Source organism: Sorangiineae bacterium MSr11954, assembly GCA_037157815.1.
GTDB classification, from domain to species: Bacteria; Myxococcota_A; Polyangia; order Polyangiales; family Polyangiaceae; genus Pendulispora; species Pendulispora albinea.
On sequence record CP089984.1, the window covers coordinates 288,357 to 1,211,102 of the forward strand.

At 65.7% G+C, this 922,746-nt stretch carries 747 protein-coding genes, 6 tRNA genes and 5 pseudogenes (2 of these 758 running past the window's edge); 384 read left to right on the forward strand and 374 right to left on the reverse strand.

Annotation, left to right across the window (positions count from 1 at the left end):
- Positions 1 to 1,740, forward strand: the 3' portion of a protein-coding gene (locus LZC94_01165; GenBank protein ID WXB15889.1) for a M1 family metallopeptidase. It extends 450 nt beyond the left edge of the window; 1,740 of the gene's 2,190 nt are visible here — the last part of the coding sequence; its start codon lies off the left edge, out of view; it ends in the stop codon at positions 1,738 to 1,740.
- Between the two features lie 334 nt (positions 1,741 to 2,074).
- Here LZC94_01165 and LZC94_01170 read toward each other — a convergent pair whose 3' ends face one another.
- The 15 genes from LZC94_01170 to LZC94_01240 form a co-directional block, all read right to left on the reverse strand.
- Complete coding sequence (locus LZC94_01170; GenBank protein WXB15890.1) at positions 2,075 to 4,168, reverse strand: amidohydrolase family protein; 2,094 nt, start codon at positions 4,166 to 4,168, stop codon at positions 2,075 to 2,077.
- A 10-nt stretch (positions 4,169 to 4,178) separates the two neighbouring features.
- Positions 4,179 to 6,017 (reverse strand): S9 family peptidase, encoded by a 1,839-nt coding sequence (locus LZC94_01175; GenBank protein WXB15891.1) that lies wholly within the window; start codon positions 6,015 to 6,017, stop codon positions 4,179 to 4,181.
- Between the two features lie 13 nt (positions 6,018 to 6,030).
- Complete coding sequence (locus LZC94_01180; GenBank protein WXB15892.1) at positions 6,031 to 6,849, reverse strand: class I SAM-dependent methyltransferase; 819 nt, start codon at positions 6,847 to 6,849, stop codon at positions 6,031 to 6,033.
- The gene (locus tag LZC94_01185; GenBank protein ID WXB15893.1) at positions 6,850 to 8,778 is read right to left on the reverse strand and encodes a RiPP maturation radical SAM C-methyltransferase; all 1,929 of its coding nucleotides are present in this window, start codon (positions 8,776 to 8,778) and stop codon (positions 6,850 to 6,852) included.
- 25 nt (positions 8,779 to 8,803) lie between these two features.
- Positions 8,804 to 9,370 carry a SagB/ThcOx family dehydrogenase gene (locus tag LZC94_01190; GenBank protein ID WXB15894.1) on the reverse strand — a complete coding sequence of 189 codons (567 nt, stop codon included), beginning with the start codon at positions 9,368 to 9,370 and terminating at the stop codon, positions 8,804 to 8,806.
- Between the two features lie 196 nt (positions 9,371 to 9,566).
- A complete protein-coding gene (locus LZC94_01195) occupies positions 9,567 to 10,937 on the reverse strand; it encodes a YcaO-like family protein (protein WXB15895.1) in 1,371 nt (456 codons plus the stop codon).
- A complete protein-coding gene (locus tag LZC94_01200) occupies positions 10,934 to 11,845 on the reverse strand; it encodes a TOMM precursor leader peptide-binding protein (GenBank protein ID WXB15896.1) in 912 nt (303 codons plus the stop codon). Before LZC94_01200 ends, LZC94_01195 begins: the two co-directional genes overlap by 4 nt.
- Positions 11,842 to 13,191 (reverse strand): MmgE/PrpD family protein, encoded by a 1,350-nt coding sequence (locus tag LZC94_01205; GenBank protein ID WXB15897.1) that lies wholly within the window; start codon positions 13,189 to 13,191, stop codon positions 11,842 to 11,844. The genes LZC94_01200 and LZC94_01205 overlap by 4 nt, the downstream gene beginning before the upstream one ends.
- Entirely contained in the window at positions 13,188 to 13,829 is a 642-nt protein-coding gene (locus LZC94_01210) for a 2OG-Fe(II) oxygenase (GenBank protein ID WXB15898.1), read from the reverse strand. The genes LZC94_01205 and LZC94_01210 overlap by 4 nt, the downstream gene beginning before the upstream one ends.
- A 7-nt stretch (positions 13,830 to 13,836) precedes the next feature.
- Positions 13,837 to 14,316, reverse strand: a complete 480-nt coding sequence (locus LZC94_01215; GenBank protein WXB15899.1) for a 2OG-Fe(II) oxygenase — start codon at positions 14,314 to 14,316, stop codon at positions 13,837 to 13,839.
- A gap of 131 nt (positions 14,317 to 14,447) precedes the next feature.
- The gene (locus LZC94_01220; protein ID WXB15900.1) at positions 14,448 to 15,530 is read right to left on the reverse strand and encodes a phytanoyl-CoA dioxygenase family protein; all 1,083 of its coding nucleotides are present in this window, start codon (positions 15,528 to 15,530) and stop codon (positions 14,448 to 14,450) included.
- Positions 15,531 to 15,707: 177 nt separating this feature from the next.
- Complete coding sequence (locus LZC94_01225; GenBank protein WXB15901.1) at positions 15,708 to 15,866, reverse strand: hypothetical protein; 159 nt, start codon at positions 15,864 to 15,866, stop codon at positions 15,708 to 15,710.
- A 1,771-nt stretch (positions 15,867 to 17,637) separates the two neighbouring features.
- Complete coding sequence (locus LZC94_01230) at positions 17,638 to 18,897, reverse strand: ATP-grasp domain-containing protein (protein WXB15902.1); 1,260 nt, start codon at positions 18,895 to 18,897, stop codon at positions 17,638 to 17,640.
- A gap of 54 nt (positions 18,898 to 18,951) precedes the next feature.
- On the reverse strand, positions 18,952 to 20,250 hold the full coding sequence (locus LZC94_01235; protein WXB15903.1) for an MFS transporter: 1,299 nt from the start codon (positions 20,248 to 20,250) through the stop codon (positions 18,952 to 18,954).
- 1 nt (position 20,251) lies between these two features.
- Positions 20,252 to 22,237 carry a hypothetical protein gene (locus LZC94_01240; GenBank protein WXB15904.1) on the reverse strand — a complete coding sequence of 662 codons (1,986 nt, stop codon included), beginning with the start codon at positions 22,235 to 22,237 and terminating at the stop codon, positions 20,252 to 20,254.
- 512 nt (positions 22,238 to 22,749) lie between these two features.
- On the opposite strand from LZC94_01240, the gene LZC94_01245 reads away from it, so the two are divergent.
- Positions 22,750 to 23,574 (forward strand): methyltransferase domain-containing protein, encoded by an 825-nt coding sequence (locus LZC94_01245; protein WXB15905.1) that lies wholly within the window; start codon positions 22,750 to 22,752, stop codon positions 23,572 to 23,574.
- Positions 23,575 to 23,662: 88 nt separating this feature from the next.
- The gene (locus LZC94_01250) at positions 23,663 to 24,427 is read left to right on the forward strand and encodes an SDR family oxidoreductase (GenBank protein ID WXB15906.1); all 765 of its coding nucleotides are present in this window, start codon (positions 23,663 to 23,665) and stop codon (positions 24,425 to 24,427) included.
- An 18-nt stretch (positions 24,428 to 24,445) separates the two neighbouring features.
- Here the strand turns inward: LZC94_01250 and LZC94_01255 are convergent, their stop codons facing one another.
- The gene (locus LZC94_01255; GenBank protein ID WXB15907.1) at positions 24,446 to 25,075 is read right to left on the reverse strand and encodes an HAD family phosphatase; all 630 of its coding nucleotides are present in this window, start codon (positions 25,073 to 25,075) and stop codon (positions 24,446 to 24,448) included.
- Positions 25,076 to 25,158: 83 nt separating this feature from the next.
- The gene (locus LZC94_01260) at positions 25,159 to 26,628 is read right to left on the reverse strand and encodes a DUF1565 domain-containing protein (protein ID WXB15908.1); all 1,470 of its coding nucleotides are present in this window, start codon (positions 26,626 to 26,628) and stop codon (positions 25,159 to 25,161) included.
- A gap of 490 nt (positions 26,629 to 27,118) precedes the next feature.
- Between LZC94_01260 and LZC94_01265 the strand changes: the two genes are divergently transcribed.
- The 4 genes from LZC94_01265 to LZC94_01280 all read left to right on the forward strand — a co-directional run bounded on the left by LZC94_01265 (position 27,119) and on the right by LZC94_01280 (position 31,851).
- Positions 27,119 to 28,168: a glycosyltransferase family 4 protein gene (locus tag LZC94_01265; GenBank protein ID WXB15909.1), complete on the forward strand. Its 1,050-nt coding sequence runs from the start codon at positions 27,119 to 27,121 to the stop codon at positions 28,166 to 28,168.
- Between the two features lie 29 nt (positions 28,169 to 28,197).
- Positions 28,198 to 30,369, forward strand: coding sequence for an amylo-alpha-1,6-glucosidase (locus LZC94_01270; protein ID WXB15910.1), 2,172 nt, complete (start codon positions 28,198 to 28,200; stop codon positions 30,367 to 30,369).
- Positions 30,370 to 30,437: 68 nt separating this feature from the next.
- Positions 30,438 to 31,415 carry a hypothetical protein gene (locus tag LZC94_01275; GenBank protein ID WXB15911.1) on the forward strand — a complete coding sequence of 326 codons (978 nt, stop codon included), beginning with the start codon at positions 30,438 to 30,440 and terminating at the stop codon, positions 31,413 to 31,415.
- Positions 31,416 to 31,476: 61 nt separating this feature from the next.
- The gene (locus tag LZC94_01280; GenBank protein WXB15912.1) at positions 31,477 to 31,851 is read left to right on the forward strand and encodes a YciI family protein; all 375 of its coding nucleotides are present in this window, start codon (positions 31,477 to 31,479) and stop codon (positions 31,849 to 31,851) included.
- On the opposite strand, the gene LZC94_01285 is transcribed toward LZC94_01280, so the two are convergent.
- The 3 genes from LZC94_01285 to LZC94_01295 form a co-directional block, all read right to left on the reverse strand.
- Positions 31,848 to 33,296, reverse strand: a complete 1,449-nt coding sequence (locus tag LZC94_01285) for an MFS transporter (protein ID WXB15913.1) — start codon at positions 33,294 to 33,296, stop codon at positions 31,848 to 31,850. The genes LZC94_01280 and LZC94_01285 overlap by 4 nt on opposite strands.
- 207 nt (positions 33,297 to 33,503) lie before the next feature.
- Positions 33,504 to 34,190 carry a transcriptional regulator gene (locus LZC94_01290; GenBank protein WXB15914.1) on the reverse strand — a complete coding sequence of 229 codons (687 nt, stop codon included), beginning with the start codon at positions 34,188 to 34,190 and terminating at the stop codon, positions 33,504 to 33,506.
- 97 nt (positions 34,191 to 34,287) lie between these two features.
- Positions 34,288 to 34,914, reverse strand: coding sequence for a hypothetical protein (locus LZC94_01295; GenBank protein WXB15915.1), 627 nt, complete (start codon positions 34,912 to 34,914; stop codon positions 34,288 to 34,290).
- A 145-nt stretch (positions 34,915 to 35,059) separates the two neighbouring features.
- On the opposite strand from LZC94_01295, the gene LZC94_01300 reads away from it, so the two are divergent.
- The gene (locus LZC94_01300; GenBank protein WXB15916.1) at positions 35,060 to 36,232 is read left to right on the forward strand and encodes a formylglycine-generating enzyme family protein; all 1,173 of its coding nucleotides are present in this window, start codon (positions 35,060 to 35,062) and stop codon (positions 36,230 to 36,232) included.
- A 23-nt stretch (positions 36,233 to 36,255) separates the two neighbouring features.
- On the opposite strand, the gene LZC94_01305 is transcribed toward LZC94_01300, so the two are convergent.
- Positions 36,256 to 36,900, reverse strand: coding sequence for a hypothetical protein (locus LZC94_01305; GenBank protein ID WXB15917.1), 645 nt, complete (start codon positions 36,898 to 36,900; stop codon positions 36,256 to 36,258).
- Positions 36,901 to 36,999: 99 nt separating this feature from the next.
- Between LZC94_01305 and LZC94_01310 the strand changes: the two genes are divergently transcribed.
- A complete protein-coding gene (locus LZC94_01310) occupies positions 37,000 to 37,317 on the forward strand; it encodes a hypothetical protein (protein WXB15918.1) in 318 nt (105 codons plus the stop codon).
- Between the two features lie 1,236 nt (positions 37,318 to 38,553).
- On the opposite strand, the gene LZC94_01315 is transcribed toward LZC94_01310, so the two are convergent.
- Positions 38,554 to 39,420, reverse strand: a complete 867-nt coding sequence (locus tag LZC94_01315; GenBank protein WXB15919.1) for an NAD(P)-binding domain-containing protein — start codon at positions 39,418 to 39,420, stop codon at positions 38,554 to 38,556.
- Between the two features lie 207 nt (positions 39,421 to 39,627).
- Between LZC94_01315 and LZC94_01320 the strand changes: the two genes are divergently transcribed.
- A complete protein-coding gene (locus LZC94_01320) occupies positions 39,628 to 40,488 on the forward strand; it encodes an AraC family transcriptional regulator (GenBank protein WXB15920.1) in 861 nt (286 codons plus the stop codon).
- Between the two features lie 249 nt (positions 40,489 to 40,737).
- Here the strand turns inward: LZC94_01320 and LZC94_01325 are convergent.
- Positions 40,738 to 40,866: pseudogene (locus tag LZC94_01325) on the reverse strand (MarR family transcriptional regulator).
- 355 nt (positions 40,867 to 41,221) lie between these two features.
- On the opposite strand from LZC94_01325, the gene istA (LZC94_01330) reads away from it, so the two are divergent.
- From istA (LZC94_01330) to LZC94_01345, 4 genes are all read left to right on the forward strand, one after another.
- On the forward strand, positions 41,222 to 42,688 hold the full coding sequence (gene istA / locus LZC94_01330) for an IS21 family transposase (protein WXB15921.1): 1,467 nt from the start codon (positions 41,222 to 41,224) through the stop codon (positions 42,686 to 42,688).
- Complete coding sequence (istB, locus tag LZC94_01335; protein ID WXB15922.1) at positions 42,685 to 43,503, forward strand: IS21-like element helper ATPase IstB; 819 nt, start codon at positions 42,685 to 42,687, stop codon at positions 43,501 to 43,503. The genes istA (LZC94_01330) and istB (LZC94_01335) overlap by 4 nt, the downstream gene beginning before the upstream one ends.
- Before the next feature lie 162 nt (positions 43,504 to 43,665).
- Positions 43,666 to 44,418: a hypothetical protein gene (locus LZC94_01340; GenBank protein ID WXB15923.1), complete on the forward strand. Its 753-nt coding sequence runs from the start codon at positions 43,666 to 43,668 to the stop codon at positions 44,416 to 44,418.
- Positions 44,419 to 44,710: 292 nt separating this feature from the next.
- Entirely contained in the window at positions 44,711 to 45,658 is a 948-nt protein-coding gene (locus tag LZC94_01345; protein WXB15924.1) for a hypothetical protein, read from the forward strand.
- Positions 45,659 to 45,694: 36 nt separating this feature from the next.
- Here the strand turns inward: LZC94_01345 and LZC94_01350 are convergent, their stop codons facing one another.
- The 7 genes from LZC94_01350 to LZC94_01380 form a co-directional block, all read right to left on the reverse strand.
- Positions 45,695 to 45,976 (reverse strand): TerB family tellurite resistance protein, encoded by a 282-nt coding sequence (locus LZC94_01350; protein WXB15925.1) that lies wholly within the window; start codon positions 45,974 to 45,976, stop codon positions 45,695 to 45,697.
- Between the two features lie 92 nt (positions 45,977 to 46,068).
- Positions 46,069 to 46,938: an acyl-CoA thioesterase II gene (gene tesB / locus LZC94_01355; protein WXB15926.1), complete on the reverse strand. Its 870-nt coding sequence runs from the start codon at positions 46,936 to 46,938 to the stop codon at positions 46,069 to 46,071.
- A 129-nt stretch (positions 46,939 to 47,067) separates the two neighbouring features.
- Complete coding sequence (locus LZC94_01360) at positions 47,068 to 47,259, reverse strand: hypothetical protein (protein ID WXB15927.1); 192 nt, start codon at positions 47,257 to 47,259, stop codon at positions 47,068 to 47,070.
- Positions 47,260 to 47,599: 340 nt separating this feature from the next.
- On the reverse strand, positions 47,600 to 50,725 hold the full coding sequence (locus LZC94_01365) for a TonB-dependent receptor (GenBank protein WXB15928.1): 3,126 nt from the start codon (positions 50,723 to 50,725) through the stop codon (positions 47,600 to 47,602).
- A gap of 870 nt (positions 50,726 to 51,595) precedes the next feature.
- Positions 51,596 to 52,033, reverse strand: coding sequence for a GFA family protein (locus LZC94_01370; protein WXB15929.1), 438 nt, complete (start codon positions 52,031 to 52,033; stop codon positions 51,596 to 51,598).
- A gap of 128 nt (positions 52,034 to 52,161) precedes the next feature.
- A complete protein-coding gene (metH, locus tag LZC94_01375; protein WXB15930.1) occupies positions 52,162 to 55,974 on the reverse strand; it encodes a methionine synthase in 3,813 nt (1,270 codons plus the stop codon).
- An 11-nt stretch (positions 55,975 to 55,985) separates the two neighbouring features.
- Positions 55,986 to 56,903 carry a metalloregulator ArsR/SmtB family transcription factor gene (locus LZC94_01380; GenBank protein ID WXB15931.1) on the reverse strand — a complete coding sequence of 306 codons (918 nt, stop codon included), beginning with the start codon at positions 56,901 to 56,903 and terminating at the stop codon, positions 55,986 to 55,988.
- 138 nt (positions 56,904 to 57,041) lie between these two features.
- Between LZC94_01380 and LZC94_01385 the strand changes: the two genes are divergently transcribed.
- Entirely contained in the window at positions 57,042 to 57,713 is a 672-nt protein-coding gene (locus tag LZC94_01385; protein WXB15932.1) for a DUF2293 domain-containing protein, read from the forward strand.
- Here the strand turns inward: LZC94_01385 and LZC94_01390 are convergent.
- Positions 57,708 to 57,956 carry a hypothetical protein gene (locus LZC94_01390; GenBank protein WXB15933.1) on the reverse strand — a complete coding sequence of 83 codons (249 nt, stop codon included), beginning with the start codon at positions 57,954 to 57,956 and terminating at the stop codon, positions 57,708 to 57,710. The genes LZC94_01385 and LZC94_01390 overlap by 6 nt on opposite strands.
- Here LZC94_01390 and LZC94_01395 point away from each other — a divergent pair.
- The 3 genes from LZC94_01395 (at position 57,955) to LZC94_01405 (ending at position 61,491) form a co-directional block, all read left to right on the forward strand.
- Positions 57,955 to 59,214, forward strand: coding sequence for an alginate lyase family protein (locus LZC94_01395; GenBank protein WXB15934.1), 1,260 nt, complete (start codon positions 57,955 to 57,957; stop codon positions 59,212 to 59,214). The two genes, LZC94_01390 and LZC94_01395, sit on opposite strands and share 2 nt — an antisense overlap.
- Positions 59,215 to 59,284: 70 nt before the next feature.
- Positions 59,285 to 61,054 carry an arginine--tRNA ligase gene (gene argS / locus LZC94_01400; GenBank protein ID WXB15935.1) on the forward strand — a complete coding sequence of 590 codons (1,770 nt, stop codon included), beginning with the start codon at positions 59,285 to 59,287 and terminating at the stop codon, positions 61,052 to 61,054.
- A gap of 236 nt (positions 61,055 to 61,290) precedes the next feature.
- Entirely contained in the window at positions 61,291 to 61,491 is a 201-nt protein-coding gene (locus LZC94_01405; GenBank protein WXB15936.1) for a hypothetical protein, read from the forward strand.
- 3 nt (positions 61,492 to 61,494) lie between these two features.
- On the opposite strand, the gene LZC94_01410 is transcribed toward LZC94_01405, so the two are convergent.
- Entirely contained in the window at positions 61,495 to 62,316 is an 822-nt protein-coding gene (locus LZC94_01410; GenBank protein ID WXB15937.1) for a MerR family transcriptional regulator, read from the reverse strand.
- A 114-nt stretch (positions 62,317 to 62,430) separates the two neighbouring features.
- On the opposite strand from LZC94_01410, the gene LZC94_01415 reads away from it, so the two are divergent.
- Both LZC94_01415 and LZC94_01420 read left to right on the forward strand, forming a co-directional pair.
- The gene (locus LZC94_01415) at positions 62,431 to 63,702 is read left to right on the forward strand and encodes an RNA polymerase sigma factor (GenBank protein ID WXB15938.1); all 1,272 of its coding nucleotides are present in this window, start codon (positions 62,431 to 62,433) and stop codon (positions 63,700 to 63,702) included.
- 83 nt (positions 63,703 to 63,785) lie between these two features.
- Positions 63,786 to 64,247: a J domain-containing protein gene (locus LZC94_01420; GenBank protein WXB15939.1), complete on the forward strand. Its 462-nt coding sequence runs from the start codon at positions 63,786 to 63,788 to the stop codon at positions 64,245 to 64,247.
- Positions 64,248 to 64,263: 16 nt separating this feature from the next.
- Here the strand turns inward: LZC94_01420 and ribA are convergent, their stop codons facing one another.
- Positions 64,264 to 65,034 carry a GTP cyclohydrolase II gene (gene ribA / locus LZC94_01425; protein WXB15940.1) on the reverse strand — a complete coding sequence of 257 codons (771 nt, stop codon included), beginning with the start codon at positions 65,032 to 65,034 and terminating at the stop codon, positions 64,264 to 64,266.
- Between the two features lie 185 nt (positions 65,035 to 65,219).
- Here ribA and LZC94_01430 point away from each other — a divergent pair, with 185 nt between their 5' ends.
- Together LZC94_01430 and LZC94_01435 are read left to right on the forward strand one after the other, a co-directional pair.
- Positions 65,220 to 66,401, forward strand: a complete 1,182-nt coding sequence (locus tag LZC94_01430; protein WXB15941.1) for an ABC transporter substrate-binding protein — start codon at positions 65,220 to 65,222, stop codon at positions 66,399 to 66,401.
- A gap of 70 nt (positions 66,402 to 66,471) precedes the next feature.
- A complete protein-coding gene (locus LZC94_01435; protein ID WXB15942.1) occupies positions 66,472 to 69,399 on the forward strand; it encodes a hypothetical protein in 2,928 nt (975 codons plus the stop codon).
- A 138-nt stretch (positions 69,400 to 69,537) separates the two neighbouring features.
- Here LZC94_01435 and LZC94_01440 read toward each other — a convergent pair whose 3' ends face one another.
- Genes LZC94_01440 through LZC94_01455 form a run of 4 tightly spaced genes read right to left on the reverse strand, consistent with a single transcriptional unit; the run spans position 69,538 to position 72,598 of the window.
- A complete protein-coding gene (locus LZC94_01440; GenBank protein ID WXB15943.1) occupies positions 69,538 to 70,542 on the reverse strand; it encodes a hypothetical protein in 1,005 nt (334 codons plus the stop codon).
- Positions 70,543 to 70,549: 7 nt separating this feature from the next.
- On the reverse strand, positions 70,550 to 71,350 hold the full coding sequence (locus LZC94_01445; protein WXB15944.1) for an alpha/beta hydrolase: 801 nt from the start codon (positions 71,348 to 71,350) through the stop codon (positions 70,550 to 70,552).
- 14 nt (positions 71,351 to 71,364) lie between these two features.
- Positions 71,365 to 71,904 (reverse strand): sulfite exporter TauE/SafE family protein, encoded by a 540-nt coding sequence (locus tag LZC94_01450; protein ID WXB15945.1) that lies wholly within the window; start codon positions 71,902 to 71,904, stop codon positions 71,365 to 71,367.
- On the reverse strand, positions 71,891 to 72,598 hold the full coding sequence (locus LZC94_01455) for a DUF899 domain-containing protein (protein WXB15946.1): 708 nt from the start codon (positions 72,596 to 72,598) through the stop codon (positions 71,891 to 71,893). The genes LZC94_01450 and LZC94_01455 overlap by 14 nt, the downstream gene beginning before the upstream one ends.
- A gap of 125 nt (positions 72,599 to 72,723) precedes the next feature.
- Here LZC94_01455 and LZC94_01460 point away from each other — a divergent pair, with 125 nt between their 5' ends.
- Positions 72,724 to 73,944 (forward strand): helix-turn-helix domain-containing protein, encoded by a 1,221-nt coding sequence (locus tag LZC94_01460; GenBank protein WXB15947.1) that lies wholly within the window; start codon positions 72,724 to 72,726, stop codon positions 73,942 to 73,944.
- 9 nt (positions 73,945 to 73,953) lie between these two features.
- Positions 73,954 to 74,598, forward strand: coding sequence for a PQQ-binding-like beta-propeller repeat protein (locus LZC94_01465; GenBank protein ID WXB15948.1), 645 nt, complete (start codon positions 73,954 to 73,956; stop codon positions 74,596 to 74,598).
- Here LZC94_01465 and LZC94_01470 read toward each other — a convergent pair.
- Positions 74,590 to 77,355, reverse strand: a complete 2,766-nt coding sequence (locus tag LZC94_01470; GenBank protein ID WXB15949.1) for an ERAP1-like C-terminal domain-containing protein — start codon at positions 77,353 to 77,355, stop codon at positions 74,590 to 74,592. The genes LZC94_01465 and LZC94_01470 overlap by 9 nt on opposite strands.
- A gap of 261 nt (positions 77,356 to 77,616) precedes the next feature.
- On the opposite strand from LZC94_01470, the gene LZC94_01475 reads away from it, so the two are divergent.
- Both LZC94_01475 and LZC94_01480 read left to right on the forward strand, forming a co-directional pair.
- A complete protein-coding gene (locus LZC94_01475) occupies positions 77,617 to 79,746 on the forward strand; it encodes a beta galactosidase jelly roll domain-containing protein (protein ID WXB15950.1) in 2,130 nt (709 codons plus the stop codon).
- Between the two features lie 677 nt (positions 79,747 to 80,423).
- Positions 80,424 to 81,254 carry a hypothetical protein gene (locus tag LZC94_01480; GenBank protein ID WXB15951.1) on the forward strand — a complete coding sequence of 277 codons (831 nt, stop codon included), beginning with the start codon at positions 80,424 to 80,426 and terminating at the stop codon, positions 81,252 to 81,254.
- A 3-nt stretch (positions 81,255 to 81,257) separates the two neighbouring features.
- Here LZC94_01480 and LZC94_01485 read toward each other — a convergent pair whose 3' ends face one another.
- The gene (locus LZC94_01485; protein ID WXB15952.1) at positions 81,258 to 83,093 is read right to left on the reverse strand and encodes a hypothetical protein; all 1,836 of its coding nucleotides are present in this window, start codon (positions 83,091 to 83,093) and stop codon (positions 81,258 to 81,260) included.
- Between the two features lie 121 nt (positions 83,094 to 83,214).
- Here LZC94_01485 and LZC94_01490 point away from each other — a divergent pair, with 121 nt between their 5' ends.
- Complete coding sequence (locus tag LZC94_01490) at positions 83,215 to 83,361, forward strand: hypothetical protein (protein WXB15953.1); 147 nt, start codon at positions 83,215 to 83,217, stop codon at positions 83,359 to 83,361.
- Between the two features lie 110 nt (positions 83,362 to 83,471).
- Here the strand turns inward: LZC94_01490 and LZC94_01495 are convergent, their stop codons facing one another.
- Together LZC94_01495 and LZC94_01500 are read right to left on the reverse strand one after the other, a co-directional pair.
- Positions 83,472 to 84,200 (reverse strand): hypothetical protein, encoded by a 729-nt coding sequence (locus LZC94_01495; protein ID WXB15954.1) that lies wholly within the window; start codon positions 84,198 to 84,200, stop codon positions 83,472 to 83,474.
- Positions 84,201 to 84,465: 265 nt separating this feature from the next.
- Positions 84,466 to 85,908: a right-handed parallel beta-helix repeat-containing protein gene (locus tag LZC94_01500; GenBank protein ID WXB15955.1), complete on the reverse strand. Its 1,443-nt coding sequence runs from the start codon at positions 85,906 to 85,908 to the stop codon at positions 84,466 to 84,468.
- A 486-nt stretch (positions 85,909 to 86,394) separates the two neighbouring features.
- Between LZC94_01500 and LZC94_01505 the strand changes: the two genes are divergently transcribed.
- Entirely contained in the window at positions 86,395 to 86,943 is a 549-nt protein-coding gene (locus tag LZC94_01505) for a cysteine dioxygenase family protein (protein WXB15956.1), read from the forward strand.
- A gap of 326 nt (positions 86,944 to 87,269) precedes the next feature.
- Here the strand turns inward: LZC94_01505 and LZC94_01510 are convergent, their stop codons facing one another.
- The 6 genes from LZC94_01510 to LZC94_01535 all read right to left on the reverse strand — a co-directional run bounded on the left by LZC94_01510 (position 87,270) and on the right by LZC94_01535 (position 101,584).
- Positions 87,270 to 88,790 (reverse strand): hypothetical protein, encoded by a 1,521-nt coding sequence (locus LZC94_01510; protein ID WXB15957.1) that lies wholly within the window; start codon positions 88,788 to 88,790, stop codon positions 87,270 to 87,272.
- 222 nt (positions 88,791 to 89,012) lie between these two features.
- The gene (locus tag LZC94_01515; GenBank protein WXB15958.1) at positions 89,013 to 93,164 is read right to left on the reverse strand and encodes a protein kinase; all 4,152 of its coding nucleotides are present in this window, start codon (positions 93,162 to 93,164) and stop codon (positions 89,013 to 89,015) included.
- Between the two features lie 66 nt (positions 93,165 to 93,230).
- Complete coding sequence (locus tag LZC94_01520) at positions 93,231 to 97,364, reverse strand: protein kinase (GenBank protein ID WXB15959.1); 4,134 nt, start codon at positions 97,362 to 97,364, stop codon at positions 93,231 to 93,233.
- Between the two features lie 175 nt (positions 97,365 to 97,539).
- Positions 97,540 to 98,823 carry a 4Fe-4S dicluster domain-containing protein gene (locus LZC94_01525; GenBank protein WXB15960.1) on the reverse strand — a complete coding sequence of 428 codons (1,284 nt, stop codon included), beginning with the start codon at positions 98,821 to 98,823 and terminating at the stop codon, positions 97,540 to 97,542.
- Positions 98,824 to 100,104, reverse strand: coding sequence for an FAD-binding oxidoreductase (locus tag LZC94_01530; GenBank protein ID WXB15961.1), 1,281 nt, complete (start codon positions 100,102 to 100,104; stop codon positions 98,824 to 98,826).
- A 4-nt stretch (positions 100,105 to 100,108) separates the two neighbouring features.
- Complete coding sequence (locus tag LZC94_01535; GenBank protein ID WXB15962.1) at positions 100,109 to 101,584, reverse strand: FAD-binding protein; 1,476 nt, start codon at positions 101,582 to 101,584, stop codon at positions 100,109 to 100,111.
- A 207-nt stretch (positions 101,585 to 101,791) separates the two neighbouring features.
- Here LZC94_01535 and LZC94_01540 point away from each other — a divergent pair, with 207 nt between their 5' ends.
- The 3 genes from LZC94_01540 to LZC94_01550 all read left to right on the forward strand — a co-directional run bounded on the left by LZC94_01540 (position 101,792) and on the right by LZC94_01550 (position 103,364).
- On the forward strand, positions 101,792 to 102,421 hold the full coding sequence (locus LZC94_01540) for a hypothetical protein (GenBank protein ID WXB15963.1): 630 nt from the start codon (positions 101,792 to 101,794) through the stop codon (positions 102,419 to 102,421).
- 178 nt (positions 102,422 to 102,599) lie between these two features.
- Positions 102,600 to 103,025: a YciI family protein gene (locus tag LZC94_01545; protein ID WXB15964.1), complete on the forward strand. Its 426-nt coding sequence runs from the start codon at positions 102,600 to 102,602 to the stop codon at positions 103,023 to 103,025.
- Between the two features lie 162 nt (positions 103,026 to 103,187).
- Positions 103,188 to 103,364 (forward strand): hypothetical protein, encoded by a 177-nt coding sequence (locus LZC94_01550; protein WXB15965.1) that lies wholly within the window; start codon positions 103,188 to 103,190, stop codon positions 103,362 to 103,364.
- A gap of 23 nt (positions 103,365 to 103,387) precedes the next feature.
- Here LZC94_01550 and LZC94_01555 read toward each other — a convergent pair whose 3' ends face one another.
- From LZC94_01555 to LZC94_01565, 3 genes are all read right to left on the reverse strand, one after another.
- On the reverse strand, positions 103,388 to 105,142 hold the full coding sequence (locus LZC94_01555) for an Ig-like domain repeat protein (GenBank protein WXB15966.1): 1,755 nt from the start codon (positions 105,140 to 105,142) through the stop codon (positions 103,388 to 103,390).
- A 132-nt stretch (positions 105,143 to 105,274) separates the two neighbouring features.
- On the reverse strand, positions 105,275 to 106,936 hold the full coding sequence (locus LZC94_01560) for a DEAD/DEAH box helicase (GenBank protein ID WXB15967.1): 1,662 nt from the start codon (positions 106,934 to 106,936) through the stop codon (positions 105,275 to 105,277).
- Positions 106,937 to 107,146: 210 nt separating this feature from the next.
- Positions 107,147 to 109,207 carry a sodium-translocating pyrophosphatase gene (locus tag LZC94_01565; protein ID WXB15968.1) on the reverse strand — a complete coding sequence of 687 codons (2,061 nt, stop codon included), beginning with the start codon at positions 109,205 to 109,207 and terminating at the stop codon, positions 107,147 to 107,149.
- 366 nt (positions 109,208 to 109,573) lie between these two features.
- On the opposite strand from LZC94_01565, the gene LZC94_01570 reads away from it, so the two are divergent.
- Complete coding sequence (locus tag LZC94_01570) at positions 109,574 to 110,008, forward strand: glyoxalase/bleomycin resistance/extradiol dioxygenase family protein (GenBank protein ID WXB15969.1); 435 nt, start codon at positions 109,574 to 109,576, stop codon at positions 110,006 to 110,008.
- Positions 110,009 to 110,055: 47 nt separating this feature from the next.
- On the opposite strand, the gene LZC94_01575 is transcribed toward LZC94_01570, so the two are convergent.
- On the reverse strand, positions 110,056 to 111,060 hold the full coding sequence (locus LZC94_01575) for an NADP-dependent oxidoreductase (GenBank protein WXB15970.1): 1,005 nt from the start codon (positions 111,058 to 111,060) through the stop codon (positions 110,056 to 110,058).
- Between the two features lie 251 nt (positions 111,061 to 111,311).
- On the opposite strand from LZC94_01575, the gene LZC94_01580 reads away from it, so the two are divergent.
- Entirely contained in the window at positions 111,312 to 112,244 is a 933-nt protein-coding gene (locus tag LZC94_01580; protein ID WXB15971.1) for a hypothetical protein, read from the forward strand.
- 302 nt (positions 112,245 to 112,546) lie between these two features.
- Here LZC94_01580 and LZC94_01585 read toward each other — a convergent pair.
- Positions 112,547 to 112,617, reverse strand: a tRNA-OTHER gene (locus tag LZC94_01585).
- A 1,191-nt stretch (positions 112,618 to 113,808) separates the two neighbouring features.
- Here LZC94_01585 and LZC94_01590 point away from each other — a divergent pair.
- Positions 113,809 to 114,705 carry a hypothetical protein gene (locus LZC94_01590; GenBank protein WXB15972.1) on the forward strand — a complete coding sequence of 299 codons (897 nt, stop codon included), beginning with the start codon at positions 113,809 to 113,811 and terminating at the stop codon, positions 114,703 to 114,705.
- Positions 114,706 to 114,740: 35 nt separating this feature from the next.
- Positions 114,741 to 115,685, forward strand: a complete 945-nt coding sequence (locus LZC94_01595; protein ID WXB15973.1) for a glutamate ABC transporter substrate-binding protein — start codon at positions 114,741 to 114,743, stop codon at positions 115,683 to 115,685.
- A 42-nt stretch (positions 115,686 to 115,727) separates the two neighbouring features.
- On the opposite strand, the gene LZC94_01600 is transcribed toward LZC94_01595, so the two are convergent.
- The 4 genes from LZC94_01600 to LZC94_01615 form a co-directional block, all read right to left on the reverse strand.
- Positions 115,728 to 116,633 carry a zinc-ribbon domain-containing protein gene (locus LZC94_01600; GenBank protein ID WXB15974.1) on the reverse strand — a complete coding sequence of 302 codons (906 nt, stop codon included), beginning with the start codon at positions 116,631 to 116,633 and terminating at the stop codon, positions 115,728 to 115,730.
- A gap of 612 nt (positions 116,634 to 117,245) precedes the next feature.
- On the reverse strand, positions 117,246 to 119,840 hold the full coding sequence (locus tag LZC94_01605) for a DEAD/DEAH box helicase (GenBank protein ID WXB15975.1): 2,595 nt from the start codon (positions 119,838 to 119,840) through the stop codon (positions 117,246 to 117,248).
- Between the two features lie 76 nt (positions 119,841 to 119,916).
- Positions 119,917 to 120,927, reverse strand: coding sequence for a M28 family peptidase (locus LZC94_01610; protein ID WXB15976.1), 1,011 nt, complete (start codon positions 120,925 to 120,927; stop codon positions 119,917 to 119,919).
- Positions 120,928 to 120,973: 46 nt separating this feature from the next.
- Complete coding sequence (locus LZC94_01615) at positions 120,974 to 121,297, reverse strand: alpha-glucosidase C-terminal domain-containing protein (protein WXB15977.1); 324 nt, start codon at positions 121,295 to 121,297, stop codon at positions 120,974 to 120,976.
- Between LZC94_01615 and LZC94_01620 the strand changes: the two genes are divergently transcribed.
- From LZC94_01620 to LZC94_01660, 9 genes are all read left to right on the forward strand, one after another.
- A complete protein-coding gene (locus LZC94_01620) occupies positions 121,284 to 122,141 on the forward strand; it encodes a hypothetical protein (GenBank protein ID WXB15978.1) in 858 nt (285 codons plus the stop codon). The two genes, LZC94_01615 and LZC94_01620, sit on opposite strands and share 14 nt — an antisense overlap.
- A gap of 506 nt (positions 122,142 to 122,647) precedes the next feature.
- A complete protein-coding gene (locus LZC94_01625; GenBank protein ID WXB15979.1) occupies positions 122,648 to 124,627 on the forward strand; it encodes an oligopeptide transporter, OPT family in 1,980 nt (659 codons plus the stop codon).
- 198 nt (positions 124,628 to 124,825) lie between these two features.
- On the forward strand, positions 124,826 to 125,830 hold the full coding sequence (locus tag LZC94_01630; GenBank protein ID WXB15980.1) for a hypothetical protein: 1,005 nt from the start codon (positions 124,826 to 124,828) through the stop codon (positions 125,828 to 125,830).
- Between the two features lie 91 nt (positions 125,831 to 125,921).
- Entirely contained in the window at positions 125,922 to 126,110 is a 189-nt protein-coding gene (locus LZC94_01635; GenBank protein WXB15981.1) for a hypothetical protein, read from the forward strand.
- 519 nt (positions 126,111 to 126,629) lie between these two features.
- Positions 126,630 to 128,024: an alkaline phosphatase family protein gene (locus LZC94_01640; GenBank protein WXB15982.1), complete on the forward strand. Its 1,395-nt coding sequence runs from the start codon at positions 126,630 to 126,632 to the stop codon at positions 128,022 to 128,024.
- Positions 128,025 to 128,399: 375 nt separating this feature from the next.
- Positions 128,400 to 130,007: a hypothetical protein gene (locus LZC94_01645; protein ID WXB15983.1), complete on the forward strand. Its 1,608-nt coding sequence runs from the start codon at positions 128,400 to 128,402 to the stop codon at positions 130,005 to 130,007.
- Between the two features lie 212 nt (positions 130,008 to 130,219).
- Entirely contained in the window at positions 130,220 to 131,005 is a 786-nt protein-coding gene (locus LZC94_01650) for an ABC transporter ATP-binding protein (protein ID WXB15984.1), read from the forward strand.
- A complete protein-coding gene (locus tag LZC94_01655; GenBank protein WXB15985.1) occupies positions 131,002 to 132,420 on the forward strand; it encodes an ABC transporter permease in 1,419 nt (472 codons plus the stop codon). Before LZC94_01650 ends, LZC94_01655 begins: the two co-directional genes overlap by 4 nt.
- A complete protein-coding gene (locus LZC94_01660) occupies positions 132,417 to 133,841 on the forward strand; it encodes a DUF3526 domain-containing protein (GenBank protein WXB15986.1) in 1,425 nt (474 codons plus the stop codon). Before LZC94_01655 ends, LZC94_01660 begins: the two co-directional genes overlap by 4 nt.
- 10 nt (positions 133,842 to 133,851) lie before the next feature.
- Here LZC94_01660 and LZC94_01665 read toward each other — a convergent pair whose 3' ends face one another.
- Complete coding sequence (locus LZC94_01665; protein WXB15987.1) at positions 133,852 to 134,727, reverse strand: PhzF family phenazine biosynthesis protein; 876 nt, start codon at positions 134,725 to 134,727, stop codon at positions 133,852 to 133,854.
- Positions 134,728 to 135,184: 457 nt separating this feature from the next.
- Between LZC94_01665 and LZC94_01670 the strand changes: the two genes are divergently transcribed.
- Positions 135,185 to 135,793, forward strand: a complete 609-nt coding sequence (locus tag LZC94_01670; GenBank protein WXB15988.1) for a flavodoxin family protein — start codon at positions 135,185 to 135,187, stop codon at positions 135,791 to 135,793.
- Here LZC94_01670 and LZC94_01675 read toward each other — a convergent pair.
- Positions 135,748 to 136,083 (reverse strand): hypothetical protein, encoded by a 336-nt coding sequence (locus LZC94_01675; GenBank protein ID WXB15989.1) that lies wholly within the window; start codon positions 136,081 to 136,083, stop codon positions 135,748 to 135,750. The genes LZC94_01670 and LZC94_01675 overlap by 46 nt on opposite strands.
- A gap of 99 nt (positions 136,084 to 136,182) precedes the next feature.
- Here LZC94_01675 and LZC94_01680 point away from each other — a divergent pair, with 99 nt between their 5' ends.
- A complete protein-coding gene (locus LZC94_01680) occupies positions 136,183 to 137,079 on the forward strand; it encodes a sigma-70 family RNA polymerase sigma factor (GenBank protein ID WXB15990.1) in 897 nt (298 codons plus the stop codon).
- 23 nt (positions 137,080 to 137,102) lie between these two features.
- On the opposite strand, the gene LZC94_01685 is transcribed toward LZC94_01680, so the two are convergent.
- Positions 137,103 to 138,149 carry a DUF6268 family outer membrane beta-barrel protein gene (locus LZC94_01685; protein ID WXB15991.1) on the reverse strand — a complete coding sequence of 349 codons (1,047 nt, stop codon included), beginning with the start codon at positions 138,147 to 138,149 and terminating at the stop codon, positions 137,103 to 137,105.
- Between the two features lie 130 nt (positions 138,150 to 138,279).
- Here LZC94_01685 and LZC94_01690 point away from each other — a divergent pair, with 130 nt between their 5' ends.
- Positions 138,280 to 139,029: a DUF4336 domain-containing protein gene (locus LZC94_01690; protein WXB15992.1), complete on the forward strand. Its 750-nt coding sequence runs from the start codon at positions 138,280 to 138,282 to the stop codon at positions 139,027 to 139,029.
- Between the two features lie 28 nt (positions 139,030 to 139,057).
- Here the strand turns inward: LZC94_01690 and LZC94_01695 are convergent, their stop codons facing one another.
- From LZC94_01695 to LZC94_01710, 4 genes are all read right to left on the reverse strand, one after another.
- Positions 139,058 to 139,405, reverse strand: a complete 348-nt coding sequence (locus LZC94_01695; GenBank protein WXB15993.1) for a DUF2325 domain-containing protein — start codon at positions 139,403 to 139,405, stop codon at positions 139,058 to 139,060.
- A 260-nt stretch (positions 139,406 to 139,665) separates the two neighbouring features.
- Positions 139,666 to 140,055 (reverse strand): Hsp20/alpha crystallin family protein, encoded by a 390-nt coding sequence (locus LZC94_01700; GenBank protein WXB15994.1) that lies wholly within the window; start codon positions 140,053 to 140,055, stop codon positions 139,666 to 139,668.
- Between the two features lie 191 nt (positions 140,056 to 140,246).
- The gene (locus LZC94_01705; GenBank protein WXB15995.1) at positions 140,247 to 140,714 is read right to left on the reverse strand and encodes an Hsp20/alpha crystallin family protein; all 468 of its coding nucleotides are present in this window, start codon (positions 140,712 to 140,714) and stop codon (positions 140,247 to 140,249) included.
- A gap of 57 nt (positions 140,715 to 140,771) precedes the next feature.
- The gene (locus tag LZC94_01710) at positions 140,772 to 140,978 is read right to left on the reverse strand and encodes a hypothetical protein (protein WXB15996.1); all 207 of its coding nucleotides are present in this window, start codon (positions 140,976 to 140,978) and stop codon (positions 140,772 to 140,774) included.
- Between the two features lie 349 nt (positions 140,979 to 141,327).
- On the opposite strand from LZC94_01710, the gene LZC94_01715 reads away from it, so the two are divergent.
- Entirely contained in the window at positions 141,328 to 142,164 is an 837-nt protein-coding gene (locus LZC94_01715; protein ID WXB15997.1) for a DnaJ domain-containing protein, read from the forward strand.
- Between the two features lie 22 nt (positions 142,165 to 142,186).
- Here LZC94_01715 and LZC94_01720 read toward each other — a convergent pair whose 3' ends face one another.
- Positions 142,187 to 143,173, reverse strand: coding sequence for a quinone oxidoreductase (locus tag LZC94_01720; protein ID WXB15998.1), 987 nt, complete (start codon positions 143,171 to 143,173; stop codon positions 142,187 to 142,189).
- 68 nt (positions 143,174 to 143,241) lie between these two features.
- Between LZC94_01720 and LZC94_01725 the strand changes: the two genes are divergently transcribed.
- Complete coding sequence (locus LZC94_01725; GenBank protein WXB15999.1) at positions 143,242 to 144,111, forward strand: LysR substrate-binding domain-containing protein; 870 nt, start codon at positions 143,242 to 143,244, stop codon at positions 144,109 to 144,111.
- A 525-nt stretch (positions 144,112 to 144,636) separates the two neighbouring features.
- Here LZC94_01725 and LZC94_01730 read toward each other — a convergent pair.
- The 7 genes from LZC94_01730 to LZC94_01760 form a co-directional block, all read right to left on the reverse strand.
- Positions 144,637 to 145,395: a hypothetical protein gene (locus LZC94_01730; protein WXB16000.1), complete on the reverse strand. Its 759-nt coding sequence runs from the start codon at positions 145,393 to 145,395 to the stop codon at positions 144,637 to 144,639.
- 175 nt (positions 145,396 to 145,570) lie between these two features.
- Positions 145,571 to 146,371: a squalene/phytoene synthase family protein gene (locus LZC94_01735; GenBank protein WXB16001.1), complete on the reverse strand. Its 801-nt coding sequence runs from the start codon at positions 146,369 to 146,371 to the stop codon at positions 145,571 to 145,573.
- A gap of 228 nt (positions 146,372 to 146,599) precedes the next feature.
- Entirely contained in the window at positions 146,600 to 148,174 is a 1,575-nt protein-coding gene (locus LZC94_01740) for a SulP family inorganic anion transporter (GenBank protein WXB16002.1), read from the reverse strand.
- Between the two features lie 7 nt (positions 148,175 to 148,181).
- Positions 148,182 to 148,847, reverse strand: coding sequence for a carbonic anhydrase (locus LZC94_01745; protein WXB16003.1), 666 nt, complete (start codon positions 148,845 to 148,847; stop codon positions 148,182 to 148,184).
- A gap of 479 nt (positions 148,848 to 149,326) precedes the next feature.
- The gene (locus LZC94_01750) at positions 149,327 to 149,629 is read right to left on the reverse strand and encodes a hypothetical protein (protein ID WXB16004.1); all 303 of its coding nucleotides are present in this window, start codon (positions 149,627 to 149,629) and stop codon (positions 149,327 to 149,329) included.
- Positions 149,630 to 150,290: 661 nt separating this feature from the next.
- Complete coding sequence (locus LZC94_01755) at positions 150,291 to 151,457, reverse strand: iron-containing redox enzyme family protein (protein WXB16005.1); 1,167 nt, start codon at positions 151,455 to 151,457, stop codon at positions 150,291 to 150,293.
- A 736-nt stretch (positions 151,458 to 152,193) separates the two neighbouring features.
- A complete protein-coding gene (locus LZC94_01760) occupies positions 152,194 to 152,631 on the reverse strand; it encodes a YciI family protein (GenBank protein WXB16006.1) in 438 nt (145 codons plus the stop codon).
- 248 nt (positions 152,632 to 152,879) lie between these two features.
- On the opposite strand from LZC94_01760, the gene smpB reads away from it, so the two are divergent.
- Complete coding sequence (gene smpB / locus LZC94_01765) at positions 152,880 to 153,389, forward strand: SsrA-binding protein SmpB (GenBank protein ID WXB16007.1); 510 nt, start codon at positions 152,880 to 152,882, stop codon at positions 153,387 to 153,389.
- Here the strand turns inward: smpB and LZC94_01770 are convergent.
- Positions 153,367 to 154,458, reverse strand: a complete 1,092-nt coding sequence (locus LZC94_01770; protein ID WXB16008.1) for a hypothetical protein — start codon at positions 154,456 to 154,458, stop codon at positions 153,367 to 153,369. The two genes, smpB and LZC94_01770, sit on opposite strands and share 23 nt — an antisense overlap.
- A gap of 107 nt (positions 154,459 to 154,565) precedes the next feature.
- A complete protein-coding gene (locus LZC94_01775) occupies positions 154,566 to 155,966 on the reverse strand; it encodes an amidase (GenBank protein ID WXB16009.1) in 1,401 nt (466 codons plus the stop codon).
- Between the two features lie 187 nt (positions 155,967 to 156,153).
- Between LZC94_01775 and LZC94_01780 the strand changes: the two genes are divergently transcribed.
- Entirely contained in the window at positions 156,154 to 157,170 is a 1,017-nt protein-coding gene (locus LZC94_01780; GenBank protein ID WXB16010.1) for an SMI1/KNR4 family protein, read from the forward strand.
- Between the two features lie 65 nt (positions 157,171 to 157,235).
- On the opposite strand, the gene LZC94_01785 is transcribed toward LZC94_01780, so the two are convergent.
- The 3 genes from LZC94_01785 to LZC94_01795 form a co-directional block, all read right to left on the reverse strand.
- The gene (locus LZC94_01785) at positions 157,236 to 158,276 is read right to left on the reverse strand and encodes a C39 family peptidase (protein WXB16011.1); all 1,041 of its coding nucleotides are present in this window, start codon (positions 158,274 to 158,276) and stop codon (positions 157,236 to 157,238) included.
- Between the two features lie 174 nt (positions 158,277 to 158,450).
- Positions 158,451 to 159,206, reverse strand: a complete 756-nt coding sequence (locus tag LZC94_01790; protein ID WXB16012.1) for a MerR family transcriptional regulator — start codon at positions 159,204 to 159,206, stop codon at positions 158,451 to 158,453.
- Between the two features lie 101 nt (positions 159,207 to 159,307).
- Entirely contained in the window at positions 159,308 to 160,036 is a 729-nt protein-coding gene (locus LZC94_01795; protein ID WXB16013.1) for an MBL fold metallo-hydrolase, read from the reverse strand.
- A 187-nt stretch (positions 160,037 to 160,223) separates the two neighbouring features.
- Here LZC94_01795 and LZC94_01800 point away from each other — a divergent pair, with 187 nt between their 5' ends.
- The 3 genes from LZC94_01800 (at position 160,224) to LZC94_01810 (ending at position 163,012) form a co-directional block, all read left to right on the forward strand.
- Positions 160,224 to 160,940, forward strand: a complete 717-nt coding sequence (locus tag LZC94_01800; protein ID WXB16014.1) for a hypothetical protein — start codon at positions 160,224 to 160,226, stop codon at positions 160,938 to 160,940.
- A gap of 153 nt (positions 160,941 to 161,093) precedes the next feature.
- Entirely contained in the window at positions 161,094 to 162,284 is a 1,191-nt protein-coding gene (locus tag LZC94_01805; protein ID WXB16015.1) for a hypothetical protein, read from the forward strand.
- The gene (locus LZC94_01810; GenBank protein WXB16016.1) at positions 162,281 to 163,012 is read left to right on the forward strand and encodes a ferritin-like domain-containing protein; all 732 of its coding nucleotides are present in this window, start codon (positions 162,281 to 162,283) and stop codon (positions 163,010 to 163,012) included. Before LZC94_01805 ends, LZC94_01810 begins: the two co-directional genes overlap by 4 nt.
- A gap of 22 nt (positions 163,013 to 163,034) precedes the next feature.
- On the opposite strand, the gene LZC94_01815 is transcribed toward LZC94_01810, so the two are convergent.
- On the reverse strand, positions 163,035 to 163,988 hold the full coding sequence (locus tag LZC94_01815; protein WXB16017.1) for a helix-turn-helix domain-containing protein: 954 nt from the start codon (positions 163,986 to 163,988) through the stop codon (positions 163,035 to 163,037).
- A 90-nt stretch (positions 163,989 to 164,078) separates the two neighbouring features.
- Between LZC94_01815 and LZC94_01820 the strand changes: the two genes are divergently transcribed.
- From LZC94_01820 to LZC94_01870, 11 genes are all read left to right on the forward strand, one after another.
- On the forward strand, positions 164,079 to 164,942 hold the full coding sequence (locus LZC94_01820) for a dienelactone hydrolase family protein (GenBank protein ID WXB16018.1): 864 nt from the start codon (positions 164,079 to 164,081) through the stop codon (positions 164,940 to 164,942).
- Between the two features lie 34 nt (positions 164,943 to 164,976).
- Complete coding sequence (locus tag LZC94_01825) at positions 164,977 to 165,735, forward strand: MerR family transcriptional regulator (protein ID WXB16019.1); 759 nt, start codon at positions 164,977 to 164,979, stop codon at positions 165,733 to 165,735.
- Between the two features lie 160 nt (positions 165,736 to 165,895).
- Positions 165,896 to 166,882 (forward strand): metallophosphoesterase, encoded by a 987-nt coding sequence (locus tag LZC94_01830; protein ID WXB16020.1) that lies wholly within the window; start codon positions 165,896 to 165,898, stop codon positions 166,880 to 166,882.
- 19 nt (positions 166,883 to 166,901) lie between these two features.
- Positions 166,902 to 168,149, forward strand: coding sequence for an MFS transporter (locus LZC94_01835; GenBank protein WXB16021.1), 1,248 nt, complete (start codon positions 166,902 to 166,904; stop codon positions 168,147 to 168,149).
- Positions 168,146 to 169,162, forward strand: coding sequence for a hypothetical protein (locus LZC94_01840; protein ID WXB16022.1), 1,017 nt, complete (start codon positions 168,146 to 168,148; stop codon positions 169,160 to 169,162). Before LZC94_01835 ends, LZC94_01840 begins: the two co-directional genes overlap by 4 nt.
- 340 nt (positions 169,163 to 169,502) lie before the next feature.
- A complete protein-coding gene (locus LZC94_01845) occupies positions 169,503 to 172,118 on the forward strand; it encodes an L-histidine N(alpha)-methyltransferase (GenBank protein ID WXB16023.1) in 2,616 nt (871 codons plus the stop codon).
- Positions 172,119 to 172,184: 66 nt separating this feature from the next.
- A complete protein-coding gene (gene ligD / locus LZC94_01850) occupies positions 172,185 to 173,189 on the forward strand; it encodes a non-homologous end-joining DNA ligase (protein WXB16024.1) in 1,005 nt (334 codons plus the stop codon).
- 136 nt (positions 173,190 to 173,325) lie between these two features.
- Positions 173,326 to 173,469, forward strand: coding sequence for a hypothetical protein (locus tag LZC94_01855; protein ID WXB16025.1), 144 nt, complete (start codon positions 173,326 to 173,328; stop codon positions 173,467 to 173,469).
- A 353-nt stretch (positions 173,470 to 173,822) separates the two neighbouring features.
- On the forward strand, positions 173,823 to 174,737 hold the full coding sequence (locus LZC94_01860; GenBank protein WXB16026.1) for a hypothetical protein: 915 nt from the start codon (positions 173,823 to 173,825) through the stop codon (positions 174,735 to 174,737).
- A gap of 356 nt (positions 174,738 to 175,093) precedes the next feature.
- Positions 175,094 to 175,170: transfer RNA gene (locus tag LZC94_01865), tRNA-Arg, on the forward strand.
- Between the two features lie 453 nt (positions 175,171 to 175,623).
- Complete coding sequence (locus tag LZC94_01870) at positions 175,624 to 176,370, forward strand: hypothetical protein (protein WXB16027.1); 747 nt, start codon at positions 175,624 to 175,626, stop codon at positions 176,368 to 176,370.
- A gap of 18 nt (positions 176,371 to 176,388) precedes the next feature.
- Here LZC94_01870 and LZC94_01875 read toward each other — a convergent pair whose 3' ends face one another.
- Positions 176,389 to 176,925: a hypothetical protein gene (locus LZC94_01875; protein ID WXB16028.1), complete on the reverse strand. Its 537-nt coding sequence runs from the start codon at positions 176,923 to 176,925 to the stop codon at positions 176,389 to 176,391.
- 103 nt (positions 176,926 to 177,028) lie between these two features.
- Here LZC94_01875 and istA (LZC94_01880) point away from each other — a divergent pair, with 103 nt between their 5' ends.
- A complete protein-coding gene (gene istA, locus LZC94_01880) occupies positions 177,029 to 178,495 on the forward strand; it encodes an IS21 family transposase (protein WXB16029.1) in 1,467 nt (488 codons plus the stop codon).
- Complete coding sequence (gene istB / locus LZC94_01885) at positions 178,492 to 179,310, forward strand: IS21-like element helper ATPase IstB (protein WXB16030.1); 819 nt, start codon at positions 178,492 to 178,494, stop codon at positions 179,308 to 179,310. Before istA (LZC94_01880) ends, istB (LZC94_01885) begins: the two co-directional genes overlap by 4 nt.
- 480 nt (positions 179,311 to 179,790) lie before the next feature.
- On the opposite strand, the gene LZC94_01890 is transcribed toward istB (LZC94_01885), so the two are convergent.
- The gene (locus tag LZC94_01890) at positions 179,791 to 180,984 is read right to left on the reverse strand and encodes a hypothetical protein (protein ID WXB16031.1); all 1,194 of its coding nucleotides are present in this window, start codon (positions 180,982 to 180,984) and stop codon (positions 179,791 to 179,793) included.
- A 272-nt stretch (positions 180,985 to 181,256) separates the two neighbouring features.
- On the opposite strand from LZC94_01890, the gene LZC94_01895 reads away from it, so the two are divergent.
- The 4 genes from LZC94_01895 to LZC94_01910 all read left to right on the forward strand — a co-directional run bounded on the left by LZC94_01895 (position 181,257) and on the right by LZC94_01910 (position 188,903).
- Entirely contained in the window at positions 181,257 to 182,678 is a 1,422-nt protein-coding gene (locus LZC94_01895) for a DUF4157 domain-containing protein (GenBank protein ID WXB16032.1), read from the forward strand.
- A 164-nt stretch (positions 182,679 to 182,842) separates the two neighbouring features.
- A complete protein-coding gene (locus LZC94_01900) occupies positions 182,843 to 183,202 on the forward strand; it encodes a hypothetical protein (protein ID WXB16033.1) in 360 nt (119 codons plus the stop codon).
- Positions 183,203 to 187,499: 4,297 nt separating this feature from the next.
- Complete coding sequence (locus tag LZC94_01905; GenBank protein ID WXB16034.1) at positions 187,500 to 188,045, forward strand: hypothetical protein; 546 nt, start codon at positions 187,500 to 187,502, stop codon at positions 188,043 to 188,045.
- Between the two features lie 54 nt (positions 188,046 to 188,099).
- On the forward strand, positions 188,100 to 188,903 hold the full coding sequence (locus LZC94_01910; protein ID WXB16035.1) for a hypothetical protein: 804 nt from the start codon (positions 188,100 to 188,102) through the stop codon (positions 188,901 to 188,903).
- A gap of 415 nt (positions 188,904 to 189,318) precedes the next feature.
- On the opposite strand, the gene LZC94_01915 is transcribed toward LZC94_01910, so the two are convergent.
- The 3 genes from LZC94_01915 to LZC94_01925 form a co-directional block, all read right to left on the reverse strand.
- Positions 189,319 to 189,699, reverse strand: a complete 381-nt coding sequence (locus LZC94_01915; GenBank protein ID WXB16036.1) for a hypothetical protein — start codon at positions 189,697 to 189,699, stop codon at positions 189,319 to 189,321.
- Positions 189,700 to 190,290: 591 nt separating this feature from the next.
- Positions 190,291 to 190,746, reverse strand: a complete 456-nt coding sequence (locus LZC94_01920; protein WXB16037.1) for an Hsp20/alpha crystallin family protein — start codon at positions 190,744 to 190,746, stop codon at positions 190,291 to 190,293.
- Between the two features lie 76 nt (positions 190,747 to 190,822).
- Entirely contained in the window at positions 190,823 to 191,368 is a 546-nt protein-coding gene (locus tag LZC94_01925; GenBank protein WXB16038.1) for an OmpA family protein, read from the reverse strand.
- 82 nt (positions 191,369 to 191,450) lie between these two features.
- Between LZC94_01925 and LZC94_01930 the strand changes: the two genes are divergently transcribed.
- Together LZC94_01930 and LZC94_01935 are read left to right on the forward strand one after the other, a co-directional pair.
- A complete protein-coding gene (locus LZC94_01930; protein ID WXB16039.1) occupies positions 191,451 to 191,840 on the forward strand; it encodes a helix-turn-helix domain-containing protein in 390 nt (129 codons plus the stop codon).
- Positions 191,841 to 191,881: 41 nt separating this feature from the next.
- Positions 191,882 to 192,406, forward strand: coding sequence for a transposase (locus LZC94_01935; protein WXB16040.1), 525 nt, complete (start codon positions 191,882 to 191,884; stop codon positions 192,404 to 192,406).
- Between the two features lie 417 nt (positions 192,407 to 192,823).
- On the opposite strand, the gene LZC94_01940 is transcribed toward LZC94_01935, so the two are convergent.
- Positions 192,824 to 194,284 carry a Do family serine endopeptidase gene (locus LZC94_01940; GenBank protein WXB16041.1) on the reverse strand — a complete coding sequence of 487 codons (1,461 nt, stop codon included), beginning with the start codon at positions 194,282 to 194,284 and terminating at the stop codon, positions 192,824 to 192,826.
- A 1,073-nt stretch (positions 194,285 to 195,357) separates the two neighbouring features.
- On the opposite strand from LZC94_01940, the gene LZC94_01945 reads away from it, so the two are divergent.
- Entirely contained in the window at positions 195,358 to 196,230 is an 873-nt protein-coding gene (locus LZC94_01945; GenBank protein WXB16042.1) for a sensor histidine kinase, read from the forward strand.
- 143 nt (positions 196,231 to 196,373) lie between these two features.
- On the opposite strand, the gene LZC94_01950 is transcribed toward LZC94_01945, so the two are convergent.
- Together LZC94_01950 and LZC94_01955 are read right to left on the reverse strand one after the other, a co-directional pair.
- Entirely contained in the window at positions 196,374 to 196,997 is a 624-nt protein-coding gene (locus tag LZC94_01950; protein ID WXB16043.1) for a hypothetical protein, read from the reverse strand.
- 618 nt (positions 196,998 to 197,615) lie between these two features.
- Entirely contained in the window at positions 197,616 to 198,509 is an 894-nt protein-coding gene (locus LZC94_01955; GenBank protein WXB16044.1) for an SDR family oxidoreductase, read from the reverse strand.
- A gap of 117 nt (positions 198,510 to 198,626) precedes the next feature.
- Here LZC94_01955 and LZC94_01960 point away from each other — a divergent pair, with 117 nt between their 5' ends.
- From LZC94_01960 to LZC94_01985, 6 genes are all read left to right on the forward strand, one after another.
- Positions 198,627 to 198,977, forward strand: coding sequence for a helix-turn-helix transcriptional regulator (locus LZC94_01960; protein WXB16045.1), 351 nt, complete (start codon positions 198,627 to 198,629; stop codon positions 198,975 to 198,977).
- A gap of 902 nt (positions 198,978 to 199,879) precedes the next feature.
- Positions 199,880 to 201,280: a VCBS repeat-containing protein gene (locus tag LZC94_01965; GenBank protein ID WXB16046.1), complete on the forward strand. Its 1,401-nt coding sequence runs from the start codon at positions 199,880 to 199,882 to the stop codon at positions 201,278 to 201,280.
- Positions 201,281 to 201,447: 167 nt separating this feature from the next.
- Positions 201,448 to 202,722 carry a VCBS repeat-containing protein gene (locus LZC94_01970; GenBank protein WXB16047.1) on the forward strand — a complete coding sequence of 425 codons (1,275 nt, stop codon included), beginning with the start codon at positions 201,448 to 201,450 and terminating at the stop codon, positions 202,720 to 202,722.
- A 445-nt stretch (positions 202,723 to 203,167) separates the two neighbouring features.
- Entirely contained in the window at positions 203,168 to 203,395 is a 228-nt protein-coding gene (locus tag LZC94_01975; protein WXB16048.1) for a hypothetical protein, read from the forward strand.
- A gap of 359 nt (positions 203,396 to 203,754) precedes the next feature.
- Positions 203,755 to 206,745 (forward strand): serine/threonine-protein kinase, encoded by a 2,991-nt coding sequence (locus LZC94_01980; GenBank protein WXB16049.1) that lies wholly within the window; start codon positions 203,755 to 203,757, stop codon positions 206,743 to 206,745.
- A gap of 488 nt (positions 206,746 to 207,233) precedes the next feature.
- On the forward strand, positions 207,234 to 207,596 hold the full coding sequence (locus LZC94_01985) for a hypothetical protein (GenBank protein ID WXB16050.1): 363 nt from the start codon (positions 207,234 to 207,236) through the stop codon (positions 207,594 to 207,596).
- Between the two features lie 414 nt (positions 207,597 to 208,010).
- Here the strand turns inward: LZC94_01985 and LZC94_01990 are convergent, their stop codons facing one another.
- Positions 208,011 to 209,000, reverse strand: a complete 990-nt coding sequence (locus tag LZC94_01990; GenBank protein ID WXB16051.1) for a right-handed parallel beta-helix repeat-containing protein — start codon at positions 208,998 to 209,000, stop codon at positions 208,011 to 208,013.
- Positions 209,001 to 209,543: 543 nt separating this feature from the next.
- Here LZC94_01990 and LZC94_01995 point away from each other — a divergent pair.
- From LZC94_01995 to LZC94_02060, 14 genes are all read left to right on the forward strand, one after another.
- Complete coding sequence (locus LZC94_01995; GenBank protein WXB16052.1) at positions 209,544 to 210,404, forward strand: GIY-YIG nuclease family protein; 861 nt, start codon at positions 209,544 to 209,546, stop codon at positions 210,402 to 210,404.
- A 1,189-nt stretch (positions 210,405 to 211,593) separates the two neighbouring features.
- Positions 211,594 to 211,998 (forward strand): cupin domain-containing protein, encoded by a 405-nt coding sequence (locus LZC94_02000; protein WXB16053.1) that lies wholly within the window; start codon positions 211,594 to 211,596, stop codon positions 211,996 to 211,998.
- A complete protein-coding gene (locus LZC94_02005) occupies positions 211,995 to 212,321 on the forward strand; it encodes a hypothetical protein (GenBank protein WXB16054.1) in 327 nt (108 codons plus the stop codon). Before LZC94_02000 ends, LZC94_02005 begins: the two co-directional genes overlap by 4 nt.
- Positions 212,318 to 213,424 (forward strand): cupin domain-containing protein, encoded by a 1,107-nt coding sequence (locus tag LZC94_02010; protein WXB16055.1) that lies wholly within the window; start codon positions 212,318 to 212,320, stop codon positions 213,422 to 213,424. The genes LZC94_02005 and LZC94_02010 overlap by 4 nt, the downstream gene beginning before the upstream one ends.
- Positions 213,425 to 213,510: 86 nt before the next feature.
- Positions 213,511 to 213,813 carry a cupin domain-containing protein gene (locus LZC94_02015; protein ID WXB16056.1) on the forward strand — a complete coding sequence of 101 codons (303 nt, stop codon included), beginning with the start codon at positions 213,511 to 213,513 and terminating at the stop codon, positions 213,811 to 213,813.
- Between the two features lie 26 nt (positions 213,814 to 213,839).
- Entirely contained in the window at positions 213,840 to 215,393 is a 1,554-nt protein-coding gene (locus LZC94_02020) for a GMC oxidoreductase (GenBank protein WXB16057.1), read from the forward strand.
- Complete coding sequence (locus LZC94_02025) at positions 215,390 to 216,625, forward strand: DegT/DnrJ/EryC1/StrS family aminotransferase (GenBank protein WXB16058.1); 1,236 nt, start codon at positions 215,390 to 215,392, stop codon at positions 216,623 to 216,625. The genes LZC94_02020 and LZC94_02025 overlap by 4 nt, the downstream gene beginning before the upstream one ends.
- Entirely contained in the window at positions 216,622 to 218,202 is a 1,581-nt protein-coding gene (locus LZC94_02030; protein ID WXB16059.1) for an iron-containing alcohol dehydrogenase, read from the forward strand. Before LZC94_02025 ends, LZC94_02030 begins: the two co-directional genes overlap by 4 nt.
- Complete coding sequence (locus tag LZC94_02035) at positions 218,199 to 218,744, forward strand: VOC family protein (GenBank protein ID WXB16060.1); 546 nt, start codon at positions 218,199 to 218,201, stop codon at positions 218,742 to 218,744. Before LZC94_02030 ends, LZC94_02035 begins: the two co-directional genes overlap by 4 nt.
- Positions 218,745 to 218,754: 10 nt before the next feature.
- The gene (locus tag LZC94_02040) at positions 218,755 to 219,249 is read left to right on the forward strand and encodes a quercetin 2,3-dioxygenase (GenBank protein WXB16061.1); all 495 of its coding nucleotides are present in this window, start codon (positions 218,755 to 218,757) and stop codon (positions 219,247 to 219,249) included.
- 62 nt (positions 219,250 to 219,311) lie between these two features.
- Positions 219,312 to 221,063, forward strand: a complete 1,752-nt coding sequence (locus LZC94_02045) for an FAD-binding oxidoreductase (GenBank protein WXB16062.1) — start codon at positions 219,312 to 219,314, stop codon at positions 221,061 to 221,063.
- 188 nt (positions 221,064 to 221,251) lie between these two features.
- Positions 221,252 to 222,028, forward strand: a complete 777-nt coding sequence (locus LZC94_02050; GenBank protein WXB16063.1) for an SDR family NAD(P)-dependent oxidoreductase — start codon at positions 221,252 to 221,254, stop codon at positions 222,026 to 222,028.
- A 36-nt stretch (positions 222,029 to 222,064) separates the two neighbouring features.
- Positions 222,065 to 223,513, forward strand: a complete 1,449-nt coding sequence (locus LZC94_02055) for an MFS transporter (protein ID WXB16064.1) — start codon at positions 222,065 to 222,067, stop codon at positions 223,511 to 223,513.
- 16 nt (positions 223,514 to 223,529) lie between these two features.
- Complete coding sequence (locus LZC94_02060) at positions 223,530 to 223,733, forward strand: hypothetical protein (GenBank protein WXB16065.1); 204 nt, start codon at positions 223,530 to 223,532, stop codon at positions 223,731 to 223,733.
- Between the two features lie 99 nt (positions 223,734 to 223,832).
- Here the strand turns inward: LZC94_02060 and LZC94_02065 are convergent, their stop codons facing one another.
- Both LZC94_02065 and LZC94_02070 read right to left on the reverse strand, forming a co-directional pair.
- On the reverse strand, positions 223,833 to 225,458 hold the full coding sequence (locus tag LZC94_02065) for an ABC transporter substrate-binding protein (protein WXB16066.1): 1,626 nt from the start codon (positions 225,456 to 225,458) through the stop codon (positions 223,833 to 223,835).
- A gap of 93 nt (positions 225,459 to 225,551) precedes the next feature.
- The gene (locus tag LZC94_02070; GenBank protein ID WXB16067.1) at positions 225,552 to 226,367 is read right to left on the reverse strand and encodes a tetratricopeptide repeat protein; all 816 of its coding nucleotides are present in this window, start codon (positions 226,365 to 226,367) and stop codon (positions 225,552 to 225,554) included.
- Positions 226,368 to 226,393: 26 nt separating this feature from the next.
- On the opposite strand from LZC94_02070, the gene LZC94_02075 reads away from it, so the two are divergent.
- From LZC94_02075 to LZC94_02095, 5 genes are all read left to right on the forward strand, one after another.
- Complete coding sequence (locus tag LZC94_02075) at positions 226,394 to 226,552, forward strand: hypothetical protein (GenBank protein WXB16068.1); 159 nt, start codon at positions 226,394 to 226,396, stop codon at positions 226,550 to 226,552.
- Positions 226,553 to 227,479: 927 nt separating this feature from the next.
- Positions 227,480 to 227,785, forward strand: a complete 306-nt coding sequence (locus tag LZC94_02080; GenBank protein ID WXB16069.1) for a hypothetical protein — start codon at positions 227,480 to 227,482, stop codon at positions 227,783 to 227,785.
- Between the two features lie 390 nt (positions 227,786 to 228,175).
- Positions 228,176 to 228,568: a DUF2809 domain-containing protein gene (locus LZC94_02085; protein WXB16070.1), complete on the forward strand. Its 393-nt coding sequence runs from the start codon at positions 228,176 to 228,178 to the stop codon at positions 228,566 to 228,568.
- Positions 228,569 to 228,946: 378 nt separating this feature from the next.
- Positions 228,947 to 229,753 carry a hypothetical protein gene (locus tag LZC94_02090; protein WXB16071.1) on the forward strand — a complete coding sequence of 269 codons (807 nt, stop codon included), beginning with the start codon at positions 228,947 to 228,949 and terminating at the stop codon, positions 229,751 to 229,753.
- Positions 229,754 to 230,042: 289 nt separating this feature from the next.
- Complete coding sequence (locus LZC94_02095) at positions 230,043 to 230,417, forward strand: hypothetical protein (protein ID WXB16072.1); 375 nt, start codon at positions 230,043 to 230,045, stop codon at positions 230,415 to 230,417.
- 488 nt (positions 230,418 to 230,905) lie between these two features.
- On the opposite strand, the gene LZC94_02100 is transcribed toward LZC94_02095, so the two are convergent.
- The 3 genes from LZC94_02100 to LZC94_02110 form a co-directional block, all read right to left on the reverse strand.
- Entirely contained in the window at positions 230,906 to 232,276 is a 1,371-nt protein-coding gene (locus tag LZC94_02100) for an IS66 family transposase (GenBank protein ID WXB16073.1), read from the reverse strand.
- A gap of 118 nt (positions 232,277 to 232,394) precedes the next feature.
- Positions 232,395 to 232,793 carry an IS66 family insertion sequence element accessory protein TnpB gene (tnpB, locus tag LZC94_02105; GenBank protein WXB16074.1) on the reverse strand — a complete coding sequence of 133 codons (399 nt, stop codon included), beginning with the start codon at positions 232,791 to 232,793 and terminating at the stop codon, positions 232,395 to 232,397.
- A complete protein-coding gene (locus tag LZC94_02110) occupies positions 232,787 to 233,116 on the reverse strand; it encodes a hypothetical protein (protein ID WXB16075.1) in 330 nt (109 codons plus the stop codon). Before LZC94_02110 ends, tnpB (LZC94_02105) begins: the two co-directional genes overlap by 7 nt.
- A 315-nt stretch (positions 233,117 to 233,431) precedes the next feature.
- Between LZC94_02110 and LZC94_02115 the strand changes: the two genes are divergently transcribed.
- On the forward strand, positions 233,432 to 234,289 hold the full coding sequence (locus tag LZC94_02115; GenBank protein ID WXB16076.1) for a hypothetical protein: 858 nt from the start codon (positions 233,432 to 233,434) through the stop codon (positions 234,287 to 234,289).
- Positions 234,290 to 234,685: 396 nt separating this feature from the next.
- Here LZC94_02115 and LZC94_02120 read toward each other — a convergent pair whose 3' ends face one another.
- The 3 genes from LZC94_02120 to LZC94_02130 all read right to left on the reverse strand — a co-directional run bounded on the left by LZC94_02120 (position 234,686) and on the right by LZC94_02130 (position 236,391).
- Positions 234,686 to 235,276, reverse strand: coding sequence for a hypothetical protein (locus LZC94_02120; protein WXB16077.1), 591 nt, complete (start codon positions 235,274 to 235,276; stop codon positions 234,686 to 234,688).
- Between the two features lie 507 nt (positions 235,277 to 235,783).
- On the reverse strand, positions 235,784 to 236,101 hold the full coding sequence (locus LZC94_02125) for a hypothetical protein (protein WXB16078.1): 318 nt from the start codon (positions 236,099 to 236,101) through the stop codon (positions 235,784 to 235,786).
- 152 nt (positions 236,102 to 236,253) lie between these two features.
- Positions 236,254 to 236,391 carry a hypothetical protein gene (locus LZC94_02130; protein ID WXB16079.1) on the reverse strand — a complete coding sequence of 46 codons (138 nt, stop codon included), beginning with the start codon at positions 236,389 to 236,391 and terminating at the stop codon, positions 236,254 to 236,256.
- A 133-nt stretch (positions 236,392 to 236,524) separates the two neighbouring features.
- Between LZC94_02130 and LZC94_02135 the strand changes: the two genes are divergently transcribed.
- Both LZC94_02135 and LZC94_02140 read left to right on the forward strand, forming a co-directional pair.
- Positions 236,525 to 237,322, forward strand: coding sequence for an SIR2 family protein (locus LZC94_02135; protein WXB16080.1), 798 nt, complete (start codon positions 236,525 to 236,527; stop codon positions 237,320 to 237,322).
- A gap of 35 nt (positions 237,323 to 237,357) precedes the next feature.
- A complete protein-coding gene (locus tag LZC94_02140) occupies positions 237,358 to 237,654 on the forward strand; it encodes a hypothetical protein (protein ID WXB16081.1) in 297 nt (98 codons plus the stop codon).
- A gap of 291 nt (positions 237,655 to 237,945) precedes the next feature.
- Here the strand turns inward: LZC94_02140 and LZC94_02145 are convergent, their stop codons facing one another.
- Together LZC94_02145 and LZC94_02150 are read right to left on the reverse strand one after the other, a co-directional pair.
- Positions 237,946 to 238,338, reverse strand: a complete 393-nt coding sequence (locus LZC94_02145) for a GFA family protein (GenBank protein ID WXB16082.1) — start codon at positions 238,336 to 238,338, stop codon at positions 237,946 to 237,948.
- A gap of 230 nt (positions 238,339 to 238,568) precedes the next feature.
- Positions 238,569 to 239,462, reverse strand: coding sequence for a LysR substrate-binding domain-containing protein (locus LZC94_02150; protein ID WXB16083.1), 894 nt, complete (start codon positions 239,460 to 239,462; stop codon positions 238,569 to 238,571).
- A 273-nt stretch (positions 239,463 to 239,735) separates the two neighbouring features.
- Between LZC94_02150 and LZC94_02155 the strand changes: the two genes are divergently transcribed.
- A complete protein-coding gene (locus tag LZC94_02155) occupies positions 239,736 to 240,719 on the forward strand; it encodes an LLM class oxidoreductase (GenBank protein ID WXB16084.1) in 984 nt (327 codons plus the stop codon).
- A 105-nt stretch (positions 240,720 to 240,824) separates the two neighbouring features.
- Here LZC94_02155 and LZC94_02160 read toward each other — a convergent pair whose 3' ends face one another.
- From LZC94_02160 to LZC94_02175, 4 genes are all read right to left on the reverse strand, one after another.
- Positions 240,825 to 241,736, reverse strand: a complete 912-nt coding sequence (locus tag LZC94_02160; protein WXB16085.1) for an alpha/beta hydrolase — start codon at positions 241,734 to 241,736, stop codon at positions 240,825 to 240,827.
- A gap of 351 nt (positions 241,737 to 242,087) precedes the next feature.
- A complete protein-coding gene (locus LZC94_02165) occupies positions 242,088 to 245,204 on the reverse strand; it encodes a M4 family metallopeptidase (GenBank protein WXB16086.1) in 3,117 nt (1,038 codons plus the stop codon).
- Between the two features lie 78 nt (positions 245,205 to 245,282).
- Positions 245,283 to 245,588: a hypothetical protein gene (locus LZC94_02170; protein WXB16087.1), complete on the reverse strand. Its 306-nt coding sequence runs from the start codon at positions 245,586 to 245,588 to the stop codon at positions 245,283 to 245,285.
- Between the two features lie 222 nt (positions 245,589 to 245,810).
- Positions 245,811 to 246,017 carry a hypothetical protein gene (locus LZC94_02175; GenBank protein WXB16088.1) on the reverse strand — a complete coding sequence of 69 codons (207 nt, stop codon included), beginning with the start codon at positions 246,015 to 246,017 and terminating at the stop codon, positions 245,811 to 245,813.
- Positions 246,018 to 246,033: 16 nt separating this feature from the next.
- Between LZC94_02175 and LZC94_02180 the strand changes: the two genes are divergently transcribed.
- Both LZC94_02180 and LZC94_02185 read left to right on the forward strand, forming a co-directional pair.
- Positions 246,034 to 246,456: a hypothetical protein gene (locus LZC94_02180; GenBank protein WXB16089.1), complete on the forward strand. Its 423-nt coding sequence runs from the start codon at positions 246,034 to 246,036 to the stop codon at positions 246,454 to 246,456.
- Positions 246,453 to 246,857: a hypothetical protein gene (locus LZC94_02185; GenBank protein WXB16090.1), complete on the forward strand. Its 405-nt coding sequence runs from the start codon at positions 246,453 to 246,455 to the stop codon at positions 246,855 to 246,857. Before LZC94_02180 ends, LZC94_02185 begins: the two co-directional genes overlap by 4 nt.
- 6 nt (positions 246,858 to 246,863) lie before the next feature.
- Here the strand turns inward: LZC94_02185 and LZC94_02190 are convergent, their stop codons facing one another.
- From LZC94_02190 to LZC94_02205, 4 genes are read right to left on the reverse strand one after another with little or no spacing between them, the layout of a single operon-like run.
- Positions 246,864 to 248,960, reverse strand: a complete 2,097-nt coding sequence (locus LZC94_02190; GenBank protein ID WXB16091.1) for an ABC transporter ATP-binding protein/permease — start codon at positions 248,958 to 248,960, stop codon at positions 246,864 to 246,866.
- Positions 248,957 to 251,641: an ATP-binding cassette domain-containing protein gene (locus tag LZC94_02195; protein ID WXB16092.1), complete on the reverse strand. Its 2,685-nt coding sequence runs from the start codon at positions 251,639 to 251,641 to the stop codon at positions 248,957 to 248,959. Before LZC94_02195 ends, LZC94_02190 begins: the two co-directional genes overlap by 4 nt.
- Positions 251,638 to 252,849 carry an HlyD family efflux transporter periplasmic adaptor subunit gene (locus LZC94_02200; GenBank protein ID WXB16093.1) on the reverse strand — a complete coding sequence of 404 codons (1,212 nt, stop codon included), beginning with the start codon at positions 252,847 to 252,849 and terminating at the stop codon, positions 251,638 to 251,640. Before LZC94_02200 ends, LZC94_02195 begins: the two co-directional genes overlap by 4 nt.
- 11 nt (positions 252,850 to 252,860) lie before the next feature.
- Positions 252,861 to 256,022, reverse strand: a complete 3,162-nt coding sequence (locus LZC94_02205) for a lantibiotic dehydratase (GenBank protein WXB16094.1) — start codon at positions 256,020 to 256,022, stop codon at positions 252,861 to 252,863.
- A gap of 179 nt (positions 256,023 to 256,201) precedes the next feature.
- Between LZC94_02205 and LZC94_02210 the strand changes: the two genes are divergently transcribed.
- The 11 genes from LZC94_02210 (at position 256,202) to LZC94_02260 (ending at position 271,839) form a co-directional block, all read left to right on the forward strand.
- Entirely contained in the window at positions 256,202 to 256,978 is a 777-nt protein-coding gene (locus LZC94_02210; protein ID WXB16095.1) for a hypothetical protein, read from the forward strand.
- 910 nt (positions 256,979 to 257,888) lie between these two features.
- Positions 257,889 to 258,065, forward strand: coding sequence for a hypothetical protein (locus LZC94_02215; GenBank protein ID WXB16096.1), 177 nt, complete (start codon positions 257,889 to 257,891; stop codon positions 258,063 to 258,065).
- A 299-nt stretch (positions 258,066 to 258,364) separates the two neighbouring features.
- Entirely contained in the window at positions 258,365 to 260,026 is a 1,662-nt protein-coding gene (locus LZC94_02220; GenBank protein WXB16097.1) for a protein kinase, read from the forward strand.
- A gap of 227 nt (positions 260,027 to 260,253) precedes the next feature.
- Positions 260,254 to 261,969 (forward strand): hypothetical protein, encoded by a 1,716-nt coding sequence (locus LZC94_02225; GenBank protein ID WXB16098.1) that lies wholly within the window; start codon positions 260,254 to 260,256, stop codon positions 261,967 to 261,969.
- A gap of 19 nt (positions 261,970 to 261,988) precedes the next feature.
- Positions 261,989 to 262,936 (forward strand): PEGA domain-containing protein, encoded by a 948-nt coding sequence (locus tag LZC94_02230; protein WXB16099.1) that lies wholly within the window; start codon positions 261,989 to 261,991, stop codon positions 262,934 to 262,936.
- Positions 262,937 to 263,025: 89 nt separating this feature from the next.
- Positions 263,026 to 263,871: a M15 family metallopeptidase gene (locus tag LZC94_02235; protein ID WXB16100.1), complete on the forward strand. Its 846-nt coding sequence runs from the start codon at positions 263,026 to 263,028 to the stop codon at positions 263,869 to 263,871.
- Positions 263,872 to 264,198: 327 nt separating this feature from the next.
- Entirely contained in the window at positions 264,199 to 265,290 is a 1,092-nt protein-coding gene (locus LZC94_02240) for a YncE family protein (GenBank protein WXB16101.1), read from the forward strand.
- Between the two features lie 399 nt (positions 265,291 to 265,689).
- On the forward strand, positions 265,690 to 266,568 hold the full coding sequence (locus LZC94_02245) for an NAD(P)-binding domain-containing protein (GenBank protein WXB16102.1): 879 nt from the start codon (positions 265,690 to 265,692) through the stop codon (positions 266,566 to 266,568).
- A 644-nt stretch (positions 266,569 to 267,212) separates the two neighbouring features.
- Positions 267,213 to 267,983, forward strand: a complete 771-nt coding sequence (locus LZC94_02250) for a helix-turn-helix transcriptional regulator (protein ID WXB16103.1) — start codon at positions 267,213 to 267,215, stop codon at positions 267,981 to 267,983.
- Between the two features lie 167 nt (positions 267,984 to 268,150).
- The gene (locus LZC94_02255; GenBank protein ID WXB16104.1) at positions 268,151 to 269,236 is read left to right on the forward strand and encodes a hypothetical protein; all 1,086 of its coding nucleotides are present in this window, start codon (positions 268,151 to 268,153) and stop codon (positions 269,234 to 269,236) included.
- A gap of 137 nt (positions 269,237 to 269,373) precedes the next feature.
- Entirely contained in the window at positions 269,374 to 271,839 is a 2,466-nt protein-coding gene (locus tag LZC94_02260; protein WXB16105.1) for a hypothetical protein, read from the forward strand.
- On the opposite strand, the gene LZC94_02265 is transcribed toward LZC94_02260, so the two are convergent.
- Positions 271,816 to 272,088, reverse strand: a complete 273-nt coding sequence (locus LZC94_02265; protein WXB16106.1) for a hypothetical protein — start codon at positions 272,086 to 272,088, stop codon at positions 271,816 to 271,818. The two genes, LZC94_02260 and LZC94_02265, sit on opposite strands and share 24 nt — an antisense overlap.
- Positions 272,089 to 272,492: 404 nt before the next feature.
- Here LZC94_02265 and LZC94_02270 point away from each other — a divergent pair, with 404 nt between their 5' ends.
- The 5 genes from LZC94_02270 (at position 272,493) to LZC94_02290 (ending at position 276,300) form a co-directional block, all read left to right on the forward strand.
- Positions 272,493 to 272,828, forward strand: a complete 336-nt coding sequence (locus LZC94_02270; GenBank protein WXB16107.1) for an FHA domain-containing protein — start codon at positions 272,493 to 272,495, stop codon at positions 272,826 to 272,828.
- Between the two features lie 191 nt (positions 272,829 to 273,019).
- Complete coding sequence (locus LZC94_02275) at positions 273,020 to 273,910, forward strand: sigma-70 family RNA polymerase sigma factor (GenBank protein ID WXB16108.1); 891 nt, start codon at positions 273,020 to 273,022, stop codon at positions 273,908 to 273,910.
- 104 nt (positions 273,911 to 274,014) lie between these two features.
- Complete coding sequence (locus LZC94_02280; protein ID WXB16109.1) at positions 274,015 to 274,767, forward strand: SDR family oxidoreductase; 753 nt, start codon at positions 274,015 to 274,017, stop codon at positions 274,765 to 274,767.
- 103 nt (positions 274,768 to 274,870) lie between these two features.
- Positions 274,871 to 275,446, forward strand: a complete 576-nt coding sequence (locus tag LZC94_02285; protein WXB16110.1) for a carboxymuconolactone decarboxylase family protein — start codon at positions 274,871 to 274,873, stop codon at positions 275,444 to 275,446.
- On the forward strand, positions 275,443 to 276,300 hold the full coding sequence (locus LZC94_02290) for an RNA polymerase sigma-70 factor (GenBank protein WXB16111.1): 858 nt from the start codon (positions 275,443 to 275,445) through the stop codon (positions 276,298 to 276,300). Before LZC94_02285 ends, LZC94_02290 begins: the two co-directional genes overlap by 4 nt.
- Positions 276,301 to 276,332: 32 nt before the next feature.
- On the opposite strand, the gene LZC94_02295 is transcribed toward LZC94_02290, so the two are convergent.
- Entirely contained in the window at positions 276,333 to 277,295 is a 963-nt protein-coding gene (locus LZC94_02295; protein WXB16112.1) for a hypothetical protein, read from the reverse strand.
- Between the two features lie 482 nt (positions 277,296 to 277,777).
- Here LZC94_02295 and LZC94_02300 point away from each other — a divergent pair, with 482 nt between their 5' ends.
- Entirely contained in the window at positions 277,778 to 278,899 is a 1,122-nt protein-coding gene (locus tag LZC94_02300) for a hypothetical protein (protein ID WXB16113.1), read from the forward strand.
- A gap of 155 nt (positions 278,900 to 279,054) precedes the next feature.
- Here LZC94_02300 and LZC94_02305 read toward each other — a convergent pair whose 3' ends face one another.
- A complete protein-coding gene (locus LZC94_02305; GenBank protein ID WXB16114.1) occupies positions 279,055 to 279,348 on the reverse strand; it encodes a hypothetical protein in 294 nt (97 codons plus the stop codon).
- Positions 279,349 to 279,529: 181 nt separating this feature from the next.
- Here LZC94_02305 and LZC94_02310 point away from each other — a divergent pair, with 181 nt between their 5' ends.
- The 3 genes from LZC94_02310 to LZC94_02320 all read left to right on the forward strand — a co-directional run bounded on the left by LZC94_02310 (position 279,530) and on the right by LZC94_02320 (position 282,401).
- Entirely contained in the window at positions 279,530 to 280,426 is an 897-nt protein-coding gene (locus LZC94_02310) for a helix-turn-helix domain-containing protein (protein WXB16115.1), read from the forward strand.
- A 43-nt stretch (positions 280,427 to 280,469) separates the two neighbouring features.
- The gene (locus LZC94_02315; GenBank protein ID WXB16116.1) at positions 280,470 to 281,420 is read left to right on the forward strand and encodes an NmrA family NAD(P)-binding protein; all 951 of its coding nucleotides are present in this window, start codon (positions 280,470 to 280,472) and stop codon (positions 281,418 to 281,420) included.
- A gap of 117 nt (positions 281,421 to 281,537) precedes the next feature.
- Positions 281,538 to 282,401 carry a transporter gene (locus LZC94_02320; protein ID WXB16117.1) on the forward strand — a complete coding sequence of 288 codons (864 nt, stop codon included), beginning with the start codon at positions 281,538 to 281,540 and terminating at the stop codon, positions 282,399 to 282,401.
- A 33-nt stretch (positions 282,402 to 282,434) separates the two neighbouring features.
- On the opposite strand, the gene LZC94_02325 is transcribed toward LZC94_02320, so the two are convergent.
- Complete coding sequence (locus LZC94_02325) at positions 282,435 to 284,282, reverse strand: hypothetical protein (GenBank protein ID WXB16118.1); 1,848 nt, start codon at positions 284,280 to 284,282, stop codon at positions 282,435 to 282,437.
- A gap of 984 nt (positions 284,283 to 285,266) precedes the next feature.
- Here LZC94_02325 and LZC94_02330 point away from each other — a divergent pair.
- Positions 285,267 to 285,608: pseudogene (locus LZC94_02330) on the forward strand (HINT domain-containing protein).
- Between the two features lie 68 nt (positions 285,609 to 285,676).
- On the opposite strand, the pseudogene LZC94_02335 reads toward LZC94_02330, so the two are convergent.
- Positions 285,677 to 285,763: pseudogene (locus LZC94_02335) on the reverse strand (energy transducer TonB).
- Positions 285,764 to 286,291: 528 nt separating this feature from the next.
- Here LZC94_02335 and LZC94_02340 point away from each other — a divergent pair.
- A complete protein-coding gene (locus tag LZC94_02340) occupies positions 286,292 to 286,558 on the forward strand; it encodes an immunity 74 family protein (GenBank protein ID WXB16119.1) in 267 nt (88 codons plus the stop codon).
- Positions 286,559 to 287,038: 480 nt separating this feature from the next.
- Here LZC94_02340 and LZC94_02345 read toward each other — a convergent pair whose 3' ends face one another.
- From LZC94_02345 to LZC94_02365, 5 genes are read right to left on the reverse strand one after another with little or no spacing between them, the layout of a single operon-like run.
- Positions 287,039 to 288,082, reverse strand: coding sequence for a substrate-binding domain-containing protein (locus tag LZC94_02345; protein ID WXB16120.1), 1,044 nt, complete (start codon positions 288,080 to 288,082; stop codon positions 287,039 to 287,041).
- A 26-nt stretch (positions 288,083 to 288,108) separates the two neighbouring features.
- Positions 288,109 to 289,095, reverse strand: coding sequence for an ABC transporter permease (locus LZC94_02350; GenBank protein WXB16121.1), 987 nt, complete (start codon positions 289,093 to 289,095; stop codon positions 288,109 to 288,111).
- Positions 289,092 to 290,597, reverse strand: coding sequence for a sugar ABC transporter ATP-binding protein (locus tag LZC94_02355; protein WXB16122.1), 1,506 nt, complete (start codon positions 290,595 to 290,597; stop codon positions 289,092 to 289,094). Before LZC94_02355 ends, LZC94_02350 begins: the two co-directional genes overlap by 4 nt.
- A 2-nt stretch (positions 290,598 to 290,599) precedes the next feature.
- Positions 290,600 to 291,520, reverse strand: coding sequence for a TIM barrel protein (locus LZC94_02360; GenBank protein ID WXB16123.1), 921 nt, complete (start codon positions 291,518 to 291,520; stop codon positions 290,600 to 290,602).
- Positions 291,517 to 292,587: a Gfo/Idh/MocA family oxidoreductase gene (locus tag LZC94_02365; GenBank protein WXB16124.1), complete on the reverse strand. Its 1,071-nt coding sequence runs from the start codon at positions 292,585 to 292,587 to the stop codon at positions 291,517 to 291,519. The genes LZC94_02360 and LZC94_02365 overlap by 4 nt, the downstream gene beginning before the upstream one ends.
- A gap of 120 nt (positions 292,588 to 292,707) precedes the next feature.
- Between LZC94_02365 and LZC94_02370 the strand changes: the two genes are divergently transcribed.
- The 5 genes from LZC94_02370 (at position 292,708) to LZC94_02390 (ending at position 297,633) form a co-directional block, all read left to right on the forward strand.
- Positions 292,708 to 293,898 (forward strand): ROK family protein, encoded by a 1,191-nt coding sequence (locus LZC94_02370; protein WXB16125.1) that lies wholly within the window; start codon positions 292,708 to 292,710, stop codon positions 293,896 to 293,898.
- Between the two features lie 71 nt (positions 293,899 to 293,969).
- Entirely contained in the window at positions 293,970 to 295,361 is a 1,392-nt protein-coding gene (locus LZC94_02375) for a hypothetical protein (GenBank protein WXB16126.1), read from the forward strand.
- Between the two features lie 244 nt (positions 295,362 to 295,605).
- The gene (locus LZC94_02380; protein WXB16127.1) at positions 295,606 to 296,292 is read left to right on the forward strand and encodes a TetR/AcrR family transcriptional regulator; all 687 of its coding nucleotides are present in this window, start codon (positions 295,606 to 295,608) and stop codon (positions 296,290 to 296,292) included.
- A gap of 127 nt (positions 296,293 to 296,419) precedes the next feature.
- On the forward strand, positions 296,420 to 296,563 hold the full coding sequence (locus LZC94_02385) for a hypothetical protein (protein ID WXB16128.1): 144 nt from the start codon (positions 296,420 to 296,422) through the stop codon (positions 296,561 to 296,563).
- Between the two features lie 179 nt (positions 296,564 to 296,742).
- Positions 296,743 to 297,633: a hypothetical protein gene (locus tag LZC94_02390; protein ID WXB16129.1), complete on the forward strand. Its 891-nt coding sequence runs from the start codon at positions 296,743 to 296,745 to the stop codon at positions 297,631 to 297,633.
- A gap of 33 nt (positions 297,634 to 297,666) precedes the next feature.
- On the opposite strand, the gene LZC94_02395 is transcribed toward LZC94_02390, so the two are convergent.
- The 3 genes from LZC94_02395 to LZC94_02405 are packed head-to-tail and all read right to left on the reverse strand — an operon-like array spanning position 297,667 to position 299,603.
- On the reverse strand, positions 297,667 to 298,473 hold the full coding sequence (locus tag LZC94_02395) for an SRPBCC domain-containing protein (protein ID WXB16130.1): 807 nt from the start codon (positions 298,471 to 298,473) through the stop codon (positions 297,667 to 297,669).
- Between the two features lie 12 nt (positions 298,474 to 298,485).
- Positions 298,486 to 299,073: a helix-turn-helix domain-containing protein gene (locus tag LZC94_02400; GenBank protein WXB16131.1), complete on the reverse strand. Its 588-nt coding sequence runs from the start codon at positions 299,071 to 299,073 to the stop codon at positions 298,486 to 298,488.
- Positions 299,074 to 299,126: 53 nt separating this feature from the next.
- Positions 299,127 to 299,603 (reverse strand): MarR family transcriptional regulator, encoded by a 477-nt coding sequence (locus tag LZC94_02405; protein ID WXB16132.1) that lies wholly within the window; start codon positions 299,601 to 299,603, stop codon positions 299,127 to 299,129.
- Positions 299,604 to 299,766: 163 nt separating this feature from the next.
- On the opposite strand from LZC94_02405, the gene LZC94_02410 reads away from it, so the two are divergent.
- Genes LZC94_02410 through LZC94_02425 form a run of 4 tightly spaced genes read left to right on the forward strand, consistent with a single transcriptional unit; the run spans position 299,767 to position 302,750 of the window.
- On the forward strand, positions 299,767 to 300,195 hold the full coding sequence (locus LZC94_02410) for an organic hydroperoxide resistance protein (protein WXB16133.1): 429 nt from the start codon (positions 299,767 to 299,769) through the stop codon (positions 300,193 to 300,195).
- Positions 300,192 to 301,241, forward strand: coding sequence for an alpha/beta hydrolase (locus LZC94_02415; GenBank protein ID WXB16134.1), 1,050 nt, complete (start codon positions 300,192 to 300,194; stop codon positions 301,239 to 301,241). The genes LZC94_02410 and LZC94_02415 overlap by 4 nt, the downstream gene beginning before the upstream one ends.
- A gap of 52 nt (positions 301,242 to 301,293) precedes the next feature.
- Entirely contained in the window at positions 301,294 to 302,292 is a 999-nt protein-coding gene (locus LZC94_02420) for a heme-binding domain-containing protein (protein WXB16135.1), read from the forward strand.
- Positions 302,289 to 302,750 (forward strand): cytochrome P460 family protein, encoded by a 462-nt coding sequence (locus tag LZC94_02425; protein ID WXB16136.1) that lies wholly within the window; start codon positions 302,289 to 302,291, stop codon positions 302,748 to 302,750. Before LZC94_02420 ends, LZC94_02425 begins: the two co-directional genes overlap by 4 nt.
- A gap of 63 nt (positions 302,751 to 302,813) precedes the next feature.
- Here LZC94_02425 and LZC94_02430 read toward each other — a convergent pair whose 3' ends face one another.
- Positions 302,814 to 304,301 (reverse strand): HEAT repeat domain-containing protein, encoded by a 1,488-nt coding sequence (locus LZC94_02430; GenBank protein WXB16137.1) that lies wholly within the window; start codon positions 304,299 to 304,301, stop codon positions 302,814 to 302,816.
- Between the two features lie 221 nt (positions 304,302 to 304,522).
- Between LZC94_02430 and LZC94_02435 the strand changes: the two genes are divergently transcribed.
- Positions 304,523 to 305,632: a trypsin-like serine protease gene (locus LZC94_02435; protein WXB16138.1), complete on the forward strand. Its 1,110-nt coding sequence runs from the start codon at positions 304,523 to 304,525 to the stop codon at positions 305,630 to 305,632.
- A gap of 26 nt (positions 305,633 to 305,658) precedes the next feature.
- Here LZC94_02435 and LZC94_02440 read toward each other — a convergent pair whose 3' ends face one another.
- From LZC94_02440 to LZC94_02465, 6 genes are all read right to left on the reverse strand, one after another.
- The gene (locus LZC94_02440; GenBank protein WXB16139.1) at positions 305,659 to 306,852 is read right to left on the reverse strand and encodes a hypothetical protein; all 1,194 of its coding nucleotides are present in this window, start codon (positions 306,850 to 306,852) and stop codon (positions 305,659 to 305,661) included.
- The gene (locus tag LZC94_02445) at positions 306,845 to 307,513 is read right to left on the reverse strand and encodes a queuosine precursor transporter (GenBank protein ID WXB16140.1); all 669 of its coding nucleotides are present in this window, start codon (positions 307,511 to 307,513) and stop codon (positions 306,845 to 306,847) included. Before LZC94_02445 ends, LZC94_02440 begins: the two co-directional genes overlap by 8 nt.
- Entirely contained in the window at positions 307,510 to 308,586 is a 1,077-nt protein-coding gene (locus tag LZC94_02450) for an epoxide hydrolase (GenBank protein ID WXB16141.1), read from the reverse strand. Before LZC94_02450 ends, LZC94_02445 begins: the two co-directional genes overlap by 4 nt.
- 57 nt (positions 308,587 to 308,643) lie before the next feature.
- Complete coding sequence (locus LZC94_02455) at positions 308,644 to 310,032, reverse strand: amidohydrolase family protein (GenBank protein WXB16142.1); 1,389 nt, start codon at positions 310,030 to 310,032, stop codon at positions 308,644 to 308,646.
- Positions 310,033 to 310,171: 139 nt separating this feature from the next.
- Positions 310,172 to 311,089 carry an ATP-binding protein gene (locus LZC94_02460; protein ID WXB16143.1) on the reverse strand — a complete coding sequence of 306 codons (918 nt, stop codon included), beginning with the start codon at positions 311,087 to 311,089 and terminating at the stop codon, positions 310,172 to 310,174.
- Between the two features lie 783 nt (positions 311,090 to 311,872).
- The gene (locus LZC94_02465; GenBank protein ID WXB16144.1) at positions 311,873 to 313,180 is read right to left on the reverse strand and encodes a diguanylate cyclase; all 1,308 of its coding nucleotides are present in this window, start codon (positions 313,178 to 313,180) and stop codon (positions 311,873 to 311,875) included.
- Positions 313,181 to 313,491: 311 nt separating this feature from the next.
- Between LZC94_02465 and LZC94_02470 the strand changes: the two genes are divergently transcribed.
- Entirely contained in the window at positions 313,492 to 316,578 is a 3,087-nt protein-coding gene (locus LZC94_02470; protein ID WXB16145.1) for a CHASE domain-containing protein, read from the forward strand.
- On the opposite strand, the gene LZC94_02475 is transcribed toward LZC94_02470, so the two are convergent.
- Both LZC94_02475 and LZC94_02480 read right to left on the reverse strand, forming a co-directional pair.
- Positions 316,542 to 317,570: a hypothetical protein gene (locus tag LZC94_02475; protein WXB16146.1), complete on the reverse strand. Its 1,029-nt coding sequence runs from the start codon at positions 317,568 to 317,570 to the stop codon at positions 316,542 to 316,544. The two genes, LZC94_02470 and LZC94_02475, sit on opposite strands and share 37 nt — an antisense overlap.
- A 10-nt stretch (positions 317,571 to 317,580) precedes the next feature.
- The gene (locus LZC94_02480) at positions 317,581 to 318,957 is read right to left on the reverse strand and encodes a radical SAM protein (GenBank protein WXB16147.1); all 1,377 of its coding nucleotides are present in this window, start codon (positions 318,955 to 318,957) and stop codon (positions 317,581 to 317,583) included.
- A gap of 209 nt (positions 318,958 to 319,166) precedes the next feature.
- Between LZC94_02480 and LZC94_02485 the strand changes: the two genes are divergently transcribed.
- Positions 319,167 to 320,114: a DMT family transporter gene (locus tag LZC94_02485; GenBank protein WXB16148.1), complete on the forward strand. Its 948-nt coding sequence runs from the start codon at positions 319,167 to 319,169 to the stop codon at positions 320,112 to 320,114.
- Positions 320,115 to 320,141: 27 nt separating this feature from the next.
- Positions 320,142 to 320,747 (forward strand): DUF1349 domain-containing protein, encoded by a 606-nt coding sequence (locus LZC94_02490; protein ID WXB16149.1) that lies wholly within the window; start codon positions 320,142 to 320,144, stop codon positions 320,745 to 320,747.
- 15 nt (positions 320,748 to 320,762) lie between these two features.
- Here LZC94_02490 and LZC94_02495 read toward each other — a convergent pair whose 3' ends face one another.
- Positions 320,763 to 321,230, reverse strand: a complete 468-nt coding sequence (locus LZC94_02495) for a GFA family protein (GenBank protein ID WXB16150.1) — start codon at positions 321,228 to 321,230, stop codon at positions 320,763 to 320,765.
- 42 nt (positions 321,231 to 321,272) lie between these two features.
- Complete coding sequence (locus LZC94_02500; protein ID WXB16151.1) at positions 321,273 to 322,247, reverse strand: YafY family transcriptional regulator; 975 nt, start codon at positions 322,245 to 322,247, stop codon at positions 321,273 to 321,275.
- Positions 322,248 to 322,309: 62 nt separating this feature from the next.
- Here LZC94_02500 and LZC94_02505 point away from each other — a divergent pair, with 62 nt between their 5' ends.
- The 4 genes from LZC94_02505 (at position 322,310) to LZC94_02520 (ending at position 326,861) form a co-directional block, all read left to right on the forward strand.
- The gene (locus LZC94_02505) at positions 322,310 to 324,601 is read left to right on the forward strand and encodes an excinuclease ABC subunit UvrA (protein WXB16152.1); all 2,292 of its coding nucleotides are present in this window, start codon (positions 322,310 to 322,312) and stop codon (positions 324,599 to 324,601) included.
- 121 nt (positions 324,602 to 324,722) lie between these two features.
- A complete protein-coding gene (locus LZC94_02510) occupies positions 324,723 to 325,217 on the forward strand; it encodes a glutathione peroxidase (GenBank protein WXB16153.1) in 495 nt (164 codons plus the stop codon).
- Positions 325,218 to 325,336: 119 nt separating this feature from the next.
- Positions 325,337 to 325,636, forward strand: coding sequence for a hypothetical protein (locus LZC94_02515; GenBank protein ID WXB16154.1), 300 nt, complete (start codon positions 325,337 to 325,339; stop codon positions 325,634 to 325,636).
- A gap of 220 nt (positions 325,637 to 325,856) precedes the next feature.
- Entirely contained in the window at positions 325,857 to 326,861 is a 1,005-nt protein-coding gene (locus LZC94_02520) for a matrixin family metalloprotease (protein ID WXB16155.1), read from the forward strand.
- Between the two features lie 18 nt (positions 326,862 to 326,879).
- Here the strand turns inward: LZC94_02520 and LZC94_02525 are convergent, their stop codons facing one another.
- The 6 genes from LZC94_02525 to LZC94_02550 all read right to left on the reverse strand — a co-directional run bounded on the left by LZC94_02525 (position 326,880) and on the right by LZC94_02550 (position 331,290).
- A complete protein-coding gene (locus LZC94_02525) occupies positions 326,880 to 327,497 on the reverse strand; it encodes a cysteine hydrolase (GenBank protein ID WXB16156.1) in 618 nt (205 codons plus the stop codon).
- Positions 327,498 to 327,506: 9 nt separating this feature from the next.
- Positions 327,507 to 327,698: a hypothetical protein gene (locus LZC94_02530; protein WXB16157.1), complete on the reverse strand. Its 192-nt coding sequence runs from the start codon at positions 327,696 to 327,698 to the stop codon at positions 327,507 to 327,509.
- A gap of 259 nt (positions 327,699 to 327,957) precedes the next feature.
- Positions 327,958 to 328,335 (reverse strand): VOC family protein, encoded by a 378-nt coding sequence (locus LZC94_02535; protein WXB16158.1) that lies wholly within the window; start codon positions 328,333 to 328,335, stop codon positions 327,958 to 327,960.
- A 125-nt stretch (positions 328,336 to 328,460) separates the two neighbouring features.
- Positions 328,461 to 329,501, reverse strand: coding sequence for an ABC transporter substrate-binding protein (locus LZC94_02540; GenBank protein WXB16159.1), 1,041 nt, complete (start codon positions 329,499 to 329,501; stop codon positions 328,461 to 328,463).
- Positions 329,502 to 329,514: 13 nt separating this feature from the next.
- A complete protein-coding gene (locus LZC94_02545) occupies positions 329,515 to 330,372 on the reverse strand; it encodes an ABC transporter permease (GenBank protein ID WXB16160.1) in 858 nt (285 codons plus the stop codon).
- 294 nt (positions 330,373 to 330,666) lie between these two features.
- Positions 330,667 to 331,290 carry a TetR/AcrR family transcriptional regulator gene (locus LZC94_02550; protein ID WXB16161.1) on the reverse strand — a complete coding sequence of 208 codons (624 nt, stop codon included), beginning with the start codon at positions 331,288 to 331,290 and terminating at the stop codon, positions 330,667 to 330,669.
- A 68-nt stretch (positions 331,291 to 331,358) separates the two neighbouring features.
- Between LZC94_02550 and LZC94_02555 the strand changes: the two genes are divergently transcribed.
- Positions 331,359 to 332,252: an NmrA/HSCARG family protein gene (locus LZC94_02555; GenBank protein ID WXB16162.1), complete on the forward strand. Its 894-nt coding sequence runs from the start codon at positions 331,359 to 331,361 to the stop codon at positions 332,250 to 332,252.
- 864 nt (positions 332,253 to 333,116) lie between these two features.
- On the forward strand, positions 333,117 to 333,644 hold the full coding sequence (locus tag LZC94_02560) for a hypothetical protein (GenBank protein ID WXB16163.1): 528 nt from the start codon (positions 333,117 to 333,119) through the stop codon (positions 333,642 to 333,644).
- Positions 333,645 to 333,700: 56 nt separating this feature from the next.
- Here the strand turns inward: LZC94_02560 and LZC94_02565 are convergent, their stop codons facing one another.
- Together LZC94_02565 and LZC94_02570 are read right to left on the reverse strand one after the other, a co-directional pair.
- Positions 333,701 to 335,566, reverse strand: a complete 1,866-nt coding sequence (locus LZC94_02565; GenBank protein ID WXB16164.1) for a hypothetical protein — start codon at positions 335,564 to 335,566, stop codon at positions 333,701 to 333,703.
- 275 nt (positions 335,567 to 335,841) lie between these two features.
- Positions 335,842 to 336,777, reverse strand: a complete 936-nt coding sequence (locus LZC94_02570) for a LysR family transcriptional regulator (GenBank protein WXB16165.1) — start codon at positions 336,775 to 336,777, stop codon at positions 335,842 to 335,844.
- 67 nt (positions 336,778 to 336,844) lie between these two features.
- Between LZC94_02570 and LZC94_02575 the strand changes: the two genes are divergently transcribed.
- Positions 336,845 to 337,669: an NAD(P)H-dependent oxidoreductase gene (locus LZC94_02575; GenBank protein WXB16166.1), complete on the forward strand. Its 825-nt coding sequence runs from the start codon at positions 336,845 to 336,847 to the stop codon at positions 337,667 to 337,669.
- Between the two features lie 262 nt (positions 337,670 to 337,931).
- Positions 337,932 to 338,432, forward strand: coding sequence for a hypothetical protein (locus tag LZC94_02580; GenBank protein WXB16167.1), 501 nt, complete (start codon positions 337,932 to 337,934; stop codon positions 338,430 to 338,432).
- 57 nt (positions 338,433 to 338,489) lie between these two features.
- Here LZC94_02580 and LZC94_02585 read toward each other — a convergent pair whose 3' ends face one another.
- Positions 338,490 to 338,798, reverse strand: coding sequence for a hypothetical protein (locus LZC94_02585; protein ID WXB16168.1), 309 nt, complete (start codon positions 338,796 to 338,798; stop codon positions 338,490 to 338,492).
- A 178-nt stretch (positions 338,799 to 338,976) separates the two neighbouring features.
- Between LZC94_02585 and LZC94_02590 the strand changes: the two genes are divergently transcribed.
- A complete protein-coding gene (locus tag LZC94_02590; protein ID WXB16169.1) occupies positions 338,977 to 339,516 on the forward strand; it encodes a DUF1269 domain-containing protein in 540 nt (179 codons plus the stop codon).
- A 5-nt stretch (positions 339,517 to 339,521) separates the two neighbouring features.
- On the opposite strand, the gene LZC94_02595 is transcribed toward LZC94_02590, so the two are convergent.
- Both LZC94_02595 and LZC94_02600 read right to left on the reverse strand, forming a co-directional pair.
- Complete coding sequence (locus LZC94_02595) at positions 339,522 to 340,148, reverse strand: NAD(P)H-dependent oxidoreductase (GenBank protein ID WXB16170.1); 627 nt, start codon at positions 340,146 to 340,148, stop codon at positions 339,522 to 339,524.
- A gap of 79 nt (positions 340,149 to 340,227) precedes the next feature.
- Complete coding sequence (locus LZC94_02600; GenBank protein WXB16171.1) at positions 340,228 to 340,629, reverse strand: helix-turn-helix transcriptional regulator; 402 nt, start codon at positions 340,627 to 340,629, stop codon at positions 340,228 to 340,230.
- A 106-nt stretch (positions 340,630 to 340,735) separates the two neighbouring features.
- Between LZC94_02600 and LZC94_02605 the strand changes: the two genes are divergently transcribed.
- From LZC94_02605 to LZC94_02615, 3 genes are all read left to right on the forward strand, one after another.
- Positions 340,736 to 341,095 carry a hypothetical protein gene (locus tag LZC94_02605; GenBank protein WXB16172.1) on the forward strand — a complete coding sequence of 120 codons (360 nt, stop codon included), beginning with the start codon at positions 340,736 to 340,738 and terminating at the stop codon, positions 341,093 to 341,095.
- A 114-nt stretch (positions 341,096 to 341,209) separates the two neighbouring features.
- Positions 341,210 to 341,845 (forward strand): DUF6151 family protein, encoded by a 636-nt coding sequence (locus LZC94_02610; GenBank protein ID WXB16173.1) that lies wholly within the window; start codon positions 341,210 to 341,212, stop codon positions 341,843 to 341,845.
- A gap of 49 nt (positions 341,846 to 341,894) precedes the next feature.
- Positions 341,895 to 342,866 carry a pyridoxal-phosphate dependent enzyme gene (locus LZC94_02615; GenBank protein WXB16174.1) on the forward strand — a complete coding sequence of 324 codons (972 nt, stop codon included), beginning with the start codon at positions 341,895 to 341,897 and terminating at the stop codon, positions 342,864 to 342,866.
- Between the two features lie 62 nt (positions 342,867 to 342,928).
- On the opposite strand, the gene LZC94_02620 is transcribed toward LZC94_02615, so the two are convergent.
- Positions 342,929 to 343,249, reverse strand: coding sequence for a hypothetical protein (locus LZC94_02620; GenBank protein ID WXB16175.1), 321 nt, complete (start codon positions 343,247 to 343,249; stop codon positions 342,929 to 342,931).
- Positions 343,250 to 343,552: 303 nt separating this feature from the next.
- Here LZC94_02620 and LZC94_02625 point away from each other — a divergent pair, with 303 nt between their 5' ends.
- The 6 genes from LZC94_02625 (at position 343,553) to LZC94_02650 (ending at position 349,786) form a co-directional block, all read left to right on the forward strand.
- Positions 343,553 to 344,479, forward strand: a complete 927-nt coding sequence (locus tag LZC94_02625) for a phosphatase PAP2 family protein (protein WXB16176.1) — start codon at positions 343,553 to 343,555, stop codon at positions 344,477 to 344,479.
- A gap of 242 nt (positions 344,480 to 344,721) precedes the next feature.
- Complete coding sequence (locus LZC94_02630) at positions 344,722 to 345,582, forward strand: autoinducer 2 ABC transporter substrate-binding protein (GenBank protein ID WXB16177.1); 861 nt, start codon at positions 344,722 to 344,724, stop codon at positions 345,580 to 345,582.
- Between the two features lie 17 nt (positions 345,583 to 345,599).
- Positions 345,600 to 347,117 (forward strand): sugar ABC transporter ATP-binding protein, encoded by a 1,518-nt coding sequence (locus tag LZC94_02635; protein ID WXB16178.1) that lies wholly within the window; start codon positions 345,600 to 345,602, stop codon positions 347,115 to 347,117.
- Positions 347,114 to 348,169: an ABC transporter permease gene (locus LZC94_02640; protein ID WXB16179.1), complete on the forward strand. Its 1,056-nt coding sequence runs from the start codon at positions 347,114 to 347,116 to the stop codon at positions 348,167 to 348,169. The genes LZC94_02635 and LZC94_02640 overlap by 4 nt, the downstream gene beginning before the upstream one ends.
- On the forward strand, positions 348,166 to 349,158 hold the full coding sequence (locus LZC94_02645; protein WXB16180.1) for an ABC transporter permease: 993 nt from the start codon (positions 348,166 to 348,168) through the stop codon (positions 349,156 to 349,158). The genes LZC94_02640 and LZC94_02645 overlap by 4 nt, the downstream gene beginning before the upstream one ends.
- Positions 349,159 to 349,264: 106 nt before the next feature.
- A complete protein-coding gene (locus tag LZC94_02650; protein WXB16181.1) occupies positions 349,265 to 349,786 on the forward strand; it encodes a DUF2938 domain-containing protein in 522 nt (173 codons plus the stop codon).
- On the opposite strand, the gene LZC94_02655 is transcribed toward LZC94_02650, so the two are convergent.
- On the reverse strand, positions 349,755 to 350,657 hold the full coding sequence (locus tag LZC94_02655; GenBank protein WXB16182.1) for an AraC family transcriptional regulator: 903 nt from the start codon (positions 350,655 to 350,657) through the stop codon (positions 349,755 to 349,757). The two genes, LZC94_02650 and LZC94_02655, sit on opposite strands and share 32 nt — an antisense overlap.
- A gap of 175 nt (positions 350,658 to 350,832) precedes the next feature.
- On the opposite strand from LZC94_02655, the gene LZC94_02660 reads away from it, so the two are divergent.
- Together LZC94_02660 and LZC94_02665 are read left to right on the forward strand one after the other, a co-directional pair.
- Entirely contained in the window at positions 350,833 to 351,810 is a 978-nt protein-coding gene (locus LZC94_02660; protein WXB16183.1) for an alpha/beta hydrolase, read from the forward strand.
- Between the two features lie 170 nt (positions 351,811 to 351,980).
- On the forward strand, positions 351,981 to 352,433 hold the full coding sequence (locus LZC94_02665) for a hypothetical protein (GenBank protein ID WXB16184.1): 453 nt from the start codon (positions 351,981 to 351,983) through the stop codon (positions 352,431 to 352,433).
- A gap of 10 nt (positions 352,434 to 352,443) precedes the next feature.
- On the opposite strand, the gene LZC94_02670 is transcribed toward LZC94_02665, so the two are convergent.
- Positions 352,444 to 354,645 (reverse strand): prolyl oligopeptidase family serine peptidase, encoded by a 2,202-nt coding sequence (locus LZC94_02670; protein WXB16185.1) that lies wholly within the window; start codon positions 354,643 to 354,645, stop codon positions 352,444 to 352,446.
- A 134-nt stretch (positions 354,646 to 354,779) separates the two neighbouring features.
- Between LZC94_02670 and LZC94_02675 the strand changes: the two genes are divergently transcribed.
- Entirely contained in the window at positions 354,780 to 356,669 is a 1,890-nt protein-coding gene (locus tag LZC94_02675; GenBank protein WXB16186.1) for a DUF885 domain-containing protein, read from the forward strand.
- A 6-nt stretch (positions 356,670 to 356,675) separates the two neighbouring features.
- Here LZC94_02675 and LZC94_02680 read toward each other — a convergent pair whose 3' ends face one another.
- The 4 genes from LZC94_02680 to LZC94_02695 form a co-directional block, all read right to left on the reverse strand.
- Positions 356,676 to 358,484: a protein kinase gene (locus LZC94_02680; protein ID WXB16187.1), complete on the reverse strand. Its 1,809-nt coding sequence runs from the start codon at positions 358,482 to 358,484 to the stop codon at positions 356,676 to 356,678.
- A 361-nt stretch (positions 358,485 to 358,845) separates the two neighbouring features.
- Positions 358,846 to 360,285, reverse strand: a complete 1,440-nt coding sequence (locus LZC94_02685; GenBank protein WXB16188.1) for an esterase-like activity of phytase family protein — start codon at positions 360,283 to 360,285, stop codon at positions 358,846 to 358,848.
- Positions 360,286 to 360,367: 82 nt separating this feature from the next.
- Complete coding sequence (locus tag LZC94_02690) at positions 360,368 to 360,871, reverse strand: restriction endonuclease (GenBank protein WXB16189.1); 504 nt, start codon at positions 360,869 to 360,871, stop codon at positions 360,368 to 360,370.
- Between the two features lie 912 nt (positions 360,872 to 361,783).
- Positions 361,784 to 364,606, reverse strand: coding sequence for a hypothetical protein (locus LZC94_02695; GenBank protein WXB16190.1), 2,823 nt, complete (start codon positions 364,604 to 364,606; stop codon positions 361,784 to 361,786).
- A gap of 228 nt (positions 364,607 to 364,834) precedes the next feature.
- On the opposite strand from LZC94_02695, the gene LZC94_02700 reads away from it, so the two are divergent.
- Positions 364,835 to 365,467 carry a hypothetical protein gene (locus tag LZC94_02700; GenBank protein WXB16191.1) on the forward strand — a complete coding sequence of 211 codons (633 nt, stop codon included), beginning with the start codon at positions 364,835 to 364,837 and terminating at the stop codon, positions 365,465 to 365,467.
- 6 nt (positions 365,468 to 365,473) lie between these two features.
- Here LZC94_02700 and LZC94_02705 read toward each other — a convergent pair whose 3' ends face one another.
- Positions 365,474 to 368,209 carry a bifunctional serine/threonine-protein kinase/ABC transporter substrate-binding protein gene (locus LZC94_02705; GenBank protein ID WXB16192.1) on the reverse strand — a complete coding sequence of 912 codons (2,736 nt, stop codon included), beginning with the start codon at positions 368,207 to 368,209 and terminating at the stop codon, positions 365,474 to 365,476.
- Between the two features lie 146 nt (positions 368,210 to 368,355).
- Here LZC94_02705 and LZC94_02710 point away from each other — a divergent pair, with 146 nt between their 5' ends.
- Positions 368,356 to 369,387: a lamin tail domain-containing protein gene (locus tag LZC94_02710; protein ID WXB16193.1), complete on the forward strand. Its 1,032-nt coding sequence runs from the start codon at positions 368,356 to 368,358 to the stop codon at positions 369,385 to 369,387.
- Positions 369,388 to 369,479: 92 nt separating this feature from the next.
- Here LZC94_02710 and dnaK read toward each other — a convergent pair whose 3' ends face one another.
- Entirely contained in the window at positions 369,480 to 371,402 is a 1,923-nt protein-coding gene (gene dnaK, locus LZC94_02715; GenBank protein WXB16194.1) for a molecular chaperone DnaK, read from the reverse strand.
- A 583-nt stretch (positions 371,403 to 371,985) separates the two neighbouring features.
- Here dnaK and pcnB point away from each other — a divergent pair.
- Both pcnB and LZC94_02725 read left to right on the forward strand, forming a co-directional pair.
- Positions 371,986 to 373,524: a polynucleotide adenylyltransferase PcnB gene (pcnB, locus tag LZC94_02720; GenBank protein WXB16195.1), complete on the forward strand. Its 1,539-nt coding sequence runs from the start codon at positions 371,986 to 371,988 to the stop codon at positions 373,522 to 373,524.
- A 63-nt stretch (positions 373,525 to 373,587) separates the two neighbouring features.
- Positions 373,588 to 373,992 carry a DUF3224 domain-containing protein gene (locus tag LZC94_02725; protein ID WXB16196.1) on the forward strand — a complete coding sequence of 135 codons (405 nt, stop codon included), beginning with the start codon at positions 373,588 to 373,590 and terminating at the stop codon, positions 373,990 to 373,992.
- A 6-nt stretch (positions 373,993 to 373,998) separates the two neighbouring features.
- On the opposite strand, the gene LZC94_02730 is transcribed toward LZC94_02725, so the two are convergent.
- Positions 373,999 to 376,158 (reverse strand): thioredoxin domain-containing protein, encoded by a 2,160-nt coding sequence (locus tag LZC94_02730; GenBank protein ID WXB16197.1) that lies wholly within the window; start codon positions 376,156 to 376,158, stop codon positions 373,999 to 374,001.
- Positions 376,159 to 376,255: 97 nt separating this feature from the next.
- Here LZC94_02730 and LZC94_02735 point away from each other — a divergent pair, with 97 nt between their 5' ends.
- Positions 376,256 to 376,816: a MarR family transcriptional regulator gene (locus LZC94_02735; protein ID WXB16198.1), complete on the forward strand. Its 561-nt coding sequence runs from the start codon at positions 376,256 to 376,258 to the stop codon at positions 376,814 to 376,816.
- Between the two features lie 561 nt (positions 376,817 to 377,377).
- Here the strand turns inward: LZC94_02735 and LZC94_02740 are convergent.
- From LZC94_02740 to LZC94_02750, 3 genes are all read right to left on the reverse strand, one after another.
- Positions 377,378 to 378,160, reverse strand: coding sequence for an FHA domain-containing protein (locus LZC94_02740; GenBank protein WXB16199.1), 783 nt, complete (start codon positions 378,158 to 378,160; stop codon positions 377,378 to 377,380).
- A 692-nt stretch (positions 378,161 to 378,852) separates the two neighbouring features.
- Positions 378,853 to 380,226 (reverse strand): HAMP domain-containing histidine kinase, encoded by a 1,374-nt coding sequence (locus LZC94_02745; GenBank protein WXB16200.1) that lies wholly within the window; start codon positions 380,224 to 380,226, stop codon positions 378,853 to 378,855.
- A 12-nt stretch (positions 380,227 to 380,238) separates the two neighbouring features.
- The gene (locus LZC94_02750; protein ID WXB16201.1) at positions 380,239 to 380,964 is read right to left on the reverse strand and encodes a response regulator transcription factor; all 726 of its coding nucleotides are present in this window, start codon (positions 380,962 to 380,964) and stop codon (positions 380,239 to 380,241) included.
- Positions 380,965 to 381,123: 159 nt separating this feature from the next.
- Here LZC94_02750 and LZC94_02755 point away from each other — a divergent pair, with 159 nt between their 5' ends.
- Positions 381,124 to 381,444: a PilZ domain-containing protein gene (locus tag LZC94_02755; GenBank protein WXB16202.1), complete on the forward strand. Its 321-nt coding sequence runs from the start codon at positions 381,124 to 381,126 to the stop codon at positions 381,442 to 381,444.
- Positions 381,445 to 381,465: 21 nt separating this feature from the next.
- Here LZC94_02755 and LZC94_02760 read toward each other — a convergent pair whose 3' ends face one another.
- From LZC94_02760 to LZC94_02770, 3 genes are all read right to left on the reverse strand, one after another.
- On the reverse strand, positions 381,466 to 382,743 hold the full coding sequence (locus LZC94_02760; protein ID WXB16203.1) for a FecR family protein: 1,278 nt from the start codon (positions 382,741 to 382,743) through the stop codon (positions 381,466 to 381,468).
- The gene (locus LZC94_02765; GenBank protein WXB16204.1) at positions 382,740 to 383,474 is read right to left on the reverse strand and encodes an RNA polymerase sigma factor; all 735 of its coding nucleotides are present in this window, start codon (positions 383,472 to 383,474) and stop codon (positions 382,740 to 382,742) included. The genes LZC94_02760 and LZC94_02765 overlap by 4 nt, the downstream gene beginning before the upstream one ends.
- 462 nt (positions 383,475 to 383,936) lie before the next feature.
- Positions 383,937 to 384,269 carry a hypothetical protein gene (locus LZC94_02770; GenBank protein WXB16205.1) on the reverse strand — a complete coding sequence of 111 codons (333 nt, stop codon included), beginning with the start codon at positions 384,267 to 384,269 and terminating at the stop codon, positions 383,937 to 383,939.
- Positions 384,270 to 384,460: 191 nt separating this feature from the next.
- Here LZC94_02770 and LZC94_02775 point away from each other — a divergent pair, with 191 nt between their 5' ends.
- From LZC94_02775 to LZC94_02785, 3 genes are read left to right on the forward strand one after another with little or no spacing between them, the layout of a single operon-like run.
- On the forward strand, positions 384,461 to 386,911 hold the full coding sequence (locus LZC94_02775; GenBank protein ID WXB16206.1) for a DNA internalization-related competence protein ComEC/Rec2: 2,451 nt from the start codon (positions 384,461 to 384,463) through the stop codon (positions 386,909 to 386,911).
- A 9-nt stretch (positions 386,912 to 386,920) separates the two neighbouring features.
- Entirely contained in the window at positions 386,921 to 387,445 is a 525-nt protein-coding gene (gene hpt, locus LZC94_02780; protein ID WXB16207.1) for a hypoxanthine phosphoribosyltransferase, read from the forward strand.
- Positions 387,445 to 387,792 carry a tetratricopeptide repeat protein gene (locus LZC94_02785; protein ID WXB16208.1) on the forward strand — a complete coding sequence of 116 codons (348 nt, stop codon included), beginning with the start codon at positions 387,445 to 387,447 and terminating at the stop codon, positions 387,790 to 387,792. Before hpt ends, LZC94_02785 begins: the two co-directional genes overlap by 1 nt.
- 76 nt (positions 387,793 to 387,868) lie before the next feature.
- On the opposite strand, the gene LZC94_02790 is transcribed toward LZC94_02785, so the two are convergent.
- Positions 387,869 to 389,287: a replication-associated recombination protein A gene (locus LZC94_02790; GenBank protein ID WXB16209.1), complete on the reverse strand. Its 1,419-nt coding sequence runs from the start codon at positions 389,285 to 389,287 to the stop codon at positions 387,869 to 387,871.
- A 119-nt stretch (positions 389,288 to 389,406) separates the two neighbouring features.
- On the opposite strand from LZC94_02790, the gene LZC94_02795 reads away from it, so the two are divergent.
- The 5 genes from LZC94_02795 to LZC94_02815 are packed head-to-tail and all read left to right on the forward strand — an operon-like array spanning position 389,407 to position 395,277.
- Entirely contained in the window at positions 389,407 to 392,136 is a 2,730-nt protein-coding gene (locus tag LZC94_02795) for a tetratricopeptide repeat protein (protein ID WXB16210.1), read from the forward strand.
- Positions 392,137 to 392,188: 52 nt separating this feature from the next.
- Positions 392,189 to 393,664 (forward strand): sulfatase, encoded by a 1,476-nt coding sequence (locus LZC94_02800; protein ID WXB16211.1) that lies wholly within the window; start codon positions 392,189 to 392,191, stop codon positions 393,662 to 393,664.
- A 16-nt stretch (positions 393,665 to 393,680) separates the two neighbouring features.
- Positions 393,681 to 394,748: a 3-deoxy-7-phosphoheptulonate synthase gene (locus LZC94_02805; protein ID WXB16212.1), complete on the forward strand. Its 1,068-nt coding sequence runs from the start codon at positions 393,681 to 393,683 to the stop codon at positions 394,746 to 394,748.
- Between the two features lie 32 nt (positions 394,749 to 394,780).
- Complete coding sequence (locus LZC94_02810; protein ID WXB16213.1) at positions 394,781 to 394,999, forward strand: hypothetical protein; 219 nt, start codon at positions 394,781 to 394,783, stop codon at positions 394,997 to 394,999.
- A 5-nt stretch (positions 395,000 to 395,004) separates the two neighbouring features.
- Positions 395,005 to 395,277 (forward strand): type II toxin-antitoxin system RelE/ParE family toxin, encoded by a 273-nt coding sequence (locus tag LZC94_02815; protein WXB16214.1) that lies wholly within the window; start codon positions 395,005 to 395,007, stop codon positions 395,275 to 395,277.
- Between the two features lie 9 nt (positions 395,278 to 395,286).
- Here LZC94_02815 and LZC94_02820 read toward each other — a convergent pair whose 3' ends face one another.
- Together LZC94_02820 and rpoZ are read right to left on the reverse strand one after the other, a co-directional pair.
- Positions 395,287 to 395,970 (reverse strand): YggS family pyridoxal phosphate-dependent enzyme, encoded by a 684-nt coding sequence (locus LZC94_02820; GenBank protein WXB16215.1) that lies wholly within the window; start codon positions 395,968 to 395,970, stop codon positions 395,287 to 395,289.
- Positions 395,971 to 396,040: 70 nt separating this feature from the next.
- On the reverse strand, positions 396,041 to 396,286 hold the full coding sequence (rpoZ, locus tag LZC94_02825) for a DNA-directed RNA polymerase subunit omega (protein ID WXB16216.1): 246 nt from the start codon (positions 396,284 to 396,286) through the stop codon (positions 396,041 to 396,043).
- A 273-nt stretch (positions 396,287 to 396,559) separates the two neighbouring features.
- Between rpoZ and LZC94_02830 the strand changes: the two genes are divergently transcribed.
- Both LZC94_02830 and LZC94_02835 read left to right on the forward strand, forming a co-directional pair.
- Positions 396,560 to 396,646: transfer RNA gene (locus LZC94_02830), tRNA-Ser, on the forward strand.
- A 62-nt stretch (positions 396,647 to 396,708) separates the two neighbouring features.
- Positions 396,709 to 397,167 (forward strand): GAF domain-containing protein, encoded by a 459-nt coding sequence (locus tag LZC94_02835; GenBank protein WXB20339.1) that lies wholly within the window; start codon positions 396,709 to 396,711, stop codon positions 397,165 to 397,167.
- Positions 397,168 to 397,262: 95 nt separating this feature from the next.
- Here LZC94_02835 and LZC94_02840 read toward each other — a convergent pair whose 3' ends face one another.
- Positions 397,263 to 398,528, reverse strand: a complete 1,266-nt coding sequence (locus tag LZC94_02840; GenBank protein ID WXB16217.1) for an NAD(P)-binding protein — start codon at positions 398,526 to 398,528, stop codon at positions 397,263 to 397,265.
- 327 nt (positions 398,529 to 398,855) lie between these two features.
- Here LZC94_02840 and LZC94_02845 point away from each other — a divergent pair, with 327 nt between their 5' ends.
- The gene (locus tag LZC94_02845; GenBank protein WXB16218.1) at positions 398,856 to 399,713 is read left to right on the forward strand and encodes a cation diffusion facilitator family transporter; all 858 of its coding nucleotides are present in this window, start codon (positions 398,856 to 398,858) and stop codon (positions 399,711 to 399,713) included.
- A 48-nt stretch (positions 399,714 to 399,761) separates the two neighbouring features.
- Here LZC94_02845 and LZC94_02850 read toward each other — a convergent pair whose 3' ends face one another.
- A complete protein-coding gene (locus tag LZC94_02850) occupies positions 399,762 to 401,096 on the reverse strand; it encodes a TolC family protein (GenBank protein WXB16219.1) in 1,335 nt (444 codons plus the stop codon).
- A gap of 216 nt (positions 401,097 to 401,312) precedes the next feature.
- Here LZC94_02850 and LZC94_02855 point away from each other — a divergent pair, with 216 nt between their 5' ends.
- A complete protein-coding gene (locus LZC94_02855; protein ID WXB16220.1) occupies positions 401,313 to 401,990 on the forward strand; it encodes a response regulator transcription factor in 678 nt (225 codons plus the stop codon).
- Positions 401,987 to 403,351, forward strand: a complete 1,365-nt coding sequence (locus tag LZC94_02860; protein ID WXB16221.1) for a HAMP domain-containing histidine kinase — start codon at positions 401,987 to 401,989, stop codon at positions 403,349 to 403,351. The genes LZC94_02855 and LZC94_02860 overlap by 4 nt, the downstream gene beginning before the upstream one ends.
- Positions 403,352 to 403,524: 173 nt before the next feature.
- Here LZC94_02860 and LZC94_02865 read toward each other — a convergent pair whose 3' ends face one another.
- Entirely contained in the window at positions 403,525 to 404,085 is a 561-nt protein-coding gene (locus LZC94_02865; protein ID WXB16222.1) for a carboxymuconolactone decarboxylase family protein, read from the reverse strand.
- Positions 404,082 to 404,621: a peroxiredoxin gene (locus LZC94_02870; protein WXB16223.1), complete on the reverse strand. Its 540-nt coding sequence runs from the start codon at positions 404,619 to 404,621 to the stop codon at positions 404,082 to 404,084. Before LZC94_02870 ends, LZC94_02865 begins: the two co-directional genes overlap by 4 nt.
- 179 nt (positions 404,622 to 404,800) lie before the next feature.
- Between LZC94_02870 and LZC94_02875 the strand changes: the two genes are divergently transcribed.
- A complete protein-coding gene (locus LZC94_02875; protein WXB16224.1) occupies positions 404,801 to 406,120 on the forward strand; it encodes an APC family permease in 1,320 nt (439 codons plus the stop codon).
- 136 nt (positions 406,121 to 406,256) lie between these two features.
- Here LZC94_02875 and LZC94_02880 read toward each other — a convergent pair whose 3' ends face one another.
- Positions 406,257 to 408,995 carry a hypothetical protein gene (locus tag LZC94_02880; GenBank protein ID WXB16225.1) on the reverse strand — a complete coding sequence of 913 codons (2,739 nt, stop codon included), beginning with the start codon at positions 408,993 to 408,995 and terminating at the stop codon, positions 406,257 to 406,259.
- Positions 408,996 to 409,762: 767 nt separating this feature from the next.
- Here LZC94_02880 and LZC94_02885 point away from each other — a divergent pair.
- Complete coding sequence (locus LZC94_02885; protein WXB16226.1) at positions 409,763 to 410,311, forward strand: OmpA family protein; 549 nt, start codon at positions 409,763 to 409,765, stop codon at positions 410,309 to 410,311.
- Here LZC94_02885 and LZC94_02890 read toward each other — a convergent pair.
- Complete coding sequence (locus tag LZC94_02890; protein ID WXB16227.1) at positions 410,304 to 411,194, reverse strand: AraC family transcriptional regulator; 891 nt, start codon at positions 411,192 to 411,194, stop codon at positions 410,304 to 410,306. The two genes, LZC94_02885 and LZC94_02890, sit on opposite strands and share 8 nt — an antisense overlap.
- 136 nt (positions 411,195 to 411,330) lie before the next feature.
- Between LZC94_02890 and LZC94_02895 the strand changes: the two genes are divergently transcribed.
- Together LZC94_02895 and LZC94_02900 are read left to right on the forward strand one after the other, a co-directional pair.
- On the forward strand, positions 411,331 to 412,887 hold the full coding sequence (locus LZC94_02895; protein WXB16228.1) for a nuclear transport factor 2 family protein: 1,557 nt from the start codon (positions 411,331 to 411,333) through the stop codon (positions 412,885 to 412,887).
- On the forward strand, positions 412,884 to 413,417 hold the full coding sequence (locus LZC94_02900) for a nuclear transport factor 2 family protein (GenBank protein ID WXB16229.1): 534 nt from the start codon (positions 412,884 to 412,886) through the stop codon (positions 413,415 to 413,417). The genes LZC94_02895 and LZC94_02900 overlap by 4 nt, the downstream gene beginning before the upstream one ends.
- A gap of 15 nt (positions 413,418 to 413,432) precedes the next feature.
- Here the strand turns inward: LZC94_02900 and LZC94_02905 are convergent, their stop codons facing one another.
- Positions 413,433 to 414,407 carry a quinone oxidoreductase gene (locus tag LZC94_02905; protein ID WXB16230.1) on the reverse strand — a complete coding sequence of 325 codons (975 nt, stop codon included), beginning with the start codon at positions 414,405 to 414,407 and terminating at the stop codon, positions 413,433 to 413,435.
- Between the two features lie 129 nt (positions 414,408 to 414,536).
- On the opposite strand from LZC94_02905, the gene LZC94_02910 reads away from it, so the two are divergent.
- Entirely contained in the window at positions 414,537 to 414,998 is a 462-nt protein-coding gene (locus LZC94_02910) for an Lrp/AsnC family transcriptional regulator (GenBank protein WXB16231.1), read from the forward strand.
- A gap of 84 nt (positions 414,999 to 415,082) precedes the next feature.
- Here LZC94_02910 and LZC94_02915 read toward each other — a convergent pair whose 3' ends face one another.
- The 3 genes from LZC94_02915 to LZC94_02925 form a co-directional block, all read right to left on the reverse strand.
- Positions 415,083 to 417,275, reverse strand: coding sequence for a M1 family metallopeptidase (locus tag LZC94_02915; protein ID WXB16232.1), 2,193 nt, complete (start codon positions 417,273 to 417,275; stop codon positions 415,083 to 415,085).
- 516 nt (positions 417,276 to 417,791) lie between these two features.
- On the reverse strand, positions 417,792 to 418,259 hold the full coding sequence (locus LZC94_02920; GenBank protein ID WXB16233.1) for a DMT family transporter: 468 nt from the start codon (positions 418,257 to 418,259) through the stop codon (positions 417,792 to 417,794).
- A gap of 13 nt (positions 418,260 to 418,272) precedes the next feature.
- Positions 418,273 to 419,289: a GlxA family transcriptional regulator gene (locus tag LZC94_02925; protein ID WXB16234.1), complete on the reverse strand. Its 1,017-nt coding sequence runs from the start codon at positions 419,287 to 419,289 to the stop codon at positions 418,273 to 418,275.
- A 333-nt stretch (positions 419,290 to 419,622) separates the two neighbouring features.
- Between LZC94_02925 and LZC94_02930 the strand changes: the two genes are divergently transcribed.
- Complete coding sequence (locus LZC94_02930) at positions 419,623 to 423,693, forward strand: protein kinase (GenBank protein ID WXB16235.1); 4,071 nt, start codon at positions 419,623 to 419,625, stop codon at positions 423,691 to 423,693.
- On the opposite strand, the gene LZC94_02935 is transcribed toward LZC94_02930, so the two are convergent.
- The 10 genes from LZC94_02935 to LZC94_02980 all read right to left on the reverse strand — a co-directional run bounded on the left by LZC94_02935 (position 423,690) and on the right by LZC94_02980 (position 439,738).
- Positions 423,690 to 424,433, reverse strand: coding sequence for a hypothetical protein (locus LZC94_02935; GenBank protein WXB16236.1), 744 nt, complete (start codon positions 424,431 to 424,433; stop codon positions 423,690 to 423,692). The genes LZC94_02930 and LZC94_02935 overlap by 4 nt on opposite strands.
- Positions 424,430 to 425,653: a YcaO-like family protein gene (locus LZC94_02940; GenBank protein ID WXB16237.1), complete on the reverse strand. Its 1,224-nt coding sequence runs from the start codon at positions 425,651 to 425,653 to the stop codon at positions 424,430 to 424,432. The genes LZC94_02935 and LZC94_02940 overlap by 4 nt, the downstream gene beginning before the upstream one ends.
- Positions 425,650 to 426,498 carry a hypothetical protein gene (locus tag LZC94_02945; protein ID WXB16238.1) on the reverse strand — a complete coding sequence of 283 codons (849 nt, stop codon included), beginning with the start codon at positions 426,496 to 426,498 and terminating at the stop codon, positions 425,650 to 425,652. Before LZC94_02945 ends, LZC94_02940 begins: the two co-directional genes overlap by 4 nt.
- 162 nt (positions 426,499 to 426,660) lie before the next feature.
- Positions 426,661 to 430,029, reverse strand: a complete 3,369-nt coding sequence (locus LZC94_02950; protein ID WXB16239.1) for an AAA family ATPase — start codon at positions 430,027 to 430,029, stop codon at positions 426,661 to 426,663.
- A 33-nt stretch (positions 430,030 to 430,062) separates the two neighbouring features.
- The gene (locus LZC94_02955) at positions 430,063 to 431,481 is read right to left on the reverse strand and encodes a sigma 54-interacting transcriptional regulator (GenBank protein WXB16240.1); all 1,419 of its coding nucleotides are present in this window, start codon (positions 431,479 to 431,481) and stop codon (positions 430,063 to 430,065) included.
- Positions 431,482 to 431,939: 458 nt separating this feature from the next.
- Entirely contained in the window at positions 431,940 to 433,022 is a 1,083-nt protein-coding gene (locus LZC94_02960) for a hypothetical protein (protein ID WXB16241.1), read from the reverse strand.
- Between the two features lie 326 nt (positions 433,023 to 433,348).
- Positions 433,349 to 435,178, reverse strand: a complete 1,830-nt coding sequence (locus LZC94_02965; GenBank protein ID WXB16242.1) for a DUF885 domain-containing protein — start codon at positions 435,176 to 435,178, stop codon at positions 433,349 to 433,351.
- A 176-nt stretch (positions 435,179 to 435,354) separates the two neighbouring features.
- Entirely contained in the window at positions 435,355 to 436,800 is a 1,446-nt protein-coding gene (locus LZC94_02970; protein WXB16243.1) for an alpha/beta hydrolase, read from the reverse strand.
- A gap of 82 nt (positions 436,801 to 436,882) precedes the next feature.
- Positions 436,883 to 438,451 carry a glycosyl hydrolase family 18 protein gene (locus LZC94_02975; GenBank protein WXB16244.1) on the reverse strand — a complete coding sequence of 523 codons (1,569 nt, stop codon included), beginning with the start codon at positions 438,449 to 438,451 and terminating at the stop codon, positions 436,883 to 436,885.
- 189 nt (positions 438,452 to 438,640) lie between these two features.
- Entirely contained in the window at positions 438,641 to 439,738 is a 1,098-nt protein-coding gene (locus tag LZC94_02980; GenBank protein ID WXB16245.1) for a helix-turn-helix transcriptional regulator, read from the reverse strand.
- An 86-nt stretch (positions 439,739 to 439,824) separates the two neighbouring features.
- Between LZC94_02980 and LZC94_02985 the strand changes: the two genes are divergently transcribed.
- The 6 genes from LZC94_02985 to LZC94_03010 all read left to right on the forward strand — a co-directional run bounded on the left by LZC94_02985 (position 439,825) and on the right by LZC94_03010 (position 448,293).
- Entirely contained in the window at positions 439,825 to 441,462 is a 1,638-nt protein-coding gene (locus LZC94_02985; GenBank protein ID WXB16246.1) for a carboxylesterase family protein, read from the forward strand.
- Between the two features lie 93 nt (positions 441,463 to 441,555).
- Entirely contained in the window at positions 441,556 to 443,673 is a 2,118-nt protein-coding gene (locus tag LZC94_02990) for a peptidase M13 (GenBank protein WXB16247.1), read from the forward strand.
- A gap of 4 nt (positions 443,674 to 443,677) precedes the next feature.
- The gene (locus LZC94_02995) at positions 443,678 to 444,406 is read left to right on the forward strand and encodes a sigma-70 family RNA polymerase sigma factor (protein WXB16248.1); all 729 of its coding nucleotides are present in this window, start codon (positions 443,678 to 443,680) and stop codon (positions 444,404 to 444,406) included.
- Positions 444,403 to 445,854: a serine/threonine protein kinase gene (locus tag LZC94_03000; GenBank protein WXB16249.1), complete on the forward strand. Its 1,452-nt coding sequence runs from the start codon at positions 444,403 to 444,405 to the stop codon at positions 445,852 to 445,854. The genes LZC94_02995 and LZC94_03000 overlap by 4 nt, the downstream gene beginning before the upstream one ends.
- 122 nt (positions 445,855 to 445,976) lie before the next feature.
- Positions 445,977 to 447,500 carry an NAD(P)/FAD-dependent oxidoreductase gene (locus LZC94_03005; protein ID WXB16250.1) on the forward strand — a complete coding sequence of 508 codons (1,524 nt, stop codon included), beginning with the start codon at positions 445,977 to 445,979 and terminating at the stop codon, positions 447,498 to 447,500.
- A complete protein-coding gene (locus tag LZC94_03010; GenBank protein WXB16251.1) occupies positions 447,490 to 448,293 on the forward strand; it encodes a fatty acid desaturase in 804 nt (267 codons plus the stop codon). The genes LZC94_03005 and LZC94_03010 overlap by 11 nt, the downstream gene beginning before the upstream one ends.
- Before the next feature lie 6 nt (positions 448,294 to 448,299).
- On the opposite strand, the gene LZC94_03015 is transcribed toward LZC94_03010, so the two are convergent.
- The 5 genes from LZC94_03015 to LZC94_03035 all read right to left on the reverse strand — a co-directional run bounded on the left by LZC94_03015 (position 448,300) and on the right by LZC94_03035 (position 453,420).
- Entirely contained in the window at positions 448,300 to 449,187 is an 888-nt protein-coding gene (locus LZC94_03015; protein ID WXB16252.1) for a sterol desaturase family protein, read from the reverse strand.
- 47 nt (positions 449,188 to 449,234) lie between these two features.
- Complete coding sequence (locus LZC94_03020) at positions 449,235 to 449,993, reverse strand: helix-turn-helix transcriptional regulator (protein ID WXB16253.1); 759 nt, start codon at positions 449,991 to 449,993, stop codon at positions 449,235 to 449,237.
- Positions 449,994 to 450,003: 10 nt separating this feature from the next.
- The gene (locus LZC94_03025; protein ID WXB16254.1) at positions 450,004 to 450,552 is read right to left on the reverse strand and encodes a DUF3841 domain-containing protein; all 549 of its coding nucleotides are present in this window, start codon (positions 450,550 to 450,552) and stop codon (positions 450,004 to 450,006) included.
- Between the two features lie 11 nt (positions 450,553 to 450,563).
- The gene (locus LZC94_03030) at positions 450,564 to 451,592 is read right to left on the reverse strand and encodes a hypothetical protein (protein WXB16255.1); all 1,029 of its coding nucleotides are present in this window, start codon (positions 451,590 to 451,592) and stop codon (positions 450,564 to 450,566) included.
- Between the two features lie 385 nt (positions 451,593 to 451,977).
- Positions 451,978 to 453,420, reverse strand: coding sequence for a sigma-54 dependent transcriptional regulator (locus LZC94_03035; GenBank protein ID WXB16256.1), 1,443 nt, complete (start codon positions 453,418 to 453,420; stop codon positions 451,978 to 451,980).
- A 248-nt stretch (positions 453,421 to 453,668) separates the two neighbouring features.
- Here LZC94_03035 and LZC94_03040 point away from each other — a divergent pair, with 248 nt between their 5' ends.
- Entirely contained in the window at positions 453,669 to 453,869 is a 201-nt protein-coding gene (locus tag LZC94_03040; protein WXB16257.1) for a 4Fe-4S binding protein, read from the forward strand.
- Positions 453,870 to 454,029: 160 nt separating this feature from the next.
- Positions 454,030 to 455,331, forward strand: coding sequence for a PLP-dependent aminotransferase family protein (locus LZC94_03045; GenBank protein ID WXB16258.1), 1,302 nt, complete (start codon positions 454,030 to 454,032; stop codon positions 455,329 to 455,331).
- 37 nt (positions 455,332 to 455,368) lie between these two features.
- On the opposite strand, the gene LZC94_03050 is transcribed toward LZC94_03045, so the two are convergent.
- Positions 455,369 to 455,977, reverse strand: coding sequence for a TRIC cation channel family protein (locus LZC94_03050; protein WXB16259.1), 609 nt, complete (start codon positions 455,975 to 455,977; stop codon positions 455,369 to 455,371).
- Positions 455,978 to 456,942: 965 nt separating this feature from the next.
- Here LZC94_03050 and LZC94_03055 point away from each other — a divergent pair.
- Entirely contained in the window at positions 456,943 to 457,476 is a 534-nt protein-coding gene (locus LZC94_03055; protein ID WXB16260.1) for a sigma-70 family RNA polymerase sigma factor, read from the forward strand.
- Positions 457,477 to 457,499: 23 nt separating this feature from the next.
- Here LZC94_03055 and LZC94_03060 read toward each other — a convergent pair whose 3' ends face one another.
- From LZC94_03060 to LZC94_03070, 3 genes are all read right to left on the reverse strand, one after another.
- A complete protein-coding gene (locus LZC94_03060) occupies positions 457,500 to 460,271 on the reverse strand; it encodes a serine/threonine-protein kinase (protein ID WXB16261.1) in 2,772 nt (923 codons plus the stop codon).
- A gap of 682 nt (positions 460,272 to 460,953) precedes the next feature.
- Positions 460,954 to 461,331: a hypothetical protein gene (locus tag LZC94_03065; GenBank protein ID WXB16262.1), complete on the reverse strand. Its 378-nt coding sequence runs from the start codon at positions 461,329 to 461,331 to the stop codon at positions 460,954 to 460,956.
- 895 nt (positions 461,332 to 462,226) lie between these two features.
- Positions 462,227 to 462,775 (reverse strand): hypothetical protein, encoded by a 549-nt coding sequence (locus LZC94_03070; GenBank protein ID WXB16263.1) that lies wholly within the window; start codon positions 462,773 to 462,775, stop codon positions 462,227 to 462,229.
- 185 nt (positions 462,776 to 462,960) lie between these two features.
- On the opposite strand from LZC94_03070, the gene LZC94_03075 reads away from it, so the two are divergent.
- Complete coding sequence (locus LZC94_03075) at positions 462,961 to 464,619, forward strand: DUF4157 domain-containing protein (GenBank protein WXB16264.1); 1,659 nt, start codon at positions 462,961 to 462,963, stop codon at positions 464,617 to 464,619.
- 11 nt (positions 464,620 to 464,630) lie between these two features.
- Here the strand turns inward: LZC94_03075 and LZC94_03080 are convergent, their stop codons facing one another.
- A complete protein-coding gene (locus tag LZC94_03080) occupies positions 464,631 to 465,107 on the reverse strand; it encodes a macro domain-containing protein (GenBank protein ID WXB16265.1) in 477 nt (158 codons plus the stop codon).
- Between the two features lie 165 nt (positions 465,108 to 465,272).
- Here LZC94_03080 and LZC94_03085 point away from each other — a divergent pair, with 165 nt between their 5' ends.
- The 3 genes from LZC94_03085 to LZC94_03095 all read left to right on the forward strand — a co-directional run bounded on the left by LZC94_03085 (position 465,273) and on the right by LZC94_03095 (position 467,012).
- On the forward strand, positions 465,273 to 465,749 hold the full coding sequence (locus LZC94_03085; protein WXB16266.1) for a hypothetical protein: 477 nt from the start codon (positions 465,273 to 465,275) through the stop codon (positions 465,747 to 465,749).
- 274 nt (positions 465,750 to 466,023) lie between these two features.
- Entirely contained in the window at positions 466,024 to 466,221 is a 198-nt protein-coding gene (locus LZC94_03090; GenBank protein WXB16267.1) for a hypothetical protein, read from the forward strand.
- Positions 466,222 to 466,562: 341 nt separating this feature from the next.
- Positions 466,563 to 467,012 (forward strand): VapA/VapB family virulence-associated protein, encoded by a 450-nt coding sequence (locus LZC94_03095; GenBank protein ID WXB16268.1) that lies wholly within the window; start codon positions 466,563 to 466,565, stop codon positions 467,010 to 467,012.
- 121 nt (positions 467,013 to 467,133) lie between these two features.
- Here the strand turns inward: LZC94_03095 and LZC94_03100 are convergent, their stop codons facing one another.
- Positions 467,134 to 467,793: a PA14 domain-containing protein gene (locus LZC94_03100; protein ID WXB16269.1), complete on the reverse strand. Its 660-nt coding sequence runs from the start codon at positions 467,791 to 467,793 to the stop codon at positions 467,134 to 467,136.
- On the opposite strand from LZC94_03100, the gene LZC94_03105 reads away from it, so the two are divergent.
- A complete protein-coding gene (locus LZC94_03105; GenBank protein WXB20340.1) occupies positions 467,767 to 471,231 on the forward strand; it encodes a hypothetical protein in 3,465 nt (1,154 codons plus the stop codon). The two genes, LZC94_03100 and LZC94_03105, sit on opposite strands and share 27 nt — an antisense overlap.
- A 513-nt stretch (positions 471,232 to 471,744) precedes the next feature.
- Here the strand turns inward: LZC94_03105 and LZC94_03110 are convergent.
- From LZC94_03110 to LZC94_03130, 5 genes are all read right to left on the reverse strand, one after another.
- A complete protein-coding gene (locus LZC94_03110) occupies positions 471,745 to 472,269 on the reverse strand; it encodes a transposase (GenBank protein WXB16270.1) in 525 nt (174 codons plus the stop codon).
- A 41-nt stretch (positions 472,270 to 472,310) separates the two neighbouring features.
- Positions 472,311 to 472,700 (reverse strand): helix-turn-helix domain-containing protein, encoded by a 390-nt coding sequence (locus LZC94_03115; GenBank protein ID WXB16271.1) that lies wholly within the window; start codon positions 472,698 to 472,700, stop codon positions 472,311 to 472,313.
- Positions 472,701 to 473,954: 1,254 nt separating this feature from the next.
- A complete protein-coding gene (gene istB, locus LZC94_03120) occupies positions 473,955 to 474,713 on the reverse strand; it encodes an IS21-like element helper ATPase IstB (protein WXB16272.1) in 759 nt (252 codons plus the stop codon).
- Positions 474,604 to 476,277: an IS21 family transposase gene (gene istA, locus LZC94_03125; protein ID WXB16273.1), complete on the reverse strand. Its 1,674-nt coding sequence runs from the start codon at positions 476,275 to 476,277 to the stop codon at positions 474,604 to 474,606. Before istA (LZC94_03125) ends, istB (LZC94_03120) begins: the two co-directional genes overlap by 110 nt.
- Positions 476,278 to 476,861: 584 nt before the next feature.
- Positions 476,862 to 476,950, reverse strand: a tRNA-Ser gene (locus LZC94_03130).
- Between the two features lie 297 nt (positions 476,951 to 477,247).
- On the opposite strand from LZC94_03130, the gene LZC94_03135 reads away from it, so the two are divergent.
- Positions 477,248 to 477,616 (forward strand): NUDIX domain-containing protein, encoded by a 369-nt coding sequence (locus LZC94_03135; GenBank protein ID WXB16274.1) that lies wholly within the window; start codon positions 477,248 to 477,250, stop codon positions 477,614 to 477,616.
- Positions 477,617 to 477,740: 124 nt separating this feature from the next.
- Positions 477,741 to 477,814 (forward strand) — tRNA-Pro (locus tag LZC94_03140).
- Positions 477,815 to 478,204: 390 nt separating this feature from the next.
- On the opposite strand, the gene LZC94_03145 is transcribed toward LZC94_03140, so the two are convergent.
- Entirely contained in the window at positions 478,205 to 478,762 is a 558-nt protein-coding gene (locus tag LZC94_03145; protein ID WXB16275.1) for a hypothetical protein, read from the reverse strand.
- Positions 478,763 to 479,314: 552 nt separating this feature from the next.
- Entirely contained in the window at positions 479,315 to 482,128 is a 2,814-nt protein-coding gene (locus LZC94_03150; GenBank protein ID WXB16276.1) for a serine/threonine-protein kinase, read from the reverse strand.
- A 2,121-nt stretch (positions 482,129 to 484,249) separates the two neighbouring features.
- On the opposite strand from LZC94_03150, the gene LZC94_03155 reads away from it, so the two are divergent.
- From LZC94_03155 to LZC94_03165, 3 genes are all read left to right on the forward strand, one after another.
- Positions 484,250 to 487,087 carry a protein kinase gene (locus tag LZC94_03155; GenBank protein ID WXB16277.1) on the forward strand — a complete coding sequence of 946 codons (2,838 nt, stop codon included), beginning with the start codon at positions 484,250 to 484,252 and terminating at the stop codon, positions 487,085 to 487,087.
- Between the two features lie 99 nt (positions 487,088 to 487,186).
- The gene (locus LZC94_03160) at positions 487,187 to 488,650 is read left to right on the forward strand and encodes a cupin-like domain-containing protein (GenBank protein ID WXB16278.1); all 1,464 of its coding nucleotides are present in this window, start codon (positions 487,187 to 487,189) and stop codon (positions 488,648 to 488,650) included.
- Positions 488,651 to 488,656: 6 nt separating this feature from the next.
- Entirely contained in the window at positions 488,657 to 489,202 is a 546-nt protein-coding gene (locus LZC94_03165; GenBank protein WXB16279.1) for a sigma-70 family RNA polymerase sigma factor, read from the forward strand.
- Between the two features lie 7 nt (positions 489,203 to 489,209).
- On the opposite strand, the gene LZC94_03170 is transcribed toward LZC94_03165, so the two are convergent.
- The 5 genes from LZC94_03170 to LZC94_03190 all read right to left on the reverse strand — a co-directional run bounded on the left by LZC94_03170 (position 489,210) and on the right by LZC94_03190 (position 496,727).
- Positions 489,210 to 489,791 carry a sigma-70 family RNA polymerase sigma factor gene (locus LZC94_03170; GenBank protein ID WXB16280.1) on the reverse strand — a complete coding sequence of 194 codons (582 nt, stop codon included), beginning with the start codon at positions 489,789 to 489,791 and terminating at the stop codon, positions 489,210 to 489,212.
- Positions 489,792 to 489,817: 26 nt separating this feature from the next.
- Positions 489,818 to 492,379 carry a YcaO-like family protein gene (locus LZC94_03175; protein WXB16281.1) on the reverse strand — a complete coding sequence of 854 codons (2,562 nt, stop codon included), beginning with the start codon at positions 492,377 to 492,379 and terminating at the stop codon, positions 489,818 to 489,820.
- Between the two features lie 208 nt (positions 492,380 to 492,587).
- Entirely contained in the window at positions 492,588 to 492,770 is a 183-nt protein-coding gene (locus tag LZC94_03180; protein ID WXB16282.1) for a hypothetical protein, read from the reverse strand.
- A 93-nt stretch (positions 492,771 to 492,863) separates the two neighbouring features.
- A complete protein-coding gene (locus LZC94_03185) occupies positions 492,864 to 495,740 on the reverse strand; it encodes a serine/threonine-protein kinase (protein WXB16283.1) in 2,877 nt (958 codons plus the stop codon).
- Between the two features lie 648 nt (positions 495,741 to 496,388).
- Positions 496,389 to 496,727 carry a hypothetical protein gene (locus LZC94_03190; GenBank protein ID WXB16284.1) on the reverse strand — a complete coding sequence of 113 codons (339 nt, stop codon included), beginning with the start codon at positions 496,725 to 496,727 and terminating at the stop codon, positions 496,389 to 496,391.
- 118 nt (positions 496,728 to 496,845) lie between these two features.
- On the opposite strand from LZC94_03190, the gene LZC94_03195 reads away from it, so the two are divergent.
- The 10 genes from LZC94_03195 to LZC94_03240 all read left to right on the forward strand — a co-directional run bounded on the left by LZC94_03195 (position 496,846) and on the right by LZC94_03240 (position 509,194).
- A complete protein-coding gene (locus LZC94_03195) occupies positions 496,846 to 497,472 on the forward strand; it encodes a hypothetical protein (GenBank protein ID WXB16285.1) in 627 nt (208 codons plus the stop codon).
- An 88-nt stretch (positions 497,473 to 497,560) separates the two neighbouring features.
- Complete coding sequence (locus tag LZC94_03200) at positions 497,561 to 499,003, forward strand: hypothetical protein (protein ID WXB16286.1); 1,443 nt, start codon at positions 497,561 to 497,563, stop codon at positions 499,001 to 499,003.
- Positions 499,000 to 499,623: a hypothetical protein gene (locus LZC94_03205; GenBank protein WXB16287.1), complete on the forward strand. Its 624-nt coding sequence runs from the start codon at positions 499,000 to 499,002 to the stop codon at positions 499,621 to 499,623. Before LZC94_03200 ends, LZC94_03205 begins: the two co-directional genes overlap by 4 nt.
- Positions 499,607 to 500,437: a hypothetical protein gene (locus LZC94_03210; GenBank protein WXB16288.1), complete on the forward strand. Its 831-nt coding sequence runs from the start codon at positions 499,607 to 499,609 to the stop codon at positions 500,435 to 500,437. Before LZC94_03205 ends, LZC94_03210 begins: the two co-directional genes overlap by 17 nt.
- A gap of 1,019 nt (positions 500,438 to 501,456) precedes the next feature.
- Positions 501,457 to 502,092: a hypothetical protein gene (locus LZC94_03215; protein ID WXB16289.1), complete on the forward strand. Its 636-nt coding sequence runs from the start codon at positions 501,457 to 501,459 to the stop codon at positions 502,090 to 502,092.
- Positions 502,093 to 502,268: 176 nt separating this feature from the next.
- The gene (locus LZC94_03220; GenBank protein ID WXB16290.1) at positions 502,269 to 503,411 is read left to right on the forward strand and encodes a hypothetical protein; all 1,143 of its coding nucleotides are present in this window, start codon (positions 502,269 to 502,271) and stop codon (positions 503,409 to 503,411) included.
- A 14-nt stretch (positions 503,412 to 503,425) separates the two neighbouring features.
- Positions 503,426 to 505,021 (forward strand): hypothetical protein, encoded by a 1,596-nt coding sequence (locus LZC94_03225; GenBank protein WXB16291.1) that lies wholly within the window; start codon positions 503,426 to 503,428, stop codon positions 505,019 to 505,021.
- Entirely contained in the window at positions 505,006 to 506,940 is a 1,935-nt protein-coding gene (locus LZC94_03230; protein WXB16292.1) for a HEAT repeat domain-containing protein, read from the forward strand. The genes LZC94_03225 and LZC94_03230 overlap by 16 nt, the downstream gene beginning before the upstream one ends.
- 178 nt (positions 506,941 to 507,118) lie before the next feature.
- Positions 507,119 to 508,315: a cupin domain-containing protein gene (locus LZC94_03235; GenBank protein WXB16293.1), complete on the forward strand. Its 1,197-nt coding sequence runs from the start codon at positions 507,119 to 507,121 to the stop codon at positions 508,313 to 508,315.
- A gap of 42 nt (positions 508,316 to 508,357) precedes the next feature.
- Entirely contained in the window at positions 508,358 to 509,194 is an 837-nt protein-coding gene (locus LZC94_03240) for a hypothetical protein (GenBank protein ID WXB16294.1), read from the forward strand.
- 22 nt (positions 509,195 to 509,216) lie between these two features.
- Here the strand turns inward: LZC94_03240 and LZC94_03245 are convergent, their stop codons facing one another.
- Positions 509,217 to 510,773 carry a hypothetical protein gene (locus tag LZC94_03245; GenBank protein ID WXB16295.1) on the reverse strand — a complete coding sequence of 519 codons (1,557 nt, stop codon included), beginning with the start codon at positions 510,771 to 510,773 and terminating at the stop codon, positions 509,217 to 509,219.
- Between the two features lie 443 nt (positions 510,774 to 511,216).
- On the opposite strand from LZC94_03245, the gene LZC94_03250 reads away from it, so the two are divergent.
- Positions 511,217 to 512,206 (forward strand): right-handed parallel beta-helix repeat-containing protein, encoded by a 990-nt coding sequence (locus LZC94_03250; protein ID WXB16296.1) that lies wholly within the window; start codon positions 511,217 to 511,219, stop codon positions 512,204 to 512,206.
- Positions 512,207 to 512,651: 445 nt separating this feature from the next.
- Here the strand turns inward: LZC94_03250 and LZC94_03255 are convergent, their stop codons facing one another.
- Entirely contained in the window at positions 512,652 to 513,731 is a 1,080-nt protein-coding gene (locus tag LZC94_03255) for a hypothetical protein (protein ID WXB16297.1), read from the reverse strand.
- 348 nt (positions 513,732 to 514,079) lie between these two features.
- On the opposite strand from LZC94_03255, the gene LZC94_03260 reads away from it, so the two are divergent.
- Positions 514,080 to 514,604, forward strand: a complete 525-nt coding sequence (locus tag LZC94_03260) for a sigma-70 family RNA polymerase sigma factor (GenBank protein WXB16298.1) — start codon at positions 514,080 to 514,082, stop codon at positions 514,602 to 514,604.
- Between the two features lie 395 nt (positions 514,605 to 514,999).
- Positions 515,000 to 515,950, forward strand: a complete 951-nt coding sequence (locus LZC94_03265) for a CAP domain-containing protein (GenBank protein ID WXB16299.1) — start codon at positions 515,000 to 515,002, stop codon at positions 515,948 to 515,950.
- Positions 515,951 to 515,975: 25 nt separating this feature from the next.
- Here LZC94_03265 and LZC94_03270 read toward each other — a convergent pair whose 3' ends face one another.
- The 5 genes from LZC94_03270 to argG form a co-directional block, all read right to left on the reverse strand.
- On the reverse strand, positions 515,976 to 517,337 hold the full coding sequence (locus LZC94_03270) for a hypothetical protein (protein ID WXB16300.1): 1,362 nt from the start codon (positions 517,335 to 517,337) through the stop codon (positions 515,976 to 515,978).
- Positions 517,338 to 517,432: 95 nt separating this feature from the next.
- Positions 517,433 to 517,978 (reverse strand): sigma-70 family RNA polymerase sigma factor, encoded by a 546-nt coding sequence (locus LZC94_03275; protein WXB16301.1) that lies wholly within the window; start codon positions 517,976 to 517,978, stop codon positions 517,433 to 517,435.
- 231 nt (positions 517,979 to 518,209) lie between these two features.
- A complete protein-coding gene (locus tag LZC94_03280) occupies positions 518,210 to 520,642 on the reverse strand; it encodes a protein kinase (protein WXB16302.1) in 2,433 nt (810 codons plus the stop codon).
- A gap of 341 nt (positions 520,643 to 520,983) precedes the next feature.
- Entirely contained in the window at positions 520,984 to 522,621 is a 1,638-nt protein-coding gene (gene pruA / locus LZC94_03285; protein WXB16303.1) for an L-glutamate gamma-semialdehyde dehydrogenase, read from the reverse strand.
- Positions 522,622 to 522,661: 40 nt separating this feature from the next.
- Positions 522,662 to 524,017: an argininosuccinate synthase gene (gene argG, locus LZC94_03290; protein WXB16304.1), complete on the reverse strand. Its 1,356-nt coding sequence runs from the start codon at positions 524,015 to 524,017 to the stop codon at positions 522,662 to 522,664.
- Positions 524,018 to 524,154: 137 nt separating this feature from the next.
- Between argG and LZC94_03295 the strand changes: the two genes are divergently transcribed.
- The gene (locus tag LZC94_03295) at positions 524,155 to 525,678 is read left to right on the forward strand and encodes a hypothetical protein (GenBank protein WXB16305.1); all 1,524 of its coding nucleotides are present in this window, start codon (positions 524,155 to 524,157) and stop codon (positions 525,676 to 525,678) included.
- Positions 525,679 to 525,693: 15 nt separating this feature from the next.
- On the opposite strand, the gene LZC94_03300 is transcribed toward LZC94_03295, so the two are convergent.
- Complete coding sequence (locus LZC94_03300) at positions 525,694 to 526,632, reverse strand: ABC transporter substrate-binding protein (protein WXB16306.1); 939 nt, start codon at positions 526,630 to 526,632, stop codon at positions 525,694 to 525,696.
- A 109-nt stretch (positions 526,633 to 526,741) separates the two neighbouring features.
- Here LZC94_03300 and crcB point away from each other — a divergent pair, with 109 nt between their 5' ends.
- Complete coding sequence (gene crcB, locus LZC94_03305) at positions 526,742 to 527,128, forward strand: fluoride efflux transporter CrcB (protein WXB16307.1); 387 nt, start codon at positions 526,742 to 526,744, stop codon at positions 527,126 to 527,128.
- On the opposite strand, the gene LZC94_03310 is transcribed toward crcB, so the two are convergent.
- From LZC94_03310 to LZC94_03325, 4 genes are all read right to left on the reverse strand, one after another.
- A complete protein-coding gene (locus tag LZC94_03310; protein WXB16308.1) occupies positions 527,055 to 528,614 on the reverse strand; it encodes an anthranilate synthase component I family protein in 1,560 nt (519 codons plus the stop codon). The genes crcB and LZC94_03310 overlap by 74 nt on opposite strands.
- 19 nt (positions 528,615 to 528,633) lie before the next feature.
- Positions 528,634 to 529,935 (reverse strand): LeuA family protein, encoded by a 1,302-nt coding sequence (locus tag LZC94_03315; protein WXB16309.1) that lies wholly within the window; start codon positions 529,933 to 529,935, stop codon positions 528,634 to 528,636.
- A 65-nt stretch (positions 529,936 to 530,000) separates the two neighbouring features.
- A complete protein-coding gene (locus tag LZC94_03320) occupies positions 530,001 to 530,645 on the reverse strand; it encodes a nucleotide exchange factor GrpE (GenBank protein ID WXB16310.1) in 645 nt (214 codons plus the stop codon).
- A gap of 13 nt (positions 530,646 to 530,658) precedes the next feature.
- The gene (locus LZC94_03325) at positions 530,659 to 531,369 is read right to left on the reverse strand and encodes an RNA methyltransferase (GenBank protein ID WXB16311.1); all 711 of its coding nucleotides are present in this window, start codon (positions 531,367 to 531,369) and stop codon (positions 530,659 to 530,661) included.
- Between the two features lie 166 nt (positions 531,370 to 531,535).
- On the opposite strand from LZC94_03325, the gene LZC94_03330 reads away from it, so the two are divergent.
- From LZC94_03330 to LZC94_03360, 7 genes are all read left to right on the forward strand, one after another.
- Positions 531,536 to 535,900, forward strand: coding sequence for a translocation/assembly module TamB domain-containing protein (locus tag LZC94_03330; protein ID WXB16312.1), 4,365 nt, complete (start codon positions 531,536 to 531,538; stop codon positions 535,898 to 535,900).
- Positions 535,863 to 539,351 carry a BamA/TamA family outer membrane protein gene (locus LZC94_03335; protein ID WXB16313.1) on the forward strand — a complete coding sequence of 1,163 codons (3,489 nt, stop codon included), beginning with the start codon at positions 535,863 to 535,865 and terminating at the stop codon, positions 539,349 to 539,351. The genes LZC94_03330 and LZC94_03335 overlap by 38 nt, the downstream gene beginning before the upstream one ends.
- 99 nt (positions 539,352 to 539,450) lie before the next feature.
- Positions 539,451 to 539,897 (forward strand): 50S ribosomal protein L13, encoded by a 447-nt coding sequence (gene rplM / locus LZC94_03340; protein WXB16314.1) that lies wholly within the window; start codon positions 539,451 to 539,453, stop codon positions 539,895 to 539,897.
- Positions 539,898 to 539,900: 3 nt separating this feature from the next.
- A complete protein-coding gene (gene rpsI / locus LZC94_03345; protein WXB16315.1) occupies positions 539,901 to 540,299 on the forward strand; it encodes a 30S ribosomal protein S9 in 399 nt (132 codons plus the stop codon).
- A gap of 35 nt (positions 540,300 to 540,334) precedes the next feature.
- Entirely contained in the window at positions 540,335 to 540,730 is a 396-nt protein-coding gene (locus LZC94_03350) for a hypothetical protein (GenBank protein ID WXB16316.1), read from the forward strand.
- Complete coding sequence (locus LZC94_03355) at positions 540,706 to 543,072, forward strand: hypothetical protein (GenBank protein WXB16317.1); 2,367 nt, start codon at positions 540,706 to 540,708, stop codon at positions 543,070 to 543,072. Before LZC94_03350 ends, LZC94_03355 begins: the two co-directional genes overlap by 25 nt.
- A gap of 35 nt (positions 543,073 to 543,107) precedes the next feature.
- Positions 543,108 to 544,088: a SurA N-terminal domain-containing protein gene (locus LZC94_03360; GenBank protein ID WXB16318.1), complete on the forward strand. Its 981-nt coding sequence runs from the start codon at positions 543,108 to 543,110 to the stop codon at positions 544,086 to 544,088.
- Positions 544,089 to 544,203: 115 nt separating this feature from the next.
- Here LZC94_03360 and LZC94_03365 read toward each other — a convergent pair whose 3' ends face one another.
- Complete coding sequence (locus tag LZC94_03365) at positions 544,204 to 544,665, reverse strand: helix-turn-helix domain-containing protein (protein WXB16319.1); 462 nt, start codon at positions 544,663 to 544,665, stop codon at positions 544,204 to 544,206.
- 160 nt (positions 544,666 to 544,825) lie between these two features.
- Between LZC94_03365 and LZC94_03370 the strand changes: the two genes are divergently transcribed.
- A complete protein-coding gene (locus tag LZC94_03370; protein WXB16320.1) occupies positions 544,826 to 545,389 on the forward strand; it encodes a PIN domain-containing protein in 564 nt (187 codons plus the stop codon).
- Here the strand turns inward: LZC94_03370 and LZC94_03375 are convergent.
- Positions 545,375 to 546,835 (reverse strand): MFS transporter, encoded by a 1,461-nt coding sequence (locus LZC94_03375; protein ID WXB16321.1) that lies wholly within the window; start codon positions 546,833 to 546,835, stop codon positions 545,375 to 545,377. The two genes, LZC94_03370 and LZC94_03375, sit on opposite strands and share 15 nt — an antisense overlap.
- Positions 546,836 to 546,924: 89 nt before the next feature.
- Here LZC94_03375 and LZC94_03380 point away from each other — a divergent pair, with 89 nt between their 5' ends.
- On the forward strand, positions 546,925 to 547,344 hold the full coding sequence (locus LZC94_03380) for a MarR family transcriptional regulator (GenBank protein WXB16322.1): 420 nt from the start codon (positions 546,925 to 546,927) through the stop codon (positions 547,342 to 547,344).
- A gap of 550 nt (positions 547,345 to 547,894) precedes the next feature.
- On the opposite strand, the gene LZC94_03385 is transcribed toward LZC94_03380, so the two are convergent.
- Both LZC94_03385 and LZC94_03390 read right to left on the reverse strand, forming a co-directional pair.
- Complete coding sequence (locus LZC94_03385) at positions 547,895 to 548,542, reverse strand: hypothetical protein (GenBank protein ID WXB16323.1); 648 nt, start codon at positions 548,540 to 548,542, stop codon at positions 547,895 to 547,897.
- 141 nt (positions 548,543 to 548,683) lie between these two features.
- Entirely contained in the window at positions 548,684 to 549,529 is an 846-nt protein-coding gene (locus LZC94_03390) for an SDR family NAD(P)-dependent oxidoreductase (GenBank protein WXB16324.1), read from the reverse strand.
- Between the two features lie 59 nt (positions 549,530 to 549,588).
- Between LZC94_03390 and LZC94_03395 the strand changes: the two genes are divergently transcribed.
- From LZC94_03395 to LZC94_03405, 3 genes are all read left to right on the forward strand, one after another.
- Positions 549,589 to 551,172, forward strand: a complete 1,584-nt coding sequence (locus LZC94_03395; GenBank protein WXB16325.1) for a glycoside hydrolase family 1 protein — start codon at positions 549,589 to 549,591, stop codon at positions 551,170 to 551,172.
- A gap of 135 nt (positions 551,173 to 551,307) precedes the next feature.
- A complete protein-coding gene (locus LZC94_03400) occupies positions 551,308 to 551,637 on the forward strand; it encodes an SCP2 sterol-binding domain-containing protein (protein ID WXB16326.1) in 330 nt (109 codons plus the stop codon).
- A 22-nt stretch (positions 551,638 to 551,659) separates the two neighbouring features.
- Positions 551,660 to 552,871, forward strand: coding sequence for a CoA transferase (locus LZC94_03405; protein WXB16327.1), 1,212 nt, complete (start codon positions 551,660 to 551,662; stop codon positions 552,869 to 552,871).
- A gap of 137 nt (positions 552,872 to 553,008) precedes the next feature.
- On the opposite strand, the gene LZC94_03410 is transcribed toward LZC94_03405, so the two are convergent.
- Positions 553,009 to 554,445 (reverse strand): hypothetical protein, encoded by a 1,437-nt coding sequence (locus tag LZC94_03410; GenBank protein WXB16328.1) that lies wholly within the window; start codon positions 554,443 to 554,445, stop codon positions 553,009 to 553,011.
- 114 nt (positions 554,446 to 554,559) lie between these two features.
- Between LZC94_03410 and LZC94_03415 the strand changes: the two genes are divergently transcribed.
- From LZC94_03415 to LZC94_03425, 3 genes are all read left to right on the forward strand, one after another.
- Positions 554,560 to 555,567 (forward strand): hypothetical protein, encoded by a 1,008-nt coding sequence (locus LZC94_03415; GenBank protein WXB16329.1) that lies wholly within the window; start codon positions 554,560 to 554,562, stop codon positions 555,565 to 555,567.
- Between the two features lie 211 nt (positions 555,568 to 555,778).
- A complete protein-coding gene (locus LZC94_03420) occupies positions 555,779 to 556,237 on the forward strand; it encodes an SMI1/KNR4 family protein (protein ID WXB16330.1) in 459 nt (152 codons plus the stop codon).
- 40 nt (positions 556,238 to 556,277) lie between these two features.
- On the forward strand, positions 556,278 to 557,090 hold the full coding sequence (locus LZC94_03425; GenBank protein WXB16331.1) for a uracil phosphoribosyltransferase: 813 nt from the start codon (positions 556,278 to 556,280) through the stop codon (positions 557,088 to 557,090).
- A gap of 79 nt (positions 557,091 to 557,169) precedes the next feature.
- Here the strand turns inward: LZC94_03425 and LZC94_03430 are convergent, their stop codons facing one another.
- A complete protein-coding gene (locus LZC94_03430) occupies positions 557,170 to 557,859 on the reverse strand; it encodes a hypothetical protein (protein WXB16332.1) in 690 nt (229 codons plus the stop codon).
- A gap of 160 nt (positions 557,860 to 558,019) precedes the next feature.
- On the opposite strand from LZC94_03430, the gene LZC94_03435 reads away from it, so the two are divergent.
- Positions 558,020 to 558,229, forward strand: a complete 210-nt coding sequence (locus LZC94_03435; GenBank protein WXB16333.1) for a hypothetical protein — start codon at positions 558,020 to 558,022, stop codon at positions 558,227 to 558,229.
- Here LZC94_03435 and LZC94_03440 read toward each other — a convergent pair.
- Complete coding sequence (locus LZC94_03440) at positions 558,211 to 559,173, reverse strand: DUF4388 domain-containing protein (protein WXB16334.1); 963 nt, start codon at positions 559,171 to 559,173, stop codon at positions 558,211 to 558,213. The genes LZC94_03435 and LZC94_03440 overlap by 19 nt on opposite strands.
- 337 nt (positions 559,174 to 559,510) lie before the next feature.
- Between LZC94_03440 and LZC94_03445 the strand changes: the two genes are divergently transcribed.
- The 3 genes from LZC94_03445 to LZC94_03455 all read left to right on the forward strand — a co-directional run bounded on the left by LZC94_03445 (position 559,511) and on the right by LZC94_03455 (position 562,517).
- Positions 559,511 to 560,503, forward strand: coding sequence for an L-erythro-3,5-diaminohexanoate dehydrogenase (locus LZC94_03445; protein WXB16335.1), 993 nt, complete (start codon positions 559,511 to 559,513; stop codon positions 560,501 to 560,503).
- A 27-nt stretch (positions 560,504 to 560,530) separates the two neighbouring features.
- A complete protein-coding gene (locus LZC94_03450) occupies positions 560,531 to 562,207 on the forward strand; it encodes a formate--tetrahydrofolate ligase (protein ID WXB16336.1) in 1,677 nt (558 codons plus the stop codon).
- 70 nt (positions 562,208 to 562,277) lie between these two features.
- Positions 562,278 to 562,517, forward strand: coding sequence for an addiction module protein (locus LZC94_03455; GenBank protein WXB16337.1), 240 nt, complete (start codon positions 562,278 to 562,280; stop codon positions 562,515 to 562,517).
- A gap of 343 nt (positions 562,518 to 562,860) precedes the next feature.
- On the opposite strand, the gene LZC94_03460 is transcribed toward LZC94_03455, so the two are convergent.
- Positions 562,861 to 563,508, reverse strand: a complete 648-nt coding sequence (locus LZC94_03460; GenBank protein WXB16338.1) for a Uma2 family endonuclease — start codon at positions 563,506 to 563,508, stop codon at positions 562,861 to 562,863.
- A gap of 259 nt (positions 563,509 to 563,767) precedes the next feature.
- On the opposite strand from LZC94_03460, the gene LZC94_03465 reads away from it, so the two are divergent.
- Together LZC94_03465 and LZC94_03470 are read left to right on the forward strand one after the other, a co-directional pair.
- The gene (locus LZC94_03465) at positions 563,768 to 564,091 is read left to right on the forward strand and encodes a beta/gamma crystallin family protein (GenBank protein ID WXB16339.1); all 324 of its coding nucleotides are present in this window, start codon (positions 563,768 to 563,770) and stop codon (positions 564,089 to 564,091) included.
- A 227-nt stretch (positions 564,092 to 564,318) separates the two neighbouring features.
- Entirely contained in the window at positions 564,319 to 564,567 is a 249-nt protein-coding gene (locus LZC94_03470; GenBank protein WXB16340.1) for a hypothetical protein, read from the forward strand.
- A 194-nt stretch (positions 564,568 to 564,761) separates the two neighbouring features.
- Here LZC94_03470 and LZC94_03475 read toward each other — a convergent pair whose 3' ends face one another.
- The gene (locus LZC94_03475) at positions 564,762 to 565,712 is read right to left on the reverse strand and encodes a hypothetical protein (protein ID WXB16341.1); all 951 of its coding nucleotides are present in this window, start codon (positions 565,710 to 565,712) and stop codon (positions 564,762 to 564,764) included.
- A gap of 139 nt (positions 565,713 to 565,851) precedes the next feature.
- On the opposite strand from LZC94_03475, the gene LZC94_03480 reads away from it, so the two are divergent.
- On the forward strand, positions 565,852 to 566,196 hold the full coding sequence (locus LZC94_03480; GenBank protein ID WXB16342.1) for a hypothetical protein: 345 nt from the start codon (positions 565,852 to 565,854) through the stop codon (positions 566,194 to 566,196).
- Here the strand turns inward: LZC94_03480 and LZC94_03485 are convergent.
- Positions 566,183 to 567,079: a hypothetical protein gene (locus tag LZC94_03485; GenBank protein WXB16343.1), complete on the reverse strand. Its 897-nt coding sequence runs from the start codon at positions 567,077 to 567,079 to the stop codon at positions 566,183 to 566,185. The genes LZC94_03480 and LZC94_03485 overlap by 14 nt on opposite strands.
- 171 nt (positions 567,080 to 567,250) lie before the next feature.
- Positions 567,251 to 568,513, reverse strand: a complete 1,263-nt coding sequence (locus tag LZC94_03490; protein ID WXB16344.1) for an MFS transporter — start codon at positions 568,511 to 568,513, stop codon at positions 567,251 to 567,253.
- A 131-nt stretch (positions 568,514 to 568,644) separates the two neighbouring features.
- Between LZC94_03490 and LZC94_03495 the strand changes: the two genes are divergently transcribed.
- Positions 568,645 to 569,151 carry a helix-turn-helix transcriptional regulator gene (locus tag LZC94_03495; GenBank protein ID WXB16345.1) on the forward strand — a complete coding sequence of 169 codons (507 nt, stop codon included), beginning with the start codon at positions 568,645 to 568,647 and terminating at the stop codon, positions 569,149 to 569,151.
- 37 nt (positions 569,152 to 569,188) lie between these two features.
- Here the strand turns inward: LZC94_03495 and LZC94_03500 are convergent, their stop codons facing one another.
- The 4 genes from LZC94_03500 to LZC94_03515 all read right to left on the reverse strand — a co-directional run bounded on the left by LZC94_03500 (position 569,189) and on the right by LZC94_03515 (position 571,802).
- Positions 569,189 to 569,890, reverse strand: a complete 702-nt coding sequence (locus LZC94_03500; GenBank protein ID WXB16346.1) for an SDR family oxidoreductase — start codon at positions 569,888 to 569,890, stop codon at positions 569,189 to 569,191.
- A 132-nt stretch (positions 569,891 to 570,022) separates the two neighbouring features.
- Positions 570,023 to 570,556, reverse strand: coding sequence for a MerR family transcriptional regulator (locus LZC94_03505; protein WXB16347.1), 534 nt, complete (start codon positions 570,554 to 570,556; stop codon positions 570,023 to 570,025).
- A 16-nt stretch (positions 570,557 to 570,572) separates the two neighbouring features.
- The gene (locus tag LZC94_03510; protein WXB16348.1) at positions 570,573 to 570,797 is read right to left on the reverse strand and encodes a hypothetical protein; all 225 of its coding nucleotides are present in this window, start codon (positions 570,795 to 570,797) and stop codon (positions 570,573 to 570,575) included.
- Between the two features lie 48 nt (positions 570,798 to 570,845).
- A complete protein-coding gene (locus tag LZC94_03515) occupies positions 570,846 to 571,802 on the reverse strand; it encodes an MBL fold metallo-hydrolase (protein ID WXB16349.1) in 957 nt (318 codons plus the stop codon).
- Positions 571,803 to 572,127: 325 nt separating this feature from the next.
- Between LZC94_03515 and LZC94_03520 the strand changes: the two genes are divergently transcribed.
- The 4 genes from LZC94_03520 (at position 572,128) to LZC94_03535 (ending at position 577,757) form a co-directional block, all read left to right on the forward strand.
- Positions 572,128 to 573,720, forward strand: a complete 1,593-nt coding sequence (locus LZC94_03520; protein WXB16350.1) for an NAD(P)-binding domain-containing protein — start codon at positions 572,128 to 572,130, stop codon at positions 573,718 to 573,720.
- Positions 573,721 to 573,727: 7 nt separating this feature from the next.
- On the forward strand, positions 573,728 to 574,825 hold the full coding sequence (locus LZC94_03525) for an alpha-hydroxy-acid oxidizing protein (protein ID WXB16351.1): 1,098 nt from the start codon (positions 573,728 to 573,730) through the stop codon (positions 574,823 to 574,825).
- Positions 574,822 to 576,276: a cytochrome P450 gene (locus LZC94_03530; GenBank protein WXB16352.1), complete on the forward strand. Its 1,455-nt coding sequence runs from the start codon at positions 574,822 to 574,824 to the stop codon at positions 576,274 to 576,276. Before LZC94_03525 ends, LZC94_03530 begins: the two co-directional genes overlap by 4 nt.
- A gap of 137 nt (positions 576,277 to 576,413) precedes the next feature.
- Positions 576,414 to 577,757 carry a cation:proton antiporter gene (locus LZC94_03535; GenBank protein ID WXB16353.1) on the forward strand — a complete coding sequence of 448 codons (1,344 nt, stop codon included), beginning with the start codon at positions 576,414 to 576,416 and terminating at the stop codon, positions 577,755 to 577,757.
- Here LZC94_03535 and LZC94_03540 read toward each other — a convergent pair.
- Complete coding sequence (locus LZC94_03540) at positions 577,754 to 578,005, reverse strand: hypothetical protein (protein WXB16354.1); 252 nt, start codon at positions 578,003 to 578,005, stop codon at positions 577,754 to 577,756. The two genes, LZC94_03535 and LZC94_03540, sit on opposite strands and share 4 nt — an antisense overlap.
- A gap of 206 nt (positions 578,006 to 578,211) precedes the next feature.
- On the opposite strand from LZC94_03540, the gene LZC94_03545 reads away from it, so the two are divergent.
- Both LZC94_03545 and LZC94_03550 read left to right on the forward strand, forming a co-directional pair.
- Complete coding sequence (locus LZC94_03545; GenBank protein WXB16355.1) at positions 578,212 to 579,123, forward strand: AraC family transcriptional regulator; 912 nt, start codon at positions 578,212 to 578,214, stop codon at positions 579,121 to 579,123.
- Positions 579,124 to 579,213: 90 nt separating this feature from the next.
- Positions 579,214 to 579,855, forward strand: a complete 642-nt coding sequence (locus LZC94_03550) for a glutathione S-transferase (GenBank protein ID WXB16356.1) — start codon at positions 579,214 to 579,216, stop codon at positions 579,853 to 579,855.
- 67 nt (positions 579,856 to 579,922) lie between these two features.
- Here LZC94_03550 and LZC94_03555 read toward each other — a convergent pair whose 3' ends face one another.
- Both LZC94_03555 and LZC94_03560 read right to left on the reverse strand, forming a co-directional pair.
- Positions 579,923 to 581,695, reverse strand: a complete 1,773-nt coding sequence (locus LZC94_03555; protein WXB16357.1) for a sigma 54-interacting transcriptional regulator — start codon at positions 581,693 to 581,695, stop codon at positions 579,923 to 579,925.
- 156 nt (positions 581,696 to 581,851) lie between these two features.
- The gene (locus LZC94_03560) at positions 581,852 to 582,232 is read right to left on the reverse strand and encodes an SgcJ/EcaC family oxidoreductase (GenBank protein ID WXB16358.1); all 381 of its coding nucleotides are present in this window, start codon (positions 582,230 to 582,232) and stop codon (positions 581,852 to 581,854) included.
- Positions 582,233 to 582,784: 552 nt separating this feature from the next.
- On the opposite strand from LZC94_03560, the gene LZC94_03565 reads away from it, so the two are divergent.
- A complete protein-coding gene (locus LZC94_03565) occupies positions 582,785 to 583,075 on the forward strand; it encodes a hypothetical protein (GenBank protein WXB16359.1) in 291 nt (96 codons plus the stop codon).
- Between the two features lie 48 nt (positions 583,076 to 583,123).
- On the opposite strand, the gene LZC94_03570 is transcribed toward LZC94_03565, so the two are convergent.
- The 3 genes from LZC94_03570 to LZC94_03580 form a co-directional block, all read right to left on the reverse strand.
- On the reverse strand, positions 583,124 to 585,262 hold the full coding sequence (locus LZC94_03570) for an ATP-binding protein (protein WXB16360.1): 2,139 nt from the start codon (positions 585,260 to 585,262) through the stop codon (positions 583,124 to 583,126).
- A 461-nt stretch (positions 585,263 to 585,723) separates the two neighbouring features.
- A complete protein-coding gene (locus LZC94_03575; GenBank protein ID WXB16361.1) occupies positions 585,724 to 589,200 on the reverse strand; it encodes a sigma 54-interacting transcriptional regulator in 3,477 nt (1,158 codons plus the stop codon).
- A 389-nt stretch (positions 589,201 to 589,589) separates the two neighbouring features.
- Positions 589,590 to 590,540: a DUF2520 domain-containing protein gene (locus tag LZC94_03580; GenBank protein ID WXB16362.1), complete on the reverse strand. Its 951-nt coding sequence runs from the start codon at positions 590,538 to 590,540 to the stop codon at positions 589,590 to 589,592.
- A 176-nt stretch (positions 590,541 to 590,716) separates the two neighbouring features.
- Between LZC94_03580 and LZC94_03585 the strand changes: the two genes are divergently transcribed.
- Positions 590,717 to 591,220, forward strand: a complete 504-nt coding sequence (locus LZC94_03585; GenBank protein WXB16363.1) for a hypothetical protein — start codon at positions 590,717 to 590,719, stop codon at positions 591,218 to 591,220.
- Here LZC94_03585 and nadD read toward each other — a convergent pair.
- Positions 591,208 to 591,798 carry a nicotinate (nicotinamide) nucleotide adenylyltransferase gene (gene nadD / locus LZC94_03590; protein WXB16364.1) on the reverse strand — a complete coding sequence of 197 codons (591 nt, stop codon included), beginning with the start codon at positions 591,796 to 591,798 and terminating at the stop codon, positions 591,208 to 591,210. The genes LZC94_03585 and nadD overlap by 13 nt on opposite strands.
- Positions 591,795 to 592,415 carry a hypothetical protein gene (locus LZC94_03595; protein WXB16365.1) on the reverse strand — a complete coding sequence of 207 codons (621 nt, stop codon included), beginning with the start codon at positions 592,413 to 592,415 and terminating at the stop codon, positions 591,795 to 591,797. The genes nadD and LZC94_03595 overlap by 4 nt, the downstream gene beginning before the upstream one ends.
- 110 nt (positions 592,416 to 592,525) lie before the next feature.
- On the opposite strand from LZC94_03595, the gene LZC94_03600 reads away from it, so the two are divergent.
- A complete protein-coding gene (locus LZC94_03600; protein ID WXB16366.1) occupies positions 592,526 to 593,833 on the forward strand; it encodes a 2Fe-2S iron-sulfur cluster-binding protein in 1,308 nt (435 codons plus the stop codon).
- Between the two features lie 20 nt (positions 593,834 to 593,853).
- Here the strand turns inward: LZC94_03600 and LZC94_03605 are convergent, their stop codons facing one another.
- The gene (locus LZC94_03605) at positions 593,854 to 594,567 is read right to left on the reverse strand and encodes a heme exporter protein CcmB (protein ID WXB16367.1); all 714 of its coding nucleotides are present in this window, start codon (positions 594,565 to 594,567) and stop codon (positions 593,854 to 593,856) included.
- Positions 594,568 to 594,603: 36 nt separating this feature from the next.
- On the opposite strand from LZC94_03605, the gene LZC94_03610 reads away from it, so the two are divergent.
- Both LZC94_03610 and LZC94_03615 read left to right on the forward strand, forming a co-directional pair.
- The gene (locus LZC94_03610) at positions 594,604 to 595,710 is read left to right on the forward strand and encodes an ATP-grasp domain-containing protein (GenBank protein ID WXB16368.1); all 1,107 of its coding nucleotides are present in this window, start codon (positions 594,604 to 594,606) and stop codon (positions 595,708 to 595,710) included.
- Positions 595,707 to 596,186, forward strand: coding sequence for a GNAT family N-acetyltransferase (locus tag LZC94_03615; GenBank protein ID WXB16369.1), 480 nt, complete (start codon positions 595,707 to 595,709; stop codon positions 596,184 to 596,186). The genes LZC94_03610 and LZC94_03615 overlap by 4 nt, the downstream gene beginning before the upstream one ends.
- 64 nt (positions 596,187 to 596,250) lie before the next feature.
- Here LZC94_03615 and LZC94_03620 read toward each other — a convergent pair whose 3' ends face one another.
- The 3 genes from LZC94_03620 to LZC94_03630 form a co-directional block, all read right to left on the reverse strand.
- Complete coding sequence (locus LZC94_03620; GenBank protein ID WXB16370.1) at positions 596,251 to 597,144, reverse strand: hypothetical protein; 894 nt, start codon at positions 597,142 to 597,144, stop codon at positions 596,251 to 596,253.
- 105 nt (positions 597,145 to 597,249) lie between these two features.
- Complete coding sequence (locus LZC94_03625; protein ID WXB16371.1) at positions 597,250 to 597,786, reverse strand: DUF2505 domain-containing protein; 537 nt, start codon at positions 597,784 to 597,786, stop codon at positions 597,250 to 597,252.
- Between the two features lie 19 nt (positions 597,787 to 597,805).
- A complete protein-coding gene (locus LZC94_03630; GenBank protein ID WXB16372.1) occupies positions 597,806 to 598,309 on the reverse strand; it encodes a hypothetical protein in 504 nt (167 codons plus the stop codon).
- A gap of 150 nt (positions 598,310 to 598,459) precedes the next feature.
- On the opposite strand from LZC94_03630, the gene gltX reads away from it, so the two are divergent.
- Together gltX and LZC94_03640 are read left to right on the forward strand one after the other, a co-directional pair.
- Positions 598,460 to 599,908, forward strand: a complete 1,449-nt coding sequence (gene gltX, locus LZC94_03635) for a glutamate--tRNA ligase (GenBank protein ID WXB16373.1) — start codon at positions 598,460 to 598,462, stop codon at positions 599,906 to 599,908.
- 1 nt (position 599,909) lies between these two features.
- Entirely contained in the window at positions 599,910 to 600,860 is a 951-nt protein-coding gene (locus LZC94_03640; protein ID WXB16374.1) for a CPBP family intramembrane metalloprotease, read from the forward strand.
- Here the strand turns inward: LZC94_03640 and LZC94_03645 are convergent.
- Complete coding sequence (locus LZC94_03645) at positions 600,796 to 601,425, reverse strand: hypothetical protein (GenBank protein ID WXB16375.1); 630 nt, start codon at positions 601,423 to 601,425, stop codon at positions 600,796 to 600,798. The genes LZC94_03640 and LZC94_03645 overlap by 65 nt on opposite strands.
- Positions 601,426 to 601,641: 216 nt before the next feature.
- On the opposite strand from LZC94_03645, the gene LZC94_03650 reads away from it, so the two are divergent.
- The 7 genes from LZC94_03650 (at position 601,642) to LZC94_03680 (ending at position 609,573) form a co-directional block, all read left to right on the forward strand.
- Entirely contained in the window at positions 601,642 to 602,274 is a 633-nt protein-coding gene (locus LZC94_03650) for a lytic transglycosylase domain-containing protein (protein ID WXB16376.1), read from the forward strand.
- 322 nt (positions 602,275 to 602,596) lie between these two features.
- The gene (locus tag LZC94_03655; GenBank protein ID WXB16377.1) at positions 602,597 to 603,490 is read left to right on the forward strand and encodes a formylglycine-generating enzyme family protein; all 894 of its coding nucleotides are present in this window, start codon (positions 602,597 to 602,599) and stop codon (positions 603,488 to 603,490) included.
- Complete coding sequence (locus tag LZC94_03660) at positions 603,478 to 604,587, forward strand: hypothetical protein (protein WXB16378.1); 1,110 nt, start codon at positions 603,478 to 603,480, stop codon at positions 604,585 to 604,587. The genes LZC94_03655 and LZC94_03660 overlap by 13 nt, the downstream gene beginning before the upstream one ends.
- 20 nt (positions 604,588 to 604,607) lie before the next feature.
- Positions 604,608 to 606,551, forward strand: coding sequence for an ATP-dependent DNA ligase (locus LZC94_03665; GenBank protein WXB16379.1), 1,944 nt, complete (start codon positions 604,608 to 604,610; stop codon positions 606,549 to 606,551).
- Positions 606,552 to 606,624: 73 nt separating this feature from the next.
- A complete protein-coding gene (locus LZC94_03670) occupies positions 606,625 to 607,746 on the forward strand; it encodes a beta-ketoacyl-ACP synthase III (protein ID WXB16380.1) in 1,122 nt (373 codons plus the stop codon).
- 141 nt (positions 607,747 to 607,887) lie between these two features.
- On the forward strand, positions 607,888 to 608,052 hold the full coding sequence (locus LZC94_03675) for a DUF1328 domain-containing protein (GenBank protein WXB16381.1): 165 nt from the start codon (positions 607,888 to 607,890) through the stop codon (positions 608,050 to 608,052).
- 336 nt (positions 608,053 to 608,388) lie between these two features.
- A complete protein-coding gene (locus LZC94_03680; protein WXB16382.1) occupies positions 608,389 to 609,573 on the forward strand; it encodes an ATP-dependent DNA ligase in 1,185 nt (394 codons plus the stop codon).
- On the opposite strand, the gene LZC94_03685 is transcribed toward LZC94_03680, so the two are convergent.
- Positions 609,524 to 609,925 carry a response regulator gene (locus LZC94_03685; GenBank protein WXB16383.1) on the reverse strand — a complete coding sequence of 134 codons (402 nt, stop codon included), beginning with the start codon at positions 609,923 to 609,925 and terminating at the stop codon, positions 609,524 to 609,526. The two genes, LZC94_03680 and LZC94_03685, sit on opposite strands and share 50 nt — an antisense overlap.
- Before the next feature lie 80 nt (positions 609,926 to 610,005).
- Here LZC94_03685 and LZC94_03690 point away from each other — a divergent pair, with 80 nt between their 5' ends.
- Both LZC94_03690 and LZC94_03695 read left to right on the forward strand, forming a co-directional pair.
- A complete protein-coding gene (locus LZC94_03690; GenBank protein WXB16384.1) occupies positions 610,006 to 611,469 on the forward strand; it encodes a cytochrome ubiquinol oxidase subunit I in 1,464 nt (487 codons plus the stop codon).
- Positions 611,459 to 612,433, forward strand: a complete 975-nt coding sequence (locus tag LZC94_03695; GenBank protein ID WXB16385.1) for a cytochrome d ubiquinol oxidase subunit II — start codon at positions 611,459 to 611,461, stop codon at positions 612,431 to 612,433. The genes LZC94_03690 and LZC94_03695 overlap by 11 nt, the downstream gene beginning before the upstream one ends.
- A gap of 42 nt (positions 612,434 to 612,475) precedes the next feature.
- Here LZC94_03695 and LZC94_03700 read toward each other — a convergent pair whose 3' ends face one another.
- Positions 612,476 to 613,570, reverse strand: coding sequence for an HTTM domain-containing protein (locus LZC94_03700; GenBank protein ID WXB16386.1), 1,095 nt, complete (start codon positions 613,568 to 613,570; stop codon positions 612,476 to 612,478).
- On the reverse strand, positions 613,567 to 614,073 hold the full coding sequence (locus LZC94_03705) for a hypothetical protein (protein ID WXB16387.1): 507 nt from the start codon (positions 614,071 to 614,073) through the stop codon (positions 613,567 to 613,569). Before LZC94_03705 ends, LZC94_03700 begins: the two co-directional genes overlap by 4 nt.
- 308 nt (positions 614,074 to 614,381) lie before the next feature.
- On the opposite strand from LZC94_03705, the gene LZC94_03710 reads away from it, so the two are divergent.
- Complete coding sequence (locus tag LZC94_03710; GenBank protein WXB16388.1) at positions 614,382 to 615,743, forward strand: GDSL-type esterase/lipase family protein; 1,362 nt, start codon at positions 614,382 to 614,384, stop codon at positions 615,741 to 615,743.
- Positions 615,744 to 616,209: 466 nt separating this feature from the next.
- Complete coding sequence (locus tag LZC94_03715; protein WXB16389.1) at positions 616,210 to 617,544, forward strand: hypothetical protein; 1,335 nt, start codon at positions 616,210 to 616,212, stop codon at positions 617,542 to 617,544.
- Between the two features lie 15 nt (positions 617,545 to 617,559).
- Here the strand turns inward: LZC94_03715 and LZC94_03720 are convergent, their stop codons facing one another.
- On the reverse strand, positions 617,560 to 619,032 hold the full coding sequence (locus tag LZC94_03720) for a GDSL-type esterase/lipase family protein (GenBank protein ID WXB16390.1): 1,473 nt from the start codon (positions 619,030 to 619,032) through the stop codon (positions 617,560 to 617,562).
- A gap of 126 nt (positions 619,033 to 619,158) precedes the next feature.
- Between LZC94_03720 and LZC94_03725 the strand changes: the two genes are divergently transcribed.
- The 4 genes from LZC94_03725 (at position 619,159) to LZC94_03740 (ending at position 623,629) form a co-directional block, all read left to right on the forward strand.
- Positions 619,159 to 620,622, forward strand: a complete 1,464-nt coding sequence (locus LZC94_03725; protein ID WXB16391.1) for an MBOAT family protein — start codon at positions 619,159 to 619,161, stop codon at positions 620,620 to 620,622.
- A gap of 8 nt (positions 620,623 to 620,630) precedes the next feature.
- Entirely contained in the window at positions 620,631 to 621,020 is a 390-nt protein-coding gene (locus LZC94_03730) for a hypothetical protein (protein ID WXB16392.1), read from the forward strand.
- On the forward strand, positions 621,020 to 622,732 hold the full coding sequence (locus LZC94_03735; protein WXB16393.1) for a hypothetical protein: 1,713 nt from the start codon (positions 621,020 to 621,022) through the stop codon (positions 622,730 to 622,732). The genes LZC94_03730 and LZC94_03735 overlap by 1 nt, the downstream gene beginning before the upstream one ends.
- A 630-nt stretch (positions 622,733 to 623,362) precedes the next feature.
- Entirely contained in the window at positions 623,363 to 623,629 is a 267-nt protein-coding gene (locus LZC94_03740) for a hypothetical protein (protein ID WXB16394.1), read from the forward strand.
- Between the two features lie 11 nt (positions 623,630 to 623,640).
- Here LZC94_03740 and LZC94_03745 read toward each other — a convergent pair whose 3' ends face one another.
- The 7 genes from LZC94_03745 to LZC94_03775 form a co-directional block, all read right to left on the reverse strand.
- Positions 623,641 to 625,197, reverse strand: coding sequence for a PLP-dependent aminotransferase family protein (locus LZC94_03745; protein ID WXB16395.1), 1,557 nt, complete (start codon positions 625,195 to 625,197; stop codon positions 623,641 to 623,643).
- A 38-nt stretch (positions 625,198 to 625,235) separates the two neighbouring features.
- Positions 625,236 to 626,123 carry a hypothetical protein gene (locus LZC94_03750; protein ID WXB16396.1) on the reverse strand — a complete coding sequence of 296 codons (888 nt, stop codon included), beginning with the start codon at positions 626,121 to 626,123 and terminating at the stop codon, positions 625,236 to 625,238.
- The gene (locus tag LZC94_03755; protein WXB16397.1) at positions 626,120 to 626,620 is read right to left on the reverse strand and encodes a rhodanese-like domain-containing protein; all 501 of its coding nucleotides are present in this window, start codon (positions 626,618 to 626,620) and stop codon (positions 626,120 to 626,122) included. Before LZC94_03755 ends, LZC94_03750 begins: the two co-directional genes overlap by 4 nt.
- A 116-nt stretch (positions 626,621 to 626,736) precedes the next feature.
- Entirely contained in the window at positions 626,737 to 627,912 is a 1,176-nt protein-coding gene (locus LZC94_03760; GenBank protein ID WXB16398.1) for a serine/threonine protein kinase, read from the reverse strand.
- Positions 627,913 to 628,026: 114 nt separating this feature from the next.
- Positions 628,027 to 629,829 (reverse strand): alkaline phosphatase family protein, encoded by a 1,803-nt coding sequence (locus tag LZC94_03765; GenBank protein ID WXB16399.1) that lies wholly within the window; start codon positions 629,827 to 629,829, stop codon positions 628,027 to 628,029.
- A gap of 13 nt (positions 629,830 to 629,842) precedes the next feature.
- Positions 629,843 to 631,270: a S1 family peptidase gene (locus LZC94_03770; protein ID WXB16400.1), complete on the reverse strand. Its 1,428-nt coding sequence runs from the start codon at positions 631,268 to 631,270 to the stop codon at positions 629,843 to 629,845.
- 211 nt (positions 631,271 to 631,481) lie between these two features.
- On the reverse strand, positions 631,482 to 632,699 hold the full coding sequence (locus tag LZC94_03775) for a hypothetical protein (protein WXB16401.1): 1,218 nt from the start codon (positions 632,697 to 632,699) through the stop codon (positions 631,482 to 631,484).
- 137 nt (positions 632,700 to 632,836) lie between these two features.
- Between LZC94_03775 and LZC94_03780 the strand changes: the two genes are divergently transcribed.
- Positions 632,837 to 633,799, forward strand: a complete 963-nt coding sequence (locus tag LZC94_03780; protein WXB16402.1) for an endonuclease/exonuclease/phosphatase family protein — start codon at positions 632,837 to 632,839, stop codon at positions 633,797 to 633,799.
- A gap of 27 nt (positions 633,800 to 633,826) precedes the next feature.
- Here LZC94_03780 and LZC94_03785 read toward each other — a convergent pair whose 3' ends face one another.
- The 5 genes from LZC94_03785 to LZC94_03805 all read right to left on the reverse strand — a co-directional run bounded on the left by LZC94_03785 (position 633,827) and on the right by LZC94_03805 (position 639,018).
- Complete coding sequence (locus LZC94_03785; GenBank protein WXB16403.1) at positions 633,827 to 634,792, reverse strand: hypothetical protein; 966 nt, start codon at positions 634,790 to 634,792, stop codon at positions 633,827 to 633,829.
- A gap of 139 nt (positions 634,793 to 634,931) precedes the next feature.
- The gene (locus LZC94_03790; GenBank protein ID WXB16404.1) at positions 634,932 to 635,147 is read right to left on the reverse strand and encodes a hypothetical protein; all 216 of its coding nucleotides are present in this window, start codon (positions 635,145 to 635,147) and stop codon (positions 634,932 to 634,934) included.
- Positions 635,144 to 635,752 (reverse strand): M20/M25/M40 family metallo-hydrolase, encoded by a 609-nt coding sequence (locus tag LZC94_03795; protein WXB16405.1) that lies wholly within the window; start codon positions 635,750 to 635,752, stop codon positions 635,144 to 635,146. Before LZC94_03795 ends, LZC94_03790 begins: the two co-directional genes overlap by 4 nt.
- Position 635,753: 1 nt before the next feature.
- Complete coding sequence (locus tag LZC94_03800) at positions 635,754 to 638,171, reverse strand: GH92 family glycosyl hydrolase (protein WXB16406.1); 2,418 nt, start codon at positions 638,169 to 638,171, stop codon at positions 635,754 to 635,756.
- Positions 638,172 to 638,223: 52 nt separating this feature from the next.
- On the reverse strand, positions 638,224 to 639,018 hold the full coding sequence (locus tag LZC94_03805) for a helix-turn-helix transcriptional regulator (protein ID WXB16407.1): 795 nt from the start codon (positions 639,016 to 639,018) through the stop codon (positions 638,224 to 638,226).
- Between the two features lie 108 nt (positions 639,019 to 639,126).
- Here LZC94_03805 and LZC94_03810 point away from each other — a divergent pair, with 108 nt between their 5' ends.
- Entirely contained in the window at positions 639,127 to 640,155 is a 1,029-nt protein-coding gene (locus LZC94_03810; GenBank protein ID WXB16408.1) for an alpha/beta hydrolase, read from the forward strand.
- Here the strand turns inward: LZC94_03810 and LZC94_03815 are convergent.
- The gene (locus tag LZC94_03815; GenBank protein ID WXB16409.1) at positions 640,081 to 640,941 is read right to left on the reverse strand and encodes a PIG-L family deacetylase; all 861 of its coding nucleotides are present in this window, start codon (positions 640,939 to 640,941) and stop codon (positions 640,081 to 640,083) included. The two genes, LZC94_03810 and LZC94_03815, sit on opposite strands and share 75 nt — an antisense overlap.
- A gap of 187 nt (positions 640,942 to 641,128) precedes the next feature.
- Here LZC94_03815 and LZC94_03820 point away from each other — a divergent pair, with 187 nt between their 5' ends.
- Genes LZC94_03820 through LZC94_03835 form a run of 4 tightly spaced genes read left to right on the forward strand, consistent with a single transcriptional unit; the run spans position 641,129 to position 644,734 of the window.
- Positions 641,129 to 642,121 carry a hypothetical protein gene (locus LZC94_03820; GenBank protein WXB16410.1) on the forward strand — a complete coding sequence of 331 codons (993 nt, stop codon included), beginning with the start codon at positions 641,129 to 641,131 and terminating at the stop codon, positions 642,119 to 642,121.
- Positions 642,118 to 642,906: a putative metal-binding motif-containing protein gene (locus LZC94_03825; protein WXB16411.1), complete on the forward strand. Its 789-nt coding sequence runs from the start codon at positions 642,118 to 642,120 to the stop codon at positions 642,904 to 642,906. The genes LZC94_03820 and LZC94_03825 overlap by 4 nt, the downstream gene beginning before the upstream one ends.
- 26 nt (positions 642,907 to 642,932) lie before the next feature.
- Entirely contained in the window at positions 642,933 to 643,658 is a 726-nt protein-coding gene (locus LZC94_03830; GenBank protein WXB16412.1) for a hypothetical protein, read from the forward strand.
- Positions 643,658 to 644,734 (forward strand): hypothetical protein, encoded by a 1,077-nt coding sequence (locus LZC94_03835; protein ID WXB20385.1) that lies wholly within the window; start codon positions 643,658 to 643,660, stop codon positions 644,732 to 644,734. Before LZC94_03830 ends, LZC94_03835 begins: the two co-directional genes overlap by 1 nt.
- Here the strand turns inward: LZC94_03835 and LZC94_03840 are convergent.
- The 6 genes from LZC94_03840 to LZC94_03865 all read right to left on the reverse strand — a co-directional run bounded on the left by LZC94_03840 (position 644,731) and on the right by LZC94_03865 (position 653,005).
- The gene (locus LZC94_03840; protein ID WXB16413.1) at positions 644,731 to 645,108 is read right to left on the reverse strand and encodes a DUF962 domain-containing protein; all 378 of its coding nucleotides are present in this window, start codon (positions 645,106 to 645,108) and stop codon (positions 644,731 to 644,733) included. The two genes, LZC94_03835 and LZC94_03840, sit on opposite strands and share 4 nt — an antisense overlap.
- A gap of 76 nt (positions 645,109 to 645,184) precedes the next feature.
- Positions 645,185 to 645,985, reverse strand: coding sequence for a phosphodiesterase (locus LZC94_03845; GenBank protein WXB16414.1), 801 nt, complete (start codon positions 645,983 to 645,985; stop codon positions 645,185 to 645,187).
- A gap of 384 nt (positions 645,986 to 646,369) precedes the next feature.
- Positions 646,370 to 647,071 (reverse strand): sel1 repeat family protein, encoded by a 702-nt coding sequence (locus tag LZC94_03850; GenBank protein WXB20341.1) that lies wholly within the window; start codon positions 647,069 to 647,071, stop codon positions 646,370 to 646,372.
- Between the two features lie 34 nt (positions 647,072 to 647,105).
- Positions 647,106 to 649,370 carry a 5'-nucleotidase C-terminal domain-containing protein gene (locus LZC94_03855; protein WXB16415.1) on the reverse strand — a complete coding sequence of 755 codons (2,265 nt, stop codon included), beginning with the start codon at positions 649,368 to 649,370 and terminating at the stop codon, positions 647,106 to 647,108.
- 62 nt (positions 649,371 to 649,432) lie between these two features.
- Positions 649,433 to 652,198 carry a M1 family metallopeptidase gene (locus LZC94_03860; GenBank protein WXB16416.1) on the reverse strand — a complete coding sequence of 922 codons (2,766 nt, stop codon included), beginning with the start codon at positions 652,196 to 652,198 and terminating at the stop codon, positions 649,433 to 649,435.
- 45 nt (positions 652,199 to 652,243) lie between these two features.
- Positions 652,244 to 653,005, reverse strand: coding sequence for a class II aldolase/adducin family protein (locus LZC94_03865; GenBank protein ID WXB16417.1), 762 nt, complete (start codon positions 653,003 to 653,005; stop codon positions 652,244 to 652,246).
- 128 nt (positions 653,006 to 653,133) lie between these two features.
- Between LZC94_03865 and LZC94_03870 the strand changes: the two genes are divergently transcribed.
- A complete protein-coding gene (locus LZC94_03870) occupies positions 653,134 to 653,667 on the forward strand; it encodes a hypothetical protein (protein WXB16418.1) in 534 nt (177 codons plus the stop codon).
- A 4-nt stretch (positions 653,668 to 653,671) separates the two neighbouring features.
- On the opposite strand, the gene LZC94_03875 is transcribed toward LZC94_03870, so the two are convergent.
- Entirely contained in the window at positions 653,672 to 655,072 is a 1,401-nt protein-coding gene (locus LZC94_03875) for an AAA family ATPase (GenBank protein ID WXB16419.1), read from the reverse strand.
- Positions 655,073 to 655,076: 4 nt separating this feature from the next.
- A complete protein-coding gene (locus LZC94_03880) occupies positions 655,077 to 655,460 on the reverse strand; it encodes a helix-turn-helix transcriptional regulator (protein WXB16420.1) in 384 nt (127 codons plus the stop codon).
- Between the two features lie 123 nt (positions 655,461 to 655,583).
- Here LZC94_03880 and LZC94_03885 point away from each other — a divergent pair, with 123 nt between their 5' ends.
- Positions 655,584 to 656,018: a DoxX family protein gene (locus tag LZC94_03885; GenBank protein WXB16421.1), complete on the forward strand. Its 435-nt coding sequence runs from the start codon at positions 655,584 to 655,586 to the stop codon at positions 656,016 to 656,018.
- Positions 656,019 to 656,228: 210 nt separating this feature from the next.
- Positions 656,229 to 657,287 carry a hypothetical protein gene (locus LZC94_03890; GenBank protein WXB16422.1) on the forward strand — a complete coding sequence of 353 codons (1,059 nt, stop codon included), beginning with the start codon at positions 656,229 to 656,231 and terminating at the stop codon, positions 657,285 to 657,287.
- A 39-nt stretch (positions 657,288 to 657,326) separates the two neighbouring features.
- Here LZC94_03890 and LZC94_03895 read toward each other — a convergent pair whose 3' ends face one another.
- Positions 657,327 to 658,091, reverse strand: coding sequence for a glutathione S-transferase C-terminal domain-containing protein (locus LZC94_03895; protein WXB16423.1), 765 nt, complete (start codon positions 658,089 to 658,091; stop codon positions 657,327 to 657,329).
- Between the two features lie 271 nt (positions 658,092 to 658,362).
- Here LZC94_03895 and LZC94_03900 point away from each other — a divergent pair, with 271 nt between their 5' ends.
- Positions 658,363 to 660,516, forward strand: coding sequence for a hypothetical protein (locus LZC94_03900; GenBank protein WXB16424.1), 2,154 nt, complete (start codon positions 658,363 to 658,365; stop codon positions 660,514 to 660,516).
- 184 nt (positions 660,517 to 660,700) lie between these two features.
- Here LZC94_03900 and LZC94_03905 read toward each other — a convergent pair whose 3' ends face one another.
- Entirely contained in the window at positions 660,701 to 661,336 is a 636-nt protein-coding gene (locus LZC94_03905; protein ID WXB16425.1) for a TetR/AcrR family transcriptional regulator, read from the reverse strand.
- Positions 661,337 to 661,460: 124 nt separating this feature from the next.
- Here LZC94_03905 and LZC94_03910 point away from each other — a divergent pair, with 124 nt between their 5' ends.
- Positions 661,461 to 662,054 (forward strand): YceI family protein, encoded by a 594-nt coding sequence (locus LZC94_03910; GenBank protein ID WXB20342.1) that lies wholly within the window; start codon positions 661,461 to 661,463, stop codon positions 662,052 to 662,054.
- 205 nt (positions 662,055 to 662,259) lie between these two features.
- Here LZC94_03910 and LZC94_03915 read toward each other — a convergent pair whose 3' ends face one another.
- On the reverse strand, positions 662,260 to 664,521 hold the full coding sequence (locus LZC94_03915; GenBank protein WXB16426.1) for a class I SAM-dependent methyltransferase: 2,262 nt from the start codon (positions 664,519 to 664,521) through the stop codon (positions 662,260 to 662,262).
- 69 nt (positions 664,522 to 664,590) lie between these two features.
- Here LZC94_03915 and LZC94_03920 point away from each other — a divergent pair, with 69 nt between their 5' ends.
- The 4 genes from LZC94_03920 (at position 664,591) to LZC94_03935 (ending at position 670,826) form a co-directional block, all read left to right on the forward strand.
- Positions 664,591 to 665,403 (forward strand): NUDIX domain-containing protein, encoded by an 813-nt coding sequence (locus LZC94_03920; protein WXB16427.1) that lies wholly within the window; start codon positions 664,591 to 664,593, stop codon positions 665,401 to 665,403.
- A gap of 16 nt (positions 665,404 to 665,419) precedes the next feature.
- A complete protein-coding gene (locus LZC94_03925; protein ID WXB16428.1) occupies positions 665,420 to 666,886 on the forward strand; it encodes a nicotinate phosphoribosyltransferase in 1,467 nt (488 codons plus the stop codon).
- Positions 666,883 to 667,962: a nicotinamidase gene (locus tag LZC94_03930; GenBank protein ID WXB16429.1), complete on the forward strand. Its 1,080-nt coding sequence runs from the start codon at positions 666,883 to 666,885 to the stop codon at positions 667,960 to 667,962. Before LZC94_03925 ends, LZC94_03930 begins: the two co-directional genes overlap by 4 nt.
- A gap of 80 nt (positions 667,963 to 668,042) precedes the next feature.
- On the forward strand, positions 668,043 to 670,826 hold the full coding sequence (locus LZC94_03935) for a serine/threonine protein kinase (protein WXB16430.1): 2,784 nt from the start codon (positions 668,043 to 668,045) through the stop codon (positions 670,824 to 670,826).
- 53 nt (positions 670,827 to 670,879) lie between these two features.
- Here LZC94_03935 and LZC94_03940 read toward each other — a convergent pair whose 3' ends face one another.
- From LZC94_03940 to LZC94_03980, 9 genes are all read right to left on the reverse strand, one after another.
- On the reverse strand, positions 670,880 to 672,520 hold the full coding sequence (locus LZC94_03940; protein ID WXB16431.1) for an AMP-binding protein: 1,641 nt from the start codon (positions 672,518 to 672,520) through the stop codon (positions 670,880 to 670,882).
- Positions 672,521 to 672,559: 39 nt separating this feature from the next.
- The gene (locus LZC94_03945) at positions 672,560 to 672,835 is read right to left on the reverse strand and encodes a hypothetical protein (GenBank protein ID WXB16432.1); all 276 of its coding nucleotides are present in this window, start codon (positions 672,833 to 672,835) and stop codon (positions 672,560 to 672,562) included.
- 150 nt (positions 672,836 to 672,985) lie between these two features.
- Complete coding sequence (locus LZC94_03950; GenBank protein ID WXB16433.1) at positions 672,986 to 673,222, reverse strand: hypothetical protein; 237 nt, start codon at positions 673,220 to 673,222, stop codon at positions 672,986 to 672,988.
- Between the two features lie 85 nt (positions 673,223 to 673,307).
- Positions 673,308 to 673,973: a 3-oxoacid CoA-transferase subunit B gene (locus LZC94_03955; GenBank protein WXB16434.1), complete on the reverse strand. Its 666-nt coding sequence runs from the start codon at positions 673,971 to 673,973 to the stop codon at positions 673,308 to 673,310.
- A 60-nt stretch (positions 673,974 to 674,033) separates the two neighbouring features.
- Entirely contained in the window at positions 674,034 to 674,726 is a 693-nt protein-coding gene (locus LZC94_03960) for a 3-oxoacid CoA-transferase subunit A (protein ID WXB16435.1), read from the reverse strand.
- A gap of 15 nt (positions 674,727 to 674,741) precedes the next feature.
- A complete protein-coding gene (locus LZC94_03965) occupies positions 674,742 to 675,320 on the reverse strand; it encodes a hypothetical protein (protein ID WXB16436.1) in 579 nt (192 codons plus the stop codon).
- A complete protein-coding gene (pcaH, locus tag LZC94_03970) occupies positions 675,317 to 676,021 on the reverse strand; it encodes a protocatechuate 3,4-dioxygenase subunit beta (protein ID WXB16437.1) in 705 nt (234 codons plus the stop codon). Before pcaH ends, LZC94_03965 begins: the two co-directional genes overlap by 4 nt.
- A gap of 13 nt (positions 676,022 to 676,034) precedes the next feature.
- The gene (gene pobA / locus LZC94_03975) at positions 676,035 to 677,237 is read right to left on the reverse strand and encodes a 4-hydroxybenzoate 3-monooxygenase (protein ID WXB16438.1); all 1,203 of its coding nucleotides are present in this window, start codon (positions 677,235 to 677,237) and stop codon (positions 676,035 to 676,037) included.
- 19 nt (positions 677,238 to 677,256) lie between these two features.
- The gene (locus LZC94_03980) at positions 677,257 to 678,759 is read right to left on the reverse strand and encodes a benzaldehyde dehydrogenase (protein WXB16439.1); all 1,503 of its coding nucleotides are present in this window, start codon (positions 678,757 to 678,759) and stop codon (positions 677,257 to 677,259) included.
- A 203-nt stretch (positions 678,760 to 678,962) separates the two neighbouring features.
- On the opposite strand from LZC94_03980, the gene LZC94_03985 reads away from it, so the two are divergent.
- The 3 genes from LZC94_03985 to LZC94_03995 all read left to right on the forward strand — a co-directional run bounded on the left by LZC94_03985 (position 678,963) and on the right by LZC94_03995 (position 680,737).
- The gene (locus LZC94_03985; GenBank protein WXB16440.1) at positions 678,963 to 679,790 is read left to right on the forward strand and encodes a hypothetical protein; all 828 of its coding nucleotides are present in this window, start codon (positions 678,963 to 678,965) and stop codon (positions 679,788 to 679,790) included.
- 95 nt (positions 679,791 to 679,885) lie between these two features.
- Positions 679,886 to 680,389 (forward strand): cytochrome P460 family protein, encoded by a 504-nt coding sequence (locus tag LZC94_03990; GenBank protein WXB16441.1) that lies wholly within the window; start codon positions 679,886 to 679,888, stop codon positions 680,387 to 680,389.
- Between the two features lie 54 nt (positions 680,390 to 680,443).
- Positions 680,444 to 680,737, forward strand: coding sequence for a hypothetical protein (locus tag LZC94_03995; GenBank protein ID WXB16442.1), 294 nt, complete (start codon positions 680,444 to 680,446; stop codon positions 680,735 to 680,737).
- A 47-nt stretch (positions 680,738 to 680,784) separates the two neighbouring features.
- Here the strand turns inward: LZC94_03995 and LZC94_04000 are convergent, their stop codons facing one another.
- The 3 genes from LZC94_04000 to LZC94_04010 all read right to left on the reverse strand — a co-directional run bounded on the left by LZC94_04000 (position 680,785) and on the right by LZC94_04010 (position 682,995).
- Positions 680,785 to 682,155, reverse strand: coding sequence for an IS66 family transposase (locus LZC94_04000; protein ID WXB16443.1), 1,371 nt, complete (start codon positions 682,153 to 682,155; stop codon positions 680,785 to 680,787).
- A 118-nt stretch (positions 682,156 to 682,273) separates the two neighbouring features.
- The gene (gene tnpB / locus LZC94_04005; protein ID WXB16444.1) at positions 682,274 to 682,672 is read right to left on the reverse strand and encodes an IS66 family insertion sequence element accessory protein TnpB; all 399 of its coding nucleotides are present in this window, start codon (positions 682,670 to 682,672) and stop codon (positions 682,274 to 682,276) included.
- A complete protein-coding gene (locus tag LZC94_04010; GenBank protein WXB16445.1) occupies positions 682,666 to 682,995 on the reverse strand; it encodes a hypothetical protein in 330 nt (109 codons plus the stop codon). Before LZC94_04010 ends, tnpB (LZC94_04005) begins: the two co-directional genes overlap by 7 nt.
- On the opposite strand from LZC94_04010, the gene LZC94_04015 reads away from it, so the two are divergent.
- Positions 682,985 to 683,233: a GNAT family N-acetyltransferase gene (locus LZC94_04015; protein ID WXB16446.1), complete on the forward strand. Its 249-nt coding sequence runs from the start codon at positions 682,985 to 682,987 to the stop codon at positions 683,231 to 683,233. The two genes, LZC94_04010 and LZC94_04015, sit on opposite strands and share 11 nt — an antisense overlap.
- 52 nt (positions 683,234 to 683,285) lie before the next feature.
- Here LZC94_04015 and LZC94_04020 read toward each other — a convergent pair whose 3' ends face one another.
- The 6 genes from LZC94_04020 to LZC94_04045 all read right to left on the reverse strand — a co-directional run bounded on the left by LZC94_04020 (position 683,286) and on the right by LZC94_04045 (position 703,761).
- Positions 683,286 to 683,489: a hypothetical protein gene (locus LZC94_04020; protein ID WXB16447.1), complete on the reverse strand. Its 204-nt coding sequence runs from the start codon at positions 683,487 to 683,489 to the stop codon at positions 683,286 to 683,288.
- A 602-nt stretch (positions 683,490 to 684,091) separates the two neighbouring features.
- Positions 684,092 to 684,511, reverse strand: a complete 420-nt coding sequence (locus LZC94_04025) for a hypothetical protein (protein WXB16448.1) — start codon at positions 684,509 to 684,511, stop codon at positions 684,092 to 684,094.
- Positions 684,512 to 684,667: 156 nt separating this feature from the next.
- Positions 684,668 to 685,300, reverse strand: a complete 633-nt coding sequence (locus LZC94_04030) for a hypothetical protein (protein ID WXB16449.1) — start codon at positions 685,298 to 685,300, stop codon at positions 684,668 to 684,670.
- Between the two features lie 5 nt (positions 685,301 to 685,305).
- Positions 685,306 to 692,598 carry a toxin gene (locus tag LZC94_04035; protein WXB16450.1) on the reverse strand — a complete coding sequence of 2,431 codons (7,293 nt, stop codon included), beginning with the start codon at positions 692,596 to 692,598 and terminating at the stop codon, positions 685,306 to 685,308.
- On the reverse strand, positions 692,595 to 702,302 hold the full coding sequence (locus LZC94_04040; GenBank protein WXB16451.1) for a Tc toxin subunit A: 9,708 nt from the start codon (positions 702,300 to 702,302) through the stop codon (positions 692,595 to 692,597). The genes LZC94_04035 and LZC94_04040 overlap by 4 nt, the downstream gene beginning before the upstream one ends.
- Before the next feature lie 469 nt (positions 702,303 to 702,771).
- Positions 702,772 to 703,761 (reverse strand): helix-turn-helix domain-containing protein, encoded by a 990-nt coding sequence (locus LZC94_04045; protein ID WXB16452.1) that lies wholly within the window; start codon positions 703,759 to 703,761, stop codon positions 702,772 to 702,774.
- A gap of 74 nt (positions 703,762 to 703,835) precedes the next feature.
- Between LZC94_04045 and LZC94_04050 the strand changes: the two genes are divergently transcribed.
- The gene (locus LZC94_04050; protein WXB16453.1) at positions 703,836 to 704,534 is read left to right on the forward strand and encodes a DJ-1/PfpI family protein; all 699 of its coding nucleotides are present in this window, start codon (positions 703,836 to 703,838) and stop codon (positions 704,532 to 704,534) included.
- 11 nt (positions 704,535 to 704,545) lie between these two features.
- Here LZC94_04050 and LZC94_04055 read toward each other — a convergent pair whose 3' ends face one another.
- Positions 704,546 to 705,310, reverse strand: a complete 765-nt coding sequence (locus tag LZC94_04055) for a helix-turn-helix domain-containing protein (protein WXB16454.1) — start codon at positions 705,308 to 705,310, stop codon at positions 704,546 to 704,548.
- A gap of 99 nt (positions 705,311 to 705,409) precedes the next feature.
- Here LZC94_04055 and LZC94_04060 point away from each other — a divergent pair, with 99 nt between their 5' ends.
- Positions 705,410 to 705,916: a MarR family winged helix-turn-helix transcriptional regulator gene (locus LZC94_04060; protein ID WXB16455.1), complete on the forward strand. Its 507-nt coding sequence runs from the start codon at positions 705,410 to 705,412 to the stop codon at positions 705,914 to 705,916.
- 6 nt (positions 705,917 to 705,922) lie between these two features.
- Entirely contained in the window at positions 705,923 to 706,942 is a 1,020-nt protein-coding gene (locus tag LZC94_04065; GenBank protein ID WXB16456.1) for a S41 family peptidase, read from the forward strand.
- Positions 706,943 to 706,970: 28 nt separating this feature from the next.
- Here the strand turns inward: LZC94_04065 and LZC94_04070 are convergent, their stop codons facing one another.
- The 8 genes from LZC94_04070 to LZC94_04105 form a co-directional block, all read right to left on the reverse strand.
- A complete protein-coding gene (locus LZC94_04070; protein WXB16457.1) occupies positions 706,971 to 707,213 on the reverse strand; it encodes an acyl carrier protein in 243 nt (80 codons plus the stop codon).
- Positions 707,214 to 707,391: 178 nt separating this feature from the next.
- A complete protein-coding gene (locus LZC94_04075) occupies positions 707,392 to 708,756 on the reverse strand; it encodes an APC family permease (protein WXB16458.1) in 1,365 nt (454 codons plus the stop codon).
- Positions 708,757 to 708,770: 14 nt separating this feature from the next.
- A complete protein-coding gene (locus tag LZC94_04080) occupies positions 708,771 to 709,694 on the reverse strand; it encodes an isocitrate lyase/PEP mutase family protein (protein WXB16459.1) in 924 nt (307 codons plus the stop codon).
- Between the two features lie 42 nt (positions 709,695 to 709,736).
- Positions 709,737 to 710,591 carry a MetQ/NlpA family ABC transporter substrate-binding protein gene (locus LZC94_04085; protein ID WXB16460.1) on the reverse strand — a complete coding sequence of 285 codons (855 nt, stop codon included), beginning with the start codon at positions 710,589 to 710,591 and terminating at the stop codon, positions 709,737 to 709,739.
- A 15-nt stretch (positions 710,592 to 710,606) separates the two neighbouring features.
- Positions 710,607 to 711,986 (reverse strand): LLM class flavin-dependent oxidoreductase, encoded by a 1,380-nt coding sequence (locus LZC94_04090; GenBank protein WXB16461.1) that lies wholly within the window; start codon positions 711,984 to 711,986, stop codon positions 710,607 to 710,609.
- 8 nt (positions 711,987 to 711,994) lie between these two features.
- Positions 711,995 to 713,122: an SfnB family sulfur acquisition oxidoreductase gene (locus LZC94_04095; protein WXB16462.1), complete on the reverse strand. Its 1,128-nt coding sequence runs from the start codon at positions 713,120 to 713,122 to the stop codon at positions 711,995 to 711,997.
- Positions 713,123 to 713,235: 113 nt separating this feature from the next.
- Positions 713,236 to 714,507: an SfnB family sulfur acquisition oxidoreductase gene (locus tag LZC94_04100; GenBank protein WXB16463.1), complete on the reverse strand. Its 1,272-nt coding sequence runs from the start codon at positions 714,505 to 714,507 to the stop codon at positions 713,236 to 713,238.
- 333 nt (positions 714,508 to 714,840) lie between these two features.
- Positions 714,841 to 716,679 (reverse strand): hypothetical protein, encoded by a 1,839-nt coding sequence (locus tag LZC94_04105; GenBank protein WXB16464.1) that lies wholly within the window; start codon positions 716,677 to 716,679, stop codon positions 714,841 to 714,843.
- A 150-nt stretch (positions 716,680 to 716,829) separates the two neighbouring features.
- On the opposite strand from LZC94_04105, the gene LZC94_04110 reads away from it, so the two are divergent.
- Entirely contained in the window at positions 716,830 to 717,600 is a 771-nt protein-coding gene (locus tag LZC94_04110; protein WXB16465.1) for an arylamine N-acetyltransferase, read from the forward strand.
- 185 nt (positions 717,601 to 717,785) lie between these two features.
- Here LZC94_04110 and LZC94_04115 read toward each other — a convergent pair whose 3' ends face one another.
- A complete protein-coding gene (locus LZC94_04115; GenBank protein WXB16466.1) occupies positions 717,786 to 718,148 on the reverse strand; it encodes a cupin in 363 nt (120 codons plus the stop codon).
- A gap of 98 nt (positions 718,149 to 718,246) precedes the next feature.
- Between LZC94_04115 and LZC94_04120 the strand changes: the two genes are divergently transcribed.
- The 4 genes from LZC94_04120 to LZC94_04135 all read left to right on the forward strand — a co-directional run bounded on the left by LZC94_04120 (position 718,247) and on the right by LZC94_04135 (position 725,177).
- Positions 718,247 to 719,560, forward strand: a complete 1,314-nt coding sequence (locus tag LZC94_04120) for an amino acid deaminase (GenBank protein WXB16467.1) — start codon at positions 718,247 to 718,249, stop codon at positions 719,558 to 719,560.
- A gap of 241 nt (positions 719,561 to 719,801) precedes the next feature.
- The gene (locus tag LZC94_04125) at positions 719,802 to 721,388 is read left to right on the forward strand and encodes a D-aminoacylase (GenBank protein WXB16468.1); all 1,587 of its coding nucleotides are present in this window, start codon (positions 719,802 to 719,804) and stop codon (positions 721,386 to 721,388) included.
- Positions 721,389 to 721,490: 102 nt separating this feature from the next.
- Positions 721,491 to 722,909 (forward strand): GntP family permease, encoded by a 1,419-nt coding sequence (locus LZC94_04130; protein ID WXB16469.1) that lies wholly within the window; start codon positions 721,491 to 721,493, stop codon positions 722,907 to 722,909.
- 96 nt (positions 722,910 to 723,005) lie between these two features.
- Positions 723,006 to 725,177 carry a molybdopterin-dependent oxidoreductase gene (locus LZC94_04135; GenBank protein ID WXB16470.1) on the forward strand — a complete coding sequence of 724 codons (2,172 nt, stop codon included), beginning with the start codon at positions 723,006 to 723,008 and terminating at the stop codon, positions 725,175 to 725,177.
- Positions 725,178 to 725,246: 69 nt separating this feature from the next.
- Here LZC94_04135 and LZC94_04140 read toward each other — a convergent pair whose 3' ends face one another.
- A complete protein-coding gene (locus LZC94_04140) occupies positions 725,247 to 725,732 on the reverse strand; it encodes a GNAT family N-acetyltransferase (GenBank protein ID WXB16471.1) in 486 nt (161 codons plus the stop codon).
- Positions 725,733 to 725,858: 126 nt separating this feature from the next.
- On the opposite strand from LZC94_04140, the gene LZC94_04145 reads away from it, so the two are divergent.
- Both LZC94_04145 and LZC94_04150 read left to right on the forward strand, forming a co-directional pair.
- Entirely contained in the window at positions 725,859 to 727,361 is a 1,503-nt protein-coding gene (locus tag LZC94_04145; protein ID WXB16472.1) for a hypothetical protein, read from the forward strand.
- Positions 727,362 to 727,512: 151 nt separating this feature from the next.
- Entirely contained in the window at positions 727,513 to 730,887 is a 3,375-nt protein-coding gene (locus LZC94_04150; GenBank protein ID WXB16473.1) for a hypothetical protein, read from the forward strand.
- 3 nt (positions 730,888 to 730,890) lie between these two features.
- Here LZC94_04150 and LZC94_04155 read toward each other — a convergent pair whose 3' ends face one another.
- Positions 730,891 to 732,594, reverse strand: a complete 1,704-nt coding sequence (locus tag LZC94_04155) for a DUF4105 domain-containing protein (protein ID WXB16474.1) — start codon at positions 732,592 to 732,594, stop codon at positions 730,891 to 730,893.
- Positions 732,591 to 733,865, reverse strand: a complete 1,275-nt coding sequence (locus LZC94_04160; protein ID WXB16475.1) for a serine/threonine protein kinase — start codon at positions 733,863 to 733,865, stop codon at positions 732,591 to 732,593. The genes LZC94_04155 and LZC94_04160 overlap by 4 nt, the downstream gene beginning before the upstream one ends.
- Before the next feature lie 1,151 nt (positions 733,866 to 735,016).
- Between LZC94_04160 and LZC94_04165 the strand changes: the two genes are divergently transcribed.
- The 10 genes from LZC94_04165 to LZC94_04210 all read left to right on the forward strand — a co-directional run bounded on the left by LZC94_04165 (position 735,017) and on the right by LZC94_04210 (position 748,389).
- Positions 735,017 to 736,582 carry a S8 family serine peptidase gene (locus tag LZC94_04165; GenBank protein ID WXB16476.1) on the forward strand — a complete coding sequence of 522 codons (1,566 nt, stop codon included), beginning with the start codon at positions 735,017 to 735,019 and terminating at the stop codon, positions 736,580 to 736,582.
- Positions 736,579 to 737,772, forward strand: a complete 1,194-nt coding sequence (locus LZC94_04170) for a trypsin-like serine protease (GenBank protein WXB16477.1) — start codon at positions 736,579 to 736,581, stop codon at positions 737,770 to 737,772. Before LZC94_04165 ends, LZC94_04170 begins: the two co-directional genes overlap by 4 nt.
- A gap of 67 nt (positions 737,773 to 737,839) precedes the next feature.
- Positions 737,840 to 738,217 (forward strand): lasso peptide biosynthesis protein, encoded by a 378-nt coding sequence (locus LZC94_04175; protein ID WXB16478.1) that lies wholly within the window; start codon positions 737,840 to 737,842, stop codon positions 738,215 to 738,217.
- Between the two features lie 99 nt (positions 738,218 to 738,316).
- Positions 738,317 to 738,646: a His-Xaa-Ser system protein HxsD gene (gene hxsD / locus LZC94_04180; GenBank protein WXB16479.1), complete on the forward strand. Its 330-nt coding sequence runs from the start codon at positions 738,317 to 738,319 to the stop codon at positions 738,644 to 738,646.
- A gap of 5 nt (positions 738,647 to 738,651) precedes the next feature.
- Entirely contained in the window at positions 738,652 to 740,112 is a 1,461-nt protein-coding gene (gene hxsB / locus LZC94_04185) for a His-Xaa-Ser system radical SAM maturase HxsB (protein WXB16480.1), read from the forward strand.
- A 2-nt stretch (positions 740,113 to 740,114) separates the two neighbouring features.
- The gene (gene hxsC / locus LZC94_04190; GenBank protein WXB16481.1) at positions 740,115 to 741,320 is read left to right on the forward strand and encodes a His-Xaa-Ser system radical SAM maturase HxsC; all 1,206 of its coding nucleotides are present in this window, start codon (positions 740,115 to 740,117) and stop codon (positions 741,318 to 741,320) included.
- Positions 741,321 to 741,458: 138 nt separating this feature from the next.
- Positions 741,459 to 742,046 carry a hypothetical protein gene (locus LZC94_04195; GenBank protein ID WXB16482.1) on the forward strand — a complete coding sequence of 196 codons (588 nt, stop codon included), beginning with the start codon at positions 741,459 to 741,461 and terminating at the stop codon, positions 742,044 to 742,046.
- 6 nt (positions 742,047 to 742,052) lie between these two features.
- Positions 742,053 to 744,359 (forward strand): hypothetical protein, encoded by a 2,307-nt coding sequence (locus LZC94_04200; protein ID WXB16483.1) that lies wholly within the window; start codon positions 742,053 to 742,055, stop codon positions 744,357 to 744,359.
- 354 nt (positions 744,360 to 744,713) lie between these two features.
- Positions 744,714 to 747,386 (forward strand): esterase-like activity of phytase family protein, encoded by a 2,673-nt coding sequence (locus tag LZC94_04205; protein WXB16484.1) that lies wholly within the window; start codon positions 744,714 to 744,716, stop codon positions 747,384 to 747,386.
- 106 nt (positions 747,387 to 747,492) lie between these two features.
- The gene (locus LZC94_04210) at positions 747,493 to 748,389 is read left to right on the forward strand and encodes an arginase family protein (protein WXB16485.1); all 897 of its coding nucleotides are present in this window, start codon (positions 747,493 to 747,495) and stop codon (positions 748,387 to 748,389) included.
- 17 nt (positions 748,390 to 748,406) lie between these two features.
- On the opposite strand, the gene LZC94_04215 is transcribed toward LZC94_04210, so the two are convergent.
- Positions 748,407 to 749,801 (reverse strand): ATP-binding protein, encoded by a 1,395-nt coding sequence (locus tag LZC94_04215; protein WXB16486.1) that lies wholly within the window; start codon positions 749,799 to 749,801, stop codon positions 748,407 to 748,409.
- Positions 749,798 to 750,499, reverse strand: coding sequence for a response regulator transcription factor (locus LZC94_04220; protein ID WXB16487.1), 702 nt, complete (start codon positions 750,497 to 750,499; stop codon positions 749,798 to 749,800). Before LZC94_04220 ends, LZC94_04215 begins: the two co-directional genes overlap by 4 nt.
- 117 nt (positions 750,500 to 750,616) lie before the next feature.
- On the opposite strand from LZC94_04220, the gene LZC94_04225 reads away from it, so the two are divergent.
- Complete coding sequence (locus LZC94_04225; protein ID WXB16488.1) at positions 750,617 to 751,210, forward strand: hypothetical protein; 594 nt, start codon at positions 750,617 to 750,619, stop codon at positions 751,208 to 751,210.
- Here the strand turns inward: LZC94_04225 and LZC94_04230 are convergent.
- From LZC94_04230 to LZC94_04245, 4 genes are all read right to left on the reverse strand, one after another.
- Positions 751,207 to 752,145, reverse strand: a complete 939-nt coding sequence (locus LZC94_04230) for a DMT family transporter (GenBank protein ID WXB16489.1) — start codon at positions 752,143 to 752,145, stop codon at positions 751,207 to 751,209. The genes LZC94_04225 and LZC94_04230 overlap by 4 nt on opposite strands.
- Positions 752,146 to 752,497: 352 nt before the next feature.
- Positions 752,498 to 752,839 carry a hypothetical protein gene (locus LZC94_04235; GenBank protein WXB16490.1) on the reverse strand — a complete coding sequence of 114 codons (342 nt, stop codon included), beginning with the start codon at positions 752,837 to 752,839 and terminating at the stop codon, positions 752,498 to 752,500.
- Positions 752,839 to 753,975 (reverse strand): Hint domain-containing protein, encoded by a 1,137-nt coding sequence (locus LZC94_04240; GenBank protein ID WXB16491.1) that lies wholly within the window; start codon positions 753,973 to 753,975, stop codon positions 752,839 to 752,841. Before LZC94_04240 ends, LZC94_04235 begins: the two co-directional genes overlap by 1 nt.
- A gap of 94 nt (positions 753,976 to 754,069) precedes the next feature.
- Positions 754,070 to 754,879: an aminoglycoside 3'-phosphotransferase gene (locus tag LZC94_04245; GenBank protein ID WXB16492.1), complete on the reverse strand. Its 810-nt coding sequence runs from the start codon at positions 754,877 to 754,879 to the stop codon at positions 754,070 to 754,072.
- A gap of 126 nt (positions 754,880 to 755,005) precedes the next feature.
- On the opposite strand from LZC94_04245, the gene LZC94_04250 reads away from it, so the two are divergent.
- The gene (locus tag LZC94_04250) at positions 755,006 to 757,405 is read left to right on the forward strand and encodes a glycoside hydrolase family 55 protein (protein ID WXB16493.1); all 2,400 of its coding nucleotides are present in this window, start codon (positions 755,006 to 755,008) and stop codon (positions 757,403 to 757,405) included.
- A gap of 430 nt (positions 757,406 to 757,835) precedes the next feature.
- Here the strand turns inward: LZC94_04250 and dmeF are convergent, their stop codons facing one another.
- Positions 757,836 to 758,861: a CDF family Co(II)/Ni(II) efflux transporter DmeF gene (dmeF, locus tag LZC94_04255; protein WXB16494.1), complete on the reverse strand. Its 1,026-nt coding sequence runs from the start codon at positions 758,859 to 758,861 to the stop codon at positions 757,836 to 757,838.
- A 20-nt stretch (positions 758,862 to 758,881) separates the two neighbouring features.
- On the opposite strand from dmeF, the gene LZC94_04260 reads away from it, so the two are divergent.
- From LZC94_04260 to LZC94_04285, 6 genes are all read left to right on the forward strand, one after another.
- Positions 758,882 to 759,154: a metal/formaldehyde-sensitive transcriptional repressor gene (locus LZC94_04260; GenBank protein ID WXB16495.1), complete on the forward strand. Its 273-nt coding sequence runs from the start codon at positions 758,882 to 758,884 to the stop codon at positions 759,152 to 759,154.
- 333 nt (positions 759,155 to 759,487) lie between these two features.
- A complete protein-coding gene (locus tag LZC94_04265) occupies positions 759,488 to 760,831 on the forward strand; it encodes a hemolysin family protein (GenBank protein WXB16496.1) in 1,344 nt (447 codons plus the stop codon).
- Between the two features lie 660 nt (positions 760,832 to 761,491).
- Positions 761,492 to 762,181 carry a hypothetical protein gene (locus LZC94_04270; GenBank protein ID WXB16497.1) on the forward strand — a complete coding sequence of 230 codons (690 nt, stop codon included), beginning with the start codon at positions 761,492 to 761,494 and terminating at the stop codon, positions 762,179 to 762,181.
- Positions 762,182 to 762,192: 11 nt separating this feature from the next.
- Positions 762,193 to 762,786 carry a GTP cyclohydrolase I FolE gene (gene folE, locus LZC94_04275; GenBank protein WXB16498.1) on the forward strand — a complete coding sequence of 198 codons (594 nt, stop codon included), beginning with the start codon at positions 762,193 to 762,195 and terminating at the stop codon, positions 762,784 to 762,786.
- Positions 762,787 to 763,627: 841 nt separating this feature from the next.
- Positions 763,628 to 764,689 (forward strand): MFS transporter, encoded by a 1,062-nt coding sequence (locus LZC94_04280; protein ID WXB16499.1) that lies wholly within the window; start codon positions 763,628 to 763,630, stop codon positions 764,687 to 764,689.
- Positions 764,682 to 765,170, forward strand: coding sequence for a hypothetical protein (locus LZC94_04285; protein WXB16500.1), 489 nt, complete (start codon positions 764,682 to 764,684; stop codon positions 765,168 to 765,170). Before LZC94_04280 ends, LZC94_04285 begins: the two co-directional genes overlap by 8 nt.
- Here the strand turns inward: LZC94_04285 and LZC94_04290 are convergent.
- The 7 genes from LZC94_04290 to LZC94_04320 all read right to left on the reverse strand — a co-directional run bounded on the left by LZC94_04290 (position 765,167) and on the right by LZC94_04320 (position 772,936).
- A complete protein-coding gene (locus LZC94_04290; GenBank protein WXB16501.1) occupies positions 765,167 to 766,786 on the reverse strand; it encodes an acyl-CoA dehydrogenase family protein in 1,620 nt (539 codons plus the stop codon). The two genes, LZC94_04285 and LZC94_04290, sit on opposite strands and share 4 nt — an antisense overlap.
- The gene (locus tag LZC94_04295) at positions 766,783 to 768,696 is read right to left on the reverse strand and encodes a fatty acyl-AMP ligase (protein WXB16502.1); all 1,914 of its coding nucleotides are present in this window, start codon (positions 768,694 to 768,696) and stop codon (positions 766,783 to 766,785) included. Before LZC94_04295 ends, LZC94_04290 begins: the two co-directional genes overlap by 4 nt.
- Before the next feature lies 1 nt (position 768,697).
- Complete coding sequence (locus tag LZC94_04300) at positions 768,698 to 768,967, reverse strand: phosphopantetheine-binding protein (GenBank protein WXB16503.1); 270 nt, start codon at positions 768,965 to 768,967, stop codon at positions 768,698 to 768,700.
- Between the two features lie 56 nt (positions 768,968 to 769,023).
- Complete coding sequence (locus LZC94_04305; protein ID WXB16504.1) at positions 769,024 to 769,581, reverse strand: hypothetical protein; 558 nt, start codon at positions 769,579 to 769,581, stop codon at positions 769,024 to 769,026.
- Positions 769,582 to 769,584: 3 nt separating this feature from the next.
- Positions 769,585 to 770,868, reverse strand: a complete 1,284-nt coding sequence (locus LZC94_04310) for an SDR family oxidoreductase (protein WXB16505.1) — start codon at positions 770,866 to 770,868, stop codon at positions 769,585 to 769,587.
- The gene (locus LZC94_04315; GenBank protein WXB20343.1) at positions 770,865 to 771,551 is read right to left on the reverse strand and encodes an alpha/beta hydrolase; all 687 of its coding nucleotides are present in this window, start codon (positions 771,549 to 771,551) and stop codon (positions 770,865 to 770,867) included. The genes LZC94_04310 and LZC94_04315 overlap by 4 nt, the downstream gene beginning before the upstream one ends.
- Positions 771,552 to 771,793: 242 nt before the next feature.
- Positions 771,794 to 772,936 carry a fatty acid desaturase gene (locus LZC94_04320; protein ID WXB16506.1) on the reverse strand — a complete coding sequence of 381 codons (1,143 nt, stop codon included), beginning with the start codon at positions 772,934 to 772,936 and terminating at the stop codon, positions 771,794 to 771,796.
- 468 nt (positions 772,937 to 773,404) lie between these two features.
- Between LZC94_04320 and LZC94_04325 the strand changes: the two genes are divergently transcribed.
- Positions 773,405 to 774,541, forward strand: coding sequence for a class I SAM-dependent methyltransferase (locus LZC94_04325; GenBank protein ID WXB16507.1), 1,137 nt, complete (start codon positions 773,405 to 773,407; stop codon positions 774,539 to 774,541).
- 4 nt (positions 774,542 to 774,545) lie between these two features.
- Here LZC94_04325 and LZC94_04330 read toward each other — a convergent pair whose 3' ends face one another.
- Complete coding sequence (locus LZC94_04330; protein WXB16508.1) at positions 774,546 to 776,315, reverse strand: acyl-CoA dehydrogenase; 1,770 nt, start codon at positions 776,313 to 776,315, stop codon at positions 774,546 to 774,548.
- A 1,404-nt stretch (positions 776,316 to 777,719) separates the two neighbouring features.
- Positions 777,720 to 778,172, reverse strand: a complete 453-nt coding sequence (locus LZC94_04335; GenBank protein ID WXB16509.1) for a nuclear transport factor 2 family protein — start codon at positions 778,170 to 778,172, stop codon at positions 777,720 to 777,722.
- Positions 778,173 to 778,248: 76 nt separating this feature from the next.
- Here LZC94_04335 and LZC94_04340 point away from each other — a divergent pair, with 76 nt between their 5' ends.
- A complete protein-coding gene (locus LZC94_04340) occupies positions 778,249 to 778,914 on the forward strand; it encodes a TetR/AcrR family transcriptional regulator (protein WXB16510.1) in 666 nt (221 codons plus the stop codon).
- Between the two features lie 831 nt (positions 778,915 to 779,745).
- Here LZC94_04340 and LZC94_04345 read toward each other — a convergent pair.
- Positions 779,746 to 779,976: a hypothetical protein gene (locus LZC94_04345; protein ID WXB16511.1), complete on the reverse strand. Its 231-nt coding sequence runs from the start codon at positions 779,974 to 779,976 to the stop codon at positions 779,746 to 779,748.
- A gap of 102 nt (positions 779,977 to 780,078) precedes the next feature.
- On the opposite strand from LZC94_04345, the gene LZC94_04350 reads away from it, so the two are divergent.
- Positions 780,079 to 780,408 carry a site-specific integrase gene (locus tag LZC94_04350; GenBank protein ID WXB16512.1) on the forward strand — a complete coding sequence of 110 codons (330 nt, stop codon included), beginning with the start codon at positions 780,079 to 780,081 and terminating at the stop codon, positions 780,406 to 780,408.
- On the opposite strand, the gene LZC94_04355 is transcribed toward LZC94_04350, so the two are convergent.
- The 3 genes from LZC94_04355 to LZC94_04365 all read right to left on the reverse strand — a co-directional run bounded on the left by LZC94_04355 (position 780,382) and on the right by LZC94_04365 (position 781,552).
- Positions 780,382 to 780,454 (reverse strand) — tRNA-Ala (locus LZC94_04355). The genes LZC94_04350 and LZC94_04355 overlap by 27 nt on opposite strands.
- A gap of 86 nt (positions 780,455 to 780,540) precedes the next feature.
- The gene (sctR, locus tag LZC94_04360; GenBank protein ID WXB16513.1) at positions 780,541 to 781,209 is read right to left on the reverse strand and encodes a type III secretion system export apparatus subunit SctR; all 669 of its coding nucleotides are present in this window, start codon (positions 781,207 to 781,209) and stop codon (positions 780,541 to 780,543) included.
- Positions 781,196 to 781,552, reverse strand: coding sequence for a flagellar biosynthetic protein FliO (locus LZC94_04365; GenBank protein ID WXB16514.1), 357 nt, complete (start codon positions 781,550 to 781,552; stop codon positions 781,196 to 781,198). Before LZC94_04365 ends, sctR begins: the two co-directional genes overlap by 14 nt.
- A 155-nt stretch (positions 781,553 to 781,707) precedes the next feature.
- On the opposite strand from LZC94_04365, the gene LZC94_04370 reads away from it, so the two are divergent.
- On the forward strand, positions 781,708 to 782,952 hold the full coding sequence (locus LZC94_04370) for an aspartate kinase (GenBank protein WXB16515.1): 1,245 nt from the start codon (positions 781,708 to 781,710) through the stop codon (positions 782,950 to 782,952).
- A 99-nt stretch (positions 782,953 to 783,051) separates the two neighbouring features.
- Here LZC94_04370 and LZC94_04375 read toward each other — a convergent pair whose 3' ends face one another.
- The 9 genes from LZC94_04375 to LZC94_04415 all read right to left on the reverse strand — a co-directional run bounded on the left by LZC94_04375 (position 783,052) and on the right by LZC94_04415 (position 793,301).
- Positions 783,052 to 783,960, reverse strand: coding sequence for an AraC family transcriptional regulator (locus LZC94_04375; protein WXB16516.1), 909 nt, complete (start codon positions 783,958 to 783,960; stop codon positions 783,052 to 783,054).
- 204 nt (positions 783,961 to 784,164) lie between these two features.
- A complete protein-coding gene (locus LZC94_04380; GenBank protein ID WXB16517.1) occupies positions 784,165 to 784,572 on the reverse strand; it encodes a DUF962 domain-containing protein in 408 nt (135 codons plus the stop codon).
- Between the two features lie 53 nt (positions 784,573 to 784,625).
- The gene (locus LZC94_04385; GenBank protein WXB16518.1) at positions 784,626 to 785,405 is read right to left on the reverse strand and encodes a helix-turn-helix transcriptional regulator; all 780 of its coding nucleotides are present in this window, start codon (positions 785,403 to 785,405) and stop codon (positions 784,626 to 784,628) included.
- 9 nt (positions 785,406 to 785,414) lie between these two features.
- Positions 785,415 to 786,035: a hypothetical protein gene (locus tag LZC94_04390; protein ID WXB16519.1), complete on the reverse strand. Its 621-nt coding sequence runs from the start codon at positions 786,033 to 786,035 to the stop codon at positions 785,415 to 785,417.
- Positions 786,032 to 786,616, reverse strand: coding sequence for a porin family protein (locus LZC94_04395; protein ID WXB16520.1), 585 nt, complete (start codon positions 786,614 to 786,616; stop codon positions 786,032 to 786,034). The genes LZC94_04390 and LZC94_04395 overlap by 4 nt, the downstream gene beginning before the upstream one ends.
- 446 nt (positions 786,617 to 787,062) lie before the next feature.
- Positions 787,063 to 789,051, reverse strand: a complete 1,989-nt coding sequence (locus LZC94_04400; GenBank protein WXB16521.1) for a thioredoxin domain-containing protein — start codon at positions 789,049 to 789,051, stop codon at positions 787,063 to 787,065.
- Between the two features lie 824 nt (positions 789,052 to 789,875).
- A complete protein-coding gene (locus LZC94_04405; GenBank protein WXB16522.1) occupies positions 789,876 to 791,909 on the reverse strand; it encodes a DsbA family protein in 2,034 nt (677 codons plus the stop codon).
- 409 nt (positions 791,910 to 792,318) lie between these two features.
- Positions 792,319 to 792,765, reverse strand: a complete 447-nt coding sequence (locus tag LZC94_04410) for a hypothetical protein (protein ID WXB16523.1) — start codon at positions 792,763 to 792,765, stop codon at positions 792,319 to 792,321.
- A 23-nt stretch (positions 792,766 to 792,788) separates the two neighbouring features.
- Complete coding sequence (locus LZC94_04415; GenBank protein WXB16524.1) at positions 792,789 to 793,301, reverse strand: phosphatase PAP2 family protein; 513 nt, start codon at positions 793,299 to 793,301, stop codon at positions 792,789 to 792,791.
- A 673-nt stretch (positions 793,302 to 793,974) separates the two neighbouring features.
- Between LZC94_04415 and LZC94_04420 the strand changes: the two genes are divergently transcribed.
- The 3 genes from LZC94_04420 to acnA all read left to right on the forward strand — a co-directional run bounded on the left by LZC94_04420 (position 793,975) and on the right by acnA (position 798,837).
- A complete protein-coding gene (locus tag LZC94_04420) occupies positions 793,975 to 794,139 on the forward strand; it encodes a hypothetical protein (GenBank protein ID WXB20344.1) in 165 nt (54 codons plus the stop codon).
- Between the two features lie 348 nt (positions 794,140 to 794,487).
- Positions 794,488 to 795,882, forward strand: coding sequence for a class II fumarate hydratase (fumC, locus tag LZC94_04425; protein WXB16525.1), 1,395 nt, complete (start codon positions 794,488 to 794,490; stop codon positions 795,880 to 795,882).
- Between the two features lie 132 nt (positions 795,883 to 796,014).
- Positions 796,015 to 798,837, forward strand: coding sequence for an aconitate hydratase AcnA (gene acnA, locus LZC94_04430; protein ID WXB16526.1), 2,823 nt, complete (start codon positions 796,015 to 796,017; stop codon positions 798,835 to 798,837).
- 233 nt (positions 798,838 to 799,070) lie between these two features.
- On the opposite strand, the gene LZC94_04435 is transcribed toward acnA, so the two are convergent.
- On the reverse strand, positions 799,071 to 799,934 hold the full coding sequence (locus LZC94_04435; GenBank protein ID WXB16527.1) for an MBL fold metallo-hydrolase: 864 nt from the start codon (positions 799,932 to 799,934) through the stop codon (positions 799,071 to 799,073).
- Positions 799,931 to 800,842, reverse strand: coding sequence for a sulfurtransferase (locus LZC94_04440; GenBank protein WXB16528.1), 912 nt, complete (start codon positions 800,840 to 800,842; stop codon positions 799,931 to 799,933). Before LZC94_04440 ends, LZC94_04435 begins: the two co-directional genes overlap by 4 nt.
- Positions 800,843 to 800,996: 154 nt before the next feature.
- Here LZC94_04440 and LZC94_04445 point away from each other — a divergent pair, with 154 nt between their 5' ends.
- From LZC94_04445 to LZC94_04460, 4 genes are all read left to right on the forward strand, one after another.
- Positions 800,997 to 802,265: a hypothetical protein gene (locus LZC94_04445; protein ID WXB16529.1), complete on the forward strand. Its 1,269-nt coding sequence runs from the start codon at positions 800,997 to 800,999 to the stop codon at positions 802,263 to 802,265.
- Positions 802,266 to 802,395: 130 nt separating this feature from the next.
- Entirely contained in the window at positions 802,396 to 803,367 is a 972-nt protein-coding gene (locus LZC94_04450; protein WXB16530.1) for a fatty acid desaturase, read from the forward strand.
- 201 nt (positions 803,368 to 803,568) lie between these two features.
- Positions 803,569 to 804,045: a PA2169 family four-helix-bundle protein gene (locus LZC94_04455; GenBank protein ID WXB16531.1), complete on the forward strand. Its 477-nt coding sequence runs from the start codon at positions 803,569 to 803,571 to the stop codon at positions 804,043 to 804,045.
- Positions 804,046 to 804,307: 262 nt separating this feature from the next.
- Positions 804,308 to 805,033 carry a hypothetical protein gene (locus LZC94_04460; GenBank protein ID WXB16532.1) on the forward strand — a complete coding sequence of 242 codons (726 nt, stop codon included), beginning with the start codon at positions 804,308 to 804,310 and terminating at the stop codon, positions 805,031 to 805,033.
- Positions 805,034 to 805,062: 29 nt separating this feature from the next.
- Here the strand turns inward: LZC94_04460 and LZC94_04465 are convergent, their stop codons facing one another.
- The 5 genes from LZC94_04465 to LZC94_04485 form a co-directional block, all read right to left on the reverse strand.
- Entirely contained in the window at positions 805,063 to 805,650 is a 588-nt protein-coding gene (locus tag LZC94_04465) for a Uma2 family endonuclease (GenBank protein WXB16533.1), read from the reverse strand.
- A 43-nt stretch (positions 805,651 to 805,693) separates the two neighbouring features.
- Positions 805,694 to 806,947 (reverse strand): MYXO-CTERM sorting domain-containing protein, encoded by a 1,254-nt coding sequence (locus LZC94_04470; GenBank protein WXB16534.1) that lies wholly within the window; start codon positions 806,945 to 806,947, stop codon positions 805,694 to 805,696.
- Between the two features lie 205 nt (positions 806,948 to 807,152).
- Positions 807,153 to 809,018, reverse strand: coding sequence for an OmpA family protein (locus LZC94_04475; protein WXB16535.1), 1,866 nt, complete (start codon positions 809,016 to 809,018; stop codon positions 807,153 to 807,155).
- A gap of 166 nt (positions 809,019 to 809,184) precedes the next feature.
- Positions 809,185 to 810,165 (reverse strand): hypothetical protein, encoded by a 981-nt coding sequence (locus LZC94_04480; protein ID WXB16536.1) that lies wholly within the window; start codon positions 810,163 to 810,165, stop codon positions 809,185 to 809,187.
- Between the two features lie 3 nt (positions 810,166 to 810,168).
- Positions 810,169 to 811,671, reverse strand: a complete 1,503-nt coding sequence (locus LZC94_04485; GenBank protein WXB16537.1) for a VWA domain-containing protein — start codon at positions 811,669 to 811,671, stop codon at positions 810,169 to 810,171.
- A gap of 90 nt (positions 811,672 to 811,761) precedes the next feature.
- On the opposite strand from LZC94_04485, the gene LZC94_04490 reads away from it, so the two are divergent.
- Positions 811,762 to 813,717: a cytochrome c3 family protein gene (locus tag LZC94_04490; GenBank protein ID WXB16538.1), complete on the forward strand. Its 1,956-nt coding sequence runs from the start codon at positions 811,762 to 811,764 to the stop codon at positions 813,715 to 813,717.
- Between the two features lie 255 nt (positions 813,718 to 813,972).
- Positions 813,973 to 814,980, forward strand: a complete 1,008-nt coding sequence (locus LZC94_04495; GenBank protein WXB16539.1) for a diguanylate cyclase — start codon at positions 813,973 to 813,975, stop codon at positions 814,978 to 814,980.
- A 24-nt stretch (positions 814,981 to 815,004) separates the two neighbouring features.
- Here LZC94_04495 and pepQ read toward each other — a convergent pair whose 3' ends face one another.
- The 3 genes from pepQ to LZC94_04510 all read right to left on the reverse strand — a co-directional run bounded on the left by pepQ (position 815,005) and on the right by LZC94_04510 (position 819,627).
- Complete coding sequence (pepQ, locus tag LZC94_04500; protein ID WXB16540.1) at positions 815,005 to 816,375, reverse strand: Xaa-Pro dipeptidase; 1,371 nt, start codon at positions 816,373 to 816,375, stop codon at positions 815,005 to 815,007.
- Positions 816,376 to 818,295: 1,920 nt separating this feature from the next.
- Entirely contained in the window at positions 818,296 to 819,003 is a 708-nt protein-coding gene (aqpZ, locus tag LZC94_04505) for an aquaporin Z (GenBank protein WXB16541.1), read from the reverse strand.
- A 42-nt stretch (positions 819,004 to 819,045) separates the two neighbouring features.
- Complete coding sequence (locus LZC94_04510) at positions 819,046 to 819,627, reverse strand: AgmX/PglI C-terminal domain-containing protein (protein WXB16542.1); 582 nt, start codon at positions 819,625 to 819,627, stop codon at positions 819,046 to 819,048.
- On the opposite strand from LZC94_04510, the gene LZC94_04515 reads away from it, so the two are divergent.
- Positions 819,626 to 820,351, forward strand: a complete 726-nt coding sequence (locus LZC94_04515; GenBank protein ID WXB16543.1) for a phospholipase — start codon at positions 819,626 to 819,628, stop codon at positions 820,349 to 820,351. The genes LZC94_04510 and LZC94_04515 overlap by 2 nt on opposite strands.
- Here the strand turns inward: LZC94_04515 and LZC94_04520 are convergent.
- From LZC94_04520 to LZC94_04540, 5 genes are all read right to left on the reverse strand, one after another.
- Positions 820,319 to 821,059, reverse strand: a complete 741-nt coding sequence (locus tag LZC94_04520) for a hypothetical protein (protein ID WXB16544.1) — start codon at positions 821,057 to 821,059, stop codon at positions 820,319 to 820,321. The genes LZC94_04515 and LZC94_04520 overlap by 33 nt on opposite strands.
- A gap of 9 nt (positions 821,060 to 821,068) precedes the next feature.
- The gene (locus tag LZC94_04525; GenBank protein ID WXB16545.1) at positions 821,069 to 822,019 is read right to left on the reverse strand and encodes a hypothetical protein; all 951 of its coding nucleotides are present in this window, start codon (positions 822,017 to 822,019) and stop codon (positions 821,069 to 821,071) included.
- Positions 822,020 to 822,144: 125 nt separating this feature from the next.
- A complete protein-coding gene (locus LZC94_04530; protein ID WXB16546.1) occupies positions 822,145 to 823,671 on the reverse strand; it encodes a serine/threonine protein kinase in 1,527 nt (508 codons plus the stop codon).
- A 188-nt stretch (positions 823,672 to 823,859) separates the two neighbouring features.
- The gene (locus tag LZC94_04535; protein ID WXB16547.1) at positions 823,860 to 825,311 is read right to left on the reverse strand and encodes an oligosaccharide flippase family protein; all 1,452 of its coding nucleotides are present in this window, start codon (positions 825,309 to 825,311) and stop codon (positions 823,860 to 823,862) included.
- A gap of 33 nt (positions 825,312 to 825,344) precedes the next feature.
- Entirely contained in the window at positions 825,345 to 826,502 is a 1,158-nt protein-coding gene (locus tag LZC94_04540) for a hypothetical protein (GenBank protein ID WXB16548.1), read from the reverse strand.
- A gap of 98 nt (positions 826,503 to 826,600) precedes the next feature.
- On the opposite strand from LZC94_04540, the gene LZC94_04545 reads away from it, so the two are divergent.
- The 5 genes from LZC94_04545 to LZC94_04565 all read left to right on the forward strand — a co-directional run bounded on the left by LZC94_04545 (position 826,601) and on the right by LZC94_04565 (position 831,753).
- On the forward strand, positions 826,601 to 827,491 hold the full coding sequence (locus tag LZC94_04545; GenBank protein ID WXB16549.1) for a 1-acyl-sn-glycerol-3-phosphate acyltransferase: 891 nt from the start codon (positions 826,601 to 826,603) through the stop codon (positions 827,489 to 827,491).
- Positions 827,492 to 827,529: 38 nt separating this feature from the next.
- Positions 827,530 to 828,501 carry a tRNA-dihydrouridine synthase gene (locus LZC94_04550; GenBank protein ID WXB16550.1) on the forward strand — a complete coding sequence of 324 codons (972 nt, stop codon included), beginning with the start codon at positions 827,530 to 827,532 and terminating at the stop codon, positions 828,499 to 828,501.
- 391 nt (positions 828,502 to 828,892) lie between these two features.
- A complete protein-coding gene (locus tag LZC94_04555) occupies positions 828,893 to 829,723 on the forward strand; it encodes a hypothetical protein (protein ID WXB16551.1) in 831 nt (276 codons plus the stop codon).
- A gap of 72 nt (positions 829,724 to 829,795) precedes the next feature.
- Positions 829,796 to 830,899 (forward strand): 2-dehydropantoate 2-reductase, encoded by a 1,104-nt coding sequence (locus LZC94_04560; protein WXB16552.1) that lies wholly within the window; start codon positions 829,796 to 829,798, stop codon positions 830,897 to 830,899.
- A 2-nt stretch (positions 830,900 to 830,901) separates the two neighbouring features.
- Positions 830,902 to 831,753: a 1-acyl-sn-glycerol-3-phosphate acyltransferase gene (locus LZC94_04565; GenBank protein WXB16553.1), complete on the forward strand. Its 852-nt coding sequence runs from the start codon at positions 830,902 to 830,904 to the stop codon at positions 831,751 to 831,753.
- 27 nt (positions 831,754 to 831,780) lie between these two features.
- On the opposite strand, the gene LZC94_04570 is transcribed toward LZC94_04565, so the two are convergent.
- Positions 831,781 to 832,425 (reverse strand): DUF3105 domain-containing protein, encoded by a 645-nt coding sequence (locus tag LZC94_04570; GenBank protein ID WXB16554.1) that lies wholly within the window; start codon positions 832,423 to 832,425, stop codon positions 831,781 to 831,783.
- Positions 832,426 to 832,584: 159 nt separating this feature from the next.
- Here LZC94_04570 and LZC94_04575 point away from each other — a divergent pair, with 159 nt between their 5' ends.
- The 3 genes from LZC94_04575 (at position 832,585) to LZC94_04585 (ending at position 835,753) form a co-directional block, all read left to right on the forward strand.
- A complete protein-coding gene (locus LZC94_04575) occupies positions 832,585 to 833,619 on the forward strand; it encodes a deoxyhypusine synthase family protein (protein WXB16555.1) in 1,035 nt (344 codons plus the stop codon).
- 131 nt (positions 833,620 to 833,750) lie between these two features.
- On the forward strand, positions 833,751 to 835,016 hold the full coding sequence (locus LZC94_04580) for an FAD-binding oxidoreductase (GenBank protein ID WXB16556.1): 1,266 nt from the start codon (positions 833,751 to 833,753) through the stop codon (positions 835,014 to 835,016).
- The gene (locus LZC94_04585) at positions 835,013 to 835,753 is read left to right on the forward strand and encodes an SDR family NAD(P)-dependent oxidoreductase (protein ID WXB16557.1); all 741 of its coding nucleotides are present in this window, start codon (positions 835,013 to 835,015) and stop codon (positions 835,751 to 835,753) included. The genes LZC94_04580 and LZC94_04585 overlap by 4 nt, the downstream gene beginning before the upstream one ends.
- An 18-nt stretch (positions 835,754 to 835,771) precedes the next feature.
- Here the strand turns inward: LZC94_04585 and LZC94_04590 are convergent, their stop codons facing one another.
- On the reverse strand, positions 835,772 to 836,512 hold the full coding sequence (locus tag LZC94_04590) for an SDR family NAD(P)-dependent oxidoreductase (protein WXB16558.1): 741 nt from the start codon (positions 836,510 to 836,512) through the stop codon (positions 835,772 to 835,774).
- 108 nt (positions 836,513 to 836,620) lie between these two features.
- Here LZC94_04590 and LZC94_04595 point away from each other — a divergent pair, with 108 nt between their 5' ends.
- The gene (locus tag LZC94_04595; protein ID WXB16559.1) at positions 836,621 to 837,190 is read left to right on the forward strand and encodes a Uma2 family endonuclease; all 570 of its coding nucleotides are present in this window, start codon (positions 836,621 to 836,623) and stop codon (positions 837,188 to 837,190) included.
- A 65-nt stretch (positions 837,191 to 837,255) separates the two neighbouring features.
- Here LZC94_04595 and LZC94_04600 read toward each other — a convergent pair whose 3' ends face one another.
- The 4 genes from LZC94_04600 to LZC94_04615 form a co-directional block, all read right to left on the reverse strand.
- Positions 837,256 to 839,160, reverse strand: coding sequence for a HEAT repeat domain-containing protein (locus LZC94_04600; protein WXB16560.1), 1,905 nt, complete (start codon positions 839,158 to 839,160; stop codon positions 837,256 to 837,258).
- 19 nt (positions 839,161 to 839,179) lie between these two features.
- Positions 839,180 to 839,986, reverse strand: a complete 807-nt coding sequence (locus LZC94_04605) for a phosphatidylcholine/phosphatidylserine synthase (protein ID WXB16561.1) — start codon at positions 839,984 to 839,986, stop codon at positions 839,180 to 839,182.
- Positions 839,987 to 840,110: 124 nt separating this feature from the next.
- Positions 840,111 to 840,842 (reverse strand): FAD-dependent oxidoreductase, encoded by a 732-nt coding sequence (locus LZC94_04610; GenBank protein WXB16562.1) that lies wholly within the window; start codon positions 840,840 to 840,842, stop codon positions 840,111 to 840,113.
- Between the two features lie 27 nt (positions 840,843 to 840,869).
- Entirely contained in the window at positions 840,870 to 841,538 is a 669-nt protein-coding gene (locus LZC94_04615) for a hypothetical protein (protein WXB16563.1), read from the reverse strand.
- A 27-nt stretch (positions 841,539 to 841,565) separates the two neighbouring features.
- Here LZC94_04615 and LZC94_04620 point away from each other — a divergent pair, with 27 nt between their 5' ends.
- The 14 genes from LZC94_04620 (at position 841,566) to LZC94_04685 (ending at position 860,185) form a co-directional block, all read left to right on the forward strand.
- Positions 841,566 to 841,985, forward strand: a complete 420-nt coding sequence (locus tag LZC94_04620; protein WXB16564.1) for a hypothetical protein — start codon at positions 841,566 to 841,568, stop codon at positions 841,983 to 841,985.
- 49 nt (positions 841,986 to 842,034) lie between these two features.
- Positions 842,035 to 842,943: a cytochrome c biogenesis protein CcsA gene (gene ccsA / locus LZC94_04625; protein ID WXB16565.1), complete on the forward strand. Its 909-nt coding sequence runs from the start codon at positions 842,035 to 842,037 to the stop codon at positions 842,941 to 842,943.
- A gap of 47 nt (positions 842,944 to 842,990) precedes the next feature.
- Positions 842,991 to 844,313, forward strand: coding sequence for a glutamyl-tRNA reductase (gene hemA / locus LZC94_04630; GenBank protein ID WXB16566.1), 1,323 nt, complete (start codon positions 842,991 to 842,993; stop codon positions 844,311 to 844,313).
- 13 nt (positions 844,314 to 844,326) lie between these two features.
- Entirely contained in the window at positions 844,327 to 845,232 is a 906-nt protein-coding gene (gene hemC, locus LZC94_04635; protein WXB16567.1) for a hydroxymethylbilane synthase, read from the forward strand.
- A 77-nt stretch (positions 845,233 to 845,309) separates the two neighbouring features.
- Positions 845,310 to 846,053, forward strand: a complete 744-nt coding sequence (locus LZC94_04640) for a hypothetical protein (GenBank protein WXB16568.1) — start codon at positions 845,310 to 845,312, stop codon at positions 846,051 to 846,053.
- Between the two features lie 7 nt (positions 846,054 to 846,060).
- Positions 846,061 to 847,230 carry a pyridoxal-phosphate dependent enzyme gene (locus LZC94_04645; protein ID WXB16569.1) on the forward strand — a complete coding sequence of 390 codons (1,170 nt, stop codon included), beginning with the start codon at positions 846,061 to 846,063 and terminating at the stop codon, positions 847,228 to 847,230.
- The gene (udk, locus tag LZC94_04650) at positions 847,223 to 847,849 is read left to right on the forward strand and encodes a uridine kinase (protein ID WXB16570.1); all 627 of its coding nucleotides are present in this window, start codon (positions 847,223 to 847,225) and stop codon (positions 847,847 to 847,849) included. Before LZC94_04645 ends, udk begins: the two co-directional genes overlap by 8 nt.
- A gap of 496 nt (positions 847,850 to 848,345) precedes the next feature.
- A complete protein-coding gene (locus LZC94_04655; protein WXB16571.1) occupies positions 848,346 to 849,002 on the forward strand; it encodes a sigma-70 family RNA polymerase sigma factor in 657 nt (218 codons plus the stop codon).
- Positions 848,999 to 850,555, forward strand: coding sequence for a FecR domain-containing protein (locus tag LZC94_04660; protein WXB16572.1), 1,557 nt, complete (start codon positions 848,999 to 849,001; stop codon positions 850,553 to 850,555). Before LZC94_04655 ends, LZC94_04660 begins: the two co-directional genes overlap by 4 nt.
- A gap of 646 nt (positions 850,556 to 851,201) precedes the next feature.
- Positions 851,202 to 852,230, forward strand: a complete 1,029-nt coding sequence (locus tag LZC94_04665) for a hypothetical protein (GenBank protein WXB16573.1) — start codon at positions 851,202 to 851,204, stop codon at positions 852,228 to 852,230.
- A gap of 150 nt (positions 852,231 to 852,380) precedes the next feature.
- A complete protein-coding gene (locus tag LZC94_04670) occupies positions 852,381 to 853,934 on the forward strand; it encodes a hypothetical protein (protein ID WXB16574.1) in 1,554 nt (517 codons plus the stop codon).
- Between the two features lie 78 nt (positions 853,935 to 854,012).
- Positions 854,013 to 855,428: an insulinase family protein gene (locus LZC94_04675; protein WXB16575.1), complete on the forward strand. Its 1,416-nt coding sequence runs from the start codon at positions 854,013 to 854,015 to the stop codon at positions 855,426 to 855,428.
- 2 nt (positions 855,429 to 855,430) lie between these two features.
- Positions 855,431 to 856,978 (forward strand): insulinase family protein, encoded by a 1,548-nt coding sequence (locus LZC94_04680; GenBank protein ID WXB20345.1) that lies wholly within the window; start codon positions 855,431 to 855,433, stop codon positions 856,976 to 856,978.
- 39 nt (positions 856,979 to 857,017) lie between these two features.
- Positions 857,018 to 860,185, forward strand: a complete 3,168-nt coding sequence (locus tag LZC94_04685; GenBank protein WXB16576.1) for a hypothetical protein — start codon at positions 857,018 to 857,020, stop codon at positions 860,183 to 860,185.
- 225 nt (positions 860,186 to 860,410) lie between these two features.
- Here the strand turns inward: LZC94_04685 and LZC94_04690 are convergent, their stop codons facing one another.
- Positions 860,411 to 861,190 (reverse strand): DeoR/GlpR family DNA-binding transcription regulator, encoded by a 780-nt coding sequence (locus LZC94_04690; GenBank protein WXB16577.1) that lies wholly within the window; start codon positions 861,188 to 861,190, stop codon positions 860,411 to 860,413.
- A 146-nt stretch (positions 861,191 to 861,336) separates the two neighbouring features.
- Here LZC94_04690 and LZC94_04695 point away from each other — a divergent pair, with 146 nt between their 5' ends.
- Positions 861,337 to 862,560, forward strand: coding sequence for an MFS transporter (locus tag LZC94_04695; protein WXB16578.1), 1,224 nt, complete (start codon positions 861,337 to 861,339; stop codon positions 862,558 to 862,560).
- Here LZC94_04695 and sthA read toward each other — a convergent pair.
- The 3 genes from sthA to LZC94_04710 all read right to left on the reverse strand — a co-directional run bounded on the left by sthA (position 862,535) and on the right by LZC94_04710 (position 867,177).
- Positions 862,535 to 863,965, reverse strand: coding sequence for a Si-specific NAD(P)(+) transhydrogenase (gene sthA, locus LZC94_04700; GenBank protein ID WXB16579.1), 1,431 nt, complete (start codon positions 863,963 to 863,965; stop codon positions 862,535 to 862,537). The two genes, LZC94_04695 and sthA, sit on opposite strands and share 26 nt — an antisense overlap.
- Positions 863,966 to 864,046: 81 nt before the next feature.
- Positions 864,047 to 866,209: a hypothetical protein gene (locus tag LZC94_04705; protein WXB16580.1), complete on the reverse strand. Its 2,163-nt coding sequence runs from the start codon at positions 866,207 to 866,209 to the stop codon at positions 864,047 to 864,049.
- Positions 866,206 to 867,177, reverse strand: a complete 972-nt coding sequence (locus LZC94_04710) for a sigma-54 dependent transcriptional regulator (protein ID WXB16581.1) — start codon at positions 867,175 to 867,177, stop codon at positions 866,206 to 866,208. The genes LZC94_04705 and LZC94_04710 overlap by 4 nt, the downstream gene beginning before the upstream one ends.
- 48 nt (positions 867,178 to 867,225) lie before the next feature.
- On the opposite strand from LZC94_04710, the gene LZC94_04715 reads away from it, so the two are divergent.
- Both LZC94_04715 and LZC94_04720 read left to right on the forward strand, forming a co-directional pair.
- Positions 867,226 to 868,443 carry a DUF1343 domain-containing protein gene (locus tag LZC94_04715; GenBank protein WXB16582.1) on the forward strand — a complete coding sequence of 406 codons (1,218 nt, stop codon included), beginning with the start codon at positions 867,226 to 867,228 and terminating at the stop codon, positions 868,441 to 868,443.
- A 58-nt stretch (positions 868,444 to 868,501) separates the two neighbouring features.
- Positions 868,502 to 870,166 (forward strand): serine/threonine protein kinase, encoded by a 1,665-nt coding sequence (locus tag LZC94_04720; protein ID WXB16583.1) that lies wholly within the window; start codon positions 868,502 to 868,504, stop codon positions 870,164 to 870,166.
- A 59-nt stretch (positions 870,167 to 870,225) separates the two neighbouring features.
- On the opposite strand, the gene LZC94_04725 is transcribed toward LZC94_04720, so the two are convergent.
- From LZC94_04725 to LZC94_04735, 3 genes are all read right to left on the reverse strand, one after another.
- The gene (locus tag LZC94_04725) at positions 870,226 to 870,471 is read right to left on the reverse strand and encodes a hypothetical protein (protein ID WXB16584.1); all 246 of its coding nucleotides are present in this window, start codon (positions 870,469 to 870,471) and stop codon (positions 870,226 to 870,228) included.
- 382 nt (positions 870,472 to 870,853) lie between these two features.
- On the reverse strand, positions 870,854 to 872,230 hold the full coding sequence (locus tag LZC94_04730) for a hypothetical protein (protein WXB20386.1): 1,377 nt from the start codon (positions 872,228 to 872,230) through the stop codon (positions 870,854 to 870,856).
- A gap of 119 nt (positions 872,231 to 872,349) precedes the next feature.
- Complete coding sequence (locus tag LZC94_04735) at positions 872,350 to 874,866, reverse strand: phosphoribosylformylglycinamidine synthase subunit PurL (GenBank protein ID WXB16585.1); 2,517 nt, start codon at positions 874,864 to 874,866, stop codon at positions 872,350 to 872,352.
- Between the two features lie 98 nt (positions 874,867 to 874,964).
- On the opposite strand from LZC94_04735, the gene purQ reads away from it, so the two are divergent.
- From purQ to LZC94_04765, 6 genes are all read left to right on the forward strand, one after another.
- Positions 874,965 to 875,651, forward strand: a complete 687-nt coding sequence (gene purQ, locus LZC94_04740) for a phosphoribosylformylglycinamidine synthase subunit PurQ (GenBank protein ID WXB16586.1) — start codon at positions 874,965 to 874,967, stop codon at positions 875,649 to 875,651.
- Between the two features lie 16 nt (positions 875,652 to 875,667).
- Complete coding sequence (gene rseP / locus LZC94_04745; protein ID WXB16587.1) at positions 875,668 to 877,389, forward strand: RIP metalloprotease RseP; 1,722 nt, start codon at positions 875,668 to 875,670, stop codon at positions 877,387 to 877,389.
- A 36-nt stretch (positions 877,390 to 877,425) separates the two neighbouring features.
- On the forward strand, positions 877,426 to 878,784 hold the full coding sequence (gene rsmB, locus LZC94_04750; GenBank protein WXB16588.1) for a 16S rRNA (cytosine(967)-C(5))-methyltransferase RsmB: 1,359 nt from the start codon (positions 877,426 to 877,428) through the stop codon (positions 878,782 to 878,784).
- A 12-nt stretch (positions 878,785 to 878,796) separates the two neighbouring features.
- The gene (locus LZC94_04755) at positions 878,797 to 880,239 is read left to right on the forward strand and encodes a 2-oxo acid dehydrogenase subunit E2 (GenBank protein ID WXB16589.1); all 1,443 of its coding nucleotides are present in this window, start codon (positions 878,797 to 878,799) and stop codon (positions 880,237 to 880,239) included.
- Positions 880,240 to 880,466: 227 nt separating this feature from the next.
- Positions 880,467 to 880,988, forward strand: a complete 522-nt coding sequence (locus tag LZC94_04760; protein WXB16590.1) for a hypothetical protein — start codon at positions 880,467 to 880,469, stop codon at positions 880,986 to 880,988.
- On the forward strand, positions 880,985 to 881,188 hold the full coding sequence (locus tag LZC94_04765; protein WXB16591.1) for a hypothetical protein: 204 nt from the start codon (positions 880,985 to 880,987) through the stop codon (positions 881,186 to 881,188). The genes LZC94_04760 and LZC94_04765 overlap by 4 nt, the downstream gene beginning before the upstream one ends.
- On the opposite strand, the gene LZC94_04770 is transcribed toward LZC94_04765, so the two are convergent.
- From LZC94_04770 to LZC94_04785, 4 genes are read right to left on the reverse strand one after another with little or no spacing between them, the layout of a single operon-like run.
- A complete protein-coding gene (locus LZC94_04770) occupies positions 881,185 to 881,550 on the reverse strand; it encodes a phage holin family protein (protein WXB16592.1) in 366 nt (121 codons plus the stop codon). The two genes, LZC94_04765 and LZC94_04770, sit on opposite strands and share 4 nt — an antisense overlap.
- Before the next feature lie 54 nt (positions 881,551 to 881,604).
- A complete protein-coding gene (locus tag LZC94_04775) occupies positions 881,605 to 881,892 on the reverse strand; it encodes a hypothetical protein (protein WXB16593.1) in 288 nt (95 codons plus the stop codon).
- A complete protein-coding gene (locus LZC94_04780) occupies positions 881,889 to 883,055 on the reverse strand; it encodes a hypothetical protein (GenBank protein ID WXB16594.1) in 1,167 nt (388 codons plus the stop codon). Before LZC94_04780 ends, LZC94_04775 begins: the two co-directional genes overlap by 4 nt.
- Entirely contained in the window at positions 883,052 to 884,443 is a 1,392-nt protein-coding gene (locus LZC94_04785) for a hypothetical protein (protein WXB16595.1), read from the reverse strand. Before LZC94_04785 ends, LZC94_04780 begins: the two co-directional genes overlap by 4 nt.
- 40 nt (positions 884,444 to 884,483) lie before the next feature.
- On the opposite strand from LZC94_04785, the gene LZC94_04790 reads away from it, so the two are divergent.
- The 5 genes from LZC94_04790 (at position 884,484) to LZC94_04810 (ending at position 890,660) form a co-directional block, all read left to right on the forward strand.
- Positions 884,484 to 885,782 (forward strand): tetraacyldisaccharide 4'-kinase, encoded by a 1,299-nt coding sequence (locus tag LZC94_04790; GenBank protein ID WXB16596.1) that lies wholly within the window; start codon positions 884,484 to 884,486, stop codon positions 885,780 to 885,782.
- A gap of 123 nt (positions 885,783 to 885,905) precedes the next feature.
- Positions 885,906 to 886,808: a GGDEF domain-containing protein gene (locus LZC94_04795; protein WXB16597.1), complete on the forward strand. Its 903-nt coding sequence runs from the start codon at positions 885,906 to 885,908 to the stop codon at positions 886,806 to 886,808.
- Between the two features lie 344 nt (positions 886,809 to 887,152).
- Positions 887,153 to 888,472: an aspartate aminotransferase family protein gene (locus tag LZC94_04800; protein WXB16598.1), complete on the forward strand. Its 1,320-nt coding sequence runs from the start codon at positions 887,153 to 887,155 to the stop codon at positions 888,470 to 888,472.
- Positions 888,472 to 889,590, forward strand: coding sequence for an acyl-protein synthetase (locus LZC94_04805; protein ID WXB16599.1), 1,119 nt, complete (start codon positions 888,472 to 888,474; stop codon positions 889,588 to 889,590). Before LZC94_04800 ends, LZC94_04805 begins: the two co-directional genes overlap by 1 nt.
- Positions 889,587 to 890,660 (forward strand): proline dehydrogenase, encoded by a 1,074-nt coding sequence (locus LZC94_04810; GenBank protein ID WXB16600.1) that lies wholly within the window; start codon positions 889,587 to 889,589, stop codon positions 890,658 to 890,660. The genes LZC94_04805 and LZC94_04810 overlap by 4 nt, the downstream gene beginning before the upstream one ends.
- 56 nt (positions 890,661 to 890,716) lie before the next feature.
- Here LZC94_04810 and LZC94_04815 read toward each other — a convergent pair whose 3' ends face one another.
- The 4 genes from LZC94_04815 to rpmH form a co-directional block, all read right to left on the reverse strand.
- On the reverse strand, positions 890,717 to 891,277 hold the full coding sequence (locus LZC94_04815; GenBank protein ID WXB16601.1) for a KH domain-containing protein: 561 nt from the start codon (positions 891,275 to 891,277) through the stop codon (positions 890,717 to 890,719).
- A 10-nt stretch (positions 891,278 to 891,287) separates the two neighbouring features.
- Positions 891,288 to 893,054, reverse strand: a complete 1,767-nt coding sequence (gene yidC / locus LZC94_04820; protein WXB16602.1) for a membrane protein insertase YidC — start codon at positions 893,052 to 893,054, stop codon at positions 891,288 to 891,290.
- A gap of 16 nt (positions 893,055 to 893,070) precedes the next feature.
- On the reverse strand, positions 893,071 to 893,331 hold the full coding sequence (gene yidD, locus LZC94_04825) for a membrane protein insertion efficiency factor YidD (protein WXB16603.1): 261 nt from the start codon (positions 893,329 to 893,331) through the stop codon (positions 893,071 to 893,073).
- A 472-nt stretch (positions 893,332 to 893,803) separates the two neighbouring features.
- Positions 893,804 to 893,953, reverse strand: a complete 150-nt coding sequence (gene rpmH / locus LZC94_04830; protein ID WXB16604.1) for a 50S ribosomal protein L34 — start codon at positions 893,951 to 893,953, stop codon at positions 893,804 to 893,806.
- Positions 893,954 to 894,334: 381 nt separating this feature from the next.
- Between rpmH and LZC94_04835 the strand changes: the two genes are divergently transcribed.
- Positions 894,335 to 896,149 (forward strand): OmpA family protein, encoded by a 1,815-nt coding sequence (locus LZC94_04835; protein ID WXB16605.1) that lies wholly within the window; start codon positions 894,335 to 894,337, stop codon positions 896,147 to 896,149.
- A gap of 136 nt (positions 896,150 to 896,285) precedes the next feature.
- Positions 896,286 to 896,699, forward strand: coding sequence for a hypothetical protein (locus LZC94_04840; protein WXB16606.1), 414 nt, complete (start codon positions 896,286 to 896,288; stop codon positions 896,697 to 896,699).
- A gap of 409 nt (positions 896,700 to 897,108) precedes the next feature.
- Here the strand turns inward: LZC94_04840 and LZC94_04845 are convergent, their stop codons facing one another.
- Together LZC94_04845 and LZC94_04850 are read right to left on the reverse strand one after the other, a co-directional pair.
- Positions 897,109 to 898,869 carry a hypothetical protein gene (locus tag LZC94_04845; GenBank protein ID WXB16607.1) on the reverse strand — a complete coding sequence of 587 codons (1,761 nt, stop codon included), beginning with the start codon at positions 898,867 to 898,869 and terminating at the stop codon, positions 897,109 to 897,111.
- A 13-nt stretch (positions 898,870 to 898,882) separates the two neighbouring features.
- Positions 898,883 to 899,032 carry a hypothetical protein gene (locus LZC94_04850; protein WXB16608.1) on the reverse strand — a complete coding sequence of 50 codons (150 nt, stop codon included), beginning with the start codon at positions 899,030 to 899,032 and terminating at the stop codon, positions 898,883 to 898,885.
- Between the two features lie 1,306 nt (positions 899,033 to 900,338).
- On the opposite strand from LZC94_04850, the pseudogene LZC94_04855 reads away from it, so the two are divergent.
- Positions 900,339 to 900,440, forward strand: a pseudogene (locus LZC94_04855) (FHA domain-containing protein).
- 131 nt (positions 900,441 to 900,571) lie between these two features.
- On the opposite strand, the pseudogene LZC94_04860 reads toward LZC94_04855, so the two are convergent.
- A pseudogene (locus LZC94_04860) lies at positions 900,572 to 900,910 on the reverse strand (zinc-ribbon domain-containing protein).
- Between the two features lie 250 nt (positions 900,911 to 901,160).
- On the reverse strand, positions 901,161 to 902,774 hold the full coding sequence (locus LZC94_04865; GenBank protein WXB16609.1) for a hypothetical protein: 1,614 nt from the start codon (positions 902,772 to 902,774) through the stop codon (positions 901,161 to 901,163).
- 108 nt (positions 902,775 to 902,882) lie between these two features.
- On the opposite strand from LZC94_04865, the gene LZC94_04870 reads away from it, so the two are divergent.
- Positions 902,883 to 904,811 carry an OmpA family protein gene (locus tag LZC94_04870; protein ID WXB16610.1) on the forward strand — a complete coding sequence of 643 codons (1,929 nt, stop codon included), beginning with the start codon at positions 902,883 to 902,885 and terminating at the stop codon, positions 904,809 to 904,811.
- An 856-nt stretch (positions 904,812 to 905,667) separates the two neighbouring features.
- Here the strand turns inward: LZC94_04870 and LZC94_04875 are convergent.
- Complete coding sequence (locus tag LZC94_04875) at positions 905,668 to 906,228, reverse strand: hypothetical protein (protein ID WXB16611.1); 561 nt, start codon at positions 906,226 to 906,228, stop codon at positions 905,668 to 905,670.
- Between the two features lie 44 nt (positions 906,229 to 906,272).
- The gene (locus LZC94_04880; protein WXB16612.1) at positions 906,273 to 907,952 is read right to left on the reverse strand and encodes an FHA domain-containing protein; all 1,680 of its coding nucleotides are present in this window, start codon (positions 907,950 to 907,952) and stop codon (positions 906,273 to 906,275) included.
- Between the two features lie 183 nt (positions 907,953 to 908,135).
- Here LZC94_04880 and LZC94_04885 point away from each other — a divergent pair, with 183 nt between their 5' ends.
- Entirely contained in the window at positions 908,136 to 908,561 is a 426-nt protein-coding gene (locus LZC94_04885) for a PDZ domain-containing protein (protein ID WXB16613.1), read from the forward strand.
- Between the two features lie 51 nt (positions 908,562 to 908,612).
- On the opposite strand, the gene LZC94_04890 is transcribed toward LZC94_04885, so the two are convergent.
- Complete coding sequence (locus LZC94_04890; GenBank protein ID WXB16614.1) at positions 908,613 to 909,350, reverse strand: competence/damage-inducible protein A; 738 nt, start codon at positions 909,348 to 909,350, stop codon at positions 908,613 to 908,615.
- 134 nt (positions 909,351 to 909,484) lie between these two features.
- On the opposite strand from LZC94_04890, the gene LZC94_04895 reads away from it, so the two are divergent.
- Genes LZC94_04895 through LZC94_04935 form a run of 9 tightly spaced genes read left to right on the forward strand, consistent with a single transcriptional unit; the run spans position 909,485 to position 919,347 of the window.
- Positions 909,485 to 909,979, forward strand: coding sequence for a response regulator (locus tag LZC94_04895; protein ID WXB16615.1), 495 nt, complete (start codon positions 909,485 to 909,487; stop codon positions 909,977 to 909,979).
- 3 nt (positions 909,980 to 909,982) lie between these two features.
- Entirely contained in the window at positions 909,983 to 912,547 is a 2,565-nt protein-coding gene (locus LZC94_04900) for a chemotaxis protein CheA (protein ID WXB16616.1), read from the forward strand.
- Positions 912,528 to 913,028, forward strand: coding sequence for a chemotaxis protein CheW (locus LZC94_04905; GenBank protein WXB16617.1), 501 nt, complete (start codon positions 912,528 to 912,530; stop codon positions 913,026 to 913,028). The genes LZC94_04900 and LZC94_04905 overlap by 20 nt, the downstream gene beginning before the upstream one ends.
- 8 nt (positions 913,029 to 913,036) lie before the next feature.
- Positions 913,037 to 913,561, forward strand: coding sequence for a chemotaxis protein CheW (locus LZC94_04910; GenBank protein ID WXB16618.1), 525 nt, complete (start codon positions 913,037 to 913,039; stop codon positions 913,559 to 913,561).
- Positions 913,558 to 915,627, forward strand: a complete 2,070-nt coding sequence (locus LZC94_04915; GenBank protein ID WXB16619.1) for a HEAT repeat domain-containing protein — start codon at positions 913,558 to 913,560, stop codon at positions 915,625 to 915,627. Before LZC94_04910 ends, LZC94_04915 begins: the two co-directional genes overlap by 4 nt.
- 1 nt (position 915,628) lies before the next feature.
- The gene (locus tag LZC94_04920; protein WXB16620.1) at positions 915,629 to 916,516 is read left to right on the forward strand and encodes a protein-glutamate O-methyltransferase CheR; all 888 of its coding nucleotides are present in this window, start codon (positions 915,629 to 915,631) and stop codon (positions 916,514 to 916,516) included.
- Complete coding sequence (cheB, locus tag LZC94_04925; protein WXB16621.1) at positions 916,513 to 917,601, forward strand: chemotaxis-specific protein-glutamate methyltransferase CheB; 1,089 nt, start codon at positions 916,513 to 916,515, stop codon at positions 917,599 to 917,601. The genes LZC94_04920 and cheB overlap by 4 nt, the downstream gene beginning before the upstream one ends.
- 23 nt (positions 917,602 to 917,624) lie before the next feature.
- On the forward strand, positions 917,625 to 919,007 hold the full coding sequence (locus tag LZC94_04930) for a TldD/PmbA family protein (GenBank protein WXB16622.1): 1,383 nt from the start codon (positions 917,625 to 917,627) through the stop codon (positions 919,005 to 919,007).
- A gap of 10 nt (positions 919,008 to 919,017) precedes the next feature.
- Positions 919,018 to 919,347, forward strand: a complete 330-nt coding sequence (locus tag LZC94_04935) for a helix-turn-helix transcriptional regulator (GenBank protein WXB16623.1) — start codon at positions 919,018 to 919,020, stop codon at positions 919,345 to 919,347.
- On the opposite strand, the gene scpB is transcribed toward LZC94_04935, so the two are convergent.
- A complete protein-coding gene (gene scpB / locus LZC94_04940) occupies positions 919,320 to 921,071 on the reverse strand; it encodes an SMC-Scp complex subunit ScpB (GenBank protein ID WXB16624.1) in 1,752 nt (583 codons plus the stop codon). The two genes, LZC94_04935 and scpB, sit on opposite strands and share 28 nt — an antisense overlap.
- Positions 921,068 to 921,871 carry a segregation/condensation protein A gene (locus LZC94_04945; GenBank protein WXB16625.1) on the reverse strand — a complete coding sequence of 268 codons (804 nt, stop codon included), beginning with the start codon at positions 921,869 to 921,871 and terminating at the stop codon, positions 921,068 to 921,070. The genes scpB and LZC94_04945 overlap by 4 nt, the downstream gene beginning before the upstream one ends.
- Positions 921,872 to 921,978: 107 nt before the next feature.
- Here LZC94_04945 and LZC94_04950 point away from each other — a divergent pair, with 107 nt between their 5' ends.
- On the forward strand, positions 921,979 to 922,746 hold the 5' end (the start) of the coding sequence (locus LZC94_04950; protein ID WXB16626.1) for a protein kinase. 1,581 nt of this gene lie beyond the right edge of the window; the window shows 768 of its 2,349 coding nt (coding positions 1-768); its start codon is at positions 921,979 to 921,981; its stop codon lies off the right edge, out of view.

Here is a 922,746-nt window from a genome sequence, read left to right on the forward strand (position 1 = left end):
CAAACCCTGGGCGATCTCGTGCAATTGCGGGTAAGCCACGGGCAGATCGCGCCAGGCAAGTACCAGCTGCACATGGAATGGGACGGCAAGATCCAATTCGCCGACGCGGACTACTGCCCGCCGGATGAAGTGGCGCGCAACCCCTTCTGCTCCTCGGCCACCGGTATCTTCAAGGTGGGTATTTCCACGCCCGACGGGGTGAGCAGCGATGCCATCGTCACGCAGGGCGAAACGAACTATGCGCGCCAGTGGTTCCCGGGCTGGGACGAGCCCGCCTTCCGCCACACGTTCGAGGTGAGCGCGGAGGTTCCCGGCAACTGGAACACCGTGTCGAACGGCGCGAACCTTCCGCCGGTCAAGCTCCCAGACGGCTACCAGCAAGTGTCGTTCGAGCAAACGCCGGTGATGCCGATGTACCTCCTGTTCTTCGGCGGCGGCAAATTCGATATCCTCGAGGACAACTTTACGAACCCGCTCGACGGCAGCAACGTGCACCTGCGCTGGTTCACGCCGCCGGGCCGCACGAGCTGGGCCACCTTCCAGATGCAGTGGACCAAGGACGTGCTGGGTTTCTACTACAAGTACACGGGCATCCCGCTGCCGTTCAAAAAGTTCGATACGATCGCGGCCAACGACAGCTACAACAACAAACCGCGCACCGGCTTTGGCGGCATGGAAAACTGGGGCGCGATCTTCGAATTTGCCGATCGCGTGCTGACCAAGCCCGGCGAGGTGCCCACGCGCGGATCGGTGAGCATCGTCACGCACGAGGTCGCGCACCAGTGGTTCGGCGACCTGGTCACCCCCGACTGGTGGGACAACGTATGGCTCAACGAGTCGTTCGCGACGTGGTTCGCGAACCGCACGATGATCGAGCTCCACCCCGAGTACTACACGTTCACGGACTTCGCGAACGGCAAGCGCGGCGTCTTCAACGCGGACGTGGCCAGCACCGCGGTTCCGGTGCAACGCAACCTGACCGACGCCGGCTCGTTCGGCTTCATCAACCCGTCGATCTTCGTGTACACGAAGGGCAATTACGTCCTACAGACGATCGAGAATTATCTGGGCGCCGAGGGGATGCGAAAGGGACTTCAGATCTTCCTGAAGAACTATGCCTTCGGCAACGGCACCCCGGCGCGTCTCTGGGCGTCCCTCGAGCAAGGCAGCGGCAAGAAGGTGGCCGACATCGGCGACAGCTTCATCCGCCAGACCGGCATGCCCTTGGTGACAATCGACGGCCAATGCGTGGGCAACAAAACCTACGTCTCCATCACACAGGCCGCCTATCCGAACCAAAACGCCTTCCCGGCCTCCAAGTGGAACATCCCGCTGACCCTCGCCTACGGCGACGCCTTGAAGGAGCGCAAGACCATCGTCCTCTCGGACAACGCCACGCAAATCGAGCTGCCGGGCTGCACCGCCGTGGTCGCCAACCCCACGGGCCTCGACTACTACGTGACGAACTACAGCGGCCCGTCCTGGTCGGCGCTCCTGGCCAAGGTGCAGTCGGTCGCCAGCAACAAGCCGCTGCTGAACAACATCGTCAACGACGCCGCGCGCTTGCTGGCATCGGGCCTCATCTCGCAAGCGCAATTCGACCAGATCAAGAACGTCATCAACCTGCCCACCACATTCCAGGCCGACGCACTCGAGGTGCAATCGTCCGAGCAACTCAGCTCGCCGAACGCCCTGCGCTACCAGGGTGAGCTCAAGCTGCGCGAGAACACCGCGCGGTAAGGTTGTCTCGACCTCGTATCCGGAAAAACGCCGCTCGGGAAACCGGGCGGCGTTTTTTTCGTCGAGGAAGGAGCGTGGGAAACCGCAAGGGCGCCAGGGGCGCTCGAACGGAAACCACCTTTGGTATTAATGAGTTTTTCAGTTTCGAATGGCGCTGGTGGCGCCATGAACCCGTTCGGCGGCCGCGTCGCAGATTGAAAATGCAGAACGCTGTAGACCCTATCGCTCCACGACGAAGCTGGGACGGGACGGGAATCGCAGGGACGTGGGGTAAGCGGGGATAAGCGGGGGTGGAGCCATGGTCCGAGCGTAGGCCGGCTGAGGCTCCGAAACCTCAAAGGGGCGGCGCGACACCGATGGCCTCGTACAGAGCCGCGGATGAGAAGACGATGCCAGCTCGCATGACGCTCACGATCCTCGTTACGTCGTCGATCCGGGTCAGCGGATCGCCATCGACGACGAACATGTCTGCGACCTTGCCGGGCGCGATCGTCCCCATCCTCTTTTCCATCTTCATGGAGCGCGCGGCCGCGATCGTGCACGCGCGGAGCGCGTCCGCAGGCGAGATCCCCGCACGCACGAAGAGGGCAAGCTCGTGATGGAGCATCAGGCCGGCCAACGAATCGGTACCGACCACGAGATTGACCTGCGAATCATGGAGTAGCTTCGTCATTTCGAGCAGCGCCCGGAAGGAAGCTTGGTATTTCGCGCGCTTGTCCCCGTCGAGCGGCAGTCCGCCCAGCAGAAATGCGCGTTGGACTTGGACGGGCAGACGGGCGACCATGGCCTCGAGGCCCGGCGTCACCTTTCCCTGTTCGGCGACGAGCAGTCCTTCGAATTCGTCGAGCGTCGGGTCGATCACGGTCTGACGCTGTTTGAGCAGCGCGACGAACTCCGAGACGGGTTTGCTCGTGAGATCCAATGACGCGGCCTTGTCCCCAACGAGCGTAAAGCGCGCCGTCGTCCGCGTCTCGGTGTCGTGGTCCGCGAGAAAATTCAAAAAGAGCATGTTGATATGCTCGACCCCGTCGTAGCCAGCGCGAACCGCCTCATTGGCCAACATATGGACCGGGATGTGGCCCGTGACCATCATCCCTCGCGCGTGCGCCGCGGTGGCGAGCACGGGTACCAGCTCGGGCTTCACCGAGTTGTATATCTTGATTCCCTCGTACCCCCGCTTCGCGAAGGTTTCCACGGCCGCCACGGCCTCGGCTGCGTTTTCCGCCGTCACCTTGCTCGGTGCCGCCTTCTCCCCGCGCCCTTCGATGAATCCGAAGCGGAGGACGTGGGGACCGACGGCGAGCCCTTTGTCGTAGCGGCTCTTCAAGTCGTCGAGGACGTCGGGATCATTGCCGACATCGCGCGCGGTGGTGACGCCTGAAGCAATGTTGAGTACACCATCCACGGGACCCAAGTGTGCATGCATGTCCCAGAGCCCTGGCAATAGCGCCTTACCCGAGAGATCGATCGTCTCGGCATGGGCAGGCACCTTCGTCGTCGCGGACGGACCAACCGATTTGATCGAGTCCCCGAGCACCACGACGGTTTGATCCTTCTTCCAGCGTCCATTCTCGACGTCGAGCACGCGGGCGTGGGTGAACGCCAGACCACCGGGCGGGGGGCGGCGCGCGACATCCTTCATGAGCTTTAGATTGCGTTCTCGCTCGAGCTGGTTCTGCTTTTCGATGAGCGGCTCGATGAGGCTCTCAGAGCCCTCTGGTACCGCCGACCATACGGGCGAGACCACACCAAACCAACTATTGTCCGGGTTCATCCAGACATACATGGGGATCGAGTCGATTCCGATAATGCTGTATCCGACGAGATCGCGGTCCTTGGCGCCTTCTTTTACCGTAATGACGCCAATCTTCTCGAGTCGGGCGGCGCCAGCCGGAAGAAGGGCCATCTCGCCGCGGGGGGATTCGAGCATCGATCGCACGAGCCAGCCGAGGGCGTCCGGAATCTCCGAGATCGGGAAGAAAAATGCCGCGCTGCCCACGTCTCGTTCACCGGATTCCATCGTGCTGCTCCAACGCACGTGATTTCCTCGACGCTCGAAGGTTTCGGCGACGGGTGTACCCATGTCGAGATGTCCACGCGCGACCAGCGACGCGATCGTGCCATCGGGCGCGAGGTGGACCGTTGCGTCCGTGTGCGGCCCGCGACCGTTCGAGTGCACGTCCAATGTGATATTCACCACGCCGTCCGGGGAAACGGTCACGACGTCGGTCCCCACCTTTTGCGACCGCGACACGATGACCCGCCTCGTCGTCTTGGCTCCCTCGGCTTTCGGGGGCCCCGCGACCACGGGTCCGGACGAGACCGTACCGTGACCAAGTTGCGACCCCCCGCCACCGCACGCCCCCGAAAGCAGGGTGATCGCGCACACGAAGGTGAGCGAGTTGCAATTCTTGCGATTCCAGGACATTGGGACTCCGTTATGCTTGCGGACGCGCGAGCGCCTTCGTCAGAAACTGGCTGATCCGTCGAGCGATCATGATTCGATTCTCGGGCCGGACGATGCGGTGTCCCTCTCCTTCGACCAACATCAGCTCGGGCTCGACGCCGGCTGCGCGTAGGCGCTCCGCGACCTGCACGGTCTCGCCGACGGGAACACGGGGGTCGTTCCGGCCGTGGACGAGCATCAAAGGCCGGGAGATTCGGTGGATGGCTTCGATCGGCGAGATACTCCTCAGGAAATCCCGATCCCGTTGCAAGCTCCCGTATTTCGCCTCTCGTGATGCGCGCCTGTATCCCGCGGTCCTCTCCAGGAATGTCAGGAAGTTGCTAATCCCGGAAATACACACCCCGGCTGCCCACAAATGGGGCTCCTGGATCATCGTGGAGAGAACGACGAACCCCCCGTAGCTCGCCCCGTGCACGACCAGCCGTGTCGGATCCACGCGCGGGTGGTCCTTTAGCCTGCGCGCGAATTCACCGACGTCTCGAACGGCATCCATTCGGAGCTCGCCATCGTCGAGATGTTCGAAATGCTTGCCGAACCCGGTCGAGCCCCGCACGTTCGGGGCGAGCACCCCGTAGCCCGCGTCGAGCCATGCTTGAATCCGCGGATCGAAGCTTGGTACGGACTGCGCCTCGGGGCCGCCATGCACGTGCACGACGACCGGAAAGCGCTCGGACCCACGTGGCTCGTAGAACCAACCCGACATCGCGAGCCCGTCGAAGCTACGGATCGAAATCAGCGTGGGCTCGATCAGCCGCGATCCCAAGTCCGGCGACGCCGCGAAGGGATCGCCGACGCGCTTCACCTCTCCGGTGTGCAGCTCGACCACGCAGGGCCCCCTGGGTCGGCGCGCGGATTCGTAGGCAAATGCCAGCCGATGGCCGTTCGCGGAGAACGCCAGCTCGGATTCGGCGCCATCGATGACTCCGACCGCGTCGAGCAAGCGCTCGGGCACCCGTTCATCCGACGATAAATCGAGTCGCTTCAGGATGGACCGCCCCGCCGCATCGACGACAAAGACGCACTCCGAACCGGCTGGGGAGACTTCGACCATGGAGATATCGAATGGTTCCTTCGCGAGCGTGCGGAGGCTCCTGGACCTCGGGTCGACTTCCGCGAGATAAACGTAGTCATCGCCCTGATCCGTAAGGACGAGAAGTGTGTCGTGGGCCGAACGCCATCGCAGAGAGAAGAAACATCCGCCCCCCGGGGGCGTCACGTCGGCAATCGCCCCCGACGTCAAATCAACGGACAAGAGCTGGTCCTTGCGCGTCCCCGCGACGCCTGAAAAGCATGCGCGCAAGACGAATAGCGTTTGCCCCGCATGTGCAAAGAGGGTCTTTAGGATGTAGCCAGGCTCGTCGTTCTCGAACACGCATCGCGCGTTCCCTTCGAGATCGCCAACGAAGACGTCGAAGAGATCCGCCGAGCGTCGATTCGATTCAAAGCTGAACGCGAGTCGCTCGGGATGCCAGCAACCCCTCTCCAAAACGGACACGGTCCGCGGCGAGGATGCCGTGAGGCAACGGCGAGCGCCCGAGTCGACGTCGAGGCACCACAGGACGGTATTCTCGTCCCCCTCCGCATCGACGGCGTACACGAGCCGCGGAGCCGCTCCCGGGGCTACGATGAAGGAGACGACCCTGCTATCCGCGACCAACGGCTCGGGGGTCGCGCCGTCGCCGCCGCCGTCGAGACGGGTCCGATACAGTGCGGCGCCAAGCGGCCCAGGGCCAATGAAATAGAGGAACCCGCCGCAGGTCGAAAACCGCGGGCTCCACGCGGTGGGCAGCGCTAGCAGTTGGGAGAACATTTGGCCAATACCATCAGGCACCCTGATCCGCCCTGATGCCCAGTGTGTCGATGCGCACCTCGAGCACCTCCGGCAGCATCCCCGGCAAGCTCTTCTCGAGCGCGCTCTTCTGCTCGGGCCCGAGCGCTTTCCACCATGAAAGGGTGCTGATCCATCCCAAAAACCACGACCTCTCCCGCAACACATCACGGCTGAACGTCGTGGATTCCACGTTGCCAAACACGTCCTCGATGGCCGAGCACCACTCTCGCTCGAAGGCGTGGAAGCGAGCACGCCCCGAGTCGGGCCATTTATCGAAATGCGGAACCACGCTCAATATCTCGTCGCGTGCACGGCGCAGGGACTCATTGCGCTCGAGATTCAATGCATTCCAACAAGATGCAAATCGGCCGCCACTTCTGAGCAGCTTTCGAATGCGCGCGAATGCCTTGTCGAAATCCAGCCAGTGAATCGCCTGCGCCGACAAGACCGCGTCGAACGGCCCCGCGGGTAGCTCGATGTCCTCGAACGCGCCCACGATGAACGCGACGTTGGGCGCGCGCAAATTGTATTTTGCTTTTTCGATCATCTCGGCGCTCAGATCGATGGCTACGATGCGCGCTGCCGATTCGACGAACAGCTTCGTCGCTTGGCCCGAGCCGCACCCTATTTCGACGATCGCGCATGGGCGTTCTCGCGGAAGACACCAGTCCACCAGCGCAGGAGGGTAATCGGGACGCAGACGATCGTAGCTGTCGACATCCGATGAAAACGTAGTCCGAAGCACCGCGGTCTCGACCATGTGAGGTTCGCCTCCTGTTGACCATCCGATATCGAAAATGTACGGGGCCATCTACTGCCGGGTCGACCCCGGTTGATCGCCCATGATGACCGGCAATTCTCGCCGCGCCGCTGGAGAAGGCCGTTCGTTCGCGACCTGCTCCTCGTGTCGCTGCGCGGCGCGAATGCGGCGAGCAGCGGACTGCGGGTTCGGGGCGACCGCCAGCGAGAGGAACTTCTCTCCTTCGCGGTACATGAGGCGCTTCTCGATCATTTCGCCGAGGAAAGCATCAATCAGCCGTATCTGGTCCGGATCCCGTTCGCCGCCTGCCGCGATGATCTGGTTGCGACTTCGAATTTGTGCGCAGAACAAGTACAGCATGCGTCCCCCACCACGGAGCACGTGGTCGACATGGTTCTTTCTTCGATCTCGGATTCGAAGGAACGTGCCGCCGTCCTCGTATTGAAGAGGGCTCTCGTCGCGACCAACCGCGGTATGAAGCTCACGCCAACGCTCGCACGCGTCCACCATCGCGGACCACTCCGGATCGGACTGCGCTCGATCGTAGGACAGATCGAGCAAATGGAGGCGCTCCCAAACATCGTCGGGTAGCCCGATTCGATAGTGATCCCCGTTGCGGACATTGGTAATCCCGAACTCGTCGCGCAAGCGGTCCGTCGTGCTGCCCACACCTAGATAAAAAACGGTGATGCCCAACGGCTGATAGCTCGACGCGTACGAATCGATGTTTTCGACGGTCTCACGGATTTCGGCCGCCGTCGTCCCTGGGAAGTTGACGATGAGATTCGCGTCGTTGACGATCTGCAGCTCGCGGCATGTCTTCATGGCCTCCAGGTTTTGGATGACCGTGGTCCCCTTGCCGATACGCTTCAGGAGCGACGACGACAGAGCTTCGATACCAAATTGCACCTGCCGTACGCCCGCTTCCCACAGAAGCAGCAGTTGATGCGGACGGACGTTGGCGCGCATCTCGTAGAAGATGTGCAGGTCCTTCTCCAGGTCGACCAGACCGCGGCCGAGCTCCTCGACGCCGCGATGACGGATGATGTTATCGAGGAAAAATAGGCGGCAGTTCGCGTAGCGCGTCGTGAGAACGTCGACCTCGCGAACGACACGCTCGACGCTTTTTTCACGATACCCGCGCCATTGTACGTTCAAATTGCAGAAATAGCAGGTGTTCTTGGGGTTATTCGTCTCCTTCACCCGATCCCACCAGCAGCCTCTCGACCCTTCGACGGGGATGGCCCACGCCACCCCGAGCTCGGCTGCGAGCTGCGCATAGTCGTCGTAGAGTGGAATGGGTAACTCATCGAGCGCGCCCACCTCGTGGAGCTCGACGCCATTGGGACGATTCGCCGCGTTCGCGCGCGACAGGACACCCGGCACTTGCTCTGCCGCACCGCCCGATTCGATGTCATGGAGGAGCCCGAGCAGCGGTAGCTCCCCCTCTCCCTGAACGATGAAATCGACGCATGGATACTCGCCGAGAATCGACGGCCCAACGCGCGCCGACACCGTGGAGCCCCCGAGGATCGTCACCGTCTTTGGCGCCAATGCCTTCACGGCCGTACATACGGCGATATTGGCAAAGAGCTGTCCGAAGCACGTCGTAAAACCAACGACATCGAACGCGCTGGCGAGATATTCCGCCTGACGTTGGACGTCGCGCGCGACGATGTCGACAATCTCGGAGACGGCATCACCGGTCAGACCGATCGCGCCCGCGATGAACGAGACGACCGCCTCGCGTTTGCGTGGGGTGAGGATCGCCAAGTAGATGAGCTCACCGAGACGATAGCAGTCCCCTGAAATACGGCTGTATACGTCCGTTGGGAGCTCCCTTGCCACGTGCATATACGCGTGGACCGTCTCCACGTCGAAGCGTGGCTCGCGCGCTTTGACGAACGCGGCGAGCGCGCCCAATGCCGCAGAAGGCCGGCTCATCGATGACCACGGCATGCTGACAAGTGCAAGTCTCACGAGAAGTCCTCCTGTGGCGCAGAGGTCAGGGAAGCACCGCCGAATAGATGGGGAGCTCATCGAGATCGGCGACATCGAGCAATCGCGTCATTTGCTGATCGGCAAAACCTCCGACCGGCGTGACACGGACGTTCAACGCGGCGGCCAAGAGGCAAATATTTTGCATCGCATGACCTGCCTCGAGCAACGAGAATCGATAACCTCGGTCGCCGTACTTCATGGTCGTGCGGTTCATCATCGCCGTAAAGACGACGATCGCTCGCGATTCAGCGATCCACTCGTGGCCGTAGATCGCACGAGCACGGGCTGAACTGTCGCATTCAGCCAAGCACGATAGCGCGTGGCGCTTCGATTCATAATGGTAGACACCGGGCATCAATGACTCGCATCGAAGCGCCAGCACGTAGCATTCGAGCGGAAATCGAGCTCCAGCCGACGGAAAGTACCGGCGCGAGCCTTCACGCGCGGGCTCCTCGGTCGGCCTGAGGCCCAGGGACCATCCGAGCAGAAACGCCAGCTCGCGAAGACGAAGCGGATCGGGCGTTGGCTCGCGGCTCGAGTGGCGGGCCTGCACGACGTGCAAGAGGTCCATACGGGACTCCATCGTCGCGATCGGGAGCGATATCGAACGTAACCTCGGGTGAGTCTTGAAGTGAATCTCCGTCCATTCAGCCGGCCAACGAGAGGCATCCGTCCAGGTCTCCCGATCCATGTGATGGCCCTCGATGCTGCTCGCCTCGTGAAAAACTTCGTATGGACGTCTCATTTTCAAGGTGCTCATCGAAGACTCATAGGAAGGGGTGTGGCACTTGGTTGAGCGCGGAGACAGGGAGCGCACGTTCAGAGGCTTCGCCGTACGCGAGCAGGCGCCGGGTCCAAGTGCGATATTGCTCGTCGAGGTGCATCGGTTGTAGTCCCGGAACGATGGTCTTCACCACGGTCGCGCCAAATGTCGCGACATCGGAGGTGGTGACGTCGACCACGATCAGATCGTGACCCGTGCGGATCACGTTCTCGATCAACGCCCGCACCTTTGCCGGTGTCGAGGCCGAACAATCCGTGAACGCGGTCGATCCTCTGGGCGACCGATCGAGATATTCGAGATACTCGATCATCTCGGGTTGAATCCAGACATAGGAGCGCGATTCCAAACTATTGATTCGAGACAAATCGCCAAATATCGTCGTTGCATGCTGGCGCGCGCGCGCTAGCCGCGTACGCATCGGCCTTCGGAAGCACGCGGCCTCGAAGATCGCGCCCTTCACGGCATCGTGAACGTCGAAGGCGGCTTTCGAAGCGACGGTCATGCTGGGGCCAACCCCGCTGCGATCGATGATCTTCGCCAGAACAGCCGGAACCGGGAGATCGAGGCGGATATCGTAGAGGCTCAAATCGAGCTGGTAGCGTCGAAGGTTTTGGATCACCCAGTCGAGCTCTCCGCCCCCGCGTCCGTCCAAATCGAGCCGCGGCGGTGATAGCGAGCGATAATGAGTGACCATGATCGCGTCGCGTTCGATGACCTCGAGAAGCCCCCTCAGCACCGCACTACCCATGAGCAGCCCGGCGGCCGCGCCGGTCGTCAACGGGTCCCTGAGCACCGGCTCGCCCTCGTTGAATACGTAGGGTAAGTACACCGATTGTGCCGGAACGAGGATGTCGCTTCGCAATCGATACGAGAAGCCGGGGGTCCAGGCCATCGGTGCGTGCCGGAGCGCGTCCGCGACGGCGGGATCCCTCGTTTTTTCGTGCGAGCTCAGGGTCACCGGGTCGAGGGCGGCGCGGCCCGCGCTCTCGAGCTGCGCATGGCTCGCGCGGACCAAGTCGCGCTGGCGATAGATCGAGAGGCAGTACCGCTCCATCGCCTCGAACAGCGCACCGACGACGGCGCGGTCGTGATGGGTCGACCGGCCGCCCTCCGCTGGAGCGTGCACGTAGCCGCCATCGGACAGCGACGCTGTCGGCGCGAGGTCGGCGCGGTAGCAGAGGAATTTCGGCTCGTCGCTGTAGTAGTCGCGCTCGCGCCGGAGGTTGCGGACGATCCCGACGGATCGATCGACGAGCTCGTCGAACGAGCGCAGGAACCTCGATGCGTCGGGCTCCGCTCTCGACATGTCGCGAACGAGAGCATCGATGTCGGCGGGGTAGGCGCGCTTTCTCATGGAACGTCCGCGGCGCCGCAGGCCTGACAGCCCGGTACCTCGAGCACTCGGTGAACCTCCAGACGAGGCGCGGCGACGTCGTGTTCCACCACACGGCCCATCGAGATGGGCACGGTTTCCCTGGTAAGGCAACGCCGAATCTCGAGCGCGATATGCGCCGCAGCTATCTGGTAAAGCGCCTCCGCGGTGGGACCCTCGGAGGTGGCGATCGGCGGCTTCGTCATCTCGGTGAACCATTTCGGCGGACCGTGCTCTTCCTCGCGGGCTTGGAGACGATGCCAGAAGCATTCGAAGCACGCCGTTTTTCCAGGTAGAACCAGCGGTCCCATCTCGAAGCTGCTGCCGAACAGGCGCATGCTGACGAACTTCGTCTTTGCAGCGATCGCCGCGGCGTTGAGCTCGCGATGTCGCCGGATATTCAGTCGATCGTCGAGGAGCGCGATGAGGTCCAGACTCGCCAGATCGCCGTTCTCCAGATTCGTCGGTGTTACGCGAACGCCGTTCGGCGTCGCGAGCAGCGGCTCCTCCAAGGCGAGATCGCGTGCGCCGAACGATGCCAGGTGGATTACGACCGGGTCGATGAGGCGCGCGCTCCCCGTGAGCGCAATACGCTTCTCGGAGAGGCTCGTCAGTTTGGGGCCCGCGCCATCATCGACGACCAGGACCTCCTTGTCGTTCAACATCGTGATGAGCTCGAGCGCCCGCTCGGCGTCCACGAGGTGCGCAAGCGCGCCCACCAGCGTCGCGCGCGCGACCGAGTCGCCTTGGAGAACAGGACGCAGCGCTCGGAAGAGCTCCGCAGCCAATCCGCGCAACGCAGTACCACGCGCTTCGGCCGGCCAATAGAAATAGACGCTCGACCCATCATCATGGCACGAGAGTCGTTGTGACATTCGATACGTGGTCACGCCAATTCCTCCATTTCAACCGTAAGAAAAGGAGCCAGATCGCTCGCCCGGGCGCCCTCGAATGCCCTCAGGAGCGCAAGAAATGCATGGCAGTCCGCCTCGACGAGGGATCCCTCTGCGAGACCGAGAAATTTCTTCTCGAGCGCCGAACGTTGGGCTCGATCCGGCAGCCGGTGGGCGAACGTCACGCGTAATTCGCTATCGTTCTTCAGGGTAACCACTATTTCCACCAGGCTGCGCGGGGCTTCGGATTCTCGAGTGGTTATCGACGCCATCACATTCTGAACCAGCGAATCCTCTAGAAGGTGGCTTTGGAAATGCTCCGGGCCGACCCTGCCGAAGCAAATAGCCAGGGCGGCATTGTATGCGAGGCTGAACCTTCCCTCATCGACGGTCCTAGGTCGAGAAAACCGGTTCGCCCCCACGACGTACGATGGCAAAACGAGCTTCACCGCGCGTACGTCGGGCGCTCGAACGCGACCTTCTTCGAGCATCGACACGAGCGCATCCAATGTTTGATGAAAGTAAGCACAGCACGGATATTGCTTGAACGCCGTCGGCACCTGGTCGAGGATCCAAGGTTTGCAGAGCGTATCGTCCGCCAATCGATCCAAATCGGCGCCGGAGAGCCGGCACAGGTTGTCGAGCCATGGCGCGCCTCGGGGCACTGAAACGTTGCCGTCGCGCGCGTAAACCGCAGCCGAGAGTCCGTCGCGTGCTGCGGCCGCGACCTGATAAGCCTTCGCGCTCGAGCCGAAGCTGCTGGTGTACCCTCCCAATGAAACGCCGGACAAGCACAGGGCGCGGGCCATTCCAACCTCGTCCAGCCTCAGCAACCATCCGACGGCGCTCGACGCCGCGAGCGTGCCCAAAACGGCCGTCGGGTGGTGGCCCCGTTCACGAAGTCGCTCTCCGAAAGCGTTCCCGAGGACGCCCATCACTTCGACGCCCACGATATATGCATTCAAAATCTCGCGCCCTGAAAGGAATGGATCGTCGAAGAACGGAAAAAGAGCCGGAAGGATGACGGTGGCCGAATGTCCAAACGTACTATAGTGAACGCTGTCGAAATCGAGCACATGGGAGGCAAAGGCGTTCATGAACGCCGCCGCGTCGATCGCCAGCGTGTGACGCGTCCACCAAACGGACGCTCGCCCGGTTCCCGAGGTGCGCCTCGCCGTTCGGCGGACGCCTTGGGCCGCCGGCGAACGCTGCCCTGCAAGCGCCACCGCGAAGGTATCCAAGACCGCCAGCTTGGCCTCTTCGTGCAGGCTCGGCGGTACGTCTCGCGGACGAATGGCGCTGATCCGAGACGCCAAATCCGTGAATGCGCCCCTCGCCGTCATGACTCCTCGTAGTCGCCGGTAGCAGAAACGAGGGAGATGGTGAGGCTATAGCGATCGCCCGCGTTGACGGGGTCGAGCGCGTGAAACGATTTTTTACCCATCACCATGCCGACCCCGGTATTGTGAAGAGGTGGAATCGTCCTGTACGGAACCGTGGAATCCGGCGACGTAAAGAGCCCGAGCGAGCCGCCAGCGGACACGTCCCAATCACGGATCAAGTAGACGAGGAATCGGTGGGTAAAGAAATAGCGCTCTTGCTTCCCCAGGGCCGCGTAGTCATTGTGGATGGAGGTTCCGTGCCCTTGGCTATGTTTATTCGCCGCGATGAAGAATCGCTCGTCGAAGCGCGTGCAAAACAAGTCTTCGAGGCGATTGCGGAGAACGGCGCCAAACGACGGCGTGAATACGTCGCGCAGATGCAGGGGAGCGCTCTCTTCCGAAGGGAAGAAGCTGAACATGCGAAAATGCTCCGCCGTCTTGAGGTGCCATTGATCCGTCTCCTCGAGCCACTCGAGCAGCGAGAGCGCCAAATCAGGGGTAAAAACATGCTCCACCGTGAAGTGGGAAAATGGCGTATCGCTCCTGGACACACCGGTCAGGAGCAGTCGGCTGGCCGCGTCCAAAGCGGCCCGCTTCAACGTGTCCTCACGGGCCGACGCTGCGAATATTTCCAGTGAACCACATGGCATTCGTATACCTCGTTCCCCGCGTCACGCGGCCGACGCCGTGTTCGAGCGTCGCACCGTCGAACGCGAGCAGAGCGCCGACCTGCGGCAAGATCCGGTGCGCGGGATCGATGAAGAAGGTCTCACCGCCTTCGAAATTTTCGTTCAAATAGAGGATCGCCGAAAAGCTCGTGTCCGGAAAGTACGTGTCCACATGCTCCGGTTGCTCCGACCCCTCCGGCCAAATGACCAGCTGACTCGCTTGTGGATAGATGAAGCGGACGCCGAAGAACTCACGTATGGCATCCATAACGTGGAACTTCACGCGATTGAGGAGCCGCAGGACATCTCGGTCCGCTTTCGCGCTCAACGCGTAGTCTCCAATCGTCCGATGACTCCACTCGTTCTGCCGATGAGCACTGCCATATTTTTCGATATTGGCATCGAAGAAATGGATCAACCTGCTGCACTCGGACGCCTCCAGCAGATCGGGACAGAAGAGTAGCTTCGAGCAAGGATGCGCATCGGAGAGCCCGTTCGTGGCACACCCTTCGCGTGCCCCCGAAGTTCCGCGATGGTCACCATTGGTGATCATGTTGCCAAGGAGATACGAGGTGTGTCGATCGCGGGGCTACGTTCCAACAGGCGGCTATGGGCTTCGTTGACGATGGGCGCCGTGTTCCTGATAGGCGTCAGATGCGCCACGGTGTCTCGAGCCAAGGCGAGCAAAAACGGGTCTTGCGGTGAAATGGTCTCGTTCTCGTCATCCGCGACCCTCGGGCTCACATCTGTCCGCACGCTGGCCATGGATTTTTCGAGATGTGAAAACGTCGAATAGAACCGCCTTCGATCGTAGAGCGCATCGACGTCCACGAACCTGCAGATCAGTGCCATGCGCGTCTTGAGCGCACCTCGCAGGAGCGGCGAGCTTCGATGGAGGACGTGTTTGTCGAATAGGAACGCGTCGCCGACCTCGAACGTGTCCTCCACGATCTGATCCGGTGGTATCACGGGATTGATCAGGCTGCTAATGACGTTTACCATGAACTGGGAGCTCGTCGCCATCTCGAGGTATTTTTCGCCGGGCGGCTGCTTCTTCAACATCTCGAAATGCCACGCCGCAAACCTGTACAGAAACGATCCATCCAGAACCGACTTCGAAATATATTGCATTCCTCCGCGCTGCTCTTTCGTTATCGGTTCCATGGGGATCCAAAGCGTACAGCCGTAATCATCTGGACGAGTATACGAGAACGAGTAGTATCCCACGTGCCAGTCCAAACCGGAGTTGCCGGTGACAATCTCATAGACGTGATTGTTCACTCGAATGAGCGACCGTCCGGTCAACGTCGTGAGGGTGCGAACGAAGCCGGGGTCGGTACAAAGGGTCGTGAAGAAGCCCTCGGCAAGGTCACTGTCATTTCGATAGTGCCTGTGGGTCGCGTCGATTGCCGTCGTCATTTTGACGTTGGCATCGTCCTCCGCCCGCGATTCGTCCCATTCGCGGTACACGGCAGAACTCATGATTTGCTTCTTGCACTCCAGCAGCGCCTCCACTGGCAGGAACCGTTCCAGCTTGACAAAACCGTCTCTCTTCAGCGCGCGCGCGACGCCTTGAATATCCATGAGTTGGTCGGTGCGAGCGTTTGCGGCCACTGTCTTTGCCGAGTTCATGAAAGCTACCTCCAAGTGCAACACGTGTCGTTCCAAAACAAAGCGTCTTCTTCGAGCCATTGAACGGTCGAGAACAAGGACGTCTCGAGCTCGAGACGCTCCCTTGTTCCCGACGTTCGATCTACTCCCGAGCAACGCTACTGGACCATGCCATCAGCGTCGGCCCGGTGCGGCGTTTCAGCGCTTCTGTTCCTGTCCTTCGCGTTCCGAGCGCGCCTTGCGCCCGTTGTCGGAAGACGGGTTGACGACAGCCTCCGCCTTGGCGCTGTCGTCCAAACCTACGCTCGTCGACGCCACGACAAAATCATTGACGCTGAATTTGGACACATTGGACATGACCAACCTCCTATGGGTAATGGGAGCCTTTGGCTCGCACACTGTTATGTTATGCTTGATTAGCATTTTCAAAATACGTGGCAAGCTTTTTTAAGTTAATTTCGCCTATTGGCATTTAACCGATGAATCCCAAATTTCGCGCGATCTACGCCACGATCGCCGCGCCCATCGTGGCGCGATTGGACGGGCTGAGATGCGATCGCGGGAAGGGTATGGGAAGGGCAGTGGCCCGAACTGCTAAGGCGGTCTCGAAAATACCGACGATTGCTCATCAAGGTCATGGCTCGAGCGTCTTCCAAACGTCGTCCACCCGTTTGCGCGAAGCCCTTTTTCGTCAACGCATGCGCATTGCCGACGCCGGCGGAGGTTGCTTGCCGATCCGCCGCTTGCCCCCGTCCTCCATGTACCGTTCCGGGGCTGCAGGGTGTACCAGTGTACCGAGCAACCAGCCGATCTTGGTACTGTGCTCCTGTTTCTCTTTGCACCATCCCTCTCTTTTTTACCGGCAATTCGTGATCAAGTAACGTGGTACGCGACTTGCTGACGCCGAGCATCTTCCGGAAAGGTATGTTCATGAAATCGAGATACGAGAAAATGGCGTTTCGAGCTCGGTATTATACTGGTTGCCGGTACGCTGCTCGTAGGGTTGGCTAGAAATGAAGTTGCTAAGGCCTTTCATCGCGAAAATTACGCACCACCGACGACTTTCTGGCGGAAATTGTGGGGCATCACGAAGAGTACTTCGGACGCCATATCGATACGTAGGAGTGCGAACACGACCTCCGTCACGGGCAGATCGCGAATGCCCAAGCGGGTGACTCCGTATGGTTTCGTCAGGACCCGGGGCACCGCGCAACGGTGCAGGTTAAATGGACCTTTCACGAACACCTATGGTCAGGTCCCCGGCACTCGCGATCCGGTGTGCAACGGAATCCGAATCATCGGAGATGAAAGACTGCGGCGACGAGAGCTCGAGCACTCCAAGAAGCATGGCCGACAAAACAGGACCGCCATCGGAGCCTCCGGGGAGCCGGACACGGAGATCGCTCGCGCGAACGAGCAGCCGACGGCCACCGCGGGCTCCGGCTCGCCGAATACGGGCGTCACGATACCGGCCGCGATGAATCCCCTCGACCCCATCGCCGCCGCGAGCGTGTGCGCAGGCGAGGCCGATACGACGGCCGAGGGCTCATACCAACCGCGATGAGCGACGACGAGACCGCAAACTTGAACATGGGAGGCCAGCGCTCGAGACCTCTTGCGCGCGCGCCTCGATGCGCCCCACCGGCGGCCCCACGCGGGCGGGCTAAGCCGACGGCGCCTGTGCCGAGCGCGGTTGCAAATCGAGAGATCGCCGGATGCTCGAGCCGAGGTGGCCGTATCGGCCCGACGAGCACGCTCGTGGCGACGGCGCGGCTTCCGATGCGATGCCGGGCCGCAATCGGACGTCAGGGAGTTGCTCGCTCACGTTCAAGCCTACCCTTGGCGAGAGCTCCCCAGGCCATGGACGCTCCGCAGGTTCCTGTCGTGATCGTCGTCGGACGGGCCGTCCTCATGGCGGGCGGCCATGCCCTCGTCGTGGGAGTCACGTTCTCACCATCTCGCGGCGAGGTGGATCCCAGATTCCGGCGAGCGCTTGGGTCGCAGCCATGTAATAGCGTTCCGCTCGCTGTTTTTGGACGGCCGGCACGCCGATGAGTCCTATGGCGACGCGAGCGGCGAGGGGCTCGGCGTCGCGAACGCCTGAACGGGGGCCGGAAGAGCAGCCGAGTCAAGCCGCTGCGTCGATGCGCATGCGCGCCTCGTAGGCGCGGACGGCGTCGTAATCCGTGTCGACGGCGTTTGCGTCTTTGCCCGCGAGGACGACTTGGCCGATCGAGGTAAAGACGTCGACCGTGCGCGGCACGTGATCGCCCGTGCCGTAGGCGAGATGGATATCGTGGAAGGTGGGGAGGCGCGCGAGGTTGCGCAGATCTTCGGCGTTGCGCCAGATGCCGTGGCGGGAGGCGGAGAGGTAGGCCACGGTGACGTGGTGGAGCAGGCGGTAGCCGCCCCCGAGAGGCTCGCCGAGGACGTGGCGCACGGAGCGATCGATTTGGCAATCGCCGGTGGCGAGCCGGGTGAGTCGCTGCTGGTGTCCGCCGGAGATGCGCGCGTTGACCTCGATGAGGCGAGGGCCGCGCGCGGTGTCCATCACCTCGACATGCGCGCTGCCGTTGCGCAGGCCCACCGCGTCGAGCACCCGGCGAACGTACGCGTAGACTTCGGCCACCCGCGGCGCGTCCGGCGGGAGAAAGTCGACGGCTTCGTAGATGCCGAGGCGATCCTCGAGCGCGCGCTTGCGGTAACGGCAGACGGAGAGGAGCCCGTGGACGCCGTCGGCCGAATAGGTGTCCACGGCGTATTCGGTGCCGCGCGCGTATTCTTGGACGAGCACGCCGTCGTTGCGCAGCCCCATCATATTGGTCGTGCCCAGGATGCGCGCGAACACGGGCTGCCAGTCGTCGCCGGCGCGCACGATGTGCACGTTGTCCGTGCCCGCGCTCTTGGGCGGCTTGAGCACCAAAGGCTGCGGCCCGTCGGATGCGGCCTCCGCCAGCCAAGCTCGAACCGCGTCGGGATCGGCCGTGCAGATCTGCCGAATACAGGGGATGCCCGCTCGGCTCAAGGCGAGCGCGGTTTGCCATTTGTCGCGGCGCGCGGCCGTGAGCTCGGGGACATTGCCGGTGTGGGGCAGCAAGCGCGCGGTCAGCGCCTCGGCGAGCTCCACCCCCGATTCATTGCCGGCCAAGATGCGAAGCGGCCCGAGCTCCCGCAGGCGGGACACCAGCTCGGCTTCCGGCTGGGTGCCGTCGAGGATGACGTCGAAGTGGGAAGGGGCCCAGCTGTCGCGCGCCATCTCGGGGAGCGAAAAGGCGGTGCGGATGGCGATGGCTCCGATGCCGCGGGCGGCGAACGCGGGGGCCATTTCATAGCCGGATGAATAAGGGTCGACGACGGCAATACGAGGTTTGCGAGATACGGTGGTCACGAGGGTTCTCCTACCGTGCAGGCGACGTCCGCCTTGCACTCATGCCCGGCGCGATCACGCCGGCAGGTTCTGTTCGCCGTGCGCGCCACGGCCGGCGCGCCGATCGGTGAGCCGGAGCCCCACCGCGGTGAGGGCCATCAGCGCCGCGGTCGCGAGCGCCGCGCGCACGAGAAAATCATGCAATCGACCTTGGGCGATGTAGTCGCCCAAAAATACGGCGACCACGGCGCACACGCCCCGGTCGACGATGGACTCCATCGAGAGCAGGGTCGCGCGCGTGGTGGAGTCGACGATGGCGTCGTTGAGCAGCTGCCGCTGAATGGGAAACGAGAGACCGCTGGCCACCGAGAATACACAGAGCGCCACCACCGTGCCGGCGGAGCCCGCGGGCACCAGCGCCGCCAGGGCCAGGGCCATGGTCCACGTGAGGACGAACACCGCGGTTCGATTGGAGAACCATCGCCGCAGCCACCCGCTGCGGAATGCTCCTGCGATTTCACACACGGTGGTGCCGGCCATGATCAGGCCGAACGTAGAGAGCGGCAATTGCTTCGAGCCTAGAATCGGCTGGAACAAGTTCACCTGAACGATCCGCACCAACGTAAAGAGCGCCACGCCTTGGAGCATGAGCATCGGCAGGTGCGGCGCCTCGCGCAATTGGTGCAGCGCGTGACGCATCAACCTGGCCATCGGCAAACGCTCGGGCGCGGCCGGCGCGGAGCTCCCGTCCGCGAGGGCGACCTCCGGCAAACGAAGCGCGATGAACGCGGCCCCGGCGGCGCTCGCCGCGGAGAGCCAATAGGGCGCGGCGGGGAGCCACTCCATAAGCCACCCCGCGACGGGGAGACAGGCTACGCGGCCGATCAAGCTGTACGCACGGCCTCGACCCTCCGCGGCTCGGTAGATGTCCTTCGCGCCGCGCGCATTCAAATAGTCGTACAGGTATGCGCTGAATGCGCCCGATACCAAAGACCGCGCCAGCGCGATGAGGACGAAGTGCGCGAGGAATCCCGTGTAGCTCGACAGGATGATGGGCATGAGGTTCGCCACCGCCAGCACCACCGCGCCGGCGCGCACCGAGCGGCGGTAGTCGAAGCGATCGGCGAAGAGGCCCGTCGGGATCTCGAGCAGACAGAAGACGACGTAATAAATGCTCTGAATGCCGAAGATCTGCGGATCCGACAAGCCGATACGGCGCTGGTAGACGTAGAAGATCGGCAGCCAGAACAGGAGCCCGAAGAGCAATTGAAACGCATTGCTCAGGGCGATCACCCGCCTCACGCCCGGGGGCGCGGCAGAGATGGAAAGCATGGGCGCGTCCGACTTGGACGGCTTGGACGGCGTAGAGCTCATTTCAGTTCGAGTAAGGGCGGACTTGCAGGATGTGCAGCGCATCTTCGCCGGCCATCCACTCGATGTCGATGGGATCGGCAAAGGTGTAATTCGATGCAAAGTGTGATTGCAAAAGCCGGCCCACGAGCGCGAGGCGGCCCAGCAAGGTCTTGTCTTTGTCATCGAGATCGCTGGTGGAATCGCCCAGCGATACGGTGCGCCCTCCGCCCTCCATGGTGTTGTACAAGTATTGCAGTGGTGCCGCATCGCCCGACACCACCGCGTTCACCGACCGGCGTGCGGCATTGATGTACACGTGGCGAAAGTCGCCAGCGCTGGTGGGATTGGTCGTCACCAGCACCCCGCCCAGATCCGCGCTGACCTCTTGTTGAATGATCACGCCCATGTAGACGGCGTCGAGCGAGATGCCCGCCTGCTGCCGCAGCCGCACGCTGCGCGGCGAGACCAGCGAGGCCCACACCTCTTGAATGCTGCGCAAGATGGTCTCCACGCTGCTCACGCGGGTGATCGACTCGTAAATCCCGGCCGCGGAGAACCCCGCCAGATCCTCGGCGTTGGAGGAGCTTCGCACCACGAACTTCTCCGCCCCCGCGAGGTGCGCCACGATGGCCGCGTCGATGCTGTGCCGCATGCTCGCCGGCATGCGGGTGCGGCGGATGAGATCCTGCAGCTGCAGGCACAGCGGCTCCACCTGATCGTCGGCCGTGAGCTCGAGGGCCATCTTCAATTTGCCAATCACCTGCTGAATGCGCCACGACGATTCGCAGAAGCGCTGCTGAAAGGCAAACGGCAGCACGATGCCGCGCGGGATGCGCACGTACTTTCGCAAAAGCTGCAGCGCCGCGCCGCTCACCCCCTCGGGGGTCGTTTCGAGCTGCCTCGCCAGGTACTCGATCAAATTGGCGCGCGGCGGGCGCGGTACTTGGTAGAAGCCGGTCAAACGGTGCGAGCCGTTCGCGATCAAATGATGCAGCTCGCCCAGATTGGCGGCCTTCGTCCCATATTGATAACGGTCCGACGCCCGCAGTGACTCGAGCCCCACGATGTTCCCGAAGAACGCCTCCGGCTCGTCGATCCACACATGGGTGCGCGGCAGCTCCGCCTGCGAGAGCTGCGGGGGCACCTCGATGCGCTGCAGGTGAATGTCCCCGGCGGAGGGATCGATTCGGTATTCCACCCAATGCCCGTCCAGCCCGTCCCGCTCGATGCGCTCGCGCGCGTCCAGCGCGATGGCGTTTGGGATCTTCCAACCGTGCGCCAAGACATTGACGTGGGACAGCGGGGTGATCTGCGCGGTGTTGATGATGCCGGAGACGCGCGGAATGTCGTCGGGCACCCGATCCATGACCACGATGTCGAACCACTCCAGCGGCGCCTTCGTGTCCCGATATTCCTTGGTGCTGCGAAAGAGCCGCAGGCGGCCGCGCGCCATGCCAGGGTTCAACGGAATGACGCGCGCTCGGGAGAACAGCTCGTGCGCCAGCACGCGCGGCATCTCCTCGGCGGAAATCTCGCGGAGGAAGGACTCCTGCATATGATTGGCCGGCTTGACGACCAGAGGAATGCTCGGATCGACGTATTGGCGGACGAAGCCATAAAGATAGCGGAGCATCTCCGCGTCCATCGTGTCGGCCTCGGTGGTCTCCAGGGAAAAGAAGGTCCCCGGCTCGCCGTTCGAGCGCGTGTGGCGCGAGAGGATCGCCAAGTAAAAGCGCCGATCGGGGTCGTCGTAGACGCTGTGGTTCACCGCGTCGAGCGACCGCTCCAGCTCTTTGCGCGGCATATCGAGGAGCTTTGCGACGTACTCGACGTGAAATCGCCATTTGGCATTGTCGAGGAAATGGATGACTCCGGCAGGCCGATCGATCACCAGCTTGACGAACGGTATTCCACTCAAGGAACCGGACAAGCGGTCGAATTCATCCATCGTTAACGACTTGCCGACCCACGCGCTCGATTCGACGTGGGCCGTCGTGTGCACATCCATTGTCATTTCGTTGTCGACTCGTGGGCTAAAAGGCAAAAGCAGAACACGGGCCCAATGCGCGACACGACGATGCGGCCCCGCCCTGCAGCTCATGTTTTTCGCGGCAGCTCGACGTTGGAACGTGTTTACCCAACTACAAGCGCTCACGAAGTGTGACTGCCGTGTGACCGCGGAGTTATGTTACTTAGGCCGCGGCTGTCAAGTCGTCATGACCCGTTTGAGCGCGCCATCGAAGGTTCAGATGCTGGCACGCGTGAGGTTCAGGGGAATACGACCTTCCCTACCGAGCGGGTGCAAGGACCGAAATTCCGCATGGGGTAAAACTGAGCCGTGATGTTTTTGCATCATGACCGTTATATCGATTAGCGCCCTTGCAATTTCCAAATTGGGAATCGGGCATTCTCGTCGCATGGACCCGTTGCTCGCGCGGCGCATGGATTGCGCGAGGCGCGTAACGCGCGAAGCACCCAAATATCGGTCTTCGCGGCCATATTCTGTCAGGAGGAACTGCGATGGAGAGCAACCCGACCGAGCGGAGCGCGATGCGCCGCAAGCTCACCGATCCGTACTGCACAGGAATCCTCAGCAAAGACTTACCTACGGAGCTCGCGCGGCTCCAAGCGTTGGAGCGATGGGCCGATCCCACGTCCAAGGCCATCATCCAGCGCCTGCCCATGCGAATCGATTGGAGCTGTCTGGAAATGGGGGCCGGCGCCGGATCCATGGCGTATTGGCTGGCCGAGCGCTGCCCCCGAGGGCACGTGGTGGCGGCCGACATCGATCCGCGCTACCTCGACGCGGGCCGCGCCCCCAACTTGGAGATCGCGACCATCGATTTGGTGCGCGAAGGCTTTCCACGCGCCTCGTTCGACTTGATCCACACGCGGCTGGTCCTCTCCCACATCCCGCAGCGGGACGAGATCTTGAAGCGCGCGGTCACGTGGCTCAAACCCGGCGGGTCGATCGTGGTCGAGGACTATTACGTCCTTCCGCTCGAGCACTTTCCTTACGAGGAGATGAAGCGCGTATTCGGCGCCTTCGTGCAAACCTTGTCCACGCAGGGGAGCGACGGACACTGGGCGCGGCGTATCCCGGCCAAGCTGGCGAGCTTCGGCATTGGGGAAATGCGCATCGTGTCCTCCCCGGTGACCATCGGCCTCGGCCAGCCTGCCGACGAGGTCTGGCACTTGGGCTTCGAGCAATTCGCACCGCACTTGGTGAAGAACGGCAGCTTGACCGCGGATCAAGTCGCCGCGTATCGGGCTCTCTCCAAGCCGGACGCCATCGACGTTCCATGGATCCAGATCTCGGTCAGCGGACGCCGCCTGAAATCGTGAACCGATAACGCAGCAAGAAACGGAGTGTGACGGGACGCGCGAAGCACCATCATCCTCGGACGAACCTCAACGAAAGTGAGTCTCGAAGATGAGTGCATTGGTCAACAAGGTTGCCATCGTCACGGGTGCAAGCTCGGGTATCGGTCATGCTGCGGCAAAGCTCTTTGCAAAAGAGGGCGCCAAGGTCGTGGTGGGGGCGCGCCGGCGCGCCGAGCTCGAGCAGCTCGTCGCGGAGATTGCAGCGGCCGGAGGCGAGGCGGTGGCGGTGGCGGGCGACGTCCGAGAAGAGTCGTTCGCCCGAGAGCTGGTCGACGTGGCCGTGCGCCGCTTCGGCGGTCTCGATATCGCCTTCAACAACGTGGGGGTCGTCGGTGAGGCGGGGCCCACCACCGGCATCTCGCTCGAGGGCTGGAAGGAGACGCTCGACACCAACCTGACCAGCGCCTTTTTGGGGGCGAAATACCAAATTCCGGCCATGCTCGAGCGCGGCGCGGGCTCGGTGATCTTTACGTCGACCTTCGTCGGCCACACGGTGGGTATGCCCGGCATTGCCGCGTACGCGGCGAGCAAGTCGGGCATGCTCGGCCTCACCCAGGCGCTGGCGGCCGAATTCGGCCCCAAAGGGATCCGCGTGAATGCCATCTTGCCGGGCGCGGTCGACACACCCGCTTACCGCGCGATGAACAGCACCGAGGAAGCGCAGAGCTTCGTGAAGGGCCTGCACGCCCTCAAGCGCGTGGCCACGCCCGAGGAGCTCGCCCGGTCGGTCCTTTACTTGGCATCGGACGCGTCGACCTTCACCACCGGCGCCTCGTTCCTCGTCGACGGCGGCCTCTCGATCAACCGAACCTGATCTCCGCCGGCCGTACGATCACGGAAGGCCGAGGCGCTCACGGACCTGTTCGGGCGACGTGAACACCTCGGCCGCCATGCCCGCCTGGCGCGCGGCCAGCACATTGCGCTCATTGTCGTCGAAGAACAGCGCCTCCGACGTGGCCACGCCCAACCGCTCCGCGCAAATTCGATATGCGCGCGGATCGGGTTTGGCCACGCCAATCCGGCACGAGTAGGTGAGGGCATGGAAATGGCGCAGCCACCCGCCGTGCTTGGCCTCGAAGATGGGCACCAGATCCAAGATGATGTTCGAGAGCAGGCCGATGGTGCGCCCGCTCGCTCCGATCTCGGCGATGAGGGCGACCATGCGCTCGTCGACGTCGCACCAGCTCGCGAGATCCGCTTCGATCAACGCGGCGACGATCTCCTTCGAGTACGTTACCCCCAGCTCGCGCGTGACCGTCGACCAATAGTCGAGGCTGGATTGCCCCGCATCGTAAGGCGGGCGGCATGCCCAATAGACGTTCCAAAATGCAGCTTCGGCCGGCGCATCACCGGCCACCCCCGCGATTCGTTCCAGCTTGCGTTTGTCGTCCTCCGTTTGATTGCGGGCGATCACTCCAAACAGGTCGAAGACGATGACGGGGCGTACATTTGCAGCAGCCACAGGAGCTCCTTTTGCGTACCCAACCTTAGCCGACGAACCGTGCACGTTCCAGCATGAACGGGTCAAAACGTGCACGTATCGGCTTAGAACTGAATCGCGGAGCCTTCGCTCAGTGAAAAATTACCGTCGTTCGTGATCTGAGGGCCCTCGACGAGCTGAGCAGTATATGTGCCATACACATCGGAGCCTTGCACCTTGGGGCGCCATGAATTGCCCGAGGCTTGGACGAGGGTCGTGCTCGAGGGTTTGCTGTCCACCACCAGCCCAATCTCTTTTCCGAAGATATGATTTCCCCCGGGCTCCTTGGCGGTGCCCAAATCGCCATGCGCGTTCTCGATGCGGATGGAATATCCCGTCTCCGACACGACCATGCTCTTTCGCAGCAGCAAGGTCGAATCCGGCGCGCTTCGAATACCGGGTGACGTGGCGATGGTCGAGCCGGCGATGATCGCGTAGCTCTTTTCACCCAGGTGAACGCCGCCCGTTCGGCACTCTTCCACCACGCTCTTCTGCAGCTCGAGCCGGCCGTTGCTGACGATGCCGATGTCGGACTGCACGATCTTCGTCGCTCGCAGCTCGAGTTTGCCGGATTCGTCGCGCACGACGGCGCCGATGCCCGTTTCGTCGCTCACCGAGCTGCCTTCCACGGTGAGCGCGGCATGGTCGGCGACGCCGATCTGCACCAACTTCGCGCAGGCGCGCGGGTATGGGGTGCGGATCAACGTGCTGTTGCTCAAGGTGGCGACGGCGTGATCGAGGGCGACGATTCCAAAGCTGCCCAAGCTCGTGACGGTGACGTCGTTCACCGTGGCCGTGGAGCTACCCCCCAGCCGCACGCCGACATTCGCACATGCATCCGTGTCCAGCGGAGGGTCGGTCGTCCCGCGGATCGTTCCATGGTTCATCTCGAGACGCGCTTGGTCGGCGAGCCGCACGCCCGCGCCGAGGATGCCGTCCAGCGTGATTTGCGACAGCGCGGCGCGCGCGCTCCCCCCGAGCGCAACGCCGCCCCCGCCGGAGATGCGAATGTTCGAAGCGTGCAGTGTGCCGGCGGACGCCGAGAGGGCGGTGCGAAAGGCGCCGAGGGTGATGCCGCGAATCGCGCCAGCTCCTTCGAAGACGAGACCATCCACATCGGGCGCCCCACGCAAAATGGCTTTGCCAGCGGTGGTGGCCTCGAGGATGACTCCATCGCCGACCTTTGCGGGCCAGCGCTCACCGTTCGCGGTATCGTAGGCGCCGTCGCCCAGCGAGATGGTCTGCCCCTTTTTCGCCATCGCCAGGGCCCGTTTCAACGTTCGAACGGGCCGCGCCGCGGTGCCGGGGCTCGCATCGCTTCCATCGGGGGACGTGACGATGGGGCACTCGGCGCGTTGGCCCGGATCGCACCCCGGATCCGATGGGCCCCCATCGGGATCACCGGGACGCGAGCCGCCCGGCGATGTGGAAGCGGTGGCGCCGCTCGATCCGCAGCCTGCGCCCGCCGCAACGAATGCAGCGAGCGCGGCAGAAATGGCGAAGGTGCCCAACGCGGCGAAGGTGCGTGACGTCATCCAAGAGGCAAGAACCGTGGGGCGTTCGAAAATGGGCTTCGTAAGATTCATAGGTAGGATACGGCGCGAGCCTCGCGCAAACTCGAATCCTACGCTATCGAACGATTCTCGCAACGCGCGGCCGTCGCCGTCGGATCCATCTCCGGGCGGCAAGACGGCGCCGTCCCACGGCGACGTGGAGCCCGTGCAGTTCTCTCATGTGGGATTCGCCTCGCCGGGACACCAGGCGATTGGGCTCGCTCGAATCGTCGCCGGCGGAAAGTGAGATATCGGTGAATCGATTTATCGTTGTCGCGTGATGCGATATCGCGGGACGTACGCGCTTGTGCTGCTCGGGCGGCCGCCATCCGGAGCGCCTCTACCGCTGGAGGGGCGATCATTCCTTTGCGCAAGATCGCCACTCTCGCCACAGATTGCCCCTCTTGCGGGTACGAAGCTCGGTCCCCACGAAGGAATCGACGGCCGGGGGGACGTCGAGAGGAAGGGTCCCGTGAAGATCGCTATGGTTTCGCCGCTATTCGAAAGCGTACCGCCAAAGCTCTATGGTGGTACGGAGCGGGTCGTCTCGTATTTAACCGAAGAACTCGTCCGCCAAGGTCACGACGTGACCCTCTTCGCCGCGGGCGACTCCGTCACCCGCGCCCGCCTCCAGCCCATGGTCGAGCGGGGTCTTCGGCTGGATCCTACGTGCGCCGATTCGTTCGCGCACCACCTGATCATGCTCGACCAGGTGATCGAGTCGGCGCCCGAGTTCGACGTCATCCACTTCCATATCGACTATTGGCACTTCCCCATCTCGCGCCGCGTGAAGCTCCCGGCGCTGACCACCTTGCACGGCCGCCTCGATCTACCGGAGACGGTGCGCGTGCACGAGCATTTTCCGGACATGCCGCTCGTCTCCATCTCCGACGCGCAGCGGGCACCGGTCGCGGCGTCCAATTGGCGGGCCACCATTTACCACGGGCTGCCGCGCGATCTGCTCCGCCCGCACCGTCGCCCGGGCTCGTACCTGGCGTTCCTCGGGCGCATCTCGCCCGAAAAACGGCCGGACCGCGCCATTCGGATCGCGCAGCGCGCGGGGGTGCCGCTCAAGATCGCGGCCAAGGTCGACAAGGTGGACGCCTGCTACTTCGAAGATAAAATTCGCCCGCTTCTAAACGGACCAGGTGTCGAATTCGTCGGCGAAATTGGCGAGTCCGACAAACGTGAGTTCCTCGGCGGCGCGATGGCGCTTCTGTTTCCCATCGACTGGCCCGAGCCCTTCGGGTTGGTGATGATCGAAGCCATGGCGTGCGGGACGCCGACCATCGCCTGGCGGTGCGGCTCGGTCCCCGAGATCATCGGCGATGGAGTGACCGGCTACCTCGTGGACGACGAAGACGGTGCCGTGGCCGCCGTGAAACGGATCCACGAGCTCGACCGCCTCCGCGTTCGCCAGGGGTTCGAACAACGATTTACGGTCCAGCGCATGGCGCAGGATTACCTCCGGGTGTACGCTAGCCTCGACGCGGTGAGCGAGCGATCGCTTCGCGTCGCCTGATCAATCCCGATTCAGCCTGATGAAGAGCGATGGAGACCATACGCATCGAAGACCGATGGTACGTGCTCGCGACCTCCTCGCGGACGGACGATCGCACCCGCGTGCTGAAGAGCGGCGAGACCTTCGCCATCTTCGACCGATTCGGTGACATTCAGCCGATTGGAACCGGCGAGCAGGGCGTCTACCACCAGGGGACGCGCTTCTTGTCGCAGCTCGAGCTGCGGCTCAACGGGCACCGGCCCATGCTCTTGGGCTCGAGCGTGCGGCAAGACAATAGCCTGCTCGGCGTGGACCTCACCACCCCGGATTGCTACGAGGAAGGCGAGCTCACGGTGCTGAAAGGGAGCGTGCACGCGTTTCGCGCGACCTTGCTGGCCGATGGCACGTGCCATACCCGCGTGCGCATCGCCAATTATGGGAACAAGCCCGTCGCGCTGCGCGTGGCGCTCGAGTTCGGCGCCGACTACGCGGATATCTTCGAGGTGCGCGGTGTTCGCCGTCCACGCAGGGGGGAGGATTTCAAGCCCGAGCTGCGCCCGGACCGCGTCCTCTTGGGCTACCGCGGCCTCGACGGGGTCACGCGCCGCACCGAGATCGAATGCGATCCCGTGCCCGCGCGGCTGGGGCCCAACCACGTCGAGTACGCCTTGGCGCTGGCGCCCAACGAACGAAGCGAGATCCATGTGGCCATCACATGCGATCCGAGGGAGCCGCGGCCTGCGCGCGCGAGCTTCGTGGCGCTGCGCGCAGAGGCCGAGAGGGCCTTGCAGGAGGCCCCTGCCGAGGGGGCCAGGGTGCTCACGTCGAACGAGCAGTTCAACGAGTGGATCCATCGCTCCAGCGCCGATCTGGCCATGCTCACCTTGCACAACCCCGAGCGCGGCTACCCGTACGCTGGGGTGCCCTGGTACAGCACACCCTTCGGGCGCGACGGCATACTCACCGCACTCGAGTACCTATGGGTGGACCCTTCGCTCGCCCGGGGCGTGCTCGCTTACCTGGCGGAGACACAAGCGCGCGACGAAAATCCGGAGCAGGACGCGGAGCCGGGCAAGATCTTGCACGAGACGCGCAAAGGCGAGCTGGCCGCCCTCGGCGAAATCCCATTTGGCCGCTACTACGGAACGGTGGACGCGACGCCGCTCTTCATCGTGCTGGCCGGCGCGTATTACCGCCGTACGGGCGATATCGAGCTGGTGCGCGCCATTTGGCCGAACATCGAGCGCGCGCTCGGCTGGATCGAGCGCTATGGGGACTCCGACCGCGACGGCTTCGTCGAATACCGACGAAAGAGCGCCAAGGGGCTCGCGCAACAAGGTTGGAAAGACTCGGAGGACTCCGTATTTCATCGAAACGGCGTCTCCGCCGAGGGCTCGATCGCGCTCGCCGAGGTGCAAGGCTATGTCTACAAAGCCAAATTGGCGGCGGCGGACTTGGCCGAGGCGCTGGGGGAGGGCCCGCGCGTCTCGGCGTTGCGCGCGAGCGCGCACGCGCTGCAAGAGCGGTTCGAGCGCGCCTTCTGGTGCGAAGATTTGGGGACGTACGCCCTCGCCCTCGACGGCGAAAAGCGCCCTTGCCGGGTGCGCGCATCGAACGCGGGCCAGGTGCTCTGGAGCGGCATCGCGAGCCAAGAGCACGCCGAGCGCACCGCCGCGACATTGCTCGAGCCGAGGTCGTTCTCCGGCTGGGGGATCCGCACCATCGCGGAGGGCGAGGCCCGCTACAACCCCATGTCGTACCACAATGGTTCGATTTGGCCGCACGACAACGCCCTCATCGCCAAAGGCTTTGCGCGCTATGGCTTGAAAGAGGGGAGCCAAGCCATCCTCGGCGCCATGCTGGACGCGAGCCTCTTCATGGATCTTCACCGCCTCCCGGAGCTCTTTTGCGGGTTCACGCGTCGCCCCGGCGAGGGGCCCACTTTGTACCCGGTCGCGTGCTCGCCGCAAGCGTGGGCCAGCGCGAGCGTGTTTTACGTGCTCCAAGCGTGCCTTGGCATGTCGTTCCGCGTATCGGCGTCGGGGATCCCGCGGATCCGCTTCGATCATCCGCAGCTCCCCGCGTCGCTCGCGCGGGTCGAGATCCGCAATTTGCGGGTCGGTGGCACCACGACGGATCTCCTCCTTCACCGGCATCCGCGGGACGTGGGGGTCAATGTGTTGCACAAAGAGGGTGACGTGGAGGTGGCGGTCGTGATTTAGAAAAACGGGCCGTTTGGGGGCTCGTGAAATTTCGTCGGGGCCCGATGCGAAGGACCCACGAGATCGCCATGAAGCCTCCCCTCTGCCGTCACGAGCCCGTTGCCTTCGTCATCTCGATTCTATCGGTGGGGGCCGCCCTCGGCTGCGCAAGCTCCGGATCGCCGCCGCCCCCAGCTTCGGCCTCGGCTTCGGCCGCGTCACCTGCCGCACCTGCGGGGCCATCCTCGCCGCTGCCGGCACCTGGAGCGCGATCCGAAATGCCCGAGTCGGCGACCTACGAGACCACCGGCGCAGCGCGCACGGAGGGTGGCGTCGAGCCGGAATTTCGGTATGAGAAAGCGCTTGCCGCGCCCAAGAAGCTAGAGATTTACGGCTTCAATGGCGCGGTTCGCGTCACGGGGGGAACGTCGCAAACGGTGGCGGTTCGCGCGTCCAAGCGGGTGCTCCGCGGCAACCCGGCGAGCCAGCGCATCGTGGTGGCCGAGCACCCCGGCGGCGTGGTGATTTGCGTTCTCCTCCAGGGTGAGCCGGATGGAAGCTGCCGCCCCCACCGGGATCCATTGGATTCGCACGAGCATGGCCCCAGGCCCCATGGCCCCGACGACGAGATCGAAATCGCATTCGAAGCGCGGGTCCCGCAAGGTGTGGGGTTCGTCGGGGTGACGATGAATGGAAAGGTCGAGGCCCGCGGCCTGCGCGCCGATTCGGAGCTCGTCACCATGAACGGGGCCATCACGGCCGAGACGGAGGGCCGCATCGCCGCGAAGACGATGAACGGAGCCATCGTCGCCAGAGCGCTCGCAAAAACGACGGCACCGGTGAACCTCGAGACGATGAACGGCTCGATCGATCTGACGGTTTTGCCCAATGCAAACTTCCAGCTCGCCGCCTCCACCATGAGCGGGCGCATCACCACCGATTTTCCGGTGACCACCCGCTCGTCCTCGTTTGGGCCGGAGTCGCTCACGGCAACCGTCGGTCGCGGGGGTGTCCCCATCGCGCTGCGCGCCATGAATGGATCGATCGCCGTGCACCAAGCGCGATAGTCGACGCGCGCGCTTGGTGGTAACGTGCGCAGGCTACGGTTGCTGCTGCTCGGAGGAGCTCATGAAATTCCTACTCCTGGTTTACAACGACGAATCCTTGTTGAACGCTCTGCCCGCCAATGAAACCGACGGGATGATGCGCACGTGCCTCACCCACGCGGACGAGCTCAAGGACAAAGGCACCTTGCTCGATTTTCAACAGCTGGAGGCGCCCTCCACGGCCAAGTCCGTTCGCATCCGCAACAACCGCCGAATGGTCGTCGATGGGCCGTTCACCGAGGCCAAGGAATACCTGGGCGGCTTCAATTTGATCGAGGCCGACAGCCTGGAGGAGGCCATCGAGCTCGCCGCGCAGTTCCCTTGGGCGCGCACCGGCTGTATCGAGGTTCGCCCCGTGCGCGATATTTCACTGGTGCGGAAAAATTTGGGTGTCTAGTGACTTGGCGATGAGGCGGACGGAATCATCGACGTCCGCCCCACGCGAACGGCCGTGGCGACCGCGAGCAAAGGGGCGGCGCCAAGGGTGATGAAGAGCGCGATGCCCGCGTGGCGCGCGCCGCTCTCGCCGTCGGGATCGGTGAAGCCGGCGAGGTTGGTGACCATCCCCGCGACGGCCGCACCGAGCGCGGTGGCAAACATTTCGATGGTCGTGATGGAAGCCGCCGCCACGTCTTGATCCTCTTTGGGCGCGCTTCGAAGAACGCTCGATAGAATATGCGGCCAGCCAAGGCCGATCCCGAGGCCGACCAGCCCGAGCGCCGCGCAAATGGGGAACAAGACGGTCCACGATCCGCCGCTCGGCGTGGGGATCAGCACCGCAAGGGCCACCATGCTGACCGTCGCGAGCACGGGTCCGGCGATGACCACGGCGCGGGCGCGAGCGCCCGTGAAGCTCGAGCTGGTGACGGAGCCGACGGTCCAACCCGCCGCGAGCAGCGCCGAGATATAGCCCGCTACCAGCGGCGACTGACCGTGGAGGTTCTGAATGAAATACGGCACGAAGATATCGCAGTTCATCAAGGCGGTGAGCAATGCCATCGTGGCGTAGCTCGCACCGAGCGGCGTGCTCGCACGCAGCGCGCCCCGCGGAAGAAGGCGCACCTCCGCGCGCGACTCGATTCGGATCAAGGCGAGCATGAGCACCGCCGCGCCAACGAGGCCGGCCGCGTTCCAGAGCGGACGGGGATCGACGCTCCCAATCGAGACCGCGAGCACCGAGGTGGCGAGCAAGACCAATTGCAACAAGGGCACGGGCGAAGGTGCGCTGGGGCCGTCCGAGGGTCGGCTGGGCATGACGAACCAGGCGAGGCACGCGAAGAGCGCGCTCACGGGCAAGAGCGACCAAAACGCCCAGCGCCACGCGTGCATTTGGGCGAACACGCCGCCGACCGCCGGCCCGATCAAGGTCGCGACGCCCCACATGCCCGAGACGAGCGCCACCGCCCGTGGCCAGAGCGCCTCCTCGAACACGATGCGGATCATGACGTACGAGAGCGACAAGAGAAAGCCGCCACCGGTTCCTTGCACGGCGCGCCCCAGGAGCATCATCGGCATGACGGTCGCCGTCGCGCAGAGGGTCGTTCCCGTCATGAAGACGATCGCGGCCGCGGCATACGCACCGCGCGGCCCCAACGTGCGCAAAAGCTTGGCCGAGGTGGCCGCGGCCACCACCGACGCGACGATGAAGACCGTCGTATTCCACGCGTAATAGCCGAGCCCCCCGATGTCCTGCACGACCGAGGGGAGAATGGTGGTGGCGATGAAGACATTGACCGCGTGCAGCGCGACCCCGCCCGCCAGCGCCACGGAGCGCACCGCGTTCGCGCCTGCAACGAGCTCGCCCCAGCCTCGTTCTTCTTGCTTCGACTCCGCCGCCTGCATGATGCCTCGCTCCCGACCCCGTTTCACCTTGCCGCCATGCCGCGGTCGCCCCGGCGGCCGCGTGCGTCCGTCCTGCTGCGCCGCGGGGGGCGCGTTTATTTTTCCAAGATAAACACTTGGTAAGGTCAGGTGGGGAATATATCAAGCTTCGACTTGGAAAATGACCGGCGCGGCGGCGCGGGCGCTTCGGGGCTTGCGATGACGCGCCTAGCCCTTTTTACGGATCTTGCGTGAGCGCGCGGCGCCGGGCGTGATTCGGTACGCGCACCGCCGCGCGCCATCGACGATGTGCTCGACGCGCTGCACATCCGCTTCGAGCACGGCGCGAAAGGTGTGCAGCTCCGAGCGGCAGAGCCCCTGGCACACGGTGGCGGCCACGCAAATCGGGCAGTGGTTTTCGACCAGGAGAAAGCTGTCGTCCTCGCGCCAGTACTCGGCCATGTAGCCCTCGCGCGCGCGCAGCTCGACGAGGCGCGCGACGCGCTCGTTCAAATCGGCCGCGCCGGCCAACGCTTGCTCGTACGTCGCGCGCATCTGGCTTTCGCGCGCGTCGATCAGGCGATCGAGCGCGCCTTTGCCGAGCACCGTGCGAACGGAGTCGAGGAGCTGCACGGTGAGCTCGGCGTGGGCGTTGGGGAATCGCTCGTGTCCGGCCGCGGTGAGCGACCATCGTTGCGTCGGACGCCCCACGCCTTGCGGCGGCTCGGTGGTCACGGTGACCAGCCCCTCTTCTTCGAGCTTGACGAGCGACTGGCGCACCGCCTCCGCGCTGATGCCGAGCGCGAGGCTGATGTCCGCGGCTCGCGCGGCCCCCCGCGTTTTGAGTCGAAGGAGCACCCGTTCGCCCGCGCCTCGGAGGGCGGGGAGGTTCTTCTTCGGGGCTCGGGCGGGCATGGCCCGAATATATCAAGATTCGTCTAGTAAAATAAGGTGTCGCGATCGGTTCGAGGAAGAAGCGGTTCTCGCGCCGCGGGATCCGGCGGGGCGGGCATCAACGCCGCAACGCCAAGGCCAGCAAGGTGGCGCGCTCGATGGGCGGCCAATCGGAGATGGGTTTGCCGATCTCGATGCGCACGCGCCGGGTGCCGCGGCCGCAGTTGCGGGAGCCATCGTAGCGCCCGCCGCTGCCGGTCAGATCGTAGCCGCAGGGGCCGACATGTCCGGTCCAGCGCGTCGGGCTCACCTCGAACTCGGAGAGCGCGCCGCCGACCAGGCCGCGGACGGTGATGCCGCCTTCGGGGGTTTCGGCTACGTCGAGGTTGAGCGGCGCGCCGCCGAAGATCCCGCGGGCGCTGGAGCCGCTGAAGGAGACGCTCACCGGGCGATCGAAGATGGTTCCTTGAAACGAGGGACCTTCGGTTGCGCCCTCTTCTTGGGTGTATTGGGCCCCCGAAGGCTGGCGGTGCAGGCTGATGGCCGAGCCGAGCATATCGTTGTTGTCGACGGTTGCAGTGAAGGCATAACCCCCTTCGCTCCAGACGTGCAGTCCGTCATAGGGCGCGAGGTTGGAGCCCGAGCGCGGTGGGCCGGACGACGACGAGGAGGAACACCCCACCCCCGAGACCGTGATCGCCAGGAGCGCGACGCCGCCCAAAATCGACCTGGTTCGACTTCTCATGGCTGCGTAATAAGTCCGTTTTCGGCTGCCGTCGAGCGCCCCGCGCTTGAACAATCGCACAGAAAGCGGACCTGGGGCGGTCGAGCGACTAGAGTTCCTACCGATGCGAAGGCGTGCGATTTCCAAATGGTACGCGAGGTGCGCGATGGCTGCGGCCATCGCCAGCGCATCGTGCCAACGCGCGCCCCCACAAGGCGATCTCGCCCCGCCGTCCCGCGATGCGCGCGATCCCGCGGGTACGAGCCTCGACATCGCCGCGCCCGATCGGTCGCGCACCTCGGCCGATGCATCCGCGCCCGAGGATGCCAGCGCGTCCGATGCGTCAGGTGCCGATGCTTCGGGCGCGGCCGAGGCGCCGGGGCTTGCGCCCTCGGATCCCATGTCGAGCCACAAGGAGACGAAGGCCGAGCTCTTGGCGCTCATCGATCTCGGCGCGCCCGGCGATCTCGGAGACGGCGCCCCGAGCGCCGCGAGCGCCGCGAGTGCTCCGCGCTCGGCGCGCGAAAAGAGCCAGCGCGCCCGCGCCGAGCGCTTCCTCGAGAAGGTCCTCGGCACCGGGGGGCCCCATCGGATGAACCAGGGGAACAAGGCCATCGCGAGCCACCTCGTCACCCGGGAAAAGTGCCTCGAGGGGCTCCGCGGCATCACCCTTCAAACCGCCGAGCAGCGCGCCACGTGCGGCGCCGAAAACATGGTCCCCGTGTGGAGCAAAGGAAAGGCGCCCGCGTTCTGCATCGATATCTTCGAGTTCCCCAACAAGGCCTGCGAGCTCCCGTTGGTCTGGACGCCGCCATCCGAGGCCAAGCAGGTTTGCGCCCAGCAAGGCAAGCGCCTCTGCTCGGACCTCGAGTGGAACACGGCCTGCCGCGGCGATCCCGAAGGCGGCGCCGATCTCCGCTACGCCTACGGGTCGCAGCTCGATCTCGCGATCTGCAACACCGCCAAAGGCCATATCCGAACCTGCATCGCGCGCGACGCCGAATCCGCCTGGAAGACATGCGCCACGGAGACCGAGCCCTCCGGCTCGTATCCGCGCTGCCGCTCACGCTTCGGCGTCTTCGATCAACACGGCAATGTCGCCGAGATCATGACCCGCCGGCAGGGCGACGACATCGTCACCCAGCTCAAAGGCAGCGCATGGTTCTACGACGAGCTCGCGAAAGAGCCAAACGCGCCGGCCCCCGACACCACGCCGAACAAGAAAGGCGCCTATCCGGATCATTGCAACTTCGACCCACGCTGGCACGTGGAGCCGCTCGATCGGGCGCACCATACGAACTATCATCTCGGATTTCGGTGCTGTAAGAGTATTCCGTAGGCGTATGTCGTGACTCGGGCATCTCACCCGACTTTCTTGCCTCTTGCTTGCGAAAGCGAGTGTTCGACGCCGACCATGAAGACTATCCATAGGAGGCTGATACCGGAATTCATCACGAGCTCGACGGCGGCACCAGCTGGTACATCGGTGAAGGCGCCCAATTGCTGGACCAGCGACGATACGAGACCGGCGGCGGAACAGACCACGCCGAGAGTTGCAGGTGCGGTACGCGGTCTTCCTTTCTTTCCGAGCATGCCATTGACGGCATCACAGAGGCCCGGGTACACGACGAACATCCAGTACACATTGTAAATAGGGATCAGATTTCGCCACGCTGCTTGGCGCCCGCTCATCGGGCGGCCTCTCACGACTTGTCGCCCCGGCGGAAGACTCTCCCAGAGCCGCTGCAGCCATCCAAGCCGGAGGAGGAAGGGCGCGAGTCGTGCGAACATCAATAGTGATGCGAGCGAGGCGCGACCGAATCCGGCGATTGCGGCGATATTGACCAGGACACCACCGATTTCTACGACGACATACACGTACAGGCGGGTCGAAAGCCCTCGTCGAACGACTCGCCGCGGCGGTGCCGGCTCCGCGACCGGCGGCCCATACGGGTTCATTTCCTGATCCGTGATCGATGCGTCTTTTGCGGTAAGGGGGTTACTCATGGATCGCTCGCCTCGTACCAGCGCAGATCGTTCAGAATGGGAGCGTGGACTTTTCGTGACCGGACGACCCTATCACGGGCTCTTCGTGAAGATAGCTTCATGAAGCAGGTGTCGATCGCACCGCTCTTGCGAATCTTTGACGATCCCCAGGCAGAGAAACGCCACCAGCTTGCTGTGACGTCAACTGTGCATCCTTTCATCGCGTTCCCGGATGACCTCTTCCGTAAACTCGATCTCGGCCACCGCTTCTGCGTCCACGCACACAGGGCCGCGGGCAACCGCCGCGCACGCTCCCGCGCCGACAACGAAGGGGACGTGATGTTACCATGTGCCCCTTACCCAGCTTCGATCACCGTCGACAACGCCGGCACTGCCCGCAGAAGCTTCTCACGTTCATCCGGCGTGATCTCGAAATAGGCGTCTCGTTCGTGCGCGATCGTGACAAGCCATGGTCCGTCCGAGGTACGCCAAAAGACGGGATCCTCGAGCCTGGCAGGCTGGCACCAGTCGTAAAGCCCCTCTGCGACTCGTCCGAGAATCGCTGCACTAGCTTCCGATAGCTCGTACTCGCGCAGAGTCGCCGTGCCGTCGAGTAGTTTCGTGCCGGGCCACTCCGAAACGGTTCGCTCTTGCCGGAGATGGGGGGATAGGTCCGACAGCAGCTTCTCGACCGACTCGTCGATCCTGCACTCGCTTCGCTGAACCAGGCTAAATCGATCGCAATGCTGGAGAGCCTCCTCGATGAGGACGCGATACAGCTCTCCTCGTGGTTCATGCATGACTGTGAAGGACCGTCTCTCCTCGTTCATTAGTTCACCGGAATGTGATCAATAGGTCCAAGGTGGATATGCGGAAATTGGCCAAACGGACGCCCAGGATGGACTTCGGGTCCGCGGAAAGGCAACCCCGTTTCGTTCGCCCACTGACGAAGAGTGCCCGCTTCTTGGGCGGTTACTCCTGTGCGCTGCGCTTGCTTCGCGAGGTCCACGAGCGCCGCTTGGTCCCCGTTGAAGCGTGCCATCATCTCGACGCCGGACTTACCTCCGTACGTCTCGTACGCCTGCGCAACGCGCTCCTCCGCTTGGGGTCAATGGTGGCCCGCTCCCCATTTGGGGCTCCAGCTTTACGACGACCCGTATCCGCATACGCATGCCGGCCACGTGACGCCGAGTTCCTCGGGGGGCCGCCTTCCAAGCGCTACGCTTCCGGGCTCGCTCCCGCGTCGCCTCGCCCCGTGGGGAACGGCGAATCGGCCGAACGCGTGCAGGCGGCGTCCATCGATTCATGGGCGGTTTGCGCGCTCTCTCATCCGCGTCGACGAAGGCGTCGAACTGCACGGCGAACGCCGAGCCCAACGCATGGTTCGTTCTGTTCGTGGGCTCAGCGAATCGCGATCGGAACACTTCGCGGATCCGGACCTCTTCGACATTGAACGCGCGGAGAGTCGGATCCGGCCCCGTGCCCGATTCCCCGCGCCGGCAGCGCGACCTTCCGATGCGAGGCTTACAGCACCTTCACCCTAGTTTGGAGGCGCAGATCTCGGGCATCGACGCCGAATCATTGGATTGTTCGAACCAGAATCGTCAAATAATCGAATTGGAGAGTCTTCGAAGCGAAGAAAAGCCAAGTAATGAATGGATCGAAATCAGCCCATCAACGAAGAAACCGATTCAAAATCGCAAAGTCGTCCGCGCCGTGGCCGGCTTGGATGGATCTCTGCAAGAGCCGGTGGAAGACCTCCGGCAGCTCGTTCGAAACGCCGCGCTCCTTGTTCGAAGCGAGGAGCGCTACGACGGCGGTAGCGTGCGAGTTGATGGGCGCGATGGGGGAGGCGAAGTTTTGGTCGCGGACCCGTTCGACGACGTCGGCGGCCCACGCGGGGACGAGGTTTGCGAACGGCTTGATGTGATCGAGGTAGGCCTGGAGGGGGAGCTTCTCCGCCTGGACGAGGGCCAGACCTTGGAGGGTCCCGAAGAGGGAGCCCCACATGACCAGGAGCAGCGCGCTGTCGAGCGCCGAGGCATGGCCCGGATCGGTGCTGACGTAAACGGCGGTGCCGAGGGAGGAGAGGGCGGCGTTGTTCGATTCGAAGAGCGCGTTGGTGCCGCCCGAATAGAGGATGACGCACTCGGGCGTTCCGACGAAGTTCGGAGTCGCCATGATGGCGCCGTCGAGGTACGCGATGCCGTGCTGCTCCGCCCACGCCGCGAGATCGCGCGCCTCACGGGTCGAGCCCGAGGCAACTTGCACGATCAATTTGCCGCGCAAGGACTTTGCGACGTTGTCCGGATGGAGCAGGCGCTCGCTCGTGGCGTAGTCGCTGACATTGACGACCACGATGTCGGCGTCGGCCACGGCTTGGTCCACCGTGTCCGCGACCTTGGCGCCTGCGGCCGCGAGGGCCTCGGCCTTGGCCTTGGTGCGATTCCAAATGCTGGTCGGGTAGCCGCGCTCGAGAAACGCCCGCACGAGCGCCGAACCCATGACCCCTGCCCCAAGAACTGCAATTCGAGATTTCATGAACGATGACTCCGGGTGGACGGGTGAAATGGCGCCCCACGTTCGGCTCGGTTGGTCCGGCCCGCGCGGCGCGTTGTTGCACCGAATACGTAAGCCCCGGGAAAACCGCGGTCGCGCACGCGTAGATGATTCGCGAGCATGTTTGGACGTTCGCGCGGTCGCGACCGGGATGACACGGGGGGGCCGCGGCTCTATCTTTTGCCCTGCATGCACGAGCAGCTACGAAGCGAGCCCAGGGCGCAGAATCTTCCAGTACGGCCGCTCGAACGCCGTCCGCGCATCGCGCTGGGGGTGGAGCTGCGCAAGACGGTGGCGGGGGAGTTCCGCCATCCGTCCATGACCGACCACTACATCAGCGTGCATGCAGGTGCGCCTGTTCGGGTGTCGTGCCATTCGAGCAGCGTTCGCTCCGTCCGCACGCGCGGCGAGATGAACCTGATGCCCGCCGGCAGCTCCGAAATATGGATGGAGGACGACGACAGCTCCTCGGTGGAGCTCCGCGTGCCGCAGTCGCTCTTGCGTCTGGTTGCCGAGGACATGGGGCTCGATCCGGCCCGCGCAGGCATCGAGCCGCGCTTCCACTTTCGCGATACGCAGATGGAGCACATCGCGTGGGCGCTGGAGGCCGACCGGCGCAAAGGTTTCCCCAACGGTCTTCTGTACAGCGAGAGCCTGGGGATGGCGCTGGCCGTGCACCTGCTCGGTCAATACCGCGCGCCCGTCGAGATCCGCGGCGGGCTCTCGCAAATGCAGGTGGCACGCGTCGCCGACTACGTCGAGGCCAACCTCGACAAAAAGCTTTCGCTCGCCACCCTCGCGCGCGTGGCGGGGGTGAGCGCGTCGCACTTCAAAACGCTGTTCAAGCGCTCCATCGGCGTGCCCGTGCACGAATACGTGATCCAGCGGCGGGTGGAGCGCGCCAAATCGCTGCTCCTTCGCGGCGATCTCCCCGCCAGCCAAATCGTGCTGGAGGCGGGCTTCTCCCACCAGAGTCATATGGCGCGCTGTATGCGACGCGTCCTTGGCGTCACCCCCACCGCGCTCGTCCGCTCGCGCGCGGTGGCGTAGTCCGTTACGCCGGCGAAGCTCGTTTCCGTTTCGGCTCGTTCGAGGCGTCGTTTCAGCTTCGAGCCCGCGGATCGTGCGCGTGAGGGTCTTTGGCCCGAGGGCGTTGCCCAGGGAACGGGCCCACGCGGCTTGCATGGCCTCGATGCGCCGTAGCGCCTTGCGTCCCTTGGCAGTAAGGGCCATGAGCTGGGCGCGGCGATCGCTCGGGTTGTCCATGTAGACGATGAGTCCATCGGCCGCCAGGCGATCGGCCGTGCGCTGCACGCTCTGGCGGGCGAGGCCCATGGTGCGGGCCACGGCGGCGACCGTCACCGCGCCGTGGTCGACCACGCCCAGGACTTGCCAGCGCGCGCTCGTTTGCCCGGCGGGGGCTGCCATGCGATCGCCGAGGTCGAGGAGGAGGCCGTTCAGGCGAAAGACGAGCAGGGTCAGTCGGGTGAGCGCGTCGGCCGCGTCCGATGCATCGGTCATGGGGCGCACCATAGCGCACGACGGAGCGACCGGACGCGGGCAACTCGCGGTGCGCCTTTCGATGCGGATGTCGACAGTATGCTGTCATTCTCGTGAAGCGCGATGGGTGTACGCGGCCACGTTAAATTGACCCACGACGGCCACCAGAAATTGACCCACCCGGCGGAGCGAAGCGCGGGGGGGAGCAGTTTCGGCCAGGGAAAATTGACCCACCCCTGAAAGGGGTGGACAGGCGAGCGGGCGATGGAGTCGTCGTCCGGGGATGGTGCCGATGGACGTGGTGGCAGTGATTCGACACAAGGTGGCGAGCGAAGGGGTTCCGATTCGAGAAGTGGCGCGGGAGCTCGGATTGTCGCGAAACACGATTCGGCGATACGTGAGGGCCAACAAGATTCCGGTTCCAAGGCCAGAAAAACAGGTCCGACCAAGCCCGGTGCGCGACGAGGTGGCCACGGCGGCCGCGGCTATCTGGCGAGCGCGCCGATCCTTTACGGCGGGCAAACAGCGGCTGACGGCCAAGCGGCTGTGGGAGCTATTGCGTGAAAACGGGCACACGGCGAGCGAGCGCACCGTGCGGCGATTGGTGGCCGAATTCCGGAGCGGTGAGCGTGAGGTGACTGTTCCCCTGGTGTACACGCCGGGCGAGCTCGCACAGGTGGATTTTTTCGAGGTGTGGGTCGAGCCCTCGGGGATTCGCCAGAAGGCGTGGATGTTCGTGATGCGCTTGATGCACTCAGGGCGCGACTTCGCCATGCTCTGCGCGCAACAAGACGCCACTTGGTTCTTAGCGGCTCACGTTGCGGCGTTTACCTACTTCGCGGGGGTGGTGGCCGCCGTGGCCTATGACAACTTGAGCGCTGCCGTGGCCAAGATCCTCGTTGGGGCGCCACGGCTGCTTCGGCCCCGATTTGCCGCGCTTTGCGCCCACTACGCCTTCGAGCCACGTTTTTGCCGCCCCGGCGAAGGCCACGACAAGGGAGGAGTCGAGCGCCGCGGAGGACACGTACGTCGCCAGCATTTGGTGCCCATTCCGCGCGGTGAATCACTTGCCGCCATGACCACGGCTTTGCAAGCACGCCTCGATGCTCAGCATTCGCGCAATCCGATGTACGTCGAGGCCTGGGCCCGCGAGCGCAGCGCGCTGCGGCCTCTCCCAGCGCCTTTTGACGGCCGCCAGGTGCGCACCGTGCAGCTTCGCCACCACGCCAGCTACCTCGTCGCGGGCGCTCACTACTCGGTGCCCAGTCGGTGGTGCGGTCAGATGGTCGACCTATTCCTAGGCATCGACACCGTCACCTTCGCCAAAGGCGACGAGACCATCTGCCATCCTCGCGTGGCCTTCGGTGGCCGAAGTATCGACTATCGGCATTTGTTACTGCCACTATCGCGCAAGCCACAAGCTCTGCGCCAGGTCGCTCACGAGTTGGTGGCACAATTCGGCTCACCATGGCCCGAGCTCTGGGAGACGCTTTGCAATCGGTATTCGCCCGACCTGATCGAAGCTGCACGAAGACTGGCTCCGTGGTTGGAGCGCGCTGACCGCGAGGGAGTCGGTCGGGTCAAGCGAGCCATCATCACCGCCCTTGCGTGCGGTACGCTGGTGCCCTTTCTGCAACGCACAAGGCGCACCGAAACCCTCGCCGCTGTCCCGCTGGCATTATCGGAATACGCGGTCGAGACGCCCGACCTATCGCGCTACGACGTGCTTCTCGAGAGGGCATCGGCATGAGCACCGACAACGTGCTCTTGGCCGCCGTACGCGCCCATACGCGCGTACTCAAGCTGCCGACCGTCGCACGAGAGTGCGAAACGCTGGGACGTCAATCGCTGGCCGAAGGCTGGTCACCGTTGCAGTACTTGCGGGCGTTGCTCGACGCCGAGCTCGCAGTCCGCGCCGAGCACGCGATTGGGCGCCGCATGCGAGCGGCTCGTCTGCCCGTGCACAAAACGATGTCGCAATTCGATTGGCGGAGGCCACACGGTCTCGAACGCGCCCGCGTCGAAGACTTGGCTCGTGGTGCCTGGATTCCGACGGCGCGCAACATCGTGATCTTGGGCCCCGTGGGCACCGGAAAAACGCACTTGGCCATCGCGCTCGCCATCGAGGCCATCAAGCGCGGCCACCACGTGCTCTTTTACCGCGCCTCCGACTTGGTCCGGGCACTGACCGAGGCCCGGGATGCACGCGCTCTTTCTCGCCTGCAAGAGCGACTGCGAAGGGTTTCACTCTTGGTGGTGGACGAACTTGGCTTTGTACCGTTTGAAAAAGCCGGCGGAGAGCTGCTCTTCGACGTCTTGTCCACCCGGCACGAACGGTGCGCAACGGTGATCACATCGAATCTGGCTTTTAGTGAATGGAACCGGGTCTTCGTCGACGACAAGCTGACGGCCGCACTCCTGGACCGTCTGGCCCAGCATGCGGAGGTCCTCGTCACTCGCGGTCCGGGAGACCGTGTCCCGGCCGCGGCCACCAAAAAGACAGATTCAAGATCTGACGAGAGCAAACCCAAAGCGACCCAGGAGGTGCCGGCGCTCACGCGGTGAGTGCCCCCCATCGCGGCGGGGTGGGTCAGTTTTTGATGGCCGAGATGGGTCAGTTTTCGGTGGCCGTTGACAATGGAAAATATGGCGCGTGATCACCGGGTCGTGAGCTGCTAGAGATCGACAGCCAGCTGTCAATTTTGCACTTTGGAGAAGCGAGGGCGCATGGCCGACGAAATGACGATCCCGGTGCTCCCCTGCGTATCGCTCGCCGATACCGTGGACTTTTATATGGTGCTGGGCTTCGAGGTCACCCACAAGCAGCGCGCGCCGTACGTGTACTTGGCCATGCGGCGCGGCGGGATTCACCTGCACTTCCACGGTCGCGAGGGGCTCGCCGCCAACGAGGCGAATGGCGGGATTTGCCTGTGGATGATCCCGGACGGTCGAAGGCTGGAGGAGCTGCATCGAAGCTTCGTCGAAGCGTTGCGGCGGCGTTACGGCAAGCTCCCCGTCGCCGGCATTCCCCGTATCAGCCGGCTGCGCAAAGGCCAACGGCGCTTTACGGTGGTCGATCCCTCCGGCAACTCGGTCATCCTCATCCAAGTCGAGGGCGCGCAAGCCTCCGCGAACGATGCGCAGGCCTCCGCAAAGGAAACGCCCCAAGCCGCGCGCGAGCCAAAGTCGCGCTTGGCGCGGGCCATCACCAGCGCCGAGCACACGCGCGTCTCCCAAAACGACGACGCCTTGGCCGCCGAGGTGCTCGACATCGCCCTCGCACGCAACGATCCCGCGCCGGCCATCGATCGCGCCCGCGCGCTCGCCATGCGCATGGAGCTCGCCGTCGCGCTCGGCGACAAAGAGCGGGTGGAGCGCCTTCGCGCGGAGCGGGATGCCGTCGTCTTGTCCGACGAGGAACGCGAACGTTTTCGCGACGAGCTCCAAGCCGCCGAGGAGCTCGAACGCCTCGTCGATTGACGGCGATCCACGCGCGTCCTCGTGCGAATCGAGCGCGCCTCGATGGCGTTTGCGCTCTACATGCTTTCGCAGGTCTCATCGATGCGCGGCGCGCCCGCCATCGCGGACGTGCCCCGGGCCGGTGCGAGGCCGAAGGTGGCGTTCAGGCGGACGCGACGAGGGATCGTATCGAGCGCGCCCCGGGAATAATGCTAGACCTCGGAGGTTGGCGAATCCGCGTCGGGGTGACGCGAGTGTGCACGAACCCGTTCATCAAGAGAGCCGCAAATCGAGAGGGGAAGCATCGTGGCGCGTGCGCACCTACGCGTCGCTGGCCGTGGCGTGCGGTGTGCACGCTGCGTTTCTTGCGGTCTCCTGGAAGCAGCGCCCCGCGCAGCCGGCGCTCGATGGAACGGAGCGACCCGCGGAGCCCACCGAGGAGTGGGATCTGGATGTGGCCGCCCTGTTCGAAAAATCCGAGGTGCGCGAGGAGGCGCCCGTCGCGGCGCCGGAGCCCGCGCGCAAAGCCGCGGAGAATGCGCCGCGCGAGCCCATGACCACGTTGGGTTCGGTAGAAAACGCCCCGCAAAATACGAACCCTGGCGCGGAAAATCCGACGCCGTCCCCTGCGTCGTCGTCGTCCTCGGCGCCGGCGGAGGGGTGGACCTTTTCGCCCACTGTGCGCAAGCCCGTCGATTTGGGTCTTGGAGCGCCGGGCGGCTCGAAGTACGTGTTGCCGGATGGGGTCGTTTCAAAGGCCGAACTGCCCGCCGATGAGCGTCCATCGACCACGGGAGGCCTCGCCGAGGCGCTCGACGCGGAAGACGTGAAGCGGGGCACGAGCCGCGGGCAACCCGTGCGGCTGGCGGTGGAGGCTGCGGCGCGCACCACCGAGGCGCCCTCGGTGGGAAGGGCCACCTTCGATATTTCGGTGGGGGCCGAAGGCGCCGTGCAAATTCAGCTCGCCGACGCCAATAACGACTACGAAGGTTGGAAACGATTGGTGGAGGCCATTCGCGGACAACTCGCGCGCAAGCGGGTGCGCATTCCCCCCGGCTCCAAAGGATTGCACGTGGTGGTCGAGGTCGAGGCCCGCGATCAGAAGCCCGACGGCACCCCCGCCAATGCATCGGCCCTTCGCCGCTTCGGCGCGAATCCGGACACGCCGGTGGGGGGCAGCTTTAGCTTGAGCCCCGAGAACATCGGCGTTTCGGCCAAACGCTTCGTATCTTCCCGCATCGTCCGCGAAACGCGGCTTTGAGCGCGGCGCGCATCGAGCCGCGCGGCCCGGCGCTCTTCAGGGCTCGAGGCCGAGCGCCCGTGTGATCTCTTTGATGGTGACGAGCTCCGTGGGGGAGAGCCTTCCGTCGACCGAGGCGGCGTCAATCAGCTCGTCCACGAGCTCGCGCTTGTCCTCTTCGGGGAGCTGCGCGATGACGGCTTCCGCCTCGTCCCAACCTTCCAGATCGAAGACGCGACGCCGCTCCTCGGGCGAGAGCGCCGCTTGGGTCATCGTCGTTTCGAGGAGGGCGCGTTCCTCGGCGGTCATCATGCCGTCCGCCACGAGAACCTTGCTCACGAGCAGGCATTTTGCGATTCGCGCATCCATGGACCTAGTGTGCGCGGGGTGCGCGCAACTTGACAGTCAAAAGAGCGCACGTGCGACGATCGTTACTTTTTTTCACGCCGGCGAATGAGCCCCTCTTGGGCTGCGCTGGCGACCAGAAGCCCTTCGCGGGTAAAGAAACGGCCGTACGAGAGGCCGCGCGCACCTTGTGCGGAGGGGCTCTCCATCACATAAAGCAGCCACTCATCCATCCGAAACGGACGGTGAAACCACATCACGTGATCCAAGCTGGCGATCTGCATACCTGGCGTCATCCACGCCACGCCATGGGGGAACAGCGCGGTGGTGACGAAGGACCGATCCGACGCATACGCGAGCAAGCAACGATGAAGCGCGGGGTTGTCGGGGAGGGTCCCTTTTGCGCGGATCCACACGCGGCGAAGCGGCGCCCTTGGTGCAGGGGCCACGGGGTTCTCCAGCGCATCGGCGGTGCGTGTTTCGAACGGCCCTTCGGCCGTAGCGAGCTCGCGGATGCGCGGCGGAAGCCCGGGGATGAGCGCCGCGCGCTCTTCGTCTGTGGGCAAGGTTTCGGGCGCCGGCACCTCGGGCATATCGGCTTGATGATCGAAGCCCTCTTCATGTTTATGAAACGAGGCTGCCAGATTGAAAATCGGCTCGCCGTCCTGAATGGCCACCACGCGCCGCGTGCTGAACGAGCTCCCATCGCGGATGCGATCCACGTCGTACACGATGGGCCGCGCCACATTGCCCGGCCGTAGAAAATACGCATTCAGCGAATGAACCTCCCGCTCCTGCGGAATCGTTCGAACAGCCGCCGTAAGCGCCTGCCCGAGCACCTGTCCACCAAACACCGTCCCCCACCCCAGGTCCCGACTCTGCCCACGATAAAGGTTCTCCTCGATGCGCTCGAGGTCGAGCAACCTCACCAATTCATCCAACGCCTTGATCGTCACGCCAAAACTCTACCCTGCCCCGCCCCCCAACGCGACCCATGCGCACGGTCAGCCCGCCAAATGATCTTCCGCTCAGTTGACGAAGGCGAGGGGCGAGGCCCCTCGTGATCAAGCGAACGGTGCGCGCGGTCAGCCGCGAACAAAGCCGCCGCATGCTCGAAGCGCGCGGGCGGCCTGCAACGGAAACAAGGGGGCGAAGCGCGGCGCGCTGAAGCAAACGTGCGCGGTGCGCCGCCAAAGCCGCCGCGTGCTCGAAGCGTCGCGCAGCTCGGGGATGCCGGCGATGGGGGCGTACTCTTGATCGTCGACGTCGACGGCCACCGACTGCACGCGTCGCGCGGCGGCGTGCAACGGAAAGGGGGGCGAAGCGCCGCGCGCTGAAGCGAACGGGCGCGGTGCGTCGTCAAAGCCGCCGTGCTCGAAGCGCGCGGCGGCGTGCAACGGAAAGGGGGGGAAGCGCGGCGCGCTGAAGCGAACGGGCGCGGTGCGCCGCCAAAAACAAAGCCGCCGCGTGCTCGAAGCGTGCGGCGGCGTGCAACGGAAACAAGGGGAAGCGCCGCGTGCTCGAGCAAACGGGCGCGGTGCGCTGCTAAAAGCAAAGCCGCCGCGTGCTCGAAGCGCGCGACGGCTTTGAACGAAAGGAGGGGCGAAGCCCCTCGAATCAGAAGGTACCGCGGATGCCGAATCGGAATTGGCGCGGCTCTTGGTACGTGGTGGCCTTGCCGAAATTGGGGTTGACCTGGCCGGGCGCGAGCGTGCTGCCGGCGCGCGTTTGGACGCTCTTCAGATCGGCGGAGGAGCCGCCGACGATGGGGAGGACGTCTTCACGCGTGTAGCGTTCGTCTTGGGTGAGGGCGCCCTGGAAGTTGAGCAAGTTGAAGATGTCCATGGTGAGCCCGAGCGACATGCCGTTCTCGAAGCGCCAGGTGTAGCCCACGTGGGTGCCGACATTGCCGTTCCACGGCAGGCGGTCGCCGGTGCCGCGCGGAAGGATGTAGGCCTCGTCGCGGCCGTAGAGGGGGTGGGCGCCGAGGAAGTTCGTGGGACCGCCGGAGCGCGCCTGGACGGAGCCGCCGAGGTTCAAGTTGGACTCCTTCGAGATCTGAATGTCCTTGGCGACGAAGACCTTGACGCTGTGTCGCTGATCGCCCGGCAGATCGCCCTGCTGGTTCGTCAGCAGCGACTTGAGGTCGAACGACGAGTTGGAGTTCGGATCGAGCTGGCCGGTCTCCGGGCGATAGAGGCCCGCGAGGTTTCCGCGCAGCCACGAGAGCGTGTAGCTGACCTGCGCGAGCCACGAGTCGGCGAACGTCTTCGTGAAGTAGACGGTGCCGCCGTCGTAGTTGCGCGTCGCCTCCGGGAAGCCTTTTGCGATGCCCTTGCCCGGGTTGCCGATGAAGAAGGTCGCGCCTTCGTCGTTGCTCATGTCCTCGACGACGTTGTTCATCCATCGACGGACGTAGCTGACGCCGAAGCGGCCGTTCTTCAGGATCTCGTACTCGCCGCCGGCGCTGAACTCGCTCGTCGACTGCACGCTGATGTCCGGGTCGACGATCTTGCCGCCGCTGTACGGGCCGAACTTGCGATCGGGGATGTCCTTCTCCGTCCAGCCGCGCTTCGCCGGGAACGTCGGGCGCGCCGCTCCTTGGCAGACGCCTTGCGCCTGGCCCGGATCGAGCGGGTTGCACTGGGCGGCGCTCTCGGAGGAGCGCACGCCGCGCTCACCCGTGCCGCGGTCGACGATGTTGAGCGGCACGCTCTCGTTGAAGCGCGCATAGCTCGCGAAGATCTTCGAGCGCCCGTTTTGCGTGGGGTCGAAGATGACGCCGACGCGCGGGGAGAACTGGTTGGGAAAGCTCATGAAGAGGTTCCCGTCGGCGCCGAGGATGAACTGATTGTCCCAGCGCACACCGGCGTTGACGGTGACCTTGTCCAAGATCGACCAGCTGTCCTGAACGAACCCGCCCACGTTGATGGAGTGCGTGCGGGTCACCAGCCGATCGAGCTGCACCGCTTGATCGGGCGCCGTGAGGTAGCCGTAACCGCGGACCTCGTCGAAGCGCGAGCCGCTGGTCGTCTCCTGCAGACCGCGCGTGCCGGAGTAACCACGGCTGTTCCACGACGAGGCCACCTCGAACTCGGCGCCCGCCTTGATGACGTGGTGTCCGAGGCCTTGCGCGAGGATGGTGAGCACGCTCTTGGCCGCGTACACGTCGAGGACGTTCTGATCGGTGAAGCCCGGGCCGCCCGCGCGGTACTCTTGCAAGGGGCAGGTCGGGATTGTCTTGGTCGGATCCTTCGGGTCCGTGATCCGGGTGCAGGAGGCGCCGCCGGTGCCCTCGAACCGCTCGAGGCCCCACAGATTGGGGCTGCGGCGGTAAACCACGTTCGGATAGGCCGAGCTTCCAAGGCCGCTTCCCACGTTGAAACCATCCGCGCCGAGCGTTCCGCCCAGCTCGTGGTGCCATCCGATGGTGGTCTCGATGTTCTTCGACTTGTTGTCGAACTCCGTGGTCCACTTGAGGATGGTGTCGTAGGAGCCCGACCGGCGCTGGTGGGCCATCGCCGTGTAGGTTCCGATGAGGTTTCCGCCTCCCACCTCGATGGCCCCCGAGTTCGGGTTGAGGGCGAAGTCACCACCGCCGCCCGACATCGTCGGCGTGGCCGAGAAGCTCAGGGCCAGCTTGTTGTTTTGATTGATGCGGTAATCGAGCTTGGCGAAGATTTGATACGACGTCGACGACGCTTGGTATTGCTGGGTCGAGCCCGGGATCTGCTCTCCCTCGATGTCCGTCCGGCCGTCGCGGCTAACGTAAATGCTGCGATCCAGGTTGTAGATGGACCGCGCCACGTCGAAGCCCACGTAATACCAAAGCTTGTCCTTGATGATGGGGCCGCTCTGGTCGAAACCGATGTCGTAGATGTTGGCGAGGGAGCGCCGTGTTTGGATGGCGGTGCCCAGGTAGTAGGGATACTTGCGCGCACCCTCCAGCGCGCCGGGGGTCCAGTTGCCCCACACCGACCCGTGGAACTCGTTGGAGCCCGACTTGGTGACGACGTTCAGGATGCCGCCCGTCGAGCGGCCGTACTCCGGGAGGTAGCCGCCGGAGAGGACGTTGACCTCTTTGACGAACTCGATGGAGAGCGGCGATCCGTTGACACCGTACCTGGCGCTGTTCGTACGCAGGCCGTCGATGACGTACGAGTTCTCGGGCGAGGTGGAGCCGTTGACCGACGTTCCGTACGTATCGGAGCTGGCGCCGGGGGTTGCCTCGGCGACCGACTCGAAGGATCGCTGGGCGCCGCCGCGCGCACCCGGGTTGGTGACGGGGATGCGCGAGGTGAAGTCGCTGTTGATGTTGGCGCCGCTCGTCGTCGACCCCACGTCGACCGTCGGCGCGTGGGCGACGACGACGACCTCTTGGGCCTGCAGACCCTCCGGCAGAAGGTCGGCGTCGAGCCGGATGGTGGAGTCCGCACGGAGCTGGATTTCGTCGCGTTGATAGGCCCTATAGCCTTCTTTATCGAGGTGCAGCGAGTAAACGCCGGGCGGCAAGGACGGAATGCGGTACGTACCGGTGTTGTCCGTGGTGACGATCTGCTCACCCTGAAGGGCCGGCGACGTCACGGTGACGACGGCGTCCATGACCCCCTTCTTGGATGCAGCGTCAACGACTTTACCCGTAAGAACCGCGGCGCCCACTTGGGCTTGTGCGGGCGCCACGTACGCGATGGCGGCGGACAGCGTGGCGGCGGAAATGATGCAATCAAGCGATCGAAGTCTCATCGTGCACTCCATGGCTCCGGACGAACGAGACGTTCCCGTTCAAGGCCGACGATTGGAATGAGCCAGCGTCGATACGCCATGCATCGGCCCCTTTGGGCAAGAGAAATCCCGGCCCGTCCGAAAAAAAACGCCTTCTGTCAGGTGGGTGACGGCCTTGGTGCGATATCCCTTTTCACCTACGGTGCTCTTCAGACCGGTATGCCGCGAACGCAACTACGCTCTTCGCGCCGGCCCTCCGCGCCACGGACGATGTCCGTACCGAACATGGTATTGCTACGAAGCATCTCCATTTCGAATTTGCAAGACTGGATTATTCGCAATAGCTCCGTTCACGTGACGCGCAGCACTGCGTCATGGCGCGCGTTGCGGATCGGCAGCAAAGAAGCTTTCACACCCTCTCTCCCCAAAGGGGAAAAGTGGGGTGGGGGAGAACGCCAACGCGCGCGGTGGGGGCGAACGCCAACGTGCGAGCGCTCGCCCGCGGTGCCAATTTCCTAACGAGCGATCCGTGCGATCTCCATCGTCGCGGGATCGACGCGATCCCGCTCGATGACGTTCGGCTCGCGGAGCACGGCTCAGTGCGCTACTTGGAGTGGTCTGCAACTGGATCGTGACTGGTCTGCAACTGGATCGTTTCGAAAGGCGCGCGATGAAGGTGCACGGTGATGAAGGTGCACGGTGATGAAGGTGCACGGTGATGAAGGTGCACGGTGATGAAGACGTGCGGCAACGAAGCTCTGCGCTCGACCCGGGCGCGCGGATCGCGCTGGAACGCCGCTCGTGGCGATGGGCGGTGCGTTAAAAACGTCGCGGCGTGCGAGGTGGATCGCACGCCGCGGGATGAATCGGCGTTGGGACGGGGGCCCGGGTTCAGGCGCGGGTGTGGATCGCCCAGGGCGCGGGGCGGGGGCCCGCTTCCCAGTTGTCGTGGCGGCCGTCCCAGTACACGACGTTCAGATCTTTGATCTCGAGATCGTCGAGGCAGTTGACATTGAAGCTCACGTAATCGCCGCCCACCTGCTCGAGGTAGCCGCGGCCGAAACACTGGACTCCGCACGTCTTGCAGAAGAACCGGCGCGCCGTTTTTCCGCCCCACTCGTACCAGCCGAGGTCCCCCTCGCTCGTGAGCAAGGTAAACGCATTGGGCTTGACGATGGCCCCCAGGATGGCGGTCTTCGTACAAATGCTGCAGTTGCAGCGGCTCGCTCCGGCGCTCGGATCGTAGGCGACCTCGAAGCGAACCGCCCCACAGTGGCAGCTTCCCTGATGCTTCGCGACGTCCGACGACTGTTTCTGGCTTTCCGACATGCTCATTTCCTCCATGGTGCAACTGAAGAGATGATAGCGGATGTCATTGACAGCCTTGTGTCAGTTTTTCATCGCGCGGCAAAAGTCGGCCGCGCGCCGGCAACGTGCGCCGGCGCGGGCAGGAGCGCTCAATTTGCCGGCTCGTAGCCGAGGTTGGGGCCGAGCCAGCGCTCGACCTCCTGCACGGAGATGGCTTTTCGTGCGTGGTAGTCGCGGACTTGGTCGCGATCGATTTTGCCCAGTGTGAAGTAGCGTGACTCGGGGTGCGCGAAATAGAGCCCGCTGACGCTGGAGCCGGGCCACATGGCGTAGGACTCGGTGAGCCGGATGCCGGTGCGCTTCTCCACGTCGAGCAGGCGCCAGAGGGTGCCTTTTTCGGTGTGGTCGGGGCAGGCGGGGTAACCGGCGGCGGGGCGGATGCCGCGGTAGCGTTCTTCGATGAGCTGCTGGGGGCTCAGATCTTCGGCGCGGCCGTAGCCCCACTCGTCGCGTACGCGCTTGTGGAGGTACTCGGCGAAGGCTTCGGCCAGGCGGTCGGCGATGGCCTCGGCCATGATGGCGTTGTAGTCGTCGTGGTCGGCGCGGAAGCGGTCGCATAGCTCTTTGAGGCCGAAGCCGGTGGAGACGGCGAAGCCTCCCAGGTGATCGCGGAGCTGTGTTCCCTTGGGGGCGATGAAGTCGGCCAGCGAGCGGTTCGGCGCGCTCTTGTCCTTCTCGGTCTTCGCGACTTGCTCGCGCAGAAAGTGGAAGCGCTCGAGCACGGATTGGCGCGATTCGTCGGTGTAGAGCTCCACGTCGTCGCCCACCGTGTTGGCGGGGAAGAAGCCATAGACGGCGCGCGCGATCAGGCGCTTGTGCGCGATGATGTCGTCGAGCAGCACGCGGGCGTCTTCGAAGATCTTGCGGGCCTGCTCGCCGTACTTCTCGTGCTCGAGGATGCGCGGGTAGACGCCGCGAAGCTCCCAGGTGTGAAAGAACGGCGTCCAGTCGATGTACTCGCGCAAGGTCGCGAGCGGGAAGTCTTCGAGGACGCGGACCCCGGTGAACTCCGGCTGGGGGATGTCCTCGGCGCGCCAGGTGATGGGGGTGCGGTTCGCGCGCGCGGCCTCGAGGGTGATCAATTTTTGCTTCGGGCCCGCGTGGATGCGGCGGAGTTTTTCGTACTCGGCCACGTGCTCGGCGACGAAGGCCGCGCGGCCATCCTCGCTCAAGAGGCTGGTGGTGACGGGCACCGCGCGGCTGGCGTCGAGCACGTGCACCACCGGCTCGCTGTAGTGCGGCGCGATCTTCACGGCGGTGTGGGCGCGGCTGGTGGTGGCGCCGCCGATGAGGAGCGGCAGCTTGAACCCCTGGCGCTCCATTTCGCGGGCCACGTGGGTCATCTCGTCGAGGGAGGGCGTAATGAGGCCGCTCAAGCCGATCACGTCGGCCTTCTCTTCTTTGGCGCGCTCCAGGATCTTTTCGCATGGGACCATCACGCCCATGTCGATGACCTCGTAGTTGTTGCACGCGAGCACCACGCCCACGATGTTCTTGCCGATGTCGTGCACGTCGCCTTTGACGGTGGCCAGCACGATCTTGCCTTGCGTCTTCACGGCCTGCCCGGCCGCCTTCATTTGCGCCTTTTCGGCCTCCATGAAGGGCGTGAGGTAGGCGACGGCCTTCTTCATCACCCGGGCCGACTTCACCACCTGCGGCAGGAACATCTTGCCGGCGCCGAACAGATCGCCGACCACGCCCATGCCATCCATGAGCGGGCCTTCGATGACGGCGAGCGGGCGTCCGAGCTTGGCCCGCGCCTCCTCGGTGTCCTTGTCGATGTACGTGTCGATGCCCTTGACCAGGGCGTGCGAGAGGCGCTCCTCCACCGAGCCCTTGCGCCACTCTTCTTCTTTCCTTTCGGTCGCGACGGCCCCCGCATTGGCCGCCTTCAGCTTCTCGCCGAAGTCGACGAGGCGCTCGGTGGCGTCGGGGCGGCGGTTGAGGAGCACGTCCTCCACCAGCTCGCGCAGCACCGGCTCGATCTCCTCGTACACCTCGAGCATGCCTGCGTTGACGATGCCCATATCCATGCCCGCCTGAATGGCGTGGTAGAGAAACGCCGAGTGCATGGCCTCGCGGACGTGGTTGTTGCCGCGGAAGCTGAAGGAGATGTTGGACACGCCGCCGCTCACCTTGGCGTGCGGGAGGTTCTCTTTGATCCAGCGCGTGGCGGCGATGAAGTCCATCGCGTAGTTGTTGTGCTCCTCCATGCCGGTGGCCACCGTGAGGATGTTCGGATCGAAGATGATGTCCTCGGGGGGAAATCCCACTTCGTCCACCAGGATGCGGTACGCGCGCTCGCAGATCCGGATTTTGTCGGCGTAGGTGGCGGCTTGGCCTTGCTCGTCGAAGGCCATGACCACCACCGCCGCGCCGTAGCGCAAGATGTGGCGGGCGCGCGCGCGGAAGGTGTCCTCGCCCTCTTTGAGCGAGATGGAGTTGACGATCCCCTTGCCTTGAAGGCACGTAAGGCCCGCCTCGATGACCTCCCACTTGGAGGAGTCGATCATGAAGGGGACCTTGGCGACCTCCGGCTCGCTGGCCAGGAGCGAGAGGAAGCGGGTCATGGCCGAGACGCCGTCGATCATGCCCTCATCCATGCAGATGTCGATCACGTTGGCGCCGTTGTCGACCTGCTGCCGGGCGATGCTCACGGCATCTTCGTATTTGCCCTCTTTGATGAGCTTTGCAAACTTCGGGGAGCCGGCGACATTGGTGCGCTCGCCGATCATCATGTAAACGCCCTGCTGCTGGGTGAAGGGCTGCGAGCCCGAGAGGCGCAGCGGCTCGGGGGCGACCGACTCCGGCACCGCGACCGAGGGTTTGCGCGCGGGCTTGGCGTGAACGGCCTTGGCGATGGCCGCGATGTGCTCGGGGGTGTTGCCGCAGCAGCCGCCCGCGATGTTGACCAGCCCGCTCTGCGCGAACTCGCCCAAGAAGCGGCCCATGTCGGCGGGCTCCAGATCGAAGCCCGTGGGCGAGAGCGGGTTGGGCAATCCGGCGTTGGGATAACACGATATCGCCGTGGAGGACTTTTCGGCCAGCTCGGCCAAAAACGGGTACATGAGATCGGGGCCAATCGAGCAGTTCAAGCCCACGGAGAGCGGCTTCACGTGTTTGACGGCGTTCCAGAACGCTTCCACCGTCTGGGCGGAGATCATGGTCTCCCCGCCGCGGCCCACGGCGGCCGAGATCATGATGGGGAGGCGCGTCCCGTCCTCTTCGAAGACCTCTTGAATGGCGACCAGCGCGGCTTTGGCGTTGAGCGAGTCGAAGATGGTCTCGACCAAGAGCACGTCCACGTTGCCCGCGATGAGGGCGCGCGCTTGCAGCATGTACGCAGCTTTGACTTGCTCGAAGGTGACCACGCGGAAGCCGGCGTCGTCCGCGTCGGGCGAGTTGGAGAGCGACACGGTGAGCGGCCCCATGGCGCCGGCCACGAAGCGGCGTTTTCCGTCGCGGTTGGCCACGCGATCGGCCCACTCCCGGCACTGGCGCGCGGACTGTTCGTTGATTTCCCACGCCAGGCCATTGAGGAACGAATCGTCGAGGATCTTTTGATAAAACTCGGGATCTTTGCGGCCGCCGTGCTCGCGCGGATCGTCGACGAAGAACTCGCTCTGGGCGATGCTGGTGGCGCTGAAGGTGTTCGTCTCCACCATGTCGGCGCCGGCCTCGAGGAAGCGACGGTGGATGTCGCCCATCATGTTCGGCTGGGTGATGGAGTAGAGATCGCCGTTGTTGAGGAGATCCTTCTTGGAGTCTTTGAATCGCTCTCCGCGGATGTCCGCCTCTTTCATTCCATAGGTGCGGATGGTGGTGCCCGTGGCGCCGTCGAGGACGACGATGCGCTCCTGGAGGAGCTTGGCGAGCGGATGAAGATCGGTGGAGGCGGTCATGGGTGAAGGACCTATTCGAGGTTTCGGGGGTGCTTGTCGAGCTTTTCGGCGATGGCCAAGATCACTTGAAAGTGGGGTTTCTTGGCCTCGCGGCAAGCGATGTCGGAGAAGGTGACGGTGAGGCCGGCACGCGTGAGGAGGCTTCGGATGGCGCGCGGTGAAAATCCCGCGTGGCGCTCGCCATAGGGCGCGGTGATATCGCGGTGCTCGTGCTCGGCGAGCGACAGCAGAACCACCCTTCCGCCCGGGCGCAGCACGCGCGCGCACTCGGCGGCCGCGCGCGCGGGCTCTTCGGCGTACGTGAGCGTGTGAAAGAGGAGGACGGCGTCGAAGGACGCATCGCGGAATGGGAGCTCGTGCACGTCGGCCAGCTGCGCGCGCGCGTGGGGGTGCTTGCCGAGGCGCACCTTCGCGGCCTCGATCATGCGCGGGCTCGAGTCGACGCAGGTGAGCGCGCGGCAGTAGGGCGCGATGTAACCGGCCGCGGCGCCGTCGCCCGAGCCCACGTCGAGCACATCGCCCAGGCGGAGCAAGGCCGCGAGGCCCACCGCCAGCGACTGCCACGTGCGGCCGGGGGAATAATGCCGGTCCATTTCGCCGGCGAACGACTCGGGCAAGCGGCCGCGCTGTTCCGCATCGAGCTCGGCCAGGCGGCGTCGATCGCCCTCCAACGTGGGATCGGTGTCCAGGATGGCGTCGTCGAGCAGCGCCTTGGCGGTGAGCGGCAGGGTGTCGACCGCCAGCGCATAGAAGGCGTGCTGTCCCTCGCGCCGATCGCGCACGAAGCCGCCCTCGCGCAGGCGCGCCAGGTGCGTGGAGACGCGGGACTGCGAGATGCCGGTGATCCGGACCAAGTCGGTGACGCTGAGCTCGCGCGCGCGCAAAAGGGCGCACAGCCGGATGCGGCTCTCGTCGCCAAGAAGGTTCAAGGTTCCGACGTACTGCGCGAGGTGCACATGGCCTCCGGGCCGGGTGGATTCATTCGTGTATCAGGATGAGCGGATTCATATTTGTGGGAGCGGACCGGCTCTGTCAAGCCCAGCGCAGGTTGGGTAAGGTCCCGGCCGATGCCCGACTGCTTGACCCTCGCGCCGACCGCCGATCCCAACGTTTTTCTCGCGCCGGATGGTACGCGTCGCTCGCCGCCCGCGGGTTGGGCGTGTCTGCCGCCGGGGGACGCGGGGCTGACCCGTCGGGTGAAGCAGGCTGGACCGTCTTGGGCGGTCATCGAGAAGCGCGGCCGCAAGGCCTTCTCCAAGGGGCTCTGGGCGCCGCGCGAGAACATCGAGGCGGCCAAGACCGCGCTGGAGGCCGAGCGCGCGACCGAGGGGTACGCCAAGAAGCGCGCCGCGGCCACCCAGCGCCGCGAGCATGCGCAGGCCGTGTACGTGGTGTCGTTCGAAGAAGAGGTGCTCGCGTTCCTTCGGTTCGCGCCGCGCTGGATGGATTTGGGGCGCGCGATCGCGCGCAAGGTGACGGAGCACGCGACCCCGGTGGGCAGCGGCACCGTGGCGCGGACGGAGCGCATTCCGGTGGCCGAGCGCGCGGAGGCGGCCGTCATCGCGTGGATGCGTCACCAAACCACGGCGTACGATTCCATGGCGATCCCGCGCATCGCCGGAAAGCGCCGCGAGGTGCGGCGCGAGCTCGCGACCATTTCGCGCGCGGTGCTCGATTTGCACCGCCGCGATGCGCCGCATGCGCCGGCGGCGTGTCCGCTCTGTGCGCACGGCTCATGAGGTTGCGTGGCTCATGAGGTCGCGCGGCTCGTGACGTTGCGTGGCTCGTGACGTTGCGCGGCTCATGAGGTCGCGCGGCGCGGGCGGATCGTGATCGATCGGATCATCCGGATCGGTGCGATCATGGTCGAAATCGCTGGATTCACGCGATAACCTCGAGGGCACGCGGCGTGCTTTGCAATGATGTTTCACGTCATCAATCTTGACCCGCCGTGACACGCACGAAGCAAGGAGGTCGACCATGCTCCCGTTCCTTCGAGGTTTCCGCTCGCTGTGCACCCTCGCGCCCCTGGCTCTTTTGGCCGGGTGTTCCGATGCTTCTTCGTTCGAAAATGACACCGGTATCATAAGCCAAAAAACGGAATCGGCGGGATCGACCGAGGCGACCGAAGCCCCGACGACGGCAGCGCCAGCCGTATTCACGCACCCCGGCGTCTTGGTCAGCCGCCCGCAGCTCGACTTCGTCCGCGGAAAGGTCAGCGCAGGCGCACAACCATGGGCCAACGCCTCTTCGAAGATGCTCGCCGACCCGCTTCTGTCGCAGTCGCGCGCGCCCAAGCCACGCGCCATCGTGGAGTGCGGACCGTATTCGAACCCCAATTACGGTTGCACCGACGAGCGCCAGGACGCGCTGGCCGCCTATGGCAATGCCCTGGCGTGGTACATCACGCAAGACAGCCGATATGCCAACAAGGCCATCGCCATCATGGACGCGTGGTCGGGCATCATTCAAAATCATACCAACAGCAACGCACCCCTGCAGACCGGGTGGGCCGGCGCCTCGTGGGCGCGTGCGGCGGAGATCATTCGGCATACGTACGGTAGCTGGCCGGCCGCGGGGGTGAATCGATTTGCGTCCATGCTGCGCGACGTTTACCTGCCGAAGTTGATCAACGGGTCCAACTCCAATGGCAACTGGGAATTGACCATGATGGAGGCCGCCGTCGGCATCTCGGTGTTCCTCGAGGATAGGGCGAGCTACGATCGCGCGGTGAGCATCTTCCGGGTGCGGGTGCCCGCATATATTTACCTGACCTCGGACGGCGCGCTGCCGAAGACGAAGCCCGGCAGCGGCGTCGATACGCGCGAGGAGATCATTCGCTATTGGCAAAACCAATCCACCTTCGTGGACGGGCTGTCCCAGGAGACGTGCCGCGATTTCACGCACACCGGATACGGGCTCGCGTCCATATCGAACTTCGCCGAGACGGCGCGGCACCAGGGGCTCGATCTCCATGCGGAGATCAAGGACCGACTGCGCTTTGCGCTGGGGTTCCACGCGAAGTACGAGCTCGGCGAGGCGCCGCCTTCGTGGCTCTGTGGGGGCAAGCTCACCCGAGGGATCGGGCCGGTGCTGGAGGTCGGGTTCAATGCGCTCGGCAACCGGTTGGGCATCACCATGCCCAATACGCAGAAGCTGGTGGAGCAGCAGCGGCCGGCAGGAACGAACGTCTTGTTCATCGGGTGGGAGACCCTGACCCACGCGGCCAACCCCTATTAGAGGCGAAGACGAGGAGAAACAGAGGTTTCCTCCTGCCCTTGGCGCCCCTCGCGGTGTATGAGTGAGGCGCATGTTCGATCCGTTGGGAGAATTGGGGAGCCTGGTTCGGGCTGCCGCCGTGACCGCGTTGGGGCCGGAGTTCAGCGATGTGGATCCGCAGGTGCGCCGCGGGCAGCATGGTGATGCACAAGCGGATCTCGCGCTGGGGCTCTCGAAGCGCGCGCGCAAGGCTCCCCGCGCCATCGCCGAGAGCATCGTGGCCGCGCTCCCGCCCAACGATTTGATCGAGCGGGCCGAGATCGCCGGGCCGGGCTTCATCAACTTTACGTTCGCCTCGCCGTGGCTGGCGAAGGCGGCGACCCGCTTGCTGGACGATCCCCGCCTGGGGGTTCCGCAAGCGGCGACGCCCGAGCGGGTGGTCATCGACTACTCGGCGCCCAATGTGGCGAAGGAGATGCACGTCGGGCACCTTCGGAGCACCGTCCTGGGCGATGCGCTGGCGCGGCTCTTCGAGTTTCGCGGCCATACGGTCATCCGCCAGAATCACATCGGGGACTGGGGAACGCCCTTTGGGATGCTCATCGAGCACCTGATCGATCTCGATGTGAAGGTGGGGGACGCGAGCAGCGAGCTCGCGCTGGCGGATCTGTCGTCCTTCTACAAGGCGGCGCGAAAGAAGTTCGACGAGGATCCCGCCTTCGCCGACCGCTCGCGGCGGCGCGTGGTCGCGCTCCAGGGCGGCGATGCGGAGACCTTGGCGCGGTGGCGCACGTTGGTCGACATTTCGACGCGCTACTTCGAGACGGTGTACGAGGCGCTCGACGTCACCTTGCAGCGCAAGGACGTGGCGGGCGAGAGCCTCTACAACGACAAGCTCGCGCCCCTGGTGGCGGAGCTCGAAGCGAGCGGCCACGCGCGCGAAAACGACGGCGCCTTGTGCGTCTTCCCCGCGGGCTTCACCAACAAAGAAGGCGAGCCGCTCCCGCTCATCGTCCGAAAGTCGGACGGGGGATTCGGCTACGCGACCACCGATCTCGCGGCCATCCGCTACCGCCTCTTCGATCTCGGCGCGACCCGGCTCCTCTATGTGGTCGGCGCGCCGCAGGCACAGCACTTCAGCATGATCTTTACGGCCGCGCGCGAGCTGGGCTGGCTCAAGCCTTCCGCGCGCGCCGAGCACGTGGCCTTTGGCTCCGTCCTCGGGCCCGATCGACGCATGCTCCGCAGCCGCGAGGGCGACGCGGTGCGCTTGGTCGATCTCGTCTCGGAGGCCATCGCGCGCGCCGAGTCGGTCCTCGCGACCAAGGCCCCCGATCTGGACGCGGAGACCCGCGCCAAGGTCGGCAAAATGGTGGGCGTAGGCTCGCTCAAATACGCCGATCTCTCCAGCGATCGCGTGAAAGACTATGTCTTCGACGTGGACCGCATGGTCTCCTTCGACGGAAACACCTCCGGATATTTGCAGTATGCCTATGCCCGGGTGCGCGCCATCTTTCGAAAGGTGGAGGGCTCGGTCCCTGTTTCCGGTTCGTTGGGGCCCGTGGTGCTCGCCCCCGCCGCCGACAACGATGCTGCCGCCCGTGCCGAGCGCGCGCTGGTTCTGAACCTGCTCGCGCTCGCCCCCGCGGTGCAGATCGTCGAGGACCTGCTGGAGCCGCACCGCCTGGCCGGGTACCTGTACGAGCTCGCCACCTCGTTCACCTCGTTCTACGAGAAGTGCCCCATCCTCTCGAGCACCGGTGAGCTGCGCGCCTCGCGCCTGGCCTTGGCCGAGCTCACCGCGCGCACCCTGTCGCTGGCGCTCGGGTTGTTGGGCATCTCCGTTCCCGAGCGGATGTAGCGTTCGTTCCATGAGCCCGAGCCCGGTGCACGGACACCTGGCGCATGTTCAGGTGCGATAGTCCGTTTGCGCCAAAGCTCGTCGCGAATGGGCTGTGCTCGTATTTCGATCGTTTGGTCCGCAATCTCCGTTTGGGCGCGGTCGACGGGATCCTCGTGCAAGCACGAACCCATTTCCGTTGGCCGCTCCTTTTGGCCATCTCCGGATGCAATGCGGCAGTGCCTCAGGCTCCTCAAGTGCCAACGGGGCCGCGCGCGGCGCAGCCGGCCGAGGCATCACGACCGGTGGTGGTCGAGAGCAAGCCGATCGTGATCGTGGTGGTCATTCCGCACGGCGATGACCATCGGGTACCGCGTCACGCGTTCGCGTGCGATCCCGAGGAGGACCGCGCGCCGCCCATCAAGGAGAAGCGCGGCCTGCCGGGGTCGGGACTGTAGGCGTCATCGAGCGATCGGAATCTGCAGCTCGACGGTGTTGAGCTCCGGATCGTTGTTGCAGCTCATCTCGAGGTAAAGCTCGCGGCCGTAGCCGGCCAGCTTGTAACCGCTGTCCTCGATCCATCGAAGCAGCGATTCGTATACGGGGCCCACGTCGTTCATGCTGCCGTGGTGCACCACCGATGCGACCTCGATGACCGGCAGCTCGAGGCTCTGGACCCGCGCGGTCGAGGGCACGTCTTGCGCGCCAATGTCGAAGCCCGCGTGCACGGTGACCGTCCCGTCCTCCGCCGGCTCATCGTAGTAAGCCACCATGATCCCCGGGCGCGCCTGCGAGCGCCCCACGTGTTCGAGCACCTCGGGCACGAGCTGCATGAACACCGGGCGAAGGTTCTCCGGGGTGAGGCCCGACGCGCTGCCCGCGGCCTTGGCGATGCGCAGGGGCTGCGTCTTCTTGAGGACGATATTCGGTTCGGACATGGCATTTTTCCCTTCCAGCGATCGCAAATAGGCTTCCACCCGCCGCAAACGGTCCTGATCCTCGGCCACGGCTCGTTCGATCTGTGCCCGCCGCAGCTCGAGCATCCCCCGCAGCTGCTCGATCGAGGGCGCCTTCTCCAAGAGCGGTCCAATCTGCTCGAGGCCAAAGCCGAGATCGCGGAGGGCCATGAGCCGCTGCAAGCGCCCCAGCTGCCGTACGCTGTACGAGCGGTATCCGGTGGACGCATCCACGTGCTCGGGGCGAAGCAGCCCGAGCTGGTCGTAATGCCGCAGCATGCGGGGTGAAACATGCGCGAGTCGGGCGAATTCTCCGATGTTCAACATGATGCAGAGGGATAAGGCTTCACACAGTGTCAAGGTCAATGCCGAAAATGGGGCGGCGACGGGGCCGCTGCGCATCGGTCTTGCATTGGGCGGCGGAGATGCTCTGATCAGACGGTGCAGATTGCCAACGAGACACATCGTGCGATCAACGCGGTCTGGAGAATCGAGTCGGCTCGGCTCATCGCCGGCCTGACCCGGATCGTGCGCGACGTCGGCGTCGCCGAGGAGCTCGCCCAAGATGCGCTGGTGGCCGCGCTGCAGCAGTGGCCGCAGTCGGGGGTGCCGGACAATCCGGGCGCTTGGCTCATGGGCACCGCCAAGCACCGCGCCATCGATCACCTGCGGCGCGGCAAGCGGCTGGAGCGAAAGCACGAGGAGCTCGGCCACGAGCTCGAATCCGATCGCGATGCCACGCCCGATCTCGAGTCGGCCATCGACGATGACATGGGCGACGATCTTCTGCGCCTGGTGTTCATCTCGTGCCACCCGGTTCTCTCGACCGAGGCGCGGGTCGCGCTCACATTGCGTCTGCTCGGCGGCCTGACCACCGAGGAGATCGCGCGCGCGTTTCTCGTCCCCGAGCCCACCATCGCCCAGCGAATCGTTCGCGCCAAGCGCACCTTGGCCGATGAGCGTGTCCCCTTCGAGGTGCCGCGCGGCCCGGAGCTCGAGGCGCGTTTGTCCTCGGTCCTCGAGGTGCTCTACCTCATTTTCAACGAGGGCTACTCGGCCACCGCCGGCGACGATTGGATGCGGCCCGCCCTGTGCGAAGACGCGCTCCGCCTCGGGCGCATCCTCGCCGAGCTCACCCCGAACGAGTCGGAGGTGCACGGTCTGGTGGCGCTCATGGAGATCCAAGCGTCGCGATCCGCGGCGCGGGTGGGGCCCTCGGGCGAGCCGATTTTGCTGTTCGAACAAAATCGCGCGCGCTGGGATCAAGTCCTCATCCGCCGCGGTCTTGCGGCGCTCGAGCGCGCCGAGAAGCTCGGCACCCTCGGTCCGTACGCGCTGCAAGGTTCGATCGCCGCGTGCCATGCGCGCGCCCGCACCCCGGGGGAGACGGACTGGGTGCGCATCGCGGGCCTCTATGCCTCGCTGGCGGAGCTCACGCCCTCGCCGGTGGTGGAGTTGAACCGCGCGGTGGCGCTCTCCATGGCGTATGGGCCGGCCGCGGGCCTGGCGCTGGTCGATACGTTGGTGTCGGATCCATCCCTGGCGCGCTACCACCTGTTGCCGAGCGTGCGGGGGGATCTGCTCGTCAAGCTGGGTCGCACCGAGGAGGCGCGGATCGAGTTCGAACGCGCGGCGTCCCTCACGCGAAATGCCCGCGAGCGCGACTTTCTCCTGGAGCGCGCGGCGTCTTGCGCACGATCTGCGCAATCGTAGCCTTGTCTGGGTATACGTAGGCGATTGTCGTGCGTGGAATTTTGCAGTCGTGTCACGCAGGCGACTTTTCCGGTCGACCTCGGATGACTAAGAACGTCCACGTGACCTTCGACGAAGCCATGAGTGAGCTTGGAGTTCCAAGAGGCTCCACCCCCGCGACCGTGCGCCGCGCGTACCTACGACTCTGCAAAACACGCACCCCCGACATCGATCCCGAAGGCTTCGACCGCCTTCGCCAAGCCTACGAGATCTGCCGCGCGCTCGCCTCGCATGTCGAGACACCACCTTCGAGCGTGAGCCCTCTGTCCTCGGGCATGTTTGGAGCGCTCGCGCACATCGAGCGGCCCGATGTGCCGGCGCCCGAGATCACTCCGCCGCCGCCGGATTCGTTGCACGCGCTCACCCCGGGCATGCCCTCGCGGTTTGCGCAGACCCTTCGAGGCGCGCCCGAGCCCGAGGCCCCTCCGGTCAGCGACTTCCGTTGGTTTTATGTGCCCATCGCCGCCACGGTCCTATGGGTCGTGTTTCAGCTTTTGACGAATTAGCGCGCGCAATCGAGGCTCACGGGGCGGCGGGGCGGCCATCCTCGGCGATGACGACGACCGGATCGTCTTGCTCGGCGATGTGCGGCTTGCCGTCCAGATCGATGAAGTGGCCCGAGCGGTTCGCTTTGGTCTCCAGGTAGAAGCGATTGTGCTCGTTGGCGGGGATCACGTGCGGGATGCGCGCGGCCACCGTGACGCCATGGTGTTCGAGCTCGGCGAGCTTCTTGGGGTTGTTGGTGAGCAACCGCACGGAGCGGATGGTGAGGCTCTGCAGCATGTGCGCGGCGATGGCGTAATCGCGTTCATCGTCGCGGAAGCCCAGCGCCACGTTCGCATCGACGGTGTCGAAGCCGCGATCTTGCAGCTGGTACGCGCGGATCTTGTTGAGCAGCCCGATGCCGCGCCCTTCCTGGCGCAAGTACAGGAGCACGCCGCAGGGCTCCCTTGCGATGCGCTGCAGCGCGAAACCGAGCTGATCGCGGCAGTCGCATCGGAGTGAGCCCAGCGCATCGCCGGTGAGGCACTCGGAGTGAAGGCGGGTCATCACATTGGCCGCGCCGAGCACATCGCCATGAACGAGCGCCACATGCTCCTTGCCGTCGCGGTTGTTCCAGAACGCGACGATGCGAAAGCGCCCGAACCGGGTCGGCAGATCGGCGACGGCTTCGATTTTGACGCAAACTCTGTGCGGGCCGAACCCCGCGCAGTCGTGATCGCGATCGCGGGCGACGAGATCGTCCAGGCGGGTGATGGGGGGCGGCGGCGTCTTGGTAGATGGCGTAGGCATCGTCGGTGTCCGGGCAGTCTTACGAGAATGGTGCGAGCATTCGGGTGCGCTCGCAACCAGTGTGAGCATCCATTGCCCACCGCGACAACGAGGAACGTCCCGGCGAGCTTGCTTCGGGATGTGCGAGCGGCCTGCGGGCGGCCCGGATGGATGCTCGATGGCGCGGCGTGACAGAATGTGCGCGCATGCCTCGCCTCCGACTTTCGCGCGCCCCGCTTCTTTTTGCGCTCGCCGTGGCCCTCGTCCTCGCGTCGTTTTCGGAGCGCGTGCGCGCGCAAAACGAGCGAAGCGCGCGAAACGAGCGAAGCGGGAGAACGAAGTTGCGCGTGCTCGTGCCCGACGGCGACAACTTGCAGTACATGGCCTTCTGGCTCGCCAAGGGAGCCGGTTACTTCGAGGAGGAGGGGCTCGACGTCACGCTCGTCATCCCGCCCTCCCCGCGGGGCACGCGCACGTACTTCGACGAGCATCGCGCGGACGCGGCGGTGCTCCCGCCGCCCATGTACCTCGAGATGATCGCCTCGCGCATGCCGGTCGTCCTCGTGGCCAACCTGCTCAAGAACGATCCCATCGAGCTGGTCGTGCGCCGTTCCATTCTCGAGGAGCGAAGGCTGTCCGATGCGCTTCCCTTGCGCGATCGGCTCGCGGGGTTGCGCGGCCTGCGCTTGGGGATCGCGCCGCATCCGCCCACCCGCCTTCGCGCGCTCTTTGCCTCGCAAGGGCTCGACCCCGAGGACGTGCTCTCCATCGTGACCCTCCACGGCAACGAGCAAAACGAAGCCTTTCGTGCGGGCAAGGTGGACGCGCTCTACGCGCACACGCCTTATGTGGAGCAAGCCATCGTGCGCGACGACGCCGTGGTGTTGGTCAATCAATCGGCGGGCGAGGTGCCGGTCTTGAAGGATCGCCAGATCCACGCCTTTGCCGTGGAGCGAAGCTTCCTCGCATCGCACCGCGACGCGGTCATCGCGGCGGTGCGCGCGATCGGCCGCGCCGAGAGGCTCCTGCATGGCGCGCCGCGCGAAGCGGTGGACGTTCTCGCCCGCACCTTCCCATCGCGCGATCGCCGCGAGCTTACGACGATCGTGGCACTCTACGTGCCCGCCATTCCCGAGGCACCGGAGGTCAAGGTCGAGCGGATTCCTCTGGCGCTGACATTTTTCCCTGCCGGTATGAAGGCACCCGAGCTGTCGGGCATCGATATCGGCGAATATGTCGATACGACAATCGCGGAGCGCGCGCGCCTTCGGAACCCATACCGCGGGTGGATGATTTTCGGAGGGGTCTCGATCGCGCTCCTTGGCATGGTTGCCATTCTCCGCGTCCGCGCGCGCCGGCGCTTGCCGGGCGCCGGCTGGACAGGTTAAGAAACTTTACTAACTATTCGAGCTGAAGTTCGGACGTTCACCCAGCGGTTCCAAACGAAGGGGTTCGAGCATGGACAGGTCCAGAATCGGCAGGTTGGCACCGTACGCCGTGACCCTCGGCGCGTTCGTGGCGTGTTCGACGCAAACGCCATCGTCATCGGGCGGTCTTTCGTCCGAGGAGAGCTTCTTGCTCCAGGATCTCGAGGATGACCATGACGCGCTCGCGCACGAGGACGGGCGCGACGATGATGCGGTGCGCGGGTTTTTGCCCGTGACCCTCGGGCTGCGCGGCTGGCATGTGCAGAGCAGCGCGGTCGCCTCGCAGCCCGCCGAGCAGATTTCGCGCCCGGGGTTCTCCACCGCCGGCTGGCTGCCCGTTCGGCCAGATGACGCAGGCGCGCCCGGCACCGAGATCAACGCGCTGGTGCAGAACGGCGAGTGCCCCGAGGTGTTCTTCTCCGACAATATGCGCAAGTGCTTTGGCTACATGCCGGTGCGCGGTCCGGTGACGGTGGCGAGGTTCGCGGTGCCCTGGTGGTTCCGCACCGATTTTACGGTGCACGTCGAGCGCGGCCAGCGCGCCAAGTTGATCGTCCCCGGCGTGGTGGGCGAGGGCGATGTTTGGGTCAACGGCGAGCTGGTGGCGAGCCGCGAGATCGTGACCGGGGCCTTTGCCGGGCACACCTTCGACATTTCGCGGCTGGTTCGCCCGGGCAAGAACACCTTGGCGATCAAGATGTACCCCAACGATCCCAACTCCATGTTCACGCTCGACAACGTGGACTGGACGCAGATCCCGCCCGACAATCAAACGGGTATTCAGTTCCCCATCCAGCTCCAGGTCACCTCCAAGCTCTCGGGCACCAACGCCCACGTGGTGCAGCACAACGCACCGGATCTGAGCAGCTCCGCGTTGACGGTGAAGGTCGATGTCACCAACGACTCCCACCGCGAGCAAGAAGCCGTGGTGGGCGCCGCGGTGATCGCACCCTCGGGCGGCGGGGCTCCGATCCTGGTGCGGCAGAAGGTCACCGTGCCGGCGCGCTCGACCAAGACCGTGTCCTTTACGCCGGACCATTACCCGGGCTTGAACATCGCGCGGCCGCGCGCCTGGTGGCCGTATTTGCTGGGCGATCAGCCGCTCTACACGTTGCGCACGGCGGTCTTTCACGATGGAGAGCCGGTGAGCCGCACCCGCGACACCTTCGGCATCCGCACCGTCAACTCGCGGCTCATCGGCGCATCGCCCCAGGCGCCGCAGGGCGCGCGCATCTTCGGCATCAACGGCAAAGAGTTCGTCTTCCGCGGCGCCGGCTATGCGCCGGATCTGCTCTTGCGCTACTCCAAGGCCGATATCGCCCGCCAGATCACGTTGATCAAGAACCTCGGCTTGAGCGGCATCCGGCTCGAGGGCCACGATATGCCGCGCGACTTTTACGATCAATTCGACCGGGCCGGCATTCCGATCATCGGCGGCTTCACCTGCTGCAACCGATGGGAGCTGCCCGCCGACGGGGCAGGGGTGACCGAGCGCGATTACCGCGTCATTCACGACTCGTCGTACAGCATCGGGCAGCTCGAACGAAACCACCCCAGCGTCATCAACTACGGCTGGAGCGACAACGAGCCCATTCCGCGGCAGGAGGCCGAGTCGCTGCGCGGCTTTGCCGAGGCGGACTTCGATGTCCCCATCGTGGCGTCGGCCGAATACAAGAGCACCCCGACCCTGGGCCCGTCGGGCGAAAAAGAGGGCCCCTACGATTGGGTGCCCCCCAGCTACTGGTACGATACGACGCACTTCAGTCCGGGGGATCCGAGCCGCACCAACGCGGGCGGTTCGTGGGGCTTCGGGAGCGAGCAGAGCGCGGGGCACACGGTGCCGACCTTGGACTCCATCCGGCGGTTCCTCTCGCAGAACGAGCAGGACAAGCTATGGCGGCAGCCAGACTACAATCAGTACCACGCCAACTTCGAGCCCGGGTACTGGGGTTACCAGTTCGGCACCTTGTTCGTCTTCGACAAGGCGCTCGCCGCCCGCTACGGCCAATGGTCGGACTTGGAGTCGTACGTCAAAGAGGCGCACGTCGCCAACTACGAGAACGTGCGCGCGGAGTTCGAGTCGTTCATCGAGCACTCCACCGATCCGAACAACCCTTCGACGGGCGTCATCTATTGGCAATTGAACAAGGGCTGGCCGACGTTGCTCTGGTCGCTCTACAACTACGATGGCGATCAGCCGGGCAGCTATTTCGGCGCAAAGGAAGCCAATCGCCCGCTGCACGCGCTGTACGCGTACGACAAAAACACGGTGACCGTGGCCAACCTCGGCGCGCGGATCGAGCGGGATCTGTCGGTGCAAGCGCGGGTGTACGATCGCGATGGGAACGTGCTGGACGATCAAACGGCGCGCGGGATCGCGCTGGACAGCCAGCAGGTGAAGAACAAAGTGCTCACCTTGAAGGTCCCAGCGGCCACCACGCCGCCGGCGCCCGCGCGTGTCTTCTTCGTGCAGCTGTTGCTGCGCCAGGGCGGGAAGGTCGTGGACCGAAATGTCTATTGGCGCTCGACGCAAGAGGACGTGGTGGATTGGGAGAAGAGCCTCGGCAAGCCGCAGGCGACCCTTTCGCAATATGGGAATTTGCAGGATTTGAAGGGCCTGCCAAAGTCGGCGTTGAGCGTGGTGGCCGATACGCGGCGCGGGCACGGGCCCAATGGCGCGAACACCGTGACCTCGGTGACCGTGACGAATACGTCGAGCAAGCCGGTGGTCGGCTTCTTTCTGCGCGCGGACGTGCGCCGGGGAACGCCGGGCGGCGCGGAGCTTCCGGGCGACAATCAGGTGCAAAATGCGCTCTGGGACGATAACGACATTACGTTGTGGCCCGGGGAGTCGCAGGTGCTCCACGCCGTCTACGACGCCGGCGATTTGAAGGGCGCGGCGCCGGTGGTGAGCGTGACGGGGTGGAACACGGACCGGATCGTGGTGCGGGCGCCCTGACGGAAGACGGCCGGACCGCGGTTTTCGGAGTCGGACCTGCGCGCGCTCGTGCGCGTGCAGGTCATGCCGCGGCGGCGGATGGAGTAACCGGTGGGGCGTCGCACCCGCGGAATCCGCGCCGCGAACCGTGGGGGCGCGCTAGCGTGGCGCGCGTTTGACGATGGCTGCTTCGGCGCGGCGCGCGGCCTCGAGTCGGTCTTTGGCCTCGCTCAAGTTGGCGGCTGCCGCGTCGTTTGCGCGGCGGGCTTCGTCGGCGGAGGTGCGGGCGCTCTCCGCGCGATCGATGGCCGCGCTGGCGTCCTTTGCCGCCTCGCTCGCCTCGTGTTTCGCCCGCGCAAGGGCGGTTTCGGCCGCCTTGGCGACCTCCGCCAGCCTTCGCGCGCGCGTCTCGGCGTCTTTTGCTTTTTGCCCCGATTCGTCGGCCGCGCGGTGCGTCGCGCGCACCCGCGCCTCGGCGCGCTCGGCGTCTCGTTGCGCTTCGGTGACGCGGGCCTCCGCCTCGCGGCGAGCGTCGGCTGCGGCCTTGCGCCGTTCTTCGAGCGCCTCCTCGCTGCGCTTTGGCGGAGGGGCGGGGGCCTTCGCCTCGGGCGCTTTTTCGGGGGGCGCCTTGACGGCTCGGAGCGGACGGGCCGGCGCCGGGGGCCCGGCCTCGCCGAGCACCTCCAGCAACGCATCGAAGCCGGGTGGCGGAAGCTCGCGTGAGAGGCGCCCCGGCACCGCGCCGTCCCAGCGATTCAAGGTCGAGATGGACGTGAGCGTGTCGCCGACGCGCGCCAGCGTCGTTTCGGAGGCCGGCACCCCGGCTCTCTCCAGGAGCCCCCGCGCGGTGCGGGTCATCGCATCGATGGCCGCGCGCTGCGCTTGCTGCGCCGCGAACAAATCGCGCACCCCGCCCGGTCCTTTGCGGTGCGCATCGCGCAAGGTCGCGCCGATGGCGAGCAGCGCGTCGAGCTCGCGCTTCGCCGTTCGGTGCAGCTGATTGACGGCCCACGCGGCGGGGGTCGGCTTGGGGATCTTGGCGACGAGCGCCGCGCCGTCTTTGTCGCCGGCCTTCTTCGCGCGCACGGCGAGCGCCTTGCGGGCCTCGAGAAATTCGGCCGGGGCGACCGCGTACAATGCGTCGATTTCGTCGTCGAGGATCAACTCGGCCCTAGGCGTGCCGCTCCGCGAAGGTGAAGATAGCGGACACCACTTGATCGGGATCGGTGTCGATGGCCATATGGCTCTGCCCGTGCAGTGGAATGACCTCCGCGTCCGGGATTCGTTTGGCCACGGCCTCGGCGGCGGGCCGGAAATACGGCGGGCTCACCGTTCCCAGGAGGATGCGCACGGGCACGGCGATCCTGGAGAGGCGGTCCGTGATGGCGAAGCGCTCCACGGAGTCCAGCTCGCGGACGAGCGTGTGCGCGGCGGCGAGGCGCGCTTGCCAGATGGGCGTGCGCTTCATGGCGGCGAGATCGGCCGGGGACGAGTGGATGACCTCGCGAAAGAACGTCTCCAGGAGCCCCTCGGGATCGCCCGTGGCGCTCACGGAGCGAAGGCGCTCCAAGATCTCCGGCGGGGTGACCGCATGGCCGGGGGTCGATGCGGGCGGCTCGTAAAGGACGATGGCCCGAATGGAGTCCGTGAGCAAGGCGGCGCCGAGGGAGCACAGGGCGCCATAGGAATGTCCAACGAGGTACACGTTGGGGCCGACGGCGTTCACGATGGCGGCGATGTCCTCCGCCTCGCGGTCGATATGGTATGCGCCGCCCTCTTTGGTGCTCAGACCTCGCCCCCGGCGATCCACGGCATGAACCGTGAACCGCTCCGCGAGCCGCGCGCGAATCGGGAGCCAGCGGCTTCGATCCGCGGTCGTCCCGTGCACCAGCACCATCGGCGGGCCTTGGCCAAGCGTCTCGAAGCCGACGACGGTCCCGTCCTGTGATTCGACCGAATTGAATGCGCCCATGGGCGCATGCTAAATCAACGCGGGCGAACGCGCACCCTTCGTGCGAGATACGCCATCGCGGCGAGCGATACCAGCGCGAGGCCCACGCCGAGCGGAAAGAGCAGCGGGGCCACCATGCCTGCGGTCGCCGTGCCCAGCCCGATGAGCGACAGGTACGCGGCGACGCACAAGGGGCATTTCGGCATCAAGGTCGCCGCGAGGCCGAGCACGAATCCGACCCCCGAGCCGGCCATCGCGTGCGTCCCTTTGCGCGCCGCGCCTTGCCCATGGCGCGCGTCGCTCGCCGCGTTTCGGCCGTCGCCCGCGTTGCTCGCGGCGTTTCGGCCGTCGCCCGCGTCGCTCGCGGCGTTTCGGCCGTCGCCCGCGTCGCTCGCCGCGTGCCGGCCGTCGCCCGCGTCGCTCGCCGCGTCCCGGCCGTCGCTCGCCGCGTCCCGGCCGTCGCCCGCGTTGCTCGCCGCGCCTTGCCCGTGGCGCGCGTCGCTCGCCGCGTTTCGCGCGTCGCGCGCCGGTGTGTCAGCCCCCGTGCACGCCGGGCACCCATTATCCGACGGCATATTGATCCCGCAGCTTCACCCAGCTCATCGGCCCGTTCGACGTTTCGTCGCGTCCTTTGGGCACCAAGTCCAGGTAGTGGTAGGCGGTATTCATCATTTCGATGCCCCGCGCGTAACACGAATAGGTGTGGAATACGGAGTCGCCGTCTTTGGCAAAGACGCTGATCCCCGGCATATCGGGACCGTGTGCGTCGAACGTGCCATAATTGTACTGGATGGACCCCGTGCCCAGATCGTCGGACGAGAACGACACGCCGTAGTCGTAATTGAAGCGGCCCTGCCCGGAGGACACCCAATCGAAGCTCCAGCCCATACGCTCGGCGAACGCCCGCAGCTTGGCGAGCGGCGCGCGCGAGATGGCCGTAAAGGTCACGTCGCGCTGGTTCAAATGCGCGACGATGCCATTGAAGTTGTCGGCCCAATACGAGCAGTTTTTGCACGCCGCTTGCGACTCCGGCGCGAACATGATGTGGTAGACGACCAGCTGGCTCCGCCCTCGAAAGAGATCGGCCAACGTCTCTCGGCCGTTCGGCCCCTCGAAGACGTAGGGCTCCTCGACCCGCACCCACGGCATCTTTTGCCGCTCGGCGCTCAGCCGATCGCCGAGGCGTGTGAACTCTTTCTCTTGGTCGAGGAGCCGTTTGCGCTGCTCGAGCCACTCGGCCCGCGAGACGATCCGTTTGTTCTTCATCATGCGAAACAGGTAGCGCGCGGCCCCCCGGCGCGGGAGTGACAAGGGTGGCGGGATTTCCTGGGCTCCCGCGCCACCCCGCTCGGAAGCGATGGACATCGCCCGCGATCGGCGGCAAAACCGCCCACATGGACTCCCTGATCAACGCCGCGGCGCGCTCCCTCGCCCAAGGCGACGCGCTCTCGGCGCTGAAGCGCGTATCGCTTCGCGACGACGCGCCCGCGCTCGCGCTGCGGGGGATTGCCATGGCGCAGCTCGGCGAGTTCGACCGGGCCAAGGTCCTCTTGCGAAGGGCGTCGCGCGCGTTCGGCGCCAAGGAGCCGGTGGCGCGGGCGCGCTGCGCCATCGCCGAGGCGGAGATTGCCTTGGCCGCGCGCGATCTGAGCGGCTCCGAAAAGGCGCTCGCCGCGGCCGCCGACGTGCTCGAAGCGCACGGCGACCGCGCCAATGTCCTCCATGCCCGCCTGGTGTCGATCCGAAGGCTCCTGCTCATCGGCCGCCTGGCCGACGCCGAGCAGGCCGTAGGTCACCTCGATCTGCGCGACGCTCCGCCCATGCTGGCGGCCGTGGCCGAGCTCTTGAGCGTCGACATCTCCGTGCGAACCTTGCGCACGCGCCCTGCGCGCGCCGCGCTCGCTCGCGCCGAAAAGGCGGCGCTGCGCGCGCGCATTCCCTCGCTGCTGGCGGAGGTGGAGACGGCGCGGCGGGCCCTCGAAAAGCCGGCCGCGCGCCGGGTGGCGCGGGGCGAGGAGAGCGTGCTCCTTCTGCACGACGTCGAGGCGCTGCTCGCATCGAGCGCCTTCGTGGTGGACGCCTGCCGGCACATGGTGCAGGAGGCCGAGCGCAGCGTTCCGCTGGCGCGCCGGCCCGTTTTGTTCGCCTTGGTGCGCACCTTGGCCGAAGCATGGCCCGACGATGCGCCGCGCGACACCTTGATCGCGCGGGCCTTCGGCGCGGTCCGCTTCAACGACTCGCACCGCGCGCGCTTGCGGGTGGAGATGGGCCGGCTGCGCCGGAGCCTTCGCGCGCTGGCCGAGCTCGAGGCCACCCCGCGCGGCTTCGTGCTCCGCCCGCGCCGCGCCACGAAGGTCGTCGTTCTTTTACGGCCCGTGGAGGACGAGCACGCGGACGTGCTCGCCTTGCTGGCCGACGGGCAATCCTGGTCCAGCTCCGCCATCGCCCGCGCCCTCGGCGCCAGCCAGAGGACGGTGCAGCGCGCGCTCTTCTCCCTCGAGCTCCGCGAAAAGGTGCGCTCTTTCGGCCGAGCCCGCGCCCGCCGCTGGCTCGCCCCGCCCATCACCGGATTCACGACGGCCTTGTTACTCCCGGCCCCTCTGCCCGTCGATTAAGCTTTGCACATGATTGAATCCAACGCTGCCATCGAACGCGAATACGGTCCATTTCCCGAAGCCGAAATGGTGAACGGCGTCACCTTCGACGGGGAGCAGGTCTGGTTCGCCGCCGGCGCCAAGCTCCAAGCCTTCGACCCCAAGAGCGGAGCGCCGACCCGATCCCTCGACGTCCCCTGTGACGCCGGCACCGCCTTCGACGGCCAGCACCTCTTTCAGCTGGCCGACGACCGCATTCAGAAGATCGATCCTCGGACGGGGCACGTGCTCGGCACCATCCCAGCGCCCGGCCAGGGGCGCGACTCCGGTTTGACGTGGGCCGAAGGGATGCTCTGGGTCGGCCAATACCGCGACCGAAAGATCCACTGCATCGATCCCGAGACGGGCAAGATCCTGCGCACCATCGAGTCCAACCGCTTCGTCACCGGCGTAACGTGGCTCGAGGGCGAGCTTTGGCACGCCACCTGGGAAGGCGACGAGAGCGACCTTCGCCGCATCGACGCGCAAACGGGGGAGGTGCAGGAGCGCATCGTGATGCCGCCCGGCTCGATGGTCTCCGGCCTCGAGTCCGACGGGCGCGATCGCTTTTATTGCGGCGGGGGCAAGAGCGGCAAGGTGCGGATGGTGCGGCGCCCCAAGCGTGGATCACGGTGACTTCGAGCGTCGAAGGGCGCGCTCGACGCTGTCCTTTCGCGCCTCGTGCTGGGCGATGCAGAGCGCCTCGCGCTCGAGCAGCTCCCGCAGGCGTTGCGCGCCGCCGTACATCTTCTTCACGCGCTCCGTGAAGAACGCGGTCGCGTCGGCGCGGTGCGATGCCTCGCAGAAATGCTCGTTGGTGACCATCAAGAGGCCCGTCGCCTCGTCGGGGCGCATGCCTCGGATGAGCGCATCGAAGTGCTCTTTGACGAACGCGTAGGCGCGATCGCGCGCCGCGGGCTCGGCCAGCGCGGACTGGAGGATGCCGATGGTCTCCCGTCGATCGAGGCTCGGATCGAGGACCAACGCGAGCGCCCGCTCCACCAAAGGCGGCGACGAAAAGGCGCCGAGCGCGGTCAGGATCTCTTTGCGCTCGCGCCGATCCTGCGCCTCCGCGGCCGCCTTTCGCAGGCGATCCCAGAGCTCCGCCGCGCCCTCGTCCTCGCCGCGCGCCGCGATGGCCAAGGTGACGGGGACCAGATCCGGATCGATGGCTTTGCGGTTGGCGAGCCACTTGACGGCGAGCTCGCGCGCTTCCCGCTGAAGGGCAGGATCGTTCGCGCGCCACCCGACCATGTGGAGGAGCTGCTTGCGGAGCTCGCGCGCGGGCGTGTCCTCGTTTGGCTTGGACCTCCAGCCCAACGCCCGCACCCGCTCGCCGTACAGGGCCCGGACGAGCTTATCGTACTGTGCGGCCAGCTCCTTCGTCAAGAGCTCCCTTCGAACCTTTCGAACGGTCTCGAACGAGCCGCGGTACACGTACGTGCTTCCGTCCTTGAGCACCGTCGGGAGCATGCCCAGCGCATCGCCCAGGGGCACGGCGCCGCTGTCGGTGAGCGCCGCCATGTCCGAGAGGAGCACGATGCGTTCGCCCGCGGTGAGGGACGGCCACGCCTTGGTGAACAGCGTCTTCAGCGCGCCCGCGGAGTACGACGAGCGATAATAGCCCGACGCGTTGGCGTTGGGCATCACCCAATCGGGGCACGCTCCGGCGGGCAGGTCGAGCGTGAGGGTCTCCGAGGCCTCCTTCAGCAGGGCGCACTTCGCCCCGGCGCCCGCGGGCGAACCGTATTTCACGCAAATGGGGATTTGCCACGCGCCGCCCGAAGCATCCGAGCCGATGGGGGTGAATCGCTCTTGCGAAATCGCAAACTTCGGAGGAGCGCCCTTGGCGCACACCGGCTCGGCGCGCACTAGCGGCACCCCCGGCTGATCGATGAACGTCTCGAGCGCGGAGCCCAGCTCGGGCCCCAGCTCCGCGTCGACGGTGGCGATGAAATCTCGGGAACGCGCGCTCTTCCAGGCGTTGTCCTTCATGTAGCGAAGGATCGCCTTTCGGAACTTCTCCTTGCCCACGAAGCTCTCGACCATGCCGATGACCAGCGCGCCCTTCGAATAGATGATCGCGTTGTCGAGCCCACCGGCGATATCGTCTTTGGACTCCACCGGCTGGCGCACCCTCCGCGCGCTGGCCAGCGAATCGGCGTTCATGGCGAACGACCTTCGCTCGATCCGCTGCCGGTCGATCTGCCACGCGGGCTCGAATTGGTCGGTGATCTTCAGATCGAGCCATTGGCCGAAGCCTTCGTTCAGCCAAACATCGTCCCACCACGCCATGGTGACGTAGTCGCCGAACCAGTAGTGTCCGAGCTCGTGGATGGCGATGCCCGCATACGCCATTTTGCGCGCCGGCGTCTCCTCGTCCGGGCGGATCAAGGTGAGCGGCTGCCCCAAGGCGACCAGGCCCGGGTGCTCCATCGTACCCCAGAAGCGCGGCACCACCGCCACGTCGAGCTTTCCGTAGGGGTACGGCATATCGAAATAGTCTTCGAGCAACCCCACGATGCGCGGCGTGGCCTCCACCGCGTAGCGCGTCTCGCCGCCGCGCCCTCGGGGCACCACGAAGCGCAGCGGTGTGCCATGGTGCCCGGCGGGCGGCGCATTCACCAGATCGAAGGGACCGACCACCAGCGCCACCAAGTAGCTGGGCAGCGGCTTGCTCTCCTCGAAGACCACCGTCTTGGTGCCGTCGGGCTCGAGCTTCTCCGTTTCGATTTTGGCGTTGGCCAGCGCGACGTGATCCTTCTTGACGTGCAGCGTGATCTTCCACGGGACTTTGTACGCGGGCTCGTCGAAGCAGGGGAACGCGCGGCGCGCGTCCATCGCCTCGAAGAAGGTGTAGGCGTACCAGTCGTCGGGGGTCGGGCCTTCGCTCACCCGATAGAGACCTTGGCTGCGCTCTTTGTCGAACGTGCCCTGGTACGTCACGAGGAGGCGCGCCGTTCCTTTTTCGAGCGGCCGATCGAAGACGAAGCCCACCAGATCCCGCTCGCGGGCGGGCACGATGCGCGCTTCGAGCGTCTGCCCCGACGCGAGGACGTGCGCCTCTCGGATCGGGAGGTCCACCGCGTGGAGCCACACCACCTTGGTCGCTTTTTGCACGACCAGGTCGATGCCGACCTTGCCCGTGAACGTGTCTCTGGAGGGGTCGAGCGCGAGCTCCAGATCGTAGCGCGCAGGCCGCACCGCGTCCGGAAGCCGAAACGCGGGGACCTCGGGATCGCCCGAAGGTGCGCGGGCGCCCGCCGCCGTCTGCGGGGCCGGAGGCGAACCGCGCGAGCCGCACGAAGCCACGCCGAGCGCAGCGAGCGCGGCGAACGCCGCAAATACGGACGCCGGCCGAACCCGGCGCGCCATCGAGGAAGGGCTGCTCACGACGCTCATCTTCGTGACAATGGCCTATACAACGTCTGCCGCGCGCATCGAAACGAAAGCGCGACGTCGTTTGCGCCCCGGCCGCGTCGGGCCATGGCCCACCGCGCCAATCCGACGCACGACGGCAACGGCTCCGCACCGTGAGGGACCAACGGCCGCGCACCGTGAGACACCAACGGGCGCACGTGCCGACGCCAACGGCGGTGTCCGCGCGCACCGTGACGCGGTAGTCTCCGCGCCTCATTCGAGGAGGTTCGAACGATGACGAGTCATGGCTGGAAGCATATGGTCCTCTCGGGACTCCTGCTCGCGAGCTGCTCGGCGGAGGGGCCCAACGATGTTGCCTCGCCAGGCGCGGTGGGCGCCGGAACATCGCCGCTCACGTACACCCCGCCCGCGGTGCGCCAGCAGGTCGACCTCGGCGCGGGCTGGCGTTTTCTTCGCAGCGACGCGGCCCAGGCGCAGCTGCCCGCGTTCGACGACTCCACGTGGTCCGCGGTGAGCATCCCGCACACGTGGAACGCTCGCGATGGCCAAGATGGCGGCAACGATTACTACCGAGGGATAGGCTGGTACCGGCGTCATTACGTGGCACCGGCCGGGTTCGCTGGAAAGAAGGTATGGATCCAGTTCGACGGCGCGAGCACGGTGGCCGACGTTTGGGTCAATGGCACGTACGTGGGCCAGCACAAAGGTGGATTCGCCCGTTTCCGCTTCGACGTGACATCGCTGCTGAAGCTGGGCGCCGACAATGTGATTGCCGTAAAAGTCGACAACGCGCGAAATGCGAATATCCCACCGCTCACCGCCGACTTTACGTTCTTCGGCGGCATTTACCGCAATGTGAGCCTTCATGTGACGGACGAGCTCTCCATCCGCATGCTCGATTTGGCCGGCCCCGGAGTGTACCTGCGTCAACGCCAGGTAAGCGCCGCCTCCGCCACCGTGGATGTCACGACGAAGACCTGGAACAACAGCGCCCGCACCCGCCGGTTTCGCAGCCGCGTGGTCGTCGCCGACCCAACCGGCGCGGTTGTCGCGGATACCCTCTCCGCCCCCCGGACCCTCGCCAGCAAGACCGGCGATGCGTCGACCCAAACCATCACCCTCGCCAACCCCCACCTCTGGAACGGTGCCGCCGATCCGTACCAATACCGCGCCAGCGTGGAAATCGTGGACGATGATACCGGTGTCATAGCCGATAGCGTCACTGAGCCCCTGGGCTTGCGCTCGTTTCGGCTCGATCCCAACGCGGGCTTCGTGCTCAATGGGAGCCGCCTCCCGCTCCACGGCGTGAACCGGCACCAAGACCGCCTGGACAAGGGCTGGGCGATTGGCCAGGCGGAGCACGCGCGCGATTTCGATTTGATGGCCGAAATGGGGGTGAACGCGCTTCGCACCGCGCATTATCAGCAGGACCAAGCCGTCTACGATCTCGCGGACCGGCACGGGTTCGTGGTGTGGGCGGAGATCCCGCTGGTCGACGCCATCACGGCCAGCGCCGAGTTTCGTGCCAACGCCGAGCAGCAGCTGCGCGAAATGATTCGACAGGACTACAATCACCCCTCGATCGTCTTTTGGGGCATTGGCAACGAGCAGCGGGTCGACGATTCGGGGACGAATTCGCTCTTGGAGTCCCTCGCCCGCGCGGTCGATAGTGAAGATCCCGACCGCCTATCCGTGTATGCGCACAACGGCGGTACCGGCAGCGCTCTGATCACGCACTCCGAAACGGCGGGCTTCAACAAATACTTCGGCTGGTACTCGGGCGCCTCGTCCGATTTCGGTCCTTGGGCCGACAACCTGCACCGCGCTCAGCCGGCCCGCGCCATTTCCATCAGCGAATACGGTGCGGGGGCGAGCACCCGCCAGCACGCGGAGAATCCGCCCAAACCGACGCCCGACTCCGATTGGCACCCGGAGGAATACCAAGCGCTGTACCATGAATCGCACTGGGCGCAGATGGCGGCGCGCCCGTACCTCTGGGGTACGTTCGTCTGGAATATGTTCGACTTCGCCGCCGACCAGCGCAGCGAGGGAGACACGTACGGCCGCAACGACAAGGGGCTGGTCACCTATGACCGGATCACCCGCAAAGATGCCTTCTATTGGTACAAAGCCAATTGGACGGATGTCCCCTTCGTCTACATCACCAGCCGCCGCTGGACCGAGCGCACCAGCCCCACCACCACGATTAAAGCGTACGGCACGGTGGACAGCGCCAGGCTCACGGTGAATGGCACCCCGGTGGGCGGCGCAGTGGTATCGAACCATCACGCCTACACCTGGCCGGACGTTACGTTGGCACCGGGTGCCAACACGGTGACGATCTCGGGGACCCGCGCCGGAGCGACGTACACCGACACGGTGATCTGGAACGTCGTCAGGTAGGTCCATCTCACGAACAGCGCGCGCGGTGGACCGGTCGAATGCGACCAATTGGCCGCGCGTGCCTCGCAAAGTTGGAATGCACGATCGCATCTCTGAAAGACTTGGAAGCGAGCGCAATCGGAATTCCCCGAGGAAAACGGTATCGTGTCTTTGGCACGAGGCTCGCTAATACGTTGGTCGGCATCACGTAGACGGCTCTCCCCCCCCGGGCCTTGCGTGGTGCCTTTTTTCTTTTGTGCGTTCCGCGGCGGCGTGGGGGCCTCGCTGGACGAAAGCGCCCACCGCCCTGGGCGGCGACGACGCAGCGCGCGAGGCATCCGGCGAGAGGTCGGAAAAAGAGCCACGCGCGCGCGGGCGAACGTGGGTCACGCCGATTCGCGCGATGACGACGCGCGCTGCGTCGAAGCCTTTGGTGCGCACGCCGTTGTCGGGTTTGCACGGCCGAGCTCCAATGCCGAGCATCGTTTGGCGCGGATGTCGAATTGCGACTATCGGGATTGCCATCCGAGAGGTCCGATCCGAAGATCCTTGTGGATACAGGCGTGATTATGTGCCGCCTGAACCAATACAATATATGATCCCATTATACAATATAATGAAATTGATAGGTATTGTCCCGCGCGCATGGCTGTCGTTCACTGCGTCGTCCCGACGGACCAGGAAAGGGAGCGATACAAATGAAGAAGCAACTCTCGCAGGAAGACGTTTCGAAAGAACGAGCCGACGAAGAGCTGATTGGTCGGCGCACGACCCTCGCCCTGCTCGGTGGTGCGGGCGCCCTCGTAGCCACGGGTTGCGCGACCGCGGCGGGCGCGGAGGAAGCCGCCGAGCAGAATCCAGAGCAGAGCGCCGAAGCTCTCGAAGAGGAATCGGGACTTCTCGTCCCGGATTGCACGTTGACGCCCGCCATCATGCAGGGGCCGTACTTCGTGGACGAGAGGTTGAATCGATCCGATATTCGCCAGGATCCGGTCACCGGACAGGTGCACGATGGCGCGCGCCTCGCGCTCACGCTCAACACGGGTGCCGTGAGGAATGGCGTCTGCCAAGCCGTTCCCAACGTTCAACTCGACATCTGGCAAGCCGACGCCATCGGCGAGTACTCGGATGTGCTGGATATCGTCAACCAGCCGCCGCTCTTCGATAATCGCGGAAAGAAGTTCCTCCGCGGCTACCAGAAGACCGACGCGAACGGCAGCGTGCAGTTCGTCACCATCTTCCCCGGGTGGTATCCGGGCCGCACGGCCCACATCCACGTGGAGGCCCGCATCTTCGGTTCGACGGGGCGCCCCACCTTCACGTTCATTACGCAGCTTTACTTTACCGATGCGCTCGGGGATCGCGTTTACGCGCGGCAGGACTACAAGAACCCCGCGCGCGACACGCGCTACCGCCGGGTGCGCAACTCGGGCGACAGCGCGTATAGCTCGCGCACCTTGCTCACGCTCGTCGCCGATAGCCAGGGCAACTACACGTCGACCTACAACATCGGTCTTCGGATACCCTGAGGTTCAGAGCAACCCGAGCTCGCGCGCAAGAGCCTCGGGAACGAAGAAGTGGTTCGTGCTGATGGACGGGTTGTAACCGCCCTTCGGCGTGGATGGATACACGGTGCGGGTTCGCGTGCAGTAAGCGTCGGCTCGCACGTAACCTGCGCGGCGGGCGCATTCGCTCCAGGCGGCTCGGAGCGGGCGGCCCAGCCGCGCGGGACGGGGGTTCGGCTCGGCGGGCCGCAGCCCCTGGCCGCTCTTCTCGTGAACGTACTTGAAGCCCGCGTGGTACGTGTTCCACGCGGTGGCGCGCAGATCGTCGATGCTGAGCGCGTTCTCCTCGGTGAAGAGAAGGAGGATGCCGGCGCGCTCGTAGCCGCGGAAGACCTCGACCATGCCGAGGTCGGTCTGCCCGCGCACCTCGTGGAAGCCATTGCCCACGAGCATGGCGGCGCCGCGCGGGTCGATGCCCTTTTCGCGCAGGACCGCCAAGAGGACCTCGGGTTTGCCGATGTCCGCGTTGCGCACGAAGAGCATGCGCGCCGGAAGCGCGCCCCGTGCCTGCTCCGCCACGGCCGCGTCGATGGCCGCGTCTTCCAGATCGGCGCCCACGTACGTGAGCGCATCGCCGGAGCGCGCAAAGCGCTGGCGCGTGGCCTCGCCACGGCCGATCGCGTGCTCGATGAAGACGCGGTAGGAGAACCCGTTGTCGCGCGCGAAGCGATCGAGCGCGTCGTTGGCTTGCTCGAACGTCGCGCGGTTCGCGTCTTGGCTCGCGCCGACGTTCTCGCCCCGCTGTACCCAAACCTCGCCGCGGCCGTGGAGAAGAATCTCGCACCCGCGCTCCATGTACGGGTGATACGCCTCGATGATGCCGAAGGGGCCAGGGCCGCGCGCGAACCCACGCGCGCCGGTGACGGTGACCCGGTAGCGGTCGCCCTCGCGCACGAGCCACCCGGCGGCCGTCAGCACGGAGAACGCGGCGCCGGCGCACGACGTTCGTCGCGGATCCCACGCGGAGGGATCGATCGCGGCGCCGGCCGTGAGCTCGGCGGCGCGGTGGCTCGCGCGAAGGCCGAGCACGATGGGCAGGAGCCGCCGTCCGAGATCCATCTCCTCGTAGGTGGGGATCCAGTGGTTCTGCGCCGGATCCCGTCGCTCCGGGATCGCCGCGCCCACCTCGCGCAGCACGGCCACCTCGAGCGGCTCGAGCGCCTCGCCGGCGAACGCGCGGCGCCAGAGCGGGGCTGGGCTGGGCGGCATCTGGGCCGTCCTCTTCGCGGTGCGCGTGAAGACGGCGCGCACGCGCGGGTGCCCTGCGATGCGAAAGCCGTCCTCGTAAGGCTCGACGAACCCGCGCGAGAGGAGAAAGTGCAAGTCCGTGTCGAGCTCCTCTGGGACCAGCGCGTGTGCGCGTCCGTCCCACGTCACCTTGCACGCTTCGGGGTAAAGGGCTTCGCCGGCGACGAGCCGTTCGAGCAGGCCGAGCTCCGAGAAGAACCCGAGCACGTGATAAAGGAGCCAGAGATCCGGTGGTGCGGTGATGGTTGCGGTGAGAACGACCTGGCGTACGACGGACGCGCTTGCGTCGACGTGCCGCCGCTCCTCCTCCGAAACCGCCGCGCCCTGAACCGCGTCGACGAGGCGCGCGGTGGCCGCGAGCACCTGCTCCCCGAACCCGAGCAAGTGCGGCACCCCGTCCCGAAGACGCTCCCACGCGCGCGGCGCGAGGTAGGCGTGCCCCTTGCTGCTCATCGCCGTCGGCTCCGCCAGCACCGCGGCGAGCGCTGTGTCGAGGGGATCCCCGGCGGCCTCTTCGAGCACCTCGCGAGCGGACGTCCTCGTGTCGTTGGGCATTCCTCATTCTACCGATGACCGGACCCGGGCGCGGTTTCTCCTCGTGTCGATCGTGTGAACCGCGTACGGATCCAGCTCTGCGCTCACGCGCACCCTGCGGTCATCCGCACGGACATCCACGGTGCAGCCAACCATCGAGCCGAACCCGTCGAAGCGCCCTTGGCGCGAGCTGGTGCTCCGTCATGGCGATCGGCCGCTGCACGTCCGGGCTGGGACGCAGGCATCTGCATCGAGCCGCATGTTCGATTGGCGCGACGAATACCTTTGATCCGGCGTTCGCCCGCGCCGGGTGAACCGCCGGGAGGCTACGGGCTTTGGGCGATCCGAAGTCCGTAGCCCCTGCCCGGGAGACCCTCCGCCTCCCGGGCGAACGTCCGATCAGAAATAGCCGAGGAGGCCGGCGTTGATTCCAAAATAGAACTGGGTGCTGTCGACCGAGCTGCTGTCCGTTCGGCCGTTCGCCTTCCGCTCGTTCTTGGCGGTGCCCGTGAGCGGGATATCGATGTTCGGGCCGATGGTGATGCCGAAGTGCTGCGCGGGCGAGATCACGAACATGGGCTCGATATCGAGCGCGAACTGGTTGGCCGACGTCGTCTCCTCCGCGTCGTTTTGGCCCTTTATCGTCGTCGACCTGCGGATGTACGAGAGACCGCCGCGCGGCCAGAATGCGATGTTGTGGGTCAGGTTGAGGACGTAGCCCACGCGCGGCGCGAAGCCGAAGAAGTTGGTCTTGGCGCCGTCGGTGCTGGTGCTGGTTCCGTTCCTCTTCTGCGTCACGTCGCTGCCGACGTCGAAGCCCACGAAGACCGAGCCGCCGACGGTGAGGCTGTCGATGACCGCATAATCGAGCGCGAGCCGCGGCACGTCGAAGACCGTGCGGTGGGTGAGGTTGGACGTCACGAACGAGATGTTCGAGCTCGAGGTCGAGTCCGAGTTGTTGTCGTCTCCCGTCTTGAAGCTTTGATAAGAGAACAACGGCATCAGCCGATCGGCGCTCAGAATGAACTGTCCTTTCTCCCCCAGATCCAACTTGCCTTGCGCGCTTGCGGGGCTTGCGGCGAGAAGAGCTGCACCGAGAACACCGACAGTCAAAATCATTCGACGCATGAAAAGGCTCCTAGTGAGAATACTTCGCTGCGGCTGCATTCTGACGATTCCGAAGATGCCCACGTACCACGGCCGCGTCGTACACAGTCAAGAGAACAGTCGGTCGTAGCGCACGGCGGAGCTGTGCGACAAATGCGCCATCTGCGTAAGTGAGTACACACCTACCGAGCTTCATACGGCAAAATAAGCTGAAGAATCGCGAATTTCCGTCGGTTGCGCGCGCGTCACGCAAGCCGCGGTGACGCGCGCGCAGGAGCCCAATGAACTACATTGGTTCGTGGGCGCCGATGCTGGGAGGCGATGGGCGCGCGGCGCCAAAGTAGTCGGTCGTGAGATCCGAGCGGGCCGCGCCCGCGCGCCGGAGCGGGGAGGCGGGCGCGATCTTCAATCCTTCGGGGGTGGCCGCGGCAGGATTGACGAACCTCGGATCGCCGGTCAGCGCGTTCGACCCTTGGGCGTTGCCCCTCGGCCACGCGTTGTGGTGGATGGACCAGGCGGCCATGTCGACCAAATGGAAGTTGCCATCGAGGACGTTGTCCACGAACTCGTTGCCGCGCGCGCCGCCCTCGTCGGCCCGGTCGACGTAGAAGTCCGTATTGTAGAACGTATTGCCGATGAAACGAAGGTTGTAATACGTCTTGCGGCCGTCGCGGATGAACGCGATGAAATCACAGTTGCGTGTGACGTTGTTTCGCCAGGTGATGTCGTGCGGCGGGTCGCGGAGGGTGGTGTAGCCGTAGGGCTCGGAGGAGAAGGCGAGGGCACGGCCCTTCCCGTCGTGAATCCAATTGCGCTCGATGACGCCGTTGGCCGCGTTGTCCGCGTAAATGCCGACGGCGGTCTTCGGGGAAATGTCGTTATCGGCGATGGTGAATCCTTCGCACTGAAACGCCGAGATGTTCTCGCCCCAGTTGTCGCGGATCTTGTTCCGCCTCGCGGTGAACCTGCGCACGCGCCGTTTCTCGGTCCAGTTCCAGCCGGTGCCGATCCCGCTGCCCCATACGCCCTCCAGGCGCGTGTTGTCGTAGTTCGAGAGCTCGGTGTCGTAGACGTCGTTGTCTTCGAAGAGCGTATCGTCGGCCGACGTGCTCAAGGGTTGCATGTAGATATTGTGGACCTTCGTGCGGCGCACCACCCCCCGCGCGCCGGTGTCGTCGAAGCCGAGCCCATTCCAAGGGCTGTTGACGATCTCGATCCCGTCCCACACGATGTCGTGGCCGTAAATGCGAATCAAATTGTCTTCACGCCAGGTGCCCGCGGGCTTCGATTGACCGCCGTCGACGTAGCCGCGATTGGCCGGGTCGGGCTTCAACGTGACCGGGCGCCCCTCGGAGCCGGAAGCATGAATGACGATTCGCTGATTGAAGTAACGTCCCGAGAGGTACACCGTTCCGCCGGGGCCGGCCGCTCGGATCGCCGCGTCCCATGTGCCCTTCGGCAGCGAGGGCGAGTGGCCGTCGTTTTGGTCGCTGCCACCCTGCGCGAGGTAAACGACGGACTCCGCAGCCCGAGCGTCCTTGGCGATGCTCGAATCGTCCGCGCTCGTATCCGTGGCAGGGGCCGGGGAGGAACCACATCCAAGTAGCGCGGTGAGCGCGAGCAGTGAGACGCGCGCGCGCTGCGAAACCTGGCCGACCTGGCAAACCTGGATGGGTGTGGGGGGATGAACTGGGAGGTGCCGCCGAGGGCTCTCGAGTCGATGTGTCATGGGTGCGGGCTGCTCATCAAGCGCGATGCCAAGCGGGCTCTGGTCGTTTCCGCGCGAAAACGCCGAGGCCTTGCCGTGTGCGGTGTACCAATCGAGCCGGGCGCCCGGTACACCTCCGCGGGCCTGGTACTCGGTTTGGTACACCCTCGAAATGAAACGAGAAAAGCGCGAAAGGAAAGATCCCGCGTCCCTGCAAGACCTGCGTGCGCGCGCGGCGGGCCGAATTCGTCATAGTGACGTGTTTCATTATATCGAAATTATGTTTCGTTACCGCGGAATCATATCCATTATTCTGAAATGAACTTCGTTACTCTGGAATGGCCGGCAAAAGGTGTCGTGGAGACGACGATACTGCGATGCGTCGTGCGCTCGAACGCTTTCGTTGCGTACGCGTAACAAATGAAATTTGATGATTCGACATAAGGTGCATCGCAATAATGGATTTTAAATCGGGACCGTGTCAGAAGGAGAAACAACGGAGGCCACGTGATTTCCGATTTCACATCGCCCGCCCAACGACTCATCGGAGCGCTTCGCGGCGTCGTCGATTCCGTGCCGTCCCTCGGCGCCGCGGAAAAAGCGCGCCGGGTCGCCCAGGTGCTCGAGCCGTTCTTGGCGCAGCCGGATCTGCTCAGCGCAAAGCAGCTGGAGGCGGATTCGCAGCAGTACCGCCAACACGTGCTTTACGTGGACCCGAACGGCGCGTTCTCGGTGGTTGCCTTGGTCTGGCTCCCCGGGCAGCAAACGCCCATTCATGACCATGTCTCATGGTGCGTCGTCGGCACCTTTCGCGGCCAAGAGGAAGAGATCCGCTACGAGCTCGTCAAAAATGGCGACGGCGAATCTTACCTCGTCCCGGTCGGCGGTGCGCTGAGCCGCACCGGCACCACGGCCTACCTCACTCCGCCCGGCGACATCCATGCTGTGCGCAACTCCACCGACGGCAAGGTCGTTTCCATCCACGTCTATGGCGCCGACGTGACCGCGCTCGGCTCCAGCATCCGCCGCCGCTACGATTTGCCGGTGCACGCGTAGATGACGCCCGACGTAGGTCGGGCTTTATGGACCGTAAGCGCGACGGGGTCGGGCTTTACTTAGGACGGGATTCGTGGGGATTTGCCGGTGCACGCGTAGATGACGCCCGACGTAGGTCGGACTTTATGGACCGTAAGCGCGACGGCGTCGGGCTTTACTTAGGACGGGGCTCGTGGGGCTGTGCCCTTCGCGCCTTTGAGAGTCCACGACGGGTCAGGGCGCAGGAGTGCGCCTCACCCGAAAAGCGTCGCACGTGCCGAGCGCTCGAGCCGTGCCGGAGCGCGCATGAACGCCGCGAGGAGCGGCGCGTACTCCTTCACGAGGATTTACTCGTCGCTGGCGAAGACCACGCGGCCGAGTCGTGCTTCACGTTCGCTCGCGCGGGCGCGGTCTTCTTCGAGCGCCTCGGCTTCGGCCTCGAGATCGGCGAAGCGATAGCGGACCTCTCCTTGCGGTCCCACGTCGACGTCGCCGCCCAGCTCCACGACCCGTGCGGTGATCTGCTGCGAGGTCGGCTCTTCGCCGGTGGCCACGCGGTAGGCGGTGCGGAGCGCTTCGTCCGGTACGGGTACCTTCGAGGGCGCTCGGGCGAGGATTTCACGCAGGATGGCGAGGCGCGCGTTCTCGCGGGCCACGCTTTTTTCTTTTCGTGTGCGAAGGAATGCGCGAACCGCCGGCAGGGCGAAGAGCACCAGCGAGAACATCAGCGGGACCAGCCCGAATGCGATGGGGAGGCCATCGTTCGGCAGAACGAGCGGCACGTGCCGCAGGCGATCGGGGTCCATTTGCCGCGAGAGCACCAGGCCGATGTTCGACAGGGTGAGCCCGTGGGCGATCACCCAGCTGCTGGCGAGCAGGTTGAACGCGTTGAGCGCGGCGATCGCGATATTCGCGCCCTCGGAGTTGCCCGTGAGCGGCGGGAGCTCGTTCGGCATCTCCCACGCCGGACGAGGGCGCCTCGGCGCAGGTGCCCAAAGCTGGTCGGCCGCGGCGGGACCGCCTTCGGCCGTGCGCCGCAGTGCCTCGAAACGATACAGGATGCCGCCCTGTTCGCCGACCTCGACGGTGCCTTCGTAGTCGAGCATCAGCCGCGCCATCAACGGATCGGCGTGCTCGCGCGGAAGGCCGGTGACGCGCATGACGTCGGCCAGGCCGATGCGGCCCTTCTGCGCGCGAATTTCTTCGAGGAGGCGCCCGCGCATGGCGTGGGGATCGGGCGCCGGCACCGGGGGTCCGAAGACGAAGCGGTTGATCTTTTCGTAGAACGGGACATCGTGTTCACCGCGATGGCGGCTCCACGACGCGGGGGCAGCGAAGGACGGCGCGTCGTAGGTGCCGGCGATGTACACCGGTGAGAAGGGGTGAAACGTCCAGAAGAGCGCGTCGGCCATGGCGCGAACGAGCACCGCAAAGAGGTTCACACCCCAGCCCGTGTCCCGGTTGTCGCTCGAGCCGGAGCGCGCAAACATGAGGGCGACGATGAGCCCCACGAACAGAAGCGCGTACGACGCCATGGCGATGAGCAGCCACGCGCGCACCACGAACCGGCCAGCGCCCGCGAGCGCGCGCCCGGCGCGCTCGATGAAGAGCGAGAGGGCCTCGCGCGACTCCCACGGTTTGGTGAACCCATGGGGAAAGACGTGGACGAGGTCTCCGTCCTCGGTCACGCGCAGGTGCCCGCGGTATTCCTGGGTGAGCCACGTGAGACCGGCCTCCGCGTCGCGAAGCGCCAAGCCGCTCGCGACCGAGGCATCCGCCACCGTCATCGGCTTGTCGGGCTGCGTGAGTTTTTGCCGCAGCACCTCGGCCGCGGCCGCCGGGTCCATGTTTTTCGGAGCCTGATTCACAGGACCAAGTTAGGTCCTCCTCATGCCGGTTGCCAAAACCGTTTGCAGAGAGCGATCTGAGCGTTTTCGGGACCTTACGGTGGTAGGGAAATCGCCGCGTCCATCCATCGACCGATGTGGGAGAGCAAATGCCCGCCAAGAAGTCGACCAGCTGCGCGGTCTTGGCCGTGGCGGGCCTTACGCCGGCGCGCGTCTTCGTCTCGTATTGCCTGAAGATGTTGGTCACACGCGATCTTTTTTCGAAGTTGCGGGGCCCGATCCCAATGTCGCGAGCAGCTCGCGCGCCCGGCGCACGTCGACGGTGTCGCCACCCTCGGTGAAGGTGGCGGCGATGGGAGCGAGCAAGTCCCTCGCCTCGGCGGGGCGCGATTGGTTTGCCAAGAAGCGCGCGTAGCCGTGCGCGAGCCGGAGCTCCAGGGCGCGCGCGTGCTGGCTTTGGGCGATGGCGAGGCCGCGCTCGAAGGCGTCGTGCACGAGGGAGGGATCGGCCTCCGTCGCCACCAGGACCTCGCCGCGCAAGCGGTGCATCTCCGCTTCGATCCGGCGTTCGCCGGTGGCGGCGATGAACGAGGCCATTTCGTCCAAGGTGCGCAGCGCGCCGTCCAGGGCCCCCATGCGCCATTGGGCCCACGTGAGCGTGCCGAGGATGTGCGAGAACCCCACGCGGACGCTGCCCTTGTGGTAGACCGTCACGCTCTCCTCGAGATCCGCGAGGCCGCCGCGCTCCCCCACACCGACGCGCCCCCATCCGCGCGCCAGCAGCGGCGGGATGCCGAGTCCATGTTTCTCCGAAATGCGAATACCTTCTTCGGATATACGAAGGAGCTCTTCGTACTCTCCGCGGTTGCCGTAGCAATTGGCCAGGTGGTTCAATGCGATGAGCAGGCTGAAGGGGTGCTCCACCTCGCGCGCGAGCGCCACCGCCGCGAGCGCTCGTTCCAGGGCGCGATCGGGGCTGCCGAGGAACCAGAGCGTCTCGCCGAGAAACATCAAAAGAACGACGCCGGGATCGAAGCCGATGCGCATGCACAATTTCCGATGCTTCTCGGCGTCGTAAAGCGCGAAGCCCGCCGCGTCGCAGCCGCGTGCTTCCTCGAAGCGCCCCAAAAACGAGAGGCACGGGCCCAGCGCGGCGTGGGCGAGCAGCGACAGGGTGTCGTCGCCGGATTGGCCCGCCAGGGTGACCAGATCGCGCGCGATGCCGGTGGCGGCCTCGATATGGCCCGAGACCAAATAAAATTGGCTCAATCCAAACATCGATTGGAACGACTTCACGTCGCCCGCCCACGCCGTGGGCGCGAGCTCCCGCACCCGCGCATAGGGCGCGTGGGCCTCCGCCGAGACGGCCCCTTTGGCCGCGATGAGGGCCATGCCGCGCGCGAGCTGCAGCGCGAGCTCGCGTCGATTCCGTGCTTCGCTCTCCGGGAGCATATGCAATTGCGCGATGGCGCGCGCGTAGTGCGCGGCCGCGTCGGTGTTGGCCAAACGCGCCGCGGCGTGCACCCCGGCCTTTTCGAAGTAGGCGCTGGCCTGCTCGTGGGAGCCGGCCTCCATGAAGTGCGTGGCCACGATTTCGGGGTTTCGCCCGGCGACGTCGGGGACGTGCTCCACCAAGGTGTCGGCCGCGCGCTGGTGGAGCTCCCGGCGCTCGTTTTTGACGAGCGATTGATACGCCGCCTCGCGGAGCAGCCCGTGGTTGAACGTGTACGCGGCGCCCGCGCCCTGCGACTGCCTTTGCAGGATGCCCATTTCGACCAGCTGCATGAGACCGATGCGCAAGGCTCCGCCGCCCTGCCTCGAGACCCTCTCCATGGTCTCGTAGGTGGCGTCCCGGCCGAGGACCGCGGCCACGCGGGCCACCTCGCGTCCCTCACGCGGCAGCGCCTCCAGGCGGGCGCGCAAGAGCCCTTCGAGGGTCGCGGGGATGGTCCCGGACGCGAACGCGTCGAGGGGCATGAGCCGACCTCGCTGCTTGGCTTCGTCGAAGGTGGTGGCGATATGGCGGGTGAGCTCCTCGACGAAGAGGGGGATGCCGTCGGTGCGCTGCACCAGCTGCTCCACGATGGCGGGGGGCAAACTGCGGCCCTGGCTCGCGAAGGCGATCATGGCGCTGGTCTGCTCGGACGAGAGCCGCGAAAGGGTGATGCGATGCAGCGGAGGCGAGTGCGGCCACGGCGGATCGAACTCGGGCCGGGCGGTGACGATGACCATGAGGCGCGCTTTGGGCATGCGCTGGAGGAGCAGCTCCAAGAGCTCCAGGGTCGAGGTGTCGCTCCAGTGTGCGTCCTCCACCACCACCACCACGGGCTGCGTGGCGGCCATGTTCGCGAGGAGGGCCACGAGCATGCCCTGCAGGCGCTGTTTGAGCAGCGCGGGGCTGGCGAACGAAGGCGCATCGCGATCCGAGGTCGGCACCCCCAAAAAGCGCGCGAGGAGCGGGAGGTGGTCCGCGATGGAGAGCGAGGCCCTGGTGAGCGCGGCCTCGAGCAAGGCAATTTTCGTTTCGGTCGCCGTGTCGCGGCGCACGCCCAAGGTGCGTAGGAGCCCCTCGAGGATGGGTTCGAGCGCGCTGTGCTGGAAATGCGGCCAGCACTGGCATCGTACGACACCTGGAGCGGGCGCCCCGGCCGGACGGCCATCGTCGCCGGGCGCCTCGGCCGCCGTTCGTTCGAGGTGCTGCGCTTCGAGGTGCTGGGCGAGGATGCGCGATTTGCCGATCCCGGCTTCGCCCGCGATCAAAACGAATTGCCCTTGTCCCGCCTCGACCCGGCTGGAGAGCTCCCGGAGCTGCGCGAGCTCCCGATCGCGGCCGACCAGCGGGCCCTTCGGCACGTGGCCCACCCAATCGAAGCGGGCGCTCTTCGGGCCGAGGACCCGATGGTACCGCACGGGCTGGGTTCGTCCGTCCGGCACGGCCTCGCCGCGGGGCTCGAGCTCGAAGGTGCGCTGCACCAGGGCCTCGGTGACGGGCCCGATCACGATCTCGCCGCGCCCCGCGCGGCGCTCGAGCCAAGTTGCGAGATCGAGCGCATCGGCCTGGAGCACCACGGAGGCGGTGGTGCGCTCGGTGCGCCGGGCGATGGAGAGGCTCGTGGCCACGCCCACGCGCACGGCGCGCCGGGTGCGCATGGCGTCGACGATGAGCAGGGCGGCGCGGAGCGCGCGGGGGGCGTTGTCCTCGTGGGCGGTGGGGTAGCCGAAGCACGCGAGAAAACGCGGACCCAAAAGGGACAAGCTCGTCCCCTCGAGCTCCCGCACGATGGTGGTGCAAACGTCGAAGAAGTCGTCGAGCGACGCGGTGAGCTCGTCGAGGCCCCGCTCGCCCGGGAGCGCCGGAAAGTCGTCGAGCGCGCACGACACGACGGTGACTTGGCGCATCTCGGGCTTGGGCCGCGCGCCGCGCTCCGCCTCGTCATGGCGCGTGCGCATCACATGGTCGAGGGCGACCTCCAATTTGACCAGCGCGTCGAGCAGCTCGTCGGCGTTGGCGAAGCGCTCGGCCGCGCACTTCTTCATGGCCCGCTGCGCGATGGGCTCGGCCTCCTCGGGCAGCTCGGGGCGCACGCGGCGCAGCGAGGGCGCAGGCGCGCGCGATCCCACGGCCTCGCGGAGCTCCGCGAGGCTCGCGCCTTCGAACGGTGATGAACCGGTCAACAGCTCGAAGAACATGACGCCGGCCGCCCAGATATCGGTGCGCCCGTCCTGCGCTTCGCCCCGCCATTGTTCGGGGGACATGTAGCGCGGGGTCCCCCAGAGCTCCTCGGCGAGCGCGCCGGGATCGTGCGCCATGGCGGCCACGCCGAAGTCGAGGATCTTCGCGGTGCCGTCCTTGGTGATGAAGACGTTGCTGGGCTTGAGATCGCGGTGCAGGATGCCGGCGCGGTGCGCTTGGGCGAGGCCCTTCGCCACGTCGATCATCACGCGCACCACCCGGCGCGCGTCGATGCTTCCATCGCGCACGATGGCGTCGAGCGGCCGCCCTTCGAGGTGCTCCATCACCAGAAAGGGGAGCCCTCGGTCCGTGCCCATATCGAACAGGCGCACGATGTTCTCGTGATTGAGCCGGGCGCACGCGCGCGCCTCGAGCTGCAGGCGCGCCAGCGCGTCGCTGGTGTTGCGCATCTCGCGGATGAGGAACTTGATGGCGACCTTGCGATCCAGCACGGTATCGCGCGCCAGGAACACCACGGACATTCCGCCGCCGCCCAAGCGCTCGAGCAGCACGAACCGCCTGCCGTCGTCGCCGCCCAGGTGCCAGCCGGGGATGGGTTCCAACTTGCCGCACGAGGGGGGCGCGGCCGACGTGAGCGTGGAGTCATCGACGACGTCGCGCGATCGATCGAGCTTGGGGACCACGGACGATGAGTCTTGCATGAATCGCGCGGAGGAGCATGGTCACTCGCCCGGGCGACATGCTTCGAGGAGGAGCTCCTCGGGCGCTCAAAGCGTCGCGAGGAGCTCGCGCGCCAGTCGAAGGTCGAGCGTATCGAGTCCCTCGGTGAACGAATCGACAACGGAGGTGAGCCTCTCCTTCGCGACGTCGCGACGTGATGCATCCATCGGAAGGCGCGCCTGGCCGTAGGCGAGCCGGAGCTCCAGCGCACGCGCGCCTTGCTGGCGGGCGATGATCCGGCCGCGCTCGAAGCAGTCCGCGGCGAGGGAGGGCTCGGATCCCGACGCCAGCAGCACCTCGCCGCGCAAGCGGAGCATCTCGGCCTCGAGCTCGCGCTCCCCGGTGGAGGCGATGAACTCCGCCATTTCGTCGAGGGTGCGCAGGGCGTCGTCGAGCTCGCCCGCGCGCCATTGGGCCCACGCGAGCACGGAGAGCGGATACGCAAAGCGCACGCGGATCCTCCCCGCGCGGTAGATGCTCACGCCCTCTTCCAGCTCCGCGATGGCGGTGTGGTCGCCCGCGCCGACCCGGGCCCATGCCCGGCTGACCTTCGCCACGGCCAGGGACGCATCGAGCCCGTGCTTCTCGGAGATGGCGTGGACCTCGTCGGCCACGCGTCGCAGTGCGCCGTAGTCTCCGCGATTGCCGTAACAATTGCCCAAGGAGCTCATACTGCCCGCGATGCTGAAGGGGTGCTCCACCGCCCGCGCGATGGTCACCGCCGCGCGCGCCTGCTCGAGGGCGCGATCGGGGTGGCCCAGGTACCAAAGCACCTCGGAGAGGAGCATTCCCGTGGAGACGCCCGAGTCGAACCCCAGGCGCATGGCCAGCTTTCCATGCTTGCGGAGGTCGTACAGGGCGTGCCCCGCCGCGAGGCAGTCGCGGGCCTCCACGAAGTGCCCGAAGAACGTCAGGCATGGTCCGAGGGCGGTGCGCGCGATCATCGCCATATCGTCGTTGCCGGCCTCGTCGGCCAGCGCGACGATGTGGCGCGCGACCTCGGTGGCGGAGGCGATATCGCCCGCGACCAGGTAAAATTGATTGAGCCCGAACATCGATTGAAACGATCCGGCGTCGCGCATCGGCACCCTGGGCGCGAGCTCGCGGACGCGCGCGTAAGGCGCTTGCGCCTCCGGAGATTCGGACCCCTTGGCCGCCATGAGCGCCATGCCGCGCGCGAGCTGCAAGCCGAGCTCGCGCCGGTCGCGCGCCTCGCCCTCGGCGAGCATGCGCAGCTGCGCGATGGCGTGCGCGTAGTGCGCGGCGGCGTCGATGTTGGCCAAGCGCTCGGACGCGTGCTCGCCGGCCTTTTCGAAGTAGGTCACCGCCTGCTCGTGGCGGCCGGCCTCCATGAAATGCGAGGCCACCACCTCCGGATTCCGTGCGACGATCTCGGGGAAGCGCGCGACGAGGGTGTCGGCCGCGCGCAGGTGAACGTTGCGGCGCTCGTTTTTGACCAGCGATTGATACGCGGCCTCGCGGACCAGGGCGTGCTTGAACGCGTACGACGTGACGGTGCCCTGCGCTTGCCGTTGGAGGATCCCCGTCTCGACCAGCTGCATGAGACCGACGCGCACCGACTCTTCGCCCAGCTCGGAGATGGCGCGGATCACCTCGTAGGTGGCGTCGCGGCCCAGCACGGCGGCGACGCACGCGACGTCGCGACCCTCCCTCGGCAGGGCGCCCAGGCGAGCGCGGAGCAGGCCCTCGAGGGTGCGCGGGATGGTCCCGGACGCGAACGCATCGGGGGAGAGGACCTCGCCGCGCTGCTCGGCCTCGTGGAAGGCATCGGCCACGCTGCGCGTGAGCTCCTCGACGAAGAGCGGCACGCCGTCGGTCCGCTGCACCAGCTGTTCGACGATGGGGGTGGGCAGGCTGCGCCCTTGGCTGGCCCACGCGACCATGGTGCTGGTCTGCTCGGACGAGAGCCTGCCGAGGGCGATGCGATGCAGGTGCGATGCGCGAGGCCACGGCGGATCGAGCTCGGGCCGGGCGGTGACGATCACCATGGTGCGGGTGGCGCTCATGCGGCCGAGGAGCACGTCGAGCAGATCGAGGGTCGAGGTGTCGCTCCAGTGCGCGTCCTCCACCACCAGGACCAGGGGCTTTTGCGCGGACGCGCGCTCGAGGAGGGTCACCAGCACGTTGCGCATGCGCCGCTCGAGCAGCGCGGGGCTGGTGAACGAGATCGCGTCGCGCTCGGCGGTCGAGACGCCCAAGAAGCGCGCGAGCAGCGGGACGTGATCCGGCAGCGAGAGCGAGGCCTCGGCGAGGATGCGCTCGAGGAGCTGGATCTTCTCCTCGGCGGAGGCGTCGCGGCGCAGGCCCATCGTCCGCAAGAGGCCATCGAGGATGGGCTCGAGCGCGCTGTTCTGGAAATGCGGCCAGCACTGGCATCGCACGATGGATCGCGATTGGGGCGCGAGCCCCTCGAGGTGCTGGGCGATGATGCGCGATTTGCCGATGCCCGCTTCGCCCGCGATCCATACGAATTGACCTTTGCCCGCCTCCGCGCGGCCCGAGAGCTCGCGCAGCTGCTCGAGCTCGTGCTCGCGCCCCACGAGGGGGGTGGAGGTGGTGCCGGTGACCCACTGGAACCGGGTCGCTTTGGGCCGGAGGACGCGGTAGGTGCGCTGGGGCCGCGCGCGGCCGTCGGTCCGCGTCTCCCCGCTCGGCTCGAGCTCGAAGGTGCTCCGCACCAACGCTTCGGTGACCTCCCCGATCAGGATCTCGTTGCGCCCTGCGCGGCGTTCGAGCGACTGCGCCATGTGGAGCGCGTCGGCCTGGAGCGCCACCGGCGCCGTGATGCTCTCCGTGTGCCGCACGATGGAGAGGCTGGTGGCGATCCCGATGCGCACGCCGCGCTCCGCCTGCAAGGCATCGACGATGAGGGAGGCGGCGCGCAGCGCGCGGGGGGCGTTGTCCTCGTGGGCCGTGGGATAGCCGAAGCACGCTAGAAAATGCGGTCCGATGAGGGACAGCACCGTCCCCTCGAGCTCGCGAACGACGGTCGAGCAAATGTCGAAGAAGTCGTCGAGCGAGGCGGCCAGCTCGTCGAGGCCCGGCTCACCGGGGAGCTCGGGGAGGCCGTCGAGGGTGCACGACACCACGGTCACCTGCCGCATCTCCGGCTTCGGCCGCGCGCGGCCCCCGACCTCTTCGTCGCGAACGCGCATGGCCTGCGCGAGGGCGACCTCCAGCTTCACCAGCGCGTCGAGCAGCTCGTCGGCGGTGCCGAAGCGCTCGGCGGGGCTCTTCGTCATGGCCCGCTGCGCCACATGGTCGGCTTCCTCCAGCATCTCCGGCCGCAGGGCGCGCAGGGAGGGCGCGGGATCGGGGGAGATCACCACGCCGCGGATCTCGGAGATGTTGGCGCCGTCGAAGGGGGCGATGCCCGTCAAGAGCTCGAAGAACATGACGCCGGCGGCCCAGATGTCCGTGCGGCAATCCTGCACCTCGGCCCTCCATTGTTCGGGGGACATGTAGCGCGGGGTTCCCCACACGCCGTTGGCCATGGCGCCGGGGCCGTGGGTCATCATCGCCACGCCGAAGTCGAGGATCTTCGCCACCCCGTCCTTTCCAATGAAGACATTGCTCGGCTTGAGATCGCGGTGCAGGATGCCCGCGCGGTGCGCTTGCGCGAGCCCTTTCGCGACGTCGATCATGATGCGAACGGCGCGCCGCGCGTCGACGCCGTCATCGCGGACGATGGCGTCGAGGGGGCGGCCCTCGAGGTGCTCCATGACGAGAAAGGGGAGCCCTCGATCCATGCCCATGTCGAACAGGCGCACGATGTTCTCGTGATTGAGCCGGGCGCACGCGCGCGCCTCGAGCTGCAGGCGCTCGAAGCCCTCGTCGTTGCCGAGCGCGTCGTTGGTGAGAAACTTGATGGCGACCATGCGATCGAGCACCACGTCGCGCGCGAGGAAGACGACGGACATTCCGCCGCCGCCCAAGCGCTCGAGGAGCTCGAACCTCTTTCCGTCGACTCCCCCGAGGCGCCAGCCCGGCTCGGGCTCCAGCGCGGGGAGCATGGCCGACGAGAGCGTCGTGTCGTGGCTCACCGCGCGGTGGCCATCCGTGACCGTATAGGTTCCGGCGCGACGCTCTTTGTCTCCGTTCGAATCGAGCTCGGAGCTCCGACGTACATCGGACGCAAGGCGTCGAATCTTCGGTTCCATGCGCCGAGAGTCTTGCATAGATCGCGATGGCAGCTGCGTCGATCGGACGAGGTGCCGCGAGCGTGGTCCTCGGCGAAGCTCGGCGAGCCTCCGCGAAGCTCGTCGAAGCGCCGCGAAGCTCGGCGAGGTGTTTGAACAACATCTGCGACCGATACGTCTTCGCAGACGTCGCGCTTTACGTGGTGGACGAGTCTCCGCCTCGGATCGAGGCATCGAGGAGCTCGATGGGGTGCGCCGTTCGGATCGTAGCTCCTAGGCCGCGCTCCTCCAGCAGCATGCGGATTTGCAACGTGCAGCCGGGGTTGGCGCTCACCAAGAGCTCCGGCGCGGCGGCGAGGACATTGTCGACCTTGCGCTGGCCGATTTCGCGTGCGCTCTCCGGCTGCACCAAGTTGTAAATTCCGGCGCTGCCGCAGCACTGATCGGCGTCGGCGATCTCCGTGAGCTCCAGGCCGGGGATGGCGCGCAAGAGTGCCCGCGGCTGGGCGCGAATCCGCTGCGCGTGCGCCAGGTGGCAGGCGTCGTGGTAAGCGATTTTGAGCGCGAGTGGGTGACGCGGCGCGACGGGTCCCAGCTCGGCGAGCCACTCGCTCACGTCTTTGACCTTGGCGGCCATGGCCTCGGCGCGCTCGGCCCACTCGGGATCGCCCGCCAAGAGCCGGCCCCACTCTTTCATCGACGAGCCGCAGCCGGCGGCGTTCACCACGATGACCGAGACCCCCGTGCGCTCCAGGGCCGCGATGGCGGCGCGCGCAAAGCGGCGTGCCTCCTCGTCGCGGCCGGAGTGCACGGACAGGGCGCCGCAGCAGCCGAGATCGGGCGGTACGATCACGTCGCACCCCTCGGCCGTGAGGACGCGCACCGTCGCTTCGTTGACGGCCGGGAAATAGACGCGCTGCACGCAGCCCGCGAGGAGCGCCACCTTGGCGCGCGCGGGGCCCTTGGCGGGGGACGCGGCCGGCAGCTTGGCGACCAACTGACGCGCCGAGACCGGCGGCATCAGCGCCTCGAGGTTTCGCAGCCGGGGCGGGAGCAGGCGAGGGATGCCGAGCGCGTGGACGAGCCAGCGCAGGCCCATCTTGACGTAAATGAGTTGCAAGAGCACCACGATGGCGAGCCTTCGCGGATGGGGAAAGAGGGCGAAGATCATCGCGCGCAGCCATCGATCGCCGGGCGAGCGCGGGTGCGATCGCTCGATCTCGGCGCGCGTCTGCTCGATCAAGGCGTCGTACTTGACGCCCGAGGGGCACGCGGTAACGCACGCCATGCACCCGAGGCACTGGTCGAAGTGACCTACGACCGTGGACGACAGCGGGGCTCTCTCTTCGGCCAGCGCCTTCATGAGGTAGATGCGGCCGCGCGGGGAGTCCATCTCCTCGCCCCACGACTGGTACGTCGGGCACGTGGGGAGACAGAACCCGCAGTGGACGCACTCGTTGATGAGTTTGCGATCCGGCATCTACAAGCCTCCGAGGAAGCGGCCCGGGTTGAGCCTTCGCTCCGGGTCGAAGCGCTGTTTGAGCTCCGCCATGACGGGGAACGAGCCCGGCTTCGGCCCCCAGGGATCCACGTGGGCACGCACCGCCGAGGGCGCGTCGATCACCACCAGCGAGCCCCCCTCGGCGGTGAGCGCCTCGCGCGCGCGCTGCATGGCCGCGGCGGCGGCTTCGGGATCGGCCACCGTGCCCCCAACGAAGCCGAGGCCCAAGGTCGCGTACCACGCGAACGTACCGCCGTGCAGCGCGTCCATGAGCGGCGCCACCCGCGCGGCGACCGCGGGCAGCTGCGAGGGGAGCGCCGCGAGCTTGATCCGAAGCGCGCCGTCGCGCGCGCGGTCGTGGCGCGTCCAAAAGGAGGCGGCGTCGTCGTCGGAGAGCGGGTGCGCCGCGTCCAGCTCGGCGACGCGCTTCATTTGATGCGCGACGCCCTGGTCGAAGCCCTCGAAGCGAACGCCCAGATCGAAAGAGCCCGCGGCGCCTTCGGCGATGGCCACCACGCTGCTCGGCTCGAGCTGCGCTTGGCGCATGCGCCCCACGAGCGCGACGATGGCGTCCGGCGGCAGTCCGGCGAAGAGGGCGGTCGCGGTGGCATCCGGCAAAGGATGAAGGCGGAACGTCGCCGTGGCCACGAGCCCCAGGGTGCCCAGCGCGCCGCACGCCACCTTGGGGAGGTCGAAGCCGGCCACGTTCTTGACGACCTTTCCGCCGCCGCGCGCCACCACGCCGTCGGCGCGCACCAAGGTGACGCCGATGATCACGTCGCGCACGGCGCCGTAACGCGCGCGTCGCGGGCCGAAGGCGCCGGTCGCGACCAATCCGCCCAGGGTGGCGCGCTCCGGAAAGGGCGCATCGAGGGCGAGCATCTGCCGCTCGGCGCGGGTCACCGCTTGCAGCTCGGCGAGCGTCACGCCCGCTTCGACGGCGATCACCATGTCGGCCGGCGCATACTCCAGCACGCGGCGCATGGCGCCCGTGCGGATCACGGCGTCGAGGCCCTCGGGCGGGTACCCCAGCGACAGCTCGGTGCCGCCGCCGATGAACCCCACGCGCAGACGTTCGCGGGCGCACTCGGCCATCACACCGGCGCACGCCTCGGCGCTCTCTGGCGCATACGTCATGCGCGGGGCGACGCCCAGGATGGCGTCGCGCGCGTGCGCGGGGTGCGCGACCACGGCGGTGGCGCGGGTCCCTTCGGCTCCTTCCGCCGCGTCGGCGTTGGTCGCGTCGGTCACGTTGGCCACGCGATCAGCCTCGCCCCGCGAGACCGGCCGTCTCGGTGGCGTGGGGGACGTATTTTCCGGGCCGGTCGCCGCAAAGGCGCGGGGTCGGGAAGACTTTGCCGGGGTTCATGCGCGACTCGGGATCGAAGGCGCAGCGCACCATGTTCATGGTGGCCAGATCGGCGTCGGAGAACATATCGGCCATGTAGGGCGCCTTGTCCGCGCCCACGCCGTGCTCGCCGGTGATGGAGCCGCCGGTGCGCACGCACACTTTGAGGATCTCACCCGCCGTGCGCTCCGCCAATTCTTCTTGGCCCGGCACGGCCGCGTCGTAGAGCACCAGCGGGTGCAGGTTTCCATCGCCCGCGTGGAACACGTTGGCGATGCGCAGCCCCGCGTCGCTGGCGAGCCGCTCGATCTCGCGCAGCACCGGCGCGATCTCCGAGCGGGGGATGACGCCGTCTTGCACGACGTAATTGGGGCTGATGCGCCCCATGGCTGCGAACGCGCTCTTTCGTCCGCGCCACATGGTTTCGCGCTCGGCCGCGTCGCGCGGGAGGCGAACCTCCAAGGCGCCGGCTTGCTTGGCAAAGCGCGTGGCCTCGGCCGCGGTGTGCTCGACCTCGGCGATCGTTCCATCGACGTCCATGAGCAGCGCGGCGCCCACATCGGGCCAGTCGACACCGGTGGCAGCCTTGATGGCGACGATGGCCAGCCGGTCCATCATTTCGATGGCCGCGGGCACGATCCCGGCGGCGATGATGAGCGACACCGCCGCTCCGGCCTCGTCGGTCGAGGGAAAGGTGGCAAAGAAGGTGCGGGTCGCCTCGGGTTTGCGGAGGATTCGAAGCACCACCTCCACGACCACGCCGAGCGTACCCTCGCTGCCCACCAGCGCGCCGCGCAGGTCGTAGCCGAGGGGATCGAGCACCGGGCCCCCGAGCTCGACCACGTTGCCATCGGCGAGGACCACCTTGGCGCCCAGCACGTGGTTGGTGGTGAATCCGTATTTCAAACAGTGCGCTCCACCGGAGTTCTCGGCCACATTGCCGCCGATGGTGCAGACCTGCTGCGACGAAGGATCGGGTGCGTAATAGTAACCGTGGGACGCGAGGCGCTTGGAGATCTCCAGGTTGACCACGCCCGGCTCCACGCGCATCCACTGGTTGTCGAAGTCGATCGCGAGGATGCGCCGCATGCGCGAGAGCCCGAGGAGGATGCCCGCAGGGTGGGGCAGGGCACCGCCGGAGAGGCCGGTCCCCGCGCCGCGCGGAACGATGGGCAGGCCCGCATCGCGCGCGAGCCGGACGACGTCGACGACCTCCGCAGCGCTTCCGGGCAGCACGACCAAGCCGGGCCGTGCGCGGAAGCTGGTGAGCGCGTCGCACTCGTAGGTGCGCAGCTGCTCGGGATCGAAAATGCAGTTCGCCTTTCCGACGATGGCGGCAAAGCGAGCGATGAGGTCAGGTGCTAGCGGGGATGAATGCGACGAATGAGACAAATGAGACAAATGAGATAAAGGTGCCGCAATGTTGGCTTCCATGGCTCGCCTTGGTGCGGAGCACATGGTGACCTCAACGAAGCGCGACGGCAACCGCGGAGCGACGGCGCGGCCGACGGAAAGCGACAGCCTCGGCCATGCCATGGTAAAGGGTAGAAGGCAAACGAGCACGCGAACGAAACGGGAACGAAGGCAAGGGACGAGAGGATGCGCGCACTTCGGCAGATGGTTCGAGCATGGGCGGGCGGCGCTGCAATGGCGGGCGCCATCGTAGGTATCGCGTGTGCGCTCGGCGCCTGCGCCACCGAGTCCGTGGCTCGAAATACGACGGGCGTATCGTCGGGCGCCGACGCAGGAGCTCCACCGCCCCTCGATCCGGTCCCTGCGCCCCAGCCGGGTGGCGAGCCGTCGCCCGCGGCTGCCTGTGCCCCCGGCGCGCCCACCGGAAAGGGTGCACCCATCGCCAAGTACGACGCGTCGGCCTGCGGTAGCGTCCCGACGGTGGGGGCGGGCACATGCCCCACGGAAAAGATTGCGTTCGCGCAGTGCAAGGCATGCGAGAACGACGGCTATGTCGAGCTATGCGTGGAGTCGAACGACACGGCCACCCGCTGCGCCATCAAAGCCATCGCGCCCCAGGCCGAGTTTCATCCCGGCTCCGCGGGCCGCGCGCAATGCGACTCCGCGCACCAGACGCTCACCATGATCCCCCTCGACAAGTCGCGCGATTGCCCAAGCGCTCGCCACGAGGCCACCACCGATTCGTCATGGTCGCGCATCTGCGCGCTCGCTTCCCTCGCGAAGGTGAAGAAAATCGTCCCCACGTTCTTCGAGTAATCGCGCGCGACGCCGAGGCCGGTCGGTCGCTCGTTCGTTCGCCATGTCCCCGCGAAAATCGAAAATCGCGGTGTCGATCCTGGCGCGGGCCGATCGACGTGACGATAGAAGGAGCGACGGCCCCCCCGGTCGATGCGGATCGGGAGCCCTTGCTTCACGCGATGAGGAGATAAAGACGATGCGATTCATGATTTTGGTTCCGGGCGACAAAGACTCGGAGGCCGGCATTCTCCCGGACGAGAAATTCCTCACCGAGATGGGCAAGTTCAACGAGGAGATGGTGAAGGCCGGCGTGGTGCTCGCCGGCGAGGGGCTCCACCCGACCTCCAAAGGCGCGCGCGTCCGTTTCAACGCGGGGAAGAAGGCCACCGTCACCGACGGGCCCTTCACGGAGTCGAAGGAGCTGGTCGCCGGCTTCTGGTTGATTCAGACGAAGTCGAAGGAAGAAGCCATCGAATGGATCACACGCGCGCCCTTCCCCGAGGGCACCGTGCTCGAAATCCGCCAGGTGTTCGATCCCGAAGACTTCGCGCCGAGCGATCCCTCCGGGGAGCTCCGCGAAAAGGAGCAGGAGCTGCGCGCGCAGGTGACGGCGACGAAGTAAGGCTCCGACCCGCGCGCTCGCCTCGTTCAGGTATTCGTTCGTCGAGTTCGGTATCGACGAAGGATGATATGCCGATTATCGAAGTAGGATCGAGTCCGTCCTATTTGGCGAATACGGTGTCCACCTCGCGGACACGATGATCCCGCGAGGAAGGACCCCACGATGATTGGCGAAGACGACACGGCGCTGCTACCTCGCTATGTCGTTCCGGCGTTTCGATTGGGTTTCCCCGATTCGCCCGTCATCGAGCTCCCCGATGCCGGGCACTTTACGGCGGAAGATGCGCTCGAGACGTTGCTCGCCCTGCTCGAGCTCTTTCTAAACGGGATGACGGCCTGACTCGATGCAAGGGCCGCGCGCGCTCAGCGGCGCCGGCGACGCGCGAACGCGAGGGCGAAGCCGAGACCGACGAGCGCTGAAACGGCGCCCGATGCGGGTGCGCCCGATGCCGTGCACCCGCCCGACTCTCCCTGGCCGTTGGCGGCGCCGTTGCTGCCCCCCGTCGTGCCTGCATCGGTCCGAGGGACGTTGCCGCCCCCGGCGTCTGGGACGATGCTGCCATCGGCGCCCGCGTCGACCTCGGGAGGTTTGATGTCGAGCTCGAGCAAATCCGAACGGCTCGTGTCGAAGTTTGCATTGCCTTCGTAGACGGCGACGATCGCGTGGGTCGCAGGGGTGAGATTCGTGGCCTTCAGGGTCGCCGTTCCATCGCTGGCAACCGCGATGTGGCCTAGGCTCGTCTCGCCATCCAAAAAGGCGACGGTGCCATCGAGGGTTCCTCGCGTCACGTCCGAGGCGACCCTGGCCTTCAGCGTGACGTGCACCCCAGGGCCTGCGTATTCCCAGCTCGGTGTCAACGACGTCCGGGTTGGTGCCTTGGCAACCATCAACCCCATCGACGTGCGTGCCGAACCGTATTTGTCGTCCGCTCCGAAGTCCACCGAAATGGAATGCATCCCGGCCTCCAGAGGCTTGTCCGGCGAGGTCGTGAACGTTGCCCTCCCGCTCGCGTCGATTCGGACTCCATCCCCTAGCGGGACGCGTGTGCCGCTGAAGGCGTCGTAGACGAAGAATCCGCCGGAGGTGGGGATCCCTTCGTCGTCGCCCACCACGCGGAGGTCGAACGTGACCGGGGTCCCGAAAGTCGGCGCGCTCGGGGAGGGATTCACGGTCAAGGTGGCCGGGTAGAATTCGACCCTCTGCACGAGCGATTCCTTCGTCGAGCTCGCGAAGAAGTTCGTGTCGCCGACGTAGTAGGCGCTGTAAGAATTGAACCCATAAGGGGACAAGGCCGAGAAGGTGAATGTCGCCTGACCGTGCTCGTCGAGCTGCTTCGACGTATAACCCGATAAGCTCCACCGGAGGTGGATCTCGCCACTTGGGGCTTTGGGCGTAGGTTCGGCGCCCGCCACGGTCACGGTGAGGGTTACGGGGGTGCCGACCTTCGAGGGATTGGCCGAGGAGATCAGCACCGTCGTCGTTTGGGCCCTCTCGATGCGGAAGTTCGTGCCCCATGCGTCCCAGGTATAAACGGCGTCGCCGTCGTACACGGCCACGGGACTGTCGTCCCACGTGGTCGGCGGAATATAGGATGCGATGGCATCACCATTCGCATCGAGGGGCGCGGATGCATATTCGGTGCGCCCCACGAAGTGGACCAGGCCCGTTGGCAAGGTGGGACCGGTCGCGGAGCGCGTGACGTGCGCTTTGAGCGTCACACGCTGTCCGTAACGTGCTGGATTCGGGGTCACCTCGTAGCGGACGATGACGGGGATGCGATCGTCGTAGCGATACGCCATCAAATAGGTGCTGCTCTCTTCGTTGGAATTCGAGACGGTGATGGGCACCCAGCGCGGTACGGGATCGCTGCCGGCATACGCAGGGGCCGACACCACCAGATCCCTCGTCTGCTCGTCGAATGTCGAGGCGATGGCGACGCCTCCGAAGGTGACACGGGAGCTTCGATTGAGCTCATAGCCACGGATCCGGACGGAGGTGCCACCCTTCGACGGGCCGAAGTTCGGTTCGATTCTCGAAATACGGACCGACGCCAGTGCAATCGAAGCCACCAGCCATAGGGCGAGAAAGGTCGCCATACCCATAAGCCACTTGAACATGGTGCCTCGCCCTTGGTGCGCACACGCATCGCCGCGTGTGTCGTTCGATCGCGCATCGTCTTCTAGCGCGGCTCGAGTTGCTGCACACCTTGAAATTTGGCGTCGACCGACTTGCCACAAGGTTGCGCGAAATCAGCGACCGACAATCCGCTCCCACACCTCGAGCTGCAGCGCATCGCTCCATCGCGTAGGGCGCACCTTGGCGCGCAGCCCTTCCACGATGGTTGCGGGCGCCGGTGCGCTGCGCCATGAAGCTTCGTGCCGCGCGGAGGCGGCGGTGGCGCGTCCGCGGCGGTCGATCTCGTAGTCGACGGCGGCGACGGCGTCCTCCATGCGCGAGAAGCGGTCGACGACCTTGCCGTCGACCGACACCTCCCATTTTTTGCCGCGGGCGCCGCGAACCAGCACCAGGGCTTCGCTGGGGCGCCCCGCCTTTTTTTCGAAGTGCAGCCCCACGCCATGGCGGCCGAGCGAGAACCACGCGTTGGCCGAGATGGCGCGCACCTCGTCGTTGGTCTTCAAGGTGAGCGGATCGAACCCCTTCGCGCGATCTTGGATCTCGGGCAAGGTCAGGGCGCCGGCCTCCAGCTCGAACCCCGGGCGGTCGAACTGGATCTGCTCCCAAATGCGGCGCGCTTCGTTGACGTCGCCGCCGCGCAGATCGAGATCGCGGGGCGCGCCGAAGAGCGAGGGCAATGTCGTGAGGCTCAGATCGGAGAGATCCACGAAGTCGAGGATCAGGCAGTCTTTCTTCTCCGGGGACAGCCGCGTGCCGCGCCCCACGCACTGCGCGTAGAGGCCCTCGGAGCGGGTCGGACGGGCCATGGCGATGCAGGAGACGCCGGGATCGTCGAAGCCCTCGATGAGCACCGCCACATTGGTCAGCACCTGGGTGTGCCCCCGGCGAAAGTCTGCCAGCGCGCGCGCACGATCCTCGCTTCGCATGGCGCCGTGGACGATGCCCGCGGGGACGCCGAGCGCGTTGAGGGAGCGCGCCAGGTTGCGCGCGTGGCCCACGGTGACGCAGAAGGCGATGGTCCGTCGATCGCGCGCGAGCTCCTGAATCGAGCGGGCGACGACGGCGTTGCGCTCTTCGATGTCCACGGCCTCCGCCAGCTCCTCCTCCGGAAAGTCCGCGCCGCCGCCGCGGATCTTTCGAAGATCGGCGTCGGTGGCCACGCGGAAGCCGCGCAAGGTGCAGAGGTAGCCGTCCTCGATCATCTGGGGCAAGGTGCGCGAGTACACGATGCGCTCGAACACCTCGTCGAGGCCTTTGCCGTCGCCGCGTTCGGTGGTGGCGGTGAAGCCCAAGAGGGTCCCCGTCCACCCTTCGTCGAAGACGCCGAGCTGGCGGAGCACCCGCAGGTTGTCGTCGGCTGCCGCGTGGTGGCACTCGTCGTAGATGACGAGGCCCACGTCGCGCCCGCGAATCACCCGCGCCAAGCGCTCCTCGTGGAGCGAGCGAACGGAGCACACGAGCACCTTGGCGCCGCTCGATGCGCGCTCGGCGCCGCGCTCGATGGCCACCACGGCTTGGCCTTGCATCGCGCGTTCGATCTTGTCGCGCGCTTGTCCGAGCAGCTCCTCGCGGTGCGCGATGACCAGCACTTGCCGGCGCGCCACCCGCGCGAGGTGCGAAAAGATGACGGTCTTTCCCGCGCCCGTCGGCAAGCTCACCACCATGCGCCGCACGCCTTGGCGGCGCGCGGAGAGCACCGCGTCGATGGCCTCGCGCTGGTACGGGCGGAGGGTCGGTGCCGCGGCGGCAGGCGGTGAAGGTTCGGTGGCGGACATCGTGTGGTATCGTCTCGAGAAGGATCTCGGAGCGGCGCGGCGCCGCGTTGCGCACAATCGTAGGTCAACCTGGGCCGAGACATCCATGGCGCTTCCGCGGGCGCCCGAGCGAACGCCATGGAACAAACGCCGAAGGCCCCGAAGACCGGCGAAGGTCTACGGGGCCTCGTTGCGAGTGGGACCGGCGCCCTCGGGCGCGCAGCCCGTGAATCAGGCGATGAGCGGGGCGATCAGGAGCGAGACGACGCCCATGACCTTGATGAGGATCGAGATGCCGGGGCCGGACGTGTCCTTGAAGGGATCGCCGACCGTGTCGCCCACGACCGCGGCCTTGTGCGCGTCCGAGCCCTTGGCGTGACCATCGAGGCCGCCCTTTTCGATGTGCTTCTTCGCGTTGTCCCAAGCGCCGCCGCCGTTGGCCATCAAGAGCGACAGCACGGCGCCGACCACCAGCGCGCCCGCGAGCATGCCCGCGAGCACCTCGGGACCAGCGAGGAAGCCGACGATGACGGGCGCCAGCACCGCGATGGCGCCGGGGAGGATCATCTCGCGGATCGCGGCGGAGGTCGCGATGTCGACGATCACCTTCGGCTGCGGGTCGACGCCGGCCTTGCCCTCGAGCAGCCCCGGGATCTCCCGGAACTGACGGCGAATCTCTTCGACGATGGCGCCGGCCGCGCGGCCCACGGCCGTCATGGTGAGGGCGCCGACGAGGCACGGGAGCATGGCGCCGAAGAGCATGCCCATGAGCACCTTGGCGTCGGTGAGGTAGAGCACCAGGTCCGCGCCGCCCTTGGCCTGGCGGACCGCGTTGACCTCCATGTTGAAGGCCGCGAAGAGCGCGACGACCGTGAGCACCGCGGAGCCGATGGCGAAGCCCTTGCCGACGGCGGCGGTGGTGTTGCCGACGGCGTCGAGCTCGTCGGTGATGGCGCGCACGTCTTTGCCGAGGCCCGCCATCTCCGAGATGCCGCCGCCGTTGTCGGCGATGGGGCCGTACGCGTCGACCGTCATGACGATGGCGGTGCCGGCGAGCATGCCCACGGCCGCGAGCGCGATGCCGTAGAGGCCAAGCTGATCGTTCGAGACCCAACCCACCGCGCACAGCGTGGCGAGCGGGATGGCGACACTCTCGAGACCGACCGCGAGGCCGCGAATGACGTTGGTGCCCGGACCCGTGAGGGAGCTCTCGGCCACCTTGTGAATGGGGCCCATCGACGTGTAGTAGTCGGTCACCAGGCCCACGATGGCGCCACCCGCGGCGCCCGCCGCCAAGGTGATGATGGCGCCGGTGCTGAAGCCCGCCGTCGGAAGGAACACGGCGGCGACGGCCACGACCAAGAACGGGGGAAGGATCAGCGCGAGGCGCAGGACGCGCGCGGGCGGCAGGTTCTTCATCATGCGCGTGATGAAGATGCCCACCACCGACATGCCCAGACCGATGGTCGCGAGCAGGATGGGGAGCGAGACCGCCATCGAGCGCAAGGTCTTCTCGTCCGTGATTTGCGGGGCGAGCTTCTGGAGGGTCGCGACGGGCATCGTGAGCCCGAGCGCGATCGCGGCCACGACGGCGGCCACGTAGCTCTCGTAGATGTCGGCGCCCATGCCGGCGATGTCGCCGACGTTGTCGCCCACGTTGTCCGCGATGACGCCCGGGTTGCGCGGATCGTCTTCGGGGATGTTCGCTTCGACCTTGCCCACGATGTCGGCGCCGACGTCGGCGGCCTTCGTGTAGATGCCGCCGCCGATGCGCGCGAAGAGCGCGATCGAGCTCGCGCCGGCCGCGAACGAGTGCACGATGGTCGCGAGGTGCTCGTCGCTGCGGAAGATGGCGTAGATGCCGCCCAGGCCGAGCAGGCCCAGACCGGCCACGCACAGGCCCATCACGGCGCCGCCATCGAGCGCGGTGACCAGCGCGGTGGGCTTACCGTGGACGCGCGCGGCTTCGGCGGTGCGCACGTTGGCGTAGGTCGCGGCCTTCATACCGAAGAAGCCCGCGATCAAGGACAGGAACGCCCCCGCCACGAACGCGCCACCGGCCAGCAAGCCGAGTGTTGCCGCGAGCAGCACGAACACCGCGGTCGCGTACACCGCGAGCACTTTGTACTCGCGCGCAAGGAAGGCCATGGCCCCCTCGCGGACGTAACGCGCGATGCGCGCCATCGTCTCGTTGCCCTCCGGCGCCTTCTTGACGCGTACGTAAAAAGCTCGAGCAACGATGAGCGCGACGGCGCCCGTTCCGATCGACTGATACGACAATGCATCCAACACGGGTGAACATCCTCTCGATGTTGTTCGCCCCCCGGCAAAGCAGCGCGTCTGTCGCAGAGATCCGGCCGGAAATCAAGATCAACGGTGACTTGACAAGAAGCCTCGGATCTTTCTCGCTGGGATTTCGGCGGCGGCTTGACTTCTTCGCATGCGTATCTTTTTTGTGTCGTAGCGAGCTCGAGCGGGCTTCGGGGTACAGACCGTTCGAAAGGGTGGGCTCGCTGTGTTTTCTCAAAAAAAGATCGCGGAGCTGTCGATCCGAGACGCGGTCGTTCGACGCCTGAATGAGGCCCACCCGAACCCAAACCTGATGCGGGAGCCTCCTCTCAAGACCCTCCACGACTCTCTCTAAAGAGGAGCAATCACATGGCGATCAAGAACCTGAACCCGTACGTCTTCTTCAGCGGCAACGCGGCCGAGGCCCTCAAGTTTTACGAGAAGACCCTTGGCGCAAAGGTCGATGGCCTCATGCAATTCGGCGACGTGAAGGATGCGCCAGGCGGGCCCGAGGACAAGCACCGGGTGATGCATGCGCTGGTCAAGCTGGGCGATGCGGCGATCATGGTGAGCGACGTGATGCCGGGGCAGAACGCGTCCACCGTCTCCAACGTGGAGATCTGTCTCGACTTCGATACGGTCGAAGACCTGCTCCAAAAGTTCGATGCGCTCTCGGCGGGCGGCAAGGTGATCATGGCGCCGCACGACACGTTCTGGGGCGCGAAGTTCGGAACCCTCAAGGACAAGTTCAACATTCACTGGATGTTCAATTGCCAGGTCACCGACCCCAACCTCCGGAAGTGAGGGCCGGCGAGCTGGCTCGCTGCGAAGCTTCGGGGGGGTTCTTGCTTTTACCTTAAGTCGACCAACATCTTACCGAGGTTGTCCCCGGAGAAGAGGCCCAGAAACGCCTTGGGCGCGAGCTCGAGTCCCTTGACGACCGTCTCGGGGGACTGGATTTTCCCGTCCGCGATCCACTGGGCCATCTCGCGCGTGAACTCGGGCATGCGTTTCAGGTAATCGGTGACGAGGAACCCCTGCAGGGTGAGGCGCTTGAGGACGGCTTGGAACATGTTCCGCGGTCCGGGCGGGGGAGCCTCGTCGTTGTATTGCTCGATCATCCCGCATAGCGCGAAGCGCGCGAAGTCGTTGGCGACGCCCAGGGCCGCATCGAGCTGGGCGCCGCCGACATTGTCGAAGTAGACGTCGATCCCGTTCGGGGACACCTTGGCCAGCGCCTCCTCGAAGTTGCCCGCGGTGCGGTAGTTGATGGTGCCGTCCACCCCGGCCTTGTCGCGCAGCCACGCGATCTTCTCGTCCGAGCCGGCCGAGGCGATGACCTTGCATCCCTTGATGCGCGCGATCTGGCAAGCGATCACGCCGACGGCGCCGGCCGCGCCCGAAACGAACACGGTGTTGCCGGCTTGGGCCTTCGCGAGCTCCAGCCCGATGTAGGCCGTAAAGCCCGGCACGCCCAGGGGGCCAAGGAAGGCTTGCAAGGGCGCCACCTTCTCGTCGATCCTCGTCGCGCCCTTCGCGTCGACCAAGGCATAGTCGCGCCAGCCGGTGAAGTGGCTGACCCGATCGCCGGGCGCGAAGCCGGGGACGGTCGACGCCTCGACGATGCCCACGGCGTTGCCGTCCAACGGTTGCCCGATCTGAAAGGGCGGGATGTAGCTCTTTCGGTCCCGCATGCGGCCGCGCATGTACGGGTCGACCGACATCCATAGGTTGCGAACCAGCAGCTGACCCTCACGAGGCTCTTCGAGGCGGCGCTCCACGAGCTCGAAGTTGTCTTGCGTGGGAAGCCCCTCGGGGCGGCTCTTCAAGTGAATCTCGCGTGCGGTGACTGTCATGGGCACTCCAACGTGCAAAGGTGAACCTGTTACGAATTGTAGGTTACCGACCGTAGGCTCAGATCCTCGGCCGTCAACCCGGAGCTCCGCCGCATGCTGCGGCGACTCGTGACATGCTCTCTTCTACTTATAGGCGCTCGTCTGCTCGCATCTGCCTGGTGCTCCATGAGGAGGACGCCGTCAAGCTGGTGAGTGGACACCGTTGACACGGCGGGTGGCGGTCCCACCATGAGGTGGGAAGGGGGGCCGAAATGAATCAGGCGGGTGCGCGGGATCGTGATGGGGACGGACCGGTGGCGATGGCGTATTGGGCGGGATGGGCGAACGATCCGATCCCGGATCTCTACTTTCGTCTAGGCCTGGCGTTTGCGCTGCTGGAGGGCAATGGCACCTCCGAACCGTATTGGACGAACTACGAGAAGAGCGGCAACTTCGAGAATTGGGGGCCGGAGGGAACCACGTACTACACGTGGAACCACTGGCTGAGAACGCACGGAAATGGTGAGCAAGGAGCCATCACCCAGGTCTGCTACGGCGGCGCGACCGACGAAAATTCGCGTCGCGTGATCACCGATGGGACCGCGCTGGACAATCTGGCGGGCGAGATCAAAGCCAACATCGAAAAGTACTTCTTCGGCGGGCTCGACCTCGACATCGAGGGTTGGTGGCTTTACGACCGCGCCTCGAACGAACGATTCGCAAAAAATTTGGTGCAGGTGGTCGACGTCGTCGCCAACGGTATCCCATCGTGGAAGCCCATCACCGTTGCCGTGGGTGCATCGGCTGCAGGACCAATTCCGAGCGTCGGGCCCGACAACTACACCGGTACGATGGCGCCGTTTCTCACCGATCCGGTGATGGCGAAGGTCAGCCGTATCAACATCATGTCGTACAATCTCGACATCGAAAACCTCTACGGCAATCTCGACGACATCGGGGCCATCCTGCGCACGTTCACGGATCTCGGGGTGGACGCTCGCAAGCTCTCCATCGGCATTCAGCCGATTCAGCAGAGTGGGCAGCCCTCCGCGTCGCTCGACACGGTGGAGCAACTCGGCGCGTACCTGCGTGAGAACGGTTACGGGGGTGCTTTTCTCTGGGGGATCGGCGCGCCGGAAAATCCGTCGTACCCAACGTCGGCCGAGTACATGACCCGTATGATGAAGGGGCTTGGGTTGATCTGACTGTCGGCGGATCGGACGGGCCGACCCCCGGAAGCGGCGGGGTATGCCGGGCATCGATCTGGAAGCGGCGGGTGTGCCGAGGATCGATGGGGCGTTGGGAGACATGCACCGGTACGATCTGGAAGCGGCGGGTATGCCCGGTATTGCTCGCGTACCGGTGGGCGCCGGCTCGGGGCAGACGCCGGTTGCTCGGCGGCCCGGACGGAGGGGGCCCGAAGGTTCTGCGCGTGGGGGCGTAGGGGCCAGGGGTGCAGCGGATGGACCCCCATGGACGAGTGCACCATGCCGGTGCACTCGTCCGGCTCCGGGAGAAGGATTCGAACCTTCATTCCACGGCGAAAACGCCGTGCGTCCTACCGTGGACGAACCCGGATCGATGGGATGCGTTGCGTGCGATGCCGGAGAGACGACGTTGGTTGCGGTGGTCGCGCGCGGGTATCTCGAAACCAAGGACGCGCCGGGCCTGAATCGAGCCGTAACGCGACGTGTTGGTGGTGCGCGTGCGAAAACAACAACGATTGAAAAGTTGCGAACAAGCGCATTTGATTGTGGTGTTTGTTTTCGCTCCTTTCGGTCGGAGGCGCCGTACCGCTCCCGCTGTTCGGCAGGGTGGGGGGCGCCATTGCAGGGCGTAAGCTCGGGGTCTTGGGTCGGCGTTTCAGGCTCGGCGTTTTGTGCTTGGTGCTTTCAGGCTCGGCGTTTCGTCGGAAGACGTCCTCCCGCATCCATTCGGGCTTTGGCGTTTCAGGCTCGGCATCCCGGCCTCGGGACGTGCTGCTCGGGATGCCGATGGTGCGCTCGGTACGCTTGGAGGCCTCGAGTGGCTCCAAGATGCGATGGAGGCCACAGGGCTACAAACGCTGAAGGCCGCCTGGGTTTCCCTAGGCGGCCTTCCGAGAGCGGTGATCGTGCTCGGGTAATCCGCCTAGGACGCTCCCTTCGGCTTGGAGCTCCAAATGGTCGTACGCTTCTTGCTGTTTACGATCGTCGGAAGCACCTTGTTCCCTACACGCGAAACAAGAAGCACGCGTGAACGCCTAAGCAACGAACATGAGGAAACGCACCCATGCCCAACCATCGGTCGCGCCTGATACGACGAACGCGACGAACGCGATGAAGTGGCAATTGGGGAGGTACGTTTACGTTGGGGCGTCATCGTAAAAGGTCCGAAACGGTGTGCTTGCTTCCCAAGACGAACAACTCGACCTCGAGCGGCACGTCCAACATGCACACTGATACAGTCTCGATGCCCGGTCAAGAAAAAAGTCGCTCTCTCAATCCATCAATCGACCCGGTGCCGAGCGCCCTTCAAACCCGCATCTCGCGCGACACGATCCTCGTGACAGGAGCCGCACACCAGGAGCCGCACACCCCGAGCCGCGCGACCCGATGCTACGCCATGGCCCGCACGACCGATCCCGCGCACCACCTTTGGAAAGGAAACGCCCGGACAGCGCATGTGATTTCAACATCTCCGCGCCACAGCTGAAATCAACCGGAACCCCCACCAACCGAGGTGGACCCGCGGGTGTCCCTGGACGATTGCAGTGATACCGTCGTCCTCATGAGGATCAAGCTGCTCCACTACGGCGAAGAATGGCTGCAAGGCGACTTCGAGGAGCCGCCGAGCGATCGCAAACGGGTTCGGAGGTTCCTTTCGGCTTGGCACCATGCCGTCGATGCGCGCCGCGGGCTCCAGCTCGTGGTCCTCGAGGGCGAAGGAGCGGGCATTTGGGACTTGAATGGCAAGTTGCTCCATTACGCAAAGGCGATCGCCGACGCTGCCTTCGTCGACGACGGTCTCCTTTGCCTCGAGAACCGCGTTACGAAGGCCGCGGCCGGGGAGGGCATCCGTCATGCGATCACCGCGCGCTCCCTCGATACGTTCGAGGTTCGGCGCACCGGTGAGGTGCGCGTGCCGCATGGCTGCGTGGAGCGGCTGGTGAACGATGGGCCGAGCGGCCTCGCCCTCGCGACATGGCTCGATCGCGAGCTGGACCAGGAGAAGTGGGGCTACGTTGGATTGGACGCGCGCACCTTGCAACAACTCCCTTGGTCGCTCGCGTGGTCGACGGCGACGCCGAGCCCGCCCGCGTTCGTTCCAGGTGGTACGCAGGTCGTCGCGTGCCATACGCAGAGCACCTACTGGTGGACGGACGATCCCGACGCGGCGTCGCCCGGAGGGCTCCGCAAGGTGGGCGATATCACCGTGCACGATCTGGCTACGAACGCCCTTGCGACCTACGAGGCGCTCATCGACCTTCCGCAGGGCTGGCGACCGAATCGCCCGGACGAGCCGGAGGCATGGATGAGCATCTGGGGACCGGAGTTCGTGGATTCGCAGCGATTTCGCATTTGGTGGCCCGACGAATCGAGCGATGTGCTCTCGTTGCCACTTCCGCCCACCATCGTTCTATCGCGCCCTCTTGGCACGACGCGTAACACGTTGCCGGATCCCTAGGCGTCCGCCGTGCGCCGCGGTACCTTCGATGGACCATGGCGCTTGCTTCGAAGCTGGGCTCGGTGATGGTGGTGGCCGTGTTGTCGTTTGCGATGCCCGCATGCAACAAGGCCACGAGCGATCCGCCGCGCGCTACGAGCGAACCTCTCGACAAGCCGGCGGGCAAAGGAGACAAGTGTACCCGCTCCCGTGTCGCGCTCGAGCCATCGGCGAATGTCGCCCTCACCGGCAGCAAGACCTTCGACAAGATCAAGGCGGCGGGCAAAGCGGTGGTGGGGGTCAAAGTCGACGAGCCGAACCTCGGCTACAAAGACGCCGACGGAAAGCGCTGCGGTTTCGACATCGAGATTGCGCAGCTCATCGCCGCGCGCCTCGGTGTCGATCCGTCGAAGATTGAATACAGGGAAATACCAACCACGAACCGCGAGACGGCCATCAAAGGTCACGAAATCGATTACTACGTGGGTACGTATTCCATTACGGATAAGCGCAAGAACGAGGTCGGCTTTGCCGGGCCCTATTTCATCGCAGGACAGGATCTCCTGGTTCGTAAGGACGAGACGGGCATCACCGGCAAGGATTCGCTCAAAGGAAGGAGGGTCTGCGCCTCCACCGGATCGACACCGCTGCAGCGCGTCCGCGATCAAAAACTCACCGAGGAGGCGAACATCAGCGAGTTCAAAGCCCCCGCCGAGTGCGTGTCCCAGCTGCTCGACAACAAAACGGACGCGGTCACCACCGACGACGCCATCCTCAAGGGCTTTGCCGCACAAATGCCCTCCCGGATGAAGGTGGTGGGCAATCCCTTCAGCCGTGAGAAGTACGGTGTCGGCGTGGATCGCGAAGACGTGACCTTTCGCAATGCCGTCAACGACATCCTCGAGGCGGCCGTCAAAGACGGCACGTGGCAAACGATCTACGACGCGACGCTCGGCCGCTCCGGCTCCACCGCCACCCCGCCCATCATGGACCGATATTAGGCTGCACCGTTCCTCCCTGCACCAATCCCGTATTCCCCCTCATTAAGCCGCGCGCAGCCGTTTGCCTCGCTCGCGGCGGCAGTCGGGGCAGTTGTTGCCGGCCATGGCGCGCGCCCGGACGGGCGTGGACCATACATGATTGAAGGCGCAGCGCCACCAGACGCGCCGGCCCGAGCCAATCGAGACGTCGCTCGGGGTGAGCTTTCCATTGCGCTCGGGATGCCACTGACGCGCGAGGGTGGGGACGCGGTGCGCGAGCGATTTCTCGAAGGGCGGAGGTTTGATGGTGGTGCGCTGCCGCTGCCTCCAGCAATGGGGACAACCCGAGGGCAGGTTCTCGCGACTGCGGTTCGAGATGGCAATTTGCCACTCGTGCTTTGGATCGCGGCTGCAGCGCCACCATACGCGCTCGCGCGATCCCCAGGAGACGTCGCGCGGGGTCATGGGGGCGTTCTTCTCCGTGTGCCACTCGCGCACGAGATGCGGGGCCACGTGCGCGAGCGACTCCTTGGCGCGCGGTCGGCTTTGGATGGCCACGCGCCGGCGGGTGGAGCAAGGAGGACAGCCGCTGTTTCGTCCGGTGCGGTTGCCCACCGTGGCCTTCCACGATCCCTGGCACCCCGAGCACTTCCACCACACCGAGCGCGATGCGGCCGAGGTGATGTCATGGGGCGTGAGCGCACCATTTTTGGTGGGGTGCCACTCCCGCGCGACGTTGGGGGCCAAGGTGGCGAGCGAATTGGTCACGCTCACCTTCTTGTGCTGGCAAAAGGGGCATTGGTTGCCGAGCCGGGTGCGATTGCCCACGCTGGCTTGCCATTCGTGATCGGGGCCTTTGGCACATTTCCACCAAAAACGGCGTTTCGATCCAAATGCCACATCCAATGGAACGACGTGACCGTTCTTTGGACCATCCCACTCGGCCACGAGCTTGGGATATCCCGACAACCACCGCTTCGATGTGCGTATGACTAGGATACGCTCTTTCGATTCGGCGATCTGACGGGGCGAAAGGCGCATGCGTACCGCTCGCCATTCATAGAGATGACGGCGGTACGTGATGCGCGCCAATTCGAATCGTTTGCGAACCTCGTCGCGCGGCCAGTCCAAAACATAGGCTAGCTGCTCGTCCGAAAGCCTCGGTCCGGCGACGGTGGTCCAGCGCTTGGTGCGCACGGTTTCTTTTCGAAGCGGCACTCTCGATGATGATGATGCGGCCATCTCGAGACATTGAGACTAGCAAGAGCACCAACTCGGACGCCAGTCGATCACGCACCTTGGTACGTAAAAAATAAACCGGATATTGTTTGCACATCCAAGGAGTGCAGCTGCGATGTGCATCACCGATACATCGGTGCCGTCCATTCGATTGCGTGTATTCTGCATTGTTCGAGGGCGGTACACAAAGCCGCTCATGGGCGCGGGTTTGGAGCCATCGTGCACCCGCGCGCCGCGGACCGCACCCGCGCACGGGTTAGCGCGTTGCGAAAAAAAGGCATTGAGCTCGATGGTGTGCATCGAGCCCATGTCCATTCGATGATTTGCATTCGCCGTGCCGGGTTAAGGGGCGGGGGCGGTGAGGCGCTCGACCCACTCGGACGCCTCTTGCACCGCTTGGGTCGCGAGCGACTCGTCGACCGGCACGCCATGGGCTTCGAGCGCCGTCAAATCGTGGAGTTTGGCCAGGGTCAGGTGCGCCGAGGGCGGCAGGCGGCCGCGCGGCAAGAGATCGCGGTAGATCGCTGCGACCAGCGCGGTGTGCTCCAGCGCGGCCGGGCTCTCCGCGTCGAGGAGCCCGCGAACGGCGGCCGCGAGCCCTTCGTAGGCCGCGCGAACGGCGTCGCTCGCAAAGCCGGCTTGGAGCACCACGTGCGCGAGCCTGAGCCGGTCGTGCGCGCGTCCTTTTCGTGCGGCGGGCGGCGGAGCACCCGGCGGCGTGCCCGGCGTACCGGGAGGAGGCGGCACGAGCGTGGGGGTCAGCACCGCCGGGGCCGCCGCATGATCGCTCTTGGCCGGCGGCAGCTCCGCCGAGGCCAAGGTGTTCGGCGCGATTTCCATGGTCGCGGCCTGCGCCGGATCCTGAACGTTCTCCAGGATATCGCGCACCTGCTTCAAGAAGAGGCCGAAGGTGGGCGCGTCCAGCTCCTCGATATCGCTCGAGACGTCGAGCGCGGCCGCTTGCACGTTGCGCTTGCCCGCGAGCATCTTTTCGATGCCCAGCTCGATGCCGCTCTCCGCGCACAGATAAATGACGGACACACCGCGCGTCTGCCCCATGCGGTGCGCGCGGGCCGTGCGCTGATCGAGCCGCGCAGGGCTCCACGGCAAATCGAGGTGGATCACATAGGTCGCCACCTGCAGATTGAGCCCCACGCCGCCCGCGTCGGTCGAAAGCAGCACGCGCGCCTCCGACGATTCGCGGAATCGATCGAGCAGCGCGGGGCGCTTCTCCGCCGGGATGCCCCCGTGCAAGATCACGTGCCCGATGCCTTGCGCGTCGAGCCGCTGGGCGGCCAGCTTGAGCATCTCGGTCCACTCGGAGAAGACGAGGACCTTGCTCGTCCCCTGCGCCGCGATCTCCCCGATGAGCGCCTCGAACTCATCCAGCTTCGGCGAGCCTTTTCGCATGGGATCGCAGAGCTCGAGCGCGGAGCACGCCTGGCGCGCCTTGACCAGGCACGCGCCGAGCTTCTTCTGCTCGTCGGCCTTGAGCGGCCGCCGCTCGGCGATGGCCAGCCAGCGCGCGGCCTCGGTGCGGTACTCCTCTTCGAGCTCCAGCTGCTCCGGCAGCATCGCGGTGTAGCGCGCTTGCTGCGTGAGCGCGGGGAGCTGCGTCAGCACGTCTTCTTTGCGCCGCCGCACCACCGCCGGGGCGATGCGACGGCGCAAGGCCGCGAGGTTTTTGTACCCCACCACGCGCCCCTTCGAGTCCTGCTCGTGGAAGTCCAAGTTGAACTTCCACAGAGGGCCGAGCAGGTCGGGGTCGAGGAGCTGCACGAGCGAATAGAGATCGTCGAGCCGGTTCTCCACGGGCGTGCCCGTGAGGACGAACGCGAAGCGCGAAGGGATCGCGCGCAAGGTGGCCGCCGTCTTGGTGCGGAAGTTCTTGGCGCGCTGCGCTTCGTCGTAGATGACGACGTCGGCGTCGAGGGCCTGCAGCCGGGAGAGCTCGCGCCACGTGAGCTCGTAGTTGAGGATTTTGTACGGCGCGTCGGACGCGAGCCGCTCGCGGCGCTCGTCGGGGCCGCCGCCGATGACCACCGCGCGCTGCCCGGTGAAGCGCTCGATCTCGCGCTGCCACTGGTGCTTCAGCGAGGCGACGGTCACGATGAGCACGCGCGAGGCCTCACCCCGCTGGCGCAGCACCTCGCACGCCGCGATGGCCTGCGCCGTCTTGCCCAGGCCCATGTCGTCGGCGAGCATCGCGCGGGTGGCCGACACGAGGTGCAGCGCGCCATCGCATTGGTACGGAAAGAGCGGGAAGCGGAGCACGTCGACCCCGAGCCGCCCTTGCGCGTGCGCCTCGCGCACCTCGGCGCCGCGGGTCTCCTGCCAGATGCGGGTGCGCAGCCGGTCGAGCGCCGGGACGACCGCCCGCACGACCCGCAGCTCGCCCGAGGCCTCCGTTTCGAAGAGCTCGCGGTGGGCGCGCGCGTCCACTTTGGGGATGGGGACTAGCTTGCTTCCGCCCTCCCGCTCGCGCGCCCATCCCAGGGCGGCGAGGCTCTTGTCCGTCATTTTTCCGAGGAGCTGCAAGGACAAGCCGCCCACCGCGTGCACGGTCACCGTCGGGCGCGAGGGGGTGCGTGTGAGCTGGATGAACTCCGTGCGCAAGGCGCGGTTGTTCCAAACGGCGCGCCGCACCGCCTCCAGGTGCTTGCACGTGCCGAGATCGTTGCCGAGAAAGTCCGCGCACGTGCAGGTGTCGTCGGTGGCCGTGCCGGTCACGATGTCCACGTCGTAGCTGGTGCCGCTGGCGCCCGTGACGCGGTACGTCCCCTCGACGGCCTCCCCTAGCTGCGCGATCTCGAACGCCTCCACATGGGCCCGGTGGATGCGGGTCGCCACCTCGAATTGCCGGACTGTGGCCGCGTGCCCGTAGTTGTCGCAAGTCGGTGCTTGGTGGCGGACGGGTTCGAGCTGGATCTTTCGCATGCGCGAAGCCCTTTTTTGCCGTTGATCGCGGCCGCTCGCAAGGAAAGTCGCACGGGGACGTGCGGGACGACCCCGTTCACGCGGGAATGCCGAAGGTCGTGTTCGCGCCCGCGTGCCCTCCGGCGAGTCGGGCCAGCATGGACGCGATGCCCGGCACCATGTGCGCGAGCTTCGGCAGGTTCACCTTTTCGAGGGTGTCCGAAGGCCGATGGTCATGTCGGTAGACGAGCGGCCCCCCGTCGGTCACCATCAGCGCCGGAGCCCCCATTTTCCAGAACGCCCAATGGTCGGACGCGCGAACACCGGGCAAAAACCCCGGCGCCGCGATCTTGCGCGCCCGCAGATCGCACCCGGCTTCGAAGGCGGCGTGTGCGCGATCGAGCCAGAGCCTCGAGGCGAGGTTCGACACGAAGTAGAGGCCACCGAACCGGCGTCCCAGCCATCGCGCATCCTCGGGCCGGGTCTCCGGGTCGAACCCGAGGCTCTCCAGGCTCACCATGCCGGCGATCGCGGCGCCCTCCCGGCGCAATCGGCGCACGTAATCCAGGCTCCCCATCGATCGCCGTCGCGTATGCGGCGGCTCCTCGTTCACGAAGACCACCAGATGGACCGTGCGCTCGAAGCTTTGCCCGGGGGTCAAAATTCGCGCCAGGGCCAGCAGCACCGCCACCCCCGACGCATTGTCGTCCGCGCCCGGCGCCCCGCGCGCCGTATCGATGTGCGCGCCCACCACCACGTGCCGATGCGCCTCCTTCGCGCCGCGCAATGTCACCTCGATGTTGTGGATGCCCTCGTGCTCCCCAACGGGATAATACGTGAGCGCATGGTTCGAGCCCGCGCGCCGCAAGGTCGCGCGCACGTGCTCGAGGGCGCCGCGAAGGCGGGCGCGCCCGTCCTCGGAGCGATCGTTTCGCTCGCCCAAGTCGACCGCGAGCTTGCGCACATCGGCCTCGATCCACGCGGCAATTTCGCGCTCCGGGACCAATCCAGGGCCCACCGGCGCCGGTGTCCCCGTGTGCATGGCCGTCCAAGCAGGCGGATCGCTGGCGGGGAACGATTCGGAGATGGCTTCGTCGATTTCGTCCATGGTCGATGCTTCTCCTTCTTCTTTTGGTCTTCGCCGTTCGCGTGGGTCATGGTGCGAGCTCCACCAGAACGCCCTCGTTTGCGCGAAGGCGGAGCTCGCCCTGCACCACGTCGCCGCGGTGGTCGAGGTAGGTCGATAGAAGAACCACGCCGCTCTTGCCTGCAAGATCCGCGGCCCTCTCCTCGGCGCTGAAATTGAGCGCGACCAAGAGCCGGCTCGCTTGCTCGGTGCGCTCGTAGACGAGCACGTCGTCCGAGCTCGCGAGGAGCCGCTTGGAGCCGACCGCGAGGGCAGGGTCCGAGCTTGCTGGCGATGCGCTTTTTGTCCTGGCCGCCGATGGCCCAGAGCGGCCAACCGTGATGGGGGACACGCTCCAGGTAATCGCCAATGGCCTTGGCCAGGGCGCCGGCCTCCCAGGGCTCGTCCAGAAGCAGATAGTTCAGCGGGGCATGCAGCCGGGGCTCCTCGGGCGTGCCGTAGAATTGCTTCAGCTTGTCGCGCGACGTATCGACCTCGCCCAAAAGGACGCGATCGGAGAGCTCGTCGGCGACGCGGCGCATCTCGGCGAGCCAGCCGAGGGTCTCGGGCTGTCCTTCACTGAAGATGTGTTTCAGCTTTTGGGGCGGGGGAGCGCCCGCGCCGGCCTCGGGGTTCGGGGGCTCGTCGCGCAAGCGCGCGTCCTTGGCCAAGATGGCCGCGGCGTCGATGCGAAATCCGTCCACCCCGCGCCGGAGCCAAAAGCGCATGGCGTCGTGGATGGCCGCGCGAACATCGGGCTGGCGCAGGTTCAAGTCGGGCTGGCAGCTCAAAAAGGTGTGGTAGAAAAACTGCTCGCGCCGCGGCTCCCACTGCCACGCGCCCCCGCCGAACCGGCTTATCCAATTGTTGGGCGGGCTGCCATCGGGCCTCGCGTCCGCCCAGATGTACCAATCGTGCCGCGCGTTCGCGCGCGACGCTCGGCTCTCGACGAACCAAGGGTGCGTATCGGACGTGTGGTTCGGTACGAAGTCGAGGACGAGCCGAATCCTGCGGCGGTGGAGCTCTTCGAGCACCCGGTCGAAGTCGCCGAGCGAGCCGAAGATGGGGTCGACATTCGTGTAATCTGCAACATCGTACCCGAAGTCGACCATCGGCGATGGGTAGATGGGCCCGAGCCAAACGGCGTCGACCCCGAGCCACGTCAGGTGATCGAGCCGCGTCAGCAGGCCCGATAAATCGCCGCGCCCATCGCCGTCGCCGTCCTGAAACGAGAGCGGGTAAATCTGATAGAGCACGGCGCGCCGGTGCCACATCCGCACCTGCTCTCGCAAGCTCCGTTCCCCTGGTTTCGTGCGCTCCACCGCGCGTGCGAGCGCGCGCCGCTCGCGGGCATCTCGGGGCGCGTATCCAACACACCGGGGCAGAATGGCCCGAACCCGTAGGCCGGGCGGAGGCTTGCGCGCCTAGCTGACTGCGCAGTAGCTGTCAATCCAAATGACCGCGCGATCGATGTGCTGCAACGCGCAGGGGGCGCGGGCTCCATGATTTGGAATCCGAGCGCCCGAGGCGAGGGCCTCGTCGCATGTTGTCAGCTGATCCCTTGACCGCGCTGGACGGCAGAAAGTAGCCTGTCGCGCCGCTGTGTCTTGGGCGTTCGTTCGCCGAGGCCCACCGGCGACGCGTCTTACCGTTTTCAAAGACAACGTAGCTGGGAGCAACGAGCCATGGCGGAGAAGCATTCGTGAGCGCGCGACCCTCGTCGGACGCCGAGTCGCGCACGGAATTGACCTGGCGCGGCGTCGTCATTGGCGTCGTCATCACCGTGGTCTTCACGGCCGCCAACGTGTTCTTCGGTCTGAAAGCCGGACTGACGTTCGCCACATCGATCCCGGCCGCGGTGATCTCGATGGCGATCCTCCGGTATTTCAAGACGTCGACCATCCAGGAAAACAACATCGTGCAGACGATCGCCTCGGCGGCCGGCACGCTGTCCTCCATCATCTTCGTGCTGCCGGGCATGGTGATGATCGGGTGGTGGACCGGCTTTCCGTTCGGGCTCTCGTTCGCGGTCTGCGCGCTGGGCGGCATCCTGGGCGTCATGTATTCGATCCCGCTGCGCCGCGCGTTGGTGACCAACTCCGATCTGCCGTACCCCGAGGGCCTGGCGTGCGCCGAGGTGCTGAAGGTCGGCAGTGGGGACAGTGGCACGGGCGACGAGAGCGGTCGCGCGGGGCTCTTGGCGGTGGTATGGGGGGCCATCACCTCCTCGGTGTTCGCGGTGATCACCGCCACCCAAGTGTTCGCCAGCGACGTGGTGAGCTACTTCCGGGTCAGCGCCAAAGGGGTGACGGGCTTCGACTTCAACCTGTCCTTCGCGCTGTTCGCCATCGGGCACCTCTGCGGCATCTCGGTCGGCATCGCCATGCTGGCGGGCGTCGTGATCGGGTGGGGCTGGGGCGTGCCGCACTATTCGGAGCTCTCGGACGCGACGGGCGCCATCGCCGAGCTGGCGCAATCCACCTGGAGCCACAAAGTCCGCTTCGTGGGCGCGGGCGCCATCGGCGTCTCCGCCATCTGGACCCTCGCCAAGCTGGTGAAGCCGGTCATCAGCGGTCTGACCTCGGCCATGGCCGCCTCGCGCGTGCGCAAAGCCGGCAACGCGGCCACCCTGCCGCGCACCGAGCAGGACATCCCCATCGGCATCGTGAGCCTCATCACCTTGGCGTGCTTCGTTCCGGTGGCCTGGCTCTTGGGGTACTTCGGCATCAGCAGCGGCCTCGGTGACCACGTGGCCATCCTGGCCATCGGCGGCGTGACCTACGTGGTGCTCATGGGGTTCTTCGTCTCCACCATCTGCGGCTACATGGCGGGCCTGATCGGCTCGTCGAACAGCCCCCTTTCGGGCGTGGGCATCCTGGTGGTGATCGGCGCGGCGCTGCTCTTGGTCCTGGGGGTCAAGCCGCACGTCGCCCCCGAGGCGGGCAAGGCGCTGGTCGCCTTCGCGCTGTTCACGACCTCCGTCATCTTCACGGTCGCGGCCATCGCCAACAACAACCTGCAGGACCTGAAGACGGGGCAGCTGGTGGACGGCACCCCATGGAAGCAGCAGGTGGCCTTGATCATCGGGGTCGTTGCCGGGGCAGCGGTCATCCCGCCGGTGCTGGACTTGCTCAATCACGCCTACGGCTTCACCGGCGCGCCCGGCGCCGATCCTTCGCGCGCGCTGCCCGCACCGCAGGCGGGTCTCATCTCCGCCCTGGCGCGGGGCGTGATTCAGGGCGACATCGATTGGAGCTTGATCCAAGTCGGTATCTCGATCGGCGTGCCCATCATCGTACTGGACGAAATCCTGGCGCGCACGACCAAGGACATGCGCCTGCCGCCGCTCGCGGTGGGCCTCGGCATCTACCTTCCGACGCAGGCCACCTTGATGGTCGTGGTGGGGACCCTCGTGGGCTGGTACTTCGACAAGCGCGCCGAGCGCACCAAGAACCCCGAGCCGACGAAGCAGCTCGGCGTGCTGCTCGCCTCGGGCTTGATCGTGGGCGAGAGCGTCATCGGCGTGATCATCGCGGCCATCGTGGCGTTCTCGGGCAAGGGCGCGCCGCTCGCGGTGGTGGGCCCTGGCTTTGCCGATGCGGCCATTTGGCTCGGAGGGATCGCGTTCGCGGCCATCGCCTTCGCGCTGTATCGCTGGGTGGGCAAGCTGGCCAACGCGTAGCCGTATCCGCGGAACGAACCGTTCCGGCTCCGGAAGTAGCATTTCCGCGCCTGCGGGCGGAATTCTGCGTCCGGAGCGGTTTACGCGGAGCATTGGTTACATTCGGGCACTGGTTCGGCGCTTGCTGGTTCGCGCCTTACGATGAAACCGTGTAATTACGTTATTGCTGTATCGGTTCTTATCCCTCTTTTTGGCATCGTGGCCGCCGGTTGCAGCAGCAGCAGCGATCCGGCGCCCGCGCCCCCGCGGCCCATCGAGCTTCGCGGAACGTACGATGCCAGCGGCGCGGGGCCGATTGGCTCCATCACGTTCACGCGCGACAAGCACTACGAGCTGATGGCGCCGGGGTGCGCGCACTCTGGCTGCGCCGAGAAGGGGAGCTATGCGCTCGACGAGTGGCAAACGGTGCTCACCCTGAGCAGCTCCGCGGGGGGCGCGCGCACGATGGCGTTCCACGTTTTGCGGGCGACGGAGCCCGAGGGATCGGGCGGCATCGTCAAAGCGAACGACCTTGGCCTGACCGATCTTTCGCAAACCGACGGCGGCTCGCTGGTTCGACCGGGGCAGTCGCTGAACAACGCGCAAGTGCAGAGCGCGACCCTCGACGGGCAGCCCGTCCAGCTCACCACGCGCAATGGGACGTGCCTCCTCGCATCGCACCGAACGGGCATTCCGCTCGGCCCCGATGGGCAGCCCATCACCGGTGGCGAGTGCGGCTACTATCAAAAGAAGCAATGCGATCCGATGCAGCCCGTTCGCTACTACCGCAATGACCTTCTCCGCTTTTTCTCGGACACCGCCAGTTGCGTGGCCTGCGGCGGCACGTTGACCGGCGCGGCCATCGTGGCGGCAGGCGGCACGGTCGGATCCGATGGGCTGCTCACCGTACCCGCCGGCGCGCTGGCGACCACCATGGCCACCGCCGGGTGCATCGGCTGTTGGAAGGCCGCGGAGGACGCGGGCATCCCGCAAGCCATCGACTGCACCCTCGCACCGTGCCAGTACTCGACCGAGGCGCGCCAGCGCGAGTGCCAAATGATCTGCCAGACGGCCTACGCGTACGTTCCGCAAGTGGGTTACGCCTGCCAGTGCACGAACAATCCGCTGGAGGCATGCTGCCGTCTTTCGTGCGGTGAAGGCGCCCACATCACCGATCAGTGCCGATGCGAGCGCAACGCCCCGGCAACCTCCGGCACGCGGTGACGACCGTCGGCAGGCGGTGACGAGCTTTGACACGTGGTGACGACCGTCGGCATGCGGTGACGACCGTTGGCACGGTGACGAGCTTTGACACGTGGTGACGACCGTCGGCATGCGGGGCGACCGCTGGCACGCGGTGACGACCGTTGGCACGGTGACGAACTTTGCAGCGGAGCAATTGCATATCTATGTAGTGGGGCGCACATCCGCCAAGTTCGATACTATCGTACGCTCGATTCACGCTTCCGGTGGCCGCACCAGCGTGCGCCGTCATCGGCGGTGAGCACCCTGCGGGCAGCATCGCGGCCGCGCTGGCCGCGCGATGTGCAAACGAAGGACCGCACGTGGACCACGCGCCCGATGGCACGGCCGCCGCCGCTGCTCCGTCTTCTCTAGCTTCTCTGGCTTCTCTGGCTTCTTTTTTCGCTCTTTTACGCGCATCGACTCGGAAGGTCGCCAACCGGTATTCGTACGCTACCTCGTTGCGCATCGAGCCCGAACATGCGGCCTTGGCCGCCGCCAGCGCGGGCCTGCGCTCCTTTGCACAATCCATGGCCCGCGAGCTTGATCGAAGGGCATTCCCATCGCCCACATCGTGCTGGACGACCGAGCAGGCGAGCCCGATCCCGATGTTCGGGCGTTATCCCGCCCGTCTCCATTGATGACGTGATGGCGGTGCGCGCTCTGCGCTTCTGCTCGTATAATGCGTGCAGCGACGTGCAACTGGTTGCACAGTGGTCACTCCGACTTCACAAGAGCACGCGAGAGTTCGTGCCCTTTCCGGGAGGCGATCATGGATGGAATGACGCGTCGGCAGATTCTTCAGATTCTCGGCGCCGGGGCCGTAGGAATTGGCTGCACCTCGGGCGACGATGCACCTTCGACGGATTCATCGCAGAGCGATGCGGAGCAGAGCGCGCTGGGCCCCCAGCCCACGGGCGCCGAGATGCTCGGCGAGATTGACACCATCGTCGTGGTGATGATGGAAAATCGTACGTTCGACCACTATTTGGGCTCCCTCAAGCGGGACTCCGCCTATGTGAACGCAAATCGGGTTTCGGGCACCACAGGCGACGAGACGAACCCGGCGCCGGATGGGTCGTTGGTTCGGATTTACAAGACCGACGATTTTACCTTGGAGGATCCGCCGCACGGCTTCGACGCGAGCCACTCGCAGTTCAACGACGGCAAGAACGACCGATTCGTCATCGCGCACCAAGGGCCGAATCAAAAAGAGGTGATGGCCTATTACGACCGCAGCCAATTGCCATTTTATTACTGGCTGGCGGACAACTTTGCCGTCTGTGATCACTGGTTTGCGTCCGTCATGGGCCCCACGTGGCCCAACCGCTTTTACCTCCACGCCGGTACGTCGGTTGGAAAGAAGGACAACACGCCCCTCTGGTTCAATGCGCCGCGGACCATCTGGGAGCAGATGCGGGCGGCGGGCCGCTCGTCCGCCAACTACTACGCGGGCCTGGCACCCTTCTGTTGGGGGTTGATGCCGCTGAAGCTCGGCGTCACGCGCTTCACCGACATCGACGACTTCTTCGCCGATGCCAAGGCGGGCACCTTGCCCAACCTCTCGTACATCGATCCGGACTGGCTCGTATCCGACGATCACCCGGCGCACGATATCCGGCTCGGGCAAGCTTTCGTCTCCAGCGTGTACAATGCGCTCGCCGCCAGCCCGCAGTGGGGCCGGTCCCTCTTGGTCATCATCTACGACGAGCACGGTGGATTCTGGGACCATGTGCCGCCGCCCGTGGCGCCCGACGATCACCCGGACTTTCGCCAGTTTGGTTTTCGCATCCCGGCCATGATCGCCGGGCCCACCGTGAAAAAGGGCTACCTGAGCACCGTGCAGTACGACCACACCTCCGTGCTCGCCACCGTGGCCGCGCGCTTCGGTCTCCCGGCCCTGACCACCCGCTCGTCCAAGGCCAATCTGCTGACCGACGTCCTCGACCCCAACAAATACAAGAGACCCGCCGCACCCCCGCGCAACCCGCCCGTGACCCACGTCGACGTTCGCGCGCTCGCCACCATCGGCACCAGCGGCCAGCCGGAGCTCGACGCCATGATCGCCAAAGGCGTCATTCCGCGCGACCGCATCGATCGCCGCCCGCACGACGCGCGCGTTCAGAGCTGGCTCGAGCACGCCGAAGGGCTCCGCGCCATCACCCTCGCGCGCTAGCATCGACGCCGCCTCCGTCCAGAAGCCCGCCCCTCGAAGACGAGGGGCGGCGCGCGCGACGCGAAGAAAATACCGATGACCAGGTTGCCTTTATCGCGCAACACGGTAATGTACGATTGCAACGTTGCCACCATCGGCAAACGAAGAACGAACCTCGGACGGGCGAAAAAGACCGCGCGGGTGAACGGCTCCTTGCGATGTTCACGGTCCGGATGTCCGTGAATGAATGGATCCCCGATGGAAACTGCGCGCAAATGACCGCGGGTCGTCTTGCGTTTTCGGCGAGTTTCGGTGATGGAGTGCACGTCGTACGATGTCGGGCGAGAACGCGGCACGCGTCTCGCACCGGCGTCGTGCGAAAAGGAGCTCACCGATTTGAAATCGCCCTGGTTCATTCGACCGAACTTCGGTCTCGTTGGTCTCTTCGTCGCAAGTGCATTGAGCGTGTCCGCGTGCTCCTCCTCGTCCTCCTCGGAGTTGGAATCGGCGGAGCCGGGAGCAACACCCGGTGCAGACTCGGAGTCGCCGGAGCTCGGCGGCGAAACGTTGCCCTTCGACATGCCCGCTCGGACCGAGCTCGCCAAAAGCGAATACAAGGTGTTCGCCCACTGGCACGATTATCCGCTGCGCTATTACGATAACCTGGGCGGCGGCCAATACACCGACCATTACGGCAAATGGCTCCAGCCCGCGGGCGATTTTGCGTCCGTCGGCGGGCGGCTGCGCGACCGGCCCGTCCCCCTCCTGCCGGTGCCGGCGACGGAGCCCGACTACGGCAAGCGCGATATGAAGACGGACATCACCACGGCGGCGGCCGCGGGCATCGATGGGTTCTTGTTCAACTATTGGTTCCCACCCAGCGATCGCCGCTGGAAGAAGCTCGCCGACCTCTTCGACGCCGCCGACGAGTTCGACCTCGCCAACCCCAGCGCGCCGTTTTACGTCATTCCCAACATCGATAGCCATATCCTCGCGAGCAACAGCGGCAAGAACGAGCCGCGCCTGCGGGCGGACCAGCTCGCGGCGTTCAAGGATCGCGCGTCGTGGAGAAAGCTGAATGGCAAATACGTCGTCGGCAGCTACCGGCCGGAGGCGCTCCCCGCGTCGTGGTACCAGCAGTTCTTCGATCAGCTGGAGAAGGTCCACGGGATCCGCGCCGTGCTGTGGGGTACCTTGCTCGATCCCTCGGCCGCCAACTGCAACGCGCTGAAGCCTTTCATGGCCGGCGCCACCTTCTCCCGATGGGACAACCTGCCGTACACCAACGACGGGCGCGCGGGGCTCGCGCAATTGAAGTCGTGGGGCGACGCGAACGGCGTTCCCTATTCTCCACCGGTCAGCCACACCGACAATCGCCCCGCGGACTCCATCAGCACCGAGACGGCGGGCTTCAAGAGCCAATACAACAGCTGGACCGCGGCCATCGACTCCGGCGTGAAGATGGTTCAAATCCTCACGTGGAACGATCACGGCGAGGGCCATGCGCTGCGCCCCAACACGGCGACGCAATATGCCTTCTACGATCTGACCGCCTATTACGCGACCTGGTTCAAGACCCGCCGCAAGCCGGCCATCGTGCGCGACGTGCTCTATTACGCGCACCGCATGCACAAGAGCACCGAGCGCCCCGATCCGCAGAAGCAACCCGCCATCACCGCCTCGAAGAACAACGTCCCGTTCGTGGATCGCGTGTTCGTGCTGGGCATGCTGAAGTCGGCCGGGCGCATCCAGATCACCTCGGGCGGCGTCGCCTCGAAGGCCGATGTCGCCGCCGGCCTGCAGTTCGTCGAGGCGCCGCTCGCGGCCAACGACCGCCCGCAGTTTCAGCTGTCGCGGAGCGGTGCCGTGGTGACGTCGTTCTCGAGCGCGTTCTCCACGCGCGCGCCCATCGTATGGCAGGATCTGCTCTATCGCGCGGGTAGCTCGGCCCGCCCCGCCGTAGCCGGGGTCGGCAACAGCTTGCCGCAAGATCGCGCTCCGTAAGGGCGGCCCGCCGTCTCGCGCGGTCGCGCGCGGGCGATCGGCACCCGCCTCGCGAGGGTCGCGCGCGGGCCGTCGCCACCGAGCACGTCTCCGATCCTTTGGGGCGCGACAAAATGTCGCGTCTCGTCGACGGCAACGCATTTGTAATCGAGTTGCATTTGATACGAGCTTGTGCCAAGCGTGTACCCGTCCCCCACAGACGAGGTACACGGATGGCGCACGTCGATTCAACGAGGAGCGAAAAGGACAGTCGCGGGAAGCGCGAGAAGAACGGCGGTGCCGAGCTCACCCCGCCCGCCATCGCCGCGGAGCGCCTCTCGAAGCGGTTCGGCGAGCTCGTGGCGCTCGACGGCGTGTCGTTCGAGGTGCCCCGCGGCCAGATTCTCGCGCTCCTCGGGGCGAACGGCGCCGGCAAGAGCACCACCGTGCACCTGCTCTTGGGGCTCCTCGCGGCGAGCTCCGGCAGCGCGGCCATCGATGGCCGCGACGTTCGAACGGATCTCGAGGGCGCGCGCCGCGCGGCCGCGTACGTGCCCGACCGGCTCTCCTTGTACCCACATCTATCGGGGCTGGAGAACCTGGAGTACTTCCACCGCGCCACCGGACACGGCGCGCTCGGCACCTCGGAGCTCCTCGACGTTTTGCAGCGCGTGGGCCTCGGCGCGGCGGAAGCGCACCGGCGCACGGGGACGTATTCGAAGGGCATGTGCCAGAAGGTCGGCCTCGCCATTGCGCTCGCGAAGGGCGCGCGCGCGCTGCTCCTCGACGAGCCGCTCTCGGGGCTGGACCCCAAGGCGGCCAACGAGTTTTGCGCGGTCCTGCGCGACTTCGCCGCGAAGGGGATCGCCGTGCTCATGGCGACCCACGATCTCTTTCGCGCGCACGACTTGGCCCACGACATCGGCATCATGCGGGGCGGCCGCCTGGTCTCCAAGCTGCGGGCCCGCGACGTGGCCGCCGATCGGCTCGAGGCCATCTACCTGGAGCAAATGCAATGAGCACCCTGCGCGTGCCGTGGATCGCGTGGCACGAGCTCCGCGCTTCGTACCGCGACGGGCGCGTCTCCGGCGCCGCGGCCATCTTCGTCCTGCTCGCGGGGCTCGCCGTCTTCGCCTCTGCCGCGAACGCGCGCGAGTACGAGCGCGTTCAGGCGAGCGCACAATCCCAGTCGTACGAACAGTGGCTCTCGCAAGGCGCCAAGAACCCCCACTCGGCCGCGCACTTCGGCGTCTATGCGTTCCGGCCGCTGGGCGCCCTGTCCCTGTTCGACCCCGGTGTGCACGCCTTTCAAGGCACCTCGGTCTACCTGGAGGCGCACAAGGCGAACGATCTTCGCGACGCCCCCGCCGACGATGCCCCGAGCTTGACCCGCCTGGGGCGCTCCTCCGCGGCCGCGCTCCTGCAGACGCTCCTTCCGCTCATCGTCTTCGTCCTCGTCGCGCCATCCATCGCCGGGGAGCGCGAGCGCGGCACCTTGGCGCTCCTCTTGGCGCAAGGGGTCTCGCTCCGCGCCGTCTTCTGGGGAAAAGCGATGGCGCTGGGCGTGCTCTTTACCTTGGTGCTTTTTTGCACCGGCGCCGCGAGCCTCGCCGGCGCGCGGGTGGCGCACATCCCGGTATCGGCCGAGCGCGCGATGGGGCTGCTGATCGGATATGGTCTTTACACGTTCATCCTCGTGGGCATTGCGCTCACCGTGTCGGCCGCCGCCCGAACGTCGCGGAGCGCATTGGTTTCGCTCCTTGCCATTTGGAGCTTCGTGTTCCTCGCGGGACCTCGCATCGCCGCCTACGTGGCCCGCATCGAAGCCCCGCTTCCGCTCGCGTCGGCGGAGGCCGCCGCGCTCGAGCGCGATCTGGACGCGGAGGGCGAAGATCGGCGCGACGAGGAGCTGCTCGCCGCGACCTTCCGCCGGTACGGCGTCCGCACCGAGGAGGAGCTCCCCATCGACTTTCGCGGATTGAGCCTTCAAACGAGCGAAGAGCACGACCAAGCCATTTACGAACAGCACCGCCAAGCGCTCCGCGCCCGCTTCGCCGCCCAAGAGGCGTGGCTCGATGGCGCCAGCCTCGGGCTCGTCGGCCTCGCCATGGCGCGGTGGTCCGAAGCCGTGTCGGGCACCGATCGCCGGCACGTCGACGACTTCGTCGATGCCGCGGAACGGCACCGTCGCGAGCTCGTGCGGCGCATGAATACGTACCTGATCGATCACAAGCCTGCGAAGGACGGGGCGACCTCCGCCGACGAGGCGCTCTGGTCCCAAGTTGCTCCGTTTCAATATGTGCCGCCGGCCCCGAAGTTCGCGTTCGCGTATGCGTGGTCGTCCCTGGCCGTGCTGTTCGTTTGGTGCCTCGGCGTCCTCGCCGCGTCCGAGTGGGTGCTGCGCCGTCACGGCCGGCTGGAGGTGGCGACATGAAGACCGCGGCCATCCTGCGGGCCGAGTGGCTCTTCGTGCGGCGCGATCGCGCGGCCGGCGTCGCGTATCTTCTCTTTGCCGTCGTGTGCGCGGTGGCGCTCGCGCAAGGCGTATCCAGCGTACTTCGCGCGAGCACCTTTCGCGCCGAGCTCGAAGGCGAGGAGACCGCGCGCATCGCCGCGCTTCACGGCGATCTCACGAGCGCGCCCAAGCCGGTCGAGCCCTGGCGCGATCCACGAAACGCCGGCTCCGTCGGCCGGAACCGCGCGGCGACCTACGCCTTTCTCCCCGCCGAGCCGCTGGCCGCGCTGCGCACGACGGGCGCCAAGGTCGTCTCGGTATCGACCCTCGGCGGGGCGCTCGATCGCTCCATGAACGACATCGACAATCCCCGTCTGGCGGGCATTGGCTCGTTCGATCTGGCGTTCGTGGTCGTGGTGCTGCTGCCGCTGTTCATCTTGGCGCTGACCTTCGACGTCGTGACCCGCGATCGCGAGAGCGGCGCGCTTCGGCTGCTGCTCGCGCAGGGAACCCACGCCGTCCGCATCTATGTGCGCCGCGCGCTGGTGCGCACCTTGCCGTTGATCCTCATCGCCGTCGCGACCCTGGTGCTGTCGGCCGCGGCGGCGTCCGCGTCTCCGTCCGGCTTTGCGGCGCCCGTCGATCTCGCGCTCGCCGCGTTCGCTATTGGCGTGTACGCGCTCTTCTGGATCGGCGTCGCCTTCGCCGTTCAGGGCCTGGTGCGCACGTCGGCGGCCGGCGGTCTCGCGGCCCTGGCGGCGTGGTTGGTCCTGGTCGTGATCGCGCCCGTCGCCCTCGCGGCGCTCGTGGACGCGCGGGTGCCCATTCCATCGCGCATCGAGCGCACCATCCTCGTGCGCGAGGCCACGCGCCGCGCCTCCCTCGAAGGAAGCGGGCTGCTCGCGCGCTATTACGAAGACCATCCCGAGCTGTCCCACGATGGCGTTCGCGCCGATCCCAACGACTTTTACGCGCGCCAAGTCGCCGTGTCGGAGCGCGTTCGCGCGGCGCGCGCGCCGGTCGAAGCGCGCTATCGTACCGCGCTGGCCGAGCAACGCCGTTTGGTGGGGTGCTTGTCGGCTGCATCTCCGGTGGTGGTGCTCGACCGCCTGCTCGACGATCTCGCGGGGACGAGCCGCGAGCGAAGCGATGCCTTCGTCGAGCAGGTCACCGAATTTCAAAGCCGTTTTGCCGCGTACTTCGACACCAAGGTCGCTCGCCGCGAAGCGCTGACCGCCGAATCGCTCGCCCAACGCCCCACGTTCACCTTTCGGGACGTCGACGTCTCCGATCGCCTTTGGACCTCGTGCACGCTCGCCTTATGGCTGGCGGTGGCCCTGCTCGCGGCCTTTCGCGGTGTCACCGCGGCCGTTCACTTCGAGCGCCACGCGCGGTCGTAGCTTCGCGGGTTTATCCGATCAACGTACCGTCCACGCAGGTGACACACTGTCCGGCGAGGTGGATGCTCCCATCGGGCTGAATGGATATGCGGATCCGCCCATCGCGGCCGACCTTGGAGCCTTGCGACGCGCGATACCCCCCACCGTATGCGCCGAGCGCGCCCGTCTCGCGCAGAAAAACCGCCACGCTGGCGTTGCCGCTCCCGCATACCGGATCTTCGGCGACGCCATGGGTCGGCGTGAAGGCGCGCACCTCGATGGCCGGATCGCTCCCGGCCGGATACGGTCCGAAGGCGATGACCCCGGCCGCGCCAAAGGCGCGGTCGAACGGGGCCATGCGCACGAGATCGGGGCGCAATTGCAACACCGTTGCGGCATCTGCGAGCCGCGCCACCGTCCAGCGGATGCCCATGTCCACCAAGCGGGGCTCGGCCGTGCGATCGAGCGGCGCGCCGAGGATGGCTTCCAGCTCCGCGATCTCGCGCGCATCCAAGGTGCGCACCCGGGAAGCCGGCACCTCGAACGACACGAGCCGCTCGTTTCGTTCGCCGGTCACCGCGATGGGCACCAGCCCAAAGGCGCATTCTTGGACCAGCGTGCCCTCTCTCGGCGTGACGATGCCCGCTTCGATGGCGGCATGGGCGCTGCCCAAGGTCGGGTGGCCGGCGAAGGGGACCTCCTCGCGCGGCGTGAAGATGCGAAGCCGGTAATCGGCCTCGGGCCGGGTGGGGCGGAGGAGGAACGTGGTCTCGGACAAGTTCGTCCAATTGGCGATGCGCTGCATCTGCGCCCCGTCGAGCTCGTCGGCGCCGAGCACCACGGCGACGGGGTTCCCCGCGAACGGCCTATCGGTAAAAACATCGACCCATTTGCAACGAAACGACATGGCAGCTCCTTTTTCGCGATCCCGCGTGCCGCCGAATCGCCCGCGAGACGAACATGGAGCGTCGCGCGCTCGAATTGAAGGCACAGATCCGAACGATTCCGAGCAGTACAGCCGAAGTTTCTCCGGAAAGCGCTCCGGCGGTCACCGCCGAATCGCCCGCGAGACGAACATGGAGCGTCGCGCGCTCGAATTGAAGGCACAGATCCGAACGATTCCGAGCAGTACAGCCGAAGTTTCTCCGGAAAGCGCTCCGGCGGTCACCGCCGAATCGCCCGCGAGACGAACATGGAGCGTCGCGCGCTCGAATTGAAGGCACAGATCCGAACGATTCCGAGCAGTACAGCCGAAGTTTCTCCGGAAAGCGCTCCGGCGGTCACCTTCGTTCGCCGCGCTTCGTCAGAGCAGTGACGAATCGCTCCATCCCGGCGGCGACCGCAACGAAGAAGGAGAATCGCTCATGTCGAGCCCCCGCATCATCATCGTGTATCACAGCGGCAACGGCCATACCGCGCGGCAAGCCGAGGCGGTGAAGGCCGGCATCGAGCAAGTACCGGGCGCCGAGGCCCTGCTTTTGAGCGTCGAGGACGCGCAAACGCGTTGGCACGATCTCGCTGCGGCCGACGCCATCGTCTTTGGCACGCCGACGTACGTGGGCAGCGTATCGGCGCGGTTCAAGGCCTTTCAAGAGGCGAGCTCGCACACCGTCATGGCCAAAGGCTTTGGATGGAAGGACAAGATCGCCGCCGGCTTCACCAACTCGGGCGCCCGCTCCGGCGACAAGCTCGCGACCTTGATTCAGATCGCCCTCTTCGCCGCCCAGCATGGGATGCACTGGGTGAACCTCGGCCTTCCCCCCGCCAACAACTCCAGCGTGGGATCGGAGGACGATCTGAATCGGCTCGGCTTCTGGCTGGGTGCGGGCGCACAATCGAACGTCGATCAGGGGCCCGACGTGGCGCCGCCCGGGGCCGATCTGCGTACGGCGGAGCATTTGGGCCGCCGGGTCGCGGAGACCACGGTTCAATTCGTGCGTGGGCGGCGCGCTGCCTCGGGCAGGGAGTCGTAGCCATAGGCACCGAGGAGATCCAAAGGCTGCGGCGCGGGGGCTTCCCCGACGACCCACTTTGCCACCGTGGCTTGGAGCTCGCGCGCGGCCGCGATCCCGAAGAGCGGGTTCTCGGCGCCGTCCAGCTCCAGGGTGGCAACGAGCTCGGTGCTTCCGGTGCGCCGGTAATAGGCATATCGGATGCCCTCGGGCCGCTTGGCGCGGACAGCCTCGAACACCGCCTCGACCGCGCGGATCACCTCCGCGACACCCTCTTCGGCCACCTGGTAACGAATCATCCATACCGTCATAGGCATCTCCTGGTGCGTAAGGCACGCTATCGAGCGGGCGAGCAGGTGCCGTCCGCCCTCGTCAGGGGTATGACGAACCCCGACCACGAAAGGTGACCGATGGAGAATCAAGCCGCGTTGGCCGCGCATTTCGAAGGGTCCCGCAGCCATCTGCGGGCGGTGGCGTTTCGCATGCTCGGCACGACCCACGAGGCGGATGATGCGCTGCAGGAAGCCTGGTTGCGGGCCAGCCACGCCGATTCGACCGGGATCGCCAATGTCGCCGGGTGGCTGACCACCATCGTCGGCCGCGTTTGTCTCGATATGTTGCGTTCACGCAAACGCGCGCGCGAAGAGCTCACCGAGGCGACCGAGCTCGAACGCGTGGCGCCGCAGGAGCCGGCCCTGGGCCCCGAGGACGAAGCGGCTTTGGCGAACTCCGTCGGCCTCGCGCTCCTGGTCGTCCTCGACACCTTGGGGCCCGCCGAGCGCGTGGCGTTCGTGCTTCACGATCTCTTCGCGGTGCCCTTCGACGACATCGCCGCGATCGTCCAACGCTCGGCCGTCGCCGCGAAGAAGCTCGCGAGCCGAGCGCGCCACAGGGTGCACGGCATACCCGCGGCCCCCGCCGCCGACATCGCGCGACATCGGGCGATCGTGCACGCGTTCCTCACCGCGTCGCGCTCCGGCGATCTGGATGGCCTCCTCGCCGTGCTGGCACCCGACGTGGTGCGCCGCGCCGATGCCAGTGCCTTGCGCGGCGATGCGCACGCGCTCGAGGTCCGCGGCGCCCGCGAGGTGGCCGAGGAGACGCGCACCAACGCCGACCGAGCGCGCTTTGCCCGTCCCATCCTGGTGAACGGCCAGGTCGGCGCCGTGATCGCGCCGCACGGGCGGCTCTTGCTGGTCCTGGCGCTCACCATCGAGGGCGATCGCATCGCGGTCATCGACGTCATTCACGATCCCGCGCGCCTTCGCCAGCTGCGGCTGAACGTGGTGGACGCGAAGGCTGCATGAACCGCGGTGGCATCGATAGTCGATCAGCTATGCGGGATACGCCACGCCAGCCCCGTGCGGAAAATGAACATGTTCGGCAAGTCCTGCTCGCCCTCCTCGAGGGTATCGTTGTCTTTGTTCTGCCGCTCGAACCTCCGGAAGAAGGTGTGGCCGGCGAAGGCCGTCACCCAGAGCGAGCTCACGATGCGCACGCCGAGGATGCCGCCCGCGGCCCCGACCGAATAGGCGACGTGATCGACGCATTGCTTCGGGTTCGCCTGGGCCTCGTTCATGGGGGTGGCCGGATCGTCGGCGCCGGCGCGGCATGGCCATGCGTTGCGGACCCGATCGTCGCGCACGCCGTAGAAGGCGCCCGAGAAGTCCGCGCGTGCGCCGATCTCCACGCGATCGCCGAACGTGTATTTGAGGTTGACGAAGGCGGGCGCGAACGCCTCGAGCCGCAGGCCGTCCACCGGCTTCCAATCGATGCGCACGGCCGGCAACGGCAAGAGCGATCCGAACATGTACGTCCCCATCGCGCCCACGCCCATCGCGAACCGGTCCGAGAAGGTGTGGCTCACGACCGCGCTCCCGCTCAAACGCAGCAAGTCGGTGTCGAAGAAATGCGAATCTCCCGCGACGCCGGGCGAAGCGCGGAGCGAGAAAGACCACCCGTTCGGCAAGAGTTGAACGAACAAGAGCGGCACCTCGAGCGAATGAAACGCCCGAAGGTCGACGAAGCCCGGCGGCCTGTCCGAATAGGAGATGGCGTCGGAGCGGTAGGCGAGGCCCGGAAAGAGGAACGTCTTTTCGCCGAGGCGCAGCGGCACATTGAGGTTCGCCGTGTAGGTGGCGATCTGCGCCTTGAGGGGCTTCGGATGATCGAGCGTCGTGCTCGGCACGTACTGCGCGCTCACGTCGACCAGATTGGGCATTTGTCCCCACGCCGAGGACGGGGCAAGCAGGCTCACGAGGGCGGCTACCGAGAGCGCGCACGCCGTCCTGCGGCGTAGGTTGGGCGTTCGTTTGTGGGTGGAAATGCCCTGCGGAGGGTGCCTGCGGGCGGCGAAGTTCGTGAGCGCGATGGTCATCTCGAGAGTGAGTGCCCGGAGTCAAACATTCGTTTCAAATTTTTGTTCGATACCGCAACCCGTGCCAAAAATAGCGTCCTCGAGGGGAGGCGGCCTTGCTCCTGCCGAGCGGCGCTGTTCAACTCAACGCGTGAGCCAAAACGGCGTGAACGCGAACGGCGCCAACGGCGCAATTGGGAACGACTCGAACGGGAACGACTTCCGCGACGTGCTCCAACCGTGCGGCGACGGTATCTGGACCGCGACGCGTCCCATGCGGTTCTTTTTGCTCGAGACGGGTACCCGCATGACGGTGGTGCGCCTCTCGTGCGGCGGACTTTTCGTCCACTCGCCGGTGGCCCTCGACGCACGGATGCGCGAGGCCATCGATTCGCTCGGCCCCGTGCGCGCCATCGTGGCGCCGAGCCGCTTTCATCACTTGTTCGTGCCGCAGTGGATCGCGGCCTACCCGGACGCGCGCTCCTTTGCGTGCCCCGGCCTTTCGGACAAGCGGCCCGACGTGGCTTGGAACCACGTGCTCGGCGACGAACCCGACGCACTCTGGCGCGCCGATCTCGCGCAGGTCTTCTTCGGCGCGCGCCCGCTGGAGAACGAGGTCGTCTTTTTTCACGCGCCGAGCCGCTCCATGATCTGCGTGGACGCGGTCTTCAACCTTTCGACGCACCCGTCGTGGCTCACGCGCGCGGTCGCCTGGGTGATTGGAAACCGAAAGCCCGGCGCCACGTTCCTCGAGCCGCTCTTGATCCGCGACCGCGCCGGCGCGCGCGCTCAAATCGAGCGGATGCTCGCCTGGGACTTCGATCGCATTCTCCTCGCGCACGGCCAGCCGGTCACCTCGGACGGCCGCAAGGTGCTCCAGCGCGCCTTCGAGTGGCTCTGAGCGCTCGATTCGGAAGATTCGGAACGGCTCAAGCCTCGAGGGAGGCGACGGCGTTCCGGAGGGCAGAGACGGAGGCGGTTCGTAAGTAGACGACGGGGGCGTCGTTGGGGACGAGGGACTTTGCCTGATCGCGAAGCGCGTGCGACACCATGCTCACCATGATGATCACGGCGGCGACGCGACCAATGGTCCCGCGCGTTCCATTGGGAACTCGTTTCTCGAAGTGGCGCAGCTCGAGCCCGCGCTCTTCGACGATTTCACGGTAGCGATCGGACATTCCACCGCTCCCGCCGACGACGATCACGGCGCCTTTCGCCGCCGTGGCCGTTTTGTTCCCCCGGCTTCGTTCGTATTTATCAGCGGAGTTGCGTGCCATGTTTCAATGAACAGCAAGAGCAAGGCCAAACTTCCGGGATGCGCTTCTCGTCGAAGATCCTGCGCGTAAACCTCGTATTCCCGCAAATTTGGCAAAGGCCGAGAGGGGCTGGGGAATGCTTGCTGTCAAAGTGTCCTCGGGTTTTTGGCTGACCCTGTTCCGACGCGACCCGCCGCAAATGGCTGCGCCCGAAAAGGGAACGAGGAGTGACCCTCATCCCTTTCGGGCGCTTGTAGCTACATGGAGTGAGGCCGACGGGATCAGCCAGCCCGAACTTCGATGCGGCGCGGCTTGAGCGATTCGGATTTGGGCAGCCGGACGCACAGAACACCGTCTGCGAACTGCGCCGCGATCTTCGCCCCGTCGATGCCTTGAGGGATGGCGAAGATGCGATGGTAGTCTCGGGCCTGGTATTCGGAGGCGACCGGCGTTCCGGGCGGCTGCGTCTCCGCGCGCGTTGCCTCGATGGTGAGCTGTCCTTTGTCGAGGTGCACATGGATGCTGTCCTTTGCTGCGCCGGGGAGATCGGCGACGAGCAGCACCTCGTCACGGTTCTCGTAGACATCGACCAGCGGCGCGACGGTCGCGCGCTGCTGCACACGCTCCGGTGCGTGGGTGCCTTGTCGGGTCAGGCCTTGATTCGTGCTCATGGGTTCCTCCTTTCGCGTCTCTTCTCGTAGATCTTCGTCGGGTATCGACGGCTCATCATTGGGACTGAACGGTGATTTGGCGCGACTGCGCCTGGTAGGTCTACGTCGGGTACCGACGGGTCATCATTGGGACTGAACGGTGATTTGGCGCGACTGCGCCTGGTAGGTCTACGTCGGGTACCGACGGCTCATCATTGGGACTGAACGGTGATTTGGCGTGGTTGCGCCTCGGGCGCCTTGGGCAGGGTGACGAGCAGCACGCCGTCCTTCACCTTGGCGGTGATGCGTTCCGGATCGATCTTGCACGGCAGCGTGAAGCTGCGCGCAAATTGGAACGCGCCCCGTTCCTGACGGTGTACCGTGTAGCCCTCGGGGACCTCGGCTTTGCGTTCGCCGGCGATGGATAGCGTGTTGTTGCCGCCGCCGAGGTGAAGCTGCAGATCTTGCTCGCGGATGCCGGGTACGTCGGCATGTACGACGAGCTGGGTGCCGGCGTCGAATAGATTCACCGCGGGCCACGTCGAGGCGGCCAGCGACGTGGTGGGCCAACCCGGCTCGCTCCACGTTTGATCGAAATCCTCCCAGAGGCGGTCCATGCGGCGCCTCAAGTCGTCGAACATCGAGAACGGGCCATAGAAATTCACGAAACGATGGGACATGACATGCCTCCTTTCGAAGATGGGTTTTCGATTGGCTATTTCGAAAAAACGAGTCGCTCACGTGGCATTCAAGCGGCGCCATAGGCGCGAGAGCGCGTCGGGACGCTCGAGGATCGAGCGCAGGCCCAATCCTTCGTCGTCTCCGCGATCGTGGGCGATGCTTCGCTCGATCTCGGGCAACATTGCGGGATCCACGGGCTCGTGCTCCACGAGCTCGTCGAGAAAAAACGGATCGTCCGAGGGCTGAGGATTTCGAGTGTTCATGGATGCCTCCGTCGAGCCGGCGCCGAAATGCACGCCGAGCGAGGCTGCAGACCTTCTGCAGCATGCCGCGATCACCTGCGACGCCGGCCACGCCTGCAAAGCTTCGGCGAGACCAGCGGCACCAGCACGACCCGGTGCCAGCATCTCGGGACCGCAGACATTCGAATAATCACCCTGTTCCGTCGGTCAAGGGCTCGGCCGCACGCCTCGCCAAGGACGCGCTCCACCCTGCCGAGAACCGCCTGCGCCCTCTTGACGATCGCGCTGGAATGCAAAAGACTTTTCGGGCCGAGCGTACCGACGGAAGGGAAGGGCTTGCCGAGCGTGCCCTGAAAGGGAGGACCTATCGATGGGAACGCGAAATCATTATTTCGTGCTGGGCGTCCAATCTGGCGAGAGCGCGCAGGGCATCCGCGCCGCCTTTCGCGATCTGGCAAAGCGGTTTCATCCCGATCGGGTAGGCCCCGGTGCGACGAGCCTCTTTCAAGCCATCAACGCGGCCTACGGCGTCTTGGCCGATCCCGAGCGGCGCCGGGCATACGATCATCGACTTCAGGTCGACACCGAATCGTCCGCTCGAGCCAAGCCGCACGAAGCTCGGCCCGAGCCGCACGGATCGCGAGCCGAGCCGCACGAAGCTCGGCCCGAGCCGCACGGATCGCGAGCCGAGCCGCACGAAGCTCGGCCCGAGCCGCACGGATCGCGAGCCGAGCCGCACACCCGACCCGAAGCGCAAGCTCGCGCCCGCGCCACCCCGGTCGAGCCGCTCATTCCGGATGTGTCGATGCGCCGCGATTTGGGGCAGGCGACGCCATCGATGGACGCGATGCTGGATCGCATTCGCCGGAACTTCGATGGGGTGAATGTCCCCAAGGGCGAAGGGCTGGACGAGCTGAACGTCGGCATCGCCGTGTCGGCGGAGCAGGCTGCGCGGGGCGCGCGCATTCGTCTCGGCGTCCCCGTCTTTGGTCGCTGTCCGAGCTGCGCGGGCCACGGGCGAACGCTGCTCTCGCGGTGCTCCTGGTGCGGCGGACAAGGGCTGGTGGAGTCCGAGAGGGTGGTCGCCGTCGACCTCCCGCCCATGGCGCCGCACGACGCGGCCTTCGTGATCCCGCTCTCCGGCCTCGATATTCACAACTTCTATTTGCGGGTCCACGTGCACGTCGAGCCCCGAATGGAAGCGTGAGGAGCCCGAGCCGGAGCGGAGACTACGGCAGCAAGATCGTCGCGCCCGTCGTTTCGCGCCCTTGGAGCCGGCGGTGCGCCTCGGCCACCTCGGCGAGCGGGAAGCGCGCGTGGACGGGGATCTTGACGGCGCCCTTCGCGACGACGTCGAAGAGATCCTTGCTCATGGAGAGGACGTCCTCGCGCTTCGCCAGGTGCGCGAACAGAATCGGCCAGGTCGCGAAGAGCGAGCCCTTCTTGGCCAGGAGCGTGATGTCGAACGGCTCGATCGGCCCCGATGCCGAGCCATAGCTGACGAAGTAGCCAAAGGGCCGCAAGCAATCGAGCGAGCCCGGGAAGGTCGCCTTGCCGATGCCATCGTAGACGACGTGGCAGCCCTCGCCCTCGGTGATCTCCCTCACGCGCGCGGCAAAGTCCTCGCGGCGGTACTCGATGACGTGGTCGCACCCGTTTGCGCGCGCGAGCTCCGCCTTCTCGGGCGAGCCCACCGTCCCGATGACCGTCGCGCCAAGGTGCTTCGCCCACTGCGTGACGAGGACGCCGACGCCGCCCGCCGCGGCATGCACGAGAATGGTCTGCCCCGCCTCCACGCGAAAGGTGCGGCGCAAAAGGTACTGCGCTGTCAGGCCTTTCAGCATCATGGCGGCGCCGGTCTCGAAGTCGATGGCCTCGGGCAAGTGCACCAGGTTGTGCGCCGGCACGATGCGCTCCTCCGCGTATGCGCCGAGCGTCTCCACATAGGCCACGCGATCGCCCGGCGCGAAGCCCGCGACGCCTTCGCCCACCGCGACCACCTCCCCGGCGCCCTCGTTGCCGGGGGTGAACGGCAGGCTAGGGGGCACGTATTCGCCGGTGCGAAAGTAGACATCGACGAAGTTGAGGCCGATCGCACGATGGCGCACGCGGACCTCCCCGGGCCCCGGCCGGCCTATGGCGACGTCCTCGTAGGCGAGCACATCGGGCCCGCCATGCTGGTGAACGCGGATCGCTTTGGTTGTCTCTCGTTTCATGCCCGGGACATAGCGTGCCACCCGGTATAATTGTAGGTTGATATCTCTCACATCAGAGTTCACTGAAAATGATATCCGAGGAACAAATCGGGCTCGACCTTCTCCGCACCTATGTCGCGGTATGCCGGCAGGGCAGCTTGAGCCGGGTGGCCGCGCAGACCGGCCGAACCCAATCGGCGTTGAGCATGCAAATGCGCCGGCTGGAGAGCCTGCTCGAACGGCAATTGTTTCAGCGCACCGGTCGCGGCGTGGTGCCCACGGCGGAGGGCGAGCTCTTTCTCGGGTACGCGACCCGCATCCTGGCCTTGAGCGACGAGGCGATGGCGCGCCTGCGTCAGACCGAGATCCGCGGCGGTGTGCGTATCGGCCTCTCCCAGGAGGTCGCCGCCTCCACCTTACCCGCCGCCCTCGGCCGACTTCACCGCGCCTACCCCGACATTCACATGGAGGTGCTGGTCGAGCACAGCCTCGCGCTGGGACGGCTTTGGCAGGAGGACGAAATGGACATCCTGATCGGTCCGACCTCCGCCGTGGTCGCCGACGCCTTGATCGCATGGAACGTCGAGCTGCAATGGGCCTGCGCCCTGGACCACGTTTGCGATCCCGAGCGCCCCCTCGATCTCGTCGCCTTCTCCGCGCCTTGCCTTTGGCGCCGGCGCATGATCGATGCGCTGGTCGCTGCCGGTCGCGAGCACCGGGTGACCTTCACGAGCCAGAGCGTGACCGCCTTGCAGGTCGCCATCGAGAACGGGTTGGGCATCGGGCTCCTCCCGCCCGAGTCCATTCGCGCAGGGATTACACGGCCGCTGAAGGTGACCGAGGGCATCCCCGCGCCGCTGACCGTTCAATACGGCCTGTACGCCCGCGATCGACGAACACCGGTCGTCGATGCCGCGCTCGAGGTGCTGCAGCAAGCCATTCGAACCCGCGCAGAATAACCCGCGCGCATCGTCTCTTCGTCGCTCCCCCGCGAGCCGCGCCGGCACCGCGAGCCGCGCCGGTCATGCGCGAGCCGCACCGCCGCCGCGAGACGCACCGGTCATGCGCGAGACGCACCGCCGCCGCGAGCCGCGCCGGCACCGCGAGCCGCGCCGGTCATGCGTGAGACTCGTCGGCACCGCGAGACACGCCGTTCACGCTCGCGACGCGCCGTCGCCGCGAGCCGCGCCGGTCATGCGTGAGACGCGTCGGCACCGCGAGCCGCACCGCCGCCGCGAGCCGCGCCGGTCATGCGTGAGACTCGTCGGCACCGCGAGACACGCCGTTCACGCTCGCGACGCGCCGCCGCCGCGAGCCGCGCCGGTCATGCGTGAGACGCGCCGGCACCGAGAGACGCACCGCCGCCGCGAGCCGCGCCGGTCATGCGCGAGCCGCGCCGGTGCCGTAAGCCTCGTAGATCTCGCGCCGGGAGGCGCGCTCCCGCGTGAACCGCACGCCTTCAAATCGCGCCCGGCGAGCCCGCGCTAGATGCAGCACTTGCTCCCCGTCCAATATTTGCCCGTCCCATAGCACGAGTTCGCGGTGCCATCGACACATTGGCTGACATCGCTCACGCAGCATTGGCTCCCGGTCCACATGCGGTTCGTCCCGTAGCAGTAGTTCGCGGTGCCCGCCGTGCAGATGGCGCTCTTGGTGATGCAACAGACCTTCCCGGTCCATTTGAAGTCGCTGCCATAACAATAGTTTGCCGTGCCGCTCACGCATTGGGTGACATGGCTTACGCAGCATTGGCTGCCCGTCCAGTTGAAGTCCGTTCCGTAGCAGTAGTTCGCGGTACCGTCGACGCATTGCGTAGAGCCGCCACCGCCCGAGGTGCCACCGTCCCTCGGGGAAGGATGGGGATCCGGGTCCGAGGGACAGTAGTCCAGCTTTTTGCTGACATCGCACGTCTCGCTCTTGAGGGCGCACCTGCCATCGATGCATGCGGCCGCCGCGTACGAGCCGCTGCTCGAGCAGGAACAGCACGACGGCATGCAATCCCGATACGAGCTGCACGAAGCGCCGATGCTCTTCGTCCCCGGTAGCTTCGGCGTGCTGGATGACGGGCACCGGCCGTTCTCCTGGTACGCGGCGCTCGATACATCCCCCTTCGAGGGGCCGCCGGCACCTCCGTTGTTGTCGGAGTCCGACGAGCAGGCACCGCTTCCGAGGGCGAGCCCCAGAACACCGGCGGCGGTGAGCGCAAGAACGTGATGGCGAGCCAAGGCCAAGGAAGACGACATGTTCCCGGCACATACGCGCGCCGCGCCCAATCCTCCCCTGCGGACGCCTCCCTTTCGATCGTCGCCCGATGGCGCACCGCAAGATGCGTCGGCCAAGAAATTTACAGCACGAGCCGTCGTCGGCTCATGACCTCAGCCATGCCACACGCGCCCGTGCAACATGCGCTGCGCGGCTTCAGTTCCCCATGTTGTAGCCCTGGGTTCCCTCCCCAAAACGCTTGTTTTCGGTCATATCCCCGGCCCGCGCCAGCGAGCGATGCGCGCGGGCGAGCGGTGTCTGACAGAACGTGCGGGCTGGGCCAGCAGGCAGGCCGGCCAGGTAGGCATCGGCCAAGTGCAGCTCGCGACGGGCATAGGCCAGCATCTCGCCGGTTTGCCAACCCTCCGGCCAAACGTTCTCGCCACGGCCGGTGCCTTCATGGCGATCGATCAGGATGTTGATGCTCTGCAACGCCCGGCCATAGCCCACGCCGAGGGTCCGATTGCTGCGCGTTCCATCGTGCCACGCCCACAAATCACAGAGCAGCAGCGCGAGCGTGCCCGCGACGGTATAGGTATACCGATTGAGATCTTGCTCGCTCTGCACGTAAAAGTCGGCCTCGGCCCACCAGGCCATGCGCTCGGCCAGGGTCGCGAACGTCTCCAGCACCCGAGGCGCGATGTCCGACGGCGCCAGCCGTGTCCATTCGCCCAGCCGTAGGGTCACGTCCGGCAAGTGCCGTGCGTACGTGTGGAACTGAAGTCCGAAGTCGGCGACCGAAAACCGGCCCTGAAACGTGGCCGCCACCTGGCGGAGCAGGTGCGCTTTGGTTTTGCCGTCCAGAAATGGATGATCTTCGATCTCATCGATGCCGCGCATGCACAGGTAGGCGGCCGTCGTCGCCTCGCTCAGCCCCCGCGGCATGCTCGTTATTGGCTCGTACCAAGTCCTGCTGTAGGCGCAGACGACCTTTTGCGCTTCATCCAAGAGCTTCATTGGCCCCCCGATCGTTCGAAGTCATGCGAACCAATACGACCTTGGTTCCGGGCAACATTGAATCAGGCTCGCCGCAAAGGCAAGTCGTCGGCGACATGCGCGCGCCGTTCTCCTTGAGGTGACTCGAGGTGGCCCGAAGGCACCCGTTCCTCTTCGCGGAGGAAGCTCGAACGGGTGCCACGGGGTGCCATCGCGATTCGCGAGCGCATTGCAAAGCACGATATCGCGCTACCCCGATCGCGTGCTGGTAGCTCCGAGCCCGCCGAGGGAGACGATGGGGCTCTTCGAGGGTACGCGCTGCGCATGATAGTGCCGCTCGAGCGCGTCCCAGTCGATCACGACGGAGCCGCCCTTGCTCGAATGCTGCTTCTCCCACGTGGCCAAAAACTCCAGGGTCGCGTGATCGAGGTGGGCGAGCTCGTTGAACTGGATGTGCAGCTCGCGGTCCGTCGGGATGGTGTCGAGCGACTCGGCGATGTCGGCGAGCCGGAAGAACGTGGCGGCGCCGCGCAGGTGCACGACCGTTCGGCGCTCGAGCGCGTGATCCTCGATGCGGATTTCGAGGCGGGACATCCGATAGAGGAGCTTGGCGATCGCCAAGGTGAACCCAATGAGCACGCCCTTGAGCAAGTCCGTCGTCACGATGGCGACGAGGGTCACCGCGTAGATGGCGGCTTCACTCTTCCCGTATTGGTAGAGCTCCTTGAACATCTTGACATTGACCAGCTTGAGGCCGGTGTAAACCAAAATACCGGCGAGGCTCGAGACCGGAACGAGGCGCAGCACCTGCGGCAAGGCGACGACGACCAAAAGGATCCAGGCGCCATGGAAGAAGGCCGAGACCCGCGTGCGCGCTCCAGCCTGAACGTTGGCCGACGAGCGAACAATCACGCCCGTCATGGGCAGCCCGCCCAAGACGCCGCAGATCATGTTCCCGACCCCTTGCGCGAAGAGCTCGCGGTTGTAGTTGGTTCGCGGTCCGGTGTGCATGCGGTCGACGGCCCCCGCGCAGAGCAACGTCTCCGCGCTGGCCACCACGGCCAACCCGAACGCTGCGCCCCAGGTCGCGGGCTCGGCGAGCAGGTGCAACGTGCTCATGGTGGGGAACGTCATCGAGGCAACGAGGTTGCTCGGCACGGACACGTAGGCGATCGGAAAGTGGAACAAGTTGGACACCACCGTGGCCACGAGCACGCCCACGAGGGGACCGGGCACGATGCGCAAGCGCCCTGCGAATTTGGTCCAGAGCAGCACCGTGATGATGGTGATCAGACCGATCGCGGCCGCTTCTTGGTGCGGCGTGTCTTCGTTGGGGATGATCCCCTTCCAAATGGCGAGCGGCACGGTCATGAGGTTCTGGAGGCCGCTGCCCTTCGGCTTGTCGTCCACCATCACGTGCATCTGGCTCGCGAAGATGAGGAGCCCGATGCCGGCGAGCATGCCGTGAATGACGGTGGGAGGGACCGCGCGAAACCAGCGACCGCCGCGCAACATGGCGGCCACGGCTTGAATCATCCCCGCCGCGAGCACCGTGATCGCGAGCGCCGGGAGACCGTGGCGTTGGATCAACTCGTAGACGATCACGGTGAGGCCCGCGGCGGGGCCGCTGACCTGCAGCGGTGCGCCCTGCAGGATGCCCACGATCAGACCGCCGACGATCCCCGTGATCAACCCGACCGCCGGCGGGGCGCCGGACGCAATCGCAACCCCCATGCACAAGGGGAGAGCGACCAAAAAGACGACCACCGACGCGAGTAGGTCGTTCGAGTACGCAGAAAGCCCGGCTTTGTCTGTTCGTTTCATCGAATGCTCAGATCGATTGGAAATGGGATACGGGTGTGGGAGGCGCGGGAAGTCGCGCTTCCGTCACGGGTACGAATTGCCGTTGCTCCGGATCGAACGCGAACACTTCGCCGGTCTCGATCTTGTAGACCCAGCCATGCAACCGGAGGGTTCCTCCCGCGAGCCGCGAAGCGACGAGGGGATGTGTCCGTAGATGTTCGAGCTGCACGAGGACGTTCTCCTGAACGGTCGCCGTGATGCGCGCGTGACCTTCGAGGTGCTGATAGTGCTCGCGTATGATCTGGCGGGTGGCCTCCGTATGCGCGAGCCATGCCGCGACCCGGGGGAGCTCCTCGAGGCCCTTCGGGTCCACCACGGCCTTCATGGCCCCGCAATGGGTATGGCCGCAAATGATGATGTCCTTCACCTTGAGCACCGCGACGGCGTACTCGATGGTGGCCGCTTCGCCGCCCACGTGCGGGCTGTGCGGCGGAATGATGTTGCCTGCGTTTCGGATGATGAACAGCTCCCCTGGCGCGGTCTGCGTAATGAGATTTGGATTGATGCGCGAATCCGAGCAGGTGATGAACAGCGTGTCGGGGCTCTGGCCGCTGGCCAACTTCTCGAACAGCTCGCGCTGCGGCCGGAAGATGCTGCGTTGAAATTCGTGAATTCCCTGAATGAGCTTCTGCATGATTGATCCCTCGATCTCGTTCGATACTCGTCGGCCCACCGGCTTCGGCCGCGATGACTGCTTGCACTTCTGAAACGAATGACGCTCCTCGATGGCATGCGGCGCACGAAATGTTTCGGGCGCATGCGAGAGCGTCGGGCTTGCGTATCGAGCCCTTCGGAACATGGCAAACGATGCCATTCCCAAGAGCCGAATTCGTGATTCACATCGTTCGATGGTCACGCCATGGTGGCCAATCGAAATTCGATTTCCGGATACCGCGCATGCACGGCTCCCGTGGATCCCTCGGAATCCTGAGCACGGCCTATGTCTGCCGATCCGGACGCTTCCAGGTGGAACGTCTCACGCGCGATGAGCGCCCGCCGCTTGGCTTCACGCCGGCACCCGCCCGACACGCCTCTTCGACGTGCCCGCGGTATGTGCCCGCGCCTTAAAAACGTGCCTTAAAAGCGTGAACGCGAGCGCCGGCGTAGGGCCGATCAGGCTCGTGGAGGCGGGCTCGGCTGTTCGACGACCGGATCGCTCACCGGGCGATCGAAGGCGGACAGCGACCAAACGACGGCACCTTCATCGAGCTGCGTGAGCTCGACGAGTCTTGGCTCGCCGTTGGCGACGGGATCGTCATCCCGCTCTTCCTCTTCCTCGAAGGTGGCGGTCATGAGCGTGCCTGCGGCGTTGTCGTCTTCTGCGTTCGCCGTCCCCGGCACCGCCTCGACCGCCGTCGAGCTCACCCATTCCGTGGCCGTTCCTGCCAGCCAAGCCCCGCCCGCAAGCGAGGACAAGCACAACACCCCCATGCACAGCGCGAGGACGAACCGACCACAACGGGCGATAAAGAGGGCGAGACGAGTGGCAGGCATGCGGTCCACGCGCGATCAGGGATCGGGCGACTCACTTTATTCCCATGTATGGCCCTCGATGCAACCGAAAAACGAAAGCGGTCGGATCTACGTATTTGCACCTTGACGTCACGATCGCGACTCCGATGTCACATCGATATGGCTGGTACGTGAAGGGGATAGCGCGATACCCGCCTAAGCGCCGCGCGCATCGCTGCCTCCACCGAGTCAAGCGCGTGTCCACCCGTGCACGTCCACCCCTGCTCCCCTTCGGGAAAACGGTTGCCCAAGCCACCATGGACCTACTGCTCGGCGCGGCCGTTTTCCCCTCCGGAACCGTCATCCCATGCTCGACCTCGGGTGCGCTCGCGATGTGGCGGATCGAATGCAGCCCACCTGCCGCATTCGTGCACCACGAGCGCCATCCGATGTTGCGGAATCTTCCAGCGAGCATGTCGGCAGGGGGTGAGCGAGTTTACCCCCCTGCCGGATCATCGCGATGCGTACTTCGATTTTCCATCTCTGCGTCTCTGCGTCTCTGCATCTCTGCATCTCGGCGCGCGCGCGCGCGCGCCTCCTCGTTCCTGGAGGTTCCGTCTCCTCCTTACAATTCTTCGCGCAGCGCGATGTTGCCGAGATTTTGCAATAGCGGCGCATTTTCGCACGCAACGTAGGTGCATGGATCGGCGCCATCGTTCGTGTGCTGGTGCGCCGCCCAGACCGGAACGTAGAAGGCGTCGCCCGCCGTCCAATGAACGAGCCGATCCTCGATGCGTGAGTGGCCCGATCCCGTGAGCACGTAAATGACCGTCTCGTAGTTGTGGCGGTGCAGGCGGGTCGACTGCCCGGGCTCCAGCCCGCCAATGGTGACGCTGAGGGTGTTCGTCGGAAGGTCCACGATGTTCACGGCGTGGTTGCGTTCGCTCGTGAACTTGTTCGACTCCGTGTCGCGGTTCGCCGTGACGGCCGGATGGTGCAACCGATCGGGCACGTGCACCGCGGTGGTGGCGCTCACGCGCGCGAAGTCGATGGACGAGAAGCGCCGCGGGGTCTCGGGCGCCGGCTGATGCTGATGAGGAGCGATCACGTCGTCCGAGACGCGGCTGCGAATGACGTTCAGGACGGCGTCGAACATCTCGCATCGTTTGATGATGACGTCGGCGCCAATCGCGCGTGCGCGTTCGCGGGCCATCGGATCGCGCTCGGTGAGGCGCTCGAGGATGCTCAGCATCGTCAGCGCGTGGTCTTGGTCCTCTTCGATGTGGATGCGAAAGAACTCGGTGGCGCGATCGCCCACGCCGTGCCCGACGAGCGCATCCAAGATGGGACGATAGATCCACGGGACCACCGCCTCGGCGCCCAGGCAGAGCGCGGCGAGACCTTCCAGCGGGTTCTTCGCGCGGCAGTAGGCCATCACGGTGTTCGAGAACGCGCGCGTCGCCGGCAAGGGTGGCTCGCTGCGGGGATCGGCGTTCAGCGCGTCCAGGGTTCGTTGAAAGATCTCGGCGTGCGTCACCGCCTCGTTTCCATCGACGCCCATCTCCTCCAAGAGGTTGCTCATGATGGCGTGGAGGTCTTCGATATTGGAGAGATTGCTCATCAGCGCGCACAGATACTGCGTAAAGCGCCGCGAATAATGTCGGTGCTGAATGAGCAACGTTCGAACACCGCTCAGGCCGATGCGACCGCTCGAGAGATCCGTGAGGAGCGGGTGCCGCTCGAGCTTGTTCACCATTTTGGGATCGAGCCACGCATCCCAGATCGAGCTCACCGGTGGGTGGCCTCCTTTCGAAGTCTCCGCGACACCTTCTCCAGCAGAACGCTTTTTATCGATATTGCTCATCGTGGTCATGGCGCCCCCAGTGTTGGTCGAGGACCAACCGTGGACATTCGTGAATGAAATCATCGCTTCTTCGATGCGACCATATCGAACGCTCTTGTTTCACAGCGCGATTGCACGGTTCGTTACGGCGCATACACCGATGCATGCGCGCGCAAAGAACTTCGTGTGCGGAAGGTCGTGCGCGAAATGAGTTTTGGCCCGCGCGCACGCCGACCGGTGGGAGGTGGCGTCTGAAGACAAAAAAATCGATCCGCCCCAATCGTGTAACGAAGGGAAGCTCGAGGCTCTCGGTCGACTTGCTTCTGCTGCTCGTGTGGGATAGTTTTTAAACGTTCTAAATTGGCCGAACATGCATTTAATTGGCTGTCCAACCAATATTTATGGGAACGAAATGTTCGGCCGGAGTGCGCGCGATACTTTTGCAGCAACGATGCGGTGACGCGAGCCGGAAATAAAAAAAGCCCTCGCACCATCGTGCGAAGGCGAACACGTATACAGCGGTGCCTCGGCACCTTCTCGTCATGGGCGCCGTCCTCCAAGCCACATCGTCGAGGACGTGCGGCGGCGCTGTCGGAACGCTCGGCGATGTGCACGCTCGTGCACACACCCGCCGTTGCGTCGTTTCCGTCGCCGGCACACGTCTCGGGCGAAACGCCGGTATCGACTACGCTTTCTTTTGTTGTCGCTCGACCTCCGCGCGCAGGCGCTCTTCTTGCGCGCGCAGCTCGGGGGTGAACTCCGCGCCGAAGTCGTCTGTCTCGAAGACCGGGCGAATCTCGAGCACGCCTTCGTCGTCCGGCATGGGATTGGGGCAGCGCCGTGCCCACTCGACGGCTTCCTCCATCGAGCGAACCTGCCAGAGCCAGAAGCCAGCGATGAGCTCCTTCGTCTCGGCGAACGGCCCGTCGAGGACCTTGCGTTTGCTTCCGGAGAAGTGGATACGCTTTCCCTTCGAGCTCGGGTGAAGCCCCTCGGCCGCGAGCATGATGCCCGCTTTGACGAGCTCCTCGTTGTACTTGCCCATGGCGGTGAACAGCTCCTCGCTCGGCATGGCGCCCGTTTCGCTCTTCTCCGTTGCCTTCACGATGACCAAAACTCGCATGGTTCGCTTCCTTTCGCGCGATCGCGCCCGAGGTTCGTACCGTTCGTCGAGCGAGGGCCGGCGAGATCGACGAGCCCCAACGAAATTTTTCGTTTTCGTGAGCCGCCGTCGAATTTCCCCGGCGCGGGGCTCCGGTCCGATGTGCCATCCCAGCGGTAGGCACTTCTGCCCTGCGTCAATTGGTGTGGTGCGTCATAAGCGATGCCTTGGGCTATCGCCAAGAGGCCGCGTCGGATAGAGAGAAAAGCGTGAGTCGACGGAGCCGCAAAGATGCGCAGACGTACATCGCGCAAAACCGCGCCGCGACCTTTCACTACGAGATCTCGGAGCGCTACGAGGCGGGGATCGTCCTGCGCGGCAGCGAGGTGAAGTCGCTCCGCGAGGGGCGCGCGCACCTCACGGAGGCCTATGCCGCGGTCGAGGACGGCGAGCTATGGCTACGGCAAATGCACATTGCATCGTATTTTGCCGCCCGCGCGTTTCCTCACGCGGAGAAGGGGGCGCGCAAGCTGCTGCTGCGCGCCAAGGAGATCCGCCATTTGGAGCGCGCCGTCTCGCGCGAGGGCTACACCCTCGTACCGCTCAATCTCTACTTCAAAGACGGGTGGGTGAAGCTCACCTTGGGGCTCGGCCGCGGCAAGAAGGCCCACGACAAGCGCGCCGCGCTCGCGGAGAGGACCGAGAACCGCGAGGCGTTGGAAGCGGTCCGCAAGTCCTCGGCTCCCCGCGCGCGCGTTACATCGACGTACCGACCTTGACCAAGTCGAAGGCCTCCGACGTCTTCTGCACGAAGTAATAATAATTCGATGCGTCCATATCGAGGCGCACGGGGATCCTATCGCCGGTGGGGACGATGGTCTCCGGGCCTCCGGCCGTCGGCATGCGATGAATGCCCGGCGTCTGCCCGTCGACCCAATGGACGAAGCCATTGGAGAATACTACGCTGCTGTACGCAGGAATGGCGTCGAGCCGCACGGGGGTGCCGTCCGTGCCGTCCTTGGGGATGGACCAGAAATACCAATCCGGATCGTGAAAGTAGACGTTCTTGTCGTCGACGTGCAGCACGGTGGGCTCGAGCATGTACCCTTGTTTGAGCCTCGTTCGAGCGTACGTGGACTTGTCGATCCGCACGATGGTGTGGCCCCACGAGCCGCCCGCAAAATCGTAGTGGGCATAGAACGCGTCGCTGTCGGCGGCGCCGATGTCGAGCTTTTCGTTCCCGATCTTCCCGAGGTCGACGGCCCGCTTGCTCCCTACGCGAAAACGGCGCAAGTGTTGAACGCTGAGCTCGTCCTCGTCCGTGTAGTAGAAGTAGTCGCCATCCAAGAATAGCTCGCTCGGGTACTTGGCCGCGATGATCGCTTCCCACTTCTTCTTCGCGAGATCGAAGCGGACGATGTCCGACTCGCTCCAGTAGAGCCCACCGCGTTGGTAGGTGAGGGCGGAGCTTATGCTCGCAGACTGGGGGAGGTACCCGCGGTCGAGGGTGCTGCTGCCGTCTTTCGCCGCCGAGTAAACCTTCTTGTCGTACCCATATCGGGTCAGGACGCGCCAATAGATGGTCGTCGCATCTTGGTCCACCTTGCGACCGAGGAACATACTTCGGTAAGGGGTCGCATAGTCATTGAACGGGACGTCCGCGGCGATGACGGTGGGCGAAGCGGCGGCGGGGGCCGGCGCCGCCGTCGCGAGCCGCTGTTCGGATATCGCGCTGGTCGCGCGGGCCGGGTCGGTGGTGCTCGAAAGATCGAGCGAGGATGAGTCGTCGGAGCTGCATGCTGGGATCGAAACGATCACGGCTGCCAAGGTTGGAAGATATCGAATCATGGGTGGTAGACGCGCGCGGGCGGCGCGCGATTCACCTGCGCCTCGTCATGGGCAAGGAATGCGATGTTGGGAACGCGTCCTTCCCATGTGCGATCCGAAACGGCCCTTCAGAAGAGCGCCGGGATCGAGTACGGCGCCCATTGGTCCCTCCAGGGGCGCGCCCGTTCCAGCTCGTAGGCGAGGCCGAGGAGGAGCGCGTCGGCGCCTGGGGCCGCGGCGAAATGCATCCCGATGGGGACGCCGCCCGCCGGGAAATGCAAGGGCACGGACATTCCGGGGCAGCCCGCGACGTTGTGGAGCGGTGTATAGCCGATGCCCCGCGAGGTTCGTCGAATGAGCTCCTCGCGGCCGAGGATCGGCGAGAGGTAGCCGAGGGGCCAGACCTCGGTGGCGATCGTGGGCGTGAGCACCGCATCGTAGGCGCGCGTCGTCTCCACGTGGGCGCGCGCCGCCGCGGCGAGCGTTGCGCGCGCGACCTTCAACGCGTCCGGCCCGCGCGCGACGAAGGTGTCGACGAGCTCCCACGTGAAGGTCTCGAGCTCGTCGTGCTGCACCGGAACGCCGCGCGTCTTGTCGACGAAATCGACGATGCGGGAAATGGCCTCGGCGATCACGATGAAGAACGCGTCGGCGAGGGCGTCCGGGTTCGTCGCGGGGGCCGCGATGGGCTCGACCGTGTGGCCGAGATCCGTGAGGAGCGCCACCGCATCCTCGTAGGCGCGGCGCACGGCCGGCGTCGGCTCGCCGCCCATGATCGTGCGCGTAAAGGTCGCGATGCGCAGCCTTCGCGCAATGGGGCTTTGCACGTATCCGACGGGCGCGTTGGCGGCGCGGTCCTCGGTGATCGAGAGAAAGAGCGCGCTGTCGCGCACGGACCGGCTGATGCAGTGGTCGCTCGTCATATCGGCGAAGTCCGAGCTCGCCAGCGTGGCGCCGAGGGTGCGACCGCGGCTCGGTTTGAAGCCAAAGAGCCCGCAGGCCGAGGCGGGGACGCGGATCGATCCTCCGCCGTCGTTCGCATGGGCGATCGGCACCAACCCCGCGGCCACGGCGACCGCGCTCCCGCCCGACGATCCGGTGGCGGAGCGCGAAAGATCCCATGGATTGTGCGTAATACCCTCGAGCAAGGTTTCTGTGCTCGCGAGCAATCCAAACTCCGAGAGGGCCGTCTTGCCCGCGCACACCAGCCCCGAGGCTTCGAGCGCTGCGCCATACGGCGGCGATTGCGCGGCGATGTTTTTCGCGAACAAGCGCGATCCCACCGACCAGCGCAGCCCCGGCCAAGGCATCGCATCCTTCACCAAAAAAGGTACACCGCGAAAGGGCCCATTCTTCGGCGCGGGCGGTCGCTCGTCGACGACGGTCACCACCGCGCGCAAGAGGGGATTCAGCGCCTCGATGCGCGCCATGCACGCGTCGAAGAGCTCCGCCGGCGACACTTCACCTTTTGCGCAAAGCTCGGCCTGCGCGACGGCATCGAGACGGGCAAAGGTCGAAAGATCGCTCATGTTCGTTCCTCGTGCCCATATGGCGGCAAACACGATTCACACGTGCGGAGGCGCTCCGGGCTTCATTCGAGGATGAAATAAGGCCCGCCGCGCACACATGTCAAGTGGAGTGGCCGATTCGCGCCAGCCGAAGATCCGCGCCTGCGTGGCGGTTTCGAGGCGCCGCGATCTCGATTAGGGTTGCGCCATGGTCGATTCGAGCTCGGGGGTGGCGGCCGGCGCCGATCCGGCACGGGTGCAGGTGATCCTCCCGCGCGGCCCGACCCCGGTTTGGCTCGAGGACCGCGGACCGCGACGGAGCGAGGGCGAAATCGCCGCCTTCGAGGCGCGCATCGGATATCCACTTCCCGCGGACTACCGTGAATTCCTTCTTCGCTACAACGGAGGAAGCCCGGTCGTGGGCGATGTCGTGGGTCGAGACGACACCGACGCTCCTTACGAGCACGGTGATGCCGTACGCACATTCCTCGCATTGCCAAGGAGGGTCGACGGGCCGGATCCCGAGGTTCCCGGGTACGCGCGCCTCGAGCTACCGGAGGAGCACCCCTGGCAAACGCCGCGCAATATCCTGCAAATTGGAGACGATGCTGGCGGTAACGCGTTTATGTTGGATTTGAAGTCCGGCCTCGTCACGTTTTGGGATCATGCGTCGAACCGCCCGCCAGAGGACCGCCGCGTGCTCGGCGACGACTTCTTCGACTTCCTTTGCCGCTTCGTCACCCTCGAGGAGCGCGCCGCCCGCGATGCCGCCGAGAAGGAAGCCGAGCGGCTCGCCATCGAGGAGGGGCCGATGCCCGCGGGGGTCGAGGCCTACTGCGAGCAACTGAAAGGCCGATTCCCCCATATCCGCACATGGGTGCGCGCCGCGTGCGTGCGCGTCTTTCACGAGAAAGGCTACTTCGCGCTCCACGCGGACGAAGCGTCGCGTCATGTCTTCGATCTCGCGTGCTGGCTCCGGCAGGCGACCACCGGCAAACCCATCGATCCAAAGGTGCTCGGAGACGAGCTGATGACCGCCTGGAGCCCCACGCGCGGCGGCTTTGGACTCGGCGGTTACGCTCCGCGCTTCGTCGAGGACTGGTTCGCGGACCGCGTGGCGCGAGGGACGCTGGTGGTCGCCCGGTGGTCGCTTCGAAGACGAGAGAGCGGAGCGCGGCTCACGGACGCGGCCATCGCGGAGCTCGTGGCGCGCTGCGGGGGGTAGGCGACCCATCGCCGAACGGCTCGAAACGTCGCCACCCCTTTCATCTTATGCGTTATGCGCGCGACTCACGGCTGGCAGCGGCGAAGGCCCTGCGCGCTGGGGTCGGCGTCGAACTCGGAGGTGGTGCTCAAGTTGACGGCCGGGGTCCAGCCCCAATTGCCGTTGTCGTCACCTAGGGTGTGGTACCAGGTGGTGTTGCCGCCCGCGTGGCGATCGCCCGTGCCCCAGCAATCGAACCAGCTGTACGTGGTGCGCACGGTATCGACCACGTTGCTCGTCGCGGTGGTCGACGCGTACAACGCCGCGCCGCCCTTGTTGTTGCAATACAGTCTTCCGTTGCTGCGGACGCTGCAATCGGCGGCCGAAGCTTTGTACGAGATGGCCTGGCTCCCCATCTGTTCCCAAGCGCCGCGGAAGGCTTGTCGCGGGAGCCGCTTGTTCTTGCCCGCGAGGTCGAGCGGATCGTTGATGTAGACGTAGTTGGCATCGAAGCCCGTGATGACCACGGAGTGCTCGTGCCACGTGATGCGAACGTTCCCCGTTCGCGTACGCCACGTCGTGAACGCAGAGTCATCGAGCGGTCGGAAGAACTCGTTCGAGATGATCCAAACGGGCCGCCCTTTTCCGACGTAATCGGTCAGGAGCGCGTCGAAGCCCCTGCCCGTGAGATCGACGACCCGGTTCGCGATGTAGGCGTCCGCGAGACGTTTGACCGGCGCATGGTAGGCGCCATATCCATCTTTGGCGCCATCGTACATGTCGCCCACGAATCCATCGTTGGGGTTGCCGAAGAAGCCATTCTCCTTGTACGGAACCTTGTCGATTCGGGCGGCCAAGGTCATCTTGCTCACATCGACGCCGACGTAGTTGAGCAACATGGCGAGCGACGTAACTTCGCACCCTCGCGGCAATTCCGGGTTCTGCTGAATCAGCGGAACGTCGAGCAGGATAGCCGCCTGAACGGCGTCTGCCTCGCTCGCAGCGCCCTGAAGCTCGCGGCTCGTCTCGGCGCTCGCTCCTTCGGAGCCGCTATCGACGCTACAGCCACCGGCGGAAAAAACGACGCAGGTACAAAGAAGCAGGGCCTCTCCAAGGATCTTGCGCATGGGCCCTTTTTATCACGCCGAGGTTGCTCCGTATTTGAAAAACGGTTGAGAAGATGAATATGGCGCGCTTTGCTCACTTGGTGAATGGGAATGTGCTGCGCCTGCTGCTGCGGTGTCGGCTTCTGGTGCGAGCGAAGGCTCGAGGGGCCGGCCCCGAGCCTCCTTTTGAATGAATCAACTATTCTTCTTCGCCGCCATCACCTCGACGATATAGTCGCTGGCGGCGCGCATGGCCGCCACGTCAAAGCCGTTCATCGTGGTGACATTTCGTGTTTCGGTTTGCCACATCGTTCGAATCGACGAGGTGAGCTCGCGATCACCGCCCGTAAAGGCGTCTCCGATGGCCGTCCAGCGCGCGGCCAGCTCCTGCGCGCGTGGAGAAGAAGGATCCGTGCCCTTGTCGGCTTCTTCGCGAACTTCGTGGATGAGCGCGCGCCACTCCTCCTGGATCTTCTCGAGCCCCTCTTGTCCGAGGGCGGCGCGGCGCCGCGCGAGCTCCGCCAGTTGTTCCTCCGTAAAATACGATTCGACGTTCATCATGGCCTCCATGGTTTCGAAGATGGTTTCAGTAGACAATGTTCGATTGCCATCGACGTGCTGCACGATGGCCTCGAGCCGCCGCAAAAGCTTTTTCCGCGCCGCGATCTCCTCACGCAATCGCGTGACCCGCAGGGTGAGCGCCTCGCCGAGCGAGAGCTTCTTCTCGTTCAAGGTGCGGGCGATGTCGTCGAGCGAAAATCCCAATTGGCGCAGCGCTTTGATCTGCAAGAGGCGCTCGACATGGCTCTGGTCGTAAAGGCGATGCCCCGACGCGCTATGGCTCGGACGAAGCAGGCCGATCGCATCGTAATGATGCAAGGTCCGCACGGAGACGCCCGCCCTCGTGGCGAGCTCGCCGACCTTGAGTTGCAGCCTCCTCGTTCCCTTCACGAAGAAGACCGTAGGACCTCACGCAACGTGAGGAGCAAGGGAAAATCGTCACCGGCCCGAGCGAGACGAAACCGGACGCGTCCTCGACGCGGGCCGCACCCTTATGACGTGCCGCGGGCGAGCCTCGCCTTCAACTCGAGGAGGAGCGCCGCGCCATCGCCGCGATAGGCGCTGCCGTGCATGCACGCGAGGAGCTGGGGCCGATGGCTCGCGAGCTTATCGAGGAGCGCACCGCTGCTCGGCGCATGCGCAAAATAGTCGAGCGAGCGACGCATCGACTCGCTCGGCTCGAGGACGTCGTGCGACGTGACCGGCGGATGCTCCGCGCCCGGTTGGGTGAAAAGGTCGCCGCAGAGCAAGGTGCTCGTCTCTCTTTCGAAGAGGAACCCACACTCCCACGCGTGCGGCAGGTGGGGGGCGTCGAGCCAAACGAGGGTGCGCTTGCCAATGGACAGCGCCTCTCTGTCGCCGAGCGTGTGCGGAGGGCGATCGAAGGCGTCATCGTTGATCATCGTGTTGATACGGCCGCACAACGGCCGCGCATTCGGCGCCTGGGCCAAGAGGGCGTTGAGGGCGCCGCACTCGTCATTCTCGTAGTGCGAAAATCCAAGGTAGCGCAGCCCCGAGACCGGGATCACCTTGGAGATGGCTTCTGCCGTGAGCTGAAACATGCCCCGCGGACCCGTATGAAAGAGACACGGGGCGTCGTCGACGAGGAGGTATCGATTGAAGCTGAATCCCGCGGGGCCAGCTTGCGCCGGCGTGGTGATGCGATAAATACCCGCCTCGACTTCGTCGATGCGCGTGCCCGTCTCTGCGTTGGTGATCATCGGGATGCCCTCCCGTACGGGAGTGTAGAGTGGTCGCACGCGCGGAGAAAGGTCCAGCGTACGCGTTTCGCCGATGACCTGACCGCCCCGCGCGTTCGCGCGGAGAGCGGGAATCGGGCGCTTCATCGGCGCCCTTTGGCCACGGCGCCGTTGAACTCCGGTTCGGACGACCTTACATCGTGGCGGCATGAGCCGCGCGACCGAGCTGATTGCGGAGTTGGTCGAATCGGGCTGGAACACGTGCCGCTCGATACGCGATGGGCTGACGCGCGCGGGGCTACCATTGCCCACGGCAGCGTACCTTCGTCGGACGTTCACGCGGTCCGAGTGGGAACGCGCAGCGCGCGCCGTCGAGGCGTTGCGCGAACACTTCGAGGACGCCAAGTTCGCGGACCAGGCGTCTTTTGGAATCTTGCTCGTACCGGATCATGAAAAGCTCGATACGCGCGGGGCCATCGATTGGTCGATGCGACGCGGGCAATGGACGAGCAAGGGGGCGACGGAGGACTTCGTCGATGAGCGGCTGCCGCCCGGTAAGATCGTGGTGCCGGGCGGTCGCGATTGGTCGCTCGTGGCCACCGTCACCGGCACGGCGGGGATCCACGTCGGGAGCTACGACACCATCGTCGGCGCGCCGCGCGAGAGGTTCTTGGTCGGCGACGTGGATACGCGCGCGCAGATGGTTCGCCAGATTTGGGGCGCTCGGGTGCTGCAGAGCGGTACGGTTCTCCCCGACAGCAACGAGCGTGACGTATGGACGTTCACGCTCTTCCCCGGCGAAGGTTTGACGGGGGGCGAGGCCGCGTCCGGAACGGTGCTGCACGGCAAAGTTCGTTTTCGGCTGGGTCGTGCGGATCGAGGCATCTCGTCCGTTCGTGTTTGTCCTGCGATTCTCGTCGGGTAGGCGGCGGCGCGCGAGCAACTCTGCTCCACTGCGGCACCTTTGCCCCAGTGGCCCCGAATGCGCGCGCTCGGCCTGCCATTCGAGCCGCGAGGCACGGTGGCTGCAAGCAGCGTCGCACCAAGCCAAGAGACGAAACACCGACGAGGAGATCTCATGACGATCGACATTTTCAAGGAGCGTGGCATCGCGCTCGAGAAACAGGAGTTCGACTGGCGCGACCTCGTGCGCGTTCCGTATAGCAAGCTCGATGACGATGCATTCACGCGCGTCCGCGTCATTCTCATGAACGGCATCGAATCCGAAGCGCTTCGCTTCAGCCACGCGTGCGCCCGCATGAACAAGCCCTTGCAGCTCCAGCTCGCGCGCGTGCGCCGCGTCGAGCAGCACCAGCAAACGCTCGTCAATTGGCTCCACCCGCCCGATCAAAACGTGCTCGAGACCACCATCGGCTTCGAACAGGTGGCCATCGAGGTCACGGCCAGCGTGGCCATCCACGAGCCGGATCCCTATTTGAAACAGGTTTATCAGTTCGGGATGCTCGAAGACTTCGATCATCTTTACCGGTACGCGGCCCTGATGGATCGCCTGGAGGGCAAGGACGCCAATGCGCTGACCCAATGCTATACCGATATTCGAGCAGGGAGGCCCACGGTGGTCGAGCACCGCGCGCCCGAAGACGATCTGCGCGAGCCCTACGATCGCGCCAAAGCGGAGCCCATTTCCAAGTTGAACGCGCTGACCATCATGGCCGGCGAGCATCAGACGCACGACTATTACATGACCGTGGGCCCCACGTTCAGCGATCCCATCGCGCGCCAGCTCTACGCCGAAATCGCGAGCATCGAGGAGCAACACGTCACGCAGTACGAGTCGATCATCGATCCCTACGAGACATGGCTCGAGAAGTGGCTCCTGCACGAAGCGGCCGAGGTGTACAACTACTTCTCGTGCTATTCCCAAGAGTCCAACGCGCGCGTCCGTGACATTTGGGAGCGCTTTCTCCAGTACGAGCTCGGCCATCTTCATTACGTCATGAACCTGTTCCAGACGGTGGAGAAGCGCGATCCGGCCGAGATCCTCCCGCAGACGTTGCCCGAGCCGATCAAGTACGCGAGCCATCGCAGCTATGTGCGCAAGGTCCTGAACCAAGAGGTCGATCTCCGCGCCAATGGCACCCAGATCGTCCCCCTGAAGGAGGACTCCGCCGCGTCCGTCGCCTACCGCGAGCGAATGAACGCCGCGGGATCTCCGTCGCAAACCGTAGCCGCGGGCTACCAATGGGCGCCCGGCGGGGAGCTCACGACGCGCAATGGCGCAGCCAAGGTGAACGAGGTGCAGCCGTGAACGAGAATGAATTGCAATTGGATTTGAATCGCACCGGTATCGGCATCGTCCCTGCGCGGAGCAAGGAGCTCATCGCGTCCGTCAGCAGCGCGAAGCCCAGCTCGGAGGGGAACGAGGAGCTCATCTCCGACGTGCGCAACACGTACACCGAGCCTGGCTCGACCATCGGACACATCCCGGCGCCCGTCTCGGAGGACGCCGTGGAGACGGTCATCGCCGAGCCGGCCGAGGGGCAGGCCACGGCCGTCCTCGTCGACAAGCTCGGCGAGCGCCTGGCCTTCGAGCGAACGGGCGTACGCTTGTATGATGCGCTGATCGCCAAGTTCGACGCGGCCGGCAAGCTGGATGGCGACCTGACGCGCGCCGAGCTGGTCGCCATCCGCGACGAGGAGCACCAACACTTTCGACAAGTGAAGTCCGCCATCGAAAAGCTCGGCGGCGATCCGACCGTCGTCACGCCCTCCGCCGATCTCGCGGGTGTCAAGGCCATGGGGCTCCCCCAGGTGCTCACCGATCCGCGCACGACCTTGGTGCAGGCGCTCGAGGCCATCCTCGTCGCGGAGCTCGTCGACAACGAGGGCTGGAGCACGCTCATCGAGCTGGCGGAGAAGCTCGGCCACTCGTCCCTCGCGATCAAGTTTCGCAAGGCGCTTGCATCCGAAGAGGAGCACCTCGCAAAGGTGCGCGGTTGGGTCAAAGAGATGACCTTGAGCGCGTCGGCGGCGTAAAGCCTTTGCGGCGATCGTCCGCTCATCGCGGGCGGAGCGCGCGCGGCGAGCCGCTCCCGAGCTTCTTCAACAGACGCCGGAGCGTGCTCGCGTCCTGGTAGCCCACCTCCGCGGCGACGTCGTCGATGGAGAGGCGGGTCGATTGGAGCAGCGCCTGCGCGCGCCGGAGCTTGACGCTATGCACGAGCGCGAGCGTGCTTCGACCCGTCAGGCGCTGCACGTGGCGCGACAAAGTTCGCTCCGTCATCCCGAGGCGCGCGGCAAGTTGGGATACGCGCGGAGGCTTGGGAAAGCGCGCCTCGATCTCCGAGGTGATGCGCACGATCAACGCATCGCCGTTCGCGAGGAGCTCCGGCGCGACGAACTTCGCCTGCGCCCGCCGGCCATCGATGAGCAGGGTGCGCGCCACCCGATCCACCAAGCGGGCGCCGTAACATTCCCGCAGCAGGTGCAGCATCAAGTCGGTCTGCGCGAACGCGGCCCCGGCCGTGACGATCGGCCCGTCCGCGCAGACCATCGCATTCGTATCGACCGCGCATCGCCGCTCCATGCCGGCGAGCAGCCCGCCGAGCCACCACGTGGTCGTGGCCCGCCGGCCCTGCAAGACCCCCGCGCGTTGCAAGAGGAAGACGGCCGTGCACGAGGCGGCGACCTGGCCTCCGCGCGCGACGTGCCGCGAAATGGCTTTTGCCAGCGTGATGGCGTCGGGTCGCTCCAGGCGCGCGCGCACGGCGGCCGCGTGGGTCGTGCCCAGGCCGGGGATCACCCATAGCGCTGGCTCAGGGCGGGCGAGGACACGCAAGCGCGATGTCTCGATGCGCACGCCCGACGAGAGCGAGACGCACCCCCCGTTCGCCGAACGAACGTCGAACCGGAGCGGCTCGGCCCCCAGGGCGCGCGCCGTTTGGAGCATATCGAGGGTCGCCGTGACGCCCGTCGCGAAGGCGCCCTCCAGAACGAGCACGGTGAATCGCATCGTGTCCAATTTTGCCCGAAAAAAGTCTTTTCCGACACTGGCCACGTCGCGCGAAGCCATGTCCGATGGGCGCAGAAAGGACCGAGCGATATGACGACCTCGACCCACACCCCCTTGCGCAGCGTCCACCAGGACGATCCACTCGACGATTTCGAACACCGCCCCATCACCTTGCTGGACCAGACGCGAAAGGTCTACTGCGCCGGCTCCGGACCCGCCGTCATCGTGATGAGCGAGATGCCCGGCATCAGCCCGCGCGTTGCTCGCTTCGCGCGTTGGGTGCGCGATGCGGGGTTCACCGTGTGGATGCCGAGCCTCTTTGGCCGCGACGGCGCCCTCCCCACCGCGAAGGAAGGCCGCGCCGTCTTCGAGCGCGCGTGCATCAGCAAGGAGTTTCGCGCGTTCGCCGCGAACGAATCGAGCCCCATCACGGCGTGGTTGCGCGCGCTCGCCGCCCATGCGCACGCCGTATGCGGCGGTCCGGGGGTGGGCGCCATCGGCATGTGCTTCACCGGCAACTTCGCGCTCTCGATGATGCTGGAGAAGGCGGTGCTCGCCCCCGTGCTGGCGCAACCTTCGCTGCCATTTGGCGATCCTGCGGGGATGCACATCGCCCCCGACGAGCTCGCGCGCGTGCGGCAGCGGCTGGAGCGCGAGGATCTGACCGTCCTCGCCTATCGCTTCGAAGGTGACTCCTTTTGCCGCGCGGAGCGCTTCGCCGCCTACCAGCGGGCGCTCGGCGACCGATTTCTCGGGCGCGTGCTCCCCGACAGCGGCGCGGGCCCCCAATCCGAGCGCCCCGACGATTTCTTCCGCCATTACGTCCCGACGCCCCACAGCGTGCTCACCGTCCACCTCGTCGACGCGGAGGGTGAGCCCACCGCCTCCGCGCGCGACGAGATTCTGGCGTTCTTTCGGCGCCGGCTCGCGGTGGAAAATCACGAGCACCCTTGACCCTCACGCGGCGAGAGGGTGCATCTACCGATGCATGTACAAAATTGGACAGCTCGCGCGCCTCGCGCACATCAGCGTGCGCGCGCTCCACCACTACGACGATATCGACCTCGTCCGGCCCTCGGGCCGCAGCGAGTCCGGCTATCGGCTCTATACGGAGCGCGACCTGGAGCGTTTGCAGCAAGTGCTCTTCTTCCGCGAGCTCGGCTTCCCGCTCGAGCGCATCGCGCGCATCCTCGCGGACCCCACCTTCGATCGGCGCGCCGCCCTGATCGAGCAGCGCGCCCGCCTCACGGCCGACGCCGAGCGCACGCGGGCGCTGATCGAGCTCGTCGACCGCACCCTCTCGACGATGGACGAAGGCGCCCCCATGAAACCGGAGGACATGTTCGAAGGGTTCGATCCCTCGAAGTACGAAGAGGAGGCCAAAGCCCGCTGGGGCCACACCGAGGCCTACGCCCAGAGCCTCGAACGCGCCAGGAGCTATGGCCAAGCGGACTGGCAGACGATCCACGCGGAGGCCGCGGCCACCACGCGCGCCTTCGCGGAGCTGTTCCAATCCGGCGTGTCCTCGGGCGACCCGCGCGCCATGGATCTGGCCGAGCAACATCGCCAGCACATCGATCGATGGTTCTATGCGTGCTCGTACGCGATGCACGTGGGGTTGGGGCGAATGTACGTGGCCGACGCGCGCTTCGCGGCGAGCTACGAGAAATACGCGGCCGGCCTCGCGCAATTCATCGCCGACGCCATACGGTTCAACGCTTCGCGTTATGGGGAAGCGTGCGAATGATGCATACGCAAGCGTATCCAATGTCGCGCAAGCGATGACGGATGATGCCCTCGGAGTGCTTGACAGCCAGGGTGGTGGTCGGTACCGTCCAATTCGTTAGGAAAGTTTCCTAACTAAAGATCCTGCCGCCGTACCAACCCTTTCAAGAGGACGAATGAACATGAATTCTCGCCTCCTCCGGCCTCGATCGAGCAAGTGGCTCCTGGCCGCGATCGCATCCATCACGGCTGGGGCCCTATGGCAACCGCCCCGAGCCAACGCCCAACCCTCGCGCACCGCGGAAGCCCTGGGCGATCATCCGTTCGTGCTCGCCGCGGCGGGCGACATCGCAGATCGATGTACGGCGAGCAGCTCCAAGTGCGTGCACGTCAAGACGGCCGCGCTGGTGGACGCGATCCAACCCGCCGCCGTGATCACCATGGGCGACAATCAATACGACGACGCGCACTATTCGGATTTCAAAAATTACTTCGACAAGACGTGGGGGCGGTTCAAGAGCATCATGCACCCGGTCCCCGGCAACCACGAGACGTACGACGACACTCCGCTGGCCGGCTACAAGAAGTACTTTGGCTCGATCGCCACGCCCAACGGGAAGGTCTATTACAGTTGGGATATGGGCAATTGGCACTTCATCGCCCTCGACTCCAACGATTTCGTGCCCCCCGAGCTCGCCCTCTCCGACGACCCTTCGGCGTCCGCCGAGGAGCTGGCCGCCGATCCGCCGCAGTTGAAGTGGCTGAAGCAAGACCTGGCCAAGACCACCAAAGGGTGCGTGGCGGTTTATTACCACCATCCCCGATTCAGCTCCGGCGACCACGGCGACAACAAGGGCCTCGCGGCCGTGTGGTCCACCCTCGTGGCCAACCACGTGGATCTCGTGCTCAATGGCCACGACCACCACTACGAGCGTTTCTATCCTCAGAACGCCGATGGCAAGGTCGACGCGAACGGCCCGGTGCAGATCATCGGCGGCGGCGGCGGGTACAAGCTCTACCCCATTCACTCTCCGCACACGGCCACCGCGAAGCTGCTCGCGACCCACGGCGTGCTCAAACTGAAGATGACCGACACCACGTTCGCCACCGAGCTCATTGGGCTCGACGGTGAGACGCTCGACAGCAGCCCGACCTACACCTGCCATTGATCGAGCGATAGGCCCTCCCATGTACATCGCCGCCCGTCGTGGCTCGGATACGAGCGCGCTCCCGAGGCCGGCCAACGCACTCCGCGCCACGGCGAGCAATGTCGTGGCGCTGGGGCTGGTCAGCCTGGTCACCGATATCTCGTCGGAAATGGTCACGGCGGTTTGGCCGCTCTATCTGGTCTTGGGGCTCGGCCTGACCCCGCTGCAGTTCGGCGCCATCGATGGCTTCTCGTCGGTGGCGACGGTCCTGGTGCGATTGCTCGGCGGCCACCTCGCCGATCGGTGGCAGCGCCTCAAAGCGGTGGCCACCTTCGGTTACGCGCTCTCGGCGATCAGCAAGCTCGGTTGGCTCTTGGCCGGCGCCTCGCCCCTGGCGCTCGGCGCGGTGTCGGCGGCCGACCGGGCAGGCAAGGGGATCCGCACGGCGCCGCGCGACGCCCTGATCGCCTCGAGCAGCACTCCGGAAACGTTGGGCCGCTCGTTCGGCGTGCACCGCGCGATGGATACGGTGGGCGCCTTTCTCGGGCCGTTCGCGGCCATGGGCGTTCTGAAGGCCAGCTTTGGCAGTTACGACGCCGTCTTCGTCGCGAGCTTTTGCATCGCCGTCGCGGGCGTGTTGCTGATGGTGACGTTCGTCGGCGACCGAAAGCCCCCGGCGGCGAGCGACGAGGGACGATCCTTGCGCGCAGCCATCGGGCTCTTGCGCCTCGCCCCCTTCCGCCGAATCGTGATATGGGCCGCGTTGCTCGGCCTGGTCACCGTCAGCGACGCGTTCGTCTATTTGCTCCTCCAGCGACGATGGAGCGTCGATGCCGTCTATTTTCCAATGCTGCCGCTCGGGAGCGCAGGGGTGTACCTGCTGCTGGCCGTTCCCTTGGGGCATCTTTCGGATCGGATCGGGCGCTGGGTGGTGTTCCTTGGCGGGCACCTCGCGCTGATGGCGGCGCTGCTCGCGCTCTTGGGGCCAACCCACGGCGCCGTGTTCCCCGTCATGGCGCTGGCCCTTCACGGTATCTTCTATGCGGCCACCGATGGAGTGCTGATGGCGGCCGCCGGCCAATGGCTCCCAACGAATTTGCAGGCGAGCGGGATGAGCATTCTTCAAGCGGGTCAGGCGGGCGCGCGCGTCGTGTCCTCGGTATTGTTTGGTTGGATTTGGACGGCGTGGGATCCGCACGCCGCCGTGCTGGTGATGGCTTCCGCGCTGGGCGCCGTCGTGCTGGCCGCCGCCATCGTCCGCCCCTTGCGCCCGCGAGGTGCCTCGTGAGAGCGCGCCTGCTGGCCGTCTCCGTCGCCATGGTGGTGCTGGTGGGGATCGCCATTGGCTACACGTTGCGGATCCGGAAGGCGCGGGCGAGCGCCGCGAGCGCTCCCCCGGTCGCGCCGGAGCAGCCGATTTCCCTTTCGGCGGCGGCGCCGCGCCAATTGCTCTTTCGCAATATGTCTGCGGGGCCGGGCTTTGGTCGCATCGCCGCCCTTTCACTGGACGATCCCCAGGCGACCCGGCGTGTGGCCGACGTAGCGTGCGATCGATTCGCGAGCGCCGCGGGGGTGGGCCTGTGCTTGGCGCTCCGACCCGCCGTATTGCCCCCGATGACCGATCTCCTGGTCCTCGACGAGAACCTGAATGTCGTTCGCCGCCTCGAGCTCCCGGGGACCCCGAGCCGGGCCAAGCTCTCCCGCGACGGGAAGATGGCCTTCTGGACCATCTTCGTCAGCGGCGACTCCTACGCCGAAAATGGATTCTCCACCCGCGCCGGCGTTCTGGATCTCACCACGGGCGAGCTCACCAAGACCATCGAAGAGCTCCCCGTCTTCTTCGACGGCAAACGCTATTTCGCCAACGACGTGAACTACTGGGGTATCACCTTCGACGCCAACGACACGCGATTCTACGCGACCCTGTCCAGCCGCGGAAAGACGCACCTCGTGCAGGCCGACTACCGCACCTACCGCGGGCGCGCCCTGGAGGAGAACGTGGAGTGTCCTTCCTTGTCGCCGGACGGCAAACGCATCGCGTTCAAGCGGCGCGTATCGCCCGATGTACCCGTGTGGCGATTGTCCGTGATGGACCTGGGCACCCGGCTCGTCGTCCCGCTCGCGGAGACGCGCAACGTCGACGATCAAGCCTTTTGGCTCGACGACCTCACCGTGATGTACGCGCTATCGGCATCCCCCGGTCATTCGGACATATGGTCCGTCCCCGCGGATGGATCGGGCGCGCCGCGTTTGCGGGTCGCCGATGCATCGTCTCCTGCGCTCGGGGGCCAGGGCCCATGACCATGTGTCCTATCGCCGGCATGTGATGCTTCGAAACATCATTCCGGGGTGTGCCACCGTCACACCCTAATGCATTTTGGCGGCAATTGCGCATGTCCCGCATCCGGGGACTATGCTCGCGGATGTCGATTCGACCAAAATGCATGTAGGGAGTGGACATTGTAGTGCTCAGGACAAAGAATCCTCGTCGTGCTTGACCGCGAGGAGCGATATCCCGTTCGGGTTCCTATCACCCTCGCGCTTGCGCCGACGAAGGCGGGGAGGCCAACGTGCGGCAGGGCGCACCCTCGGTGCGGCCCTCGAGCCGTGATCTCGAGCCGTGAATGGAACACCCGAGAGCATGAAAACGATCTCGTACGAGGCGCATGGACACGTGTATCACCTCGTGGGCGCGAACGCCGATCTCTGGCAAATTGCCACGGAGTGCCCCAGCATCTTCGCCGGAGACGACTTCGATGTGCTCGCAAAAGCATTCGGCTCCACCTACGACAACGAGCGCGTGGCAGCTTCGAAGCTGCTGCTCACCAAATTGTGGATGGCCCATCCCATGCTGGGGCCGTACCCATTTTTGGACTGTTTGAGCAAGTTCGAGTTCGAGCGGCAGTTTCATAGCAAGTACCGCGATCACGTTTGCCATCAGCTCAAAGTCTATTTGCTGGGGCTGGGCGTTTTGTCGTGCTCTCCCCGTTTGCGCGACGAAGTGAGCAAGCTGGTCGGAGAGCGAAACCTCGATCTCGTCTGGCTGGTGACCGCGGTGTTTCACGACATCGGGTATGTCATCGAGAGCGAACACTCCCAGCCAAGGTCCAAAGTCTGGACGCGGGTTCGCGAAGAATACGACGGTGCGATGCGCAGCCCGCTGCGAGCGGTCATCGAGTCGCGCGGCCTTTCGGCTGCAACGGAGCAGCAGATTCAAAAGGCTTACGCGATTCGAACGCCGACCTTGGACGGCATGGGGGACCTGGAGCAAGACGCCTTCTTCCAGGCGTTCAAGGAAGAGGGCATTCGGGCCAACCTCGGGCGATTCATCCAAGGTGACACGACCACGCCCGTACAGCGCTACTTCACCTACGCGCAAAAGACGGTGAGCGGGCGCCCGCCGTTCAAGGATCACGGCGTTGCCAGCGCGCTGCTCCTCGTCAAGACATGGCTGGATTTCGATGCATACCTCGATCAAATCGTCGCACAACGAGCTCCGTCCCAGCCCCATCAAAACGCCCCCGCGGCGGCCGCGGAGCTCGATCGGCTCCGTCCTTCCCTCGACCGTATGATCGCGAGGCGGCGAAGGCTGAAGAGGCAAATCCTGCGCGCGGCCGGGGCCATGTCCCTTCACAACATTGCCCCCGCGCAATGGGATCACGCGGACGCGGGGGATCACGGTTTGACATTCGACATCTATCGGATCGCCATCGGTAAACATGGCGCGGGCACGAGCAACCCGCTGGCGTTCCTGCTTGCCTTCGTCGACACATTGCAAGATTGGGACCGCCCGACGTTCTCGGAGACCCCCAACGACGATGCACTTCACTCGCGCGATATTTCGATATTCCCGAACAAGGGTGCCGGCAAGGTCTTGGTGCACGTCAAAAAGGACGCCGAAGAATTCAGCGACCCATCGCGTTCGAAACATGCAAGATACACGCGTGTCGTTCGCTGTTTGAAAGAGTACCTGGACCACGACGACGTCGACGCGCTCATCGCCTGGGCACCCAATGGGACCGAAAGGCCATCCAACGTGCCGCTATCGCCGGCCTCGAGCCCCGGCCCGAGCTCGCATTCGGGCTCGGGCCCGTACTCGAGCCCCGCGCCGTATTCGAGCCCCGCGCCGTATTCGAGTCCCGCGCCGTATTCGAGCCCTGCGCCGTATTCGAGTCCCGGCTCCCAATGGGAGCTCGACTTCAACGCCATCATCAAGATGCCCGCCGTCGACCCGTGGCGTTGGGCGGCCGTCGTATTGACCCGCGACGAGGCATCCCGTCATGGCGATTTGATGGACTCCCTCAAGCGCGGCGAGGGCGATGGTCGGCCCCGCTACATCGAATCGGGGTTTGCTTACTGGGGGATCGTACCGACGAATCGATGGAGAGAGACGTGCCAGGATGCGTTCTATCTGGTGATGAGGAAGGGCATCGAGACGTTTCAATCGCGATGGAAAGAGCTCCTCACGAAGTTCGGGGAAGGATTGCCGCGGGTCTACGCGAGCTACGGTGTGGGAACGGGAGAGAAGGATCGCGTGGTCCTTGCTACCTTGAACGCGGCGCGGGATCCGCCGGTCTATGTACCCGTCGACATGAGCTTGGACATGCTCGTAAAGGGGGCGAAGACCGCGTCGGTGGGGGTGATCGAGATGAGCAGGGTGGTGCCGTTGCAACTCGACTTCTCATCGACCACCGAGCTGGGCACCATCGAGGAGCTTCGAACGAAGCTGCTCGGCGACAGGCCGATGTTGTTCTCGTTGCTCGGCAATACACTCGCCAATTTCGCAGACGACATGGCGATCCTGAAGACGCTCGCGGAGCCGATGACGAAAACGGATTTGATGCTCCTCGAGCTCGCCGTGACCAAGAAGGTCGACGCCACGACCGCCAGCAAGGCAGCCGTCGAATACGTCAACATTCCCAGCTTCGAGAGCTTCGTTCGCAGCGCCCTCACGCAGCATACGGATCTGCCCGAAGGTCGGCTCACGTACCAAGGGAAGGTCTGCCGCGACAAAGGCGTGCTGCAGATCGACATGAACTACGTGAGCTCTGACCGGCACAAGGGCCGACTCATCGATGGATCGATGATCCAGGTGGAGCCGAACGAGAAGATTCGTTTGTACCGCAGTCGGAAGTACTCCGTTACGGCTATCCGACGGCTTCTGCAGCAAGCGGGGCTGCGCGAGATCGCAAGCACGCTGCAGTGGAACGAGGGAAGCTCGCCATTTGGTCTCTACTTGGGATTGTGCCGGAAGTGATCAAAGGCTGAGGCATTATCTCGACGTTGTCACGACATCCGCTGTCGACAGGGCATCGGACTTGGAATGCGCGCGCCCCCCGCACGAAAGGCCAAGCCAGCCATTGGGGCGGTGGATGCGCTCGCGCATCTCATCAAGCACATCCCGCCGGAGCCGCAGCTCGCCACACTCGTGGAGAGCGTTCCAAGCGCAGACCGCTGGCGCTTCGAGCTCAAGTGGGACGGGTATAGAATGCTGGCGTATTGCGACGCGCGTCACGTCGTCCTTCTATCCCGGCGGGGACTGGATTGGAGCGCCGAGTTCCCCCCGGTGGCCGACGCGCTGCGCAAACTCCGTCTTCGGGGGACCGTTCTAGACGGTGAGGTCTGCGCCATCGACCCCAAAGGCATTCCAAGCTTCAACCTGCTCCAAAATCGACGAAGCGACACCCCGCTCGTTTACGTCGCGTTCGATCTCCTCCTGCACCGCGAGAAAGACTTGCGCGGCGAGCCGCTCGAGAGCCGGCAAGAGGCCCTCGACGCCTTGATCGGCCACGAGACCTCGCGGACCGTCTTTGCCTCCACCTTCACGGAAGGGGATCCGGCAAAGCTCCTTCGCATGGCCTGTCGCTCGGGGTACGAAGGCATCATCGCGAAGCAAAAACAGAGTCGCTACATCGCGGGGAGGTCGCGGACCTGGCTCAAGGTCAAATGCAGCAAGCGCCAAGAGTTCGCGGTGGTCGGGTACCTTCCGATGGTCGGAGGACGCGTCGTCGGCGCGCTGCTACTAGCCATTCGCGAGGGCTCGCGGTTCGTTTACGCAGGCCGAGTGGGGACGGGTTTCTCGAGCGCGCAGCGCGCCGAGCTCGCACGTCGATTGGATCGCGATCCCGTCGATGGGCCCGAGGTCGACGAGGTGCCGCGGGATGTGGTCGGGAAGGCCATTTGGTCGAAGCCGCGAATGGTCGTCGAAGTTTCCTATCTCCAGAGGACCTCCGGCGAATTGCGGCATGCATCGTTCAAAGGCGTGCGCGTGGACAAGAGCCCCGAGGACTGCACGTGGGAGGTGGCCGACGAGCCTTCCCGAACCTGACCCTTCGCGGATGTCCGGACCGGGCGCCTGATCCGGCGCTTTGGAAAAGGCAAGTACCGGATGGCCGGTGCGCCGTAGCCGTTTCACAGCTTGTTCTCGCTGGCGTCACTCTCTCCTCCAGGGCTACAACGCCACGGTGGGCAACGTATCTGCGCTCGCGTCGACGGCGGCAAGGACGGAGTGGACCTTGGCCCAGCAACCGGCAGCCCCGGCTCGCTGCATCAAACAGCCATGTCTGCTCTGTCTGCTCTGTCTGCTCTACCACGCGCCGGCCTGGTGATGCTCGTGGCGCTATCGTTCGCGAACCTTGCAACGTTCGCGTGCGGTGGTGCTAGCGGTGGCGCTCCCTCGGGCGCCCCCGCCGATGAGGGAGAGACGCGCTTCGATGCGGGTGTCGACGCAGGACGTTTCGAATACGATTCGGGCAGCGCCGCTCCGCCACGGATTTTCGATGGCTCCATTGCAGACGTTCCCGTGGAGATGCCAGACGCCAGTGCTTGGATGCCACGCGGCACCTTGGCTGGGAACTATCACACCGTATGCAGCGTGCGCCGAACGGGTTCTGTCGTCTGTTGGGGCTGGGGCGGCAGCGGTCAATTCGGCGTCAACGACGCCGGAACCGGTCCCGCGACCATGCCTGGCATCACGACCGCCGCGAGCGTCGGCCCCGGAATCGACTTTACCTGCGTCGGCCTGAGCACCGGAAATATCCAGTGCATTGGCGCCAATGGTTCGGGCGAGCTCGGAAATGCCAGCGCGCCGGGCCAGTCGAATACCTTGGTCGTGGTGGACGGAATCAACGACGCCATTTACGTGCAAGCAGGCTACCGCTACGCGTGCGCCTTGAAGCGCTCCGGCACCGTCTCCTGTTGGGGCTCCAACAGCCATAAACAACTGGGCCCCGCGGCCGAGAGCCTCGCGTTCTCGCGCGCCCCCGTGCATGTGCCGGGGAGCGAGGGGAGCATCGGGCTCTCCGTGGGCTCGACGCATGCGTGTGTCGTCAAAGCCGATCGAAGTGTGCATTGCTGGGGGAACAACGATGGTGGGCAGCTCGGTGCCCCGGGGTCGAGCGGATTGACGATCGCGACCCCCGTGAAGGTGCCAAATGTCAGCAATGCCGTCATGGTGGCCGCAGCCGTAAATATGACATGCGCCATGGACGATGCAGGCGCCGTTCGATGTTGGGGCTGCGACAACGGCGGCGGCAGTTGTTTCTCCGCACCAAATCCGGTGGCCGGTCTTTCTCGAACGCGGGGTATCGCGGCAGGTGCGTATCACGCTTGTGCGGTTCGCGACGATTCGAGGGTCGTATGTTGGGGATACAATTCGCAGGGGCAACTCGGCGCGGCGGGCCCGGAGCGCTCCTCGACACCGCTGGTGGTGCCCAACATTCGAGATGCCGTCGCCGTCAGCACGGGGGCCGAAACATCCTGTGCGCTTCGTGCTTCGGGTGGGGTTTCGTGCTGGGGGGAGAATCATATCGGCCAACTTGGGACGCTGGACGCGGGGCCGCGCAGTGCGATGCCGGTGGATGTTCCGGGGCTTTAGGGGGGCGAGTGGGGGGGCTCGGCGCATCGGCCGAGGGCGCGGCTCGTTGGAGAAGTGCGAAATGACGTGTACCGATACTGCGTGAACCGTGGGTACATTGAATTGGAAATGGATTGAATCGATGTGCTGCCTTCGCGGGGGCCTCGCGGTACACCGAGCCAAGAAAGTCCGTCCGGTACAACGTCTCGTGGCCGGTGGGTGCAGGGGGGTACGCGGAGCTTCTCGTTGGCGCCGGGCGAACCGAGCGACCTCGTTTCACCTCCGAAGGCGGCCGGGATCCGCCTCCCGCGGCAAGAAAGCGCGACCGGGCTTGTGCGTCGGAGCGCACTGGGCTACACACGGAGGCTCACTGGTTGGCGCCCGTAGCTCAGTTGGATAGAGCGATGGCCTCCGGAGCCATAGGTCGCAGGTTCGAATCCTGCCGGGCGCGCCAACGGATAGCAGAAGCGGAAGAAGCAGACCCAGGGTTCCGAGCCCTGGGTTTTCACGTTGCGGGCTGGAATTTAGGCTTTCGTTGCGGCTGGGCTCGTTCTGACAAAGAATGAGAACTGGGTGTAGAATGCACGCAAAGGAGCCGCTTTCGCTTGCTCAGGCTGCTTCTCGACGGCTCAGACAAGTCGAGACCGGTTCCGGCCGCTCCGAAGGTCTGGGTGTTCTTAAGAATTAAGAATGCGCCTTAAGAACACTAAGAGCGAGGGAACGAGCAATTGAGCGCGCTTCTTTTGCGGTTTGCTCGTTCTCGCCAGCTTCGATGGTGGTCGGGTAGTCGTCGGGCCCGGCCATGACAGGGTACTGCTCAGCCATCGACAGGCAACTTGTACAGACAAGGTCGCCCGATTCGTGGCGGGGGTCGAGCACGAGCCCGCGTAGGCGTACTCTTCCCAGCATGGCGGTATATCGCTCGGATTCCTTCCTCGCACATTTGCCCGCCGATCTTCCTCTTCGCGAGAGGGTGTGGCTTGAGGGAGTCGGTTTCTCCGTGGCCGTTGCCGACCTCGCCTTCGAGCGCCTTCGCGCCTTGCTGCTGCAGATCTCCGACGAAGGACTGCGAGCAGCCGAGAGCATTCCGTTGGCGCTCGCTGACGCTTGGACCTACGTGGACGGCGCTCATCGCCTGTCGGATTTGCTCGGGTGCGGAGCGGGTACGCTGGGCACTTCCGATCTAGGGCGTCTCGGACGCGATTTCACCAAGGCGAGCAAGCCGATCCTCGAATTGCGGAATTCAGTGCAACACGTCGGCCACACCGAGTTCGCGCGCGCGCAGGCCACCGGCATCCCTATCTGGGGCGTCGTCTCGTGGGCTGCGGTGATGCCGCAGGACCGTATTCGAACGTTCTCCCTTTCATCGGGAGGAGGAGGGAACAAGATCGAGCACCAGCTCGTGAATCCGCTCGGCCGCTCCTTCGAGGCAAGGCTCGACCACGTGCATCTGGAGGCATTCGGCGATCGGGCCAACCTGAGTGGCTCGCATCGTGCCATGGCCGCTTTCGTCAACGAGCTCGAGAACGTGCTTGTGGGTCGGTTTGCGGACGCACGGCGCGACTGGCCCGGAGGGCTCGTCTCGATGGATATTGACCTATCGACCAATGCGCTGGAGGAGGCCCATGAACGTGCTCCCGGTTCCACTGATTAGACCGTCAGCACATGCTCTTCAGCCGCCCTTCTTCGTTGGTTTCTTCAGTTTTCCTTTTGACCCCTGCGAGATTTGCGCTTCAAGGTCCGCGAGGTACGATGGCAGCATTATATCAGGCTCGCACGTCACGGGGTTGATTGGGATGTTTGTCATTAGCTCGATATCAGCCACCTTTTTTCGCAGAATGCGAGGCAACGCTCCCGGCTCGGATAGTGCCAAGACATCGTCCAACGTGAGTACAACTATGGGCACCCCTTCTTTCGCGTGAAAGAGCGCTTGACGTAAGCGGGCATCGTGCAAGCGCAATGTCTTTTCCTGTCCCCGTGGAAAACCCGTGGCACCCTGGATTGTGACAAATACGCCGAGAGCGCCTTGCTGAGCAAAGTTGTGTCTCAGTAGCGAGCACATTCGCGCAAACTGAGCATCATTCACTTTGTCTTTACGCGCCTTCGCTTCAACAATGATTGCTCCTTTATTCCTATCGATGCGTATCGCAATGCACATGTACGCGGCCACGTTAAATTGACCCACGACGGCCACCAGAAATTGACCCACCCGGCGGAGCGAAGCGCGGGGGGGAGCAGTTTCGGCCAGGGAAAATTGACCCACCCCTGAAAGGGGTGGACAGGCGAGCGGGCGATGGAGTCGTCGTCCGGGGATGGTGCCGATGGACGTGGTGGCAGTGATTCGACACAAGGTGGCGAGCGAAGGGGTTCCGATTCGAGAAGTGGCGCGGGAGCTCGGATTGTCGCGAAACACGATTCGGCGATACGTGAGGGCCAACAAGATTCCGGTTCCAAGGCCAGAAAAACAGGTCCGACCAAGCCCGGTGCGCGACGAGGTGGCCACGGCGGCCGCGGCTATCTGGCGAGCGCGCCGATCCTTTACGGCGGGCAAACAGCGGCTGACGGCCAAGCGGCTGTGGGAGCTATTGCGTGAAAACGGGCACACGGCGAGCGAGCGCACCGTGCGGCGATTGGTGGCCGAATTCCGGAGCGGTGAGCGTGAGGTGACTGTTCCCCTGGTGTACACGCCGGGCGAGCTCGCACAGGTGGATTTTTTCGAGGTGTGGGTCGAGCCCTCGGGGATTCGCCAGAAGGCGTGGATGTTCGTGATGCGCTTGATGCACTCAGGGCGCGACTTCGCCATGCTCTGCGCGCAACAAGACGCCACTTGGTTCTTAGCGGCTCACGTTGCGGCGTTTACCTACTTCGCGGGGGTGGTGGCCGCCGTGGCCTATGACAACTTGAGCGCTGCCGTGGCCAAGATCCTCGTTGGGGCGCCACGGCTGCTTCGGCCCCGATTCGCCGCGCTTTGCGCCCACTACGCCTTCGAGCCACGTTTTTGCCGCCCCGGCGAAGGCCACGACAAGGGAGGAGTCGAGCGCCGCGGAGGACACGTACGTCGCCAGCATTTGGTGCCCATTCCGCGCGGTGAATCACTTGCCGCCATGACCACGGCTTTGCAAGCACGCCTCGATGCTCAGCATTCGCGCAATCCGATGTACGTCGAGGCCTGGGCCCGCGAGCGCAGCGCGCTGCGGCCTCTCCCAGCGCCTTTTGACGGCCGCCAGGTGCGCACCGTGCAGCTTCGCCACCACGCCAGCTACCTCGTCGCGGGCGCTCACTACTCGGTGCCCAGTCGGTGGTGCGGTCAGATGGTCGACCTATTCCTAGGCATCGACACCGTCACCTTCGCCAAAGGCGACGAGACCATCTGCCATCCTCGCGTGGCCTTCGGTGGCCGAAGTATCGACTATCGGCATTTGTTACTGCCACTATCGCGCAAGCCACAAGCTCTGCGCCAGGTCGCTCACGAGTTGGTGGCACAATTCGGCTCACCATGGCCCGAGCTCTGGGAGACGCTTTGCAATCGGTATTCGCCCGACCTGATCGAAGCTGCACGAAGACTGGCTCCGTGGTTGGAGCGCGCTGACCGCGAGGGAGTCGGTCGGGTCAAGCGAGCCATCATCACCGCCCTTGCGTGCGGTACGCTGGTGCCCTTTCTGCAACGCACAAGGCGCACCGAAACCCTCGCCGCTGTCCCGCTGGCATTATCGGAATACGCGGTCGAGACGCCCGACCTATCGCGCTACGACGTGCTTCTCGAGAGGGCATCGGCATGAGCACCGACAACGTGCTCTTGGCCGCCGTACGCGCCCATACGCGCGTACTCAAGCTACCGACCGTCGCACGAGAGTGCGAAACGCTGGGACGTCAATCGCTGGCCGAAGGCTGGTCACCGTTGCAGTACTTGCGGGCGTTGCTCGACGCCGAGCTCGCGGTCCGCGCCGAGCACGCGATTGGGCGCCGCATGCGAGCGGCTCGTCTGCCCGTACAAAAAACGATGTCGCAATTCGATTGGCGGAGGCCACACGGTCTCGAACGCGCCCGCGTCGAAGACTTGGCTCGTGGTGCCTGGATTCCGACGGCGCGCAACATCGTGATCTTGGGCCCCGTGGGCACCGGAAAAACGCACTTGGCCATCGCGCTCGCCATCGAGGCCATCAAGCGCGGTCACCACGTGCTCTTTTACCGCGCCTCCGACTTGGTCCGGGCACTGACCGAGGCCCGGGATGCACGGGCTCTTTCTCGCCTGCAAGAGCGACTGCGAAGGGTTTCACTCTTGGTGGTGGACGAACTTGGCTTTGTACCGTTTGAAAAAGCCGGCGGAGAGCTGCTCTTCGACGTCTTGTCCACCCGGCACGAGCGGTGCGCAACGGTGATCACATCGAATCTTGCTTTTAGTGAATGGAACCGGGTCTTCGTCGACGACAAGCTGACAGCCGCTCTCCTGGATCGTCTGGCCCAGCATGCGGAGGTCCTCGTCACTCGCGGTCCGGGAGACCGTGTCCCGGCTGCGGCCACCAAAAAGACAGATTCAAGATCTGACGAGAGCAAACCCAAAGCGACCCAGGAGGTGCCGGCGCTCACGCGGTGAGTGCCCCCCATCGCGGCGGGGTGGGTCAGTTTTTGATGGCCGAGATGGGTCAGTTTTCGGTGGCCGTTGACAGGAGGGGCCGGCGTTCCGGAGATTACGGTGGACGGCGGCCGCGCCACGGTGGGCGCGTCGAAGGCGGGGTTCTCGGCCGCGTATTCCGACGCCGTCCGAGGGGCGATTCCAAACGGAGCCGAGGGCGGATTCCAATCCGTGCCGAGGATCAGTTCCAACGTGAGTCGGGGGAGCGTGAACCCAGCTTCGCGCCGCAGTGCCTGGTTCGCTCTGGAAGCATGTTTCGCGGCGCGAGGCAGCCCTGCGTCATCGAGCCGAAGGCTCAACGACTCGGGCTGCGCAAAGGGACCGGAGGGTGTTGGAATCGCTCCCCGGATGGATTGGAACGCTCCCTCGGATTTCGTTGGAATGGATCCTCGGATGGATTGGAATACGCACTCGGCCGAGAAGCGCCAACTTTAAATCGGTTCATGAGACGTCGTGGAGCCAGTCCTGCCAAGGGCGAAGGGCATCCTCGAGGACATCGTCGTCCAACACGATTGGACCAATTCTCTCGAAGCCTTCGCCCGGCGGCTCGATGGCAGCGTTCTCCTCGATGGAGTGCGCGAACGACAGCACCCTGCGGTTCATGGTACCCCGATATGGACAGAGGAGCACGTGCGTGCCGCGGCGAATAAAAGTTGTCGCGACATCCGCCACTAGCTCGATCGGGATTTCGCCTTCAGCAAAATGGAAGTCAACACATCGCTGGCGTGACCCATTCGGCAATTCAATCTCGTAGGTGCGAGCCCCGGTGCGAGTTGGTCGATGAATATTCATACATATTCCGCCCTGCGAGATCTGCTGCCACTCGTATGGCATCTTCACCGGATCCGGATTGCCTGGCTCCCAGCAGCTCTCGGGCTCATCCTTCCAGATGCGCAAAAGAGCCACGTCTTTCGCGAGGAAGCTGGATATCGACTCTCGCTCCACGCGACAATTTGATCCCCCGCTGCTGCTGTCGACCCTGCGCGCAATGGTCAGAATGGGCGGTCCGGGCGAGCGCGTCTGCCACGAAAGATATATCGGCGCATTGGCGGCGTCAGGTCCGAGGAACGTAGTTCCTGCGAACACCAACATGTCCACAACTGGTGCTCTCGCAGTGATCGTCGCGAGATGCCATTCGTTGCCCGTCTCGTCGATCCCTTGCTCGAGTCCGACAGAGAGCCCGGTACGTACGTGCTTGTACCAGTGCCCGACACCGAGCCACCCTTTGGGTGGCTTCACACGGCGAGGGGCGGTCGAAGTAAACTTCGGAGCGTCTCCGCGCGACGCAATCTGCAAGCTCAACTTAGCGTAATACGCTTTTTGCTCGCGCGCCAGAAGATTTTGTGCATCGATTTTGGTCAATTCGCAATTTGCCTGATTGTCGTCTTTTAGACCATAGGTAACCTGAATACCCTGTCCATTTTCTTCAAAGAACGCTCTCGCATCACCCAGCGGCTCGACCGTCACCCTCGCGCCGATGCCGAAGCAGGCTTGGGCCGCGTCGATTGCGCGCGAAAGATCGAACTCGTGATTGGCCAGCGGCTTTATTTGAGCTACGAGCCTCTCGCCGATTGGCTCGTAGCCGATCTCGACCAGAACGCGCAGGTCCGGGTTGACGAGCACGGGAGCAGCCATCGGGTCCAACTCGGCGCTGCTCGTGGTGGCAGGCGGCCGGCCGACACGTCACAGCGGTTCGTTTCGAGCCTTCCGCGTCGCTGAGGGGCGCTCCGAGGTATGATGCATCGAGTTGCAACGGTCCCAAGCAACGTTGCAGCGCGCAACGTGCAACGCTCCAGCGGGGCACATGCGCGTCTTTGTAGGGTCGAATGCGCGGCTCACAAGTTGCGTCAGCTCGTTCAATCTCGGGAATGTCGGAACGCGGTTACTCATTCGATGACGGAGGCCTCATGAACGGCGGTCGTATCTTCGCGCAGAAATCCCAGCCACAGACCGCGGGGAGTCTCCGTGCGTCACCAAACCGTTTCGCGGACAAGATTCCACCGGCGTTTCTTCCGGAGCCGAGTGTTCGTCGGTTCGACTTCGAGTCGATTCCTGCCTACGGCCCCCAGGCGCCGCGTCCGCACGCGCTCTTCGCGATCAACGCGCCGCACGCACTCTGGCAGCGCACGACGAGGGATGCTCGCGTTCTGCAAGCGAAACTCGAGATCGGCGCCTTCGATGATCCGCTCGAGCGTGAGGCCGATCGGGTCGCCGACGCGGTCATGCGCAGCCCCACAGCGATCGCCACCACCACCGAGAGCGCCACCGTGCCCGCGTCTGCCGCAAACGCCGTCCAACGCAAGTGCGCTCTGCGCCGGGAGGACGAGAACGGAGACGCCGCGATCCACCGAAAAGTGCAGAATGCCGTCGGTGCAGGAACGGTCCCCGCGGCACTACCGAACGTCGGCCACGTGCTCCGCTCGCCCGGTCGCCCGCTCGACGCGCCCGCGCGCGAGTTCATGGAAACGCGGTTCGCTCGCGACTTCAGCCACGTGCGCATCTACGATGACGCACAGGCGCATGAATCCGCAGCGTCGGTGCATGCTCGCGCATACACCGTCGGGCAATCCATCGTATTTGGGGATGGCCAGTACCACCCGGAATCTCCTGAAGGGAGGAAGCTGCTCGCGCACGAGCTCACGCACGTCGTGCAGCAGACCGGATCGGCCGGGAAGACGCATTCCGATGCCGTGGCGCACGACCTCTCCTCCGCGCCCGCCGGCACGGCCCAACCGAAGCTCGTCGCCACCGGCGATCGCGCGGGGTTCGCGTCGGTTGCCAATACGGTGATCGGCGTCCAGTTCACGGTGCGCGTGGCCGCCGACGGCGAGGTCACGCTCGCCGGCAGCAACGTGAGCGGTCCACTGACCGCCGACGCGCAAGAGCTGGTCCGTGTGCTTCGCGATGTCATCGGCAACGCGGGCACCACCACCATTCGTTTCATTCGCGGCCAGACCTCCACCGACGCAGCCGACGCGCGCGTCTTCGTCGGTAGTTTCCCGCAATCGAAGATCGATCTGGATGACGTGCTGGCGCTCGGGATTCATACCTCGGGGTACAACGCGGGCGCGGCGCTCGCGCACGAGATCTCCGAGGAGCTCGAGAAGCATGTGACGGGCGCGGACTTCGGTCCCGCGCACGCAATCGCGCTGAATGCCGAGGCGCGGGCTGTGGGGGCGACGCGGATCGCCGACACGGCGCGGGTCATCAACGCGACCACGCTCGAGTTTACCTTCAGCTACCGTTACCCCGACGGCAGGATCCTCGACCAGGTGATGACCGTGACCAACGGCAACATCACCAACGTGGTGCGCACATGGCGGCCCTAGCGGCGCGACGCGGCGGAGACGACGACCGAACCGCGCGGTTCCGGAGGCCATCCCTGAGCGGGGGGCTGTGCTCGTTCCTCGTGGGGATTGTTGTCGCGGCACCCGGCTGCTCGCGGGCCCCCGGGGATGGCGTTACAGTTCACGAGCAGGGCCGGGAGGCAACCATGGAACGATCGGTACGAGCGCTCTCCAACCACCATGTCATCTGGGACGGCAATTCCTTTGGGTTGACCCCGACGCTCACCGCCGAGGCGGCGAAGTCGCTGTCCGAATGGGGCGACGCGCTCCCCGCGCTCGTGGCCGCGCTCTCCGACCCCGACCGCTTCGTCGCCGCCCACGTGCTCCTCACGCAGCTGTCCGGCGTGGAGCACGGCACGTTCCCTTTGTGGAATGGGCTCGCGGTCGAGTTACGCGCCGACGGCACCACCGTCATCCACCCAGAGCAGCGCTTCGAGCTGGCGCGTCGCTGGGAGCGCTGGATGAAGGCGAGCCCTCACCCGAAAACGCTGCCGCCCGAACAGTGAGCGTATCTAGGTGGTGCTGTCGGCAGTGTCGAACGAGCTTCAACGCGGGTCGCCGTTGGGGACGGCGAGTCGTGCCCTACGCGCATCGCGATGATGTTCAGACGCTCACCCGGCCTCGGTGAGGTCGCTGTTGGGGCGGAGAAATCACGCCGCTATGGGACAAGCGGCATTGGCCGGACGACGATCCGGACCGGGTGGCCACGTCGGTGTCACCGCGCGAAGCGTGAAGCGCACGTGATTCGCCGTCCGAGACGGCGACCTGGAAAACGAATCGCAGGAGCAAGTGAGGATCAAAACGGCGTCAGCACGCTAGAAAGGGGGAACTCGGGTGGTGACCATGCCGTACCGTTTCGGCCCTCGCTTGCACCCGCGAGGACATGGGCTTTGCAGGAGCTGTCGGCTGCCGAAAATCAATGTACATCGGGTTCGGGGATGCGGAAGAGAGACACGCTGTACGTGTTGCTGCAGTGTGCATTACTGAATCGTGCGGTACCTATTGCGCTCCACCAATCCTTCGCCCAGCGAAGGTCAAACGAATCCGTGCCGGCCGCGCAGACGAACATGGATGTCGTCCGGCAAATGTCCGCTTGCACCGTGAAATGTACCGAGCACCCCTCGTACCGTCGGTCCGTGAGCACCCCATCAACGAAGGAGAGCTCCTTGTCGGGCGACGCGTGAGGGCAGCCACCATCGAGGTGCTCGTACTCGAGATCATACGTGGCCGTTGCCGGCGGCTCGCACGAAACGGCGACAGGCTTTCTCCACGATTCGTACGCGCAGCTTGCGAGCAGAGCTCCGAAGCAAACCGCCACGGCTTGGTAAACGACCCTACGGGCAGCCCTCCGAGAGCGTGCGAGCTTCCACGAGGTCTGACTCGTACTTAGGATGGTATAGTGCATTGACGTTAGTCGATTGGTGTAAACATTTGTGCGTCCGGGGCGCGAATGGCACGCAGAAAACGAAAAATCGTGCGTGGACAAGATGATCGTGCGCTACGCGTGCGTGCATCCCGGCGCGCTCTGATCCCCAACACGAATCAACGCACATCGGCGTCCGGTATTCGGACGAGCGCCGAACGCCAATTGCGATGCTTCCGGTGCATGGGTGAGGATCGAACGGTCCCGACATGTTGAGGAGTGACAAACACGCAAGGTCCTTCAGACCCTCACCCGCGCGCCGAAAACAGTGGGAAAAATTGTCGGTGCGGTTCAATGACGAACCAAATGCATAGGCTCACGTTGCAAGTCTGCAATCTGTCATCGTCGCCGTTCAAGACGGAAGAAGGAGGCGGATCCGGCAAGAGGTGTCACGATGGCATCGGCCGTTGCCAGAGCTCGCGCAGTGGCTAGCTTGGAGTAGTGCGCATGCTCGAGCTCGCGCGAACGCCTGCACTCAGGCGTGCCAATTCTGCATGATCCGCCGGGGACATAAATACCGTCCGCTTCGTGGCGAGCGTTGTCGGCGCCAATCTGGAAAGGGATGGCGGCGGCAAAACATGCGATTTCGACGACCGCAACGCAAATGCAACGAAGGTTCAAGGACCGCGACCGCGATGCATCTGCGAGTGTGATGTCTGGAATAGTCGTCTGTGAGTATTTATCCCCGTTCATTTGTGTTTTAACCTTCGGCGGTCTATCGACCTGATGGCTCCTATGATGTCGACCCGTGCACCGGCGGGAACAACCCTCAAGACTTTTGCGCGAGGACCGAAGTGGCAGAGCGAATCCGAACCAGCGAGATGGTCGGCACCGGCTCACTCTGCCACTTCGATCATCGCTTGAGTCAAGCGAAGTCTCTCCATCTCGAGTCAAACCTTCTCGCCGGGTGCGGTGCACGCAAGCACATCTCCCGCACCTACAGCCCGTATGCGCCCTTCGGCGAATCCAACGATACAAAAGCCGTGCAGGCGGACTTGATCCATAACGTACATCAATGATGTGCCGCTCGGTGCTCGTGAGGGGTACGCGCCTCAGCTTATCGTAGCGAAAATCAAAACCAAATATCTCATCGCCAGGATTGGAGGGGGAGGAAGCTTCTGGTGCTGTGACGTCAAGAGAAACGGTTGAATATGCACATAAATGTCCTGCGCGCGTTGGTCGGCACCACAAAGGATCAGGAGCAGCCGCTCCGACGAACCCGGCCGCATCACCGTCTCGTCGATGGCATCCTTCGCGCCCGGCAAGAGCCGGTCGAGTAGCTCTTGTTCGGCGGCGGGATGATGGATTCGCCCATGCTGTCAACTCCACCGCTCCGCTCCGAGGATGGCTTCGCCGCTGCAGATTTCGACTACAGCCATTCTGTTGAATACTCGTGATCTCCAGCTCTCTGTCGTGCATGGCCCTCATTGCAACCTACGTACCGAGCATCGCTTTCGGACCGATCGTCGAGTGATGTTATTGATTCGAGCAGATCGTTGTTTAATCGACATGGTATTAGGTGTTTGGAGATCTTCGAGCGCAGCAAAGAAAGTGAACAGATTTGTCGGATGAGATGTGTTGGCGACGCACATCCTGGCGGTGAAATCGACAAATCTCGAAATGATGTTTTGCCGTCTCGCCGGGGACCTCGTTGACGCCGTGATCCGTCCGGCGGCCCCGTCGAGTGACGTCGCGACGGGGCCTCGGGCATGAACTCCCCCATCCTCTGCTACGGGCTACCTCGACGACAGGGGCCTGCGCGTCGTGCGCTGGCACTCGCATCCACCCCGACGTCCCCCGGACGTCGATGCGACCCTCCCGCTTGACGAGCGTGCCCTGCACTTCTCCCCGCGTCACGCGCGCCCACGAGCCGGACCCGGGTGCGCCTACGCGCCCGCCGTCATCGACCTGCGCTTCAAACGCGAGCAGGTGCTCAAATGGACAATCGTCATTGCGGCGCGGAAAGATCTGCACGTTGGGCGCGGCCACCATGAATGACAACGCCGTCATCGCACCTTCTGGCGGGGGAGCGTGTTTTCCTTGTCGCGGCCGCTCCTGGCAGCGACATTACGAAGAGGATGATGGCACCTAAGTCGGCGCTCGCGTGCAATTCACGACACCTGAGTATCCACGCGCACCCACGCCGGCCACTTCTCATCGCGCCCGATGCCCCGCGGGCAAAAGCTCGAGGCGATCACCAAGATTGCTGAGCCGCATCTCGCGCGCGGTCGGTTCCGGGCTCCCGACGAGCTGACCGCGTTCCTGATGCCCCAACGATAACGTGGAGTCGCCGGGCCGCGTTCACGACGGAGAACGCGGCTCGGTCCGCATAACGCGGGGCTCCGCATGAGGGCACTTTTTCGTGATCCTTGCCGGTGGCGATCCGTTTTCTTCGCGTACCAGGCCAAGCCGTCGACGATCACGACGAACCGCAAAATTCGAGGCAAATTGCGGAGAACAAACAGATTCCACATCCCGGAGAAGATCGGGCTGATTTATTGAGCCGTGCGGGTGCTGCGTGTGGAGATCGTCCAAAACACGATCCTTGCGTGCCAACTGCGGCCTACCCGTTGAGCAAATTCGCCGCGCCGTTGTCGGATCCGCATGATCACCGCGCGAGCGCTCTTAGGACATCGGCCGAGAGGGGCGGTACCTCAGTTCCCATCCCTTAGGCGACCCCTCTCACCTTTATCATGCGGCCGGAAGAAACAGAGGCTGCCGGTCAGCGATGACACCGTGAAACCCGGAATGGATGTACGCAACGAGATCCAACTCGCGATCGAGCACCATGACCAGCTCTTTCAGCTCACACAGACCCACCGCGCGATGGGCAAGGACGTCCCGACACATCGCAACCAATGCGATGCCTAGGTTTCATCGCGCCGATCAAGAAGAGCCTGACGTTCCCGGCCTCGGTTGCCGATGCCGGAGCTGCGCAGCGGGGGATTGCACTGGAAGCGGCTTGGGGGCCGTAAAGGAGTGTCGACGATGGCCACCATGTCGTCATGACCCGCGGTTGGCGAAGCAACGTTTTGTACAGACGCTTTCAACGCGGATTTCAACCTGCATGCCGGGTGTCGATCACGCACGCTTCGCCATGACATCCGCGGTAGCTCGTCGACGGGAGCATACCGCATTTAGTCAAATGCAGTCCGCGGCACTCGACTTTCGCAGCTTGCCGTTTCAACGTTAGCCAGGTTCGCGGTGCCCTATCATTGATCACCCCGAGCCATTTCATATAGGCTGAGCTTTGGCGTTATGGAGGGGTCACCGTGAGTCGAACCTATTGGGGTATCGTGCTTCTCGTATGGCTCGGGGGTTGCGGTGCTCCACAAGCAGCTCCGCCTCCACGAGCGCCGCATCACCAGAGAGCCTTCCTGGTGGAAGATCCTACGTTCGAGGTGTGTGAACGCGAGGCATTCATGTCGCTTCTGGCTGCGCGGAATGCACTCCTTTTTCATAGCTCCCGGGAATCATTGCCGGGCGCCAACAGCGACGATCTATTCATTATTCCAATGATTAATGAATCATACGGAAAAATGAAAAACGAAGACCTGAGCAATCACGGAGTGTTTGCAGCGGAGAAGTTCTACCAGTGCGCCGATCGTGAGAAGCTGTCCGTATCCAAGGATCCAGACGGCGCGGCCGTTTGCCTGGGGCGACATGACATTTTATTCTTCCTGGATGCCGGCCGGCGGGAAGGACAAACCCAAGAACAAGCGAAGGCGCGCACCAAAAGCATCTTGAAGCGCGACTTGACGAGCACCTACCCGAGCGCGCTCATCGATGAGTTGACGCCCATGGTATATCGCACCAATAGCGCTGACGAGAATTATGCATTGCGCCGCTTCGTCTTCGAAACGTGTCTGTTTCCCACGGAATGGAAAGCTTGGTGGAATAGCTTCAACGCGGAGAAAATCAAATAACGCCTGACCCTGTGAAACCTCGGTGGACCGCTGCGGTCTGCGGGAACGCCGCAGGTGGATCCGCGCTTCGTGTTCGACGCGACCACCATCTATTGGGTTAAAGCGCCAGGACCTGCGCATGTGCAACAAATCGCGATTGATTGGAGGATCACGGTCATGAATATTTTACGAACAAGGCATTTGGCGTGGGTGCTTTCGGTATGCACAGCCACGGTGGCGTGCCTCACCGACACGGATGGTGGAACGGGAGCCAACACTGGGATCGATGGTGGAACGGGAGCCAACACTGGGATCGATGGTGGAGCGGGAGCCGACACTGGGATCGATGGTGGAGCGGGAGCCGACACCGGGATCGATGCTTCAACGGTCCCTGACCCCCGGGCCAAACCGTGCCTCGTGAGCGACAATATCTTCGTAATCGCCGGCGACGGCTATGTGCACCGAGGGTCGCCGCTCGTCATTCGCGGCGGTGCCGGTTGGGTGATCTCGGTATCAAATGCCATCGACAATATCCCATCGTACCTTTGGATACGCCCTGGTGCCAATTGGAGTGCCGAATTTTCGACGAGGTCACTCGGAAGGCCGCTCTTGCCAGGTACGTACACGGATGCCCAACGCGCGGCGTTCACGGATCCGAACCACCCCGGGCTCGACATCAGCGGCGACGGCAGGGGTTGCAATACCATCACCGGGCAATTTCAAGTCATCGAGATGAGGTCGAGCCTTTCCGACGCGGGAGCCCCCGTCGTCGAGTCGTTCACGGCCGTGTTCGAGCAGCACTGCGAAGGGGCAGCGGAGGCAAACACTGGTTGCGTGCATGTTTCACAAGCTCCCCATCGCTCGGCGCGATCGGACTAGGATTCCATGGGACGCGCCGTCCGCCAGCGCGCGAGCACGTCGCGGAGGTGATTCGCGGCGCACGTCACGGGGATAACCAATATCGAAGGCGCGTTCGCTTGCTCAGACTGCTTCTCGACGGCTCGGACAAGTAGAGACCGGTTCCGGCCGCTCCGAAGGTCCTGGGTTCTTAAGAACGCCCCTTAAGAATCTTCCACGGAGACCCGCCGTAGAATCGCATCGTTCGGAGTTGGCGCACGCCCACCTTCCGCTTGCAGCCGCCTCCCCGCGCGCTGAATGAAGTCCGGCCAGCTTGCCGTGCGCATCGAAGCGTTCTGCGGAGTCGTGTCGCGCACATTTGCGCGACGTCCAGCGCTCATCGCGAGGCGAGACGTGCCTACAATGCCTCACGCGGGCTTGCGCGATCAAGAGCGGCCTATGTTTCTGCCATCACATTGCCGTTGCGAGTTGCAACGTCCCCGTTGCGGGTTGCAACGCGTGCACGGTGGCTAAAGGAGAACAACGCGCGTTCCCGGGCGGGCGGACGCGCATTGCTCCGAGGGATGCCAGCGCCGGTCCGCTCGGGGCCGCCGTCGGTCGTGAGCTCGCGTTTCAAATAGCTTGCGCGGCGGGATTCGATCTCCGCGCGCCAGGCACGCTCGCCCTCCTCGAGGCGTTCGATTTCGAGCTGACAGGCGTTTCGTTCGTCGTCGCTTTGCGCGGTGGATAGCGCGAGTTGGGCGCGAGCGATCCCGCCCGTCCAGTCCTCAGAGCGGGCGAAAACCCTCGCGTCCTCCAGGATCTGGCGAATCTTCATCGTCATACTCCCTTGACCCAAGCGCGCGCCCGAGGGCCGAGCGTTCGAGCCCACTTCGCGAGCCTCTCGAAAACTGTAGCCGGCCGCCGCGACGGGCGAGCGAGCGCTGTCGATGTGGGGTCGGGCGTCGATGCCGCCATCGGCTCGCTCTGCGAGCGAACCGCGATTCGCCGCCGTCGCGCCGACGGCACCTTGCCGATCCGAATCCGAAGGACGTCACTGCGAAGATCGGCCGTTACGTCGAACGCGTCAGCGCCGTCGGGAAGCGCGAGTACGTGGCGAAAGGCGCGCCGTTCGCGGTCGAGGAGCCCGCGTTCCCTCTCACCACGGACCTCCAGAACGTGTCCACGCACCTCGATGGCGATGTCTTTCTTTCGAAATCCGGGTACACCGCGCTCGATGTGATATGCGTCGTCCGTCTCGCGCCATGTAGGCCCGTCGATGTCGATCACCGACGGAAAGGCCCACGCCGCGAAATCACTCTGCGGCGGTAATGGGAAAAGTGCGTCGTAACTCATCATGGCCGCTACTCCTTCTAGATGGCAATGCCGACGGGCGGCCACGTGTGCGGGCCGCCCATCGGCCTCCGGATCATTCTTTCTTTTCTGCAAGCTGCGGGTGCGAGCTGCCTGATCCAATTTGGATCTTGCGCGGCTTCGCCTGCGGCTTCTTCGGTACATGGATCGTGAGTACGCCGTTCGACAGATCCGCCGTCATCGCGTTCGCGTCGACGAGCTCGGGAAGCGTGAAGGATTTGGCGAACGCGCCGTAGGCCCGGCCCAGCCAGACCCTATCCTTCTCGCCGCCCGAATAGGTGCGCTGCCCCTTGATGGTCAGCGTGCTCCCCTCGATCGAGACGTCGAGCTCCTCGCGAGCGACACCCGGAACGTCGCACACGAAGATGATCTCGTCGTCGGTGGCACGAACATCGATACCGGGATCGAACGTTATCTTTGCACCTGTCCCGAGCGCCGTACCCGTGACGTCGTTCATGACGTCATCGAGAAAACGGTCCAGGATCGGGAAGGCCTTCCAGGTAGTGAGCATGGCAATCCTCCTTTCGAATTCGATTTTGAACCAATAAGTTCTCGAAAATGGCTGTCAAGTACAGTGCCACCCGAGATCAGGGAGCGAGCAGCACGTCCACACGACGGTCTTTTGCCCAAGTAACTTCGTCCGTGCCCGTCGAATCGAGCTCGCCGCGCGACGTCTCGTGCAAGCGATTCGCGCCGACGCCCAGAGCTTTCAAGTACGTCGCCACGGTGTCGGCGCGCCGAGCGCCCAGCGCCATGTTGTATTGCTCCGTGCCGCGTGGGTCCGCGCGGCCGACGAGTTGGATCTCGTGCCCTGCCAGCGGGCCCGTGGTCAGACACTTGCCGATCCGCTGCAATGCATCACGGTCGGACGGCGCGAGCTCGTCCGAATCGAAGTCGAACTTGGGCGCCTGCTCGATATCCGCGAACGCGAGCCGGCACGTCTGCGCGATTTCGTCGGAGACGGCGACGCCGGGTGAAACCGATTGCAACTTGCTGGACGGAGCGGTCGGGGCCGGTGCGCTCGTGATGATGGTCGTCGATGGGGGTTCGGGCGCGCGCGCGGTCTTCTCCGTCCCAGCGCACGCCGTCGCAAGGACGACCGCGGACAGCAGGGTTGGGATGGCTCGCATCATGGCGCATCTCCACTAACCCCAGTGCTCACCTGGGTCGATCAAGCGTCTTGCTCTTTGGCTCGAGGCATGATCTGGTCGCGGCATGGCGGAAGCGCACCCTCTTGAATTGAGAGCCAGGGTCGTCGAGGCGTACGAAGCTGGCGACGGAAGCTATGCGGTAATTGCCGCTCGATTTCGTATCGGTGAGGCGAGCGTCAAGCGGTGGGTTCGTCGAGGGCGTCGTGGCGTGCCGCTCGGCGCCGACCCGAAGCGAGGCGGAACGCCGTCCCCGATCGGCCAGGGCGACGTTGATGCGCTTGTTGCGAAGCTGCGCGATGCGACCGCTAACGAGATTACGGCGGAGTTCAATCGGCTTCGCCCGCGGGGCGCGCGAGTTCATGTGTCCAGCATGAAGCGCGCGCTGCATCGGTATGGGTACGTCATCAAAAAAAACGCCGACGGCCGTTGGAGTGTCAGCGACCCGACGTCATAGCCAAGCGCCGCTCCTTCCGACGGAGGATCCTCCGGATTCCCGTGGAAAAGCTGGTTTTTCTCGACGAATCGGGCCTAAACCTGGCCATGAGTCGGAGCCACGCCTGGGTGAAGCGAGGTCGCGAATTCATCGATCGCATTCCTATGAACTGGGGCACGAACCTCACACTTCTTGGGGCGATGCGCCTATCGGGATGGGTCGTCCTCAGCACGATGTTCAAAACGGCCAACCGTCCCCGCTTCCTGGCTTGGCTGAAACGCAAGCTGCTCCCTCGACTGTACCCCGGAGACGTCCTGGTGATGGACAACCTCCCCGCCCACCGCGACCCGCGTGTCGTAGCCGCCTGCAAGGCGCGCGGCGTTCGTGTCGTCTACTTGCCCCCATACTCGCCCGACCTCAATCCAATTGAATCCGGCTGGGCCCTCCAAAAGCAATACGTGCGACGCCACGCTCCCCGCCACCCCAAAGCGCTTCGGCTCATCGCCAGACGAGCGCGCTTTCGAGTCACCGAGACGCACGCGAGCAACTGGTTCGTTCACGCCGGTTATCGGGCTCCACTCAGGTGATCTCTGGGGTTAAGCGAGCCTCGTCCACCGCGAGAGGCGTTGCGCGATGGACGTACGCGCGGCTTTCAAGTCTTTGGCGGCCAGCTCGAGGGCCGCTGCGATCTGGGATCGAGCTTTCGACCACGATTGCTTGAGGCTGTTCATGAGAGACCTCCTTTCGATGGTTCTACGAGCCATGCGCCCGCCGGCGAGAAGCCCCTTCCGGCCGGCGCGTGTGTCACCTAGCTCCTCGGTGCCGCTCGCACGAACTTGCCAAACGCAGGTGCGAGCTTCACTTCGGGGAGAATCCACGGGGATGGATAACGCACTACCTGCACCTGTCAAGAGCGCTTCCACCCGTTGCGCGCGAGCAAAATCGATCTGCGGACCGAACGGAGGCGAGGCAGGATTCGATGCAGCTCGCCATTGTCGTCCGCTTCACGGGCGTGCTGCGCGAGCGACGGCGACGTACAGAATGGCCTTCTCGCGTCGCACCTTGAGGAGCACCGGGCCGGCGGGCGTGGATTGAAGCGCTTTGAGGGTGTCAGCGGCGCTGGATACCGGTTGGCGATTGACTTCGAGGATGATGTCACCGGGCAACAGCGAATCATCGGCTGGACTGCCGGGCTGCACGCGCATCACGCGCGGGCCGCCTCCGGGGGCATCGCCGAGAGCAATGCCAAAACCGCCCGGCGTGGGATTGCCCTTGGAGGAAGGATCCGCGTTCGGCTCGTCGCCCTTCACGGCATCCTCGAGCGCATCCAGCGTCGCGTCCACCGTTTGCGTCTTGCCATTGCGCAGCAGCTCCAAGGTCACGCGAGAGCCCGGCGGATGCCGCGCGATCATGCGGGGCAGATCGTGCGCGCTTTCGATGGTGTCCTCGTCGACCCGGAGGATCACGTCGCCGGATCGCAGGCCCGCCTTCTCTGCTGGGCCGCCCGGCTCGACGTCCCCCAGGAGCGCGCCCTTCGCCCGATCGAGCCCCAGGGCTCTCGCGAGCGTCGTATCCATCGCTTGAATGCTCACGCCGAGCCGCCCGCGCGCCACGTGCCCCGTGGCCAGGAGCTGCGACAACACGTCCTTGAGCGCGTCGATGGGAATGGCGAAGCCGATACCGCGACCCTGCGGATTGATGGCCGTGTTGATGCCGACCACCTCGCCCTTCAAGTTGAAGAGCGGGCCGCCGCTGTTGCCCGGATTGATCGAGGCGTCCGTCTGGATGAAATCATCGTACGGTCCCGCGCCGATGGACCGGCCCTTTGCGCTCACGATGCCGATGGTGACCGTGTGGCCGAGCCCGAAAGGATTTCCGATGGCGACCACGTATTCGCCCACGCGCAGGCTCGCGCTCGAGCCGAGCTCCGCGGCCGGCAGGTCCCGCGGGTCCTTGATCCCTTGAAGCTCGAGCACCGCGAGGTCCAACTTTGCATCGCGCCCGATGACTTTGGCGTCGAGCTCGCGCTCATCGGCCAAGCGAACCCGGACGTGGTCGGCGTCTTCGACCACGTGGGCGTTCGTGGCGACATGCCCGCGCGTGTCGAGAAGGAACCCGGTTCCGAGCGCGCGCTGTTTCATGACGCTGTCGCGGCCGTCGTCCCCCGGGCCGCCGCCCTGCGGACCGAAGAATCCCCCGAAGGGCCCGAGGTCGAAGGGAAAGGGAATCCTGCGCTGCTTGATATCGTGTGTTGCGGTGATGTTCACGACCGAAGGGTTCACCCTTGCAACCAGGGTGGCCACGTCCGGCGTGCCGGCAAGTACCGGCGGTGCGGCGAACGGTGCCGGAACCTGCGCCGCCTGAACGGTGTTGTTGTCAGGCGTTGCGCCGGGGGCGCTGCCACGATGGCATCCGGCCGCTGCGAGCGTGAGCGCAACCAAAAGGGGGAAGCGGGCGAGCATCATCGCAAAAATCGGATAAGCACCCGCGTTGCGCGGTCAAGCCCCTAGCCCGCACGCACAGAGTCGCGCGGCATGCGGACCACGGTGAAGCGTCGTTCGAAAACATCGCGGCAACCCTGGCCACTCAGCTTGTGAACATCCGCAGGGCGGCCGCGGCTCGTCCTCAGTTGGGCGATGAAGCCGGTGACGCCCTCGGGCGGGCATCCTGGGCCGCGTCTCCCCCGAGAAACGCCCTTCCAGCATGTGCGAACGCAGCACCGCTCGAACGTGAAGATACGATTCGAGCGTCGAGGCAAAACCTCTCTCGTTTCACCTCGATTCAAATGTTCGTCGACGATGAAGGCGAATCATGCCCAATGCGTTCGGCAAGGGGAGGAGGGCTTGACAGAGGGCACTCGGAAATTTAGTCGTCCAGACAACAAGCCAAACCCAAGGAGTGTTCCAATGTCGAATACATGGGATGCATGGTCCAGGGCCGGGCACGAAGGAGCGGTGCAGGTGAAAAACCACGATACTGGCCGGTCGAATCACGGCGGCGTTCCGCGGTGGCTCGAGGATCTTCGAGGACGTTCGCGCAATCAGGTGTGGTGGACCTCGGCTCGGGTTGCCATGAGGCGCCATGGCACAAAATCTTCGGTCGAGGCGCCCTCGCAGCACGATCCCGCACGCGAGGGAACGCGATGACCGCCGCTCGATATCTCGCTTCCAGGTAAGGAGCAAGTTGCGCACCAGCTCGTTGCGTGGGCGTTTTGCAGCGCGGGGCAGCTGCCGAAGGCGGGCAGCTGCTTCGCGTCACGTGCTCGGGCGCTCCAGTGATGGGTATGGCGACTTCACGTCCCTTCTCGCGATGGCCGCCGCAGACGCGGCACATCCCGGCGCCGTAGGCATTTGACGCGTGGCGGGCCCGGAAACTCGTGTTCCGTGTAGTTGGGGTGCTCTTTTCTACGCAAGCCCTTTCAGCCGTGTCTGCTCGCACATCGGGTGCTTCTCGGCTGGCCATGGTGGCCAAACAAGCGCCTAATCAAGCCATGAGCGATCGCAAACGGGCTTCGAGGGAGACGACAAAGCGGGGCCGCTTGGCGAGCCTTCTTCAGAAGGAGCGGCAGGTCCTGATCGACCGTTGGCTCGAGCGGGTTCTCGGGGATCCTGCCATCCCCACCGCCAACAAGCTCGCGCGGCCGGCCCTCGAGGACAACATCCCCGTGTTGATCGACCGCATCATCGAAAGAACGACGCAAAAGGAGCCGGACGAAGAGGGCGAAATCAGCGGCCGCCACTCCGTAGACGCGAAGGAGATCGGTACTGCGCACGCACGACACCGTATTGACCTGCACTACACGGCAGAAGAGACCATTCGCGAGCTATCCCTTTTCCGCGAAGTGCTCCTCGAGCTCTGCGCCGAAAATCTCATCGCGCTCGATCTCGATGAATCGAAGTTGGTGCACCTCGCCATCGATGAGATGATGGCGGTCAACGCAAAGCAAGTCGAGCAGACAGTCTTCCGACGAAGCGAGCAGGTCATGGCCATCGTTGCACATGATCTCCGGAACCCGCTTCACATCATAGACGGGCATGCCCAGCTCCTGAAGGCAGGCGCGCCGCAAGACTCCGTTGCAGTCGGGGAGGCCATCGAGCGAAGCACGAAGCAGATGACGCGGCTGATCGAAGATCTCCTGGCCATGTCCAAGCTCGAACTCGGGCACATGTCGATCCATCAGCAGCAGGTCGATGCTCGCGAGCTCGTGACCGAGGTCCTCGAGCAGCTCCGCCATGCTGCGATTCGCAAGCGCATTGCGATGACCAGCCGTCTTCCCCAGACTGAGGTGGCCGTCGCGTGCGATCCTGTTCGAATCGAGCAAGCCATCGGTAAACTCGCGCCAGTGGCTGACGATGCCGGAGGTCCATCGCACGATGACCAAATCCGTGAAGCGTCTTCCGCGTCCGCCTGAACGCCGGCGTCGCGACGCGTGGACGCACCGATTGCCCGAGGGGCACTCGCACGCTTTTCGAGCGACCTCGTCGCAACCAATACGCAGATCCGGAGCGCCGCGGGGCGCCGTGCTCCTACTGGAGCTCCACTGTCGATGATCGGTCAGTGGCAGCCATTCAGGTTGCCCCAGGCGTCCCATTTGGGACTCCAACCATTGTTGAAGTTCCCGACCGTGTAGATGACCATGTTCCCGTCTGCTTGCAGTACCAGCTCGGTGTGTGGCTTGTTGTCACAGCCCCATGTGCCGCTGGCCCAGATTGCACGGCCGTTGAGATCGTACAATACCATGTTTCCATCCGTCTGGAGGGAGAGCTCTGCTGCGAAGCCCTTCGGGTCTCCGTTGGTGCCGGTGGACCATACGGCGTCGTTTGGATTACCGTCCTGCCCCTCATAGAGGACGACGTTGCCATCGCCCTGGAAGCGGATGGTCGCCTTCCTACCATTATCCAGATTCCAGGAGAAGGCTTGGTGGCGACGGAGGCACTTATTGGTGAACCGTATATGCCACCCCTTGGGGTTGCCACCGCTGCCGTCATACCATTGCGCGGCGTCTTGCCATTCGGGGCCGCTTGCGGCTGATTTGCAATGTCCACCCGCCAATGCCTCTGCATCGGGCGCACTGGACTCGGTGTCCGACGCCCTCGCGGTGCCGCTCAGAGCGCCCATCCCGAGGATGGTCCCAACGCACAGCATAATGGCAGAACTTCTCCTGACCGCCTTGATCATATGTAAGTCTCCGTCTCTAATTTAAGTCGTTTGGATGGTTAGGTTGGACTGAGCTTCTTTCCAGACGTAGCTCACGCCGAACACCGGTCACCCGATCGACGCTCTGTCGATGATGGGATTACCGGCAAGTGTGCTTACTATAGCAACAGTCAGGCCAATCGATTCGCATGCGAAGTCCTGAGAAAACATGGCTTCACATCAACGAAGGTGTACCAAATTAGTCGTTTCAGTAAATCAGCTGGTACACCCTCGGTACGCCGCGACGGGATCCATCGAAGGTATGGTCGTTTTTGGCCATCGAAAAATGAGCATTTGAGCAGCCACGCGCAAGGTCTGGTCCGTGCACACGTGACCAAGCGATGACCGCACCGCCGTTCTTGGACGAAGGCGATCTCACCGAGGACGAGCTCCGGACGATTGTCGGAGAAATCCGCGACGTCGTGTGGCCGATTCGGCCGAATGCGCGCATCAGGCCAAGGAGTACGGTCAGCGCCATCTCGGAGGGTGCTTCGGGCATATCACCCGGGCTATTTCAATGCGCTTCGTGCGTCCGGGGTGCGTTGGATTTCCGGAAATACGCGCGACATCGTTGGGTGTTTTCTCCGCGCGGCTGGCGGCTCACGCAGGGCGCGTGAAATAGCTGCCTTGCTCGAGATCTTCGAGGAGCCCCTGCCGGTGCGGGCTCCAGCCGAGCTCTTCGCGGGTGCGGGCGCTCGCAGTCGGCCGGTCCCTGCTCACGAACGGCGCGAGCGGTCCGAAATGCGCCGCGGCCTCCTCCGGTGACTGCGAGACCAGTGGAACCCCGAGCTTTCGCGCGATGACCGCGGCGATCTCGCGAACCGCGACCCCCTCCTCGGCAATCGCGTGGTAACGCGCGCCCGCCGCGCCGCGCTCGAGCGTGAGCCGGTACGCCTCGGCGGCATCGCGGAGGTGGACCATCGGCCACCGCTGCGCGCCATCGCCGACGTACGCGGAGATCCCCTTCGCGCGCGCGATCGCGATCAGCTTGGGCAAGAAGTGTCGGTCGCCATTGCCGTGCACGACGCCGAGCCGGAGGAGCGCAACCCGTGCCCCACGCGCCGAAGCCTCGGCGGCGACACGCTCCGTGACCCGCGGGTGCCCACCCGCCGGGGATTCGTCCCTTTCGCTCGCCATGCCAGGCACATCGATCCCAAACGCGCCGGAGGTGACGACGAAGAGACGCGGCGAGTCCGCGATCGCATCGCCGATCGCCTCGATCGCACGCCCGTCCGACTCGCCGCCCTTCGCCCAGTCGGCGAGGTCGAGATCGAAGGCCGCGTGGATCACAGCGTCCGACGCGAGCGCGCCGCGGCGGAGGCCGTCGCGATCGGCGAGATCGCCTTCCTGCACCTCGGCCCCCGCCGACCGCAACTTACGCGCCGACGCCTGGGACCGCGCGAGTCCGAGCACACGATGGCCCGTGCGAATGAGCTCCGCAACGAGCTCCGCGCCGACGAATCCCGTCCCTCCGGTAACGAATACGCGCATCATGATCTCCCTTTCTCGTCGAGCGAGCACGCCGACGACCCGAAAGTAGCGACAGGAAGCCGCCGGACCAGGTGATGACTCGTAGTTGCATGCAATTGTGGTAACCAGCGAGATACTCGAATGGCGTTGCGCGTCCGAAAAAACAAGGCCGTTATCCCGCCCGCGTGCCCGATCGACGAGGGAGTGAAGCTCCTCGGCGGCGCGTGGACGCCTCATGTGATCTGGTTTCTGAGCCAGCAGCCGCGCCGTTTCAGCGAGCTCCGAAAGGACATCCCTGGCCTCTCCGCGCGTGTGCTGAGCGCCCGCCTCCGCCAGCTTCAGGACCGGGGCGTCATCACCCGAACACCTCTGTCGACCAGCCCACCGTCGGTGGAGTACGCGCTCACCGAGCTCGGACGCGAGCTCCTCCCCGCCATCACCGCGCTGGTGAGTGTGGCGCTGAAGCTGAATGCCAAGCCTCGTCCGCGATGACCGCGCGCTGATACCTTCATCCCTCGGAAAGGAGGGCCGATGCAGGAGATACCGCGCTACCTCGGGAGCTGCGGAGGAATACCATCGCGCGGGCGACCTCCTTGTCGATCTCGAAGACCGGATCTAGGCGTCGAGCGCATCCTCGATGAGGCCAGCGAAGCCTTGCTCGCTGCTGTGCAGTCCATGCGGGTTCCGCCCCAACATCACCTTCCCGAACAATAGCTGCGTATTCCAATCCATCCGGGGAGCGATTCCAATACCCTCCGGTCCCTTTGCGCAGCCCGAGTCGTTGAGCCTTCGGAAAAAAAGACGTGGGGTGATTCGGATGTCGCTATTCTTCGGCTTGCATGCCGGTGCCTCGCACGCGTCGCTCAGCTCTGGGAGCACGTCCAACGCGCCGCCGCACACGCCGGTATCGTCACGGAGTTGATGCTGCCACGCCGCGTCGCCTACTTCCGTGGCGCCACGCCGTTCGTTCGATGCTCCCATGATGGCCGGTGCCCTTGCAGAGCAGAGGAGGCGCGATGCGCCTGGGAAGGTACGACGATGAAAGGACTCCGTCCTTGGTGCGAACGGATCGCTTCAAAGGATCCATGGCGCCACTTCCCAAATGGAGGCCGGCGAGCTTCGAATCCGCCGTGCACCACCCGCATACTATGCCTAGCCCGGCGGGTGCGTCTCGCGCCGGTACAATGTACCACTGTACCGGAGGCGGCCGTACCGTTTCCGGTACAGGGCTCGCTCGAGTACCTCGACATTTCGAAATTCATGCGAGTTTGGTTTGGGTTGCGGTCGTCGCGTTCGTGGTATGCGATTTGCTCTTTGGCCTCTCGCCGGTCCAATAGGCTCTTGTCATCGCAGTCATCGGCTCGATGACGACTTACGAAGTAGAGAGGATCCTTATGCCGAATGAAATGAAACGCATCGAATTAGCCTTCGTGCTTCCCATCGTGCTTGGAGCGTCGCTGATGGCAGCGTGCGCATCGGACGCTACGGACGTCGCGAGCTCCGAAGAGGAGTTGAACGCACCGGGGGTGCCCCCAGCGCCCAGGTTTGGCCCATGGATCGATGGCTATCAACCCTACGTAGGGCAGAGCGGGTGTGACCCCGTCGCCAAGCCAGGCGTGATTAGCTTTCGAGATTTATTGAGATCGACGTATGGCAGAAACGATATGGGCATCGTTCGTGCCTGCAATCAGGGCGGCACAAGTGAGCACAAAGAGGGTAGGGCATTGGACTATCCGTTCAATGTAACCAATAGCGGCCAACGCGCCGAGGCCGAGGCGCTCCTGAACTGGTTGCTCCAGACCGACCAATACGGCAATCCTCACGCCTACTCCCGCAGGCTCGGGATCATGTATATCATTTGGAATCATAAAATCTGGAATTCCAACAATCCGCAGGCTGGTTGGACCAGCTACTCCGGCCCGAACCCCCACACGGATCATATCCATTTTAGCTTTGGCTGGCCCGGTGCGCGGGGTGAAACGTCGTGGTGGCGGGGGGTGACGCGCGGTCCGTCACTATCGGGGGAGGGGCGCGCGGAGATCATGGCGCTCCATGATAACGGCGACATCCAAGCGTGGTACAACGTGGCAGGATTCAAGGAGATGCCGTGGGGCGGATCGGTCACGATCGGGCGAGGGTTTTCCGACCCGAGCCGCGTGCGATTTGCAGACCTCGATGGCGATGGGTACTCCGACATCATCGCCATTCAGGAAAATGGAGACGTCCAAGCTTGGCACAATGGTGGCGCCTTCAAGGAGATGCCATGGGACGGCGCCGCCATCATTGGGCGAGACTTCTTCGACCCGAACCGCGTTCGCTTGGCGGACCTCGACGGCGACGGGCGTGCGGAGATCATGGCCATTCAGGAAAATGGCGACATCCAAGCTTGGCACAACGGTGGCGGCTTCAAGGAGATGCCATGGGACGGCGCCGCCATCATCGGACGGGGCTTTCTCGATCCGAACGAGGTCCAACTGGCCGACCTTGATGGCGACGGGCGTGCGGAAATCATGGCCATCCACCCGAATGGCGAGATCCAAGCGTGGTACAATGCGGGCGGCTTCAAGGAGATGCCGTGGGGTGACTCGACCATCGTCGGCCGAGGGTTCACCGACCCGAGTCGAGCGCGATTTGCCGACCTGGATGGTGACGGCCGAGCGGAGATCGTAGCCATCCAGTCGAACGGCGACGTGCAGGCTTGGCACAATGACGGTGGCTTCAAAGAGATGCCGTGGGGCGCATCCCTCGTCATCGCCATAGGCTTCACCGATCCCACCCGCACCTTCTTTCCTTGAGCTTAGGAGTCCACATGAAATACGCAAAAGAGACATCTTCTACGTTCCGCCAACGTTGCGTCGTCGGAGCGACGCTCCTCTCCTTCGTTTGCTTGGCGGTGGCATGTGTCGGTCCGGACGAGGATCCGAACGCCGATCGTGAGAGCGAAAGGCTCGACTTCGAACCCTTGAGCGCGTTGCCCTGCGTGCCGGGCGGCCCCACGCAACAAGATGCCAGCAACGCCGCCGCGCTCAATCCGCAATTGGCCAAGAAAATGCGCGGGAACATGAATGCCTACAACTCCTCCTGCGCTCGGGCCGTAGTGCAGGCGGTGAAGGGGCGCGGGCTCAACCAACGGGCGGCCGCTATTGCTATCGCGACGACGATCGTCGAATCGAGCATCGCCAATCTCGATTCCGGCGACCGCGATTCGGTAGGGCTCTTCCAGCAGCGCAGCTCTTGGGGAACTTTCGCCGAGCGCACGAACCCGGTGTGGGCTACCAACAAGTTCCTCGACGTGATGGAGAGTTTTTACCCGAATGGCTCGTGGAACACGGCCCCCATCGGTGAGGTGGCTGCGAACGTGCAGCGACCCGCGGCGCAATATCGGTATCGCTACGCGGTCGAGGCCGACGACGCCGTGAAGATCGCCAATGCGCTCTGGAACATGAAGCGTCCGTCACTATCGGGGGAGGGGCGCGCGGAGATCATGGCGCTCCATGATAACGGCGACATCCAAGCGTGGTACAACGTGGCAGGATTCAAGGAGATGCCGTGGGGTGGATCGGTCACGATCGGGCGAGGGTTTTCCGATCCGAGCCGCGTGCGATTTGCAGACCTCGATGGCGATGGGTACTCCGACATCATCGCCATTCAGGAAAATGGAGACGTCCAAGCTTGGCACAATGGTGGCGCCTTCAAGGAGATGCCATGGGACGGCGCCGCCATCATTGGGCGAGACTTCTTCGACCCGAACCGCGTTCGCTTGGCGGACCTCGACGGCGACGGGCGTGCGGAGATCATGGCCATTCAGGAAAATGGCGACATCCAAGCTTGGCACAACGGTGGCGGCTTCAAGGAGATGCCATGGGACGGCGCCGCCATCATCGGACGGGGCTTTCTCGATCCGAACGAGGTCCAACTGGCCGACCTTGATGGCGACGGGCGTGCGGAAATCATGGCCATCCACCCAAATGGCGAGATCCAAGCGTGGTACAATGCGGGCGGCTTCAAGGAGATGCCGTGGGGTGACTCGACCATCGTCGGCCGAGGGTTCACCGACCCGAGTCGAGCACGATTTGCCGACCTGGATGGTGACGGCCGAGCGGAGATCATGGCGATCCAGTCGAACGGCGACGTGCAGGCTTGGCACAATGACGGTGGCTTCAAGGAGATGCCGTGGGGCGCATCCCTCGTCATCGCCATAGGCTTCACCGATCCCACCCGCACCTTCTTTCCCTAACGCACCTTGCCAGGGGCACGGGCCGTGCGAAAATCGCACGCCCGCGCCCAGGGCTCGGTGGGTTCGTGGCGCCGGCTTTCGGTTCGACAAAGCAGAAGAGGTTTGCAGTTCCATCCCCGGACGACGCATCGCTCGCTTGCCTGTCCACCCTTTCGGGGTGAGTCCATTGTTCATGGCCGAAACTGCTCCTCTCCCTGGCGTCGCACCCTTCGGAGGTGAGATTTCCTTTTTAAATTTCGACGTAACGCCAAAGAACATCGGTTTTTGGAGACTAAGCTCGTTGCAATGACGAGCCGGCTGGACGACGAGGCGCAAAAGGCGCTTGCACTCCGTGGGCGCGTTGAAAAGCTCCGGTCGAGACTTCGCGATCCCATCGACCTCCCCCATCGCTGTTGGGCCGGGCAGATGCGCGAGCGCGCGCGGTTTCTCGCGTCCGATACGGCGCTTGCGAGGCCCACACGCCGTCGAGGGGCCGGCCGTCGTCCGTGTCCCTGACGACGACGGCGTGCGCGGGGCCGTGGTGGACGTGCTCCCGGAGTCCACCGACGCGAGCGGGCGGGTTCATGGTCGAAAGCGTACACCCATGGGCGCCGACGTGGAGAAGCTGCTGCCCGACCACGGGTGCCTGCGCCCCCGAACCATCGCCGTGGTCCAGACATCGAGTTCCGGATAGGCGGCCCATAGACGAGGCGACCTTTCGTACCACCAGCCGATGATCCCTGTATGGCGTCCGATTTCACCGGGTACGACGACCCCGAAGGGTAGGGCATCCCGGAGCTCCACGAGCGCTTGATCGCCCGGGCCCGCCGCCCGAGTGCGTGTTCTGCAGGATCCAAAGGCCGGCGCAAGGCGTGCAGTCTGGTTGCTGGTCGACGAGAGAAGCCTCCGTCGCGCCGTTGTCGGATCTGCATAGCCATCCGGGAACGTTCTTTGACATCGGCTACCCCCTGCCCGCGGAGGGGATTAGTGGCATAATCGCACGCAGATACGAGTCGACCAATGCAATGCCCTACACACGAAGACTTGCGCGCGTTGTTCGAGAAGAACCTGCCGACCTCATTGCAAGCCGCCATTGAATCGCACTTCGCCGAATGCTCCGAATGCGACCGCGCGTGGGGGATACTGGTGCAGGACAGCACCGCCAGCGATTCTCTCGTGCCACGGCTCGCGCCTCGGGGTCACGCGGTGGAGGGCCCGACGTTGCCGGTGCGGGCTAGCTCCCAGCCTGAACTGACGCCAGGAACCCGCGTGGGGCGCTATCTCGTGATTAGCGTGATCGGTACAGGTGGCATGGGCATCGTCTACCGGGCCATCGACCCGGAGCTCAATCGCGCGGTGGCGCTCAAACTCCTTCGCGCTGAGCGCGCGGACGAAAAACGGCGCGACAGGCTATTACGCGAGGCGCAGGCGCTCGCACTCGTAGATCACCCGAATGTCGTCAATGTCTTCGACGTAGGGCAGTTTCTGGGCCAGGTGTTCTTTGCGATGGAGCTCGTGGAGGGCACGACTCTGCGCGCCGAGTTGCGTCGTGCCGGCTCCAATCGGAAGCACCTGCTGCAGCTGCTCGATCAGGCCGGGCGTGGACTCGCGGCCGCGCACAGTGCTGGCCTGGTGCATCGCGACTTCAAGCCCGAAAATGTGCTAATCGCTCGCGAGCAGCGCGCCAAGGTCGTCGACTTCGGCCTGGCACGCGCCGTCGATACGGATAGCCCCGAAGAGCCCGTGACGGTATCGCCGGTAGAGTCGATGTCGGTATTGGAGCGGCCGATCACCGAGACGGGGGGATTCATCGGAACGCCTGCCTACATGGCCCCCGAGCAGCACCTGGGGTTGCGCGCCGATGCGCGCAGCGATCAATTCAGCTTCTCCATCGTGGCATATGAGGCGCTGTTGGGGCGGCATCCATTTGTCGCCAAGAGTGGAAAACTTTCCCTGGAGGCGCTCTGCGCCGGGAAGGTTGAAGTGCGGGGGCGGCGGTTGGACCAAGGCTATCTACGGGTGTTGAGTCGCGGGCTATCGCGCGATCCCGCGGATCGGTATCCATCGCTGGAACACCTGCTCGACGAGCTCGCGCTCGTTCCACGACGGCGGCGGCGGCGTGTGGTCGCGATCCTAGCCGTCGTGTGCGCCGCTGCGGGACTTATCGGGGGACCGGCAATTCAAGAACACCGCGCGCAGCGCTGTGAGGCCGCTGCGACCCAGGCGCTCGCTGGGATCTGGGACATGCCACGGCGGGAGAAGGTCGAGAACGTGTTCGTCGACGATGGAAAAGCCTTCGGGCGTGACGTCTGGCAAAGAACCGCCGCCACGCTCGATGCCTATGCTGATCAATGGAAGCGTACGAGCGCGGAGATCTGTCGGAGTGCGGAGTCGTGGCGAGCCGAGGACCAGGCGACGCACACGCGTGCATCATTATGCCTCGATGAGCGGCGGCGGGAATTACGCGCCGTCACCGACGTGCTCGCCGCCGGCGATCGGGACGTGCGTCTTCGTGCCCCCGACATCACCATCCAACTTGGCTCGTTATCGACCTGCACGAATCCGGCGGCGCTCGCGCTGACGCCATTGCCTACCTACGATCGAACTACCTCAATCACCGTCGAGCATATTCGTGATCTCCTTGCGCAGAGCCAGGCGCTCGACGATGCACGCAAAACGGCGCCAAGTCAGGAAGCAGCACGGCAGGCGCTCGAGCTGGCGCGCAAGCTACCCGATCGGGCGCTCGCCGCGGAAGCGCTCTATCGACTCAGCATCGCGCAGGAGAGCGCCGGCGAGTTCGACGCGTCGGAGGCGAGCATTGTTCAGGCAGTTGCCGACGCCGAATCGAGCGGCCACGAACGGCTGTTGCCGCTCGTTTTGACCCAGTTGCTGTCGGTTGTCGGCAACGACCAGGAGCGCCCCAGCGAGGTCGAGCGCCTGGTTCCGTTCATCGAGGCCGCGGTGGAACGGTTCGATCCCCAAGGGCCGGCAAATATCGAACTGTTGCTCGTCCTCGGTCTCATCGAGGATGAGCGCGGCCATTACGATCGCGCTATCCGACACTTCAACGCGGCCCTGGACATGGGCCGACGCGTATTCCGCGAGAATGACGTGCGCCGTATCGAGATCAACCACCACCTCGCCAATGTGGAGAGAACCATCAATCAGCTCGACAAGGGGATAGCGCGCGCGCATTCGGCGCTGGCAGAGTCCGAGGCGCTGTTCGGCAATGAGCACCCTAAGCTCATGCAAACGCTGTCGCTCTTGGCGCGCATGCTGAGCGAGCAAGGCGATGCCGCTGGCGCGCAAGCCGTGGGACAACGCGCTCTACATATCGTCGAGCAGGCATCGTCTCCCGAGAACCCGGATGTGGCGTACTCACTTTCTCAATTAGGGATGACCTATTTGGAGGACGGCCAGCCGGCGGTCGCGCTACCTCTCTTTCGTCGCGCGTATGCCATGATCCGCCAGAATGACGCGAACACGGCGACCAGGCTCTCGGGGATCGCCCGCGCAGAGGAGGCGCTCGGGCATCTGGAGACCGCACGCACCACGTTCGAGGAGACGTTGGCACTCTACAGACGACTGGAGGGCCCCGGCCATCCGGACACGATCAAAACAGGCGTCCGGCTGGGACGGCTCATGCGCAGGATGCATCTTGAGCGTGATGCGCTGCAGCTCTGTATCCAACTGCTCGATGCCGGCGAGCGCACGCTCGGGCCAGACAGTGTCGCCATCGCATTAGCCCTCTCCTGCGTCGGCGAAGGATACGAGCAACTCGGCCGGCTCCCCGAGGCGCTCAAGGCACTCGAACGAGCCGAGAAGCTCCTCGAAGAGCAGACGACACCGCCGCGGGCAGAGTATCGGGCGATCATCAGCTTCGCCCTTGCACGCGTTCTGTGGCGGACGCGCGGAGATGGGGAGCGCGCCCGACGCCTGGCAAACGAAGCGGTAGACCATTACCAGCACGCAGGGCGCCTCTACGCCGAAAACACGGTTGCCGTCCAGACTTGGTTGACGAAGGTATCCACGCAGCAACGATGAGCGCCAAGGCGCCATTATCCTTCGCCTTTGGTTCGATTGCAGCGCTCGTGAGCGATATCCGACTCTGGGGGCAGCTGAACGACGGCCGCATGATGCGGCTCGAGAGCTGCGATCACGCTCCGCGCGCCGCGCGAATGAACGAACTTTTGCGCGAGGCAAGGCGATGGGTATGCAGTGCGCGAGCCCCGTTCTGGACGAGGAGAGTCGGATGACGCAGAGTCGTGCGCGTGGACGTCCAATCCGCGCGAGAGCGCCTGCTCTTCCGAGGCAAGAGGCGGGACGGTAATGTTGCCGAGAGGTCGGCCGAGCTCCTCGCGCGCGAGGCGGGCGCGGGTTCCGAGCCAATCATCTCCTCCGGAGGCTCGGGAGGAGACAAGATTATCGAGATGTCACGGCCTGGCGCTCCGGGGTTCGAGGCTACTGGACCAGGTGGCACCCTCCGCACGGAAGGTCTCTACAATTGCATTGCCATCGTGGCTTGGGATCCCGTGACCGGTTTCGCGGCGATGGTGCATTACAATACCGCCGAAATAGCGCCGGAGCTCGTAACCAAGAATAGCGCAAACATTGCTCCGAAGTTGCAGGAGCTGAAAGCAGGTCTGGAGGCCACGCTGTCCACGAAATACATGTCGGGTGGATTCGCTCCATCGAATGTTCCACCCGAATATCATATCCAGTGGGGGGTATCTTGGAACGAAGTACCGGACAATAAGTTATTGAACTTGAAGCCTGCCCTCGTGGAGGCGGTTGGAGACGTCTTCCAGCCGAAGACCTCCGGGCAGTTGGTCGGCAACCCTGACGCGGCTTTCCATACGGACGTATCGGGCGGCGACTACGGCTGGCGGTTGTAGCCGTGCCGCGCGCGGTCTCCCGCGCGAGCCCGCCCCAAAATGTGGGTATGTGGGAGCCTCGCCGGCGGGCGTGCATCGTGACCTTCGAGAGGGCCCAAGCACACGGCGAGATTCGCTCCGGCATCGACGCCGATCTCCTGGTGGATCGCTTCGCCGCCCCGATCGTCTTCCGATGCTCTTCGGTCACTACGAGCTCGGCCCCGCGTTCGCGGAGGAAATCACGCGCGCCGTGCTCTTTGGCGTGGGATGGGCCACGAGCACCGCTGCGCGGCGACCCGCTCGCGGGCTCCGGCAGCGCAGCGGCGACGGACGCGATCTCCTGCCGAATGAACGCATGCGCGGGATCGGAGTCGTGCCGATCGTTGTTCGCCACCTCTCGCGCAGTCGCACGATCCGGCGCCCAGCATCGTTACCTTACGGTTTGCCTCCGGGTGGAGGACCTTGATAGCCTTTTTTGGATGAGCTGTCGATACCGACTTCATAATCGATATCGGGGCTGACGATATTGCCGCTGACGGTGGCAAAAGTCGATTTAATGGCAAGGCCAATCGCTTTGGTGGGCGAGCCCGCGAATTCATTGCCCGTGATGGTCGCGTACTGGATGTCCTCGAACATCAGGGTTTGCGAGGCTTTCAATGTTTCGCAGAAATTGTTGCGAATGGTGAAGTGGTCGGAGTGTCCTCGGCCATCGCCCTCGCCGTCATTCGGGCCTTCGGCCATGAGGCACATATTGTCGATTTTCTCGCATCGATTGCCCTCGATGAGCACGTTTCGGCTAGGAGGCGTGTCGCTCGCGTAAGTTTGCATGCAATCGGCGTGGCCGTATCGATTGCTCGTGCCGCGAACGGTGTTGTGTAGAATTTTGATGTCGTTGCCAAAAAATCGGATACCATCGCCGTCGCCGTTCACGGGATTGACGATCGTGTTGTTCTGGAGCGTAATGTTGTTGCCCTCGGCCCAGATGCCGGGCGCGTTCGGCTTGACCAGCGTGTAATTTTGCACGATCACGTTGCTGGCCTCGATGGTGATACCGTCGACGTTCGCGTTCTCGCCCGAGTAGACGATTGGCGCGTCCGGCGTGCCTCCTTTGGTGATCTTCAATCGCGATTTCTTCATGCTCGATTGAAAGCAAACGACATCGCCCGGGTTGGCCGATTCGAGCTCGTCCTGAATCGTGATCTGCCGGGTGCAGTTCGCCGCCAGCGAGGACGCCGAGCTGCGCACATCGCCCTGCCTCACCCTGAGCTCGGGGCGATCTTTCTCATCGGTAGACGCGTCCTGCGCCGCACACGCTTGTACGAAAAAGGCTCCGATGGCCACGGTGAATGCGAGCTTCGTATTTCGAATCGTCATGAATTTCATCCTCCCTCGAATGACTGGTTTGACCCGACCTGCATTGGCCAACTCAAAATTTGTTTAGCATCGCGTTTCCGATTGGCGATCAAAAATACGCGTGTAGATTCGAAACGACAGCTGCTGATGTGCGAAAACGACAGCGGCCTTCTGCCTTCGAAGGCGGACGGTCATCGCGATGGTTTCGGTATCGACGGGCGCTCGTTCGATGTTGTGCGGCCACTTGTCGTCCCGGCATCATTGTCAGGGCTCTGGCGCGACCTGCGCTCGAGTACGGCGAGGCCGAGCGCACATCGTGCACGAGCCCGAGCGGGATCCCATGGCCTGCTCGTATCGGCTGCAAGCACTCCCCCGGACAGCGCGGTCAAGCGCGCGGGCTCGAGCTCGGCGGCGCGGTCGACTGCGTGCGTACCCTGGCCGTGAAGCGCTCGAGCACCGCCTTTTTCATATGCCTTGGAGGTCCCAGTTGTGTAGGCGAATGTAGCTCGGCCCCTGACCTCGCTGGTCTCTTCGGGGGCGGAATGGGCGCTCCTCGGAAGCAAGGACACGAAATGCCATGGACCTCCGGGTGGGCCGGCGCATAGGCTCGCGCGAATGCCGCTTGGGAGAAGCATCCGCATCTACTTGGATCAGGGCGAGGTCTCGGGGATCCGTTACGCGGAGGTCATGGGCAGGACGGAGCAAGCCTTGCTCTGTCCGCGTCATCGCGTTTCGGAGCTCGCCGAGCGATGGGAGTCCGTCGTATGCAGGCCCGGAGCTTACTTCCTCTTCGGCGCGGACCGGCCCTCCGCGCGCGAGGTCTATATCGGCGAATCGGAGGACATTCTCAAGCGCATCAAGCGACATGTCATCGACGAGGACTTCTGGCACGAGGCGGTTCTCATTACGAACAAGGACGGAAATTTCACCAAGTCGCACTTCAAGTACCTGGAGTCACGGCTCGTAGGCCGTGCGAAAGAGGTGAATCGGTATTCGGTGGAAAACGACAACCACCCTGCGCCCGCGGCGCTGTCGCGTCCCGATGTCGATGCGGTGGAGGAGCTCTTTCTGCAGGTGCCGCTGCTGCTCGGCGTGCTGGGCCATCGCGTACTCGACGCCATTGCGCAGGTCGCGCCTGCGCCGGGATACCCGTTCGAGTTTTTCTGCAAGGTGAAGGATGCAAGGGCGACGGGCCGCGTGACGGACGAAGGGTTTGTCGTCTTGAAGGGGTCCACCGCGCTGAAGGGGACGACGGAGACCATGACGCCCGGGTATATTGCGTTCAAGCAGGAGCTCATTGCATCGGGCAAGCTCGCAGACCGCGGTGAACTCCTCCTCTTCCGAGAGGATATTCTGTTCACGAGCCCGAGCGCTGCGGCCGCCGTCGTATATGGCAACAACGCGAACGGGCGCGTTCTCTGGAAGACGGAGGACAACCGAACGTTGAAGCAAATCGAGGAGCGGCAAGCGAGGTAAGTTCGCGACCGCACGGCCTCGGCGTCGCGCCTCGATTCGTGAACTGTACCAAGGGCAAGCGCAAACGACGGCGCCTCGCTGCAATGGCGATTCATCGAGCGCGACGCGCGTGGTCCTGTCCGCGAGGCCGGTCACCTCGAGCCCGCGCTCGGCTTGGAACCCCTTGATGGCTGCGACCGTGGTCGGGCCAGGGATTCCATCGGCGACCACGCCACGTGTGCGCTGGCGCCGCCGTCACGCCGCGGCGGCGCGGATTCGGCTTTGGTTTCGGATCCACCCGCGTAGGGCGGAGCTCGGCTGTTTGTGTGCACGCAGTCGTCACGAAGACGCATGCAATCGCCGCGCGATTTGCATCGATCTACTTACGTAATCATTATGAAATCAGGTTCGGCAAGCCACCCTCGCAGTGTGGGCTCCACTCTATCGCCGCCAATGGTGCGTGTCTTTTTAAATAGGGTCGTAAAGGTGAAGTCGTCAACTGGCTTGTTGCGTTCGATCCCATTCGTTCGATGGAAAGCTCGGGCTCGGGCGCCTTTGATCGCTCCCGGCGGGACGTGCATGCAACAGACTGACATCGCAGCCGTCTTGACCGTTGAGCTCCGGCATGTGCGCGTGCCATCAATGAGAAAATCAGCAACTTCGTAGGTTCGTGATCGAGGTGCATTTGCTCTCTCCAATTATTATTTTAACGGACCGTCCCCGATAGATGCGGGGAGGCGAGAGCCTGAATCACACGAAATGGGTGTGCAAGTATCACGTGGTTCATCCCAAAGTTTGGACATCAAGGGGTTAAGAGCGCCATTCCGCCATCCCGCCTTGGGTGGCGCACATTTCGAATCCCCGGCCTTGCGGAGGATCGTTCGATTTCAGTCGGCGTGACGTTTATTGGCAGATGTCATGTCGACGCAAAAAAAACGACTATTCAGCCGCAAGAAGCACGCCAATCGCAAATGAGAACTGTTGCGTGTTGCATCGTGCAACACGCAAATGGTGACCGCCGGTTTGCGCCACGATTTATTTGCAACAATCCATTCGGACGCAACCCAACACCTTGACATAGCTAATCTTCGACTCCAGTATCAGCACCGTCCAGACTCAAGGGAGCGGTATGTTTCAGCAAAGAGCTGGCGGCCGCCGTCCTCATGCTCGAGGGCTGGCCTGCGCATCGTAAGATTGGGAGGAGGGACACGTGGTGATCGCGAATCTTGATCAGACGTCCGTCGTCTACGGCGTCCATGGTGCGGGTGGCACCTCCGAGTGGAAGTGCTTCGCCCGACGCGACAATCTGTTCGGCTCGTGGGAGGCGATTGAGTGGGCCGCGCTTCCTCCTGGCGGGATCAGTGGCGCGCATATCCATACTCGCACCGAGGAGTTGTACTTCATCGTCTCCGGCACCGGGGTCATGCTCCTCGATGGCCAGGAACACCGGGTTCAGGGCGGCGACTTGATCCTGAACGGCCTGGGCACTCGGCACGGCCTGCGGAATGTGGGCGAGGACCGGCTGGAGTGGCTCGTTATCGAAGTCGTGGGACGGCCAATGGCGCCCGTCTATTCCAATTACCAGAAGCAGATCGAAAGTGGAGTGGCACGATGAGCAACGCCGTGGTGATAAACCTTCGTGAGGTGCGGGAGGTCGACGCCCGTGTCTTTCTCACTGGACCGCTCGGCCGCATCCGCCTGCCGGAGATGCAGCCGGGGCAGCGCGAGACGCTGATCGCGGAGAACCAGGAACACACCCTCTTCATCGTGCGCGGCAACGGGAGCGCGGTGACCGGATCGGTGACCGTCCCGCTACGGGCCGGGGTGGCGGTGACCTTGCCGTTGGGCAGCCATGTCACGGTGGAGGCAGGCGACGAAGGCCTCGAAGTGTTCATCGCCAGCCTCGCCACCCCGCAGACCAAAGGGGCGCCCGAGTGATCGTCACCCATATCGATAGTACGAGCAGGTCCGCGGACGACGACAGCACCTGGCGGTGCCTGGCACGTCGCGGCATGCTGCACAGCGAATGCGAGGCGATCGACTACCTACGGCTGCCACCGGGGGTCACGCGGGACGGGCGTGGCCGAGAGGGGGTCGAGGCGGCCTGGTTCGTCCTTAGTGGGTGCGGAAGGTTCACGGACGGCGAGGAGCGATCGGTCCCGTTGCAGCCGGGGGATCTGCTGTTCTGGTCGGGAGGAACCTCCGGCTCGGTGCACAGCGATTCCACCACCGCGCTCGAGCTCCTCTCGCTCACGATGCTGCCCACGGAGGTGACCGGCCGGCTCCCCGCGCGGATCCCGGAGGCAGCGTGGGTGCTGGACGGATCGGATCGTATGGTGGTCACGACGCTCGACGAGCCGTCCGACGTCTATGAAATGCATGGCGGCGAGCGGGTAGCGCGGTGGAAGTGCCTGGTTCGAAGGAACAACATGTTCGGGCCGTGGGAAGCGGTCGAGCGATCTTGTTTGCCACCTGGCGCGGCCAGCGGCACGCATCTGCACAGTCGGACCGAACAGTTCGACTACGTGGTATCCGGCTCCGGGGTCATGACGATCAACGGCACGGACAACCCGGTCGCCGCGGGTGATCTGATCACGACCTGCCTCGGTACCCAGCACGGTATCCGCAACACCGGCTCCGATGACCTGGTCTGGCTGGTCATCGAGGTGTCGGGGCCCGGGATGGCGCCAGGCTCACCGGATCGAGGCACCAACGGCGTTCGTGCCGCGATCATCAACCTGCGTGAGGCCCGCGAGGTCGACGCACTGGACTATCTCGCCGGACCGCTGAACCGAGCCCGGTTGGTGCGTTTGGATCCGTTACGCACCGAGTCCCTCGTCGCGCGCGACGAGGAGCACGTGCTGTTCACGTTGAGCGGGAGCGGCACCGCGAGGGCGGGAGCGACGGCCGTGCCGCTGCGTCATGGGGTGTCGGTCGGCGTGCCGTTCCTGGGTGACGTCGTGATCGAAGGTGGACCCGATGGGCTGGAGTTCTTCGTGGTGAGTTTGGCAATTCCAGCGGCCGTGGGCGGTGCCAAATGATCGTCTCCAGCAGCCTTGCGGGCCTCACTCGGACCTTCAGCGGCGGCCGAGGCAACGCGTCATGGCGGTGCCTCGGCCGTCGAGGGATGTTGTTCAGCGAGTGCGAATCCTTCGATTACGTGCGGCTCGAGCCGGGAGCCGTCATCGACGGGCGCGGACGGGGTGACATCGAGGAAGCGTGGTTCGTCCTGCGCGGCGAGGGCGAGCTCGTCGCAGACGGGCAATTGCCCTTGTCCCTCCGTGAAGGCCAGCTGGTCCTTTGTTCGCACGGGGCGGCCAGCCGGTGGCGCGCCGCGACCGACTCCCCATTGGAGCTGCTGTTCCTAGCGCTGATGCCCGCTTCGGTGAGCCGACAGCTGCCGGAGCGAACGCCTTTCAACGAACATTAGAAGCGAGAACGAGAAGCGAGAACGCTATGAGTTGGAGTTGCCAACGCGTCGAGTTGGACGTCCTCATCGTGGGGTCCGGGCCGGTGGGCGCCACCTTCGCCCGCACGCTCGTCGAAGGCGGTCGCAAGGTCATGATGGTAGACGCCGGACCGCAGCTCTCCAGTCGCCCTGGTGAGCATTTGAAGAATCATCTCGCCTATCAGCACAGTCACAAACGATTTGGCGCCTTGATCCGCGGGCATTTGCACCCGTTGACGCGCCGTACGAGGAGCGCGAAGCCAATCGATCCGCTCATCAGTTTGGATGCGGGGGTCGCCACATACGCCGTCGGCGGCATGGCCACCCACTGGACGGGCGTAACACCCCGCCACCACCCAACCATGGAGCGGTCCGATGCCATCGCGGCAGACGAATGGGAAACGCTCTACCGAGAGGCGGAGGCGCTGCTTCGCACGGACACCGATCTGACCGGGGACGCGATCGCGCACCAGATTGTGCTCGATGCGCTCGCCGCCGAGTACCGGGAGCTGCCCGCGCCCTACGGACCCCGCCACCTCCCCATGGCCGCGCAGCGCCGCGCGGACACCCCCGGGCTGGTGCGCTGGACGGGCGTGGACACCATCCTCGGCCCGCTCGTCGACGGCCACGAAGGGTTCACATTGCGGGAGCAGCATCACTGCGCACGGCTGGTTCCGACGGCGGACGGATCGCGGATCGCATACGCCGAGGTCGTCGACCATATCCATTGGCGAACGCTGCGTGTGGAAGCGGAGACCTATGTCATCGCCTGCGGGGCCGTGCTCACCCCACAATTGCTTTACGCCTCCGGTATCCGGCCGCCCGCGCTGGGCCGCTACCTCACGGAGCAGCCGGTCGCCTTCTGCCAGGTCCTGCTCCGTGACGCGCTCATCGACCAGGTCGCGGCGGATCCACGCTTCGCGGATCGCGTGGCGGCACATCGGACCGCTCACCCGAGCGACCCGGTCCCGATCCCGCGGGACGACCTGGATCCCAACGTGTGGATCCCCGTGTCGGACGACCGTCCATGGCATTGCCAGATCCACCGTGACCTGCCCTACGACGACATGGTGCCGAACCCGGAGATCGACGACCGGCTCGTGGTTGATCTGCGTTGGTTCGGGCTCGTCGACCCAAGGCCGGAGAACCGGGTGCTGTTCTCCGACACCGACCGGGACGTCTACGGCATGCCCGAGCCGCGTTTCGAGTTCTCGCTCAGCGAGCAGGATCGGACGCGCCAGCACCGGATGATGGCGGACCTGCGCCGGGCAGCCGCCGCGCTCGGGCCGTTTCTGCCCGGTTCGGAGCCTCGATTCGTGCTCCCCACGTTGCCGTTGCATATCGCTGGAACCGCGCGAATGGGGACAGACCCGGACACCAGCGTGGTCGATACGGGCTCGAAGGTCTGGGGCATATCGAACCTCTATCTCGGCGGAAACGGACTGATTCCGACCGCCACTGCAAGCAATCCGACATTGACCAGCGTGGCGATGGCGCTGCGCGCAGCGCGCGGGATTTGTCGCCACCAAACATCAACTCTCAGCAGAAAGGCGCACGTATGAGTGGCCCTGGATATCGATTCCTCGGTGATGAAGAGAAGGCGCTGGTCAATCGGGCGCTGGATGGGTGGCAGATAAACCGTTATCGATTCAACGACTCGGCCGAACCTTCCATGGTGTACACACTGGAGCGCGAGTTCGAGCAGCGCACGGGCGCCCGACATTGCCTGGCCGTCAACAGCTGCACCTCCGCGCTGCTCACCGCGCTGGCGGCGCTGGGTGTCGGTCCCGGCGACGAGGTGATTGTGCCCGGATACACCTTCATCGCCTCCATCGCCGCGGTCGTCCACCGCGGCGCCGTCCCCGTGTTCGCCGAGATCGACGAGTCGCTCACCCTCGACCCCGAGGACGTGGTTCGCCAGATCACGCCTGCGACCAAGGCCATTGTCCCGGTACATATGCTGGGCGCCCCGGCCGCGATGGACGCGTTACGGCGAATCGCGGACAAGCACGGCCTGTTCCTGATCGAGGACGTCGCCCAGGCCTGCGGCGGCCGGTATCGGGGTCGCGCGCTCGGCACCATCGGGGACGCGGGAGCCTTCTCGCTCAACCTGTTCAAGATCATCACGAGCGGTGACGGCGGCCTAATCACCATCGCGAACGACGCGGTGTACGAACGCGCATTCGCCTTCCACGACCACGGGTTCAAACCGCTGCGCCGAGGTGTAGCGGATGCCGATTCGTTGTTTGGGATGAACCTGCGGATGCACGAATTGAGCGGCGCCGTGGCGCTCGGCCAGCTCCGCAAGATCGACGACATACTGGGGACTCTGCGTAAACAGAAGACCGCGCTCTCCGACGCGCTCGGCGCTCTCCCAGGTGTGACCCGCAGGCGCATCAACGATCCGGATGGCGAGTGCTTCTCCTTCCTGGTGCTGCAATTCGAGTCGGTCGAGGTAGCCCGCGCGGTGGCCCACCGGCTGGGCACGTCCACGCTCATCGACTCGGGCCGCCACTACTATGGAAACATGCCCCAGCTGCTGGGGCGCCGGATGCCCACCGCATCGGAACACCCCTTCGGGTGCCAGGCCCACACCACCGACCGACGGTACAAGCCGAATATGCTCCCTCGGACCGACGACATCCTCGGCCGCTCGATCACGCTGTCCGTCGGAGTCGACGACTCCTATCTCGGCTCCGGGTTCGGCATCAACCCGTTCTCCTCGCCGGACGAGATCGCCGCCGTGGCCGGTGCCGTGCGGTCAGCCGTCAACGAATTGGTGGCAAGGACATGAACATTCACTCGATCGAATCGGAGCTGGCCGGGGCGCGAATCGCCGCTTACCAATGGAGAATCCAGGCTCAGCAGTCCATCACCTACGAGGTCCAGATGACGGTCGGCGTCCTCGACCCCTCCAACCCGGCGTTGCTGCAGGCGGGAACCACCGTCCGCACCGATCGTCCTCGCCGGTTCATCGTGATCGACGCCAACGTGCACGCGATTTACGGAGATGCTCTTCGCACGTATCTGGAGCACCACGAATGTGAATACCGTCTGTGCGTGCTGGCGGCCTCGGAAGAGGCCAAAACGATGGAGTCGGTATTCACCGTGGTGAACGGGCTCGACTCGTTCGGGATCAACCGTCGACACGAGCCAATCATCGCCATCGGCGGTGGGATCCTGCTGGACATCGTCGGCCTGGCGGCCAGCATGTACCGGCGCAGCACCCCCTACGTGCGGATCCCGACCTCGCTCATCGGACTGGTGGACGCGGGTGTCGGCATCAAGACCGGGGTGAACTTCGAGGAGCACAAGAACCGCCTCGGCACCTACTTCGCGCCGACGGTGGCGCTGCTGGACCGCAGCTTCCTGGCCACCTTGGACGATCGACACATCAGCAACGGCCTCGCGGAGATCCTCAAGATCGCGTTGATCAAGGACGCCAAGTTGTTCCATCTGCTGGAGGAGCACGCCGAGCTGCTGCTCGCCGAGCGGCTCACTGGCCAGACGCATACCGGCGACATCGTGGCAAGGGAGGTGTTCAGCCGCGCGGTGGGCGGCATGCTGGAGGAGCTGGAGCCGAACCTGTGGGAGAAACAGCTGGAGCGCGTCGTCGACTATGGTCACTCGTTCAGCCCCACCTTGGAGATGCGCGCTCTTCCCGCGCTCTTGCACGGAGAGGCCGTCACCGTCGACATGGCGCTCACGACGGTGCTGGCCGAGGAACGCGGTCTCGTGTCCATCCAGGACCGTGAACGGATCTTCGATCTGATGCGCCGGCTCCGTTTGCCCGTTTGGCACCCGTTGCTGGATGCCGGGCTGCTGGAGAACGCGCTGCGGGAAACCACGCGGCACCGGGACGGGTTGCAACGGATGCCCATCCCGGTTGGCATCGGCGAGGCCTGCTTCCTCCAGGATCTCACCGTCGCCGAGCTTACCCGCGCGGCCGAGATCCTGCGCGAACTGGACGACGGCGCCTTGCAGGGGGCACCGGTCGAGGATCTGCTCATCACGGATATTGGCCGTCAGGCCGATGCCGCCCAAAAGCAGGTGATCCGCAGGGACGGGATGAGCAGCACATGGGAGGTGATCACCTGGTCGTCGCTGCCGCCCGGCGCCTTTCGGGAAGAGGATGTGCGGACCAGCACGGACAAGGTCTGCTTCGTCCTCGCCGGCAAGGGCGAATTGCATGTCGACGACGATTCGCACGGGATGCACCCCGGCTACCTGATTGCCACGCGGGCCGGGGCTGTGCACCGCTTCGTGAATCCGGGCACCGAAGATCTGAGCTGGTTGGTGATCGAGGTGTCCGCGCCGCTCCACGCGCCGGCCGTATCCGCAGACGCGCTGGCGACGGGGGGCGTCCCATGATCCGGCGACGTGGCATTCCCGGGGCGACCGCCGTGCACCATGTTGCGTATACGGTGCCCGACCTGGATCAGGCTATCGCGTTCTTCACCGAGATCCTCGGTGCGGATCTGGTTTACACCCAGGGGCCGGTGCGGGGCGAGGGTGACTGGATGACCCGCAAGCTGGGCGTGGACGCCGCGGCCACCGCCAGGGTCGCCATGCTGAGACTGGGACCGGTGACCAACGTGGAGCTTTTCGAGTACGCCGCACCTGACCAGCAGAGGCAGATCCCTCGCAACAGTGACTGGGGTGGTCACCACCTCGCGATCCACGTGACGGACGTCGATCTCGCCGCAGAGTACTTGCGCGCACAACCGGGAGTCCGGGTGCTCGGCTCCCCGGAGACCATCACCGACGGACCGATCGCGGGGGATCGCTGGGTGTACTTCGTGACGCCGTGGGGGATGCAGATGGAACTCATCAATCTGCCAGCAGGGGCGCCGTACGAGCAGCAAACGGACGTGCGGCTCTATCTGCCAAAAGAGCCCTGGTCCAATCACTGAGGAGCAATTCATGAGCGAGCATGCAAACGATTTTCCCGGGCCGCCCACGCTCGTCCCGGCCGGCGAGGGGGAGGCGATCTGGTTCGACGGCAACGTCTACCAGGTCAAGATCAGCGGCAAGAGCACCAACGGCGCCCTGTCCGTCCTGGAGTCCTCGATCCTCCCGGGATGCGGCCCGCCGCTGCACATACACACCCTGGCGGACGAGGCGTTCTACGTTATCTCCGGCCAACTGGAATTCCAAGTTGGCGAGTCGCGGTTCACTGGCAAAGCAGGGGATTACGTCTTTGTCCCCAAGGGCACCCCGCACCGCTTCAAGAATGTCAGCGTCCACGTCGCTCATACGATCTTCGCCTACAGCCCCGCGGGGTTCGAGGAGTTCTTCCAAGAGGCGGGCGACGCAGCCGTGCCGTGCATGCCGATCCCGCAGTGGAGCTCCGAGAGGTTCGCGCAGGCAGTGGCGATCGCCCCACGTTTCGGGTGGGAGGGGCCGAGTACCAAATAGACGAGCGAATCGGGCCCATGTGCCCGTGTGAAACATGACGCTGCTACGCGACGAGGGAGGCTATGAGAAAAAGAAACGTGGACGTCGGCCGCCGCCAACTGCTCGAAACCGCGCTGCACCTGGGGGCGGTGACCGTGGGAGGGACGGCGTTGGCGGCATGTGCGAATGCCAGTGCCGAAGAGACAGAGAAGACGGCGGGAAAGGAGGATTTCACGAGTGAGACCGCGACGGGAACGAGCCAGCGGATAGGGCTGCAAGACGCCACGGAGAACAGTCAATCGTTGGTTCGTGTCTCCGCCCGCGACGCCAGGTATGAAAGTCTGGTGCGCGGCAACAATCAACGATGGGTCGGGAAACCCGATCAGGTGTGTCTGCCCACCTCCAGTTCGCAGGTGCTGCTTGCGGTTCAGGACGCGGTTACCTCGAAGAAGCGTATCTCGATCCGCAGCGGCGGACACTGCTACGAAGACTTCGTATACAACCCGGACGTCAAGGTCGTGATCGATCTGTCCGAGATGAACCGTGTGTCGTTTGATCCGAAGTTCAACGCCTTCGTCGTCGAAGCCGGAGCACAGCTTCTCGATATCTACGAGACGCTCTATCGGCTCGGCGGGGTAACCATCCCGGGCGGTCTGTGCTACTCGGTGGGTGCGGGCGGGCACATCTGCGGAGGCGGCTACGGCTTCCTATCCCGAAAGCACGGGCTCGTCGTCGACCACCTCTACGCTGTGGAGGTCGTGGTCGTCGACAAACGTGGTGTCGCCAAGCTGGTCACCGCGACGAGAGACGCCAACGATCCGAACCGAGACTTGTGGTGGGCCCACACCGGCGGCGGCGGGGGTAACTTCGGCGTCGTTACCCGGTACTGGTTGCGGTCCCCCAAAGCAGACAACCGCCCCACCGCACGGGTGCTACCCACGCCACCCACCGAGGTTCTGGTCAGCGCGGTCTCATGGGACTGGGCAGCGATGACGGAGTCCTCGTTCCGCCGGCTGCTGGGCAACTTCTCCAATTGGCAGATCCGCAACCAGGATCCTGATTCTCCCTTTGCGGGATTGTTCGCCACCCTTGCGTTAACTCACCGGTCGAACGGTCAAATCGGCATGTTGACGCAGATGGACGGGTCGGCACGAAACGCGGAGGCGCTTCTGGCGGAGTTCCTCGATGCGGTTTGTGCTGGCGTCGATACCCCGACCGGTCCTATGACCACCTCGATGGGTGAGCATCTGCCCATGCCCGAGCTGGCGTCGCCGCGGCGACTGCCCTGGCTGCAGGCCACGCAGCTGCTGGCCACCGGCAATCCGGGGTTGACCAATCCCAGCCTGCGGGCCAAGTACAAAGCGGCGTACCTGCGCAAGGCCTTGACGGAGGAGCAGGTCGGGACCGTGTACCGATATCTGACCAACGCCGACTATCAGAATTCGACCGCGCTGCTGCTGGTCTCCGCATATGGAGCCAAGATCAATACCGTTCCACCCCAGGAGACCGCCGCGGTCCAACGCGACTCGGTGCTGAAGATACTAATCCAGAACTACTGGTCTACTCCCGCCGAGGACGACTACAACATCGGTTGGATCCGCAAGTTTTACGGCGATGTCTTCGATAAGACCGGCGGTGTGCCGCTGCACGACGAGCTCACCGACGGCTGCTACATCAACTATCCGGATGTCGACCTCAACGACCCCGCGTGGAACCGGTCCAGGCTCTCCGCAATGGAGCTGTACTACGGGGCCAACTATCCACGGCTACGGGCGATCAAGCGGCGTTGGGACCCAAACAACATCTTCCATCACAGGCAGTCCATCAAGCCCTGATTAAGACCTGGCGTGGGAACGAAACCGGTTGTTGTTCCCACAACTCCAGCCATCCCGCCGATGGCACGGCTATCACGCTCCCCCACGGCCGCAAACATGGTATAGATATCGACGCGATCGAGAATCGACAATATCGTATTCATTGAAATTCATATTCATTGACTACTACACAAGTGGATGGTGCCGACATGGAACTCAAGTTGGTGAGCAAGACAGCGCTGGTCACCGGAGCTAGCCAGGGTATTGGCCTCGCGATCGTTCAGGCGTTGGCCGCAGAAGGAGTGCGGGTCGCTGCATGCGCTCGCACGACCAGCGCGGAGCTGCTCAAGGCAACGCCGTTGACCAAGCGGGCAGATCTGACCGTGCCGGCGCAGGCGGCGGAGGTGGTGGATTGGGCGCTCACCGAGCTGGGGGGCATCGACCTCCTGGTCAACAATGTCGGCGGCTCGCCTGCCCGAACGGAGGGATTCCTGGCCATTCGCGACGATGAGTGGCAACACGCGTTCGAGCTCAACTTCTTTAGCGCGGTGCGCACGACCCGGGCGGCCCTACCAAGCCTGCTCGCACGGCGGGGAAGCATCATCAACATCGGCTCGGTCAACTCCCATTTGGCACTGCCTCGCCTGATTGACTACTCCGCCGCCAAAGCCGCGCTGGCCAGCTTCGGCAAAGCGCTCTCCGAGGAGGTAGGTAAAACGGTCCGGGTGAATACCATCTCTCCCGGGCCGACGCGAACGGCGGTCTGGACGTCGAACGATGGGATGGCGTCCGGACTGTCCAAGGCCGCGGGGATCAAGCACGAGGAGTTCGTCGAGCAGGTACCCGCGATGACCGGCATGAGCACCGGCCGGTTCGTCGAGCCCGCGGAGGTGGCGGCGCTCGTGCTGCTGCTGGTTTCCGGCCAGGTGCCGGGCATGAACGGCGCAGATCTGGTGCTCGACGGCGGAATGCTCAAACAGATCTGACCTGACCAATCTGCGGCTGGGAGGGCGGCACGGAACATGCGGGATAAAGCCCTCGTATGGGAAGCGTCTCATCGGAATCGCGTCGCGACGGTCATCGTCTCGCTGATAGCGTTGTTCCTCATTCCCTTTACCCTCAGCGGAGCGTCCGTCGCGCTCACTCGGATCACCGCGGATCTGCACACCACGCTCGCGGCCACGCAATGGATCGTCAACGGGTACTGCGCGACCTTCGCGGGCTTCATGCTGGTGACCGGCTCGCTCGCGGACCGGTACGGCCGCCGTCGAATGTTCCTCGCGGGCGTCGCATTGTTTTCGATATGCGCGCTGGTGAGCGCGCTGGCCACCAACATCGTGTTGCTCGATCTGGCCCGCGTCGTGGCTGGAATCGGCGCGGCCGCCACGGTGACCGGTGCCAGCGCGGTACTCGCGCAGGCCTTCACCGGCGCGGCGCGGACCAGGATCTTCGGTCTGTTCGGCGCGACCATTGGGCTGGGTCTCGCCTTCGGCCCTAGCATGGCTGGGCTGCTCATGGGGTCGTTCGGCTGGCGCAGCGCGTTCGGGCTGCCCGGCGTGATTGGCCTTATCACGTTGGCATTTTTCCGGCTCCTCCCCGAATCACGCCATGCCGTGACGGCCACGATGGATTGGGCGGGCACGGCGGCGTTCACCTCCGCCCTGATGGCGCTGATCCTGGTGGTCGTGGAGGGGCCGGAGCTGGGTTGGACGTCTCCGCTCGTGCTGATCGCATTACTGGGATCGTTGGTGCTGTTCCCGCTGTTCATCCGGATCGAACGGCGAGTCTCCGATCCCATGCTGGATCTGCGGCTGCTGACCTCTCCGAGGTTCCTCGGACCGAGCATCGCCATGGTGGCGATTGTCGCGGTGTTCGGCCCGCTGGTGGTGTATCTGCCCTCGTACTTCATGGCCACGCAGGCCCTAACGGCGGCTCGGGCGGGGGCTCTCGTCCTCCTGCTGACCGGGCCAATGCTGGTGGTGCCGATCCTATGCGGGATGGTCACCCACTGGGTGAACCCGTCAACCCAGGTGCTCGCGTCACTGGTGATGGTCGGCGCGGGCGCAGCCTGGTTCGCCGGCACGGACAGGTACATAGGGCCACTGCTCCTGATGGGCATTGGGATCGCCATCGCAACTGGCCTGCTGGACGGCATGGCGGTCGGCAGCATGCCCGCTGAGCAGGCGGGGATGGCCTCGGGCCTGTTCAACACCATCAAGCTGACCGGGGAAACCCTCGCCATCGCCATCGTCGGCTCGGTGCTGAGCGCTCGAACCTCCGGCACTTTGGCCGGCGCGGAGTACCCGGCCGCCATGGACCTCTCGTTGTGGGTGCTCAGCGCACTGTGCATGGGTGCGGCATTGCTCGTCGCGGCCCTATTCCGAACACAACGCCGGAAACGCGGCGCGAAAGCCCGCGACGTGCCGACCGACGAGAAAGGGCAGGCTCCTTTGTACGTAGGTAAAACGTAGTTCGAGAATAGGGCACATGATCACCGAAGATCCCCGGCCGATGCAGAGCTCGACCTGCCCGCCTACTGCGGCGCATCGGTATGAATCGGCCGCAGGCGGCTGGTTTATCGGGCCTGCGTACCTGCACGAGGCCCACCTGAGCAGCATCGCGTTCGAGTGCATCGACCCTGCGGGGCTGCATCCCGATATAGCGTTGCCGCGCGTGCAGGTCAAATCGTAGTGGCGGGCCGTGGCGCTCGCTCACACCGAGCGCCGCGGCGCACAGCTCGACGTCGTAATCCTGAATCATCGATGGCTTAATATCGTGGGCAACGCCCGCTCATGGCGCGAACGATGGAGGCTTTGGAAAGCAGTTGTTGGTGCCCACCAGCGTTCCGTTCGTTGCGGAGAACATCATTCCGGTTTCTCTCTGTGGGGTGCCGACTTGCGGTACGCACCAGAAGAGAAGGTCGACCTTCATATCGCCCTTGGCATCGAAATCCTCCGGTCCGCGATATCCTTGAAAATCGACCCTGCCGCCGGTGCTGAGCACGTTGAACGCATCAGGGACGCCCAGGACGCCCAGCTTCAAGGAGATGTCGGCCGGCGGGGAGAGCCTTTGCATGGCCTTGCCGATGTTTTCGCCGGTAAGGGGGTCGCTACCGACGGCTGCCGCGGCATAGTGGAGCATGTACGCCGCGTCGTACACGTGCGGACCAGGTAGCGGATCGGTGGGCTTGAACAGCGGCGAGCTCCGAATGAGGGACGCATACCTTTTGTACGTGGGATCGTCGGCGCTCGGCCCCAGCATGTCGCCGAGGACCCGCAGGCGCATCTCATCGTTCTTGATCTGTGTCGGGATCGCCGTGCTCCGGGATAGCGCCTCCGGCAAAATATAGAACGGCTTGAAATTGGCGTCCCGGCTCTCCTCCCGAAGGATCGCCGCGAACATTTGCTCGCTGCCAGCGCTGCCATCGAGGATGAGAACATCGGGGTGCTTGCCCGCCATGTTGCTGGCTGCCGCCGCGGTCGTGGCCTGGAACGTCGCGGTGCTGGCTGGGTCGCCATAATCGGAGGGGAGATAGTAATCTCCGTTGTCGGCCGCGGATCTCCCGTTGAACCACAATCGTTCGAACAGAAGGTCTCTGGTGGCCCAGCCTAGCCCGTCCCCCGGATAAAGAAAGCCGACTTTGATCTTGTCGTGTGCCGTCAATCCCTTGCGCTCTCGAATGAGCCCTTCGACGTGGTCACGCAGAAGTGTCGCGTTCGCCGAGGTTACGGTCGGTGTGGTCATGTCGTAGCGATAGAGAAGTTGGCCTCGGTTTTGGATGTTGGCGACGAGCTCCGATGAGCCGCCCGGGGTCAGCATGAGGACCTTCGCCGGCAACGTGTATTTGGAGGCGACGTTCAACACATCGGAAGAACCAAACGGGCCGATGATGGCCGGAACCTTCAATCTGTTGACCAGGTGATTGGCGGAGGCCTCCATCGAGGGCTTTCTTACCTCCCCCGTGCAGGAGACGAAGACGACGGGCCGCCTTTTCCCATTGGCTCCGACGCCAGGGAGCCCGCCGCCGGCCGCCTCGCGGATCTCGCTGCGGGCCAGCTCGAGGACCAGGTCCGAAGCCCGAAGCCCAGGGCTCGTCGTCGGGGACATGAGGGCTCCGAAGATGACGACACCGTCGTTCGCCAGATCGCCTGCCGTCATGTACAGGGTCGGACAATCGGGCGAAAGCAGGTCGATGCAACGGTGCTCGCTCTGGCGGCAGATGTAGTGCTCTCCACCGTTGCGCTGGATGCACTCGGCGTTCGTCTTGCAGTACGCATCGTTGGGGACGCAGACCTTCGACTCGGCGCAATACATCCTATCGAACTCCTGGCCCCGACGCGTGCAATCCGCGTCGGTGGAGCACTGCTCGCTCTCGGCCTCGAGGAAGATGGAACACGAGCTGGCGAATGCCGCCATTGCGCATAGTGTGCTCAGTGACAGCCGTCGAAGACGGGCATGGTTCCGGTGGCGACGAGCAAACTGCGATATCATGGCGTTTCCCTCCCCGAATTAGAACGTGCCGCTGGCGCCAAAAGCGAGATTTGGGGTGCTTGCTCGGGCGTCTTCCTTGCCCCACGTAATGGTGTAGTAAAGTGAAACACCGCCGACGATGACCGCCGCCGCGCCGGCCGAGTCGGCGATAATGCTGAGGGCGCGGACCTCGTTCCGCCGCGATGTCAGATCGTTTGGATTGGCGTCCGTTCGGTCGCGCGCCGCGCTCAGTTTCGAGTTGCCGTCGATGGCGAAGTAACCCGCGACACCCGCTCCAATGGCCAGCACGCCCGTCGCGACCCATCCGATCCACGGGACCCTTCGCGGCGGCTTCTCCATGATGACGACGGTGCGCGGCTCCGCGAGGTCGAGCGCAACGGTCGCCCGATCCGATCCCGCCACCTCGACGACCTTGGTGGCCGGGAGCCGGCCCTGCTTCGCCGCGGAGACCTTCCGTCGTCCTGGATTGACGCGCACCGCGAGCTTCAACGGGCTCTTACCCACCGGCACGTCGTCGACGAAGACGTCGGCGCCGGGAACGTTGGTCGCGATGGTGACCGTAGCCGTGCGCGCCCTGAGATCGGCGATTTCCTTGGTGAGCTCGACGCGGCGCGCGTCGGGAACCTGGCTTCCGCCCTCCTCGAGATACGCCTCGAAGTTCTTGAACGCGCCGGCGTAGTCCTGCTGCTGCTTTTGAACGCGGCCGATATTGTAAAGAATACGATACGTGGGTGCCAGCTCGTACGCGCGCTCGAACTCCACACGCGCGCCATCGTAAGCACCATCGTCGTAGAGTTGGAGCCCGCGATCGTAATGCGCTTTGGCCTGCGTCATTTTGATGCTGGCACCGGACGCCGGAGATGTCGGAGCGGCCGGTGGCGCCGGAGATGTCGGAGCGGCCGGTGGCGCCGGAGATGTCGGAGCGGCCGGTGGCGCCGGAGATGTCGGAGCGGCCGGCGGCGCCGGAGCAGCCGGAGATGCGGGAGCCGCCGTCGGCGGAGGCGCCGGTGCCGGCGTAGCTTGCGGGCTTTGCGCCCACGCCGTGCTCGTCGAAAGGGCGCACACGGAAATGCTCGCGGCGAGTGCGAGCGAAGACGTCCACCGCATGGTTTCTACCTCGCTGGTTCGAAGCTCTCGTTGGTTGATGACCTCGTCCGTACCGTGCGGCTCGCGACCGGCATGCCGGGGACGAGCACCTCGAAAATGACGACGTTGCCCTTCGCCCGATCGCCTGGCGCCATGTGCAAAACCGTGCACTCGGGCGAGACCAGCTTCAGGCAACGAAGCTCTTCTTTTCGGCAAATGTACTGCTCCGCACCGGTGCACGTCATACACTCTCGATTCGTTTTGCAGTACTCCAGGTTGCTGATGCAGGCCTTTGACTCGCTGCAATACATCCCCTCGAAATGCGTACCTTTTCCGCGCGTTCCAGGTCGGTGGAGCGTTCGCCCTCGGCCTTCCGAAAGACGGAACACGAGCTGGCGAATACCGCGGTGGCGCACAATGCACTTCAATGACGCGCTCCGAAGGTTCACGTGCGCCAGAGACGGTAAGCAAGATTCGACACCATGGATTTCCCCTGGGCGTGTGCCCTGCGGCCAATTGCCAGCACCCCATCCAATGATATCTACTTTGCGGCGTGTTGCAAATGGTTCAAACGGTAGCGCTGATGCCGTGTCCCATCACCATGGCGCGAATCGCGCTGCTTCCGCGGGCGTGCGCATGCCGCTCACGCCGATAAAGGGTATTGCCGCAATGGCATCTCCGCGGGCGCGGTCCTTCGTTGTTGAGGGGACACTGCGCCCCGCGATTCGGTGCACTGCGGCTGCGCAGTCGCCGCGGGCGGATGCGACAGTGGAAACATCCGTCTAGGACAGTCCGACCCGGGAGGCGACGAGGGCGCTCGACGGGTCGTTGCTTCGATGGGCCGAGCCCCTCGAGTCCTTGTGTTGCAACGCGATCATCGTCTCGAGCGCGAATCATGGCGCGTTCCGTCCAATTTGGCTAAATGCCAAAATCGCTTCTCGGAAAAAATCAAATTCAACCGTTTTGCCCGTATCCACAAACTTCTCCCCGGACCTCGCGATATGCTTATTTATTTCGATTCCGAATATCTCTTCGTCATCAACATGGCGGCAAACGAGCACGATACGATTCCGGGCGCCTTCTTCTATCCAATGGCGGATGGTGCGCGCAAGCTTGGTGCCATTAAGTGTCGTGCCGGGATTCAATGGCTAAAATTGCAAGGATAGCCAGTATTGTCGTGTGCCGTCTGGCCCCGCGAACGCGTCCATCGCCACGCCCGGGGTGCGGTTCACGTGACCCTCGCTCCTGTGTGCCCAACCGGGATAAGCCGGTAGGGACAGAAGAAGGCGTTGACGTTCTCGTGCTCGTACCCGACGTGCAGACGAGGGCGGGCTCGCCGCGCGGCCTACTACGACGCGCAGCAGGTGATCGCGCATCCGGAGTGCCCGGAACGGCCGCCGGAGCTCGCCCGCGTCGAGTGCGCGAACACCGACTACGACGCAGAGGTCGAGCGGATGGGCGATCGTCGAATGGGTCTTGGCGGCGGGCTCGTTCGTGCCTCTCTCTCGTTTCTCTCGCACGCCCTTCGGAATAGTCTAGCGTGGGCACCGCGTACCATGACGACCTCTCGAGCGTTCCGCCCGGCCGCCATCCTAGCCGCGCTCCTTATCCTGTTCGTTGGGCTCGCGGTCCGGACATGGACCGGTGGAGCGTTTGCTAAATATGCCGGCGTTGCCCTCTATGCGTCGTTGATCTACGCGCTGGTGATCGCCACCGCGCCGCGTCTCTTGCCGTGGCGAGCGGCGGCGATCGCGCTGGCCTTCTGCTGGGCGATCGAATTCGGACAGCTCACGACCATTCCAGCTTCCCTTGCGAAGCAGAGCAAGCTGGCCCGCCTCGTCCTTGGCACGACGTTCAACATTCCCGACTTATTCTGGTACGCCGTAGGCATTGCGCCGCTGGCCTACGTGGACAGGATGCTCCGCGCCCGCGCTTCGAAACGATCCTGAATCCATCGCCGCAGAGGATTGCCGTCACGACCCGCGCTCCGAAGGACGCAGATGCCGGCATCAACGGTTCACGCGTCATCCCACGCACGGCCACCTATGGCAAAACTGGCAAAACCGAATCCAGGACCAGGTTGCATTCGTCCCTCGGCCTCGGACCCGCATTGAGTCCAGATCCATCGAAAGTCGGGAGCGACGGCCGCCCTTGAGCAGCTCCGCGGTGTCGCGCGCCGCACGCCAGCGGGGCGGCGTCATTCGCCGCCCGTCGGTTCCCTGGTGCGGGCTGCGTGGCAATCGACTCACGCGAGGAAGGTTGTGCCCGCCCTCGGTATACCGTAGTATCGGTTTGGTCCCGAGCGTGAGCGGAGACGCTGATCGACGATGACGCGCTTGCTCCTGCCGATCATGAAGATACCGCCTCGATGGATCTTGCTGCTTTCTTCGACTGGCATGATGTGCTGCGGCGGCTCGTCCTCCTCGCAGAGGATCGTCCAGGCGAACGATGCACGGACTTCTGCACCAACCGGCCCTTCGATCGAGTGGTTCCAGGAGCGCAGTGAGGTGTACTGTCGACCGGACTCCAGCCGACTCGAATTGCCAAAAGCGTTCTCATGGGAGCTTGGAGCGCAGGATGCATCATCGCTCCAGCTCATTTCGCGCGATCGGTCTTCCGCTGTCCTCCCTCCATTGGCGGTCATCATCGTGCGGACGTCTTCGCGCGCCGAAGCCAAGGATGTCGTGGAAGCGGCGAGGGATTCGCTGCGGTGGTTGAGTCCAACGTTCGAGGACGATTGGCGCACTCTCTCTCCCAATGGAAACATCCCCGTTCGAATCGCGATCAACGACGATTCGTTGCTCGCCGAGAGTACATTGCGTCCACGCGATGCACCCCCGTCACCACTGTACCGTTTCGTCTACCGAGGGCTCTTTCCGTCGCGACGATGTCGGCTGGCTGCCCTCGTCAGGCTTCCGGTGCAGAGCGTCTCTTCGAACGCGCCGGACGATCCCGTCACATTGGCAATTGCGCGTGCGACGGGGATGCGTCGGCATTTGGAAGAAGGGACCGAGTTGGCCTCACGGCAGCAATCGACGATGGATGCCGTCAACCTCATGCTGAAGGCGGTCAGCCCCCTCATCGTACCATTCATCGAATTTGCAGGATCTCAGGCGAAAGCGCTCAGGCGTTGATGTTCCCATGCGATAATCGATGGATGCCAAGTCGCTCGAAATATTTCTGAACCCCTCCGCAAACCAATGGGCCGCCGAACGCGCGGCGATCGCGGCCGGAAAATGGGCTGAATATCTGGCAAAGCATGTCCCCGCACCATCGCGTCTCGCGTTCGGGCGCTATCGCCGATGGCGCGCAGCATACGAGCACGCGATAAAAATCGGCTGCACGAGCGCGATCACGGAGGTACTTCTATTCCCCGTCTGGCGTTGCGAGAGCTCCGAGGAGGCCGGGGCAAATTGGAGGAGGGTGCCCGTCGTCCTCTTCGCGAACGGTTGGCTCGAGCTACGCGACGATATCTCGTTACAAAACACCATTGTGACGGCCAACGTCGAGGAACTTCGTATCGCGCTTCTCGCTGCAAGCCGCGCCTATTCCACGAGCATCGAGCTCGCTTACCGAAACGAAGAATATGCCGTGGTTGAAGCGCGGCGCATCGAACGCGTTGTCTCCATCGAAACTGTCGTCATGCGGCGCTCCCTGGCTGCTCCCACGCGTACGGTTCGCACCTTCTCGACCGACGCAGAGCTGGCGCTCGACGTGAGCGACCTCGACGCGAGCCTCGCCGATCGCATCCGCCGCACCGTGGGCCAGCTCCGGGCCTCTCCCAACCAAGACGTCTGATCAGGCCGACTCGAGCCAAAGTGCGATGGGATCTTGATCATTGAGCTCGTCGATGGCTTCGGGTCCCCGTTCCGTGTGATAGCAGGGGTCGTGCCGATGATTCGGGTTCATGGGTCCTTGCGATTATCAGAAAATGCGCAAACAAAATACATCGATAACGTGCATCGACTCGTAGACGGAGGCAGATAGGCAATACAGCATCACAAATATCGCTGTCCACTCGAGGCTTCGGGTGTGCATTGCGTAGAACACGTATCTTGGGTGATGTTTGCGCAACAGCTAGCTGACAACAGCGAATTAATGTCGCGCCGCCCACGCTTAAGTCGTTCAGGATGTGCCATCTAGCTCAGCGATGACGAACGAGTCACTCTGGTCGGCATCTGTTGCGTGTAAGTGATGTTTCCCGCGTAAAATCGTCGATGGACGAACGCACAAGCGTAACCGTACGGCGAACGGCCTGAACGGGGTTCCGTTCGATCCGCGATGGTCTAAGCGTCGAAAAACGTCGAGGGTGATGCGATCGCGTGTGGTTTCCAGCGATCGGGCAGGAGGTTCGAGAGATTGTCGTCGGCGGTCTTGTCGATGCGTTCGAGGACGTCCGCGATGTACTCAACGGGATTGATGGCAACGCGTGTGCACGAAACGACCAGTGAGTAGAGCAGTGCGAGCTCCTTACCGGCGTCCTCGCTGTGGACAAATAGAAAATTTTTCCGGCCAAGAGCGATGAGCCTAAGGGCATTTTCTGCCAAGTTATTGTCCAGGCGGATGCGCGGATCGCGGAGAAAACGGCCGAGCGGGCGCAGGTTGCGCCATACATAGTGCGCGGCACGACCGAGCAACGTCTTCGGTCCGTGTGCACGACGAAGTTCGCGAGAAAGCAGAAGTAATCGGACAAATAGAGGCCGTGCATAGGTGCGCCGCAGCGCGAGATGCTCGGCCGTGCCAAGGAACGCGCGATGCTCTGCCTCGTGCTCGACACCGTACATTCCGGCGATGAGGTCGAGTGCTTCCTTCGCTTCGGGCACCTCCCCGGTCTCGAAAAATTTCCGACGAACGTGAGCGAGACAGCCACATCGCTGACGGAGTCCTCGCTTCTCGAGCGGGTCATATCCACGATAATCGTCGCACAGAAATGCGCCAGGCGAATCACCGAGGACCTCGAGTGGAGCATCGCCACCACGCGTGAGCTCAAAGCGATATCCCGTGAGGCGCTTGCCAACAAAGGCCCAGATAAACGCCTTCGCGGTTTGCTTCGTCAGCGTAAACGACGTCTCGTCGACATGGACGAGGAAGTCCTTCTTGATGACGTCGAAGAGCGGGGCTCGGAGGGGCTCGAGCTTTTGCGCCGCACGCCGGAACAAGTCATTCATCGTGCTTCGTGCGATGGGCATACCGAGCCGCGCGAACGACTGCTCGAGACGATAAAGCGGCGTGACGACAAGGCACTTCGAGACGACGAGGTGCGCAACGAAGCTCGAATCGTACCGCGTCTTGTCCGACCAACGCTCCGGCGGCGGCGCGGTAATGACGCATCCACCGCATCGACACGCGACGACCTCGCGCGTGTGCACAACACGTCGGAAGTAGCCCGGGACGTACGAGTAAACCTCGGATGGCTTGCCGGTGCCGACGCTGCGAAAATTCGTGCCGCCGCAAAGATGACACTTCTTCAGCGTCTCGGGCACGGGCTCCGTCTTCTCTTCTGTGACGATGTGTTCCGCGCGAAGCAAAGCCTGCTCCGTGCGGCGCTCGGCGATCTCCGCTGGCGTCCTCGGTGGCCGCGCGATCTTGGGCATCTTGCCCATCTTCTCGGTACGCCTGGCGAAGGCGCGTTTGAGCACCTCGAGCTCGGCCTGCATGATATCCATTCGAGCTTGCGCCCGCGCACCCTCCTGTTCGAGGTACTGCGCGTACTCGCGCCAAGCGCAGGAACCGTGTTCGTCGTTGTCGGGAGGAGGGACCAATAAACAGCTTTGATCATGCACTCCGCCGAATGTCGATCCCCTTTTTCGCTTCGGCGGTCGTCTTCGCGGGTTTCCACATCGGTGTGCGTCGAACGAGACGAAGATCGACACCATCGAGCAGCATGGTGAGCGACGTCGCGTCGAGGTCGATGCGTGAGGCCCCTTCAGGGATCCGCGGCAGCGTGAAGCGCCCAGATTCGAGCCTTTTGTAATAGACAACGAAGCCGCCCGCGCTGAAGAAGAGGATCTTCACGCGATCCATGCGGCGACCAAGAAACACGAAGAGGGTGCCACTGTACGGGTCGGCCTTCCACAAAGACTGCACGAGCGTCACGAGGCCATCGTGTCCGCGCCGAAGGTCGACGGGCGCACTCGCGAGGACGATCTCGATGCCGGGCCCGAGACTCAACACGCGCGCGCCGCGGCGGCCACCAGCGCCGCAAGATGCTCGGCCGTAATCGCTCCACGCATCGTGATGCGTGCCGGTCCGGCTTCGACGACAAGCTCGATATCGCGCTCCACCGTCGCAGGTCGTGTCACGACGACGGGCAGCAGGCGCGTGGGGCCTGCTGTGCGCGCGCGCCGCTCAAGCTCGGATCGCCACCAGATCAACGTCCGCTCCCTGACGCTGTGTCGGCGGGCGATCCCCGCCGCGTCGCCGCTTTGCGCCAGCTCCTTGATCCGCTCAGCCCACCAGTTCGCATCATGTCTCGCCATGCGCGCAATGAACATCAAACGCGACCGCCCCGCACGGCGTCTTTGCCCGTACGGTTACGCACAAGCGTACCGCGTGCGGCAACGATGGACCGCGGCGGAAGTCGTCGACGTGACGATGTCGAGCATATGCGGCATCGTCGGCCATCGGCCCAAGCGCCAGAGACGTATCACCCAGGAGATAGATACGAAAACGGCGTTACGAAGGAACGTCTCTTGCTGAGGATATGATAGCAGGGACGCGCGAAGTGGAATGAACATCCGACGAGGGGGCGGCGCGACCTGAATGGCTCCGGTGCAAGCTGTTCGCAAATTCCGACGTCAAGGTCGAAGTAGATGAAATATACTGATCAAAAGAGTACAAAGCCGATGCGTTCTATACGGAAGTCGCGCCTTCGTTTTGCCGCGGGCGTCAGTATCGTGTCCACCGCCCTCGGCCTGGCCGCCTGCAATGCGCTCCTCGACAACGACGGAGCACATGTTGCGACTCGTGATGCAGGTGAAGGATCCTACTGTCAGCAGCAAAAATCCCCGGCGACATTCTGCCGCGACTTCGACGACGGCCGCTCGCTTACTGCTGACTTCATCGTTCGCACCGATCGGGAGACGGTCGTCCAAGTTGATTCCAAAAGGTCGACCTCGACGCCGATGTCGCTGGTCGTCGAGATTCCCGCGAACCTCCCCGAGGAAACGTCTGCCTATCTGACTCGGAGACTCGAGGGGCCGACGCCGAGTGAGATCCGCGTGTCCTTTGATATCATTCTGGAAGCAGCCTCGGACATGGGTGACCCCGAAAAGCCGGCCGCCAAGGTGTTCGATGTCGTCGCGATATCGCCATCCATGGAATCGCGTCGTTCGATGGGGCTCATGTTGGGCCCGGACCATGCCGCCATTCAAGAACGGGTTCCGGATGCCGGCAACGACGCCAACGCATACCAGAGCAAGCCTTTTCCAACGGGGCACGTGAGACCAGGCCAATGGGCCCGCATCGCATTGCACGTTCAGTGGCACACGCAGACATTCCGGGTATTCGTCAACGATGTAGAATTGTTCGGAAATCCGCTGGCTGCAGCGTGGGCTTCCTCCGAAGAGGGGATCGAGCTGCGATTTGGGATGAGTTATCGACCCAAGAAGAAGACCGCGTTCACATGGCGGTATCGTTATGACAATGTCACCTGGACCGTCGTTCCATGAGCGCGTCTCTGGCGCCATGTCAGGGCGGACACGCGCGGGTGACCTTCGTTGTCGAAGTCCACATAGCGGCGAAAAGAAGCCTTCGACAAAATATGGTCCGCTCATTGCGGCCCGAGCCCCGGCGCCGGGAGAATGGTTCGCGTGAAGGGTGAAGAGCGCGCTCCTCGGAATGTGTCGGGAGGCCGGTGCTCGTTGGAGGGGGTAATGCATTTGCTAAAAATCTGCGCGAATGCGTAAGTGGTGGGCGACTTCCCTACCCACGTTCGCATCTTCTGCGTCATCAAGCGGGCAGCGTGATGCTGCACAGCCACGTGGTCATCACTGCCTTATCCTAAAGCTCGACCGCTTCGCTCTCTTTCTCGGTAGGATTTGCCATTCGGTTTGATTGTGTATTCGTCATTCCTCTGTTCTTCGTCCGGTCAGCCAACGACCGAGGCCTGTGGCAATGACTTGCCAGCGCACCGCTCTCCGCAAGACCACACGCCAGTCGTCAATATAATCCATGTCTCCGTGCCCGATGAGCACGAGGTCTTCAATGTCCGTGGGCGCCGCCCACGCAGAGTCCGTGGCGTGCTGTTCGAGCCGCGTCACGAGCTTGTCCGCGCCTGCGGCCGTACTTGCATATCCAAACATGACGCGCAGGGGAGCGTGCCCGAGCATGAGCTTCCAAAAGTCGAGCATGAACGCCTTCTCATTCCATTTGTTTTCGTGCTCGATGATCACCGCAGGCAAGGAATAGTTCATCCAGTCGGTGAAAAGCGTGAAGTCGAACAAATATTCATGCGGCTCGTGAATTTGGGGATCGTTGCCCGCGAGCTTCCCGAGCGTCGAGGAACAAAGGTGGGCCTCCACGCGCTCGGCAAGATCCCGAAATCGCATGGTCATATAGAGCGTCCAGTCGGCCGGACCCGGTGGATGTGGCGGCGGGTGAGCATGTAGAACGGATGCGAGCTGCTGCAAGAAATTCTCGGCGCTGATTCGTCGCATTGAAGTTGTCTCCCTCTTCGAGGACGAAGATTGTACCTGAGAGTCGAGGGCGCCCAAGAGCCCCGCAAGCCAATTGACGTCGGCAGTGGTTTGGACATCGCGAACGCCCGAACCGCGGTTCGTTGCTCGTCCCGGTCTCGACGATGAGGGCCGAGCCACTGGCATCATCGCGTGCGACGATAGATGTCAATTGCGTCGCCTCGCCATAGCAGCCGCCCGCCCCGACGCGTCATCGGTTAGAGGTGTCCATCCACGCTGATTCGACGTGAACCTTTGGGGAGTGGCCATCGCCGTGCATACGAGCGTGTCCGCGGAACACGACACCGATGCCACCGATGGCGCCATCCGCAAGGGCCGCGGTGAAGACCGCACGCGCGAACGGGAGAGCGAACTCGTGGCCGCGCACTGCGGGCCGACCCATAGGCGTGGTGGGTAACGCCTCTTCCTCGTTCGCCGTGGAACGATGAACGGCACGGACGGCGCCCCCGCACGAGGAGGGTTTTTGCGTCAGTTCGCGAACAGGCGGTCCACTCGATCGCGCACGTCCTTGCGATAGAGCACTTCCACGAAACGGATCTGGCCGTCGACGACGTCGAGAATCACCATCCCGACCTTGGGCCTGAGGACCACGTTGACGTGCCCGCTGCCCCAAGGCCCGTTCGGGCGGGGTCCCGTATAGAACCCACCGCAGAAGTCATCGCCGCATCCGCAAGGCTCGGCTACTTCGAGATCTGGACATGCACGGGCGAGCGCGTGGTGCCCATCGGCTCGGAGGAGCTCCTCGAGCTCAGTGGCGAAGAAGGGAAGGACGTCACGAAGCAGCATCGTTGCATCGTAGCGCGGGAGCTCGCGACCCGTTTCGAATTTGGAGGCAGCCCGCGCGCGCTGAATTGCGCGACGGAAATCTCTCATGCGATACGACGCTCGATGGTGCATTCGGGCAGCCCCCACGCAACGCTTGCAACCGGTTCGCAGATTTAGTCCGATCCCTGCTGGCGCAGGCTCGAGGAGCTGTCTTCGCCGCCGGGTGAGCCGTCGACTTCCTGAGCGAGGAAGGCCGACGACTTTGCACCCGCGATGGCAGCGAGCGGGCGCTCGCACGCGAGCAGCGCCAAGTCCGTTCACTCCTCGGAATCCCCTCGCGGCGGCACGCGGTGTTCACCTGAGGCGGAGCGCTGCATCGCCAGTAAGCGTCACGCGAAGCCAAGGAGGTTGCCGAATGGCGCCCGCTGCGGAGACACGTATGTCATGCAAAGCGTCGTCATGTTCTTTGGTGCGGGCGCATCGAAGCCATTTGGATATCTGCTGACCGCGCAAATCCTTCCCCACATCGTGCGGCTTGCATCCGAGGGCCGACTCTTGGCGTCGGGCGGCGATGGCGCACGTCGTGGGTTTCTCGAGCGCTTGAGAACTCTCTTCCCCGGCGCATCGGCCGATGACAAAGGCGCGGTGGGACTCCCCCAGATCACCGATGTTCTCTCGCTCTTGGATCGCCTCGCCACCGACGGCAATGGCCTCGGTCCGCGATTCTCGGCCGACGACGCACGCCAGACGCGCCATCAGCTCGACCGAGCCATCGCCGAGGTACTGGACGGTCCCGCCGATCCGCCCGCGATCGCGGACTCGTTGAAAAAGAGACGCCAGTGGGCCGATGCGGTGATGCGTCGCATAGAAAACGGCGACCGCGTAACGCTCATTACGACCAACTACGATCTTCTGTTCGAGCGTGCGCTCTACGAGCGCATGGCCGAGGGCTGCCCCTTTCCGGCCCTGCGGAAACTCGCGGCCACCATCGACTGCGGATTTCCGTGGCGCATGCCGCTCTACGGCGACCAAGAGCCCGTGGCCATGCGGCCCGAACGCCCAAGGCTCGCCGTGTTCAAGCTGCATGGCTCGCTCAACTGGCTGCGCTGCAATGTCTGCGGTTACATCTATATCAACCCGCGCGGCGCCATCTATCACCAAGCCTACGCCAACGAACCCCCCCCCCCGATGTGCATAATACATGCACATGCGGCGCCTGGCCGCTGCACCCCGTCCTGGTAACACCTTCCACCGTTCGAGACGTTCGCGACGTCAACTTGCTCTCGATCTGGGGCAGCGCGCTCGAGACGGTGCGCACATCGGACGAGTGGATCTTCGTAGGTTACTCGCTCACGGGTGAAGACGTCAGCATCCGCTCGCTCCTGTTGCGGGCGTATCTTGGTTGGCGCGGCGGCGCCGGAGCGCCGGAAGTTCGAGCGTATCTCTTCAAGTCGGTTTTGGCCGCCGGTCCGACGCCCGAGGAAGAGCGTTACCGTGCGCTCTTTCCAAACATCGAAATTCAATGGGGCGGCATCGATGCGCATATCGAGGCGTTTCGTTCGTTTGGGCCGTGAGACAGCAGCTCTGTCGCGAAGGGGGCTTCTCACGCGGAGCGCGATAGGCGACAGCGACCTGGAGTTGGCGAGATCCCGCAAGGGTGATCTTTGCGCATCCTTTCACCCTCACGCAGCGGTGAAGGGATTCGGCCGTCTCCTGCAATTTCTCCTGAATTTCTGCGATGCGGCGCTCGTTTGCAGGAGCGGAATTGCCCGCGGACAGGATCAAGCATCGACCACCCGGAGGACCTCGACGTCGCTCGAGGCATGCGTCGCCGCGCAGCGGCGCCTTCGCCCCGTTCGTGCGGTCTACTCCTCGAAGCGTCCCGTGGAGACTCGATCGCGCTCGTAGTGTCTCGTGAGGGGGAACGGCGGCAACCAGGATTCGCGACGGACAGTCCAAAGCTCGTAGGTTGGCTTCAGTTGATCGGGGGCATCCAAGGATCCGAGGCTCACTTCGATTTCGTCCGCGGCGCGTGCGAAAACGGACGAGCCGCAGCGGGGACAGAAGAACCGCCCCGCGTAGTCGCGTGTTTCGCCCTCGATGGTCACCGCGTCCTGAGGGAATATCGCGGAAGCGTGAAAAAGGGCGCCGTGATGCTTGCGGCAGTCGAGGCAGTGACAAATTCCGACCCGGTAAGGGAGCCCCGACGCCACAATTCGAACGTTGCCGCAAAGGCAACCACCCGTGAATCGGTCCATTTTGCGTCTCCTTGCGAATGAAGCTAGCAGACTATTTACGACGAGCAGCCCTGTCATTGCAATTGCCCACCGCCGTTGGGCCGCCGCACCCGTGACCTCGGCTCCGCCATATTCGTACTTTGCGAGTGGCTTTCGAACGAAGCAACCATGGTGCGGCAATGCACGCGCTCCGCATGGCGCGATTTTCTTCCGCCGCAGACGTGACGCGAATCATTCTCGATTTAGTCGCGCTAAACGTTTTCGCCCGATGCCTCCGCCCGGAGCCAGACAAGGAAGCGAGCGACGGGCCCGGGGCGTTTCGCGGCGCCGGGGCGCGTGACGGCGTAGTACGCGAAGCGGGTTGGCCAGGGGCGATCGAGCGCGAGCACGAGGCGGCGGCTCTCGAGCTCCTCGCGCGCGTAGATGTCCCGGACGAGGGCGATGCCCTGGCCGGAGGCGGCTGCGCGGATGAGCAAGACGTCGTCCTCGAAGCTGGGGCCGCGTTCGGCGCGAGGATCCTCGACGCCAAAGGCCCGCAGCCACAGCTCCCAATCGGCGCGGTCGCTGTCCTGCAACAACGGATACGCAAGGATGTCCTTCGGCTTGGTGATGGGTGGGCCGCCGGCGAGCAGTGCGGCGCTCGCGACGGGAAGCAGCACGGGTGCCATGAGCCGGTGCGCCTCGTATCCGGGGTATTCGCCGAGGCCGTGTCGAATTGCGACGTCGACCCGGTCGCGCGCGAGATCCACGAGCGCGGCGGTTGCCTCCACGCGCACCTCGATGTCGGGATTGGCCGTCGTGAAGCGCCCAAGTCGAGGTACCAGCCACCACGCCGCGAAGGCCGCGACCGTACTGACCGTCAGCGACCTCCGGCCCTGGCGCGCTTCCAGATCGTCGAGCGCGCCCTCGATGCCGTCGAAGGCGCGCACGATGGGCCCATGCAAGCGCGCACCTACCGCCGTCAGATGGATCTCACGGTTGCCGCGCTCGAATAGGGTCACGCCAAGGCGCTCCTCGAGCAGCTTGATCTGTTGACTGACGGCTCCAGGTGTCACGCCCATGGCGGTGGCCGCGGTGCGGACGCTGCCATGTCGTCCGGTCTCGGCAAAAGCACGCAGGCCGAGCAGTGGAAGCACGCGACCCATATGATCAGTTTAGAAAAACTAAACCGAATACGCAAGAGATATGGTTTGCCCGCGCGGACATTGGCCGGCATGGTGACAGCCAATAACGGGTGTCTCAGCCGCGGACACGAATGCGATGGCCGTCCGGCCTGCCGTGCATCGCGGCATCATCACGTCGTGCGAGCCCGCGACCCATCCGGATGTGCCCGGCTTCAAGGAGATTGACCGATGATTGTACCTGCCGCCAACCTCGAGGAATCGACCGCGACGCTCGGCGTCTCGGCGGAAGCGTTCGTGGGCCATCCGGGCTACGTGCGCATGTTTGCGCCAAACCGGCTGACGATGGGCATCTTCCTACCGCTGCGCTTCTATCGCGGCGACATGAGCGTGCTCGAAGGTCAGGGCGACCTCGTCACCGCGATCGACCATCGCGGCTTTGCCGCCGTCTGGGTGCGCGACGTGCCCTTGTTCGACCCCGGCTTCGGCGATGCCGGGCAGGTCTTCGACCCATTCACCTATCTCGCGTGGCTCGCGGCGAAGACGCGGCGAATCGCGCTGGCGACGGGGAGCGCGATCTTCAGCTTGCGCCACCCGATCGATCTCGCCAAGGCGGCGGTGACCATCGACCGCGTGTCGGGCGGGCGGCTGGTGCTCGGCATCGCGTCCGGCGACCGCCCCGTCGAGTTCCCGGCTTATGGCATCGCCATGGAACATCGGGCCCAGCGGTTCGCCGAGGCCGTGACGTTCTTCCGCCGGCTCGTGGCGCCGGGGCGGCCGCAAATCACGTCGCCATTGGGCCAGGTGTCCGGCGCCGACTTCCTGCCCAAGCCGGCGACAGGCCGTATCCCGCTCATCGTGACCGGTTCGAGCCGTCAGTCGCTCGAATGGGTGGCTGCTCACGCCGATGGCTGGCTGTCGTATCCCGGCGCGAGCCACGATCCGTCCGGTCCGCGCGAGCTCGCCACCAAGATCGCGGCGTGGCGCGCGCTCATCCCGGACGGCGGTTTCCGCCCCCATATGACGAACGAATGGATCGACCTCGTCGACAATCCCTCCTATCCGCGCACCCCGCTTCGGGGCGGTTTCGTGCTCAAGACAGGCCGCAAGGGGCTCATCGGCTTGCTGGGCGAATGGCAGGCGGCCGGCGTCAACCACGCGGCGCTCGGGATGCAGTTCGCTGCGCGACCGCCGGCGGAGATCATCCAGGAGCTCGCGGAGGAGGTGCTGCCGCATTTTCCCACGCTCGCCGGTCCGGCGCCTCGGACCAACGCGTGGTGAACCGCCGACTCCACGGCTTCGCCACCGGACCTCTCGAGACGACGACGCGCAAAATGGTCGATACGTGTCATGTGGCGCCCCGCCGTGCGCATCGCCCGCGACGTCTCATGGAGCGACGCGTTGGGGGCCACGCGCGAGAAAACGATCGAGGTGGGCGAAGAAGGTCTCGGGCGCATCGAACATGACGTAATGCTTCGCGCCTTCGACCATCACGAGCTCATGGTTCGCAATGGGAGCGAGTTGGTCCCGGTAGTACCGCTCGGCCTCGAGCAAATCGTCGCGGGGGATGTTGCCCGTGGTTCGGAGCACGAGCACCGGGGCTCGGATGGTGCCAATCTGCGGACGTAAATCGCGGGTCGCCATATCGTAGAAGGCGTCTGCGATCGCGCGCGGGGAGGAACGTACGGCCCTTTCGACGAGCCAGTTGGCGCGCTCCGGATCGAGCACGCTGGTCTCCATGCGGCGCTTCGTCATGCGCGCGAATTTCTCCGAATCGGCCATGAGGAGCGCCCGACGATGCTCCTCCGTGTCCGCATCCGCAGCGCCGTTCCCCATCGAAGGCGGTGCGTCCACGGCAACGACCCCGCCGACGAGATCCGGCTCGGTCATGGCGAGCCAGAATGCCATGGCCCCGCCGAACATGTGACCCACGACAATCGCGTCCCTGGCATGGCGCTCCCGGAGATAGCGCGCCAGACCGTCGCGCAGCTTGGGCATGAGCGGTCCCGTCGTGGGGGCGTTGCCCGCGAATCCGGCGACGTCGACGACATGCGCCTCGACCCGGCCGCCGAGGTGCTCGATCGTCGTGTCCCAGACGGCGCCCGGTGCTTGCAAGTCGGGAATGAACACCACCATGCGCCCGCGGCCGGATACCGATGTCGTGAACGCCGGCGGGTCCAGCGGAGGTGTGCGCAGCGATGGCGATGGCGGTGCGGATTGTCCGCAGCCTGCGAGGATCGGAAAGGGCGATAAGGAGACGAGAAACGAGCAGAAAAGAACGGATACGCGCGGTCGCATCCTCGATGCAGACAGCGCGGCAGACGAAAGGTTCCCACATTCGATTCCGAGCCGCCCGCCCTGAGCCATCATCGTCATCACCCGCACCGAAGGCACCGAGGTGCTCGGTCGCAGATGCTCGGCGGTTCCGTGGAAGCCACCCCCATCCGCGTCGCCAACTCGATCCGCGCAGCCACGACGTGGAGCCACCCCCATCCGCGTTGCCAACTCGACCCTTGCGGCCACGACGTCGGCCGCAAGGTCGAGACAGGCGCCTTTCAGGAGACGGCCGACGCCACCTTCGCGCGACGCCGGCCGACAATGGTCGAAAAAAGCGTGCTCAAATGCGGCCAAACCCCCGTTCCGCGCGACTCAATCGTCGTCCGCGGCACCGAGGATCGACGCGACTGGAAACACCACATCATCGCGATCGGTGTACCAACCGCCTGCGCATGCCCCCGGTGGATCGTCCCTCAGGCGAACGATGCCGCGGATCGCCTGAAGACCACCACCAAAGGTCGGCAACGTAAAGGGCACCGAGAGCTTGGCATGCGAACCGAGGAGGGGTTGGCTCTTGATCAAGGTCCACCGCGGATTGGACGCGCTGGGAGCGTGGTAGATGTCGAGGATGGCGTTGGAGCCGAAGACATTCGCCTCGATGGTGACCTTTTTACCGGCTTTGAGCTTGGTGCCGTCGTCGGTAAAAATGCGGACGCGATCGAGCCAGAGGTAGCCGCCGGTGCTCTCCGTGCCATCGGCGCACCCGTCGATGGTATTGGGCCCATTGGGCTCGAGGGGGCCGCGCTTCTCGACCAGGCGCGGGCCGGTATCGCATCGGGGAGCGATGGTGCTGCAACGAGGCGCCTTCGAGATCGGATCGTACTCCGCCAAGGTGACGCTCTTCGCGGTCACCGCGATTTCGGCCGTCGCGGTATTTCCGACTTTGTCGTAAGCGATGGCCTTCAGCGTGTGGGGGCCATTGCCAAAATCCCGAGTGTCCCAAATGTATTCGTAGGGCGCCGTTTCGACACTTCCGACATATTTCCCATCGATCCGGAAGTCGACGCCCTTGACGGCAACATCGTCGCTCGCGGCCGCCGCGATGGTGACGACCTCGCCGACCGTAGCCCCCGGCGCGGGTGACGTGATGGACACGGTCGGCGGTACCTGATTGTTGATCACCACCACATTCACGGGGGCACTCTCGCCCATGTTGCCGACCGTGTCGTACGCCTTGGTCACGAGCGTGTGGCGCCCGTTCGGCGCCGTGCGGCTATCCCATTGAAACCAACACCTGGTATCCGGGTCGCAAAATGAGTCATTCACCTTCGATCCATCGACCCAAAACTCGACCCGTGCGACACGCACGTTGTCGTTCGCGACCGCGTAGGTGGTGAACTGATTGTACACCTCTTGGCCCTCGACGGGATCCGTGATGCGCGTCGTTGGCGGCGTCGTCTCGTGCGCGACGGTCACATTGATCGAGGCGCTGTTCGTGGCATTCCCCGATAGGTCGTACGCCTTCACGAAAATGTTGTGGACACCATTTCCGGATTCGAGGGTATTCCACTGGACTTCGAAGGGCGATCCGTAGACCGTTTTCTTGAGCGCGCCGTCGACATAGACCTCGACCGCCTGGATGCCGGTGTCGTCGTGCGCATAACCTCGGATTGTCGTGGGAGCGATGATGGTGTCCCCGTGTTGGGGCTCCTTGATGACAATGTCGTCGGGTGGCGTGAGATCGACCCCGACGCCGGTGAGGGTCCAAGCCTTCACCACCGCTTTTACCTCCGGGCTACCATAGCCGTAAAGGGCGGCCGCCGCCTCGTACGTGGCGCGCGATGCCATCGAAAAGGACGTCTGCGAGGTCATGTAGGTGGTCAAGGCCTTGTACCAAATGGCCGCGGCAGCATCGATCCCGATGCCCGTCATGCTTCCACCACGATGGTGGCTCCCACCCATCGCGAGCAGATAAAATGTTTTGTTCGCGATGCCGGAATTGACGTGCACACCGCCGTTGTCGGAAGCCCCGCGGTACCTTTCGATGTAGTGATCGGGATCGTCGTCGTCCGTGTACTGGACCGTACGATGATTCAAGAGATGCGGGTCATCGAGATGCCGAGCTGCATCGCCCGGGATGGCCGGCGTGAAGCACTGTTCCCCCATTTTCCACATATCGCTGCTCTCACCGCGAACGTATCGCTCGACCAGCGCGGCAAATACATCGGAGTAGGATTCGTTGAGCGCGCCCGATTGGCCAGAATACAGAAGGTTCGCCGTGTGCTGGGTTACGCCGTGCATCATTTCGTGCGCGACCACATCGAGGGACACCAGCGGCGAGAAGTTCGTGCCGTTGCCGTCCCCGTAGGTCACGCTCGTACCGTCCCAGAAGGCATTGTTGTAATTCGTGCCGAAATGAACCTTGGATACGAAAAGAGGCGTCACGCCGTCGATGGCGGTCATCTCCGAGGGGCCGCCGTTTCCGTCGAGGCCATTGCGCCCGAGGACATTTTGGAGGTACTCCCACGTCTTCCGTGCATTGTCGTGCACATCGACGGCGGCCCGTTGCGATGGAGCGTCCCAGGTGTCGTCGGCGTCGGTGAATCGCTCCGGGTTGGTGATCTCGGAGCGGTTCCGGAGATCGAAGGTGCCCAGTCGATGCGGGAGGTCCTCCATGTAGTAGGCGCCCGAATGAGACGTCGTATCGATGGAGACGGTGCCGCTATAGAGCGAGTGGCCGGTGCCGGTCTGCAGATTGTCGTAGCGCCATAAAAAGGACTTGTCGTGCGCATCGATGAAGACCACCGGCATCGATGTTCGCTTGGTGCCATCGAGGATGCGCAGCTGCACGCGCCAAGCGAGATGCGCCGTCCCGTCATCGCGAAAGACCCAGAGATCGGCCTCTGGGGCCGCGGTGAGAGCGGCTTTTGGAGGCGCGACGCCCGGGAGGCAGTTTGAACAACCCTCGACCCGGAGGGCCTCGGCGATCGCCTGGTCGTGGGGAATGGTCGGGACGATGTCGACCGTCGCATCGCGGATAAAACCGTCCGTGACCGAAGCGACCGTGCCATCGGGAGCGAGGTGCGTGATTCCCTCGCCTCCGAACACCGGCACGCCCTTCACGGTCTGCTGCAAACGAACATGCGTTCGAGCCGCCTCGTCGCGAAAGACCTTCATGGGCTTCAAATCCGCGGGGTCGCCCAGCCCGTACAGGGCTGCATGCTGCGCCAGATGCGCCACGCTTGCCGTCACCGCTTGCTGCATGTCCGCCGAAGGCTGCCCGGGAGTCGGGCCTTTCTCGGATTGGCAGCCAAAGGTTCCCGCCATCGATCCGGCAAGAACGAGAATTGAGACTATCACGTTTCTCGAGCGCACATCGTCCTCCTTGTCAGGGTATGCTCCATCCTGAGTCGCCAACATTCTTGGACGGAGCAAGCGCTCCATTATTCTCGCGCATGGTGCGCGCGCCAGCTCGAACGAATGGCGCACAATCCATCTTTTTCCGCCACGCTACGAAGCATTCGGCGCCGCGCTTCCCGCGCGGCTATCCATTCGCGCGTCGTTCGGTCAACGCGCGCCCAGCCGCGCCTCGAGCCGCGCGCGGCGATCGCGAATGGAAGGATAACCGCGCATCCATTCCCAGCGGGCGCGCGTGGCCCGATCGAGCAGCGCGGAGAGGGCATTCCGCCATTCCGGCCGACCATCTTTTGCGAGCTCGCGTCGCGCGGCGGATCCCACGTCGTCGGGGCCGAAGGCCATATCCCGATCAGCATCGTCTTCGGCGACATTGCGCAGCACATCGAACCATTGCAAATATGCGCGGCGGCGCCTGCGAAGGCTCGCCGGATCGGCGCCCTGCAGACGCGCGGCCACGCGTTCGCAAAGCTCGGTGCCCAGCCGCTCTTTTCGAGGACGACCTGCTCGTCCATCCAGGTGACGAGCTCCTCGCCGAGCGCGTCGCTCTCGGCCGACAGCTCGCATCGCGACGTGCGGTGAGCCACGCTTGGAAGTCGAGTTTGACGTCTTGAATACATCTTTCGAGCGGATGCCGGCCACCCGAGCCATGCGTGGGCTGCGCATCCCCATCCGGCCGAGCTAGCGCCAAACCTTCCAAATGCGAAGCTCCTCCCCGTCGAACCTCAACGATTGAAACGGCGGGGCCGCCGTGTCGCCCAATGGTTGCCATTCAAAAAGGCTTGGAGCGGAAAAGAAGCTTGCGGACATCGTGAATTCGACGATGCTGCTATCCGTGCGCTGCTTTATCTCCATCGTATGCGCAACGACCCTCTCTTTTGCCGCCATGGGCTGCTCCCCAGCGATGCGCTCGAATGCGAGCCGCACCGGAGCGCTGAAGCTACCGGCGCGCTCGGGCGCGGTCGGCATCTACACCATGTCGCCGCCGCCCGGCGCGGACGATCTCGGGATCGTCGAGGTGCAGGCGCGAGGCGACAATTCGGCGGTCGAGACGCTCCTGCCCGAGTTTGCGCGCCGGGTGGCGGAGCTCGGAGGCAACGCGGCGTGGATTGAGCAGGTCAGCGCGCGCTTTCAGATCGTCAGCTACATGGCGAGGGGCATCGGATACACGTGCGGCCCGCGTGACGCATGCCTCGGCGCGTCGGCCACCTATCCCTATCCGCGCGAGATCATGGTCGTCAGCATGCGGGGACACGCCCTGCGTGCGCCGAATCAGCCCGATGTTCCGGGGAAAGCGGCTTCGGCTCCATTCGAGGAAAATCCATGATCCATCGCACCGGCTCCCTTCGCGCCGCGCTCGTTGCGGCCTTCGCCGCGCCCTCGATCGCCGGCGCCGCGGGCTGCAGCGGCTACACGGATGTGCATGCGGTGGTTCTGCGCGAGCCCCGCGGCCTCGTGAGCGACGACGTCCGTGTTTACATGGACGAGCAGGCCGTGCCCGAGGACTTCTACGAGCTCGCCATGCTTCAAGCCGTCGGCTACGACGGCGACGCCACCGCGGAAGACGTGGTGAGCGCGCTGCGGGCGCGCGGGCGTGACCTCGGGTGCGATGCCATCGTGCACCTGAGGGTCGAGCTGGGCTACACGATCGCCCATGGCTACGGAGTCTGCGTCAAGTGGCGCACGCCCGGTGCGAAGGTGCCCGCTCCCGTCGTGCTCCCAGGGTGAGAACGGTCATGGATGCGCGATCACGACGAGCGACGGCGCCCGTTTCAAAGCACAACGAAGCGCCAAGGTCTTCGTCTCGGGATCCAGCGAGGCAAAGCTCTCATCCAGAATCACGACTTCGGCGCATTGCAATAAAGCGCGGGCCATGTAAAGGCGGCTTCGTTCGCCGTGCGAGAGTTGCCAACCTGTTTCGCCGACCCGCTGCATCAAGCCGCCGGGCATGCGCCCCAGCAGGGGGCCGAGACCGAGCTCGCGGCATATGGCTTCCGCCTCGAGGAGATCGTCTCCTTGGGGTGGCCAGCGCCGGCCCATGAGCAAATTGAAAGCAAACGTGTCCGACAACGTATGATTTTCGTGAAACTGCGGCGCGGCCGCAATGCGCCGGCGCCAGGATCCAGCGCCCCACGACGCTCGATCCAGCCCGCCGAAGAGAAGCAGCCCCGATTCGGGCGTGCGCAAGCCGGCGAGGAGGGAGCCCAGCGTCGATTTGCCTCCGCCCGAGGGGCCTTCGACCAGCACGCGGTCGCGATGGCAAATGCGCAGCGTGACGTTTTGGAGCGCCGCTCGGCCATGGGGGCGATAGCGAAATGCGACATGGCGTACGTCGAGGACCGCCCCATCTGCGCGCGCTGGCTCGATGCGCTCGTGGTCCGTGGTTCGGGGATCCGTCGCCGGGGCCGGATGGGATCGCGCGGCAGCGTGAAAGAGCGGCGCGGCCTGCCGCCATGCCGCGAACGCGGCGACGAGGGACGTGAGCCCCGCCGTCATACGCATGAGCGCATTGCGCGCCAGGAGCACGCCGCCGATTCCGACCGCGAGCTCTTTGGTCGAGGCCGACTGCGCGACCAACGCGGGCCCGAGCGCGGCCAGGCCGAGGAGGAGCCATCCGCGCGGGAGCAAACCGGCGATGAGGGCGCTGGTCCGATCGACGCGCCGCGCGTGCTCGGAATATGCGGCGAGGGCGCCATCTTCCTCGACGTGCCAATCGCCGGGCGGCTCCTGCGCGATCCGCGTACGGTGGCCGAGCATTCGCTCGACGGTGTCGTTGGTCATGGCAATTCGAGCGCGTGACCACGCGAGCCATTGAACGGTAAGACGTCGCACGAGCAGGCCTGCGAATGCGAGCCAGGCGACGAAGAGGAGCACCGACGCGATGCCCGCAGGCCCGAGCGCCAGAACGAAAATCGTGATGGCGAGCTCCATGAACGCCGCCAGGCTGACGAATCCGCCGCGCATCGCGAGCTCCTCGAGCGCGTCGATCTCGATGATGCGCCCCACCAGCTCGCCCATTCCCTGGCGGCGGACCTCCTCGGGATCCAGCTGCAACACGCCAAAAAGGATTCGTTCTTTGAGCAACAATCCAGCGCCGATGTTCGCGGTTTCTTGCCACCAAATGGTAAGTACGCGAATTGGGATCGACGTGAGGAGAAGCAGCGCCCAGGCCGCGAGCCAGCCGCGGTCCAGGTGTCCAGCGAGCACGCTTTGGCCGATGACCCACCACGCGAAGAGCGAGAGGACGAGGCTCACGGCGTGCGCCAAGATCATGGCGCGAAGCGTTCGCAATACTCCAGCACTCCGAAGTTGACGGAGGAATGGCGCGGAAGGGGATAAACGTATCGTCCATCCGGCATCGCGCAGCCGTGCTCCGACGTGCTCGCGCAGCAATGCGCGGCGGGCGAGCGCGCGCCGTCGCGGCGGAAGAGGAATGCGCTCGAGGAGCGCGTCGACGGGGCCGCCGTGGGTGTGCTCCGCGTCGACGAAGAGCGCGTCGCGCACGGCATCGAGGGAGACCGCGCGTACGCTGTGGTCGGGGGTGACGATGCGTGCGCGTTCGAGGTTCGATTGGATGAGCGCGATGATCCGTGGTGCATCGCTCGGACCGATTCGGAGGAGCGCGGGGGCTGCGTTGCATACCCGTGCCTCGACCTCTGCGAAGCTCACGACGAGTCGGTCCGCCTGAAGTCCCAAGGTGCGCGCAGTATCCTCCACGCCGAGGGTCGTTGGTCCCTTCGCCGTTGGCGAAAGGTGCGCGGCCTTCGCGAGCGTGGCCATCGCCTCGCCTGCGCGATCCATCGGCCAGCTCAGGGAGTCATCGAGCTTCACGCGCCGGCCTCGTCGTGGGCGGCAGGCGCGCGTTCGGAGAGTTGCCCATCCCGGACGGTCACGCGCCGCCATTCCTTTGCATTCCAAATGGTCCGGTGTGCATCTTCGTCGGCTCGGATCATGGCCGCGTACCGTGAGCCCTCACGCCCCAAGAGCTCCAGAGGCGTGCCGTCCTCGACGACGCGCCCCTCGTCCATGACCAAAACGCGATCGAATGTGCGGGTCTCGCTCACGTCGTGGGTCACGCACAGAACCGTGGCCGCTGGCCATCGCTCGCGCGCGCGCGTCACCAAGGCGCGGCGTCGATCGCGGTCGAGACCGCGGAAAGCTTCGTCGAGGAGGACCAAGCGGCTATCCGCGCGCATCAGGGCACGACCGAGGCGCACGCGTTGTCCCTCGCCGCCGGAGACCAGCGCGCCTCCTTCGCCGAGCGTCGTTTGGAGGCCATCGGGCAATCGCTCCACGAGCCCCAAGAGCTCCGCGTCTTCGAGGACGGTCGCCATTCGACCCTGGGCATTCGATCTTGCGCCATATTCAAGATTCGCGAGCAGCGAGCGATTCCACAGTTGGACGGACGGATCGACCCATGCCGTCTCGCCGCGTACGCGTTCGAGGTGCGCGCCTCGAAGCGGTGCACCGTCGACGAACACCTCGCCCGAAGCGGGGCGATGCCAACCGAGGAGGAGGCCAACGAGGCTCGATTTTCCAGCGCCTGAAGCGCCGACGACGGCGAGGTGGCACCCTTTGGGGATGGACAGGTTCACGCCGTCCAGGATCGTGTGCCCCGAGGCTCGCACCGAGACATCGCGAAAGACGATGTGCGCATCGGGGGCGACGTCGCGCGGCAAGGCAGGTGAAGGCGCGGACGCCTCGTCGTCCTCGAGCGCTCCGAGCGGCTCGCTCGAGCGAAGGAGCCGATTGCGCATCGACGGATAGAGGAGCGCCGTGCGCGCGATTTCCTGCCCGAGCGCCGGGACATTCAACGCCCAATAGACGAGAAGCAGCATGGCCGCTGGCTCGGGCGAATGGACCAAATAGGCAAAGACGACGAGGACGGCGAGCGTGGATCCGACGATCTGCTGAATCGCGTCGATACCGACCGAGGCGCGCAGCCGATCGAAGCCCGCCCGCGCCCACTCCATCGCCGTCGCGGCCTGCTCGCGGCGTAAGGCTGCCTCGGCCCCATGCGCGCGCACGGGCATGAGCCCCCGCAAGGCATCGAGGTAGTAGCGCGACAGCGCGCCGTCGAACGAGCGCACGCGCAGATCCCGCTCGGACGTCGAGCGTTGGGCAAACCAAGGTCCCATGGTCGACACGGCCACCGCCAATGCGATGAGTAGCCAGCTTTCGGGGTCGATCCAAATGAGCCCGGTCGCGACCACCAGGAGCTCCAGGACGCTCCGCAGAAGCCGGCCGCCGAGCGGAGGGACCTCGCGCACCGGGTGAATCGCGTGGCAGCGATGCGCCATGTCCGACGCGGGGCGGCTCTGAAAATATCGGTCTTGCAGGCGCGGAATCTTGGAGAGGAAGGCCACGCGCAGCCGTGTCTCGAGGTGGCGACCCATGCGAAGCACACCGCCGGCAAATGACAGATCGAGCACGAGGAGGAGGGCGAAGAGCATGGCGAGCATGAGCGTGCCTGCCAGCCTTTGTTCCACGGCCCCGAGCTGGCGGCCGATCTCCAAGGTGCCGCGGAGGACCAACGCCTCGATCGCGCCGCCGAGGGTCGCGGCGACGAGCGACAAAACGAGCACGGTGGGGCCAAGAATACCGTCTTTACGCAACATCGTCGCCAGATGACGAAGTGGCCGCGGAGGCGGTTCGCGAAGGACGGCATCGAGCTCGGGAGACGCGCGTAAATCCGATTTCGACCGCCGGCCCAAAACGCGTACGAGCACGGCGCCCTGGAGCATCACCTGCTCCGTGCCCTCCGAGGACGGCGGGGCGGGGGTGGCGGACCAATAGACGTCGGGTATGGTCGAGCGCGTCGCTTCCTGGGGAATGGCGGGATGCAGGTCTCGAATGGCTTGCTCGAACAGCGAGGACACGAGCGAGGCAGCCTGTGGGCCGCGCTCGATGGCATCTTTCGCGAGGAGCGATTGCGCCATGCGCAGCGCAGCGTCGAGCGCCGCATAGGAGCGCCAGGTTGGATCGCGCTGCGCCGCTTGGACGAGGCGCGCTCTCCCGGCGCGAACGCCGAGCCGGGCGAAGGCGCACGCGAATGCGCGCTCCGACTCCTCCGACGCGACCCACGCGCGCCACGTCTCTGCGGAGACCGGTGTTCGATGGATGAATGTCGTATCGCGCAATGTCGCGAAATCGATCCAGCGCCGGCCGCGCCCGGGATCCATGAGCTGGATTCGTTCGCCGACGCGACGCCACGCGACGACGAAGTGCGGCGCGCCCGCTGGATCTTTGGTGACGAGCAGGCAGGGAAATGGATCGCCGGCCATGAGGTGGTCGATTGGCAATATGGTTTGCAGGGCGTCCAGCCCGAGACGCACGGCGAGCTCCTCCAGCGTGTCGATCGACGTACCATCCACGTTCGTCTGGCAAGCCTCCCGAAGTCGCCCGTAGCTCGCCGGGATTTCGAGTCCGGTGAGCAGCGATGTCAGCGCGGCAGGGCCGCAATCCATCTGCGACGTTTGAATCACCTCGGGCGCCAAAAACCGGCGCTTCATTGTCGGGTAATACGCGGTAAGGGGGCACGGGACGGGGGAGGCTCGGAGAGCGGGGCACCCGGCCGATGAACGAGCTGCCCGGCGGCGCGCAAGATGAGCCGTGCGGGCGTGGTGCGCTCCACCTCCACTTCTACGTTGCCGGGGAGGCCATGCTGCACCGGGATCCGGTCGTTGACGGTGGTGATGGTCAACTCGACCCGCGCGCGCCCATCGCGCACCTCGGCGGCGACGCCAGCGACCTGCGCCTGTGTTTCTCCATATTCGGTCCAGGGGAATCCATCGAATCGGATGCGCGCCGGTTGGCCCGTGCGGATCCGTCCAAACGCGGACGCGGGTTTGAACTCGGCGACGGCGCGCAAATCGCCCTTTGCGACGATGGTGCCCATGCGGTCCCCCTCTTCGACATAGGAGCCCGGGCCCACATGGCTGATTTCTCCGATTCGCCCGCTCGCCGGTGCCCGAACATGGCGTCGCTCGATCTGGTGCTGGAGGGATTCGATTTGGGCGGTCAATTGGGCGAGCTCGCCTTCGAGGCGGACGACGTCGAGTCGATGGGCCGCGATCTGGGTACCGCGGTCGGATTGCCCCGTGATCCATTCGCGTTCGAGCTTGCTCTGCTGAGCGCGAAGCGCGGCCTCCGCGGCCGACTTGCCCTGCGCATCGGCCTTGCTGCGGACCGCGTCGATCTCCGGAATCGCTCCGTTCTTCTGCAGGCGGTCGATTCGTTCGTATTCATCGCGCGCGTGTGCGCTCGCGATTCGAGCTTCCTCGACGCGGCTCGTCGCTTCGTCGATGGTCGCCTTTCCCTGGTGTCGAAAGTGGGCCAGCGCCTGCTTCTCGGCATCGAGCTCCGCCCGGGTCGCCGCGAGCCTCGAGGTGATGCTCGCGGCCTTTGCATTGGCTTCGCCGAGGGCGAGTCGCTGCGGCTCGGCGTCGAGCTCCACGAGGATGTCGCCTTCCGTGACGTCGGTGTCGAGGGCGAAGCTCGTTTTCACGACGCGCCCGGCGATGGGCGCATCGAAGGCGTGCGTCGCGCGGGTAACTTCGAGCCGCGCCGCCTCGCTGGTTTCGTAGACGGAGAGCTTGGCCAGGAGCAACCAAGCCGTCCACGCGGCAAGAACGACGATGGCCGCAAATGCGGGGACGTGCGAGCGCTCCATGGAGCTTCGATCGAGCGCGCGGAGGGTGCGTGAAAATGCATTGGACATGGCGTTCCGGGCTACGCTGGCTCGATGGGCACGGCGCCGTCATGCGATCGACCCCTCGAAGGAGCCGACGTTCGCGCTCGCGCCGCCATCGATTCGTAGGTACGGAGCAAAAATTCATAGAGCACGAGCTCGTGGGGGCGTTGGTTGTCACGAATGATGCGATTGACGTGCATATGAATGAAGCTGCGCAGGAGATCATCCCATTGTGCTTCCAGCTCCCCTGCGTCGCGTAGTTTTCGCAGCTCGGAGAGCAAGGGGACGAGGGTCGCGGAACGAGCTCGGAACATGGGCATCAACGCGCCGAGCCCATCGTCGTCGATCGGCGCACCGCCGAGCAGCCGCTCGACGTCGGCTCGTTCGGTGCGATAGCGCGCCCCGAGGGAACGCCGAGCCGGCGTGTCCAGACGATGCTCCGCTGCAAATGCGTCGCGCGCGCGCGCGACCAGCGCCCGACGCGCATCGTGGCCGACCTCGGCGTCGGTGAGGATCATGTGCATCCCGTAAAGCGCTGCGCGCCAGCGAATGTCGGCGCCTGCATCACCGGTCGTCGCGTGCACGATTGCCAGCGCGAGGTCGCTGTCTGCGCAAAAGATTTGCTCCGCGAGGAGCATGGTCCGCGACCCCCCATAGCGTTCGATTTCGCGCTCGTAGGTGTCCAACTGGTAGCGCGCCACACGACCCGACGCGAGCGGCCGCGCGAGCCGATCGCGGAGAAGCGGGAGAACATGGCGCAGAAGTCGGTCCGCATCGCCCTGGAACCGAACGCGCAGGTGTGGTTCGGGGTCCGCGTAACGAATGAAGAACCAGCGTTCGATGGCTCGCCCGGCGCGCAGCTCGTTCAAGGCTGGAGCGATGATGGCACGGAGCACGCGGTCCTGTGACGCGGGACCGGTGTAGAGCTTCATGTAGAGCCACTCCGTGCCCGGGCAGAATGTCCGCGCGATCGACGGCGCGCAGATCGGGCGGAGCGACTTGGGCGTCGACGGTTTCGCCCGTACGAGAGGGATGATGATCTCGTGCGCGTAGCGTCCGTCCGGGCCGGCGGCGCACATGTTCTCGGGGCTGGGAAAGAGCTCCCGAAGGCGGATGCGTTCGCGGCCTCGTGCGAGCGCGACCAATTGCGGGGCGGCCGTCTCGGTCTCCAGGTCGAGTGGAAGAAGATGGTCGCCCTCGACGACGCACACCCAACGCGGCAGACCGCGGCGGGCGCGGTACGCTGCGTCGCGAGCGAGGTGTTCGACGTCGTCGTTCTCCACCGTCCACGTCGCGAGCGATAGGATGACGCGGCCCTGCCGCACACGCGGCAAAAAGGGCGCGCCTTCGAGCGGCCCCCAATCCCAATGCAAGGAGCTCGCGACACCCTCGTATTGGAGCTCGCAGAGGAATCGATAGACCGCGAGCGACGCGGACGAATGATCGTGCGCGCTCGAGAGTCGCGGCAAGACCTCGCGACCGAGGCGCGCGGATCGCAGCCTGACGGCGCCGCCGCGCACGGATACGCGAAGATCGTCGATCGGGATCTGCTGCTCGCTCGGCACTCCCGAGACGCCCAGATAAGGGATTTCGTGGGAACGAAGGACGGGGCGGCAAAGGATATTACCCAGCCGGCCTTCGGGAAGGTGGACGATCTCTGCGAAAATCGCCTCGGGGCGGAGTCGCTCTTCTGCGCGCAGATGGTGGCCGACCAGGGCGCGGATCGCAGGGTCGCCATGGCAGAATCGCGCGAGCAATTTCGCACCGGATGGGCCGCCGACATCGTGCACACAAAGTTGGAATTCACCGAGGTCGACCGCCTCGCTGCAGCGCGCACCAATGGAGACCAGCGCCGCGAGCGCGTCGGGTAGCGGGGCAGGGTGCGTCACCTGGAGGGCGGCGAGATCCGCGTCGTCGAGTGCCCATTCGCGCTCCCCCGATGCAAGTAGTCCGAGCACGCGGTGAAGCTTTCGTCGGTCTGGGAGGCTTATCGCGGGTTCCTTTCCCTGCAGGTCCGGCAGCACCAAGCCAACGAGGAGCGGCGATGGATCGGCCGCGGCGACCCCAGGCAAATCGAATCCCAACCCACCCTCGTCGTCGAGGGCCTCGGCGAGGGAAATCTCGCGCTCACCATAACGCTCCTCGAACCGCGTGCGAAAATATCGCATCGCGGCGGTTCCACGGTGGGGGGTCATCCCATGGAGCAAGGCAATGCTCCGTCGTACCTCGGCTACCACGGATTCGCCGACATGCAATCCCGCGCTCGACTTGAAGAGGTCGACCTGAAAAAGACGTGCGGGATCGGGCTGGACCGGGAGCTCCTCGAGCTCCGCGGCGATCGCCCGATATGCGTCGCGCGGGGCGCCGAGCCCGAACCCGTCGAGGCGGTCCAGGGCACGCTCAACGCTCATCAGCCGCTCGCCGATCGCGCTCGTAGCGCCCGTCGCGGTGAGCGCGTTGGCATATGCGCCCAAAAGATTTTCACCGGTCACGGCGGGGTGAACCTTCGATTCGAGGATTTGCGCGTCCAACAAGGCGTCGACGAATGCGGCGGCTTCTTCGCGGGACACCTCCGAGTCATGGCGCACAATCGAGTCGCAAATCTCCCTACATGTCGTTGGTTTATGTGCGGCGTCGAGGGCGACTGCCAACTCTGGGATGGGGTCCACCATCACGAGATGAAATTGGCGGGCACGGGTTGAGGTGTCCATGGTTGCCTCGACGTACCGCAGTTCATCTTCGCCCCGCGTGATGGACGAATTCGCCTGAACCCGCAGCGCCTGGCGAACGGCCCGATCACCTTGGATGCTCTCGGCGAGCAGCGTCAAATAGTGCGTATCGAGTCGAGAGCTTCGCCGGCATTCGCGTGGGACGCCGACGGCGAGCGACGTGGACGGAGCGATGCGCGCGACCGCGCATCCGGAGAATAGCCCAAATGGAGTTGGGCGAGTTGCCATGCGCGACACGTATCGGAAGAGGACGATTTCTACATGGCTCGCCCGTGGGGCGTTTGGGGTCTCGAGCCAGGCATCGAGCGCCGCATCGAGGGTAGGGGACGCGAGAAATAGGGCTTCCCGAACGATGGGGTTCTCGACCACCGCGCGCAAACGTTCCCGCGTCAAATGATCCAGGAGCACGTCGAAAGGAAGAAGCGGTGTGCGAACCACACATTCGCCGTGATGTACGAGCTCATGAATCATGTTCGTTTTTCGAGCCTCGCGCAATCGTGGACTACTCGTCTGCGTACTTGCGATACATTGGACAGCATTTCCCAATGTCAACCTCCGACCGAACAATTGAGCGACCGGTTCTTCGTTCCTTTCCGGCGCCGACTCAGCGGTATCTGCTGGGGGCGCACTCCATTCCAATCAGTCCCTTCGTGATCGGGTGGGTCGGTGCACCGGATGTCGTTCCCGCAGCTTTTGACGCGGGCATCAATGCCTTCTTCGTGTCCGCGGACATGCACTGGCCACTCTATGCGTCGTTGCGACGGGGGCTCGAGTTGCTCTTCGAGCGCGGGCCCCATGTACGGGACCAGGTATGTGTGCTGGCCGTCTCGTATGTCACACAAGTGGAGTTTACGGTGCTGCCGTTCCACGAGGTCCTCGACTCCGTCCACGGGCTTCACCATCTGGACGTCACCGTCATCGGCGGCGCATACGAACGAGATTTTCTGGAACGATTGCCCGCATACCGGGGCCATCGCGATGGAGACGTTCCGGGCGTGCGGGCGACGGGGGCAACGTTCCACGATCGCCGGGTGAGCATGCGCGCGCTCGAGGAGTCGCTCGTGGATGTCGCATTCATTCGCTACAATCCCTCCCATCGAAACGCCGAAAAAGACGTGTTTCTATCCCCGCGCGCGCCCGGCTCACGGCTCTACAATTTTTCGAGCACGCATGCGTATGTCACCAAGGAGCGGTTCGCCGAGCTCGGATTGGCCGGCGACCACTGGTATCCCGAAGTGCCCGATTACTATCGCTTTGCGCTGACCAGCGCGGCTTTCGACGGTCTCCTGTGCTCCTTTCGCACCGCGCGCGAGCTCCGCGAGTCGCTGGACGGGCTCGCGCGCGGACCCCTGTCTGCGGAGGAGGTACAATACATGGCCGATCTCGCCGATGTGAATTTAGGACACGCCAAACTCGCGACGCGCTAAAGAATGTGCACGACATAGGGTAAGTCGCCCGCGGCGCGAACGTCGCCGCGCTCGAATCATACGCGATCGAAGGCCGAAGCTCGTGTCGATGATGTGCCACAATCACCATAGCCCTGAAGGACCGCGGGCATTGACGAGCGGTCCGTGCGCTGGACGTCGATGATTCCGGTCGTCGACCGTTTGTCCAAGGTGACTTCCGGTCAGTGCCGGCAGCCCGCTCTTCCCGAGCAACGAATCGGATTGGTATGAGCTCCCGCATTGGATCCGATAGCGACCGATCAATCTGAGCCGGGAAGTGATGCCTGCTCGCATCGCACGTGAGGTCTCGAACGCCACGGCGTTACGGCCAACGCGCCCGATGCGACGCGAAGAGTGCGTGGCTTTTTTTTAATCCATCGAGGGCATTTTGATCTCGGATCGTTGTCGAGCATGGCCAGGTCATAAGCATTCGATGTGAAATTTGCTCGAAGGGACATCACATCCGTACGTTATAAAAATGTGTATTGGCATTGCGCAAATGCTATTCCTCGGATGAGGCGCAATCGAATCGATCACTCGGCAACTCGGTGTGGACGGCCGCAGCGATATTGCGGTCGCAAAAAATCTTCTAGCTCGCTCCAATTGTCTCTTGCGAAATCATTTGCCATAACCCATTATGCACGCGCTCAAGGGGGTCCTTTTTCGATGCCAGCATCGAACGATACGTAACCGTCTTCCGTACGAGCGTTGGCGCGCGTCGATCCGATCGTTTCGTGCTGGTCTTGCTGGTCGTGCCGGATCAATTGGCTCATTGACGTGAGGCGCCCGTTCTTCGTCACGCGTCACGCGTCTGCCAGCGCGCCGCAAAAACGATTCATAATGTAAACACCACGGACCATCCGGTAACTGTATTCCAGGCGAGGTGAAATTCATGAGCTCCAACAAATCGAACGTAACCAGCGACATCCAAAGCGAAAATCACATTCAAACGGAGCGCGATGGCGACAAAAAATCGAAGCGACTGAACTTGGTGCGTGAGACCGTCCGAGTCGCTCGAGTGCGTACCGGCGTCCGCGCCGGGAGCAGCGTGGCGCACGACGTCAAGTAGGAGCTCTCCGGCCAGTTGAAGACGGTGATGGATCCAGGTGGACGAATGAATGCGAGCTAGCATCAATCACCGATCATGCTTGGGACTGGGCGTCATGATTGCCAACGTGCAGTCCAACCCTTCGCATCATTCGGCTCACCCGTCCCCGCGCGAACCGGGGGCAGCCTCGCTCGAACGCTGGCGCCGTTACGAGCAGATCTTTTTCGCTGACATTCGTGCTCGAGGGCCCGCCGGATACGACCGTGAATGATTTTGATCCATCCGCCGACCATGCAAGTCGCCTTTTCAAAAGGGACGCCATGACCTATCGCCTCATCCTCGAGCTCGGGCGTGGAGGCATGGCGGACGTCGTGCTCGCGGTCATTCAAAGGCCTGGCGGCTTCAATAAGCTGCAGGTGCTCAAGTTCCTGCGCGAGGAGCTGGCGAACGATTCCCAGTTTTGCACCATGTTTCTCGACGAGGCGCGGCTCTCGGCGCGTATCAACCATCCGAACGTGGCCCAAACGAACGAGGTGGGGTTCGACGGCAAACGGTACTTCTTTGCGATGGAGTACCTCGAAGGGCACAGCCTCGACGCGCTATTGCTCCGGCTCCCAGCCTACAAGCGCCCGTTACCGATCATGTTGCGGATCCTCGCGGATGCATGCACGGGGCTTCACTTCGCGCACGAGCTCAACGATTTCGACGGTACACCGCTGAACGTGATCCATCGCGATGTCTCGCCGCAGAACATCTTCGTCACCTACGACGGTGCCATCAAGCTGCTCGACTTCGGCATCGCCAAGGCGAGCGACTCCAAAAGCCACACGGAAGCGGGCACCATCAAGGGGAAAATCGCTTATATGGCGCCCGAGCAGCTCATCTCCCCCAACACCATCGATCGGCGCGCCGATATCTTCTCGGTCGGGGCCATTTTATGGCGCATCATCAATGGCCAACGACTCTGGTTGGGGGCTAGCGAGATGGAAGTGCTCCAGCGCCTCGCCGCGCGTGAGATCCCGGCCCCGGTACCGCTCCCGGGGACGCCGGAGGAACTCGTTCGGATCTGCAAGAAGGCCATGGCCGTCGATGTCGAGCAGCGCTATCCGACGGCCGAGGCGCTGCACGCGGATCTCGAGGAGCTCCTCACGACCCTCGGGGGGGCCAAGTACACGGATGTATCGGCCCTCGTGAGTCGCGTCTTTGCCGAGCGCCGCAAAGAGGTGCGAGCCGCCATCGATGCGTGCTTGTCGGCTCCGCCGCCATCGATCACGGGGCGCGCGAGCATCGCGCCACTAGCGCGGCTGGAGCCCGTGAGCGCGGTCATCGAAACGGGGAGCAACAAATCCGTGCCGACCTTGGTCGCGCCCACGATACGCAGGCCTCGAACCAACTGGGGTGTGGCCGGAGCCGGCGTGGTCGTCGCGTTGGCGCTCATCGTAGCCGCCTTCGTCGCGCGCTCACCGGTGCCCGCGGCCGTTGCCACCGCTCCCGTCGCCAGCCTCGTCCTGACGTCGGCAGCAGCCCCGATCGAACCAAAGCAGGAGCTGGAGACGGAGGTGACGTTCGACCTCTCTCCGAGCAACGCGCAAGTCTTCCTCGACGACAAGGCGTTGATGAGCAAGCCGCCGCGCGGCACCTTTGCTCGCGATGGCCGCGATCATACGGTGCGCGTCGAGTCCGAAGGCTTCGTGACCAAAACCGTGGTCGTGTCGTTTCGCGCGGCGAGCGTTCACGTCGACGTGAGCCTCGAACGCGAGCGCCGTGCACCGGCTCCGCAATGGCGCCCGCCCGCGGGCCGCCCGCACGCGCAACCGTCGCCCGCCGCCAACGCGACGCAAGCTCTACCCGTGGCGACGCTGCCTCTCCCAACAGCGCCTGCACTGCAGGCATCGACGGCGCCGCCCACGCCCTCACCGCTACCCGCGTCGGGGATGACTCGGGGCAAAGCTCTCGACAAAGAAGACCCTTGGAGGAAATAGCCTGCATTCACCGCCGAGCGCACATCGTCCAATCCATTGGCCTCGATCGCTCGAGCTCGCGCCTCGCATCTCGCACCCCGCACCTTGCATCTCGCAGCTTTCACTCCCACCTCTCACCGAAACTCATCCAATTTCGGTTCTCTTATTGAGCAGGACATGAATCCATGGGCATTAAGATGAAACTTGGAGCGCGTACCCTACGTTCGCTGGCTCTCGTTGCTCTTGCGGTGAGCATCGGGTCATCCAGCTGCACGCTCGCCTTCCGCAGCAACGAGTACCAATGCAGCACGGACTTCGATTGCACGTCGCGAGGGTCGGCGTTCCAGCAAACGGTTTGTTCCCAGACGGACGGCGTGTGCGTCGACGTCAATGTCGCAGGCTGTACGTCCAACGAGAAGTGCACGGCCGAGAACAATGGTGCCCCTCACATTTGCAAGAAACCGGGGAGCCCCTGCGTGCCCGTCTTCACCGCGGAGTGCAATACGCTCATACCGCACGACGCGAAGATGAAGGACAACGCGGTGCTGTTCGCGTTCACCGGGCTGAAAACCGGCTCGGAGTCGGACGCCCAAAAGATCTCGTACAATATGATTGAAATGGGGGTGAACGAGCTGAATCGCTCGCTCGTGGGGCTGCCCGGTGGTCCGAACGGCATCCCGCGACCGATCATCGGCGTCGAGTGCGATGAATCGCAGGTCGCGGGTGAGCCCGACAACATCCGACTGCTGCATTCGTACGATCATATCGTCAAAGATCTGGGGATTCAGGGCATCATCACCAACGCCTACAGCTCCATCACCGTCAACATCGTCGTACCGCAGTATGTCGTTCCCAACGGCATATTCCTGATGCCGAATCTGTCGCTCTCGCCCTTGATCTCCTCCCTCGACGATCAAGGGCTCGTGTGGCGAAGCATCTCGCCCACCCCTCTTCAAGCCCCGGCGCAGGCGGCCATCGTCCAGCTCGTGGAGGCCAAGATCAGGGCAGCGACGAATCCACCCATGTCGGACCCCATCAAGGTCGCGCTCGTCACCAGCACCGGGGTCGTATTCAGCTCCACCGGCGATAGCGTTCAAGCCGAGCTCCATTTCAATGGGGGCAAGAACGCGAGCCAAAACGCCGCCAGCGACCACTTCAGGAAGTTCAGCCACACCTCGTCGAACGACGACGCCGGCGTCGACCTCTCGAAGATCGCAAACGATCTCTTGGAATACCACCCGCACATCATCGTCGCGACGAACAAGGGAAATGACTTTTGGGAGGCCGAAAAAGAGAGCCCGAAAGGGATCGCGCCGGCCATCGAACGCCAGTGGGTGTCTCGCTGGGGCACGTCGTCCTACAAACCGATCTACGTCATCGCCTCGCCGACGATCGAGCGGGCCACCGCGTACCTCGCGCTCCCCGCCATGGAGACGAAGCGGGAGGAGCTTCGACAGCGGATCGTGGCCGTCGACTATGCCCCCTGGAATGCGCGAATGTACAACGACTTCCTGCTCAATTATCGCGCCGCGTACACGGATCCGAAAGAGGATCCGGTGGCCTCGGGTCTCAACAACTACGTGGTCGAGTACGATAGCGTTTACTCGATGATCTATGCCATGTTCGCGGCGGCCCAAAAGAACCCGACGCGCCCGCTGACGGGCAAGGCGATCGCCGAAGCCATGCCGCGCCTCCTGACCGGCGATCCATTCAATGTCGGCCCGACGGACGTTGCACAAATCAAGCAGCGCCTGGCGGCGGGGCAGAGCGTCAACCTCAACGGCCTCTACTCCTTGCTCGATTACGATTTGAGCACCGGTGACTCACCGACGGAGACATCCGTGGTTTGCCTCGACAAATCCGTAGCCAACCCCGGGTCGTACGAGTGGAAGTTCAGCATGACATGGGACCGCAACGCCCATCAGCTGGTCGGCGATAAAACGGGTTGTGCGAGCCTGAAGTGAGATGGAAGGCGGTATGGGGATGAACAGGAAATTTCGTCGCATTTCGCTCGTCGTCGCGCTGATCATCGCCTCGGCGCCGATCGCGAGCTTCGCGCAGGAGCCCACCGGACCGAGCGGGCGCTCCGCTCCATCTTCGAAGATGGACGAGGCGCGCGCACGCTACGCACGCGGCATGAAGATCTACGAGGAAGGGAATGCACCTGCGGCGCGCGCGGAGTTCGAGCGGGCGTACGCGCTCGCCCCGAGCTATCGCATTCTCTACAACATCGGCCTTTGTTACCAGGCCACGAACGATTACGTCGAGGCGCTTCGCGCGTTGGAGCGTTATCTGAGCGAGGGTGGCTCCGAAATCGGCGAGGAGCGGCGCGCGGAGGTGAACAAGCAAATTGCCGACCTCAAACCGAACATCGCGTCGGTGACCATTACCACCAACGTCTCGGGAGCGACCATTACGGTCGACGACGTGGCGGTCGCGCAATCGCCGCTCCCCGACAAGATCTTGGTCAACCCTGGCCGCCGCAAAATCTCGGCGACGAAGCAGGGCCTGTTCCCGGCAACCAAATCCATCGTGTTCGTGGGGAGCGAAAATACTCAGGTCAACCTGGAGCTCACCGATCCGCCGCGGTCGCAAGAGACCCCCAAAGCGGACACGGACTATGCACCGTACATTGCGTGGGCCGCCACCGGCGCGCTCGCCATCGGCGCGGGCGTCACTGGATTTCTGGCGCTCAAGGCCGACTCCTCCGAGAACGACACCATCGGTCGCCGAGGGGTGACCAGGTCGGAGATCGACGACGCACGTAGCAAGACGCGCACGCTCTCCGTCACGGCGGACGTGCTGACGGCCGCGACCATCGTGGCCGGTGGGGTCGCGCTGTATCTCTCGGTCTTCAAGTCGAAGACGTCGTCGGTCGAGGCGACCGCGCGATTGACCCCTGCTGGCGCGAGTATCGTCGGGCATTTCTAACCAGCCATTCCGTAGCGCGACAATTGCGGATCGGGTCAGATCAAAAATAGTTCCGGATACGAAAATCGACAGCACGAAGGAGGAGTCCCATGACGAAGGCGCGCCTTAATCTCCGGATGCAACTTGCTTCGGTCATCGTTGCGAGCGTAAGTATGTTCTTTTTGCCCGCGTGCGCGGGGCGAGAAGGCGGTGGGGCTGCAGCGAGCACGGAGGGAGGTGAGGAATCGCTGACGGACCGGGATCTCACGCACCGCCCCAGCTGGGCATTCGTCTCGATCGCCGACGTCGATCCAACGATCATCGTTGAAATGCGCTATTACGGGGTCCACAATTTCGTGGGGAAACAGGTGCGGGGCTACAACGCACCGAAGTGCTATTTGACCAAGCCTGCCGCCACCGCGCTGGCCCGGGTGCAGGCGGAGCTCAAGCCCATGAATCTCTCGCTCAAGGTCTACGATTGCTATCGCCCGCAGCGCGGGGTGGACCACTTCGTCGAGTGGGCCAAAGATCTCGCTGACACGAAAATGAAGAAAGAGTTCTACCCCACGGTGGACAAATCGCGATTGTTCATCGACGGGTACATTGCCGAGAAATCGGGTCACACGCGTGGAAGCACGATGGATCTCACCATCGTCTCGCTGCCGGCCGGCGATCAGGAGGTCTACAAAGAGGGAGATCCTCTCCGCGAATGTACGCTCCCGGCCGACCAGCGATTCAAAGACAACAGCCTCGACTTCGGTACGGGGTACGATTGCTTCGATGTGCAATCCCACGCGTACAACCCGGCGCTCCCCGGTCCGCATCGCGGGCTGCGCATGCTGCTCCAGAGCATCATGGACAAGCATGGTTTCAAGGGGTTGGCCGAAGAGTGGTGGCACTTTACCTTGAGGAACGAACCCTTCCCCAATACCTACTTCAATTTTCCCATCGAGTAACGCGGGCGCGTTAAAGAAGGCGGAGGAGCTCGCAGCGGGCGCCATTTCGAAGCATCGGCGCGTCGATTTTTGGGCGAGCCGGCAAAAGCACCGCGGAGTGGCGTCGGTGGCGCAATGCTGCACGTGCGGATGATGCGCGTAACGGCGGTAGGTCCGTCTGCGGGCTCGTCCCTTGGATCGTGGGGGCGGCCGGCATCTACCGACGTTCGGGACGGCTTGGATCGGTCGCTGCTTTCCGACCTTCTCGAAACATCGGTTTGCGAGGGGGAGCGAGGGGGAACTTTATTGCTGGGACATGGGCAGCGCATATGATACCCACCAGCGCACATGAAAATGATTGTCACATTCAAAAACGTCGTCCCCCGCCTCGCCCTTGGTTTGATGCCGATCATCGCCGCGTGCGCGGGAGCGCCGGCGGATTCGGTGGAAAGCGCGTCCATCGCGAGCACGTCGCAGGCGGTAACGCCGGGCCATGCGGTGCCGGAGGTGCTCTCTTCGCCTCTCGCGGTGGGCCTGTATCAGTCGGCATACTCGGTACGGAACGACGTGCTGTGGGTGACGTCCGCGGAGGGGCTTCCACCGGTCAAGAGCTCTTCGCTCATGAAGGTCAATCCGCATACGCGGGAGATCCTGGCGACCTATGTGCCGCCGGTGACCGATGCCGCGACGGGCGCGATCGAGGCCGTATATGGCGTCGCCGTCGACGACGTGCATGATAACGTCTGGGTGACCAATACCCGCAACGACTCGGTCGCCGTCTACCGTCAAAGGACGGGTGAGCACCTCGCCTCGCTCCCCGGTGTCGTGCACGCCCGTGAGGTCGTGGTGGACGAGGTCCGTGGCCTCGCCTGGGCGAGCTCCCTCGGCGATGGGACCATTGTCGCTTTCGACACTCGAACCTTCGAAGAGAAGCGGCGCGTGACGGTGCAGGGCACGAGCCCCAGCGGGTTGGCCGTCAACGAATGGACGGGCACCGTCTACGCTGCGGATCACAAGAACGGCCAGATCATCGAGGTGCCATCCCGAAGCGATACCGTACGTTTCATCCCCGCGGGCAAGGGCACGATCTCGATTGGGTTGTCGCGCGATGGTCGCACGGCCTACACGGCCGACCAGGGCGCAGGCACGCTCTCCGTGGTCGATCTGCGAAGTGGTACAATAAGGAAGCGCATCGCGACGGGGGAAGGCGCGAAGTCCGTCGCTGCGGATCCTTGGACGGGAAAGGTGCTCGTCGTCAATCGGGTTGCGGCGACGGTCTCCGTCGTCGACGTGGACAAGGGGGTGGTCACCGACACCATCGCGACGAACGCGAACCCGAATCACGTGACGTTTGGGTTGGGCGAGGCCTGGATCGTCGATAAATCCGCCGCCGGCGCCGACCGCAAGGACACGCTCTACACCGTGACCTTCTGCCACTGAGATCGCCGGGACCGCGGGCGACCTCTTCGGCGATGGCGAGCTTCTGTTCTCGAGCGCCGCGGCAGGCCTTTCCGTGTGGTACGTCGGCGAGGGCGGGCGCGTGCAGCACATGCCCTCGTTCCGTCCGACGCGGCACCACCGAGCGGCGCCCGAATTGGTGCAAAATGACCCCGACGCTCTGCCGCGATGGAGGTAGTCGAGCGATCGCGGCCGGATGGCACGCGGCTCACGCGGCGCGAGCACCCCGCGCTGGAACCGCTGGGGCGGCCTAGCGACCGTCGGATTCGTCGGATCGTGCTGGTCGATCGGCCAATCGTGCGCGACGCAGGTCGCATCGAAACACATTCTTGCTTTCACGACATGCAAGGCGTCACGACACGAGAAAGCAAGGAGAGCACGATGAATAGCAAACTTACCCCGGTCACCGTCATTGGTTTGGGGCCGATGGGGCAGGCCATGGTCCACGCATTTCTGGACAAAGGTCACCCGACGACGGTCTGGAATCGGACCGCGAGCAGGGCGACCGAGCTCGTCGCAAAGGGGGCCACGCGCGCGACCACGGTTGCGGAGGCGGTGCGTGCCAGTGAGCTCGTCATCCTCAGCCTGACCGACTACCAGGCCATGTACGATATCTTGGAAGGGGCGAGCGATGCTCTCGCGGGCCGCGTCGTCGTCAACCTCAGCTCCGACAGCCCGAAAAGGACGCGCGAGGCGGCCGCGTGGTTGGCGAAACGAAATGCCCAACTCCTCGTCGGAGGGGTCATGGTTCCTGCTCCGGTCGTCGGGACGGAGGCGGCGTACGCCTTCTATAGCGGCCCGCGCGCGCTGTTCGACGCTCACGAAGCAACCCTGAGGGTCATTGGAAGGGCCGACTATCGAGGTGAGGACCATGCGCTCGCGCAGCTGTACTATCAGGCCCAGCTCGATATCTTCCTAACGGCATTGTCCTCGTTCCTGCACGCCACCGCGCTCATGCGCGCCGCGGGGGTCTCCGCGGAGACGTTTTTGCCGTACGCGGTCGACAACTTCAACAGCGTCTCGTCGTACCTCGCGGGCGCCGCGCGCAATGTGGATGAAGGCCGGCACCCGGGCGACCTCGCCAATGTCATCATGATGGGCGCCACCGCCAGCCACATCGTCGACGCCAGCGCGGAAGCTGCCATCGACGTTGGGCTGCCCAGCGCCGTCAAGGCGCACTACGATCGCATGATCGCCGCGGGCCGCGGGAACGAGAGTTGGACCAGCCTGATCGACGCGATCGCGAACCGTACCGGGTGAGCGGGGCGCATATCTGGACCGACCGCGCGGAGGCCCGCGCCAAACGCCGAGGGGCTTCCCGAAGCGTAAGGCCGCGGGCCCCCGCGCGCGGGGGTCATTGGATGCACGCGAACGATTCAAAAGCTCGATGGGCATCGACGGGCCGGCTCGCCCGTCCAACACCGACCCTCGACCGTTCGAGTTGCGCCAGGTTGGCGCGTTCGCATCGAGCCGCCAAAATGGGATTGAGCGGCGCGGGCACGCGGAGCCATTGCCGATCGCAGGTGGCCGGCCCCGATATCGAAGTACGTCGCGGCGCGCACGCGCGAGCCCGAAGTTGGGACGCATCGCCGAGATGCGCGCGAGCTCCACGGACGACGCACGCATTCGCCCAAAGGCGGTGCCGTCCGCACGCGGCGCAAATCAATCGTGACGGAAACACATCGCGTCAATGGAGTCTCCAAGAGGGAACGACGCATCTTGCGTTGATGGCAGAGCGACAGCGACGACGGATCGGCGCTCGACCCCGCGGGCGCATTTGCGACCTCGCCCATTTTACCTTATATCCTGAGCGAGCGCGCCATGGCCCCTCTGCTCGATGTCGCGAAGCAATGGGATCGCGGGATTCGTCCCGAGATGAAGGCCATTGGCGAAGGGAGCGGCGTATGAAGAGTCGACCGCTTCGCTGGGAGCAACTCCGCCGGCTTATGCGTCTCGTGGGGGAGGCGAGCGAGCTTCCGGCCGAGGGAGGGCTGCGTCAGGGGCATGTCCTCGAAGGGCTTCGACAAATCCTCAATGCCGCAACGGCGGCCGCGGTGCTCGATCAAGATACCCGCCGTCCAGGCGCCATCGTCGACACCGTCCTCATTGGCTTCGATGACGTGAGGCAGGACGCCTTCGACGTGATGATTCGGGAGGGGGGCGCGATCAATCCGGCCGTACAAAGGTTGAGAGAAAACATCGAGCGCCGGCAGGAAAGCGGGCCATATGTCGCGACGGATGGAGACCTCGTCCGCGGCCATGATTGGAGCGAATCCCCCTATGTGCTCGAGTATCTGCGCCCCTCGGGCCTCGATCACATGCTCGTGTCGGCCCATATGATACAGGGAACTACGCACCTTCGTGGGTCAGGCTTCTTCCGCCGCCGTGAGGATCGGCCATTCGACGAGCGCGATCGCAACGTCCTCGAGCTCTTTCTCCTCGATCACGCGTCGTTTCTATGGCCCGCGCCGGTGGGGACGCCGGCGAGGTTGGCCCCCCGCGAGGCTGAAACGCTGAAATACCTCCTCGCGGGAGCGTCCGACAAGAGCATCGCCGCGGGGCTGGGCATCAGCGTTCATACCGCGCGTCAATACGTAAAGTCGATTTACCGCGCCTTTGGTGTCGGAGGTCGCGCCGAGCTGCTCGCACGACATATGCGCGGATCGTGGGTGTAAGCCTCCCCACCCTCGCACCCCTCATTTGAGGGACTTGTCTGTCGTCGCACCGAACGACAGTGTTGCGGTTCGCTCTCAAACGGCTTCTGCAATGGACAGGGTCGTTCGCGCTTCTCTCGGACCAAAGCATCTTCTCTTCAATCGACCTCTCCACGAGGAGTACACCCATGATCTTTGGCAAGACACCCCTCATTGTCACGACGGCTCTGGGCTGCAGCTTATTGATTGACGCGACGCGCGCCGACGCGGCGCCGCCCGCGGCCGTCGACGAGACCAATTTCATCATCATCGTCGACGTCACCGGGTCGATGGCCGAAACTTCGGGCTCCGTCATCCCCGGCGAGCCTCCGAAGACGAGGCTGCAGGTTGGCCGGCTCGCCGCCTTGGATTGGCTCATCAACCCACCCGCTGACATTCGCAACGCCAAGAATCCCGAGTGGGCCGTGTGGGAGTTTTCGGGCACCAGCTCCCGGGTGCGCCAGGACTTCACGACCAACCGTTCCCTGGTGCTCTCGGCGATTGGCGGCACCCCGCAGACGTCCGACGCGACCCCGCTGGCCGGCACGTTCTGCAACGCCGTCGACCGGTTGCGTGATTACGAATCGACCAAAACCATCGTCGATCCGGTGACGGGCGCGACGCGGAGGGTGCGCATCGAGCGGCGCATCTTCATGGTGACCGACGGGTACGAGAACAACACGCCGAACACGAACGAGTGCTGGGGGCCGCCGGCCAAACCGCCCGTGTCCTTTCCGAATTACACCACCGGAAGTTGGCAGTGGAAAGTCTACAACAAGCTCAAGACGGGAAACGCGAACACGCCGAGCACGGCCCCGTTCGAGTACATCATCGACGTCAAGCACCTGCTCACCGCGTTCCAGCAATTCCAGGGCGCACCGTCGGCGCTCCAACGGAGCGCCCAGCTCGAGGGCCTCCCGTCCTCTTCGTTCCTGGGCGCATCGCCGACCTCGGACGACGTGAACTTTTTCCGAGGGGTCTCGCTCGCCAGCGGAGGCACGTACACGCAGCTCGCGCCGAACCCGTCGGGCGTGGTGACGTTCAAGATCCCGGGTGATGCCGACAGCAGCAAATGCGTCGATATGGCGGACTACGATATTTTCAACTCGGTCTACGGTCTGCCCGTCTCGAACCAGAACGTGGCGACCATCCAGTCCGACTTCAACGGCGACAATTGGGTCGACGACAAGGACTATCAAATCCTCCTGCAGCATTGGGGCGAGGGTTGTCCCTGAGCGTCCTGCGCGCGTTCTCCGAGCGCCCTCCGCGCATGTTCGCGGAGGGCGCGGCCCCTCGTTCGAAGGGGCGACGCTCTCGAAGTCTGCGGCGCCTTTTCTTCTCTTTACGATGCATGGGGTGTGCTTTACCCCCGATGGCCGCGGGCTGCGGGCAGGAGTCCGCCATTGCGCCCGCGGTGGATGGAGGCCCCGCGGCCGCGGATCGGGAGGCGAGCCCCGAGGGCGGCCCGGCTCGAGATGGCCCCGACGGCGGATCCATCTGCATCGGTCCCATCGCATGCGACGACGGGCAGCCGTGCACCGAAGACATTTGCGGTGCATCCGGGAAATGCGAGCATCGCCCCATCGTCGACGGCACGGCTTGCGACGACGACGACGCGTGCACGACGGGCGACGCGTGCGCGAGCGGCGCGTGCAAAGGCGCCTCGCGTTCGTCCGCGGCCGCCATCGTCGGCCAGCTCACCGCGTTCGGCGGCGACGGCGCGGCCCGTCGCACCTACGATGACGGATTGACCGTTCCGCTCCCCGGCGGGCTCGCGCTCTCGATCGATCCGATCGCGACCGGGACGCGCCTGACCTTGCTCCGGGTTGGTACGACCGCGATCGAGGTGCTCGACGCGCGCGTGTCGGAAATGCCGTTTACGTCCTCGTGGGACTCGCTCCGCTGGTATCATTCTCCTACGGTTGCCGTGATGCCGCTGGCGCGCGACCGCCTCGCGATCGCGGGGTCGAACTACGGTATCGAGCTGTACGATCTCTCCGCGCGCTCGCTCCGGCGCGAGGCGCAGCTCCTCGACCACGCCGATATGCTCGCCGGGGCCGCGCACGAACAATGGATATGGCTTTGCCGCCGCGCGCACGTCCAGGGCGTGCACGTGGAGGACGATGGCTCGCTCGCTGCAGGCCCGTCGCTCGCGCTCGCCGACGCCACCTGCTCGGATGTCGGGCTCTCGCGCGACGGGCGCACGCTCTGGGTGGCCACATTGGAGCGCGGTATGGTCGCCGCCGATGTGTCGGCGCCGCGCGCCCCGCGGTGGACGTCGCGCAGAGCGCTCGACGGCGTCGCGCTCGGACGCGTGCACGCGCGCGACGGCCGCCTGGTGACGCAAGAGGTGCGCATCGAGCGCCAGCTCGGGAGCATCGTCGTCCTCGACGAGGCGACCTTGGCGGAGGTCGCCCGTTTCGATGCGACGCCGCGCACGCGCACCCCGTTCGGCGCGGCCATCCTCGATGGGGGCGGCGTCCTCGTAACCTGGGCGCGCGCATCCGCGGGGCTTCGGGAGCTCGTCGCCGTGCGGTACGCGCTCGATGTATCCGCACCGCCCGATGGCGGCGTCCAAGGCGCGCGCAAGCTCGACGAGCTCGTATACCACCAGGCGCAAGGGGAGTTCGACGCCTGGTTCATGCAACTGGCCTCTCCGCTCGTCGCGCCGGGCGCCGCCGATGAGAACATCGCCGTCGTCTATCCATCGCGGCGCCTCTTGCGCATGCCGCCGTCGGGAATTCGCGAGGTGACCGCCGCGCGACACGGCGCCTTTTCGGTACTTCACGGCGCGTCCCCGGCGAGCGTCATGGCCTATGGGCCTCGGTCCGCCAGCTTCATCGATCTCACCGACCCAACGCGCCCGGTCGCGCGGGCGGGCGGGCTCCTTCCGCCTGCGTGGACTGCCGGCCTTCACGTAGCAAAATCGTGGGATGCGGCGCGTGAGCGCGTCGCGCTGGTCAGCCGGCGGAGTTGGGATGTCCGCGGCTATGCCGCCGGCCCCGACGGGATCGAAGTTTACGAGACTCCGTCGGTGCGCGTGAATCGCCTCGACGAGCGCGCGGGTTTGGCCCCCGAGCCCGGCGCCGTCTACCGCATGGGCGCGGGGCCTGCGCGCGTCATCGCCGCGGGCGCGGGGCTCTACCAGCTCGCCCCGAGCGAAGGCTCTTTTCAACTCCGCCTATTTGCCATTCCCAAGCCGCCGCCGCCCGCCTCGCAGGAGCTCGCGCCGCGCGTCGTTCAGACCCTCGAGGCCACGTCCAAGGCACGAATGGGCGAACGCTCACCCCTATGGCGCTTCGCCGCCGACGACGCCACCGGCGAGCTGCTCATCGCGGATCACTCCTTCACCGCGGGAACGTTCCTCCGCTGGTACGCGCGCGGGCCGAGCGGCTTCGAGCTCCGCGCGCGTCTCGACCGTCCAGGCGTGACCCCGTGGGGGCTCCTGCTGCGAGGCGCCGAGGCGGTCCTCCTCACGGAGGATCGGGTCGAGCTCCTGCGCCGGAGCGGCGGCGCCATCGAGAGCGTCGCATCCATCGGCGTCCCCTCGACGGGCGGCACCTTCGGAGATCTCGTCGACTTCGACGGGCGACGCATCTACGTCGGCACGCACGACGGGCCCCGCTGGCAGCTCCACGTGCTGGACCTTACGACCTCGAGATCCATGGCGCATTACGATACGGAGAACCCCGTTCGCGCCATCGCCAACGCCGGCGACTATTGGCTGCTCGGCACGGGGACGAGCCTTTACGTCGCCTCACCGTCGTGTTCGGGGTCATTTCGCGTAAGAGCCGCCCGGGCTACGAATGAGCGCTCAGGTCAGGAACATCAGCCATAGATCCCAGCCGTCGCCGTTGACGCGGCACTCGTAATCGTCGGCGCCACCCGGGTTGGTCGGCCAGAGCAAGGAGTCGCCCTTGGCGCGGCATTCGCTCTCGGTCGCGTAGTGTCCCTCGCGATACCAGTAGTTCATCGCTTGGACGCTGCGGCTCGCGGTGTCGCGATGGGCCGGCTCCGCCCACACGGAGGCGTCCACCGCGAAGCTCGCCGCGGCCAAAACAGCCGTGATCCACACGCGCATTGCCATTCCCATCTCATTCGAAGACCTCTCGTTCGACATGGTTAGGAAACTTTCCTAACTATATGGCCCCAGAGCGGATAGGAAGAAAGTACCGGCTGAGCCGCCCGTGGACCTCGAGCCCGAACCTGCTCGTCTTTGGATTGCCTGGCGCAGGATGACGCACCTCGCATGCGCTCTGGGCGACGCGCGAACATGCATCTTCGCAGGGCTCTGGCGAAGCTCTCGATTCGAGTGGGGGCGAACGATGGAATCGTTCCGCCGGCTGAGCCGCCAAATAAGGTGATTCGCATCGTTCGTTGCACCTTGTATTCGCTCTTCGGTCGGGGCAGCGTTTGCGGGTGGGGGAAGATATCGCTCTACTCGTTCACGATCTGGTCCGGTGCCAGAATTTTACTTACGTTTCCAATCGCTTGCCCGTAACCATCGGGCGCGGTCGATTGTGGGCGGCGTGCGTGCTCGAAGATGTCAACGTGTCGCGCGTGCACGCGAGCATCGACCTGCGCGACGGCTATTTGTTCGTACGCGATGAAACGAGCCGAAACGGCACCTGGGTGGATGGCAGCAAGGTGCCTCCGAACGTGTGGACCGCCGTGGGGTCGGCGAAGAAGCTGCACGAAATGCGCATCTCCCGGTGGGCGATTCTATTTCCGGCGACCTTGCTCCTTTGCGACCCACGGACACCGCCGCGCTCGGGCGAGCGAGCGCGTTCTCCACGCGACACGAGCACGAGAACGCCTCGACGCTGATGCCCAAACGATTCCGCATCGAACCTCGAGCGGCCCGCGATTCGTTGGCGTCTTCCTTCATGGATTACGAATTATTTTTCTGACCGGGAGAGCGCATCGGTTCTATTCCAACTAGCTCGATCGGCAAGGATCGCGGGCGCGCGAGGAGCTGCGGTTTCCGTCGGGCGCAGGGCTAGGGTAGAGTGTGCGGCATGGGTGCCGATTACGATGGCCATGCGGGCGAGCTCGATAAGGCTGCTTCGGCCTTTGCCGGCGTACGGCATCGGCTATTTGGGCTGGCCTACCGCATGTTGGGCAACAAGGCAGAAGCCGAGGACATCGTGCAGGAGGTCTGGCTGCGCTGGCAAACGTACGAGCATCGCGACGGCGTGCTCGATCCGGCCGCGTTTCTGGTGACGACGGCCACGCGCTTGGCCATCCATGCGTTGCAGTCGGCGCGCGCCCGCCGCGAAGCGTATATTGGCCCATGGCTCCCGGAGCCCGTGGACACGAGCGCCGACCCCGAGCTCGGGGCCGTGCGCGGAGAAGCTTTGGAGTTGGCCGTGCTGCTCCTGCTCGAGAAGCTCTCGGCCACCGAGCGCGCCGCGTACGTGCTCCGCGAGGCCTTCGATTATCCGTATTTGCGGATCGCCGACATTCTGGAGACGAGCGAAGCGAACGCACGTCAGCTCGTGAGCCGCGCTCGCGCACACATTGCCGCGGAGCGACGCACGCCGGCGACGCCGTTCGAGCAAAGGCGTCTTTTGGATGCGTTCCTCCGCGCGGCGCAAGCGGGCGATCGTGCTGCCTTGGAGGAGCTCTTCGTGGCCGATGTCGCGAGCTATGCGGACGGCGGGGGAATCGTGGGCGCTGCGCGGGTTCCCGTGGTGGGCCGGGAGCGAGTCGCCAAGTTTGTCGCGACCTTCCCGTCGAAGTTCTGGGGTGGGGCGGCGTTCAGGTGGATGGAAACGAACGGCCAGGCATCCGTTCTCATGTCGCGCGATGGCCAGGCGTTCGCTCTCTTGACCATCCGCGCGTCGGACGAGGGCATCGAGCAGCTGCTTTGGGTGATGAACCCCACCAAGCTTGCTGACCTCGCCTGAGTCGAAATTTTTTGAAAGGACCTGTCACGAAACGGTGGGCTGTCCGGTCCTCGCCGCAACGCCCGTGTCCGCGAAGGCTACGGGCGAACAGCGGAAGGTCTCCCATGAACATCGTAGTGATTGGCGGCACGGGACTCATCGGTTCGAAGCTCGTGGCAAGGCTCCTCCAGCTTGGCCACCAAGCGGTTGCGGCGTCGCCCAACTCGGGCGTCAATACGGTCACCGGCCAGGGCCTCGCCCGTGCGCTGAAGGGCGCGGCGGTCGTCGTCGACGTGTCCAACTCCCCCTCGTTCGAGGATGCGCCCGTTCTGGAGTTCTTCACCAAATCGACGAACAACCTCCTGGCGGAAGGCTCCGCGGCGGGGGTCGGTCATTATGTGGCATTGTCGGTCGTTGGCTCGGAGCGCTTGCCCGAAAGCGGCTATTTCCGCGCAAAGGTGGTCCAAGAGCAGTTGATTCAGAGGGGGTCGATTCCCTACACCATCGTTCGGGCTACCCAGTTCTTCGAGTTCGTAAAGGGCATTGCGGACTCCGCGACCCACGGTAACGAAGTTCGCCTGTCCTCCGCGGGCATTCAACCCATCGCGGCCGACGACGTGGCCCACGCCTTGAGCGAAGTCACGCTCGGCCCGGCCGTGAATGGCACGATCGAGGTCGCAGGGCCGGAGACGTTCGGGCTCGACGAGCTCGTTCGAAAGAGCCTCGCCGCCCGAAAGGACCCCCGCACCGTGATCGCCGACGCGAACGCACGTTATTTCGGCACCGCGCTCCAGGAGCGCTCGCTCTTGCCCGGCGCCGGCGCCCGCACGGGGCGAATCCGGTTCGAGCAATGGCTCGCAGCCCCGTCCGCGCGCTGAGCCGCCGAGAAGAAACCCGACGATGCCCGCCAAAGAGGTGTCACATTCGCGTCCGCCGCGGTGTCTTCATGCCCAAACCGGCAATACCTCCAAGGAGAACACCATGGCATTACGCGTTCCGAAGGCAAAACTCACCGGGCTCAACGAAGACTTCGTGAAGCAATTCGGTGCCGTGCCCGAGCCTGTCGAGGTGATCTGGCACAATCGCAAGGTCGCAGATGCATCCCTGGAGTTCGGCGGCAAGGTGGGGGGCTGGGATGCGGTCGACGAGAGCCTCAAGTCGTTCGCGCACATGGCCGTCGCGGCGCAGGTCGGCTGCAGCTGGTGCCTCGATTTGGGCTATTTTCAAGCGCAGAACAAGAACCTGGAGATGGCCAAAGCGAGCCAGGTGCCGCGCTGGCGGGAGTCGGACGTGTTCACGCCGCTGGAGCGGGACGTGCTGGAATATGCGGAGGCCATGTCGAGCACGCCGCCGACCGTCACCGACGGGTTGTCGGCGCGGCTGCTCGAGCGGCTCGGCCCGGCGGGGATGGTCGAGCTCACCGCGTTCATCGCTTTCTCCAACTTTGCGACCCGAAACAACGTGGCGCTCGGGATCGAGTCGCAGGGGTTCTCCTCTGTGTGCGCGATCCCGCTGGCCGCCCGCCCGGCGAAATCCGGAGTAGCGCCCTCGGTATGATCGACAATCCGTTCGTCGCCCATCGCAGCCTGCTGTTTACGGTCGCCTACGAGATGCTCGGGTCGGCGGCCGACGCGGAGGACGTGCTGCAGGAGTCCTGGCTGCGGTGGGCCGACACGGACCAATCCCAGGTGCGCGATCCGCGGGCGTACCTCGTTCGCATCGTCACCCGGCAAGCGCTCAACCGTCTGCGATCCCTGTCGCGCAGCCGCGAGGAGTACGTCGGCGAGTGGCTCCCGGAGCCCGTGCTCACCAGCCCCGACGTCGTCGAGGATATCAAGCTCGCCGAGAGCGTCTCGATCGCGATGCTGACCGTGCTGGAGACCCTGGGGCCGACGGAGCGGGCGGTGTTCGTGCTCCGCGAGGTCTTCGATATGCCATTTGGCGAGATCGCCGAGGCCGTCGGGAAGTCCGCGGCCACGGTGCGCCAGATCGCGCGGCGAGCGCGCGAGCATGTGGCGGCGCGGCGGCCGCGGGTGCGCGTGAGCCGCTCCGAGCAGCAGGCCGTGGTGGAGCGATTCCTGATCGCGCTGCGGACCGGGCAGCTGCAGGACCTGATGGAGATCCTGGCGCCCGACGTGGTCCTGATCGCGGACGGCGGCGGGCTCGCGCAAGCCGTTCGGGTTCCGATTCACGGGGCCAAGGCCGTGGCGAGGTTGCTCGCGCGCGCGAACCAGATTCGGGTCGCGACCACCGTATGGCTCAATGGCGCGCCGGCGGGCCGTATCGAGATCGGGGCCGAGCTGGCCGCGGTGAGCCTCGCGGTGGAAAACGGGCGGATCACGCGCATCTACGTGATGCGAAACCCGCGGAAGCTGACGCGGTTGGATGAACCGGCCAAGCTCGCCCGATAGCCGGAGCGCGCGTTTTCGAGGACGGTGCGGGCTCAGGGCGCGTGCGCGAAGAGACGATGCACGAAGAGTTGGACGCGTTCGGGCGTAGCTCCATGCCGTTCGGCGAAGTCGCGGAGCGAGCGCGCGAAGGTGCCCGCGGGAACCGGGGTGCGCCGGTGCCCCTGCCGGAGCACGCCGAACAAGAGCGTCTCGAGCTCCGGCGGGTAGCTGGGCACGATCGACGATGGCCGGCGTGCACCGTTGTTGCGCACGAGCTGGAGCAGGTCGACCAAATTTTTGGCCTCCCAACCGAGGTAGCGCGCGCCCGTGGTCAGCTCGAAGAGCACCGCGGCGAGCGCGTAGACGTCTGCGTATTCCGTGTGCGGGGCACCCCACACCTCGGGCGGCATCGATACGAGGCGATCGATGTCCACCAGCGGGTGGGCCCCCTCGATGCCATCGGAGCTCTTCGTATATCGATGAAATCCGCCAACCAGCCGTTCGCGGAGCAGCCCGCGCACGACCACGCGTCCCTCCGCCGTGAGCACGATGCGTTTCGCCGAAATGAAACCATGCACGATTCGAAGGGACCTGCCATCGCCATCTTGGAGGGCATGAGCGGTCTCGATCGCCTCCGCCGCGGAGGCGACGAGGGCGGCCGCAACTCCAATGTCGATCATCGCGCTGTCCGGCCGCGGCGCGAGCGCGCTCAGAGGCACACCCTGAAGGTGCTCGCTCGCGATGAACGCCAAATGGTCTGCCCGGCCGATATCGAAGACCTTTTCGAACGCCGGATGCTGGAGGCGGCCGTAGAGGTCGACCAATCCGGCCACTTCGTCCACGCGAAGAAAGAATAGCTCCGCGTCCTCGGGTGGGGGCGCGATCACCGTGAGCTCCGTGTCGGGGGTCGATTCACCTGGCCGCGCAGCGAGGAAGGTCTCACAAACCCCTTTCGCGAAACAATCGAGCAGCGCCGAACGTCGATATCCACCGATGTACTCGGGCCACGATGTCACCCAGGCGAAAGGGCGCGCGCCGTGATAGGGAAATGCACTATCACGGTAAGGGGCTCGAGACGTTGCTTGCGCGCGCCCGTCCGCGACGTGCACCTCCGCGGCGGAATGCGTCTTTGCGTCGCGACCACCGAAACGTTGGGTCCATCGCCTCCATAGCCCCACGTTTTCGAGCGTACGCGTGCGGCCCCGGCAAGTCACGCGGGTTTGGGTCGGCCCGCATCGCCCTGCACGCGAACGGTGTGGTTGGAACGATGTGGAGCGTACCGCACCGGAAGTCATCGGGTTGACGCGGACGTCCATCTTCGGTCGGGGACCCGAGGACCCAACGAGCGATGCGCGAGGACCCAATTGGAGGCCATGCGGGGAAACCGCGCACGCGAAGGAGGCCGAATTCCCGGGGTATCGGCTGAGGCACACACGTTGCTCTGCGGGGGGGCATGAATCTCACGCAGGCGCATTGTCGTCGAATCTTCGTCCTCTCGATGTCATCCGTATTCTTCATGGCATGCAGCGACTCGGGGCGCGATGCCGACGAGAATGCTCAGTCGCTCGAGCAACCCACGATCATCAATCCAGACGGCGGACCGTCGACGCCGGAGCCTCGGTTCGGCCGCTACACGGTGGCGGCTCCCGGTGTCACCGACTTCACGAAATTCCATACCGACAGCGGCTTCCACCCCCTCGGGGAGTGGGTGAGCGAGCGCGCGGGACGGGAGTATCTCGTCTCCATTCGGTCCTCCGACGGGAATGGCAGCACCCCGGACTCCTATGGCCGGGTCAACATCCTTGCCGATCAGGATGTCACGTTCCGAGCGGGATACGTCTGGGTCAGCCTCGCGGACGCACCGGCCACGCACGGGCTGTCGGCGACCGATATCACGGATATGAAGCAACTCGACTTCAACTTCCCGATCAGCCACCTCTGGCTGGGGCCGCGTGGAGCAAAATACGTCTTCGCTCCGGGTAATTACGAAGTGCGGTACGGCATGTACGATGGTTTCCGTTTTCAAGTTGCTGCGGACGACAACAAAGTGGTGCAGCCGTGGAGCTACGCCACGCGGCGCGTCGCCAAGATCGTCGCGCCGAAGCGCGAGCTCCCGACATTGGGCTGCGGAAAAACGCACGAATCGAGGCCCTTGTACCAGCCGCGCTATCGGGTGACGGGGAAGTACAGCGGTCAAGAGACGAGCAGGGATCTCACCGTACGCGACGAGTCTGCGATCGAGGTGGGGGCAGGATCGATGTACCCGGGCGCTACGTACGATATCGCCATCGAAGGGATCTTGGGGACCAGGCCCCTCCCGTTGTCCAATCCCGGGGAGGGACCGCTCACCTTGCGGCTCGGCCGCCTCGACGTGGAGGACGTGGCCATCCAAAAACCAGACGGTACGGCCCTCATGCTTCGCGGTCGCTTTTTCGTGTACCCCATGCAAAAGGACAGCGCCGGTCGCGAGTTTCCGTCGTCCACCAACATCGTTTGCGACGACGGAGCGCTCACCCACTCCGGGGTCGATCTCGTTCGTGGACGCTACAAGGTCGACGTGAAGTACCAATACGGCGGACCCGAGGACAAAGTGCTCACGTACATCGTCGACGTCGAGTGACGGGGCCGGAGGGCATGCGCTGGCGTCGGGCGGCTCGTCTCCTTCGACGGGCCGCCGACACGCCCGATTTCGAAGCGCTTCGCGCAAGGACCCCCGCGGCGCGAGGCGTAGCCGCGAGGGGCGCCGCCGACGGTGATGCGCGCGGGGTATGCCGATCAGTGGCCGCAGTATGCGTCCACGGACCCTTTGTCGAGGGGGAATCCCTTTTCCTTCGCGAGCTCCCACGACCGGACGCATTTGTTCTCTTTGGCGCACCATTGATAGCCCGCCGATCCGATACAGCCATGTGGATCGCGATCGCTCCCGGGCATCGGGGCGGGGGGGCGCGCGGACTCGCTCCCCGCCGGCGTCGCCTCGGTGGGGGCCGGCGTGGCAGCCGGCTGCTTGCTGCACGCGGCGATGGCGATGCACCCCGCAAGACGAAGGACCCCGGCGACGGTTGCTTTCATGGCGCGAGTATAGACGGATTCGGGCCAAGTCGATATCGGCTCGCCGAATCGAAGGCGTCAATGACGCAGCCGTTGCCTCGCTCGTGTGCACCCGCGCAAAGCACATGTGTGCGACCAAGGCCAGCGCCATAGATGGATGATCGTGAACGGTCTTGGCGCCATCGGATGGTAGAGTCGAGGGGTGACCTCCGGGAGCTACGAGCGATACACCCATTACGAGCGCTTCGTGCCGAGCGCGCCGCTCTCCCGTTTCGTCGAGTCGCTGTGGAGCTACCGAGGTTATCGGCCGCCTCACGCCTCCGAGCGTGTTCTTCCGTCGGGGACCGTCGAGCTCATCATCCCGCTCGGCGCGCAGCCCCTGGTGATGCCGGACGCGGGGACCGGTTCGTGGAGCTCGCGCGGGGCGATCGTCAGCGGTGTCCGCGCGGATTCGTTCGATATCGGAACACACCAGCAGAAGGACCTGATCGGCGTCCACTTCCGACCCGGCGGCGCGTGGCCTCTCCTCGGAGTACCCCTCGACGCGATCCAGAATCGGCACGTGGAGCTGGAGGCGCTGTGGGGCCGCTCGGCGTACCTGTTGCTCGAGCGGGTCGTCGAGGCGAGGCCTTCGTCCGAGGCTTTTCGAATTTTGTCGGCGGCGTTGCTCGAGCGATGGCGGCACGCGAAAGGGCCGCTCCACCAGGGCATCCAAGGGAGCCTTCGCGCGATGATGAGCGCCGACGCCGTTCCAGCGCCCGCCATCGCGCGATTGGCCGACCGCGCAGGTTTGAGCCATCGCCGCTTCGTCGAGCTCTTTCGCCGTGAGGTCGGCCTGCCTCCCAAGAGCTTTGCGCGCGTCCATCGATTTCAGAGGGCGTTGCAGCGCTTGTTTTCCGAGCCCGATGCCCCTGCGGCCGCCATCGCCCTCGACGCGGGTTACTGCGATCAGGCGCACTGGATCAACGAATGCCGCAGCATCGCCGGGACGACACCGAGTCGATTGGCGGCGTGGATGCGGACGGCACCTCGCTACATCCCCGCCGAGGAGAGGGGTCAAATTCTTCCAATCCCCATTCCGAGCGCGCCGCTAACCTGACGACATAACGCTCGGCGTGTCGTCGCACGCAAAGGAGAAGGTCATGATCGTCGTATTCGGCTCCAGCGGGGTCGTTGGTCGCGCATTGCTCGAAGAGTTGGCCCTCGGCCACGAGCCCGTGCTCGCTCTGTATCGATCGCATTGCCCCATTCACACGAATCGAGCGGCTCGCGCGCGTGGGGCGAGGGACGTGGTCGACGGGAGCCGAATGCGCCGAGGCGGCCCCTCCTACGCCGAGCTGGAATCGGCCCGCGTCGATCTCACGACCGGGGAAGGGGTCAAGGAGGCACTTCGAGGGGCGCGGTCGGTCTTTCTGCTGACCGCCGACATGCCAGATCAAGCCGCCGCCGAAATACGGGTCGTGGAGGCGGCCGCGCGCGCCCGAGTTCCGCGCATCGTCAAGCTCTCGGTGCGCAGCGCCGAGACCGAAGCTTTCGCCTACGCGAGGACACATCGCGCGGTGGAGCGCGTCATCGAGGACTCCGGCATGTCGTTCACCTTTCTGCGGCCCGGAGCGTTCATGCAAAACTTCATTCATTATCATGGTGAAGGGATCCGCCGAGAGCGGTGCATTCGACTGCCGTGCGCCGATACGCGCGAGCCGCTCATCGACGCGCGCGACATCGCCCGCGTCGCGGCTCGTTGTCTCGTATCGGACGTCTACGCGGGCCGGGTGCTCGAGCTCAGCGGGCCCGAGGTGCTCTCGTACCATCACGTCGCCGAGAAGATCTCCGCGGCAACGGGGCAAACCATTTCGTATATTCCCACTTCCGAAGAGGCCTATCGGGCCAGCGCCGCTCACGTCTTTTCGGCCGAACAACTCGACGAGCTCCTCGAGCTGCTGCGATTCCATCGCGAGCGTCCACCATTCGCGCCCACCGACACCGTCCGCGAAGTGACGGGACGCGATCCCCAGACGTTCGACGTGTTCGCGCGGGAGCACGCCGCGGAGTGGACGGTGTCCGCCGTTCACGAGGAGCTGCGCCGGGCGTAGAAGCTCGTCGGGGGCCTCCGCGATGTTCAGCTCTGGAAGCGCGCTCTCGCTCGCCCCGGGGTGACGCGTCCAGCCATCGAACGTGCCATGAGGATCAGGACGCGGTGTCGATTCGCCATGATGGCCTTATTGCTGGTCTGCCCTTCGCTGGCCCGCGCTGAAACAGACCCTCGTGACTATACTCTGGCGCTGGCGCCCGATCATACGAACGTGTTCGTCGCATATGCGCGGCGTCGTACGTCGGCGGATTCGCAGAGCTTCGCGCAGAACATTTCCTACTTTCGCTATCTCCATGTCCTGAAGTTCGGAGATCTCGCCTTCGTTCCGGTCGATGTCATTTTGCCGGCGCTGGACGCTCAGGTGTATATTCCCACGGCGACGGGAACGACCACGGCGCACGGATCCGGCATCGGGGATCTCATCTATCTTCCGACGATTGCATATTCGATCAAGGAGTCGGAGAGCAGCGTGACCTACTTCGCATTCAGCTCGTATTTCCGCGTGCCGACGGGCAACTACGACCATCGGCGCGCGGTCAACGCCGGCAGCAACCGATGGCAGTTCGACGAGCAGGTGGTGGTGGGTCAGCGGCTCCTGAACATCTTGGTGCTGGAGGCGCTCGGCGCCGTCTCCTTCTACACGAAGAACGACGACGCCATCGCGGCCGGAACCACCACACGGATCGAGCTGAGCCAATCGCCCACCTTCACCGGAACGGTCCATGTTTCGGCCGACGTCACCAAAGAGCTCTGGCTCGGCGCCTCGTATTACTACACCGCCAACGGCGAGGTCACCGCATCCACCCCCACGGGCGACCGAACGGCGACCGAGCAACAGTCCGTGCAAAGCCTCCGCGGTACGGTGGGCATCAAGCCGGTCGCACCGCTGCAATTGCTTTTGCAGTACAACACCGATATCGCCGCGACGCACGGCGCCACCATCAGCCGCTTCGTGGGGGTGCGCTTCTCGTACCGCTTTTAGGGCCTCCGCTGCGGTCGGTTTCGCTGGGGATCGTCACGGATGGCGGGTGATCACGACCCCATGAAGGTGCACGTTGTCGCGTAGATCGCGCTCGCGATCGCGGCGCGAGCCGGGGCGGACGATCATGTTCCCGAAGCGGCCTCCGGGTGCTCCGCCGGGCGCGGCCGAGATGGGGATCGCCAGCGGGGGAGCCTCGTTGCCGGCTGGGATTCCGGCGGGCACGAGGCACTCCAGGATCTCGGGGACGGCCGGATCCAGGTTCGCATAGATGATGGTGCAGCCGCTCGGCAAAGGGTGGCCGCGATCGATATTCACGAACAGCGGAGTCGCAAAGGTGACGCGGGTTTCTCCGCGCGTCGGTTGCGGTCCTTTGTTGCCGATGTGGACGTAGCTGATGGTCGTGCCGCCTGGGGCGACCTGGGGAAAATCGCCCCAGATGTAGAGGTCGACGCCCTCGGTGTCGGGCGGCGGCCGCGTGGCGTCGGGATCGAAGAGGATCGCGACGGCGGGAGCGCTGCGATTGTCGTTGAGGAATTGCTCGGTATCCGACGAGTCGGCCGCCGGTATGACCATGCCGAGGCCGAGAAACTGCCCCGAGGGCGATCCGGGTGCAACCGATAATGGCAGGTCGAGGGTCGCCGAGGCGCCATGTTTCAAGGCCGCGATTCGGCATTGAACGATCTCCGGGACGGTCGGGTCCAAGTTCTCATAAAGGAAATCGCATTGACCCGGGAGGACCTTGGAGCGATCGACGATCGTGAACGGTGGAACGGAATAGACCAGCCGATGCGCGCCCGTGGCGTCGGCGCCGCGATTGGTGAGCGTGAAACGCTGGATGCCGGAGTCACCGGCCGCGGCCGCGACCGACGTGGAGGAGAGGCGAAGATCGATGCTCGCGCCACCGGCGGCGCTGGAGACGTTGGAGGTCGCGGTAGGCGTCGTGCCGCTCGAGGCGTAGGTCCGCGTTGGAGCCTCCGTCGATGCGGGAATGAGGGGCGCCGGCGCCGCTTGGATCTCCGCGACGTTCGACGATGGCGTCGCGCTCGAGGGCCTCGTCATGGAAGGCCCCAGGGCATTGATGGTCGGCCCAAAGCCATTGTCCAGGCGATCGATGTCGCTGTCCGGCGAGCCCGCCGCCGTCGCCACCGCGCCGTTGCCGTTGACCCGCCCCACCGGTCCGCCGGGAACTGCGACCAGAGGTATCCGAAGGGTGACCGGTTGGCCCGATGCGAGACCGGGCGGGAGCACGCAGCGCACGATCTCGGGAATGCTCGGGTCGCTGTTTTGATATCGAAAGGCGCAGCCGTTCGGCAGGGCCCGCGCGCGATCGACATTGACGAAGAACGGTGTCGAGAACGTGAGGGCGACGTCTCCTCGCGTCGGCTGGGCCGCGCTATTTCCGACCACGAACGTTTGGGTGCTGGGGAGCGGTCCACCGACCGCCGGGGCATCGCCCGCGAGAAAGAGGTCGACCGTGCCCGGGGGCTCTTCTCCGCTGCGTTCGATATAGACGATGGTCGTGGCGACATTGTCTTGTGTGCTCAGCTCGTGATCGGCAGGGCTCTGCGGGAGAGCGATGGCCATGCCGGCGAGGATCGAGGGCGGCGCGTTGCGGGTCACCGCGAGGGGAATGGTGACCGTCCGGCGCTCGCCCTTCGCCAGGTCGGGCAGTGCGCAGCGCACGATCTCCGGCACGGTCGAATCCTGATCTTCGAAGAGAAAGGCGCAATTGCCGGGTAGCGGCCGCTGACGATCGACATTCACATAAGTCGGGGTCACGAAGGTCATTTGAACGCCGCCCGTGGTCGCTGCGCCTTTGTTGCCGACCGTGACCGTCTGCAAGGTCGTGCCGCCGGCGACCCCAACGCCAGGATCGACCACCGTAAAAAGGTCGACCGCAGCCGCGCAATGTCCGGATGCGCAGTACGATCCGGGGCAGCAATTCGTATCCCGAACGCACGATAGTCTTTCGCAGTCGCGCGTGAGCTGGCACGCACCATCGCCGGTGCACGTAGAATCGTCGCAGCAGTCCGCGTTCGCCCCACACGCCGCATCGGCGCAGCCTCCACAGCCATGTCCCGCGCGCGCCGAGATCTCCGGCGTGGTGCCGTTCGAGGTCGATCCCGCGACCAGGAACGCACAGAGCGTTACCGTTCCAAAATGCCTCATCGTCCCCCCCGGGCCGCGTTTCTTCGTGGCAGGAGAAACATGTGGGGGTGCGGAGGTTCCGCAAGGCCTGCGCGCGGTGGAGACATCGTGATGTCGATACGTCACGGAGTGCGTGACGACGTCGTGTACGGAGGGATGTCATCCAGGAGCAAATGGCGCGATGATTTTGGCCATATGGCTCCCATCGTCGATGGGACGATGGGGTGCGCGTGTGCGGCGCGGTGCGCCGTCGCGAGGCGCGGGAGCTACCATTTGACGGGGGAGCGCGTGAACGTTTCTTTGTCCAGTGGTGCGCATGATGTTCTGCGCAAACCACGATCTGGGAACGACGCAACCACATAGTGTCGCGGAGTTTCTCAGTCATTCGGCGCCAACTTGGCGGGTACGGGCATTGCGAAGGGAACGGCCATGACTCTGTTTCGTGATCGGCGCGGGGTGTCTGCGGTCGAGTACGTCCTGTTGCTCGTCGGGATTTTGCTGGCCGTCGCCATGGGCTTCCGCGCCCTTGGCGGGAACACGACGAAGGTCACGAGCACGACCACCGCCGTGCTCCTGGGCGGCAACGGGACGGCCGCCGGTGGCGGCGGCGGGGCCTCGCCCGGAGGCGGCGGTGGCGCCGGACCGAGCGATCCAGGCACCGTATGCTCTGGCGGCGTTTGCACCACCCCCGGTGGCAGCTGCTTCGTAGCAGGTACGATGGTCGCGACCCCCTCGGGCGAGCGTCCCATCGAGAGCATCGCGCCTGGCGATCTCGTGCTTGCGCGGGGGGAGTTCGGCGATGATGCGGTGTCGGCGCGGCCGGTGCTGCGGACCTTCGTGCGCGCCGCACCGTCGCTCGTGAACGTTCGCATCGAGACGGTAGACGGCCATCACGAGAGCATCGTTTCGACCCCCGAGCACCCGTATTGGACCTTCGATCGCGGCTGGGTAAACGCCGGCGATCTGGTCGCGCAGGAGACGCTGGTCGATACGTCGGGGCGCGAGGTTCGCGTAACCCGGACCGTCCGCGTCGCCCAGCAAGCCATCGTCTACAACCTCGAGGTCGACGCCGATCACACGTACTTCGTTGGACAGAGCGCGGTGTGGGTCCACAACCAGCCGTGCACGCCCGGCGGTGGGGGCGGCACCACGGGTGGTGGGGGCGGTACGACCGGTGGTGGCGGGGGCACGACCGGCGGGGGACCGACGACCGGACCGGTGACGGGGCCCGTTACGGGTGGCGGCACGCCGACGACGCCTCCCACCGTTGCACCGTGGAGGAACCCGGACGGTTCCAACAAATGGGGCTTACCGGACTTCGGACCGATCACCAAGACCGACCCTGGCAAGGCGTTTTTCTGGTCGGGCAACACGGATGGCGTCGGCGGCGAGCTCAAAGCCGGGGAGATCGCCCACAAGTATGGTGGTGAGACGTTGGAGTCGACCCTCGATAAGCACAATATCAAAGACAAGATGCCCAAATGGGGAGAGCCGGGGGCAGAAGGTCCTTGGACGGAGGTCTCGCAGTCTTATGCCGCCAACGCGTCCGGCAAGGTGTACGTAGTGCTCGGCGAAAATCGTCGCCCCGGAAACATTTGGGACAACGAAGAGCTCCCTCGGCTGCAGAACAACCCCAACATCACGGAAATCATCGCCATCAACCCCAAGACGGGTAAAGAGACACCTTACTGGAAGCCGGGGATGCCCCCTGGTGTGCCGCCGGGTTTCGAGCGAAAGAATCCATGACCACCGTCAAAATCTTCGAGTGGACGCGGGGCCACATCACCGTCGGAATCGGGGATCGGAGGCTCACGATCCAAGGGGAAGGCCATTTGAACGTCCCAGGCTCGCCGGGGTTCCTCATCCTTGCTGGATCCATCCGCGCATGGGATCCGCCGCACGAAAACGATCCCCTCGACGTGGCGCAAAAGAAGGAGATTCTGGAAGCCCTTCTGCGCGAGCTGGACGCGGGAGGGCATCACTACACGGTCGAAGGGGAGGTCTCGTAGGACCGATTCATCAACGGGTTTCGCCCGACGAATCGGCCCACCCTGCGCGCCTCCCGCGAGACCGCGTCGCTCGAATCACGCGTAGCCAAACGATAGCGAACGCACGTTTCCGTCGTGGATCGAATCGCGCGTAGCCAAACGATAGCGAACGCACGTTCCCGTCGTGGATCGCGTCGCTCGAATCACGCGTAACCAAACGACAGGAACGAGCCCACGTTTCCGTCGTGGATCGCGTCGCTCGAATCACGCGTAGCCAAACGACAGGAACGAGCCCACGTTTCCGTCGTGGATCGCGTCGCTCGAATCACTCGTAGCCTATAGGAGCGAGCTCACGTTTCCGTCGTGAATCGCGTCGCTCGAATCACTTGTAGCTAAACGATAGCGAACGCACGTTTCCGTCGTGGATCGCGTCGCTCGAATCGCTCGTAGCCAAACGACAGGAACGAGCCCACGTTTCCGTCGTGGATCGCGTCGCTCGAATCACTCGTAGCCAAACGACAGGAACGAGCCCACGTTCTCCTTGGTCACCGCCGTGGCCGGAACTTGGATGCGGCTCGGCACCTCGGGCTCGGTGAGATCGCGCAGGCCCTTGCCTTGTCCGATGAGACGGGCCAGGCGGATCGCGGAGGCGGCCATCGAAGGATTGTAGAGGAAGGTGGCCCGGTAAAGGCTGCCGCTCTTCACGAGCTCCATCGCGCGCTTCGAGCCGCCTGCGCCGGTGACGAACATCTCTTTGTCGCGCTTGGCGTTTTGGATCGCCGAGACCACGCCCATCGCCATGTCGTCGTCATGTGTGTAGACTGCATCGATTTTCTTCTGCGCCTGGAGGATGGCCTCCATCACCTCGAGCCCCTTGTCGGGCAGGAAGTTCGCGGCCTGCCGCGCGACGACCTGAACGCCGTTGTTGCAGCGCTTGAGGGCGTCGTTGAACCCCTTGGTGCGAAGATCGGTCACCGAGATGCCCGCGATGCCTTGGATCTCGACCACGTTGCCTTTGCAATCGAGTTGATCGGCGATGTAATTGCCCGCCGAGAAGCCGATCCCGTAATTGTCGCCGCCGATCCACGTGCGGTACGCCGAGGGGCTGGCGAGATCGCGGTCCACCACCACCACGGGGACGCGCGCGCGCATCGCGGCCTGCGCCGCCGGCGTGAGGGCCTGTCCGTCGGTGAGCAACACCACGAGCACGTCGGGCTTTCCCGCGACGAGGGCGTCGATTTGCGAAGCTTGCGAGGCCGGATCGGTGGCTCCCTCCGAGACCTCCAGGTTGACGTCGCCGAGTCGCTTGGCCTCCTCACGCGCGTTTTTGACGATGGCCGCTAGCCAGCCATGATCGGCGCCGGGGGCGCTGAAGGCGACCTTCACCGGCTTTCCCGGGGACGCCTTCTCCTCGGTGCCGCTCGAGCTCGCGGTGGTCGCGGCGGCGCGCTCACCCTCGGGGGAGCTTTTGGCGGGCGCCTTGTCGCAGCCCAGGATGGCGAACGATGCGAAAATCGTGAGCAAGATTCGACGGTGGGCAAGCATGATGGATTCCTCCCGTGGGCCTTTGGCTACGCGCCCTTGCGCTGCACCAGCACGGCCGCAAAAATGATGATGCCTTTGACGATTTGCTGAATCTCGATGCGCATATCGAGCAAGGTGAGCAAATTGAAGATGACCGCGAACGTGAGCACGCCGAGCAGGGTGCCGAAGACGGTCGCTTTTCCGCCGGCGAGGCTCGTCCCGCCGATGACCACCGCGGCGATCGCGTCGAGCTCGTAGAAGTTGCCCGCGATGGGGGACGCCGAGGCGAGCCGGCCCGTGAGCAGGATCGCCGAGAGCCCGGCGCAGAGCCCCGTCATGGCGTACACGCCGAGCAGCACGCGCTGCACGCGCACGCCGCCGATGCGCGCGGCCTCGCGGTTGCTCCCGACGGCCACCACATAGCGGCCATAGCGCGTCTGGTTGAGGAGCACCCAGCCGATGGCCGCGACCGAGAGGAGCACCCACGCGGGCACCGGCACCCCCAGCACCTGGCCGGCGCCGAACCAGCGGATGGTCTCCAGATCGCTCACCGAGATGGGCGTTTTGTCGCTCATCCACAGCGCCGTTCCGCGCGCGACCGTGAGCATGGCCAATGTCGCGATGAACGGGACGACCTTGCCATACGCCACGGCGATGCCGTTGATGGCGCCGGCGGCGGTTCCCGCGAGGAGGGCTGCGCCCAAAAAGGCGAGATCGCCGCTGCCCGCGAGCTTTCCACCGGCGATGGCCGCAAATGCGAGCACCGAGCCGACGGATAGATCGATGCCGCCCGTGGCGATGATGAAGGTCATGCCGATGGCGAGGATGCCCACCGCGCTCGCCTGGGTGACCGTCGCCTTGAGGTTCTCGTAATTGAGAAAGCGCTCCCCGCGCAGCACGCCGCCCGCCACCACGAGCAGGACGAGCACCAACGCGAGGGCGAAGTCTTGGATTCGGCGGAGTCGCGCTTGTTCCGACGAGGACGAGGACGACGATGTCGGTTTTCGCGGTGCGATCGCGTTGGCAGCGTTCATGCCGTGGCCTCCACACAATGACGAAGCAAGAGCGGCTCGGTCGCCTCGGCGCCGTCCACCTCGGCCACCACGGTGCCCTCCCGCATCACCAGGATTCGCGTGCATACGGAGGCGAGCTCCGACAGGTCCGACGAGACGACCAGCACCGCCAGGCCCTTTGCCGCGAGCTCGCCGACGACCCGGTAGATCTCGGCGCGCGCGCCCACGTCGACCCCGCGCGTGGGCTCGTCGAGCAGGAGGATGCGGCACGCGCGAAAGAGCCACCGGGAAAAGAGCACCTTTTGCTGGTTGCCGCCCGAAAGTTCCCGTACTGGCTGCTCGATGTCCGAGTACTTCGTCGCGATATCGTCCAAAAGCCCCCGGGCGCGCGTTCGCTCCGCGGCCCCATCGAGCCAGCCGAAGCGCGATATTTGGGGCAGCGCCGCCAGCGAAGCATTGGCCGCGAGGCCCCAATCGAGGAGCAGGCCTTGCGCCTTTCGATCCTCGGGGATGAACCCCATGCCCGCGTCGATGGCGCAATCCGGGCGGCCGCGCGGCAGCGAAGCCCCCGACACGCGCACCTCGCCGCTTTCGAGCGGGTCGAGCCCGTAGATCAGACGAAGCAGCTCGGTGCGCCCCGCGCCGACGAGGCCTGCGACGCCGAGGATCTCCCCCTCGCGCAGATCGAAACGGATCGGCCCCACATGACCGCGCCGGACGTCGCGCACGGAGAGCACGACCTTCTTCGCGGCGAGGGCTGCCGCGCCGCCGCGGCTGGAGGCGGCCGGCTTGGCGGCGTCGCCGACCATGAGGGAAATGAGCTCGCTCGCGGGGGTCTTCGCGGGCAGGCCCGAGGCCACGGTGCGCCCGTCGCGCAAGACGCTCACCCGGTGGCCGATGGTGGCGATCTCACCGAGCAAGTGCGAGATGAAGATGACGCTGGTCCCCTCCTCGAGGAGGCGCCGCACCACCGCGAAGAGCGCCTCGATCTCCGAGGCGTCCAAAATGGCGGAGGGCTCGTCCAAGATCAGCAGACGAGCGCGACCCGATAGTGCGCGCGCGATGGAGACGATCTGCTGGAACGCGGGCCGGAGCTCGCCCACCGTGGCATCGACCGCGATGTCCTCGTGCCTTAAACGCGCGAGCACCTCCTTGGCGCCCGCGCGCATCGCGCGTCGGTCCAAAAAGGGCCCGCGGCAGGGCTCGCGTCCGAAGTAGATGCTCTCGGCCACCGTGAGATCGGGCGCGAGATCGAGCTCCTGGTAAATGGTGGCCACGCCGCGCGCGAGCGACGCCTTTGGGTCGCCTGCGGGCAAGGGGACGCCATCGAGCAGGATCTCTCCGTGGGTCGGTGTGGCGGCGCCCGAGATGCACTTGATGAGCGTCGACTTGCCCGCACCATTGGCGCCGAGGAGGCAATGCACCTCGCCCGCGTGGACGTCGAAATCGACGCCGTCGAGGGCGGTCCCGCCCGGGTACCGCTTGGTGAGGCCGCGAACCTCGAGGAAGGGACCACCCGCCATGTTCAGCGCACCACCAGAGGGCGCAACGTGCGGTATGCGATTTCGAGCCCGGTCTTCACCTTGTCTTCGGTGCCGCCCCACACGGGATCTTCGTGCTCCACGGACAGGGCGCCGTCGAAGCCGCCCTCGTAGAGGACGTCGATCAAGCGCACCCAGTCGACCTGGCCCAGACCGGGAACGCGGTAGCGCCACCACCCCATGTCCCACGCGTCCTTGCGATCGCGCACCTTGCCGAAGAAGCCGTAGCGGTTCTGCAGGGCAGGGAAGCACTCGATGTCCTTGGCCTGCGCGTGCGCGATGCGATGGATGTACGGGCGCACGGCGGCGATGGGATCGATGCCGAGCCACACCAGGTGCGATGGATCGAAATTGAGGTAGAGCCCCACGTCGAACATCCACTCCCAGAGCTCCGGCGAATAGGCGAGGTTGCCCGGGTAGCCGTCGGGGTGCCAGCCTTCCATCACGCAGTTCTCGATGACGATCTTCACGCCGCGCGCGCCCGCGTGCTCCACCAAAGGGCGAAAGACGCGCTCGGCCTCGCGCAGGTTGTCGGCCACGCTGCGCGTGGGATCGCGCCCCACGAAGGTGCCCACCGTGGGGATGCCGAGCGACGCCGCCGCGTCGATGCAACAGCGGACGTGCGCGTGCACACGCGCGCGCTCCGCCGGATCGGGGTGCAGGTTGTTGTCGTAGTAGGCGAGCGAGGACAGGGTCAGCCCGTGCCGCTCGGCGATGCCCGCGATCCGCGCGCGCTCCGCATCATCCATGCGCTCCGCCGCGACGTGCGTGGCGGTGAAGGGGCGATCACCCTGGAGCGGCCACGCCGCGACCTCGAGCGATTCGTAGCCGTGACCTTTCGCCCACGTCGCGATGTCCTCGAGCGAGAGGCCGGGGAGGCACGCGGTGAGAAAGCCGAGCTTCACGAGGGGACCTCCTGCCAGGTGCGCGTCTCCGCGGAGCGAAGGACGGTCTGCACGATGCGCGAGGCACGCAGGCCGTCGGCGAAGCGGGGAAGACCGCTGGGGACGTCGCCGGTGCGCATGGCTTGGTACGCGTCGCGGACGAAGCCGTCGAAGGCGTCGGCGTAGCCTTGCGGGTGGCCGCCGGGCGCCACCACATAGCGCGCGGCCTCCGGAGAGAGCTGCCCCGTATCGCGCCGCACGACGTGGTCGCCGTCGCGCCGGCCGACCCACGCGCTCTCGGGCGCCTCTTGGTCGAAGGCCAAGGTCTCGTGCTGCCCGGAGAGCTCGATCGCGAGCCGGTTCTTGCGCCCGGCCGAGACCTGGCTCACCACCACCGAGCCGCGCGCGCCCCGGTCCGTGGTGAACAGCATGGTCACGAAGTCCTCCGTGGGGCGCGAGGGGTGGGCGCGCGACATGTCGGCGCAGAGCTGCATGATGCGGTGGCCGGTGACGAATTCGACCAGGTCGCACCAGTGCGAGCCGATGTCCGCGAAGGCGCGCGATCGGCCCCCGAGCTCCGCGTCGACGCGCCAGTTGTGATCGCCCGGCAAGAGCAGCCAATCCTGCAGGTACGTGCCGTGGATCAAGTGCAGCGGGCCCGGGGTGCCGGCGAGCACGCGCCGTCGCAGCTCGCGCACGAGCGGATAAAAACGGTACACGAAGGGGACCGCGGCCACCGTGCGGCTGGCGCTCTCCGCGAGCATGAGTCGTTCGGCGCCGGCGACATCGAGGGCCAGCGGCTTCTCGCAGATGACGTGCTTGCCGGCGGCGAGGGCCGCCTCGGTGAGCGGCACGTGCAGATGGTTGGGCGTGCAGATGTGGACCACGTCCACGTCCGGCGATGTCACCAGCTCTTCGGACGACCCGAACGCACGCTCCGCGCACAGCTCGACGGCAGCGGCCCGCGCCCGTTCCGGGCTGGACGCCGAAATGCCGACCAAACGCGCGCCCGCGAGCCGCGCGGACCGTGCATGGATGCGCCCCACGAACCCTGTTCCGGCAATGGCGACGCGAAAGGTTGAGTTCATCTGCTCATTCGTAACGGTACTTTTGCGTGTTGTAAATCATAAGTTATGCTGCGATAAGTCAAAAGGTGCTGGGCTTCGGCTTGACAGCTGGGCCACCGTTTGGCTTATGTCCTCGAACCCATGTTGCGGGAGCGTTCAATCAGTCAGCCGGTCGCCGGCTCCGGGGCACTCCTGCAGGTCATTCGGCAAGGCCGCGCGAGCACGCGCGCCGAGTTGATCGAAATGACGGGCCTCGCCCGCTCCACAGTGGCGCAGCGCCTCGAGCTTTTGCGCGCGCGTGATCTGATCGTCGACGCCGGCGAAAATCCATCGACGGGCGGCCGCCCGCCGGCGGTCTTTGCCTTCAATCCGAACGCGGGCCTGGTGCTGGTGGCCGATCTGGGCGTGACACACTGCCGGCTGGCGGTGGCGGATCTCGCGGGCCGCCCGCTCCTCGAGCGCGCGACGGATCTCGAGATCGCCAAGGGCCCCGAGCACGTCCTCACGTGGGTGCGCGATCAGTTCTCCGGCATGGTCTATCGCTCCGGCCGCAATATGAACGAGGTGCGCGGCATCGGCATCGGCGTGCCCGGCCCCGTCGAGTTCGCGAGCGGCCAGGCCGTGCACCCGCCCATCATGCCGGGGTGGGATGGGTTCTCCATCCCGAATTGGTTCTCGCGTTACCACGAGGTGCCGGTGCTCGTGGACAACGACGTCAACATCATGGCCATCGGCGAGCACTGGATGCACTGGCGCGACGCCGCGCACCTTTTGTTCGTCAAAGTCGGCTCGGGCATCGGCTGCGGCATCGTCACCGGCGGCGCCATCCATCGCGGCGCACAAGGCGCGGCCGGCGACATCGGCCACATCCAAGTCACGAACCGCGAGGACGCCACCTGCCATTGCGGTAACGTCGGCTGCCTCGAGGCCGTCGCCGGCGGTCTCGCCATGGCGCGCGCGCTCACCGCCATGGGCATCCCCGCCGCCACCAGCCGCGACGTGGTCAAGCTCGCGCGCGGCGGCAACCGCGACGCGGCCATGCTGGTCCGCGAGGCCGGCCGCGCGCTCGGGCAAGTGCTCGCGGCCGCGGTCAACCTGGTCAACCCGGGGGTCATCGTCATCGGCGGCGACGTGGCCCACGCGCACGAGCAGCTGCTCGCCGGCGTGCGCGAAGAGCTCTATCGGCGCTCGCTGCCGCTGGCCACGCGCCACCTCCGCATCGCGCGCAGCGAGCTGGAAGACCGCGCCGGCGTGATCGGCGCCGCCGTCATGGTCATCGAGCACATCCTCTCGCCCGAGGCGGTCGACCGCGCGCTCGCCGCCGGCGTGTGACCCCGGCGCGCCTTACGGCGATCGTGGCGCGATCGTCTGGCCCGACGTGGTTGAAGACGTAGAATCAAGGGATGCCGGTGGCGGTCCAACGGGCCATGCGTGCCAAGGTTTGGTCGACCGCATTTTCCATCGTGCTCCTCGGCTGCACGCACCGCGGCGCTGCGCCGAACCTCGAGGCGCCGCCGGCACGCCCTGCGCGGACCATCGCGGACGACATGGCGAAGACACGGCGGACATCGCCGCCGGCGGCCCCACCGTTCTCTCCAACGCCTCTTCGAGCCATGTGGGCCATCACGCCGCCACGTTTGGAGGGCACATTCCATGTCGCAGCCGCCCCCGGGAGCATTTACATAGCGATCTGCCGGGAGCTCGACGTGCTCGTCGAAAGGCTCGATCCGCGCGGGGCGCTGGTGTGGTCGGCGCAAATTCCGGGGATGTGCGCGAGGTTCGCCGACGGATCGTCCCGACCGATCGCCGCCGCCACCGCCGATGGAATCGTGGTGGCGCTCCCCGCCATGGTGGATGGCCTCGTGGGAGCGCGGGTGCTGCGTCTCGACTCGGCGGGTGACATCGCGTGGGAGCGACGAATCCGTGGCGAGGTGCGCAACCTCGATGTAGCCGCCACCCGCGGGCGAATCGCGATCTGCTTCGACCACCCAACCTCGACATCGTTCGAGGGACGGCCGCTCCCGACCTCGGATGGCGATGGGATCGCGCTCGAATTGGACGATCATGGCGCCCGCGTGGGGACGTATGCCGCGCCGGCCACGCGATGCACGTACGACGAAGAATCCCATTTGTGGATGAGCGGCAGCGGCAGCGCCGAGCGCGTTACGGGGCCGCGCCGGCATATCGTACTTTGGCAAGCGAACGACAGCTACGAGGCGACCGCGTTCGAAACGGGCTGGGTCGTGCAGCAACGAGACAATCTCGTCTTCGTCGATCACGATGGTGCTCGCCCATGGCGGATCGATTGGCCGGCGGAAAATAGCGGCTGCCTCGTTCAACCTACCCCCATCGCGGCCACGGCGCAGCGCTTGCTCGCGAGCGTCTTTTTCTTCTGCCGCCCCCGGGGCGCAACGATGCATTTCGGCGACGTGACGATTCAATCCGAGCCCGGTGACGCGATCGTGGAGCGCGTGCTCGTGATCGACATGGATACCGTCACGATGCGAACGCGCGCGCAATTCGAGTTGGAGCATCCGCCGAAGCAAATGAACCGCTCGATGCACTACGTCCCGAGCTCCCACGGCGTCCTCGCTTATGGTCACTTCCAAGGATCGCTCGGCCTCGGCACGAACATCACATCGGGCCCGCCGGGCTATCGATGCGTGACGACATTACCGCGGGATGCGCAGACCCGGGGCTCCTACTCCACCGATGCCCCGTTTTGCAACGATGGCTATCGGCTCCGTACCGACTATCCGTCATGGCCCGTCGTGGCGTTATTCCCCGTCCCGTGAGCCTCCGAAACGCGGCGCGCGCCATGTCGTGGAAGTAAGCAAGTACGACCGTATCGTAGGAATGAATGTTCGAACCCGTACACGAGGACAAACTTCGCGGCCGTCGTTCGGACAACCTCCGGAGCGCACGCATCACGGTACCGTGCCCGTGAGCGCTCATCGGCCATTTCTCCCCTCTGGAGGGTGCTCGAAACCTTGACTTTTCTTTCGATACCGCAAGAAATAACCATCGGGGTCTCGATAAATGACGGATGCATCCACTCGGCGTCGCGGACGCCCTCGCAGTTTCGACACGGAGTCCGCGCTCGACAGCGTGGTGGAGGTGTTTCTGCGCAAAGGCTTTGGCGGCACATCGCTCGACGAGCTGGCCGCCGCCGCGGGCTTGAATCGCCCCAACCTCGCGGCCGCCTTCGGCGACAAGCGAACGCTCTATGTGGCGGCGCTCGAGCATTACCGCTCTCGGATGCGCGATCGGATGCAAACGGTTCCCTTCGGCCTAGGGCCCCTGCGCGCCGAGCTCGAAATCTACCTCGATTTCATCGCCTCGCTTTACGCCGGCGGCAACGCGGAGCAGCCGCTCGGATGTCTCGTGTTCGCGACGGCGCCTTCGGCGAGCGTCGAGGAGCCCGAAGTGCGGCAGGTCCTCGAGGACACCATCGAAGAGCTCGACGAGCGGCTCGAGCGCCGCTTCGAGCGCGCCGCGCAAGCCGGGGAGCTCCCCAGCAACGTCGAGCCGGCCGGACTCGCCCTCGCCATCTCGTCGCTCGTGCAGAGCCTCGCCTTACGTGCGCGCGCGGGCGCGAGCGAACGCACACTCCGAAAGCTCCACCGCCGCGTGCTCGATGCGCTCCTGCCGGCATCGCGACCACGGGCCGAAGAAGAACGCTCATTGAGCGAACGCCGCTCCGGCGTGCGCGCCCGCCCGCGCTGAACACGTCGCGCCGGAGCGGCGGCTCGTTGCTCGGTGGCGCAAAGACCGCGCAGGTCCGGAGCGGCGGCCACGTTGAGGCTTGGCAGAGGCACGAGGGGCAGAGTGCTCGGCCGCGAGCCGATCCACCGTGAAGAACGCGCCCGCGATGAAGCATGCGGAGGTGACGAATGGTTTCATGTGTGGAGCGTTGCCCGGTCTGATCGTCTACGCGATTCATGACCGGCGGTTGGTCATCGTCGTGGTCGACGTGGTGGACGAGACGAGCGCCTAGGTGGATCGATCGCGTCCGATCCCGCCATGGCATGGCGGCCCGTATCCGGGGACGAATCCGGAAAGGGCGCATGCGCGCCAGTCGCCCGCAAAAGAACGGCGGCCGCCTTTGCGGATCAACGACGACCGTGGAAGACGGCGTGTCTCGGTGTAAAGTCGCGAGATGCCGAGTGTATGCCCATGAGCTACGACCTTTTCTTTCGCGCGCGCGGTCCCCGGGTGCCGTCCATGGAGGACATGCGGACATGGTTCGAGAAGCGCCCGCACTACCTCTTCCATGGCACCGCCGACAGCGGCCAGGCGGGCTACGAAAATGAAGCCACGGGCGTCTATTTTCAATTCGACTTCGAGGCCGTCGATCACGATCCCGACGCGCCGCCCGTGCTGCCGATTGCGTTCAACATGAATTTCTTCCGCCCGCACGTCTTCGCCTTGGAGGCGGAGCCCGAGGTGGCAGCCTTCGTGCGGCACTTCGATCTCGGGGTCGAGGACCCACAGAGCGCCATCCCGAGCGCCGATTACGACACGGAGGGCTTCCTTCGCGGCTGGGACAAGGGCAACCGCGCCGCCTACCGCATCATGATCGGGGACGGCGCCCGACCGCCGAGGCAAGGAAACGATGCGTCGCTCTGGACATTGCCTTCGGCCGACATCGCCCGCACCTGGCGTTGGAACTTCGGCAAGGGTGCGCTGGCGGAGCGCATGGATCGCGAGCTCATTGCGTGCTTCGTCCCGACCATTTTGTACCTTCGCTCGGACATGGCGCCGGGGCGCGTGCTGCGCGCGGTGGCGTGGGATGGAAGCTGCGGCATCCTCCTGCCGGAGGTGGACTTGGTCGTCCGCAGCAGCGACGAAGACGGCTTGGGCTACATCTGGATGCAGGATCTCGCCGCCGCGCTGCCGCCCTCGAGCGAGTGGCCCGACCCCCGCGCCCGCGTGCTCTCCGAGGAGCTGCTCGGCGACGCGCACCGCGCGCGGATGACGAGCCTATTTCGCCCCTTCCAGGGCGCGCGGCTCGAACCGAGCCAGGTGCTCGATGCCGAGTTGGTCGCACCGTCGAGCGCGCGCTGACGAGAGGGCCCGCGCCCGGCGCGGGCCACTCCATTAGCTCGCGGCAGGGAATTTCTGCGCCATCCACGTTTGCCACATTTCCCTGCTCGCCAGGGCGCGCGATTCGGCGTCGTCGCCGTACAGGAAGACCGTCATGCTCGCATTGACGTGCTCTCCGGCGTTGTAGGTAGCGACGATGACCACGCCCGATGCGGGGGAGGTGAGCCGGAGCAGGACGTAGCGCTGCTTGTCGTCTTGGATGATGCGCTCGACGACGCCGGTCCATGCCTCCTGCTGTTCGGACACGCTCCGAACGTCGCCGACATCGGCGGCGCCGAGGCCGAGCTCGCCCGTGAGCTGCTTCCAGATCGCGAGCTCCTCGCCCTTCACCTGGTTCATGATGAGGAACGAGCTGGCCTTTTGCCCCGCGAAGTGGGCGAGGTAGAGGCGCAGCACCTCGAAGAAGGCCGGCCAGCCCTTCTCGAAGCCCTCGATCTGATCATCCCATTCGTCCGAGGAGCTGAAGAGCCAGTGCACCATGCGGACGAGGCAACGATCCCCGGCGCGGCTGGTGATGGTGATTTCGGTCGCGAGGGGCGGGGCGCCTTCGCTCCACCCGCGCTCCTCGTATTCGAAGCGGTGGGGCGGCTCCCATTTGGTCACTTCGCCGTTGCTGTTGCCGCTCGGGCCGAAGTCGAACCGAATCTTGCCACCGACCTTCTCCTCGATCTCTGCTTTGGTGAACCAGGCGGCGTAGCCGGGCCCCGTCGCCAGCGCCTGCCAAACGCGTTCCGGCGTACCCGGGGTCACGATCTCCATCTCGACCCAACGCTTGCCTGTTCCGTCTTTCTTGAGGGGCATCGCTCGTTCCTTTCACGATTTGGTTTCGGGGGCGGGATACGCCCCCACGACGAGTCGGTGCGGCCGTCCGTTTGGCGCGCGCTCGTTGTGGTAGCGCGCGGCCAGCGACGTGATCGCGTGGGTCAGATCGGCGGTGAACGCCGCGCGCTCGGCCGGCGACTCGAAGCGGATGACGGTGTCGATCGAGAGCGTCGCCAGGCGCTTGTCGCTCTGGCGCGCGCGACGCCATAGGTCGCCGACCTCGCGCACCGCGCGCGCGGCGAGCGCGATGAGGTAGCTGGCCGACAGGCGATCGGCCACGCGCTCCGGCGTGGCGGCGATGACGCCCAGCGCACCCGGCGAGACGACATAGGCCGAAGCCGTTGCGACCATGAGCCGCTCGGTGATGCCGCCCCACCGCCGCTCCTCCGCAGGCTCGACCAGCTTGGCCGCCTCCAGCGCGTGCAGGTGATAGTTCACCTTTTGCCGCGTAAGCCCGACCCGCGCGGCGAGCGTGGCCGCCGATGCCGGCTCCGCGAGCTCCCTCAAGAGGCGGTTGCGAATGGGATCCAGCGCGACCGTCGCGGCCGCCGGATCGTCGATGACGTCGACGTCGAGCATACCTGTTCGTAGCATTGACAAAAATATTTGTCAAACCCGGAGCAGGCCCTCGATCATTTGCCGCGCGCCGCCTGAAGCAGGTTGTCGCGGAGGGTGACGACGGCCTTTTGCATCTTGGGGAACTCCTCGGGCGACAAGCCGGTGGCCTTCACCAGGTTCATTTTCAGCCCTTTTTCACGCAAGCGGCGGCCCGCGTCCGTCAAGGTCACGAAGACCTGGCGCTCGTCCTCCGAATCGCGCTCCCTCCGCAAGTAGCCCATCTTCTCGAGCTTCTTCAGGAGCGGCGTGAGGGTGTTCGACTCGAGGAAGAGCTTTTCGCCCAGGCTGCCGACGGTCTGACGCCCTTCCTCCCACAGCGAGACGATCGCGATGTACTGCGGATAGGTCAGGCCAAGCTCTTCGAGGATGGGCTTGTACGCCCGGCCATAGGCGAGGTTGCACGTGTAGATCGCGAAGCATAGGAAGTCGGCGAGCTTGCGATCCGAACGCGATTTGGGGTTCGGCGGTGTCTTCGATTTGGGAACGCTCATGGATGGCTCTCGCGCAGGGGTCGATGGGTCCCCCATCGTACCGGTAGGATGGGTCGGATACGAGTGAATCGGACGCGATCTTAAAAAAAGCACCTGGCGATGAAACTCGTATGCGATTCAATCGTAACCGATACGAACCTGCTCTCCGAAAGGATCCAACGCCATGACATCCCTCGAAAAAGTCATTTACACGGGCAAAACGCGCACCTACGGCGGACGCAACGGCAGCTCCCGCAGCGACGATGGCCGCCTCGACATCGCGCTCTCGTCCCCCGGAACATCGGGCGGCGGGACCAACCCCGAACAGCTGTTCGCCGCAGGCTGGTCGGCTTGCTTCATCGGCGCGATGGGGCTCGCCGCCAAAGAGAGGAAGATCGCGCTCCCCGCCGACACCACCGTCGACGCCGAGGTGGATCTCGGCACCACGGACGGGGCTTACTTCCTCCGGGCTCGCCTCCATGTCCGCTTGCCGGGGCTCGCGCCCGAGGTCGCGCAGGCCCTGGTGGACGCGGCCCACCGAACGTGCCCGTACTCCAAGGCCACGCGCGGCAACATCGACGTCGCGATCGAGCTGGTGGAGGCGAAGTCTTGAGCCAGGACGTCGATCTCCGCCGCCGCCGCTTCCTCGGTACCGCGGCGCTGACCATGGTGGCTACGTCGTTCGGGGCGTTCGGCTGCGCGAAAGCCTACTCGGAGGAGCGAAGGCCCGCGTCACCCCCCATCAAGCCAGGAGCGCATACGTCGCTCGGTCCGATCCGGCAGATCGACGCCGGCCTTTTGAATGTTGGATACGCAGAAGCCGGCCCCGCCGACGGGCCGGCGGTCCTTCTTTTGCACGGTTGGCCCTACGACATTCACAGCTTCGTCGATGTGGCTCCTCTTTTGGCGTCGGCCGGCTACCGGGTCATCGTCCCACACCTGCGCGGCCACGGGACGACGCGCTTCCTCTCCGACAAGACGTTCCGGAACGCGCAGCAGTCGGCGGTGGCCTTCGACATCCTCGCCTTGATGGACGCGCTGCGCATCCCGAAGGCGATCCTGGCCGGCTACGATTGGGGGGGCGCGCACTGCCAACATCATCGCCGCGCTTTGGCCAGAGCGATGCAAGGCGATGGTCTCGGTCAACGGTTATCTGATCAACAATCTCGAACGCAACCAACGGCCGCTCCGCCGAAGGCCGAGCACGGATGGTGGTACCAATATTACTTTGCGACCGAGCGAGGCCGGGCTGGCTACGGCGCCTATCGTCGGGAGCTCGCGAACCTGGTTTGGAAGGTGAACTCGCCCAAGTGGGGCTTCGACGACACGACCTTCGAGCGCTCCGCGGCGTCGTTCGACAATCCGGATTACATCGACATCGTCATTCACAATTACCGCTGGCGTCTCAGCCTCGCCGCCGGCGAGCCACGGTACGACGAGGTCGAACAGCGGCTCGCGGCCGGGCCCGTGATCTCCGTGCCCACGATCACCCTCGACGGGGACTCCGACGGCGTGGCCCCGGCCACCGACGGCACCGCCTACGCCGCCAAGTTCTCGGGGAGACGCACCCATCGCATCGTGCAAGGCGCCGGCCACAACCTGCCGCAGGAAGCCCCGCAGGCGTTCGCCGACGCCGTCATCGAAGTCGACCGCTATTGATTCCGTCCCGATAACCGACTTCGCATCTTCCATCCATGACTCGGAACTCGAAATGAACAAGCATCTACGAAAAGGGTTGCTCTACGTGGGGGTCGCTGGCGCGGCGGGGCTCGCCGGCCTGTACTTCGTTCGGCCGCAAATCGGCCACCCGCCAATCACGGGCGACATCGCAGCGCCGGCCGAGGTCGAGTCCGTGCTGCGACGAGCGTGCTACGATTGCCACTCCAACGAGACCCACCTCGCGTGGTTCGACCATATCGGGCCCGCGCCCTGGATCGTGAGCCGGGACGTGCGCGCGGGGCGCGCGGCGATGAACTTCTCGCACTGGGATCGATTGAACGACGCTCAGCGCAGCGGCAAGTTGTTCGAGGCCCTGAATCAAATGCAGTTCGGGGCCATGCCGCCTCCCAGTTATGCCTCGCTCCATCCCGAGGCCAAAATTTCCGACCAGGACCTGGCCGCCTTGCGCAATTACCTGGTCGCGCTGACCCCTGCGCTGGCCGCAAACACGGCAGGCGCCGCGAGCACCTCCAGCGCCTCGAGCACGCAAGTAACGGCGGCGACGCTCGAGAGCTCGTCCCCCAAGGCTCCTACGGACGCGAAGCGCGACGTCGCGCCCTCGCCCAATGGCATTGGGTACCAGCCCGATTACAAGAATTGGGAGACGATCAGCGTCTCCGACCGTGTCGATCTCGGGCAGACGCGGGTCATCTTGGGCAACGACGTCGCCGTCAAGGCCATCGCCGACAAGCGCACCAACCCTTGGCCGGACGGCACCGCCTTCGCCAAGGTCGCCTGGTCACAGGTCACCGACGCCGAGGGCAACGTCCATACGGGCGACTTCAAGACCGTCGGATTCATGATCAAGGACGCGCGGCAATATGCATCGACATCCGGTTGGGGTTTTGCGCGCTGGCACGGCGAAGAGCTGAAACCCTTCGGTCAGGACGCCTCCTTTGCCGGCACCGAGTGCCTGAATTGCCACAAGCCCATGGAAAAATACGACTTCGTCTTCACCGCCCCCTTCAATCTCGCCAAGAAACAGCCATGAAATACCTCCTACCGTTCGCCGCCGCCGCGCTCTTGGCCGCGTGCAACACCGCCGGGCGGCCCGAAAATACGGACAACCAGGCGGCCTCGCTGCCCGAAACCTCGTCTCTCGCGCCTCATGATTGGCGTGTGGTCACCTCGTGGATCCATCGAAGCCATGGCACGATGTCCATCCTTTACGGCAATCCGGCCGCGGTCGCGCGCGCACGGAACGGTGCGCCCTATTCGGAGGGCGCGCGCCTGTCGTTGGTCACCTGGAAGCGCGTCCCGGACGATCGCTGGTTCGGCGCCTACATCCCCGGTGACGTGGTGTCCGTCGAAGAAGTCGCCGTGGCGGCGGACGCACCCGCCTATACCAAGTACGAAGGCCAGTCGCTGAAGAAGGCGGCCGCCGCCCCCGAGGAGGCTACCAAACGCGCCGCGTACATCTTGGCCCAGCACGCGTCCATCGTTCCATGAGAAATGCCATGAGAAACTCACGGCCCGTGAACGACGCCGGCAGCCGGCGCGAGGCCTCGCGAATCAGGGATCCTTCAAGTCCTCGCCCTTTTTCAGCGCATCGAGCGCCTTGGTGAGCGGCACCTTCGCCCACCCTCGTTCGCGTGCCACGGTCGCCTCCAAGGCGGAGATCGCGCTTCGAGCGCGAAATGCGACCAGCGCTTTGGCCACGTGGAGGCGGACGTCGGGGTCGTCGTGCTTCAAGAGCTCGACCAAATCGGGGACGGCCTCCACGGCTCGGAGCTTCACCAAGGCGTGGCACGCTTGCTCCACATCGTGGACGGTTCCGCCTCGAAGCACGCCGCGAAGGTCGGGAATGCTGCCTTTGTCGCCGATGTCCGACAGCCAATACATGGCCGCCTCGCGCGCGTTCTCGTTGCGTGCGCCGAGCAGCTTGCGCAAACGAGGGATCGCGTCCGGGCCCACGCTTTTGACGAGGCCACGTACAAAAGGCAGTACCTCCCAGAGGCCGATTCTCGGTTTGTTCTCCATCAAGGCCGATTCGACGACGTCGAACGCGAGCTCGGTCTCCCGGCGGGAGAGACCGAATACCATGTCGTCCGCCGTCTCCGCGTCCGCCTGCAGGTAAAGACGGAGTTTGTCCGGATCCGACGCGACATTCGCCGCATACGCACGGCGCGCCGCGCGCTGGACCATGGGATCCGGATCGGTGAAGAGCGGCACGAGCAGCTCCGAGGCCCGCCGGGTTTCGATGCTGCCGAGCCCCATCGCGGCCGCTTGCCGGGTCTTCGCGTCGGGAGAACGGGCAAAGCCCTCGAGCCGCTCGAGATCACCGCCCTCGGGTCGCGTGCCCAGCGCGCGGATCCCCGCGCCGCGCAGCTCTTCGTTCGATGATGCGAGCGCCGCGCGCGCCAGACGATTCGCATCGGGGTGCCCGGCCGTTGCCAGCGCGGTCAGCGCCTGCGCGCGAACGCCGAACGTGACCTTGTCATCCGACGCCACCCGCGCGAGAAAGGGCGAGCGCGCCGGATCGCCACGCTCGGGCAGCAGCGCGTCGAAGGCCAGGAGCGCGATCGAGGTGTGCCGGATCACGCAGCCGCTCTGCGTGGCGACGGGCGTTGCATCGGCAAGCAATGGATAGACCCGCTCCATCGAAGATGGGATCTCCACTGCCGCGAGCTGCACGAAGTAGCCGCGGACCACGGGGTTCTCGTGCCGGGCCAGCGCGATCTGCTCGGCCGGTGACGTCTCCGCGACGGCGCGCTCGTACGCGGTCCACACCGGACTGCGGCCCCCATCCGGACCGATGGCCTCGCTCGTGATCCGGCCGAACGCGGCCATCCGGTCGACCTCCTCCCGCGCGCGCCGCTTCGATACGAGCTTCTCCGTCGGACGAAAGTCGTTGGGGTACGGTGTTGGCGAGGGCGCATCGATGCTCGAGGGTGGAAAAGAAACGGAGTCCCCCATCGACGCGGGCGAGCTTTCCCGCACGCCCGCACGCGCACAATTCGTCAGCAGTCCAAACGCGAGCCCCAACCAAAGCACTCTCATCCACCTTGAGTTTTGACAATACTTTCGATCGATAGCTACGTAATTCGTCCACGAACGACGCGAAAGCGCCGAGGGCGTCCCCCGCGAGCCCGCGGGTGCGAAGAATGTGGAAAAGACGCCAAACAATCGACGTTTCGTGCCAATCCCTTGTTCGGGATGACGCGCACCTTACCGACTCGCTGCTTCACGGCGCCAGGATGGCGCGGTGGCAGGAGAGTGAAATGCGTTCTTCCCATTTTGGCCGGCTGCTCGCATTGGGCATGGCGATTCCTTCTTTCGTGGCATGCAGCAGCGCGGGCCAAGACAATGACTCGGCTCCGTCGAGCGCGTCGCATGAATCGAGCTTGATCAACGCGCCCATCGACACGGCGCACCCCTTCGAGGTCGGCGTTTGCACCGGGGTGCTCAACACCGATCCCGCCAAGGGGGAGGTGGGCGCCTGCGTCGGTACGGCGAGCTCGCGATGCAGCGGCTCGTTGGTGGCCCCGAACCTCGTGCTCACCGCCCGCCATTGCGTGCACCAAGGCATCGAGCAAACGCCTTTCTGTAACAGCTATCTTACGACGAACCCGGCCAAGCCGGGCGGCGTTCGCGTGAGCACGGATCCGTCCATCAAGGTCGGAGGCCCGCGCTTCATCGAGGTATCTCGCATCGTCGTGGCCGAGGGGAACAATGGCTGCGACGATGACGTCGCGCTTCTCGTGTTGTCGCAAAATATCAATGACGTTGAACCGGCTTGGGTGGATTTGCATCGCAATCTGGTCAGCCATCCGCCCGCGGACGGCAAGGCGGCGGTCGTCGGACGCGGGGTCATCGATCGCGCGTACGATCCGGTGACCCACAAGCTGGTCCGAAATGACGATGGCGACCTCAAACGGCGTGTGCTGACCAATGTTCCGTTCATCGGGGCGGGTGTGGGGTACGCGATCCCCGACTTCGAGCAGCCGAACAACGAGCTGCCCTCGACGGAGGGCATTTTCTTGATCGGGCGCTCGACCTTGTCGGGGGACTCGGGTTGCGGTGTTTTCCTCAATGACAACTTCGCGACCAAGCCGACCCTCATCGGCGTGCACTCCGCCGGTGGGTTCGGGCTCGATGGGGAGAGCTCGGGGAGCCTCAACGTCCGCCTCGATCGGCACCGCGCGTGGATCGTCTCCGCCGCCCTGCAGGCTGCGCGTGAGGGCAATTACACGGCGCCGAGCTGGGCGAGCACCGTATCGACGTGCTCGAGCGCGGGCGGTACCTGCCGCAAATCCCAATGCAGCGCCGGCGAGCGCTCGGACTCCGATCTCCGCTGCGGCATAGACGCTGCCTGCTGCGTGCCCCAGTGATCGAGGCCATCGGAGCGCCGTAGCGCTCAGCGCACCGCGCGCAATGCCCGCCCGATATCGGCCATCAACGCGCGCATGCGCTCGGGCTCATGGTGGGCCTCGGTGTACACCAGCGCGATCCGCAGCCGCCCGCGAAGGGTCGTGACGACGAAGAACGGCGGCGGCGCCGTGCCCGTGACGAGGAGCTGAATGTCGACGAGCTCGAGATCGTCCGGCATCGGGGGGGCCGGGAGCGGCCCGAGGTTGGACACGAGCATGGTCGTGCGACTGTGAATGTCGCCTGGCAGCTTGGCGCTCGCCAGGAGAAATTTCTCCGGGAAGCTCGACGCGCGCGCCGCGTCCATTTGCGGCTGGATCGCGCGCGCGAGCTCGACGGCGTCTTCATCGCCGCGCGTGCTCACCGAAACGGTGGCGAACCCGACGCACAGGCCCGCCACATCGGCGGGCAGCGGTGGGTGGAGGCGCGCGCGGAGATCCACGGGCGAGTCGCATGTGATGGTGTGCGGCGCGGTGGAGGGGTCGAATCGGGTGCGCAGCACCGTCATCAAAGCACCGCACACCAACGTGTGAATCGAGACGGCGTGGGCGCGCGCGACGGCGAAGAAGGCATCGGTCGCCGCGACGTCGAGCTGGGCGATCGCGGTGCGCGTGGTATCGGGGCCCGGATCCGGGCGGGTCGGCAGGACGGACGGCGGACGCGCCTCGGCCAGACGCGCGATCAGCTCCGCCACCTCGGCTGGGTCGAACCGATCCTGGAGCCGGACCTCCATGGGCAGCGCCGGCGCGCCCGCGGGCTTGGATGCCGCTGCGTCGCCGCCCGTGTAGATGGTCCAAAGCCGCTCGTTCATCGCGACCAAATACCGACCATCGCCAATGGCGTGATCGATGGCCAAGGCCACCTCGGTCCGTTCGCCATCCGGCGAAATCGAGAGTTGCGTGAGCGCACGTGCGCGTTCCAGCGGCGTATGGATCGATGTGTCCAAGGTGGACTGGACGACGTACTCGCCTGGGGCGCGCGCCGGGCCGTCGCGCAGCACATAACCCTGGCCATCGTGCACGATGGTGGCAGCGAGCCGGGGTTGTTCGCTCAGCAAAAGGCCGAACGCGCGTTGGAGGCGCTCGGCATCGACCGCGCCGGCCACGGTGGTGATGGCGAAGATCGCCCTCACGCCATCGTCGATGATCCGGGCTTCGCTCGGGGATAAATCGCGCTCAGGCATCGTGGGGATCCGTTTGCCAATCGCGATCGGCGGACAGGTAGATGAGGGGCAAGCTCAGGGCCGATACGGCGCCCTTGACCGCGAGGTTGACGACGAAGATGGACCACACCGAAGCCCACGGCAATGTCAGGGGGTGCTCCTTCAAAAAGGGCAAGGCGCCAAAGGCTCCCACCGCGAAAACCACGTTGTCCACCGGGACCGAGACCGCGTTGGAGAGCGCCACCCGGGCCCATTGGTAGCGCGTCGTCACCCGTCGAACGAACCAGTGGTACACCTCGGTGTCGAGCAGCTCGCTCGCGATCTCGGCCAGGATGGAGGCCACGGCGATGCGCCACAGCGGCCCGAGCACGGCGGCAAATTCGTTGCCCAAGGTATAACTGGGATCGCTCGGCTGGCGGGCCACCCATTGAAGGTACGCCGCCATGGCCAAATTGACCGCGGCGGCCGTGAGCACCAATGTACGGGCGGCCCTCCGCCCCAATGCCTTGTGGACGACGTCCCGCAACGTAAATGTAATGGGATAAATCCACGTGCCCATATCGACGGCCAACCCGAAGACCGTCCCAATCTTGACGCTGGTGATATCGGCCACCACCTGCGCCCCGACATAAGCGCCGACGGCCGCGACGCCGACGCGCGATACGGTTCGATTCGATGTCATGATTGGAGATCGCGAAAAAATTCGGCGATGTCGGCCGCGACCAGGTCGGGCTGCTCGATGGCCGCAAAATGACCGCCGCGATCGAACGTGGTCCACCGCTGGACCCGATAGAGTCGCTCGGCGAACTCACGGGGTGGCTCGCCCTCCGTCACGGTCTGACAAGGGAAGACGCCGAACGCGGTGGGGACGTCGACGAAGGTGGGCTGCACGCCATGAAAACGATTGTCGTAATAATCGCGCATCGACGAGGTGATGGTCTCGGTGGCCCAATAAATGGTGAGCAAGGTGCACAGAAAGTCATTGGAGGGCATGGTCCCGGTCCACGAGTGCCATTTCTCGAGCAGCCACGCCGCGAGCCCCGCCGGAGAATCATTGAGCGCGTAACCGAGCGACTGCGGCTTGGTGGATTGAAGCGCGCTGTAGCCGTACTCCACCTCGAGCCAGCGCTGCTTCTCGGCGACGTACGAACGTTCCGCCTCGGACAAACCGGGCGCGTCGTGCGGCGCGCTCAACTCCATGGTCGTCAGGTGAAGCCCGATCACGGACTCCGGATGATCCATCGCTAGAAACGACGCGACGCCCGCGCCGAAGTCGCCGCCACCGGCGCCGTAGCGCGAATAGCCCAGCTCCTGCATGAGCGCGTGCCAGCGATCCGCAACGAAGCGGTAATTGACTCCCAGTCGCGGTGGCCGCGGCGAGAAGCCGTAACCGGGCAGGGAGGGAATGACCAGATCGAACGCGTCGAGGTGCCGGACCAGCGCCAGGTATTCGGCGAAGCAGCTCGGCCAGCCGTGCGTGAGGATCAGCGGCAGCCCTCGACCCTCGCGGGCCCGCACGTGCACGAAATGAATCCCGTCCCACATGAAGTGGGGAAACGTGTTCAACCAACGCTCTTGCGCGCGCCAGTCGAACTCGCCGCCCCAATACGCGAGCATGGTGCGCAGGTACGCGCGCTCGGTCCCCTGCGTCCAGCCGACATCGGGTATCTGATCGGGCCAGCGCGTCGCCTCGATGCGGGCCCGCAAGTCATCCAGCAAGGGCTCGTCGACGTGGATGGAGAACCGTTCGATCATGAACGCCAGACTACTCTTCGTGCTCGGGTGAGCAACCGGGCCATGGCCATCGAAGCCCTAGTGGCGTAGTGGATCGAGCAACGCGGCGAGGTATGTCGCGGTAAGGAGGCGGCCGTTCATCACCACGGCCGTGATGCGGCGCGTGTTGCGGATGTCGGCCAGAGGATCGGCGCCGAGGAGGACCACGTCGGCGGCCTTGCCGCGCTCGATCGAGCCCAGAGCATGGGCGACACCCAGCGCGCGCGCGGGCTCGAGGGTCGCGCTTCGAATCGCGACCAAGGGCGGTATGCCGGCCTCGACGAACAGTTGCATTTCGTCGTGCAGCGCGAAGCCGGGGACCACGTACGGATCGCCCACGTCGCTGCCGACGAGCAGGTGAACGTCCGCGCGATGGGCCTTTGCGGCGAGGGGACCGAGGGCCGCGTGCAGCTCGAGCTCCATGGCGTCGAGCGGTGGCTCGGGCTCTGCCCATCGGCGTTCGAGCACCGCGGGCACATAGTGGACCCCGTCGAGGCGCGCAACGGCCTCGCGCTTCAACGTGTGGCCGCGCCAGGATACCAACGTGGGGGTGAACCAGACGCCTGCGCGCGCCATCGCCGGGAGAATCGCCTCTGCATCCGACTCGGGGGCGCACACGAACGCGAATCGGGCGTGGGCCGGATCCGCGCGAATTCGCTCGCGCACGCGTTGGTCGCAAGGAACCATGTCATTTCCGTGCTCGATCGTGCGCTGTCCTCGGGCGACCGCGGTCAGCGCGGGGTATTCCTTCCCCAGGTGGCCCGCGAACGAGAGCCCCTGTTTGCGGCTCTCGTCGGCGAGCGCGTCGTATTGGGCGCGCGATAGCCCGCTATGTACTTTGATGAAATCGACGCCGATGGCTTTCAATCGAGCCACCCCGTGGCGCACGTCGTCCGGAGACGAGAGGACCCAGCTGTCGTCCCATTCCTCCCCGCGCCCGTCTATCTTTGGGCCGGGGGAGAACACGCGCGGCGCGAGGCCTCCCGAGCTGCGGAGCTCCCTCCAGCGGGTGATCTCGGCGAAGGCGCTCCCCATGTCGCGCACGCTGGTGACCCCATTGGCGACCAAGAGCCTTATGGCGTCCACCCCGATTTGCGACACGTGCACGTGCGCGTCCAGAAAGCCCGGTACCGCAAAGCGGTTCGAACCCTCGAGCACCGTCGCGCCCTCGGGGATGGCAAGCTCGTTCGAGGGGCCGACATCGGCGATTCGCGCACCGTCGATGACGATGGTCATATTCGGGCGAGCCCCGCTGGTCGGGTCGATCAATGTCACGTGCGTGATCGCGAGCGCGTGCCGCGCGGCTGCCTTGGCGACCGCGGGCGCCGCCGGGGCCGCAGCCTCATGGCACGCCGGGGCGGCACCGAGCATCATCACGATGGGGAGCAAAAGACCTTGGAGCGTTGCGTCGTAAAATCGGGTCGGCATGGGATGCGTTCGTTCGCCGGGTCCGAGCTGGACGGATCCGCACATTGTACATGGGCGCCGCGATGGTTCTTCGTTCTCTCTCCTGGCGACCCTCGCGTCCCGTCGATTTCCCTCGAGAACCGTTCCGCCTTCCGTCGCATCAATCCGCCGGAAAGGTGAGCTCGAATGTCGTCCCGAGCTCATTGTGCACGGAGACGGTCCCCTCCAGCTGTTCGGCGAGCGTGGATACGAGCTGCAGCCCGAGCGAGCCCGTTCTTCGAAAATCGGTATCGGCGGGCAAACCGATCCCGTCGTCCCTCACCGAGAGCCGGAGGAAGCCACCCCCCAGCCGCGAAAGCGTCACCCGAATGGTCCCGCAACGTCCGTCCGGAAACGCATGCTTGAGCGCGTTCGTCATCAGCTCGTTCAGGACCAGCCCGCACGGGATCGCCCGATCCACCGCGATCGTCAGATCCTCGACGGCGAGCTCCAACGAGATATTGGCCGGCGCGATACCGGCCGCGTGGAGCACATTGCCCGCGAGGCTCTTGGCGTACTCCGAGAATGGCACGCGCGCATAATCTTGGAATTGGTAGAGCTTCTCATGGATCAGGGCGATGGCCTGCACGCGCGTCTGGCACTCTTCGAGCGCGCTGCGGCTCGCGCGTTCTTCGAGCTTTCGTAATTGAATGTTGATGAGGCTCGATATGACCTGGAGGTTGTTCTTGACGCGATGGTGCACCTCCTGGAGGAGGATCTCCCGCTCTTTGAGCATGGCCGACAACTCGGCGGTGCGGGCGCGCACCCGCTCCTCCAGCTGGGTGTTGAGCACGCGGAGCTGCTCGAGGAGCCCCTCTTTTTCCCGCTGGGAGCGCTTGTACTCCGTGTGATCCAAGATGAAGACGATGCACTCGTCGCGGCTCCCCTCGAGCATCGCCACGCCAAAACGATCGGGATCCGCGTCCCGTCCTTTCGAAGGTATTCCTTCTCCCACGGCCGCGCGATCCCCGTCGCCCGGAGCTGCCCGATCGCGCGTTCGTCCAAGCTCCGCCATTCGGAGGGTGTCATGTCCGACCATCGGACCTTGCCTTCGTGAACCTCCTCGCGCGTGTACCCCACCATGTTCAAGAGCGCGCTGTTGGCCTCCAAGATGTTTCCATGCAAGTCCGCCGTCATCACCCCGATGATGCCGGCCTGCTCCAGGCTGCGAAAGCGGCTCTCGCTGCGGCGTAGCGCGCCTTCGATCCGCTCGCGTTCGAGGATTTGTTTGCCCAGATCCTCGTTGGTGCGCGAGAGCTCGGCGGTTCGCTCCCGAACGCGGCTCTCGAGCACTTCGTGCGCTTTTCGCAGCTCCTCGTTCGCCCGCGAGAGCTGCTCGGGCGTCGGAATGGTCAGCGCTTTGGGGACGAGCCTCACGAGGAGAATGGCCGTGGGCACCGAGGCGGCCGCCGTAACCGCTTTGACGATGCCGGACAACCGATATACGGGGGTCCACAGCGTCCATATTTCCATGTAGTGGGTCGCCCCGCACGCGACGATGAACAGGGCGAAGCAGAGAAACATCCAGTTGAAGGGGAGGTCCCTCCGCTTTCGTACGACGTAGTAGAGCGTGAATGGGATTGTCGTGTACGACAGCGCCACGAGCGCATCGGAGATGACGTGCAGCCAGACGATCTCGGGGCTCCACAGGTAGCAGTGACCGTGGGGCATGAACCCGTCGGACGAGAAGAGGCGCCGTAGGAATTCCAGCATGGGTCGGCCTCCACTAGGCTACCGCGTCCGTCTCTGGACGGTTATGGGCGATCGACGTCCTGCTCGGCCATCCATCTAAGCCGTGTGAGCCGCCCCCGAGTTGCCCAGCTCAGCTCCACGCGCCGCGCCTCGGCGCGCAGGCCACCCGGTTTCGCCCCTCGCGCTTCGATTGATAGAGGGCCGCGTCGACGGCGTCGACGAACGCCGCCGTATTTCCATCGAATGACTTCGAATAGGCGCAAAGCCCAAAACTCGCAGTGACGGGGCTCGGCTCGCGAATGGATGCAATCGATTGCCGCAGCCTCTCCGTGAGCGCGACGGCGGCTTCTTCGCTGACGTCGGTGAACAGGATGCAAAACTCGTCGCCGCCGCAGCGGGCCACGAAGTCGGTCTCGCGGACGTTGTCCTTCAAGGCTCGGGCGACCTCCACCAGCGCCTGATCACCGGCGCGATGACCCAGCCCATCGTTGATTCGTTTGAAGTCGTCGACGTCGCAGAGCACCATGGCAAACGCCCGGCCTCGTTCCCCCTCGGCCACCATTTGCCTCAGACGCTCTTTGAAGGCGCGATAATTCCCGACCCCGGTGAGCTCGTCCGTCGTCGCCAGCTCCGCCAGGTGCGCGTGGAGCCCGCGAATTTCGGAGTCCGAGCGACGTTGCTCCGTAATGTCGTGCAGGTGGAGCACGGCGCCGACGGTGCGCCCGATGCGGTCCGAGATGGCGGTGATCGAATAGCCAAAGCTTCGACCCGTCGGCCCCTCGGCGCCTTCGCCATGGCGCGTGAGCCCATCGTTCAAGACGGCTTCGACCCGATCCGGCAGCTCGGTGCCGAGCGCAGCGTCGACGCTCCGGTCGCCCGCCTTCGGACAGAGGAGGAGGACCAGCGATTTCCCTTTTGCTTCGGCGTGCTTCCAGCCGGTCAGGGTCTCTGCCGCTGCGTTCATCTGCACGATACGCGACTGCGAATCCAATGTGACGATCCCATCCTCGATGGATGCGAGCGTATCCCTGAGCAGCGCTTCGCGGCTGCGCAGGTCCTTCTCCATCTCGTGCCGATAAATGGATACTTCGATGGCGCTTTTCAGCTCCGTGGTCTTGACGGGTTTGAGCAAATAGCCGTGCGGCGCCGTCTTCTTCGCCCGCGCGATGGTGGCGTCGTCGGCGTGGGCCGTGAGGTAGACGAGCGGGACGTCGAACTTCTCGCGAAGGATGGCGGCCGTGCGAATGCCGTCGAGCTGGCCTTTGATGCGAATGTCCATCAGGATCACGTCCGGGCGCTTCTCGCTCGCCCGCGCGAACGCTTCGTTGGCCGACGATGCAATCGCGTATGCGTCGTATCCGAGCGCAGTCAACATTTGCTGAAGATCCATGGCGACGATTCGCTCGTCTTCCACGATGAGCACCGAATATTTCCGCATCTCTCACTGTGCCATGGGCCAAACGACGACAAGAAACGGGCCCGCGAAATTAGGTGCGCGCACGTACGACAGAGCAATGGGGCGGAAGAGCCATGTGTCGATAGCCCAGCAGCCGATCGGCTAGTGGCTTTGGAGCGTGACCGCTTACACTGACACTGAGGTTGCTTGGGTAAGCAGCTCGCGGCAGACGAGGTGGACTCGAGGGGGAAACCAAGGCGATGCCCAGTGACATGAAGGGCCGTGCGGCCGAGCGCCACGTGAGAGGCTCCGGGAGGAAGACGGACGCCGGGGGCGGCGCCGGGAGGTGGGTCTTGCGCTCGTTTCTCGTCGCGGCGATTTACTGCGCCGCGGGGAGGCTCGCGCTGCTCATGGCGATACCGCCCGGCTACGCGACCGCCGTGTGGCCCGCCGCGGGCGCCGCGTTGGTGTTCATCCTTTTGTGGGGCCCGCGGATGGCGCCCGCCATTTTCGTGGGCTCGTTCTTCGTCAACGCGGGCACGTCGTTCGACGCGAGCAGCAGCGCGGCGTTGGCCGAGTCCATCGGGATCGCCATCGGCATCGGGGTCGGCGCAGCCGGCCAGGCCACCGTAGGGGCGCTGCTCATTCGCAAATTCGTGGGGTTCCCGACGGCGTTGGAGGCCAATCACGATATCGCGAAGTTCATTTTTCTGGGCGGCCCGCTGCCCTGCCTTTTGAGCCCGACCATCGGTGTGACCACGTTGTGCGGGTTGGGGGTGGTTCCTTGGGCCAACTTCGCCTTCAATTGGTGGACGTGGTGGATCGGCGACGCCATCGGTGTCTTGATCTTCGCGCCGCTCACCCTCTTGTTCATTCCTCGCCTCGATCCTCTTTGGCGCCGCCGTCGCGCGACCGTCGGTGTCCCGCTGCTCGTCGGTTTTGCGGTGGTCACCGGCCTCTTTCTGAGGGCGAGCGCCTGGGAGGAGACGCGTCTGCGCACCGAGTTCGAGCGGCGAGCTACCCCGCTGGCGCACGCGCTCGAAGCCAGGCTCTCCGAATACCAAGGGGTCGTGGGGTTCCTTTCGAGCTTGTTCGAAGCTTCCCCCGATGTCAGCCGCGCGCAATTTCGCGAGTTCTGTCAGCGCGCCTTGAGAAAATATCCGGGCATCCAAGGGCTAGGCTGGAATCCTCGCGTGGAAGACGCTCGAAGAGCCGAGTTCGAAGCCGCCGCGAGGCGCGACGGTTTGTCTCATTTCGAGATTACCGAACAGGATCCGGAGGGTGTGCTGCGACGCGCCGCGGCCCGCGCAGAATACGTACCCGTGTACTATTTGGAGCCCGAAGAGGGCAATGGGCCCGCGGTCGGCTTCGACATCGCCTCGGAGCCGGACCGCCTGGAGGCGCTGATCCGAGCGCGCGACTCGGGTGAGCTGAGCGCGACATCGCGGGTGACCCTCATTCAAGAGATAGGCGGGCAACAGGGCGTCCTATTGGTCGCCCCCGTCTTCGCGCCCGCGCGCGATGGTGCGCCGACGCGCGCCTCGCGACCGCTGCGCGGTTACGTGGTCGGCGTTTTTCGAATCGATCATGTGATGGAAACGGCGATGAAGAGCGTCGACCACGAAGGGCTCGACTTTCGAATCCTCGACGAGGACGCCCGCGACGAGGATCGGACCGTGTACGCGAGCCGGCAAACGAGCGCAGGCCCCAGCAGGCGCGCGCAAAACGACCATGGCGTGAGCTCGAGACGTTGGCGCGACTCGTTCGACTTCGGGGGGCGCCGCTGGACCTTGGAGGTCACGGCGTCGGCGGCCTATCTGGCGGTGTATCGTAGCTGGCAATCGTGGATGGTGCTCGCGGGCGGCCTCCTCTTCGTCGGCATCCTCGGCGTCATGCTGCTGATGGCGACGGGCCGAGCCTCTCAGGTGCAGCGCACCCTCGCGGAGAGCAGCGCGGAGGCCATTCGCGCGTTCCAAGCGGAAGAGAAGTTCCGATCCACCATCGAAGCGGCATCGGCCGGAATGCTCATGGCCGATCAGACCGGAAAAATCGTGTTGGTGAACGCGCAGGTCGAGCGTTTGTTCGGCTACGCGCGCGAAGAGCTCATCGGGCGATCGGTGGAGATCTTGGTCCCCGCCCAATCGCGCGGCCGGCACCCGGCTTACCGGGCCAAATTCTTTCAAGAGCCCGAGGCGCGGCCCATGGGCGGAGGGCGCGAGCTATTTGGAATACGCAAAGACGGCTCCGAAGTGCCCGTCGAGATCGGGCTCAATCCGATGCGCACCGCGGACGGGGACTTCGTGCTCGGCTCGATCGTCGACATCACCGCGCGCAAGATGGCCGAGGCCACCCTCCGTGAGAGCGCCGAGCGGTTCCGTACGCTCGTGGACGTCTCGGCGCAGATCGTCTGGACGGCGGGGCCCAGCGGCGAGGTGGTCGAGGACTCGCCCTCGTGGCGGGCCTTCACCGGCCAGACCTACGAGCAATGGCGGAGCGGGGAATGGTTCGAAGCCTTTCATCCCGAGGATCGGGATCGGGTGGCCGCGCTCTGGGAGAGCGCCATCGCGACCAAGTCGGCGATCGACACCGAGTACCGCATCCGGCACGTGAGCGGAGAGTGGCGCTGGACGGCCGCCAGGGCCGTCCCGCTTTTGGACGGGGAAGGCCGCGTGCGCGGCTGGATAGGAATGAACAGCGATATCACCAACCGCAAACGCGCGGAGTACGAGCGCGACCAGCTGCTGAAGGAGCTCCAAAACCTGAACACGCAGCTGGAGGCGCGGGTCAGCGCGCGCACCGCCGATCTGTCCAAGGCGCTCCGGGAGCGCGAGGTGTTGATCCAGGAGATTCATCATCGGGTGAAGAACAACCTGCAGGTGATCTCCAGCATCATCAACATGCAGATGCGAAAGCTCGACGCAGACAGCAACCGCGACGCGCTGGAAGAGTGCCAGACGCGCGTGCAAGCGATCGCGCTCATTCACGAGAAGCTCTATCAATCCAAGGACTACTCGCGGGTCCCGTTCTCGGAGTACGCGCGAAGCTTGGCCATCAACGTGTTCGAAGCGACCGGCGCGTCGCTCACCAGCGTCACCTTGGATCTCGCCATCGAGGATCTCGCGCTGGCCGTCGACCGGGCGATCCCTTGTGGGCTGGTCTTGAACGAGCTCATCACGAATGCCTTGAAGCACGGCTTCCGAGATGGCCGCCAAGGAACGATTCGGGTCGAGCTGGCAAAGCTCGAGACCGGGCAACTCCGAATGGCGGTAAAAGACAATGGGGTAGGGTTGCCGACGGATCTCGATATCCGAAGATCCGACTCCTTGGGCCTCCAGCTCATATGCACGCTGTCGGAGCAATTGGACGCGGAGCTGGAGGTGAACGGCGGGGGCGGGACGTCGTTTCAACTCACCTTCGCCGCAGATGGCGGCGGCCCATGAGCACGCGCGGACCCCAACGCCGGCGATGATGCGGGCGATTCAGCGATCGGCTCCGCGAGCTGATGCGGCATGTGAAAGCGACGAAATGTGGTGCGCGTGCACGCCGCCAGCGGTAGCTCGTCGCTCAGCGCGATCAGCGACTTCATGAGGTAAATGGTCCGCGCGCCCATGGCATCGAGCGCCATCAACGCCGATCCGAGGGGGCCCAGCAAGAGCCGGGATTCGACATTGGTGTAGTGGCGCGAATTGCGGTCGACGCCGCCGTAATAATACTTGAGCAGATCGTTGGGCCCAAAGACGAAGAAGTCGGCGGCGGAAAATTTCTTGATCTGCAAGAGGTTCGCGGGGACTTCGAGGGTCGAGCCCACGCGGCCCGGGCGCTTGGTTCGTCGTTCGAAGAACGTATCGATGCGCTCGCGCAAGCGCTCGAGCTGCGCGGGGAACTGGACGAAGGGAACGAGGATGTCGACGGGCAGCCCCTCGCGGAGAAAGGCGTCGACCAGGCGCAAGTCGAGCTCGAGGAGGCGCGGATCGTCCAAGAGCCGCTGGGCGCCGCGCGATGGCTCCTCCCCCCGGCTCTCCTCGGGGAGGAAGCCGAAGTCGTCCGGGTTGTAGTCGCAGAGGCGGTAGACGATGGACCGCGCCTCGACGGACCGAAAATCACGCACGGTCGTCTCGATCCACCGCTCGGCATCGGAAAATCGAAACTCCGCGCGGCCGACATAGCGCAGAATCAAAAATTCGCTCCGGAGGTTCAGTGCGCAGCCACGCAGGTAGCTGGCCGGAAAGGACGAGACGATGTAGTCCTCCGGGTGCACGGACTGCATGAGCCGCGTCCTCGTCTCGCGCACATAGCGGCGATCCAACAGCGTCTCTTTGAGGATGATGTCGCCGTGGCTTCCGTCGACGGAGCGGGCCCGAGCTCGGAGCAGCTCCTCCTCCGAGAGGGTCCCCTCCGTGAGTTGTTTCACGAACTCGTAATCGGCTTTCACGGGGCCTCGTCTATTTGTAGTGGCCGATCAAATACCCGCTGATGGCTTGCGTAAAGAGCATGCCCAGATCGGTCAAGGTGGCGTGGGCCTTCCCCAGCTCCAGCAACCCGATGCTCTCGAGAAACTGGAGCCTGCCCACGATGGCTTCGCTCGGCCGCTCGCCGAAGCGCTCCTCGAACATCGCAAACGAGACGCCGTCGAGCCGTGGAAGGTTGAAATGACGGAGACCGCGGCTAATCCATTCGCACTGGCGCCACTCCTGCTCGCGGCGGATGATGGTCGTCTCGTCCACACGCGTCGACGACGATGGTTGAAGATACATGGGGGTGTCGACGTTGCGAAACGTATAGTCACCGAGCTCCGATACCGACGACGGGCCGATGCCGAGCAAGTCCTCGCACTGGCTCCGGCCGCTGCGTGCTTGGCACATGCCATCATCGTTTCGCTTTCGGATCACTTGATCGAAGCTGATGGCTTCGTACGTGCCGTCCTTGGTCAGCTCGACCAAGAAGTAATTCAATGCCTCTTGGAGCTCGCTGAACTTGGTGCCAATGGACTCGCGGACTTGGTAGAGATAGATCGAATTGACATCGAGCTTCTTGACCTCGTCGACGTCGCGCACCAGGTCGCTCCACTCTTGCGCCTTTTGCCGATAGAGCAGGTCAACGGAGATATTGGGAAAATAGGTGCGCGCCAGCCCGATGAGCGCGCGCGTCTCGTCCTCCCGTTGGTACGTTCGCCGGTTTGCCTCGTTGACGAGATCATTGAACGACTGGATGCCCACGCTCAGGCGATTGACACCCGCGGCCTGGAAGATCCGGTACTTGTCCTCGTCCAGAATGCGGAACGATGGGAGCACCTCGATGGATACTTCGCGCCGGGTGGGGAAGCACTCCGCCAGGGTCTGCAGAATGGTTTCCAGATGTTGGTGGCTGAGCGCATTGGGGGTACCCCCGCCCAGCGCGATGGTCTGCAGACCGCCGAAATCGAGCCCGGACCGGGACCAGGCGCGGATCTCGCGAACCAGGGTCTCCACGAACGCCGAGTGCTCGTCGGCTTTTTCGGTGCCCGGGCGCACGATGGGGTAGTGGCAGTAAATGCAACGTGTCATGCAGTAGGGTACATGAAGGTAGATATGCCGTACTTTCGTGCCCGAGAGCTCGCCCAACAGGTTCTCGACGGCGCAAATCTTCGTATCGCGCGGCTGGGTGAAGAAGGGGTTCTGGAAGTCGATCTTCTTCGGCTGAACTGCGCCGACCTCGTTCAATCGTCGCTGCGCATCGGCGATCCTTTCGGCCGAAACCGGAAGGAGCCCAACGCGCGTGCGCCTTTGCGCCGGGGTGTCCACGTCGTGGTCGAAAATCGAAATATCGCCATTGGACAACATGCGAGCGATCTACACCACATTTCCGATGGGCGCCAGTTACGGTGCGGAGACTTTGTAATATAAATTTACCTAGCTGTAGCGCGCGCATTTGCGTTAGTCGTTTAAATTGAACGTAGTGTGGAATTCGCGATAGTGTCGTCGGCGCAACACCCGGCGCAGTGTTGTGATTGCGACACGAATTCGCGTGCTCTCTTTCACTCGGTGCGCCAATGGATACCATTGCCGTGGTGAACAAGAACGTTGCATATGGGGTTTTGGCGGCCTGCGGAGCGCAAACCTTGGTGGGCGCTTCGGCGGCCGTCTCCGTTCTCTTGGTGAATTACCCGGTGCTGGGCGGACAGGCCCTGCGTTATGCGGTTGCCACGTTGATATTTCTAATGATTGCGCGGGCGCAGGGCATCGTCTTGGTCAAGCTCGATCGCCGGGATGTGCTTCGGCTCATGCTTCTATCGGCGACGGGGCTCGTCGGCTTCAATGTCTGCATCTTGCTTGCCCTGCGCTACACGCAGCCAACGACATTGGGCACCGTCATCGGTTGCACACCCATCGTGCTCGCGCTCGCGACACCCTTGCTCGAGGGCCAGCGTCCGGGCCTTCGACTGGTGGGGGCCGCGGTTTTGGTGTCGCTCGGGGCCGCGATCGCGCAGGGGTTCGGCGGGGGCGATCCCATTGGTTTTCTTTTGGCGGCGGGTGCGCTGGCGGGCGGAGTGCTGTTCTCGCTTTTGGCGGTTCCTCTTCTCCCGAAGTTGGGCGCGCTCCGTTTGTCGATGTACGTATGCGGGGCGGCGGTGCCCATGTTGCTGCTGGCCGGGATTCTCGCGGACGGCTCCGGTGTCGTTCGTATGCCCACCGTCCAGGAGCTTCTGGCGCTGGCTTATCTGTCCCTTCTGCTGAGCGCCCTGGCCTTCTTGCTCTGGTACTCGGCCATCGTGCGGTTGGGGGCCGATCGGGCCGGGCTCTTCACGGGGCTCGTTCCCGTGGCTGCCGCGGGGGCTTCGATGGCGCTTGGCACGGGGCGTCCAAGCGGCGCGCAGTTGGTGGGCATGGCTCTCGTCGTGTTCGGGGTGCTGGTGGGTTTGGGCGCCAAGAGCGCGTCGCGACCGGAAGGGGCCCATGGCGACCTTCGACGCGCCGCGCGCGCTGGCCCGATGCGCTAACGTGCTCCTTGAACCACGGAGGTCACCTTGGAAGGCAATCGGACGATACCCTGGAACGTAGCCCACTGGCTCAATCGGCCGCCGAGCGTCGACATCGACGGGGACGATTTGATCGTATCGACGGCCGATCGCAGCGACTTTTGGAGGCGGACCAGCTACGGCTTCATTCACGACAATGGGCATGCGCTTCTCGCAGCGCTTCCGCTCGGTACGGCGATCGAGGTGACGTATGAAGCCGACTTCGAGGCGCTCTTCGATCAAGCGGGCATCATGGTTCGGGTCGACGAACGCACGTGGGTCAAAGCCGGCGTCGAGTTCTCCGATGGTGTTCCGCAGTTGGGAGCGGTCGCCACCCGTGAATTTTCCGATTGGTCCCTCGCCCCGGCGCCCGAATGGATTCGAAGGCCGATTACGGTGCGCGCCAGCCGCTCCGGCGACGCCCTGACCATCCGCGCCCACAAGGGCGACGGTCAATGGCAATTGGTCCGCGTGACCCCGCTCGCGCCCGACGTCGTCGCCAACGCTGGACCGTTCTGTTGCTCGCCCACGCGCCGGGGCCTCGTCGTTCGATTCACCCGCTTCGTGCGCGGCGCGGCCGACGCGAGCCTGCACGCCGAAGGGCCCGGCGTCTGACCATTCTGCTATGTTTTACGATGTCGAGCCGGTCCCCGCGCCATGCGACGCGAACGCCTGCAAGAGCGCTTCGTACGCCTCCATGGGCGGGAACTCCTCGAACGAATGCACCGCGCCCGTGACGGCCCACGGCAACTTCGTCTTCGTGAAGGTCTCCAGAAACGGTGCGAACCATGCGTGCTCATCGAGCATGGTCGGGCGCACGTTCACGATGTGCGGCAGCGCCGCCGGGCGCGTGAACATCCAGGTCATACAGTGCGCGCAGAAGAAATGGTGCGCGTCGGGCCCGTGGAGCCCGCCGATGACGGGATCGCCCTGGGTGACCTCGAAGGCGTCCGCCGGAAAGAGCGCCGTCAGCGAGAACGCGCTGGACGACATGCGCTGACAGCCATTGCAATGACACGCCGTCGTGATGAGCGGCGCCTTCGTAACGCGGATGCGGACCCGGTCACAGCGACAGCCGCCGAGCATGGGAAGGTTCATGCGCCGATTGTAGTCGCGCCCCCGCGAGACGCTATGCCCATTTCAACTGCGCGCGCGCGCGCCGCGGCGGGCCCCCATGGCGATCCTCGCGGCCAGCTCGCGCGAGTACGCGATGAACCCCGCGGGCTGCTCGATGGCATAGTCGAAGCCCGAGATGGCGACCGTGATGGCCAGCCACTCGAACGAATCGACGTCGGCCGAGTAGCGGCAGCGGTTCGGATCGAGCTCTTCGAGCGTGCCATCCTTGCCCCCGAGCCGGCTCGCGACCTCGGCGAGCGGCGCGTCGAATGTCACCACCGCGTGATGGCGGGGCACCAAGGTCTTCAGCTCTTCGTGGAGGAAGGTGGAGGCGTCCTTCGAGGGCAGCTCGCGGGGCGCGAAGGTCATCCCGGTATCTTCGAGATCCATCACGCGATCCACGCGAAACGTCCGCCAGTCGTGCCGATCGAGATCCCATCCGAGCAGGTACCAACGGCCTTTCGAGAGCACCTGCCGGTACGGCTCGACCCGGCGGATCGCCGGTTCGCGCTCGCGCGTGCGGTACGTAAGTCGGAGTCTCTGATGCTTGTGGCAAGCCGACGCGATCGTCTGCAGCACGTGCGCGTCGACCTGCGGCCACCTGCTCGGCGCGGCCTCCGTCGATGCGTGGAGGGCACGAACGCGGCGCTGCAGCCGCGCGGGCAGGACCTGTTCGAGCTTGCGCGACGCGTTGGCCGAGCTCTCCGCGATGCCGGCGATGGTCCCAGCCGACGCCAGCCGAAGGCCGATCGCGATGGCCACCGCCTCGTCGTCTTCGAGCAGCAGCGGCGGCATGGCCTTGCCGGCGGTTAGCCGATAATAGCCTTCGGGGCCGCGCGCCGTTTCGACGGGATAGCCGAGCTCCTTGAGGCGATCCATATCGCGCCGGAGGGTGCGCGCGCTCACACCGAGCCGCTCCGCCAGATCGTGGCCGCCCCAGGAGCGCCCGCTCTGCAGCAAGGAGAGGAGCTGGAGCATGCGACGGCTCGGATCGCTCATGAAATTCATTATGGCCCAGGTTGTGGTCAAGATCTGACCTAAATGCACACTATGGTCCGAGCATGGGTGATTTCATACGGGTGGTCGGGGCGCGGGAGAACAACCTCAAGAGCGTCGACCTCTGCATTCCCAAGAAGCGCATTACGGTGTTCACCGGGGTCTCGGGCTCGGGAAAGTCGTCGCTCGTGTTCGATACGATCGCGGCCGAATCGCAGCGCCAGCTGAACGAGACGTTCTCGAGCTTCATACGCCACCGGCTCCCGCACCACGGCCAGCCGGAGGCCGATTCGCTGCAGAACCTGTCGGCCGCCATCGTGGTCGACCAAAAGCGCCTCGGCGGCACCGCGCGCTCCACGGTGGGGACCGTCACCGACATTCATTCCTTGCTCCGCCTTTTGTATTCGCGGATTGGAGCGCCCTTCGTCGGATACTCGGACGTCTTCTCCTTCAACAACCCCGCGGGAATGTGCCCCGAGTGCGAAGGGTTGGGCACGGTGTCGACCATCGACCTCGACGCGCTCATCGATCGCACCAAGTCGCTCAACGAAGGCGCCATTCGGTTCCCCTCGTTCGAGGTCGGCGGCTGGCGCTGGACGCGCTATGTGCGATCCGGGTTCTTCGACAACGACAAGAAGCTCGCAGACTACACGGAAGACGAGTGGCGTACGTTGCTCTACGAGGACGACAAGCCGGTGGTGAACCCTCTGCCCGGTTGGCCTCCGAGCTCGAAGTACGAGGGCGTCGTTCCCCGTTTCCAGCGGAGCTTTCTGACGAAGAAGTCCAAGGAGGTGGAGGGCCGCCACAAAGAGGCCTTCGAGCGCGTCGTGACGCGCGGCCCGTGCCCGAAGTGCAAGGGCAGGAGGCTGAATTCGAAGGTGCTGGGCTGCAAAATCGAGGGAAGGAACATCGCCGATTGTGCCGCGCTCGAGGTGCGCGAGCTCGCCGGGGTGATGCGCGCCATCGACGCGCGCGCGGCCCCGCCGGTGCGCGATGCCATCGTGGAGAGGCTGGAGCAGCTGACGGCCATCGGGCTGGGCTACCTGAGCTTGGATCGGGAGACGTCGACCTTGTCGGGGGGTGAATCGCAGAGGGTCAAGATGGTTCGTCACCTCGGCTCCAGCCTGACGGATTTGACCTATGTGTTCGACGAGCCGAGCACCGGGCTGCACCCGCGGGACGTGCACCAATTGAACGAGCTGATGAAGGTGCTCCGCGACAAAGGGAACACCGTCCTCATCGTCGAGCACGATCCCGATGTCTTGGCCATCGCCGATCACGTCGTCGACATGGGGCCGGGCGCGGGCCGTGAGGGCGGGGAGGTCGTGTATCAGGGCGATCGCGCGGGCTTGATCCGCTCCAAAACGCGAACGGGGAAGTACCTTCGCCGCCGCTCGGAGCTGAAGGCGAAGACGCGGAGCGCCCGAGGTTGGCTGGCCGTGCGCCGCGCTTCGCTGCACAACTTGAGGGACGTGAGCGTGGAGATCCCCAAGGGCGTGCTGACGGTGGTCACGGGGGTGGCGGGCTCCGGAAAGAGCTCGCTCATTCACGGCGTGCTTCGAAAGACGTATCCGGAGACGGTATCCATCGACCAGAGCCCGCTGCGCGGATCCAAACGCTCCAATCCGGCTACGTACATTGGTATTCTGGACGCCATTCGCGAATCGTTCGCGCGCGCGAACGGGGTCAGCGCGTCGCTCTTCAGCTCCAACTCGAGCGGCGCATGCCCCGAGTGCCGCGGGCTGGGCACGACGTACATGGATTTGGCCTTCATGGATCCCATCGTCAGCCGCTGCGAAGCTTGCCAGGGCCGGCGTTTCACCGAGCGGGTGCTCCGTTATACGGTGCGCGGCAAGAACATTCACGAGGTGCTCGCGTCGACGGTGGCCGATGCCCTGGAGTTCTTCGTGGAAGACGGTATCCAATCGGCGCTCCAGCGCCTCGCCGACGTCGGGCTGGGTTATCTGACCCTCGGGCAGTCGCTCGATACGCTCTCCGGCGGGGAGCGGCAGCGCCTCAAGCTCGCCACCGAGTTGGAGAACGCGGGGCCCATTTACGTCTTCGACGAGCCCACCACGGGCCTCCACATGTCCGACGTCGATCGGCTGGTGAAGCTGCTCGATCGGCTGGTCGAGCAGGGGAGCACGGTCATCGTGATCGAGCACAACCTGGACGTGATTCGCCGCGCCGATTGGATCATCGACATGGGGCCAGGCGCGGGGCACGACGGCGGGCGCGTGATCTTCGAGGGGACCCCGGCCGAGTTGGTGGCCGATCGCGACTCCGCCACCGGTCGTCATTTGAAGATGTACCTGAGCGCGACCCCGTTCGACGGGGCGCGCCAACTTCACCCGTGACCTTCGCCGCGACCGGCCCTGCGATGCGGGGCCGCGGGCCGGCCAAGCGCGCCAAGGTTCCACTCCGAGAAGTGACCTCGTTGCGTTGGGTTGCGTTAACATGCCGCCGCGAGAGGGTCCCATGTCAAAGAGCGTTCACGACTTTACGGTTCAGACCATCGACGGCAAACCGAAACCCCTGGGCGACTACCGCGGGAATGTTCTCCTGATCGTCAATGTGGCCTCGGAGTGCGGGTACACACCGCAGTACGAGGGGCTGGAGGCGCTCCAGGAGAAGTACCGGTCCCAGGGCCTGCGCGTGCTCGGATTTCCGTCCAACGACTTCGGAGGGCAGGAGCCGGGTACCAATGACGCCATCCAGCAGTTTTGCACCACCCGCTTCGGCGTGACCTTCGACATGTTCGCGAAGGTGGCGCTCAAGGGCAGCGAGGTGGCGCCGCTTTACGATTGGCTCCAAAACCCCGAGACGAATCCCAACTTCGGCGGGGCCGTTCCATGGAACTTCAACAAGTTCCTGATCGGAAAAAACGGCGAGGTCGTCGGGCGGTTCTTGCACAAAACGGATCCTCTGGCGCCGGAGGTGACGGCGGCCATCGAGGAGGCTCTTCGAGCGTAATCCTGCCCACCTCCTCGGAGCGTGCCCCACACAAATGAGCGATCGGATGAATTGCAGCTGGAGGGGTTCGTCCATGGTTCATTGCAGTTGCACCCCAACTCCGCTCCGAGGAGGTTTGCATGTCTCGTCTTTCTTTGTTTTCGCTCGCCGCCATCGCGATGGCTTCGACCTTTGCCATGGGCTGCGCGAGCATGATCGTCGGTTCGAGCGCCTGGTTCGATAAGCAACGGCCCGACGTGGAGCCGGTGGCCTCGTCGGATTTGGCCTGCACGGTCAAGCCGCTGGAGTTCGTCGCGGTATCCCATGGTGACTTTCGCGAGGTCGAAGCGCGCGGGTGTGGGAAGAAAGTGCAGTACAAGCTCGTAAAAGTCAGCTTCGTGGAAAAATGGGTCAAGTCGTCCGACGTCAAGCCAATATGACGATCGTGCAGGCCACCGTAAGGCCGCTGGGATGGTTCGCGTGATGAAGACGCCGGCGTTGCGGCTTACCTGAGCGTCCGCCATCGGCCGCGCGCGCCGGCATGCACCGCAGGGCGCGGCTCACGCATCCTACCGTGAGGAGGCGGAGGCAAATGCACACGGCTCATCCAACGACCGGTCCGCGTAGCGCCACCATCGCGGGTATGGTTCGTCCCACGGCATGAAGCTCGAAAGGACGTTGCTTCTATTGGCAGTGCTCGGCGCGACCATGAGCGCCGCGCCGAGCACGTACGGCTTCTGCCGAAGGACCACCGGGCGAGAGCCCAACGATCCATCCGACACGAATCGCTGCACGGGGTGGGACGAGCAAGCACGCAATGCGTGCTGTCCCTACGGCAAGCCGCTCTACTGGAAGAACGCCTGCATCGGGTTCAGCCTGCAAAAGAACGCGAGCCGCGAGGTCTCGTTGAGCGACGCACAACGGGTATTTACGCGCGCGTTTGCCACATGGACGGCGACCACGTGCTCGCTCGATGGGGTCCCGGTGGGACGGGTGAGCCTCGACGTGAAGTACCTGGGGCCCGTCGAGTGCGGCAAGGTCCAATACAACGACGAGGGACCCAACCAGAACGTCATCGTGTTTCGCGACACGGGATGGGATCACCTCGATCCGACCAACACGCTCGGGCTGACGACGGTGCAGTACGATACGGGCAGCGGGGAGATTTTGGGCGCCGATATGGAGATCAATGCGTCCCAACCGCGCCCGCTCTCGGTCAGCGATTCCCCGCCCGCCGAGGCGCTCGATCTCTTGGCCATCGCCACCCACGAGGCGGGGCATTTCCTAGGATTTGCGCACTCGGTGTCCGCCGACGCCACGATGTATGCATCCTACCGCGGCGTCAGCATGCGCGATCTGTCGCCCGACGACTCCTCGGGCATTTGCAACGTATACAACCCCAACCAAACCCGCTCCACGGGCGACGGCCGGGTGCGCGCGGAGGCCTGCGATGAGCGGCCCCGGAACGGATACACGGGCGCATGCGATCAGATGGGCGCGTCGATCGAAGGCGGCGGCTGTGCGGCGTCCCCGCGGAGCTCCTCGTCATCACCGTCGTCCGGGACGACTTCGTATTTGGCCATGGCGCTCACCGCCTTGAGCTTCGCCGTCCTGCGGCGCGTCCGAAGTTTGCGCGCCGCGCGCGCTCCGCGACGTCGATCCTAGGTTGCGCGCGCGGGCCGATCAGATGCCTTGCGCGCGTCGTCGCTTGCGAGGATGACCCAAGGTGAGGAGGTCGAGCTCTTCGGAAGGGGTGGTATCCGCGCCCAGTCCATCGCGCACGTGCTCCAGCGCGCGGGCGGTGAGCCGGGGTGAGTTCGATGCCGTGCAATCGTCCGGCACATGGAGGTGATAACCCAACATGTGCGCGTCGTTCGCGGTAAACACCACGCAGAGGTTCGTGGCGAACCCCGTGAGGATCAAGGTGCTCACGCGAAGATGGTCGAGCAAGAGCCGCAGCGGCGTCGAAAAGAACCCCGAGTGCCTCGGCTTGAGGACGAAGTAATCGCCGCGCCGAGGCCGAAGCCGGAAGGTCACATGGCGACCCGGCTTCGACGGCCTGGTGCACGCTTCGATCGTTGCCTCGAAGCTCGATCGCCATTGACCGAAGTTGTCGTTCACGTAAATAACGGGCACCTTTGCCTTCCGCGCCCGCCGCGCGAGTTGCTCGATGTTGGGCGCGGCCTGGGTCGCCGCCGCCAGCAAGCTCTCCGAACCTTCGAAGTCCAGAGCGTTGATGACGTCGATCAAGAGAAGCGCCACCTTGGACGGCTTTCGACGGGAAGACTTCGGTATCGCCATGTAAGGTCGTTATTTGTCGTCCGTACGTTTCTTGATATCGTCCTTCACGTCTTTTGCGGCTCCCTTCGTCTCTTGCGCCGCATTGTCCACCTTCTTGCCCGCCCTCTCGGCCGGACCTTCCGCCGGTTTTCGGTCATGGCACGCGGCGAGGAGGGCGAAAAGAAAGAGCATCGAAATCGTCAGCCAAATCGAACGTTTCATAGTCACCTGTCGTGCATTGCAAGCATGTATGGAATCGCGAGGGATGCCTCTGATGCCACGGCACCATGGCCGGATTGCAACGCGGACTGCAACGGACGTGCCGCTCGAGAAACGGTTCGCGCTGGCGCCTTCGCGGTGGCGCCATGGAGGCCGGCCTATGGCCACGCCATGGGCAAAGGCGCCGCATCCGTGACCATTCTCCACACGGCGAAGCGCTTCGAAGGGGACGCAAGCTCGGCGGGTGCGCGAGCGGCGGCGATCACGTCCAGGTGTTGGCGCGCTCGAGGAGCGGCCCGCGCTCTCGATTCACCACACAGAAGCGCTGGCCCGTGGGCGCCTCCATGACCCACCATCGCTTGATGAACGAGATTCGCTTGGCTCCGAGGCTCTCCAAGCGCGTCACCTCGGCCTCGAGATCATCGGTCTCGATATCGAGATGAATTCGGCTCTCGTGCTCGACCTTCTGGAGCACGATGGTGGGCTCGCCGGGGATCGGGGCAAGGTCGCGAAAGTCTCCGCTGTTGCTTCGGATGGGCTGGACGGCGCGACCCAAGGCTTGGCTCCAGAAGCGGGAGGCCGCATCGATGTCGTCGACATGGCAATCGAGAACGAGGGTCGATAAGCGACTACGGTGCATGGGAGTCTCCATGGCGTTTCATGACGCCGGCGGGCAAATGGTGAGGCCCGCAACCGTAGCGCGGAGTGGCTGCGGCGCGCGAGCCTCACGCCATGGGTGGCGCGTCCCGCCCCACCGCCGAGGCGTTACGGGCCGAAGGTATCGGCGAGCTCCTTGGCGCCTAAGTTCTGTTGGAAGGTCGAGAGCGGAGGGATGCCCTGGATTTTACCTTGGGCCTTGAGGAATTCGGCGGCGCTGAGGAGGTTTTGCGCGAACGCGCCCGGCTTTTTGGGGGTGCCCAGGTAGTCGGGGCCGGCCTGCTCTTTGGCGTCGAGCAAAATCAGCTGATCGATTTGACGGGACGCCTCGGCGGGGACGAGATTGAGCTGCCGCGCGACGGCGGCCGCCGCGGCGGTTTTGTCCTGGCGTACGAGCTTCACCGCGCGATCTTCTTGGGTCAACCACGCCTGCACGGCCTTGGGGTACTTGTCGGCGAAGGCGTTTCGGACCACCGCGAGATCGGCGGTGAGCTTGCCGCGCTTGGCCAGCTCGCCGCTGGTGACCAAGGTCTTTCCGTCTTTCTGCAGCTGCGCGAGGTGCGGCGTCCACACATAGGCGGCGTCGATGTCCTGGCGGGTCCACGCGGCTTGAATGTCCGGTGGCTCCATGTCGAGGAGCTTGACGTCGGACTCGGTGAGCCCGGCCTCCTGCAGCGCCGCGAGCAGGCTGTAGTGCGAGGTCGAGGAGAAGGGGGTGGCGATCTTCTTGCCCTTGAGATCCTTCACCGAGCCGGCACCGCGGGCGACGAGGGCCTCGTTGTCGCCGATGACATCGAAGATCCAAACGACTTTGTATTTGATGTTCAGCGGCGCGGTCAGACCTTTGGTGACCGGGCTCGAGCCCGCCAGGCCGATGTCGATGCTGCCGGCGATCATCGCGGTGTTCACGTCGCCGCCCGAATCGAACTTGCTCCAGGTGATGGTGGTGTGGGGCAGCGCCTGCTCCAGCCATTTCTGGTCTTTGACGATCAAGTCGCCATTGGGAATCAATTGGTACCCAATTCGCAGCGTCTTGGGGCTACCGTCGGGGTTGGCCTTGTCCGTGTCGCGGGCGGTGCTGGAGGAGCAACCTGCGAGCCCGAGGCTCAGCGCCGCGAGGACGGTGATCAGGAGCGTAGGGATCTTCATGCGATGAGTCCTTTCAGGTTTTCCCACGCCAGGGCGCGAGCCGGCGTTCGGCATAGTGCAGGAGGCCGTCGAGGATCAGGCCGGAGGCTCCGATGATCAGCAGGCCGAGAACGACGATGTCCGTCTGGTTGTAGCGCTGGGCATCGCGGATCATGCCGCCCACGCCGGGCACTCCATTGACCGTTTCGGCCGCGACGACCGTGGTGTAGACGACTCCGACCGCGATCCGGACGCCGGTCATGATCTCCGGAAGCGCAGATGGCAGCACGATGCGCAGCGCCACCTGCCACCGATTCGCCCCCAAGGTCCGCGCCGCGTTCACGTAATCCTGGTGCACACCCGATACGGCGTCGGCCGTGGCCACGGCCACCGGGGGCAGCGCGGCGATGAGCAGCAGCCAAATCTTCGACAGCTCGTCGATGCCGAACCAAATGATGAGGAGGCTGAAATAGGCCAACGGCGGCAGGGTGCGCACGAACGTGATCAGCGGCGCGATCAAGGTGCGGATCACCGGCACCAGGCCGATGAGCAGGCCGAGCACGAGGCCACCGGCCACCCCGAGCACACTTCCGATCAAGATGCGGCGCAAGCTCGTAAGGAGATGCTCGTACAGCAAATAGCCGCTCACCCCGCGCTGGCCATCGTGCACCGTCGACGTTTCGATGAGCCTGTCCCACACCGCGCCGGGCGAGGGCACGAACACGGGGTCGAAGATCTTTGCGGCCGCGATCGCCCACCAGAGCGCCAGCAGGATCGAGACCGCACCCGCTCGAAGCCCGAAGTTGCCCACGGCCACCTGGGTGGCGAGCCGGCGCCGGGCCACGTCCAGCTGCAAATCTGCCGTTTCTTCGTCGACGACGCGGGCGCTCATCGCGTTTTCTCCCGAAGCAAGGGCGCGGGCTCGCCGCATGCGACCATCCGCTGCTCGCGCTCCATATCCATTAAACTAGACAAAATGTCTCTTATAACGGAAGCTGCCGGGGGTCAAGGCGTCCACGGATCGCGCGGCGGATGAAATTTTTGCCCCTCGTTTCGCGGACGGAACGCACCGGCGTCCTCGCGGGCGGCCGGCGCTTCGCGTGTGAAATCATGAGCTGCGGTCGCCACGCCGGCGATCGACGCGCTGTTCGTTTACGCCCTCGAGGCCGCGCGCATGCGGCATTCGTCATCGCGCGCGGCGGGGGGTGGTCCGTTTGGTGCCGGCGGCACGCGGCTCCCTCCGCAGCGACAGTCCATCGACGAACAGGGTGACGAGACGGTGAACGCGGCGCGCATCGCCCGCGTGCTGCGTGGCGGCCAGGGAGACGGCCGTGGCCATGCACACCACGTCGTCGAAGTCGACGTCGCGGCGGACTTCACCCGAGCGCTGCGCGAGCGCGAGGAGCCTCTGCCCTTCTTCGGTCGCCGCGTGACAGCCCGGCGAGCCGCTCTGGAGCACCACCCCCAGCGACGCGGCCAGCCCCCGGTAGACGCTCGCGTGGCGCACGAGCTCTTCGAGGAACGAACGAAGCGCGGCGGTGCGCGAAGACGCGCGATGGTCGCGGCTCCTTTCAGCGAGGGCGAGCAGCCGCTCGTCGCACGCCGCGGCGAGCAGCGCTTCACGCGTGGGAAAGTGCCGGTAGAGGGTCCCGATGCCAACCCCCGCGCGCTTGGCGACGTCGTCGAGGGAGGCCTCCGCCCCGTGCTCCGTGAACACGGCTTCGGCCGCCGCCAGCAATTTGTCCCGATTGCGCTTGGCGTCTGCGCGCAGCCCGCGCTCGGGAGGGACGGTGGAAGGATTCGTTCGCACTTGCAAAACGGAGGATAGCTCCGTATTTAACCGGAGCAACTCTCCGTTTCGGCGAAAGGTAGATTACGATGGCCGCGAAGAACGAGTTCGTGCTGGTGCTGGGAGCGACGGGTCAGCAAGGCGGCGCCACGGCGCGCGCGCTGCGGAGAGACGGGTGGCGCGTCCGCGCGTTCGTCCGCGATCCGCAGAGCCCGCAGGCGCAGGCGCTCGCCCAGCTCGGGGTGGAGCTCGCGCAGGGCGATCTCGACGATCGCAGCTCGCTCGATCGCGCCATGGGCGGTGCGTTCGGCGTCTTCAGCATCCAGCCGAGCTCCGGACAACCGCAGTACGGCGTCTCCGACGAGGACGAGCTCCGCCTCGGGGTGAGCGTGGCCGACGCGGCGAAGAGCGCCGGTGTCGCGCACTTCGTGTACACGTCGGCAGCCGGGCTGCGGCCGGGAACCGGGGTCGGTCACTTCGAGAGCAAGTGGAGGATCGAAGAGCACGTGCGCGCCAGCGGTCTTCGCGCCACCATCGTGCGCCCCGCCGCGTTCACGGACCTGCTCCTCTGGCCGGTGTTCGGCCTGTCGCGGCGCGAGCTCGTGTTCTTCCAGCAGCCCGATCGGGCGATGCAGTTCATCGTCCCCGAAGACATCGGCCCGCTGGTCGCTCACGTATTCTCGAACCCGGAGGCCCACCTCGGCGCGACCATCGAGCTCGCGGGGGACGAGCTCACCGGCAATGAGCTGGCGGCCCAAATCAGCCGCGCGACCCACGAATCCGTCTCGTACGCCCGCTTCCCACCCGAAATGCTCGCACAAAATCCGCTGTTCGGCCGCCTCGTCGACGTCGTCGACCGCGAAAAGGTCTTTGGACGAGCCGACATCCCCGCGTTGCGCCGCATTCACCCGGGCTTGCGCACCGTCTCGACATGGCTCGCGCAGGGCGGCGCGGAGGCGATTCGCGCGCTCTTCACGGTGTGAATCCCACGCGAGCCTTGCTCATTCGCGCGCGGCTCAGATTCGCCTTTCCGTTCTGATGTGCAACCTGCACTGACGAGAGAAATAGCGACGACTCCTATTCGATCGCCGCCGTCTTCGCGTATGAGTACATCGAAGCCTCATTTGGCATGAGATGAGCTGACGATGACGGACACGGGAGAGGACGGATGCAGGAGAGAGCGTGGCTGCCATGAAGCTTCCTTGCGTAAGGGGAGCTCACGCGCGCCAACGCTCCTTGCTTGGATGTCTCCTTCTCAGCGTCCGCGTCAGCATCGGCATCGGCGGAGCGGGCTTTGCCGGTTGCAACCTATTGCTCGACAATGGATCTCCAACCCTCAAGCGTCCGCCCGACACCCCTCCCGGCGACGCGGACGCTGCCACGGGGTGCGATCCGAATGCACGCTTTGCTTCACCTCCCAAAATAATCGAAAATTTCCCCGGCTGGAAAGATGGGTTGTACCTATCTCGCGACGAACGGACGATGTATTTCGCGATTGCACAACCCGCTCGAGCCGCAGGTGTCGACCCGCACAGGCTCGCGGTCGCTCATCGCGATGGGATTGGCGATCCGTTTCGTGAATACAGCTAGTGATACCGACATCTGGACGGCGACACGGGCTCGTACGAGCGACGATTTTGGTCCAGCAAGACGCGTAGCCGAGTTGAGCGATGTCGTGAGCGAGGCCCCCGGCTGGCTCTCCGCGGATCATTGTAGGCTCTATTTCTATCGATTTCAGGAAGACACCATGGCGCAGCCTCGTATCTACGTTGCAACACGGCCTGCTCGATGAGTAGAATTCCGTTCTTAGCGGATGTGCGTGCGCATACGATGGAGTGCCTTGGACCATGATGACGCGTACCGAAAGGGCGACGATGCTCGAGAACGCGCGTTCGGCGGTGCGCGGTGACGATCCTGCGCCGCGGCTTCACGTGATAGCGCGTACGGATGGCCGGCTTGCCATCGCGTTTCTCGTGACCCTTCTTCGCGCGGACGGAGATCTCGTTCTGCCGCTATCCGAAGGAAAAAATCTCGTGGGTCGCATGAGCGATCGGCTGGGGCTGACCGAATCATGGCCGAGGCCTTACGCGGTCGAGAGCGCACAATGGGTCATCGAGTGCCAACCCGGCCAGGCCGAGGTCTACGACGCCGCCTCGACGAACCTGAGTATTTTACTGCCCCGTGAGTTTGCGGACGACGCGCCCCTGCAGGATGGGATTCATTCGTTCGAGGCGCTCACGGTCATGAGGGGCGCCATACCTCTGCCGCATCCCAACGCGCCAAGTGAGAGGCATCGGTACCCTCTTCGCGAGGGCGACGTTTTGCGCGGCATGTATGCGAGTCTTTTATTTGGTTGGATGCGGCCTCCTCGATGAGCGAAATCGATGCGCCGTGCGACCCTCTCGTGAAAACGGAATCGTCCGCGCTTCGCTCAATTTCGAACGGCAATCACCGTTGCGTGATGCAGATTGTCGTTGAAGTTCACTTCGGTGTCGGCGGCATCGCCTCCGGCGCTCGGTTCGAGGCTGACATTGCCGACGAGCATCCCCGCCGGTCCCCCGGGTTCCAGCTCGATGGGGAGGGTGAGCTGCCGCTCCCAGCCCGGCTCGAGGCCCGGCGGAATCGAACAAAGAACGATCTCGGGGATAAGCGGATCGGGATGGGGCTCTTGGACGCGGCAGCCGGCCGGCAAGGGGGCCGAGCGGTCCACGTTGACATAGAATGGAGTGACGTACACCAATTCGCTGGGGCCCTGGGTGGCTCGCCGGCCCACGTTGCCATAGCGCACGGTGACCGTGCGCGGCGCGTTCACCGAGAGTGCAGGTTGATCGGTGCTGACCCATAGATCCACGCCTTCGCGCGGCGGCGGGCTCTTTACGGCGGAGCGGTGAAGTCCGAATATGGAGATGTTGTCGGCTATGTACCCCTCGACGTCGTTTTCGCCTGGGTCGACGAACATGGTGCCGGTCATGAACCCGATGGGGCCGCCGGGCAGCACGTCGAGGGGTAGATCGACGGACCTCTGTTCGCCGGGCGCCATGCCCGCAGGAATGATGCACTCTGCAACCTCGGGAATATTCGCCTGCGGATTGCTCACCACCACCTTGCACCCCGCGGGCAGTCGCGCGCGATCCACGTTGAAGTAAAATGGTGGAACCACCACCAGGCGCGCCGGCGATTGGGTGGTGAGGTTGCCGCGGTTGGTCACGCGGAAGGTGGAGATGATGTTCGTGCCGGGCGTCGCGGCCACGTTGTCCGTGACCACGGCCAAATCGACCGCGTCTGCCGGCGGCGGCGGCGATGGTGTGCCCAATCGAGCCGGCTGGCCGGCCAATGCGGTCTTTGGTGTGTCGGGCCCGAGGGATTCTGCGCGGGGGCCCGTCAGCATCAACACGTGAATGGGGTGGGCGTTGTCCACCCCGATGGGGTCGACGTCCGGGCCCCCGCCGGTCCCCGCGGCCAAACCAAATCCGAGCTGCATCCCCGTCGGGCCGCCCGCCACCAATGTCAGCGGGATCCCCAATTCTCGCTCCTCGCCGGGCTTCAAACCCGCGGCGACACCGCATTCGACGATCTCGGGAACGTTGGGCGCCGTATCGGTCAGCCGCATTTGGCAACCCGGCGGCAGCGGAACGTCGGCGTCGATGTTGGTGAAGAAGGGGGTGCGGTAGATCACCCGGGTCGGTACGCTCGTCGCGTTCGGCCCGGCATTGCCAATGGTCAATGTCGCGGTGGTCCGGCTGCCCAAGCTGATCGGAACTTCGTTGCTTGCCAAATAGATTCCCACGGTGTTGCCAGCCGGAGGTGGCTCCCCCACCTGGCGCAGTCGAACGACGGATGCCGCGGTCAAATTGTCCGCCAGCGCCATTTCACGGTCGCGCGAGCCGGCCGCCGGGAGCACCATGGCGCTGCCGTAATTGCGACCTCGTGGCCCGCCCGGAACCAACGCCACCGGAACCGAAAGCTCCCGCTCCGTGCTCGGCGCGATGGTGCCGTCCACGTGACAAATCAGCACTTCCGGGAGGAATGGATCGAGGTTCTCGTATCGCAGCTCGCACTCCGCGGGTACGGGTCGAGCAAAATTGACGAAGAACGGCGTTACCACCGTGACCTCCGCGCCCTGCGCAGCATCGCGGCCGCGATTGCCGACGCGCAAGGTGAGCACACCGGTTTCCCCGGGCACGAGCAATGGCGGCTGCGCGTTGATGGTGAGATCCACCTCGGCGCCTGGTCCGCACGCAGGTCCACCGCTCACCAGGGCGAACGCCGCAAACAATGAAATCCGTACCGCTCGCATCGCATCCCCCTCGCGCCGATCATCCCCGGACCACGCTAAGCTCGATGATGTGAAAATGACGTACAAGGGGCTCGTTCGCGCATCTTATCCGAATCGAAGGATGCGCCGAGCGATCTGCCTTGCTCGTGCGATGGGCCCTCGTCTCATTCCGTTTCGAATGTCCGATTCGCATGAGAATTCACGCGTAGGTCGCCGACGAGCTTCGTGCACCCCCGTCCGGCAGGAACGAAGCGAGCCTGGCGACGGCAATGCCTCGCGCGTGGCGGCGCGGTGAGCTATCGCCCCGCCGGGCGACCTTTGCGCGCGGGGGGGCGAATGCCGACGAGCGCGGCGATGGTCTCGCGGATCCAGCGGTGGCCCGCGTGTCCGTGGCTGCGCTCGTGCCACAACATGCTCACGGCAAACCCTTCGGCGATCATGGAGAAGTCGACCAATTTCAGCTTGTCCGCGCGGTCGCGCACCAGCCGTTCGGGGATCAGGGCCACGAAGTCCGATTGGGCGACGATCTCGGGGACGAAGAGAAAGGAAGCGGCGGAGAGCACCACCGTGCGGCTGTATCCGAGGGCCGCCAAGGCTTCGTCGACGGGGGTGACGAAGCCGCCGCCGAGTGGCGAGACGATCACGTGCTCCAATCGAACGAACTCCTCCACCGTGAGCCCGTCGCGCAGCCGGGGATGGTTTCGACGGCCGATGAGGACATAGCGTTCGTCGAACAGGTGACGGTTGCGAAGGCTGGGCGGGGCAATTTGTGGCCGCATGAAGGCCAGATCGACGTCGCCCCGCGCCATTTGTGCCTCCAATTGCAGCAGATCGAGGTAGCGCACGGCGACGCGCACGCCGGGCGCCTTCTTGCGGAGCTCCTTGACCAGCGGCATGACCACGGTCGCCTGCAGGTAGTCGGTGCACGCGATGGCGACCGTTAATTTGGCCTTGGCGGGGTCGAAGTTCCCGTGGTCCGTCACCAGCGCCCGGACGCGATCCAGCGCCTGGCGCAAGGGATCGAGCAGCTCGAGCGCCTTGGCCGTGGGGGTCATCCCGCGGTGCGCCGGAATGAGCAGCGGATCGTCGAAGACCTCCCGCAGGCGATTCAACTGGGCGCTCACCGCAGGTTGGCTCAGATGCAGGCGGGCGGCCGCCTTGGTGACGTTCTGCTCCACCAGCAGTGCCTCGAGGGTGACGAGGAGGTTCAGATCGAGGTGCTTGGTATCCATGGGGTGGATAGTACTCAAGAACTCATACGATTCCACTTATAGCGCGGTCGGGCCCAGACTCTTGCTCATGAAGAACGACGCTGTGAAGAAGAACGTGCTGATCGTCTACGCGCACCCCGAGCCCACGTCGCTCACCCGTGCGCTCGTCGATGTGAGCGTGCAAACCTTGCAGGAGCAAGGGCACACGGTGGCCTTGTCGGATCTCTACGGCATGAAATGGAAGGCCGTGTTCGACGAGCACGACTTCCCGGCCCGCGCCGATACCGAGCGGTTGTCGTTCATCGCGGAGTCGGGGCATGCCTATTCGACGGGCCGGCAAACGGCGGACGTGGAAGCGGAGCAGGCGAAGCTCCTGGCGGCCGACGCCGTGATCCTGCAGTTTCCGCTTTGGTGGTTCAGCATGCCCGCCATCCTCAAAGGTTGGGTGGATCGGGTGTTCGCGTACGGGTTGGCTTATGGCTACAAGGGAAAAGGAAACCATTACCGCTACGGCGAGGGCGCCTTCAAGGGCAAGCGCGCCATGCTGTCCGCCATCGTCGGGGGGCCGGCGGAGGACTATTCGCCGCGCGGCATCAACGGGCCGCTCGAGCAGCTCCTGTTTCCCATCACCCACGGCACGCTCTTCTTTCCCGGCATGGACGTGCTGCCCTCCCACGCCGTTTATGGGAGCGGACGCATCACGGAGGCCGGCGTGGAGGCCGCGAAAGCCATTTGGCGCTCCCGCCTCGAGAACCTCTTCGACGATGCGCCCATCCCGTTCCGGCGTCAAAACGATGGAGACTATCCGGACCAGCACGTGCTCGCGAATCACATCGCCGTCGACCAGACGGGATTGTTGGCCCACATCGCGGAGAAGGCGGAAGCGCGCGTGACGGGGGCCGCGGAAGGCTGACGGGAACGGCGATACGTTACGCACCGAGGTTGGCGGATTACGCGGATGGGCTCTTGTGCGCGATGTCCGAGAGTGCTTTGGCTTCGAACCATCGCCGCTGAAAATGCCCTGCATTCACGCGCGCGGCAAAGGTCCATGGACACGCGTACGGCTGGCACCGCGTCTGCACGCGGCCTGCGAGGTCGGCTCGCACATCGCACGCGCGAATCGAAACGAACGAAAGGCGCCTATCATGGAACGACATCCTCTTTTCGTCTTTCCCATGCTCGCTTCTCTTTCCGTCTTTCCCGGTTGCGGGGATGACGACAAGAAGAGCGGCGCGGATGAGCCCCTCACGATGAGGTGCGGCGTTCGAACGGTGGCCGGCCCCGCCATCGACTACACCGTTTCGGGTGACACCCTCACTTTGAACGTGGGCGGGCAAATTGCCAGCATTCCACGCGTTGCGCCGGGATCGGGCGGCAAGCCCATTCATGGCACGTGGCAGCTCCCCAACCCGGAGCCCACCGACAATCCCGCCTCCGTCGAGAGGTACCAAATCGTTTGGACGGGGACGGTGCGGGTCGAGCCCGGGCGCGCGACATTCGCCGTGAATTGCTCGAGCACCGAGCATAAAATGTCGGTGAGTGCGTCGTCGCCCGTCACCATCACCGACACCCAATTTCGAATTCTCGAGGTGCACGAGGAGATCAAGGAATGGTCGGCGGGCGCGGGCGAGTCGACGGTGAGCAAGTCCTCCACCGGTGCGCCACCCGATCCGTGAGCATCTCGATTTTCGAGCCTCGGAGAGTCGGAGAGGCCCGCACGCGACGCACCCGGCTCAGCGCGGGCAGCAGACCGAGCCCTCGATGCCCGATGGGATATTCCCAATCGGCGCCTTGCCGTCGGGGCAGCGGTAGCTCGCGCGTTGCGTGGCGCCATCTCCGATGTCGCCGACCAGGGTGCCTTTTGCTTTGCATTCGTCGGCGGTCATCTTGGGGCGCACCGCGGGTGCGTTGGGATCGTCGGCGGTGACCTTCTCGGGAGGATTGGCAGCGCTCTCGGGCGGCGCGTTATTCCCACTACAGCCCATGCCGAAGCAAATGGACGTTGCAACCAGAGCGCGTGCATACCGTAGGGCGAGGTTCATGGTGGACCTTTGGAAAATGATGTTCGGTTTGGTTCGCCTCGTGGCGGTCCACGACCTTACACCATTCGGGCGCCGTGACCGACATCGCTTCCAACCTCAGCCTTCGACCCACGCCTGGCGTACGCGCGCCGGCATAACGCCCTTGCGCACGCGCGCCGACATGGTGAATCTTCCCGGTATGAGCTCACCCGACCCGCGCACCCTCATCGTTCTTTCGTTCGACTCCACGCTGAAAGCACAGGAGGCCCTCTTGGCGGCCACCCGCCTGCAGACGGAAGGCGCAATCGTGTTGCACGACGCCGTTTTCGTCGAGAAGCATGCAGACGGAACGGTGCACGTGCAGGAGACCGTCGACGAGACCCCGGGCGACGCGGCCCTTCGCAGCAGCGTGTGGGGCGCGCTGATCGGCACCTTGCTCGGCGGGCCGGTCGGGACCGTGCTCGGCGGGGCCTTCAGCGCGGGGGTCGGCGCGCTGGCTGCGCAGCTCTCCGATTACGGTATCCCCAACGCGAAGGTGCACGAGCTGCGCGCGAGCGTGAACCCTGGAAATACGGCGCTGGCGTTGCTCGTGAGCCATGTTCGCGAGGCGGCGCTCGTCTCCGAGCTCTCCCGCTTCAGCGGCGCGTCCCTGCTCGAGGCGACCTTGCCCCCCGAGGTGACGCAAGCCGTCCGCAATGCGCTCCGGCCGAAGGAGCCGAGCGAAGGCTCGCAAGGGTGATCGGTTTACGGGCGTGCGCTCTCGGGAGCTTCACGCCCGGCTTTGAGCGTATTGGCCCACCAGACCAGGTCGTCGAGCATCGGTTTGGTGCCTTGATTCAAAAAAGGAAAATCGGCCATCGACTTTCCTTCGCGAAGTATTCCCAGCATTTCCATCGCGCAGATATGGATGGTGTGTTTGAGCGACGCGACGTGCATCTCCGCCAGGACATGCCGCAAGTGCTCCACCGCCCGCGCGCCGCCGACGCCGCCGTAGCCGACGAAGGTCGCGGGCTTGCGGCTCGCCTCCAGGCCCAGGTGATCCAAGGCGTTTTTCAGCACGGCAGGGGGGCCGTGGTTGTACTCGGCGGTGACGAAGATGTAGCCGTCGAAGCTGGCCATCCGCTCGGCCCAACGCTTGGCGACGGCGTTCTCGATGGGGATATGAGCGGGTGACGACTTCTCTTCGAAGAAGGGTATCGGGTAATCGCGCAGATCGACGATCTCGAATTGCGCATCGTCGCGTTTGCGGGCGATGTCGAAGATCCATTGCGTGGGAATATCCCCGAAGCGCCCCGGTCGCGTCGTGCTGATGACGATGCCGATATGGGGTTTGGATGGCGTGCTCGGTTCGATGGCGTGCTCGGTCGACATGCCACCGAGGTAGTATTCGGCCCCGAGCGCGGCAAGAAGGCACCTTTTCTTACGTTGCTTACCGTCCCGTAAGCGTGGGCTATTCGTGCTCTTCCGTGTCGCCATCGAAGATCTTTCGCGACTCTTCGATGGCGTCGTGATTGGCCGATACCCATTCCCCGAACGGTCGGAGAACGCCTATCAGGGCCCGCCCGCGCTCGGACAGATGGTACTCCACGCGCGGGGGTACGGTGGGGTAGGCTGTCCGCACCACCAAGCCGTCGCGTTCGAGGCCGCGCAGGGTGACCGCCAGCATGCGCTGCGAAATGGTGCCGATCGCGCGATGGATATCTCGGAAGCGCAGTCGTTTATCCCCCAGTACCCCCACCACGGAGCTCGTCCACTTGTCGCCGAAGCGGCTCAAAATTTGGCGGACGGATTGGCAATTGCGGAGCTCCTGTTCTTCGCTCCGCTCCGTGGGGTCCTGGTCGTGGGTGGACATCGGCGACCAGTTTACGCCTTCTTCCGCCGATGTCGTGCCCTTCGCGTTTAAAATCGAACGCCTCCGGGGGAATGTTGCGCCGGCAACGGCGTACCAAGCTCCGTTCATGAAACGAAATTCCTATCTCGTCCTATTCCAGCTCTTCGCCGCCACCAGCATGACCGGCGCCCTCGCGACCGGCTGTCTTCAGCATGATCCGCAGCCGGATTCGGGCTCGCTGGAGGGGTCGGCCGACTCCGTCCGCCTCACGGCCGGCACATCGCTCCTCAATTGCGCCTCCTGCCACAACTTCGATTTCGCGCTCCCCGCTTCGCCGTCTGGACCCAGCGCGGGGCCGCACGTCGCTTCGTCGGAAGGCTCGTCCGAGCCGGAGACCGGTCGCGAGGCGACGGCGACCGCCATGTCGCGCGATTTTTCCGTCGGCGCTTCGAGCGAGCTGCCCGTCGACGAGGCGGATGGCCCGTAAAGGGCCACGGCATCGCCGGGGTTGCCTTCCGCGTCGCGCGTTTCCCTGGGCTTCGGAGGTGCCGTCTTGCACCGAGAGCCGCTCCGGCGCACCATGCGCGCGAGGAGCCGAGAAATGAGTCGAGACGTCGAGCTACGCTGTCGTTGCGGGGAGATTCGAGGGCACGTCGCGAACGCCGCGCCGAGGACGGTGAATCGCGTCGTCTGTTATTGCGACGATTGCCAAGCGTTCCTTCATTACCTCGGCCGCGCGGATCTCTTCGATGCGCAGGGTGGGACGGATATCGTGCAGGTCGCCCCTGCGTCGCTCGTGTTCGAACGAGGCGCGGAGCGCATCGAGGGCGTACGCCTCACGGCGAAGGGGCTTTACCGGTGGTACGCGGGCTGCTGCAAAACGCCGGTGGGCAACACGCTCGGTCCGGCCATCCCCTTCGTGGGGCTCGTCGCGCAGACGTTCGAGGGTGGTTCGGCCGCGGCCGATGACATCGTCGGCAAACCGATCGGCGCCATCCTCGGCAAGTTTGCCATCGGCACCCCGCCCGCTGGCTCCACCTCGTTGAACGTGCGGCTCATCGCGCGCACCGCCAAGTTGCTCATCGGCTGGCGACTGGGGGGGCAAACGTGGCCGCACCCGTTCTTCGACCGCGCGACCCGTACCCCGCTCCGGCCCGCGAAGGTGCTCACCATCGCCGAGCGCGACGCACTGCGCCCGCTTTGTGGTCCGCACCCCGCGGTGGCCTCGCACGCCTGACGACGGCCGCGCGCACCGTGACCCCCATGCTATCGTTCGCCCAACCCGTATGAGCCTTCGAATCAGCCTCGAGCAGATCCTCGCCGCGGAGAAGACGATCGCCCCTTACGTCGCGCGGACCCCCAGCGTGTGGAGCGCGGGTTTGTCGGCCTACCTCGGGCGAAGAACGGCCCTCAAGCTCGAAAATCTCCAGCGCTCGGGCTGTTTCAAGCCGCGGGGCATCGTCAACAAAATCCTGTCCCTATCGGACGAGGAGCGCGCGAAAGGCTTGGTGACCGTCAGCGGCGGCAATCATGGCATCGCCATCGCGAACATCGCGCGCGCCATGGGTATCGAGGCCACGGTGGTGATGCCCGAATCGGCCCCCGCGCGCTCCAAGGAGCTGGTTCGGGCCGAGGGGACCACCTTGATCGTGGCGCCCGACGTCTCGGCGGCGTTCGCGATCGCGGAAGAAAAACGGCAAGCAGGGCTCACGTACATTCACGGGTACGACGATCCCGCGATCATCGCGGGGCACGGCACCGCAGGCTTGGAGCTCCTTCGCGACGTGCCCGAGCTCACGGACGTCGTCGTCAGCATCGGCGGCGGCGGGCTCATCTCCGGCGTCGCCACCGCCATGAAGGCGTTGAGACCCGATTTGCGAATTTGGGGCGTCGAAACCGAGGGCGCCGACACCATGTCGCGCGCCCTCGCCGAGGGCCGGCCGGTGAGCATCAAGCCCTCGTCCATCGCGACCACCTTGGGCCCGCCCGCGGTGACCGAGCGCACCCTCCTGCACGTGAAAGCGCTGGTCGAGCATGTCTTCGTCGTCTCCGACGCGGAGGCCGTCGAAGGGATGCTCACCCTCGCGGAGCAGGCGAAGGTATGGGTCGAGCCGGCCGCCGGCTGCCTCGTTCCGGCCGCGCAAAAGGTGATCGCGCGCGCCGGGAGCGATAGCGTCCTCGGTTTGATCGTATGCGGCGGCAACGCGACATTTCGCGATGTCCGTCAGTGGGTGGAGCGCTTCGGCAAATCGCCGTGAGCGGGCCGACGAAGTCGCCCGCGCGCCGCGCGTCCTCGTCGGCCTTGGCCAAGGGCCCGTCGTTACTTGACCGCGATCGCGATCGGGCCCTTGCACTGATCGCCATTGCACACGAAGGCCTTGACCGTGCCCTCGCACTTGTCGCCCTTGAACTTGGCGGCGTCGTCGTCCACGGAGACCTTCGCGCCCTTGTCCCACTTCCAGGGCGCGGCCTTGTTCGCATGCCACGGCTTGACCGCCGTCACGGTCACCGCGCCGCCGCTGCAGCTCAATTGAATGAGGGACTCGTCACCACCGGCGCTCGACGGAGAGCTGGTCGTCATCGAAACGATGGCCGCGGCGACAGCAAACACCGACCCAAAAGCCTTTGACACTCGCATCATCCATTCTCCTTCAATCGACGTTCTGTCGGATCACGTCCGCCCATGAGCGGGGGCATCGACCCGCCGTGGACACGCACGGACCCTGGTACGCAACAGTCTTGCCAACGTTGCGCGCGCCCTTTTCCCCGCGAATTGTCCGGCAATTGCGCGGTCGCGCGGTTCATGCGATCCGAGCCCCAGTGGATCGAGCGCACACCACGCCTGGGTATGCGCGAAGGCGGTGGCGAATCGCACGCCCGGGGCGCGGGCGATCCATGGCCGGCCGCCTCCGACGCGGGCCGTTGTATAGTGCTCGCGCCTCCGATGACCCCCCGAGCGATCGTTGCGTGCGTCCTCCCCATCGTGTCGTTCTTTGGATCGCGGGTCGCGGCGCAAACGTCGCCACCGGCGTCACCGGCTCCGCCGAGCGCGCCCTTGGCTCCGCCGCCGAGCACCCCCGTGGCTCCGCCGCCGGGACCCTTCGCCGTGCAACCCATCACCGATGGAGCCATCGTCGCCGTCAACGCTGGATTCGCGGGCCTGCTCGATCTCGTCATGGGAACGGGCGAGCTTCGCGCGCAACAAATCTCCCCCACCTTCGAGCCGAGCAGCCTCCTCGAAATCGACCGCGGCGCGATTTCCCAACACGTCGATCCAAACGCCGCGATGTATTCGAACATTGGAATGGGCGTCGCGCTCGGCTATGCCATTCTCGATCCCATCGCGAGCGCATTTCGCGAGAAGAGCGCCCGCACCGCGCTGGTGGACGGCATCCTCTACGCCGAGACCATCACCATTACGATTGGCGTCACCAACCTCGCCAAGATTGCCGTGCGCCGGCCTCGCCCCAGCGCCTATGTGGCGGCGCAAGAGCAAAAGCACGACCCGACGTACGCGAACCCCGACACGGACAGCTCGCTCTCGTTCTTCTCGGGCCACTCCTCCGTGTCGGCCGCGATCTCCGCCACCGCGACCTACCTCGCCTTCGTGCGCTCGCCGCGGACCGCGCGGCCATGGATCACGTTGATCGCGGGCACCGCCCTCACCAGCTTCGTCGCCTTCGAGCGCGTGCGCGCCGGAAAGCACTTCCCCACGGACGTGATCGCGGGCGCGCTGGCCGGCGCGGGCATCGGTGTCCTGGTGCCCCACTTTCATCGGGTCGACGCCGCCTCGCCGCGGACCTTCTGGGTCGGCGCGGGCCCGGCCGAGCATGGCGTCGGCGGCACGTTCTCGCTGAGCGGCTCATTCTGAAGGGGCAGGCCCGCTCGATCTTGACAGTGCTTTGGCGTCTGGCTCATTCTTTTCTTTTTTTGCTGCACGCAAATCGTGCAAATGAGGAGTTTCGAATGCGCAGAGTGGCCGTTGGTATCGTGAGCATCGCGATCGTGGCCGGGGGCGCGGGGTGCGATTCCTGTAGGGGACGCTCATCGGGGTCGAATCAGGCCCGGTACGTCAATGTCGTCAAGCTGACTGGAATCGGTTGGTTCGATCGCATGCAGACGGGAATTACCGAGTTCGGCAAAGAATCGGGGGTGGACGCGACGCAAGTCGGGCCCGCCGAGGCGAGCGCCGAGCAGCAAGTGAAGATGATTCAGGACGTCATGGCCCAGCGGCCCAAAGCGATCACGGTCGTACCGAACTCGCCCGAGGCGCTCGAAGGCGTGCTCAAGCAGGCAATCGACGCCGGCATCGTGGTGGTGACGCACGAGGCCGCGACCCAGAAGAACACCACGATCGATATCGAGGCGTTCGACAACGCGGCCTACGGCGCCAAAATCATGGATTCGCTGGGCACCTGTATGGGCGGGAGCGGCAAATATGCGGCCTTCGTGGGCGCGGTCACCGCGAAGTCGCACATGGAATGGGTCGCCGGCGCCCTGGCGGAGGCAAAATCCAAATTTCCACAGATTACCCGGGTGGGTGATCCATTGGAGTCCAAGGAAAAGGCCGACACCGCGTACGAGAAGACGAAGGAGCTGCTCCAGAAATACCCGGATCTCAAAGGGATCGAGGGCAGCGCCTCGGTCGATGTCGCCGGCGTGGGACGCGCCATTCAAGAGTTGGGCTTGCAGGACAAGGTGTGCGTGATGGGGACCAGCATCCCCTCGGTCGCGGGCCAATATTTGAAGGATGGCTCGGTGGACAAGATCTTCTTCTGGGATCCGGCCGTGGCCGGCAAGGCCATGATGAAGGTGGCCAAGCTGCTCGTCGAAGGCAAACCCGTGGGCGCGGGCCTCGATTTGCAGCTCCCCGGATACGAATCGATTCAGCCCGATCCGAGCCATCCCAAGAGCTTCCACGGCGCCGCCTGGATCGAGGTGGACAAGTCGAACGCCGCCAATTACCCCTTTTAGGAAGTCAAGGAAGAACAATGGCCGAGCCCATGGTGGTCGCCGCCGGAATCCACAAGCGATTCGGCGGCATCACGGCCTTGCGCGGGGTGACCCTGGAGATTCAGCCCGGCGAGGTGCACTGCCTCGCCGGCGAGAACGGCTGCGGAAAGTCGACGTTGATCAAGATCATCGGCGGCGTCGAGCGGCCCGACGAAGGCGCCGTGAGCGTCCTCGGGCGCGCGTACTCCGCGCTCGACCCACGGCTGGCGCTGGATCTGGGGATCCAAACGATCCATCAGGACTTTTCGCTCCTCCCCAATCTGACGGTGGCCGAGAACATCGCGCTCTCCGCGCTGGTGGCCGCGCGCCGGCGGCGGGTGCGCAAGGCGGAGATCGCGCACATGGCGTCGGCCGCCATCGAGCGGCTGGGGGTCGCGCTCGATCTGGAGGCCGACGTCGCCGATCTCTCCGTGGCCGATCGCCAGCTCACGGCCATCGGGCGGGCCCTCGCGCAGGACGCCCGCGTGATCTTCATGGATGAACCGACCACGGCCCTCACGTGGCGCGAGGTCGACGCGCTGTTTCGCACCGTCCGCACCTTGAAGGAGCGCGGGGTCGCCACCGTGTTCGTCAGCCACAAGCTCGACGAAGCGCTGGGCATCTCCGATCGCGTGACCGTCCTGCGCAGCGGCGAGGTCACCGCCACCGGCGACGCGAAAAACTTCGACCGCGCCACCTTGACGTATGCCATGACCGGCCGCGAGCTGGTGCTCGATCGCCCGCCGAGCTACGCGTCGCCCGAGGCATCCGAGGCCGGCGGCGCGACCCGGCTCGCGCCCGCGCTCCAAGTCGAGAATCTCGGACGCCGCGGCATGTTCGCCGGGGTGAGCTTCACCGTGCACCCCGGGGAAATCGTCGGCATCACCGGGTTGCTCGGCTCGGGCCGCACGGAGATCGCCGAGGCCATCTTCGGCTTGATGCCGGCCGACGAGGGGACCATCCGGGTCGGCGGGGAGCTACGCCGCATTCAGTCCGTGCAAGACGCCATCGCATCGGGCATTGGCTATGTCCCCGAGGACCGCCTGACGCAGGGCCTCTTCCTCGATCAATCCATCGAGACCAACATCATCGCCGCCGACGTGGATCGGCACGCGGGGCCGCTCGGGCTGCTTCGCCGGGGCGCGCTCGCCGAGGCCGCGCGCGACGCCATTTCGGCGCTGCGCATCAAGGCGCCCGTGCCCGGTGCGCCCGTGCGCAGCTTGTCGGGCGGGAACGCGCAGCGCGTGGTGCTGGCGAAATGGCTGGAGCGCCGGCCGAACGTGCTCATTTTGAATGGCCCCACCGTCGGCGTCGACGTGGGATCCAAATTCGATATCTTGGCGATCTTACGAAATCATGGCCGCGAGGGCATGGGCATCGTCATCATCTCCGACGACGTCCCCGAGCTGATCAGCATTTGCCACCGCGCGCTCATCGTCCGCCGCGGCCGCATCGACTCCGAGCTCGCGGGCGACGATTTGACGGAGGCCGCGCTCCTCGCGCGGATGGCGGCATGATGGCCCGAGGTTTTCACCATCGCCACGAATCGCTCCTCGTGGCCCTGATCGCGGCCCTCTGCGTGGTGGTCTTCGCGCTCAACCCGGCTTTTTGGAGCGCGGCCACCGTCTTCAACGTGCTGCGCTCCTCGCTCGTCTTCGCGGTGTTCGCCCTGGGCGTTCTCTTGGTGATGCTCTCGGGCGGCATCGACGTCTCGTTCATGGCCATCGGCGTCTTCGCCGGCTATTCGTCGGTGCTGCTGCTCCCCGCCAACGACGCCCCTTGGGTGCCGCTGCTCGCGTTCGGGATCGCCATTGGGATCGGCGCGCTCCTGGGCCTCGTCAACGCGGCGGTGGTCAACGGCACGCGCATGCCCACCTTGATCGCCACCTTGGGCACGCAGGGCATCTTTCGCGGCGGGCTCCTCGCCTATGTGGGCACCCGCTACATCGATAACCTCCCGGCAGGGTTGCATTCGTTCGCGCAGGCCGATCTGGTCACCACCACCTCGGCCAACGGCACCATCGCGCGCTTGCACGGGCTGATCGTACCGGCCGCCGTGCTCTGCGCCCTCACGGCGTGGCTCCTTCGGTCGACCATGCTCGGTCGCGGCATTTACGCCGTCGGCGGCGACGAAGAATCGGCGCGCAGGGCAGGGCTCTCCGTCGCCCGCATCCGCGTCGCGGTGTTCGGCCTCGCCGGTGCGCTCGCCGGGTTCGCGGGGCTGTCGCAAATCACCTTGGCCCGCCAAGCGAACCCCTTCGAGCTCGTGGGCGGAGAGCTCGACGTGCTGGCCGCGGTCGTCATCGGCGGCGCCTCCATCAACGGCGGACGCGGCTCCGTTCGCGCGACCTTGCTCGGCGTCGTGCTCATCGCCTTGATCAAAAATTCGCTCATCCTCCTGGGGGTCCCTGGGGCCTGGCAACGGGCGGCCGTCGGTCTTCTCTTGCTCGTCGCAGTGGCCATCCAAGCCCTCGGCGCGGCCAAGCGTCCGCCGCGTCCCATCTTGGAGCCCGAGGGCGCGGCGTCGGGCCGCGCCCCGAGCGTGCCCGCGGGTGGAGGTGCTCCGTGAGCCAGTCATCGCTCCGCGCGCGCCTCCCCGCCCTCGCGCACCTCGAGCGCCTGGGGCCCGCGAGCTTGCGGCGCCTCCTCGCCGTGACCTTGGGGGTGCTCGTCGTATTCTCGCTCGCGAGCCCCGACGTCTTCTTTACGCCGCTCAATTTTCGCCTGATGGCATTTGCCCTGCCGGAGGTGACGATCCTGAGCTTGGCGGTGATGCTCTCGATGCTCACGGGCGGCATCGATCTTTCGGTGGTCTCGATCGCCAACCTCGCGGCGCTGGCGGCCGCCAGCGTGCTCACCGGGGGCGAAGGCGGCCCGGCGCGCATGCTCGAAGCCGTTCTCGCCGCGCTGCTCACGGGTCTCGCGTGCGGCGCGGCCAATGGCGCTCTGGTGACCGCGCTCCGAATCACGCCCATTCTGGCCACCCTCGGCACGATGCAGCTCCTCAATGGAATTGCCATCGTCCTCACCGGCGGCAAACCGGTCACCGCGCTGCCGGATTCGTTCACCGAGTTGGGCAACGGGGTGCTCCTCGGGGTACCGATTCCCTTCGTGCTGCTGGCCGTCGTCGCGCTCCTGATCGCGCTGCTCGTCCACCGCACGTCGCTGGGGCTTCGTATGACCCTGGTCGGCGCCAACCCCGACGCGGCCCGCTTCTCCGGCGTGAAGAACACGAGGGTGCTCGTTGGAACGTACACGCTCTCGGGGGCGCTCGGGGCCATCGCGGGCCTGGTGATCTGCGCGCGCACGGCCAGCGCCAGCCCCGACTATGGCGCTTCGTACGTGCTTCTATCCATCGTGGTGGCCGTCTTCGCCGGCGTGAACCCCAACGGCGGATACGCCACCGTGGGCGGGGTGGTGCTCTCCGCCACCTGCCTGCAAATGCTCTCCTCGGGGCTCAACATTCTTCGATTCAGCCCGTTCGTCGTCCTCATGGCCCAAGGCGCCATCCTGATCGGCGTGATGGCCCTCAATCGCTGGTCCGAGCGCCGCGGGTGACGGCGCGCAAGCGTCCTGGGCCGCGGGTTCGGCCATCGAAAAAAATGCCGATCGCAACCCAATCGCCGCTCTGCCCCGGGCACATCGCGAGCGTTACGAACCATGCATGCCAAGTGAAACGAACGAAGGGCTCGAGTTCATCGTACGCGCGGCGCTGATTGGGATTGGCGCCACGGCGGTCATGGACCTTTGGGCGATTTTTCTGAAGCGCGCCTTTGGCGTGCTCTCCCTCGACTACAGGCTCTTGGGTCGCTGGCTCGGCCATTTGCCGAGCGGGCAGCTCGTTCACGAGAGCATCGCCAAGGCGCGGCCGGTCGCAGGCGAGCGCATCCTCGGATGGGGGGCCCACTACCTGATTGGGGTCACCTTCTCGACCCTGCTCTTGACCGCGTGGGGCCTCGAGTGGGCGCGCTCGCCCACCTTGCTTCCCGCCTTGTTCATCGGGATCATCACGATTGTCGCGCCCTTCTTCATTTTGCAGCCTGGAATGGGCGCGGGGGTTGCCGCATCGAAGACGCCCAAGCCGAACGTGGCGCGGTTGAAGAGCCTCGGCGCGCACTCCGCGTTTGGCTTCGGCCTCTATGTCGCGGCCTCGCTCACGGCGTCGATCCTTCACGGCCTGCTCTGACCCGCGACGCGTCCGCGATCTGCGAGGGGCTCACCCCCAAGACGCGGCGCATGCAGCGGGCCATGTGGCTCGGGTGCGCAAAACCTGCTTCCAGCGCGATCTCGACCAGGCTGCTTCGCCCTTCGAGCAAGAGCGTGCGGGCGCGCTCCACCCGCCGCTCGAGCACGAAACGATGCACCGGCATCCCGACGGCGCGCCGGAAGAGCGATTTGAAATGCGAGAGGCTGAAACCGGCCACCGCCGCGAGCTCGGCGAGGGTCAGATCCTCGTCGAGGTGCGCCTCGATGTAGTCGAGCACGTTGCGCAGCCGCCATTTGGGCAACGCGCGGCCGGACTTGGAGCCCGAGGCACCCTGCTGCAGCTGCAGACCGAGCATGCGCGCGGCGAGCGCGGAGGCCAGGCTGTCCGTGAACAAGCGACCACCGGGGTACGCGTCGTGATGCTCGGCTTGCAGCATCCAGCCGATGCGCTCGATCTGCGGATCGCGCACATGGAACCAGGCCGCGAGGTCCGCGCCCCGGGAGCTCAAACCCATGGCGTCGGCGGTCGCCCGAAAGAGGGATGGGGTCAGCCGGATCAAGAGCGCCCGCGCGGGCTGCGCGAACGTCCAGCGATGCGCGGCACCGGCTGGCACGACGGTAAAGTGTCCTTGCCCCTGAATCCCCTTTCGCTCGCGGCTATCCAGGCGGCAGGTCACGTGAACGGGCTGGCCGAGGTGAAGGTCGAGGACGTGATGATCGTCGAGCGGCGGCTCGACCAACCCCGAGGGGACCGGCACCGTCAGGATATCGAGGAGCGTCGGTCGGTCCTGGCGAGGGTGAGGCAACGGCGGGCTCGGCTCGTCGGACGGGCGCGCGGATCGAACGGTCATCGATCGAGTTTTCTCCGCGACGCGGGTTTTGCGCAAGGGTCGAAAATCAGCCGAACGTGCTCTGCGCCGGCCGCCCGTGCGCGCACGCGTGGCGCGGTGAGCGCAGGATGGCGCCATGGGCTGCAGAGACAACCCGTCGCATGGAGAACTTAGGATGACCTATCGACAGTCGAGGATGAGACGTAGAGAATTCGTGGAGCTTGCTGCTGCCACCTTCGCCGCCAGTGTGGTTGGCGCGTGTGCACCCCGCGAAGGGATCCCCCCCGCCACCGCGGGCGCCGGTTCGTCCGGGCCGCTGGACGCTGCGGCCTTTCGTGCTGCGAGGCGCTATGCGCCGACCTCGTTCGGCAAAATTGCCTATGTCGAGCGCGGCTCGGGGGAGACGGCGGTGTTTCTGCACGGCGCTCCGCTCAATGGCTTTCAATGGCGTGGCGCGATCGAGCGGCTGTCGGGGCGCCGACGGTGCGTGGCGCTCGACTTCATGGGCCTGGGATATTCCGAGATCCCCGAGGGCCAGTCGGTGTCGCCGGCCGCGCAGACCGCGATGCTCGGGGCGATGCTCGACGCGCTCGGTGTCTCCAAGGTCGATATCGTCGCCAGCGACAGCGGCGGCGCGGTGGCGCAAATGTTCATGGTCCGCCACCCCGAGCGCGTTCGAACGGTGCTCCTCACCAACTGCGATGTCGAGCCGGACAGCCCTCCGCCCAAGATCATGCCCATCATCGAAATGGCGCGCGCCGGCACCTTGGCGGACGGAATGGTCAAATGGCTGGCCGACAAGGCGGCGGCGCGCGCCATATTTGGCAAAGCCGTTTATCGCGATCCCAATCAGCTCACCGACGACATCGTCGATTACTACTTTTCGCCGCTCGTGAGCTCGACGCTTCGAAAACGCCAATACGAAGCGTACCATATCGCGCTGTCGCCCAACCCGCTGGCGGGCATCGAGCCGGCGCTCAAGCGCTGCACGGTCCCGACCCGAATCGTGTGGGGCACCAGCGACGATCTCTTCTCGCAGGCGAGCCCCGATTACCTCGATCGCACGCTCGGCCAATCCCGGGGCATCCGCCGCGTGCCGGGCGCGAAACTGTTCTTTCAGGAGGAGCTCCCGGACGTCATCGCCGAAGAGGCGCTGCGGCTCTGGGGGGCGTGACGCGCGCAGCGGCTGTGCCGTAGCCATCTTCGAAACGCATCAGCCCCGGCATGGCGCGCGATGGGCCGAGAGGGTGGTGGTCATGGGGATCCGCGTCCGCGCGAGGCTCGTTCGCGATAGACTTCGCGCGGACGTCAACAGCGCGATGGCCATCACCCCGAGGTCACATCATGGTTGCCGAGACCCTCCCCCCTTTGAACGAGCGAATCGCTCATGTGCGCGAGCTGCTCCGGACCGCCACGGATTTCATGGTCCCCTGGGACTACTTTCATGACGAGCTGGCGATGCGGGCCGACTTCATGTCGGTGGGGGAGCGGGGTGAGAGTGAGCTGATCGACACGGCCATCGAGGAGGTCTTGAAGCGATTCGGGCTGATCGTGCGGCCAGGTTCGTCGATGCTCACCATCCACATTCCCGAGTATGGGTTTTGGCACGGGATACGGCATCTCGGGGTGAAGACGGGGATATTCTTCTTCGACGATTCCCTCGGACAAGGGCTCTTGGGGGTCATGCAAGACCTGACCGGCGGATCCGTCGATCTCTTTCGCTTTACGACCGTGCCCCTGGGGCAACCGGGCAGCGTCTTTCCCATGAATGCGCGGCGCGGCGGCCCGCCGCAATAGCGCGACGCGGTTAGCGGGTCTCCGCCCGCCGATAGGAGACCTCGAGCTCGCGCAAGAGAAAGGCATAAATCTGAGCATCTTCGTCGGCGCGCTGGAAGGCGTTGCTGCCGAAGTGGCCGCCGTGGCTCCAGGTGCGCAACAGGATCGGGTGGTTCGATGTCGAGATGGCTTGTAGCTTCGCGGCAAAGGCGCGCGCATCCGCGGGATCCACCCGTCGATCGGCCATCCCCGAGAGGATCAACACCGCGGGGTAGGCGGCGGGTTTCGCGTTTTGATAGGGCGAATAGGCGAGGATCTTGGGGCCGAGCACCGGATCGTCGAGGGTGCCGAGCTCCGTCGTGTTGAAGACGCCGTTGGGCCACGTTTGAAATCGCACCATGTCGAGCACGGGCACCTGCATCACGGCCGCGCGAAACAAATCGGGCCGCTGGGTGAGCACGGCGCCCACCAGGAGCCCCCCGTTCGAGCGACCCCAGATCGCCAGCTTGTTCTTCGACGTGTAGCCCTCACGCAAAAGATGCTCCGCGCACGCGATGAAGTCGTCGAAGACATTCTGCTTGTTTCCAAGGCGCCCCCCGTCGTGCCAGCGCGCGCCATTCTCGTTTCCGCCGCGGATGTGTGCAATGGCCAGCATCCCGCCCTGATCGAGCCATACGCGACGGCGCGGGTCGTAGTTTGGTGTGCTCCAAAGGCGATAGCCGCCGTACCCCGTGAGAAGAACGGGGGTGTCTTTGGATCGCGCGGCACCTCGGCGGGCGATCAAGGTGATGGGCACGCGCGTGCCGTCGCGCGCGATCGCCACCTCGTCGAGGATGGAGACATCGTCGAATCGGACGGGGGACTCGGTGGACATCGCGGTCGCCTTCAGTTGGAGCGTGCCCGGGTCCAGCCGCTGCATCGCCAGCGGCTCGGTGTACGAGACCACGCTGACGTAAAGGGCGCCGTTCCACGCCATCTCCGGGCTCACCGCCGAGCGCGGCGGGAGCGCGATCTCACCCCGCGGCTTACCGTCCGGATCGAACGCGCGGGCGCGCGTCGGCCCACCTGCGATATCGAAGACCACCAAGGTGTCGCCGGCGATGGCGAGGTTCGTGAGCTCCCGCGCCTCGGTCGGGACGATCACCTTGCCCTCCGACAGCCTGGGCGCCCGCGTCGGCACGCGCACGATGGCGCCGCGCGGATCGCCTTTGCGCGAAAGGAGATAGAGCGCGCCGCGCGAGGTGCCGGCCACGTCGATGGCATCGGCGATCCCGGCGAGCTGCGACCAGGCGAATCCTTTGGCCGAGGGCTGCCCCACGAACCACAGACGATCGCCGCCATCCCCGACATTCACGGAGGCCACGAGGGTGCCGTCCTCCGTCGCCGGGAGCAGCTGAATCTCGGCGATGGCCGGCAGCTCGAGGGGGACGCGCTCGTCGCGATCCAGCGGAGCGCCGAGTGTATGGCGATGGAGTTGCTGATGCAAATGCATCGCGAGTTGGGAGCCGGGCGCCGGATACTGTGTATAGAAAAGTGTTTTGCCGTCGCGTGAGAAGGCGGCGCTCCCACCCGCCGTGCCGTCGGTCACCCGTGGGATGGGGCCGTCCACGAGCTTGCCGGAGGCGACGTCGAAGACGGAGAGGTTCCCATCCTCGCTCCCGTCTTTGGAGAGCGAGACCGCCAGCCGTTGGCCGTCTGCTGACGCGACGTACCAATCGATGCTCGTTTGCCCGGAAGGATCGAGCGCGGCCGGGTCGAGCACCACGCGCTCGGCCCCGTCGGGCTCGGGTGAGGAGCGAAGAAAGATGGCCGCCTGCCGCGCCGCGGGAGGGCGGCGCAGCACGAAGACGCCCGCGGGGGAGGCGACGGCGCCGCGCAGACCCGTGCCCTCGATCCGGTTCGCCGCCTGCTTCGTGCGGCGCGCCAGATCGTCGAAGCGCGCGCGCAGCTCGCCAAAATACGGATGGCTGCCGAGGTTCTTCGTCGTCCACGCGTCCTGGGCGTCGATCCATCGCGCGACCTCGGGATCGTTCGCGTCGCGCAGCCACCCGTAATCATCGACGAAGGACCGGCCCGCGGCGCGAAAGGTCTCCGGGCGCTTCGGTGTCGCAGGAGGGGCGAGCTGCTCGGGCGTTGCGGGTTGGGCGACGCGCGACGAAACGCATCCTTCCGCGCCAATGCCCATGGCGACGAGCGCCCCTGCAAGCCCGATCCATCGCGTGCCCAAGCGCATCTCCGCGTGCTCCTTTCCCGCCGTGCAGACGTAGATTCGTCCGCGTATTTGTAAAGCCCCTCCCGAAGCTTTGTTCGCGCTCGACCACCGGATATGAGATGGATTGGTATCAGCATCGGCATCACGGAGACGTCATGAGGCAACACCCGATTCGAACATGCACCGCGGCGACCCTGCTCGCGGGCGCTGCGTTTGCACTCTTTTCATGCGCCCGGGGACCCGCTCCGAGCGCTCCGAGCGCCCCCGCCAGCGACGCCCGCGCAGGATCGGCGGCCGCGCACGATGGGCCGCCGGCCGAGGGCGCTGGGGCCGCGCATGTTGCGCGCCTTCGTGCGCTCCTCGAGCGCGAGTGGGACTACGAGCTCGAGCACACCCCGACCTACGCCTCCGTGATCGGCGATCGCCGCTGGAACGATCGCTGGGAGGACCTGAGCTTGTCGGCCATCGACGCGATCGACCGGCACGATCGGGCGGTGCTCTCGGAGCTCGCGACCATCGACCGCGCGCTCCTGCCTGCGGAGGAGCAAATCGATTACGACCTCTTCACGCGCGATTGCGTGACGTGGACGAAGGAGCACGAGCTCGCGCTGCACCTGCTCCCGACCAGCCAAATGGCGAGCCTCCCCGAGTACGTGCGCGCGCTCACCGGGGTCCAGGTCGCCTATCAGCTCGCCGGCACCTTGCGGTTCGAGACGAGCAAAGATTATCGCGATTGGACCGCCCGCATGCAGCGCTTCCCCGCATACGTGGATCAGACCATGGCGCTCATGCGGGAGGGCGTGCGCCGGCGGCTCGTTCACCCGCGGATCGTCTTGCAGCGCATCCCGGCGCAGCTCGATCCGCAGCTCGTGGACGACCCCACGAAGAGCGGCTTTTATGCGCCGTTCAAGCGGTTCCCCGCGCAGGTGGCGGCGGCGGAGCAGCAGCGGCTCTCGGCGGACGCGCGCGCGGCCATCGCCGATGGCGTCGTCCCCGCGCTCCGGCGCTTTCGTCAATTCCTCGTCTCCGAATACATTCCGGCGGCGCCCGAGCAAGTCGGTATTTGGCAAATGCCGAACGGGCCCGCGATGTATACGTTCCTCGCGCGCAAGTTCACCACCACGGATCGGACCCCCGACGCGCTGCACGAGCTCGGGCTCTCCGAGGTTCGGGCCCTCCGCGCCAAAATGGAGGCCGTGAAGGAGAAGGCGGGCTTCCGCGGCGCGCTCCCGGACTTCTTCCGCTTTCTCCGCACCGATCCGCGGTTCTACGATCGCACGGGCGACGAGCTCCTCCTGCGCTACCGCGGCGTCGCCAAGCGGATCGACCCGCTCCTGGTGAAGCTCTTCAAAACGTTGCCCAGGCAACCTTACGGCGTCGAGCCCACGCCGGAGGCCATGGCGCCGGACACCCCCACCGGCTTTTACTATCCCGGCGCACCGGACGGCTCGCGCGCCGGCACGTACCTGGTGAACCTCTATCGACCCGAGACGCGCCCGCGCTGGGAGATGATCCCGCTCACCTTGCACGAGGCCGTGCCCGGGCACCATTTCCAAGTATCGCTCGCGGCCGAGCAGGGCCACGTATCCAAATTTCGCCGGTATGGCTACTACGTGGCCTTCGGCGAAGGGTGGGCGCTCTACAGTGAGACCTTGGGCTACGAGCTGGGGTTGTACGAGGACCCCTACGACGCGTTCGGCCAGCTGGCGTACGAGACGTGGCGCGCGGTTCGTCTGGTGGTGGACACCGGGCTCCACGCTAAAAAATGGACGCGCCAGCAAGCCATCGACTACTTCATGGAAAACGCACCGCGGCAGAAGCTCGATGTCGTCAACGAGGTCGATCGCTACATCGCCATGCCGGGGCAGGCCCTCGGCTACAAGGTCGGGCAGCTCGCCATCCGCGATCTGCGCTCCCGCGCCGAGCGCGCCTTGGGCGATCGCTTCGACGTTCGTGCGTTTCACGATGTCGTGCTCCTGGCCGGCTCCCTGCCGCTGGACGTCCTCGAGCAGCGGGTGGACGCCTGGATCCGCGAGCGGCGGTGACCGTGGTCACTCCAGCTCGAGCAACGTGGCGCAGTGCGCGACGCAATCGCTGTCGCGTTGATTGCGGCAAATCGTCCGGAGGAGGTTGATCTCCTCACGCGTAATGAGCCCGCTTTTGGCCCTCGCCTGGAGGAGGGCCCTCGCTCTGTCCGCGTCGTTGAGCATGATCGCACGCACCTGGTCCGCGACGCTCCCGTTCGGGCTCGTCGCCGCTTTCGACGTCGACGCCGTCGTCGATGACGATGGCGTAGACGGCGTGCTCGACGCGGACGTTGCGGATGGAAGCGAAGGACCCGCCTTGTCGAGGAGCTTGATGCTCGCTTGCATCGCCGTATCGGATTTCGTCCCCACGGAGGGCCGAGGCTCGAGGGACTTGGGGCTCGCCTGGGTTCCCGCGTCGGCCGCAGGTTTCTTCGCGCCGCCCGCGCCGCCCGGTGGGCTCGCCGCATCCGGTGCGCTCGTCGTTGCGCCCGCGTCCAGGTGCATGGGGCCGGCGGGTTGCGATTCGGATTCTCCGGACGGCACCCCCGGCGCGTCGCCCGTGCGCGACGAGACGGAAGGCGATGTGCGGGCCGGATCGTGCCCGTCGTAGTGCCCGACGGCGCGCCAATTTTGGACGACGAGGGCGGAGCCGAGCAAGGCGAGCGTGGTGCTTCCGACCCAGAGCCATCGCCTTCGGTTCGGCCGAAAGTTGGGCAGCGACGCGGGCGGCACCTCGGTGGCGGGCGACGACGTGGTCGTTGGCTGATTGGCGGGGGCGCTCTCCGGGCCGGCCATATGCCAGTGGAGCTCCTCGAGCGTCATCTTCATCGTATCGAGTTGAATGGGCTTGCTGTCCTTTTCGGGGGCGGGCGCCGTCGCGGAGCGTTCGACCTCGGCCACCAGGACCTGGCGATCGGCCAGCACGGGCCCCACGACCGACTCCACCCATTGGGCGACCTTCATCGACGACGCCACATCGATGCACGCGTCGATGTCCTCGGCCATCGCGCGCGCGGTGGGATAGCGCTCGTCCGGCTCGCGCGCGACGGCTCGTTGAACGATGCGGTCGACCTCGGGCGGCACCAATGGATTGCGCGCGCTCGGCGGGGCCACGTGCGCCGACAGCACCGCTTCGATGAGCTGCACCTCGCTCTGGCCGCGGAAGAGTCGCCGGCCCGTGAGCATTTCCCAGAGCAGGACCCCGGCGGCATAAACGTCCGATTGGCGCGTGGCCGAACCGCGGATCTGCTCGGGCGCCATATATGGGATCTTCCCTTTGAGGCGGCCGTGTCGCGTGGTCTCCAGGAGTCGCTTTCGTGCCTTCGCCACACCGAAGTCGAGCACGCGGGCCACGCCATCGATGCCGACCAGCACATTCTGAGGCGAGACATCGCGGTGCACGATGGAGAGCGGCTGTCCCTCCTCGTCTTTGGCCTCGTGCGCCGCGTGCAAGCCGTTCAAGACCCCGATGAGGATCGACAAGCTCACGGGGACCGGCATGATTTGATTGTTCGTGCGGCACGCCCGAAGCAGCCCGCCCACCGATTCACCGTGCACGTATTCCATGACGATGAAATGCTCGTCCTCCGTGGCGACGACATCCAACGTGGGCACGACATTGGGGTGCCGGATCCGTGCGGCCAAATGAGCTTCGTCGACGAAGCTCGAAGCAAACTCCGGATCGCGCGCCAAATGCGGGTGGAGTCGTTTGATGGCGACGGTGCGGCCAAAGCCTGCGACCCCGATCATACGACCCAGGTAAACACTCGCCATTCCGCCCGACGCAAGCTCGATGACGAGTGAATAGCGTCCAAGTTGGGGCAGTTCCCGCATGTGGTGCGAGCGTAGAATAGCAAACATGGTTGCGCGCGCATGAAAGCTTTCGAAAAACGGCCACGGCTCGGCTGCGCCCGACGTTCGTTATTCGTTGCACATAGGAGTTTATTTACCTATGCGCACCTTGGGCTCATTGCGCGCAGCGCTGTTGTTATCACAACGCTCCGTAGACGTCTGTATCGCATCGCTCGATGACTACGTTGTCATGGCGCCGAAACATGATTGGATCGCCAAGGCATCGGCAGCGCCGAGAGCGCTGCCACCGATGGGCCTTACGAATTTTCAATTTTGTTTAGGCCAAACGATGGCCAATTCACTCTGCACGCGCTGGCGTCATTCGATCCATGGCCGCATCGATTCACATCGGCAGCGGCGCCTTGAGGCGCAGGATCCAGATGCGCGAGCGATCGTTCGCGTTGACGATGCCAAAGTCGTTGTCGTTGGCGATGGCCACCGTGGTGCGATTGAGGATCGCGAGCCCTTCGAGCTTGTCGGGTGCGGGGGCGCCCGCGGGCGGGGCGGTGATGAAGGAGGGCACGTCGGCGCTGGTGAAGACCTCGATCGTCGCGGCGGCCGCGATCCCGAGGGCCGCGACGCCGTCCTTCTCCGGCGTCAGATCGTTTTCGCCCTTCGATGGATTGCCCACCAGGTTGGTGGCGGCCGAAAAATCGGCGACCACCAGCTTCAAGAGGCCGGTGCCTCGCTCGAGGAGCAAGAGCTTCGTCGCGCTGATCCAAGCTCCGGCGTTGAAGAAGACATTCGGCTGTTTGCTCGTCCCCGGGAAGCTGGCCAGCGGCTGGTGAAGCACGATGAAGTGCCCGCCCACGGTGGCCGTCGCCGGATCGTCGAAGTGGTCGATGCGGATCACCCGATTGACCAGCGAGCTCCCGTACGTGCCCTCGGGCCCCATCGGCGTCTGCATGATGAGGAAGGCGGTGTGCCCATCCGGCGATACGGCGAGCCCCTCGAGCCCCTTGTTCACGCGCCGGTTCGTAAGGACGCCCGGCAAAATGGAGGCGATCCGGTAGCCCGCATCCGGCAGCGACACGCCCGCGGGGACATAGCGCACCTTCACCTTGCCCGTGGTCCCATCGAGGATCCCCGCGCTCGGCGAATACTCGTCGACGAACGCCAGATCGCCGTTTGGAAGGCGCTTGATATCCTCCGTATCGAGCCCGCCCTGACGATACGGAAGCGGCGCCGAGGCATCCGCGCGCTCATAGCCCACGTCATCGGCCGAACGGTTCGGCAGACCGGTGACCGGCGCGTTCGTATCGTTTACGATGGGTAGGACCTTATCGATGGCGATGGTGCCCGCACCTTCGACCAAGTGAACGCGAACCGCCGCCGGCGTAAACGGCGGAAGGGGGAAAATCTTGGAACCGCTCGGCCCATCGGCGTTCGGTCCACGATCCGTGATCATCCAAAACGATCCGGGGCAGCCGCCCACATAGTCGAGGCCGGAGCCCGGCGCGGGGTTGTCGACGGTCCCCGCACCATTGTCGAGCGCTTTGGTGAGATCGTGCTGCGTGAGGTACGGGTTCAGGGCTTTGAGCGAGGTGGCCGGCAACGCATAAATGCCCAGCACACGCGCCGTTCCATCCGACTTCTCGTCATATGTGCACCCTGCATCCAATGCTGGCGCATCCGCCTCTGCGCCAGCGTCGCTCGCGACGCTCGAATCCCGCACCGAAGCATCGCCGCCGCCTACCGGGCCCACCGTATCGTCGCTGCTGCACGCGGCGAACACGCTGCTTCCGACCACGAGCCCACACATCACGAAAAGGGTGCCACGCATAGCGGCCTACGTAGCAAATCCATGCTCCCCGTCGGTGACGTTCTGGTGACGGTTGATGGGGCGGGGCTGGGCATCCAGCTCGCTAATCGCGCTTGCCGCGGGTGCTGCTCTTGCCGCGGGTGCCGCTCTTGCCGCGCAGGTTGTACCGGTCGGCGAGCCCGCGACGCTTGGCGAGGAGCTTTTCGAGGTGGTGATCGGCACAGAGCTCGAGCCGGGGGTGTTTGCCGGCCGCATTGTGGCTCTGGGTCCACAGCATCGCATTGCTCGTAAACGTGCCGCTCGTCACGACCACCATCACATGCGCGTGCGAGGCTCGCCAGAGGCTCATTTTGGCGCATGCCTTTGCGAGCTCGCGCTCCCCGATCGATTTGGCCGGCCAGTGCCGAAATTGAATGATCACCCGTTCGTAGATGGTCCCCACCAGCGGATCGTCGCGCCTGCGCGTGGCCGAGAGAGTGCGCGAGAGGCCCCGCGCGTTCGTGTGCGTCAACCATTGGACGTCCTCGTAACCTCCCACATCGGTGACTAGCTCGACGAAGAGCTCCCCGAAATCCGTGGCCTTGATGGAATGCCAAGCGAGCGTCATTTCATGAGCCTCTCAAATTTTTAATTTCGAATCTTTCGTCGAGCGTCTGCGCGCGATGTGGCGCACGATGAATCGTCGAGCGCAGCGCGCTGCACGCTCCACGAGATAAAGGTTCGAGGTTCTCGACCGCGCGATTGGCCTTGTTCAACACTCGCGGGTTGCCGCACCATCGAGCTGCACATCGCACCTTACCGCTTGCCATGCCATTTCGCGAACGTCCGACTCGAGGCGGCGAAAAAAACTCGAGCGACACGTTGCATCCTGCCAATTGCAGCAACGCGCCCAGCACGTTCGACCTGAGACGACGATAAAACTCTCCGGCTCGAGGGAGTCCCCCTTCTCCGTCCTTCATGCCGCTCCCTTCCCTTGAAAGCGACACTCACCACCCTGGTTTCTTCCACGATTCCGATGCGCTCTTCGCTCTGTCGACTTCACACTCCGTCCCGGCCCCGGGCTGCATGACAGGATCGCCCGGTCGCACCGGGCAAAGTATGAAAATTAGAACGTTTGGATTCACGACCACAGAATCAAGACCACGCCTCTCTGTCAACAACCATCATCGGCGAACCATCGCTCGCCGTGACAAAAGGCTCTTTCGGTCGCGCGATTCGATCCGTGCTTCGATTTCTGAACCGGTCAGAATATTTGGCGGATGGCGAGAATACATCCTCGCGACGATGTGAGGATTGCAGCATTCGATCGATGGCTAGCTCCTCCATGCTCCTATCGCGCAGCACGCGAACGGATGTGGCGAAATCGGCTGGAGGTCCTCGAGTACTCCCGTATGGCGTCTGGACCGGATGGTCGCGTGTGGCGTTGGGAGATTGGCGATTGCGCGGCGGTGCACGTACCCAATGCCGATGCGAATTGGTATCATCGTGCATTTTCTGACGCGTTCAGGCTCGCACGCAGTTACTTCGAACTGCGCGCGGCCTCGACGAGTGTCAGCTTCCAGCCCGGTATGGCCGTGGTGGCCGACTTGGTGTCGAGGTGGCTCGCGAGCTGGTACAGCCGCTGGGCATCGGGGAGCGCGACGCTGAAGCGGTCGCGGAGGAAATAGGGTGGGATGGCCTGGTAATGCAACTTGGCGCGCACGCGCGCGTGGCCGGCGGCGGCGGCGAGGGGAACGCGGTAGGTGATGACATCGCAGCCGCATGCGGCCGAGCCATCCATGGGGTAATCGGGATCGCCCTCGATGCCGTGTGGCTCGAGGCCGTCGGGGACCTCGCCGTTTTCCAGGGTGGGGCCGAAGTTGGACCTCCAGCCGGCGGGCAAAAGTCGATTGTCCTTCACCGAATCGTAAATACCGAGAAAGCTCGTGGTGAGCTTGCCGTCGGAGTCGGCCGTGCGCTCTTCGTAGATTTGGGCTTGGTCTTCGCGCGTGATGAGCTGATGGTGCGGCTCGTACGTGGGGCCGAGCTCGACGGCGAGCACTTTGTTGGAGTGGTCCACCAAGGCGCCTGCGCCGTTGGTGCGGCCCGATGCCCACAACGTGGCGCCGGTCGCGTCTTCGAGCGCCACCTCCAGGATGGCGCGGCGGAAGGCGACGCCCGAGGGGAGCTTGTGGCCGGCCTTGTTGGTGACGGTCACCGTAAACTGGAGCGCGTCGCCGCGAACGGCGGGGGCTCCGATTTGGAGGGTCGCGGCCGTGTCGGCGAAGGCCCGGCCCGTCGCGAGCGCGGTGGCCATTTGAAGGCGCGTTGGCTCGCCGTATTGGTTCGACATGTAATCGTAGTCGGCGAGGCCGAGCACGCGCGGCGCCTGCGCGAACATGCTCAAGGTGAAAAGATTGATACCGTTCATTTGGTGGCGTGCGAAAGGTGCGCGCTCGACCAGGTCGACGCCTGCGTGCAAATCGGGGACGCCTGCCAAGCTCGCCGTTGGAAATTGGGAGTCTTCGACGCTCGCCATTTTCTTTTGAAGGGGGCGGCCGTGGAACTCTTGCGGCATATGGCAGTCTTGGCAGCGCGTGGGGGTGGCGCCGTCGTGGCCTTCGTCGGTGACGAAGGGATCGTTCTTGCGATAAACGCTGTCGCGCCACTCGAGGAAGGTCGCTTGTTCATAGCGCTGGCGCACGTCGGTGCAGGAGCCGACTCGTCGAACGGGGAGGCGCACGGTGTGGCACGAGCCGCAGAGCGCGGAGCTCTTGATGACCGCATCGCGGCCGTCGTGCCCGGCGGGGGTCTTTCCCATCGCGCGCTCCATGGGATTGACCCGGACGTCGGACGAAAAAGGGCCGATGACGTCCCCGGGGGCCGTGGGCGTCCATTGGCCCGTGTAGCTCGCGGGCTTTCCCAAGTCCTTGCCGCTGATTTGATGGCAGATGGTGCACGTGACCCCGTCGCGCGCGAGGCCTCCGTAGGGGCCGTCGGGATCGTCGGGGAGCGCGTACACCATGCCGTGCTCGAATTGGCGCGACGGATGGTCCAAATGGATTTGACGCTGGCCCGCGGCGCCGTGGCATCGATAACAAAGATCGGTAATGTCTTTGGCGCAGCTGGCGCGGTGATCGGCCTCCCACGCGCGCTGCGCGCGAAAGACGGGATCGCGCCCGGCGAGGCCCATGAGTGAGACGGACCATTCTCCATAGGGCGAGATATCGGCATAACGGGGTTTGCCCGGCTCGAGCTCGCCGTCGGGGGCCAGCATCGAGCTGCCGCTGCTCGGGCCCTTGGCGATGTGCGCGACGCCCGAGTGGCAACCCCAACATGCGTTCGACGTCAGAAACGTATCGGGTTTGCGCGCGCTCGGCTTCGGGATCACGTGATCGAAGAAGCGCGGCACGTCTTCGTAGGGCGCCTGTTCGTTCGGCGAGATGCCGTAGAGCGCCACGAAGTCCGGATCGGCGCTGCCGAGCGCGTGCGCCATGGCGTCGCGGTCTGGGTGCGGGGCGATGAAGGTCGAGGCGGGCGTGTTCTTGTAGGCTTCGTATCCGTAATTGGGGTTTTGTGCGTCTCGTTGTCGCCAGAGGCGGCGGAAGTCGTAAATGGTTTGCGACGCCTCGTGCACGCCGCCGGTCTTCTCCGGGAGGTGCGCCGTTTGCGCAAAGGTCAGATCGCGTTGCGAGGCGTGGCAGCGCAGGCACGGCTGGCCGAAGCCGCTCGAGGGACGGCAATCATCGAGCCGCAAGGTCTCGGGCGAGCTCCACGACAGATTCGGCTTGCTGCATTTCGCCTCGCCGTGGCGGCCTTCCTCTTGGGAAATTTCGCCCCAGAACCAGCCATCGCGCGCGTCCCGGGCCCGCCGAACCATCGGTTGCCACGCGACGAATTTGAAGACGCCGCCATGCTCCTTCGCCTCGCCCAGAGGCTTGTAGCGTTCTTTGACGAGGATGGCGCGCTCGGGCACCTCACCTTCCGGACGGCCGCGTGAGAGCCACGCGATGACCTCGGGCGAATACCAAACGCGTACCCAGCCGTGGGTATCTCCTTCCGCTTCGGTGCCACTGAGGTGAACGCCATCTTCGCCGCCCCATCCCGGTTGGCGGTAACACTGCGCTACGACGAACGCGCGCACCCGTTCGGTGAGGCCGGCCTCGAGCCGCAGCCGCGGATCCTCGAACGAGGCGGGAGGTCGCGAGGCGATGATGGTCTCCGCGTCCTCGAACAGCGCGGCCCGCAGGCGGGCGCACTCTTCCGCGCTACCGAGCTCGTAGCCCGGCTCGTAGTCGCTCGGGCGGTGGCATGTCGAAAGGAGCAAAAAGCAGGGTAGGCCCAAGAGCCAGCGCGATGTCATCGATCCGGTCCCCCGTCCCATGTCGGATGATGGATGGCGGTTCGCGCGTGTCGACCAAAGCAGGACGCGCCTGCGCCAGAAGACGAGTGCCGCTCTCGGCCGGCGCGCCGCCGCATCCGCTCGGTGCGGGCAACCCGGGGGCGCCCCATATCCTAGGTTGGCCGGAAGCGGGTGTCCTCTACTCGAGCGACAGGACACGGACCCGACCTATGCATACCATGGATAACCATGTCCGTTTCGAAACTATGGCGTTTGTTTGCGTCGTTGGCGTTCGTGGGGGCGGGTTATATAGGGTGCACGTGCACGCCGCCGCCGAACAACACGCCACCGTCGGGCGGGACTTGCATCAACCCCGCGCAGGAGCCCATCAAGTGGGCATTCGTGGATCGGACCTGCGGGTGCGCGCCGGGCGATGCCAAGTGCGGATACGAAGCGCGTATGATGCGGTGTTTCAAATCGGCGGAGGTGCCGCAGTTCGATTGCGCGAACCTCCCGCCGATCCATCGGGCCAAAGACGATTTGGGAAATTCATGGGAGGTCCTTGATTTGGAATCGCTTCGATTGCAGCGCGAGACGGGATTGCGGCTGCGGGACTGTATGCAGAAGTTGAACGACGACCCTGCCAACAACGTGTGTCCGACCGGCTCCTCCGGGAAGACGCCGGTGGCGGGGCATTTCTTGAATCGGTGCGAGAGCGCGGCCCCCATGGCCGCCCCGCGGTCGGCCTCGTTCGGGCCCGACGGCGGCGGGCAGCTCCCGCACGAGTGCGGCGGAAACGATTGCCTCCTGCCGAGCAACGTGTGGCACGAGTGCGGCGGAAACGACTGCTGCGGGCCGGAGACGCAGCCGCAAACGAAGTAAGTCCGTTTACGGACACCGCAGCGGCAGCCCCTCGATCTTCTTCGTGGCCGTACGGAAGATCGGGCCCGGCTCCGCCGCTGCGGTGGCCACGCCGAGGTCGTCCACGCCGGGGCAGAGCAGCGCGAAATCCGTGGGGCCTTCGCCCGTGGTCACATCGAAATCCAGCGGTGTTCCTGCGCCGTGCAGGTTGATGGATTTGCCGCCCTGCAAGAGCTGGAACGCCTCGAAGATCTTGGTGGGGCCCACCTCGATGGGCTCCCCCGGAGGGATCAACCGGCTCATGCCCCGCGCCAGGTTTCGCCCCGTGATCGGTTGATCGCCGATGGCGTAAACCGCATAGGCGAGGAGATAGACCGCGTCGTACACGGCCCCCGGCGCCTCGGAGGGGGACACCTTCGGCGTGAATGTCTCGTTGTAGTGCAAGGCCAGCTTGGCGTTGGCCGGGGTGGCCTTCGGGGGGCTCACGCCGATGAAGCGGCGGCGGCGCTCCGCGTTCTTGCCGAGGAACTCGAAGAAGTCCGAGCCGAACATGCTGGTCATCACATAGCGGGGGCGAAAATGAGCCGCCGCGGGCCACTTCGTCTCGAAGGGGACGAGCACGGTCTTGGTGTTGGGATCGAAGCCGGGGCTGACGATGACGTGCGGCCGAAAACCGAGGAGCGCCTCCACCACGGATTCATCCGGGATCGGATTGGCATCGCTCGGGTTCGTGTAGAGCACCTCCCGGTAGTTCGCGCCGTTCTCGACCGCGCTCTTGCCGTTGAAGCGGAGCGCGTCGAGCAAGGCGTCGGAGCGACTGAGCCCCGTGGCGTTGCGCACGCGAAGGTGCGCGACCCGCATGGGTTCCCCATCGCGGAGCACGCGTGATGCGCGAAGCTCGGGCTCGAGCACGTCGGCCACCACCGCGCTGACCGGCAGCACGATGGCCGCCGTGTTGAACGTCGTGCGCCACACCAAGCGCGGCTCGCCGGGGGGATGCGGGATGGTCGTGATGAGCGCGCTGCGGTTTTGCGTCGCGGCCGCGAGGACGCCGTTTGGGATGAAGAGCTCCGTGGCGAGGTCGATGACCTCCTGGCTCGAGCTGAAACCGAGCACCGCGGGCACGTGCAGATCGATCAGGTGGCGCGCGACCCTCTTTGGCTCCACGGCGTCGTCGCACGCGATGAGGCCGATGGGCCGCGCGGGCTGGCCGGGCAAGGGCGAGGGGATGCCGCGCGCGATCTGCACGAAGTCGCGCCGCGCGAGATCGGCGGCGCGGGCGCTCTCGAGGCCCCAGCTCGAGGCGAGCTTTCCGGTCATGGGGAACATGGTCCCGAACCAGATCGTCGCGTCGTTCTCCACGTCGCCCTTTTCGGCGAGGACCGTGCAGCCCGGCGCCTCGAGCGAGACGCACTTCCCATCCGGTTTGCGGCAGACGAAGCTCGCGCCACCGTGCTTTTGCGCGCACTCGACGTTGTGCATGCACTCCAGCGGCTGCGCATCGGTGGTCATGGGGGCCGACTCCGCGGGGCGGGAGAACACACGGCTCGCGAGGCCGCTGCCCAGCGCGCCGATGGCGGCCACCAGCCCGGTGGCGATGGCCCAGCGAGGCCAGCGCCGCAGGCGCAACGTTCGCGTCTCGTGGGGCCGCGTCAGGGCCACGCGCGGATCGGTTCGCGTGCTGGTGCTGGTGCGGCCCGCGGGATCGGGGGTGTCGATGGCGATGACCGGGAGCTCCGGTCCGTGGCCGAGCACGGGGAGGACGTCGAGCGAGTCCTCGGAGGTGCGCGCGAGGAGCGCATCGATTTGCGCTTTGTCGGCGGCGCGGCGTTCGCCGAAGAGATCGCGCATGGCGTGGGCGAGCTCCGCGGGGCCCACGTCGCCCCAGAGCGCGCGGCGCTCCTCGGCGATGGCGTTTCGCAGCTCCTCGGCGGTGGCGAATCGGGCGGCGGGATCCACGGCCAGCGCCTTCATGCAAATGGCGTCGAGCGACGCGGGGACGTCGCCCCGGACCGTGCGCGGAGGGTCGATTTCGCCGCGATCGAGCTTGTGGAACAGGAGCGGCTCGGGGACGTCGGCCCAGAGGCGCTGGCCGGTGAGGCACTGCCAGAGCATGACGCCCACGGAGAAGATATCGGCCCGCCGGTCGACCTGCCGCCGCGCCGCTTGCTCGGGCGCCATGTAGGTCAGCTTGCCTTTGATGACGCCGGTCGAGGTGTCATGCGACGAGATGGCGGCCTTGGCGATCCCGAAGTCGAGCAGCTTGACCGCGCCCTCGTAGGTGACGACCACGTTGTGCGGCGAGACATCGCGGTGCACGATCGCCAGAGGGCGCGCGTGCGCGTCGGTGAGCTCGTGCGCATAGTGGAGGCCGGCGAGGATCTCCTCGAGTACGAAGAGGGCGACGCCGCACGGGAGCTCGCGCTTCGTTTCGGTGGCGGCGCGGGTCACCGCTTCGAACGATTGGCCCTCGAGGTACTCCATTTCGAGGAAGTAATGGCGCGACTCGAAGCCGACGTCCCAGGTGCGGACGATGTTCGGATGATCGAGGCGAATGGCCAGGTGCGACTCGTCGAGGAAGCCTTGCAAGAACCGCAGATGCGACGCCAGCTCGGGGCGCAGATGTTTGACCACGACCAGCGCCGGTCGATCCGCGGCCTGCTCGCGGCGGGTGGCCAGGTACACGGTCCCCATGCCGCCGCGCCCGAGCTCGACCAGCAGGCGGTGTTTGCGGTTCCGAGGTCGCCCCTCCGATTGACTCATGCCCCCTCGGATTCCTGTCGCCGGACGGTGCTATTTTAGCAGAGTCGCGGGCCCTTGAGTCAGCTTCTCGTTGTGGGATGGCCAAAGGTTGTCCCATGATGGTGGGGATGGAACGAGGGGGCAGGGGGCCGAGCGCGGTGCGCACGATGGGGCGCTCTGCTGGCGTGCTGTTGCTCGGGGGGCTCGGGTCGATGGCCGCGATGGGCGGTGCGGCGGCGATGGTTGCATGCGCACGCGAGGACGAGGCGCCGGACGTGCGCGCGACGACGTCGGAGGCGCTGCCGCTCGGGGTGGGCGATGGGCTCGTGATCAGTCGGGTGTATGGCGGTGGTGGAAACAATGGGGCGCCGTACAATCGGGACTTCGTCGAGATTTTCAATCGCTCGAATGGGGCGGTGTCGCTGGCGGGGCTCTCGCTTCAATATGGCGGCGGCACGCGGAATTTCGGCGCCGTCACGGGTGACGCGGGGGTTGCGACGGCCGTGTTCGCATTTCCGGACCGGATCGTGGAGCCGGGGCGGTACTTCCTCGTGGCGCTCAGCACGGGCGCAAATGGGGTGGCGCTGCCGAACCCCATCGATGGCGACGGAATCCTCGCGCTCAGCGCCACCGAGGGAAAGATCGCGTTGGCGCGCAGCACGGCGCCGCTCAACTGCGGTGGGACCAGCCGATGCGGGAACCACCCGGACATCATCGACATGGTCGGCTACGGTGGCGGGACCGACTACGAAGGCCGCGCGACCCCCGCGCTCAGCAATGTGAACGCCGCCTTCCGCAATGCTCGGGGATGCGCCGACACCAACGACAACGCGGCGGACTTCACCGTCGGCCAAGTGGCATCCCTCGCGCCGCGCAACAGCGCGACCGCCGCCGTCGATTGTTCGACCCTCCCGCTCGACGCGGGGGACGACGATGCAAACGACGACTCTGGCGCCGCGCCCGTCGATGGCGGCTTTGGAACCAAAGACGCCGGCCGCACCCCGTTCGATTCCGGGCCCGCCCCTCGCTACAGCGCCGACGGTCGTTTCACGAACGAGCTCGATGCGACCTGCGCCTGCCGAGCTGCGGGGATGCCCGGGGATGCGAAGCTGGGGCTCGGCGTTGGGGGTGCCCTCGGCTTGCTTCTTCTCCGCACGACTCGACGCACAAAACGAAGAAGCTCCCTGCCACGACGGTAGGGAGCTTCTTTCTGGGAGCCTATCCGCGCTCGAGCGAAGCGGACGAAGCGTCCGCTCGAGCGAGGCAGACGAAGCGTCTGCTCGAACGGCGCTTACTGCGTTTCCTCGAACTCGGCGTCGATGACGTTGCCGTCCTTCTTGCCTTTGCCCTCGCCGCCGGAGGTTGCATCCGGACCACCGTTGGGCGGTGCGCCGGGTGCGCCTGCCGCGTCGCCGCCGGCACCTTGGTACATGACGCTCGCGATGCGGTGCGCTTCCTTCTCGAGCTTCTCGAGCAGCTCTTGCACCTTGGCGTCGTCTTGTTTCTCGATGGCGTCGCGGCCCTCTTTGATGAGGGACTCGAAGGTGGACACGTCGGCCGCCTGCAGCTTGTCCTTGTTCTCGTTGAGGGTCTTCTCGAGCGAGTAGCAGAGGTTGTCGAGCTTGTTGCGGCGCTCGACTTGCTCGCGGCGGGCCTTGTCCTCGGCCTCGTTCTCGGCGGCCTCTTTCACCATGCGCTGGATGTCCGACTCGTTTAGGCCGGAGTTGGCGGTGATGGTGATCTTCTGATCCTTGCCGGTCGCGGTGTCCTTCGCGTGGACGGAGAGGATGCCGTTGGCGTCGATGTCGAAGGTGACCTCGATCTTGGGCACCCCGCGCGGGGCCGGCATGATGCCCTCGAGGTGGAACTTGCCGAGCGTCCGGTTGTAGCGGGCCTCCGTGCGCTCGCCCTGAAGAACGTGCACTTCGACGCTCGGCTGGCTATCCGTGGCCGTCGAGAACACTTCCTTCTTCTGCGTGGGGATGGTGGTGTTGCGCGGGATCATCGCGGTCATGATGCCGCCAAGGGTCTCGACGCCCAGCGAGAGCGGGGTGACGTCGAGAAGGACCATGTCCTTGACGTCGCCGGAGAGAACGCCCGCCTGCACCGCGGCGCCGATGGCGACCACTTCGTCGGGGTTCACGCCCTGGTGGGGATCCTTGCCGAAGAACTTCTTGACCGTCTCCTTCACCAGCGGGATGCGGGTCGAGCCGCCCACGAGGACGACCTCGGCGATGTCCGACGGCGCCTTCTTCGCGTCCGACAGCGCCTTCTTCACGGGCTCCATCGAGCGCTCGATGAGCGGCGTCATCATCTGCTCGAGCTTCGAGCGCGACAGGCGCATGTCGAGGTGGACCGGGCCGCCGGGGCCGACGGTGAGGAACGGCAGGTTGATGCTCGTCTCCTGCACGCTCGACAGCTCGATCTTGGCCTTCTCGGCCGCTTCCTTGAGGCGCTGGAGCGCCATCTTGTCCTTGCCGACGTCGATGCCCGAGGTCTTTCGGAACTCCGCGACGAGCCAGTCGATGATCAGGTTGTCGATGTCGTCGCCGCCGAGGTGCGTGTCGCCGTTGGTCGAGATGACCTGAACGACGTTGTCACCGACCTCGAGGATCGAGATGTCGAACGTGCCACCACCGAAGTCGTACACGGCGATGATCTCGTCGCTCTTCTTGTCGAGGCCGTAGGCGAGCGCGGCGGCCGTGGGCTCGTTGACGATGCGCTTGACGTCGAGACCTGCGATGCGTCCGGCATCCTTGGTGGCCTGGCGCTGGGCATCGTTGAAGTACGCCGGAACGGTGATGACCGCTTCCGAGATCTTCTCGCCGACGTAGTCCTCGGCGGCCTTCTTGAGCTTCTGGAGAACCTTGGCGCTCACCTCCGGGGGGGAGGCCATTTTGCCGCGCACCTCGAACGCTGTGTCGCCGTTGGGAGAGCGCACGGCCTTGTAGGGAACTCGCTTGAGTTCTTCGGCGACCTCCTCGAAGCGGCGTCCGACGAAGCGCTTGGCGCTGAAAATCGTGTTCTCGGGGTTGGTAACCGCCTGGCGCTTGGCGATCTGACCGACGAGGACCTCACCCTTGTCGTCCCACGCCACCACGCTCGGCGTGATGCGAGACCCCTCCTCGTTCACGATCACTTTGGGTTCTCGACCCTCCATGATGGCCACGACGCTGTTCGTGGTTCCGAGGTCGATGCCGATGATCTTGCCCATGGTTTTCGTCCTTTTTGCCTTCTCGTCGAGTCAAAGAATTTCAATGTCAGAAAACTGCAACCCCTATTCCGCGACCTGCACCCGTGTCCCGCGCGATGGCTGCCGGGCTGCCGGGCCCTAGAACTTCCCTACAGAGGGGCAGGGGGGAGCTCGAGGAAACGGGTCATAGTCCAGCTCGCGGTCGCTGTACCCAGGAAATCTCGCCAACCCGAGACATGCCCCGAAAAGAGGAGGACAGGGCCCCGGATGTGGCCGAAAAAGCCTTTGGTTGCCGAGGAATGCCGGGAAGCTAATCACATGGACGCCGCCGTCAACGGCTCCGGCACGGAGTTGGCCTTGCCATGCGGCGTCCCCGACCTCCGTTATGGTGAGCCCTGGTGAGCCTCGGCGAGCCTTGGCACCTGCCGGTCGCGTCGGGTAGCGTAACGGACTGCACCGACCGCCACGTCTAGGTGGTGTATGGATTGCCGCGATGCGTGGGCCCTGGTACAGTCCAGACCCAATTTATATAGGGGCATCGGTCACATGGGTCTTCGGGCAGGCACCCCGCTCGCTCCTCCCGGCGCGGCCGACCCAGCTTCGCATGCGACAGCCCAAGCAAAAGAACACCATGATGATGACCCCGCGGGGCGGGGATGTTCCCCCCACGGAGGAAACGCACGACCCTTCGGCGGCGCGGCCAGATTGGCCCGAGTTGCCCGAGCTGCCCTCCTTCACCGTTCAGCAGGCCGACGAATTCGTGGTCTCGCGGCCCGAGAGTCTCCTCGCGCGCGATGAACGCGATGAAGGTGCAGCGCCCTTCGGTCCGGACGAGGACACGATCCTCGAGCGGCACGCCGGGACGGGACTCATCCGGCACGATGCACCTCTGAACGAGGCGCTCATCGACTCGGATGCGGCCAAGGTCGTGCGCCGTTTGGAACGAAGCGGCTACCAGGCCTACCTCGTCGGAGGCTGCGTCCGCGATCTTCTCCTCGGCGGAAGACCGAAGGACTTCGACGTGGCGACCAACGCGCGCCCGGAGGACGTGCGAGGTCTCTTCCGCAACTGCCGCATCATCGGCCGGCGCTTCCGGCTCGCGCACATCTTGTTCGGTGGCGGCAAGGTCATCGAGGTGGCGACCTTCCGGCGCAAGCCGCAGCTCGAGTCCTTCGGCGAGGACGAAGCGCCCCCCAGCTACGACGATCTGCTGATCCGCAGCGACAACGTCTTCGGCGATGCGCACGAGGACGCGCTCCGCCGCGACTTCACCATCAACGCCCTCTTCTACGATCTCGATCGTCGGCAGGTGCTCGACTGGTGCGGCGGCATGCAGGACATCCAGCGGCGCGCCATCCACACGATCGGCAACCCCATCGTGCGCTTCCGCGAGGACCCCATCCGCATCCTTCGCGCGATCAAGTTCGCGGCCCGGCTCGATCTCGGCATCGATCCCGACGTCTACGAGGCCATGGTGGGCTGCCGCGACGAGCTCGCCAAGGCCGCGCGACCCCGCATCTTCGAAGAAATTTTGCGCCTGCTCCGCGGCGGCGCCGCCCATCGTTCGATGTGGCTCCTCTGGGAGACCGGCATGATGGCGGTGCTCATCCCCGAGCTCTCCGCCTTCCTCGACGACGGCGACGCCACCGACGGCGGCGCCGATCGATTCTGGCGCAGCATGGACGTCATCGACGCGATGACCAAAGAGCGCGGCGGCGCCCTGGACGATACGGTGCTCTTCACCACGCTCTTGCGCGAGCCCTTGGAAGAGGCCACCGCCGGGGTTCGCGATCGCGGTCAGGCGGCGCTGGAGTTCATCGATCCGGTCATCGCCCGCATCGCCCTTCCGCGGCGGGTGGCCGATGCGATGCGCGGCATCGTAGCCCTCAAGCCGCGCCTTTGGGCCGCGGCCCGCGCCTCCTCCAGCTCCGAGGCCCCGCGGCTGGGCCGCCTCGCGCGCAGCGACGTCATCGTCCAGGCGCTCGACGTGGTCGAAATCGATCTGCGCGCCCGCGGCGCCGACGTCTCCGGTCTGCAAACGCTCCGCCACGAGCTCCCGGCGGACATTTACGATCGCAACCGCGGCGGCTCCTTCCGCCGCAGCGCCCCCGTCCGCCTCGGTCGGCGGCCTGCGCGCCGCTGATTCATGGGCGGCGCGTCGCCGAGCGTGGGGATGCGCGGCCGGATCGTGTAGGACTGTGGGACGATGAGCCAATCTGCCCGCGGTACCTTCCACGTCACGATGAACGCCGAGCCTCCCTACGATGTCGCGGAGGGAGCCAAGCTCGGGCGGGTCTCGATCACCAAGCAGTTCCAAGGCGATCTCGAGGCCTCGAGCACGGTGCAGATGCTGAGCGCCGTCTCGGAGGTAAAAGGGTCCGCCGGCTATGTGGCGATCGAGCGCGTGACCGGCGCGCTCCACGGGCGGCGCGGTAGCTTCGTGCTCCAGCACAGTGGGACCATGAACCGTGGGAAGGCTTCGCTGGTCGTGATGGTGGTCCCCGATTCGGGGACCGCGGAGCTTCGAGGCATCGCCGGTACGCTTGCCATCGACATCGTCGACGGCAAGCACTTCTACACCTTCGAGTACACGCTCGAAGGTTCCGCGTAGGCGCGCTTACGCTCCGCGAAGCAGCGCCCCGAGCTCGGCTGCGGTCGACACGGGGAGGGAGCACGTTTGCCCGCGGCAGACGTACGCCACGGGGCCTTCGCCCTTGGCTTCCTTGCCCTCGGCGAGGACGGCGCAAGCCTCGCGGGACGAGGGATCGCTCTCGTCGAGCCAGGCGACGTTGCGGTTGGGGATGTACGTGCGGAACGTTTCGCGTGCGAGCGCGCGGGTGCGCGGATCGCCGCGCTTTCCGACGAGGACGATGTCGACGGTGCCGCGGGTCAAGCGATCGGCGGCGATGAGGGTTTGCCCCAGGCCGAACGGGTTCTCGGCGGCCGGTCCGGCGAGGCGTTCGAGCTCGGCTACCGCGGGCTCGAGGTAGGAGGGATCGACCAGGCTGCCCAGCCGGAGGAGCAGCAAGCACGTCATGGCTTGTCCGCTGGGGATCGCTTGATCGTACGGATCTTTTGCGCGATGAATGAGCTCCTCTCCATCGCTGGGCGAGAAGAAGAAGCCGCCCTCGCCTTGGGCCTGGCCGCCGCCGTCGTGGAAGCGCGCGAGCAGCGATGCCGCAATTTTGCGGGCGGTCGCCATGTAACCGGGTTCGCCGGTGGCCTCGTAGAGATCGACGGCGGCGTTGGCGATGTACGCGTGGTCGTCCAAAAATCCAGGCCCCTTGACGATCTCGCCCTTGATGTGACGAAGGACGCTCCCGTCTTCTTGGACGAGCCGAGCCCGCACGAAGGCGAAGGCGCGTTCGGCGAGGCCCAGCATGGTTTCGTCGTCCAAGGCGATGGCGGCGTCGGCGAGGGCGCCGATCAGGAGCCCGTTCCAGCCGGCGAGGATCTTCTCGTCGCGGAAGGGTTTGATGCGTCCTTCGCGGGCCTCGAAGAGCTTGGTCCGCACCCGCTCGAGGAGCTTCTCCGCGCGATCGGGGGCGATGCCGAGATCGTGGGCCACCGTCTCGAGCGGGCGTGGGGTGTGGAGCACCGTTTTGCCGCTCTCCTCGAAGTTGCCTCGGTCGGTCACGTCGAAGTAGGCCAGCGCGAGGCGGGTGGCCTCGCTCGAGGTGCGCGCGTCGTAGCCGTCTTCCTCGGGCTCGTCGGCGGCGAGCGCGCTCTTGATCTCGTCCTTGGACCAGACGAAAAATTTGCCCTCCTCGCCCTCGCTGTCCGCGTCTTGCGTCGCGTAGAAGCCGCCGGCGCCGTCGGTCATCTCCCGCGCGACGTACTGGCCGATGGCGCGCGCGGTGTCGCCGTAGCGTGCCTCGGCGAGGGCGCGGTGCGCGTCGGTGTAGAGGCGAAGCAAGAGGGCGTTGTCGTAGAGCATCTTCTCGAAGTGCGGCACTAGCCAGCGCTCGTCGGTGGAGTACCGGTGGAAGCCGCCGCCCAGGTGGTCGTAGATGCCGCCTGCGCGCATGGCGTCCAAGGTGATGGCCACGTGGGCGCGCGCGGCCACGTCGTCGTCCAGGGCCGCGTGGCGCAGCAACAGATCGACGGACATGGTGTTCGGAAATTTCGGTCGTGTGCCGAAGCCGCCATGGTGCTCGTCGAATCGTGCAGACAGCTTGGTCACGGCTTGCGCGAGGCGCGCGCCCGCGGGCACCGCGTGGATGGCGCGCGCGTCGGCGGCCGCCTTTTCACCGGAGCGCTCCAAGGCCGTCGCGGAGGCGATGGCGCGCGTGAGCTCCGTGGCTTGCAGATCGACCTCGCCGCGTCGGTCGCGGTACGCTTGCGCGATGGCCTGCAGCACCTTGGGGAAGCCGGGCATTCCATAGCGGTCTGCGGGCGGAAAATAGGTGCCGCCGAAGAACGGCTTCTTCTCCGGCGTGAGGAACACGGTGAGGGGCCAGCCGCCGTTTTGGCCCATGAGTTGGACCACCAGCTGATAAATCTGATCGAGGTCGGGGCGCTCTTCGCGGTCGACTTTGACGTTGACGAACAGCTCGTTCATCAACTTCGCCGTCTCCACGTTCTCGAAGCTCTCGCGCTCCATCACGTGGCACCAATGGCAAGCCGAGTAGCCGATCGACAGCAGGATCGGCCGGTCCTCCCGCACGGCCCGCCCGAGCGCCTCGGGGCCCCACGGATACCAATCGACCGGATTCTTCGCGTGCTGGAGCAGGTAGGGAGATGCTTCCTTCGCGAGCCGATTTTCGTGCGATGCCATGCGAAGGACGCTAGCACTTACGTGGATGCCGAGGCCCGCACGTTCTTCTCCGTCGCCCGATTCGGTAGCTCTCGCTCAACGAGCCCTGCTCGAGGGGGTGGGCGCAGAAATCGCCGCGAGCTTTCCGGGGGTGACCCGTCTCGGCGGGCAGATCGTGGCGGCCCTGTATCTGGCGGATGGGCCGCTCTCCATGGACGACCTGAGCCTCACCTTGGGGCGCTCGAAGAGCAATGTTTTTGGCAACCTCAAGAACCTGGAAGCGGCCGGCATCGTCGAGCGCCAACGCGTCTCCGGCGAGCGCTTCGACGCCTACGTTCTACGCGGCAAATACCCCGACGTCATCATCGGCGCCTACCTCGCACGTCTCCGCCGCGTCGTGGCCGACAAGCGCGCCCTCTCCCAACGCGCCTTGACCCTCCTCGGCGACGCCCGCGGCAAAGACGCCGACGCTCTCCGCACCCGCCTCCACGATCTATCCCGCAAATACGATCGCTTCGGCGTCCTCTTCGAGGCCCTCCTCCCCGGCACCGACGGCCCCTTCGACCTCGAAGCTTTCCTCGACGCAGTCCCCGTCCAAGTGCTCTCGGTGTTGGCTACGGTGGCTCGCCGCGCGGCGGGGTTGTCCGCACCGCGCGAGAAACGGAACGGGAAAAAGTAGATTTGGGTGCTCCGCACCCGGGGGAGGTGGGGTTGGGTGCTCCGCACCCGGGGGGAATGGGTTGGAACTTCGCACCCGGGGGAAGGGTTGGAGCTTCGCGCCCGCGGGAGATGGGTTGGAGCTTCGCACCCGCGGGAGATGGGTTGGAGCTTCGCACCCGCGGGAGATGGGTTGGAGCTTCGCACCCGGGGGAAGGGTTGGGCTTCGCACCGGGGGAAGGGTTGGAGCTTCGCACCCGGGGGAAGGGTTGGGGCTTCGCACCGGGGGAAGGGTTGGAGCTTCGCACCGGGGGAAGGGTTGGAGCTTCGCACCCGCGGGAGATGGGTTGAAGCTTCGCACTCGGGGGAAGGGTTAGAGCTTCGCACCCGGGGAGATGGGTTGGAGTTTCGCACCCGGGGAGATGGGTTGGAGTTTCGCACCCGGGGGGAAGGGTTGGAGCTTCGCACCCGGGGGAATGGGTTGGAGCTTCGCACCCTTGGGATGGGTTTGGGTGCGAAGCACCCAAGATAGAGAAATGGGGTGCTGAGGGCTCTTGGAGGGTGGAGCGTGCTCGAGCAGGGGTTACGCTGCGGTGATTTCGACGCGGAGGAGTTTGCGGCCGATGAAGAGGTAGTCGCCGTGCGAGAGCTCGCGCTCGCCCTTTAGACGGACGTAGGTGCCGTTGCGGCTATTGAGGTCGGTCAGGCTCAGTCGACCGGCGCTCTCTTCGAGCTTGCAGTGCGAGGCGCTCATGTAGAGGTCCGTTGGGAAGTTGAGGTCCCCGCCCTCGCGGCCGATTTGGAGGCCTTGGTTGCGCGCGCATACGGTCATGCCGGTGGCGCCGCCTTGAAGCAGCTGGGTGATGCGGAAGGGGCTCTGGTGCTTCGGCGAGGAATAGAAGTAGGTCCCGTCGGGCGCGGGGCCGTCGGCTTGCTTCGGGGTGGCGTCGATGCGAAAAAGTTGCTCGCCCGCGAGGAAGTGATCGCCGACGGAGATGTCGACGGTGCCGCGCACGCGCAAGAAGACGCCGTTGAGGGAGCCCTCGTCGCGGACGACGAGCTTCCCGCTGCGGTAGAAGAGGTTCGCGTGCTTCGGGGAGACGAAGGGATCGTCGGGGAACACCAGCTGCCCGTTGCGGCCTACGATGTGTTGCTCGGCGTTGAGCTGGTACGACAGGCCCTCGACGCCCTCCCCCCGAATGAGAATGAGCTTCGCTTTGCCCGGAACTTGAAGCTGACCGAAAAACTGCGTGCGGGCGTTCAATATCTCGGGAGGAATTGCAGCACCGCACCGGCCGCAGAACTTGTGTCCCATCGGCACGGGGGTCGAACACGACCTGCATACGAAGTTTTTCGCTTGATCCATGAGTTCCTCCAGACTCAATCCGGATGCAACGTGCCCGAGCACACCTTTGGTATGCGCACCCGGTGGCTGTTGTAGACCATGATTTTCCGCTTCGCGTAAAGATGTCGACGCTTCGCGCACGCGTCCCGAGACGCGGCTGTCGAACGCGCCCGACGACGAAACGGCCGAATCTCCCAGTCTTTGACCGGGAACACGACCCGCGGGCGGCGCCGGAGCAGGCGGCGATTTGGCCACGCCCGACCATGCCTCACCGGCGCGCGGCGACGTCGTGTCGAGTTGAACGGCCCCGGACGAGGTGCGCCGCGGCCGCAAAGGATCCAGAAAGATGCCCGCCGAGGGCGGCGGTGCATCGCTCCACCCCTCGGCCAATGGAGCGTTCGCAGCCTCGGTGCCCGTCGCAAGGTTGCCGAGTTCCTCCGCCTCCAGCTCCACGTGTGTGTCGCGCGCGGTCGAAGGTCCGCCGCTTGCAGCGCCTGCAGATACAGCTTCCGAAGCACTTCGAGGAAAGAGCGCGAGAGCGTGCCCACACGATGGGCACGTGGCGGTCTTCATCGGGCTGTACCAATCGCAACGCCCGCAGACGATGCCTAGCTCAATCTCCATGGGGTAATTTCGGGCGGAGCTTATCAGATGTGTTTGTGCGCGTGGTTCGCGTGCGGCTCGCCTTTGAACCGATTCGCGGTGGGACGAGGTTAGCCGAGCAAGAGGTCGAAGCCTACTTCCGCGCCATTTTTGCCGTTTCGGGCAAAGACGGAGCCCCCGTGCGCCTCGACGATGCGCCGGACCAAGGACAGACCCAACCCCGTCCCCGTACCTTGGACGGCTCGGGTCCGCGCGCTATCCCCACGCACGAAGGGGTCGAAGATGCGCGGTAGAAGGTCGGGTGCGATGCCCGGACCCCGATCCCACACCTCCGTTCGCAGCTGCCGCACGGGCTCCGCGCCCGGCGCTTGCCCGGCCCGCGACACATGGACGATGAGCGGCTCCGACTCGGGGTGACCGTGCGCCCGCGCATTGGCCAGCAAATTGTGCACCGCGCGGCCCAGGAGCGCCGCGTCGATGCGGACCACGGCCGTCTCGAGGGACTCGTCCTCCACCACCAGCTCGACGTCGCCGGCCCGCTCGGTGGCGATGCGCGACCGCAGCCAGGAAAGGTACGCGACCTGCTCCGTGCGCAAGTCCGTGAGGCCCGCGCGCGTCACCGCCAATAGGTCCGAGAGGATGGCGTCGACCTCGACCAAATGGCGCTCCACGCGGTCCAGCGACGTGGACTCGGGCGAGGTCTCTTCCCGCGGCATGCGTTCGGGCGCGCGCTCGGGCGAGGTGGGATCCGATGCTTCCCGCGGCGCGCTGGCGTCGCGCGCGATCTCGAGCGCCACCCGCGCGCGGCCAAGGGGAGACCGGAGCTCGTGGCTGATGGCGGCCAACAGCTCGCGCTGATCGCGGAGCGTTCGCTCGACGCGCTCAGCCATGGCGTCGAAGGCGCCCGCCACTTGATGCACCTCGTCGGACGTCGCCGCGGTGCCAATGCCGCTGCGCGCGGCCAGCTCCCCCGCGCCAAAACGGCGGGCGGCGTCGGCCACCCGCTCCAGCGGGCGCGCCAGATCGCGCGAGACGCGCTGGGCGGCGATGACCAGGACGATGGCACCCGCGAGGACCCCGGCGAACAAACGCCACCAGCGCATGCGCGGCGCGCCCGTGGGGAAGGTCACGGCCCCGAGCACATTCTCGCGGCGGCCGATGGGGATATAGCCCACCCCATCGTCGAAGAGAAAAATGCCGGGGGAGCGCCGCATCCGATGCGCCGACGGCGGGATGGCACGCGGATCGCGTCGAAGCTCGAAGGCGTAGCCGGAGAGCTCGCGCATCTCGGCCAGGTACGCCTCGGCGGCTTTGGGATCGTCCCAGATGGCCTCGAGCCGCGCGGCCAGGGTGCGCGCCATCATCCCGCTGGGCGGGCGCGCCGGCTCGGGGCGCATGATGGCCACGGTGATGGAGCTGGTGACGACGGCGATGACGATGGCGGCGAGGAACCAAAGAAAGAGGCGCGTCTTCAGCCGCTGCACGACGTCACCGCTTCACGGTCTCGCGTGCGTTTGCGCGGGTTGCACCAGCACGTACCCCACGCCGCGCACCGTGCGGATCCTCCGCGGATCGCGCGGATCGTCGCCGAGCTTTTGACGCAAATGGCTAATGTGCACGTCCAGCGACCGATCCACGGAGGGATCGTAGCCGGCGTTGCTGCCATCGGCCTTGACGGCGGCCGCGAGCTCTTCGCGCGTCACCGTCTGCCCTACGCGCCGCGCCAGGGCCGCGAGCACGCGAAACTCGAACGACGTGAGCGGCACGGTGCGATCGCCCAAGGTGGCCGTGTGCCCAGGGACGTCCACCCGCAGATCGCCGACCTCGAGCACGTCCGAGCTGCCCGCCGTGCCGCGCGTGCGTCGAAGCACCGCCTTCATACGCGCGAGCAGCTCGCGCGCGTTGTACGGCTTGGGGACGTAGTCGTCGGCGCCGAGCTCCAGCCCCACGATGCGGTCCATATCGTCGCCGCGCGCGGTGAGCATCAAGATGGGCAAATCGGGCCGGGTTTCGCGGATGGTGCGGCACACCGCAAAGCCATCCATGCCGCCGGGCAGCATCACGTCCAGCAACACGACATCGATGGCCGCCGTGCCATCGAGGCGCTCCAGACCTTTTGCACCCGTAGCGGCATGTTCCAGCTCCACTTGGTGAGAAGCCAGGTATTCGCGCAAGAGACGCGCGAGCTCGTCGTCATCGTCGATGAGGAGTGCCCGAATCATTTCCCGTACCCCGCTGGATGGCGGGTGCAAAAAACCATTGGACGACATTGTCGCCGCGAAAAATCGTCCGGGTACGTAAAGAAAAGTAAGCTCATGCTAGGGTAAAGGATTGCGGCCGTTTCCCGGGAGAGGACAACGGGAGGCCCTTGGAGGATCCCCGTGGAGCTACGTCGGACACCCCGCGCACCAATCGATCTGCTCGTCGAGTTTGCACCCAAATCGGAGACAACGGATCGTCGCGGCGGCCGGGCGAAAGATATTTCCATCGGGGGAATGTTCGTGGAAACCCCTGATCCGCCGGGGTTCGGCGCGGAGGTCCTGATCGAGCTGACCCTCCCCGGCGAGCGGTCCGCGTTCGTGCTTCCAGGGGTCGTCCGCTGGACGGACCGGGATGGCATGGGGGTCCAGTTCCGAACCCTGAGCGCCCGCGAAACCTTCGCCATCACCGAGATCGTGCGCATCGGCGAGCGACGCCGCTAGCCCCTCCCGAGGCGAACCGCGCTATTCGCTCGAGAGCGGGATCTCGATATCGCCCCCGCGGGGGAAGCGGGTCTTGTAAATGATTCGCGACGCACACTCCTGCGCTTCCGGGGCGAGCGGTGGATTGAATTGTGCCATGCGCACCATTCCATCGTCGCCAATCTTGAGGGAAAGCTTGGAGCTGACCGTCACGTGCACGGTCGCCTCGCGCAGTTGATTCGCCACGCAGGCGCGGACCCCCTTGGCGATGATCTCCTCGGACCGCTGCGAGGGAGCCGCCGCCGGGTTGCCGTTGGCCGTCCGCGCGCTCGCGGGCTTTTCGGGCTGCGCAGCGCCTTGCACGTCGCGTGCATCCCGCGCGGCCGGGCGCGTGCCCTCCGTTCGCGCTTGTGCGAGCGGCACCGCGGCGCGAACCGATGCCGGCGCACGATCGATGCGGAAGGAGGCCAAAAGGTTCGCCGTGTCGAACTCCACGTGGGCCGGCGCGGTCACCGTGGTCCCCTCGGTCAAACCGGCCAAACTAGATTGTGGCACCGCCCCGATGGCTACGACGCCCTCCGTCAAATCGACGGTCACGTGCCTGCCTTCGCGCGACACGCGCAAATGGGTGCCGTGGACGGCGACCCGCACCCCATCGATATCGACGGCAAAAGCCTCACCCTGCGGCACCGGCGCGACCTGCGCTTCGACCGCCCCTTGGGAGAGGGCCAATGTCAAAGGCATTTGCACGTGCCGCACGTCGACGTGCGAGCGCTCCTCGAGGAGCCATGTCACCGCGGGCCGCGCCTCTTGGCCGCTCACGAAGGTGGCGCGCGCATCGGTCGTCTCCACCGATTCGGACGCGCCGAGCACGTGCCCGGGCTCCGCGACCTTCCCCGCGATGCGGATATCGCCGCGCCCCTCGCGCGTTTGAAATGCGGCCGCCGCGGACTCGGCTCCCAGCTCCGAAGAAGGCGAAGAAGGATGGTTGCGATCGGCGGCCCCGCTTTGGGTGGCTTCCGCGAGCGGCCCCTCGCCAGGCACCGCGGGCGCCGGGTGCCGGATCACGAAGATCGCGGCGGCGGCGGCCGCGACGAGCGCCGTGCCGCCCCAGAAATATCGGGAGCGCGCCAAGGTGCGGGCGGGGAGCACGGGGATGCGATCGCGTTCGGGCGTGGCTTGCTCTTTGGTGATGCGCGCAAAAAGCTTGGCGTCGACGGCGGAGAAGTCGCCATCGGGCCCGCGGCCGGGTGGGACGAGATCCTCGCGTACTTCGCGCAAGATGGCATCGAGCTGCGCCTTGGACCGATCGCGTTTCATGTCCCTCCCCCGTCCTTCACGTCCACGTCTCCTTCGACGTCGACCAACGATTTCAAACCTGCCAGCGATGGCTCGTCGGCCAGCATCGCTTCGATCTCGCGCCGCGCGTAAAAGAGGCGCGTGCGCACGGTGAGCACGGGCGCTTCGACGATCTTGGCGATCTCCGAGGGCGCGATCCCTTCGAGCTCGTGAAGGATGAACACGATCCGTTTCTTCTCCGGCAGGCGCTCGAGGAGTCGCGAGAATGCTCGCACACGCTCCCGCCGGGCTGCGTCTTCGTCCGGCAGGGCCACGCGGGTGTCGGGATTGAGGTCCGGCGGGGCCTCGTCCGTCAGCATCGGCCGGCTGCGTGCCGCGCGGCGGTGCATCAGGACCACGTTCACGGTAACGCGATGCAGCCACGTCGAAAATTTCGATTGGCCGCGGAAGTCTTTGAGGCTGCGGTAAACCTGGAAGAAGACCTCTTGCACGACGTCATCGAGATCGGCGCTCACGCCGAGCATGCGATAAACCAGCCGCGCCACATCGGTCCGATGCCGCGCATAGAGCGCGCGAAACGCCGAGGTGTTCCCGCGGATGGCGTCCGCAAGGATCGTATCGTCGGCGGCCGGGACGACGAGGGCTCCCGTGCTCAGCGTTCGCGCTGCCGTTGCGGCTGCCGTGCTGGCCGGGGAAATGCTTTCCTCCGGGTTCGTGAGCGCACCTCCGGACTTGCGTCCGTCCGGACTCATGCGCCAACCCCGCAAGAGGTCGGAATCATAAACGAGCGCTGCACCCACCACGCTCTAACGTTGCTTGCGAAAAGCGCAACATTCACTCCGCCCTTCGGCCTCCGTGGAGCTCGAGGACTTGCTGGCAGGTCCGCCTTCGGGCTCCGTGGAGCTCGAAGACTCGCGGACATAGGCGCTGGCACGCTGACCGGAGCGCGATGCCGCGGGCGAGGAGCGCTAAAGGCGGACGCGAGGGGCGCGGCGGCGGTTTGCGAGGTCGAGCACGTCGAGTGACACGAGGACGACGACGATGACGAGCGCAATGGGCAGCATGAGGCCCATGCTGCAGGGAAGCTCCAAAGAGGGCTAATTTTCGGCATCACGACGCAATGCGGCGCAAGCCATCGAGCCGACTTTCTCTCGATTGCTGCGCCGCAGTGTGATTCTTGTACGTTGGGGCGGGCCCGATGGCCCGACGGGACCTTAGAAAAGTGCCTTGAGCTGCACTTGCTCTTGCTTCTTCTGCTCGAGGACCCGATTGACCGCGCGCAGGATGCGGTTCTTGGTCGGCCCGCTCACGGTGCCGCCGGTCAGGGCAGCATTGAGGGCGCGCTGCGTCACGGGGCGTCCGCTGTGCGGCTTGCGCGTCTCCTTCTCACCCTTCTTGTCGCCGTCGCCGATCTTGGCTTGGCGCTTGGTCAGCCGAATCGTGCGGTCTTCGCGGGTGAGGCGTTCGATCTGGCGCGAGGCAACCAGGACGCGCCGCGGGTCGATCTTGTTCGAGGCCAGGAGCTGAGCAAACTTCGTGTCGGACATGGGGCGGGGACCTTAATTTAGAGTTGTCCCTCGCGCAAGGACCCTTGCCCCGCCCCGCCGACCGATGCGGGAGCCTGTCCGGGACAAGACTCGGACAGGTTTGGGACAGTCCGGGACACCGCGCCAAGCCACGAAATGGCTTTTTTTCTGCGGCAAGCGGGGTGGCATCGCGCCTGCTGAAGGTCGCGGTCGTGCCCTCCCCCGCCTCATCGCACCTCCGCGCATATATCGACCCGCTCCTCACAGTGGGGCTCGCCATCGCCAGCGGCGCACTTCTCCGCCGTTACCCATACGAGGTGGTGGCGGCGGGGCTGGGCACGGCGTGGTTGCTCGTAGCCTCGGCCGGGCACGAACCGCGGGATCGCGCGGCTCGGATCGTCGTGATGGTGGCGGCCGCGCTCGGACTGGGGCTCGGGTGGGCTCGCGCCGGCGCGGTGGTGGCCGCGCACGAGCAGGTGCTCGCCCAAATCGACGACGAGGCGCCCGGCGTTCAACGGTGCGATGGCAAGGCGCGCGTGATCACCTCACCGGTGTTCGCCCGGCAAACCCTGCGCTGGGTGGGCGAGGTCACGGAAGCTTCGTGCGGCGATCGCACGATCCGCACCCGATTCGCCGCGACCTTTTACGATAGCGCCCCCGAGCCCGGCGCAGCGCTCGCGCGCGGCGACGACGTCGAATTCATCGCGCAGCTCGGACCGCCCGAGCGGCTCACCAATTTCGACACGGCGGATCCCGTCCCCAACGAGGTCCGCCGCGGCGCCGTGCGCTCCGGCGGATTGCTCGACGTGCGCGTGCTCGCGCGCGGACGCGGCCCGCTCGCATGGATCGACCGGGCCCGCGCCAAGGTGCGCGCCCGCATCGAGGCCACGTTTCCAGTCGATACCGCGCCCATGGCGCGCGCCATGGTCCTCGGCGAGAGCGATCTCACGCCGGACGACGACGACGCATTTCGCGGGAGCGGCCTTTCGCATTTATTGGCCGTCTCCGGGATGCACCTCGTCTTGGTCGTCCTCAGCCTCACCAAGGCGCTCCACGCCCTTTTGATCCGCATCGAAGCGGTGGCCGCCCGCATCGACGCGGCGCGGGTGGCGAACGCGATCGGCATCGTGGTTTCGTTCCTCTACGCCGATTTTGCGGGCGCCAGCGGCTCCGCGCTGCGCGCCGCATGGATGACCACGGCGATCCTCCTCGCGGGTGTGCTCGGGCGCCGCGGCGATGGGGCGCGCGCGCTCGGCCTATCGATTGCGGGAATGGCGCTGCACGATCCGCTGGTCGCGTACGATGCTTCGTTCGTCCTCTCCGTGCTGGCGACCGCGGGCCTCTTCGTCCTTCGCCCGGCCATCGATGCGGCGCTGTCGCGGGTGACGCATTTGCCGTCGAAGCTGGTGCAGCCGCTGGCGGCCACCTTGGGCGCGACCCTCGCATGCGCGCCCGCGACCTTGGCGTTCTCGCCGACCTTGCCCTTGGGTGGCGTGGTCGCCAATTTGCTGGCGGTGCCCATCGGCGAGGTGCTCTCGCTCCCACTGTGCCTCGTTCACGCGGTGCTCTCGCCGCTTCCGTCGGTCGAGCGCGGGTGCGCCACGGTGGCGTCCTTGGCGCTGACCGCGGTGCGATGGATCGCGCGCACCGCCTCGCAGCGGGCGACGTGGCTCGCGATCCCGGTGCCGCCGCCCACCCGCGCCCAGCTCGCGGTGCTCGCCTTTGCACTGGCGGCGTGGGTGCTCACCCGCGCCAAACCACGTCGATGCGCGGCGATCCTTGCGGTATCGGCCGCGCTCGTCGTGGGCCTGGAGCTCGAGGCACGCGCGCGGGGCGCGCCGACGGGGCGTTTGCGCGTGACGTTCTTGGACGTGGGGCAGGGGGACGCGGCGCTCATCGATCTGCCCAACGGGGAGGCGATGATGGTCGACGCGGGCGGCATCGTCGGCAGCTCGGTCGACGTCGGCGCCCGGGTCATCGCGCCGACCTTGCGCGCCCGCCGCCGCGATGCGCTGGCGCTCGTCGTCTTGTCGCACCCGCATCCGGACCACTTCGGCGGCTTTGCCACGGGGCTCGACGCGGTGGCGGTCCGCGCTCTGTGGGACACGGGGCAAGGGGAGCGTGAAGGGACCGGCGGTGGTTACGCGGCGCTGCTCCGGCTCGCGCGCGACAAAGGCGCCGCCGTGCAAAGGCCGGAATCTCTCTGCGGAACGCATACGGTGGGCGGCGCCACGGTGGAGGTCCTGGCGCCATGCCCGGGGCCCACCCCCGATCGCGGGCCAAACGACAACTCACTGGTGCTTCGTTTGGGCTACGGCGCGCGCCACATTCTGCTGACCGGCGACGCCGAGGCCGAGGAAGAGGGCGATCTCCTGCACGCGGGGAGCCGGGCGCTCACGGCGGACGTGCTCAAGATCGGCCACCATGGAAGCCGCACCTCGAGCTCCGCCGCCTTCGTTTCGGCCGTGAAGCCGGCGGAGGCCATCGTGTCGGTGGGGGCGCGCAATCGTTTCGGGCACCCCAGCGCCAAGGTTTTGGCCACCCTGGAGCGAGCGAAAACGCGCATTTGGCGCACCGATCGGGATGGTGCCATCGCGGTCGAGACGGATGGGCGTTCTCTCCTCGTGAAGGCCGCAGTGGAAGCCGCGGCGCCGGCGAAGTAGCATCGCGCCATGTCGGAACGTATCGCCACGATGATTGGAAAAGAGGAGATCGCGAAACGAGTGCAAGAGCTCGGCGCCCAGATCTCCAACGACTACAAAGACGGTTCGCTCGTCTTGGTCTGTGTGCTCAAAGGGAGCTTCGTCTTCGCCGCCGATCTGGCGCGCGCCATCGACTCGAACCTTCGGGTCGACTTTCTCGGCGTGCGCTCCTACGGCGAGGGCACCGATTCGAGCGGCGTGGTGCAGATCACGCAAGATCTCTCGCGCCCCATCGCGGGCGAAGACGTGCTCATCGTGGAGGACATCGTCGACACGGGCTTGACCATCGCGCACCTGATGGACCTTTTCCGCACGCGCGGCCCGCGCAGCGTGCGCGTTTGCGCCTTGTTGACCAAGCCGGCGCGCGCCAAGGTGCAGGTGAAGATCGACTACCTGGGCTTCACCATCGAGGATCGGTTCGTGGTGGGCTACGGGCTCGATTTCGCCGAGAAGTACCGGAACCTCCCCTTCATCGGCGTGGTGGAGCGGTCCTGATGGCCACCCCGGAAGAACGCGCGGCCAAGCGCCTCGCCTACCTGGAAAAGGTCACGGCCGAAGGCTCGACCGATCCCCTCGCTTGGTACGGCCTCGCCCTCGAATACGGCAAGGGCGAGCGCTACGACGAAGCGCTCCAGACCTACACCACGCTCCGAACGTTCAACCCCGACTATGTGCCCATGTACTTGATGTGCGGCCAAATGCTCGCCAAGTGCGAACGGTGGTCGGAGGCCCGCGATTGGCTCGAGGCCGGCGTCGCGGTCGCCACGAAAAAGGGCGAGGCACACGCCCTCGGCGAGCTGCGCTCGGCGCTCGACGGCGTTCTGCTGGAGCTCGACGAATAGGCGATCGACGCCCGCGGGCGAGGCCCCGTCCTCGTGACGTTCCACGGTTGGGTGGGCGAGCCGTCGCCCCGGCCGTTCACTCCTTCTCCTCGTCGTCCCGTTTGTCCCGCGCCGCACGCAGCGTCTCCAGCCGCGTGCGGATGCGCGCCTCTTCGCCGTGGGCGCTCGGCTCGTACAGGATCTCGCCCGCGAGCTGGTCCGGCAGGTACGTCTCGCCGGGTACGACCCCTTCGTCGAAGTCGTGCGCGTATTTGTAGCCCTCGCCGTAGCCCTCTTTCTTCATCAACGACGTGACCGCGTTGCGCAGCTTCTTCGGCACCGGCAGCGCCCCGTGTTGCTCGATCAAGGCGCGCGCCCGCTGCCAGGCCTTGCCGATGGAGTTCGACTTGGCGGTGGCCGCGAGGTACGTGGCTGCGTGCGTGAGCGGGTAGAGCCCCTCGGGCATCCCGATGCGACGGAACGCGCTGTCGGCCGCTTGCACGATGAGCATGGCCCGCGGATCGGCGTTGCCGACGTCCTCGCTGGCGAAGATGATCATGCGGCGCAAGATGAAGAGCGGATCGTCGCCCGCCTCGAGCATGCGCATCATCCAGTAGACGGCGGCGTCGGGATCGGAGCCGCGCATCGATTTGATGAAGGCGCTCACCACGTTGTAGTGCTCTTCGCCCGACTTGTCGTAGAGCAGCGGATCGTGGCTCTGGCCCGCGGTCACCGCCTCCGCCGTGAGCTCGCGACCGTCTTCGCTCTCCCCCGTCGCCGTGGTGGTGAGGTACTCGGCCGTGGTCTCCAACGTCGTGAGCGCCCTCCGCGCATCGCCGCGCGACAGGCGCGCGATGGCCGTGAGCGCATCGGCGGTGGCGCGGAGCCGGAGCTTGCCCAGACCGCGCGTCTCGTCGGAGAGGGCGCGCTGGAGCAGCAGCGTGAGCTCGTTCTCGCCCAGCGGCTCGAGCCGAAAGACCTTGCACCGCGAGAGGAGCGCCGCGTTGACGGCGAACGAAGGGTTCTCGGTGGTGGCCCCGATGATGGTGATGGTCCCGGCCTCCACGTGGGGCAAGAACGCGTCTTGCTGCGCCTTGTTGAAGCGATGGATCTCGTCGACGAACACGATGGTGCGCTTGCCGTGGTAGTCGAGCCGCTCCTTGGCCTCGGCCACGATCTGCCGGAGCTCCGGCAAGCTGCCCAGCACCGCGCTGAAGAGCACGAACACCGCCTTGGTGCGCTCGGCCACGATGCGACCGAGCGTGGTCTTGCCCACCCCGGGCGGGCCCCAGAGGATCATCGACGGGAGGCGATCGCCCGCGATGGCCCGCGAGAGCAGCTTGTTCGGCCCGAACAAATGCGCCTGCCCCACCAGCTCCTCGAGCGTGTGGGGGCGCATGCGCTCCGCCAGCGGGACGTAACCCGAGGTAGCCGGATCTTTGCGCGCGGCCGCGCCGAACAGGGTCTCTCCGCCCGTTCCCATCGAGGAACCTGAGCCGCGTGCTCGCGATGCCATCAGGGCCATGTATAGTGCACAACCGCATGCCGGTGATGCTCCCGAGGCTGGTTTTCGCGTCCTTCTTTGCCTGTATCCAACTCGCCGCGTGCGCCAGCTCGAACCCCAAGGAGCCCGCGGTGGAGCCTCACGCTGTCGACCTCGAGCTCTCGGAGCTGGAGATTTACGCGAGCGGCATCGACCGGTTCGCCCGCTGCCCGCCGGCGGGGGACCTCGGTCAGGCCTGGATCCCCGCGCGCATCACCGACGCGCCGCACGACTCGGCGGTCACCGAGCGGGCCATCGAGCAAACGCTGAAGCCGTTTCGCAGCTGCTACACGCGAGGGGCGCTGCATCGCTCGGCCGACGGGCGCGCGGCCATCGTGGCGCGCGTGCGAGCGGACGGAGCGGACGGAAAGAGGCCGGTCATCGAAAACTACGCCACCTGCGGCCTGCCCATCGAGGTGGTCGACTGCATGGTCGCGGAGACGGCCCGTCTCCAGGTGGAGCCCCCCGCCAGCGGGACACGCACCGTGGTCATTCCCGCGGTTTTTGCCCCGCGCAATGGATACGAGGGCGCGGTCGCCACCGCCCACGACACCTATGCGGCGGCCGCGCACGTCACGATGGACGAGGCTCGCCCGGCTCTTCATGCGTGCGAGCAGCGGTTTCGGCCGGCCGTGCAAGCACAAGGGGTTTTTGCCCTTCGCCTCGACGCTTCGGGGCGCGTGCTCTCCGCCAAGGTGGAGCCTTGGGTGGGCCGGACGATCTCCGGACGTGCGCCCGCGGGGTGGTGGAGAAGCTCGTCTTTGCCGGACCGCCGGAGGGAGGCGCGCGCATCCTCGCGCGGATCGCCTTCAATCCGCGAACGCGCTAACGTCGCGGGCGTGCAGCAACCGCGCGTCGTCGTCATTCCATTCGGGGTCCCTCCCGCCAGCGAGGGCCTCGGCCTCGGCCTCGCGGCGCTCGTTCACGGCTTCGTGCTCCTCGGAGGAGAGAGCGTGGCGCTGGCGCAGCTCGTGACCCAAGACCGGCCGCCGAAGGAGGGCCACGACGACCGCCCCGCCACCAAGCCGGTGGAGACGTTCCTCCACCCGCAAGCGTGGCGCGATCTCTCGCTGCGCGGTGAAGCGCCGCCCGGCGTGCAGATGGTGATGACCGGCACCTTCGAGCCCCCCGAGGGCGGTCTGCCCGGATCCATCCGCTTGCTCGCCTTCGATCCGCGCGACGGCGCCACGCACGCGCGCGTGGAGGCCCACCTCGACGATCGGGGCGCGGGCCGCATCTTGCTCGAGGCCTTCGAAGATTTGTGCCGCCCGCTCGACGGCGATCTCGGTGTCTTTCGCGATATCGGCGATCTGGAGTGGGAGGCGCTCGAGAGCGTGCTCCGCGGTGAGCGGTGCCTGGTGCACGACGCGCAGCGCGGCGGGCCGTACGATCGACGCGCCGCCCTGGTGCACCTCGAGCGCGCGGTGGAGGACGCGCCGAGCTCCCGCTTCCCCGCGGGCCGGCTGGCGGCGACGGCCATCGACGCGGTGGTCAACGGGCGCGACGATCGGCTCACCGACGCCGCCCTGCGCACCTTGCGCCGCGCCATGGATGGCGCGCCCGGTCAGATCGACCTTCTGGAGGCCTCCGCCGCGCTTCGCGTGCGCATCGGCGATCGGGCGGGCGCCGAGCGCGATGCCTTGGCGGCCATCGCCATCGCGCCCGATCGCGCGCGCCTCTACGGCATTCTCTCGGAGGCGCGGCGCAGCTCGTCCGACCTCGACGGGGCCATGGCGGCCGTCGATCGCGGCCTGCACGTGTGCGGCGGCGCCGATCCGGTGCTGCTCACCGAGCAGGGCATCGTCTTCGAGCTCCGCCGCGACGCCATGGCCGCGCGCGCTTCGTTCGAGCGCGCGCTCGCCGCGAACCCTCCGTTTCCCGGTGCCTTCGCGCACCTGGCGAACATCGCCGCGCAGCACAGGGACGTGCTCCTGGCGGAGTCGCTGGTCGATCGCGCGCTCGGATGGTCCTCTCCGCACCCCGACATCCTACGCCAGGCGATCCAGCTCGCGTTCGGCGCGGAGCCGGAGGGGGTGGCCCGCGCGAGCCGCGTCCTGAAACTTGGTCGGATGCTGCTCGATCAGCTACCGAACGATCCATGGGCCCACTTGATGCTGGGGCGGGCGCTCGCGCAGATGGGCGATCCCACCGAAGCGCTGGTGGCGTTTCGCAACGCGGAGCGCCTCGCGCCGGGCACCAACATCGCGGCCGAGGCCGTGCGGGAGCGCTTGCCGCTGGAGGATCCGGAGACGTCGCTCGAGCTCGAGAGCGTGATGCACGGCGCCATGACCGCCGAGCCCGCGGATCTTCTGCCCATCGCGGCGCGCGCGCAGCGGTTGGCCGATGCCCGCGCCCTCTGGATCGCGCACTACGCGGTGGGGATCGCGCGGCGCCGGATGGGTTCCTGGGATCTCGCGCGCCGCGCCTTCGAGGCGGCGCTCGCGCTCGCCCCCGACTCGCCGGACCTGTGCCTCGAGCTGGTCGACGCATGCATCGCCCTGGGCGAAGGGGACGAGGCGCTTCGCCAGGCCAACCGGGCCCGCGCGATCGCCGGCGACGGTCCGCGCACCTTGGGGGCGCTCGCCAAGGCCGAGTATGCGCGCGCCAACTATGCGAGCGCCGAGATCTGGGTGCTCCGGGCGCTCATCCACGATCGCCAGGACGCGGCCAACGTGCGCCTCGAGGCTCAGATCCGCGCGATGAACGAGACGGCGGCGCCCGCTCCGGCATCGGCTGCTCCATCGGCGTCGGGCTCGTCGTTTTCGCCCCTCGCGACACTGCAACGTTTGCTCCCGAAGAACTTGCTCAAGAAGCTGCGGTAAAGGACCGCACCCACCTCGCCCCGCGCTCGATTTTGCCCCGCTTCACGATCGAATGACCGAACGAGTACCGCGCAGCCTCTCCGTCGCTTTGGCCATCTTGGTCGGCGGTGCATCCGGAGGCGGGGCCCTCTTTCTTCTCGTGCACCTCTGGCGCCCTTTTGCGCAGCACACGCAGCACCTGGCGCTGCACCGCGCCACGCCGCCTGCCCTCATCTCCGCGCCCGCCGACGGCGGCTCTGCCGGCGGCGGCGCCATCGATGGCAGACCTTCGCCGAAGGATCCCGCCGGCACCGAGAGCGCCGCGATCCCCGACGGCGCGCCGGCCGCCGCCCACCAAGCCCCCGCCGCGAGCACGGTGCGGCGCCCCTACAACGTCGTCCTCATCACGGTCGACACCTTGCGCTACGACCTTGGCTACACGGGCTACGCCCGCCCCATCACACCGAACATCGACGCCCTCGCGGAGCGCGCCATCGTGTACGAGCGCGCCTACGCCACCGCCTCGTACACGCCGAAGAGCCTCGGCCCCATGCTCATCGGCCGCTACGCCAGCGAGACCTTTCGCGATCCCGAGCACTACACCACCTTTTATCCCGCGAACGTCTTCATCGCCGAGCGGGTGCGGGCGGCGGGCGCGCGCACCTTCGCGGCCATGTGCCAGCACTATTTCAAGTGGGACACGGGCCTGAGCCAAGGCTTCGACATTTGGGATACGGCCGCCACCCCGCGCAACATGACCGACAACGACACGAGCATCACCGGCGATCGTCTGACGGCCCGCGCGCTCGCGCTGCTCTCCGATCCCGCCAATGTCGACCGGCGCTTCTTCGCCTGGTTCCATTACTTCGACCCGCACGCCCAATACGTGGCGCACGAGGGCGCGCCGAGCTTCTCGACCCGCAAGGGCCCCCCGACCCAACGCACCCTCTACGACCAAGAAATTTGGTTCACCGACCAGCAAATTGGGCGCGTGCTCGACCACATCGCCGCCCAGCCGTGGGCCGCCGATACCGCCATCGTGGTGACGGCCGATCACGGCGAGGCCTTTGGAGAGCACGGCCACTGGAAACACGGTCGCGAATTGTGGGAGTCGATTGTGCGGGTACCGCTCGTCGTTTACATCCCGGGCGCCAAACCGCGTCGCATCGCCATCAAGCGCTCTCAAATCGACATCGCGCCAACGATCCTCGATCTAATTGGCGCCCCGCCCGTGGAGGCCGGAACGCTGCGTGGAACCAGCTTGCTATCGGATGTGCTCGCTCCCGAGGGGGACGCGCTCGAGGAGCGGGATGTCTATTTCGACATGCCCGAGGGGCCGTTCAATGAGATGCGGCGGGGCATTATCACGGGCACATCGCCCGGGTTGAAGTTGATCGACTTCGCCGGCCACCGCTATGAAATGTACGATTTAACGGAGGATCCCGAGGAGAAGAAGGACATCGTCACCAGCAAGGAGCGCTTTCGCGCTGCGCTGACGAGTCTGCAACGGACGCGGGCACACCTTCAGGAAATTCGCCCGACACGGTGATATAGGAAATGACGCGATGTTTCCTACTACCGACGATTTGCGCATCGATCGACTTCGTCCGCTCATTCCCCCCGCCATTCTCCTCGAGGAGTTTCCCATCCCGAGTGCCGGAGTACGCTGCGTCAGCGAAGCCCGCGAGGCGGTGTCGCGCATCGTTCGAGGGCAGGATGATCGCCTCCTCGTGGTGGTGGGGCCCTGCTCGATCCACGACGTCGAGGCCGCGCGCGAGTACGCCGAGCGTCTGCGCGCGCTGGCGCCCACGTTGGCGAGCGATCTGCTCTTGGTCATGCGCGTCTACTTCGAGAAGCCGCGCACGACGGTCGGCTGGAAGGGGCTCATCAACGATCCGAAGCTCGATGGCAGCTTCTCGATCAATGTCGGCCTTCGCCTGGCGCGCAAGCTCCTCTGCGATCTCTCGGAGATTGGCGTGCCCGCGGGGTGCGAGTTCCTCGATACGATCACGCCGCAGTTCATCGCCGATCTGGTGAGCTGGGGCGCGATTGGCGCGCGCACCACGGAGAGCCAAGTTCACCGCGAGCTCGCCAGCGGTTTGTCGATGCCCGTGGGCTTCAAGAACGGCACCGACGGCGACGTGCAAATCGCCATCGACGCCGTGGGCGCTGCGCGAAGCCCGCACCAGTTTCTCTCGGTCACCAAGCAGGGCTTGGCGGCCATCGTGGTCACGCGCGGCAACGAGAGCTGCCACGTCATCCTGCGCGGCGGCCGCAAAGAGCCCAACTACGACGAGGAGTCCGTGCGCCGCGCGGCCTCCCGCCTCGAAAACGCCAAGCTCGCGCCCTATCTGATGATCGACTGCTCGCACGGCAACAGCGGCAAAGACCCCGCCAAGCAACCCGCCGTCGCCGCCGACATCGGCGCCCAAGTCGCGCGCGGAAACCGCAGCATCGTGGGCGTGATGCTCGAGAGCCACCTGGTCGCCGGCCGCCAAGACGTCCCCAAAAACGGCGGCGGCTTGGTCTATGGCCAGAGCATCACCGACGCCTGCCTCGGCTGGGACCACACCGTCGACGTCCTCCACGCCCTCGCCGCCGACGTCCGCAAACGCCGCACCCACGGGGCGTAGCCGATTGGTGTGTGTCTGCTAGACTTCATCCCATGGGCGCTGCTCGAAAAGTACAGGCTACCGCCTTGCGGGAGATCGCCGACTGGATCGAAGCGACGGGAGACGATCTTTCGGACGGCGTCGCACACATGGTCGACGACATGCTCGACTTGATCGATCACGAGGAGGCCGTGCGCGATTGGCGCGAGCGCGAGGCCCGGGGTGAAAAGACGATCTCCTCCGCCGAGGCACGCAAGATCCTCGGTTTCTGAGCGTCGTGCTCTACTCCATTGAGTACACGACGCACGCTCTGAAGTTTCTACAAGCCCTGCCGCGCGAGACCGGGGAAGTACTCTTCGATGCCATCGAGCGGCTCGTCGACAATCCCAAACGGAAAGGCTCGGTACGAAGGGGCAACACTCCGTCGACGTTCTATGTGCGCGTGGAAGCTCGCGACCAGCGGTACCGTGTCAGCTACGAGATTCGCGAGCAACGCCTCGTCATTATCGTACTGAAGGTAAACGAGGCGCGCGTTCGGCGTCGCCAATGAAAACGGCCTTCAGCTCCGCGGGCCGAAGATGGCGCTCCCCACACGGACGAGGGTGGCGCCTGCCGCGATGGCGAGCTCGAAGTCGCCCGACATGCCCATCGATAGCTCCGGAAGGACCGCGGGGCCGCCGTGCAGGTTGCGGAGAGAGGCGAGGGTCTCGAACACGGTGCGGGCGGCTTCGGGATCGCCTTCGGGGGGCATGGTCATCAGGCCGCGCACCGAGAGGGAAGGGAGCTCGCGGAGTTGGGCGAGGAGGTCGGCCAGTTCGGAGGCGACGATGCCGTGCTTTTGCGGCTCGCCGCCGACATTGACCTCGATGAGCACGTCGAGCGGGGCGCGGCCCGCGGCCTCGGCGCGGCGGGCGAGCTCACGCCCGAGGCCGATGCCGTCGATGGTATGGACCGCTTTGGCGCGCGGTGCGACGAGGCGGGCCTTGTTCGACTGGAGATGGCCGATGAAGTGCCACGCGATGTCGGGCAAATCGGAGAGGGCGTCGGCCTTGGCCGCCAGCTCTTGGGCGTAGTTTTCGCCGAAGAGACGCTGGCCGGCTTCGTAGGCCTCCCGAACCTTCGCCGCGTCCATCTTTTTCGAGACGGCCACCAGCCGGATCGAGGATGGATCGCGCCCTGCAGAGCGCGCGGCAGCGTGGATACGCTCTTGGATTCCGGCGAGTCGCTCGGCCAGCGCGCTCATGGTGCGATCTTAGGGTTCGGGCGCTCGACCTTCGAGGGGCGAGCGCGACGGGACGCGGTGGAGAAGCGGACTAAAAACCAATGGCGCTGCGGCGCTGCGCCTCGATCCACTCTTGGACGACGTCGTTGCTCAGACGGTCGTAGTGGACGCGGCCCGCTGCAATTTCGCGCAGGGCGGTGACGGCCGGCTTGTTCTTCGAGTGGACCAGTGGCGTGGCGCCCTTCATCAGCTGGCGGGTTCGTTGCGCGGCGAGCACCACGAGGGCAAAACGGTTCTCTTCACGCTCGAGGCAATCTTCGACGGTGACGCGGGCCATATGGGTCTTTACTCCTGGGCTTCCGAAGAGGAATGGGGTCCGGAAGGTAGTCTGGCCCTGCCCGATGGGCAAGGGGACATCTTTCCACCTCGTGCCACCCCGCAGCCCTTCCCATGGACCTCGCGAAGAGCTAGGCTCTGCAGTAGCGAACTCCACCGTTTGCCAAACGCGGCCGCCCTTTTCAGGCACACGGTGTCTTTTCGTGATCCTAGATCCCAGAAGGCTCGAGCTGCTAAAAGACGACGTCCTTGGCTTTGTTTGCTTTGCCTGCCTGGAGGAGTGGCCGAGCGGTTTAAGGCACCGGTTTTGAAAACCGGCGATGGCGTAAGTCATCCGTGGGTTCGAATCCCTCCTCCTCCGCTGCTTTTCGCTGCCGGCGCTGCCGCAGTCAGCCGACCGACCGAAGATGGAGCCTACGCGTGATGCAACCGAAGCAAGGCCTCGTTCCGCAAATCAAAGGCATCCTATCGTCCCTCGACGATCGCCCCACCAAGGCCGGCCAGATCTGCAAAGCCATACGCGCGAACCTCGGTCACAAATGGGTCGGCATCTATGACGTGAACCAAAGCGAATACGCCGTCATCGCCTGGAGCGGCCCCGCGGCCCCGGCCTTCGTTCGATTCGCCGGCGGCCGAGGCCTGACCGCGGAAGCCGTCGCCTTGCGCAAGACCGTGGTCGCCGGCGACGTGAAGAGCGATCCGCGCTATGTGAGCACCCTCACCGCGACCCAATCCGAGATCATCGTCCCGGTCTACAGCCAGGCACGCAACGCGGTGGTCGGCACCATCGACGTTCAAAGCGAGCATCTCCACGCCTTCTCCAAGGCGCACCGCGAGCTGCTCGAAGAGTGCGCCTCCGTGCTCCTTTCGCTCTGGCAATAGCTTCGCGCGCTCCGCCGAGAACGCCGCGCGCCTGCATCCCTGGGCCCGCGCGCCCCGCCGAGAACGCCGCGCGCCCGCGTCCCTGCGCGCGACGCCTACGGCTCGAAGTCGGCGGCGAGCGCCTTGGCCTCGACGATGTTGTCCTCGATCGAGCAATACGTCCATCCACCGTAGCGCCCCGCCGAATAGATCCCGTGCGCCTGCAGAATGCGCGAGAGCCTCCGGTGCTCGGCCATCGATTCGCGTGTAATATGCACGTACGCCGGGTCCATCACCACCGCGTGGTGCGCGACCAGCCGATGCCCGGAGGTGACCCCCTCCGCCTCGAGATCGGCGAGCACGCGCGCCAGCGCCGAAGGAATGTCGACCGGAGCATCGCGCGCGTACCCCAGCTCCACATAGAGGCTCATGCGATCGGTGTCGAAGATGTTGTCGTAGTAACCAATGCGGTAAAAGGAGCGCGCGCGATTGGGGTAGTAAACCCAGTGCACATCGCGCGCGCCCTTGCGGTCGAAGCCCAAGTTGAACACCAGGACCTTGTTCCACGAGAAGGCGCTCGCGTCGTGCGGAAGGCCGCAGAGCTCCACCAGCCGATGGAACGGCGCCGAGGAGACCAGCCGCTCGTAATGAACCTCGCGCTTGGTCGTTTTGGCCACGCGGGTGCGCAAATCGATGCCGACGAGCGCCTCCTCCAAGGCGATGTTGTGCGGTAGGACCTCGCGCGCGATCGCCTTCACGTACTCGATGGCGCCGCCCTCGGGGTAGGTGAAGGTCGCGTTGTAGCTCGCGTTGTCGGGCGCGCGCATGTTGCGCACGATCTCGGTGAGGTTCGCGTGGGGAAAAAACCGACCCATCGCGTCCTTGTCGAGGGTCGCCAGATCGCACGCGTAGAGCTTCTCGTTGTACGGGATGAGAAACTTCTCCGCGATGCCGCGCCCGAAGCGCGCATAGAGCATCTCCTTGAAGTTCGCCGGCCCACCCGACGCCGACGGGCTCGCGTCCTTGGCGAAATAGACATCGTGCAGACACTCGATGAACTCGTCCTGCGGAAGCTGATGGATGTTCTTTTGAAACGGAAAATCAATCTTTCGATCGCCGTATGCGATGAAGGTCTTCTTTTCGACCACACGGATGTTCTGCCCGGCCATTCGCGCGCGCAGCCACGCTTCGATGTCGGGGTGCTTGAAGTGGAAGAAGTGGCCCGAGTAATCCCACACGAAGCCATCCTTCGTGATGGTCTTGCAGTAGCCCCCGATTTGGGTGTCGGCCTCGAGGACGAGGTAGTCGGGATCGCGAAGAAAAGCAGCGGTGGCGAGGCCCGTGATGCCCGCGCCAATGATGAGATGACGGACGTTTTCCATGCTCGTGGGGCATGCTGCCACGAATTTGGCCGAGGCGGGCGGCGGCGACGTTCAACGACGTGCAACCCGATGCTGCGCGGAGAGGCCCCGCGCGACGTTCCGCGGGGTGATGCGCGCCGAGGCCGAGCCCCATGTTCAACGATGTTCAACCCGGTGAAATGGGCGATTTGGCCACGCCGACTTTCCCTTGCCGCGATGCTGCGGCCGCCGCATCCTGTAGCCCGCATGGGACACGACCACTCGCATGCCGGCCATTCGCATGGCGCCCATTTGCATCATTCGCATGCCGCAGGCTTCGACGATCGGCGTGCGTATTTGATCGGTATCGTGCTCAACCTTGGTTTCGTCGTCGTGGAGGTGGCCTTCGGCCTCTTTGCCCACTCCATGGCGCTCTTGGCCGACGCCGGCCACAACCTCGGTGACGTGCTCGGTCTCCTGATTGCGGGGGGCGCCAGCCTTCTGGCGCGGCGCAAACCATCTCAGCGACGCACCTATGGCTTTCGGCGGGCCACGATCCTGGCCGCGCTGGCCAACGGTCTTCTCCTGGTGGTGGCGACCGGTGCCATCGTGTGGGAATCGATTGGACGGTTGCGAAACCCCGGCCCGGTGGAAGGCGGGCTGGTGGCCATCGTGGCCGCGGCCGGCGTCCTCGTGAACGGCGCCTCGGCGCTCTTCTTGATGAAGGGAAAGAAGCACGACGTGAACGTGCACGCCGCGTTCATTCACCTGGCCGCGGATGCGGCGGTGTCCGCCGGTGTCGTCGTGACGGGTATTCTCCTTTCGCTTACCGGCTACAACCTGCTCGATCCGGTGGTGAGCTTGGTGCTCTCGTTCATCATCCTGGCATCGACGTGGTCGCTGCTCCGCCGCTCGCTCGATCTCGCGCTCGACGCCGTGCCCGAGCAGATCGACCCCGGGCAGGTGCGGGGCTACCTCGGCGGCCTTCCAGGCGTGCGCGAGGTGCACGATCTGCACATCTGGGCGATGAGCTCCACGGAGACAGCGCTCACCGCGCACCTGGTGACCGCCGATGGCAGCCCCTCGTCACCGGGCTTTCTGCGCGACGTGTGCCACGAGCTCCACCAGCGATTCCACATCGAGCACGCGACCTTGCAAGTCGAACCGCACGAAACGGGCGCGCCGTGCCCGCTGCCGTGTCGCCTGGCGTCGGACGAGGCGGTGTAGCTCTTCTCCTTGTGCGCCCGCGTCCGCGCCCGCGCGCACCGCGCTCGCTTACTGCGCGCCCTCGAGCACGCGGCGCACGGCGACCTCGGCGAGCGATGCGTTCACGGCCAGCTCGATCATCTTCAGCCGCGCATCGTGGAAGCTCTGGTACGCGTCGACCAGCTCCAACACGGAGAGGCGGGCCTCGCGGTAGCCGGCCTCCGCCTCCGAGCGCATCCCCAGGCTGATCACGCGCATCTCGGCGCGGTACTTCTCCAAGGTCTCGCGCCTTCGCAGGAGCTCTGCGTGCGCGGCGTTGAGGCGCTCGCGCGCGGCGACCACGATGGCGTCGGCGAGCGCGTCGTTGGCCTCGGCGCGGGCGCGGGCGGCGGGCACCAAGCCTTGGCCCCGATCGACCAAGGGGAGCGGCACCACGATGCCCACCCCGAGATCGGTCTGGTTCGGCGCCTGCCCATAGCCCGCCCCCAGGCGCACTCCGATGCCCGGAAAGACGGAGCGCTGGGCGCTGGCGATCGCTTGGCGCGCGCTCTCCGCCCGGTACTGCGCCGCCCGCAGGTCGGTGCGGTGCGCGAGCAGATCGCGCTGCAGCTCGGCGAGCGCGGGCAGGGGCGGCGTCGCGTCGAAGTCGTAAATGGGATCGCCGCGAAGGGACGCGACCGAAGGGCCGACGGCCGTCGCCAGATCGCCGCGCGCGCGCGCGACGTTCGCCTCCGCGTCCCCCAGCTCGGCGCGCGCGGCCGCCAGCGCGATGGCGATGCGCGAGGCATCGTACTGGGGCGCCATGCCTGCGCCGACGCGGGCGCGCACGATGCGATCGGCGCGCTCGAGATCCTTCACCGTCTCCTCCGACACCCCGCGGCGCGCGATCTGCGCGGCGAGGCTCACGTACGCCTCCTCCGCGTCGAACGCGAGCCTCCGCGAGAGGCCCGCGCCGTCGGCCATGGTGGCGCGCGTCTCGGCCTCGGCCGAGCGCTTTCGTGCGGCGGGCGCGCCCGCGAGCTCGATGAACTGCGTGATGCCCGCCGTCCCGTAGCCGAAGGAGTCGTAGCTGGTGGTGCCCGTGCTACGCGTGTAGCTTGCATCCAATTGCGGGTTGCTCCAGAGCCCCGCCGCCGTCGCCTGCGACTCCGCCGCGCGCACGTTGGCCTTGGCGGCGGTGAGCAGCGGGTGCCCTCGCTTTTGCGCCGCCAGCGCTTGCTCCAAGGTGAACCCGTGCGGCGCGTCCGTCTCGGGCACGCTCACCGCGCTGCCGGCGCCGGGCGGCGAGGCCGCGGGCTCTTGCACGACCGGACCGCGCGCCTCGGCGCTCTCGCTGGACACGCCGAAAAAAACGAAGGTCGCGCCGCAGAGCGCCAGAGGAAGCCTCCGCCCGAGTCGCTTCATCGTTCGGTGCCGTGCTCGCCTGGTGCTGCCGGTGCTGCGGATGCGCGCCTTCGGGGCGCGCGAATTGAGCTACTCTCGGTCGAGCATCCCACGCGTCAAAGGTAGCTTTCCGTGTGGGGGGAGGTGCTTACAATCGTGTAAGAAGATGGCCCGAGTTGGAATCGAGCGACGCATCATCGGTTTGCATGGAGCCGACCGAGCTGGGAGCGAGAGACCGTGAAAGTACTGATCATCGAAGACGATCCGACGCTGGGCGAATTTCTCGTTCGCGTGATGTCCGAAGAAGGCGATACCCCGGAGCTCGCCGTCGACATGTCCAGCGGCCTCGCGCGTGCGCGCGATCGCGACGTGGCGTTCGACGTCATCATCCTCGACTGGATGCTCCCCGACGGCGACGGCCCCACCTTCTGCGATCAGCTGCGGCGCGCGGGGGTGCTGACGCCCATCTTGATGCTCACCGCGCGCGGTGAGCTGAGCGATCGCGTGAGCGGCCTTCAAGCGGGCGCCGACGATTACCTGGTGAAGCCCTTCGAGGTCGAAGAGCTGCTCGCGCGCCTCAACGCGCTCGTGCGCCGCAGCGCCCAGCTCGCGGAGCTGCGCGTGGGGGAGCTTACGATCGATCGCCTGCGCCGCCGCTGCACCTTGACGGGCAACGTGCTCGATCTGCGCTCGCGCGAGTACGAGCTGCTCCTGCGGCTGGCCATCGCCCGCAGCGAGCCGGTGTCGCGCTCGACCTTGCTCGCCGACGTGTGGAACCTGGGCTTCGACCCCGGCTCCGGGATCCTCGACGTGCACATCAGCCGCCTGCGCGACAAGCTCGGCGATGAAGCCTGGCGCATCGAGACGGTGCGCGGCCTCGGCTATCGGCTGCGCGAGCGGCGCGACGATCCATGACGTTTCGCGCGCGGACCACCTTGTGGCTCGCTGCGGTCACCGCGCTCACGTTGGGGAGCGCGTTCTCGGCGGTGCTGGTCGCCTTCAACGGCTTGCAGCGAAAGCAGCTCGACGACTCGCTCCTCGCGGTCGCGCGCGCGGAGGCCGTGGAGACGCACCAGCACGGCCTGCGCTTCTCCGACAGGCCGGGCCCCGCGGCGGCCGACGTCGGGCCGCTGACGAAGTTCGGCATCATCTACGACTCCTCCGGCGCGGTGCTGGCGGCGACGTACCCCTTCGAGCGGCGCCCGCCGCCGCTGACGGAGATCCAGAAGCCGCCGGGGCACGCCTTCGACTTCATCTTCGAGCGCGAGCACATGCGCGGCGTGTTCATGCCGATCCACGAGCAGCCGGACCATATGCTCTTCCTCGCCACCTCGCGCGAGGACTTCGAGAACGACACCGCTTACCTCTCGCGCGCCATGCTGACGGCGTTCGTGGTGGCCGTCGCCTGGGCGAGCATGATCGGCTACTGGATGAGCGGGCGACTCACGCGCGATCACCGCAACATCGCCGCGGTGGCGCGGGCGGTCGCCGACGGCGATCTCACCGTGCGCACCGACGTTCAATCGGGCGATCCGGAGGTGGCGCAGCTCGGCTCCGACGTCGACGACATGGTGCAGCGGCTGGGGGAGCTGGTGGCCACGCAGCAGCGGTTCATCGCCCACGCGGCCCACGAGCTGCGCTCGCCGCTCACCGCGCTCTATGGGGAGTTGCAGCAGGCGCTCCGAAAAGAGCGCGACAGCGCAGGCTACCGGCACGCGATCCAGCACGCGCTGGAGGCGACCCGAAGGCTCAAGCTGCTCGCCGACGATCTTCTTTCGCTGGCCCGCACCCAACGCGACGCGGGCGGCAAATCCGAGCCCATCGCGCTCGAGCGCACGGTGGAAGATGCGCGCGCCATGGTGTCCGAGCTGGCGCGCCAGCGCGCCGTCTCCTTGGAGCTCCGGCTCGCGACCGGCGCGACCGGCGCGACCGTGCAGCACCGGCACCACGATCTGACCCGCCTCTTTCGCAACCTCCTCGAGAACGCCATCCTCCACTCACCCGCCGGCGGCACCGTCCGCATCGAAACCGCCCAACGCGGCGACGCGATCCACACGTGGATCGCCGACGAGGGCCCCGGCATCGCGCCCGATCATCGCGAGCGCATTTTCGAGCCGTTCTTTCGCGCGCCCAGCGCGACCAAGAGCGGGGAGGGGTCGGGCTTGGGGCTGGGGATTGCGCGCGAGATCGCGCGCGCACATGGAGGGGATGTCCGGCTCGATGACCAAGCTGCGGCGCCGGGGGCGCGGTTCTTGGTGGTGTTGCCCGTGGCGTAAGGGCCGTATGTGCGGGCGCCCAAAAACGAAGACCGCCAGAACCTCCGGTTGGGGCCGGCGTTCTGGCGGTTCGTTCGACGCTACGATTTGTGGTCCGGCACTACGCCGACCTTGCGAGCGGTCCGCGGCGTCAGCGCCCGCGAAAGGCCCGCAAGGTTAGCGCCCGCGACACGTCAGCGAGGTCCGCGCACGACCTCGTCGAGGGCGACCGCCGCGCCGTGGATGACGGCGGCGAGGCGGATCGTATCGTGGACTTGGTCCTCGGAGATGCCACGTTCGAGGACCGCTTCTTCGTGGGCACGGACGCAGCGTTCACACCCGTGGATGGCGCTGACGGCGAGCGAGAACAGCTCGAGATCGGCGCGGGTGGTCGTGGGCGACGACAGACGATTCATGCGGAGTCGCGCGGGCTTGTCGGAATACGTCTGCTTGCCGATCATGTGACGAAATCGGTAGTAGATGTTGTTCATCGACGTGATGGCCGCGGCGGCCTTTGCATCCTCGACGACCTTGGCCTCGACCCCCGCGACCGCGGAGTCCGACACCAGCGCAGCGCGCAGCGGCTCGCTGCGTGAGGCGATCGCCGATGCGATGGCGACGCCCCACTTCTGGTCGTTCGTCAGCGAGCCTGGCCCGCTCAAAATCGACTGCAGATTCAGCTTGATGTCTTTGGCCGCTTCCGGAAGAAGCGCGCGCAGTGCTTCTACCGTCGGCGGCGTCTCCGCCGTGGTCACGCCGCCTCCAGGGTGGGATCACCCTTCTTCCAGTTGCAAGGGCAAAGCTCGTCCGTCTGCAGCGCGTCGAGCGTGCGGAGCACCTCTTCCACGTTGCGGCCCACCGACAGATCGTGGACGCTCGCGAAACGGATGATGCCCTCGGGGTCCACGATGAAGGTGGCGCGGAGCGCGACGCCGTCCGTCTTGTGCAGGATGCCGAGCGCGCTCGAGAGCTCGCGCTTGAGATCCGCCAGCATCGGGAACGAGAGGTTCTTCAGATCGGCGTGGTCGTTGCGCCACGCCAGGTGCACGTATTGGCTGTCGATGCTCGCGCCGAGCACCTCGGCGTCGCGATCGCGGAAGTCCTGCGCGCGCTTGCCGAACTCGGCGATCTCGGTCGGGCACACGAAGGTGAAGTCGAGCGGCCAGAAGAAGAGCACCTTCCACTTGCCGGGGTAGCTCGCCGAGGTGATCTCCTGGAACTCCTTACCCTTTTCGCGGCTAACAACGGCGGTGAGCTTGAACTCCGGAAGCTTGTCTCCAACGGTCAGCATGATCGTGATCTCCTTGATTCCCTTATTGTTTTCTTACGTCGTGTGAGATTTAGACATAGTCTAATAATAGTTTTCAACACGTCAAGACGTTTGCGCCGCATCGCCAAAACCTTCCGCGCGGCCGCGTCGAGGCCGCTCAGCCCGCCCGACGCGAGAGCCTGCGGTAGAGTGGCCCCGCATTGCCCCTCCGCCGCCGCATCACGCTCTTCCCCCTCGTGGGCGCGCTCTACTTCATGGTCTCGGGCGGGCCGTACGGCCTCGAAGAGCTGGTGCAGAAGACGGGCTTCGGCCTCTCGATCGTCCTCTTGCTGGTGACGCCCCTCCTCTGGAGCCTGCCCACGGCGCTGATGGTGGGCGAGCTCTCCGCGGCCCTCCCCGAGGACGGCGGCTACTACATTTGGGTGCGCCGCGCCCTCGGGCCCTTCTGGGGCTACCAAGGCGCATGGCTGTCGCTCGCGGCCAGCGTCTTCGACATGGCCATCTACCCGACCCTGTTCGTCCTCTACCTGCAGCGGCTCTGGCCCGCGATGGCCGCGCCCCCGTACCCCATCGCCATCTCGGTCGCCTTCATCGGCGCGTGCGCGCTCTGGAACATGGCGGGCGCGCGCGCCGTGGGCGATGGCTCGGCCCTCATGACCGTGCTGCTCACGGCGCCCTTCGTCCTGCTCGCGCTCTTGGGCGTGCTCCGTCCAGGCCTCGCCCCGCGGGCTCCGGCCACCGCGCCCCATCTCTCGCTGACCGACGCTTCGTCCGGCGTGCTCGTGGCCATGTGGAACTACATGGGCTGGGACAACGTCTCCACCGTCGCCGGAGAGGTCGCGCGACCTCAGCGCACCTACCCGCTGGCCGTGCTCTTGGCCACCGCGCTCATCGCGACCGCCTATATGATCCCGGTCTCCGCCATGTGGTACGCGGGCATCGATCCCTCGTCGTGGGAGACCGGATCGTGGGTGGACGTGGCGCGCGAATTCGGCGGCGCGGCCCTCGCGATCGCGGTGGTCGTGGGCGGCATGCTCAGCGCCCTCGGCATGTTCAACGCGCTCTGCCTCTCCTACTCGCGCCTCCCGGTCGTCCTGGCGGAGGATGGCTATTTACCTGCAGTCTGCACGCGTCGGTTTCGCTCGAACGACGCACCGTGGGTGGCGATCCTCCTCTGCTCGGCCCTTTGGACGGCGTCGCTCGGCCTGAGCTTTCGCAGGCTCGCGTCGCTCGACATCCTCCTCTACGGGACGAGCCTCGTGCTCGAGTTCATCGCCTTCGTGGCGCTCCGCGTCCGCGAGCCTTCGCTGGCGCGGCCCTTCAAGGTGCCCGGCGGCCTCCCGGGCGCGCTTTTGCTGTGCGTCGGGCCCATTCTCTTGCTCGGCTTTGCGCTCATCGACAACGCTCATGAAAAAGTGGGCTCCATGAACGCCCTCGCCTTCGGCGCGGCCGTGGTCGTCGCCGGCCCCCTCCTCTACACAGTCACACGCTGGCACACGGTCCTGCGCCGCGCCCGTTGAGCATAGGTCGCGCCACGCGTGCGCGCGTATGTCGCGCGCCATACGCGCGGAGCGTACGTAGCGCGCCACGCATGGGGAGCAAAGGCCGCGCCCGGGGGTACGCCTGGAGCGGCGCACCCCTGGGGCGGATGGCGCATCAGGGCTGCGCCGTCGTCTCGGCCACGTTCCAGCCCGTGAGCACCACGGTGGGCTTGGCGTTGCCGATGTCGCTCGCGGCAAACTCCGCCACGACCTCGCGCTTCTCACCCGGCAAGAGCGAAATGTAATTGTCGCTCCAGGTCGACGGCAAAACCTCGTCGCCGCCTTTGCCCTTGGTGACCTTCAAACGCAAGAGGAACGCCAAGGTCTTGTTGTCGTTCTGCACGGTCACCCGCACCTTGCGCTGCGCCCCCGTGCCCTCCGCGGTGGCGGTCAAGGCCGGCGCGGCCTTGGGGAGCGAGTTTACGCCCGTCAGATCCGCGTGTTGGGTGACGGGGGTTCCCCACCAGTCGCTCTTGTCCCAATCGAATTTATCGGCTTTGGTCGAGAGCCAGTAGAAGTTGTGGCCCACCACTTTGTCTTGCGCGTCGCGCAGCACCAAGCGCACGAAATACGTGGAGGTGAGGTTGGAGAGCGCCGGGATCGTGAGCGCAACCACGCTTTTATCGGTGGAAACCGTGAGTCCCGTCTTCTGATCCGAGAAGAGCTTCTTGAGCTTGAGGTCATAGACCTCGGCGGTCGCTTTCAATCCACTGACCGGCGCTGCCGAGTCGTTGGCCACCACCACCGTCCGATTGTCGTACGAATACTGAATGTGAATCGGCTCATTGGCCTTCTTCGTTCCATAATAACCGCCGCCCGCCGCCAAATAATAATCATAGAGGTGCCAGAGCATCGACGGCCACGCATTGTTCAGCATCCAGGCGACGATGCCGGTGGCCTTCCCCTTGTTCCGGCGGTAGGACTCGAACTCCGCGCGCTCCCCGTCATAGGCGATGGCTTGGGACTTGAGCGCGTAGTTCTCGACGTTGTTGGCTTTTCCGTAGCGCGCCTCGAGCGCCTTCGTGTGGATATCGAGGTTGGCAAAGCGCCCGCCGCCCATGTGGTAATCCCACACCGAGTTGATGGGCCAGAGCTTGTCGGCCGGCAGGAACTTCTTCAAGCTGTCCACGTTCGGCACGGCCGGTCCCGGTCCCGTCTCGCTGTTGAATCCTCCCCAGGCCCCGCCGTACTTCTTGTCGGCGTACCAATAAACGGGCGGCACGTAATCGTACGGTCCCGGCATTTTGAAGCCCGAGTGCCCGGTGACCGTGCTCGGATCGCGCTCGGAGGCTTGGTTCTGCGCCGGCAGCGGCCACCGCGCCTGCGCCACCACGCTGAGGTACTCCTTCTCGATGTCGGCCGGCGGGTGGCTGTCGCTCCCGTAGAGGAAGGTGAGCAGGCTCGGGCGCCCGCGCAGTCGAAGCAGCTGGCTGCGCAGCGACTCTTGGGCGATCACGTGGCTCTCGGGGGTCCAGCTCAGATCGTGGCCCTCGTCCTGCCAGTACTCCCACACGCTGCAACACTCCCACCCGGTCATCACCAGGATGCCCTCGCGATCGGTCACCTCCAGGAGATGGTCGTTGGCCATCTTCCCCTCGATGCGGATCGTGTTGAGGCCCATGTCCTTGACGAGCTGCATCTCCTGCTCGTCGCGCTTGTCGTCGAAGCGGAACATGAAGTTCGAGGTGTAGCCGGCGCCGCGGATGAGCAGCGGCGTGCCGTTCACTTTGTATTGCGACCACTTGCCGCCGTCGATCATATCCATCTTCACTTCACGAATGCCGAACCGGCTCGTGGAGACGTCGGATACGGTGCCTTCGGCCACGAACTCCAACTTCAGATCGTGGAGGTTCTGCTCGCCCAGCTGGTAGGGCCACCAGAGCTTGGGCGAATCGATGACCAGCTCGCGGTGCTTGTCCGGCGTGATGCTCAGCGCCTTGGACTCTTTCGCGGCCAGGGTCACCGGCTCCGAGAACTGGATGTTGCCGTCGATGGTGACCTTGACCGTGCCCGAGATGGCCGCGTTGGTCGCGTTGGACAGCTCGGCGTTCACCGTCAAGCTGGCCTGGCGCGTGTTCGGCACCTTCGACACCACGAACGGGTGCTCGATCTTCACCGAACCCGTGGTGGTCAGGTACACGTCGTGCCAGATGCCCAGGTTCTTGTCGGCCGGCTGCGGATTCCAGTCGATGAAGCTCGGCGCCAGATCGTTCTTGCGCGGCGCGAACACCTGCACCGCCAGCGCGTTGCGCTGCCCGGGCTTCACGATCCCCGTCACATCGAGGTTGTAGCGCCGGTACGAGCCCGCGATGTCCGTCTCGCTCGCGATCTTCTTGCCATTGAGCCAGATGTTCGCGCGGTAGTTGATCCCATCGAAGTGCAGCCACGTCCGCCCGCCGGTGGACGCGACCTCGAACTCCGTGCGATACCACCAGGGCACCTTGTACGGGTTGGTGTCCTTCATCTCGAACAGCGAGAAGTTCTCCCCGATGGGATAATCCGTCGTGCCCGGGATGTTCCGCATGTTCATACCGAAATTCGGATCGGGGAAGTCCCCGCGGGCGATGCGCGCGGCCACCACGGTGCTGGGCAAGGTGGCCTGAAGCCACGCCGACGAGTCGAACCCCACGGTCGATAGGGCCGCGCCATCCTGCGTGACCTCCTTCGACGAGCGGATGGCCCACCCATCCCGCAAGGTCTGCCGCTCCCCCGGTCCGGCCAATAAGTCGGCCGGCTCGGTACCACTCTCTTCCTGCCCGGCATTTTCGGTGCACATGGGCAACAGCATTCCGAGCGCCAGCGCACTGAAAATACGCCGCGCAGTCGCTTTCTTCGACACCGTCGAACCGATCATTTCGTGACCTCCATCCCGGGCATGCGAGCAACGAAACTCGAAGGACGCATATAGTTAGTAAAGTTTCCTAACAAATGCAAGCCTGCGCCCGCCTGCCTGACCGAACCGTATATCTCTCGGTGGAAAGCGGTGTCAATGCGGCGCCTTCGGTGAAGGTGAGGTGCCAGCCTACATGTCTGCGCCGCTCGCTCGTCCCTGCCGGAATCGACGGGCCCTCTGGTCGCGTGGTGCGGGAACATTTGCCCCGCCCCGCGAATCGACGCGAACCACGGGGACGCCGTGCGTCGAAGGATTTCGTCACGCCGAAAACGCGAGACGACGGGAATGAGAGCGTAATGCCATTTGTGCCATTGGGTTTCGATTGCAGATGACGGAGAGATTCGATTTGCCGCCGTGCGATTCGAACATGCCGGCTTCGCGCGCATGGAGGGCGGAGGTCGGAGACGAGTTCGCTACCCGCATGGCTCGGCTTCAACTTGCTTTGCCGGCGGCCATGGACAAGGCGTGCCGCCGCGGACGCGATACCCCACCATGTAAAATTGTAAGCAGTCGCCGCGAAGATATGGCCGGGTTCGGTAAGGTGTGAATGTTTTGCGTGCGCCGCGCCACGGATACGCCGCAGTTTGCGCGTGTTGCGGACGTCGTGGTGTTGCATGGGGGGCGACGTTTCATGGAATTTACCTCTGACGCAGCACGCGCAATGACCCCACAAGGGAATGCATTGGCATGTCCACCGATTGACTCTCGGAACGACAACGGAGGCTCCCATGAAGATTCGTTCGTGCTTTGTCCTGCCGATGTTCGGCGTCTCCCTTCTCGGCGTGTTCGCCGGAGGCTGCGCACATGAGCAGCAGAACCCACCGCCGGCCATGGCACCCGTCGCCCGCACGGCCCCCGCCCCCGAAACGAAGGCGCCGCCCGCGTTCAATGGCTCGGCCGTGTCTATATCTGGGGACATCATGGCCGCGTGCAACATCGTCATCAACAAAGTCGATAGCGCGCCGAAGTTCGATTTGGAGCAGAGCTCTCTTCTTCCCCAGGATCGCGAGGTGCTCGATCAAGTCGCCAAATGCGTGACCACCGGGCCGCTCAAGGGCCGTTCACTCCAACTCACCGGCCGCGCCGATGCCCGGGGCGAAACCGAGTACAACTTCGCGCTCGGCGAGCACCGCGCCGAGAGCGTGGGCAGCTACCTCACGCAGCTGGGCGTCGCCAAATCGAAGATCGTGGCGACCTCCCGCGGCAAGCTCGATGCAACGGGCACCGACGAGTCCAGCTGGGCCCGCGATCGGCGCGTCGACATCGCGCTCATGTGAGGTCGGACCGCGGGCCATGGGCGATGGCGCCCGGCGTGACGCCGAATCGCTGGCGAAACATGCGCGTGAAGTGAGCCTGGTCGGCAAAGCCGAAACGAAGCGCGATTTCCAGCACGCGCGCGCCCGGGAGCTGCAACGCCACCCGGGCCTTCTCCAGGCGCCGCGCCACGATGTAGCGATACGGCGGCAGTCCCGTGCATGCTTTGAAGGCGCGCGTAAAGTGGGCAGGGCTGAGACCGGCCTCGCCGGCGAGGCTCGAGACGGTGAGCTCGGAGCCCAGCTCCGCGTCGATCTTGTCGCGCACCCGGGCGAGCGCGTGCGGTGAGAGGCTCGGGCCGACCCGATCGGGCGTCCTCTCGGCGAATGTTTCGACCAGGCAGATAGCCAACGCGGTCGTGAGCGCATCGGCGAGGGCCGAGCCGTGGATGCCGCCGTCGTTCATTTCGGCGCCGAGCGCGCGCAGAACGTGTTCGAGCTTGGGGCTCGAAATGGCGTAGCCGCGCTCGAAGCGCAATCCGTCGTCTCCCGCCAATTGGGCGAGGCTCGCCGGGCGAAGGCTCGCCAGGAGAAAGCCGCAAGGCTGCTGCACGCGGTGCGAGAAGCTCTCACCGGCCGGGCAGAACCAGACGGAGCCGGGCGGCATGACCACGCGGCGAAAGCCCTTTCCGCGTTTGACGGAGAACGCGAGCGGGTGCTCGTCGGTGTTGAGCGACACGAAATGATCGCGAACGCCGATTTCGTCGACGTCCCAGCGGTCGTTGGTGCCCGCCTCGACGACGAGCCCCGGCCATGCGCGCGAGCGGATCATGTCCGCATGTTCCAGCGCGTCGACCCGCGATCCGGACGAGCCATCGAAGAAGGGAATGGCGCTGCGCAGGCCCATGCCTTGGATTACCGCGTCGCCATCGTCCCATCAAGCGACGCGGCCGCGTTCGCGTCAGGATCGTTCAAACGTTTGGAGCAGCATCGTTCAAATCGACCCGCGGGCTCCGGCGCACATTCGTCGCCAGGAGACGGACATGATTCGCTCGAAACTGCATTTGCTTGCCTCGATGTTGGGCCTCTCGGGGCTCTCCCTTCTCTCGGGTTCGCTCGCCCTCGCGGGGTGCGGCTCCACATCGCCTCCGGCGGGCGATGCCGCGGCCGATCCCAAGGACGCCGACCGCAAGGCCATCACCGCCGCGGTCGAGACCATCGCCCGCGGCGCCGACCTGCGCCGCTGGGCCGAAGTGCAAGACGCCTTTGCGGCGCGCGTGGTCCTCGACTACGGGACCCCCGATCTTCTGCTGCCGGAGGAGATCGTGGCCCGCTGGCGGCCTCTGTTGGGCGCGTTCGATGCGACGGAGCACGTCCTCTCGGACGTCGCCATCGCCTGGGTCGATACCGATTTGGCGCGCGTGAAATCCGCCTTTCGCGCCACCCACCGGCTGCAGGGCGCCCCGGGCGGCGACACCTGGGTGCTCGCCGGGCGCTACGAGCACGAGCTGGTGCGCACCCCCCGCGGCTGGAAGGTCTCCCGAATGCGGATGATCCCGGGCGAATCCATCGGCAATGCGCAACTGCTCGATCAAGCCCGCGCCCGCGCAGACCTGCCGCCGCCCGAGCCCGCGAAGTTTCGCGTGGAGCACGTCGCGTTCGACAGCCGCGGCACCCGCCTGGTCGGCGTTTTGAGGCTGCCGGCCAACGCGCCCGCGAGCACGCGATGGCCCGCGGTGGTCGTCACGGGTTCGTGGACGACGGTGAAAGAACAAATGCCCGCGCTCTACGCGGAGCGCCTCGCGGCCGCCGGCTTTGCAGCGCTCACCTTCGACTTCCGCGGGTTCGGCGAGAGCGTGCCTGCGTCCGATAGCGCGCCCGCGCGCAGCGCCGGAGAGCCGGACGCGAACGCGGCGCGTGTACCGCGGTATTTCGAATCTCCGGAGAACAAGATCGAGGATATTCGTGCGGCGGTAAATGCCTTGTCGGCATTTCCGGCGGTGGACCCGGGACGCATCGGCGCGGTGGCGGTGTGCGCGAGCGCGGGCTATGCGGTCATCGCCTCGGCGGACGATCCGCGGGTGCGCTCATTGGTCCTCATCGCGCCGTGGTTGCACGATTCGGAGCTGGTGCGCACCGTCTACGGCGGCGAAGAGGGCGTGAAGGCACGCACGGAGGCGGGGAGCGCGGCCGAGCGCGAATACCGCGCGAGCCAACGTGTCTCGTACGTGCCGGCGGCCAGCGCCACCGATCCCGCGGCGGCCATGGGGAACTTCGATTATTACTTGAGCGCGGCGCGGGGCGGTATTCCCCAATGGGGCAATCGCTTTGCGGTCATGTCGTGGCCGGGGTGGCTCGGCTTCGACCCCATTCGCGAGGCCCCGCGCGTTCGGGTGCCCATCCGCATCGTGCATAGCGAGGGCGCGGCCATCCCCGACGGCGTGCGGCGGTTCGCGGCCGGGTTGACGGCGCCGCACGACGTCCAATGGATATCCGGACCCTCGCAGTTCGACTTTTACGACGAGCCCCGCACCGTGGATCGAGCCGCGGGCTCGGCGGCGGAGCATCTGCAGCGAACCCTCGCACCGAGGTCGCGATGAGCTTCATTTGGCGATGCTCGGGCGCGGTCGCCCTTTTGCTGGCGGCCATGATCACCCTTCCGTGCTGCACCAACGACGACTCCTCCTCGGAGGGCCGCATGAACGACGACCAACGCCGAAACGCGCACCGCGAGGCCATTCGAAGTTACTTCTCGCGCTTGGAGGCGTTCGACATCGCCGGTGCGGTGGATCTCTTCGCCGAAGACGGCGTGCAGACCATGCCGTACGCACCGGCGGATCTTCTCCCCCCCAAGCTCGAGGGCCGCGCGGCCATCTCCCGTCAATACAGCGGAATGCCGACGAACTTCGTTTACGGCCGCTACCCCGACTTGGTCATCCACGACATGGTCGATCCCGATCGGCTCTTCGTGACCTTTCGCGGCGATATCGAGCTTCGCGCCGGCGGCCGTTACGACAATACGTACGCCGGGGTGTTCATCTTTCAGGGCGAAAAGATCATCGAGTACATCGAGTATTTCGACCCCATCGTATTTCGAAATGCCTTCGGGCCGAAGGGCACGGCGCCATAGCGGTCGCCGTCGCGCTCAAACGCGAAGGACGGCGGCGCCCACGGTGCGGCCGCTCTCCAAGTCGCGGTGCGCCTCGACGATTTCGTCGAAGGCATAGCTGCGGCTCGGACGCGCAGGGACCTGACCACGGGCCACGGCATCGAACAGATCGCGCGCGGCGGCGAGGAGCTCGTCGCGGGTGGCCGTGTACACGGGGAGGATCGGCCAGGTGAGCGCGAGGGAGCGCGCGGCGAGCTCGAAGGGCGCGATGGGCTCGGGATCGCCCGAGGCTTTGCCGAAGGTCACCAATGTTCCGCGCGGCGCAAGGGCGGCGAGCGATGCGCGGAACGTATCTTTGCCTACGGCGTCGAACGCAGCCTTCACGCCGCGCCCGTCGGTCAAGGCGGCCACGCGCTCGCCGATGTCCTCGCGGCTGCGATCGATGACGGCGTCGCACCCGGCCTCGCGCGCAAAGGTCACCTTCGCCTCGCGGGAGACCGTTCCGATCACGCGGACCCCGAGCGCCTTCGCCCACCGCGCGAAGATGGTGCCCACGCCGCCGGCGGCCGCTTGGAACAAAACGGTGTCGCCCGGCGAAAATCGAACGATGTCCTTCAGCAAATACCTCGCCGTGAGGCCTTTGAGAAACACGGTCGCGGCCTGCTCGTCGGAGATGGCGTCCGGAATGGGCACCACCCGATCCGCCGGATAGAGGCGCTCGGTCGCATACGCCCCCAGCGGTCCATCCGCGTACACCACGCGATCGCCGATGCGAACATCGGTCACGCCCTCGCCGACCTCGGTGACCACGCCGGCCGCCTCGTTCCCGAGCACCTGCGGAAGTCGCGGCACCTCGAAGGTCCCGCGGCGAAAGTACACCTCGACGAAATTGAGCCCGATCACCGTTTGCCGCAGCCGGACCTCGTTGGGCCCGGGCCGGCCCACGGCTGCTTCGTGCACCTGCAGCACCTCGGGCCCTCCGTACTCATGAATACGAACCACGTTCGCCATCGCGCAGACTCCTTTCGCAGGAACCGTAGGCGCGCGCCGCGCCGGACTCGAGGCTGCAAAATGTCCAGCGAGCAGTCGATTTGACGAAGTCTGCACCGGGCCCCATGAACGTGAGACCATGGAGCCAGGATGAACAAAAAGAGCGACGACGTCGACGCCTTGGATCGCGATCTCATCGAGATGCTGCGCCGCGATGGCCGACAACCCATCCTGTCGCTCGCCCGTGCGCTGCGCGTGTCGCGCAGCACGGTGCAAGATCGCCTCGCGCGCCTCGTCCGCGATGGCATCATCAAACGCTTCACCGTCGAGCTGTCCGATCCGGTCGAGCGGCCGGGGGTCAAGGCGTTTCTCCTCGTTCGAATCGAAGGGCGCCCCTGCGCGCGGATCATTCCGTCGCTCACCGGATATCCCGAGGTCGAGTCCTGCCACCATGTCTCGGGGCCAATGGACGTGATCCTCTCCGTGCGCGTCGCCGATCTCGCTGCGCTGAACGATCTGCGCGAGCGCATCGGGGCCACCGCGGGCATCCTCACCGTCACCGCGGTCCCCGTGCTGCGCACCCACCTCGACGGGCCGGAGCAAATGCATTAAAGCGCCGCCGGCGGAGTCGGCCCTCGCAATGGCATATCGTCGAGGGTCGATCCGCCAGGGCGACGATGGCCGTTGCCGGAGGTGCTACGGCTGCGGATTTTCGCGCAGCTTCATTTCGCCCCGATAGTGCAAGGGGTGGGGCGGATTGTGCGCATCCTCGAGCGCGTTCAGGGTGTCCGCCTGCAACGGGGCGGGCAAGTTGATCACGTTCTTGATTTGATCGAACTGCGCCTGCGAAATGAGGCGGGCGGCCAACAAGCGGGTCGCATCGTTGACGATGTTCGTCAGCAACGGTTTGTTGCTGGCGACCGACTGCACCTTGGCGAGCAAATGGCTCCAGGCCGGACCGCTGTAGTTGGATACGTAGTAGTCCAGGCCCGTTGGGTTGGCCACCACCGCGGTGCAACCCGGCAATTCGATTCGCGTGCCGCCCTCCGTGAGAACGATGGTCTTGCGCTCCTTCAGGGTGTCGCCGTAGGCGATCGTCAGCGGAACGTTCCACCTCGACGCGGGGTAGGCGTTTTGATTGGGAAACGCCTGCTGCGCAATGGAGACATGGGTCGTTCGGCCCACGCACTCCGTGTCGAGGGTGACCAGCGGCATGCCCGTCTGGCGGATGAAGCTATCGCCGATGGCGGCCACCTTCTTGCCGCTGCCTTGCTCCAGCGAACGCCATAGACGCTCCGGCGTGCCATTGCCAAAGCCGTAATCCTTCAAATAGATCTGCAGGCCCTTCCGCATGCCCTCGGCGCCCAGATAATTCTCCAAGGTTTGCAGGACGTAATTGCCCTTGGTGTAAACGAAGACCGACGGCCGGAAGAAGCCAAAGGAGCCGGCGTCGCTCAGGTTGCGCTGCACCGGTAGGGCGGTCGCGAGGACGTCCGCGTCGAACACGGGGACCTTGCCGTTCACGTAGTCCGTAAAGGTGTAATACTCGGGGTGAAACTGGATCATGGTGCGGTTGGCGAACCAGGTGGCGAACGACTCGTTGAGCCAAACGTTGTCCCACCAGTCAGGTGTCACCAGATCTCCGAACCATTGGTGTGCCAGCTCGTGGGTGATCAAGCTTACGGTGCCCCGCGTTGGCGTATCACCCGGTTTGGTCAGCACCCGGTCGGCGTTCTCGAAGATCGCGGCCCAGTTTTCCATGCCGCTGAAGCTGGTTCGTGGCTTGTTGTTGTAGCTGTCGTTCGCCGCGATCGTATCGAGCTTTTTGAAGGGCAGCGGGGCGTTGGTGTACTTGTAGTAATATGCCGTGACCTCTTTGGTCCACTGCATGGCAAAGCTGGCCCAGCTCGAACGACCGGGCGGCGTGAACCAGCGAAGGCGAACGAGGCTGCCGTCCAGCGGGCTGGTGAGATCCTCTTCGAGGACATCGAATTTGCCGCCGCCGAAGAAGAGCAAATAAGACGGCATTGCCGGGGTCTTTTCGAACGACACCTGCTGGTAGCCGTCCGGAAGTTTGATGGGGGGCAGGGAAGCACCGTTCGACACGGCCTTCCATTCGCCCGGCACCTCGGCGGTGACCTCGAAGGTCAGACGAAAGGCCGGTTCGTCCCAGCCCGGGAACCACTGGCGCGCATAGTTGGTTTCGCCCTGTGTGACGATGGCATCGCTGCTCACGCCCTCGGGGGTCGAGAGCCCAACCTTGAAAATACCCGTCGCCGCCGAGCAGAACGGATTGCGAACGACTTCTTCGGGCGGACAGTACTCCGCGTCCGAAAACTGGATCTTGCCGTCCCATTCCATATGGAGCTGGTACGTGCCCGGCGCGATCTGGCCGCTGTTCAACCGCAGTTGCACCAGATCCCCCAAGGTTTGCGGGGTGGGGATCAGCGGGATCGCCTTGGACGGATTCGACCGATTGCGAAGGGTGCTGCGGTCGCGCGCGAAGGTGATGCCATGGGCGGCGACGGTGATGGCGTCGACCGGCTTGCGCACCTCGATCTCCACATCGGCTCGACCGATGAACGTCTTGAGGGCCGCGTCCGGCCGGAACCATAATTTGTAATTCTTCGGCCAGACCGTATCGGGCAACTCCATCGGCTTGGCCGATTTGTCGATGGCGGGCAGGTCGCCCGGCCCGCCGCCTGGTTTGCCGGGGGCGCCTGGGCAATCGGCGCTTGGATGTCGCGTCGAGGTCGGTGGGTTGGTGCTGCCCGCGCCTTGGAGCCCGGAGCCGAACGAGTCGTCCGAGCCGCTGCACGCGGCGATGGGCGATAGCGCCAAGGTGGTGACGGCAACTTTGGTGATGATGGGCTTGAAGAGCAATTTCATAGCGGCATCGTCCTTGGTCGTCGGCGGTTGGCGGCGCCGGCGGATCCGCATGAGCTCGAAGCTCGATGAATGCAGGAACGGCTCATGGACCATTCCCGCCGATACCATGTCGTCGATGTCCCGATCCAAGGCGCCATCACATCGAGTGAATGGGCGCCAAGGCGACAACGAATTCACGCGCCCTCGTGGTCCGGGGATCGGCTGCCGTTCGAACGTCGATTTGCGCGAGGCTCGTCGTTGCGATTTCGCTCATACCATGGTGGGCGTATCGCGCAAATGCAAATCAATCGATAAGGCTCGATCGCGGAGCCATTTTTGCTCGCGCAAATTCCATCCCTGGAAAGGGCAACTCGCGCGTTCGGTTCCTTGGTGCCGCTTTCTTCGAATCTGTTTCTTTTCTGAATCAGAAAGAATGCGCCTGCGATCGATGTGCGCATAACAATGCTGCCGCTGGCGCTCGTGCGGCCGTCATCACTGCGCGCGTGATCACCGCTGGGTGAGTCACCGCTGGGTGAGTCACCGCTGGGTGAGCCAAGCGCCCGCGAGGACGAGGGCGACGCCGGCGAGCTTGCGGAGCGAGAAGGGATCGGTCACCGAGCCGAGCGCGCCGAAATGCGCGAGGAGAAGGCCCATCAGCACTTGCCCCACGACCAGGCAGGTGAAGCCCGCGCCCGCGCCGCCGACCCGGCCGGGGACGAGGAACGAAACTGCAAATACGATGCTGGCTCCAATCGCGCCGGCCGAGAGGAGCGGCTTGGGCGCGGCGGCGAGGTATTCGGCCGGCGAGCCGCCGCCGAGGAAGAAAAATGCGGTCCACGCGGTGATGGCGCCGACGGCCCAGAAGAGCGCATTGGCCGCGGCCAGGCCAGCCATCCCCGCGCGCACGGCGGTGAGCTCGGCGCCCACGCGTCCGCTCATGGCGAGATGAAGGCTGATGAGGCCCCCGACGCCCACCGTGAGGAGGCGAAATAAAAGAGAGTGCATTGAATTCTCCGTTTCAGTGCTGCGTATTGCGTCGATAGTTTCTTGGAGAGATCCCGAGCTCGCCGGAGAACTCACGGCGCAACGTGCTCGTGTTCGTGAACCCCACCCGCGCGGCGACGGCATCGATGCCGTACTCCGTCTCCTCCAGGAGCCGCCGCGCGGCCTCGATGCGGACCTTTTCGACGAACTGCCGCGGCGTGCGCCCGACTTCGCGCGCGAAGACGCGGCTGAAATTGCGGGGGCTCATGCCCATGCGGCGCGCGAGGGTGGGCACCGAGAGATCCTCGTCCAGGTTCTCGAGGATCCAAGCTTGGAGCGCCCGAATGGGGGAGCGCGTCGCGAGCTGGGTCGAGAGCAGCGCGCTGATCTGAGGCTGCCCCGCGCTTCGCTGCACGTAGAGCACCAGCTCGCGCGCGAGCTCCAGCGCCAATTGACGACCGTGATCGTCTTCCACGAAGGCCAGCGCGAGATCGAGCGCGGCCGAGACGCCGGCCGACGTATAAATGGAGCCGTCGCGCACGAACACGGGCTCCGGTTCGACGGCGATATCGGGATATCGGGCCGCGAGCTCGGCGCACCACGCCCAGTGGGTGGTGGCGCGGCGCCCCGCGAGGACGCCGCTCTCGGCGAGGGCAAATACGCCGCGGCATATGGCGCCCACTCTCCGGGAGCCCGCGGCCATGCGGCGGATCCAATCGCGGAGGGGCATGTCGCGCGCGGCCAGGTGAATCGACTCTCCGCCCGCGAGGAGCAGGGTATCGTAGGGGCCGTCGGCCTCGCCCACGCCGTGCGACGCGACGATGGGGACGCCGATCGATGTCGCGACGGGGCCTTTTGCGGGGCCCACCAGGTCCACCGCGTAGGGAGGGCGGCTCGCCATGGCGATGAATCGTTGGTTGGCGCGCGCAAAGACCTCGAGCGTGTTCGTCACGTCCAGGAGCGGCGCCCCCGGGTAGACGACGACCGCGATGCGGCGACCCGTCGTGCTCGGTTGCCGTGGGAGGTCGCTTTTGGGTTCGCGAAGGGCCACACGGGGATTCGTAGTCCTTGCGCTTCGGGTGGGCAAAGCCAAAAAACGCGCAAAAGAGGACAGGGCGGTTCGCGAGGGCTTCGAAGGTCGGTGCTGTACCGATGCCTGGTACACCGCGCGCGGTACACAGGTACGGGTCGCGCACGGGCCATGCGCGGGCAAGGCCGAATTTCAACGGCCTCTGGGGCGCAAGAGCCTCGAATGGACTGGCATTGTCGGTGCATCCCGTACGCCGCGCGCATCGCGTGCGAAATGGCAGCTCATTTCATGTGCGCGCTGCCTCGTAGACGAAGTGACATATCGCGATTCGAATGAAATCCGAGCTCATAAGCCATGAAATCGAATAATCGAGCCGATACGTTGTCGCATACCATTACCGCTCGCCCGCGCCCCGCCGGCCGCGATTCGACCCTCACGTCGGCGACGTCCCCGCCGATCGAGCCGACCCCGGGTTGGCTCCTGGGGGGAGCCGATGGAAAGCGCTTCGAGCTCCTCGAGCGCTTGGGCGGCGGCGGAATGTCCGTCGTGTTTCTCGCGCGCGACGCGGTGCTCGATCGTCACGTCGCCATCAAGTTTCTCATCAATGAGGCGCTCAGCACCACCGATGGGCTCGAGCGCCTCCAGCTCGAGGCGCGTGCGTGTGCGCGGCTCAATCATGAGAACATCGTGCGTCTGTTCGACATGGGCGCGGATCGCGGTGTGCCCTTTTTGGTGATGGAGCACCTGGAGGGGCGCCCGCTCGACGATGTGTTGCGCGACGGCGGCGTGGATGCCCGGTGCGTCGTCCGCATCATGATCGATATCGCAAAAGGGCTCGGGCAAGCGCACCGCGCGGGCATCCTTCACCGCGATCTCAAGCCGAGCAACGTCTTCATCACCAAGGACGGCACGGCGAAGATCCTCGACTTCGGCGTGGCCACCGTGATGGGAGGGCCCAGCGCCATGCACGGGGGTCGCTGGGGTACACCGCGCTACATGTCCCCCGAACAATGGATGGGCGAGGTGCAAGACTCGCGCACGGATCTCTGGGCGGCCGGGGTCGTGTTCTTCGAGCTGCTCACCGGCGACGCACCCTTCGACGGCGACGACATTCACGAGCTTCGCGACGCCATCACCTCGTCCGAGGAGGCGCCCTCCTTGCGCGCGCTCCGCCCCGAGATCCCGGAGGAGGCCGAACGGATCGCGCAGCGGGCCATGAAGAAGAACGCCGCCGAACGCTTCGGCACGGCCGACGAGCTGCTCGATGCGCTGGTCAAGCTGGAGGTCGCCCTCTCGCAGGTGATGCGCACCCAGAGCGACCAGACGGGGGGCCGGGTTCGCCCGAAGCTCGAAATGCGGCAGGTGACCATCCTATCGTGCGCGCTCGATGGCTCGCCGGAGCTACCGGGGGTGGGGCTCGAGGAGATGGCCGGATCGCTCGAAGACTTCTTCGACGTTTGTACGACCGTGGTGACCGAGCTCGAAGGGACGGTGTTGTCGCTCCTCGGTCCGCGCTTCCTCGCGTGCTTCGGTTATCCGGTGGCGCACGAGGACAACGCACCGCGCGCGCTGCGCGCCGCCTCGCTCATCATCGACGCCATGCAGGCGAGGGGCGGCGCGAAGGTCGGCGTCGCCACCAGCCCCTCGATCGCGACGCACACGGAGCGCGCCGCGCAGGTGGGCCTCCAAGCCGCCGCGCTCGATCTGGCGAGCTGGCTCGAACGGCGCGCCGGGCGAGGCGAAATCTTGATCGAGCAAGACACCGAGGCGCTGGTGCGGCGCACCTTCGAGCTCGAGCCGCGCGGGGAGACGTTGCCCGAGGGAAAGACGCGGGCCGTGCGCCACTACCGCGTTCTGCAACCGAAGATCACCCGCTTCGATGCCGTCCCCGGCGACGCCTTGACCCCCTTGGTCGGCCGCGAGCGCGAGCTCCAAACGCTGCAAGGGCTCGCCGATAAGGTGAAGTCCGGAAAAGGCCAGTTCGTATCGATCGTCGGCGAAGCGGGCATTGGCAAATCGCGTATCGTCGCGCACTACTTGGAGCGAACGGCGGCCGACTCGCCCCACGAGATTGGCGTCGTGCGATGCCAATGCTGGCCTCACCTCCAGAACAGCGCGCTCGAGCCCATCCTCGAAGGACTCTTGCGCAAAACGGGGTTCCGCCGCGACGCACCGGCCGACGCGAAGATCGCGCTCCTCGAGGGCGCCTTGACGGAGTGCGCGCTCTCGCTCTCCGATCACGTCCCGCTGCTCGCTCGGGTCTTGGGGATCCCAACCGGCGAGCGCTACCCGCCCTTGCTCGCGAGCCCGGCCCTGCTTCGAAAGCGCTTGCAGAGCATGCTCGTGACCTTCCTCGAGCACATGGCCGCGCGCGAACCCCTGGTCCTGATCGTGGAGGACGCGCACTGGAGCGATACGTCGAGCATCGATCTGCTCGACGTGCTCCTCGGCCGCATGGTCGCCGCGCGCCTCTTGGTGATCGTCACCGCCCGGCCCGAGTTTCACCCCCCGTGGCCGCGCTGCTCGCACCTGCATCGCATCGCCTTGGAGAGGCTCTCGCCCGGGCAGACCGGCGCCATGATCGCGTTTACGAGCCAGGGTCGCGATCTGCCGGCGCCGTTGGTCGAGCAGCTCGTGCACCGGACCGAGGGCGTGCCTCTCTTCGTGGAGGAGCTCACGCGAAGCGTGGCCGAGGCCCTGCACGACGCCCGCGAGCGAGGTCACGTTTCGACCTTCGATGCCTTCGCGTCCGGCATCATCCCCGCCACCCTCGAGGGGGTCCTGCGCGCTCGGCTCGGCGCGCTGCCGATGGTGGGACAGGACGTGGCGCGCGTGGTCGCCGTGCTCGGCCCCGACGCCACGTACGACGTGATCGGGATGGTCTCGGGGCTCGAGGATGCGACCTTGCGCATCGGGCTCATGCAGCTGGTGGAGACGGGCATACTCCGCCGGCAGGCGCAGGGCGCGGCGACGGCGTATGCGTTCAAGCACGCGCTCGTTCGGGAGGCCGCCTATCAGTCGCTCGTCAAGAACGATCGGCGCCATGTCCATCTTCGCGCAGCCGACGTGCTGGTCGAGCATTTCCCGAGCATCGCCGAGCAAAACCCCGAGATCGTGGCGACCCATTTCATGGAGGCCGGTCATCGCGAGCAGGCCGTCACCTACTTCGAGAAGGCCGGCGCGCGCGCCGCCGAGCGCTTGGCCAACGCCGACGCGGCGACGCACTACGAGCGCGCGATCGCGCAATTGCAAATGCTCCCGGAGAGCGAATCCAGGGATCGGCGCGAGCTCGCGCTGCAGCTCTCACGCGGCATCGTGCTCATCGCCGCCAAAGGGGCGGTCGCCCCGGAGGTGCAAGTGCCTTATGCGCGCGTGCGGGAGCTCGCCCCGCGCACGCGGGCCGGCGGCGCTCAGCCGTTTCAATCGATGTTCGGCCTAAGTCAATTCTACCTGATGGCGGGCCACATCAGCGCCGCCGCCGACATCGGGCGGGAGCTGGTCGCGCTCGCGGATCAATCCGGCTACGACGAGATGAGGCTCCTCGCGCGCGCCGCGCTCGGGCCATGCCTCACATTTCTGGGCGACTTCGCCGCGGCGCGCGAATGTCTGGAGGTGGGGCTCGGGCTCTACGATATTCGAAAGCATCGGAAGGTGTGTATGCGCTCCGGCTTCGATCCGGGCGTCAGCTTTACGATGTTCCTCGGCTGGGTGTTATGGTTTTTGGGCGAGCCCGATCGGGCCATCGAACAATCGCGCGCCGCGGTGGCGCTCGCGCGGCGGGTCGAGCACCCTTTCAGCCTCTTGATTGCGATGAACCAGCTGGGCAGCTGCCACGCCTACCGCGGTGAGTACGACCTCACGCGCCGCGCGTGGGACGAGTGTTGCCTCATTTCGGAGCAGTACGAGCTCCTCCCGCAAACGAAGGTCGGACGAGGTTGGTCGCGGATGGCCACCGACGTGCACGGGGCCGTCGACGATCTCGAGGAGGGCCTCACCGACTACCGAAACGGCAACGCCCGCGCAGGGTTCACCGTCTTCCTCGCGGCGCTGGCGGAGGCCCAATGGCGCTCGGGCGCATGGGCCGACGCCACGCGCACGTTGGACGAGATGGAGTCGGCCATCGCCACCACCGGCGAGCGCCAGCGTGAAGCCGATCTCCATCGTTTTCGCGGGGAGGTCGCGCTCTCGATGGGGGCCGATACCGCCGTCGCGCGGGAGGCCTTCGAGCGCGGCCTCGCCGTCGCGCGCCGGCAGCGCGCGCTGTCCTTGGAGCTGCGGGTCGCGTCCAGCTACGCGCGCCTCTTGATGAACCAATCACGGGCCGCGGAGGCGCGGGAGCTGCTCGCGCCCGTGCTCGCGCGGTTCACCGAGGGGTTCGATACGCTCGACGTCCGGCAGGCGCGGGAGCTGCTCGCCCGTCTTTAGGCCGGGGGCGGGCCCTCGGCCTCGATGCGGCGCCGGAGCGACTCCCACGCCTCCGTGTGCGAAAACACGTAGCGCACCTTTTTGGCTTCGGGGCCGGTGCGCGGGTGTTCCGCCATCCGCGTAAGGAGCGCGAGCGCGTCGCGGCGCTTCAAATCCACGCGGCCGGCGGGCAAGAAGTCGCGCAGCGCGCGCACGTCGGCGGGCGATATGGATTGTCGTTCGGCGATGGCCAGGATGAGCGGGTAACGGCGCTCCTCGTAGAAGAGCGCTTTTGCGATCTGCACGAGGGCGTGGTGCGTATCGGGTTGGATGACGCCCTCGCTCGCTGCGGCGGCGAACGTCGCGCGGATGTTGACCATCGCCTCCGACAGCGGGCGATAGCCATGTTCGGCGGTCGCGTGCGCGACGGCGACGTCATCGTCGTCCTCGAGCGTTCCATCGCGGTACTGCGCGAAAATGGCGCCGACGCCCTCCATGCCGAACGCCTCCAGCTCGGCGGCTCGCAGGGCGCCCATGCTGCTCGCGCCAAAGACGTGGATGCCGCGCGCCATGGCCCAGAGGATCTCCTTGTGGGCGACCGCCGGAGCTTGATCGAAGCAGCCGTCGATCAAGCCGATGGCGGGCGCACCTCGTTTGGCCGCCCGATAGAGATCGCCCTGCTTGGCAGGCGGCAAGAGCTCGATGTCGGGGCCGACTTCGGCGCCGTACAGCGTTGGTCCGCAAAAGATGGGAATCGTCATGCGACACCTGGGGTGCGGCGGTCGAGCAGGGCGCGCGCGCGCCGCCCGGGACAATAGCCTGGAAGGTCGTTGAGCGCCTCCAATCCGGGTACCACCACGCGAACCACGGGGACCCCGAGCTCCGGCTTGGTCAAGTTCACCGCCACCGCTTCCGTGAGGCCGCGGCTCTGCAGTCGTTCGAGGATCCAGCCCAGATCGTCCTCGAACCGCTCGTGGTCCTGCGATGGGGTGGCGGCAAACGATGCGCGGGGGCCGGGCGCGGTGGCCTCGTCGTGAGAGCGGTGGAGCGCCTGCAAATAGGTGTCAGGCGCGAGCTGTTGGGTAAAGACGTCGTCGCGCGCGCCGGCGATGATGGTCAGCCGGCTCTGCGCGGCCTCGGTGAGCGCGCGGAGCAGGGCGATGCTGCGCGAGGGGTGGCAACCCATTCCCCCCATGGGGCCGATGCGCCGCTGGGGATTGGGCTCGCGGTCGACGATGATGGCATGAAACGTTGCGACTCCGATATCGCTGGTCGCGTCCCAGACGGTCACGGCGATGCCGGCGCGCGCGTAGCGTTCCAGCACGTCCCGGCAGAGGGCATCGTCGACCGTGTCCAGATCGACTCGGGTGGCGCGGCGGGCCTCGAGGGGGAGCACGCGCCAGAGGGTGACGGCGTCGCGCTCGATGAGCTCGCACAGACCATGGCACATCGCTTCGAGCAGGTGATTGCCCGAGGCGAGCCCGCTGCTGCTCATGAGGAAGGTGCCGCTTCCGGGCGGGAGCGGCAAGGTGAAGTCGGTGTGCACGAGCGCAAAGGGGAGCCAGCGCGGCCCGCCGTCCTGCAAATCGACGCCTTCGATCCAGAGCGTGCGCTGGTCGCCATGAAATGAGCCTTGCGCATAGCGCGGCAATTCGGCGACATCGATGAGCCGGTGGCCGAAGCCGAGCTGCTTGTAGCTGGCGAGCTTCAACGGCAAGGTGATGTTCTCGGCGTGGTGCGATTCGACGGCCTCCATCAGCCCCGATGCCTGCGCGGCCGCGAGGGTCGCGCCTTTTCCCTGCGCGACGGAGAGCGATTTGGCGTTGGGGCGGGTCACCATCACCACCGGCAGGCCAATGGTGTCGAGGCCGGTGACATTGGCGATGCGCGTAATACCGAGCACCGGCATGAGCGGCCGAACACGCGCCAAGGTGACCTCCGGCGCGACCGTGCGGTGCGTCCCGGCGAAGAAGCCTTTCATAGTTTCTTGAGCGGAATTTCTTGCAGTTGGTCGCGACGCGTCCCGCTGTTTTCGAGCAGATCGTCGAGCAAATCGAGGTTGAGGATGAAGCAGGTCACGAAGGTGCCGAGGGTCTCGGGCTTCCCCGAGAGCGTCGCCAGGTACTGGGGGGCCCAGGCGACGAGCGCCTTTCGCTCTTCGTTGAGCTCACCCCAGATGCGATCGACCAGATCGGACGGGCCCGGAGGGCTCGTGTAGGGGGTCCAGTTTTCGGCGCCCACGATCCACAAATGATCGCCGGTCTTCGTATACATCGCGGCGCCGCCATAGTCTCGACCCTGGGGTACGGGATCGGGGCCGGCGATGGCCTGGGGCTCGCCGCCGGCGCCCCAATACGTAATTTCGGATGGATGGGATATCGTGGGATTGAATACGAAGCAACGGCCCGCCGGAGACCACAGGAGGTCGTGATCCGGGCGCCCCGAGCTCGCGACCATCTCCGCGGTTTGAGACCATAGGCCGCGCAGTCGACGGGATACCACGGCGCCCGGGCCACCTTGGAGGTCGTCTCGCCGCGCCCTCGCGGGCGGCCAGGATTGCAGCTGCCACAATACGCCCACCCAAACATAACGGGATATGGGATCAGCGCCCTCTTGCTGCACCGTAATGCGCGCCTTCCCCGATAGCTTTGGCGTCAGCCAGGCGGAGGCCGTGGCGTCATCCTGGGTCTGGTCCGTGATCTCCACGACCTCGGGGGGATCCGCGCTCCAGCTCACGTGCCCCGCTGCTGCGTCCAGACCGACGATCCACCGCACGGGAACGGGGGGGCTCTGAGGGCTGGGGTTGGGGGTCGACTCGAATTTCATGGCTCTTGTCCTTTTGGTTTTCTGGTTTCCGGATCCGTGCGCTTCCTATGTTTCATGCGCCGGGTATGTCGCGTGCGTGTCGTATGTTTATGTGCTTCGTATGCCGGGTATGCTTCTTATGCCGCGTGCGTTCGGGCAGCGCGTGCGTGCAAACGCGTTGGCCTAAACGAACCCGAGCTGCTCTCCGACGGCGAGCGCCTCGCCCGCGAGATCGCGGCCTCGTTCGGCGACGCGGACGAGGGTGGCCTCGAGCGCTGCCGGCAGACATTGTTGGGAGGGGGCGAGGAGCGCGCGGGCGTGCTGCCGGGCTTCGTCGTCGGGGATTTCGAGCGCGAGCAGCGGCAGACGCGCGAGCCATTCGAACGGGTGCGCCAGCGCGAGGCCGCGCCACGCGGTGAGCGCGGCGCGGCAGAGCGCCTCGGCCTCGTCCAAGCTGCCCTCTTGCAGGTGCACCCAGCCGAGGTTCGATTGGGCGATCCCGACGTACTCGGTCATCTGGGTGCTCGTGGCGATCGACTGGCACTGCCAAGCCATGCCCCGCGTCGCGTCGGGATCGCGCTGCCGGCGGCACAGGACCGTCAGGTACGCGAGGCAACGGCATTGCAGCGGCAGGCTGCGCATTTGCTCGGCTTCGTCGAGCGCCGCGGTCAAGCAAACCTCGGCCGGCGCGAGCTCGTCGCACCAAAGCAAGACGGCCCCCAGGGTGAAGCGCGCGGTGGCGGTCAGCACCCGGTCCTCCGTCTCGGCGAAGGCGTCCAGGCAGCGGCGCGCGAAGGTGACGGTGCTCGGCGAAGGCCGGTAGCGCTCGCGGCGCACGTTGCGCTGCACCAGCGACGCAAAGAAGCGCGCGCGCTGCGCGGCCGAGCCGCGTCGATCGACCACGGGGCCGAGGCGCTCCACCACCGCGTCCAGCGCCTCCAGATCGGCGGCCCAATAGTGAATGGAGATGCGCTCGATCTCGAGCTGCACCCACTCCCTCCACCACGCGGTGGCGCTGGGGTCGGGATCTTCGGGGGCCTCGCCGAGGCAGCGCTCCGCCTCGGCGTAGCATGCGAGCGCCGCGCGGTGGTCGTGCCGCAGCTCCCAGGTGCTCCCTTGCCGGCGGTGGAGGGCGGCCCTTTGCGCGCGCGAGGGCGGTCCTTCGTTCGCGAGGGCGCGCGCGTACGCCGCGTGCGCCGCCGTCGCGCGGCCGGCGCGCTGCTCCATCTCTCCGATGCACGTCCAGAGGTCGGCCAAGAGCGCGGGGTCCGCGTCGCCCGCGCCGGCCTGCTCGACGGCCGCGTGGTAAAGCGCGAGCGCCTGTTCGTTGGCGTAGATGGATTCGGCGTGCTGCGCGGCGGCGCGGTAGTGATGGCCCGCGCGCGCGTGCTCTCCCGCCCCCGCGTAGTGCCGGCCGAGCGGCGCATGCACGGTGGGATCGGAGGGGTGCAGGGCGGCGATCGCGTTCGCGGCGCGGCCATGCAACGCGCGCCGCGCGTCGTTCGAGAGTTGGGCATAGGCCACCTGGTGAATGCGGTCGTGCACGAAGCGAAGCTCGCCGCGCGGCGCCTCTTCGAGGATCTGACGCGTCTCGAGCACGACCAGGGCGTCGAGCGCGGCGCGTAGGTCGAGGTCCGCGGTGAGCGCCGCCACCTCGCCGGCGAACACCCGGCCGAGCACGGCCGCCGCCGCGAGCAGGCCGCGCTCGTCCGGGGCGAGACCCTCGATGCGTCGGGCGATGATCGCCTCGATGGCCGGCGAAGGGGCGATGGGATCGTCGGGCGCCTCTTCGAGCGGCTGCAGCGACCAGCGGCCATCGCCGCGGCGCGATAAGAGCCCCGCCGAGGCGGCGGCGCGCAGGTACTCGGTGAGGAAGAACGGGTTGCCGGCGGAGGCGTCGACCAGGTAATCCACCCAGGTGCGCGGCACGAAGGGGACGGCGAGCATGCCCGCGACCATGGCGGCCACGTCCTCTCGGCCCAGGCGCTCCAGATCCCATCGCGGTGCGTTCATGGTGCGCATTACGGGCTCGACGCGCTCGATCCCCTCGACGCGAACGAGCGCGACGCACAGGATGCCGCGCTCGGCCTGCGCCGCGAGGTCGAACCGGCCGAGCAGCGCCAGCGACAACTCATCGGCCCACTGCACGTCATCGAGCACGAGCACCAAGGGGGCGGCGGCCGCAACCTCGCTCGCCAGGTCGCTCATCGCATCGAGCACGCGCGCACGCGCGGCGTCGAGCGGCAGCTGTGGTAGCTCGGGCGCGCCGCTCACGTGCGCCGCCAGATCGGCGAAGTAGGGCGCCAGCACGGCGGTGCGCTCGTCCCATGACGGAGCATGCGCGGCCTCGCCCCCGGCGCGACCGCGATCGACGGCCTCGCTCACGAGCGGCGCGAACGGATGCAGCGGCGGCGCGTCTGCCTCCGAGGGCGATCGACCATGCCCCGCGACGACGGTCATCCCGCGCTGCTCGGCGCGGCGTGCGATCTCGATGCCGAGGCGCGTCTTGCCGACGCCGCTCTCCCCGACGATGAACACGGCGCCACCGCGTCGGCTTTGCGCGAGCGCGTCGAGCGCAGCATCGGCGCGGCGCAGATGCTCGTCGCGCCCGATGATGTCGGAGCGATAGAGATACGTGGGATAAGGCGTGGATCGCTCGCGGGCCACAGGTGCGCCGGTGCGCGGCGCAGGTGCGGCGTCCGGCGCGCCGGCGCTCGATCCATGTGCGCCGACGCCCGGCGCGGGCGCGCCGGCGATGCCCAAGCCCCGCAGGATCGCCGCCACGTCCTCGGCGTAGCCGACGCGATCGGAGGCGCGCTTGGCGAGCAGCCGGAAGATGAGCGACTCCAGCTCACGCGACACCGGCGCGCCCCAGAGCGACGGTGCTTTGGGCGCCGCGTGGAGGTGCTGATCGAGGATCTCGGCCGCGGTGCCGATGAACGGCGGCCGTCCGAGCACGCACTCGTAGAGCATGCAGCCGAGCGCGTACAAGTCGGAGCGCGCGTCGAGCGGCTCACCGCGAATCTGCTCCGGGGACATGTACGCGGGGGTGCCCGCCGTGTCGACCATGGCCGCCAAGTGCTCGCGTCCGCCCGCGCCCGCGAAGCTCGCGGCGATGCCAAAGTCGACCACCACCGGCCCACGATCGGGCGTGACGATGACGTTCTCCGGCTTGAGATCGCCATGCACGATGCCCGCCGCGTGCAAAATCGCCAGCGGCTCGCACAGCGGCGCAAGAAGCTCGATCGGCCGCGTCTCGCCGCGCTCCTCGTAAAGAGCGCGCAAGGTGCGCCCGGACAGGAGCTCCATGGCGTACCACGGCAGACCATCGAGCATCCCATGGTCCACGATGGCCACGACACCCGGATGGGATACGCGCGCAAGCGCATGCAGCTCGCGCCGGATGCTGGCCACGAACGGCATGGCGACGCGCGCCACCCGCTTGATCGCGACTTGGGCGCCGGTGCGTTCGTGCTCCCCGCGATAGACGACCGCCATACCGCCCCGGCCGAGCACCTCTTGGACGCGGTAGGGTCCAATGTTCTGCAGCATGAGAGTCTCCCTGAACCGGCCGGCGGGCGACCGTCAGCCGTCCTCGCCGATGCCGAAAGCTTTGATTTTGTAAGACAGCGTGCGCACCGGCATGCCCAATCGCCGCGCCGCCTCGGTGCGGTTGCCGCCGGTCGCGGCCAGCGCTTCGCGGATGACTTCCTTCTCGTACGCCTGCACCCGCTCGCGCAAGCCCGCGCTTACCGACGAGGGCTCACCACGCGCGGGCGCGCGGGGGAAGGACGACTCCATGGCCCGCGGAGACATCGCCTGCGGAGACATCGCCTGCGGAGGCATCGCCCGTGGCTCGTCCTCGCCCGCTTGCCCATGTTGAACGAGCCGCTCGGGCAAATCGCCTACGTCGATGACATCGGTCACCGCGAGCACCACGGCGCGTTCGATGACATTGTGCAGCTCACGCACGTTTCCCGACCAAGGGTACTCGTTCAAGCAGGCCAGCGCGCGCGGCGTGATGTCTTCGATGGCGCGCCCGTGGGTGAGGTTCGACGCGCGCAGAAATTGGCGCGCCAGCGGCTCGATGTCCTCGCGGCGCTGGCGCAGAGGTGGAATGTCGAGGGTCACGGCGCTCAGTCGGAAGTAAAGGTCGGCGCGAAACGTCTGCGCCTCGACCATCGCTTGCAGATCCCGGTGCGTGGCCGCGATCACCCGCGCGCTCACCGCGATCTCGCGCGTGCTGCCGACACGGCAAACGCGACGCTCCTCGAGCACGCGCAGGAGCGCGACCTGCGCGGGCAGCGGCAGCTCGCCGATCTCGTCGAGCAGGATGGTGCCCGCGCCGGCGCTCTCGAACACCCCGGGGCGCCCCTGGTGAGCCCCGGTAAACGCGCCGCGCTCGTGCCCGAAGAAGGTGCTCTCGACGAGCTCCTTGGGGATCGCGCCGCAGTTGATGCAGATCATGGGCTCGTCGCGCGCGGTGCCATGGTCATGGATGTAGCGCGCCAGCACCTCTTTGCCGGTCCCCGTCTCGCCGCGCAGGAGCACCGAAATCCGCCCGTGGGCGACTTGCCGCGCCATCCGGAGCAGCGTGGTCATCGCGGGCCCGGCGACCAGATCGGCGCTCTCTTCCCGCGCGCCCGCGCCGGTCGCCGCGCTGCCGATGAAGCGGACGCGCGCGAGCACGCCGCCCAGCATGACCTCGTCCCCCACCGCGAGGGTCGCGCGCTCGATGCGCCGGCCCGAGAGCCACGTGCCATTGGTCGACCCCAGATCGTCGACTTCGATGCCCGCATCGCCGATGAGGCGAAAGCGCGCGTGGACGCGCGACAACGTGGGATCGTGCACGCACACGTCTGCAGGTGTGTCGCGGCCTACGGTGAGGGGCTCGCCCTCGGTGAGATCCCTCACCTCGATGCCGACGCGATGAATGAGCAGCAGCGCAGCGCGTCGCGATGGCACCAGATCGCGCCGGCGCGTCCGCACGAACGTCGAGTTCACCGGCTCCGTATGTGGATCGGATGGTACGGGTCGAAACGACGCCATCGCGTGCGGAGGATACGCGCGCCGCGCGCACGGGTCCAGGCTCCGCGATTCGCTTACGGCCAATGATCACGATTGGACATCGCAGTTGGATTAACGACACGGACACGTCCTCACCTTGGCAAGCTCGCAAAGCGCGCGCAGAGGTTCTTCGTACATCTTCGCCGCTCTCGCGAACGATCCGGTCGCGCACGCGTTCGCACCGACGACGCTCCCGTCGCGCACGCCGCGCGAGCGAGGGCGCATCGCATGCCTTCATCGAGCCGGCGAACGGCAAGAGATCGCCGCCGAGCCCACGGTGATGCCGCGCCTTCGAGCCGGCGCGGACGTTCCAAAGCGAAGAAGAGCGCGCGCCACGATCCTTGGCCTGCGCGCGCTTCCTTCTACGACCTCGCGCGATGCTTACGCCATACGGATTATGTAAAGGTCGGCTGCACCTCGACCGAGCCGAGCAAAAGCAATTGCATGGTCGCGAAACCCGAATCGCCGCCATCCGGCGCGGCCACGACGTGATCGCGAACGACGTGCTTTTCCTCTTCCACGAGCTGGGGCGATTGTTCGAAGACCGTCGGAACTTGGTAATAGGTGACCGTGACCACGGCATTTTTGGGGAAAGCCTGGCCACCCGGCGCGGTGTACGTAAAGGCCATGGTCAGCAAAGGATTGCCGCCGCCAATATTGGGGGGCACCTCCATCTGCAAGCTGGCGGTGCCCGAAGTCGAGAACGTGCCGCTCGCCGAGAAGGCCTGGGGCAGCCGTTTGTCGGCGCAATGCGCCTGCCACGTCGTGCCGGGGGGCAGGTTCTTGCCCACCATGGAAAAGATGAAGGTGCTGGCGATGGGGTTGCAGTTGCCAAAGGTCTGATACGACGTGACATTGGAGTTGGAGCCGGCGCAGAGCACGATATTGCGCCACGCCACGCTGGGGTTGCTGGCCACCCAACTTGCAAATGCGGCATTGCTGGCAAACTTCGCGGGTATCGGGAATGGCACGTTGTTGTCGTTCACCACGGCGATGAAGCAAAAATGATGCTCCGGCGGCACATGGGAGAGGTTGAAGGGCGCTTGCACCATGCCGATGATGCCCTCCGGGATGCTGGTGCTCGGAGCGGGCCCCGAGGCGGTGACGAAGGCGTTGTTGACCGTGGGCACCTTCAACTGTGTCCACGTGTTGGGCAACAGGAACAGCGAGGAGTTCGCGTAATAAAGATTGACGTTGCCGGTCATGGTATGGTTGGAGACATTCCGGCAGCGCACATAAATGTTGTTGTTGAGATTATTGACGACGGGCCGGCCGATATCAGGCCCTTTGTAGGTCGACACGGCCTGCGCCGATGATAGGACATCTTGCCCGTAAGGGATGATGTCGGGCGAAGTCCAAATCGTACCCGTCGAGGGGACGGTGCCGGTGTCGGCGAAGTTGTCACGTACCAAGAGACCTGAGCAGATTGCCATAACGCTTCTCCCTTTTGGATTGTCCGCGCCTCGATGGGTCGGCACGGTGTTCTCAGGCTGCCCTCAAGCAGCCGGCATGCCGAAGCGCAGATCGGGAGAAAACGTGGGAATTTCCGCGGAACGTTGGAGCGTGCCGGCAATCCGTTGCCGTCGCACGCCGCCCGTTGCCGAACCTCGGCAATCCGTTGCCGGCCGCACGCCATTGTCGGCCGCACGCGGTTGCCGGCCGCACGCGGTTGCCGGCCGCACGCCATTGCCGAGCGCATGGAATAGCCGGAGGCGGCGTGGAGGGACCCGACTCCTCGCCGCCACCGGCTCACCGGGCTGCGCCGAGGTGTTCCTCGGCGCGCGCCACCTTCGTTATCGAAACGTTACTGCGCGATGAACGCGTCGGTCTTTTGCTTCAAGAGGTCGACGGAGCCGCCGAAGAGGCCGAGCACCATACGGTTGTAGGCCGACTGCGAAAAACGCTCGCCCATGGCCGCGCGGGCGCGCGCCTGCTCCGACGCGATGGTCTCGGCGCCCAGTCGGTACGTGATGGCTTGGCCCGGCCACGACGCATAGCGATCGGCCTCGAAGGCGATGGAGCCGGCGCTCATATCGAGGCGCTCGGCCATGTACGCGAGCGTTTGCTCGCGGGTCCAGCCCTTGGCGTGGATTCCGCTGTCCACCACCAAGCGCACCGCGCGCAGCATCAGCTGGCCGAGCGCCGAGAGGCGGGTGAGCGCGGTGAGCCGCGGATTGCCCGTCTCGTAAATGGTCGTGTCCAGCGCCAGCACCTCGGCGTAGTGCGCCGAGCCCTCGCTGAGCGCGCTGCCGCCCGACGTGGCCACGTACGGCGAGACCGGCTCCTCGCCCGTCGCGCTGCGAATGACCAGGTCTTGCAGGTAGTGCATGGCCTCGTGCAAGACCGTGCCGTCGAATTGGTAAAGCGGTTTGCTCAACGCGCTGAGGGTCATCGTATTGCTGCCGATGACGTAGTAGGCGCTGCGATCGCCCACCAGGACCTGGACCTGCATGGGCGGCGGGTTGGGCACGCCCCAGGTATCCTCCGCCCACGCTTTGGCGTAGATCCTCGGGAGGAACTCGTACGCGTGCGCGCGCGCCTCGTCCACCGAGGCCGGCTTGCTCTCGGGGAGCTCGCGCAGCTTCGCCAGGCCCGCGGCCAAGGTGGGCTCGTCGATGCCCAGCGCCGCGAGATCGCGCCGCATGAGCGGCTCCAGCTCGGCCACGCGCTGCAGACCGAGCGCGTGCACCTCGTCGGGGGTGAAGCGGCGGCCGACGTGCACCTCGATTTGGTCGGGGTAGTACGCCTGGCCGATCGCCCCGAGGCCGCCCACGCCGTAGGTCGTGCGCGCGCTCGGGACCACCGTGTTCTGGAGGAAATCGGCGTAGCGGATCATCGCCGGCCGCACCTTGTCATCGACGACCTTGCGGACCTCCGCCGTCCACGCCTGCTTGTCGGCATCGCTCACATTGGCCGCGAAACGCAGCGCCGCGAAGGGCGACCCCTCGGCGGCCGGGAGGCCCTGGTACGTGCGGTAGCCGCTGATGGTTCGCTCGATGACGGGGCGAGACGCCGTGAGGCCCGAGGCGAGCCCGGTGCGCAAATTGCGAATGTGCTGCCCGATGGCGCGCGGGATCTGGCCGTAGCGGGCGATCATGGCGTCGACGTCGGCGCGCGATCGCAGCTCGGTGGAGGAGGCGAGGTAGGCCCAATTGTTGCCGACGGTGTCGAACGGGCTGACCTCCCAACGGTACGAGACCGCCTTTTCGGCCGAGCGCGCGTCGCGCACGCGTGTCTTGGCGATGTCGAGCGCGATCTGCTCGCCCGAGCTCAGCTTGGTGGCGTCGATGGTGGCGAGCTTCGCCGCGAGCTTGTTCATACGCCGGAAGTGCCGGCAGTATTCCTCTTCGCTCAGATCATCGAGCAGCGCATCGTACGTGCGCACGCCCGCGAAGATGGCATTCACCGGCCGATGACGGATGGCCTCGTCGAAGACAGCCCGCATGATCGTGCGTGGAGTCGAGAGCTCCTCGAGATCCGCGTCGGACTCGTCCTCGAGCGCCGCGGAGGTGACCCCCCGTGAGATCTCCGTGCCATCGCCCTCGGGCGCCGGCCCTTGCGAGGGGCTGCTGCTGCACGCAGCGAGGAGGGCGAGACACGGAATGAACAGGCCGCATATCGAGTTTCGTTTCAATTTTTCACCCAATGAGATTGGTCGAAAAGAGCCGCAAAAGAACGCGGCAAACCAGTGCTGCGTCGTCAGGCCGGTTTAGTTTCGCAATCGCTCATTGGCAATGAGAGCGCCACGTAATGGCGTGATGGGTGGAAAGATTGGCGCCATTCGAGCAGGCCGTGCAGGCGAGCGCGGTGTTAGGGCTTGGCCAGGAAGCGGATCAAGGCATCTCGACCGGCACGGCCGCGTTCGCGGTTTTGAATCGAGTGCGCCTCGCCTTTGACGATGACGAGCTCTCCCCTGGCGGCATTGGCGGCGACTTGGCGCGCCCATTCCAAGGGTGTTGCCATATCGTGGTCCCCATTGAGCAGCAAAATGGGAATGTCGGGCAGCGGCCCCATCGGGTTCGAGCCGGGGCGTTCGACGGGCCACTGCAGGCACGTCTTGCTGAATCCCTGATTCACGGCGACCGCGGGGGTGAAGGGCCAGGTGTCGCTGTCGCGGAGCCGTCTTTCGGCGAAATCGAGCAACGGCCCGCGCAGCTCGATCGGCGTCGCGGCGTTGCCCCAGACGAAGCGATAATCGGCGCAAACGGTCGCGACGTGAAGGCCCATGCTGAAGTCGGCGATGGATCCGCCGCCGGGCCGTAAGATGGCGACGAGCCGATCCAGGTGCGCGGGATTGCCCTGTCGCGCCTCGTGCAGCGCGCCGACCATGTCCCCTTGGCCGGGCGGGAAATTGGGCGGATTGGGGTTCCGGTAGCTCGGGTCGACGTACTCGTAGGTGACCACCGTGTGGAATAGCCGAACGCCCGCCTCGGCGTCGCGGCTTCGGACCACCGCCGCGAGGTCTTCGGCCGGATCGAAGTCGCAGGCCGGCGCGGCGGCGCACGCGTCGCGCAGGATGCGCGCGCTGGCGCGCTGCCCGGTGAGGTACAGCGACGCATCGGGCGTGATATGATAGGGCGCCACCGAATCGAGCACCACCTTGCGGACGTTCCTCGGGTGGGCGAGCGCATAGCGCGCGGCCGTGATCGTGCCGTAGGAGACACCGTCGAGCACCATTTTCGGCACGCCGAGCGCGCGCCGGAGGCGCTCCAGATCGGCGACGGTATCGTCGCTGCTGTAAAAGGGGGCCTTGTCGCCCAACAATGACGCACATTCGGCGACAGCGTCCGGGGTCGGCGTCCAGATGTCCGAGCCGCCGCCAATCTCCCTTTGGAGCGCGGGGCAATCGATGGCGCCGAGCTCGCCCGTGCCGCGCTGGTCGATCATCACCAGCCGATAGTCGTTCGCCACCTCCGGGATTCGCGTCTTCAACCGGGAGATGAACGGTACGCCCGGCTGGCCAGGACCACCGGTGAGAAACAGCAGCACGCCCTTGGGCGCGTCGGCATTGTCGGCGGTCGCCACCTGGAGCTTCAACGTTTCCCGCGCCGGATGGCGGTAGTCCAGCGGGGCGTCCAAGGTCGAACAGGTAAAGCCGGGCATGCCCGGGCACGGGTGCGGATCGGTCAACTGGGGCGGCGAGGCGAGGCCCGCCGAGTCGGAGCCGACGTCCTCCTCGACGCCGACATCACTGGAGTCACATGCCGCCGTGAACGCGAGGAGCGTCAGGGCGAACGCGAGGGTATTCGAGTTCATCCTGAGTTATGTCCGGAACGATCGCATTGTGCGAATCAAATCCGCTGGCGCGTTTCGTCCCGGACACGAGCAGGATCGAGGGTCAGGGGACGGTGTTGAAGTAGGCGCGGTGGTTCTTGGAGAAATCGAAGTTGGCGACCCGATCCCAATTGATGGACCAGGCCATCAACCCGCGGAACGAGGGGTACCCGGCGGGGTTGCGTAGGACGTATTGACCGCCGAACGATTGCCCCTTGATGAGGTAATTGAGCGCCTTCTGCACCTCGGGGACGGGCGTAAAGCCGTTGCCGGCGTTGCCATTGGCCGGGAGACCGAAGCCCACTTGATCGGGCCGGAGGCCGGGGAAAAATTTACCCGTGTTGGCCACGTTGAACCCGGCGAGCACCATATCGGTCATCGCGGTGTGGAAATCGGCGTTGCCCATGCCGTAGGCGCGCCCGTCGAGGGCCAGCACCGCGCCCGAGTTGTAGTCCTGCACGTGGAGCACCGTGAGGATGTCGCGCAAGGCGTGGATGATCGGCAGATACGCGCCCGTTCGCCCGTCGCCGCCGTTGCCGGATCCGTAGAATTGATATCCGACTTGGACGAACCACGTCTCGGGCGCCATGGTGAGGATGAAGCCCGAGCCGACCCGGCTCCGGATCTCGCGCACGGCCGAGATCAAATTGACGATGGATGGCGTGGTGGGGTTCATGAAATCCCGATCGTTGGCGTTGAGCCTCACCGACGAGCCTTCGAAGTCGATATCGAGCCCGTCCAGCCCGTAGAGCTGAATGATCGAGGTCACCGAGTCCACGAAGTTCTGCCGATCGGCGCTGGTGGGGAGCACCACGTGGCCGTTCGCGCCGCCGACCGAGAGCAGCACCTTCTTGCCGCGGCCGTGCAGGATCGCGATATCGGATTGCATCTCGGCCGTCGTCGTCTGCTGAAAGGGCGTAAATCCAATCCGCGAGGTGGACCCGCCCACCGGCTCGCCGAAGGCGATGTTGACGAGATCCCAATCCGGTGAAACGTCGCGCAGCTTGATGAAGCCCGAGCCATTGTCGAAGTTGTGCCAATAACCAATGAGCGCCCGCTTTGGGAGCGGGCCACCGCCGCCGCAGCTGCCGGTGCACGTGAGGTTGACCGTCACCGCCGCGGACGTGGTGGCGTTGCCCGCGTTGTCGGTGGCTTTGGCCGTCAGTTGATGCGCGCCCGCCACCGCGCTCGACCAACTGATCGAGAACGGCGCGGCCGTGTCCTCGCCGATTTTGGCCCCGCTGTCGAAGAACTCGACCTTGGCCACGGTGCCGTCGCTGTCGGCGGCGTCGGCCGAGACGGTGATCGCGGTGCCCGCGGGGAAGCTCGCGTTGTTGGCGGGCGCGCTGATGCTCACCGTCGGCGACGAACCGCCGCCGCCGCACGTCCCCAGGTTCGTGTACCAGCCGCAGCTCGGACAATACGTCGGCGGCGTGTTCCATATCTGGATGTTGGCTTGATAAAGGCTGCCTTGATAAACGAATTTATCGCCGGCATTGTAGATGGTGGACCCACTCCACGCGGGCACCCCCGTGCAATTGGCGGTGGTTTGCGCCATGGCATCCGACGACAGCCCCGAGACGACCCACAGAGCCAATAGACACACGATGGCCCATTGTTTGAGAATCGACATGCTCGCTCCCTCGCTGGTGCAGTTTGCTCGGGGGTACTACCACTCTAAGACCACGTCAATACCACTTTAGTACCAATGCGCCGTGTCAAATGCCGCGGCCATGCCGTGCTGCGTCGCGGCGCGATGTCCAAAACGGCGCGGTCGAAGGCGAGACGGCCCGGAAATAAACGGACGTTTCCGTGATAAGGATCAGCCGCCCGAGAGCGACTCCGTTTGAAACAACGTGGCCACGAGCTCTCCCCGGCTGCGCGCGCCGACTTTGCGGAGAATGGCCTTGATATGATCGCGCACGGTGTGCGTGGAAATGAGGAGCTGCTCGGCGATCTCGCGGGTGCGCAGACCGCCGACGATGGCGTGGGCCACCTCGAGCTCCCGCGCGGAGAGGCCATGCGCCTCCCCGATGAGGAGCGCCAGCTCCGATATTTTCGCGGGCTCGAGGACCACCGCCGTGGGCCCGAACGCGCCGCCCGCCCCGCGCAAACACGAGGCATGGCAGACGAGCCATCGCCCCGAGCGCGCGCGGACCCTGGCCCACGTCCCGCCATCGCGCTGGCGCGCCCAGAGCGCCGCGCCATGAAGCCACGCCGGAAGGTCGAGACCGAGATCGGTGCGGGACGACGTGTCCGACGGCAACTCCGCGAGCAGCGCCTTGGCCGATTCGTTGGCGGAGACGAGCTCCCCGTCCGCATCGAAGAGCAAGAGGCCCGGACCCGGAGGCAGGACGGGCGCGCGCTCCGGCGCGGAGAGCGCCGCGGAGATGGATAGTGCGCGGAGGCGTTCGCCGATGGGGTTGGAGAGGCTCGCGACGAAGCCGAGCTCGCGCGGGCCGAAGCGCTCATGGCCGCGCCGGCGAAAGAGGCTGACCGCGCCCCAAGGCCGTTCGCCCGTGCGCAGCACGGCGCGCAGCTCGTCGTCGAATCCGCGCGGCTCCAGGTACGATCGGTACAATGCGCTGCGCGACGCTTCTTCGCCCGCGCTCGCGCGAAGGGCCGCGGCGGCGCAGGGCGAGTGTACGAGATCGTACCAGCGATTGACGTTCTCCCGGAGTGGCTCGCTGGACCAATAGGCGATGCAGCCCTCCCGATCCAGGTTTTCCACCCGCACCGGCGCCGTCATCACCCCGGTGGTGGGATCGGTCGCGCGCCACACCGCGGCCTCGAAGGGGACATACCGGCGCAGCCGCGTCGAGACCATGGCGAAGAGCTCCGTGGCGCTTCGGACCTTGGATAAGCCCGCGAGCAAGGCCTCGCGCTTTCGTGCCGTGTCCGAGACCTTCCACGTCGTCATGAGACGATTGTGGTGCCATCGCGCGCCGTTGCCATCCCCCGATCGAGGGATGGCGCGCCCTCGGGGCCGCTCCCACGATGCGCACCATGAACCTATGGCAGCGCGTGACGAAACGCACATTTCGATGCACATCGATCTTTCTCGGTGCATGGGCCTTTGGAATGCTCGGGCCGGTGGAGACGTCGATGGCGGGGCCGCCGGCGGCCGCCGCGCAAAACGACGCCGTGGTGACCACGGAGCTCGGTCCGATCGCCGGCACGGTGACCAGCACGCATCGAACCTTCTTCGACATACCGTACGCGGCGCCCCCGGTGGGCGACCGGCGCTGGCGCTCTCCTCAGCCCGCGGCCGCGTGGACCACCTTGCGCGACGCCACCGTGCCGGGCGCGCGCTGCCCCCAGCTCGCGAGCCCGCTCAGCGGCCCCGAGAGCCTCGACGAGGATTGTCTCCACTTGAACGTGACGACCCCGAAGGTGCCGCCTTGGAGCAGGCCGCTGCCCGTCATGGTGTGGCTCCACGGCGGCGCATGGGTCGGCGGCGCGGGTCGCGATTACGATGCCCACCGGCTCGCCGTTCGAGGCAATGTCATCGTGGTCACGGTCAATTACCGATTGGGCATCTTCGGCTTCTTCGGCCACCCGGAGCTGCCCGACTCCGGCGCGTTCGGGCTCGAAGATCAACAAGCGGCGCTGCGCTGGGTGCAGCGCAACATCGCGGCGTTCGGCGGGGACCCTCGCCGGGTCACCCTCTTCGGCCAATCGGCGGGCGCGCTGAGCGCCTGCGCGCAGCTGACCTCTCCGTCGGCCGCGGGGCTCTTTCACCGCGCCGGATTGGAGAGCGGATCGTGCATGATGAGCTGGGCGAAGAACGGAGTCGACCCAGGAAGACCGGCCGGAACGCCCTGGAAGCCGATGCCCGAGGTGCACGCGCTGGGCGCATCGATCGCGACGCAATTGGGGTGCACGGGGCGCACGGGGGCCGATACCGTGGCATGCCTCCGCGGTCGTCCGGTGGCCGAGGTCCTCGCGGCAGGGCGGAGCGGGCGATGGAGCCCGGCGTTCGGCAATCGGGTCCTCCCGGTGGCGCCCTCGCGCGCGGTCGAGGAAGGGCGCTTTCATCGTATGCCCATTTTGTCCGGCACCAACCGCGATGAAAATACCCTATTCACCGCCGTCTTTTACGATCTCGCCCGTCAACCGATATCGAGGTCGCGCTATGACGAGCTGCTGCGCGACAGCTTCGGCGACGACGCCGATCGGGTCCGCGCCCGATATCCTCTTCACGCATATTCGTCCCCGAGCCTCGCTTGGTCGGCCGTCACCACGGACCGGGGCTGGGTCTGCCCGGCGTGGGCGGGCGATAAAATCCTCGCCAAACGGGTCCCCGTTTACCGGTACGAGTTTCGCGACCGCGACGCGCCCTCGACGTTCGGTTTTCCAGCGCCGTTTCCCTTGGGCGCGTTCCACACGGCGGAACTTCCTTATCTGTTCGATTGGAACAAGAGCGCTCCCTTCACCCCTGCGCAGCGGGAGCTCTCCAATGCCATGATCGACTATTGGTCGCGGTTCGCCGCCACCGGCCATGTCAATGGATGGGGTCTGCCGCGGTGGTTTCCCCTCGGGCAGCTGGGGCAAGTGCAATTTCTGGCGCCCGGCCCCGGCGGTATCCACCCCGACGATTTCCCCAGCGAGCACCATTGCGATTTTTGGTCGTCGCTCGATTGAGCGGGCGCGCCCGCGCGAAAATGAACGACGGGCGCGGACCATCGCGCATCGACACCAGTTGCGCCGCGACGCATCTCTTACTAGGAGTCTATCATGCGTCGGAACCAGCTGCTTTCGTGTCTCTCGGCCCTTGTTTGCATGGCCTCGTGCGCCGCGCCCGAACCCGCAACCCCGCCGCCCGCGACGGCCGCTGCCGTCAAGCCGGTCGAAACGGCAGCCCCGACGCAGGCCCCAGCCCCAGCCTTCCCCGGCAAGCCCAAGCTGGGCACCTTTGGCGTCGACGTGGCGGGCGCCGATCCCTCGACCAAGGCGGGCAAGGACTTCTACACCTTCGCCGGGGGTCGCTGGATGAAGGAGAACCAGATCCCCGCCGACCGCTCCCGCTGGGGGGTGTTCGACCAGCTGCGCGAAGAGTCCGACACCAATGTGCGCGCGATCCTCGACGAGCAGGTGAAGTCCAAATCGACCGCCGGCGATGGCGCGCAAAAGGCCGCAGACTTTTATGCGGCCTACCTCGATACGGCCGCCATCGACAAGAAAGGATTCGCCCCCGCCAAGGCGGATCTCGCGGCGATCGCCGGCGCGAAGAGCCTGGCGGACATCGTGAAGCTGATGGGACGCCCGGATTTGCCGGTCAAGACGCCCATCGAGATGAGCGTCACCCTCGATGAGAAGAACCCCGATCGCTATGTCGTCGGCGTCGGCCAAGGTGGTCTCGGCTTGCCCGATCGCGAGTTCTATTTGAAGGCCGATAAGCAGTTCGAGGAGATTCGGACGAAGTACCTGGCGCACATCACCAAGGTGCTCGCGATGGTCGGCGACAAACAGGCCGCCGCCAACGCCAAGGCCATCCTGGCGCTCGAGACGCAAATCGCCGATCGCCACTGGCCCATCGCCGACCGCCGCGAGCGCGACAAGACGTACAACCCGCGGACGATCGCCGAGCTGCAAAAGGAATCACCGCAGTTCCCGTGGAAGGTGTATCTCGACGCGCAAGGCTACGGCAAGGAGTCCCAGGTGATCGTCGCGGAGAACACCGCGGTCGCGAAGCTGGCGCAGCTCTTTCCCACCGTGTCGCTCTCCACGTGGAAGGTGTACCTCACGTACCACTTCTTGAGGGCCTCGGCCGACGTGTTGCCGTCGCAGCTCGACGACGAGGTGTTCGACTTCACGGGCCGCACCCTGAACGGGCAGCCGCAGCAGCGTGAGCGCTGGAAGCGCGGTATCTCCGCCGTGAACGGCGCGCTGGGGGACGCCGTGGGGGAGCTGTACGTCGCGCGCTTCTTCCAGCCCAAGGCCAAAACGGAGATGGACCGCCTCGTCGAGAACCTCCGCAAGGGGTACGCGGTGCGCATTCAAGCGGTGGATTGGATGTCGCCGGAGACGAAGAAGCTGGCGCTCGAGAAGCTCGCCACCTTCCGCCCGAAGATTGGATATCCCACGAAGTGGAAGAACTACGCGGCGCTGCAGATCGTGGCAGGCGACGCGTTCGGCAACAAGCGGCGCAGCCAGATCTGGCACCACGAATACGAGCGGGCGAAGCTGGGCAAGCCGAGCGATCGCGACGAATGGTTCATGACGCCGCAGACGGTGAACGCCTATTACAATTCGACATTCAACGAAATCGTTTTTCCGGCGGCCATCCTCCAGCCGCCGTTCTTCGACGCCGAGGCCGATCCTGCGGTCAACTACGGCGGGATCGGTGGGGTCATCGGCCATGAAATGGGCCATGGCTTCGACGACCAAGGCGCCAAGTCCGACGCCAAGGGCGTGCTCCGCACATGGTGGGGACCGGCCGACGTCGAGGCGTTCAAAAAGCGAACGGACGCCCTGGCCGATCAGTATTCGCGGTTCGAGCCGCTCCCTGGCATCAAGGTCAATGGCCGGCTCACCCTCGGCGAGAACATCGGCGACGTGGGCGGCCTCACGGTCTCGTACCAGGCGTACCAGCTCTCCTTGGACGGCAAGCCCGCCCCGACGTTCGATGGCTACACCGGCGATCAGCGCTTCTTCCTCGGCTGGGCCCAAGTGTGGCGCGCGCTGTATCGCGACCAGGCGCTTCGAAACCAGGTGCTGACCGATCCGCACTCGCCCGCGGTGTATCGGGTCAACGGCGTCGTTCGCAACCTCGACGCTTGGTACAAAGCCTTCGACGTGAAGGCGGACGATCCGCTGTACCTGGCCCCGGAGAAACGCGTCCGAATCTGGTGATCCCGTGGCGGGCATCGACGGTCCCGCGAAGTTTCCCAGCACCCGGTGGACCCTGATCCTCTCGGCGCGGGAGTCGCCCGCGGCCCGTCGGTCGGCCTTCGACGAGCTGCTCCGCGACTATTGGCGCCCTCTTTACGCGTTCGCGCGCCGCAAGGGGTGCGACCGCGAACGGGCGGAGGACGCCGTTCAAGGCTTTATGGTGCACCTGCTCGAGCGGGATTTTCTATCCCGCTTGGACCCCTCGCGCGGGCGCATGCGGTCCTATTTGCGGGCGGCCATGGAGCATTATCTGGTCAACCTCCACGAGAAGGAGCGCGCCCAGAAGCGGGGCGGGGGCGCGCTCTCCGTCTCGCTCTCCTCGCTCTCCCTCGACTTCGAGCTGGCCGAGCGCAGCCTCTTGGAGACGCCTTTCGAGCCCGAATCGGCCTTCGATCGGGAATGGGCGCTGACGTTGATGGAGCGCGCCATGAAGAAGCTCGAGGCGGAGTTTCAAAGCGGGCAGCGCCGGGCGCCGTTCGAGGCCGTGGCCGACTTCTTTCGCGGGGGCGAGACGCCCTCGTACAAAGACGTCGCCGCGCGTCATGGGATGACGATCCCGCAGCTCAAATCGCTCCTCCACCGCGCCCGTTTGCGCTACCGCGAGCTGGTCGAGCAAGAAGCGGTCGACACGGTGGAGGAGCCTGGAAACGGCGCCTTCGAGGTCCGCGAGCTGCTCGGGTATTTGGCCCGATGAGCGCGTGCCCCCGGTGCGGTGGCGCGATCCCCGAGGGGCGCTTCTCCGTTTGCCCGCGTTGTTTGCTCGATGACGGCGAGCCCCCGGTCCTCATCGGCCAAGGCGCGCTCGAGCTCGGCGACGAGCTGGGACGAGGCGGAATGGGCGTGGTCTTCAAGGCGCGCGACCACAAGCTCGGTCGTGAGGTCGCCGTAAAGTTTTTGCCCGCGGCGCTCGCGTCTCGGCCCGAGTTCCGCGTGCGCTTCGAGCGCGAGGCCCACGCGCTGGCGCTCCTCAATCATCCGAACATCGTCACCATTCACGATTATGGAGAAGAGGATGGCCAGGGCTACATCGTCATGGAGCTCGCGACCGGGACGACCCTGCAGTCGTTGTTGCCCCTCGCCCCCCAGCGCGCCATCGACGTGGTCCTGAAGATCGGCGACGCGCTCTCGTATGCGCATGGGCATGGAATCATTCATCGCGATATCAAACCAGGAAATATCCTGGTCGACTCCGCCGGCAACATCAAAGTCACCGACTTTGGCTTGGCGCGCATGGCGGGCGATGACGCGCGCGGCTGGACCCTCACGACCCCCGATCAGGCGCTGGGCACCGTCTATTACATGGCCCCGGAGATCCTGGCGGGCGCGCCGCCCAGCCCGCGCATGGATATCTATTCGCTGGGCGTGCTCCTTTATCACACCATGACGGGCGCGCTCCCCATGGGCGACTTCGAACGGTTGCCGGGCAACGTGGATCGCGTGGTGCGCCGCGCCATCGCCCAAGCTCCGGAGAAGCGCTACGCCAGCGTCGACGAGCTCCTCTCCGATTTGCGCCAGGCCCGAGCCCACGCGAGCGAGGCCGAGGGGCGCCTTCCGCCCGCGGAGCAGCAGTGGCTGCGGGCCGTGGCGCTGGTGTATGCGACCGCGTCGGCCGTCGCGGGTTGGGCGCTGGTGGCCTCGGTGACGCCGCAAGCGGTGAACGCGTCCGAGCTGCACCCGCTGGCGCTGGTGCTCCCGCGCAAATTGGACGACGGAAGGCTCGTTTCGCTCGCCCGCTTCGAGGTGTGGCCCACGTTGGGCGCTCTGGCGGGCTTTGGGGTCGCCCTCACCGCGTCCGGGTTTCTTCGCCGCCACTGGAGTCAAACGGGGCTGGACCGACCCAACCCCGATCCGCCGCTCGCGGAGTCGCGGTGGATGCTCGCCCTGGGGATCGCCTCGTGGATACTGTACGCGTGGCGGAGCCTCGGCGCGCTCTGGGGGCACCGGCTCGTGGCCAACTACAGCCCGTTTTTGGGCGCCATCCTCGAGCTGTCGGTGATGTACATCCTCTGGGCCGGTATCCTCGAGGCCCGGCGGCGATCGCGCCCGCTCACGTCGGAGCCAAAAATGCTCATCGGTTTTGGCATGGCCATGACGCCCCCGGCGCTCGAAATCCTCACGTATGCCCTCCCTTGGCTGGATTGAACGTGCAGTTGGACGGAACGCGCGGCTGGGTTGAACGCGCCATCAAAAAAATCGCGACCTGGCGCAACTCCGTCCGAATCCTTCTGTAGTCGTGATCGAGAACCCACTCGGAAGGAAGGAACATGTACGACATCGCCGTGATTGGCGCCGGAATGGCGGGGATGGCCACCGCGGCCCGGCTGCAAGCCGCCGGACTGCAAACCCTGGTGCTCGAGGCGCACGGCCTGCCGGGAGGCTGCGCCGGGTATTTTCGCCGATCCGGATTTGCGTTCGACGTGGGGGCGACGACCCTGGTCGACTTCGAACCGAACGGGGTCGGGGGTGAGCTCCTTCGGACCATCGGCATGCCCCCGCTCGATGGCGAGGTGCTCCCGGGCTATGTCGGCTGGCTCCCCGATCGCACCGTGACCCTGCATCGCGATCACGCTCTCTGGGAGTCCGAGCGGCTTCGCGCGCTGGGCGACACCCCCGCGCACCGCGACTTATGGGCGTTCTTCGATGAGTTGGCCTCGGTCTTCTGGACGGCCAGCCGCCGGGGCGTGAAGCTCCCCATTCGGAGTTTGGCGGACGCCCTCTCGGCCGCAAAGGCGCTCGGCCTTCGCCATCTCCCGCTCGCGCGCTACCTCTCGTGGACGGTGGGGGACGCGCTGCGCGCACGGGGCCTCCAGGACGATGCACCGCTGCGCGCGCTGCTATCGATGCTGATCGAGGACACCGTGCACGGCACCCTGGACCAGGCGCCGCTCCTCAACGGCGTGCTCGGCGCCACCATTCGTGGGGCCGGGCTCACCCGCGCCCGCGGCGGAATGTACGGCTTCTGGCGCCGCTTCACCGCGCACTACCGGCGCACGGGCGGTGAGCTCCGGGTGGGCACCACGGTCACGGCCATTCGTGGGACGGAGGGCGATTTCACGGTCGAGACCAGCCGCGGCCCATTTCGCGCGCACCGGATCGTGAGCGCGCTCCCGGCGCAGCTCACGGCCCGCATCGGACCCGCGGAGGTGAGGGAAGCGCTCGCGCCGTTTCTCCGGCGCGATCGCGACGCGGTGGGCGGCGCGCTGGTGGTGTTTTTGGGCGTGCCCGAGGAGGAAGTGACCGGCGTGCCCTGGACGCACCATCAACTGCTCCAGAGCTACGACGCGCCCCTCGGCGATGGAAACAACATGTTCATCTCGGTCTCCGCGCCAGGCGACACCGAGAGCGCCCCCGCGGGGCATCGCGCGGTGATGATCTCGACCCATTGCGAGCTCGCGCCGTGGGAGGGCCTCACCGACGAGGCGTACGCGCGGAGCAAGCGCGAGGCGGGCGAGCGGCTCGTCGGCCTCGCCCGGCGCGTCTATCCAAACCTCGGAAGCGCGCCGCAGATCCATCGCGTTGGCACCCCGCGAACCTACGAGCGCTTCACCCGCCGGCTGCGCGGCGCCGTGGGCGGATTTCGGCTCTCGCAAAAGAACGCGAATCAAAACGCCATTCCGCACGACATTGGCATGCGCGGCTTTTGGCTCTGCGGGGACACCACGTGGCCCGGCCTGGGGACCGTCGCCTGCGTGCTCGGCAGCCGCATCGTGGCGACCTCCGTGCTCGGCGGCCGCGCGGAGCAAGCGTATTTCCGCCCTTCGCTCTCGGAGGCGTCGCATGGTGCGTAGCGCCCGATTGCCCACCATCAGCCGATTGGGGCGCGATCTGCTCGAGACCCGTTCCAGCCAGCGGTGGAGGACCCTCGCGCGTCCCTTCGGGCTCCTCGGGCTCTACGCCGTCGCGTACCGCATGGGGTGGTGGTTCGCGACGCCCGCCATCGTCTTTCTCGTCTTCGTGGCGATCGTCACCTCGGCGCACGACGTCGTCCATGGCTCGCTGGGCCTCGGTCGCCGGGGCACCGAGTGGGCGCTCTTCGCGCTGGGCGCGGTGCTGCTCGCCAGCGGCCACTCCTACCGCACCAGCCACTTGCAACATCATCGCGTCTTCCCGGGGCCGGACGATCCCGAAGGCGATCCTGCGCGCATGACGTTCTGGGGAGCCGTACGGCACGGCCCGTCGTTCTTGCCGCGCCTATGGTATTGGGCGTGGAAGCGTTCCTGCGGCCGCGAGCGTCGCTGGCTCCTCGCCGAAGCGCTTTGGGCCGCGCTGGTGCTTTTCGCCGGCATCGCCCTCTGGCCCGCGACCCACGCCGTTCTCGTCTACGCGGCCATGGTCCACTCGGGCGCATGGGTCTTTCCATTGCTCACCGTGCACCTACCGCATCGCGACTACGGCGAGACCCCGCTGACCCAAACACACACGCTCCGCGGCCGCATCGTCCCGGCGCTCTTTCTCGAGCTCACGTACCACCTCGAGCATCATCTTTATCCTCAAGTGCCGAGTCACAACCTGGCCAAGCTCTCGCGGCGCCTGGATCCCGTCTTTCGCGAAGCGGGCGTGGTGCCCTGGCGTGTACCTTGAACGGGCTCACGATCGCGCCTTCGGTCGGAACGGCGCCGTGAGCTGATCCCAATAGCCGGTCGGATAATCGGGTTCGTCGCCGATTCCAAAGTCGTCGGACGTGAAGCGGCGTTTTTCGTCGAACGACCATGTTCCGAGCAAGAAGTCCCAGAGGTTCGTGAAGAGCCCGAAATTCACGTCGCCGATCCCTGGCCACTTCTGGTGGTGGAATCGATGCCCTTTGTTCAGCGCCAACACGTATCCCATGGGCCCGGTCGCGTAGTCCGCGTTGGAGTGCTGGAGGAGCAGCTGGATGGCCGTGGCGAGGGCGAGCAGCGAAGCGACCCCCGGCGGAATGCCGAGCACGACGAGCGGCGCGACCCCCACCGTCAGCTCGATCGCCTGATGGACGGGGTGTTTCATCAATCCGTTGAACCCATAGTGGCGTTTGACCGAATGATGAACGGCATGAAAGCGCCAGAGAAGCGGGATACGGTGGCTGGCCCAATGGGTGATCGTGACACCGAAGTCCAAGACGAGGATGGCCAGGCCGAGCTGCACGGCGAGAGGCCAGCCCGACGGCCAGAGCCCGCCCCAAGGCGCGAGCCCAGCGACCAGGGGCAAGGCGCTGACGCTCGCGACGTTCGCGACCTCGTTCACCAAAAAGTGCGTCCAATCGCGGCCCACGTCGTCGTGCGACTGATTCCAATGCTCGTTGTACGGAATGACCCGTTCGACGAGAAAAGAGGCGCCGATGGCCACCACGAGCACCAAAACGAGGAGGTGGCGCGGGTAGCCGGACGCGACCAACCAAACGCCCACTCCATTGAGCACCACCAACATGAAAATGGGATAAACGACGCGCAGGAGCGGTCGCAGGATCGTCGTCGGGGGCGAAGGCGCTGTACTATGCATGCTCCCACCATGGCGCGACCGCGACCGCGCGCGCTTGGAAGAACGTGCTATTCGACCCAGTCCGTCCCGCGCGCGATCTCCGAGGGGGTCAAGCCGAATGTCGCGTGAAAGACATTGCTCAAGTGCGCGCTGTCCGTAAAGCCCGCTGCGTGCGCGGCCTCGGTCAGGTTCGCGCCCCGGCGCACCTGCTCGGCGGCCACCTTCAAGCGCAGCCAGCGAACATAGGGCCGCAGCGGCATACCGATTTGCTCCCGAAAGAGGTGCATCAAACGACTTTCGGACATGCCAACACGCCGCGCGATGTCGCGCGCGCGGACGCTGCCAGCTCGTACGAGCGAAGGCAGGAGCTCCAGCGCATCCCGAATCGCGGGGTGAAGGGCCGACGTGGCTCCGACGGGCTTCGCTTTTTCGAAGGCGAGGAGCAGGCGCTCCGTTGCCCGCCGGAGATCCCTTGGATCGTCGAGGCCGACCGACGGCAGGCCTTGCGCCGCAGTTCGCCATCCAAGCGATCCCGATGCGCCCACCAACGATTGCAGGGACGCGCCGACATCGCTCTCCGGATCGACGTACAGGAGCAGCGCCCATGGACATGGCGCTCGGATCGCGTGGTGGGTATCCGCCGGAATGACGAAGGCGGATCCCACCTCGGCGGAGCCTGCGCGGTCGACCATCTCCAGCTTGGAGCCGCCCCGCGCCAGCGCGATCTGAACGGCGTGGTGGACGTGAAGGTTCGTCACGCCCACGGCGCCCAGGTACGCGAATACGCGATCGGAGAAGAAGACGGAACCTTTCCACGAGCTCGACACGCCGAGCAGTTTACCCGCTCCGTCCGGGTTCGCTCGACGGACTCCAGGTCTCGAGGGAGTCGATCGCCTCGATGTCCTCGGATGAAAGGCCGGTCACGCTCGCTTGCAGCTCGTCGCCCGGGCGCCACCATGTGGGTGGCTCCGCTTCCGCGAGCGGCGGGCAGAATAGATCGCCCGGATCGGACGGCTCTTCGCCCGCGACGACCCGGTCGAGCAGCGCGCACCAGGCGCCATAGCGCGACAGAAGGATCCGGTCCTTCCGCGCCGTCCACGTGACCATGCGCAGGCCCGCGCGATTGCAGGGGTCGAGGCCGAGCAGGAGATCGATCGTCTCCCGCGTTGGGGGTTGGTGCCACGAAAGGCAAGAATGCCAAGCCCAAATGGGCGGCCGATCGACGCGATCACGCTCCTCGGTCACCCCGCGCTCGCGCATTTTTTCGAGCACCCACCGGTACGCGGGGATCCAGCGTGGCTCGACGCGCTCCCAGGACGGCTGGCCGTATCCGGTCCTCCGAGCCTCCGCGATGAGCTCCTCGTGCGCAACGGTCCACAATCTCACGTGTGCCACGTTCATCTCCGGAACAGGCAATGACCGAGGCAGCCTTGGCACTGCAGGGGCGCAGCGGCGCGCGCGGCGGCCTGGCAGGTCGCGGCGTTCAGACCGACTCCGGTGTACGGGCCCGAGCACACGCCCGAGGTGCGCAGCGTGAGGCAGCTCTGACCGCCGCTGGTGAAGACGTCGCGGTGCTGGCAGCTGCAACGCCCGAGGCGGGGGAGCGCCGCGGTGACGATCCCACATTGCCCTTGGCATTCTTGCGCCATATCCGAGCCGCTTTCGGCAGCCGCCGTGGCGGCGATGGCGCATTCCTGCGCACCGGACGAGACGGAGGAACCGGCGGGGGCGGAGCACGAGGTGTCGCCCGCGCACGTGAGCTGGATGGTCGTATCCTTCGTGAGGGTTCCGCATCGCGCCGCGCTGCCGGCACCGGCGCTGACCATGGTGCCGAGGCCCTTTGCGCAAGGGGAGCTCAGCTCGATGCACGAGCCCGTGAGGAGCGACGCGTCTCCCGGGTTCAACAGGGAACCATCGGCCGAACCCACCAAACTGTTCGCGTGATTGGACTGCGCCGTCTTGCCGCCGGGCGCCCGCGCGTGGGGCGGGCGCGCTCGCGTATCTTTCTCGAACTGCTCGACGACTTGGCGCGCCTTTGGATTGGCGGCGAAGGAGTTCTCGAGGACAGCCACGTTCAACGTCGCGACGTCCGGCGAATCGGCCGTCGGTGCGCGATCGGTCTTCACCTTCATTCGAGCATGGGACCCCCAACCGGTCACCGATACGCTCGAAACGGTATCCATTCCCGCGCCGTCTTCGCTCTTCTGCCGGAGCTCCACCAACGACTCGTTCGATCCGTTGTAACCTCGAACCACGGCGGTGCCGTCCATCGGATCGATGCGAACGCCCCAAAGGGCCACGCCGAGGGCCGAGCGCGTCTCGTCGCTCGCTTCGGTGACGAGCGGATCGTCGACCGTCGCCGTTGTGCCATCGTCACTCGACGTGCCGCTGCACGCTGCGACGACACAAGCCGTGAAACATGTCATCGCCACACTGACCCCTACGCGAACGCCATAACATCGCATTATCAATCCTTTCGTCGAATTGGCCGACGTATGCGTGCAATGTGCGCACCCAGTGATGCTGTCACGCGATTTCAATGGATATGGCGGATATAGGATTATCCAAGGTAGAGTCACCCCGGAACGAATCGTTCCATGCGCGGAAACCGTTCTTCCATTGGCCCTAAATCATCACAAGGCCGCGCGGAAAGGATCGATGTCGCGGCGGCATATGTCGACTCGACGGCATCGAGGGGCGAATCGAATGGATCGATTCCGCCGGGAGCTCCAGAGGCGCAACTCGGCGATTACTTTTTGCAGCCGCGCGACTGGCTGTCCGAGGTGTAAGCGGGCAGATTGGAAGCGGTCGTCAGCGCGCGATTGCTCGTCGGGCCATCCCGAGCCGTTTCATCTTGCTCTGCAAGGTCGTAGGTTTGATCCCAAGTACGGCCGCAGCGCCGTTCGGGCCATAAATGCGCCCTTCGGTGAGCGCGAGCGCATCTTCGATGCATCGCTTGGCCGCGGCTTGAAAGGTGGATACGGAGCCACGTTTCAGCGCTCGGTCCGGGAGCACGATTTCGAGCGACGCCCCCGTGCTGAGCAGCAGGCTTCGCTCCAGCACGTTCTCGAGCTCGCGAACGTTGCCCGGCCACTCGTAGCTCCGTAAACGCGCGATGGATTTGCGCGATAGCGGGGGTGATGAGCGCCCGAATCGACGCGCGAGGCGGGCGAGGATGTGCGCGGTCAACGCCTCGAGCTCGTCTTTTCGTTCGCGGAGCGGAGGTATCGTGATGGGGAATACGTCCAAACGATAAAGAAGGTCTGCGCGAAAAGCTTGGGCATCGACCATCGCGTGCAGATCGCGATGGGTGGCGGCAAGGATTCGAACGTCGAGTGGGATCGTGCGGTTGCCGCCGACCCTCTCGGCTTCACCGGTCTCGATCACGCGCAGCAGCTTCACCTGCGCGGAGGGCGGAAGCTCGCCCACTTCGTCCAAGAGCAAGGTGCCCATGTGCGCGCGCTCGAATACCCCGGCGCGTCGCTCGGTGGCCCCCGTAAAAGCTCCCTTCTCGTGACCGAACAGCGTGCTCTCCACGAGCCCCGATGGAATCGCGCCGCAGTTGATTCGGATGAACGGCCGCTTCGAACGCGGCGACAATTCATGGATGCGGCGCGCCACCACCTCTTTGCCGGTGCCGGACTCCCCGCAAATGAGCACCGTCGTGTCCTGCCGGGCCACGAGGGGCACGATCTCGGCGAAGATGCGCTGCATGCGCGGATTGGCGGCGACGACCGCCGACGGCAAGAGCTGCCGCAGATCTTCGCGCAGCTGGCGAGTCTGTGTGTGGACGCGCCGGGATAGCTCGGCGACCCGCGCGATGGCGTGAATTTGCCGTAAGGTGGAGCGAAGGACGCGCCCCATCGACTCCAACAGCGCGCGGGTGAGCAGCTCCGACTCCCGTTCCAGAGCGATGGTTGCGCACCCGAGCGCTCCTCCCGAATCGGCGATCGGCACGATGGCCATCGCGGCGGCGCGCTTCGTGTCGAGCAGCCGCGCTCCGCGAAGCATGGCATCGCGAAACCACGACTCCTCGCTCGGGCGAAGCGCCACGACCGCGCTCGTCGTGGCAGATGGCAGGATCTTTCGCGAGCCCGCAGGGCCGAACAGGACGATCTCCACGGTTCGCACCGCGACATAGCGCGACAGCACCTCGTAGGTCGCACGCGCCCACGTCCTCTCCGTGTGGCGGAAGCCGAGCGCCTCCACGAGATCGGTGAGCAGCGCCATCGAAGTGGAAGAGGACGAGCTCACGACCGGCATTCTATGACGATATTTCGTCGTCGTTCACCGAAATATCGGTGCATCCCCTGCTTTCGCTCTTTTTTATAGGGAAAATAGCGCGCCTTCGTGCTGGACCGGTTCCTGCTCGAACCGTGTTGCGCACGGAGCGCAGAACGGAAGGTTTCATGGCGTACGTGATCACCGAGCCTTGCATTGCCACGTGCGACACCGCGTGTGTCGCCGTTTGCCCCGTCGATTGCATTCACGGCCCCATACCCGTGGAGGCGATCGACGCCATCCCCTCGAGCGAGCGGCCCGCACGTCTCGGCCGCGTGCAGCTCTACATCAATCCTACGGAGTGCATTTGCTGCGGGGCCTGCGCCTTGGAATGCCCGGTAAACGCGATCTTCGATGAGGACGACGTGCCTGAAAAATGGTCTGGAGCCATCGAGGAGAACGCTGCCTTCTTTGCTCGATGACGGTTCACGCGCGCGCCGCGATCGGTGACGACCCGGCTGAGCGAAGAGGGCAGGTCGCGGCCAATTGCGGCGGGCGCCGATTCCCGTGCCGGAGGGGCGGCGAGCGGTTGTCGGGGCGGGGGGGCGCCGCTACATTGGGGCGCACCGATTCGAGGAAAACATGGCGCTCTTGAAGATTGCGGACCTGCACGCTTCACTCTCCGACCCGCTGCTCGAGCGGATGAATTTTTTGAACGAGATTACGTTGCGCTATCCGAACGCCATCTCGTTCGGTCCCGGGCGCCCGTACGAGGGGTTCTTCGAGGTCTCACGTCTTCGGGAGTACCTCGATGCGTATGTTGCGTACCTCGAAAAGGATCTGCGGCAGAGCCCCGACGAGGTGACGACGTCGCTCTTTCAGTACGGTCGAACGAACGGGCAAATCCACGAGTTGGTCGCGAAGACCTTGGCCAATGACGAAGGTATTCACGTCGCCAAGGACTCGGTGGTGGTCACGGTGGGGTGCCAGGAGGCGATGTTCATCGTCCTTCGGGCGCTCTTTGCGGCCCCCGAGGACGTGCTTTTGGTGAGCTCACCTTGCTACGTCGGGATCACGGGTGCAGCGCGCTTGCTCGATATCGATATGGCCGCCGTCCCCGAGCGGGATGGCCAGCTCGATGTGGCCGTCTTGCGGCAGACGATCCACGACCTGCGCGCGCGCGGAAAGCGGCCGCGGGCGCTGTATGTCATCCCGGATTTTTCGAATCCCTCGGGCAGCTCCATGTCGCTCGAAAACCGCCGCCAGCTCCTCGCCCTGGCCGGCGACGAGGCCATCGTGATTTTGGAGGACAATCCGTATGGGTTCTTCGTGGGCTCGGGCGACCCCAAGCCGACATTGAAGTCGCTCGATACGGCGCAAAATGTCCTCTACTTCGGCTCGTTCGCCAAGACGTGTTTCCCCTCGGCGCGCGTGGGCTACGTGGTGGCCGATGCGGTGGTGGAGAAGGCGAACGGGGAGCGCGCTCCGTTGGCCGACGAGCTGTCGAAGATCAAGAGCATGATCACGGTGAATACGCCCGCCATTGCGCAAGCGCTGATCGGAGGCATGCTCGTCGCCAACGGGTGCAGGCTTCGCGATACGAATCAGGAGAAGATTGCGTTTTATCGGAACAACATCTCCACCCTCGTTCGCGCGCTCGAGCAGCATTTTCCCGCCGGGCTGCACGGTGCGACGGAGGTTCGCTGGAACATCCCCGAGGGCGGTTTTTTCCTGGTCGTGACCTTGCCCTTCGACGCCGACGACGCGCTGCTCGAGACGTCGGCCCGGGATCACGGGGTGATCTGGACGCCCATGCGCTACTTTTGCCTCGATGGCGCGGGCGACAAACAGCTCCGCCTCTCGTGCAGCTATTTGACCCCCGAGCGCATCGAGGAAGGGGTTTCACGATTGGCCTCCGTCGTCCGGCAGAAGCTCGGACGATGAAGCGCCTTTCGCGCGCGGTGGTGGGGGTTCGGCACCTTCAACCATCCCCGCCGGCGATGGGCGCATTCCAATGCCGCCAGAGCGCCAGCACGCGGACGAGGCAAATGATCGCGGCGCCGGCCAACGATACCGGGCCGGCAGGGAGCGCGAACCGTGCGCCGAATGTGACCAGCATCGCCCCCGGCAGCGCCGCGAGGGCATAAATCTCCCTGCGCAAAACGAATGGGATCTCGCGCAGCAAGAGATCGCGCAAGACACCGCCGCCAATCCCGCCGATCATCCCGATCAGACAAGCCGTGTGCATGGGGGCACCCTGCTCGAGCGCCGTTACCGTGCTGGCGGTGGTGAACAGCCCCAGGCCGACCGCATCGGCCAATAAAATGGCCTTGCGCAACCGGGCAACGTGGGGGTGCAACCAGAACACCGCCAGCCCCGCCCCACCCGAGACCACGAGGTTGCGCCAATCGACCAGCGACGTTGGCGGGTGGATCGCAAGAAGGACATCCCGCGCGATGCCCCCGCCCAACGCCGTGACCATGGCGAGAACGACGACCCCAAACAGATCCAGACGCGCTCGCACAGCGGCGAGCGCCCCCGAGGCACCAATGACCCCAACACCGACAAAGGCCAACAGAGTGAGCAGCACGGGGGCACCGTAGTACCTCTGGTCTCCGCGGCGGCGCATTTTTGCAGTCGGATGGTCGAGCTCGCGTCAGGAAAACCAGAGCACGTGGTCGAACACCTCCCCGAGCGCGGGTGCAGGTCACAGCCGGCGCAGACGATCAAAGCACCGGCGCATGCGCATTCATCGATACGAACCGAGTCGGTACGTCGAGGCGGCCTCGGTCATCGCAGCCCGATGCGCGTCGTCTTGCGCGACCATCTCGCTTCCCCGGAGCGCTTCGAGGGAGGGCGGCACGTGAGCCGGCCAATGGATGGTCATCCACTTTTCGCGACATCGCTGCACGATGAATAGGACCATTCCGAATACCGCTCGTATCGATCGAGACAATCGCGCGCAACGAGAAGAGCCGCCCGCCACCTCCCGCCGCCCCATTCCATCGATCGCCAAATGGCCATCGGCCAGGGTTGCTCCGCTGCGAGCTCGCGCACGGCACGAGGCCAGTGCCATCTCGTCGTCGACGCGACGGTTGCACTGGCATGGGCACACGGATGGTCCGGCGGTTTCGATGAAACGCAGCACGACGGCTGCGTTCTCGTAGCTCAAGACTCTTTTGAGATCGCCAATTTCCATCTCCGCTCCTGCCATAGGTTCGGATCGGTCGATCCATGTGCACCGAATTGACCACCGGATTACCTACACACACGCCGGCGGTTACACGTTGCCGTCGGCGAGCGCGCGAAGCGGTCTGGAATCCAAACACCTGCTTCTTATAGAGATGAGGGGACGCCTTTTGGATCGAACCAACGAAGAATAATTTTCGAACACATTAGCTTCTGCTGCACCCGTTCGACCCGAACGCGCGTTCTCTCGAGAGTGCGGACCGAACATCGACGCGTGGCGTCGATTCCATCGCGTTTGCCGTTTCGAGCGAGAGAGTGCGCACTGTGGTAGCGTGGCTCGATCTTGCTCATTTGAAGGTGAATCCGATGCGCTCTTCTCTTCTTACCTCCCGCTCTCGGCTCATCATGGGGCTCCTCCCAGCACTCCGAGCAGGCATCCGGCGATGGCATTTGCGAACGCGCGATGCGGAGGAAGCTCTTCAGCAAAGCCTGCTCGCGCTGGTGCCCCATATGGATCTGCTCGCGGGCATGCCCGAACGGAAGCGTGCGGCGTACGCTTTTTCCACGGCCTCCCACACCGCGATGGCCCTTCGTAAGCAGGCTGGATTGGAGCGAGCCCGAAGCTCGGGCGACGAGGTCTACGCGTGGGAGCGCGAAGTTGCGCGCAGGTGTATCACCCCGGAGGAGGTGGTGCGCGCCGCCGAGGGCGCCGCGCAGGCATCGCGTGCATTCGAAGCCTTGGCCCCTCAAGACAAAAACATCCTGACGGCCATCAACGATGAGGGGCTGTCGGAGCGCGATGCGGCGCGCGAGCTCGGTATGTCGCGCGGAAATGTCAGCTATCGCCTGCGGCGCGCGCGCGATGTCTTGGCACGCGCATGGTTCGGCACGACGTCGTGATGGATGGAGAGCGCCGCCCTGTTTTAGCGCTGCTCCGCGAAGCTCGTGGTCAACCATGCCCGGACGGCAACCCCGTCTTCGGCGTGGGCGCGACCCGCGTGTTGGTAGCCGTCCAGCGCTTCGTTGGCGAGGCGCCGGGCGCGCTCGCGATCGCCGCCGCTCCGTAAAAGAACGCGTGCAAGGGCGAAGCCGATGGACGCACGAAACTCGAGCCGCGGCGGAGTCGCCTCGTCTTGGAGGAGCTTTGCGGCGCGTTCGAGCGCGGTGAGCGCGTCGGGCAGCCGGCCGAGTTGCTCGTATCCTTCACCGACACACGCGTAGGCCAGCGCCCCATAGACACCTTGTTGCCCGTTCTCCCGTTCGCCGGCTTCGAGCAGTCCGGCACAGAGCGGCAGCGCCTCGCGCTCGCGATGCAGCCGGCGCAAGAGATGCCCCAGCCGAAAACCATATTGAATCGTGTATGGATGGCCGGATCCCATCAGCCGTCTACTGAGCGCCAACCCCTCCTCGAACGTGGTGCGCGCCGCCTCCAGATCCCCGAGCGCCTCCTCGCCGCGAGCGATACCCAGGAGCGTGCCTATCGTGTTTCGAGGGTCGTTCGTGCGCTGAATGGCATACGATCGACGAAGGAGAGGCAAGGCAACCGACGGCTGGCCGTCCTCCAGATAGGCCATCCCCAACTCGAAGAGCGAGAACGCCACATCTGGGCTCTCGGGCGAAGACGCCTGCTCGATGATGCGTAGGGCATGTTGCCCCGCGGCCTTCACGCCGGCACCGTCGCCTTTCTCACTCAAGGTGCGCGCCAGGATCGACAGCGGCAGCTCGAGCTGGGGGTGGTCCTCGCCAAACAGCGCCTCGGTCTCGGCCACGGCCGCTTGCAGGTGGGATATTCCCTTGTCGAGCTGATTGAGGGCTCTCTCCATGCTGGCGAGGTTCTGGTAAATCTCGATACGCCGCACGTCGTTCTCGCCGAAGGCGCGTCGCGCCATGTCCAGGGCCGGTGTCAGCCGTGCGATGGCGCGATCGTATCGGCCGCGCCGGTAGTCGAGGATGCCGAGGATCAGCAAAAGTCGAATATGCGCCGGCCCTCGGGGATCGAAGCGCTCCACCGTGGCCTCGACGAATGGGATCAGACGCTCGATCTCGTTGGGATTCCCTTTTTGAACGCCGACGATCGCGATCAACTCGAGCCAAACCAGCGGCAACAGCCGTTCGTGGCCGCTCGATTCGGCCTCCACGAGCGCCTGAACGATGCTCGCCTCCGACGCATCGTAATCGCCGCCGGTGCCTTGCGCGCTGCTGAGGCGATAGAGCGCTTCGGCGGCGAGCCTCCGATCGTGCTGCTCGCGCGCCAGCTCGAGCGCTTGCTGCGCGGCCTCCTTGCTCGGGGCAGCCTTCATCGCATCCTCGAGCGCCTTACTCTGCGCCAGAAGATCGCGAACTCGCCCGACGGTGACCGCTGTATCGTCGTCGTAAGCGGGTATCGGCGTGAGCGCGAGCGCCGCTGCGTCGATGCAGGTCGATAGCGACCCGAGTTGGACGAGAATGTCGGGCGCACGAAGACGTACGTCCCGATCGCCGCCCGCGAGCACGTCGGTCACCGCGCGCAGCTCCCGCCGCCGCTCCTCGATGCACATCGCGCCTCGTGCGCGGGTGGCTTGGTCCTCCGCGCGCCACCGCCCTGCGCTTCGGCACAGGTCCACGCGCGTATGCTTCCATTGATCCGCATAGACGTCGAGCGCAGTCGCGACCTTGTTCCAGATATCACGACCGAACGCTCTCCCATCGCCGGCGAGCGCACTTTCGACCTTCTCGCGGCGGGGCACGTCCCAGATCCCGGCGAGTGCCTGCGTCGCGTCCGCGTCGCAGCGCTGCGCTCGATACGCCTGGACGACCGGCCACCCAATGAGGCCCGCCGCGACGCTCACGATGGTCGCGGACGCGATCCCGCGCCGCCGGCGTCGTCGTGGAACGCGGGCCAGTTCGTCGAGCAGGTTTCCAAGCGACGGATAGCGATGGGCGGGCTCGCGCGATAGGCCACGACCGAGCACGCGTAAATAGCCGGGATCCAACCGCCGGCTCGGCGTCTCGATTTTGCCCGCGCAGAGCGCCACCATCGAGAGATTCCCATTTTGGTCGAGAAAGGGATGCCGCCCAAACAGCGCTTCATACGCCACGCTGGCGAAGCTGAATTGATCGCTGCGCGCATCGGTGCCCAACCCCAGGTACTGCTCGGGCGCCATGTACGCGGGCGTCCCAATGCACTCACCCGTTTCGGTGATGCGCCGATCCAACGGCGACGCCGGCGCCTCGCCCGGCAAGGTCAGGAGCTCGTCGGCTTTGCGCGCATCGGCGGCGCGCGCCAGCCCAAAATCGACGACCTTGGCGCGATATTCACGGTCGATCAGCACATTTTCGGGTTTGAAGTCGCGATGCACCAAGCCGGCGCGATGCGCTGCGGCGAGCCCGCGGCCCGCCTGATCGAGCAGCCGCAGCAACTTTTTCGGGTCATGCTCCTCACGCAACAGCACGTCGCGCAAGGTGCAGCCCTCGATCAGCTCCATGGCAAAGAACACGTGCTCGCGATACTCACCGACATCGAATACGCTGACGACATGCGGGTGGACCACACGCGCCAACGCCTGCGCCTCCCGCAAGAGCAGCAGTCGATGCGACTCGTCGCCTGCCATGCTCGGCTCGACCCGGATGAGTTTCACCGCCACGCTGCGATTGAGCTTCGGATCGTAGGCGCGATAGACGCTGCCCATTCCCCCCGTGCCGATCAAATCGATCACGAGATAGCGGCCAACGTACATACCCGGCCGAAGGTCGGGCGTCCTCGGACGGTCCTCCGGCGACGCCGACGGCGACCCGAATGGAGATTTGGGCGCACTTTCCCGGACGAGCACCGCCCATGCGCGGTCGCAGGTGGGGCATTCCGCCAAGTGCGCTTCGATGGGGGCTCGCGACCGACCTTCCAGTTTTCCCCCGACCAAGGCGAGAAAATCGTCATTCGAAGGGCATTCCATCTCCGCCGTCGCCTCCCCTCATCGCCACGTCCGAGTGGGATATCGAGGCTATTCGTGGTCGCAAACGAACGAACCCGCGACGCCATCGAGCCATCGGGCACCTCCTCGAAAACGGCGTGCCGATATTGCACCATTCAAGGCGGGCGTCCACCCGCGGCGCACCATTCTGCGCCGGTGCCACTCGCCACGGCGCTTCGCGTTCTCGGCCTGCGCCATCCAACGAGCGCTTCGTCGTTTCCTCATTGATGAAGAAAACATCATCGCTTCGGCTTGGCCAAAAAGCACGCCGAATCCGACGCGGGGCGTCGTGGATAGGAAGAGGGGACCGTTGAGCAAAGAGGATGTTGCTCGTACGACAAGGCATCGGCGTCCGCTCGCGCCGCACGTGCGACTCCCATGCTCGACCGCCGCCAGGACGAACGGCGTCCTGGCGGCGGGTACTTTTAGGCTAGTACAATCTCACGGACGATATGACATTGGAATATCCCGGCGCGGACAGGTCGGGGCGCGGGCCTGCCACCACCATGCAGTCTTGGCAGTTCGCATGTTTGCAAAGAGCGACGGTGCCCTCGACCCAGGCCGATTCGGCGTCGTCGTTGCAGCCCGGCGTATTGAAACATCCTTGTTGCGTCAGGCTGAAACAGGGACTGTTGTAGTTTTTGTCTCGAAACAGCGTCACGTGGGAGACGAGCGCGTGAGGATTGTCCTCCTCTCCTTGCGCCTCGGCTTGGGAGGGGGCTTCCTCGGCCGCCGCAGGAGCAGGCGTCATGGCGAAAACGCCGGCCAGAGCCATTGCCGATATCAACGCAATCCATATTTTCTTCATGATGATCTCCGGTCGTCATGAATGTCCTCGCGAGCGCTCGCGAGGACATTGGGTCAGTATCTTCGTCAGAAGCGACGTCCTTTGCGTGAAGGACCCGCATTACATTAGAGTTGCTTGCGTGACCTTCAATGTTAAAATCGAAATTAAAATGCAGCCTTGAATGCTTCGATGTGTCAAATCGAATGACGCGACCATCTCACGGAGCTCACACCTCGAGCTCCTTCGGCCGCTCCTGGCGCAAACGCGCTCTCGTCCGTACGGCGCACCTATTCGAACGGGCGACACACCACTACGGCGGCCCGCCAGCGAGCCTGGCGGTCGCTTCGAGCTCGAACGAAGAATGGAACGATGACACGAGACGCCGAGCCCGCCGGTACCTCAGCGTCCTTTTAGGAGGAGGGCTCCAACCGGCTCAAAAGCACCTAAGACGGTACCCATGATCGGCATTGGATAGGTCGCGAGGACATATCCACCGATGGGCCGTATGCCATGGTTCATTCTTGCATCAGCACGGTGAAGGCGTCATTCGTACGTTGTCCATCGATGGTTGCGACCCTCGCGATCAAGACAGTATGACATCCATGGTGTTAGCGTCGCCAAAACAGGGTGTCAATGACGAACGTTTTGGCTCGCCGAACATGAAAAGACGTTGGCGTCATGTAACAATGACGCCAAGCCGCGGCGCACTTGCGCCGACGCCTCGGGAGCAAGCGTATTACGCTTATTTCTATCCGACGCACTCTACTACGCAACGGTCATGCGCGACCAGGTGTCGAACGTCGCCCGCCCTCCACGCACCATCGAGAGCAGAGGCGGCGGCGCCCTTCGGCCTAGCTCGTCGCGTTGGCGCGCGCGGGCCTTTTAGGCGGGCACGATGGGCCGCATCCGAAGAAGGTCATGAGCCCGCGATCCGCGAGGTCAGCAATGCGTCCGCGGACTTCGCCGTCATTCCCGATACGACGATTCCATGGGGTTCGACGCTCTCGACCCTAAGGACGCGAGGACGCGATACCCAACCCACGAGGCCCGTGCCCACACCGACGATCGCGGCCGTGAGCCAGCCCCAAATGGGCGTTGTTGCAAAACCCGAGATGATGCCGAACAGCACGGCGATGAAGGGCGCGATAAGCCAGATCGGCCGGATATTCTCCGCTTCTCTCAAGCGCGCATCGCAGGCCGCGCAGCGCCAATGCGCCAGATCCGCTTGCTTTCGGTGTGATCGCACATAGCGAACGACGAGCACCATGACGAAGCCGGAGAGCATCGCGACCGGATTTCCACCGACGATAGGATGAATGTCGTCCGTTCCAAGGCGCTCGTATCGTTGCAGCCGTTTCTTCGTCCCACACATCAAACAAACTTTGGGGAGCTCTGCATCCCAACGGATGAAGATTCCCCTGGGGTGGGCCGCCGCGCCGCCGGCGGTACGGGGAATTTGCTGCATCGCGCTCATACAGCCCACATACGCGGGCGCGGCCGAACATCTACCTTCTCCTTTGCGGAAACCGCTTACGGCCTAGCATTCGGCGTCCATGGCGTGGCCGATCCCTCCCCGCGGGCATCGGAATCGAGCTGATTTTTTGGGGGCAAAGATGTGTTTTGTACATTTTAGCGACCGGGGCTTGCCGCATGGGTTGGTGTTCGTCATCACGCATTCGCCGTGGATTCTGGCGCATATCGGTCATCCACGTTTTACGAGACGAACGCGCCCGTTCGGGCCCTGATGCTCTTGTTTCAAAAGTTGCGAAAATGCAATTTGGTATTGTCGCAACGTTGCAGGATGCAACATCCCGTGGGCATATTCGCGCTCTCCTCGGGGTCGAACACGCGGCGCAAACGTTGCACCAACCCGTTCGATCCGATCTCGGGGACGAGGGAGTCGCAAATGTTCAGCACATTGATTTCGGAGGTCCCATGAGTGGCGGTCGCATCTTCGCACAGAAACCCCAGCCACGAGCTACGCGTAGTCGCCTGGTGGCGCCCAAGCCCGCGCCGAAGCATGCCAGCGCTCTGCAAGCGAAGTGGGCGATCGGCGCCGTCGACGATCCGCTCGAGCGCGAGGCCGATCGGATCGCCGAGCGCGTGCTCGGCATGTCCGACTCGGCTGCGTCCCTCGGTCTCGCGATCGGCTCGCACGTGCCGTCGTCGGCACCCGCATCGGCCGGGGCAGGCCCATCGCCCGGCGTCATGCAGCGGCGATGCGAAGCCTGCGAGGACGACAAGCAGGAAGACGGCCCAACGATCGGGCGGAATGCGGACATCCGGCGGAGAGTCGACCCCGATGCCGATGAGGAGCTCGAGCCAGGCGAAGAAGACTCGGTCCTGGCGCCGGCACCGCAAGCAAAGGCCACGAGCGGGACGGGATTTGCGCCAGGCGAGGGGGTCCGATCGGCGATCGCGCGCGGTCTCGCGGGAGGCGAGCCACTCTCGCGGGCGGCGCGCGCCTTCTTCGAGCCACGTTTCGGTTATGACTTCCGTCGCGTGCGCGTGCATGCAGATGGCTCGGCCGCCGCGGCGGCGCACGCCGTCGGAGCGTACGCATTCACGCTTGGTAGGGACGTGGTTTTTGGCGCCGGGCAATACGCGCCCGACACGCGAAAGGGGCGCCAGCTATTGGCCCACGAGTTGACGCACGTCATCCAACAGGACCACGCGAGCCGCACCGAGGGCTCGGCGGGCGGCTTGCGACATGGCGACATAGCCCAACGCACGGCCGTGATTCGTCGCCGCGTCGCCGATGCAGCCATGTGTGGCGGAGCGACGGCATCTCCGGATAGGGACCGAGCGAACGGGCCGTTCCAGCAGCTGTTCGAGGGTAAACCCAAAAAGGATACGAAGAAGTCCGAGCCGGCGAGCCGCAAGGCGTGTGACGATAAATGTGGGGCGTCCGGTTCGTTTGGCTCGACGGAGTGCGAGATCGACCTCGAGTCTGGCTTTCTGACCGGCAGGGTGACGAAAGCGGTTACCGACACGAGTCCATGTACACGGCCTTGTGTGGAATTGCATGAAGGTGTCCACGCGAAGCGGATCGGGCCCGTATGCGCTGCTGTGAAGAAATGCCAGGATGCGGCGCGCGGCAACATCGAGAAGAAGGAAAAGTGTCTCGATCAACACGATGGCATCGAACGCTTGACGTTCAGCACCGAGTGCGCCGCCTACATCGCGGAGGAAAAGTGCTTGAACAGAAGGGCCGGGAAAGCGGAGTGCAAAAGCGCGGACGGGAAGAAGCGCTGGGACGAACAGATGAAGATGGTGAAGTGCTACAAGGCCTGCTTCTGCAAAACGTGAGCGCCGCCGTGTCAGCCGAAGTCGTAAACCGTGACCGGCACGTCCTTCGCGCAGAGCGTGCGCACCAGGATCGGCTCGATCCGGTCCCACGTGCCGCCCGCGAGGCCGCACCCAATCCGCGGCATATGCACGGACGCGCCGAGGGCCTTCGCACGATCCGCCACCTTTTCCAGCGCGGTCTCGATGGCCTCGTACCGAATCGGTGGCCCGGAGCGGTCGTGCCGAAGACCGTGTTGGCCGATCATATTGGCAACGTACGTGTCGGGCGCTACCTCGACGAGCTGCACGGCGCCGAGCAGGAAGTCGTTCCCCTCGCGTTCGTGGTGCCAGCGGCGGTACTCGCGCTCCGGCTCGGGCCATCGGCGTGAAATCGCGAGCACGAATCCCGCCCCCCATCCGCCGACGTCGTTGCATACGTGGGCAATGATTTTCGTGCCCGCCCCGCGCGGAAGCGTCGCGTCACCGGTGACGTATTCGATGGAGCGCATTCTGGTGACGGTACCCCGTCGGGCCACGAGGGTCTACCCACCGGGCGCGCGGCGACCTCGAAGGAACACACGCCGCACGTCGTTGGTGATTCAGGAGACATCTGCGCATGCGCGCGCGCATCTGCTGCGATTGTGTATACTGGCATGGTGAACAGAGCTTTTGGCATGGGTGCCCTGCTGCTGGCGCTCCTTTTGCTTGCTTCATTATCGACTGGCTATCACCCCGTTGGGTACATGCGCGGCATATCGCTCGACATCGATCCCGCGTTCGGCCCCCGCGTGAGCGCGGCGTCCGTATCCATATGTTGGAATGGCTCCTGCCGCACGCCGTTCGTGGAGCTGTCACGCGCGACCGAGGTCGTCGACATGGGCTGCGATGGTGGAACGTGCGTCGGGCAAGTCGCCCTCCGGGCGGGAAAGTACGCGCGCATCGTCGTGCCGGATCTCTCCCCGGAGCCGGTACGGGTTACATTGAATTTGGCCGATGCCGCAGGGTCGTCTCTCCTCGCGCAGACCATCGAGGTCACACCGAAAATGGTCGGGCCTTGGTACCGCCGCAACGGTGGCCCCCAGGCGCACCTCGAGGTCACGGCGAATGGCACGTTTCGCGAAGCCCCACCAAAAAGGTCGGGCAGACCATGAGCGCGCGAGATGCTCGAGGTTGACGACGAACGGGCCCGCACGAGTAAGGCGGGCCTCGGCACCTCGTAACGGGCGCAACCACGCGCAAGAACGGGCCCGACAACCCTTTGCGCCCGCGAACGACGAATCCGAGCGGAGCTCGCCTCGGCCACGCTCTGGACGGACGAGGGCGCACGTCGACGAAAGCGGAACGATGTGGTCACGCATCGATGGGTTTATCGGAGCGGTCCATTGGGCTCGACGCTCTCGATCCCGAGGACGCGATACCCAACCCATGAAGCCCAAGCCCGCACCGACAATCGCGGCCGTGAGCCAGCCCCAAATGGGCGCTGTTGCAAAACCCAAGATGATGCCGAACAACGCGGCGATGAAGGGCGATAAGCCAAATAGCCTCGATATTTTCGGCTTCCTTCGGGCGCGCGTCGCAATCTGCGCAGCGCCAACGCGCCAGCTCGACTCGCTCTCGGCGTGATTGCAAATAGCGAACGACGAGCATCGTGACGAAGCTGGAGAGACCCATCTGGTGGCCCGCGTCGATTCGAGCTCTCCGCGTCCGCTCGCGCCAGGACGGACCCACCGGCTCACCTCGAGCACGACGCTCACGTCGCATCGGGTTGCACGCGAAGCCGATCCGCAAGCAGCAAGCACCTGCACGACAGGGAGAAAAAGCGACCTGCGCGACGAGATCGAATCGCAACTGGGGCGTGGCGGCCCCCAGGGCGATTTCGCGTCGGCGAAGCGATACCTCCGATCGCACCGCGCGTACTCGGTGCATAACCATTTCGGCCAGGTGATGGCCAAGGGGATATGCAGATGAACGATGTTGTTGTTGCACGGAAGTTGGTCGTCGATCATTTTCGCCAATCGGCGGAAGGAAAATGGCCAGCGTCGAAGATCGAGGAAGTCGTCGCGTCGCTCGACAAATTGACGACGAGGGGTTACACGGCAGCGGGTTTCTTCGGGGGATTTCTCTTCTATGCGCGCGTCGTCGTGCAGTTCAACGCGGGCCACGGGCCCTTTGCCTTCGAAGGGGATGCGGGGGGATTGTTCAGCGTCGGCATCTCCAGCTTGAACGGGCAATTGTATACGAACGATGTCGACAAATTGGTGATGAATACACGCCACTTTCATTTCAGCGTCGTTCCGGCGTACTCCTCGGTCGAGTTTTTCGACAATGCAGGGGAGCTGCTCGGCTATTCATCCGCGGTGAGCGTCGGCTCGTTCTCCGGAACGGGGAGCGGCGACGGACAGTGGAAACGGTAGGCGTGGCAAGCGTGACAAACGCGCGCCGGGCACTCTCGGGCGTAGAGGCGTCGAGGAACGCCCCTTCGGATCCACTCGGAGACGGCCAAACGAGACGTTGCGTGCCCATCAGGCTCGGCCCTTAGAATGGAAGCAGTTGACTCGTAGGAATCACGGCGCGGCCCGAAGAAGGTGTGGCCCATTCGAGCTTTGCCGCCGCGCCGCCTTGATCCTGGAAGTATTCCATTCGGACGAGGTATCTCTGTCCTTTATTGAGAGAAATCTGCCCGCTGTTTTCCCGCAGGCCGCCCGCGACCCAGTTGGTGATGATCCGCGTATTGCCGATGCCGAGACGGACGCCGTCGTCCGTCGTGGTATAAAATGCATGCACGCCGGTCGACTGCGGCACCAGGAAGCCTTGCCATCGCACCGAGAACGTCGTTGGTGACACCGACGGATCGGGCGAGCCACCGGTCCAATCAAAGTTCACGGTCCGATCCGTGCGTGTCATCTTCAGCACGGTCAGATCGGCGTTGTCGAAGTAGGAGCCCGCTAGACCGATCCCGTTGCCCGGCGGATCGGTGCTCTTGTTTACATCGACGAGCACCTCGGCGCCCGACGCGGAGAGGGCATTTACGGTGATGCGAATATCGGACACCGAGTCGTAAAATGTCTGCCCTACCGCCAAGGCGGCGTCGTCGAAGTTTCGTGCACCACCTGGTTTCTGGGTGGTGGGGGTCGCGTCGACGAGCCATGGTTTCTGATTGCCTTGCGCGTGGTCCTGCGCCAAACGAATGGTCACCCCATTGACCACCGGGTCCGTGCTCGCAAATGCATCGAACTGGCCGTAGGGGCGCCGGTACTCGAGATAGTAATATCGAGGAAGACCCTGAACGATTCCTTTCGGTATGCGCAAGCTCTGGATGCGGAAGGTACCCTTTACATTTCCGACGGAGGCCGCATCCGTCGCGTTTACCACGGTCGCATCTCGACCTTTGCCGGGGGAGGGGACATCCCGACGATGAGCGCGGCGATCGGGCAGCCGGCTCGTCGCGTGGCGAACACCGTTCCGTCAGCCTTGGTGCTGGCTCCCAACGGCGATCTCTATGTGTCCGAGTTCGCCGACAGCGTCATTCTACGCTTGCATCCGGTCGTTCCCGCCACGGCGAACGGTGAAAAATTGATCGTGAGCGGCGACGGTTCGGAGATTTACGTCTTCGACACGAACGGGCGGCATCTTCGTACCCTCGACGCGCTCACCAAGGCCGTGAAGTTGCGTTTCTCGTACAACGGAGCGGGGAAGCTCGCGCGGGTCGAGGACAACCACGGCAATGCGACAGCGATCGGCTACGACGCGAATGGGCGCGCGACGTCCGTCGTTGGGCCATTCTCCCACACGACGCGCTTGGAATATGCCCCCGACGGCTACCTCGCGAAGATCCTCGATCCGCTGGGGCGCGAAGAGAAATTCTCGTACGGGTCGGGCGGGCTTCTCACGCAGCGTACCGACGCGGGTGGTGGGGTGCACGCGATGCGGTATGATCCACGAGGAAATCTCTTGCAGGATGCGAACGCCGAGAATGCGGCGTGGACCCTCTCGCGGGAGAGCCTGTCCCCCGTGCAGACCCGCGTCACGACCGGGCTTGGGCGCACGCGCTTGCACTCGGCCTCGAGCGCACAGGACGTGGGTGAAGCGCGCAGCGTCACGCACGAGGATGGGACCAAGACCGTCTGGACGACCGATGTAGACCGCGGGACACATGTCACATCGCCCGACGGCACGAAGCTCGACACCATCGTGTCGGCGGATCCGCGCTTTGGCACCTTGGCGCCGTACGTCTCGCGCGAAATGGTGACCTTGCCGAGTGGGCTCAAACGCACCCTCGACGCGAGCTGGTCGGCGCGCTTCGACACCGACGGCTCGCTCCTCGGGCTCGATGGGACGTTCTCGACGGCCGATGGCGCATCGGGGGCTACCTACGATGCGGCGACGCGCACGTGGACCAACACGACACCGTCCGGACGAACCGGAAGCATCACCCTCGACGCCGAGGGGCGCATCATTCGGATGGAATCGCCGGGCCTTGCTCCACTCGACCTTCGCTACGACGCGCGGGGCCGTCCCCTTGAAGCCACCCGTGGCGACCGCCGGGTAACGTACGGGTATGACGCAAGCAGCGGCGTGCTTCGGAACATCACCGACGCGCTCGGGACGGTTGCGACGTTCGAGCGCGATGCCGCCCTGCGCGTGACCGCCTCCGTACAAGCGAATGGATCGCGCACGATTTTCGGCTACAATGCGCTCGACAACGTGATCGCGCTCACCCCTCCAGGCAAGTCCGCGCACACGATGACATACGGCAAAGACGGGCTCGAAGCGTCGTATGCGGCACCCGGTGCCGCGTTGCTTTCGACCTCCTACGATGCCGATCGCGCGTTTGCTTCGCTGACCCACGAAGACGGCTCGCAGACGGTGCTCGAACGCGACAGCGCGGGTCGTCCTGCCACCTTGCGCTTCCCGGGCGGTGGCACGGTGGTGACAGGCTATGACGCCACGACCGGCAAAGCGGTATCCTTCACGGGCCCCGGCAATGCCTCCGTTCGAGCCACCTACGACGGTAGCCTCGTGACCAAGATGACGGCCGCGGGGACCGCACCGGGGGCCATCACATGGACGTACGACCCGCTCTTGCGCGTCAAGACAGAAGCCATTTCCGGCGGCGGTTCTACGCTCACATTCAAGTATGACTCCGACGGCCTCCGCACGGGTCTGGGGCCCGTCGCTCTGACGCGCGACGCGGTCTCCGGACTGCTGTCGACGCTATCCGTGGGCCGCCTTTCCGAGACCTTCACCTACACGCCACACGGCGAGCTCGCCACGTACAAGGCCACGGGCGCGGGCGCTTCCCTCGATCTGGCATACACCTACAACAACCGCGGCCTGCTCGTTGAAAAGCGCGAAAACGGCGTCGTCTGGGGATACGGCTACGACGCTGCGCATCGTCTCGCACGTGTCACCAAGAACGGTGTCGAGCAAGCCAGTTTCTCCTTCGACGCAAATGGGAATCGCACCGATGGTGGCGCGCAGGTCGACGATCAAGATCGCCTCACGCGGCGCGGCGATGCGACCTATACGTATACACCGCGCGGCGAGCGCGCGACCAAGTCCACCCCCGCAGGCGTCACCAAATATTCCTACGATGGGCGCGGCAACCTGGCGTCGGTCGAGCTCCCATCCGGGGTGCGCATCGACTACCAGCTCGATGCTTTTGGCCGGCGCATCGCGCGAAGCCGCAATGGGGTCATCACCCATCGCTGGCTTTACCGCAGCGAGCTGCAGCCCGCGGCGGAGGTCGATGCGAGCGGCAACGTCGTCACCCAATACATCTACGCGCGCGGGCACAATGTACCCGACGCGATGATCCGCGCGGGCGTCACGTACGCCCTGGTCACGGATCATCTCGGCAGCGTGCGGACGGTCGTGAATTCGGGCACGAACGCCGCAGCTGTCCAGGCGCTGGATTATGACGCGTGGGGGCGTGTCACGAGCGATAGCAGCGCAGGGTTCCAGCCGTTCGGCTTCGCCGGCGGCATGTACGATCCCGAGACGGGGCTCGTGCATCTCGGGGCGCGCGAGTACGATCCGGAGAGCGGCACATGGACCCGAAAAGAGCCGCTTGGATTTGCTGCGGATCTGAACTTCTACGCTTACGCGAACGGCGATCCGATCAATTGGATCGACGCCGATGGTCGGATCCCGGTGCCGGTGATCACGGGGATCCTCGGCGCGGCGGGAGCGGGGATTGGCAACGGGCTCGCGCAGGCAGCTCGTGGCGGGCCATTTCGATGGGGTGAGTTCGGGATCGCGGTGGGGGTCGGTTTCGTGCAGGGCGCTCTTCTGCCGTTCTCGGGAGGTGGCCTTGGCATTCCGCTGCTGGGAGCTGGTGCAAATCTACTCCAAGCGGAGCTCGTAAGCGCCGTGTACGGGGATTGTTACAATGCGTTGGAAGTAGGGGCCATCGGGGCGCTAGGAGGACTGATTGGAGGCGGGGCGGCTAACGCAGTGCCTGCAGGTATCGCTAAATTTGCCGCCTCTCCAATTGGAAATATCGCACGCGCCGAGGCGAACGCATTGAACAATTCCGTGATCAACCGTCTCAACCTGAGCGTGGGGTCGGCCGTCCGGTCCGCCGCGGCAGGTTGGTATACCAACTCTTCACCACCCGCCGTGCAACCGTGACGACGCGAATACCGCCACCATTGAAGAGGTACGCCCTCCTCGTGCGAGCCATTCTGTTCTCGATCGGTGGCGGTATTCTTTTCGCATATTACGCGTTCTCTTTTTGGAATGTTGCATCCCCGCGATGGGGAATGTTCGCAGGTTGCGTGATAGGTGTCTTCGTGGCACTGTGCGAGCTGGCGGGCTTACTCGTGCAATGTCTAGTTCGTTACGACGATACGGGGATTTGGCGGATCGGTGTCGGACGGTATCAACAAAGTGCTCCGATGAGGTGGGGGGACGTTACCGAAATAAAGCCTATCGTATTCTCCTTTGTTCGGTTGCAAACCTCGGAAGAGCGCATGCTCGTATGCATCGGCGACTTCTGGAATACACGGGATTTTGTGGTGTTCGCGACCGCAATGCGGGCCCGTGCCTTGGGAAAGGTAGAATAGTCCGTGCTTTCGACGCTGGCGTAAGTCACGCTGCGACGAGAACGGATTCGGAAAATAGTGAAATTCCTAACCCCAGAGATCACCTGAGTGGAGCCCGATAACCGGCGTGAACGAACCAGTTGCTCGCGTGCGTCTCGGTGACTCGAAAGCGCGCTCGTCTGGCGATGAGCCGAAGCGCTTTGGGGTGGCGGGGAGCGTGGCGTCGCACGTATTGCTTTTGGAGGGCCCAGCCGGATTCAATTGGATTGAGGTCGGGCGAGTATGGGGGCAAGTAGACGACACGAACGCCGCGCGCCTTGCAGGCGGCTACGACACGCGGGTCGCGGTGGGCGGGGAGGTTGTCCATCACCAGGACGTCTCCGGGGTACAGTCGAGGGAGCAGCTTGCGTTTCAGCCAAGCCAGGAAGCGGGGACGGTTGGCCGTTTTGAACATCGTGCTGAGGACGACCCATCCCGATAGGCGCATCGCCCCAAGAAGTGTGAGGTTCGTGCCCCAGTTCATAGGAATGCGATCGATGAATTCGCGACCTCGCTTCACCCAGGCGTGGCTCCGACTCATGGCCAGGTTTAGGCCCGATTCGTCGAGAAAAACCAGCTTTTCCACGGGAATCCGGAGGATCCTCCGTCGGAAGGAGCGGCGCTTGGCTATGACGTCGGGTCGCTGACACTCCAACGGCCGTCGGCGTTTTTTTTGATGACGTACCCATACCGATGCAGCGCGCGCTTCATGCTGGACACATGAACTCGCGCGCCCCGCGGGCGAAGCCGATTGAACTCCGCCGTAATCTCGTTAGCGGTCGCATCGCGCAGCTTCGCAACAAGCGCATCAACGTCGCCCTGGCCGATCGGGGACGGCGTTCCACCTCGCTTCGGGTCGGCGCCGAGCGGCACGCCACGACGCCCTCGACGAACCCACCGCTTGACGCTCGCCTCACCGATACGAAATCGAGCGGCAATTACCGCATAGCTTCCGTCGCCAGCTTCGTACGCCTCGACGACCCTGGCTCTCAATTCAAGAGGGTGCGCTTCCGCCATGCCGCGACCAGATCATGCCTCGAGCCAAAGAGCAAGACGCTTGATCGACCCAGGTGAGCACTGGGGTTAGGCGACGGCGGGGGGCGCCGGGCACGCCTCGATGTTGCGATCCGAGGACCCCGTCGGGTGCAGAAAATCGAGCGACGAAATTTGGATGAAGAAATTTGGGCGCAGGAGAAGTAGTGAAGGGAAGCCAAGGGTCAGTTGTCGGTGGTCCGCCTTTCCGAGCCCTTCACTTACACGCCACACGGCGAGCTCGCCACGTATAAGGCCACGGGCGCGGGGGCTTCCCTCGATCTGGCGTATACCTACAAGGTATACTAGCGCCTCACCGCGCCCTGGCCCGCCATGAGCACGCTAATACCGGGTCATCGAAAGGTATGCCCTCCTTCTGCGCACCCTCCTATTGTCGGGAGGAGGAGGGTTTCTTGGCTACCTAGCGTTGTCCGTTTGGAATGTCGTTCCGTTTCCATGGGGGCGATTTGCAGCCTGTTCGGTAAGGGGCTTGCTGGCGGCGTGCGAGTTTTGCGCCACATTTGCGCAGTTTTTAATGCGTTATGATGAAATCGGCATTGGCGGATCGCATTGGAAGGCGCCGGGCGAGTATTTTGATGAAGTGGTGCGGTATTACGAAAATTAAGCGCGTTGCTATTTATCTGTTCGATTGCAAATGTCGACAGCAATATGTTCGTGTGCACCGGCATATTTTTGAAACGCGCGTGATTTTTTTATATTTGCAAACACGATGCGCGATCGTGCTTTCGGGATTGATAGGCGTCATAGCATCACGACATTGGGCCGATGTGCAAGCAGGCGAGTGTGGGGTGACGTCACCGAAATTGGCCATCGAATTCTCCTTTATTCGATTGCACAACCCAGACGGTCGCAGCGCGAGCCGGAAGCTCGCGAAGAATAGGCGCACAGCACGCAAGGCGAAGAAGGACTGGCTCGTCGACGCATAACCAAGCCGGGTGGCCCGGACCATCCGTGCACGCGGCGACGAGACTGCACCGATTTCTGCGCATCGAGGTGCGCGGCAACTCACCAAAGCCGAAGACCGTCGTCGACACAAGGGAGTCGCTCGTTCCGTCGAGGGCTTCGCGTCGGCTTCGATCCGCAGCTCGTTTCGATGCTCGAAGTCATGCGGCGCGAGATTCCGAATGCATATTCCGAAGGACCCGGGGAGCTGTTCCAAGCCGACGCGGGGGCTCAATCCGACATGACGCGGGGCCCGGAGCGTAGCGACGAGCGTGGTCAGGTTTTCGTTTCGGTCACCTCGGGGGCAATCGCCTTCTTCTTCCGCATCGAGCCGCCCCGAAGGGTCACCACGTGGGCGTTGTGCACGAGGCGGTCGCAGATGGCGTCCGCCATTGTCGCTTCGCCGATGGCTTGATGCCAAGTTTTCGTCGGAAGTTGCGACGTGATCACCGTCGACGATTGGTCGTACCGATCCTCCAGCACTTCGAGCAGATCGCGCCGCTCGATCTCCGTCATCGGCGACAACAGAAAATCGTCGAGCACGAGGACCGACATCTTCGCGATGCGCGCGAGCGCCTGGGCGTAGGTGCCCGCGGCACGCGCGACGGCGAGCTGCTCCAGCAGGCGCGACGTGCGAATGCAGAGCGCCCGAAAGCCTTGCCGGCACGCCGCTTGGGCGAGGGCTGCACCGAGAAAGCTCTTTCCGCCTCCCGTTGCTCCGACCACGATCACGTTCTGTTTCGCTCGGACCCAGTGGCAAGCCCCGAGCGTACGCGCGAAGGAGCGGTCGACACCGCGGCCTGCTTCGCACGATAGCTCTTCGAGGCTCACGCCATTGGGTATTCGGGCGTCTTTGAGCAAACGTTCGAGTCGCTTGTTTTCCCGTGCCACCCATTCGCGGTCGATCATCATCCCGATCACCTCGTCAGTGGAGAGGGGTTCCGTCGGGGGAGACGCGTGCATCTCGCGCACCGTCTGTGCCATCACGTGCAGCTTCATCTCGACGAGCTTCTGAATCGTTTCTTCCAGGATCACGTTCATCCTCCGTATCGAAGTAGCTTGCGCCGCGAATGTGCTCGTGCGCGATGGGCGCTCGAGTTGGGGGCTCGACCCGCGGCGCGCGGTCGAGGCCATTTTTGAGAATCGCCGTCACGCTCTTGCACGTGGGGCTGCCGATGCTCAGCGCACGAGCACACGCCGCATTCACGCGAGCCTTGCCGTATCGGTCGGCGAGCCGAATCACCCCGAGGCAGGTACGGTATCCGGTCTCTGGGTGCGTACGCTGCCCGAGAGCCCGACGCGCGAATTCACCGACCTGATCGCCAATGCTCTCGGCCCACGCGACCACGCGCTCGGGCGGCCACTTGCCATAGTCGCGGTGCTCGCGTGGCCGGTGTTCGTCGCAGATCACCGCCGTGCCCTTCGGACCATAACTGCGCACGTGGGACGCCACGCGCTCGCTCTGGTGCAGGATCTCGACACTCGTCGCGGTTGCACGAATCTCCACCTCGGCCCCCACCATCGTGTACGGCACGCTGTACAGTCGGTGCTCGTAGTCGACGCAGTAATCAATATTGACCTTCACCTTTCGCCACTTCGCGATCTGGTAGCGGTGAGCGGGCAGAGGGCGCATGGCGGGCTTGTCGATCGTCTCGAAGGCCGAGTGCCGGCATCCTTCGAGCTTTTGAAACGGGCGCTTGTTGAGCTGCTCGAGCAGCTCGCGGACCGCCACATTGAGCTCACCGGGTGAGAAGAAAGTCCGATTCCGGAGCGCCGCGAGGATCCACCGCTGCGCGATCAAAACGCCTCCCTCGACCTTCGCTTTGTCCCTCGGCTTTCTCGGCCGCGCCGGAATCACCGTTACGCCGTAGTGCTGCGCCATCTCGAGGTAGGTCGGGTTGATGTCCGGCTCGTACCGATCCGGCCCCGAAACGGCGCTGCGAAGTTGATCGGGCACGACGACCTCGGGGACGCAGCCGAAGTACTCGAAGGCGCGGATCGTCGAGCCGACGAAGTCGGCGACCTTCTGCGTGCGCGTCGCCTCGGCGTACGTATAGTTGCTCGCGCCGAGCACCGCGACGAACAGCTCGACTTCGTAAACCTCTCCGGTCGATGGATGGACGACGTGTGGCTTTCTCCCTGAGTAATCGATGAACATCTTTTCGCCGGCACGATGCACCTGGCGCATGACGACGCTCAGCTTCTTCTTCCACTGGGCATACAAGGCGCAAAAGCGGCTGTATTCGTAGGCTTTGAGCGGTGCCTGACCCATCGCCCCATCGCGGTACTCGACCCACAACGTTTGCAACGTGACCGCCGGACGCGACAGCTCTCGATGCACCCACGCGAAATCGATCGGCACGCGCGACGGCGGCTCGTTACGGCCACCATCGTGGAACAACCGCCCCTCCACCTCGGCGTCGCTCAGCAACCGGGCCTCCGCCCACGCGAGCCCCGCGGCACGTGCGCGCGCCAGGTAATCGCCGACGGTCGTCTCACCGATTGCCACCGACGCCGCGATCTCGGCGTGGCTGCGCCCGCACTCGAACTTCAATCTGAGAACTTCTCGGACCTTCCGCATGGACACTCGCTCCGACATCGCGCCTGTCTACGCGATGAAGCTGTGACCCTGCTCGCCGCTGCGGGGGGGACCGCCCCCTTTGGAATGCGTCCCCGGGTGCCTAGGAATCGGCCCCCGGGTGTCGTTGGAATGCGTCCCCGGGTGCCCAGGAATCGGCCCCCGGGTCACGTTGGAATGAGGCCCCGGGTGTCGTTGGAATCGATCCCCGAGTCACGTCGGAATACGCAATTCCGAACGGGCGACTCTTCGAGGTCCTCATGAGCGAACGTGACCAGGCGCGCCAACTGCGGCATGTTCGGAAGGTCGCGGGGGGCACGGAAGGAGTTGTTCGTGGCCACGAAAGACAATGACCCTGCACGACGTGAAGGCAACGGGGTCACGTGGATGGTCCTTCGCGGCGATGACCTGCTCCGGAGCCAGTTCCGCGCGCGGTACAAACAAGTTCTCGACTACGGAAAAGTACATTCGCGAGGCGGAGACCCTACGAGAGGGGGCGCGGCGAACTCTTCCCACCTCTTCCGGTCGAGCTGTATCGAAACACCGAGCTCAACAGCGCGAGAGCAGTTGGTCCAAAAAATCTTCAAATTTCTCGGAATTTTTTGCGGAGAGGGCGGGATTCGAACCCGCGGCAAGGTTTTAGCCCTGCGCCCGCTTAGCAAGCGGGTACCTTCGGCCACTCGGTCACCTCTCCTTGTGAATGGCTTGTCCGAAGGGCGCCGAAACTAGCTCACTCTTCGAGGCAGGTAAAGTGAGTCATCGCGTGGCCGGGTGGGATTCGATGGGGGCCACGGACGAGCCGGGGTTTTCGGGTAGGCGCGTTTGGGCGGAGGGGCTTGCGCGGTGGCGAACGATCGCGGAGAGAGGGGGGATGCGGTTCTGTCCGGAGTGCGGAACGGGGTTGGGCAAGAAAGAAGCGGGGGGACTCGAGCGCGCCGCGTGCCTTGCGGAGGGGTGCTCGTTCGTCGTGTGGAACAATCCTACGCCTGTCGTGGCTGCTATTGTTCAGGCGGGGGAGGATGTGATCCTGGTGAGGGGGAGGGGATGGCCCGAGAAGATGTTCGGGTTGGTGACGGGGTTCATCGAGGCCGGCGAGCAACCCGGGGATGCCGCCGTGCGCGAGGTTCGAGAAGAGCTCGGGCTCGACGCGGAGATCGTGGGGTTGGTCGGCGCTTATGGCTTTTTTGCGATGAACCAGCTCATTGTTGCGTACCACCTCCGCGTGCAGGGCGAGGTGCAGCTCGGGGAGGAGCTCGAGGCGTTCAAGCGGATCCGCATCACCAAGCTGCGTCCGTGGGACTTCGGGACGGGCGCCGCCGTCCGGGATTGGCTTGAAGCGCGCGGGAGCGCATCGGGGTGAAGCGGTAGCGGGCTCCGCGGCGGTTCCGGCACAGTACCGTCGCCGTTCGCAGCTCCGATGCCAGGTCGTGCGGCGAGCTCTCAACGCGGACCAAAACGTGTGCTAGGTTCCTCTTCGTTTCCACCGGGGAGTCGCACAGTCCGGTAGTGCACGAGCTTTGGGTGCTCGTCGTCGCGGGTTCAAATCCCGCCTCCCCGACCCAGATTTGCCGGTGTTTTAGGCAGTCGTCGAACAGCCGTCCAAACGCCGTGGCGATGGTGGCGTCGACGGCAAGCAGCGCACAGCTTCGCAGAGCGGCTGCCGGTCCCGTGTCGCATAGGCATCGATGATGTGGCTCGCATGGCGATGTGGCTCGCATGGCGTGCGGATTGAACGTCCACCCCCGATGGCATGGCTCGGAACATGTCCATGTGCCGGGTACCGGATAGCCGTACGACGCGCTCTCCGTGGCGGCGCGCCGAGCATGGTCGCCGGGCGTCGATGTGGCGGCATCTTCGTTTCGTGCAGGTCAGGGAACATGTTCGGTATTCGGTATTTCGGCGGACCCAAAGGCGGTCGGCGCGCTCGTCTACCAACGATGGCCAGGTCTCATCGGCGAAGCTTGTACTCGAGTGTGTACATACAGCCATTGTAATAACTGCGGCCCGTGCCCTGCGACCAATCGTCATTCCAGCTTATTTCCGCCCATTCATTCGTGCTCATGGTGGATACCTCGCGCGTCGTACAGTTGTCGCCGCTGTTCGACGAAGCGAAGTACGCATCTTCGAGCCTTCCATCGACGAACGAGACAAGCGTATTTCGGTAGGGCATGCAGTAGACGCCGGCATCCTGGTCAGGCAGCGCGTTCGACGTCACATCGTAATACGCTCGGCCTTTTTGGGGGACGCACTTCGTTGCCGGCGGTGGGGGTGGCGGTGCTGCCGGCCGATGCAACACATACTGAAAAGGTATGACGCATCCTGGTGACGTCAAGCGCCCCATGCCGAAGGACCAATCCTGGTTCCACTCGATTTCTCCCTTCAACTCGTCCTCCGAGCGACCGGGAAGCGTCAGGATCGTCTTGCAATTGCCCTCCGTGTTCTTCGTGGAAAGCGCGTCGTTGAAACGCCCGTCGATGAACGAGACCTGCCTCGCCCACGTGCTCATGTCCGGGCACGCTCGCCCCCACGGCTCCCCGGGATTCGAATCGTAGGCAGCTACGCCCCGCGGTACCACGCACGTGCGCCCAAGGTATGAGTAGCTCTCATTTCCGCTGGAGCATGCGACAGCGACGAACGCGCCGGCCAAAGTGATTCCCACTGTCCTTCTTCGCGGGGGCATTCTTGCGTGATCGCACGCGGTCGTGGGTGCGTCCATGGACGGTATCGCTAGAGCTTTATAATCGAGCACGCTCACATTGCGCGACATCTTCTTCATGTGTTCTTCCTGCAAGATGTCCACAAAACTCTAAGCCGGATGGTGCCCCCAAAAAAGACTCTTTAAAGAAGCGCTTTCCAATAGGTCGTTTCGTGGACACCCGCTGGGATACCGGCCCGCCCCGGAAGCTTCCCTGCAACGGCCGCGGAGATCGCGCGAGCGCCGGAAAGCTCCTCGTGCACCGGCGACTTGCCGCACCCAATCACCTCGCGACCGTGTGTGCATTCGACGCTCGGAATGAGCTCGGGATCGACTGCCCCCAGCTGCGCCGAGCTGCACCCATCATCGTTGCTGCGCGAACGTCTTTGTCAGCCAGGTTTGGACGGCAGCTCCGTCTTCGGCGAAGACGCGCCCGGCGTGCTGGTAGTTGTCTGCTGCTTCGGTGGCCAGGTGTCGGACGCGCTCGCGGTCACCGCCGGTTCGCCATAGAACGCGCGCGAGGGCAAAGCCGACGGTCGCACGATACTCGAGCCGCGGTGGTACCGTCTCGTCCTCGAGGAGCTTCTCGGCGCGTTCGAGCGTTGCAAGCGCCTCGGTGAGCCGGCCGAGCTGCTCGTATCCTTCGCCCACACAAGAGAGGGCCAATGCGAGGAAGACTCCATGTGGCCCGAGATTGCGCTCACCGGCGTCGCGTAGCTGGGTGCAGAGCTGCAGAGCATCGCGCTCGCGATGAAGCCTGCGTAAGAGCCGTCCCAGCCTGACGCCTGTTTTGATCATTTGCCGATCACCGGGGCCTACCAGCGGTTTGTAGAGGGCCAACGACTCCTCGAAGGTGGTGCGCGCCGTGTCCAGATTCCCGAGCGCCTCCTCGGCGCGGGCGATGCCCGAAAGCGTGGCTGCCGCGCTCCTGGGATCAATCATCCGATCGATGAGATACGATCGACGAAGGAGAGGTAGCGTGACCTCCGGCTGGCCGTCCTCCAGATAGGCCATTCCTAATTCGAAGAGTGAGGACGAGACCTCTGGGCTCTCGGGAGACGATGCTTGCTCGATGATGCGTAGGGCGCGTTGTCCCACGACGTGCACGCCGGCGCTATCGCCTTTCTCACTCAGCATGCGCGCGAGGAGCGTCAGCGTCATCAATAGCTGGGGGTGGTCATGGCCGAACAGCGCCTCGGTCTCTGCCAGCGCCGATTGCAGGTGAGATATCCCCTCGTCGAGCTGATTGATGGTTCTCTCGGTGCTGGCCAGGTTCTGGTAGATTTCGATACGGCGTACGTCATTTTCGCCGAACGCGTGGCGTGCCATTTCCAGGGCTGCATTGTAGTGCGCGATGGCGCGCTCGAATCGACCGCGCTTATGCGCGAGGGCGCCGCGCGTAAACAAAAGTCGAATGTGCGCCGGCCCTCGGGGATCGGATCGCTCCACCGTGGCCTCGATGAACGGGATCAGATGCTCGACCTCGTCGGGGCGGTGTTCTTCCTGGCCGACGAGCCCGAGCAGCTGCGTCCAGATGAGCGCGAGCAGCCGCTCTTGTCCGCTCGATTTCGCGTCGGCGAGCGCCTGAACGAGGCTGGTCTCCGCTGCGCCATACTTGCCGCCGGTTTCCTGCACGACGCCGAGGCGGTAGAGGGCTTCCGCGCTGAGCGCCCGATTTTGCTGCTCACGCGCGAGATCGAGCGCTTGCTGTGCTGCCTCCTCGCCTGCGGCCAAATGGCGTGCATCCTCGAGCGCCCGACTTTTCGCGAGGAGATCACGAATACGCTCGACGGTCATGGCCGTCTCTCGGTCGTACGCAGGCAGCGGCGTGAACGCGAGCGCCGCCGTGTTCGTGCAAGTCGATAGCACGTCGAGTTGGATGAGGATATCGGGCGCATGAAGCCGCACCTCCCGATCGCCGCCCGAGAGAACATCGGTCACCGCCCGCAACTCCCGGCGCCGCTCATCGAGGCACAACGAGGCTCGCGTGTAATTGGCTTGGTCCTCCGCGCGCCACCACCCGGCGCTCCGACAGAGCTCGGCGCTCGTGTCCTTCCATTGCGCCGAATAGATATCCAGCGCGGCTGCGACCCTATTCCAGACATCGCGACCGAATGCTTTTCCATCGCCGGCCAGCACATCCTCGACCTTCGCCCGGCGGGGCAGGTCCCAGATCCCGACGAGTGCCTGCGTCGCAACGGCGTCACAGTGCTGCGCCCGATGTTTCTGGATGACCGGCCACCCGACGAGGCCCGTCGCGGCGCACACGAGCGCGGCGATCGCAACGCCGCGCCGTCGCTGTCGTCGTGGAACGCGGGCCAATTCATCGAGCAGGTGTTGAAGCGACGGATATCGATGGGCGGGATCGCGCGATAGACCACGGCCCAGCACGCGTAGATAGCCGGGATCCAGCCGCCGGCTCGGCGCCTCGAATTTCCCCGCGCAGAGCGCTATCATGGACAGGCCTCCGCTTCCGTCGAAAAATGGATGGCGGCCGAACAGCGCTTCGTACGCCACGCAGGAGAAGCTGAATTGGTCGCTACGCGCATCGGTGCCCAACCCAAGGTATTGCTCGGGCGCCATGTATGCTGGCGTCCCAATGCATTCGCCCGTTTCGGTGATGCGCCGGTCCAATACCGAAGACGGCGTCCCAGGCGATGCCGTCACCAGCTCTTCGACTTTGTGCGCATCGATCGCGCGTGCCAGCCCGAAATCGACGACCTTGGCGTGCTGCTCGCGATCGATCAGCACGTTTTCGGGCTTGAAGTCGCGATGCACCAGGCCGGCATCGTGCGCTGCAGCGAGCCCGCGGCCCGCCTCGTCGAGCAGTCGCAGCAACTTGCGCGGATCGTGCTCCGTACGCAGCAACACGTCGCGCAAGGTGGAGCCCTCGATCAGCTCCATGGCAAAGAACACGTGTTCGCAAAACTCACCTGCATCGAATACGCTGACGACATGCGGGTGAACCACCCGCGCCAACGCCTGCGCCTCCCGCAAGAGCAGCATTCGCCGTGACTCGTCGCCTGCCATTCCGGGCTCGATGCGGATGAGTTTCACCGCTACGTTGCGATTGAGCTTCGGATCGTAGGCACGGTAAACACTCCCCATTCCCCCCGTACCAATCCAATCGATCACGAGGTAGCGGCCGACATACATACCCGGGTGAAGATCGGCCATCCTCGAAGGAGCACCCGGCGATTCGGACGGAGATTTCGGCGTGCTTTGTTGGGCGAGCAGCGCCCATGCGCGACCGCACGTGGCACATTCCGCCAAGTGCGCCTCGAGAGGGTCTCGCGCCGGACCTCCCCGCGTTCCTTCGACCAAGGCGCGAAATTCGTCATTCGAAGGGCATTCCATTCCGTTGTCGCCTCCCCTCGCGCATCACGCCCGATTCCAACATCCACCATTCGCCGTCGAGAACGGGCGAAGCAACGACGACACCGAGCCCTCCGGCTCCTCCGCGGGAACAACGGGCCGATATAGTGCACCATCCAAAGGCAAACGTCCAAGCCGGCGCAGCATTCTGCGCCCGGTGTTCATCCGCCATGGCGGCGAGGTCCGCGCTCTCGGCCGGTTCTTCGTCGTCGCGGGAGGATGCCTCCCGATGGAGAAAGGCGAGCGGCACAGCCATATGGGGTCACGCGTCCTCGGTCGCGAGGTGCGAGACCGTGCGCGGACGCCTCCTGAATGTCGCGCAGGGAGGCTCAAAAGCTCCATCTTTTCGTGAACGGATGCTCGCAGGCGCACTCGCTCCATTGGAGCGGCGCCATAACGACGCCAAACACCGCCGGCGTAGACAATGGGGGACCGTCGGATCGCAACGGACCGCGCTCTGGACGAAATGCCATGCGCGGAGTCCTTCGCTCGTTGACTCGTTCACCGGGTGGACGAACTTGCGGGCCTGCTCGAACCGCGCCTGCCCGGTACCCTATGAACCTTGGATCGGCGAACGAAGCAAGCGGTCGAGGACAACGTGGGTCCAGGACAACGTGGGCCACGTCGCCGTTTTCATCTCGACCCCTGCTCGATGACGTGGAGCGACGAAACGTGCGCGTATCGCCCGCAGCCTTTCCGACCGCGCACGCAGGTGGGTCGAATTCCATCGACCCGAGCCCCCGAACGAATCGGCGAGCCGATCCAATGTGCACGTGTCGTCGCCGAGCCAAACGCCTCCACCATCGCCCCAAAGAGGAGAATTTGCTCAGGGTTCCAACTCTCCAATGGTTCGCTATCCGCACGACTGGACGTGATTTCGCCGCGCTGGGGCGAATTTCTTATGCGGCACTCACGTTATTAGGATGTCCGACGTCCTCCGGTTGGCACCCGCTGGTATTGGCGCGAGATGACCGGAACGAAAAACGAAGTAGCCCGTCGGCGACGTGTGATTGCTACGTTCGAACGGACAGCCGCGGCGCATCTCTGGTGTCAATAAAACATCGTTTGACAAAGGCGACACACCGTCGAATCCGTGGATCTTACGCGCCCAAATCCTCGAGGTGCGCCGGTTGGCCGTGCGACACGAGCGATTGCGGCCTTCAATAGACAGGATTCCCGTTCAGTGCTCCAGTGGAGTCCAACGTCCGTCGCGGTGAGTCACCCGCGAGTATGTGCACGCAACTTCCGACCGAGCCTCGGAGAGCGACGTGTGGCAAAAAAGCTCGTCTCGCTGCGTCGGATAAGTCGGATAAAGGCGTCATCGTTTTCATGTTGCATTGAAACGATAGTTGCTTGCTTCGCCGTCAAGGAGAAATCACTTGAAGTGCAGGTAGATCGTCTGCATAGTGCCCTCGCCTCTCGTTCCCGGGAGCGCAAAACGGAGGAGCACGCGCCGTTGAAAGCCAAACGATCCAGCCGAAAGGCCTGGCTACCAGGAGTCGCCGAGCATCGCTTTAGCTGCTCGGTTCGTCCAATCGCGCCTTGCCACGCGGGTGGACAAGTGTCCGGGCGACTGTCTGAGCAAGTGTCCGGGCACGTGTCTGGGCAACTGTCTGGGCAAGTGTCTCGGCAAATGTCTGGGCAAATGCCGGGGCGACTGTCTGAGCGTGCGCCTGGGCACGTGCGCCCGCAAACTTTTGTACACGTGCGCGCGCGAGTACCCGCGCAAATGAACGATCGAAGGCGGATGTCCGGCATCGAGAGTTCATTTGGAGTATTTTTGATCCAATTGCCTGCGGCGATGCTTTCCATGGGTAAGGGCCCATGGCGTTCGTTTTCAATAGCCGACCCTATCAGCCGGTTGGGTCGATGGGTCGAACTTGGTTTTTCAGTGGGGCGCGTATGGGCACTGTCACTCCAGCCGTGACGCGTTCCCATGAGTGTCCGGGCGACGCCAGCGACGCCGCTGCGGATTTTTCGGGCGATACGTTCAAGGTGGGGGCCCGCGTCCTCCAGCACTTTCTCTTGGAAGAGCTGCTCGATCGACGCGATGGCTGGAGCCTCTTTCTTGCCGATAACGAAGCGCGGTCCGATTTGGTGCTCTTGGCAATCGCCATATCGGCCGATGCACTTGCCAAGTGTTTGGAAGGGCCGGCACATGGCGCCATTGTCAGTCAAACCGAGGTTGGCTGCTGGCATGTGGCCGAAGTGGCGCTCGATGAAGCGCACCTGTGGCTTTATCGCGAGAAGCTCCTTCGTACACCGAAGCCTACGATTCATCCAACCTTACGGTCTGCGAGCCGGCCCATGGAGCGGCAGTTGGCAGATGGGGTCGTTTTCAATGGCCGCTATCAAATTGGAAAATTGCTCGGCCGCGGCGGAATGGGGGAGGTGTATTGCGCCGAGGATAGAACCTTTCAACGGCGGGTCGCCGTCAAAGTGGTGCGCGTCGATACGTCCTCGGAGTCCGGGGATCACGAGCAAGCAAAACGGCGCCTCCTGAACGAGGCGCGCGTGGTGTCCGCCCTCAAGCATCCCCATATCGTCGAAATTTACGATGCGGGGGAGTGCGACGGGCTTCCTTACTTGGCGCTCGAGCTCTGTGGCGACGGGAGCAATCTTCGAAATGTGATGAAAGGGGACGCGAGCGAGAAGGACCGAATGCTGTGGCTTTGCCAAATCGCCGAGGCGCTCGCCTACGCCCACGAGCACGGGATCGTGCACCGCGACGTCAAGCCGGAGAACGTGCTCCTCACGAACGACAAAAGCGTGAAGGTCGCCGACTTCGGGATCGCGAAAGCACTTCGAAGCGAGCGCCCACAAGAGGATACGACCTTCGGCATCGTGGGAACCCCGCGCTACATGGCCCCGGAACAGCTCATTGGCCGCCGTCCGGACGCGCGCGTCGATCAATTCGCCTGGGGCGTCGTGGCCTACGAGCTCCTCACCGGTGTCCACCCGCACGAGAAGGAGCTCGCCCTCCTTCGCTCGGGAGACTCCACCACCATTGCGCCGGCACTACCTCCGCACCTTCGTCGCGTATTGACGAGGGCCACGGCGGCCAACCCCGCGGCGCGATATCCAAACTTCCGTAAGTTGCTCATGGATCTTCATCGTCCACCCCGCGCCGTCGATTACCGATGGATCGCGGTGGGGTTTGCATTGCTCGCGGGCATCGGTGCCCTGGGCTATTCGGCTTCGCGATCGACGAAATCGGATCATGGATCGGTGGCACCCCCACCGCCCTCCAGTTTGCTACCGGTCTCCGCGGCCCTCCACGGATCGGAGGCGGATGGTTTGCTCGAGCAAGGTATCCAGCTCTGGGCGGACGGGTCGAGCGGCCGCGCGCGCGCGCTGTTCGCACGGGTCGCCGCGCGCGAGCCGAATCATGCGCGGGCGCACCTCCTTGCGCTCATGGCCTCCGAGCGCATCGACGTGTCGATGCTCGACGTCGCACGCGCGGCGTTCGCGCTTCGCGCTCAGCTCGGGCCACCGGAGGCGGCGCTCCTGGATGCGCTGCGTCCGCTCATCGACGAGCCCCCCGACGTGGCGACGAGCACGCGGCGGATCGAGGAGCTGGGGCAGCAGTACCCGAACGATCGACTCGTCCGGCTCGCGCGCGCGCAACACGATCTTCGAGCCCGTGAGCCCCGGCGCGCGCTCGACCTCGCGGCCAGCATGGGAAGCTCGCCCGCGGGATTCTGGTTGGGGGCGGCCGCCCGGCTCCAGCTCGGCGAGGTCGTGGAAGGGCGAAAGCTCCTCGAGCAGTGCATCGAGTCGTCTCCGAGCGCGATCGATTGCCTCGAGTGGCTGACCATCCTCGAGGCGAACGACGGGCGCTGCGAGGTCGCCGAAAAGACCGCGCGGAAGTTGATTGTAAGGGATACGACCAATCCGCTTCCGTACACCTTGCTCGCTTATGTGGTGCTCGCACGAACGCAGTCCATCGACGCCACGCGAGGTATTCTCCAGGCACGAATCGAACGCGCGCCGCCCGAGCAGCGGCGGGAGCTCGAAGCCAGCCTCGAGCATCTCCTGCACCTGTACGAGGGGGACTTCGCCGCCGCATATCGTGATTTGAGCGTATGGCAGTCGTCCTCTGCGGAGTCGTCCGATGCATTTCGCCGCGGGTTCTCGTTCATCGTTCGCATCGAGCTCGATCTCGAGCTGGGGCGCGTCGAGGAAGCTCGGCGCGCCGCGAGCGAATTTGCTCATCGAAGCGAGGCTTGGCTCACGAACGATGTCTTGGACACGCGTATCGAGACCGCACGACTTCTCTATGCCACGAAGCAGATCTCACGATCGGAATTTCGCGTCGCGCGCGCCGAGGCCGCCGCAAAGCAGATCGAGCGCGGTGCTTACCTCTCTTCTCCCGGAAATTGGTGGTTCGACGACTACGTTCAGGGCGCGCTCGACGCGACGGACGCTGCCGAAGCCATTGCGGCCATGCCCGCCGACCCAGTCATCGACCTTCTCGTGCGCGACGCGGGCGTGGACGCTCGACTGGGACACGTCTACCTCCTCGCCGGCCGCCTCGATGACGCTATCGTACTTTTGAAGCGCGCCGCCTCCTCGTGCACCATTCTCGAGAAGCCCCTGGACTACGTGCATGGTCTTCTCTGGCTCGGGGAAGCGCTCGAGAAAAAAGGTAATCACGCCGAAGCTTGCAATATGTATGCGAAAGTCGTCGAACGGTGGGGTCGCGAGCCCCGCAGCATCACCGTTCGACGTGCCCGGGCATTGCTCTCACCCTGCCCATGATCCGCGGTCTCTCGAACCCGTGGGCCGCGCTCGATGATCGAGGAAGAAAACGATGAACCGATATCAATCCCCCACGCGGCGATCGCCGCTCCCACTCTCATGACCGAATACGAAGCCAAAGGCGGCGAGCCCGAATCGACTCCTCCCCACGCCGACGAGCCGTCGAAGCCCGTCGAAGAAAATGAGCAAGGACGCAAAAGCGATGGCGTACTCGCGGATGGTGACCCCGATCCACCGAGTGAAAAGGAATATCGCATACGCCGTACCGCGATCGACCCCGAGGGCGAACCGAGCGACGTGATTGGAATGGTCAGGCCCGAGAAACCCGACGATGGCGAGGAGGATCCGCACGACCCCGACGAAGAGGCGACGCCCACGCCGCGGGCACCTCCGCTCACGCCGCGCGAGTGGCTCGCCCCATTTCCAGAGCGAGCCTCGGAGCTCCTGGAGCGGCGCCCCGAGCTCTTTCATCCGACCGCCGTCCGCATCGCCGGCGTCCGCAGCATTTTGCCGTCTTGGATCATCGACGACATCCTCGCCCAAGCTCAGGACGAGGTGATCGCCTGGTTCCAGACGCGGGAAGGTTTCCACCAGACCGCCAAGATCCGGCCTTCGGCCGCGGCGGCGTTCTATTCCAACGGGATCACCATGCTGGTCCAAAGAATCCCCCGCCTCCGCGCGCTCGCCGAGGAGATCGCGCGCGTGCTCGGGTTCCCGGCCACCCAGGTCGAGTGCAACTTGTTTTGCAATCAGCCTGGGGCCACCACCCAAGGTCATTTCGACTCCGTCGATACGTTGACGGTGCAGATCACCGGAAACAAAGTCTGGCGGATCGCCCCCAACGCGCACGCGCCGCTCCCCACCGACACCTGGGTGCCCCCGCGCCTCGCCACCCACGAGCTGCGCCTGTATGCGCACGAACAATTGCCATCGAAGATGCCTGGCGAGAAGGCGGAGATCCACGCGCTCGAGCCCGGGGCGATGCTCTATCTTCCTCGCGGGTACTGGCACGAGACCTATTCGATGGCCGAGTCGGTATCGCTTCATATTCACCTCTTTCCGTGCACGTGGGCCGACGCCGTCTTGAAGACGCTTCGGTCGCATCTCCTTCGTGACGAGGGGTGGCGCGCGACCGCGTATCCGCTTTTGGGCCTCGAGCGCGCCGGGGACTGGGATACGCAAACAGCTCTTCATTCCCTCCGCGATGCCGTTGGCCGTCTGACGGCCGACGACGTGCAGCGCCCGCCAAAATGGACACCCACCCCCGAAGACCGCGTCGTTCCCCGCGCCCGCGGATCCATGGGCGTGGTGGCCTCCGCCGAGGATTATCAATCGGTGCGATTGGGCGCCGAGGAGTTCGGCTTCGAGCACGCCACCATGGTCGATATGCCAGCTCCCCATGTGGCGGCGACGTTGCTGCTCGCGCGCAGTCGAGAGTCCCTCTCGGCGTCGGATCTCGCCGCGCGCGTGCCCAGCCTTTCGCAGGACGCCGCGCTCGGGCTCGTGCGCCTGCTTTGCGACGTAGGCTATGCACGGAAGGCCCCTCCGTGCGCCGAAGGATGACGCATCATGCCGCTCACCGCCCGGTCGCGATTTTTCAATGAGCTTCTGCCCTTCATCCGCGCGGGGGTGCGCCGGGCGCGCTTGCAACCGTGCTACGCGGACGATGCGATTCAACAAACCTTGGGTGCGCTCGCCCCGCACGTCGAGGAGTTGATGGCCATGGAGGAGTCGAAGCGCATGGGCTACGTCTTTCTCACGGCCGCCCGCAAAGCGATGGCGCTCCGCCGGCGGGTGGGGCTGGAGCAAGCGCGCGCCAGCGACACAGAGGTGGAAGAATGGGATTGCGAGGTCTCGTTCCAAGGGCAAACGCCCGAGCGCCTCTTGAGCGCCGCCCAGGGCGCAAAGAGGGCCGAGCGCGTGCTCGATACCTTGGGCGCCCACGACCGCGATCTGGTGTTGGCCGTCGGCGACGACGGATTGTCCGAGCGCGAAGCCGCCCGCAAGCTGGGGATGTCGCGGGGCAGCGTGGCATACCGACTCCGGCTCGCGCGCGACGCGCTCGCTCGGGCGTGGCTCGGCACCACGTCCTGGCGCGGACGCGGGCCGCGCTGAAAAGGCGCTACGCGCCGGGGCGTTTGCCCTTCATCCAAGACGTCGTCCCGAACCAGGCGCGCGCGAGCGCTTCACGGGCACGGCGAAGGCGGTATGCCACGTTCCCTCTGGATATGCCGAACGCCTGCGCCGCCTCGCGCTCCGAGAAATCGCCCTCTCCGACGGCCTCCATGATGCGACGGTCCTGCGTGGTGAACTCTCCGAATACTTGCTTTGCTTTTTCCGCGCCCTCGGCGGCCTGCATCACTTGCTCGGGGGTCACGCTCCTTCGCGCGATCGCGCGATCCCACGCTTGCACCTCTTCGTCCGTACCACGCGCATTTTGGAGGCCGATGCGCTTCCGCAGCGCCATCGCTGTGCGCGAGGCGACCACGTAGGCATACGCGGTGCTCTCGCGCTCGGGCATCGCCGAGAGCCGCTCCAGATGCGGTATCAGCGCGACCAGGCTTTGCTGAAGAGCGTCATCGGCGTGCGTGGCCTGCAGGCGCGCCGCGCGTACGCCCGCGCGGAGCGACGGGAGCAGCTGATGGACGATGTGCGAGCGTGCGGTGAGCGGCATGAGATCCCCTTGGCCAATGCGATTATCCACCGTGAACGAACCTCGGCGCCATCGGTTCACCATCCGTGACGCCGCATGAGATCTTGGACCATGAGCGTGCGGGCGCGGAGCCCCGTATGAAAAGGGTTGGTGTCCTCCATCCCAGGTACCAAGGCTCGCACGACATGCGCGGGGGAGGTCTCCTGACGGGATAAATCCCAGTACAGGACGCGCTCGAAGCCCGCGGCCGTGAGCCGCTGCAAAATGAACTCGAGATCCTCGCGCGCGCTCGGGGCGACCTTTCCCCGCACGTCGGTGAGGGGCTTTTTCGGCACATACGGACGAATCCAATAAGCATCCCCGCGGGAGAGCGGACGCGGACGCTCGTGCCGCCCGAGACTCCGGGCCTTGATGCCGAAGTCTTCGCGCGCCCCCGAGATGGCCGTAATGCGCCCCTGCACGGCTTCGAGCAAGGCCCCGTTCAGGGCGACTTCGGCGTTCGGGTGCGTGCAAGCGCCTGCGGCGTATTTTTCGTCCAGCCCGTGCAGCGCCGCGGGGCGGAAGATGCGCGCCGAAAAGGTCGGCACGCCGACTTCGCCCGTGACATCCATCACCCGCGCTTCGTACCCGGCGCGACGAATGCCGTCGAGGAGGCGCTGCGTCGAATCCGGACAGCGGAGCAGGTCGATGTACGTGAATGGCCAGCGGCTTCGTTCCGGGAGATGTCCGGGGTTGCTTATGGCTTGCTCCGCGAGCTTCATGGCGTGCCGCTCGATGCGCTCGCAGAGGGCGTGCACGAGCGCCTCGGTGATCGTGAAGCCCGATGCCAGACCGTTGCTACTGAAGATCTTCGCGCCGCGGCGCGGGGAGTAGAGCACGTCGTTTCGAACGCGGCGCATCGATACGAGCGCTGTGGGGACGAGAATCGGTTCGCCGGCGACCAGATCGTCCGCCCACGACCACGCGATGGGAGAGGTCGCCGAATAGCTCGAATCGAAGGGCAGGGCGCACTGCCGCGGATCGATGGCGCTCGCGGGCTCGAGCCTGCAAAAAGGTGTGTCAATGGCGGTATCGGGCGTGAAACGCTCTTGGCAGTACTTCTCGAGCTCCTCCATCAGGGCGCCCGTAATGGCCCTTTCGATCGATTCACCCTTCCCGCTGCCAATCGTCGACGACCACTCCGAAGCTCGGTAGGCCGCGCCAACGTGCAATCCAAAGCGCTCGAGCTCGCCCAGCTGCGCGACCCGGGTGACCCCGATGATCCGGCCGAGCTTTTGCGCGATCGCCGCCGCCTCGGTGTCCGCGATCGAACGCGATGCGCTCCCCGTCGCGCGGGGAGCCCGAGGCCACGAGGTCATGGGCGCGCGCGCCTTGCCTGCGGCGCTGCGTCCCTGTTCGAGCGTCTCCAGGAGCGCGACGCCAACGCGACGCGCCGAGGCGATGAGCTCGACGATGGGCCGAGCATCCGCTTCGCACATGCCGGATTCGTCGAGCAGGCCCTCCCACGCCATCTCGGATCGTTCGCAAAGGAGCGCGCGCTTGGCCTCTTGCAACTCCGAGTCGGTCGGAGGGGATGCCGGCTCGGGCGCGGCTTGCGCGAGCACCCGCAGGGCGCCCAGGCGCATGACCTCGCGTTTGAGCGCCAGGTCGGTCATGAGAAGGTCGATTTTCATCGCCCGCATGAAGCTCTCGGGTTGCGATGTGGCAACCGCGTGCAACTTCTTACGAACCAGGCGCTCGTTTTGCAACTGCGCTTGGATATCGTCGAAGCCGATTCCCAGGTCGTTGAGCGTAACGTGCACCTCCTCGGGCGTGTTCCAGCCCCATTCGGTCATGGTCGCGCCGAAGAGCTCTTGAACGGACTGGAGCTGCAACCCGCCGCGAGGATGGACATCGGTCGGTTCATCGATGCGCGCGCGTGCAAACACGCGGCGCGCGTGGAGATCGAGTTTTCCCGTTACGGCCAGGAACGTGACGAGCTCCGCCCATTGGATCGGCTCCCCGAACTCCCATACGAACAGGGCGGCGTCCGCGGGGGCCGTGGTCGAAACGCGCGCCGACTCGAAATGGTCGCGATGTTCGTCATGGCGCTCGCGTGTCGCGTATCCGCGATCCCAATGGGGATCGGCCCCGAGCTCGAGGAGCCTCTCGAGCAACGTCTGCGCATCTTCGCGCTTCAAGTCGATGGACCTCAGCGCAGCGATGAGCTGGCCGGCATCCTCGAGGTGCGCGAGCCCCGCCTCGTGCAAGATGTTTGGATATGTGCGCTCGGAAAAGTGGAGGGCCGACGCGGTTTCGATGATTCGCGCGCCCTTTTGCGGATCGAGCGTTCCTGCGCGCACGAGGCCGTCGACGGCAAAGCGAACGTTCGCGAGCGGCTCCGTCAACGCCGCGCCCGTAGCGGCATCGAGCCGGATTGCCACCTCGTCATCGCGCTGAATCGAACCGCTTCGATACAGCTCGTAGATGCGGCCTACGCCGATCATCTCGTGCACTTCGGCTGCCCGGAGCGCCCCCATGCTCGAAGAGCCCACCACCCGAACGCCGCGCGCGATGGCCATTCGAATCTCCCGCGTCGTCACGGCATATTCCCGGTCGAAGACGCCGTCGATGATCGCGACGAGCGAGGGGTCCCTCATGTCCATCATATCCCCTCGGCGGATGGGCGGGCGGACCTCCGCCGATGGAATCAATTCGCGGACGCGCGCGGGAGGAAACGAGGCGCCGGTGAACACGACGACGCGCGGCACCGGCATCGCTCGAACGACCGAAATGTTGCGGCGGATCGTAAAAGGCGTATTGTTCGCGATTGTCAACTTCGGTTCATCGAAGTCCGCTCGTACGAAATTAGCTCGCATGAATGATGCACTCGCTCGGATCTTCTCCGGCGCGCAGCGCGCTGCGAACGCGTAGGTGCTTGATCCCGAGCTCGAGGACATCGCGATCGAGCCGGAGGAGCTCGTCGGACGAGCTGGCCCTCCGTTGCGCCGGGGGAAAAGTGGGCCTTGTCGCATTGGTTTTCGTACCCATGACGGATCCTTCTTTATTCTTCTATTTTAGTTGGTTTGAAATAAGTGCGCTGCTCGCGCAACCGAAAATCGATTTTGCCCGTCGCTCACCGGCTCATTGGCGGTGCAGCTTTTGGCACGAAAGCTCTTTCATGCGCTTGACGGAGAATCGCAGGGAGGTGCTCCGCGGGTTCTTCGCCAGCAGATCGCGCACCGCTGCATATTGTGTGCACGCGCTCGCGACGTCGCCCGCGGCATCTCGCATTTTTGCCAAGACGAATTGAGCGCGGACATACGCGATGGGAGAATACGCCAAACAGTCTTTGGCCGCCGCCTCGGCATGGCGAAGCGCATCGTCCGTGCGCCCCGCGCGCATCAACTCCAGCGCGGCGCGCAGGAAGTGTTCGGGTGACTGCCCCATCAATAACCAGTCTTCGGCGTCCTCGCCAGGGGCGAGCGGCGGATCCATCTCGGCGCCCACCAGCGGGAGGCCGGCGAAGCCGCCGAGCCAGGTCTCGACGGGCGAGCGGCGGCGGTGACGAACCCATTCGTCTCGGAATGCCCGGTACTCGTTGGTGTCGATGCCGCCGGTCAGGTAGGCCAGTCGCGCGAGCTCGATGCCCACGTCCACGATCTCGTCGCCCGTCCAGGCGTGGTGCTCTCGCAGCCCCTTTCGCGCGAGCTCGCGAGCCTCCTCCGTGTAATCGAGCTCCCGTAAGAGCTCGATCAGCTCCACCAGGGCATCTCCGCGATACCGTCCGCTGTTCGTCGTCTCGACTTCTTCGTTCCACTTTCGAACGAATCGAAGTGCGGTCGCGAGATCGCCGCTCACGGTCGCCATTCGATACTCGTCGGCGAGGCGACCTGCCTCGCGCGTCGGGTCGAAGGTGAGCGCATCGAACGGGTAGAGCCGCTCCCGCTCTTCGAAGGCCGCCCGTGCAGCGACCGCATCGTTCGTGGACGTCAAAAGGACGTTCGCGAGGTCGAACTGCGCGCGGGCACTGTGAGGCATCACGGCCGTAAGATGACGAAACTCGCTTTGCGCCTCCCGACATGCTCCTTGCGCGGCGAGCAAAAGCCCTCTGCGCATCAAGCAATCGGCCGAATCGGGGGAGGCCGCGAGACACCGGCGGAACCGCTCGATCGCGGCCGACGGATCCCGCCGGCGAATCTGCACCATGGCGGCCAAAAGCTCGTTACCGGGGATGGGATTCGGCTCGAGGGCGGCCGTCTGGTCCACCGCTGCGAGCGCCGCATCGTAGCGACCGAGGCGAAAGAGCGCGTGCCCCTGGATGATTCGAACATCGAGATCGGCGGGCCTTCGTTCTGCGAGCGCGGTCGCGCGACGGAGCACCTCCTCGAAGTCCGGCGGATCGGCGACCGTCGGTTCCAGCGCGTCCAGCAGCTGGCGTTCCCGGTCGCCGAGGTTTGCCCGCAGCTCACGCGCGCGGCGGAAGTGCTCGCGCCGCTTGGGAAAGGTGTGACTCGCCGCGAGCAAATAGTAAAGGCTCGCAGAAGCACACTCCGGGTCGACCTTGGTCACCTCTTCGAATCGCGACGCCGCGGCCCATTGCGAAGCATCCCGCCAAAGCTGCAAGCCCGCGGAGAGATGGTGACGCGCGGCGGGGCTGCACCGTCCGACGATTTCAGCGTCCGTTTTCTCCGCGTTGAAGGCGCGATCGACGTTCGCGTCGACCGCGGGCTGCACCTGCCCCTCGCCCCGTCCCATCGAGCTCGCGAGAGCACCGCCGGCGATGGCGACCGCCGCCGTCACCCCGATGGCCGCGAACCACCCCCTGCGCCGAGGAGGCTTACGTAAGTCCCCGAGCAGCGCACCAAAGTCCGCATAGCGCGCCCGCGGATCGTTGGCCATCGCGCGCTCGATCACGCGGCGGAGAGTCGTAGGCAGCCGGGGCGTGTCGAGGATGGAGCCGAGCGCCTCTTTCTCGAGCTCACTCGACCGCGGGTGCAATCCGGTCAGCAACTCGCAAGCGACCAGTCCCCACGCGAACTGATCGACCCGCGCATCGATCTTGCCGCCGAAGAGCTGCTCCGGCGCCATGTAGCGCGGGGTCCCCACGATGCCAACCGTGGTATTCTCCCGCGCTCGGTCGCCTCTCAGCGCTTTGGCAATGCCAAAATCGGCGACCTTCGCCGTGCCCGCGGCCGTGAGGAGCACATTTTCCGGTTTGACGTCGCGGTGAATGACCCCTTGCGCATGCGCATAGGCGAGGGCCTCCGCGGTCTCCGTGAGCCAACGCAAGCGATCGGCCTCGCGAGGCTCGCCGGCCATGGCCTTCCGGAGGCTGCCTCCGTCGCAAAGCTCGAGGACCAGGTAAGGCACCCCCATGCTCTCGCCTGCGTCGTAGACTTCCACGATGTGAGGATGCTTGAGCGCGGAGGCCACCCGCGCTTCGTTCAGCAGGCGTCGCTTCGCCGCCTCGCGATCCGCCGTGCCTTCGGAGGGATCGACCCGAACGACTTTGACCGCGACAGCCCGCTCGAACGTGCGATCGTACGCGCGATACACATCACCGGTGCCGCCGTGGCCCAAGGTGCCGTCGATCCGGTATCGCTCCGCAAAGAGGGTGCCCTCCGCGAGGCGATCCGCGGGAGAGGCTTGGTACGGAGGCTGCGGCTTCTCCGTCAGCGCGGTCGGCGCGAGGAGCCTTTCGGCGAAGTGATGAAGGTGCGACTCTTCGAGTTGGATCTCCGCGATATGCCAGCTTTCGAATGTTGTCTTATTGACGATCGTACCGGCAGCGGGCCCATCCAAGCAATGGGCGAGTGCGTGAGCTGATTTGGCGACGACGAGGAGGACGAGCTCGGAGAGGTTCTCATCGTCGGCCAGATAGAGCGCCGCGCTCTCGCGACAGTCGAGCACTTGCTCGATCCGAAGGCGGCCCAAAATGCGGCTCCCGAGCTTCAGGGGCTCGAATGAGCCGTGGACCGTTGGCTCGCCAGGTCGCGGGTCGATCGGTTCGCTCGTCACCGGCGTCGTGGTGCTAACCGGGAGTTTCTCTTTCACGAAACTCCCCCAGCGCACACGCTGCGCGGGCCAACACGGAGTCGCACGTCGTCTTCGATGGCAAGTCGGAACGTAGGATACGTCCAGCATGGTTCGCAACTGCAAAGGGCAAAGCGGGCAAACTGGATCGAGAGCAGAAACGAATCTCGTCTCGAGAAGAGCTCCGCACCTGCCTCCGAGGCAGAGCATGCCATCGGGCGCTCGGTCGTAAGGTCTCCAGGTGCCATCATGAATGAGAATCGACCGCCGCGTTTACCGGGTTTCCACATGTTTCCACGAGCGCACGGACACCCGAGGAAACCGGGAGGCGCCCAATCGCGCCCGCCTTGTCCCGGGACATTGTTTAATTGACATCATCGATGCCCCAAGCACGAAGCCTCGAAACGCTCGTCCAAATTTATTTCTGGCCTCTTCGATCCAGTGCCTGTTCGGAGTTCTTTCCTTGAACATGAACTGCACGAACACTCCCGAGGGGCCCGCGAACGCTCGAGGACAAGGTCGACGGAGGCGCCGGTATTCTCCCCCGGCTCAGTTAGCTCAGCTGCGCACCGTTCGTGCAGGTTGGACGAGCTAGGACCCCTCTTTCGACTCCTTGACCAAGGGTGAGCTGCATCACGCCACCTGCGAGACGGCAGGTGGCGGCGCATGCGCGACATCGTCGCGCACCGGTGGTCCGCGCGGCCCGCGACGCGGGCCATTCGACGAGGACCGCCGCAGGGCGTTTACCACATTTAGCACCAAATTCATATCAGGTCTTTTCGTGGAAGGCTCATCGTAAATCAACGAGGAACGAACGATTATGAAATATAGAACATCAGTGTCGCTTGGCATTTTCGCAATGCTGGCAGCAGCATGTACCGCGCAGACGTCGAATTCGAACGGCGCGACCGGCGAAACCTTCGAGCCGCCCTCCTCCGAATCTTCTGCTGCGTCCCTGTCCTCCTCCGTCATGTGCAATCACTGCGATCCGAACGATCCGATCTATAGGCCGAACATCGACGGCGCGGACAATCGCTGCAGGACCAACAAGATCGCTTGCGGCCAACCTCAGATCGATTTCAACAACCGAATGAAGACGCTCGGGTGCCTCGATCAGACGGAGGTCAATATCCTGAACAGCAAGGGGCTCACGGCCGGATGCCCGCTCAACGGTGAAGGCTACGCCGTCTTCGAGTACAGCTGCAATTGCGGTTGCTTTGCCCCGGATACCGCGCTAGCAGTCGAGGATTCGAACGGGTGGAGCACGGCCACCGCCCACGATGTCGCGCAAAATCCCGGCGACTACCGCTTGATGACCGTCGACGACGGCGCGAGCCTGCAGAGCCTTCGGTTCCAGAGCCGAGCTATCGTGAATACGAGCATCGGGCCCGAGGCGAACTTGCTTCATATCAACCTCGAGGACGGGCGCATGCTCGCGGTAACCGCGAAGCACGGTATCGTCCTTCGCTCCGGAAAGGTCGTGCGCGCCGTCGACGTTCGCGGGGGCGACGAGTTGGTCGATGTCTCGGGAAATACGGTGCACGTCCGAAACGTCGACACCGTTCGACACGGCGGGCGCGTCTACAACGTCGAGGCTGGCTCCTCGAGCAAAGAAGGGCACATGATCGTCGCCGAGGGCCTTCTGGTGGGGGATCTGGCATGGCAGAATGCGCTCGAGTCGGAGTTGGCCGACGTATCGGCTCGTTCCGGCGATTGACGAGATAGTCCGGCGTGGTGGCCATTGCGACATCATGTCGCCGTGGTCACCCGCCACATGCACCCACTTCATAACTGGAAAGACCATCATGAACGCGCGATTGATCCTGTTGAGCCTCGTCGGTGTGCTGAGCGCGGCGTGTTCGTCCGCATCGGACGAAGACCCGCGCACCGAGCCTTCGCCGCTCTGCCCCGACGCGGAGTGTGCGCCGACCGAGAACGGCGTGGCTACCGCGGAGTGTAGTTCGTTCCAATATGCCGACCCTGCGGGCTTGTCGAACGAGGTCAAGCGTATTCGTGCTTTGGTCGATGCCACGCCCGACTGTCTCGCCAACGGGAACCAAGCCGGTTGTGAAGAGGTCGACCTTCCCTTGGAGGCGGCGCAGCCATGGTGCCGGAGCGTGGGCCAACGAATGCTCATCGTGGACGGCGACGCCGACCTGGCCGTGTACCGCCACGCGAAACGTGTTCTCGGTTACTACACGGTAGACGCCAACACGCTCGACATGGTGCCCGTCCAGCCGCATCTGCGGGTGCAGCGACCTTTGGCGAACATCGTCGCCGAGATGGCCAAGTCCCAGCAATTCCTGCCGTCGATGGCCTTCAACAGTCCGAGCCTGCCGTCGGGAGGATCGGGCCGGCTCAAGGTCAAGACCCCGCGAGCGGGACACGGTGCGATGATCCTCGTCAATCTCGCCGATTACAATCCGTATGCGCAGTTCGTGTTGTTCGAGCCTTCTCACTGGTCTCGCCATTATGCCTGCGACGGGTCGGTCGAATCGGTCAAACACGCCCTCGCCAGGAACGCCGAGCATATCGCGCACATCAAGCAAAAATTCGGAATCGACTTCGTCAATTATTCGAAGGGCGAGGAGGATGGCCTGATTCGTGACGCCATTCGCGCGAAATGCGGGCAGGTCGCGGACGACGACCTCGTACATAGAATTCACGTCGCCATCACCGAATACGAGGGGCGCATCAGCGCTGGAAGTATCTTCGTCAAGGCCGGGAATCCATGGAGCGACACCCCGGTCACGGGCACCGAGCCGCAGCTCCTCTCGGATTGTACCGCGCGCCCCAACGGTATTCGCGTCGGATATGCCGTCCAGTACGAGAGCAACGTTCCGCTCGGCGGTCAGCCGTTGAGCCAATCGACCCTCCCAATCGACTCCGGGCAGCGAAACCTATCCCGATGTCTCGATATGTACATCAATACGGGTTGGGAGGAAGGTTTCCCGAGAGGGAGGGACTTCGGTCCATACCCGGTGTTTTATGGCTCCTTCGGGTATGGAGGCGGGCCGCTCAGCTTCATGGCGACATCGTGGGCTGCGCCCGTCGGACTATCCATCGCCAACCATGCTCGGCAGAACTGGCTCGTGGCACACCCTGGCCAACGCCCATCTCCCGAGGAAATTGTCTCGAAACTGAACCCGACCGGGCCGGAACCTCGCGTGTTCGACCCGCTTCGAAATCAAGGTTTCGAAACGTGCCGCATGTATCCCATCTTTTGCAAGTCGAGGTATTCCGAATGAAAGCTTTGCACCAAGTCATCGTAGGAATTCTTACCCCCATCGCATTTTCACTCGTGGTCCCCTCCGAGGCGGAGGCCTACGAGGAGAAGCCGAACGGTACCGTAGGTGCGTTGGAAGTAACGTACCGTGGCTACGACGCGAACGACTTCATCGCCGATGCACGGTACGCGCACGCGACCTCGTCCGGCTTCCAGATCGTGAACAGTACGAACCTCGTCGAGCCGAACTGCCCGATGCAGACGATCGAGTATCCAGAGTTCGGCGACGCCGCGACCAAGCGCGGTTCCCTGGACGTGACGATCGACTTCTCCAGCATCAGCCTTCTGACCAACCGGGACACGTACAACGGGAACGGCTTCATGTTCACGATCGTCGTGGAGGCCAATGGGCAGCAGAAGACCTGGCGGGCGTTCCTCCCGAGATATCTGTTGATCGAGCACGACTTCGGAGACGGCAACCTCCTCGTCAGCAAGAAGAACCATATCGAGCGCATGGCGAGGATACCCTTCACCGGCGTGCTCAGGGACGTCAAAGTCGGTATTTGCACCGTCTCTCCGCACAGTGAAATCGTGGCCCGCAACGTGATCTTGGACTTTGCCGACTATGTCAATCCGCGCTGATCTGCCCGCGCGCGGGCAAGAAGCGACGAACGCCGGCGGGCGTCCAAGGTTCACCGGACGCCGCGGCGGCGTGGTGGCGCTGCTCGCCGTGGGGCTCCTGGGCGCCTTGGCGGTAGCCATGTATCCAGGAGCTCACACGGCTCCCCGCGACATCGCCCAGGCTCCGCCGCCGTCGCCGGCGATGGCGGCGAACGAATCGAACCCCAGCCCGCCGTCCGTCGCCGAGCCGGCGAAGCTTTCGGCGGGCGAGGAGGCCGAGGAAGCGCCGCGAATGAACGCGCGAGCGGAGGTTCGCGCGCGCGAATATGTCGACAAACTATGGACCGTACGCGACGACTATCGTCGAAACGCGCTGCGTCGGGAAATGTTCGAGGAGATGGCGCGCGATCGCGGCGTCATCGAGACGTTCGTTCAAGCCTTCGAGAAGGATGGATTCGCCGCCTCGGTCTTCGGCGACGATCAAGGCCAGGCGCGCGTGTTGGGAGTTCGCTTTCTGAGCTATGTGGCCGAAAAGGGTAATGGTTTACCGCTCGAAAGGGCCACGGCTGGCGCGATTCGACGCGCCAGTGTGGGCGGCGACCCGAAGCACATTTTGCTGGATGTGCAGGATCTCATGCGCAACTACGCGGCCCTTCACATCGACGATCTGGGAAACGACCCCGGTCGGCTTCTTGGTCGCATCGGATACGATTCGAGTATGTCCGAGCTGAAACATACGATCGGCCAAGCCGTGTTCGACGCGCTGGCTGCGGACACCAGCCAGCCGGCCGAGCGATGGACCGCATCGAAGGCGGCCATTTTCGGCGGCGCCTGAGGCCGTAGCCGACGGTAGACGCATCGAAAATGTGTCCTGCTCGATGCGCGATTGCGGGATACGTAACTTGTTCATTTAGCCCTGGAGGTCCTGGAGAATCAACCCAGAGCCGTCTCGGATACTACCCGTACGAGGATAATATCATGTTGAATCGCTTGTTGACTGCGATGGGATGCAGTGTGCTCGCCATGAGCCTGGCCTGCAGCGCGCCGGTGGACGCGACCGACGAGGACGCGGCGGCCGAGGAATCGGGGACTACGTCCCAGTCGTTGACGTCGTGTGGGCCTGGAACGCATTGCAATCCATCCGACCCGATCTATACCCCTGTTGGGGACCGTCGATGCAGCAACGTTACCGTGACCTGCGCGCAAGGAACTTGGGCCTTCAATCAAAGAATGGTTCAATATGGCTGCATTCAGCCGGAAGAGGCCAACATTCTGAACTCCAAAGGTCTCCTCGCCGGGTGCTCGGACACTGGCGCGGGGTTCGTCTTCCAATTTTCGTGCGCCTGTCGTTGATCGACGTCGCGCCATGACCCGCGCATTCTGCGCGCCGGGGCGTGGCGCTCGCGCCGCATGGATTCTTCTCGCTGCGATCGCGAGGTGCACGACCTCGACATCCGATCCCGAGACGTGAGCCCCACCGCGTGCACGGGGACGATGGGCGCGCCGCCATCACGGACTGCCAGGGCCCGTGCACGCCTTTCCGGTACGCCGATGTCGGCGGCGCGCAGGCCGAGGTGGACCGCATGGAAGCCATGGCGGCCGGCGCTCTATGAATGGATTTGCCCTCAATGTGGAGGTTTTTGAATGAAATATGCCGTATTGGTTTTTGCAATTGCTGGTTTTGGCGTCTCCAGTAACGCTCTGGCGGCCGACCCCGTTCGCGTCCTCCGTTGTGGGACGACGACCGGGCAGATTTCGAGGACATGCGTCGCGGATCCGTCCATCGCGCTAGGTGCCCCGGTTACCGAGGCGGGTGATCCAAACTCGCCCTACGAGACGGAGTATTTGGTCACCATGGATTACCCGTGCCTCGGTACGGCCACGCCGCCCGCGCTCTTCCTCGAGAGCGGGACGACGCGCACGCCGCTCTATCCTTCGGCCGCACAACAGACGGTTCAGGCGTTCGGAAACGGTCAGCTGCACGTGCTCGATTCGTCTCCCGACATCACGCGTCGCATGGTCTTCTCGGGGACATGCCATTTGACGGTGAAGTCGGTGACCGTCCTGCCATCGAACAATACGATTCGACTCTGGACGACGGAGGCCAAGGGGCAGGCGCGGATCATCGGGCTCGCGCGCGATCTCTATCTTCTCTCGAAGAATTTCGTCGCGATTGCCACGTTCAATCGGGAACAGCTCGGGGTCGTCATCGACGCGACCGACAAGCGCGTGGCGGCGGCGACGACGTCGATCGAGCGACGCAAGTGGCTCGCCCTCTACGACAGCTTGGTGGCGATGCGCGACGGGCAGCCGATCCCGGTGCCGAAAGAGCAGGTCGACCAATACCTGGCGGATCTCGCGGCCCACGCTAGGACCGACCTCCTCACGGAGGCCGACAAGGGGCGCGCGATGGTGCAGCGGTTCGAGAAGTGGGAACAGGCGGTCGAGGCGACCCTCAAGGAGGTCCTCGACAGCCTCCCTGCGGCGTGAGCCTCCCCGCTCGATTTCTCGTTCGATGATGCAATCGGTTTCGTATCTCTGAGTATTTTCTCGTCAATGAGTCCGTCGCGACGTTGCTCGCGACGGCCTCCTGTCGCCCGGCGCACGACGGGCCGGGTTTCATCGCGTTCGGCCGCGCGCCTGCAATCTCTTACTGGAGTTTCATCATGAATATCCGAAAATTCGTCCCGTGGGTCATCACCGCGGCGACCGTTGGACTGCCGGCGGTGACGCTCGCAAGTGACGCCGATCCGATCCAGCGAGAACAAGCCAGCATCGCGCGCTTCTCGGCTGCAAATGTCATGGCCGAACGGCACGGCCGATATGTCCAGGCGCGGGCCATGGCGCTCGACGGCGCTGGCAGCGTGAGCGCCCGCACCGGCGCCTGGCTCGAGAAGACACAAAACTACATCGTCGAGTGGACGAAGGTCCTCGCGCTCGCCGATCTTCGCGCGAATATTCCGTATGCCGAGTTCGAGTCCCAACTCACCAAAGAGCTCGATGAGCAAAGCAAAACCCTGAGCGAGCTCGGTGAGGAGGCGCAGCGAATTGGAAAGCTGGCCGACTCCGCCCTCTCCCTCATCGCGAACCCGGAGGCCATTCCGCCGTTCGCCGAGTCGGCGCAATATGCCAGCGTGCTCGACACGCTCCCCGTTCGCGAGCAGGAGGTTCGAACCACGTTGACGGAGGTCGGTCAGACGGCCAATGCGCGGCTCGAGCGGCTCGGCACCGTGGATACGAACAGCCGAAAGGCCGTCATCGGCAGGCTGAAGGTGGCCCTCCTCGCCACCGGTCGCTATCCGCTCGAGCAAACGCTCTCGCAGGTCGACGCCCTGCTCGCCGCCGAAAAGGTGGTCGACCCCATTCTCGCGCGACTCAATCAGGGCTTTACCAAAATGAACGGTTACAATGTCAACCTGGCGTATTTTCACGCCGTACAGGCCATTGGCCCGCTGCGGCAAGACTGCGCCAGCGCCGAGACGGCGCTCAATGGGATGTCGTCGCCGGCGTCGTTCATCAGCGCAGCCAAGACACGCCGTCAGCAGCTCTGCTCGGGCATCGAGCAGCTGTATACGAGCCTCACGGGTGATACGAGCATCACCAAAGCCGAATACGTCGGCGAATACCTCACCACGGAAAAAACGCGACTGGGTGCGGTGTGCCCGCGCACCGTGTCTTCCCCGCCGTGCGAGAAGCTCGCGCTGCTCGCGGCCCTCTCGCCAGCCGATCTCGGAAAAATGGATGACGCGCGGCTTCAGTTCGTCGAGCTCGGGTGGAGCGAGGCGATGGATCGCGCCCAAGGAAAGTGACGGAGAGCACCACCATGAATCGATTCAAATTCACCGTCACGGCGCTTACCCTCGCGGCCGCGATGATCGCCGGATCCTCCGAAGCCCGTGCGGACTTCGAGTGCAAGGACATCGTCTACAACAAGCGTGATCCCATCGCGTTCAAGCCATTCCCGCTCCAGCACCCGAAGACGGGCCAGAAATACCTGCCCAACGAGGAGATCGAGGTCGCGCCTGGGAAGAAGATGCTCGCGTCCCAGTTCTTCGATCAAATCAACGATCTCGAGCAGAAGTTGAATGCTTGGGGTTACACGCTCCGCGAGTCCGGTGCGTTTACGCTTCAGGATCTCGATGAGTGCCTCGCGCTCCTGCAGAAGCAAAAAGAAGCGATCGAGAAAGATCTCGACAAGAATCCACCGAAGCCTTGGGACCTGGAGGCGCGAAAGAAGGCGCTCGAAGCCAAATGGCAACGGTATCGAGACAAGATCCCGACCTACGACGAGCTCGCGCACAAAGCGAACAGCGACGCCGTCAAGGTCAACCTGCCGAATCCACCGCCGTTCACGACGCCCGTTCCGCAGGCCGCGCGGGTGCAGCCGAAGGACGTCATGAAGCGGCGGACGTGGAACTTCGAGGAGGGGAGCAAGAAGACGTTCTGGGTCGCGGGTGAGGCCAGCGTCGGGATCAAGGGCAGCCGCGAGATCACGGCGGCCGACGCGTATGGGAAGTTCTTCGCCGGCTTCCTCGGGCTGTGGGACGGAGAGGTGGCGAGCGCGAGCGCGCTCGCGCAGAGCGGCAAGGATATCGATACGTCCCTCAAGCTCGAGGTTCGATTGGTGGGCCAGACGATCTGGTCTCCCAAATTCGAGGGCGGACAGACGAAGTTTCTTCACCACAACGATCGAAAGTCCTGGGGGGTCGACAAAGGCCTGGAGTGGCGCTTCGCCATTGGCCCCGTGCCATGCAAGGGGCGCGTCGGGTTCAGAGGGGAGGCTGGAGTCGGATATGGCTTCGACATTGCGCCCACGGCGGTGGGGGGCTTCGCCGGACCGTTCGCAAAGGCCGATGCCTACGCGCAAGTGGGGGTCGACATCGGGATCGCGGGTGCTGGCGTGGAGGCGGATTTGGTCCTCATCGACGACCAATTGACGTTGAAAGGCGACGCGAGCTTCGAGTTCGTCGACCAACCGAAGCTCGAGCTCGATTTGTCGGCGAGCAACAAGCTCTCGGCGCTCTCGGGCAAATTCTCGGCCTACGCCTACATCGACTATCTCATCGACGAGTGGCGCGGAAACTGGACCATTTGGTCGTGGGAGGGGTTCAACAAGACCTGGGACATCTTCCACTTCAAATACGTGTGGACGCCAACCGGGGTGCGCGCCGACGGGGACGTGACCGCGGAGGACGTGATGGAGATCCAAGCTCAAAATCAGGAGCTGCGCCTGGTGGAGATGGAGAACAAGTCGAATGCACGCCTCCACGAGGTCATGAAGGCCGCGGCCGAAGACATGAATGGTCCGAAGGCCACCCAGGTGTTGACCGAGCGCGCGCGCGTCGCGTCCCTCGCGCAGGGGATCGACGGCAACATCACCACCTACCTCCAAGAGCTTCGAAAATGGATCACGTCGTAACCAAGAAGCGCGTCGTGCTCGGTGCGGTCCTCACTGCCGTTGCAGTGGGGGCCGTGGCCCTTTTCGTCCCCATGCTCCGCGCTCGTTCCGCCGTGTCGCTGTCATTTCACTGCGCGCCCGGCGAAGCGCGCATCCATACCCTATCGTACTCGAGCGAGGGGAAATTGCTCGATCCCGCGTTCGGCCTCGGTGGGGACCAGGGCGGCTCGAAGCCGGAACAATCCGTGCGCGCCAAGGTCGATGGAAAGCTCGCGGTCGCATGCATCGCGAGCAGCGATACCGAGCATACGGTGAGCCTCTCGTTCGAAAATCCGACCGGGACGTTCTCCGTCCAAACCGAGAACGGTGACGGGCCCATGTCCGCGCTCCTTGCGGGCGAAACCTTCGTCACGCGCGATGCGCTCGGACATACGAAGAGCATTCGATTTCCGGAGTCGATGCCGGACAAAGGGCGGAACCTGGTGCGCGAGATGCTGGCCTTGGGGCAGGTGACCCTCCCGGGCTCGGTGTCGGCCGGCGCGGGGGCGCCCGAGCCGATGGCGGACGCGAAGACGTGGACCGCGCGCGAGGAGACGATGAACGGCGCCTTCGACGCGAGCTACACGGTGAAGGCGGTTCAGGGAGATCGGGTCACCTTGACCAAATCCCTCCGTCCGAGCGGGGAGGCTGGACGACTTCACGGTGAGGTCATGCGGCCTCGGGTCGAGCAGATCGACGAACGCGCGTCGGAGTTTCGCGTGAGCCGCGCGGACGGTGCCGTCGAGGGCGCCGACGTGGCCGTCGCGTTGGTGCTCAAAGTTGGCAGTCGCCGGATTGGAGAGACCAAGGCACGACTCGTTCTGGCGCACGTCGAAAAGAGGACCCTCTCCGAGAGTGAGCTCGCCATGCGTGCGCGCGCGCTCGAGGGCGCTGCGGCCGCCGGTTCGCCCGCCAGCGATCTCGCCGCGAGCGATGTCGACGCGCGGCTCGAGCGGAACATGCAAGAAAAGGAGCTCGGCAGCGATGATTGGAGAACGCTGTCGGCTCGAAATTCCGACGTGGAGCCGACGAAGACTTATTTGAAGATGAAGGCGCTCTTCTTTCTTCACCCGGAGAGTTGCGACCAAGCGCGTCGCGCGCTCACCGCGATGGACGATCCCAACGCCGCGCGGTTCCAACGAGTCGCCGCCGCGCTTGCATCTGCCGGCACTCCCGAGTCCCAAGCGGCGCTCGTCTCCGCCCTTCGGGCCTCGGATGGAAAACGTGCGAAGGAGCACGCGCTCCTCGGCGCGATGGGGTTCGTAAAGAAGCCCACCGCGGAGACGATGAAGGTCCTCGACGACATCGTGAGCGCCAAAGGCGACGACGAGGTGCGGAGCACGGCACGCTTCGCGCGTGCGTCTCTCGCTGGCCAGGGCGCCGATCCCAACACGCCGCAGGCGCGAGCCGTCGTAAAGAGCGAAGTTGCGGCGTATCGATCGGCGACCGGCGGCGAGGAGCGGACCACCGCATTGCTCGCGTTGGGAAACACCGGCTCCCAAGACGTCCTCGACGTGGCGCGCGAGGCGCTTGCCGACTCCGATCCGCAGGTGCGTGCGGCCGGCGCTGCGTCATTGCGGTTCGTGGCGGCCGGTGAGGCGGAAGATCTCCTCGTTCGCGTCGCGGCGAATGACAGCGCGAGCGCCGTTCGCGCGGAGGCGCTGCGATCCTTGGGACTGCGGATTCTAGGAGAACCTGCGGTGCAAACGGTGGCCGGGCTCGCCAAAGCGGACCTCGAGGAGGATGTTCGCATGATGGCCGTGCAGGTATTGGCGCGGGAGCTCGATCGCGATCCCGGGCTCGAGGGACTGCTCGACGACATTGCCCAAACCGACCGTGCTCGTGGCGTTCGCAATGCTGCGACCATGACCCTTCAGCGATATCGCGCGACCCGCGGGTGACATCGGAACCGTTCTTGGTGCATCCAAATCGGATGTAAGCGAGAAGGTCCAGGGTTGGTAAGGATGGCGCCACCGGATCGCTCTGGATCCTGCAGCGCCAGCCGGATACCCTTCGTGGCCGCTCGAAGTGCGAGCATCGGGTCGTTGCTTCTCGCATGTCTTACACGGAGGTGGAGCCTTGGACGATCGCCTATCTTTCTCGAGTTGGTTCGAGCCGCTGGACTTCCACGAGTTTCGGAAGCGCATCATGGGCGAGAGCCCGTTGTTCGTTCCGCCCCGAGCGGCCCTCGCGGAGAGGCTCAAACGCGACCTTGACGTCCACTCCGCCGACGATCTCCTGAAGCTCCGCGATCCCATGGTGAAGGTCTGGTTTCACCAGCTGGACGGTTTGCACGGCGCCGTCCAGCAGAAACCGGCGGACGCGCGTCGATTCTACGATGCGGGCATGGCGCTGTATTTCCAGGAGCTCGCCGAGTTCCGCGAATTCGAAGCCGAGGTGGCCGCGGCGCTCGGGGTTCCGGCGCCGTTCGTGAAGTGCCAATTCTTTTGCAATCGGGCGCACGCGCGGACATTGGTGCACTTCGATTCGATGGATAACGTGATCGTGCAGCTTACGGGCAGCAAGACATGGCGGCTGGGGCCGAATACCTTCGCGCCGGCGCCGCTGCGCAATTGGACGCCGCTCGATCCGGTCGCGCCGGAGATGCGCCCGTATGCGCCCGGCGCGCCGCCGAAGGACGTGGACACGACCGTGTCGTACACGATGGAGCCGGGTGCGCTTTTGCATGTACCTCGCGGGTATTGGCACGAGACGGTCTCGGAGGAAGAGTCGGTATCCGTGCACGTGGTCGTGACCCCGCCCATCTGGCTCGACGTGGTGGTGAGGGCGCTGATCGGTGAGCTGGCGCGCGATGAGCGCTGGAGGCGGAGCGATTACGGCATTGGTCTCGACGATCCGTCTTCGCGCGAGCGCGCGGGCGAGCTCCTCGCGTCGCTTCGCGAGAAGGTCGCGCAATGGGTTCCGGAGGACATCGTCGTTCCGCGGGTTCAGCCCAGCGCCGTGCACGAGAATACGCGCTTCGTCCGGTGCGCGCGGGTGACATTTGCCACCGAGTCCGTGGACCCCGAAAATGCGATGGCCCGCGTGACGGTATTGTCGCACGAATACCCAATGGCGACCACGACCATGGCTCCACGCGATATGCGTCTTCCGTGGGTCGACGCGTGCCGATGGGTCAATGAGCGCGCGACGGGGACGTCGTTCGATGCTTCGGATTTGCGCCGCGCCGTCCCGGCGATCACCCTGGCCGAGGCCCAAGAGGTGCTCGGCGTGCTCGAGGGCGCGCGCCTCGTTCGTCGTCGAAAAGGTCCATGAGGCGCCGTGCTCTTGGTCGCGTGTGGTAGCGTGGCGTAGCGCATGGTCCTTTCACCCGATCCCGCGAGCGCCCGCCAGTGGCTCGATGATCTCGCGTCCCACCTTCGCCCCGCGGGCCTCGACGTGCTCGGCGTGGCCGATCCGGCCGCCTACGATGCCGAGGTCGCGCCCTCGCGCCGTGCGGCGACCGTGGCACCCGGCACGCGCGCGATCGTCGTGGTCGGCAATGGCGGGCGCGCGCTCTGGGACGCGCTCCTCGCCGATCTCGCGAGGGCGCCGAACCACCTGACCGACGAGCCGCACCCGCTGGAGGCGTTCGTCAAACGGACCATCTCGGACGCGGATTCACGCCTCGGGGACGCGCCGCGCCGGTGGATCTACGCGGCCTCGCACGAGCTCGTGCACTTGGACTTTCGCGTGCTCGGCCTCCTCGCCGGCCTCGGCACCGATGGGCGTCTGCGCCTCTTGATGCATCGCGAGCACGGTCCTTGGATGGCCCTTCGCGCGGCCTGCTTCGTCTCGTTCGACCTCCCGTTGCACGTGCATCGGCCGGGGCCCAGCGTCTGCGACGGCTGCCCGGCGCCATGCATCACCGCGTGCCCTGGAAACGCATTGTCTCGGGGCACGTGGGACGTCGATCGATGCAGCGCCTTTCACGCGGAGTCCAATCGATGCAGCACCCGGTGCGATGCGCGCTTGGCTTGCCCCAAAGGGGCGGGGTCGCGCTACCCGCTGGAGATGCTCACGTATCACTCGAACAATTTCATCGGGCGCGAATGGATTCGCGCCCACTTGGGTATCGCGCGCGACCTCGATCGCCACCCCGGCATGCCCCCACTCTGGGAAACCTGGCGCGAGCGCATCGACGTCAAGGGGTGAGCCTCCGACTCGAACGAATCGATCAATTCCGCCCCGCGAAGTCGAGCAGCGCCAGGGCCGCGTCGTCGGCGAGGAGCGGGTTGATCGACGGCGCCACCTCGCCCAGATCGTGCGGTGTGCTGGTCCATCCATTCCACGGATATACTTGGCTGATGTGCGCGTAATACGAATCGTATTGAACGTGCTGCGCCAGCAGGCGCTCGAAATCGATGCCCGTGCGCTGCTCGAGCCATGAATTCGGGCGCAAGGTGAGCGGAATGGGCGGCGTGGCGATCCAGCCGAGGATCGAATTCGGTACGGTGGGGAGCACGGCGCCGGTGGAATCGACGTAGGTGCCCGCGTTGGGCTCGTACGTCTCGGGCAAGAGGCCCCAGTAGCTCCCACCGCGAATGTGCGCGAGCCCGCCGCGGAGATCTTGCACCACCACGTCGCCTCGATCGCGCTGCGCGATGGTCACTTTGTCCCCGAGCCAGCGGACGAGGAGCGCGGCGGCGTCGGTGTAGTGCGCGTCGCCCGTGGCCCGCGACAGCTCGAGCAAGCCCGCGACATTGTAGGTCGCGAACCACGGTGACTGAAAGCTGCCCGTGCTCCACGGGCTGGCGATCCCGCCCAACGCGTGCGCGTCTTGCGCATACCGATGATCGCCCCACGCGACATTCGCCGGGGTGGTCATGCGCGCGAGCAGCGCGTCCGCGACCTTGGCCGCGCCCGCCGTTTGCCCCGCCGCGACGCGAAGTTGGATTTCGGCGCCGGCCGCGACGACGTCGATGCCCGATGCCGATTGCTTTTCGAGCCATGCGGCCGCGCGGTTCGCCGCCGCGCGAAACTGCGCGGCGTTCGGCAAGGTGCCGAGCTTCGAGAGGCGCCACGCGGTGAGGCCCAAGATGGCCGTGGTCATGCGATCGGGGTAGCCATTGGCAGGTGCCACGCCGTACGACCAGCTCCCGTCGCCTTGGCCCGATAGGTCGCGGTGCTCGAGCCGCACGAGGAACCGCCCCGCGCGATCGACCGCCGGGAGCACGCGCGCATCGCCCGTGATTTGCACGTAGAGGAGCAAGACCTCGGCGAGCGCGGCGAAGTTGAAGCCGGCGTGGCCGTTCCAGCGCCAGGTGAGCACATCGTCCGAGGTGCCGAGGGTCGTGTCGGCGCCGGCGTCGAGGGTGGCCGAGTTGGCGAAGCCGCCCGTGGCATCGAGGGTGACGTCGCGTTGGGGATCGGGTGCAAAGGCAGCTTGAAATGTATGGACGGCGCCGAGGTTCAACGGTCCGCTGGGGAGCTGTTTGTCCAAGATGCTCTGGAGAAAGTCCCGCCGGAAGCGCTCGAGGAACGCGCGCTGGCCGGTGACCTGGTAGGCCTTCAACAGGCCCAGCGCCTTGTAGGCCGTGGGATCGGCGAGCTGCAGTGAGATGTAACGCTGGTGGGTCAGGAGGCCCGCGTTGGAGGGATCGCTGGGATCATCGTAGTTCAAATAATTCGATGCCCAATTGTCGCGGTGAATGTCGAAGCTCATACCCACGATTTGCGCGCACGCGGGGCCATCATAGAAGAAGGGCGCGCGCCGATCGTCGCAGCGCACCACGAATTGTTGCCCATATTCGACCGCCGCGAGCCCCCAACGCGTAGCGTCAGTCCGCGAGCAAAGGGCGGTCGGGGCACCATCCGCCCGCGCCTCGCGGGGCGAAAACGCGGTGAGAGCCGATCCCAGAATGCAAACACCCCACATCGCGCCAGGTTTCAAATGTTCGTCTCCTTTCCGGAGCCGGAGCTCCACCATCGTGCGCTGCTCTTGCATCTTAGGGACCATTCGAGACGGTGGAAGGGGTTCCGCGACCCACCCCAAACCAAGAGCCCACGGCGTGTCATTGGCACACATCTGCTCGCGCTCGCGCAGGGCGCACCCGCGTCATCCCAGCCGCAATGACAGGATTTTGTGCGTTGACACCGGTGTCATTAATGCAATGCTTCGTCCGGGCCGATTCGAAACGCACATCCACGTCGCGGAGCATTCGAGGAACAAGGACCATGCACATTCGACGACTTCGCTCGATTTTCATCCTGGCCACCGCGGTCTCCATGACCGCCATCACCGGTGTTGCTGGATCGACGACACGCATCATCCATGTCAGCACGGCGAGCCAGCTTACCGCGGCATTGCGGAGCGCCGTGCCGGGGGACGAGATCCGGATGGCCGATGGCACCTACCCTGGACGTTTTACAATCAACCGTAGCGGCACGGGGTCCGCGCCCATCGTCCTCACGGGATCGCGCGCGGCCGTGATCGACGGGCAGGGCACGTCCAATGGACGTACCGTGCAGCTCCAGGCCGACCATTGGAGGCTGATCGGATTTACCGTGACCAATGGGCAGAAGGGCATCATGGCGCTCGGCGCCCACGATACGATCATCGATAAGGTGCGGGTGCACCACATTGGCGACGAGGCCATCCACTTTCGCGACAACAGCACCGACAACGTCGTGCAAAATTCGGAAATAAGCGACACCGGGCTGCGCGAGCCGGGATATGGGGAGGGCATCTACTTTGGGCAAGCCGTCAGCAACTGGCCGAATGGTCAGCCCGATCGCAGCGACCGGAACAAAGCCATCGGCAATCGCATCGGACCGGATGTCCGCGCCGAGCACCTCGATCTAAAGGAGGGCACCACCGGGGGCGAGGTTCGGGGAAACGTCTTCGATGGTGCCGGCCAGACCGGCGCGAACTATGCAGACAGCTGGATTGACGTCAAAGGCAACGGGTACCGCATCGTTGGCAACCGAGGCACCAGCGCGCTGCTCGATGGTTTTCAGACGCATATCGTGGCGGAAGGGTGGGGGCGCGACAATGTCTTCAGCGGCAACACGGCCGACGTGCGCGCCTCGGGATTCGGATTCAAAATCGCCAAGGACGGCAGCAGCAGCGCGGGCAATGTGGTCTGCACCAACAACACGGTGACCAACGCGGGATCGGGCGCCGCCAACGTCCCGCTCTCGTCGTGTGCAGCCATGGATCCGTAGCGATAGGTGCGGCGGAGCGCGAGCCGCCGCCAGGGCAATGTGGACGAGCGTACCGGTCTTCACGCCGACCGCGGCGGACCCGCTCTCGTCGTGTGCAGCCATGGATCCGTAGCGATAGGTGCGGCGGAGCGCGAGCCGCCGCCAAGGCAATGTGGACGAGCGTGCCGGTCTTCACGCCGACCGCGGCGGACCCGCTCTCGTCGTGTGCAGCCAAGGATCCGTAGCGATAGGTGCGGCGGAGCGCGAGCCGCCGCCAGGGCAATGTGGACGAGCGTGCCGGTTTCCACGCCGAACGCCGAGGCAAAGCCCGACCTCCGCTTTCGGCGGCGCGGCGCCTCGGTGCGCGCGGGCGGATCGTGCGCTTCCGCGATCGGCACGAACCCCTCCATTCCGGCGACGCAAATTCGGTGTGTGCCGTCTTTTTCGTAACGCGAAACGCGCGGCGCTATCGGGGGCGCTTGATGATGTAGGTGTCCGCGCCGAAGGTGGCGGCTAAATAGATATCGCTGGCGTCGAGGGCGATTCGGGAGACATTCGCCTTGCCGGTCCAGAGCGGTGGATCGTGGCTGGTCCCGTCGGGGCAGGTCGCGGTTGGGTTATTGCGATTGGAGCACCCCCGGAGTTTTGCGGTGTCCTGTTCGTTGACTGTCCAATAGACACCGCCGCTCTGGACGGCAAGCGAGGTAAAATCTCCGGGCGCGCTGGCGAGGGTGCGGCGCGCGCACCCGTTCAAACATTGGAACTCGACGATCGTGCCGCCGGTGGCGGTGGCGGCCCAGTACAGGGCATTTTGGTCGAAGGTGAGAAAGAAGGGGGCGGTGGTGGTGGCGAAGGTCGTGGGGTTTCCCGAGCCGCTGCCCCGCGACACCCGAATGTCGTTGGAGCCCCGCATGGAGTAGTAAATGGTATCGGTCGCGCCATCGATCGCCATGTTGCGCACATTCCCTTGTCCGGTCAGGTGGGCGGTCTGCGTGCCGGTATTTACGGAGTAAATGTAAATATGCCCCGCGTGCGTCCCCGCGATGAGGTACCCGTTCGCGGAGGCGAGGGGACCCGCCTGGCCGGGACTCTTCCAGGGCGCCGTATCTTCGAGCCCGTTCTTCTTGTCTCCGCGCCAGACATCGTCGCCGATGCTCCAGAATACGTACTTGTCCGAGAGGGCGATCGCCTCGGGCGGGGTGGCGGAGGCCGGGAGGGTCGCGAGGGTTCGAACGTTGCCGCCGCCCTTCGGACACGCTTCGACCGCGTGATCCTGCCCACGGCGGAGCCAGTAAATGCTGTCGTCGTCCACCGCCAGATCGAGAACGACGCCGTTTCGAAGGACGCAAATCCATCCCGGGGGACCGCTCGGGGCCCCATCCCCGGACTCCGCCGCGGAGCCATCGGGGGTGAGCGAGGGGGGCGAGCCGCCATCGGGATCGGGCTCCAGTCGACCGTCCGGAACGTCACCGAGGAGCGTTCCGCAAGCAGCGCTTCCCATGGCGAGCGCCATGAAGAAGGACCATCGGGTGCGCCGCGTCGTCATTGGGCAAGTTTACATCACGTATACCAGAATTATGCCGACGATTCGGAGCGCGCCCGGACCGAGGTACGTGTGGAAGCGGGGGGCTTGGGCGGCTGTGGGGGAGTGTCGGAGAAGTGACGGTGACCGCGGTCGGTGCCTGGGTGGCGGTTGCCGTCGCCTTCGCCGTTCGGTGCGACAAAATATGTGCAATATGCACTTAGATGCAGGCGAGAATTAAGAGACTTACACGGTTCAATTAAGAGGGGCCGAATTGACAGTCGTTTCCTGGCTTGCCAACGTGGGCGGCGAAGCGCGAGCGCTTCACTTGGCAATTGGGACGCGGGGGAATGGATTTGCAGGCGGTTGGCGATGGATCGATGGATTGGCGGCGAGAAGGCCTTTGGGGAGCTCTATGCTCAGCTCACGCCGCGTTTGTTTCGGTATATCTCGCGTCGTGCGCGGGATTCGGTGCTTGCCGAAGATTTGGTTCAGCAGACGTGGATGCAATTGTATGTGACGCGCGGGCGCTTCGTCATGGGGAGCGATGTTTTGCGGTGGGCGTATTGGCTGGCGCGCAGGGCGCTCATCGACCATTTCCGGATTCGCTCGGAGATGGTTGCGGATCCGAATTGGTTCGATGAGCTCGCGTCTCCTTCGCGCGATGCCGACGAGCGGCTCGATTCGGAGCGTCGTGTTCGGATCGTGGATGGCGCCGTATCGCAACTTCCGAAGACCCAGCGCATCATCATTGCGTTGATCAAGGAACAGGGCGCGTCGACGCGAACCATCGCTCGAATGCTCGGCATCAGCGTCAATGCCGCGAAGCTCCGGCGCCATCGTGCGTGCCAGGCGCTGCGCGCGGCCCTCGACGAACACCTTCGACCGGCGGCCTAGGACGCGCGCCGGAGGCGCTTCGTGCGCCGTTCCATGACCGCCATGACAGGATGTCGCGTATGCTGGCTTCGCGTGCCATCGTGACGGTGTGTGGCGGCTTTGGGGTGTACGGTACGCGACGATCGCGCGGCTTCGAGGGCGGTACCCGAGTTGCATCTTGCCGATTGGGAAGATCCGAGCCGGTGAGTACGTAGAGGATTCGAGCGATGACGTGTCGCATTCTTACGAAATGGGGCCTTGTCTTTCCGTGGACGATGCTTGCGTTGGGCGCGCGTCCGTCGTTCGCGGAGGAGCGCGCGGCGTATACCGCTTCGCCGAGCTTTGGCGGTACGGCGGCGATGAGCTCGATGGAGCGACGTTATCTTTCGATGTGTGGGCAGCCGGATGAGCGCTTGATGGCCGTGGCGCGTACCCTGTTGACCCGCCATCTTTCCGGGGCGCAAGCAGCGGCCCAGGCGGGCACCCTTCAGCGCATGCATGGCGAGCCGCATGTGTGGCCACGCGTGTGGAAGATCGCGGGGAGCGGCCTGGAGGACGAGGGCAACGTTCGAGCGTTGAAGGGTTGGCTCGCGTCTTCCCCGACCCCGGGGACATTGCGGTGCGGTGTGGCGGCGTCGTCGCATCCCGACGAGCTCCTCGTCGTGGCCACCGAAGCGCTGGCGGATTTGGATCCGGTGCCGATCCGCGTTCAGCCGGGGAGCGCGGTCGATTTTCGCGCGCGTTTGCTGGTGCCAGCGAAGGATTGTGCGTTGGTCGTGCGGGCGCCATCGGGGGCGGTCGGCAAGAGCCCGATGGCGTGCGAGCGCGGCGTGGTGAACGCGCAGGTTCCCATTGGGCAGCCCGGTGAGTACATGATTCAGCTCGTCGTGAATGTCGAAGGGGGGCCGCGGCCGGCGCTCGAGGCGAGCGTCTTCGCCGGTGTCGAGCCGCGTTGGGAGCCCGCGGGTGGCGTGTGGACGAATGGCCAAGGCGTCTCCGGTGTGCTCGATCGGCTCAACGAGCTCCGGAAAAACGCCGGTGTTGGGGCGCTCGTTCGGAGCGGTGCGCTCGATCGCGTGGCCCAAGCGCATGCCGAGCGCGCCCTCGCGAGCCACATGGTCGCGCACGACGCGGGCGATGGCCCGCCGGAGGGGCGCCTTGCGCGTGCGGGCATCGACGTGGTGAGCGGCGCGGAGAATGTTGCCCAGGCATCGAGTCTCGCGGGCGCGCAGCTCGCGCTCGAGAAGAGCCCCTCGCACTTCTCCGTGATGGTGAAGCCCGCGTACGATGCGGTGGGGTTTGGCACCGCCACCGACGAATCCGGGAACGTTTACCTGGTGGAGCTCTTTGCTGCGATGGCTCGCTGAGCGAGCTTTCGGCGGGCGTTTCTGCTCACGATTCGGGGTCTGGTCGAGAAATGACGGAATCGTCGGCGGCCGCGCCCGACGTCCATGCTTCGGCGGCGAGTCGGGCTTTGGGACATGCCGGTATCGGCGCGGCCGCATCTTCGGATATCGGCGCCGGCGTCTCCGCCACGATCGCCTCTTCGGATAGGGGCGCTGCGTCGAGAGGCGTCTCCGCGACGGTCGCATCGTCGGATGCCGCCGTCGCGTCGATAGGCGTTTTCGCGCCGGTCATATCGTCGGATGCCGCCGTCGCGTCGATAGGCGTTTTCGCGCCGGTCATATCGTCGGATGCTACCGGCACGTCGACTGGCGTTTTCGCGACGGTCGCATCGTCGGATGCCGCCGTCGCGTCGATGGGCGGCTCCGTCAAGGTCGCATCGTCGGATAGCGCCGCGTCGCCTGCGACTTCCGCCAAGGCCGTATCGCCCGATACCGCCGCGGCCACGGCGACGGCCTCCGCCAAGGCCGCATCGCTCGAAACGGTCGCCGCACCCCCCGCGGCGGGAACGGGAACGGAGAACCCGACACACTCCGGCTCGTACACCGCGAGGCGCGCAGCCGCGATTTGCACGGCTTCGGGGTTGCTGTCGACGAGAACGAACCCGCGATCGTGACGGGCGGCCGCTTCCGCCGTGGTCCCGCTCCCCGCGAAGAAATCGAGCACGATATCGCCGGGGCTCGAGTGAACCTTGATGATGCGATTGAGAACCCCCAGCGGCTTCTGGGTCGGATACCCCGTCTTCTCGCGCCCCGCCGTGGGGACGATCGTGTGCCACCACACATCGGTCGGCGTCTTGCCGCGTTCGGCTTTCTCCTTGGAGACGAGACCCGGCGCCATGTAGGGGATGCGATCCATCTCGTCGAAGTGGAAGACGTAGTCGTCCGGGTTCTTCGTGTACCAGAGGATCGTATCGTGCTTCGAGGGCCACCGATTGCGCGGCCGTCCGCCGAAGTCGTAGGCCCAGATGATCTCGTTCTTGAAGCTCTTTCGCCCCAGAAGCCGATCGAGGGCGACCTTGATGTAGTGGACCTCGCGGTAATCGAGGTGGACGAAGATCGAGCCGTTGGGCGCGAGGCAGCGCAGCGAGAGCTCGATGCGCTGCATCAAAAAGGCCTCGAAGTCGCCGAAGTCGTCGGCATACCAGCCGCTCTCGATCTTCGACACCGCATAGCGCCGCCCGCCGAATCCTCCGCGATCGCCGGCCCCATCGGTGGCCACCACCCGAATGCGGTCGCGTTTCTGCGGCTCACCCGTGTTAAAGGGTGGGTCGATGTAGATGAGTCGTGCAAAGCCCTCAGGTAATGTCGGCAGCACCTCCGCGTTGTCGCCGAGGACGATCTTCTTCATGCGGCCCGCAGGGTACGACCGTTCCCCGTCCAATGGAAAGCGACGATGTGCGGTGGCGCCCCCCAAAGATCACGAAAACGGAGGCACGGCCCAAGTTAGCCGCGCCTGCCTCGGACCCAGGACGTTGTCCCGAACCAAGCGCGTGCAAGGGCAGCGCGCGCACGCCGCAGGCGGTAGGCCACGTTCCCGCGCGAAATTCCGAGCTCCCGCGCCGCCTCGCGCTCGGATAGCCCTTGGTCGCCGACCGCCTCCATGAGGCGCTGGTCCTGGGTGGCAAACTCGCTGAACACACGCTTGGCCTGCTCGATCCCCTCGCCGGCTTGCATCACGTGCTCGGGGGTCACGCTCCTTCGGGCGATTTCGCGGTCCCACGCGGCCACCTCTTCGTCCGTTCCGCGCGCCCCCTCGATGCCGAGCCGCTTTCGCAGCGCCATCGCCGTTCGCGATCCCACGACATAGGCGTACGCCGCGCTCTCCCGCTCGGGCATGGTCGAGAGCCGCTCCAGGTGCGGGATCAGCGCGACCAAGCTTTGCTGAAGGGCGTCGTCCGCGTGGGCCCGTTGCAAGCGCGCCGCGCGAACACCGGCCCGGAGCGCCGGAAGCAGCTGGTTCAAAAGTTGGGAGCGCGCGGTCAGGGGCATGCCGGTTCGCCTTCGAATTTAGCACCCATGCGCCCGTGCGCGCCGCTCGGGCGCTGGTTCGAAAGGATGTGGGAACGAACCGCGGACCGCGATCGAGCCAAGAGCATCCGTTGTGCGCTCGATTCCGATTCGCACGACGTCGATTCGAAATACCGCGCGCCGGCGCAGAAACGGTACTTCGACTCCTAGGCGCCTCGCCTACGGACGCTGCACGAATCCGTGCGTAGCGCGCTAGAGCTCGCGGCACGAGAGGGCGTGGAGCCGCTCGACGGCGAAGCGCAGGGACGTGCTCCGCGGGCTCTTCGCGAGCAGATCGCGCAAAGCCGCGTAGCGCGTGCACGCGCCCGCGACGTCGTGAGCCGCCTCGTGCGCTTTGGCCGAGGCGAGCCGCGCTTGGAGGTACGCCATGGGCGAGTACACGAGGCAGCTCTGCGCGATCGCATCGGCGTGTTGGATCGCATCGTTCACGCGTCCGACGCGGAGCAGCTCCGCGGCGGCGCCGAGCACGTTGCGCGGCGAGGTCACCATGGTGAGCGCGTCCTCCACGAGCTCCCCGGGGGCGAGCGGCGGCGCCATCTCGGCGCCGATCTCGGGCAGGCCCGCGAAGCCGCCGAGCCACGTCTCGACGGGCGAGCGAGGCCGGCGCGGGATCCATGCGTCGCGAAGGGTGCGGTACTCGCGCGCGTCGATGGCGCCGGTGAGGTAGGCCGATCGGGCGAGACCGATCTCCACGTCTTGCATGGGATCGGCGGCCCAAGAGCGATGTTCGCGCAGCCCTCTTCGCGCGAGGGCGCGCGCCTGGTCCACGGAGCCCAGCTCGCGCAGAAGCTCGATCAGCTCCCACAACGCGTCGTAGCGGTACCTCCCGCCGTTCGAGTGGCTCGTCTCATCGTTCCACGTTCGCGCGAAATGGAGCGCCTTCGCGAGATCGCCGCTCACGGTGGCCATGCGGTATTCGTCGGCGAGGCGCGCGGCCTCGGCGGTCGGATCGAACGCGAAGGCGTCGAGCGGATAGAGGCGCACGCGCTCTTCGAACGCGGTGCGCGCGGCCATCGCGTCATGGGTCGAGACCAAGAGCACGTTCGCCAGATCGAACTGCGCCCGCGCGTTGTGGGGCATCACGGAGGTCAAGTGACGGAGCTCGTTCTGCGCCTCGGCGCAGCGGCCTTGCGACGCGAAGAGATGGCTCCGTCGCAAGAGGCACTCGCCCGAATCGGGGGCCGACACGAGGCAACGGCGAAATCGATCGAGGGCGGCCGAGGGATCGCGCTTTCGAAGATGCACCAGCGCCGCCAAGAGCTCGTTGAGGGGGATGGGGGCCTCTGCGAGGGCGGCGGTCTGGTCGACTTGCGCGAGCACCTCGTCGAATCGATCGAGGCGGTAGAGCATGTACTGATGGAGGATCTGTGCGTCGAGATCGGTCGGGAGGCGCTTGCGCAGGGCGTCCGTTCGACGCAGCACCTCTCCATCGTCGGGCATGTCGGTGATGGTCGGCTCCAGAACGTCCAGAAAGAGCCGTTCGCGCGCGCCGAGCTTCGTGCGTTGCTCGCGCGCCAGGCGAAAGTGCTCGCGTCGCCTTGGGATGGCGCGGTTCGCGGTGATCAGATAATAAACGCTGGCGGAGGCGCACTCCGGATCGGCCTTGGTCGCATCGTCGAATCGGGCGGCGGCTTCCCAAAGCGAGGCGTCCCGCCACAACTGCAGACCCGCAGCGAGATGGTGCCGCGCGGGCGGCGCGCAGCGGGCGACGATGGCGGCATCCGTCTTGGCTGCGTCGAAGGGGAGGGGAGCGTCCGTCGCGACGGGCGACCGAGTTGCCTGGTCCGCGTGCTCGTTGCGCGCGCCGCGTCCGAGCCAACCCGCGAGGACCGCGCCGACGAGGGCCACGCCGGCGACTGCACCCAGGATGGCGGGCCATGTGCGGCGCCGAGGAAGCTCGCGCAGATCCTCGAGCAGGGCGCGGAAATGGGGATAGCGTTTGCGTGGGTGGGTGTCCATCGCGCGCGCGAACACCCGATGCAGGTGCCTGGGCACGCGGGGGGCGATGGTGACCGCGCTGGCGGCGTCTTCGTCGGCGTCGCCGGCGCGCGGGTGCACGTCGGACAAGAGCTCGCACGCGACGATTCCCCACGCGAACTGATCGATGCGCGCATCGATGCTGCCGCCAAAAAGCTGCTCCGGCGCCATGTAGCGCGGGGTGCCCACGATGCCCAGTGTCGTGCTGTCGTCCGAGCGGCTCTTGCTCAGGGCCTTTGCGATCCCGAAATCCGCGACCTTCGCGGTTCCCTCGGCCGTCAAGAGCACGTTCTCGGGCTTCACGTCGCGATGAATGATCCCGTGCTCGTGGGCATGCGCGAGCGCCTCCGCGATCTGGGTGAGCCATCGCAAGCGATCGGCTTGGCTGGCCCCCTGCCGCATGGCGTGCCGAAGATTGCCACCCTCGCAAAGCTCCAGAACCAAATAGGGGAGCCCCGCGCTCTCGCCGGCGTCGTAGATGGCCACGATGTGCGGATGCTCGAGCGCCGAAACCAGACGCGCTTCGTTCAGAAGACGGCGCTTTGCGGTCTCGCGATCGCCGACGATTTCGGACGCCCCGACCCGCACCACCTTGAGCGCGACGCGGCGCTCGAACGTTCGATCGTACGCGCGGTAAACCTCACCCATACCTCCCTGTCCGAGCACTCCATCGATCCGGTAACGTTCGGCGAACAGCGTACCCTCCGCGAGACGCGGCGCCGCCTCCGCTCGCGGCGACGTACGATTCGCATGGTCTTCCCGCGCGGTCGGAGTCGGATCCATCGGTCCTCGAGGCTCCGTAGCGTATCAAAACGACCCGGTGCGTTCGAGGATGTCGCCGTCGCAAATAAGGGCGTCGTCCTCGCGAACGAGGCGTCGGAGCCGTCCTTGGGGCGACCTCGCCATGAGCCGAAACCGAGGGCGCACAAACGCGCGCGGCCCCGCGGCGAGATGCCACGGGGCCGGCCGTACGACGGTCGACGCTTGGCTCACTCCTCGAGCATCGACGGGTAGCCGACGGCGGTCGGCGGCACGAACGTCTCTTTGATGACCCGCGGGCTCGCCCAGCGCAGGAGGTTGTACGCGCTGCCCGCCTTGTCGTTGGTGCCCGACGCGCGCGAGCCGCCGAACGGCTGTTGTCCGACGACGGCGCCGGTGGGCTTATCGTTCACATAGAAGTTCCCGGCCGCCTGACGAAGCCGCGCCCCGGCCTTGGCCACCGCCGCGCGATCGCGCGCAAACACGGCGCCGGTGAGGCCGTAAGGGCTGGTGCGGTCCACGAGATCGAGCGCCGCATCGACCCCGGACTCGGTGGAGTCGTCGTAGACGTAGACGCCGAGCACCGGTCCGAAGAGCTCTTCGGCGAGCAGCGGGTGCGCCGGATCGGAGAGCTCGACCAAGGTGGGCCCGGCGAACCAACCCTTTTCGCGCGACCAACCGTCGCCGGTGAGGATCTTCGCCTTGGGATCGCCGGCGAGGCGCTCGCGCCAGCCGGACAGGCGGGTCCAGGCGCGCTCGTTGATCACGGCGCCCATCAGGTTGCGGAAGTCCGTGACATCGCCCATGCGGATTTGTTTGATGTGGTCGACCGCGAGATCGCGCACCTTCGGCCAGATGGAGCGCGGAATGTACGCGCGCGATGCGGCCGAGCACTTTTGCCCTTGGTACTCGAAGGCGCCGCGGACGAGGCCGACGGCGAGCGCTTCGATTTCGGCCGACGTGTGCGCGAAGACGAAGTCCTTTCCGCCGGTTTCGCCCACGAGGCGCGGGTAGGTTCGATAGCGCGCCACGTTCTCGCCGACGGTGCGCCAGATCGATTGAAAGACGGTGGTCGACCCCGTGAAATGAACGCCCGCGAGCTCGGGCCGCGCCAGGCACGTTCCGGCCACGGTGGCGCCGTTGCCGTAGACGACATTGATGACGCCGGGCGGCAGACCGGCGGCCTCGAAGAGGCGCATGGTGTGGTAGGCGGCGAGGCTCTGGTTCTCTGCCGGCTTCCAGACGACCACATTGCCCATGAGCGCGCACGCCGAGGGGAGGTTGCCCGCGATGGCCGTGAAGTTGAACGGCGTGATGGCGAGGATGAACCCTTCGAGCGGACGAAGCTCGAGGGTGTTGGAGATGCCGGGGGGCGAGATGGGCTGCTCGACCAGCCGCGAAGCGTACGCCACGTTGAAGCGCAGAAAATCGATGAGCTCGCACGCCGCATCGATCTCCGCTTGATAGGCCGTTTTGCTCTGGCCCAGCATGGTGGCGGCGTTGAGAACCGGGCGCCACGGCCCCGCGAGCAGCTCGGCCGCGCGCGTGAAAATGCGCAGGCGCTCTTCGAACGGGGTGGCCGCCCAGCCGGGGGCCGCGGCCAGCGCGGCGTCGATCGCCTTGGTGGCGATGGCTGCGCCGCCATCGTGGCAGGTGGCGAGAAGGAGGCTGTGATCGTGCGGGGCGCGGACCTCGTAAGGCGCTCCATCCCGCAGCTCGTTGCCGGCTACCACATGCGGCACATCGGGCTGCTCCTTCGCCATGCTGGCGAGGCGAGCCTTCAACGCAGCGCGTTCGGGCGAGCCTGACGCATACGACAGTACCGGTTCGTTGTGGGGGAGGGGTCTCGGAAGGGGCAAGTCCAGCATCGTACGTGGACCGTAATCCGGACTTGCCCCATTTGCTACATCACTTCTCGTCGTTCGTGTCGCCGTTGCTCAAGAGCGCGACGACCTTGCTGCTCTCTCCGGCAGGCAGCCCTTGCACGGCCTGCATCCAGCGCAGGAGCAGCGCGCGGTTGTCGGCGATGTTGAGGTTCTGCATCTCCAGCGCGCCGATGCGGTCCTCGGGCGTGAACGCGCTCTCGACCTTTTCCATCGAGAGCTTGTCCGGATCGTAGGCCATGTACGGAGCCTGCGTCTCCAGGATGGAGTAGTCGTCGCCGCGGCGAAGCTCCAAAATGACCTTGCCCGTGATGGTGGGCGCGATCCATCGGGTGAGCGAGTCCTTGATCATCATGGCCTCGGGGTCGAACCACTTGCCCTCGTACAAGAGACGGCCGAGGCGCCGTCCGTGCGTGACGTATTGATCGGTGCTCGACTCGTTGTGGATGGCCGAAAGCAGCCGCTCGTAGCCGATGTGCAAAAGCGCCATTCCAGGCGCCTCGTAAATGCCGCGGCTCTTGGCGTCGATGACCCGGTTCTCGATCTGGTCGCTCATGCCGAGCCCGTGGCGGCCGCCGATTTGATTGCACAATGCAAATAGCTCGTAGGCCGAGCCGTAGCGCTGTCCGTTCACGGCCACCGGGAGGCCGGCCTCGAACTCGAGGGTGACCCGCTCGGTCTCGATGGCGACGTCCTTCTTCCAGTGCGCGACGCCCATGATGGGCTCCACGATGTTCATGCCCACGTCGAGGCGCTCCAGATCCTTGGCCTCGTGGGTGGCGCCGAGCACATTGGCGTCGGTCGAGTAGGCTTTCTCGGTGCCCATTTTGTACGGGAGGCCCAAGGAGACCAGGTACTCGCTCATCTCTTTGCGGCCGCCGAAGGCCGACACGAAGGCCGGGTCGAGCCAGGGCTTGTAGATGTGCAGGCCGGGATTGACGAGGATCCCGTAACGGTAAAAGCGCTGGATGTCGTTGCCCTTGTGTGTGCTGCCATCGCCGAACACGTTCACCCCGTCTTCGCGCATGGCGCGCACGATGGCGGTGGTGGTGGCCACACGTCCGAGCGGGGTGGTGTTGAAGTACTTCTTTCCGCCGACCGACAGATGAAAGGCGCCACACTGAATCGCGATGAGCCCTTCGCGCACCAAAGCCTCGCGGCAGTCGATGATCCGAGCCGCCTTCGCGCCATGCTCGGTGGCGATGGGGGGAATATCGTTGGGGTTCTTTTCGTCCGGCTGCGCGAGGTCGGCCGTGTAGGCGTACACCTCGAGTCCTTGCCGTGACATCCATGCAACGGCGGCCCGCGTATCGAGGCCACCCGAGAAGGCAAGGCCGATGCGGGTTCCAGCGGGGGGCAACGATCGATAAATGCGGCTCATGAGTCGCGGTGTACAACATTTCTGGGCCGCGCAAAATCGCGCATTGTGAATGCGCGTGTGTGCGGCCGAGCAACCGCAGATTTCGACGAGCCGAAACCGCACTGTCACGTAGCTCGCGGGCGCCCGAGGATACGCTCGTGCGCATGCTCAACCCGGTGACCCTTCGGGCCGCGACGATTTGGCTCCCCGTTCTCGCTGCGGTCGCCTGCAGCGCGGCGGATCCCGACGCATGGAAGGAAGCGGAGGACGCGGAGCTCGAAGGCCGCGAGCCGGTGCGCGCGGAGATGCCGCTCGTCGCGCACGACCAAGACGATGTCCCGTTGGCCTCGGCCATCTTTCGGGCCACGCACAACAGTTATTCGGGCGATGTCGAGGGCGCGAAAGGGCCGATCCTCGGGCAGCTCGATCGCGGTGTGCGGTTTCTGGAGCTCGATGTGTACGATCTCGGGTTCGCGAGCGCGCGCGATTATTCGATTGGGCACAACGCGCCCGGCGACGCGGTGGATCACGGCGGGGGCAATCCCGCGACGAACAAGCTGCGCGATTGGCTGGCGCCCATCGGTGCGTGGTCGCGCCTGCATCCGGATCATGCGCCGCTGATGGTGATGCTCGACGTGAAGGGCGATTTCACGGACAACGCCTCGTTCGCCGAGGGGAACTTGGCGGCGCTCAACGAGGATATGCGCTCCACCTTGGGTGCTCCATGGCTCTTCGCCAAAGACCTCGCCGCGCCGTTCCCAACCATCGGCGAGCTGCGCGGCCGGATCCTGACATTGCTCTCGGGCGACGGCGGCTCGCGGGCCGCGTACAAGCGCGATGTGGGGCACCATCCCGCGGTGGCGATCAACGGTCGCGGGCAGGTGGTCGAGGTGCACGATTCGGGCAGCGGTACGCTCTGGTATTGGACGGGGCAGTACGAGGCCGATGGGCGCGTGACATGGCGCCGGCACGGCCGGTACGACACCGGGAAGACCCCGGCGGTGGCGCTCAACGACCAAGGCTTCCTCGTCGAGGTGCACCAGGCCGAGCATAGCTCGACCCTCTGGTACCACGTCGGTCGTCTGGGGTCGGATGGGGAGATCGCGTGGTCGCCGAGCCGCCCGTACGACCTCGGCGTGCTGCCGACGGTGCGCTTCGTCGATCCGGCCGGCGCCGAGGTTCGCGAGGTTCATCGCAGCCAGGCGAACGAGCAGAATTGGGACTGGGAGGGTACGTTGAACACCGCGACGTTGCGCGTGGCTTGGAATGGCGCGACCCATGGCCGCACCTCCGATCCGCGCTTCGACGTGGCCACCGCGAGCCACGGCACGAAGCGCGTCTCGGTGTGGACGGGCGCCGATGGCGCTTCGCCGCCCGAGACGCTTCGCTATACGACGGACCGGATCTCGGGCGATCGCATTCGTTATCCGCAGTGGGCCTTCGTGGAGTTCCAGCCCGGCGACAGCGCCGAGCTCCGCGAAGGGGCGTGGTTCCATGCGTCGAACGCGAGCAACGCGGCGTTCATCACCGCGGGGCGCCGCGAGGGCCGGATCGTGCGCGGCTGGGATTTCGACGATGCGAGCCGCGCCACCGAGCCGCTCGCGAACTACCCCGCGACGAATACGCCTTGGGCCCCGTGGTACCAGTCGCTGTTGAACCAGGCGGGCGCCATTTCTTGGTAGCGGGGGCGCCCGCGCTCAGCGCAGAGGGAGCGCGTGCAGCGCGGCGGTGTGCTTGACGGCGAAGTCTTCGAACAGCTCCGGGTGCACGCACGCCGCCATGATTTCCAGCGATTCGACCAGGCGCGGGCCGGGGCGGTTGAAGAACGCATTTCCATCCGACACGTAAATGCGCGAGCCCGCCGCCGAGACCGCCCCGGCGATCGTCTCCTCGATGATGCCGCGCTCCTCCATCGTCCGCGCCAAGGTAAACCCGCACGGCTTGACCACCACGACATCGGGCTCGAGCTTCGCGAGCGCCTCCGCCGTCACCGTGGGCGCCGGCTGCCCCGCGCTCGCCCCCACCGGCGTTCCACCCGCGAGCGCGATCAGCTCCGGCATCCACGTCCCGCCGAGCATGATCGGATCGAGCCACTCGATCGACACCACCCGCGGGCGCGACGTCGCCATCGCAGCGCGCTCCGCGATCGCACGAACACGCGCCTCGAGCTCGGCCCGCACCTCGGCGCCGCGCTGGGGGCGGCCGAGCGCGCTCGCCACCGTTTGGATGTCGCCCCACACGTGCTCGAGGCGGGTCGGGCTCAGGCTCACGATGCGAACGCTGTCGCGATGGGCGAGTCGCGCCACCGCGCTGCGCACGTCGTCGAGCGACACGGCGCACACTTCGCACAAATCTTGGGTGACGATCACGTCGGGCGCGAGCTCCCCCAGGGTTCGCTCGTCCACCGCGTAGATGCTCAGCGCCTCGTGGACCACCGCGCGGACGGCCGCGTCAATCGCGCGGCTGGTGCCGAGGGGCGAGATGCGCGCGGCGGTGAGCACCGGGCGATCGCGGATCTCCTCGGGATAATCGCACTCGTGCGAGATGCCCACGAGCTCGGCGGCGGCCCCCACCGCGCAGACCATCTCGGTGGCCGAGGGCAGGAGCGAAATGATGCGAAGAGCCGGTGCGACCATCCCAAATCTCCTTGGATCGGTGTGCGGGCGCGAGCTCGCCGTCGTACGAAATTCGAGCAGACCCCCAGCCTCCAAGGTATGGTGCAGCCCGAGCCCCGGTCAACCTAGGATGGCACAGGTACTCCTCGTCGGATTTGCAGGCGGACTCGGAACGGTGGCCCGCTACGTGGTGGGCCTCTGGGCGGCGAAGACCTTGGGGACGGGCTTTCCGTACGGCACCCTGCTCGTGAATGTGGCGGGCTGCTTTCTCATGTCGTTCATCGCCGAGCTGGCGCTGTCGACCGCGCTGATCCCGCCCACCTTGCGCCTGACCTTGGCGACGGGGTTTCTTGGCGGCTTTACGACGTACTCGAGCTTCAACCAGGAGACGACCCATCTGCTTCGTCAGCCCGCCTGGCTCACGGGCGCCGCCAACTTGGGGGTCACCTTGGTGGGGTGCTTCGTTGCGGGGCTTCTGGGCTTGGCGCTGGCCAAGCGGATCGCGCTGCTGGTTTAGCGGGCGCGCCCGCCGCGGCCTGCGCCTGCGCGCCCGCTTGGCCGAGCGCGAGCAGCAAGGAGCGCGCTTTGTTCAACGTCTCTTTGAACTCGCGCTCCGGATCGGAGTCGATGACCACCCCGCCGCCCACTTGCACATAGGCGCGCCGGTCTTTGAGCACGATGGTGCGGATCGCGATGTTCAGATCCATCTCCCCGGCAAACGAGAGATATCCGATGGATCCGGTGTAGAGCCCGCGGGCGTGCGGCTCCAGCTCGGCGATGATTTCCATGGTGCGGATCTTGGGCACGCCGGTGATGGTCCCGCCCGGGAAGAGGGACGCCGTGACGTCGATCAGGCCCATCTCCGGGGCCACGTCGCCCACCACCTCCGACTCGATGTGCATCACGTGCGCGTAGTTCGCGATCTCCATGAGCTTCGAGACGTGAACGCTGCCGAAGCGGCAGACCCTCCCGAGATCGTTGCGCGCGAGGTCGACGAGCATCACGTGCTCGGAGAGCTCTTTTTCACACGTGCGCAGCTCGTGGAGGAAGCGCGCGTTCTCCTCGTCGCCGCCGCGCCTTCGCGTCCCGGCGATGGGGCGGGTGAAGGCCCTTCCACCTTCCACGCGCACCAGGCGCTCGGGGGAGGCGCTCACGATCTCCAGATCGCCCCACGCAAAATAACTTGCAAAATGCACGGGATCGATGCGCGACAACGTCTCGTACAAATCGAGCCCCCCGCCGCCGTACTCCGCTTCGAGCCGCTGCGACAGGTTCACTTGGTAGGTATCGCCCGTGCGGATGTACGACTGAATTCGCGCGACGGCGCCCAGGTACTCCTCTTTGGTGAAGTTCGACGTGTACGCCGCCGACGGCCGCCACGCCTCGCCCGCGCGCACCGCCGGCGAGCCCGGCGCGGCCAGCGCACCCGCCGAACGCGACCTCCGCCGCGCGCGCTCGATCACCTCGAGCAGCGAATCCACCCGCCTCTGGCACGCATCGTAGTCGTCGCCGGTGGCGATCGCGAGGATGCGATCCGCTCCGTGATCGAACGCAAAGAACGCGTCGACGAAGTGAAACGCGATGTCCGCCACCCCCAGATCGTCGTGGGGGTGCGGCGGCAGACCCTGGAAATACCGGCTCGCGCCATAGCCGAAGAAGCCCACGGCGCCGCCCGAGAAGAGCGGCATCCCGGGCAGTCGGAGCCCGCGCCACTGCTGCATCACGCTCTTCAACGCGGCGATGGGATCGCCCTCGAACGCGCGCCCGCCGATCCAGTAGCGGGGGCCCTTGGCGCGAAAGGTCGCGAAGGGCTCCGCGCCCAGGATGGAGTAGCGGCCCTCCTCCGAGACGCGCGTGCTCTCGAGCAAAAAGCGATGCTCTTCGGGCAGCGCGCGCAGGAGATCCACGGGCCCGAGCGCGCCTCGGTCGGTGGCGACCACCAGCGGAACTTGGTTGTAACCCGCGGCGACGTGCGCCGCGAACGCTGCTCGATCCAGAGGCATGAAAGCTCGCGAGAACGGTTTACGACGACGACGCGATCTTTCGGGGTGCTTCGCCGCCAACGACGGTGCTGCCGTTTTCGCTGTTGACGCGCGCGATGACCTTGAAGACCTCTTCGTCCGTCATGATGTGATCCTGCGACTTGGCCGCCGCGAGGATCTCTTGGACGAGTTTCTCCGAGCCGTCAATGCCGCGCTTGCGGAGCCAGTGATTCACGTTGGAGGCGCCGCTCATGAAACCGATGCAGATCTCTTGCGAACGCCCGAAGGCCCCCGCGGGGACACCGCTGTAAATGCGGTCCGCCAGCCAATCGTCGCCTTTGTTCAGCGCCTTGGTGATGGCCGCCGCGTGCACGCCGGTGGCCGTGCGGAAGGCGTCGCGGCCGACCAGCGGATAGTTGATGGGAATGTGCCACCCGAGAGCGGACGCGGCGGTTTCGACGTACTCGAGCAGCTTGGTCAGATCTTGGTCGCCCAGCTGGCCGAGCAGCTTCATGTTCATGAGCAGGAGCTCCATGGCCACGTTGCCCACCCGCTCGCCGATGCCCAGCGCGGTCGCGTGCACCCGATCGGCCCCGAACTCCAGCGCCCAGATGGCGTTCTCCAGGGCGAAGCCGCGATCGTTGTGGCCATGCCAGTCGATGCCGATGTTGGTGGCGCCCAAGCCGATGATCACGTCCTTCGTGAAGCGAATCAGGTTGTGCACCCCGTCCGGCGTGGCATGCCCCACGGTGTCGGCCAGGCAGATGCGCGTGGCGCCGTGGTCGATGGCCGCGCGGAACAAGGTGGTGAGCACCTCGGGCCGCGAGCGCGTGGTGTCCTCGGTCACATAGGCGACCGGCAGGCCCGCCTTGACCGCCACGTCGATGGCTTCGCAGCTGCGCTTGGCGATGAGCGAGACGTCCCACTCCTCGGTGTACTGGCGGATGGGGCTCGAGCCGATGAAGGCGTAGACCTCGATGGGGATGCCGGCGCGCTGCGAGAGCTCGATCATCGGCGTGATGTCGCTCGTCACCGTGCGCCCCGCGCAGGCCACCTGGAGCTTCAACTTGTTGTCGACGATCTCTTTGCAGATGCGCAGACAATGATCGAAGGCGCGCTTGGAGGCGCCCGGAAGCCCGATGTCGGCCGCGGCGATGCCGAGGTCGTCCATCAGGTGCACGAGGACGAGCTTGTCCTCGATGCATGGATCGATCACCGACGGATTCTGGATCCCATCCCGCAGTGTTTCGTCGAAGAAGGTAAACCCCTTCGGGATGAGACGCCCCTTTCGCTCGACCTCGTTCCAGTCATAAACGAGGTCCGAAATGTTCGCTTTCTCCATCCTGCCGACTCTCCCCACCTCCAAATGTAGCAGGAGGCGGGGACGAGCCCGGCAAAATTAGGCGCTCACGACGTTCCGTTCGCGCTTCCGTCTTGACCGGTTGCGTTGACGCTCTTCGCTTTTGCCACCACGACCATCGCCGCGCGAACCAGTTTTTCGCCCTGCAAATAGCCGGGTTGCACCTCGAAAATCACGGTGCCGCTGGGGTGTTGATCCGTCTCGACCTGTTGAATGGCTTCGTGCACCGCGGGGTCGAACGGGGTGCCGACCGAGGGCACCTTTTTGATGTTGATCTTGCCGAGGGTCGACTCGAACTGCTTCAGGATCATCTGCAGCCCGTCGACGACGGCCTTCACCTCTTGGGCGCGCTGGGCGCCCTGGATGCCGCGTTCGATGTTGTCGAACACGGGGAGCAGCTCGCGCAGGATCTCCTCTTGGCCGAGCTTTCGCGCGTCGTCGGTCTCGCGCCGCGAACGCTTTCGAAAATTATCGAACTCGGCGGCCGTGCGCATCCACATGTCCTTGAGGCGCGCGGCCTCGAGGCGGGCTTCGGCGAGCGCGTCTTCGCACGCCTCGCCGGCTTCACCGGTCGATTTCGGAGCGTTGCTCGTGGTGCTCGAGGTGCTCACGCTCGCATCCTTTTCCTCCCCGAGGTCGGGGGAGGAGGGACCAATGGCTTCATCCGCGTTGTTCACTTCCTTCTCCGTCATGATGGGGGTCTGACTATACCGAAAATCCCGCCTGCGCCAGGAGGTCGTCCGCATGCGATGTCGAGAGGTACAGACCTCGGGCGTAGAGGCGCAGCCGCGCCGCCTCGTCGAGATCCCCCGGGCGGCCATGCGTGGCGCCCGCCAGTAGAATGGCGGCCGTGACGCTCACATTGAGGCTCTCCACGAAGCCCCGCATGGGGACCCGGACCGCCCTCGGGCACGCGGCCGTGAGGCGGGCGCTGATTCCGTCGCGCTCATTGCCGAGGACCAGGGCAAACCGGGGGATCCGCGCCAGATCCTCCGGCGCGAGCTCCCCCTGGGGGTGGGTAGCGATTAATTCCAGGTCCGCTGTCTTGGCCGCGTCGAGCGCCCCTTCGACCGTGCGATGGGGGACGATATCGACCCACTTCTCCGCGCCGCGCGCCACGGAGGCCGCCGCCAGAAAAGCCTCGCGCGACTCGATGACGTGCAGCCGCTGGATGCCGAACGCCTCGCAGGTGCGCAGCACCGCCGCGCCATTGTGGGGATCGTGCGGCGACTCGAAGAGCACCGCGATGCTCCCGATCCGCTGGCCGATGACGTCCAGGAGCCGCGCGCGCCGGCGGTCGTTCACGAAGGGCTCGAGGACGCGGACCACGCCCGCCGGATCGAGTTTTTCGACCCGTAAGATCCGCTCCGAGACAAGCTCCTCTTTGTTCAGTACTCCTAAACTGCGGCGACGCATGGGGAGCTTCGTCTAAAACGAATCGGACCAAAATGGGCACAATACGTGTTCACGACTACAGTTGACCCCCCCGAGCATGGACCACGAACCCCGCAGTAGCGCCCTGCCCCCTCTGCCGCGCCCTCGGCGGCGGCGGGAACGCGACTGGGGCCGGTCGATCTCGCGCGTGCTCTGCGTGATCCTGGCGGTGATCGCGCTGCTCCCGCCGCTGGTGGTGCTGGCCGTCCGCTCGACGTTTCTCCAGCGGTGGGCCACCTCGCAGCTCGACCAACTCATACGCTCCAAGGGCATCGTGGCCGAGTACGACGTGGTGCCCAGGCTGTGGCCGCTGTCCATCGAGCTTCGCGGCGTTCGGGTCGAGTCGAACGATGGGGGGGAGCCGCTCTTGGTGGCCCAGCGCGTGGCCGTGCGCCCCAAGTTCTTCGGGCTGCTGTCGGGCAAGCTGGCCATCGAACAGGTCGACATCGATGGCCCCAAAGTCCGCGTGGTCCTCAAGGACGGAAAGCTCGCGAACCTGGGGCTGGAGTTGCCCAAGAGCGATCCGAACAAGCCCTCGGGGCCGCTGCACGTGCCCTCGGGCTCCTTTGCCATCACCGACGGCGAGCTCGACCTCGATATCGAAGGGGTGAAGCTGAAGACGCAAGGCTTCGACGTGGACGTCACCTCGGACGACGATCCGCAGGAGGGCGCGACCCTCGAGATCGCGCTGCGCATGGGCAAGGCGCACGTCTCCCGCACCCGCGTGATCTCCCCTCAGATGACCGCCCACGACGAGGACACCCTCTGCCTCATCGACGGCCGGGTGCGCGTCGATCCGCGCGCGATCGCCGTTCACCGGCTGCAGATCCTGGGGGCGGCCGATCTCGATCCGGGCGCGGGGAGCGCTCCGCCGTGCAAGCTCCCGGACGAGGACCCGCGCAACGTGGAGCTCGCGCTCACGCACACCACCGTTCGGCTGCCCACGAAGCCGGGGGATTTGCCCCATGTCGAGGGGCACGTCACCGCGCGCACGCCGCTGGCCATCGGCGCCAAGGCGGGGCCCTTTCCCGAGACCGACGGTTGGATCTCGGTCGATGCCGACGTTCGCTACCTGGAGGGGATGAGCTTCCCCGACGTGAACGGCAAAATCCGGGGGCACCGTTTGCGCATCGAAAAATATCAGCTTGCGAGCGAGCTGGAGAGCGAGATCGCGGTCACCAAGGGGGCCATCACCAGCCCGCGCACCACCATCGGCATCGCGGACGGCGTCGCGACCCTCACCAACGTTCAAGTGGAACCGCTGGTCAAAGGGATCCCGCTGCACGCGACCGTGGACGTGAAGGACGCGAGCTTCACCACGCTCATGCGCGAGCTGGGCGTGAGCCAGCACCCGCACGTCACCTGGGATCTCAAGGAGGTGAAGGTCCCCCACTTCGGCGGCACCATCGAACCCTTGCGGCTCGACGGGGACATGACGGCGCACACCCCGAACTTGGCGGTGTTCGACAAGGCGGTGGACGATCCGGCGCGCCAGCGGGCCATCGGGGTCAAGGAGGCGCAGCTCGCGGCGCACATCGCGGTGCGGCCCGACGCGCTGCAGTTCAAGGCCATTCGCGCCACGCTCCCCAAGAGCACCATCGAGGGCGGCTTTGCCTCCATCGGCTTTCACGAAGATCTGGTGGTCGACGTGCCGCAAGCCATCGTCGACCTGTCGGAGATCAGCCCGCTCGGCTCGATCCCCATCTCCGGCAAGGCGCAGGCGAGCGTGAAGATGAACGGCCTCTTCGGCGATCCGCGCCTCGAGGCCGACACCTCCATCGAGGACTTCGTGCTCAGCGGCATCCCCTTCGGCCATGTGACCGCGGGGCACGCGACCCTGCGGGGGCTCACCGTGGAGCTCACCGGGGTGAAGGCGACGAAGAACAAGAGCAGCTACGAGATGCCCTCGGGCAAGCTCGACTTCGGCGGCGCGGCCAACATGTTGATGGACGCGGTGGTCGCCTCCAATGGCTTTGCCGTGCGCGACTTCTTCAACCTTTTCCAGATGGACGAGGATCCGCGCTTCGCCGAAATCGACGGCATCTTCACGACCAACTCCACCCTCCACGTGGCCCTCGGCGGCCCGCAGGATCGGTGCAAGGGCGGCTACCTGGACATCGCCGGCCACGCCCACATGCGCGACGTCAAGCTCTTTGGCGAGGCCTTCGACGACGGCGATCTCGATCTCAACTACGAGTGGATCGATCGCCTGGCGGGCCTGAACGGCGCCCGCATCGACGTGCACGCGGCGACGTTGCGCAAAGTGCGGCCCAAGCCGGATGGCATCGCTGTGGGCACCGTGTTTGGCTCGGCGAAGGTCGATCATGGAAACTTGAACGGCAGCGTGGTCGTGCAAGGGATCCCGCTCTCGCGCGTGCAATCCCTCGGCTCGGCCGGCGCCGAGATCGATGGGTCGGTCTCCGGCTTCGCGCAGGTGAGCGGGACGATCGACGCCTACAAGGTCCAAGGAAATATGGACATCACGCCGCTCTTGGTGCGCGGGACCCGCCTGGCCGGCTCGCACGTCGACGTGGCGATGATCCAGCAGGAGCCGGAGCTGAAAAAGTCCATCGGCAAGACCGCGTGCGGCGCGCCCATGTACCCGGAGTTCGACAAGGCCACCTACGATCCGGGCGCGTTTGCGGGCGAATACCGGGTGAGCGGCGATCTGTTCGGCGGGCAGCTCAAGGCCTCCGACTTCGTGATGACCCGCGAAAAGAACGCCTTGATCACCGGCAAGCTCGCGGCGAAGAAGCTGGACCTCGGCGCCTTGCTGCGCGTCGCCAAGCCGCCCGTCGCCACCGACGACGTGGAGGCGGCGGCGCAGCCCCAACCCCTCGAGGGCGAGCTCTCGGGCGAGCTGACCATCGCGCGCGTGCGCCAGAACGACTTGGCGCACGCCGAGCTCTCGTTCGTCCCCGAGTCGATGACCTTGGGCCGCGCCGGTCAAAAGGTGACGATGCGCCCGACCAGCTCCGTGGTCTATGTCAAGGACAACACCATCGGCGTGCCGCCGCTGACCTTCGATCTGCAGGCCGGCAAGGGGCTGCGCGGCACCATCACCGTGCGCGGCGCCGCGCGAAAATGGAGCACGGCGCCGGAGCTGGCGTTCAACGCGGAGCTGATGCCCATCGACTTGGGCGTGCTGGTGGGCGCCGTGCCCAAGCTGGAACGCGCGCAGGGCACCTTGGGGGGCTCGCTCTATGTGACCGGCAAGGCCAGCGCGCCGGAGATGAACGGTGTGCTCAGCGTGCGGGGCGGCGAGTTCATCGTCGATGGGCTGCCGGGGCCCATCACCGCGGTCGAGCTGGACGTGCAGGCCGACTCGTCGGAGGTGCGCATCTCGCGCGGGTCGGCCAAGTTCGCCGGGGGCACGGTGGCGGTGACCGGGCACTTGCCCATCTCGGGCTTCACCGTGGGGGCGGGCGAGGTCAATCTGCGGGGACGCAACCTGCGGCTCGCCCCCTGGGATGGAATCGCCACCACCCTCGACGCCGATCTCTTGCTGCAGGTGGCCGCGCCCTCCACCCGCGCCGACGCCAAGGCGCCGCTGCCTCAAATCGTGGGCGACGTGCTCCTCACGTCGGGCGAGTACACCCGGCCCATCTCGCTCACCACCGATCTGAGCGCCCTCGGCATGCGCGCCAAGCGGACGGTGGTCGAGAGCTACGATCCCTCGCTCGACGCGGTGAACCTGGACATCCAGGTGAAGAACCGCGGTCCTCTGCGCATCCACAACAACCTGGCGGAGGTGGAGCTCAACATCGATCCGGCGGGCCTGCGGGTGACCGGCACCAACCAGCGCATGGGGCTTCGGGGCGAGGTGCGGGCGCAGCAGGGCGGCCGGGTGCGCTTTCGGTCCACGGAGTTCGAGGTGCGGCAGGCGGTGGTTCGATTCGACGATCCCACGCGCATCGACCCGAACATCGACGTGGTGGCCACGACCGAGTACCGTCGCTACGGATCGTCGTCGGCGGCGGCCGGCGGGGCGGGGGGGCGAACCGCGGGACTATGGCGCATCACACTCCACGCCTACGGCGACACCGACAACCTCCGCCTGGATCTGACGAGCGATCCCCCGCTCTCCCAGGAGGACATCGTGCTGCTGCTCACCGTCGGCATGACCCGCACGGAGGTCGACCAGCTGCAACAAAGCGGCGGCGCGGCCCTGGGCGCGGGCGTGGCCCTCGAGGCCTTGTCCACCGCCACGGGCGCCGATCGCGCGGTCACCAGCGCCATCCCCGTCATCGACGATTTCCGCTTTGGCAGCGGCTACTCGTCGCGCAGCGGGCGGACCGAGCCCCAGGTGACCATCGGCAAGCGCATCACCGACGATATCCGCGCCAGCGTGACCACGGGCTTGTCCGAGGATCGCGAGCTCCGGTCCAACATCGAGTGGCGATTGAGCCAGCGGACCAGCGTTCTCGGCTCCTACGACAACGTCAATGACGTATCCTCCTCGAACATCGGGAACCTTGGCCTCGACTTGCGATGGCGGCTCGAGTTCCAGTAAGCGAGATCGCCCTCTGCGCGTCTTCCTTCTCTTCCCCCTCCTGTTCGTCGTCACCTTGCTGGTCTCCGCCACCCCGGCAGGCCGTCTTGCGCACGCGGCGCCCCCGCCCAGCGCTCCGAGCGGGCCGGCGCCGGGCGCGAAGGCTCGGGGCGAGGTCAAGGTGCTCACGCCCCCCGAGCTTCCGGCGCCGCCCGCGCCCATGCCGATCCTGCCGCCGCGGGTGAAGGACGACCCGTGCGTGGGCCGCCCCATCACGGCCATCGATACGGAGCTCGAGGGCGAAGCGTGGGGGCTGACGAAGCTTCCCAAGGTGATCACCGTCCGCCCCGGTGAGCCGTTCACCGAGGCCGCCGGGCGCCGCGCGCTCTCGGAGCTGCTCGAGCGCGGTCAGTTCGCCCGCGGCCACGTGACCGGAAAAGCGGACGGCGCAGGGTGCCGCATGGTCGTCGAGGTGGCGGTTCGCAAGATCATCGAGACCTTGCGCTTCCACATGGGCGGGGTCAAAGTCGACCGCGACGAGCTCTTGCGCGAAGCCGACTTGGTCGAGGGCGGCGAGTTCGTGGGCGCCGATCTGGCCGACAAACAAGAGCGCATGGAGATCGCGCTCGCCCGCCATGGCTACCCGCGGGCGACCATCGCCTTGGAGACGGCCTCCACCGACGATCCGATGCGCATCGGCGTCGTCCTCTCGATCCGCGACGGCGAGCCACGCATCGTCGCCCGCCGCTTTTTCTACGTCTACGACGCCGTCCCCGAGGATCTCGCGTCCACCAACGACACCTACCGCGTGAAGGCCGGCGACCGCGCCGACGAGACCTCGCTCGAGGCGGCCGACAGCCAGCTCGAGGCGCGCCTGCGCGCGCGCGGCTACCACCAAGCCGACGTGTGGCACGACGTGGTGGAGTCGGACGGACGCATCGTGCTTCGGGTGCGGGTGCAGGCCGGCAAGCTCTTTCTACCCCGCTTCGAGGGCAACGATCACTACGACCAAGACGCCCTCACCGCCGCCCTCGAGATCGAAAAAGAAGCGGATTTGAGCCCGATTCATCTCGTCGAAAAGATTCGAGAATTTTATCAGAAGCGCGGCTACTACGACGTGGCGGTGGTCTCCGAAGAGCGCGGCGGGCCGAGCGACCGCGTGCACCACATCGTCTTCAAGATCACCGAGGGCTCGCGGGTGGCCGTGGTCGCGCGCACCTACCCCTGCTTGCGCGAGGACGACGTTCGCAAGCTGACCGAGGGAGGGCCGACGAGCGTGTCCGACATCGGCCGCGAGATCGACAGCTTCCTGGAGGAGGAGCTGCCGGGCGCCGACATCATCAAGAGCCCCGATCCGCGCGGGGTCGACGCGCTGATGGGTCCCAAGGCGGGGCGCGGTACGCGCGACGTGCCGGTCGATCTCGAGCCCGACGGAACCTATGTGGCGGACACGTACGGGCGCGCGGTGGAGCACGTGCAGGAGCTCTATCGCCACGAGGGCTTCCTGCACGCGCAGGCCGGCCCGGTGCAGATCGTGCGGCGCGCGTGCGATCGCAAGTCGCTCGCGTCGCGCTGCATCCCCGTCCCGCTGCCCGCGCCGCCGCCCGACATCTGCACGTACGACGTGACGAACCTGCCGCTGCCGGTCGCGCCGCTCCCCTCGAACCTCACGTGCGTGCCCGATCCCGCGCACGGCGTGCGGTGCGAGGACCGCATGATCCTGCGCATCCCCGTGAAGCTCGGGCCGCGCACCACCCTCTACGATCTGGCCTTCAGCGGCGCGCGCGCCATCTCCGAGCGGACCCTCGCGCGCGCGGCCGCCCTCGAGCTGGGCGTGCCGGCCAACACCATCCAGCTCGAGGAGGCGCGCCGCAAGCTGCTCGATGTGTACCGCGAGGAGGGCTACGCCTTCGTCGACGTGAAGTACAACCTCGAGGAGTCGCTCGACCATACGCGCGCCCGCGTGCGGTTCGAGATCACCGAGGGCGAGCAGGTCATCGTCCGGCAGATCGTGCTGCAAGGAAACGAGCTGACGCGCGAGGGCGTCATCCGCCGCCGCATCGCCCTGGAGCTCGGGCAGCCGTACCGCGCCAGCTTGATCCGAAAGACCCAGGAGCGCATCGCCACCCTCAACGTCTTCAGCAGCGTCGAGGTCGCCCTCGCCGATCCGTACGTGCCCGCGAAGAACAAAACGGTGGTCATCACCTTGGCCGAGGCCGTCCCCAAGTTCGTGGAGGTTCGCCCCGGGTTCTCGACCGGTGAGGGCTTTCGTCTGACCACGGAGATCGGCGATCGAAACCTCTTCGGCACCGCCATCGCCGTCTCCACCCGCGTGCAGGTCTCGTATCTGCCCGATGCGCTCATCCTCGACGATCAGGTGAAGAAGAATTTTCAGGGGCTGGAGCGCGAGAGCGGGGCCATCAGCCGCGTGGCCGGGCGCATCACGGTACGCGGCGAGTTCCCGGAGATGGGCCTGGGGCCGCTGGTGCGCTCCGGCATCGACGGCGTGTACTCGCGCGCCCTGCAGCGCGATTTCGTGCTCACCAAGGCGGCCATCATCCCCAACGTGACGTACAAGCCCGTGCGCCAGGTCACGATCCTCGTCTCGCCCACGGCGGAGCAGAACGACGCCAAGGTCTTCAACGTGGGCAGCCTGGACGAGTATTTGAAGAACCTCGGCGCGCGCGGCGGCGATCTCGCGCGCATCTTGCGCGTCCCCGATGGGACGAGCATCGCCTTCTCGCAGCGCGCCATCGTCTCGTGGGACCGCCGCGACAACTCCTTCAGCGCCCACAAGGGCACGTACTTCGTGAGCGGCATCGAGCACGTCGACTGGAAGCCGGTGAACGTCAAGCTGACGTGCGACAACCCCACGACGTGCAACCCCGAGAAGGACGCGCGCGCCAGCCAAGACGGCCATTTTCTGCGCTTTTCGGAGGTCATCGCCGGCTATCTCCCCCTGGGGAAGCGGCTCACCTTCGCGGCGGAGCTCCGCCTGGGCCTCAACATGCAGCTCGTCCCCAACTCGCAGACGTACCCCGATCGCCTCTTCTTTTTGGGCGGCGTGGAGTCGATGCGCGGCTTTCCGCAGGACTCGCTGATGCCCCAGGACCTGGCCGACCGCATCGAGGAGGACCAGGGCAAGCCCGCGCCGCCGGCAGGCGAGCCGCCGCGGCTGACCGCGCAGCAGATCGCCATCCGCGGGGGCAACTTGATGATCAACCCCAAGTTCGAGCTGCGCATCCCCATCAAGGGCGCCATCGAGACGGCCTTGTTCACCGACGTGGGCAACCTCTGGGTCGACCCCACGTACCCGTTCGAGCACGGATTTCCGATGCGGGTAACGGTTGGGACCGGTTTGCGATTTCAGACTCCGGTGGGCCCGCTCGTCTTCGACTATGGTATCAACCTCACCCGTCGCAAAGCCTACGAGGACTTTGGCGCCTTCCACTTTGCGATTGGGTTGTTTTGACGGCGCTTGACAAAGCACACACAGGCTCGTAGGTTCCCGCGCCCTCGGATGGGGAGCCGCAGGGACCCCTCGATTCGCGTAGGAAAGGCTGTTTCAACGATGTCTCAGACGACATTTTCGGCGACGAAGGCGCAGGCTCAAGCCAGCCGTTCGTGGTACGTGGTGGATGCGGCCGGAAAGCCCCTTGGGCGGCTGGCGAGCGAAATTGCTCGAGTTCTCCGCGGCAAGCACAAGCCGACGTATACCCCTCATCAAGATACGGGCGACTTCGTGATCGTGGTCAACGCCGACAAGATCCGCCTGACCGGCAACAAGCTCGACCAGAAGTTCTACTACTCGCACTCGGGCATCCCGGGCGGGTTCAGCGCCGAGAGCTACCGGCACCTTCTGGAGCGCAAGCCTGCTTTTCCGATCGAGAAGGCGGTCAAGGGCATGCTGCCCAAGAACGTGCTCGGTCGCGAAATGCTGACCAAACTCAAAGTGTACGCGACGCCGGATCACCCCCACGCCGCGCAGAAACCGCAGCCCCTGAAGGTCACACTCTAAGCCATGGCCGCCACCGACAACCGCACCTACTCCACTGGCAAGCGCAAGACCGCCATCGCGCGCGTTTGGGTCAAGCCCGGCACGGGCGTGATCACCGTCAACGACACGCCGGCGGATCAGTATTTCGAACGCGAGACCTCGCGCATGGTCATGCGTCAATCGCTCGAGCTCATCGAGGCCCTCGAGCAGTTCGACGTCGTCGCCACGGTCACGGGCGGTGGTCACTCCGCGCAAGCCGAGGCCATGCGTCACGGCATCTCGCGCGCCCTCTGCTTGATGGACCCGGAGCGCCGCTCCGTCCTCAAGCGCGCCGGCTTCCTGACCCGCGACGCGCGCAAGAAGGAGCGCAAGAAGTACGGTCAGCCGGGCGCCCGCAAGCGCTTCCAGTACAGCAAGCGCTAAACCAGTTCGCCGAGGCACCTGTGCAGGTGAGGCGTGTGAGCTCGCTCTCGTACACCCACTGGTCGCCCTGGCTCCTCTTCGGCGCGGTCATCGCGGTCGCCATCGTCCGCGCGTCGACCGCCACGCCGATTTCCGATGCGCGCCCGGCCACGGAGGCCGAGCGCGCATCGGTGTTTTTGTCGCTGGCGCGCGAGGAGCGAACCATGCGCCGCGACGCCGCCAAGGATTTCCCTGCGGATCTCTGGTCGCAGGACGACGCCTTTCACAACTTCGAGCTCCAGCGCGCCCGCGCCCTCGCGAACCGCGACGGGATCCGTCTCCCCGACGTGCTCCTCGCCTCCGACCAGGGGCTGCACGGCCAATGGCCGGCGCCCGCCAACGTCTCGCTCAATCCCTTCGTGCCACCGTGCCGTCCGCGCCCGATTCACTGACGGCGTGGACCGCCCGGGTGCGCGGCGCGCTCGGGTGGCTCGGTCGCAAGGCAGCGCGCACCCCGTTTCGGCTCTTCTTTTTCGCGCTGGTGGCGCTCGCGTGCACCTGGCCGCTGCTCCGCCTCGCCGGCTCGCTGAACGCGTACCGCGACTCGCACCCGCTGGTTCAGTACGAAGAGTCGGCCCGAAAGGCGGTGCTCCAGTTCGGCCAAGTGCCGCTGTGGGATCCTTACTACTGCGGCGGCATGGACCTTCTGGGCACCCCCCAGAGCCGCCATCTGTCGCCGACGTTCCTGCTCTCGCTGATCTTCGGGACCTTGCGCGCGGAGTCGCTCATCGCCTTTGCGATGATCCTGATCGGGCTGGAGGGGACGTACCGCTACGTGCGGGCGCGCGGCGCATCGCATTTGGGCGCGACCCTCTCGGCGCCCATTTTTGCGACCAGCGGTCTCTTTGCGTTTCTGCCGGCCCTCGGCTGGTACAACTTTTTTGGCTTCGAGCTGCTTCCATGGGCCGCCTTCGGCCTGCGGCGCGCCATGGCCGGCGGCCGCGGAGGTCGTGCGGGCGTGGTGATCACGGCCGCGGCCTTCGCGTGGATGATCGGGTTCGGCGGCACGTACACGGCGCCGCTCTCGGCGCTCTTTTGCGCGTACGAGATCGTGGACGGCCTGGTGTCGCGCCCCTCGGTGCGCGGCCGCCGGCTCGCCGCGATGAAGATGGTGGCGCTCGCGTTCGTGCTGGCGCTCGGGCTCTCGGCCGCGCGGCTGTGGCCCGTGCTGCAGACGTTGCAGATGGCGCCGCGCATCGTGGGGGGCGCGCCCGGGATCCATCCGAAGAACATCTTTCCTGCGCTCCTCGGGCAGATCCGGCCCGACGAAAACGGTGATTTTCCCATCGCCGGCAACTACCTGGTGGGCGGCTTCTGCGTCGTGGCGGTGGCGGCGGGGCTGGCGCGAAAGAAGATGTGGTCGTACGTCCTCGCCGGCGCGGCGGTGATCTGGCTGGCGCAGGGCTACGGCATCAAGGTGTCGCTCTTCGCAGCGCTGCGGCAGCTGCCGATCTACTCGGCGCTGCGCTATCCGGAGCGGTTCCTGGTGCTCTTGGCGCTCTTGGTCAGCGTGGTGGCGGCCCTCGGAATCACGCGGCTCCAGGTTCTTTTGCGGGCGCATGGCGCGTATGCGCCGACGCTCCAAGTCGTGGTCTTTGCGGCCCTCGCGCCTTTGCTCCTCGCGGTCAATTTGCAGCCGCTCATCGCCAACCATCACGCGGCGGCCAACGGCCGGCCGATGGTGGCGCCGCCGGTCGCGGTCGATCAACCTTTCCGCCAGGCGCGCGGTACGCGCTGGGCGCTCGCGTACTACGGTCCGATGGAGCGCGGCTGCCTCTCCTGCTACGACGCGTACCCGGTGCCGCAATCGCGGCTCTTACGCGGCGATCTTCCGGCCGAGGAGTACCTGGAGGACCCGTCCGGCGGTACGGTGAGCCGCACGCGCTGGACGCCGAACGCCATCACGTTGCACGCGGAGCTCACCAAGCCGGGGCGGGTGTTCATCAATCAAAACTGGCACCCCGGGTGGCGCACCAGCGAGGGAACGGTCGAGAACGTGAAGGGGCTCTTGGCGGTGGCCCTCCCCGCGGGGGCGCACGATGTCGTGGTTCGCTTCCTCCCGCGCGCGGCCACGGGCGGTGCCGCGATTTCGCTGACGACCCTGATCGTCCTCATCGCGCTTTTGCGCCGGCGTGCGGGCGTACGCGCGCTCGATGGGCGCGAGTACGCCCTCGCCGTGGCCTTGCCTCTGGCGCCGCTGGCCTTGACCTTGGCGCTGGTTCACGAACCTTCGCCGCCGTCGGTGGACTGGAAGACCCCAACGGGGGAGGACATCGTGGCGGACGCTCCCCCGGCGGACGCCACCCGGATCGACGCGCAGTTCGCCGAGGGGGTGACCCTCGAGGCCTTCAAGGTGACGCCGTCTTCCGTGGCACCCGAATCGGTGGTGACCTTGGAGCTGGACTGGAGGGTCTCACCCGACGTGGGCTCGAAAATGGGGGTGTTCGTTCATGTGCTCCCCGCGTCCGGGGGCGGCTCGGGATCGAACGAGGAGCTTCGCGCCGATCACGTCATGATCTCGGACGTGCTGGCGTTCGAGAAGGCGCCCCCGGGCAAGACGCTCCGGGACGTGGTCCAGATGACCATCCCCTACGATGCGGCCCGTCGGACGTGGACCGTTCACGTGGGGCTTTGGAGGGTTCGCGGGAATGGAAAGCGGATCTTCGTGGTCGACCCCGGCAAGAGCAAGGTCGACGATCACCGGCTCGAGCTCGGTACCTTTACCGTGCAATAGTTAAAGTCGCCGCAGGTGTGATAGGACCAGCTTCCGTGAGACGTTTTCTTCGATGGCTTGCATTTTCGGCCGCCTTGTCGGCGAGCGCGACCTTCACTGGAGCGAGCGACGCATCCATCGTCGAGCGTGTGGTGGCGGTGGTCGGTGAGCGTCCGATCCTGCTGACCGATCTGCGCAAGCGCGCGCGGCCCTCGCTCTACATTCTGTACAGCCAGGGGCTCAATCCGACGCAGCGCGCGGCCGAAGAGACCAAGTTGTACCGCGATCTCCTCAACAAGATGATCGACGAGCGGCTCGAGGAGCAGAACGCCGACAAGTCGCGCATCGCGGTGACCACCGAGGAGATCGACGGCGCCATCCGGCAGAGGGCGCAAGCCTACAACCTGTCGCTGCCCCAGTTCTTCGCCGAGGCCAGGCGCCAAGGTTTGAGCGAGCAAGACTACCGCGAAGAGATGCGCCGGCAGGTGCTCGAGGGGAAGCTCATTCAGCTGCGGGTGATGCCGCGGGTGCGGGTGAGCGAAGAAGACGTGCGCGCCGTCTACAGCCGCTGGGTCCGAGAAATGGGCGACGAGCGCGCCGTCGATCTGCGGCTCTTGGCGCTGCGCCTGCCGCAGAACGCGAGCGAGCCCGAGTTCAAAGAGCGCGAAGAACTGGCGCATGAAATCGTGCGCAAGGCCCGCGCCGGCGAAGACTTCTGCAAGCTCGTGACCCAATACTCCGAAGACGTTCGCACGAAGGCCAACTGCGGCTCGAGCGGCTCGCAGCCTATCTCCGCGCTGCTCCCCGCCCTGCAAGACGCCGCCAAGGCCTTGAAAGAAGGCGAAGTCTCCGAGCCGATGGCCTTCGGCTCCGAAGCCTTCGTCATCACCTACCTCGCCAAGGGCCCGCACATCCCCACCTTCGAAGACGTGAAGCCCCTCATGCGCGAGCGCGCCATGGGCGAAGTCATCGAGCGCCAGCGCAAAATCTGGCTCCAAGATCTACGTCGCGGCCTCTACATCGACGTCCGCCTGTAAATCACGCTTCGTGCGCGCCGCGGGGAGCACGAAGGGAACCCCGTTGCCGAACCGGCTTGATGGACGTCCGGCGTAGGTTGGGGCTCGAGCCTTGTGCATCGTATATGCGGCGGCGTTAGTAGCCGAGATCGTGCTTTTGGGCTTCGGCCGAGAGCTCTTGGAGGGCGGCTTCGCGCTCCGCGTCGTCCTTGCGTTTGAACTCGATCAAATCGGCGACGCGGATGCGGCGATGGGTGCCCACCATGCGATGCGGGATTTTGTCCTGCTCGAGCAACGCAACCACGTGAGGGCGCGACACGTTGAGGAGCTCGGCCGCCTGCTGCGTCGTGAGCTCGGCGTGCACCGGGATGATCGTCACGGCGTTGCCGTTGGCCATCTGGCCGAGGATCTCCAGAAATAGCTCGAACGCCTCCATGGGCAATGCCACCGCGACATCGGCATGGGATCCCTCCGGACGGATCCGCACGCGCGGAAGCTTGTGCTGCTTTTGGCGTCGAAGCCCGTTCAAAAGACGCAACGCCTCCTGCGCCTCTTGCGAGTCTCGCCGCGACGGAACCTTGAGCGCGTTCGTTTGCATCGGCTTCTCCATCCTCGAGCCATTCGTTATAGCCAGAACCCAAATAATCGCAATAAACGAAACAGATAAGCCCGCCACGCCTGAGTCGCGGATAGCACAAGCACCGAAAAAATAAGGCAAAGCGCGACGAACCGAGGTCGACGCTGTAAACCTAGGGCCGATGGCGTTCGTCGTCCTCTACGACGCGTGCGTGCTCTATCCCGCGCCCATGCGCGACTTGCTCATTCGCATCGCACGGACGGGCCTCGTTCGCGCCCATTGGAGCGAGACCATCCTCGACGAGTGCTTCCGCAGCATCTTGCGGGATCGCTCCGACCTTCAGCCCGTGCATCTTGCGCGCACGCGCCAGATGATGAACCAAGCGATCCCGGACGTGCTCGTTTCGGGGTACGAGGAGCTCATCGCAGGCGTTCAACTGCCCGATCCCGACGATCGCCACGTCGTTGCTGCGGCCATCCGAGCAGGTGCCCAAGTCATCGTGACGTCCAACCTCGATGATTTTCCGAAGCCCAAGCTCGAGCCCTTCGGATTGGAAGCCGTGCACCCCGACGACTTCGTTCTCGACAGCATCGACCTCGCGCCGGCTGCGATTTGCGGGGCGTTGCAAGAGCAAGCGGCCTCGCTCAAAAATCCTCCCAAGACCGTGGCCGAGGTGCTCGACGCGCTTCAGCGAAATGGGCTCGTGCAGAGCGTGGCGCGGTTGCGGGAGTTATACGGTGGATGATGATAGCGGTGTGGCTTGCTCGCGAGGGCGTGGGCGCGGGCGCAAGAAGAGCGCGGCGACGGTGAGGCCCGCGAGCACGCCGATGGCGGCGAGGGTGTATGCGAAGTGGTAGCCACCGACGAGCGCTTCGGCGGAGGTGACGTGATCGGCGCGGAGGTGGTCGGTGCGCTGGGATGCGGCGGTGGCGAGGAGCGCCAGATCGACGGCGGCGGAGAGTTGCTGGGAGAGGTTGACGATGGAGGAGCCGAGGCCTGCGTCGGCCGATGGCACCTCGGACATGGCGATGGTGAGCAGCGGTAAGAACGAATTGCCTGCGCCGAGGCCGAGCAGCGTGTACGAGCCGAAACGCCAGGGCCAGTAGGGCGCCGAGGGCGAGAGGTGCGCGAAGGACAGGAGCGCCAGCGCGATGAGCGCCATTCCGCCTAGGAGCACCCTGTGTGCCCCGAATCGCGCGACCAGGCGCGCGCTCAGCCCGAGCGAAAGAATGCCGACGGTGGCCGTCATGGGCAAGAACGCCAGGCCCACGTCCAGCGGCCCGAACCCCGCGGTTTGGGCCAGCTCCAGCGAGCCGAAAAAGAACACCGCGTACATGCCCATGATCATGAACCCGCGCACCACGCTGGTCACCATCAAGCTTCGCACCCGCAGAATGCGCAGCGGCAAGATGGGGTTCGCGATGCGCGCCTCGAGCACGAAGAAGAGCGCGAGCGTGATCAGCGCGATGGCCGCCGGCACCAGCACCGCGCCCGAGGTCCACGCGTGGTTCGAGCCCTCGACGAGCGCATAGACCGCCAGCATCGCCGCCGCCGTGACCATGATGGCGCCCGTCACGTCGACGCCATTGCGAATCCCGGGCGCCGGGCTCTCCCGCAGCACCGCCCGCCCGAGCGGAATGCCGAACAGGCCGATGGGGATGTTGATCAAGAAGATCCAATGCCAGTCGACCATCTGCGTGAGCGCCCCGCCGAGCAAGAGCCCCACGGAGCTCCCCGAGACGCTCACGAACATGTACCCGCTCATGGCGCGCGTGCGCTCCGCCGGCTCCGGAAACTCGATGGCCACGATCGCCAGGACGACCGCCGCCGAGGCCGCGGCGCCGATGCCTTGCAGAAATCGCGCGGCGATCAGGGTGGTGGCGTCGTGCGTGAGGCCGCATGCCGCCGACGCCAGGGTGAATACCCCCAGGCCCAGCAAGAAGATTCGCCGCCGGCCCAGAAGATCGCCCAGCCTCCCGAAGAGCAGCAAGAAGCCGCCGAACGCGATCAAATAGGCGTTCGTGATCCATGTGAGCTGGGCTTGGGGCAGGTGCAAGTCCGCCTGCATGGCCGGCAGTGCCACGTTCACCACCGTCGCGTCCAGCACCAGCATGAATTGACCCAGGAGCACGGCAAACAAAGCAATCCACCGGCGGCGCGAAGGCCGCGGTGCGGTCGTGTCGATGTCCATGATAGTCACAGTAGTTGTGACTATCAACGCCGACAAGACCATGGGCATACACGGCAAGACCGTGGCCGTGCGTTATATTCGTTGGGACCGTGGCCTCCCGTGCGACCTACCCGATCCCCCATATGACGCGTCTGGTTCGACGCGTGCACGCCAAAGTTCACGAGGAGGCCCTCGGGATGAACTCCAAGCAGGTCTACCTCCTCGCCACCTTGGAAGACCGCGGGGCTTTGCCGCAACAGAACCTGTGCGACACCTTGCGCACCACACAGAACACGATCGTGACCTGGCTCAACGAGCTCGAGGAAGCGGGCTATGTCGAGCGGGTCCGCGATCCCAACGACCGGCGCAAACACAACGTCGCGCTCACCCGAGCCGGCCACCTCGCACTCGAGCGCGCCGAGCGCGAGCTCCTACGTCTCGAAGACGAGGTGCTCGCAGCCCTCAGCGCCGACGAGCGCGCCCAACTCCGCAAACTGCTCGCCAAGGCGCTAGCCGTCCCGCCCTTGTGACGGGGTGTCCGCTGGCGAAAGTACGCGCAGCCCCCAGCACCGAGGAGCGCACCCAGCTCCGCAAGCTTCTCGCAAGGCACTGGCCGTTCCGCCCTTGTGACGGGGCGTCCGCTGGCGAAAGTACGCGCAGCCCTCAGCGCCGACGAGCGCGCCCAGCTCCGCAAACTGCTCGCCAAGGCGCTAGCCGTCCCGCCTTGTGACGGGGCGTCCGCTGGCGAAAGTACGCGCAGCCCTCAGCGCCGACGGAGCGCGCCCAGCTCCGCAAACTGCTCGCCAAGGCGCTAGCCGTCCCGCCCTTGTGACGGGGCGTCCGCTGGCGCAGGTACGCGCAGTCCTCAGCGCCGACGAGCGCGCCCAACTCCGCAAACTGCTCGCCAAGGCGCTAGCCGTCCCGCCCTTGTGACGGGGGCGTCCGCTGGCGCAGGTACGCGCAGCCCCCAGCACCGAGCGCGCCCAGCTCCGCAAGCTTCAGGCGTTTGCCGTCCCGCCCTTGTGACGGGGCGTCCGCTGGCGCAGGCGCACGCATCCTTGCGATGCGGCAGTGCGCGACTCAGGCGCCGTTGCGGATGGCGTTGATGGCTTGCAGGAGACCGCGCGGAGTTGCGCGGAGAGCCACATAGACGTGGTCGGAGTCGGCTTCGACTTTGCGCACGCCGATGAGCGGCGAGATGATCGAGAGCGCCTTGCGAAAGGCGCTGCTCGCGGCCAGCTTGGGGACCTTCATCAGATCGAGCACGATGCGATCGCCTTCGGCTTCCACCAGCGCGTCGGGTTTCTTGGGCGCGAAGCCCACCAGGTTCGCCGGCTTCGAGAGATCGAGCGCGCCCGACTTGATCAAGGTGGCGACGGGGGAGTCGCTCTCTTCGAGCAGATCGAGCTTCATGTTGCTCAATCGGATCCCTACGCGAACGGCGTCGGCGCGGATGCTCACGTCGTCGACCATCACCGACGTGGTGGCGCGCAGCGCGGTGCCCATCACGTCGATGGTGGCGGAGAAGCGCAGATCGGGCGGCGACGTGCTCAACTCGATATCCTTCGGGAGCTTTCGGCCCTTGATCTGCGACGTGAAATATCGGAGTGCAGCCACCGGGACGCCGAAGCGCAGGCCCGCGGCATTGCGCGCGGCCCGAACGACTTCGTCTGGATTGCGGCGAATATAGTCGAAAGTGGCTTGTGCCAGCTCGCGGGGCTTTAGCATGTGTGCCGTAACTCTAGCACCAATGCAGTGAGAACCGCACGGGACCGGGTTGCACCGCAAATGCTGGCCGCGGATGCTTCAAATTGGCGCGAATCCGCGCCGTCCCTGGACGGTTCATGACGGCCTCCGTGCCCGCACCGCTCACCCTTTGACGATCGCGTCCCAATGATCGGCGATCTCTTGCGCCGACCAGATCCCGCCGTCGCCGTCTTTGAAGCGACCCGCGGTCTCCACCACCTTGAAGGCGTACATGCGGGCGCCGGCCACCGCCAGCACGTAGCCCGTACGATCGCCGCATAGATCGCTCGCCAGAAAGAGCGCGGCCGGCGCGATGTGGTCGGCGGTCATCGTGTCCACGCCCTGGAACATCGGCAGATCTTCGGTCATGCGCGTCTTGGCGATGGGCGCCAGCGCGTTGACCGTGATGCGCTGCTTTTGGAGCTCGATCGACATCGTGCGCGTCAGGCCGTAGATGCCGGCCTTGGCGGCGGCGTAGTTGGCCTGGCCGAAGTTGCCGAGCATCCCGCTCACGCTGGTGGTGTTGACGATGCGCCCGCCCTCGCCCTGCGCGACGGCTTGTTTCGCGAAGGCTTGCGAGACCAGGAACGACCCTTTCAAGTGCACCGAGACGACCGAGTCCCACATGGCCTCGTCCATCTTGAGGAACGTCTTGTCCCGCAGAATGCCGGCGTTGTTGACGAGGATGTCGGCGCGGCCGAAGGCCTCCACCGCCGCGCGCACCAGGCTCTGGGCGCCGCTCGCCTCGGTGACCGATTCGGTGTGCGCCACCGCCTTGCCGCCGGCGTGCTCGATCTCTTGCGCGACCAGGGCCGCGGCGCCGCTGTCTTCTCCGGAGCCATCGCGGGCTCCGCCGACGTCGTTGACCACCACCTTCGCCCCTTCGTGCGCAAAGAGAAGAGCGTGCGCCCGCCCGATGCCGCCGCCCGCACCCGTGATGATCGCGACCTTGCCGTCCAGAAGACCCATGAGAAAGCTCCTTGCTGCGAGTACCCTGCTGCTCGCCCCATAACGTACAATGCATCCCCATGATGCCGCGATGGGGCCGTTCGCTTCCAATCTTCGTCTTCACGAGCTCGCTCGGGCTCGCGCTCCTTCCCGCCGCCGCCGGCTGCGACAAAACCAACCCCGATGACTTCCAGCCACCGGTTCGCGATGCACAGGCCCGCGACACCGGCAGCGACGCGGGCGAGGTCGGGCCCGAAGAGGTGACCTTCCCGCAAGGCTTCCTCTGGGGCTCGGCCACGTCGGCCTTTCAGACCGAAAAGGGCATCGCGCACGCCGATTGGTCCAAGTGGGTGACCCAGGACCCGCCCAAGATCAAGCGCGGCGAAAAGCCCGATGTGGGCGGCCCCGACTCGCTCAACCACATCGACGACGACGTCCGCGCCCTCAAGGAGAGCGGTCAGAACGCCTACCGCTTCTCGATCGAGTGGGCCCGCATCTACCCCACCCGCGAATCGTTCGACAAAGACCTGCCCGATGGCAACGCCCTCGCCGTCTACGATGGCCTGCTCACCAAGCTGCGCGCCGCGGGCATCACGCCGCTGGTCACCTTGGTCCATTTTTCCCTCCCCGACTACCTCGCCACCGCGGGCCAGACGGGATGGGAGGATCCGTCCGCCGTTGCCCTGTTTACCACGTACGCCGAGCGCATGGCCGCGCGCTTCAAGGACAAGGTCGATGATTGGGTGACCATCAACGAGCCGCTGGTGGTCGCCATCTCGGGCTACATCGCAGGGGTTCACCCGCCGGGCGCCGTCGGCCAAACGGCGCGCGCCTTCAAGGTCGCGCAGATTCAAGCGCGCGCCCACGCTCGCGCCTACGACGCGATTCATCGGGTGGATACCGTGTCGGCCGCGGGGCCGGACGCGGGCGGCGTGGCGGCCAGGGTGTCGGTGGCGGCGCACCTGCGCACGTTCCACGCGGAGAACCCCGACAATGCCGAGGACGTGAGCGCCGCCAAGCGCATCGAGTACGTGTGGAACCGCTGGTTCCTCGACGCCATCGTCAAGGGCGACTGGGACGATGACTTCGACGGCAAGCTCGATGGCCCGAACGACAAGCGCGCCGACCCCGAGCTCGTGCGGCGCGCCGATTACATCGGCATCAATTACTATTCGGACACCTTGGTGAGCACCACCGGGAGCCCCAAGATCCCGGGGCTCGACGTGGCGCTGAGCGAGGCCAATCTGAACACCGGGCGCGCGAAGACCGATGTTCGATGGGATATCTACCCCGAGGGCCTCCGCACGGTGCTGCTGGCGGCGAAAGATTACGGCTTGCCTCTGCTGATCACGGAGAACGGGCTGGCCGACGCGTCCGACAAGAACCGACCGCGCTTTCTGGCCGAGCATATCTACCAGGCCGGTTGGGCGATGCAGCAAGGCGTTCCGCTGCTCGGCTATTTTCATTGGTCGCTGGTCGATAATTTCGAATGGGAATCGGGATATTGCCCCAAGTTCGGTCTGTTCTCGTACGATCCCAACACGGGCGCGCGCACCGCCCGTCCGAGCGCCTCGGCGTACCGGGGAATCATCACCGCCGGCAAGCTGCGGCGCGAGACGCTGGCTTCGTTTCCGGCGTACGCTACGCCTACATTCTGCGAGTAGCTTTGCGCGTCCCCTTGACGCGATGCACATCCGGATGGTAGCCAACTGAATCGCGATTCAGTTTTGGCCACCGCCCTCCCACTTCTGGGGGGTTAGGCCATTGGGCTAATGGTTGAGGTTGTTAGGAGGCGAGCGATGGCTGTGGACATCAAAAAGCTGTTCAACGAAGAACTCCCTGCAGCGCTGGCGAAGAACGCGGCGGACGCGAAGACCATCGGCGCAAAATACCAAATCAACGTGACCGGCGAGGGCGAGTGGAACATCGACGTTTCGGACACCGGCCCTGCGTGTAAGGCCGGCAGCGGAGCGGCCGACTGCACGATCACGATCGCCTCCGAAGATTTTCAGAAGCTCATCGAGAATCCGCAAGCGAACGGCATGCAGCTCTTTTTCGGGGGCAAGCTCAAGGTGGCCGGCAATCAAATGCTCGCCATGAAGCTCCAGAAGCTCTTTAGCTACAAGTGATCGATCGAGGGGGGCGAGCACGATGAGCAAGATTTCGGGCGAAGAATCGGGCGCACGTCCGTCCCCGCTTTCGGGCATCAAGATCCTCGATCTGAGCCGGCTGCTCCCGGGACCGTTCGCATCGTTGGTGCTGGCGGATCTCGGGGCCCAGGTCGACAAGATCGAAGATCCCGGGGGTGGCGATTACCTGCGGCACATGCCGCCGGCGGTGGCAGGCGAAGGCGGCACGCAGTCGGGCCTCTTTCTCGCCATCAATCGAAACAAGCGGAGTGCGGTCCTCGACCTCAAAAAGCCCGAGGGGAGGGACGCGCTCCTGCGCCTCGTCGAGTCCTACGACGTGGTGCTCGAGCAGTTTCGCCCGGGTGTGATGGACCGCCTCGGGCTGCCCCACGCGCTCTTGCGCGAGCGCAACCCGCGCCTGGTGGTGTGCGCGCTCACCGGCTACGGGCAAACGGGCCCGCTCCGTCTGCGTGCGGGCCACGATATCAACTACCTCGCCCGCTCCGGCGTGCTCGGTTTCCAAGGCCCGCCCGGCGCTCCACCGGCGGTCATGGGCTTTCAGCTGGCCGACATCGGTGGCGCCCTCTGGAGCGTGATCGGCATCCTGGCCGCGCTCTCGGCCCGTGCGAGCACGGGGCAGGGGAGCGTCGTCGACGTGTCGATGCTCGAAGCGAGCATGGGGTTCGCCGCGTCGAGCTTCGGGCAGATGCTCGCGGGCCTGATGCCTCAGCGCGGCAACGAAACCTTGTCCGGCGCCGTGGCACCCTACGGCACCTACGAGACGAAAGACGGGCGCTATGTCACGCTCGGCGCGCTGGAGCCCAAGTTCCTGATGGCGTTTGCCGCCGGCGTGCAGGTCGAGATCGATCTGGGGGCCTTGATGCCGGGGCCGCACCAAGAGGGGCTCAAGGCGAAGTTCCGCGAGATCTTCCTGAGCCGCACCTTGGCCGAGTGGATCGACTTCGGCAGCCGCGTCGATTGCTGCCTCGAGCCGGTGCTGCTCCCCGAGGAGCTCGCGAGTGATCCGCAGCTCGCCGCGCGACGGGTGTTCTTCGAGCTGCCCTCGCCGTGGGGGAATCTCCTGCAGTTCCGGTTGCCGGTGACCGCGCCCGATGCGCAGCACCGTCCGCCGCCGCATCAGGGCGAGCATACGCGCGCCGTCTTGCGCGAAGGTGGCTTCTCCGACGCGGAGATCGAGGCGCTGCACGCGAAGGGCGTGGCCGTTACTCCGTAGAACGCGCCGTTCGCGCCTGGGCGTAGAGGTCGTCCGCGCTCCGGGGCGTAGAGGTCGTCCGCGCTTGGGCGTAGGGGTCGTCCGCGCTCCGGGGCGTAGAGGTCGTCCGCGCTTGGGCGTAGGGGTCGTCCGCGCGGTCAGGTTTTGGGCGGCGGTTTACTCTTTTTTGCCGCCGTTACCCGGCGGAATTCGTCGATGAACTCCCAGTCGGCGATGAGCCCTTTTCGCATCAGGAGCGACAGGAGCGCCGCGAACAGAGGCTCCCAGCGAAGATCCTCCCCGAGCACCGCCCGCGCATCGGCGCCTTCCGCCCGCGCGCGAAGGGCGCGAATCAAGTCGCGCGCCGTCAAGCCCTCCGAAAGATCGGCGCCCGCCGGCCCTCCCGCCCCGCCTCGCCGCCGCGCGATCCGCGCGGGCAACTGCAAGGTCGTCCCGTCGAGCAGCGTGATCTCGACCATCGGCGGCCGACGCCACTCCGTGTTGACATAAATTTCGCGCGCCTCGATCTCCGGATCCACATCGGGGCTGTCCACCGAGGGGCGCTCCGTCGAGGGCCGCTCCTCCCCCGACAGCCGCTCCCCGCTCGACGGCCGCTCCGGCACCGAGGCACGATCGACGGAAGCACGGTCCACCGAGGCACGGTCGACGGAAGCACGGTCCACCGAGGCGCGATCGACGGACGCCCGGTCCACCGAGGCGCGATCGACGGACGCCCGATCCACAGACGCACGGTCGACCGACGCGCGGTCGACGGACGCCCGATCCGCCGAGGCACGATCGACGGAAGCCCTCTCCCCCTCGGGCGCCGGCGCCGGCACCGTTGCCGGCAACGACGAGGGCGCCGGTCGAGCAGCCTCTTCCGACACGGAGCTGCGCTCCGCGACCGGAACCCGCTGCGCAGCACCACGCGACCTTCGCGGGAGCGAGGCGGACGGCCCCGCCGCAGACGGCCCCGCCGCGGACGGCCCCGCCGCGGACGGCCCCGCCGCCGACGGCAAGGTCGCCGTGAGAGGCCGCGCCTCCGAGGTCACGGTGGGAGGCGTCCCACGCACCCCTCGGGCGGCGATCCCCTCGGGGTTCGTCGGGGGCGGCGGCGGAATGGGCCGCGGCGTCTCGCGCTCGGACGTCTCGGGTCCGGCGCCGTAGTAGACGCGGATGGCGCTGCGAATGTCGGTGGGCGAGCCGATCATCGGCCGGGCGGGCAACCCTGCGGAGCGCGCCACTTCGTCGAGCGCGGTGTCGTTGGTGGGGTCGGCCATCGCCACGTAGAGCGTGTCTTGCCGCTTCACCCGCCGCACGAAGATGGGCACCAGGCAATAGCGGTCCGCGAGCTCGTGCGGCACCAAATTGAGAAGCTGGCGCGAGAAGTCCACGTGGTAGAGTGAGACCCACGGCACGCTCAACTGCTGCCCCAACGTTTGCGTGAGCTGCGTCTCGGTCACGAGCCCCCGCGCCACCAAAAGCTCGCCCAGCCGCTGACCGGGCGCGCGAGGGAGCTTCAAAGCCTCCTCGAGTTGTTCCTCGCTGAGGATTTTCGATGAAACGAGCAGCTCTCCGATGCGCAAACGGGCCACGACGACCGCATCGTACGCACGATGAGCTAAGGTGGCCGAATTTTCGGTGAAGCACGGGCTCCGAATCTCTCGCCCAAGCCGTTCGTCTTGGTGTTAGAACGGGCGAGCCAGCCCATGGACGTGTCGCACCGTCACATCGCCCGCTGGGATCTCGACAAGACGTATCTTCGGACCGAGTTCGACACATTGCGGGATCTCGTGCGCACCGCGCTCGAGCGCCCCGACGAGAAACGAACCAACCCGGGCGCGGCGACTCTGCTGCGCGAAATGGTGCGCGCGGGGATCTCCGTGCACATCCTCTCCGGCTCCCCCGAACAGATGCGACGGCGCCTCGAGGACAAGCTCCGCCTCGACGGGATTACCTGGGACAGCTTCACCCTCAAGCCCAATCTCAAAAACGTCCTGAAGCTCCGCTTCCGCGCCCTGCGCGACCAACTGGGCTACAAGCTCCCGGCGCTCCTTCAGGCGCGCGCCCACTCGAAGCTCGAGCCGGCCTGTTGCGAGACCCTCTTCGGCGACGACGCCGAGGCCGACGCCTTCGTGTACTCGCTCTACGCGGACATCGTCTCCGGCCACGTCAGCACCGAGACCCTCCTCGAGATTTGCGAGCGCGGGCGCGTCTACCCCGACGTCATCGACCGGGTCATGCACGACGCCGCCTTGCTCACCACGGGCGAGGCCGTCGAGCGCATCTTGATCCACCTGGAGCGGCAGACCCCGCCGGACGATTTCCACGTCTACGGGACCCGCGCCGTTCCCTTCTACAATTACTTGCAAGCTGCATTCGTCGTGCACGAGGACGGCAGGCTCCCGGCCGACGCCGTCCTTCGCGTGGGGGTGGAGCTGGTGGTGCAGCACCGCTTCGACGGCGACGCGCTCGCGCGCAGCTACCTCGAGCTCGCCCGCCGCGGCCACCTTCGCGGGACCCGCGTGGACGACCTGTCAACGGCGTTCGAGCGCTACGACGACCGCTTGCCCGGTCATGCAGAGCTCCGCCGCATGATCGAGCGACTTCCGCAGGCGGCAAATGCGGCGCGTACCAGCTGGCGGGGCCAGGATCAGAGGCTTCCGGACTACCTGGCGCTGGTGGCGCACCATAACCCACGCCGTCGCGGTCGCTAAAAGGTGCGAGACGTGCGGACTCCGTGGTGTTAGCGTGTCCGATGGCACCCCGACCTGTCGGCGGGGATGTTATCGGCCTAGCGTGGATTCGTGATGAGGGGCCATCGTGGATAGTGATCTAGCGGACGCGGTAGAAGGGCTTAAAGCCATATTTCAGAGGCGAAAAATCGAAGCGGTCTTCGGAAAAGCGCCTCCGGAACTCGTTGATTCCTTGAAGAAGCAGTTCCGTGTTCCCTCTCGGTATCGGAATTTTCTTCTGGCGGCGAACCCGTCGAAAGTCGAGACGGTTACGCCCGTGGAGCGCATCCGGCTCCTTCCGGCGGAAGAAATTGCCAAGTCGCAGCCGACCGAGAATTGGAAGCCGTCGTGGGTGGTGATCGGAGAGAGCGCGCTGCTCAGCGATCCCTATTTCCTCGACGTCTCCAAGCCTGATCCGGAGGGAGACTGCCCGGTCTATACGGCGATGAGCGGTCAGGACAAGTGGAACCCCACCTTGGCCGCCTCCAGCTTCGCCCAATTTTTGCGCATCATCTCGACCGCGATGGAAATCGCCGCCGGCTTCGGCGACGCCATCATGGACGACGAAGACGAAGACAGCTTCCGCGAAGCCCTTGGCCCCAAGGTCAAGGTGATCGACGCGGCGGCGCTTCGCGCGGGCCACTGGACTTGATGTAAGGACCCCTCAGGGCGCCTTTTTTGCTGGAGACCGCGTGGAAACCGCGTACGCGAAGAGCAACTACCGAGCGCCCGAGATCGCGCATCGGTACGGGCCCAATGTTCACCTGCTCGATGATCCGCTGTCGCTGACACAACTCGCGCGCCTCTGTGCGCGCGAGACGGGTCAACCGCATGTGGGCCGGCTGGTGCGGACGCTGTACGAGCGGCTGAGCGAGGTGGTGCTGGCCGCCGAGTTCCCGCGGGTCCGCATCGATGTGCCCACGCGCATGGTGTCGTCATCGCCCTCGGCGGTGTACCGCGGTGTTGCCATCGGGCCATCGACGAAGGCCGTGAGCGTGGGGATCGCGCGCGCGGGCACCATGCCGTCGCAGGTCGTCTACGATCTGCTGAACGAGGTGCTCGATCCGCAGGGCGTGCGGCAAGACCACCTCTTCATGTCGCGCACCACCGACAACGACGGTCGTGTGACCGGCGCCTCCTGGCACGACGCGAAGATCGGCGGCGACGTCGATGGCCGCATCATCGTCATCCCCGATCCCATGGGGGCGACGGGCAGCTCGGTGGCGAGCGCCATCTCGCACTACAAGACCAAAATCGGCGGCACGCCGGCCAAGTGCATCACCATGCACCTGATGGTGACCCCGGAGTACGTCAAGCGCGTGCTCAGCGTGCACCCCGACACCATCATCTACGCCCTCCGCCTCGATCGCGGTCTATCCCCACCGGAGGTGCTCGAGACCGTCCCCGGCACACGCTGGGACGAGGAGCGCGGCCTCGACGAGCACCAGTACATCGTGCCCGGCGCCGGCGGCGTGGGTGAGCTGCTCAACAACGCGTGGGTCTGACCCGAGGCACCATCCCCGGCGACGGACGCCATTCCGGTGACGGTGGCTGTCGCCGGTAGCCGACGGCAGGCGCAGGCGATCACCGTCCCGCCACGGGAACCCCCGCGTCGCCCACCGCGCAGACGACGCTGGTCTCCACGGTGGAGGACGAGGTGTCGCCGCCCATCGTGCGCAGGGGATCGAGCGAGCTGGTGATCGCCCGCTCGACGGCGCGCTCGGCTTGTCCGCTCAGCAGCGGACCGGCAGGGGCCTCCGACGCGCGAAAGCGAATGTGCGCGGCGTTGGCGTCGTTGTCGGGGAAGTCGATGGCGATGTCGATCCGCAACGTCGTGACCGTGGTGCGGCCGAGTTGCCCGGGCGTGCGCGCCAGCATGCCGCAGAAGTCGGGCGACCCGTTGCCGCCGTAGGGACCGATCGCCAGCGCGATCCATGCGCCTACATCGATCACGTCGCGATCTCCCGCCGGCGCGATGACGCGCGCGCACCGATCGCGCACCGGGTCGGCGAGCTCCCCGGCCGCGCACGAACGCAGGCGCGCGCAGCGCTTTTCATCTGTGTTCCAGCGCCAGCCGCGCGGGCAAATGGCGGCGAGGGGCAGGCATCGCAGCGCTTGACCCGAGGCCACGAGCGACGCGTCGGGCGCGCAGGTAAAGGTCGAATCGTCCTCGGTCCCGATGCCTTGCGCGCGCGCCAAGGAGCGCATGGCGCCTGGCGGTAGGCAGCTCCCCGAGTCGAGATCGAGCACATTGTCGGGCGGGCAGGCCCGCATGGCACATCCTTGCGGCTCCATCGTCGCCCCCGGACCGCAATAGCTCGTCGCCTCTTGAAACGAGGCGCACGCCGGCCCGGTCGCAAATCGACCCGAGCGGCACCGGCAGGTTCCATCGCGCCCTGCAACGGCGTCACGCGGGCAACGGCTCGGCGCCGCAGTGCGGGCAGGACTCGGGCAGCCGGCGAGCGGCACGACCAAAACGAGCAACCCTGCCAAAGCTGGCAAGACCCGCAACACCGGCAAGACCCGCAACACCGGCAAGACCCGCAACACCGGCAAGACCGGCAAGACCAGAAAGAGCCGCACCGCGCAAAACGCGAGAAGCGCCGCCCGGGATCCGCGCAAGGCTTACTCGGTCTTCAGGTAGCCGCTCTTCAGCAGCTTGAGCACCATCTGCACCGTCTCCAGATCGGTGGCTTGGCTCTTGTTCATCACCGTCTCGAGGTGACCGAAGTTGTGCGCGAGCTGCAGCACGTCGAGCTCCGAGCCCTTCAGATCCTTGAGCGGTGGGACCAGTGGGGAGAGCAAGGACAGGCGCGCGTTCAGATCGGGCAGATCGTCGCGGATGCGGTTGAACTCATCGAGCTGGCGCAGGCCCTCCATGAGGATCTCCTGCACGCTCACGTCGATCTCGCCGGGGTACTCGCGGTCGTCGGGCGGATCGAGATCGAAGAGGCCCTTCTGCCAGGTGAGCATCCGGTAGATGCTCTTGAGCGCGGGCACGTCATCGAGGTCGTTGATGACCGCGTAGTAGATGTTGCCCTTGCGCATGAAAATACGACCGATGTCATCGTCCGTGCGGATGACGAGCACCCCGCTCTTCTTCGAGGTGCCGAAAAGCTGCAGCAGGTCGGGGAGCGGAACTTCCTCGATGCTCCCGGACATCGTTCGCGCCTGGCTCGTTCGGCGCTGCGCCGCCACGTGCTCCAGCTCGCGCTTCGCGTCCGCGGTGCTGTCGCGGGTGCTCTCGCCGGCGATCAGCTTGAGGATGCTCGTGCCGATGAGGACCCGGTCGCCCTCCTTGAGGCGGGCGCGCTTGATCTTCTCACCGTTGACGAAGGTGCCGTTCGTCGAGCCCAGATCCTCGATCCAGATCTGGTCGGACTGCATGTGAATCTTCGCATGCTTGCGGCTGACCATGTCCTCGACGAGGACCATGTCGAGATCGCTGGAGCGGCCGACGATGATCTGCTTGTCGGGGACGACGGGGAATTCCCCCCCCTGATACTTTCCACTGATAAACCGAAGGACGTACGCCCGCCCGGGGCGCAGGGTCGTCGGGGCAGCCGCCTTCGGTGACGGATCTTGCATGCTAGGGGGAGTCGACAGAAGGTTTGCCACGCGCGAACATGCGCCACTGGGTGCAACCGCGGGAATCCGCGGCGCGGAGGATTCCGAGGCGAGGATCGTCTTCGGAAAAAAAAGAGTAACGAGTCCTCGCAAACCTGGTCAAGTCGAGCGCGAAATGGATTCTCATCCCTCCGGATATTCCCAGCCGTCTCAGCCTTTGAAAGAGGTCCCCATTGCGCCCGGAGGTGACCGTTTTGGCACCCATCGCGCGCTTGAGCCCAAAGGGGTCCTACCGCAGCCAGCTTGGCGAATTGACAACGATTTTTCGCGTCTCTTCGAGGGCGAAGTTCTCCTCGCGGTGGAGACGTTGAACATCGACGCCGCAAGTTTCCGTCAGATGGAGGAGGACGACACTTCGGGAGAAGGTGTGGTCGCATCCCCCCATGGCGGAGAGGCTTCGGAGGGCGATCGAGCGGCCGCTCGGGTTCGAAAAAAAGTTCTCGAGACCATCGCGGCGCGCGGCAAGCAGCACAACCCAGTCACCGGCTCGGGCGGAATGCTTCTCGGTCGGGTGCTCCAGGTGGCCCCAGGTGCGCCGGCGCACCTCGCTCTGAATGCCGGCGATCGCGTGGCAACCTTGGTCTCTCTGTCGCTTACACCGCTGCGCGTCGACGCGATCACCGCGGTGCGCGCGGAGAGCGCGCAGCTCGACGTGTCGGGTGAGGCGGTGCTCTTCGCGAGCGGGAGCCTGGTGAAGCTGCCGGGCGATCTGCCCGAGCGCCTCGCGCTGGCGGTGCTCGACGTCGCAGGGGCCGCGCCGCAGGTCGCGCGCTTGGTGCAACCGGCGGTGGCGCCGGGCGCCGCCGCGCCGACAGTGCTCGTCCTCGGCGGCGGCGGAAAGAGCGGCATCTTGTGCGTGGCCGAGGCGCGGCGAAAGCTTGGCCGCGGCGGGCGGGTCATCGCGATCGAGAGCTACGCGCGCTACGCCGACGATCTGCGCGCGCTGGGCCTTTGCGACGCGGTGCTCACCCTCGACGCGCGCGATCCGGTGGCCGTGCGCCGCGCGGTGCTCGAGGCCAACGACGGCCGCGAGGCGGATGTGACGTTCTCGTGCGTCAATGTCCCCGACACCGAAATGGCGGCCATCTTGGCGACGCGCGATCGCGGCACCGTGTACTTCTTCGCGATGTCGACCAGCTTTACCAAGGCTGCGCTCGGCGCCGAGGGCGTGAGCAAGGACGTCGACCTGATGATCGGCAACGGCTACGCCGTGGGCCACGCCGAGCACACCCTGGCGATGATGCAGGACTTTCCGGCGGTGCGCGCGCTCTTCGAGTCGCGGTACGGGTAGCAGCGGCTGTAGTAAGCTGGCTGCGCCATGACGACCTTCTCCCCTCGCCCCATCACCGACGTAGCGGCCGAACTCGGACTCGAACCCGACGACATCGAGCTTTACGGAAAGACGAAAGCGAAGGTGGGGCTCGAGGTGGTCGGCCGTCCGGCGCGCCATCAAGGCCGCCTCATTCTGGTGACGGCCATCAACCCCACGCCGGCGGGAGAAGGAAAAACGACGACCTCGATCGCGCTGGCGATGGGCATGCGCCGCCTCGGCAAGCGCGCGGTCCTCGCGCTGCGCGAGCCCTCGCTCGGCCCCGTCTTCGGCGTCAAAGGAGGCGGCACCGGCGGCGGCAAGGCCTCGCTCACCCCGGCGGACGAGATCAACCTGCACTTCACGGGCGACATCCACGCCATCACCACCGCGCACAACCTCTTGAGCGCCCTGGTCGACAACTCCGTCTACTTTCGCGACACCTTCGACGGCGCGGGCGAGATCGATCCACGCACCATCACCTGGGGCCGGGCGATGGACATGAACGACCGCTTCTTGCGCAACTGCATCGTGGGCCTCGGCGGCAAGTCGCACGGCAAGCCCCGCGAAGAGCGGTTCGATATCACCGCCGCCAGCGAGATCATGGCCATTCTCGCGCTGGCACGCGACTACTCCGATCTCGAGGCGCGTCTCGCGCGCATCGTGGTGGGCTCGAGCTACGACGGCAAGACGATCACGGCCGGCCACGTGGGCGCAGCCTCGGCCATGTGCGCCGTCCTTCGCGATGCGCTCAAGCCGAACCTGGTGCAGACCCTCGAGGGCGGCCCGGCCTTCGTCCACGCGGGCCCCTTCGGCAACATCGCGCACGGCTGCAACAGCGTGCTCGCCACCCAGCTGGCGATCAAGCTGGGCGACTACGCCATCACCGAAGCGGGGTTCGGCTTCGATCTCGGCGGCGAAAAGTTCCTGAACATCAAGGCGCGCCTCGCGGGCGTGTGGCCGCGCGCCATCGTGCTGGTCGCCACCTTGCGGGCGCTCAAGATGCACGGCGGCGCGCCCGTCAAGAGCGCGGGCGAACCGAACCACGACGCGCTGACCAAGGGCATCGCGCACCTGGAGAAGCACATCGAGAACGCCGGCGCCTACGGTCTTCAGCCCATCGTCGCCATCAACGTCTTCCCCAACGACACGGAGGAGGAGCTCCTCCTGGTCGAACGAGCCGCCTCCAAGCTCGGCGCCCGCATGGCGCGCAGCGAGGGCTTCGGCCGCGGCGGCGAAGGCTCGCTCGATCTCGCCCGCGTGGTCACCGAAGTCGTCGACGCAACGGACAAGAACCCGCCGGCCCCCCGATACATCTACGAGCTCGAAGACGCCCCCCAAGAGAAGATCCGCAAAGTCGCGCGCACCATCTACGGCGCCAAGGACGTCGTCTTCGTGGGCTCGGCGGAGAAAGACCTCAAGCGAATCCGCGATCTCGGCTACGAAAAGCTGCCCGTGTGCATGGCCAAGACCCAGCTCTCGCTCACCGACGATCCGAGCGTCTACGGGCGTCCCAGCGACTTCGTCATCAGCGTGCGCGAAGTCCGCCTCAGCGCGGGCGCCGGTTTTCTCGTGCCGCTCACGGGCGACATGATGACCATGCCGGGTCTCCCCAAGGTCCCGGCGGCGCGGCAGGTGAAGCTTTTGCCGTCGGGGCAGATCAAAGGGTTGATGCAGAACGATTAGGTGTTCGAATCGATGAGCTCGACCCCGGGGGGACGTGGCACGCACGCAACGAGCACCGTATGGTGTAAGCATGAACGCCCGAACGAAGACCCTCTTGGCGGAGGCGATGACGCTCTCGGAGCGAGAGCGTGCCGAGATGGCTTCGGAGCTTCTCGCGAGCCTCGATGGAGAGCCGGACGCGGATGCAGATGCCGCGTGGCTGGCCGAAGTCGAACGGCGTGAAGTCGAAGCCCTCTCGGGCGTCCCTGCCGCGAGCGATGCGTTCGAATTTCTCGAAGGGCTCAAGGCGCGACTTCGCGCGAGCCGATGAAACCGTGGCGCACCCGCGCGGAAGCGGAGCGCGAGATCGAAGACGCTGCCGCCTGGTACGAACGGAAAGAGCGCGGTGTTGGAGAGCAGTTCGCGGATGACATCGCGGCCGCTTTGAGGCGACCGAGCATGCAACCGTGGCTCGGCGTGGGTCGCATGTGCGTCGTTACTTGATGCGCCGGTTCCCGTACGCCCTCATCCTTTTGGAGCTCGAAGACGAGTACCAGGTGCTGGCCGTCGCCCCATTTGAAACGGCGCCCCGGTTACTGGCGCGGAAGGCTCAAGAAGCGGAACGAGTGAGCTCGTATCGAGGGGCGATGCAGAACGATTCGCGACGACGGCGATCAGCCTCGGAGCGCGTTGCGGTAGTCGCGCATGGCCTGGCTCGTGGTGGGGCGATCGAGAAACGTTGCGAGCAGGTTCAGATCGATGTTCGGAAGGACGCCGCTCTGCTCGATCGCCTCGTACTGCTCGCCCCGTAGCTCGTAGAGGTGAAAGCGGCGGCGGCGCCAGAACCACACTTCGCGGACATCGAGCTTTCGGTAGATCTCGAGCTTGTTGATCCCTCCGGAGGTCCAGACCACCTCGATCGCGAGATCGGGGCGTTTGGCGCCCTCTGGGACCACACCGTCCGGACCTCGGCCGAAGATGTACGATTCATCGGGCTCTACCCCGCGATCGACCTCCTTGTCCTCGAGGGTCCACGAGCCAACGGTGGAGAACTCGATGCCCCGCTCGAGGCAAAAAACTTCGACGAGGCGGCCGATGACCGACTTGATGCTCTCGTGATGGCGCGACGGACTCATGATCTCGAGCGTCCCTTCGCAGTAGGCGATCCTCGGCGCCGAGTGATCGCCGCGGATCTCCTGAAGCCGCTGGTAATCCGCCCAGGTGGCGCCGCGGAGCACGGTGAAATGGTCCTCGCGGCGCACCTCATCGCGCTCCTCACGGAGTGGATCGTCGTGATTTTCCGGCGAAGCTACGGCTACCATGCTTCCAGTTTACCGCGTTTCGGCCCCGAGCAAAAAACGACGGCGTCGCGCGCCCATCCGTGCCGCGCGTGTCGATTTTCGGCGTTGCGTACAAGACGGAGATGGCGCGCGATTTCGAGCGCAACGACGGTGGACGGGAGCGCCAACGGACGGCGCGCGCGGCGGTCGGTCGACCCGGGATCGTCGGGTTGCCGCATAGCTCGTAGCGCAAGAATTTTCTTTGAACGGATTGGTTTCGGGCGGGCACCACGCCGGTACCATGAAGATCGTTCCCCGCATTCCGTCGGTTCTCCTGCTCGTGCTCCCCCTCGCGGCCTGCGTCGTGGACCTGGACGATGACAAAGTCACGCTCTACTCGGACAAAGATTACGAGGGAGCCCGCGAACAGTGGTTCGACCGCAACGGTCGATGCCGCGATGTCCCCGGTTATGCCAACGATCGCGCCTCGTCCATCAAGTGCGACGGTGAGGTCACCGTCTACGATCACGACGACTGCCGAGGGGACTCGCGCACCTTCCGCTGCAACGTCGCGAACCTCCACGACTACGGCTGGGGCGATCGAATCTCGTCGATCCGGTATTGAGCCGTTGTCGGTGAGCCGTTGCCCGTCGGTACCAGCCCCAGCGCTTGACCAAGCCGTTGATGCGCGCGTCACGTCCAGCCCGCCCCCGAGGCATGCGACCTCGGCGTTTGGCGTAAGGATCGGTGACGTTCGGGGTGCTGGATCGGCGACGGCGGACATGGCCCTCTCCATCGAGGGGCGCACGAGGAGCGTTGCAGCGCCCCCGCGCGGGGCGTATTTGGCGGTGCATGGGAACGAAGACGCAGAACGAGCTCGAGGATCTCTTCACGGAGCTCGATCAACTGTTGAAGAACCCCGACGTCCAGGCGGATCTGAACGCCCTTGGGGTCAACTCGAGCCTGGCCATCGTCGCCGCCGAAGGACTGCGCGCCTACCTTCGTGGTGAGAAGGCGCGCGCAGCCGAAGATTTCTCCACGGTGGGCGAGGAGATTGCCCATCGCGCGCGCGTATCGAAGGGAACGTCGAAGCCGTCCTAGAGACGCATCGCCAGGCGGATCTGAACGCCCTCGGGGTCAACTCGAGCCTGGCCATCGTCGCCGCCGAAGGACTGCGCGCCTACCTTCGTGGTGAGAAGGCGCGCGCAGCCGAAGATTTCTCCACGGTGGGCGAGGAGATTGCCCATCGCGCGCGCGTGTCGAAGGGAACGTCGACCGTCCTAGAGACGCACCGCTCAAAGCCCGTGGCGGGTCTTCAAGTCGTTTTCGGCGTTCGCGAGGTCGGGGCCAGTCAATCGGCGGTTGAAGACGGCGACCTCGGCGATCACCCATCCGCCGTAATAGGTTGCCTCGGACGCTCCTCCTTTGTTGACTTGGAATGCGGCCAATCGCGTTTCGGTGGGCAGCGGTGTGAAATCCGCCCCGTCCTTGTTCGCCGGTTCGATTTTCACCAAAGCCTGCTGGACGCCATTGAAGCGGTACTCGAGCCTCGTGCTCTTGACGTCGCCCTTCCGGATGTCGGACGTGAGCATCTCGTGAAGGGCGAACCTCTCCGTGCTCGTCGCCTTGTCGAAGATGTACCCGGTTCCCAGAAAGTCGACCGAGTACTTGTTGGACGGAATGCTGTTCGCCTCCAGCGCATAGAGGAAGTAGCCGCTCTCACCGGGATCGGCTTGGGTGATGAGCGGCGCTCGCGCCGACGCATTCGCCTGCTTCGCGACGGCGAGGAAGGTCCGCGCCGCCCCTTCTTTGAGGCCCAAGACGGTCTCGTTGATCAGGTATTGCTTCGTCCCGTCGAACTCGATCCCCCGCTCGTTCCCGCCGTCCCCGAATGTCACGTACTTGGGACGATTGTTCACCGTAGGCTGCTTGAAGTCGTTCCCGGCGCCCGATTGATCGAGCCAGTGCTCGACCGGATCGCCGACCGTTCCGGGCTTTACGTCTTGGTCGGCCCGCAGCCAGAGCACGAGCCCGGGAATGCTCTTGAGGCTCGTCCATGCGCCGGAGTCATCGCCCGGCTGGCCACCATCGGGTGAGCCGCCATCCACACCCGGACCGGGCCCTCCACCGTCGAGGCGCGGCAGCGCACCCGGCCCGTCCCCTATACAATGGACGACACCAACCGCGCTGCTGAGCGCAAGTAGCGTCGTCACCACCCCAACGGTCGATCTGCGAAGCACGCCCATGTTTCCACCACCCTCGAATGTGGAGCGAATGGGGTACGTTTCGCAGGCCAGCGGAGCTTTTGCAAGAAGAGCGTGCCCTCGCGCCCACGTCGCAACACGGCCTAGTCCACGCCGCATCACGAGGCGCGAATCGCTGGCCGTGCGAACGCTACGAAATTACATAGGACCCAAGCATCGCGACAGCCGCGACATCCGCATCGAACGCAAGCATCGCGACCGTCGCGACACCCGGATCGAACGCGAACGTCGCGACCGTCGCGGCACAGCACGCAACCGGAACGTCGCGACCGTCGCGACATGCGCATCGAGCGCCGAGGTCACGACCGTCGCGGCATGCGCATCGAGCGCCGAGGTTACGACTGTCGCGGCATGCGCATCGAGCGCCGAGGTCACGACCGTCGCGGCATGCGCATCGAGCGGCAGTCGCGGCATGCGCATCGGACGCAAACGTTCCGGTCCACGAGCGACGATCAAAACGCCTTGATGGCGACCGTGTTGTACGTCATCGCCGGAGTGGGCGGCGTCGTGAAGCGCGCGTTTGGGATGTAAAGACGATCGCCAAAGGCGGCGACCGTGGTCGGTATATCGAAGCGGGGATCGCTCACCCGGGCCACGACCTTGCCGCGCGTACCGGCATCGTCGAGCTCGACCTTCGCGATCTGATTCAGGACGTTCTGCACGACATACAACGTGCGCCCCTGGCGTAGTAGCCCATCCCCACCGAACAGAACTTCGCCGCCGAGATCGACTGTTCGGGTGACGCCGGTGTTCGGGTCCACCTTGAAGAGCTTTCCCGTGTTCGATTGGACGATGATCAGCGAGCGGCCATCGGGGGAGGTGACGATGCCATTGCTGTTGTAGCCGTCTCCAAATACGATATCGCCGCTGAGTGGTAGATGTACGACTTGGCTTGGATCGGGTAACTCCCCATTCCTTCCGAACGGAAGCAGGTAAAGTTCCGGAAAAAAAGAATCCGTGAACCAAGCACCGTCGCGTGTAATTACGACATCATTGGCGAGGCTTACGCCATTGGTGAAATGGTAAGTTGCCACCAATTTTCCGGTAAATGCATCGATAATCCGTGCACCTGCCGCACCACAGGCGATGAAAATTCGTCGCCTGAGCTCGTCGGCCTTGAGCCCCCCGCAGGGGATCCCGGGGCCCACGCTCATGATCTTGCCTTGGCCCGTCACCAAATCGGCTCGATAAACCGAGCCATCGGCGAGGGATCCAAAGTAGGCAATCGGCAACATGCCAATTGCGATACCCTCCGGTTGGAATCCGTTGGGAAGCGAAATACTGGTTGGGAAAAGCTCGGGATCGGCCTGCGCCGGCGAAAAAGTCGTGAGGGAAAGCATTGCGGCCAACGCGACCGCAGCTAGTGGACAACGCATCTTCACCCCTCCGAGTTGTCTACATGTGGGTTACTGCGTCGAAACGGTAACCGCGAAGGTATATCGATCGAGCAAGGCCCGTTGTCGAGGGGGGAGGCAAACCACAAAGGCGGAGAAGCACCGCAAGGTGCCTCTCCTGGTAGGTCATCCTTTGCGGGTCATGGCAACCCAGAACGCCAGCACGATGGCACTGAGCGTGGCACCCAAAAGGCACACCCCCGTCCACCCGCCATGTGCATAGGCGGTGGTGGACGCGATGGATCCTGCCGCGCAGCCGATGGAGTAGAAGATCATGTAGCCCGCCGTGAGCCGGCTATGCGTGTCGGGGGGGAGCGCGTGATAAAGGGTGCTCTGGTTCGTCACGTGCGTGGCTTGGAGGCCGAGGTCGAACGTGATCACGCCCAAGACGAGCGCCCAAAGGGATAGGCTCATCATGTAGATCGGCAACCACGAGACGAACATCAGCAGCAGCGCCCCGCCGGTCACCCATCGTTCGTAGCCGCGATCGGCCAACGACCCCGCGCGCGCCGCCGCCAGCGCGCCGGCCGCGCCCGCGAGCCCGAACAAGCCAATGGCCGTATGCGAAAGGGAGAAGGGCGGCGCGCGGAGCGGGAGGACCATCGGCGTCCAAAGGACGGTGGTGGAGGCGAAGATCAAGAGCGCAAAGAGGGCGCGCATGCGCAGCACCCGTTCACGGACGAACAGGGTGAAGACGGACGCAATGAGCTTGGAATAAGGCGTGGTCACCCGCGCGATATCGCGTGCAGGCAATACCCGATAGAGCAAGGTGGTCACCACCAAGGTGAGGACGGCCGAAAAGAAGTACACGGCGCGCCACCCGGCCAGATCGGCGATGGCGCCGGCCACCGTGCGCGCCAGCAGAATGCCGGTCACGATCCCGCTCGTCACGATGCCGACCACGTGCCCCCGCTGCTCGGGCGCCGCCAAGGTGGCGGCATACGCGACCAACACCTGCGTGACCACCGCCAAGAGACCGATGGCCGCCATGGCCGCGAGCAGCAGGGGACCGGTTGGCGCGAGACCCACCCCGGTCAGCGCGATGGCCGACAGGATCGACTGCGTCGTGATCATCGTGCGCCGGTTCAATTTGTCGCCGAGCGGCACCAGCAACAGCAACCCCAGGCCGTAGCCGATCTGGGTGATGGTCACCACGATGCCGAGCACGGCTTGTGACATATCGAACTCCGCCCCGATGGCGTCGAGCAGCGGCTGCGAAAAGTAGACGTTGGCCACCGCCAGCCCGCACGCGACGGAAAACAACAACGTCGCGTAGCGCGATAAGCGCTTCGTCCCCGCGCCATCGCGCGGAGGGGGATCCTCCCGAACGTCGCTGGCTGCGCCTGCTGCGATCTCGTTCTCCGCCGTGATTTCGGTCTGCAAGGTCATGTAGGCCTACCCATCGGAAATGGTTTCATGATAGAACCGTTTCCACGATAGGCCCGGTGGCTCAGAAAGCAAGCCTTGCGTAGGATGGTTGCGAACGACGAAACGACGAACAGCGAGAAAGCCCGAAAGCAGTGAGAAGAAAGAGTCTGGAAGGTGCGGTGTGCCCCGTTGCGCGCTCGCTCGACGCCATCGGCGACTGGTGGTCGCTCTTGATCGTGCGCGACGCCATCGAAGGGGTGCAGCGGTTTGGCGAGTTTCAGCGGAGCTTGGGGCTTGCAAAGAGCATCCTGGCCACCCGCCTGCGGCTCCTCATGGCCAATGGGATCCTCGAGCATGTCCCCTCCGACGACGGAGGCGCGCATGGCCGGTACGTGCTGACCGAGAAAGGGCGCGGGCTGTTTCACGTCATCGTCGCCCTGCGCCAATGGGGCGAGCACCACTGGTACGAGCCCGGCGAACCGCGCTCCGTGTTCCTCCTCGATCGCACCCACGGCCGTCCGGTCCGCACGTTGGAGCTGCGCTCCGAGGACGACCGGGTCCTCGGCGCCGACGACGTCCAGGTGGTGAAAAAGAGACTCCCGCCCGCGTCCGCACCCGCTTCTTCGCGCCGGAGACGAAAGGCGCGGATGGCGAACTAGCGCTGATTCATGCGGTGCTCGGGCTTTGCCGGCCCGCTCAGACGTAGCCGCCGTCGACGTCGATCACCTCGCCGGTGATCCAGCGCGCATCGTCTGCGGCGAGGAACGCCACGACCCCCGCCACGTCCTCGGGCCGGCCGATGCGGCCGAGCGGCGTTCGCTCCAGGAGCGCCCGGGTGTGCGCCTCCGAGCGGACGTGAAGCTCCGTTTCAATGGGCCCGGGCGCGACCACGTTGACGGTGACGTTGCGCGGCCCCCACTCGAGCGTCTGCACGCGCGCCAAGCTCTCGAGCGCGCCCTTGGTCGCGCTGTACACCGCGAGCCCGCGGATGGCATGCCGCGAAACCCCCGACGAGACGTGGACGATCCGCCCGCCCGCGCTCGGGAAGTGACGGAGCGCTTCCTCGCTGGCGAACAAGGGCCCGCGCACGTTCACGGCGAACAGACGATCGAACACCGCCTCGTCGCTCGCGCCCAGCGGGCGATGATCGCCCACTCCGGCGTTGTTCACCAGCACGTCGATCCTGCCGTAGCGCGCGCCCGCCTCGGCGATCGACGCGCGCGCCTCCGCCGCGTCGCCCATGTCCGCGCGAAGGGCGAAGGCGCCACCTCCGAGCTCGCGGACCAGCGCCTCGGCGAGCTCGCGGTTCGTCACATAGCCAATCCCCACCGCCGCGCCCTCGGCCGAGAGCCGCCGCGCGATGGCGGCGCCGATGCCCCGGGAAGCCCCGGTGACCACCGCGACTTTGTTTTCGAGTCTTCTTGCGGCGATCGGGCTTTGATTTTGGGCCAAATGCAGCCTATTTGCGATGGTTTCCGAGCTCATAGGGCGAGCGTACGCGTTGAAGTGAAGTTCAACGCAAGGACGAATTCACGCGCCGGCGGGCCCACGTCCCGAACCACGGCGGGCGCCGGTCCGGCTCAGGGAGGCGATCCGGTGAATGGGCTGCAGCGCATGGATCGCGCGTGAATACGTGCCCGACTGCATGGCGTCTGCCCGCCTTCGCATGTGGGCGCGGTAGTCCGGGCACTGGCTCATCTTCGCGTGCGTGCACGTCGTGACGTGCTGCAGCAGCCCGCGAACGGTGGTGGCGTGCTCGATGAGCCGATCCAGCTCGGCGATGCGCTCCTTGGCGAGCTCTTTGACCTCCGCCATGCCGCTCGCCGACTCGTCGAACAGCCTGCTCATCTCGCTCAGCGTAAACCCCGCCTCCTGCCAATATTCGATGGCCGCCAGCTGGAGCAGCCCCTTCTCATCGTAATACCGGCGCCCCGCAGCCCGCCCCGCCGGCTCCAACAAACCTTCGCGCTCGTAATAGCGAAGGGCCGATGGCGCCACCCCCGCCAGCTCTGCCAATTTTCGGATATCGAGGCGAACCTTCGGCTTTCGAGGGCGCGGGGCCATAAGATTGAAGTGTACTTTAAGTGCCACATTCGACCAATGGCGCCGCCCGCGCGACGGCGCGCCCGAACGCCTGCGCGACGGCGCGCCCGAACGCCCGCGCGACGGCGCGCCCGAACGCTTGTGCGACGGCGCGCCCGAACGCCCGCGCGACGGCGCGCCCGAACGCCTGCGCGACGGCGCGCCCGAACGCTTGTGCGACGGCGCGCCCGAACGCTCGGGCGACCGTAGAACGGTGATTCACGCGCGTCATCCACGTCGCGCGTCGTGGCGTGCGCTCCGAGCCTGCCCGCTATTTCGAAGGCGCCCCCGCGCGCGCCACGAGCACATCGCCCTCGTTCGGCACGCGGATATGGTCGCGGAGCCCGTTGGCGTCGACGAATCGTCTCAAATCGCGCTTCGTCAGCGGGCAATGGTTGATGGCGTCCATGTGCACGGCGACGATCGTCGACGACGGTAAACTTCGCGCCATCTCCGCGAGCTCGGCGCTCGTGAGCGTCATGGTGACGCCGGGCATCAGCACCGGATTGTCTTTCGTGAACTGGCACTCCCCCGTGTTCGCGACGATCGTCTCCGGGTGGGTTGCGCGCAAATGACCTCTCAATCGATCGTCGAGGATGGCGTCGCCCGTGAAGAAGACCCCATTGTTCCTCGTTCTCAAGAGGAACGAAGACGACTCGCCGAACGGCGGCGCCCCGGTCGCGCCTTTGTAGTGGGTCGCCAGGAACCTGGAAATCGTGATGCCTTCCCAGCGGGATTCTTTGTCCACCACGCGCAGGTTCGAGAACCCTTTTTCACGCAGCCTGGCCTCGTCGTACGGCTGGCAGAAGATGAGCGTGTCCTTGGGCAGAATCCTCTCGGCCTCCCCGTCGAAATGATCGGGGTGGTAGTGTGTCAGCAAGACTGCGTCGATATCCGCGATCAATTGCCGCTTGTCGATAAGTAAAGGGATCATGGGTATCTTAATCCCATTCGAATAATCGATGGCTGGTTCGGTGTTCGGATCGCCTAGAATGGGGTCGACCAGGATCTTGATGTTTCTCCGACCCGCGCTCCGGTAGTGAATGGCCACCGTGGCGCTCCGAATGAGCTGCACCTCGGTCACGTCGACCACGTCCATCGTGTCCGTTCCGTTCGCGCCGCCGGCGCCTCCCGCGCCCTTTGGTGCATGTTCCGCCGACGCGCATCCCGATGATGCAAGCACACCAACCAGGGCCGCGAAACACATGGCCCGCTTCTTCTCGTTCATACGGTTTCCCTCGACGACATGAATGACGATGCTGTGCGGGTCACCGTAACGAGCGGGTCGCGCGTCAACCAGGACAATCACCCCTCCTTTCCTGCCACTCCAGCTACTCCGGCCGGTCCCCACCGCGGTGAGCGGGTTCTCCCACGTTGGCGCGCATCTTCGTTTTCCAAATCGGATTTTCGAACGATTTGATACGAAACGATTGGAAGAGAAGGGACGTATGAGTTAAATCGTGGCGCGGCAACGCTCCGCGACGGTATCGACGAATCGATGTCGATCGAGCACACGTTCGGGTTCAACGGCACACGCATCGCGAGGAAATACAATGGACTACGTTGTGATCGGTGCAGGTCCGGCAGGGCTTCAGCTCGGCTATTTTCTCGAGCGGGCAAAGCGGGATTTCGTCATTTTGGAGGCCGGCGAGGGCCCCGGAACGTTCTTCCAAACGTATCCCCGCCATCGAACGCTCATCTCGATCAACAAGAAGTACACGGGCTCGGACGACGCGGAGCTCAACCTTCGCAACGATTGGAATTCGCTCCTCAGTGATCGCGCCGATCTTCTGTTTACGCAATATACCGATCGCTATTTTCCGGCTGCGCCCGATCTCGTCCGCTACCTCGGAGATTTTGCCGCCCGGACGAACTTGCCCATTCGCTATGGCACCCGCGTGGTGCGCGTCGAGCGGGATGGAGAGGGCTTTCGCGTCACCGATCAGGCAGGGCAGACCTATCGCGCGCGTGGCGTGATCGTCGCCACCGGCGTGTCGAAGCCCTATATCCCACCGATCCCTGGGATTGAGACGGCCGATTGCTACGATGCGGTGTCGGTCGACCCCCGCGAGTTCATCGACAAGCGCGTGCTGATCCTGGGCAAAGGGAACTCGGCATTCGAGACCGCCGACAACCTGGTCCCCACGGCGGCCGTCATTCATGTGGCGGGCCCCAGCTCGGTGAAGCTCGCCTGGCGGACGCACTTCGTCGGTCACCTGCGGGCAGTGAACAACAATTTCCTGGATACGTATCAGCTCAAGTCGCAAAATGCCGTTCTCGATGGGCACGTGCAGCGCATCGTGCGGGACGAGTCGGGCTACCGCGTGACCGTCACCTTCTCGCGCGCCAATGAGCTCGCGAAGGAGATCCGGTATGACCGGGTCATCGTTTGCACGGGATTTCGCCTCGATACATCCATCTTTGCGCCCGAGTGTCTTCCTACCCTCGTTCACAAAGACCGCTTTCCCGCGCAAACGTCCGCGTACGAGTCGGTCAATGTGCCCGGGCTTTATTTCGCCGGTACCTTGATGCAAGTGCGCGACTTCAAAAAGTCGACGAGCGGCTTCATTCACGGCTTCCGCTACGGTGTTCGCTCCCTGTTTCGTATTCTCGAACAAAGGTACTTCGGCGCTGCGTGGCCCGCGCTCGAGCTGGCGGCCGATCCCGCGGCGCTCGCCGATGCCGTGCTCGGGCGGGTCAATCGCAGCTCGGCGCTGTGGCAGCAATTTACGTTCATGGGCGATCTCATCACCGTGGATGAAAGCGCCCGCGCGCGCTACCGCGAGGAGCTGCCGGTCGACTACGTGCGCGACGAATTCGGGCGCGAGGCCAGCGCATTCGTCGTGACCTTGGAGTACGGTCCCGACCACGACAAGGTCGACCCCTTCGACATCGACGTGGTGCGCGTCGCCCAGGACGACTCCGAGCGCGCGTTCGATGCGCGGTACCTGCACCCGGTCGTGCGTCATTATCGGCATGGCAAGCTCGCGGCCACGCACCACGTGGCCGAAAACTTGGAGAACGATTGGACCGCCGAGGCGGCACACCGAAGACCGCTTCGAACGTTCTTCGAGAAATGCCTCCACGCGGCGAACGAAGACGCGCTTCCAAAGCCAGGAGCGGCGTCGGCTTCCGCGCCCGCCTGAGGACACCATGCCGTTCGCGTCGGTGAAGGACATGAGGCGAGAAGCCCGGCGCCGGCTGCCGCGCGCGGTCTTCGACTTCTTCGCGGGCGGCGCCGATGACGAGGTCACCTTGCGCGACAACGCGCGGGCGTTCCAGCGCTGGGCGCTCCTGCCTCGCATCCTTCGACCTTGCCCTTCACGCCATTTGGGGGTGTCGCTCTGGAAGAACGACGCCCCGCTGGCGATGCCCATCGTCGCCGCGCCCACGGCCTTTCATCGCCTCGCGCACCCGGAGGGCGAGCTCGGAACCGCGCGCGCCCTGGCCCAGGCCGATGCCCTCTTCATCGTGAGCATGGCGTCGACGGTGGCCCTGGAGGACATCGCCGCGGCGGCCCATGGCGCCGCAAAGAGCGGGCACGCGCGGCTCTGGTTTCAGCTGTACGTTCAGCCCGATCGCGCGTTCACGGCGAGGTTGATCCGGCGCGCGGAGGCCGCGGGCTTCGAGGCGTTGGTCATCACCGTCGACTCGCCCGTGTTCGGGCGCCGCGATCGCGATTGGCGAAATGGCTTTTTCGATCTTCCCGCGGGGCTCTCTTGCGAAACCTTGCGTGAACCGCAGGGCGATGGACAGCTCGGCCCCCCGCGCCCCATCGCATTTTCGGCGGCCTTCTCCTGGTCCATCGTGGACGAAGTGCGCAAAATGACCTCGCTCCCCATCGTGCTCAAAGGCATTTTGCACCCCGCCGACGCGCTGCTCGCGCTCGAGCACGAGGTCTCGGCCATTTACATATCGAACCACGGCGGACGGCAGCTCGATGGAGCTCCCGCGACCCTCGACGTGCTGCCGGCCATCGCCCGGGTGGTGGCCGGGCGTTTACCGATCCTCGTCGACGGCGGCGTGCGCCGCGGAACGGACGTGCTCAAGGCCTTGGCCCTGGGCGCGAACGCCGTGGGCGTGGGGCGCTCCTTGTTGTGGGGGCTCGCCACCGAAGGTCCGGACGGCGTGGCGCGCGTGCTCGCGATGCTGCGCGACGAGCTCGATCGGGCGCTCGCCATGTGCGGGTGCAGCTCGCTCGACGAGGTGAGCCCGGCCCTCGTAGGCCCTCGACGGGAGCCCCTGAAATGATCGGGCTCGGCTCGACCTTCGCGGCGGTGGCGGCCGTGTGCGTTCTCGGGACCTTGCCCGGATGGCTCCCCGCGCTGGTGGTGCGCCTGCGGATGAAGATCTTCACGCGCATCAATGGCGACGAGGGGCTCTCCATTCCAGGCGAGCGCGTCGGCCTCGATCGATACCGGCAGGTCTACGCGCACCCCGCCGCGAACGGCCGCAGCCACGGCGCGGCGCTCTCCGATCTGTTCTGGTATTGGCTTTCGCCCGGGGCCGAGATTCACCAGGAACACCTCGAGGCCGGCGAGCGCTACGAGGACGTCGCGCGCACCACGCGCCGCATTCTGGCATTGGCCCGAAAGGACGCCGAGCGCCTCGCGGACCACTGCGTCGATCGCGTCTTGGACGCGCACGCGCACGACGCCAGAGGCACCCGCGCGGTGCGCCTCCGCGATCTCATGATGCCCATTTGGGCGCGGTTCTATTACGAAGTGGTCTTTGGCGCCCCGTGCCCGAGCCACGCGTGCGCGCTCATCGTCGGCAACGCCCACGACGTGGTGACCTCGCTCAAATGTTGCGGCCTGCGCCATATGGCGAGGCGCCACCGCCTGACCGCGTTCCTGCGCGACGCGCTCGCGCGCGGCGAGGTGCCGCACGAGCTGCCCGAGGGCCTTACGGAGGAGGAGCGAGCCTATTATCTGCAAGGCGTCTTCTTCAACACCGCCATCGTGCAGATGTCGGAGGCCATGACGCACCTTTTGCTCGCCATCGCGCAGCACCCGAACGTGCAGGCCGACCTTCACGCCCGCATGCACGACGATCGCGCGTTCGATGCGGTCATCGCCGAGACCCTCCGCGTCTATCCGCTGTTCGGCATCGCGCATCGCATTACCACGGACGACATTGCTTTGGAGGGCGGCGATGTGCTCCCCAAAGGATCGGTGCTCTGCTTCAATTATCCCGAGTACCACCGCGCCGGGTTCGAGGATCCGGATCGGTTCGATCCGGCGCGATGGGATCGTCTGTCGCCGCGCGAGGCGCGCGAGGCGAATTACATCCCATTCGGGGTGGCGGCCAACCGGCCTTGCCCGGCCCAGGCCGTCGCGCTCACCACCATGCGGGCGGTGGCGCGGGGCATCCTTCGCCGTTACGTTTTGCGTTCGTCGGCCACGCACACCCGGTCGATTCCCAACCGCGGGCCCTGCCTTCTGGTTCCGCGCGAGGCCCGCGAACATGCGAGCTCGAGCCCGGCGCGATCGCTCCGCGCGCGGCTCGCCTGGATGCGCTTCTGCGATCGCTGGGAGGACGTCGGGCGCAGCTTCGTTCAGCTGGTGCTCGGCACGTACATGGTTTGGGACGCCAAGCGCCTCCGCCTTTGCGAGCGCCATTTCGAACGGCAGCGGCTCTCCTCGGAGACGACGCCGCAGCCGCTCGCCCGATCCGGAGGATGCCCATGGACGACGCGATGACCGACGAAGAGCTCCTGCGCACCTGCGCCGCGCGCATTCGCTCCGCTGCCTCGATGATTTGGACGCGCGCATGCGCCGTCACCGCCCCTCGCCCCACGTGAGCATGGAATCGTTGCCCTGAGCCCAGGAGATTGGCCATGTCGTTGCTGCATACGATGGCGCCTGCCGCGGAGACCGCGGTCGGTGCAAAGGCGGAAGAAGTCGTTTTGCATTTGCTGGTTCAGCTCATCGTCATTCTCATCGCGACCCGGATCGTGGTGGCGGTGGTGAAGAAATTCGGCCAGACCGATGTGGCCGGGGAAATTCTGGCCGGGCTCCTGCTCGGTCCGAGCTTTCTGGGCGCCCTGGCGCCCGACGCGATGGCTCATCTCTTCGACGCGAGCACCTCGAAGATCTTCGTCGGCCTGGCGCAGCTCGGGCTCGTTCTTTTGATGTTTCAAATTGGGCTCGAGTTCGAGTTCAAAACGAACTTGAACACGTCCAAACGCTCGGTGGCGGTCGTGAGCGTGATGGGCATGGTGGTGCCTTTTGCCCTCGGCTACGCCACCTCCCTCTGGTTCTACGATCACTTGCCCGAGCCGCGCCCGTCCGTGCTCGGGTTCCGGCTCTTCTTTGGGATTGCCATGTCCATCACGGCCATCCCCGTCTTGGGTCGGATCTTCATGGAGCTGGGGTTGTCACACACGCGAACGGCCGCCTTGACCATCGGCGCCGCCGCCATCGACGACGTCGTCGGCTGGCTCCTGCTCGGGATCGTGACCCTGGTCGTTCAGGAGCGCTTCGCCGCCGGATCGTTCCTCGTTCGGGTGGCCGCGCTGCTGGTCTACCTCGGATTCTTGTTCTTCGTGCTACGGCCCATCTTGAAGCGAACGTTGATCGCACATGTGGCCAAGCACGGTGGTCTCACCTTGCAGACGATTGCCTACGTGTTGATCCTGCTCCTGGTCTCGGCCACCACCACGTCGCTGTTGGGCGTGTTCGCCGTCATCGGTGGCTTCACCCTGGGCGCGGCGCTCCACGACGAGCGCGACTTCGTGAACGCGTGGAAGCAGCGCGTTTCACCGCTGGTGACCACTTTGTTTCTGCCGATCTTCTTTGCATATACGGGGTTGCGGACCGATGTGCGCGGCCTCGCGACCGCCGCGGATTGGGGCGTGTGCCTCTTGGTCATCGCGGTGGCCTTCGTGTCGAAGTTCGGCGGCGCCTACCTTGGAGCGCGGCTGGTGGGGGAGGGCAGCCGCTCGGCCCTCGCCGTCGGCATCTGCATGAACACCCGCGCGCTGATGGAGCTCATTGCCATCAACGTGGGCTACGATCTCGGCGTTCTGCCGCGCAGCATGTTCACCATGTTGGTGCTCATGGCCATCGCATCCACGTACATCACCACGCCCATCATTCGCATACTCCTGCGCGGTCAGGAGCGAACGAGCGAGGGCTTGCTCGCGCCGCCCGCGGCCGCACCCGAGCGATCCGCGGCCTAGTCGAGCTCGGCGTCCGGACCCTGCTCGACCGGATCGCACCGTTCCAGCTCGTCGCCGTCGCGGCCTCCATCCGACTCCGCCTCGGCCGCATCCAATCCTCGCGCCAGCGCCATGCGAAAGATATCCGTTCGCGTCACCACGAACCCGGGACGCGACAACCTCGTGGCCGTCACGTCGGCGCGTTCGAGGTAGGCGAGGGGCATCCACATCGAGATTTGCACGGCCTTTTGGCTCGCTCGGCGCGGCATGGCATGGAGTCTAATTCAAGGTGAGACCGCGAGCGAGCCGGCGCCTGCCGTTGCGGGCAGAGGCCGCGGGATGGGCAGAGGCCGCGGGACGCATTGAGCGATTCGGCACAGAGTTTGAGCGCCGGTGGCGCGATCGCTCGTGTTTTTGGTGACAGAAAAGGTCATCCTCTCATCGCACGAGGCAAGCATGACCTTTACGGAAACGTATGAGCGCTGACATCGCGCAGAGCCTCGGAATGGCAAGCAGCACCGCCAGCACGGTTCGGCTCGGATCCGGCCCGCGCACGGTCCTCGCGCGTCCCGATGTGGGCGCCGCGGGGCACACCGTGCAACGCTCCGATCTCACGTCGCGCCGAGTCGTGGTCGACCAGGCGACGCTCATCCTCGTCGAAGAGGGGCGCAAGCGTATTCGTTGGTCCGGCGGTGAATGCGCCGCGCGCCCTGGCGATGCCTTGTCCTTGCATCCGGGCGAGGTGGTGGACATCGCCAACACACCCGGTCGCAGCGGCACATACCGAGCCCTCTGGATCTGCTGGTACCCCGAGCTGCTCGCCGCGCCCAGCGCCCGGCGCCGCCCGAGCCCGCGCGTGGCATTGCACTCCGCATTGGGCGATGATTTTCGCGCATCGTTCTACCGCGCCTTCGACAGCTTGAGCGAACGCGATGGCCTGCCGGCGAGCATCACCGTGCACCGTCTGCAGGAGGTCCTGCTCTGGCTGGGCGAGCGGGGCTTTCACTTCCCGCTGCCGGCGCCGGCCTCGCTCGGTCAGCAGGTGCGCCGCCTCCTCGCGACCGATCCGTCCGCCGCCTGGTCGATGGAGCAGGTGGCGCAGGAGACCGCGACCAGCATCCCGACCTTGCGGAGAAAGCTGGCGGCGGAGGGCATGGCCTTTCGCGATCTCGTGCAGGACGTCCGCATGTCGCACGCGCTCGCGCTCCTCCAGAACACCGATGCTCCCGTGCTCCACGTCGCCATGGCCGCCGGCTACGCCTCCGCATCCCGTTTCTCCGCACGATTCCGCGCGCGCTTCGGCTATTTGCCCACCGACATTCGCGGACAGAACCGCGGGCGCACGACCTCGTCTTTTTCCAGCCATCGCCCGCCCGGCGCCATTTAGCACCCGTATCTCGCGGCCGATATCCACCCATTCAAATCCAATACCGCAAACGAAGAGCGTTCTTCCCACGCTCCTCACGAGGATAGATCCATGCTGAAAATCCATCACCTCGGCCACTCTCAATCGGAGCGGATCGTCTGGCTTTGTGAAGAGCTCGAGCTCCCTTACACGCTCGAGAAATACACCCGCGATCCCGCTACGCGCCTGTCTCCTCCGGCGCTAAAGGCGCGGCATCCGCTGGGCGCGGCGCCGCTCCTCGAGCTCGATGGGATGCTGCTGGCCGAATCGGCGGCCATCGTCGAGCTCATCCTGGCCCGATATGGCCGCGGACGTTTGCAGCACGGGCCGGACCACCCCGATTTCACGTCGTATCTTTACTGGTTTCACTTCTCCAATGGCAATCTTCAGCCCGCGATGCTCCGATCGTCGACCGTGGCGCGCTGTGGGCTGGCACCGGATCACCCCGTTCGAGCGTCGGCGCAGGAGCGGCTGGGCAACGTGTTTGCGCTCATCGAAGGGCGGCTGGCGCAACAGGATTACCTCGCAGGGAGCACGTTCACCGCGGCCGATATCATGAGCGTCTTCTCGTTGACCACCATGCGCCTGTTCTATCCGGTGGATCTCGTCCCTTATCCAAACATCCGGGCGTATCTCCAGCGCATCGGCGCTCGGCCGGCCTATCGGCGGGCGATGGCCAAAGGCGATCCGGATCTGACGCCCGTGTTGACATGAATGGCCGTGACGGCGGTGCGCGCGGGCCGCGTCAGCGCGCCAAAAACGACGGCGCGCGTCGGTAACGTCAATTGCTGCTTCGCTTTTTATAAATCGTTGTTTTATAAAGTGCGGCCCGTTCGATTCCAAGGAGCGCAGCCGCCCGCGTGATATTGCCGTCACTTCGGCGGAGCGCGGCCTCGCGGTTTCGCGCGTGCAATTGGTTCTCGTTCATCGGCAGCTCGATCAGGCTCGGGTGCTCCGCGGCCGCCGGCTCGCTGGGCGCTTTTGGCGCGCTTCGAACGGTGGCCGGCAAGTCGCTCGAAGCGATGAGCCGGCCTTCGCCGAGGGCGATGGCGTGCTCGATGGCATTTCGAAGCTCGCGCACATTGCCGGGCCAGGAATAGCGGCGAATGGAGTCGAGCGCCTCGGGCGAGAATCCATCGATGCGCCGGCCGGCGCTGGGGAGCAAATCTTCGAGGATGCGGCGCGCGAGGAGCTCGAGATCGCCGGCGCGCTCGCGCAGCGAAGGGATCCTCAAGCTCACCACGGAGATGCGGAAGAAAAGGTCGACCCGAAAGGTCCCGGCCGCGACCATGGCGTCGAGATCGCGGTTGGTGGTCGCGATGACGCGCGCGCTCACGACGCGCGATTGGGTCGAGCCCAAACGCTCGTACCGCTTGTCTTCGAGGGCGCGCAGCAGCTTCGCCTGGCTCGCGAGGGGCAGCTCGCCGATCTCGTCGAGCAGCACGGTTCCTCCCTCGGCCGCTTCGAAGACACCTCTTTGCGTCGCGACCGCGCCGGTGAACGCACCGCGCTCATGCCCAAAGAGGGCGCTCTCGATCGAATGCTCCGGGATGGCCGCGCAGTTCACGACCTGAAACGGCTTGGACGTGCGCGGCCCCAGCTCGTGGAGCAGGCGCGCGACGAACGTTTTGCCGACCCCCGATTCGCCTTTGAGGAGCACCCGCGTATCGGACACTGCCAATTTGGGAATGAACCGAACGACATCCTTGGCCGGCGCCGAGCTCCCGAGGAAGGCATGCGCGCTGCCGAGCGCTTGCCGCCGGAGCGATTCGCGGTCCTCTTGCACCGCGAGCAACTCCGATTGCGCTCCCATTTGCGCCATGCGCGTGGCGCAGATTTGCCCGACGATGACGAGCAGCCGCCGCAAGGGATCCGTCACGCTCTGGGGCGGTATCGTGGTGGTGAAACCGAGCCAGCATATCGAGCTCCCCGAGCTGCCCCGCGCCGGCACCACCAGCCGCGCGCATCGCTTTGCGCGATCGGTTTCGGAGACCGTTTCCACGATGGCGGTGGTGTCGTCGACCTCGGCGATGGGAGGGACGAGCGCGACATCGACATGATCACACGGGATATGCTCTTTCGCCCAAACGCCGAGCGCGGTCGTGAGCGATGGGATATCCCGCGCCGCCGCGAGCGCCTCGTTCAAGGCGACGATGGCGGCGAACGCACGAACGTCCGAGGCGGGCCCGCCCAGAAGGTTCTGAATGGCGGTGATCGTGGGGCTCGACGGCAGGGGGCCCGCGCACGCGTCACCATCTGCGGCCGCTTCGCCCTCCGCGACCACGAGCACCGTATTGCCGACCACGAACGAATCGCCTGTCTTCAAGACCGCGTCCCGAACCGTACGATCGGCATGAATCAGCGGCGCGGCGGTGCCGCATACGCGAACGCGCACTTCATGATTCGATGTCGCCACCACTTGAAAATGGTGCCGCGACACCGCGCGATCTTCCAACGTAAGATCCGTATCGTAGGCGCGGCCGACGATCTTCACGGTATGGTCGACGACGATTCGCGCACCGAGCGGCGTGCCGCGCGCAATCATGAGATGCATGACGGAAGACCCCATCGAAACCGGTAGCATAAACAAGTCGTGACGATTTGGGAGCGTATTCCACCGAGGCGTTGGTCGCGCGATGCGGCATGCCCACGTTGCCCGAACGCCATGGAGACATCTCCCTTTGGGACACGCTTTGCCGGGCCCCGCCCGTCATTGGGACGTCAAAAGATTGGCATCGCGCGCCAACACCCAGGCGCCGCTGGGTTCCCGGCGAAAGATCGTGAGGGTGTAGCCCGCCCGTCGAATGGGATCTCCATGGGGCGGTGTGACCTTGACGGAGAGCCGGCAGCGGCAAAATGCCCAATCGCCGGCCACCGTGAGCTCCTCGATGTCATTGGTTCCCTCGAAGGACGCGCCGCCCGCGACCTGCGTAGCTGCGGCGAAGGCTTCCTTGCCAAAGGGAGGGCGGCCGGGCACCAGGAACACCACATCATCGGCCATCAGGCGAAGGACCGTCGCGTGGTCACCTTCTTTCGTCGCCGTCATCCAAGCGCGGATGACCTCGCGGATTGCGCGTTCATCGTTCGACATGCCGAGCAGGATAGCGCCGCCGTCGCCGCTTTCGCATCCTCGACGCGCCGACCTTCCCGACCCTTCGAAGGCGCGCAGCGCGCACATGACGAGGTGCGACACCGCCGACTGATGCGTATTGCGCGCCACGACGCGTGTAGATTCGACAACGCCTCTCGTTGACGCGGCGAATCGGGCGGTTTGCGGGCGTCGTTGCTTTTGACGCGCAGCGAAGTGTGAGGGCTTTGTCGCGAATCGGCGGCGGGATCCCGTGGTCGTTTTCTTCCAGTTGGAGCCCGTTGGGGATGGGGCGTCGGATCGTGCAGGATGGCGCCGCGCGCCCGGTGGCACGCCCTTTACAACGAGGTGAAGAGCGGCTGCCCTCATCGATGTTCGTCCGCCTCGTCGTGAGTGCGCTCGAACTTGGTAAGGAGCTCAGCTAGGGACAAGGAAGAATCGATCGGATGACGTCCGTTTCCGCGTTTCGGATTGGGGATCTCGGGTAAAAAGACGTCTCCCCCCTCGTACGATCCCCGAGGATGATTCGCTCTCCTCGGGGGTCCTTGGGGGACCATGGAACGTGGGCCGGAAAAATCTCATTTCAAACATAGGAATGCAACGAAGTTTGAAAAGACGAATCCGTCGTTGGTGACGTTTACACATTTCGCCGATGCGCAACATGCATCTCGCGTCGGCTTGCATCCACCCGTGCACTCCGGCCTCGACCACCTGCGCGCGTCCGTGCTGCGGGGCGAGACGATGATCGAAACGGGTAAAGAAGCGCGTGCGATCTCCATCGCGGAACGATTCTTTCATCAGAAAGAGGCTTGGACCGAAGGGGCTCTCCGTACGACCCTCTCGTGAGGGCCTTCGAAGGAGGATCCTTTCGTCACTCGGTTGCAGTCCCTGACCCTAAACGATCGTCAGCGGCTTGGTCGGCGCTGCCGTCGGGAGCGGCGTGCGAAGCGCATCGGTCGCCGCGGGCAGCAGGATGGTGAACGTCGTCCCCGCGCCCGGCAGGGTTTGCACGTCGATGGTGCCGCCCGCGTTCTGCACGATGCTTTGGCTGATGGCGAGCCCGAGCCCCGTGCCTTGTTCCTTCGTGGTGAAGAACGGCACGAAGATGTGTTTGAGCACCTTCTGCGAAATGCCTGGCCCCGTATCGCGCACCGAGACCTCGACCATCTCGACTTCATTCGTCAGATTGCGCTCGCTGACCGCCGGTCGCTCGCTGTCCTGACGCGACGGCCAGGGCCTGCGCCGCGTGCGACGCGCGGTGCTCACCGTGATGCGGCCGCGCCCATCCATGGCTTGTGCGGCGTTCTGGATGAAGTTGATCAGCACCTGGCGAAACTGTTCGGGGTCGATCTTCGCCCGCGGGAGGGGATCGGTGAGCTCCAAGTGGAACTCGAGCGAGTCCGCTTTTTGGCTCGTGAGGATCTGCATCGTGCGCCGCACGGCGGCGTTGATGTCCAGCGGCACGGGGTTGCCCGCGTGCGGCCGCGCATAGTCGAGAAAGCTCGCGACCACCCGGTTCAGCCGGTCCACTTCTTCCAAAATGATGCCGACGAACTCCCGCGAATCGGAGCCCGAGGCCGGACCCGACTCGCCGCTCTCCTCGAGCAGCTGCGCCGCGCCCTTGATGGCGCCGAGCGGATTTTTGACCTCGTGGGCCAGGCCCGCGGCCATCGCGCCCAGCGCCGCCAGGCGATCGCGCTCTTTCATGCGCGAATAGATCCGGCTGTTGGCGATGGCGACGCCGATCTGCGATGCGACCGTTTCGAGCAGCGCGATCTCCTCCGGCGTGAACGCGTCGCGCATGCGCTCGTCGGCGATGCAGATGATGCCGACGATCTCCTCGTCATCGCCTTTCACCGCCACGAGCACGGAGTTCTTGTGCGGGCCGAGGGTCGCAGCGCCGACGGCGAGCAACGGGGAGTCCTTGTGCTCCCGCGCAATTTCCTCGAACGACATGGAGCGCGTGGCCTGCAAGCGGTCGAGCAGAGGGCGGACGGTCACCGTCTCGAGGCGACGGATCGGCTCCTCGCCGATGCTCCCGATCATGTCGAAGCCGTTGCCATCTTGGTCGCGCAAGTAGATGGCGCACGACGTGACCCGGTGCGAGTTCTCGAGCCCCTCGAGCACCGTATCGGCCATCTGGTCGATCTCGAGCACGTGCGAGAGCCTTCGTTTCAGCTCGTCGATGCTCGTCTCGAGCACATAGCGCTCGCGGAAGAAGAACTGGTGCATGCGCGTCTCGACCTCCGTCTGCAGCGGCTCGAAGAGCACCAAGAAGACGATCGCCGCGAGCACCGCGTTCAGGTACATCGTGTTGAAGCGGCCGATGTACGTAACGAAGACATAGAAAATGCCGGCCAGCGCGAACGCCAACGCCGTGGCGACCAGCAGCCGTCCCGCCATTTCATAGAGGTCCGCGAGCCGCGGGCGCGCGAGCGACTCGGCCAGGACGAAGAGAAAGACGATGGAGAGCACCGCACCGATGGGCGGAAGGCGCACACCTAAAAACGAAAGGAAGTCGGCCAGCGTAAATGTGGTTGCAGCTGCACCGACTGCAAATAGAAAGTTCACGCGATCGCGTACGGCGCGCGATGGGCTTCTTTGACCACGTCGCGCCATGGATACCAATGCGGCTGCGATGAGGCCGAAGACATAAAAGTAGACGAGCCCCAGCGAGAGCGGCGCCTCGTGATATGGCGATAGCTCGAGCACCAACATCGGAATGCCGACGGCGGTGGCAAACTTCGTCAGCGCCGAAGGCCGCTCCGCTTCGCTATCCAGCGGGACGATCGACTGGAACAGGTGCACCGCAAACTGCGGCAGGAGCACCGTGAGCACGGCGGTTACACGTGCCCAGATGGTCGCCTGGAAGAGCCCGTAGAGGGACTGACTACCCCACCAAAGAGCGACCTCGAGCGAAAACGCTGCGAAGAGCCAGTGGGCCGCCCGGCGCCCTCGAAGCAACATCGAGAGCGCGATGGCGAGCGCCAGAACTGCGCAAAAGAGCGTTGTTCGCGGACGAAGATCCTCCACGGTTATTTGATTATCACCGAAGGACCGGGAATGGTCTGGCAGACGATCCCCTGCCGCCTACTCGTCGGTTTTTTACGGCGGAACGGGGCCGGGAGACGGCTCCGCGGCGGCTTCTTCCAAGCCCCTCAGCGCAGGAACGGGACCGGGAGACGGTTCAGCGGCGGCCTCCTCGGGGCTCCGGAGCGCCGGAACGGGGCCGGGTGACGTTCCCGGGCTTCCCACCCCAGCGGCTGCTGGAACGGGGCCGGGGGAATCTTGCGGTACGATGGCGAACGAGGAACGTGGCGGAACAGGGCCGGGTGAGTTCGGGCCCAGGACGACCGTGTCGGCGGCCGGCTGGACGGTGTTCGACTCACCAGAATTGTTGGTATCCGCCGCGCACCCCAGGAGTGCGAAGGACGCCCCCACGATCGCGAGTAGGCCTATCCGTGCAGAGTATTGATTCAGGATCTTGGACCGTTTCATAACGAGCCCTCCGATGCAGCAAGAAGTCCGTACTGTTTGACGAGCTGCGACAGACGCGGCCGCTTCATGCCCAAAAGTGATGCTGCGCGCGTGATATTTCCTCTGGTTTCTTCGAGGGCGCGGGCTATGCAATCTCGTTCGATTTGACGTTTGAGATCGGGCAATGAAAGGGCGCCTTGCTTGATGCAGGCATAGGCGACTGTCGTCGCGCCCGTTTCGTCCGGTGGGAGATTACCAGTCTGCTCGAAATCTGCCAAGGTTTCTTCAGTTGAGCCGCCGGTATCGCCATCACCCGAGCTATCGTCCGAGTCGGTTATTGTGTGTAGTGAGTCATCGATGTCCTGGAGACTGGAATCTCCGTCGCTCGAGAACATCGGCTTCGAGGAAACGGGAGCGGCGCGGGGCGACTCCGGTGGCGTCGTTGCAGCTGCACGGAGATCGTCGACGTTCTCCAGCAAATCCTCGAGCTGGATGACGGCTCCCTCGGCGAAAAGGGATGCGGCGCGCAGGGCGTTTTCCAGCTCACGCACATTGCCGGGCCAGCGATGGCGCATGAGGAGCTGTAGTGCCTGCTCGGACAGCTTCTTACGCGGCTCACCGCGCTCGCTCGCGATACGTTCGAGCAGCGAGTCGCCGATACGAGGTATATCGCCGAGCCGCGCGCGAAGCGGCGGGACTTCGAGCGTGATCCCGCGAAGTCGATAATAGAGATCCTCGCGGAACTCACCCCTCTCCACCATCGCGCGTAGGTCACGGTGGGTGGCGCAAACGATCCGCACGTTCGCATGAATCGGTGTCGTTCCGCCGACCCGCTCGAAGGTTCGCTCCTGCAGGACACGGAGGAGAGCGACCTGCGTACGAGGCGAGATGTCTCCGATCTCGTCGAGGAAGAGCGTCCCGCCTTCGGCGAGCTCGAACCTCCCGCGCCGCCGCGCGACCGCGCCGGTGAAGGCGCCCTTCTCGTGGCCGAAGAGCTCCGAGAGGAGCAACGTCTCGACCAGCGCGGCGCAGTTGACCGTGACGAGAGGACCGTTGACTCGGAGGCTCGCCCGATGGAGCGCTTCGGCGACCAGCTCCTTTCCGGTCCCGCTCTCACCGCGGATGAGCACCGTGCTCTCGGAGCGAGCTACCTTCTTGATGGCGCCTTGAAGGGCGACCATCGCAGGGTCTTCACCGACCATGTGTCGCTGCGGACGAACGAGCGTCGAGAGACGTCCCCGAACCGACTCTTCTCCCAGCGCGGCGCGACCCGTGTCCGGCGGCCCGGATGCCGAGGCGCGCGACCGGCCAAAACGGACCGTGGGCGGGAGCTCTTCGTAGGAACCCTCGGCGGCCGCGAGGGCGCGAAGGGTCTTCTCGAGATCGACGATGTTCTCGAGCATGGGAGCGAGGTTCGCGACGTCTTTGCGTCGCAGGAACGCTGCGCGGACCTCTCCTTCGAGCCCTTGCGCGACCTGATCGCGCAAGACAATCGCTTGCTCCACGTGCGTCCGCGCGAGCGCGAACATCTTCTCCGTACGGTAATGCTCGGCGAGGAGTACGTGGATATCGCGGAGGAGCTCTTCTTCACCTGCCTCTCGAGCGAGCGTGAGAGCCTCGAGAGCCAGATGAATCTCGAACTTGCCTTCGGCGCGCGCGATGAGCGCACGGAGGAACGCAACCTCGGTGCGAGCGTCGCCCATGACCGCGAGCTCATCGGCTTTCTGCAGCGCGTGGCGGGCGGATGCGAGATCGCCGTCCTCGAGAGCAATGCGCACGGCCGAGCGATACGCCCACCCCAAGAGCAAATTGCGATCGCCCGCCCGTTCGCCGTCGGAGATGGCGCGCAGGATTTCGCGTCGGGCTTCGGCGGTGTTTCCACGCTCGAGCGCGAGGCGCGCGGCGTTGATGCTCAGTCGCGTGGTGACGTCTGGAGACATCCCGGGCGCGATGGTGCGACGCCCGAAGACGACCGCGTGCTCGGCGTGTTCGAAGAGCCCGAGCTTGTACCGAAGCTCGGCCAGGTTACCCAAGACTTGGGCGGTGCGAAGGCGATCGCCGACCCGCTGACCAAACTTAAGGCCCGCCTCCGAGTATTTGAGCGCGGCGCCGTAGTCGTGCCTCCACATGGCGACGACGGCGAGGTTGATGTACGCGAAGCCGGCCATCTTCACTTCGCCCAGCCGCTCGGCCTCCTCGCGCACGCTCTCGAGGATGGAGCGCGCCTCGTCGTACATGCCTTTCGACATGAGCGCGATGCCGCGATTGATCCGCGCGCGGAGCTCGGCCCCGGTGTCGCCGATACGGGCCGCACTGCAAGCATCCTCCGCGAAGTGACGCTCGGCTTCGTCCCATTGGGACTTGGCCAGGTAGATCTTGCCGAGGATGTTTCTCGCGCGAAGCTGCAACGCCGCGGATCGCGTGCCGAGCGCGAGGTTCGCGTCACGCGCGGCCGTCTCCAGATCGCCGCTCAGATGCGCGACATCCGCGAGCTCGACCAAAATGGGAGCGAGCTCCTCGCCGGCATTGGACGCCAACGTCATGGCTCGCTGGAACGCGACGCGCGCCGTGACCAAGTCGCCGGTGGCGGCAGCTGCACGTCCGAAGAGGAGGGCGACCGGCCAGTTTTCCGGTGCGCTCGCCGCGGCATTTTTGGCCCACCGAAGCGCCTCCTCGGCTTCGCCCGCCGTGAGGGCCCGCTCGGCGGCGCTGACGCGCAACATGAGCTGCGCGTCTTCCTGGTGGAGGGAGTCCACCGCCTTCATCCACCGGGCGATGACATCCCGACGAGCGAGCGCGTCGGGGAGCCGGGCCAATGCATCCGAGTGGGCTTTGTCGGCCCCCGAGACGTCGTTCGCGAGGAGCTGGAGCTCGGCGGCCCGCGCTTGGGCCCATGGATCCGCAGGCCACTGGCGGCTGAGCGCGGAGGCCACCCGCTGGCAGGTGTCCTCCGAGGCCAGCGAAGCGGCTTCGATCGCCCGCTGCTCCCCCGCGGGGCTGATGGATATCCAGCCGTGCTCGATCTCCACGGAGCCCGAGGTCACGAGGGCTCGAAGCTTATCCCGATCGCCACCCAGCGCCGCGATATCCGTCTTGGGCCACGCATGGCGCACCAACGCAAGCGCAGTAAACAGCTCTCGCGCTTCGGCCGGGAGCGACGCGTCCTCGTCGCGGCGCTCGCGCGGCGCGCATTTCAGGGTCTGCCAGAATTTCTCGAGGGTCGAGATATCGTCCGATTCGAACAATCGCTCCGCGTCGTCGCAGAGCGCGGTGAACCATCGGCGCTTTTCGTCGTCGCCCAGGGTGGGCGCGACGTCGAACGTCTGCGCGCCCAGATCGGTGGCGACGTCGCTCGTCTCGCTCGTGGCAAAGACCAAGAGCGGCGACACGATTCCGCTGGGTGCCTCCGGCGAGGCCATACGAACGGTGGCCAGCTCGGTCGCGACCAATCGATCCCACGTTCCGGCGCGCGGCAACGAAGCAATGACCGCCAAGGGCTGTCCCAATCCAGCGGACAAGATTCGCTGCGCGCAACGATGCGCATTGCCGTCCAGATCCGATATTCCCAGGCGCGCGCTCACCTGATGCCAAAGCGGGGTGCTCGATTGGGCCCTCGTCCGAATGGCGCGCACCCCCGCCGCGGTGAGCCTTCTCGCCACGTGGGCGGTGACGGCGCGGGCTATCTCCTCGGATCCCGCACGCACCAAAAGGACGCCCGATTTGCGCTCGGCAAGTAGGGCATCGAGCTCCGCGAAACCGGCGGCACGGTCAGTGGCGCTAGGCAGAACGAGGTGTGGTGCCCGCAGCAAGATGTCATGAGAATATCGTGACGAACGCGTTCCGCAAGACACGAGAATGACAATTGTCTTACGAAGGGTGCCTTTTATTCCCGCGGCATCTGTTCATTGGACGGTGTGGGTGCCAGGGAAGATCCTGGGGACAACGTGGTGGACGACGCGGTCGGGGTCGCCGCGTCATGGAGAATGGAGCGAATGGCATCAAAGGAGGAAGCGGGGGCTTCTCCGAGCGCTTTGGCGAGGGGTAACTGCGCGAAACCAGCCGCAATAAAGAGGGGTACGGCGTCCGGGACACGCGCGCGCAACAGTTCCAGGTGACGCGCGACCGATTGCGGTTCGCCGCGGCGCACCGGACCGGTGAGAGCATCCGGGAATCCTAGGGCTTTTATGTTGTCTGCGACGCTGTGCAGCAAGGGTCCGAGCATCTTGGGGGCCACCTCCGGCGGGACACCCGCCGTCGCCAGCACGTGCACTCCAATCGCAGCCAGGGCGGCAGCTCCATTGGCCACCAGCCCCGCCGCGGCATGATAGCCGATGGTGTCGAGGTCGGGGAATGTGCGTGGGGTCATTCCGAGGGCCCGCGCGAGGCTGCGGGCGCGGGAGACGGCCTTCGGATCCCCTTGTACATGCACATGACCGCCGTCGAGCGAGGGCCAGCGTCGCAAGGATGCGAACGAGATCATGGGGTGCATCTGCGCGACGCCCGCCGAAACGGCGCGCAGCGGGGCGAGGGATTCGGCGGTGGCGGCGCCCGACACGTGGACGCATGCCGTCTTGCGAGAGACGAGGCCTGCCTCCGCAAAGCGGGTTGCAAAGGTTGGGAGCTCGCGGTCGCGGACTGCAAAAACGAGAAGCTCCGCCTCGATCGGGCGCTTCGGGAGGCCTTCGCGCGCGGCGCGCAAGACGACCTTTCCGCCGATTTTGCGAATGACATCGGCGAGCGCAACGCCGACTTTGCCAGCGCCGAAGATGTAGACCGACGGGCCGCTGCGCTTCTTGGGCGTAGACGGTGGTTTCGCGCGTCGCGATCCTGACACGCGTTGCGATCCGGACGCCTCTCGCGCTCCCGCGTCGCGTTGCGATTGCGACACCTGTTGCGATTCTGACGTGCGTCGCGATCGCGACGCACGTGGCGCGCCCGTATCACGTCGCGATTCCGACGCCCGCAGCGTTCTCGCAGCACGTTGCGCTCGCGACGCACGGTGTCCTTCCGATGCCTGTCGCGCTCCCGCACCTCGCGCTCCCGATACGGATCGCGCTCCAGCGCCTCGCGCTCCCGACGCGGGTCGCGCTCCGGCGCCTCGCGCTCCCGACACGGGTCGCGCTCCAGCGCCTCGCGCTCCCGATACGGGCCGCGCTCCCGATACGGATCGCGCTCCAGCGCCTCGCGACGTCGGAGCGGGTCGGGCTCCAGCGCCTCGCGCTTCCGACACGGGCCGCGCTCCCGATACGGATCGCGCTCCAGCGCCTCGCGCTCCCGACGCGGGTCTCGCTCCGGCGCCTCGCGCTCCCGACACGGGCCGCACGACCGCCGGAATCTTACCTCGCCCCGCCGCCGCCTTGCTCGGCCCCGCCGCCCTCGTTCGTCCTTGTGCTCCCTGCGCACGCTTCGCCACGTTTTCGTCTCCGTTGCACTTCGGTTTGCGCCAAACCCAGCGCGCCTTTGCACGAGCCCGAGCCGCGAGCCCGCGCGGCGGGTCGCGGCTACGACGTGTAGAGCGCGTGCGCGCGAATATGCTCCACCACGGCGCGCGGGACCAGCGGTTCGAGCTCCGCCCAGGCGCCCCGCGCGACGATGGCGCGGATCTCCGTGCTCGAGATGGCCGGCAGCACCGGAGGTGGCGCGCCCGGTATGTCGAAGCCGACCCGTCCGAGGACGATGGGCGGTGCCAGCGCCGCGATCTTGTCGAACGCGTACCACTTTGGGGATTCGGCGAGGAGATCGGCCCCCATCACCAGGCGGAGCTTCCACGAGGGGTGCTCCGCGTGCAGATGCTCGAGCGTGCGCAAGGTGCGGCTCTCACCGCCGAGCGCCTCTTCGATGCGCGAGATTTCGACGCGTGCGACGCCGGCCATGGCGAGCTCCATCATGCGCACGCGATCGTCGAAGGGGGCCAGCTGCTTGGCGAAAGGGTGGCTGTACGTCGGGATCACGAGCACGCGATCGACCGCGCAGGTGCTCAGCACGATCACGGCCATCAGCACGTGCCCGATGTGCGGCGGGTTGAAGCTCCCACCGAAGACCGCCACGACCTCGGCAGGTTCCGGGGGCGTGGCGGGCTCCGTCTCCGTCACTCGGGCCTCCCGGCTACGCCACCGTTCGTATGCGTGCCGGCCCCGGTGCCCGGGCTGCCGGGGAGACGGGGGCGCGAGGCGCGCGGGAGGGCGAGGCGCTCTTGGAGCATGGTTTCCCCCTCGGTATTGTAGACGTGGATGGCGATTTCGTCGCCGGTGTCGTCGAGGACGCAGATGCCGCCTCGGGGGCCGAGGTTGCCCGGCGTGATGAAGTAGCGACCTCCGATTTTGCGGACGAGCGGCACGTCGCTCTTTCCATAAATCAAAAGGCTGGCGGCGAAGATGTCTTCTTCATCGAGCAGCTCTTTGTCGTGGATGAGGATCGCGATGCGGTCGCCCACCATTTCCATGGTGCGCAGAATTCGGTGCGGCAGGCTCTCGAGGGAGCGGAGGCGCAGTCGCATGCGCTCGCATTTGACGAAGGCGTCGATTTCCTCGGGGGTGCCGCCTGCAGCGAGCTGGGCCGCGCGTCGCCAGGCGGCATCGTCTGTGGGATCGTCCCCCACGAGGCGGCGCGCCCAGGCCTCCACCATGTGCTCGAGCGCGTCATCCGCGCCGAGGTAGATGACCCGTCCGACGCGATGCTTGTTGAGCAACGACCCCGACGCGGCCTCCAAATGCGTAATGGCTCCATTCCCAGATGGCGGGGGCGGCGAGCGAGAGAGAGCGGGACCTAGGAATCCAAGACGCATTGAGGGGATGTCGAGTGTACACTCAACTCTGTCCTATGGCCGGTCGCCTCGCTCCTCTTTCAAATCCTATCCACGTAACCTTCGACGGGGTCGAAATTCCTGCCGCCCCCGGCGAACCTTTGGCCGTCTCGCTGGTCGGCGCCGGGCACCTGGCGCTTGCCCGAAGCCCCAAATTCCATCGACCGCGCGGTCCTTCGTGCCTGCGCGGCGCCTGTGACGGATGCCTCGCGCGCGTCGACGGCGCGCCCAATGTGATGACCTGCATGGTCGGCGCCTGCGACAAGATGGAGATTAAGTCGCAAAATACGCTGGGAACGCGGGAGGTCGATCTTTTGCAGATGACCGACTGGTTCTTCCCGGAGGGCATCAATCACCACGAGCTCTTCGCCGGGGTCTTTGGGCTCGACAAGATCATGATGGCCTTCGCCCGCCGGGTCGCCGGTCTCGGGAAGCTGCCCAGTGAGGTGGCGCCTGCCCGACCTGCACGCCGCCGCAGCGCCGATGTCGTCGTGGTGGGCTCCGGCCCCTCCGGAATGCTGGTGGCCACCGAGCTCGCGGCGCGCGGGCGGACGGTCGAGGTCCTCGATGACGCAGTGCGCCCCGGAGGATCGACCCACGCCTTTTTGGGCATCGACGGCTGGCGCGCCATTCGCGAGCGCTTCGAAGCCGCGTGCTCCTCGCCGAAGCCCAAGAACGGAAGCGCGCGGCACGAGACGGCCACGCACGTGCGGCTTCGTTACGCGACCACGGCCGCAGGCATCTTCAAAGACGATCTGTTGGTCGTCGGTCCCGAGGGCGCCGAGATCGTGGACGCGCGCGCGGTGATCCTCGCGCCGGGGGCGCACGATGGGGTGCTCGCCTTCGAGGGCAACGATCTCCCCGGCGTGATGAGCGCGCGCGCGGCGCTGGGCTTCCTCGCGCACGGGGTCACGGTGGGCTACCGGGTGGCGGTGGTGGTGACCGAGGGCGGAGGGCCCTTCGGCGAAATCTACGCGCGCGCCATGAAGGCGATGGCACCGAACGACGTGAGCGTCACCGTCGTTCACGGCGAGCCGGAGGCGGCCATCGGTGTCGCCGGCGTGAAAGAAGTCACCCTGCGCAAGGGCGAGTCGACCAAATCGCTCCGCGCCGATGCGCTGTTGGTCGATGCCCCGCGCTCACCCGCCTACGAGCTCGTCGCCCAAGCCGGCGCCGATCTCGAGCACCGCGCGTACGGCTTCGTGCCTCGCACCAACGGCGGTCACATTCGCGACCGCTTCTGGGTCATCGGCGAAGCCGCCGGCACCGCCCTGGAAGAGGCCGCGCTGCGTGAAGAGGCGATGAACGTCGCCGCGCGAATTTAGCCGCGAACGCCGCGCGGGGATCACTCGTCGATCAACGCCCCGAACAACGTCACCCCACCCAGCACCGCCAGGCCATCGAACGCGCCCAGTAGTATGAGGTAGTCGTTCACCTCGCTGAGCGGTAGCCCGGACAGGATGTCGCGTGTTGCGGCGACACCGGAAACGAGGGTGGGGGAGAGCAGCGGAAAGAGAACGGTGGCCAAGACCAAGTCGCGCGCGCGGGTGCGTACGGTCATGGCGCCGAAGAGGGTGCCGGTGGCGGCGACGCCCAGGGTGCCCAGGGCCAGAACGATGGAGAGCGGGGCCAGCACGTCGGGGAGGTCGATGTGGAAAAGGAGCGCGACCACCGGAACCACGATGAGCTCGACCGCCAGCACGAAGGCAAAGACGCCCAGCGCTTTGCCCAAGAAGAGCGACGCTCGGGAGATGGGGGTGACCAGGAGGCCGATGAGCGCCCCGTCTTCCCGCTCCCGCTGCCATGTTCGGCCGAGCGCGAGCACGCTGGAGAAGGCCACCGACAGCCAGATGGCGCCGGGGGCTACGCGCGAGGCCGTGGCCGGGCCCACATGAAAGGCCACGCTGGTCATGATGGCGACCAGGGTGGCGAAAAAGCCGGCGGTGGTGACGATCTCGCGCGTCCGCAGCTCGATGCGGAGATCCTTGGCTGCGACGATCCACGCGGCGCCGAGGAGCGAGGGGAGGCGATTTCCGCGGATGGGATCTTGACCCTGCATAAAAGAGTAGGGTGAGATTGCCTTACCAACGTGACCGTGGGAAGTCCGTCTCGACTCAATGGAGTACCCGACGATCCAAACCCCCGGCCCTCGAAGCCCCGCAAGGTGGTCCGTGTGGCGGTGGTTCACAACACCGATTACGAGGACGCCTCCCCCGAAGGCGACCCAGGATACGCGGCGCGCGCCGATGTAAAGCTCGTCGCGCGCATCGTCGCCGACCAGCTCTCCGACGAACGCCACGAGTCGCAGGTCGTGGCCGTCGATGGCGATCTGGTCCTCTTGCGCGATCGGTTGCTGCAGCTCGAGCCCGATTGCGTCTTCAACCTCTGCGAATCGCTCGCCGGCGACGCTCGCCTCGAGAGCGCGGTCCCGCTCTTGGTGGAGACGCTCGGCATCCCGTGCACGGGCTCGCCCCCCGAGGCGCTCAGTCGTGCGCTCTACAAAGATCGGGTCAAGGAGAGCTTGCAGCGCGCAGGGGTGCCGACCCCGTCCGGCTGCGTCCTGCGCCGCCCCGACGATCCCTATGATTTGCCGTTCCCGGCCATCGTCAAACCCGTGCACGAGGACGGTTCGGTCGGCATCACGCAGCGAAGCGTGGTGACGAACGAGCCCGAGCTGCGCGCGGTGGTGGCCGAGACGCTCGCCGTTCACTGCCAACCCGCGTTGGTCGAGCAGTACGTCGAAGGTCGTGAGCTCAATGTGGCGATGCTCGGCTTTCCCACCGCCCGCGTGCTTCCGCTCTGCGAGATCGATTTCTCCGAGCTCCCCGAGGAGGCGCCGCGCATCGTCTCCTACGACGCCAAGTGGAAGGCGGGCTCGATCGAGGATCGCGGGACGCGGCCGGTGCACAACCCGGAGCTTCCATCGGCGCTCGCCGCGCGCGTTCGTCGGGTGGCGGTGGATGCCTTCCGTGCGCTCGGTCTACGCGACTACGGCCGGGTCGACATTCGGCTCGCGCCCAGCGGCGTGCCGTACGTGATCGACGTGAACCCCAACTGCGATCTCTCGCCGAACGCAGGTATGGCGCGGGCGGCGGCGGCGGTCGGAATCGACTACGCCGCGCTGCTCAAGCTGGTGGTGCGGTACGCGGTGCGGCGCCGCAGCGCGAGCAAAGCGCCCCTTTCCATGTCGCGCAAAGGATGATCCTTCCGCTCGACGCCGCGCACCGCGCCGACCTTTTGGCGCTGCTCCGTGCCACCTCGGAGTTCTCGGCCGAGGAGGTGCAGGTGGCGCTCGAGCTCATGGACGCGAGCCTCGGCGGCGACGGCGACTACCGCGTGCGGGTGGACGTCGATGCCGCCGAGGCCGCGCACCGGCTCCGCGGGTACATCTGCTACGGGCCTACGCCGATGACCGAAGGCACATACGATCTCTATTGGCTCGCCGTCGATCCGGCCCTCAAAGGCCGCGGCGTGGGGCGCGCCCTCGTGGCCTTCATGGAGGCGGAGCTCGAGCGCGAGGGCGCGCGCTTGGTCCGCGTGGAGACGGAGCGCTCGGCCGCTTACCACGCGACGTGCGCGTTCTACGATGCGCTGGCGTACGAGCGCGCGGCGACCCTTCGCGACTTCTACGCGAAGGGTCGCGACTTGGTGATCTACACGCGGCGCTTGCCCCGCTAGCCGAGCGCCCGTTTGCGCGCCGCGCGTCCGTTTCGCATACCGCGCGAGCTGTGCTCGGCGCGCGTCAGTCCGCGTGCTTCGCCCGCTCGCGGATTTTCGCGGCGAGCGTCGCGCGCTGCTCGGGGGTCAGGAGAGGGACGGTGATTTCCGTCAGGCGGAGGGTGCGAGCGAGCGGCTCGTGGAGCTCCGTTTGGGGGGCGACTTCGTCCATCTTGAAGTGATCGCTCTTGAAGGCGGTGAAGATGGCCTCGAGCTTCGTGTGCGGCGGGTGGTTCGGGCGATCTTTGCCGCGCTCCGCGCGAAGCGCCTCGAAGAGCTTCGCCTTTTGATCGTCCGTCAGCTTCAAGTCCTCGCCCAGCTTGGCGAAGCGGTCGTGCCCTCGATGGTGCTTGCCCCGGCCCCGGCCTCTGCCCCAGCCTCCGTGCCTCTTGCTTTCGCCGCGGTCTCCGCGCCCGCCGTCGCCCGCGCTGGCGTCGTCGTGCTTCGTGAGCTGGATGGCGTCGATCAAGGCAGTGCGCTGCGCGGGGTCGAGCAGCGCGTGCAGTTTTTCGAGCGCCGCCCGATCCGCATCGCGCGACGTCTTCCACGCCGCGTCCAGCGCTTGCTCTTTCGGCGCGAGCGCCGCGCGATCGACCCGGCCTTGTTCGACTTGGGCCGCCAGGGCGTTCAGCAGATCGGCGCGCCCGGTTTTGCTCTGCGCCTTGGCGGCCGTGTGGCGCGCGTCGGCCTCGGCGAACAGCTTTTGAATCTCCGTCCGCTGCGAGGGGCGAAGCGAAACGCTGCCGAGCGCGTCGGCCAGCACGCGAACGGGACCATGCTCGCTCGTGGTGGTGATGGCCTGCTGGCTCGCGGCCGTTTCGGCCGGCTTGTCGACCACACTGCTTCCGCAGGCCGCGGTGGCCATGGACGCGAGCATCGATGCGCAGGCGAAGAGCAAAATGGAAAAACGGCGAGTCATTCTCGATCTCCTTCGCCGTTCATCCTTGGGGCGAAAGGGCTCGAATGCTCGCCGCTTTACCGTTCTTTACGGCCCGTTAAGGGCGCTGGCGCGACACTTGCTCTTTTAGCCCGGAGGCGTCCAGAGGCTCTTTTCCTTCAGGTACGTCTCCGTGAAGCGCGCGGCCGTCTCGTACGACGTTCGCAGATCGGAGATGAACTTCTCCTCCGCCAGCGCGCCGACCATGAAGATCTTCACCTCGACGTGAACCTTGGCGACGCGCGCGATGTGCTTGTCGCCCAGCTTCTCCGTGTGGAGCGAGCCATGGACGTGGACCTTGTCCGCCATGGTGCTCGTCTTGGTGGTGAACGCGTACTTGCGGGTGGCGGCTTCGTACGTGCCCGTCTCCTCGTAGCCGAACCTGTCCCCCATGACCTTCTTCAGCGGCGCGGGCAAATCCCCCACGCGCGGGACGACGTTCATGATGCGCTCGATCTTCTTGCTCGCGCCCGCGCCGCTCTCCTTCACCGTCGCGGTCCAGGAGGGGAACTTGAGCACCTCGAGAAAGAGCCGTCGATTGAAGTCTTCCGTCAGAAAGACGCCCTCCCAGAAGGTGTCCTCGTCGCAGAAGAACTCATTTCGAATCGTGAAGTCTTTGGCCATGGGGGACCTCGCCCTTGGGTTATTTCTTGGCTTTGCCGGTGCTCTTCTTGGCGGCTGCCGCCTTCTTTGCGGCGGGGGCCTTCTTCGCGGCGGTCTTCTTGGCAGCAGCCGGCTTCTTGGCGGCCGCCTTCGGCTCGGCAGCCTTTGCGGTCTTGGCGGCGGCCGGCTTGTTCTTCGCGTCCGTCCGCTTCTTGGTCGAGCGGTAGAGATCGTACAGGCGGGGGACCGGATAAGCCGAGAGTCGGGTCTTGTAGCCTTCGTCCTTGGTGCGCTTCTCGATCTCCAGGATGGACTCGATCAGCTTGGCGCGCGTGCCGAATTTCTCTTTGACGGTCGAGAACGTCTCATGGAGGCGCAAGAGCTTGGCATTGGAGACGTGCTCCAGGCCCTTGTCCTTGTTGGTGCGCGAGACCCAGAGGTCGTCGTTGGTGAACTCTTTGACGGCGGCCACCAGCTTGGCTTTGTCGCCGAACTTGGCTTTGACGGCGGCGAGCGGACCAGATTTACGGGCGGGGGCGTTCATGAGCGATTCTCCTTGCGAGGGGGGCGTAAGATGACTTACGCGGTCAGTGAGGGGTCCCGCAGGTGCGCGGGTGGAACCAAAAAGAGCGAGCACCCTTAGCGGTTTTCCCCGGGGCTCGCAAGAGGCGGTCGTGCTATCAGTCCGGGCGCGATGTCGACCCGCGTTCGTTTTGCTCCGTCCCCCACGGGGTATCTGCACATTGGTGGGGTTCGCACGGCCCTTTTCAACTGGCTGTGGGCCAGGAAGAATCGCGGCACCTTCGTTTTGCGCATCGAGGACACGGACCAGGAGCGCTCCACCGATGCGAGCAAGCAGGTCATCTTCGAGTCGCTCTCCTGGCTCGGGCTGGACTGGGACGAAGGCCCCGGTGTGGGCGGCAACTACGGCCCCTACGAGCAGATGGCCCGCCTCTCCATTTACAAGGAGTACGCGGAGCGGCTGATCGCGGCGGGCAAGGCGTTTCGCTGTTACTGCACCAAGGAGGACCTCGACAAAGCGCGCGAGGCGCTGAAGGCGAAGGATCCGAAGGCTCAGTTCCGCTACCCCGGAACCTGCCGCGATCGGCGCGATCAGCCCGACAAGCCTTACGTGGTGCGCTTCAAGGCCCCCGAGGAGGGCACCCTCACCTATGTCGACAAGGTGTTCGGCGAGGTCACCACCCCCAACGCGGCCCAGCAGGACTTCGTGCTCCTGCGCTCCGATGGTGTGCCGCTCTACAACTTCGGCGCGGTCATCGACGATCACCTGATGGAGATCGACCTCGTGGCCCGCGGCCGCGATCACATGGTGAACACGCCGCCGCAGATCCTCCTCTACCAAGCCTTGGGCGCCAAGGTCCCCGACTTCGCCCACCTGCCGATGATGCTCGCCCCCAACGGCGAGAAGCTCTCCAAGCGCCACGGTGCGGTGAACGTGCTCGAGTACCGCAAGGAAGGCTACACCCCGCAGGCGGTGCTCAATTACCTGGTGCGCTTCGGTTGGTCGCACGGCGATCAGGAGGTCTTCAGCTTGAAGGGCCTCATCGACGCGTTCTCGTGGGAAGCGTGCGGGCGCGCCGATGGCAAGTTCGATACGAAGAAGTTCTCGGCCATCCTCTTCGAGCACCTGAAGTCACCGGAGCTCCTCCCGGACGCGGAGTACGTGCAGCGGCTCTTGCCCTTCTTGGAGGCGCGCGGCCTCACGGGGCTCGATCCGGCCAAGGTCGCCGGCGCGCTCTACACGGTGCGCGAGCGGGCCACGAGCCTCAAGGACGCGGCCGATCGCCTCGACTTCTTCTTCCGCGACGAGCCCGTGTTCGACGAAAAAGCGGCGACCAAGTTCCTGGTGCCCGCGAGCGCGGAGAGCCTGCGCGCGGTGGCCACGCTCCTCGAGGGCACGCCCGAGTGGACCGAGCCCGCCCTGGAGCAGCGCCTCGTGCAGTGGCTCGAGGAGCGCGGCCTTCAAATGAAGGACATCGCGCAGGCGGCGCGCGTGGCGCTCACCGGTCGAAGCGCGACGCCGGGCCTCTTCCAAGTCCTCTATGTGCTCGGCAAGGACGTCTCGCTCGCGCGCCTGCGCAAAGGCGCAGAGCGCGCCGAGGCCGCCGGCGCCAAGGTCTGACTTGCTCCTCGCGTCGTTTCGCCCGCATAGCGTCGACGCCCTCGCCGCCTCGGGGACCAGCACCTTGGCGCGGGTGGCGCACGTCTTCTTCCCGGTCCCCGCGCTCCTCGTCGTACTGCCGCTCATCTGGCTCTTCTTTCGAAAGACGTGGCGGGAGCTCGACATCGAGGCGCACGAGCACCGCGGGCGGATGCTGGAGCTCGGCCTGACCGATCTCCGCCCCTTCATCGCGCTGCCCCTATGCGCGGTCATCTTGACCATGCAGGACTACTACGGCGGCCGCTTCTTCTTCGAAGAGGTGATCCGTCCGTTCCTGACCGACTACGAGCTGACGCACCCCGGGGCGTTCAAGCTGGCCAAGTACGACGAGCTCTATGGCTTTGCCTGGTGGGTGACGGCGCGCGTGCTCGGCTATGTGGTGGTGCCGTTCGTGGTGTGGAAGATCGCCTTCCGCCAGGACTCGCTCCTCGACTTCGGGCTGCGCACGCGCGGCTTCTTCAAGCACGCGTGGATCTACGGGCTCTTTCTGTTGGTGGTGCTCCCCGCCATGTGGATCGTGAGCCGCCAGCCCGACTTCGGGAACTACTACCCCTTCTACAAGCTGAGCTCACGCAGCTGGTGCGACTTCCTCTTGTGGGAGGCCATGTACATCGCGCAGTTCTTTGCGCTCGAGGTCTTCTTCCGCGGCTTCTGGCTCCGCTCCTTGAGCCGGAGCTTCGGCTCGGGCGCCATCTTCGCGATGGCCGTGCCCTACTGCATGATCCACTTCGGCAAGCCGTACCTGGAGGCCAACGGCGCCATCGTCGCGGGCATCGCGCTCGGCTCGCTCAGCATGAAGACCAAGAGCATCTACCAGGGGTTCCTGGTGCACGTGACGGTGGCCGTGCTCATGGATTGGCTGGCGCTGAGCCATCGCCACGCGCTCCCGACGCAGTTCTGGGCTCCGGGCTAGACGGGGTAGTCGGGGTCGAAGGGCCCGACGGCGACGGCGCGCGCGCGTCGCCCATGTCGATGGGCGGCAGGTCGGGGGCGAGCGCCGCGAGCGCATGGGCGAAGGTGCGTGCGCGCACCGTATGACGAAGAGGCGGGCGCGTGTAGAGGATCGCCAAGTGCCGGATGGCCGCGTGGGTGGCGGCGGCCGCGGGGCCCGTCCACGCTTGCGCACCGAGGCGGCGCCAGAGCAATGTCTCCAGCGCGCGCGGGTGCTCGGCCAAGCTCGAGGCGGCGCGATCCACCAATGCCGCCGAATGCGGCTCCAGCCTCATGGCGCGGATGTAATAGCCGACCGCTCCATTGGCGAGCCCGGCGTTGGCGCTGGCCTCGGCAGCGTCGCCCAAGCAGGCGGCGCGCGCTTCATCGGTGGTGGCAAGGTGCAGCCGAGCTTTGGCATCCCGCAGCGCGGTGCGGGCAGCACCCCGCGACGCCCGCCGCGAGCGCGAAAAGACCGAGGGGCGGAAGCGGAAGACGAGGTAGACGGCAAAGACGAGGGTGGCGGCGAGGAGGACGTACGAGTCCATGGTCGCCGGCATAGTAGACGAATTTCGGCGAGCGCCCGCGGAGCATCGCGAATAAGCGCGCCACGGCAGAAGTTGCACCCGGCAGGTGAATCCGGCACGATCCTCGGTCGCGTCCCTCCTCGCCCTCGCCCATCGTTCGCCCGCGCCCTGATGCCCGACCTTCGCCCCGCGTTCGTTCGCTTTACCGCCCGGTCAGGTGTGGCACGTCTTGGCCCGATGCTGGCGATTGCGCTCACCGGCGGCGTCGCATCGGCCGACATCTCCCAGTTTACGGACGCGCACGGGGTCATTCACATCACCAACGCGCGCACCGCATCGCCCGCGAGCAACGGCGGCAAGACCGCGACGACCGCCGCAAACGCGACGCCCGCGGTGAACGGGAAGGCCGCCCTTGCCGTCGCGCCGCAGGACAAGAACGTGCTCCGCTTTACGCGCTACGACGAGTGGATTCGTCAGGCGTCGGCGCTGTACCAGATCCCGGAGCCGTTGGTGCGCGCGGTCATCAAGGTGGAGAGCGACTACGATGCGCGCGCGATCAGCGTCTCCGGTGCGCGCGGATTGATGCAGCTGATGCCCAACACCGCCGACCGCCTGCAGGTGCGGGACATTCACGATCCGCGGGAAAACATCTTCGGTGGGGTTCGCTTGCTGCGCATCCTGGCCAACGCCTTCAATGGCGATCTCGAGCTTACCGTGGCCGCCTACAACGCAGGCGAGGAGGCGGTGTTGCGGCATCGCGGCATCCCTCCTTATGCACAAACACGTCAGTACGTGGCCAAGGTCACGGGCTATTACCGTCGGTACCGCGCCACGCACGACGTCGTCGAAGCGAGCTTGGGTGAGCTCTAGGAAACCCGCGCGGGCGACGTCCCTTCGAATTCCTCGCGTCCGATTCCTCGCGTGACCGATCGCCACGGTCTGCGAAAGTGTCACGCGGTCCCCCAAAATCGCGGCGCGCCGTGTGCGCGGCCGCCGGCAAGACGATGCGCATTCCTTGCGCGTCCGTTCTGCCTCGCCCGTGACGACGAAACGGTGCTCGAACATTCGAGCGCCGCCGGGACACTCATCCTGCGTTCGAGGCAGGATCTCGGATGACGTGTCGCACTTTCGTGGCCAAGGTAAACGCACGAGGCCGACACGGAACGGTAGTTGCTCTTACGGATTCGAAACGATGTCGCGCACAAGTCGCAGCTTGCAATTCTTCGTGATCGCTTGGATGGGGTTCGGGCTCGCGTACGCGCCGGCCTGCGGCAGTCCCACGGTGAAGCCCTCCGACAACCTGGAGGGCGGCAGCGGAACGAACATCAGCAACCAGGACAGCGGCACCGGCAAAGACGAGGTGCCGGGGATCCCGCCGACCTGCAGCGACGCCGATCCGGCCAAGATGGAGCCGAACCCGATGGTCGAGATCCCGGAGGGCACCTTCACCATGGGGTGCAACGCCGCCGTCGACCAAGAGTGCAAGCCGGACGAAGCCCCCGCGCACACGGTTCACGTCAACGCGTTCACCCTCGACAAGTACGAGGTGACGCTCGCGCAGTACTTGAAGTGCGTAAAAGATGCAAAGTGCACGTTTCCCAAGTGCGTGTGGGATCCGTGCACGAACCCGGACCATCCGATGGCGTGCATCGTCTTTGGACAAGCGCAGTCCTATTGCAAATGGGCGGACAAGCGCTTGGCGACCGAGGCCGAGTGGGAGTACGCCGCGCGCGGCACCGACGGGCGCAAGTACCCGTGGGGCAACGAGCCGCTCGATTGCACCCGCGCGAATTTTTTGGAGTGTGGCGGCGGCCCGCAGCCGGTGGGAAGCCGTCCGAAGGGGGCGAGCCCGTTCGGGCTCTTCGACATGGCGGGGAACGCAGTGGAGTTCACATCGGATCTGTACGGGGACAACTATTACAGCGTCTCGCCCAACGACAACCCGCGCGGCCCGGCCACGGGCGAGGCGTACGTCGGGCGCGGTGGTGGGTTCTTGAGCGAGGGGGTCTGGCAGCGCTCGTCGTCGCGTGACTTCTACGAGCCCTGGTACTCGCGCGTGAGCATGGGATTCCGTTGCGCAAAGTGAGATACTCGGGGGCGGGGCTCGATTGGCCTCGGCTGGGCCAGACGTTCTCCGCGATGCGCGCACGATTCCTTCCTGCGATTTCGATCTTCACCGTACCGCTGCTCGCGCTCTTCGCCATCGTCGCGGCGTGCGACACCCCGACGGCCGAAGGCCCGCCGCCCGCCACGCCCAACCCGCGCACGGCCACGCCGGCCAGCACCACCTTGACCGAGGCCACCCCGCCGCTGTCGATGGCGCCCGGCGCGGTCTCGCCTCCGTTCGTTCCGGCGCTCGCCGCCGCAGGTGCGGGGCCGCGGGTCGCGTGCCCCACCAAGGTGCCCAAGCACGAGCCCATCGCCAACGCGCCGCTGCCCTCGGGCTGGGTCGCGCTGCCCGGATCGCCGGACGCGCAGGCGCTTCGATGCGGAAACCTGTCGCGGCGCGAGTGGGCGGTGAAGCGGGGCGCGAGCGAGGTGGAGATCGCGCTCGCCCAGCGCCGCCCGCCCGACGATCCGCTGCCGTTCTACGTGATTGGAAAGGCGAACGAAGGCCTGGCGGGGACGCGCAAGGTCAAGCCGGTGGAGCGCGGCTTCCTCGTGGGGTTCGACGCGGGCGAGCACGGCGGCGCGCTCTGGTGGTTCGGCCCGGCCGGCGATCGACGCACGCGGCTCTCGGAGGAGAACGTGATCGGCTTCGCGGAGCTCGGCGGGGTGCCGGTCGCCATCACCGGGCACTCGCGCTTCGGCATCTCGCGCGGCCGGGTGATCCGCCTCTCGCCCGATGGCGCGGACGCCTGGCGGGTGGGGGCTTGGGTCGACCTGGGGGGCGCCTCGCAAACCTTCGCCGTCGAGTCCCCCGAGACGATGCTGGTGCTGACCACCGCCGGTCTGGTGCGTATCACCGCGTGCGGCGACATGAGCTTGCTCGCCGCCGCGCACTACGACGTGCTCTACCCGAGCTCGATGGCCGTCGACGATTCGGGCGTGGTGACCATCGGCATGCGGCAGTTCGCGACCCGCTGGATCCCCTCGGCCAACGGCTACCGCGAAGAGTGGTTGGTGCGCATCGATTGCGCGCAGCCCCAGGTGAAGAAGTTCGAGTGCGTGTGCGGGCGCTGACGTAAGCTCGTCCGAGCTCCATGAAACGTTTGGCGGCTGCGCTCGAAGTGGCACGGACGACGCGCTCGCGCATCGGCAAGGAGCAGGCGCTCGCCGCGGCGTTTCGGTCCATCGCGTCGCCCGACACGCCAGACGCGTCGGACTCGTCGCCCGCGGAGTCGTCGCCCGCGACGGACCTGGCGATGCGCGGGCTCGCCACGGCGGCGCGGCTCGCGACGGGGCTCACGTTGCCCGTGGGCGATGGGCGCTCGCTCGGCGTGGGCGGATCGCTCATGACGGAGCTGGCCGTGCAGCGCACGGGCGAGCCGCCCGACGTGCTCTGGACCTTGGCCCGCCGCACCGGCGATCTCGGGGAGGCCTTCGGCGAGCTGGTCGAACGGCAAGAAGGGGCGGCCGATCGCCCTGGCGTACCGCTGCACGAGGTGGCGGAGCTCTTCGATGCGCTCGCCGCGACGGGCGTGCGCGCCCAGAAGCTCGCGCTGCTCGAGCACGTGTTCGCGCGCGCGACCCCGCTCGAAACGAAGTACCTGGCGAAGGTGATCCTCGGCTCCTTGCGCGTAGGGGCGCTGGGCGGTGTGACGGAGGCGGCCATCGCGCGCGCCTTCGGCGTCGCGCTCGACGACGTGCGCCGGGCGATGGCGCTGGCCACCGATCCGGGCGTGGTGGTGGTCCTGGCGAAGGAGCACCGCCTGCACGAGGCGCGCTTCGAGCTGGGGCGCCCCGTCGCGTACATGTTGGCCACGCCGCTGGAGAACGTGGCGCAGCCCATCGATCCGGGCGCGTACGTCCTCGAGGACAAGCTCGACGGCGTGCGCGCCCAGCTCCACAAATCCGGCGAGACCATCGCGCTGTTCGCGCGCGGCTTGGACCGCGTGACCACCGCATTCCCCGAGGTGGTGGAGGCGTTTCGCGCGATCCCCACCGACGTGGTGCTCGACGGCGAGCTCGTGGCGATGACCCCCGACTTCCGCCCGCGCCCCTTTCAGGCGCTGCAAGCCCGCCTCCGTCGCCTGGCCCCCACCGCCGCCATGATCGAGAAGACGCCGGTGACCTTCGTCGCCTTCGACGTGTTGTACGAGGGCAGCTCCGAGCTCCTGTCCGCCACCTGGCTCGAGCGCCGCGCTGCGCTGGATCGATTCACCGCCGCGCACGGCCCGCGCGCGGGGTTCATGGTCAACCCCACCGTACGCCTCCGCGCGGACGAACCGTTGCCCGAGCAACTGGATCGCGCCTTCGACGAGGCGCGCGGTCGCGGTCACGAGGGCCTGGTGCTGAAGAAGCTCGACGCGCCGTACGAGGCAGGGCGCCGCGGGCAAGCGTGGATCAAGGTGAAGCGCGCCTTCGCCACCCTCGATGTGGTCATCACGGCGGCGGAGGAGGGGCACGGCAAGCGCGCCGGTGTTCTGTCCGACTACACCTTTGGCGTGTGGAAGGACGATGCGCTCGTGAACGTGGGAAAGGCGTACAGCGGTCTCACGGATGTCGAGATCGATCAGATGACGCAGCGCCTGCAAGCGCTCACGGTCGAGCAGCATGGTGGCCTCCGGTTGGTGCGCCCCGAGATCGTCCTCGAGGTCGCTTTTGACGGCATCCAGCGCTCGACGCGCCACGCCAGCGGCTTTGCGTTGCGCTTTCCACGCATCGTCCGCATCCGCGACGACAAGCTGCCCGACCTCGCCGATCGCTTGGAGGCCGTCCAGGCGCTGTTCGCTGCTCAGGTCGAGACGGGCCACCGCGAAGAGCCGAGCGATCCACCGCCCGCCGAGCCCCCGGCCGCTCCCGCGCCCCGCGCGCCGCGACGCAAGAAGTCGAAGGCGTCACCCAACCAGCTCTCGCTTTTCGGGACACCTGGCGAGGTCGGCGCTTCCCGCTCGGCCGCCTCCCGCTCCGACGGCCTCCGCCCCGACGGCTCCGGCGAGGCCGACGCCTCCGACCCTCCCGACGGCTCCGACGAGCCGAAGTGAAAGATTCGCGCGTATGCGCTCTGCAGCCGCCGGTTGCCTCGGGGACCGACCCCGACTACACCGACGGAACACGATGCGCACCGCGATCACCGGAACGGGTCTCTTCACGCCGCCTCAATCGATCTCCAACGAGGAGCTCGTGGCTTCCTTCAACGCCTATGTCGAGGCCGAGAACACGAAGAACCGCGATCGCATCGAGCGCGGCGAGGTGAAGAAGCTCGAGACCTCGAGCGCCGACTTCATCGTGCAAGCGTCGGGCATCCGCAGCCGCTATGTGATGGATCGCGAGGGCATCCTCGATCCGCTGGTGATGGCCCCGCGCATCGCCGAGCGCCCCAACGACGCGCACTCGATCCAGTGCGAGATGTCCCTCGCGGCCGCGGAGGGCGCGCTCGCGCAAGCGGGGGTGAAGGCCGAGGAGCTCGACGGCGTTATCGTGGCGTGCTCGAACCTGCAGCGTGCGTATCCTGCGGTCTCCGTCGAGGTGCAGGCCGCGCTTCACGCGCGCGGCTTTGCGTTCGATATGAATGTCGCGTGCTCGTCGGCCACCTTCGGCATCAATGTGGCGCGCGATCTGGTGGCCGCCGGAAGCGCGCGGCGCGTCCTGGTGGTGAGCCCCGAGATCTGCACGGGGCACCTCAACTTCCGCGACCGCGAGAGCCACTTCATCTTCGGCGACGCGTGCACCGCGGTGGTGGTGGAGTCGCTCGAAGGGCATAGCTCCCCCGAGGCGTACGAGATCCTCGGCACGCGGCTCTCGACCCGCTACTCCAACGCCATCCGCAACAACTCGGGCTTCCTGAACCGTGCGGCGCCCGAGCACCGCGACGACGCGGACAAGCTCTTCGTGCAGCAAGGCCGCAAGGTCTTCAAAGAGGTCTCGCCGCTGGTGGCGGACCTGATCGCAGGGCACCTCGATAGCCTCGGCATCGCGCCCGATCGCGTGCGCCGCATGTGGCTCCACCAGGCCAATGCCACCATGAACCAATGGATCGCGCGCAAGGTGCTCGGCCGCGATGCCACCGCGACCGAAGCTCCCTCGGTGCTCGAGGACTACGCCAATACGAGCTCGTGCGGATCGATCATCACCTTTCATAAGCACCGCAGTGGTCTCGAGCGCGACGATGTGGGGCTCATCTGCTCGTTTGGCGCCGGCTATTCGATTGGTAGTGTCCTTGTCCGCAAGGTGAGCTGAGGCGCGCGCCCGCCGGGACAAAGGTTTATCGCGACCCGGTTTTCCACGGAGGCGTGTCGGCTCTGTCGGCGCATGCGGGCGACGCATGAGGCACATTCTCTGCAGCTCGGCCGTGCCTTGGGGGGAGAAAGGCGCACTGCCATGTTGCATTGGGCTGCGGTCTTTTTCGTCGTTGCGCTCGTGGCCGCCATTTTGGGATTTGGCGGGTTGGCATCGGGGGCCGCGGGGATCGCGAAAATCGTATTCGTTGCGTTCCTCGCGCTGTCGATTCTCTCGGTCTTGATGGGCCGCAAGCGCGTTGTTTAGCCCGCGGAGCATCGGCCGGTTGGTGCAAATGCTGACGCCCCGCTCGGGACGTTTTTGCACCCGTGTGGCAACCGTGCGCGCAGAACATGTGCGCGCGCAACAGGGGAACCAATCGGCGGGAGCTCCATTTTGACGCCATACCTCACTTCGTCAGAAAGATGCACGGGCCGTCGCTGGCAAGGGGGATGCATTCAATTGTAAGGCAAAGGTCTACAAGGGCAGTAACCTGACCCACTTTCGAGCAGTACCGTGACCGAATCGAGAGGCACAGCGGCAAGGGGGAGGGGGGACGCGCGCCCGGACATCGTTACAGAGCTCATTGGACGACATGCCATCATGGAAAATACAGGGTCAGTCAGCGGGATCGTCCCCGCCGTAGGAACGACGGTGGAGGAACCGCCGCCCCGTTTGGAGCCTTCGGCCGCACCCGAATCGGGGCCGCGCGGCGGCAGCGCCGGTGCGATGGGCGATGAACCGATCCCGCGCATTCCCCTCGATCGAAGTGAAGCGATGCTGGAGCTCTCCGGCCATCGCGTGCGCCTGACCAACCTGCAGAAGATCTTCTTTCCTCCGGGGCGCATCACGAAAGGAGCGCTGCTCCAATACTATTTGGATATCGCACCGGTTTTGCTCCCGCACACGGAGCAAAGAGCCATGGTGATGAAGCGATATCCCAATGGCATGAGCGGCAAGTTCTTTTTCATGAAGCGAGCGCCGGCGCCTCGTCCCAAATGGATCCGAACCTGTCCGATCGAGCACACTGGGGCGGGCGTGCTCGAGTGCCCCATCGTGGGCGATCTGGCGTCGCTGGCGTGGATGATCAACCTGGGTTGCATCGACCTCAATCCGTGGTACGCGCGTGAAGGCGACATCGAGAGGCCGGATTACTTCCACTTCGAGCTCGATCCCGGTGAGGCCACCTTCGAGCGCACGTGCGAGGTCGCGCTCGTTCTGCACGAGACGCTCTCGTCGATGGGCATGCCCAACTACGTGAAGACCAGCGGCTACAAAGGGCTGCACGTCTTCGTGCCCATCGTGCGCGGTCCGCTCCAGCAAGAGGTGTGGGCCTTCGCCCGCGATCTCGCCCGCGAGCTGGCGGAGCGGCACCCCAAGAGCATCACGGCGGAGTCCCGTGCGGCCAAGAGGCCACCGGGGCGCGTGCTCATCGACTACGAACAAAACGTGTACGGACGGACCCTCGCCTCCGTGTACTCCGTGCGCCCCACGCCGCGCGCCACCGTCTCCACGCCCGTGACATGGGCCGAGGTGGCGGACGGCATCTCCATGGAGGCCTTTCGCCTGGAGAACGTCCCGTCGCGCGTGCGCAAGCTGGGCGATCTCTGGGCGCCGCTCGCGCCATCGGCCGGGGAGAGGTTCGATCTCGCGCAGACCTTGCCGCCGCAGTACGTGCCGGCGCACTCCATGCCGGTGCCGAAGGGCGATGCGCCCAGCGACGAGGAAGGCCCGGGCCCTACGGCGTTTCCGCCGGAGGACCTTTCGTATCGGCGAGCAGCGTTCTGACCTGCTCGGTCAAGGTGTCGGGCGAGCAAGGTTTGACGAGCAGCGCATCGAAGCCCGGGTTGTCGTCGCCGTCCACGTCCGCGTGGCCGGTGAGGGCGACGATGGGGATGCGGCGCGTGCGCTCGTCTTGGCGGAGCCGGCGAATGGCCTCCCAGCCGTCGAGCACGGGGAGCGACAGATCCATCACCACCAGATCGGGGATCTCGTGGAACGCCTTGTCGAGCCCTTGCTGCCCGTCTTCCGCTTCCTCGACCCGATAGCCCGCGGCCGTGAGCGCATGCACATAGATGTACCGGCTATCTTCGTAGTCATCGACGAGGAGCACGAGGGGGGAGATATCAGCCTTCGTCACGGTGCAAGTGTTACAGCAGCGAACGCTCCCTAGCTAGTCCGATCCCGCGGAAGCGGGAGCGAGGCGAAGCACGAAGGCGCATGATAAAGCATCACTGGGGCTGGTCGGGGACGCCATTCGACCGCAGAATCCAGGCGATGGATGCGCTCACCGCGGCACGGGCGCAGATGGAAGTTTCACTCGGCTTCCATATGATTTTCGCGGCGCTGGGCATTGCGCTCCCGGGCTTCATGTGCGTGGCCGAGGCACTCTATCTACGGACCGGCTGTCCCCATTATCTCGCGCTCGCGAAGCGATGGTCGAAGGCAACATCGCTTCTCTTTGCGATCGGCGCCGTGTCCGGCACGGCGCTGTCGTTCGAGCTGGGGCTTTTGTGGCCCCGCTTCATGGAGTTCTCGGGCGGAATCATCGGCTCGGCTTTTGCGCTCGAGGGCTACGCGTTCTTCGTCGAGGCCATCTTCATCGGGCTCTACCTATACGGGTGGGACCGCATTTCACCCCGCGCGCACTGGTTCTCCGGCCTGGCCGTCGTGCTCAGCGGGACCGCCTCCGGCGTGCTGGTCATGGCCGCCAACGCCTGGATGCAAGCTCCGCGCGGCTTCGACCTGGTCGATGGTCGCCCGATGAACATCGATCCATGGGGCCCGTTCAAGAGCCCCGAGTGGATTCCGATGTCGATTCACATGACCCTCGCGGCCTACGCGGCGGTCGCCTTTGCCGTCGCCGGCGTTTACGCGCTCGGGATGTTGAAAGGGCGCCGCGATCCCGAGCACACCTCGGCGCTGCACGTGGCGATGGTCATCGGGGCCATCACGGCGCTGCTCCAGGTGCCGAGCGGGGACATCGCCGCGCGGGTGAGCGCCGCCCATCAACCGGCGAAGCTGGCGGCCATGGAGGCCCACTACGAGACGCGCCGCGAGGCGCCGCTCGTGCTCGGCGGCATCCCCGACGACGCATCGGAGACGGTGCGCTACGGGGTCGAGATCCCTTACGGCTTGAGTCTTCTGGTGGGCCACGATCCGCAGACCGAGGTCCCGGGGCTCGATCGGGTCCCGCGCGATCAGCGTCCGCCCACCGCCATCGTGCACCTGGCGTTCGATCTCATGGTGGGCTCCGGCATGGCGCTCCTGGCGGTGAGCGCCATCTATTGGCTCGTGCGCTGGCGCGGCCGGCGCACGCAGAGCGCTGCGCCGGCCGAGCCCGTGGGGCGGGCGGCGCCGCGATGGCTCTTGGTGGCGTTGGTCGCCGCCAGCCCGCTCGGGTTTCTCGCCATCGAGGCCGGCTGGGTGGTGAGCGAAGTGGGGCGCCAGCCGTGGGTGATTTACGGCGTGATGCGCACGCGTGAAGCGGTGACCCCCGCGCCAGGGGTGGCGCTCACCTTCTTCCTCTTCGTGATCCTCTATGCGGCCCTCGGCGCGACCTTGGTCTTCTTCCTACGGCGCATGGCCCGGCGCACGGCGCTCGCTGCGTCGCCGGGCGCCGCGCCTCCGCGCGCGGGCGCGAACGAGACGAACGAGATGAAGGAGGCGCCGCATGGTGCGTGAGGTCGCGCTGGCGGGGGTGGCCCTTGCCGCGGTGGTCGCGTACGGCGTGCTCGGGGGCGCGGACTTCGGGGGCGGAGTTTGGGACATCCTGGCGCGCGGGCCGCGCAAGCAGGATGAGCGCAACGCGATCGCGCACACGATGGGGCCGGTCTGGGAAGCGAACCACGTGTGGCTCATCTTCGTGATCGTCATTCTTTTTACGGCGTTCCCTCGGGCCTATGCGGAGCTCAGCATCGGGCTCTTTCTGCCGTTTCACCTGGTGCTCATCGGCATCTCGCTGCGCGGCGGCGCGTTCGTGTTTCGCGCGCACGGCGGCTATGTGGACGCGCCGGGGCAAGCGCGGGCCTGGGGCGTGGTCTTCGGCGGCGCGAGCGTCATCACGCCGGTGCTCCTGGGCATGTCGCTCGGGGCCGTTTCGTCGGGCCTCCGCGTGGTGGGGCCGCTCCCGCTCGCGATGGGCGCTCTGGCGCTCGCCATCTGTGCGTACCTCGCCGCGGTGTATCTGACCCTCGAGACCGACGAAAACCAGGGAGACCTGCGCGCCGCCTTTCGCCGCAAGGCGCTATATGCGGGCACGGTGGTGGTGGCGCTCTCCGGCATCGTCTTGCCGCTGACGTACTTCGAAGCGCCGCACCTCTGGGCGGGGCTGACGTCGGCCACGGGCGCGCCGGTCGTGGGCGCAGGCGTGCTCGCGGCATGGACCTCGGGCGGCGCGCTGGTGCTCCGCAAATTCCGGCTGGCGCGGCTGGCCGCGGCCGCCCAAGTGGCGTTTCTGGTCGCCGGCTGGGGGCTCGCGCAGTACCCGTACTTGATCTATCCGAGCCTCACCCTGTTCGACGCGGCCGCGCCCCCGGCGACCCTCGATTTCGTGCTCTACACCTTGCCGTTCGGGCTCCTGTTGGTGCTCCCTTCGCTCATCTGGCTGTTCCGCGTCTTCTCACGCGCGCGCCCCTTCTCGCCTTGAACCGCGCGCTCCCGCGCCCCGCGCTGCGCGACCGTGCGGCCATCAGACCCGCGGGCTCGTTTCACCGCCGCGGGTGAAGCTCGCGGCGAGCGCCAGCGGAGCCCACAAGGGAAAGAGGAGCGGGGTGCAGCGGGCGATCATCACCAGCGCGCGGATGCCGGTGGCGCGGGAGCCGTCGCGGCGCACGATCACGATGGCGTGCCCTCGTCGCAGGTGGTCGGGGGCCCAGCTTCGCACCTCGAAGCGGGCGAACCAGTCCAACCAAACGACGGCGCGGGCGAGCCATTTTCCGCGCGGGCGCGAGGGGTCGAAGAAGAGCTTGCGGGTGCGAAGGTCCGGGGTGACGAAGAAGGCATAGGTGGTGAGGGTCAGCCAGGTGAAGAGCTCCACCCGGCTGGTGACCTCGATGGTGAGGTGAAACATGGTGCCCCACCACAGCGCAAAAATGCGCGCGCGCCGGCTGAAGAGGGCCACGGCGAGAAACAGCTCGGTCGAGATGGCCAGCTTGGCGAGGATGCTCGTCACCAGCAGCTGCGAGAACGCATCGACGATGCTCGCGGGCACGCCGCGCGCGAGGGCCTCGTGGCCGTAGCGCACGAAGCGGTCCAGGATGACGCGGCCGGCCCGCCAATCGGGATCGAACAGCTTGGAGGTGGCCGACGCCACGTAAATCAGCGCGACCTGAATTTGCGCCACCCGCACCGCCCAGCGGGGACCGTGGCGATCGCCGAAGCTCGGGCTGATGGCGAGCGCGCGATCGCACGGCGTGAGGGCGAGCAGAAAAGCAAAGCAGACGAGCGCGTAGCGGTTGTGATGGTAGCCAAGGCGGTCGCAGAGCAACGTGTAGAGCCCGAGCAGCGCGCTCGCCAAAAGCGCAAGGCGCGCGCGGTGGCCGAGGATCACCAGCGCCGCGAGCATCACGCGAAGCGCGACGATGGCCACGTACACGGATCGCGAGGGGACCCACGCTTCGGGGATGAACGGCAGATGAAAAACGTCGCCGAAGTAGCCTTGCTCGAGCAACGTACGCGCCGACGCGGTCGCTTGGAGGAGGAGCATGCCGCCCATGGCGATGCGCACCACGCCGAGGACGTGCGTGTCGCCGACCTCGCGCTCGATGCGGCGCAGCCAGGTCATCGCGGCACGTCCCGGGGGGCGCCGGCGGGGAGCTGCTCGGGTCGGGGGGCGCTCTTCAGCGCGACATGGGCCGGCTCGCGACCGTTCTTGCGCACGTCGATCTCGAGGCCGAGCTGCCGCGTCTCGGCGTCCTGCGAAATGTGCGCGGCCACGTCGTCGAGCGCCGCTTGAAAGCGCGCGAGCTGCGCTTGGGCGCCATACGAAGCGTGGATGGTCGCGCCAAAATATCCGAGCGCGGGCTCGCGGATCCGGTCGCGCCAATCGAAGCGGTGCAGCACCCCGGATGCATCGCGCGCGGTCCAGGTGGTGCCATCGACCGCGACCTTCACCGTGCCATGGCCCGAGGGCGCCTCCACGTAGCGAACGAGCTGCGCGTTCAAGGTCGAGGACTCGCTGAACATGCGAAACCCGAAGGCGTGATCCGGCCGGCCGCCCGCGGTGGCGATGAGCGCCACCTGGGTGCAGACATAAAGCACCGCACATGCGGTTCGCAGGCCGTTCACGAGCCGTAACCTACCGGAGGTTTGCCGCGTGCGGCGGCCGACTTTCCACGTCGAGGCGGGCGCTCGGCGCCATGCCGCCCGCGCGTCGCTCGGCGCCACGCCGCCGCGCGTCGCCTTCGAAATTCGCCGTGCGAGGCGGCCGAGTTTCGCCGCGTGAGGCGGCCGAGTTTCGCCGTGCGAGGCGGCCGAGTTTCGCCGTGTGCGTCGGCCGACATGCGACCCGGAGGTCGTCGCCGGCGGGCTCGATGGGCTCTGTTCGAAAAACTCGCGCTTTGGCCCGGAGCGTGCCAGGCTCTCAAGGAATCACCGTGCGTCGCTCGTCCCTGGCCCTCGCTGCCCTGCTGATTTTCGCTTGCGGGAACCGAGGCCCCTATGCGGCCGATCGAGCCCCCGCGGCCATCGCCGCGCGCTCGGGGGCGAACGCGCCCGCCGCACCGCCTACCGATTCGAGCGCGGCCGAGTCCGACGCGGACGAGGCGAAGACGAGCGCGACCATGCTCTCGGCGCAGGTCGAGGTTCCCGCGTTCCGCCCCGCCCTGGAGCACCCGGAGGCGCTTCGTCACGTCTTCGAATCCTTGGCGCGTCTCGAGGACGGAAGCGCGCGCGAGGACGTGGTCATCGCCCAGCTCGGCGACTCGCACACCGCAGCGGACATTGGCACCTCCGCAGTGCGCCACGCGCTCCAGGCACGATTTGGCGATGGCGGGCGCGGATTCGTGGCGCTGGGCCGCCCCTGGGCCACGTACATCCAAGAAGGCGTTCGCGGCGGCATGACCCGCGAGTTCGTCGGCGAGCGCGGGAAGTACTCCTTCGGGCAGTTCCTTGGCGATGGCCGTTATGGTCTCGCTGGGTTCGCCATTCAAAACACGCGAAAGCGCGGGCGCGCATGGAGCGACCTCAGCTCGCCCGCCTCGCGCATCGAGGTGGCCTACCTGGAGCAGCCCGGCGGAGGCTCCTTCGAGGTCTTCATCGACGGCGTCAAAAAGGGTCGCATCGGCACGCGCGCCACCACCGCCCGCTCGGCCTTTCGCACCTTCGACGTGGGAGAGGGCCCGCACCACGTGGAGGCGCGCGTCAAAGGCGACGGCGCCGTCCGCATCTTTGGCTTGGGGCTCGAACGGAGCAAAGCCGGGGTCGTTCTCGATGCCCTGGGCATCAACGGCGCGCGCGCCACCACCGTGCTGCAGTGGCAAGAGCCCCACATGGCCGAGCAACTGCGCCATCGCCCGCCCGACTTGATCCTGCTCGCCTACGGCACCAACGAATCGTGCGACGACACGCCGCTCGCCATCTACGAGCGCCAGCTGCACGACGTCCTCTCCCGGATCTCCCGGGCGGTGCCGTCGGCCTCGTGCCTGCTCCTCGGCCCGCCGGATCGCGCGATCGAAACGCCGCAAGGTTGGGTGACCTCCCCGCGCCTGGTCGACATCACCGAAGTGCAACGCGCGGTGGCCAAAGCCGCGGGGTGCGCCTTTTACAGCCAGCTCGATGCCATGGGCGGCCCCGGCACCGTCGCCACCTGGGTCGAAGAGCCGCAGCCCCGCGCCCGCCGCGATCACGTTCATCTCACACGCGAGGGCTATGTCCAGCTAGGCCAAGCGTTCGCCAGCGACATCCTTCGCGCCTATACCGCGTTTCGCGGCGACACGAACCTCGTCTCCACGCGCTGACGGTCTTCGAGCCGGCGCGATGCGTGGAATCGCCCAAGAGGAACCGCGAGGGCGCAAGGGCCGCTAGGAGGAGCAACAGAGGCAGATCTGGATGAAAAATCATCCTCATCCCTCCCTTTGCGCTCCTCGCGCCCTGGCGGTTGATTCGTCTCTCGGATTCAACGCGAGGACGCTAGGACCGCGAGGGTAGAAGAGGGATTTTAGCCTTCTTCCTTCGTTTGCGCCCTCGCGTCCCCGCGGTTCCATCTTTCTCCGCTCTCGAGCCGCACGTCCGCGCGGCATCGTTGGAAGAGCTGCGCAGGATGCCAAAAATTGCGATGTCTCTTTTTCATATTCGAATGAATGGCGTCGCTTATTCGTTAAATATGAAATATCGACTTGACGTCCTCGGTGCGGGCGCTAGGAGGCAGGAGCTAGAAGACAGGCACTACAAATCAGGAGCTGCAGCCGGGCACTGGAGGGAGTCATGCTGCGTATGTTCATTTCGTGCAATGCACTGGTCCTTGGCGCGTTCATTGTCATTTCGTGCAGTCATGGCGATAGTCCGAAATCGCCCTCGGACGACGACCGAGGCGGTGGCGCAGCCGATTGGGTGCGCGCCCCGTCGGGGACCGAAGAAGGCGTCATCGACGACGAATCGAACAAGCGCACCTTTGCGCTTTTCGTAGGAACGAACTTCAGGAACGCGGAGCTCTCCGTTTTTTCGTTCGATTCCGGTTCCATCGTGGGCCGCCGGCCGCTGGAGGATCAGGACTCCGTGGCCTGGGCCGACAGGGGCTTTGGCTGGGTCCTCGAGCGGGGCATCGGCAAAGCGCTCGCGCTCGACCGCAAGGAGCCATGGACGGTCTCGAAAACGATTGATTTGAACGACACGCCCGACGCGGCACGATTGGCGTCCAATCCACACGCGATCGTGGTGACCACCGGCACGAAGGCTTATGTCGCGCGTTATGGGGTGAACTCGATCAAGATCTTCAACGCGAGCTCGGGAGCGTTGGGGGGGACCATCGATTTGTCGGAGTTTCAGGATCCGCGGGATCCCGACGGACGCTCCGAAGTCCAAGACGCGGTGTACGATCCCGCGACCAAGCGAGCCTATTTCTTACTGGAACGAATCCACGTTACCCCGCCTTTCCCCCCACCGGACTATCTCTTTCCATGCTTGGCGTGGCCGCCCCAGGTCGTCGCCGTCGATGCCACGAACGACCATGTCATCGACCTGAACGGTCCCGCGCCGGGGCGCGCGATCGATTTGCTCGGCGACAATCCCGACTCCATCACCTTGGACGCCGAGACGGGACGACTCATCGTCGCCGACATCGGCTGCTATGTGCCCCAGGACGGCGGCGCCAACGTCCGGCGCGGGCGCGGCGTGGAGGCCATTGCGCTCGGCACGGGGACACCGAGCTGGCTGCTTCACGCGACCGGAATCCAGCGCTTCAATGGGCTCGTTTGGGTCGACCCGAGTCGCGCCTTCCTGAGTTATGGCAACGATTGGTTTGCGTGGAACCCCACGCAGCCGGTCCTGGGCCCGGTGCTCCCCAATTTCCCACGCGCCCCCTTTTATGATGGTGAAAATCACATCATCGGGCTCTCCGTCGTGACCAACGATGCCAGCGCGCCGAATACCTCCTTTTCGGCGGTCTCCTGGAACCTGGCCAACGCGCACGTCACCACGCTCGCCACCCATGTGTTTCAAAGTGTGGTCCCGCATCCGCTCTACGGGATTAGCTCGGCCTACCTTCACAAATCCAGGTCGGGTGTCTCGCGGATCCCGACGTTTCGAAACGTTACGTATTAGCGTCGCCAGGTAGCGTCAATTGCGATTCTTTTCGCGCGCCGAGTAGGCGGTGTAGCCGGCCATCAACGCTTTGAACATCAGATTGCCGACCATCTCGCCGCCTGCCGGCGTGGGGTGGGTGAGATCCCAGCTGCCGAGCTGCGGATTGGCATGCACCCAGCGCCCCATGGCGCCCGAGCCGCCCATGGCCTCGTACGTGTTGAAGAACGCCACTTGATGCTCCAGCGCCGTTTTGCGCTGCAGATCCACCAGCTGCACGATGATTTTGCGCGTGCGAAACCCGCCGCTCTCCGTCTTTTCGGCGCGATCGAGCGGCGAGGCGACCATGACCGACGCCCCCGGCGCCCCGGTCTTCACCTTGTCGATGAGCGCGCCCAGCTTTTGAACGTACGCGTCGACTTGGATCCCGCCGTCCTCGCTCTCGTTGGTCCCATACTGCAAAATGATCAGCGCCGGCTTGCGCAGCGCCATTTGATCGGCCCAGTGCGCCCCGTCCATTTGATCCCAGAGCCGCGCCCGCGCGCCATTGGCGCCCAGCGCATCGTAGACCACCCCGGGCTCGTCGCGCTCCAGCGCCACCCCGAACACGCGCGCATCGCCGTTGCCGCGGGTGCGCAAGGTGAGGGTCGCGGCGCCGTCGGGCACCTGCTTCGTGTAGACGCGCGACGCCTTGCTCGCGCCGCGCGTGGAGAATGTCTCCGTCTCCGAGCCCGCCACCGCGAGATCGATATCGCCGCCGCCCGGCTGCTCCAGGTAGTACACATCGAAGCGTGAGACCTTGCGGCCGTAGTCGCCTTTCGCCGGCGTGCCGAAGGTGGCGGTCGCCGCCCCCGCGGTGTGAAACGACACACCGCCCAGGCCGTAGATGTGATCGCCGCTGAATGGACCCGTGATGCGGCTGATGTTCCACCCCTCCGACGCCGCGTGAACCACGTCGTTGTGGAAGTACCACTCCCAGGGATTGGCCGTCAGAACGAACCCGTGACCCGCGTCGCCGAAGCGATCCTGAAAGCGCCGGCGCATGGTCCCCGAAATGAGGTCGCTGGTGATGACCGAGTCGCCGTAGTGGAGCACGCGCGTGATGGCCGCGCTGCCGCCGGGCCGCTCCTTGCGCTCCGTGCGCGCGAGCTGCGCGTAGAACGCATCGAGCGCGCGGCCCGTGGGATCCTCTACCGCGATCGACCCCGCGAGCTTCGCCAACGCCGCCGGATCGGGCACCGGCGCCTCGGTTTTTTCCGAAGGGAGCGCGTTGGTCACCGTCCCTTGATTCTCGGTCGCCCGCAAGGTGGTCTCGCCTACCGTGTTGGCGGGCGCCGGCGCATTCGCGGCTTTCTCGTCCGGTGCACCGTTCTCGGCGGTTGTCACCTCCGGTGGCGGCGGCTCCCACGGCAGCGCGGCCACCCGCAGGCTCCGCAATTTGGGCGAGAGGTAGGGGATGGCGAGCACGAGGGCCATAACGGCCAGCGCGCGCGCGGTCTTTCCCCCCAAAGGTGGCAAATGCGACGGGCGCGAAGGCGAGGATGAGGGCGGCGGGGTCGGTGCGGGCTCGTGCGGCACTCCCGCGAGATAGCGAAAACCGAGCCATCTTGCTACCGTGCGGCGCGTTTTTCCCCGATGCTCTTCAACAGCGCGCTGTACGGATTCTTTCTCGTCGGGACTTTCCTCGTTTTTTGGGCTCTCCACGCCCGGAGGTTCTGGCGCTCCCTGTTTCTGGTCCTCGCCAGCTACGCCTTCTATTTCTTCGGGACGTACGACACCGCGCTCGAGCAGGAGACCCCGCTCGGCCCCATCGCCTGGAGCGTTCTCTGTCTGGGCATCATCTTCGTGGGCAGCACCCTCGACTATGCCATCGGCCGCGCCCTCGGCCGAACGGAGAACCCGCGCACGCGCAAGGCGCTGCTGCTCGTCTCCATCGTTTATTACATCGGCGTCCTCGCGCTGTTCAAATACTTCAACTTTGCAGTCGATTCGTTCGTCGCGCTCTTTGCAACCTTCGGCGTGCGCCTCCAGCCGGTGCATCTGCGGCTCGTCCTGCCGTTTGGCATCTCGTTCTTCACCTTCGAGACGATGAGCTACACGATTGACGTGTACCGGCGCGAGATCGAGCCGGCGAAGCGTTACCTCGATTACCTGCTCTTCGTCTGCTTCTTCCCGCACTTGGTGGCCGGGCCCATCGTGCGCCCGCACCAGATGCTCCCGCAGCTCGCCGCGCCGCCGGTCGCCGATTCGACCCTGCAGGCGCGCGGCCTTTTCCGGATCGCCATGGGGCTCGCCAAAAAAGTCGCCATCGGCGATTTGCTGGCCGTCAACTTGGTCGGCCGGGTGTTCGACAACCCCGAGCGCTACTCGTCGCTCGAGGTCCTCGTCGCCGTGTACGCGTACGCGGTGCAGATCTACGCCGACTTTTCGGGCTACAGCGACGTGGCCATCGGCAGCGCCGCGCTCTTCGGCTACGAGCTCCCGGAAAACTTCAACGCCCCCTACACCGCCAAGAGCCTGCAGGACTTCTGGCACCGCTGGCACATCTCCCTCAGCACCTGGCTCCGCGACTACCTGTACATCCCGCTGGGCGGCTCCAAAGATGGCCCGTACCGCACCTACCGCAATTTGATGATCACGATGCTCCTCGGCGGCCTCTGGCACGGCGCCTCGTGGAACTTCGTCATCTGGGGAGGGCTGCACGGGGTGGCATTGGCGGTCACCCGCATGTGGCAACGCGCCCGCAACGGCGTGTCCGCCTGGTTCCTGCCGCGCCCCCTCGCGGTCCTGCTGACCTTTCATTACGTGTGCTTTGCATGGATTTTTTTCCGTGCGCCCAGCTTTGCCCATGCGCGCGCCATGCTGGGGCGCATCGCCCAAGGCACCTTTGGGACCGACAACCTGGCGCCCAAGGTGCTCGTGGTCCTGGTGCTCGCACTGGCGCTGCAGTTCGTGCCATCCCGCGCCACCGCGTTCGTTCGTGACCGATTCGTGTTGACCCCCGCCTGGCTCCAAGGAGTACTTCTGGCCGTGGCCGCCTACGGCCTTCACCTGGCCGCCGGCAGCAAAGCCGAACCCTTCGTGTACGGACAATTCTGAGGTCGATCGTGGGCGTTCACCGACTCTTTGCGATGCTCGATCTTCTCAGCGCGCTCCTGCTCGCGCTGGGCGTCTTCGTCGGGCTCCCGGATCGTTGGCTTTACGTGGACCTCCCCGCGCTCCTCCTCATCGTGCTCTTTGGTGTCTCGGGGGTCGGCCTCGGGCTGCGCACCCGGTGGGCCTCGAAGTGGGCGCGCGTGACCGGGGCGGTGGCGCTCGCGTTCGGGCTGCTGGTGGTGGCCCTTTTGGCGGTCGCCGTAAGCTACCTGACGGGCATCTACGGGCCTGTCGGACAGGGCGGGGCGCTCATCGGGGTGCTCGTTCTTGCGCTGGTGCTCCCTTACTTGGTGGCGCTCCCACTGGCGCACTTGGTGTGGCTGCGCGAGAACGAGACGTGATGCGGGGCCGGCTCGCGCGCGTCCTGCTCGCGTATGCCGTGGGGCTCGCGATCGTATGCGCCGCGATCGTTCGGCTGCTCGCGCTGCAGCCACCGGAGCCTCGCGTGGTGGTGCTGGCGGGCGTGTGGCGCGGCGGGCAGCTCGTCGCGCGTGTTCCCGTGAGCGCCGTGGGCGAGCGGAGCGCGGAGCTCGATCGGGCCATCGCGTCGGCCAGCGCCGCGCCGGCGTCCGGCGAAGAGGCGCCGTCATCGGGCGAGGCGCGCGCGGCCGACGTCGTCTACGAGACCATTTCCGGCGAGTCGCGCATCGCCACGCAGCCGGCGTGGCTGTTCGGCATTTCCTTGGTCCCCGGCCGCGATGGCGTGGTCGCCCGCCTCGAAGGACGAACGGCGTATGTCACCCCCGACGAGCTCTTGGCGCGTCAGGGCTACGACAAGGGCACGAACCTCGAGTCCATCGGCCTCTCCATCGGCGCCGACGTTCCCCTCATCGTGGCGCTCTTGGCGGAGCGCCTCCAGGTGCCCGCGCGCGACGTCACCGAGCGCGCCTCCATTCGCCGCATTCGTGTCGAGCGTACCGTGCCCGACCGCGCGCCCGGCCCGCGCATCACCGCCGAGACCATGACCCACGCCATGGTGCGCGAGGCCGCGCTCGACGCCGCGCACTACTTGGCGCGCGGCATGAACGAGGAAGGCCGCTTTCGCTATTTGGTCAACGCACCCGACAACCGCTCCCTCGCCGGCTACGACTGGCCGCGGCACGCGGGCGCCACGTATTTTCTCGCCCAAGCGGCCGCCTTGTCGCAAGACGCCGACTTGCGCTACGCGACCTTGCGCGCGGCCTCCCTGCTTCGCGACCGCGGCATGGTGACCTGCGGCGAGCATCGATGCGTCGCGCAAGACCCCGTGGCGGAGATTGGCTCCAGCGCGCTGGCGACCGTGGCCTTCGTCGAAATCGTCCGCTCGGGAATCGACGCCTCGTATCGGCCCATCGCCATGGACCTTGCGCGCTTTTTGCGCAGCCAGCAGCGCCCGGACGGTGAGTTCATGCACCAGTACGATCGCGCCGCGCGCCGGCCCATCGATGTGCAGTTCGTTTATTTCACGGGGGAGGCCGCCCTTGCCCTGACGCGGGCGCACCGCATCAGCGACGACCCCGAGGATCGCGATGCGGCGCAGCGCGCGCTCGCGCACGTGGTGGGGCCCGCCTGGAACTTTTTCGGCAATCGCTATTACTTCGGCGAAGAACATTGGACGTGCCAGGTCATGGCCGATCTGGCGGCCGACGGCGCGCCCAACCCCGACGCGCTCGACTTTTGTCTGCGCTGGCAGCGTTTTGGCCGGCGTCTTCAGCATCGCGAGGGCGACTCCGCGCAAGACACCGATGGCTCGCTGGGCATGGACCCCGTCGTCACCCCACGCGTCACGCCGGTCGCATCCCGGTGCGAGGCGGCCGTGGCCACGCTCGATGCGGTCACCCGCGCAGGCATCCCCGAGGCCGAGCGGCGCGCGCTCGATCTTCAGACGCGCCGCGCGATGGCCTTCGTGCTGCGCCATCAATTTCGTCCTGGCCCCACGCATCTCTTTGCCGATCCGGAGGCCGTTCATGGGGCCATCCCCGGGAGCCCGGTCGACTTCCAGCTTCGCATCGACTACGCGCAGCACGCGGGCAGCGCCATGATTCGCTGGCTCGAGGTGGCCGGGCCGCCTTGACCGAAACGGACCCCGATGAAATCGCATCGCCCGCACCCGACCTTATGACGCGCGATTTCGTGACGGTTTCGTTGCGCGAGTGAGCGCAAAAAGACACCGCGAGCGATGGCTATCGCTTCTGGCTTTGAACGGGCACCGCTTGTGGCTTTAAAAAGATTCACATCCCCCCACAAAAGCGCAAGACGGGGTTGGTCATCGCCGGAGCAGGTATTAAGGTAAAGATGTAGAGTCCCGGAATCACTGGGCCTCTCCATGAGGGCGATGACGAAAGGCGACCGCGAAGGGCGTCGGCACCAGGCGAAAAGTGGCGGATCGGTCCGCGCGCTGGTGCCAGTTCCCGGGAATCCCCTGGAGTGCCAAGACAGGCAAGATTGGCAAGTTTGCCAAGTTCGCCAGGTTGACGCGGTCGAATCGTCGTCGAGCAGAAGTGGCCTTTTGGGGAAGATCGCGAGGGTAGCGCGGGGCTTTGGGGGCCATTCCCGCGCTCCCCGTGAGAAGGCCATGCCAATGCTCCGTTCGGCATCGAGTTTGCGAGAACTCGAGCGCAGGGCGGTTCGTGTCACGGAAACCGATCCTCAAGGGATCCTCAACCCGCGCGAACATCGTTCGCACGGTCACCCAGGTGAATGGATGAAAGTCCCCACCATCAGCACGCTCGACACATTGACCCTCGACGAAGCGCGCGCGTATCTCGACGCCGCAAAAGGGGACGAGCTCGAAGCAGCCGTTGCCGTTGCAACGGACCGCAACAAGCTCGATGGCTCAGCGAGTATTTCGCCCGATGAGGCAGAAGTGCACCATGCCTTCTTCCTTCTCCGGCGAGCGCGCGGATTGGAAGCCCCCAGCTTCGACACGATGCGGGTCTCTTTGAGAAAGCGACTGGTGGAAGCCGCGTAGTCACTCGGCATTCATCCGAGGCAGCGCGCGAGGGTGCGTATCCCCGACCGTATTTCGGCCGGGGTGGCCGCGCAGTAACTCATCACGAGGCCGGGCTTCGCGGTGGGTACCGCCGGCGCGGTGCGGCCGTCACCCTCGTGAAGCGCGCGACGATCGCGCGGCTCGTAAGGCTCGCGATCGTCGCGGCCCAAAAAGTAGCGGGAGAGGGGCGGCATATCGAGCCCTCGTGTGCTGGCGCGCTGGCTCACGACGGCATCGTCGGTGCCTTGCGGGAGCCAGCCAACGCAGTGCATCCCCGTCTCGGTGCGCGCGATCGACACGGCTCCGGCGAGCTCCCGCGCGACGCTGTCGACCAAGGCATCGCGCCGCTCTTCGCAGAAGGTCCGCGTGCTCCGGATGTGCGCCGCGAAATGGCCCTCGGTCATGAAGTCGGCCATGGTGGCTTGGGTCAAGGCGGCTACGGGGCCGTCGCTCAGGCTGCGGGCGATGACCAGCGCGTCGATGATGTCCACCGGCGCAACCAGGTACGCGAGGCGCAGGGACGGGAACATCACCTTGTTGAAGGTGCCCGCATAGAGCACGTGGTCGTGCGCGTCGGTCCCTTTGATGGCGGCGAGCGGCTGCCCCGAGAAGCGAAACTCGCTGTCGTAGTCGTCCTCGAAGATCCACGCGCCGGCGGCGGCCGCCCAAGCGAGCAGCTCGGTGCGGCGTTCGAGGCTCATGGTGATGCCGAGCGGGTACTGGTACGAGGGCGTCACGTACGCGAGCCGCGCGTCGGGCGCGCGCGCGATGCCCTCGGAGACGGAGAGCCCGCGCGCGTCGACCGGCACCGGAACCAACCGCGCGCCCGCCGCCGCAAACGCGCTGCGCGCCCCGAGGTAGCCCGGATCTTCGAGCCACACGCGATCGCCTGGATCGAGCAGCACGCGCGCAGAGAGATCGAGCACGTGTTGCGTGCTGGTGGCGATGAGCACGTTCTCGTAGGTGCAGCGTACGCCGCGGCTGCTGCCCACGTAATCGGCCACCGCCTCGCGCAGGGCGCGCAAGCCGGCAGGCTCGATGGCGGCCGAAAGCGCCGCGCTCGAGCGTCGCGCCCGCGCGCCGAGGAGCCGGTTCCAGACGGCGAAGGGGAACGCGTCCAGGTTCGAGACGCAGGGCGCGAAGGTGCGCGCGGAGGTCGCCGCGGTCGCGCGGCCGTAGGCCACGAGGTGGTGGCCGCGCTGGGAGAGCTTGGGCGCGGCGGTCGGCGTGCGGGCGCCGGCTGGCGCAGGCGCAGGGCGCGGTGCGCTCTCGCGCTCCAAGCCGGTCTCCGAGACGAAGGTCCCGCTCCCCACGCGGCGAACGAGGAGCCCCTCGGCGTCGAGCTGGGCAAAGGCGGCCTCCACCGTGGTCCGCGACACGCCGAGATCGCTCGCCAAGGTGCGGGTGGATGGCAGCCGTGCGCCGCCCTGCAAGGTTCCCTGCGCGATGGCCGTGCGCAGCGCATCGGCGATGCGGCGGTGGATGGCCGGATCGTCCCCCAAGGTTCGCACGATGGTGACGAGGGGAGACGTCTGCCTTCGCGCCACACTCACTTCCTTCCGCGACCGTGCATCGCGGCGCGAGTTTAGCGCATGCGTGCCAGAATGGCGCGGGCGAAGCGGGCGGCGGCCGCGCGATCGCCGTCCAAGTAGAGGCAGGGTTCGATGAGCTCCAGCTCCATCACGTGAAACCGCTCGCGGACGACGACGCCATCCACGCGCGCGTAGAGGCAGCGCTCGCCCAGCGATTCCATGGCGGCGCGCGCTCGCTCCAAGAGGTGCGCCGGGGGCTCGGTGCGCGTGTGCACGGCGCCGAATTGAGGCTGGGTGCGAAAGTCTTCGGGGTGCGTGCGTTTGATGAGCGCATGGGAAAACGTGCCGTCGAAGAAGACGAACGACCATTCGCCCGCGTCGACGATCTCGTCGATGAAGGGCTGTACGAGCACGTCGCACTCGGCCAACAGCCGTTGAAAGGCGTCCTCGTGGTGCGCCGTGCCTGGCGCGCTCGCCGCCTCGGCGATCGAGGTGCGGAAGGTTCGAAATGAGCCGGCGGATACCGCCGGTTTCACCACGGCGCGCGTCCACCCTCGGCGGCGGAGCACCTCTTCGAGCGAGGTGCGCTGGCCGCGCTCGAGGCGCTCGGTGGGGATGATGGCGATGTCGCGCGCGGCGAGCTCCAGCAGATAACGTTTGTCGAGGTTCCAGCGCACGGTGGGGACCGGATTCCAGACGCGGACCTCGGCCGCCTCCATCCGATTCAGCCAGTCGAGAAACTCTGGAAGCCGCTCGAAGTAGTCCCACGTCGAACGGAGCACGACGGCGTCGAAGTCGCTCCACACGACGTTCGGATCGCTCCAGACCGCGGCCACCACGGTGGCGTCCAGCTCCCCCAGCACCGCGGCCGCGACCGCATCGTCGTCGGCGATGGCCGGCCACTTCGCGCACGTCACGAACGCGATCCGCGCCCCGCTCATGGCCGTCGCTCGAAGCGGCCCGTGTTGCCCGCGTGGTGCCAGCGGGAATAGTCGTCGAAGCTCACGTCCTTCGGCAGCGCGCCCTCGACGGGATACCCTTCGCGCAGCCAAGCATCGAGGCCACCGATCATCTCTTTGACTTGGATGCCCAGACCGCTCAACCTCGCCGCGGCGCGGGTGGACCCGTTGCACGAGATGCTCCAGCAGTACACGACGACGAGCTTGCCCCTCAGGGCGGCGGCCGATGTCTCGGTGATCGAACGGCCGGGGAGGTTGAGCGAGCCCGGGATGTGCATGTCCTCGAACGCGGCGGCGCTGCGCACGTCGACGACGGCGAGGCCGGGGGTCTCACGCGTGACGTCGAGGTGGACGTCGGCCGGATCCGTTTCGAAGGCCAGCTTGCCGAGAAAATGACGGTGCGCCTCCTCGGCGGGCGCGGGGGGGATCTCGAAGAGAAAGGAAAAGCGCGGCTTCTTTTGGGCTTCCGTTTCGGACATGCGCCTTCTTTGCAGTCTCGGCGCCCCGTTCACCAGAACCAATTACGCCACCCGAGGTGGACCACTCGCGCAAACCCGGCACCGAGCCGCGTCCGGCCGATCCCGCGCCCCCGCTCCTATCGCGCCGCGCCCGCATCCAGCGCGCCATTTGGCGCGCGCATTTGCTCGGTCTCGCTCGCCACCTTATCGCGGTAGGCCAGAAACCCGACCACGCCAATCATCACGGCAACGCCAAGCACCAGCCCGGCGAGCAGGGCGGTTCGGGGCGACATGGATCGCGGCTCGTCGAGCTCGGCCAGCGCAGCGAGCGCTTCGGGGGTCGCCGGTTTGAGTGCATATTGCACGTTTTCGTCCGACGACGTGCTGGTCGCATGGACGCCGCACACGCGGTCGAGCGCCTGGGAGAGCTCGGCGGCGGTCTGAAACCGCCGCTGCGGATCGCGCGCACAGGCGCGCGCGAACCACCCATCGAACCCCGGTGGAACGTTGGGGTTGACCTCCGACGGCACGGGCATGGGCGCCGCGCACACCTTGAGCACGATATCGCCGAGCACATCGCCCTCGAAGGGGATGCGCGCCGTGAGCGCCGCGAAGGTGCTCGCGCCCAGCGACCACAAGTCGGTGAGGGCCCCGGGCGAGCCGCCCGAGGTGAGCTGCTCCGGGCTCATGAAGTTCGGTGTGCCGATGACCGCCCCTTCTTGCGTGGGTCCGCCCATGGGGAGCGGCGCGCGATCGCTGCGAATGGGCTCTTGGAAAATCTTGGCAATTCCGAAATCGACCAATTTGACGGTGTACGGATATTCGCCGTGGGCCGAGGCTTCGCCGTTCGTCGCCAAAAAAATATTGTCTGGCTTGAGATCGCGATGAACGATTCCGACGGCGTGTGCACGCTCCAGCGCGCGCGCCGCGTGCCGAATGATGTGCGCCGCCTCGCGCGGCGAGAGCGCGCCCTTGCGAATGATCAGCTCGGAGAGCGATTCTCCCTCGAGATACTCCATGACGATGTAGGGAAGCCCCTCCGCCGTCACTCCATAGTCGTAGATATGGACCGCGTTCTGGCTCTGGAGTTTCGCGGCCGCGCGCGCTTCGATCTCGAACCGACGCCGTGAATCCACGTGGGCGGCGTGCTCTTCGCGGATGAATTTGATCGCCACCCGGGTGCCGAGGGTGCGATGCGTGCCGAGCCACACGGTTCCCATCCCGCCGGAGCCGATGAAGCGTAAAACGACATATTTTCCGCCGACGAGCATCCCCTCGAAGCGGGGAATGTCGTTGGGAAGGTCTTGCGTCATGTCTCTCGCAGCAAACGAACGTCGTGATGAATCCTAAGCCCCAATCGTAGCCAAGGAGCGCCCGCTTCTCCAAGACGCATCGTGATCGCGGGCTGGCTATTTGCTCAGGGCTGTTTACGGCGCTTTTTCGGCCAAGGTCGGCGCGTTGCGAGCTGCAGGGGGCGCAGGCACGCCAAGCAGATCGGCCAAGGTGTGCGCGAAGGCACCGAACGGCACGGGTGCCGTCTGCACCGCCCCGGCCGGAACGCGCTTGGGCGCGCGCACCAGCAGCGGCACCGTGCGATCGTACAGGTTGGTGGTTCCATGGCTGGAGCCGAATCCCGGTGTGTACAGCGGATCGAAGAAGCTGCCCGGGCGGGTCGCGATGAAATAATCGCCGGCGTCGTCCGAGATGGAGTTGGCGATGAGCTCATCGTCCCCGCCCTTGCCCGCGGCCGCGATCCCTTCGGCTTTGCCGCGCACCGAGAGCACCCCGGGGTGCGCAAGCAGGGTCTTCCGAATCACCTCGGAGAGCTTGGCCGCGCGCGCCTTCTCGGCGGCCGCCGTGGATGCGATCAGCGCGCGCCCCTTGTCCGTGAGGACCACGTAAGGGTCGGCGACCCCCAGGATCCATCCGCCTTCGCCCAGCGCCTTTTGCGCGGCCGCGCCGAGCTCGCGCGCCAGATCGTCGGACAGGAGCCGCTCGCCGCCTTTGCACGGGCGCTCCCAAGGGTCGGGGCCGGCGCCCGCGCGGCACCATGGGCGCGCTTCGGCCTTGAGCTCCGGCAAAGGCGCGGTGCCATGGTCGGCGGCCAGGACCACCGCATAGCCGTCGGGGCCAAATCGCGTATCGAGCTCTTTGAAAAATTGCGCGAGGGCGCCGTCCAGCCTTCGCAGCTCGTCCCACGCCTCCCACGAGTCGGGGCCGAATACGTGGCCCACGTAGTCGGGTGTCGAAAACGAAACGGCCAATAGCGTATCGCGGCCTCGCGCGTTCTCGGCGTCGAGCGCGGTCAGCCCCAGGCGGATGAGCGCCTGGTCGGTCTGGGGCGAGAGGCGAATGCCCATGGCGGGCGGCTTCGCTTGCGAAGGATCGTGCGGAAAGACGGCGCCGAACCCCGGCGGGTTTCCCTCGCCGGGTTGCGCGTCGGGGGAGGCCGCGTGCGCGCGGATCCACTCCGCGTCGAGGGGCTCCCAGCGGCTGGCGCGGATGGCGCTCATGGCCTCGCGCGAGGTCCACTTTTTGGCCCACTCCGGGAACGTCTCCGCGAACGCGCTCGACGTGACCATGCGATCCGAGCCCGCGTCGTACCACAACGACGCGGTGGGGCGTCGCCCGCCGCCAAAGATGGCGCCGCGATCCTTGAGCGAGACGCTCACGATGAGCGCATCGGGTCTCGCCGCGCGAAACGCGTCGGCCACCGTGTCGACCTTGAGGCGGGCGCTGGATGACGAGGGCGACTTGCCCGGCCCGTCCCCCGCGACGATGCGTGAGCTCGCATCGGTGAGGATGCTGATGCGCGCGCCGGAAGCATCGGCCGTCTCGTTGGAGAAAATGCCCGATTCACGCGGGGTCGCGCCGGTGTAGAGCGCCGAGTGCCCGGGCGCCGTGTCGGTGACCGCGTGCGCATAACGAAGCTGTTTGACCCATGTGCCCTCGCGCCGGAGGCGCGCAAAGCCTCCGCTCTCGGGCAAGAGCGGCAAGCGCTCGCTCGCGATCCACGCCGCGAATTGATCGACCACGATGCTCACCACCACGCGCCGCGCGCTCGCCGGCGCGGACGGTGTCGCCCCGGCGTCGTTTGGCGTGGCGGCCCGCACTTCGGTATCGGCGGGCGGCCGATTCGCTGCACCGCCGCCGCATCCGCAGGTAAAGGCGAGCGCCGCCGGTGTCAGAAACTGCGCGAGGGTGAAGGTCCAACGTGAAGGGCGGCCCATCTTTGCGTGCGAATCATCGCACGCGGCGTCGTCTTCGAAGTAACAATCCCGCGGCGGCCAGCGCGGCGAGGGCGCCCGTTCGCGACGAAAAAGGTGGCAATGTGGGAGACGTCGTGCATCCGCGCGTCACGGAGATGCGACCCAGCGGTGCGAACCCGCTGCTGACTTGGCCGCTGGTGGTGTCCGCCCACTCGGCGTTTTCGTCGTCGCAGCTGGTGGCGCAGGAGCGCTCGCGGCACGCGGCCAAGGCGACGCGCTTGGTGTTGGCGGCGCACGCCTCCCCCTGATCTTGCTTCTGGAGGCAGTCGTAACACGTTCCATCGGCCGCGCAGTCCGCGAGCTCCGCGCAGCAGGCGGACTCGGTGCACGTTCCGCAGCCGTTCCCGGCGGCCGGCGCCACCCCGCACTTGGGGGTGCCCGCGCAGTGCGAGGAGCCTTGGCACACGCCGGTGCAAGCGGTGCGGCACGCGCACTGCTGCACGGCGTTGAAGGGGCCGACCCCCAGCGGATATTTCTGCTGGCACGCGGCGCGGCAAAGGTCGTCGGCGCAGTTGGTCACGCAGCGCGCGAAGTTGCCGCAGCTCGCGTCGGCCAGGCACGACTGCTCCATCCTTCGGCAGACCCCGCTGCCGGACGAGGCGGCCAGATCGCAAAGCTCGCACGACGCCGGCGGCGAGGCCTCGGCCAGCGCGCTCTCGACCCAGTCATGCGCGGGCGCGGCCGAGATGCGCCCGCTCACCCCGTTGCCATCGCAATTGCCGGTCACGTACGAGTGAACCCCCGCGATGTACTCGGTTCCATCCACGACCGTCAGGGCGGGTCCGCCGCTGTCGCCGTTGCAAATGCCGCCGCTCGCGATGGGGTAGGTGAGCTTGGTGGCATCGGCATCGGACAAGGCTCGGTCGATCTTCTGGCGCGTGGTGTTGTCGCTCGAGGCCGGCGGCGCCGCCGTTCGGCCGAAGCCGACCAAGGTCACCACCGAGTCGGGGCCGAGCTTGTCTTGCTCGGGCGAAAGGATCGGCATGGTTGGCGTGGACTCGTCGGCGCCCGCGAAGCGCAGGAACGCGAAGTCGTACGACGAGGTGATCCCCCCGTCGTAGAGCGGGTGCTTCTGCCAATCGACGACCTTGTAGCGGAGCGTGGCGCGCGCGCGAAAGTCGTCCCCCACGTAAACGTATTTTGGGGTGAGCGCCACGCAGTGCCCCGCCGTGAGCACCAGGCCGATCTTCCTCACGGGGTCGACCTGCACGATGGTCCCCGTGCAGAGGAGGGCCTTTTTTCCCTCCTCGCTGTAGATGCTGACCACGGCGTCGCGCGTGGTGTCCCTCACACCGTTGATGATGGGCGAGGCCGTCTGCCCGGCCCCCGGCTCGAGCTCGGTGCGCGCGTCATCCCTCTCGGACGACGAGCAAGCTGCCGCACCCATGACCAGGGTGGCCATAGCCAGGGTGGTGAACAGCGGACTTAACGTTAGCCAACGCCCCCGCACGATGAAATCCTAAGTGGCTGAGGCCATACTGCAATGGCCGGGTCCGTAAGAAAATGCACATTCACGATTTGGCCCATCGAATTGCGACCCTCCTACGATGCACGGACCCGCTATCCCGCTTCGCCCTGCTCGCTCCCACACCGTCCAAACAGCGGGCTCGGGCTCAAAAATATTGATTGAGCCCCGTTTGCAGCAGCCACGTCGATTCCGGCTCATGCAACCACGCGGAATCCACCCGAAGCACGAGGCTCGTCAGGAACGTGGGTATCAAACGGGCACCAACGCCCGTGCTGAGCGCATAGGTCCAACCGCCCGGGTGACCCCGCTCATCCATGCTGCGAAAGGTTGCGCCATCCGCAAAGAGGACGCCTTGCAGGGCCCAGCGCTCCGCAAACCGCCACGCCTGGCGTAGCTCGACATTGGCCACGCCTTGCACCGTGTTGCGGTAGTACGCATCCTCCAGCCCGCGCACGCCGGCCACGCTCCCTACGAGCGCGCTCCAATTGGGATTGCCCGACGTAAAGACGTCGCCCACCCCTTGAAACATGATGACCGTGGTGTCCGAGAGCGCGATCCCTTGCAGATAACGAAGCCGCATTTTGTGCCGCGCTTGCGCGGGGCCGATCAGCGCGCCCGGGTACGCGGTCAAGGTGATCCGATAGCCGCTCGCGGCCAGATCGCGAAACGTGAACTTGTCCCACGCGGCCTCCAGCCATTGGCCGATATACACACCGTCGGAGGGCGCCGCCGGGCCTTCGATATCGAAATAGCTCTCGTGGTAAACGGAGACGCCAATCTGGAATCGGAGCGACGATCCATATCCGAACGGGAGATTGAACCCGCCGTAGCCTCCGGCGCGGCGCCGCATCCACCCGGTGTCCGATTGATCGAAGCGGAGGCTGGACGTGAAATAATTGGCGCCGATGAACGGCGACATCCGATGCGGATCGTAGGCGTGCTCGAAGTACCAGAGCTCCACGTTGGGGGCGCGCTCGGAGTAACTGCCATATCCACCCAAATCGGCGGCGCGCCCGAAGGTATTGTATTGGTCGGCGCCGAGCATGAGGTACGTGTCGGCCAGGGTGCGGCCGGTCGAAAAATCGATGGACGGGGTGAGCGTGAACTTCTTGCGAACGCGAACGGCGAGCACGCCATTCGCGAGATCGACGGAGACGTGATCGAAGATGCCCAGGTTGTTCAAGCGCCTTTGGTACTCGGCGAGCTCCTCGTCGGTGTAGTCCGCGGGGGCGCGGCGGGGCAGCAAGTCGAGGAGCACGTCGCTGGAAACGCCCTCGCCACCTTGCAGCTCCACGCGCACGACATGCCGCAAGGGCGCGGCGGCCGCCGGCGAGGTACCGGTGAGGAGAGCCGCCAACAGCAAGGAAAACGCGCGTCGCGGGGGGGCTTGGGCCGGCTCCATGTGTCGGGCGTGAAACTTTAAAAGTCGGTTCGCAGGTTGTCGTTGAAGCTGCTTCGAGAATGGTTCACGGTTTCGGCATGCTAACGGACCGAACAAGGGTGGTGCGCACGAAAATGGTGGAAAAATACATAGGCGCCATCCTCGGGCTGATGCTGCTGGGCGGCGCCCTCGGCTGTGCGGCCGATCGCGCCGCGACCTGCGGGGACGAGGGGTGCGGTCCGGCCGATCGCGCCTTCCCGAGCGGGGAGGAAGCGCCGCTCGAGACCCGCGCGGCGGCCACGCGGATCCGCATCATGGCGGCGAACCTCACCAGCGGGAACGCCCAGTCGTACACGCCGGGCGAGGGGATCCGCATCCTCGAAGGGCTCAAGCCCGATGTCGCGATGCTTCAGGAGTTCAACTACGGCTCCAACTCGGCGGCGGACCTCCGAAGCTTCGTCGATACGGCCTTCGGCACCTCGTTCACGTACTTTCGCGAGGGCGGCGGCAAGCAGATCCCCAATGGCATCGTGAGCCGCTACCCCATTCGCGCCTCGGGCACGTGGGAAGATCCGCAGTCGAGCAACCGTGAATTCGCGTGGGCGCGGCTCGATATTCCGGGGACCCCGGATCTGTGGGCCATCAGCGTTCACCTCTTGACGTCGAGCGCGGCGACGCGGGCCACCGAAGCCTCGGCGCTGGTGTCGTTCATCAATCAGAACGTTCCGTCCAGCGACTACGTGGCCCTCGCCGGCGACTTCAACACGAGCAGCCGTACGGAGGAGTGCATCACCAAGCTGGGCGCGGTGTTCGTGACGGCGGGCCCGTATCCGCAGGATGCTTCGGGCAACGGCAACACCAACGCGAACCGGAACAAGCCGTACGACTGGGTGCTGGCCAACGGCAAATTGAACGCGCTCGGGACCCCCGTTCAAGTGGGCAGCGCGTCGTTCGGCGGCGGGTTGGTGTTCGACTCGCGCGTCTTTACGCCGCTCGCGGCCGTCTCGCCCGTGCAAGCGGGGGATAGCGCCGCCGTCAACATGCAGCATATGGGCGTGGTGCGCGACTTTCGACTTCCGTAACGGAGCTTCGGGGCCAATCGAGGATGGTCAGGGGCCCGCGTCGCGGTCTTTGCAGCCGGCGCCGGTGCCGGTGGGGCGGAGGTTGGTGAAGCCTCCGCTGGTGGCGTCGAGGTGGCACGACATGCAGATGTACGGGGCGGCCGCGGTCACCGTGCCGCCGCCGTTGGTCGCGAAGGAGCTGCGATCGGTGAGCTGCCCGTCGGCGGTGTAGACGGCGAAGTCGAGCTGTCCGTCGTCGCGCAGCTTGGTGAAGATCACCTCGGTCTCGCGGATGCCGCCGTCGCCGACCAACGTCTCCGAAACGAAGACGCCCTTGTCGGAGTTTTTGTAAATGCGGCGCGGGCCATTTTTCGGCTTGGCGCACGCCATCGTTTCGACGCGCCAGGTGCGGTAGTCGCCATAGCGCTCCCGCAGCTGGTCGAGGGAGGCGGGCAGCGGGCGGCTGCAGGCGTAATGATAATAGAGTCCGCGCCGCAAAAAGGGGACGCTGAGCCCTCCGTCGCGACCGCGCGCCGCCGCCGCCAAGAACGCGCGCCCCATGTTCTCGTTCTCGGTCGCCTGCGCGCGGTCGTGCGAAAGAACCGAAGGCTCGCTCGCCGGCTCCTGGAACATGTAGTGCACGACCCCGCGAATCAACTTGGACTGCCCGCTGTAGTCGACGGGATCGGGGACCCCTGCCGCGTCGGTCGCCTCGAGCTCCTGCGCGTAGCCCGGTTCGGCCTCCGTGAGATTGGGCGGCAGCGCGGGCCCCGGGAGCTCCGTTCCACATGCGATGGGCGGCTTCCATGCGGCGGCGTCCTGCTCGGGCCGCGCGTCGCGCGCGCCTGCATCGGAAATGGGGGCCGGATCGGGGCCGCCCGCGTCGGAGTCCGGTGGCGTGGGGGAATGGGTCAGGGTGCTCTCTCCGCTGCATGCGATGAACGCGGACAGGGCAAAGGGGATCGCCGAGAGTGCGCCGGCCCACGAGGCTGCGCGAGGGGAGAAGCGTCGCATGGGGTCCTTGGGACAAAGTGAAAACGATTTTCACTTGCATCACTTCCCCGGTGCGCGTCAAGGCAAAAGCGCGCAGGCGGCGCGGGTCGTTTCTGCGCCACGAGGCGCGCTCGCGCCGCGGCGAGGCACAATCCTTCCTTCACAAGTCCTTGTCGGCCAGCCCCAAGAGCTCACGCAACGCGCGCGCGCGGCTCTCCAGCGAGTCCAGATGCACGAACTCCTCGCTGGTGTGCATCTTTCCACCCCGGGCGCCCAAGCCATCGAGGACGATCGCATTCGGGGCGCTGAAGTAGTTCAGATCCGCGGCGCCATTGGATTTATCGGCCCGCACCTCCGCATGCTCGATGGCCTTCACGATTTGCAAATAACGCTCGATCCATTTCCGTGAGGAGCCAGGGCCGGCTCGAACCCGAGGACCATCGCACTATCGCGCGCGAACCGGCGAAAGTCGTCCAAGAACCCCGCCGATCCCGTCTCTTCGCTGGGGGAGGAGACGAAGCGAATGGATAAGCGCGGCTTGGTCTTCGCGAGGAACCTCTCCAAGCCGAGGAGCGCCACGACGGTTCCACCCTTGGCGTCGATGACACCGGGGCCGCGCGCCACCTTGGAGTCGCCGGAGATTTCGAACTTCCCGGGGCTCTCGAAGACCGTATCCGCGTGGGTGACCAATGTCACGAAGCGCGCATCCGTCCCCCGCAGGGTCGCGACGAGGAGCTTGCCCGAGGCTCGCTCGCCCCGAGGATTGGCGATCCATTGAATCGTGAAGCCAAGCTTTCTCAAGTCGTTCGCGACCCGCTCCTGAACCGCATCGACCCCCGCGATGTTCGCGGTCCCCGACGGAATTCGAACCAAGTCCTCGAGCCGCGCGACCGCCGGCGGCATCGACCACGCGGGCTGACAGGCAACGAGCGCCACCGAGGCGAGCAGCAGGCCGCTGAGCCCGAGCTGGTGATTCGTCATTTCAGCGACTCATCGAATAAGGAGCGCTCGCCGGCGCGATGGCCCACTCGCGATTGGGGTGCGGCCCCATGACGAAGTGCAGGGTTCCACCCTTCATGATGTCCTCGTGCCGCAAATACGATTTATCGTACTTCTGATCGTTCAAGGTGACCGACTGCACATAGATGTTCGTGTCGGAGACGTTGTCGGCCAGCACCGTGAAGGTCTTGCCGCCGGCCAGGTTCAGGGTGGCGCGCGGGAAGGTCGGCGTGCCGATCACGTACTCGAGGGTGCCGGGGCACACGGGGTAGAACCCGAGCGCGCTGAAAATGTACCAGGCCGACATTTGGCCGCAGTCTTCGTTGCCGCTGATCCCCTCCGGCGTATCGTCGAAGAGCGTGGTCATGATTTGATGGATGCGCTCCTGCGTGCGCCAGGGCTGACCCGCGTAGGAATAGAGGTACGCAATGTGCTGGCTCGGCTCGTTGCCGTGGGCATATTGGCCGATCAGGCCGGAGATGTCCTCCACCTGCTTGAACTTCTCGTCGCTGACCTTCATGGTGAAGAGCTGGTCGAGCCGCTCCAAAAAGCGTTCGCGGCCGCCCATCAGCTCGATGAGCCCCTGCACGTCGTGGGGGACGAAGAACGAATATTGGAGCGCGTTCCCCTCCGTGTAGTCGCTGCCGTATTGGGCATAGACCGGATCGAAGGGCTCGCGGAAGCGCCCGTCGCTCTTCTTGGCGCGCATGAAGCCGGTGGACGTATCGAAGACATGGCGGAAATATGCCGCGCGTTTCCCGAACTCCTGCCCGTCCTCCGTGCGCCCCAGGCCCTTGGCCATGGCCGCGATGGTCCAATCGTCGTACGCGTACTCCAACGTCTTGGAGGCGCCCTCTTTCTCGCGATCGATGGGCACATAGCCGTACTTCATGTAGTCGCCCAGGCCCCCGTAGGCGGCGTAGCTGGCGCTGCTCTTCATGGCCTCGAACGCCGCCTGCGGATCGAAGCTTCGAATGCCCTTCAAATACGCGTCGGCGATGACGGGGACGGCGTGATAGCCGATCATGCACCATGTCTCGTTCGACCCGAAGGACCATATCGGGAGGATGTGGTGCACGCTCTGCTCGCGGTGGGCGAGCATCGAGCGGATCATGTCGCCGTCGCGCTCGGGCTGCAGGATGGTGAACAACGGGTGCAGCGCGCGGAACGTGTCCCATAACGAAAAGATATGATAATTCGTGAATCCATCCACTTTATGAATGGATTGATCGAGGCCGCGGTAACGGCCGTCCACGTCCATGTAGGTCACGGGGGCGAGCATGGTGTGGTAGAGCGAGGTGTAGAAGATGTTCTTCTTCTTCTCCTCGCCGTCGACGTCCACCTTGGCGAGCTCGCGGGACCAGCTCTCGCGCGCGGCGCGGCGGACGGCGTCGAAGTTCCAATCGGGGATCTCGGCGCGCAAATTCGCGAGCGCCCCGTCGATTCCGACGGAGGAGATGGCGACCTTGAGCTGGATGGTCTCCCCCGCCGCCGTGTCGAAGTCGAAATAGGCTTTGAGCTTCTTGCCCGAGGCCTCCGGATAATTCTGCAAAAGCTTTCCGGATTTGCCGAATCCTTTGTACTCCTCGTCGGCCCCGCTTTCGATGCCATAGCCCTTGAACGGCTTGGAGAACTCGATGGCGAAATAGAGCCCGCGGTTCTTCGCCCAGCCGCGCGTCTGCCGGAATCCGGTGACCACGGTGGGGCTCTCCACGCGCAGCTGCGAGAGGAGGACCTTCCCGTCGTAATTGTAAATGCTGCTCACCAGATCCAGAACGATGTGCGACTGCTCGCTCTGGGGGAACGTGTAGCGGTGCATGCCGACCCGGTTGGTGGCCGTGAGCTCGACCTTGACTTGCGGGTCTTTGAGCAGCACCGCGTAGTAGCCGGGGCTCGCGCTCTCGTCCTCGTGCGAGAAGCGGGAGCGGTATCCGCTGTCGGGATCGTCGGGGGTTCCCGGCTCGAGCTGCAGAGGGCCCACGGTGGGCATGAGCAGCACGTCGCCCAGATCGGAGTGGCCGGTTCCGCTGAAGTGCGTATGGGAGAAGCCCAAGATGGTTTTATCGCTGTAACGGTATCCGGCCGCCCAGCGGAAGCTCTCTTTGAAATAGCGAACGTCGGTCTCGGGGCTCAATTGCACCATGCCGAAGGGCACGGTGGCGCCCGGGTACGTGTGCCCCTCGCCGCCGGTGCCGATGAACGGTTTGACGAAGGAATCGAGACCCCGCCCCTCGCGCATCTCGGGGTGCTCGCCCGGGGCCGCGGGGGCTTTGGGCGAGCCTTGCGCCGTGGTCTCGCCGGGCGCTGCGCCGTTCTTTCGGGCGTGGAGCTGCACGTAGAGAAAGGCGCCGCCCACGAGGAGGGCTCCGGAGATGATCCAAAATCGAGGGTTCTTCGGCATCGGCAGGGCGCCACGATAGCAGCGGAGCGGCCTCGGGCGCGCGTTCCTCGTGCTATGCGCGCGCGAGGCGGATGCAGGCCTCCTTCGTCGGGTCGTCGAACGGGAAGTAGCTCTCGATGACGATCTCATCGAGGAGCACGTTTTGAGGGGCGTTGAAGATGGTGACGGTGGTGAGGAAGGCCAGCTCCAGGTCCTGGTAGCGAACGCGGAAGATCAAGGTCGGCTCGCTGGAGGTGGAGAGATCGGGCTGCCGCCACTCCTTGGGTACCTCGGGCAGCGCGAGGAGCGATTGCAGCAACGTGGCCAGGCCCGCGTCGTTGGGGCGGTTCAAGAGCTCGCGGTGGAGGCGGGAGAGGAGCTCGCGCGCGACGCGCTCCCAGTCCACCACCAGGTCGCGGACGGCCGGGTCGAACAAGAGGCGCATCATGTTTACGCTCGTGGGGAGCTGCTTCATGACGTGCAGGAACATGCGCGCCGCGCTTTGGTTCGTGTGGAGCACGTCGTAGTGGCGGTTGAGGACGATCAGCGGATACGGCTCCTGCTGCGCGCACATGCGCTCGAGGGCGTGGGCGAGCGGGGGAGGGAGGCCGCCGTCGAAGGCCGGCTCGTCGAAGGCGTGCTCGAACCCGGCGGCGCGAAGCATGGCGTTGCGGTCGCGCAGTGAGAGGTCGAAGGTCTCGCCCAGACGAAGGACCATCTCGCGGCTCGGCTGCGCGCGTCCCGTTTCGAGGAAGCTGATGTGGCGCGCGGAGACGTTGGCCGCGAGGGCCAGATCGAGCTGGCTCCAGCCGTGGCGGGATCGCCAATGTCGGAGCACCGCGGAAAAGAGGCCCGCTTCGGATCGCATGATCCCTACGGTAGCGTGCCCGCGAAGCGCGGTCGCTTACCTCGGTGGGTAATTGCTCGCGGGACGCGGCAGGGGCACCTTCGAGCCAACGTTTGCACGAGGTGAAATATGACGAGCGATCCCAGCGAGGTCCGCGCGGCGCTGCGGCGGGAGCCTCACGACTTCATCGATATCGGGCATAGCCGAATCGCCCATTGGCGCTTCGGGCGCGGGCCGGATCTGGTCTTCGTCCACGGATGGCCCTTGCACGCGGGCACCTATCGCGACGTGGCGGCGGCGCTCGCGCGCTCGTACACGTGCCATCTGTTCGATCTGCCGGGTATCGGGCGCTCGCAGTCGGAGCCCGACGCGCCCGTGGGCTTGGTGGAATACGGCGAGGCCGTGCGCGCGGTGGTCGATGCGCTCGGGCTCGAGCGCTTTGCGTACGTGTCCCACGACAGCGGCGGCGTGGCGGCGCGCCTCGCGGCCGCGGGCGATCCGCGGGTGACGGGGCTCGTGCTCGGCAACACGGAGATCCCGGGGCATCGCTCGTGGCTGGTCGAGGCGTATGCCATGTCCGCCAACTTGCCCGGGGCCGCGGCCGTCTTTCAGGCGCTCTTGGGCGCGCGCCTCTTCCGGCGCTCGGCGCTCGGGTTCGGGGGCTGCTTCACCGATGCGCGCCGCAGCTTGGAGGGGGAGTTCACGGAGCTCTTCATCGCGCCCATGCTCGGGTCGAGCGAGGTGATGGCCGCGCAGCTGCGCCTGGCGCAGCGGCTCGACTTCAGCGTGATCGATCGGCTCGGCGAGGTGCATGCGCGCATCGACGCGCCGGCCTTGCTCGTGTGGGGGACGGACGATCCGTTCTTTCCGCTGGCGAAGGCCAAGCGCACCTTGGGGCAGTTCGCGGGCGGCGCGGAGCTCCGCGAGATCCGCGGGGCGAAGCTGTTCTGCCACGAGGATCACGCGGAGGAGTTCGTGTCTTATGCCGAGCCGTTTCTTGCGCGCTGCTTCGATTCGAGCCGGGCTAGGCTGCGCGAGCCGCACGGCTCTCATGAGTCGGACGTCTCACGCGCGTCGGACGGCTCACACGAGGCCAAGCTCCGCGATCGCGCGGCGGGCGAGCTCGCGCCAGCGGGCGCCCGTCCAGTCGAAGGGTAAGCTCTCGTAGTGGAGCGGGCCCGCATGCGGCGGGCGGGAGAAGTCGTAGCGCGGGGCGCATCGGAGGGGCTCGGCGTCGGTGCCGAAAGGGCGGAGGATCTCGACTTGCGTCGTAAAGGCGTCGAGCATGCGGCGCTTGCGGGCGCGGGCGCCGTCGTCGAGCTCTCCGCCTCGCGCCTCCGTGCAGCGCACGGGGGGTGCGGGCCCGCGCAAGGGCGCGTCCGTGCGGAAGGTGGCCGTGATGAGCGAACCTTCACGCGTGTGGTACGAGCTCATCTCCGCCAGGGTGGGGGCCGCCTTTTGCGCGGCGAGCAAGGCGGCGGCGCCGTGCACGGCGAGGGCGGTCGCATCGTGGTCCGGGTGGCCGCCCTCGTACGGATGCGTGATGACCACATTCGCGCCCAGCGTCGTGATCTGCTCGGCGAGGGCGCGGGCGATGGCGGGCATCGCCAGGGAAGCTTCTTGATCCGCGATGCCCATTGACGGCAAGAGGACCCCATCGGGCTCCACCCCGCCCGCGCGTAGCGCGTTCTCGAGCTCGACCCGGCGAATGGCCGAGGCCTCCTCCCGCGAGCGGTGCTGCAAGGCGAAGCGCAGCTTCGGATCGTGCGGCGCTCCATCGGTGACATGGAGCACATGGGCGCGCCAGCCGGCCGCGATCAGGCTGCCGAGGGTGGCGCCCAGGCCGATGGTCTCGTCGTCGGGATGCGCTGCGACCAGCAAGATACGGCCCGGGCGCTCTGCGTGGAGCGCGGCCATCGCACAGGGGTGGGGGACGGAATTCATACGTCCGACCAGTGTAGCTCAATGTCGGTCCGATGGCTTGGATCGACGGATCGAAGCTTCTTCGATGGACGAAGCGTTGGAGTATGCGTGTTGCTTGTGCGATCAAATGCTTATTGCAATTAAATTGCATGTAAATTAGCGATGCAATTTGCGGAACAGGTCCGCGAGTCTCGAAGGAGCTTTCGTAATGAATCTGCTGAGAGTCGTAGGTGCGGTCGGCCCCTTTGCCCTGGTGGCCCTGGCGAGCTGCTCGTCGGGGTCGGGCGGGGCCGGTCTGGAAGGGACGGCATCGAAACGGCAAGCGCTCGACGACGACGCGGGGCAGTGCGTCGTGGACGACGGGGTCGTCGAGCATTCGTGCCATCACGCGAGCGATGGCCCGTTCGCCAGCACGACGGCCCAGGTCTATCCGGGCAACGTTTTCAACGACGTCAATGCCCCGCACACGTCCCACACGGTGACCTTGCCGGGTACCGCGGGGCAGTACCACGGTGCGGTCCTTTATCAGCCGGCGGTGAGCGGTAAATTCGGCTTCTTCACGGCGCCGAACGTCCCCGTCGCCATCTTCGACTCCGCGGGCAACGCGGTGGCGAAGGACAACGAGGCCGACGTCCCCGCGACGGCGTGCGCGCTTCTCAATCATGTCACCGTCTTCTCGTTGCTCGAGACGGAGACGTACCGGCTCGTCTTCGGTCCCGCGGTCGATGCCTCGGTGCGCGTGATCGTCGAGTCGTTGGGCGCGGGAGGGTGCCACTCGTGCGAGGGCGCCGATCTCGAGGCGTCGGTGACCCACTCACCCTACTCGCGCACCGACGGCAAGAGCCAGCTGGAGCACCCGATCCCGTTCGACGTGCCGTCCGAGATCCCGGTGATCTCGGGCAACGCCGGCAACCACTGGGCGCGGCTCTCGTTCGCCAAAGCGGGCGCCAGGGCGGTTCGCTGCTATTACCGCGGCGGCGCGGACGTGTGCTTCCCGAGCACGCCGGAGCAAATCGAGAAGGGGAAGCGCTACGTCTTCGAATATTGCGACAACGGTCTCTCGGCCGGGGCCCGCGCCGAGGCCGATCGCTTCGAGCTGCGCGTCACCAAGAGCGGCGATCGCACGGCGAAGACCACGGCGGATCTCGAGATCGAGGACGCGACCTGCCACGGTCACGGCCACGAAGGAGCGGCAAAGTGACGCGCGCGCGGGCGCTCGGGGGCATGGTGTTCGCGTTCGGTGCGTTCGTCGTCGGCGTGGCGGGGTGCAGCGCCGCGGGCGATCCCGCGCCGGGTGACGGCTTGCGCGCCGAGATCTCCGGGGAGCCGGGGGTCGGCGCGCAGACCTTGCCCCAGGGATGCACGGCCCTGGGGGACGGGATCAACGACCACTCGTGCCAGCACGGCGCGCTGGGACCCTTCGCCAACGTGACGGCTTCGGCCAGCCCGACCTTCCCGGGGGCGACCCCGAAGTTCGACGCCGTTCACACCTATTATACGGTGACCTTCGAGGACGCCAGCGCGCCCTGCGTGGGCACGGCCAAGTTCACGCCGTCCACCACCGACGATTACGCCATCTATGTCAGGCCCGGCGCGACGATCACCGTGAAGGACAAAACGGGGCAGACCGTGTCCTCGCAGCTCGACGGAGCGCTCTCGTGCGCGTACCTGACGAACTACGGCGTGTTCGCGCTGTCCACCTCGGGGGCGCCGTACACGATCACCTTGGAGTCGGCACAGGCCAGCTCGGTCAATGTGCTCCTCGAGGAGATCTCTCCGCAGAGGCGCCGCTGGTACAAGGACCAAGACGGCGACACGTTCGGCGCGCCCACGCCGTCGGTGCTCACCGCGTGCGTGCCGCCCGCCGGGTACACGGTGAACCGCGGCGGCGACTGCAACGACGGCAACGCCGCCATCAACCCCGCCGCCACCGAGACACCCGGCGATGGGATCGACAGCAATTGCAACGGTAGCGACGACACCTGAATCGGTGACCTGAGGAGCCAAGAACCATGAAACGCGCGCCCCTTCTGATCTTCGCGGCACCTATCGCGCTCGCCTCGCTCGCCGCATTGGCCGCGCTCGCGGTCTTCGGCGTAGGACGCGGGAGTACGCATGCGTCTGCGCACACCACGCTCGCCGATTCGGCCCACCCTTCGAGCCCGTCCGCAGCAGGGGAAGAAGGCGAAGCGGCGGTGCACGAGGCGGAAGGGGCGCGCGGCTCCGAGCCACCCGCGCAGGCGGAGGCCCCGAACGTGGCCGACGACGAATCGGCGGGCGAGCTCCGCGCGCTCGAACGGGAGCCCGAGCCTGCGAAGAGCAAGCTGGAGGTGGCGCGCGAGCTGCGTTTGCCCGTCATCCAAGCCATCCGCGGCGATTTTGCGTCGCCCGAGGCCCGCCACGACGCGATGCTCGATGCGCTGCGGCGCTCCGGCGAGAGCCGCGAGCCCTGGACGTCGGTGGCGCGCGACGTCTACGGCAAATGGAACGAGGCGCTGCCCGCCGATCCCGCGCGCCGGGTCGATTGGCGCAGCGTGCAATGCTACCGCGCGGGGTGCGAAGTGCGGATGTCCTTCGCCGACCGCAAAAGCTACGAGTCCGCGGCCGCCGCGTTTCGCTCGATTCGCGAGGACGCGGCGCCGCACGGCGGAAGGGTGCAAACGCCGCCGGTCGTGGAGGCCGACGGCACCGTGTCCGCCGCCTGGATCCTCCTTCGCCCCGACTCGACGGAGTCCTGATGAACCGACGATTCTCCATCTTCGCCGCGACGCTGCTGACCGCTTTCGCCCTATCGAATCCGGCGTTCGCCGACGAGGCGCCCGCCAATTGCCAGACGGTCGGCCCCTCGGCCACGGCGCATACGTGCCTGCACGGCGCCCATGGGCCCTTCGCCAAGGTGGCGGCGAACGTCTATCCCGGCGCCACCTTCGCGGAGGTGAGCACGCCGCACACGTATTACACCATCGATTTACCGGGCAACCCCGGCAGCAATACGGGCGCCGTTCTCTACCAGCCGCCGGCCACTGGCCCGTTCGCCGTATATACGAACGAAAAATACCCGCTTCGTATTTTGGATTCGGCCGACAACGAGCTCCCGCTGCGCTTCGAGCACGCGGTGAGCAGCTGCTCGGTCCCCGATTCGCTCACCTGGGTGCGCGTATATACCCGTTTGGACGAGAACGAGACGTACCGGCTCGTGATCGGGCCATACGCCAAAAGGTCCGTGGCCGCGGCGGTGGAGTATCTGCCGTCGTTCTCCGATAAGCTCTACGTCGATGCCGATGGCGACGGCCTTGGCGTCGAAACGTCGGTGCTCGCCTCGTGGTGCGGCTCCGCGCCGGGTTATTCGACGCGATTCGGCGACTGCCGCGACGACGATCCCACCGTGGGCCTCTGCCCGCCCGACGGCGGCACCGGCGCACCCGACGCTTCGGCACCCGACGCCTCCGCGCCCGGCGACGCCGGAGCGCCTACGGACGCATCGTCGCCGGATGGATCGTCACGGGATGCATCGTCGCCAGACGCATCGTCGCCGGACGCATCGACCCCCGGCGACGCCGCGATGCCCGACTCATCGCCGCCGCGCGACTCGGGCTCCACCAACCCCAAACCCGACGCGGCGGGCCCCGATCCCGATCCCCGCGCCGGCGCTTCATCGTCCTCCGACGGAGGCTGCAGCATCGGCCCCGATTCGGGGCTCGACGCGAGCTCCTGGGGCGGCGCGCTCGCGCTGTTCGTCGGATGCGCCGCCATGCTTCGCGCCCCCCGCCGCCGATCGCCGCGCCGCCTCCCACCTCGCTCCCGCCCCGACTAGGCCGCCGCGGCGACCTCGTCGCGTTTGTATGCAGAATACACGTGTTCCAGACGCGCCGCCTCGTCCGCCATTTTTCCGCGCAAGGCGAGGCCGAGCATCTTGACATCGCCCCGCAACGACCAGAGCGGATACGTGAAGGTCGCGGGGCGATTCTTCTCGATGAAAAAGTGCGCCACCCACGCCGGCCCGTAGCCGACGATCGGCGTCGCCACCAGCCACAGCGGATTCAAGGTAAGCGCCGCGGCGGCGATCGTGCCGATGGCCATGCTGGTCCCCGCATAGTGAAGCGCGCGACAGAGCGGATCGCGGTGCTCTCCGACGTAATAAGGCCAGAAGTCCTCGAACGATTGAAACCGCGCTGCGTCCGTCGCCATGGGTCACCTCTCCGGTAAGGGCGCCATTATGGCCCTGCCCACGGGCGAGCGCCACGCCGGCGCGGGAACGCGCCGATCACACCTCGACGAGGACGTGCGGCGCTCCGAAGTCGCGCATGTAGCTGGAGTGGGTGATCAGCCCGAGCCCTTCCCGAAAGACGTGAAGGAGGCACACCGGCGGCTCGTCGACGAGCGCGAGGCGGCCCGGCTCGCGGAGATCGAGCTCCAGCTGGTGCGAGGTGCTCGGGCACGTCATGGCCACCGTGCCGGCGACCCTGCGAACGATGGGACGGTGCAGGTGCCCGCAGAGAACGCGTTCGACCTGAGGGTGCCGCGCCACCACCTCGGTAAAGCCCTCGATGCCCTCGAGCCCCATGGTGTCGATGTAGGAAATGCCGCTGCGGAACGGGGGATGGTGCTGCATCACCACGGTCGCGCGCTGCGGCTCCTCACCGAGACGCGCATCGAGCCACGCGAGCCGCTCGGCGCAGAGCAAACCGCCGGGGGCGCCCGGCACATGGGTGTCGAGCGCGATCAGCCGCAGCTCCCCCAGATCGACCGTGTACTGAAGGAAGCCCTCCGCCGGGAGATACCCGCGCCCCCCAAAGGCGGCGCGCAGGTTCTCGCGATGGTCGTGGTTGCCCGGCACCACGTAGAACGGCATCGTGAGCTCGGCCAGCAGCGCGACGAGGCGCGCGTACTCCTCGGTGCTCCCTTCGTCCACCAAGTCGCCTGTACAGAGCACCACGTCGGGCCGTGGAGCGAGGCGGTTGATGTGCTCCACCGCGCGGCGCAGATGTTCCGAGGTGCGATATTCCGTATCAATCGACGAACCGAGTTTGCCGACGTGAAAATCGCTGATCTGCGCGAGGAGCATCCCTCCACGATATCACGGCCGGACGAAGCTGCCGTGAAAGCCGAGTGGGCGCGGGGTCGAAAAGGGATGCGCGCGAGCGGTTCGCGGGAGCGCACCTGCACGACCAAGCGGAGGAATTTTCACGCGATCCCGCCGCAAGAAGCGCCGTCGCCCTGGATGGCGCGCCGCGGGGCCGATGACGAGTGCCGACTCGAATTGGACATCGCGCCGCGCCATGGTTGTTGGGCCACGCCGGAGCGTACACGCGTCGAAATGCGTGCGTCGCGTGCCAATCGGGCCGCGCCACGCACGCGTGCGATCGCGAAGGAGCCGGCCGGGGCGGCGGGGCGTGCTTCGCCTCGCGCAGGGTTGGCGGTGATCCCGGCGCTCGTCGAGACGGGACGCCTACGGCAGATCGGGCGCGTGCTGCAGCGCGTGCTCGGCTTCCATGGTGTAGCGGCGGGATTCGGCTTCGTCGGGCGAGAGTCCGAGCTCGCCGCGTTGGTAGGCCATGGCGAGGGCTTGGAGCGCGGCCGGGTGATCCAGCTCGGCGGCGCGCTGGTACAGGTCGAGGGCCTTCTTCGGGTCGGCCGCGACGCCTTCGCCGTTGCGGTATGCGTTGGCGAGGAGGAGCATGGCGTGCGCCGATCCGGCGTCTGCGGCTTTTTCGAACCAGCGGATGGCCTCTTCGGGATCCCGCTTCGTGCCCTCGCCGCTCTTGCTCATGACCCCCATGTAGTACGCGGCGTTGGCGTTTCCGGTCTCCGCGGCGCGCGCGAACCAGTCGTGCGCGCGGGCGGGGTCCTTCGGGAGGGTCGGCACGCCCTGGAGGTACGCCTTTCCGAGCGTGAGCTCGGCGATGACATTGCCATCGTTCGCCGCCTTGGTCAGCGTTTCGATGGCCTCGTGCACCTCGCGCGCCTCGGTGCGCGTTTGAAGGTACACGAACGAGGGCAGCGGGGGCGCCTGCGGCTCCTCGCGTGCGCTCGATGGGCGCGGCTGCTCCTCATTCTCGTGGGACTCGCGGGACTCCTGCGGCGCTTCCTCCGCGGTTTGCGCTCCGAAGTCCGAGGTCCAGATCGCTGCCGCTCCCGCCGCCATCGCCACGAGCGACAAGGCGGCGAGGAGCGCAATGCTTGTTTTAGGGGTTATTGAGATCCACGCCATATAGCGAGAGGCCCTTACCCGAGCCATCATCCTCCGCAAGAACCGTAACATTGTTGATCCCAGCGGCCTGTGCAAGGGCGATTTTGCCACGCGCGGAGTGCAGAAGCACCTTCCCTGCCGTTACCACCTTGGTGAATTTCCAGCTGCGCGCCGAGCCATTGGCCACGCGGGTGAGGTTCTTCTTTTTCTTGATGTATTCGATCAGCACATCGCGGTTCGTGTCTGGTGACGCGAAGATGGTCTTCGAGCCGTCCAGACCCGGGAAGTTACCACCGCCGGTGGCGCGGTAGTTGTTGGTGGCCACGATGTACTCCTTCGCGGGATCGACCGGTGTTCCCTTGTAGGTGAGGTTCTTGATGCGGCCCTTTTTCGGCTCCTGGGTTACGTCGATCTCGTACGCGACGTCCGGCGAGGAGAACGCGTCGAAGTTGTAGCCGGGCTGCGAGTTGTTGATCAGCTCCTGATCGGCCGTGCTCGTGAGGCTGATGGTCTTGAAGCGGGTGGCGGCGACCTCGAGCCAGTCTTGAATGGTCTTGCCGGTGACCTTCACCGCGTACACCGTGTTGGGGTACAGGTACAGATCGGCCGCGTTGTTGATGGCCAGCTTGCCCGAGTGCACGTCGGTGTAATCGTTGCCGCCTTGGAAGCCGCTCTTGAACGGTGCGCTCACCGAGAGCACGGGCAAGGACGCGTATTGCGGCAGGTTCGCCTTGACGTAATCCGACACGTACTCGGTCTGCGCTTCATTGACGACCTGGATGGCCGTCACATCGCCGACCTCTGCGAAGTACGTGGACATATCGAAGTCCGAATCGCCAATGGGCGTCTTGACGTACGTGATGGTCGCCTGGTGCTCGCTTTCGACCGATGTCGCGATGCTCGAATCCGCATCGATGAACACCTTGGTCTTGTCGGCCACCCCGGTGCACGCGGTCGCGAACGCGCACACGGCGCCCGTGCGCCACTTGCCGTCTGCGTCGCACGCGACCGCCTTGCCGCCCATGCACGTGGTGGCAATCGGGCGCGCCTCGACCACGGCCTCGGCCTTGGTCGCGCTCCAGTGCTTGCCGTCGAACGCGAGCGGCAGCCGGATGACGCCCAGGTGCTGGCCCCAGAAGTTCGCCATGACCGAGGGCACGCCATGGACCAGGCCCTTGTCCTTGTCCACGTTCGGCACGTTGAAGCCGGGGGTGGTCGAGGCCTTGTCGGGGAAGACCTGGTGCGAGTGGCCCATGAGCATCGCGTCGATGCCAGGCACCTGCGCCAAGTAGTACGCCTGGCTCTCGAGATCGGCCGAGTACGGGACGGGGGTCGGCGCGGGCGGCGTCTTCGATGTGTCGGTGTACGCGCTGATGCCGCCGTGGATGATCGCCACCACGATGTCCGCGCCCTTGGAGCGAAGGTCCTGCACGATGGGCGGCGCGACTTCCTGCACGCCCTTCGTGTAGACTTTGCCTTCGAGCCAGCGCTTGTCCCAATTGAGGATGTGCGGTGGCGTGAAGGCGAGGAAGCCCACCTTGAGCTTCGTCTGCACGGGCTTTCCATCCGGATCGGTGGCCGTGATGGTCTTCTCGACGATGGCGCTCGGCGGGAAAATCGGCTGGTTCGTCTTGGTGCTGAACACGTTGGAGAGCACCACCGGAAACGCGGGGCCCGCGCACGAGGCGTTGCCCGAGGTAGTGACCCCCTCTACGTCGAACGGCGTATGCGTGACCTGCGAGAGGTAGCCGAGGCCGTAGTTGAACTCGTGGTTTCCAACGCCGCCGACGTCGAAGGCGAGGTTGTTCATCGCCTTGTGTTGGGCGAGGGGCTGATTGCACGGAATGGGGGTGACGACGGCCTGGTGGTCGGCGAGGACCGTCCCTTGAATGGTGTCGCCGTTGTCGACCAGGATCGAGTCGGGGAACTCTTTGCGCGCCTGCTTGATGAGCGTCGCGGTGCGCTCGAGGCCGATGCTCTTGTCCTCGGCCAGCTTGAAATAATCGTAGCTCCGCACGTTCGTGTGCAAGTCCGTCGTCTCGAGCACGGCGAAGGTGGCCTTCGAGCCCGGCTTGATGGCCGATCCGCCGTCGACTGGGGGACCCGCATCGACGGGGGCGGGGCGGCCCGCATCGACGGGGGCGGGGGAGCCTCCATCGAAGGGATTGGCGACCAACGTGGAGTCGTCGGAGCAACCGACGGACTGGAGCACAATGGCACTGGAAAGAACGGCCAGAATAGAAACCCAACGCAAACGCATGTGACGACCTCTTTGGTCGCACAGTTATCAGCTTATTGTGACGAGGTGATGAATTTGGCGTCCTATCGGATGGTTTTTAGAAACGCCTCGATGGGCTTCTCGTTTCGTTCGCGTTGGGCGATGCAAAGCACTTGTCTTTCCAGTGCGTTGGCCAGGATTTGAGGCCCGCCCTCGATGGTCTTCGCGCGATCGGTGAAGAAGCGGACGGCCTCGTCGTGGTGCTCCTTGTCGCAGTAGGTTGCGGCGGCCCGCAACAGGAGATTGCCATCGCGGCGACCGGTGCGCGTCGCGATGGTGTCGAAGTTTTTCGTAAGGAACTCGTAGGCTTGATCGCGGCTCTCGCGCTCGGCCAGGGCGGCGGTCACGATGCCTTGTCCGTCGCGCATCTCGATTTCGTTCGATAGGAGAAGATCGAACGTCTCTTTCATGAGCGCGGAATCCCTGAAATTCCCGAGCGCCGTAAAGATCATGGCCCGCTCGCTCCGGTCATGGCTGGCCCGCGCGGCCTGGCGAAGGCGGTTCCAGAGATCGCGGTCTTTGCTCTTGGCGGCCAAGATCAGCGCCGTCTCCAGCACATCGGGCTCCAGCGCTTTGCGGTCCGAGAGCCATTTGACGACCAGCTCGTAGGCCTTTTTACGCACCGCAGGATCCTCGCCGAGGTCCCCGACCATGCGGAGCACGTTTGCGCGCAAAACCCGGGTGTCATTGTCCTCGCCCGGCTTCGATGTCCAGCCAAGGGCCTTGGCCTTCTCGCCATACAAGGAGCGAATGTATTTTGCATACGAGGGCACGAGCTCGGGCCGCAAAACATCCTTTCGAGCTTGCTCGACGATTTCGAAGGTCGTTTCAATCAGGTGCCGATCGGCGCCTTTGAGCATGGCTGGAACGAAGGCGAGGGCCTCGGCGATGCCAAGGGTGCCATTGTGCGTCAGCGCGGCTGCGTCGGAGACCAGGGCAATCTTTTCCAAGGGGTCCAGATTGGGCCATGCCGTTTTGAGCAGCTTGGAGAGCGCGGCCGCATTGACGTTCGAGCGGTAATAGCCCGCGCCCCCTTCGTTTGGCAGCACCCAATCGGGGCAGCTCGGCTCCGCGTCCAGGGTGATGGCGCTGCGGGAGGTGCGCAAAAGGGTGCACTCGCGCGTTACTCCTTTTTTGGTCCCGTATTTGACGCAGACGGGGATCTGCCAGCTTTGATCGGGGCTCGCCTCGGATCCGGTGGGGATGAACCTCTGCTGGGCGACCAGGAGCTGCGGTGCCGCGTCTTTGGTGCAGATGGGGTCGGCGGCGACGAGGGGAACGCCGGGTTGGTCGATGAACGTTTTGAAGGCCGGACCGATGTCTTGCCCCGTCTCGGCCTGGAGCGCCGCGAGGAAGTCGTCCGTGGTGGCGTTCTTCCACGCGTGCTCCTTCATGTAGCGGCGAACGGCGCTTTGGAACTTCTCCGGTCCGAGGAAGTTCTCGAACATGCGGATGACTTGCGCGCCCTTGAGGTACGTGATGTCGGCGCTGAAGGTGTTGGCGATGTCGTGGTCCGAGGTGATGGGCACCCGAATGGGCTGGGCGGTGGCCAGAGCATCGGTCCCCATGGCGCGCCCGCGCAGCCGGAGGCGGCCCTGGTCCGTGTTCCACGAGGGATCGATGGCGCGGGTGACCTTGACGTCGATCCAGGTGGTGAAGGCTTCGTTGAGCCAGAGATCGTCCCACCACGTCATGGTGACGTAGTCGCCGAACCAGTAGTGCCCCAGCTCGTGCCCGCCGATGTGCGCGTAGAACTGCTTGCGCGCCGGCGTCTCTTCATCGGGGCGAATCAAGGTGATGGGCTGCCCCAAGGCCACCAGGCCCGGGTGCTCCATGGTGCCCGCATAGCGCGGCACCACCGCCACATCGAGCTTGCCGTACGGATACGGCATGCCGAAATAATCTTCGAGGACGCCGACCAGCTTGGTGGTGACCTCCGTCGCGTAGCGCGTTTCCCCGCCGCGGCCTTTGGGCACCACGAAGCGTAGCGGCGTTCCATGATGGCCCGCGGTGCCCGCGTCGAGCACATCGAAGGGGCCCACGACCAAGGCGACCAGGTAGCTCGGGAGCGGCTTGCTCTCCTCGAAGACCACCGTCTTCATGCCGTTCGGGCCCGGCGTCTCCGATTCGACCTTGGCGTTGGCGAGCGCCACGTGCTCCTTCTTGACGTGCAGCGCGATCTTCCACGGCACCTTGTACGCGGGCTCGTCGAAGCAGGGGAACGCGCGGCGCGCGTCGATGGGCTCGAAGACGCTGTAGAGGTACCAATCGTCGTTCCCGCGCCCCTCGCTCACACGATAAAGGCCCGCTTGGCGATCTTTGTCGACGTGTCCCTCGTACGCGACGTCGAGCCGCGCGGCGCCGGGGCCGATGGGGCGATCGAACGCGAACCCCACGAAGTCGTCGCCGCCGGGGAGGACGCGCGCCGCCGACTTTTTACCGCCGAAGGTGACGTGGGCCTCGCGGATCCGCAAGGCGCGCGCGTTCAGCCAGATGACGGTGGTCGGCTGCTGGACGGTGAGATCGATCCCAACCGCCCCGGCGAAGTCGTCCTTCGAGGGATCGAGCGTGAGATCGAGATCGTAGCGCACCGGCCGGGCGTTCTCGGGCAGGCGCAAGGTGGGCTGCGGGGGGGCGATGGCCTTGGCCTGCGTCTCTTGAACGGGGGCCGGTGGCTTCTGCCCGCCGCATGCGCCCACGCCGCACGCGGCGAGCGCGGAGAACGCCAGGAGCGCAAAGGAAGCACGAGGAGCACGAAGAGCGCGAGGAGCGGCTCCGCGCCCGATGGTCCGAAGAGGTCGAGGGGTCATGGGCCTGAGACTCGGAACTAGCTTGCGGGGCATGGGGTTGCACGCCTAATCGGCATAACCGGGATTGGAGCGATCCAGCTTTCGCAAGAGCCCCGGCCAGGCGAGGGATCCGCCCAGGCCGCGGGTGACCTGCTGCGCGGCTTGCTGCACGCCGTCGAGGATTGGCTTTGCGACCGGAACGAGCTCGCGGCTGCCGGCGAGCGCGCGCACTTGGATCATGCACGCCGCCTCGAAGACGTACAAAAAGAGGAACGCATCGGCGACCGTCGGGCCCACCGTGAGCAGGCCGTGGTTGCGCAGCATGAGGAAGTTCTTCTGCCCGAGATCCCGGACGAGCCTCGGCTTTTCGTCGTCGCGCAAGGCGATGCCCTCGTAATCATGATACGCGAGCGAGGCGAGGACGATGGTCGCCTGCTGCGAGATGGGGAGCACCCCTTCTTTTTGCGCGGAGACGGCCACGCCGTTGATGGAGTGCGCGTGCAGCACACAGCGCGCATCCTCGCGCGCGGCGTGCACACAGCTGTGGATGGTGAAGCCGGCGGGGTTGATGGAATACGGCGAGTCCATCACCTTGTTGCCGTCGAGGTCCACCTTCACCAAGGACGAGGCAGTGATCTCGTCGAACATCATCCCGTACGGGTTGATGAGAAAGTGGTGCTCGGGGCCAGGCACCCGAGCCGTCAAATGGGTGAACACCAGATCGTCCCATCCGTAGAGCGCCACCAGGCGATATGCCGCTGCCAGATCGACGCGCTGCTGCCACTCTTCGGGTGAAACGTTGCTTTTGACGGATTGTGTCGGGGCCATGGCTCCGATTGGAACACGATCCGGCCGAGGGTGGACTGTGAACTCAGCGTCACACGATGACAAAAACACGACGAAATGGGCCTCTCTTGCGCAGGACTGCCTCTTGCTTAAGCTGTGGGACAAGTCCCATGAACCCCTTTTCCCGCCTTGGATTCGTCGCGCCTTTTGCTCTTCTGGCCGGCTCGTTCGTGACCGGCTGCGCCGAGGAGGCCTACGTTCAACCGGTGCAGCCCACCGTTCATGGCCGGGCCAGCTTGATGGCGATTCCGCCGCGCGAGCCCGCGCCGATGAGCGAGCCCGGCGCACCTGTCGATGTGGCGGCTCTGGCAGCCCCTCTCGCGGCGGCACCGGCTCCCGTCGCGCCCGCAGCGCCCGCGCCCGCAGCACCCGCGCCTTCGACGGATGCGAGCCCCAGGCCGACGAGCCAGGTCGGCCCGCTTCCGGCGCTGCCGTCGCAGGCGCCGCGGTATTTGCCCCCGCCGCAGCCGGCGCCGCGCGTGGTGTATCGGACCGTGCCTTCGTACGTCTATTACAATGATTATCCGCCGCCTTATTATTATTACCGGCCCCGCAGCAGCTTCTATACGGGGTTTGCCATCGGCACGGGCGTGGGCATCGGATTCGGCTTTCACCGCCATCACCACCATCATTGGCACTGGTAACGAATCATTCGCTCGGGGGCGCGCTCGCGGCGGGCGCGCGGCTCGCCTCTTCGGCGCGCGCCAGGAGCTCGCGGTGCCGGCTCGGGGCCCTCACCGCCAAATAGCGTAGCGCCTTCTCGCGGATCAGCGGGCGCACGCGAAAGTACGTGGCGGAGGGATCGCGGATCGAGGACTCCTTCTCGAACCAGCTCTGGATTCGTTCGACCTCCTCCTCGGGGAAGAGCGTTCGAAGCGTATCCTCGTCGACGCGATCGAGGTAGCACACCCGGTAGAACCAGTCGCGCTCGCGCGATGACATCCAGCGCGTCGTGCGGTCGAGGAAACGCTGGAGGAACGTGACGGAGTCGCTCCCGTGCTCGCGTTCTTCTTCGACCGCCAAGGTGAGAAGGTAAGGGTATCCCTGGGTGGACTCGTAGAGCGCCTTCCAGCGCGCCTCCGGGATGCCCGCCGCCGAAAGAAACGCCAGCGCGCTCGCCTCGTCGAAGGGGGCCAAGCGTATCTGCTCGCGCAGATGGCGCCTGCAGTGCTGCGCCCAGCCGGGGTGGGTCGTCTCGAGATCGTCGCGGCCCAGCACGACCAGGACGGTTCGAAAGGGCGCCCCCGCCAGCTGCTGCACGAACGCGCCGGTGAGGAAGTCCTCGAGGACCCCTTGAATGGCCTCGTAGTCGTCGAGCACGAGCAGGAGCCGGGAGAGATCGGGGATGGGCGCGTGCATGAAGCGCGCGAGATCCCTCCGCTCGTACCGGACCAAGGCCGCGCAAAGATCCGCGCGCAGCTCGGCGGCGGTGAGGCCATGAATGTCGCGCTTCAACCGGTTCGCGCGGGTCGCGCCCGTGAGATCGCGAAGGGGCCCGGGGAGCGCGGTGGACTCGCGCAGCGGACCGAGCTGGCTCAAGAGGTTCCACGCGAGATCGAGCGCGCCCTCGACCTGCGAATCGCGCAACCACGATACGTCGAGCGCGTGCTTCGTCAGCGGCGCCACCGTGTTGAGGGCGCGGCCCGTATCGAGCAGGCTCTTGGCGATGCGCTGCACCGACTCGGGTGCGCCTCGTTTTTGGATCTCCGACACGACCTTCGCGACCAACTTGCGGTGCTTGGTGGCGATGTTGCGAAGGTGGGGGAAGTAGTCTTTGTCGGGATTGGCCGGCGCCGGAAGCGAACGGGGAAAGAGGCCCTCGAGGGTGCCGAAGAAGTCCCCGCGCGTCTCGGGGTTCTCGGCGCTCGCCCGGAGGGTCAAGTACCCGAGGCGCGTGGGGTCCACGGTCTCGAGGACATGCCCCAGAAGGTACGTCTTGCCCACGCCCCCCGGCCCGCTCACGGCGACGATGGAAAGGCCGCCCGGTGCGTTCTCGATCGCGTCGGTCAACCGCGAGACCTCGGAGCCACGATGGATATCGGCGCTCATACGGTCACGTGCCGCGCCGGGGGACGGGGGGCTTCGCGGCGCGCTCGAACGCGGCGCGGGCGTTCTGGACGTTTGGACGGTGGCGTTGCGCCCACATGGCGAGCTCGGTCACGGGCTCGAGCAAGGTTCGTCCGAGGGGGGTGAGCTCGTAGTCGACGCGCGGCGGGACCGTTGGATAGACGGTGCGCTTCACGAGCCCGTCCTGCTCGAGGCCGCGCAAGGTGAGGGTCAGCATGCGCTGCGAGATGCCCCCGATCGATCGTTTCAGGTCGTTGAAGCGCTTCGCGCCGTCCGCCAGGATGACGATCACCAGCACGCTCCACTTGTCGCCGACCCGATTCAGGATCTCGCGCGTGGCGGGGCAGTCTGCGTCGAAGCCTTTCGTCATCCTTCCGTTGCCCAGTAACTTCAATGTGCCTCCTTGTCGGCCGTCGCCAGGTACGCAACATAGCGTTAGTTACGTGCCGTAACGAGGCATACGAAAGTAACCGTCGAAACCCCGAGGAATCCGATGATCAACGCGACAGCTCCGATCGCTGGCGGCGCGAAGCCGTCCCATTCTCTTCACCTCGGCCTGTGGGTCGTCCAGGCGCTGGTGTCGCTGATCTTCACCGGCACCGGCCTGTGGAAGCTCTTCACCCCCATCCCCCAGCTGGCGGCGGCCATCCCCTGGGCCGGGCAAGTTCCCGAGGCCTTTCTGTACGCCATCGGCGTCATCGATCTGTGCGGCGGTGTCGGGATCCTGTTGCCCGCGCTCACCCGCATCAAGCCCGGCTTGACCGCGCTCGCGGCCTTGGGCTGCGCCGCTCTTCAGATTTGCGCCATCGTCTTTCACATCGCGCGCGGCGAAGTCGCACGAACACCGTTCAATGTCGTGCTGGTGGGGCTGGCGCTCTTCGTCTACTGGGGCCGTCGCTTCCGCGCGCCGATCGCGCCGCGCGTCTGAAGCGCTCGGGTGAGCCTTCGAATCAAAGACTCCATTGGGAACATCGAGCATTTTCAAAATGTTGCGAATGTTTTCGAAATATTTCATTTAAAGAGCGTATGGACTTGCGCAGTACTGCGTGAACGCACACGTTGAATGCGTTGTCTCGTCCATATTGAACTTTTGATTGTTTGGCTTCCTTGACCTTTGCGAATCGATAGGAGCTTGCTCATGAAGTCCGGCTCGTATTTGGCGCTCCTGGGCGTACTTGGGACAATGGTCGCGTGCGGCAACGACGTGCGGCATCTGGATGACGAGGGCGGCGAGGCGGGGTACCAGGAGAGCCTCCGCACGACCCGCACGATCCACCCGATCCTGGCGGAGCCGATTGTGGTTGCGGGGCCCGAGCATCAGCTCGACCAGCCTGCCGCATTGGCCGTTACCTCGACATCGGTTTTCTGGACCGAGAGCACACGGGTGCGATCATGCCCCTTACCCACGGGTTGCGCGGGCGAACCGGCGCTTCTCCTCGAGAAGCACGAACGTTTGCATCATATTGCGGCCACGGAAGACAGCATCTATTTCACCGGCTGCCACTCCTTTGTTTGCGACGATCGCCATCACGTTCTGCGCTGTCCGGTATCAGGCTGCTCGCTGGGCCCAATCCGTATGGACTCTACGAGCGATGCGTTCGATCACTTCATCCTTGGGAAGACCCACGCCTACTGGATCTACGGGGATCGTTTGGTCGGTTGCGCCTTTCCCGAGTGCGGGCGGAGGCGGGAACAATGGCCGTCCAGGGTGTTTGGCGGTGAGCCCCAAGCGGTGACCACCGACGGCGATACCGTATATGTCCAGCTCTTCCGAAACGATCTGCGAACGTGTGTCGAGGCGGATGGGTGCAGCGAACCAAATATACTGCCGAACACCTCGTCCGTCCGATGGCCATTTCGCGTTCACGCAGGGGTCGCGTATTGGCTCGATGCCGGGCCCCACGGCCCTGGGTCACGCCCCGAGCTGCGCAAGTGCGGGCTCGAAGACTGCGGGGCGGGTGCCACCGTTGCCTTCGACGATGGCAGCTCGGAGGTCGAAGTCGATCCCACCGGGGTTTATTGGCTCAACTCGAACGATGGAACCGTGCGCCATTGCCCATTGGGAGGCTGTCCGCAGTCGGGGCCGGTCGTGCTCGCATCGAGGAGGGTGCGCGCGAGGGCGCTGACCCTCGGGAACGGGTTCGTCTACTGGATCGAAGGCAACACCATCGTCAAACTCGCCAAGCCGAGCGACTGATACGACAACATCGCCCGGCGCGCGCGGCGGCACGAGCTGTCACGTGCGCCGATGGCGTTCCTCGCGGAACATGCGCATCGCAAAGCGCCCCGCGGGATGGTCGCGGTGCTCACGAACGAACGACTGGGCCTCGGGGGGGAACCGTTTGGGCGCCGGGAGCTTGGCACCATAAACGTCGCACCCGGGGAGGATCGCCGGCGCGAACAGGGCCGCGAAGGCGAGATCGGCTGCGCTGAAGCGATCGCCGAGAAGGAAGGGCCGCCCATCGGCGAGGCGCAGGGCGACGTCGTCGGCGATGCGGCGCACCCTCTCCAAGGAGCGGCGGTAGGCGGCTTCGTCGATGCGCAGCTGCGTCCGCACCATGGTCGCCACGATGGGGTAGAGCCTGCGAAACAAGAGCGCCTGCTGGCGCGACACGTTCGTGTCGGCGAGCTCGAACAGGAGACGAGGCTCCTTCAGGGCGTGCCAATACACGATAAGCCGGCTATGCGGTCCGAGCTCGTCCCCGAAATAGGCATCGAGGCGTTGGGCCTCGGGATCCTCGAAGAGACGTGGCTCCACATGCCGCACGATCTCGGAGCTGTCCGTGAGCAGCACGCCGTCGCCAATCAGGATGGGGGTCGAGAATCGGGTCGAGGCGCGATCGTGGAGGCCCTTTCCCCTCCCCACGAGGGCGCGCATCGCCGCGGGGAAGTGGAACGTCGGCATGTACCGCTCCTCATCGTAGGCAACGCCGTTTCGATCGAGAACCCAGCGCGCCTTCTCACAGTAGTGCGAGAACGGAATGGTGATGAGGCGAGTCATGGCGTGCAGGTTATCGGATTCGAGGCGACGTCGAAGGATCGACCGTAGGCCTAGGTACGCACATCGGGCGGGTGTGCGATCGGCGCGGAGCGCTGGAGAAGAGGGGGCTCCGGTGGCGGTGGTCGCTGTGTCGGTTGGCGCGGGATGCATCGTCGAGCCCTCTCCGGACGATTCGCGGAAAAAAGGCGCTCGGCGATCGAATGCTCGGACGGGCTCGTCGTCGAACCTGCTCGTGTGGGAGGCGGTCTCCCGCGGTCCATGGAGGATCCCGATGAGAACCATTCGCGCTATTCGCTTCCTCATGCTGTCGAACCTCGTTCTTGCCAGTTGCTCCGACGGCTCGGGAGCTCGCAGCGATTCCACGGTCGCATCCAGCCGCTCGAAGGCGCTCTCCGCGCACGCGGCCGACGAAACGGAGCTCGCCGTGCTCGCGGGCGGCATCGGCGGTCGCGGCAATGCCGATGGTACGGGCGCGGAGGCGCGTTTTTACGAGCCGGTGGGCATGGCGTTCGATGGGGCCGGAAATGTGTATGTCGCCGACGACGCGAACAATGTCGTTCGCAAGATCGTTTTGGCCACGGGTGAGGTCTCCACCATCGCCGGCTCCTCGTGGGATCCGCCCGGTTCCGCCGATGGCGTCGGACAGGCGGCGCGCCTCGACGGGCCGCGTGGCGTCGCGGCCGACGGCGCCGGCAATCTCTATGTGAGCGATGGCCACAACAGCACCATTCGCAAGATCGTCCTGGCCACCGGCGAGGTCTCCACCTTTGCGGGCGCGGCACGCGAGCCTGGATACGCCGACGGTATCGGGCGAGCCGCGCGCTTTCACGGAGTCGATGGGCTCGCGATCGACACGTCCGGCAACCTCTATGTATCCGAGATGCTCAACCACACGATCCGCAAAATCGTCCTGGCCACCGCCGAGGTTTCTACGTTTGCAGGCTCCGCGGGCAACCATGGCTCGGCGGATGGCGTTGGATCCGCGGCGCGCTTTTATGGGGCCGATGGGCTCGCGATCGACACGTCCGGCAACCTCTATGTCGCAGATTCGTACAACGACACCATTCGCAAGATTGTCATCGCCACCCGAAAGGTGACGACCTTGGCGGGAGCTGCGGGCAAATCGGGCCGGACCAACGGCATCGGCTCCGCGGCGCGCTTCAGCGAGCCGTCCGGGCTCGCGATCGATCCGAGCGGCCGACTCTTCGTGACGGAGCACTGGAACGGGCAAGTGCGCTCGATCGACCTCGGCACCGCCCGAGTTTCGACGTTCGCCGGCAGCGGGGACGATGCGGTCGTCGATGGCACGGGCCGCGGCGCCTCGTTTGGATGGCCACACGGCATCGTCGCCGACGGTTCGGGCCATCTCTATGTCACGGAGAACCGACACCACGCCGTGCGCACGATCTCCGTGGCCAGCGCCGAGGTGACCACGTTCGCGGGCCGTCCGACGACCGAGGGGCACGCCGATGGAGTGGGGCCTGCGGCGCGCTTTTTCGAGAGCAATGCCATGGTCGCCGATGGCGCGGGCAACGTTTACATCGCCGATACGATGAACGAAGTGATCCGCAAAATGGTGCTCGCCACCGGCGAGGTCACCACCATCGCGGGCAGCCCGAAGCGAACCGGCGCCGCCGACGGTACGGGCGCGAATGCGCGCTTCTACTCTCCCGAAGGCATTGCCCTGGACGGCGGCAATTTGTATGTTGCCGATGCGTTCAACAATACAATCCGCAAAATCGATCTCGCGACCAACGCCGTGGTCACCATCGCCGGCTCGCCCGACTACGGCGGATCGGTCGATGGCATCGGATTGCAAGCGCGTTTCGCGCATCCGCACGCCATCGTCAACGATGGCTCCGGTCATCTCTATGTGACCGATTCCTTCGGCGATACGGTGCGCGCGATCGACATCGCCACCGTCCAAGTCACGACCTTGGCAGGTACCGCTGGTCAATACGGCAGCCAGGACGGCATCGGGCCCCAGGCGCGGTTCAACTGGATCAACGGGCTCGCGGCCGACTTGGCGGGTCATCTCTATGTGTCCGATCGCGAGAATCACACCATCCGCAAGATCGATATCGCCACCGCCGCCGTCTCCACCCTCGCCGGCTCGCCGGGCGAGCACGAGCTCGTCGATGGTGTGGGCGGCGCTGCGCGCTTTCGCCGCCCCGCCGAGCTCACGATCGACGCATCCGGGCGCCTCTTCGTCGCCGACGAGGAGAACAGCGCCATCCGCGCGATCGACCCTGCCACCGCCAGCGTCTCCACATTGGCGGGCCAACGCGGTGCGCGAAAGGTCCGGCTCGGGACCCTGCCCACCACCTTGAATCATCCGCGCGCCCTCCTCGCCCTCGGCGACGGTCAGCTCCTCTTCACGGACGAAAATGCCATCCTGACCGTGCGAACGAAGACCGCCCCCTGAGCGTCATCGCGTTCGCGCGGACGACGGCTCGGCTCGAGGCCATCGCGTTCGCGCGGACGACGGCTCGGCTCGAGGTCATCGCGTTCGCGCGGACGACGGCTCGGCTCGAGGTCATCGCGCCCGAGCGATCGACCCCTCGCGCGTCATCGCGCCGGAGCGAGCGATCGGCGCTGCCGGCCAGGCATCATTCGTCCGTTCGTTCGCGATATTGAAGTAAGTGCTGCCAAATACCCATCACACGCTGGTGAAGCGCGTTGCGGCCGAAGCGCTTCACTTGCCAAAGGAGCAGCGGGGCGCCCAGGCCGGCCATGATGAGCTCGGACGTGACGGCGGTGTCTCCGGGGGAGATGTCGCCGGCGTCTTTGGCGCGCTGGATGCGCCGGACGAGCTCGCGGCGGCGCCAAACGTATGGGGGTTGGGCGAAGCGCTCCTCCGGGTGGCGGTAGGTTTCGGCTTCCACCAGCACGCGCGCGTTGTCGATGTGGAAGGCGAACAGGGCGTCGAGAAAAACGGTGAGGCGCTGGTAGGCCGAGGCGCCCTTTGGCAGATGAAAGTCGGCCAGGACGCTCTCCTGGAGCTCGCGCTCGTTCTCGTCCAAGAGCGCCATGCAAAGGGCGCTGCGGTCGCCGAAGCGGCGGAAGATCGTACCTTTCCCCACGCCCGCCGCCCGCGCCAGCTCGTCCATGCCAATCGAGTCGATGGGGCGCTTGGCGAGCAGCTTGCGCGCGGCGGCGAGAATGCGCCTGCGGTTTCGCGCCGCGTCGGCCCGCTCCACGGGCGCCTGGCGCCCTTGAATCGGTAGCGAGATCCGCCTTTCCATGCCAAGAGCATGCGGCACGGCCGTTTTCGTGTCTAGGCTTGACGAAGCGGACTACAGTCCGCATAACCGCGTAGCGAAAACGGACCTGAGTCCGGTTGAAAGAAAGAAGGATGCCACCGTGAAGATTCGAAAGATGCTCTCGTCCGCAGTTGCCTTGCTCCTGCTCGCCGCCGCCCCGGCCGTCTTCGCCGCCGATTACGAGGTCGACACGGGGCACAGCCGCGTTGGTTTCGGCGTCAAGCACATGCTGGTGTCGACCGTGCGCGGCACCTTCACCAAGTTCACGGGCGCCATCGCCATCGACGACGCGGACATCACCAAGTCCAAGGTGCACCTGGATATCGACGCGGCGTCGATCAACACCGACAACGCCAAGCGCGACGAGCACCTCAAGAGCGCCGACTTCCTCGACGTGACCAAGTTCCAGAAGATCACCTTCGACTCCACCAAGGTCGAGCGCGCGAACGCCAACACGCTGTTCGTGACCGGCAACCTCACGATCAAGAACGTGATGAAGCCGGTGATCCTCACGGTGACCGGCCTCACCGCCGAGGTCAAAGATCCCTGGGGCGGCATCCGGCGCGGCGCGCAGGCGAGCACCAAGATCAACCGCAAAGAGTTCGGCATGACCTGGAACAAGGCCATCGAGAGCGGCGGCGTCGTGGTGGGTGACGACGTGGCGATCGATCTCGAGGTGGAGCTCACCAAGAAGAAGTAAAGATCCCGCGGCCCGCGCGCTCGCGCAGCAGCTCAACATCCTCCGAGCGCCACGAGCTCCTCCGCGACCGCACGAAAGGTCTCTTAGGCTGCGAACGAGGTCGGCGTGTTGTACGTGGCGCCGTTCGCCTCCTTGGCGAAGGCCGCCGCGATCTGCAGCCGGCTCGATTTGAAAGGATGCCCGGCGCCCAGGGTGGCCGCTGCGCTCATGGGGGGGCCGAACGCCGCATGGCGGGGATGGATTGCGCATATTGGCCGAGCGCATGCGCGGCGCGAAGGGCGGCGATCCGCAGATGGCCATCGCGGAGGATCTCGAGGTGCGACGCCACCTCGCGCAGCGGGAACCAGTGCAGCGGACGGCCGCGATCCCCTTGGCGGAGCACCTCCACGGCGATGAGAAACGCCACCTCGGGCGATATGCCCGCCGATGGATGATACGAGCCACCGAGCTCCCAGGTCTCGCCCAAGGTGACGTCGTATTCGCGCGCGAGCTGCTCGGCGATCCAGGCGCGCGCGCGGCCCATGGTGCCGATGCTCTTGGGGATGCGCCACGCGGGGGTCACCAGCAAATTGCTGTTGCCTAGGAAACATTGTGCGGCCGGCAGATCGTCGTCGTCGGCCGCCATGAAGATGTCCCCGTCGATGCGCGCGAGCAGGGCGCACGTGATGGTGTTGGTGCCGAGACGCTCTGGGACGACGTATTCGAGGCTCGCCTCGGTGAGGACGTCTCCGGCGGCGTCCAGCTCGGCGAAGCGCCCCGTGTGCAGCGCGAGAAACTCCGTGCTCGCCGCGCGATCGGTGCGCGCGAACATGCGGCGGCTCGGCCTCTGCGCGAGCTCGCCCAGGTGCGTGGTGCGTACGCCCTCGAGGCGGCCCGAGAGCTCGATGCTCTCGCCGATCCACGGGCCCGGTGCGCGTCCCAGCTGCGCCAGCAGATCGTAGACATTGAGCTCCAGGCGCGCGTCGGGGAGCCCGCCGACTTGGGCCGAGCGCAGCACCTGCTCCGCCTCCAGCGCGCGAACGCGCCCCGAGGTGCTGAACCCGGAGGCGCGCGAGATGTCCTCTTCCACGAAGACCGGCTCCACCTCCACCAGCACGGAGCGCACCTCTTCTTGCGTGCCGCCCGGCGAGGGATAATACGTTCCCGCCGCGCGAAAACCGCGGATGCGCGCGCCGGGGATGTTCGCGCGCTCGAAGAGCTTCTCTTCCACGGTCTGCCCGAGCGGCTTGTCCGTCTGGAGCACCTTGAGCGGCTCCGTCACGTAGTGCGGCGGCGTGCTCTCGTCGAGGGCGAGCGACTTGGCGTTCGCGCAGAGGATCGGACGGGGATAGCTCATTCGCGCCAGCACGAAGACATCGCCGCCCAATTCGAAATAAGGAACGACGTCGACCGACGTGTACGGGCGGCGAACCAGATCGTACACGGTGCCATCGCGCAAGCTGCGATAATAGTCCATGCGCAAAAAGCCCAGCGCGCTCGCCGAGCCGGTCTCGCGAAAGCGAACGCCTTCGCCCGGGCGCACCTTCTCGCCGGCGATGATGTAATTCGTCGCGGGCCACTCCAGCGGCTCGCCGCGCCCGTTCCGCGCCGAAAATTGGCCCCGAAAGCGATGGCGTACAATCCATGGATTGCGAATGGGGGTCGAGGCGAGCACGCGCAGTCCGAGCCGGGCGAACAGCTGCTCGAACTCCGCCTGCGTAAAGTACGTATACTCTTCCTTGACCTCGCTCTCCCAGTCTGTGCGGTAGTCTTTTCGCAAAACGAACTCCGTCGCCAGCCGCCAGGTCGTGCGAAAGCGGCGCCACCCGGCCGATATCGCGCCGCCCGATGGCGCGGTGCCCGACGTCGCGTCGCCCGATGCCACCGTCTCGAGCGCGAACCCCGGGCTCGCGTGGAGCGCACGAAACTCCCGCGCGAACCGCTCGAACAAGCGCGCCGTGCTGCACGAGCGCGGATCGTCCGCGCCATCGTCGCCGTCGTCGGCGCGGAGATCGAGGAGCACGGCATCGTCGCCGCCGTTCGGCGCGAGAAAATCGCGCACGACCAAGACGCCGTGGTCCTTGAGCGCGTCCGCCTGGTTCGCGAGGCAGGCCGCCGCGCGCGCGTGCTCGTAGCCGCCGAAGGTGGTCACGTGGTGAAGGACCGACGAGTCGAAGATGCCGTCCAAGGTGCGCGCCGGGAAGATCCGCGCCGCGATGTCGCCTTGCAAAAACTCCAAGTTGGGAAGCCGAAAGCGCTCGCGCGCCATCTCCACCATGGTCGGATCGAGATCGACGCCGGCCACGGCCAGCATGGGGTAGAGCGCCGCCAGGGCATGGCTCCCCGCCCCGGAGCCCATTCCCATGTCCGCCACCTTGCCCGTACAAAGAAGGTGCGCCGCGGTGAGCGCCACCTTTTGACGCATCGAGGCGTCCATTCCCTTCAAGTACCGCTCGTACGCCTCCCGATTGCCTCGACTGGGATTCATCGCCCACACTCTAATGGAGCGTCCGCCATCGCGGATCCGCCGTCCTTGACTTATAGTCGATGTGCATATATGTTCTCTGCATATATGGTGGCCAGCCCGAACAAAAGCGGAAAACGGGGGAGAACGACCCCCGAGTCACCCGAAGAGGCCGCCTTTTTGGAGCGCTACGAGGCGGCCGAGTTCGAGCGTCCGTCGGTGACGGTGGACGTGGTCCTGCTCACCGTTCGAAACGGTGAGCTCTTTACCTTGGTGGTGCCGCGCGCGGAGCACCCGCACAAAGGGCGCTGGGCCTTGCCGGGCGGCTTCGTTCGCATCCACGAGCCGCTGGAGGACGCGGCCTTTCGCGTCCTTCGCACCAAGTGCTCGCTCGAGAACGTCTATGTCGAGCAGCTCTGCACCTTCGGCGAACCCGACCGCGATCCACGGATGCGCGTCATTTCCATTGGCTACTTCGCCTTGGTCGACGCGCGGAGGTTCGATCAATCGCACGCCTCGCCGAGGCGATCGGGGCAGGGGACCATGGCGCGCGTGGTCGTGCCGTGGGAGGGCGAAGCAGGCGGCCCCGTGACCCTCGTCTCCGCCGAGACGGGGGAGCCCATGCCGCTCGCCTTCGATCACGAGGATATCTTGGGGGCCGCGGTGCGGCGCATTCGGGGCAAGCTCGATTACTCGCCCATTGGATTCCAGCTCTTGCCCGAGCGCTTTACCCTCTTGGCGCTCCAAGAGGTTCATGAAACGGTGCTCGGGCGAAAGCTCAACAAAGATTCCTTCCGCCGCCGCATGCTGGCGTCGGGAGAGCTCGCCGCCACCGGGGAAATGCAGAGCGGCGTCGATCATAGGCCGGCCGAACTTTATCGTTTTTTGAGGCGATCAGCCGTTTGAGGCGGGAGCTTGAGCCATGTCTCTTCTTCGTACCGATGGATACAAATTCAGCATGGCGGAAGCCGGTTGGCCCCTCCGCCAGGAGACATTCTATTACGCCCAGCGCAAAGGCGGCGCGGCGATTCTGCCGTTCGACGTGGAGACGGAGCTGCAAAAGCTCATGCCCATGCCGACCGACGACGACTACGCGTACCTCGCCGCCCATGAATACGAGATGGGCGCGGGGTTCAAGGCCGCGGTCTTGTTTCGCAATCAGGTGGTGGTGCGCGCGCTGCCAAAGGGGACGTGGTTCCTCCCGCGCGAGCCGGTCTTCTCCGTGACGGGGCCCTCGGCGCTGGTCTCCTGGTTGGAGCCGCTCGCGTTGCATTTGCATTACCGCATTCAATTGGCGTCGTTGGCCCTGACGGAGCCCTCGGCCCTGGCCGCCGAGGTGGGGACCGTCACCTGCGAGGAGCAGAAAGACATCGTCCTCTCCACCCTCGATTCGGTGGGGGTGCGCGCGCCCAAGGTGATGGTCGATTCGGAGGCGTACTTCGAGCGGGTGCGGGCGACGGCCGCCAACCTCGTTCGCATCGTGGGCGATCCGGCGCGCATCTTCGAGGTGGGGCTGCGCGCGGCCACCTGCGTCAAGCAGCATGAGCTTGCGCTGCAGGCGTGCAAAGCCGCGGGCATCCGCCGGACGAGCCACGTGTGGGCCGCGGCGAGGCTCGATATGATCCCGGTGGGAACGATGGGCCACGAGCACGTGCAGCGATTCGGCTCCGACGAAGCGGCCTTCCGCGCCATGCGCGATCGGCGCCCGGGGCGATCGAGCTACCTGCTCGACACCTTCGATACGATTCGCTCCGGCATCCCCGCCGCCTTTCGGCTGATGGGCGAAGAGGGCTATCAGCGGCGCGGCGACTCGATCCGCTACGACTCGGGGGACAAAGAGATGCAATACCGCTACGCGGCTCAAGAGGCGCGCAAGCGGGGCATCCGCACCGTTCAAATCCTGGAAGACGGCTTCGACGCCGCGCAGACGGAGAAATTCGAGGTGCTGCGCCGCGAGGTGGGCTGGACGCCGGAGGAGCAGTTCTACGGCTACGGCGGTTACCTCATCGCCAAGCCGAGCGGCACCAGCCTCGTTCGCGATCGGGTGGCGGCCGTCTACAAATTGAGCCAGACCGCCACCTCGCCGACCATGAAGTTCGGTGACGATTCCGGCATCGGCAAGGAGAGCATCCCCGGCAACCCGGTGGTCTTTCGGCGCCGCAGCGGCGACGGTCCGCGCGGTGTCATCGGGCAAGCTGGCGAACCCCCGCCCCAAGGATACGAGCAGCTCACGGGCGGCGACGTCGACCCTCCGCGCTCCATCGGAGCCCTCGATGCTCCCCCCTCGGGGCGCGGGGCCCTCGACGTGGCGCTCTCGGACGCGACCCAGGCGCTCGCCGCCAAGCTTCACGTGGCGCGCAAAGCGCTCGTGGCGGAGACGAGCCCATGAGCGCGCGCCCTTTGCCGCTTCCGGAGTTCTTCGATCCCGCGAACGCCGCCCGCTACCATTATGTGCCCGATGCGCAGCGGCTCTTCACCGAGGCCGCGCGATGGCGAAAAGAATACGGAATCACGCCGTCGTCGCGCGATGCGTGGAATGTGCACCTGCTCCTCATCGACGTCCAGAAGGACTTCTGCTTTCCGGAGGGCTCGCTCTATGTGGCCGGCCGCAGCGGGCGGGGTGCCATCGACGACAACCGCCGCCTGGCGGAGTTCATCTACCGCCATTTGAACGCCATCACCCATGTGACGGCCACGCTCGATACGCATTTGGCATTTCAAATCTTCTTTCCCTCGTTCTGGGTCGACGAAGACGGCGCGCCGCTCGCGGCCTTCCGCGAAATCACCACCGATGACATCGATTTAGGCCGCGCGCGACCCAACCCCGACGTGGCCGCGTGGCTGTGCAACGGCGATCGAGCTTGGCTCTTGCGCCAAGCGCGCCACTACTGCGCGGAGCTGGAGAAGGCCGGCAAGTACCGCCTCTATTTATGGCCGCCGCACTGCATTCTGGGGAGCGCGGGCCATGCTCTGGCCGGCGTCCTCGACGAGGCGCGCATGTTTCACGCGTTCGCGCGCAGCGCGCAATCGCGGATCGAGGCCAAAGGCGACAACGTGCTCACGGAGAACTATTCCGTATTTGGGGCCGAGGTCCTTTCGCGCCACGATGGTCCGCCGCTCGCGCAGCGCAACACGGCGCTGCTCGATACGCTCCTCACGGCCGACGCCGTCCTGGTGGCGGGACAAGCGGCGAGCCACTGCGTGAAGAGCTCCATCGACGATCTCTTGGACGAGATTGTTCGCGTCGACGAACGCCTCGCGCAAAAGGTGTACATCCTCGTGGACTGCATGTCCTCAGTGACCGTGCCCGACGGGCGCGGGGGCTTCGCGGCCGATTTCACGCCCGACGCCGAGCGCGCGCTCGCGCGGTTCCGCGAGGCGGGCATGCACCTGGTTCGCTCCACCGATCCGATGGCGCCTTGGGCTGCGGGTGCGCAGCGGACTGAGGCCTCTCTCCGCGGCTGAGGCGCTCGTTCGGCGATTCGCGCCCGCGGCCAGGTGAATTGCCGGCAACGGATCGAGTGCGTAGCATATCGGCCTCGTGCATGGCATCGACGAATTTCGCGCCGACGGGTGCCGAGCAAGTCTTGGCCGACCGCTTCGTTATCGAAAAGGAGGCTGGTCGCGGCGGCATGGGGATCGTCTATCGTGCGTTTGATCGGCTAACCGAGCGCACGGTCGCGATCAAATTGTTGCACGAGCGGTCACCCACCGCCATCCGTCGGTTTGCGCTCGAAGCCGATGCGCTGGGCAAGATCGATCATCCGAACATCCTGCGTTACCTGGCCCACGGTGTCGCGGACGATGGATCGCCTTATCTTGCCATCGAGTGGATCGAGGGCGAGAGCTTGCGCGCCCGGCTCGAACGCCTCGCCTCCGCCAACGAGTTTCTCGACGTCTCGGATGTCATCGAGCTGGGGCAGCGGCTGGCCGCGGCGCTGGCGGTGGCGCACGCACACCACATCGTTCATCGCGACGTCAAACCCAGCAACATTCTGCTCGTCGATGGCCACATCGGGCGGCCCAAGCTCATCGACTTCGGCATCGTGCATACGGTGTTTGCCGAGCATACGACCACGTCCGGCACCGTGCTCGGGACCGTGGGGTACATGGCCCCGGAGCAGGCGCGGAGCGAGGAGGATCTCGACGGGCGCGCCGATTTGTTTTCGCTCGGGTGCGTGCTCTTTCGAAGCCTCACCAACCGCGATGTCTTCGAGGGCTCCGATCCCGCGACGGTGCTCTCCAAGCTGCTCCTGCACACGCCCCCGCGGATCTCCGAGCTTCGCCCGGGCGTCCTGTACGGGCTCGATCAGCTGGTGGCGCGGTTGCTCTCCAAGGAGCGCACGGAGAGGCCGCAGACGGCGTCGGAGGTTCGCGATGTGCTGATTCGAATCGGCGCGAGCCTTCTGGATCCGACATTGAGCGCGCAGAGGCCCGCGCTGCTGCCGCGCAAGCTCCTTCGAGAGTCGGAGCAGGTGCGCGACTCCGAGCAGGTGCGCGACTCCGAGCAGGTGCGCGACTCCGAGCGGGTGCGCGAGGCGGGGCGCGTGCGCGAGTCGGAGCCTGGTCCGAGCACGAAGCCGGACGCGGAGGTTTCGCCGCGGTCCGTGGTGCGGCGCTCCGCGGTGCCGCTCGGTGCCGCCGTCGTGATCGCGATGCTCGTCGTCGGGATCGCGCTCGGATCGTGGCGGCCGCGCGGTTCGTCGGTTGGCACGTCGAAGGTGGCGGCGCCGGTGGGCACGGCGCTCACGGCTCTTCCACTTGCCACGTCGTGCCCTCCCTCGGTGACCGGGTTGTATCAGGGAGGGCTCAAGTCCCTGCGCGAAGGTCGGTGGGGAGGAGCGCGCCGCTACTTCGACAAGGCGGCGCAAATCGATGAATCGTGCCCGCAAGTGCAGCTCCAACGTCTCATCGTCAACACGGACGGCGTCACGCCCTTGGCCGTGCAGCGTGAGCGCTTTCGAAGCTCGATGCACGTTCGCGATGCGCTGAGCACCCGCGATCGCATGATCATGGATGCCATCGCCGTGCTCCTCGCCGAGGAGGTGCCCCGCGCCGAAGAGGCGAACCGGATCCTCGACGAGGCGGTCCGCCAGTTTCCTCTGGACGCGCAGCTCCTCGTCTACTCCGCGTACACGAAGCTGGATCACGTGCGGAGCCGGCAAGACGTGGAAGCGGCGCTGGCGAACGCGCGCAAGGCGGCGGAGGTCGATCCCGCGTACGCCGACGCGTGGCAAGCCGGGGCCGAGGCGCTGGACTATCTGGGCCGCGATGAAGACGTGCGCGTGGCGCTCGAGCAGTGCTTGAAGAACTCGCCGGCCGCCGTGGAGTGCATGGCGGACCGCGTGCTCTTCTTCGACCGATTCGGGCAATGCGAGGAGGCCACCACCGAAGCGAGGCGCTATGTGTCGTGGGAGTCGGAGGGCTACCGAGGCTATTTGCTCCTCGCGCGAAACTTGGCGGCGACGGCGGCCCCCAAGGAGACCATCGAGGAGGTGTTGCCCCGGCACTGGCAGCGTTTGGTGCCGCCGCTGCGCGAGCAGATGCGCCTGCTCGAGTCCACCAAGCTGGAAATCACCGTCGGCAATTTCGGCGATGCGTTGCGGATGGGCGAACACCTCCAAGGTGCTTTGGCGGAGGCCAACGCGCTCGGTCCGCATTGGAGGGCGGCCATGCTCTGGGTCGATACGCTCCTCGAAGTGGGCGACACCGCGCGCGCGGCGAAGGTGGCCGAGCACGCGCTTCGCCTTCGCGACGTGTGGCCGCGGGAGAGCGTGACGGCGACCGACACGGCCGAATCGGAAGCTTGGCTTTTGGCGGCGGCGTTTCAAGGGCGGCGCCTGACCGCGGACGAGTGGCGGAGGTCGACGGACCTCTGGGATCGGGCGTATCTCGACTCCCTCAACGATTTCGAGCGCTGGGTCTTTCGATGGGGGAGCGCCGTCACGTCCGCCGCCGACGCCGCCGAGGCCGTGGCGCGTGCGCCGGCGGGCGAGCTTCGCGGGCGACCGCGGTACCCCGACGACAAATGGCGCATCGGGCTGCTCGACGCCTACGCGGGGCGGATTCACTTGCTGGCCGGGGATGCGGCGCGCGCGGTGCCTTTTTTGGAAGCGGGCGCGCGTGCTTGCCAAGGTTTCGATTACCCGTTTCTGCGCGTGAGGGCCCACCTCTGGTTGGGCATGGCCAAGGAGAAGCTGGGCGACACGGCGGCTGCTTGCGGCGCGTACCGTTTCGTTCTGGATCGGTGGGGGCACGCGACGGGGGTGTCGGTCACGGCCCGGGAAGCCGAACGACGCAGCCGCGCGCTCTCCTGCAAGGCGCCGTAGCCGGTCGTTCTGCGAACGGCGCGGTCACGCGGTTCGTTTTACGAACGGCGCGTTCAAGCCGTTCGCATGGCCGACGCCGCCTCGATCCCCAGCTCGGCGATGGCGAGCTCCCGCATGCGGAATTTTTGCACTTTGCCGGTGACCGTCATGGGAAACTCGTCGACGAACTTCCAAAAGCGGGGGATTTTGTAGGTGGCAATCTTGCCGGTACAGAAGGCGGTGAGCTCCGCATCGGTGATGGTGGCACCCGGCTTTTTGCGCACCCAGGCCATGACCTCCTCACCGTATTTCAGGCTGGGCACCCCGATCACCTGCGCCTCGCTCACGGCGGGGTGCGTATGGAGGAACTCCTCGACCTCGCGCGGATAGATATTTTCGCCGCCGCGGATGATCATATCCTTGATGCGCCCGACGATGTTCACATAGCCATCGTCATCCATGGTGGCAAGATCGCCGGTGTGCATCCACCCGGTCTCGTCGATGGCGGCCGCGGTGGCGGCGGCATCGTTCCAATATCCGATCATCACGCTGTAGCCTCGGGTGCAGAGCTCTCCCCGCTCGCCGCGCGGGACCACGGCCCCCGTGTCGGGGCTCACGATTTTGATCTCGACGTGCGGGTGCACGCGGCCCACGGTCCCCACGCGTTTTTCGAGGGCATCGGTGGTGGAGCTCTGGGTCGAGACCGGCGACGTCTCCGTCATTCCGTAGCAGATGGTCACCTCGCGCATGTTCATCCGCGCGATGACCTTCTTCATGACCTCCACCGGGCACGGTGAGCCGGCCATGATGCCCGTCCGGAGGGAGCCCAAATCGAACGTGTCGAAGTCGGGCAGATCCAGCTCCCCGATGAACATGGTGGGGACCCCGTAGAGCGCCGTGCACTTTTCGGCGGTGACCGTCTCGAGCACCAGGCGCGGCTCGTACGCTTCGCCGGGGATGATCATGGCCGCGCCATGCGTGGTGCACGCCAGGTTGCCGAGCACCATGCCGAAGCAATGATAAAACGGCACCGGAATGCAGACGCGATCGGCGTCGGTGAGGCGCAGCCCTTCGCCGATGAAGAAGCCATTGTTGAGCACATTGTGGTGCGACAAAGTCGCGCCCTTCGGGAACCCTGTGGTGCCCGACGTATATTGAATGTTGATCGGATCGTCGAATTGAAGCGCCTTTTCACGCGCCTCGAGCTCCTCGGCCGGCACGTCCTGCCCCATCTCGAGCACGCGCCCCCAATCGTCATCGAGCGTCAGCGCCAGTCGCAACTCCGAACACCGCCCGCGCACCTCGTCGAGCATCCCCACGTAATCGCTCTGACGAAACCTCCGCGCGAGAAACAGCACGCTGACCTGCGACTGCGTGAGCGCATATTCGAGCTCCGCCGTCTTGTACGCGGGGTTGATGTTCACGAGCACCGCCCCCACCCGCGCCGTCGCATACTGAATGACCACCCACTCGAACCGATTGGGCGACCAAATCCCCACCCGATCGCCCGCCTTGACCCCCAGCGCCATCAGCCCGCGCGCAAACTCCGTCGTAGCATTCCAGAGCTGCCGATACGTCGCTCGATACCCCTGCGCACGCACCACCAGCGCATCCCGCCCGGGAACCCGCTCCACGGTCCGCCGTAGATTTTCGCCGATGGTCTCACCCAGGAGGGGGATGTCGCTCGCGCCATGCGCATACGATGGACGGGTCATGGGGTGAGCGTATCAGCTCTGTTCGACGAACCAACCGTCTTACATCAGGCGACGAAAACCGGGCATCGCGTCGAAACCCTGGTCGAACGACGCCACCTCGTCGATTACTCCGTCTCGTTGGAGCACCACCAGCAGCGCGTCGTTGACGTCGAGGGTTCCGCCCGGTTGCTCGATCACGTCGAGAATCTCCGCCATCCGATCCTCGGCCTCGTGCGCCACGAAGCGAATTTCGTCGCGTTCGGCGGCGTCGCGGACCTTGGCAAGGACGGCCCTCAAGTTCGGCGGCGCGGCCTTCCGCTCCCCGAGCGGCGGCATACGACGGATACCGCTTCGCTCACACATATGTCGAGCAACACGGGGGTATGACCATCGGCGCGCAATCGCGCGAGGAGCGCCGCACATTGGGCAGCCATTCCATCGTTGCCGTCGAACCAGCTGACGAGCACGTTCGCGTCGAGGGTGACGTCACCCATCGTAGAGCCGATCGCAATCTTCGATCGCATCTCCACCCAAACGGACGACTCCACGGAGCGAGTCGAGTGTGTCCCATGACGCCACCGCGCGCTGCGGCCGGCGTGCGTTTTCGGCCGCCTGGACGACGGCCTTTCGATCCTCGTCTGGAAGCGCGGCGAGCTGGCGAACCAAGGGCTCGAGCGCCGGGGGAACGCGCAGGCTGCGTCGTTTGGTGCGTGCTGCCTCCATGGGCATCAACGTAGCGCATTCTCGAGGCCCGTCGATCGGGCTTTGATGCGCGCGACCGCGACGAGCGGCTCATCCCAAAGCGGCGTCAGCGGAGCTCTGCGGATTCTCCCAGCTGCAGTGGGGCGCCGGTTTGGGCGCGGAGATCGGGGAGGGAGAGGCCGGGGACCATTTCGATGACGCGGAAGCCGGAGGGGGTGACGTCGATGACGGCGAGGTTGGTGTAGATGCGCTGGACGACGCCGAGGGCGGTGAGGGGATAAGTGCAGCGGTGGACCAGGCGGGGGGCGCCTTCTTTGGTGGTGTGCTCCATCATCACCCAAATGCGTTTGGCGCCGACGGCGAGGTCCATGGCGCCGCCCACGGCGGGGGCGGTGTCGGCTTCGGAGGTGGCCCAGTTGGCGATGTCGCCGTTTTCGGCCACCTCGTAGGCGCCGAGGACGCAGAGATCGAGGTGGCCGCCGCGGATGATGGCGAAGCTGTCGGCGTGGTGCATGTACGAGCCGCCGGTTTGCAGGGTCACGTGCTGCTTGCCGGCGTTGATGAGCCAGTCGCTGGCGGCGTGGGGGGCGGGCGCGGGGCCCATGCCCAGAATGCCATTTTCGGAGTGGATGATGACCTCGCGATCGCGGGGGACGCAATCGGCGATCGAGGTCGGCATTCCAATTCCCAAATTGACGTACCAGCCTTCGGGAATGTCGCGGGCGACGCGGGCGGCCATGTCGCGGCGGGAGAGGGGGCGGGCTCGATCCATCGATTCTCCGTTCTCATGAAAATACGGGCGCTACGAATGCTGCGGGCGATGCGGAGCGCATCATGCGGGGATGCGGCTCATGCCGAGCTCGGACGGCACCTGCACGATGCCGTGGACGTGGACGCCGGGGGTGACGATGGCCTCCGGATCGAGCGCGCCGAGCTCCACGAAATGCGTCGTTTGAACCACGGTTCGCTTGGCCGCCGTGGCCATGACCGCGTTGAAATTTCGGCCGGTCTCGCGGTACGTCAGGTTTCCCCAGCGATCGGCGCACCACGCTTCGATGAGCGCCAGATCGGCGCTGAGCGCGTACTCGAGGACGTGCGGGCGGCCATGGAGGATGCGCGTCTCCTTGCCCTGCGATAGGCGCGTGCCGTAGGCGGTTGGCGTGTAGAATGCACCGACTCCTGCGCCCGCGGCGCGGATGCGCTCGGCCAACGTCCCTTGCGGCACGATCTCGAGCTCGATTTGGCCTTTGCGATAGAGCTCCTCGAACACGACCGAGCCCGCGCTGCGCGGAAAGCTGCATACGATGCGGCGCACCCGACGGAGCTCCATCAGCCGAGCGAGCCCGGTGCGCCCGGTCCCCGCGTTGTTCGAGACCACCACGAGATCCTTGGCGCCCTGCTCGATGAGGCCTTCGATCAGCGCGTTCGGCTGCCCCACCGATCCGAAGCCGCCGATCAGGACCGTCGAGCCGTCGGCGACCCCGGCCAGGGCCTCGGCCACGGTGTTCACGCGCTTGTCGATCATGCTGTCCTTTCCTCGTCAGATCTCGAAAAAAACCGTTTCATGCTCACCTTGGAGCCGAATGTCGAAATGCCAAGAGCCGTTGCCATCGCTCTTCGCGAGCAAGGTGGACCGGCGCGCGGGCTCCAGCGATTGGAGGACCGGATCGCGCGCGTTGGCCGGGTGATCCGCGAAGTAGATGCGGGTCATGAGCGGCTTGAGCAGCCCGCGCGCATGCAGCATCACGGCGATGTGTGGAGCTTGCTCCATATCGTTTCCGTGCCCCCATGCGCGGTCGCGTTCCTTGCGCTCCTCGCGTTGCTCGCGTTCTTCATGGTGCGCGGGGTCGAGGGTGCGAATCGCAAATTGCCCGTTGGCGTCGGTGGCGCACCGGCCCCAACCCGGGAATGTGCCTCCCGCGGGCGGGCTCGTTTGCCAGATCTCCACGCAGGCGTCGGTCACCCGCGCGCCGTCGCCGTCGGTGATGGTCCCTCGCAGCTCGATGGGCCGGCCTTTTGCGCCGAAGCGGGTGAGATCGCACCACTCGAGGTCGGCGAGCCCGTGCCAGAAAGGGCCGATGGTTTGGTGGCTGGTGGCGGTGGGCATGCTTCGCGTCATCCGTTCTCGAAAGGGGTGGCCGAGAGGCCTCGGAGCACGAGGTCGAAGCGGTAGCCGAGCGCGTACTCCGGCATGGTCAGCTCGATGTCGAAGGTGGAAACGAGCCGCGCGCGCGCGTCGGGATCGGGGATGGAGTTGTAGACGGGATCGATGGCCAGCAAAGGGTCGCCCGGAAAATACATTTGCGTGATCAGCCGCGAGGCGTAGCCGGCGCCGAAGAGGGAAAAGTGGATATGGTTCGGTCGCCATGCGTTGGGGTGATTCCGCCAGGGATAGGCGCCCGGCTTGATGCTCGTGAATCGGTAGCGGCCCTCGTCGTCGGTGAAGACGCGGCCGATGCCGCGAAAATTCGGATCGAGCGGGGCGTCGTGCTGGTCGCCGCCGTGGTCGTATCGGCCGGTGGCGTTGGCCTGCCAGAGCTCGATCATGGTGCCCGGTACGGGCCGGCCATCTTCGTCGGTGACCTTGCCGGCCACCACGATGCGCTCGCCGATGGCCTCGCGACCCTCGGCGGTCTTGGCCAGGTTGGCGATGGGGGGCACCACCGCCGGTGAAAAGGAGGGACCGCTGGCCTCGGTCCACGTGGTGGGCAGCCGTACGAGCGGCTGCTTGGGGGCGCGCTTGCGCGTGCTCCCATAGGGATCGTACGCGTAGGGCGGTTGGCTCCCGGGGATGGGAGGTCGGTAGGTGCCGTGGTTCATGGAAGATACGCCTCTACGAGAAGGGGAGTCCTACGTAGTTTTCTGCGAGGGTCGCCTGCGCCGATTTGGACGATGCAATGTAATCGAGCTCGGCCAATTGAACGCGGTAATCGTAGTCGGATTGTCCGGTCACCCGATGGAGCATCGCCGTCATCCACGACGAGAAGCGCTCGGCCTTCCAGACGCGCTGGAGGCAGCGCGCCGAATATTGCTCGAGCAACGTTTCGTCGCCCGAGCGGAAGAAGGCCCCCAGCGCCTCGGCGAGCCATTGCACGTCGGCCACCGCCAAGTTCAATCCTTTGGCCCCGGTGGGGGGAACGATGTGCGCGGCGTCGCCGGCCAGAAAGAGCCGGCCAAAGCGCATGGGCTCGGCGACGAAGCCGCGCATCGGGGTGATGCCCCGCTGGAGGATGGGGCCGTCCTTCAAGGCGAAGCCGTCGCGGGTGGCGAGGCGGGTGCGGAGCTCCGACCAGATGCGATCGTCGGACCAATCGCCGAGATCTTCGTTCGGTGCACACTGCAAATACAGACGGCTCACCGTGGGCGAGCGCATGCTCAAGAGCGCGAAGCCGCGCTCGTGGTGGGCATAGACGAGCTCCGTGGAGCTCGGCGGTGCCTCCGCCAAAATGCCGAGCCAGGCGAAGGGGAACTCGCGCTCGAAGAAGTGAATGGCCGAGGGCGGGATCGAAGGGCGGCATACGCCGTGAAATCCGTCGCACCCGGCGATGAAGTCGCAGGTGAGCTCGACCTCTTCGCGCGACGCATCGCGGAAGCGGATGGTGGGACGATGCGAGGTGAGGCCCTCGACGCGGACGCCGTCGACGTCGAACCGGAGGGGGCCGCCGTAGGCGAGGCGCGCGGCGACCAGATCGCGGACGACCTCGTGCTGGCCGTAAACGAGGATGGCCTTGCCGGTGAGCTCGCGGAAGTCGATGCGGTGCGAGCGGCCCGCGAAGCGAAGAAAGATGCCGTCGTGGACCAGACCTTGGCGGCGCATGCGCTCGCCGAGGCCGGTGGCGGTGAGCAAATCGGCGGTGCCCTGTTCGAGGACGCCGGCGCGCAGCCGGTTCTCGACGTAGTCGCGCGAGCGCGCCTCGAGCACCACCGACTCGATTCCGCGAAGGTGCAGCAAGTGGGCGAGCAGGAGGCCGGCCGGCCCCGCGCCCACGATGCCCACCTGCGTGCTCACCCGTGTGACGGTCTTCGTATGTGCCATGTGCTCTACAATGGCCGATTCAAATCGGACGCGCAGGTGCTTTGTCGCGAATCGTCATCCATTGCCATTGCGTGAACTCGTCCCAGTTGGCGGGCCCGCCGATGCTCGTTCCATTTCCCGATACGCCCACGCCGCCGAAGGGGTTGATGACCTCGTCGTCGATGGTTTGATTGTTGATATGCAATAGCCCCGTGCGCAGCTGCCGCCCCAGCGCGGTGGCGCGCCCCACGGAGCTCGAAAGAATGGCGCCCGAGAGCCCATATTCGGTCTGGTTGGCCAAGGCCACCGCCTCGCGATCGTCGTCGAAGGCGGTCACCGGGGCGACGGGGCCGAAGATTTCCTCCTCGAAGGCGCGCATGCCCGGCTTGACCTGGCTCAAGACGGTGGGGCGGAAGAAGAGTTTTTGGTACGTTCCCCCCGTCTCCAGCCGCGCGCCCGCGTCGATGCTATCGCGCACGATGGATACGATGTGATCGCGCTGCCCTTGATTGATGAGCGGGCCGATGACGACGTTCTCGTCGGTCGATGGATCGCCGGTGGGCAAGCCCGCCGCCTTCTCCGCCAGCTTGGCCACGAACTCTTTTTCGAGCTTGCGGTGCACCAAAATCCGGCTCGACGCCATGCAGATTTGCCCTTGGTGCAAATAGGCACCCCAGGCTGCATTCGACACCGCCAGATCGAGATCGGCGTCATCGAGCACGATGAGCGAATTTTTGCCCCCGAGCTCCAGCGACACTTTCTTGAGATTCCGCCCCGCGAGCTCGCCGACCTTGCGTCCCGCCGTGGAGGAGCCCGTGAACTGAATCATCCCCACCTGCGGATGGGCGCAGAGCGCCGCGCCGGCATCCGCCGCGCCGGGCAACATATGGAGAACGCCCTCGGGGAGCCCCGCCTCCTGGAAGATGCGCGCGATGACCACACCTCCGCAGACGGCCGTGCGCGGATCGGGTTTGAGCACCACGGCATTGCCCACCGCCAGCGCGGGGGCGACCGCACGAAGGGCCAGATAGAGCGGGAAGTTGAAGGGCGCAATGACGCCCACCACACCGATGGGGCGCCTTCGCGCGATGCTGACGCAATCGGGTTGGCTGGGGAGCACGATCCCTTGCGGCTGCGATGGCATCGCCGACGCTTCATGGAGCGCTTTGAGCGCGAGCCCCACCTCGAAGGCCGCTTTTCCGCGCGTCCCTCCGCTCTCACGCATGATCCACGAGCTGATCTCGGCCGTGTGCTCCTGCATCAGCTGCGACGCACGGCGAAAGATCGCGGCGCGCTCCTCGTACGGTAGGTCGGCCCACGCCGATTGAGCTTCCCGTGCGAGGCCGACCGCGCGCCCGATGTCGCCGGGACTTGCGAGGCCGATGCGGCCCACCACCTGCAGTGTCGCCGGCTCCACCACGTCGGTCGACGTCTCCAGCTCGCGCCATCCGGAGGAAAAAACGCGCCCGCGCCATGTGGCTTGGGGAAGAAGCTCGCCGCTCGAACCATCGACTCGCCCCGCTCTCATGGCTTGCGTGCTCATGGTGCTCCTCCTTTTTCCGCATTTTTGGGATTTGTTCGGTAAACGAACATTTGTTCGGACAACACGCACTAGCTAGAACCGGTCTCTCTTGGGCGTCAAGCGGCGTTGGACATGCCATTGGCGATTACGCGTTGCGCTGCGCGCGATTGTCGGCTGGCCGCCCGCAGCTTGTCAGGCCTTGGAGCAACGCCTATCACGATCCGATGAAGAGCCAGATTTTCATGGATAAGTCGCTCGCGCAGCGGCTCGAGCGGACCGAGGGGGCCATCAACGCATCGATGGTGGGCACGCGCGCCAAGCTCGAGCCGGCCTCGGGCGCGGCATGGACCGAGGTCGCGGGGACCTACGCGATGTTCGATGGTGCTGGCTCACCGATGACGCAGTCGTTTGGCTTGGGCATGCAGGTCGAGGCCACGGACGAGGTGCTCGAAGAGCTGGAGACCTTCTTCCGCGCGCGCGGCGCAGCCGCCCACCACGAGACGAGCCCTCTTGCGGGCGTGGGGCTCTTCGCCAAGCTCGTGGCGCGGGGGTATCGACCGCTCGAGCTCAGCACCGTTCTCGTGCAGCCGCTCGACGAGGTGTTCGTTGAACAGGGTGCGCCGGCCGGTGCGGCCGCGCCCCGCGTGCGCCTCGTTCGCGAGGGGGATCGCGCGCGCTGGATCGAGACCATGGTTCGAGGCTGGGCGCAGCTGCCCGCGTATGCCGCGGCCATTCGCGGGATGGCGACCGTATCGTTCGCGAACTCCGATATGCTGAAGTTCATCGCCGAGGGCCCTGGCGGCGAGCCGATGGCCACCGGCGGTCTCGCGCTCCACGGCGAGGTGGCGCTCCTCGCCGGCGCGAGCACCATCCCCGAGCATCGCAGCCGCGGCGCCCAAGCGGTGCTCCTCGCCGCGCGTCTGGCGTATGCGCGCGCCCGCGGGTGCGACGTCGCCATGATGGTGACCGAGCCCGGAAGTACGTCGCAGCGCAACGCCGAGCGGCGCGGGTTTCGGGTGGCGTACACGCGGACGAAGTGGGCGTTGGGGTAGCGGGCCGATAGCGGGCGCCGCCGGGTGGATTCGAAAATCGATCGACGAAGCGGGGATGCGCGAAACCCCTCTTGGGGTCGTGCGTAGCCCGAGCCATGAACGATCGTGCGCGATGGGCCTTTGGCGTCGCTCTTTGCAACTTTTGCGTCGCGGGTCTCGGGATCGCGGGCTGTGGGGCGCGCGAGCCCGCGCCCGCGGATACGCGCAACGAGCTTGCGTCCTTGCCGGCGACATCCGAGCTCGATCCGCACGGGTGGAAGGTCATCACGTCGGCGATCCATCGAAACGACGGTACGATGTCGACGCTCTTCGGCAACGACATCGCCGTAAAAGCGAGCCGCGCCGGGCAAATGCCGTATCCGCCGGGGGCCGATCTTTCGTGGGTCACTTGGGCGAGCCAAGAGGACGCGCATTGGTTTGGCGCGAAGATTCCTGGCAAGGTCCAATCCGTCGAACGGGTTCGGTTCGAGACGGCGGGCGGCCAACCTTCGTATGATAAATACGAGGGCAGCCCCTGGACGAAACATGCCGTGGAGCCGGCGGCGGCCGCCGAGCGCGTGGCGTACATCGTCCGTCAGCGGGCTTCGGTGATGCCGTAGGCGTTTGCGTTGGCGATGGAGCGACGGACATTGGCGATGGGGCGAACGCGTGCGATGCTGCTGCGCATACAGGTGAGGCCTGCCGAGCTTCGGGATCTGGAGGCGCTCGCATCGCTGCGCGGGAGGCTTTGGTCCGATGTTCCGGTGGACCAGCTCCGGGACGATGCCTCTGCGATCCTCATTGGAGAGCCGCGAAGCACGCTGCCGGTCGTTCTCTTCGTGGCCGCGAGCGAAGCCGACGACGGCGTGCCCATCGCCTTCGTGGAGGTCGGGTTACGCTCCCACGCCGATGGCTGCGATCCAAGGCGGCCCGTGGGCTTCATCGAGGCATGGTACGTAGCCCCGTAACCGTACGGCGAACGGCCTGAACGGGGTTCCGTTCGATCCGCGATGGTCTAAGGGTCGAAGAACGTCGAGGGTGATGCGATCGCGTGTGGTTTCCAGCGATCGGGCAGGAGGTTCGAGAGATTGTCGTCGGCGGTCTTGTCGATGCGTTCGAGGACGTCCGCGATGTACTCAACGGGATTGATGGCAACGCGTGTGCACGAGACGACCAGTGAGTAGAGCAGAGCGAGTTCCTTACCGGCGTCCTCGCTGTGGACAAATAGAAAATTTTTCCGGCCAAGAGCGACGAGCCTAAGGGCATTTTCTGCCAAGTTATTGTCCAGGCGGATGCGCGGATCGCGGAGAAAACGGCCGAGCGGGCGCAGGTTGCGCCATACATAGTGCGCGGCACGACCGAGCAACGTCTTCGGTCCGTGTGCACGACGAAGTTCGCGAGAAAGCAGAAGTAATCGGACAAATAGAGGCCGTGCATAGGTGCGCCGCAGCGCGAGATGCTCGGCCGTGCCAAGGAACGCGCGATGCTCTGCCTCGTGCTCGACACCGTACATTCCGGCGATGAGGTCGAGTGCTTCCTTCGCTTCGGGCACCTCCCCGGCCTCGAAAAATTTCCGACGAACGTGAGCGAGACAGCCACATCGCTGACGGAGTCCTCGCTTCTCGAGCGGGTCATATCCACGATAATCGTCGCACAGAAATGCGCCAGGCGAATCACCGAGGACCTCGAGTGGAGCATCGCCACCACGCGTGAGCTCAAAGCGATATCCCGTGAGGCGCTTGCCAACAAAGGCCCAGATAAACGCCTTCGAGGTTTGCTTCGTCAGCGTAAACGACGTCTCGTCGACATGGACGAGGAAGTCCTTCTTGATGACGTCGAAGAGCGGGGCTCGGAGGGGCTCGAGCTTTTGCGCCGCACGCCGGAACAAGTCATTCATCGTGCTTCGTGCGATGGGCATACCGAGCCGCGCGAACGACTGCTCGAGACGATAAAGCGGCGTGACGACAAGGCACTTCGAGACGACGAGGTGCGCAACGAAGCTCGAATCGTACCGCGTCTTGTCCGACCAACGCTCCGGCGGCGGCGCGGTAATGACGCATCCACCGCATCGACACGCGACGACCTCGCGCGTGTGCACAACACGTCGGAAGTAGCCCGGGACGTACGAGTAAACCTCGGATGGCTTGCCGGTGCCGACGCTGCGAAAATTCGTGCCGCCGCAAAGATGACACTTCTTCAGCGTCTCGGGCACGGGCTCCGTCTTCTCTTCTGTGACGATGTGTTCCGCGCGAAGCAAAGCCTGCTCCGTGCGGCGCTCGGCGATCTCCGCTGGCGTCCTCGGTGGCCGCGCGATCTTGGGCATCTTGCCCATCTTCTCGGTACGCCTGGCGAAGGCGCGTTTGAGCACCTCGAGCTCGGCCTGCATGATATCCATTCGAGCTTGCGCCCGCGCACCCTCCTGTTCGAGGTACTGCGCGTACTCGCGCCAAGCGCAGGAACCGTGTTCGTCGTTGTCGGGAGGAGGGACCAATAAACAGCTTTGATCATGCACTCCGCCGAATGTCGATCCCCTTTTTCGCTTCGGCGGTCGTCTTCGCGGGTTTCCACATCGGTGTGCGTCGAACGAGACGAAGATCGACACCATCGAGCAGCATGGTGAGCGACGTCGCGTCGAGGTCGATGCATGAGGCCCCTTCAGGGATCCGCGGCAGCGTGAAGCGCCCAGATTCGAGCCTTTTGTAATAGACAACGAAGCCGCCCGCGCTGAAGAAGAGGATCTTCACGCGATCCATGCGGCGACCAAGAAACACGAAGAGGGTGCCACTGTACGGGTCGGCCTTCCACAAAGACTGCACGAGCGTCACGAGGCCATCGTGTCCGCGCCGAAGGTCGACGGGCGCACTCGCGAGGACGATCTCGATGCCGGGCCCGAGACTCAACACGCGCGCGCCGCGGCGGCCACCAGCGCCGCAAGATGCTCGGCCGTAATCGCTCCACGCATCGTGATGCGTGCCGGTCCGGCTTCGACGACAAGCTCGATATCGCGCTCCACCGTCGCAGGTCGTGTCACGACGACGGGCAGCAGGCGCGTGGGGCCTGCTGTGCGCGCGCGCCGCTCAAGCTCGGATCGCCACCAGATCAACGTCCGCTCCCTGACGCTGTGTCGGCGGGCGATCCCCGCCGCGTCGCCGCTTTGCGCCAGCTCCTTGATCCGCTCAGCCCACCAGTTCGCATCATGTCTCGCCATGCGCGCAATGAACATCAAACGCGACCGCCCCGCACGGCGTCTTTGCCCGTACGGTTACGTAGCCCCGGAGCATCGGCACGGCGGCATCGGGCGCGCGCTGATCGCTCGCGCCGAAGCTTGGGCGAGGGAGCAAGGGTGCACCGAGCTCGCGTCCGATACGTGGGCCGACAACCACGATGCGCAGCGCGCGCACGCCGCGCTCGGGTTCGAGCTCGTGGATCGCTGCGTGACCTACCGCAAGTCGCTCGGCGAATGATCCGTGGCGCCCGGGGGGCACGGTATGGTGGCGAGCGCCGGGGCGTCGCCTCTCAGCCGCCGAGCTCCCGTTGGACGGCGCGTGAGCGGGATTCCTCCGGCAGGATATCGCGCACGCGGAGCGAGAGGGGATCGTCTCGCCCATCGAGCAGGCTGGCGAGCCAGGCTCCAAGGACGGGTGCAAGCTTCGCTGCAAGCTGGATCAGCTGGATCCCAATTTCGACATAATCGACTAAGGACTCCTCACGTTCGGACATGGCACATTCCTCCGAATCCCTCTGATAGCGAAAGCGCGTCGATGACAACCGCGGGGATCGCGACACCTGCACTTCTGAGCGCAAGGGTAAGCTGTCGAAGCGCGATGACGGCGTCGTTGGCCGAGCAAGATGCTTTGCCACGTTGCCCGGTCTCCCACGCGTCTACCGCAGCTTCGGCGGTGAGGAGAGCGGGGCGCGCCGTGTCGTAAGCATCTGCGCAGGTCTTGGCGAGCTGCGCGTCGCGTCGCTCGCGCGCCGTCGTGGCGCACAGTTCGTCCGCGACGGAGACCGCCCGCGCAACGGTGAGAATCGCGGCACGCGCGGTCTGGCGATCCGGCGAGCTCGCGTCTCGAGCCGGCGCGCACGAAACGCACGTCGCCGTTACGAAGACGGCGACCGCCGCATTCGCACTTACGCGCCCAATTGCTCTCGCAAGGGATTCGTTCATGGTGTTACCTTGCCCACGATTCGGGGTCGCCGGCTCGCCGTCCATTCGGTTCGTTCACGTTGCCGTCCTTTCGTTGCTCGAAAGCGCGCAAATGGCTTCGCCATACTCCGATCCATACGAACTCCGTTGGATGAACCAAAGCGCATTTCAATTTTCAGAAGCTGGTCAGGGCAGGCGTTGCCTTACGGCGTGCCCACACTTGAAACACGATATTCTGCTGTGGATGACCCCGGCGATTGGCGCCGACTCCGGAGACCGCGAGGCTGAGCATTTCACCTCCCATCGCGCATGCTTTGGGCCGCACGATCTCGCGTATCTTTTCGGACATCGCATCCGTGCCCTCATCTGCACCAATCATGACGACCCCGATGCCCTCGTATTCGCCTCCTGCACCGAACTTGCCTCCCTGCTGGGTGTCCGTGTCCGAGATCGACGCGAACTGCAAGGTGCAATTTTCAGGTTTCGGAGGGCGCGGCGCCCCGATACGAGCTTCTCCGACGGCGGGACCACAAGCCAGTTGGAAAACGGCACTTATCGCCATCGTGATCGAACCGCTGAAGGACGAGAGTCTCATTTGATTTGTCTTTCTTTGCGAGTGTCGGTGGGTTGGCGCCTGGAGTTGGTGCGCGTGCGGCACATATTGCTGGTCACGAAGTCGAGGTCCGCCTCCTTCCAAGTAAATCGTTGACCTAAATGTTTTTTAAATAAGTCGCAGTTTGCGTTATAGACATCATCTATTGATGATGTCTATAACGTTGCGTAGCGCATTTAACACAGCGTTGGCTTGCGCAAGCATCAGAGAATCGTCGAGTCGACTTGCAAGATCGTGATTGGATAATAACACGTCGCTTGCGACGTCCACTACAGTCGCACGTGCCATCGAATCCGCCGCAGGGCCTGGTCCCCAAATCGTGGCCAGAAACGAGATCGTCTGTGATAAAAACGGTGAAAGGGGGGAATTGACGGAGGCTTGCATGCGCAATCTGATTGCTGCGTGGAGAAAATTTCTCGACGTCTCCAAGAATGGTTTTGCGAGCGCCGTTGGCTCGGCCCCTTTCTCTGAAACGAACGGATAGCTGGGAAATGGTTCGCCACTAAAAAGGCTTAGCTGCAGGTTGAATGCTTGGGGCGTGTAGAACTCATCGTCCGATAGGGACGCCATGGATTCCAACGTCTGTACCAAGAAAGAGCTGTCGATGCCGACAAATGCTCCCGCGTCCGAAGCAAACGGTATGACGAGACTGGTAACGGCGTCTCGAAATACATTCTTCACCGTTTCTGGTAGAAACGGTACCGCGCGCCGTGCGGTAACGATGAGGCATAATCCTCGCAGGCCGCCAATCATATCCTGCGAATCCATCACTCGGCTCATTTGAGTCCTAACCAAGCCTTGAGAGCTTCCATCTGAGGTAGTGTTTCAATGGCTGCGTTGAGTGCGTCAACTTGCTCGAAGGTGCGAGCGACCCACTCGTATTGGACTTGCCTGCGGACGCCAGGGAGCGGGGATGCCTGCATCATCATCTCGGCAATACTGCGAGGTACTTGAGTACGCGTAACATACCCACCTACACCCCCATATTGCGTGGCGGCCCGTACGATATCTGTTGTAAAATATATACCGGGTTCTGGTGTTCCTGCTCTTTTAAGGGCCGCCGCCACTTCGAGGCTAAACTTTCCACCCTCCAATGGTACCTGATGGCCATGATAGAGGGTGACCATTTCCTCCGCCGCAGCTGCGACCGGTTCCGATAGTTGCTGCCCAGCAGCAGGAATCTTCGGCCCAAGGCGTCCGCCTCCTCCAATCCCACCGGCGCCTACACCGATAATCGGCAGCGAGCGCGCGAACCTTTCTATGTTCGCTGACAGGTGCGCGCTCAGATAGCTGAGCGCTCCCGGCGCCTCCAACGCTATTCCGTGCAAGCGCCCCAATGGCATCAGGTCCTGTGCGGCCTGATACTCCATTTGGAACCGACTGTTTTTCAGCTCTTCGTCGATCGTCCCCAAGATTTCGAAGGGTGTATTCTCAGCAGCCGCCAGAGTGTTTCGCCACGGCAGGAATATATCGTTCAGCAGAAAATTAAGTGCTCGTGAGCCGGTGTCGCGACTTCGCATCAGCGGAATCGGCGAATATTTTGTCTCGTACACCCCCTCCGGTGGGCTCGCCGAACCCTGCGTGTTAGGACCGCGCGAGTTCGGGCGCGCAGCCTCGGATGGCGATGCTTTGGTCTCTGCTGGCCGTGGGGCCGCTGTCGGTTGTGCGGAGGTCTCTCCGGACGAGGAGCTCTCTTGATAACTGGCCTCGTGTTCCGAAGGGATACTTTTTTGCTCCTTCTCCTCCAGCACGGTCACCGGGACCGACTGGTTTCCGTCGGGGTCAGCGCGCCCGATGGGATTGTTGCGCACGTACGCAAATAGGTTGTCGCCATCGCTAAATTTTCGATCGACGCTCGTCCACCTTCCAAGCCACGCCGCGTAGTAGCGCGCTCCATGATCGTAGAGCCCAGTCTCCTCGTCCCGCTCCTTTCCAGTGTAGCGATATCGCTTCGCGCTCACCCCGAGCGCCCCGTCGGCAGAGTGAAACGACGTCGTCCCGAACGGGTGATACTCCTCGTACGAAATGATCCCGCCCGTCTCGGTAACCTCTACGCACGCCGAATCGAGCTGGTTCCCAAGCTGGTATCGCATGCGCGAAACTGGATTCGCGACCGGTGCCGCGTTCGCAACGGTCTCCGTCTCCACCATCGCCACGCGGCGTCGGTCGTCCATCACATGCAGCGTCTGCCGCTCTGTTTCGACGCTTTCCCCGACGCTTCGCCGGAAGATCTCGTACCCGCCGAGATAGATCCGCTCGTCCCGCAGCGTCGCTGTCTTTTCCCAAACCTTGCGCACCCGCTGGCCGCTCGAATCGTAGACGAAGTACGTTTTACCGCCTCCCCCGAGCTCGGCGCTCTGCAACCGATCCGCGTAGTCCCAGCCGATGCGCGCCAAGTGCGGCATTTTGGTCATGTTGCCGCGGGCGTCGTGCTCGTAGATTCCCGAGTAAGGGCCCGCGTGGGGGTCGCCTGGAAGGGATGTCCTGAGCAGCTTGTTGCTCTCCCCCGCATACTGGTATCGGCGCGTCCATCCGGCCGTGCCGGACGAACCCGCTGCGTGCACCATCTCGAGAATATTACCGACTTCGTCGTACTCGTATTGCTCGCTGTACCTCCGCATCGCCTGTGTATCGTTCGGGTGCGGGACCGATGAAATCGGCCCATCCAGCTCGCTCGGCATCGCCTGGCCCGGGTGCTCCCGGCCCTCCGCCGTAGCGAGCCGATAGATCGCCTCGTATGTGTACTTGCCGCCTCCTGCTACCGGAGGCGCTCCGCTGAAGTAGAGTGACGCATCCGCGTCGTCGTCGAGCTGCGTGATATTTCCGACCGGATCGTAGGTGAGCGAGAAGTCCTGCAATCTCGCGCCGCCACTCCCGCGCGTCGTTTTTTGCTTGGTGAGCCGAAAAGTTTGCGGATCGTAGGTGTAATCCGTCCGAAAATCACGATTCGAATAAACAATCGATGTTCGTTGACCCTTTGCATTGTACGCCACGTCCGCGACGAACGGCGTCGCGGTAGACGCGCCTCGAACTCGAACGTCGACCCGCTCGAGCAAATTCGCCTCGTTGTACTTCGGCTTGACGACGCTCCCATCTGGCGCCGTCGCAGACGTGGCGCGATTGAGCGCATCGAATGTCGTTTCGGTGCGAAAATCTTCGGCGTTCAGCAGCGTTGCGGCCGCCGCTTCGATGGCGGCGACATCCGTCAGCGTCGCGATTGCGCTCCAGTCGGCCGTCGTCCTGTACGCGAGAGCCAGCCTCCGTCGCTGCTCGGTGGTGTTCCCCTTGAAGTCCCGCTGCAAGGTAGCAACGACACCGGCGCTGTCGTATTGGCGAACGATGGCGCCACGTGCATTGCGCGGCTTGCTGTCAGGCAGCGCTTCGCCGTAAACGGTCCGCTCGGCCAAGAACTCCGCCTCGGCGCCGACTCGAACATAGACGTGCGTAGGACGCCGTACGCCATCGAAAGCCGTTCGCAAGGTCACGTTTCGGCTATTCCAAGCTCGAATCGCCGTGCCTTCGATGTTGAACAGGGCAACACTCTCACCCGACTCTGCGCCCACGGTCCGAATCGCTTGGCCCCGCAAATCGTAGCTCTGGGTCAACGCCACGTTTCCGCGCGCGTCGGTGAGCTTCAGCACGTTGCCTTCGATGTCGAGGGCTGTCCGCGTGTCGTAAATTCCCTTTGGGCCATTGTCGGCCCGTGTCAGAAATGCCCGCCCAAGGGTATCCTGATGCACCACGGTCGGCGTGTTCGCATGCGCTGCCGTTAGCTCCGCGGCGCGCCGCTCCGGATTCCCCGCAGGAAGAGCAACTCGACTCCGATACCACGCGCTGTCGAGAACCGTGTCGTTGGCGTCCCAGCTCGCCTGGTGCCACGAATCGAACTCCACCTTCGAATGGGTTCCATTCGGAAAGTCCGTTCGAATGAGCCGGCCAAGGGCGTCGTACCGAAATATCGACGTCACGCCGGAGACGGCTAGATCGCTCTCCGCGTCGTAGCCCCCCGTCGGCGCAAAATACGGCTCGTACTGCTTGATCGGATTGCCCTTGTTGTCGAAGACCGTCCGCCCATTGCCCACCCATCGCGGCGCGCCGCTCGCCTCGGGCTCGGCCTGCACCTTGCGCAGCACCTCGCGACCGTGCCCCGCCGTGTAGCTGTAGCTCTCCTGCCAGCGGGGGTTCGCGGCGCCGTGCTCCTCGCGGGCATAGCCGTGCGAATAGACCGGGCCGATACCCTTCTTCCACGCCATGAGGTCGTACTCGAACCTCGTCGTCGGGTCCTCGAGCGTATCCCCTTCGCCCGCCCCCTCTTTGCCCATGAGGGCCGTCTTGATCACCATCCCGAGCGCATCGAACGCGACGGCCGCGCGGTTGTCGTTCGGGTCGCTCACGCGCCAGGGCTGGAGCACGCGGTAGTCGTTCGCCAGCAAGGTGACCAAATCGAGAGCGGGTGTCGTCAGCGAGCTATTCGCGCGGATTGGAAGCAGTGAATACGCGTCGTAGGTGACCGATGACGTATTGCCGAAGGGCTCGGTCGCCTTCGTGACCAGATAGAAATGCTCCGCATCGTAGGTCGGGACTGCGGAAGGAGCCCAATGGTCGCCCGCGACCGCGAAGTAGCCTCCTTCCACCACGAGCACGTCGCTCGTCACCCTCGCGCCGTAGGTCGACGTCACGAGTCCGGCCGTCAGCGTGAGACCCTGGGAGCGATGCACGAGCGCGCGCGATTCCACGCCCCCAAACGGCAACGGTCCGGCAAGATCGTCCTTGTAATAGATGGCTCGTTGCTTCTTCAAAAGGCGCTTCTGAAACGCCGTTGGCGTCGGCGTCGCCTCGTACGGGATCTCCGCAGCATTCGCCACCGCGCTGGCGACGGCATTGAACGACAGGAGTTGGTCGCCCGCCGGAACGTCCAAGCCCGTCAATTCGTAGCTTGCAGCCTCCAGCGGCACGCCGATGCGGTACCAGTCCGTCTCCGTATCTTTGTGCGCGACCCGATTCGTTGCGACGGTCGCAAGGAGCCTCGTCTGCTCGGGATACGCTGAGCTTACGGAGCTGCGTCTCGGATAGCCCACGGCCGCCGCCGTGAGCACGGTCCCGTAATCGTCGACCTCCAGAGTCAATGCGTGCTGTACCCGCGGATCGAGCGGATTTCTCTCGTAATGGTAGTCGACGACCTCGCGCGCGTGCGCCAAGAACACGCCGTGCTTCGCCCCATCCGCCGGCTGGAGCCTCCGCACCTGATACGATCGCTCCGAAATCGTATACGGATTTCTCTGCTTCGCACCCCCGTCGAGCGCATACACCTCTTGCCGCAGGACACTGCCGCGAAGGGCCCGCGCGGCCTCCCGTTCTTCGACGGCATCGCGCGCGATGAAGCCTTCGAAGGCTGTTCGCGGAAGCACGGTCGCTGCGCCATCTCCGGCCCAGTACTCCTTCTGGAAGTGTGCCGCGATGTCCGCGTGCTCTTTCCACGCTCCCGTGTGGAACCAAGTCTTGGTGTGAATCGGCGGAAGGTGAGACTCCGTATCGATCTCGTTTCGCCCCGATAAGAACAATCCCGGGCCACCCTCCGTACCGTACGACTCGGCGTCGAATTGTTCTACGAGCCCGAAGCCGCGAAATTCTCGCTCCGGTCCATCATAGAATCCGTGTCGGTACCTGTAACGCGTTACCAGGCGTGTGTTGGTTACGGCCTCGTAGGTCTCGACCCTCTCGATGACGTGCACGGGAAACGCCAGCCGCGTCGCCCACTCGACTCCGTTGGCCTTGTCCTCCAGGTAGAACTTGGTCGACGTCGCGTACGCCACCTTCCTCTGTAAGCCCATGTTGTTGCGGCTGGCGATCATGACGTGGGGCTTCTTGCTCCCGAGAAGGTCGATGTACCGCAGTCGCGTCGGCGCGTCGCTCGGCGCGCTCGAGAACCAAACCAGCGTGCCGGTCCCCGTGCCGAGAAAATCGTTGACGGTGATGCTCGCCAGATCGTGCGTGGGAAGATATTGGAGCAGCGGGCGCGCGGCGCTCCATTGGTTTCCTGCTTGATTGAACCAGAGCGTGACGCCGTTCTTCCCCAGATACGCGATATCCGTGGTGCCCGTGCCGTCGACGTCGAACAGGCGGAGCCTTCGAGGCTCGAACGCACCGGGCTTGTCGAACGTCGGCGCGCGGGCCATCGTCACCTTCGCGCCGAACCGGCCATAGCCCAAGTTTGGCCAATAGCTGACTTCACCGTTTCGGATGCGTACGATGTCGCTCAAGCCATCGCCGCTCATGTCCGCGACGACGATGGCCTGCTCGGCATCTGCGAAGACGACCGCGGGAGCCTTGCGCTCGTCGCGGGCCAGCGGGATCACGACCGCGGCGCCGAAGCCGTCCTTTCCCAGCGACGGGTACCACACCAGCCGATCGCCCTCGGTGCGAAGAATGTCGGCAAAGCCATCTCCGTTCAAATCGAGGAACTGTACGTTCCGGTCGTTGGAATCGATGTTCGGCAACGACTTGAACGGTACGAACGAATGCCAGCGATCGTCCGCACCACGCACGGAATACCCTTTGACGGCGCCCGAGAAGTCGACGAGCTCGAGCCGGCCGTCGCTCTCGAGGTCGAGGAGTTGCTGCCCGCCGCGCGCGAGCGCGCTCGTCGTCGGCTGCGTCGTGAGCTTTCGAGGCCGTGTGAGCTTTGCCCCTCCAAGATTGCGGCGATAGAAGAGCGCGCCCCCCTCGTCGCTCAAGAGACCCGCGATCCCTTCACCGTCTAGGTCGACCCAACGATGCGTCCGCCCGTCGATGATCCCGGGGAGCGACCGACGCGTATCCGGGTCCGCCAGTTCCACACGGTCGTGGAGCTCGGGTTGCTGGTAGTCGAGCTCCAGCGGTGGCATCGAGGCTACCTCGTACGCACTTTCCTTTTTCAAATAGCCACTCTGCGTTACGCTGCGCAGATATGTGACGGTCGGCCCTTCGTCGTACGCGAAGTCCGTCGACCGCACGAGCACGGGATCTGGACCGAGCTCCTCGAAGCGGTGGAACATGAGCACCCGCCGACAAAGTCGATAGGTACGTACCTCGAAGCTCGCCCGGTATGTCGAGAACGGATCCTTCCGATACGGCCATGGCGTCGTTTCGGCGGGCGTGGGGGCGACCGCATCGTGGTCGCCATAGTCGAGGACGATCTCGAAGAGCCATGTGTTGGCGATGATCTTCGACAGTGGAAGATAGCTCCCCAACGTGGGGGTTCGATTTCCGTAGTGAACCCGCTTCAAGTAGCGCTGCGGGGATGCAGGCCCCGCAACGCGGTGCTGCTCGAACGGCTCGGGCGGTACGTTGGCGCGATCTTCCTGCTTGTATTCATAATATACGACATTGCCGCGATCGTCGTATGTGGCCTCGAGGAGCCACTCGAACACCTGGGTCGGATGGTCCGGATGCGCAATTCGCGCTTGCGACGAGCCTCCGTAAAGGCTCGTCACATTGTCCTTGGATACCGTGATCCAATGGACCTCGCCGGTTGTCGGGTTGGTCCACCGCTCGATGCGCGCGAATAGCCCTTCCACCCGCGGGCGATACCGCGCGACCTCCATCCCGTCGCGCGTAAAGACCTGTCGGCTCCACGAGCCGCCCGCGTCCTCCACCAGGAACGGAACCAAATCCTCGGCGCCCGAGAGGAGGAACGTGTCGGACTCGCTCCGGTCGGCATAGAGGGGTAACCCCTTGTCCGTCTTTCGCCGAATCGATGGCACGGAGAGTGACCACCCGATGCCAAACGGCCCATTTCCTCCACCCGAGTCGTACGAGAGGCCGATGCTCGGCTGCATACCGTTCCGACCCGGCGATATCGCAATCGGCACGGACATCGTCGCCGTACCCGTGGCCGCCGCCGCCGCGAATTTTTCTCCGATCCCGCGAAGCGCGCCGCCGCCCTTTGGCAACGACGGGATCGGGGGTGCCGGCACCGAGACGATGTCCTTTCCTCTAGGCTCCGCGCCGGCGGTGCCACCGCTTCTCGCGTCGTGCGGCGAGGTCGTCTCCGCGCGCGGCTCGGCCCCTTTCTTTTCCTCGTCCCTCATCGCAACGACCCCGATGTCGGATGCGCGTAGTTGACGATCACGAAGAGATCCGTCGCGAGCGCGAGGCGTGGAATATCCGCCGGCGCGCAGGTGATGGTCCACGGACCGAGTGGCACCGGCGACGAATAGGTCACCGATCCCGTCGGTTGTCCTTGCAAAACCGTACCGGTCGACTTCAGCTCGACATCGCTCGTCGGGGCGTCTTTTGGTGTGACCTTCAGTGTCAGCTTCGTCCACCCGGTGACGTCATCCACGAGAAGCACGAAGTCGAGCCCCGTGATTTCAGCGTCCGCGCCGGCTTGAAAGGGGAGATGATCGGGGTCGAGGGCCAAGGTCAGGGCCGGAGTCGATCCGCTTCCGCTCACGAACCGGGTCCACGGATCCGAGAATGCACTCTTGACGGAGAACCCGATGAGCGGTCCATGACGTGACGAGGAGTCCGCAGGCGTCTTGTTGAGCGCCTCCTTCAGCCCCGCGTTGACCTGCGTGCGAAAGGCCATTCCTCCCTCCCGCGCGGTGTACTTCATGTGGAGCACGACCTCGGAGATCGTCCGATAGTCGAACAGCGGCACGGTGTTGGGTAGCTCGAGCCGAAAGTGGCTCACGGCGCCGGCGCCCTCGAATGGCAGGTAGCGCTCGTCGTGCAGGTTGTTCTCGAAAAGACCGCCATCCTCTCGTGCCGTGCTGGTCACCACGGACTGTACCGCCAGATTACTGGTTACCAGCGCGCCGCTCTCGAGCGATGGGCGCGTGCGCACTTGGCTGGATAGAAGCGTCAAGGTGCACCGAACCGGCACGTACGGACCGCTCGTACCCGCGATGGTGAGCGCGACGTGCTTGATGCGCCGTAGGTAGTGTCCGGGGCTATCGACGTCGAAGAGGGCCTCGGGGATGTTCACCAAGCACGAGCCGGTTTCGCGGAGCATTTGAAGCGCATACGGATCGAGCATGGTGAGCGCGATATCACGCTGTAGCTCGTATTCACGCTTGTCCTTGTCGAGGTACGCCGCCTGCATTCGTTTCAGGTCCAGCCCGAGCTTCTCTCCGGCGAGGAGGCCCTTTCGCAAACTGTCCCAATAGCCAAATGTGATGAAGGACGACGTCGTGTCGGCGAGCTCGAACGCCCACGCACGTTCCGCGCGCTTGCACATCTCGTAGGCGAGCTTGTAACTCTGGAAGTAGACGGCGGAGATTTGTCCAATCATCCAATCGTACAGCTCTTGGTTCGTATATTTGTCGCGCATGAAGTCGCGCGTGTCGATGGAGTTCTGGACTTGGACATCGTGCACCGAGAGCTCTTGCTCGGCCATGGCAATACGGATCTGAGCGCCTGCAATCTGCTTGTCGAATTGCTCGATTTCCTTTTGGGCGAGGTTCTTCTGGTGCTCCCAGTCGTCCTTTCGCCGGTGGTACGAGCCGAGCGTTCCCGAGATGTTCGCGACCGAATCGACGGCGATGGCGCCCGTCTCCAGCGCGGACGCGAGGTTCGCGAGCACGCTCGCCGACTTGGTCCCGCCGAGGCTCGTCAGCGCGACCGGGCTGCTGAAACCGCCCGCGCCGCCTGCGGTGAAGTCGGGCACGGCCGCTGCGCCGCCGGAGAGCAAGCGCATGACACCCGCGGCCAATCGCAATCCTCCCGCGACGCCTACGCCGATGATGTGCGCCGTTTCCCACTCATTGATGAACGAACGGCTGCCGTAGTATTCGAACCGTATTCGTGCGCCGTCGCGTGATTTTTCGAGCCCCTCGAGTGCCCTCTTTGCATCCTCGACGGCCAGCTGCTTCGTCACCCGAATCGCCGAAAGAAGCTGGATCTCCTGCCCTGCGCGCAAGCTCGCGAGCTCTTCGGCATCGCGCTTCTCCAGCGCCGACAGCAGCGCCGCGCCGAGGGCCTTGACCTCGGCCACGAAGTCGCTCGCGTGGGCGGCGACCACGGTGTACCTCCGTAGGGGCAGCGGTGCCGATACATCGGAGAGCACGCTCCCGATATCGATGCCCGCCGCCGCTGCTTTTACCAAGAGCCCGGGATCGATGGGCGGCTCGAACAAAGGAAGCGATTGCGCAATTCCCTCGATGTCGAGGCAATGCCGGATCTTGAAGAGCCGGTCCTCCACCGTATCCCAATAGCGAAGCAACTTGTCGTTGGGTGGAACGCAGAAATACAGGCTGGGACCGTGAAGGAGGATCTCCCCTCCGAGGTCGGAGGGAGTCGACCCGGCAGGCGAAGGTGGAAGCGCCACCTCGAGGTTCGAGAAGTCGTCGAGCATGGACGCGACGTCGTCGTAGGTCTTGTCCGTGACGCTCTGGGCGGGCAGTCGTTGCGGGCGCCGTCCGAGGATTCGTAGGGCGACGAGATAGAGCTCGGTGGCCTCCTGGATCGACTCGATGGTATTTCGTGCGAACAGCTGATCACCCCAGGCGATGAGCATGTCGAGGTACTTCATGACCACCGTCTTCTGGTAGGCAACCTGGCGCAGCCGGGCGATGCGGTGCGGTGAGAAGGGGTGCCTTCGCCAATCGAAGATTTGGTCGTCGAGTCTCTGGCGCGCGGCCACACGGGCAGGGTCGTCGCCCTTGTAACTCAAGAGCTGCAGCAGCTGCTGAATGGGACCGCGCTCGTCGTGTTCGCCCGAGGCGAGCTCGTAGAAGGGTTTGAGCTTCCAGAATCGCTGAGGGGCGAGCTCCTCGCCCCAGGGGTACTCCTTCGGCTCCGTCGGGTTGAAGATATAGTGGAACCACTTGCGCGCCTCCTCGAAACGCTGCTCCGTGGTCAGCTTGTTCGCGATCAAGAGCGGAATGTGAAAGAAGAGCTCCCAATTGTATTGGCTATAAGTACCTTGGTATTCGAAGTCGAACTCTTCGACGGGCAACGGTGTTCTTACGTACCAGCTTGGATGGTAAGTGTTGTTGAAGATGGAGGTGTCGCGCAGCTGCTGCCGGCGCAGCGATGCTCCAGCGGTCCCCGCTTTCGGGTCCAGGAGCCCTTCAATCCCGTCCCGCCCAACCTGCAGGAGCATGTCTCGCACGAAAGGATGATAGAACGGCGTGAACGTGAAGAGCGCATCCGCTCGGCTGGAGGCCGTCGCGGTGGCGGAGGTATAGAGGCTCGCGTTGTACGGCCTTTGCTGGGAGCCCGGCGCGGAGAGATCGACGTCCCGGCCTGCCACGGCGCTCCAGAGCCGGCCCGTGCTCGAGGTGCTATCGACCGGTGGCGGTGCCGTCGCCAACGCCGAGGGTGGAAATGGCGCCGCGCGTGGCACCGAAGCAATGCCGAGGGACTTCAGGCTCGGCGGCGGCGGTGGTTTCGGCGGGTTCACTGGGTCCGACGTTACGAAGAAGCAGCGCTCACGGTCCTGGACGAACATGGGCTCCGTCGTCCAACTAAAGGACAAATCGATATTTCGCGGATCGCCTGCAGGGCTGCGGAGGCGGAGCCCTGGAGCGCGCACCACATCCATCGAAGTCGGTGTCGTGTCCAGAACCCAAGCATCGATTCGGCTCGGGCCATCGTCGTAGCTCGAGAAGATGCGCCCCCTGTAGGGGATCGGGAGCGCGAGCCCTCGGTATTTCGTGCGAAGCCACTGGTAATAGGCCTGGGTGCGCGAAATGGGGGTCCTGTTCTCCTCGATCGGAACGGCGGAATAGAACTCCGGATATGCAATGCCGCGACTGCCTGCGAGCCGGAAGTGTTGACCCCACGTGTACGTTTTGGGCTCGAACCTCGGGACACGAGGTGCGTTCGGCTCGGGCCATGGGTCCCAACCGCTGGAGATCACCTCGTAGCCGGTAAAGACGAACACGTCGGATGCGACGACGTCGACGATGAGCTCGTCGGTCTTCTTGTCGATCGACGTTCGCAGAGCGAGCCTTTCGCTCGCGAGCTGGAGTCGCTCCTCGGCCGAGGCCCGAACGTTTCGATTGTACGGATCGACCTCGAACTCCGGGCGGTCGAGCACGCCCGGATCGTTGAACTGCGCAGGCAAAGCGCCGTTCGACTGTTGTACCTTGGTCCACGTCCCCCGGTGGCGTGTACTCCAACGTAGACGCACGTCGAGCCGCGGCTTCGCGGGCTCGCCCGAAGTCGCGCCCACCGCCGCTCCGACGATTGCACCAATCGACCCCGAGCCCGCGGGTCGCGTTGAAGACGAATTTTGCGCCGATGCTTGCGTGACGACGGCCCAAATCAGGTAGGGACGACGATTGGAGATGGCGAGTTGGACATGGTCGCTTTGGATATCGAGGTCGATTTTCTCCCACGCCGTCCAATAGCGCCGGCCGACCCATGTCCGGTAATAGTACGTGCGCGGAATCGACTTCGTGCGGGCCACCACGTGATACGTCAGCGTGTTCGTCGATTCGTAATCGCCGGTCATCGCGATCACTTCGAGGTGAGCAATCTCATCGAGCCCCTGCAGGTACGCGAGCACGGCGTCTTCTGCCGCCTCCGACGTGAGGTCCTGTTTCGCCAGATCCGCCTCGAGCGCCTTGAAGAGCGGCGTCTTGTCGTCGCGGAGCTGCGGCTCGATCCAATTCTCGGGGTGGATGAAGATCCGGCGATTCGCCTCCCAGACCCGATAATTCTTCATCCATCCCCACTGGCTCGCGTCATCGGTGGAGAAGACGAGGGAGGGGGTCGCGAGCGCTTCGAGGTTCAGGAGAATGCGCTGCACGAACATCTGGACGGACCCCAGTGCGTGCTTGATGCGCGATGTTTGCGCGCACCCGCTCATGAGCACGTCCGTCAAGAGATGATCCGAAAGCGCATTGGCATCGGTAGGACCGGACGGATCGTGATGCACGACATAGCTGACGAGCGCATCGCGCTGGCGCTCGCGCAATCCGTTGCGCACCGGCTTGGCCGCATCGGGCCAGGCTTCCGGCGCAAAAGTTCCACGTACGGCTTGCTTGATGGCGTTGGCCTGCGCCCGCGAGGCGGTCGGACCATCGGTGGCCGTGTCACTCGGGCCCCCGAGGACGTCCCTCCACGGCCAGACGATGGAAGCCGAAATCCCCAACCGCTGCGTGATCGCCAGCGACCGTTTCAGTCGTCGCAGGGCACGCTCGTCCGTGAAGTTGGCGGGATAGGTCAATTGGTACACATCGGCGAAGTAGGTCAGATCGCTCGAATCGAGCCCCGTACGGGCGACGACCTCGGCCAGAAATTTCGCGCGCGACCATCCGTCCGCGCCCGTCGCCGCACGTTCGAACAGGTCGAAGAGGCGCCTTCCCGCAAAGTCATTTCGAAGGTCCGCTGCGTCGATGAGTCGTCGCCATGGGTCGAACCGCCCGCTCGCGCCGGTGGGCGGCTCGAGCGGCAAGGCGTCGAGCGACAAGGGCGCGTGCGTCATCAACCACGGCAGGTCATCGACGGTGACCTTCAGTCGCGTGGTTACGGCGGTGATCTTCTGGAGCAAGCGATACGTCGCAAAGTGCGCTCCTGCGGAGCTGGGCGAGAGCGGGCCCGCGACGGCATCGAGCGCAACGAACAAAGAGAGCGAAGTCGCGGCCGTGGGTGCTCCCGCGGAGGTTCGCGCGTGCGCATATTGCCACAGAAGGGCCCTCATGATCGAATTCGTCGATCCGAGCGCCGACGCGAGCCGCTCGGTCACGGCGGCTTGCTTGCCCGCAAACACCTGCGCGAACGGCAATACGTAGGCGAAGCGGTTCGCCGCGATGGTCAGCTTGCCGTCTCCGGTGAGCTTCGCCTTGGCGTCGGCCGCGTCCATGAAAGGGCCGAAGTTGGCGTCGATGAAGGCGTTCTGCTCGGGAATCGTTTCTGTCGCGGTGCCCGCGACGATGGCAAAGGCCCGCTCGGCATGGCTCGCGGGGCTTGCTGCAAACACGGCTGCGAGGTACTGCTTCGTCAAGGTACCGTCGGGGTCCTCGGGGGCGGGAGGTGTCTTGGCGATCTTGATCAGCACGTCGCGAAGCCCTCCGAGGACGAGGGCGATGGCGTCGTCGTTGGGCCGATGGGTTGCCGGCGTCGTATCGCGATCGTTGAGGATGTAATTCAGCTCCTCGGGCGAGAATCGGTACGCTTTCGCGCGGTCGAGGTCGTCCCACAACCGCAGTGCATGATCCGGCGTGCTCGCTGCGAATGGAGTTCTCCCCGTGAGCTTCAGGAGCACGAGGAGGGTCGACACGGAAATTTTGAGGGCTCGCGCGAGGGTGACGTAGCGATACAGCGTCGAAATGTTCGCGAGCGTAAGCTGATTCGTTAGCCCTTCGTGATTGGCGATCGCGGTCAACGAGGCGACGTCGCTCGAGAGACCGGCCGCCAGATCGGTGTAATAGCCTGTCAGGTTCTTGCTCTCATCGGCCAACGTTTTCCGGTCGGCGCTCAGCTTGAAGACGTTTTCGGCCGCCTTGGCGGACGTCGTCCGGCTTTGAAACATCGTTTCGAACGGAGACAGCTTGGTGACCGAATCCGGATGGGTGTCGATGATGGCACCCGCGCGCCAGGTGAGGACCGCGTCCAGATCGGCTTTCGACCTCGCTACAATCCGTTGAGCGTAGGATAGCTGCTGGAGCAAGGCATCGTCGATGCTCCCGGAGCCCATGGTCGCGATTGCCCGATCCAGGCGGTGCGGGGACCACCCAAGAGCACGACGCAGCCGCTCGAAGCGGTGAATTCGGTCGAAGAACGACGCGGAGGACGCCGTGATTCCGGCGAGGGTCGCCTTGTTCACATCGCATGATCCGGATGGAAACGCGATGTTGACGGCCTGGCCGGCGCTCACATACGAGGTCGCGAGGAGAGCTGGAAGCTCGTCGAAGGAGAGCCCGGACGCGGCAAGAAATGCAGGTACGGGCACGAGCTTGGGTATCCACTCCGAGGGTTGACCCGTCTGCCCCCAATAATCGCCCAGCTGGAGCGATTCGATGCTCGCGCCCGTGGCGGTGATGATCGCCCGCTGGTATGTCGTCAACCCGAGGATCTCGAGGGCCACCGAGAGATCCGTGATCGGATCCTCCACGAGCGCGCTGCGCAGCTCCGCGCGGCTCACGTTGAGAATACCCAGGTACGCACGCGACTCGTCTACCCAATGATGGTAGGGAAGCGCCCAGGGATACACGGCCTGGAGCAGCTGATCATAAGCTTCGCTCCGCAGGTGCTCCGGGTGGACGGCAAGATCGCCCGCCGACCACGTCGTCTGGTACGCGGGCACCGATCCCGGCGCCGGCGGCGCAACGCGCAGCTCGAGCAGCTCGTTGACCAGGTCGATCTGGGGAAGCACCGTGTTGGTGTTGGCGCACGACAGCCGAATCTTCGTGATATCGGGGAGCCGCTGCTTGAGGACATCGAGAGCTTTGGGGGATCCCGAGATAGGGCGCTTGGTGAGGAAGCTCAGAATGTCCGTCAGGTAGGCGCTCGGTCCGAAGATCGACTGGCACTGCTCGCATGCACAATAGTCGAGGCTGCCGAAGAGCGCATTCCAGTCCGGGATCGATTCGGGCGGCGTGCTGCCTCCAAGCACGGGAATCGCCCCGTCGACACCCGGGAACTGGAACGCGGCCCCGTACTGGGAGGCAAGGGTCAGCGCCAGGATATGCCTTTGCGCCGCATTGTCGTAAATCTTGGCGGCCGCGGTCTCGCCGAGGGTACTGGCCACTTCCTCGATGAACGGCTCTTTTCCATAGCGGTAGACGCTGCCGGCCGAATGGAATCCCTTGTTCCATAAGGTCTGGACGGAAGAATACGTCGCATCGGACGAGGCAACGCCCACGAGACGGGCCATTCGCTCGACCTGGGCCCTGCCGTTGGGGTTGTCTTTGAACGCGTTCGGATTGGCCCGGGCATAGGCGTGAACCGATGTCGTCGTAAAATCGAAGGCCGCATTCGCATCGAAAAACTTGGTCAGCGGCGCCGTATTCGGGATGGGGTTCGCGGTCAGCCCTGCGGCGATGGCCGGCGCGGGGTAGGCTTGCGTGGCGAGCGAATGGAGCGTTTCGGCATACGTCGATTCGGGGTTGTTGCCGACGATTTCCAGCGGAGCCCCCACTCGGGTCGACGTCGAACCGGGGAGCGTCACCGTCGACTGGATGTGGTCGAGCCAGTCCGAGATGGATAGCTTCGCGAGCGCGCTCGGGGCCGTAACCCCGGAGCTCAAGAGGGCCTGCACCAGCGGCGGGTGATTGAGGGTGAGGACACCCAGGTGCAGGGCCAGACGCGCGGCGGGAAGCTTGGCGACGAGCTCCGGCTTGCTCTTGATGGGGGGTAACTGGGCCGCGAACTGCCAAAAATGGTCCGGTGTACCGAGGTGGCCGAGATACGTGTCCAAAAGTACGGTCCGCTCGTCCGCCGTCAGCCCGGCGATCGCCAAGATGACCGAGAGGCGCGTCGACTGGTTCGATGTCTTGTCGGTGAGGGATGCCCCCACACGCAACGCGTCGAGCGCGTCGAGCTGCGCGGTCGCCAGCGCGGCGAACGACGACGGGAGCACGTTGTCATCGAGAGCCGCTTTCAGGGCCGCGTTGTTGTCGGTCCGTGGGAGCGCGAGCGCCGATGAAAGAGAGACGGTCCGCTCGTGGCGTCCGAGCGCGTAGAACAACTCTGGAAGGAGCGGCGGGCCCCCGAGAGATGCCGCGCGCGCCGCCTCGACGAAGAGGCGGACCAACGCGGGATCCAGTCGGTACTTGGCCGCCACCGCGCCGACGTCTTGGGGCGTGAGATCTTTGCGGGCAATGGCCCCGCGAGCTTCGTCCACAGGTCCAGCGATCCGGACGAACTCCGATGGGCCAACATGGCTCACATTACCGACGACGAGGTCGACATGGACCACGGGACCGGCGTCCGTGATGAGCTCGGAGTGAGCGATTTCCTGATTGGTGTCATCGTACGCACGCAAAAGGAGATCGAGCTTCTTGTCGCCGTACTCCGCAATGAGCGTATAATAGCCATTGTCACCCGTCGCCGCCGAGGTTCCGACGAGCGTTTCGGCGCGCATTTGCAGCGCAAATGCTTTAACGATGACCTTCGATTGCGGTACGGCGTCTCTCGTGCGCACGAATCCCGTCACCTGCGTACGAACCTCGCCCGTCAACACACGAATCTGGACGGGGTTGTCCAGCTGCGATGGGGTCCACGTCACCGACCCCGACGTGTCGGCCAACTTCTTCGTGCGATCGCTGCTGTAGACGACGAAATGGACGCTCTTCGCCGAGGTTACGAGATCCGCCTCGCTCAGCTCTGCGCGAAAATCACCCTTGTCGTCCGTGACGGCGACCGCTCGCGGCGCGGCCCAGGTGGCGCCGTCCTCCCAGAGCTCCACGTTGAGCCCCGCGATCCCGCGCAACGCGTCGTCGGACGTACCTCCGACCACTTTGCCACGGACAACGTACCGAGCGCAGCATCCTCCGCGATAGATCACGGGCAGCGGGGTTACCGGGATGGTGACACCACATTCGCCGACGTCTTCTTTCCAATGGATGACGTCTTTCGTATCGCGGAGAAGGACACCGTCTTGGTAGATGCGGAAGTAGAAGATGGCGCCCTTCTTGAGGTCGTCCCGGTCGATGATGACCGAAATTGCCCCAGCGTAGTTGGTGACGGCAAGTCCTCGAGGTGTCGTCCAGTCTGCCCCCGCCTCCCAGATTTCCACATCCAAATCGGGAATACCCTGAGACGTACCGGTTTTTACGACGACCGCGGTGACTCGAAAGCACGGATCTTCGGATGTTACGGGTGCATCGGTTGCATTCACGTGGATCTCCTCCATGCATTAAGGTGCAGACGGGCCGGCCATCACTCGCGCCGCGTCGGCAATGCGTACTCAATACGTTAAAATGACTATCGTGCAAATGAAATGTAGGGGGACGCCCGATTCGCTTCGCGACGTTGGCTCGGGCTTCGAGTGCTTAACCGAGGTAATGTCGAAGCGATTCCCAATCGCTACGTCGCGAACGATATTCGCGCGTAACCGGAGCAACGTGGGGGCGATTTTTCAATCGCTACGTCGCGAACGACATTCGAACGTGAGGCTCGATTTCGAGTGGTCGTTCGAACCCAAAGGTGGTGAACCCGACACCCACCTGAATCGCGCATTGTGTTGCGCTGTGGATGGTGTTGACCGTTTCATGTTGCGAAACTTCGTGAGGCTCGGGTCGATGCATTTGTACGCATCTCACGGATGCCGTTTGGCATCGGGAGCTGCATTGCGAACGTAACGACGCCTACACACTTCGCTGCGCGAACCGATCGCGGTACGCGCTGGGGCTCGTGCCCAAGAGGCGCAAGAAGCTGCGCCGCATCGTCTCCTCGGAGCCAAAGCCGCAGCGGTCGGCGACGCGCTTGACCGGCTGCATCGCTTCGAGCATTTGCCGCGCGGCCTCCACCCGCATTTGTTCGACGGCGCGCGCGGGGGTGATGCCCGCCGCTTCGCGGTAGCGGCGGACGAAGTTGCGCGCGCTCATACCTGCTTCGCGCGCCAGGGCGGTCACGGAGAGATCGGCGTCCAGGTGCTCGGCGATCCAGCCGTGCAGGCGCTCGAAGCGCGCGTCGTCCTGTTGGCGGGTGAGCGCCGTGCTGAATTGCGCCTGGTCGCCTGGCCGCTTGAGAAAGACCACGAGCTGCCGCGCCACCGCGAGCGCCATGGCGTGCCCGAGATCGGCTTCGAGCAGCGCCAGCGCCAAGTCGATGCCGGCCGTGATACCTGCCGACGTCCAAAATTTGCCGTCTTCGATGAAGATGGGATTCGGATCCAGCCGCACGGCCGGAAAACGACGCGCAAACTCGTCGCAGCGCTTCCAGTGGGTCACCACCCGGCGGCCATCGAGGAGCCCGGCGGTGGCGAGCAAGAACGCACCGCTGCACACGGACGCCACGCGGCGCGCGGAGTCCGCGCGGCGCTTTACCCAGTCGATGAGCGGGCGGTCGTCGCAAATGGGGTAAACACCAAAGCCGCCCGCGACGATGAGCGTATCGAGCGCGGTGGCCGGCGAGGGCAAGGGGAGGGTCGCGAGCCCGAGACCCGCCGAGGTCGTGACATGCTCTCCCTGCGCGACCACGAATGGCTCGTAAGGCGCCGCGTTCCCTGCCGCACGCGCGAGATCGTTCGCCGAGGCAAAGACCTGCAGCGGCCCCGCGATATCGAGGAGCTGCACGTTGGGAAAGGCGAGCAGCTCGATCCGGCGCGGCGGCGTTGGCGTAAATCGAGGGATCATTGGCGTTTCCAACTCAGGGTGGCGCATGCGATCACGAGGGTCAAACCTTCGACCCCGACCGGGAGATGGACGCCATGGCATTCCAGATTGGTTTTCTCGTTTTTCCCAAGTTGCAACAGCTGGATCTGACGGGACCGTACGAGCTCTTCGCGGAGGCGAAGTCATGCAACGTGCACCTCCTCTGGAAGAACCTGGACCGCGTTCGCTCCAGCACCGGCTTGGAGTTCACCCCGACCATGACCTTCGCGGACTGTCCCGCGCTCGATCTTTTGTGCCTCCCGGGCGGCGCTGGGGTCAACGCGCTCATGCAGGACGACGAGGTGCTCGACTTCGTCCGCGCCCGCGCAGCGAGCACGCGCTACGTGGCGTCCGTGTGCACGGGGGCGCTCGTTCTGGGGGCGGCGGGCATTTTGAAGGGCCGGCGCGCCACCACGCATTGGGCGTCGCACCATTTTCTGGAGCCGCTGGGCGCGATCCCGGTGCGCGCGCGCGTCGTTCGAGACGGCCACGTCTTCACCGGCGGCGGGGTCACCGCGGGGATCGATCTCGGCCTGACCGTGCTGGCCGAGCTCGCGGGGCGGCTCGAGGCCGAGACCGTGCAGCTCAATCTCGAGTATGCCCCCGAGCCGCCCTTCTCGGCCGGCAACCCGGATACCGCGCCGCAGGGTGCGGTGGACGCGGTGAACGCGCGGCTCGCCGCCGCCTTGCAAGCGCGTGCGTCCATCGTCGCCGAGCTGACCCGAGCAGGAGCGCGCCACCCGTCCTCGTCCTAGGACGAGCCGGATCAGGAGAGAACGGCCCGAACGCCGTCGGCTGCTTTCTTCAACACGGGCAAGAATTTTCGCTTCATCGCATCGAGGCCGACGCGGTTGGCCTGCGCGCTGACATTGATGGCCGCGTGCACCCGGCCGTGATGATCGATCAAAGGGACGGCGATCGAGCGCAGCCCCTCCTCGAGCTCCTGATCGACCACGCAGTAGCCGCGCTCGCGAACTTCGTCGAGAATCGCGCGAAGCTTGGCCTTGCTGGTGACCGTGTGGCGCGTGAGCGGTGTGAGCTCGGCGCGGGCGAGGCGCTCTTCGCGCTCGGGCGGGGGGAGAAATGCGAGCAGCACGCGCCCCATCGAGGTGGAGGCGGCCGGGAGCCGCGCCCCCACGCCGAGGTCGACGCTCATGATGCGGCGGGTGGCAACACGTGCAATGTACACGATGTCTTCCCCCTCCAGCACCGAGGCGCTGCACGACTCCTCCAGGGTTTCGCTCACCGTGCGCAGGTAGGGCGTGACGATGTCGGGCAGCCGCAAGGAGCGCAGGTAGGCGAAGCCGAGCTCCAGCACGCGCGCGGTGAGCGCAAAGCGCTTGCCGTCGAAGCTCGCGTACCCCAGCTCGGTCAAGGTGTGAAGAAACCGCCGCGCCGCGGCGCGGGTGAGATCGGCCCGCTCGGCGACCTCCGAGAGGGTCATCGAGGCGTGCGTCGCGTCGAACGCGCGAATGACTCGAAATCCTCGGTCGAGTGACTCCACGAACTCGGCGCTCTTCCTTCCCGTCACGGCGCCATGCTCCGACAGCAGGCGCGATCGGTAAAGCCCGAAATGCGACGCCGCCCGCCTTGACGGATGTGTTAGCGCTAATATATTAGGGCTCATACAATGGTCCATGGCTTGGGAACGAAGCTGCGCCGGCTGGTGAGCCTGCTCGACGGGGACGTGGAGCGCATCTACGAGCACGCGGGCGTTGCCTTTCGAGCGCGCTACTACCCCGTGTATCAGGCGCTGGAGGCGGAGGGCTCGTGCACCATCCGCGCGCTGGCCGTGCGCTCGGGGCTCACCCACTCGGCGCTCAGCCAAACCATCTCCGAGATGCTCGGCGCGGGTCTGGTGGTGGTCGTCCGAGGCGAAGATGCGCGGGAGCGCAAGGTCCATCTGAGCGCCAAGGGGCAACGGGTGATGGCGGTGCTCCAGCCCTATTGGGACGCCATCTCCGCCGCCGCGCTTTCACTGGACCAAGAGCTGGAGGTATCGCTGTCGCGGGCGCTCGATGGCGCGGCGGAGGCGCTCGAGCGGCGCTCCTTCTACGAGCGGGTCTCGGCGGAGCTCGGGGCCGCCGGCGAGCGCGCGACCCGTGTGCGTACACGGACACCAAAAAAGGCGAAGTAAGAACGAATGAAGGCGAAGATTCTTCTTTTGGGGTTCTTGTCCTCGTGCATGGCCACACCATCGCCCTCGGCGACGGCGGCCAAAGCCAAGCCGGCGCGGGAGGACGCCGCGAGCATCGTAAATGCTGCGGCCTCCGAGATCGAAAAGGGCTACGTGTTCGCCGACAAAGGTCGCGCGCTGGCCGAGCACCTTCGCGCGCGGCTGCGGGAAGGGCGCTACGCGAAGGCCGAGCGCACCGAGCTGGCGCGGAGGCTCACGGAGGACATGCGCGGTTTCAGCCACGATGGGCACCTCTGGGTCGAGTACCACGCCGAGGCGCTCCCCGAGGACGACGCGCGCGCCAAGCTCGAAATGGAAAAGCGCGACAACGACCGGTACTACGGCGAGCGCGTGCACTATGGCTTCGCGAAGGTGGAGCACCTCCCCGACAACATCGGCCTGCTCGATCTGCGGGTCTTCGCCCCGCTCGATCTGGGGCCGGAGGTGGCGCGCGCCGCCACCGCGGCGATGACCCTCCTGGCGACGAGCGACGCGCTGGTCATCGATCTGCGCCAGAACGGCGGCGGGGGCGATATGGTGAACTACTTGGCCTCGTATTTGTTCGACGATGGGCCCAAGCCCATGAGCGGTACTTACACGCGGGCCGACGACAAGGTCACTCCCGGTTTTACGGCCGCGAACGTTCCAGGACCGAAGCTCGGCGGCCGCAAACCGGTATATGTTCTCATTTCGAAGAAGACGTTCTCGGCGGCCGAAGCCTTTGCGTACGATCTGCAGGCGCTCAAACGCGTGGTCGTGATCGGTGAGCCGAGCGGGGGCGGCGCGCACCCCAACGACGATCGCAAATTGAGCCCGCACTTCGTTCTTTCGCTGTCCACCGGGCGCTCGATCAATCCCATTACGAATGCGGATTGGGAAGGGACGGGGGTGACCCCCGATGTTCGCGTCCCTGCCGAGGGCGCGCTCGACAAAGCGTTGGAGCTCGCGCGGGCGGCGATGGCGCGGAACAAGGCGCGCGCCGATTGAGCGCTATTCGCGGTTCACGTCGCGGCTTCTACGCGGGCTGTCCCACCTTCTTCTTGGTCAATGAAATAATGTCGTTCAGCGTTTGGATGTGGCGTATTTCGTCTTGGTCGATATGGATGCCGAACTCCGACTCGAGTTGGGAGATGAGCTGAACGGCCAATATCGAATTCATGCCCTCATACTGGATGAGATTTGCGTTCGGGTCGATTTCTTCGGGAGAGCGATTGACTGCGCTGGCAAATTTGCTCGTAATTATCCGTTCGACATCCATGAGCGATTTCCTCCATTGTACGGCGCCCGTTTCGATGGCGCGGCTACCGTAACATGCACGGCTCGGTTACGTCGATGTTCGTGCCAGGGTCGCGCGCAATTCATGTCGTTGACGCAAACGCACATACCGGTCAGGACCGAGTCGTCCTCGTTGTCGTTTTGCATACGCAAAAATCACGCTATCGAGCGTGAACACTCCACGCACCCCCAAAGCGCCGCAGCACGCGGTACACGGGGTAGCTCGACGCCAGAATCAAGAGCGAGTGAACGCTGTTGCGCGTATCGTCGGAGACGGCGCCCGCGAGGAAGACGACAGAGACGAGGAGCGCCAGGCCGGTGGTGAAAGGGTGGCCCCATGCGCGGTAGGGGCGGGGGGCGTCGGGTTCGCGGCGGCGGAGCACGAAGATGGTGACGAAGGCCATCACGTAGTTGGAGACGAAGAAGAAGGCCATCAGCGCGGTCACCTTTTGGAACGAGCCGGTGAGGATGAAGAGCACCGCGATGCCCGTGCTCGACAGGAGCCCCATCGTCGGGGTTCCGCCCGCGTTGATCTCGGAAATGGACGCGGGCAAGAGCCCGTCGCGGCTCATGGCCACCGGGATGCGGCTGGTCATGAGCTGAAATGCGGTGATGGCGCTGATCATGCTGACGATGGCCACCACCCGCACGAGATCGCCGCCGTGCTCCCCGAAGATGCGCGCGGCGGCCGTGCCCACGGCGACGGTCTCGCCCGCGATGCCCGACAGTGAGAGCACGTGAACCAGCGCCAGGTTCACCAAAAGATAAAGCGCGATGATGGAGACGGCGCCGCCGATCATCGAGCGGGGGACGTCGCGGCCGGGCTCGCGGACCTCTTCGCCGAAGTAGATGATGCCGTACCACCCGTCGTACGTGTAGATCACCGCTTGCAGCGCCAGCACCACGGCGGTGGCCAACGGGATCGTGCTGGCGCCCGTCGCGCGCGGCGCAGGCGAGGTGTCGGGGGCGGCGCCCGGGGTGAGCGCGAAGAAGGCGACCAGGAGGACGAGGAAGAGGAGCGCCTTGGCCGCGCTCGACGCGTTTTGAAGGGCCGCGCCCCAGCGGATGCCGCGCGCTTGCAGGAGGGCGATGCCGGAGGCGGTGGCCACGGCGATGGCGACATGGTGGCCCCGAAGGGCCGGGAATAGCTCGCCCGCGCACTCGCCCACCACGATGGATGCGCCCGAGATGGTGCCGGCTTGCGCGAACCAATCCGTCCAGCCGAAGACGAAGGCCGGAAAGTCGCCGAACGCGCGGCGCGCGAAGACGTAATAGCCGCCCGAGCGCGGCATCATGGCGCCCAGCTCGGAGACGGTCAGCGCCCCGAGGAGCGCGTACGCGCCGCCGGCGAGCCACACGGCCAGAAAGATCGCGGCGTTTGGCAGCTGCGCCGCGATCTCACCCGGGGTGCGCAGAATGCCTGCGCCCACGGTGTTGCCGATGGTCACCGCCAGACCGAAGCCGACCCCCAGCACCCGGAGCAAGGTGCCGCGCGGTCGTTTGCCCCCTTGGCCTATCGTTCCCATCCCCTGCGAGCAGATTACACCTTCCTCTCCGTAGGTGGAATTGGCTCCTCGGAGCGAAGTGCATCCTCGCGCAGCGCGTCGCGCACATGGTCCCATTCGTCGGCGCCAAAGCGCGAAAAGGTTTGCCGCACCGTGGTGTCGCCCAGCGAGGGATGGCGGCCGTGCTCTTTCATGGCCTCGAGCGCGCGATCGCAGGCGGCGACCGCCGCCCCGATGAGCATCAACGGCAAGATGGCCAGCCGGTAGCCCGCGGACTCCACCTCCGAAAAGGGCATATCGGGCGTTTTGCCGCCCCACACCATGTTTAGCATACAGGGACCGCGCACCAATCGCGGAATGGCTCGGATCTCCTCCACCGTCTCCGGCGCCTCCACGAACGCCATGTCGGCGCCGGCCGCGAGGGCGGCGTTGGCGCGGTGGATGGCCTGCTCGAACCCCAGGACCGCGCGCGCGTCCGTCCGGGCGATGAGCATGAAATGCGGATCGGAGCGCGCGGCCACGGCGGCGCGGATTTTGGCCACGAAGTCGTCCATGCTCACGAGAACTTTGTCGTCGAGGTGTCCGCACTTTTTGGGAAAGGCCTGGTCCTCCAGATGAATGGCGGCCACCCCGCGCCGCTCGAACTCGCGCACCGTGCGCACGGTGTTGAGCTCATTGCCGTAGCCGGTGTCGGCGTCGGCGATGACGGGCAGGTCGACGCTCGCCGCGATGCGCCCCGCGTTCTCGGCCATCTCGGTGAGGGTGAGCAGGCCATAATCGGGATAACCGAGCGCGGCCGCCGTTCCGGCGCCCGTCATGTAAACAGCGGCTGCGCCCGCGTGCTGCACGGCGCGGGCGGTGATGCAGTCGTAGGCCCCGGGGGCGACGATCAGCCTGGGTTCCCCTGGTTGTTCGCGTAATTTTTCCCGCAGGCTTCGAGGGCCCGTCTTTTCGTTCATGCGCCGATTGTACGCGATTCCGGCCTCGGAGCTCCCCTGGGCTCAAAGCTCCCAACCGCGCTCATAGAGGTTTCCGTGCGCCTTGTCGAGGGCGGCACGCACCACCGGGGAGTGCTGGTAGACGTCGACGAACTCCCGCAGCCGCTCGTCGTTCCGGCTCTGGGGGCGGATCACGAATTGAATGACGTACTCCTTGTGATCCAATCCATCGAACAAGAGCGCCGATTGGGGGTCGAAGGTCTTCGCCAGGCGAATGTACGCGGGATAACCCTGGACCAAATCGGCGTCGTCGTAGGCGCGTACGAGCTGCACGGCCTCGACCTCCAGGATGGTGAGGTGCTTGGGATTGTTGGTGACGTCCTTCAAGGTCGCCTTGTAGCTCACGCCCGGCTTGAGCTCAAGCAGCCCGGCCTTGGCCAACAGCTGCAATCCGCGCCCCTCGTTCACCGGATCGTTGGCGATGGCCACCCGCGCGCCGTCGGGGAGCTCCGCGAAGCTTTTGTGCTTCTTCGAATAGAGCCCCACGTTGTTGAGGATCCCCGACGCATAGGGGACGAGATCGAATTTGCCCTCCCGTTTGGCGTTCTCCAGGAAGGGGACATGCTGGAAGTAATTGACGTCGATATCGCCGTTGGCCAGGCTGATATTGGGCGTGCTCCAATCGCTGAACTCGATCAGCTCCACCGAAATGCCGCGCTTGGCCGCCTCCTGCACGGCCGCCTCCAGCGGAGGAACGAAGGCGCCGGTGGTGCCGAGGCGGAGCGGTTTGGCATGGTCGGTGACGGTCGCCGCGTGGAAGGCGCGGTTCAATCCGAAGGCGAGGAACAAAGTGATGGCGACGACGGCGATGGCGGCGGGCCATGTGAGCCGCGAGGGCGCGAGGGCGGATTTGGACATGGAGAGCTCCTTGGGTCAGCGAAGCGTGGATTCGGGCGGTGCACGACAGGCGGCGCCGGTATGGTTCGGCGGCAGCCTGTCGCCGGCCTCGAAGAGCTTCCGGCGCAAGGTCCCAGGTGCATATTCCGTTTTGTAGACGCCGCGGCTCTGCAGCTCGGGCACCACCAAGTCGATGAAGTCCTCGTGGCTCTCGGGGGTGACCGTGCGCGTCAAGTTGAAGCCGTCGAGCCCCGTCTCGTCGATCCAGCTCTCCATCGCGTCGGCGACCTGCAAGGGCGAGCCCACGATCGTGAAATAGCGGCCGCCCAGGGCGTGCTGGGCTCGTAGCTTGCGCACGGTCCAATCGGTGTTCTTCACGGTGAGGTTGTTCACCGCCGATTGGATGGCGTTGGTCTTTACGTATCGAATGGGCTCGTCCAAATCGTATCGAGCGAAATCGATCCCGGTGGAGCTCGCGAAGTGGGCCACCCCCGCCTCGGCGCTCGCGTAACGCAAATACTCGGCTTGTTTGTCTCGGGCCTCGGCCTCGGTCTTCGCCGCGATGACCGTGAGGCCCATGAACACCTTGACGTCGAACGGATCGCGCCCCGCGCGGGCGGCGCTCTCGCGCACCTTGGCCACCTGTTCGCGCGTGGCGGCTTTGTTTTGCCCGCTGATGAAGACGCACTCGGCGTGGCGGCCGGCGAAGGCGAGGCCGCGATCGGAGGATCCGGCCTGAAAGAGCACGGGCGTGCGCTGCGGCGAGGGCTCGCACAGGTGGTAGCCCTCCACCTCGAAGAACCTCCCGGCGTGCCGGATCTTATGCACCTTGTCCGGCTGCGCATAAACGCGCCGCGCGCGGTCGGCGAGCACCGCGCCGTCCTCCCAGCTCTCCTCCCAGAGCCGGTAGAGCACCTCGAGGTACTCGTCGGCTTGGTCGTAGCGCAGATCGTGCTCCGGCTGCGCGCGCAAGCCCATCGCCTTGGCCGCGCTCTCCAGGTAGCCGGTGACGATGTTCCACGCGATCCGCCCGCGCGTCAGGTGATCCAAGGTCGACATGCGGCGCGCGAACAGGTACGGGGGCTCGTAGGTGAGGTTCGCGGTGAGGCCGAAGCCGAGGTGCTGGGTGACGTGGGCCATGGCCGAGACCAAGAGCAATGGATCGCCCACCGGCAGCTGAATGGACTCCTGGAGGGTGAGATCGACGCCGTTGCCGTAAACGTCGTACACGCCCACGATGTCGGCGATGAACAGCCCGTCGAAGAGCCCGCGCTCCAGCGACCGGGCCAGATTGGTCCAATAATCGAGCGACGTATAATCGGTGGAGCGGTCGCGCGGGTGCGTCCAGAGGCCGTGGTTGATGTGGCCGACGCAGTTCATGTCGAAGGCGTTGATGCGTATTTGCTTTTTGGGCATCGTAGGCCTCAAAGGGTCCCGCGTCGCGGCGGCAGCTCGTCGTTCAAATAGTAATTTCCCACCGCGTAGTATTTCCAGCGCACGGGATCGTGCAACGTGTGGGTGCGCGCGTCGCGCCAATAGCGATCCAAGCCTTGCTCGGCGAGGGTGGCGCGCGCCCCGCCCAGCTCGATCAACTGGGTGCCGGCTGCGAGCGCTACCTCGGTGCTCAGTGCGCGTGCCTCGGCCACCGCGATGGACGCTTCGGCCACCGTCTTCACGGTGGGCTCGGCGCGCGCGACGTCGAGGATCTCGCCCGCGCGCTCCAGCAGTGCTTCGGCGGCGTGCACGCGGATGGCGAGGCGGCCCAAGGCGTGGATGGTCAGCGGATCCTCGCTGGCGTGCTCCACGCCCGAGTCGATCCAGGGTCGGGCGCGGGTGCGCACGAACGCCAGCGCGGCCTCGTAGGCGCCGCGGGCGATGCCGGTGTCGATGGCGGCGTGGAGGATCTGCGCGAACGGCCCCGCGGCGGTCGGGCGATCGAAGGCGGATTGGAACGCGATCACGTCCTCGGCGTGCACGTACACATCGTCGAGGATGACGCTGCCGCTCCCCGTGGTGCGCTGCCCGAAGCCGGTCCAGTCGTCGACCACGGTGAGCCCTTCGGCGTCGCGCGCGACGAAGGCGAGCTGCTGCACGCCCTCTTCGTCCACCACCAAGGTGGGGATGCGCTGGGCGAAGATGGCGCCCGTCGCATAGAACTTGCGGCCGCGCACGCGGTACCCGTCGCCGTCGCGCACGAGGCGCGTGGTGCGCACGTCGGCCGTCTTCGTCCCGATTTCGGCCAGCGCGTTGCCGAAGCGCTCCCCCTCGAGGACCCGCTCGAACAAGCGGCGCTTCTGCGATTCGCGCCCGACCACGCGCACCAGCTCCACGGCGTAATAATGATTCTGCGGGATTTGCCCCAGCGAACCATCGGCGCTGGCCACGGTGCTCACGACCTTGGCGAGGGTGACGCTCGACACATCGGCCCCGCCGTATTCCCGCGGGACCGTGATCGCCCACAGGCCGGAGCGCGAGAACTGGTCCAGCTCCGCCCGGGGCGCGCGCGCCTCGCGATCGCGCTCGGCTGCGCCGCGGGCAAATTGCAAAGACAATTCGGTTGCGATTTCGAGGGCCTGCGCGTCGCTTTGGATTCGCCGGGCCCGGTCCTGTTCCGTTGGTTGCGATCGAGGTTCGCTCACGGGGTGGTCCTCTCGGGGCATGTCGGTCAAATCCAGGCGTGGCGCGCGGGCAAGGTGCCATTGAGGTAGTAGTCGCCGACCGCGTAGCACTTCCAGCGCACGGGATCGTGCACCGTGTGGGTGCGCGCGTTGCGCCAGTGGCGATCGAGGTTGAACTCGGCGAGGGTGGCGCGCGAGCCGGCGAGCTCGAACAATTTTTCGCTCGCCGAGAGGGCGACCTCGGTGGTCAGCACCTTGGCCTCTGCCACCGCGATGGATGCGCGCGCCACGGTCTCGGCGTCGACGGCCGCGGCGGCCTCCGCGCCCTCGGCATCGACGGTCTTGGCGGCCGCGGCGCCGAGCGTATCCAATGTTCGCGCGGCTTTGACGAGCAGCGCCTCGGCGGCGTGCAGCTCCACCTCGAGCTTTCCGACCTCGGCGATGGTGAACGGCTCACGGCTCGCCGCCTCGACCCCCGCGTCGATCCAGGGGCGCGTGCGCTCGCGGACGAAGGCGATGGTGTCTGCGATGGCGCCGCGGGCGATGCCGAGGTCGATGGCCGCTTGGATCAACTGCGAGATGGGGCCGTGCAGGCTGGGCTTTTGCGCCAGAACGCCGCTGGGGATGACGTCGTCCGCGCCGACGCGCACGTTCTCGAGCTGCACGGTGCCGCTGGCGGTGGTTCGCTGGCCGAAGCCGGACCAATCGTCGACGATGCGAAGTCCAGGGGTGCCGCGGCGGACGAAGGCCATGACATTTCGGCCTTCGTCGTCCACCGCTTTGACGCTGACCCAATGTGCGAAGAGCGCGCCGGTGGAGTAAAACTTCTCCCCGTTCAAACGGAACGCATCGCCGTCGCGGGTGAGGCGCGCCTTCGTCTCCAAGGTGTTCTTGCTGCTGCGCTCGGGCCCCGCGTTGCCGATCCTCCATCCGTCGAGGATGTTGGCGAAGATGCGCCGCTTCTGCGCTTCGCTCCCCGCGTCCTGAACGACGGCGAGGACGCCGAACTGGTTTTGCGGGATTTGCCCGAGCGAGGGGTCCGCGGCCGAGACGATGGCAAACACTTCGGCCACGGTGACCCAGGAGAGCCCCGGCCCTCCGTAGGCGCGCGGGATGCTCATGCCGCCTAGGCCGCGGGTCGTGAATAGCTCGAGCTCGGCCCAAGGGAGCACCCGCTCGCGGTCGCGCCGGGCGGCCTCGCGCTCGGCGAAGCGCGCCAGCTCGCGGGCGGCTTCGATGGCCTCGAGGTCACCCGTGAGAAGGCGCGCCGCTGCGACCGGCGGTGCAACATCGGGCGATGCTGGATCGGAATTCGTCATGGAAACCTCCCTGCTCCGAGCTTACGTCGGGGGGAGGCTCATGGAGACGGCTCCATGAAGATGCATCCCACATCGACGTGCTAACGACAGCGACGAGCTTCCATTGCGATCACGGTTAGGCTCGATTTTACGATAAGTCAACAGCCAAGGCCCGGCGGTGGTTTCTCTGTGGCGGAATACGCATGCGTTCGCGCGCGCCGTGCTGGGAGAGCGCGTACGTGCGCAGCGCGGAAGAGGGGAGTACGTGCGGCGTGGAAGAGCGCGTACGTGCGGCGTGGAAGAGGGAGTAAGTGCGGCGTGGAAGAGGGAGTACGTGCGGCGTGGAAGAGGGCGTCAGGGGGCGGGCTTCGGGTGGCTCGTGGAGTCGAGCGGGACGCGCGGGGTTCGGTCGTCGAGCGCGATGCTGCGGATGACCACATGGCCGCCCTCCGCGCGAAAGAGCCATTCGTTGAGCCCGGAGTCGTAGGCGTTCGGTGGCACGGGTAGCTCGATGGGGAGCGCATCGGCGCCGGCCGGAATGTCGATGCGGCCGATGGGCGTTCGCGACGCGAAGCCCGATCCATGCTCCATGTGGAGCACCGCCCCGCGCTCGGCCGTGACCACGAGCTGCGCGTGGGTCACAAATGGCCATACACCGGTGAAGACCACCCGCGAAACGTCCTCGGAGACCTCGAGCCCCAGGCCGGCTTTGGCGCCCGGCGCCACGCGCGACGCCGAAGGTTGGCCGAGATCGAGGTTCGTGTTCTCGAACTCCAGGGTGCGGTAATTGCGATAGTAGCGCGGGGTGATGGCCTCCCGGTACGCATCCGTCGGAAGGTGATAGCGCGCCGCGAAGTACCATTCGGCGGGAAGGAGCGCGATATCGACGCCGAATGCATCGAGCAGCGACCACAGAGGGCGCAGCGGTGAAATCGCGCCATAGAGCTCGCGTTGCGTGAGCTGGCGGTCCCCGCGAATCGTCGTCGAGGCGATGATGTTGTTGACCAGAGCCAAGACCACCACCAGCGCCGCAGCCCGCCCCGTCCAGCGCCACCGCGTGCCCAGCCACGCGCCGAGCGGCTCGAGCGCGAGCGACGCAAAGACGATCACGAAGGGCACGAGCGGCAAAAGCCTTCGGGCGCCGAGGCTCCAATTGCCAAACCAATCGAGCGGCGTCGACGAGATGAACACCTCGGCGGCGGCCGCCGCCAAACAGCCCGCCGAAAAGAGGCGAATATCGCCGCGGCGCAAGGCCAGCGCCAGCCCGAAGACGGACAGCCACGCGGCCGGCATCCAGAAGAAGAAGCCGCCTTGCACGCCAAAGAGCAAAAGCCATGGGTGCGCATGTGCAAAATGCACATAATGCGGGCCCTGCGGAAGGGCGAAATACGTCCCATACAAATATTCGTAAAGTACGAATGTCAGCCCGATCCCGAGCGCGCTGCCGGCGAGCGCGCCCGAGAGCTCCTTCCAAAAGGGTCTTCGGCGAAGGGCGGAGGTCGCGCACGCGGCCGCCGGGAGGGCGGCGTACAGAGCGGCCGGCAGACGGTGGAGCGGCGTCAGGGTGAGGAGGAGCGCGAGCCACCATGCATCCCGCGGGCGCGGGCCCGAGAGGCTGATTCGAAGCGACACGTAGGTCAATGCGGCCGTCAACGCGGTCAAGTAGACATGCGAATAGTGCGGAGCGCTGGTGGAATACGGGAAGATGGGCGAGGAGAACGCAAAGAGCAACGCGCTGAACGCCGCCGTGGGGGCGCGCGTGAGCAGCGCCGCCGCGCGGTACGAGAACCATACGGCGAGCGCGCCGGCGAGGGGGCCCATCAGCAACGTGAGCGCCGTCAGCCATCCCCCGCACGAGGAGCGCGCGGCCACGTCCGCCGAGGTGAGCAAGGTGGCGAGGATGCGAAATACGAACAGAGGGGCGGTCCATGCCGCGGCCGGCCCGATATAGAAGGGATTGTCGAGGTGCCCGGTTCCGCGATCGTTCCCGACCTCGAACGGATCGCCGCAGAGCGCGTAGTCGTTCGTGAAATCGAAATCGCCATCGAACGCCAAGGAGCGGGCGAAGATCCACGAGTAGTAGCCGTCTCCGCTGGGGTGAAAGCCCGATCCATCGATGAAGAAGACGGCCACGTACGCCAGCAGCGGGAGCAGGAACGTGACCTTCGACAAGGCGCTTTCGCGGGAGACCATGCGGCGGGCGCGAGGGTAATGAGCGCTTCCAGCCGCGTCAATCGCGGGCGAACGCGCGGCGCCGCACGCGCGCATGCCGCGGGCATCGGGTGCGCCGGGCGCGCGCCGTTCTCTTCTGGCCGCGCCGCCGGGAGCATGTAGAGTGACGGCGTGAATCACGATACCGCACTCGAATATTTGAACAGGATCGGCACGCCGCTGCCGAGCGCGCCAACATCGGAGGTCCTGCGCGAGCTACAAGTGCGGCACCTGCGGACGGTGCCGTTCGAGAACCTCAGCATCCATCTCGACGAGCCCATCGACTTGAACGAGACGGCGCTGATGGACAAGATCGTGCGGCGCCGGCGAGGCGGCTTTTGTTACGAGCTCAATGGACTGTTCGCGGGGCTGCTCCACGCGCTCGGCTTTCGCGTCACCCTGCTGGCCGGCAAGGTATTCGCCACGGACGGGAAGCTCGGCCCGCCCTTCGATCACCTCGCGCTGGCGGTCGACCTCGAGGAGCGCTGGTTGGTCGACGTTGGCTTTGGCAGGTTCAGCACCTACCCCCTCCGTCTCGATGCGACCGAGCCTCAGGCCGATCCAAGCGGAGAGTTCCGCGTGGTCCCGACCCCCGAGGGCGATCGCGATGTGCACTGCGATGGCACACCCCAGTACCGCTTGGAACTGCGCGCGCGCGCGCTCACCGACTTTCTGCCGACGTGCTGGTGGCAGCAAACCTCTCCGCTCTCGCACTTCACGCGCAGCCTGACCTGCTCCTTGGCGACCGCGAATGGGCGCGTCACCCTCAGCGGGAACCGGCTGATCACCACCGCCAACCGCGAGCGCACCGAAACGCTCCTCGGCGATGACGCCGCCATCCACGACGCCTACCGAACCCTGTTCGGCTTCGAGTTGAGCCGCTTGCCCACCGTGCGTCGTTAGTTGCCGGTAGCCGTCGTTGGCCGCCGTTCGCGTACGCGAGCGCGCGTTGGCTGCCGTTCGCTGCGCGGCTGACCCGCTCCTTTCCCTACGTCACCTCCGGAGCGGAGCGATCGCCACTCGCCGCCACTCTGGCGGCGAGAGGCGAAACGCAAACGTGAAACGCAAAACGCGGACGGCGAACGACCTTACTCGTCGCGGTGGACGATGGCGGGTGAGAACGCCGGAACGCACGTGGCGATGTATTCGGCGCCGACGTCGGACAGCGTGCTGTAGCGCACCCACTCGCCGGCTTTGGCGATGACGGCCTGGCCTGCCTGCACATCGATCACGCCATTGCGCCCTTCGACGCGGAGCGTTCCTGCGAGTACGACGGTGTACTCGTCGAACTCCGGTGTTTGCCCTGGCTCGAGCCAGCCCGGTGGGCTCTTCATGTGTGCGACGCTGACGGCCGAGGTGCCCGAGTTTACGCGCCCTACGTATTCTTCGATGATTTTAGGTTTATTCCCGGCGGCTTCCACACGCGTCGGGGCAGAAATCAATTTAGGCATGCCATCATCATAGGGCGGCCATGGCCGAGTCCCAAGGCGCGACTCCCAAGCGCGACATGACGCTGTCGCGCAGGGGCTTTGTGGCGTACGAATAAGGCGTGAAAACCATCGAATCGGGAACCATCCACCGAGACGCCATCGAAAACCTTCGCGCCGAAAGGATCGATTGGCGCTTCAAAGGCGTTCCGTCCGCGCTCTTCGGCACGCGCATCGCCGATGCTGCGGCCGCCGGCCTGGATTTGTTCGCCGATGGCTTCGTCGCCCCCTTGGTCGTCTTGGACGAGGACTCGCTCGACCACAACTTGCGCACCATGGCGAGTTGGTGCGCGCGTCACGGCATCGCGCTCGCGCCCCATGGCAAAACGACCATGGCGCCGCAATTGTTCGCACGGCAGCTCGATCACGGTGCCTGGGGCATCACGGCCGCGAACATCAGCCAATTGCGCGTGTACCGCGCGTTTGGCGTGGGCCGCGTGATGCTGGCCAACCAGCTCGTGGACACCGCTGCGCTGCATTGGCTCGCCGCGGAGTTGGATCGCGATCCGGCTTTTTCATTCTCCTGTTTCGTCGACTCCCTGGCCGGCGTCGCGCGCATGAACGAAGCCTTGTCCGCGCGCCCCTCCGCGCGCCCCGTGGATGTCTTGGTCGAGCTCGGCCGCGCCGGCGGTCGCAGCGGTGCACGCGGCCTCGAGGCGGCCCTGGAGCTCGCGGACGCGGTGAAGCAGAGCCCGAGGCTCCGTCTCGTGGGGGCGGCCGGGTACGAAGCGGCCGTCGTGCGCGGGCTCGACGAGCTACCCATCATCGATTCGTATTTGGGTGATCTTCGGCAGCTGGTGGTGCGCATGGCGGAGAGAGGCCATTTCAGGCACCTGGGCAAGGAGCGCATCTTGGTGACGGCGGGCGGGAGCTCGTATTTCGATCAGGTGGCCGCCGCCTTTACGGAAGCGTGGCCCGCGGGCCTCGACGTGCTGGGCGTGCTCCGCAGCGGTTGCTATTTGACCCACGACGATGGTGTCTACCGCCGCTCGTCACCATTCAGCCGCGCGCACCGCCTCGAGGGCGGCGAGCCGTTCCGCGTGGCGCTGCACGCGTGGGGGCAGGTGAGCTCTCACCCCGAGCCCGGCCTGGCCTTGCTCACCATGGGCCGTCGCGACGTTCCATTCGATCAAGATCTCCCGGAGCCGCAGCTCCGTCGCTCGCCGGATGGGTCGACGGTGCCGCTCTCCGCGTCGCGGGTCACGCAATTGAACGATCAGCACGCCTTTCTGGCGTTGAACGACGGCGAGCGGGTCGAGGTGGGCGATTGGGTGCGCTTCGGGCTCTCGCACCCGTGCACCACCTTCGACAAATGGCCGCTCATTCCGGTCATCAAAGGAACGCGCGTGGTCGATCTGGTGCGCACATTCTTTTGACGGATTTCCGTCCCCGGAAAGCAACGACGTCGGTTCGGGCATTCCCGGGACGGAGCTCCTGATGACATCGGCGTAGAACGTCCTCGAATGCTCGTGGATGTCGAAGGTGACATTCGATTTTCATGGCGCCGGCTCGCACCGCGCGCGAGAGCGCTCGCGAAGAGGTGAGCTTGCATCGGCATAGATCCGCTCACACGTTCTTCGATGATCCGTGTTCGCGTTCTTCTGATACTGAAGAGGCATGGATATCGTCTTCCGCGGTGCGCGCGTGGCCGACGGTAGCGGGGAACCCTCGTTTTTGGCCGACGTCGCGGTCGAGGGCGGGCGCATCTCCGCGATCGAGCGGCAGGGCGGTCTCTCCGCCCGCAGGGTCGTCGATGCGGCGGGGTTGGTGCTCGCACCCGGCTTCATCGATATGCACTCCCACTCGGATTTGCAGCTGCTCGCCAATCCGGATCATGTGGCGAAGGTCTCGCAAGGCGTCACCTGCGAGGTCATCGGCCAAGATGGGCTCTCGTACGCGCCCGTGAACGATACCGTGCTCGATGCGCTGCGCACCCAGCTGGCCGGTTGGAACGACGATCCTCCCGGCTTCGCTTGGAATTGGCGCTCGGTCGGCGAGTACTTGGACCGGCTCGACCGCGGCGTCGCGGTGAACGCCGTCTACTTGGTGCCGCAAGGGACCGTGCGGATGCTGTGCCTCGGCTGGGAAGATCGCCCGGCCACCGCCTCCGAGCTCGATGCCATGCGCTCCACGGTGGACGAGGCCATGAAGCAAGGTGCGGCCGGCCTGTCCTCCGGGTTGACCTACACCCCCGGCATGTACGCCGGCACCGACGAATTGATTGCACTATGCAAGGTCGTCGCCGCGCGCGGTGGCTTTTATAGCCCGCACCATCGAAGCTATGGCAAAGGCGCCGTGGAGGCCTACGCCGAGATGGTCCACATCTCGCGCCGCTCGGGGTGTGCGCTGCACTTGGCGCATGCGACCATGAATTTCCCCGTGAACGCGGGGCGCGCGGGCGAGCTCCTCGCGCTCTTGGACGAGGCCATGGCCGACGGCGTGGATCTCACCTTGGACACCTATCCTTATCTCGCCGGCGCCACGTATCTGTCGGCGTTGCTCCCCAGCTGGTCGACCGAGGGCGGCTTGGAGGCTACCCTCGCGCGCCTCGCGGATCCCGAGCAGCGCGAACGGATCCGGCGCGAGCTCGAGGACACGGGCTCCGATGGATGCCACGGCGTCCCGGTCGATTGGCGCACCATCGAGATCAACGGCGTGCGCCATCCGCGCAACGCGCACCTCGTTGGCCATAGCGTGGCCGACGCCGCCTCCAAAGCGGGCCGCCCCCCCGCCGAGTTGTACTTCGATGTGCTGCGCGACGAGCGGCTCGGCACATCGTGTTTGATGCACGTCGGCCACGAGGATAACGTGCGCACCATCATGCGCCACCCCGCGCACACGGGTGGAAGCGACGGACTCTTGGTCGGCAATCGCCCGCATCCGCGCGCCTGGGGCACATTCCCACGTTATCTGGCGCACTACGTGCGCGAGCTCGGGGTGCTCGGCTTGGAGGAGTGCGTGGCGCACCTCACCGGCAGGCCCGCGCGCCGTTTGCGGCTTCGGGACCGAGGCCTGGTGCGCACCGGCTACGCGGCCGATCTGGTCCTCTTCGATCCCGACCGCGTCGCCGATACCGCCACCTACGACGAGCCCCGCCAGCGCGCCTCGGGCATCTCGTACGTGCTCGTGAATGGCGTGCCCGTGATCGACGACGGGCGCCTCACCGGTGCGCTCCCGGGCCGATCCCTCCGCCACGTTGGCTGATCGTTCGTCGTTTTAGCTCGTCCCCGCTCGTCTCCAGTTCATTCGGTCGAAACCGTCGAATCCGTCCAACCTACGCCATGTCGAAGCAAGAGGAGCTGCGCCGTGAATGGATCGCACGCATTGCATTGGTTGCAGCACGAGACCGGCGGGCTGCTGGTGCTCTCGGGGGTCGGCATCGCCGCGCTGCTCTTGCTCATCATTCGCTACAAGGTGGAGCCGTTCATCGCGCTGCTCATCGCCGGGCTCCTGGTGGCGCTGGGCGCCGGGCTCTCGGTGGAGCAAATCGTCGGCTCGGCGCAAAAGACCTCGGGATCGCTCATTGAAAGTGGCTTTGGCGGCATCCTCGGCCACGTCGCGCTGATCATCGGGCTGGGCACCTTGCTCGGCGGCATCCTCGAAACGTCGGGCGGCGCCGAGGTGCTCACGCAAAAGCTCCTGCGCACGTTCGGCCCCGAGCGCGCGCCCATCGCGATGGGTCTCTCCGGGTTGATCTTCGGGATACCGGTGTTCTTCGATATTGGCATCTTCGTGCTGGCGCCGCTCGTCTATGTGGCCGCCCGCAAAGGTGGCCGATCCATCGTGCTCTATGCGATGCCGCTCTTGGCCGGCTTGTCCATCACGCACGCATTCCTCCCGCCGCACCCCGGGCCGGTGGCGGTGGCGGGGCTGCTCCATGTCGAGCTGGGATGGCTCATCGTGATGGGCCTCGCCTGCGGTCTGCCGGCATGGGCGGTGGCGGGCATCGTCTATTCATCGTGGATTGGAAAGCGCATTGACTTGCCCGTGCCGGAGGAGATGCTCGCCAACGCCAAGGCCCGCGCCGAGGAGAAAAACGGGACGACCCTGGAGCCGCCGTCGCTCGCGCTGGTCGCGTTGATCATCGGTATTCCGCTGGCGCTCATCCTCTGCGGCACCTTTGGGAGCGTCCTGCTGGCCAAAGGCGGGACGACGTACGGCGTGGTGACCTTTCTCGGCACCCCCGCGGTGGCGCTCACGGTGGCCGTGTTGACCGCGTCCTGGCTGCTCGGCTTTCGCCGCGGCATGTCCCACGACGATCTCTCGAAGCTGGCGTCCACCTCGTTGCGGCCGGTCGGGATGCTCTTGCTGGTGGTCGGCGGAGGCGGGTTCTTCGGCGCGGTGCTCTCGGCCACCGGGGTCGGCAAGGCGCTGGCCTCGACCTTGATGTCGGCGGGGCTCCCCGTGATCGCGCTCGTTTACGTCATCAGTTGCGCGATGCGCATCGCGCAAGGATCGGCCACCGTGGCCATCGTGACCACGGGCGGCATCATCGCGCCGCTGCTGCCGGATCTGCATTATTCGCAGCCGCGGCTCGCGTTGATCGCCATGTCGATCGCGTCCGGCTCGATCATCGCGTCCCACGTCAACGACGGGGGCTTTTGGATCATCTCGCGCTATTTTGGAATCCCCGTCAAGGAGACCTTGGCCACCTGGACCGTGGTGGAGACCATCTTGTCGGTGGTCGGGTTCCTCATGGCGGTGTTGCTGAGCCTCTTCGTGTGACCTCGCGCGCGAAACGCGAGTAGCGCAGGGGCGGGGTGCCGTGCCACGCTTTGCGCGGTCCACGTTTCACGCGAAGCTCCACGCGAGAGGTCACCGATGGCGGAAACACGACTCCATACGTGCATGCTCTGCGAGGCCGTCTGCGGCGTCGCCGTGACGGTCGATTCGGGCGCGCGCGTCCTTTCCATCCGCGGCGACGATCGCGACCCATTCAGCCGCGGCCATATCTGCCCCAAAGCCGCCGCGCTGGGCGATGTCTCGAGCGATCCGGATCGCATCCGCGGGCCCATGCGGCGGGTGGGCGATCGCTGGGAGGCCATCTCGTGGGACGCGGCGCTCGAGGAGGCGGGCACCCGCCTCGCGGCCGTGCAAAAGCAGTATGGGCGCAGCGCCCTCGGCGTTTACATCGGTAACCCCAATGCGCATAGTTATTCGGCCGCTCTCGCCTCCGTCTTCTTTGGAAAGCTGCTGGGGACGCGCTCCAAATTCTCGGCCACCTCGGTCGACCAACTGCCACAGATGTTGGCCGCGCTCGAAATGCTCGGGCACCAGCTGCTCTTTCCCATCCCCGACGTCGATCGCACCGATCATCTGTTGATGCTCGGCGCCAACCCGCTGGCGTCCAATGGCAGCTTGATGACCGCGCCCGGTATCAAAAAGCGGCTCGAGGCGCTTCGCGCGCGCGGCGGCCGGCTGGTGGTGATCGATCCACGCCGCACCGAAACGGCGCAGATGGCCGACGCGCATCATTTCATTCGGCCCGGGGGCGACGCCTTTTTGCTCCTGGGTATGCTGCACACGATTTTCGAGGAGTCGCTCGATCGACCCTCGCGCCAGGTGCATCCCGCCACGGGTTGGGACGAGCTTCGCCGGATTGCGCGCGCCTTTCCGCCGGAGCGGGTGGCCGGGCGAACGGGCATGGCGGCGGAGGGCATTCGCGCGCTCGCCCGCGCCTTTGCCGAGGCCGATCGCGCCGTATGCTACGGCCGGGTCGGGGTGTGCACGCAGGAGTTCGGCGCGTTGGCCTCCTGGCTGGTCAACGCGTTGAACGTGGTCACCGGCAATTTGGATCGCGCGGGCGGCTCGATGTTCACGAGCCCCGCCGTGGATCTCGTGGGCCTCGCGACCAAGCTCGGGCAGCGCGGCCACTTCGGCGTGTGGAAGAGCCGCGTGCGCGGCCTGCCGGAGTTTGGCGGCGAGCTCCCGGCCGCCGTCCTGGCCGAGGAAATGGAGACCCCGGGCAAGGGTCAAATCCGCGCGCTGGTCACCGTCGCGGGCAACCCCGTTCTCTCGACGCCAAACGGCGGCCGGCTCGATGGGGCGCTCGCCAAGCTCGATTACATGGTGTCGGTCGATATCTATCGAAACGAGACCACCCGCCATGCGCATTTGATTTTACCGACGTCGTTCGGCCTGGAGCGCGATCACTACGATCTCGCGCTCTACGCGCTGGCCGTGCGCAACGCCGCACGCTATGTGGAGCCCGCGCTCCCCGCGCCGCCCGGGGTGCGCTCGGATTGGGACGTGCTCTTCGATCTGGGCCTCGCCGTGCGCAGACATGGGGGCGGCAAGCCGGGTCGCGCGCTCACCTTGGCGGCGCGCGGGATCGGCGCGCTGGGGCCCAAGCGCATGCTCGACGCGCTCTTGCGCATAGGGCCTTATCGCCTCTCGTTGAACGCGCTGCGCGAGTCGCCGCATGGCACCGATTTGGGGCCGCTCGAGCCGCGCCTCGGGCACTTCTTGGGCGAGAGCCCGGTGAAGCTCGCACCGCCGCTCTTCGTCGGTGACATTCCCCGGCTCGAATCGGCGCTCGCCTCGCGCGGGGCGGCGGCGGAGCTGGTGCTCATCGGCCGGCGGCATCTTCGCAGCAACAATTCGTGGATGCACAACAGCTTGCGGCTCGTCAAAGGCAAGGACGGCTGCACCCTGTACATGCACCCCGACGACGCCGAGGCGCGCGGTCTCGCCAACGGCGACCGGGTGATCGTCGGCTCACCGCGCGCCCGGCTGGAGACCACCGTGGAGGTGACCGATGCGATCGCGCCCGGGGTGGTGAGCTTGCCGCATGGCTGGGGGCACGACCGCCTCGGCACCGCCCTTCGGATCGCGCGCGCTCACGCGGGGGTGAGCATCAACGATCTGACCGACGAGGCCAAGGTGGATACGCTCTCGGGCACGGCGAGCTTCAGCGGCGTTCCCATCACGGTGGAGCGCGCCGCCGAGCGCGCGCCTGCCGTGTCCCCGGCTCGGATTCGGGCTTGGGAATGACGCTCGTCCTCCGGTGGGGATGCGGTGGCGGGGCGTGACCTGCGGCGCGTATCTTCACTTCGGCAAAGCTCAAAGCTTCAACTTCATGCCCTCGTGGCTGCTCTCGAACCCCAGCCCCGCATAAAAACGATGCGCATCGGTGCGGCGCTTGTCGGTCGTCAGTTGCACGAGGCGGCACCCGCGCTCGCGCGCTCGATCGATGGCCCACTCCATCATCCGTTTGCCGAGCCCGCGGCCTCGAAGATCGCGGTGCACGCGCACCGCTTCGACCTGGGCGCGCTCGCTGCCCCGCCGGCTCAGGGAGGGGATGTACGTCAATTGCAAAGTACCCACGATGGTGCCGTGTTGCTCCGCGACCAGCAGGAAATTGCGCGGATCGAGGTCGATGGCTTCGAAGGCGCGAACGTAATCGGAGATCGCGTCACCCGGCGCGTGCTCGGCCAGCTCGGCGTCGCGCTGTACGGCGATCGTATCGTCGGCCAAGAGCGCGACGATGGCGGGGACGTCCTCGCGTCGCGCACGACGAAATGCAACGGTGGGGTCGGGGGCGCTCATGGTGCGCACGTTATAGGGCGGTGAACGCGGCAGCGTCCACTCCTGGTTGGACCTGGCGCCGCCCGCGCCCCGCCGTATTTGCCCGCATCGCTTGAATTTTGGAGCGGGCCGGCCAATACGAAATGGATGGATGGTTCGGTGCGCTACTCGGGGTGGTCGGTCACGGTGCCGGTGTTGGCGTCTTTGCCCGCTGCTGCGTACATCGGGGTCTATTGCGCGCAGTTTCCGCCCCTCGATCCCTCGTTCGCAAACGGGGTGGGGGTCATCCTTTTCGTGGTGCTCACGTTGCCGGTGGCGCGCTTGGCGCTCCGAGCCCGGCGTGGACCGCAGCCGGGAGAAGAGCTTTCGCCGGGGCGCGCCTTCAAGAGCGCGTTGCCTTTGTTCCTGGTGATCTTCGGGTTTCCGGTTTGGAACACGCTCACCAATTTGCGGCCCGTGCGCGAATGGTCGATCAGTTCGATCGTTGGCGCGACCTGCGCCATGGCGCTGGCTTACGCATGGCCCATCTTTACGGCGGCCCGCGCCATCGTCACCCGCGCCGTGTCGGCCCTGGACGACTCGCTGCTGGCTTCGACGGTGGCGCTCTCCGCGACCGCGCTCTTCGTGCGCTTCTCGTCCGAGTCGCAGCACTATCACGTCTCGTCGCTCCCCCTCGGCGCGGCCGTGCAGGTGCTTGCGCTCGCGTGCGGAGCCGTGGCGCTCGCGGTATCGCTTCGGCGATGGCGATGGGCGGCCGCCGTGTTTCGTTCGGCGGGGGAGGGGTGGAGGGTCGTCGATTTCCAATCGACCGTACACGCGACCGTCCCCCCGCTGGACGTGGCCGAGGACGCATCGATGGGGGATGGCGTCGTCGTTCGACGTCTCGCGAGCTCCGAGGCGCCGTACCGGTCCCACGAACACGTGCATCCCGTTGCTCGTACGTGGCGTGACACAGCGCGTGCGCTCCGCCCCATGGTGCGCCGGTGCGTGAAGGCCGCCGTCGCCTTCGGCGCGATCGCCATCGCGACCCCGCTCATCGTCAGCCGCGTGCCGGCCGTCGTACACCGCGCCGAGGAAGACACGCAGTACGTCGCCCCCTCGGGCCGCCTCGGTTTTCCGTCGCAATGCCGCAACCGCGAGCCCGTCTACTTCGTTCCTCTGGGGGACCAGTACGCTCTCGACGTGCCCGGGCTCGCGCGACGTTACACCGAAGCCTATGGCGTGCCGTTCCTGGTCGGGAGAGGGCGCGAGCTCCCGCGCGCCGCCTACGACGAAAAACGCAAACAATGGGCAGCCGAGGTGATCCTCGACGATCTGAAGCGCCATTCGACGGAGATCGCCCCGGAAAATGCGTTCATCGTCGGATTGACGAGCCACGACCTCTTTCTCTCCGAGGAAGACTGGCGCTTCGTATTCGGCGCGCGCGACCCGCCGAATCGGGCCGTCGTCTCCACGGCGCGCTTGGGGCTCGGCACCCCCGCTGGATTCAGCTGGGCCGCGGTGGCCGATTACCGGCTTCGAAAGATGGTCACACGCAATCTTGGTTTTCTTTATTGCGATCTGGAGTCCTCCGCCAATCCGGCGAGTATTCTCTTCCACCGCAACGTGAGCGTGTTCGATCTCGACAGGATGGATGAATCCATCTGGTAGACGCCCCCTGCCGTAGGGCGGTTGGTCCGAGTCGAGAGGAGAGCCGGCAAAGCTTGGACGGCGCGAAACACGTGAGCCTCGCAAAATAATGCGCTAGCGAGCTCCTCGTCGCTCCTTTCGGGACTCGCTGGCCCCGTTCGGTGCTTTATCCATGGAGGAAAGCACGAACGTGGATCTTTCGGTCATCGAAGAAAAATTGCGTGAGACGGTTCAGGGGGTGGTCCTGACCGATCCGCGGCTCGTGCGGCGCATCATCAAGGCGCATCGGGATATCTCCGGCCTCGTTTTTTCGATCCCGCACGCGCACGGTTATGCCCTCGCGCGCGACGCGCTCCTGGCCCTGGTCGACCCGGCCGAGCTCGCGGCGAGCGGCGCCCGCGTCGAGCTCCTACCCGAGCACGTCATCCTCCTTCCGCGCCCTCAGCCGCGCGAGGTCGCCAAAAAGACACCGCTCGAGGTGCTGACCCGCCTCCTTCGCGGTGCATTTCATGCGCAGGTGCACTTGTGCATCGAGGAGCGCATCGCGCGCGGCCAGCTCACCGAGGCCGCCGTTCGCGAGCGCATCGATCGCATCGGGCAGACCGAGTTCGACGAGATCCGCGCCATCCTCCGGCACGACGATCTGCTCCTTCCGCCCTACGGCGACGGCGAAGCTTACGCCGAGTTCGCGGCCCTCTACCTCGAGCTCCGCCAGTTTGCCCCCTCGCTGGTGCCGGTGACCTTCCCCGGTCTGTCGTCCCTCGACCACGTCGACGAGGTGCTCGCGGCCGACGTCGAGGTGCGCGCGCTCGCCGCGCCGCCACCCCAGCTCACCGCTCCCCCCAAGATGCAGCCCCCAGCCCGGGCGCCATCTCCCTTTCGCGCCAAGCTGCTCCTGCGCGCCGCCGACGGCGCACGCGCACGCGGAAATGTCGCGCAAGCCGTGCTGCGGGCCGCGCGCGCGGCGAGGTCCGAGGATACGGAGCTCCGCGCCAAGGCCGAAGCCGCCGTGCGCGCCGACATCGAATCGCTCACCGACCGCCTCCACGTCGCGTTGCGCGGTCGAACCGATCCGCACGCGCCGCCGCGCGAGAAACGCATCGCTACGTTGACCGAGCTCGCCTATCGGGCCACCTCGCGCCGGGGCCTCCGCCGGCACCCTTCGGCGCGCCTGCTCTACGATCTCGAGCGCGCGGTCCGCGAGAGCGAAGAGGAGCTCTCGGTGGTGGACATGGTGACGTGGGCGCTCTCGCGCGGCGAACGCCCCCTCGTTCGTCCGCTCCCCGCCACGCGCGAAGTGCGCATCGCACGCCAGATGCGCGTGGCCGCCGAGGGGTTATGGGACGTCGAGGCGGCGTCCAGCGAGCCAAAACGGCTCGCGCGCTTGCTCCGCTGGGCATCGGCGCGCGCCGATGAAAACGTCTCGGCGGCGCTGCAGCCGAAGATCCTCGAGGTGCTGACCGCCGTCGGGCTGGTGCCGACCAACGCCCCGGAGCGAATTGCACAATACAAATTGGTCGAAGAGCTCCTCGATCAGGCGGTGGCCCGAGGCTTCATCCACCTCGCGCACCTCCGCGACGCCCTCTCGAAGAACCATCTCAAGCTCGACGATCTCGGGAGCCCGCGCGAGCTCTACGAGGGCGATCCGCTCTTGCGCGCCGACGCGTTGCTCGCCGTGGCGCTCGATGGCGTCTACCGGCGCGGGGAGATCTATTTGCGATTCTTGCAAAAGGTCAGCTCCCTGGCCTTCGGCACGCGCGCGGGGCGCATGGTCACCTTGTATGCGATCTTGCCCTTTGGAGGCGCCTTCGTTCTGCTCGAGGGCCTCGGCCATTTGGTGGCCCCTCTGCTGCGCGCGTTCGGCCTCGGCCCCGTGCAAATCTTGGGGCCGGGCTCCTTTCTGGCCACGGCGGTGGTGCTCTTCGGCCTGATCCACAGCGCCATCGTTCGCCGGGTGGCCGAGCGCGCGCTGCGGATCGTGGGGCGCGTTCTGGCCATCGTCTTTTTCCGCATCCCGCGCTGGTTCTTGACCCTCCCCGCCGTCTCGCGTTTTTTGCGGAGCCGCGCCGTGCGCGTGGCCATCCGCCGCGTCCTCGCGCCGCTGTCGCTCACGGCCTTGGTCGTGTACCTCACCCCGCTCGCCTCCGCGCCACGTTGGCTGTCGATCGCGGGATCGCTCGGTATCTTCGCGCTGGCCAGCTGGGCCTCCGGCTCCCGCGCGGCGCTGCTCGTGGAAGATTTGGTCCTCGATTGGCTCGGGCCCACCTGGCGCACCTTGAGCGGGCAGCTCTTGCCCGGTCTATTTCGAATGATCGCGGGCCTCTTTCGGTTCTTGCTCGACGCGCTGGAGCGCGCCATCAACCGCGTGGATCAAATGCTTCGCCTCCGGCGCGACGCCGGGCGGCCCGCCGTTCTCTTCAAGGCCGGCGCCGGGCTCGTATGGTTCTTCGTGGCCTATGTGGTCCGGCTCTACACCACGCTCTTGGTCGAGCCGGAGCTCAATCCGCTCAAACATTTTCCGGTGGTCACCGTCGCGCACAAATTGCTTTTGCCGGTCTCCCCCGAAATGCTGGCGGCGCTCGACGCGGCCCTCTCGCCCCTCGGCCCCTTCATCGGCGGAACCATCGCGGCCACCACCGTCTTTTTGGTGCCCAGCGTGTTTGGCTTTTTGGTGTGGGAGCTGAAGGAGAACCGCAACCTCTATCGCGCCAGTCGAAAGGAGAATTTGCACGCGGTGCGCGTCGGGCACCATGGCGAGACCATGGCGCGGCTGATGATCCCGGGCTTCCACTCGGGCACCCTGCCCAAGCTGTACGATCGGCGGCGCCGGGGGGCGCAGCGCGAAGAGACCGAGGCGGAGGCCATTCGCCGGTTTCGCGAGGGGATGGCCAATGTCGAGGAGGCGCTGGTTCGATTTACGGAGCGGGAGCTCATCGCGCTCGTTCACAAACCGGTGCGCGAGGTGGGCGCGGATCCCACGGCGCGCTGGCCGCACGGACCTCTCGAGGTCGAGAGCGTGGTCCTCGGCTCGAACCGGATCCGCATCCGGATCGCGTGCCCCTTGCTCTCGAACGACGCCTTCGAAATGGCCTTCGACGAACAATCTGGGTTCGTGGTGGCCGCCATCTCCGATCCAGGCTTCCTCCCGCGCCTCTCGCCCCACGGGCCGGCGCGCACCCTCCTCGAGAACGCGCTCGCCGGCTTTTATCATTTTGCGGGCGTCGATCTGGTGCGCGAGCAAATTCGGGCGGCGCTCGGCCCCACGCACTACGATATCGCCGACGAGGGGCTCGTGATCTGGCCCGAGGAGACGGGCTATCGCTCGGAGGTCATTTATCCGCTGCGCGGCGCGCATGGCGGGGCGCTGCTCATGCCCTATGTGCGCGGGGTCCGGCTCGCCGAGCCGCCTCGCCCCATCGACGCCAACCGGATCCTCTTTCGCAGGCAAAGCATCGCCTGGGCCGATTGGGTCGAAGCGTGGAACGCGGCCGAGCGCACCGCCGGGCCTTTGCCGCGGCTCGTGACGGGGCCCTCGATCTTGCCGTGATCCTCAAAAATAGAAATAAGAGCTGAAGAACGCCTCCATCGAGAGCGGCTGCTTGGCCGCCTGGACGCCCACGGCCACGTTCTTTCCGAGCTCGGTGCGCACGCTCGCGCGAAGGTCGTACGTGCTCGAGAGATCCTGGCCCGGCAAATACGAAACGCTGCCCGTGAGCAGCGCCAAGGTGCGGCCCGGCAGCCGAAGTCGCAGCCCGCCATAAGGACCGGCGCCGATGCGCACGAAGCTCCCCCCCACGCCATCGAACCCCGCGGAGAACGCGATATAAGCGTCCGCCATGGCGAAGAGCGCCGCGCGCCCATCGCGGGTGGCGAGGGTCAAACCAAGGCCGCCCTCGATCCCGTGCGCAAAACAATCGGGGCACCCGCGATCGTGGAGCCGCGTCCCGAAGGCCACCGCCCGCCAGGACGGCCTCTTTTCGAAGCTCGTGAGCGGGGTGAGCGACATCACCTCGGCGAACGTCAGATGATCGAGCGTGAGCACGCGCCGGGCGAGATCGAGCCGCACCTGCGCGTCGAGGATCTCGAGCTGCACCAGCTCCGGGGTGCCGTCCGCGGGATCGGCCAGATCGTGCATGGCCAGCCGATACCCGAAGGTCGCGAATCCCGTCCCATATTGCGTGGTGGCGCCGGTGCCCAAGGTGACCCGCATCGAGCCATGTCCGCGGTCCGGCGCTTTGTCGGCCGTCGCCGGGGACGTGCGCCGGCTTCGAAGGGATGGATGGTAGTCCACCCCGCGCACCAGACCTGGCGAATCGGTGAGCGCGCGGATCGTATCCCCGGGCAAGACGACGACATTCAACTTGGACAGGAGATCGAACCGCGGCGAGGCGGCCTCCAGGGCGGCCAGGACGTGGTAGGAGCAATTCTCCGTCAGATACAAATATTGAATGCGAATCTCCGAGAGCTCCCAGAGGTGCAGCACCAAGAGCCGTATCTCGCTGGGCTCGAGCGCCAATTTGTACTCCCAGAGATCGCGCGACTCGTCCTCCGTATAGCGAGCCGCCACCGCGTCGTAGGGCTCGAAGGTGAAGTAGGCGGGGAAGAGACCGCCCAGGCCCTTGAACGCATAGAGGAGGGGGTTGCCGGTATCGGTCTTGGCCATGTAGCTCACCCCCGTGCCGCCCGAGCCACCGGGGCCGTTCGAGGTCCGCCGGTCGATCCGCATGAAGGTATGTCCAAACGCCGAAGCCGGATTGCTCAAATAATTGGCCGCGTACACGATGGATACGGAGGCCGCGTCGAGCTTCTCCTGAAAGCTGGTGAGCTTCGGGCAGCGCACCCGCGGCAAGCTCCCGCGCGGCACCAGCTGCTCCTCCACCCACGCCCGGCGCGCGGCGAAACGGCAGAGCGCATGCGCGTCCTCGGCCCCGGCCACCACGGGCGCGAAGAACGCGTGCAATGTCGCCTCGAGCTCGGCTTGCGGGTTGGCCCGGCCCCTGGGCGAGAGGAAGAACGCATCGTCATCGACTTGGCTCACCCAGAGCCCATCGATGTGCTGGCGGTAGAGAAGGAGGCGGAGCCATGGGTCCGAGTAGGCCAACCCGAGCTGCCGCTCTTTGACGATGGCGGCCCGCTCCTCGGCGGAGACCGCGGTCGCGGGCTCCGCGCGTGCCGTGAATGCACCAAAAAGAATACCGACTACGATGATTGTCCCCGAGAGGGCGCGCTCGAAAAAATATGCCGCCGTTCTCAACGGAAAAAGAAGAACGATGTAGGTTCATGCGGGGGACGCCGCCGCGTCGGTCGCACCCGATGCTCCGACCGCGTGGTGCTCGCCCGCGGCGTGGAAGGCTCCTCCGCCATCTCGCCCGCTGCGTCGGTCGCGTTCACCGCGTTCGCCGCCTCGCCCTCGCCCTCACGATGCTGCCGTGCGACCCTCATGGAAAGCGGGGTGACATGGACCGAGCTTCGCACGAGGGCCGCCCCCGAGCCCACGAGCGCGCGGGCCGCTGGCGCGCTCGACGCCGACGATCCGCCCAAGAACGCTCCCGCGAACGCCAGCGCGCACACCGAGACGACGATGGCCGCCGGGCGGCTGCGTTTACGAACCAGCTCCACGATCCGCGACCGTCTTGGGCCGCTTGCTCCGCGCGGCTCCGCGCTCTCGCGCTCGTTGGCGGCGCCCGCGGACCTGCCTGCGCGAGCCGCGCGGGCGAGCGCGTCGGCCATGGCCTTGGCGGACGCGAATCGCCGCGCGGGATCGGGCTGGAACACCGCGCGGAACCACGCGTCGATGGCCGGCGGCAGCTCGGGCACCAACTGGCTCGGCCGTGCATGCTGCCCGCTGCGGACCGCGAGGTAGACGGCGGTTGGCGTCATGCCCTCGAAGGGAACGCGGCCGACCAGCGCCTCGTAGGCCAGCACACCGAGCGCCCATAGATCGCATCGGTGGTCGACTTCCTTGGGTTTGACGAACTGCTCCGGGCTCATGAAGAAAGGTGTTCCGACGATTTCACCCGCCTGCGTGGTGCGGGTCGAAAGATCCTTCTCGTCTCGGGCGACGCCGAAGTCGAGGACCTTCACGACCTTATCGGGTCCGTGGAGGAAAACATTCCCGGGTTTGATGTCCCGGTGAACGATTCCTTGCTGGTGCGCCCGCTCGAGCACGTCGGCGATGGTTTGCACGATGGAAACGGTTTCATCCAAGGGGAGCCGCCCGCGCGTCGAAATCGCGTGCTCCAGCTCCTCGCCCTCGAGGTACTCCATGATAATGTAAGGCACCCCACCGGCGCGCGCCGAAATGCCGTAATCGAGAATCTGAATCACGTTCGGGTGGTGCAAGCGCGCCGTGACCCGCGCCTCCCGGGCGAAGCGCTCGAGCGCGGCGGACGGTTTGCAGAGCGTGGAACCGGATATCAACTTCGCGGCCACCGGAACGTCCAGCCCCATGTGCCGCGCGAGCCAAATGCTCCCCATGCCGCCTTGCGCGACGCGGCGAACCAGCTTCACGTTGTGGGTGAGCATCGCGCCTTCAAGGGGTTCGGTCGGAAGCTCGCCCATCATGCGCTGCGTGTGTGCAATGGGCGTACCTTCGCGTGGACCGCCGAAAAGCCGAGCGAAATGCCGACCTGCCGGACGCGCAAAAATGCCACGCCCACCCCCGGTCGTGTTCGTTTGCTACAGTTGGTGGCGCGCGCGGCGAGGGCGCGAGCGCATCCGCTCCGCCTTACCGCCGCGTCGCTGCGTGGCCGCGTCGTCTTCGAGCCTCGACCCCGACGCGGCTCTCCGTCGAAGGGAGCTCCGTCGAACGATCTCGGTCGAAGGGATCTCCGTCGAGGGACCCCGTCGAGGCACCTCCGCCTCGCGCTCCGCCGATAGATGAATTGCGCGCATGTCCTCGACGGCGCTTCGACCTTCCGAGAACTACCCGCTTCGACCTGCGCATTTGCGGGTTGCGACGTGCGCATTCGAATCGACGAGTCGATCTCGAAAGAAGGACGAGCCGCAAAAGGCGCCACCCTCGTCATCGATGGACACCGCGCCGGTGAGCGCGCCGCGTGGGTGATGCGTCCAGGTGGTATTGTCTGCGCCCCTCGTTGCTCATCGGCGCGCACCGCGTGTGACAGCCTCGAACGATTGAGCTTCCAAAGTGGTCTTGAAGCGGTCTTATTGCGTGACGCGTTGCGACAGGGTTTCTACAATCGGCCTTTCATTGGTATTTCGCCGGGGTGGCACGAAATGGGAGCTCGCGCGAACGCGCATTGCGCGTCATCGCGGCGGTCGGACAAAAGAACGCGCGCGGTGATTTAATAACAGACACGATTATAAACTATGCTAGACAGCGGGTGCCGTCACTCCGAATGCAGGTTTGCAGTGGGTGGGTGCGATGTGGGCATCCGATGTACTGCGAATACTCTTGCGGACCCTGGTCGCATCCTGGTCGCAGTCGTATTTTGGTCGCATTTGGGCCGCAACCGAAACGAGAGTCTGACGTAGCCAAAACCGTAGGAATTCATAGCTCGGGCTGGGGCTTTACCCGGTCCCTTGGCCTTCGCCCGACGAGCCTCTTCGCCGCGCAACTCGCGTGAAAAAGGGTCGGGGTCGGGTGAATTGTACGTGTTGTATACGCAATTAATTCTAAACGCGGTCGAAATTAAAGTTGGGGAGGTTGTCCAATGAAACGAATTGGAGTTGGCGCAGCGGTTCTCAGCATGATGGCCGGCTTCGTCGGGTGCAGTACTCCGTCCGATGAGTCCCACGAATCCACGGCAGCACTGGGCGATGGGGTCGAGGCGGCGATGGCCGTCGGGCACGCGCCCTCCTCGGTCCTCGTCTTTTTGAAGGGCTCCGCCGATCTCGCGCCGAGCGAGGCCTTCGCCACCAAAGCGGAACGCACGGCCTCCGTGCATACGCGGCTCGTGGACCACGCCAAAAGCGCGCAAAAGCCGCTCCTCGAGTGGCTCCATCGGCAGGGCGCGGACGTAAAGCCCTTCCACATCGTCAATGCCGTTTTGGTGACCGACGCGAGCCCTGCGCTTTTGCAGAAGCTCGCGGCGCGAGCCGATGTCGCACGTCTCATGCTCGACCGGCCGATTCGGCGCGAGCTCGTGCAGGAGTCCGAGTCGCTGGTCGATCGCGACGGCGCGGAGCCGGGGGCCATCGCTACCGTCGGGCCGAACATCACCGCCACCGGCGCGCCGCGCGTTTGGAGCGAGCTGCGCGCGAACGGCACCGGCGTGGTGATCGGAAGCTCGGATACGGGTGTCAGCTGGACGCACCCGACGCTCAAAACGCATTACCGCGGCTGGAATGGCACCACGGCGGACCACTCCTACAGCTGGCACGACGCCGTTCACAAGGGCTCGAGCACCGGCAACACCTGCGGATACGACACCACCGCCCCCTGCGACGACCAAGGCCACGGCACGCACACCGTCGGAACGATGGTGGGCGACGATGGCGCGGGCAATCAAATTGGAATGGCGCCCGGCGCCAAATGGATCGGCTGCCGCAACATGGATGCGAACGTCGGAAAGCCCTCGACCTACATCGAGTGCACCGAGTGGTTCATGGCGCCGTATCCGCAAGGCCAGCCCGACAAGGCCGATCCTTCGAAGGCGGCGGACATCATCAACAACTCGTGGGGGTGCCCGGCGAGCGAAGGTTGCCAGGGCAGCGAGCTGCAACAGGTCCTCAAGTCGGTTCGCGCGGCCGGCATCGTCTTCGTGGCCGCCGCGGGCAACTCGGGCTCGGGCTGCGGATCCATCGTGGATCAACCGGCGACCATCAGCGCCGAGACCTTGTCCGTCGGCGCGGTCGATCATCGAAACGGCACCATCGCCTCCTTCTCCAGCCGCGGTCCCTCGAAGCTCGACCAACGCCTGGGCCCCGATGTCTCGGCCCCCGGCGTCTCCGTCCGCTCCGCCTACCCCGGCAATGGCTATTCGAGCATGAGCGGGACCTCCATGGCCTCTCCCCACGTGGTCGGCGAGATTGCCCTCGTCATCTCCGCCGTGCCCACCTTGCGCGGCAAAGTCGACGAGCTCACGAAGCTGGTCACCAGCACCGCCACCCCCAAAACGTCCACCCAGACGTGCGGAGGGGTGAGCGGCTCCACCATCCCCAACAACACGTACGGCGCCGGCAACATCGACGCGTACAAAGCGGTGAACACCGCCAAAAAGACATTCGAATCCACGACGTCGACGGAGACGGCCTCGAGCGAAGGAGTATGGCAATGAAACCCAACCGAAGCAGCAAGACAGCCGGCGTTGCCGGACTCGGGATCCTCCTCGCCTCGGCCACGGCGTGCAGCTCGGCGTCGGACTCGGGGACCTTCGCGGCCGAAGGCGCTTCGAGCGCGTCGCAGGCCGTCGGCGCCGAGCGGGGCATCGCCATGGCCCCCACGGACGAAGCGCCCTTTCCGAGCGGCGGCCCCGTCGACTTCCGCGGCGGCGAGAAGGCGCACGTATCGGATTATCCGTTCATCATCGCGGGCCTGCGCGAAGGCGGAACCCGCCCGCAAGGGCAGACATGTACGGGCTCCATCGTGGGGCCGCGCAAGATCCTGACCGCCGCGCACTGCAAGGACGCGGCAGGCGACAAGAGCTACCTCTACGGGCTCGATGATTTGAACCAATCCGGCGGCTTCCGCACCAAAGTGGTCGACTACAAAAAGCACCCCAAGTACGTCAACTTCGACCAAGGTTACGACGTGGCCATGGTGACGGTGGCCGACGATATCCCCGTTCCGCCGGGGTTCGTCTACCCCAAGGTCGCCACCTCCGCCGCCGAGCACCAAGATCTGAACAAGCCGGGCAAACAGGGATTCGGGCTTGGATACGGGATGAAGGACGAGAACGATAAGACCCGCGACGTCACCCTCGAGAAGGCCTATCTGCCCATCGTGGAGCCGGACAACTGCAACGGGGTGGGCGCAGGGTTCAAAGTGGCCACCATGATTTGCACCGGCTACAGCGACGGCCACATCAGCATCCTCAAGGGTGACAGCGGTGGTCCCTTCATCGTGGACAACGTGATTGTCGGCGTGGCCTCCTGGAGCCGGAGCGATTTCTTCTGGTACAGCGTTTACGGCCGCCTCAACAACGATATGGGCGATTGGGTGAAGGCGCAAATCAACAACGAGCCGGATCCCCTGACGGCGTCGTTCACCGTCACCTGCTCCAACTTCGGCGCGCCCTGCGCGTTCGACGGCAAGAGCTCGACGGGCGGCGCCACGTCGTACGCGTGGGACTACGGTGATGGGCAAAAGGGATCGGGCGTCACCAGCACCCACAAATACACGGTGACCCGGGTGACGACCTTCAACCCGAAGCTCACCGTCTCCGACGGCGCCGGTCACTCGGATACCGCGACCCGCCAAGTGACATGCTACCCGGGCGGCGGCTCGCCCCTTTGCTTCGCCCAGTAGCTTCGCGCCGCGTCTCGGGTGGCGCCGGGCGGCTTCGTCCGATACCATCGAGCCCGAGCGAAGCGAGATGAGAACCCCGAGCACCACGGCGAGCGCGTCCAGCTTGGTCGCGAACCACCTGCTCCACGCCTTCGCCTGGTGCGCCTTGCGCGTGCATCCGCCCGTACGCGCCAAAGCGCTCGTCGACAAAGTCGCGCGATGGATGCGCCCCATCGACGATCGCGACGAGGCCGCGCGCCTTTTGGCCGTGGTCGACGGCCACGGTACCTGTTTGAGCCGCGCGCTCACCGTGGCCGCCCGCACCCCCCGAGCCGAGGTCGTCATTGCGGTGCGCGGCCTCGCGCCTCGTCTGTCGGCGCATGCATGGGTCGAGCTCGATGGAAGGTCGCTTCGCGAGGAAGACGTCGCCGGGCAGGAGATTGGCCGGCTCGCGTCATCGCGCTAAGGGACGGGCGGCATCGGCTCGTGCCCTGCAATTCATGGCGTAAGTACATCCATTCACCAAATGCGAGCGCGGCCCATCGTCCGGGGATAAAGTGGTCGCGTGGCCGACACCTTCCAATGGCTGGACGGAAGCATCCAAACGACGCTCGATTTCCGGAGCTATCGCCTCTCCGCGATCAAGAAAGCCGCATACCGCTTTGCCGATCGCTGCACCGTCATCCTCGGCGCGCCCGCGGAGAACGGCGTGGACGTCACCATCGCCTTCAAACCGGGTATGTCGGAGCCTTTGGCCCGCGAGGTTCTGCGACAGCTCTTTCAAGAGCTCCTCGATCAAGAGCTGCGCGAGGCGATCGCGGAGGAGATCGCGCCCGTGCGCACGCTCATCCTGGCCCACGCGTTCTCCAAAACGAACCTCGTTCGCCACGATTGACGGCCATGGGCCCTCGATTTCATGGACGCGAGCACTTTGCACCGAAGGGCGGCGGCGGGAGCTACCGGCTGCTCCCGTTTCGCTTTGGACAGCTCGACCTACGCCGCTATGTCGTCATGAACGACGTGGGGGAGCACGTCGTCCTCGCGCGCGAGGAGCTCGTTGCCTTTGCCCGCCACCAGCTCTCGCCCGCATCGGAGGTCTACCGCGCGCTCAAGGTGCGCCATTTTCTGTTCGACGCCGACTCGGAGTGCGCGCTCGATCTCCTCGCCTTGAAATACCGAACGCGCGCGGACCGCATCGCCGACTTCACCGGCTTGCATATCTTCGTCGTCACCCTGCGGTGCGACCACTCGTGCCATTATTGCCAAGTCTCGCGCCAGACCGAGGACAAGTCGGCCTTCGACATGAGCCGCGAGCACGCCGAACGGGCCCTCGCGCTCACGTTTCGCAGCCCCGCGCGGAGCATCAAGATCGAATTCCAAGGCGGCGAGCCGCTCCTTCATTTCGACCTGGTTCGGTTCATCGTCGAGCGCGCGACGGCGCTCAACGAAGAGCACCGTCGCGATCTGCAGTTCGTCATCGCCTCGAACCTGGCCCGGATCACCGACGACATGCTGGCGTTCTGCAAACAGTACGGTATTCACTTCTCGACCTCGCTCGACGGCCCCGAAGCGCAGCACGATGCGCATCGACCGCTTCGCGGCGGCAAGAGCCATGCGCGGGTCCTCGAGGGCATCCGGCGCGTTCGCGCGGCGCTCGGCCACGATGCGGTGAGCGCGCTGATGACGACGACCCCTTCGAGCTTGGGACAGGTCGAAGCGATCGTCGACGAGTACGTCCGGCAAGGCTTTCGCAGCATTTTCCTGCGGAGCTTGAGCCCCTATGGTTTTGCCGTTCGCACGAGCCTGGTGCGCAAATACGGCGTCGACGATTGGCTCGACTTCTACCGGCGAGGGCTCGCCTACATCCTCGAGCTGAATCGGCGCGGGTGCGCGTTTCAGGAAGAATATACGACCATTCTTCTGCAAAAGCTCTTCTCCGCCCAGGGCTCCTCGTACGTGGATCTCCAGTCGCCCGCCGGGATCGGCATCGGCGGTATCGTCTACAATTACGATGGCGCCGTGTACGCATCGGACGAAGGCCGCATGCTCGCCGAAATGGGCGATGGCACGTTCGAGCTCGGCCATCTGGGCTCCGATACGTACGAGGCCATGCTCACCAATGACGCCTTCGTGGGGATCCTTCAGGACACCTTGCTCGAGAGCAGCCCCATGTGCAGCGACTGCCCATTTCTCGCCTGCTGCGGGGCCGATCCCGTTTTTCACCAGGTGACATCTGGCGATCCCGTGGGGCACAAAGCGTTCAGCGCGTTCTGCGCCAAGCAGATGGGGGTGATGCGCCATCTCATCACGTTGCTGGAGGATGACCCCGAGGCAAGGCGCATCCTCATGGGGTGGGTGTAACCATGCTCCTCGAGCTCTCCGGGCGCCATCTTCAATCGTTGTCCGTCCCCTCGGAGGGCCCGTTCATTGGACGGATCTGCGAGGATCCGCACGCGCCCGAGGCGGCGCGCGATCGCGAGATCCTGTTGCTCCGCGAAGCTTCGGATACCTTGCCGGAGGGCTTTCGCGCCTATTTGCTTGGCGGCGCAGGCAGCTACGAGGGCGGCGGCAGCAACAGGCGCGGCGGCGGTGCGTCCGCAGGGGGGGCGCCGCGCGACATGTATCGGCTCGGCGCAGCCATGCGCTACCTTGCCCATGGCGATGTAGTGCGCATCGATCCCCGGCGGGGCGCCATTGCTGCGTTGTATCGACGGAGCTCGCCGTCCAATTCTCTCCTGGTGACCGAGCGCTGCGACAATTACTGCGTCATGTGCTCGCAGCCGCCCAAAACGCACGACGATGCGTGGCTGCTCGACGAGCTCCGCGCGGTCGTCCCGCTGATGGCGCCCGAGACCAAGGAGCTCGGGATCACGGGCGGCGAGCCGGCGCTGCTGGGGGATGGATTGATCGAGCTCGTGCGCCTGCTCGAGCAGCACCTGCCGCGCACCGCGGTGCACATCCTCTCGAACGGCCGCCGGTTCTCGGACCTGGCGTTCGCGCGAAGCCTCGGGCGCGTGGGGCACCCCGATCTCATGGTGGGCATTCCCATCTACTCCGATTTACCGGAGGAGCACGATTACGTCGTTCAGGCGCGCGGCGCCTTTTCGCAGACCCTTCGAGGGATCCTGAACTTGAAACGTTGTCGCGTGAGCGTCGAAATCCGCTTCGTCGTTCACGCCGAGACGTACCGAAGGCTCCCGGAGCTCGCGCACTTTCTGACCCGGAACCTGCTCTTCGCCGATCATGTGGCCATCATGGGCCTCGAGCTCACCGGGTTCGCGCGCGCCAACCTCGATACCCTCTGGGTCGATCCGCTCGACTACCGCGAGCAGCTGGGCGAGGCCGTCCACCATCTGCACCGTGCGGGGATGAATGTATCCATCTACAATCTCCCACTTTGCGTGCTGGACACCTCACTTCACGGCTTCGCGCGAAAAAGTATTTCCGACTGGAAGCACACCTACTTCGATGTTTGCGACACATGCTCCGCAAAAACCGCGTGCGGCGGCTTCTTCGCCTCGTCCTCCTTGCGAAGGAGCCGCGGCATTCGCCCGATTTCGTTGCCCTGATTCGCCCACTCGCGACGTCGCGAATTTTGGCGATGTTCAGATGACGTCATTGGACCCTTGGAAGACCCCGTTGGTCATTTCAAAACACGATCAAGCGGATTGACGGGTTCGAGCCCATCGTCTCATCCTACGAGTCTCGTGTCCGTACGACGGATCCTCGTCCCTTTGAGCGCGGCACTGATCGCCGCCCTGTCGAGCGCCGGTGCATCGGGTTTGCTCGTGCCCGATGCGGCGGCCCAGGTGGCCCGGCGCCCGGAGGACGAAGACGACGACGGCGATCCACTTCTCCTTACGCTCCCGCAGACCCACGCCACGGGCATGATGCTGGCACATCGATCGCACAGCTCGCATCGGTCGCACTCGTCCCATCGAAGTCACTATTCTGGTAGCGGCGGAGGCGGGCGCGGTGGTGGCGGCGGCCGGTATGTGCCGGCACCGGAGCCGGATTCGGATTTGGATTCCGACTCGGACTCGCACGCGAAGCCCGCGCCCGCGCCCAGCCCACCGCCGGCGCCTCGTTCCAAGCCAGCCTCCGTCTCGTTCCTTGCGTTTCCGGGAGGACGCATCTCGGTCGATGGCACGGCGGCCGGCACCGATGCCACGGGCACGCTCACCTTGAACGCAGGCCCCCACACCATTCGCGTCGAAAATCGTTTTGTCGGGAACCATACCACCACGGTCGTCCTCACCGAGGGGCAGACCGGCGTCGTGAACATCGATTGGTGAGGCGGCATGCGCTCCACGCGAGATTCGGGCTCCTCGGCGGTTTTGTGCGATCGATGCAGCGCGCGCCTGCCGGCAAATGCGGCTGTGTGCTCCTTTTGCCGAGCATCGCTCGCGCGCCCCTCGGCCGTGCCGCCGACCGCCCGAAGCATTCACGATGCGGCGGCCGCGTGGGCGCGGGGCGTCTTCGGGGCACCGTGGCAGCTCGATCGGCTCATCACCGCGGTCGACGTTCGCGACCAAATCTTCGAGCGCCTGGCCACCGAGATCGTACGGCGCGTCGTTCGCGAGGTGCGCGCGCCATCGAACGAGCGGCGCGCTTCCTATCCGCGCTTGGATCCGCGCAGCGTGGACCCGTACGGCGTCTCCGTCGCGGAGCTCCGCGCGGCGAGCGAATACATTGCATCCTGCAACCAATGCACGGGGGCGGGGAGGGGACCGTGCAACCGATGCGCAGGCAGCAAGCGCGCGCCTTGTTCGAGCTGCGAGGGGAGCGGCAAGGAGGTCAAGCACTACGAGCGAAGCAGCCGCGTCATCAACTGCAAGGCGTGCCGCGGCCGCGGGGACGTTCGCTGCGGGAGCTGCGACAACCGCGGCCAAGCGAGCTGCAATGTTTGCCTTGGTAGTGGATACCAGCACGCGTGGCTCACGTACGAGCAGCAGTCGCGGTGGTCGGTGCGCATCGAGCCCAATATCTCCGAGCTCGCGATGTATCCGCAGCTCATGGAGCATCGTCTGCTCACCGTGGGCGACTTGGCCTCGTTTCGCGTCCTCGCGGAAGACGCGGCGAACGGACCGGTTCACCGCCAGGGGCTCTCGCGAACGTCCCTCGCGGAGACGGGCGGGCTCGCGCCGGAGGAGCGGGTCCATCGGCAGCAGTACATCCAGTTCGCCGCCGTGCACCGTGAGGTGCGTTTCAGCATGTCCGGCACGACGGGGACCCTCGTCCTGTCGGGGACCGATCTCGCGCCGGGTCGCGGGAGCACGGCGCTCGGTCCCATTCGCGCGCGCCTGTATGCATGGGCGGCCATGGGCGTGGCGCTGGCCATGGCGACCGGGGTGCTCATGGGCGCGCTGCGCGGCTCCGGGCCTTACTTCGAGGCGATCCGCTCATGGATCACGGCGTTGTGGCTGCTCTCCCTAGCGTTGGCCATCCCCGTCCTGGGCGCGGTGCTCCGTTCGTTCCAGCCGGGGCTGCGCTTTCGGGGGCTTCGGCCCTTCGAGAAGGTGCTCGGCGTCGCGGCGGCCGGCGCGTTCGGGGTGTTTCTGCTGGTGGGCGTCATCGCGCAACCGCGCAAAGGTGAAGTCGACCGCGCGCTCTCCGCGGGAGACGTCGCGCGCGCACGCCTCGTGGTCGATGCGCTGAAGGCGGCGCATCCCTTTGCGAACGACGACGACGTGGGTGAAGCCGAAGACGCCGTCTTGCTCGCCGAGGCCAAGAGCGCGACGGGCGATGCACGATGGGAGATGCTCGACCAAGTCTCCAAGCGGGGAGGATCCCGCGCGGCCGATGCCGCTGGGTCGGCGCGGACCGAGCGTCTGGCCGAGGCTCGCCGTTTGATCGCGGAGGGCACGCCGGCGCCGGCCATCGCGGCGATGGAGCGCTGGTTCCCGTCGCTCGAGAAGACCGATCCGGAGATCGCCGAGGCGCTCGCCGCGGCCCACGATCACCTGGGGGAGCTCTGCAAGGACGATGTATGCCGCCTGCAGGCGACCCGTCGTGCAAACGAAGTCGCTGCCACCCCCGCTCGGGCGGAGCGCGCCCGAGCGGCGCGGGATGCGCTCTTCGCGTCCTTCGCGCCCTCCGAGATCGCCGGCGAGAGCAAGCTGGCGCGATTGCAGCGGCTCCGTGAAATCGCCGCCGGCGCCGCGCGCACGCCCGCGCTGGCTCCGGGCGACGAAGCGCTCGTCCGCCGGGCGAAAGAAGCCGAAACCTGGGCCCTATCGGAGCGGGCCAAGGTGCCCGTCCTCGGCGCCGATCGAGCGATCGCCGAGGAGCTCTTCGCCGCGCCGGCGACCACCGACGGTAACCGCGTCTGGATCGCCCGCGAGGAGACCATCATTTACCTCGCGCTCGACGCGACGAAGACGTGCCGCGGCCTCTATGTCGTGGGCGCGAGGGCGCATTCCACGCATCGCGCCGTATCGTCCGCGGAGCGCATCCTGTCGCAGGCCACGGGGCGCGCTTCGGTCATGAAAGGACCGCCACCGGGGGGCGGCTCGGCCTCGCGGTGGTACGAATCGTCGACCCCGGTGGTCGCCCGCTGGAGATCCGGCGAGTTGATCGAGCTGCGCATTGGCGACGCGGCGCCCTAGCGGCGAAACGGTCCATCGCGTTCATCGTGCGTGTATCATGCATACGACGGCTACGGCGCCCGGTCGAACGTCGCTCGAACGATGCGATCGAGACCTCCAGGGCGCAGGAACGTAGCGGCGGCGCCCGTCATTTACCATCCGACGAAGGTCATGGTCGTGGTCATGCCGGCGTCATGGCCATCCTCGGGCGCCCTCTTCGGCCGAGCGCTCGGCGCTTCGCAGATTCTTTTCCGAACCGCACCGAAGTCGTCACCGGGAGCCGGCACCGTTCGCATCGCGTCGCCTGAGCCATTCATTTCCGTGGGAACTGCAGGAGCTGCGGGCGCTCTGGGCTTATGGCACTGGGAGAAGACCATGATGCGATTTCGTCGGACGGCCATTGGACTGTTGGCTCTTTCGTTCCTCGTGGCCGCATGCGCGGCCGATGACGGAAAAATGGGTGCGCCGGGCGCCCCTGGGAAAGATGGCGCCCCTGGCAAAGACGGCGCGCCAGGGAAAGACGGTGCGCCCGGGAAAGACGGCGCCCCCGGAAAGGACGGCGCGAAGGCCAAGGTCGATAAATGGGGCGTCTCGGAGAGCGATCCGCCGGGGCTGGTGGGGCGCGCCGTGCTCCCCGCCGCGACCTTTGCGCCTGGCCCGCCGTCGGGCGAAATCACGGGCGGATTTTGGGCCTCGCAGCCCGTGCAAGGCTTCTCGTCCTTGGTCGATCTGGGCGACGGCTCGTTTTACTCGCTCGTCGACAATGGGTTTGGCGCGATTGAAAACTCCGCCGACGCGCTGCTGCGCATCTATCGGGTTCGCCCTTCGTTCAAGACCAGCAGCGGCGGCAGCGGCGGGGTCGACGTGCTCAGCTACCTCGAGCTCCGCGATCCGGACAAGAAGGTGAAGTTCACCATCGTGAACCAATTCACGCAGACGCGCCTGCTGACCGGCGCCGACTTCGATCTGGAGTCGCTCCGGGTGGCCGCCGACGGCACCCTCTGGATCGGCGACGAGTTCGGGCCGTTCTTGCTCCACTTCGACTCGTCCGGCAAGCTGCTCGATCCGCCGTACCCGCTCCCGGATCCGCAGACCCCGGGACAGTTCGTGCGCTCGCCGCAAAACCCCTGGTTGGAAGAGGCCTCCGCCATTCGCGTGATGAACGCCGCCAAGGCGCATGGCCGCGCGCACGGCGTGAAGAAGACGCCCGTGTTCTCCCCGTGGCACGTGCACGTGGTCGACGCGGATCCCTCCGGCAACCGCGGCTTCAACACCCAGCGCGACAACTTTGCGAACCCCAACAAGCCGGGCCCCAACGGCGACACCGGCCTGGTGGCCGCCAACGATGAAATCGTGCGCCTCACCAAGAGCCCCGGCTCGTTCCCCAGCATCCAAGCCGCCGGCTACCCGGTGGTGGCGTGGACGGTGAACGATGCGGCGCGCATGAAGGAGCTGCTCGAGCTGGGCGTGAACGGCATCATCTCCGATCGCCCCGACGTCCTCTATGCCACCATCGCCGCGTACGACGCCAACAAAGACGGCAAGCCCGGCGACTACCTCGACCCGAACGGCCTCATCGATCCCGCGAAGGTCGACGCCCAAGCGCACCGCGGCGGGCGCGATCTCCGGCCGGAGAACACCATCCCCGCCTACGAGGCGGGCCTCGACAACTTGGTCACCACCTTGGAGATGGATTGCGGCCTCACCGCGGACAACGTCCCCGTGATGTACCATGACCGCGACTTCCGAGGCGCCCTGCCCGGCGAGCCGAAGAAGTCCCGCCGCAAGAGCGGCGGCGCGCTGCCCGTCCACATCGAGGACGTCACCTTCGCCGACATCCAAGGCGCCGACCCCATCCTCAACGACGGCGTCATCCGCGGCGGGGTTCAGTCGAACGATCCGGCGCTCTCGCCGGTGTCGCGCGCGTATTGGGCCACGAAGAGATCTCCGGACGACGGGATCTACGTCATGCCCAGCTTGGAGCAGGTGTTCGACTTCGTGGACTTCTATGTCGCGTACTACAAGACCGGCGCGGGCAAATCGGACCCGAACGCCGCCAAGCGCTGGAAGAACGCGGCGCGCGTGCGCTTCAACGTCGAGACGAAGCTCGATCCGCGCCAGCCCGACACCACCAAGGGGCCCGGCGAGTTCGTGAGCGCCATTGGCAACTTGATTGCTCATCGCGGGCTCGAGGATCGCGCCGATATCCAGAGCTTCGATTTTCGCACCTTGCTCCAGGTGCAAGAGCGCTTTCCGTACATTCGCACCGTGTACTTGTTCGGCGACTTCTCGATTTGCCCCACCGGCCTCGACGCGGGCGGGAAATCGTACTGCGACGACGGCACCAACTTTCAGCCCCTCGACATCAACGCCCCCGTCACCGAGGCCCTCGAGGACACGAACAATACGCCTTGGATGGCCGGCATGTATTGGCCTTACCGCCGCACCACCCTCGATTACGCGGTTCGCGCGCAGACCAGCGGCGGCTTCGAAGGGCTCGCCATCTCGCCCGACGGCAAGAAGATTTATCCATTGCTGGAGAAGACGCTCACCGGCGATCCCGCGGGCCAGCTGCTCATCCATGAGTTCGATACGGTGGCCCGTCGCTACACCGGAACGCGGTTTACGTATCCGCAGTCTGCGCGCGGCGAAGCCATTGGTGAATTCATCTTGTTCGGCGACAAGAAGGGGATCGTCATCGAGCGCGACAACACGCAAGGCGATATCAAAGGCTGGAAACGGCTCTTCCAGGTCGAGCTGCCCGCTGGAACCACCGGGGCGGTCACCAAGACGGAGCTCCTCGACTTGAATGCTATTCCCGATACCTTGCTGCTCTCGTCGGGAACCGGCCTCGCAGGTGATGTGGGCTTGGGCAATCCTTTCGCGTTCCCCTTCCAGACCATCGAGAGCGTCCTCGTGCTGGGTCCGCGCCTCTTGGCCGTGACCAACGACAACAACTACCCGGGCAGCATCGGACGCCACAAAGGTTTGGGCCTGCCCGACGACAATGAGTTCATTCTGATCAAGCTCGAGCGCAATCTGTATTGATGATGGCGCGCTCGCAGCGCCTCATTGGATCGACGGCGCCTCCTCGTATCGAGGTCATCGGAGCACCCTGGTGCGCCTTTTGCTCCACGGTACGCAGGAGGTTCTCATGACGAATTCATTCGGCGCGCGGCCTTATGCCATCATCGAAGCCCCCTCGATCTTAGGCTTGAGGCCCTCGGGGGTGGAGACATTGCCCGAGCGTCTTTTGTCGCATGGTCTCGCGGAGCGAATCCACGCGCGGCGGGCAGCTCGGCTCGATACCCCGCCCTTCGAATCGGTGCGCGATCCCGAGACGCACACCCTGAACGCTCGAGCCATCGCGGACTGGAGCCCCCGGCTCGCTGATGCCGTCGAAAAGGTGATCGAGGCTGGCGAGTTTCCGGTGGTGCTTGGCGGGGATTGCTCCATCGTGCTCGGATCGACCTTGGCGCTCAAGCGACGAGGTCGTTTTGGGCTTTTGTTCATCGATGGCCACGCGGACTTTTATCAACCCGAGGCGAGCCCCACGGGGGAAGCCGCGGATATGGATTTGGCATTCGCCACCGGATATGGACCCGAGCTCCTGACGGATCTCGAAGGGCGAGGGCCCTTGGTGCGCGATGAAGACGTCGTCGCCTTCGGGTTCCGCGATGCCGAAGATCAAGTGCGCTACGGCAGCCAGCCGCTCCCGGCCGTCCTTCGCGCATTCCCGCTCGAAACCGTGCGCCAGCTCGGGATCGAAGGCGCCGCGCGAGCGGCTGTCAATCACGTCGCGCGCAAGGAGCTCGACGGCTTCTTCGTTCATATCGACGCCGACTGTTTGAATGACGCCATCATGCCGGCCGTCGAATATCGGATGCCGGATGGGCTCGCGTGGGACGAGCTGAAAACGGTGCTCGAAGTGGCCCTGGCGAGCGGCCGTTGCGTGGGGTTGGAGATCGCGATTTACAATCCGACGTTGGATGGTGACGGCTCCGCGGGCCGCGGTCTCGCGAATGTGCTCGTCGAGGCGCTGAATGCGTAAAATGGCGCCGGAGAACCCTACGCGTGATGGTGAAGCTCGTGCGTCGTGCGCGTCGCGGGAACGGATATCGGGAACGCAACCGCGATCCGAGCCCCGCCGAGAGGGCTGCATTCGACGTGCACCGAGCCGCCATGGAGCTCGACGATGCGCTGCACCATGGAGAGCCCTAGGCCCGCACCCCCGGCATCGCGGCTGCGACCTTCTTCGAGGCGGGTAAAGCGCTCGAAGACGCGGGTGCGGTGCGCCTCGGGAATGCCTGCGCCATCGTCATCGACCGTGAGGCGGATGGTGCGCCTTCCCGCGGAGGTGGCGATGGCGACGCGCGTTTTGCCATGCCGGACGGCGTTCTCGATCAAATTGCGCACCACGCACGCGAGCTGCGGCCGATCGCCTACGAGGCGCACGGCCTGCACGCGCTGCACGTCCACCGGCAAACGCCATGGCCGGGCCGCGTGCTCGAGCACGAGATCGTCGAGGTCGACCTCGCCCTGCGCCACGGTGGTGGTCTCGTCGAGGCGCGCCAGCAGCAGCAGCGAGGCGACGAGCTTCTCCAGGCGAGCGTCTTCCTCGAGCACGTCGCGCGCGACGGCGGGCCAGCGCGAAGGATCGGGGTGCAAGAGGGCGACCTCGAGCTGCGTGCGGATGCTCGCCACGGGGCTGCGCAGCTCGTGCGATGCATCGGAGACGAACTCCCGCTGCCGCCGCGCCGCTTGCTCGAGGCGGTCGAGCATCGAGTTCATGGTCTGCGCGAGCTCGGCGATCTCGTCGCCGGAGGCCGGCACGTGCAGGCGCTCGTGGAGCGTGCTGCCGTGGATGGATGCGACCCGCTGGGTCATCGCGCGCACCGGCGAGAGCGCGCGGCCCGTCACCCACCACGCGCCCAGCGCAATGGCCGCCACCAGCGCGGGGATCGCCGCCCACAGCACCCGCCGCAGCGCATCGACGCTCTGGCGAATGTCGTCGAGCGGGCTGGCCGCCACCAGCATCAAGCGCCCTTCGCGCGGCGAAATGGTGGGCAGCCGCGTCACGCTCCAGTCCACGTCGGCCGCGCCCGGGGGGAGTGTGGGGGGCGTCGGCGATGGAGGGAGCGCCGGGTGCGCGGGGAGGGCACGGAGCGGCGGGATGGCGTAGAGCACCTGCGGCGCCGATGGATCGCTCTCGGGCCTGCGCACCTCGAACGTCACGTTGGGCGAGCCCGGGGGAGCCAGGAGCGCATCGAGCGGCACGCCGCGCTCGACCTGCGCGCGCAGCGCTCGAAGGTGCATGGCATGCTGCTCCTCGATGGAGTGCATCACGGTGTGCTCCACCGCGCGCACCAAGAGCAGCGCGCCCATCACCAGGGCGATGCCGAAGAGGGCCGTGACCGCGAATGTCACGCGAACGCGAACGCCCGCCGCGCGCAGCACCTTCACGATCCGTCCCCCGCGCGCCCGCCCGCGCCGTCGGCCACCAAGCGGTAGCCCACGCCCCGCACCGTGCGCAGGGTTTGGCGACCAAAGGGCTCGTCGACCTTTCGCCGCACATAGCGCACATAGACCTCGACCAAGTTGGGATCGCCGCCAAACTCTTCGCCCCACACGTCGGCGAGGAGCTGCTGCTTGGTGATCACCTCACCCGAGCGGCGCATGAGCGACTCGACGAGCGCAAACTCGCGCGGCGTGAGCGCGATCGGCTGCTCGCCGCGGCACACTTCGCGTGTGGCTGGATCCAGGGTCAAGTCGCCCACCGACAGCTTGGCGGGGCGCGCGACCGAGCCTCGACGGATGAGCGCGCGCAGCCGCGCCACCAGCACCACATAGGAGAACGGCTTGGACAAGAAATCGTCGGCGCCCGTGTCGAGCGCCTCGGCCTCGTCGTACTCGCCGTCTTTGGCGGTGAGCATCAGAATGGGGGTCCAGATCTGCTCGGCGCGCAAGGTCTCGCAGATCTCGTAGCCGTTCATCCCGGGCAGCAGCAAATCGAGCACGATGGCGGCAAACGTTCCCTCGCGCGCGCGCTCGAGCCCGTCCGAGCCATCGCGCGCGACGTCCACCGAGAATCCCTCCGCGCGAAGCCCGGCCGCCAGCGCATCGGCGAGGCGCACTTCGTCTTCGACAATGAGTATGCGCATGACGAGCACCCATCTTGCCAGCGTCGACCTTAGAGCAAGCTGAGAACACTCTCAGGGGCGCTCAGCTTCCCATAAGCATCGACGATCTACGGTGACCCCTCGAAAGGAGAATCACCCATGAACCTTCGTATGGTCTCGTTTGCCTCGTTCACCTTGATCCTCGCGAGCGCCGCGCTCGCGGGCTGCTCCCAGGGTAGCTCGCCTTCTCCCGAAACGGCGGAGTCCTCGTCCCAGGGGCTGACCACCCCCGACGCCGACACCTCCGTACGCCCGCCCCAACTGGATCCGGAGACGCGGGCCAAGCTCCACGCGAAGATCCTCGATCATGCGCGTTGCATGCGCGAGCACGGCGTCGACTGGCCCGATCCCCCGGAGCCCAAGCCTGGACTGCCCACGTTCTTCACCCGCGCGGATACGGCCTCCGCTCCCCCGGGTGCCCCCGGCGCCCCTGCGACTCCTGCGACTCCTGCGATTCCTCCGATTCCTGCCATGCCCGTGATCCCTGGGGCTCCTGCGCCCGACGGTGCGGGCGCGCGTCCCGAAGCGGTGCTCTTTCGCGCGTCGGGGGATGCGGGCATCCATATCGCGCTCCGGCTCTCGGATCCGCGGCTGCCCGACGGCGGCACATCGACGGAGGCGGCCGCGTTCGAAGCTTGCGCCAGCAAGTTCGCCGGCACCTTTCAGGTCACGAGGACCATCGAAGCCGACTAGCGCTGTGTCGTGACGCGCGCGCGCTTGGTCCCGCGTCCGCGGGAGACGACGACGCCGGCGAGGCACAAAAGGCCGCCGGCGAAGGCGAGCGCGCGCGGAACCTCGCCGAGCACTGCCCAGGACATCACCACCACCAACGCCGGGACGATGTACGTCGTCGCACCCAAGCGCCCGGCGGTGGTGCGTGCGAGCGCATAAGCCCAGGTGGTGAACGCGACCGCCGTTGGAAAGATCCCGAGGTAAATCATGTTGCAGGTGGCCGAGAGGGGCGCGCGTCCGATTTGGGATAGCAACGAGCCGGCGAAGGGGAGACAACATATCGCGCCGACCATGCACCCGAAGGTGGTGACCTGCAGCGCGGAGGCGTGCCGCAGCGCCGGCTTTTGACAGATGACTCCCGCCGCATAGGACACGGCCGCGAAGACGCACAAGAGCACGCCGAAGATCGAGGATCGGCCGTGGTCGGACATGGAAATGCCCACGACGATCGCGCCCGCGAACGACACGGCCATTCCCGCGAGCAAGCGGCGCGGGAACCCTTCGCGGAGCAACCATCCGCCGAGGAGCGCGATCCCGACGGGGCCGGTGTTGACGATCATGGCCGCCGTCCCAGCGTCCACCTCGTGCTCCGCCGCATTGAGGGCGAGCATGTACAATCCAAACCACAAAATGCCGGAGCCCGCGATGCCCGGCCACGCCGCGCGCGGGGGCCATCCCTCGCCGCGCACCACGCACAGCGCACCGAGCGCCGCCGCCCCTACGAGCAAGCGCCCGAGCGCGAGCGCGCCCGGAGCAAAGTGCGCTCCCGCGCTGCGAATGGCGACGAAGGACGATGCCCAGAGCAGCACGGTCACCGCCACCGCCGCCAGGGCCTTTCCGTTCATCCGATCTTCGGCGGCCACCATGAAATTCACGTCATTGCTCTGCACGGTCATCGAAATACCCCTCTCGAAAGTACGCAACCGAGAGCATGCCGCCACACCGCGCCCACAACACTCCGTTCTTTGCTTCCAAATCAACGAGCCCCGCCCCTCCGAAACCGGCCGCTACGCAACCTTTCGGAAATCCCGCCGCTACGCAGCCTTGGAATCCGCCGCTACGCAGCTTTTTCGGAAATCCGCCGCTACGCAGCCTTGGAATCAGCCGCTGCGCAGCTTTTTCGGAAATCCGCCGCTACGCAGCCTTGGAATCAGCCGCTGCGCAGCTTTTTCGGAAATCCGCCGCTACGCAGCCCTTGGAATCCGCCGCTACGCAGCCCTTGGAATCCGCCGCTACGCAGCCTTGGAATCAGCCGCTACGCGGCTGGAGCACCGTAAACCAGCAGATATCCCCAGTATCGGGCGAATCGGCCCGCGCTTTCAATTCGCGCGCGATGCGATCGAGGACGGCAGCCGCATCGCCCGGCCAAGGCTCGAAGGGGGTCTCGTCGCTCGAGGTGAGCTCGCCCGCCCGGACCCCCGCGGCCAACAGGTCTGCCACCAAGCGGAGCATCAGCTCGTTTTCGGCATCTTGCGTCCAACGCCCGCGCAACAATTTGGCCGCGGCTCCCGCGATGGGGCCAAATCCCAGCCAATCTTGCCCGGCGTAGGCCTTCAGGTAATCGAGCTCCTCGCGGTAGGCGGCATCCATCAGGGGGTCTTTTCGGCGTGCAATCGTTTGAAGTTGCCGAGGCCGTTTACGTTGTTGAAGTCAATCGTGGGATCGTCCATGCCCCCGGAGCTGCTGAACGAACGATACGTGACCGTGGACTTGGGGTCGGTCGAAATCGTCCATGTTTCGATGGTCCCCTTGGGTGTGGTCGTCACCTTGGGCGGACCGAGATCCCGCGTGAGGTTGGCGCGAACGTCTTGAATCGTCTCCTTCGGCACCAGGCGCACGCCGGTGGAGTCCTCTTTTCCGATGAGGCTCCCGTCCGGGTTGGTGACCGAGTCCTTGATCCGGTTTTCTTTGTCGGCCTGGGTCGTCGCCGGAGTGGTCGGCGGCACGGGGCCCGTTTGGGGCGGGTTCCCTTCCTCGCACCCGGGCGGGTTGTGCACCCACACCGCGCTGCGACCGACGAAATACGTATGATCGACGCCAACTTCGAAGTTGTAAACCGCAGCTTCCTGCGCCACGGACACGACCTTGGTCACGCGAACTTCGCGCCCCGCGCGATCGATCAGCGTTTCCCCCGGCGCCAGATCGCCCGCCGCGGTCCAAGCCCGAATCTGTGTAAAGTACAAATGCTCCGGCGTCGAACGCACCACCTCGTGCTCGCCGTCGACATTCGCGAGGTGCACGTCCACGAGCGCCGGCGCAGGCCGCACGTACGTGGTCAGAACGGGGCGCACCGTGACGGCGTCGTCGAGCTCCCCGCGCGCGAACACGAGATCGCCGGGCGCGAGGCTCTCGATCGGCCGATCGCCCGAGGGCGTGGCCACCGGGGTTCCTGCCACGAAGCAGCTGCCCGGCGCGCTGCACACCCCGCCGGGACACGCCGAGCCCGGATCGTTCGGCGTTCCGTTGCCGTTGGTTCCTCCCGAACCGGGGACCTCGCTCCCGCTGCTGCCGGTCCCGCCGCCACCGCCCATGAGGACGGCGGTGGCGTTCTTCGCCGTGAGCGCGTTGTTGCCTCCAAGGGTGCGGTAGCCCACCGCCACCGCGATTAAAATCGCACCCAGGAGAAGCGCGTACTCGACCGCCGAGACGCCGCGCCGATCCCGAAAGAGACGCATCCAGACGGGCGCGAGCGCCCGCTGCAAGCGATTCGAAGCATGCAAGCTCATGCCGTCAGTTTACCAATTGGCAATCAGAGAATCGAGCCGTTCGAGCGCCCACGCGCACCCGCTGTTGGCGGGAATCCGAGATACCGCCCGACCGTCAAGGCTCTTCTTGATCCAGATCCGCGAGGAGCCGATAATAAGCAATCCGCTCGGGGTCGGCGGTAATCCCATACGCCTCGAGGAGCGGCTCCTCCCACCCCGGTCCGTAGTTCCATTGCGTGCTCCAGGTGGCAATCGCCAGATCGGCCCAGCGATCGGCCACCCCCAGCGCGCCGAGATCGACGTGGCCGGTGAAGCGACCATCCTCGGCCAGCAAGGTGTTGGGCGCGCACGTGTCACCGTGGCACACGACGAGCCGATCGATCGGTGGCGCAACGGCCAGCCGCTTCAACGCTTCGTCGACGGAGAGCGAACGATGGCTCGGGTGCCATCGCGAAGGATCGATCTTCCCGGCGGCCGCGGCCCGGCAAATCGCATCGTATCGAGCTTCGCGCGACCATGAAAAAGGACACGTGTCGACGGGTAGCGCATCGTGCAGCCTTCGAAGTCCCTCGCCGATGGCCACGACGGCCTTTGCAGGGTTCGCCGTCCATCGCTCCGAGACGGCGCTCTCCCCTTCGAGGGGCGCCGTGACCATCCATGTACCGCTGGCATCGGCTCCTTGATCGAGCACCCTCGGAACCACCGTAAACGCTGCCGCCCAGCGCAGACGCGCGATCTCGCGCGCGAGGTCGATGCCGGCGGTCGCCGGTGACCACTTGACGAAGACGCGATCGGCCAAGGTCCCGACCTCGTACGTGAGCCCGCCCAACTCGTTTCGCCAAACGCAGCGCAGCGGTCGCCCCGCGGCCAGCGCCAGGACGCGTGCAGGAATGGGCTCGTTCGAGGGGGGCGGTCCGGCAGTCATGCGACCACTCTTGCACACGTTTCGCTCTGGTCCAAATCGTGCTCTCCCGATTGGACATCCGTAGTCATTGCAATTGAATTTTTACGGATCGAACCCTGGGTTCGATCCCGTGAGGCGAACATGTCGATGACGGAGCGCACGAAATCGCTTTTCTTGGGGTTCGTTTCAGCCGCGACTGCCCTTTTTACGTTCCGAGGCTGCGCCGTCGAACCTTCGAGCGTCGGGGCGAGCGCCCATGCCGATCGAGGCGGGAGCACCGCCGGCTCGTTGGGCGTATCCACGGTTCCATTCCCAGGCCCGTTTTCCAGCTGGATCGATGTGAAGCGCGATGGCGGCGCCCGAGGAGACGGTACGACGGACGACACGGCGGCCGTGCAAAACGCATTGAACCGCGCGGGCCACGAAGACGGCAAACCCTCGGTCGTCTATTTCCCCGCCGGAACATACCGCATCACATCGACCCTCCAATTGAAATACCAGGCCATCGCCGTCCTGGGGGACGATCCGAACACCACGATCCTTCGTTGGGATGGCCCCGCCGATCGCGATATGCTCCTCGCCAACGGGGTGGCGCGTTCGCGCTTTGGTCGCATTCGCTTCGATGGGGCCGCGAGGGCCGGCGGAGGGCTTCATTTTTCTTGGGACGCCGTAGGGCCGGGGAGCGCCGCCACCATGGCCGTGGACATGTTCGATCTGGCGTTCGTGAACATTCAAAAATGCATCATCGGAGGATCGCTCCCGCCTGGTGAAATGGACTCGGACATCGGCATTTTTCGAACGCGCTTCGAAAAGTGCTCGGTCGCAGGCTTGAGCACCGAGTCGCCGAACGCGGTCGACTATTGGGTGCGCGACAGCCTGTTCGTCGACAACGCCCGCGGGCTGACCAACGAGTTCGGCGACGGCCAGGGCGGCTCGTTCAATGTGCACGGCAGCGTCTTTCGCAACTCCACGATCGCCGACGTGACCGTCACCCACTATCCCGTCTTCCTCGGCGTGCGCGATAGCACGTCGATCGGCTCGAACCGGTTCGTATCCATCCAGCCCGATTACATGGCCTATGCCGTCACCTTGCAGAACAATACCGTCTTGAACACGGTCAACCCCGTCGCCATCGACGCCAACTACCAGGGCGATCTGATCCTCCTCGACAACCGCATTCGAAGCCGGAGGGGCGCGAGCGGACCCGCCGTGCTCTTGAACGCGGGCGGAAATACGGCGGACCTTCTCTCGGTCGGCAACACGTACACGGTCTCCAACGCCGAATCCGTCTCCGGTGGCGCGACGCGAATCCGCCGCCTCGATGACCGCGTGGTTCCTTACGATGCCATCGACGGCACCATCCCCCCCTTGCCGCCGCTGCCACCCCGTTCGAACGGCGATGTCATCGAGGTGCCTGCCGGCGCATCTTCGGACGTTCTGCAGCAAGCCATCGATCGTGCGGCCACCCGCGCGGGCACGCACCCCATCGTGCACGTGGCGCCCGGCGCGTACCATTTGACGCGCACCTTGGTCATCCCCGCGAACCTCGACGTGGTGCTCTCCGGCGATGGCACCGCCACGACCTTATGGGGAGAGGCGCTCGCGGGCGGTCCGTTGATTCGTTTGCTCGGCCCGAGCAAAGCCGTTTTGCAGGACATGAAACTCAACGCTTCCATGAGCTCGGACGGCCATGTGGTGACCAGCTCGGAGGCCATCGCCATCGATGGCGCCGATCAACCCGACGCTCGCATCTACGGCGAGCTGCTCGAGCTGGTCCACAACACCCAGGTCGATGTGCTGGCCGATCGCCTAAGTAATGCCCATATGAATTTTCAGGGCCTCTTGGTGACCCGCACCGGCCCTTATGGCGTTCAGTCCATCGGCACCGGGGAGCCAAAGACGAGCCGCATCGTCATTCGCGGCGGCACTTTCAATGCGTGGGCCAACCCCGGAGGATCGCTCTACCGCGTGACCAACCAAGGATCCATCGTGGTCGAGGATGCATGGTACGAGGGGGCGAACGGTCCCACCCTCGCGCGGCTCGACGCCTCCAGCAGCGGCACCTTCACCTTGAACGGCGGCTTGGCCGCGCAGTTCTCGGGCGCCTCGGGCGGGGCCGCCGCTCCCGTTCTGGACATCAATGGCTTTAGCGGTCGTGCCACCGTGTTGGGCGCGCTCCTCGCATTTGCCGCACCGGATCCCAACCGCCATGTGACCATTGCGAACGAGAATGCGCAGACGCATGTGCTCCTATCCGGTCTGGTTGGAAAAGAAAATCGCGGCAACGCCGCCTACATCCGCCGCTTCGGTTCCGGTGGTACGGTATCCATCTTTTCCAACAAGGTGGATACGGAGTCGGACGTCGGGAACGTCGCATTACCCGACATCGGCGCCCCGACCAACGACAACGAGCTGCGTTCGATGCTCGAAGAGCTTCGCGCGACGCGCACGGAAACCATCACCGACTTGCCTGGGGGCACAACCGATGTACGTCTCTATCGGTTGATGATCCAATATGCGACCAACGGCATCCATGCCCGTCCGTGACCACCGCAATTGACGCAAACCGAAATGACGCGGAACGATGAGCTCCGATGCCGGAATCAATCGATCCTTTCGGCGCGTGCGCTTTCGACATCTTTCTAAGAACACACGTGTAAAAAAAGAGCCCGAGCGGGACCGATCACCCGCTCGGGCTCAAACGTCCGATCCATAGGGGGGAACGGCTATCGAAGAGCGTAGCCACCGCCCCATCGCGCGCAAGGGGCAACCGGGAGCGCTCGAAGAAAACGAAGTATCCGCCGCCGAAAGAAACACGCAACAACGGGGGTTCGCCGGACGAAAGCCGTATCGAACTTGCATCAACGTTGCATCGAATTTTTACCGGTGCTGTATCGATGTTGCGGCGATGTTTCGCGCGTATGCCCTTCGATGCAGCGGGCGATGGCGTAAACGGCCCGGCGGGTGCACGCTGGCGTCATCCTCCGCACCGGTGCACCTCGATCGTCACATGCGCCAGGCCCTCCGCGAGGCGTAGTTTTTCGGCATAGTCGAGCGGCGTTCGAGGCTCCGAGGCGACCACGGACGCCAGGCATGCGCGCGCCTTCGGACCAATTTCCCAAACGTGAAGGTCGACGACTTCGGTCCCCGGCACGTCTTGGAGGTGCCGGCGGATGCGCGCCGCGAGCTCCTCCGACGGTACGACATCGAGCAGCTGGCGCGCGGCGCCGCGGCAAAGGGCATAGCTCCAGCGCGAAATGACGACTCCACCCACGATCCCCATCAGCGGATCGAGGAAATACCATCCAAGATAGCGGCCCCCGACCAGGGCGAGGATGGCCAGCACGCTCGTGAACGCATCCGCGAGCACGTGAAGGTAGGCCGCACGAAGATTGTGATCGCCGTGATCGTGATGATCGTCCGCGTCGTGATGGTGATGATGGTCGTGATGGTGCCCGTCCTCGTGGTGATGGTCGTGATGGTGCCCATCCTCGTGGTGATGGTCGTGATGGTGCCCATCCTCGTGGTGAGGATGCGCGTGCCCGACGTGGAGCAGCTTCATGCTCGCGAGGTTCACGAGCAGACCGACGATGGCCACGGGCAGGGCCTCGCCGAACGCGATGGGCAAGGGGTGCACGAGCCGCGATGCAGCTTCGTACATCATCCACAGCGCCACGACGGCGAGCGCGATCGCGTTGGTGTACCCAGCCAGCGCGTGCACCTTGCCCGTACCGAAGCTGAATGCCGACTCGCGCGATCGTGTCCGCGCGAACCAATAGGCGAGCGCCGCCATACCCAGCGCCCCCGCGTGCGTCGCCATATGCCAGCCATCGGCGGTGAGCGCGAGGGAGTTCGTCACGTAACCCACGGCGAGCTCGAAGACCATCATCGCGATCGTCAGCGCCACGACCCATCGCGTTCGCGCCTCGTGGGCGCGCTCCGAGATGCCATGATCGTGATCGTGCCGCAATTTCTCGACGAGCGATGCAGAGGTGGATACCATGGGGGGTATGGTAATCCATCATGGCGCACACCACACGTGACAAGGAAAAGCTGCTCAACCGCGTTCGCCGGATCCGAGGGCAGGTCGAGGCCATCGAGCGCGCGCTGACCGAAGAGCGCGACTGCGGCGAGATCATGCATCTGCTCGCGGCCTGCCGCGGCGCCATCGGGAGCCTCACGGCCGAAGTCCTCGAGGGCCACGTGCGCTCCCACATCGTCGACCCCGACGGCGACAGCAAACGCGCGCGCGCCGCGCAGGAGTTGATCGAGGTGCTCAAGACCTACGTACGTTGATGGCGTCCCATGCTCGAGAGCGACCGGACGGTACGATCACGCGAGGGCATGAGCCGCCAGCGAATCGCAAATCCGTTCCCGCGCAGCCCACCGCAAACGCCGCGAGCATTTGCCAAGAGTCGCAAACCCGTCGCCGTCGAGAGGATCGCGCGGCAGGCGGAGGGCGCGACGTATATCGTATACGCCACTCCAAATTTCGGTGGCGGGCCCACACGCCTCAGTTGCACCGACGTTCACGCTTTGCCGAGCCGAAGCACCGCATTCGAGCGCAACGGTGAACATTGAGTCGGCCAAGCTCGCCACACGTGGCGGATGGTGTGCCAATACGAGAGGATGACCGCCACGACGGAGATCGCGCTCGAGATGCTGGTCCTCTTCGGGTTGACCTTGGCCAACGGCTTCTTCTCCGGGGCCGAGATTGCCGTGGTGTCCGTTCGAGAGACACGCCTTCGCCATTTGGCCGAGCAGGGCAGCGGGGCGGCGCGCGCCGCGCTTCGTTTGCGCGAAAAGCCCGAGCGATTCCTCGCGACCGTGCAAGTCGGGATCACGGTCATTGGAGCGAGCGCGGGCGCGTTCGGCGGCGCGGTGCTCGAGGAGCCGGTCGCCATCGCGTTGCGCAAGGTCGGGCTCGGCGCCGCCTCGAACCAATTTGCCTTTGCGCTCGTGGTCGCGCTCATCTCCGTTCTGTCGATTGTCGTGGGGGAGCTCGTTCCCAAATCGTTGGCCTTGCGCTCCTCGGAGCGGGTGGCGCTCGTGGTCAGCCGTCCCCTTTACCTTTTGTCGCGCGCGGCGCGTCCGCTGATTTGGTTTCTGACGGCCCTATCGAACCTTCTTTTGCGGCCCTTCCGCGATCAAACGACCTTCACCGAAACGCGCTTCTCGCCCGAAGAGCTCCGCCATTTGGTCGACGAGGCCGCGGCCGCGGGAACGGTGGACGAGCAGACCGGAAAGATCGCCGTGCGCGCCATCGATCTGGGCGGCCTGCGCGCCTACTCGGTGATGATTCCGCAAAACCACGTGGTCTGGCTCTCGTCGCTCGCGACCCGCGACGAAGTCGAACGAACGTTGAGGGAGCAGCCGCACGCCCGTTATCCCATCTTGGATCGCGAACAACAAGTATTGGGCTACGTCCTCGCCCACGAGCTCTATCGCCAGCTCTTGGACGGCGCGTTCCATCTGGGCGCCATCACGCGGGAGATCCCCATCTTCCCCGAGCGCGCGCGGGCCGTGGACGTGCTGCGAACCCTTCAGCAATCCCGATCGGAAATTGGGATTCTCGTCGACGAGAGCGGAGCGCCCTCGGGTCTCGTGTCCATCGAGATTTTGGCCGAAGAGCTGTTCGGCGAGATGACCGCCGAGAACGAAGCGCCCTCCATCGATATCGCCCCCAGCTCCGATGCACCTCCCGCGTCGCCGCGCGACGGACAAGGCACCCAGGCGTTTCTCGTGCGCGGGGAGACCCCGTTGCATCAAATCAACCGCGAGCTGGGGCTCGAGTTTCCCATCGAGGCCAGCGCGTCGACCTTGGGCGGGCTCGTTCTCTCGGCCTATGGCGGTTTTCCCGCGCGCGGAGCGCGTGTCACGCTTCCTGGGGGCGTGCAGGCAGAGGTGGTCGAGGCCTCACCGCGCCGTGTGCTGCTCGTGCGCATGCAGCTCCGGCGCGCGCCTCTGTCTTGACCGCGGTCGATGGTAATCACGGATGCGCTTCGAGGGAGACGTCGACGCGCCGCTCATTGAACTTCATTTGCTGTAAGTACAACATCTCTGGGATGGCAAATGTGAACAGCTGTTGCTGAATCCCGGCGCTCGCGCTCCCATCGAGCCACCCGCGCCTATCTATTTAAGGTGCGCGAATCCCTCGCTTCATAAATCCGACGCGTTGGAATCCTATCGCTTGTCTGTCGTGGACATCGCTGCTATGAGGTTCGATGCATTCTTTTTGTCGAATTAACGCCTTGATGGCTTGCCGCGTTTGACGCGGCTTGGTCTAATCGCATCTTACTGCATCACGGAACGCGAGTTGGCGGCATCGTTCATGCTGTATCGCATTGCGTAGGGCTGTTGCCGTTGCCTTGGTCGTCCTAGCGGACTTTCGTGTTTGTCCGCGGTTCGAACGAACGGCGTTGGTTAACCGTTCGGCGAGCCACGTTCGCTCAGGGCACGTCTGAACGAGCCGAGCTGCCGCACGTTCGTGTTTGGAATGTCCCCGTTGCTGTACCCGATTCGGAGTTCAACCGTCACGAATCATCATCTCGAATCACGATACAGGATTCACACGCGTCATCTGCGAAATCACGTTACACGAACTACACGAAATACACGAAATGTGGAGGCTTTATGCTGGACCAAGTCGCGTTGCCTATCGTTCAGAAGATCGACCATGTGTTGAATATGGTCACTCCGCCGATGTTCGAGAGGATGATCGGCGTCTTTCAAGACTTGTTCGGGCTCGAGATCACCACCGTGCCGGCCCATCGCAACAACATCAAGGCGATCATCAAGAACCGTTCTTTCGCGTTTACCGGCGGCCAGTCTTTTTCCTCGAAGGCCTTCGTGACCTTGCATAGCCTGGGGCATTATTACTTCATCTCCGCCGCCAATCGCTCGGGCAACGATCGCTACCGCTACATCTACGACTCCAGCGATAGGCAAGGTGCACTCCACATCTACGAAACGAAGAACCTCCACGGCAGCTCCCAGAAGCTCCGGCGCGACCGCATCGACTTCGAGTTGGGCGCGAACAACTTTGCACAGGATCTCCTACGCTACGTTGGCCTGACGGAGCTGTCCGAAATCGTGAACACCTACCAGCCCGGCGACATCAACTACATCATCGATGTAACGGGGAACGGGGTGGAGGCCATCGTGCCTACCGATCGCGATTACCTCGAGCGCTACATCTGTGCGGGGCTCACCTACGAGGAGGAGCCCAACGACGATCGGATTTACATCCCGAATCAATTCGACGTGAACGGAATCGATTGGACGTACTTGTCCAACATCGACCTCGAGATCCACTTCTTTTAACGAGCACGTCCATGAACTCGTTCAAGCTGAACCTCGTTCAAAGTGGCAGACCATCCCGTGAAGAGGCCGAGGAGGCCGTCCGCACCTTGCTCCGTTGGGCTGGGGACGATCCGTCGCGCGAGGGTTTGCGCGGCACCGCGGGTCGGGTCGTGCGTGCCTACCAGGAGTACTTTCACGGATACCAAGAAAATCCGGAGGAGATCCTCCAGAGCACCTTCGAGGACACCGACGACTACGACGAAGTCGTCATTCTAAAGGACATCGCGCTCGAGAGCCATTGCGAGCACCATCTCGCGCCCATCATCGGCAAGGCCCATGTCGCCTACTTGCCGAACAATCGCGTGGTCGGCATTTCGAAGCTGGCACGCCTCGTGGACGTCTACGCAAAGCGTCTCACCATCCAAGAAAAGATGACCGCCCAAATCGCCGACACCTTGCAGCGCGTGCTGGCCCCACGAGGTGTTGCGGTCGTCGTCACCGCCGAGCATCAATGCATGACCATGCGTGGCGTGCACAAGCGAGGTGTGACCCTCACAACCAGCCGCCTACTTGGCGTCTTCCGCGACGATCCACGAACACGCGACGAATTTTTATCTATGCTTTAGTCGTGTGTTGATCGGGTTTCGCTTGCGCACTCACGGCGCCCCGCATCGCGCTGTCGGCGTTTGCGGCGCGTTCGACGCGTTCGCGTCACGCACGGACGGGCGCTTGCCATCGCGTTCCGACCGTGTGTTCGCATCGTACAGACGGCGCTCGCACCGCGATCGGGGCGCGTTCGCATCGCGTTGTATCAGGCGCTGACGGAGCGCGCATCGCGCACGGACGGACGCTTGTTATCGCGTTCCGACCGTGTGTTCGCATCGTACAGACGGCGCTCGCATCGCGATCGGAGCGCGTTTGGATCAGGCGCTGACGGAGCGCGCATCGCGCACGGACGGGCGCTTGCCATCGCGTTCCGACCGTGTGTTCGCATCGCATAGACGGCGCTCGCACCGCGTTCGCATCATGTGTTGATCGCGCACAGACGGAGCTCGTATCGCGTTCTGACCGCGTTTGACGCGCGCTTGCGGCGCTCGCATCGCGCACTGCTGGCACTCGCATCGCGTTTGGATCGCGCACAGACGGCACTCTCGTCGCGTTCTGACAGCGTTGATGCGTACAAGCAGCGCTCGCATCGCCGTGACGGAGCTCGCACCGCGATCGGATCGCGTTCGCATGCCCGCCCGACATCGTCGGGCGCAGTACCATCTCCCGAGATGTCGCACATGTCTCTCGGGCCTCCGGCCGTTGGAGGGCTCATCGAGGATCGTGCACGCCGATTTTTCGAAGTCCATCTCGAACCCCGTGTAGAAGGCGAGGGTGCGCACGTTGCGACTTGGTTCGCTCATTGTTTCGACGTTCATCATTGGTTCGGCGGAGGTCGTCGCCGTACCGATGTCATCCGAAATGAGTCGGTCGTTGGGCCGGTCGGTGCAGGAGATTGCGTTGTTTCCGGCGGTGTACGCGATTCTCTACGCGGTGTTCGCGCCCATGCTCGGCTCCCTTTCGGACCGCTTTGGGCGCAAAGCGATGCTCGTGCCCGCGCTGCTGGGATTTGCGGCGACGATGCTCGGTGTAGCATCGTCCCGCACCTTCCAGGGGGCGCTGATCGGATGGGCCCTGGCGGGCATTTGTGCGGCGGTGATTCAGCCGAATACCCTCGCCATCGTAAATGATGTGGTACCCCTCGACAAGGCCCCGGTGGCCATGGGTCGGGTCCTGTCCGGGTTGACCGTGAGCTTCGTGGTGACCCCGGTCGTAAGCTCGTTCCTCGCGACCCGCGCGCATTGGCGAATCGCGTATGTCTTGCTCGCGGCGGTGGCTCTCACGTCGAGCATTGCCATTTTGCGGCTTCAGCTCCCGCGCGTTCCAGCCTCGCAAACCCTGTCGCCATGGGCGGGCGTGCGCGCGGCGCTTGCGATACGCGGTGTCGGGCGCCGCCTGGGGATGACCTTTCTCTGGATCGGTTCGTCGGCTGGCCTGGCCGCGATCCTCTCCGAAACGGTCCGAAGACGATTTGGATGGTCGGACGAGTCGGCGGGCATCTTCGCCGGGTTCTTTGGCCTCTGCACCGTCCTTGGAAATGCCGTCATTGGACCCTTCGTGCGCTGGTTCCAATCCCGCAAACGCATGGTACTCTCAGGCATGGTCGCAACCGCAGCGGGTAGCGCATTGGTGGGGCTGATGCCCGCCCCCTCGCTCGCCGTACCCGTGATCGGCGTCGCCATCTGGACATTGGGATATGGCGCCGGCGGTCCCGTGCACCAGAGCGTGCTCGGTCACATCGCCGGAAGCTCTCGCGGCATGGTCACCGCCCTCAATGCGAGCGCCATCAACTTGGGAATCGCCGCCGTCGCTTCGTTGACCGGCAGCTTGCTCGACCGAATCGGCGTGGAAGGCGTCTTCGGCATGGCCGTAGGTTGCATGCTGGTCGCGGTCGGCCTCGCAGCATCCATCTCCGATGAGTGACCGCGGAGGTGAGCATCGCGATCGCGCGTTGAACGACCGAATGCTCACGGTGTGCGCGCGCATCCCGAGACCGTTGCTCGAGCGAGCCATCGTCATGGGCAGCGCGGCCATCGTGCTGCGCGGCGTTCACCTGGGACGCGAGCCCGGCGATATCGATTTGTTCGTCTCCCCCGCGACCTTTTCGTCTTGGCCCGCCGAGGGGTTTTCGCATGTCGTGAAGGACGGCGTCGCCAGGATCGTCGTCGACGCGGAGCCCATCGAGCTCCTCGCCGCGTTTCCCGGTGTCGCCTTCGATGCGGTCGAAGCGCGAGCCGCCGCCGTCGATGGCTCGCACGGCGTACGGGTAGCCGCCCTCGAAGATTTGCTCACCTGGAAACGCGCGCAAAAAGAGCTTCGCGCCGATCCCGCCGATCGCAACAAGGACGCGGCCGACATTCGCGCGCTGGAGGCCCACCTTCGGTCGTCGTTCCGGATTGCTTAACGCGCCAGCAGCTCGTCGAACACCCAATCTTCGCCGGGCAGAGCCTGAACGATATCTCCAATATCCGACGCGAGCGTCCGCCCGACGGCATCCAAGTCGAGCAGCGCCGCGCCGGATGTTCGCTCCCATTCCACCCGCGTGAGCTCCTGGAACGCCCGCTGGGCGCGCTCCGCCAATCCCGACGGTGCGGCCAGATCCGCCAGCAGCGCCCATGCGATCCCTTGCGCGACGAGCGCCCCAATGGCATGCCGGCGAGCAAACGTATGTTGGCCGAGGTTCAACCCGGAGGGAGACGGCGTATCCCAGATCGCATCGCACGCGCCCTGCACCTGGCGCAAGACCTCCGCGCCACCGGGGAGCGCCGCGAGCCATGCCTTGAGCTCGCCCGCGCCGGCCTGCCACATCGAACCGAGTTGCACCTTCATGGCTTCCGTCGGTCCTTCGAAAATTCGGAACAGGCGCGCGTCGCGCAGGATCTGCGGCGCCTCGTTGGACTCCAAATACCCGCGGCCGCCCAGCCACTGGACGAGGTTATCGGCCGCGAACCAGAGATGCTCCGGGCCCAGGATCTTGCACACGAAGAAGAGCTCCGCGGGGATCGCGCGCTTTTGATCCAGCGCTTCGGTGACCACCCCGCACAATCGCTCGAGGACCTGCGCGGCGTCCAACATGGTCCGCAGCGCCCCGCAGAACACCGCGCTCTTCCCCAGCGGACCGGTCCAGATCTTTCGGCGCGACGCATAGCGCACCAGCAGCTGCGCGCAACGCTTGATGGCGCCCGTCGCGGCCAAGGTGAGCCCGAGGCGCGCCATTCGGAACGATTCCTCGGCCACCTCGAAATTGCCATCGGGGTCGCCGAGAACTTCGTGCGCCTGGACCCGAACGTCCTCGAATCGAATGGAGTTTTGAACGATGGATCGCATCCCCATCGTCATCATCTCCGGCCCCATGTGAACGCCGGCGCGATCGGTGGGGACGGTCAATCCAATGATGCCCTTCCGGCTTTGCGCGTCGTCGCGGCGCGCGAACACATTGATGATACCCGCCCACGAGCCATTGCCGACGAGGATCTTCTCGCCCGCAATCGCCCAGGATCCATCGGGCTGCGGCGTGGCCGTGCTCGAGATGGCATGGGGATTCGAACCTGCACCGCGCTCGGTGATGGCCAATCCGCCCAGCATTCGCCCGGTCGCGAGCAAAGGCAGCATTTCCGACTTGGCTTGCCCCGTTCCCCATCCGAGGATCGGGCCGACGCCCAGCTCGTTGTGAATGCCGACCAGCATGGCCAATGTCAGATCGATGGCCGCGAGCTGCTCGATCACCGAGCCGCCGAACCGCCAGCCCAACGCGATCCCCCCGAGCTCGCGCGGCACGCGCAATCCGAACAGCCCCTGCCGGCCAAAGTCGAGCACCACGTGCGGCGGCAGGCAGCGCCGCGCGTCCGCCAGGCGCGCGTTCAAACGCGTGCTCGCGTAGTCGCGCAAGAACGCGATCAGCTCGCGGGACTTCGCCTCCCGGTGCCGCTCCGTCGGATCGGACGACGTCGTATGCGCCGCCGGTTGCTCCACGTCTCGTTCGTGCCGGAGGTTTGCAACGAAGTCGTCGGTGGCAATCACGGCCCGCCTCCCTCCGCCGCGTTGTCCAAGGCCTCGACCGCCACCGATCGATGGGCCCATCGCGCCTCGCCCTCGCCACGCTCGTCCCGCGGCCCCGCCGACGCGCTCGACGACGACGCGCTCGAGGACGACGCGCTCGAGGACGACGCGCTCGAGGACGACGACGACAGCAGGGGCACCCGAGGCGACCGCCACTCGGCCACCGCTTCGAGCGTGCCCTGCACGAACATGGATCGGCAAGCTTGCCGCTGGACCTTGCCGCTGGTGGTCTTTGGCAGCTGCCCCCATCGGATGAGAACGATGGCGGTGGGTTGAAGATCGCTGACCGCGGCCACGGCGCGGCGGATGGCGCGCATCACCGCCGTGGTATCCAGTGCCTTCGCGGACTCCACCTCTTGAACGATGATCAGCCGCTCCTCGCCTTGCTCCTGGACGGCAAAGGCCGCGCCGCCGCTGGGGCGCAATATAGGATGGCTGCTCGCCACCGCCGCCTCGATGTCCTGCGGCGCATGGTTGCGGCCGCGAAGGATGATGACGTCCTTGATCCGCCCCGTGATGAACAGCTCACCGTCGATCATCGCTCCCAGATCGCCCGTGCGCAGAAATGGTCCTTCGCCGGTCGCCAGCCTGGCACCAAAGGTGGTTCGCGTCTCTTCCTCCCGATTCAAATACCCCAGGGCCACGCTCGGACCCCGAGCCCAGATCTCGCCGACGGCCCCGGATGCGACCGGCCGAAGGCTCTCAGGATCCACCACGATGCACTCGTGCTCCGGATCCGCCCGTCCGGAGCTGACCAGCAGCGCCTCCCCACGCGCATGGGCGCCGGCTCTGACGAAACGTCCTTCGGAGAGCGCGCCGCGATCGACCTTCTCGACCACCGGCGGCCGGCCCACCCGATCGAGCGTCACCGCGAGCGTGCTCTCGGCCAGGCCGTAACAAGGATAAAATGCCTCCGGCCGAAAACCATTGTCGCGAAAACGTTCGGCAAATCGCTGGAGCACGGCCGGGTTGATCGGCTCCGAGGCGTTGTACGCCAAGATCCAGGAGCGAAGATCCAGATCGCGGCTGTCCTCTTCCTTGATGCGGTTTGCGCAAAGCTCGTACGCGAAGTTCGGTCCGCCCGAGATGGTGGCCTTCGTTTGTGCGATCGCCTGCAGCCAACGAACCGGGCGTTTCAAAAAGTCCAAGGTGGCGAGGACCGTGCATGGCAGTCCCGCGAGCACGGGTTGAAGCAGCCCGCCAATCAAACCCATGTCGTGGTACGGGGGCAGCCAGGTCACCGCGCGGCTGGCGCGCGTCAGCTCGAAGCCGCGGCCGATGAACGCGGTATTGGCCAATAGATTGCCGTGGGTGAGCATCACCCCCCGCGGATCGCCCGTCGACCCGGAGGTATACTGCAGCACCGCCAAATCGTCGGGGCCCACATCCGGATTGGGCGCGGAAAGGCTCGGACCATCGTGTTCCGTTTCCGGCGAGCTGCCGATCACCCTATCGGAGACAATCCGCGGAGTGTGCGCCAGCTCCGGAATGTCGTCCCGCAGGCTATCGACGGCGGCGGCCAGGTGGGCGCTCACGGCAACGACCCCCGGCCGCGCGTCCGCAACGATCTTGCGAAGCCGTTGCAACGTTGGCCGGGGATTCAGCGGGTGCGGCGGATACGTTGGAATGGCGGGTCGGCCGGCATAGAGGCAACCGAACAACGCTTCGACGAACTCGGGACCGGTCGGCTGAATCAACAGCACCGAACCGTCGAACGGCGCCAGGGCTGCTGCGATCCTGCGCGCTCGACGGTCCAGCTCACCGTATGTCCAGCAGATATCCTCTCCATCCCGCGCACCGAGAAACGTGAACGCGACATCGCCCGGGCATTCCAATGCCCAACGATGCAGCACCTCACCGAAGCCGGCCATCCTATCCTCCGGTTCCGGTCGCCGCGTTCAGCTTTCCATGGTTCGAAATGAAGTCGATCAGCTCACCGAGATCCTTGTCGGCGAGGTATCGAAGATCGGGGAACTCCGTCTTGAACGTATCCTCGAGACGAGCCGAAAACTCGACCAGCGCCGCGGAGTCCGCGCCGAGATCGTCGATGAGGAGGATCTTCGGCGTGACGTCGTGGATCGGAACGTTGAACTGCTGCGAGACCACCGCGAAGACCATCTCTTCTATTTGGTTCTTGTCCATTCAGGTTATCCTTGGCGCTCTGTCGTGCTCACCGCGCGAGATCTCGTTTAGCGCGCTTAGCGCGTCTCCGTGGTCTGTCGGAAGGCTACGTCCATCGCCCGGGAGCGCATCCAACTGTAGAACAGCATGCCCAAGTGAATGGAATAGACGGGGACGAGCGACCATTTGATGGTCGCGATGATCGAGTGGATGAGGAACGGCGCGGCCAGCATGTTGTCGGGCGCGTGGTGGTGGCCCACCCAGTAGATTTCCAGCGATGTCTCGATCAGGTTGGTCACCGCCTCGACCAGCGGCACCATGCACGAAGCCGTGCTGCCGCCCAGCCGCCGGATGTAGAAGAAGAAGGCCGGCCCGTACGAGACCGCAAAGACCAGGTCGATCCAAATGACGCTGAAATAACGGTCGATGGACCCTGCCCCCCAGGACTCCAGGACCTTGATCCCATTCTCGGGCGTGTACGCGAACTGCAGCTGCAACTGCGGCCACGAGAGGATCGCGCGCTGGGGATTGAGCGTGGGATTTACGATGAGGATGCTGGCCAAAAACGTGACCAGAAAAAAGAAGCTCCAGAGGAGCATCAACGCCTTGCTGTCGAGAATCGATCGCTTGCTCATCCGTCAAACCCTTTCTCTCGTGAGCTCTTTGAGGGCCATCACGCCCTCGCCCTGGCCACTGGGCAACGCACCCGCCGCCATGCTTCTACCAATGATGTAATTTCTGCGCGCGCACTCATGGATGTAGCGACTCGGCGGCAGCTCGGTGGCGACCGCGGGCTCGTGCCGCTGGGCCGCTCGGGTGATGGCCGAGATGAGATCGGGCAGATCGTTCGTGAACAATGCCCTCGTAAAGAACATATGCAGCAACATATCGAAGACACTGGAGAGCGGCTTCTTGGGGTTCCACTTCCGCAAGGAGAACGTGAAGGTGCGTTTGAGCTCCGCGCGGAACTCCTTCCAGGGCACCACCGTCCAACCAAAGGCTTGTGCGAACTCGGCGCTGCTGATGTACGACGCCGGATAGGCAAACATCCGGGGCTCGGAGAGGAGCGCGTTGTCGCAGACGGATCGGGCGAGCGCGTCGGCGGAGATCACGGGAACCGGCTCCTCGGCGTCCCAGACCTTCCTCAGTTGGCTGGCATACCAAACCATGTGCCAAAACGAATAGCGCAAGCCCGGATCCTTGAACGCCGTGAGGCTGCTGCCCACGATGTGCGGCGGCAAGTAGATGGATGCCGCGAGCCCTTGCTCGCGCGCCCAGACGGCGAGGTACTTGACGATCCACTTCATGCGGCTGTACCCGCAGTGGTAGAAGCCGAATCGCAGGAAATCGCGCTTGGACCGAAAGACCTCACCGTTCATCGAGCCAATGAAGTGCAAGGTCTTGAACCGCTCGGTGGCGCAGAACTCCATCATCCGAAGGAGCGGGACGATCGCCTCGCTTCGGAAGTACGCATAAGGGTAGGTGTGGTTGGTGGCGCCCGCCGCATTGAGCACGACGTCGACCGAACCAAGGAGCTTGGTGTAGTGGGCATCGGAGAGACCGAATTGATGACCATGGGTGAAATCCCCATCGATCACCTCCAAGCGGTCACTCTTTTCGAGCGGTAGCCCATAGCCGCGCATGGACGCGGTGAGTCGAGCCTCCGGGCTCGCCGCGCGCTTCTTGCGCACGAGCGCGTAAATTTTGGCCACGTCTTTTCGTTGGAGTAGCTCGTACAGGATGTGCATGCCCACGAAGCCCGTCGCCCCCAGCAGGAGCACGGTGCGAGGCTCGTTGGCTCCAGCGCGGGTCAGATTCTTCAGGCGCGGCGCAACCGGCTCCGACGCTCGAATCTTCAACGCCTTCGGGCTGCCGAGCGCCAGCGCGAAATAATCCGACTTGCCGACGATGTCTATTCTCACCTGTTCTCTCCCTGTATGTGGCGGTCGTCTGGAGGCATATCGATGCTGGCGTCGGGCGTCGGCGACGCGCCGGTTTCGTCGCGGATGAAAGACAGGCATGCCTCGACCACGGCCGGTGCTTTCACAATCGAGTTATGACCGAGCCGCGACGTGATCATCACATTGACCTGGGGATGCGCATGGCGAAGCAGCTCGGCTTCCCCCACCGGGATCTCGTGGTCCCCCGAATCGTGGATCACGAGGGTTGGGATGGGGTGCTTGGACAGGTTGGTGACGGCGTTGAAGTCGCGCTCATAGGAATAAGGGGCATACCGTCGGTTGATGCGATCGAGGAACCGCTCCCGAACCTTGCCGGACAGCCCGATCAGCACACACGTCCGGTCGACGAGCCCGTGGTAGGTGGCGGGGCTCGCCAGGAGAATCAAGCGCTCGATGGAGACCCCGAGGTGCAGCATGTTGACGAGGCATATCGCACCATAGGAGTGGCCCACCGCAGCCGCAAAGGGACCGAACCGGTCGCTCAACTGGAGCCCGAGCTCGGTGATCTCCGTAATGTCGGTCTCCTCCCCCTCGCTCTTTCCGTGGGCGGGCATGTCGAACGTGACCACACGAAAGCCCGCCTCGATGAACCGTCTCCCCAGAACGGCAAGATGCGCGGCGGAGGCCTGCCACCCATGCACCATGAGCACGGGACGACCCGTTCCCGCGACATAGGCAACGGCTCGGCGCCCGCGCACCGTGATGGCAACCTCCTCGACCTCCGGCAGATCGGGGCCGCTTGGATGAGGCCTGCGCTTCGGACGATAGAAGATGCGATTGGCGACGTACATGGCAAGAGGCGGCGCGACGGCGGCGGCGGAGAAGCCCCATCGCAAAGCCTTGAACGATGACTGTTGGGCGATCGTACGAAAGGAACGGGCTAAATTCATGAGAGGATCCGCGTGCCATCGGGGGCGGGCACGTTCGATGAGGAGCTCGAAGAGGCCGTAGGCGTCGTCGGAGGTCGAGTTGCCGCCGCGTTCATCAAGCGGTCGGCATAACGAAACCAAAGTCGCGGGATGAGCGCGATCCAAATCGCGAGCATGTACCCGTGCGGCAAGCGGTACGGTGTAGGCTGGACTTCGAGCTCCCAATACGGTTTTCGCGGGACAGCATGGTGCTGCGCGTGGCGGGTGAGGTTGAAGAGGTACATCGAGGACCCGCGTGAGGCGCACTCCCAGCTGTGCTGCGGCTCGACCTTCGAGCCCGGCTCCCGTGTCAGCCCATAGTGCTGGATGTAGTTGACCGATTCGAGGACCGCTTTCGTGATCACCATCACGATCACGTAGCCGGTCATGCCCAGGAGACCGCACGACCAGGTGACCGCTCCAAGCAGCAAGAGGCTCGCCGCATTGCCGCGCAAAACCCGATTCTTCACCCACTTGGCGATGCCGTGCTCCTTGCGAAGACGGGTTTGCTCGAACGCATAGGCTTCCTTCCATTGGCCAACCGTGGATCGGAGCAGAAATCGATAAAATCCCTCGCCGCGCCGCGCCGTGGCAGGATCGGCGAGCGTGCCGACGGCCGAGTGGTGGCCATACAAGTGCGCCTCTTGGAATTGGGCGTCTCCGGTCATCACCAGGAGGGTACGGCTGCATGCTCTCCAGAACGTTGAGCTGCGATGCATCATTTCGTGTGCGACCACCACGTTGCTGCCGCAGTGGAAGCCGATCGCAAACCCCGCTGCCAGGGTCTCCCCGATGGTGGAGAACGGTGCCAGCGGAAAGCCCAACACCGCCCACCCAGGAAGCGGGGCGCCGCCGAGGATCATCAATCGAATTTTAAATAGATAGATGCAGAGCAGAAGCGCCGAGAGGGGAACTTGCAAGAACAAGTAGAGGTCATTCAGAGGCGCCTCCCGTTTCGTCTGAATGCGGGTCAACGGTGGGGTGAAGTTGTCGACGAGAACGTACATGTTGATCGCGAACAGCAAATAGGCCAAGGGCCAGTAGCCACCTACCCACGTGCCCGCGATGATCAGCGGAAAGAAGAAGTATGCCACGAGGCAATATCTGAGAGTGCTCAACATGAACACACCGCTCCGCTCGAACAGCGCGTACCAACTTGCATCGGGTACGTGTGGTGTCAATGAAAAATAAGTCATCCACACAGAGGACAAGAACAGCGCGTTCAGCGTCCTATCGTGACGCAAACCTTCTTCGGACCCGGTCGAATTAAGTCGTTGTTAAGACATCCATATGCGAGCGCGCCGTATTTCCCTCTTCGCGTTCTTGCGACTCTTTCGCAACACCCTTTACATTGTCGACGACGAATACTGGCCGGTCCTATCGATTTTACGATCGCCATGAAGGGCTTTGCGGGTTACGCTTGAGCCAGCGTTCTTCGCGATTTCGTGCGCGCTATTTTGGTTTTTGTGATGCGCGGTGTCGCCGAAGCATCCGCCGTTCCCTGTAACGCAATTGCGCAGTGCGAAGTTGCTTGCGGCTTCTTTCGATTTCTTCTTTTTCGCACTGCGCTTGCGTTAATTCATTTCACCATGCAGAATGCCGCCCAAATGCGCGAACGCGTCGAAATCCAGGATTTGTATGACGAGTCCTTCGTGCGCGGTGCCGAGGAGGCGAAGCGCCTCGCGGAGCGCGTAGCCCGCCAGGTTTATTTGCGCCATTTGGTGCATGATCGCCGTCCGTATCCTGCCCTCCTCGGCGAAGAGCCCGAGGCGTCGACGGGTCGCAGCGCATACCATTTCAAGAAACGGCTCCTCGACTATTTAATCGACAAGGGCGATCTCGTCGCGCGCGACGATGGCGTCCTCGAAATGTCCGCTGAGCTAGCGCAGACCCCCATCGCCGATGAAGACACGACGAAATTGAGTTGCGAGGGCTTCGTTCTCCTCGCGCACCTTCCCGACGTGGTCGAGGCGGTCCTCTCCGGGGTCGACGGCTTCGTTGCCATTGGCCAGCGGCATGGAATGGGGGCCGCGCTCGATCATTGGGTTTCGGCGATGGTGGAGATCCCCGTGCGGGTCCCTGGGATCGTCATGACGGCCCGGGCACTGACCCAGCGCCTCGAGCGCGGCCCATGTGTCGTGCTCGAAGGAGGTGCCGGCGTAGGTGCGGTGCTTCGACACGCTCTCGCGCTACCTCGTTTTCGCGAGGCCATTCCCAACATCGAACAGTACCACTTCACCGAGATCAGCCCGATTTTGCTGAGCATGGGCAGGAACTGGCTTCGCACCCACGCCCCGCCCGAGCTCATGCGCCGAATGCGTTTCGAGATCCACGATCTCGATCGCACGCCGCAACAGAACCTCCCCTATACCCAGAACGAGTCCGTCGACGTCATCATCCTCGAGTTCGTCCTGTACGATCTCATGAACCTGCACGATGTTCTCGTCACGTTCCGAAAGATGTTGAAGCCAGGGGGAATACTGATCTTCACCATGGCCTACCGCCAGCGTCCCTCGGTCTTCTTCCCGGCCGAGATCCTTCAATCCACCTTGCACAGCTACTACCGCGCCAAGCTCGATCCACCTCGACGAATCCACTATGGGTACCTGACGCTCGAAGAATGGCAACTCTCCCTGCGCGACGCAGGATTCGTGGACTACCACGTTTATCCTGAACCCGAGCGCCATCCCGAGTTGCCGCTCGGCGGCATCGTTGCCTTCAAGTAGCGCGTCAGGAGCTCGTTGGCTCGGCGAGCCGCCATGGGATGACCGAGAAGGATCGGCTTTCACGGTGCAGCCGGACGAGAAGCTCCGCGACGTGATCGCGAATGCCATCGGGCACCGGCTGATGAATTCCGACCCGTTGAAGGAGTCGTTGCAAGCAGAGAACGAGCCAGTGCCCGCCGCCAAAAGCGGGATCCATATCTTGCCGATTCCGTGCCCACGTATACGCGCACACGACGGCCGCATGGAGCACGCAGTAGCGCTCGCAGATCGCGAAGAACTCCGGCTTATCGGAAGACGAAGGACCAAACCTTGCACGGTGCTCATCGAGATCGCGGCCTTGATGCGTCACCGCCGTACGCAGCGCAGCAAAGGACGCAGCGAGCGCGCCCGCGACCGACGGCTCCAATCCCGTTTGCACGTCGCCGTCCTCGAGCTGCTCCGACAATCGCTCCACGGCAAAGAGCAGATCGCGAAAGCGCCCATAGGGCACGAGCCGATCCGGCTCGAAGGGCGGCAACGGATGACGCCATGCGAAAATGGTATCCAGGACATCGAGAATGGCGTCGCGAGCTTCCGGACTCGCCGAACGCCGAAAGGTGTTGAGCTGCGGGATCGAAAGACCCACCGTTTGGAGCAAGAGGAAGCCACCCGCGTGGAACATGGGCACGGCGCCATGATCGCGAACGATTTTCTGGAAAATACCGAACTTGTACCCCTCTCTCAAATAGGCGCGGGCTCCAAGCACCTCGCCGAGGTCATCGAGCATGGCGCCGACGGTGGCCGGGACGAAGAACTTGGTCACCGCGGACCACAGTCGCAGCTCCTCCGGCACGATGTGCAGCGCCCGCGCCGTGGCAATCACCACGCAATCGCAGGCGAGCAGATCGACGAACGCGTCCACGATGGTGGCCCTGGGCCTCGCGAGCGCGAACACCGTGGTACCATAGAGGCGCCGCTGTAAAGCAAATTCCAGCACGGCACGCAGCGCGGTATCGGCGGCCCCCAACGAAATGGCCGGCACGACCGCGCGCGTAATCTGAAATGAGCGCAAGGTGAGCTCGACCCCACCCCCCTGCGAACCAATCAAACAATCCGCCGCAAGGCGCGCCTTCGTAAACCGGATGCCGCTAAAGTCGACCCCGCGCGCCCCGTGCGTCATCAACTTGGGCAAGTGGGCATACATATCCCGATCGAGCGCCCGCTTATCGACGAGAAAGAGCGAAAACCCACGCGGCCCGCCGCGCTCGTTCGTCCGCGCAAAGATAGTTTGCACGTCGCCGACGGTCGCGTTGTTGACGAACCACTTCTCCCCGTCGAGGACGTACTCCCCCGATTCAATCGCTTGCGCCACCGTTTCGGTCGCCTGAAAATCGCTGCCGTGCTCCTTCTCGTGGTACCCCAGCGCCATCCGCCCACCCGACCGTATGTAGAGCGCCGTGCGCTGGCGTTGCGCGGTGGAACCCGCGACCCACACATGGACGGCCGCGAGGAACGTTTTGTGGTGGGCAATCGCCACCGTCAAGTCACGCCGTCCGACGGTACGGGCGATGGCGGCCAACACGTCGAAGCTCGCGAGCCGTCCGCCGTCCGTAACTGGGATATAGTAGTCATTTATCCCCGCGCGATCGAGCACGGCACATCCGTCACGAGGATATTCGTCGCGCTCGTCCAGCTCCACCGCGCGTTTGAACGAGAGCACCTGCTCGCGATCATTGGGATCGCCGAGCTGCGCTTCGAGCCGCTCGATGACGTGGTAAGCCTCGGGTATGTGCATCCTCGATCCTTCGGTGCTGGGTCGGCATGACTTGGCTTGCCGTCATCTCTCGTAACCTGGGATCGCGCGGTGCCGCAAGGCTCGTCGTCGATCGCGCGCGGCGGCGCGTACGCTCGGCTGAGCTCTCGAAGAGCTCGGATGTTTGTTCGAGCACGGCCGCCATCGATGCGCGGAGGACGAGATAGATTCGTCACGTTCACACGTATACGACGGGCATGCATCGTCGATATGCCATTGTGGTGCGCGCGCTCCTCGCGGGGTTCGTCCCGGCGCGCAAAAAGATTACGACAGCGAATCCTCCAGGTGAAGGCGCGCACGTATCGCGGTGTTCGATCGCGTGGAGAGCGAGGACGCCTCGGTATTTCAAATAGGCGCGGATGGGCGGTCGCTGACCTTCGAGGTTGCGGCCATTTACCTTGAACAGTCGTGAACGCCCACGGCGCCGTTTCATGCGCCTGGTGGCACGTGGACGATCTTCGATGCGGGAACGAAGGATGGAACGTCGTTCGGATTCGGATTCGGACGCCCGCCGCCCGCGGCGCGATGGCGATGATCTTCGTGGTGCTCACGGCGCCCATGACCTGGGCGGGGGACACTGCCTGGTGGCCAGTTTGACTGGGGCGGTCGCCCGATCGCGAGAGCGGCAACGTCTCGTTCATCGTTTGCGCGCGTCTTCGAGGGTGAGGTGCCCGAAGAGAAATCGGCGCAGCCTCTCTCGCCCGATCCGTTTTCAGCCGTCTTCCTCGGGACGGACCTTGCTCGGTCGACCTCGGGTGTCGAGGGGGGACGGCCGGTGGATACCACGCGATAAAGCTCTTCTTGCAGAAAATGGCATCGACGCGGAGGTCTTCTTCAACTTCAATCTGAATGAGAAGAAAGGTGAATTTCGAGAGAAGGACGCGGACTACGCCAACGACGTGATCGCATTTCTTTGGGTAACGGAGCTGGCGACGGGATCGGTGCGCTCCATTCCGATTGGTGAGGAGGATCTCCATGCATTTCGCAGCGGCTGTCTGCGATGGGCGAGCTCACGTTAACTCGAATAGGCGGCCCAATCGCTGCGAGGTCAACGACGCCTCCCTCGCATTCCGCGACGAAGGTTTTCTCGACGTGAGCACGATGAAGCTCTCCGCCAAAAGCCGCTCCAGCGAGCGAGGCTCGACCTTCGGTATAGCGCCCCTCCTCGGCCAGCGGTGATTCGGTGCGGTTCACGAAGGCGACGGTCGTCGCGCCCGGGCCGTCGCATTCCCGGGGCTCGAGGAAGACGTAGGCACCCTCGATGACGATAAGTCGTTTTCGTTCGCAGTCGAGAGCGGCGGCCGCGGAATCCGTGTCGGTCGCACGGTGCTCCGATGAGGCGATTCGCGCGTCCCTGGTGGTCGTCGAGCGAGCCCGGGAGCTCCGTCAACCTGCGATAGGAGCCGCGCTCGCCGCGGCGACTCCTTGCGAGCTCAGGATCCCGAGGTTCTTCTCGATCCGGGCGGTGTCGCAATAGACGCGGAACTCGATCGCTTTTCCCCATCGCAGCCGCAGGATGAAGACGCCTTGATTCGGGAGCGGCTTGCCGTTGCGATCCCGCGCCTCGTCCACCCATTCGACGGCGGCGTGCGTATTCCACGGGGGCCCCGCGACGATCAGCTTCCGAATGTCGAATCGAATCCCCGGAAAGACATTTGCCAGCCGTTCGTACCATTCCTTGATGCGAGCCGGTGATTTCCGCTCTCCGGAGAGCGCGTGCTGCCCCGCAAACCAGTGCACGGCGCTCGGACCAAATTGGCGCGTGATGAAGGCGTAGTCACCCGCGTTGAGTCGCGCGAAGACCTCCCGCAAATGGCGCCGGACGAAGAAGTGGTACATCTCCTCGACTATAGCGCCAATGTTGATGGCGTCAATATTGGGTGCCGAAGCCCCTTCACCGTGATAAACGTAGGTCGTGGGTAGATCGTCCGGAGGACCGCGGCCGCAAAGGAAACCCGCCGGCAGGTATCATCACGGCGAGCTTCGCCGCGCCCTCCTCGATGCCGCGCTCGGCATCATCGAAAAGGACGGCACCGGCGCCGTCTCGCTGAGCGCGGCCGCGCGTCGCGTCGGAGTCTCACCCCAAGCGAGCTACAACCATTTCCGTGACAAGGGCGCATTGCTCGCGGCCATTGCGGAAGAGGGGTTGCGCGCGCTCGAGGCGAGCATGCGCGCGGCCGGCGCTCCCGGTCTCGGTGAAGGCGAGCGGCTCGAGGCCATCGGAGTCGCGTACGTCACGCACGCGAGCGCCCATCCAGCACACTTTCGATTGCTCAGCGCTCCGGAGCTCGCAGACAAGACGGAGCACCCGCAGCTCTTGGCCGCTTACGAAGGTGCGTTCGGCGTGCTCCTCGCGGCCATCGAGGCGTGCCAAGCGACCGGCATCGTACGCGGAGCCGATACGCGGAAGCTCGCGGGCGCCGCATGGGCGATGGTGCACGGCGTGGCGTGGCTGCTCGTCGATGGTCAATTCGGGATCGCCGGAGCCGACGCTACGCACGTGGCGCGCGATTCGGTGCGGGTGCTGTTCAAGGGGCTGGAAGCACGCGGCCCGCGTGAATCGGCGCCCCGTCGCAAATGAGGGGCTTTCGTCGTGGCAACGTGGCTGATTCGACGATGGCCTTTGCGCGCGAGGCCCCACTGGGAGCGAGTTTCTGACGGGCGGAGGGGAGACGATGGCCGAGGATCGGCCGACTTGGGCGGGACACCGTCCGTTGCCGGTCTCGAGCCAGTGCAAGTATGCCTTGGTCTCCTTGATGGTGAGCGCGAGCCGTCCGTGACGATCCAGTTCCACGAACGCCGCGCACACGTCGGCTTCGTCTTCTGGGGATGGCTTGTACGGTCTCGCCGGAGCCTCCAGTGCCATGCGGGCAGTATGGGCCGGCTTACCTTCAGCACGACGAGACGACACCCGAGACGCTGAGGAACTTTCTCCGTCGGCTTCGGTGAAGCCCGCTGCACCGATCCCGGCTGAACCCACGGGCATTCGCGGCCTGAGCATCACTTCGTGGTTCCGAGTTCGCTTCCACCGAACCGAAACCACTTAGACTAAGTGGAGCAAAGGGGGATCGAACACCTTGGCGGAGGGCGAGGCGGAGAGTTGTCAAGTGTCTGATATTTCAAATGAAATTTCAATCGATGCGAATGTGCTGTCGCCAGCTGTCGCTCACCCGACGCCGCCGGAAGACGGCTCGCGACGCGAGACGCCAAATGGGGCGCACGTTGACCCTGTCGAAGCGGCTCTAGCGAGAGCGCTCAAAGAGGCGGCACGAGAGCGTCGATGGGACGTCGTTGCTCAGCTCGCGCGAGAGCTCGAGGCCCGAAGGTTAGCCGGTAGGGGATAAGCGCGCCTAACGAGTGCTGCCATACCAGGGTGAACGTCGATGGGACGAATTTTCCGGAACACCGTGCGCTATTCGCGCACGACGTCTTCGGCGCTGGTCACGGTCAACGCGCGCTGGAGCCAGCGCTCAAGCACGGTCGAGTCGGTACAGGCAAGAATCTTCGCTCGGACGGTGTCGCTCACCACGACGTTGCGCGTCTCAAGCACCGTGAGAACTGCCCGAGCGCCGCCCTTGGCTTCAGCCTCGGCGATCTGTCGGCGGAAGGTCTCGCTCTTGAACTTGTAACCGGTGAGATCCATCTCCGCTTCCAGTGTAGCACGGTCTTCGACTCCGAGCGCGGAGAGGATTAGGTCGAGGTAGAGGGTTCGGCGATCGTCGGCTAGGTTACCTCCGATGGTGGCGTGGGCAGCGGGGCGGTCATCCGCGACGCTCAGCGAAAGAACATCACCTTCCACGACCTACGCGCGACTGGCATCACCTGGATGGCCGTTCGAGGTGACGATCCTCTCCGCATCAAACAGAGGGCGGGCCACAAGTCCTTCAGCACGACCGAGGGCTACATCCGCGAAGCCGAGAATCTCTCCGTCGGCTTCGGCAAACCCTTCCCAAGTCTTCCGGCTGAGCTCACCGGCATTTTTGGCTTCGATAGTGGATTTATGGTCTCGAGCTCGCTTCTAAGTACTCGGAATTCCACAAATCAAGAGTGGAGCAAAGGGGGATCGAACCCCTGACCTCCGCATTGCGAACGCGGCGCTCTCCCAGCTGAGCTATTGCCCCAACGTGAACGGCGCGGACTTTACGCGGGGCGGATCAGAAGTCAAGCGCTCTTTCTTCGCCACCCCCGGTGGCCGCAGGAAACGCCCTCAGTGGTAGCCAGAAACAAGCGATTGGGCGAGCAGCCCCCAGCCGTTGATGGCGACGAAAAGGAGGAGCTTGAAGGGAAGGCTCACCTGGGTGGGGCTGAGCATCTGCATCCCCAGCGCCAACAAAACGTTGGCGACCACCAGGTCGATGACCAGGAAGGGCAGGAACAACAGGAACCCGATGGCAAACGCCTCCGTCAGCTCCGTGATCACGAACGCCGGTACCAAAACCGGCAAATCCCGGTCCGTCACGGCCGCCCGCTCGGCCTCCGGACGTGACCTCTGGGCAACCTCCACGAAGCGCGCTTTCTCCCGGTCGCTCGCATTCTTCGCCAAGAAATCGCGCATGGGCTCGCGCACCGCCTCCAGCCCCTGGCGAACCAACGTCACCGTATCCGGGGCGCCCTTGCCCCCCAGCAGCGGCCCCGCCCGTTCGAAAATCTTCTGCCCCACCGGCTCCATCGCCAGCAAGGTAAGCGCCGTCGCCAATGCCAGAATGACCGTGTTCGACGGAACCGAGGAGGCCCCGATGGCGCTTCGGACGATCTGCAGCACCGTCGAGATCTTCACGAACGCCGTGACGCTCATGAACGCGAAAGGCACGAGCGAAACCAGCGCCAGGGCAACCACCAGCGCCAGCGGCCGGCCGAGGGCATCATCCATCGCCATTCGAGCTCCGCCTCCCAAGTGCACGAGCGAGCACGTCCGAGAATGCGCGCCCTGGCGAGCCCCCGCCCGCCGCCACCGCCTCCGGAGGAAACGCCGACTCGGGCAACTCGGCCAGCTTGGTGAAGCCGCCTTCGCCCACACCGACCACGAGCACCTGTCCGCCGACCTTCACCAGATAGATGCATCGGCGGGCGTCGAGGGGAAGTTGTCCGATGAGCTGAATCGCCCCGCTCGTCTTGCCCATCCCCAGTCGCTTGGCACCGTAGAGGACGACAAACGCAATGGTGCAGACTGCCACCAATGTTACGAATGTTTCGACGATGTAGCTCGCGTAGGCGCTCAAGGTCTTGCGTCCGATCCGTTGCCAGTCGACTTCATTTCACATAAACATGTCGAGCTTTCTCGCACTCACCTGGGTGCGTGAAGGCGGGCGGCTCCCTCGCTCGAGGTGGTCCGTCCAAACCCAACCTACAATGTGACACTCATTAAGGGGAGCTCGTGGCGCTCATCGTCCAGAAGTTCGGTGGCACCTCGGTCGGATCGATCGACCGCATTCGCAATGTTGCCCGACGCGCCCTCGCGACCGCCGCGCAGGGGCACGAGGTCGTCGTTATCGTCAGCGCCATGAGCGGCGAGACGAATCGGCTGCTCAAGCTGGCCCACGAGGTCACGCAGATCCCGGACGCCCGCGAGATGGATGTCATCGCGGCGACTGGAGAGCAGGTCTCGGCCGCCCTCTGCGCGATGGCCATTCAGGCCGAAGGGGGCAAGGCCCGGTCCCTGCTGGGGCATCAGGTGAAGATCCTGACCGACGGCGCCTTCACCAAGGCCCGCATCAAGGCCATTGAGGGCTCGAAGATCTTCTCCACCGTGAAGAAGGGCGCCATCGCGGTGGTGGCCGGCTTTCAAGGCGTGGACGAGAACGGCGATATCACCACGCTCGGACGCGGCGGGTCGGATACGACCGCGGTGGCCGTCGCCGCCGCCATCGGCGCCGATGCGTGCGAGATCTTCACCGACGTCGACGGCGTGTACACGACCGACCCGAACGTGTGCCCATCGGCGCGCAAAATTTCGAAGATTTCTTACGAAGAAATGCTGGAGCTGGCCTCGCTCGGGGCCAAGGTGCTCCAAATCCGGAGCGTGGAGATTGCCATGAAATATGGCGTACCGGTCCACGTTCGAAGTTCGTTTTCCGACGCGGAGGGAACCTGGGTGACTAAAGAAGATCAATCGCTCGAAGACGTGGTGGTCACGGGTGTGGCGTACGACAAGAACGAAGCTCGCGTCGTCGTCACCGGTGTGGAAGACAAGCCCGGCATCGTGGCGGAGCTCTTCGGCGCCATCGCCGAAAAGAACGTCTCGGTGGACATGATCATCCAGAGCCCCGCTATCGCCAGTGGTCCGAATGGCGCGGGCGAAGGCCGCACGGACGTTGCATTCACCGTGCTCAAGACCGACCTCGCACGCGCCAAGCCCTTCATCGACGAAGTGGCCCGCTCGCTCGAGGCGACGTCCGTCCGGTACGACGAGGGGATCGCCAAGGTCTCCATCGTGGGCCTCGGCATGCGCTCGCACGCCGGCGTGGCCGCCAAGATGTTCCGCATCCTCGCCAAGGAGGGCATCAACATCTCGGCCATCTCCACCAGCGAGATCAAGGTCTCCTGTCTGGTGGCCGACAAATACACCGAGCTCGCCGTGCGTGCCCTGCACGACGGATTCGGTCTCTCCGATGCGGTGTAGTCGCTCCTGCTCCCATCGCTCTCAATAGAGAGCTCCCAGTAGAGCCCAGTAGAGAGGGAGAAGCGAGGGAGAGGGCGGCGCGCGGCCGCGGCACCGATTCTATGTTTCTTGCATGGAATCGGGTGCCGGCGGCAGCGAGCGTCGGAACTCGCCGGGGGTGGTGCGGCGCCATTTCATGAAGGCGCGCTCGAAGCCGCTTCGGTCCGCGTAGCCGAGGCGCAGCGCGATGGCCTTGATGGTCCACTTCGGATCCCGCAGGTACGACTCCGCGAGATCCCGGCGCACCTCCTCCAGCTCACCTTGAAACGAGGTGTGCGCACCTTGGAGCCTTCGCTGCAGGGTGCGCGGGCTCAGGCGAAGGCGCTGCGCCAGCACGCGAAGGGTCGGCGGGGTCTCCTCGCGCAGGCAGAGACGAATCTGCTCTTGCAGCCCCGGAATGCGCTCGGCGCGCGAGGACTCGGGGGGAAGGAGTGAGCTCGCGTAGCTGTCGAGCCACGGCAGGAGCCGCTCGTCGCTGGTGTTGATGGGGAGCGAGGCCACCTTGGGATCGAGCACGAGCTGGTTGCGGCCCACGTCGAACACGAGGTTCGAGGTGCCGAAGAACTGCTCGAGCTCCGACACGTCGGGCGGGGCAGGGTGCGCGAACTCGGCGCGCAGGGCTGGAACGGGGGTTTGCGAGGTATCGCGAACGAAGCGCAGAAAGCACGCCATCGCGAACTCGTTGGCGTGCCGGCCGAGGCCGTGCGGCTCTCCCGGGATGCGATGCACCAGGGCGAGCTCATCTTCAGTTTGGCGAAGCTCGAGACGGCTTTCGGTGACCAACGGCATGTACCGCACCACGCGGAGCAGCGCCTCGCCCACGTTGGGGGCGTGGTGCGCGGTGAGCTCCAGGATACCGTAGCTCCCGCGTGGACACGTGACGCCCACGTGAAGGCCGACGAAAGGATCTTCCAGTCGCTCGGATGCGAGCTCACTGGCGGTGCGGTAGACAGTAAGCGGAATCGTCATCTCTTTGATGAGGGTTCCGCTCGGTTCCGGGAGGGCGAGCTCGGCGCAAATGCCATCGACGATTGCGCTCGCGCCTTTTGCCCGTGCCCAGTCGAATAGGAGCGCGAGAAATGGCGATCGGATAAGCATGGAATCGTGGGGTGCGGCAGGAGGATGCGGCGCCAAATGGGCCACGGTGATCGTGTGCATCTCTCTTCGCTTACGTCATTCACGTGACGAACCTTCCTCACGAAAAAGCGCGCGCCCGAACTGGCCGCTCAACACATAGCGGGGGAATGTGATCCATTGCTCGAAGAAGAGTCGAGCGAGCACGTCCAAAGGACCGCGGAAGGGTTCCGGGCGATTTGCCTCCTTTTCGTGCCCGCGACCTTGTGCGGCAACCGCGACGATCATCGCGAAGAATCCACCTGCGATGGCCCCCAGCACGCCCTGCCAACCGGCATGCATGGCGGGCGTGAAAGGAGCCAGGATGCCTGCGGCCATCGCCAAAGTCCCCATCATGAAGAGAGGCACCGTGACGGCGTGAATGATCAAATTTTTACGATGACTATGAACTCTGCCGTATCCATTCCATTGACGCGCGAGAACTGTGTCGTGCTCGTGAGTGTTCATACCCCGAGCATGGGATTTCGCTCGGCGTCGCTCTTGAACGAACTGGCTGCGACTTAGGGCTGCAGGGCCGAAGGGGTCATGCCGAACATGCGCCGGAAGGTGCGGCTCATATGGGCCGAGTCGGAGAAGCCGGCGGTGTGGGCGGCGTGCGCGAGCGGGAGGCCCGAGGCTACGGCCGCCGCCGCGCGCTGCAGCCGCAGCCACGCGAGGTAAGGTCGCAGCGGCAGGCCAATCGACTCCGAGAACGCGTGCATCAGGCGGCCGGGCGAGAGATCGACCGCCTCGGCCAGCGCCTCCAGCGAGGTATCGGCCCCCGCGGGCATGGTGCGAAAGAGTCGGAGGAGCTTGCGCACGCGCGGATGAATGCGGCGCGGCACCGGGCGCGCTGCACCCCCGAGCAAGGCCGCGGCGCGCTCCGTCCATGCCACACCGTCCTTGGCCATCACCGCGAACGGATCCGTTTGGTCGCGCAGAAGCTCGTCGCGCTCCTTCGCCGAGATGAGCCGCACGGGACCCGTCAGGACCGCGCCCAACGCCGTCCCCACGTCGCTCTCCGGATCGAGGAACACGAGGAAGCACTCGATCCCCTCGGCGTCGATGGCATGGGGCACGTCGGGCGCGGTGAGCACACCGGCGGCCCGCTGCCACGGAGCGCGCGGGTTTTTCCCTGCGCGCACCGCGAGATCGCCCTGGAGCGAGAGGACGATGTGCATCGCGTGGTGCACGTGCGTCACGCTCTTCGAGCCGCGGCCGCGGGTGGCCAGGAGCGGCGGCCAGAGAGGAAGCTCCGTATCGCCCAAGGTCACCGCATACGGCATCGAGGCGACGCGCACGCGCCCTCGCTACCAGCCCCAGACGTACTCGGCGCGCAGAAACGCCGTGGTGTAGCTGGGATAATCCGATATCTTCGACAGGATGAAATGCTGCCGCAGCGCGAGCCCCACGGCCACCGTGCGCGATACTTGGTAGTCGATCCCCAGCGCGATCTGCGCGCCGGCCGCGCCCACGGGATCTTCGAGCGCCTTGCCGTGGAGCAGGTAGCCGCTGGCCAGCACACCGACGTACGGGACCCACTGGATCACGTCGAAGCTGTAGGTCACCCCCGCGCCGAGGTGCGAGGCGAACAGCGAGCGCGAGTCCTTCGTCATGATCGCGGAAGGATTGGCGTACGAGAGGCTGACCACCGACGTCCCCGCCTCGGCGACGAAGTTCAGGCTATCGGTCAGCCCGTACGCATAGTGGAAGCTGCCGCCTCCTCCCGCGGCCAGTGACATGTCCTTCGCCTTGAGCAAGGCGAGGCCGCCGCCGAGGCCGATGTGCTGCTGGCGCTCGAACGCGTGCGCCTCACGGCTGCTCGAGGCGATGGCCGCCATCGCGGCCAGACCCAGCGCGGTGGCGCAAAGCCCGCCGGCGCGCGCGCGCAAACGTGAATGGGAGCGCCAATGCGAAGACGGAGCGCTCATTTGCCCCACACGAACTCGGCGCGAAGGAAGCCGGCGTAATACGAAGTATAGGTGCTCATTTTGGTCAGGAGCAGGTGCTGCCGAAAGGCGAACCCAATGGCAAAGTGCGAAGTCAGCATGTAGTCGACACCTACCGCCAGTTGTACTCCAAAAGCCAAGACCGCATTATCCAACGTTCCACCGGTGAGCGCGGTTCCCGTGGCCATGACGCCGCCGTACGGCACCCATTTGCGCGTGATGTCGAGCACATAGCCCATGCCGAGGCCAAACGTATCGACGCGGGTCGGGCGCGTGTGCGGGATCTCGGGGCCCTTGTCCTCGTCTTTGGCCACGATGAACGAGGTGCCCTCACCGATGAATCGAAGCGCGTCGGTGATCTGGTACGCGTAGTGGAGCGCGAGGCCAGGGCCGATGGAGTGGGTGGTCTTGTCGTCGACCTTGAGGATGCTGAGGCCCGCGCCGAGGCCGAGGTGGTGCTTTCCCTCGGGCTCGTCCGCGCCGCGACCCGAGCCCCCTGCGTGCGCCTCGCGGGCGTGGGCCACGAGGCCGGCGAGGCAAACCCAGGCGACGAGATGGCGCATCGCCAGGGCGCCTGCGCCGGCCCGCGGCGGGGGCCTCGAGGTACCTGGTGCGCCCGCAGGCGAGGGCCTCGGTGCGCGCGATGCGCACGCGGGCGAGGGCCTCGGTGCGCCCGATGCGCCCGCGGGCGGGGGCCTCGAGGTACCTGGTGCGCCCGCGTGCGAGGGCCTCGGTGCGCCCGATGCGCCCGCGGGCGGGGGCCTCGGTGCGCCCGATGCGCGCGCGTGCGGGGGCCTCGATGCGCCCGATGCGCGCGCGGGCGGGGGCCTCGAGGTACCTGGTGCGCCCGCGTGCGAGGGCCTCGATGCACCCGGTGCGCGCGCAGGCGGGGGCCTCGATACGCTCGATGCGCGCGCGGGCGGGAGCCTCGAGGTACCTGGTGCGCCCGCAGGCGAGGGCCTCGGTGCGGCCGATGCGCGCGCGGGCGAGGGCCTCGATGTGTGGTTCTTCAACGTGCTTTTCCGGCAGGCTTGGCCGTCGTCTCCGCGAGGGCGCGCTCGATGAGGCGCTTGAAGTTTCGATACGGTTGGGCGCCCGAGAGGTAGTAGCCGTTGATGATGAACGACGGTGTGCCGCTGATGCCGGCGTCGGTGGCCACCTTGGCGTCGGCGTCGATTTTCGCGCTGTGGTCGTGCGAATCGAGCGATTGCGAAAAGCGCGCGCCATCGAGGCCCAGCTGCGCGGCGTAGCCTTCGAGCGCGGGGCGATCGAGCTGCTTTTGGTTGGCGAAGAGCAGGTCGTGCATCTTGAAGAAGCCGGCGCTCCCTTTCTGGCGATACGCCTCGGCGGCGGCCTCCGCGGCCAGGTGCGCGTGGGGGTGGAAGGCGAGGGGCATATGGCGGAACACGAGCTTCACCCGTCCGCCATAGTCCTTCAAAATTTGCTCGACCGTGCCGCTCGCGCGCTGGCAATACGGGCACTCGAAGTCGCTGAACTCTACGATGGTGACCTTCGCGGCGGCGTTCCCGCGCACGGGCGCGTCGGTCGCGGGCGCGATGGCCTTGCGCTCCGGCTCGGCGCCCACCTTTCCGTCCTTGATCAACTCGTCGTAGAGCTTGGCCGGGGCCACGCCTTTGGCGAGCACCTCGCGGGCGCGCGCGAGCTCCTGCTCGATCACCGCTTCGAACACCGGCGTGGGCTGCGCGCCTACGATTTTGCGTCCGTTGATGAAGAACGTGGGGGTCCCGTTGGCGCCCACGTCGTCGGCCAGGTACTGGTCGGCCTCGATGCGCGCCTTGTGGCGGTGCGAGGCGAGGGCCGATCGCACCTTCTTGGGATCGAGCTTCGCGTCCTGGGCGATGCTCTCGAGCTCCGCGTCGGCCAGGGATGGTGCGCGGTCGAAGAGCTTGTCGTGCACGGTCCAGAAGCCGCTGTGGCCCCTCTGCAGGTGCGCTTCCACCGCGAGCTCGGCCGCGGGCATCGCCTGCTTGTGGAATGGCAGCGGGTGGTTCTTCCACACGATGCGCAAATCGTTTTTGTACTTCTCGGAGAGCGCTTTGACCGTTTGCTCCGAGCGCTTGCAGAAGGGACACTCGAAGTCGCTGAACTCCACCAAGGTCACCAGGGCGGTGGCCGGCCCCGCGACGGGGCTCTGCCCGACGGGCACCTTGTAGATGGTCTTGTCCTTCGCCGGATCGTCCTTGTCCGCCGCCTCGGCGCTCTCGTCCTTCGCAGCTTGATAGTTCGCTGCCGTCATCTCGAGGTAGACGCGATCGCGCGCGGTCCCAGCGGCGACCTTTGCGCGCGCCTTCTCCGCTTCCGCGTCGATGATCTCACGAAACGCTTCGGTCGGGCGTGCGCCCTCGAGCTTCACCCCGTTGATGAAGAACGCGGGGGTGCCATCGACGTGCACATTGCCCGCGAGCTCCATGTCGCGCTCCACTTTGCCGCCCCACGTATGCTTATCGAGGCCGGCGAGGATGCGCTTTCCATCGACGCCCGCCGTGTTCACCCACGACGCGATCTCGCTCGAGCCGACCCGCGACTCGTCGGACGCGCTGCGCGCTTTCATCCCGGCGTAGGCCGCGCGATGAAACTTCCAGAACGCGTCGTTGCCGCCCGTCGCGAACACCCCTTGCGCGGCCTCGGCCAGCACGCGCGCATCGGCATGAAAGGGGAGGGGAAAATTCTTCCACACGATCCGCAGCTTTTCGGGGCCGTACTCGGCCTGGAGCCGCTCGAGGCTCTGCTCGGCGCGCTCACAAAACGGGCACTGAAAATCCGCAAACTCCACGATGGTGACGGGGGCCGTACGGCTTCCCCACACCGGGTCGTCGGGTCCAATGGGGATCGGGCCCTCGTTCTCGCTCGTCTGCGGCGCCGCGTCCGCGCTCACCTTGGGCGCCTCGGCTTTCTGCGCCGGCCGCGACGCGGGGTACGGTGCACTTCCACAACCTGCGAGCAGCATCACCACGGCGCATCGAAGCCAAGCTTTCATTCGGATCTTCTTTCTCTACCTCGAAACCTCTTCACGAGTCGCTCTTGGAACGAAGAGGGATGTTCGGTCCCCGCTCGGGGGTGATTGTCTGCTCGAGCGCTCGCGAGCTCTGCGAGTCGCTCTTGGAACGAAGAGGGGATGTTCGGTCTCCGCTCGGGGGTGATGTCTGCTCGAGCGCTCGCGAGCTCTGCGAGTCGCTCTTGGAACGAAGAGGGGATGTTCGGTCCCCGCTCGGGGGTGATGTCTGCTCGAGCGCTCGCGAGCTCTGCGAGTCGCTCTTGGAACGAAGAGGGGATGTTCGGTCCCCGTTCGGGGGTGACGTCTGCTCGAGTCGCTCGCGAGCTCTGCGAGTCGCTCATGGAACTCCGTGTGCCGCTCATGGAATTCGGCGTGCCGCTCGTGAAACTTTGCGACCCGCTCATGGAACTCGGCGTGCCGCTCGTGAAACTTTGCGACCCGCTCATGGAACTCGGCGTGCCGCCCGTGGAACTTTGCGACCCGCTCATGGAACTCGGCGCGCCTCTCGTGAAACTTTGCGACCCGCTCATGGAACTCGGCGTGCCGCCCGTGAAACTTTGCGACCCGCTCATGGAACTCGGCGCGCCTCTCTCGAAAAGTCCCGCGGTTGGCGAGGCGCACCCGCCCGCCCCCGATACGGCCATGGAACGGGGACGAGAGCGCCGAACCGCGCCAAACGCCATCACGTGGCCATCGGCAACGGCGCGCGTTTCAGCGGTTGGCGAGGCGCTTTCCCTCCCATCCCCGTGCCCGATGCGACCATGGAACGGGGACGAGAGGGCGCGCCGAACCGCGCTAAAATGCCATCACTTGGCTTCCGCCAAGGCGCGGTCAATCACCTTGCGGAACTTCGCGTACGGCTGCGCGCCGTTGACGTAGTAGCCGTTGATGATGAACGCGGGCGTACCGTTGATGCCGGCGTCGTTGGCGACCTTGGCGTCGGCGTCGACTTCGGCTTTGTGGGTCTGGTTGTCGAGCGCCAGCTTGAACTTCGCCATGTCGAGGCCGACCTGCTGCGCGTACTTGTCGAGGGCTTCGCGCTTCAGGCCGTTTTCGGTCCCCTGGTTCTCGAAGAGCAGGTCGTGCATCTTCCAGAAGGCCTCGGAGCCCTTCTGCTTGAAGGCCTCCTGGGCCGCCTGCGCCGCGAGCGGCGCGTCGGGGTGCATCGGCAAGGGCAGGTGGCGCCAGGTGATCTTCACCTTGTCGCCGTAGTTCTTCATCACTTCCTTGACCGACTCGTTCACGCGCTTGCAGAACGGGCACTGGAAGTCGCTGATCTCGAGGATCGTCACCTTGGCGCTGGGGTTGCCCTTCACCGGCGCGTTGGTCGGCAGCGCCACGTTCTTCTTCTCCGGCTCCGGAACACCTTTGCCGTCCTTGACGAGCGTGTCGTAGAGGTCGGCCGGCTTCGTGCCCTTGGCCAGCAGCGCGTTCGCCTTGGTCACTTCCTCGTCGATGACCGACTTGAACTTCTCGAACGGCTGCGCGCCGACCAGACGGCGGCCGTTGATGAAGAAGTGCGGCGTGCCCGAGGCCTGGAAGTCGTCGGCCTGGTCCTGATCGGCGTCGATCTCCTTCTTGTAACGGTGATCCTTGATGGCCGACTTCACCTTCTCGACATTCAGGCCCAGGTCCTTGGCCACCGTCTCGAGGTCGGCGTCTTCGAGCTTGGGGGCCGACTCGAACAGCTTGTCGTGCGCGTCCCAGAAGCCCTTCTCACCCTTCTGCGCCCGCGCTTCCATCGCCAGCTCCGCGGCCGGCTCGGCGCGCGGGTGCATCGGCAGCGGCTCGTGCTTCCACACGACGCGGACCTTGTCGCCGTACGTCTCGCGGATCTTCTTCAGGCTCTCCTCGCCGCGCTTGCAGTACGGGCACTGGAAGTCGGAGAACATCACGATGGTGACCAGCGCCTTGTCGTTGCCGAGCACAGGGCTCTTGCCGACGGGCACCTTCCACACCGACTTGTCTTCCTTCTCTTCGTCTTCGTCCGCGGGCGGCGGCGCATTCTTCTTGTTCTCCTGGGACATGGCCACGTAGACCTTGTCCTTCGCCGTGCCCGACGCGATCTTGGCCTGCGCCTTCTGAAGCTCCTGGTCGATGACCGACTTGAACTTCTCGAACGGCTGCGCGCCCGAGAGCGACACGCCGTTGATCATGAAGCCCGGCGTCCCGTTGATGCCGACCTGCTTGGCCAGCGCGTGATCCTTCTCGACCTTGTCGGCCCACTTGTGGGACGAGAGGCCGGCCTTGTACTTGGCCATGTCGGTCACGCCCGCGGCCTGCGCCCACTTCTCGTAGTTCTCCTGCGAGAGCGACGTCTGGTTCTTGAAGGCCAGATCGTGGAACTTCCAGAACGCCTCGTTGCCCTTCAGCTCGAACACGCCCTGGGCAGCTTCCGCCGAGGGCTTCGCGTTCTGGTGGAACGGGAGCGGCTCGTTCTTCCAGACGATGCGGACCTTGTCCGGGCCGTACGTCGTCTTCACCTGCTCGAGGGTCGGCTCCACGCGCCCGCAGTACGGGCACTGGAAGTCCGAGAACGTCACGACGGTGACCGGCGCCGTGCGGTTACCCCACACCGGGTCCTTGCTGTCGACGGGAACGGGGGAGTCGGAGTCGCTCCACGTCCCGCCGCCAGCCGCACTGCCGCCGCCGCCGTTGTCCGCAGTGATGTCACCGCTCTTCAATCGATGCGCGTCGTAGCCCCACATGAGGGCCGCGCCCGCGAGGAAGCACAGAATGAAGCCGATGACGGCCACCCCCGTGTTCATCCCCCCCGAGTCGGCGGCGGCGGGTTGCGCCTTCGCCTCCGGGGTTTTTGCTTCTTTGTGATCTTTCGCCATGATGGTTCCTTTTTCCAAGTTGCAGTGAAATCCGTAGCCGCGCGGCGCCGATCCAGCAGCGCGCGACCCTTCGCATCGCATCGAGCCCCCGCATCGCCGGCTCGTGCGAGCCGACCCTTCTGCGCAGGCAGACGTTTTTTCGTTTTCGTGTGACCGCGGCCCCGCGCCAAACGCGCGTGACCGATCCGGTCGCGGCGATCCATCCACCGCGGGGCGTCGAGGACATCGACCGCCTGAGCACCGAAGAAATCAACCGCCAGGGCGCGAGAGGCGCCACGAGAGAACGAGAAACGGGTCGAATCTCACACCGAGACCTTTGGCGGTCCGGTGTCCTGGCCGTTGAACCTCAGACGCAGGCTACCCCTGCGGCTCGCACGCTCGCGCGCGTCGCACGCGAAGCGCGTGTCACTCAGCTCGCTCGCGGAGGCCGCTCGACCTGATGCCGCACGCCCCGATGCTCGTCATCGGCAGCCGCCGGCGTCACCACGAACCCCACGAAATCCGCAGCCCTCACGGGCAAGCGGGCCGTCAAAATCGCCTCCGCGATCGCGTGGCACGAGCACGGCGCCGGCGTGTGTCCTTGTTCGAAGGCCGCCCAGCCGAGCAACCGCCGGCAGTCGCTATCGTCGGCGTCGCCCACGTCGATGGATGCGTTGGGCGGATCCAACGTGGGCGTCGGCGCGAAGGTCGTGGCGCCGCGCTGATCGCACTGCGGGGCCGACGAGCCTGCGCGCACCTCGCGCACCTGCTCCGCCGAGTTCGGGCTGGCGGGCTGCGAACCGGAGCTCGAGGCAAAAGCCGAGGGCGCGATCGACCACGCCGCAAACGCGACGACGATGGCGATGACGGTTCTCAACCCCGGGAGCATCTCGGTAAGGCCTAATCTGCACCGGCGATGTCGTCGCGCGCAAGCTTGGCGCGCGATTTAAGGTAAGCCCAGGCACCGGTGCTGCCGAAGGTGGTGCCTAAAACGGCGCCCGTCAGCACATCACCTGGAAAATGAACGCCCAGGTAAACGCGCGAATAGGCAATTGTCATCGCCGCTGCGACGCAGAAGCCGCACAACGCGTAGACCCGTCGCGTCCACGTTGGATTCTTTTGGGCATAGCGCCAAGCCACCAAGCAAACGAACGCGGCCGTGGCAAAGGATCCCGCCGAGTGTCCGCTCGGGAAAGAAAAATCGGTCGGCGATCCATAAAGAGGATGTACTTCCGGCACCGAAACGATGGGACGCGCGCGACCAACGGCCATCTTGAGGAGGAAGACCGCCACCGCCGTCGCAAGCAATGTGGCCGTCAGCGCGAGCGCCCATCGGCGCGAAGCCTCCCGAAGAATCAGTGGGATCAGCGCGATCATGGACCAGCCGCTCCCCAGGAGGGTGGCGGCGATCATCAGTGGAAGTAGGTGTTCACCCCCTGCGGCATAGCAGAAACGGAAGAGGCGCTCATCCAAGGCGTGCATCCGGCGACAGGTCGTACCGTGCACCCCATCCTCGTAGCCTGCAAGCTCAAGAAGGGTGGGTCAGCCATTACCCAGCTCAAGAGGGCGTTGTGGCGCTTTGCCACAACCATGGGTAACCCACGGATTTAATTCCAATTTCAGGAGCTATCCGGAAGAGCTTGTCAATCCGCGCCGGCCGTGTGCGTCATTTTCTTACTCGTTCTTAACGCGCCATGAATGGCGTGCGTTAACGAACGCTTAGGAAACACTTGTGACCGGTCGGGAACATATCGCCGCGCTGAGGCAATTGAAGCTGACGCATTTTGACCCGTGGGGCGAAACGCTACACATCAGCTCCGTCGAGCAGTCGGTCTAAAGCACGTGAGATCAGTTGCGTTCAGCCAGCTGAGCAGCCGCCAACGGAGCTGGCGCGGTCTCTGCTTACGGTCGAGCATCCCCTGCAAAGGGGGGGACGCCATCTTCAGGAGGAGCATTGCCAATGATTCACGACGACGATAACGCCACGCGCGAAACCTCGACGACCACGACGACCGAAACCGTTGCTCCGTCTTCCGACGTTCAGACCAACGGAGAGCCGCCTCGTCGCCGCCGTGGGTTTGCCGCGATGGATCCGAAACTCGTAAGTGAACTTGCGAGCCGTGGGGGAAAAGCAGCGCAGCGCGCGGGGACCGCACATCGTTTCAACAGCGAAGAAGCACGGGTTGCGGGTCGTAAAGGGGGACAGGCTACAGGCGCAAAGCGTCGCGCAAAGGCGGCCGGGAGCAACTAAATCCGTCCGCGGACGTAGGTTCGCGTAGGTGCCGGAGGTCCGCCTCCGGCCTAGCTCTCCAAGTCGAATTCGCCAATCTTCCTCGTGCGCCCGAATCTGGGCGCGCGAAACGCTGCGGGGTGTGATGCATTGTCATCACGCCCCGTTGGCATTCCATGGGCTGGAATGTCGCGCCCGTTCGGGCCGTACGCGTCCCCGTTCCCGGACACGTCCCGATTTCCTCCTGATTTTCACGAACTTCCGCCCCCAACGGGCACGGCACGGCGCGGGCGCGTGTACGGGGAGAAGAGGAACCACGGGACTTTAGCGGCGTCCCTCCACGTGCTATGTGCGGCGCGGAGGAAAACCATGGCAAACATGGCAGGACGCGTCGAAACCGACAGCATGGGACCGATTGAAGTCCCCGCGGATCGCTACTGGGGAGCCCAGACCCAACGCTCGCTGCAGAATTTCAAGATCGGCGGCCACCGGTTCCCGCGCGCGATCATTCGCGCCTTTGGGATCGTGAAAAAGGGGGCGGCGCTCGCCAACTCGAAGCTGAAGAAGCTCGACGACGAGAAGACATCCCTCATCGTCCGGGCCTGCGACGAGGTCATAGACGGCAAGTTCGACGACCACTTCCCCCTGGTCGTTTGGCAGACCGGCAGCGGCACCCAGTCGAACATGAACGCCAATGAAGTGATCGCCAACCGGGCGATCGAGCTCGCTGGCGGCGTCTTGGGTTCGAAGAAGCCGATTCACCCCAATGACGATGTGAACAAGTCACAGTCCTCCAATGATGTATTCCCCACGGTGATGCATGTGGCCGCAGCCTGGGAGCTGCGCAACACCCTGTTGCCCGCCGTGCAGAAGCTGCGGACCACGTTGGAGGCCAAGTCGCGCGCATTCTCCGACATCGTCAAAATCGGACGCACGCACTTGATGGATGCGACGCCGCTCACCCTGGGCCAGGAGCTCTCCGGCTACGCCGCGCAACTCGCCTTCGCCGAGAAGTGCCTGACGGCGGCCGAAGATGGCCTCCTCGAGCTGGCCCTGGGCGGGAGCGCCGTGGGCACGGGCCTCAACACGCACCCCGACTACGCGGCCACCGTCGCCTCGGAGATCGCCAAGCTCTCGGGCCTGCCCTTCCGCACGGCCCCCAACAAGTTCGCGGCCCTCGCGGGGCACGACGCCATCGTCAACGCCAGCGCGGCGACGCGCACCTTGGCCGTCGCGTGCTTCAAGATCGCCAACGACGTGCGCCTCTTGGCGAGCGGCCCGCGCTGCGGCATCGGCGAGATCCGCATCCCGGAGAACGAGCCGGGGAGCAGCATCATGCCGGGCAAGGTGAACCCCACGCAGGCCGAGGCCATGACCATGGTGGCCACGCAAGTCATGGGCAACGACGCCGCGGTGGCCTTCGCCGGCAGCCAGGGTCACTTCGAGCTGAACGTCTTCAAGCCGGTGATGATCCACAACCTGCTCGAGTCGACCAAGCTCCTCGCCGACGCATGTCACAGCTTCAACGACAACTGCGCCATCGGCATCGAACCGAACCGCGAGGTGATCGCGCGCCACTTGTCCAATTCGCTCATGCTGGTGACGGCCCTGAACCAGCACATCGGATACGACAACGCGGCCAAGGTCGCGAAGCTCGCGCACGAGAAGGGAACCACGCTCCGCGAGGCGGTGGTCGAGCTCGAGCTCCTCACGGCGGCCGAGTTCGACGAGAAGGTTCGCCCCGAGAAGATGGTGTCTCCCTGAGAGACTGGTGTGTCTCCCCGAGAGGCCCCCGGCGAGTCCTCGCGACCCCGGGGGCACCGGTCTTTTTACGAGGCCACGCCCGACAAACGTAGAAGGTGGCCCTACAACCAAATCGGTTTCAAGGAGCAGGCGATGTCAGCAAACAGCTTTGGCAGTCAATCGATCCTCAAGGTGCGTTCCGGTGAAGGCGAGAAAGAGTTCACGATTTATCGTCTGGACGCGCTGAACGCGAAGTTCCCCGCGTGGCAAAAGCTGCCGTACGCGCTCAAGATCCTCCTCGAGAACCTCCTTCGCACCGAGGATGGAACGTCGGTACGGGCCGAGGACATCGAGGCGCTGGCCAACTGGAAAGCGAAGGGTGAGCCCGATCGCGAGATCGCCTTCTCGCCCAGCCGCGTGCTCCTTCAAGACTTCACCGGCGTCCCCGCCATCGTCGACCTGGCCGCCATGCGCGACGCCATGCGGAAGATGGGCGGCGATCCGAAGAAGATCAACCCGCTGCAGGCCGTGGAGCTCGTGATCGATCACTCGGTGCAGGTCGACGCCTTCGGGACCCCGCAGGCCCTCCAGCAGAACGGTGATCTCGAGTTCGAGCGCAACCACGAGCGCTATCAATTCTTGCGCTGGGGCCAGAAGGCCTTCTCCAACTTCCGCGTGGTGCCGCCCGACACCGGCATCGTGCACCAGGTGAACCTGGAGTACCTCGCGCGCGTGGTGTTCACCGCCGCCGATCAAGAGGGCGCGCCGAAGATCGCGCGCCCCGAGGCGTATCCCGACACCTTGGTGGGAACCGACTCGCACACCACCATGATCAACGGGCTCGGCGTGCTCGGGTGGGGCGTCGGCGGCATCGAGGCCGAGGCGGCCATGCTCGGGCAGCCCGTCTCCATGCTCATCCCGCAGGTCATCGGCTTCCGCCTCCACGGCGAGCTCCCCGAGGGCACCACCGCGACCGACTTGGTGCTCACCGTCACCCAGATGCTCCGCCGCAAGGGCGTGGTCGGCAAGTTCGTCGAGTTCTACGGCGAGGGCCTGGCCGCCCTGCCGCTCGCCGATCGCGCGACCATCGCCAACATGGCCCCCGAGTACGGCGCCACCTGCGGCATCTTCCCCATCGACGACGAGACCCTGCGCTACCTGCGCCTCACGGGCCGCCCCGAGGCGCTCATCGCCCTGGTCGAGTCCTACGCCAAGGAGCAAGGCCTCTTCCACACCAAGGACACCCCGGAGGCGAGCTACACGGACACCTTGGAGCTCGATCTCCGCACCGTCGAGGCCAGCCTGGCCGGCCCCACGCGCCCGCAGGATCGCGTGCGCCTGAGCGAGGCCAAAAAATCGTTCGACGACGCGCTCAAGGTGATGCTCTCGCGCACCCAGCCGACGATCCCCCACAAGCAGCTGACGGTGCTCAAGGCCGAAGGCGGCGGCGGCACGGCGGTCGGCGCGCAAGCCTCGGTGACGGAGGAGAACATCCCGCTGCCGCCCAAGAGCAAGCGCTTGCTCGAGCAAGCCGTCGAAGAGCTGGTGCACGGGGCGGTGGTGATCGCGGCCATCACCAGCTGCACGAACACCTCGAACCCGTCGGTGCTCATGGCCGCCGGTCTGCTCGCGAAGAAGGCCATCGAGCGCGGCCTCGCGGTCAAGCCGTGGGTGAAGACCAGCCTCGCGCCCGGCTCCAAGGTCGTGACCGAGTACCTCGCGAACGCGGGCCTCTTGCCGTACCTCGAGCAGCTCCGCTTCCACCTCGTCGGCTACGGATGCACCACGTGCATCGGCAACAGCGGCCCGCTCCCGGCGCCCATCTCCAAGGCCATCGACGATGGGAACCTGATGGTGGCCGCGGTGCTCAGCGGCAACCGCAACTTCGAGGGCCGCGTGCACCCCGAGGTCCGCGCCAACTACCTCGCCTCGCCGCCGCTGGTGGTGGCCTACGCGCTCGCCGGCCGCATGGACATCGACTTGACCCACGAGGCCATCGGCGAGGATCAATTCGGCAAGGCCGTGTACCTCAAGGACATCTGGCCGTCGCAAAAAGAGATCTACGACACGGTGCTGGAGTCGGTGAAGTCGGCCTCCTTCCAGAAGGTCTACGCCGAGGTGTTCGCGGGCGACGCGCACTGGCAGGGCCTGAAGGTGCCCGAGGGCGATCTGTACGCGTGGGACGACAAGTCGACCTATGTCAAGCACCCGCCCTACTTCGTGAACCTGCCGCCCAAGCCCGCGCCGGTGCTCGACATCCGCAACGCGCGCGTGCTGGCGCTGCTCGGCGACAGCATCACCACCGACCACATCTCGCCGGCCGGCAGCATCCGCAAGGACGGCCCCGCGGGCAAGTACCTCGTCGAGAACGGCGTGCAGCCCAAGGACTTCAACTCCTACGGCGCCCGCCGCGGCAACCACGAGGTCATGGTGCGCGGCACCTTCGCCAACATCCGCCTGCGCAACCAGCTGGCGCCCGGCACCGAGGGCGGCGTCACCCGCCACCTGCCCGACGGCGAGCAGATGAGCATCTACGACGCGGCCATGCGCTACGAGAAAGAAGGCGTGCCGCTCATCGTCCTCGCCGGCAAAGAGTACGGCTCCGGCTCCTCACGCGACTGGGCGGCCAAGGGTCCCAAGCTGCTCGGCGTGCGCGCGGTCATCGCCGAGAGCTACGAGCGCATCCACCGCAGCAACCTGGTTGGGATGGGCATCCTCCCGCTCCAGTTCGGCGCGGGCGATAGCGCGCAGTCCCTCGGCCTCACCGGCGAAGAGGTCTTCGACATCGACGGCCTCGCCCCGCTGCTCGCCGGTGGGCTCCAGCACCGCGACATCACCGTCAAAGCGCGCCGCCCCGACGGCATCGTGCGCGAGTTCGTGGCCACCGTACGCATCGACACGCCGCAGGAGATTCACTACTACCAGCACGGCGGCATCCTCCCGTTCGTGCTGCGTCAGCTCCTCGCGAAGGGTTGATAAGGCGGCACCCGCCGGGGGGGGCTCGGCGGGATTGCGCGCGCGCGGTTCACCGTTCGAGATAATTTTACGAAGTTGTTGCGCATTAAGTAAGTTCATGCGTGGCAATTCTCCACACTCGTTCTCCACAGGATATGCGCTTCCTGTGGAGAACTTCGTTTTGGATATGTGACTTGCGCCCGGCAAGTAAGTAGAGGTGCGTCGGGCTCGCAGGCGTGCTGCTGCGCAGCTCGCTACTCCCAACGAAGCTCCGCCACCGGCTCCCGCGTCACGTATTTGCCGTGCGGATCGCGGTCCAGCCTGCTGGCGGCGACGTGGGGATCGTGGGTGTAGAAGACCCACTCGCCCCGATCGATGATGCCGTCGAACAGCGCCCTCTTCTCGCCGATGAGGAGCTCCGGATACCGATCGTAGCCCATCGTGATCGGCAGATGCACCCACGCCATGCCGGGCGCCAGATCGCCCAGGAAGGTGATGGCCCCGCGGCCCGGGCTCTCCACGCGCGTGAGCATCAGACCCGGCGTGTGCCCGTCGGAGTAGAAAAAGCTGTAGTGTGCACCCAATGTCTGGCTGGCGGTGCTCGCCGCCGGCACCACCTCCACCCCGGCCTCGCGCAGGAGCGGCTGCAGCTCGGGGATGAACGACGCGCGATCGCGCGCATGGGGCTCGAGCGCGCGCGTCCAGGCCGGCTCGCTCACCACGTAGCGGGCGCGCGGAAAGGCGAGGGCGGGCGCCTTGTCTCGTGCCCAAGGCTGCAAAAGGCCGCCGGCGTGGTCGAAGTGAAGGTGCGAGAGCACGATGACGTCGACGTCCTCGGGGCGCACGCCCGCCGCGGCGAGGTTGTCGAGCAGCACGTGCCGCTCCTCCACCACGCCGAAGCGATCGCGCAGCTTGGGCTCGAAGAAGGCGCCGATGCCTGCCTCGAGCAGCACCCGTCGCCCGCTCTCCTCCTCGACCAAGAGCGCACGGCACGCCAGCGGAATGCGATTCTGCTCGTCGGGCGCGATCCACCGCGACCACAGCGCGCGCGGCGCATTGCCGAACATGGCGCCGCCGTCGAGGCGCTGCGAGTTGCCGTCGATGGAGAAGAACTTCACGTACCGCCCCCGCTGTTCGCGTTGGCGCCATCGTCCATGCCGGTGGCGGCGGGCAACGCCGGATCGCGCGCCCAGTCGCTCCAGCTCCCCTCGTAGAGGTGCACCCCGCCTACGCCCGCCAGCTTCAGCGCCAGCCAATCGTGGCACGCCGTGACCCCCGAGCCGCAATAGACGATGACCTCGCGGGCGCGCTCCGCCCCCAGCGCCCGATACTGCTCTTTCAGCTCCTCGGAGCTCTTGAAGCGCCCCTCGCGCAAGTTCGAGGACCAAGGCGCGCTCTTCGCGCCGGGGATGTGCCCCGGGCGGGCATCCACCGGCTCCGAATCGCCGCGGTAGCGTTCGACGGCGCGCGCATCCAGGATCAACGCATCCCCGCTGCGCGTGCGCTCCCGTGCCGCATTCACATGGACCTTGTCCAAGGCCGAGATGCTCGGGTCGAGCTTGGCAACGAAATCGCCGGCGGGCGGTGTGGCGGCCTCGGTCGACAGAGGCAACCCCGCCGCCGTCCACGCCGGAAGCCCGCCATCGAGCACCGACGCGCGCGCATGCCCATAGCGATGCAAGAGCCACAAAAGCCGCGCGGCAATCGAGCCCCCGGCGTCGTCGTAGGCGATCACGTGGGTCGTCGCCGAGACACCCGCGGCGCGCATGGCCGCCGTAAATTTCTCGGCGCTCGGGATGGGATGGCGCCCTGGGCCTTGGTCTGCGCTGATGTCCTCCAGCGCCACGAACACGGATCCCGGAATATGACCACGCGCGTACTCTTCTCGACCGCTTTTGCCGAGCAGGTACCATCGGACATCGATGATGCGAACGGAGGGATCCTTGCTCCCCACGTCCGCGAGCCATCGCTCGCTCACGAGATGTGCCGCACGAACGTCGTTCACCGCGCTGTCTTGGATCTTCATCGTCGACATTCCTTTTTTGGTATCGGACCGTGCCCCGCGAGACGGGAAACGTGCGACTGTATCTGCCTATCTCGGGCAATCACGCAATCATGTGCGTACATGACACGTACACGCACACACACGTAATAAATAGAGTCGCGAGGCAGGGGTTTTTATGAGGTATCTCTACGGCGATTCGGCTCCGTTCCCCCATTCGTTCAACTTTTTGGCCACGCTCGAAAGGTTCATGGCGGCGGCGAGCCGGGTGGTCAAGCTCGAATCCGAAGCGCGGAGCCTCGAGAACACCGGTGCGGTGTCGGCTGCAGCGCGCATCAAGTCGCTCGAGGAGCTCGAAACCTTTCACGAAGCCGTCATCGCCGGGGTTCAAGAGAGCGCGCGCCGGCAAACGCAGCGCATCACGGCGGACTATGCGCTGCAGGTGGTGGAGCACGCCGTTCGTCTGGTGGAGGAAGCGCGCCGCAGCACGACCGCGTCCAACGATCGGGAACAGGCTCAGGTGCGCGCCGAAGTCGAGCGGCGGCGGACGGAAATTCGCCAGGTGCTCGAAAGTTTTCTCACCACCGGACGCCTCCCCATCCTGGACGCCACCATCAAGGTCCGCTGGGACGGGCGCTACGCGATGACGTGCGTGCTGACCAACCCCGACGGCATCGTGAGCTTCTACGAGCTTGCCGCGAGCAAGTCGGATAAGTGGCAGCAAGCCCGCAAGGTCAGCGACTTCGCGCAGGGCGTGAACCTGATGGTCGGCTTTCGAAAGACCCTCTTCCGCCGCTCCTCGCAGCCGGAGCTGGTGCAGGTCGACGACTACGTGGTGAGCGGCTTCGATCTCGCCGAGTCGTCGGCAGAGATCCACCTTCGCCGCAAAGTTCACGAGCGCGACGTGCTGATCTTCAACCTTCGCCGCGAGAACGGCGAGCTTTGGGCCGAGGTGAGCCACCCCTCCGAGGAGGGCCCCGAGGCCCTGGCCGCCCCCGTCGACGCCGGCGACAAAATTCACCTTTCGCGGCTGTGGCAAAGCCTGCGCGCGGCCGTCGATCCCATGCTGGAGCAGCCGGAGAGGCTCCTCGGCCTCAAGCTCGAAGGGGAGGACGTTTTCGAGAACGATCTCTCGATCCACTTCATCGAGCGGGTGGTGCGCTTCCTCGGCCCCATGGTCGCCGAGATCGCCCGCCGCAGCCCCAATCCGCGCGAGCTCTCCCTCAAGATGGAGAACGATGCGGGCCGGCGGGAAGAAGTTTACGTGAAAAAAGAGGACCTCATCGCACACCTCGCGGGAATGGGCGAGCGGGAGCTGTCGGTTTTCGCCCCCTTGGGCTTCTCGCTACCCCTGATTTCGTCCGTGATTGTCGATGAGCGGGGTCGCAGCAGCGCCCCGGGCTTGGCGGTGGCCGAGGAAATTCACTTCGACGATTGGGAGAAGTAGCTGCGAAATACAGTTCGCTGTCGACTCGGGACGCGTTCGTCGCGTCCAGCCGCATCCATACGTCGACCGCATCCTCGCCATGGGCACCCAAAGCAGCTATGCTCCGGCGCCACCGCTTGCCGAGGTCTTGATGCTCCCGCGTAACCCTGCCGATTATCGCACGATTCTTTGGGTTTTGGTCATGCCCGTGGTGGCCTGGGTTCAGTATCGGGATCCAACGCTCATCTCGAAGATGTGGTGGGTCAGCGCCTACTTCGCCGTGGCGGCGGGTGTCATTGCGCACAACCACAACCATGTGCCCACGTTCGCGAACAAGCGCGTGAACAACCTCTTCTCGAATTGGATATCCTTCTTCTACGGATATCCGACCTTCGTCTGGATCCCGACGCACAATCTGAACCACCACAAATACGTGAACAAGGTGGGCGACGCGACCATCACCTGGCGCCACACGAACAAGAACAACGCCCTGGTCGCCATCACGTACTTCTTCGTGACGTCGTACTACCAGTCGTTCCCCATCGGTGAGTTCATCAAGAAGGCGAAGAAGAACAACCCGAAGCTCCATCGCCAGATCGTCACACAATACGTCGTCTTCTTCGGCGCGCACGCCACGGCCATCACCGTTGCATGCATGATGCATGGATTGAAGACGGGCCTTTGGGTGTGGCTCTGCACGTTGGGTCTGCCGGCGCTCTTCTCCCTCTGGACGCTGACCTTCTTCAACTACGGCCAGCACGTGCACACCGATCCATGGTCGGCGCACAACCACTCGCGCACCTTCGACGGCAAGCTCCTCAACTTCCTGCTCTTCAACAACGGCCTCCACACGTCCCACCACGAGGCGGCGAGCATGCACTGGAGCCAGCTTCCCGAGGCCTACGCGAAGATCAAGGATCAGATTCACCCCGAGCTGCGCGAGTCGAACTTCTGGTGGTGGGTCTTCCGCCAGTACTTCCTCTCCGTGGTCGTTCCCAGCCTGGGCAGCAAGCAAATCGGCCGCGCCCCCTTCGACCCGCCCAGCGGCGAAAAAGTCCGCAAGGTCCGCTCCGAATCCGTGGGCGAGGCTGTCGATGCGGGCATCAACGCGCAGATGATCTGAACGATCCGGGGCGTTCGTTTCCCAGGGATTGGGTTGGCATGGGCTGCACCTCGCGGCGAGGGGGTAGCTGAAGCGCGCTCGGATGTGCGCGTCCGGATGCCTTGACCGGGCTTTGCAGGATAACCGAGCGCCTCAGCTCGCGGCCTTGGAAACGGTGTGGCATAGCTTGCGCTCGCGGCCTTCGAGCCCGAGGAGACGGCTATGGTCATGCTCTCAAGCGAAGGTGAGATCGTCGCATCGTTGAATCGGCTGATCGTCACGGATTACGACGCCATCGAAGCCTACCAAGCCGCCATCTCACGCATCTCGCGGGGCGAGGACCAAGCCACCCTCCGCTCCTTCGCGGACGATCACAGGCGTCACATCGCCAAGCTCGCCGAGCTGGTTCGTCAATCCGAAGGCTCCCCCGTCGACCATGCCGACCTGCGCCGCCTGGTCACCAAGGGCAAGGTCGTCATCGGCGGCTTCATGGGTGACGATGCCGTCCTCGGCGCCATGTACAGCAACGAAAGCGAGACCAACGAAGCCTACGCGCGCGCCAGCGCCTCGCGGCTATTCTCGCGGCCCGTCCGGCTCGTGTTGGCCCGCTTCCTCGATGACGAAGTGCGCCACCGCGAATGGCTGGAGCGGCGCATCACCATGACCCCCAAAGGGGAGAGCGTCTTGCCGTGCATGTGAGGTTGATGTTTGTATGCCTCACGAATAGATCGCATTGGCCACAATGAAGTGATGCGTATCCGACACCGAAAGTCGATGATCTGAACCGATAAAAATGCATATGCGGAGGTGGACATGATGGCGATTCGAGCCAAGGATCGAAATCGTGCTTCCCGGGGGCGAGCGCAATTTGACGAGCGAGCCTTCGCGTCCGCGGAGGCATCTCGGATGGCCGCGACGAATCGTGTGGACAGGTGTGTCATGCGCTGCTTTGTCCTGTTACTTGGATTTTGAAGGAGGATGGACTGCCACGGGAGACGTCCCAGACGCAGGTGCCGACTCCGGGACGAGCGGAGCAAGCGGCAAATCCGGGGACGCAGAAGCAACCGAATCTCCCTTTGCCCTCGTTCAGCAAGGAACGAAGGAGCAGACGAGCAAGACGGTCACCATTGCGATGGGGCAAACCGGGACCGGGAACTTAATCGTCGTCGTGATCGGACAAGGGACCAACCGCGATACCACCGTCACATCCATCGTCGACGACGCTCCGGGTGGAAGCAACGCTTACGTCTCGACCCGTCAACGGTCGATCGACACCGCCGATGTCAACACGCTCGAGATCTGGTACGCGGCCAATATTCGACCGGGCGCAACGTCGGCGACCGTGACGATGCAGGACTCCGTGCGGGTTATGGCGTGGGTAATGGAGTTCTCCGGTCCAAGTAAGAGTGAAACATTCGATACGGGCAGCGTCCTCAACAACCAGCCTCGAGGGACGACGATCATCGCACCGGTCGTTATCCCCTCGACACCGACCGCCCTCGTCATTTCTGCAGCGATGAGCGCGGGTGAAATTTCCGAGCTCAATGCAGGCAGCCCCTTCCAGCGTCTTCCCATCGTGAGCGGTAACAACGTAGCTTACTTCTTTGCGACCAAGCCTGGCTCGTACAGTGCGGTGTGGAGCAGCGAAAACGCTACCTGGAATGCGAGCACGGTTGCGTTCAAGTAGGTTCGACCTTCCCATTGCGGTTTACGCCATCACGGCAGGATCGCGCCGATCGTGAAGGATAGGCCGCGTAGAACCTCGGGCTCGTAGCGGTCGTCTTTCGTGAAGGTTCGGCCGCGGTCGAAGCGGTCGTCGCGGAGTTGGAAGACGGTCAGGGAGCGGGCTCGGGGATCGACGAGCCAGTATTCGCGCACGCCGTTTCGCTCGTAGATGGCCTTCTTCTCGCCGCGGTCGCGCGAGCGGGTCATCTGGGAGAGGACCTCCGCGATGAGATCGGGCACGACCCGCAAAAATTGTCCTTCGACGGGGGTCACCGTGCGCCAGCGTGCGGCCGAGACGAAGCTGTGATCGGGTTGGATCGTGTCGCCGGGCGGGAGCTCGAAACCTTGGCTCGGGTCGAATACCTTACCAAGGTCGCGCTCTTGAACGAAGGTGCCTAGAAGTGCCTGGATGGTGCTGCCCACGCTCCCGTGGGGATACCCCTCCGGCGGGGCCATGACGACCCTGCCGTTGAGCAGCTCGTAATGATGCACGTCTCCGGCGGCCTCGCGCTCCTCGACGAAGCGCGCGAAATCTTCCTGGCGGATGGTTTCGTTCGACTCGAAAACGAGATGCACCATGATGCGGCCAGTGTAGCTCCGCGCAGGGCTAGCCGCCGATTCGCTACTTCTCGCCGCTCTTCCGCGAACGCCGGCGCGTGAAGAACGCGAAGAAGCCGCCCACGGCCACCAAGCCGCCAACGGGGAGGGCGTCTTCGGCGGGTGGAACGGAGCATGAGCAGCCACCGCCTTCGAGCGACGTGCCGTAGTTGCCATCGTTGCCGCCGTCGGCTCCGCCGGCGTCCATGCGGCCGGCATCGGTGCGACCGGCGTCGATGGGCCGGGAGTCGGGACCGCTGTCGCGGATGCCGCCGCCGTCGTCTCCGGCGTCGCCCGCGCTGCCATCGCCCGCGCTGCCGTCGTCACCGGTGCTGCCATCACCGGCGCTGCCGTCGTCTCCGGCGTCGGCGGTGCCTCCGTCGTCGATGGGGACGCATTGGCCCGTACCGCCGCCAGTGGCGTTGCATCGCTGGCCGGAGGGACAGTTGTTTCCGGGGCCCCCGCCTGCGCGGCAACCGGTGACGCATGCTTTGATCGTGTCATCGCAAATGCGCCCGGCAACGGCGTTGCAGTCCGAATCATCGTTGCAGCCGCAGCTCCGCGCGAAGCTCCCGCCCGGGCGGCAGATCGGCCCGGTGCCGGTGCGGTATGGCGCGCAATCGTCGTTGTCGTTGCACTGCACGCAGGTGTTCGTGTCGGTATCGCACACGGTGGCGCCCGTTTTTCCGGCGCAGCCCCCCAAGAGCGCGGTGCACTCGACACACCGGGTGGTGGGAGGCAGACCCCCGACGAGCTGACATACGTTTCGAGGGCCGGCATTCGAGCACAGCACCCCGCTGTCACCGAAGCAGTCGTGGAGGCATTGCCCCACGTTGGGAGGCGTGGTGGCGCTGCACGTGGTTCCGGCGCCGGGCGCGGGGCACCCATTGCGCCCGCCGACGCCGTCGTTGACGCATCCGGCGGTGCAGTAGGGGGCGGAGCCGTTGGCGGGAGCAGGCCGCGTGCAGATCAATCCGGAATTTTCGCTCCGATCGCCGCAGTCCGTGTCGTTGGCGCAACCGCAAATGCCGTATTGGGTCAGACAGACCGGTGTCCGCGTGGTGCCCACCGTCCCGCAGCGGACCACGTTCGTGCTCGAACACTGCGCGCACACCCCCGTGGGATCGCTCGGCTGCTGCTTGTTGCACGCCGGTGTATCCGGTGTCGCGGCGCAGTCGGCCTCCGACCGACAAATCGTGGCATACGCCGGTGTGGCAACGAATGTCGCCGCCGCCGCCGCGAGAGCAGCCGCGAGCACCATCCAACTCCGCTCAGCCATCGCGTAACCTCCCTCTTCCTTCGAAAGCAGCCCGCCCGCGTGCGATGCGGACGAGGCGTGATCCGTAGTTCGGAAATGAAAATTGGGGGAACCTGAGGCGTGCTGATGAAGCTCATTCAAAAAGTCACTCCGGTACCCGCGCGAAGCGGGACCGGAGTGAAAGCGCGATGAACGCGTGAAACGAGGTACGTGAAACGAGCGGCGGCTACTTCTTCTTCGGCTTGGCCGGCTTGGCTGGTTTCGCCGGCTTGGCCGGTGCGCCGGTGTCGGGCGTCTCCTCGATGTGGAACTCGACGCGACGGTTGTTGGCGCGGCCCTCTTCGGTGTTGTTGGTGTCGATGGGCTTCTCGACGCCCCAGCCCTTGGCCACCACGCGCGACTTCTCGACGCCGTGGTCGGTCAGCCACTTCGCGACCGAGGCCGCGCGCTTCTGACTGAGCTGCTTGTTGTAGGCGGCTGCGCCCGTGTTGTCCGTGTGGCCCTCGACGCGGATCTTCTTGATCTCCGGGTGCTCCTTGAGGATGCCCAGCACCGCGTTGAGGATGGTGTCGCTCTCCACGATGGTGGCGCTGTTGGTCTTGAACTTCACCTGCTGGATGATCTTGATCTGTCCAGCTTCGATGCGCGCGGCCGGGCAACCATTCTTCTTCGGATCGGGATCCGAGGGGCCAGGTTGATCGGGGCACGCGTCCAAGGTGTCGACGATGCCGTCCTTGTCACGATCCGGCGGGCAGCCGTTGGTCTTCGGATCGCTGGTCTTCACGCCGGGGACGTCGACGCACGCGTCCTCCTTGTCGTAGACGCCGTCGCCGTCCTTGTCGGCCGGGCAGCCGTTGGTCTTGGGATCGCCGGTCTTGATGCCCGGGATGTCGGGGCACGCGTCGTCCTTGTCGTAGACGCCGTCGCCGTCTTTGTCGGCCGGGCAGCCGTTGGTCTTGGGATCGCCGGTGCGCACGCCCGGTACGTCGACGCACGCGTCCTCGCTGTCGATCACACCGTCGCCGTCGCGATCGGGGGGCGGGGGCGGAGCCGCCGGGCAGCCGTTGGTCTTGGGATCGCCGGTGCGCACGCCTTTTTCGTTCGGACATGCGTCTTCGCTGTCCGGAACGCCGTCGCCATCGCGATCGTCGGAGTAGGCGGGGATCCACTCGAGGTTCAGCAAGGTGCGGACTTGCGGAGAGCCCCACCCGCGCGAGCCCGCGAAGACACCCGTGCCCACGCCGGCGCCCACGCGGAAGTCGCCCGCCGTGTAGTGCAAGCCGAGCATGACTTCGGCGGGGGTCGTTCGCTTCTTGAAGAACGACTTTTCATCGGTGACCACGGTGCTCGCAAAGAGCTCCGGTCCGATGAGGAGCTTCTTGTTCGCCACGCGAAGACCCGCCGACACGGCACCAAAGAGCTCGCTTCCTAGCTTCTTCCCTTGCGCAAACTCCTCATCGAGCGGGCGGTAGTTGAATCCCGCTTTGAGGGCGTACGCAAAAATGCCGATATCGCCGGCCGCCATCAAGTGCGGCTGAACGCGGGTATTTCCGTCGCTCGTGTACTTGTCGCGATCGCCAGTCGGTAGATAGACCGAGGCACCGAGCGCCGCGGTGAAGGGATCTCCGTAGCGGCCGACCAGTCGAAGATCGGCGCTGAGGCGCAGATCCCCGAGCGCCGAATCGGGCGAGCGGAAGGTCTGTCCGTTGACCTCGAGCGTCTGGCCGGTTTGATACGCGGCGATGGGGAGGTTGGCGCCGACGCGAATGCGGTCGGCCAAGGTGATCGAGCCGCCAACGTGGACGAACAGCTGGTGCTCGACGATCGAGCCGAGCTCCTTCTCGTCGCTGCCGCTCTTGTCGTACACGACCAACGGCTTGTAGGCCCATTCGCCCACGACGCCGAAGGCAGGGCGCGCGGTCCCCCGCAGGTCCAGGGTGTCGAGGACGAACCATTCGCTGCCGCGCTCCGACGGGTCGAAGCGATCCAGCGCAAAACCGCGGACTTCTTGCGCGGAGGCAGGGGTGGAAGACGAGAGACCAATCAGCAGCGCAGACGAGAAAACGGATAAAGCAAGGGAGCGTAGTCGCATGTTCCTCCACGAGGGGGATATCAAACCCCGAGCCTGGTTAAACCTGCTTGAGCGACCTCATGGGGAGTGTAGCTCGGGGCGGACTGTATTATGCAACTACAAAAATGTCATGTTTATGGCCTGCCTTCTCCTCGGCCGCGCTGCCGAGGAGCTCCGGCCGCGCACGTCAGCCGCGCTGCACGGGAGCTTCGGCCCCGCGGACCTCGACCATCGCTTGGCTGGCTTCCTCGAGTGATTCGCCCACCGTGTCGACGCCGCGAAGGGCTGCATCATCCAGCCCAACCGTCGCAGCGTGAACCGTGTCCACCGCCGTATAGGCTCGGGTGAGCGCCGCCACATGCTCGACGATGCGCTGGTCGAGCATGTCGACGACCGCGGCCTTCGTGCTCGCTGCGCCGCTCGTCGTGCTCGTGCTCGCCGCGCCGCTCGTCGTGCTCGGGCTGTTCGCGCTCGCCGCATCGGCGCTCGCCGCGTTCGTGCTCGCGGTCGCGGCCGGGATCGAATCGGCGATGGGGCGCGCGTTTCGTTGGAGCCGCGTGCGGGCCTCGGCCAGGCGAAGGAGCGAGCGCCATGTCTGCGCCACCCGGCGCGAGGCATCGCGATCGAGCGGCGCATCTTGCACCGAGCGCCGCAGCTCGGCGCCCTGGCGAAGCGCCTCCGCCGAGGGACCTCGAAGCTCGCCCGACGCGGCATCGAGCGCGTGCGCCGTGGGATCGTCGGCCTCGATGAGCAGCGGCAACAAAACGAGGACCGCCGCCACCACGATGGCCACCCCGCGCACCGAGAGCGCCGCCGGCGCATACGCCGTCGACAGCGCCCCCGCCAGCCCACCGCCCAAGAGCGCGCCGCCCACGTGGATCACGCGGGCCCCGGGGTCGCGCACGCGCATCGTTCGCTCCACGTACGCGAGGGCGACCAGCACCGCGGCCCCCAGGGCCGGTGAGACCGTCGCCAGCACCGTCCCGCCGAACGCGCCAAGGGCGCCGAAGCCGGCCGCCATGGCGTTGACGCTCTCGCTCGCGGCCCACGCGAGGAGCACCCCGAGGCCGACCAGGGCGAGCGAGCCGCCCACGCTCCCGAGTCGATCGGTGAGCGGCGCGATGGCGAAGGTGAGGGCTGCTGCAATCAGGAAAAATAGCTTTTTCATGGCTCAATACGCCTTGCGTGCGATGTTCGCGGAGTCGTCTTGCACGATGGATTTGGACAGCGCCTTCGCCGGTGCGCTCGACGAGTCGTAGGTGTGGAAGCCCTTTTGGGCCTTCTCGTACGTCCCCACTTGCGATCTGAGCGCGGTCGCCATGGGCGCGGGCGCCACCGCGGCTGCCCCCCGCAACGCGCGCAGGTTCTCCTCGACCAGCGCGTCCGCCGTGCGAACATCGCCGCGGCTGTACGCGGTCGCGGCCTCCATCTGGCGCCGCGAGGCCGTGACGCTGACCGCGCTCGCCAGCACCGAAGGATCGCGCCCCTTCTCCACCTCGTCGCGATCGGCGGTCGCCACCACGGAGAGCGACGGCACGTCGATGTCGGCGTGCGCACCGCCGATGCGATCCCACGCGGCGTGCGCCTCGAAGGTCGCGTCGCCCTGGACCGCGTTCGACTCCAGCTCGAGGATCACCCGCCGCTCGTCGCCGGCGAACAGAGAGCCCAGCTTGAGCTCGAGCTCCCCGCTGCCGCGCTTGCCCGCATCGGTCCGCACGTCCGCGCCGGAGGCGCGTTGAAAGGTGACGCCGCGCGGGAGCGTGATCCGCACCGTGGCGTTCTCCACCACCGTCTTTGCCGTCTCGTCCAGCTCCCGCGTCAGGAACTTGGCCAAGGACGACGCGTCGTTGACGAAGCCGAAGTTTCCATGGCCGCGCGAGGCCACGCTCGACATGTAGCTCTCGTCGAAGTCGAGCCCGATGCCCAGCGACGAGACGACGATGCCGCGCTCGAAGCTGTCGGTGGCCAACCTCTCCGCCTGCGTCCGGGTGGAGTCGAGCCCATCGCTCACCAGCACCACGCGCCGCACGCGCCCCTGGCCGGTCTCGCGCAGCTGCTCCAGCCCCTCGGATAGACCGCGCGGAATGTTCGTGCCGCCGTTGGCCTCGAGCTCGTTCACGCGGGCGATGGCCTTTGCGCGCACGTCGCTCACGCGCCCCATGGGCACCACCGTCGCGGCGTCGGTCGAGTAGCGGACCACCGAGAGCTCGTCGGCATCGTCCATCTGGCGAATCAATTTGATGACCGAGTCCTTCGCCTGCTCGATCTTGTCGCCCGTCATCGAGCCCGACGTGTCGAGCACCACCACCAACGAGAGCGGGGCGTGCACGGCCCGTCCATCGTCCTTGTCCGCGCGGATCTGCAGCTCGGCGTAGATGGCTTGGCGCGCGCCCGAGAGCACCTTCGTGTGGCTCAGGCCCAAGGTGCCATGCGCGCCGGGGCCCGAGAACGCCACCGAGTTGGAGCCGCGCGCTACCTCGGTGCTCACCGGTTTGGGATGGTCGGGGAGGGCGAGCCCTTGGGCCACTCCGCCCTGCGGTGCGCGGAACAACACCAAACCCCCCGCGGCCAGAACGACGGCGCAGGCGGCGAGGCCGCGCCGCGCGCGGGCCGAACGTCCAAACGTATTTTTGGCAAACGAAGGCCCATACTGTAACCACCGGGGCACAGGCATGACACGCTCCTCATCTTTCAGGATGCCCCTCGACCGGGGGTTTTCTGCCTCCGACGTCCGTCCGCGAAAAAAGATCTACGCTGCCTGACAATGCATCTGCGCGAGCCGTCCCTCGCTGTCCTGCTTGCCGTTTCCGCCTCCGGCCTCCTTGGCGCGACCACCTGCCAACCGCGCGGCGCCGCCTCCGGCCGCACGGCGCACCCCGCGACCTCCGTCCCCGAGGGCATCCGCAGCAACATCACGCGCGACGACTACGCGGGCAGCGCCGCGTGCGAGCCGTGCCATGCCGACATTTATGCGGCGTGGCAAGGCTCGGCCATGCACCAGATGACCCGCCCCATCCAAGGCGCGCGTGTGCTCGCGCCCTTCGACGGAACCGTCTTCCGCTTCAAAGAGGACTCCGCGCGGCTCGACCAGGCGCAAGGCGAACGGCGGATGACCATCACCTCCGCGCGCTACGGCAACAAGACGTACCGCGTGACCAAGGTGATCGGCGGCCACTACCGCGAGGACTTCGCGGGGGTCGAGGTGAACGCGCAAGGCTCTCCCTCGACGGGCGAAGAGGTCGTGCTCCCCGTGTCGTACGTGTTCAAGCAGAAAACGCTTCGCTACAAGGGGTATTCCGTGATGCTCCCCGAGCGCGATGGTTTGCGCGCCGGCCCCGTGTGGCAACGGACCTGCATCTTGTGCCACAACACCGCACCGTACCTCACGAGCATCCTCGGTGCGCTCGCCGGTCCGGGGGCCCGCGGCTACCAAGGCGAGGTCGTCGACCCCCTGCTGCCCCCCGAAAAGCGGTGGTCCTTTGCGATCACCGACGACGACGCCTTTCGCCGCGCGCTCGGGAGCGAGATCGACTTCCTCCACGGCTACCGAACCGGCCACGCGTACGATCCGCGCTCGCCTCAGGATCCGCGCCCGGCCCAGGCCCCGCGCCCGCCGCACGACCCGAGCGCCGAGAGCGACGAGCCGCCGGAAAAAGCCGCGGCCCGCGCCGTCGCCGCGACCCGCGAACATTTCGGCGAGCGTCACCTGATCGAGGTTGGCGTGGGTTGCGAGTCCTGCCACGGCGGCTCGAAGGAGCACGTCGCCGATCCGCGCGTGCACCCCAGCTTCGAGCCGCGCGCCCCCTTCCTCCGCGTGGCCACGCCCCGCAACCCCGAACACGCCGCCGCGCCCCGCAACCCCGAACACGTCGCCACCGCCCGCGATTCCGAAAAGCAACGCGGGGAGCGAATCAACCGCACCTGCGCGCGCTGCCATCAAGTCCTCTTCTCCGGCTACCCCCGCACCTGGGAAGGCGGCAGCCGATCGCGCTCCCAAGGCGGAAGCAACATCAACAGTGGCGAAGCGCGCGATATGCTCCTTGGGCGCTGCCAAGCATCCTGCGTCCCTTGCCACGATCCGCATGCACGCGAGAGCGGCGGCCGCACGCGCCACCTCGATGCGACGGCCGACGGCAACGCGATGTGTACATCGTGCCACACGACGCTTCGCACCCGTGAGAGCGTGCACGCGCATACGCGTCACGATCCTGACGGTGCCGGTGGACGATGCATGGGATGTCATATGCCCCGGAAGAACCTATCGCTCGATGGAGCGCTCACGCGTTACCACCGAATTGGATCTCCGACGGACCCCGTCAAAGTCGAACGCGATCGTCCCCTCGAGTGCGCGCTCTGTCACACGGACAAGAGCGTTGGCGCGGTGCTCTCGGACATGCAGCGGCTCTTTGGAAAGCGCTACGACGAGAGCCGACTGCGCGCCCTTTATCCCGATTGGACCCAGAATGCGCTGCTCGCGACATTGGAGTCGGGCAAACCGCATGAGCAGGCAGTGGCCATGCAGCTCCTCGGCGAGGCGCGCAATCGCAGCGCGGCCGCCCGCATTGCGCAGCAGATGGTGCACCCGATACCGCTCGTACGCGGCTATGCCGAGCGAGCTCTCGAGTCGATCGTGGGGTCCAGCTCGCCCGTCGATCTGCATCGCGATGACGCGCAAATCGAGGCCGCGACCCGTGCGTGGCTTTCGGCAACTTTGCGCTGACAATGCTGACGGAAAAGCCGGTTCGCGGCCATTTTTGCCACGGAGGACGAGGGGGATTTCACATTTTGCCACGGTGGGTATAAGTGAGGTAAGGTCGCGCAATACCCACATAGCGCTGCAGTGGCTCGAGAGCGCGTATTTTCGTTCGGTCGAGCCCGGTCTGTTGTGGCAATTACCGGTTAGGGTGAACTCGCATAGGGTTTGCAGAGGGAAACGACCAAGTCGGGGGGGGGAAATCCGGCGGTATTTCCACCTATGCTTTCATCCATTCAACGAGCGGACGCCGAGCGCATCCTCTCGAACGACGACGTAAATCAAAAGCGTGTTCAGCTTTCCGTTCCTCCCATCGGCGCCGTGCTCGTCGTCGATGATGACGAGGCTGCGCGTTGGCTTGTCGTTCGTGCGCTCGCACGAAGCGGCATACAGACCTTCGAGGCCTCCAATGGCCGCGAAGCGGTGGAACACGTTCTGGAGAGGCCGGAGCTCATCGATGCCATCGTTCTCGATGTCATGATGCCGGGCCTCACGGGGTTCGAGGTCATCCGCCATATCAAGCGGATCCCTGCGGCTGCCAATATTCCGATCATCCTCGTCACGGCCAGCGCCACGGAAGAGGACGATATCGTGCGCGGCGTGGAATACGGGGCGATCGACTACATCATGAAGCCCATCTCCACGGCGGTGCTCACGGCCAAAGTGCGCGCAGCGTGCGAGCGCTCGCGCGCCGAACGCAGACTCCGGTACGACCTTCGGTTTGCCGAGCTTCACGCGATGATCGATCCGCTCACCGGACTGTTCAATCGCCGGCACTTCGAATCACGCATTCGAGAGGCTTCGGCCTATTCGAAACGGCACGATCAGCCTTTTGCCATCGTGATGATGGATCTCGATCACTTCAAATCGATCAACGACACCTATGGCCACGAAACAGGCGACCATGTGCTCACCCAATTTGCGGGTGCTGTGCGTTCGGTCCTTCGCGGCGAGGACGTTGCCTTTCGCTATGGAGGCGAGGAGTTCGTGCTCCTCCTCCGAGCGTGCGACGCACAGCGTGCGGCCGATGTGGCGGAGCGGTTGCAGAAAAAGCTTCGCGCACGCCCGTACGTTTTTCGCGATGGCAGTACGCGCACCATCACCTTCAGCGCGGGCATCGCCGCCGCCCTCTCGGGTGAAGGCTATGGCCACGCCGAATTGGTGAGCCGCGCGGACGCGGCCCTCTATCGCGCAAAGAGCGCAGGCCGCGACCGCATTGCGTATTGGTGACGATCGGCGCGTTTCTGGAAAACGTCACCCCAAGGCTTCCGCGTAACCCCCCCCGAGCGGAAGGTGTTCCCGTGTGAGATTGCGCACAGGGGCTTTCTTGGGCTCTGCGTTCTCCAGAACGGCGACGTCATCCTCGATGCGCACCCCGCCCAGCGGGGCGAGCTCGTCGACCAGTCGGAAATCGATCAGGCCGGCGTGCGGCCCCTGGCGTAGCGGCTCGAGGATGGCGGAGATGAAGTAAATCCCTGGCTCCACCGTGAACACCTGCCGCCCCTCGATGGTGGAGGTGTTGCGCAAGAACGGGTTCTCCGGCTTGGGACGAACCGTCGCGCAGCCCACGTCGTGAACCTGCAGGCCAAGCGAGTGCCCGAGGCCATGCGGATAGAACGCGCGCGTGATGCCCGTGTCCACCAGCTCGTCGATGCTGCCGCGGCCGAGGCCCACGGTGCGCAGAATGCCCGCCACCTGGCGGTGCGATTCGTCGTGCAGCGCCTCGTAGCCGGTGCCCAGTTGGATGCCCGCGCAGAGACGCTGCTGCATCTTCTCGACCCCGTCGATGAGCCCTCGGTACGCCGATGTGGTGGCGCCATGGCCCTTCACCCACGTGCGCGTGATGTCCGAGGTGTAGCCCTGGTAGCTGGCGCCGGCGTCGAGGAGCAGGGACTCGAGGTTGCGCGAGCGCGCCCACTTGTCGTACGCGATATGGTGCAACACGGCCGCGTGCGGCCCGAGCGCCACGATGTTCTTGTACGGCGTCTCCGGATCGTCCTGACCGGTGGCCGCGAGGTAAAGAAGGTGCAGATCGAGCTCGGATCGGTCCGAGCTGGAGAACGCCTTGAACACGGCGCGATGCCCGACCGCCGCGCGTCGATTGGCCTCGGCGATGCACGCGATCTCGTAGTCCGTCTTGCGCGTGCGCAGGGGATCGAGCGCCGCGATGAGCTCTTTGGGGTTGATGCGATCACCGTCGAAGCCCCACGCGGCCGCGATGGCCTGGTTGTCGCCGAGGAAGGCAATCTTGCCGGCGGTCGGCAGCAGCGCTTTGACGCCGCCCTCGCCCTGCGGCTCCACGATGGCGATGCCGTGCGTAAAGTGATCGGTCTCGGGTTGTGGCGCGAGCTCCCACATGCTCGTGGCGCGCGTCCAGACGAAGGTCGGCGCCTTTCCGACGACATAGACGATGGCGCAGTCGGGCTGGCACACGGGAACCCAATGCTGAAAGTAAGGCGTGGGGCGAAGCGGCCAATATTGATCGTCGACGAGGCTCCTGAGCTGGAGCGATCCGGAGTGGATGACGAGCCCGTCGAAGCCTGCTGCGGTCAGCGCGTCGGCGTAGAGCGCGGTCAGCTGATCGATGTGTTTGCGATAAAGGCTGGTGAGCGTGTTGATGTCCACGCACGCACTTTAGCGCAAAGGCCCTCTTTTCGTGATGTTTCCACGGGGGGGCGACTCGGCCGATTGACGCATCGAGCTGCGGAATCGTGCACAATGGAAAGACGGGAAGGCGACCTGGTTACCCAGGTCGCCTTCGAGGAAGTTTCGGATTCGCGAGCGGCCGATGCGCGCGGCTCTCTCGTGACATGCGTGACATGACAGTTGCGGGAAGGATCGTTCGTTCGTCATCCGCACGCCGCCGGCCGAGGTTCTCGGGGAAGCTCGTTGCACCTCGCCACGTTTTCCGGGGGGACGCCATGGGCGTGGAGAACGTGCAACGGAACATTTGCGGATCAGAATGAGCGACCTCGCGCCGGTAGCGATGCATGGGCGCGGTGGTCGCAAACGACCCCAGGAGCGTGCCAAGTGATGCTCATGGGGTCGTTCGGGCCATTCGGAACGTACCACCTGCGGACCAGCACCCGTGCTCTCGGTTTTCGAATCGCTTTTCGGCGCATCCGTGGCCAAATCGCGGGCGGCGCAAACGAGCGACGCGCGACCTGGTGCGATGGATGCTCCGTTGCGATGCGAAGGGACGGCGCTTCACGGCGCCGTTTTCCCGCCTCGGCGGGTCGCCTCGAAACGAGCCTGGTTGTTCGCCAGGCTCGTTCGGTTTGCGACTTCGCACGAGGGCATCCCGTCGCCCTTCGGGCACGCGTTTTCCCGTCTGCAAGCCCGCAAGCCCACAAGAAGGAGAAACGGCGTGGCTTGTCAGCGTCCCACGAAGGATCGAGGGTCGCCTTCTTCCGAGGACCAAGATCGTTTGGCATGGAGCCTCGTGAAAGGCTCCGCGCGTGCGATCCGAGATGCCTTCCCTCGGAGGGGATGGAGATGGCCCCTTGGGGTGGGGAGCTCCCTTGCCTCCGAGTTCTGCAACACGATGCGACGCACGGGCACGACCGATTGAGCCGCTGCTCCTCTCCGGCCCGGGGGAGGCCCCGAGACGTGGGATGAGAACCATGCTCTTGGTGCGAGGGCCTGTCGCCTTCGAAGTGCCTCAAAGGTTCGAAGGACGTTTCCCAAGGCCATCGCGAGGCTGCGGGCCATGACGCAAATACCATGTGCGGCAATGGGTATTGGCGTGCTTCCCGCAGCGGCATGGGCCGCGGATCCCGGACGGAGGACGTGTCGCTAAGGCACGTTCCCCCCGGCGGAGAATCCGCGAGCACCCCCCAAATGAGATACGACCAAGCTGGCCGGGCTACCTCGATGGGAAGATGCTTGGAACCGATCCGTAAGTGTTCGCGCAGAGGGGATTTCTCCCCGGAAGATCGCTCTTCTTGGGTTTTCGCCTACTGCGCTCGACCGACCCCCTGCCTGAAAGATAATGGGATGACAGAAGATGACAGCTGAAACCGTAACCCCATTAAAATAGAATCAGCCGGGGGATCCGCGCCTGTTTGACCCGCATGTTGAACGTGCAAAACGTAAATGCGTAGCCCGATGGAACGGACCCTTGCCCGAGTCCTGCGCGGGATCTCGGGGTTGGGTGGGTGGATGACGAACCATCGCAGCGCCCGGAACGGTCACGACGAACAGCGGCTCGCGGTTTCATGTGCCGCGAACTTCTGGGTGCACTTATCCAATGAATGGAGGAACGATGCAAACGAAAAAGTCAAAACAATGGCTTTTTTTAGTCCGCAGGTTATCCACAATACTGTCCACAGTATGCCCATTCGGGTGTGGGAGCGCTTGCGCGCAAACAGGAAAAATCGCGATGAATGGCCGCGAATTCATCGAAGTGCGCGGATCAAGTGTGCCGTGTGAACTTTGTGTCATCCTTTCGAAATGGCATTTGATGAACCGAGAAGAACTTCATTTGAGCCATTCGCTTCTGCCACGAAGTGGTATCGTCGCTAGATCCGCGCGGCAGTTGGTCATTTAGTCTTCGACCGATTTGTGGCTCACGGGTTCGTCGTCCTCGAGAAAGCGGTAGATCAGTGCACCGAAAATGGCGCCGATGACCGGGGCGACGATGAAAAGCCAGAGTTGTTCGAGCGCCCAACCGCGAACGAACAGCGCGGGGCCGATGGAACGTGCCGGATTCACGGAGGTATTCGTGATGGGAATACCGATCAAGTGAATCAATGTCAGCGCAAGTCCGATCGGAAGGCCGGCGAAACCGGATGGTGCTCGCTTGTCGGTTGTCGCCAGCACGACGAAAAGGAGCAGGGCGGTGAGCACGATCTCGGCCAGCAAGCCGGCCAGAAGTCCGTAGCCGCCGGGCGAGTGCTCGCCGTAGCCGTTGGCGGCGAGGCCCTCTTTGAGGTCGTATCCGAAGGTGTGCCCGTTCGCGATGGCGAAGAGAACGGCTGCAGCGGCGATGCCACCCAGGATCTGGGCCACGACATAGCCTGCGAGATCCTTCTTGTCGGCTCGGCCGGCGAAGATCAAACCGACCGTCACGGCGGGATTGATATGGCATCCGGAGATCGGCCCGATGGCATACGCCATCGTGAGAAGCGTGAGGCCGAACGCGATCGATACGCCGAGGACCCCCACGTTCTTCGCGTCGAGAACGGCGGTCCCGCAACCGCCGAAGACGAGGACGAACGTTCCGATGGCCTCAGCCACATATTTTTTCTGCATGATCCGCTGTACCGCGGACCATCGAGCCAGAAAAGATCCTGGCTATTTATTTCCGTAGGTCTTGCTGACGATCACGCTCTTCGACTTGCATGCCGCGCCGTCGAACGGGGTATCGCGGACCGCCTTGACCATGCATTGAACGACACTGTCGCCAAGCTCGGAGGTGCCGGTGGGCTTCACCGAGGTGACCTTGCCCACCGTGTTCACGGAGACGCTGACCCGGACGGTGCCCGAGAGCTCGGGGTTCTTCTTTTTGCCCTCCTGGTAGCACTTGTTGAAGAGGGGCCGAACCTTCTCCTCGAACGGCAAAGCCGACTTGCTGCACTCATCCGGCATGTCGGAGCCCGACGAAACCGTGCCTGCCGCGTCGCCCGTGCCCGTCCCCGCCGCAGGAGCCGGCGCCGATGTCGCCGAGGTCGGGGCGCCGGCATCGGTGGGATCGCTGGCCGATGCGGTCGCGGGCGCTGCGGGCTCGCCCGCGGTCTCGTGTTTGTCGCCCTCGGGTGCGGCGGGGGGCGACGAGCTCGATCCGCCGCAGGCCGCGAGCGCGCACGAAGAAAGCGCGATGAGCACGGATGCGATGCCAGCACGACCGCCACGACCGGAGTACAGTCTCGCCTTCATGAAAGACGGCATGCTAGCAGGACTTCACGTCCGATGGGTCGGCGGAGACGACGGCGACGGGGGAGGTGATGGCCCGCTGGTCGTGCTTCTCCATGGTTTTGGTGCGCCGGGCGACGATCTCGTTCCATTGGCCGAGGAGATCGCGGCGCCGCCCGGGACCCGGTTCCTCTTCCCCGTCGCGCCGATGTCGCTCGGGCCCGAGTACGGCGGAGGGCGCGCGTGGTGGCCCCTCGATATTTTGCGCTACCAGCTCGAGGTGATGCAGGGCCGCGGGGAGGCGCTGACCTTCGAGGTGCCGGAGGGGGTGGAGGACGTGCGCGCCAAGGTGGTGGCGCTCCTCGCCGTCATCGGGACCGAGGCGCTGCCGGCGCCGAGGGATGGGAAGGTGTTCCTGGGCGGCTTTTCGCAAGGCTCGATGGTGGCGCTCGATGCGGCGCTCCATACCGATGTCCCGCTCGCCGGCGTGATCCTGCTCTCGTCGGTGCCCATCGCGCGGCACGCGTGGAGGGCGAATTACGCGTCGCGGCGCGGGCTCCGCGTCCTTCAGAGCCATGGTGATCAGGATCCGCTCTTGCCGCTCTTTCTCGCCGAGGCGCTTCGCGACGAGTTGAAGGCGGCGGGGATCGATGTGACGTGGGTCCCGTTTCGGGGCGGCCACACCATCGCGCCCAATGTCATCGATGCCGTGGGCTCATTCCTCGGCGGAGCGCGCGCCGAGCGGTAAACAGATGCCGCCGACGCAGCGGGTGCTGGGCGCGCACGGCTTTCCGCAGCCCCCGCAGTGCTTCGCGTCCTCCAGCAGCGACGTTTCGCATCCATTGCGCACGTCGCCGTCGCAGTTGCCGAAGCTGGGGATGCAGGCGATGCCGCACGCGCCTTTGTCGCAGGTGGCGGTGCTGTGCGCGCCGGCGACGCAGGGCTTGCAGGCGTCGCCGCACGCCGTGGGATCGCTCACGGCGAAGCACTTCATGGCGCACGCGTGGTAGCCGGCGGCGCATTGGAGGCGGCAGTCGCCGTCGCGGCAGACGCCCTCGCCGTGCTGGGCACCCGGGCAGATGCGGCCGCACTCTCCGCAGTGCGCGGCGTTGGTCTTTGGATCGACGCACTGGTAGCCGCAGAGCCCCGAGGCTTCGCGCGGGCAGCCGCTGGCGCACGAAAAATGGCCGTCTTGCTCCGACACGCACAAGGGCGAGGAGGCGCCGCACGCCGTGGTGCACCCGCCGCAGTGCGCGGGCTCGGAGAGGCGCGCCTCGCAGCCGTCGCTCGCGTCGCCGTTGCAGTCGGCGAAGCCTTTGGCGCAGGCGCTGGTCTCGTGATCGTCGCCTTCGCCTTTGTCCAAGGTGCCCAGCGCGTCGCCCCGTTCATTGCCGAGGACGATGTTGCAGCCGATTCCGAGCACCAGGCCGAGGAACGCCAAGACGGAGCGCCGCATGGCCGTCGCTCACCAGCGCCCCTGTAGGTGGAGGCCCATCGTGCGCTGGCCGACCATGGGCGTCGCGTGCCAGCCCGCCTGCGACGCGCGCGCCTTGGGCGCCGTGGCGAACAAGATGATGCCGCCCACGAGCGCGGCGCCGCCCATCGCAAAGGCGAGGGTCGAGTACGTGCCGTTCTTGAGCGCGTCGTCGCGCAGGGCCAAGCCGTCGTCGTCGCAGCGGTTGTCCGCGTTGCAGTGCGGGCTCGAGTCATCGCGCTTGGAGCGGGAGGTCAGCCCGAAGTAGGTGCCCGCGCCGATGCCGATGAGGCCCGCGGCGCCCACGACGATGCCGATGGTGCGCTGCGTGCGGCCGGGGTGCGGATCCTCGGCGGCCTCTCTCTCGTTCTTGTCCTTGTTTTCGCTCGCCGCGGCCGCTGCCGCCGCGAGCGCGGCGGGATCGTCTTGAAGCGGCGGGATCTCCACGGTGGCGGTGGCGCCGTCGGGGGCCACGCGCACCACCTTTTCCCATGTCTTCTTTCCGGGCGCGGTGGCCACCACCCGGTGCTCGCCCGCGTCGATGGGGATGGGCGTGCCCCACTGGCCTCGCCCCACCTCGAGCGTGTCGCGCGTGATCTTGACGGGTACGTCGCTGGCGCGCACCGAGATGATCAGCTTCGACAGCTTTGGCTCGAGCGCCACCGCGCGATCGCGCGCGACCTTTTCGCGGGCGGATTGCCCCGCCGCTTTGGCCTCGCCGGCCACATTGAGGAAGACGGCCCACGCGCTGGCGGTGCGCCCGGTGCGCTCGTAACAGTTGGCCAAGTTGAACTGGGTGCCGATGCCGGGATCGAGCTTCTGGCTCTCCTCGAGCTTTGGACACGCTTCGGCCCAACGGCCTTCGGCCATGAGCTTCTTGGCCTCGTTGAACAGCGCTTGCGCCGCCGGCGCATCGCTGCCGGCGTAGGCGGTGCTGGCCATGAGCACGAGGCTCGCGCCCAACAAGCTACGAAGGGCACGATGCGCACGAGCGGTGCGAGCGGCACGAGAGAGAAGGGAGGGGTGGCGCTTCATGGGTGCTCCACGCGGGTTCTGTTGCGACGTTCTTACTTGCGCTCTTCGAACAACGTTTCAGAGCCCGCCGGCGCCGGAGTGGGGCTCGATGCCGAGCTCGGCGCGGGCATGGACTCCGATGACCCCGTCGAGGTCGCCGTCGCCGATCCATTTGGACGGGTCGAACGGGGCTTCTTGGTCGTGCTGGAATGCTTCGCCGCCGTTGAATCGGCCGGCGCGGCTGGAGCGAGCGTGGGTGCGGTCGCCGGGCTCGGGGCCAGTGTGCTCGGGGCCGCAGCCGCGGGCGCGCTCGCGCTCCCATTCGCGCTCGCGGTGGATTCGTTGGTGGGCAGCGCAGGCGCCGCCGGCGCGGGCTGGCCTTCCCACGACAGGACCGGCGTGGGAGCTGGCGCCACCGCAGGGCGCGATGGCTCTTGCGCGTGCCGCAAGGCAAACAAAGCCGTGATGGCGCCGCAGGCCACGATGGCGCTCGAGCCAAAGGCGATGCCCACCATCCGCGCGAGGCTTCGCTTTCGGGGCGGGCCCGGCCTCCACGTGGGATCGGTGGAGCCCCACGCGGGGGCCTCGTCGATGGTTTGCCCCGAGATGCGACCGTAGGTGGTGGTCGCGGTCTGGAAGATCCCCATGATGCGGTTGGCCGAGGCCCGCCCCGCCGGGGTCCCGAACTCACGCAGCGCCGCCGCGAGCTCGCCGAGGTTGGCAAAGCGATTCGATGGATTTTTCTCCAAGCAGCGCAGGACCACCGCCTCCAGCTCGGGCGGTACGTCGGGGCAGATGGAGGTGAGCGGCGGGGCCGGTGTTTGAAGGATCTGCGCGCAGATCTCCGGCATGGTGTCGGCGTCGAACGGCGGGCGGCCCGAGATGAGCTCGTGCAGAATGGCGCCGATCGCCCAAATGTCCGCGCGCATATCGACATAGGCCGACGCGCGCATCTGCTCGGGCGACATGTAGCGCGGCGAGCCCATGATGGAGTGGCCCGTGAGCCCGAGATCCTTCCCCGATCGCATGGCCACGGACGGTGAGAGCTTGGAGATGCCGAAGTCGAGCACCTTGATCCACGGCGAGCCATCGGCCCTGCGCGTGAGAAAGAGGTTCGCGGGCTTCAGATCGCGGTGAACGATCCCGAGCTGGTGCGCCTCGGCGATGGCCTCGCCGGCCTGCAGCAAATAGTCGACGGCGGCGGGCACCGGGAGCGGACCATTGGCCGTGAGCAGCGCATCGAGATCGCTTCCAACCAGGTACTCCATGACGAGGCACGGGGTGCCATCGTCGAGCGTGCCCACGTCGAAGGTGCGCACGACGTGCTCGCTGCGGATGCGGGTCGCGGTCTTCCCCTCCCGCAAAAACCGCTCGACCACGTCGGGCCGGTCGACCCAGTCCGTGCGCAGGACTTTGATGGCGACCCAATCTTCGAGCTGAAGGTGCTCCGCAGCGTAGACGACGCACATCCCGCCTTCGCCAAGCACCCGTTCGACTCGGTACTTGCCAACGAGCACATCGCCGCTTCGGGGCAGGGTGCGCATCACAGGCTCGCGCGTCTCTTGGGACGTGCTCAGCATGACGGAACGGTCTCGCTTTCTCGAGCTCGGCGTAAGGAGCTATCGCTGCCCAAATAAGCGAATTCTGCGCCACTACGAATCCACGGTCTGACACACGTGTAGCACCGCCTCGCCCAACCCCCGGCGGGCAGGCTTGGCTGTGGTGAATTGCCACGCCTCCGCCGTTGTGTGCGCGCGGTGGCGCACGCTCACCCGCGGCGAAGGGACGTGCGAAGGAGCCCGACGAAATCGGTCGCCGTCTTTCGCGCAAAGAGGAGCGCGCCGCCGATGTACCCGATGCCGCCGGCGAGGATCTCCACCACCAGGCCGACCCCGCGGATCGAAATGTGGAGCTCGCGCATGCCGTAGCGCACGGCGAGCACGGCGGCGACCAAAGGAACGCACGCGAGCAGGGGGCCCACGCACGAGGTGACCAGCGACGTGACCGTGACATTGTCTGCGCGCGAGACCACCACCATGCTGGCGAGAGCATGGGCCGCGAACGCCACACCGACCGCCACGCAGATCCAAAGCGGCCCCGCGCGGCCGATGAGGGCGATGCAACCCAAGAGCGACGCGACCTGAAAGAGGCCGAGCCACATCAGCGGACGGGTCATCTCGCGCGCGACCAAATACGAGCCAATCGTCCAGCCCACGGGGCGCGCCACCGAGAGCGCGGCCAGCAAGGTCAGCATGGGACCAACGTTTTGCCACTCCTTACGAAGCAGGGTGGCGATGGCGGTGTTGGCCACCGCGCCGAGCCCGACGGCGAGCGGAAAGACCACCAGCGCCAGCAGCGCGGTCGAGCGCACCAGGGCGCGCTTTCGCTGCTCCAAGGACATGTGCGCGAAGGATGGGAGCAGCACATCGCCGATTTGCTCCCCCACCTGCACCGCGGGGATGTCGGCCAGGTTGTACGCCAGGTTGTACTCGCCCAGGATGGTGGGCCCGAAGAAGCTCGACACCAGCAGGTTGTCCCAGCGCCTCGCCGCGAACCCCGCCGAGGCGTTCACCGAGAAGGGGAGCCCGAACTTCAACATGGCGCGCGTGGTGTCCTTCGAAAAGGGCGCGGGGGTGAGCCAATCGCGGCGATCGACGGCCATGCAGAGCATCGCGCACCGAAGAACGCTGCGCGCGATGTTGGCCAGCACCAAGCCCATGCCGCCCAAGCCCAAGAAGGCGAGCGACACCGAGGCCACGCTGTAGGTCACCTCGCCGGCGGTGCGCGAGAGGCCGATCACGCGAAAGCGCATGTCGCGCGCGAGCAGGCGTTCGGGCATGAAGGCGACCCGGTCGAAGATCGCGGCCAGCGCCAAGCCCGGAACGTACTGCGCCATGGCTGGGGCGCTGAGGAGGCCGCCGAAGCGCTCGCGAAAGAGCGTGACGATGCCGATGGCGATGAGCCCCAAGGTCATGTGGAAGACGGTCGCGTGCCACGCGACATCGCGGCCCGCCGTCGGCTTGGCGATGACGTACTGGCCCACGCCGATGGTGGAGAGCTGCATCGCGCTCAGGATGAGCACGGACGCGTCGGACACCTCGCCGATGACCTCGGGGACGAGGAAGTAGGTGATGGCGAGCGTGCCCACCAAGCCGATCGCACGCGATCCGACGCTGGTTGCGATGGTCCAGCTCGCACCGCGCACGGCCTTCGAGGTCAATCGCTCGGCGGAGATGTCGTCACCCTCGGGGAGCTATCTTGCCACTTTCCGTCGGTCCGTGGGGCGACCATCGTTCGTGGTGCGTGTCGAACTTCGTCGGCCTTGGCCTTTTGCAGCCAGCTCGACCTGAGGCTCTGGCGCAACGAGGGTGGTGGCTCGCCGGCGCAAGCGCAGACCGCGCGCGCGGGATCCACCGCCCTCCAAGGCGGCGAGCTCGCTTCGATCCTCGGCCGTCGCGCGATCGCTCGCGCAGATGCGCCGCCACACGGCGAGCGCTTCGGCCACCTGATCTTGCTTTTGGAGCTTTCGTGCGAGCGCGCGAAGCGCCTCGGCGACCGCCTCGGGATCGGCGTCGCGCACGATGTCGAGCAGCGGCTCCCAGCCGCGCTCCCCGGTGCCAAAGCGGCTCATCGCCCGCTCGAGGAGCTTCTCCCGAAGCGGCGCGGGGACCTTCTTGGCGTTGGGCCGCAGCACGTTGCGCATCAACCACGCGCGATCGGCGTCCTTCGTCTCGAGCAGCGCCTCGGCCAGCGGGGCCACCGCGTCGTCATTTCCCGTGAGCGCGCCCGCCGCAAACTCCGCGCGGCGCCGATCGAGGGTGCGCACGACGTCGATGAGCACGCGCGTGCCGTGCGGCGCTTTGCGGCGCCCTAGTTGGTCGATGACGAAGCGCGCGCGATCGAGCTCGGGGTGCGCCACCAGCGCGGCCAGGCTCTCGGTGGCCTCGGGCGCGAGCTCCAACCCCGCCAATGTCGTCAGCGCGCTTTGCGCGAGGACGCGATCGGTGCCCGACGCAATCTCGATCAGCGCCTCGGTCACGTGGGCCTCCGCGTGCTCGCCCGACGCCCCCGATGACGCGACGAAGGGCGCGCCCGGCTTGGCCCCCGAGCCTGCCCGCTCCTTGCTCGACATGGTGACCACGAGGCGCAGGGCGGTGAGCGCGTCCAGGCGCACGTGGGGGGCGAGCAACGCATCTTTGGCGCAGACGGCCAGCTCGCGCGCACCGATGCGCGACAGCGCGGAGACGGCGTGGCGCTGCAGGGTGGGCACGTCGCTGGAGAGCGCCCGCAACAGACCGTGGATCACGTCGGGGCCGCTGGCGCAGAGCTCCCCCAATACGATGACGGCTGCCATCTGTCGTTCGAGCGATTCGTCGTGGAGTAGCTTGGTGATCTTCGCGATGTCGCTCACGGGGCTGCCTATAACAACAGAGTCACGCGCAGTCCGGACACGCGCAAGTCGAAAACCGCACGTGTTCACTTGGCTCGATCGTAAAGTGAGATCCCCCCATGATGGAAGACCCCGTGCCGTCCCACGAAATCGCGCAACCTCGTGGCGCTTCGCGTCGAACCGAGCCGCTCGACCTTCTGCGCGAGGGCGAAGGTCTCCTGAGCCCGCTCGAACGCGGCCAGATTCGCTTCATTCGCAAAAGCCTGGAGCCGGGAAACCTCGACAGCTCGCTGCGTTGGTTGCAACGCCACATCGGCGCGAACTGGATCGAAGCTAGCATCCGAAACCTCCGGCACGTGTACGGCACCGAGCGCATGCCGCGCTTCGACCCGGCCAAGAGCTACGTGCTGGTCTCGAACCACCGCAGCTTCTTCGATCTTTACGTGGTGACCGGCTACCTCGTAAAGCGCGGGCTGCCGCATCGGATTCTTTTCCCCGTGCGCTCGAATTTCTTTTACGATCACCCGTTTGGCCCGGTGGTGAACGGCGTCATGAGCTTTTTTGCCATGTACCCGCCGGTGTTTCGCGATCGAAAGCGCCAGGGGCTCAATCTGGCGGGCATCGACGAGACCGCGTCCTTGCTCCAGCGCGGTGGTGTCTTCGTGGGCTTGCACCCCGAGGGCGCGCGCAACCGCACGGACGATCCCTACACCTTGCTGCCCGCCCAGAGCGGGGTGGGGCGCATCATCCATCGCGCGCGCGCCACCGTGATCCCCGTCTTCGTCCATGGTCTCGGCAACGCCATCGTCTCGCAGATCGCCTCCAACGCCACCCGGACGGGCCGCAAAGTCGTCGTCGTGTTCGGTCGCCCGTTGGAGCTCGACGACCTTTTTAAGGAAGCGCCCAGCCCCCGCGCCTTCCGCCGCGTCTCCGAGCGCGCCCGCGACGCCATTTCCGCCTTGGGCGAGGAGGAGCGGGCTTTGCGGGCCCAGTTGGAGGGCTCGCGCTAGCGTCTCGGCCCACTCCGCGCTAGGAATGCGCCGGCCCGATGCCCCAAACCGTCTCCGAGCTCCTGCGAAATCGCCCCATCGTCCTCGCCCCGATGGAGGACGTGACCGACGTCGTCTTCCGCCGTTTGTGCCGCGCCCAAGGGTCGACCATCGAGGTGACGGAGTTCGTCAATGTGGAGGGCTTGCTCCGCGGGTGCCGCAACGCGCGCCGAAAAATCTCCTTGGCCGAAGACGATCGGACCACCGCCATTCAAATTTACGGCTCCAACCCCGAGCGCCTGGCCGAGGCCGCGCGGGTGGCGGAGGCGGCCAAGCCCCTGTTCCTCGACATCAACTGCGGCTGCTGGGTCCCCAAGATCGCCGGGCGGGGCGCCGGCGCGGGTTGGCTGCGCAACCCGGATGCCATGGTGGCCATGGCCAAAATGGTGGTGCAGAGCGTCTCCTTGCCGGTGACGGTGAAGACGCGCATTGGCTACGGGCCCGAGTCGGATATGCCCATCGTCGATCTGGCGCGCCGGTTGGAAGATGCGGGGGTGGCCGCGCTCACCATCCATTGCCGAACCGCGCAAATGGGGCACAAGGGGGCCGCCGATTGGACATGGGCCGCCAAAGCCCAAAGCGTCGTATCGATTCCGGTGATCGTGAATGGCGACGTGCGAAGCGCCGACGATGCGGAGCGCGCGCTGGGGGAGACCCACTGCGCCGGCGTCATGGTGGGGCGAAGGTCCATCGAGCACCCGTGGGTCTTTCGCGAAATCGCGGGACGCTTCGCGGGCCGCGATGTCCCGCCGCCCACGGTGAGCGAGCGCTTGGCGCTCTGCCGCGAGCACTTGCGCGCCAATGTGGCCTTCCGCGGTGAGCCTTACGGCGTCCGCGTCACCCGGCGCCATCTATCGGGCTATCTGCACGGCCTCCCCGGCGCGGCCTCGATGCGCCAGCGTCTGATGCAATGCGATTCCCTCTCCGAGTGCATCGATTTCCTCGAAGAGAGCGAGGCGCGCGCCGCCTAGTTTCTAGGCGTAAGCGCGCAGTCATGTGATTGGGGAAAACGCATTCCCATAGGTTGATCGTCCTTGTTTCGTTTGTGTCCAAACCGAACTTTCGGCGGACCAGGACGATCCGTGCATCTTGCGGGCCGGAAGAGGCATGCGCAGGGTTTCCCACTTTCGCGGACTTTAGCTGCGGAAGAAAATCCATCTGCGACCGTAAACACGAATGGACGCTTCTTTCTCCGCATCCAATTCGCATCGCCTATCTCGTTCCAGGTAATGGAAGATCCTTCCAGGGTCATTCAACCACTTGGATCCGGGTAGGGCGGAATGGGATCGGGGTCCTCGCCGGGGAGACTTCGTTATGCATCAATCGTTTCACAAATACACGTTATCCATGGGTATTCTGATCATGGCTGGCTCGATCGCCGGCTGCGGTGGAAGCCCCAGCCCTGCGCCGGTTTCCGTGGCCAACACCACGGAGCCTGCGGTGGAGGCGCCCGCACCATCCACCTCCACGGAGCCCAAGTCGGATGGCACCCACGCGTCCGTCGAAGCGGCCGTCCCGGCGTCCGCGACCTCCGCCACATCCGCGACATCGGCGAATGCCGCCACGTCGGTCAGCTCGGCCTCCGAACCGGCCCGCGAGTCGGGTCCCCTTCCGACCACCTGTACGGTCCAGGGATCCCGTAAGGCATGCGTTCCCGACGCGGAGTTTGCAAAGCGGCTTTGCGGCAGTGAGTACCCCGATGTGGCGCTCTCGCTCTTCTCACAGGGCACTCCGTTTACGCGGGCCTATATGACCCGCGACGTCGATGGCTGGAACGCCGGCGGCGGGCGCACCCGTCGCTCGAAGCTCCTGTTCGACGAGGAGGTGCTGGTCGTCGCCCATCGCAAGGCGAACCCCAATGGCATCGTCATGGTGGCCGCCAACGGAGACACCGGCTCCTACGACGTGCTCCGATGGGACGGATCGTGCGCTTCGGTCATGGCCGAGGAGATCACCATGTCCAAAGCGCCGAAACCGAAGCGATCCACGATCCCCTGGCGGCACCTGGAGGAGTCGACGAAGAGCGCGCTGCTCGCCGCGCCCAAGATCAAATCCGGCTACGACGCCTGGAACAAGGCGTGCGACGGCAGCGACGCCGCCAAGTGCACCAAGGCCGAGGCGGCCCTCAACGCCGCCATCGTCGACCATGTTCGCGCGAGCAAGTCCTTGCCTTCGCCGTCCCACAGACCCTGAGCGCGGGTTCGGTTTGGTGCTCTAGCGCAGAGCAACGTTTTCGCCGGCCCACCTGTGAGGTAAAAAGGGCCGGTGGACGGACTAGCGGACCAAAAGCAACGGGTTCTGGTCGTCGGGTGCGGAGGGCTCGGCGGCATCGTCACGGCCTCGCTGCTGGAGCACGGCCGCGCTTCGCAGGAAGGACATGTCGACGTCGTGGCCTTCTCGCGCAACCGCGCGGTGGCTCGCGCCGTCGCGGAGCGCGGCTTCGTGCTGCGCGGCGTCGAAGGTGCCCGTGCGGTCGAAGGGCGCGTGGTGGATGCGCTCGGGCCGGATACGGCGCCGTTCGATTGGATCATCCTGGCGGTGCAGCCCACGCAGGTGGAGGAGGCGGCGCGATCCGTCGTGTCGCACCTCGCCGAGGGCGGCGCGATGGTGTGCCTTCAGAACGGCCTTTGCGAGGAGCGCGTCGCGCAAATTGCGGGGCCGGAGCGGGTCCTGGGGGCGGTGGTCGCGTGGGGTGGATCCATGGTCGAACCCGGCGTGTACGATCGCACGGCCGCCGGAGGCTTCACGGTGGGGCGCATCGATGGCAAGGACGACGAGCGTCTGGCCAAGCTCGCGCTCCTCCTCGAGCCCATCGGCCCCGTGACCGTCACCTCGAACCTCGCGGGGGCGCGCTGGAGCAAGCTCGCCATCAACTGCGCCATCTCCACCCTGGGAACCTTGGGCGGCAAGGCGCTGGGCCCGCTCATGCTGCACCGCTTCGTGCGAAGGCTCGCGTTGGAGGTGGTGACCGAGGCGGTGGAGGTCGCGCGCGCCGAGAAGATCCGCTTGGAGAAGGTGTCGGGCACCCTCGACATCGATTGGATTGCCCTCACGGACGCGGAGCGTCACATGAGCGGCTCGCCCGGCCTGGTCGCCAAGCATGGAATGCTGCTGGCGGTGGGCGCGCGCTACCGCCGCATGCGCTCGTCGATGCTGGCGGCCATCGAGCGCGGGCAGGAGCCGCCGGTCGACTTCCTGAACGGCGAGATCACGCGACGCGGCCGCAAGCATGGAATTTCGACGCCGTTCAACCACGAAGCGTGCAACATGGTGCATGCCATCGCGGCAGGAACGATGAAGTCGGGGCTGTCCACTCTCGAGGAGCTCGCGCGAAGGGCCCCTCGTTCCGTCCTCGAGCTCGGCGGGTGACCATGGCGCGCAAGATCGTAACCTTGCTTCTCTGGACGTTTCTGGGCCTCACATCGGTGGTCTGCCTCCTCGTGGCGGTCGTGCTCTGGGTGGTGACCGCGCCCTTCGATCCCCAGCGCCGCGTGAACCATATGTGGTCGTGCGCGTGGGCCAGCATCTACGCGGTCTTCTACCCGGGCTGGAAGGTCCGCACCATCCACCGCGATCGCATCGCGCCGAATCAGGCCTACGTGATGGCGGCGAACCACACGTCCATCGCGGACATCGTGCTGCTCTTTACGCTGTTCCGGCAGTTCAAGTGGGTCTCGAAGCGGGAGAACTTCAACCTCCCGATCCTCGGCTGGAACATGTGGCTCTCGAAGTACATCCCGCTCGTGCGCGGCGACGCGACGAGCACGCGCATCATGCTCGAGCGCTGCCGCAAGTTCCTGCGCGAGGGCATGAGCATCATGATGTTCCCCGAGGGGACGCGCTCGCGCGACGGCCGCGTAAAGCCCTTCAAGCACGGCGCCTTCACCCTGGCGCACGAGACGGGTGTGCCGGTGGTGCCCATCGCCATCCACGGAGGGCACGCGCTCATCCCCAAGCACGGCACCACCTTCGCGGCCACCGCGGAGCTCACCGTCGAGGTGCTCGAGCCCATCCCGTCCACGCAGTTCGACGATCCCGTCGAGCTCGGAAATGCCGTGCGCCGCCGCATCGTCGAGGCGTTGGCGAGCCACGATCGCACCTTTGCGCTCGGCTTCGACGGCGCCGTTCCCGGTGAAAGCGAGGCGGGCGAGGGGAGCACAGAGTCCGCGCCGGTGGTCGATCTCGCGGCGTCGTCGCTCGACGGCCACGCGCCGGAGGCTTGATCCCGGTCGGCCGTCCGGCGGCGACCTTCAGAAGTGATCCCAGCCGTTGCCGCACACCGGCTCGGGCCCTTGGCCGTAGTGCTGCCGCGCAAAGTCTTCGAGGCTCGCGCGGTCGAGGCAACCGCCGCGGTACGTCCATCCCCAGGCGGCGGCCGCGATCGGCACGTCCAGCAGCGGATCGGGCGTGATGAGGGCGCGCACGCGCACGCCTTTGCCCTCGTTCGTACAGAGCGGATCGTCCGGTAAGCTCTTCACGACCGTGCGAAGGAGCTCCACGATCTCCGAGCACGCGGCCGCGCCATCGCCCGTCGCGTACTTGTCGCAGTTGTAGGCGAACACGATGGCGCCGTGCTCCAGGTCGTGCACGTAGTTGCGGCGCGGAACGGGGGTCGTAAACTCTCGATACGCAGCCCAAACCGGATCGTGCAGCCCGCTCGACGGTGGATTCGAGTTGTACGAGGCTTCGACCCCGGCCGCCAGATGGGGCGCGCGTGGAAGCTCCGGCGGCGCATCGACGACGATCTCGCACGATGCATCGGGGATGACCGTGACCACCCGCCGATCCTGCGAGGCATCGCGCGAACCGGTGGTGCCGGGCGAAGCCGTGTCCTCCCCGCAAGCAAGCGGGCCGATCGACGCGAGTGTTGCCGCCGTCACAACGAAGAAAAGCACGCGGCGCGGGTGGCGCATGCACCCAGCTTATCGCGAAGGCACGGCGAGCGCGATCCCGCGCCGAGCGACCCGCGCCCGTCCGCTCGTGCTACTGTCCGCGGCCCACCCTGACCCTGCGCGATCCTTCGACCACGTGCTAAAGAGCGCCCGGAACCTGCCATGACGACTGCCCCGAACCTTCCGATCCTCGAGTTCGTTCTGAAGAACTACAAGAACTTCAACTCGCGTGCGACGCGCGATGCGCTGCTGGCGTATTGGCGGCACATTGAAGCGGGCGGCAAGATGTTTTGGGCGGTGGCCGGCGCCATGTCGTCCGCCCAGCTCGGCATCACCTTGGCCCCGGCGATTCGGGAGGGCTTGATTCACGGCCTCTCGGTGACGGGCGCCAACCTGGAGGAGTCTCTCTTCCGGCTGGTAGCGCACCATAGCTACAAGGATTTTCCCGACTACCGCTACTTCACCAAGGAGCAGGACACGAAGATCCTCGAGAACCGGATGCGGCGGGTGACCGACACCAGCATCCCGGAGGACGAGGCCTTTCGCGCCGTGGAAAAGTTCATCGTCCCCATGTGGACGCGCGCGACCCAAGGCGGCGAGCGGCGCTTTTGGCACGAGTACTTCTATGAGTTGATCCAGAACGTCGGCGCGGATCTGCACGAGGGAAATCCGGAGGAATGTTGGCTCCTGGCCGCCGCCCGGGCGAAACTCCCCATCGTGGTCCCCGGCTACGAGGATTCGACCTTCGGCAATATTTTCGCTTCCCACGTCAAGTTGGGCGAGTGCGGCGCCAGCATCGTCAAGTCGGGAATCGAGTACATGGCGGCCTTTTACGACCAGTACCGCGAGCTATCTGCATCGGCCGGCGGCGCGGGGCTTGGTTTCTTCCAAATTGGCGGCGGTATCGCGGGCGACTTCCCTATTTGCGTGGTGCCGTCGATCAAGTATGACCTCGCCGAGCCGGTCAAACCCTGGGCCTACTTCTGCCAAATTTCGGATTCGACGACGTCCTACGGATCGTATTCCGGGGCGACGCCCAACGAGAAAATTACGTGGGACAAGCTGACACAAGACACCCCGATGTTCGTGATCGAGTCCGACGCGACGATCGTGGCCCCACTGTTGCTCAGCGCGCTGCTCGAATGCAAACGGCATCCGGACGAAGCGAAGGCGCTCATCGCGAAATTATCGGGATAAACCGCGTGCAGGACCGAATCCGCGCGTCCACGGCGACTCCCCTTGCAACCGCGACAACCGAGTCGCGCCCTGTGCGCTGGGAGCCCACCCTGTCTGGCTGGGGCCGGTTGCAGGTACCCGGGCGCGAATCGATGGCGGAAAACCTGGAGACCGCCACCTACGGCGCCGTCCTCTGCCGCGGCCTGGGGCGCTCGTACGGCGACTCGTCGCTCCCCGCCAAGGCGAGCGACAAGGTGGTGGCCACCCGCCTGGCAAACCGCATCCTCCACTTCGACCCTTCCACCGGGGTGCTTCGTGCGGAGGCGGGCGTCTCGCTGGTGGAGCTGAATCGGCTCTTCATCCCCCGCGGCTGGTTCTCCCCCGTCACGCCGGGGACCAAATTCGTGACCCTCGGCGGCATGGTCGCCAGCGACGTGCACGGCAAGAACCATCACCGCGAGGGGTGCTTCGGCGCCCACGTGCGCGCGCTCCGCATGCGCCTCGCCGACGATAGCCTCATCGAGTGCTCGCCCGCCGAGCACGCGGATTTGTTTTACGCCACCATCGGCGGGATGGGCCTGCTCGGGCACATCCTCGAGGTGGAGTTCGTGCTGCACCGCATTCCCGGGCCGTGGGTGTGGATGGAGAGCGAGCGGGTCGCCGACCTCGATGCCTTCCTCGCCGCCCTCGGCGAGGCCGCGCCGAAGTGGCCGATGACCATGGGGTGGATCGATTGCCTGCACCGCGGTCGCACCATGGGGCGCGGCATCCTCATGGCGGGCCGCTGGGCCGAGCCGGGTGAGGTCTCCGCCGAGCCGCCGCGGCCAACGCGCGAAAAATCGGTCCCGTTCGAGTTCCCGAACTGGGCGCTCAACCCGTTCACCGCAAAGGCGTTCAACGCGGCCTTCTACTGGAGACACTTTCGGCGGCATTTCAAAGGCCCGATCGCGCCCGAGCCGTTCTTTTATCCGCTCGACGCGATCCACGATTGGAATCGCGTGTATGGTGCACGCGGTTTTACGCAGTACCAGTGCGTCTTGCCGCGCGCCGCGGGAGCTGCGGCCGTGCGCGAGTTCATGGATCGGCTGACCAAGCTGGGCGCGGCCTCCCCGCTGTGCGTAATCAAGGATTGCGGGCCCGAGGGGAAGGGGATGCTGTCCTTTCCCCTGGAGGGCACGTCCATCGCGGTCGACATGGCCGTCTCGCCGGACATTCAGCGTGTGGTCGACAGCCTGAACGAGTTCGTCATCGAGGCGGGCGGGCGCATCTATCTCACGAAGGATCGCTTCACCCGGCCCGCTCACTTCCGGGCGATGGAGCCGCGGCTCGAGAAGTTCTTGGCCGTCCGCGAGAAGTGGGATCCGCAGAGGCGTCTGCGGAGCGCCCAATCGGTGCGTCTGTTCGGAGATCCTGTTTGAAGGCAGTCGTTCTCGGCGGCACCAGCGGAATGGGACGAGCGATCGCGCAGCGCCTCGCCGAGCGCGGCGACGCCGTCTTCCTTTTGGGGCTCGACGAACCCGATCTCGAGCGCAGCGCCAGCGACTTGAAGGCGCGGCACCCCAAGCACGCCCCCATCGGCTACGCGCTCTGCGATCTCGAGCGCCCCGAAGGCTTCGCCGCGGCGCTGGACGCGGCCGACTCCGCCCTCGGCGGCTTCGATTCGGTCATCGTCACCGCGGCCATGTTCGCGACCCAAGACGCGCTCGAGGCCGACGTCGAATTGGCGCGGAGGCTGGTCACCGTCAACTACGCCAACACCGTGGTGTTCTGCGAGCACGCGCGCAAGCGCCTTTTGTCGCGCGGCGGCGGCCGGCTCACCGTGTTCTCGTCGGTGGCGGGCGACCGAGGCCGCAAGCCGGTGGCCATCTACGGCTCGAGCAAGGCGGGGCTATCGGTGTACCTCGAGGCGCTGGACCACAAGTTCCACGCGGCCGGCCTGTCGGTGCTCTGCGTGAAGCCGGGCTTCGTCAAGACGGCGATGACCACCGGGTTGAAGCCCCCGCCGTTCGCGGGCGAGCCCGATCGCGTGGCGGCCAGCGTGGTGCGCGCGATGGACGCGCGCAAGCCCGTCCTCTACGCGCCGGGCATCTGGGCGCTGATCCTGCTCATCATCCGCTGGCTGCCCCGCTTCGTGATGCGCAAAATCAACTTTTGACGGCGCGCGCTCCGGCGCTCATCGCCCGGAGAGGAACGGCAAGAGCTGGAAGACGCGCTCGGGCGTGTTCTTCACCACCGGCATGATGGCGCGCCAAAACGATGGCACGTATGCCTCGGGTGTGCCCGCGTCGATGGCGACCACGATGTCGCGCGCGACCTGCGCGGGCTTTCCGAACAGGGCGTGCTTGGCATGATCGCGCGTCATCGGCGTATCGACGGGGCCGAGCTTGAGCGTGGTCACCGTCACCCCCGCGGCGTAGAGCCGTGTGCGCAGCCCTTGAAGATAAACATTGAGCGCGCCCTTGGCCGCGCCGTACGTGTAATTGCGCGGTCGTCCGCGGTCGCCCGCGACCGACGTAATGACCCCGATGCGCCCCGCGCGCATCGCTTCCATATGGTTCGCCAGGGGAATGAGCAACGACACGACGCTCGTGAAGTTGGTGCGCAAAATGGCTTCCGCCTCCTGGAACGAGCGCTCGCTCGCCAGCTGGTCCCCGATATCGCCATGGGCGACGAGCACCGTATCGATCCCTTCCAGGGCCGCCATCGCCCGCGTCGCAACCGCTTCGTTCGACTCGAGCTTGGCAAAATCGGCCGCTTCCGTCGTCACCCGCACATTCCCACAGCGCCGCGCGACCTCGGCGAGCTTGTCGGGGTTGCGTCCGACCAAGTGGAGTCGATCGCCCCGCAGGGCATAAATTTGTGCGGCTTCGGCCGCAATCGAAGAGGTGGCACCGAGGATCAAGATGCGTTGCATGGCGCGGAGTATAGGGCGAAGAGGCGGCCCGTGAGTGAGCCGTGCGGGTGGTTCGCGTGCGGCGGGGCGATCGGGTAAGCTGATGGCGATCGGTTAGGAGAAGCCGCCGTGGTCGCCGTACAAAGCCCTCGCTACGTTCCTTACGACGAGTTTCTGCGCATGGAGACGCAGAGCGACGAGCGACACGAGTGGGTGGACGGTGTAGTTCGTGCGATGACCCGGGGAACGCCCGAGCACGGGAGGCTCGGAGGACGTTTCCTCTTGCGGGTGTTTGGTTCGTTGCTCGACGAGAACTGCGAGCTGTTCTTGTCCGATACACCCATTTTCATCGAAGCCGCGCAGCTTCACACGTACGCCGACGTCAGCATCGTGTGCGGCCCCCTGGTGACACGCGTGGTGCATGACAGAAATGGCAAGAGCATCGGCGAAGCCGTGATGAACCCCACGTTGATCGTCGAAGTGCTCTCGGACTCGACGGAGCGCTACGATCGCGGCAGCAAGTTCGACGCGTACAAGAAGCTCTCTTCTCTCAAAGAATACGTGCTCGTCTCGCAGAACGAGCGCCGCATCGAGGTGCGCTCCCTTCGCGACGGCGAGTGGACGACGCAAATCGCCGGCGCAGGTCAGAGCATCCACGTGCACGGCCGCGACGTCGCCGTCGACGCCATTTACGGCTAACCCGCCTCCGTCGCAGCGTTAAGCGGTCGCGCGCCGATGGTGCGCATCGGTGGCGCGCGTCGAAATCACGCCGCGATCCCCCGCGCCCGCAAAATCTCTCGCAGCGCATGCTGCACATCGGGCGGGCTTGCCCCGAGCGACGCGCGCGCCAATTCGACGAAGCGCGAGCCGCGCGTTCGCTTGAGCCCCTCGAGCGCCGCGTGGCGATCGATGGGCGCGCCATGTTCCAGGACGCCCAGTAAAAACTCGGCGGCCTCGCGCGAATCGACGTGGGCGAGGGCGCGCAGGGCGGCGGCGCGCACGGGGGCGGAGGAGGATTCGCGCACGATGCGGGCGAGCGGATCGAAGGCGTGGGGAAAATAAAGGGACTCGACGGCGCGCGCGGCTTGCTCCACCACGGCGGGATCGGGATCGCCGAGGCCGGCGCGGACGGTGACGAAGCTGCGCTTGAAGAAGAGCGACTGCATCGCGTTCATGACCGCGATGCGCACCTGGCGCTCGGGGCGCGTGAACAGCCGCTCGAGCGGAGAGAGCACCGCGTACATTTGAAGCTGGGAGAGCTGCTCGGCCAGCCGCACGCGCGCGTTGGTGGCGGCGGCGTCGCTGGGGCCATCGCCCATGATGGCGCCGCTCTTGGGGACCGGCTCGACGGCGAAGGCCGTGAGCCGCGTCAGCAATGCCTTGCGGCGGATCAGATCGGGGAGGGCGGGGTTGAGGAGCAAGTCGGCGCACGCCTCGGCCGCGCTTCCTTGCTGCTCCCACTCCACCAGATCGACGTGCCACACCTCGGTCATGTGATTGTCCTGCCGCAGGTGCGACGGGAGCTGCGCCGCGTTCAGCATCTCGTCGCGAACGCCCGCGTACCGCTTGGCCGCGCGCGCATAGTGCGCCTTTCGCGTCGGCTCCAAGTCCATCTGACTCAGCTTGTCGTAGAGCACCCCCACTTGCACGAACTGCCCCAGCTCCCCCAGCGAAACGATGGCCGCCAGCAGCGCATTCTCCGCGATCTCGGGCGGCGCGCCGCGCTCGATCTGCTGCGCGGCCACGTCGTGCCAGAGCTGCGCCTGCACCGTCGCGTAGTAGGTGCTCGCGGAGTGGAGGGAGAGCGCCCTCGCGTACTCGGACGCTTCGCGCGCCAGGGTCGCGGCGGCCGAATATTCTTTGTGCTCCTTGGCGACCGAGAGCGCATCCTCGAAGTACTGAAGCGCGAAGTACTTCAAATGATCCTCGCGAAGGATCCGAATGCAATTCACGTATCCCTCGAGGATGTTCTCGAACATCCCCCCCTCGCGCCCGATTTGCACCAGCACCTGAAAGCAATCGAACGCCCGCTCCCGTTGCCCGAGCGACTCGAAGTGATCCGCCGCTTCTTCGAGCAGCCGCACCGCCGCCACGATGGCCTCGCGCGCCTGCGAAGGATCGCCGCACTGCTTCGCGCACCGCGCGAGATTGAACTGCGCCAGCGCCGCATGGTACGCGTCGGCGTTCCCCATGCTCCCCGCCGCGCTCCGCGGCCCTCGAAGCACCTGCGAGAGCCGCGACCAGAGCGCCCGCGCCTCCTGCCACTGCCCCGCCTTCTCCCGATAAATGGCGGCCGACGCCACCAGGCCGCTCTCCTCCATCTCGCGCCCCGCCGCCGCGACCTCTCCCGCCGAGGCCAAGGTGCGCGCCCGATCGACGTGCGGCACCGTGCGCAGCATCCGCGAATCGAGCACGCGCTCCCGCTCCCCGCGCATGTCCGGCGGCGACCGGTCCGACTGCGACAAATACCAGCCGACCGTGAGCGCGCTGCGCGCATCGCCCTTTTTGGCCAGCGCCGACTCGAGCGGCCGCAGGATCGAGACATAGTCGCTCTCGGAGATCTGCGTCTGCTGCGCGACCGTGATCAGCGCCAGAATGGCGTCGTCGTAGTTGCCCCGCGCGGCCGCTTGCCGTGCGCGCTCTCGGTAGTAGTGAATCTCGTCGAGCAAGAGCCTAGCTCACGACCCGTCAGGTCGGCGGCAAGCTCGCGCGCGCCCGGGCCCGTTCGCGGCGGCGGCGCGGGAGCGAGACGATCATCTCGAAGAGGCCGATGCCCACGTAGACGGACAGGAGCCAGATCAAGACGAACGCCGGCCGGTACTGCAGCCCCACCACGACGCTCGACCCTACCGCGAAGGCCACCAGCGCCACCGAGCTGGCGTTGAAGCGCAGGTCTTTGAACGACCGGAACTTGATGGTCGAGACCATCAGGAACGTCAGGAACAACGTGAGCACGATCATCGGCCACACGTACTTGGGCCCCGCCAGGCTGCCGGCGACGGCGTGGTTGGCCACCACCAGCGAGATGAGGATGCCGGCGGCGCCCGGGACGGTGAGCCCCACGATGTACTTGCCCGGCTTGGTGGGCTTGCCACCTTCGCCCATGGTCAGCACATTGAAACGTGCGAGGCGCACGGCGCCGGCGCCCACGAAGCAGAACGCGACCACCAGACCGAGCACGCCCTTTTGATGGAGCGACCATCGGTAGACGAGGATGGCGGGCGCGCAGGCGAAGGAGATCACGTCGGCCAGCGAGTCGATTTGGAGGCCGAAGGCGCTCTGCGTCTTGGTGAGGCGCGCGACGCGGCCATCGAGCATGTCGAACAGGAGCGCGAAGACGAGCAGGATCGAGGCGCGGTAAAAATCGTCGTCGCTCGTGGCCTCGCTGCTCAGGCGGATCGAATCGAACCCGCAGAAGATGCTCGAAAGCGTGATCATGTTGGGCAGCAAGAAGAGCGTCTTCCTGAGATCGAGCTTTCGACGGGGCGCTACCATGGCTGTCGTTGAATCTGCCTTTCGCGGGGGCTTCCGTAAAGTATCCCCTTTCGATGTTCGGGTGTCTTCGGACAAAGCGCAACAAAACGCGCCAAGCCTGGTCGGTCCGCCGTCCAGCTTGCGCTCAGTCGTAACGCTCCGAGTGAACTTGCTCGCGCGTGGCGTTCAACTCCTTGCGAAGCAGATCGCGCACCGTGCTCACCATCCGCTTGAGGCCGCAAATATAGGCGTGTGGCGCGCCAAGCCCCAGGTTCGCCAGCGCATGCCAAAGATCCGGGACATGCGTCTGCACATAACCCCGGCGTCCGGTCCACACCTCGCTGCCGCGGGATAATGTCGGCTCGAAGCGGATATGGGGGTGCTTCTGGGCGAGCTCCTCGAACTCGTCGCGATAGAGAAGGTCGCTCTCGCGGCGGACGCCGAAGACGAGCCACATGGGCAAGCCGTGCCCGACCGCGACCGCCGTCTTGATCATGCTCCGCAGGGGGGTCACGCCGGTTCCGGTGGCGATGAACAGGGAGGGGCCCGTCTTATCGAGCGGCCGCGTGAAGAAGCCCTGCGGCCCAACCGCGGTCAAGGTCGCTCCCGGCGCGAGCTCGTGCAAAAACGTGGACCCCGGCCCGCCCTCGACATGGGTGATGGCCAGCTGAAACCGCGACGAGCCCGCGGGCGGCGACGCGATGGAGTAGCTTCGGCGAAGCTCCCCCTCGACCCGCGGGAGAATCAGGCTGATCCACTGCCCCGCCTCGAACGCGAACGGGGTGCCGTCGCCGCGCTCGAAGGTGAGCTCCCGAACTGCGGGGGAGAGTTGGCGTTTTTCGGTCAATCGAACTTCGAACGTGGGCGGTAGCGGCACGGCAGATTTTCCGTCTTCTCGGTGATTCTAGGGGCTCTTGAACGGCTTTCGGAGGGTCGCCCTGGGCGAGGTTCCCACGAGATTTTCCGGGCGGTAAGCGTAGGACGCTTTCACCCGCGCATGTGATCTCAGATTTCGCTCCATGCGCAAGAGCGCATCGAGGGTGTCACCCCCAACCATGCCGCGCTCGTGCGCAGCGTCCAGCACGTGCCCAATCGGGTCGGTGGCGTCCTCCGGGTGGAACAACGCCCCCGGCAACAGCGCGATCTCCATCGGGTTATCGCGCGCGACCACCCGGCCGTCCAAGAGCGCCGAGGCCTGAAGCGCCTCGTGAAGACCGGGATCGGGCATCCCCACCACGAACTCCGCGCCCGACCAGCGGTCCACCAGCTTCCAGCCGTCCTCGCCCCGCTCCGCGTGGAAGAGCCCGCGGTGGGCGCGCGCCAGCGGTCGGGTCCACGCCAGAATCGCTTGGCGCAAGGGTCCCGATGTAGCAGACGCGACCGTGGTGGCCAGGCCTTGCGTGGTGAGCGCATCGTCCCAAAAAGCGCGGATGCGCACCTCGAACCAGGGATCGTCCGGTCCAAACCGACCCGTCCGCTCCTCGAAATGGTGCCGCATTTCCTTGATACGGGACGCGAATGGGGGCGTTCCGCCGCACGTCACCATCGCCTCGTACACGGCGAGAAAGTCCATCGAGCAAAAAGGGGTATAGTCCAAGCGATGCAAAATCGGGTCTTCTTCCCGCAAACCGCCCTCGACCAATGGCTCATCGGTGGCGCGGTCGACCTGCGCGGTACAGAACTGACCATCGTGGGGGAAGCGCGCCGTTATCAGCTTGCGGAGGCCGTCCACGTGGTGCGCGAGGTTTCAGGCAGCGAGGATCAGAACGATCTGGTCGGGCGCGTGAAATCCAAGGTCTTTTTGCAAGAGTTCGGCGCCGAGCTCCTGGAGAACTCGATGATCCTCGGCGACAACGCCTACGATGTGGAAACGGGATGGTTGGGCGCCCCCGTGGGAACCTTCGACGAGCATGTGGCCTCGGTGGATCGCGCCACGCGCGGCAGCCACGATTTCGAGGGTGACGAGCCAAAAACCGACGAAGATCTCCTCGCGCGCTTCCTCTTGCGGACCCTAAAATAGCGCTGCCCTCAAATCACGCACCTTACGGAACCGCCCCGGATCCCTCCCCATGACCATGGCCCACGCCTCCGACCTGCTCTTCGTCCTGACCGCGGCGAGCTATCTCGTGGCGACGGTTCTTTTCGTGGCGTACCTCGCGGGCGCCGGTCGATCGAAGGACCCCGGCGACGCCCACGTTTCGCGCTCCCGCAAGTGGGGGAGCGTCGCGTACGGCGCGCGCTTCGTGCTGGCAGGGGCGGTGATGCACGCTGGGCACATCGTCATGTCGTCCCTCGTGCTGAAAGTGTGCCCGGTGGAGGACATGCACTTTGGGATGAGCGTCGTCTCGGTGCTCGCCTGTGCGGCCTATTTGGTCGCGCGCAGCCGTTACCGCATCGACGGTCTGGGTGCCTTGGTCGCCCCGCTGGCGCTCACGTTTTTGCTCGCCTCGCGCGTCGCGGCCATCGGCGCGCAGGAGCCTTCGGCGCGCATGAAGAGCGCGATTTTGCCGCTGCACGTGACGGTGAACTTGCTCGGTGAGGCGCTGTTCACCTTGGCCTTCTGCGCGGCCGTCGCGTACCTCGTGCAGGAAAATCGGCTCAAGACGAAGCAAGTGGGCGGCCTCTTTCAGCGCCTTCCGCCGCTCGATGCGCTCGACAAAGCCGAGCACGTTTTTCTGCTGGCTGGCTTTCCGATGCTCACCATCGGCATCCTCACGGGCACCGTATGGGCGCGGCGCATCGATATCGCAGGCTCCGCCGAAATTGCGCGCGCCGCGTTCGGTTACGCCACCTGGATCCTCTTTGCCTCGGTCCTGGTCCTTCGAGCCGTCGCCGGGTGGCGCGGGCGCCGGGCTGCCTATGGAACGATCGCCGGCTTTGGCTTCGCCGTGCTGGTGCTCCTCATCTACTTGCTGCGAAGTCCGGTCCCGGTGCAGGACTTGCAGGCACTCGATCTGACCGGGATGGATAAATTGTGATCTCTCTCCTCGTCGTTGGCCTCTCGCATCGAACCGCGCCTGTAGAAGTGCGTGAGCGCTTCGCCGCCAACGGTGACGCGTTGCCGCAAGTGCTCGCGCGCCTGGCTGGACGACCGGAGCTGCGGGAGACCGTCTTTCTGTCCACCTGCAACCGCGTGGAAGTTTTCGCCAACGCCGCAGCGCGGGGCGGCGTCAAGCAAGCGCTCCTGGCCATCCGCGAGGTCCTGGCCGCGTACGCGAGCGTGTCGCCCTCGGAGATTTCTCAGTACCTCTACGAGAAGCACGGCGAGGATGCGGTCCGGCACATCTTCCGCGTGACCGCCAGCCTCGACTCGATGGTCCTCGGCGAGCCGCAGATCCTCGGCCAGGTGAAGGACGCGTACGAGGCCGCGCTGGCGGCGGGCACCTTGGGACATCTGCTCGGCCGGTGCGTGCACCGCGCGTTCACCGTGGCCAAGCGCGTGCGCAGCGAGACGGCGCTCGGCGCGGGCCTGGTGAGCATCAGCAGCGTGGCCGTGGATCTCGCGCGGCGGATCTTCGGCGATCTCGCGGACCACACGGTTCTCCTCGTCGGCGCGGGCGAAATGGCGGAGGCCGCGGCCAAGAGCCTCGGCCGCGGCGGACGCCCCATTCGCATCGTCAACCGCACCTTTGCGACCGGCGAGGCGCTGGCCAAGGAGTTCGGCGGCACCTGCTCTCCGTGGAGCGCGCTCGAGGACGAGCTGCGCATGGCCGACGTGGTGGTCACCAGCACCGGCGCGAACACGTTCGTCGTCACGGCGGACATGGTCAAACGCGCCATGCGCGCCCGCAAAGGGCGCACCTTGTTTTTCATCGACATTGCCGTCCCACGCAACGTGGACCCGGCCGTGCACGGGCTCGACAACGTGTACGTCTTCAATGTCGATGACCTCGAGCAGCAGGTCGCCGAGGGGCTGAAGTCCAGGCAGAAAGAAGTCAGTGTGGCGGAGCGAATCGTCAACGCCGAGCTCACCGAGTACGTCTCGTGGGCGCGAGGTCTCGACGTGCAACCCGCCGTCGTCGCCCTGCGCGCCAAGACGCGCGCCGTCTTGCTCGGGGAATTGGAGCGCACCCTGTCGGGGCGTTTGAAGCACCTCGGGGAGGGCGACCGCGCCGCGCTCGAGCAAATGATGGAGAGCGCCGTGAACAAGCTTTTGCACGCGCCCACCACCCGCCTCAAGGCCGGCGCCGCCAACGGCACCGAGGGCGAGCACGTGAACGCCATCAAGCACCTGTTCGATTTGCCCGAGCCGCCCCGCACCTCGGATCCGCCGGAGATCGCGGGCCCGTTCGGGTCCGGGGCCGGCTCCGTCGCCGAGAAGGATGACGACGAGCGGCTTCCGCATTAGAGAATGCCGCCCGATGCGCCTGGTCTACGCCACTCGAAAATCGCTCCTCGCCCTCGCCCAATGCCGCGCCGTGATCGCGCGCTTGCGGGCGATCCATCCGCACGTCGAGTGGGTCGAAGAACAGGTCGTCACCAGCGGCGACAAGATCCAAGATCGCCCGCTCGCGGACATCGGGGGCAAAGGGCTCTTCGTAAAAGAAATCGAAGAGCGCCTGCTCGATGGCCGCGCGCAAATCGCGGTGCACTCCATCAAAGACGTGCCGGGCGTCATCCCCGAGGGCCTGGCCATCGTCTGCGTCCCTGCACGCGAAGACCCCCGCGACGCGCTGGTGGCCCCGCGCCATGCTTCGCTCGCCGCGCTCCCCCCCGGGGCCACGGTCGGCACCAGCAGCCTGCGCCGGCTGGTGGCGCTCAAGAACGCGCGCCCCGATTTGAACGTCGTGCCCATGCGCGGCAATGTCGACACGCGCCTTCGCAAGGTGGACGCGGGCGAGGTCGACGCCATCGTCCTGGCCAACGCCGGCTTGATCCGGCTCGGGCTCGGGGCGCGCGTCACCGAGCTGCTCGCGCCCGAGGTGTCGCTGCCCGCCGTGGGCCAAGGGGCGCTCGGCATCGAAGCGCACGAGGGCGACGAGGCCACGCGCGCCTTGCTCGCACCCTTGCACGATCCGGTCACCGGCATTTGCGTGGCCACCGAGCGGGGGGTGATGATCGCGGTCGAAGGAGACTGCCGTACGCCCATCGCGGCGCACGCGATCCGCACGGCGGAGGGCGCGCTCCATCTGCGAGCGTTCATTGCGAATCCCGATGGGACCCATTGTCGTACGACTGAACGGACGATTCCGTGGCCTTCGTCGGAGTCGGAGGCCGCGGGGGTGGGTCGCGACGTCGGTCACCATCTACTTGCCCAAATTTCGTAGCTGATTATTCTCGGGCGCCTATACCGATGCGTTGTCCAAGCTTCCTCGCCCGTGCCACCCGTTTTGCCGCCGCCGCGATGCTGCCTGGTCTGGTCGGTCTTGCCAGTTTCGCGGGTCTCGTCGCGGCCGAGGGGAGCGCGTGGGCCAAGGGCGCAGGCCCGGGCGATCCGCAGAAGCTCGAGGTTCCCGGCCACGCCGCCGCGTATTTTTACCCGCCTGGCGGGGGCGGTCTTCAGCCGATTCTGATGTTCCTGCACGGCCGCGGGGGCAACCCCTCGGAGGATTGCCGCAAGTGGGCGCGTGTGGCCACGCAGTTTGGGTGGGTCGTCTGCCCGCAAGGCCCCGAGGATCGGGGTGGTGGTGCGCGCGGGTGGGGGAACAACCCCGTTGCGGGCAAGGACACCATCGACTCGGTGGTCAAGGCATTGCGTGCAAAGTACAACCGTCGGGTGCAGCTGCGGAACAATGTCCTCATCGGCTTCAGCGAGGGCTCGTTCATCGCCATGCAGGTCGGCATCAAGGATCCGCAGACCTGGGACAAGTGGCTCATTCTGGCGGCCAACGACCAATACTGGTGGGGCGAGGAGAACAAGCACCTCCTCGAGGAAGGCAAGAAGCGCATCCACCGCGTCTACCTCTACACGGGCCAGAACGACGAGGTGGCGGAGAACACCAAGCGCGTCGAGAAGATGCTCAAGGACGCGAAGATCCCGGTGCGCATGAACATCGTGAACGGTCTCGGCCACGAGGTCCCCGCCGATCGCATGGTCACGAACTACCGCCGCCCGCTGCTTTGGCTGATGGCAGCGAAGAAGCCGTGAGCGCGCCATGACCACCGAGGGCTCCAACCGAGATTTCGCGCCGCGCATGAGGGTCGTCCCCTCGCGCCAAGTCATCACCGATCGTCCGTTCGCGCCGGTCTCGAACGAGACCCCCGCCATCCACCGCGCGTTCTTCGACGACATGCGGCCGCTCCCGGCCCGCTTCCCCACCGCGCGCCTGCGCGAGGTGACCTTGGTGCGCGCCGCCGATCTCGACGAGCGCGTCGATCCCACGGGGCAGACGCGCGTCTGGTACGCCATCGAGTCCCTGCAGGTGACCGGGAGCTTCAAGGTCCGCGGCGCGCTGGTGTCCATCGAGGCGTGCATCAAGCGCGCGGGCACCGCCTCGGGGCTGCGCGTGGTGGCGGCGAGCGCCGGCAACCACGGCGCCTCCATGGCGTACGCCGCGTCGGTGCTGGGCGTGCGGGCCACCATCTTCGTGCCCCAGGGCGCGCCGGCCGCCAAGTGCGAGCGCATCATGTCGTACGGCGCCGAGCTTCGGTACGCGTCCTCGCCGTATTACGACGACGCGGAGGCCGCGGCCATGGAGATGGCCGAGGCCGAGGGGCTGTCGTTCATCTCGCCGTACAACGATTTGCACGTCATCGCCGGCAACGGTGGCTCGCTCGGCTACGAGATCGCGCGGGTCCTCGGCCGCGTTCCCGAGCATGTGCTCCTCCCATTCGGAGGCGGCGGGCTCGCCACCGGCGTGGCCTGGTCCTTGGCCGACGCGGCGGGCGAGACCCTTGGCCAAGTGCCGCGCGTATGGGGCGTGCAGAGTGAAGTCTCGCCGGTCATGGCGGATTCGCTCGAGCGGGGCGCTGCCATCGAGCGCTTCCTGCCGGAGGGCCCCACCTTGGCCGAAGGCCTGGAGGGCGGAATCGCCGCCGACGCCTTTGCGCGGGCGCGTTCGTCCATCGGCGGGGTCATCGTGGTCTCCGAGGCCGCGATCGGGCGCGCGATGCACTACGTCTATTGCGATCTCGGGTTGTTGGTGGAGGGCAGCTCCGCCACCGCGCTCGTCCCGCTCATGCGCTCGAGCGAGCGCTTCCCGCTGGCGCTCGGCGTGCGCGGCGGCGATCTGGTCGTCCTCATCACGGGCCGCAACGTGGACCGCGCCACCTGGGAGCGCGCGGTGGCACCGTACACTGCGCACACGGCACGATCTCGTGACTGACGCACCGCCGCTCGTACTCGGAATCGCCGGTGGCTCGGGTTCCGGAAAAAGCACCATTGCGCGCGCCATCCTCGCGGCGCTGCCCGCGGGCGCGGGGCTCCTCATCGAGCAAGATCACTACTACCGGTCGCAAGCGCACCTGCCGTTCGAGGAGCGTGAGCGGGTCAACTACGATCACCCCGACGCGCTGGAGATGCCGCTCCTCGCGCAGCACGTGGCGGCGCTCCGCGCGTGGGAGCCCATCGAGCGACCCAGCTACGATTTCTCGCGCCACGATCGCTGCCCCGATCTCACGCGGGTGGAGCCGGTGCCGGTCATCGTGGTGGAGGGCATCCTCGTTCTGGCCGACGAAGTTTTGCGTTCGCTCTTCGACGTGAAGCTCTTCGTCGACACCGACGCCGACATCCGCCTGATGCGCCGCATCCGCCGCGATCTCGAGCACCGCGGACGCACCTTCGGTCAAGTGCGCAAGCAGTATTACGAGAGCGTGCGCCCGATGCACATGGCCTTCGTGGAGCCGTCCAAGCGCTTCGCGGATATCATCGTGCCCGAGGGGGGCGAGAATCGGGTCGCGCTGGAGCTCCTGGTGAGCCATGTGCGTGCGCGCATCATGCGGTAGCAAGCGGGGCGGTGGCGGCGGTGGGCGTCGCGGCCGCGTTGGCGGTGGCAGTCGCGGTGCCAGTCGCGGCGGCGGTGGCTGTCGTGGCGGTGGCGGTGGCTGTCGTGGCGGCGGTGGGCGTCGCGGCCGCGTTGGCGGTGGCAGTCGCGGTGTCAGTGGCGGCGGTGGCAGTCGTGGCGTTGGCGGTGGCTGTCGTGGCGACGGTGGGCGTCGCGTTGGCGGCGTCGGTGGCAGTCGCGGTGCCAATGGGGTGTCGCGGCCGCGTTGCATTGGCGGTGGCAGTCGCGGCGGCGGTGGCGCGCGATGGCAGTCGCGGTCGCGGTGGTGGGTGGCGATGGGCAGTCGTGGCGGCTACGGCAGCCGCGGTGCCAATGGGTGTCGTGGCGGCGGTGGCAGTCGCGGCGGCGATGGGTGTCGTGGCGGTTATGGGCGTCTTTGTGCGGGCTTGGTCGAAAGTTGACCCGTGGAAGGGCCGTCGGGTCACTTTAGAGGCTCCGTGGGACGATGGCTTGCCGACTCCGAAGAGGCGCTTCCAGCGCGCGCGCCCGCCATGGGACCTCGGCTGGTCACGAGCGACGAGCTCCTGGTTGCAGGGCTGCGGGCCGGCGACGTCGACGCGCGGGCGCGCTTCTTCGATGCCCACGCCGCGGACGTGCGGCGCATTTTGCTTCGCATCCTGGGGTCCGACGTCGAGCTTCCGGATTTGGTGCAGGAGGTTTTTCTGCGCGCCATGACCGGGATCGCGCGGCTCGACGATGCTTCGTCGCTTCGCCCGTGGCTGACGGGGATCGCTGTGTTCACGGCCCGCGAGTGCATCCGCCGGCGTCAAAGGCGGCGCTGGCTCGTGTTTCTTCCGAACGAGAAGTTGCCGGAGCCGGAGGCCGATTCCGCGTGCACGGATGCCGATGCCAGCGAGGCGTTGGCCGCCACGTACCGGGTGCTGGAGCGGCTCGGGGTGCACGAGCGGATCGTGTTCACCCTTCGGTTCATCGACGGCATGGAGCTGCTCCAAATCGCGGAGGCGTGCGACATGTCGCTCAGCACCGTCAAACGCCGGCTGGCCGCCGCCGAGCGACGCTTTACGAGCTTGGCGCGCCATCATCCTGCCCTCTCCGAGTGGCTCCAGCGAGGTGACCGATGGAACGGCGCATGAAACCGGCGCGTTCGCGGCCTTCGTCGCCGCTCGGGCGCTTGGGGGCGAAGCTCGCGGAGCTTCAGGACGCGCGCAGCGCGCGCAATGGCGATGCGCTTGCGCGTGCCCGTGCGCGCTTTCTTGCCGCGGCTGCGGCCGCCGATGCCGCGGGGGGGCGCTCGAGGCCGCTCGTGTTGCATCGGTGGGCGTTTGCTTTTGCGACGCTTGCAGCGCTGGCCGCGATCGGGTGGGGCTTTTGGGCGCGCGGGCCGTGGGGGTCGAAGGCGCTCGGAGGCGAGGGGGCTGTGAGCTCCGCGGGCGCCGGGGGCTCCGCGGGGGCTGGGGGCTCTGCGGGGGCTGGGGGCGGTAAGGGTGCTGCGGAGGGGCTCGGAGGGCCGGTGATTGCACCGATTTCGCCGACGGTTGCGTCGGGGAGCTGGATCGCGGCGCCTGTGGCCAAGCCGCTGCCGGTGCGCTTTTCGGATGGCAGCGAGGTGGTGCTCGCGCCATCGTCCCGTGCGCGTGTCGTGGACGCGGGCCGGCGCGGTGCGCGTGTGATCCTCGAGCGGGGGGAGGAGCACGCGCGCATCGTTCATGTGGATGGCGCGGATGGGGAGACGAGCAGCTGGCATTTCGAGGCCGGGCCGTTCGACGTGCATGTGACGGGGACCCAGTTCAAGATCGCATGGCAGCCTGCGGAGGAGGTCTTCACCTTGGCGCTCGAGGAGGGCTCCGTCGTGGTGAGCGGTTGCGGCTTGGGCGGAGGGCGATCCGTTCGCGCCGGTGAATCGTTGCGGCTTACGTGTGCGGAGGAGCGGGCCGTTCCGAAAGGCGCGGCCGCGGGGGATGCGCCAGCGGCGAGCCAAGCGCCCGAGGCACGAAGGACCGCGAAGGAGTCGCGTGAAACGGAGCCGACGAAGACGACGATCCAAACGGAGCCGGCGAAGGAGTCGCGTGAAACGGGGCCGGCGAAGGCGCAAGGCGAAACGGAGCCGGCGAAGACAACGATCCAAGCGGAGCCGGGGAAGCCGTCGCGTGAAACGGAGCCGGCGAAGGCGCAAGGCGAAACGGAGCCGGCGAAGACGGCCGAAACGCGACCCCCCTCGCGACCGGACTGGCGGACCCTCTTCGACGCCGACCGATTTGCGGACGCGTACGCCGCCGCGTCACGCGAGGGGTGGTCGCGGCTTTGCGAGCAGCGCGATGTCTCCGACCTGGTGGCGCTCGCCAATGTCGCGCGGTTCACGGGCCACCTCGACGAGTCGGAGCGCGCACTGCACGCAATTCGCCGGCGCTTCCCCTCGGACGAGCGGGCCGCATGGGCAGCCTTTCAGCTCGGTCGATTGACCCTCGATTCGCGCGGGCGGGCGCACGAAGCTGCCGCGTGGTTCGAAACGGCTTATCGCGAACGACCCTCGGGGCTGATCGCGCGCGAAGCCCTCGGGCGCCTGATGGAGGCGCGCGAGCAGGTCGGCGACATGGACGCGGCGCGCGATACGGCGCGCCAGTACCTGCGGCTCTACCCGTACGGCCCTTATTTCGAGAGGGCATCGCAGCTCGCCGGCCCGCGATGAGCGAACCCTTTCGCGCGCACGGCCAGGCGCCAACCCCGCTGCTCCGCGCGCGCGTGCGCCCGCCCATGTGCCGTCTCCGTCGCGCTCGTCGGCGCGCGATGAGCGAACCTTTTCGCACGCACGGCCAGGCGCCAACCCCGCTGCTCCGCGCGCGCGTGCGCCCGCCCATGTGCCGTCTCCGTCGCGCTCGTCGGGCCGCGATGAGCGAATTCTTCCCGCGCATGGCCAGCCGCCAGCCCCGCCGCTCTGCGTGCACGCGCGCCCACCCATGCGCCGTCTCCGTCGCACTCGTCGGGCCGCGATGAGCGAATTCTTCCCGCGTATGGCCAGCCGCCAGCCCCGCCGCTCTGCGTGCACGTGCGCCCGCCCATGCGCCGTCTCCGTCGCACTCGTCGCCTTCGTCTCCCTCGCGCTGGGCACACCCGCACCCGCGAGGGCCACGCCGCACGCACCCGTGTCGGCCGCGCCGCACGCGCCCGTGTCAGCCACGCCGCACGCACCCGTGTCAGCCACGCCGCACGCACCCGTGTCGGCCACGCCGCACGCGCCCGTGACGGCCACGCCGCACGCACCCGTGTCAGCCACGCCGCACGCACCCGTGTCGGCCACGCCGCACGCACCCGCGAGGGCCACGCCGCACGCACCCGTGACGGCCCCGCCGCACGCACCCGTGTCGGCCACGCCGCGCGCCATCGCCGACGCCACGGGCGCCGGCGCAACCGCCGCAAGCAACGCCCGCGATCCGGTACGGATCGTCGTCTTCGGCGAATCAAACGCCAGCCCCGTCGCGCGCCTTCGCGCGGAGCTCGAATCGCTCGGCTGGCAAGTGTTCGTCCGCCCGCGGCCGCGACGGCCCACGGCCTCCGAGCCAATGGGCGAAAGTGTCGAACCCTCGCGGGAGCAGCTCGAAGACGCCGCGCACGCGTTCGACGCCACCGCCGTGGTGGACGTCGACCGCGACGCCGCCCTTCACGTCTGGATGCTCGACCCGACCGGACGCGTGCAGCCCATCGACGTGATCCGAGCCCCCGCGGACGACGTCACCGCCTTGCGCTCCGCCGAAGCCGTCCGCGCCACCATCGATGCCCGACGTCACACCGTGCCGCATCGCCCCGCGGCGCCCACCGCGCCAGAGTCGACTCCCGAAGCCTCGCCGCGCGCCGAGCGCTGGGACCCAGCCTCTCCGGAGTTCGTTCTGAGCGTCGGCCCCGCGTTGATGGTGCCCTTCATCAAGGACATGACCACGGGCGCCAACTTGCTCGTCGAGGGCTGGTACAACTTCGGCCCGAGGTGGGGCCTCGGGGCATTCGCGTCCGTTCCGCTCATCAAGGCTCATTGGAACTCGGCGGAGATGAAGTCCTGGTTGATGGGCGGCGGCCCTGTATTCACATGGCGACCCAACGAAGGAGCGTGGGCCATCCAGGGAGGCATCGGCATGGCCGGGGGATGGCTGCAGTACTTGCAGGGATCCGTTTCGATCTCGAACAACACCTTCGCCCTTCCGTTCGTCAAGCTCGCAGCAAGCGTCCGGATCTCCTCCCTCGTTGGCCTGTCGCTCGGCAGCCTCGTTGGCTATGCCTTGCCCGAGCCCCACGTGAACCCGTCGACATCCCGCGGCCTCGCGTGGGGCCGCCCGCTCCTTCACCTCTCGGCGAACGTCGAGCTTTACTTTTGAGTCGCTCCTCAGCGATGGCGTCGCCCCTGAACGATTTCTGACCCGTGCCGGGACCCTCCCGGCACTCTTACTCGTCGAACCAAACCCCTGGGGCGGATCCCGCCCATTCGCACCGGGGACCCCGCGCGGGTCTTCCTTCCTTTCTTCGTCATGAACCAAGCAGCTCTCCGCGCTTCCAAGCGAGGCGTGAGCGGTATTTTGTTATCATTGCCCGCGCTCGGGGCCATTCAGCTGGTCTGCTTGGTCCGATTTTGCCGGCTTCCGCTCGACGCGAAGCTCGCGCGCATTCCCGACGATGGCTTCTACTACTTGAACCTCGCGGACAATTTCGCCCGCCGCGGGGAGTGGACCTTCGACCTCGGAATCAGCCACACCACGGGATTCCACCCGCTCTACGCCTGGATCGCCGCTGCCCTCTCGCAGATCACCGCCGATCCCGACCTCCTCGTGTCCCTTCACGGCGCCTTGGGCTTTGCGCTCACCTGGTTCGCGGCCGGGTGCACCTTGCTCGTCTTGGGCCATGATGCGCGCGCCGCGTGCGGTGTCATGCTCGTCTTCGGCGGCGGCGCCTGTTTGAGCTGTCCGCTCATGTTGATGGAGTGGCCATTCGTGGTGGCCACGCAAGCCCTCCTCGTGCTGCTGGTGTTGCGCGGCCGGGCCCGCGCGAGCTTGGTGGTCGGTGTCCTGGCCGTCCTTGCGCGGGTGGACGCCATCGTCCCCATCGGCCTCTGCGCGCTGGGCGTGGTCATCGCCGGCCGCGGCGAGCGATTCCGCGCGGCCCTCTTCGCCATGGCGGGCGCGCTCGGCACGTTCCTCGGCTACGGACTTCATCTGCTCCACACCACGGGATCGTTCTTTCAGGGCAGCGCGCGCATGAAGGCGTATTGGACGAGCACCCAAGGGATCGACCCGCTTCGCCTCTTGGGCCTCCTCTGGCGCACCATTCCATTCGGGTGGTGGGCCATCGAAACACCGTCCCCATGGCTCGCATGGACGGGCGCCCTCGTGCTCGGATCGGCGGTGGCCATCGCGCTCGCGCGGTTGCGGCGCGCGCTCCCGGCGCGACGGTGGATGCCCGTGGGGGAACGCCACCTTGTCCCCATGCTTCCCGCGCTGGCCGTGGTGCTCGGCACCTATACCGTGTACGCCCTGCGCATGAGCGGCGCCCAAGCTTGGTACACGGCGCATTTCATCGTCCCCATGGCCCTGCTCTGCGGCATGGGGTTCTCGGCCCTCTTTCGAGCCACCCCGCTTCGTGTTCCGGGTACCGCGGTCCTGGTGATGGCGGTGCTGAGCTTCATCGGGGCGCGCGTCCCCATTTGGCCGCACCATCGCCTCTTGGGCACGGCCGGCCAGTGGGTCCGCGATACGGGAAATCGCGCGGTCGCCTTCAACGCGGGGATCGTAGGGTATTTCTCCGCCTCGCGTGTCGTCAATTTGGACGGACTCGTCAACGACGATATCCAGCCGTACATCTTTAGCGGCCAGACCGCGTGCTACATCGAGGCCGTGGGCGCCGACGTGCTCGTCGACGTGGATTGCACCGGCCGGCCCGAGCGCGAGCTGCAAACGTTCGATCATGGGCCTCTGGCCCGCGCCACCAAGCTCGTACACACCTTCGGCCGGGTTCCTGAAGAACCGAGGTGCCTGGTGGCCGCCTGGCAGCTCGATCGCCGGGCGCTCCGCCAAATGTGCGGCGGCTAGCGGTCCGTTCGGATGCGGCAGTCCTCCGGTCGCGATGGGGGCTCGACAGCGCGGACCCCCGGGGCGTACCGTTCCGCCATGTTTGCGAAACGATTCGCGCTTCGAAGGGTGGCCTCCTTCGCGTTGACGGCGGTGCTCGCGCTCGGCGCGTGGCCCGCGGCGGCCGAGGGCATCCGCATTCCGCACGTGGTTCACAAATTGAAGAACGGGATGACCGTCATCCTGAGCGAAGATCATTCGCTGCCCCTGGCGGTCGTCAACGTCTCGTACAACGTGGGCTCGCGGTTCGAAGCCCCCAAGCGAACCGGCTTTGCCCATCTGTTCGAGCACCTGATGTTCATGGGCACCCGCCGCGCCCCCACCGGCTCGTACGACGCGTGGATGGAAGCGCTCGGCGGCGCCAACAACGCGTGGACGAGCGAAGACCGCACCGACTATTTCGACGTCGGCCCCAAGACCATCCTGCCGCTGTTTCTCTGGCTCGAGGCCGATCGCCTCCGCGATCTCGGCCCGCTCATGACGCAGAAGAAGCTCGATGCCCAGCGCGAGATCGTGCGCAACGAGCGGCGCCAGCGGGGCGAGAACACGCCCTACGGCAAGGTCGACTTCCGCCTGCCCGAGCTGCTCTACCCCGAGGGCCATCCGTACCACCACCCCGTCATCGGCTCCCACGCGGATCTCGAGGCGGCCACGGTGGACGACGTCAAAGCCTTCTTCGCCACGTATTACGATCCCGCCAATGCATCGCTGGTGGTGGCCGGCGACTTCGCGGCGGGCGAGACCCTGGAGAAGATTCGCGCCTACTTCGAGACCATCCCCTCGCGCGGCGCGCCCAAGGAGCCCAAGTCCGAGTTCCCGGACAACACGTCCAGCATGAAATCGGTCGTGCGCGAGACCATGGAGGACGAGGTCGAGCTCCCCAAGGTGATCATGGCGTGGCAAACGCCCAAACACTTTTCCCCGGGCGACGCCGAGCTCGATCTTCTGTCGAACGCCCTGGCCGGCGGCAAAGCGAGCCGCCTCTACAAGGCGCTCGTGTACGAGCAAAAAATCGCGCAGAACGTGGAGGCCGTGCAAGCTTCGGGGGTGCTCGGCTCGCGCTTCACGCTCGATGTGATGGTTCGCCCGGGCGTCTCGCTCGACCGGGTCGAGAAGGCCATCGACGCGGAGCTTCAAAAGGTGCGCACCAAGCCCCTCGAGGCCGAGGAGCTGACCCGCGCCAAGAACATCGTGGAGACCGGCTTCGTGGCCCGCCTCGAGGGCGTCGCGGAGCGCGCGTCGATCCTCAACTTGTACCAGGCGGAGCTCGGCACACCGGACTACGCGGAGCGCGATTTGGAGCGTTACCGCAGCGCCACCGGGGAGGGGATTCGCGCGACGGTGCAGCAGTGGCTCAAGCCCGACGCCCGCGTGATCCTGCGGGTCGTGCCCAAAGGTCAGAAGGCGCCCGAGAAGCCGGGCGCGAAAAAAACAGGAACAGGAGCGACGCCGTGACGATGCGTAGAAAATCCTTTGCGGCGTATGCGAGCCTGCTGGTGCTCGTAGGGGCTTCGGGCCTCGTTGCGACGGCGTGCGGCGGTGAAAGCGCAGGCGCGAAGCCCGTGGCCACATCGCCTGCGAAGCCTCCCGCCCCACCTGCGACCGGGCCGGCCGCCGAGGCGGATCCGCTGGGGCCGCGCCCCGAGGTGGAGCCGCCGCCCCTCTTCACACCGCCGACGCCGGTGGTGTTTCGCACCGCCCACGGCATCAACGTATGGCTGCTCGAGCGCCACGCGCTTCCCCTCGTGGCCATCGACGTGACCATCCCCGTGGGCTCGGCCAGCGATCCGGGGGGCGAGGGCGGCCTCGCTTGGGCCACGGCCAACATGCTCGACGAAGGCGCCGGCTCGCGCGGCGCGCTGGAGTTTGCGCGTGCCGTCGATCAACTGGGCGCCAGCTTGGTGCCCACCGCGGGCGCCGATCACAGCGGCGTCTCGCTGTTCGTGCTCAAGCGCAACCTCACCCCCGCGTTCGGGCTCCTCGCCGACATGGTGATTCGCCCGCGCTTCGATGCGGTCGAGTGGAAGCGCGTGCACGATCTTTGGATGAACGATCTGCGCACGCGCACGCGCGAGCCCCGCGCCGTTGCGGCCATCGCGGCGTCGTCCGCCCTGTACGGCAGCGATCAACCGTATGGGCACCCGGTGTCGGGAACGACGACCAGCGCGGGCAAGATCGATCTGGCGCGGGTCAAACGCTTCTACCAAGCGAGCTGGCGCCCCGAATCGGTCACGGTGGTGGCCGTGGGCGACATCTCCCGCGCGGAGCTCTCGACCTTGCTCGATCAATCCTTCGCCGATTGGAAGCCGGCGCCCGGCGCCAAAGCCGCCCCGCCCTCGGCCCCCGTGGAGCCCAAGGGCACGCGCCCGCGTTTGATCGTGGTCGATCGCGCGGACGCGCCGCAGTCGCAGCTCTATGTCATCCGCCCCGGGCCGGCGGTCGCCGATCCCGACGCCACCCTCCTCGAACGAGCCAACATCGCGCTGGGCGGCTCCTTCTCCTCGCGTCTCAACCTCGATTTGCGCGAGGAGCACGGCTGGACGTACGGCGCAGGCTCGCGCGTGCTGCCGATGCGCAGGGCCGGCTCGGTCGTTCTTTCGTCTGCGGTCCACACCGAGAACACCGGCGACGCCGTGAAGGCGCTGCTCAAAGACGCCGAGCTTTACGCGACCAAGGGGCTCACCGCCGGCGAGGTCGATCTCACGCGCATGACCTCGCGCGCCGAGTTGGTGCAGTCCTACGAACATCTCTCCGGCGCGGCCTCGCTGCTGGCCGCCGACGCGGCCCTGGGCTTGTCGCCGACCTACGAGGCCGAGGCAGCCGCCCGCCGCGATGCAGCAACCAAGGCGGATCTCGACCGGGTGGCGCTTCGGTATTTCCACCCCAAGGACGCGGTCATCGTCATCGTGGGACCTCGAGCCAAGGTGCTGCCGCAGCTCGAAGGCGCGGGGCTCCCCAAGCCGGAGTTCTTCGACACCGAGGGGAATCCGCGCGCCGCGCGCTAGCGAATAGATCTTGGGGGAACGTCGCCCGTACGAGCTGGGGTGCGACGTTCCCCGATCCGCTCCCGGTTCCTTTCGCTCGTCCTCGTCTCGGTCCTGGCCTCGTCGTTTGGCTGCCGCTCGTCCCAGGGTACGGGCGGCGCCAAGGACGAGCCGGCGCAGAAGCAGCCGGCGGCGCTCGCCCTCGACGAGGTGCTCGATCCGCCGCTGCCGCGTCCCAAGAACGTGGCCCCGCTCGCGCTCACGGCGTCCGATGGGACCGGGCTGCGCATCACCCGGTTGAAAGCGCGCGCCGTCCTCGACGAGCCGCTCGCGTACACCGAGGTGCACCTGGCATTCGCCAACCCCGCCGATCGCACCCTCGAAGGCCGCTTCGAGATCACCTTGCCGCCCGGCGCCACCGTCAGCCGCTTCGCCATGAAGATCGGGCAGACCTGGCGCGAAGCCGAGATGGTCGAGAAGACGCGCGCGCGTGCGGTGTACGAAGACTACCTGCACCGCAAAGAAGATCCGGCGCTCTTGGAGCAGGCGGCGCCCAACGCCTTTTCGGCGCGCGTCTTTCCCATCCCCGCCAAGGGGACGAAGGAGCTCATCATCGCGTACGCCCAGGAGCTCGGACCCGGCGCGGGCTACACCTTTCCCCTCGCGGGGCTCCCGGCGGTCGACGATCTCGATGTGTCGGTGGTGCGCGCGGGCGATGAGCAAGTCATCCAGGAGCGAAAGCGCCTCGGCAACGAGCCGCTGACCGAAGACGTCACGGTCGCACCCGCCAACCTGCGCGGCGGAGGGGGCGTGCGGAGCGGCAACATCGCCCTTTTGCGCGTGCGCCCCATGACGGCGGCCAGCCCGGAGCCCTTCGAGGGCGGAACCTTGATCCTCGTCGATACCAGCGCGTCGCGTGCGCTGGGCTTCTCCGACGAGGTGAAGCTCGTCGAGGGCCTCGCGCGCGAGGTGGCGGCGAGCGGGGGCGCGGATGCGCGCCTGGTGGTCGCGGCGTTCGATCAAGACGTGGCGTCCATTTACGATGGAGGCGCCGCGGCCTACGGCGCCGAGGCCACGGCGAAGCTGGTGGCGCGCGGCGCGCTCGGCGCGTCGAATTTGGAGAGCGCGCTGGGGTGGGCGGCCAAAAACCTGCACGCCATCCGCCGGATCCTGGTCGTGAGCGACGGTGTGGCCACGGCGGGATCGAGCGAAGGCGCGAAGCTCTCGGCCGCCGCCGCCCGGCTTCGCGAGGCCGGCGTGCAGCGCCTCGATGCGATCGCCGTGGGAGGCATCCGCGACGAGGCGGCGCTCATGCGCCTCGCGAGCGGCGCGCTGGAGCACGATGGCGTGGTGGTGGATGGGGCGCGCGATGTTCACCTTTTGGCGCGGCGGCTCACGCGGACCGCGCGCTCGGGGCTGGCCGTGCACGTCGACGGGGCGAGCTGGGTGTGGCCCGAGCGCCTCGATGGGGTGCAGCCGGGCGATGAGCGGCTCGTCTACGCCGAGGTGCCCGACGCCAAACCCGGCGCGCCGGTGCGCGTGAAGGTGGGCGACGGCGAGGCGGCGGGCTTGACCCTTCGCGACGTGGACGCGCCGCTCCTTCAGCACACCTGGGCGCAGGCGAAGATCGCGAGCGTGCTCGCGCGCGCCGAGGGGCCCAAGGACACCTCGGCGCGGGCGCGCGTGGTCGAGCTGTCGACGCGCCACCGCGTTCTGTCGCCGTACACGTCGCTCTTGGTGCTCGAGAGCGACGAGGATTATGCGCGCTTCAAGATCGACCGCAAGGCGCCGGGCGATCTCCTCGCCATCGAGGGCGCGCGCGTCGTGAACGAGCACCGCGGCGAGATCGCGGCTGCACAGTCGTCGCGCCGGCCGGGCGTGGTCCGGGAGTCGAACAAAATGGAGGACCGCTCCGAAGGCGAAGGGCGCGCCGCTCCGGCGTCGCAGCCCATGGCCGCGGTCGCAGCGCCTCCGTCCCCCGTTGCCACCATGGCCCCGCCTGCGGACATGGCCGCGGGTCCCCGGGGCGCGGCGCCCATGCCCGCGCCGCCCATGGCCGCGGCGCCCATGGCGGAGCCCAAGATGCAGGCCATGGACGAGATGGCCGAGGCAAAAGAGATGCGCGCCTTCGGCAGCGGCGGTGGTGGCGGTGGGGTCGCTTCCGGGGGAGGCCATGCGCTCATGGGCGCCGGCGCCGCGGCCAGCCGCCCCGCCACACCCATGCGCCGAAGGGGGCCGGCGGCCCTGGATGCCATGGACGGGGCGGAGATGGAGGCCCCGGCGGTCGACCCCATGGACCGCCCTCGCTCCGTCAACCCGTACACCGGCAACTTCCGCGAGGTGATGGACGCCATCGCCCGCAAGGACGTGCAGCGCGCCCTCGAAACCGCCACCCGCTTGCACGACGCAGCCCCCGGCGACGTCATGTCCCTCATCGCCCTCGGCGAAGCCCTCGAGGCGACCGGCGATCTCCCGCGCGCGGCCCGCAGCTATGGCTCGCTCATCGACCTCTTCCCTGCGCGCGCCGACCTTCGCCGCTTCGCGGGTGAGCGGCTCGAGCGGGTGCAAGGCGGCCTCGATCTCGCGATCGACAGCTATGCCAAGGCCAAAGACGATCGCCCCGATCACCCCGCGAGCCATCGCCTGCTCGCGTTCTCGCTCCTGCGCAAGGGCGAGCTCCCGCAAGCGTTCGCCGCCGCCGTCGCCGGCATCAAGCAGCGCTACCCGGAGGATCGCTTCTTGGGCGTCGATCGCATCCTGCGGGAGGATCTCGGCCTCATCGCCGCCGCCTGGATCCGCGCCGAGCCCGAGCGCCGCGAGGAGATCCTGAAGCGCCTGCGCGACGCGGGCGGCACCCTCGAGAATCGCCCGTCGCTCCGGTTCGTCCTCAACTGGGAGACGGACGCCAACGACGTGGACTTCCACATCTTCGACGCCAAAGGCGGCCACGCCTTCTTCTCCCGCCGCCACCTGGCGAGCGGCGGCGATCTCTACGCCGACGTCACCACCGGCTACGGGCCGGAGTGCTTCACCATTCGCGCCGCGCGCGGCGAACGCGCCGGCCCGTACAAGCTGCAAGCCCACTACTACTCGCGCGGGCCCATGGGCTACGGCATGGGCAAGCTCGAGATCCTCGACCACGATGGCCGCGGAAATATCACCTTCGAAGAGCGCCCCTTCGTCGTCATGACCGACCACGCCTTCGTGAACCTGGGCACCGTGAAGTGATCCGATCGCACGTGATCCGCCGCAGCACACGATCGGCGGCATCACGTGATCCGGCGCAGCACACGAGCGGCGGCATCACGTGATCCGGCGCGGCACACGATCGGCGGCATCACGTGATCCGGCGCAGCACACGATCGGCGGCATCACGTGATCCGGCGCGACACACGAGCGGCGGGCAGCACGTGATCCGCGGTGGCACGTGCGCCGAAGGTCGCCGGTCGTCGACTACGCCTGGAGTACGGTGACCCCCGCCGCACGGTAAGGCGCGAGGAACTCCTCCGAGACGCTCGCCTCGGTCACCAATTGCGTGAGCTCCGCGAGCGGCGCGACCAGATACGGCGCCGCGGTGCCGAGCTTCTCGCCGAACGCCACGGCCACCACCTCCGCCGAAGACGCCACCATCGCGCGCTTGATGTGCGCCTCCGAAAAGTCGAGCGTCGAGACGCCCGTCTCCGGGTGCACGCTGCAAACCCCGAGGAAGCACACATCGGCGCGAATCCCGCGCACGCCCTCCATGGTCACCGAGTCGACGGTGGCGCGCGAGGGCTTGAACATCCGCCCGCCCAGCACAATCACCTCGATGTGCGGATGATCGGCCAAGGCGATGGCCACCGGCGGGCTGTTGGTCACCACCGTGGCATGAAGATCCGGCGCAAAGTGGCGCACGATCTCGACGTTGGTGGTCCCTCCGTCCACGAGCACCACGTTCGCCTGCCGGACCAGCGCCGCCGCCGCGCGCGCCAAGGTCGTCTTGGTCGACGTCGCCTGCGTCGCGCGCACTGCATAGTTCGCGCTCACGCGCGGGGCGGGCAGGGCGCCGCCGTGCACCCGTTGCACGCGCCCTTCCGCCGCGAGCTCCCGAAGATCGCGCCGAATGGTATCCTCCGACACGTCGAGCAATCGACTCAGCTCGCACGCGACGACCTTTCCTTCGCGCTCCAACGCGGCGACGATCCAACGCCGCCGCTCCTCCGTCAGCATGGCCTTCGGTACTTCGCTCTGCATGATCGTGCGTACATTAGCACGAAAGTTCTTGCTTGGTGCCCGATGTGGTGCATGTTTGTGCACGTAATGGTCGAACTTGCAGATGAAACGGGCACAACCCGTACCTTTCAGGCGCCGCGTTTCGGGTTCGGCCCTATAGGTTCCCCATGAGCTCCCAGGTGGATCGCATCGCGCGACGCGCCGTGGGGGCCATGTTTTTTCTGCTGGGCGCCGGCTATGCCAGCTGGGTATCGCGCATTCCCGCCATGCGCGACCGGCTCGGGCTCGGCGATCGCGATCTCGGGCTGCTCCTCCTCGCCACCGCCGTCGGCGCCATCGCCGCCTTTCGCTCGGCCGCGCGCCTCACGGCCCGGTACGGGAGCCGCCGTGTGACGCAGGTCTCCTCCGCGCTCATGTGCGTGAGCGTCGCCTTGCCCGGCTTTGCCCCCACGCCCCTTTGGGCGGCCTTCGCGCTCGCCGCGGTGGGCATGTCGACCGGCATCATGGACGTGGCGATGAACGCGCACGGGGTTGAGGTCGAGCGCCGCATCGGCCGGCCGATCCTCGGCTCCTTGCATGGTCTCTTCAGCCTCGGCGGCCTGGTGGGCGCCGGCGCCGGTGCGCTCGCCGCATCGCAAGGTCTCTCGTCCATCACCCACTTGGTGGCCGCGGGCATCGTCTTCGAGGTGTTTGCCCTCTTCTTCGGTCGCACGCTCCTTCCGCACGAGCTCTCGCGCGAGTCTCCGCACGAGGAGCCCTCATCCGACGCCCCGCCCGCGCACAGCTTCACGCGCCCCAATGGCATCTTGATCGCGCTGGGCGCCGTGGCCTTCTGCTCGTCGGTGGGGGAGGGCGCCATGGCCGATTGGTCCGCCGTGTATCTTCGCGACATTCTTCACACCAGCGAGGCGGTGGCGCCGCTCGGCTTTGCGGCCTTTTCGCTGGCCATGCTCCTCGGCCGCTTCTCGGGCGACCGCCTCACCCTTCGATTCGGCTCGGTGGGCATCGTCCGCTACGGCGGGCTGCTCGTCGCCGCGGGGCTGGCGTTCGGCCTGATCACCAACACCGTTCCGACCACCATCCTCGGCTTCCTCTGCGTGGGGCTCGGCTTGTCCGTGGTCATGCCCACCGCCTTTCGGGCGAGCGGGCGCGTGCCCGGCGTCGCGCCCTCGGCGGGGCTCGCCACCATGGCCACCCTGGGCTACGGCGGATTTTTGCTCGGCCCGCCGGCCATTGGCTTCGTGTCGGAGCACTTTACGGTGCGCGGAGGACTCGCGGTGGTGGTCGTGCTCGCGATCGTGCTCACCGCGCTCGCGCCCTCGGTGGAGGGACGCCCGCTCCGTCCGGGCGCCGCGTTCGACTGGCTCACATCGCGGGTGACGCGGTCTTAGGTTGCCCGATGGTGGCGCCGAAGCGGGCGAGCGCGTCGTAGGCGGCGTACTTGAACGCTTCGGCGAGGGTGGGGTAGTTGAAGACCATTTCGATGAAGGTATCGACCGTGCCTTTGCCGAGCAGCACCGCCTGCCCGATGTGAACGAGCTCCGAGGCCCGATCGCCGATGCAGTGGCACCCCACGAGCACGCGCGTTTTGCGGTCGAAGATCAGCTTGATGACCCCGTCCTTGTCGCCGATGATCTTGCCGCGGGCGTTGTCGCGGTAGAACGCGCGCCCCACCACGTAGTCGAGCTCTTGCTCGTTGCACGCCTCCTCCGAGAGCCCCACGCAGCTCACCTCGGGGATCGTATAAATGCCGAACGGCAGCACGCACGACACCTGGCGCTTGTACGTGAACCCGAAGGCGTGGCAGACGGCGACGCGCGCTTGCTCCATCGACGTCGACGCCAGCGCCGGAAAGCCAATGACGTCGCCCGCCGCATAGATGTGGGGCACGGCCGTGCGGTAATCGCCGTCGACCTGCACGTACCCGCGTTTGTCGAGCTTCACGCCGAGCGACTCGAGGTGCAGCTCGCCCGTTCGGCCCGAGCGCCCGGCGGCGAAGAGGAACTTGTCGCTGTCGAGCATGACGCCCGTGTTCAAGGTGCTTCGAATGCCGACGCCCGGCACCCGCGCGACCTTCGTCGTCTTGGTGTCGAGCAGGATGGTGACGCCCAGGCTGTTCATCGCGCCCCGAAGCCGCTCGCCCATCTCCAGGTCCAAGAACGGCAAGAGCCTCCCGCGCCCTTCGATCAAGGTGACCTTTACCTGCAGCGCGGCGAACATGGTGGCGTACTCGCAGCCGATCACCCCTCCGCCCACGATGGTCATGGTCTTCGGCAGGCGATCGATGAGCAGCACCGTGTCGGAGTCGTCGACGTCTTCGTCGTCGAAGGGGATGTCCTCCGGCTGATGCGGCTTCGAGCCGGTGGCGACCAAGAAGACCTCGCTGGTGATCCGGCGCGGTGGCCCGCCGCACTGCGCGACCTCCACCGTGTGCGGATCGACGAAGCGCGCGATGCCCTTCAGCATCGGCACCCCGTGGCGCTCCAGGTTCCATCGGATGCGCGCGACCTCGAGATCGCGCACCGCATCCTTGCGCGAGAGCAGCTTGGGCACCGCGAGCTCGCGATGGAGGTTCACCTCCACGCCGTACAGATCGCGCTGGCGGTAGCCGGACAGGAAGAGCGCGGTCTCGCGCAAGGTCTTCGAGGGAAGCGTCCCCGTGTGCACGGCCGCCCCGCCCGGCTCCTTCGCGCACTCGACGATGGCCACGCGTTTACCGAAGTACGCGGCTTGAACGGCGCCCTTTTCACCCGCAGGTCCGGCCCCCAATACGAGCAAGTCGTAGTCGAACGGCACCCGCGGACCATACCAGATTTGGCCGCGCCTTCATGGTCGGTTCACTTCGGACTTCGGCCTCCTTAGGCCTTCGGCTCGCGCTCAGCGCGCGGTGATCGCGCGCCTCACCGCTGCGAGTGGCGCCGTATCGTCGAGCACGACTCTCTCACCGCGCGCCGTCACGCCGAGTTCACGAAAGAGCCTCGGCAGGTCGACATTCACCGGCTGAGATCCCATGGCCGTGCCCCATTGTTGGAGCACATGGGTCCCGGTGGCGCGATCGCCCTCGTCCCATGCGCGCGCGAGCGACCAGCTCTTCGTGTTGTCCCCGCCCGCGCGCAAGATGGCGCGCAGCGCATCTCCGAGCCCGTACGCATTCTGCGTGGCCTTGCGGATCTCGAGGTCGGCCACCAGCCAGAAGATGGCGCCGCCCCAATAGGTGCGCCCCCACGTGTGCGTGCGATCGAGCCCGCGATCGCCGGGGCCGGGCAGACCGTGCGGCATCATCTCGTGGAATTGGAACCACACGTCTTGATCGGTGGTGAGCCCCGCGCGGCGCCGCACGATGGGCTCGAGGTAGGTGGCGAGCCCTTCTTCCACCCAGAGGTGCTCGCGCGCGACCGAGGGAAACGTCAAATGAATCGTCTCGTGGACGGCGACCCAATCCGAGCTCAAGGCCTGCTCTCCGGCCGAGCGCCCCACGTCGAGCAAGATCGAGGCGCCTCCTGCGCCGGCCGACGCGCGCCCGAACCCCATGGAATCACCCCACGTGGGGATGACCGTGTAGAGCGCTCCCTCGATCGGAAACCGGCCGTGAAAATCGTGCACCGCCATGGCCGATTGCGCGATCCAGCGCGACAGCTCGGCGTCGCTCAGGGTCATTCGACCCGGCAAGATGGCGAGCTTCAACGTGGAGTCGCCCACGTGCACCGTCGACGCGCGCCACCGGCCAAAGATGGAGTAAGGCACGCGCCCGATCTCCTCGGCCGGAAACGCATAGCTGCCGTCGGGCTCCGCGACCAACCCCGTCTCGAACTTCACGCCCTCCGCGCTCGCGACGCGAAAGCGAAGCCGCTCGCCTTTGCCCGCTTGAAGCGGGTGCACGAGCCACGCATGCGGCGGCGCCTCGAAGACACCGTCCGCGAGCTTCTTGGCGATGGAATCGCGCGCCACATTCATGGCCGCTTCGCGCAACAAAAACCGGTACCGAACGCGGCACCCCGCCGCGCACACTGGCAAAAACCACGAATCCTCGCGCGGCTCCACCGTCTCCCACCGGTCCCCTCGCTCCACGCGCAAATCGCGCACGAAGGGCTCCGCCTGTTCACTCACCGAAAACTCACTCGCCGCCCCCCGCGCAAACGTCGCCTCCACCCCAAGCTCCGCCGCCCCCGTTCCCACCACCACGTCGTACTCCCAAGCCGCCACATTCCCACCCGACGCCAACGCTTCATGCGGCATCTTCCCAATCCCCGCCCGATGCCCCTTCGCACACCCCACGGACATCGCCACCGCAAATGCCAGCGACAACACCGTTAGTCCCCTCCGCGCCCGGGGGAGGGTTGGGGAGGGGGAGCGGCCGTTCGAGAGAGAGACGCCGTTGGTGGGGGAGCGGCCGTTGGTAGGAGAGACGCCGTTGGTAGGAGAGACGCCGTTGGTGGGGGAGCCGCCCGCGACGCGAGAGAAGGCGGTGGCGCGCGATCCGCCCGCAGAGGCGGAGCCGCCCGCCGTGCGAGAGACGGCAGCGGTGGGGGAGACGCCTTCGGCGCGAGAGACGCCTTCGGTGTGCAAAACGCCCGCGGCGCGAGAGAAGGCGGTGGTGCGCGAGCCGCCCGCAGAGGCGGAGCCGCCCGCAACAAAGGAATCGCTCGCAGAGGCGGAGCCGCCCGCCGTGCGAGAGAAGGCAGCGGTGGGGGAGACGCCTTCGGTGCGAGAGACGCCTTCGGCGCGAGAGACGCCTTGGGTGTGCAAAACGCCCGCGGCGCGAGAGACACCCGCAGAGACGGAGCCGCCCGCAACAAAGGAACAGGCCGCGGTAGGGGAGCCGCCCGCCGTGCGAGAGACGCCTTTGGTGTGCAAAACGCCCGCGGCGCGAGAGCCGCCCGCAAAGGCGGAGCCGCCCGCAACAAAGGAGCCGCCCGCCGTGCAAGAGACGCCTTCGGTGCGACAGGCGCCTTTGGTGTGCAAAACGCCCGCCGCGATGGAAACGCCATCGATGACCTGGACGGCAGCAGTGGGGACGTCGCCCGCGCGGAGGAAGCTCACGAGTCCATGATCTTATAGTCTTTGATTTTGTAAAGAAGCGTACGGTGGCTGATCTCCAAAATAGCCGCCGCGCGCGTTCGGTTCCCATTGGTCTTCTGGAGCGCACGCCGAATCAATATTTCCTCGATCACCTGCGTTGTCTTCTTGATCGACAGCTCCCCGGTGGCGAGTTGCGCCTGCACGGGATCCGCCGTGGAGTGCAGCTGCTCCGAAAAGTCGCTCACGTCGAGCTGCTCGCGCTCGGAGAGCACCATGGCGCGCTCGATGGTGTTCTCGAGCTCGCGCACGTTGCCCGGCCACGCATAGTCCATGAGCAGCTTCGCGGCCTCCGCCGAGATGCCGCGAATGGATGTGCCGAGCTTCGCGTTGTTTCGCTCGATGAAATGCTCCACCAGCGGTGGAATGTCTTCGCGCCGTTCGCGCAGCGCGGGGATGGCAATGGGTAGCACGTTGATTCGATAATAAAGATCTTCCCGAAACCGCCCGGCATCCACCTCCGCGGCCAGATTGCGGTGGCTCGCCGCGATGATGCGCACGTCTACGGACGTGTCCTGCGTATCGCCCAGCCGACGGATGGATTCTTCTTGGAGCGCGCGCAAGAGTTTGACTTGCAGCCCCTGCGGCAGCTCGCCGATTTCGTCGAGGAACAATGTGCCGCCGCTGGCCTCCTCGAAGATGCCGCGCCGATCGGCCGTCGCGTCGGTGAAGGCGCCTTTTTTGTGGCCAAATAGCTCGCTCTCCAGCAGGTTCTCCGGGATGGCGCCGCAGTTGATGGCGACGAATGGACCCTCGCGCCGGTTCGATTGGGCGTGAATGGCGCGGGCGATTCGCTCTTTGCCGACGCCGCTCTCGCCCGTCACCAGCACGGTGGTCTTGTATTCGGCAACCTTGACGATGGTCCGGAAGATCTCCGCCATCTGCGGAGCTCTCGCGACAATCCCATCGCCGGTGAAGTTACCGCCCTTCAACCTGAATCTCCTTTTACTTGGATATCATTCTTTGCGTACCATGGTTGGATGTTCACCGGACTCGACCGTCTTGCCGCCGGCCAATCGAGGTCGCTCATGCGCGCCCTGCGGGGCACGCGCGTCGCACTTCTGGCGCACCCCGCGTCGGTCACGCGCGACCTCGTACACGCAGCCGACGTCGTCATCGGACAAGGTGCGCGGCTGAAGGTCATCTTCGGTCCCGAGCACGGCTTCGGCGGCGAGGCGCAGGACATGATTGGCGTGGAGGACGCGCGCGATCGAAATGGCATTCCAATCCGCAGCCTGTACGGCGCCGATTTTTCTGCGCTCGAGCCGCGCGCGGAGGATTTGGCGGACGTCGACCTACTCGTGGTCGATCTGCAGGACGTCGGCGCACGCTATTACACCTTCGTATGGACCGCGCTCTTGGCCGTGCGCGTGTGCCAGAAGCTCGGCAAGCGCGCCCTGATCCTCGACCGCCCCAACCCCATCGGCGGGGATCCCTCGTCCATCGAGGGCCGCCGCCAGCAGAGCGCGTTCCGATCCTTCGTCGGGCTGGAAGCAATTCCCATTCGCCACGCCCTGACCCTGGGCGAAATCATCGCCTGGCGCGCCGGCGAAGAGGGGATACCCCCGGAGCAGCTGGAGGTGGCCGCCGTGACCGGCCTCGCGCGCGACGCGCATGCGCCAGCTTGGGACCGCCCCTTCATCGCGCCCTCGCCCAACATGCCCACGTATCGAACGGCGTTGGTGTACCCGGGCGCGTGCCTCCTCGAGGGCACGAACCTCTCCGAAGGGCGCGGCACGACGCAGCCCTTCGAGGTGTTCGGCGCCCCTTGGCTCGATGGTGCCAAGCTCGCGCACGATTTCCACGCCCTCGAGCCCGCAGGGGTGCGCGTGCGGCCGCTCACGTTCCAGCCCATGTTTCACAAACACGCGGGCTTGATTTGCGGCGGCGTTCAAGTCCACGTGACCGATTCCGGGACATTTCGGCCGATCGCGACCTATGTGGCGCTCGTCGCGCTCGCCCGGCAGCAGGACCCGGCACGATTTGCTTTCCGCACGGAACCCTATGAATTCGTAAAGGATATTCCGGCCTTCGATCTGCTGACCGGCGACGATGAAGCGCGCATCCTCATGGAAAAAGGCGCTCCGCCCGACGAGGTCGCCCAAGCGGTTAGCCGGCTGCACAATGGAGATGCAGAGATTGTGCACATTGCGCGAGAAGCCGGAGCCCGCTATTGCCTAGCGCACCCGCACACATGAGAGCATGAATGAGTGTGTGGCTGGATCAGGCCTCCTTGGTTAGACTTCACCCCGATTCATGGCGCAGGTAGACCAAAATCTTCTGATAGGGCGCAAAATCGCAGGGAAATTTGCGGTCGAAGCCTTCATTGGAAGCGGCGCCATGGGGGCCGTGTACCGGGCTCGCCAGGTCTCGCTCGACAAGCTGGTCGCCCTCAAATTGCTGCACCGCGACCTGGCCAAGGACTCCACCTTCCCTGCCCGGTTCATGCGTGAGGCCAAGGCCGCGTCGCGCATCGACCACCCCAATTCGATGCGGGTGATCGATTTTGGCGAGGAGGACGATGGCACGCTCTACATGGCCATGGAGTTCTTGGACGGGCGCGACCTGTTCCAGGTGATCCAATCCGAGTGGCCGCTGCCGCCGCCGCGCGTGGCCGATTTGGTGATGCAGACCTTGGCCGCGCTGGCGGTAGCCCACGACATGGGCGTGGTGCATCGCGATCTCAAGCCCGAGAACATCATGGTGCTTCCGTCGACCGACGACGAGGGGCAGCCCAAAGACGTCGTCAAAGTTTGCGACTTCGGCATCGCGAAGATCATCGAGGAGCGCAAGGAGCCCACGACCGACGAGCGGGAACAGGGAAAGCTCACGACCCACGGTCTGGTGGTCGGCACGCCCGAGTACATGTCGCCGGAGCAAGGTCGGGGCGAGGCGCTCGATGCGCGGGCGGACATCTATTCCGTGGGGGTCATCCTCTACCAGCTCCTCACGGGCACGGTGCCCTTCGAGGCGAACAGCGCGCTCGGGGTGGTGCTCAAGCACGTGACCGACGAGCCGCTCGCGCCCTCGCAGCGCGCGCCAGGGGTGGACAAGAAGCTCGAAGCCATCTGCCTCAAGGCGATGCGCAAAGCACGGGAAGAGCGCTACCAATCGGCGCGCGAGATGCGCGCCGATCTGCGCGCGTTCCTGGAAGGCGGGCCGCTCGCCAGCTCGGCGCAGTCGTCGGCGCCGCCGGGTGCCGTTGCACGAAGGCCGCTGGTGACGCCGCACGATCTGGGCGTCGCCGCCACCGAGGTGTCGATCGACGCGGCCGTGGTTCGCGCGGCCTCGGCGCGCATCTCCACGAAGCTGGAGCGAACGCCCAGCCGCCTGACGCCGCTCGGTACGGACATCGACGCCGATCTTCTGCCGGCGCGCGGTCGCTGGACGGGGCACCTTTTGGCCGCGGGGTTGCTTTTGGGCGTCGCGGCGCTCGGCGCCTTCATCTTTCGTGGCGCGTTCTCGCAGAGCACGGTCACGCACGATCCGTCGACGAACGCGGCGTCCGTCGTTTCATCGGCTTCGTCTGGCGCGAGCCAAGCTCCGAGCGCGGAGGTGAAGCCGGTGGTGCCGCCGCCCGAGCCGCAAGCCTCTGCCGCGCCGCCGCCGCCGTCCCATGTCTCGCCGCCGACGTTGCGCAAAGAGCCTTTGCCGCCGCCGGAGGATCTCGTCGAGCAGGCGCCCGCGGATCCGGGCGGTTCGGCGGCGCCTTCCACGCCGACCCGCCCCGGCGGGCGCAAGCCGAAGCCTCCGCGAACGCCGATCGTTCCGCCGCCCGGGGGCGCGGCGCCGCCGAATCACGCGCCGTCCGCGGCGCCGACGTGGGGCGTCGTTCCGCCCACCACGCCGCCGATCGTGCAGCCGTCGGCGTCGCCCGAGGTGCACCCGGCCGATCCGCCCGCGCCCGCGCCGTCGGAGTAAAGCGGCGGGCGGGCCAATCCGCTCGGCGGCCGGGCCGGGTGCAGTCGCTACGTGGCTGACTACGACAGACGATCGTCGGAGCGCGGTGCTTCACTCGCGCCCAGGTGCAGGTGCAGTCCGCGCTCGCGTTCGCGGGCGGCGTGGCGGCTGATGGCTTCGCCCAAGGTGACCCACATCGATTCGACCGCCTCGGACTGCAAGCGCAAGGTGACGGGACCGATTGTCAGATGCATCACCCCGCAGCTGCACTCTTCGACCATGCAAATGGGGCCTTCGGCGAGGCGGGCTCGATGAGAGTCGTCCATGATTGCTCCTCGTATATGAAAATGAATATCACTTTCGATTTCACCTCCAGCAAAGCTCCGTCTGCCCTTGGCGTCAAGCAAAATCACCGAAAAATGTCGAGCTCGACACTCTCGCGGACCCTTCCGCCATGACGGCCACGCCGGTCGTTCGACAAAGGCGCTCACCGCCAACCGTGGAGCTGCGACGCTCGCGCCGAGCTTCAACGAAGCGGTTCGCACCCGAGTTCAGCGAAGCGGTTCGCACCGAAGATCAACGAGCCGGCTCGCGCGGAGCTTCGACGAAGCGATCCCACGACCCATCGACCAAAGCGGTTACGCACCCTCGGACCGAAGCCGGTCGAGCCGCGGAGCGCAAACTCCGTCTCGATCGAATCGCGGGCCCCTACTTCTTCTCCGTCTCCAGATCTTCCGCCAAATAACTGAGGATCACCTCGTCGAGCGACTTATCGCTGATGAGATCCTCGCCGAAGATCGAGCTCCCTTGCTGCGGCCGCGCATGGCCAAAAATCGCCGCCGGCCGCGCCGGCGCATACCGACCTTCCGAGCCCGGCGCACCTTGGGGCTTGTAACCCGGCGCCGGCGCGCGCCCCGGCTGCGACGAGGGCGGCGGGCTGTTCGACTTTTCCGCCTCGGGGGAGCGCGATGATGAGGGCGCGCTCGCAAACGAATCGCTCTTGGCGACGCCCGACGCAGGTGGCGCGGCGGCGGCCGACGAGCGCGGTCCCATCTCCGCGCTTCGCGCCGCGAGCTCCGAGAATGACGCCGAGACGGGCATGCCGGGCGCACCAGGCTGGCGCGACGTCGAAAGGAGCGCCGCGGTGGCCCGCGTCTCCTTGCCCGGCGGCCGGAAGCGAAATGTATCGGCTCTCTTCTTGAACGGAGATGGCGCGAGATCGCCCGAAGGCTCGGCGGCCGCCGGCGCGACCTCGATCGGCGCACCGCCCTCGAGCGCATCGATGTCCAAGGTCAGCTCGAGCCCCGCCGGAGGCCCGCCGCTGGCGGCTGCCTCCCCGTAACTCGGAGGTGGTCCCGGCACACGAATCGTTTCCGGCGACGCCGACGCCGGCACCTTGACCGTATCCACCGCCGACGCAGGCGGCCCCGCCGGGATCGTCTCACTCCGCGCAGGCGCTTCCGACTCGTCCGCTGCCGGCTCGCCCGCCGCCTGCTCCTCCGTCCGCGACTTGGCCACCGCCGGCTCGCCGGCTGCCGGCTCGCCCGCCGCCTGCTCCTCCGTCCGCGACTTGGCCACCGCCTGCTCGCCGGCTGCCTGCTCGCCGGCCGCCTGCTCCTCCGCACCCTTCTCCGACGGCGCAGCGATCGATGCAGACTGCACCTCCGCGGCGGTCGTTCGAGCCCCGGACCTTGCCGGCTCCTCCGGCAACGACGAGGGCGGGGGCGACGATGTCGAAACGTCCGGCTTGAGTTGCACCGCCGGAGGCGGATCCGTGCGGTCGCCCGAGGGCACCGGGCCGCTCGAAGGGCTCTTGGAGACGGGCGGCGCGGAGCCCCGCATCGTGGGCGGCGAGGCTTCGGCGGCGTCGACCAGATGATCGAAGTGGCCGCCGCGCAAGGCGATGAACATCGCCTTGTGCTGCTCCTTCATCATGTGGCGGACGACGCCCTCGAGCCCCTCGGAGCCCAGGTGCTCCGCATAGCTTTTCTTGACCGACTTGAGGATCCGGCCCCCGTCCATGAACAGGTGCGTGATGACGTGCGGGTGCCGAACGCCCGAATCTTCGGTCTGAATGTGGAACACCCGACTCTTGTGTCGGACGTTGTTGTTATAGCCGAGTAGCGGAGAGGGCGCCTTGGACATGACTCAGCTACACGAGACGTGTGCTCGTCAAATGGTACCACGATGCGCCGTCGGGTGGACTACTCGCCGACGATACTCGTGAGACATTCTTCGCGCGCGCGACGAAGCCGAGCGAGAGGCACCTGGAGGTTGGCGCGCGTCGCGCCTGCGGCATCGACAAGGAGCGCGTCACCCCCGGTTTGACCCAGAATTTCCGCGGAAACCGAGGCCTTTCGAGCGGACGCCAGCACGTGCTCCACATGCTCCTGCGCCACGCTGACCAGGATGAGCGAGGGCGTCTCACCGAAAAATTGAACTGCTGTCGATACGGCATCCGCGCCATCTGTAGACACGCTTGCGTCGTGGGCCGGCAGCGTAATACGTGCCCCCACATCGCGCTGCCCCTCGGGCGCCGTCACACAGCACTCGGCCAGGGCGACCGCCAAGCCGCCATCGGCCACGTCGTGCGCGCTGGCGAGGACGTGCTCGCGCGCGAGGGTCAGCACCAGCCGCTGCAGCCGCGCCTCGAGCTCGAGATCGAGCACCGGGGCGCCGCCGCGCGAGCCCGTTCGCCACGCCGCGTACTCGCTCCCGCCGAGGGGATCCGAGCCCTTCGCCAAGCCCGCCCGCACCCCCAGCGCGATGACCGTGTCGCCCTCGCGTTTGAACCACGGGGTGAGCACGTCTTTTTCATCGGCCAGGAGCCCCACGCACGCGATGGTCGGCGTCGGCAAAATCGCCGCGCCGGCCGTCTCGTTGTAGAGGCTCACGTTTCCGCTCACGACGGGGACCTCGAGCGCGCGGCACGCGGCCGCGATGCCGTCGATGGCGCGCGCGAACTGCTCCATCACCTCGGGCCGCTCGGGGTTGCCGAAGTTGAGGCAATCGGTCAGCCCAATGGGCTCCGCGCCCGCGCACACCACGTTGCGGCAGCTCTCCGCCACCGCCATGGCGCCGCCCACGAAGGGATCGTTTTCCACCTGGCGCGCGTTGCAGTCCACGGAGAACGCCAGATACTTGTAAAGTACACGATCTCCGAGCTCGCACGGCACGCGCACCACGCCGGCATCGCCGCCGGGCCGCACCGCGGTGCCGCCGCGGACGATGTGGTCGTACTGCTTCCAGATCCAGCGCCGCGAGCCCAGGTTCGGCGAGCCGCACAAGGCGAGGAGCTCGTCCCCCCAGCTGCCGGCCTTGGGGCTCGTAAAGCGGGTTGCCGCGGGCGCCTCGCGCTCCGAGCCGCCTTTGCGCGCGGCTTGGACGCGCGGGCGATCGTAGACGGGGGCGCCGTCGGTCAGAATGTCGATGGGGATGTCGCACACCACCACGCTCTCGCCGGCGACGCGCGCCCCGGCAGCCTTCGCGTCGGCCAGCGGATCGAAGCCGGGCGTGGCGCGGACGACCCAGCGCTTGGTGTCGGTCACGTGACCGATGACGGCCGCGTCGAGCTCCCACTTCTTGCAGATCTCGAGCACGCGCTCTTCGCACCCACGCTTGGCGACGAGGAGCATGCGCTCCTGCGATTCGCTGAGCAAAATCTCGTAGGGCGCCATGCGCTTGGCCCGCCGGGGGACCCGATCGAGATCGATGTCGATGCCGTTCTTGGCGCGGCCGGCCATCTCCACGCTGGAGGAGGTGAGCCCGGCGGCCCCCATGTCCTGGATGCCCTCCAGAAGATCGAGCTGAAAGAGCTCCAAGCATGCCTCGAGCAGCAGCTTGCCCATGAAGGGATCGCCCACTTGCATGGTGGAGCGCACCCCGCTGCGGAGCGACGCGGCGGTGGCGATGCCTTCCTCGCCGGGCTTCGCGCTCTCGCTCCCTTTGCCGCCGCCCGTGACCTCTCCCTCGCCGAACTCGTCGGAGGCCATGGTGGCGCCGTGGATCCCGTCGCGCCCCGTCTTGGCGCCCACGTAGAGGATCGGGTTGCCGATGCCGCTGGCGCGCCCGTAGAAGATGCGGTCCTTGTGCACCACGCCGCAGGTGAAGGCGTTGACGAGGATGTTGCCGTCGTACTTCGAATCGAAGGAGACCTCGCCGCCCACGGTGGGGACGCCGAAGGAGTTGCCGTAGCCGCCGATGCCGGCCACCACCCCGCGCAGAAGCTCCGGGGTGCGCGGATGATCGGGCCTGCCGAAGCGCAGGGAGTTCAGCGAGGCGATGGGCCGGGCGCCCATTGTAAAGACGTCGCGAAGGATGCCGCCGACCCCGGTGGCCGCGCCCTGGTAGGGCTCGATGAAGCTCGGGTGATTGTGCGACTCCATCTTGAAGACGGCCGCAAACCCATCGCCAATGTCGACCACGCCCGCGTTCTCGCCCGGCCCTTGAATGACCCTCGGCCCTTTGGTCGGCAGCCTTCGCAGGTGGACGCGCGAGGACTTGTACGAACAGTGCTCGCTCCACATGACGCTAAAGACGCCGAGCTCGGTGTACGAGGGCTCGCGTCCAAGCGTGGCGACGATGGTGCGGTACTCGGACTCGCTGACTTTGTGCTGGCGGACGAGCTCGTCCGTGATCGGGAGATCTCCTGGAAAAGGGCTCGGCTTCGAGGTCGCAGCGGCAGCAGGCTCGCCCGACTCGCGAGATGGATGGTGCGTCACGCGGCGCAACGTAGAAGCTTTGCCGCTTCCGTGCTAGCGAAAGGGCCGAAATGCGAGCCACCGTCGTCGTTTTTCCTGGAATCAATGCGGATGCCGAAATGGTTCGCACCCTTCGAGGGGTTTGCGGGCTCTCCACCACGGTCATTCGTCACACCGAAACCGAGCTCCCCGCGGGCACCGACCTCGTCGCCATCCCTGGCGGCTTCTGCTACGGCGACTACCTGCGGGCAGGCGCCATCGCCAAGGTCGCGCCCATCATCGGGGCCATCGTCCGCCACGCCAACCGAGGCGGCTATGTGCTCGGGGTGTGCAATGGCTTTCAAATTCTCACCGAGGTGGGACTTTTGCCCGGCGCCCTCACACGAAACAAGTCGATGCAGTTTGCATGTGGCGATGTTTACGTCAAAGTCGGGGCCGTGGGTCCTTACACGCCGCAGGTCGATGCCGTCTGGCGCCTGCCCATCGCCCATGGCGAGGGGCGCTACCAAGCCACGCCGGCCGTCTTGGCCGAGCTCGAACAATCGGGCCGCATCGCGCTCCAATACTGTGAAAAGGACGGCGCGATCACCGAGGCCTCGAACCCCAATGGCGCCGACAAGAACATCGCGGCCCTCTACGGGGGCCCGCGCAAGAACGTCTTCGGCATCATGCCGCACCCGGAGCGCATGAGCGAGGCGATCCTCGGCGGGATCGATGGCCGCATCCCCTTCGATGCCGTCATTGTTGCAGGTGGAGCTGCAGGTGGAGTCCACGCCACGGCGCCGGCCGCGCACACCGTAGGCTGAAGGCGGGACGGGAAAGGTGGACCTCCTCTACTTTACCCTCCTCACCAGCATTCTCATTTTCATTCACGAGTCCGGACACTTCGTCTTCGCGAAGGTGTTCGGGGTCAAGGTCATCACCTTTTCCATCGGGTTCGGGCCCAAGATCCTGCGCCTTCGCGGCAAGGAGACGGAGTACTGCGTGGGGCTTTTGCCCTTCGGCGGCTTCGTGAAGATGCTCGAGGAGGCCAAGGGCATCGAGGCCATCCCGCCGGAAGACAAAAAGCGCACCTTCGAGTCGCAGGCGCTCTGGAAGCGGGTGGTCATCGTGCTCGCCGGGCCGGCCATGAACGTGGTGTTCCCGGTGGCGCTCTACACCTCGGTGTACCTCGAGGATCGGCAGTTCCCGGCGCCCAACGTGGGCGTGGTCACCCCGGGGCGCGCGGCGGAAGGAAAGCTCGTCCCCGGCGATCGCATCCTCTCCGTCGATGGCAAAGCGGTGGAGACCTTCCCCGACGTGCAGCGCATCGTGGCGCAGCGCGCGGGGACGCCGGTGCGGTTCTCGATCGAGCGCGACGGGAAGCCCATCGACGTGCAGGTGACCCCGGCCGACGAGCTGGTCGAGCTCTCCGAGGTGCAGCGCGAGCTCGACGTGGTGGAGCACGTGGCGCGCGTGGGCATCATGCCGAATTTTCCCGCGCCGGTGGTGGGCATTCCCCGCACGGACTCACCGGCGTACCGCGCGGGGCTGCGCACCTTCGATCGCATCACGGCCATCAACGGCAAGAAGGTCGACCGCTTCCTCGACTTGGTCGACCTGCTCTCGAAGAACCGCGGCGACACGGTGGTGCTCGCGTACCTGCGGCCGGTGCCCGTTCCGGCGGCGGGTGGGCTCTGCGACATCGCGGTGATGGATCCGGGCGCGGTCACCTTGACCCCCATGCCGCGCGAGTCGCCGAGCCCCGAGGAAGACTCCGACGCCCGCGCCAAAGACGTGCTGGCGCGCACCGGGATCGAAGGCTCGGACATGTACGTGGCGTTCGTGCCCGTGGGCTCCGGCGAGTGGAAGGCGGGGCTCCGCGCGGGCGACCGCATCTCGCAGCTCGACGGCGTCCCGCAGCGCTACTGGCCCGCGATGGCCGAGGCGCTTCTGCGCGATCCGAACCGGATGCACAACCTGGAGTGGACGCGCGGCGGGCAGCCCATGGCCGGCGTCTTCCAGCTCCGCAAGGAGCAGTGGGTCGACGAGTTCTCGCAGCGCCACGAGCGCCACGTCTTTCTGACGAGCAACTGGAAGCCCAACGCGCCGGCGGTGCTCGTCGACAATCCGAACCTCGTCTCGTATGCCCTCACGGGCGCGGTGACCGAGACGATCAGCGTGGTGAAGTTCATCACGGTGGGCTTCTGGCGCATCCTTCAAGGGCGCGTGAGCCTGGCCAGCGTGAGCGGCCCCATCACCATGTACGACGTGGCGGGCCAAGCGGGCGCCAAAGGGACGCGCGACTTCGTATGGGCCATGGCGGTCATCTCCATCAACCTGGGGCTCGTGAACCTGCTCCCCATCCCCGTGCTCGACGGCGGACACCTGGTCTTCCTCGCGCTGGAGGCCATCAAAAAGCGGCCCCTCTCGCTTCGCGTGCGCGAGGTGTCGAGCCTCGTGGGGATGAGCGTGCTCTTCGTGTTGATGATGATCGCCTTCAAAAACGACGTCGAGCGCCGCTGGGACGTCATCGTCGGGCAAATCCGAGAGATCTTCGGCTAGTCGCCTTACTGGTATGGTTGGTAAGGTGACGAACCCGTGAAGAAAGAAGTATCGGCACGAAGTGTGGCTGCGGAGGTGCTGACGCGCGTGGAGCGCGATCATGCCTTTGCCTCCGCCGCCCTCGACGCGGAGATCGCGCGCTCTCCGCAGCTCGGCCCGCGCGATCGCGCCCTGGCCACGGAGCTGGCGTATGGCTCGCTCCGCGTGCGGCGCTGGCTCGAGGGCCGGCTCGGGCGGCACGCGACGCGGCCGATCGAGAAGCTCGATCCGCGGGTGCGCGTTCAGCTGGTGCTGGCGGCGTTTCAGCTCTTTTTCCTGGAGCGGGTGCCGAAGTTCGCGGCCGTGAGCGAGGCGGTGAGCGCGGTTCGCACGTCCAAAGGGCCCGAGGTGGCCGCCTTCGCCAACGCGATTTTGCGGAAGCTCGCGCGCGAGGCGGAGGCCGAGGCCGCGGGGCTCGATCTGGAGGCGGTGGCCGTGGAGTCGGCGCCGCCTTGGCTCTTCGAGACGCTTTCGCGCTCGCTCGGCCCCGCCGGCGCCCGCGCGTATCTGCGCTCGGCGCTCATGCCGCCGCCCAACGGCATTTGTGTGCATAATGCAAGTGCACGCGATCATTGGCTGAATCGCCTGCGGGACGCGGCGCCGCAAGCCGAGTTCGAGGCGGGCACCATCTCGCCGCACGCCATTCGCGCGCGCTCGGCCGGCAGGCTGCACACGCTCCCCGGCTACGCGGAGGGGGCGTGGACGCTGCAAGAAGAGGGCTCGCAGCTGGTCGCGCTCGCGCTCGGCGCCCGTCCGGGCGATGCCGTGCTCGATGCGTGCGCGGGCCGCGGAAACAAAACGGCGATCCTGGCGGGGGCGGTGGGGCCGACCGGGGCGGTCGACGCCGCGGATTTGCACCCCGCAAAGCTGGTGCGGCTACGTACCGAGCTGACGCGGCTCGGGCTCACGCCGCGCGCCACGTATGCGGTCGATTGGTCCGTGGGGGCGGGGGAGGTCGCGGGCACCTACGATCGCATTTTGGTCGATGCCCCGTGCTCGGGGACGGGGACGTTGGGCCGGCGCCCGGACCTGTACATTCGTCGCGCGCCCGACGACCTCGCTCGCCTCACGGCGCTGCAGGTGGCGATCCTTTCGCGCACGGTGGACCGGCTCAAGCCGGGCGGTCGACTCGTTTATGTCGTCTGCAGCGTGCTGCGGGAAGAAGGGGAGGAGGTCGTGGAGCGGCTGCTCGCGGCCCGCCCGGAGATGGAGCCGACCCCGTTCGAGGGCGAGCCCGCCGCGCGCCTGGCGACCGAGGTGCAGGCAGGGGACACGAAACTCCGTCTTCTCCCGCACAAACACGGCACGGATGGATACTTTCTCGCGAGTCTCGTCAAGCGCGCCGCGACTTGCTAAAGCATCGCCACCATGATCGATGTCACGCTTCCTCAGCTCGGTGAGAGCGTCTCCGAAGGGACGATCACCAAGTGGCTCGTTCGCGAAGGCGAATACGTACTTAAAGACCAGCCGCTCGTCGAGATCGGGACCGATAAGGCCGACTCCGAGCTGCCCGCCCCCTCCGCCGGCCGCGTGACGAAAATCCTCGCCAAAGAAGGCGACGTGCTGCCCGTCAACGCCGTGCTCTGTCAGCTCGACGAAACGGCCCTCGGCGATGTGAAGGCACCGCCGCCCGCCCCCGTCCCCGCGCCGCCCTCCACGCCGGCCGCCATGGTCGAGCGCCCGGCAACGGCCAGCTCCGGTGGCATCGAAAACGTCTCCTCGCGCAGCGTGACCGGCGGCACCCTCGCCACCCCGACCGCCCGCAAAGCGGCGCTCGAAAACGAAGTGAACCTCGACGCCGTGCAAGGCTCGGGCGAGCGCGGTCGCATCACGCGCGACGACGTGCTCCGCGCCGCCGCCACCGGCAACGGCCCCGCGCCGGCCGTCTCCTACCAGGAGCCCACCTCCATCGTACCGCCGCCGCAGAAGATCGAGATGCCGCCGCGCCCCGCGCCTGTCGCGCCGGCCGCGAGCGCACCCGTGCAGACCCCGAGCACCCGTGGAAATACGGCGGCGCTCTCGCAATTGATCAACCAGAGCGGCGGCTTCGTGCCCCCGATTCCGGGTGTTGGTTACGGGTCGTTCAAGGTGCCGGCGTACAAGCAGCACGACGGCGACAAGGTCATTCCGTTCACGCGCCGGCGCCGCATCACGGCCGACCACATGACCTATTCGAAGTTCGCCTCGCCCCACGTCGTCACGGTGGCCGAGATCGACTTGAACAAGGTCTCGCAGCTCCGCGACGCGCACAAGGATCGCTACAAGAAGGAGGGGCATCCCCTCACGGTGCTGGCCTTCGTGGTCGTGGCCGTCGCGCGCGCCCTGCGCGAAAACATGTCGCTCAACGCGCGCGTCCTCGACGACGCCTACGTCATCATGTCGGACATCAACATCGGCGTCGCGGTCGACTCACCCGACGGCCTGGTGGTCCCCGTCGTCCGCCGCGCCGACGAGCTCGGCGTCCGCGGCATCGTGCGCGGCATCGACGAGCTGGCGAAGCGCGCGCGCACCGGCAAAATCACGGCCGACGACTTGAGCGGCGCCACCTTCTCGGTGACCAACCCGGGTCTCAAGGGCAACCTCTTCGGCGGCGCCATCATCAACCAGCCCAACGTCGGCATCCTGCGCATGGGCGAAATCCAAAAGCGCGTCGTCGTCGTCGAGGGTCCGGGCGGCGAAGACCTCATCGCCATCCACCCCGTCATGTACGCCGCCCTCAGCTACGACCACCGCATCGTCGACGGCGTCGCCGCCAACTCCTTCCTCTGGCGCGTCGCGGACATTCTCGAAAAGGGCGAGTTCGAGGTTTAGTCCGCGGGAGGGGGGCTGCTCGCTGCGATGACGGCCGTGCCTTCGGGTGCGGCCGTCACTCTTTTGTGCGCTCGCCGAAATCGCGAACAATCGTAGCGGCAGATTCAAGCCGGGGCTCATCTGGGACGCTCCGCTTGAGCTTATGCTTCGGCCAAATTTGGCGCGTTGATGGCGCTCGAGGGACGATTTGCAAATCGCGAATCGCGAATCTATAACGATAGCTACCGATGCAGCCTAGGCTCAAACCCCAGGATGTTCTGCTCGCGCTCAAGCTCGTGGCGCGACGGAACTCGGACTGGACGCAGCTTCAGCTTGCCAGCTCGCTTCATATGAGCGTATCGGAGATCAATCACAGTCTGAAGCGACTGGTTGTGTGTTCCCTCTTCAATGCGCGCGAGCACCGCGTAGTATGTGCGAATTTGCTGGAGTTCCTCGTGTCGGGTTTGCGGTACGTGTTCCCGACGCAGTTGGGCTTGCTCGGAAAGGGCATGCCGACGGCGTACAGCGTCCGGCCTTTGGCCGAACGACTGCGCCTTGGTGAAGAAGATGGCGTGGTGTGGGCCGTACCGCACGGGGACAACCAAATCTTTGGGCGTGTCATCGAGCCACTTTACGAAAGTGCCCCCCAAGCCGCCGCCGAGGATCCCGTGCTCCATGAGTACCTCGCGCTGGCCGACGCACTTCGTGTCGGAAGAGCGCGTGAGCGAGCGATGGCGCGCGAAGAGTTGACGAAGAGACTCACGCCATGAGCTCGCGTCGTGCGAGCTCTCGTGCCGCCATCGCGGCCGTGGCTCGCGCGCTCGGCGAAGAGCGAGTCGTTTTCGTAGGGGGTACCGTGGTCGCGCTCTACCCGCTCGATCCCGGATTCGACGTGCGCGAGACGCTCGACGTCGACTGCGTCGTCGACATAGCCAGCACGATGGACTGCTGGACTGGACCGCCGCGTTAACTCTTTAGCCAGCTCGCGAGGATGTACTCGAACGCCCCATTTACGAGGGTGACGAAGAAGGAGGCGATGGAGGCGGTGATGCAGCCGGAGAATTTGACGCCGGAGAGGCTGCCGGCGACGAGGAAGAGGATGCCGTTGAGGATGACGGCGCCGATGCCGAGGGTGAGGACGCTGATGGTGATGGTCAGCGGCTTGAGGAAGTGCCACACCACTACGTTCAGCAGGCCGATGACGAAGGCGAAGACGAGCGCGGAGCCGAACCCGCGCGCCTTCATGCCGGGCATGATCTGAGCAACGACGAAGACGCTCAGGCCGGAGATCATCAGGTGGCCGAGGTGCATCAGGAATTGGCTCTGTCCCATCGCGGCCCGAGTGTACCCCTCGGCCGTGAGCGCGGGAGCCGAATCGGCGAAGTTTCACTCGCGCGGTTGACGCGCGGCCGCCCGTAGCTTCGCGGAGAGAACGAGCGACACCACGAGCTCCACCACGCGGTACGCCAGATGGGCGGGCACGAGGAAGAGGACGCCCAAGCGGAGGAGGAACGCCATGGCGCCTACGAGGAAGACGCCGAGGTTGGGCGAGCCGGCGGTGAAAAAGCCCTCCTTGAAGCTGACTTGGGCGAACCCCCACTCGGCGACCGCATACAAAATCGTAAAGAAAATGCTGAATCGAAAGCGCCAGAAGATGTCCGAGAGGCGCTTCATGGTGAAAGCTCCGGGCCCGAGGTGAGCATGGCCAAAAGGAGCGCGTTGCCAATCGGCCCGCCCGTGAGAAAGCGTCCGCGCGTGCCCGACGTGTAAGGGATCCCGAAGAGCGCCGTGGTCCGGAAAAGGCGGACGAAAACGTCCTTCTGGCCGAATGCGCGCGCGGGCGCGAGCGTAAAACCGGTGGCGGCCACCGAAACGCCGAAGAGCACCGGGCCGCTGTCGACGTCCCCGAATCCTCGGGTGATCTGTCCCGGCTCGACCGGCCCATCGACGTACTCTTCGACCGCTCCAAACTCCCAGATCCCCGTCGTGTGACGAAAGAGCCCCTCGGCGAGGCGCCGCGCGACGCTTCGATCGGCGAACCCCGCGAAGTACGCGGCGAGCCCCGTTCCCGAGCCGCGGGGGAGATCGTGCGCCTTTGCGTCGTGCGCGCCCATGCGCTGGATCACGAAGCCGCTGTCGCGATCGAGCTGCGTCGTGCGGACTTTGTCCGCCCAGTGGGCGAGGACCCGCTCGTGCCGCGCGCCGGTCGCGCGTCCGTGGACGGCGATGGCCGCGGCCACCGCGGCGACGTCGGTCGGGTAGGCCTCGTTGGGGTACGTCTCGATGAGGCCCGTGGGCGATGCGAGGAGCCGCTTTTCATAGGCTGCGATGAGCGCGTCGTGCTGCTTGGCCACGTCGGCCGGAAAGCTCGGATCGAGCGAGCGCGCCACGCCCAGCGCCAGCGCGGAATAGGCGAGGTATGCGTGACCGTGCGAGCCCTCGAGCGACTTCATCGCGTCCTCGCCGTGCCAGGCCTTGGTCCCGAAGTCGCGCATCTCGGGGAGGAAGGTCTTGATGCTCGCCCGCGTGATCACCGGAACGTAAGCTGCTTTTCGCTCGGGGTGGAGCGCGACCACTTGCGCCAGGCCGAGCGCGGTCATCTGATGGGTCACGAGCGCCCATTCGCCGGCGAAGCGATTCTCGGGGGGCTCGTTCCCTTCACGAATGGTGTCGTCGTCGCGCTCGAAGGTCACCAAGTCCTCGGCCAGCTGCCCCTGCACCGTGGCGTCGCCGCGATACCACGCATCCGCGCCGCGTTCGCACCACCAAGGCGCAACGAACCGAAACGCCGCGAGCGCAGAGGCCACGTAGACGATCCGCAACCACCCGAGCTTCACGAGGACTTCCGTTCGGCGCGCTGCCGGCTCGCCCTTCGGGCCCTTCGCGCTACGGCCGCCGCGGCAAGCGTGAAGAGGGACGCGGCGCCTGCCGGGATGCCCCCGCCCAAGGTGCGCGATCCAAGCGGTCCAAGCGATCCAAACGATCCAAACGATCCAAACGAGACGGAGCAGCCGCCCTCGTCGTTCGAGCTCGCCGCGCCGCGGCCTCCGTCGGCGCCGGCGTCGTCGGGGATGCCGAGTTGTTCGCGCAGCGCGGGCCACTCCAGGCTGCACACGGCGGCCGATGTGTTCGCGGGGCAGTCGAGCGGAGCGCGCACCGTCGAAAGGTGGAGCAGCGGCTCGAAGGTGGCGCCATCGTCGCGCGATGCGCCGACGATGAAGCCGCTCGACTCCGCGGAGCACGCGTAAAGAATGCCCCCCGCGTGGGCGAGGCACTGGATGCTCACGTTCGAGCGCTTGGTGAAGGCCAGATCCGGGCGGGTGGCCGTGTACAGTCCATCGCTGTTTCCGACCCAGATGCGGGACCCGTCGGCGGAGAGAGCGAATCCAAGGAGCGGTGCGCCGGCGAACACCTCTCGGAATGTACGTCCTCCATCGTCCGTCACCAAGAGGCGACTTCGGGGGCCTCCGCCCGTGCGCACGTAAACGCGGTCGGCGTTCACCGGATCGACCGCCGCGATGAACGGCGCGCGCTCGCTCGGCGCGAGCTGGATGAGGGTCTCGGTGAACGTCTGGCCGTCGTCGCGCGACGCATAAAAAAGGCCCGCGCTGCGATCGGCGCGCGCCGCCGAGGCGTAGAGTCGCGCGGGATCACTGGGGGCGCCATCCACCGTTTCGGCCAGCGCGTACGCGGGAAGCGCGACGCCGTGGCGGTGCCATGTCGCGCCTTCGTCGGCGGTGGCGAAGAGGCGGCTCGCATAGAGGGATGCACCCGCGTCGTCGCCGAGATAGGTCGACGTGAGGGCCAGGGCCGACCTTGGATCGACCGATCGGGCCGTCACGTCGATGAACACGTCGGACTTTGGCTCGCCCTCCACGAAGCGCCACGAGCAACCGAGATCCTGCGAGACCCCCAGCCCTTCGAACGTGCCCGCGAGCACCGTCCTCGCACCCACCACGCCGAGGGCAGGGTCTTCGATGCCGCCGTAGCCCACCGCGCGCTCGCAGACCCAGTCCCACGTTTTGCCTGCGTCGTGCGAGAAGAGGATGCCAAAGGTCGCGCGCAGCACCAGGTTCTCGGGCGCACGCGGAAAAATGACCAGCTGGTTCGCCGCTGGAAAGCGTCCGTTGGCGAGCGCGGGCCCAGGCTGCGCGACCAGCGCGCCGAAGACGAAAGCCGCGGCGCCTACGGTTCGGGCCGCGTGCCGGAAGGATCGCGTGGGCACATCGTCACGTTAACACGGGGAAAAGCGCTAACGTAAAGGCGTGGACGCCTCTTTCGGAATCCGGCGCTGGCTCTCCGATGCGCTCGAGCGCGGCCGGTTCTCGGGCGCATCGGGCGGCGCGCCCTCGCGTGCACCGGGTGGCCCACCCTCGGGTGCATCGGGTCGCGCGCCCTCGGGTGCACCGGGCGGCGCCCTCTCGGGTGCACCGGATGACGCCCCCTCGGGTGCACCGGGTGACGCCCTCGTGGACGCACCCGGCAACACGCCCTCGGGCGCATCGAGGCGCCCGTTCGCCGACGCATCGGCTCGAGCGCTCGAGCGCATGTGGCAGGCGTGGTCGGCTCCGCGCGTCGTTCGCTCGCTTCACGTGCCGGACGGTGTGGTCACCATCGCCGTGGGCGGCGCCACCCTCGGCGGCTCGGGCAAGACACCGCTGGCGATCGCGTGCGCCGAGGTTGCGGCTGCAGCTGCGGCTGAATCCGGCGCCGGCAAGGTCGCCCTCATCGGCCACGCCTACCGCGCGCATCCGCGAACCGCGCGCGTCGTCGCGCCGGGCGATGCGCTCGATACAGTGGGCGATGAAGCGCTCGCCTGCGCGCACATCTTCGCGGCCCAAGGTATCCGCGCCGACGTCATCGTCGCGCCCACGCGGCAGCGCGCCATCGACTTTGCGGTCGCGCAAGGCGCCAAGGTTCTCGTCCTCGACGGCGTCGCGCAGACGGCACCTCGCCGCGCGGACCTTGCGCTGCTCGCGCTCGACCTCGAGTCACCGTGGGGTCGCGGCGCATGCCCTCCGCGCGGTGACTTGAAGGCGCCGATGGGGGCGCTTCGTGCGGCGTGCGACACCATGGTGATGGTCGCACCCGATCCGGCACGATGTCGTGGCGCCATATGCAGCGCCGTGGGCCCGCCGCACTCGGTCGACTCGGTCGAATCGCGACACGGAAATCGGCCCGACCTTCGACCCGGAGATCTCGTCCCATTCGAGCAGCTGGCGCGCATGAAGGTCGGATTGGTCACGGCCCTCGCGCGGCCCGAACGGATCGTTCGCTTTCTCCAGGCTCACGGCGTTTTTCCGCGCACGGCGATCCACGCGTCCGACCATGGCCCCGTGAGTGCGCGAACGCTTACGTTGGCGGCAGAGGCTCACCGCATCGAGGTGTGGGTGGCCACATATAAGTGCGCGATACACTTGCGCAATCCGGCATCGATCCCCGTGTGCGTTCTGGAGCATCACGTGGCGCTTCCCCCGTCTCTTCGCCACGAGCTCCACGCCGCGCTCCTGGCCGGGGCCCGAGCGCACATGGATGACCCAGCCCGTCGGGTCGTGCGGCGGTGAAAAGAGGCGGGAAATGTAGCGCGGCCTTGACCGCGCACGGAGCGCACCATAGTCTCCAAGTACGAATTGCAGGCTTTTTTCCCGCCTTGCCACGATCATGGCTGAGTTCCTCTCGGTGCACGCGTGAGCGACTCGGACGAGAAAACACGCGTAACCACCATCGTTCAAAAGTCACTCGGGGACGAGCCACGTCCTCGGGGCAATGACTGCTTGGTGGTGATCTACACCAAGGAGCCCACGCTCCTCGGGAAGCGGTTCGTCTTGGAGGGAAGCCCCTTCAAGATCGGACGCGGCGCGGAGAATCACATCGTGCTCGAAGGTGACTCGGTGTCGCGCAGACACGTGCACTTCGAACAGCGCGGTGCGATCTGGTACGCCGTCGACGACAACTCGACCAACGGCACCTACGTCAACGACGACCAGATCACGCGCGACATCGCGCTGGCCAACGGCGACCGCATCAAGGTCGGGCCCACGATCTTCAAGTACCTCTCCGGCGCCGACGTCGAAGCGCAGTACCACGAAGAAATTTACCGAATGACCATCATCGATGGGCTGACGCAGGCGCACGTGAAGCGCTACCTGCTCGAGGCCCTCGAAAAGGAGATCATCCGCGCGCGCCGCCACTCGCGCGAGCTCTCCTTCTTGATGTTCGACGTCGACCACTTCAAGAAGATCAACGATTTTCACGGGCACCTCGCGGGCGACTTCGTCCTCAAGGAGCTCGCGCGCATCGTGCAAGGCCGCATCCGCCGCGACGAAGTGTTCGCGCGCTACGGCGGCGAAGAGTTTGCCATCATCCTGCCCGAGACCAACCTCGACGGCGCGCGCTCCCTCGCGGAAGGCTTGCGCGAAAAAATCGAACAATCGCGCTTCGTCTTCCAGAACGAGCTCATCCGAGTCACCGTCTCCATCGGCGTCTCCCAGCTCCGCGAAGAGGATCGCACGAGCATGGATCTCATCAAGTTCGCCGACGAGCGCCTCCTTGAGGCCAAACGCGGCGGCCGAAATCGCGTCGTCGGGTAGGCCGCCTCTCCGGCGTTTGCATCGTCCGCCGAGCCCGGGCGCGCCAATTCGTCGGCCCTTTGCGCCTTCGCGCCGCCCGCGCTGTTGCGTTACGTCTCCGCGCCGCCCGCGCCGTTGCGTTACGTCTCCGCACCGCCCGCGCGGCTGCGCTTTTACGTCTCCGCGCCGCCCGCGCCATGCGCCTTTGCGCCGCCCGCGCCTTTGCGCCGCCCGCGCCGTTGCGCTTACGTCTCCGCGCCGCCCCTGCCATGCGCTTTTACGTCTCCGCGCCGCCCGCGCCTTCGCTCCTTCGCGCGAAAGGTGCCGCGCACGAACGCGGGCGAGGTGCTAACACCACCACCGTCGTGACCACGTTCCAACCACGTTTGCAGCGTTTGCCCGAGATGCTCACCCCGCCGCCGGGACCGCGTTCGCGCGCGATGTCGGCGCGTCTTGCCGCCGTCGAGTGCCCCGCCTTCGACGCGCGCCGAAGCGCGCGCGAAGCGTTGAGCGATACCTCGCAGGCCCCCATCGTGTACGCGGAGGGCGAGGGGCCCAATGTGATCGACGTCGATGGGAATCGGTACGTCGATTTGGTGGCGGGCTTCGGTGCGCTGGTGTTCGGGCACCGCCCGCCGTTCGTGTCGGCGGCGGTGAGCGCGCAGCAGGACAAGCTCGCGCTCGCGCTCGGCGACGTGTACTCGGCCGAGACGAAGGTCGCGCTCTGCGAGCGCCTCGCGGCGCTCTTTCCCGAGCCCGGTGCGCGCGTGATGCTCGGGCTCTCGGGCGCCGATGCCATCACCGCCGCGCTCAAGACCGCGCAGCTCGCGACCGGCCGCGCCAAGGTGATCGCCTTCGAGGGCGGCTACCACGGGCTCTCGCACGGCCCGCTGGCGGCGTGCGGCCTGGCGCCGTCGTTTCGGGAGCCCTTCGCCGGGCAGGTGGGCGACTTCGTCTCGTTTCGCCCCTACGGCGAGCGCGATCTGCGCCTCACGGGCGATGTTGCGGCCGTCCTCATCGAGCCCTTGCTCGGGCGGGGCGGCTGCATCGTTCCGGCCGAGGGGCTCCTTCGCGATCTGCGCGCGCAGTGCGATGCCGCCGGCGCGCTCCTCATCGCCGACGAAGTGTGGACGGGCATGGGGCGCGCGGGGAGCCTGCTCGCGTCGGTGGCGGAGGGCGTGCTGCCCGACATCGTGTGCCTGGGCAAAGGCCTCGGCGCCGGCTTTCCCATCTCCGCCGTCATCGGTCGCGATCGCGTGATGCAAGCCTGGGGCGCCCACGGCGGAACCGCGATCCACACGGGGACCCATTTCGGCTCGCCCCCCGCCTGCGCCGCCGCGCTCGCCGTGCTCGATGCGCTGGCGGATGGAGCCGTCCTCGAGCGGGTGAACCGGATCGGTGATGCTTGGCGCCAAAAGCTCGAGACCGCGACCGCCGGTCGCGGCGTCACCGTGCTCGGGCGCGGTCTCATGATCGGGCTGAAGCTCGAGGGCGGCGCCGCCCGCGCGTTGAGCGTGATGCGCGCGCTCCTCGCGCGCGGCTACATCGTGCTGACCGGCGGGACCAAGGGCGATACGCTGACCTTGACGCCCCCGTTCGACATCGAGCCAGGGCTTTTGGAGGCATTCAACGGCGCCCTCCGAGCCGCGCTCGATGAGGCGCCCGCACCGAAGGAGCCACGCTGATGGAATCGCGAGCGGGAGCCACGGACGGCGCGCAGAACGCCATCTCCGAGAGCGCAGCGCTGCACGAGCGCGCCCGCGCCTTCGTGCGGGCGTTCGAGGAGGGCAGGGAGAACCCCGAGCCATTCGACGCGCTCGCGCGCGATCTAGCGCGGTTCCAGGCGAGATATGTTGCAGGATACACGAATCTGATCCGCGCCCGCGGCCTCGATCCCGAGCGCTTCGAGCGCGCGGCCGATGCACCGGCGGTGCCCACCGACGCCTTCAAGGTCGCCCGCGTGAGCGCGTTCCCCGAGGCGGAGACGCCGGTGGTGTTTCGCACCAGCGGCACCACCGTGGGCGATCGCGGCTCGCACTTCTTCCGCGATCCATCGACCTACGACGCGGCGGCGGTGGCGTTTGCGCGCCGCACGTTGCTTCGCGGTTTTCCCGAGCGGGTCCACGTTCTGGTGCTCGGGCCGTCGGCCGTGGATCTCCCCGACTCGTCGCTCTGCCATATGAACGAGGCGTTCGTCCGCGCCTTTGGCCTGCCCGGCGACGGCGACGTCTACTTCCTACGCAACGACATCCTCGACGTGGCCGCCCTCGACGAGACCGTCGCGCGCATCTTGGTGACCAGCGATGCCCCCGTGCTCTTGCTGGCCACCGCGTTTGCGTGCGTCTACCTGCTCGACGCGGTGGGCGACTCCGGTTTTCGCCTCCCCAAGGGGAGCCGCGTGATGCAAACCGGCGGCTTCAAAGGCAAAACGCGCGAGGTGGAGCCATCGGTGCTGCGCCGCGATCTGGCGCGCGCGTTCCACATCTCGCCGGACGACGTCCTCGGCGAGTACGGCATGACCGAGCTCTCCAGCCAATTTTACGAGGACCGCGGCGGCGGCATTTACCTCGAGCCCCCGTGGGCGCGCGTGGTCCCGGTCGATCCGGTGACCCTCGAGCCCGTGGAAGAAGGCGCCGAGGGCATCGCGCGCATCGAGGACTTGATGAACGTCGACAGCGCGTTCGCCCTCCTCGCCGCCGATCGCGTTCGCCGCGTTCCAGGTGGGTTCGAGCTCCTCGGCCGCGCCCCGGGCGCGCCACCGCGCGGCTGCTCGCTCACCGTCGAGGAAATCCTCGGTCGATGAGCCGCGCGCCCGCGCACCTGTCCGGGCCGCGGGTGCTCGGCGAGCGCCAGCGCGACGAGCGCCAGCGCGACGTCCAGCGCATCCTCGATCGCGCCCGCTCCCTCGTGAACGATCGCGCGTCCCTCGTCGCCCCGCTGGTTCGCAGCACGGGCCTCAGCCCCGCCGGGGTCGAGCACGCGCTGCTGCACCACCTCGAGGTCGGCGCTGCGCCCGAAGACATTCGTCGCCTCGTCGCCTGCGCCGGCGACGCTCCGCACGTCCACGTCCTTCTCTCGGCCAACGTCTTCGTGGCCGCGCTCCGCGCCATCGTCCTCGCCCGCGCCGCCGCACCCCAGGTCACCGTGCGCCCGTCCTCGCGCGATCCGTTCTTCGCCGAAGCGCTCGTTCGCGCCCTAGGCGATCCCGCCATTCGCCTGGTGCCCGACACCATTCCCGCCATGACCGAAGGCGAAATCCACGTCTATGGGCGCAACGAAACGATCGCCAAGGTGCGCGCCAGCGCTCCGCCCCATGTCATCGTTCGCGGCCACGGCGCCGGAATGGGGGTGGCCTGCATCTGGGACGACTTCGATCGCGCCGCCGATGCCCTGGCCGACGACATCGTCGTGTTCGACCAGCGCGGCTGCTTGAGCCCGCGCCTCGCCTTCGTCTCCGGCGTGCCCGCGGCGTCGTTTGCGGAGAAGCTGCACGCATCCCTCGCCGCGCGCGAGCTCCGCATCCCCCGCGGCGAGCTCGCGGACGATGAACGCGAAGACGCGCGTCGCTACGCCGAGACCCTGCGCTTTGCCGGCGTCCTCTACGAAGGCTCCGCGCACCTCGTGGGCGTCGCCCCGAGGGTCGTCATTCCGCCCACGGGCCGGCATCTCCACATCGTACCGGTCGCCGAGATCGACGCTCTCCCAGACGCCCTCGCGCCGCTCGCGACGAGCATCGTCGCCATTGGCGCAACGGACGCGGCGCGGCGTCTTGCATGGCCTGCCCATGCGAGGCTCTCGGCCCTGGGAGCCATGCAACGACCGCCGCTGGATGGGCCGGTCGATCGACGGCTCCCCCACCCAGCGTCCCCATGACGTTGAGCGGGGCTCCTGGCGGATCACCCTCGGACGGGGCGCCCCTCGGCGAGACGCTATCCGCGCGGACGCGAAGGCCGCGCGCGGGGGACCGGCGCGACGGGGATGGCCGTGGCGCTCGGAAGCGATGCGGGGATGATCTGCACGCGGCGGTCGGGGCCTTCGCCGTTGCTCTCGGTGCGAACACCGGAGACGTCCTTGAGGGCCATGTGAACGATGCGGCGATCGCGCGCGCTCATCGGATCGAAGGTGATGATCTTCCCCTCGGCCGCCACGCGCTCGCCGAGGCGGCGCGCCATTTGGGCGAGCTGGTCCTCGTGGCGCGCGCGGTAGCCTTCCGCGTCGACGGCGACGTGCTTGCGCGGCTCGCCGGGGCGATGGACCACGCGCGTGGTCAGGTACTGAATCGCCTCGAGCACCGCGCCGCGTTTGCCGATCACACGACCCGCGTCGGGGCCCTCGATTTCGAGCCGGATCTCGTCCGCCGAGCCTTCGCCGTCGTCGGGGGCGAGGTTGACTTCGGCGTTCATGAGCATCTTTTCCATCAACGTGCGCACGAAGGCGAGCGCTCGGGACGTTTGAGCGTCCGGGGCTCCATCCTGTACTTCGATTGACACGTCCGACACGTTAGACACGGGCTTTTCCCTTTCGCAGGTTGCTTCCGGTCCCTCCAGAAGCCTCTCGAACTTCGATGTCGTTCTTTCCCTTCGGCGTACCGGCCGACTTCGGCGCGAGCTGCTCGATGGCGAGCTGCTGGGCGATCCCGAGCACGCTGTTGGTCAGCATGTAGACGCCGAGGGCCGCGGGCAAGAAGAGCATCATCACTGTGAAGACGCCCGGGAGCAGGTAGGTCATCATCTTCTGCTGCACGGGGTCCATCCCTTGTTGGGGCACGATCCTTTGCTGAACGATCATGAAAACACCCAGCACGATGGGCAACACGTAGAACTTATCGGGCGCCGATAGATCCGTAAACCACAGAAATTTCGTGTGGTACATCTCCACGGCCGTCTGCAGGGTCGTGTACATCGCGAACCAAATGGGCATCTGAACGAGCTGCGGCAGGCACCCGCCGAACGGGTTCACGCCGTTCTTCTTCCAGAGCTCCATCATGGCCATGTTCTTGGCCTGGGGATCGCCCGCGAACCTCTCGTTCAGCGCGTCCACCTCGGGCTTGAGGCGGCGCATCGCCAAGCTCGATTTGATCGACTTCCACGTGAGCGGGAAGAGGAGCATGCGGAGGCAGAGCGTCATCACGATGATCGCCAGACCCCAGTTGCCCGTGACCTTGTTGCGGAAGAAAAGCAGAATGTCGACGAGGACCTTGGCCACCACCGAGAAGAAGCCGAGGTTGATCAGATCCCCCAGCCCTTTGTGGCCGCCGGCCGCGTGGGCGAGCACGTCCCGCTCCTTGGGACCGCCCAAGGCCACCGTGCGGTAGGTGGCGGTGGCGCCGTGCGCGAGCTCGCGGGAAGGGTAGGTGAGGTTGGCGTGGTAGACGGCGCCCGCCTCGTCGTCGTCGCGGCTCTGGCCTGCCGAGAACCAATCCTCGGCGAGGATCTCACAGGTGCCTGGGGTATCGACCACCAGCGCCTGCGCGAAGTACGTGTTGCTGATGGCGACGTAGCGGTCTGCCGGCTGGGTGTACCAGCCCTCTTTGAAGTCGTCCTTCGCCTTGCGCTCGACCTTGGAGCCGTTCGCGCACTCCAGATCGGTCATGAAGGGCGAGACGCGACCGAGGTTACCCTTCACCTCTTTGTTGCGGCGGAAGGAGAAGTTCTGGATCGCGAAGCGATGGCGCTTCGGTGCATCGGCGAGGTTCGTGAGCGCGGTCTCGACCTCGAGCTCGAACGGGCGCGCGCCCGCCATGACCGTCTTCACGATCTTCACGCTGTCGTCCGCGTAGGTGAATCGGCAGCCGCCCGCTTCGTTGTTGCCGGCCGCGAGCTTCTCGACCTCCCAGTTGAAGCGGTCGTATTTCACCTGCTCGCTGGCGTCGCCCGCCTTTCCCGGCTCCGTGCGGAAGAGGGTGCGCAGGGACCGCCAACGCTCCATGTCGGGCGTGGTGGAGAGATCGGCCGCCTCGCTGTCCCGATACTGCGGATCGGTGAGCTTGTAGTGCGTGATGCCGGCGCCGCGCGAGGACAGGGTGGCTTCGAAGCGGTTGCCCTTGATGGTGCAAAGCTCGCCGACCGGCGGCTTGTTCGGCGTGGTGCCGTCCTGGGGCGGATCGATGGCGTCGCCCATGAAGTCCGGCGCGTTGATATACGCTTCCTCACGGATGGGCTGCGAGTTGTGGCCGGACTTGCCCGTGAGCGCGGGCATCCCCCACTTCCAGAAAAGAAGGACCCCGATCGCGATGATCGCCCAGCGCAAAAGCGTGTTCTTGTCCATTCGCTACTTCGAACTTTCAGCCAATCCCGTTGGTTTCCAAGACATTTCGCCCCTTTGGTAGCCGGGGCGGAGGAGGATCGAAGCCTCCAGAATGAAACGGGTGGCACTTACACAGCCGTCTGAGCGAAAGCAAGCCGCCTTTCCACACTCCATGCCCTTCGAGACACGAAGCGGCGTACCGGGAGCAGGATGGCTCGAACCGGCAGACGTTGCCAAAAAGTGGCGAGATGAACCGCTGATAAAACCGAATCAGCGCCAGGAGCACGTGCAAAACCATGGGATCCGTCGCGGTCGGCTCTTTACCGACTCGGTGCCGAAAGATGACCCTTGTTCGATGCTTTCGCCAGCGCTTGTGCGGAACGTTTGCGAATCAAAGGTCGCACCCTGTCCCATTCGGCCAGCGCGTCCGTTGCCGAGAGCTTCTCCGCGCCTGTGCGCGCAATAACGACGAGATCGGTCCCCTCGGGGACCCAATCGATGCGTCGGAAGCAGTCTCGACAGACACGCTTGATGCGGTTGCGCACGACGGCGCCGCCCAGTTTTCGGGTGACGATAAGCCCAAGACGAGCGGGACCAATCGGAGATCCGAGCGTAGGCGCGACGAGAAAGTAAAAATGCCGGCTCGTAACGCGCTCGGAACCCGATTGAATGCGAACGTAATCGGCATGGCGCCGAACGCGTCGCTCACGACCAAAAGTCTGGGCTTTCGTGACCAGTGACTTCGAGGGCTAATGCTTGCGGCGGACGGGTTACTTTTTGTAAATGCTGACGGCGAGACGCTTGCGACCCTTACGACGGCGGTTCGCAAGAACCTGCTGTCCTCCACGGGTAGCCATACGGGCGCGGAACCCGTGCGTCCGAATGCGGCGGAGGTTGTGCGGTTGATAGGTGCGTTTCATGACGGGGCGCGAAAGAAAGCATCCATGTGCGCAGGGGTCAAGCGTGAAGCCAACATCCTCGATAACTTTTGACGCTTCACGTAGCGCGGGAATCTCCGTACCATCGGGCCCGTCTCCCGGCATTTTTGATGGGTTGGCGGTGCACTTCGGCTTTTTGCCGCGTGGGCCGTTGGCTCACACCCAAAATTTGGCCCAGGCCGGCCAAGGAGAGACCCTTACGCGATAGGCCCGCTTCTGAGTGCTTGAATACTACACCGTCGCAGTGACGCAGTCGTGCAGTCGCGGCCGTCGTGCGCAGGCCGGTACGAAAACCTCGAATGTGAAGCTCCGTGAGCAGCAGGTTTGTCTTCCCTTCCGCTCCTTCTCCTAGCTGACGGAACCATGACCCAACAATCTTCTACCGGTGGCGTCGGCCGAGTGTGCCGTGCCATCTCGCGCCGATGGGGCGCGCCACTGGCCGCGGCCGCGCTCTTTTCGTCTGCCTTGTTGTGCAGCACCCGCGCGAACGCACAACAAACCACCTTTCACCTCGATCGTCTGGAAATCGCAGGCTCACCCGAAGATGGGCTCGTCATGTGGCGCCCGGTGACCCAGCCGAAGCCTATCTTTTTCGGCCAGCTGGCGCTCGGCTACTCCCGCAACCCGCTGCACACGAGCAACTTCGTCAACGCCGACACGGATCGTACCGTCTTGGCTCGAAATGGCACGCCTACGGGTGCCATTCAGAACCAGTTCACGACGTATGCCACGCTCGGTGTTCAGTTCCTGAATCGCTTTACGCTGTCGGTGACCTTGCCGGCCACCTTGATTCAAAACGGCGGGCAGCCCGACTACGGGGCGGGCGGGCTTGGCGCCAAGACCACCACCTTCGGAACCGGAGGGCCCACGGTGGGGGACACCCGCATCGATGCGCGCGCCGTCCTGTTGCGAACCAGCAACGACAAGGGCGCGCTCGGCGCCAGCTTCAGCCTCTTTGCGCCGACGGGGACGTACGAGAAGTTCGGCGGCGACGGCAGCACGTCGGGCATGGTGATGGTGCAAGGCGAGTACGACTTCAACGCCTTCGTGCTGACCGCCAACACGGGCGTGCACTTCCGGCCGCGCAACTCGATCAACGATCCGGCCAAGGAGCGCGGCTTGGGCATCGGCAACGAGTGGCGGTGGGCCGTCGGCGGGTTCGTGCCCATCAAGGGCGGCAAGTACCGCATCGGCGCCAGCGTGTTCGGGCAGACGGGCATCACCGGCGACGATCCCATCATCGGCGATACGTTCGGCAAGAAGCGCAACACGCCCATCGAGTGGAACGTCGAGGGACGCGCCAAGTTCGGCCCCAAGGATCGCTGGTGGGCCGGTCTCGGCGGCGGCACCCTGATCGGCAACGGCTACGGCGCGCCCGACTTCCGCATCGTCGCGATGATCGGCGCGTACATTCCCATCACCGACTCGGACGCCAACTCGCCGAGCCGCAAAGAGGCGCAGCGCGAGAAGTGGCGCAGCGAGCGCGCGACGGACACCGACAAAGACGGCATTCCGGACGACATCGACGCATGCCCCAACGAGCCGGAGGATCACCAAGGCGCCGATCCGAACGACGGCTGCCCGCTGCCGCCCGATCGCGACGGCGACGGCATCCCCGACCAGTACGACCGCTGCCCCGATCAGCCCGAGGACAAGGACGGCATCGAGGACGGTGACGGCTGCCCCGAGGACGACGCCGACCACGACGGTGTCCCCGACGTGACCGACGCTTGCCCCGACGTCCCCGGCAAGCCCTCGCCCGATCCGAAGACGAACGGCTGCCCGCAGTTCATCAAGAAGGAGGGCTCGGTGGTGCGCGTGCTGCAGCAGGTGCACTTCCAGTTCGGCTCGGCCAAGATCCTGCCGGACAGCTTCCCGATGCTCCAAGAGATCGCGGATCTGCTCAAGTCGAGCCCGAGCATCAAGAAGATGTCGGTCGAAGGTCACACCGACAACAAGGGCAAGGCCGACTTGAACAAGAAGCTCTCGCAGAGCCGCGCCGACTCGGTCATGAAGTGGCTGACCGATCACGGTGTCGAGACCACCCGTCTCGAAGCCCACGGTTACGGTCTCGAGCGCCCCATCGAGGACAACGCCACCGAGAAGGGCCGCGCCGCGAACCGCCGGGTCGAGTTCAAGATCCTCGAGGAAGAGGATCCGAACAAGATCAAGAAGTAAGGTCCGCGGGCGACATCCGAAGCACCGGCGCGAAAGCAAGAAGAAACCGCGCCGGTGCGGGGAAAAGCAGAGAAACAAGCAGCAAAACGAGCAGGAAAGTGGGCCGTGGGGCCGAGCGTTTCGTAACCTCGGCTCCATGATCGAACCGTCCGTGAAGAACCTGGAAGATACGCACGCGAGGACCACGGAGGCCCAAGGCCGGGGCGAGCGCCGCACGAAGCGGAGCACGCAGAAGAAGGAGGCCCTCCAGTTCCTGCTCGAGGCGGTCGCCGATCGCAGCGAGGTGGAGGCCGTCGCGCTGGTGGACATGCGCGGCAACATCGTGGCCGGCACCGGTCTTCCGCACGATCTCGCGGGTATTGCCAAGGTGGCGGGGCCGGTGGCCCGCGGTGAAGAGTGCGTCGACTTCGACGTCGTCACCGCCACGAGCGATCTCTTTCTCCGCACCGTCGACGCCGGCGACGAGTCGCTCTACCTCGTGGCGCTCGGCTCGCGCGTCCGCAAGATGAACGACGCGGCGCTGGCCATCACGCGCATCTCCGTGTCGTAGAGGTCCGCCTCGTTCAGTCGCGTTGCGAACGTGCGCCTACGGGCTCGTGCGAGCGTGAGGTCCGCGTAAGTGTGCACGGCTCGTGTGAGCGCACGCTTCGCGTAAGCACGTAAATTCGTGTTCGTCCGCGCTTCGCGCAGGTGTGCACGGCTCGTGTGAGCGCACGCTTCGCGTAAGCACGTAAATTCGTGTTCGTCCGCGCTTCGCGCAGGTGTGCACGGCTCGTGCGAGCGCCGCTTCGCGTAAGCGTAGGGTTCGAGTAAGTGTGCACGGCTCGTGCGAGCGCGCAAGGTCGGTACAAGCGCAGGGTTGCCTAAGGTGCGCGGCTCATGTGAGCGCGCAAGGTCGGTGCAAGCGCAGGGTTGCGTAAGGTGCACGGCTCGTGTGAGCGCTGCTGCGTCAGGGGGTGCTAGCGCGGGACGCCGTAGACGAGGGCTTCGCGGGCGCCCGAGGTGATGGCGCTCGGGACGATGAGCTTGCCGCGGGCGATCGTGGGCGGGGTGAATTTGGAGAACGCCGTGGTTTCGGAGTCCCAAAGTCGCTCGAGGCTCTCGGCGTCGAAGGCCCAGATGTGTCCGCGGTTCCGGTCGGCGAGGGAGCGTGAGGTGGCCCATACGATGGCGGAGCCCCGCGCATGGCCGCGCGCGCTGAGCGAAACGAAGGCGCCTCGCGGCATGGCAGGGACGTTTGCCGTTCGAGCGAGCACCAGGGTTCGGGCGGCGTGATCGTAGTGGAAGGAGCGGAGGTAGTCGTCGGCGGCCCACGCGAAGAGGGTCGACTGGCCGGCCAGCGTGTTGGGCGCGCTCTCGTGGCGAAAGATGGCGAAGGCTCCCGATAGGGTCGGGATGTCGTGCCAGGAGTGCACGTAGAGTTCGTGATCGCCTTGCAGAGGGAGCGCCGTGAAGGGGACGATGGGCTCCTGCGTCGGGCGCAACGTGTCGCGGTCGAGCAGGTAGACGATTCCGCCTTTGGTTCCGACGACCACGTCGCGTGAATCGGGGATGAGCGTCGGTCCGCCGGAGCCGAACCCGACGTCCGCCGAGGCCGTGAATTGAAAGACGGTGCCCGCATAGCCCGCCGCCGCGTACGGGCGCGTGTCCGCGTAGGCGCGCGCGCTCGCGTTGGGGCTCGACCGATAGTCGAGCGGCAGCCGAAGGACGCTGTCCTCCGCGTCCTTCGGCGAAGCAGGGAACGAGGCCGGCGGGTGGGTGCTGCAGTCCAAGATGGGATTGGCGGCGGTGAAGAAGACGCCCGCACCATCGGACGCGGGGCCCGAGCCCGATTGCCATACGCTCCCTCCGCCGCCATGCGGGGTCGTGATGTACACGGCGGGCTCGCGCGCCAAGTCCGCGACGTCGTAGCGAAAGAGCCAGCCGTGGTAGACGAAGTCCTCCTCGTGCTGGTCGCCGTTGGGCCCCGAGCCGAACGCCACGTAAAGCCCGTCCCCCTCGAGCAGCAGCGCGGGCCGGTTCCAGTGCACGGTGGCATCGAACACGAGCGGCGCGTTCGATTCGTCCTGCAACGACGCTGCGATCGCGCGCGAGGCTCGGATGGCACCCGTGCGAAGGTCGAGCGCGAAGATCGTGGCTTTGCAGCGTCCCGAGGTGATCGCGCTGGGGCACTCGGCGACGGGAATGGCATCCGGGCCGTCGCAGGAGCGGGCTACCACATAGATCAGCCCGCGCTTTTTATCGACCACGGGGGTCGATAGGATCCCATTGGGTCCGTCCACATTGCGGGTCGTGATGCCGGGGGTCCCGAGCTCGCGTGCTTTTCCCGTATGCCACACGGGCCGCGCACCATTGGGCGCATCCAGATCGAACGCGTAGACGCTCGAGTTCGTGGTGGCCAGGAGCACCAAGTTCTTCTTCCCCGCGTCGGTCTCGACATCGCCCGCGAGCAAAGGCTGCGCATAGAGCTCACCATCGACGGGCAGGCGCGCCACCAGCACGAGGTTGCGCGCCGATTGTGGATCGAGCACGTCCTCGTCGAGGTTCGCGCCCGTCCTGGCGTTGTCGTTCTTCGACGTCAGCACCTCGCCCTGCGCGCCCCTTCGCGGGGTCGCCGTCGAGACCTGCGGGCCCGGATCGGGCTCGCTCGACGAGCACGCTGCTGCGCTGGAAAGTAGAGCAATATCGAGAAGATACGATAGGAGAAGCGTGCGTTTCACCCGGCCCCGCGCGTCACCCCGGCCGCACCGGCGCGTTGCTCGAGACGGTGCGCGCCCGATCGAGGGCCTCGCGGCGCCGGCGCTCGCCTCGGTATCCAAGCGCGATACCGAGGCGGAGGCCGAGCAGAAACCCGAAGACGGTGCAGAGGGCGCCGGTGAGCACGGGCGCTCAGTTCAAGGAGAACGTCTTTCCGACCGTGACCGGGGGACCGGAGAACGGGGGGACGTGGGCGCTGCGGAATTTGGCGGCGATGCAGCCACCGACGCCGGTGCCGGAGAAGGGCGGCGTGTCGACTTCGACGGTGCTGACCGTGCCGCTTCCCTGGAAGGTGACCTTGACGTGACCTGCGCCCGTGGGCCCATCGCCCTTCTTGCAGCCGCTGATGTTCACGTCGCCGAGGGCCGCCGCGGCCGCGCCGCGATCGAACGGCGCGGTTCCAGTGGAGGGCTTCTCCGCGGCCTTCTCCTCTTTCGGAGCGCCGACCGCGTTGTGCATCGCGTCCGCGAGGCTCTTGGGCTGCTGGGGTTGCGCTTGCGATACGGTGGGCGGCGTCGGCGTGTCTTCGCCGCCGGCTGCGCCTGGGGCACCGCTCGAGCCGCCCTTGGCGCTGCCCCTGCTGCCGCCTGAGGATTTCGCGCCTGCGCTCGGGGTGACCTCTTTCGCGCCGGAGCCTTGCGCCGTCGCGACGGTGTCGGCCGGCGGTGGGGTGGTGACCGTGGGCGCGGGCGGCGGCGTGGCCGCGGCCGACGGGGTCGTGCTTGGCTCGCTGATTTTGGGCTCGTCTTTGACCGACGGGCGCAGGAGCAGAACGGCCACGATGATCGCGGCGCCAATCAAGAGGCAACCGACGATGATGGCGATGTACAGCGTCTTGTTCTGGCCTCCGCCCACCGAGTGCGGCGACGAGAGATCGCCGAAGTCCTGCGGCGGGGGCGCGAGCACCGGGGCTGCGAGCGCGGCGCTGAAAGCTCCGCCGCCGCCCAGGTTCATGATGTCGTCGACATGACGGCTGCTCTTGGGCGTTCCTTCACCCTCGCTTCCGCCGGAGGAGGCGAGCGCGCGAATGTCGATGAGGCCCGATCCATCGGAGCTGGCGGAGGATGTCGCGCTGCTCGAGGTGCTCGAGCTGCTGCTGCCACCGCCGCCAAGCGGCTTCTCCGGCGCTTTTTGCGTCAGCGCGCCGAGGGAGAAGAGAACGCTGTTCTCGTTCCGCTGGCCCGTGAGCTTGCTGCCGTCTTGGGCGACCGGCGCGGCGCTGGTCATCACGTCTTCTTCGCCGCCAGCTTGAGCCACACCCCCGAAGAGATCGGCCTGATTCCCGCGTCCGCCCGTTCGACGTGCGGCCGTGGCCGACGACGACGCCAGCGCGGCCCCTGCGCCGCCGCCGCTGGAGCTGCCCGCGCCGCTCCCGCCTAAACGATTCGGGTCGAACAGGCCCGCGCCGTTGCCGTTGGTGTCGGCGTGGAAGCTGGATGCGGCCAGCCCGCCTTGAGCTCGACCGGCTCCGCCTCCGAAGAGGCTGTCGCCGCCGCCGCCAAATCCGCCGGTGCCGAGACCGAGGGGTGCGGGCTCGGGGCGATCTTGATCCGAGTTGCGCAAGCTGAGGGGCGAGAACTCGCTCGCCCCCGTGCTTCCGCTGGTGCACGCCCCATAGAGCGATTCAATCTCCCGAAGCGGGAGCCAATCGTTCATTCCATCTTTCCAGCAGAACGTATCGTCGTGGATGGTCCCCAGCTTGTATTCGTCGACGATCTCGCCCACCGTCATGGTGCGTTGATCGCCGTCGGCTACGTTGACCGTCCATTGATCTTGCTCGACGACCCCGTACCCGGGGTCGCTCACGCTGGTGGCGCCGCCCATCGATGCGGCGGATGCGGCACCTGCAGCGGACGAGACCCCCGCGGAGGCAGCCTCGGGATCATTGCCGTTGATGACAATGGTTGCGCCGCACTTCTTGCAGCGGATCTTGACGATCTTTCCGAGGACCTTCTCGTCCGCGATGGTGTACTTGGCCTGACACGACTGGCACGAAATCTTCACGGACGCCTCCGGCCCTCTACGTGGTCCAACACCGTCAAGTCAGCGCACTCCCTTCGACGCACGCAGGTGCGCGCACGTGTTGCTGCAGGGAAAAATCCGGCCCCACACCGATGGGGAAGATCTCCGTGGGACATTCGCTCACAGGACACTGAAGACAACTCTGAAAAGTATAGCGGGCCGCCAGAACAGCGATCAAGCAACGCGCCACAAAAGGTAGGAGCAGGCCCTTGGGTTCGGCTTCGAACGCCACTTAGTTAAGCAGCACCAGCGCAGTGCCATCTTTGCCGCAGTACGACGCCGAGCCCTCGAAACGATCGCCGCAAGTGGGGCAAATCTTGCCCTTGAGGCGCGCATTCGAGGGCGCTGCAAGCGTATAGGCGACCAGCTCTTCCCCATCGTTGGGGCAGTGCTTTACGCCTGGGCCAAACCCACGTTTGCATACTGGGCAGATGCCACCGCCTGCCTCGCCCGCCACCTCCTCATGGTCCTCGCGAGGACCGAGCTCGACAAGGCGCGTGCCATCGTCCGGGCAAAACGCCGAGCTGCCCGCATACTCGCGCTGGCATGTGGGGCAGCGCGCGCGCCTTCGCTCGCCCGGCCGTTCGTGCGTCTTTGCTGCGCTCATGGCGCGCTCGAGGCTCTCCTCGTGCGCCTTCATCTGCGCGGCATGCTGCGCAGCCTTTTCACGGCGGCGCTCCTCGGCCTCGCGCAGCTTCTGTTCATGGCGCGCTTGCGCCTCGCGCTCGAGCCGCGCCGCTTTGCGCGCGCGTCGCCATCCGAAGATGGCCACGATGCCCAAAATGGCGGCCAGCGCACCCACCACGGCGATGAACGTGTTGCGGCGCCGGACCGCGTTGCCCACGGCGGTGGCTTCTTGTCCTCCCAATGTGCCTTGCGCAATGACGGCGACCGATGTTTCGTTCGTCTCGCCCAGCGCATTGAGCCCCGATTGGGCCAGGAGCGCGTCGTAGTGCGAGGGGGAGCTCACCTCCACGGTCACCCGCGTGCTCTTGCCCGCCGCCGTCACCACCAAGGTGACGGGACCCTCGACGGCGTCATCGTGAACGGTGACCTTGCCCGATGCATCGACCTCCACGCGCGCCTTTCCCGCCACGGCGGGATCCACCTCCCAGATGACGGGGGTCGAGGTCGCGCAGCCTTTGGCGTCGCTCACCACGGCTTGAAAGACGAAACTTTCTCCCGTGCGTAGAAGTTTGCGGGCCGGGCGCACTTCGAGACGCGCGGGCGCGCCGACGCTCGCTGGGGTGCACGCACGACTGGCCGGCTCGGGGGCATGGGTGGGCTCGGGCGGCGGTGTGGTGCTCGCGGGGGCCGCGGGGGTGGCGAGCACTTTTTCGAAGACCCTCGTGCGTTTGACGTCGGCGGTGCAGCGCCCTTCTTTGAGCGTGATCTCGTAGCGCCCGGACTCGGCCACCTCCACGCGCGTGTCGCTCTGCACGGTGACCAACGTATTGATGACGGCGCGCCGTGGATCGGAGGGCGGGGTCGAGCAGCGCGTGCGCCACGACCGGCCGGATCCGTCGCGCGAGTGGGCGTCGCGCACCAGGGTGGGGAGCTCGTCGTAGCACTGGTTCGTGTGGAAATTGCGGCCGCCGCCCAGGATGCCCAGCTCGTCCCCCTCTTCTTGGATGGTGACGATTTCGCCGCCACCTAGGGAACCGTTGGTGGGCGCGGGGCCGCAGGCAGGGAACCACTGTTGGACGGTGTAGTCTTGGCGAAGGGGACCTTGCTTCCACTTTCCGTCGAAGGAGCCCGCGCGCGCAGCCAATGTGAAAAACGACACGGCGAGCAACGCGGCCACGCACGATACGGACGAGAGGAACGCGGATCGACCTACGAACACGACGGGCTGCAGCTTACCGCAAGAGGAAGCAAGAAGTAGGAGTGTGGCTCCAGCCATTCTTTATTTGCCGATTCCGCCGAAAATATGCGCATCATAGGCCGCAAGGCGATGAAAGCTCACTACCGAAGTCTTCTCGGACTCGCGTGTGCGGGCGTGGTCACGTTGTTCGGCAGTACGGCGCGTGCGCAGATCGCGAACGGCAACGGTGACGGCTTCGACACGCATCTCTTTCGACCTGCTCTCGACTCGAAAGGCTTCTTCACGGTCAACGGCACCGACATTCTCGGTAAGAACGATGTCAGCATCGGTTTGGTGATCGATTACGGGCGCGCTTTGCTGCGGGTCCCGGACAATGGGAGCGGGAGCCCCCAGCTCATCGAGCACTCGTTCCAGGGCACCGCGATGTTCAACTACGGCATCGCCAATATCCTGGCGGTCGGCGTGAGCGTCCCGGTCAACCTGATGGCGGGCGACGAGCGCGGCACCCCCGGAACCTCGGTCCCGAATACGGCGCTGCCCGTGGAGGGATGGTCGCCGAACAAGCTCGATTCGCAGACCATCGGCTACCTGGGGCTGCACGCGAAGCTGCGCATCACGCGCGTGGAGAAGGGGCCGGGTCTTGCGCTCGCGGTGCAGGGCGGCGTTCCGGTGACCGACGCGCCGAAGAACGCGGGCGCGGATCCCACGGCGTGGGTGTGGCCGCAGCTTTTGTTCGAGCACCGCCTTGGCTCGACCGGGCGCTTCAAGGTGGGCCTCAACGCGGGTATCCGCGTGCACGGCGCGAGCGAGACCGCCTTGCCGCTGCGCGACGGTAAGTTCAAAGACGGCAACCGGTTCACATACGGCGCCGCCTTGGCGTACCGCATCCTGGATCCGGTCGATCTCGTGGCCGAGACGTACGCGACGTATCTTCTCTCGGGCGACGCCGACTCCGCGGTGAAGCCTTCGAACGAGGTGGTGGGCGGCCTCAAGGTCTTCGTCGAGCGCAACTCGTTCCTCATGTTCGGCGCCGGCCCTCGCTACACCAACGGCTTCGAGGCGGCGAACCTCCGCGGCTTCATCGGCTTCGTGTTCGAGCCGTCGATTGGGGATCGCGACGGCGACGGCATCAAGGACGACGTCGATCAATGCCCCGACGATCCCGAGGACAAGGACGGCTTCAAGGACGAAGACGGCTGCCCCGATCCGGACAACGACGAAGACGGCATCCCCGACAAGGACGATCGCTGCCCCAACGAACCCGAGGATCGCGACGGCGACCAAGACGACGACGGCTGCCCCGAGGGAAACACCGGCGACCGTGACGGCGACGGCATCCCCGACAACGTCGACAAGTGCCCCGACCAGCCCGAGGACAAAGACGGCTTTCAGGACCAAGACGGCTGCCCGGATCCGGACAACGACATGGACGGCATTCCGGACAAGATGGACCAATGCCCCAACGATCCGGAGGACAAGGACGGCTTCGAAGACCAAGACGGCTGCCCCGATCCGGACAACGACAAAGACGGCATCCCCGACCGGGTCGACAAGTGCCCGAACCAGCCGGAGACCTTCAACGGCTTCGAAGACGAAGACGGGTGCCCGGACAAAGGGCAGGTCGTGATCCAGGACAACGCCATCCTGATCTTGCAGAAAATCCAGTTCAAGACCGGCTCGTCCGAGATCCGTCCCGAGTCGAAGGACATCCTCGATGCGGTGGCGACCACCATCACCCACCACCCCGAGTTCACGTTGATGGAAGTCGCCGGCCACGCCGACGAGCGCGCGGGCGATCAATACAACTTGAACCTCACCCAAGCGCGCGTGAACGCCGTCATGGCCGCGCTGGTTCAACGCGGGGTCGAGCGCTCGCGGCTGCGCGCCAAGGGCTACGGCGAGTATTGCCCGGAGGATCCCGCTCACAATGAAGCGGCCTGGGAGAAGAATCGCCGGGTCGACTTCAAAATCGTCAAGACGAAGGACGGCCCCACCGGCGTCCAAGTCGGATGCCCCAATGCCGTGTCGCACGGCGTGAAGTCCGATCCCGTCAACTGACGAATCACGCAGGAGCGCTCTGGCGGTTCGGGATTTTACCGCCAGGGCGCGAGGGGAGGCGAGGAATCACCGCCAGGGTGCAAGCTTTGGCTCGCCGCGAGGGCGTGTGGGGAGGAGAAGGATCACCGCAAGGGCGCCAGGGGCGCAAGCTTTGGAGTGCAGGACGCCAGGGGCGTAAGCTTCGGCTCGCCGCGAGGGCGTGTGGGGAGGAGAGGGATCACCGCAAGGGCGCTAGGGGCGCAAGCTTTGGAGCGCGGCTAGGGCGTGTGGGGAGGAGAGGGATCACCGCAAGGGCGCCAGGGGCGCAAGCTTTGGAGCGCGCTAGGGCGTGGGGAGGAGAGGGATCAACGCAAGGGCGCTAGGGGCGCAAGCTTTGGAGCGCGCTAGGGCGTGGGGAGGAGAGGGATCAACGCAAGGGCGCCAGGGGCGCAAGCTTTGGAGCGCGGCTAGGGCGTGTGGGGAGGAGAGGGATCAACGCAAGGGCGCCAGGGGCGCAAGCTTTGGCTCGCCGCGAGGGCGTGTGGGGAGGAGAGATCACCGCAAGGGCGCCAGGGGCGCAAGCTTTGGGGCGCGGCTAGGGCGTGTGGGGAGGAGAGGGATCACCGTAAGGGCGCTAGGGGCGCAAGCTTTGGATCCCCGCCACGGCGCCAAAGTTGAAAGAGAGGATTCTCTTATGGAGAAATCCTCTCTGTTGCGTTAATCCCCACATGTCCTTGCGGTTCAACAAAAGCCGCCACGCGTCGAATCAGCCGCGGCGCGCCGAATCAGCCGCCACGCGTCGAATCAGCCGCGGCGCGCCGAATCAGCCGCCACGCGCCGAATCACCCGCGGCGCGTCGAAGCCGCCGCGCGGCGAATCATTCCGCCGCGTGCGGGGTTGCCTCGATGTCGGCGTCGCCCGCGGTGCCGGTTTCGGATTTGCGCGGTCGACCGCGTCGGCGCACCGGTGCATCGGCGCTTGCCTCGGGTGAGCTGGCAGGCGTCTCGTCGGCTTTGGGGTTGGGCCGACGGGCGGGGCGGGGGAGCGCGATGCCTTCGAGACGCGTGCGTAGATCGTCGTTCGTTTCGGCGTAGATGCGGGCGTAGGCAAGGGCGCGCTGCGCGTAGTGCAGCAACGCTTCTTGGCGCTCCTGCAATTGCGCGCGTGCGGCATCGACGGCGGCTTGCGCGGTGGTCAACGCGTCGGTCGCCGATTGCACGTCGGTGGCGACGTCCGAGAGCCCCTTCGCGTCCATGTCGGCAAAACGGAGGTCGGCGAGCTCGGTGCGGAAGATCTCGATCAGAGTCTGGACAGGGGGCGGAATCATGGCCCGTATACATATACTGATCATGCGATCAGTGCCAGCGATTCTCCGTTTCAGACGACCGTCTCGTCCGAAATTCGCCCGCCTCGGTTCGGAGGACCAACCCGCGCTCACGGCGACGGATCGCGCGCCGCCGTTCCGTCGACCTCCGACTTCTTCTACTTCTCCAGGAGCCTCTTCGTCTGCTCCAGGCAGACTTGGTCCCGCTGCTCGCGGCAGATCGTCTTGAGTAGACCGATCTCCTCCTTCGTCGCATGCCCCTGGTTCACCCGAGGCTGAAGGAGCTTTCGCGCCCCATCGGGATCCTTGAGCATGATCGCGCGCACTTGCTCGGCTACGCTTCCTGCTGCGGCGCCGCTCGCCCCCGATGCGGGCGTACCCGACGGCGCCGGAGCTGCCGGTTGCGGGCCCGCGTTGGTGCTGGTGCTCTTCGGTGCCGTGTGCGAACCAGACGAATCCGCCGACGCCTGACGCGACGGACGATCGAGCTTCTCCGTGTGCTCGGGCGCGCTGGTCAGCTGCACGCCCGTGGGATGGCTCCCGCTATCTTTCGGCGCGGGCACCCCGCGAGGTGCCATGGCCAGGTTCTGAGCATCGAGCTCACGCAGCCGATCCGACGCCATCTTGCGGTGCGGCTCATCGACGGTGGGCTGCTTGTCGACCAGCTCGTAGAGGCTGCGCTTCTTCGCGGGGTCGATCTCGTTGAGCGCCCGCTCCATGATTTGTTCGGCCCAGCGGAGCTCGATTTCTTTGAACTGCGGGTCGTTCTGAAGCGACGAGCCACTCGCCACCTTTTGCATCACCTTGTCGTGCGCTTCCTCGCAGTGATTGTCCTTGATGCATGCCTGCGCGGCCTCCTTCAAGGCCTGCGCTTCCGATGGATCGACCTGCGTCGTCGGCGCTGGGCTCTGGCGAGACTGCAACTTTTGCTGCCGCAGGTATGCCCAAATGCCCACCGCGGCCGAGGCCAGGATCATCCCGAAGAGGAGCCACGGGATCACACCGACCCCACGGCCCGATCGCGACACCGCGTTGGCCGAGCGCTCGCCGATGGACTCGAATTGATGGGTATCGGTCGCGCCGGGCAGGAAAATTTGGCCCGCGCCCACGAACTTGAATCGCACGTCCCCGAGCTCGATGATGTCGCCCGCCTCGATGATGCCGCGGCGCAAATCGGCTCCGTTGACGCGCACGCCGTTGGAGGAGCCCTTGTCGACGATCTCGTAGCGGCCCTCGCCCAGCGAGTGGATCTCGCAGTGCAGCCGCGACACGGAGTTGTGGTTCACCGAGATGGCGGCGTCTTCGGCCCGGCCGATGGTGAGCCGCTCGCGATCCAGGGGATACTCCAGCCCCGGGGTGGGTCCGGCGAGCATCACCAGCCGGTTCGGGCGCTCGAGCAGCAGCGAACCGCGGGTGGTGACATTGGGGAGCGTCGCCTTCGTGTCGTCCGGGATGGTGGCGTTTGCCGGGGGTTGTTCGACGGCAGCGTCATCGTGCAGGACGATGCGATAGTCCCCGATCTGGATTAGATCGCCATGCAAGAGGTCCTGCGTCTGCGCGACCCTCAAGCCGTTGACGTAGACCCCGTTGTAGCTCTGATGGTCCTCGAGGAAGAACGACGGGTTCACCGCAACGGATGCCGGTGCGGCGATGCCCGGGGTTCGCGGTGAATGCGGTGCGCCGTTCTTCTTGCGATGGAGCGCGGCATGGTCACGCGACACGTTGCGTTCGGTGAGGCGGATGTTGTTCCCCTCCTTGCGCCCGATCGTGTAATCGTCCCGCGTGAGCGGGACGACCGTGCGCTTACCCTCCTCGTCCTCGATAATCAGCTTCCACATCGGAGTTCGTCGTCTGTTCGCACTCGCGAGGGGACCCGGGTAAAAGTCAAGGTAGGCGCTCGGTTCAGGAAGCGGTTCCGCTTCTGCCCAAGTGTAGCTAGCGGGCCTACGTGAAAGCAACGGCCTAGACTAGGGCCGGCCGCTGAATCTGCTGTGTGCACCTTCGAATACGTTCTTTCACCTATGTCGACCCCGGATGCAACGATCCTGATGCCTACCGAGCGATTGCTCATTGGTGCCACGGGCGGCTGGAGCCGGCTCGTTGTCGTTCTAACAATGCTCGCCGGTTTGGCGGGGGCGAGCGCGTGCGGGAACACATGGACCGGGTCCATCGGCGCCATCCTGGCAAAAAATAACCAAAATGGCCGAGTTTTCATCCGGGAAGTGCCTCCAAACATGGGTGCGGCCAAGGCGGGCTTGTTCGTCGATGACGAGGTGACGGCGGTCGATGGAAGGCCCGTGTCCACGATGACGAGTGAACAGCTGCACCAAGCGCTCGTGGGAAACGTGGGAAGCCGGGTGCGGCTGCAAATTTTGCGGGATGGGGCTGCACGGGAGGTCATCGTCGAGCGCGGGCCGCTGGCAGGGCCGCAGCCCCAGCCTGAATGAGCGGGGCAGGCCAGGGCAGAAGCCGAGCAGGGCTTGAGCAGGGGAGCTAGCTTAATCCACCCGCTGCGGTTCGTTCGAGGGCAAGGTCGACAAAAAGCGGTCTCGGGCGGCAAAGACCAGGGAGCGGTCCCGCCCGTCGAAGGTCACCTTCGTCTTGTACGAGGGATCGAGCCACTTGGGGTAGGAGCCGACGTCGACCTCGGGAAAGTCGGCGACGACTTGGTCGAGCAGCGGCTTGAGGTCGCCCTCCTCCATTTTGGTGTACACCGCGGTGGAGACATAGGGATCGTGTTGGCCGAGCTTTTCCACCAGCACGGGGATTTTCATCCGGAAGACCTCGGGGACCCCGGGCATGAGCCAGGTGTTCTCGAGGCGAATGGTAGGCCAGCGGATGGCCTCGGTCGTCTCGAGGGTGGCGCCCTCGGGGATCAGCGCCATGCGAAGGTGCCCCTCCGTGCAGCGCTCCTCGTAATGCTCGATGAGCATGTCCCGCATCTCGGGGCTGATCACCACCTTGACGCCAAAGGCCTTGGCGACCGCATCGACCGTGACATCGTCGTGCGTTGGGCCGACCCCGCCGGAGGTGAAGAGCCAGTCATGCGTGGTGGAGAGCTCGCGCACCTCGCGGGCGATGGTGTCGATGTCATCGAGCACCATGACGACGCGGCGCAGTTGGATGCCCAGGTCGCGGAGGCTTCGCGCCAACACACGAAGGTTGGCCTCCTCGACTTTGCCCGACAGAAGCTCGTTGCCAATGATGAGGACCGCAGCGGTCTTCGCGGGCTGCATGGAGCGTTAGAGTAGTCTCCCTCGCCTCGGAATGGCATCGTTTCCGGTTCGAAAACGTCTTCCTCGCGCAAGTATTGGCAACACGGGGCGAGCTTTCGCCTGCGCAGCGTAGTAAGCTCCGTCGCGGGATCGCGATGCCCAAAGTTCTCGTGGTGGAAGATTCGCCTTCGGCGCGGGCGTTCGTGCGCGCCATCCTGGAAGAACCGGAGTTCGCTCATGCGCTCGGCGGGTGTCAGGTCACCGAGGCTTCGAGCGGGTTCGAGGCCATGCGCCTTCTTCCGCGTGGTCCTTACGACCTCATCATTACCGACATCAACATGGCGGCGATCAACGGCCTGGAGCTCATTCGCTTCATCCGCATGTCCGAGCACCATCGCTCGACGCCGCTGGTCATCATCTCCACCCTCGCGGCCCAGCGCGATATCGACAAGGGCTTGGCCCTCGGCGCCGACGCCTACCTCCCCAAGCCGTTCACGGCCGAGGCGCTCCGCGCCACATGTGTGAGGGCCCTGGGCGGCGCCAAGACCGAGGCGGGATCGCACCCGGGTCCGGTGGGGTCGGCGGGTTCTTCGGGTTCGACGGGTTCGGAGGGCGCCGTGGCTCAGTCTCCCGGCGAAGCGAAGCGTTAAGAGATGGCGGAGCACGGCGGCGGGGGGCGCGGTGATCCCGGCGACAAGGCGCGCGAAGAGTTTTTCTCCGAGGCCCAGGAGCTCATCGATGGCCTGGGGCGCGATCTTCTCGCCCTCGACGCGGTCTCCAAGGGCGGCCGCACCGACCCGGAGCTCATCAACGATATTTTCCGCGCCGTTCATACGCTGAAGGGCCTGGCGGGCCTCTTTGGCGCCACGTTGATGAGTGGGCTCTCGCACGAGCTCGAAGACGTCCTCGACGATCTGCGTTTGGGCCGGCTCGATCTGACGGCCGCCGTCCTCGATGTGCTCTTTCGTGCGGTCGAGCTCTACGCGCGGATCCTCGCGGCGGAGCGGAGCGATACCCCGGAGGAGCCGGCGCAAGAGGTGAAGGCGCTGCTCCACTTGTTGGGGCAGGTCTCGCAGCGGCGGGGTGGGGGCGGCGCAAGCCCGGTGGCGCAGTACGAGCTCGACCCGGGCTTGCTCGGCGTGCTCACGGAGTACGAGGAGTACCGGCTGCGAACCAATATTTCGCAGGGGGTCTCGCTCTTCCGCATCCGCGTCCAGTTCCGCCTGGACACCATCGACTCGGCGCTGGACGAGCTCAAGGCGCGCGCGCGGCCGCACGGCGAGATCATCACGTACCTTCCCACGGGCGCGGGCGGCGACAGCGACAGCATCGAGCTGGAGATCCTGCTCGCGAGCCATGCGCCGCTCCCCGTGCTCGAGGCGGCGCTCGGCGGGTCGTATGCGCTCATCGAAGAAGTTCAGCGCCGCGGTCCGCGCAGCAAGCCGCCGCCGACGGTCGCGCCGTACGCGCCGGAGCCTCCGCAGCCTGTGCCGCCCGGATCGCAGGCGCCCGACGAGAGCCCCGAGCCGCGCTCCACCTTCCACCCGGGACCCATCGAGCGCCCCGAGCCCCCCGCGCCGGGCTTCCCCGCCACGGAAGAGGACGTGTTCGGCGCCGAATTTCATACGATTGCACCCACCGGGCAGATGCCGGTGGTGGAGCCTCGCCCGTCCGCGATGCCCCCGATGCAGCGCGAGATCCCGCTGCCGGTGGTGTGGGGCCGAGAGACCTCCACCACCTCGTCGACCCCCTCCGACTTTCCCCCTCCGCATCCTCCCATTGGCGACGTGCGCTTCACGCACCGAAGCCGGGCGACGGACGTCGACGACATTCTTCGGTCGATCCCGCCGCCCCCGCCCGCGGAGAAGCCGCAGTCGTACCCCCCGGCGGCGGCCGGGCGCGAGATGTCGCTGCGCTCCGTGAGCCAAACGGTGCGCGTCGACATTCGCAAGCTCGATCACCTGATGAACATCGTGGGCGAGCTGGCCATCACCCGCACCTCCCTGGCGAAGCTCTCGGACAAGGTGCGGCTCAGGCCCGAGATGCGCTCGCTCGCCAACGAGCTGTATCGGCTGCACCGCGCCTTCGAGCGCAACCTCGCGCAGATGCAGAACGGCATCCTCGAGGTGCGCATGGTGCCGCTGGGGCAAGCCTTCGACAAGCTCGCCCGCATCGTGCGTCAGATTTCGCGCGAGCACGACAAGCAGGTCAACCTGGTGGTGACCGGCGCCGAGACGGAGATCGACAAGCTCATCGTCGAGGAGCTGAGCGATCCGCTCATGCACATGATCCGCAACGCCATCGATCATGGCATCGAGCAGCGCGAGGAGCGGGAGCGGGTGGGCAAGCCCACCGTGGGGACCATCGCCCTCAACGCCTTTCAGAAGGGCAACCACGTCGTCATCGAGGTGGAGGACGACGGCGCCGGCATGAACACCCAGGTGCTGCTGGCCAGCGCCGTGCGCCGCGGCTTGCTCACGCGCGAGCAGGCGGCGGAGCTCTTGCCGCACGAGATCTTGGGGCTCGTCTTTCTCCCGGGCTTCACCACGCGCGGGGAGGCCACCGATCTCTCGGGCCGCGGGGTGGGGATGGACATCGTCAAGACGAACATCTCCCGCATGGGCGGCATCATCGACATCTCGAGCGAGGTGGGCATCGGGACCAAGATGACCATCACGCTCCCCATCACCCTGGCCGTGATCAGCGTGCTGGTGATCGAGATCGCGGGGCGCACCTACGCCATACCGCTGGCCAGCGTGGAGGAGGCCATCGTCTTCGACGAACGCGAGGTCCGCGCCGTCGAGGAGCGCGAGGTGATGAACCAGCGCGGCCGCACCCTGCCCATTTGCCGCCTGTGGAAGCTCTTCGGTCATGCTCCGCTCGAGCCGCTCGAGCCGACCAAAAATGAGAAGCGATTCGTGGTCATCGCGGCCGTCGGCAATCGTAAGCTCGGGTTCGTGGTGGATCGGTTGGTCGGACAGCAGGACATCGTGATCAAGGCCCTCGGAAAGTCGCTGGCGCGGGTGCGCGGCTTTGCCGGGGCGACGGAGCTGGGCGATCAGCGGGTGGCGCTGGTGCTCGACGTGGCGGCGCTGGTCGAAGAGGTGCTGAGCGGCGACGGCGAGCGCCTCCTGGAAGGGCGCGGCGAGCGAAACGAGGGCCGGGCGCTGGAAACTCGAACGGAAGGGAAATTGGGCGATGGCCGCGCTCGTGCGTAGACGCGCCGAACAGCGCGCCCTGCGGCGGGCGGCGGACGGGCAGCGAACGGAGTACCTCGCCTTTTCGCTGGCGGGCGAGATCTACGCGGTGGAGATCCACTCCATCAACGAGATCCTCAAGCCGCCGCCCATCACCGAGGTGCCGCGGGCGGAGCCTTCGGTCATCGGGGTGGTGAGCGTGCGCGGGCGGCTGGTGACCGTGATCGATCTCCGCAAGCGCTTTGGCGTGCAGGATGCGGCGATCGGCCACTTGACCCGCATCTTGCTGGTGGACAAGGGGGATGAGAAGCTCGGGCTCTTGGTGGACGAGGTGCTCCAGGTCTACCGTCTGACCGAGACGGAGATCGAGCCCGCCAACGTGCTCGGAGGGGATCAACCCGCGCACATCCTCGGGATCGGTCGGCCGAAGGATGGAACCGGGCGCCGCGACTTCGGTTCTCTGCTCGTGCTGCTCGATTTGCGGCCTATCCTGGAGGGATGAGGCGAACCGTGGCGCAGCATTACTCCCGTCCCCGCCATGATCCGTTGAAGAACCTGGTGGCGTTCGTCATCGGCGACGTGAACTATGCGTTTTCCATCGATTGCGTGCGCGAGATCGTCAACCCGCTCCCGGTCATCGAGCTGCCGAGCTCACCGCAGGCCGTGGCAGGGGTGGCCGATTACCGCGGGGATGTGGTGCCGGTCATCGACCTGCGGGTGCGGTTTGGCTTGCCTCCAGTGACGATCACGCGAAGGACGAAGTGGATCCTGGTGGATGTGGGGCGCAGACTGGTAGCCGTGATCGTCGATGCCGTGACAGACGTATTCGGCACCGGTGGGGCCGAGCTAAGGCCGGCACCGCCGCTGGGACATGGCGATGATGTGCGGGGCATCGCGGGGGTGACCAGCTTCGCCGACCTGATGGTGTTCGTGCTGGATCCGAACCGTTTTGCCGGCATCACCGATGCCCTCCCCATGGGCGACGTACCGCTCGCCCTCGGCGCGTCCCCCTCGTTTGGTGGCGAGGACGCATGATGGCAGGGGCCGACGTGGAGCGGATCGAGCGCGCGCTCTCGGACGAAGATCCGGAGGCGCGGCGGCTCGCCGTGCAGAAGCTCCCGCTCGTTCGTGGGGCCGACGGCGCGCGGCTCTTGGTGCGCGCGCTCGGCGACGCCGACTGGCGGGTGCGCAAAGAAGCCGCGGTGGCCGCGCCGCTCCACGAGGCGCGCGATCACATCGTCTCGTACCTGCTCGATGCGCTCGACGACAAGCAGAACATCGGGCTGCGCAACGCCGCGGTCGAGGCGCTCATCACCATCGGCCCCGACGCGGTCACCGGCGCCATCGACGCGCTCGCCCGCCTCGATGCCGACGGGCGCAAGCTCGCGGTCGAGGTCCTCGGCGGCATCCCCGACTCGCGCGGCGTGATCCCGCTCGCCCGCGCGCTCGACGACACCGATCCCAACGTGCGCGCCGCCGCGGCCGAAGCCCTCGGGCAAGCGGGGCTCTCCAGCGAGGAGACGCGCATGCAGGCCACGCGCGAGCTCACGCGCTGCCTCTCCAACGACGACGTGATGGTGAAGCTGGCGGCGCTGGAAGCGCTCACCCGGCTCGACGCGCGCCTGCCTTGGAGCCTGTACGAGCCCTTGGTGCAGCACCCGCTCCTGCGCCGCCAGGCGGTGGCCGCCGCCTCGCGCTCGCGGGAGGAGACCGCGCTCTTGGCGCTGGTCGAGGCCACCGGCGATCGCTCGATGACCATCGCGCGCGAGGCGCTCATCTCGCTCGGCGGCTGGCTCTTGACCGAGTCGGTGGGCACCGAGCAGCTGGCGCGGGTGCGGCGCGCGATCCGGGCCTCCGAGCGCGCCGTGGGCTTCGTGCGGAGGTGCGCCAAAGATCGCTCCGACAGCGCCCGGCCGTACGCGCTCTTGGCGCTCGGCTTGATCCGCGATCCCGCCGATCTGGCGATCATCGCCGAGGCGCTCTCCGACGAGGAGCTCGACGAGCAAGCCGCGCTGGCGCTCGACATCTTCGGCCGCGAGGCCACCGCGCCGCTCACCGAGATGCTCCCGCGCGCCTCGGAGCATACGCGCGCGCTCCTGCTCTCGCTGCTCCCGAGGCTCGATCCGGAGCCCGACGCGTCGCTCTTGGTGATGCTCCGCGAAGCGCTCGACGATCCTTCGGTCGACGTGGCCCTGGCCGCCATCAAAGGGCTCGCCACCTCGGGCGACGCCAGCGATCTGGGGCGCATGATCTCGCTCACGAACCACTTCGACGTGCGGGTCGCCAAGGCCTCCGTCCTGGCGCTGCGGGCGCTCACGGCCATGCACCCCGGCCCCGCGCGCATGCTGCTGCGCGGCCTCGCGCCCGACGGCGAGCACGTCACGGCCGGCTGTGCGATGGTGGCGGCGCTCGCGGGCGTGGCCGATGGGGCCCTGCCCGACGTGGAGTTCGTGCGCCGCGCGCTCTCCAACCCCGATCCGCGCGCCCGACGGGTGGCGGTGGAGTCGCTCGCCACCTTGGGCGGCGAGGAGGCGAAGAGCGCCGTGGTCTTCGCGCTGGCCGACGAGGAGCGCGAGGTGCGCATCGCCGCGGTGCGCGCGCTGGGCCGGCTCGGCCATGGCGAGCCGCTGGTGGCGCTCATCGGCTCGAGCGACGATCGCGACGTCATCGCGGCCACCTTGCGCGCGCTCGCCGAGGCCGATCCGCACCAGGGGCTCCTCTCGGCGCGCCCGCTGGTCCGGAGCCCCGACGCGGCCATCGCGTGCGCGGCGGTCGAAGCGATTCGAGGATCGGTGGGGGCGCTGCGCGATGACGTGCTCTTCGACGCGCTCGAGCACTCCGACTCGGAGGTGGTCAAGCTTGCGCTGGCCGAGCTCTCGCGCTCCTCCGATGCGCGCGCGCTGGCGCGGCTGGGGACGTGCCTCGATCATCCTTCGTGGGAGGTGCGAAGGCTCGCCTCGGAGCTGCTCGGGCACAGCAAGGCGCCGGCGGCCAAGGAGCTCTTACGGACTCGCCTGGAACGCGAAAAAGAACCCATTGTGCGGGGAGCGCTTACCTTGGCGCTCTCGCTGCGGCCGCCACCGGGATCGGAGGAAGACTGACGTGGCGCGGACTCCGTTCGGCGATGGGGACCCGATCATCCGCGAGGACGAGTACCGCCTTTTGCGCGATCTGGTGAGCGCGCGCATCGGCATCAACTTGGCATCCACCTCCCGCCAGAGCGTGGCACGGAGGCTGCGAGAACGGTTGAGCGTGCTGAATCTTGCGTCCTTCACAGAATACTTTCAGTACCTTCGGTTTCACCCGCTCGCGCGGCACGAATGGGAGGAGGCGGTCGAGTTGCTGACCACGAACGAGACCTACTTCTTCCGCGAGGATTTTCAGCTCCGCGCCTTCAGCGACGAGATCCTGCCGATGCTGCACGAGCGCAACAAGCAGCGAAAGCGCCTCTTCATTTGGAGCGCGGGCTGCTCGACCGGCGAAGAAGTTTACAGCATCGCAATTCTGGTCCACCAGTCGAACCTCTTCCCGGGCTGGGACGTACGGATCTTCGGTTCGGACATCTCACGCCGGTGCGTGGCGACGGCGCGGCGTGGCGTTTATGGCTCGGCATCCTTTCGTGCCACGCCTGCCGAGCTGCGTCGGCAGTACTTCGTGGAGCGACCGGATGGGGCTCATGTGGTGGACTGGATCAAGCCCATGTGCCACTTCGGTCAGATGAATCTGCTCGACGAAGACAAGGCCCGTATCTTGGGGCGGGTCGATGTCGTATTTTGCCGCAACGTTCTCATCTACTTCGATGCGCACGTCCGCCGTCGCGTCATCGACATTTTCCACGACAGACTGTATCCAGGTGGGGTTCTCTTGCTCGGTCACTCCGAATCGCTGCTCAACGTTTCCACCGCATTCGAGCTTTTGCACTTGAAGGAAGACTTGGTCTACAAAAAGCCCACCTTGGCGCAAAGTTCTACGATGGCAAATCGGTCGTGAGTACGCCCTCCGCTCCCCGCATCCGGCTCCTGGTGGTCGATGATTCGGCGTACAACCGCCGCAACATCGCCGACATCTTCCTCAACGTCCCGGAGGTCGAGGTCATCGGCAAAGCTGCCGACGGCGAAGAAGCTCTTCGCCTGACCACGCTCCTCAAGCCGGACGTCATCACGCTCGATCTCGAGATGCCGCGCATGGATGGTTTCACCTTCCTGCGCATCTTGATGTCGCGCCAGCCGACGCCCGTGATCGTGGTGTCCAGCTACTCGCAGAAAGAGAACGTCTTCAAGGCGCTGGAGCTGGGGGCGCTCGACTTCGTCACCAAGCCCGATCGCCAGATCACCCCCGACGCCACCGAGCTTCGCGAGCAGATCCTCTCGAAGGTGTTGGTCGTGAAGAACTGGCGCCCGCAAGCGCTGGTCCCGCACGGCCTGCGCCGCCCGGCCCCGAGCGGTCCATGGACCCCGGAGGGCGGCCGCCCCACCCCGGTCCCCGCGCCGCCGGTGTTTCAGCAGCCGCGCCAGCTGGTGGCCATCGCCAGCTCCACGGGCGGGCCGAGCGCGCTGCTCGAGATCTTCAGCAAGGTGCCGCCCACGTCGGGCGCGGGCATCGTGGTCGCGCAGCACATGCCGGACAAGTTCACGCGCACCTTCGCGGAGCGGCTGGATCGGCGAGGCCCGGTGCGCACCTCGGAGGCGCAAGACGGCGATCGCGTGGGGCTCCTCACCGGCTTCGTCTGCCCCGGCCGCCAGTGTATGGAAGTGATCCGGAACAACAGCAACGACTACGTCCTGCGCGTCGGCCCCGGCGCCCAGACCGATCGCTACGTGCCGAGCGCGGACCGGCTGCTCAAGAGCGCGGCCTCTGCCGCGCGCGAGCGCTGCATCGGGGTGGTGCTCACGGGCATGGGCGACGACGGCGTCGAAGGCGCGCGCGCGATCTTCAACAACGGCGGCACCGTGATCGCGGAGTCGCAGGAGACCGCCGTCGTCTACGGCATGCCCGCGGCGGCCGTGCGCGCGGGGGTCGTGCACAAAGTGCTCCCTCTTCCGGCGATCGCCGAGTTCATCGCCGGGCTTCCCTGAACCTTAGGGCCAAAGGTCACATCATGACGACGCCGCAAGATCCGCAGCTCGACGAACTTCTCGTACTGGGCGACCGCGTAGTAAAAATGGCCACCGCAGGTGGTGTCACCGTCGCGGAGTGTTTGCTCCGAAACGGCGCGGAGCTCTCCGCGAAGGTGCGCCTCGGGGAGCCCGAGCTGGTCGAAGAGGCGGGGCATCGCTCCGTCGGCCTGCGCGTGATGAAGGGCAAGCAGGTGGCCACCACCTCCACCAGCGATCTCTCCGAGGCGGGCATCGAGCGCTTCGTGAAGGACGCGCTGGAGCTCGTGGAGCTGGCGCAAGAAGACCCCTTCGCCGGCCCCGCCGATCCGAGCCTGCTCGCCGATCCGACGAGCCTCGTCGATCTGGAGCTCTACGATCCCTCGGGCGGCAAGGTGGCGGCGGGCGAGGCGATCGCGCTCGCCAAGAAGGGCGAGGCGGCGGCGCGCGCGTTCGATGCGCGCATCACCAACAGCGAGGGCGCGAGCTTCGGCCGGACCGCGGGCGGCGTGGCCATGGTGCTCTCGAGCGGCTTCCGCGTGGCCTACAAGGGCTCGTTCTGCTCGCTCAGCGTGGTGCCCATCGCGGCCGACGGCGCGGGCAAGAACCGTCGCGGCTACCACTGGACGGCCAAGCGTTTCTTGGCGGAGCTCGACGACGCCGAGGAGGTGGGTCGCGAGGCGGCGCGCCGCACCTTGCAGAAGCTGGGCGCGCGCCCGGTGCCCACCACCGAGGCGCCGGTGATCTTCGATCCGGACGCCGCGCGTTCCATCCTCGGTCTTCTGGCCGGCTGCGTGATGGGCAGCGCCATCTGGCGAAAGTCGAGCTACCTGGTGGGCCGCGAAGGCACGCGGGTCGCGAGCGATCTGGTGACGGTGGTCGACGATCCGCTCATCGCGCGCGCGCCGGGCTCGCGTCCGGTCGACGGCGAGGGGCTCGCGAGCCGCAAGAACCTGGTCGTGGAGAAGGGCATTTTGCGCACGTTCCTCTGCGACAGCTACTCGGCGCGCAAGCTCTCGCGCGGCAGCACGGCCAGCGCCAGCCGCGGCAGCTCGGCGGGCGTGGGGCCGGGCACGACGAACTTCATCCTGGAGCCGGGCAAGGACTCGCACGACGCGATCGTGAAGGGGACCAAGCGCGGGCTGTACGTGACCGAGATGATGGGGTTCGGCTTCAACGCCGTGACCGGCGACTTCTCGCGCGGCGCGGCGGGCTTCTGGATCGAGAACGGGGAGCTTACGTTTCCGGTGAGCGAGGTGACCATTTCGCTCAATGTCGACGAGCTCCTGCAGAGCATCGACGCGATCGGCGACGATCTGGATCTGCGCACGTCGACGGCGTCGCCGACCTTCCGCGTGGCGAAGATGACCATCGCCGGCGCGGGCTAGCGCGAGCGCGATGACGCCGGAGGCGATCAAGGAGCTTCGAAAGGAGCTCGCGTGCACGGCCAAAGAGCTCGCGGCGGCGCTGGGGATCGAGCAAAAGACGGTGTTCGCGTGGGAGCAGGGGGAGCTCTTTCCGACGAAGCAGTTCGTCGACAAGATGAACGCGCTGCGCGCCGCCGGGCCCTCGGCGATCCCGCGCAAGTCGAAGGGCGCGAGCCCCGTGAAGTCGCTCGCCGATCCGGTGCTGTGGGAGCTTTTTCGCAAGCTTCTCGCGCACAAGAAGCTTCGCGACGATGTCGTGAAGCTCGCCGCGGGCTACTCGGATCCGGCCGACGAGGAGTGATCGTCGTCGTCGTCCGTGTCTTTGCTCTCGGGGGAGGCGGGGTCTTCGGGGAGCTCGCCGCTGCCGGTCGGCTCCGGGAGTAGATCGTCGGCGGTGCCGAAGGAGGGATCCTCGTCGTCGTCCAGCGGGAGGAGGATCTGTTCTTCGGCGTCGTCGGGGTCGGCGGTCTCCGTGTCTGCGGTGCCGGTGGTTTCGGTGTCGGACGTCGTGTCTTCGGTGTCGGTGTCCGCGGTGTCGGTGTCGTCGGTGTTGGACGTCGTGTCATCCGTGTCGGCGTCGGACGTCGTGTCATCCGTGGCGGTCTTGGCGTCTTCGGCGTCGGGCGAGGTTGGCGCCTCTGCGGGCTCCGGCTCGGGCGTGGCTTGCACGTCCGGGACGGACGCCGGCTGCGGCGGACGATGGAACGATTCGGCCACGGGGGCCGGCATCACCTCGCCCAGCTCGCGCTCGACCACCTTGCGCGACTCTTCGTTGAGCTCCGTGAATTCGTGCAAGGTGGGGAGATCCTTGAGCGACTTCAGCCCGAAGAACTCGAGGAACCCTGGGGTGGTGCCGTAGAGGAGGGGACGGCCCGGCTCGTCTTTTTTGCCCAAGATGCGAATGAGATCGCGATCCAAGAGCATCTTGAGCACGGGCCCGCAGTCGACCCCGCGGATCTCGTCGATTTCGGGACGCGTGATCGGCTGGCGGTAGGCGAGGATGGCCAACGTCTCGATCTGCGCGCGCGAGAGCTTGATGGGCTTTTGCCGCGTCATGTCGCGCACGTAGCGCGCGTACCGCGCATCCGTTCGGAACACGAACCCTTCCGCCACCTCGTCGAGCTTGATGCCCCGCGGCAGGAAGTCTTCTTTGATCGCGCGCAGCCAGAGCTTCGCGTCCTTGAGCGATGCGTGCGCGAGCTTCGCCAGCTCCTGCAGTTTCAAGGGCTTGTCGCTCGCGAAAATCAGCGCCTCGAGCAAGCCTTTGAGGTGATCGCCGGAGATCTCCCCCGTGCCGTCGCCGTCCTCATCGTCCTCGTCTTCGAGCTCGCTGCGCGCGGCCGCATCGCGCGCTTCGATCGCCGCATCGAGCTCGTTGAAGTCAATCGGCTCCGCCGCGCCGATCACCTCGGGCGCGCTTCCCACCTCCTCGCCGAGCGTGATCTCACCCGCCTCCGGCTCGCCCGATTCCGACTCGCCCGACGGTGGCTCGCTCGCCGGCGGCTCGCTTGCCGGCCCGCCCACCGGAAAATCACCCGGCTCCGTTTCACCCGACTCGGGCTCTCCGTCTTCGGAAGCGCCATCTTCGGAAGCGCCATCGTCGGAAGTACCTTCCCCGGACGTGCCTTCTTCCGAAGCGCCTTCCTCGGAACCTCCCCGTTTCGCCGAGCCCTCGCGCTTTGCCGCCTCGAGCCACGCAGTCTCGCTCCAATCGGGCGGCGGCGCATGGGGATCGAGCTTTAGCAAGGCCGGATCGATGGCCGTGGCGTCGATGGCCGTCGGGTCGAGCGCCGGAGGGATCATCGACGCGGGATCGACCACCGCCCGGCTGCTCCTCGTCTCCTCTGTGGCGCGTTCCGCCGCGTCCCCGCCAGGTCCCGGCGCCGCCGCATCCCCGCCAAGTCCCACCGGCGCCGCCGCATCCCCATCCATCCCCGGCAACACCGCCTCGTCGACGGCCGGATCGTGCGGCTTCGCCCCGCCTTCCTGCCGCTTGCGGCCTTTCTTTCGCGACTTGTTGCTCACGATGGGACCTCGGGCAACCCCGTGGAGTCGACGACGAGCGTCTCGCCGTCCGTGAACTCCACGTACAACGGGGCGAGCGGCTCGTCCTGGTAAAGGCGCGTCATGCGCAGGCGCGTCATCTCGAGCAGCGCCAAAAAGGTGATCACCAGGTCGAAACGGGAGGCGGTGCCCGGAAAGAGCTCCTCGAACTGCACCCGCCGCTTTTCGCGCAGAATGTCGGCGAGCTCATGAATGCGATCCGTGATGGAAATGCGGTCTGCGATCACATCGTGCGTGATCTTGACCTTGGACCGCGAAAGGACCTCCTGAAATGCCTCCAGCAAGCGATAGAGCGGGATCTCGGCCAGCGGCGGCAGGCCAGTGTCGACCGCCTCCTCGCTGGTTCCTCCGCGCGTGAAGATGTCCTGGCCCGCGACCCCTTTGGCTGCGAGCTCGGCCGCAGCTTGCTTGTACTTTTGGTACTCCAGGAGCCGGAGAATCAGGGCCTCCCTGGGATCTTGCTCCTCCTCCAGTTTGTCGTCTTCCTGGCCGGCGGGGGGCGCGGGGAGCAGCATTTTCGACTTGATGTGCGCCAGCGTGGCCGCCATCACCAAGTATTCCGCGGCGATGTCCAGGTTCATCAGCTGCATCAGCGCGAGGTACTCGAGGTACTTCTCGGTGATGAATCCGATGGGAATGTCCAGGATTTCGAGCTCGTGCTTCTGGCAGAGGTGGAGCAGCAGGTCCAGCGGCCCCTCGAACATCGGGAGGGAGACGGAATAGGTGACGGGACCGGCGTCCATACGCTCGACTTCGCTCATGGAGGATGGGGCCTTATAACACCTTACGGGTGTCGGACGTTTCTCTCCCGGCTCGGCGCCACGGGACTCTCGCTCCGCAGACGCCGCTCGGGTACCATGGTCGTGTGATGAGAAGCGCGTCCGCCGCGACGGCGCAAAAGTACTGTCCGTCGTGTCGCGACCGTTTTTCGGGCGAGGCCCTCTTCTGCCCGAACGATGGGTCGCCCCTTTTGGCGGTGCCAGCCGATGAATCCTCGGAAAAATCGTCCGCCGCTCCACAGCCGGTCGACACTTATTTAGGTCGCGAGATCTCGGGCCACATCGAGATCCGCCAGCTCGCCGGCGTCGGTGCCATGGGGCGCGTCTACCGGGCGTTCCAGAAGGGCATCGATCGCGATGTCGCGGTGAAGATCCTGCACCGCGAGCTCTCCGCCAACCCGCAGCTGGTCGCTCGTTTTCATCGCGAGGCGAAGGTCGCGTCGCGCTTGCAACACCCCAACGTGGTGCACGTGCACCTCGCCGGCCAGCTGCCCGACGGCGCGCTGTACATCGTGATGGAGTACCTCGACGGTATGTCGCTCCAGAGCGCGATGGTCGCCACCGGCGGGGCGATGCCGCTCCCGCGCGCGCTCCACATCGCGCTCCAACTCTGCGACGCCGTCGGCGAGGCGCACGCCCAAGGTGTCGTGCACCGCGATCTCAAGCCCGAGAACGTGATGCTCGTCCGGCGCGGCGAGGACGTCGACTACGTGAAGGTGCTCGACTTCGGCATCGCGCGTTTGAGCTGGGGCGAGCAATCCATGGCCACCGCCGCGGGTCTCATCTTCGGCACCGCGCGCTACATCTCGCCCGAGGGCGCGCAGGGCGAGAGCGTCGGTCCGCCCGGCGACGTGTAC

Bases quoted from the DNA above. Each gene is read 5' to 3' on its own strand.
- LZC94_02100 (WXB16073.1), bottom strand. From the start codon at position 232,276: ATGCAGGCCGAGCTCGAGGTGCTCAAACGCGCCTTCGCCAGGCGTACC.
- LZC94_04025 (WXB16448.1), bottom strand. From the start codon at position 684,511: ATGAGACTCTCGTCCTTCAGCGGTTCGATCACGATGGCGATAAGTGCC.
- LZC94_02975 (WXB16244.1), bottom strand. From the start codon at position 438,451: ATGTCGATTCTCAAACAATGGGCCATCGTGTGTCTATTGGCTCTGTGG.
- LZC94_02425 (WXB16136.1), top strand. From the start codon at position 302,289: ATGAAATACCTCCTACCGTTCGCCGCCGCCGCGCTCTTGGCCGCGTGC.
- LZC94_04235 (WXB16490.1), bottom strand. From the start codon at position 752,839: ATGGATGCCGCCTACCGCGAGGAGCTCGATTACCTGAAGGCCTACGCC.
- LZC94_02605 (WXB16172.1), top strand. From the start codon at position 340,736: ATGAAACGAAATTCCTATCTCGTCCTATTCCAGCTCTTCGCCGCCACC.
- LZC94_02885 (WXB16226.1), top strand. From the start codon at position 409,763: ATGAAGATTCGTTCGTGCTTTGTCCTGCCGATGTTCGGCGTCTCCCTT.
- LZC94_03915 (WXB16426.1), bottom strand. From the start codon at position 664,521: ATGAATCCCAGTCGAGGCAATCGGGAGGCGTACGAGCGGTACTTGAAG.
- LZC94_02520 (WXB16155.1), top strand. From the start codon at position 325,857: ATGAAGCTCGAAAGGACGTTGCTTCTATTGGCAGTGCTCGGCGCGACC.
- LZC94_04320 (WXB16506.1), bottom strand. From the start codon at position 772,936: ATGTTGAGCACTCTCAGATATTGCCTCGTGGCATACTTCTTCTTTCCG.
- LZC94_02915 (WXB16232.1), bottom strand. From the start codon at position 417,275: ATGAAATTGCTCTTCAAGCCCATCATCACCAAAGTTGCCGTCACCACC.
- LZC94_02260 (WXB16105.1), top strand. From the start codon at position 269,374: ATGGCCGCGGGCTGCGGGCAGGAGTCCGCCATTGCGCCCGCGGTGGAT.
- LZC94_01300 (WXB15916.1), top strand. From the start codon at position 35,060: ATGGCTGCGGCCATCGCCAGCGCATCGTGCCAACGCGCGCCCCCACAA.
- LZC94_01175 (WXB15891.1), bottom strand. From the start codon at position 6,017: ATGTTCTCCCAACTGCTAGCGCTGCCCACCGCGTGGAGCCCGCGGTTT.
- LZC94_02300 (WXB16113.1), top strand. From the start codon at position 277,778: ATGTCATCCGTATTCTTCATGGCATGCAGCGACTCGGGGCGCGATGCC.
- LZC94_03115 (WXB16271.1), bottom strand. From the start codon at position 472,700: ATGGCGGAAGCGCACCCTCTTGAATTGAGAGCCAGGGTCGTCGAGGCG.
- LZC94_02685 (WXB16188.1), bottom strand. From the start codon at position 360,285: ATGCGTGGCACCCTTTTCGTGATGTGTGGGCTCGTGGTCGGAAGCAGC.
- LZC94_01995 (WXB16052.1), top strand. From the start codon at position 209,544: ATGCCGCTTGGGAGAAGCATCCGCATCTACTTGGATCAGGGCGAGGTC.
- LZC94_01390 (WXB15933.1), bottom strand. From the start codon at position 57,956: ATGGTCGACCTCCTTGCTTCGTGCGTGTCACGGCGGGTCAAGATTGAT.
- LZC94_03220 (WXB16290.1), top strand. From the start codon at position 502,269: ATGAATATCCGAAAATTCGTCCCGTGGGTCATCACCGCGGCGACCGTT.
- LZC94_02655 (WXB16182.1), bottom strand. From the start codon at position 350,657: ATGACCGTTCGATCCGCGCGCCCGTCCGACGAGCCGAGCCCGCCGTTG.
- LZC94_02450 (WXB16141.1), bottom strand. From the start codon at position 308,586: ATGATCGAACGGTTCTCCATCCACGTCGACGAGCCCTTGCTGGATGAC.
- LZC94_04565 (WXB16553.1), top strand. From the start codon at position 830,902: ATGGCGCGCAAGATCGTAACCTTGCTTCTCTGGACGTTTCTGGGCCTC.
- LZC94_04250 (WXB16493.1), top strand. From the start codon at position 755,006: ATGACGGAGCGCACGAAATCGCTTTTCTTGGGGTTCGTTTCAGCCGCG.
- pcaH (WXB16437.1), bottom strand. From the start codon at position 676,021: ATGAACCACGGCACCTACCGACCTCCCATCCCCGGGAGCCAACCGCCC.
- LZC94_01290 (WXB15914.1), bottom strand. From the start codon at position 34,190: ATGCCCGCCCGAGCCCCGAAGAAGAACCTCCCCGCCCTCCGAGGCGCG.
- LZC94_03920 (WXB16427.1), top strand. From the start codon at position 664,591: ATGTTCTCTGCATATATGGTGGCCAGCCCGAACAAAAGCGGAAAACGG.
- LZC94_03955 (WXB16434.1), bottom strand. From the start codon at position 673,973: ATGGATCGAGCCCGCCCCCTCTCCCGCCGCGACATGGCCGCCCGCGTC.
- LZC94_01250 (WXB15906.1), top strand. From the start codon at position 23,663: ATGAGTGCATTGGTCAACAAGGTTGCCATCGTCACGGGTGCAAGCTCG.
- argG (WXB16304.1), bottom strand. From the start codon at position 524,017: ATGAGCCGCATTTATCGATCGTTGCCCCCCGCTGGAACCCGCATCGGC.
- LZC94_03215 (WXB16289.1), top strand. From the start codon at position 501,457: ATGGATTACCCGTGCCTCGGTACGGCCACGCCGCCCGCGCTCTTCCTC.
- LZC94_01195 (WXB15895.1), bottom strand. From the start codon at position 10,937: ATGAGAAAGCGCGCCTACCCCGCCGACATCGATGCTCTCGTTCGCGAC.
- LZC94_02970 (WXB16243.1), bottom strand. From the start codon at position 436,800: ATGAACTCGAATACCCTCGCGTTCGCCCTGACGCTCCTCGCGTTCACG.
- LZC94_02980 (WXB16245.1), bottom strand. From the start codon at position 439,738: ATGACGACGTGGAAGGTCTCGGACACGGCACGAAAGCGCGAGGCCTTG.
- LZC94_01450 (WXB15945.1), bottom strand. From the start codon at position 71,904: ATGCCGTCGGATAATGGGTGCCCGGCGTGCACGGGGGCTGACACACCG.
- LZC94_03325 (WXB16311.1), bottom strand. From the start codon at position 531,369: ATGCGTCGCCGCAGTTTAGGAGTACTGAACAAAGAGGAGCTTGTCTCG.
- LZC94_01965 (WXB16046.1), top strand. From the start codon at position 199,880: ATGCCGAATGAAATGAAACGCATCGAATTAGCCTTCGTGCTTCCCATC.
- LZC94_02910 (WXB16231.1), top strand. From the start codon at position 414,537: ATGAACAAAAAGAGCGACGACGTCGACGCCTTGGATCGCGATCTCATC.
- ccsA (WXB16565.1), top strand. From the start codon at position 842,035: ATGACCATGGCCCACGCCTCCGACCTGCTCTTCGTCCTGACCGCGGCG.
- LZC94_04575 (WXB16555.1), top strand. From the start codon at position 832,585: ATGACGACTGCCCCGAACCTTCCGATCCTCGAGTTCGTTCTGAAGAAC.
- LZC94_02890 (WXB16227.1), bottom strand. From the start codon at position 411,194: ATGGGCCTGCGCAGCGCCATTCCCTTCTTCGATGGCTCGTCCGGATCG.
- ligD (WXB16024.1), top strand. From the start codon at position 172,185: ATGCGCGCGCCCCCCGCACGAAAGGCCAAGCCAGCCATTGGGGCGGTG.
- LZC94_02690 (WXB16189.1), bottom strand. From the start codon at position 360,871: ATGACGCTCGCTTGGCATTCCATCAAGGCCACGGATTTCGGGGAGCTC.
- LZC94_03995 (WXB16442.1), top strand. From the start codon at position 680,444: ATGCTGCTGCGCATACAGGTGAGGCCTGCCGAGCTTCGGGATCTGGAG.
- LZC94_04305 (WXB16504.1), bottom strand. From the start codon at position 769,581: ATGAGCAAGCGATCGATTCTCGACAGCAAGGCGTTGATGCTCCTCTGG.
- LZC94_03145 (WXB16275.1), bottom strand. From the start codon at position 478,762: ATGAGCACGTGGGCGAGGCAGGTCTCGTTCATCGACGGGCGTTTCAAC.
- LZC94_04060 (WXB16455.1), top strand. From the start codon at position 705,410: ATGGTCCATGGCTTGGGAACGAAGCTGCGCCGGCTGGTGAGCCTGCTC.
- LZC94_04645 (WXB16569.1), top strand. From the start codon at position 846,061: ATGACCACCGAGGGCTCCAACCGAGATTTCGCGCCGCGCATGAGGGTC.
- LZC94_02115 (WXB16076.1), top strand. From the start codon at position 233,432: ATGAAATATACTGATCAAAAGAGTACAAAGCCGATGCGTTCTATACGG.
- LZC94_02200 (WXB16093.1), bottom strand. From the start codon at position 252,849: ATGTCCAATGCATTTTCACGCACCCTCCGCGCGCTCGATCGAAGCTCC.
- LZC94_01220 (WXB15900.1), bottom strand. From the start codon at position 15,530: ATGAACTCGGCAAAGACAGTGGCCGCAAACGCTCGCACCGACCAACTC.
- LZC94_01670 (WXB15988.1), top strand. From the start codon at position 135,185: ATGTCGAGCCCCCGCATCATCATCGTGTATCACAGCGGCAACGGCCAT.
- LZC94_04265 (WXB16496.1), top strand. From the start codon at position 759,488: ATGACCGCCACGACGGAGATCGCGCTCGAGATGCTGGTCCTCTTCGGG.
- LZC94_03415 (WXB16329.1), top strand. From the start codon at position 554,560: ATGGACGTGTCGCACCGTCACATCGCCCGCTGGGATCTCGACAAGACG.
- LZC94_03370 (WXB16320.1), top strand. From the start codon at position 544,826: ATGGCGTTCGTCGTCCTCTACGACGCGTGCGTGCTCTATCCCGCGCCC.
- LZC94_04325 (WXB16507.1), top strand. From the start codon at position 773,405: ATGCAGAATGCCGCCCAAATGCGCGAACGCGTCGAAATCCAGGATTTG.
- LZC94_02340 (WXB16119.1), top strand. From the start codon at position 286,292: ATGACCACCGTCAAAATCTTCGAGTGGACGCGGGGCCACATCACCGTC.
- LZC94_02545 (WXB16160.1), bottom strand. From the start codon at position 330,372: ATGAGCGCCCGCGTCGTCGACGAAGAAACGGCAGATTTGCAGCTGGAC.
- LZC94_02025 (WXB16058.1), top strand. From the start codon at position 215,390: ATGAGTGGCCCTGGATATCGATTCCTCGGTGATGAAGAGAAGGCGCTG.
- LZC94_04205 (WXB16484.1), top strand. From the start codon at position 744,714: ATGATGCGATTTCGTCGGACGGCCATTGGACTGTTGGCTCTTTCGTTC.
- aqpZ (WXB16541.1), bottom strand. From the start codon at position 819,003: ATGCAGAAAAAATATGTGGCTGAGGCCATCGGAACGTTCGTCCTCGTC.
- LZC94_03000 (WXB16249.1), top strand. From the start codon at position 444,403: ATGAGCGCGTGCCCCCGGTGCGGTGGCGCGATCCCCGAGGGGCGCTTC.
- LZC94_01420 (WXB15939.1), top strand. From the start codon at position 63,786: ATGACTAAGAACGTCCACGTGACCTTCGACGAAGCCATGAGTGAGCTT.
- LZC94_04315 (WXB20343.1), bottom strand. From the start codon at position 771,551: ATGGTGCATGGGTGGCAGGCCTCCGCCGCGCATCTTGCCGTTCTGGGG.
- LZC94_01950 (WXB16043.1), bottom strand. From the start codon at position 196,997: ATGATCAAGGCGGTCAGGAGAAGTTCTGCCATTATGCTGTGCGTTGGG.
- LZC94_02370 (WXB16125.1), top strand. From the start codon at position 292,708: ATGTTGCGGGAGCGTTCAATCAGTCAGCCGGTCGCCGGCTCCGGGGCA.
- LZC94_02730 (WXB16197.1), bottom strand. From the start codon at position 376,158: ATGGCATCGCACGAAAATCGGCTCGCGAAGGAAGCATCTCCCTACCTG.
- LZC94_03375 (WXB16321.1), bottom strand. From the start codon at position 546,835: ATGGACATCGACACGACCGCACCGCGGCCTTCGCGCCGCCGGTGGATT.
- LZC94_03795 (WXB16405.1), bottom strand. From the start codon at position 635,752: ATGACGAATCACCAGCTCGGGCTCAGCGGCCTGCTGCTCGCCTCGGTG.
- LZC94_04935 (WXB16623.1), top strand. From the start codon at position 919,018: ATGACGCCGGAGGCGATCAAGGAGCTTCGAAAGGAGCTCGCGTGCACG.
- LZC94_03255 (WXB16297.1), bottom strand. From the start codon at position 513,731: ATGACGACGCGGCGCACCCGATGGTCCTTCTTCATGGCGCTCGCCATG.
- LZC94_04895 (WXB16615.1), top strand. From the start codon at position 909,485: ATGCCCAAAGTTCTCGTGGTGGAAGATTCGCCTTCGGCGCGGGCGTTC.
- LZC94_04390 (WXB16519.1), bottom strand. From the start codon at position 786,035: ATGAGCGCTCCGTCTTCGCATTGGCGCTCCCATTCACGTTTGCGCGCG.
- LZC94_04270 (WXB16497.1), top strand. From the start codon at position 761,492: ATGCTGGACCAAGTCGCGTTGCCTATCGTTCAGAAGATCGACCATGTG.
- LZC94_03225 (WXB16291.1), top strand. From the start codon at position 503,426: ATGAATCGATTCAAATTCACCGTCACGGCGCTTACCCTCGCGGCCGCG.
- LZC94_02390 (WXB16129.1), top strand. From the start codon at position 296,743: ATGAGCTACGACCTTTTCTTTCGCGCGCGCGGTCCCCGGGTGCCGTCC.
- LZC94_01575 (WXB15970.1), bottom strand. From the start codon at position 111,060: ATGACAGTCACCGCACGCGAGATTCACTTGAAGAGCCGCCCCGAGGGG.
- LZC94_01705 (WXB15995.1), bottom strand. From the start codon at position 140,714: ATGTCCCATCGTTTCGTGAATTTCTATGGCCCGTTCTCGATGTTCGAC.
- LZC94_02535 (WXB16158.1), bottom strand. From the start codon at position 328,335: ATGCACCGTAGTCGCTTATCGACCCTCGTTCTCGATTGCCATGTCGAC.
- LZC94_01205 (WXB15897.1), bottom strand. From the start codon at position 13,191: ATGACGGCGAGGGGCGCATTCACGGATTTGGCGTCTCGGATCAGCGCC.
- LZC94_04480 (WXB16536.1), bottom strand. From the start codon at position 810,165: ATGAAAAAGCTATTTTTCCTGATTGCAGCAGCCCTCACCTTCGCCATC.
- LZC94_01825 (WXB16019.1), top strand. From the start codon at position 164,977: ATGTACAAAATTGGACAGCTCGCGCGCCTCGCGCACATCAGCGTGCGC.
- LZC94_02990 (WXB16247.1), top strand. From the start codon at position 441,556: ATGCGTCGGAACCAGCTGCTTTCGTGTCTCTCGGCCCTTGTTTGCATG.
- LZC94_01800 (WXB16014.1), top strand. From the start codon at position 160,224: ATGAGCCGCGCGACCGAGCTGATTGCGGAGTTGGTCGAATCGGGCTGG.
- LZC94_04530 (WXB16546.1), bottom strand. From the start codon at position 823,671: ATGCTGAGCACGTCCCAAGAGACGCGCGAGCCTGTGATGCGCACCCTG.
- LZC94_04885 (WXB16613.1), top strand. From the start codon at position 908,136: ATGTCGACCCCGGATGCAACGATCCTGATGCCTACCGAGCGATTGCTC.
- LZC94_02410 (WXB16133.1), top strand. From the start codon at position 299,767: ATGACATCCCTCGAAAAAGTCATTTACACGGGCAAAACGCGCACCTAC.
- sctR (WXB16513.1), bottom strand. From the start codon at position 781,209: ATGGCGATGGATGATGCCCTCGGCCGGCCGCTGGCGCTGGTGGTTGCC.
- LZC94_02135 (WXB16080.1), top strand. From the start codon at position 236,525: ATGCAAAGCGTCGTCATGTTCTTTGGTGCGGGCGCATCGAAGCCATTT.
- LZC94_01555 (WXB15966.1), bottom strand. From the start codon at position 105,142: ATGTTCAAGTGGCTTATGGGTATGGCGACCTTTCTCGCCCTATGGCTG.
- LZC94_03385 (WXB16323.1), bottom strand. From the start codon at position 548,542: ATGCTAAAGCCCCGCGAGCTGGCACAAGCCACTTTCGACTATATTCGC.
- LZC94_03890 (WXB16422.1), top strand. From the start codon at position 656,229: ATGAAGTCCGGCTCGTATTTGGCGCTCCTGGGCGTACTTGGGACAATG.
- LZC94_02725 (WXB16196.1), top strand. From the start codon at position 373,588: ATGAGCCAATCTGCCCGCGGTACCTTCCACGTCACGATGAACGCCGAG.
- LZC94_04085 (WXB16460.1), bottom strand. From the start codon at position 710,591: ATGTCCAAATCCGCCCTCGCGCCCTCGCGGCTCACATGGCCCGCCGCC.
- pcnB (WXB16195.1), top strand. From the start codon at position 371,986: ATGCGACAGCCCAAGCAAAAGAACACCATGATGATGACCCCGCGGGGC.
- LZC94_02640 (WXB16179.1), top strand. From the start codon at position 347,114: ATGATGGCCCGAGGTTTTCACCATCGCCACGAATCGCTCCTCGTGGCC.
- LZC94_04300 (WXB16503.1), bottom strand. From the start codon at position 768,967: ATGGACAAGAACCAAATAGAAGAGATGGTCTTCGCGGTGGTCTCGCAG.
- LZC94_01590 (WXB15972.1), top strand. From the start codon at position 113,809: ATGAGGATCAAGCTGCTCCACTACGGCGAAGAATGGCTGCAAGGCGAC.
- LZC94_01655 (WXB15985.1), top strand. From the start codon at position 131,002: ATGAGCACCCTGCGCGTGCCGTGGATCGCGTGGCACGAGCTCCGCGCT.
- LZC94_01720 (WXB15998.1), bottom strand. From the start codon at position 143,173: ATGAAACGAGAGACAACCAAAGCGATCCGCGTTCACCAGCATGGCGGG.
- LZC94_01275 (WXB15911.1), top strand. From the start codon at position 30,438: ATGAAGCCTCCCCTCTGCCGTCACGAGCCCGTTGCCTTCGTCATCTCG.
- LZC94_03430 (WXB16332.1), bottom strand. From the start codon at position 557,859: ATGCGGGCCTGCCCGCCCGACAATGTGCTCGATCTCGACTCGGGGAGC.
- LZC94_02485 (WXB16148.1), top strand. From the start codon at position 319,167: ATGGATACCATTGCCGTGGTGAACAAGAACGTTGCATATGGGGTTTTG.
- LZC94_01285 (WXB15913.1), bottom strand. From the start codon at position 33,296: ATGCAGGCGGCGGAGTCGAAGCAAGAAGAACGAGGCTGGGGCGAGCTC.
- LZC94_04140 (WXB16471.1), bottom strand. From the start codon at position 725,732: ATGAGCGCCCCCGACCCCACCGTTGCATTTCGTCGTGCGCGACGCGAG.
- LZC94_02120 (WXB16077.1), bottom strand. From the start codon at position 235,276: ATGCGACGAATCAGCGCCGAGAATTTCTTGCAGCAGCTCGCATCCGTT.
- LZC94_03815 (WXB16409.1), bottom strand. From the start codon at position 640,941: ATGAATTCCGTCCCCCACCCCTGTGCGATGGCCGCGCTCCACGCAGAG.
- LZC94_02420 (WXB16135.1), top strand. From the start codon at position 301,294: ATGAACAAGCATCTACGAAAAGGGTTGCTCTACGTGGGGGTCGCTGGC.
- LZC94_02560 (WXB16163.1), top strand. From the start codon at position 333,117: ATGATGACGCGTACCGAAAGGGCGACGATGCTCGAGAACGCGCGTTCG.
- LZC94_02455 (WXB16142.1), bottom strand. From the start codon at position 310,032: ATGCCGACCCGATTTTACGACGCAACGCTCCAAGGTCTTTTGCTCCCC.
- LZC94_04515 (WXB16543.1), top strand. From the start codon at position 819,626: ATGAAAGACGGCATGCTAGCAGGACTTCACGTCCGATGGGTCGGCGGA.
- LZC94_02700 (WXB16191.1), top strand. From the start codon at position 364,835: ATGTCCGTTTCGAAACTATGGCGTTTGTTTGCGTCGTTGGCGTTCGTG.
- LZC94_01340 (WXB15923.1), top strand. From the start codon at position 43,666: ATGGCCGACGAAATGACGATCCCGGTGCTCCCCTGCGTATCGCTCGCC.
- LZC94_03475 (WXB16341.1), bottom strand. From the start codon at position 565,712: ATGGGCGTGCTTCGCAGATCGACCGTTGGGGTGGTGACGACGCTACTT.
- hxsC (WXB16481.1), top strand. From the start codon at position 740,115: ATGCTCCTCGAGCTCTCCGGGCGCCATCTTCAATCGTTGTCCGTCCCC.
- ribA (WXB15940.1), bottom strand. From the start codon at position 65,034: ATGCCTACGCCATCTACCAAGACGCCGCCGCCCCCCATCACCCGCCTG.
- LZC94_02945 (WXB16238.1), bottom strand. From the start codon at position 426,498: ATGAAATTCGAGTCGACCCCCAACCCCAGCCCTCAGAGCCCCCCCGTT.
- LZC94_04510 (WXB16542.1), bottom strand. From the start codon at position 819,627: ATGAAGGCGAGACTGTACTCCGGTCGTGGCGGTCGTGCTGGCATCGCA.
- gltX (WXB16373.1), top strand. From the start codon at position 598,460: ATGTCGACCCGCGTTCGTTTTGCTCCGTCCCCCACGGGGTATCTGCAC.
- LZC94_02665 (WXB16184.1), top strand. From the start codon at position 351,981: ATGGTTGCCGAGACCCTCCCCCCTTTGAACGAGCGAATCGCTCATGTG.
- LZC94_01915 (WXB16036.1), bottom strand. From the start codon at position 189,699: ATGAAGATTCGCCAGATCCTGGAGGACGCGAGGGTTTTCGCCCGCTCT.
- istA (WXB16273.1), bottom strand. From the start codon at position 476,277: ATGTCGGAGCGAGTGTCCATGCGGAAGGTCCGAGAAGTTCTCAGATTG.
- LZC94_03265 (WXB16299.1), top strand. From the start codon at position 515,000: ATGGCCGTGGCGCGTACCCTGTTGACCCGCCATCTTTCCGGGGCGCAA.
- LZC94_03755 (WXB16397.1), bottom strand. From the start codon at position 626,620: ATGTCCGAAACGGAAGCCCAAAAGAAGCCGCGCTTTTCCTTTCTCTTC.
- LZC94_03725 (WXB16391.1), top strand. From the start codon at position 619,159: ATGCTCTTCAACAGCGCGCTGTACGGATTCTTTCTCGTCGGGACTTTC.
- LZC94_01310 (WXB15918.1), top strand. From the start codon at position 37,000: ATGAAGCAGGTGTCGATCGCACCGCTCTTGCGAATCTTTGACGATCCC.
- LZC94_02760 (WXB16203.1), bottom strand. From the start codon at position 382,743: ATGAAACGCGATCGGTCCAAGGCGCAGCTCGATGCCATCTTGCGCGAA.
- LZC94_03800 (WXB16406.1), bottom strand. From the start codon at position 638,171: ATGCCGAAGAACCCTCGATTTTGGATCATCTCCGGAGCCCTCCTCGTG.
- LZC94_03055 (WXB16260.1), top strand. From the start codon at position 456,943: ATGCGCTCTTCTCTTCTTACCTCCCGCTCTCGGCTCATCATGGGGCTC.
- LZC94_04400 (WXB16521.1), bottom strand. From the start codon at position 789,051: ATGAAAGCTTGGCTTCGATGCGCCGTGGTGATGCTGCTCGCAGGTTGT.
- LZC94_03460 (WXB16338.1), bottom strand. From the start codon at position 563,508: ATGGTAGCCGTAGCTTCGCCGGAAAATCACGACGATCCACTCCGTGAG.
- LZC94_02195 (WXB16092.1), bottom strand. From the start codon at position 251,641: ATGAAGCGCCGGTTTTTGGCGCCCGAGGTGATTCAAACGTCGCAGATG.
- LZC94_04805 (WXB16599.1), top strand. From the start codon at position 888,472: ATGGAATCGCGAGCGGGAGCCACGGACGGCGCGCAGAACGCCATCTCC.
- LZC94_02570 (WXB16165.1), bottom strand. From the start codon at position 336,777: ATGGATACCAAGCACCTCGATCTGAACCTCCTCGTCACCCTCGAGGCA.
- LZC94_02020 (WXB16057.1), top strand. From the start codon at position 213,840: ATGAGTTGGAGTTGCCAACGCGTCGAGTTGGACGTCCTCATCGTGGGG.
- LZC94_03585 (WXB16363.1), top strand. From the start codon at position 590,717: ATGCCTGTCGCGCTCCCGCACCTCGCGCTCCCGATACGGATCGCGCTC.
- LZC94_03030 (WXB16255.1), bottom strand. From the start codon at position 451,592: ATGACATGTTTCACGGCTTGTGTCGTCGCAGCGTGCAGCGGCACGTCG.
- LZC94_02055 (WXB16064.1), top strand. From the start codon at position 222,065: ATGCGGGATAAAGCCCTCGTATGGGAAGCGTCTCATCGGAATCGCGTC.
- LZC94_01540 (WXB15963.1), top strand. From the start codon at position 101,792: ATGCGCGCACTTCGGCAGATGGTTCGAGCATGGGCGGGCGGCGCTGCA.
- LZC94_04285 (WXB16500.1), top strand. From the start codon at position 764,682: ATGAGTGACCGCGGAGGTGAGCATCGCGATCGCGCGTTGAACGACCGA.
- LZC94_04725 (WXB16584.1), bottom strand. From the start codon at position 870,471: ATGGACGACTCTCATCGAGCCCGCCTCGCCGAAGGCCCCATTTGCATG.
- dmeF (WXB16494.1), bottom strand. From the start codon at position 758,861: ATGGTATCCACCTCTGCATCGCTCGTCGAGAAATTGCGGCACGATCAC.
- LZC94_02465 (WXB16144.1), bottom strand. From the start codon at position 313,180: ATGCGGAAATATTCGGTGCTCATCGTGGAAGACGAGCGAATCGTCGCC.
- LZC94_01385 (WXB15932.1), top strand. From the start codon at position 57,042: ATGCCCGACTGCTTGACCCTCGCGCCGACCGCCGATCCCAACGTTTTT.
- LZC94_02675 (WXB16186.1), top strand. From the start codon at position 354,780: ATGAGGCAACACCCGATTCGAACATGCACCGCGGCGACCCTGCTCGCG.
- crcB (WXB16307.1), top strand. From the start codon at position 526,742: ATGGCACAGGTACTCCTCGTCGGATTTGCAGGCGGACTCGGAACGGTG.
- LZC94_02365 (WXB16124.1), bottom strand. From the start codon at position 292,587: ATGAACTCAACCTTTCGCGTCGCCATTGCCGGAACAGGGTTCGTGGGG.
- LZC94_02125 (WXB16078.1), bottom strand. From the start codon at position 236,101: ATGCTGCTTCGTGACGTCCTTCCCTTCTTCGCCACTGAGCTCGAGGAG.
- LZC94_03045 (WXB16258.1), top strand. From the start codon at position 454,030: ATGGCGCTCTTGAAGATTGCGGACCTGCACGCTTCACTCTCCGACCCG.
- LZC94_02400 (WXB16131.1), bottom strand. From the start codon at position 299,073: ATGCTCGACGTCGACGTCATCGACGATCCGGCGGCCGCGACGGTCGCG.
- LZC94_04420 (WXB20344.1), top strand. From the start codon at position 793,975: ATGGATCCGAAACTCGTAAGTGAACTTGCGAGCCGTGGGGGAAAAGCA.
- acnA (WXB16526.1), top strand. From the start codon at position 796,015: ATGTCAGCAAACAGCTTTGGCAGTCAATCGATCCTCAAGGTGCGTTCC.
- LZC94_01570 (WXB15969.1), top strand. From the start codon at position 109,574: ATGGCGATCAAGAACCTGAACCCGTACGTCTTCTTCAGCGGCAACGCG.
- LZC94_04115 (WXB16466.1), bottom strand. From the start codon at position 718,148: ATGCCTAAATTGATTTCTGCCCCGACGCGTGTGGAAGCCGCCGGGAAT.
- LZC94_02085 (WXB16070.1), top strand. From the start codon at position 228,176: ATGACGACCTCTCGAGCGTTCCGCCCGGCCGCCATCCTAGCCGCGCTC.
- LZC94_02930 (WXB16235.1), top strand. From the start codon at position 419,623: ATGAAATCGAATAATCGAGCCGATACGTTGTCGCATACCATTACCGCT.
- LZC94_02205 (WXB16094.1), bottom strand. From the start codon at position 256,022: ATGATTCATGAGCTCGTACATCACGGCGAATGTGTGGTTCGCACACCG.
- LZC94_01715 (WXB15997.1), top strand. From the start codon at position 141,328: ATGGGAACGCGAAATCATTATTTCGTGCTGGGCGTCCAATCTGGCGAG.
- LZC94_04090 (WXB16461.1), bottom strand. From the start codon at position 711,986: ATGCCCAAAAAGCAAATACGCATCAACGCCTTCGACATGAACTGCGTC.
- LZC94_04170 (WXB16477.1), top strand. From the start codon at position 736,579: ATGAAACCCAACCGAAGCAGCAAGACAGCCGGCGTTGCCGGACTCGGG.
- LZC94_01680 (WXB15990.1), top strand. From the start codon at position 136,183: ATGGAGAATCAAGCCGCGTTGGCCGCGCATTTCGAAGGGTCCCGCAGC.
- LZC94_02680 (WXB16187.1), bottom strand. From the start codon at position 358,484: ATGCGGGAACTGCCCCAACTTGGACGCTATTCACTCGTCATCGAGCTT.
- LZC94_02660 (WXB16183.1), top strand. From the start codon at position 350,833: ATGAGACGTAGAGAATTCGTGGAGCTTGCTGCTGCCACCTTCGCCGCC.
- LZC94_03765 (WXB16399.1), bottom strand. From the start codon at position 629,829: ATGGGCCGCCCTTCACGTTGGACCTTCACCCTCGCGCAGTTTCTGACA.
- LZC94_03440 (WXB16334.1), bottom strand. From the start codon at position 559,173: ATGCAAGATCCGTCACCGAAGGCGGCTGCCCCGACGACCCTGCGCCCC.
- LZC94_01280 (WXB15912.1), top strand. From the start codon at position 31,477: ATGAAATTCCTACTCCTGGTTTACAACGACGAATCCTTGTTGAACGCT.
- LZC94_02630 (WXB16177.1), top strand. From the start codon at position 344,722: ATGCAGACGGGAATTACCGAGTTCGGCAAAGAATCGGGGGTGGACGCG.
- LZC94_04020 (WXB16447.1), bottom strand. From the start codon at position 683,489: ATGTCCGAACGTGAGGAGTCCTTAGTCGATTATGTCGAAATTGGGATC.
- LZC94_04280 (WXB16499.1), top strand. From the start codon at position 763,628: ATGAGTCGGTCGTTGGGCCGGTCGGTGCAGGAGATTGCGTTGTTTCCG.
- LZC94_02860 (WXB16221.1), top strand. From the start codon at position 401,987: ATGACGTTTCGCGCGCGGACCACCTTGTGGCTCGCTGCGGTCACCGCG.
- LZC94_03320 (WXB16310.1), bottom strand. From the start codon at position 530,645: ATGACGGAGAAGGAAGTGAACAACGCGGATGAAGCCATTGGTCCCTCC.
- LZC94_01520 (WXB15959.1), bottom strand. From the start codon at position 97,364: ATGGAACCGAAGATTCGACGCCTTGCGTCCGATGTACGTCGGAGCTCC.
- LZC94_03750 (WXB16396.1), bottom strand. From the start codon at position 626,123: ATGAGCGGGGCGCGGATCGCGTTCGTGACGTGCGCGAAGTGGCCGGCC.
- LZC94_04880 (WXB16612.1), bottom strand. From the start codon at position 907,952: ATGTGGAAGCTGATTATCGAGGACGAGGAGGGTAAGCGCACGGTCGTC.
- rpoZ (WXB16216.1), bottom strand. From the start codon at position 396,286: ATGGCCCGCGTCACCGTCGAAGATTGCCTCGAGCGTGAAGAGAACCGT.
- LZC94_02695 (WXB16190.1), bottom strand. From the start codon at position 364,606: ATGACATCGCGCTGGCTCTTGGGCCTACCCTGCTTTTTGCTCCTTTCG.
- LZC94_03805 (WXB16407.1), bottom strand. From the start codon at position 639,018: ATGCGATCCGAAGCGGGCCTCTTTTCCGCGGTGCTCCGACATTGGCGA.
- LZC94_03395 (WXB16325.1), top strand. From the start codon at position 549,589: ATGATGCCGCGATGGGGCCGTTCGCTTCCAATCTTCGTCTTCACGAGC.
- LZC94_01515 (WXB15958.1), bottom strand. From the start codon at position 93,164: ATGCAAGACTCATCGTCCGTGGTCCCCAAGCTCGATCGATCGCGCGAC.
- LZC94_04105 (WXB16464.1), bottom strand. From the start codon at position 716,679: ATGGTCTCCCGCGAAAGCGCCTTGTCGAAGGTCACGTTCCTGCTCCCG.
- LZC94_02740 (WXB16199.1), bottom strand. From the start codon at position 378,160: ATGGATCAAGCGAAAAACTTCGTATGCAGGTCGTGTTCGACCCCCGTG.
- LZC94_04615 (WXB16563.1), bottom strand. From the start codon at position 841,538: ATGGACTTTCTCGCCGTGTACGAGGCGATGGTGACGTGCGGCGGAACG.
- LZC94_03855 (WXB16415.1), bottom strand. From the start codon at position 649,370: ATGCGTTTGCGTTGGGTTTCTATTCTGGCCGTTCTTTCCAGTGCCATT.
- LZC94_03075 (WXB16264.1), top strand. From the start codon at position 462,961: ATGGGTTGGTGTTCGTCATCACGCATTCGCCGTGGATTCTGGCGCATA.
- LZC94_02235 (WXB16100.1), top strand. From the start codon at position 263,026: ATGACGAAGGCGCGCCTTAATCTCCGGATGCAACTTGCTTCGGTCATC.
- LZC94_04050 (WXB16453.1), top strand. From the start codon at position 703,836: ATGGCATTCCAGATTGGTTTTCTCGTTTTTCCCAAGTTGCAACAGCTG.
- LZC94_04775 (WXB16593.1), bottom strand. From the start codon at position 881,892: ATGAAGCGCCTCTCGGACATCTTCTGGCGCTTTCGATTCAGCATTTTC.
- LZC94_01370 (WXB15929.1), bottom strand. From the start codon at position 52,033: ATGTCGGAAAGCCAGAAACAGTCGTCGGACGTCGCGAAGCATCAGGGA.
- LZC94_04415 (WXB16524.1), bottom strand. From the start codon at position 793,301: ATGATCGCCGCCACCCTCCTGGGGAGCGGCTGGTCCATGATCGCGCTG.
- fumC (WXB16525.1), top strand. From the start codon at position 794,488: ATGGCAAACATGGCAGGACGCGTCGAAACCGACAGCATGGGACCGATT.
- LZC94_04125 (WXB16468.1), top strand. From the start codon at position 719,802: ATGGATATCGTCTTCCGCGGTGCGCGCGTGGCCGACGGTAGCGGGGAA.
- LZC94_01725 (WXB15999.1), top strand. From the start codon at position 143,242: ATGATATCCGAGGAACAAATCGGGCTCGACCTTCTCCGCACCTATGTC.
- LZC94_03600 (WXB16366.1), top strand. From the start codon at position 592,526: ATGGCCGGTCGCCTCGCTCCTCTTTCAAATCCTATCCACGTAACCTTC.
- LZC94_03895 (WXB16423.1), bottom strand. From the start codon at position 658,091: ATGACTCGCCTCATCACCATTCCGTTCTCGCACTACTGTGAGAAGGCG.
- purQ (WXB16586.1), top strand. From the start codon at position 874,965: ATGGTTCGCACCCTTCGAGGGGTTTGCGGGCTCTCCACCACGGTCATT.
- LZC94_01445 (WXB15944.1), bottom strand. From the start codon at position 71,350: ATGGGCGCATTCAATTCGGTCGAATCACAGGACGGGACCGTCGTCGGC.
- LZC94_02185 (WXB16090.1), top strand. From the start codon at position 246,453: ATGATCCATCGCACCGGCTCCCTTCGCGCCGCGCTCGTTGCGGCCTTC.
- LZC94_01465 (WXB15948.1), top strand. From the start codon at position 73,954: ATGATTGAATCCAACGCTGCCATCGAACGCGAATACGGTCCATTTCCC.
- LZC94_04485 (WXB16537.1), bottom strand. From the start codon at position 811,671: ATGCCTGTGCCCCGGTGGTTACAGTATGGGCCTTCGTTTGCCAAAAAT.
- LZC94_03885 (WXB16421.1), top strand. From the start codon at position 655,584: ATGATCAACGCGACAGCTCCGATCGCTGGCGGCGCGAAGCCGTCCCAT.
- LZC94_02525 (WXB16156.1), bottom strand. From the start codon at position 327,497: ATGGCGATACCGAAGTCTTCCCGTCGAAAGCCGTCCAAGGTGGCGCTT.
- LZC94_02145 (WXB16082.1), bottom strand. From the start codon at position 238,338: ATGGACCGATTCACGGGTGGTTGCCTTTGCGGCAACGTTCGAATTGTG.
- LZC94_02935 (WXB16236.1), bottom strand. From the start codon at position 424,433: ATGACGATTCCCATCTTTTGCGGACCAACGCTGTACGGCGCCGAAGTC.
- LZC94_04225 (WXB16488.1), top strand. From the start codon at position 750,617: ATGAACCTTCGTATGGTCTCGTTTGCCTCGTTCACCTTGATCCTCGCG.
- LZC94_03070 (WXB16263.1), bottom strand. From the start codon at position 462,775: ATGCAGCAAATTCCCCGTACCGCCGGCGGCGCGGCGGCCCACCCCAGG.
- LZC94_02790 (WXB16209.1), bottom strand. From the start codon at position 389,287: ATGGCATCGCGAGCACGCGGCTCAGGTTCCTCGATGGGAACGGGCGGA.
- LZC94_02460 (WXB16143.1), bottom strand. From the start codon at position 311,089: ATGGTCGGACATGACACCCTCCGAATGGCGGAGCTTGGACGAACGCGC.
- LZC94_03960 (WXB16435.1), bottom strand. From the start codon at position 674,726: ATGATCGACAAGCGCGTGAACACCGTGGCCGAGGCCCTGGCCGGGGTC.
- LZC94_01960 (WXB16045.1), top strand. From the start codon at position 198,627: ATGGCGTTGCGCGTCCGAAAAAACAAGGCCGTTATCCCGCCCGCGTGC.
- LZC94_04590 (WXB16558.1), bottom strand. From the start codon at position 836,512: ATGCAACGCATCTTGATCCTCGGTGCCACCTCTTCGATTGCGGCCGAA.
- LZC94_04135 (WXB16470.1), top strand. From the start codon at position 723,006: ATGGCGGAAACACGACTCCATACGTGCATGCTCTGCGAGGCCGTCTGC.
- LZC94_01845 (WXB16023.1), top strand. From the start codon at position 169,503: ATGAAAACGATCTCGTACGAGGCGCATGGACACGTGTATCACCTCGTG.
- LZC94_03490 (WXB16344.1), bottom strand. From the start codon at position 568,513: ATGACCTTGCAGACCGAAATCACGGCGGAGAACGAGATCGCAGCAGGC.
- LZC94_02495 (WXB16150.1), bottom strand. From the start codon at position 321,230: ATGAACCTTCCCATGCTCGGCGGCTGTCGCTGTGACCGGGTCCGCATC.
- LZC94_02345 (WXB16120.1), bottom strand. From the start codon at position 288,082: ATGCTTGCCCACCGTCGAATCTTGCTCACGATTTTCGCATCGTTCGCC.
- LZC94_04490 (WXB16538.1), top strand. From the start codon at position 811,762: ATGCATCTGCGCGAGCCGTCCCTCGCTGTCCTGCTTGCCGTTTCCGCC.
- LZC94_04765 (WXB16591.1), top strand. From the start codon at position 880,985: ATGAGCTCGCGTCGTGCGAGCTCTCGTGCCGCCATCGCGGCCGTGGCT.
- LZC94_03315 (WXB16309.1), bottom strand. From the start codon at position 529,935: ATGGAGAAAGCGAACATTTCGGACCTCGTTTATGACTGGAACGAGGTC.
- LZC94_02050 (WXB16063.1), top strand. From the start codon at position 221,252: ATGGAACTCAAGTTGGTGAGCAAGACAGCGCTGGTCACCGGAGCTAGC.
- LZC94_02920 (WXB16233.1), bottom strand. From the start codon at position 418,259: ATGCACTCTCTTTTATTTCGCCTCCTCACGGTGGGCGTCGGGGGCCTC.
- LZC94_03630 (WXB16372.1), bottom strand. From the start codon at position 598,309: ATGAACGCCCCCGCCCGTAAATCTGGTCCGCTCGCCGCCGTCAAAGCC.
- LZC94_01700 (WXB15994.1), bottom strand. From the start codon at position 140,055: ATGAGCACGAATCAAGGCCTGACCCGACAAGGCACCCACGCACCGGAG.
- LZC94_03405 (WXB16327.1), top strand. From the start codon at position 551,660: ATGAGCAAGATTTCGGGCGAAGAATCGGGCGCACGTCCGTCCCCGCTT.
- LZC94_03845 (WXB16414.1), bottom strand. From the start codon at position 645,985: ATGCTCCTCGCGCAGATCAGCGATTTTCACGTCGGCAAACTCGGTTCG.
- LZC94_02355 (WXB16122.1), bottom strand. From the start codon at position 290,597: ATGGCGGGTGGTCCCTTCCTCGAGGTTCGCGGCCTCACCAAGCGGTAC.
- LZC94_02880 (WXB16225.1), bottom strand. From the start codon at position 408,995: ATGATCGGTTCGACGGTGTCGAAGAAAGCGACTGCGCGGCGTATTTTC.
- LZC94_04890 (WXB16614.1), bottom strand. From the start codon at position 909,350: ATGCAGCCCGCGAAGACCGCTGCGGTCCTCATCATTGGCAACGAGCTT.
- LZC94_01805 (WXB16015.1), top strand. From the start codon at position 161,094: ATGACGATCGACATTTTCAAGGAGCGTGGCATCGCGCTCGAGAAACAG.
- LZC94_01190 (WXB15894.1), bottom strand. From the start codon at position 9,370: ATGGACCTCTTGCACGTCGTGCAGGCCCGCCACTCGAGCCGCGAGCCA.
- LZC94_04160 (WXB16475.1), bottom strand. From the start codon at position 733,865: ATGCTCACCCACAACGTGAAGCTGGTTCGCCGCGTCGCGCAAGGCGGC.
- LZC94_02770 (WXB16205.1), bottom strand. From the start codon at position 384,269: ATGTCCGACACGAAGTTTGCTCAGCTCCTGGCCTCGAACAAGATCGAC.
- LZC94_02280 (WXB16109.1), top strand. From the start codon at position 274,015: ATGAACATCGTAGTGATTGGCGGCACGGGACTCATCGGTTCGAAGCTC.
- LZC94_02580 (WXB16167.1), top strand. From the start codon at position 337,932: ATGCTCGCTTCTCTTTCCGTCTTTCCCGGTTGCGGGGATGACGACAAG.
- LZC94_02440 (WXB16139.1), bottom strand. From the start codon at position 306,852: ATGCCTGAGCGCGATTTATCCCCGAGCGAAGCCCGGATCATCGACGAT.
- LZC94_02710 (WXB16193.1), top strand. From the start codon at position 368,356: ATGGGGCGCTCTGCTGGCGTGCTGTTGCTCGGGGGGCTCGGGTCGATG.
- LZC94_04075 (WXB16458.1), bottom strand. From the start codon at position 708,756: ATGGGAACGATAGGCCAAGGGGGCAAACGACCGCGCGGCACCTTGCTC.
- LZC94_03205 (WXB16287.1), top strand. From the start codon at position 499,000: ATGAAAGCTTTGCACCAAGTCATCGTAGGAATTCTTACCCCCATCGCA.
- LZC94_04015 (WXB16446.1), top strand. From the start codon at position 682,985: ATGAACATCAAACGCGACCGCCCCGCACGGCGTCTTTGCCCGTACGGT.
- LZC94_04835 (WXB16605.1), top strand. From the start codon at position 894,335: ATGACCCAACAATCTTCTACCGGTGGCGTCGGCCGAGTGTGCCGTGCC.
- LZC94_01925 (WXB16038.1), bottom strand. From the start codon at position 191,368: ATGATGCGAGCCATCCCAACCCTGCTGTCCGCGGTCGTCCTTGCGACG.
- istB (WXB16030.1), top strand. From the start codon at position 178,492: ATGAGCACCGACAACGTGCTCTTGGCCGCCGTACGCGCCCATACGCGC.
- LZC94_04200 (WXB16483.1), top strand. From the start codon at position 742,053: ATGCGCTCCACGCGAGATTCGGGCTCCTCGGCGGTTTTGTGCGATCGA.
- LZC94_01525 (WXB15960.1), bottom strand. From the start codon at position 98,823: ATGCCGGATCGCAAACTCATCAACGAGTGCGTCCACTGCGGGTTCTGT.
- LZC94_01795 (WXB16013.1), bottom strand. From the start codon at position 160,036: ATGATCACCAACGCAGAGACGGGCACGCGCATCGACGAAGTCGAGGCG.
- LZC94_01740 (WXB16002.1), bottom strand. From the start codon at position 148,174: ATGAAACGAACAGACAAAGCCGGGCTTTCTGCGTACTCGAACGACCTA.
- LZC94_01685 (WXB15991.1), bottom strand. From the start codon at position 138,149: ATGACCATCGCGCTCACGAACTTCGCCGCCCGCAGGCACCCTCCGCAG.
- LZC94_03740 (WXB16394.1), top strand. From the start codon at position 623,363: ATGAAAGTCCCCACCATCAGCACGCTCGACACATTGACCCTCGACGAA.
- rplM (WXB16314.1), top strand. From the start codon at position 539,451: ATGTCTCAGACGACATTTTCGGCGACGAAGGCGCAGGCTCAAGCCAGC.
- LZC94_03175 (WXB16281.1), bottom strand. From the start codon at position 492,379: ATGAGGGACCCCTCGCTCGTCGCGATCATCGACGGCGTCTTCGACCGG.
- LZC94_04380 (WXB16517.1), bottom strand. From the start codon at position 784,572: ATGAACACTCACGAGCACGACACAGTTCTCGCGCGTCAATGGAATGGA.
- LZC94_03015 (WXB16252.1), bottom strand. From the start codon at position 449,187: ATGCATAGTACAGCGCCTTCGCCCCCGACGACGATCCTGCGACCGCTC.
- LZC94_04450 (WXB16530.1), top strand. From the start codon at position 802,396: ATGCTCCCGCGTAACCCTGCCGATTATCGCACGATTCTTTGGGTTTTG.
- LZC94_04620 (WXB16564.1), top strand. From the start codon at position 841,566: ATGCAAAATCGGGTCTTCTTCCCGCAAACCGCCCTCGACCAATGGCTC.
- LZC94_03875 (WXB16419.1), bottom strand. From the start codon at position 655,072: ATGAGCGCCGATATCCATCGTGGCTCCGAGGTCTCGCGGTTGACCGAC.
- LZC94_03250 (WXB16296.1), top strand. From the start codon at position 511,217: ATGCACATTCGACGACTTCGCTCGATTTTCATCCTGGCCACCGCGGTC.
- LZC94_02040 (WXB16061.1), top strand. From the start codon at position 218,755: ATGAGCGAGCATGCAAACGATTTTCCCGGGCCGCCCACGCTCGTCCCG.
- LZC94_02065 (WXB16066.1), bottom strand. From the start codon at position 225,458: ATGGCGGCATTCGCCAGCTCGTGTTCCATCTTCCTCGAGGCCGAGAGC.
- LZC94_02250 (WXB16103.1), top strand. From the start codon at position 267,213: ATGAAGAGTCGACCGCTTCGCTGGGAGCAACTCCGCCGGCTTATGCGT.
- LZC94_04900 (WXB16616.1), top strand. From the start codon at position 909,983: ATGGCGGAGCACGGCGGCGGGGGGCGCGGTGATCCCGGCGACAAGGCG.
- LZC94_03465 (WXB16339.1), top strand. From the start codon at position 563,768: ATGAAGATCGTTCCCCGCATTCCGTCGGTTCTCCTGCTCGTGCTCCCC.
- LZC94_03940 (WXB16431.1), bottom strand. From the start codon at position 672,520: ATGACCCGTCCATCGTATGCGCATGGCGCGAGCGACATCCCCCTCCTG.
- LZC94_04070 (WXB16457.1), bottom strand. From the start codon at position 707,213: ATGGATGTCGAACGGATAATTACGAGCAAATTTGCCAGCGCAGTCAAT.
- LZC94_04760 (WXB16590.1), top strand. From the start codon at position 880,467: ATGCAGCCTAGGCTCAAACCCCAGGATGTTCTGCTCGCGCTCAAGCTC.
- LZC94_04550 (WXB16550.1), top strand. From the start codon at position 827,530: ATGCCCCAAACCGTCTCCGAGCTCCTGCGAAATCGCCCCATCGTCCTC.
- LZC94_03540 (WXB16354.1), bottom strand. From the start codon at position 578,005: ATGCCGCGCCGAGCGAGCCAAAAGGCCGTGCAAATCTCGATGTGGATG.
- LZC94_04545 (WXB16549.1), top strand. From the start codon at position 826,601: ATGATGGAAGACCCCGTGCCGTCCCACGAAATCGCGCAACCTCGTGGC.
- LZC94_03195 (WXB16285.1), top strand. From the start codon at position 496,846: ATGAAGACGCTCGGGTGCCTCGATCAGACGGAGGTCAATATCCTGAAC.
- LZC94_04525 (WXB16545.1), bottom strand. From the start codon at position 822,019: ATGGCCAGCACCGCCTACGCCGGCAGCGATGCGCCGGCGGCGCAAGCG.
- LZC94_01270 (WXB15910.1), top strand. From the start codon at position 28,198: ATGGAGACCATACGCATCGAAGACCGATGGTACGTGCTCGCGACCTCC.
- LZC94_03870 (WXB16418.1), top strand. From the start codon at position 653,134: ATGAACCCCTTTTCCCGCCTTGGATTCGTCGCGCCTTTTGCTCTTCTG.
- LZC94_01315 (WXB15919.1), bottom strand. From the start codon at position 39,420: ATGAAATCTCGAATTGCAGTTCTTGGGGCAGGGGTCATGGGTTCGGCG.
- LZC94_01660 (WXB15986.1), top strand. From the start codon at position 132,417: ATGAAGACCGCGGCCATCCTGCGGGCCGAGTGGCTCTTCGTGCGGCGC.
- LZC94_04440 (WXB16528.1), bottom strand. From the start codon at position 800,842: ATGAAGATCCAAGACAGCGCGGTGAACGACGTTCGTGCGGCACATCTC.
- LZC94_03470 (WXB16340.1), top strand. From the start codon at position 564,319: ATGGGAACGAAGACGCAGAACGAGCTCGAGGATCTCTTCACGGAGCTC.
- LZC94_01610 (WXB15976.1), bottom strand. From the start codon at position 120,927: ATGGACGAAATCGACGAAGCCATCTCCGAATCGTTCCCCGCCAGCGAT.
- LZC94_04580 (WXB16556.1), top strand. From the start codon at position 833,751: ATGGCGGAAAACCTGGAGACCGCCACCTACGGCGCCGTCCTCTGCCGC.
- LZC94_03880 (WXB16420.1), bottom strand. From the start codon at position 655,460: ATGACGAAAGGCTTCGACGCAGACTGCCCCGCCACGCGCGAGATCCTG.
- LZC94_04245 (WXB16492.1), bottom strand. From the start codon at position 754,879: ATGACTGCCGGACCGCCCCCCTCGAACGAGCCCATTCCTGCACGCGTC.
- istA (WXB16029.1), top strand. From the start codon at position 177,029: ATGGTGCCGATGGACGTGGTGGCAGTGATTCGACACAAGGTGGCGAGC.
- LZC94_01665 (WXB15987.1), bottom strand. From the start codon at position 134,727: ATGTCGTTTCGTTGCAAATGGGTCGATGTTTTTACCGATAGGCCGTTC.
- LZC94_02245 (WXB16102.1), top strand. From the start codon at position 265,690: ATGAATAGCAAACTTACCCCGGTCACCGTCATTGGTTTGGGGCCGATG.
- LZC94_03450 (WXB16336.1), top strand. From the start codon at position 560,531: ATGACGACCTTCTCCCCTCGCCCCATCACCGACGTAGCGGCCGAACTC.
- LZC94_03455 (WXB16337.1), top strand. From the start codon at position 562,278: ATGAACGCCCGAACGAAGACCCTCTTGGCGGAGGCGATGACGCTCTCG.
- LZC94_01760 (WXB16006.1), bottom strand. From the start codon at position 152,631: ATGCGAGTTTTGGTCATCGTGAAGGCAACGGAGAAGAGCGAAACGGGC.
- LZC94_04720 (WXB16583.1), top strand. From the start codon at position 868,502: ATGGCGCAGGTAGACCAAAATCTTCTGATAGGGCGCAAAATCGCAGGG.
- LZC94_02215 (WXB16096.1), top strand. From the start codon at position 257,889: ATGAGCTCCAACAAATCGAACGTAACCAGCGACATCCAAAGCGAAAAT.
- LZC94_02600 (WXB16171.1), bottom strand. From the start codon at position 340,629: ATGTCCACCCACGACCAGGACCCCACGGAGCGGAGCGAAGAACAGGAG.
- LZC94_02565 (WXB16164.1), bottom strand. From the start codon at position 335,566: ATGCGAGCGGTACGGATTTCATTGTTTGCGGCGTTCGCCCTGGTGAGC.
- argS (WXB15935.1), top strand. From the start codon at position 59,285: ATGTTCGATCCGTTGGGAGAATTGGGGAGCCTGGTTCGGGCTGCCGCC.
- LZC94_03095 (WXB16268.1), top strand. From the start codon at position 466,563: ATGAACGATGTTGTTGTTGCACGGAAGTTGGTCGTCGATCATTTTCGC.
- LZC94_04295 (WXB16502.1), bottom strand. From the start codon at position 768,696: ATGGCCGGCTTCGGTGAGGTGCTGCATCGTTGGGCATTGGAATGCCCG.
- LZC94_03280 (WXB16302.1), bottom strand. From the start codon at position 520,642: ATGGGTGAGGTTTACCGCGCGTACGATCGAACGTTCGAGCGCCGCGTC.
- LZC94_04100 (WXB16463.1), bottom strand. From the start codon at position 714,507: ATGACGAATTCCGATCCAGCATCGCCCGATGTTGCACCGCCGGTCGCA.
- LZC94_01870 (WXB16027.1), top strand. From the start codon at position 175,624: ATGGCGGTATATCGCTCGGATTCCTTCCTCGCACATTTGCCCGCCGAT.
- LZC94_02150 (WXB16083.1), bottom strand. From the start codon at position 239,462: ATGGGTCGCGTGCTTCCACTGCTCGGCCTGCGTGCTTTTGCCGAGACC.
- LZC94_03670 (WXB16380.1), top strand. From the start codon at position 606,625: ATGCGCACCGCGATCACCGGAACGGGTCTCTTCACGCCGCCTCAATCG.
- LZC94_03605 (WXB16367.1), bottom strand. From the start codon at position 594,567: ATGCAGGGTCAAGATCCCATCCGCGGAAATCGCCTCCCCTCGCTCCTC.
- metH (WXB15930.1), bottom strand. From the start codon at position 55,974: ATGACCGCCTCCACCGATCTTCATCCGCTCGCCAAGCTCCTCCAGGAG.
- LZC94_02320 (WXB16117.1), top strand. From the start codon at position 281,538: ATGATGGCCTTATTGCTGGTCTGCCCTTCGCTGGCCCGCGCTGAAACA.
- LZC94_04165 (WXB16476.1), top strand. From the start codon at position 735,017: ATGAAACGAATTGGAGTTGGCGCAGCGGTTCTCAGCATGATGGCCGGC.
- LZC94_04335 (WXB16509.1), bottom strand. From the start codon at position 778,172: ATGTACCACTTCTTCGTCCGGCGCCATTTGCGGGAGGTCTTCGCGCGA.
- yidC (WXB16602.1), bottom strand. From the start codon at position 893,054: ATGGACAAGAACACGCTTTTGCGCTGGGCGATCATCGCGATCGGGGTC.
- LZC94_03645 (WXB16375.1), bottom strand. From the start codon at position 601,425: ATGGACTCGTACGTCCTCCTCGCCGCCACCCTCGTCTTTGCCGTCTAC.
- LZC94_02030 (WXB16059.1), top strand. From the start codon at position 216,622: ATGAACATTCACTCGATCGAATCGGAGCTGGCCGGGGCGCGAATCGCC.
- LZC94_04175 (WXB16478.1), top strand. From the start codon at position 737,840: ATGAGAACCCCGAGCACCACGGCGAGCGCGTCCAGCTTGGTCGCGAAC.
- LZC94_01940 (WXB16041.1), bottom strand. From the start codon at position 194,284: ATGATGCTCGCCCGCTTCCCCCTTTTGGTTGCGCTCACGCTCGCAGCG.
- LZC94_01475 (WXB15950.1), top strand. From the start codon at position 77,617: ATGACGAGTCATGGCTGGAAGCATATGGTCCTCTCGGGACTCCTGCTC.
- LZC94_03695 (WXB16385.1), top strand. From the start codon at position 611,459: ATGGTGCGTGAGGTCGCGCTGGCGGGGGTGGCCCTTGCCGCGGTGGTC.
- LZC94_04945 (WXB16625.1), bottom strand. From the start codon at position 921,871: ATGAGCGAAGTCGAGCGTATGGACGCCGGTCCCGTCACCTATTCCGTC.
- folE (WXB16498.1), top strand. From the start codon at position 762,193: ATGAACTCGTTCAAGCTGAACCTCGTTCAAAGTGGCAGACCATCCCGT.
- LZC94_03950 (WXB16433.1), bottom strand. From the start codon at position 673,222: ATGGAGGCAGCACGCACCAAACGACGCAGCCTGCGCGTTCCCCCGGCG.
- LZC94_02530 (WXB16157.1), bottom strand. From the start codon at position 327,698: ATGAAACGTTCGATTTGGCTGACGATTTCGATGCTCTTTCTTTTCGCC.
- LZC94_02005 (WXB16054.1), top strand. From the start codon at position 211,995: ATGAGCAACGCCGTGGTGATAAACCTTCGTGAGGTGCGGGAGGTCGAC.
- LZC94_03545 (WXB16355.1), top strand. From the start codon at position 578,212: ATGAGCGCTGACATCGCGCAGAGCCTCGGAATGGCAAGCAGCACCGCC.
- LZC94_04555 (WXB16551.1), top strand. From the start codon at position 828,893: ATGGCTGGCTCGATCGCCGGCTGCGGTGGAAGCCCCAGCCCTGCGCCG.
- LZC94_02090 (WXB16071.1), top strand. From the start codon at position 228,947: ATGACGCGCTTGCTCCTGCCGATCATGAAGATACCGCCTCGATGGATC.
- LZC94_02375 (WXB16126.1), top strand. From the start codon at position 293,970: ATGCCGGTGGCGGTCCAACGGGCCATGCGTGCCAAGGTTTGGTCGACC.
- LZC94_03240 (WXB16294.1), top strand. From the start codon at position 508,358: ATGGTCCTTTCACCCGATCCCGCGAGCGCCCGCCAGTGGCTCGATGAT.
- LZC94_03840 (WXB16413.1), bottom strand. From the start codon at position 645,108: ATGGCGACGGACGCAGCGCGGTTTCAATCGTTCGAGGACTTCTGGCCT.
- LZC94_02670 (WXB16185.1), bottom strand. From the start codon at position 354,645: ATGCGCTTGGGCACGCGATGGATCGGGCTTGCAGGGGCGCTCGTCGCC.
- LZC94_04680 (WXB20345.1), top strand. From the start codon at position 855,431: ATGCGTAGAAAATCCTTTGCGGCGTATGCGAGCCTGCTGGTGCTCGTA.
- LZC94_02305 (WXB16114.1), bottom strand. From the start codon at position 279,348: ATGAAAGCAACCGTCGCCGGGGTCCTTCGTCTTGCGGGGTGCATCGCC.
- LZC94_03080 (WXB16265.1), bottom strand. From the start codon at position 465,107: ATGCGCTCCATCGAATACGTCACCGGTGACGCGACGCTTCCGCGCGGG.
- LZC94_02940 (WXB16237.1), bottom strand. From the start codon at position 425,653: ATGAAAGGCTTCTTCGCCGGGACGCACCGCACGGTCGCGCCGGAGGTC.
- LZC94_02240 (WXB16101.1), top strand. From the start codon at position 264,199: ATGAAAATGATTGTCACATTCAAAAACGTCGTCCCCCGCCTCGCCCTT.
- LZC94_02870 (WXB16223.1), bottom strand. From the start codon at position 404,621: ATGCTGACCGTTGGAGACAAGCTTCCGGAGTTCAAGCTCACCGCCGTT.
- LZC94_02620 (WXB16175.1), bottom strand. From the start codon at position 343,249: ATGATGCGAGTGTCAAAGGCTTTTGGGTCGGTGTTTGCTGTCGCCGCG.
- LZC94_02445 (WXB16140.1), bottom strand. From the start codon at position 307,513: ATGACATCGAATCGAACCGTATCGCGCGTCGGCGTCGCGGCCGTCGGC.
- LZC94_02315 (WXB16116.1), top strand. From the start codon at position 280,470: ATGATCGTCGTATTCGGCTCCAGCGGGGTCGTTGGTCGCGCATTGCTC.
- LZC94_02805 (WXB16212.1), top strand. From the start codon at position 393,681: ATGTTTCCTACTACCGACGATTTGCGCATCGATCGACTTCGTCCGCTC.
- LZC94_02035 (WXB16060.1), top strand. From the start codon at position 218,199: ATGATCCGGCGACGTGGCATTCCCGGGGCGACCGCCGTGCACCATGTT.
- LZC94_01860 (WXB16026.1), top strand. From the start codon at position 173,823: ATGCCTGGCATCACGACCGCCGCGAGCGTCGGCCCCGGAATCGACTTT.
- LZC94_02900 (WXB16229.1), top strand. From the start codon at position 412,884: ATGAGCTTCATTTGGCGATGCTCGGGCGCGGTCGCCCTTTTGCTGGCG.
- LZC94_02615 (WXB16174.1), top strand. From the start codon at position 341,895: ATGAGCCTTCGAATCAGCCTCGAGCAGATCCTCGCCGCGGAGAAGACG.
- LZC94_02515 (WXB16154.1), top strand. From the start codon at position 325,337: ATGTCTCGTCTTTCTTTGTTTTCGCTCGCCGCCATCGCGATGGCTTCG.
- LZC94_04035 (WXB16450.1), bottom strand. From the start codon at position 692,598: ATGAGGGACGAGGAAAAGAAAGGGGCCGAGCCGCGCGCGGAGACGACC.
- LZC94_03530 (WXB16352.1), top strand. From the start codon at position 574,822: ATGATCGGGCTCGGCTCGACCTTCGCGGCGGTGGCGGCCGTGTGCGTT.
- LZC94_02895 (WXB16228.1), top strand. From the start codon at position 411,331: ATGATTCGCTCGAAACTGCATTTGCTTGCCTCGATGTTGGGCCTCTCG.
- LZC94_02810 (WXB16213.1), top strand. From the start codon at position 394,781: ATGGGCGCTGCTCGAAAAGTACAGGCTACCGCCTTGCGGGAGATCGCC.
- LZC94_03990 (WXB16441.1), top strand. From the start codon at position 679,886: ATGAACGATCGTGCGCGATGGGCCTTTGGCGTCGCTCTTTGCAACTTT.
- LZC94_03085 (WXB16266.1), top strand. From the start codon at position 465,273: ATGGGTGCCCTGCTGCTGGCGCTCCTTTTGCTTGCTTCATTATCGACT.
- LZC94_03830 (WXB16412.1), top strand. From the start codon at position 642,933: ATGAAACGCGCGCCCCTTCTGATCTTCGCGGCACCTATCGCGCTCGCC.
- LZC94_02160 (WXB16085.1), bottom strand. From the start codon at position 241,736: ATGCGACCGCGCGTATCCGTTCTTTTCTGCTCGTTTCTCGTCTCCTTA.
- LZC94_01595 (WXB15973.1), top strand. From the start codon at position 114,741: ATGGCGCTTGCTTCGAAGCTGGGCTCGGTGATGGTGGTGGCCGTGTTG.
- LZC94_03565 (WXB16359.1), top strand. From the start codon at position 582,785: ATGGAACGTGGGCCGGAAAAATCTCATTTCAAACATAGGAATGCAACG.
- istA (WXB15921.1), top strand. From the start codon at position 41,222: ATGGTGCCGATGGACGTGGTGGCAGTGATTCGACACAAGGTGGCGAGC.
- LZC94_01295 (WXB15915.1), bottom strand. From the start codon at position 34,914: ATGAGAAGTCGAACCAGGTCGATTTTGGGCGGCGTCGCGCTCCTGGCG.
- LZC94_01245 (WXB15905.1), top strand. From the start codon at position 22,750: ATGGAGAGCAACCCGACCGAGCGGAGCGCGATGCGCCGCAAGCTCACC.
- LZC94_03860 (WXB16416.1), bottom strand. From the start codon at position 652,198: ATGACCCCTCGACCTCTTCGGACCATCGGGCGCGGAGCCGCTCCTCGC.
- LZC94_03905 (WXB16425.1), bottom strand. From the start codon at position 661,336: ATGGAAAGGCGGATCTCGCTACCGATTCAAGGGCGCCAGGCGCCCGTG.
- rpsI (WXB16315.1), top strand. From the start codon at position 539,901: ATGGCCGCCACCGACAACCGCACCTACTCCACTGGCAAGCGCAAGACC.
- LZC94_04260 (WXB16495.1), top strand. From the start codon at position 758,882: ATGGCGCACACCACACGTGACAAGGAAAAGCTGCTCAACCGCGTTCGC.
- LZC94_04080 (WXB16459.1), bottom strand. From the start codon at position 709,694: ATGAACGAAAAGACGGGCCCTCGAAGCCTGCGGGAAAAATTACGCGAA.
- LZC94_04065 (WXB16456.1), top strand. From the start codon at position 705,923: ATGAAGGCGAAGATTCTTCTTTTGGGGTTCTTGTCCTCGTGCATGGCC.
- LZC94_02585 (WXB16168.1), bottom strand. From the start codon at position 338,798: ATGAACCTCGCCCTACGGTATGCACGCGCTCTGGTTGCAACGTCCATT.
- LZC94_01785 (WXB16011.1), bottom strand. From the start codon at position 158,276: ATGCGCAAGATCCTTGGAGAGGCCCTGCTTCTTTGTACCTGCGTCGTT.
- LZC94_04470 (WXB16534.1), bottom strand. From the start codon at position 806,947: ATGGCTGAGCGGAGTTGGATGGTGCTCGCGGCTGCTCTCGCGGCGGCG.
- LZC94_02595 (WXB16170.1), bottom strand. From the start codon at position 340,148: ATGTCGACCGAGCACGCCATCGAACCGAGCACGCCATCCAAACCCCAT.
- LZC94_01460 (WXB15947.1), top strand. From the start codon at position 72,724: ATGGACTCCCTGATCAACGCCGCGGCGCGCTCCCTCGCCCAAGGCGAC.
- LZC94_01395 (WXB15934.1), top strand. From the start codon at position 57,955: ATGCTCCCGTTCCTTCGAGGTTTCCGCTCGCTGTGCACCCTCGCGCCC.
- LZC94_01730 (WXB16000.1), bottom strand. From the start codon at position 145,395: ATGTCGTCTTCCTTGGCCTTGGCTCGCCATCACGTTCTTGCGCTCACC.
- LZC94_01225 (WXB15901.1), bottom strand. From the start codon at position 15,866: ATGTCCAATGTGTCCAAATTCAGCGTCAATGATTTTGTCGTGGCGTCG.
- LZC94_02650 (WXB16181.1), top strand. From the start codon at position 349,265: ATGCCAAGTGAAACGAACGAAGGGCTCGAGTTCATCGTACGCGCGGCG.
- LZC94_03680 (WXB16382.1), top strand. From the start codon at position 608,389: ATGGAAAATACAGGGTCAGTCAGCGGGATCGTCCCCGCCGTAGGAACG.
- LZC94_04605 (WXB16561.1), bottom strand. From the start codon at position 839,986: ATGGTAGCGCCCCGTCGAAAGCTCGATCTCAGGAAGACGCTCTTCTTG.
- LZC94_01780 (WXB16010.1), top strand. From the start codon at position 156,154: ATGGTCGATTCGAGCTCGGGGGTGGCGGCCGGCGCCGATCCGGCACGG.
- LZC94_02590 (WXB16169.1), top strand. From the start codon at position 338,977: ATGAGCTCACCCGACCCGCGCACCCTCATCGTTCTTTCGTTCGACTCC.
- LZC94_03810 (WXB16408.1), top strand. From the start codon at position 639,127: ATGACGAGCGATCCCAGCGAGGTCCGCGCGGCGCTGCGGCGGGAGCCT.
- LZC94_02285 (WXB16110.1), top strand. From the start codon at position 274,871: ATGGCATTACGCGTTCCGAAGGCAAAACTCACCGGGCTCAACGAAGAC.
- dnaK (WXB16194.1), bottom strand. From the start codon at position 371,402: ATGGGCAAGATCATCGGCATCGACCTCGGAACCACGAACAGCGTCGTG.
- LZC94_02555 (WXB16162.1), top strand. From the start codon at position 331,359: ATGGCCGCGAAGAACGAGTTCGTGCTGGTGCTGGGAGCGACGGGTCAG.
- LZC94_02840 (WXB16217.1), bottom strand. From the start codon at position 398,528: ATGGAAAACGTCCGTCATCTCATCATTGGCGCGGGCATCACGGGCCTC.
- LZC94_03180 (WXB16282.1), bottom strand. From the start codon at position 492,770: ATGGGTACGAAAACCAATGCGACAAGGCCCACTTTTCCCCCGGCGCAA.
- LZC94_03560 (WXB16358.1), bottom strand. From the start codon at position 582,232: ATGTCGAACGATGAACGCGCAATCCGCGAGGTCATCCGCGCTTGGATG.
- LZC94_02850 (WXB16219.1), bottom strand. From the start codon at position 401,096: ATGAAGCGACTCGGGCGGAGGCTTCCTCTGGCGCTCTGCGGCGCGACC.
- LZC94_03550 (WXB16356.1), top strand. From the start codon at position 579,214: ATGCTGAAAATCCATCACCTCGGCCACTCTCAATCGGAGCGGATCGTC.
- LZC94_02950 (WXB16239.1), bottom strand. From the start codon at position 430,029: ATGCTGCAGAACATTGGACCCTACCGCGTCCAAGAGGTGCTCGGCCGG.
- LZC94_01580 (WXB15971.1), top strand. From the start codon at position 111,312: ATGAATCAGGCGGGTGCGCGGGATCGTGATGGGGACGGACCGGTGGCG.
- LZC94_02350 (WXB16121.1), bottom strand. From the start codon at position 289,095: ATGAACGCTGCCAACGCGATCGCACCGCGAAAACCGACATCGTCGTCC.
- LZC94_02380 (WXB16127.1), top strand. From the start codon at position 295,606: ATGACGGATGCATCCACTCGGCGTCGCGGACGCCCTCGCAGTTTCGAC.
- LZC94_04915 (WXB16619.1), top strand. From the start codon at position 913,558: ATGATGGCAGGGGCCGACGTGGAGCGGATCGAGCGCGCGCTCTCGGAC.
- LZC94_04670 (WXB16574.1), top strand. From the start codon at position 852,381: ATGAACCAAGCAGCTCTCCGCGCTTCCAAGCGAGGCGTGAGCGGTATT.
- LZC94_03925 (WXB16428.1), top strand. From the start codon at position 665,420: ATGTCTCTTCTTCGTACCGATGGATACAAATTCAGCATGGCGGAAGCC.
- LZC94_02180 (WXB16089.1), top strand. From the start codon at position 246,034: ATGCGCTCGAATGCGAGCCGCACCGGAGCGCTGAAGCTACCGGCGCGC.
- LZC94_01815 (WXB16017.1), bottom strand. From the start codon at position 163,988: ATGCGATTCACCGTGCTCGTTCTGGAGGGCGCCTTCGCGACGGGCGTC.
- LZC94_02265 (WXB16106.1), bottom strand. From the start codon at position 272,088: ATGGCAATGCGCGTGTGGATCACGGCTGTTTTGGCCGCGGCGAGCTTC.
- LZC94_01455 (WXB15946.1), bottom strand. From the start codon at position 72,598: ATGATGAAGAACAAACGGATCGTCTCGCGGGCCGAGTGGCTCGAGCAG.
- LZC94_04690 (WXB16577.1), bottom strand. From the start codon at position 861,190: ATGCAGAGCGAAGTACCGAAGGCCATGCTGACGGAGGAGCGGCGGCGT.
- LZC94_04715 (WXB16582.1), top strand. From the start codon at position 867,226: ATGTTCACCGGACTCGACCGTCTTGCCGCCGGCCAATCGAGGTCGCTC.
- LZC94_03715 (WXB16389.1), top strand. From the start codon at position 616,210: ATGCTGCGTATGTTCATTTCGTGCAATGCACTGGTCCTTGGCGCGTTC.
- LZC94_03865 (WXB16417.1), bottom strand. From the start codon at position 653,005: ATGGCCCCGACACAATCCGTCAAAAGCAACGTTTCACCCGAAGAGTGG.
- LZC94_01430 (WXB15941.1), top strand. From the start codon at position 65,220: ATGCCTCGCCTCCGACTTTCGCGCGCCCCGCTTCTTTTTGCGCTCGCC.
- LZC94_01560 (WXB15967.1), bottom strand. From the start codon at position 106,936: ATGTCCGCCACCGAACCTTCACCGCCTGCCGCCGCGGCACCGACCCTC.
- LZC94_03655 (WXB16377.1), top strand. From the start codon at position 602,597: ATGTCGCGCACAAGTCGCAGCTTGCAATTCTTCGTGATCGCTTGGATG.
- LZC94_01930 (WXB16039.1), top strand. From the start codon at position 191,451: ATGGCGGAAGCGCACCCTCTTGAATTGAGAGCCAGGGTCGTCGAGGCG.
- LZC94_02045 (WXB16062.1), top strand. From the start codon at position 219,312: ATGAGAAAAAGAAACGTGGACGTCGGCCGCCGCCAACTGCTCGAAACC.
- LZC94_02220 (WXB16097.1), top strand. From the start codon at position 258,365: ATGACCTATCGCCTCATCCTCGAGCTCGGGCGTGGAGGCATGGCGGAC.
- LZC94_01920 (WXB16037.1), bottom strand. From the start codon at position 190,746: ATGCTCACTACCTGGAAGGCCTTCCCGATCCTGGACCGTTTTCTCGAT.
- LZC94_01365 (WXB15928.1), bottom strand. From the start codon at position 50,725: ATGAGACTTCGATCGCTTGATTGCATCATTTCCGCCGCCACGCTGTCC.
- LZC94_02575 (WXB16166.1), top strand. From the start codon at position 336,845: ATGAAGAACGACGCTGTGAAGAAGAACGTGCTGATCGTCTACGCGCAC.
- LZC94_04220 (WXB16487.1), bottom strand. From the start codon at position 750,499: ATGCGCATACTCATTGTCGAAGACGAAGTGCGCCTCGCCGATGCGCTG.
- LZC94_01170 (WXB15890.1), bottom strand. From the start codon at position 4,168: ATGTCCTGGAATCGCAAGAATTGCAACTCGCTCACCTTCGTGTGCGCG.
- LZC94_04445 (WXB16529.1), top strand. From the start codon at position 800,997: ATGAGGTATCTCTACGGCGATTCGGCTCCGTTCCCCCATTCGTTCAAC.
- LZC94_04455 (WXB16531.1), top strand. From the start codon at position 803,569: ATGGTCATGCTCTCAAGCGAAGGTGAGATCGTCGCATCGTTGAATCGG.
- LZC94_03820 (WXB16410.1), top strand. From the start codon at position 641,129: ATGAATCTGCTGAGAGTCGTAGGTGCGGTCGGCCCCTTTGCCCTGGTG.
- LZC94_01180 (WXB15892.1), bottom strand. From the start codon at position 6,849: ATGGCCCCGTACATTTTCGATATCGGATGGTCAACAGGAGGCGAACCT.
- LZC94_03985 (WXB16440.1), top strand. From the start codon at position 678,963: ATGAAGAGCCAGATTTTCATGGATAAGTCGCTCGCGCAGCGGCTCGAG.
- LZC94_02750 (WXB16201.1), bottom strand. From the start codon at position 380,964: ATGATTCGGGCACTCCTCATCGACGATGACGACGAGCTCGCGCGTCTC.
- LZC94_04840 (WXB16606.1), top strand. From the start codon at position 896,286: ATGATCGAACCGTCCGTGAAGAACCTGGAAGATACGCACGCGAGGACC.
- LZC94_04755 (WXB16589.1), top strand. From the start codon at position 878,797: ATGATCGATGTCACGCTTCCTCAGCTCGGTGAGAGCGTCTCCGAAGGG.
- LZC94_03525 (WXB16351.1), top strand. From the start codon at position 573,728: ATGCCGTTCGCGTCGGTGAAGGACATGAGGCGAGAAGCCCGGCGCCGG.
- LZC94_01235 (WXB15903.1), bottom strand. From the start codon at position 20,250: ATGAGCTCTACGCCGTCCAAGCCGTCCAAGTCGGACGCGCCCATGCTT.
- LZC94_03150 (WXB16276.1), bottom strand. From the start codon at position 482,128: ATGGCCGATCTTCACCCGGGTATGTATGTCGGCCGCTACCTCGTGATC.
- LZC94_02625 (WXB16176.1), top strand. From the start codon at position 343,553: ATGACCCCCCGAGCGATCGTTGCGTGCGTCCTCCCCATCGTGTCGTTC.
- LZC94_03165 (WXB16279.1), top strand. From the start codon at position 488,657: ATGCCGCTCACCGCCCGGTCGCGATTTTTCAATGAGCTTCTGCCCTTC.
- LZC94_03965 (WXB16436.1), bottom strand. From the start codon at position 675,320: ATGACGCGAAGCATGCCCACCGCCACCAGCCACCAAACCATCGGCCCT.
- hpt (WXB16207.1), top strand. From the start codon at position 386,921: ATGTCGGAACGTATCGCCACGATGATTGGAAAAGAGGAGATCGCGAAA.
- LZC94_01675 (WXB15989.1), bottom strand. From the start codon at position 136,083: ATGACGGTATGGATGATTCGTTACCAGGTGGCCGAAGAGGGTGTCGCG.
- LZC94_04640 (WXB16568.1), top strand. From the start codon at position 845,310: ATGCTGCCTGGTCTGGTCGGTCTTGCCAGTTTCGCGGGTCTCGTCGCG.
- LZC94_02635 (WXB16178.1), top strand. From the start codon at position 345,600: ATGGCCGAGCCCATGGTGGTCGCCGCCGGAATCCACAAGCGATTCGGC.
- LZC94_01835 (WXB16021.1), top strand. From the start codon at position 166,902: ATGTACATCGCCGCCCGTCGTGGCTCGGATACGAGCGCGCTCCCGAGG.
- LZC94_03700 (WXB16386.1), bottom strand. From the start codon at position 613,570: ATGACCTGGCTGCGCCGCATCGAGCGCGAGGTCGGCGACACGCACGTC.
- LZC94_03275 (WXB16301.1), bottom strand. From the start codon at position 517,978: ATGCCCCTGACCGCGCGCTCCCAACTTTTGAACCAGCTGCTTCCGGCG.
- LZC94_01820 (WXB16018.1), top strand. From the start codon at position 164,079: ATGACGACCTCGACCCACACCCCCTTGCGCAGCGTCCACCAGGACGAT.
- LZC94_03160 (WXB16278.1), top strand. From the start codon at position 487,187: ATGACCGAATACGAAGCCAAAGGCGGCGAGCCCGAATCGACTCCTCCC.
- LZC94_02255 (WXB16104.1), top strand. From the start codon at position 268,151: ATGATCTTTGGCAAGACACCCCTCATTGTCACGACGGCTCTGGGCTGC.
- LZC94_03980 (WXB16439.1), bottom strand. From the start codon at position 678,759: ATGAGCACGCAAGCCATGAGAGCGGGGCGAGTCGATGGTTCGAGCGGC.
- LZC94_01550 (WXB15965.1), top strand. From the start codon at position 103,188: ATGATTGGCGAAGACGACACGGCGCTGCTACCTCGCTATGTCGTTCCG.
- LZC94_03400 (WXB16326.1), top strand. From the start codon at position 551,308: ATGGCTGTGGACATCAAAAAGCTGTTCAACGAAGAACTCCCTGCAGCG.
- LZC94_01500 (WXB15955.1), bottom strand. From the start codon at position 85,908: ATGACACATCGACTCGAGAGCCCTCGGCGGCACCTCCCAGTTCATCCC.
- LZC94_02230 (WXB16099.1), top strand. From the start codon at position 261,989: ATGAACAGGAAATTTCGTCGCATTTCGCTCGTCGTCGCGCTGATCATC.
- LZC94_02290 (WXB16111.1), top strand. From the start codon at position 275,443: ATGATCGACAATCCGTTCGTCGCCCATCGCAGCCTGCTGTTTACGGTC.
- LZC94_02435 (WXB16138.1), top strand. From the start codon at position 304,523: ATGCGTTCTTCCCATTTTGGCCGGCTGCTCGCATTGGGCATGGCGATT.
- LZC94_04405 (WXB16522.1), bottom strand. From the start codon at position 791,909: ATGGCGAAAGATCACAAAGAAGCAAAAACCCCGGAGGCGAAGGCGCAA.
- rpmH (WXB16604.1), bottom strand. From the start codon at position 893,953: ATGAAACGCACCTATCAACCGCACAACCTCCGCCGCATTCGGACGCAC.
- LZC94_02175 (WXB16088.1), bottom strand. From the start codon at position 246,017: ATGGCGGCAAAAGAGAGGGTCGTTGCGCATACGATGGAGATAAAGCAG.
- LZC94_04000 (WXB16443.1), bottom strand. From the start codon at position 682,155: ATGCAGGCCGAGCTCGAGGTGCTCAAACGCGCCTTCGCCAGGCGTACC.
- LZC94_04345 (WXB16511.1), bottom strand. From the start codon at position 779,976: ATGGATCTCACCGGTTACAAGTTCAAGAGCGAGACCTTCCGCCGACAG.
- LZC94_03520 (WXB16350.1), top strand. From the start codon at position 572,128: ATGGACTACGTTGTGATCGGTGCAGGTCCGGCAGGGCTTCAGCTCGGC.
- LZC94_01735 (WXB16001.1), bottom strand. From the start codon at position 146,371: ATGAAGCTCTTGGATGAAGCGCAAAAGGTCGTCTGCGCCTACAGCAGG.
- LZC94_04495 (WXB16539.1), top strand. From the start codon at position 813,973: ATGCTTTCATCCATTCAACGAGCGGACGCCGAGCGCATCCTCTCGAAC.
- LZC94_03090 (WXB16267.1), top strand. From the start codon at position 466,024: ATGAAGCCCAAGCCCGCACCGACAATCGCGGCCGTGAGCCAGCCCCAA.
- LZC94_03625 (WXB16371.1), bottom strand. From the start codon at position 597,786: ATGGCCAAAGACTTCACGATTCGAAATGAGTTCTTCTGCGACGAGGAC.
- LZC94_01695 (WXB15993.1), bottom strand. From the start codon at position 139,405: ATGGCACGCAACTCCGCTGATAAATACGAACGAAGCCGGGGGAACAAA.
- LZC94_03390 (WXB16324.1), bottom strand. From the start codon at position 549,529: ATGGGTCTTCTGGACGGCAAGGTCGCGATCATCACGGGTGCGGGCGGC.
- LZC94_01495 (WXB15954.1), bottom strand. From the start codon at position 84,200: ATGCGTCGAATGATTTTGACTGTCGGTGTTCTCGGTGCAGCTCTTCTC.
- LZC94_01770 (WXB16008.1), bottom strand. From the start codon at position 154,458: ATGATTCGATATCTTCCAACCTTGGCAGCCGTGATCGTTTCGATCCCA.
- LZC94_03300 (WXB16306.1), bottom strand. From the start codon at position 526,632: ATGGTCGCACCGGCTCTTCGCATCATTTCGCTCCTGCCCTCGGCCACC.
- LZC94_01895 (WXB16032.1), top strand. From the start codon at position 181,257: ATGAACGGCGGTCGTATCTTCGCGCAGAAATCCCAGCCACAGACCGCG.
- LZC94_03615 (WXB16369.1), top strand. From the start codon at position 595,707: ATGATCCTTCCGCTCGACGCCGCGCACCGCGCCGACCTTTTGGCGCTG.
- LZC94_03505 (WXB16347.1), bottom strand. From the start codon at position 570,556: ATGGCCCCGCGCCCTCGAAAGCCGAAGGTTCGCCTCGATATCCGAAAA.
- LZC94_03190 (WXB16284.1), bottom strand. From the start codon at position 496,727: ATGACGGAGGAGGACAGGGACGCAGCAGAAGATTCGGAGGAGGGCGGC.
- LZC94_01240 (WXB15904.1), bottom strand. From the start codon at position 22,237: ATGGATGTGCACACGACGGCCCACGTCGAATCGAGCGCGTGGGTCGGC.
- LZC94_04465 (WXB16533.1), bottom strand. From the start codon at position 805,650: ATGGTGCATCTCGTTTTCGAGTCGAACGAAACCATCCGCCAGGAAGAT.
- LZC94_04870 (WXB16610.1), top strand. From the start codon at position 902,883: ATGAAAGCTCACTACCGAAGTCTTCTCGGACTCGCGTGTGCGGGCGTG.
- LZC94_03735 (WXB16393.1), top strand. From the start codon at position 621,020: ATGCGGGGCCGGCTCGCGCGCGTCCTGCTCGCGTATGCCGTGGGGCTC.
- LZC94_02540 (WXB16159.1), bottom strand. From the start codon at position 329,501: ATGAAGATCCCTACGCTCCTGATCACCGTCCTCGCGGCGCTGAGCCTC.
- pobA (WXB16438.1), bottom strand. From the start codon at position 677,237: ATGGCACATACGAAGACCGTCACACGGGTGAGCACGCAGGTGGGCATC.
- LZC94_03555 (WXB16357.1), bottom strand. From the start codon at position 581,695: ATGCATCTCATGATTGCGCGCGGCACGCCGCTCGGTGCGCGAATCGTC.
- LZC94_03935 (WXB16430.1), top strand. From the start codon at position 668,043: ATGGCATCGACGAATTTCGCGCCGACGGGTGCCGAGCAAGTCTTGGCC.
- LZC94_01650 (WXB15984.1), top strand. From the start codon at position 130,220: ATGGCGCACGTCGATTCAACGAGGAGCGAAAAGGACAGTCGCGGGAAG.
- LZC94_02510 (WXB16153.1), top strand. From the start codon at position 324,723: ATGTCAAAGAGCGTTCACGACTTTACGGTTCAGACCATCGACGGCAAA.
- LZC94_02070 (WXB16067.1), bottom strand. From the start codon at position 226,367: ATGACGCAGGCCAAAGCGCATTACGATCGCGGGCTCCAACTCTACGAC.
- LZC94_03620 (WXB16370.1), bottom strand. From the start codon at position 597,144: ATGACTCGCCGTTTTTCCATTTTGCTCTTCGCCTGCGCATCGATGCTC.
- LZC94_03675 (WXB16381.1), top strand. From the start codon at position 607,888: ATGTTGCATTGGGCTGCGGTCTTTTTCGTCGTTGCGCTCGTGGCCGCC.
- LZC94_02430 (WXB16137.1), bottom strand. From the start codon at position 304,301: ATGAGAGTGCTTTGGTTGGGGCTCGCGTTTGGACTGCTGACGAATTGT.
- LZC94_01545 (WXB15964.1), top strand. From the start codon at position 102,600: ATGCGATTCATGATTTTGGTTCCGGGCGACAAAGACTCGGAGGCCGGC.
- LZC94_02820 (WXB16215.1), bottom strand. From the start codon at position 395,970: ATGAGCGCGCTGGCCGAGCGACTCGCCGGAATCCAAGAGCGTATCCAC.
- LZC94_04240 (WXB16491.1), bottom strand. From the start codon at position 753,975: ATGAGCTTGCATGCTTCGAATCGCTTGCAGCGGGCGCTCGCGCCCGTC.
- LZC94_02610 (WXB16173.1), top strand. From the start codon at position 341,210: ATGAGTCGAGACGTCGAGCTACGCTGTCGTTGCGGGGAGATTCGAGGG.
- LZC94_04520 (WXB16544.1), bottom strand. From the start codon at position 821,059: ATGCGGCGCTCCGTCTTGGCGTTCCTCGGCCTGGTGCTCGGAATCGGC.
- hemC (WXB16567.1), top strand. From the start codon at position 844,327: ATGCGCCTGGTCTACGCCACTCGAAAATCGCTCCTCGCCCTCGCCCAA.
- LZC94_03515 (WXB16349.1), bottom strand. From the start codon at position 571,802: ATGAACGAGAAGAAGCGGGCCATGTGTTTCGCGGCCCTGGTTGGTGTG.
- LZC94_04810 (WXB16600.1), top strand. From the start codon at position 889,587: ATGAGCCGCGCGCCCGCGCACCTGTCCGGGCCGCGGGTGCTCGGCGAG.
- LZC94_03260 (WXB16298.1), top strand. From the start codon at position 514,080: ATGGATCGATGGATTGGCGGCGAGAAGGCCTTTGGGGAGCTCTATGCT.
- LZC94_01305 (WXB15917.1), bottom strand. From the start codon at position 36,900: ATGAGTAACCCCCTTACCGCAAAAGACGCATCGATCACGGATCAGGAA.
- LZC94_04045 (WXB16452.1), bottom strand. From the start codon at position 703,761: ATGATCCCTCGATTTACGCCAACGCCGCCGCGCCGGATCGAGCTGCTC.
- LZC94_03005 (WXB16250.1), top strand. From the start codon at position 445,977: ATGTACGACATCGCCGTGATTGGCGCCGGAATGGCGGGGATGGCCACC.
- LZC94_01955 (WXB16044.1), bottom strand. From the start codon at position 198,509: ATGATGCGCGTATTCGTTACCGGAGGGACGGGATTCGTCGGCGCGGAG.
- LZC94_02800 (WXB16211.1), top strand. From the start codon at position 392,189: ATGACCGAACGAGTACCGCGCAGCCTCTCCGTCGCTTTGGCCATCTTG.
- LZC94_01775 (WXB16009.1), bottom strand. From the start codon at position 155,966: ATGAGCGATCTTTCGACCTTTGCCCGTCTCGATGCCGTCGCGCAGGCC.
- LZC94_03200 (WXB16286.1), top strand. From the start codon at position 497,561: ATGAACGCGCGATTGATCCTGTTGAGCCTCGTCGGTGTGCTGAGCGCG.
- LZC94_03535 (WXB16353.1), top strand. From the start codon at position 576,414: ATGTCGTTGCTGCATACGATGGCGCCTGCCGCGGAGACCGCGGTCGGT.
- LZC94_03760 (WXB16398.1), bottom strand. From the start codon at position 627,912: ATGACGCAAGACCTTCCCAACGACATTCCCCGCTTCGAGGGGATGCTC.
- LZC94_04230 (WXB16489.1), bottom strand. From the start codon at position 752,145: ATGACCGTGCAGAGCAATGACGTGAATTTCATGGTGGCCGCCGAAGAT.
- LZC94_04145 (WXB16472.1), top strand. From the start codon at position 725,859: ATGGATGGTTCGGTGCGCTACTCGGGGTGGTCGGTCACGGTGCCGGTG.
- LZC94_02480 (WXB16147.1), bottom strand. From the start codon at position 318,957: ATGTTGTCCAATGGCGATATTTCGATTTTCGACCACGACGTGGACACC.
- LZC94_03365 (WXB16319.1), bottom strand. From the start codon at position 544,665: ATGCAAACGAACGCGCTCAAGGTTCCGTCGCGGCGAGACTCGCAAGAG.
- LZC94_03690 (WXB16384.1), top strand. From the start codon at position 610,006: ATGATAAAGCATCACTGGGGCTGGTCGGGGACGCCATTCGACCGCAGA.
- LZC94_01890 (WXB16031.1), bottom strand. From the start codon at position 180,984: ATGGCTGCTCCCGTGCTCGTCAACCCGGACCTGCGCGTTCTGGTCGAG.
- LZC94_01830 (WXB16020.1), top strand. From the start codon at position 165,896: ATGAATTCTCGCCTCCTCCGGCCTCGATCGAGCAAGTGGCTCCTGGCC.
- LZC94_04675 (WXB16575.1), top strand. From the start codon at position 854,013: ATGTTTGCGAAACGATTCGCGCTTCGAAGGGTGGCCTCCTTCGCGTTG.
- LZC94_02275 (WXB16108.1), top strand. From the start codon at position 273,020: ATGGGTGCCGATTACGATGGCCATGCGGGCGAGCTCGATAAGGCTGCT.
- LZC94_03650 (WXB16376.1), top strand. From the start codon at position 601,642: ATGCTGGCGATTGCGCTCACCGGCGGCGTCGCATCGGCCGACATCTCC.
- LZC94_04660 (WXB16572.1), top strand. From the start codon at position 848,999: ATGAAACCGGCGCGTTCGCGGCCTTCGTCGCCGCTCGGGCGCTTGGGG.
- LZC94_04695 (WXB16578.1), top strand. From the start codon at position 861,337: ATGAGCTCCCAGGTGGATCGCATCGCGCGACGCGCCGTGGGGGCCATG.
- LZC94_02060 (WXB16065.1), top strand. From the start codon at position 223,530: ATGATCACCGAAGATCCCCGGCCGATGCAGAGCTCGACCTGCCCGCCT.
- LZC94_02075 (WXB16068.1), top strand. From the start codon at position 226,394: ATGTCGGAGCGGCCGGTGGCGCCGGAGATGTCGGAGCGGCCGGTGGCG.
- LZC94_01605 (WXB15975.1), bottom strand. From the start codon at position 119,840: ATGCGAAAGATCCAGCTCGAACCCGTCCGCCACCAAGCACCGACTTGC.
- LZC94_01480 (WXB15951.1), top strand. From the start codon at position 80,424: ATGAAGAAGCAACTCTCGCAGGAAGACGTTTCGAAAGAACGAGCCGAC.
- LZC94_01435 (WXB15942.1), top strand. From the start codon at position 66,472: ATGGACAGGTCCAGAATCGGCAGGTTGGCACCGTACGCCGTGACCCTC.
- LZC94_02785 (WXB16208.1), top strand. From the start codon at position 387,445: ATGGCCACCCCGGAAGAACGCGCGGCCAAGCGCCTCGCCTACCTGGAA.
- LZC94_03065 (WXB16262.1), bottom strand. From the start codon at position 461,331: ATGAAGAAAATATGGATTGCGTTGATATCGGCAATGGCTCTGGCCGGC.
- LZC94_02015 (WXB16056.1), top strand. From the start codon at position 213,511: ATGTTGTTCAGCGAGTGCGAATCCTTCGATTACGTGCGGCTCGAGCCG.
- LZC94_01640 (WXB15982.1), top strand. From the start codon at position 126,630: ATGACGCGTCGGCAGATTCTTCAGATTCTCGGCGCCGGGGCCGTAGGA.
- istB (WXB15922.1), top strand. From the start codon at position 42,685: ATGAGCACCGACAACGTGCTCTTGGCCGCCGTACGCGCCCATACGCGC.
- LZC94_03785 (WXB16403.1), bottom strand. From the start codon at position 634,792: ATGCGACGCTTCTCCCCTCGCGCAGCCTCGTGGGCCGGCGCACTCTCG.
- LZC94_04375 (WXB16516.1), bottom strand. From the start codon at position 783,960: ATGACGATTCCGCTTACTGTCTACCGCACCGCCAGTGAGCTCGCATCC.
- LZC94_01900 (WXB16033.1), top strand. From the start codon at position 182,843: ATGGAACGATCGGTACGAGCGCTCTCCAACCACCATGTCATCTGGGAC.
- LZC94_03310 (WXB16308.1), bottom strand. From the start codon at position 528,614: ATGCCTCTGGATCGAGCAGCGTTCGCGGCGCACGTCGCCGCGGGTTAC.
- hxsB (WXB16480.1), top strand. From the start codon at position 738,652: ATGGGCCCTCGATTTCATGGACGCGAGCACTTTGCACCGAAGGGCGGC.
- LZC94_01320 (WXB15920.1), top strand. From the start codon at position 39,628: ATGCACGAGCAGCTACGAAGCGAGCCCAGGGCGCAGAATCTTCCAGTA.
- LZC94_02765 (WXB16204.1), bottom strand. From the start codon at position 383,474: ATGAGTCCGGACGGACGCAAGTCCGGAGGTGCGCTCACGAACCCGGAG.
- LZC94_03835 (WXB20385.1), top strand. From the start codon at position 643,658: ATGAACCGACGATTCTCCATCTTCGCCGCGACGCTGCTGACCGCTTTC.
- pruA (WXB16303.1), bottom strand. From the start codon at position 522,621: ATGCTGGACTTGCCCCTTCCGAGACCCCTCCCCCACAACGAACCGGTA.
- LZC94_04475 (WXB16535.1), bottom strand. From the start codon at position 809,018: ATGCGACTACGCTCCCTTGCTTTATCCGTTTTCTCGTCTGCGCTGCTG.
- LZC94_04770 (WXB16592.1), bottom strand. From the start codon at position 881,550: ATGGGACAGAGCCAATTCCTGATGCACCTCGGCCACCTGATGATCTCC.
- LZC94_03770 (WXB16400.1), bottom strand. From the start codon at position 631,270: ATGGCCACCCTGGTCATGGGTGCGGCAGCTTGCTCGTCGTCCGAGAGG.
- LZC94_02500 (WXB16151.1), bottom strand. From the start codon at position 322,247: ATGAGCGATCCGAGCCGTCGCATGCTCCAGCTCCTCTCCTTGCTGCAG.
- LZC94_04210 (WXB16485.1), top strand. From the start codon at position 747,493: ATGACGAATTCATTCGGCGCGCGGCCTTATGCCATCATCGAAGCCCCC.
- LZC94_04930 (WXB16622.1), top strand. From the start codon at position 917,625: ATGACGACGCCGCAAGATCCGCAGCTCGACGAACTTCTCGTACTGGGC.
- LZC94_03230 (WXB16292.1), top strand. From the start codon at position 505,006: ATGGATCACGTCGTAACCAAGAAGCGCGTCGTGCTCGGTGCGGTCCTC.
- yidD (WXB16603.1), bottom strand. From the start codon at position 893,331: ATGGTTTTGCACGTGCTCCTGGCGCTGATTCGGTTTTATCAGCGGTTC.
- LZC94_03270 (WXB16300.1), bottom strand. From the start codon at position 517,337: ATGAAGAAGATCGTCCTCGGCGACAACGCGGAGGTGCTGCCGACATTA.
- LZC94_02835 (WXB20339.1), top strand. From the start codon at position 396,709: ATGCAACCGAAGCAAGGCCTCGTTCCGCAAATCAAAGGCATCCTATCG.
- LZC94_04395 (WXB16520.1), bottom strand. From the start codon at position 786,616: ATGCGCCATCTCGTCGCCTGGGTTTGCCTCGCCGGCCTCGTGGCCCAC.
- LZC94_03930 (WXB16429.1), top strand. From the start codon at position 666,883: ATGAGCGCGCGCCCTTTGCCGCTTCCGGAGTTCTTCGATCCCGCGAAC.
- LZC94_02705 (WXB16192.1), bottom strand. From the start codon at position 368,209: ATGAGTCAATCGGAGGGGCGACCTCGGAACCGCAAACACCGCCTGCTG.
- LZC94_03210 (WXB16288.1), top strand. From the start codon at position 499,607: ATGTCAATCCGCGCTGATCTGCCCGCGCGCGGGCAAGAAGCGACGAAC.
- LZC94_03900 (WXB16424.1), top strand. From the start codon at position 658,363: ATGAGAACCATTCGCGCTATTCGCTTCCTCATGCTGTCGAACCTCGTT.
- LZC94_02395 (WXB16130.1), bottom strand. From the start codon at position 298,473: ATGCCCCTCAAGAAAGACGGAACAGGCAAGCGTTGGGTCGAGATGGAG.
- LZC94_03010 (WXB16251.1), top strand. From the start codon at position 447,490: ATGGTGCGTAGCGCCCGATTGCCCACCATCAGCCGATTGGGGCGCGAT.
- LZC94_03945 (WXB16432.1), bottom strand. From the start codon at position 672,835: ATGCCGCCGCTCGGGGAGCGGAAGGCCGCGCCGCCGAACTTGAGGGCC.
- LZC94_02405 (WXB16132.1), bottom strand. From the start codon at position 299,603: ATGAGCGTTCCCAAATCGAAGACACCGCCGAACCCCAAATCGCGTTCG.
- LZC94_02905 (WXB16230.1), bottom strand. From the start codon at position 414,407: ATGGCGAACGTGGTTCGTATTCATGAGTACGGAGGGCCCGAGGTGCTG.
- LZC94_01485 (WXB15952.1), bottom strand. From the start codon at position 83,093: ATGCCCAACGACACGAGGACGTCCGCTCGCGAGGTGCTCGAAGAGGCC.
- LZC94_02505 (WXB16152.1), top strand. From the start codon at position 322,310: ATGGGTGATTTCATACGGGTGGTCGGGGCGCGGGAGAACAACCTCAAG.
- LZC94_02985 (WXB16246.1), top strand. From the start codon at position 439,825: ATGAACCTATGGCAGCGCGTGACGAAACGCACATTTCGATGCACATCG.
- LZC94_03665 (WXB16379.1), top strand. From the start codon at position 604,608: ATGAAACGTTTGGCGGCTGCGCTCGAAGTGGCACGGACGACGCGCTCG.
- LZC94_04905 (WXB16617.1), top strand. From the start codon at position 912,528: ATGGCCGCGCTCGTGCGTAGACGCGCCGAACAGCGCGCCCTGCGGCGG.
- LZC94_01410 (WXB15937.1), bottom strand. From the start codon at position 62,316: ATGTTGAACATCGGAGAATTCGCCCGACTCGCGCATGTTTCACCCCGC.
- LZC94_04150 (WXB16473.1), top strand. From the start codon at position 727,513: ATGGAGGAAAGCACGAACGTGGATCTTTCGGTCATCGAAGAAAAATTG.
- LZC94_04330 (WXB16508.1), bottom strand. From the start codon at position 776,315: ATGCACATACCCGAGGCTTACCACGTCATCGAGCGGCTCGAAGCGCAG.
- LZC94_01260 (WXB15908.1), bottom strand. From the start codon at position 26,628: ATGACGTCACGCACCTTCGCCGCGTTGGGCACCTTCGCCATTTCTGCC.
- LZC94_01710 (WXB15996.1), bottom strand. From the start codon at position 140,978: ATGAACACTCGAAATCCTCAGCCCTCGGACGATCCGTTTTTTCTCGAC.
- LZC94_01745 (WXB16003.1), bottom strand. From the start codon at position 148,847: ATGCAGAAGCTCATTCAGGGAATTCACGAATTTCAACGCAGCATCTTC.